A 922,746-nucleotide genomic window follows, 5' to 3' on the forward strand; every position below is an offset into this window, starting at 1 on the left:
ACCGTGGCTCGCCAATTCGACGTAGCGAAGTTCCTTCGTTACGCGCTCGCGCGGAAAACGAAAACCGACGCGAATGCGACACTTCTCCGGCTTGCCGGTCGTCGTGAGATGGACCTGCAGCCCCAACATCGAACCGGCCGGAATCTTCCCCGCGACGCCGTCGCCCAGTTGCATCGGCCCGCCGCCCGGCACGTAACCGGTGACCAATTTGGCGTTCCGGCCATCACCGCCAATCGGGATGAGGCCGAGATTGCAGTGATGGACGACGCGCGGGTTGTCGGGCAGCACTTCGGCCGCTTCGAACCACATGTCCTGCGTGAACAGCTTCGGCAGCACGGCATAGCGATAGTCGACGTAACCTTCGGCCGGCACATCGAATTCCGCGAGTGCCGTGAGCACCAGATCGGGCTCGCCGATCGACCACTTGCGATTGGCCCATGTGTCGTCGCTCGATGCGTTATCACTAATGGCGGCTTCATTTGCCGCTGGGTCGGGTTTGATGGTAACGTACCCCGATGGCTTTGCTCGCCCGAGCGGCATGCCGCCGCGCACCCAGGCGATGATCGCCTCACGATCCTCGGCCGGCATCTCGCGGCAGTTCGTGAACTCGCCATGTTCGCTGGCCGCATACCACGGCGGCATGCGACGCTCGGCCACGACCTCGGCAATCATTTCGCCATTGGCCGCCACTTCGTCGAACGTCTCCAACGCGAACGGCGCCGCAGTATTTTCTTGATGGCATTCGGTGCAATGCTTCGCCATCAGGCCTGCAATTGATTCAACGTACGTAGGCGGTTGCTCCGGCGTATTGGCGGGCAGTGCTGTGATCCGGCAACCATCCACCGGCGTTTCCGTAACGGCTATTGGGCGATCGGCAAGCAGAGCGTCAATCGCGTCGCGAAGCTCCTGCTTCACTGCGCCGGCAGTTGTTCCGCTCAGCCGAATTTGGTTGTCGATTCGGCCTCGGTACCTCAGCCGCCGCTCGGCGTCGATCACGACGACCTCCGGCGTCCTATCGACGCCGCAGGCCGCCACGCACTGTCCGTCGGTATCTTTCACTAAAGGGAACGGCACGTCGAACTCGACTCCCTGCGCCGCCACGTCGAGGATCGAATCTTCCGCTCCAACGTTGACCGCCAGAAACTGCACGCCTTGCTCGCGGTACGCGGCTTCCAATTCCTTCAACCGCGGCCAATAGCGCTGCACGAGCGGGCAAGTCGTGTTCGTGAACACCAACACGAACGCCCGTCGCGGCGTTGGAAAGGTCTTCGCGCTGAAGTCGTCTAGCGAACGCGGCAGAAACCACGTGTCATGGAACTCGAACCGCACGACTTCGTCACCTACCTGCGGACGCGCGGGCGGCTCACCGTCACTCCGCAACTCGGCGGCGAAAGCCGCGCCGCCGATCGACGCCAGCGCCCACAGAGCCGTTAGGGTGCACAACCTTCTGAACATTCGAACCACGACAGCGCGGCCATTCATCGGCAAAGCACTCGCGAGGGGAGTTGAAGAGACGGCCCAGACGCGCGGAGCGCCTGCCAAGAATATGGTAATCTCCTGCAGGCGACTGGGCCTAGCCGCTAAAGATCTCATGCTCCATGTAAAAAATGAACGCTCCGAATCCATATCGTAGCTTACTCGCCCGCACGGCCGTCGCGCTGGCGGTCTGCATTCCACTGGTAGTTGTCTGCTATTTCTTCGTCGACAAACCGGTCGCGTTCTTCGTCCACGATCATGGCATCCCGCAGACGCCGACCATCAAGTGGCTCACCGAGCCGCCGCCGCTCGTGCAAGGCTGGGCCCCGTTGTTGGTAGCAATCATGCTCGCTGCGTGGGCATGGTGCACGCCTAGCTTGTGGCAACGAACGCTGGTAATCGCGTGCCTGAGCCTCATTGTCGCCGATCAGTGTCGCGAATCTCTCGGCGACGTCTGCGGTCGTTACTGGCCCGAGACGTGGCACGACAACAATCCATCGCTCATCGGCACTGGCGCCTACGGTTTTCATCCGTTCAAAACGGGCGACGACATCGGCAGCTTTCCATCAGGCCATGCATCGCGCATCGCTGGCTTCGCGGGTGTGTTTTGGATCGTCTATCCGCGGCGTCGTTGGCTGTGTCTGGTTGTCGCCGCGCCGATGGCGCTCAGCCTGATTGCGATGAACTACCACTTCGTCGGCGATGTGATCGCCGGCAGCTTCCTAGGCGGGATTGTCGCCACGTACGCAGCCACGCTGGCCAAGCTAGATACGAAAAGCTAAACGAATGCATCTCGTTGTCGCTCAATGATTTCGCGTTATTGAGACAACGCGCAACTCGCTAAAATCGCGGCGGAACGGACGCATTCGTCCAATCGTAGTGGACATCTCTAGGAGCGCGCTGCGGATATGATAAAATGATGCCCAGTGTCACTTTTTTAACGTGTTTTTTATAGGAGTGTTCCGTGAGCCAAGAAACTGGTTCGGACAGCGACAGTGAAGACCATAGTATGGGCGGCGTCTTGGGCCACGAGCCGGGGACGCCGCGGAAGCGAATCGTCGGGCCGGCGTTCAAGGCCGTCTTTCAATTCGCGAAGTTCATGATCACGCTGCCGATCATCCTCGTGCGTGGACGCCGAGGGAAAATTGAGGAAGTGACCGTTTACTCGGCGCATCCTAGCTTCTTCTTGTGGCTGCTAATTGCAGTCGGCTTTGCGTCGAGCGCCGTCGTCGCTCGATATCCGCAAGAGGCGGGCCTTTTCGGCTGGGTCTATGTCTGGGTATTGCTCTACTTTCTCGTGACGCTGATGTATGACGTCAGCGCCCGCAAGTTGGGCTTCTGGACGTTGATCTTTGCCCTGCTTTGGCTCGGTTCGAAGTATGTCGAACATATCAAGAATGTCGCGGTACTTGGCTCGGTGTTTGAATATCTGGCGGATCTTAAGCCGGAATTCGACGTCGGCACGGCGACGGCGCTGAGTTGGTTATTGCTCCTGCCGTGGATCGGTTCGCTGCTCCACATGGCCCTCAACGGCCGCAAGCGGTTCACGCCTAATGAAATCGGCGAGTTCCACTTTGGCGAGGGTAGCGAATTGACCGACCGGACGGGGCTCCGCTTCCGGACGCGCTATCGCGACGTACTGGAAACGATGCTGACGTTCGGCGGCGGCGACCTCATCGCCGTCGACAACCATCAGAACGTCATCAAGCGCTGGGACAACATCGTAGGGCTCTACTTCATCTGGAAAGATCTCGATCGCGTGCTCCATCAGCGCGCGGCGGTGGTCGATCTGGGGGATGATAACGCTGCGAGCGAGCAACGCTAGACTACCGTTGCCTCGCCTGTTGTTCGCTTCTACTTTTGTCGTTGCAAACTTAGGGGGCCGCTGCTGTCTGGCAATCCAGCTGCAGCGGCCCTGATGAATGAATCAAATGAATTCGAGCACCGCCCCGTCGCGGGCTCATGCCTGGCCGTTAGTTCTGTGCCTAGTCGGCGTCGACTATTTCAGCACGCTCGCCTACCTGCCGTCGATGGCGGTTGAAGCCGCCGGCTCGCTCGCGCCGATCGCCGCCGCCGGCGTCGTCCTGGTGACGTTCGTGCTGGCGCTGCCGATTTACTGGTACGTCGTGGGGCGCTCATCAGATGGTCGTGGCGCCACCGGCCTGCTCGAAGATCTCACGCCCGGCTGGCGCGGCAAGATGATCGTGCTGACGCTGCTCGGCTTCGCCGCGGCCGACTTCGTCATCACCCGCAGTTTGTCGCTCGCTGATGCGGCGATTCACCTGATTCACAACCCGCATGGCCAGCGCTTGCTGGAGCGGTTGCCGCAAACCTTCTTGGGCGAGGATCCGGCCTCATGGTCGTGGTGGGAACGCGCGGCCTCGCTCGTGATGGCACCGCAAGTGGCCGTCACGCTGGGGCTGTCGATCGTCTCGTTCGGCCTGTGGCAGTTGATCAAGAACGGTCTTTCACGGCGCATGCTGTGGACAACCGCAGTTGCGACCGTGCTCTACCTTGGGCTTGTGGCAATCGTCGTCGTTAGCGGCATCGTTTATCTTGGCCGTCATCCGGAGATTATCAGCGATGAGCTTGCCGTGCTGCGGTTCGACGACGGCGACGCTGCTGCGAGCGTTTCGCTCGGTTGGCGTTGGGAGTGGGTGCAAATCATTCTCTGGTCGTTTCCGCAGATGGCTCTCGGCCTCAGTGGATTCGAAATGCTGATGACCGTCGCGCCGCAAGTCGCCGGCAATGCCAACGACTCTCCGAAGCATCCTCGCGGACGGATTCGCAACACGCGCAAGCTAATGCTGACCGCGGCGATCATCATGTCGGTCTATCTCGTCAGCGCGGTGACAGTCACCTCGATGCTTGCTCCGCGCAGCGCGCTCGCACCGGGCGGCGCTGCGGAGCATCGCGCACTCGCCTATCTCGCTCATGGTTCGCCATTGGCCAACGGCGAGCCTGGCAGCGCACTCAATCCGCTGTTCAGTCACGATTTCGGCGATCTGTTCGATCTTTCTACTGCGTTCGTGCTCTGCCTCGCGGGGATCAGCGTCACGTTAGGGCTGAAGAACCTGCTGCCGCACTATCTTCATCGCCTCGGGATGGAAATCGGCTGGGCCGGCAAGGTCGGAGCGATCCTCCACCTCCTGAACGTCATCATTCTCGTCGTGACGGTCGTGTTTCACGCGAGCCCCGCCTCGCTGCAGTGGGCCTACGCCACGAGCGTGCTGGTGCTACTCGCCGGGGCGGCGATCGCAGCGTCGCGCGATCTCTTCAGCCGCCGGCCCCGCACCATCCGTCGGGTTGCGGGCGGCTCGGCCGCGGCGATCGGCGCGGGGCTGTTTCTTGCTCTCACCGGCATCACCTTGCTGATCAATCACTCAGGCATCACCATCGCGTTGGCGTTTGTGACGGCGATCGTCCTCAGTTCGTTTATCTCGCGCTGGATTCGCAGCACGGAGTTGCGGTTCGAGGGATTCGACTTCGCGAACGAACACTCGCAAACCCGTTGGCGTGAACTCTCGAAGCGCGGCCCTCGTGTGCTGGCGCCGCACCGACCCGGGCTGATGTCACTCGCGGATCGCCGCCACGCGTTACTCCGCGACTATCGCCTGGCGGCCGACGAAGCGGTGCTGTTCGTTGAAGTGACCCTCGGCGATCCGAGCGACTTCTACCAACGGCCGCTCATGCGCGTCGAGTGTGAAGAGAACGTCGAAGTGCTACGGGTCTCGCACTGCGTGAGCGTCGCTCACGTGTTGGCCGCGATTTGCCTGGAGATGTGCGACGACGAAACGCCGCCGCCGGAGATTGTCTTCGGCTGGTCGAACGAGGCACCCCTCGCCGCCAACTTGAACTTTCTGTTGCTCGGCGAGGGCAACGTTCCGTGGATGGTGCGAGAACTAGTCCTCAACGCGGGGTTGCCCGCGCATCGCCAACCACGAATCCTCATTGGCTAGGCGACTCGGCGGGAAACTGCGCGACGAGTCACGCCGACCAGGGCAGTAGCGCCAAGAATCGCGAGGCCAATCGCAGTCGGCTCCGGCACTGCCGCGGCCGTTGGCGTCGCGGAACTCTTGCCGTAGTTGCGTTGCCATTCGAGGAAGTCGGCGCCCGTCATCGATCCGTTGGCAAACCCTGTCTTCCACACGGCAAGATCGGCCGCGTTGACGGCGCCGTCATTGTTGAAGTCGCCGGCAATCGGATTCGCGGGCGAAGGAATTCCCGCGAAGAACAAATTGCTCGAAATGTTGGTGAGGCCCGTGTTCAGTTTGATGATGTCGGCGAGCTTGATCGTGTTCAAATTGATAATCGACGCGATGTCGGCGTTCAGCACGCCGCCTGTGTAGAGCCCATTGTAGTCGCCGGTGTAAAAGAATCGATCGCCGTCGCGCGACCGCGTGAACTGATCTTTGAAGATCTCGGTCATTAACGGGCCAAGGCTGGTGCCGGCGATATGATTTTCCGCCAGAGCGCCCACCAGAGCGTCAACGTTATTAATGTTGTTGCCATACAACGTCCTGATTGCATTCCGATTCGCGGTCGTCGTATCCATTGCGTTAAAGTTGGCAAGCGACGGCAAAAAATACGCGGCTCGCAGTTCGTTGTAATCGACGATGCCGTGATCGCGTCCGCGCTGGATATCCACCGCCGCGAGGTCGGTGCCGCCCGCGCCGGGCGGGCCGAACATGACATTCCGGACCGAGTCGTTGAACAGCAAATCGATCTCCTGCGACTTCTGCAGCGACGCTCCCATCAGCACTTTGTCGACCATCGTCGGGTCGTTCGTGATCAGCGCTGGATTAAAAAATGCGTTAGCGAAGGCGACGTTGGCGACTGTTTGGCTGTTATTGTCCGCCAGCAGCAGCGAACTGCCGACCGTGCTATGCCCGAACCGAAACACCGCGCTCGAGAACGAGTTCGTAACCGTTCCGTCCTTCGAGGCGTTGTAAACGAAGTCTTGCGGCTTGGGAGCGGCCGTCCCCATCAGAGCAGGCAGAAACTCTTTGTAGGTAATTGCCTGCACCTCGGCGCCGACGATCTTTCGCGCGAGGTTGTATTGTTCCTGGGCGTTTAGGCTTGGCTTCTGCGCCGCGATAATATCGACCAAGCGATTGTGCTCGCGGGCGAATACAGTCTGCAGCGACGTAAGCAGCGAGTTTTCGTTGGCGCGAATATCACCGGCGACGAACAGCTGGCTCGCGGGCGTCGGGCCATTGTTTTGGTTTGTCAGTCCCGTCGTATTGTATGGGAGGAGATTATTGGCGCTCGTCTGCAGTTTGGCGCCCGATCCGTTGTTGGTTCTCAGCGCCTTCGCACGAGCGTCGTCCGAGCCGTAGATTTGCGACCCGTCGATCCAAGAAGTCACTTCATTGACCTGTTCGCGACCGCCGTTGATCACGTACTTCGAGCGATTGAAGGCGATCGGGTTCGGACCAAGCGGATCGTTGGGGTCGAGGATATCGATATTCGCGACGCCGTTCACCGACGAGTTAAGCGTCAGCCCCATGTCATGATCGAGGAATTGTCCCCATCCCATGATGTAGTTGCTCAGCCCGCGGACGCTCGGCGTGTCGGCCGTTTGCTTAAAGATGGTGTTCGAGATCGTACGCGCATTGGGACGCACCGGCGGCATGATCATCGCGCCGCCTGCGGTGGCGTAGTCCGTCAAATAGTTGACGCGAATGATTTGAGAGCCGGCTGAACCGCGCTGCCAATCGCTGAAGTGGTTGTACGTTCCATTAATAAACCGATCATGCGTTTGGGCGCAGGCGACGCTGCACTGAGCGCTGATCGCCGCCGCAAGCAGAGCTGACAGGGCGAGCCGCTGGAAAGCAAGATGCAACACTTCAAAGTTCCGCGTCAAAGGTGCGAAGCAGGCTTGGCTGGAGAGGCATTGCGGGGCGTACTCTGAGCCCCCCGCGACGAGAGAACCTCTTGGCGACCAACTTTCAGTCTAGTTGTCCTCGCCGATCGAACAACGAAAATGACGCCGACCCGTTGCTTCCGAAGGACCGATTGTAGGGGCTGTGCCTCGACAGAGGCGGCAATACAGCCGCATTCACAGCTTTTCGCGGAGATTGGCGGGGTCGGCCGATGGACAGGAGCGCCGCGCGCCGCCCAGGCATGGATGGTAGCTCATTTGGGGATTGCCGCACCTTCTCGGCGGCCAAGGGGTGGCAATCGGCAGGTTTGCTGATGAAATGGGAGGACCGTCCTGTTCGAAAGGTTCGAATCTCAGCACCTCAAGCGTCGTCGCAGCGCCCCAACTCACTCACTTGTGTCCTAGCATCGCCTCAAACCATGTCTACCAGTTCCGCTTTCAATCGCACTTCGCTTCTCTTCGCAGCAAGCCTACTTGCCGTCGTCTTCAGCTCGTCCCAAGTGGCGGGCGCCGATGCGGTTGGCTCGGCAAGCAGCGTGAGGTTAAAAATATTGAGCTGCAATGTTCGCGTCCCGCAACCTGAAGACGAACAGGCAGGCGACGGCTGGGAAGCGCGGCGGCAACTATGCGGCGACGTCATTGTCGCCCAACGCGCCGACGTTGTGTGCCTGCAGGAAGCGCGCGGTTATCAAGTCGACGAACTGAAGCGTCGGTTACCAGACTTCGACTCGACCGGCATGTCGCTGCCCGTGCGAGAGGTAGTGCAGAACAATGCGATTATGTATTCCCGCAAACGATTCGAGCTTATCTCCTCGGGCGGCTTTTGGTTTTCTGAGCAACCCCATGTTGCCGGCAGTTTTGGCTGGGACACGAAGTCCCCTCGTCACGCCAACTGGGCGCGTCTCCGAGATCGCGACAACAGCGCCGAGTTCATTGTTTGGAACACTCACTTCGACCACATCGGCCAACAGGCGCGCGAAGAGCAGGCCCGCATGGTGATTGAAGCGTCGGCAGCGTTCGATCCGGTTGGCATTCCACAGGTCCTTACTGGCGACATGAATGCAAAAGCCTCGAACCGTGCCATCGAAGTTCTGAAGGAGGGCGGGTGGCACGACACCTACGCCGCGCTCCACGGCCCCCGAGACCCTGGCTTTACGTTCCATGGATTCAAGGGCGAAGCCCGAAAGGCCAAAGGGGGCGGCGGCAAGATCGACTGGATCTTTACCCGCGGCGACATCAAACCTCTTAACGCGGAGATCATTCGCGACGGTCGCGACGGGAGGTACCCCAGCGATCACTACTTTCTGTCGGCCACGCTCGAACTGCCGATAAACGCTAAGTAGAAGCGACAATCAGTCCACCCTAACGCGCCGCATCGCCCCCAACGTCGACAGCGGCGAATGATCGCGAGCGCGAACGCCGCGAGCACCGCTGCCGCAGGCTCAGGAACAGTCGTACTCGCATTGTCGCTTCCCGTGTACGCCCGCTGCCACGCCAGAAAGTCGGCGCCGTCGACGACGCCGTTGCCGTTCGCGTCCCCAGGCGACAGCTTGCCAAATCCGCTCTTCCACTGGGCAAGATCCGCGGCGTCGACGTCGCCGTCATGGTCGAAGTCGGCGGGACTCACAGGCGCCGTCGCGACAACGGTGAGCGCGAGCGTGTCGACGCTTCGCGTAGCTGACCACGCGCGATCGCTCGGTAGCGCGGGCAGGTTCATCGCGTCGAACGACGTGAGTCCGCCGGTCGCTTTGAGAATCGGAAATTTATCGCCGATTGCTGGGACGAATCCCCCCACCAGCGAGACGTCGAGCGTTCCGCCGAGCGTCGCCGCTCCGAACACCAGCAATTGGTCGAACTGGGCGTGCAACGGGCTAGAATTATCGACGCCGCCGAGTTCGATCGACAGCGTTCCCCCCGGCTGCTGCACATAGCCCGTGATTCCTGCAATTCGGCGGGAAATTTGAAGGGCGAGCACAAAAGCGGCGCACGATGCGGCGCACGACGGGGCAGGGCGGCTCCGGTAGAATGAATCTTCGCCGAGTTTGGGACCTCATGAATCCCACAGGCCGCCATCCGTTTCGGGACCACACCCCCGGGCGGTTGGCGGCCGGCTCGGCTCTTTTTGCAAAGGTGTGGTTTTTCATGCACGACTTCCATCGTCTGCTCGCGTTCACGCGGGCGGCGGAAAACTGCTATGGATTGGCTCGTCAAATTGTTGACGGCTACAGCGACGCTCCCGAGTTCTCGCGATTTTTGAGCGTTGAGGGCCGTCCATACTGCCAGCCCACCGCCAACTGGCAGGCTAGATCTCACATGGACGGCGCCGAGAAAGACTTCGCGGCACTTGAAGACGCTGTTCGCGAGTGGGATGGGGCGGCCAGGGTGGCTGTGGACTACGTTCAGAAGGCAGCTTCAAACCAACACTTCCCGGTCATTAGCGTGCTGGGTTCCTCTTGTGCGTCGGCCCACGAAGCGGCGCGTCAATTCGCCCAGGCAGTCCGCGGGGTGTTCTCCAAGGTCGCAGGCGACGGCGACATTGAGCAAGCGTTCGATCTTGCTCGACTGCTCGTGGAGTTCCGCACCGTGCCGGATTTCAGCGCATTCATCGCTCGGGAGAGCTTGGCAGCCGAAGACCTTACACCTGCGTTGCCGGACGATGAGGAGCCCGATGAGGTTGAAGTTGTCGAGCCGCTAGAAGCGGACCCCGCAGCTGTCTACTTCCCTCGGGAACTTCACGAAGAAATGGGCGTTTCCGCTCCGACGTGGAACACCGCCGCCCGTGGGGCTGGTGTGACGCCGTGTCGTCGCGGGCAGCGCGATCATCGGTATACGAAGGCTGAACGCTTGGCGGTGCTGAAGTATTTTGCGGACAACAGCCCGACTCTGGCCAATAAAAAACGAGCCCAGGAACTGCTGGAAATCGAAAAGAAATCAAAATGAAATCGAAAGATAGAGAAGAAATCGAAAGCCAGTTTTCTTAGATTCTGCGGTCTGTTTTGCGGCGGTAGCATTCGCCCATGCAAGCCAACGACGACGCGTTTGTCGTCACGGCAATTCACGCATGGAGCGAATCAATGCAAAAGACTGCCACGCCCCCACCGGCACCGTCACCGTACCGGACGAAGGCGGAAGCTGCGGAATACATCCGCTGCTCAGTCCGCACTCTCGACCGCCTGGACCTCCCCCGCATCAAACGCGGAGGCCGGGTTCTCTTCCACATCAAGTCGCTTGACGCGGCGATGTTGGCCCTCGAATCGAAGTAAGGGGCCGACTGATGCAGGAAGCAACGATCAATGGTCACGACGTTCTCGACGACCTCTTAGAAGAGGGCGAACGGCTGATTGCCCGCGGGTGGCGAATCATCCCCTGCAACGGCAAGATTCCCTGCGACTACCGCGGCGAGCCGGCGAAGGGATGGAACAAGCTGCCGGCGACGGTCGAACGGCTGCGAATCGGCCTCAAGGCGGCAAGCGATCCTGGCATCGGGCTCGTCATGGGCGCCGACTCCAAGAAGATCGACATGGAAGTCGACGACGACAGCGAGATCAAAGCCCGCGACCACCTTTGGCGAGATGTTGAACGCCCCGTGACGCTGGCGTTTCAATCGAAGCGAGGCCGCCACGATATTTACGCCTTCGATCCGCGGCTGGCGTCGATTCCGTTTGAGGTCTTGGAGTATAGCGACGGCGACGGCAACAAGTTCAAGATTCGACTGGGCACGAACGACGGAGGCGCCCAATCGGTAATCCCGCCGACAGCGCCGCGGGCTTGGATCGAAGGACTTGGCCCCGACGATGTCGACGCCGCGCTGCTCCCTGATGTCGTCGTACTGCGCTTGCTCGCGTGTGCAGAGGCTAAAAAGCCGAAACAGACTCGCTCGCGACCAACGGGAGTTGGTATCCGTCATGACGCCCTCGACGCAGTCCGCAAGTCGACGACGAACATGGAGGACGGCGGCGACGGCAGCAAGCGATTGTTTACGGCGGCTTGCCGGTCGGTCGAGCTCAACTGCAGCGACATCGAAGCGGTTGCGACCATCAACGCCTACGCGGCCGAACGTCCGTTCCCCAAGGGATTCACTGATGCCGAAATCCTGCAGCGAATCCGTGATGCCGAGGGGGTGGTGCAGCGCGGCGAAGCGTTGGCGATTCGCAACTACGAAGAGGTGGAGATCGAAGAAGAAGGCGAAACCAAAGTTATTAAAGTACCGTCCCCAATTGGGGATGTAGTGGCTGCGGCGAAGTTCGTCACGGGCAACTGGCCTCGCCGTAGCGGTGGCACGCTGTTCGTCGACGACAGCCATGGCCTGGCATTCCTCGAGAAGAATCCGACGCCAGCGCTGTTTGGATTCCTCCGCAGCCGCTGCAACAACGTTGATTGGTACTCTAGCGGCAGGTTTTGCACGCAATCGGAGTTCGCGAGCGAGTTCACCCGCACGGCTACCACCTATGACTCGATCGAGAACACGCCGCACGAACCGGCGCGGCCCGCCACGTACTACCGCTGCGACGTTCCGCCCGCTGGCGATGGGCGATATCTCCGCAAGTTCCTCGACCTGTTTAGGCCCGAGACAACGATCGATCGCGACCTGATCCAAGCGGCGGCCATGTCGCTGCTGTGGGGCGGACCGTTCGGCGCAACGCCAGCCTTCGCGGTCACTTCCGACCACGGAAGAGGCGTCGGCAAAACGAGCATGGTGCAATTGCTCACGCGAATCGTCGGCGGGTCGATCGACGTTTCGGCGAACGAGGATGGCGACAAGTTGACGACGCGGCTGCTGACTCCCGCGGCTCGCACCAAGCGAGCGGCCCTATGGGACAACATCAAGTCGATGAAGTTGTCGTCGGAGAAGATCGAAGCACTCATCACGGCGCCAGAGATCAGCGGGAGGCAGTTGTACGTCGGCGAAGGCACGCGGCCGAACAATTTAGTTTGGTTCCTGACGCTCAACGCTCCAAGCATGAGCACGGACTTAGCGCAGCGGAGCATCCCAATCAAGTTGGTTCGCGGCGACAACTCAGGCCCGTGGCTCGAGAACGCCAATCGGTTCGTTGACGACAACCGCCAACGCCTTATCGGCGACATCATCGGCGCGCTGCGGGCCGAGCCATTCCCGCTTAGGACGTTTGGCCGCTGGGCGGCATGGGAGCAAGCGATCGTTTCCCGCCTCCCTGAACCGGGCGAAGCACAGCAAGTGATCGCGGAACGGCAAGCAGCGATCAACACCGACCTAGACGAGTCGGAGATCGTCGAAGAGTTCTTCTGCGACCAACTCGCGAAGCTCGGCTACGACGTGCAGCAAGAATCAATCCGCATCCCCTCAGCCGTCGCCGCTCGGTGGTATGGCTGGGCGATCAATGAGCCAGTGCGGTCGACGGTGGCGTCGAAGCGGATGCACCAACTTTCCGCCGAGGGGCAGATGAAGCGGTTGGCGCCAGAGCCGGGGCGGTCGCATGGCCGTTGCTACGTCTGGACCGGCCCAGCTGCGAATGTGTTTTACGCAAACATCGCAAATGACCTACTTCACCGGATTTCAGCCAATCGGGCGGACACTCAGGACGGGTAGGACGGCAGTTCAACACTGTATCCCATACGCGAGAGCTTTTTCTAATTCAGTCTCTATATGTCCAGGGGGACACAATGCAAAACTCCCGTCCTACCCGTCCTCGTTGTCCTCGTGACGAGTCAGTCGCCGATCGCATTTCAGCCCTACTGGCGAGGTGTGAGGGTGTGCGTCTCGCCCGCGACCTGCCCACCACGTTCGATGCCAAAGGCGAGGCAGCAGCGAGGCGGATCGCCGAGGCTGAGGCTGGACGGACTCTCTGTAAAACGTGTCCGATGCAAGCGGTGCGACCGGGGTAGGGATGGACGGAAGGACCCTGGTCAAATTTTGACCAGCTTTTCCAGGGTCCTTCCGGCCAGTTTCTGAGCCGGACGCAGCTTGCATCGAAGGCACTTTACACATAGTCCGTCCGACCCCGAACGAACCGTTTTAGCCCCGCAGGAGCCACCAGATGCCCCACAACACACGATCATCCTCGACACGAACCGAATGCTACGTAACATCGCCGACGCAGCAGCGCGCCAGCACGGCGCTGCAGTCGAACGCTCCAAATTCTTCCGAGAGCAGGAACGAACGAGCGCGTTAGCTGAAGCCCAGTGGGTTCGCCGCCGCGTGGCTTCGTTCGCGGCAATGGTGCTCACGCCGTCGCAGGCGAAGCGGCATCAGCAGGCCCTCGTCGAAATGGGCGCCGATGGCCTCGTCGAGCTCACCCCGTCGCACGTCCGCGTGACCGACAAGGGCCGGGAGCAACTGACCAATGCCGGTTGATTGGACCAACGTGCCGACGGTCGAGATCCCGCCCCCGCCGAAGGCATACTGCCCGGCGTGCCAGAGCGGCGACTTCACGATCGTTCGCTCAATGGGCGACCAGGGCGACGGCAGCGTGTTCCGTCGTTGCGTGTGCCGCAGCTGCAGCGCGCCGTTTCTCGTCGTCGTTGATCCGATGCTTGCCAGTGACTGGCAGGATCAAGTGGACACCTCGGTAGAGTACCAACATCACCCGAACCGCGAAGGTAACAATGTTCGCTGAACTCCACCAAATGGCCGCCACGATCTACCCGGAAGCGAATCCGAACATCGTCGCGCAGCCCGACGCGTGGCCGACGCCCATTCACTGCTCGGCGTACTGCGTGCCGACGATTACCGCGACGATGCGGGAATACCTGCAGAGCGCCGGAGCGTGGACAGAACCACGCCCGCTGATCGTCATGGTCGACCCGACCGACGACTCCGCGGCGTCGCGCGGCATCTTCATTCACGAACTTGCCCACATTCCGGGCGATTTGGAGCAACCTGCAGAAACGCCGATCACTGCCGATCGCAGGTTTCGACAGGACGCCGAGTTCGCCTATCTCGCGCTCACCCCGATCATCACCGACGAACCACCATGGGCCGGACACGACGCGGCCTTCATCCGCCGAGCATTGCACCTGCACCATCGCGCTGTTGGCCACGGCTGGGCGCTCGGCGTGCGTGACCTGTCGATCGCAGGTCTCCGCTACGGATTAAGTTCCGCATTCGACTACTGGCTCGCGATTGGCGACGAGCCGCTTCGCTGTGAATCGATGCTACTCGCCGAGATTGAACAACTTCCACCACCTGCGGACTTTGCCTCGCTATGGGAGCGCGACCAAGCCGCCTACTACACCCATGCTCGAAAGGAAAACGCATGAGCACCGCTGTCTTTGACCAATTGGAACAACTGAAGGCGCAACGCCTGGAGGCGTTCGAAGAACTCGCCGTGAGGCTCGCCGCCGACGAGGAAGTCGACGTGGCCACGATCGAACAGGTTTGTCGCGAAGCCGATCGAGAGCCAAGTTCGCTTCGCTCGCTCGTGACCAAGTTGGCGGAGCGACGACGACTCCGTGAAGAGCACAAGCGTCTGCCGGCCGTGATCGCGCAACGTGAAGCCCTGCAGGCTAAGATCGACGAGGCAAACGCCGAACTCGAGGCTGCGGTTCAGCGGCATCAGGTTGCCTGCCATCCGCTGCAATGGGAGCAGCGACAGCTCCTAGACGACATGATTCGCCTGGAGCAGATTCCCGCCAAGCTGGGCGTGGAATGCCCGCTGCAGCATCTTCACCGGCGCCAGAGCTCGCTGCAACGTCGTCAGCAGTCGCTTGAGCGAGCGGTGAACGATGCGGAATACACGCTCCGCGGTCACCAATCGACGCTGGCCAACGCTGCACGCGAACGGAATCGAAACATTCCAACGCCCTGGCTTCATTCCGATGCGCCGCCTGAAGCGTCGGAGATCGAGAGCAATGACCCGCTCCGTGATTTGAAGCTGGCTGTCGTGCATGCGGCGGCGATGTTAGCGAAGGCGCGCAAGGCGAGTTCCGAGGCAGCGGCCGAAGCGTCACGCACTTGGGATGAGATGGTTAACTACTAGCCCTGCGGGGCGGAAAGGAATTCACGTGTCAGGAAGATTTCTCTACTTCGTCGGCGGCGATCAGCGACCGGTCGATTTTGAGAAGCTCGCCAAGTGGCAATTGAGCTTCGCGATCGAAACGTCGATCGAGAACCGGCCTGTGAGCACGGGGCCGAGTGGCGGGGCCGGCAACGTGTTCATGGAGGATGCGCCGGGCGTTGACGCTGGGTATTATCCTGACGACCAGACATGGTCGAAGATGCCCGCCGTCGAAGGCCGCCCCGAGCTGTGGATCGGCTACTGGAACGATCGCAAGCCGACGCCGCAAACGCTCAAGCGTGCCAAGCTTCTCCGCGGCCCGGTGCTCACGCTCGCTGACGGCAACGAGTGGCAAGTGCCGATCGTCCGCCGCTACGACGGGGCCGCGCAGCAGTGGCAATGCGAGTTGCCGGCGTACCTCGCCTTCGATGGCACCGGGAAGGTCGGCCCCGGACGCCCGCTGGCGAAGTACGCCCACCTCTGGGATGCGACCGCCACGATCGCAGAACTCCAGTTCGCCAAAGACGCCGGCGACGAAGCCCGTGAGCCGACGCAAGATGAGTTGTTGGCGGCGGTGTCGGCGCTGATGGGGGCGAACTACCGCGTCAGCCTGCCGGAGCTGATCGCCCTGGAAGCCCTCGAAGAGACTCACTTAGCGCTGATCGTCATGGTCGCGGTCCGCTACGAGTCGCTGGTGAACTGGCTGACGACGGTTCAAAAAAAAAGCAGCGACCTACCGACCCTGAGTGGTGCGACTTCATCCGATGGCGAAGCGGCCTAGCCCCGAACTACCAACCGACCTGGGCCGATCTCAAGGGCCTCGCACTGGAGCTTTAACATGTCAGCGAAATTCACCATCTCCGGCGACTCATCGTCCGCTGTCAAAGCCGTCGGCGATCTCAATAAGGCGCTCGACGCCGCCGAGGAGACCGCGCAAGGCGCCACGAAGGCGACGACGAAGATGATCAACGAGGCTTCTCGAATCAAGGAGAGCCTAGACCCGCAGCTCAAGTACAACAACGCCGTCGAGAAAATGGCGGCGTTGGTGAAGTCGGGCGCGCTGAGCCACGACGAAGCGGCCCGCAAGGTCGCGCAGTACCGCAAGCGACTCGACGAAGCCGGCAAATCCGGCGACGACGCATTCGGCGCGAAGGCGTTGTCGTCGCTCAAGAGCTTCGCGGGCGGTGTGCTGTCGGCCACGGCGATCGTCTCCGAACTTCGTTCTCAGCTCGAAGCGGTCAATCGCGAGAATGAAAAAGCGGCGCAAGCCAAGCTGGGGGCGGCCGACGCCGAGGCGGCATTACGGGAGAGCACGTCTAAAGACCCGAAGCGGAATTGGATCGTTGCTCAGGCGAAGCAGATTGCGCAAGACCGGAAGATGAGCGAAGCGGGCATCTACCAGATGGTGGAAACCGCTTACGCCGCCGGTGGTGATCCTGATCTTGCTATTAACTCTGTTCGCGAGGCGACGAAGCAGAGCCGGAACATCGAACGCGCCACGGCGACCGCTGGCGGCATCGGCGATATCTACAACTCGACGAACATCAAGGACGTTGAGGAAGCGGCCGGCTACTTGGCGATCACGCAGGCTACCAGCCGCATCAAGGGCGAGAAGGTCGCCAAGAGCATCGCCGGCACGGCCAGCAGTTACACGTCGCAAGGTGGCAGCGAAGCCGCAGCGGCTGCGGTCCTCTCCGCGTTGTCCGTCGCTGGCGCCGACGCCGAGGGCGACATCTCCCGATCGGCTGCGATCGGCCTGCAGACCAAGTCCCGGGACTGGTTCGCAAAGAACGGCAAGAACTTCGGCCTCACGGACGCGAGCCAGTACGACATCATCGACGAGCGCATCGCACTGCTGCAGTCGAATCCCGAGATGGCGAAGCAGTTTCTCGGCAGCACGAAGTTCGAAGCCGCGAGCGAAGGCGCCATCGCCAAGCTGCTGCAGGATAAGGGGACGATCGACCTGTATCGAAACGCCTATACCGCCAACGACGAAGCCAGCGAGCGCATCGCCGCTGCTCGCGATCGCGCCAAGTTCGTTGGCGAGGGGCCGCTGCAAAACTACGCGATGACCGAGCAGGCGATTCAGAACGAGATGGACCAGATGCGCATCAGCGGCGACGCCGCCTTGAGTGAGGAACGTCGCAACGATGTGTTCGAATTGAGTCGACGACTCGAGGGCAACGGTCGCGGTCACGCCAGCTGGCTCAAGTTCATGGCAGAGACCGGCCCGACGCTCAGCAACGACGAAGCGATCGATCAGTTGAAGAAGGGCATGGCGATGCAAGATTGGCGCACAGGCGGCATGGATGCCATGCGTGAGAGCGGATCGCCAGCAGCCATGGGTGAAGTCGCGCGTCGCGAAACTGCCGAACGATTGTTGGCGGAACTTGAGAAGCAGACGCAGGCGCTCCAGGCAATCCAAACGAAGCAGAACTCACGAGTCAGTGCTCAGCAAGAGTAGTCACCAACCCCAAGGAGTTTGAAAATGATCTTCACCGTAACCGTTAGTTCCGATGTCTCGGTCTCGCTCTTCGACAATCCCGAGTACTTGATGACGGCGCGGCAGATTGCGCGCGACCCGCGGTGCGCCATCAAGGGCGTTGTCTGCGAAGTCGGCGAGCCGGATGGCTAACCCTACCAAGTCGTGTTCTCGATCGAGGCGCCAAGCTACGACGAGGTTGGTTTGGTGATTCGCGCCGCCATCGAGGGGAACCTCGGATCGGTTCACCGGTCGGTCAACGACCTGGCCGGGCAGGCAGCGCTGGCTGCGACGTGAATGCAGTCGAACGATCCATCGCCGGAACAGATCGAAGCCGCGACGGCCCAGATCCGCGCGACGAGCCCGCGGTGGGGGCGCCGGAAGTAGAAGCTGACGAGTTGGGCGAATAGCCTGGCTGTTCTTTGACAATTCGAATTGGCCCGCGTCGCGTGAGTAGCGTCCCGGCGCGGGCGGTGCGAATCTATTGCGCAACTCCTGCGCATAAAGATTGCATATAACTCTGACAAAATTGAAATGCTTATGAAGCAGGTGCTGGAACCGGCCATTACTGAGTTTGCGGCATACCGGTTGCTATCACCGGTCGACGGCCGTACTGGCAACTCCATGATCCACTCCATGGCGCAAGCGAATGAAGCCATGACGGTCTGAACGTGACCGTTTCTATTGCCTCGGCTTTTTTACCAGTCTCCGAAAAATTCTCTTACTTAGGGCACTGGATTTCACGAACCGCCAGCCAACATCAGCTGGTATGGGCATCCTCTCGTTTTGGAGTCTTGCAGAATGTCAATGACGCATTGCAGTTTCAACTGGGGTGGGCTCAGGCTGCGACGATTGTCCGTCGCGCTATTCGTCCTCGGCGCGATTGTCGCAACTCCGTTGGTTGCGATATCGCAAGAAAGTGAGGAACCGCCCGCACCCTCAGTTGAAACTGAAGTGGCAGTCGAGGAAACCGAGGTCGCCTCGCCAACGTACCTTGCGCCAGCTGCGGAGGGCGGCGCCTGGCCGGATGCTGGCGGGGGCGCTGCTGGGTACTGGACAACTCCAGGAGCGGGGCCGGTTGGCGACGGCGCCCCGGCAGAGATGACGCCGGATAAGCTTTACGATCGAATTTCACACAACTTGTTTTCGATCAACGTAGTATGGGTGATCATGGCGGGATGCTTGGTCATGTTCATGCAAGCCGGATTCATGATGGTGGAGACCGGTTTGTGTCGCGCGAAGAACTCAGCGCACACATCTGCTATGAATCTAATGATCTACCCGCTCGGATGCCTCGCATTCTGGGCTTACGGCTTTGGGATTGGTTGGGGCAATTGGTGGAACGCTCCAGTAGCCCCCGGGTGGTACTCCCCAATTGGACCGGGGACCGTTGCACTCGACAGTGGGTTCTCAATTACAACTGGCGAAGGCGATGCGGCGAAGAGCTTCGGAATTTGCGGCACCGAAGGATTCTTTCTCTCGGGAATGGATGACGTCAGCATCATGACGCTGTTTTTCTTCATGATGGTGTTCATGGACACGACGGCAACGATTCCAACTGGAACTCTTGCGGAGAGATGGGCTTGGAAGAACTTTGTGCTGTTCGGCCTTTGGGTCGCGCTTCCTTACTGTCTTTACGCTCATTGGGTGTGGGGCGGAGGATGGCTGGCTCAGTCCGGTAAGAACTGGGGATTAGGTCATGGTGCAGTGGATTTTGCCGGGTCGGGTGTTGTCCATTCGATGGGCGGAATCATCGCGCTGGTTGGTGGGATAATCATCGGCCCGCGGATTGGAAAATACGTCGATGGAAAGCCGCGCGCTATCCCAGGCCACAACATTCCGATGGTAGTCGCAGGAACGTTTGTGCTTGCGTTCGGGTGGTTCGGTTTTAACGCCGGTTCCACTTTATCTGGAACGGATTTAAGGCTAGCCACCGTCGTCGTGAACACCATGCTGGCAAGCGTAGCCGGTGCGATCTCGTGCATGTTCTACATGATGCTGCGAGGCCTGAAACCAGATCCGTCAATGATTTGCAACGGCATGTTGGCGGGGTTAGTTGCAGTGACAGCTCCTTGCGCGTTCATCGATAGTTGGGCGGCTGTCGTCATCGGCGGTATCGCGGGCGTCCTTGTGGTGATCAGCGTGTTCTTTTGGGATCGCATGGGTATCGACGACCCGGTCGGCGCGATTTCTGTTCACGGCGTGAACGGCCTGTGGGGCGTCTTATCGCTCGGACTCTTTGCCAATGGCAAATATGGGATGGGATGGAATGGCGTCGTTAGAGAGAAGTGGGATTCAACACTCGATTCTGATGGCGTCCTGACTGACGGAGTCAGAGGACTGTTTTACGGCGATTCCTCCCAACTCATGGCTCAAGCGCTGAGTGCGGTGACTGTTGTGGTATTTGGCGGTGTGATGGCCTACGTGTGGTTCAAGGTGAGTAACTTGATTACTCCGCTGCGTGTCCCGCACGATGTTGAGGTTGGCGGTCTCGATATACCTGAGATGGGAGCGATGGGCTATCCAGATTTCATGCCATCTCCTAACGCGTAGTGATTCGGATGAGTAGTTTGACCAATGCTCGCTTTCGGCCCTCGTAGGGCTGGAAAGGATGCCCATCGGCCTGGGCAGTAGCGACACTCTGCCCGGGCCGTGGGTTTTGATATTGCAATGTCATTAGCCCACCGGTGTTAAGCATATGAAGAAAATTGAAGCAATTGTTCGCCATCATAAGGCAGATGATGTAAAAGCGGCTCTAGTTGCCGCAGGACTTCAGGGCATGACCGTCAGTGAAGTTCGCGGCTTCGGCCGTCAACGAGGCAAGACGGAAACCTACAGAGGCGCCGAATACACGGTTGACTTTGTCCCGAAAGTGAAAATCGAAATTGTTGTCGACGATTCACTTTTGCAAAGCGCACTGACGGCAATAGTCAGCTCAGCCAAAACTGGGCAAGTTGGCGATGGTAAAATTTTCGTATCGGCGCTATTGGATGTGATTCGGGTCCGCACCGGCGAGAGTGGGATAACCGCCATTTGAATTGCAGAGTTGCCTTCCTCTCCCACCCGCCTCGGCGGCGGTTAGAATGGGCGGCATGATCCGACAGAAACGCCAAATTTCACTGCGGCCGCTGCTCATCTCGGCAGGTGTTGCGATAGTGGTTGGATTCGCTGTCGGCAGCGTGCTAATCGGCTGGTTTGCAGGTTTGAGCGTGGCAATCCTTTTCGGCCTGCGAGACGAGGACCCGCCCAGTAGCGACTTACCTCAGCGGCACTAATCCGCCCCGGAATCCGGCGGCTAGGTCTGCTTTCGCTGGGGAGCAGCGGGAGTAGAATGTGGGGTATGGGCATCGTCGAGCGACTAATGATTGAGGCCGCGGCAAAACACCCCCGGGGGCTTACCGAAGAGGAGGCATTGGACGCGATCGTTCCTCCCGACGCCCCAACGCTACGATACCTACCAGCGTACAAGCATTGCTTCAAGCGACTCGAGCGGCGCGGAATGTTGGAATGGATACCCGCAATTAGAAACCCCGCACGCTACAGCCCGTCGACAAGGGCCCTGGAGGAACTCGCTCAACTCTCTTCGAAGCCTGACGCTGGATCAAACGACACAGCCACCTAGGTTTCGCCCCGCCCGTCGCCAGCGGGCGTAAGAGGTGGCATTGCAACGGCGACTCTCCAATCGCTAATCTTTCAGGTAGTTGTGTAGATTTAGAGAGTTTCAAACGGAGCGACGCTTTGCTATGGATGGCTTCCCTCCCGCCTTGCTAGCAGCGTTTTCGGTTAGCGAAGGCGAGGCAATTCGCAGCTGGTGGGCGACTCTCGGTGACGTTGACCGCGACCGCATTATCGAACTCTGGGATGAACGCCTAGAGGTCTGTTTCTTTGCGCCGCAAGCGGACGAAGCAGGGAGGGCGGATGAGTGGTCTCAATTGCCGGAAGTTGAGGGCGGCCGCTTTGTGCCGCACGATGACAGCGGGGCTCGCGAGTGGGGGCCAGGATATTTTGAGTACTTGCTCCAGCATCCTGAATTTGTCATCACATACGAACCTGAGCTGCACAAGCTTTATCCAACCTGCACTCAACACGCTGTGGCGAGAGCCTGCGTGACTTCTGGCTCGGTGCCGGTCCAATTTTCATGCCCAGTTAACATGCATGATTGTCCCCTGCTTCGACTACGTGGCGGCCGGCTAACGCGTGCTAAGGTGAATTGAGCTATGCCGCTTCGCGATAGTAGTAAATGCGTCGCCCATAACCGGCGCAGAAAACGGCAGTCACGAATCGCACATCTTGCGGCCAGCGGCGGGGTAGGGAACTAGGCGGGGGCAGAAATTCTGAGATTCCACGATTACAATTCGCGAATGGCACCATCTCTTATTGTCATCGCGACTCTGATAGTCTTAATCATCTTCGTCTCACTCACGCAGGGGCCTGAAGCCGGTTTAGGAATTAGCGTTCTTGTCGCAGTGGTGGGGGCCATTGTCCTGCCACTGACTTCTCGCCTGCGTAGCCGCTCGATGCGTAACCTTCGACGCGTCACGCTGTTGATTTGGGCACTGACGCTTTACTGTTGGTATCAAGCGGGTGTTAAAGAAGACGTTAGGTTGGGGATGTTGACCCTTCTAGGCCTTATCGTTGCCGGTGTGCTGACCGTCGCCTACTGGTCGGGACGGTCGGACGGGAATGACTCCGTGTAACTGAGCAATGCCGGGTTAGTTTGCGGCCGGAGAGCGGGAGCGGTAGAGTGGCGGGCATGATTGGCGACGACTGGATCACCGGCTGGATAATTGACGGCTTGGCGAAGCGATTCGGCAAGGGGACCGTGGCCGGCTGGATTACGATCGTGGCGATGTTGGTAGCGGTTGTTGCCATCGCTTGCTTCGCTGCCGGCATTACCTGAGGCACATCCGTTCCCTTGCGGCCTTTCTTTCGCCCCGCCCGTTGCCAGCGGGTATAGTGGGCGGCATGAAGCGACCTTTCCGATACAGCTTAGAGTCTTTGCTGTACGCGACGGTGCTGCTCGCAGTGTTGTTGACGCTGATTCATTTGGCGTGGTCCGCCTTCAAAGCAACAGCCGACTGCTAGAACAACCCACCCATTGCCTCAACCTCCAGCGACCCATCCGTCAGCGGCCGCATCAACTCGAGGCGGGCAGCGGCCGGCGGGGCTACATGTGGCCGGGGTTCTCTGCGGTGCGTTCCGGCATTGTGACGACAAAAGCTTCGATCGGAAGTGCCGCGGGGACGTTGCGACTTGGGTTGAAGCAGACGTGCGTATGTATTTTGCGACGATTCGCTTCCAATAAAAAGTCAACGCAGCTTGTGGCGCTCATGGGGAATGGCTGCCATTCGACACCAAGACTTCGACTCTCAATGTATTCGCCACACAGCTGGGTCGATGAGAAGAGCAGGACTGCGTTGCTACCCGCCGGCGGTGGCTCAAGCGGTCCGGACGCAGGGTGCGTTAGTGGCATAGAAAAGAATGCCGCTCGCCCTGGTTCGTCGCCGAGGGCAGCGATGGCAAGGTATTCTTGAAGTGGAATGTTCATGCCGCCCAATCTCGCCCCTCCCCATGCAATTTGCAAGCGTTGGGGATCGCTATTGCAGGAGAAGCCGGAACGCCCCGAGTAAGACCGCCACGCCCGTCGTGATCATGACAAGAAGCCTTAAGCTCACTCGGTCCCACTTCGCTCCCATCGCCACGCACACCACGGCGACCTGACCGGCGAGCACGATCGCGAGCATCAAGCCGACAGCGACTAAAGTTCTCATGGCTTTGATTGTAATCGACTGAGAAACGGACCTCGCCAGCGCCACGCTCGTGCGTCTCCGCCGCTCCGCCCGACCGTCGAGTCGCGAAACGCGGGAAGCTGCTAGCGGGGCAGCAGGCGGCTTGAGAGGCGGATGGGCATCGCCAGCCCCGCAACGGCTGCCACAACTAACGCCCAAGAATGTGGCTCGGGTACAACTTCAATCTCGAAGCCGATATTGTTACGCACGCCTAACACCTGTCTCGCAACAGGTGGCGAACCGATCCACAGATTACTCCCACTCGCACCAATACTCGGGTTGCCAAATAGGACAACTTCGATGTTGTGCTCTTGATGAAATGCTACGCCCAGCTTGGAGTTTGGGGGTAAACGGATATTCAGCGGGCGTAAGTCAACAGATTCTATCAACTTGACTTCCCCGTGCGGCATCGGGGTAGAACTGCTGACTTGAATGCGGCCGAGCGAAGGGCCGTTGGGCAGCCCCGTTGCACCGTCAAACAGGTGGAATTCGATGCTTGTAGTGTAACTCCGACTGCCGACTATATTTTGCTGACCGTAGAAACGGAAACGCGATAGCGTGCCGCCGCCGACGATTTGAGCGTCGTCCCACCATACTGCACTTCCTACCACCCAATGTTGGCTGGCCGTTAAAGCGGAGTAGACCGTTGCCGCTTTCGACAGTGAGCACTGCCACAACAATAGCGCTAAGAAAAGAGCCAGTTTCAGTTTCATTATCAAGCCTTCCTGATGCCCCTGGCCAGTTTCAATATAGCTAATCGCCCGAATCGCACCACAGACTGAAGCGTTGATATTCCTCAGCTGCTTCTATTGCAAAAACTCGGCACTCGGGCACAATGGCGAGCGTCGTTTCCCTAGTTGCACCGCGTAACTGGGGGAGAGGGCGACCTGGGCCTGAATAACCCAGCGATCCACAGTTGGCCTGTTGGCTGACTGAGCACAAGCGTCCGGCGCCGCATTGCGCTGGTAGTTGGTGAGACAATCTGATGAACGCCACATCTGACCTGAGGCCCGCGCGCGAAGGTCGCCTATCAAGCTATGAACCCGGTAGCGGGGGAGCAAGACGGCGACGGGGACTTGTGCCCTTATTCACTTCGTTCGCGGGCCTCAGGTCATTTAGAAGCGAGCGTTGGATTGTCAGACTGGCGCCCCAGCCACGGGGGCGTCGGCCCCACCTGGGGCACCTCTCTTCGCTACGGCATTTGCCGCGCTCGCCATGGAAGGTTCTCTTGTCATGGCTACGATCACCAAGCCCCGTCGCGCCGCCGAGTACATCCCGACTCCCGAGCAGATCGCCGAAGCCTGTGCTGAAATCCATCAGCGTCGGCTAGCGGCGTTTGATGACGATTCGCCGGTAGATGAAAAGAAGCTTAAGGCGCGATTGAGATCGCGTCGGCGACTTGCTGCCACGAAAGCCGCCGCCAACCTCGAACTGCAGCAGACCGACGAAACCGTCACCGAACCGGCGGACCTCGACGAGCACCGCGACCCGCGGCAAGTCGAGCAGTGGATTCCCGTGCCGACGGTGGATGAGCCGAAGTCGATCGGCCGGCAACCTGCAGCACAGCGGCATCGCAACGAGTTCTACACGCGGTTCTTTCCGAACTGGGCGAAGCTGACGACGCGGCACGAACGCGCTGCCCGCAACGAAGCGCTACAACGGCGCCGTGAGCGGCCATACCACGGCCCGCAGACCGTGCCGACGTGGACGATCGAAGCATCATTCGGCGATCGCACGGCCCGCCAACGGATCGACGACGAACTGCAGGCCCTGGGCGTCATCCGAGGCGCCGCCGCGGAGATTGCGACGATGCCGTGCTATCTCGCACTGCAACGCCGCATCCTCGCTCGCTACCTCTGGGGCATGAAGCGCGAAGGCCGCAAGGTTCCACGCAACCGGCCGACCAACTGGGGCTTCAAGCTGGCTAACCAGCTGATGCAGGAGATCGAAGAGGGCGAGCCGATCGACCTCGACGACTGCTGCCCGGCGGCTGTGCAGCGTGTGGCTGCTGACGCGTGCCGTGTTCGCGTGAAGCGGGATGTGATTCCGTTTCGGGCAAAGCGGCGCTAAGCGAATGAGGCGACCCGTCGCGGGCAGGCGGCGGGGTTATTTGCGGCGGCGGAGGACCGCGAGGGCGACAAGTGAGCTGACGGCGAGTGTGCAGGTCGTTGGCTCAGGCACCGCCACCGCGGATGCGTCTACGACTGTGGCAAGAATTGCGCCGACGCCTTGGGTGACGAATCTCATCGAGGGCCAGGTCGCGTCCTCGAAATCGAAGGGTTTGGGATAGAACGGATGTTGGCCATCGAAGAAAGTGCTTGCGAAGTGTGGCAACAGAATTGAAGACTCGACCGTCTGCCCGCCAATCTGGAATCGCATGACCGGAAAATGGAGTGCATCACCCAAGCCCGGTGAGTCGTTGTCGATGATCCACGTTAGGCTTGGCGAGGGAACGAACGACGCGGCGTAAGTGCCATCTGCCGCAGCGGAACCACTAACCGTCAATGAGGCGACAGTGTTTGTGTTGATCGGCCAAAACGTCCCTGAAGGACTTGAGGCGATTGGCGCTGTGGCCGCTGCGTCCCACGTCAGGTTGAGTTGTAATTGGGCGTTAGCTAGTAGATATCCCGGTGCCTGGGGAGTGGCCACCAGATCGATTTTGTAGTGCAAAGGCGCAGCCTGAATCGACGACGCGAGCAATCCAACGACGGCCATCAAAGCCAATCCCAGTCTTTCCATGCGCCTCTCCTATTTAGTCAGTCTCTCGAGTGATTTACACGTCGCCAGCATTCTAATTCCACATCCTGAATAGTGCAATTTCCCCCTAACCCTTTGGAGACCCACCAATGGCAACCCTTTCCGAAGACCCCGGCAAACGGGGCAACACCTTCCGCGTCGGCTTTATGAACGCCGACCGCAAACGCAAGACCGTCCGCCTCGGCGCCATGCCTAAGAAGAAGGCGGAGAACATCCGCGGGCACGTCGACCAGCTAGAGGCGTGTCTCTTCGACGGGAGCGCGCCGCCGGTGAAGACCGCGGCTTGGCTGGCCGACGTGGGCGACGTGCTGCGGGGCCGGATGGAAAAAGCTGGGCTCGTCGGTTCGTCCGAGAAGATCGTGATCCCGACTCTGGTCGCTCTTATCGACCAGTACCGATCGCGGCCGGCATGGAAGTCGCTGAAGCCGGCGACGGTAAAAGCCATTACGCAATCTATTCGCGACCTGCTCCTGTACTTCGGTTCGGAGCGGCGGATTGACCGCATCACCGAACTTGCGGCGGAAGACTTTGCGGCCCATCTACTCGCCCCGAAAGAGGCGGGTGGGCGGGAGCTGGCCAAATCGACCGTACTGCAGATCGACAACTTCGCTCACCGGCTGTTCCGCTTCGCAATTCGCCAACGCTTCATGGACTCAAATCCGTTTGAGAACGCGCCGCGTGGCAACTGCCTCCGGGGAAACAACGTATTCGTCACCCGCGAAGAAGTCGCGAAGGTGATGGCGCAGATGCCGAACAGCGAATTCCGCCTGATGCTCGGCCTTTCGCGGTTCGGCGCCTTGCGCGTGCCGTCAGAGACCAACCGTTTGCGCTGGGCGGATGTCGATTGGGCTGGAAAGAAGTTCCTGGTGCGGTCGCCGAAAACGGAGCGCCACGAGGGCAAGGAAAGCCGCTGGGTGCCGATCTTCCCGGAACTGATGCCGCTGCTCCAAGAGCGATGGGACGAGGCAGGGGAGGGCGAGGAGCTTGTGCTGCCGTCGATCGCCAAACACCCCAACAATTCGGGCACGGTTCGCAACGCCGTCATCCGCGCCGGCCTCCGGCCATGGTCGAGGCTTTTCCACAGTTGCCGAAGCAGCCGACAGACGGAACTCGAGCAGCAGTACCCAACGTATGTCGTCTGCGAATGGTGCGGGAACAGCGTGAACGTGGCGAGAAGGCACTACCTCCAGGTCACGGAATCGCACTTCGCGACGGCGGCGCAAATTCCGGCGCAGACACCGTCCGCCACGGTGCGACACGGCGAGCCAATCGCTTTTGCAGCGATGGCGAAATAGCCGAACTGTCTAGCGTTGTCGCCGCGTGGCGTGTTGTGTCTAGGAGCCTAATGGCTGCTGCACATAGCCGCCGTCGATCGCGAGGATGCCAGTCGAGAGCCCCGGACTCGTCGCACCCGCGCTAATGACTTGGCCCACGAGCGTCCCCTTGCCAGCCAATCGACCGTTTGCAGCCAGGTGAACGCCATCGGTCACCGTGAGAACGCCTGATTCGGGAAGTTCGAGCGTCATTTGCCCCGCGCCGCCCCCGAGAGTTAGTTCGCGAATGGTGACGCTGCCGGAAGGTCCGACGACGGTGGTCGCTTGAGCGCCGACAAGATCGATGCGGTGAACGCTTGAAGGCGCGATGCCGAGCGTCCAGTTGGCTGCGGCGTCCCACTGACCGCCGGTGGAGCTTCGCCAACTCAAATTGGGGGTGTACAGAACCGCCGCCTCGTCCCCGCCGACAAACGTTGCCTTGTAGGCAAGTTGGCCATGGTCGTTGAGTGCACGCTGCCGGCCGTCCCCGCCGCCAGCACCGCCGACGAACTCCAGCGCAGTGATCGTGCGACCAGCCATGACGTCGCCAGTGCGAGCAATGATGCGCCCGTCGCCCGTCGCGTCCATCATCCACAAACCTTGGTTGTTCTCGTCACCGACTCCTCCGGCGCCGTTCTCAAGCGTCGCCGCGAACGCCGCCAGCCCGTCGTTGTTCGAAGCGAGAGCTCCGAACTCGGCGAACTTTGTCGCAGAGGCGCCCGGTACTCCCCCGACGCCAGAACGGGCGATTAGCGCTCCACGGGTCTCGTCGACGGCCCAGATTCCGCGCGAGGTCGTTGGCGTGACGCCGCCGACGCCGGTTCGCAACGTGCCGCTGAAAAGCGTTGGACCTGAATCGCTCAACACCGGCGCGCCGAGTGCGTCGAATTCACTTTGCGGTACGCCGGGCGCCGCGTTTCCGGTCCGCGCAACCAGTTGGTTCACGCCGTTGAACGTCCAAATGCCGCGGTCGTTTGCCGAGGTCACCGTTCCTTGGAGAAGAAGCTCGCCGCTGTAGGCCAACTTTCCGGCGGAGTTAATTCTTGAGTCGCTCAAGCCCCGAAAGGATGCACCGGGAACCCCGGCGACGTTGCCCGAGCCCGTGCGAGCCACGAGCACGTCGCCCGTCGCGCCGCCCGCTCGCCACAAAGCGAGGGAATCGTCTGGCGTGACGCCGCCGGTTCTCGGAAGCATCGTCCCCAAAAACACGGTTTGACCAACGCGGTTCACTCCTTCGACCGAAGGGACTAAAAGCTGTCCGCCGTCCGTCTGCGGAATCGTGCTGGTTCCTTCACGAAGGAGCATCTCCTTCGCGCCGTGGGCATCCCGCCAAACGCCGCGAGAAGATGATGTGTCGACGCCGCCCAACGAACGCTTAAGTCGCGCGTTGTATACCAGAATATCGCTGGACGAGTGGAGTAACAGAAAACCAAACGTGTCGAACTGCGCGCTCTGCAATTGCGGACCAGGTACGACGCCCGTCGTCGCTGTGATCGCCGCTGTGGTCATCGAGCCGTTGGCCGAAACGCGCCAGAGCCCTTGTTTGCCGCCATCGGTGGCGCCGCGGAAGACGACGTCGCCGTCATCGGCAATGGACGCTGCGCCGAATGCCGAGATGCTGCTCCCGTCGCCAAGGTTGCCGGCTCCCTTTCGCACCAATAGTCGGCGCGTGCCGCCGTCGATCACCCACAGGGCTGCGTCATTGTTGGGCTGGACGCCTGCGACTCCTTCGAGCAGTCGCGCTTGCAGCAGCACCTGCCCCGAGTCGTTCAGCGTCGGTGCAGAAACGCCGGCTAACATAGCGCCCGAGCCTCCCGGCTGCAGGTCGCCGCTCATCGCGATGATCTGCTGTTCGCCGAGCGCTGACTCGACGCCGCACGCGAATGCCAAGACCGCCAAGGCAATCGTGGCCGCTTTCCTTGAGAGTGAACGAGGCGACGAAAACAATCGACGCAGCACCATGCTGCGCAACAAACGAGGGCTCATGTAGTGACTCCATGGAGCGCACGGCTTGAGCCTTCCATGGAGCGTACAGAGAATCCGTCCGCAACGACAAAACAGATCGTCGCCGCTTATTTGAGATTGCCAGACTAGCGGCCTATACGCCATATATCAAATGGTTTTTAAGGATTTTCCTGAGAAATCCCTTGATGCTCAAAAAGCCGCAGAAGTGCAGGCCGTTTGCAATATATTGCCCGTCGTTGTGAGGTTTCTTGCAGTCGTTTACCATACTTCGAAGGCAAAATGGTCCGCAGTGGTAGTGCAAATCACTCATTCAACGCGACTGAAAACGTCCGCGACTCCAGGCAAAACACTCGATGTCCTCTTCCTCCGCTCCGACGCACCAGGACGAATTCCAGTCTCCCTCGCTGCCCGACCAGGTCGCCGCTGCGAAGGGACGCTACACGGAAGTCTTCGGAAATCCACCCCATTGGGTCGTCGCCGCTCCGGGACGCGTAAATCTCATCGGCGAACACACCGACTACAACGCCGGCTTCGTCTTCCCGCTTGCCATCGAACGGTACACGGTGATCGCCGCTGGTCGGCCGCTGAAAACAGCTGCCAGCGACGCTGTCCGCGTTCACAGCACGCTGTTTGATGAAACGGCCGAGTTCTCGTTGAGCAACCTTGAACCCAAGCGTCGCGATTGGACCAGTTACCTCCGCGGCGCCTTTGCCGGTTGCATTGAGCGCGGGCTCCATCCCGGCACGCTCGACCTAGTCGTCGACTCGAAGGTTCCGCAAGGAGGCGGGCTCTCCAGCAGCGCAGCGCTCGAAGTCGCCACGGCAACGCTGGTCGAAGCGGTTACGGGACGCACGCTCGATCCAGTCGACAAGTCGCGGCTAGCGCAAAAGGCTGAACACGAGTACGCCGGTATGCCGTGCGGGATTATGGATCAGTTCAGCTCGGCCCTCGGCGCCGCCGGCAAGCTGCTGCTGATCGATTGCCGCACAGAGACGGCCGAATTAATCCCGCTCGATGATCCTGGCGTCGCGGTGCTGGTGATCAACAGCAACGTGAAGCACGAACTCACCGGCAGCGAGTACCCCGAACGCCGCGCTCAGTGCGAGCAGTCGGCCAAGCTACTTGGCGCCGCGACGCTCCGCGACGTCAGCTCGGAGCAGTTGGAAGCAAACCGTGCGAAACTCGATCCATTGCTTTATCGCCGAGCGCACCACGTGGTCGGTGAAATCGAACGGACCACCCGCGCTGCGGCAGCACTTCAGGCGGGCGATTGGCCGTTGGTCGGCGAGCTGATGTATGCCAGCCACGCCTCGCTGCGCGACGACTTCGAAGTCAGTTGCCCGGAGCTCGACGTTCTCGTAGAAGCCGCCCAACAAATCGGCGCCGAGGGAGGCGTCATCGGCGCCCGCATGACCGGCGGCGGTTTCGGCGGCTGCATCGTCGCGCTCGTCCGCGCGGGACGGGAACGCGAAATCGCCGATCGCATCGGCGCCATCTACCTTGAACGAACTGGGCTCACGGCGACGCCATTCGTGACGAAACCGGCTCGCGGGGCGCACATCGTCGAAGGGTAGGGGAGCGCCTGCGCGGCATCAACCCGCGAAGGGTGTCATGGCCGCAGCGGCACTCCACACTGCCCCTCAGCGCTGCTGAAAAACCACCAAGCCGAAACCAGGGCAGCATGCTCACGCCTAGAGGGGCGAGAGCATGCCACCCGAGATTTCTTAGCGGTCACTCGCTACTTCTTTGATCGGAACGGCGAAGCCGGCAACCCTTCGGCGTTGAACAGATTCCCTTCCGGGAACGCCGCCCAATTGTATCGGACCACCTTCGGCTCGTTGACGCCATCGGCCGAGACAACGACCTCGGCCCCTTCGATCACCGCGTTGGCGGGCACGAACTTTCCGTCGTCGCCGGCCACCTCAAAACCCTTGAGGGCGCCATCGGCCTTCAAGCCGCCGCCGATTTCCGCGAAGGTGACGTGGGCCTTGCCGTCAGTGACCTTCAGTTCCTTGAACATTGGCCCCGAATAGACGAGGTCTTCGCCGTAGGCAACCTTGCGAGCGGCCAACGCGAGCCGCTTGCCGACGTCTTGCTTGTTGCGCGGGTGAATGTCCTTGCGGTCGCCGATGTCGGTCGTCACGGCCATGCCGGTGTTCGGCGACTCAAGCGTTTCGACCTGGGCTTCACGCAGCGGCGGCCAGCTGTCGCCGCCCGGTTCGAAGGCGGCGAGTTGCACCAACAGGAACGGGAATTCGCCCTGGCCCCAACGATTCCGCCAGTCAGCAATCATCAGCTTCGAGAGTTCAGCGTACTCCCCATGCCGACCGGCGTTGCTCTCGCCTTGGTACCAGATGGCCCCGCGAATGCCGTACGGAATCACCGACGACAACATGCCGTTGAACAACGACGCCGGCTGATCTTGCGGACGCTCTTGGCGGTGCTTCTTCACCTCTTCGGTAGTCGGCTCCTGATCGGCAGCGGCGACCGCTGGTTTGAACGTGTCGCTCGACTCGAGCGCCTCGCGGCTTACCCAGGCTTCCATCTGCGTGCCGCCCCAATTGCAGCCGATCAGGCCGATCGGCACGTTTAGCTCTTTGTGCAAATCGCGGGCGAAGTAGTACGCCACGGCCGAAAACTCAGTGATATTTTCTGGCTTCACTGGCTGCCAGCCGGCCGACTTGAACGAGTCGAGCGGCTTGGCCGAGGTGACGTTTGGCACGTCGACGAACCGAATCTCCGGCCAATCGGCCGCGGCGGCTTCGCTCTCGGCGTCCTTCGACGCTCGGATCGGCCACTCCATGTTTGACTGTCCTGAAGCGACCCACACGTCGCCCACGAGGATGTCGGTCATGTGAGCCGTTTCGCCATCCGACGCGACCGACAGTTCCAGCGGTCCGCCGCCCGCCTTGAGCGGGGTGAAGCTCACCGTCCACTTGCCATCTTTATCGGCGGTGGCTTCTTTGGTTTGGCCGGCGAGCTTCACTTCGACCTTGGCTCCCGGCGCCGCGGCGCCCCAGATCGGCAACTTGATGTCGCGCTGCAGGACCATGTGATCAGAGAAGATCGATGCGAGCGAAAGTTTCTTCGCAGTCGCCGTCTCGGTGGTCGCTTGAGCGAACGATTGCGAGCTCGTTGCCGAAATCGCGAGAGCTACCAATGCCGAGACGAAAGCGCGTGCCGCTACATTCATGGCGAGAACATCCTCGGGGCCGAACAGTGGAAAATGGCTGGTCGCCGAAGAGTCGCACGAGCGCGATGACCAGCCGGCCCGCATTCTAACAGGTCCGGCAGCGAGAAGAAAACTAGCGCCGGCGAGGCGATCCGCTCGAAAAATAGAGGCTGACAACGCAGCTCGCGGAGCTACGCAGCCCGGCGGCGTTCATCCGGCGTCGCGACGCGCGGCGCGTCAACAGCCCTTTTGCGCCGACGGAAGCGATTCCCGAGATCGAGCAATCCGGGAGCAAACCGCTTCACCCAGTAGGTGAGCCGCGCGTAGGGCTGCATCACCACGACCGCCTGATTGCGATAGATGGCTCGCACGGCGCGGTTGGCGATTGCCTCAGGAGTCGCCAACAACCACGCGGGCGGTCGTTTGTTCTCTCGCAGATCCTCGCCTCGCGGCGCCGCAGCGAAAAGGTTCGTGTCGACCAACCCGGGGCAGAGCGCTGTGACGCCGACGCCTTGCCGCCCGAACTCCGCGCGAAGTGATTCGCTCAAGCCCACTATCGCAAACTTGCTCGTCGAGTATGCAGCGACGCGGCTTAGGCCCACGAGACCGCAAATGCTTGCCACGTTGAGAATGTGCGACTCTTGCCGCGACAGCAGCGTCGGCAACAGTTCGCGAATGAACTGCACGGGAGCGTGCAGGTTGATCGCCAGGAGCTGATCCCAATGCTCGGCCGACATTTTGGTCGTGCGGCCGTAATAGGTGATGCCGGCGTTGTTCACCAGCAGGTCGACGCCGCCCCACTGGTCGAGCAAGTGTGCAATGGCCGCACTCACCTGCGCGGGCTGCCCGACGTCGCAATGGCGACCGATTACCTCGACGCGACGCTGCTTCACTTCCGCGACAACGCTGGCCAACGCGACGGCGTTGACGTCGAGCAGGTAGAGGTTCGCCCCTTCCTCGGCAAGCCGCAGCGCGATCGCGCGGCCGATGCCCGAGGCAGCGCCAGTGACGAGTGCAGATTTTCCGCGAATCTGGCGCATGCTAGCGAAGGCCCCCCGGCCCAAAGCTCCCACATCGAGTAGATCGTCGGCTATCTCTATTTCGGCATTCTGAACCAACAAAAACAGCCCCGACCATAGCTTGGTCGGGGCTGTTTCGTTTCCGTTATCCCCGCCCTCGAAGGGACTCGAAGGGAGGAGACATGCACTAGGCGGCCTTACGCAGCGGCAAGCCTTGCGAATCGTACGACGGATCCGCCAGCTTCCGCGTGCGGCTCAGCATGTAGCGATCCTCGCCGCGGAGCGAGACGACGCCCCAGTTGTCGAGGTGGTACTTGCCGCCGTTGTACACGCTGCGGTACTTCTTCACGCCGGGGTACACCGCGAGGTTGGTCGGAACGGCACGCAGGTTGAACGCCAACCGGTGACGGTCGGTCGTGTTCGCTTGCGAGCCATGGATGCAGCGTTCCATGAAAATAATGAACTGGCCCGACTTGCAAGGGACGCGAACGACCTTGCTCGGGTCGCGATCGTATTCAAGGGAGTAGGCGGCGTTGTAAAAGCCTTCTTCGCCGCCGAACTTAACCGTGTGAACCTGCTTGTGCGAACCTTTCACGAAGTCCAAGCAACCGTTCTCGTGGGTCGCGTCGTCGACGGCGATCCAAACCGTCAGCTGGAAGATTTCATCGCGGTTGGCCGGATGAAGGGCCGGAACCTGATAGTCTTCCACCATAAAAGTGCTAGCTTGGTGGAACTGAATCGCCGGGGCCTTCGGCGGCTTATGGAACATCTGCGTCCGCCACACGTTGAGGTCCGGACCAAGAATCTGGGCCAAACGCTCGGTGATCGCCGGGTGCTTCATGTAGCCCCACAGGCGGGGATTTTCGAAGTGACGGTCGCGCGGCGTAACGAAGCCGTAGGTTTGCGACACCGACTTCTCCGCGTCGAGCATGTCTTTGCGGAAGTCGGCCATTTCTTCCGGGGCGAACGCGTCGAGCGGACCAATGAAGCCATCTTCGTAGAACTTACGCAGTTGCTTCTCGGTGAGGCGCCACTTGGGGTCGACGACGACCTTCGGTTCGCAATTGGCCGGCACTTTGAATTCGCACGGCTGATCGATATAAGCGCGGGTCAGGCCCGAGCTGATGAGAACCCAGTAAACCTTGAAGTCCCAGTTCTTAATGATATTGCGAATGTCGCGGGGCAGGAAAAACGTCGGCAGCCGCGTCGCCTTATACGCCATCAACAAGGTGAGAATCGGGAGCGCGATTGCCCGTTGCCAAAGCGGCCGGACCTTCGGATGGAGATTCATGGACTTCGCTTCCTTGCGAAAAGTGGGGGGAGAAAAGACGCCTGCCCATCGCCAGCGATGCTATCACGCGACCTGGCCGCCTAGGCAAAATTTTCTACATGAATCAACTATCGGAGGATCGGTTGCTTCCGATTCAATGATTTCCCCCGCAGTCAGCCTGATGACGCAAAACTGTATGCGGCGGGTGCAAAAAAGCATCTCGATTTGCAATCTGCCGGCGTAAAGCAGCTCGTAGGCTCAAGCTCCGGCAGCGCTGCTATCAATATTGCCCGTGGAAATCCACGCCGAAGCGCTTCTCGGCAATGCTGGCGCCTTCCACACAGACCTGCCCCGAAGCGCGTAGTCATTGATTTCCGCCCAAATCACCAAAAAGCTATCCGCTTGGCGCCAGTCTTGTTACAATCGGCCCCGGATTGTTGCCCGCAGGAAGCACTCGGGGCGCCCGCATCGTCTCTCCTGCGGCCCGGCCGATGTCCAATTCTCCCGCCGAAGGCGCCTCTGAGGCCGAACTGCGCAGCTTCGTTCTCGAAGTGACCGCGCGGCAGCCCAATGGCGTCGCTGATGCAACCGATGCGTCGACGTCTCCGCTTAGCATTCCGACGGCTCAGTCGGTCGAAGTGAAGCGCCGCCGACCTCGAACCAATAGCGTTACGTCGCCAATCGCGAGTGATGCAGAAGCGACGCAAGAAGCCGAAAACGTCGGCGTTCGGATCGACGCCGCGGCCGATGCTTCGCCCGTGCCTCAGCCATCGCATACCGTCGCCTCAGCCCCTAAGTCCGCGAAGGCTGAAGCGAACTCCATCAAACCGACAGCAGCACCAGAACTCATCCGACCAGTCGAGCCCATCGCTCCCGCTCCACCTCAGCGTTCGCTCCCCGCTTGGTTCGCCAGCCTCAGCGTCCACCTGACGATGCTTGCGGTGCTCGCCACGGTTAGCCTCGCTACCGTCGATCCGCCGCGCCAGCTCGAAATGATCTTCGACTCCGCGCCAGCCTCTGAGGTGGAAGAAGTCGTCTTCGAAGAGCCTGCGGAACCGATCGTCGATGCGACGGCAGACGTGGGTGCACTGGTCGCCGACGAGATCCCCTCGGAAGTGATCGACCCCGGTGCAGCCGCATTCGGCGGCTTCTCGCTCGACGAAGGCCTCGGCACGGGCCTCGATACGCCGGGCGGTACGGCGCCCATTGGCACGCCCGGCGGGGGCGGGCTGCTTGGCGAAGCGGGATCGCTCCTCGGCGCGGCCGGCGGTACAGGAACTGGAACCTTCGGCAGCGGCCTGGGCGCGGCGCCAACCGCCAAGTTCTTCGGCGCCGAGATAGCTGGGCGCCGAATTGTCTTCGTGCTCGACAACTCGGGCAGCATGCAGGGGGGCCGACTCGAAACTGTGATCGCCGAACTGCTTAACTGCCTCGATCGCCTCCGCGACGACCAGGAGTTTTACATTCTGTTCCACAGCGACGCCGTCTATCCGATGCTCTATCCCGATCCGATCGATCGCTACCTCCGCCCGACCGACGCGAACAAGCGGATGGTGGCCGCGTGGCTCGACACGGTCGAACTCTGCCTGGGAGATTCGGTCGAGGACGCGATCAACGCCGCGGCGATGATCGAACCCGACACGGTCTTCCTGCTGAGCGACGGCCGCATCCAGGGCGACAACAAGTTCCGCGTGCTGATGAACGGCAACGCCCGCAATTTCCCGATCCATACGTTTGCCGTCGGCATGAACGGCAGCGTCGCGGGCCGCAAGAATCTGCAAATGATCGCCGACGCCAACGGCGGTGATTTCACGGAGTCGGCAATCCCGCCCGAGATGCGCGACCTCTCGCGCAACCACTTGCGGCCATACCACAACCAGACGCCCGGCCTCGTTTGGGGCCGCAACGTCAAACCGTTCAAGTTCGGCAAGTGACCCTCGTTCCCACGCTCCGCGTGGGAACGCCTACAACGCCGCTCCGCGGCGCGCAGAACAGGCATGCAGCCGACGAAAAGATCGCCGACCCGCTAAATTATCCGTATGGACGACGAAACTAAGACGCTGCTGCGAGAGATCCGCGATCTGCAGCGTGAGCAACTGGAACTGACGCGAAAAATCTATTCCGGCGTCCCGCCCTGGCTGAACTGGCATTTCAGCCTCCGCCAAGTCCTGATCGTGGTGACGGTCGTGGCAGTCGTGCTGGGCACTCTCGTCATGGTGAACCGATGAAAGCCCAGCGAGAAAGATGGCCGCCACAAGCTATAATTCCAGCATGAAACGCCTACCCCCTCGACTCCGCTGCGAAGTCTGCGGCGACATCGCGACCGTCCTCGCCGACAATCTGCGCGTCTGGAACGAAATCTGCGCCCTTCCCAACGGCGATCCACGCCGCGCTGAAGGAGTCTGGATGGACACCGAGTGCCCCAACTGCGGCATCAATCGCCAGGTGATTTACCCGCCGGAGAAGGAAGACAACCGCGAGATCATCTTCTAAAAGACGAACCACTAAGACGCCAAGGCACGAAAGAAATCACGAAGAGCGCCGAACTCAATTCTCTCGGAGTTACTTCGTGCAGCTCTTAATTCCTTCGAGCCTTCGTGGTTGGCATTCCCACCAGCGCAAAAAAAGCGGGCCTCGAACGAGTCAAAGACACTTTGACTGCGACAGATCGGTCAGGGGCAAGTGAACCGATCCGCCAAAACTTCGTTCGAGGCCCCGCGGGCCAGTGAGATTGGGTCGCCCGGCAGCTTTCACCGTCAGGCGACGCACCTATTAGATGCACGCGATGTGCCAATGCTTGCGCGACGTCGCGCGCCGCGCGTCGACGCGTCAACGCAACCGCTGCTCGCTACTCGCTTTAGCGTGAGACAAAAGAAACGTATTCAACGCTTTACGGCGGCAAACGCCTACCAGCAACTAGGCGATTTCGCTACGGCGTTCTTCCCCACCCTGTCTCGTCCCGCCGCATTCGCACCTCGCGTTTCAATCCGGGGTCAAACTCCACCGCTTCGCGTCCCAAGTTGAGATTGCTCGTCGCCAACGGCCACCGTAAAGTGATTCCAGCAGGCTCCTTACAGCGTTTGGTAAAATCGCCAAACCCTCATCTCCTGCTGACCGTAAATAGGAAGCGGGCTATATTGCCAAGCTTTCGCCGCCCGCGCCATCGCCGCTTGCGGCTTCGCCTCCATCGTCGTCCGCAGGAATCGTCGCCGTGCCCCACAATCCCGCCCGCATTGGTCCCTATCTGTGCGGCGCCGGTCAGCCCCTCCTGTGGATCGCCGGCCCCTGCGTCCTCGAAGATTTCGGCGCCGCCCTCCATATCGCGGAGGAACTGAAACGCATCGCAAGCGCCGTCGGCGTGCAGCTCGTCTTCAAGGCGTCGTTCGATAAGGCCAACCGCACGAGCGTCAATTCATTCCGCGGTCCTGGCCTCGCCGCCGGCTTGCAAATCCTTGCCGACGTCCGCGACAAAACCGGCTTGCCGATCACCACCGACATTCACGAGTCGTCGCAAGCCGCCCCCGCCGGCGAAGTGGTCGACGTGCTGCAAATCCCCGCCTTCCTGGCGCGACAGACCGACCTGCTCGTCGCGGCTGCGCAAACCGGCAAGCCGGTCCATGTGAAGAAGGGGCAGTTCATGGCCCCCAATGACATGCGGCATGTGATCACGAAGCTAGGGGAGGGGGGCTGCGAAGACGTCCTCCTCTGCGAGCGCGGCACCTTCTTCGGCTACGGCCGGCTGGTGAGCGACATGCGTTCGATCCCGCAAATGCAGGCCCTAGGCTGCCCGGTGGTGTTCGACGCCACCCACAGCGTGCAAGAGCCAGGCGGCCTCGGCGATAAGACGGGCGGCAACCGTGCGATGGTTGAACCGCTAGCCCGCGCCGCGATGGCCCTCGGCGCCGACGGCCTCTTCACCGAAACGCATCCCGAACCCGACAAGTCGCCCAGCGATGGCCCCAACATGATCCCCCTCGGCGAAATCGAAGCGGTGATGCGGCGACTCCTGAAGATCCGCGCGGCCGCGCTTGGTTAACGTTCCGTTTGAACCGCCAAGACGCCAAGAGCGCCAAGGAAAAATACATAAGAATGCTGGAACCGCGGATGAACGCCGATGAACGCAGATAGGATGGGGATCTGTTATTTTTCACCTGCGTTTATCTGCGGTTTCCAGTTTCTTCCTTGGCGCTCTTGGCGTCCTTGGCGGTTAAATCTCTTTCATTCCTAACGACATGAAAAATAATCCCTGGGTCTGGATCTCCGCCGTCGCGGCCGTGGTCGTCACGGCGCTGATCGTTTCCAGCGCGAATCGCTCCGCTCCGACTCGCGGCCGCACGCTGGGGCGAGACAGCGTCGACGGCGGGGCTTTCCTCCGCAGCGTTGCCGCGACGCTCAACGATCTTGCCAACAGCGTCGACCTGGAACTCCAGCCCGCGCAGCCGATTCTCACGGCCTCAACCAGCAGCGACGGCAAGGAAGTCCTCGCCACTGTCTCCGAGAACCCCGCCTCTCCCGACGGCCAGTACAACTACCTGCTCGCCAACAGCGGCAATGCGAACTTCCTATCCGTCGGCGTCGAGCCGGGCGACATCGTCCGGTACTACGTCAACATGGATGAAGAGTCGGCCGAGCGCGGCATCGACCAGAAAGCAGCCGCGCTCGAACTGCGCGTGCGCCGCCTCGATTCGCGCGATCCTGAAAACGCCCTCATCATCGAAACGCCGCTGAACGGCCCCTCGCCGACGCCGGCCCGCGTTGAAATCTGGCGCTATTCCGACAAGCGCATGGATGCGATTCGCTCTGCTCTCAACCGCTATAACAAGCTTCGTTTGCCGGCGCTCGGCTGGGAACCGGCTCCTGACCTCGGCGCGTTGCAGCAGATTGTCGAACGCGCGAACCAATGGTTTCGCAGCCGCCCGCTCGCCGACAAAGACTGGAAGCGCGAACCGCTGCTCGTCGGCGTCGTCGCTGAACTCCCGAAGCCGACTACCGAGCCACAACAACGCGCTTTCGCCAGCCTGGAAAAGATGCTCTCCACCGAGGAGCTGCGCGACGGCGTTTTCGCCGACTGGGAAGGCCGTGCACTTGCCGAGGCGGTATGGGCCCGCGACGTCGCTCTGTGGGCCCGCGGCACGGCCGACACCGACGAGAAGGTAGCCGCCGCGCTGTTCGACTGGACGGTTCGCAACGTGCAGCTCGATCCCACGCCGACGCTGTTCGCCGACCGGACCGCGGGCGGCGAAAACAAAACCGAGGCCAATGCAGAACCGGCTGACTCGATCCACCGACCATGGCAAGCAATGGTGTTTGGCCACGGCAGCGCCGCTCACCGCGCGTGGGTCTTCGTTGAATTGCTGCGGCAACAAAACATTGCCGCGGCAATCATTCGCCCGTTGGAAGGCGATCCCGCCAAACTGCCGCTGCTCGTCGGCGTCTTCATCGGCGACGAAGTGCAGCTGTTCGATCCGCAACTCGGCTTGCCGCTCCGCAATAAGGACGGCGGCGTCGCCACGCTCGCTGAAGTCTCCGCCGACGACTCGCTGCTGCGTCAGTTCGACGTCGACGGCGAGTACGCCTACGGCGCCACGGCTGAACAAATGGCGGGGGTCGAAGCCTTCATCGTCGCCAGCCCGCTGCAGCTCTCTCGGCGCGCCCAGGAATTAGAGAAGGCACTGGAAGGCGAGAACTTCGTTCGCCTTGCCGCCGATCCGCAGGCCGTCGCCGCTCGCCTCGCGAAAGTCCCGCAAGTCCAACAAACCAAGTTGTGGACGTTGCCCTACCAGTCGTACCTCGACGAACAAACAATCGGCCCGAATTCACGCGAGCTGTCGATCAACGAATTCGCGCCGTTCGCCGAGCGCCCGCTCCTGTGGAAGGGACGCGCGCTGCATCTGCAAGGCAACAAAGGGATTCGCGCCGAAGAACGGAGCGACCCGCTTGCTGAAGCACGGCAAGGCCATCTTGAAGCGCTGGTCCTCTACCAAGACGGCTCTGTTCGTCCCAGTAATAAGAAGCTCGACGCATTCGACGCGCTCAAGGACGCGAAAGGACCAGTCTACTCCGCCAGCAAAGCCGCAGCCGGGTATTGGCTCGGCCTGTTGAGCTACGACCGCGGCAACTACGACGTCGCCCTCGATTGGCTTGGCGAGCGCACTCTCAATCAAGAGCGCTCCAGTCGCTGGGCTAACGGCGCTCGTTACAACCTCGCCCGCACCCATGAAGCTCTCGGGCATAACGACGAAGCAGTGAAGCTGCTGCAATCCGACCCGAAGGATGCCCCGCAACGCCACGGCAACTTGCTGCGGGCGAAGCAACTTGCCGCCGGGGCCCCCGCGGCCGATGAACCGGCTGACGCGGCAGCTGAAGAGGCGGACGCTGAGCCTGCCGCAGATTCAACTTCGCCCGAGCCAACGGAACCCGCAGCAGACGCCGCCACGAAGTAATGCTCACTGAGTTACCAGGCTCGCCTTGCGGAACAGCATGCCATGAACGTCGATCTCACGCCCACGCTCGTGGAGATGTACCGCGAAACGTTCGAAGGCGAGGTCCACCCTGGCTGGACTTGGATCGTCGGCGGCGCGCCTGAAGAATCCGTCCTTGGCACGCTGCAAGCGCTCACCGCCGAGCAAGCCTACGCCGAGCCCGCGTCCGGCCGCCAACCAATCGCTGCCCATGCAAACCATCTCAAGTACGCGCTCGAACTGACGCTTCGTCGCCTCCATGGGGAGAACCCGCCGACCGACTGGCCCGGCAGCTTCAACCCCGGCCCCGCGTTGCCTGCCGCTTGGGAGAATCTGCAAGCCGACTTGCGGCAGGCCTACGAGGGCGTGCTGGACTTCTTCAACGCGCTGCGCGACAAACCGATCGCCGAATGGCAACCGATCCATGCCGTCGGCCTCTCGGCGATGATCGGCCACAACGCCTACCACCTCGGCGCTATCCGGCAGCTGCTGCCACGTTCGTGATACGTTCGCCCATACTTTACCCGCAGGTATCAGTTCTCCCTGCTCCTACTCCCGCGGAGTAGCGTCCACCTGCGGCCAGCGTTCCCACCAGTGGTCATCCACGGCGTGGTCGCGTGGGCCGTGATACTTCCAATGGACCGCTTCTTGGAGCGTGAGTTTGCGAATTCCACAATTCGAGATGCTGCATCCCGAGGGTGTTCCGTCGACGAGCGAAACTCCGTAGACGCCGTCCAAATCTTCCGGCGAATTGCCTTCGATGCACAGGCAAGGATGGAAGCGACAATCCTCGTAAAGTTCTCCCGGCAACAATTCGCCCGGTTGGCTGATCAAGGTTGGCATCGCTTACTCACGTAGTAATCAGTAGAAGACGGCGGTTGTGATCGGAGCGAGTTTAACCGCCTTCCCCCGGCACCATCACCATCCAGCCGACGCCGAACTTATCCGTCAGCATCCCGTACTTCGGCGACCAAAACGTCTTCGCGAGCGGCATCGTCACTTTGCCTCCCTCCGCCAGCGCCGCAAACGCCCGTTCCGCTTCTGCTTCGCTTGCTGTTTGAAAGACAAGCGCGAACCCTGCGAACTTCGACTTGTCGTCGCACCCGTCGGAGCAAAGGACGCGCGTCTCGCCGACCGTAAACTCCGCATGCATCACCTTCGTCTCGAACCCGGGCTGCAGCATCCCCGGCGGCGGCGGGGCAGGGCTCTCGTTGAACCGCATCAGCATCCCCGGCTTCGCGCCGATCGCCGATTGGTAAAATGCAATCGCCTCGTCACAGCGGCCGCTGAAGAAGAGGTAGTTCAACACTTGGGGAGCGCTCATATCGGCCTCGCGGAGTTAGAAGCGTGCCAGTTGATTCGTCTTGCTAGCATTCACAGCGACCGATCTTAGCTGAATTCATCCGCGAAATGAATTCTCCGAGCGATTTAATGGTCTCGCCTCTCTAACAAAACCGAAAGAAAGAAAACGGCTGCGTTTCGTTGCAGCTCGCTCTCATCGCACGACTCTTCTTCCTCATCTCAGCATACTGCTCATGCTCATCTGGATGCGAACCCGCATCTTGCTGGCGGCGCTTTGCGGCGTCTTCGCGGTTGCGGAACTGCGCGCCGAAGAAACGCCAAGCGACGTAACAGGGCAGGGGAGTTCCACCGCAACCTCCGCCGCAGAGACGAGCGAATCGCCTAGCACTCCGCCGCTTGTCACGCTCCCGCCGATCGACTCAGCGAGGAACGCTCCGCCGGTTGCGTCTCCCGCCGGCGTCGTGACGCCCGCTGCGGCCCACCAGCTCGTCAACCCGGCCGACCCGTCAGCGTCGTCCGATCAACTCCTGGTCCCCACCGAGCGTCTCACCGCGCTCGAAGATCGGATCCAACAGCTCGAACAAGACCTCGCCACGCAACAAGCCGAATCAGCTGAAGTCGAAAAGCTCGACGTCGACAACCTCATGATCCCCAGTTGGGGCCGCGAAGGCTTTCAAGCCGAGTCGCCCGACAAAGAATTCAAAATCCACGTCGGCGGCCGCGTGCAACTCGACGGCGTCGCCCTCTCGGCGCCCGACCTCGTGCTCGGCGGCGTCGGCGATCAGGACGCTGTCGACTTCCGCCGCGCCCGCATCCGCATCGACGGCACGATGTATTACACGATGCAGTGGGCCGCCGAGTTCGACTTCGTCAACGCCTTCGACGCCGATCCCACGAACCCCGCCGACTACGTCAACGCCTTCGGCGGCGACGCGATGCACACTGTCGTGCCGACCGATCTGTGGTGGGACTTCAGCGAGATGCCTCTGCTCGGCAATGTTCGCATCGGCAATCAAAAGGATCCCATCGGCCTCGAGCACATCCAAAGCAGCCGCTTTCTCGACTTCATGGAACGCTCCTACCTGCAGGACGCCTTCTTCGGGCCGTTCAACAACGGCTTCTCGCCGGGCATCATGGTTCACAGCTACAACGAAGCTGAAACGGTCACTTGGCAATACGGCATCTTCCGCAACACGCAGAACTCGTTTGCGTACGACATCGGCGATAGCCAGTACGCCGCCACCGGCCGCATCACCTGCGTCCCATGGTCCGACTGCGACGATCGCGAGCTCATCCACCTCGCCGTTGCCGGTTCGTACCGCGGCCTCGATCAGGAAGAGGAAGTCTCGACCGGCAACATCCGCGTCCGCAGCCGCGCGTCGCTCCGTAACGGCCCCGGCCCGCTCAACCCAACGATCGCCGACACCAACTTCGCCGGCCGCATCTTTGCTGACAACCAGTTGCTGCTGAACCCCGAGTTCGCCTACGTCCACGGCCCGTGGCTCTTCCAGAGCGAATACTGCGGCGGCTGGATCAACGGCGGCACGTTCACGCCGATCGGCGGCGCCCCCATCGACCCCGGTCAGGTCTTCTTTCAAGGAAGCTACGTCAACGTCCTTTACTTCCTCACCGGGGAGCACCGCGCCTACGACCGCCACGAAGCCCGCTTCGGCCGCGTGATCCCCAACGAAAACGCGATGCGACTCCGCGACGGCACGCTCACGGGCCTAGGCGCCTGGCAAATCGGCGCCCGCTACGGCTTCCTCGACCTCAACGACGCCGGTATCGCCGGCGGCTACATTCAAGATTTGACGCTCGGCCTCAACTGGTTCCTGAACCCGCACGCGAAGCTGCAGTTCAACTACATCGCCGACCACGTCGACAATCGCCTCCGCAACAACGCCGGCGTCGTCACTGCGGTGAACGACGCCTTCCTCACCGGCTTCGGGGTGCGGTTCGCTTGCGATTTCTAGCGGCAACCGACGTCTGAACGGCGGTATTAAACTCTCCGCGAAGTCGAAGCCGCGATTTCATCAAACCAGACTGACGACAGGCGTCGTCCATCTGATCCGCGCGCAGCCGCACTCAAGCCGGTCGGACCGGTAATTCCGCCTTGGCGCTTCTGCGCGTCTGCCGACCATGAACATGGTTGCACGACGCTCATGCTATCGCGCTTCGCTCGATTGAGCATGAACGCTAAGCGCTCACTCGTCGCACGTCGCCATTTGAACGGTCGGAAGCCCCCTCCGCATTTCAGTGCGGCATAGCCGTTGCTCCTAATGAAAACGAACTGATGTCGTGCATCAGCTCGTGTGAAGCTTGCCTCGCAATCGACAGCGTGCAAGACGGAACAATGCAACAGACCAACGACAACGACTAGGGAGAAGCGGCGATGAAATCGAATACGACCAAGCGACTAGGATTTATCTTCGCGGCTGCAGCCGCCCTGCTCATGGCGACGCCCGATTCCGCCTTCGCGCAACGCGGCGGCGGCGGTGGGCGTGGAGGCGGCGGACATGGAGGAGGCGCCCATGGCGGTGGCCCCGGTCGCGGCGGCGGTGGAGGGGGCGGCGGTTTCCACGGCGGAGGTGGGGGCGGCCCGCGCGGCGGTGGTAACCACGGAGGCGGCAACCACGGCGGCGGAGGTCCGCAGGGCCCATCCGGACCAGGCGGCCACTCTCACGCGAACCCAGGCGGGCCGGGCCGCGGCCCAGGGAACGGCAACCACGGCGATCCTCGCGGAGGGCATGGCGGTTATGGAAACAATTGGAACTCCGGCCCAGGCCGCGGCCTCAGCAACTTCTACGGCGGCAATTTTTATCGCTCGCCGTACGGCTATGGACCGAACCGTTACGGATCAGGCTACCGCGGCTACGGCAACTTCGGTCGCCCTGGCTACGGCATGGGCCTAGGCGTCGGCTACGGAAACTACGGCTACGGCTACTTCCCTTGGTACGCCGGACTCGCCGCGTACGGACTCGGCGCAGGACGGGGCTACGGCAGCGGCACGTTCATTGGGCAAAGCTACTCGACGAACTCCGCTCCAGTTGTGGTTGAGCAAGCCCAGACGGCGCAAAGCGTCGCAGCGGAGAACGACTATGTGCCGCAGTTCAACGACACCGTCGCCGAGCTTGGCACGCGCGTCGACGGCGGCGCGGCCTTGGGCATCACCATGGATCCGGAATACCCCAACGCGGCTGTGGTCAGAACAGTGACGCCTGGCAGTGCGGCGGCGAAGGCTCGCCTGCAGCCTGGGGACATGATCGCGTCAATCGACTCGATGCAGATCAGCAGCCCCACGGATGTGACGAACCTGATCGGAAGCATGCAACCGGGCGCCCGAGTCGGAATCCAGTTCGTGCGTCCGATTTTGCGATCGGAAGTTAGAGAGGCGGCGCCCGAGCGATTTCAAGCGCCTGCTGCTGTCGCGGCGCAGCAGCCCGAAGCCGCGCAGCCAACGCCCGTTCCTCCGTCGGCCCCGCAACCAGAGGAGCTACCTTCGCAATAGTTCCACGAGCGTGAACTAGCCGGCGGTTCGACTTGAAGCGTGTGAGCCCGGGACTCTCAAAAGGAGTTCCGGGCTTTTTTGCTGCACCGCTAACTGAGGCGATGCTTGTCCCCGCCTTCGCAGGAAGCCAACCGGAAGCGTGCAGATTTATGTCTACGTAACAAAAAATGGGGGCTCCGGATCACCGGAACCCCCATTCAAAAGTCGGGCCGACAGGATTCGAACCTGCGACCTTTTGACCCCCAGTCAAACGCGCTACCAGCCTGCGCTACGGCCCGAACTTTTCTAGAAATCCCTCGACCGGCCGGCTCGCAGATCCAGCCAGCGAAGGACGGCCCAGCACGGAATGCCGGGCGGCGTGTAGTCCGGCTAGTTTATCAGCGGCCCGGTTTGCCGGCAATGGAGGGCTGCCGGCGGGTGTTTTCGCCAGCGCAGGGCGATTACAATCGGTCCATGCCTCAAGCGGCCCCTTTTCCGAGGTAACTTTCAGATAACCGCCTCGCACCGGCCGTTCACTCGCCTTCGATTCGCCCCGGAGCCGTTCATCATGCGTCGCCCCGTTCGTCTTCGCGTTTGCTTCTTGCTTGGCCTGCTATCGCTCCCCGCTGCCGCTCGCGGCGACGACAAGATCGACTTCGCCACGCAGATCCAGCCGATTCTGGTCGCCAAGTGCGCCGGCTGCCATGGCGAAAAGAAGGCGGCCGCCAAGCTACGGCTCGACTCGGCCGACCAGATCAACGCCTTTGGCGAGAAGGACCACCTGCTCGTCGCCGGCAAGCCGGATGAAAGCGAACTGTACCAACGGCTCGTCCTGCCGGCCGACGACAAGAAGCGGATGCCCAAGGGCCCCGACGGGCTCCCCGACGCAGAGATCGCGCTGATCAAGCAGTGGATCGAGCAGGGCGCCGTGCTGGCCGTGGCCGCCGCGGCGACGCCAGCCCCCGCTCCCGCCGATGCCCCGATGGCTGCGGACGAAGCCGCGAAGAAGAAAGCGGCCGAAGAAGCTAAGGCTGCGGAAGCAGCGCTGAAGGCCGCCGACGAAGCGGAACTCGCCAAGGTGACGGCCGCCCCGGCCGAAGCCATCGAGAAGGTCAAGCAAGCCGGTGGCAGCGTGATGCCGCTCTACGGCGAGAGTCCGCTGCTACAAGTGAGCTTTGCCCGTTCCGATTCCCCCGCAGGCGACGCGGCCCTCGCCGCGCTCGCAGGCGTCGCCGACCAAGTGGTGTGGCTCGACCTGAGCGGCGCCCAAGCGACCGGCGCTGGCTGGGGACAAGTGGCGGCGCTGAAGAACCTCAATCGCCTCCATCTCGAAAAGTCTAGCGTCGACGATGCGAGCCTCGCCGGGATCGCAGCACTGCCGCGGCTGGAGTACCTCAACCTCTACGCCACCGGCGTTACCGATGCGGGGCTTGAGCATCTGAAGGCCGCCAAACGACTCCGCAAGCTCTACCTATGGCAAACAAAGGTCGGCTACGATCCGGCCCTCGCGCTGCAGGGGGCGACGCCTGGCCTCGAAGTGAATCTCGGCTGGGATCACCCTGGCGTCGTGAAGGCGCGGCTGACGAAGGAACTCGAAATCGCCAAGAAGTCGGTCGAGGAATCGACCGCCAAGGCGACCGAAGCTCAGAAGACGCTCGAAGCGGCCAACGCCGAGAAGACGGCCGCCGAAGCGAAGCTGAAGGAAGTCGACGACCAGCTGAAGGCGCTCGAAGCACCACCGGTTGCCGAAGCGACGACGCCGGCCGCAGAAGCGGCCGCCCCAGCGCCGGCGGCTGAAGCGGCGCCTACTGCGGAAGCAGCTCCAGCCGAGCAAGCCGCGGCGAAATAGCGGCGATCAAACGTGCCGTTCGCCAACTAGCCCCGGGCTCCGCCCGGGGGTCGCCTTCCATTCCGATAGGCTGCGTCGCGCGTTGTGCTACCCCCGGGCGGAGCCCGGGGCGAAAAAAGACGCGCTTCCCCACGACTGCTCGTTGTACGCTGCCGATCCCCCACGGGGGATGGTGAGCGTCGTCCACTGCTCGCCCGCCCAGTGCCGCGCTAGGATCACGATCTGCCCCACATGGTACGAGGCGTGCGCCAGCGACCGCTGAATTGCCAGCGGCACGGAGTGGGACTCGCCTCGAACAGCGACTGTTCGCTCCAAATCAGTCGGCGAGAGCGCCGCCAGCGTCGTAAACAACTGGTTCCAAGCCGCGTCCCACGTGGCAAGCAGTTCCGCGCGTCCGACGTTCGCATCGACAAACTCGCGGTCGCGGTTCCGCCACGGCTTTTCGCCGTCGCTCGTGAGGAAGTCGGTCCAGCGCGAGGCGAGATTTCCCGACAGATGTTGCACGATCAGAGCGATCGAGTTCGTCTCGGCGTCGAGCGTGCGATGGAGCGCCTCGTCGCTCACTTGCACGATAGCCCGGTCGGCCAACGACTTGTGGTATTGAAATGATAGCTGCGTTGCTTCCAACCAATGCAACGCGACGGCGGATGAATCCATTTTCGACCTCGACGATGCTCGGCGTTTTTCAAAGCGTAATTCACCACGCGCCAGTCGAGAGTAGTCAAGTCTGCAACGCGCGCCAGCGACGCGAGCCTGCCAGTGTCGCCAACGCAAACAGCATGGCTCCCCATCCAGCCGGCTCAGGCACGCTCGCCGGAATCGCACTTCCAAACTGCGTTCCAAGCGCCGTTCGCCACGAGACGAGGTCCCGCCCGTTAACGAATCCGTCTCCATTCGCATCGCCGGCGCCATTGTTTACTTGGCCGCTAAGCCCGCTGTTGCGTTGCCAAATGAGGAAGTCGGCGCCGTCGACGACGCCGTTGTAGTCAAAATCAGCTGGCCCCGCGCTTGCCGCGTAGGCGGTCACGTAACTCGACGCACGCCAATAGCCGTAGCCGCTGCTATCGCCCGGGCGAATGCCGTCGATCTGGTACTCAACCGTGTGCCGCTTCCCAGGGGTTAGGTACTGGGTGACGTCGATTTGAATCGGATCGACGTCGTCGCCAGGAATCCAGCCGGCGCGATCGAGGTCAGACGACCACACGTCGCCCCATCGCCCCGAGGTCGGATTCACGCTGCGAAAGTTGCGACCGTCGGTCCGCCACGGGATGCCCTGCCAGACTTGCGTCCCGTCGATAAGGATGCGGTGGGTCCGCTGCGTGAATTCGTCGCCGCCGTTGCCGTCGCTGGCATGGCCGGAGGGAAGATAGTTGAGAATCACTTTGCCAACTGAATTCGGCACGCCGATGAAGCTCACCGAATTCCGCCCGTTGGGATACTCCCCCGCCCGCCAGTCTTGATCGTTCATCAGCGGTCGGCCCCATATAGGAGCGCGATTCGCCGTTTCGTCCGTTATGGTCAAACTAAAGTCGAGGGTACGTGCGGCTTGCACCCACGTGTCAACGAACGCTCTGATTTTGAGTTGTCCGTTCCGCAACGTGGGAATCAGCGCGGTGATGTCTTGCTGGTGGGTCGTCGTCCCGCCGAACGCCGTGATGAACTTATGCAGTTCCACGTCTCCCGCGGCGGTGGCGACGTAGATGTTGCCCGCGCGATCCCAGGCGTCGCTTCCGGCGGTGAGTTTCAGATTCGTCGTGACGCGCGAGAACGGACCGAGTTCCGGCAGCGTGATCGTCCGCTCGATAATCCGGCCGTTATCAAGAATAGACACGCCTGGTTGCGCGTTCCAACTGGCATTGCCGCCGAATTGGATGCCGGCGTTCTTGAAAACGTCAATCGTGGTCTGCGCCGCGTTGGCCGTCGCCGACCATGTCGATCCGATAGCCGCCGCGATCAGCGCGAAGAGCCTCGCGCGAGTCTTCCTGTGAAGTCTCATGTGCCGCCTCTGACTGCCGAAGAGATGCCTGTTCCGAGGCTGCATTTTAGCTGCCGTCGCTCGACGTTGCATCACGTCGTTGTGGCTCAATTGGCTTTGCGATCGGTTGGCATTCGCGTTCTTTGCGCGAGCGCGAATGGCATCGATTCTAGCCCCGGGCTCCGCCCGGGGGTCGGCATCCATTCAAGTGGGCTCCGTCGCGCGTAGTGCCACCCCCGGGCGGAGCCCGGGGCTAGACTCGACGGCAAACTTGGCGTCTCTCAAACGACGACCTCGCCCGTCGTCGCCGTCAGCTCGCGGAACAGCTGCTGCAATCTCGCAAGCACCGGCCGCTCGTTCGATCGCCCGATCGCGCGGCTGTCGACCTCCACCACTGGCGTCAGCTCGCCCATCGTGCCAGTGCAGAAGGCTTCGTCGGCGCGGTAGAGTTCCGCCAAACTAAAATCGCCTTCGCGAGACGGGATGCCATGCTCCGCGCACAGTTGCAAGACAACCGAGCGCGTAATCCCTTCGGGACAAGCGACCGTCGTCGGCGTCTGCGCGACGCCATCGGCAACGAAGAAAATGTGCGTCGCGTTCGTCTCGGCGATAAAGCCTCGGCCGTCGAGCATCAGCGCATCGTCGGCGCCGGCGAAGTTTGCTTGGATCTTCGCGAGAATCGAGTTCAGCAGATTGTTGTGGTGAATCTTCGGATCGAGCACGTCAGGCCCCGGCCGGCGATAGCCCGACGTGATCAGCCGAATCCCCGACTGGTCGTAGACTGGCGGCTTGAACTCAGCCAATACGATGAGCGTCGGCCCCGCTTGGTTCAGCCGGACATCCATCCCGCTGGTGATTTTCACGCCTCGCGTCAGCGTCAGACGAATGTGCACGCCATCGTGCATTTGGTTCGCAGCGAGCGTGCGGCGGATCTCCGCGATAATTTGGTCGTGACTCGGTATCTGCGCGAACGCCAACGCTTGTGCCGAGTGCACGAGCCGATCGAGATGCTCGCGCAGCTTGAAGATCCGCCCGTTGTAGAGCCGCAGCCCTTCCCACACGGCGTCGCCTCCTTGCACCGCAGAATCAAAGGGACTAATCCCCGCCTCGTCGCGATGAACCAGCCGGCCGTTGATATTCACCTGCAAGTTGCGGTTGCGTTCGTCATATTTCTGCAGCATGGCGTTGCCCTGAAAGCGAATACTTTTAACCACGAAAAGGACGAAAGGAACGAAAGGGGAGGTGAGAAGAAATACTTCTACCGCGAATCACGCGAATTGACGCGAATAAAATGCGATTGAAGTTACCTACTCATTATTCGCGCAGATTCGCGTAATTCGCGGTCCCCTCTTCTGCATTTCTAACTTTTCGTTCATTTCGTGTGTTTCGTGGTTAAAAACGCATTTCAAAAACTCAACGCAAGCGATGCACATACAGTTGCTGATAAAGTCGCTCGCACTCGGCCAAGACGCCCGCCAGTCGCTCCGGCACCTCGACGCCCTTCGACTTGTATGGCGCGAACGTCGTCGTCTCGTACACCTTCGCGTACCAGAATGGCGCCCACGCGCCGTCGGTATCGCGCGGCCCCGGCGCCCACTGGAGCATCTCCTCGCGAAACGGCACGTCGACCGCATCGCAGAGCAGTGCGAGCATCCGCCGCGGGTTCCGCAACACGTCGGCCGCATCGAGCACCGGCGGCGTCAGCCCCGTGCGAGAGCGGACGCGCTCGAACAGCGCCGCCTGCTGCGGCAGGCCAGTGTCTTCGACGCGGGGATCAGGCAGAAACTCCAAGAGCGACGTGAGCATCTCGCGCGGATCGCGAATCAGAAAAGCGCTGGTGAGCCCGTCGATCCACTCCAACTCCACTTCCGGCAACAGATGGTGGGCCATCTGCTTCTGATAGAAAATCGGCCGCTCCTGCGGAATGGGCCCTGTGAGCCAGCGAATGACGCTCAAGAGTTCCGCGTCGTGGTTCGCAAGCGTTTCGTCGTAGCCGGGATGCCGCCGGTCGGCCGTCCTCGCGAGATAGTGGGCGTAGAGCGGTTCGTCGCACACCACGGCGTCGGCCCGGCTCCCCCAGGAGCGCATCATCGCCGTGGAAATGTTCCGCGGTCCCGACCACATGGCCAAACGAAGCGACATGCGTTCACCCCAAACCAGTTTGCGCAACGAAAAGCGGCAGACATTAACGACTAGCGAAACTCCACCGGCCAGTCGAGCGACGGCGAGATATCGCCTTTCGTCGTTCGGGCTTCGGCATTCGTCATTTCTGCCCTCGCCCCGACTTACATCGCCGGGGCGGGGAAATTACACTTTTACCCATTAGCTAGCAGCGCCGGCAATCTGCGCGCAAAGGATTTGCGCAAATGCCAGCGCGGCAGCCGCCTCGCTCCTCCATCCCGCACAAGAGGATGTTGCTTTGGTCGCCACTCGCCTATCGATCATGATGTTCCTCCAGTTCTTCACCTGGGGGGCGTGGTTCGTCACGCTCGGTCAGTGCTTGGGGGAGAATGGCCTGAAAGACTTCGGAGGCGGGGCCTATGGAAGCGCCCCGATTGCGGCCATCGTGGCGCCCCTCTTCCTGGGCCTCATCGCCGATCGCTTTTTTGCCTCTCAGATCGTGATGGGCGCGCTCATGGTGATTGGCGGCGGCATCCTCTGGATGGCGCCGGAATACGCCGCCGCGAAAAATGGCGACGCGCTCGTGTGGATCTTACGCGGACACATGCTCTGCTATATGCCGACGCTAGGCCTCGGCAACACGATCGTCTTCTCCAATGTCGCCGATCAATCGCAGTTCCCCAAGATTCGCGTGTGGGGAACGATCGGTTGGATCGTCGCGGGTCTTACCGTCGGCTATCTGGGGTGGTCGTCGAGCTTCAACATTTTCAAACTCGCCGCCATTTGCTCAGTCATCTTGGGCGTTTATTGCTTCACGCTGCCGCACACCCCGGCGCCGGCGAAGGGCAAGCCGATGGACATTCGCTCGCTGCTCATGCTCGACGCATTCAAGATGCTCACGAACGTGCCGTTCTTTGTGTTCATCCTCTGCTCGACGCTGATCTGCATTCCGCTGGCCTACTACTACGGCAACACTGCGAACTATCTCAGTCAGATTGGCTTCAAAGAACCAGCCTCGACGATGACGCTGGGGCAGATGAGCGAAATCGTTTTCATGCTACTCGTTCCCTTCTTCTTCCGTCGCCTGGGCGTGAAGTGGATGATTGTCGTCGGCATGGCCGCGTGGGTCGTTCGTTACTTGCTCTTCGCATTCGGTGCGTCTGATCAAGTGATTTGGATGATTCTGGGCGCCGTCCTGCTCCACGGCGTCTGCTACGACTTCTTCTTCGTCACCGGCTTCATGTACACCGACAGCAAGGCCCCGAAAGAAATCCGCGGCCAAGCCCAAAGCATGCTTGTGTTCTTCACCCAAGGGATCGGCATGTTCTTCGGCTTTTGGATTGCCGGAGCAAAATTTACGCAAGCAGTCCCTAAGTACGAGGAACTAGTCAACGCGATCAAAGCGATTACGCCGGAGTCGAAAACGACATTCCTCCAATCGCTGACGCAAATGTTCTCGGTCGCCGATCGCAAAGGGGTCGACGCCGATTTGCTTCGCGAAACGATGCTCCAGTGGCGGGAATTCTGGCTGCTACCCGCGGGAATGGCCGCCGTCATCCTGGTCATCTTCCTCGCGGCGTTCCACGATCGCGACACCACGAAGCCGATCGACACGGAAGAAACGGCGTAAGCAGTTTCCGCCCCGCTGCCGCAGCAAGATCGACGGTAGCACCTGAATCGCTCAAAAGCCGCTGGTTTTCCCGAGAGAGGGACCAGCGGCTTTTTTCGTCCTGCGAACGCGGCGGAGCAAGCTCCTGAAGCCAAAGACGCGGTGCGATGGACACGGCGCGCTCCTAACAATCTAATTGGGGAATCTTAGCGGCAATAGCGCCGCCTTTCCGCCAGTTTGCGGGCCTCGCGGAAGCTCGGCTTGCTCCCTGCGTTAATCTATCAGGAACAGGAACGCCTCGATGACGGATCAATTGCGTGCACTGAAACTGGCGATCTCGTTACTCGCGCTCGCCTCGGTAATTAGAGGGACGCAGCCTTCTAACGGCGCCACCATCGATCTCTCAGTCACCGCCGCGCTCAACTTAGTGAGCGTCGTGCATCCCGAAGTCGAAATGGAATCGCCCCCGCACGTGTTGACGTCACTCGAGATTCCCTTGCCGGCGGTAACGCTAACCGGCGGCGACACGCTGCGCGTCGCCGTCGACTTCGCAGGCGGCCAGTACTTTCAGCGCATCGCTCCGCCAGACGGCGGATTCTCCGTCTTCTATTATGGCTTGTCTCTGCAGAACGATCGCCCCGAAGGCTCAGTGTCGATCGACGTGGGCAACCCCGGCCGACGGGCCGACTGGTTCGACGCGACTGGCAATCTCGCCTTGCAATCCCAGCCGTCGTCGTTCTTGTACGTCAACCCGTCGAACAACGATCTGTGGAGAGCGGAGCTCCGCGAGGAAGTGGCCAGCAACTTTGCGGAACCAACGCCGCAGGCCGGCAGCAAATTCGTCTACGAGTGGACGATGCCGACGCAAGTGCCGGTCCATTTCATCATCCCCAATCCCCCGGCGTTCGGCACGCGAACATTCTCGAACAACAGCGTAAAGCTCTTGTTCCGGATCTCGAGCCCGTTCGGCACGACCCCGCTCCCGCATGCCGCCGTAGCGGTCCCCGAGCCAGCGGCCTGGTGGCTCGCTCTCGCCGCGTGCGGAGCGTGGGCAGCCTACTGCCGCGGCGCAGTACGTCGCAGCGCTTTAGCCCCGGGCTCCGCCCGGGGGTAGCACCACGCAGGACGACGTCCACCGGAATGGTCGCCTACCCCCGGGCAGAGCCCGGGGCTGCTAGCACGCGCCGCGCGAAGTTGAAGTTCGTAAACCCACCAGCGGCGCAAAAACGAAAAAGGGAGTTACGCCCGTTGGACGTAACTCCCTTTTTCTATAAGAGGCGCCGGTGAGAGTCGAACTCACGATGTCGGATTTGCAATCCGATGCCTTAGCCACTTGGCTACGGCGCCGTCACTGACTCTTAGGAAATTATGCAATCTGCCCGACCTGGTCAAGTGCAGGTCTTTTGCCGGTTGCGGCGACTTGGCAAACAGGGTTCGCCTTGCCGTGCGTAGCGGTAGTGCTTGTTTATCGGATTGGTTTGAAGCAACACATCACAAAAATTCGATGAGCAATCACCGGAAAGGAAGCCCGGCCGAGGAACGCCCGTCGTTCCCCGGATTTTTCTCGAAAGGATTTCGCACGATGCTCGAACGATCCTTCGGAGTGGCGGCGCGGCGGCGCCGGACCCTCGACGCCCTCGTCCGCCATGTCGCCGAGGCCAGCGTCGAAGCCATCTGTCGGCTCGTCCAAGAACGCGTCGAAGCCATGGGCCCCTGCGAGACCCGCGGCTACGTCCGGGCCCGGGCCGCCCGCGAAATCCGCCAACAGACGCGGCTCGCGTTCTCGCAGCAGCCAGGCGTCGATCCCTCGTGGGAACTGCTGGTGGTTGTCCGCTCGACCGAGCGGGTCGTCCCGCTCGCCATGCGACAACTCGCCGCCGTTCGCCAGAACTGCGAAATGCCGCAACGCCGCGCCGCATAGACTCCGCCGCAGATTGCCATGGATACCACCGACTACCCCTCGCTGGGGCGGCTGGCCGTGCTCAATGCGCAGCTAGCCCGCCAGAACCTGTTCGTCAGCAGCATCGTCGACGAACAGCTCGACGGCGTCGAGCGGCTGTTTCGCGCCGCCGCCGTCAGCGACTGGCAGTCAGTCCTGACGATCAGCGAGCACTTGATTGCCCGCCTCCAAGACCCCGCCGACGCCGGCGTGGTTCGCTCGGCCGAGCAACTCTGCGATCAGCTCCGCCGCGATCCCGATCCCTCCGGAGCGAAAGTCTCCGTTCGCTTGGCGGAACTTCTCTCCGCTTGCCGGAGCCGGCAGTCGAGCTTCCCCGCGTAGTTCAGGCTTTTCGCCTAACACGCCGTTCACTCGCAGCAGCGTTCTCGGGGCCCTCGCGCGCTCCATTTAAAAGCCACCGGCTCCGCCGGTGGACGAAGCGCGAATTCGCCTCGTCTTTCGAACGAATCCACCGGCCAAAGTGAAAATCTTCACTCCCGCCCCGTCAGGCAAGAGTGCCCAACTCAGAAAACAAAAAAGCCGCCGGTCAAACGACCGACGGCTCGAGGGGGTGAATTCCTGCTCTTCGCGAAGCGATCCGCTCGTTAGCGGACGACGCTCTCGGCGCCGAGATTATAGATCATGATCGGGCGGCTGCTGGTGTACCAAGCGAACGGCCGTCCGCCCGGTTGCTGCCACGCCGGGCTGTACATCGTGGTGAACGGCATCCCCGAGGCGGTGGGGCGGCTGGCGGAGAAGCCGTACCAACGCATCGAATCGAGCCGAGCCATCCGCTGGGCGGCCCGCTCCATCGCCTTCTGCTGAGCGATGGTCGGCTCCATGCTCCGCTTGTAGGTCGACGGGTAGAACGAATCGGGGGCCGTTGAGGTCGCCTCGGGCGCCGCCGGCTCGTCGAATTCCTGCGCCACAGCCGGCGATCCGGTGCTAAACGCGACCAATGCGGAGATCGTCGCGAGCTTGAGCCCGAAAGTACGGAGAGATTTCATGGGACGGAGCGTCTCCTGCCAAGATATCGAAGGCGGGGGCGAACTACCCTCGGATGGATTCCGATTGGGTCGAGGCGGGGGCGAATCTGGGTCGCGTAGGATCCCGACATTGGTTCGCTAGACATTTCTTCGGTTGCGAGCGGGCATGGCGCTCAGACCGATCGCTGCGACAGGCGCAGTTTCCCAACCTTGACCCGATGGCCGTTCCGCTTGGCGAATCTGGCGGAACTTTGCCGCGCCGACAACGGCTTTCGGTCCCGCGTGCGCTCCGCCCCGGCGGTTCGTTCGACAGGGCAGGGGGCCGCAAAGTTTGCGCGACTGGACGTTCGCCGCCGCTGGATCGCGGAGAATTCGTCGCCTCGCCGGCAGGTGCGCCGGAGGCGGGTATACTTACGCAACGACGGCATTCCGCACGAAGCCGTCCCATTCAACGAGTCGATTTGGTTGCCCCTTTCGGGGCGCTCACAAACAGGAGTTTTTTGGTATGAAGACGTTCGCTTTGCTCGTGTGCTGCCTGACGCTGACCTTCGCGACCATCGGCTGCAAGAAGGAAGAGGCCAAGCCAACCGAACCAGCCGCCACCACGACCCCGGAAGCGACCCCCGCCGCTGAGCCCGCCGCCGAACCGGCTGCCGAAGCTCCGGCTCACTAAAGTTGGTTGAACATCTCGAAATGCAAACGGGGCGGCTTCCCTCTGGAAGCCGCCCCGTCGTCGTTTGCGGATTCGCCGCTAGCGGGCCCTAAGCGTTCTTCTTCGGCCGTGGCACGCGCCCCTTGCCGCCGCGCCCTCTCCCTTTCGGTTCCTTGATCTTCACCGAGTCGACCGACTCGCCAATCGAGCCCTGCATCTTCTCGATGCGATCGCGAATCGCCGCCGCCCGTTCGAACTCCAGCGCATCGGCCGCCGCGAGCATTTCCTCCTCGAGTTCCGCCAAGTACTCCGCCGTGATGTACTGCGTCTCGTCCGTCCGCCCCACGGCGGCGTTCGCCTGGGCATGCGCCGCAGCGACCGATTCAATCCCGCGATGAATTGCTTTCTTGATCGTTTCGGGCGTGATGCCGTTCGCCGCGTTGTACTCCTGCTGCAGTTTGCGGCGCCGTTCGGTCTCGTCGATCGAGCGCTGCATCGAGTTGGTCATCCGGTCGCCGTACAGAATTACCTTCGCGTTGACGTTACGAGCGGCGCGGCCGATCGTCTGCATCAACGACGTTTCGCTGCGGAGGAAGCCCTCCTTGTCGGCGTCGAGAATCGCCACCAGCGAAACTTCCGGCAAGTCGAGGCCTTCCCGCAACAAGTTAACGCCCACCAGCGCCTCGAAGCGGCCTTCACGCAGATCGCGCAAATGCTCCACCCGCTCGAACGCATCGAGCTCGCTATGCAGCCACTTGCAAGCGATGCCTTGCTCGACCAAGTAGTTCGACAAGTCTTCGGCGAGCCGCTTCGTCAGCGTCGTCACCAGCGTCCGCTCGCCAATCGCGACGCGAGCACGAATCTCCTCCAGCAAGTGCGGCACCTGGCCTCGCGCGGGAACGACTTCGATCACCGGGTCGAGCAGCCCAGTCGGCCGCACGACTTGCTCGATCACCTCGCCGCCTGTCTGCCCAAGTTCGTATTTGCCCGGCGTCGCCGAAACATAAATCGCCTGATCAACCCGCTCTCGCCACTCGTCGAACTTCAGCGGCCGATTGTCGAGCGCGCTGGGCAGCCGGAAACCATGCTCTACCAGCGTTTCCTTGCGGCTTCGATCACCAGCGTACATCGCGCCGATCTGCGGGATCGTTGCATGCGATTCGTCGATGAACAGCAAATAGTCCTTCGGAAAGAAGTCGAACAGCGTCGAAGGCGCCGACCCCGGCGGCTTGCCGCTCAGCGGCCGACTGTAGTTCTCGATCCCCGGGCAATACCCCACCTCCATCATCATCTCGATGTCGAACCGCGTCCGCGCGTTGAGCCGTTGTGCCTCAAGCATCTTGCCGTTGCTGCGGAACTGTTCGAGTCGATCAGAGAGTTCCTTGCGAATCGAATCGACCGCATTGTGAACCCGCTCTTCAGGCAGCACGAAGTGCTTGGCCGGGTAGATATACATCTGCTCCAGATGGCTTACCGCCTCGCCGCTCACCGGATTGATGATCGACAGCCGTTCGATTTCGTCCCCCCAGAACTCGATTCGGTAGGCGAACTCCTCATACGACGGCCAGATCTCGACGCAATCGCCGCGGACGCGAAATTTGCCGCGGGCCGGATCGGCGTCGTTGCGGTCGTACTGAATATCGACCAGCCGCGCGAGCACGTCGTCGCGATCGAGCGTTTGCCCCACGCTCAGCCCGACCATCATCTGCTTGTAGTCTTCCGGCGAGCCCAAGCCATAGATGCACGACACGCTCGCGATGACGATCACGTCACGGCGACTCACCAGCGAACTGGTCGTCGCCAACCGCATGCGGTCGATCTCTTCGTTGATCGACGCATCTTTCTCGATGTAAATGTCGCGCTGCGGAATGTAGGCTTCCGGCTGGTAGTAATCGTAGTAGCTGACGAAGTAGCTCACCGCGTTGTGCGGAAAGAACTCTTTGAACTCCGAGTAAAGCTGCGCCGCGAGAGTCTTGTTGTGCGACAGGATGAGCGCCGGCCGCTGCACTTGCTGAATGACGTTCGCCATCGTGAACGTCTTGCCCGAGCCGGTGACGCCCATCAACATTTGCTCGCGCTGGCCATCCTTCAGGCCCTGCACCAGCGCTTTGATCGCCGCCGGTTGGTCGCCGGCTGGTTGAAACGGAGATTCGAGTTGAAACTGCACGTCGTAATCCTTCTAACGGCGTTGCCCGGCGCTTAGCGACTGGCAACCTCCGATTCATCTGCAATGGGCAGGAGGTAGGGTCGAATCCGATCGATGGTCCGCGGACCGATGCCGTCGACGCGGCTCAATTCTTCCAAGCTGCGAAATTGGCCATGCTCTTCGCGCTCCGCGACGAGGCGCTCGGCGAGCGTCCGGCCGACGCCCGGCAGCTGAATCAGCTCGGGCCAATCGGCCTGGTTGACGTTTACTTGGAACTGAGCCGTTAGCGGCGGAGCCCGGTCGATGTCGATCACTCCCCCAGGTTGCCCCGAATGGCGCCACCAGCCCGCCGCCAACAACGCCAAAACACCGGCCGCCAACACGGTCGCCGTACGGCGTTCCGCCGGTCGAATGAGCAGGTCGTTCCGCGGTGGGGCAGGGGAGGGCATTGGGCCGGTCGTGGACGCAAGCATTCCGAGCGCGGTACAAAATCGAATCTGCAATTATAGCGAACCGCCCCTGCGAAGTGCGGAAGGGGTCGGAGGCATTTTGCCACTGGCGGCATTCCCAAGAGAAGAGAATCGCCAGTGGCAAAATGCCCCCGACCCCGCCTCTGCCAACCATCTCAGAAAGCCCCCCCGATGAAACGCGATTTTCAACAAATTGAATGGGACGCCGCCACCATCGAGGATTGCCGGCAACTGGTGCGGCTGGCGGTTCGCGAAGATCTCGAACGCCAACAAGACTGGACGACGCTCGCGACTGTCGCCCCCGAACGCCGCGGCGCCGCCGATATTGTTTCCCGCCAAGCCGGCTACGTCGCCGGCATCCAAGCGACAGCCGTTGTCGTCGACGAGATGGGGGGCCGCCTGACGTTCGAAGCGTTCGCCGCCGATGGCGACCGCATCGAGGGCCGCACCACGCTCGGCCGCCTATCGGGCAGCGTCCGCGACCTGCTCACCTGCGAGCGGATCGTCCTCAACATCCTCGGCCGCATGATGGGCGTCGCCACGCTGGCGAGCCTGTATGTTGAGAAGGTCGCCGGCACCAACGCCCGCATCTACGACACCCGCAAAACAACGCCCGGCTGGCGGCGGCTCGAAAAATTCGCCGTCCGCTGCGGCGGAGCCCACAACCACCGACTCGGGCTCTACGACGCCGTGCTCATCAAGGACAACCACCTCGCCCAATTCGCCGCGGCAGGCGAATCGCAATCGGCGACGGCGGCGCGAGCGGTGCAGCAAGCACGCAAATTCCTCGCCGAGTTGGGCGACATCGAACCTCTCCCTTCCGGTGGCCTCATCGAGATCGAAGTCGATTCCCTCGAGCAACTCGCCGCAGTGCTGCCCGAGCACCCGGAAATCGTCCTGCTCGACAACATGAGTTTGGAGCAACTGCGATCCGGAGTGGCGCTACGAAACTCGGTAGCTCCCGAGGTCGAACTCGAGGCATCTGGAGGCGTGAACCTGGAGACAGTCCGCGGCATCGCCGAGACAGGCGTCGACCGCATCAGCGTCGGCGGCATCACCCACGCCGCCAAATCGCTCGACGTCGGCTTAGACTGGCACGCATAGGCCGGACGCTCGCAACATCCCCCCGGACGACCGGCACAATTGGCATCTTCACCCCCATCAGAATTCGTACCTTGTCCGCTACATTCTGGTTGACACTCCCCCTTTCCCCGAATATCCTAGGCAGAGTGTGGGCAGCAATCCGCACGTATTCGTCAAACGTTTTATTTTATCGTTCTGATCGGGAAGTGGACCTCATGAACATTCGATCGGCGGCGAGTCGTCAGGACTCGGCTGCTGTCCGAACAGGCAACTCAACCTCGCCTGGGTCCGCTTCACCTTCTTGGAAGAACGATCGTTAGTCTCACCGCTTCCTCGAGGCTAACTCTCCGAAGTATCCCTGCGTACAGGTCGCGTTGCCGCCAATTCGTGAGCTGCGAAGACTTTCTTCGCGTTCTGCCAGGACATGCGGCGCACCACTACCTGACTGCTCGGCCCCAACTTAGCTCGCGCATCTAGCGATGCGCGCTCGAAGAAGCTCCGTCGCTATGCGGCGCGGCTGGCCGATCGAATGCGGCCCCACTCGGCATGAATGCCGTGAGGGCCATCCCTGAGACCCGCTCCTGATCGCTTCCGTGCACCGGAGTGATCGAAGACTGCCGTATCAGCGCTGCAAGGCGTCGCAGGTGATTGGCAGTGGAGTAGAGGACACCTCACTATGTCGCGAGTCAGCATCTTTGAATCTGTACGTTCGTTCGCGTTGCTCTTGGCGGCCGCAGCCGTCATCAGCGTTGGCCTCGGCGCCGGCGAAGCGCGGGCCGTCGTCCCGACCCCGACCGGCTTCACGCTTAACGTCTCTCCCTATGCTCGCGTGCTCGATTACCTCGGCACGCCGCAGTTCATGGACGTGCTGTGGGAAGAGTCGTGCGACAATCCCCACCTCCGCGTTCGCGCTCGCAACAAGCCGGCGATCATGCTGTCGAACAACGCCGACTCGGCGGCCCCCATCACCAGCTTCACGCTGAGCATGGATTCGTCGCAGCCTTACTTCTTCGGCACCGGCGACGCAGGCACGGACAACTTCACCGCCTACATCAAAGACACGATCTACACCGACGCGGGCGTCTCGATCACCGGCAGTTCGATCTCGCCCGACGGCAAGACGCTGACGGTGAACTTCGACGGCCTCACCGCCGGTAAGAAGGCGATTTTCAACGTCGACTTCGACGCTGAAGACCCGGGCATGTTCCCGTTCCCCGACTACCGGATGGCCCTGCTCGGCGCCCCGTACCCGGGTGAGAACCCGACGACGCCCGCCACCTACGGCGCCACCTTCACGAACGCCGCCAGCCCGGTGCCGAACGCTCAAACCCTGTCGGCCAGCTTCACACAGATGATCGAAACGCCCACCTATCACGACCTCGTGATCCGTCCCTACGGCGTCATGGACAAGGTCGAGATCATCCCCGGCGGCGGCGGTGAAGTTCCGGAACCGAGCAGTCTCGTGCTGGCACTCGGCGGCCTCGGCTTGCTGGCCGTCCGCCGTATCCGCGCGACTGCTTAACGCGACCGCAGGCTGAGTCCCAGACGCCACGGGCCGGCGGAACTTCCGCCCGCCTGCTAGCGACCAGGCCTGAAACCGATCACTCCCGAGGCGGGGCAGCACTTGCTGTCCCGCCTTTTTTTGTTGCGCTCGCCACGCGCTCGCTCATCGCACGGCATCCAAGCCGCTAGCACGCGCCCAAAACCCCTCCGAGTTCCGGTTAGGAAACGCCGGTAAACTTTGCGGCTTCAACCGGTCGAAACGGTTGCTCCTAGCGTGCCGTTTCTGCGGATTTCTCCGGAAATGCGACAAGTGCGGCCTTCGCTCGTTCCGATTACTCGAATGGGCAAAACGTAGGTCGCGCTGCGAACCCGTAATCGCATCGAACGACGACCACGGCCCTGACGACGACTCGGGCGACCCTGCATCGAGTCGGGGGAAACGTCAGGGCTGATACGAACTTTTAGGGGGGGGAATTTGGAATGAAACTTCTGACCTGGGGGAGCGCTGCGCTCGCAGTTTGTCTCGCCATGGGAAGCGCTGCGCAATTGCACGCTCAAAGCGTGGGCGGCGTCGGAATTGGCGGTGGGGTTGGCGGCGGCGTTGGCATGGGCGGCGGCGGATCGCTTGGCGCCTCCGACTTCGGCTCGGCCATGGACGACTCCGGCTACGGCTCGTATAGCTCGGGCGGATCTTGCTCGACCGGCGACTCCGGCTTGTTCAGCCTCGTCGACCGCAACGCACAACTCGTCTTCGGCGCCGAATACATCTATGCTCAAGCCACCTTCAGCGAAGCACTCGCTTACGTTGAACAGAACGCCATCGACGGCGGCGAAACCTGGCACCAAATCGACTTCAACTACAACTCGTCGTACAGCTTCTACGGCGGCGTCTATCTGCCCGATTGCGGCGGCTCGGTCATCTTCGACTTCACTCGCCTGACGAGCGACGGCGACTACTCCGCCAGCGAAACAACCGGCGTCGACATCTTCGGCCCCTTTGAAATCGACGGCAACATCAACGGCCACGCCAGCGTCGACCTCAAGTCGTACGACTTGTCGTTCGCCAAGACGATTCCGCTCGGCTGCCTCCTCGGCGGAGCCCCCTGCGGCGACTGCTGCGACGACGCCTGCTGCGGCGACGGCTCGTGCGGCAATGGCTGCGGCGGCGGATGGTGCCCCGCGTGGGACATCACTTGGTCCGGCGGCATTCGCTATGCGAACGTCGGCTGGAACAACGGCCTCACCGCCACCGACCCGCTCAGCGGCGCCTTTATCGACTCGGCCAATACCTCGCTCAACTTCGACGGCTTCGGCGGTCGCGTCGGCATCATGGGCCGCCGCTACATCGGCAAGCGTGGTTTGTTCAGCGTCTACGGTCGCGGCGATTGGTCGCTGCTGCTCGGCGACGTCGACATCAACACGACCATCACCAACCAAGCCGGCTCGGCCTTCCTCAAAACCAGCAACCAGATCACCGTCCCGGTCACCGAAATCGAACTCGGCGCCTCGGCTCACCTCGGCCAACACGCCACGCTCTCGGCCGGTTACTTCTGGTCGGCGTGGCATGATCTCGGCATGAGCCCCGAGTACAACTTCGATCAGTTCCAGATCAGCCACTACGATGATTCGAACATCCTCGGCTGGAATGGTCTGTTCGGCCGCGTCGAAGTCGCGTTCTAACTTCGACCGCCCTCAGCTGACGGGCCCAGCCGACAGCTGAGCTAACGATCGCAAACGAAAACAGGGCCAGTCGCTCCGCGGGAGTGACTGGCCCTGTTCGTTGTTTCGTATTTCGCGACGACGGACGCTTCGCGGCCATCGGGCGCGCAGCAACACAGCCGACGATGTTCGCAGAAGAGTGTGCGACAGATGCTTAGCGAGCGGTCGACGCCATCAAGCGGTCGCGGTGAGCGCGACGCTGGGCGCGAAGGCGGGCGCGACGCTTCGTCTCGCTCGGCTTCTCGTAGAACTCGCGGACGCGGATTTCCTTCTTGATCCCGCTACGCTCTACCAGCTTCCGAAACCGACGGACAGCCTCTTGGGCCGTCTCTTTGTCACGCAGTGTCAGCTTAACCACGCCGAATTGCCTTTCGTCCGAATCGACTTCACGCCGCCAACGCGCCCTACCGAGGGCTAACCCGTTGACGGGAAACTACTAAGGTAGCATCGGCGCTCCAGACCGTAAAGCCCGAGGAAACGCCGACCGCCGGGCCCCCGCCGAAAACTCCCCGCAGCCGGAACAACCGGCATTTCCCGGGCGGAACCGAAGCGCACCGGGGCCAGTTCGAGTTCTCCGCCCGTCGCGACCAGGTCGATTCAACTCACCAGCCGGCGGTTGCCTTACCAATCGCCATTCCCCAAGCGGAAGCTGGCGATGAGCGACTCCGAACGCCTTAACCAACTGCATCAGCTCGACTTACGCCACGACGAGCTGCTCCAGATGCTCGCCGACCTCGATCAGCAGGTCGAAGCCGCGATCGCGATCATCCGCCCGCCAGCGGCAAAAGAACAGCCCGCCCAACCGCCGCGCAAAAAGCCCGCAGCCGCGTAGGCTGCTTCTCGCAACTCGCAACTCCCGGCTACCGCCGGTCGAGGTGCCCCGACTTATTAATCGCCCGCAGCAGTCGCAGCCCCAGCATCCCACTGAGCACCATCCCCGCGACGCCCGGCGCCGACACCCCTTCGATCGGCCAGAACCAAAACGGCCACACGTTGTTCGTCACCAGCAGCACCGAGCCGATGAACAGGGCGCTCGTCATCATCCCCAGCACCAGCCGGTTGACCGAAGGCTCTAGCCCACGGTGATCAAGGTGGACGTCGAACCGCCCCGTCTGCACCTGCTGCAAAATATCGCGTATCCGCCGCGGAAAAACCTCCGCGAGTTGCTCGAGCTCGTACGCAATCTGCCGCGCTTTGCGGAATTGCCGCTTCGGGGAAATCCGCCGTGCCATCATCTTCTTGCGGTACGGCTTCAGGATCTCCATCAAGCTGAAGTTGGGGACCAACCGCCGGCCGGTTCCTTCAAGCATCACCAACACCTTCAGCAACATCGTCATCGGCGCCGGCAGCACGATGCGGTGCCGCCGCATCACTTCGAACATCTCGCGCAGCGCCGCCGCGAGCTCAAAACCTTCGACTTGCTGATGCCCAAACTGGGCGATGAAATCGGCCAGGTCGATTTGCAGCGCTGACTCGTCAAGCCCCGGCGGCGTGGCGCCGACGCGAATCACAATCGTTCCCAACCGCTGGCTATCCTGCTCCACGATCGCCAGCAGCAGTTCCTCAATTTCTTCCCGCAGCGAATCGTCAATCCGCCCAACCATGCCGTAGTCGAGCAGCCCGATCCCCTCGTTTCGCAGCAGCACCAAGTTCCCCGGGTGCGGATCGGCGTGATAAAAGCCGTTCTTAAAAATCATCTCCAGGTACAAGTCGGCGCCTTGCCGCGCAATCGCCGAGAGCTGGATGTCGCACTGCGCGAGTTTCTGCGGCGACGAAAGCGGAATCCCCTCCAGCCACTCCATTACGAGCACGCGATCGGTCGAGTAGTCGGCGAACGGTTTTGGAATCCGCACGAGCGGGCTGCCGTTGAAGTTTCGCCGAAACTCCTCCATGTGGCGGCGTTCGCGATCGAAGTCGAGCTCCCGCCGCAGCGCTCGTTGAAACTCCGCGACGCTTGCCACCGGTTGGTACGGCGCGAGTTCCGGAATCATCTCGGCGAGTTGCGCAAGCCCCTGCAGAATATCGAGGTCCACCCGCACGCGTCGCGCGATGTCGCGCCGCTGCACTTTTACTGCCACCTCTTCGCCGGTGATCAGCCGCGCCTGGTGCACCTGCCCAATCGACGCCGAAGCAACCGGCGTCGTATTAAACTCCGCGAACATATCCGAGAGCGCGCAGCCCAGCTCTTCTTCCACCAGTTGCGTCACCACGTCCGACGCATCGGGCGGCACGCTCGTCTGCAGCTTCTCCAGTTCTTCCGCCAGTTCGGCCCCCACCATATCGGGCCGCGTGCTCATGATCTGGCCGAGCTTGATGAACGTCGGCCCCAGCTCTTCCATCGCGAGCCGAATCCGCACCTCGCGACTCGCATCGGCGAGAACCTGACCTTCGCGGTTTTTCAGCAGCCCGCGGCCGAATGAAAATTCAAAACGACTCAGCCAACCGGCGAGGCCGTACTTGCTGAGGATCGACAGAATCTCCCGCCAACGATTGACGTTGCGATAAACCTGGGGGATGGCGCCGATACGCATGCGATGGTCTCGTGTGGGCTCCACGGCTTGCACGCCGGCGAGCGATGGAATCCATTGTACTCGGCTGGCCGTGGGGTCGCTATTTCAGGCCGTTGCCGATCGACTTGTCTTCGAGGAATCCCGATGATTACGAGAATGCTCCCCATACTCGCGGCCGTTACGGTTCTCGCGATCGCTTCTACCGCCAACGCCGGCGAGCCCCTCAAGGCGATGACGTTCAACATCCGCCTCGCCACCGGCGACGACGGCGAGAATGTCTGGTCGAAACGCAGCGATCTGACAATCGGCGTCATTCGCGACGAAAAGCCCGCCGTCTTCGGCGTTCAAGAAGCCCATCCGATCCAGATTGAAGAACTAAACGCGTCATTGCCCGAATACATCAACGTCGGCGTCGGCCGCCGCGCCGACGGCAGCGACGAATTCTCCGCAATCTACTTCCGCCGCGACCGCTTTCACCTGAGCGACGCCGGCACGTTTTGGCTCTCTGACGAACCAACGGTGCCCGGCTCGCGGTCATGGGGCAACAACCTGCCGCGCATCGCCACCTGGGTCCGGTTGCTCGATCAGGCCAACAAACGTCGCATCGTCGCCCTCAACACCCACTGGGATCACGAGTCGCAACCAGCGCGCCTCAACAGTGCGAAGCTAATTTGCGAGCAACTGAAGAAAATCAGCGGTGACGACGAGCCAGTGATCATCATGGGCGACTTCAACGCCCAACCAAACAACCCAGCAATGGTCGCGTTGGTTGAGCAGGGGGGCCTGCGCGACACGCTGAGCGTCGCTCACCCGGACGAAAAAAACATCGGCACGTTCCACGGCTTCGGCCGCGTCGAGAAGGGACCGAAGATCGACGCCGTACTCGTCTCGCCGCAGTGGCAAGTAAAGGACGCCACGATCATCCGCACGCATGACGGCAGTCGTTATCCCTCCGACCATTACCCCGTCACGGCGACGCTTGAGCTGCCGTAGCTCGGGCTTTCAGCCCGGCGACCGCATCCAAGCCACCGGCTCCGCCGGTGGACGAACTGCTAACTCGCCAACCTTCTCGAGAGAAATGTTTTGGCTCCCTCCCCCTTGAGGGGAGGGCTGGGGAGGGGGTAACGAACCCTGGTACCAGCCGCCGTCACCCCTCCCTAACCCTCCCCTTCAAGGGGAGGGGACCTCAGGGTTTCATTTTCTCCGTGCTTCCCGCAGCTAGCCGTTGAGCAAGATTCTCTGCCGGTGGCTTCAACGAGTAGCTCTCCAATCACAACTTCAAATAGACCCCATCCTTCTCCAACTTCCGCAAAAACGCCCACGTCACAGCAAAGTAAATCACAAACCCGCCCAAGACATACCACCCCGGCGAATCCCCCGGCAAAAATCGCTCCACCGAGTTCCCCACAATCCCGTGGAGCACATACGCCGCGAGCGCATTAGTGCCCAGCGTACGGAACAGCCCCAACCGCCAGCCCCACTCGTCGCACGCGATGAGAAACAGCGCGAACACGCCGAGCGACACGCCGGCCGCGAACAGGTGGTAACTCAACGTCGCCGCCCGCTGGCTCATCATCCAAAAATTCTCTTCCCGCAGCTCCGGCCCTGGCGGCGGCACGAACGGTGGCTCAATCGCCCGAAGCGAGTGAGTCGCCCACCGCTCGGCACTCGGCGCCATCGGGTCGACCGCCCACGTTTCCTGCGGATTCGAATCGGGCCGCTCTGGCGACACGTCGTATAACGACGAACCGCACGACAACAGCCAACCGACCGCCATCAGCGCCACGCTCCAGCCGAACAACTTTCGCAACCGCCCAGCGGAATCGCCGCCCACCACGGCATCGCACGCCAGCGTGCCGACGATCATCGGCGTCGTCCACGCCAGAAACCCCAGCACCCCGCCGTCGATTCCGCCACGCTGCACCCACGCGAAGTAAAACCAGTGGGATAGCGCCGCGAACGCGATGGCCGACGCCACGGCATACGCCGCACGCACCAGCGCCCCGCTGCGAATCACCGGCAAGATCCACAGCGACGTCACCGCAATGTGCATGAGCGTCTGAAACCACGCCCGCACGCCGCGCTGCAGGACGCCGAGCGGCCCCAGCGCCACAAGTTCGCTCCAATGCTCCGCCACCGTCGGCGCCGCGCAAATCGCTAGCGCCACCAGCGCGAGCCCCAGCAATCGCCGCACCACATGCCCATACGCTTGCCGCAGCCCCGCGGTCTGCGCGCGCCGCCCAAACGTCAACCGAAACGCAAACCCCACCGCAAAGAAAAATTGCGGCATGATCGTGTCGGCGTAACTGCAGAAGTTGTTCTGATGCGTAAGCGCCACCGGCATCGCGTCATACGAGCCAAGGAAGTTCACGACGAACATCCCCGCCACGGTGTACCCGCGAAACTGATCAAGCGATTCAATCCGACCAGCGGCTGCCACAGTTTTTCCCCCTCCCTTGAAGGGAGGGGCCAGGGGAGGGATTTATCACTTCGCGTAACGACGCTCTGCGCGGCACGCGTGCGATGCCTTCACGCCGAGTATCATCTCGCATGCCGATACCCGCAGCCACAGCAATTCCCATCAGCCCGAACGACGAATCCCGCCGCGATCCTGACTCATCGGCCTGAGTCGCTTCAGCGACCAGGCGGCGCCACGCCCAGTTCCCCATCGCAACGCAGAGCATCCCCTGCGCACCAGTGAGAGTGCCCCCCACACCCCGCCCAAGTAAACTACACCTGTAGTTTCCCTGATCGACGCCGGCGGCTCCGAGGTCTCGCATGGTTCAACGGTTACGCCTTCTCGCACTCGCCGCAGCGATTGTTCCCGCCCCGGCAGCGCTCGCCGCCGACTTCGGCTTCTTCGGCCGTAGCGGCGACGCGATCGAAATCAATCTCGCCGGCCTCCCGGGAGTCTCGCCCGGTTCGACGTTCTCGGATCTCAACCTCAGCAGCTTCACCGGTCATACGGTGCTCACGAGCGACCTCCTCACGGCTCAACCATTCGCCAATTCCGGACGATTTTGGGTCTTTCCGAACCCCGCCCGTAACACGGCCGCACTCGGCGATGTGAATACAACGGCGCGCGGCTTCCAAGGCGTGCTGAATGGCAGCCTGCTCGTCAACGGCGTGTCGCAAACGTTCAGCGTCACCGTGCAACCCGGCTATACGGGCGCCGGCGCCGGCTCGGTTGGCCAAAGCTCCGAAAGCCAAGGGCGGGCCGCAAACAATCCGCTCTTCGTCGCTCAACAGCAACAGCGGCTCCGCTACTTTGGATTCGTCAGCGAAGGGGGCGCCCCGGTCGCCGTCGACGCCGACTTCGGCGCAGGCACGGCCACGGCGCTCAAGACCTTTCAGGGCGCCTTCATCGGCGGCATCAACACGACGCAAGCCAACGCCGACGGCATCATCGGCCCCACCACGGCCGGCTGGCTGAACGCGCAGAACGCGCCGACCTTCCAAAAAATCGTGCCGACTTCGGCATACACTGTCTCAGCCGTGTCGGAAAGTTACGCCACCAGTTGGACGCTCGACCTGATCGCCAAGGGATCGATCAACGCGAAAGCCGCGACGGGAATCACGCAACGCATTACTGCTCTCTCGACGGTCGACGGCTATGGCTCGTCTCAGTGGCACTCGACGCATCTCGTCGGCACCGACATCGATCTGGCGACGGCCGCTTCCACCCACAACTGGGGCAACGGCGTTACCAGCACCGACGAAGCGAACGTCATCAAGCACGCCGTCGCGTTCGCCGACACCGTGGCCAGCGGCCACGTCATCCGCTTCATCACGTCGAACCAAGACATTTACGACGGCATCCACGCGGCCCGGCCGAGCGTACCGTTGTACTACGACACCTCGGGCGGCCATCAAGACCACCTCCACATCGACGTCGGCCCGCCGACGCGCGTCGCCGGCCGCACGAACCTCATCGGCGACTTCAATCTCGACGACGTCGTCAACGCGCAAGACCTCGCCGTTTGGGAACAGTACGTCGGCGCCAACTTCACGGGCGGCGACTTCCTCACCTGGCAGCGAAACTTCGGCCGTAGCCAGCCGGTAATCGGCGCTGAAGTAGCGGTGCAAAGCATCCCGGAGCCGAGCGCCGCACTCCTGCTCGCCCTCGCCGCCCCGCTGCTGGCCACGCGTAGGTTGGGCTTTCAGCCCGACAGCCCCTCCGCAGCGTCCTCCCCCTGAGTCCGCAAACGCGTATCAAGCTCCCCGTGAAACCTCGCGTCACTTTCATCACCCTTGGCGTCGACGACCTCGAACGAGCCGTCGCCTTCTACCGCGACGGCCTCGGCCTCGCGACGCCCGGCATCATCGGCCAAGAATTTGAGCATGGCGCCGTGGCGTTCTTTGACATGCAGCCGGGCCTGAAACTCGCCCTCTTCCCGCGCGCCAGCCTCGCCCGCGACGCCACGATTCCACAGGGCCCGCGCAGCAGCACGGAGTTCGCGCTCGCGCACAACGTCGCCTCGCGCGAAGAAGCGGACGCGCTCATGCAGCAAGCCGTCGCCGCCGGCGCCGAGATCATCAAACCAGCCCAAGACACCTTCTGGGGCGGCTACGCCGGCTACTTCGCCGACCCCGACGGCCACCTCTGGGAAGTGGCGTGGAATCCGAATCTGCTGCCTGACGACTGAGGCACTTTCACTCTCCTTTGGGTGCCACTGGCATCTTGCCAGTGCTGACGCGCCGAGTGAATTCTCACTTCAATTCAGATAGCGTGCGATAGCGTCCACACAAACGTCCGCGACATTGATCAAGAAATCCCAATCGCCTTCATCGCCAGCGGAATCAGCACCGCCGCCGCCACGGCATGCAGCCCGATCGCCAGGCCCGCAAACGCGCCGGTTTCATTCCCATCTTGAAACGCCCTCGCCACGCCCGCCCCGTGCGCCGACATCCCCAGCGCTAGTCCCTCCGCCGCCGCCGACGGTGGGCCGAGAACTCGCCCCGTTACGGCCAGCACGCCCGGAATCGTGATCGCGCCAAACACGCCGGTGATGATGACGATGCTCGCCGTCAGAGTTGGGTTGCCGCCGAACTGCTCGGCCACCGCCATCGCGACCGGAGTCGTCACGCTCCTGGGCGCCAGCGACGCGATGAGCGACTTCCCCGCTTTCGCTGCCAGCAACATCCCGAGGGTGACGACCAAGCTCGTCACCGCGGCGGCCAATGTCGCGCCCGCCAGCGGCACGAGCACCGCTCGCACGCGTTGTCGCTGCTCGTACAACGGCACCGCTAGTGCGATCGTTGCGGGCCCTAACAAGAAGTGCAGCAACTGGACGCCGGCAAAATAATCGCGGTACTCAATCCCACGCAGCAACAGGCACGGCACAATCAGCGCCACCGCCCACAACAGCGGATTGAAAACCGCGCGCCGCCCCGACCAGCGGAATAGCGCTTCGGCAAGTTCGTAACAGACCAGCGTGATGGTCAGAGAGAACAGTGCGAGCTGCGAAATCACGAAGCCCCATCCTTTCGCCGCCCGCCAAGTGCATCAAACGTCAGCGCCGCTGCCAAGGCCGTCGCCCAGGTGGTCGCCACCAGCACCGCCAATAGCAGCGGCCCGTGGCTGGCAATGTCGCCGAAGATCGCCATGACGCCGACGCTCGCCGGCACGAAGAATAACAGCATGTTCCGCAGCAGCGTGTGCGAAAACGGCGCGATCCGCGCATGCAATCCCGGTATGAGGCAAAGGGCCACGAATAGGCCAACGCCGCCAATCACCGTCCCCGGCACAGGTAACCCGCTGGCGCGCGCCGCCAATTCGCCGGCATACTGCGCCGAAACCAGCACCATGAACGGGAACACCGCGGAGAGATTCATGCCAAGCGGCCTGAGGCGGGGGAGGGTAGGGGAGGCGGGAAATGATCGCGTGCAATTGTCAGCGGAGATCGTACAATGAACTTTATGCAAAAACAAGACGCATCGTCTCGTAATGCGGTTCGCCCCGGCCGCCCCCGCAGCGTTGCCACGCAGGAGGCCATCCTCGCCGCCTCGCTACGCCTCACCGAACGAGTCGGCTACGCCCAACTCACCATCGAGGGAATCGCCGCCGAAGCTGGCGTCGGCAAACAAACGGTCTACCGCTGGTGGCCCTCGAAGGCGGCCGTCGTGCTGGAAGCCTTTGCCCGCGACGCCCGCGCCGTGGTGAAGGTCCGCGTCACCGGCAACCTAGAGATCGACCTCGAAAAGTTCCTCATCGCCGCGTACCGCCGCCTCACCGGCCCCCGCGGCGTCGTCTTCCGCAGCCTTCTCTCCGAGGCGCTCATCAACTCCGACTTCGCGCAGCAATTCTACGACGAGTACCTGCAAAGCCGCGTCGACGACCTCAAGACGGTACTGTCGAGCGGTGCAAACGAAGCAGAAGGGTTCGAAGTCCCCGCGGAACTCGTCGAAATGATCTACGGCGCCATCTGGTACCGAATGGCGACGAACCAAAAGCTAACGCCCGCGGCCGCCCGCCAAGTCGCCGCCGCCGCCGTAAATCTGCTGAGAGAAACATAAGGGTGCCACTGGCGTGTCGCCAGTGCAGAAGCACCACATCGGCGTGCCTAAGAACCGACCCACAAGCAGCCCGCAGTGAAAGGCATCCTGCTGCCTGCTAACCTTGTCACCGCCTCTCACTGGCAAGATGCCAGTGCCACCCACTGCAACAGGACGGCACAGCCGCAAGAGGCTGCTCAACTTCACCCCGGACGCCTACTCCCCATAAAAATCAACCCGCTGAATCCTCATCCCCTCCGCCGGCGCCAGCGAAAAGAAGACCACTGACTCGCCACTCACCTCGATTCGTCCCGCGAGCCCACGCTCGGCCCGTACCTCAATCGCCGCCGTGTGAACTGCCAGTAGGGCCTTTCGCAGTTTCGCTAGCAGTTCCGTCAGATCCATATCGAGCGGCACGTTGTAAGCAAACAACTCCGCTGGCAGCGCCGCCGCATCGCTCCGCACCGCCGCCACAAGCGCCTCGCCGCGCCGCAGCACCAACTCTTCCCCATGCACCAGCGGTGCAATTGCCCGCGGCGAGTCGGCTTGAATCTCCAGCCACAACTCGCGACACAATTCATTCGCGGGGAAGTAAGTGACGTTCCCCAGCGCGATCACGCCAATCCCGCGCGTCTGCGACCAGCTCATGTGGCTTCCAAACCCCGGCAGCCCGCCAGAGTGCCCCACGAACCACTCCTGCCCGATAAAGTTTCCGCGCAGGCCGTAGCCATAACCCATCGCATTCGTCGCGCGACCGACCGAATCGATCGGGTGCATCACGGCCGTTAGCCGCTCCATTTCTCGTCGTGAACTCGCCGCCAGCACTTGTTCGAATTGCGAACTGCGAGCGCTGTGCATTTCATGCGCATCAGTGAAGAACCCGACCCACCGCGCGAGGTCGCGCGACGTCGAACAAAGTCCGCCAAACACAGCCAAGTCCGACTCGACGTGAAACTCCGTCTCCGCCCGAAACCCCTCGCCCGCCCGGCGAAACCCGGCGGCGCCGCGCGGCGTCCTATTGTCGCCCGTCGCATACTTCCAACTCGTCTGCTCCATCCCTAGCGGCCATAGCAACTCTCGCTCGATGTACTCAAGCGCACTCACCCCCGCGATATTCGAGATCACGCGACCGAGCAGCATGTACCCCAAGTTCGAGTACTGATACTCCTCGCCAGCGTCGTTGCTGAACTGCACGCCAGCGAACAGCTCCGCATTTAGAAACGCATCCGGCTCTCCCAACTTCCGATCAGCCCAAGGATCATCGGCCGCCGGCAAGCCGGAGCGCATCCGCAGCAGCCGTCGCACCGTCACGCGCTTCCACCGCTCATCAAGCCGCAACTCCGGCACATACTCCGCCACGCTGCGATCGAGCTGCAACCGCCCCGCATCCCGCAATTTCAATATGGCCGCCGCCGCAAAACACTTCGTCATCGAAGCAATTCGAAACGGCGTCCCCGCGGGGTCGGCCAACTCGCCGAATTCGGCGTCGCTCTTCGACGCCACCTCCAGCAACTCGCCGTTACCACAAACCGCCGCCACGGCATGCGGCGCCGGATGCTTCTGCAGGAACTCGGCAAGCTGTGTTTTAAGAATCATCAGCAGGTTCGGCGCTCAGCCTGAGCATAGCACGCAACGGCCAGCGTCATCGCTCGGCGTCTTCATTACGAATTGGAAGCCCGACCGACGCCCTCGCCATTGCTCGAAGAAAAACATTAGGGAACCGCCGCTTCCGGCGTGGCCCGATTTTCGATCGCACGCCCGAAGCGGTACTTCGAGTACCACAACCAACTGCTGAAGGTGAACGCTAAAATCGCAATCAACGCGATCGTGACCTTGGTTGATTTTTTCATCGCTTTCCCACAAGTAAAAGATGAATCATCCGCGAGCGGCATGAACTCAGCCCGCAACTCGCTACTCGCTACTCGCAACCCACACCAGCCCCGCCAACTCCGCCGGCAATGGCGATTCAAACCTCAGCACTTCCCCTGAGACCGGGTGCGGGAACTGCAGCATACTCGCGTGGAGCGCCAGTCGCCGCACCGGATTGGTGCGCGCGCCATATTTACCGTCGCCGACGACCGGACATCGCTCATCGGCCAAGTGGACTCGAATCTGATTCCGCCGCCCCGTTTTTAGAGTCAACTCGACGAGCGCGTATTCCTCGCCGCGCTTCAGCACGCGATAGTGCGTCACCGCCGGCCGCGTCTGCTCGTTGGGTTGCCGCACGCTGTACACAAGGTAAGGTTGGCTCTCGTCCAAGTGCGACGAGATCACCCCCGCGCCAGCCGCCAGCTTTCCTTCGACAACCGCCAGGTAGCGTTTGTCGGCTTCATTCCATGCCCCTTGCAACGCCTGCTTCATCTCCTCGGACCGCGCGAAGACCATCAGGCCCGACGTCTCGCGATCGAGCCGATGAACAATCCACACCCGCTCCTGGCTGCGGGGCGTACCGTGGCGTACATACTCGATCAGGTGAGCGTAGGCCGTCCGTTCCCGCTCCGTCTCGTTCGCCATGCTCAACAAACCAGCCGGCTTGTCGATCACAATCAACGCCGCATCCTCGAACACAATCTTCATGCCGAACGGCAACAAGGCTTCGGCGCGAACTTCTTCCTTCCCCCGAATCGAGACCACATCCCCCGCCTGCAGCGGATGATTGAAACGAGTGGTCGACCGACCGTTCACCTGCACCGCCCCATGCTTGAGCCACTGCCGCACCTTCGCCTTTTTCACGTCGGCATGGCTCGAAAACAGAAAGGCCAACAGTTCGGCAGGTTGGTCAACAGTCAGAGGCGCAGGCATGGCGGGTTGTGGAGCGAGGCAGGGCAGTGTGGTGGCCGGCGAGAGCTTACCAACCGGCAAGCGATCCAGTCTAACCACTCAGCCGCTCTTTTGCGTCGGTACGATCACGGCTCTGACCGGGGCGTCGGGTGCCACTGGCGTGCCGCCAGTGCGGAAGGACCTCAACGGCACGCCTAACGACCGATCCGCAAGCAGCCTGAAAGACGAGGTCTCCTGCTGCCTGCAATATAGGGCAAGCATTACCCCGTTTCTCACTGGCAAGATGCCAGTGGCACCCGAAATACCTCAGCCAATACTTCACCCAAACTCCACCGATGGTGGAGTCAACGCACGTCCTTGCATTGAGCGTCGCACGGCCTCACCACTAGGTGCCACTGACGTGTCGCAGTGCATAAGCCCCCCAACGACATGCCACTCGATTGAATTGCGAGCAACCCGGAAAAGCTATCTACGTCTCACCGAAAGTTTTCGACGCCCCATTTCCTCAATTTGACGTGCGACACTCAGAACGCGATCGAGGCTAATATGTGGCACGTTTCTATTTTTGTCGCAGTAGCTTGCTAGGTACTCGTCGGACTTAGTCTCCAGACCAATTCGTTTGCAAACCAGATAACAAACCGACTCCGCCTCAAACTCCTCCACATCATGCGAGAGGTTGCCGCGATCGGGCCACCATTTTGGATTTGGCGTCCCGAGATGGCCGCAATATAGGTGGGCCAATTCGTGCACAAGCGTCGAATACCTGGAAGATTCGTCGTGATTGGCGTTCATCAGTAGCTCGTACCTGAGCGGCACTTGAGTCTCACGGAATTCCACCGCCCCACCGTCAAACTGAGCTCGACGTATTGATCCCGCCATTTGTGAGCCGTGTGCTGGCTGCGCCACCCTAACCCCATCTCGTCTTGCGTTCTCGATAGTAGAACTGAGTTGCGAACTAATTTTCCCTGATCGAATGCTGAACGGGGCTTCTACTTCAGCAGGTAGCGGAGCGCCCTCAGTCTCACTAACGTCGAACACAAACATTACTGGCCCCATCGGCTGCAGGATTACGAGAGGCTGAGCATCGGGCCTGATTGTTCGTTTGTAATTCTTTCTCCATTGGTGAGCCGGCAGCACAAACCGCGCCCCTGGTTTTTGCACATGAACAAGCATCGCATTGAATGGAGCGTACTTCCGAAATTTTGCGATGAACGCCATTAACTCGCGATAGCTTTGCGTCGTTCTATACTTTGACGCATTACTGAAAAGATCATCCAGTGCGCGCTTTCCTGCATCCAACTCGTGCTCGCTAAGTGGAAATGCGTCGTTACCGCTAGCCTGAGACTGCCGTGCGCTTCATGCCCACTATCTTGGCGGGGCTGTACTTGCGTTGTTCTTCCTTGCCCTGGCTGCCGAATATCTTCACCACTTGGCCGTAGTCGACCCGTTGGCCGAGGTTCCAAGCCACAGCATGCTCGTAGGGAGCAAACCCATCGGTGGAGAGTTGGAACCGGCCCGACGTGGCGACGTGCAGCTTGCGGCAGAACGTGTTCGTGTCCTCCATCGTGCGGCGGCCCGAATGGAACGCGATCAAGAGTTTGGTGTGGCGTTCGATGGCCGTGAAGCAGTAGGTATCGCCGCAGCCGCCGACGTAGTTTTTGCGGGCGGCGGTCGCCTGCTTGCATAACACGTAGCTCCAGATTTCGTCTACTTGCACGTCATCGACCGGCACGCTCTTGATCTGTTCGGCCATGAACGCCTCGCAGCGCTCGCCAACGAGCGTCAGGAGCGAGAGGATGGTTTTCTTGCTGGTGTCCGTGATGCGCTCGATCGAGCGGACCGATATACCCTCGCAGAGCATTTCGACGATCTGGGCAGCGCGGTCGAGGCCGATGCGGAGCCCGCCGAGGGTTTCGGTCGATTCCGTCCAGCTCTTGCCGCATTCCTTACAACGGAATCGCTTGGCTCCAGAGGCGGTTTTGCCGTTCGTGCGGCGGTTTTCGTGCTGACAAACGATGGCTATCACGGCTGACTTCCCACGGTTGGGAGCCAACGCCATAATTCAGTTCTCTAGGCTGGAATCAGGCGTAAGCTCGATTTCGGACGCCCCGTTGGAACCTTGCCGGGTTTCAGCGGGGTTTTTTTCGTGGTCTTGCCCGACCACTTGAATGCAATTATAGTAAAATCAAGTTGCACCGCAACATGAATTCGCTAATAATTATTTCAAGGGAATGTCATGGCTAAAAAAGCGCAGCATGGCGGTGCGCGGGATGGCGCGGGCCGGCCGCCCAAGCAGGACGGCAAGACGGTGGTGGTCTCAGTTAGCGTCCCTGAGGGGCTCGCCCAAGACCTGGCTGGCTACGCGGAGGCGCAGGGGCTGTCCAAGTCGGCGGTGGTGACGGAGGCTCTGAAAGGCTTCCTCGCTCGCAAGAAACGCTGAGCGGAGAGAGAGGGTTACGATCCCAGTCGGCGCATACCGACCCCCTACGGCAACTTATAAGGTTGCTGCGCCGCCAAGACGCGGGCCGCTCTCCAGAGACGGAGAGCAGAGACTAGGTAGCGGGGCTAAAAGCAAAATAGTGACATGATGACGTGAGGACAGAGGACTGCCTAAGACGGTTCACTTAGTCATCTTTGGGCAGGAGTTTTCTGCGACGCTCAGCCGACTCGTCTTGCGCAGCCTTTCTGGCGGGGTCGAAGACATCGCTATTTAGCAGTTCCAGAATGTCATCGTCAGGGACGACAAGAGCGATGCCCATATTTATCTGCTTTGAAACGTCCAAGCAATCTTCGATGTCATAGTGGCTCTTGACCAAGCCCAAAAAATGAATCGGCGTGGTGTAATTGAGGCCAAGATGAGTGAACACCGGCGACCCACTCAGTCCTCCAATCGATCTGGCTTCAGCAAGGTATGCCCTTACAGTACCTTGGTCCGTCTCAATTGGCTCGATGGGCATGGCAGCAATGGTACCTGTCCGAATGATGGGGATATTAGATTTAGTTCCCTTATGCCGAACGAATAAACCGGGAAAAAACAGATCGGAGCCAGGGCCGATGCCGTGGGCGGTTTCCTGTGGATCACTGACAAACATCTTTTGTGGAATGCTCAAATGATCGTAAACCAAGAAATCTAAATCAATCGTGGCGATAGCGACATCAGCGCTGGTTTTCGGATGCTTAACCCAATCCGTTACTGGGATTGCCACATACTCCGCGTTTCCGTCTTTCCTGTTCAACCTAAAGTAAACCTTGCCATCGGTCCCTTTGCTCTTGGCTTTATCGATTACATGCTTAGCCGTCACTGCGAATAGAACACCTTCACCGGGTTGGCCGCCTGGAAATGTCTGCGAAACAAAAAAGGCCGTCCCCCTGTCTTCTTGGCCTGCTGCGGTGAGGCACGATAGAAACGCGACGCACTTCAGGATTTCGTCAGATACCTGCATCAGAGGTTCGCCCTGAGGGTGGAAGATACGGCGAGGACACCCGCCGAGGCGATTATCGTCGACTACCACCAAGGTGCGAATGGGGGAATGCTGCGATTCATTCATTGGTTTTCCTCCCTAGTTCTGGGGGTCGCACACTTACGACCCCACGACCCAATTTTGCCTCCCCTCCAAAACGATCCGCGTCCATCCGCCCAACCCGCGAAAAATCCGCGTTCCGTTCTTCGCTTCCTGAGTTCCCTCGCGCTGACCGGCTCGTGCGGGAGGCGCTCCGGCGGGTCGTTGACCCGCGGCTACAGGATGCTGCTAGCGTTCCAACAAAAAACCTGAATTTCTCTTGCACTAGCCACTGAACACTCATATAGTATCCGTGCGTACAGTACAAAGATGAACGCCCGGCGGTCGTAGCCGGCCAATTCCGATCTCCCTTCTATTCTGCTATTAAATAGGGACCCCAAATCATGGTTGCCGCTACAACCGCCAATCCAACGACCGCATCGAGAAACGGCATGGCTAAGAAGGAAAAAGAAAAGGCTCCCGCCAAGAAGGGCGAAAAAGCTGGCAAAGGAGCCGTCGACAAGAGCGCCAAGAAATCGGCCGCCGACATCATGCTCGAGGCCAGTTCGGAGCTTCGCAACACGGTCGCCGCTATCGAAAAGCAGTATGGCGAAGGCTCGATCATGCCCCTCGGCGCCGACAAGCAGCGGCGGATCGAGGGCATTCCGACCGGCAGCCTCTCGGTCGACCTCGCCCTCGGCGGCCAAGGCATCCCCCGCGGCCGCGTCATCGAATGCTTCGGCCCTGAATCGAGCGGTAAAACTACCCTCGCCCTCCACGTGATCGCCCAAGCCCAACGGGCAGGGGGCATCGCGGCGTTCATCGACGCTGAACATGCCCTCGACCCTACTTGGGCGAAGAAGCTCGGCGTCGACCTGGAAACCCTCCTGGTCAGCCAGCCCGACTCGGGCGAAGAGGCCATGACGATCACCGAAATGCTCGTCAAAAGCAACGCGGTCGACGTCATCGTTGTCGACTCGGTCGCCGCCTTGGTGCCGAAGCGTGAACTCGAAGGCGAAATCGGCGATTCGCACGTCGGCCTGCAGGCCCGTCTGATGAGCCAATCGCTCCGCAAGCTGACCGGCGCCATCGCGAAGGCCAAAACCTCGGTCATCTTCATCAACCAGATCCGCGAAAAGATCGGCGTGATGTTCGGTAGCCCCGAAACCACCCCGGGCGGCCGTGCTCTGAAGTTTTACGCCTCCTGCCGTATCGATGTCCGCCGCATTGGCCAGCTGAAGGAAGGCGAAGACGTCGTCGGCCAACGGGTCCGCGTGAAGATCGTGAAGAACAAGGTCGCCCCGCCGTTCCGCGTGGCTGAGTTCGACATGATGCATACCGACGGCATTAGCTACGAGGGCGATATCCTCGATCTCGGCATGGAGAAAAAGTTCGTCGCCCGAACCGGGGCCTGGTTCCGCTACGGCGAGATGCAACTCGGCCAAGGCAAGGAGAAGGCTCGCGAGTTCCTCAAGCAGAACCCGCAGATTGCCGAGGAGATCAAGCAAAAAATCATGGCTTCCGGCGGGATGGAAGACATGCCCGTCGGCAAAGGATCTAGCTCCAACGACGAGGAAGACGCCGGCGACGAGTTTTAGTATTCGTCCGCGCCCGCGGAACCTTGGAAAAATTCGACTGCGAAACCTGCCAACGGGCGGGGGGCGACCAACGCCTCCCGCTCGTTCGCTTTAATCCCCCCGTTTTAACAAACGCCGCAGGCGCGGTTGGCGGTAGCATCGCGGACAACCGAACCTGCCTCACGCTTGCCCCGTACGGAGACCGAGCCCCTATAATGTGGCAAGGACGTGACGAAGTAGCATTCCCGACAAGTTGACGCTTTCCTGCTTAGGCACTTCGCCGGCATCGCGTCATCCTATGCGGAGTTCTGAACAGAGAATGATTTCTCAAACCCTCCGGCGCTGGGCGCTGTTCGCCGCGCTACTTTCCATGCTTCCCATGGGCGCCACGTCCGCCGATGATGCGACGTCGGAGGTCGCGATCGCCGCCGATGCTGCTGTCCACCTCGCCCTCAAGGTCGCCGACGACGTTGAGGCGACTTCCTCCGATTCCGAGGAGAGCAAAGTTCTCGCCGTCTCGCAGGCCGTCGTCCGCGAAGCCACCGACTACAGCTTCCGCCGCTGGCTCCGCACCCGCGTGTGGGACGAAGAAGACGAAGCCCGCTACGGCATGACCTTCGACGACGATTGGGAAACAAAGGCCGCCGCCAATCCCAAACTGCCGCTCGTCGTGCTAGTCCATGGTTACAACTCCAACCCGCTCAAGAACGCCGCCGTCATGGAGCCGGTTCGTAAGGCGGGCTATCCGTGTGCGACGTTCGCGTACCCCAACGACTGGGAGATCACCGAATCGGCCGCCCGACTGTCGCAGCGGCTGAAAGAGATCGCCGCCGAACATCCGAACCAACGACTCGCGATCGTCACCCACTCGATGGGCGGCCTCGTCGCTCGCGCCTGCCTGGAAAACGCTGAGCTTGATCCCGGCAACGTCGACCGCTTGGTGATGATCGCACCGCCGACGCACGGCACAATGCTCGCCCACGTCGCCGTCGCGACCGACGTGTGGGAACACTGGCTCGGCCGTTCAGAAGGGGGCGGCTGGACCCGCTGGCGCGACTCGGTGATCGACGGCCTCGGCGAAGCAGCCGACGACATGGTTCCCGGCTCGCCGTTTCTCACCGAACTCAATGCTCGTCCTCGCAATCCCAAAGTCCGCTATGCGATCTTCCTCGGCACCTCCGCCAAGGTCACCGACGGCGAAGTGAAATGGATGCGCACCGCGCTCCAAGAAACCGGCGGCCGCTGCCCCGGCTTTCGCGACTGCACCGGCCGCGTCGACAACCTCCTTGCCGACATGGAAGAGCTCGTCGAAGGGAAGGGCGACGGCGTCGTTGCCTTAAAACGGGGCCGTCTCGACGGCGTCGACGACGTCGTCATCCTACCGTTCGGCCACCTCAACTGCACCGGCGTGTGCGACTGCGAAGCGGTGGAGCAACTCCAATCGGAACTGCTCGCTCGGCTTAAGTGATAGCCAACGTGATTCGCTTTTAGGAGTTGCAAGCCTGGAACAGCCTCCGCTCCCGCCGAAGCGCCGCTGGATCCGCTGGGGCGTTGGCGTCGCGGCAACGCTGCTGTTGGGAACGCTTGCCACCGCCTGGTTTCTGGGAGGAAGCCTCCTCGCCTCGGCCAATGCGATCGTTGGATCGCCTCCGGCTGAACTGCCGTTCGAAACGCTGCCCCTTACGACCGCACGGCAAACTCCGGTGGCGGCGTGGTACCTAGCGGCGCCCAACTCGACGGCGACTGTCATTCTGCTCCATCCAATCCGTGGCTCGCGGCTCACGATGCTTAGCCGAGCGAAACTGCTGTATCAGCATGGCTTCGACGTGTTGCTGATCGACATGCAAGCCCACGGCGAAACGCCGGGGGAAAAGATCACCCTCGGCTACCTCGAAAGCGCCGACGCAGTCGCCGCTGTGGCCTATGTTCGTAGTCGCATCCCCGGCCATCGAGTCGGCGTCGTCGGCCGATCGTTGGGAGGGGCGGCGGCGCTGCTTGCCTCTCCGCTGGGCATCGACGCCTTGGTGCTGGAATCCGTCTACCCGACCATTGAGGAAGCCATCTACGACCGGCTACGCATGCGGCTTGGGCCGTTCGCGGGCGTCGCGGCTCCGCTACTGCTCTGCCAAGTCGAACCGCGGTTGGGCATCGCCTGTTCGACGCTGCGTCCCATCGACCACATCGCGGCGGTCGGCTGTCCGGTGCTCATTATGTCGGGCACGAAAGACGAACATACGACCATCGCGGAGACGCGGCGGCTCTACCAAACGGCCGTAGAACCGAAGAGGTTGGTCGAATTTCCCGACGCCGCCCACGTTGACCTCTTCGCTGCCGATCCCGCGCTTTACGAAGAATCGGTTCTCCGTTTTTTACGTCGCTGGCTAGAAACTGGCCCAAATTAGGCACTGCTGGGCAACGGTCCGCCTCCTCGAAGGGACCTGTCAGAGTTGCAAGTGTGTCAAGAGCGAATCCCGAAATAGCCGCCATCTGCTATCTATCCAGGGTGGTAGCGGCCGTTATACTGTCGGTCTAGTCCGCGGCATGGTCCGAGGCACGGTTTTTCGTTTTTCTCAGGGAGTCCCAATCATGGGCAAGAAGTTATACGTAGGCAACTTGGCCTACGGTATCAGCGACAGCGATCTCGAGCAGCTCTTTTCGGCCTACGGCACCGTGCAGTCTGCTCAGGTGATCATGGACCGCGACACCGGTCGTTCAAAGGGTTTCGGTTTCGTTGAAATGGGTTCGGACCAAGATGCTCAAGCTGCGATCACCGGCCTCAACGGCATGGAATCGCAAGGTCGCGCGCTGACGGTCAATGAAGCCCGTCCGAAGGAACCCCGCAGCGGCGGCGGTGGCGGCGGCTACGGCGGTGGCGGCGGCTACGGCGGCGGCGGTGGCAAGCGCGGCGGCGGTGGCGGCGGCGGTTACGGCGGCGGCGGTGGCGGCGGTCGTCGTTACTAAGCGACGCCTGCTACTGAGCAGCCTACTGGATATCGCATCGGCCTCGGGCAGTGGCTGAAAGATTGAAAAACCAAAGAACCGCCTGCTGGTTTCCAGCGGGCGGTTTCTTTTTTTGCGCTGACGGTTTCACGTCGCCGGCTGCGTTGCAATAGCCCCGGGCTTCGCCCGGGGGTCGGCCTCCATACCAGTAGGCGTAGTCTCGCGTACTGCACCCCCGGGCGGAGCCCGGGGCTATAACTCGCGAGACAAAACGCTCGCAACGCCGGCCTACCTGATATAGGATCAAGGCATCAGACTTATCCCCTCTTCAGGCGTCGACCGCAGGCAGGCCGGATGCGACTCACCACGCGTGACTTGTTCGTCGCCATTACCTTCGCGGCCGTGATCGCTTGGTGCGCGAGCAAGGTCGGTTATGCCAGCCCGGAGTTTTGGCTCTCAGCCGCGGTCGCGTTCATGTTGGCTGCCGCGTTCGTTCGCTGGACCGCCGCGGAGCGAAGACAAACGGCGGCGATCTCCGTCGCGCTTCCCTTTATCGGCTTCTTCACGCTTTGCATCGGCGCCATCGCCACGCTCGTCGCCGCCGTTTTCTTGGTCGTCGCGGCGATTATGCTGGCATTCAGACCTCCGTCGTCGTTCAGCGCGCGAGTACGCATCGCGATGCTCTGCGTGTCTGTCACCTTCATTTACGCGTATATCTACGGAAACAGCAATGTGCGCCGCATTCTGGCAGCCCGCCAAGCATTTCCATTTCAATCGGTTGAAGACCGCTTGAGCTATGAAGTGCCGCGTGCCACTGCAAACACGCCGCCTCTCAGCGATGCTTCGATTCTCTCGACACTCAACGGCGACGAACAAGAATATGAAAGCAACGGCTGGCGGGCTCATCAACTGCGGCTCATCCATAGCGTGAAATATGAGCAGTTCATGCGTGCCGCAGGGTTCGGTCCGGTGCGGATGATCAGACCGCGTACGGAAACGCTCGTGCGCGTGCCCTTACGCGACATCGGATTCGACGACGCGGAGTTCACGGACGACGAATTCACCCCCAACTGGCGCGCCGGCGGAAGAGGCCTCGCCACCGGAGCGGTTCAGTCAGCGCACGAAGTGAGCCGCCGCGACTTTTTGGACGCCGAAGGATTTGGCTATGTTCAAACGCCTCGGACCGCGGTTGCGGGCTTCGTCGAGCATGCCTTCCACCAGAACCCGTTAGCTGGCGACAAGCTGTTGTCCAAGTGGCGATTGCAGCGGCTGGAGCTTGTCAGTCTCCTCAAGTTCGAAACGCCGCGCGTCTATGTGCTCGATCACCTGCCGCGAATGGATCAATTGAATTCCAACGACATCCCAACCCGGGCTTCGGACGAGTTCGAAAGCGACTCGCTCGCGAAGCTGCAAGCGAACGCCGACGTCATCGTTTCCCACGACGGCAATGAGTACCGGATGCTCGGTTCGCTGAGAGCCGCGAAGCAGTGTCTTGATTGCCACAACGTGCAACGCGGCGAGTTGCTGGGAGCGTTTTCTTATCGGCTGACGCTGGCGGATGAAAAGAGCGAGGAAGCGCCGCTAGCGGTTTCTGATACGCAGCCTTAAGGCTTTCCCTAGCCCCGGGGTCCACCCAGGGGTGAGCCTCGATACCAATAGGCGTCGTCTCGCGTACCGCAACCCCCGGGCGGAGCCCGGGGCTAGAAGGTGGGGCACTTCCTAAGCCTTCCGCTGACTAAGAGACTCAATTCGTTGGAGACTCGCTGAGGATAAAATACAGGGTGCAAACATCCTCAGTCCAGGCGGAAGCTCTCCTCATGGTTCGATCATATTTCTGTTTGGCGCTCGCTCTGCTCGCGGTTCCAGCGGCTGCCGCGGAGCGGACAGGTTACCCCGTGACGCCAGCTTCGTTTGAAGCGGTCACGCTCACCGACGAGTTCTGGCTGCCGAGATTGCAGACGCAGCGCAAGGTCCTCGTCCCTTACTCTTTCCAGCAAACGGAGCAGGCGCTCGGCGATCTAAAAGTCGCGGCCGCCATTCTGGCTGGCGACAAACCGGAAAAGCTGCCGGCCCCGGAACGATTCCGAACGTCCGACCTCTTCAAAGTGATGGAGGGAGCGGCTTACCTGCTGGCTGTCGAGCGCGACCCGGAGCTTGAGCGGCAGATGGATAAGATCGTCGAGGTAATTGCCGCAGCACAGGAGCCCGACGGTTACCTTCACCCGGCCCGCACGCTCTACCCCCATCTTCAAATCGACATGATGGGCGACGGCAAGTACGCCTACGAAGACCATAGTCACGAGCTCTATATTTGCGGCCACCTCTACGAAGCCGCCGTGGCTTACTTCCACGCGACGGGGAAGCGAGCGCTGCTCGATGTCGCGGAAAAAAATGCGCAGCACGTCGAGCGCGTCTTTTTCGCGGGCGACCCGGCTTATAACGACGGCAAGCCAGTAAACCAGGCGCCAGGGCATGAAGAAATCGAGCTGGCTTTGGTGCGGCTTGCGGAAGCAACGAAAAACCCTCGCTATCTAAAACTCGCCCAGCGGTTTCTGGACATCCGCGGCGTAACTCATCGGCCGGAAGGGGAGGGCGTCTTCTCACCGACGTACGCCCAGCAACATGCGCCGGTAACGAAACAGACGGAGCCGGTGGGGCATGCCGTGCGCGCGACCTACCTCTACGCCGGGATGGCCGACGTGGCGGCGATGCTTGGCGTTAACGCGTATGACGAGGCGCTCGACAAAATCTGGACGAACATCGTCGACACCCGCATGCACATCACCGGCGGATTGGGAGCGGTGCACGGCATCGAAGGCTTCGGTCCGGAATACGATCTCCCTAATGCCGATGCGTTCAACGAAACGTGCGCGGCCGTGGGCAACGTCTTCTTCAACTTCCGCATGTTTCTGCTCGAACGCGACGCGAAGTATCTCGATGTGGCCGAGGTTGCGCTCTACAACAACGTCCTCGCGGGGGTGAACTTCGCCGGCGACCGTTTCTTCTATGTCAACCCGCTCGCCGCGGACGGCGCACGGCCGTTCAACCATGGGCACGCCGGTCGCGCTCCGTGGTTCGGCACCGCTTGCTGCCCGACGAACCTCGCGCGCCTCATTCCGCAAGTACCGGGGATGATTTTCGCTAGCGACGACTCGGGGCTCTATCTCGGCCTCTACGCCGCAAGCCGCACGAAACTCTCACTTGCCGGCACGCCCACGGAGGTAGTCGAAACGACGAAGTATCCGTACGATGGCCGCGTCGAAGTCACGCTGCGGCCCGAGCGGCCGACGAAGTTCGCCGTGCGATTGCGCGTGCCAACATGGACGGCCGATCGTTTCGTTCCAGGAGAGCTGTACCACTACGCAAACTCAAACGAATCCGCCCCGCCGATAAGTGTCAAAGTGAACGGCGCGGAGGTGAAGTTTCAAACGACAAAGGGCTTTGCCATCGTCGAGCGCGAGTGGCAGGCCGACGACCGCATCGAGTTGCTGCTACCGATGCCGGTGCGTGCGAGTCGCTGTCGGAACGAAGTCGCCGCCGACCGCGGCCGCATTGCGGTGACGCGGGGGCCGCTCGTCTACTGCGCCGAGTCGCCTGACAACCAGGGGCACGTCTTTAATTACCTCGTCAGCGCTGAAAACGTCGCGGACAGCGCAAACGAGAAGTTCGTTTCGATCGCCGGCGCCGAAGTTCTTAGCCTTTCGGTTGATGCGATACGTTCCACCAAGGCGGAGTCGCTGGAAGCCGCGCGGCTCACGCTCATCCCTTACTTTGCGTGGGACAATCGCGGGACCGCCTCGATGGAGGTATGGATCCCCGCCAACGAGGCGACGCTTCGCGCGAACGAAATCAAGGTGAGCGACAACGCCGAGCAATTTAAGTCGGCCCACGCCAGTCACACGTTCGATCAAGATCGCGAAGCGGCGATTATCGACGGCCGACTGCCGAAGAATTCATTCGACACGACCATTCCCCGTTGGACGAGTTGGCCCGAGCGAGGCAAGCCGCAAACCGTGGAGCTTGAGCTAGCCAAGCCGACCGACATTCGCACCGTCGAAGTCTACTGGTACGACGACCGCGGCGGCGTTCAGGCGCCGGAGAGTTGGATGATGGAGACCTACGCCGACGGGCAGTGGGCGCCGTTTGCTCTCTACAACACCGATGCCTATGGCGTGGCAACCGATCAGTTCAACGTCGTTCATCCTGCCGCGCCGCTTACAGCGGAGCGGCTGCGGCTGAACATCCAGCCACGGCCCGATGCGGCGGCGGGAATCTTGGAAGTGGTCGTCACGCCGGAGAACTGATCCGTAGCGCTGCCGCCCGCGATACGAATCACTTCGCGAGCGGAAATTCAAATCGATTCTCACCGTCTACCGTCACCTTGGCGCTTAGCTCGCTGGCGTCGGTCGTCGCATATTTCGGAGGCAAAACATTCTTGGGAGGGATATTTGGCGCTGACTGCTCCGGCGTCGCTTGCAGTTTAGTAATAGCGACTTTGTAGTCGCCAGGCGGAAGACCTAGCTTCGCGGTCTTTCCCATGTCGAGATTGATTTTCATCTCAAACGTTCCGTCGGGCCGAGTTATTGTCTGAGCACCGGAAATACCTGCGTCAGGCGACGTTGGCGTAAATTGTACGATCGCTCCATCGACGGGAGCGCCGGCGAGCGTGACCACGCCGGTGACAGGATACGTCTCGGGGCCAGCGGATTTTGCACCGCACCCAATCGTAGGGAGTGTGATCAGCAACAGTGACAGTAGCGTCCAGACGGCGTCTCGCATCGCTTCTCCCAAGCCGCTTGGCTTCCCGTTGATACGTCCGTTCGGCGTACAGATCAGAACGATTCTGTAACGTTTTCGCTATCAGAACGAGCGCCGAGCCGTTGGTAATTCGTATAGTCGATCGATTCGCTCAGAAAATGAGTCGACCCGTCGCAGAACACGAAGTTCGCCCCGCCGGCATGACGCGACTTGAACCCGTGAGCAGTGCTGAAGTCCTTATCCCACCGACGGCAAATCTCCGTCCTGCCCACGATCTCTGGATCAGTTTCGAAGTTGATCGGCCCGGTCGTCGCAAACCACATTCCCTCTGAGAGCGTCCAACCGTGAACCCAGTTGAAACCCGACGTCGATGGGCGAATCTCGCCCATCATGATCGTATTGGAAGTTCCATCTTCGATTTCTCGAATTGACGCCGCCCAGGCACTGCGGCCGAAGACGCCGCTGATCGTCGCGGGGTCCGGACAGTCTCCACGCGGATTGCCTGTTTGACCGCAAGCATTGGGAAGAGAGGTGGTGTTGAACCAATCGTCGCCGGGATAGATAGGGCTCATTCCGTAGACGCTTCCCGAGTAACCGACAAGGGTCTTAATATTGCACCCTTGCCACCCCATCAACTGAGCTCCCATCGAACCGCAGTAATTTGTGGTTGCGACGGGGCCCGGGCGATTATCAGCAAGGTAGAGCCAATCGTTCTCAAGGCCCGTGCCTCGATCAGGCAAAACGACGCCTGTCTTGTCATCGCTCGGGCAAGTAAGAATTGCGAGCGGCAGTTGCCTCAGAGGCACTCCCTGCACCAATTGATCTCCCGGAACGTTCGCCGCCTTGGGGCTCAAGTCGATTTGACCGTACAAGCCAGTTGCTTCTACGTACGGCGTCACCATCACGAGATGGGATGCCAAATCACGCCGGCCGGCCGTGCCGTTCTTATTCCACACGTATTGTTCGTTCTGAGCAAACCGCTTTTTCGCCGACTCATGGTTCAACATCCCCAAGCCCAACTGCTTGAGGTTGTTCGTGCACTGGCTTCGCCGCGCCGCTTCACGCGCGGCCTGGACCGCGGGGAGCAGGAGTGCGACGAGCACGCCGATAATGGCGATGACGACGAGTAGTTCAACGAGCGTGAACGCCCGCGACCGCTGCTTCTCGCGTCCAACGCGTGAAATCAACGCAACACTAGCGGATGAACAATACGGAAACGCGACCATCGCTTGCACTCCAACTGAGGGGTGATTTGCAAACCGAGGCCGCTTGCATCACTGCAAGCGATGATTCGAAGAGAGTTGAGCGATCATTCGCTCGTATGAACAGACGCCGAGAAGACGCTCTTCATTATAACGAAACCATTGCTATCGCCAAAGGTTTCGCATTGTCGATCCGTCGCGAAACAATTCCTTTTAGTACGCTATTAATCGAGAAGCGCTATCGTGCGAGCCCTGCATTGCGAGCAAATGCGGTCACCCACCTTGCGATATCAGACAGAGGTCGCGCCTGCCGCCCCAATCTGGCATGGACAGTTCGCCGTATTCAAGCTGCTCCACAGTGCAGATGCAGCGAAAGATGCTCTGGCCGCGGGCGGTTCCGTCTAATCCGGAATTTTGCCGAATCTTGGAATATTCAATGTAAGAGGAGGGCAAGCAGTTGCACATGCTCACGCAACTGCCTACGACGCGGCCGCCTCAACGGAGCGGCGTTCGACCGACGCCTGCCCCGAGGGGTAGGCCACCAATACCCGGCATGGCGCCGTTTGGATGACACGGAGCGTGACGCCGCGGCTGAGGCGCCACGGACGGGGGCGATCGCTGGCGCCGAGCACAATGACGTCGATTTCTTGCTCCAGAGCGTAGGCGGCAATCTCCGCCGCGACTTCTCCCGACCGCCAAGCGAATGACGCCTGCAGTTTGCCGCTCCAGGCGTCGGGAATCATCCGCTTCATTTGGCGGATGGCGGAGCCTTCGAGCCGGCGAAGTTGCAATTCCTGATCTTCGTGTGAAGCGGCCGGTCCCGCCGGCGTCCGCAGCACGGAGTGGAGAAGGCCGATCGCGTCGAGCCCTGTTCGTTCGGGGACGACCAGCGGCGTCCTCGGCGAAACATGCAGGAATGTTACGTCGGCGCCCCACTGAGTCGCCAGTTCGATGGCCGTCAATCGCGACCGATGCGAGTCATCGTCGAAATTGACCGGCGCCAAAACCTTGAGCGGCCTCGGTCTGCTGGCTTCGTCACTCCCGGCAGAATTCCAGTCGACGATCTCGTGCGAGCGGGGCATAGAAACGCTTCCTAGGAGCAGCCTCGACTCGTCAGGCATCGTCGATGGGCGCGGCAAAAACCAATGGAGAGGAGCGGCCAGTCGTTTAGCCGCTCCTCTCTTCTAAACTTCTAGCGACCGGCGGAAGCCAATTGGTGACCGACCCCCTGGCTGTCGGCATCGAACTTACGGCGGCCGTTCTTCATCGAGACGACCGCGTCGGCAGCGTCCTCTTCTGACGATCCGTCGTCGGCATGCTCCAGCGCCATCACGTTGCGCTGGATCTTGTCGCCAATATCTCCCAGCGGGAGATGGCTCAGGCGACGCACCGAGAATGGATTCTCAAGCTCAATGCCGATCTGGTCGAGCGACAGTAACGGGAATGCGACCAACATCGTAAGAAACGGAGTCAGCATCCCGGACTTGTCGACGATCGCCAGCGGCAACATCGCGAGATACAAGAAAATGAAGTGGCGGACCTTGATCGACATCACTTTCGCCAGCGGCGTGGCAAGAATCCGTTCGCAGGCGCCAATGTGGTCAATCAACTGCGCCCGTTGGTCGTCGGCGCGCATGAAGGCAAAGCCGTCCATCGCTTCGCTCTTGCGGGCGGACTGCAACATCTGCGCAACCTGGAGCGAGCAGTAGAGGGGAGCGTGATCCGCCCGCTCCAGCTGTTCGATCTCTTCCGGGGTCATCAGATCGTCGATATCCGAGAAGTCAGTTTCGCCGCGCAACGTGTGGCGCGCCAGATGAGGGAACACGGCGGTCCAGCGGAGGAACCGATTACGCCAGGCCGCATCGTCGGGCCCGTAGGCGATGCCGACGACGCCAAGGTTCCGCGATTGATTGACGATGCCGCCCCACAACTTGCGACCTTCGTACCAACGGTCGTAGCCGGAGTTGGTGCGCAACACGAGCACGAGCGCCAGAATGGCGCCAATGATTTCGTACGGCGCGACGCCAAGCCCGGTCCGGACATGGGTGTAAGTGGCTACCCACCACACGAGGGCGCCATACAACCCGAAGACCGCCACTCGCTTCAGAATGAACGGCGTGACCGAGCCGCTGAGAGCTACGACCTCACGCCAAAAATCTCTCCGCTCCATATATCTATCCGCCCGTTGCCTGGTTCAGTTTTGTTGAGCCCGACCAGCTGCATCATGAAGCGACGCTGAGCGGGCCGGGGTGGGTTTAGAACGCAACGCAGCAATCGTGCCGATTTGCGAAGGGCTAGCGGCGCCCGCAAAACCTGCGATCTAGGCTTCGCAAATTGCCGAAAAGCCTCGGATGCCTGGGGATCCGCCGCTGTGAACCGCAGCGTGTGAGCATTCAGATCGCCAGAATCTGTACATCGCTTCGAGGGCCTGTACAGATTCTGGTCGCGCCTCGGGGGCGCGGAATCAGCTCAATCGCGGGCCGTTTCAGGACGCGAAGGTACGCTTCCGCCAATTTCGAGCTCACTGAGCCGGTTGCGGAGCGTCGTCCGCGAGATGCCCAGCACCTGGGCCGCCTGCACCTGATTGCCGTCGACGTGGGCCAGCACTTGGTCAAGCAAAATGCGGTCGACCGCGCTGTGGATGTCGCGGTAGAGATTGCGATCGGTCCGCGCGAGTTGGTCTCGCACCATCGAGGCGATTGCGGCGACGCCGTCGGCGGGGCCGGCAGTCGACCCCGTTTCGTCATGGTCGCCGCGCACGATCGGCGGCAGCGAACCGGAAGTGATCGCATCGCCGACGGCATGGAGTAGGGCGTACTTCACGACCGCCTGCAATTCGCGAACGTTGCCGTACCAGCGGTACATCTCCAGCCGCCGCATCGCTTCGGGCGAGACGACGCGGACTTGCCTTCCCAGTTCGCGGTTAAAGATAGAGACGAAATGGGAGACGAGCGGTTCAAGATCTTCCAGCCGTTCGCGTAGCGGAGGAACGTCGATGACGAACCCGCGGAGCCGGTAGTAGAGGTCTTCGCGGAACGTTCCTTCGGCGACCATCGCCTCGAGGTTGCGATTAGTGGCGGCGATAATGCGAACGTTGGCGCGGAGCGTTTCGTTGCTGCCGACGCGCTGAAAGCTGCCGTCCTGCAGCAGACGCAGAACCTTCGCCTGCATGACGCCCGACATGTCGCCGATCTCGTCGAGAAACAGCGTGCCGCCGTCGACTTGCTCGAACTTGCCGATGCGGAGGCGATCGGCCCCGGTGAACGAGCCCTTCTCGTGGCCAAACAGCTCGCTTTCGAGAATCGTCTCGGAGATGGCGGCGCAGTTGATCGCGAGAAACGGGCCGGCCGCGCGGGCGCTGTGCGCGCAAATTGCCTCGGCGATCAGTTCCTTGCCGCAGCCGCTTTCGCCTTGAATGAGTACGGTGATGTCTTGCTGCGCAACGCGGCCGATCGCTTTGAAGACTTCTTGGATGGCGGGGGAGTGGCCGACGATCCGCTGCTGCGAACGGGGCTCCTCGTTGGCGAGAATCGTCGATTCATCATTCGTGCGACTGATCTCGAGCGCACGTTCCACATGCTCGCGGAGCTTGTCGAGTTCGATCGGCTTGAGCAGATACTCGTACGCCCCGCGTTTCATCGCCTCGACGGCGGTTTCCATGCTCGAATACGCCGTGATGATGATCACGGGGATGCGGGGATCGATGGCATGGATCTCAGTGAAAACGTCGAGCCCCGAGGCGTCGGGGAGACGAACATCGAGGATGACCGCATGGGGCTGCTCGGAGCGAACGAGTTCGATCCCCTGAGCGGCCGTGCCTGCATTGAGCACTTCAAGCGAGTCGTGCCGAAGCGCTTTGGTCATCGAGTAGAGAAGGTTCGGCTCGTCGTCGATGATGAGAAGTTTCTGAATCATGGGGCCTCTGCAGCGTCTCCGGTCGCACTCACGATTTTACATTCTCATTCGGCAGCGGAAGCTCGATCACCAAGACCGCGCCGCTATAGTCGCCGCGACCGAGGGCCAGTTCGCCGCCGTGCGAGCGGACAATTCGTTGGCTGACGGCAAGCCCCAATCCCATGCCGGTCTCTTTCGTGCTGTAGAAGGGCTCGAAAATCCTGGTCGCTTCGCGGGGGCCGATGCCAGCTCCGTCGTCAGCGACCTTGATACGACAGGCGGGGCGTGTGCCGTCGGCGGTCGACTCGATGGTAATCCAAATGTTGCCCCCGTTCGGCGCTGCGTGGATCGCGTTGATCAACAGATTGAGCACCACCTGTCGAATCCGCGTCGCGTCGATCTCAAGCATCACCGGCTCCGCCGGCAGGTTGCAATGGAGCGATACGTCGCGTGCATCGGCCTGCCGATGAACGAAGTCGACGGTGCTTTCGACGATACCGCGGACGTCGACGATCGCCCGCTGAAGCGGCGTCGGACGGGCGAAGTCGAGAAACTCGGTCAGTAACTGCTCCAGTCGGCGGATCTCATCGTCGAGAATCTGCAGGTCGCGGCCGTCGAGACGCCCCGCGTCTTGCTGCTGTCGAGCCGTTTGGACTAGCATCTTCATCGCCATGAGCGGATTGCGAATCTCGTGCGCCAGGCCGGCCGCAAGTTGGCCGAGACTCGCCAGCTGATCGGCGCGAACGATCTCGCGATGCCGGGCATGGAGTTGCTCGACGACTTCAGTCACTTCCGTGGAGACGCGTTGCAGGGCAGGGCCGAGGTCGTCGAGGTCCAGCTTGGTGGAAACGACGACGTCGCCAGCCACTTCGCTTAGTTTGCCCGCGACGTTCTGCATGGGGATGCGGAGTTCGACGAGCGATTTGTGGATCGTTCGTGCGATGGCGTAGCCGGCGGCAAGCGCGGCTAGGGAACCGAAGACGCCTAAGAACAGCAGCATCCGAGCGAGCTTCTGCGATTGATTCGCCGCCTCCTGACGATTGGCTTCGAGAAGGGCTTCGTCGGCGCTCAGATACTCGCGAGCCGGGGGCAACACGTGCTCGGCGAGAATTGCTTCAGCCTGTTCCGCGAGCGCAATTTTTTCATCGTCCAGGCTCGGCGTCTTCGCCAACAGGTCCATATGCCGATAGAACATCCCGAGCCCGTCGTGGACCTGCAGAATCAACTGCTCTTCCTTGCGTGTGTGGGCCGCGGCTTCGGCACGGTGGAGCCAGACATCAATGTCGGCACGTTCCGTCTTGAAGGCTTTCAGGTCGGTGAACTTGGTTTGTTCAAGTTCCGTCAGATTGTTTCGCCAGAGGTACAGGTCGAGTTGGTGGCGGAGCTCCTGAATGTGAAGTTCCAATTCCACCGCAGCGCGAATGCTCGCGACGTTCTGCGAAAGTATTTCCTCCGAGCGATTCTGCAGTTGCTTCACATGCCACGCACCATAGCTTGCTAGGACCAATAGCAACAAGCTGACGACGATGATCAGAACGTTGATCCGATCAGCGGTGCGAATTCGTTGGCCAAGTTTGTATGTGAAGGGGTTCATCAGCAATCCTCCACACTAGGTCAACGAATAGTCCGCAGCGCTGCTCAACTTCGGCAGAACGCTAATTCTTCCGCTTCCCGGCTGCTGCCTTACCAGGTACGCGCGGATCGTGGACGCCGATGAACTGCCCCTTCTCGTCAATCTCGATCGCCTGCGCGACAGCGCCGGAATCGATCAGATCAATTTTGTGTCCGCGCTTCTCAAGCTCTTTGACGATCTCGTCGGGCATCTTCTTTTCGACCGTCAGCACATCGGGCATCCACTGCTGGTGGATACGCGGCGAGCCGACGGCATCGGCGAGCGACTGGTCGAAATCGAGCCGCCGTAAAATCGCCAGCAGCACGGAGGTAATGATCTTCGGCCCGCCCGCGGCGCCGACGGTCATCACCGGCTTGCCGTCTTTGAGCACAATCGTCGGAGTCATGCTCGAGAGAGGCCGCTTGCCCGGAGCCACCGCGTTGTTCTCCGCGCCGATCAACCCGAAAGCATTCGGTTTACCCGGCTGCGCGGAGAAATCATCCATCTCGTTATTCAGCACGATGCCCGTGCCGGGAACGATCACCTTCGAGCCGAAGGTGGTGTTCACGGTCGCCGTGATCGCCACCCAATTGCCATCGCTGTCAGCGGCAGTGATGTGCGTGGTGTGCTTCTTGCCGAAGACGTCTTCAGCCGCGGCGGGCGGCTCGCCGTGGCTCGGAACCGCCGTGGCTTTCTTCGGGTCAATCCGCTCGGCCAGCGCGACGGCATACCCCTTGTCGATCAGCCCGCGCGGCACGCCGACTTCATCGGGGTCGCCCAACCAGTAGGCGCGGTCGGCGAACGCGAGTTTCATCGCCTCGGCGATCAGATGAATCGCTTGGGCTGGGTTGTCCTTGTATTCCTTCTTCAGATCGAACGTTTCCAGCATGTTCAGCATCTGGGCGACGTGCACGCCCCCCGAACTCGGCGGCGGAAAACCGACGATTGTCCAGTCGCGGTAGGTCGTCTTGAGCGGCTCGCGTTCGACTGGCTGATAACTAGCGAAGTCAGCTGCAGTGATAATCCCGCCGTTGTCGGTCATCCACCGGGCCACTTTTTCCGCATATGGGCCACGATAGAACCAATCGGTTCCTCCCTCGGCCATCGCTCGGTAGGAGCGAGCGAGATCTGGCTGCTTGAGGACGTCTCCTTCTTCGTAGGCGCCGCCATCGGCTTGCAGCAACGCTCCACGGCTGCCGGCGAACTTGTCGAGCGTTTTGGCCGAGGCGCTGAGCTTGCCGGCGTAGATTCGATCAATCGGGAATCCGTCTTCCGCAATCTTCGCGGCAGGCAGCAGTAATTCTTTGATCGGCAACTTGCCATATTTCGACACGGCTAAATCGTAAGCAGCGAAGGCTCCCGGAATGCCAATCGCGAGCGGCCCCGTCTGGCTTAGTTCAGGCACTGCCTCGCCATCGCGGAGGAACATGTCGCGCGTGGCAGCGGCTGGCGCCTCTTCACGACCGTCGATGGCGACGAGCGTGCCGTCCGCCAGATGGATCAAGATGAAGCAGCCGCCGCCGAGGCCCGAGTTATGGTTATCGACGACGCCCAGAGTCACGGCAGTGGCAACTGCGGCGTCGATGGCGTTCCCGCCGGCCTCGAACGCCGCCACTCCCGCTTCGGTCGCCAGCGGCTGCACCGAAGCGACCATGCAAACCGCCGTCTTTTCCGAGGCGGCCGCTGATGCGGCAGCCTTCTTCTCCTTCGGCGGAGCAGCCGACTGCGCACAACCGCAGACGAGCAGCAGGGAGGGAAGAATCAAGGCGATCCGCACAAGAGGCGACGTGGCTGCGAGTTTCATCACGGTTTAGAATGATCCTGGGGGCGACGAAGACAGGTGCTGGATTGTAGGCGATACGAGCCAAGGCTGAAAATGACGCGAATCATCCTAACGTGCGGATTGCTGATGCTCTGGTCGCCTGGCCTCGCGCCGCTACAAGCGGCGCAACCCGCAAAACCGGGCGACGACGTCGTGGCAGCAGCACGAGAGATTCCCGACGGCGGGACCTACGTTTGGGCCGGCGAAAGCGGCGTTCCGCACGACATTCGCCACGACGGCGCGCTGATTCTCAAAGCCCAAAAGAAAGGGACGTTCTGCAGCGGCTTTACCTTCACGGTCGCTATGGAGGCCGCCCGCGACCGCGGATTACTCCGCGGAAAGAGCGCCGACGCCGTACGACAATTCCAACAGGAGTGGTATGGCTCGAGCGAAGAAGCGGCTGAACGCCAGTGCGCTCTGGCTGTCGAGCGGCTGGGCATCGGCCACGAAGTGAAGTCGCTGGACGAAGTCCAGCCGGGCGATTTCGTCCAAATTTGGCGGACGAACAAGACAGGCCACAGCGTGCTCTTTCTGGAATGGGTGCGCGAAGGGGGCGAAGCGGTGGGCATCAAGTACCGCAGTTCGCAGAAGTCGACCGACGGCGTCGGCGACCGCGTCGAGTACTTCGCCGACGCCCAAGGGCACGACGGCAAGGTCGATCGCCGGCGGATCTACATCGCCCGTCTCGACCCGAAGCTCGAGTAGCCGACGGGCGAGTTGCACTTCACCGCAGCGGGCTGAAAATGCGCATGTCGCCCAAAAGGCTGCGCAGAAGCGAGCAATTACTCGCGTTCTTTTGTTTCGAAAATGGCCGCGGCGATTACAATGCGCAGTGGGTCGTTGCGCAGCCGTGCGGCGATCCCTTCTCGTTTCGGAACAGACAGAGGAAGGCACGACGGCATGGCTCGTTCGTTTAATCTATTGAGTTTTGCTGCGCGCGGTCATCGTCGGAAACCGCCGACAACGGCCGCCAACCACAGCTTTCGCTTCGAAGCGCTTGAGCCGCGAATCGCTCTTGCCGCGGACGGTCTCGTGCCGGTCGGTTACCAACCAACAGGGCCGCTGACGGGCAAGATCGTCTACACGTCGGGCGGCCACGGCATCGAGTACGAGGGCGGGTCGACCAACAACGGCTGGCTCTCCGACCGGCCAGACTACAACGAGATCGTTGAAGACTTCGGCAATCAGGACCAACTCACCTATTTTGCCGACTACCTGCTCCGCGCTGGAGCGACGGTTGTGCCGATGCGACCGGTGGGGCATCAACTAAACGAAGTGGTGCTTGATAACGACTTGCCTGCGGTGACCTACACCGGGACGTGGTCGAATAGCAGCAGTACTAGGTACTACGACGAAGACTATGGTGCAACGGCCGATACGGTTCCGTACCGTTATGCGAGCACCGCCGTCGGCGCTGAAACCGCCGTCGCTACCTATACCCCGAACATCCCCGAAGAGGGTTTCTATCCGGTTTACACGTGGGTTCTCGCGGGAACGGATCGGACGTCGCAACTCTATAAAATCAATCATACGGGCGGGCAAACGCAGATCCGCGTCGACCACAGCAAAGTTGGCAGCGGCTGGGTCTATTTGGGAACATACCACTTCGATGCAGGCAGTTCCGCCAGCATGGGCTCGGTCCAAATCAGCAACGAGGGTGCGGCCGGGAAGGTCGTCATCGCTGACGCCATTCGATTCGGCAACGGCATGGGCGACCTCCGCGAGGGCGCCGGCGGGTTCGGAACAGGAACCGTTTCGGGCTACCCGCGCGAGGACGAAAGCTCGTATTTTTGGCTCTACCGCAGCATGGGCATGGGGATCACTCCCTCGTCAGTGTTAGGAACGGGCAATGTCTCGGCGCCATCAAACATGGCGCAGTACATGAACCAGAACTCCAACCCGTTCGGAACCAGCGTTTACATCAGCTTCCATTCCAACGGCACGACGGGCGATCCGGCGACGGCGACCGCCCGCGGCGCCATGGGGCTCTACGATTCCAGCGCCGCGACCCCGCACCAGACTGACTTGGCGCTCTTCACCGGCCGACAAATTAACCAGGATCTGCAGGCGCTCAACGGCGTCTTCGAAAACAACTGGAGCAATCGAACCACCCACTCTAGTTCGGGCGACTTCGGCGAGATCGATCTCGGCCTCTCCGCCGAGATGGACGCCACCATCATTGAGGTTGGCTTCCACGACAACACGTTGGACTCGCAGATGCTCCGCGACCAGAAGGTTCGCGATCAAATCGGCCGCTCCACGTACGAAGCCGTTCTCGAATACTTCGACGCCTGGGGGGGATTGAATGCTCCCACCACGGTGGCCTCGGCGCCGAAGATTGCGTCCGCCGTTAGCAACTCGGCGGGCGAGGTGACGCTCACTTGGTCTGCCGGGCCCTCTGGAGGAGTATATGGCGCAGCGGCCACAGGCTACCGCATTTACGCCTCGGTCGATGGCTACGGCTTCGATGGCGGCACGCTCGTTTCAGGCGCCGGCACGACGACCGCAACGCTGGCCGGGTACGATCCGACCATTCCGTACTTCTTTAAGATTGTCGCCGTCAACGCCGGCGGCGAATCAAAGGCATCAGAAGTCCTGAACGTTCTGCCCAGCGGCGGGCCAAAGCAAATTCTCGTGGTCAGTGGTTTCGATCGTTTCGATCGCACGCAGAACGCCCGCTACCCGTACTACTCGCCGGCCGGAAACTTGGTCGATCGCGTTTGGGCCCGTTACAACAATAGCTTCGACTACACCGTGCAAGTCGCCGAAGCGATTCAAGCCTCGACGAGCGGCGTGCACGTCGCGAGCGCTAGCAACGAAGCGATCATCAGCGGCGCCGTCAATTTGGCCGACTACGACGCCGTGATTTGGATTCTCGGCAACGAGTCAACGACGAACCGCACGTTCGATGCGACCGAGCAAACAAAGGTTGAAGCGTTCATCGCCGGCGGCGGGCATCTGTTCGTCACTGGCAGCGAAATCGGCTGGGATCTCGATCAAGCCAACAACGGCCGTAGCTTCTTTGAAGGAACGTTGAAGTCGAACTACGTCGCCGACGATGCGAACACGTACAACGTCGTCGCTCCCGTTGGTGGGATATTCGCCGGTCTGACCTTCTCGTTCGACAATGGCGCGCAGTACTACAACGTGAGCTACCCTGATGTGATCGCGCCGCAAGCCGGAGCGATTTCCGCGCTGACGTACAGCGGCGGAACCGGCGGCAGTGCAGGGGTCCAGGTCGCTGGAACCGGCGGTCGCGGCAACATTGTCGTCTTCGGCTTTCCGTTTGAAACGATCACCACCACCGCTAACCGCGCCGCGGTGATGGACCGCGTGCTCGACTTCTTCGGCGTGGGCGCCGTCGTGCCGCCGACGCCCACGGGAGATTTCAACGGCGACGGCATCGTCGATGGGGCCGACTTCCTTGCGTGGCAGCGCGGCTTCGGCGCCGCCGCTCCGACGCTGGCCGAAGGCGACGCCGACCAGAACGGCGTCGTCGATGGCGCAGACCTGGAAACCTGGAAGACCCAGTATGGGAACGTCGCGGCCCCTCCGGCCGAGTCGTTCGCCATGAGCGGTGCTCAAGCGGCGCTGATGGCGGAGACTGACGTTGAAGAGCAAGCGGCTGCAGCGTCCGCCATCCCGACGTCCCTGGGGTGGCTTAGTCAACGGCCTTCGACGGTCGAAGTCGCGGTCGCAGAAGTCCCGCTCGCACTGATGAAGAGCCATCATGCGAAGGAAGTCCCCGCGCTGCAGCAAGTCGGCGAGGCGAAGGAGTCCGTCACGCCGCGACGCGCCCGAGGTTTCGAACCAGCGCGTTCCGCTGGCGCAACCGGCGCGAATGCCGTCGACCTCGCTTTCGAGGATCGATCATTGGACGGTGATTGGTCGCTGTTTCGCTAACGCTGACATTGGTCGAGTTACAGGGAATCTCGCGAATCCCTCACACCGTGCCGTCGCCGCGGAATCACGCCTGAGTTGAAAAGGAAGCCACATGGGCTGGAACTGGGTCTCCAATCGCAACGCACGGAAACGCCGGGATTTCTTGACAAGCGCAACGCACGGTCGTCGATCGCGATTGTTGGCAATGGAACCGCTTGAGTGCCGTATTGCCCTCGCAGCAGATGGGCTAGTCGACGTCGGCGTGCAACCAGACGGCGGCCTTGAGGGCAAAATCGTCTACCTCAACGCAGGCCACGGCAATCAGGCGGCCAACACAACCAACGGCGCCTGGTCTTGGCAACGACCGCGGTTGCTCAACATGATTGAGGATCTCGGCAATCAGGATCAAATGTCGTTCCTGGCCGACTACCTGTTCCGCGCCGGCGCGACGGTCGTCCCCATGCGCCCCATTGGATACCAGCCGAACGAAGTCGTGCTCGACAACGTCGACGTCGGCGTCACGTTCTCGGGCGCTTGGTCGAACAGCAACTCGACGATTTATTTCGGCGAGGCAGGCGAGACGCCCTACAAATACGCTTCGACTTCGGCGACCGAGACCGCCGTCGCCACCTATCGGCCGACCATCACCGTCGCCGGCTACTACCCCGTCTATGCCTGGACCCGCTCCGGCTCCGATCGAGCGGCCGACCAGCTTTACCGCGTGAACCATTCAGGCGGCAGCACCGAGGTCACGGTTAACCACCGGATGGTCGGCAACGGCATGATCTATCTCGGCACCTACTACTTCGAAGCGGGGACGGCCGGCTCGGTTGAAATCAGCAATCGTTCGAGCGAGTCAGGCCGCGTCGTCATCGCCGATATGATTCGCTTCGGCAACGGCATGGGCGACACCGACCAAGGCGCCGGCGTCTCGGGACGCAGTCGCGAGGACGAACTCTCGCTCTACTGGATCAAGTGGCAAGTCGACCATTCGCAGGGCGTGCCCCTCAGTTCCTACCGATCGTCAAGCACGAACGTCGACGGCGAGGCCAACGTCGGCGCCAGCCCCCGTTACGCGGCGTATATGAACCGCGAGCAGGAAGGGACGCTCGCCGACCGTTTGTTGATCAGCTACCACAGCAATGCCGGCGGCGGTCGCGGCGTCACCGTGCTCCACAATACTGCGTCGGGGGGAGCCACGCCCAATCAACTCCAACTCGCGCAGATCTTGGGCACTGAAATCAACGGCGACCTGGTCGCGCAAAACGGTCAATTCGAGCACGCCTGGTACAACCGCGGCTCCGACATTACCTATCAAGCTGATTTCAACTACGGCGAGTTAAACGACGGCTGGATTAACGGCGAGTTCGACGCCACGATCATCGAAATCGCGTTCCACGACAACCAACTCGATGCCGAGTTGCTGCGCGACGCGCGCGTCCGCGACGCCGCCGCGAAGGCCAGCTACCACGGGATCGTGAAGTATTTCCGCTCTGTGGACGGCAATTCGACGCCGCTCACGATGTTGCCGGGGAAAGTCACTCAAGTTCGCACCGAAGGAACGGTCGCCGGCTCCGTGAAAATCACCTGGACGCCGCCAGCGTCCAACTCCTACAACGGTGACGCGCCGACAGGTTATCGAATTTATGGCTCCACCAACTGCTACGGCTTCGACGGCGGAACCTACGTCGTTGGCGGGGCGACGACCAGCTTTGTGATGACGGGACTCGATGCGGCTGCCGGCCCTTACTACTTCAAGGTCGTCGCGGTCAACGCGGGGGGCGAAGGAGCCGGGTCTGAAGTCGTCGCCGCGACGCCGGTTGCCTCCGCCAAGAAAGTGCTCATCGTCAACGGATTCGACCGCCTCGATCGCAACATGAACCCGATCCAGACAGCAGCGGGCGGTCCGGTCGAACGAGTCCGCCCTCTACAAAGCAATTCGTACGACTACGCGGTGCAGCTTGCCTCCGCGATCAGAGCGAATGCTCCGAATCTGCAAATCGACGCCACGTCGAATGAGTACGTTTCCTCAGGCGCAATCAATCTCTCCGACTACGAAGCCGTCTTTTGGATTCTCGGTGAGGAATCTACGACCACGCGCACGTTCGACGCCCTTGAGCAGACGAAAGTCTCCGCCTACCTCTCAAGCGGCGGCATGCTGTTCTTATCCGGCTCAGAGATCGGTTGGGATCTGGAAGCGCAAGGCGGCGGCGCTTCGTTCTACAACAACGTCTTGAAAGCCGACTACGTCGCCGACGATGCAGCCACCTATAGCGTCACTGGCGCGGCTGGTTCGATTTTCGCGGGTCTCTCGGCGACCTTCGACAACGGCGCGCAAACCTACAACGTCGACTACCCCGATCGTATCGCGCCGCTCGGCGGCGCTGCCGCGGCGCTCAACTACGCGACGGGCGGCGCGGCTGCCATTCAATACACCGATGGCGCCTCCGGCTCGCAAATCGTGATGCTGGCGTTCCCCTTCGAAACCATCACCTCCCCAGCCATGCGTAACTCGGTGATGCAACGGGTAGTTGATTATTTCAACCTGCTCGCCCCGCCGACGCCCGTCGCCGACTTCAACAGCGACGGGATGGTCGACGGAGTCGACTTCCTGGCCTGGCAACGCGGCTTCGGCAAAACTGACGCCGCCATGCAGGATGGCGATGCCGATTTCGACGGCACCGTTGGAGGGAGCGATCTGGATGTTTGGAAAGCTCAATTCGGGGGCAGCCCGCCATCGCCCCTGGTCGCTTCCGTTGCTGCGATCAGTGCAGAAGAGGGAGACGCTCTCTCGCCAGTGCCGGAATCTTCTCAAATGCCTGCCCATCAATCCGCTAGCCTCGATGGTCTCGCGGGTATTCCCAGTTTGAGGACAGCCAGCGAATCTCCACGGCGTCGGACGGCTTCGCAAGACGCCCGTTGGTCGGAAGCTTCCGGATCCTCCAAATCGATGCTAACTGACGCTGCCGTAACAACGCTGGAAGGCCGCAAGAAGCCTTTGCCCGAGATAGAACTCGCCTCCGGAAACGCGGTCGATAATGCAGCCCGTACAGCGATCTTTGAAAAATTGGGGGGCAGCCCGCTTGAGTCGGCGCTCGCGCGATAGGGCCTCGCTGGTGGGCCGCTTCGTGAATGCGCATGCGGACGAACTCGATTCGCATTTTCAGGGGGAAAACTGACAGCGCCTGCGCAAAGTAGTGAAAAAACTGCGCACCAAAGTTTCGTCTTTTTGCGGGCTGAAGTTATGATGAGACCCGTAGGCGGCTTGTTGGATCTTGCGGGGGCAGTGATCCGACAACGCGGCCGCACCAGCGGCTTCCTCAGCGATGAGGAAGCCGCCGGCGGCTTGCCGCCCCCTTTTCGACGTGCCTGCTGTGGCGGCCGGCGCGGCGGTCGAATGTGCAGTAGACAATTCGGTTCGTCGTGTTCGCCGTATCTCATATACGCCAAATCAGTCTGCAGTAGCATCGCGCATTGTCGACCTCAGCCCGTCTCGCTACGGCGCCATGAGTCGACTCGTCTCTATGACCTTTCCACAATTCTCTGCAATGAGCCAGCTCATGCCCTCGCCGCGCCGGGTTGATGGAAACGGGTGCGTTGCGAATGGGAGACGGCGTGCGGAGAACAATGGTGGTTTGCCACAGTCACAAGAGCTTCGCGGGGCGCACTCACACGCCTCGAAGCTGACAATTTGGAAAGCTATGCGATCGCCGTTTGCCTGCGAGGGCCGGCCCGCGATTTCCTACGAATCAACTCACATTTTCACAAGTCTGGAAAGTAGGGCGTCGTCGCCGAGTATCAGCGACGTGCGCGTTGTAGAAAGCTCCGTTAGCAATTAGTTTGAATAGATAGCGCGTGATCCGCACAACGAGAATTTACCGTGAAATTTGCGCAATCCTTCGTTGAAGAAATGCCGCAACGAACTGTGAAGAGCTACTACTTCGAACTCGTATTCGCATCGTAAGCCAAGCAGCGATTACAGAACGACGTCTGAGATTCAATCAACCGAAACGTGGTCCTCTGGAATTTGTCGAGCGTAAGGCCAATCCCGTCGGATCGGAGAAGTTTAAGGAGACTATGATGAAGCACCGCATCAAGTTGGTAGCCGCCGCCGTCGCGGCCTCGGGAGTGGCCGCGATCGCATCGCCGGCATTTGCCGTTTCGTACGCCTCGAACGTGACGAAGACCGGGACAACGGTCAACTTCATCCTGAATTCGCCGGCTGACATTCTCAGCTACAGCATCAATGGCGGGGCCCCGATCACGCTCGACGGCACCACCAAGGGCGCCAAGACGTTTAATCTTACCTCGGCCTCCGATACGTTTTCGATCATCGCCGATCGGACCGACGCGACCGGCTACACTAAGCTGACCGGCAACACGGTCGCCGGCGGCGGTAACGCACTCTTCACCGCCTCGCCGGAAGCGGGCCTCACGACGATTAGCGACGACACGAGCGTCCTCAATCGGTTCTCGAATCCTCGCGGCGTTAGCATCAGCAACAACCCGAACGCCCCGAACTTCGGGACGGTCTACATTGCCAGTAGCGCCGGCACCGTGACGCCGGGCACGCAAACGATCGCCGCCAGCGGCGTCTACCCGGCGCGGACGGTCACCGGCAGCGGTCTTTACGCACTCCGCTCGGACGGCTCCGATGCCTACGGCCAAGGCGACGCCGCCAAGAATCCGATGGTCGACGGCTTCCCGGCTTGGGTCGATTCGAGCAACAACAGCCCATTCCGCAACTACGTCGCTGCCGACGGCACTGTCTACGTCAGCGATTTCTCGGACGCCAACGGCAGCATTATCGCGGTTCAGCCTGACATGAATAGCGCGGCCGCAGTCCTCGCCGGCTTCGGCGGCCCGACGACGCTGCCCGTAGGTCAAAACCACGGCAGCACTCAAGCCGTCTATGTCGAAGGTTCGACTGCTGCTGGCAATTTGAAGGTCTACACTCTCGACGAAGACCTCACGAGCGCGCAGTTCGGCGGAGCGTCGACGACCGATCAAAACAGCATCTGGGAATACAACATCGGCTCCGGCCCGCTCTCGTCGACCGTGACTCCCACGCGGATCACCGACGCCGGGATTCCGCTTGCCACGAGCGACATGCAACGTGGCGCCGACGGCAAGTGGTACGTCATGCAAACTCGCAACGGCGCCCTTAACTCGCCGACGTTGTATGTCGTTTCAGCTGACGGTTCGACCGTTTTGTTCAACTCGCTGGACGCCACCCGGACGCTCACTGCCAATCCGACGGCCGATCGCGACATCTTGCAATATTGCAATGGCGTTGCCATCTCGCCCGACCAAAAGTGGATGGCAATGATCCTCAATATTGGCGACGTCGCCGTGATCCCGCTGATCGACGGCATTCCGGACCTCGCCAACAAAGCGGTCGTCAGCACCACCCCGGACATCATCTCGGGCCGCGACATCGCCTTCGACGCTGCCGGCAATATCCACTACCTCAGCAGCGGACAGGCGCTCTACCGCGTCCTCGCGCCCGGCGGTCACTCGATTGCCACGACGACCTGGAACGGCACTTCGTACGCCTTCAACGTGCAAAACATCACGACGCCCGTTGGTCTGCCTGGCGACTTCAACAGCGATAGCAAGGTCGACGGCGCCGACTTCCTCCTGTGGCAGCGCGGCGGCTCGCCGACCCCGCTGAGCCAAGCCGACCTCGATACTTGGAAGGCCAACTTCGGCACGTCGGCCGCGACGGTAGCGGCCTCCGCAGTGCCGGAACCTGCCAGCTTCGTCAGCGGTTTGACCGCGGCTGCCTTCGGCATGCTGGCGCTCCGTCGCCGGCAAGCCAAGAAGTAACGGCTAAGACTGGCATCGATTGTTTGGAGAGTAGCGGCGGCAACTTGTTTTCAACGTACTTCGTGCGTAGCAACTTTTGAGAAAGGACATGTCTAATGACTCTGAGGAATTTGGCGTTAGCCGGTGCGCTCTGCGCCCTGGCCGGCGCGTCCGCGCAAGCGGCGACGCTGTATAGCGAAAATTTCGACGTCAATGTGACGCCCAACTGGACCGTCAACAGCAACGGCGCGGGAACGAACGCGGCTAACTTCTTCTACGACTACAGCGCCATGGGAATTCCCTCGGCGCCGAACTCGGGCGGAAGCACCGTGGGCATGAAGCTGCAGGCCAACATCAGCGGGACAGGCCCGGCCAGCGGGATCATCCCGGGAATTAGCGCATCGCCGACGGGGCAATCGTTCTCCGGCGATTACAAGTTGCAGTTTGATTGGTGGCAAAACTGGATCGGCGGGACTACGGGCGGCATCGGTAACACCGCTGGCGGTTCGGGTTCGACTCAGCTGTCAACCTATGGCATCATGTCGTCGGGCACGGTTTCCAACTATGCCGGCGCCGCCGACAGCGTCTTCTTCGGCGCGACGGGCGACGGAGCTTCCGCCGCGGACTTCCGTGCTTACTCTCCGGCGAAGACGACTGGTTACATCGTTGGCGACGCCGCGGCCACCTACGCTGCCGCCAGCACGAACAGCAGCGCCGCCCTCTACCAAACGCTCTTCCCAGCCGGCGCCACGGTGCCGGCCGCTCAGAACACCGCTTTCCCGACGACGCAGTTCGGAACTTCGGTGGCGGGAGCCGCTGGTTTCCGTTGGCACAACGTCGTCATCGAGAAAGTCGGCGCCATCGTCACCTGGACGATCGACGGCACGCTCGTGGCAACCGTCAACACCACGGGAATCACAACCGGCGGGAATAACATCCTGTTCGGCATGGCCGACACGAGCCTCGGCGCCGGCACCCCGGCGGCGACGTTCGCCGCGGTTGACTTCACGTTGATCGACAACGTGCGGGTCACCAACAACGTTCCGGAACCGGCTTCCCTCGCGTTGGTCGGTCTCGCAGGTTTGGGCTTGGCTGCCGCTCGTCGGCGTCGCGCCTAATCGGCAGCCGTAGACGTAGCTCACGGGAGTCTCCTCCAAACTCGCGAGGAAGCCCTGAGCCGTCAGTGACGTTTTAAAAATCCCAGGCCGGCGTTCCGTCGGCCTGGGATTTTTTTGATTGTAGGAACCGGATGGCGCGACGTTATTCAGGCGCGTCATCTCGCCGCGCAGGTTGAATGCGGTTCGCCGTGATCTGCGCATAAACGGGTAAATATCCCGTCAATGCGAGTTGCTTGTGGCATCGACGATGAGAAGAATAAGTAATTGCTGAATGCGCTAGAAGCGCGTCGTGGCGGGCAGTTGGGCGTTGGCGTTGGAACTGGTTAGGAGCAAACAAGTAATGACTTTCCTGGGCATTCAATCTGGCCGTCGGGCGTCGCACTCGCGTCGTAACGCTGGCTTTACGCTGGTCGAGTTGCTGGTGGTGATCGCCATCATTGGCGTCCTCGTCGCACTGCTGTTACCAGCCGTCCAGGCGGCTCGTGAAGCGGCTCGGCGGTCCCAATGTCAGAACAATCTCAAACAAATGGGATTGGCTTGGATCAATCACGAAAGCGCTCAAAAGTTCCTGCCGAGCGGTGGCTGGGGATCGCAATGGTCCGCAGATCCAAACCGTGGGTTCGGCAAGCGGCAGCCCGGATCTTGGCTCTACAGTATGTTGCCATTTATGGAACAACAGCAGCTGTACCAACTTGGCAAGGGAACGACGATTGGCACTACTCAGTTTCAGGATGCTAGCCGGCAACTTCATACGACTCCGGTCGGCGCATTTATGTGCCCGTCACGCCGACCAGCACGGTTATACCTGGCGCAAATGGGCGGCTTAAGCGGCTCTTTCTCGTTTTTGGCTGCGATTGGCCAAGGAGAAGGAGTTGTCAAAACGGACTACGCCGCCAGCAGCGGCGACAGCACCTACACCGCGGCGTATGATGCCGAGCAACTCACGCAGCCCGGCGACTATGCGAACGCCGAAGTGGCTGGACGGAATGGAAGTCCTTTAGGGGGCGGCATCAACCGGTGCGACGACTCCGCTGACGGCTTTTTCCAAACCGGGGTTAGTCACTTTGCCAGCGAAATTAAATTGAAGCGAATTGAGGACGGAACCAGCAACACCTACATGGTCGGTGAAAAGTGGGTTGGCGCCGACCAATACGAAGGTACCGCTGCCACTTCCGGCCCCAACTTCAGCTTCGGCGAGAACCAAAGCGCCTATACTGGTTGGGAATGGGATCAACATCGCGGCGCCGCAAAAGCTACTGCCACAGCGGCTGTTGCGGAATTACGTCAGCCCACGCAAGATCAAGGCGGCGTTGGCGGCAACAATCCGGAAGTAAAATTCGGAAGTGCTCACGCCGGCGGTTTCAATATGGTTTTCTGCGATGGTTCCGTCCACAACCTCTCTTACGACATTGACTACAAGACGCATGGTTACTTGGCCAACCGGCTGGACGGTCAGGCTGTGACGGCTCCGTAGTAAGCAGTTGCTAATCGTCTAACGAATTGCCCAAAACGAAACGGCGGCGATGCATTGAGAATGCATCGCCGCCGTTTTTTGCTTTGGAAGAACTTGTCGTCGTCGCATCCTACTTGGTCGAAAGTTCGAAACGGACTTTTTGTCCCGTGATGGCGGGATCATCTGTTGCTACCTGCTGTCCCAGCACGGTTTCGGCGTTGTATTTGGCTGCAATCGTTTCCTGCCCGCCGGCCTTCTTCGAAACTTTCACTTTATAGAATCCGGGTTGCACGCCGGGCGGCGTCTCCTTCGAAGGCCGCTTGTCCTTCGGTATGGAAATAATCGCATTTCCGAAAGGGTCGATTTCACCGACGGCAGCTTGAACATTGCTGCCTAGGAATGCTTCTGGCTCAAGGGTCACTTCGCCGGTCGTTAACGGCTTGCCGTCAAGCGTAACGGTGGCGCGAATCAACATGATGCCTGTGCCGGCTGCCTGCCAAGCTTCAATTCGCTGCTGAATCTCAGCTTCCGACACCTTGCCGTCCTTATCGGCGTCGAGCGTCGCCATCGCCGCCTTGAGCGCCGGAGCGGCGTCGAGTTCAGCCGCGGCAATAAATCCATCGCCATCCTTATCGTAAGCCGTCATCGCTTCAGACGCGGCGCCCGAAGCGCTGATGCTCGGCGCTTGCACCCGCGACGGGCCGCTGCTGCAGCCAGCCAGCGCGGCCAGCAGGCTCACGCCCAGAGCGCTCGTCGTTGGGACGGCAACCGTCCAACGGCGGAAGAACGAAACATGATTGAACCGAGACATGACTTCAAAGCTCCTTGTGCGACCGGCAGTCGCGTCGAGGTGGGGCCGCCTGGCGTGAGAGTGATTCGGAAGCGGCGAAACGCCCATGGGCGCCGCCATCTTTCGTTGTACCCCACGCCCGCCAGTCGATCTACTCGCCCGCCAGCGTGAAACTGCGCACTTGCTTATCGCTCTCGCGCGAACGCTAGCGCAACGCCTCAGCCGCGAAAAATTGCGGCCCGCCGTAGGGATTTTACGGACATCGCTCACGCCCATTTAGTCCCGGGCTTCGCCCGGGGGGTCGGCGGCCATTCAGGCAGGGTTAGCCCTGCAATCGGGCGACCGGCGAAGAGAGCCGGTCAGGGAAAAGAGAGTGGGCGATGAGGGGCTCGAACCCCCGACATTCACGGTGTAAGCGTGACGCTCTACCAACTGAGCTAATCGCCCGTGCGAATCGCAGCCTTAACGCGGCTACCGCTGCTGCGATCGTAGTTTCCCGAGCGGGGGGCGTCAATTGCCGCTGGCGTCCGCCTCGGCGGCGGTGAACTCAATCCGCGACGGGTGCTCCGGCGAGTAGTAGATCCGCTGCTCGGCCGCCCGGTAATCCTCGGCCTTCGCCCGGGGGATATCGACAAACGTCTGCGGATTGCGGTCGATGAGCGGGAACCAGCTGCTTTGGATCTGGACCATGATCCGATGCCCAGCCCGGAACAGGTGGTTGCGGGTCCGCAGATCGATCGTAAATTCTTCGACTTTCCCCGGAGTGAGCGGCTCGGGGCGTTTCATACTGTGGCGAAACTTACCGCGCAGCACGTCGTCGGCGACCATCAGCTGGTAGCCTCCCATCTCCGGCCGGTCCGGATACTCCTCAGGGTAAACGTCGATCAGCTTCACCACCCAATCGGCGTCGGTTCCGGTCGTCGCTGCGAACAGTTTGGCGACGATTGCGCCGGTAAGTTCCACGTCTTCAGTTAGCGGCTGGGTGACGAAACTCAGCACGTCGGGACGATCGGCGACGAACCGCTGATCTTCCACTTTCCACAGCCGACCGGCCCGATCGAAGCGGGGATCGCGGCTATCCTTCAAGCCTTGCCAAAAACCCTGGATCGGTCGCTTCGAATAGGGGACCGGCTTGGTGGGATCGGAGACGAACGCGGCGAATTCATGATCGCTCGCAACGGGCCGATCCCAATCGAGCTCGCCGTCGGCATGGAGGAACAGCTCTTTCGCAACGACGCCTTTGCGCGGCGGCCAGGCGTCGTAGGTCTTCCAGACATTCGAGCCAGTTTGGAACATCGTCGCTTCGGGAAGTTCCTCCGCTGGTGAATCTTTCAACCAGCGGGCGAAGAAGGGCGCCTCGAACTTCTGCTGATAATGCGCCGTCAAGTCGCCGCCAAACTCGTACTCGCCGAGGCGATCGCCCGGGCCGCGCGACCATTGGCCGTGAAACCAAGGACCGACGACGATGCGGTTCAGGTCGCGTTTGTCGAGAGTTTCCAGCCGAGCGTAGAGGTCGAGCGCCCCGCCGAGATTCTCCGCATCCCACCAGCCAACGACGTTGAGCGTCGGCACCGCGACCTCCGTCAGCTGCGGGAGCGTGCAGCCCGCTTCCCAAAACTCGTCGTACGTCGAGTGAGCCATGAAGCTATTCCATGTCGGCGACGCATTCTTCATGTACCGCTCGTTCATCTGGCTCAGCGGACCGAGATCGAGAAAGAACTCGTAGACGTCGACCTGATCGTACGGGAACTTGGCGTTCGTCTTCGGATCGAAGTCGAAGAGGTAGGGGAGCTCCGCGCTAGGGCAGAGGCGAAAGGCGCCGTTGTGGAAGAAGTCGTCCCCCATGAAGTAGTCGCTCGGCGAAGCCTGCGGGCTAGCGGCTTTGAGCGCAGGATGCGGGTCGACAAGCGCCATCGCCACGTACCATCCGGGATACGAAACGCCGAGCATACCGACGCGGCCGTTGTTGTGCGCCACGTTGTTCACGAGCCAGTCGATCGAATCGTACGCGTCGGTTGATTCGTCGACGCTCTGCGGATCGTTACGATGCGTGACGGGGCGGTTCCAGATAAATTTTCCTTCGGATTTATGCCGCCCGCGGGCATCCTGTACGGCGATGATATAGCGCTGCGGCGCGAGTTCGCGGAACGTCGTGGCGAAATGCGTCGTGAACTCGCCGTCGGGATTCGTCACGCCGTAGGGCGTGCGGAGGAACAGAATCGGCAGTTCCTCCTGCTGCTGATCTTTGGGCGCGTAGATCTGCGTGTAGAGCTTCACGCCGTCGCGCATCGGAATCATGGCTTCCGATTTTACATACTCGACGGCTGGCTTCGGCAGCGCCGGCGGAGCGGCCGGCGCGCTCAGTTCGTGGAATAGTGAAGCGACAATCAGCAGCAACACAGGCATGGTGGTTCGAGCGCTCGTGATCAAATCGACGGGTGACAGCCCCCATCTCACTCCGGCGACAGGCTGCTGCCAAGCCTGGCTGCCCAAGATGCGCTAAAACGTCGCCGCCGCGCTGCAACCCTGCCGGCAATTCTGCCTCTGGACAGCAGAAAACGGCGCACAAAAAAAGGTTGCCTCCGCACTCGCGAGGGCAACCTTCTGGGTCGCAATCAATTGGCCGCTGACGAACGGCCAAGCCTGCCAGGACTACTTCTTTTCTTCGTCCTTCGGCTCTTCCTTCGACTTTTCCAAGTCGCCGCCCGGCAGCTTGCTCTTGGCGATCAGCTCGCCGAAGGTCGGGCTCTTGTCGTCTTCTGGATCGCTGGGCATTTCAGCGACTTTGGCCAGAGCGGCTTGGATTTTCTCCTTGTCCTTCTTGTCGGTCTTCGCGTCGAGCAATTCGGCGAGTTGCTTGCCATAGGCGTTGCGATGCGGGCCCGGCTTCTTGCCTTGGTGGCAGACGTTGCACTTGGCCTCTTTCTTGACGTACGCGGAGAATTCTTTGTCCGGGTGGTCGTTGACGTACAGCTTGTAGAACTCGACCTGGAAGGGGGCGATGGCGCTGGCCGACTTGGCGCCAATGGCGCTAAGCACGATGGCGCAAAACATCAGAGCGAACGTACGCATTTCGGGAAGCTCCTGGTCATCGATTGAACGCAGCGGGAAGGGAGGCATGCCGCCGTCGCCGCGCTAGGGTGTCGCCGTAGCGACAATCCCCGTAGGTAGGCAGCGTTCAGTAGAATTCGCTGCCAGCGGCGCGTCAAGTTGCGCGGGAAGTGCCGTGCGGCTAGGGCTTTACGGCTTCGTCGGCCGTCGCGGTTGGCACTGCGGTAGGGAGCGTTGCCGGTGGAGCAGGCGTCGACTCAACCGCCGCTTTCGACGCACTGACGGAGGACGTGGAGAGCGCCGGCGACTCGCCTGCGATCGACGGAGGCGGCGCCTCGGAACCTGGCCAGTCCGAAACGATATCCCACAACGTGCGGCCGGCTTGCCAAGGCTGCTCAAACGAGAAGGCGGGCGTCGACTCGATTGGCGTCGCCGCCGATAACGCCGTCGATCGAATCGGGTCGAGGACCACGGGACCATTCGCTGCCTCGCCGGGGGGCTGCAGCACCGAGGCCGCCGTTGGCAATGGCTCCGTCGCGGTCGCTTCAGCGGCAGTACCTGTCGCCGACTCGTCGAACGTCACTACAGGCGCACTCCGCAGTTCTGGGAAACTCACCGGCGTCACACTGCTACGGCCCGCGCGATCGGCGATAAGTCCGAACAGCAGAAGTGCAGCCAGCGGAACGGCCCACAACGCGTGCCTCCGCCAACGAGGCGCCGTCCGCGGCGGCATGGTCCACGGCAGCGTTGTCGCCGCGAAGGGAAGGGGGGCGTTCAAGCTCTCCAAAATCTCTGCGAGTTCCGCAATTAAATCGATCGGTGTTTGATGCCGATCCCCCGGCGCCTTGGCGAGCATCCGCCGTACGACGCGCGACACCGAGTCGGGAATATCCGAACGGAAGCTGCGCAAGTCAGGCGGCCGATCACTCTGGTGCTGCAGCAATTTTTGCAGCGCCGTCCCCTGCGCGAACGGCGCCTGGCCAGCCAGCATGTAGAACAATGTGCAGCCAAGCGAATAAACGTCGCTGCGTGTGTCGGCCAACCGCGGATCGCGGGCCTGCTCAGGCGAAATATAATCAAAGGTGCCGAGCGTGATGCCGGTGGCAGTAAGCTCTTGTTCCGTTTCGTCGTTGATTTGCCGCAGCCGGGCGAGGCCCATATCGACGAGCTTCGCCTGACCGTCGATCGTCACCAAGATATTCGACGGTTTGATGTCGCGGTGAACCACCTCGCGCTGCCAGGCGTGGGCGAGCGCATGGGCGATCTGATAGACGTAGCTGATCGCCTCCGCCACCGGCAGCGGGCCGCGCTGCGAAACGACGTCGCGAATGTTTTCGCCGTCGATATATTCGAAGACGATGTACGGCAGCCCGCGGTCGCGGCCGATGTAATGGACGCGAGCGATGTTAGGGTGGTCGAGCCGCGCCGTCGATTGTGCTTCAACGAGAAAGCGGCGCTGCAAATCTTCGTCGCCGACTTGCCGCGGAGCGACGACCTTCACCGCAACGATGCGATCGAGCGTGGTGTCGAGGGCTTTGAACACCACTCCCATGCCGCCGCCGCCGATGAAATCTTGCAGCAGGAAATGGCCCAGCATCTCACCGCGCAGGGCGTGCGACAGTTCGCGCGTGGTCAGCCCCAACGGAAAGACTTGCGGCGTCACCGACGACGCCGAGCCGATGACGGTAACGTCGCTTTCCAGCGAGTCGGGGAAATCGCCGTCGGCGCCAAGCGGCTCGTGGGCTGAGTCGTGGTCCATACGACGGTCGTTCGGCAGGCGCCAAGGGAAGGAAGCCGCACGCGGGCGTGGGGGCGGCCGCCTGGTTCGCGGAAAAGCTGGGAGATTCGCTCCATTATAGGCGGGGCAGGGGGAGGGGCAAACTTGGCCGTTACGAGCGGTATTTCCCGATCAATCGGCGGTTTAATGGCTCATGGAATGTTCCAGAACAAATCGACGTACGTCCGCGGCGCCGGCCACGCTTGCTTCGGAGCATTCGGATCGAGGCCGTTAAGAAAATCCTCGATGTTCGTGTAACCATCGCCGTTGGCGTCGGCGCTCGCGTCGGTTGCGTCGTTCGGATTGAGGCGGTGCCGGCGCTCCCACTCGTCCGGCATGCCGTCGGCATCGGCGTCGGCGTACGGCTCGCCCTGGTAGTCGGGATAGCCGCCGACCTGCTTCACGTCGGTGATAACTCCTTGGCCCGCCGCGTACGTCACCGTGCCCGTGCGCACCATCTTCGCGATCCGTTCGTCGACGGCGTCGCGTCGCGGCTTGGTCGCGCCGGAGTTCGCGAGCACATGCTCGAAGGCGTCTTGCGCCGACTCGATTTCTAGAAACGAGCCCGGGTAAGGTTTGTTGATCCGCACCTGCGGCAACACGATATCGGGCTCAAAGCCATCGGCCAGATCGACCTGCACGCCGCCGGCCCAGTTGTCGGCCGTGACGGCGTCGTTCCCTTCGACGATGTTGCCCGCAACGTAGGCCCGACCGAAGTCAGCGTTGAAGTGAGGACTGCGGCGCGACTCGGGCTTGAGAATGCGATAGGAAATCTCCTCCTCGCGCGGCGTCGCCGGCCCCGGTTTGAAATAGTTGTTGATGACGTTGTAGTAGCTGCGGTGGTCGCCGCCGTCGACCGTGCGATGCCGCCAGTTGTAGACGACGTTGTTCGCGAACGTGAAGTCGTAGATCATCCCCACGCTCGAATTGCGGCCCGTGTTGCACGCCCACAGGTTGTGGTGAAACGTGCTGTTGTACCCGCCGAGCGTGCTGCCGAACGAATGCTCGTAGGTGTCGAGGCATTCGCTGAAGATCGAGTTTTGAATGCTGATGTTGACCGTCGGCAGCTTCAGTTCCTTCGAGCCGTCTGGCGGCTGGTACATGTGGCGATACATCGACATATTTTCGTCGAGCCCCCAACTCGCCGAGACATGGTCGATCATGATGTTGCCGATCGGGTTGCCGCCGATCGAATCGTTGCGATCGCCGACCCAGGTCGAACCGCGGCGAAACCGCATATGGCGGATAATCACGTCGTGCGTTTCAAGTTCGACCGTATCGCCGGCGATGCAAACGCCGTCGCCCGGAGCGCTGCTGCCGTCGATAGTGATATACGGCGCACGCACGATGATCCGCTCGTTGAGCTTGACGACGCCGGCGACGTTGAAGACGACGATCCGCGGTCCGGCCGCTTCGAGCGCTCCGCGAAAGCTGCCGGGCCCGCTGTCATTGAGATTCGTGACGACGTACACCTTCCCGCTGCGACCGCCGAAGCTGTACATGCCGCCTCCCTGCGCGCCGGGAAACGCGGGAATATTCGCCTGCGGCAAATCCTCTGGCTTAGCGGCCCAAGGAATGTACGGCTTGCCTTTGGCGGCCCACTCTTCAATCGTTGGTTGAGCTGCTTTCCAAATCTCGTCGGAACGTTGCCGCAGGGCGATGAGCTTGGCGTTCGCTTCTTCCTGAACTTCCTTAGGCACTTTAGGGTACGCGGCGTGCGCCGAGAGCGTGGCGTTCACGATGAGAATACAAGCGATGGCGACGAGAACGAGCTTCATGGTCGACGCTACGTTGAGAGGTGAAGTGGGTGGCTCTTCTCCCCAGAGGGGAGAGGTTGGGTGAGGGGTTAGTCGTTCCTAGCAGCGTGAATCCCTCCCCTAGTCCCCTCCCTTCGAGGGAGGGGGATTTAGCGGGCGGTGCGATCTTTCTCGGCTTGCTTGAGATCGTATCCCGCTTGCGACAGATAGTTGTTGATCCGCCCCTTATACTTCCCGAATATGGCATGCTTCGCGTCGGACGAACCGGCGTCCATCGCATACTCGCGGGCTTCGAGGAGCTGCGCATGAATCTCTCGGCGCTGATCGGCGGTCAGCTGCGGCAGTAGCTCTTGGTACGCATTGAGCGTGAGCGGCGCCACGCCGTAGGTCATTCCATCCTTCACCGCATCGACTTGCTGCGGCGAAAGCTCGGCGCCAAGCCGCGCGAGGAAGCGGCGATGGAGAGCGTTGAGCTCCGTCGCTTCCGCGCCGCCCGCATCGTAAAGCTGACCTAACGACTGATATTGCTGTGCGATGAGATCTCGCACTCGCTCCACCTGCTCGGCATCGTCTAGCTTGAGCACGGCAACGATCTTGGCCGCGCGCTCGCTGAGCGCCTGCAGGTGAGCATCCACAGCGGCTTCGTGAGCCGCCGCCGTTTGCATGAGACTACCAACTGCTAACGCCGCGCAAGCAGCCGCCGCCACGTGGCGAAATGAAGTGAGCATGCCAATCGCTCGCAAAGCCGAAGAGAGTGAGAAGCGATAAGAACGCCCTCATTCTAGGCGAGCGCCAGGCCGCTCTCCACCTGCCGAGCGGCAGGGGAGAGCGCAGCTTCCGAATGTGCCGCATACGGCTTCCGTCGCAGCCTGTCGGCGGCGCCTACCGCTGCACGCGAGCCGTCCCGCCCTTGGCGAGGGCCTCCACCTCATGCAGCCGCGCCATCGACACATCACCAGGGAACGTCGTGAGCAGCGCCCCATGCGCCCAGCCGAGCCGCAACGCCTCTTCCGGCGACCGCCCGTTGATCAGCCCGTAAATTAGCCCTGAGGCAAACCCATCGCCGCCGCCGATTCGATCGATCACGTCGAGATGCATCGTCGGGCTGACGTAGCTTTTGCCGTCGAGCCACAGCACGGCGCCCCAGTCGTGGCGGTTGGTCGAATGGACCTCGCGAAGCGTCGTCGCCACGGCCTGAATGTTCGGAAACTCTTGGCGGACCTTTTCGATCATCGCGAAGAACACCTGCGTGTCGAGCTTCGACTTATCGTGGGCGTCGACCCTCGGCCCTTCGATGCCGAGGCTCATCTGCAAGTCTTCCTCGTTACCGATGAGGACGTCGACCTCGCTGGCGATGCGACGGAAGACTTCTTGCCCCTTCGCGGAGCCGCCAAGGGTTGCCCACAGTTTCGCGCGGTAGTTGAGATCAAACGAGCGAACGGCGCCGGCCGCCTTCGCTGCCTGCATGCCTTCGAGAATTACTTGCGACGTTGTTTCTGAGAGCGACGCGAAGATGCCCCCTGAGTGGAACCACCGCACGCCGCCGGCGAAGATCTCGCTCCAATTGAAATCGCCTGGCTTCAGCAGGGCGCCCGCTTCGTTCGCGCGGTTGTAAAAGACGACTGGCGCCCGAGCGCCATGGCCGCGGTCGCTGTAGACGGTCGCGATGTTCGGCCCGCGAACGCCGTCATGCTTGAAGCGCTTGAAGAACGGCCGCACGCCCATTTCGCGAATCTGCGCCTGCACCAATTCGCCGATGCCGTTGTCGACCATCGCGGTCGCGACGCCCGTGTTCAGCCCGAAGCAGCTGGCAAGGTTCGCCGCGACGTTGTACTCGCCGCCCGAGACATGCACCTCGAACGAACGGGCCTTACGAAAGGGCAACACGCCCGGATCGAGCCGATGAACCACGGCGCCGAGGGCGAGGAAGTCGAGGGCACAAGCATCTTGGCGAATATTGAGTGCAGACATGTAAGCTTGAGTCTAGCTGTGTGATTGAGTGGTGTAGAGAAAGCGCCGAACGACCTGGAAACTAGATCGTCGTCGCCGAAAAACCGCCGTCGACGACGATGTTCTGACCAGTGACGAACGACGCCGCACGATGCGATGCCAACCACACGGTGGCGCCGGCCAGTTCGTGCGATTCACCGAAGCGGGCCATCGGCGTGTGGCCGATGATCTGGCCGCCACGTTCGGTGTAGCCGCCATCTTCTTTGAAGAGGAGGCCACGATTCTGTTCCGCAGGGAAAAATCCCGGGCTAAGGGCATTCACGCGAACGCCCCGCGACGCCCATTCGCGGGCCAGGAATTGCGTGAGGTTGATCACAGCCGCCTTCGCCGCAGAGTAGGCGACGACGCGAGAGAGCGGCGTCATCCCGGCCATCGACGCGATGTTAATGATGCTGCCGCGACCGGCGACGACCATCGTCTCGCCAAAAATCTGGCATGGCAGCAACGCGCCGCCGACGAGGTTGAGGTCAAAGACGTTCTGCCACGCTTCGACCGGCAGCTTGCAGAAATCGCTCCCTGGCGGCAGCGTTGCATCGGGTCGATTGCCGCCCGCAGCGTTTACCAAAATGGAAGCTGGACCCAGTTGCGCAGCGATGGCGTCGCGAGCCGTACGCAACGAGTTGGCATCGAGCGCATCGGCCGATTGAAAGATCGCCGTGCCGCCGCCCGCTTCGATCGCTTGCACTCGCTGCCGACCGCGCTCTTCGCTCCGCCCGACGACCGCCACTCGGGCGCCGTACGCCGCGAGCGCGTTGGCCATCGCTCCGCCGAGAGCGCCCGTCGCGCCGATGACAACGGCAGTCTCACCATCAAGTTGAAATAGATCGGACAGCATAGAGAGCGACCTAGCGATGAGCGGATATGAAAGTCAACCGTTCCGAACCAGACCTGTAGCGCTGCGTTCGGAGCCAGCGGTTGGGGTCGAGGATAGATGAAAGAAATTTGGTTGTCGACGGTCGGCGCTACAGAGTCGTCTTCGCTCACGCGTGAGTCGCAGCTCACCGACCATGAGATGATTTGGATCGAGAACCGACATCGTCAGCTGGACTCCGACCGCCACGCGGCGTCGCGCTGCCGCAACGCTCCGCATAATGGCCGACCCCGGCGGCGACGACGCCTCCCGTAGAATTGCCCGACGGCCAAGACTGCTCGGCTGACCCATCCGTCGCCATCCGTCGCCGCCCGTCGTCGCCCCCCAACACGACGGCCGGCTCGCCCGAAAGCAAATGGCTGTTGCCGCCCCGACTTGCCCGCACCTTGCGTTTTTTGGAAGACATTTTGCAACTAAAGCCTCCTGGATGCAAATAAACGGGTGCGTAAGATGGGTTGAAGCGGTCCAAACCGCGATCCAGGCGTAGCGCACTGTCCACAAAATCCTTATCGTGTGAATGCCCCTGGCACCTCCGAACTCGACTCAGCAAGTTCAGGCGGGCGTCGATCGGTGGCTTGGCGGCCCTCGTTCGTGGATTGGTTGATAAGGAAGATCGATGCTCATCGCGCAAAATCAAGAGAATATATCCGGCAGAGCGCAAGACCTTGCCGCACTCGAGGCGACGGTCCGCGACGCCGTTCGCGAGCAACCGGTGTGGGACTTCCACACCCACCTCTACCCGCCGTCGTTCGGCACTCCCTTCGCTGGCTCCGGTAAGGCCTCGGATCCCAAGGGGCTGATGCTGTGGGGCATCGACGAACTCCTCACCTACCACTACTTGGTCGCCGAAGTCTTTCGCGTCGTCACGCCGCAGCAACTGTCGTACGACGACTTTTGGCGGATGACGAAGCGCGAGCAGGCCGACCACATTTGGAAGCACCTGTTCCTCGAACGCTCGCCGATCAGCGAAGCTTGCCGCGGGGTACTCACGACGCTCCAGCGATTGGGTCTCGATCCCGCCGAACGCGACCTTGCCGGCTATCGCCAGTGGTTCGATGAGCAAGATCCCGATCGCCACATCGATCGCGTCATGGAAATCTCCGGCGTCTCGCGGATCACGATGACCAACGCCGTGTTCGACGACAACGAACGCCTCCGCTGGCTGGAGAATCGCCACGTCGGCGACGATCCGCGCTTCGCCGGCGTGTTGCGGTTTGATCCGCTACTGCGCGACTGGCCTGCCGCCGCAGCTCAACTTGTTCGCTGGGGTTACCCCGTGAACAAAACGCTCGACGATCAAACGGTCGAGCAAGCCCGCAAGTTCATTCGCGACTGGATCGATCGTGTCCAAGCACTCTACTGCGCGGTTAGCCTGCCACCCGATTTCCGTTACGAGGGGCTCGAAGACCCGCGCACCAGCAGCACCGTCTTGCGAAAGATCATCCTGCCGGTCCTCGCTGAGCGCGACTTGCCCTTCGCGATGATGATTGGCTCGCGCTTGCGCGTGAACCCCGAGCTCCGGGACGGCGGCGACATGGTCGGCCTCGCCGACGTCGCCAGCGTCGCCCGCATCTGCAGCGATTTCCCCCACAACCGCTTCTTCTGCACGATGCTCGCTCGCGAGAATCAGCACGAACTCGCCGTCGCCGCCCGCAAGTTCGGCAACCTGATGGTTTTCGGCTGCTGGTGGTTTGTGAACAACCCCTCGCTAATCGACGAGATTACGCGGATGCGAGTCGAGTTGTTGGGAACGAGCTTCATTCCGCAACACTCCGACGCCCGCGTGCTCGATCAGCTGATTTACAAATGGGATCATAGCCGCGACCTGATTGCGAACGTCCTCGCCGACAAGTACCGCGATGTTGCGGCGACGGGCTGGCGGCCGAGCGAGAACGAGATTCGCCGCGACGTTCGCCTCTTCTTCCATGAAAACATGTCCAACTTTCTCGGAACTCCGACGCCATGAGTGCAGGCCCCGCCGCCGTCGTTACCACCCGCCCCGCCCCCAGCCCGCTGGGAATGGAGCCGAGCATCGGCTTCGGCGACCGCTTGGGACTCGGCACGCCGGGCCACGTGGCGGCGCTGCGTGAAGCGGGCGGGCCAATCCGCGGCATCTTTGCTCAGCAGTCGATTCGCGAGATGACGCGCACCGGCCGCAGCGCGGAAACGATCATGGCGGCCGCAGTCGACGCCCTCGCGAAGCTTCGCTTCACTGATCCCTGGTCGGCCGACGGCGACCACCTGAAGACGCCGGCCGATATACGCCGCACGATGGCCGCGGGCTTCGTGATGTTCACGCTCGACCCGTCGGAGGAAGTCGACCAATCGGCCGACGATTACGATGCGAGTACGCTGACGGAAAAGTTCGCCGCCGCGCGCGAATTCGCGCCATGGTTCGACGAGTATCGCGGACAGTCCGTGCGATTGGATTCCGGCGTAATCGAGTTCGATGAGCAAACGCTCACGCGGGCGGCGGTGAAGTACGGCCGAGCCATCCGTCGCGCGATTTCCCTCGCTCAATGCGTGGAGGAAGAAGCCAACCGCCTCGATCAGCCCTTCGAAATCGAGCTGAGCATCGACGAAACGGCCCACCCGACGACGCCGGCCGAGCACTACATCATTGCCGACCAATGCCGTCAGGCGGGAGTCAGTCTCGTGAGCCTCGCGCCGCGATTCATCGGCGATTTTGAGAAAGGCGTCGACTATAAGGGCGACCTCGCGAAGCTCGAAGCGTCGATGCGGATCCATGCCGAGATCGCGCGCCGACTCGGCCCTTACAAAATCTCGCTCCACAGCGGTTCGGATAAGCTCTCGATGTACCCGGTCCTCGCGCGGGTCACCGGCGGTAAGTTCCATGTGAAGACGGCAGGCACGAGCTATCTCGAAGCCCTCCGCGTCGCGGCCCAGCACGATCCGTCCCTCTTCCGCGAGATCATCGACTTCTCACGGAGCCGGTTTGACGAAGATAAGGCGAGCTACCATGTCTCGGCCGTCGTCAACGAGATCCCGGCGCCCGACGAAGTCGAAGACTCTGTCATTCTCGAACGGCTCTACCTCGACCGCTGGGAAGACGTGGCGCCAGGACGCGGATTCACTGAACCAGGCCGGCAGATATTGCACTGCACGTTTGGCTCGGTGATCACCAATGCCAAACTCGGCCCGCGGCTCGTCTCGTTGCTGAAGGCTCACCCGCAGGAGCACTGCGAGATTCTGCGTCAGCACTTCGTGCGGCATTTGCAACCGCTGAACGCAGGGTAGTGGCCAGTCCGCTAGAAGACTGGGCAGGATCACGGGATTTCATGGATCGACGAGATGGTTGATCGCGGTCGCGCGCGATCAAACTTCGTAACGCCCAGTGTTTTCTCTAGGCCAGCCGATACGCTCGATCCTGTTATCCCGTCCATCAATCCAAACAAGTTCGCCAATCGAACTACGACAGCGTCGACTTGCGGTACTCGCGCGGGCTCATGCCGAAATCTTGTTGGAACGCGATCGCCAACTGTTTCGCCGACGAGAAGCCCGTTTGCTGGGCGATCGAGTAGACCTTCACCGCCGGATCTTCCGCCAGCAGTCGCCGCGCCATCGCGAGCCGTTGGCGGCGTAGATACTGATAAGGCGTTTCGCCAAGCACGTCGCGAAACGCATATTCCAGCCACCGCCGCGAGACGCCGGCATGCTCGGTGATTTGGTCGATCGTGATCGGCTTCTCGATATGCTGATGCAGGAACGCGAGCGCGTCGCGGAGGCGTGAGTCAGAGACCGCGAACGTCGCCGTTGATTCGCGCTCCACGACTTGCAGCGGCGGAATTGGCGCTTCTTCGAGCGAGACTTTCTTGCCATTCAGCAAGCGGTCGAGCATCGCCGCGGCACGGTAGCCTTCTAATTGGTCGTTGCGAGCAACGCTGGAGAGCGTCGGCGCCGAGTGCTCGCAAATGATTTGCTCGTTGTCGACGCCGATCACGGCGATCTGCTCCGGCACTTGCAGGCCGACTTGCCGGCAGGCATCGATTGCTTGACGAGCGCGGTAGTCCGACACGGCGAACAACCCGCACGGCGTCGGCAGCGTGGCTAGCCATTCGGCGAGGACGCGATATTGCATCAGCCATTGGTTGCCGCCAAGCCCGAACGTTGGCTTCGAGAGAAACTCGACGCAGCGATATCCAGCAGCGGTAATGCGTTCCTCGAAACCTGCCTGCCGGTCCTTCGAATACTGAACGTCGCTCAGCCCATAGAAGGCGTAGGCTTGAAATCCTTTGCCGACAAGATGATCCGCTGCAAGCGAACCAATCGCGTGATTGTCGACAATCGACCGCGGCACCGGCGATCGCTGGAGCGCACTCGAAATGTTGACGAGCGGAATTGATAGCGAAGCAGCACACGCCGCTTCCTGCGCGGTGTTGATTGCCGCCAAGATGCCGTCGCCTGGCCAGCCGACGAGATCGAGCACCGACAGCGACAGCGACTCTGGCGCCGTAATATAAGACCAATCGCACTCTTGATCGCGGGCATATCGGAGCACGCCTTCGATGAAGACTTCCTGGTGCGCCCCGCGCGGGAATGCCAGGGCAATTTCGCGTATGCGTTTCATGACGAGACTCGGCCGAGTAAATTGGCGGCGTCGAAGAGAGTAGAAGAGAAGTCCCAGCTGCCAGCTGCGATTTTCCGCCTATTATTGCAAGGAGCGAGACTGGACTGCAACCAGATCGCCCAAGCACAATGCAGAAAGATCGCTTTTCGGGCCAATCACCTCTGAAATAGGTCGATCCATGCAAGTCGCTCGCTCAAGCTGCCTCGGTATCGTTGCGGTCTTGATCTGCCGCGTCGCCGCGTGGGGAAGGGAGGGGGCTTGGGAGGAGTTGCCCGCGGTCGTCCAGGCGATCAGGACTACCGAATTCCCCAATCGAGACTTCTCGATTGCCGAGTACGGCGCTCATGAAGGGGGCGCTCGCGAGGGAGGCGCTGCCGACTGCAAGCCGGCGATCGACGCAGCGATTGCCGAATGCAGCGCCGCGGGGGGCGGCCGCGTCGTCGTGCCGCGAGGCGAATGGCTCGTCAACGGGCCGATCCATCTCCGCTCGAACGTCAATCTCCACCTGGCGAGCGACGCGACGCTCAAGTTCTCTCCGGAACCGCGGTATTACCTGCCGGCCGTGTTCACGCGGTTTGAAGGGACGGAGCTGGTCAATTTCTCGCCGCTCGTTTACGCCATCGACCAGGAAAACGTCGCGATTACCGGCGCCGGGACGCTCGACGGCCAAGCGGGGCCGAAGGCGTGGTGGCCGTGGAAGGGAAAATGGGGCGGCGAGGTCGACCATGGCTGGCAACCGGGCGATCCCGACCAGACGGCCGCCGTCGCGCGGCTGGGCAAACTGGCCGACGCCGGAACCTCGCCGACCGAGCGGCGCTTTGGCACGGACGATTACTTGCGTCCCAGTTTCGTGCAATTCTACCGCTGCCGGCGCGTGCTGATCGACGGGGTGCGGATCATCAACTCGCCGATGTGGATCGTGCACCCTGTTCTGTGCGAATCGGTGATCATCCGCGGCGTCAGCGTCCACAGCCATGGGCCGAACAACGACGGCTGCAATCCCGAGTCGTGCCGTAACGTTCTCATCGAGGACTGCGAGTTCAATACGGGCGACGATTGCATCGCGATCAAGTCGGGCCGCAACGCAGACGGCCGACGGCTGAACGTTCCGAGTGAGAACATCGTTATCCGCGGCTGCACGATGCGCGACGGCCACGGCGGCGTGACGCTTGGCAGCGAGATGAGCGGCGGCATTCGCAACGTCTACGTCGAGGATTGTGAGATGAGCAGCCCGAACCTGGAGCGGGCGATTCGCTTGAAATCGAACTCGCTCCGCGGCGGGTTTCTGGAGAATCTGTTCGTGCGCAACATTCGCGTCGGCGAGGTGAGCGATGCAGTGATTCACATCGACTTGCGCTATTTCGACGAAACGGGCGAGCATCCGCCGGTCGTGCGGAATCTGCATCTCGATCATATTACGTCGGAAAAGAGCGGCCGACCGCTCTGCTTCCTGGGCACGGCGCGATCGCCGATTCGGGACGTGGTCATTGCGAACTGCCGGTTCGAAACGGCTGCCGAGCCAAGTATTATTGAGCATGTCGAGAGCTTGCAGCTTCTCAATGTGATGCAGCCGGAGTAACGCTAGATGGCCCGCAGCAGTCAACAAGTCTTCTGATGATCGAGCAACATGATTCAACCTGTTCCGAAGACTCTCTTGAGTGCGCTCTGTTTCGTTGGCGCCCTTGCCGCCGCAAGCTCCGCGGCTGAACCGAAGCTCACCGTCAGCGAAGAACCGGACGGCGCGACCGTCTACGTCGACGGCGAGGTGTTCGCCCGCTACCTCAAACGCTCGGGCACGCGACCTGTGCTGTGGCCGATTAACGGGCCGACGGGCGCTCCGGTGACGCGTCGCTATCCCGTCGGCGGCCGCGGGCCGGGCGAGGAGATTGATCATGTTCATCACCGGTCCGCGTGGTTTGGGTACGAGGGAGTTAACGGATTTGATTTCTGGCATGAACCGGAGCCGGGCGTGAAGCGGCCTTACCCCGCGGGGACGGTTGCTCACCGCGAGTTCGTGCGGCTCGACAGCAACGATAAAGCCGCCGTCGTCGGCGCCCGCAACGATTGGCTCGACCCGAGCGGTAAGGCGATCGCTCACGATGAACGGTTGTTGGAATTCGGCGCGACAAGCGACGCCCGCTGGATCGACTTTCGGATTCGGCTGTGGTCGGCTGACGGACCGTTGACGATTGGCGATACGAAGGAAGGTCTGTTTGCGGTCCGCGTCGGCAGCACGATGCGGGTCGACGCGAAGCAAGGAGGCCGGATCGTTAACAGTCACGGGGAAACTGACGGAGCAACTTGGGGCAAGGAAGCGGAGTGGGTCGACTATCAAGGCCCGGTCGACGGCGAGCAGGTTGGCATCGCGATCTTCGCCGATCCGAAATCGAAATACGGCATGCCCCGCTGGCACGTTAGGCCCTACGGGCTCCACGCGGCGAACCCGTTTGGCAAGGCGGCCTACTCTGGCGACGCCAACGAGAAAGGCGGGCTCACCGTTCCTGCCGGCGAATCGGTCGATCTTCGCTATCGCATCTATCTTCATCGCGGCGATGAAGTCGTCGGTAATGTTGCCGAAGCGTACGAGGCGTTTGCTAAGTGAGCTGACCCGCGGGCGGCGTTTTGTCGCCGAGCGAATTTTGTCGCGAAACGCCTTTATGGCGACAGAATTCGTAACCTCTTAACGCTGCGGCATTTCTGTCCCGTGGCGCCAGCGCCAATTTTGTCGCGACAGAATTGTGTCGCCTGATGCATTTTTGGCGACACAATTCGTAAGTCGCCTTACGTATTGGAGTTGCGATTACATTTCATTGCATCGTGTCTTTGAAACTGCACGTCGCGTTGCGAGCCATGGCTGCGACTGCGCCCATAGCGAAAACAGTGACAAGCGCGCAGCGCGAGTGCTTTGCCGGCGACGTACGCGGGCGAACCTCGACTCAATGGTCATGCGTACACAGTACAGATGTCAGTGGCCGATTTCAACAAAAAAATGAGTGGCTGATTTGGTAGTTGCTAAGCTGAAGTAAAACAGCTGCTCGTGAGTACCTAACGTATGGCCGATCACGATCCACCGTCTGACCGCGAATCGGCGCGAACGTTCCGTTGGAGCCTCCGCACGTTGCTGCTCGTCGTTGTTCCGCTGTGCATCGCCCTGGCTTATGGCGCTGGCGAGTTTCGTCGCGTTTCGCGAGCCGTCGCTGCGCGCAATCTGATGATGAGCAAGGCGGCGATGTCGCCGCGTGCCCCGCTCGCCGACGGCGTCCTGCGGTTCAGAAGCGGCGCCGTCGCCGACGCGGATTTGGCCGCCTTCGTGCCCGCGTTTAACGGCGGCCTGCCAGACGGCTTGGGAACGATTCGCGTTCTCGACCTCAATGGCTCGCCCGTGAGCGAGGAGGCGATTGGACGCTTTCGCGTCGCTGTTCCCGAGTGCGAGGTGCGGCGCTAAGGGCGAACGCGTCAACGGCCGCCCCTCTATCGGCAGTGAGCGGTTTGAGGTTAGGCTGCTGAGCGGCTACCTCGCCAACGCTTCACCTTTCTCGATTTCCGCCGCCCGTGTCCCCCACCGTCTTGCTGCCGCCGCTCGCCGCGCTTGATCACGCTCAGCTTGATCGCTTCGACTACGTGATCATCGGGTTGTATCTCACGGCAATGCTTGCGCTCGGGGCGGTGCTTTCTTCGCGGATCAAGGCGTTCAAAGATTACTTTCTCGCCGGCGGGGCGCTCACGACGCCGCTGCTCATTTGCACGCTGGTAAGCTCGTACTACGGCATCGAGGCGATGTTCGGCACGAGCGAATCGGGGTTTTATTACGGCGTTGCGGCGTGGTTTTGGTTTAGCTTGCCGTTTTACGTGTTCATCACGTTCGCGGCTCTTGTCATCGCCCCGCGACTACGACGCTACGAAGGGGCGATGACGCTTTCCGATATTCTGGAACGACATTACGGCCAGCCAACGCGGGTGGTGGGGGCGATTGCGTGCTTCCTGTACTCGGCTCCGATCATCGCGATGGCGGGCATGATGACGCTGATGCAATTTCTCGGCATTCCGATCGTGTGGGGATTGCTGGCGGCGATTGCGATTTGCGCGGCGTACACGATGCTGGGCGGATTGTGGGCCGATGCGATCAGCGACACGATGCAGTTTGTGCTGATGTGCGTCTCGCTGGCGATCGCGATTCCGTTCGCCGTCGAGTGGATTGGGGGCTGGACGTTCGTTGAACAGATGAAAGCGGCGGACGAGACGGCTCACCACTTTTCTCACCACGGAGGCCAAAGCGGCTGGATGCTGGCCGCGTGGACGATGACGTGCCTCACCGTGCTCGTCGAACCGGCGTTTTATCAGCGGACGTTTGCGGCGGCGGGTACTCGCAGCGTGCAGCGAGCGCTGCTGACCGGCATCGTGTTGTGGGCTGCCTACGATTGGGGGGTGACGCTGATCGGCATCATCGCTCGTTCGGCGGTGGAGCGAGGGATGCTGCCTGCCGATCTCGAAGGCAAGGCCGCGCTGCTGACGATTTGCATGGAGATGCTGCCGACTGGGCTGAGGGGACTGATGATTGGCGGCATTCTGGCGGCGGCGATGTCGATGATCGACAGCTATTCGCTGCTGGCGAGCGGCAACGTCGTGTACGACGTCTACCGGCCGCTGTTCAACCCGCAGGCGTCCGACCGCCGACTGCTCGTGATGACGCGCGTCGGGGTGTTTGCGGTGATGATCGCCTCGGCGCTGATTAGCCTCTTGTTCGAGCGAATGCGCGATACGTGGCAGTTTATGTCGGGCATCATGGCGTCGGTGGTGCTCGTGCCGGTGATGGGGGCGTTTTTTAGCCGACCGAAGCCGGCGGCGGGGCTGGGGGGCGCGATCGGCGGGTTCATCGGGCTGATCGCGTTTTATGCGTTACTTTACGCGCGAGGCGAGTTCGACGACGGTGAAAAAACCTTTGTCTGGCGAATCGCAGGCGCAGAGATATGGCAAGACTATGCGGTGCTGTGCGCACTGCCGGTGTCGCTAGCGGGGTTCATTGCGGGCAACAGGTTTGGGAAGGAGGCGCCGCGATGATTGAGATCGTCACGTGGTTGAGCGTTGCGGTGCTGGGGCCGGGGTCGATTGCGATCTTTATTTGGTTCTTGTGCGATCTGCGGCGGATTTTTCGGCGGGATGAATAGGTTGTGTCGGCGGATTTCCCAAAGTAATTCTTGTGGGAGGCGTCTCCGACGCCGATACCGGTCACCACCACACGCGGTTAAGTATTGCAACGCCGCTTCGGGGTCGGAGACCCCTCCCACAATTTTTGGGGGCAAGGCTCTGTCGGTATGACTTACCGCGGCGTCTTTCGAACCGCCGCAGCTTTCAGCGTTTCGACGATACTGCGCGGAACCTTTAGCACCGTGCCGTGCTTGTGCCCTTTGGGGAACGAGACCTCGCCGGTCGCATCGACGAACGTCTTGAAATCTTTCGTCCGTGCGGCGCCGTAGATTTCCTTGCGATAGGCGTCGTAGTAGACGAGCCACTCGTCGCCGAGACGCAGCGCCGTGGGGCCTTCGCTGAAATGGTCGGTGAACGGCCCAGTCACGTCGCACCACGGGCCGAGCGGGGTGTCGCCGACGGCCGCGTAGAGTTGGTGGCCCTGACGCGTGTTGTTCTTGAGTACCAGGACGTAGCGGTCGCCGTCGCGGACGATCGTCGCGTCGATCACGCTGAAGCCGGGATCGCAGAAGAGTTGCGCAGGGGAGAATTCTTTGAAGTCGCGCGTCGTCGTGCAGTACATCCGCTGATTGTTGTCGTGCGGTTCGCCGTTGTCGGAGAACCGGCCGGGGATGGTCGACGCCCAGCAGACAATGAATTGGTCGTTGGGCTCGTCGTAGAACAACTCGGGCGCCCAGACGTTGACTGTCGTCGGCTCGTGCTCCATCACGGGGATAAACTGCTGCTCGCTCCAATGAATGAGATCTTTGGAGTTCGCGTAGCCGAAGCCTTGGTCGTCTTTCCAACCAGTCGTCCAGACGAGGTGGAAGGTGCCGTCGGGACCGCGGGCGAGGCTGGGGTCGCGCATCAGTTGATGCTGGCCGACCGTTGGCTTAAGGAAGGTTCCGGGGCTTTCTGCCCACTTGAGGCCGTCTTCGCTCGTGAGGAAGTGGAGGCCGTCTGCGCCGTTCTCTCGAAAAGACGTGAACAGATACGTTTCATCCGCAGCGTCTGCTTGCTGGGCGAGGACGGATTCTAATTCCGCGACGCCGCGGTTGGTCGCCGTAAGCTTCGCGGCGGCGCGTTGCCGGGCGTTCGCCTCGGCGACGACGCTCGACAGGTAGTCCTCCAGGTTCGTGTAGCCGTCGTGATTGCGATCGCCGTTCGCATCACTCAGGTCCCCCGCGGGCGAGCGGGGGTTGAGTCCGTGGACATCCTCCCACGCATCGGGAATGCCGTCGTCGTCGCTGTCCCAACCGGCTTCGCGATTGACTTCGGGGTAGTCCTCCCAACCGCCCACGTCTTTCTGCGAGTCAGGAAGCCCCTTCAATCCGCTGACGCTGCCGGTGAACGCGGCAACGCCGTCGCGGACTTCATCGATCACACGGCGATCGTGATCGTCGAGCGTTGGAATGTTGCAGCCCACATTCTTCAGAACGTCGTCAAACGCTTTCTCGGCGGTTTGCGTCGCGACGAAGGATTCGAAAAACGGCTTCTCGACGATGAAGTTGGCGTGAGGCTCGCCGCCCCGTTCGAAGACGCCCGCCAGCGGCTCGTCGGCGTCGTAGCGGCCTTCCATCACGTTACCGGCAACGAAATATTCTTGCGGGCCGAAGGCGGGGACGGCTTCGCGTTCGGCCATCAGCACGTGGAAGACGTCCGAGGCTGGGCCGGGCTTGTAGTAGTTGTTGACGAAGTTGACTTGCCGGGCGCCGCCGTCGGTAGTGCGATGGCCCCAGTTGAAGACGACGTTGTTGCGGATATCGAGTCGGCCGGCGTGGCGCGTCGCCTTATCGAGGCCGCCGGCCAGACTCCAATTGCGCCCCGAGCAGTGAGCGAGCAAGTTGTGGTGGAAGCTGCCGACGTCGCCGCTGATGCTCGCGGCGTAACCGTGCTGCGTTCCCTTCTTGTACTTCTTGTGGCCGGCGATGTTGAGGGCCTCGGAAATGAGCGTGCGTTGCAGCGTGACGTTGCGGGCGCCGCGCGAGCTGAAGGCTTCGTCTTGCGTCCAGCTGATCGAGCAGTGGTCGATGATCGAGTGGTCGGTCGAGGCCATCCCCATGCCGTCGAGCGTTTGTCCCGACGTGTCGCCGGGGCGAACGCGGAGGTAGCGGATGATCGCGTCGTGCGTGCCGAGCATGCCGAGGTTGTAGTTGGCGAGGCAGATGCCTTTGCCGGGCGCCGTTTGGCCAGCGATGGTGAGATACGGATTGCGGATGATCAGCTTACTTTGCAGGACGATCTTGCCGCCGACGTCGAAGATGATTGTTCGCGGGCCGTCGGCTTCGACCGCGGCGCGAAAACTGCCAGGGCCGCTGTCGTTGAGGTTCGTCACCTTGAGAACGGCGCCGCCGCGGCCGCCGATGGCGAAGCGACCGTAGCCCTCGGCGCCGGGGAAGGCGAGATGTCGCGGGCGAAACGTCCAGACGTCGCCCGGTGTGACGCGGCCGGCGGCGTCGATGGCATCGACCCGCCAGGCGTAGTGGAGGAGCGATTTGTTCGGGTCGACGCTTACCTCGATGCTGCTGCCGTCGATCGTGCCGAGATGCGCAGGCGAACCGCTGACGGCGGCGGCGATTGTTTCGAACGCCGCGTCGGCGGAGTCGCCGGCGGCGAAGTAGAGTTCGTACTTCACCGCGGAGGCGGGGGGGCGCCATTCGAGGCGCACCCGGCCGTCGTCCCCGTCGACGTGGGCGTCGTCGTCGGCAGGGGAGGGGGCGCGGCACTTGCGCGTGGGATCGACGGCGCCGATTTCAAAACCATTGAGGATCACCTGCGCGTCGGCGTGTGGGTTGGCCGCGGCGATGCGAATCAGAGCGGCGCCGCGGTCGCCGACGGTGAACGGGATGCAGGCGCTCGCTGCAGAGAGGTTGTCGGCCGCTTGATGCGAAGGCTCAACGGTTTGTTGGTCGGAGTTTTCCGCTGCTGCGCCGTCGACCGTGATGCGGTATGCATCGCTCGCCGCATCGTCGAGCAAGTTGTGATAAGTGACCAGCGAGTGCTGGCCGGCGGGCAAGCCTTCAATCGCGATCTCCAGCGTTGCCGCTGCGTTCGCGCCGCTGGCTTGCACGCCGTCGGTCGCCATCGTGGCGCCTTTGGCGAGCCCCTTCTTGTTCCAAACGCCGCGAAGCGCCGCCGGCGACTTGCCGTCGCTGCTCACCGCGCGCAGCGTCACCGTCACGCCGTCGAACGTTTGCGTCGCTGTGGCGCTGTCGGCGACTTGCCACTCTTGCCAGCCCGGCGTGCCGGTGTCGTTGCGGCCGGTGTTCATGCCGAGATCGACGCGGAGCGGGCGGGCCCAACTTGGCGCGGCGGCTAGGCTAGATTGCCCGCATGCCGTCAACGGAACGATGACCATGAGCGCAGCGGATGCCATGTAGACGCGAGATCGGATCATAGCGAGCGTGCTCGAGCGACCAGGAAGAGAGGGCGCCGCAAACGACATGGCGCCCGTGCCATATTCTAGCAAGCAGCGACGACGATCGCTCGTCATGCGGGCCGCGACTTAGGCAGCCACCGCGACGGAAGATGCTGCGAAATCAGACGTGCGCACTGCGGCGCGCGATCTCGTTTAGCACTTCCGACAGCGGATACTGGATGATCGGGATTTCGCTTTTCGCCACTTCATTGAGCCGCCGCCAACCGCGGGTGACGAGCCCCTCTTGCTCGGCGACGTACGCGGGATCGAGCGTTCGCTTGTCGAACGGCCCCTCGACGACGACCGGTGCGAAGTCGGGCGCGACGATGTATTGAGCGAGCACCGGATTGCAGCGGATGTGGCGTTCGGGCGTCGTGTGGAGAACTTCGGGATCGAGCATGCCGACGACGTACCGCAGGTACATGTCGCTGTCGGTGAGCTCAGGAACGTCCTGGCCGCAGACGTCGCAGAGGTAGCCTTCGTCGCATTTGGCCATTTGAGGTTGGTCCGTTGTCAGTTGTCCGTGGTCAGTTGCGAAGGCGGCTCGAAGCAGCGACAGCAGCAACTGACAACTGGCAACGGACCACTGACACCCTACAGCCCCAGCACTTCCTTCATCCCGTACATTCCGGCCGGTTTGCCGACGAGCCACTTGGCGGCGAGGATTGCGCCCTGGGCGTAGCAGTCGCGGTTGCTGGCGGCGACGCGGAGTTCGATCGTTTCTCCGAGCATGCCGAAGACGATCGTATGCTCGCCTGGGTTATCGCCGGTGCGAACGGCGTGGTAGCCAATTTCTTGGGGCGTCCGCTTGCCGGTGCGACCTTCGCGGCCATGCACGTGCTGCGTCAGCTCCATCGCCTCGGCGACGATCTCACCGAACTTCAGCGCCGTACCGCTGGGGGCGTCTTCCTTGAAGCGGTGATGACGTTCGATGATCTCGACGTCGACGCCCGAGGGATAATCCTTCAGCACCTTGCCGGCGATTTCGGTGAGCTTCATCACGAGATTGACCGCGGTGCTCATGCTCGGCGCGAAGACGATGGGGATTTGCTGCGCGGCCTTCGCGATGAATTCTTTTTGATCGCTTTCGAAGCCAGTGGTCGCGATCACCAGCGGCTTCTTGAACTTGAGGCAGTGGTCGACGATCGCGATGCCGGCGTCGGGGACCGAGAAGTCGATCACGACGTCGGCCGCGCTTTCGCCGACGACCGACAGCGGCACGCCGAGCTTCTCGCCGCCGGCGACAACGCCGGCGTCTTGACCGAGCAATCGGCAACCGGCCGACTCGAGCGCGGCGACGATTTCAATCTGGGAATCTTGGCTGGCGATCGCAACAACGCGACGGCCCATGCGCCCGGCGGCGCCGTGGATGGCTAGTTTGGTGGGCATGCGAAGTTCAACCTTAATTCAGCTGCTGCGGATTATCGACATTAGACGTGGATGGAAGCTGGCCTACAACGGCGTCGGACGACAGCCGACGAGGCGGCAAGGTAACAGATTGCTCGCTTGATAGCTCCTCCAAACGCCTCAACTCAGCGAACATGGCATGCACGTCGCCTGCAAATTGCTCAGACCATTTCTTGGCCCCCGCACGAACTTCGTCCACGATAGGGTCAGTCCACATCCTCGTACCTTCCCAAGAGGTTCATCGCAACCAACTAGCTGTTCAAGTAGTCGCTTCCAGTCACATACACAGAAACGCAAATCGATAGCCCGCACTCAGCACACAACTTCAATAACTCCACCGGGAAATCATTTGATTGCCCAATGCTCTGCTGATACGGAAAATCCCAACCAAAATCGAAATACGCCTCCTCGACGCCGGCAGCTGACGTGAGTTGCGAAATTTCAGCTCGGTGTGTTTGCAGAAAGCGGATTGTATCCGCAATTTGCTGCGGAACGCTCCCGCCATCAGCATCGCTCGCCAGAAACGTCACACCGCCATTCTCGTGAAGGCGCGTCGACCGTGTTCCTCTTGGTTCGCCCTGTCGCCACAGAGCGTAAGGGGCTAGCGAACAACTCGCTAAGGCGTGGTGGGCGTCAAACCCCTTGCCGGCGATGTGCAGTACGCAACCAGGCATCTGAAGTCTTAGCTATTGAGTTGAATCGCCTGCACGATCTCGTTGAGGTCGTTCTCCACCTTCACCGCGCGATTCGCGAACGCCGCCCGGCTAACGCCGCGCTTGCCGAGGACGCGGTTGAATTCTTCCTGGTCGGTGGTGTGATAGGCGACCGTCGCGGTTGGGTCTTTGAGTTGATGGCCGGTAAGGATGCAGACGACGCGGTCGCTGGGGGCGATGACGCCTTCCTCGCGGAGGAGCTTGGCGCCGGCGACGCTCGCGGCGCTGGCCGGTTCGCAGCCGAGGCCGTTGGCGCCGACCTGGGCCTTGGCGTCGAGCATCTGCTGATCGGTCACCTCGCGGACGACGCCGTCGCACCACTCAAGGGCCCGCAGGCATTTGGTGAGGTTCACCGGGCGGTTGATTTCGATGGCGCTGGCGATCGTGTCGGCCTTTGACGAGGCGGCGTCGAGGCCGGCGTAGTACTTGTTGATGATCGATTGATCGGGCCGGCCGCCGTTCCAACGCAGGCCGCGATCGTTGTAGAGCGAGTTGAGCGTGTTGGCGCCGGCGGCGTTGATGACGGCGAGTCGCGGGATGCGATCGATGAGGCCAAGTGCGTGGAGTTCGTGGAACGCTTTGCCGAACGCGCTGCTGTTACCGAGGTTGCCGCCCGGCACGACGATCCAATCGGGAACCTGCCAATCGAGGCTCTCGAGGACCCGGAACATGATCGTCTTCTGGCCTTCGAGCCGGAATGGATTGACGCTGTTCACCAAGTAGATGCCGAGTTCCTTGCTGACCTGCTGGACGCGGTGCATCGCGTCGTCGAAGTCGCCAGCGATCTGGATCGTGAGTGCGCCGTAGTCGAGCGCTTGCGACAGCTTGCCGTACGAGATCTTGCCCGAGCCGATGAAAATGACGGCCTGCATCAGCTTGCTGCTGCAGCAGTAGAGGGCGAGCGAGGCGCTGGTGTTGCCAGTCGAGGCGCAGGCGGCCCGCTTGGCGCCGATCATGTGGGCGTGGGTGAACGCCGCGGTCATGCCGTTGTCTTTGAAGCTGCCCGAAGGGTTCATCCCTTCGTACTCTAAGAACAGCGTGCCGGGGTTTGTGCCAACGTACTTGGCGACGCCGTCGGTGGCGATCAGCGGGGTTTGGCCTTCGCCGATGGTAACGATCTTTTCGGGCGGGGCGAACGGCAGCAGTTCCGAGAACCGCCAGACGCCGCTGCGGCAGAGGGGCTCGTTGCGGCGCGACCACTTCTTTTCGAACCAGCGCAGCGAGTCAGGGACTTGGCTCCGCTCCCAGTCGTAGGCGATGTCGAGCAGCGATCCGCACTTCGGGCACGAGGTATGGACTTCGCCCACGTCAAACGTGGAGCCGCAGTCTGGCGAAAGGCAAACTTGATGTGCCAGGTCGGTAACGATGTCGGCCGAAGTTGCCACCTGATCCGATGCTCCGCGGAGATCGAGGCCGACTGAGCCCGGCGCGTGATGCCGGACCGAGACAGACTCGCAGTAAGCTTAGTAGGGAAAACGACTTACCAAGTCTATCCGCGCAAGCGGCGACCAGCAACGGAGCGGCTGTCGCGGCGTCGGGCGTGGCGGCGGTCCGCTTGGAACGATTAGCCCGTATGCATTAGCAAACGCTCCCAGTACTCGTAGACCGCGAGGTATCCCGCCCGCACGTTGCGGCTGTACGTTTCGCTCTGGAACAGGGCCAATATAAGGATCACGGGTGTCGCGATCACCCAGCTGAGCGGCAGCACGATGCCCCAAACGAGAGGCCTGAGCAACGTCGTTCCGAGCAGGTCGAAAAGGAGTTCCAGCATTACTTCCATCCCCGGAAGCGGACTGCGGCGAGGCCGCGAAAGCGGTGAATCGGCTGTCAAAAAAATGCACAACACCATTGGCCGCAACGACTTAGAATCGGAGGGCATAGGTGGCATTAGTTTGACGGTATCGATAATTCGCTTTACAATATCGGTTCTTGGCCCATTTCGGCCGTGACGGTCGGGGGCCTCGCTCCGGAGGAACGACATGAAGAAAGCGGATATGAAGGTGTACCGAGATCGGTTGGTCGATCTTCGGGCCCGGCTTCGCGGCGACGTGACCTCAATGACGCACGCTGCGTTGCGCAAGGGTGGGGCGGATGGAGCCAGTAGTTCCAGTATGCCAATTCATATGGCAGAACTCGGGAGCGAAAACTACGAGCAGGAGTTCACGCTCAGCTTGCTCGCCAATGAAGAAGACCGTCTCGGCATGATCGAGATGGCGCTCCAGCGGATCGAGGGGGGCGAGTACGGGCAATGCGAACAGTGCGAGGGAGTTATTCCCAAGGCGCGACTGAACGCGATCCCTTACACGCCTGTCTGCATCAAGTGCGCTGAATCACGCGATCAGCGGGCTCCGCTGGACTAGTCGCGGGATCTTCGTTGAATTGATTTGTTGAACGACAACAAGCCCCGGCTTCTGGCCGGGGGTCGGCTTGCTTCCCGGAAGCTTTCCGCTGGCAGTGACGACCCCTGGCCGGAGGCCGGGGCTCCATATTTGTATTCGCAGCGTTTGTAGTCACAGCGCCCCGCCATGAACGGCAGGGCAGGGAGTCTCTATCGCGATGGACGTGCGATCTCCGCTTCCGTGGACCCGCCACCTGCTTTTCTGGTCGCTGGCGCTCGGCGGTTTGGCCATCGACCTCTGGTCGAAGCACTACATGTTCAGCCAGCCGGATTTGCTGGCTCACGACGTCCGTTGGGTCTGGACGGGGCATGCCGGGTTTCAGCTAAGCTTGAACGAGGGCGCCCTGTTCGGCATGGGTTATGGCAAAGTCTGGATCTTCGCCATCGCGGCCATTGCTGCTGCGATCGCGATTCCGGTGTGGCTGTTCATTCTTGGCGCCGCGCGCGATCGATCTGTCACGATCGCACTCGGCTGCATCTTCGGCGGCGTCGTCGGCAATCTCTACGATCGCCTTGGGTTGCCGGGGCTTCTATGGTCGGACTGGGATCCCGCGCGTACAGGATCTGTACACGCCGTGCGCGACTTCATCCTCGTGGTGCGGCGTTGGCCGCCGCAGGGGCAGTTCGACGTGTGGCCCAACTTCAACATCGCCGATGCGCTGCTCGTCTGCGGCGCGATCGCACTATTCCTCCTCTCGTGGAAGCGGCCCGCCACAGCGGATCAGCCGGAAGCGGCGGTGACAAACTGAAATGCAGAAGGCTACGTATTGCGACGAAATCTGGATGCATGAAAGTTTATTCGCATTAACTGTTTCTCGCGATTGATCTGAAAACGTCCACGTTGATTCGTAAGAAACCAGTTCGTCGGTCGCTATTATTCCAATTTATTTCCTGCGGTCTTCCGCAAAGGGTCTTGTCGCTAAGTCTAAGCCGAGCTTTGATTTAGTAACGGCCTCGAAAATTGCGATCTGAATCATCCGGCATCAGGTTTGCAATCATTCGGTGGTCAATTTCGTACCGCTTCAGTAGCGGGCGGGGCAGCGTCTTGTTTATTTGATTCGGTTTACGGAGAAGTACATTGAGAATCTCGCGCGCATCCACGTACGCACTACTCGCGACAGTTCAGCTGAGCGACTCGCCAGCCTCACCGCCCATCCCTTGCAGTCAGTTGGCCCAACTCGGCGACATGCCGGAGCGGTTCCTGCTGCAAGTGTTGCGTAACTTGGTCAACGAAGGGCTGCTGAAGTCGACCCGTGGCGTTGATGGCGGTTACCGCCTCGCGAAGCCGCTGTCGCAAATCACGATGCTTGAAATCGTGGAAGCGATCGACGGCCCGGTTCAACCAGAGTTGCCGCAGATCGGCGGCCTGCAGCCGCAATCGCAAAAGAAGCTGGCCGAAGTTCTCGGCGACGTTGCCGGCGACGCGAAGAAGCGGCTCGCCAGCGTCACGCTCGCACAGCTGAAGCCGGTCGCCGCGACGGCTGCGAACGGCTCGAAGGCGCGCCGCACCGGCTGAGCTTGAACGACCGCCGGACACGCGGTCGCCGGGCTCGTTCGATATCCTGAAAAACGTCTACTCGCCTCGGCGTGTAGGCGTTTTTTGCTGCGCGCTCGATGTTGCTACTCTACTGCGCGCTCGACTTCGTACCCGAAGTCGAGAAGATAATCGGCTGCCCGTGGGGCAACGGCCGAATCGCGAGCAGCACGCCCGCTTCCCACATCGCCCGCTTGAGCGTCCGCAGTTCGCCGTAGCTGTCGGGGTATACCCAAGCCGTGACCGCTGGGGTCGCCGTCCGCCGTCCCTTCAGCTGCCGCATGAAGGGCGACGTCGGCAGCAGGGCCTGATCGATCGTCTGGCCAATGTCTTCGGAAATCGGCAGGAAGACGCCCTGCAGTTCAACCGTCGCTTGCGGCGGCATCGGCATGCCGGGCGGCCCTTGGACGGCGACCATGTGCTTCTTCACCGACAGTCGCATGCGGAAGCCGTCGATCGGTCCATAAACATCCTCGGCCGAACTGCGATCTCGTAACCCGCTACGAATATAGTCGCCGCCGCGAGCCCGCACTTCTTCCAACAAGGCGTCCGCAGGAACGACCGCAAGTAGACCGCGCTTGATGCGGACATGGACCTCGTCGCCCTCGACGGTCTTCGCCAGCGGCGTGGGCACGCATTCGACCTCTTCGACGTCGGGCGTCTGCGAGACGAGCGATACCTGCTCCTGCGTGAGTTGCGTCAGCTTGATCTCTGCTTCGGCGATCGCCCGCTGCACGTCGAACTGGCTTTGACCGCTCGCGTCGAGCTTCGCCCGCCGCTCGGCGATCTCCTGCTCGACCGCGGCTTGGACCACGGCTAGTTGCTGCCGGCGGCCCTCCGTTAGCGCCGCCTGAACGCTCAGGTCGGCGATGCGGGCGACGTCGTTCTCGATCTCTTCCTTGGCCTTCAGCGCCTTCGCGAGTTCATCCTTGAGCTTGGACGCATCGACGAGTTGCGGCTGTTCGACCTGCTCCGTCTGCGGTTTTGGCTTCGCCTTTTTCGGCGTCATCGCCGCGTCGAACTCTTCGGGCCGCGAGGCGCGCACGCCGACGATCATCACGAGGACGATGAGGATGCCGACCATGTTACAGACGACGTCGATGAAGGAGTCTTGCCCCGGCATCGAGTCGTCGTCATCGTGTTGTTCCACTGCCGGCTCCTTCCTCGGTTCGCGCGGCGACTTCCTGGAATTTCACGTCGATGCCGCTGTCGCGGAGCAAGTCGTTGAGACGAATCGCGTGCTGTTCGGCGCCTGGTTCGACTTGCAATAGCAGCGTCGGCCGCCAGTACATGTTGTTTCCCGCCTGCCCCCAATCGGCCATCCGCTCTTTGACGGAAGCGGCGAGTTGATCGAGGACGCGGTCGGTCGGTTGGTGGAACGAGATTGCCATGGGCTGCTCGGCGGGCCCGGAGCCGCCTTGATTGGCCGGCATGACGTCGATCTGCTCGGTTTTCACCACGACGCGGATCGGCCGACTGATGGCCGAGGCGCGCCGCGAGGCGGCTTCGTTGGCCCAGTTGGCGCCGCGTGCACCAGCGGCGCTGGCCGTTTGCCCAGCCGTGTAGCTCACCACTCCTCCAGAGGCGCCGCCCTGGGCTCCACTGCCGGCCGAGCCGCTACTCGCACCTCCCGAGGAGCCGTTAGACGCATCCGAACCACCAGCCGAACCCGCTGCGCCGTTGGACGCGGTGGCGTTCGAACTCGCAGCGCCGCCGGACGCTCCCGCTTGTCCCGCAGCCGCGCCGGTTGGAGTCGACGAGCCGGCGAAGGTTGAGCCGCCGGTTGGCGTCGTCGATCCCGACGCTTCCGTACCGCCCGCAACGCCTTGTCCTGGTTGCGTGCCGGCTGGTCCTGCGGAGCCCGCAGCCCCGCCAGTTCCGGCCATTGTGTTGCCGCCTGCTTGTTGCTGACCAGCCGCCGCGGTTTGTCCGTTTTGCCCGTTTGCGCCAGTCCCCGCCGGACCAGGTTGGCCGCTGGAGTTGCCGGCCGCGCCGCCGCCCGTGCCCCCTTGGCCGCTGGTCGACATCCCAGCGGCGCCGGTTTCGGCGTACCGCCCGCCGCCGGCTTGGGCGCCGGTTCCTGTGCCGCTTCCAGCGCCGGAGTCTTGGCCGCCGCCAGCTTGCATCCAGTTTTCGCCGCTGTGGTCGCCAATGCGGTCGCCGTCGCCGCCCGGATGAGCGACGCCTTCGAAACCGCCGCCCATGCCGCCGCTGCCATCGCCGCCGCCGCCTTCGCCGGAGCCTAACGCCAACCGGCTTCCGTATTGGCGGGGCGCCGCCTTGGCGAGCATCGCCTGCCGCTGCCGCGCTTGTTCAACGGCATGCCGCATGATTTGATCGAGCCGCGCATCGGGATCGGGATACTCAAGCTTCCAATCCTCGTCGACAAACTCATAGCCGAAGTCGGCGTCCCACGAGCTGATGGCGCTGAGCGCCGCACTGTAAGCGTAGGCGCCGTCGGGACGCACGATGATCAGCGGGTAAGGATCGGGCAAGTCGGTCATCCCGGCGGCCGCGGCGCGGGCGTTCAGCTCTTCGCGAGCCGCACGAATCGCCGCCGCCAACGGGTTGCCCGAGCGAAGCGGCCCGTCGAAGTCGGCGGCCGTCAGCCGAATGCCTTCGGGATAGATGGTCACCGCATCCTTGGTGCACTCGATATAGATGGGCCGCCGCATCGTGCCGTTGGCTCCTTGGTAGGGCACAATGGCGTACGACTTCTTGCCGGTCGACTCTTTGCGGAGCTTCTCGATTTCCTTCTCGGTATCGGCGACGAGTTGCTTCAGCCGCTTGAGGTTGGTCTCGGCCGACTCTTGGTCGACGCTCTGTTTCTTCTCGGCCTCTTCCAGATGCTGAAGTGCGAGACGCAGTTTCGCCAGTTCGAGCTCCAACCGCCGCTCGTGTTCTTCGAGGTGGCTGACGCGATCTTCTTCGTCCTTCACGCGTTGCGCTGCATCAGCGCGAAGCTTTTCGAGCTTCGGCATTTGCTCGCGGAGCTCCGCCAGTTCCTTTTCGAGTTCCTCGGGCTTGATGCCGTCCTTCACCTCAACGGCCGGCTTGTGTTCTTGGGCTACTTTAGCGGCCGGCTCTGCCGCATCGCTCTCGGCAAGTTGCTCCCCTTGCTCCGGCGACTTTTCGTCGGCAACAGCGGCAGGAGGCTTGGACTCCGTACCATTGGAAGCAGCGTGCGGCTTCTTGGCGTTCGCCAGCGCTTCCTCGAGCGTCACGTTCGTCGCCCGCTGCGCAAGCACCACCAGCAGCAACACCAGCGACCCCATGGTGCAGGTGAGCACGTCGAGAAAGGTGAACGACAGGACGCCGCCACCCGCTTCGCTCGTCCGTCGGCGGATCATGCTGCGTGGCTCGTCCGGGGGACGCTCATCAGGTTGATTTCATCGCGAGCCAACGTCGGTCGGCCCAGATTCGCACTTAGCAGTTGCAACGCCGCCGACAAGCTGACGACCGTTTCTTCGAAGCGGTGCGACTCGGCCAGCGTCGTCAGGTTGCTGTTGAGCGCCTCTTCCAGCCGGCGGACTTGCCCTGTGGCGTCGACGACCTTCAGTAGCACCTCGCTCTGCCGCGTCAGTTGTTCTTGATGGGCGACGGCAAGGCCAGCCGACTCGATGAGCGATTGCTGCATCTCGCGGAGCAACTCTTCGCTTTGCTTGATCAGTTTCTCTTGGCGATTGACTGCCACCAGCACCGCTTCGCCAAGCGCGGCTTCCAGTTCGCCGATGTGGCGGTGGTTGTCTTCGGCCAATTTGGTTTCGGTGTGAGCGATCACCGCTGTGTGATGCTCCAACGCTTCGGCCAAGGCGCCGGTGTGTTGGTCGATGTTGTCGCTGAGGATCTCGGCGTGCCGGACGAGGACGCCCTGCAGATCTTCGGTATGTTTGGCGACGCCGGCGTTCAGCGACTCGGCGTGACGGGTCATGCCCATCGCGAGCGCGTCGCCGACCGACTTGTGGAGTAGCGCTGCGGCGGCCGACGCGGTTTCTTCCCACCGACGGCCCGCGGTGACGAGCGTCTTGCTGAGCGAGGCGTCGTGCCGCGCGACGGCTTGCTCCACCGCGTCGAGCAGGCGCTCGCATTGCCGCACCACTGCGGCGGCGTGCGGATCGGCGGCGGTGGCGATGTAACCTGTCGCCCCGGCCAGTTGTTCGTAGGTTTTCGTGTCGACCGCATCAAGCAGACGCTGTTCGAAGCGTTCGACGCCGATGCGACTGAGCGCCAAGATGGTCGTCACGACGATCGCCTGGCCGATCGCGGCGAGGGCGAACTGCATCGCCGAGTTTCCGGCGGCGACGCCATCGGTGATGACGCTCCACGCCGGAATCGCCGCCGCGACGGCGGAAACGGCGCCCAAGCCGCCGATCGCCGGGATGGCGGCGGTGAGTGCTCGCACGCCGCCGTAGTTACTGGCGACGCTAATGCGATCGGCAGCGGAGAGTTGTTGCAGCCGAGCCGCGAGTGCCGCGGCCGGCTCGGCGGACGAACCGCCGCTCAGCCCGCTTCGCATCCTGCTGACCAGGTAGCTGTTCTGCACCGACGCGGGCAGTTCAGCGAGTTCTTGCAGGCGCTCGGTCGCCGTCTTCTGCAACACGTCGTCGTTGTCGTGCTGCCGCGGCAGCACGCTGCCGAGCGAACCGTATTGCACGAGCAGGTTGAACGCCCGCATTAGGAGCGACGCCAACCCCACGCAGAAGAGCAGGGTGACGGCTGTCTTCAGCGTAGCCCCGTCGCCGGCGAACCAGCGATAGAGATTGCCGCTCGGCGAGAGGCCGCGCACCACGAGCGCCTGAAACGCGAAGCAAGCCATGCCGCCCCAGACGAGCGGTTGGCGGAGCAGCCATTCACAGAATGCAGTGATTCGCGACACGTTCAATCCCCTTCAGCGAGCCTTAGCCGGTAGGCGCCTTAGCGGCGCGCGACGGCAGCGCAAAGTTTCTCTTCTCCATAGAATCGGCCCAACCGGCAAACTCGATGCAGTCGAATCTGATAAATCGTCGTGCTGGCGCCGTCTTCATCCCTTTGTTGTTGAAGAAAGCGACTCGCTCCGCAGCGTCGCCGTAATCCGTAAACTTTGCCACAAGCCGGCTCGCCGCTTGGTCGATAACTTCAACCGTCCAAGGGGCTTCGCTAATCGTCGCCGCTGCGGATATTTATTCGAAGGCGGTCGCATACCGGCCGTCTGATTTGGGGGGACTCTTCACTCGCCGCTTCGGCCGCGAGTTCAACGAGGACGCAGCGTTCACACGCGTGCGGTCTATCGATTCATCCCAGGGGGGAGACAGCAGCTCCGGTCGGCCTTGCGCCGACCGGGCTGTTGTTGTTTGCGCTGGCATCGCACTCGCCGGTTTAGGATTCTCTCAACTGAGGGCGACGCACTGCCGCTAAAAGTAAGGAATGACCAGCCCCAGAGGGGCGGCATGATGCAGCCAGGGGCGCGAGCCCCTGGTGAGGCGGGTCGTGTTTTCCAATTGAGCCCCGTGAGGGGCGGCACGATTCTCAACGATCGCAACGAGCGATGTCGCCCCTGCGGGGCTGGAGACAATGGCTGCAGCAGCCTCTTACCAGGGGCTTGCGCCCCTGGCTACATGATTTCGTCCCTCCGGGACTGCTTGGCAATCAAATCGCCTAGCCACTATGCCGCACTCTTGCGGCCATCGCCGCCGTGGCGGGCGGTGAGCAAGTGGATGGCGCCAGTAAGGCCATGGACCGCGTCTTCGAACTGCCGCGTTTCGTGAATGAGACGCAGGTTGTCCGAGAGCGTCGCCTGCAGTTCGAGCAGGCGGCCTTCGCCCTGGGCGATGCCTTGAATGGTGCGTACCACTTCGGAGAAATCGTTCCGCAGCAGGGCTGCTTTATCGATGGTGGCATGAATTTGCCCCATGAAACGATCTTGGCTTTCGCCGATCGCGTCAAGAATTTGCCGCAGCCGCTCTTCGCGGACGGCGTCGTAGCTTTCGTGCCGGCTGTGGAGCGTTTCGAGGGCCTGCGTCCACGCTTGGCCTTCTTGCTTCTGTCGAGCATCGAGTCGCTGCAGAATCATTTCGAACGCTTCGATCCAAGTGGCTGTTTGCGTTTCGAGATTCGCCGCCATGAGCTTGTTAGCGTCTTCGTTCGCTTCCTTGATCACGCTTAGGAACGGCGAGATGCTCGCATCTTTCAATTCGAAGCGGTTGAACAGTTCTTCTTCCACGTTGCGATCGACGCTCTGCAGGATCGCTTTTTCGATCCACTCGCAGACGAATTGGCAGAACATCATGCACATCGCCGCGGCGAGAGCGACTGTGGTGGCGTTGAACGCCTGGCCCATCTCGCTGACGACGACGCCGAGCTGGTCGCTCATCTTGTCAAGCGTGATGCCGTTCAGTGCGGTGCCGAAGTGAACCACCGTGCCCAAGAAGCCGAGCACCGGCGTGATGCGAACGACGAAGCGGATCAGCGTGTAGCTGCCATTCATCCGCTCGGAGTCGTGATGAGCGAGCAGTTGCAGGTGATCGCGGAAGTTGCTGTCGGCGCCATTCTCAATGACGTAGCTGAACGCATCGGCGTAGCGGCGGCCGATCCGCGATTCACGCAGCCACTTTGGCTTGGCTTCGACGTCTTCGAGCAGGCTCGTGGCCACCGCGGCCGGCACGCGGCGTTTGCGTTCCGGGACCCATTTTTGCCGCAGCGCCATGATTTCCCGCGGGAAACTGGCGAGCTTTCGCAGCACGTCGGCCAACCCCCAGAAAGTGAGAATGACGACGACGTATTCGACCAAATGCTCAGTCGTGTACCGGTGAAGGGTCGAGTCCTTCATCGCCGGGCTGAGGATGATCGCGTAAAAAATCGCGGAGCAAACGGCCCCAATCAGAAACGAGGCGTCGAGCGCAGCGAGGACGGGATTCTTGCGACTGCGGGACATAAGGCTTCGGACCTTGTAGGTGGAGGTCTGGCGCGTCGCTAATAGCTGCTCACGCGCGGCGGGCGGAGTGTATAATCGCCAGCCGATTTCCGCACAACCCGACCTGTCGCCGCGATGCCGCCCGAACTGCCCAGCCTGCCTCCCTCGCGTCCTGCGGAGGCGCGAGCGCTGACGGCGGCGCTGGAAATCGCTGCAGGCCGCGCGATTGAGCGGGTGCTTTGCACGACCGCGGGTAGAGCACAAGCGGCCGCGACGCTCGCGTCGAACCAGCCGCAAGCGACGGTCGATTGCTGGTTTCTCGATCAGTTTCAGCAGTCGCTCGCCCGTCACGCGATCGGCGAGGCCGCCCCTAACTTGCGATTGGTCTGCCAAGGCGATGCCTCGCCGGGGCCGTTCCAGCTAGCAGTGCTGCTGGTGTCGAAATCGGGCGAGGCGGAGCTAGCACGCGACCAGTTGCAGGCGGCGGCGCTGACGCTCGAGCTCGGCGGCACGCTCGTTGCGGCGGTCGACAACCCGCGCGACCAGTGGTTGCGCGAGCAATTGAGCGACCTCTTCGCGAAGGTGACAGTGCAAACGCACGACGACGCAACGGTCTACATCGCTCGCAAGCAGCAGGAATTGCGGAAGGTGCGCGACTTCCGCTGCGAGTTTACCTTCCGCGACCAAGGACGCTTGCTGCAGGCGGTGAGTCGGCCAGGCGTGTTTTCGCATCGCCGGCTCGACGCTGGGGCGCGGCAATTGATCGACGCGACGGAAGTAACGCCGGGGATGCGCGTGCTCGATATCGGCTGCGGCGCCGGCACGGTGGCGATTGCCCTCGCGGCGCGGGAGCCGTCGATTCATGTGCACGCGGTCGATGGCAACGCGCGCGCCGTGGAGTGTACGCTAGCGGGGGCGGCGCTCAACCAGTTAGCGAACATCACCGCTGAAGTGAACTGCAGCGGGATCTACAACGGGGCAGGGGAGTACGATCTCGCGGTCGCCAACCCTCCCTACTACGCCGATAACCGGATTGCGGAGCTGTTCGTCGATGCCGCGCACCTGTCGCTGCGTCCCGGCGGTCAGGTCGTGGTCGTGGCGAAGCGGGCCGATTGGTATGCGGAGACAATGCCGCAGGCGTGGGACGCCGTCGCGCACTGGCCGAGCAAGAACTACGCGATCATCACTGCCCGTCGGCCCGCTTAATCTTAAACGCCACGTCGTCGCCCATGTGTTGCGCGCGGCCATTCTCGTGGACGAGTTCCGGCACGGTCACCGTGAGCTTGCCATCGACAGCGGCGACCGTGACGGGGTCCATGAAGAACCCCCGCCAGGTGCGGTAGAGTCGCACTTCGTATTCGCCCGGCTCAACGCCAGCGATAGTGAATGTTTCCTTGGCGACGCCGTTCTTCGGGTTTGCAAACCAGCCGTAAATCAGCTTGGAACTGCGCATCGCCCAGGCATCGCCGCTCGACGCCGTCACTGACGCCGGCTCCCACTCGCTGCCGGCGAAGTTGATCTCCTGCACGAATCGCGCGAACGAACGAATCTGCCCGGTGACGACGCCGTCGTTAAGGTAAGGCGAATGGTTCCACCAGAACGGCGTCGCGCAGCTGCCATTGGCTAGCGCGGACCAAAGAGCGTTGTGGTACGTCGCTAGGTAGCCCGGCATGCCTGGTTCGTAATATGTGTGATCGAACCCGCACTCGCCGATAATTGCCGGCTTGCGGAACTCGCTCCACAGCTTGGCCGTCTGCTCCGCGTAGTTGCGGTAGGACGCCCGTAGCGGGTGATCGTTGACCAGGTCCGGCTTCCCGCCCGCTGGCATCGGGAACTCTTGTGCCTCATAAATCTCGCGGGCCGCAATGTCGAAAATCTCGTAGCCTTCCTTCCAGAAGTGGACGACGTGCCCGCTCTGCGTCCCCGTGGTGGCGCGGCCGTAGGGATCGTTCGCGTGGAAATAGTCGTTAATTTTGCGGCACCACGCGAGCGCCGCCGCCTCGTCGGCCTGAAAACCTTCGGTGCCGTTGATCTCGTCGACCACGAACCACATGTAAAGGGACGGACTATAGCCCCACCGCGCGATGATGTAGCGGTAGAGATTTTGTTGCTGCTTCCACGACGCGTCGCTGGCGAACCAATCCTTCGCCTCGACGACGTTGCGGGCAGGGTTGCTGCGGAAGCGATCGTTGCCGCCGCCCCACATGGCTTCGGAGATGTACGAGTGGAACACGAGGTTCCAGGCAATGTGGATGTCGCGGGCTTCGCACATGGCGAAGATTTCATCAAGGCGGCCGGCGCGATCTTGGTCATAGCGTCCGACACCCGAGCCATGCGTTTCCAGCGGCGTCGGGTAGAAGCAAATGAAGTTCACGCCCAGCGTGCGAAGTTCGTCGAGCGCCGTTTCGGTGATCTGCCCATGGCCGCGGCGGTGATAGTCGTCGTTGTACCAGAGGCCAACACCGTAGAAGCTCGAGCCGTCGGCGTACTGCAAATAGCGGCGATTCTCAGCGATCCGGACGAACCCACGGCGGCGGCTTGGTTCGACGCGGAATTCTGCCGCGTCGGTCTCCGCCGTGCCCTCACGATCGCGGACCTTCACGACGTACGACCAATTTCCTGACTCGGTCGGCGTGAAGCGGACCATCCACTCGCTGTCCCAGTCGCTGGGGTTGTAGAAGCCCCAAATCTTCCAGACTCGGCCCGACGGGGCGGTGAACTCAGCCCAGAGGTCGACCTGCTCGGGGTCGAAGGGGTTTTCGAACGTCGCTTTGAGGTCGATTTCAAGCTCGAACTTTTCGTTCTTGGCGATTCCCCGCGGGCGGACGTCTCGCCCCGGAGACTGCTGCCGGGCGTACCAGGCGTCGCGGTAGACCGTCGGCTCAACTGCGACAAACTCGGGCGGCGCCCCCCCGGCTAGGGGGGCGATCAGCAGCAGGGCGATAGTGAGCAGGAATCGGGGCATAGTGCGGGTAGCGTAGAGGGAGAGTGCAAGTTTAGGTCGGCGGAAAACAACTTAATTCAAGTACTTTAACAAAGCCGATACACACAGCCCATCAATTGCTTCCGGGCAGACGCAAGGAAGGTAACCCCTCCCCTACAGGGTTCGCTGCATCCGCGAGTGGGTCACCGACCCGAAAATCGTTGGCCCGACGCCCACGACCTCGTACCCCAGCGAGCGGTAGAACCCCACCGCCTCGTCCCGGGCGTTGAGCACCGCGTAGGTCGCCCCCCGACCGCGAGCGATTTCCTCGAGCCGGCGGACAATCAGCCGCCCCAGCCCCAGGCCGCGCTGCGACTCGGCGACCGCCATGTACCGCACCTGGGCCTCTGCGGGGGTGTTGAGCTGGATCCGTCCCGCGGCGACCGCCTCCCCGGAATCGGTAAAAATGACGGCGTGCTCGGTCCCCGAGCCCTCGGCGTCGAGTTCGTCCCGTTCGCTCCCGCGAGGCTGGCCAAACGGATCGCGCAGCACCTGCCACCGCAACTCAAAGTAGCGGGCGAATTCGTCGGGAGTGCGGGGCGTCGTGACTTCCATGCGGCTTAATGCTTGGCAGGACTGAAGTTATGGAGATCGGGGAAAGCCCTAGTATGTTTCCCACCGGCGGTTCGCCAAGGGCCTCGATTGCCATTTCGGCTCGCCGCAGGTACCGTGCGACCCATGCAACACCTTGCTCGACTCCTCCAACTCGCTGGGCTGACGATCCCGCCGCTGGCGATGGTGGCTCAGCTGATGAACCGCATTCGTGCGGGGCAGATGCTGCAGTTCCTTGTCGTAGCCGTTTGCCTGTTCAGCGCCGGGTACATCCTCCAGGTCTACGGCCCTCGTAAATCGTAGCGTTTCACGGCGTGACCGACGGCATCGCGCTCGTCAGCTCGCCTTGACCCTGTTTTTTTGTCGCTGTAAACTTTTTGCTGCGATAACGTTGCGCTGATTTTGCGCGCGTGGGCCGGACAACCGCTGTCGGCCCGCGGACGCAATTCTCATAGAATTCGTGATTCGGGCGATGGGGTCGCCCTCACTGCTTGCAACCCTTGCCAGGGCGTCGTTGCGAAGAGGCGGGTTGGATTTACCGACTCCCATCGCCGTGGAAACCCACTCGACGTTCTCGGCCGCCAAGGTTGCCGCACCGCCCAAGCCATTTCGAGCGTATTGAGTAGACGATGGAAGTTCTGGAACGTATTTGGGAAATCATCGCTGGCTTCTTCAACGGCATCCTCGGCCGGTTTGAGCGCGGCATCACGGCGCTGTTCGGCTCGGCCAACGCCCGCGTCCTCCGTCGGCTGCAGCCGAAGGTTGATGCGATCAACGCGCTCGAAGCCAAGTATCAGGCGATGAACGATGAGCAACTGCGGAATCAAACCGCAGAGTTCCGCAAACGCCTCGACTCGGGCGAGTCGCTCGACGACTTGCTCGTCGAAGCGTTCGCCGTTTGCCGTGAAGGCGGCCGCCGGTTCCTCGGCATGCGCCATTACGACGTCCAGCTCATCGGCGGCATGATCCTCCACGAGGGAAACATCGCCGAAATGGTCACCGGCGAAGGCAAGACCCTCGTCGCGACGCTGCCGGCGTACCTCAACGCGATCAGCGGCAAGGGCGTCCATGTCGTCACGGTGAACGACTACCTCGCTCGCCGCGATATGGAATGGATGGCGCCGCTGTACACGGGCCTTGGTCTCACCGTTGGCAACATCCAAGGCGGCATGGAATCGGGCGAACGCCAAGTCTCCTACGCCTGCGACATCACCTACGGCACGAACAATGAGTTCGGCTTCGACTACCTCCGCGACAACATGCGGATCGCCGCCCGCGACGACGACAAGTTCCCCAAGCGCGACCAGCAGGCGCAGGGCGTTCTCAACTTCGCGATCGTCGACGAAGTCGACAACATCCTCATCGACGAGGCCCGGACGCCGCTGATCATCTCCGGTCCGGCCCACGACGACGTCACGAAATACGCCAAGGCCGATAAGATCGCCCGCCAGCTGAAGGCCGAACTCCATTTCGAAGCGAAGGAAAAGGAACACAGCGTCCATCTGACTGATGCCGGCGTTCGCGAGGCGGAGAAGCTCGCCGGAGTCGAGAGCTTCTACACGGCCGGCAACATGCAGTGGCCGCATCTCATCGACAACGCGCTAAAGGCTCACTTCCTGTACAAGCGCGACGTGAATTACGTCGTCCAGGACGGCAAGGTGGTGATCGTCGACGAGTTCACCGGCCGCCTCATGGAAGGCCGCCAGTGGAGCGACGGCCTGCACCAAGCCGTCGAAGCGAAGGAAGGCGTCCAGGTTAAGGCCGAGAACCAGACGCTCGCCACGATCACGCTGCAAAACTTCTTCAAGCTCTACAAGAAGGTCTCCGGCATGACCGGCACCGCGCTCACCGAAGCGGGTGAATTCTGGAAGATCTACCAGCTCGACGTCATCGGCGTTCCTACCAACCGCGGCATGCAGCGGATCGAACACGCCGACGTCATCTACCGCACCGAGAAAGAAAAGTTCGTCGCGCTGGCCGAAGAGATCGAGCGACTTAACCGTCACACAACTGTTCAGCTGAAGAACGGCGAGTTCTTCATCGGTAAGCTGAAGAGCGAAGACGAAGGCGCCGTGACGCTGGAACTCGACGAGACGCGTAAGATTGAGACGATCTCTCGCGATCGCATCGCCTCGATCCAGGCGCCCGGCCGGCCGATCCTCGTCGGCACCGTGTCGATCGAGAAGAGCGAGCGGCTGTCGAGCCTCCTGAACAAGCGGGGCGTCAAGCACGAGGTGCTCAACGCGAAGCATCACAAGCGCGAAGCCGAAATCGTCGCGCAGGCCGGCCGCCTTGGCGCCGTCACCATCGCGACGAACATGGCCGGCCGCGGTACCGACATTATCCTCGGCGGTAACGCCGACACGATGGCTTGGGCTCAGCTGCAAGATAAGTATCCGACGCGACTTGAAGTTCCCCACGAAGAGTGGGAGCAACTCGTCACGTCGATCGAACGCCGCGAGAAGATGAAGGAAGAAGGAAAGTTCGTCAAAACGCTCGGCGGCCTGCACATCATTGGCACCGAGCGCCACGAATCGCGCCGCATCGACCTCCAGCTTCGCGGTCGTTGCGGTCGCCAAGGCGACCCCGGCAGCAGCCGCTTCTATCTCTCGCTTGAAGACGACCTGATGCGGATCTTCGCCGGCGAGTGGGTGAAGAACGTGCTCACCCGTCTCGGCATGAAGGAAGGCGAAGCGATCGAGAGCCGCATGGTTTCGCGTCGCATCGAAGGCGCCCAGAAGAAGGTCGAAGAACGCAACTTTGAAATTCGCAAGAACCTCCTCGAGTACGACGAGGTAATGGACGAGCAGCGCAAACGCGTTTACGGCTATCGCCAGCGGATTCTCGACGGCGACAACAGCCGCGACCTGATCATGACGATGATCAACGAGCAGGTCGACACGGCGATGACGACCTTCCTTGACGCCGATTATGGAGCTGAGTCGTTCGCCGCCGCTGCGAGCAATATGCTCACCGTCGAACTTCAGCCGCGCGATTACCGCCACGCATCGTTCGAAGACGCTTCGCGGACGGCGCTCGACGAAGCGACCCGCAAGGCAGAATCTCAAGTGCTGGACGCCATCGAAGAGAACCTGCCTGAAGAGTCGGAAGACGAACAAGACTGGAACTGGGTGGCGCTGGCTCATTGGTCGAACACTCGCTGGGGCACCAACTACCGCGACCGCGACCTGAAGAAGATCGGCCGCGACAAGCTCGACGAGCAACTGATCGAAGACGCGCACAAGGCGATCGACAAGGTCGACCTCAGCAGTGCGGCTCGCTATCTAGAGTCGGACTATGGCGTGAAAACAGCCTGTGCATGGCTGCACGACAAGTTCGGCATCGAGCTCGCGCCAGCTGAGATGAGCAAGCTCGACGCCCGCGAGTTCCGCAAGTTGGCCCTCGAGCGAGCGGCGGCCGCCTACGCCGAGCGCGAGTCGGAATTCCCGGTGCTCGCCGGTCTGTACCGCTTCTCCGGCCGCGCCGCCGGGCAGCAGCAAGGCTTCCAGCGCGAAGACTTGGTCGAGTGGGCGAAGCGCCGCTTCGGCGTTGAGCTGTCGCTCGAAGATCTGAAGAACAAGCAGCGCGACGAAATCCGCGAGGTGTTGCTCGTCCACAGCCGCGAGAACAACGTGCTGGCGACGAAGGTCGCGGCCGAAGCCCAGAAGAAGGTCGACGCTCTCTTCAGCGACGCCGGCGCTCAGGTCACGCTCGGCCAGGCCACGGGCAACAATGGCAAGCTGACCGACCTGGCGACGTGGCTTCGCGAGTCGTGCCACTGCGACCTGACGCAAGACGAGCTCGCGAAGCTCGATCACGCCGAGGCCCGCCGTCGCGTTTCGCAGCTCGTCGAAGATCGCTACCGCCCCGAGATGCGCCGCCTCGAACGGACGCTGCTGCTGCAGATTCTCGACCAGGCGTGGAAGGAACATCTCCTCACGATGGACCACCTGCGTTCGAGCGTCGGCCTCCGCGGCTACGCCCAGATCGACCCCAAGGTCGAGTACAAGCGCGAAGGCATGCGGTTGTTCGAGACGATGTGGAAGTCGATCAACGCCTACGTGACGGACCTCGTCTTCAAGATGGAGCAGCTCGACGAAAACTTCGTCGGCAGCACCTGGGTTGAGCCGAAGGCGATCAAAGAAGAGGCTCCGCCGTCGACGCCGATGATGGATCCCGATCAGCAAGCCGCGATCGACGGTTCGCAATCGGGTGAGAAGCTTGAGCCGATCCGCAACATGGACGAGAAGACGCCCCGCAACGCGCCGTGCCCCTGCGGCAGCGGGAAGAAGTACAAGAATTGCCACGGTGCGAACTAGTTAGTTTGCAGTCAGCGAAAACTTGATTGAGCAACGGTCGGGAAAGGATTCCCATGTCGCGACTCGCCGGTTGGGCGCTCAACGCCCTCTATTTACTGCTATTTGCCGTCGCGTCGCCGTGGATCGTTTGGTCGGCGGTGCGGCATGGTAAGCACCGCGAGGGATTTGGCTGCAAGTTTCTCGGGCTGACGCCGCGACGGGCTGGTGAACGTTCCTGCGCGTGGCTCCACGCCGTGAGCGTTGGCGAGGTCAATCTGCTGGCGACGACGATCGCCGAGCTCGCTCGCCAGCGGCCCGACTGGGAGATCGTGGTCTCGACGACCACCAAGACGGGCTACGACCTAGCGTGCAAGAAGTACGCCGCTCACACGGTCTTCTACTGCCCGCTCGATTTCACCTGGTCGACCGCGGCGGCGATGCGTCGCATGCGGCCGACGCTGCTAGTGCTTGCGGAGCTTGAGCTCTGGCCGAACCTCGTTGCGGCCGCCAAACGGCATGGCGCTCGGGTGGCGATCATCAACGGCCGGCTGAGCGATAAGAGCTTCCGCGGCTACCGTCGCATTCGGGCGCTCGTCGCCCCCAGCTTGCAACGCCTCGACCTGGTCGCTGCTCAGAACGAAGAAACGGCTGAGCGATTTCGGCAACTTGGCGCCCGTCGCGAGACTGTCCACTCGACTGGTTCGCTCAAGTTCGACGGCGCCCAAACGAGCCGCGACAATCCGAAGACGGTCGCCCTGCAACAGCTCGCCGGTCTCGACGCGAGCCACATCGTGTTCCTCGCCGGGAGCACGCAAGATCCCGAGGAGCAGTATGCCCTCGATATCTTTAAGCAACTCGCGCCGGCTCACCCTGGGCTGCGGCTGATCTTGGTTCCGCGTCACCCGCAGCGATTCGATGAAGTGGCCGCACTGCTCAGTTCGAGCGGCGTCGAGTGGATCCGGCGGAGCCACTTGTACGCCGATAGCGGGCAGCGATGGCGGGTCTTGCTCGTCGACACCATCGGCGAACTCGGCGCCTGGTGGGGCACGGCTGCGGTTGGCTTCGTCGGCGGCAGCTTTGGCAGCCGCGGTGGGCAGAACATGCTCGAACCGGCCGCTTACGGCGTCGCAACCTGCTTCGGTCCGAACACCTGGAACTTCCGCGACATCGTCGCCCAACTCCTCGCCGCCGAAGGGGCTGAAGTCGTTCGCAGCGAGGCGGAGCTTGCCACGTTTGTTACGAACGCCATCGAATCGCCTCCCGCGGCGATCGCGTTAGGTAAACGGGCTCAGCGGCTGGTTCTCAGCCAGCAAGGGGCGACGCGACGGACGGTGGAACTTCTCTGCAAGCTCGACGAAGCCCAAGCCTCGTCGCAAGCGAGGAATGCCGCTTAGAACGACAATCAACCCTCTGATTCCCTCTCCTTAATGGTGAGGGTTGAGTAGGGGTGATCGAAGCTTGGTACCAGGGCTCTCCCCCCTCCCCAGCCCTCCCCTCAAGGGGGAGGGAGCCGCAAAATTCAGAGAGAGCGCTCGCCTCTACATCACCCGCTTCGAGATCTCTTCAACCACCTCGTCCACCTTCACGCGCCACTGCTCCAGCGTGTCGCGGTCGCGGATCGTGACGGTGCCGTCAGTCAGCGTTTGGCCGTCGACGGTGATGCAGTAGGGCGTGCCCGCTTCGTCCTGGCGGCGGTAGCGGCGGCCGACGGCGCCCTTTTCGTCGTAAAACGCCGAGAACTTCGCCTTCAGCTTGCGGTAGATATCCTGGGCGATCTCGGGCATGCCATCCTTCTTCACGAGCGGGAAGACGGCCGCCTTGATCGGGGCGATCCGCGGGTGGAACCGCATCACGACGCGGGTTTGCAACTCGCCGTTTTCGTCGGGCTGTTGATCCTCGTAATAGGCTTCGCACAAGAAGGCCAGCGTCGCCCGGTCGGCTCCGCTGGAGGGCTCGATCACGTGCGGGACGAACTTCTCGTTCGTCACTTCGTCGCGATAGGTGAGATCGCGGCCGCTGCCGCGGTGCTTCGGCCGCAGCTTGTCGGGCTTGCCCTCGACGGGAACCATCTCGACTTCGAGACAGCCCTCGGCATTCTTGACGAGCTTGCCTTCCATGTGGCTGCGGAGGTCGAAATCGCCGCGGTGGGCGATGCCCTCGAGCTCGCCAAATTCGCCCTCCGGCAGGAAGGGGAACGCGTATTCGATGTCAGCGGTGCCGACCGAGTAGTGGCTCAGTTCGTCGGCCGCGTGCTCTCGCATGACGAGCCGTTCGCCGGCGAGGCCGAGGTCGGTGTACCACTTCATGCGGCGGTCGCGCCAGTACTCGTACCACTTGCGCGAATCCTTCGGGTTGCAGAAGAACTCGATTTCCATCTGCTCGAACTCGCGGCTGCGGAAGGTGAAGTTCCGCGGCGTGATTTCGTTGCGGAAGCTTTTGCCAATCTGGGCGATGCCGAACGGCACCTTGACGCGGGTGCTGTCGAGGACGTTCTTAAAATTGACGAAAATGCCTTGGGCCGTCTCGGGACGGAGGAACGCGGCGTCTTCTTCGGTGCCCATCGCGCCGACGATGGTCTTGAACATCAGGTTGAATTCACGGGGCTCGGTGAGCGTGCCGATTTCCTTCGCTTCAGGGGCGAAGACGCTGGCGAGGTCGTCGACCTTATCGAGCGACATCGAGGCGCCTTCCCACTCGAGGCTCTCGGCGTCTTTGCCGCGGAGGTTGAACGCCTTCAAGGCCCGCTTCTCAAGATCTTCGGCTTCTTGCTCCGCCTCAGCGAGCGTCGTGACGAAGATCCGCTTGCCTTTCGCCGTGACCCAGCGGCCGCGCAGTTGGTCGAAGCGATAGCGCTTCTTCGTCTCCTTGCAGTCGACCATCATGTCGCAGAACAGGTCGTAGTGGCCGGAGACCTTCCAAACCTGCGGGTGCATGATGATCGTGCAATCGAGGCCGGTCATTTCGTAGGCCTCGGGGGCGCCGGCGGGGACGCCCAGCTCGTCGTGGCCGCGGACCATGTCCTGCCACCACGCTTCCTTGATGTTCCGCTTCAGCTCAACGCCGAGGGGACCGTAGTCCCAAAAGCCGTTGAGGCCGCCGTAGATTTCGCTCGATTGAAAGAGAAATCCGCGGCGTTTGCAGAGCGAGACGAGCTTGTCCATGTCCATCGCGAGACTCTTGTTTTCTTATGAGAGTGTTTCACGCAAAGGCGCGAAGGCGCAAAGGAAAATACAAGTTTAGGTTTGTATTCTTTGCGCCTTCGCGCCTTTGCGAGAGATTTTTCTTCGATAAAGCCCGCCATTGTAGCTGGGCGTTTGGAGGGCCGTCTACGCCGGGCGGATTTCGCCGGTAGTGTGGTTGAGTTCGGGGACGATTGGCAGGATGTCGAGTTCCGCGCAGGCGGGGAGGTCGATGCCGTGGCCAATGGCGAGGAGGTTGCTGCCGCCCGGGGTTTGCTCCATGGCGACGGCGAACTGGTCAGAGGGCGTGCGGCCGGTGCCGGCGGCAAGGGCGAGGAGCGACCGCCATTGGTCGAGGGCGCTTTGGGCTTCGGCGTTCAGCTCCCAGCCGACGGCGTTGGCGGGGCCGAGGAGAGGGTCGACGATCGCGCCGGCAGCGAGGATGTCTTCGCCGGTGATGGCGCCGTCGGTGCCGGCGCAGAGGATATCGACCCGCGGCTCGGCGGCCACGGCGTCGGCAATGACTTGGCGGTTCAGGGCGCAGCCAACCAGCGTGCGGCGGGCCAAGCGGGCGTGGTCGAGGGCTCGCGTGCCATTGGTGGTGGTGAACAGCAGCGGCCGGCCAGCGACGGCGACGGGACTGTACTCCAGCGGCGAGTTGCCGAGGTCGAAGCCTTCGATGATCCGGCCGTGGCGTTCGCCGCCGAGGACGATGGCGGCGCGGTCGAATTGCTCGGCGGCGCGGCGGGCGTCCTCGATTTCGAGGAATGGCATCACGCAGGTCGCCCCCGAAGCGAGGGCCTGGCAGATCGTCGACGAGGCCCGCAGCAGGTCGATGACGATCACGACGCTGCCGGCCAACTCTTCGGCCGTGACGTGGGCGGGGAGGAAGTGGACGTGGAGCTTGGGCATCGGTGATCGGTCGTTTTAAATTTCTTGAGGTGCCACTGGCGTGTCGCCAGTGCAGAAGTGGGAACTCGCTCGGCACTTCACACTGGCGACACGCCAGTGGCACCCTGAAGGCAGAATTTGAGCGGCTAGCGAGGGGGACATTCTACTGCGATACTGGCGATCTCCCCACCTCCCAAGCAGCTCGACTTAGCCAGTCGGGCAGGGGACTGAATGCGGGGAGATTTAACCACGAAACACACGAAAGAAACGAAAAGAGAATTGAAGCCACCGGCTCCGCCGGTGGACGGAGTGGTTTGGAGAATCTAATGCGATTCGTCCACCGGCGGAGCCGGTGGCTTTTATTGTTTCGTTCCTTTCGTGTGTTTCGTGGTTAAAAACGATCCCGCACAGCGGTTCACCTACTGCAACGTCAGCCATCATTGAATTTGCCGCGAAGGCCTGATTGTATGACCGTCGACAAATCTGGCCCGCGCGTTCGTCGGATGTTTGGCGAGATCGCCGGCAAGTACGACTTTTTGAATCATCTGCTGTCGCTGAACATCGACCGCTACTGGCGATGGCGGACGGTGCGGACGGTAGCGCCGAAGAGCGGCGATCGGATTCTCGACGTCTGCACTGGTACCGGCGACCTCGCCCTGGCCTACCACAAAGCGACCAAGGGGGAGGCAGAGATCGTTGGCGCCGACTTCTGCCACGAGATGCTCGCCATCGGCCATCAGAAGGGGATGAAGGCGCGGGCCGGCGATCGGCTGACATTTATCGAGGCCGATACTCAGTCGCTGCCGTTTCCGAGCGACCGCTTCAACATCGTCACCGTGGCCTTTGGGCTGCGGAACGTCGCCGACACGGATGCCGGGCTGGCCGAGATGACCCGCGTCTGTTCGCCCGGCGGGCATGTGGCGGTGCTGGAGTTTTCCTCGCCCGAATGGCAGCCGTTCAAGGGGATTTACAGCTGGTACTTCCGCAACGTGTTACCGCGGATTGGGCAGATGCTCGCCCGGAATGCGGAGAGCGCCTACAGCTACCTACCGGAGAGCGTCGGCGAGTTTCCCCAGGGAGAGGCCCTGGCCGAGCGGATGCGGCGGGTGGGGCTGACCGAGGTGAGCTATCGGCCGCTTACACTGGGGGTGGCGACGCTTTATGTTGGGAAGAAGCCGTAGCCGCGGGGCAACGCCCCCGCCGGAGCGGCGAGCAAGACTAACCACCAAGGCACGAAGGACACAAAGACGCACCAAGAACGGAGAAGAAAGAAAATAATGTGGAGGGCTAGCCTCGTCGCTTGGTTTTCCGCTCTTTCCTTTCTCTGTCATCCCTTGGTGTTCCTTGGTGATCTTCGTGCCTTTGTGGTTAATCTTCCGAACCCGCGTGCGGGACAACGACCTGAAGACCACTGACACATCATGGCTACCAAACCGAAAAACATCTGCATCGGCGTTACCGGCGGCAGCGGGGCGGTTTACTCGCTGCGGTTGATCGAGGTGCTGCTCGCAACGGGTTACGATGTCCATCTGTCGATCAGCCCGTCGGGAGCCCAGGTGATTCACGAAGAGATGGACCTGCGGGTCGATCTCAACGACTTTCAGCCGGCCGACCTCATGCTGGAGGACGTGACGAACGCCTCCGACAGCAAGATCCGCATGCTGCAGGCGAGCGCCGGCATCGGCACGGCCGACAGCAACGTCCTCTCGGTCGACGCGGGACGGGTGGGGCAACTCCACTACCACCACTATCAAAACTACAACTCGCCGATCGCGAGCGGCTCGTTCCTCACGCAGGGGATGGTGATCACCCCGTGCTCGGGAGCGACGCTCAGCGCGGTGGCTCATGCGTCGTCGGGCAACCTGATTCAACGGGCGGCCGAGGTCCATTTGAAGGAGCGGCGGAAGCTGATCCTTGTGACCCGCGAGACGCCGCTGTCGCTGCCGCATATCGACAACTTGCGAAAGTCGACCGAGGCGGGCGCCGTGGTGATGCCGGCGTCGCCGGGGTGGTACCACGGGGTGAACACGCTGCGGGACTTGGTCGACTTCATGGTGGCGCGCATCTGCGACCAACTCGGCATCGACAACGCCCTCATCAACCGCTGGGGCGCGGATAAGTAAGATCTCACGCAAAGGCGCGAAGGCGCAAAGAATACAGAATCAAAACTTGCATTTCCTTTGCGCCTTCGCGCCTTTGCGTGAGAAATCGCCTTTAAAAGATGCTCCAAACGATCCGCCACTTTCTTTCGCTGATTCGGTTCAGCCATACGCTGTTTGCGTTGCCGTTTGCACTGTTGGCGGCGCTGATGGCTTGGCGGATGCAGGCGATTGACTTTGTCGCTACTCACGGCGAGGACGCCAGAGTAATGACAATCGAGCCCGCCGAGCCGATTAGCCTTGAGTTTCTAGGAATTCATGTGGCAATCGCGGAAACGCGAATTGGTTTCGACGGCCCGCTGTTGAACATCCGCTGGCAGGAACTCGTCGGCATCTTGCTCTGTATGGTCTTCGCCCGCAGTGCGGCGATGGCGTTTAATCGGTTGGTCGATCGCAAGCTCGACGCCCTCAATCCGCGGACGGCGGGGCGGCATATTCCTGCGGGCTTGCTCAGCGCGGGTCAGGTGACGTTCTTTGCCTTGACGTGCAGCGTGGGATTTGTGGCGAGCACGCTGCTATTTCTGCCGAACCGGTTGCCGCTCTATTTGGCCGTGCCGGTGCTCGCGTTTTTGTGCGGCTATAGCTACGCCAAGCGGTTTACGTCGCTGGCTCATTTCTGGCTCGGGGTGGCCCTGGCGATGTCGCCGATTGCCGCCTGGATCGCCATTCGGGGGGAGACGGTCGCGCGGCATCCGGCCGATTTGCTGCCGGCAATTGTCCTAGGGGCGGCCGTCGCGGCGTGGGTGGCGGGGTTCGACATCATCTACGCCTGCCAAGATTTCGCCTACGACCGGGAGGCGAAGCTGCATAGTATTCCGGTGCGGCTGGGGGTGGCCGGGGCCCTCCGGCTGGCGGCGGGCTGCCATTTCGTGACAATAGCGTTGTTGGCGCTGCTGCCGTTAACCTACCCGCCGTTTGGCGGTGTCTGGTGGACGGGAGTCGCCGCGGTGGCCGCCCTGCTGGTGTATGAACACGCCTTAGTACGGCCCGACGACCTCGCCCGGGTGAACACGGCGTTCTTCAACGTGAACGCGATCATCAGCCTGGGGCTGCTGGTTGTTGGAACGGTCGATTTGTTGCTTTGAGTAGGAAGAGAAGATTTCACGCAAAGGCGCGAAGGCGCAAAGGAAATACAAGTTTTAATCCTGTATTCTGTGCGCCTTCGCGCCTTTGCGTGAGACTTTCAGAGCTAAAGAAGAAGCGATGCTAAGAACTTCGTCTGAAATTCTCCGCCCCATTCGCGAGAAGGTAGAAGCCGGCGAGCGGTTGTCGTTTGACGATGGGCTCACGCTCTACAGCGACGCTGCGCCGCTGCCCGAAGTGGGCGAACTGGCCAATCTCGTGCGCGAGCGGAAGAACGGCAACGCCGGCTACTACAACATCAATACCCATCTGAACCCGACGAACGTTTGCGTCTACCGCTGCACGTTCTGCGCGTTCCGGGCCGACCTCCGTTCGGCTAAGGGTTATTTGATGGACGAGGAGCAGGTGCGGGCCCGCGGGCAGGAAGCGGTCGACAATGGGTGCACTGAGTTGCACATCGTCGGCGGGTTGCATCATCAGGCGAAGTACGAGTGGTATCGCGGCGTGATCAGCACGTTGCATGAAAGCTTTCCTGAGTTGCATTTGAAGGCGTGGACGCCCGTCGAAATCGACTGGTTCTCGCGGCAGACGAAGAAGCCGATTCGCGCCGTGCTGGAAGATATGATCGACGCAGGCGTCGGCAGTCTGCCTGGCGGCGGCGCCGAGATATTCCACCCGGAAGTTCGCAACAAGATCTGCGAGCACAAAGCCGATTCGTCCCGCTGGTTCGAGACGCATCGCAACGCCCACCAGTTGGGGCTCCGCTCGAACTGCACGATGCTCTACGGTCACATCGAGCAGGCGTATCACCGCATCGATCACCTGATTCGCCTCCGCGAACTGCAGGATGAGACGGGCGGGTTCCAGACGTTCATTCCGCTGGCGTTCCATCCCGACAACACGGGGCTGTCGCACATCAAGAAACCGAACGCCCTGATGGACCTGCGGACGATGGCGGTGAGCCGGCTGATGCTCGACAACATCGCCCACATGAAAGCGTACTGGATCATGCTCGGCATCGGCACGGCCCAGGTCGCGCTCGCCTACGGCGCCGACGACATCGACGGCACGGTGCGACACGAGCTGATCTATCACGACGCCGGCGCCGAGACGCCGGAGATTCTTTCCGTCGAGCAAATTCGCCAACTGATCGAAGAGGCGGGCCGCGAACCTATTGAGCGGGATACGCTCTATCATCGGGTGGAACGCGACGGGAATAGCTGGCGAACGGGCGAGGCGATCGCTGCGGCGAAGTAGCGGCCCGTGAGCCGGCGAGCAGTTGCTCATTGCCTCTTCTGGCTCCCTCCCCCTTGAGGGGAGGGCTGGGGAGGGGGTAGAGCCCTGGTACCCGCGTCTTTCACCCCTCCCTAACCCTCCCCTTCAAGGGGAGGGGACCAGAGAGACATCGTTCAGTAACGGCTCCTCCGCGTTACGAACCGATAATCTTCACTTACTGTAGGCAAAAAAGCCTGCCATTCTTCACCCAGCCACCCCATCGCCAACTTGCGCTGGCAGGGCTAAAATACTCGTTTTCACTTTGCCGGTTGTCGCTCGTCATTCAGAGCCTCCGGCAGTCATCTGCAGTGAAGCGACCCTAAGTAGAAACTCCCACGAAGGATTCGCCATGACCCAACGGGTCTACAATTTCTCGGCCGGTCCCGCCGCGATGCCGGTCCCTGTTCTTGAATCAATTCAACGCGACATGCTCGCCCTGCCAGGCGTCGGCGCCTCGATCCTTGAGATCAGCCACCGCAGCGGCACGTTCGTCGCCATCGCCGAAGCAGCGGAAGCCAATCTTCGCAAGCTGCTCTCGATCTCCGACGACTACGCCGTGCTGTTCCTGCAAGGCGGCAGCCGGTTGCAGTTCTCGATGATCCCGATGAACCTGCTCGGCGAAGGTCAGTCGGCCGACTACATCCTCACCGGCTCGTGGGGCAACGACGCGCTTAAGGAAGCGAAGAAGGAAGGCGAGACGAGCGTCGCCTGGGATGGCAAGTCGACGAACTACGATCGTCTGCCGAAGAAGGGCGACCTGAAGCTCAATCCGCAAGCCGCGTACGTTCACTACACGTCGAACGAAACGATTCAGGGCGTGCAGTTCCAGAGCGAGCCCGAAGTCGGCGACGTGCCGTTGGTGTGCGACTCGTCGAGCGAGTTTCTGTACAAGCCGCTCGACGTGAGCAAGTACGGCCTCATCTACGCCTGTGCCCAGAAGAACGCTGGCCCGTCGGGCGTGACGGTGGTGATCATCCGCAAGGATCTGCTGAAGAAGAGCGATCCCAACATGCCGGGTTACCTCAACTACCAGATCCACGCCGACAACGGCTCGATGTGGAACACGCCGCCGACGTTCGGCATTTACGTGCTGAAGCTCGTCACCGAGTGGTTGTTGAACGATGTCGGCGGGCTCGACGCGATGTACAAGCGAAACCAAGACAAGGCGAAGCTTCTGTACGACGTGCTCGATGCGTCAAACGGTTTCTACGCCGGTCATGCTCAGAAGGAAGATCGTTCGCTGATGAACGTCACCTTCCGCCTGCCGAGCGAGGAGCTGACGGACAAGTTCGTCGGCGAAGCGAAGAAGCTCAGCCTCACCGACCTGAAGGGCCACCGCAGCGTCGGCGGCATTCGGGCCTCGATTTACAACGCGATGCCGGTCGCCGGCGTCGAAAAGCTCCGCGACTTTATGGTGGAGTTCAAGGAGAAAAACGCGAAGTAGCGTTCTTCCCGCGAGCCGCGGGGCTTGTCTCCGCGGAACGTTGAATACCGCGGGGATAAACCCCGCGGCTCGCTGTTGATCACACTCCATCTACAAACTTTCATCACGCGATAACATCATGCCCTCGGTCATCGTTCTCGACACGCTCTCGCAAGAAGGTCTCGATCTGCTGGACGCCGCGCCCGGCATCACCTACGAAGTTCGCACCGGCCTGAAGGGGGACGACCTCCGCAACGCCCTCGCGGAATTCGACGGCGCCATCTGTCGCAGCGGCGTGAAGATCACCCCCGAGTCGCTTGAGGGGAACCGCAAGCTGAAGGCGATCGTGCGGGCCGGCGTCGGTACCGACAACATTAACAGCGCCGCCGCCACGCGGGCCGGCGTCGTCGTGATGAACACCCCGGCCGGCAACACGCTCAGCACGGCCGAGCATGCGGTGACGCTGATGCTCGCCCTGTCGCGGAACGTTGCTCCGGCGTACCAAGGGCTGATCGAAGGCCGCTGGGATCGCGCGAAGTACATGGGCGCCCAGGTCGCCGGCAAGACGCTGGGCGTCGTCGGCCTCGGTCGTATTGGCCTCGCGGTGGTGAAGCGGGCCCAAGCCCTTGAGATGCGAGTGCTCGGGTACGACCCGTTCATGTCGAAGGAGAAGGCGAAGGAGCTTGGCATCGAGTGGTACGAGAAGGTCGACGACATGCTGCCGCACGTCGATTACCTCTCGGTCCACACGCCACTGACCGAAGAGACCCGCAACCTGATCGACATTCCGCAGCTCGATCGCCTAAAGCCGGGCGTGCGGCTGATCAACGCGGCCCGCGGCGGCATCTACAACGAAGCGGCGCTGGTTGAAGGTTTGAAGTCGGGCAAGATTGGCGGCGTCGCCCTCGACGTTTACGCCGAAGAGCCTTGCACCAACAGCCCGCTGTTCGGCATGCCGGGCGTCCTGTGCACGCCGCACCTTGGGGCGAGCACCGAAGAGGCCCAGACGCAAGTTGCCGTTGAAGCAGTTCAGCTGCTGACCGACTTCTTGTCGACCGGACAGATCAAGAACGCCGTGAACATCGCCTCGCTCGATGCCAAGATGCTTGAGCAGTTGCGCGGCTACCTCGACGTGGCGTTCCGCCTCGGCAAGCTCGCCGCCGGATTGATCCCCAGCGGCCTGAAAGCCTGCAAGCTGACTTACCGCGGCGAGATTGCCGGCCGCGATACCAAGGTCCTCACCGCGGCCTTCTCGGCCGGGTTGCTCCAAGGGGCGATGGCCGACGACGTGAACCTAGTCAACGCGAGCCTGCTGCTCGAAGAGCGGGGCATCAAGCTGAGCAGCGAAGCCCGCACCGACATGGGCGCCTTCCGCAGCGCGATGAGCTTCGAAATCGAAGGCGCCGACGGCCAGAAGCATAAAGCGACCGGCACCGTGTTCGGCCAATCGATGCCGCGGCTCGTGTCGCTCGACGGCTATCGCCTGGAAGCCTATCTCGATGGCTGCTTGCTCGTTTTCACCCACAAAGACGTGCCGGGGATCATCGGCGGCGTCGGCATGGCGTTCGGCGAGCACAGCGTCAACATCGGCCAGATGGCTGTCGGCCGGGCCGGCGACGTGCCGGGCGGCGAAGCAGTCGGCATTCTCAATCTCGACTGCGAACCGCCGGTGGCGGCGCTAGAAGCCGTTCGCAAGCTGGCGGCCATCAGCAGCGCGAAGGTGATTCACCTGCCGAGCGCGGGCGAACTACCGGCTTGGCTGCAGGGCTAATTTGCAGACGCGTGTTGCTACGAACCTAAGAGGGCGAGGCTTCCGACCGGGAGCTTCGCCCTCTTTTTTTGCGCCTCGCCCCGCGAAGTCGGCCTCATCCCTCTGCATACCCGTGGCGGCGCCGCGTACCTGCGCCGTGGGGTGAAAGATTTACCGCCGGCGGCCAACCACTGCATATTTAGCGTGCAGTGCTAGCGTGTTTCCGGCAAAAACGGCACAACCCGCAACTCTTTCGGATATTTCCTCGCTTAACGGGCGAGCTCTTCTGAAATCGGTTGTGAATCACAACCGATATTTCCTCATAACGCCCCAGCCAGTAGCCTCTCGGCCCCGCTCGGGCGTTCCCTCCTGAAGCTATCCCGCCAAGTCTTTCGCCCGAAACTAGGAATCAGAACATGGAAGCCGTGCTTGCGCCGCCGCGCCGCGAATTGATCGACGAAGTCCATGGCGCTCTCCGCCGCAGCCCCTATGTTTCCGGGCACGAGATGACCGTTGAAGCGAGCGAAGGCGTCGTCCGCCTGTCGGGCGCCGTGCGGTCGTTCTTCCACAAGCAGATGGCTCAGGAACTGATCCGCCGCGTCGACGGCGTTCAACGCATCGAGAACTGCCTGCAAGTGCAGTGGTAAGCAGCCGGCGATCACTTCGCCGCCTAACGCCGCCCCGAAATAGATGAATCGTTCTAGCCGGAAGGCCACGCCTTCCGGGATGGCCCCGCCGTCCCGGACCGCGTGGCGGTCCGGCTAGTTTCGTTTGCGGACGGGCCGCCGTGGCGGTGGTAGAATAGGAGCGGTTCTAACGCCGCTCCGTCTGTTTCCGGTGAACGCCATGGCCACTGTACCGTCCTCCGACTTCGCCGAGTTCTGCGACTTCGTGACGCATCTGCGGAATGAGGGGAGCGTCGACCTGACCCCTGAGCAGAGCGTTCAAGAATTTCGTCAGCGCCAGGAGCAACTGCAGCGCTGGAATGATCGCAACGCTGCGTCGATCGAGCAAGCTGCGGCGGGCGCAGCGAAGGAGCTCGATTTCGACGCCTTGATGGAGCGAGTTGAGCGGCGCGCCAGCGGCCAGCGGAGTGCCGAGTGATGCGTCGCATCTTGTGGACGCCGATCGCCGAAGAGGATCTCGAAGAAATTCTACTGTTCATTGCCGTTGAAGGGGGACATCCTGAAACGGCGCGACGCATTGGCGAAGAACTTCGAGCGGCAATCGATCGCCATTTTCGCGAGTCGCAGCCTGCGCAACGGCACGCCGCGATGCCTGAATCGTGGCGGTATCTAAAATACAAACGCTGGCTAGTTGCTTACGAACCGACGCCCGAAGCCGCAGTGATTCACCGCGTAGTCGATGCGGTGCGCGATCTGCCCAGGCAGTTCGGGCAGTAACCATCTCACGTCCAGCCTTCGCTGGCTTTACTCCCGCCCGAAGCAGACGAGGCACATGTCGTCGCTCTGGGGGAAGTCGCCGGCGAACTTGCGGACGCTGTCGAGGATGCAGGGGCCAAGGTCTTTCGGCTTGATCGTCTTGTCGGCGCAGAGTTGCGTCAGCCGCTCCATGCCATAGAGTTCGCGTTTCGAGTTCATCGCTTCGCTGAAGCCGTCGGTGAAGATCGTCAGGAAGTCGCCGGCGAGGAACTCACGCTTGTACGACTCGTACTCGTAGTCGTCGGCTACGCCAAGCGGCAGGCCGGCCTCGTCGCCGCCGATTTCGAGGACTTCGCCTTCGCCGGTCCGCAGCAGCGGTGGCATGTGGCCCGCGTTCACGAGCGTCAACTCGCACGCTTGCGGATCGACCACGGCGACGACCATCGTCACGAAGCGGTCGTCCCAGCCATGTTGCGAGAACGCGGCGTTGATCTTGGCGAGGGCCTTCGCGGGATCGGGCTCGCGTGCGAGCCAGAACCGGACGTCGCTGGAAAGCTTCGCCATCAGAATTGCGGCCGAGACGCCTTTGCCGGCGACGTCGCCGACGACCGCGGCGAAGCGGTCTTCGGGCAGTTGGATGTAATCGTAGTAGTCGCCGCCGACTTCGTAGGCAGCTTGGTAATGCTGGAAGAAGTGGTACCCGCCGACGTCGGGGGCCGCCTTTGGTAGCAGGGCCGTCTGCATTTCGCGGGCGACTTGCAAGTCGCGATGGAGAGCCTGCTGCTGCACGACTTGCTCGTGCAGCTTCGCGTTGTCGAGGGCATGAGCCGCCTGGCTCGCGACGCCGACGAGCACCTGCAGGTCGAGATCGGTAAACCGGCTCCGCTGATCGCGGGTATCAAGCTGCACGACGCCAATCGACTCGCCGTTGGAATCGACCATCGGGGCGCAGATCAGCGAGCGGATGTGGAAGTCGGCGATGCTTTGCGCCATGTTGAACCGCGCGTCGGAAGCCGCGTCGGCGGAGAGGATCGCCTTCTTCTCGTTCATTGCCCGCTCGACGATCGTGCGGCTGGGGCGGGTTTCTTCGTCGCTATCGCGGCGGGCCTTCGTCGCTACCGGCACCAGCGGGCCGCCCGGCTTGGGCCGCATGATGATGAAGCCGCGGTCGGCCTGCACGAAAATCTTGAACAGGCTGTCGAGAATCTTCGGCAGAATCTCCTTCACCTCCAGCGTGTTGCTGAGGTTGTTGGAGATTTCGATCATCGCCATCAGCTGCTGTTCAGGCTTCGCCGAGACTTGCCACGTGGCCTTCGCCTCGCGGCCGACGTCGAAGGTCGCGACAATCTCCGACGCATCCCCATCGTCCATCATCTCGGCGGCGTCGAGCGGCGAGAGCAGCGACGAACCCTCGATCGCCCCGCCGCCCAGCAGGCTCCGCGGCGCCACGTGGTGGAACTGCATGAGGACGTCGCAGATCAGAATCTGGTCGCCGTCGCGCAGCTGGGCCTGCCCGTCGATGGCGTGGCCGTTGACGATCGTGCCATTGCGACTGCCGTTGTCCTGGATGAAGTAGAGGTCTTTGTCGCGGAGGACGGCCGCATGACGGCGGCTGACGGCGGCGACGTCGAGCACAAAATCGCACTCAGGACTGCGGCCAATAACCGACTCGCGGTTGGAGATTTCGAACTGCTTGCCGACTTCTCCGCCTTGGATGATCGTGAGCGTGGCCATGGCGCGGGTTCCAATGCGGTTTTTCCCGCGGTCTTGCGGGGTTCCGCTCGATTTTAGGGGGGCTGCGCGGCGGGCGTCAACAAGCGGGCGGGGCGATGCCGCCCAAGAGGGCCTGGCGGGCCGTCGCCCCGTTCGCACTTGACGACTGCCCGCCGGGAACCTACCGTTGAGGGCTTCGCAGTAGCGTCTTGGGGCGTAGTGTAATTGGTAACACTACAGATTCTGACTCTGTCATTTAAGGTTCGAGTCCTTACGCCCCAGCTTCCGCCTCTCTAGCGTCCGTCCGTCGGCGGGCAGTGCTTGGCGGCAAAAGCAATCAACGCCTCGTGGGTGTCCAACCCCAACTTCTCTCGGCAACGGCGTAAGTGCGTGTGCACCGTCGTGAGGCCGATCTCCAATTGGTCGGCGATCGTCTGCGTCGAGTGTCCCATCCCGAGCCATTCGAGGCACTCTTGCTCGCGCTCGGTGAGTAGTTCCAAGTTCGCCGGGATGCGCACGGCGAGAACGCACACGGCCACGTCGGGTCGCAGGAGCGGCCAAACCCACACGCGGAATCGCCGGCCTGCCATGTTGGCGAGTTCGAGCGTCTGGCTTTCGCGCAACGACGACGCTCGCGCGATCGCACTTTTCGCCGGCTCGCGGTACTCAGGAGCGAGATGCTCCCAGGCGTATTCGCCGATTCGCAGTTGATCGAACGGCATGCTGCCCCAAACGGCGCGACCTTGCCAGTCGCACAGCAGCACAAATTTATCGCTGATCATCGCGCCAGGCGCCACCAGCAGGTCGTTCGACGGCGTCAGTTGCGATGACGAAGTCCGCTGCAATGGGTTCTCTTGATTCACCTGTGTGCATCTCCCAAACGATCGCGCCAGGTCTGTTTCAGACTCGGCGGAACATGCGGTTCGCCGCAGCGGTCGTCTTGATTCTAACGCCTCACGACCAAATCGCAGCATCTCCGCCGTTTAATCCCCAATGAAGTCACCCCTATTTGTGCTCAGCGAGAACATCGACTCGCTGGAGCGCCTGCGAACGGTCGTCGTCGCGGGCGGATATGAACCGAAATGCTTTGCATCCTTCGCTGAATTCCTGTCGCTGTTGCCTGGACGTCAGGCGGGATGCGTTGTCGTCAATCTGACGGGCGGAGCGGTCGACGACCCGGCGATGATCGCCGCGATACGCGAGTGCGCTCCACGATTGCAGGTGATCGTCCTCGCCACCGAGTCAGTTGAGCCGGCGTGGCGCGAGTCGGGGGCGTTCGCCATCCTGAGCAAGCCGTGCAGCAGCGAACTGCTGCTGGCGACGATCCACCGAGCGACCGCCGGCGACTAATATCGACTAGTTCTGCGGCGTACGAATGACGAGTAGCCGCGGCTCGGTCATGTCTTCCATCGCGTAGCGCACGCCCTCGCGGCCGAGGCCGCTGTCCTTCACGCCCCCGTAGGGCATGTTGTCGACGCGCCAACTCGGCACGTCGCCGATGACGACGCCGCCGACTTCGAGGCGATCCCACGCCCGCTGGATTTTGTAGATGTCGCGGGTGAAGAGGCCAGCCTGCAGACCGAAGACGCTGTCGTTCACTTCGTCGAGGGCAGCGTCGAAGTCGCTGAAGCGGTCGAGGATTGCGACGGGGCCGAACGCCTCCTTCGCACAAAGGGGCTGATCGCGCGGCACGTTTTCGAGGAGCGTCGCCTGCAGCATGGCTCCCTCGCGTTTGCCGCCGCAGAGGAGTTTGGCGCCCGCCTTCACCGAGGCTTGAATCCACTCGTCGAGTCGCTTGGCTTCGCTCTCGGCGATCATCGGGCCGATGAAAGTTTCTTCGAGTTTCGGATCGCCCATCTTGAGCGACTTGGTCGCCGCGACGAGACGCTCGCGCAGCTCATCATAAATGGAGTCATGTACCAAGATGCGTTGCACAGAGATGCAGCTTTGCCCCGATTGGTAAAACGCCCCGGTGACGAGGCGGCTCACGGCGTCAGCAACGTCGGCGTCGGCATCAACGATGCAGGCTGCGTTGCCGCCGAGTTCGAGGATCACCTTCTTCTTGCCGGCGCGGGCTTTCAGATCCCAACCGACCGACGGGGAGCCGGTGAAGCTGAGCAGCTTCAAGCGTTCGTCGATCGTGAAGAGGTCAGCGCCGTCGCGGTGGCAGGGGAGGATCGAAAAGGCGCCGGGCGGCAGATCGGTTTCGGCCAGGATCTCGCCAATAAGCAGTGCCCCGATCGGCGTGCGGCTCGCTGGCTTCAGCACAAAGGGGCAGCCGGCGGCGATCGCGGGGGCGATTTTGTGCGCCGCGAGGTTGAGCGGGAAGTTAAACGGCGAGATGAACGAGCAGGCGCCGATCGGCACACGCTTCGTCATGCCGGCGTAGCCGCGAGCGCGGGCGGAGATTTCGAGATTGAGCACCTCGCCGCCGATGCGGAGCGCCTCCGCCGCGGCGTAGTCGAACGTGTCGATCAGCCGTGCGACCTCGCCACGGCTGTCGCGGATTGGTTTGCCCGCTTCGACGCAGAGGGAGTAGGCGAGTTCGTCCTGCAGCTCGCGGAAACGCTCGACGCAGTGCTGAAGCACGGCGCGCCGTTCGTAGGGGGCGAGGCGGGCCATTGGCTCCGCAGCGGCGACGGCGGCGGCGATGCCGCGATCGATCGCCTTCGCATCGGCCTGGGCGACGCGCGTGGCGACTTGGCCGGTGAACTTGTCGATCACCTCCAAGTCGGCGTTCGGCTGCTCTGGCTTGTTGGCGAGGTAGTAGGGGTACTTGGTTTCAAGATTCATCTTGCGAATCCAAATTGTGCGTCGCAGCGTCAACCGATCTTGAGCGGACCTTCAACTTCAGTCTCTCACTAGTGAGTAGAAGCTTCTTCGCCCTGGATATAGGTTTGACCGCGGTAAAATTGAGACCAAGCAACGAAAACAACTGCTGTGGCGACCATCGCGATCGTGAACGTCCAGTAGTAATTCTCTCCCGTGAGAAAGCGATAGCCGGCTGCTTCGAACGCCTTGATTTTTCCATTCACCACCGCGGTCAGCACATTGCCGCCGGCGATGGCGACAAGCATGAAGACCCCCATCATGAACGATTTGATCTTCTGCGGCGCCTGCGTGTAAGAGAGTTCCAATACGGTGATCGACACCAGGACCTCTCCCGCGGTAATGACGATATAGGCCAGCACCTGCCAAGCAATGTGCGGATGCCCGCCGCCGTCGATCCACTTCTGAACCAACGCGCAAATCGCGAAAGATATTGCGGTGACGAATAGCCCGGCGCCAATCTTCCGCAGCGGAGTTACCGCGAAGAATCGCTCGCACGTCGGATAAATGATCGTCCCAAAGATAGGCACGAGAATCAGCACAAAGATGGAATTCACCGCTTGGAATTCCGATGGATTGAAGTCGAATCCCATCACGTTCCGATTCATCGACTTCGCTTGCTCGACCCAACGCGACTGCGTTTGATCGAACAAGCAGAAAAACATCATCGTAAAGACGAACACCGGCATCAGGTTGAAAATTGCCCGCCGGCTGTCGGGGCTGATGATTTCAGTGAAGAGTCGATTGCCGGTCGCTGGGATGTGGACGAACTCGTGACGGCCTAACCAGAAGACGAAGGTGGCGATCGCCATCAGGACGCCGGGTACCCCAAAGGCCACGCCGGGGCCGAAATTCGCAAGCAGACGCGGGGTAAGAATCATCGACCCCGCGGCGCCGAGGTTGATGGAAAAATAAAACCATTGAAAAATGCGAGGGAGAAGCTGCTTGTTCTGGCTTCCAAACTGATCGCCGACATGAGCGGAAACGCACGGCTTGATGCCGCCAGCCCCCAGCGAGAGCAAGCAGAGCGCAATGAGCAGAAGCGTTTTCGGCTCGGCGCCGGTGACCTGAGGGAAGTCGACCAATGCAAGGACCGCGTGGCCTAAACAGTACGCCAGCGAGAGCGTGATAATGGTTCGATACTTCCCGAGCAACCAATCCGAAAGAATAGCGCCAAACAAAGGCAGCGCGTAAACGCCGACCATGAACCAATGTTGCCACTCGGTCGCCGTTTCTTTGTCCATGACGGCCGGACTGCCAGCCGCACTCATTAAGTGCTCAGTCATGAAGACGTACAGAATTGCCCGCATCCCGTAGAAGCTAAACCGCTCCGCCACTTCGTTGCCGATGATGTACCCGATGCCAGGCGGCATCGTTTCGATCTGCTGGGGGGTCGTACGGTAGGCGGAGTTCGACATGGCGTGATTCGCGGTGGAGGGCAGGGGAGGGGCCGCGTGGCCAGTCTACCGCATGTGCGGCGCGATCGCAGCCTGGGTTCGAAGTTGCGGAGACGGCGATACGAAAAAACCCCCGGCTTGAAGAGCCGGGGGCTAAAATGCGTTCGGTGATGGTGAAAAATCGATCGGCGTCGATAGCGGTCGACTAACTAGCGGCCGCCGATTGCGACGCCAGTTCGCTCTCGACGTCGGGCACGACGAACGGCTTGCGATAGACGCGGGTTCGCAGCTCATTGGCCTTATCGTTGTCGACGAACTTTTCCGATTCGGGGTCGAGCGTGAGCCACTCGCCCATCGTCAGCACAGCGTCCCCGTCAACGTCGACGTCGTTTGCGCGCAGGTGGCCGAGCATCCGCTCGAACGAGTTGGAGAGCAGCTCGTTAGCGGCAAGCTGTTCGGCAATCTCGTGCGTCGGCGTCTTCGCACCGAGGCGGTACGAGACATTGCCGGTATGGCAGAGCGCGCTCGACAGGTGCCCTTCAAGCACCTCGGCGTTCAGCTTTTTCGCATCGTGAGCCGCCACGGCCTCCAACCAGTTATCGTGGTGGCCGCTGCCGCCATGCCACTCCTTTACCTTCTCGCCCTTGTTGTCGTAGGCAATGGCGTCGGAGTAGCTTGGGACGACGACGTAGCCGTTCTCGCACTGCACGACGACGCCGACGCCTGAACCGCGGAAGCGATCCATGTTGTCGCCCCAGCCCTTCGCCTGAAACTGCTTCGCGCGCGGGAGGCCGCGAACTTCGAACAGCAGCGGGGCCTTTTCGTATCCTTGCCACACGATTTGCGTGTTGGGCGTGTTGCCGGCGTCGTCGTAGCCCACTCGGCCGCCGACGCTGAAGACGCGCGGCGCGAGGCCCGACTCGCCGAGGAACCAGCGGGCGATATCCATCTGGTGGATCCCCTGGTTGCCAAGGTCGCCAGCGCCGGTGTTGAAGTCCCAATGCCAATCGTAGTGCGGGTTCTTGCCCCCCTGCGAATTTTTCTCGGGGCGATAAAACGCCACGTCGGCCGCGGGGCCGATCCAGAGATCGCGGTCGATCGTCGACGGGAACTTGAACGCGGTTTCGCTCTTGCCGATCGAGGGGCGACCCTTGTAGCAGGTGCCGAGCGCGTACTTGATCGGGCCGAGTTCGCCTTTTTGCACCCAGGCGACGGCTTCTTTCAGGCTCGGGCTCGACCGCGACTGCGTGCCGCACTGGATGATGCGGTCGAACCGCCGCGCGGCCGCCGCCAACTGGCGACCTTCCCAAATGTTGTTCGAGACAGGCTTCTCGACGTACACGTCTTTGCCAGCCTGGGCTGCGGCGATCGCGATGAGGGCGTGGGTGTGGTTCGGCGTGGCGATCGAAACGGCGTCGATGTCTTTGCGCTCGAGCAGCTTGCGGTAGTCGGAGAATTTATCGACGGTTTGGTTGTGCTTCTCTTTGAGTTCGGCGGCCTTATTGTTCAGGACCTCGGCGTCGACGTCGCACAGAGCGACCACATGCTTGCCAAGGTTGTTGATGTGCCCCGAGCCTTGGCCGCGGAAGCCGATTTGCGCGACGCGAATGTCGGCGACGTCGCTGGCGGCCGATGCGCGGCTGCTCCACACCATTCCCGCCGCAGCTGCAGCTCCGATCGCGGTTCCAATGAATTGCCGCCGTTGCATGGTCGTCGAACTCCTGTCGAATGGCCGCGAGCGATTGTGACGAGGAAGGTGCTGCGCGGAGGATGGGTCGAACATCTGCGATGCACGTTGCATCGCGTCGCGTTAGTGCGGACGCCAATGGCCATTGTGAGTCAATTCGCCGCGGGTTGCCAGCATGAGCAGGCCGTATTCTGGTTGCGATTTCGAACCTACTGCTTGCGTTTTTGCGGAGATGCTGGCTGCGGGCGGCGATTCATGCCGCTCGTTTTGCGCGGGTTTCTCATTCCGCCATTTACGAATGCCGTCTTGAGCGCCGTACAGTGCCATCACCACGATGGCTGCGATGCTCAGCCAAAGAGCGATGTCGTAGAAGCGGCTGGGGCGCAAGGCGGGGATCTCGCGACGGTAGCGGAAGACGATCGCGGCGAACACGATCACCAGCAGAATCGCCGCCGTCGCCATGCCGCCGAGCGTGACCATATAAACTGGTTCTTCGTAGGCCAGAAAGACGACCGACCATGAGATCGGAAAGAACCAGGCGAGGATGGTGATCGCGCGCCGCCGCTGGCCGGCGTTCTGAAAATCGAGCAGCCCCAACTTGCCGCCTGCGTCGGCGAAGACCCGCGTCCACGCCGCGAGTGCTGAGAAGACGGTGGAGAACAAGACGGCAAACGCCCCGAGCATAAAGATGCTACGGGCCCACTCGCCGAGGGATTCGGTATACATCAGCGTAAGCGTGTTGATGGTGGCGTAACCTTGCGGCGTTTCTCCGCGGGCATGCAGCACCGCGGCGCCCAAGATGTAGAACGCGGCCGTGACGACGGTGTAGACGACCATGGAAACGAGGGCGTCGAGGTACATCACGTTGATCCAGCCGCGAGCGCGACGTTCCCAAGCGGCGTCACCAGGCGAAGGCGGGCCGGTGCGGGCGGCGTAACCCTTCTCGATTAGCCAATAGGTGTACTGCATGATCTCGTCGCCGCCGACGCCGGTGAGGCCGAACGCCCCCATCGCAATCATCAGGTCGCTCGGCAGCTTCAATCGCAGACCTTCGACGAGGTCGCTGCTCGAAATGGCGTACTCGGTCCACTGCAGCGAGAACACACTGATGAGCGTCGTCGCCGTAAACGCGGCGACAAGCGCCACGCAAACGCGCTCGATGAAGCGGTAACTCTCGCCGCTCACCATCATCGCGGAGACGATCGCGGTGATCCAACACCACCAAAAGACGCTCACCTGCGGCAGCACGAGGTGTATGATCATCGCCACACCGCCGACGATGCCGCCCATTTGCAGCAACTTCAGCGGCTGGATCAGCAGCCAGCACCAGATCGTCCAATGAGCGCCGCGAAACGACGGGCCCGGCAGCTTGTTGAACGCCGTGAGGCAAGTCTCACCGGTGAGAATCGTGTGGCGACCGAACTGCAGCTGCAGGGCAACCTTCACGACGCAACTCGCCAGGATGATCCAGAGAGCCGTGAAGCCTGCCTTCGCCCCCAACGAGGTGGTGGCGATCAACTCGCCGGATCCGACGATCGACGCGGTGAGGACCAGCCCCGGGCCAAGAAACTTCAGCTTGTCCCGCCAACGGGTCGGCGGATCTTCGACTAGCGACGGATCGAGGGCGTAGGGATCGCGCGCAGGCATGGCGTTTGGCCGCGAGAAGAGCAGGGGAGGAAGAGTGCGAGAACGCAGGTCTCGAATCTAGGCGGCCGGGGAGCTGCCAACAAGCCGCCATGGCCCCCAAAAACAGCCCGGAAGAAGGACCAGACAGGGCCCCCCTTTCGCGATAAAATGGGGGGCTACCTCTTACCAGTTGATTCTTCGGTCCTCGGAAGGATGCGCCTCGATGGCAGCCCCCACCCTCAAGCAAGATCCCTTTCAAGCTCGCGACACCTTTGACACCGGCGCCGGTCAAGCGGGAATCTACCGGCTCTCCAAGCTCGAACAGCTTGGCCTGACCAAAGTGGCCGAACTTCCCTTCTCGATTCGCGTGCTCCTCGAATCGCTCCTCCGCAACTGCGACGGCTACGTCGTCACCGAGCAAGACGTCAAGAACCTCGCTAATTGGACCGAGAGCCGCGGCGTGCTGGCCCCCGGCAGCGACGGCGTTGAAGTTCCCTTCAAGCCCGCCCGCGTGGTGTTGCAAGACTTCACCGGCGTGCCCTGCGTCGTCGACCTCGCCGCGATGCGGACCGCCATGCAGCGTCTCGGCGGCGATCCGAAGAAGATTAATCCGCTCGTGCCGGTCGACCTCGTGATCGACCACTCGGTGCAGGTCGATTTCTTCGGCACCGGCCAGTCGCTCGACCAGAACATCGAACTCGAATTCTCTCGCAATGCCGAGCGTTACGAATTCCTCCGCTGGGGCCAAACGGCGTTCGACAACTTCCGCGTCGTGCCGCCGGGCACCGGTATCGTCCACCAGGTGAACCTTGAGTACTTGGCCAAGGGCGTGTTCATCGGCCAAGACCATGCCGGCAACGTCGCCTATCCCGATTCGCTTGTCGGCACCGACAGCCATACGACGATGATCGACGGCCTCGGCGTCGTTGGTTGGGGCGTCGGCGGCATCGAGGCCGAAGGCGTCATGCTCGGCCAGCCGATCTACATGCTCATGCCCGAAGTCGTCGGCATGAAGCTCACCGGCTCGCTGCCGCCAGGGGCGACCGCGACCGATCTCGTGCTGATGGTCACCCAACAGCTCCGTAAGCATGGCGTGGTGAATAAGTTCGTCGAGTTCTACGGCAGCGGCGTTTCGACGATGTCGCTGGCCGATCGGGCGACAATCGCCAACATGTCGCCCGAATACGGCGCCACGATGGGCTTCTTCCCGATCGACAACGAAACGCTGCGCTACCTCGAACGGACAGGGCGCACGCCGTCGGAAGTGCAACTCGTCGAGCGTTACGCCAAGGAGCAGGGGCTGTTCCGCACCGACGATTCGCCGTCGCCGGTCTTCACCTCGACGGTCGAACTCGACCTCTCGACGGTCGAGCCGAGCCTCGCCGGGCCGAAGCGGCCGCAAGATCGGATTCCGCTCGCGTCGATGAAGTCGGCCTGGTCGCGCGACCTCGTCGAAACCTACAAGAAGCCGGCACCGAACGGTCATGCCACCAGCGTCGACGTGCAACTCGACGGTAAGACCTTCCCCGTGGAGCATGGCAGCGTCGTCATTGCGGCGATTACCAGCTGCACGAACACGAGCAACCCGTCGGTGATGATCGCCGCCGGCCTCGTGGCGAAGAAGGCCGTTGAGCACGGCCTCACCGTGCCGCCGCATGTGAAGACGAGTCTCGCCCCCGGCAGCCGGGTGGTGACCGACTACTTCGAGAAGGCTGGCCTCGATACCTACCTCGACAAAATCGGCTTCAACACGGTCGGCTACGGCTGCACCACCTGCATCGGCAACAGCGGTCCGCTGCCCGATCCGATTGCCAACGCCGTCCAGTCGAACGACCTCGTCGTCTCGGGCGTTCTGTCGGGCAACCGGAACTTTGAAGGCCGTATCAATCCCCACGTGAAGGCGAACTACCTCGCCAGCCCGCCGCTAGTGGTGGCATACGCCCTCGCTGGAACGACCGACGTCGACATGGCGACCGAGCCGCTCGGCACGGGCACCGGCGGCAAGGCGGTTTACCTCCGCGACATTTGGCCGACCCACGCCGAAGTGAAGTCGGTCGTCGACGCGAGCGTGCTGCCGGAGATGTTCCAGAAGCAGTACGACAACGTCTGGCAGAAGAACCCCAAGTGGAACGCCATCCAAGTCACCGGCGGCGAGCTCTACGAGTGGGACCCCAAGAGCACCTACATCCAGGAGCCGCCGTTCCTGGTCGATCTCACCCCCGAAGTCAGCCCGATCAAGTCGATCACCGGCGCCCGCTGCTTGGCGGCGCTCGGCGATTCGGTAACGACCGACCACATCTCGCCTGCCGGTTCGATCGCCAAGGCGAGCCCGGCCGGCAAGTTCCTGGTTGAGAACGGCGTCGAGCCGATCGACTTCAACAGCTACGGCGCCCGCCGCGGCAACGATCGCGTGATGACCCGCGGCACTTTTGCGAACATCCGCATTCGCAACCACATGGCCCCCGGCACCGAGGGCGGCGTCACGCGTCACCTGCCGGATGGCGAAGTGCTCAGCATCTACGATGCGGCGATGAAGTACAAAACCGAGGGGACGCCGCTGGTGATCCTCGCCGGCGCCGAGTACGGCACCGGTTCGAGCCGCGACTGGGCCGCCAAGGGAACGTTCCTGATGGGCGTTCGGGCGGTGATCGCCACGAGCTACGAGCGGATCCACCGCAGCAACCTCGTCGGCATGGGCGTGCTGCCGCTGGAACTGCCGGCCGGCACGTCGTGGCAGTCGCTGGGGCTCACGGGCGAAGAGATCTTCGACTTCCCCGAACTGAACGACGACCTCAAGCCGCGGCAAACGATGAACGTCGTCGCCCACCGCAAGCTGGGGACCGACGGCGAGACGACCCTCACCTTCCCGGTAACGGTCCGCATCGACACGCCGGTGGAACTCGACTACTACCGCAACGGCGGCATTCTGCACACGGTGACGCGGAAGCTGCTGAAGGGGTAGGAGTTGAGAGGCGCTAGATGTTGGGCGCTAGTTCGAAGTAAAGAGATTAACGAGCGATCCTGGAGCGAGTCTCCAGGATCGCTTTTTTATGCCCCAGTCGCGCGTTTGTTGATAATTCGGTGAAGAAGATTTAACCACGAAACACACGAAAGGACACTAAAAACGTTCAACACATGTTAAGTCTCCCGCATTCCTCTGCGTTTCTGCGCCTCTGCGAGAGACTTCTTCGCAACGCCCGAAAAGACTCCATAGCAGCTGCTACAATAGTTCTTTTCACGGCATGCGGAGCGAAGAGAAGTGCAAGCGTTGACGACGCTCTTGTTGGCGGTCCATTTGCTGGCGATGAATGTCGCGTCGACCGCGCCGCTTGCCGGGGCATGGTTGAGGCGGCGGAGCTCGCGGCTGCCGAATGATGAAGGGGAACGCCGCGAGCGCCTGGAACGCGGCGCGCAACGAGCCCTCGCCGCTTCTATCGGCGCCCTTGCAATCGGAGCCCTCGTCGGCGGGGCAATGCTCCTTGCGCCGAGCGCAGGCATGCGTGCAGCACTCGCGCGATTTCCTGAAAACACTTATTGGTTCGCCGGGGCTGAGATTCTGGTCTCGCTTGGCAGCCTCAGCGCCGCTTGGCGACTGACGCGCTGGCCCAAGATGACTTGGTTCCTCGCGATTTTTGCAACGAGCAACCTCGTCTACCACTTCCCGCCGCTGATGGGCGTCATCGGCGAACTTGCAGCCAACGCCGATTGGACCGACGTGCAGGTCATCGATCGCGCCGCGCTGCTCAAGCTTTGGCAGCGGCCGGAGATCCTCTCGCTGTGGGCCCACTTCGCCCTCGCATCGGTCGCCGTGGGTTGCACGGCGGTGCTCGCGCTCGCCGGCATTCGCCCCGTCAGCGACAGTGAAGCTGATGCGACTACTGGCGACGAAGACCTCACCACGCGACGATTGGCGGCCTGGGCTCTGGGCGCGACCTTGCTGCAGATCCCGGTCGGCATCTGGCTGCTGCTCGCCAGCGACGAAGCCGCGCAGCAGTCGATGATGGGCGAGAATTGGCTGGCCACCATCGGCCTGGCGGGGGGCGTGTGGGTCGCCCTCGGCGTGATGCAGTCGCTCGCCGCGCTCGCGTGGGGCGGCAGCGACCGCCGGCAAACCTACCGTGCGTGCGCGTTGTTAGTACTCACCGTGCTGCTGATGTCGATGACGCTACGAACCAGTCGCCAAACAGGCGAATCGCCTCCAAGTGAGCCGATCGCATCTCGGCCTTAATTGTTTTTCTGTCTGGCTCCCTCCCCTTGGCGGGGAGGGTTGGGGAGGGGGGATGATGCCTGGCGCCCGCTGCCGTCACCCCTCCCTAGCCCTCCCCCTCAAGGGGAGGGAACCTCAAGAACATAATCTCATCGCACCCGCAACATCCCGCCCAGCGGCACGCGTGACGCCCGTTCCGCTGGCGCCCACGCGGCAATCACAATCGTCAGCAACCCGGCGAAGAAGGCTCCGAACGTCAGCGATGGGTGGAACTGGAAGTCTATGATGCGCCCCGTCACGGAGTAGGTCGCCAAGTTGATGAGGTACGCGATGCCCATGCCGGTGATCACCGCTGGCGCCATCGCCATCACCGCGACGATCAACGCCTGGGCGAAGATGATCTTCCGAATCTGGGCTCGCGTGGCGGCGACGACTCGCAACAGCCCGAACTCAAAGGTTTGCTCCAGCACGCTGATCATCAGCGTGTTGACCACGCCGAAGGTCGCCACCAACAACCCGAGCGCCACCAAGCCCCACAAGCCGGCGTCGACGCCCGCCATCATGCCCTCGATCTGAGTTTGCAATTCGGAGAACGACTGCAAAATCAGACCCTTGTCTTGCACGAGATCTAGAAGATCTCGCCGCACCGTTTCGATTTTCTCGCGGTCGGCTTTGACGACGTACACGTCGACGCCGCCGATATCGAGTTGCTTCTCCGCCGTGCCGCGGTCCATGTAGACCGTCAGGCCGCCCGCTTGGTAGTCAGTGACGATCGCGGCAATGCGGAACGGCTTGATTCCCTCGTCTGTTTCGAGCGGCAGCGAATCGCCGACGTTCAGGTTCGTACGTTGCGAAAGAACCGAACCGATGACGACTTCGCCGTCGGCCATTTGCTGGCGAATTTTCGATTCGTCGCCACGGACGACGTCGAACTGCTGCAACGAATCGTCGTCGAATCCGCGGACGATCAAGATGACGTTTTCATTTTTGGCCTTCGCACTAATGAGACGGATCGAGTCGATGCCTTCGACGCCGTCGACCTCCAGAATTTCGTCGCCTAGGCCGTCCGGCAAGTCGGCGGCCAAGCCGGTCGCCATGTCGGGCATCGTCGCGCGGATGAAAAAGTCGGCGATCAGCGTTTTGTTGTACCAGTCTTTCACGTCTTGGACGTTGTCGAGCACTGTGCTGGCGAGGCCGATGGCCGCGCTCGCGGCGATGAACACGACGCCGACGGTGAGCGTCGTGCGCGAACGGTGGATCAACAGCTGCCGGCTCGCGATGCGACCTTCAACGCGCATCCGCGGCGGCAGGATCGCGGCGACGGTGCGCGTAATCGTCGGTAGCGCGGCGGGTAAAATGAGCACCAATCCAACGAGGCCCAGCACGCCTGCGTAAACGGCGACGCTGCTGGGAAGGAACCCGGTGATGCTGAGCGCGAGCAAAACGCCGCAGACAAACACAGTGAAAAAGCCGAGGAAGACTAACCAGCGCGACCCGCCTTCGATTTCATCCGGCAGCACGTCGCGGAGGGCGTCGAGCGGATTGAGCCGCGATGCCTTCAGCGCCGGCACAATAGCGCCTAGCAGCGACATGCCGACGCCGAACACAGCCGCCAGCAGGAACGGCTCCATATCAAGGTGGAGCGGGGGAAGCGTCGTTCCGTACATCGCTCCCATCGCCATGCTGAGGTAACGCGCGATGAGCACGCCGATGACCGAACCGACGATCGTGCCGACGACGCCCATGACGAACGCTTCGCTCATTACCAGCGCCGCAATCTGGCCGCGCGCGCCGCCAATCGCTCGCAGGATGCCAAGTTGGCGGCGGCGTTGGGTGACGCTGATGAGGAAGGTGTTCGTGATGACGAACACGGCGACGAGCAGAATGAACGCCCGCGCCATAAACAGCGCCTGGTTGGTCGATAGAACCGTCGCTTTGGCCATTTCGCTGCGGCCCGTCGGCAGGCGCAACTCGGCGTTGTTTGGCAGGCGCGATTCAATCTCTTTCTTCACCAGCGCCTCGTCGGCGTCCTTGTCCAACACAATCTGAATCGTGTCGAGTTGCCCCTTAGCACGGAACCAGACCTGCCCGCCACGCAGGGGGATCAGCAGTCCGGCGCCTTGAGCCGACATCGTCGACGTATTCGACGCGAACAAGCCGACAATCTTCAGCGGAATCATCCCGCTGCGGGTAAGGAGCCCGACCTCATCGCCAACTTTGACGCCGAGGCTCTCAGCGAGGAGCTTGCTCAATAGGGCCCCTTTGGAATCGGTCAGCGGCTTTCCGGCGACGATTTTGTACTCATGAACCTTCGCGTCTCGCTGCAAATCGATCGCCGCGGCGACGAGTTGGACGCGGTCTTTTTCCTTGACGATCATGATCGCCGGCCGCTGCAGCCGCGGGGCGATCGCCTCGACTCCCCGAATGCCGGCGACGTCGGCCGCAACGGATGCCGGAATGGCCTGGCCGATCGGGGCGACGATTTCCAGCGAAGCGCGACCTGCGAGCGATTGGAAGATTTCGTCGAACGCGGTTTGCGTAGAACGCGTCGTAAACGTCACCGCCACGAACGCCGCCACGCCAATGGCGACGCTCGCCATCGTGAGGATCGCGCGCCCAGGATGCTGACGGGCTTCACGCAGACCTAAGCGTTTGTAAATCATGGCGGGGCGAAACGCGGGAAGATGGGAGGGCGTATGGAAAAACAGGACGCAGGACGCTCCCAAACTGGAAGCGTCGGCGTCGGAGCTAACGTCTACTTACGGCGTTTCGTGGTCTTCTTTTTCGGCGTCTGCGGCGCGGGCTTCGAGCCCGTTTGCCCAATCGCCGATTTGGCGGCCGGCACCACCGACATCGGCGCCGGAACGGCGGCGATCGCGCTCGGGCGATAATCGCTGGCGATCAACCCGTCGCGCATCCGCAGCACGCGATCTGCCGCGGCGGCGATTTCATTGTCGTGCGTCACCATGACAACCGTCTGGCCATGTTCGCCGACGAGTTCGCGCAGTAGCTTCATCACCTGCTCGCCGCCAGTGGTGTCGAGGTTGCCGGTCGGCTCGTCGGCCAGCAGGATCGTTGGATTAGTGACTAGCGCGCGAGCGACGGCGACGCGCTGCTGCTCGCCGCCAGACATCTGGCTCGGCAGATGATCAACCCGCTTGCCAAGGCCGACTTGTTCGAGTCCCACGCGGGCGCGTTCATGGGCCTCGCGCTGCGACACCCCGTCGAGTTCCAAAGGAAGGGCCGCGTTCTCCAATGCCGAGAGCGTCGGCATTAGGTTGAACGCTTGAAAGACGAACCCGATCTGCCGCCGGCGGAGGAGGGTCCGCTCGTAATCGCTGAGCGTAGCGACGTCGATGCCGCCGATCAGGACTTGGCCCGAGGTCGGCGTATCGATGGCGCCGAGCATGCTCAGCAAGCTGCTTTTACCGCATCCCGAGGGACCGACGATCGCCGTCAATTCGCCTGAGTGGATCGAGACGGTCACTCCGCGAACGGCTTGGACCGCCGCTTCGCCCGAGGCGAACGACTTCTTGACCTGACGAGTTTCAGCGGCGGCAATGGCAGGCGGCATGGTGGATCCGAGGCGGAAAGTTGCGCGACGGCGGCAACAATCGAGCCGCACGCCAAGCCACTCAATTTAGCAAGGATCATGCCGGTTTAGCAGGGATGGAGCGGCTGGGTGGGATTGCCGTAAGGCATTGCGGGGCGTCCGACCGTGGAGATGTGCGCTCTGCGGGGTTTGGCGAAGGCTCTGTAGCGATGTTGCGGGACTCAGAGCGGCGCTGCGTCCGCTCCCGGCTTGCCGCAATCCACGGTGATAATGGCACGGAACCGGGGCTGGTGCGCCGTCCAAATATATCCCTGAAGGCGCACCACCCGGCTCCTGCACGGTAGCGATCGCCAACTTCAGTTGCCGGCCGGCAAGATCGGCCCCTCAGTCGTCGTCGAGACCGGTGCGGCGACTGGCTTCGCGGCGGTCTTTGCCTTCGGCTCGCCCGCGGCGTGGATCGCCAACGTGACTTGGCACTTCCCGTCGCTGCACAGCTTCTGGGCTTGTTCCAGCGCCGCCCGTTCGGCGATCTCACGCGTGGCGCCAGGAGCAAATCCAGCGACGCCGGGGCGCCCTTCGACGGTGGCAACGGCGACCCACTCGGGCCCCCACATATAGACCTTCGCGTCCTCTGAGGCGCACTCTTTCAGCGCGAGTTGATGGGCTTCTTTCTTCGATTTGGCGACTCCGGCCGTCGAACCAACTCGGCCCGTTTTGGGCGAGTAGGCGATCGCGGCGACGTACCCCGCCCGCCGTGCGGCAACGAGTTCAGGATCCCCGTCTCGCTTGAGCAATTGCCGCGGCCGCGCGCCGCTGCTGTGCGTACACAAGGCGACGCTGCATGGAACGCCGTGCGCTCGCTTTGCACATTCATCGAGCGCCTTCTCCTGAGCTTCCTCGGCGGTTTTACCGCGGCCGAAGCCGGCGGCGCCGGTCAGCCCGTCGGCAGTGGCGATCGCCACCCATTGGTCTTGCGCCCACATCCAGACCTTGGCGTCGGGAGCGCCGCACGCACGGAGAGCGAGCGACTTCGCGGCTTGCTCAGTGCGCGCCTGTCGAGCGGAGTGCCCGACCTTGCCCGTTTCTTGAGAGTAGGCGATCGCGGCGACGTACCCTGATTGCGCTTGCGCGGCTTGCGGGGCGATTGCCACGGAAGCGAGCAAACCGATTAACGAGAACGAGAGGGGCGCGACGAAACGCGCGCAGCGGCTAGCATGCGACATGAAGAATGCTCCACGGACGAGGAAAAGAGAGTCGGGAGACGGTCTGAAAAGGAGAAGAGAATGCCAGACGCCCGCTATGATAAGCCCGATAACGGTGGGGGGCAATCAGCACCGCTCCGCGAAGGCATAGGCAGAAGACTGCCCCGCGAATCACGCGAATCTGCGCGAATGAAAGAACGGGGTTCAAGTCGAACGAATTTGCGAAAATTCGTTTGATTCGGGGCTAATTCAGCGATTTCTGCTGATGGGTGGCGTGGTGGAAACGCCCCCGCGAGACTATTCCTAGTCCGCGTTGGCCGCATCGGCCGCGGCCTCTTCGTGAGCTTCGTCGGCATGAGCGGCGGCGCCATGCCCCTCATCCGCGTGCCCTTCGTGGCCATGAGGGGCATGCACTGCGTTTTCCGACAATGGGACCAACTCACGATAGGTCGGCAACGCCATGTCCGCCGGGGCGCGAGTCGGAAGCCACGAGCGAGTCAGATAGTCGGCCATCATCAGGCTCAGCATGATCGACAGCCAGATCAGTCCCGCGAACACCGCAATCCACGTGAGCCGCGGCGAGTTCAATACGTGCATGAAGATTAGCACGACGAGGATTGCCTTCGTGAAGGCAATCGTCAGCGCAACGACGAGGTTCCAATTCCCCAACGGCACGAACGCCACCGCCACCGTCGCCAGCAAGCCGACCATCAGCAAGGCGTAGACGAGGAAGTAAGCGCCGAGGCCAGTATGTTCGTCTGCGTTGGACATGACACTGTGGGATAGGTCGGAGGTTAGTGGTCGAAGGCCAGGGCAATCGCTGGTTGCTGAATCTGAACGTTGCTCACAACGCCGGCGGCGAGGTAATCGCGCGATCGACCAAATACAGCAGCGGGAACAGGAAAATCCAAACCAAGTCGACGAAGTGCCAGTAGAGGCCAATCACTTCGACGGCCAACGAATTGCCGTCGCGGTATTCGTTGCGGAAGGCCGCCGGGATGTACAGCGCCATCAAGACGACGCCGATGATCATGTGCAGCGCGTGGATGCCGGTCATGCCGAAGTAAAGGCCGAAGAAAATCTTCGTCGGCCCCGGATCTTCGCCCGCCCAGTCGAACGGCAGGTTAAGCAGCGGCGCCAAGTTGTGATGGAACTTGGTGTAGTACTCGAACATCTTGATGCCGAGGAACGCCGTGCCGAGCACGATCGTCGAGATCAACATCCAGCCGACCTTGCGGCTCTCGCCGGTATGGGCGTAGCGCACGCCGAGCGCGACCGTGAGGCTGCTCGTCAGCAGGATGAACGTGTTGAATGTTCCCAGGTACGGATCAAGCGTGTTGCTCGCGTGAGCAAACGCCATCGGGTACTGCCACCGGTAGATCATGTAGACGGCGATCGCGCCGCCGAAGAACATGACTTCGGAGACCAGGAACGCCCACATCCCCAGGACGCAGGCGTCGTACTGTTGATTCCAGTCGTCGAAGTGATGCGCGACGACCGGGCCTTTTTTAACCGTGGGCGTCGGCAGGGTTGCGGTGGTACTCATATGCCTCGAAATCGACGATGGGGGTTTCGGTGAAGTTCTCGGTCGGCGGAGGGGAGGGGGTCATCCACTCCAGACCAACGGCGTTCCAAGGATTGGCCGAGGCCTTCTCGCCGTACTTCAGCGACCAAATCAGGTAGGTAATCGGGAACAGGTAGGCGATGCCGAGAATCGAGGCGCCGGCTGACGACATGACGTTCAGCACTTGAAAGCCTTCGTCGTAAACGTGGTACCGCCGCGGCATGCCGAGGTAGCCGAGGATGAACTGCGGGAAGAACGTCAGATTGAACCCGACGAACACCAGCACTGCCGAGAAGCGGGCCCAACCCTCAGGGTACATGCGGCCGGTCATCTTCGGCCACCAGTAGTGGATGCCGCCGAGGTAGGCCATCACCGTGCCGCCGACCATCACGTAGTGGAAGTGCGCGACGACAAAGTAGGTGTCGTGCACGTGGACGTCGACGCCGAGCGTGGCGAGGAACAAACCGGTCAGACCGCCGATCGTGAACAGGCCCAAGAAGCCCAACGCATAGAGCAGCGGCGTGTGGAAGGTGATCTCGCCCCGCCACAGCGTGAGGGCCCAGTTGAAAACTTTGATCGCTGACGGAATCGCGATCAGCATGCTAAGGACCGAGAACACCATGCCGGCGTACAAGCTTTGGCCCGAGACGAACATGTGATGGCCCCAGACCAAGAAGCCGAGGACCGCGATCGCGAGGCTCGCGAACGCGACCAGCTTGTAGCCGAAGACGCGGTTCCGTGAGAACGCGGCAACCAGTTCGCTGATCACGCCCATCGCCGGCAGCACCATGATGTACACGGCCGGGTGGGAGTAGAACCAGAATAAGTGCTGGAACAACACCGGATCGCCGCCGAGGCGGGGGTCAAAAATGCCGATGCCGAGGCCGCGTTCCAGAGCGACGAGCAAGATCGTGATCGCCAGCACGGGCGTGCCGAGCACCATGATCAACGCCGTGGCGTAGTTGGCCCAGATGAACAGCGGCAGCCGGAACCAGGTCATGCCCGGGCAGCGCATCTTGTGGACGGTGACGATGAAATTCAGACCGGTGAGAATCGACGAGAAGCCGGTAATAAAAATACCGACTGCCGTAGCCATCACGTACGTGTTGCTGTAGGTACTGCTGTACGGCGTGTAGAAGGTCCAACCGGTGTCGACGCCGCCGGAGATGGTGACGTAGAGCGTGAAGCACCCGCCGATCATGAACAGGTACCAGCTCATCAAGTTGAGCTTGGGAAACGCCATATCGCGCGCGCCGATCATGATCGGCACGAGGAAGTTCCCTAGTACGCCCGGAATGCCGGGGACCAGGAAGAAGAAGATCATGATGATGCCGTGCAGCGTGAAGAGCTTGTTGTAAGTCTCCGCTTCTACGAGATCGCCCTGCGGCGTCATCAGTTCCAGACGGAAGACGACAGCCGCCGCTCCGCCAAGGAGAAAGAAAAAGCTAATGCCGGCAAGGTACAGCAAGCCAATCCGCTTGTGGTCGACGGTAAGCAACCACGAACGGACCGTCCACGCGGCATTGAGGTAGTTCTTCGGCTCGTGCTGAGGCAGCGCGGCGCCTGTTGTCGATGCGATCTCGCCGGTCATGGCGTGTTACCTTCAGTCTCGTTAGCTGCGTTGTCTTGCGAGGCGGGAGCGGCTGGCTCCGCGACAGGAGTTGCGGGTTGGCCACCCGCAGCGGCCGCCGCCGACGACGTCGCGGCAGGCGCTCCCAGCGTTTTGATGTAAGCGATCAGGTGCATGACTCCCTCTTCGCTGATCTGGCCTTCATACGTCGGCATGATCTGCTGGTAGCCGGCCACCTGCTTTTGAGCGGGGCGGAGGATCGACTCGCGGATGTACGTTTCGTCGGCGGCGACCGTCTGGCCGCCTGCGAGCGGCACACGGCTCTGGAACAAACCCTCAAGCGTCGGGCCGCGGGCGCCTTCTTCGTTCGCGGGGCGATGACAGGTGCCGCACTGATACTGCTCGAACAACTTGCGGCCCGTTTCGGCCGGCGGTTCGTCGCTGGCAGCGTCGCCGCTCATCCAGCGAGCGAAGTCGTCGGGCGATTGAACGATCACTCTGCCGATCATCCGGCTATGGTTCGTGCCGCAATACTCGGCACAGTACAGACGATACTCGCCCGGCTCGGTCGCTTCGAACCAAGTCGAGGTGTAGCGCCCCGGCAGCACGTCTTGCTTCGTCCGGAACGCCGGCACGAAGAAGCTGTGAATCACATCCTGGCTGACCATCGTCAGCTTCACCGGCTGGCCGGTCGGAATGTGGAGCGTGTCGATCTCGCGGCGGCCGTCGGCGTGCTGGAACTTCCACATCCACTGCTTGGCGACGACGGTGATCGGCATCGCATGTTCCGGAGCGCGGAACAGGAAGAAGCAAACCTTGGCGCCCCACAGGAAGATCCCCATCAAGATGGGGAACGAAATCGCCATCGCCATGAATTCGATCGTGTTGCCATGGTCGACGTACTCGCGATTAACCTTGTTCGCGCGGCGATAGTGAATCGCCAAGTAGGTGATGAGCCCGGCGACAAACGCCGACAGCACGACCGACAGCACGACGAGGAACAGGTAGAGCGCGTCGACCTGACCGGCGGCAGTGGAAGCGGCGTCGGGGAATATTTGGAATTCAGTATTCATTCCAGAATCCCCCCTCCGGAAGGAAGGGGTTAGCGTTTCCTGACGTTAGTTATCGTGGCTGGGCGGAACGCCAGACTGCGAATCTGTTTCGGATGACGTCTTAGCAACGGGCGCCGCCTGCCGATCGTGGCGGATCGACATGCCAATAAAGCCGACCATCGCAGCGACGGTCAGCAATCCGCCGGCGCGGACCAGGTTTAAAATCGCCAAGCCGTATTTGCCGTTCGATGGATCGTAGTGGAGGCAAAGCAGCAGCAACTCGTCGACTGGCGAACCGATCTGTCCCTGCGAAGCTTCGACCAGCCCGAGCCGCACGTCGCGCGTCGGGTAGTCGATGCCGTAGAAGTAGCGTGAAACGCGACCTTCGGGCGTGAGGATGACGATTCCGCTGGCGTGGGCGTATTCGTTGCTCTTCTTGTCGTAGACGTATTGGAAGCCGACGGAATCGGCGGCCGCTTTCACGGTTTCCTGATCGCCGATGAGGAAGTTCCAACCAGCCGGATCGCCGTTGCGATTGAAGGCGTGCACGACCGACTTCTTCTTATCGGCCGCAATTTCCACCGTGTCGGTCGCGTCGAAGCTGACGACGACGATGTTGAAATCTTTGCCCGCTTCAAAGTCGATCGCTTGCAGCGTCTTCGCTACGCTGTTGAGGACCATGTTGCACAACCGCGGGCAACGGTAGTAAGCCAACACGAAAACAGTCGGCTTACCATCCATGCACTCAGCGATCGTGACTTTCTCGCCGTCGGAGTTCGTGAACGTCGCATCGACGTCGACTTGGTTGTCGAGGCGCTGGTGGAACTGCACTTCCTTGATGGCGACCGCGTCGGGCGACATCAGCATCGGCGACAGTTCTTCATCCGTCGCTCCCTGAAGCGGCGCGACGCCTAGCGTGCAGGCCAGCATGGTCGCCAAAGCGGCGATGCCGTACCTCTGCAGCTTGTTCAAGTTCTTTGAGAACCGATTCATTGCGACGCCTCGCTTCCGCCGCCGACGCCTTGCGCGACGGGGGGCCAATCGGGAAGCCCGCGCTCGGCGGTAATTTCGATGGCACGCTCGATCGGAATTCGCACGACGCCGCGATCGCGATCGATCCAGGCGGTTTCATGAATCAGCTTCTCTTGCGATTCACGGTGCAGACGCAAGTCAAGCCGTTCCGCGACCTGCAGCAGCGGCCCGGGAGGGGCCGGCGGCTCGCCCGACTCGGCGAGCGGCGACGGCGAAATATCGGCCTCTTCCGCTTGGTCGAGGAAGATATCGAACAAGCCCACCACCACGACGCCGGTCACGATCATCGTGATCGCGAGCGCGGCGAGGAACATGCCGAGCGAGCTGATGCTGACGTCGCTGTCTTCATGGACGTGCGCAGCCGTCGTGTGGAGATGCGGTAGTTCTTCTTCGTGACGTTGGTCGTCGGTCTTGTGGTCGGACATCTTAGTGGTGCCCCCCCTTCTTCTTTTTCTGCTTCGAAGCAGCGGCCTCGGCCTGGGCGAACGTCTTCGGCCGGCGACGGTTAAAGACCAGCCACCAAACGCCGCCAATGGCGACCGTCAGGCCGGCGTCGATCCAGGGGAAGAAGCCGTGATGTTCTGTCTTGGCAGCGTCATGGGCGCCTTCGTGCGCAGCTTCCGCAGCGGCATGGCCAGCGTCGTGCGCCAAGTGAGCCAGATGTTCGAAGTACGCCTGGGCGGCAGGTTCGACGTACCAGACGTACATCACCCATTCCATGACGACGATCATCAGCGCCATGAAGCCGAGGCGGGCGGGATCTCGCTTCCAGTCGCGATTGAGCAACCCGAAGAACGGCACCATCCAGTGGAAAACTAGCAGCGACACCGCCACCCACAGCCAGCCATGCGCCAAGCGGCGGATGACCCACACCACCTCTTCCGGCAAGTTGCCGTACCAGATGATGAAAAGCTGCGAGAAATTGACGTACATCCAGAACATGATCAAGCCGGAAAGCAGCTTGCCGAGATCATGAAATTGGTCGACTTCGTACGGCGTCAGCGACGGCTGGCGGCGGGCGTCCCGCGTCGCGAGGAAGATCGAAAGCGCGAGGGCGCCGACGCCCTGCGCGGCAAACATGATCACGCCGTAAATCGCCGAGAACCAGTGCGGCTCGAGCGACATCATCCAGTCGATCGACGAGAACGTCACCGCGAGACCGTGCAAGCCGAGGCCGACGCCGCTGAATCGGCGGAAGCGATGGTGCGCGGGACTATCGGGTGCGGCGTTCGTACGGGCTTGCCAACTCAGCAAGCCGATCAGCAAGAACCAGAGCGTGAAGTAAATCGCGGCACGGATCAGGAAGAACTTCTGGTTGAGGTAGAAGTTCGCCTTGTACTGCAGCATCGAGTCGTCTTTGACGATCGCGAGATTCGCCCACTCGTAGATCTTGTCCAGGTTCATCGCGATCGGGATGAACAAGATCGCCATGATCGGGATCATGCCCGTCGTGGCTCGCAGGTACGGACGAATGCGATCGCCCCACTTACCGCCGGTAAGGTTGTGGAGCAGTTGCAGCGCCATGCTGCCGAGCGCGAGGCCGTTCCAGAACAGCCAGGCGACCAGGTACGACGCGAAGAATTGGTCGTGATTCTGCGTCCAGCCGATCGCCCCGACGATAGCGCCGACGACAATCGCGCCGGCGGCGAATTGCAGCGGCGAACGGGCGGCGGATGGTGGGTTCGATGCGGCGGTCACGGAGCGCTCGGCGACTGGGTGGCGGCTGGCTGGGCGTTTTCGAGTTGTTGACGTTCGGCCTCGGGGACGTCGTCAAGCTTGGCGTATTGGGTTAGTTGCAGCGCTCGCACGTAAGCGGCGATCGCCCAACGATCCTTCACTGGAATCTGCGAGGCATAACTCGGCATGACGCCGAAGCCGTTCGTGGCGACGTCGAAGAAGTAGCCAAGCGGCATCCCGCGGAGGCGATCGCTGTGATACGTCGGCGGCTTGCGATAGCCACGGAGGACGATCATCCCGTCGCCGTCGCCGGAACGGCCATGGCAGTTGCTGCAGAAGATGTTGAACCGCTGCTCGCCCCGCTTGAGCAGCGCGGCGTTCAGCTCCATCGACTCGGGAAGTTCTTCGGTGAACTGGCCGTTGACTTTGCCGCTGTTGAAGACGTCGTTCGGCGAGATGGCGCCGTACTCGACGACCCCTTCGACGAGCGGGCGCGAGGAGCGACCATCGTCGAAGAACGTGTTCTTTTCCAGCGGCTCAAGGCGCGGCTGGTCGTACATATCGCGATGGCACCCAACCAGCGCGAGCAGCGCCAGCATGGAAGGCGCCCAGGCGAGGAAAGGGCGTGCGAGTTGTCGCGGTCGCGAAACCATGGGGCGCTGGTGGTTGGGCGCTGGGCGCTTGTTGAAAAATGGGATGCGGTTAGTTGTCGACCGTCGTCACGTGCGTGGCGCCGATGCTGCGGAGGAAATCGCTCGCGGCGACTTCGTCGAACTTCTTGTCTTTCGACTCAATGCAAATGAAAAAACGGCTCTGCGACGCCTGACTGAACTCAGGAATGTTGAACAGCGGGTGATATGGCATCGGCAGCCCATTGAGCGCCAACATGCCGAGCACCGCCGTGATCGCAGCGCCAAGAATCGTCGTTTCAAACGTCACCGGAATGAACGCCGGCCAGGTGTTCACCGGGCGGCCGCCGATGTTCATCGGGTAGGCGATGACCGAGCAATAGTAGCAGAGCCCGAATCCGGCCAACCCGCCGAAGATGCCGCCCAGCAGCACTAGGAACGGCAGCTTCGTCCGCTTGGCGCCGAGCGCTTCGGCCAGACCGTGGACCGGCATCGGGGCGTAGGCGTCGGTCCGCACGTAGCCCGCTTCGCGAACCTTGTGGGCCGCTGCGAGCAGGTGGTCGGCGTCGGCGAACTCGCCGAGGACGCCGTACAGGGCGGGCGTTTCAGGAGCGCCGTGGTGATCACTCATGGTGGTGCTCCTCCTCTTTATGCAGGAGCTCGCGCATTTCGAAGATCGAAATCACCGGCAGGAAGCGGATGAACAGGAACAGCAAGAACAGGAAGACGCCGATCGTGCCGATGTACGTCGACCAGTCCCAGAACGTCGGATAGAACATGCCCCACGACGACGGCAGGTAGTCGCGGTGGAGGCTCGTGATAACGATCACGAACCGTTCGAGCCACATGCCGATGTTCGCCACGATCGCGATGCACCATAGCAGTACTGGGGACAGGCGGATCTTGCGAACCCACAGCAACTGCGGAGCAAGCGTGTTGCACAGAATGAGCGACCAGAACGCCGGAGCGTAAGGACCGATCATGCGGTTGCGAGTCAGATACTCTTCGTAGGTGTTCGCACTGTAGAAGCCGAAGAAGACTTCCATCACGTAGCCGTACGACACCATCAGGCTCGTCGCGAGCATGACCTTCGCCATGTTGTCGAGATGGCGGTCGGTGATGAAGTCTTGCAGGCCGTAGGCAGCCCGCAGCGGAATGGCGAGCGTCAGCACCATCGCGAAGCCGGAATAAATGGCGCCGGCGACGAAGTAAGGCGGGAACAGCGTGTTGTGCCAGCCGGGGATGATCGACATCGCGAAGTCGAAACCGACCACCGTATGCACGGAGACGACCAGCGGCGTCGCAATGCCGGCGAGCAACAGGTAGGCGGCGTCGAACCGGCGCCAATGGCGAGCTGAACTGCGCCAGCCGAACGAAAGCATGCCGTACGTGTACTTGCCGATCTTGCTCTGAGCCCGATCACGAAGCGTCGCAAGGTCGGGAATGAGACCGGTGTACCAGAACAAGAACGACACGGTCATGTACGTCGAAACCGCGAAGACGTCCCACAACAGTGGACTGCGGAACTGCGGCCAAATGCCCATCGTGTTCGGAATCGGCATCAGCCAGTAGAAGAGCCAGATGCGACCCAAGTGAAGCAGCGGGTACATGCCGGCGCAGACGACGGCGAACAGCGTCATCGCTTCAGCGAAACGGTTGATACTCGTTCGCCACGACTGGTTGAGCAGCAACAACACCGCGGAGATCAGCGTTCCGGCGTGGCCGATGCCGACCCACCAGACGAAGATGATGATCGCGAAACCCCAGCCGACCGGGACGTTGATGCCCCAAATGCCGACGCCGCGAGCGATCAGGTAAACGACGCTAACCAGCAACACCTGGACCAGTAGGAACGAAACCGCCAGCCCGAAGAGCCAGCCGCGCGACATCCCCTTGGTCAGCACGATCGAGCTGATCTGATCGGTGATGGAGCCGTAGCTATGGCCCGGCGCAAGAACGGGGATTTCCGCCGCTGCGGCTGTCGCCGATCGTTGATCGCTATGGGATGTGGCCATCGAGGGCGCCTTCAAATATCCGCGCTAACTAAGCGAGCGCTGGGTGGGGGTTCCGCAAGCGGACCAGGTACGTGGTGCGAGGACGAACGCCAAGCTCGGACAGGGCGCCGTAATTACGGGCGTCCTGCTTCAACTTGGCGACGCGGCTCTCGGGGTCGTTAATATTGCCGAAGACGATCGCTTGCGACGGACACGCCTGCTGGCAGGCCGTCTGCAGCGAACCGTCGACGAGCGATGGCTTCTCGCCCGAAGCGACGCCTTCCTTCTTGGCGTCGATCCGAGCGTGATTGATCCGCTGGACGCAGTAGGTGCACTTCTCCATCACGCCGCGATTGCGAACCGTCACCTCCGGGTTCCGCATTAGCTGCAGCACCGGGGTCGTCGTGTCGGAGTATTGGAAGAAGTTGAAACGGCGAACCTTGTACGGGCAGTTGTTCGAGCAGTACCGCGTGCCGACGCAGCGATTGTAGGTCATCTCGTTGAGACCTTCGTCGCTGTGGGTCGTCGCCGCGACCGGGCAAACGACTTCGCACGGCGCTTTCTCGCAATGCTGGCAAAGCATCGGCTGATGGATCGCCTCGGGATTCTCCGGGTCGCCGGAGTAGTAGAGGTCCATCCGAATCCAGGCCATCTCGCGATTGTTGAGCACCTGCTCTTTGCCGACGATCGGAATATTGTTTTCCGCCTGGCACGCCATGACGCAGGTGTTGCAGCCCGAACACTTGGTCAGGTCGATCGCCATGCCCCAAGCGAAGTTTTCCTTGTCGTAGTCTTCCCACAGGGGAAGCAGCGACGCGAACGGGCCGCGAACGGCGTCGGGCAAAATCCCTTGCGGGTCTGCCTTGAACTCTTCGACTGTCGTCGAGTGGACGATGTTGCGGCCGTCGATCTCGTGGTGCGTCTGCGTGATGGCAAGTTCCATCTTCTCGCCGGTCTTCACCAGCTTCGCGTCGCGGGCGATGTAGCCGCCGTGCGACGTACGGAACTTGTACGCGTTGAAGCCGATCTTCGAGCCGATCTTGCCAGCCAGCGTTCGGCCATAGCCGAAGTGGCAGGTGATACTGCCCGAACCGTGGCCCGGCATGATGCAGACGGGGGCCTTCACCTTTTCGCCGCCCGACTCGATGCGGACGACGTCGCCGGTCTTCAGATTCAGCTTGTCGGCGTCCGTCTTGCCAATCAGGACGGCGTTGTCCCAGGTTAGCTTGCTGAGCGGTTTCGGGGCTTCTTGCAGCCAACCGTTGTTCGCGTAGCGGCCGTCGCCGATCGTGGGATCGGGCAGCAACACTAGCTCGAACGTCGAGTCGCCGGCAGCTGCCGGAATCGCCGGCAAGCTGGCCACCGCATCGCCTTGAACGGTCGCCGTTTTCGTCTCGAACTTGGTGTCGGCGATCACGCCGTCGGCCAGCGCCTTGTGCCAGCCTTCTTCGAATCCGCCGCCGAGCGCTGCTTGCCAGGTGGCGCGGACCAGGTTGTAGCTCGACTCGATCGTCGGGTCGGCAATCGCGGCAATCACTTCGTGAGCCGTCTTGCCGTTGTAGAGCGGCGCGATCATCGGCTGCACGATCGCCGCCGTGCCGTCGTAGCCGCGGGCGTCGCTCCACGACTCAAGGTAGTGAGCCGCTGGAATGTGCCAATGGCACAGTTCCGACGTTTCGTCTTCGAACAGGCTCAGATGGACGGCGAGCGGCGTCTTGCGAATCGCTTGCGCGAAATTCAGATCGACCGGAGCGTCGTAGACGGGGTTCCCCTCAAGGACGATCAACGCTTGAACTTTGTCGCCATTGAGGGCGTCGGTCAGCTCACGCATCGAGGCGACCGAATCTTCGCCGGCGGCGGCGATCGACTCGATGTAGCTCAACGTCGGGCCAACATTGCCAAGCTCCGCGTTGATCGCGTAGGCCAGCACATGCGCCGAGGCCGGCAGGTGATCGCCGGCGATGACGATCGAACGGCCGCGCTTGCTCTGCAGGTCGCTGGCCACTGCATCGAGCCACTTCGCATCGACGCCGTTCGGCAGGTCGGCAGGTGCGGCGCCAGCGATCTCAAGCTTGCGAGCCAACGCGCGGAGAAACTGCTCCGACTGCGACGGGCTCAGCGGCAACCGATTGTCGGCGGCGGCGCCGGTCGGCGTGTAGGTGCTTTCGATGGCGTACAGGCGATTCGGCTCAACGCCGGGGTACTGCTTCTCGCTCTCGACGCCGCGGCGCGACATAAAGTCATACGAGTAACGCACCGAGGCGCCGCCGCGCGACAGGAAGTCGGAATCAATCGCGACGACCACATCCGCATTGGTAAAGTCATAGATCGGCGCGAGATCGGCGCCGAAGGCGAGTTTCGCCGCTTGGCGAGCGCTGTCGTTGCTGACCGGATCAAACTGATGCCAACGAGCCTGCGGCAACGCGGCGAGCAGCGCTTCGCGTTGGCGAGCGAGCGTCGGCGAAGTCACCGGCGGGCTGAGAATTCGCAACCCCGACCCGTTGCCGCCGGTCGGCAGCGCGCCGCGAATGGCGCCAACGAACTCGCCCCAGGTGGCGATGATGCCGAGATGCTTGACCGTTTGCGAACGGTCGGGATCGTACATCGTCAACAGCGACGCTTGAGCGAACGCGTCGGTCGCCCCGAGGCTGGCGCTATGAAGCTTGTTGCCCTCCAGCTTCGTCGGCCGACCCATGTTGCTCGTGGCGACGAGGCCGATGGCGCCGTCGCTGTTGGGCATCGCCGTGGCGAAGTAGTTCGGCAGGCCCGGGGTAATCCGATCGGGCTGCCGCACGTACGGCATGATTTGTTCGGAAGGACCGCGGTTGCACCCCGTGGCGCCAGCCAGCGCGACCGAGGCGCCCATCAACTGCAGAAAGCGGCGGCGATCTGTCGGCGATTGCTCCCACACCGAGGCCAGGCGCGGAAACTCGCGCACGAGGCGTTCCTCGAAGGCGGGATCTCCGGCTAACTCCTCGAAGCTCCGCCAGAACTTCGGCATCGACGACTCTTGGGGAGCCTCGCTCTGGGGCGGCTTATGATGGCAACTCACGACTGGTCCTTCTAGTAGCTCACCGTCGCTGAAATGGAACGACGGCCACCGCTTCTTAGTGGTGACAAACGGAGCAATGCGTCTCGCTGGCAATCTGATGGACTTGCATCAGATCGATAGCGACGTTGGAAACGCCTGATTCGGCGTCGGTCTTCTCCGGGGCCGAGGGGAGCGGCTCCATCGAAAATACTTTGTCTCGCGGGCGGATGTTTGGCTCGGGATTGCGATGGCACTCGATGCACCACTGCATATGCAACGTCTTCGCACGCCACATCAGCGGCATCTCATCGACGCGACCGTGGCACGACACGCAACCCACGCCCTTGGCGACGTGGATGCTGTGATCGAAGTAAGCGAAGTCAGGCAAGTCATGCACGCGAGTCCATGGAATCGACTCGCCGCTGCGAAAGCTCGCTCGCACCACTTCCAGCTTGGGACTGTCGGCCCAAATCTGCGAGTGGCAAGTCATGCAAGTCGCCGTCGGCGGGATGCCTGCGAACGGGCTCGACTCGACCGACGTGTGGCAGTAGCGGCAGTCGATGCCCAGGCCCGAGACGTGATGCTCGTGACTGAATTCAACTGGCTGAGGTCGCACCACGCCGACTTGCGTCGCGTAGGACGAACGAAGCAGGGTCCATATAATTCCGCCGGCGCCAGCGAGAATGAACACCGCGCCAAAAATGCTGGCGCGGGCAATTGTGTTCATGCTGGGATGAAATATCTGAGCCATCGATGCGACGCGGAGCTCTCTGTTCTGCGGGCAGGTGGGATGAATTCAGGTGGGTTGCGCCGAAGCCCTATAATGCGCGGCAAAGGGTAATGTCTGCAAGGGCCAAATGGGCCAGGAAGGCTCGACTTTCCGCGGGTTTTTCAATTCATTGCGCAAAGCCGCGAGCGACGAAACGACGCTCCGCTCACCATCACGCAACAGCCCCCGTTCTTGAGATCGAGTCTCGCTGATCGAGCGGCTGGCTCGATGCGGCGTCGAGCGACTCAGCATTACGAGCGCGTAATCTGATCGGCAAAAACCGACTCAAACGCCGCGCGCACTAAAGGAATTCAATCAGTCGTCCGCCGCAACGCCCTGACTTTAAACTTCGAGCAAAATGCGGGCTGGGTTCTCGATCGCTTCCTTGATGCTGCGCAGGAACGTCACCGCTTCGCGACCGTCGACGATGCGGTGATCGTACGTGAGCGCGAGGTACATCATTGGGCGAATCACCACTTGGCCGTCGATGGCGACGGGGCGGTTGACGATCGAGTGCATGCCAAGCACGCCGCTCTGCGGCGGATTGACGATCGGCGTCGACAACAGCGAACCGTAAACGCCGCCGTTGGTGATCGTGAACGTCCCGCCTTGCAATTCCTCGACGCGGAGGCTGCCCGTTTGGGCCCGCTTGGCGAGATCGTTGATCGACTTCTCAATGGTCGCGAACGTCATCTCTTCCGCATTGCGGAGAACCGGCACAAACAGCCCGCGTTCGCTGCCGATCGCCACGCCGACGTCGAAGTAGCGACGGTAAACCACCTTGTCGCCTTCAATGATCGCGTTGATCTCGGGGCATTGCTTGAGCGCGTCGACGGCCGCCTTCACGAAAAACGACATGAAGCCGAGACGAACGCCATGCCGCTTCTCGAACGCTTCGCCGAGCCCGCCGCGAAGCTCCTTCACCGCCGTCATGTCGACTTCGTTGAACGTGGTGAGCAGCGCGGCGTTCTGCGTCGCGTCAAGCAACCGGGCCGCGATGCGGCGACGCACGGGGCTCATCGAGACGACTTCTTCGGTCCGATTGCCGGCGCCAACTTGCAGCGACTGCGAGTAGTTGGCTGGCTTGGCGGTGTGATTGACTGGCTGCGTGGCGATCGGCGCCGGGGCAGGGGCCTTGGCCGGTTCGGCCTTCGCGGCGAGAGCGGGTGCGGGGGTCGGAGCAGGCTTCGGCGGTTCCGGGGCGGGAGCCGGCTTTGGCGCTTCGGCGACAGGGGCGGGCGCTGGAGCCGGAGTTTCGGGAGCCTTTTCCGGGGCCTTCTTCTCAGGAGCCGCCTCGACCGCATCCAGATACGCGATCACTTCGCCGACTTCGGCGGTGTCGCCCGCTTGCTTCAAAATTTTCGTGATGACGCCCGCGCTCGGCGACGGCACGTCGAGCGTCGCCTTCTCCGATTCCAGTTCGACGAGGTTCTCATCGACGGCGACCGTGGAGCCTTCGCCCTTGTACCACTGGCCGATGAAAATTTCGGAAACCGATTCGCCGATTACCGGGACCTTCAATTCGATGGGCATTTCAACTCTCTGACGATAGGCGGCCGAGCAATCGAGCGGAGCCGCGGTGGATATGTATGTAAGTCGGTTGGCGTCGAGCCAACAAAAAAGACCGGCTCGTCAGTAAACTGAGAGCCGGTCGCTAAAAGCAGTGTTTATTCACGCAGCAGAGCGCGATCGACTAGTTCAGCCTGCTCACGCTCGTGAGCCGTCTTCGAACCAGTGGCCGGCGAAGCCGATGCGGGGCGGCTAATGCACTTAAGCGGGTATTGCAGGCAGAGGCTGTCGTCCCACATCGAACGCAGGAACCGCCAGGCGCCCATGTTTTCCGGCTCTTCTTGCACCCACACCAGCGGCGTCCCCTTCGGCAGCGGAGCCAACGCGGCGAGCAGCTGATTCATCGGCAGCGGGTAAAGCTGCTCGATGCGGATGATCGGCGGCCCATCGATACCGAGTTGCTGACGACGCGCCCGCAGGTCGAAGTAGACTTTGCCCGAGCAAAGGATGACGCGGGTGTCGCGATCGCTCAGCCGGCTCGTCGACTCCGGCAACACGCCGTGGAAGCGGCCGCGCGACAGCTCGGCCATCGTCGAGACGCACTCTTTGTGACGAAGCAAGCTCTTCGGCGTCATGATCACCAGCGGCTTCCGCCACGGGCGAACCACCTGCCGACGGAGGCAGTGGAAATACTGCGCCGGCGTCGTCGGGCAAACGACTTGAATGTTGTCGTCGGCCGCGAGGGTGAGGAATCGCTCAAGCCGAGCGCTCGAGTGCTCTGGCCCCTGTCCTTCAAAACCGTGCGGCAGGAGGAGCGTCAACCCGCTCAGGCGACGCCACTTCACTTCAGCGCTCGCGATGAACTGGTCGATAATCACCTGGCCCGCGTTGGCGAAGTCGCCGAACTGGGCTTCCCACGCCACGAGCCCTTCGGGGCAGTCGAGACTGTAACCGTAATCGAAGCCGAGCACGCCTGCTTCCGACAACGGGCTGTTGACGATTTCCACCGGCCCCTGATCGGGCGACAGGTGGGCGAGCGGCATGAACTTGTTGCCGTCCTTCACGTCGTGCAACACCGCGTGACGCTGGCTGAACGTGCCGCGCTCGCAATCCTGACCGCTCAGGCGAATGCGAACGCCCTGCGCCGCCAAGCTGGCGAACGCGAGCGATTCAGCCGTAGCCCAATCGAGCGGCTCTTCGCCAGCGGCCATCTGCCGCTTCCGCTCCATCGCCCGCACGAGCTTCGGATGGATGTGGAAACCTTCCGGCACGACGGTCAGCTTTTCAAGCAATTCGACCAGCCGCTCTTGCTCGACGCCAGTGACGACGTTCGGCGCCTTCTCAAACGGTCCGCCGTAGTAGTTGGCCCAGGGGCCGGTCGGCGTCGGGTTGGCCAATTGAAAGTCGCGGGCCTTCGCCGAGGCGAAGTCAGCTTCGAGCTTCGCGTGACGATCCTTCGCAATCTGCTCCGCTTCGTCGGCGGTAATGCCTCCGAGCGCAAGCAGGCGCTTCAGGTAGCCTTCTCGCACCGAATTTTGCGCGCCGATCGCCTGGTACATCAGCGGCTGGGTGAACGACGGCTCATCGCCTTCGTTGTGACCGCGCTGACGGTAGCAGTACATGTCGATCACCGCGTCGCGTTGGAATTCCTTGCGGAAGTCGAGCGCCAGGCGAACGGCCTGGGCAACCGCCTCAGGGTCTTCGCCGTTGACGTGGAAGATCGGAATTTGCAGCAGCTTTGCCACGTCGGTCGCGTAGGCGCTCGAGCGGGCTTCAATCGGCGTCGTCGTGAAGCCGATTTGATTATTCACGATCACATGGAGCGTGCCGCCGACCCGATAACCGGGCAGCTCGCTCATGTTGAGGATTTCTTGCACCACGCCTTCGCCAGCGAACGCCGCGTCGCCGTGGACGAGGACGACCATCCCCTTTTGACGCTGCGCGTCGCCGTAGCGATCTTGCTTGGCCCGCATGCGGCCCATCGCCACGCCGTCGACGTACTCCAGATGGCTCGGGTTGAAGCAGAGCGACAAGTGAACCTTGTTTCCCTTGCCTGTGACCCAATCGCCCGAGTAGCCGAGATGGTACTTCACGTCGCCCGGGCCGGTACGCTGCGGCGACTCCAGGTCCATGAATTCGCGGAAGATCTCGCGGGGGCGCTTGCCGATAACGTTGGCCAGCACGTTCAGGCGGCCACGGTGGGCCATCGCGATAACGACTTCGTTGATGCCGTCGTTGCCCGCCTTTTCCAGGGCCATATCGAGCAGCGGAATGAGGCTCTCGCCCCCTTCGAGCGAAAAGCTCTTGGCGCCGGTGAACTTCGTCTGCAGGAACTGCTCGAATGAAGCGGCTTCGTTCAGCTTCTTGAGAATGCGGAGCTGCTCGTCGCGCGAGAGTTCCGTGCGATTCTCCGTCTCTTCCATCCGCGACTGCAGCCACTCGCGAATCACCAAGTCGTCGATGTGCATAAACTGCACGCCGATCGCCCGGCAGTAGGTATTTTGCAGCCAGCTGACGATCTCACGGAGCGTCCGCTGCTTCGGCCCCTGCATCGTGCGGGTCGAGAAGACCCGATCGTAATCGGCTTCGGTGAACCCGTAGTAGGCGGGGTCGAGTTCCGGCGGCCGCGGACGGAACTGATCGAGCGGGTCGATGTCCGAGATGATGTGACCGCGGACCCGATAGTTTCGAATCAGCTGATCAACGCGCTCTTGCCGCGCGGCCAATTCTTCGTGCTTCCCGTTGCCGCTGCCGTTCCCGTTCACCGGGTAGGCGGGGCTGAACGGCGCCGTCGGCGGAGCGAGCCCCGGCACGCGATGCGATTCGAGCACCAGCTTCGGCTCGCCCAATTGCGACGCGGCCAGCGTTGGATCAGCAAGCCGCGCGTCGACTACCGGCGCGGGTAACGCTTGCGCGGTCAGCTTCGTCGCGGAGGACTTGCGATCCGTCCCGTTGGCCAATTCTCCGAACAGCGCACGCCAGTCGGCCGGCGCAGCGTCGGGATTGTCTTGATAAAGAGCGTAGAGCTGTTCGACGTAGTCGAGGCTCTGACTATTGAGTTGAAGTTGCGGACCGTCGACGTCCGCGGCGGGGGTGGCCATTTGCGATGGAGTCGGGCGTTGCGGTAAGAGGTGCCGGTTGCAGCAGTAAGTATACTATAATTTTTGCCGTCCCCCTGGAACCGCACTACCGGGCAATTGGGCAGGATTGGGGGATGTTTTTGCCGCTTTTTTGCGCAGCGGCGCTGGACATCGCCTCCCGCGAACTCCCGCCCCTGCGCAGCGATTCGCTGCCACAGCGCACCGCAACCGCCGTAAATAGAAAAAGGGGCGGAAGTCTTCGGCCACTGGCGGGCTAGCTGCTAAGCCGCCCCGCTAGTGGGAAAACTTCCGCCCCTCGATGTGCCACGCTGCTAGTTGGTCTTCTTCGCTTGGCCGGCGGTCGACATCTCTTCGATGTTCGCCAAGTGCCCGTCAAACGAGGCGCCCGCGATCGACAACAGCTTCGCCCCGCCGGCTGGAACCAACCGGTGGAAGAACCGCGGCTGCTTCAGTTCGACGACCGCTTCCCACGACTTGCCGTCGTCGGAGAGGCGATAGAGCGAATCTTGCGTGCCGCTGGCGAACAGCTTGCCGTCCAGGTTCCACGCCGAGGCGCCGAAGCCGTCCATGTCCTCTCCCGGCAGCTCCGCCAGTTCGGTCCATTCGCCGGTCGTGGGGTCGAGCAGGCTCACTTGCCGCGAGATGTTGACGTCGGCGTCCATCCCCCCGAGGGCGATCAGCTTGCCGTTCCACTGAGCGGCGGCGAGCGCGCGGCGACGGAAGTTCGGCTTCGCGATCGCTTCCCACTTACCTTGCGGATTCGTCAGGTCGAACGCCCAGGCCGTGTCGAGCCAGGTCCCCTTGCGGTCGCCATCGAGCGTCCAGCCTCCAACGACGTACAGCTTGTCGCCGATCACCACGGCGTCGTGCGACGAGCGGGCTTCCGGCAGCGGGGCGAGGGCCGTCCACTTCTTCGTGGCCGGGTCGAAGCTCGAGAACTCGGCGACCGAGTGGAGATCCTCATCTTCGCCGTCGGCGTTCTTGGCGTTCAACCCGCCGACGCGGTACAGCTTGCCGTTGTGGGCCACGAGCGGCAGGCCTTGCAGCGGCGTTTCCATGGGAAGCTCTTCCCATTCCTTGCCGCCGTCGAGCTTGATGCGGAGGAACTTCTGCGACAGGTTGTCCTTCGAGTGCTCGTGCTCGCCGCCGGTGTGGCCGCTGTAAACGTAGAGGTATCCGTCGCTCACCGCGGCGCCGAAGCTCGACACGGCTTCCGGCAGGGCAGGGTAGGCGCTCAGCGCTTCGTCGGAAACAGGCTTCTTCTTCGCATTCTGACCGTGACCGCCATGGCCGCCGTGGCCCCCATGGGCGTGGCCGTGCGGGTTCTTCTTCTCCGCGGTCGCACTCTTGTGGTTGAAGAGGAGCGTGCCGTAGTTGCCGACGCTCGTGTAGGCCTTGCCTTCGTGCTCGCCTTTTTCACCCTTCTTCATGTAGCTGGTGATGGCGCTCACCGGACCGGCGGCCGGTTCCTTGAAGGTAGCGATGCCCTTGGCGTCGGTCTTCGCTTCTTGCGTGTCGCCCTTTGAATCGGTCAGTGCGATGCCGGCGCCTTCCAGCGGCTGGCCTTCCCACGTGACGAGCAGCGCAAGACCTTCATCCGAAGCCTTCGGCGAAACGTCCAGCTTCAGCCCCTTCGACGGGCCGGCCTTTTCCCAGGCGGCGACGGTCGTGCCCGGGATTTCCTTCGCGTAGTAGGTCAGCAGCATGCCGTGGTAGATGCCGTATTGAGCGGTCAGTTCCAGGACCGCGTCTTCGGCGACCGGCTTCTCCGAGCGGCGACCCACAAAATCGTCCTCTTCGAGGGTCTCGAGCGCGACATCGGCCGCCTCGTCACCGACGCGGGCCGCCAGCTTCGCCTCGGCAAGGGCTTCGGGCAGATGATAGTTCCGTTCTTCAGGGCTCTCGCCGAAGAACACCAGCGCTCGACCTTCGCCGTCAACGGCCAGCCAAGGGAAGTGGGCCTGAGCCTGACCAACTGCAAAGCACAGCGCGGACAGGGCCAGAGCAAAGCGGAAACGAACCGCCGAGAGAGACATTTTCATTCCTCAAACATTGGAAAACACGCGTCGCGCCCACGGCCCGCACAAAGTCGTCGAGCCGCTGCGGGGACTAATTGATTTCAGGATTGGCTTCTTCGCCGGTGCGGGTTACCAGCGCCGTCATCGCATCGCGATCGATCTCGGTGCGGATGAACTGCACGGAACCGTCGAGCAGCACAAACTGCACGCCGCCCGGATGATCGCTCCGGAACGTCGTGCGGAAGCGGGTATCCCATTCACGATTGGAATCGTTGAAATTGTAATTCGCCGGCTGGCCGGTCATCAGCCCCAAATGCCCGTAAGCATGGTGCCAGTATCCCTGGGCCCAAGTGAAATCGCCGTAGCAAGACCCGCTCGTGCTCGTGCAGCTCGATTCGTAGTGGGTATCCCAGTGATAACTCTCCCATGCGTAGTTGGTTTCGCCAACCAGCAGCGTATGGGTCGTCCCGTCGGTAATCGCCTCAATGCCCAGATCGTAGCGTTTGCCCGTCGTCGCGGGAGGAGCGGTGAACGCCCCGTTCAACAGGGCCTCCGGCTTGTACATGACGCGCGTGCTGATCATGTAGCTGCCCGGCCCCAACTTTTCGCCGCACGCATCCGGAACGCTGCGCGGCAGATTCATGCCAGGGCAGAGATACATCGGCTGAGACGTTTCGGTGAACTTGCGGTTATTGACGCCGTTAGCGAGATCTTGCGCCGTAGGCTCCTGCGTAATGTCGTACTGCGCGTAAAGACCGCCTTGCTCCAAGTAGGGCAGGAGCAAGATGAAGGTGCTTCCCAGGTGCTCGTAGAAGGTATCGCCCGCAGCCAGACCACCGCCCGAGCCGAGCACTTGCGGAGGCGGCAGCGTCTTCTGCGCCGTTTCAAAGTTCAACGTCGCCAGCCCGATTTGCTTCAGATTGTTGCGACAAGACGTCCGCCGCGCCGCTTCGCGAGCCGCTTGCACTGCTGGAAGCAACAACGCCACGAGCGCGCCAATAATGGCGATCGCTACAAGCAACTCGACGAGCGTGAACCCGCGATTCGGTCGGCTTCCCTGTTGCATAGATAATCCTGCGTAATCTACCGAGAGGAAAATCGTGACCGACGGCCTCGCAGCAATGCCGCGGCGCCGCACATAGCCAGCAAGCCGGCGGTCGGTTCCGGGACCGAAACGACCGGCGTGTTGGTCGTTTGCCCGAAGTGTTCCTTCCAAACTGTCAGGTCGCCCGCGTCAATGCTTCCGTTTCCGTTGCCATCCGCGCCAGACCCGGCGGGCGTCGCCGCGGTCCCAAAGCTGCGCTGCCAGGCTAAGAAGTCGGCTCCATCGACCGAGCCATTCCCGTTGTAGTCGCCGGCAAGTCCTGCAGGTCCCGCGGGAAGAATCGTCACGTTCATGGCGATCGTCGGACCAGCGCCGTTGGGGTTGGCGCCGACGTCGAGATCATCCAGGTAAAAGTCAGGATAGGAGACGGAGCTGCTTTGTCCATCCGGTTCGAACAATGACGAAAACGTAAAGCCCAGATGCCCTTGAGCAAGGGAGTTCTGAATGTAGGCCAAAACCGCCGGATTGCTCAGATTGGGGACGAACTCGAACACGTCGCCGCTGTCTAGCATGTCGCCGGGCTGCAGTTCCGTCCCTTGGCTGGTGTACGCCTTGCCGATCGCAAACGGCGACGGCGTGAATGGCGCCGTCGTATGGCTCGGTTCCGTCGCGCTGTAGCCGCCGACGAGCGAGTTCTCCGCATCGCGGCCGTTCAAGTCGACTGCATAGTAGTTGTACGGAGTCGAGCCGACCCAGCGCGGCTGCCGGAGCGAATACGTCCCGGCAGGCGGATTGGAGCCGAAGCCGAACGTCGTCAGGCCGTTGTTGAATGCGACGCCGTACATTTCGATCGGGTGATCGACGTCACTGTCCGTCCCCGCCACAACGGCGGCTGATTCGTCGAGCGTGCCGTCGTACGCCAGCGTGTAGCCGAATTCAGGGAGAATCAGCGACCCCAGCAGGGTCATCTTGATTTTCAGCGAATTGATCTTGTATCGCGACGGAGCAACCACCGGCACGGTCGTCGAGGTGTTGGCAGCGACCAAGATGCTGCCGCGACGAGTTGGTTCAGAGCCGGTCCCCTGAAAGAAAGTCGGCGTGCCGTCCTGCGTCTCTGAGTAAGCGACGAACATCGACCCGCGATCGCGAACTGAGCCGGGCCCGTTCCCGCTCGGCACCGGGTACGTCCACATCTGGATTTCGGGAAGGTCGTTGAAGTAGTCGATCGTCTGCGCCGATGCCGTCTTCGCGATGCAAGTGCATGACGCCGCAATCACTAGCGCCGTCCAAGCGAACGTCAGCAGTGCGGCGTGCGGGCGGCTACTCTGTGCAGGGTGATTCATGTCGCAGTGTCGTCTTGTTCGGTAAACGCAACCGCCGCCGGCGTCGAATGGGTTTCGACGCCGGCGGCTTGAATGCCAATCAAAGCTGCCGTTTCAATCAGGCGGCGATCCGGCGACGGAGCGCGGCGAAGCCGACCAGCCCGAGGCCGGCCATCGCGAGCGTCGCCGGTTCAGGAACGATGGCCGGTGCGACGGCGTTGAACGTCGCCGCGCCGTTGTAGTAATCGAGCTGCACCCCCGCGAGCGCCGAATGGTTGGCGGCGGTATCGAAGAGGGCGGTGTACGCCGCAGCAGCCGGAAGTTGCCACTCGGCCCAGTAGTAGTGGAACCCGCTGGCAACGCCGCGGTCGACGAATTCCGTCGGGGCGGTGCTATTGAGCAGCAGCGTCGAGTTGGTGATCGAGTTGTTGCCCGCCGAGTCAAAGGCGATTTGCAGCACAATCGTCGTGTTGGCGTCGGTGGTCGAGGCGCCGGTCAGCGAGGTAGTGAAACGGCCCTTGCTGCTGCCCGTGTACAGCGAACCGGTCGCCACCTGGGCCGGCGGAGCGAACGTCGGCGGAGGAACCACGCCGCCCTTCACCGTCGCGGCGCCAACGCCGGACGACAGGTTCGGAGCATGCGACGCCGAGTAGTCGGAGACGGCGTTTGTCGTCACGACGAAATTGTCCCATTCGAACGAACCAGTCGAAGGAACGGCCTGATCGGTGAATAGCGTGTTGGCCAGACCGACGTTCGCAACGGCGAATATGGCGGCGCAAGCGATCAAGGCGAGAGCAAAGCGGCGAATCATTAGACAGTCACTCCAAAGTTGGGTGGGTGCACAAGCTCGCTAACCTTGAACGAACGAGTGCGTGGATTGACGGAACCGGCCCTCACGCATGCGAATGATCAGCAATGCATTTGGCTGGCTACTAAACGGCGAGTCTCCTATGTGCTCCTGCGAGACCGGCGTCCGGGCGAAGCGATCTGTCGATCGGCGGTCTTGATATCGAGTCTCAGTAGCGATAGATTATCCGACCTGACGGCCGCGTCAATGGGGGAGACCCACGTTTCGCCCTGTATTTTTCGTCAGCTGAAGCCTGCAGCGGCCGCCGCGAGCCAGCAGAATCCTCTCCAAGTGAGCTACCGATGACCGAGCCGGCGACCAAGCCAGACGCCGCACGACGGGCGGCCGACCTCTACGAACGCGGTTTTTCGCGGGCGGCGATCGACGTCCTCGAGGCGGAGCTCCGCCTCCAGCCCGAAGCTGGGGCCCTGTGGCGGCTGCGCGCGATCATGCTCCAGCGCGAAGGGCGCCTCGACGAGGCGTTCGACAACATCCAGCGGGCCCTCGCCCTAGTTCCGCTCGGCTATGAGGGGTTGCTTGTGCTGGCTGCCGGTTACTTGCGGCAAGGGCATCGGGCCTCCGCGGCGAGCTTACTCACCGACCTAACGGCCGACGGCGACTTCCCCGCGGAGCTGTGGGAACCGCTTTACAACTCGCTCTGCGCGATCGAACGCTGGCAGGCGGCGCTGGCTGTCTGCCGTCGCGCGGCGCGGCTACGGCCCGACGACGACGGCATATGTTTCGCCGCCGCGAATACGCTGGCCCGCCTTGGCCGCCCGCCGCAACTGTCGCTCGCTATGCTGCGGCGGGCGATTGGGCTCAACTCCGCCGAGCCGCGTTACCGCATCGCGCTCTCAATGCAGCTCGTGCGCATGGGACAGATCGACGAAGCCTACCGTACGTTCTGCGAAATGACGCGCGACGAGGTCGAAGGAATCGGCTGCCGCTGCTGCCTGCAGAAGGCCCTGCAACTCTGCATCGATCGCGGCGACGCCGGCCGGTCATCGTGGTTGGCCAGCCGGCTGGCGATAATCTCGCTCGCCAAACGGAGCGCAGCGGGGCCAAACTCGCAGGCGCAAGGGGGACAAGCATGACCGAGTCGTTCACCCCGCCGCTCACGCCGGTCGTTCCCTCCGAGCCACCGAGCGAGCCGCGCAACCTGCAGTCTGCCGAGCTGTTTCAAGGCGCGCGCGTCGTTGAAATCACCCACGCGGGCGAAACCTACCGGCTGTTGTTGACGCGGAACAATCGCCTTATTCTGCAGAAGTAACCTTCTCTGCCTCGGCGGCTGCAGGGGCGTCGAGTACCTTCAGCTTCAGGTTGCGGAAACGCACCTCGGTTGGCCCGCCCGAGTGGAGCTGCAGCGCGAACAGCCCGCGACGCTCGCCATCGGGATCGTCGAGATCAACGCATGGTTTGCCGTTGATCCACGTGCGGATGTGGCTCCCCTCGGCGACGATCTTGTAGTCGTTCCACTCACCCTTGCGGACGAACTCTTCGCCCGACTTCTCCCACAGTAGAGCGCGGCCCGACTCTTCGTAAAGCTTGCCCCACCAATCGGGGCCGATGTCGGCTTGGTACCCCTTTGCCTCGCCTCCCTCGGCAGGCTGGCTGCGGAACTGGACGCCGCTGTTGCCGGCGTCGTCGACAAGTTTCACTTGGAACGTCAGTTCGAAATCGCCGACGGCGAAATCGCTGAATAGGAACTCGTTCTTCGCCAGCCCATTCTTACTGCGGCCGATGAGTTCGCCTTCTTCAACCGACCATAGTTCGTGATTGCCGTTCCAGCCGGTCAGATCCTTGCCGTTGAAGAACAACTCTTGGTTGTCGGCTTGCGCTTGGATCGGGTTCTGGCCCTTCGCCTGGAGATAGGCGAAGAGCGACGCAATTTGCTGCGGCGAGAATTGCTTCAGCTGATCCTCAGGCATCATCGAGGCGTCGCTCAGTTGGCGATCCTCGATTTCGTCCTGCGGTACGACGATCGTTTCGGTCGTCGTCTGAATCGTGACTGACTTGTCGTCTTCCGCCTTCACGAGACCTGAGATGACAAGTCCGTCGACCGTGAGGATGACCGTTTGCTGATAATCCTTCGAGATAACCGAGCTCGGGTCGATGACGTTCGACAGCAAGTACTCGACGTCGGCGCGGTTCGAGCCGGTGAGATCGGGACCGATCTTGGCGCCAACGCCGTACAGCGTGTGGCACTGCTGGCAGGTCTTCACAAACACGGCGCGGCCGAGTTCCACGTCGGGCGTCGCCGACGGGTGCTTCAACATCTCGCGGAGGGCGACGATCATCGCGGCCTTGTCGGCCGGCGTGCTGCGCACTTGGCCCCAGACGTTGGCGAGCAGTTCGTCGAGGTCGGCGTTGTTGTGGTTCTGCAACTGACGCACGAGGTCCGCCGACAGGTCGGCGGCCGGAATCTGCTTGGCCTCGATCGCCTTCAGCAGTTCGACGCCATAGCCGGGCCGCGAACAAAGCGTCGCCAAAGCGGCCCGCTTCGCCGCCGGCGAGGCGTTGCCGTAGATCTTTAGCACAGCCCCCGGCACGGCCGCGTCCTCGTAGAACGCAAGGCCCGAAAGGGCCGGCTCGCACAAGCCGGGATCGGTCAGCAACTTGAGTAGCACGGGCGCCAGGCCTGGGTCCTTGACGCGGAGCAGGGCGTCGAGCGCCTGCCGCCGAGCGCCATCGCTCGCCTTGCCATCGACGACGACAGCCCGCAGCGCGGCCATCGCATCCTTATCGCCGAACGTCACGCCGAGGGCCGTCGCCTCGCGGCGAACTTTTTCGTCGCTGCTCTTTGCCGCCTTCGCGGCGGCGGCGGGCCAGTTCTTCGGCTGGGCAACCTGACGTTGCCCCTGCAGGGCGGTGCGCATGCCGACGATGAGTTCAAGTTGCTCGCCGGCGTTATCCGACTCGGCGACGGCCTGCACGAGCGTGGCGAGCGCCTCGGGCGAGTCGATGCTCGCGATGCGGCGGATCATAAACTTCCGCAGCAGCGGAATCGTCTCGCCGCATGAGAGACCAAACGTCAGCGCCTGTTCGGGGTTCTCCGCAGCGAGCGGTTCCGCGGCGAACCAGTACATCAGCGGCAAGTTGTGATCGTCGGCGTCCTCGGCGTGCCGCGTGAGGGCCGCAAGGGTCTCCCACCGATGGGCCAGCGGCACATGTTGCAGCGCCGCGGCGAGATAGAGCCGCACCACCTGCGAGGAATCTTGCTGGGCCATCACGGCAAACTGCTGCACCATGTCTCGCTGGGGCGTTTTGTCGCCATCCCAGGTGAACTGAATCACCCAGCCGCGAACGTACGGCGACTGATGCTTCAGCAGCGTCGCTGCGAGGTCGGCCGGAATGCCGCCGGTGACGTGCAGGGCCCACATCGCCCGTTGCACGCGGCTCGCATCGGCGTTGTTCTTGGCGATTGAAACCAATTCATTTCGTGCATCTACGCTCAGCTTTCCCGCGGCGGCCCGTTCTTGCAGGATGCGGCGCGAGTGGCGGACATACCAGTCGTTTTTTTCGAGAGCGAGCTTCGCCAACTCGACGTCGCTCAGCTTGCCGAGGTCAACCTTCCCGGCCTTCTTGTCGCCGTAGACGATTTTGTAAATGCGGCCGTTGCTGCGGTCGTGCCCTTCGACGTTGTTGTGATGGCAGGCGTTCGTGTCGTACCAGTCGATCAGGAAGCAGTTGCCGTCTGGCCCGTAGCGAAAGTTGAGAATCTGCGACGCCAAGTCGCCGGTGAGCAGAAAGTCGGGGCCGTGGCTGCCGATGAAGCCCGAGCCTTGCGGCTTCAAAATGTCGGTGTTGAGTCGCTGGCCGTGAATGTTGTTCATGAAGATGCGGCCGCGATATTCCTCAGGCCACGCGCCACCGAGGTAAATCATCGCGCCCGAGTGGGCGTGTCCGCCGCCGGCGTCGCCCGACTTGCCGTTGCCGCCGTGGGGATTCTCGCCGAGGTAGTGGCGATGGTCGGCAATCGTCTGGATGTCGGCGTAGGTGAACGGATTGAAGTGCGTTCCCGCCTGACGTTGGTACCGTGCGCCCGGAATGTTGTAGTAGAGGTGAGGGATGACGCAGGCGGTGGTGAACGCTTGGCCGTTATCGTCGAAGTCGACGCCCCACGGATTGCTCGTCCCTTCGGTGAAGATCTCGAAGACATGCTGCGTCGGATGGTATCGCCAAATCGCCGCATTGACCGGAATCCGCTTGTCGTCCGGCGTTCCCGGCTTGCCGATGCGCGAGTGGGTGAACACGCCGTGGCACCCGTAAAGCCAACCATCCGGCCCCCAAATGAACGTATTGAGCGTCTCGTGCGTGTCTTGATACGCCCAGCCGTCGAGCAAAATCTCCGGCTTGCCGTCCGGCACGTCGTCGCCGTTGCGATCGGGAATGAAGAGCAGATAAGGCGCGGCGCCAACCCAGACGCCGCCGAAGCCGAGCTCGATGCCGCTCACCAGATTTAGGTTGTCGGCAAAGACCTTGTGCGAGTCGAACTTCCCGTCGCCGTCCGAATCTTCGAAGATCAAGATGCGGTCGGTCCCTTTGCCTTCCGGAGCGCGAATGGGGTACTCGTATGCCTCGGCGACCCACAGCCGGCCGCGATCATCGAGCGCCATCGCAATCGGCTGCTTCACATCGGGTTCCTGGGCCGAAAGAATTGCCTTGAACCCCGCCGGCAGCTTCATCACGCCGACCGCCTCTTCGCCGGAGAGACCGGCGTAGGGGTACTCGTCGGCTGTTAGTTCGCCTGCCGGTTGATTGGCGATCACCGGCATCTCGTCGTGGAAGCGGAAGTGATCGAAATTGACGTGCCCCCACCCGGCGCTGCCGTGGTCGATGACGCGGACGAAGATCTCTTTGCCTAGGTACTTCGAAAGATCGGTCGCTACGCGCGACATTTCCTCCATGCTGCGTCCGCTGGCGTGGAAAATCACCTCGCCTGATTGCTTGTCGACAATTTGCGCGCCGAGCGCTTTGCCCGAACCGCCGCCGATTAGGAAGCTTGCGTAGGGGTGCGTCACCTTGAACGGAATGCTCGTCAGTTCGCCCTGAGGGCCGTCGCCTGTGCGCTCGTAGGTGCCGATCCAGTACTGCCCCTTCTGGCCGCTCGTCTGATCGACCAACCGCTTGCCGACCGTATCGCCTTCGACTGGCAGTTCAGCGAACGCGGTGCCCGTGGCGGTCCAGTCGCTCAGGTCGCCTTTCTCGAAGTCGAGATTCAACCGCCGGCCGTCGGCGGCCGTTGCTGGAAAGCCGTCGGGATTGGCCGCTGTGTCGGCTTTCTTATCAGCGGCGTGCTCGGGTAGCGTCGGCTTCTCGACGCCGTCGCGGAGCTTTGGCTGCGATTCGTTCCACTTCGCTTCGTCGACTTCCTCCGCCTTGTGCGTGAGGACGAACGTCCCCTTCTTGCTGCCGACGACGACGTCGGGCAGCTTGTCGCCGTTAATGTCGCGGGCAACGACCTGCGTGCCGACGCCCGAGTTGTTGTCGATTTCGTGCGGCACGAAGCGGGCCGAGCCGTTGTCGCGCACCGTTTGGAACCAGTACAGCACTGCCGGCTCCAGCGAGCCGGGGTCATGCTCCGCGTGAGCCCACCACCGCTTGCCGGTGACGATGTCGAGCACGCCGTCGCCGTCCATGTCGACGAGGTCGACTGCGTGGAGTTGCGAGAATGCGACGCCGTAATCGTTTTCCTCGGGCTTCTCGCCCATGATCTTGTGTTCGATGAACTCGATCTTGTCGCCATTCCTCACCTGCTCGAACCAAGCGAGGCCGTACGAGTGAGCTGCCTTCGCGGTGAGGACGTCGTTGTCGCCGTCGCCGTCGAAATCGTAGGCGAACATATGCGAACCGCCCGGCTCGCTGAACTTCACTTCGTGGAACGCCCACGGTTCGTCCGTCACCTTTTCGGGCTGCTCCCACCAGCCGTTTTGCTCGAGCAAGTCGAGCCGGCCATCGCCGTTGACGTCGCCGACGCCAATGCCGTGCGTGAACCGCTGGTAGCCGCGCACTGGCGACACGGGGTGGAACTTCCAGAGCTGCGTCGGATCTTGCGGGATCTCGGCGTAGCCAATTTGTCCGCCGCTCATGCAGACGAGATCCGGTACATCGTCACCGGTAACGTCGGTGAAGGTCGGCGATTCGTTGTCGGTCACCGCGAGGGCGATATGCCGTTTCCAGGGGGCCTCTTTCCCTTGCGGATTTTCGAACCACGACGTTTCCGCACCGGGGAAACCGATGATCAGAATGTCGTCCCAACCATCGCCGTTGAAATCGTGCGTGAACGCGAAGAAGTTCTCGGAGTAGCCGGCGATATCGAACGGCTTGGCCGGGTAATACTCGTGCCGCTTGAGGAACTTCGGGCCTTCGTACCAGTAGGGCCCCGAGACGAGATCGTTGACGCCGTCGTGATTGAAGTCGCCGAAGTTGGCTCCCTCGCCGTAAAACTCCTTCGAAAGTTGCTCCTTCTTGAAAGAGTGCTTCACGAACTTGTCGTGCCCTGCATGGCCTTCGTGGGCCGTCGCCAGCGGGGTGAGAGCAACGAACGACAAGAGCGCGCAGCACGCGCGAGAAAGCTTCATCATCGCAGAAGTTCCTTGAGAGGCGCACCTTCCCGCATCGCGGAAAGGAAGGAAACGCCGCCCCGACGCAGCGGGGCGGCATTTGAACTATCGCGTGCGGGTGAACTCGGGCAAATGCTTGATCGCCCCGCCGGCCACGGCCGATTCGTGGGCCAGAATGCCGACGCAGGTCCAGTTGGCGCTGGTCACGGCGTTCGGCCACGGATCGCGGTCGTCGACCAAGGCACGGACGAACTCGTTCACCAAGTGCGGATGCGAACCGCCGTGGCCGCCCCCTTGCAGGAAGGAGAGATGGTCGGCGTCTTCGATCGACTTGGTGAACTTCTGAATTTCCGCCGGCAGCAGGTGGGCATAGTCGGGGACTTCAATCTTCTCGGCGATCTCCGGCTCTGGCTTCTTTGCCGTGTGGAGAACGTGCGGCTCGTTCTCGACGAGCGACCACTCGAACGACTTCTTCGTGCCGTAGACGTCGAAGCTCTCGCGATACTGGCGGGCCGTGTCGTACAGGAACCGCCAGATGTGAGCGCTGACGTCGCTCTCGGCGATCTTGATGTGGCACGACTCGACGGCAAACGAGTTGCCCGACTTCTCGCGGATGTCGTCGCGAACCGTACCCGAGCCGAAGCACGAGACATATTCCGCGCGGCCGTCGACCAGCCCCAGCACCGGACTCACGACGTGCGTCGCGTAGTGCATCGGAATCATCCGTTCCCAGTAGTCGGGCCAGCCGTCCATATCTTGCGGGTGCGAGGCCTGCATGTACTGGATCTCTCCGAGCTCGCCCTTTTGGTAGAGCTCTTTGATGAACAAGAACTCGCGGCTGTAAACCACGGTCTCGGCCATCATGTATTTCAGGCCGGTGTCGGCGACCAGCTGGCAGATCTTTTCGCAGTCGGCAATGTTGGTGGCCATCGGCACAGTGCACATGACGTGCTTGCCGGCCTTGAGGGCCTCCATGCTCATCCACGCATGATCGGGGATGGGGCTGTTGATATGAACGAAGTCGATCTCAGGATCGGCGAGAACTTCTTCGAATTTCGCGTAGCGTTTGTTGATTTCGAGCGCGTCGGCCAGCTTGTTCATCGCCGCCACGTCGCGGCGGCAGACGGCGGCCACTTCCGCGTCCGGATGCTTTTTGTAGATCGGTAAGAATTCGGCCCCGAATCCGAGACCGACCATTGCCACGCGCACTGGTCGTCGGGTTGCCATGTCGCCGCCCCTTTTTCAGTCCAAGAGAGAGATTGCGGCGCGCCGCCGCGAGGAGAGTAGAGATCCCCCAAAATATCGATACTAACTCCCGGTTTCGCAAGCCAGAATGAGAAATAGCGCAGAAGACCTTCGATCTTTCACTTTCGTGACTAGACTAGGGGGGAGCGCAGTAGACTCGCATCCGCCGGCAGAAAATGCAACGTTGCACGCCGGATTCGGAAGCTAGGGCCGCCCACTGCACGGCGGCTCGCATCCATGGAGTCGCACGCGCTTGCCCTCGACGTTAACGTTCACCAACTCGCCGCGTGTTTTGGCTGATTCGATGCGCAAACGACGCTCCGTCGCCCTGCTATTGGAAACGTCGAATGCCTATTCGCGCGGATTGCTCGACGGCATCATCGCCTACCAGCGCGAGCATGAACTCTGGTCGATTTACATCGGCGAGCAACAGCGCGGCGCCAAGCCACCGGCCTGGTTCAGCAACTGGCAAGGCGACGGCATCATCGCCCGCATCGAGACTGAGGCGATTGCGGCCGCGGTGAAGCGCTCGGGCCTGCCCGCCGTCGACGTCAGCGCGGCCCGCAGCGTGCCGCACCTGCCATGGGTCGAAACAAACGACCGCGAAATCGCCCGCCTCGCCGCCTCGCACCTCATTGAGCGCGGCTTCCGGGAACTCGCCTTCTACGGCGAGCCGGTCTTCAACTGGTCACAGTGGCGTGAGGACCACTTCACTGATTTCGCGCGACAGAGCGGTTGCAACTGCCAGGTCTTCCGCGCCGCCTCGCGCGTGGAGAAGGGCTTCTCGTGGGCCCGCGAACGTCGGCGGCTGATCGCGTGGGTCCGCAAGCTGCCGAAGCCAATCGGCGTGATGGCTTGCTACGACTTTGGCGGCCAGCAATTGCTCGACGTCTGCCGCGAACTCGACATCGCCGTGCCGGAGCAGGTGGCGGTGATCGGCGTCGACGACGACGCCCGGCTCTGCCGACTTTGCACGCCGCCGCTTTCGAGCGTGATTCCCGACACTCATCGCGCCGGCTACGAGGCGGCGAAACTGCTCGACCGCATGATGAGCGGCGAGCGAATTGTCGGCGAAGCGATCCTCATTCCGCCCCGTGGCGTGGCCCAACGACAATCGAGCGACGTCTACGCGGTCGACGACCTCGACGTCGTCGCCGCCCTGCGATTCATCCGCGAACATGCGTGCGACGGCATCTCAGTCGGCGACGTGCTCCGCGTCGTGCCGCTGTCGCGACGGATGCTGGAGCACCGCTTCCAAAAGCTGATCGGCCGCACGCCGCACGCCGAGATCATGCGGATCCGCATCGAACGGACCTCGCGGCTGCTGCGGGAGACTGATCTCACGCTGGCGGAAATCGCCACCCGTACGGGGTTCCCGCACGCGGAGTATTTATCGGTAGCGTTCAAACGCCAAACCGGCCAAACCCCGCGCGGCTACCGCCGCGACAGCCGCACATCCTCGCGATAAAGCCGCGACCGGTGGTCGCGGTCCCCGCAATCGGCATTGCCATTCCGCGCCGCCACCGCGACCACCGGTCGCGGCTTTGTGGCCGCCAAATCGATCAACCGATTTTCGCGCGCAAATGCGGAATGATGACGCTTGGCACAAACCTCGCCAATTCCTCATCCCCGGCCAGCGACGCAATCTGTTTGATCAGCGAACTCGACACGTGTGAAAACTGATCATCGGCCATCAGAAAGACGGTTTCGATATCCGAGTCGAGCTGCCGATTCGCGAGCGTCATCGTGAATTCCGACTCGATGTCGCCCAGCGAGCGCACCCCGCGGACGATTACCCGTGAGCCGCATTCACGGACGAAGCGGACGGCCAGCCCGGAGAACATCTTCACTTCGACGTTTGCCAAGTGCTGCGTAGCGAGCTTGATCAGATCGACCCGCTCCTCGGCCGTGAAGAGCGACTGCTTGTCGATGTTGTGGCCGACGCCGACGATCAGCTCGTCGACCAACCGGCTGCTCCGCTCAATGACGTTCAAATGCCCCAAGGAAATGGGGTCGAACGAGCCAGTGTAAACAGCGCGACGAGCCATGCGCGATAGTTCCAGGGCAGGGGGATGGAGCGGAGTCAAACCCCATTCTCGTTATCGAGACGCCACTTCGCAATCGCGCCTGCAAGCGGTTCCAGCGAGCCGCGGGGTTCATCCCCGCGGTTCCCACGCATCCCCGCCCGACGCCTACCCCACTTTCTTCCCCACCAGCGCCAGCGACACTCGACTCGCCACCGGATCGACCCACCGCCGCACCGTCTCCGGCTTGAGGAACGAGAAATTCGCAAAGATCATCGCCAGCCCGAAGGTGATCATCCCCATAAACATCGCGATCCCGCCATGGACCGCCACCGCCGTCCAAATCATCCACGGCCGGGTGAAGCGGTTCCACACCAGGAAGGCGTAAGAGAGTTCCCAGAACACCGTCAGATGGGTGAAGAACGCGATCAAGAATGGCCAATCAGCCATCCATGTAAGCGGCAGCGATTGGTACTCGTAGTTGGCCGCCGCCCACCACATCGCGGTGCCGACGCGCCAGGTGTTGCCTTCGATCTTCGCCAAGGCGGAGAAGAAGTAGACGACGCAGAGATGCAACTGCAGCAGCCGGATTGCGACGTTCGCCGCGGTACTCGGCGCAGGTTCGCTCGCATCGCCGCGTCGCAGCCGCCACAGCCGATCGAGCGAGTAGCGCGCCCCGCACGGCCCCAGCATGAGGTACATCGCCATCATGCAGTTGGCTTTGTCGAGCCCGTAAAACGCGCCGGGGGTGACGCGATGAACGTACGATACCGCCAGCAGGTAAGCGAGCACCGCCGACACCCGCGAGAACAGCCCGAGAAACAGGCACGCAAACACGCACAGCGCCAGAATATGCACCGTCCACAGCAGCCAGTTGGGGCCAATCCAGTCGAAGATGCTCCACACCGTCACCTCGCGGCCTGGCATGCTTTTGAGCATTTCGACCGGCGTGTAGCCGTCGCGGCCGATGAACCCCGCCAGGTCGAACGACCAGATGAAGTGCGTGTAGAGCATCATCCCGCCGGCCAGCAGCCGGATGAGCGCAAGCGTCGCCGGGTCGGTCGGCGTGAACCAAAAGTTGTTCCACGCCCGCCAGAGTTCGGCGAAGTAGTTGCGAGTTGAAGCGACGAGCGTCGTCATGGCGTCCCTCCTGCGGGAGCTGGTTCCGAGGGACGGGGGGGGAGCCGATGCTGAAACTCGCCGAGATTTTCGTACGTCGACGGAGCGTCGATCCGCATGCCGTCTTTCACTTGCTGCGGCGTCAGCAGGTGATGCCGCACCATCGTCAGCTTCGCCCACTCGCCGTCATGCTTCTTGATCAGGTACTCGGCGATTTTGTTCTCCCATCCAATACCGGAGGTCGCCTGATCGCGGGACTGCTCCACCAGCATCATGTGCCGGTGATAGAACAGCCGTGGCCACTGCTCGCGCCGATCGGGGAAGCGCCCTTCAGCGATCTTCTCGTTGGCAGCGTTGTAAATCTCGTACTTGATCAGATGGCTTGCCGTTGGATCGGGCGAGAAGAAGTTGTAGCCGTGATTGACGAACACCAGGTTCGCGTAGTGATGGAGATACTTCGCCAGCGCGATCGGAATCACCGGCAACTGCGGCGGGTATTGCTGCGGGTCGAGTTGCTCAATCGGGATCGGCTGCCCCTGAGAGTTCAGCGGCGTGCCGCCCGGCTCGATCATCGGCACCACCGACGAACTCAGCTGCAGATGCCACGGCGAGACGAACACGGCAACCAAGTGAAACGCCACCAGCATGCTCACCAGCACCCGCGCGAACGGGCCCCACGGCCACGGCGACGGAGTCTTGGGCTTCGCTGGTTTGGCCGGCTTCGGCTTGGCCTCGGGCGCAGGGGCGGGCGCGGGCTTTTTCTCGCCTGCCGCCGGCTGAGGGGGAGTTTCAGGACGTTGCTTACTCATGAATGCCACAGGTGCGACGCCCCGTTGAGGGCGTTCCAGGCCGTATTTCTAGCCCCGGGCTTCGCCCGGGGGTTGTTCGCCGCGACGAGTTGGCTCGTCGACTGGTGCGCCACCCCCGGGCGAAGCCCGGGGCTAAAAAAGGCTGCAGGTTCCGTATGCGTGTAGCAAACGAAAAACCCCCGCATCGGTCAACGCCGATGCGGGGGTAAAACTGCGTCAAGAGCGAAAAATGGCGAACTTAGTTGGCCGCCACCTTCAGGGCATTCCCGGCGAGCTCGAAGGCGAGCTCGTAGGTCTTGCCACCCTCGATGTCGAGGGTCTTCTCTTCGACCAAGGTCTTGCCGTCTTGCTCGAGCTCGACGCGGACGGTGTAACCGTTCCACATCTGGCCGGCGTTCAGGCTGTTGGTCGTGTAGCTGCGGACTTCGCCGGTTTGCTCCGTCGGGGCGCCAGCCAAGGTGACCTTGGCTCCGGCCGGGACGTTGAGCTTCAGCTCGGTCTGGGCGGTCTTGTCGCTGCTATCGGCGCCGCCGAAAGCCAGCTGGACGTTCTCGCCGGCGGTCAGGCGGACGACCTTGTCTTCGGTCATCGGCTTGCCGTCGCGTTCAAAGTGAACCCGCAGCTTGTAGGAGTACGAACGGCCTGGCTTCAGGCCGCGCGACACGTAGTGACGCTCGGCGCCAGTGCTGTTGGTGGCCAGGTCGTTGACGAAGACCTTGGCGTCGGCCGGCAGGCTGACGAAGATCGTCGCTTCGGTGGCCGAGGCGCTCGGGGTGGCGGGGGTGGCTTCAACCGGAACTTCCGGCGAGGTCACTTCGCCTTCGGCGGGGTACGACTCGTAGACGGCGCCGCCGTACGAACCGCTGCTGCCCGACGACGAACCGTAGCTACCCGAGCTGCTGTAGCTGGCATAGCTGCCCGACGAGGAGCCGTAGCTGCCCGACGACGAGTAACGGGCCGCCTTGCGGGCGTGCCAACGCGAGAACAAGCCCGGACGGCCGTAGCTGCCCGAGGAACCGCTGCTGCTGTAGCTGGCGTAGCTGCCCGACGAGGAGCCGTAGCTGCCCGAGCTGCTGTAGGCGCTGTAGGTGGCATAGCTGCCGCCGTAGCTGCCGCTCGAGGCATAGCTGCCCGACGAAGCGTAGCTGCCGCTCGAGGCGTAGCTGCCGCTGGAACCGTAGCTGCCGCGCGAGCGAGCCGAGGCTTCGCCAGCAGCAACCGCGACCATCCCTGCCGCAACGACCGCAACCGCGACCAGCTTAGTGTTGCCGAATCTCATCTCTTCATTCCCCCTGAGGACCTTGAATTTTTGGATCATTTCGAACTGGGCAACGATCCCTGCCTGGTCGATGGCAAGACGCCGAGCGGATAACCGCACTCGACCGACACATCGGTAACATAGCAGCGGGGGGGTGTAATTCAAGGAACTTGCGAAGAATTAACCGGTTCTGGCGATTAGGAAATACAGCTAATATTGGGCGATAGGGGTATTGATCCCATGCTGGCGTCACGGTCGTTACGACCGGCGCCAACGGCCCTCCGCTAACCTATTTGCCGGCATGCACGGCGCGCAATTCGAGGTCATCGAGATCGAGTCGCCCGGTCGCGCCGTTGAGCCCAATGCGAATGATCGCCTCGCGCGCGGCGAGCGGCACGCGAACCATCCGCTCCTCGCGACGCCAACCGAAGGTCCCTTTCCACGGCCCAAGCTCGACCGTGTCGATCACTGCCCGCCGCTCGTCGTAGAAGTTGACGATCACGCCCGGCGTCTCGCCCGCAGCGGCCGCGATCCCCTTGGCACCGACTTGGCAGCTCACCTCGATTTGGCTGACCTTCCGACCGTCGATCGCCATTCCCTGGAGCGCTTGGCTGATGAGCCCCGGCTCGCTGTTCGTAAACCGTATGAAGCGCTTGCCGCCGGACGCCGGCTCGTCGGCCGAGCCCTCCACCGTGGTCGCCTGCCGCAAATAATGCCAGCCAACGGGGTCGCTCGTCTTGCCAACGACCTCTTCAAAACCGCCGTTGCGAACCGTCGGATGGAGCGGATCGGGCTGCACCTGCCGCGAATCCTCGGCGGCGCCGGTCATCGGTACGAAGAGCGTCGCCTGCAGTGGTTCGCTCTCCAGCTTGCCGTCGCGTTTGGTCATCCGCACGAGATTCTGCTGGTAGCGCTCGCCGACGGGAATGATCATCTCGCCTCCCTCGCGCAGTTGATCGACGAGCGGCTGCGGCACGCTCTCCGGCGAGCAAGTGACGATGATCTTGTCGAACGGCGCCGCCTCGGGCCAGCCTTTAAATCCGTCGCCGATGCGGACGTGGACGTTGTCGTATTTCAATCGTTCGAGCGCTCGCTTCGCCCGTTTGCCAAGCGGCTCGACGATCTCGATCGTGTAAACGTCTTTCACCAGGGGGCTGAGCACCGCCGCTTGATAGCCGCTGCCGGTGCCGATTTCGAGCACGCGATCCGTTGCCTTCGGCCGCAGCTGCTCGGTCATGTAGGCGACGACGAACGGCGGCGAGATCGTTTGCCGATCGCCGATCGGCAGCGCCGCATCGAGGTAGGCGTAAGGGCGATACGCACTCGGCATGAATTGATGCCGCGGCGTCGCCTGCATCGCCTTGAGCACGCGTGGATCTTTCACGCCCGCGGCTTCGATTTCCTCAGCAACCATCTTCGCTCGTTGAGCAGCATACTCCTGCTCGGTTGGGGCAGGGGCCTGCGCCGCGACGTTAAGCGGCGCTGTGCACAGCAGCGAGAGAATCGCGAAAACGCCGAGAAAACCGGCGTTTTGACGGAGTTCGCTTGCAGACTTCCACATGGTCGGACTCACGAACGAGGCGTTAAACGGCTACGATAAACTTTTGCAGGAAGCGATCAGAATTTTGTGGGAGGCGTCTCCGACGCCGAAACCGGTCACCGACACGAGCGGTCGTAGCAGCTCAACGCCGCTTCGGGGTCGGAGACCCCTCCCACAGATTCTTGGGCAAGGCCGTGCATCCATTGATTCTAGCACAGCCGCATAAATCGGAGATTCGGCGTGAACGGCGAGATTGAGGCGGTACGCAACGAGCTTCGCGCGGCAATGCCCGTGGCCCAGAACTGGGCCTACTTCGACCACGCCGCTGTCGCCCCTGTGACGGCGCCAGCCGCCGCGGCGATGCGCACTTGGATCGATCAATCGCTCGAGGAGGGCGATACGATGTGGCCCGAGTGGGCCCGGCAGCTAAAGCAAGTTCGCCAATCGGCGGCGACGCTAGTCGGCGCCACGCCGGCGGAGATCGCGCTCGTCCCCAACACGACGGCCGGGATCAACCTCGTGGCCGAGGGGCTCGATTGGCGCGCCGGCGACAACGTCGTCACGCTCGCCGACGAGTATCCGTCGAATCTCTACCCCTGGATGAACCTCGCCGCCCGCGGCGTCGAAACCCGCCGCGTGCCGACCGCCGACGGCGTCGTCGATTACGACCAACTCGCCGCCCACTGCGACGAGCGGACGCGAATCATCACGGTCAGCTGGGTCGCCTTCTCGAACGGCTGCCGCCGCGATCTGAACGCCATCGCCGAGGTCGCTGCCCGCCAGGGGACGCTGCTGTTCGTCGATGCGATCCAAGGCCTCGGCGCGTTCCCGCTCGATGTGAGCCAAACGCCAATCGACTTCCTCGCGGCCGACGGGCACAAGTGGATGCTCGGCCCTGAAGGCGCCGGCATCGCCTACATCCGTCGCGATCGCCTGCCGCTGCTCACGCCTACTGCTGTCGGCGCCCACAGCGTCGTCCACGCCCAGGATTACGCCCACATCGAACTGAAGCTGAAGCAGGACGCCTCACGGTACGAAGGGGGTTCGGTGAACGTCCCCGGCATGCTCGGGCTAGGCGCGAGCCTCGACCTGCTGCAATCGCTCGGCATCGACCGCGTCGCCGCCTCGGTGCTGGAGATCAGCGATCATCTGGTGAGCGAGTTGCAGCAACTCGGCATGCGGGTGATCTCACCCCGCGCGGGCGAGCAGCGGAGCGGCATCGTTTCGTTTGAGTACCCGAACGCTGATTTGAACGCCGTTCGCCGCCATTGCCTCGAACGCCAGATCGCGCTCGCCACCCGCGCGGGGCGGATCCGCGTGAGTCCCCATGCGTACAACAACCATGACGACGTGGCACAGTTGATCGACGCGCTGCGCAGCTATCAAGGATAAACGCCCGATGAAGACCGATGCATACCCAGCCCTTAGCGGTTCCAAGAGCGATCGATTGTGGGAGGCGTCTCCGACGCCGATTTCGCGTTGCCAATTAAGTTGCTTCGGCAGGCGATCCGTACTCGGCGTCGGAGACGCCTCCCACAAAATCCTGCTTGCGGCATCGCTCGCGGTGGGGTTGCTCGCGGCCGCTCAAGCAGTCGCGGATGAGTCGGCGCCCGCCACCTACAAAAACCCCATCGTCACCGCCGGCAATCCCGCCGATCCGCACGTGATCCGCGTCGGCGATACCTACTACCTCTACGCCACGACGTATGGCCGCGGTTACGACGTCCTCACGTCAAAAGATCTCGTCCACTGGAAGAACGAGGGAAGCGCGTTCGACGATCCCCGCGGCGGGGCGTGGGCGCCCGACGTCTTCCACAACGTCCGCGGCGACGGCAAGTTCTACCTCTACTACACCGACAACGACCCCGCCCACGACGAGGGTGGCGCGCGGAAGCAAATCGGCGTCGCCGTGGCCGACAGCCCGCGCGGGCCGTTCGTCGATAAGGCGGTGCTCGCCCCCGGTTCAATCGACGCCCACTTGTTCCGGGACGACGACGGGCAGCTTTACCTCTACTACGTCGAGATCCTCGACGGTTTCAAGATCTACGGCCAGCAGATGAGCGATCCCGTCACGCCCGAGGGCGAACGCGTGCTGCTCATCCAGCCGACCGAGCCGTGGGAAATGGCGTCGGGCCACGTCACCGAAGGGCCGTTCGTGCTCAAGCATGACGGGCGGTACTACCTAATGTTCTCCGGCAGCGGCGCCGACTCCCGCCACTACGCCATTGGCTACGCCACGTCGAAATCGCCGCTCGGGCCGTTCGAAAAGTACGCGAAGAACCCGATCGTCTCGCAAAGCGAAACACTCTTCGGGCCCGGCCACCACTGCGTCGTCGCGACGCCCGAAGGGAAGCTGTGGATGATCTACCACCAGAAGCACGACGGCGAGATCAACTGGCGGCGGTTCCTGGCGATCGACCCGCTCTGGTTCGACGACGCCGGCGTACTGCATGGCAAAGTAACCCGCGACACCGACGAGCCGGCGCCGTAGCGAATCTGGCTCACGACGTTGAATGCTCCGGCCCCCTCCCCCTTGAGGGGAGGGCTGGGGAGGGGGTGGAACGTTGATACCCGCTTCTTTCACCCCTCCCTAACCCTCCCCCTCAAGAGGAGGGAACCTCAGGGTACACAGTCCCAAAATGCAAAAGCGTCGTCGTCAAACGGATTCCTGCACTCAAACGCAGATGTTACGCGTTGTGCGAAAGATTCTGCAGATTCGCATGATTCCCCGCGATTGACGCACTCTGCTGACTGCATGAAGAGTGCCATTCACCCCGCGCCGCGAATTGGCGCCGCGCTTGCGTTCACTTCCTCGCACAATCAACCGGCGCCGCCTGCAGCCGGATGAGTAGCCGAGTAAGGGAACCATGTCATGCCACGCACAGCCGTCATCACGCTCGCCGCCGTCGCCACGTTCGCCGCCGTCGGTCTCCAGCAACAAGCCTCTGCCCAAACGATCGCCTACGATCACCGCAGCACCGTGCTCGGCGACCACCTCGCCGGCGCCTCGGAACTCGTGCGAGCCAACGGTCAGTTTCTGAAGGACGAAGCCGACGCCGCCGAAACCTGGACGCGCGTCACCGCGGCCAGCGACCAAATCCAATACAACCGTGCTACCTACCGCAACGATGTGAAGCGGATGGAAACGGAAGTCCGCGAGCAGAAGGCCGGCGCGAATCGGGCGAAGCAGCAAGCCGAGGCGAACGCCGAGTTGGCTGCCGCCCTGAAACTGTACGAATCGGTCCAACGAGGCGCTGGCGCCTGGCCGACGGCCCTGACGCAAGCCCGCTACGCCGGCTCAGTCGCGACCGTCAGCTCGCTGATTCGCAACTGGTCGCCCCAGCATCCGTCGAGCGACGTTTACCGCTCCGCCTTGGCGACGGAACTGGGCGTGCTGAAGGCCCGCGTCACCGCCGACCGCAGCCTTGACTTCGCCAGCCGCGTCGATGCGGTGCGGGCCATCAAGCAACTCCACCAACTGGCGATGATGTCGCCGAGCGAGTTCCCGCATCAATGGGAACAACGCCAGTTCGCGATGAAGTAAGCAGAGGATGGAACCGCCGATGAACGCGGACAAACGCAGATATTTTTGAACGAGAGAAACCGCGACTCACGCGAATCGCCACGAGTGACAAGAAATCTTAAAGCCCCCCACTGAGCGATCTGCGGCTCCGGCTGCAGGTCGCTCTTCTTGTTGACGGTGAGGAATCAACCGGCGGGCGTTACTCGGCGGCGACTTCATCGCTGGCGCGAGTGGCTAAGGCCTTCCACACCACGGGGTCGACGCCGTCGTTGTAGAACCGGCAGGCGCCATCAGCGGTCGAACCGTTCACGCCGCCGGGGTGAGCGCTGCGAGCGGCGCGCCAGCCGTAGGCCGAGTAGAGGATCGGCTGCGCGGGGGGCGGCGTCGGGTCGCTCGTCGCAGAAGCGGCGCAGTCGTAATGCTGGGAGTTCGGCGGATAGTAGTGGTTGTACGTGGCGCTGCGATACTCGCCGCTCGCCCACGCGAAGCCGCGCGGATCGTTGCCGGTGCTCGCCGAGGAATTGAAGTTCATCGAGCCGTTGCACTTGAAGTCGGAGAGATCGGTCGGCCCGGCGAACGACAGGACGAACTTGTAGCTTCGCTCGGGCGTCGCACCGTTGAGAGCCCCCTCGCCGTCGCGCACCGTGTCGGCGCCGATGAGACTTTCCGAGACGGCCATCGTGTTCGACGAGCCGTCGGTGATCTCGCCGAAGGTCGTCGCCGAGTTGACGTAGAAGACGCCGTCGGTGTCGAACGGCGTGCCGCCGCCGGAGCCCGAGCCGCCGCAAACGGCGTAGTTCGTCGGGCCGGTTTCCGGCTTCACCCGCTCCTGTAGATCGCTGGGGCAAAGGAACACCGGCAGCATCTGTACGACGGCCGGCTTATTAGGCGCCGAGATCGGATACCCGCCCCCCGGCATGTACAGCGGCAGCGAGAGATCTAGCAGGTTGTGGAGCGATTGCTGCTCCATGTAGGGCAGCAGCTGCGCGAGGGCCGACCAGCGGTAGAAGCTGTGAGGATGCCGCTCGTCCGGCGGGTACGACTTCGACATCGCCGCCGAGGGAAACGCATTCTTCGCCGCGTGATGATTCTGCAGCGCGAGGCTCGTTTGCTTGAGGTTGTTGAGGCACTGCGCGCGCCGGGCGCTCTCGCGGGCGGCCTGCACGGCGGGGAGGAGCAGGGCGATGAGGGCGCCAATGATGGCGATCACCACCAGTAGTTCCACCAACGTGAATCCGGCGGGCTTACGCACGGCGGAAGGCCCTCGCGATGCCGAGCCCGGCGAGCAGCAAGCAGAGCCCGGCCGGCTCCGGCACGGCGGCAGATGTAACGGCCGCGGGTGCGGGCGGCGCCGTGAAGTGCCGCTGCCACACGAGGAAGTCGGCGCCATCGGCAATGCCGTCGCCGTTCGCATCGCCGAGCGTGTTCGCCGGCATCCCGGTCGAGCCGAAGTTTTCGCGCCAAATACCAAGGTCCGCGGCGTCGACGAGATCATCGCCATTGAAGTCGCCGGGAATCGGCTGCTTCAACTGACCGGCAATGAGACCGTCCCACAGCAGGCCATCGTAGTCGTACGACTCGTGGAAGGAGATGCGATCGAACGGCTCGGTGTCGGTGACGCCGACGAAGATGACGTTATAAAAGGGCCAGTCTGGGCCGAGGTCGTGGATCACCACTTCCTTCGACGTGCCAAGCACGGTGTTTTGCAGGGTGAAAGTCAGCCGATTCGCGGGCGCCGAGATCGGCGGCGACGAAGAGCCGTCGCCCCCTTGCGCGATGTAGCTGCCGAAGGCCGTCACCGGCTCGGAGAACTGCAGCCAATCGTCGACGCCCTCAGTATCCCAGAGGAAGCGCTGACCGCTGACCGCATAGGTGGGTAGCGAATTGACGCCGTTTGAAAAACCGGTCGTCGCCGTAATGCCCGTTGCACCAAACGTGAGCGTCGGGTTCGCTCCGGAGTTGTCTTCCAAATCTTCGACGCCATACGACGAAAGCGCCGCCAGGAACTCATTCCTGGCGGCGCTCGAATTCGTCATCGTCAATTTGGAAGCGTCGGGCCCGCCGAAGTAAGGCGTTACTTCAGCGTGCACTGCTGGCAGCAGGCCCCAGCCGGCGAACGCCGCCAGGCAGAAGGGAACGACGCATTCGATCCGCATCCGCACTGTCGATTCTCCAGGGCTAGTTGATGCCGCCAGGGCAGGGCGATGGCGTTAGGCCATCCGGCGACGCACCGTTAAGCCTAGCGCACCGACCGCAACGGTCAACATGCCGAGCGTGGCCGGTTCGGGAATCGCCACGGTGGCGAAGGCGGTCGGTTCCGTGAAGCCGCCGCCGCCGGGGAGCGCAAACGTCCCGATCAGCGTGCCATCGTAGGCGTAGTGCGAGATGTTCCCGCTGCCGTTCGAGACGCCCAAGATGCCGGCAAGGAAGCCGTTGCCATCCGGAGAAGCGATCAGCCCCTGCGGGAACGCAAGGCCCGAGACGCCGAAGCTCGGATCAACGGCGCCGGTGGTCGCGTTGTAGCGGCCGATCGTGCCGGCAAACATGCCGGTGACGTAGAGGTCGTTGCCGTTGACCAACAGCCCCGACGCGCCGTTAAGCGATGCCGAGCCCGGAATGAAGTCGGCAAGGGCCGAGATCGGGAGGTTCGACTTCGCGACGGCGCCGGCGTCGCCAGCGGGGAAGTTCTGGAAGGCGCCGACGAGGAGTTCGCCGCCCGGGGCGTACGCCAGCCCGGAGTATTGGAAATACGCTCCGCCGCCGATGAGGCCGTTGATCGGGGCGCCCGCGCTCGTGCCGTTCGTGTTGAACTGAGCGACGCCCGAGCCGCCGAGGTTCGAGACGTAGATCTTCGAGCCATCTTGGCTGTACTTCACGGAGCTGGGGAAGGAGAGCCCGTCAGCCGCGTCGGCGAACACCGCGCCGTTCGTCGCCAAGCCGGTGGCGACGCTGTAGTCGTACTGGACGACGAGGTTGTTGCCCGTGCTCGTCACGAAGAGCTTCGTTTGGTCGGGCGAGAGGGTGATGCCCGAGGGACCGAGCAGGTTGACGTTGTCGGTCAGCACGGTGCCGAGCAGGGCACCGCTGGCGCTGTAGCGAAAGACGCTGTTGCTGAGCCGGTCGGCGACGAGAAGTTGCTGCTGCGCCTGGCTGGCGGCGGCAAGAATGTTGAGCGAGGCGAGCGCCGCCACGCAGGCGAAGGCGCGAGCCAGCAGAGTGGAAGATTTCATTTCAGTAGCGATCCTGGGTGTGAGACTGAGGGTGAAGCGGGAAGGTGCGCCGATTGAGATCGCGAGACGCGGCTGGCTGAACGCTGGCTGCCTGGCGAATGCAGGATCCTAGCGATCGCGATCTGCGGGGAAGGTTGCCGCGATGTTCCACACGCGGCGGTAGGCTGGCGGAAGTCCGCCTCACGAACGGGTTCGAGTATACCTGCGGGCGCAGCCGGGGACAAACCGCCGGAGAGCGGCAGTGGAGGGTAACCGCACTTGTCTTTCGACAGCAGCGGCAGCGTGTCGATTCTGTCGCCAGCGCGTCTCAGCCGCGTCGCACGAATGCACAACACCAGCCCCCGGAGGGGGCGGCATGCTGTAGCCAGGGGCGTGAGCCCCTGGTTAGCGCCGACTAGCTGCCTCAGAGCCCCGCGAGGGGCGGCATCGTTCGCACGATCATCACGAGCGATGTCGCCCCTCACGGGGCTTGGGCGAAATGCGATTGCGATCACCAGGGGCTCGCGCCCCTGGCTACATCACTCGGCCCCTCCAGGGCCAATGCAATGCTACACCGTGATCTCGTACCCCTTACGCTGCTCGCGAGCGACGAACGACTGGGCCTCGTTATCGCCGATCATCGCTTCTTTCACCGGATCCCACTTGAGGTCGCGGTTGAGCCGCAGAGCGATGTTCGCCAAGTGGCAGTTCGACAGCGAGCGGTGGTGCGAGAAGACGTCGGACTGCGGTTCCTTGCGGCTGCGCACGCAGTCGAAGAAGTTCTGCATGTGGCTCACTGGTTCTGAACCTTTGAAGGCCTTGCGCAGCGCATCTTCTGGCAACGGGTTGTCTGCAAGTTCTTCGACCGGCTTGCCGGCGAGCTTGCCGCGGCTGACGAACAGCCGTCCCTTGTCCCCCTCGAACAGGACGCCGTTGTCTGTATCGTGGCGGATCGTCAGTTCGACGCCAGCATCGTCGAACGTGTTCACCACGCGGAACGCGGTCGCCGTGTTGTACATGTCGTCGCGCGTGGGATAGCCCTTCTCGAACGGCACGGGATGTTCGCAGAGTTCGACGCGCACCGAGTTGGGACCGGTCTGGTCGAGGCCGAGCGCCCAGCAGGCGACGTCGACGTGGTGAGCGCCCCAGTCGGTCATCTTGCCGCCGGAGTATTCGTACCACCAGCGGAACTCGTAGTGACCACGCGACTTGTACGGAATGTCGGCGCCCTCGGCGTCTTTGCCCCCTTGCCAACGGTAGTCGACGAGCGGCGCCTGGCCGAGCCAGCGTTCCCAGTTGAGTTCCTTCGGCGGCGCGACGACCGGCAACTGCGGCGAGCTTTCCGCTGAATTGATCGCGCACGAAACCTTGCTCACCTTGCCGAGCCGACCGCTCTGAATGATCGCCACCGCCCGGAGGAACAACCGGTCGAAGTCGCTCCGCTGCTGCGTGCCGACTTGGAACACGGCGCCGGTCTCTTTTACCACTTGGCAAATCTTCTTGCCTTCGTCGATCGTGAGCGTCAGCGGCTTCTCACAATAAACGTCCTTGCCCGACTTCATCGCTTCGATGGCGATCTTCGTGTGCCAGTGATCGGGCGTGCCGATGCTCACCGCTTGCACGTCTTTGCGATCGAGCACTTTGCGGTAGTCGTCGTACACGTCGGCCTTGCCGCCGGAGGCCTGCTTCGCGGCGGCAGCACGTCCCGAATCGACGTCGCACACGGCGACGACGTCGGCGTAATTCATCGCCAGCCCCATGTTGTGATTCCCTTGCCCGCCGTTGCCGATGCAGGCGATCAACGGCCGATCGCTCGACGCGGTTGCCGCTTGAGCTCGCGACGCGGTGAGGAAGTAGGGAACCAATCCGCCGCCAGTCGCCGCGGCGCCGGCAGCGCTGACAGTTTGCTTGAAGAACGACCGACGCGAGGAGAGACGCTTGTTCTGGCTCATAACCGGGAGAGGCTCCGCAATGTTGAAAAGGATTCGCCAAGCGATCCGTTCATTGTGAAGGGGGACGGCGGCGTTCGCAAGTTACTGGAATCGGCCGGGTGGCGATTCTGTTAGCGGAGAGCGCGAATCTTTTTGCCAGAGAGGCGAATGGCCGGCTAAAACTAGCGAACGCGGCGAGCGGCGCGGCTCGAGTCAGTTGCGAGTGTCAGTTGCAGTTCTGTGTCAGTTGCTGCGAAGACGGGGTGGCAACAGTCGGAGTCTAACTCCTAGTTTCAGCCTCCGTGCTTGTAGCGCATGCAACGCTCGACGTCATGGAGAGCCCGTCGAGCGGCGCGATATTCGGGATCAAGACGAAGAGCTTCGCGAAAGCACTCGGCGGCTTCAACGAACTGTTCCCGGGCACGGAGGACGAAGCCAAGGTTGAGGTAGGCTTCGTCTAGCTCGCCTTCGGGGCAGGCGATAGCGTTGCGGTGCGCTTCTTCAGCGTCTGCGAATCGACCTTGCTTGGCCAGTAGGCCTCCGAGAAAGATATAAACTCCTGGCAACTCGGGCCTCGCAGCGATCGCTCGACGATACCACTCGGCAGCTTGATCGTAATCACCCGCCTCGCGAAACAAGTGGCCCATATGCGCCAAAGGGTGATGCCGCATCTCCGTCGGGCAAAGACTGATGGCGCGGGCAATGGCCTGTTCCGCCTCTTCGTAGCGAGCGACTTCTACCAAGGCAATTCCGACGTAAAGCCAAGCTAAGCCATCCTCCGGAAAGGCGCGCAGGTAACGCCGCCCGTAACAAATTGTTATGGCCGTGTTGTGGCTGTGAGAAAGACGCTTGAGGCGTGCTAATCGCGCAGCTTGGGACATGCGATTGAATGCGAGAGGGTGCTGGCTGCTCGTCACGCAAGCTTAGTAGTACGCAATCCGCCGCCCGGTGATGCCGTGGGGGAGAAAAACGTCCATAATCTTGGTGACGCCGTCGATGCCGATGACAACCTGACCATCCATCGGCGGGACAGGTTCGCAGGCGCCTTCCAGGAAAAGTTCGTCAGGGCAGACTTGGCTTAAGCCAAGCTTGGCGCCGTTGACGAGCAAGTCGAGCGTCACTTTCGATGAATGGCCGGTGGGGTTGGGCATCATGAAACTCGACAAAGAACAATAGCGGGGAAACGGAATGGCTTACGTCGACCTAATTTATTCGGCCAGGCTGCCGCTATGTTAACGATACGAACCGCCCCAAGCTGGCGTGCGGCAATTTATCGCAACAAAACTCGGCCGATTTCTGCTACACTGGGGGCCCCTGCTAACCGCCCGCCGCAACATCTACCCCCACTGCAGGATCGATGCACGAAGAATACGCCCTGCTGATTAGCCTGTCGGTCAGTCTCATCGTCGCCCTCGCGTTTGGGCTCGTGACCCAGAAGTTGAAGCTTTCGCCGATCGTGGGGTATCTGCTCGCGGGATTCGTGCTCGGGCCGCACACGCCCGGGATTGAAGGCGATCCAGCGATCGCGCTGCAGTTCGCGGAAATCGGCGTCGCGCTGCTGATGTTCGGCGTCGGGCTGCACTTCGACATGCGCGACTTGCTCGCGGTGAAGAACATCGCCATCCCGGGCGCCGTGGGGCAAATCTTGGTGGCGACCGCGCTCGGAGCGGCGGGGGCGATTGCGCTCGGCTGGCCGACGGCCGAGGCGGTGGTGATCGGCATCGCCATTTCGGTGGCGAGCACCGTCGTGCTGATCCGCGTCCTCACCGATAACGACGTGCTCCACACCTCGCAGGGACATATCGCGGTCGGCTGGTTGCTCGTCGAAGACATCTTCACCGTGCTCGTGCTCGTCGTGCTGCCGGCGGTGGCCGACATTCTCAACGATGGCGGCGAGGTCGTGGGCGAAGCGGCGAAGCATGCAGCCGGCGGCGGCATCGCGAAGGCGCTTGGCATGGCGGTGCTGCGGATCGGCTTGCTCGCGGCGCTGGTGCTGGGCGCCGGCAAGCGGCTCATCCCGCCGCTGCTGAACTTCGTGGCTCGCACCCGCTCGCGCGAGCTGTTCACGTTGTGCGTGCTGGCGCTCGCGCTCGCGATCGCGACGGGGGCGTTTTACCTGGGCGTATCGATCGCGCTCGGGGCGTTCCTCGCCGGCATGGTCGTGGGGCAAACCGAGGTGAGCCACCAGGCTGCCGCCGACGCCTTGCCGATGCGTGACGCCTTCGCGGTCGTGTTCTTCGTCTCGGTCGGCATGTTGTTCGACCCGGCGGTGATCCGAGATCAGCCCGTCTATCTGGCCGTACTCCTGGCGATCGTGCTGGTGGCCAAGCCGCTCACGGCGATCGGCATCGTCTGGATGTTACGGTACTCGTTCCGCAACGCCCTCACCGTCGGCATCGCACTCGCACAAGTCGGGGAGTTCTCATTCCTACTGGCGACCGAAGCGATTGATCACAAGTTGATGACCGAGGAAGGCCGCAGCCTGCTCGTGGCAACGGCGATCATCTCGATCACGCTCAACCCGCTGATCTTTCGCTTGATCGGACCGATGGAAGGCTGGCTCCGCTCGCGCCCCAAACTGTGGAAGGTGCTGGGGAGCCGCGCCGAAGCGGGCGGCCTGCGCTTGAACGAAGAGATGGCTGAACGGCTCGCGGCGAACGGCGAGTCGAGCGCCCCCAAGACGCGGGCGGTGATCGTCGGCTACGGACCGGTGGGCCAGACGGCCGCGCGGATCTTGCGCGGCTTCGGCGTCGAGACGGTGGTGGTCGACCTGAACATCGACACGATCCGCGAGTTGGCCAACCATGGCAAGCTCGGCGTGTACGGCGATTCAACCCGGCACGATATCCTCGAAGCGGCCGGCATCAAGGAAGCGAAGTACCTGCTCGTGACCGTGCCCGATGTGCTCGTGCGGACGCTGGTGATCATCTCGGCGAAGGAGCTCAACAACGAGCTGAAGGTCTTCGCGCGGGCCCGCTACCTCAAGGAGCGGGCGTGGCTTGAAGAGGTCGGCGCCACCCAGATCTGCATCGAAGAGGCCGAGACCGCCGTGGGGCTGGCGAAGCTGCTGCTCAGCGAGGTCGGCGCCGATCCGGAGCGGGTGGCTTGCGAGGTACGCCGGATCCAGCAGGAGTTGGGCGTGCACCGGTCGGAAGAGGACGAGTTCAAGCCTCACTATGATGTGGGCATATGATGTGGGGAGGTGAAGCCAGGGCTTCGTCCAAAGTGTTTTCGAAGCGAATGGCATCTCATCTTCTCCCGCAGATAGAGTTGGCGATGCCCCAGCAGCTCACAGATGCATCTGAGACTAGCCCCGGAGGGGCGGCATGATGTAGCCAGGGGCGTCAGCCCCTGGTTTAGAGCATCATGATGCCGCAGAGCCCCGTGAGGGGCGATACAGTTCTCCATCGTAATGACGAACAGTGCCGCCCCTCACGGGGCTGAGATAGCTATTTCGCCCGGAGACCAGGGGCTCACGCCCCTGGCTACATTACTCGGCCCCTCCGGGGCCAATACGTTTAGCAATTCATACCGCTAGCCGATCCATCATCCTGTGAACTGCTGGGCTATAGTCGCGGCCGCGCTACCGGGAATCACGCTACTGTCCCTCTTCTCTGGCAACGGCCGTTACAATCGGCATAGGCTGAACTACAGCCCCGCGTGCGCCGGCGGAGCTACACTTAGCGAGATTGCCGCTGATCCCGGAGGCGGCCAACCGCGCGGCGCGTGCGCCCGTGGTTGCTCGTTTCCAATCGACATAGATAGTTTTTAGCTGAGGAGTCTGCCATGAAACGTCTGCTGGTGGCTGCTGCGATGTTGGCGGCGGTGGGTGTGAGCTTCGCGAGTTTCGCTGTCGGCCAGCCCGCTGCTCCGGCCGGGTTGCCGCCGGTCAAACCGGCCGCTGCCCCGACTGCGACGACCGCGGCGCCGGCTCCGTATCACCCGGGCGCTAACGCCGCTCAAGACGCTGAGCGCGAGAAGATTTGGGACAGCCCCCAAATGCTGCGGGCCCGCGCTTGGGTGAAGGACTACACCTCGCACTCGGCGAAGATCACGCCGGCGGAAGCGAAGGAGTACGAGGCCGAGCTTGCGAACCTCTCGCCGAAGCAGATGAAGCTGTGGCTGCTGAAGTTCCAGCACGAAGAAGAGATGATCCAGCAGCAGCAACAGATGTTCAACAACTCGCGTCAGGCTGACGTGAGCCAAGCGATGGCCTTGCACAAGCAGATGAAGAAGGCGGACGCCGCGATCAACGCCGACGAGACCGCTGCCGCTCAGACCGAGGAAGGCTCGATCAAGCAGCAAGAGGCGTACTCGCAGCAAGACGCGCTACAGAAGAGCGCCGACCGCGACTCGGCTGATACTTCGCTGGAGACGGCTCCGTTCTACGGCGGGTACGGTGGTTACGGCGGGTATGGGTACGGCGGGGTGCACTACCACTTCCACTAAACCACACCCAAAGAGCCAATTAGCCCCCGGCTCTTCAAGCCGGGGGAGCATTCCGCGGAGCAATGTTCTTCGGAATGGCGAGCCACCCCCGGGCGGAGCCCGGGGCTAGAAATACAGACGCTTATAGCCCGGCTAGGATGGCCGGGCTATTTTTTTGCGCTCGCGGCTGGGGCGGCCGCGACGTTCGCCTGCGGCGCGTCGTCGGCGATCTCGAACGAGATCGTCGCTTGGCCGAGTTTGCCCGAATTGTGGTCGGTGATCGTCAGCTCAATCTCGTACGGCCCGGGATAGATCCGCTCGGGGAGGGCGAGCTCATACTGCATGTGGAAGTCGCGGCGGCGATTGCGGCACTGGTCCTGCACGTCGGGGAACTGCTTGCCGTCGACGAGCCGGCCCGATTCGTTGAGCACCTTGAAGCTCGTGCCAAGCGAGGTGGCGTAACCTTGCTCCGAAGCGTTGCTCGTGAAGTTCTCGACCTCGGCGTACAACATCACCTTTTGCCCGGGGCGGAAGGTGGTGACTTTGCTCGGCTCGTAAGCGCCGAAGCCGTCGACCTTGTCGACAAACGTGATGTTGCGAACGCGGAGCGAGGCGAGTTCCGAGAGCCGCGAACGGGCTTCGTCGAGCGGCGCCAGCGCGGCGATGGCCCGTTGCTTCTCGTCGAGTTGGGTGGTCGCGCTCAGATACGCGGAGATCGCGAAAAGCTGCTTCGACCAAAAATCTTGTTGAGCGGGCGAGGCGCCGGGGATCGGGCTGTAGGCTTCCTTCTCGTTGCCGGCGAGCAGTTGCAGCGTTCGCAACCGCATGTGGTCGTGGAGTTCGGCGACGGTGGTCGGCTGCGGCGCGACCGTCTGTTGCAGGTCGGCGATCGTGGCGTTGAGCTGGGCGTGCCAATCGCCGGGGGCGGCGTCGGCGACGATCGGCGTGAGCGGCTGTTGCGGCGTCGAGTTCGGCAGCGCGGCGACGGCCGCCGTGGGGAGCGGCAGCGGTTGATCGTCCGAGGCAATCGCCACGTCGGCGGCATCGGGTTCGTCGGGTTCGTTGGGCGTCGCTGGGAGCGAGCTGATCGCGGCGGGCGGCATGGAGCGCACGGCAGCGGGCGTTTGCGGATGGATTGCATCAACTGCTGGCGGAACGCCGGCGGGAGCTTGATGAGCAGCGGGGGAAACCTGCGGGTCGGCGGTGATCGCCGCCTGCGGCGATTGCGACGGCGGCCAGTTCGCGGCGGCAGGGGAGGGGGCCGCCTCGTGGTGCGCGTGGTCGGCCTGATCGACGTCTTGCGTTCCATCAACCGCTGCGGAAACGCGTTGAATCTTCGGCTGCGTCGGCGGCGAGTTGCGTCGCATCTGTTGGGTGGCGACGTCGAACTCGTTCTCCGGCGTCTCGCCCGCGAAAGCGGTCCGTTCGCGATCGGCTAGCTGCTGCCGGTAGGCGAGCGCCGTGCGGAACGTGTTGACCATCATCGCATGGTTTTCAGGATTCGCCTCCTTAAGATCGGCGAGCAACTGCTGTTCGGCGGCGGGATCGATCTCGCGGATTTCCTGCAACTGCTGCAGGACGTCGGCCGAGGCCGTGAGCGGCGGATCGGCGCCGCCAGCCACCGCTTTCTCGAGCGCGTGGGCCTTGAGCTCGGCGGCAGCCTGCTCTTCGACGCCGTCGCGATGCATGACAACCTGCTCGGACTTCGCATCGTGCTTGAACGCCGAGCCCAATGGCGCGGCGCAGCCGCTCGCGAATACTGCGAGCAGCAGTGCGGCGAAATGCGACGGTCGTGTGGCTGACGATTGAGTCATGCTCAGTCGGAATTGAACATCAATGCACGCGGATAGCCTGCTCTCGAAAACTGTGGGAGGGGTCTCTGACCCCGAAGCAACTTAACGCCACCGCAACTGTCGGGGGCGGTGACCGGCATCGGCGTCGGAGACGCCTCCCACAAACAATCTTCTCTCCCACAAGCCATCTTCGAGGAATGGCGGCCGCGGATGGTAGTGGAACGCCGTAACGTGGGCAAGTTCAGCGAAGTGCTAGCGGCCGGCAACGGGGGCGGCGTGCTGCGAGAGGCGGATGATGAGCGTTTCGATCACCCGGCGGGCCCGATCTTTCGTCGAGTTGTAACCTTTCAGCTCCAGGTCGGCTGCTAGCAACCAGCGGTAGAGCTGGCGAGCGCGCGGGCGGCCGATTTGCTTGAGCTGCCGCTCGGCGTCGTTCAGTTTGAACGGGGGCATGCCGGCCCGTTCGAGCGCGATGCGAATCGAAATCGCCTGGCGGCGACGCTCGGCCTGATCGAACAGCCGCACTGCGAGGGCAAACTTGCGAAGCGTCGACGCCATTTGCGGCAGCAAAGCGTGGGCTTCTTCGCCGGCGGCGAACAACCGGTCGAGTTGCTGCAGCGCGTCGGCCGCGCGGCCTTCAGCAGCGGCGTCGATCATGTCCCACGTCTTGCGTGCCCGCCAGCCGCCGACGTTCTCTTGCACCAGCTTCACATCGATCTTGCGGCTCGGCTCGGCCAGCAGCGAGAGGCGGGCAATCTCCTGGTAGAGAATGCCGGGCTCTGGCGGGATTTGTTCGAGCAACTGGTCGGCCGCGGCGCGGACGAGCTCGCACTTATATTCGCGACGGGCGACGACGACGAGCCAATCCTTCAGCTGCTTCGTGAACTCGGTGAGCTCTCTTCCCTGCGCGGGGGTGGCGCAGCGAATCGTGAGCCCCGACTCGGCGACTGCTTTGGCCAGCCGCGTGTTGCTTGGCCAGGTAGTGACTTCGAGGATGAGGATCGCATCGCTGCGCGGCTTAGCGACGTAATCTTCGAGCCGGTCGCGGTAGTGCTTCACAAGGTCGTCGGCTTCTTCGACGACGATCACCCGACGACCGCTGCCGAAGAGCGACAGTTCCGACAGGGCGTCGTGGAGGTCGCGGTACTCGATCTCGCTGCCGTCGAGATGCTCGGCCGCCGCGTCGGGATCGTCGCCGCAAAGTTGGGCGACGAGCGCGCGGCGGACTTCGTGCTGGAGGAAGCCGTCGTCGCCGACGATCGCCACCACGCCGGGAACGGTCACCGACTTGGGGTCGGTGAGGACGTCGAATCCCGAGAGCGTGGCGGCGGACTTTTTGGCCATGGCGACATCATACCGCGGGAGTGCGGCGCCGCGTAGGTTGGGCTTTCAGCCCGACGGCGGTGCGTTTGAGGATCGTTATTGCGACGATGCGTTCGGCGCCAGCCCCGACCTAGGTAGGTCGGGGCTAGTTGACGTTAGCAACGCTCGTCTCCAACAGTGCTGCGGTTCGCGTAGGTTGGGCATTCCTGCCCGACGGGCGCCATTGCTGGAGCTACAGTTCGCACACCTTGAGCTGGCTCCCGCTGCGCGGGAGGGTGAATCTCGTTTGAGATGGCGACTTGCTGGACGGGGCTGTCGGGCTGAAAGCCCAACCTACGCGGCGCGTCGTTTTTGTTGTCGCGTCGCTTGTGTCGCTTTCTTCGTTTTACGCGACATTAAGCGGTCGAGTCGGTCGCGGTCTTTTTGGCGCTGTTCGTTTTGCATGAGGCGCAGGCCCCAGTCGAGGAGGTCTTGGTGGCGTTGGGCGCGCTCCGCTTCCGTGAGAAGGGGCGGCGTCGATTGCCCCCGGTTTGAAGAACCGGGGGCTAATAAAATGGATGCGTGGCAGATATTTGGGGGTTGACGAGGGGTGGCGCGAATCGAGGTTCGCTCCGGCGGGGGCGTTGACCCGCGGCTACTGGTTACGGATCGCCTGGCCGGTGGCGGTGCGGAAGCGTTGGGGTTCGCTTTGCACGGGGCGGACGCTGCGGAGTTTGCCTGTCGGTTGCGGCAGGTTGAGCGCGACCGGGGCGGGCGATTGGTGAATCGCGACGTTGCCCGCTTTGTCGCGGACTTCAAGTCGCAGGAAGAGCCGTTCGGGAACTTGCTGCAGGAGTCGCCAGGCGTATTGGCCGTTGTTGTCGAGGTCGGTGGCGACCGTCGACCAGGGGCCGTCGGAGCTGCTGGCGAAGAACAGGCCGACGGGGCGGCTGTCGAGGTTCTCGTCGGCGGCGGTCCAGCGGATGATCAGGTGGTCGGCGAGATTGCCTTGTCCGATTTCGGCGGCGTTGAGTTGGGCTTGCGGTTCCGCGAGGTCGACGCCGATCACCAGTTCCGGTTGCTGGCCGGCGGTGGGCGTGGGGGCTTGCGAGCCGTTAGCGCCGTTCACCACGAGACGGAAGCCGTAGGTGCCAGCGGCGGGGACGGTGACGCGCATCGGGCTGCGGTTGTCGGGGTCGGAGCCGAAGTTGGTCCAGGTAGCGCCGCCGTCGCGGGTGCCGAAGAGCTCGACCTTCGAGACGCCCCACGGGCCGACTGTTTGCAGGTCGTAGTCGACGTCGAAGGTGAGCGAGTTGACCCAGCGGGTGCCGGTGGCGTCGGCGGGCTGCTCGGTGGGGACGGCCGACCAGCTGGGCGGGCCGGGGGGCGTTTGATTACCGAACTGGCTGCCAAACGGCGCCGGCGGGTTCATCGGCGCGCTGGCCGATTGGAAAGGTCCGTTGTTAAAGCCGTTTGGCGAACCGCCGACGAGGGGCGGGGCGGCGAAGGGACTGTTGGCGGTGGGGTTCGAGCCGTTGTTCGATGGAGCGCCGCCGTTGTCGGCGACGAGCCGCGCGGGGGTGCGGTCTTCGGGCCAGAGGGGAGGCGGCGGGGGCGAATTCGCGCCGGTCGGTTGGGCGGCGGCGAAGGGGTTGTTGTTTTGTGGAGCTTGGGGGGCGTTATTGAGGAAAACGCTCTTGCTGTCTGGGGCGTTGTTGGGGGCAGAGAGAGCGGGGGCGGCGGCGGTCCACTCTTGCGCGCCTTGGGGCGTGGAAGAAGCGCCGGGGGCGGGACGCCCCGGCTCGCTTGTGGGTTGAGATACGAAGGGATTGGATTGGGCGGGGGCGTTGAGCGCGAGCCCGAGTTGCGGGGGCGTGGGGGATTGGGCGACGCCGCCGTACTGGGGCGTGGGGGCGAAGGCGCCCACCAGCGAGGCGTCGGCGTTAGCGCTGAACTGGTTCCCCGCGCGGTCGTCGACCGTGGCGCGAAACTTCACGGCGCCGGTGGCGGTCGGCGGCTTCCAGGCGACTTGGCCGGCAACGCGATCGGGCTGCGATACGTCGGGAGGACCAGTGGCGATCCGTTGCCAGGTGGCGCCGTCGGTCGAGGCTTCGAGGCGGACGGTCTCGGGTTTGAGCTGCAGGTCGCTTGCGTCGTAGCGGAGGATCATTCGGCCGCTGGCATCTGCGGCGGCAGTGAGTTGCATCGTTGGCGGCACGGTGTCGACGACGACGCGAAGCTGCGGCTGCGCGATGGTCGCGGGACTTGCTTCGCCTTTGCGGTTGATCGTGCGGACGGCGAAGGCGTACTCGCCATCGACGGGGGCGTGATAGCTGAAGCCGCGGACTTGGGGTTCGGCCTCTTGGAGGACGGCCCACTGGGTGTCGCCGCCGCGGGCGACCAGGAGCTGAACCTTGTCGACGGTGTGGGCGAAGCCGACGGGGGTACTAGATTGGTACGGGATAAAGAAGACGCGGGTCCGCCAGTAACTTGGTTCGGTGAGCTGGGCGTGGACGCTAGCGTGCGGGGCGAAGGTGGCGGCGAGCGTGAGGCTAACAACTAGTAGTAGGTGCGCGCGCGGATGGCCGATCCGGGCGCTTGCGCTTCCGGCTATTGGCTTGAAGGGCAGCGAATCGCCGATGGGGCGTCGCATGGCGGGTCCGGTGGGGGAGGGGAGGGTGCGCGCAGTGGCAGCGCCTCATGGCGTGTATCGGCGAGCGGGCAGAGGGCATTTACAGATAAGTCACGGGGGCGGGTTGGGGCGCTTGCGGGTTGGGTAGGAGTGAGTGCGGGGGGGGGCGCCGGGGCCGGGACGGCCCGGCTCGCTGGGAGATGTAGAGAGAAGAGAGGGGAGAAGGGAGAGGAGACGGTGGCTGCGCTGGACTCGTGCTGGCGGCGCCGCCATAATGTTAGTTAGGGCAAGAAGTAGCGGTTCCAGAGAATGAGGCGCGCCAGACGGCGGCGCGCAATGGCATGTCCTCGGCGTACGATAGCCTAGTTCAGGCGGCGCTACTGTTCGCAGCCATCTTCGGTTTGACGGCGGTGGTGCTCGCCGTCGCGCGAAGGTATCGGGGTCGCGCCGCACAGGACAAGCTGAACCCGCACGAGATGATGTCAAACTTCCGGGAACTGTATGACCGGGGTGGTTTGAGCGACGAAGAATTCCGAACAATAAAGTCGAAGCTAGCAACGGAACTTCGAGCTGAGTTAAAGGATAACAGCGGCGCGGGTTAGGCCTAAAACCCCCGTGCTGCCGCCAAAGCCGCCTATCGCGGTTGTTCGGCGGCCGAAGCAGATGTTGATGCAGCGTCTGAGATGAGTCGATGAACGACTCGCACAGGTGCTGCGTAGTTGAACGCGTGTAGGGCTCGAAGCCGGCGCAACCAAGGACGAAGCGCAAGGCCAGATGACGGAGCGAAACGGCAGATAGCGGCAGAGGAGCCTGGCTCTTCTGAGACGGGGGCTTCCTGAAAAGGGAAACGTCCCGGCTGGCTGACGAGACTCCCATCGAGCGACAACTTTGGACGAAATCGCGAAAGCAAGAGGGTCGGTGATGCCCCTCGAGCACCGCACACTCGGAAGGAGACTCGCATGCCCTCTAGCAGGGATCTAACCGGCGGACGACGGACCGGCGCCTCGAAAAAGAACGCCTTCTGTTCGTTCTGTCGCAAAAGCTATCGCGATGTCGGCCCGCTGGTCGAAGGACCGGGCGACGTCTATATCTGCGGCGAATGCATTGAGCTTTGCCAATCGATTCTCGACCAGGAGCGGAAGCGCCGCGGGTCGAGCAAGACCCTCTTCACCAAGGTTCCCAGCCCTCGCGAGATTGTCGCCGAGCTCGATCAATACGTGATCGGCCAAGACTCCGCGAAGCGCGTGCTGGCCGTGGCGGTTCACAGCCACTACAAGCGACTGATGGCCGCTGAAGAAGAGGCCGAAGTCGATATCGACAAGTCAAACATCTTGCTCGTCGGCCCGACCGGCTGCGGCAAGACCCTGCTGGCCAAGACCCTGGCCCGCAGCCTGAACGTGCCGTTCGCCATTGGCGACGCGACGACGCTGACCGAAGCGGGCTACGTCGGCGAAGACGTCGAGAACCTGCTCCTGAAGCTGCTGCATGCGGCCGACTTCGACATCGAAGCGGCCCAACGCGGCGTGCTGTACATCGACGAGATCGACAAGATCGGCAAGACGAGCAACAACGTCTCGATCACCCGCGACGTCTCGGGCGAAGGCGTACAGCAAGCTTTGTTGAAGATGCTCGAAGGGACCACGGCCAACGTGCCGCCGCAAGGCGGGCGGAAGCACCCCGAACAGCAGTACATTCAGATCGACACGACGAACATTTTGTTCATCTGCGGCGGTACGTTCGACGGCGTGCAAGACATCGTCAGCAAGCGGCTCGGCAAGCGTTCGATGGGCTTCGGCCAATCGACGAACGACGCCGCGGAACTGAGCGTCGGCGATCTGCTGGCTCAGGTGAACAGCGACGACTTGATCGAGTTCGGGTTGATTCCGGAACTGATCGGCCGGTTGCCGGTGATCAGCTCACTCCGTCCGCTCGAGGCCGACTCGCTCGTCCGCGTTCTGAAGGAGCCGAAGAACGCGCTCACCAAGCAGTACCAGCACCTCTTCGCGATGGAAGAGGCCGACCTGAAGTTCACCGATAAGGCGCTGACGGCGATCGCCCGCAAGGCGGCGGAACGGGAAACTGGCGCCCGCGGTTTGCGTTCGATCATCGAAGGGGTGATGCTCGACATCATGTTTGAATTGCCCGATCAACCGCGCGGCAGCCGCTACGTGGTGACGGACGACATCGTCGAAGGACGGACGAAGCTGTTCAACGACGAATCGACGGCCAAAAGCGCGTGACGTTCAGGCCGGCGGGGCTTGTAGGGCCCTGTTGGTTCGAGTCGCGCTGCGTATACGAGACGAGCCCGGTTGGAGTGATCCAGCCGGGCTCGTTTTTTTGCTTGGGGCCTTAAAGCGAACTACGTCTTGCTAGGCAGCATCGTGGAGACTTCGATCTTGGCCGAGGGCTTTTCAAGCGGGGAGACGATTTCAGGTTCGCTGAGCATCATTGCCTTGGCGTATGAGAAGCCAAAGGGAGCCGATGCCTCGGCTACGGGCTCGCGGTAGACAAGCAGTCGTCTACTGTTGAGGTCGAGAATCCAGTATTCCGGGACGCCCATGCTGGCGTATAGGTGGAGCTTGCGGTTCTTGTCGTAAGCGAGGCTGGTCCGGCTGACTTCGACGATGAGAATCGACGAAGTCGGATGTTGCGTCGAGAAATCCTCAATCTCGCCGCGTACGACGGCTATATCAGGTTCGGGCTCTGAGTAGTCGCCGTGTACGAGTGAACTCTGATGGCGCACCCAGTACCCTTCGCCAAACGTTCGGTCGAGGATTCTTCGGACTCTCTCGGCGGCGGCCGCGTGCTGAGGTGATTGCGGACTCAATTGAACAATCTCCCCGTCGATCAACTCGACGCGTTGGTTTTGAAACCATCCTTGTTCGTCGAGCCGGTAGTACTCCTCGCGGGTCCAGCGTTTGCGGGTCGGTTCTTCGTAGCGGACCGGCGGCTGATCGATGGCCGGTGGGACCAACGCGAGGGGCTGCGTGACGGCGGGTTGGGAGACGATGCTCATAGCACCATTGTAGCCTTTTTCAGGCAATAGCGGCAAATCGCCTCATACTTGGGAGATTCTAGCCGGACTAGCGGATCTTTCGCAGCACTTCGAGGCCACGCTCCAGCGTCGCTTCGCTCGCGGCGTAGGAGATGCGGAAGTTCGTGTCGCCGCCGCTGAAGATGCCGCCGGGGATGATGAGGAGTTCGTTCTCGATCGCGCGGGCGACGAACTCTTGGCCCGTGCCGCGGCCCGCGGGCACCTTGGGAAACACGTAAAACGCGCCGCCGGTGTCGGCGACTTCGTAGCCGGCGTCGCGGAGGCCGCCGACGACGCGGTTGCGGCGCTGGGCGTACTCGGCGGCTTGCGGGCTCATGTCGACGTCGAGCGCCGCCACGGCCGCCCACTGCAGCGGATGGGGCGCGCACACGAACGTGTACTGCTGCAGCATCGTCATCTTGTCGATGATCGCCGCCGGGCCATGGACCCAGCCGAGCCGCCAGCCGGTGACGCCGTACGCTTTGCTGAAGCCGTCGACGACAATCACGTCGGGATTGTGATGGGCAGGGGAGGGGAGGGGGGCGTCGTAGCAGAAGAGGCGGTAGATCTCGTCGCTCAGCAAGGCAAGGTTGTGCTTGGCGGCGAGCGCGGCGAGGCCGCGAACTTCCTCTTCGCTGGCGACGACGCCGGTGGGGTTCGAGGGGCTATTGAACAGGATCAGTTTGGTGCGGGGCGTGATCGCGGCTTCAACCTTGTCGAGGTCGATTTTAAAATCGGGGTAGGTGTCGATCATCACCGCTTTGCCGCCGACCATCGCGACGAGCGCCGGGTACATCACGAAGTAGGGATCGAACACGATCACTTCGTCGCCGGGATCGACGAGCGCCATCATCGCGAGGACGAGCGCGCCGCTCGTGCCGCTGGTGACCAGGACGCGGCGATCATCGTGGCCGTATTCTTTCTGCAGGTCGGCTTGCAGCCGTTCGCGCAGGTCGGGGATGCCTTGCGTTTGGCTGTAGCCGTTGCGGTCGGCATGGATCGCTTCGCAGGCGGCGTTCTTAATCGCGTCGGGCACCGGGAAGTCGGGCTGGCCGATCGAGAGATTGATCGGGTTCTTCATCTTCGCGGCGAGGTCGAAGACTTTGCGAATGCCGGAGCTGTCGAACTGGGCGGTGCGAGCGGCGAGCCAAGGGTGGGACATGCGAATGCCGAATGGGGAATGCTGAATGGGGTAGCCGCGGGTCAACGACCCGCGGGAGCGAATGACGAATGACGAATGACGAATGACGAAAAAAAGCCGCGACCGGTGGTCGCGGTCACGCGGTCGCCCCGCCAATTTACGCCATTGCCCGCACCAACGAAACCGTCACGCCGGAGGTTCGGCCGTGGCGGCAACTACCGGCTTGGCCGATCGCCACTGCACAATCGCAACCATCGCCAGCGCCCCGGCGATGGCAGCGAGTTGGCGGCCCGTGAGGCGTTCGCCGTCGACTTGCCCCCAGAGGAGGGCGATCATCGGCACGACGTAGGTCACCATGCCGGCGAAGAGGGGGCCCTGCGTTTGGACCAGCCAGACGAACAGCAAAATGGCGACGCCGGTGCTGCCGACGCCCAGCAGCAACAGCGATCCAAGGGCATACCAAAAATGCTCTGGCGTTTCCGGCGGGCCGAGGTGCATTCCTTCGCGCAGCGCGGGGATGAACTCGAACGGCACGACCAGCGCGGCGCCCATCAGCAGGAAGAGGACCGTGAGCGGGGCCGTAGGCAGGTGCGCGAGCTTCCACTTGAGATAGGTGTTGCCGATGGCGTAGCTCACCGGCGAACTAAGGGCGAGGGCGAGCAGCCACGGTGCGATGCCGCGCTCGGTGCCGTCGAAAACGATCAGCGCGGCGCAGCCAAGTCCGCCAAGAACGCCGATCCATTGCCGAGGCGTTGGCCACTGCTTCAGCATGATGGCCACCGCGGCAATCGTCGCGATGGGAACCAGCGTCACCATCATCCCGATGAAGCCATGCTCGCCGGTCGCCTGCATCGCGAACGGCTGGACGACATAGGGGTAAGCGTTGCAGAAGAACGCGATGACGGCGAGTTGCCGCCACTCGGTCGGCGTGAGCCGCGTCCACTGTCGCTTGAGCAAACAATACACGGCGAGCGTCACGGCGCCGCTGGTCATCCGCCACATGCCGATCTCGGCGGGGCCGAACGCAAGCGACGCACGATCCATGAGGATGAAGCTCGTGCCCCAGCAGAGACAGATGAAGAGGAAGGCGAGGTAGGGCACGGGGCGGGAAATGTGCGGGAGTGGCAGCCGCGGGTCAACGACCCGCAGGAGCGTGGCGGGAGGCGGTCAACCGCGATCGGTGAATGCCGACCATCGTAGCGGGTTGCCAAGCGTGCGGACAGGAGCGGGTTGCCGTTGAGACCCGATCAAATGCCCGCGACCGGCGGTCGCGGTTTTATGCGCGGAGCATGTTATCACCGCACTTTGCAGCGGAATTGGATCACGCCGCCTTTGCCCTTTTCGAGCGGTTCGGTGAGTTCCCACCGCAGCACCAGCGACTCGCCGTCGTTCGCTTGCGTGGTGAAGTTCGCCGGCAGCGACGTCTTTTGGCTGCCTTCGACGTACTCGAGCCGCGTCGTGAGGCTGTCGGCAATCACGACGTTGCCGATGATCTTGTCGCCGACGTTGTCGAACCGCAGGGTGAACTCGACCTCTTCGCCCGGTTGAGCCGAGGTCTTCGACGCGAGCTTCACGAGGCGGAGCTTCGGATTGTTCGGTTCGAAGGTGTGGTAGATCGTGCCGGGCGTCAGCTCGCTGACGGCGGCCTGGGCCTGGCGGTTGTCGAGCACCACTTGTGCCGCTTCGACGCCCGACCACGCGATCGCGGCCAGCGACGCACGGGCGATCTTCACGATGTCGGTGCCGATCACTTCGCCGCTGCGAATCAACTGCACGTTGCAGTAAGGCTGCAGCGTGCCGATGGTGACAGCGACGCGGCGATCGCGGTCGAGTTCGCCCGCCTGCTCGCGTTCACGCAATAGGCTCGGCGGTTCCTTCTCGCGATGGATGTTCGGTTTGATCTCGGCGAGCGAGGTCGAGACGTCTTCGGTCTCTTCGATCTTGATCGGGTTGATGCGTTGCGTCGCGTCGCCAGGAGCGTCGATGCGGGCGTAGGCGCGAAGGTCGACCACTTGCCGAGCCGCGGCGAAGCGCGGGGCGTAGAGGCAGACCTTGTTGCTCGGCGTGATGATCGTGCGGCCGTCGATCGTGTCGTAGTGGGCGACGGTATCTTCTTGTTCGAGGCCGGTGATCTTCCAGCTGGCGTTCACGCCGGCGGGCAGGTGCATGTCGCCGCCGTCGCACAGGTATTCATCCGCAGGGCCGGTCGCGGGTTCATGGCTGCAGCAACCGCAGCCTGATCCGCTACACATCGGCTGCCAGTTGCCTTCGGGCAAACACTGCGACTGTTGGAGCTGCTCGCTGGTGAGATGCGTCGGCAGCTTCGAAGCGGCGAAGCGAACTGGTGGTCCTGGCTGCGCAGCCTTCGGGGCCGGTTGCAGCACGGGAGCCGACTCGGAATCATCGGCGAAGGCAGTCGCTTCGAGATCGGCCGGCTGTTGGAGATCGAGCGGCGCCTCGGCCGAGTCTTCGGCGTAGGCGACTTGCTGGACGTCCGAGTTGCCCGGGCCAGGAGCGTAGTACTGCACGTCGTCGGTCATGAACGACGGAGACGGCAATTGCGGAGGCGTCGCCGGTTGGTTGCCGGCAATGCGATAGCGAGGTTCGGCCGCGCGGCAGGAGCACATGATGATCGCCGCGGCGGCGATGATGCCGTAACGGAACCAAGCCGGTGCGCTGCGCGGTCCGTTGTCAGTCGTCAGTAGTCCGTTGTGAATACGTTGATCGCTCATCTGTCTTCACCACTGACTACGGACAACTGACCACTGACAAGAACTTTGAAAAGTTGCGCCAGCAGTGAAGTGCTGGCAGCATATCGATCGTCCGTTACTGCACGGGCACGATCTGTTCCTCATGCGGCGTCAGCATTACGCCCGGGCGAGCCCCCCGGTTCGCCCGGTCGTACACGACTGCTGGCGCCGCACCGTACACGAAATTCACGTCATTCTGATCCGCTTCCGGCACGCGTCCGCCGATGCGGAGGATCGCGATCGGTCGGCCGAGTTCGTCGGCGGCGACGAGCGGATCTTCGCCGGTTCGCACATCGAACCAACGCGTTTCGCTCGGCGTCTTCTCGGCGATCGGCACGGCGAGATCTGGATCCTCGACGTAGATGACGCGAGTGACGAACTTCCCTTCTGAGGCCATCACAAGTTCATCGAGCGTCAGATCGACCGGCACCGGGAAGCGAAGCGATTCGCCCTCCGGCGGATAAATGCGGTCGACCATTTCGACGGTCGGGAAGACTTCGAGCCCCGGATGTTCCGGGATGTCGGTCACGCGAAAACGATAGACCGGTCCGACGACCAGTCCGACCATCAGCGAGTCGGGGTGCCCTTCGGCAAACCCGGCTCCCGCGGCCGGCGCGACCCGCGCTCCTTGCGGAGCGCGGAGTTCGACGGCCTGACAATACCCTGACAACGGTTCGCCGCGCATCAGTCGTTGGCGGCCAATCGCTCCCGGTGGCATGGCCCCAGCATGGGTCCAGTGTCTTACCGGCTCTTGGGCCGCTGCCGGAGCAGCGAGCGTCAGAGCGAGCAAGACTGCCAATCGCAGTTTGCCTTCGACTGGGCGAGTTGTGCAACGAACCGTTGTCATTGAATTAGTTGCGAGTTGCGGGTTTTGACTTACGAGTTGGAAGATGAAGACGTCATCCGTTTTCAGTTCTCTACTCGCGACTCGCTACTCGCAACTCGCGACCTCATTTTGAGTTTCGAGCGGCGAGTTTCGAGTTGCGAGATGGGAAGCTGAAGCCGTTTAACGTATTCAGTTCTTCTCTCGCGACTCGTCACTCGCAACTCGCAACTATTCACTACTCGACGATCTGGCCTTCGTAGGGGCCTTCGGCTTCGCCTTCGTACGCGCCACCCTCGTAGCATCCCTCGTTGCAAGGCTCGCCTTCGGCGTGCTTGTGGGCTCCGAGTTGGTGGATCGCACTCGGCACGGCGCCTGGCAAGGTGCCGCCGAACAACTTGAACGGTGCACGATTGGTTTCGCTCACCTTCACGTGGTTGACCGGACGGGGGTAGTTCATGCCCGGACGTTGCTTGACGGTCATCTTCATCTTGGCGACCGGTGGCGGCATCAACACACGGGTCCGGTTGACCATGGTGTGTTCCTTCAGGCCAGCTTGGTGACCCAGCGGAATGTGCGGCGGGCCAGGCAGGCCGATCGGGGTGCCGACGCTCGGCATGCCCCATTGCGGACCGTTCACTCCCGAGATGTAGTGCGGAGGCGTGACCGGCGGAGCGAATCCGGCGGTCGGCATCCCTTGCGGACCCATCCCGTAGCCGCCGCCTTGGCCCGTCGGGCAAGTCATGCAGCCAGGACCGTACTGAGCAGGAGCCACGCCCGGAGCGCCTGGATTGTAGTCGGCCGTTTCGACGCCGCCGTTGGCGGCCAGCATTTGGCCAGGCAACTGCAGGTCGAGGTTACCGACACGCAAGATCGCGAGGATCGAGCCGCGGCGGTCAGCTTCGGCAATCGGGTCGACGCCCGGATCAAGCCGCGTGCTGACGAGCGTTTCGACGCCGGCCAGAGCGAGGTCTTGGAACTCGGGATCCGGTAGGTAGATCACCTTGGTCACGAAGTTGCCGGCCAGGACCTGGTCGAGATCTTCGTCGGTGAACTGAATCGGAATCGGCGAGTGCGACAGGTACGCATCGGTCCGCGGCGTGACCGGAGCGACTTCCAGCGTCGGGTAGAGTTCGACGCCCGGACGATCCGGGATGTTGGTCAGCTTGAGGCGGTAGATGGCGCCTTGCTGGAAGTTCTGCCGGCCCGGCATCACAAGCGGAGCCGAGTCGAACATGCAGGTGCCGCTGACGTCCCAGGCGACTTCAGCGCCTTGAACGCCGAGGAAGGCGATCTGCGAGGTGCCGCCGGCGCCAATGGCCATGCAGGGCGCGATCGGACCGGCGCCGGGACCGCAGTAGCAGCCCGGGCCTCCCATCATGGGCGCTCCGCCCATGGGGCCCATCGGCATCATGGCGCCCGCTGGCTGGATAACGCCCGGGCCTGGTCCGTCGACGCCGGGCCCAGGTTCGAGCAGCCGCTGGGCGGGCGGCAGATTGTAGGCGGCTTTGCCACCCACGCACCCAATTGACGCAACGCAGGCGATCGCTGCGAAGGTCAACAAGTACCTCTGAACTCTCATGGTTTTCCCCCTCAAAACTGGCACCCAGGCCATCTGACTGTTTCCCGCGACGCGAGCCGGACGAAGGGCCAGCCTCGGCGGCGCCGCGATGGCGTCGGCCCGAGGGGGCGATTCGTCGAACTTGAAAAGTGTGTGGACGGCGCGACCAGGCTCGGCGGGGGCGGGGAGAGTTGCGATGGACGGTGTTGGCCGTCCGTCATTACAATCCTGCCCGCACCACGAGCCTGTAAGCATCTGCAGCCGGACTGGCGCGAGACGCTTCCGGGTAAAAAGTCGACAGACGCGAGCCGGAATCTTTGGCAAATCCGCTAAAACCGGCAGAGGAAGAAAACTTTGCGCCGCTTAACACCCAAATTGATCATCGCCGTGCTAGCGATCGGCGGGGGATTTTGGGTGGCCCAAACGGTAGCGCCGCTGCTGACGGAGCCGCAGCCAGCACGCCCCACGACCGCCGCGGCGCCAAGTGCGACGGTCACGAATGCTAGCGTGCCGAGCGTCGGCCCCTCGGGCGATCAGCTCGTGCAGGAAGTGATCAACCGGTCGCTGGAGCGGCGGCCGAACATCGCGGCGAAGGTGCGGCAGATTGTTCGCGTCGACGACGAACGACTGAGCGGCCAGGGAACTTACTGGCAACAAGGCGTCGGTAATCTGCGGCGGACGCGGTGGGAACTTGAAACAATGGTCGGCGCCGACCTCGCCTACGTGACACAGGTCTACGATGGTGAGTATGTGTGGACCGACCGCAAGCTCCCCGGCACGCGCAAAGTGACGCGCGTGCACCTCGAAGGCGTGCGACGAGCTCTGGTGGGACAAGAACCGGCAGGGCAGGGGGGGGTATTGCCGTCGTTCAGCGATGCGGCGGCGCGCGGCGGACTTTCTCAACTACTGGCGAGCCTGGCGCGTTGCTATACCTTCTCGGCCCCGCAGGCGATGCAAATGGGCGAGCAGACGATGCTTGCCGTGCTGGGAACCTGGCGGCCCGAGCAACTCGAAAAGGAGTGGGCCGGACTCTCCACCAAACCGCCTGACGAGTGGCCGGCGCATCTGCCGCATCATGTGCTGCTCTACATCGACAGCAGCGAGTTGTTTCCGTATCTGATCGAGTACCGCGCCGGCGCCGATGCGGGATTGGTTTCGGAACCGAACGGCGTGTTCGCAACGCGCAATCCGCTGGCGTTGTTCGAATTCCACGATGTCCAATTTTTCGGCGCGACGATGCCCGCGAGTTTGTTCCAGTACACGCCGCCTGATCCGTCGTACACCGATGTGACGGGGCGAGTGATTGAGGAACTGCGGGCCGCGGCGACGCCGGCGGCGCAGATGACGCAGCGCGACGGCACGCTGCGGCAGTAGCGGCGTTGGTGCTGTTGGGCCTTTTCTCGTTCCCACGCTCTTTTGTGGGAGGCGTCTCCGACGCCGATTTCGCTTACCACTCGAAGCCATGTGCGGCCTGCAGCGCGGCTTCGGCGTCGGAGATGCCTCCCACAAGCGAATCGGATGGCGAGCACCAATTGGCGGCGCTCCGGCGGGTCGTTGACCCGCGGCTACCGGAAGCGGAAGTTGCGGCGTGCTAACTCTGCGGCGGCTAGGATCGCGGCGACCATGCCGCTCCCTTCGGCCGTGCCTTGCCACGCGCGATCGAACGCCGTGCCGTGAGCGCAGCTTGTGCGAACGATTGGCAGCCCGAGCGTGATGTTCACCGCGCGGTGCATCGCCAGTAGCTTCAGCGCGATGTGGCCCTGGTCGTGGTACATCGCCACCACGGCGTCGAATTCGCCGTCGCGGGCGCGGACCATCAGCGTGTCGGCTGGCAGCGGGCCGGTCGCTTGGATGCCGGCGGCGCGGGCCATGCCGACGGCAGGCGAGATGATCAGATTCTCTTCGTTGCCGAAGAGTTCTTCCTCGCCGGCGTGGGGGTTGAGCGCACAAACGCCGATGCGGGGATCGACGAGGCCGAAGCCGTCGCGCATCACCGCGTTCGCGAGGCGGCACTTCGCGGCGATGAGGCCCGGATTCAATTGCCCCGGCACCGAGCGGATCGAACAGTGGAGCGTCGTGTGGACGACGCCGAGCCCCGCGCGGGAGTCGGGAAGTTCCGACTTTGGCAGGTAGAGCATCATCGCAAAGTCGTCGACGCCGCAGAGTTCGGCGAGTAGTTCCGTGTGGCCGGGGTAGTGATGGCCGGCGGCATGGAGGGCGGCTTTGCTCAGCGGCGCCGTGACCATGCCGGCGAACTGCCCGGCGATCGAGCGGCGAGTGGCCAGGACGACCGCCTCGTACGCGGCCTGGCCGGAGCGGGCGTCGAGCTTCGCCTGCGGAGCGTCGAGGACGTCGTCGCTGCCGACCGGCAGGCAGGGAATGTTGTGCGTTGCCGAGGGATCGAGCCCCAACTGGGCGATCGTGCTGACCGAGTCGATCACTTCCACCCGGGTCGACGAGCCGGTGAGGGCGACCGCGCGGCGGAGGATTTCGGGATGGCCGAGGGCGACCGGTCGGCAAACCTCGTGGATGCGGGGATCGTTCCAGGCGCGGACGACGACTTCGGGCCCGACGCCGGCGGGGTCGCCAAGGGTGATCGCGAGGAGCGGCTTTTGAGCGGGGTCGGCCATGCGGGAGGGTTCAGGTGTCGGGGTTCAGGGTTCAGGCGAGCAGCCGCGGGTCAACGACCCGCCGGAGCGGAGCAATCGGGGTTCGCGGCCGCCGGACGCCCGTTGTGATTCTAGGTTTTCCAGCCCCCCGGGCAACGGCCTGCCGCGGGGGAGGGCGGGGGGGTAGAATGTGGAAACTTGTCACCGGAACTTGCAGAGCGCTGAGCCGCGAACGGCTTGTCGGGGCGCTGGGAAAGGAGCTTCTTGTGTCTGATTCAGAGTCGATTTTGGCCTACACCGCGGCGAACGCGATCGAGGCCCATGCCTTGGCCGCGTTTCTGGCGAACGAGGGGATCGAGGCCCGCGTCCTCGGCGAAGCCTTACAGGGGGCGTTTGCCGGCATCGATGCCGGGAATCTCGACACGGTCGAGGTGTGGGTCGCCGTCGCCGACCGTGCGAAGGCCGAGCCGCTCATCGAGCAGTGGCGGCAGGAATACGACGAGTAATCGCCCAGCGGAGCGGCTTGAATGACTCGTATTTTCCCGATGCTCGCGTCGTTGTCGCTCATGTTGATGGGCGTGGCGGTGGCGATGGGGTTCACGATCGGCGACCTCTACGCCGACCCGGTGACGCAGGCGACGCTCGACTGGCGAGGCCGGCACATGATGACCGGCGTCGCTGCGGCGCTGTTCGTCGTGCTCGTCGAATGCATCGCCGTCACCTACTTCATCGGGACGAGCCGGTGGTGCAAGGAGGTGACCGAAACCTACCGCCTGCCGCCGGGGGATCTGGCGGAGAGCAACCGGCTCAAACGGCGGACCTTTCCCTGGTGCGTGCTGGGGATGCTGACAGTTGTGGCCGTCGGCTCACTGGGGGCGGCTTCCGACCCGGGGACCGGCCGGGCCGACACGGCCGACTGGACGGACATTCACCTCGCCGCGGCTATTGGCGGCCTCTGCCTGGTGGCCTGGACCTACTACCGGGCGTGGCTGAACATTGCCGATAATCAGCAAGTGATCGAGCGAATCGTGGCCCAAGTCCGCCGTATTCGGGACGAACGAGGGCTCGATTCGCCGGCCGCAAACGAGGCGATTTCGGCCTCTGCGGGCTAGGAGCCGGCATATCCGCTAGAATCGCCACGGGAAGCGAGAATCTCGCTGAAATCGGGCCATGACATGCTAGCGAGAGTAACTATACTTGGGAGTTCCGGCAGACTATGAATAGTTCCCCTGGATTCTCCACTTTCGCGCCGCGGTTGCAGGTTGGGTCGCCCATGTCGAAGGCTTTGACGATCGTTGGTATGGTCGTCGCAGGGCTTATTGGCCTGTTGTTCGCCGTGGACTGGGTGGCCGGTTTCCCCTTTCATGGGGCCGACTGGCGGATGAACCTCGGCGCACTTCTCGGCGCCGGGCTCCTCGGCTATCTGAGCTGGGACGCGATGAAAGACGTGCGGTAGGCAGGTTTTGCCTTGGGCCGTCTGCTCGCCAGTGAATCCCCCGATAGATTCTCTGCGGTCGCTGCTGCGCTGATTGAGGGTTCGCATGCGGGGATTTATTACCACGAAACACACGAAAGGAACGAAACAGAAGCAAACTGAGGAACCGCCGATAAACGCAAATAAAAACAGTTGAGAATCGCATTCAGCTTTCTCCCAACTGCGTTTATCAGCGTTAATCCGCGGTTCCTACCCCTGCTTTTTTCGTGTCTTTTCGTGTGTTTCGTGGTTAAAAATCCCCGCATCAGCAGCACACCACGGCAACCACTACGCCGCGCGGAGGATGGAACGCTGCGGTTTTGGGGCGGCCTGGCGGGTGAGTTCGGCCGCGAGGTCGGCGACGGTGGCGATGCGGATGGCGCCACGTTCGTTGGCCGTTTCCAGCTGATCGATCGCCAGTTCCAGCTCGCTCCAGGCGCGGGCGCCCTGGCGAATCAGCTCCGCGGCGTCGGCCGTGATGATCGCCGGGCCCGCGGCGCCGGCGACGAGTTCCTGAGGCACGCCCCCAACACGGCGGAGCCAGCGCCGTCGCGATGGGAGCGTGCCATGTGCGGAGGCCTGCCAGAGACCGAAGGGGAGGGGGCGGATCGACCCCGAGCCGCTCGCATTCGACTCGGTGACGATCGCCCGTACGCCCAATTGTGCGAGTTGCCGTTCGCTCTGGCCGCGCGGCGGTTGGCCGGCGACGGCGAGCGTGGCGACGTCGTGCCCCGCGGCGCTAAAGCGATGGAGGCCGTCGGCGAGGGCGTCGCTGAAGTTCGCGTCGACCCGCGGCAGCAGGAGCGCGTGTTCGACCAGCTGCGGCGCCGCGGCAAGGGGTGTGGATTGGGCGGGTTGCTCGATCGCCCAGGTGGCGGGCAGACGGGCTTCAATGAGCCGGCGTAAGAGTCGAGCCGGACCGGCGTCGGCCGCCACGTGGTTTGACCAGCGAATTACTAGGCAAACAGGGGGCGCATTGCGCGGGGTGCTCGACATAGCGTGATCCCTCGGGTGGTCGCGAGCGTAGGCCAAACTCCCTTGGCCGCCATGAAGGAGGATCGGGCGTTGGTTGGCGGTAACTCGATGCTATCGCGTGACGCAGCGGTCGCCCGAATGGGGCGAGGGGCGCCGATTGGGGAAGGGGTGACGATCTTCCTAGCCCCAGGCTCTGCCCGGGGGTTGCGCGACGCACCGGAAACATTGGCGTAGCGAGTGGATTGAAAGCTAGACAAGATCACAGGATTGGTTGGATCGACAGGATGTAATAACTAGCCCCGTGAGGGGCGGCATGTTGTAGCCAGGGGCGTAAGCCCCTGGACCGCAGGCCGCGTACAGCGCGGAGCCCCGTGAGGGGCGGCACTCGCATCGGCGCCGCAACGGCGGGGAATTGTTTCGCCCCTCCAGGGCTGACGGTTCTGTTTGGCGTTTGCACCAGGGGCTCGCGCCCCTGGCTACAACATGTCGCTCCTCCGGAGCTAATACACGGAGCCTGGGAACAGCGTAGGAACGAGGCGGGCGGCGGTGTTATCGTGCCTGAATGTCTGCTAAATTGTTGGCTCGCGCTGCCGGCGGCGGGCTGGTAGCTGGAATTCCTCTCGTCGAGATTGCTATGCCGGTGCGCACGGAACATTGGAAGTTTCGGCCCCACCTGTTGCTGCGGGGCGGGCATCTGCAGACGTTCGCCGCGGTTTACTTGCCGCGGAAGCACGCGCCTTACGCCGCGAAGCTCCACTTCATTCAAGCCGACGACGTGTCGCCGGAACTGGGCGGCGATCGTCTCGCGCTGCACGACGATTGCCCCGAGGACTGGCAGCCCAACGGTCCGTCGGTGCTGCTGGTGCACGGCCTCGCCGGTTGCCATACCAGCGCCTACATGTGCCGGATGGCCGAGCGGTTGACGGCGCGTGGCTACCGCGTGTTCCGGATGGATATGCGGGGCTGCGGGGCAGGGGAGGGGATCGCGAAGTTGCCGACCCATTGCGGCCGCTCGGGCGACGTCGCCGCGGCGCTGCGATTCATCGCAGCCGAGCATCCCGAGTCGCCAACGTACGCGATCGGTTTTTCGCTCGGCGGCTGCCTGACGCTGAACCTGCTCGCCGAAGCAGAAGAGCAAAAGGTTGGAAATCTGGTCCGCTCGTTGGCAATTTGCCCGCCGATCGATCTGTTCGCGGTCGAGCGACGGTTCGATTCGCGCGGCGGCCGGGCGTACGACAAATTCTTCACGATCAAGCTGTGGCAACAGATCACGGCGCGATGGGCTCGCTATCCAGAGATCGCACCGGCGGTGATTCCGCCGCAGCCGAAGCGGTTGCGGCAAATCGACGAAACCGTGACGGCGCCGTCGGGCGGCTTCGCGAGCGCCGACGATTACTACACCAAGACTCAACCCGGCCCGAAGTTGCACCGCATCTCGCAGCCGGTGCTGATCATCGCCGCGGAAGACGACCCGGTGGTGCCGACGGCGCCGTTATTGGAATACGAACGTGGGCCGGGCGTCGAAGCAGTGATCGTCCCGCGCGGCGGGCACCTCGGCTTCATCGGCGGCGGCAACGGCGACCCCGATCGCCGGTGGCTCGATTGGCGGATCATTGAGTGGCTGGAAACCGGCCACTAGCCATCAGCCGCGAGTCAACGACCCGCCGGAGCGTTGTTCGAAGAAACGAACCACAAAGACACGACGGGCACGAAGACGCACGAAGGAATGCAAAAGTGCGCGAAGTGCCAATTGAGTTTGCCGTTTTTTAAGCCCCAACGGGGCGGCAGTGCTATGCGTCGGGGGGAGTTCTTTCGCCCCTTTGGGGCTCCGGTTCTGCGCTGCGTGCCGTTACCAGGGGCTCGCGCCCCTGGCTATTGACGGACGCCCCGTTGTGGCTTGGCAGACGACATGCCACTCACCGCCACTTTTTCTTACGTTCTTGGTGTTGCTTCGTGGCCGTCGTGTCTTTGTGGTTAGCTTTTTGAGCGCCGCTCCGGCGGGTCGTTGACCCGCGGCTACCGGGAAGCTGCTGCCGTGGCGTTGGCGGCGTGGCGGTGGACTAGGCTTTCCAGTTTGCCGACGCCGAGGGCGAGCGCAAGGCCCAAGAGGAGCGCCACCGACAGTTTGCCGCGGTCGTGGTCGTGGAACTGCAGTTCCGGCAGCAGGTCGCTCAGCGAGATGCAGAGGAACGTTCCCGCCGAGAATGCGAGCGAGTAGGCGAGCAGGGGGCCGGTCGATGATTCGGCGCCGATGCCCAGCAAGAACAGGGCGATGCCGACGGGGATCGCCAGGGCGAATAGGCCGTTCACCGCGTAGCGAATCTGCGGCGACCAGCCGCCGCGGGCCATCAGCATCGCAATCGTCATCGAATCGAACGGCTTGTGCAGGACGATCACCAGAAACGTCCCGAAGCCGGCCAGCGGCAGATTGTCGTGGCGGTGGTAGACGCTTGCGGCGAGCGCGACCCCTTCGATCACGCTATGGATCGTCAACCCAAACGCGGCGCCGCTCCACGTGATGTCGTGATGATGGTGGCCGTGGTCATGGCCGCAGTCGTGCTCATGCTCGTGAAGTTCGTGCAACTCGCCGGCGGCGTCGGTTTCGAGATCGTGGTGGTGGTAGCAGAAGAAGCGTTCGATGAAGAACATCGTCAGCCAGCCGGCGACGACCCACATCATCACGGTGAAGTCGACCGCTTCGTCGGCCGTGGCCTTCACGGCGTGGGCTTCGGCGAGGGCGTGCGGCAGCATGTGGAGCATGCCGACGCCGAACATCATCGCGGCGACAAAGCTGACGGCCAGCTGCATGCCGCGATGGGTGAGGCGGAACCACAACGGGAGCATCCCGCCGACCACGGAGGCGGCGAGGATGATGATCGAGTAGTAGGCGAGGGGGACGATGGGGGACATGAGTCGCGGCGGCTGCCGCCTCTGTCAGGGTCGACAGTTGAGGGGGAATCGAGCAGTATGGCAAGCAATGAGGGGTGACACAAGTTTACGCCCAGTTAGCCACGAGGAGCTTCGCCTGTGAAAGCCTGCATTCAACGCGTTTCTTCGGCCCGAGTGCGGGTGGCGGGCGAGACGGTCGGCGAGATTGGTCGCGGGCTGCTGGTGCTGCTGGGCGTCGCCGCGGGCGACGGGCCGGCGGAGCTGCGGTGGATGGTCGACAAGGTGCTCGGCCTGCGAATCTTCGACGACGGCGAAGGGAAGATGAACCTCGGGCTTACCGACGTCGGCGGCGAGCTGCTCGTGGTGAGTCAGTTCACCTTGCTGGGCGATTGCCGTAAGGGCCGGCGGCCGAGTTTCATCGGCGCGGCGCCGCCGGAGATGGCCGAGCGGATGTACGACGAGTTCGTCGCCGCGGCGCGGGCAGCCGGCGTGACGACGGCGACCGGCAGGTTTCGCACCAATATGGAAGTTGAGCTGGTGAACGACGGCCCGGTAACGATTTTAATCGACTCCGCTGACCGGTAGCCGCGGGTCAACGACCCGCCGGAGCGAGTGCCGGAAAGCGAACCGCGAAGAAGATTTACCACAAAGGCACGACGGGCACGAAGACGCGCGAAGGGATGCAGGGACGTGCGCTCCGCGAGGATCTAGTACGCTGAAAGCGTTAAAGATTTCAGCTCAGGGTTCGCCACGCAGCGGCGTACCCTGGGTTAGATTTGGTGATTCCCCTAACAACCCTGAAAGGGTTGAATCGAAAGCCTCTCTAGAGTGCTGCAACCCTTTCAGAGTTGGCGTGCTTAACGCGACGGCTATCCCAGGGTACAACGCTGCGCGTTGAACCCTGGGCTGGATGATGCAACGCCGTTGGCGTTGAGAATTCACTTGGGGAATTCTGCACGCGACCTTGGTGCTTCTTTGTGGCCGTTGTGTCTTTGTGGCTAGCTCTTTGTGGTGCGCCTTTTAACGTGCCGCTCCGGCGGGTCGTTGACCCGCGGCTACTTGGTCCAGTTAAAGCGCCGCATGATGCGGCGGGCGGTGTCGTAGATGTTGCGGTCGTGTTGCGGCTGATCGACCGCGGGCGCCGCGCCGCCGGTGGGCGCGACGCCATTGGAAGTCGCCCATTGCTGCTGGTAGCCGATGCTGAACGCTCGCGGCGGCGCGCCGTTGGCGCCGTCGGCGAGCTGCGTCTGCGGTTGATCCGGCATCAAGTCGTGGACGGCGCGTTGCTTCAGGACGTCGCTGTTAATGACGATCGGCGAGAGCTGGCCGTAGCGCTCCATCACCATCGGTTCGCTGAGGATCATCACGACGATCAGGGCTAGTTTCCAATAGACGGAGAAATTGCCCCACATATCGTCCCCCCACAGCTTGAGCGCCGTGCCGAACGATTTTTTGAAGCGCCAGCGTCCGCCGCTGAAATCGATCGCCCAAATTTCATCGAGCATCAAATGCGAGAAAACGCCCAGAAAGACGCCGCCTGCCTTAAAGTATCGCAAATGAAGATTTGTCGAGTTGCTTAAGAGAAACGCTAACCCGGTAAAAATGAGCAGCGCCGGGATGCTGTGGAACATTCCACGGTGGACTGTGTACTTCTTAAAGAACTTGCCGATGCCGAAGCGAACCGTCAAATAAGTGACAGCGCCTGCCAGCACCATTTGCTCGTAATTCCAGTTGAAGTGCTGGAAGCGGTCGACGAGCATCATCGGCGCTACGGCCGCGAAGAAGTTGAGCGTCTCGCGGAGCGGCACGCCCGAGTCGCTGTCGATGTCGGGCAGCATCCCGCCGACGCCGCACAGACAGCCGGCGACCAGGCTCGCTTCCACCGACAAGCCGTGATAGACGCCGAGACAGGCGTAGCCTGCGCCGAGCGTGCAGCTGGTCGTGATGTGGGTTTTGAAGCCGGCCATGGGGGGCGGAATGTCGCAAAACGTGGCGTTTCCGCCAAGTGCAGCCGTGGCGTGGCGAATGCTTTGTAGGAGGAACCACGAAGGCACGAAGGGCACGGCGACGCACGGAGGGAAATGCGAGCTGGAGGGTGCCGCTAGCATTGCTGGCAGGCATGAGAAAACGCGTCGATTACCCCCTACTTTCTTGCGTCCTTTGTGCCCCTTCGTGGCCTTCGTGTCTTAGTGGTTCGTCTTCAAAGCTGCTAGCACAACTGATCTTCGCCCCCCTGCTTCGCGTCGATATACTTCGCCGTCCCGCAATCACCCCCTACCTTGCCCGCCCTGGGTGCGTCATGCAGACCTACGATATCGCGATGCTAGCTGTGCTCGGGTTCGCCACGATCTTTGGATTTTGGAAAGGACTCGCCTGGCAAGTCGCCTCGCTGGCGTCGCTCGTGGTGAGCTACTTCGCCGCGCTGAAGTTCGCCGATCGGCTCGCGCCGATGGTGAGCGAGCACGCTCCGTTCAATAAATTCGCCGCGATGCTGATCATCTACGCTGGCAGCTCGCTGGCGATTTGGATGTTGTTCCGCGTCGTCGCCGGCGTCATCGACGGAATCAAGCTGAAAGAGTTCGATCGCCAGATGGGCGCCTTGGTTGGCTTTGCCAAAGGCGTGCTCCTGTGCATCGCGATCACCTGCGTCGCGGTCACCCTGCTTGGCCAGCAACAACGCGACCAGATCATCGCCTCGCGCAGCGGCCACTACATCGTCCAGGTGCTCGATAAGGCCGACGCCGTGGCGCCGCCGGAGATCAAAGGGGTGATCGGCCCGTACATCGAGAAGATCAACCAGCGGATGACTCCCGGCTACCAACCGAACCCGCAGCAAGACCTGCAGGACCTCCAGAAGCTATGGAGCGAGGGAGCAGGGGGGGCCGCCGGGGCAGGGGGCTTGCTGCCGGCCGGGGCGAACATCGGCTGGCCGACCGCGCCGAACAACGCGTCGCCATCGCAGCCGCAGAGCACGCCGGTGTGGCCGATCTCCAGCGGCGAGCGGCGGTAGTTTTCTGAGCGGTTTTGAACGCCAAATTTCGCGCCGGTTTTGCACGCCGAACGATCGCTGTAGGGCGGTGCGAAACGCTGCGATTTTGCTCCGCGTTGCGTGCCGTGCGAAGCGTTATTGATCGCTGCGAATTGCGTGCGTTGAGCGTTGGAGCTGCAAACGGGGAAATGGCCGACATGCCGTTTTCCCGGGCGAAAATCGCCCCGAAACGAACATAACAACGATTATCGGACGTTGCTGGTGTGGGAGTTTCTGGCGCTCACAGCCGGGACGCCCGCCGTTGGCGCCCTCCCTGCCCGGCCTCTTGGCGGGTTGTTTCGCGCGCTGAATTTCCGTCGCGTTGAACTCTGAGAATTGTCGTTTGCGGCGACGGTTCCGAGCGCTCGGCGGCGACGTTCGCGGCGCGAAGTTTTGCTCGCAGGCGACGGCGGCGAGTTGAACTTTGGGTGCTCGATTTGGTTGAACATCAGGCCGGCGATCTTGGATGGCTGGCGAGCGATATTCAATCTGAATTCCTGCTCGCAACGTCGGCGATGCGAGAACTCTATTTCGCCCCTCTGGGGCTACGGATTGGCTTGGCGATTCCAGGGGCTGGCGCCCCTGGCTACATCATGCCGCTCCTTCGGAGCTGGGAGACGATCGGCGTTGCTCAGCCGCGAGCGGCTAGGCAGTCGCGACGCCGTTTTCGATGTACGGGCCGATCTTGCGGAACTTGTCGTACCGCTGGTTGAGCAGCTCCGTGGTCGGCAACTTCTGAAGTTCGCGCAGCGTCTTCGTGAGATACTGCTTGAGCTTCGCGGCCATTTGGTAATGGTCGCGATGGGCGCCGCCGAGGGGCTCTTCGACGACATCGTCGATGACGCCCATTTCGAGCAGATGCTTCGAGGTGATCTTCAGGGCGCGGGCGGCTTGGGGAGCGTAGTCGTGGCTCTTCCAAAGGATGCCGGCGCAGCCTTCGGGGCTGATCACTGAGTAGTAGGCGTTCTCAAGCACGGCGACTCGGTCGCCGACGCCGATGCCGAGCGCGCCGCCGGAGCCGCCTTCGCCGATGACGATGCAAATGATCGGCGTCGGCAGTCGCGACATCGCGAGCATGCTTTCGGCAATCACTTGGGCCTGGCCGCGTTCCTCGGCGCCGATGCCGGGATAGGCGCCGGGCGTGTCGATCATCGCGATGATCGGCAGGCCGTACTTGGCGGCGAGCTCCATCTTTTCCATCGCCTTGCGATAGCCTTCGGGATGGGCGCAGCCGAAGTAGCACTCGTTCCGCTCTTTGAGCGTTTTGCCTTTTTGGTGGCCGACGAGCATCACCTTGAATTCGTCGAGCTTCGCGAAGCCGGTGCGGAGTGCGCGGTCGTCGCCGAAGAACTTATCGCCGTGGAGTTCGACGAACTCGTCGAACACGAGGTCGACGTAGTCGGTGAACATCGGTCGCTGCGGGTGACGCGAGACGCGAACCGTTTCCCACGGATCAAGATTCTTGTAGATCGAGCGAATCGTTTCGTTGAGCTGCTTGCGCAGTTCGCGAATTTGCTCGCGGACGTCGTCGCTCTTGGGATCGACGCTCTCAAGGTCGCGGATCTGGGCTTCGATCTCGTGAATCGGCTGTTCGAACGGAAGTTGGAAGCTGCTGGCCATATGGGGAGTCTCGTTTGGGCCGCGGACGCAGGGTTCAGTTGTTGGGGTTCAGGGTTCGGGAAATTCGCTGAACCCTGAAACCTGACCCCTGAGGGCTCAGCGGCAGCTGCTAATCGTCTTTAGGTTCTTCAACCTTCGGAACTGGCTTTTTGGGTTTGATTTGGAAGACGCGGCCCGCTTTGAGTTCGCGCATGAATTCCATGAGCGACTCGGGACGGTCTTTCGGTTCTTTCGCGAGCATGCGGCTAACCAAGTTCGCGAAGTCGTTGTGGACGTTGCGATTGAGCATTTGCACCGACGGCGGCTTCAGCTTGAGATGCTTGTTGAGCAACTCGGCCGGGCTGGTGGCGGTGAACGGCAGCTTGCCGGTGATCAGTTCGTACACCATGCAGCCGAAGCTGTAGATGTCGGCGCGGGCGTCGCACGCCTGGCCGCGGATCTGCTCGGGCGGCATGTAGCTGTGCGTGCCGGCGACCGGCATCTTGCCGCCGAACATCTTGCTGATGCCGGTCTTGATTTTCATCGTCAGCGTGAAGTCGATCAGCCGGATGTGGTTGTTCTCGTCGACGAGAAAATTATCGGGCTTGATGTCGCGATGGACCCACCCCTGGCGATGCATGTGCTCCAGGGCTTGGGCGCACTCCATCAGGATCGTGTCGAGCCGCCAGTGAAGGCTGTCGAGTTGGTCGTGGATTTGCTGCTTCAAGTTCGGCGTCTTGAAGAGTTCCATGACGACGAACGCCCCGTCCTTTTTGCTGTCGCCGTAGTCGTATGTTTTGATGATCGACGGATGATCGAGCGCCTTGCCGACCTCGTATTCGTGCTTCAGCTGGGCGACGGTCGTGCGGTCGTAGCGCGAACCGGGCGGCAGCCACTTCATCGCGAGCGCCCTCGTCTCGGCCATCGGGCGGACGGCCCAGATTTCGAACATAGCGCCGGCGCGGATGAGATGAAACATCCGATAGGGACCGACGAATTCGCGACCGGCAGACATGGCGACGGCTGGGATCGAGGCTGGGTTCGACAAGCCGGACGCAACTGCAGCCGACGACGTATAACCAGTCTAACCGGTAGGGTCGGATGGCGAAATACGGGCGTGGGGTGGGGCTTTCTCGCCCGAATGCGCTCCCCTGCCCTGCTCTCGCGTTCTTTGAGGCTCTTCGTGGCCGTTGTGTCCTTACGCATGACGCTCCGGCGGGTCGTTGACCCGCGGCTACTAGCGTTAAGCGCAATCGCGTTAGTACGCGACCCATTGCATGCAGAGGCCGTGGGCGGGGGCGGTTTGGCCGGCGGTGCAGCGATCTTTCGAGGCGATCACTTCGGCGACCCACTCGGGCGGGCGTCGGCCGCGGCCGACTTCGACGAGCGTGCCGGCGATGGTGCGGACCATATTGTAGAGGAAACCATCTCCTTCGACGTCGATGGTAACGATTCTAGCCCCGGGCTCCGCCCGGGGGCCGGTTTGCAGTTCGTTGGGGGCGAGCGTACTTAGTAGGCGGGCCGACCCCCGGGCGGAGCCCGGGGCTAGGGATGCGGCGGGCATTGCAACGACGTCGACGGCGAAGATCGTACGGACGGTGGACTCCCGCTCGGAGCCGACTGACTGGAAGCAGGCGAAATCGTGCGTGCCGACCATGTGGGCGCCGCCGGCTTGCATCGCCGCCACGTCGAGCGGCGTCGGGATGTGCCACGCATACTTGCGGGCGAAGACGGGCCGCCGCCCGTCGTTGTAGATCGTGTAACGATAGCGTTTGAACTTCGCGTCGTGCGTCGCGTGGAAGCCGTCGGCGACGCGTTCCACGAGCTGCACCGCGGCGTCATCGGGAAGTTTTGAGTTGAGTGCGTGGACGAGCGACTCGGGCGGGATGTTCGTCGCCGACTCGACGCTCGCGACCTGCCCGGCCGCATGAACGCCGGCGTCGGTGCGGCCGGCTGCGTTGAGGCGCACCGCCTCGCCGGTGATCTCGAGCCATGCCCGCTCCAACTCCCCCTGCACCGTCCGCCGCCCGGGCTGCGCTTGCCAGCCAGAGAACTCGGCGCCGTCGTAAGCCAGCGTGATCTTGAAACTAGGCAATGACGAAATGATGAATTACCGAATGACGAATGACGAATGAGCTCTTGCTCGCCCATTCGTCATTCGTCATTCGTGCTTCGTCATTCTCCTTAAACCGCCGCCTGCGATTTCACCAGCAACTCGGCAATCTGCACCGCGTTCGTCGCAGCGCCTTTGCGGAGGTTGTCGCTCACGCACCAGAACGCGAGGCCGTTGTCGCTAGAGAGGTCTTCGCGGATGCGGCCGACGAACACGGCGTCGTCGCCGTCGCATTGGGCGGGCATCGGGTACTTGCCGGAGTCGAGGTCGTCGACCACCTTAATGCCCGGCGTCGCGGCGAACAGCTCGCGGGCCTGGGCGACGGTGATCTTCTTCTCGGTTTCGACGAGGATGCTTTCGCTATGGCAGTTATCGACCGGCACGCGGATGCAGGTGGGGCACACGCGGATCGTGTCGTCGCCGAAGATCTTGTGGGTCTCGTGGACCATCTTCATTTCTTCGCTCGTGTACCCTTGGTACTTCGGCGAGCCGATCTGCGGGACGAGGTTGAACGCGATCGGGTGCTTGAAGGCCTGGTACTGGTAGTCTTCGCCGGCGAGGAACGCGCGGGCGCCCGCCTTCAAATCTTCTTGGCCCTTCACGCCGGCGCCGCTGGTCGCCTGATAGGTGCTGACGACGACGCGGCGGATGCGGCCGAACTCGTGCAGCGGCTTCATCGCGACGACCATTTGGGTGGTCGAACAGTTGGGGCTGCTAATGAGACCGCGATGATTTTCGAGCGCCTCGGGGTTCACTTCCGGCACCACGAGCGGGACGTTCGGATCCATCCGCCAATAGCCGCTCTCGTCGACGACGACGCAGCCGCGCTCGACGGCCCAGGGACAGAACTCCTTGGCGGTTTCGTCGGGGGTGCTGCCGATGGCGAGGTCGATCCCGGAGAAGATCTCGGGGGTCATTTCCTCGACGACGTGCTCTTCGCCCTTGAACGTGATTTTCGTGCCGGCCGAGCGTTTCGAGGCGAGAAAGCGGATATTCCGGTACGGGAACTCGCGTTCCTCGAGGAGCTGGCGGATGATGCGTCCGACGGCGCCGGTGGCGCCCACGATAGCGATCGTCTCGAACACGGCGAAAAATCTCCCAGGACGCGGGGCGACCAAAGTGATGCTCGAACCTGGGCGGGCCGCCTACAGCTTCATCCTGGCTCGATCGAGTAAACCTCGCAGTATAGGCGACCCGCCTAGGCCGGACAATGTTCGCGCGAGCCGTTGGATCTGCTGGCGTGCCGGCAGATTTGCCGTTACTAGCGGATAAGTGAGGGGCGCCACTGGCATCTTGCCAGTGCAGATGTGCGGACTCGCTCGGCAAATCTCACTGGCAGGATGCCAGTGGCACCCAAATGCCGAAACAGTTGGATTGGCATCGGGTTTGATAGAATGAAAGCCGCCGCTCCCCTGCCCTCCCCTGCGAGTCGACCGATGAGCCGAATGCTGACTGCGACCTCGACGCTGCTCGCCACCCTCGCCGTCGGCTTGCCGCTTTCGCCGGCCCTGGCCGCGGAGCCGAACGCCCCCAGGCTGTTCGCCAAGCTCGACGCCAACGGCGACGGCCAACTTGCGGCGGGCGAAATCGAGACCGAGCACCGCCTCCTCTTCAAACGCCTCCTTCGCACGGGCGACGAAAATGGCGACGGCCAGCTAACTGCCGAGGAATTCGCCACGGCGATCCAGCCGGTGCGGGCCGAGAAGCCGACCGTCGAAAAACAGGGGAGCCGGCTGCCGGGCGCCGACGCCCTGGTGGTGCTGCTCGCCCGGATGGATGAGAACAGCGACGGCCAAGTCAACGCCGACGAGGTTCCGGCCGACTGCGAGCGGGCGTTCCAGCAGATGCTCACCGCGGCCGACGGCAATAAAGATGGCCGGCTCGATCGGCGGGAAATCGCCCAAGCCTCGCCGCGGCTGACGGCGGTGGCGAACCTCGCCGCCCGGCGGATGGGCCTCGACGTCTCGGCCGAGATGAGCGAGATCCCCGAAGAAACGATGATGTCGATGGAGCAGATGGACGCCTATCCCAAGCCGGGCGAACTCGCGGTCGCGCGGCTGCTGAAACAGTTCGACCGGAATGAGGATGGCGCGATCTCACAGGGCGAGGCGCCGCCGCTATTGAAGCGGCAATTCGCGAAGTTCGACGCCGACGGCGACCGCCAACTCCGCGACAAGGAACTGGCGAAGGTCGGCGACCGGATGGCACGCATGGCGCCGAACGCGGAAACCCGCAACGCGCCGGGGCGACCCGCGGCGAACGAAGACTCGCCAAGTGGGAAATCTCTGCGTAAGCTGAAGAAGTCGGAGCGGTCGAAGAAAAACAGCCCGATTTAGGGCAATTCTTTTCCGCCCCTGGCGAAGCGCTTTTCGGAACAACGCTTCGGCTCGCCTGCTACGGAACTTTCTGCGTCGGCGCTCGTCCGTTTAGAGGGACTGCAACACCTCCGAACCGCGAACATCGTCGGAGTGTCTACCGTACAGACGGTAACGCTGGCAGCACTTGCACGCTTCTTCAAGCAGACAAGTCCCGGCCAGCTCGAACGAGAAGGGCACTATCATGTCGGATCAAATACCACTCCCCGCAGGGGCCTACAGGAGCTTGCCGCCGCTCGAATTCAGCGACGGCGCGTTGTTGAAGTTCAGCCGCGAGATGCGCGTGCAGCTGAAGGACCTGGAAGCCCGGTTCGTCGTTCCTCGGCAACATCCGCGCTTGTTTTTGGGCGAAGCCCGCGGGGCGTCGCGCCGGCCGCGCTGAATGGCAGATAGCCGAGTTGAAATCACTCAAAAGCCGCCGGCGATTGCCGGCGGCTTTTTTTGTTTTCTTAGCCCCCGGCACTTTATGCCGGGGGGATGGGGCGGGATGCCATGGGATGGCTCGCCGCTCGCTCCCGGTTTGAAGAACCGGGGGCTAATGGACGGGTTTGATTGGGCGGGGGTATCATGAAGCGGTGGGCGGTTTTCGCCCCCCTGCCCTGCCCCGTCGTTCGCAATTGCTCGCCGCCATGAAAGTTATTCTCGCCAGTCCGCGTGGTTTTTGTGCTGGCGTCAACATGGCGATCGAGGCGCTCGAACTGGCCCTGCAAACGCTGCCGCCGCCGATCTACGTCTACCACGAGATCGTCCACAACAAGTACGTCGTCGAGCACTTCAAAGCCCGCGGCGTCACGTTCGTCGACCACCTGACCGAGGTCCCGCACGGCGCCACCCTGCTCTTCTCCGCTCACGGGGTGTCGCCCGAGATCCGGCAGCTCGCCCGCGACCGCAATTTGAAGGCGATCGACGCCACCTGCCCGCTGGTGACGAAGGTTCATCTTGAGGCGATCCGCTACGCCCGCGACGGTTACACGATTCTGCTCATCGGCCACGAAGGGCACGACGAAGTGATCGGCACGATGGGCGAAGCGCCCGAGGCGATCCTCTTGGTCGAATCGCCAGAAGACGTCGCCCGGCTGGAAGTCTCCGACGAGGCGAAGCTGGCCTACCTGACGCAGACGACGCTGAGCGTCGACGATGCGAATCGAATCATCATGAAGCTGCGGGAACGCTTTCCGCAGATCAATTCGCCGCCGAAGGACGACATCTGTTACGCGACGCAAAATCGCCAAGAGGCGGTCGCGAAGCTGGCCCCCGAGGCAGAGCTGACGCTCGTGCTGGGGAGCCAGAACAGCTCGAATAGCCAACGGCTCGCGGAGCTGTCGGCGGAGCGCGGCATTCCGGCATACCTCATCGACGGCGCCGAGAATATTCACCTCGACTGGTTTGAGGGCATCAACACGGTGCTCGTTACCGCGGGAGCGAGCGCGCCGGAGATTGTCGTCGAGAGCGTGCTCGATTTCTTGCGTGAGAAGTTCGATGCGACCGTGGAAGTCCGCTCGCTCCGCGAAGAGGCGGTGTCGTTCCCGCTGCCGCGGGAGTTGCGGTCGATTGCGGCGCCGCGGGATGTGGTGTCGGGGCTGACGCGGTGATTATGGCGCCGCTCACTACCTCCTACCACTTTTGGTCCCCTCCCCTTGAGGGGGAGGGTTAGGGAGGGGTGAAAGCAGCTGGTACCAGGGTTCATCCCCCCTCCCCAGCCCTCCCCTCCAGGGGGAGGGAGCCACATAATTTCAGTCACTCTTCCAGCTTCTGGAAGAGTTCGATTCCTTCGTATCTAAAGATGCGCCAAAGTAACGTTCGTCGCGTCACTTGCTCATGCCGAGGGCCTTCCACAGGAACGCCCACTTGTCCGCGGCTTGATCGATCCGCTTCGTGATCGGCATCCCCGCTCCGTGACCCGCGCGGGTTTCGATGCGGATGAGGATCGGCGCGTCGCCCGCTTGGGCCGCCTGCAGCGCCGCGGCGTACTTGAAGCTGTGCATCGGCACGACGCGGTCGTCGGTGTCAGCCGTGGTGATCAGCGTCGCGGGGTACTTCGTGCCCGGCTTGATGTTGTGGTACGGCGAATAGGCGTAGAGCGCCTTGAACTGCTCAGGATCGCTCGAGACGCCGTACTCGTCCCGCCAGAAGTGGCCGGCGGTGAACTGGTCGTAGCGGAGCATATCCATCACGCCGACCGCGGGCAGGCAGGCGCCAAACAGGTCGGGCCGTTGCGTCTCGACGGCGCCGACGAGCAGGCCGCCGTTGCTCCCCCCCATCACCGCAAGCTTCGGCGACGAGGTGTATTTTTCTTTGATCAGCCACTCGGCCGCGGCGATGAAATCGTCGAAGACGTTTTGTTTGTTGAGCTGCTTGCCCGCTTGGTGCCACTCTTCGCCGTACTCACCGCCGCCACGGAGATTGGCAACCGCAATCACGCCGCCGAGGTCCATCCACGCGGCATACTCGACCGAGAACGCCGGCGTGATCGAAATGTTGAACCCGCCGTAGGCGTAGAGGAGCGTCGGGTTCTGGCCGTCGAGCTTCAGACCCTTGCGGTGGGCAATGATGATCGGCACCTTCGTGCCATCCTTGCTCGTAGCGAAGACCTGCTTCGAAACATAAGCGTCGGGATCGAACGCCACCTGCGGGGCGCGGATCAGTTCCGACTTCCCATCGGTAAGATCGTAGCGGTACACCGACGGCGGCGTCGTGTAGCTGGTGAATGTATAGAAGGTTTCCTTGTCGTCCTGGTCGCCGCCAAAGCCGCTCGCCGTACCGATGCCGGGAAGCTGCACGTCGCCGAGCGGGTCGCCCGTCGGCGTGAAGAGCTCGACGCGGGTGGCGACGTCTTCGAGGTACTGCAGGATCAGCTTGCCGTCCAGCAGGCTGACGTTTTCAAGCGTCGCCTTCACGGGGCCGACGATTTCATCGAGATGCTCGCGGCCCGGCTTCGCGACGTCCATCGCGACGATTCGCTTCGTCGCGGCGTCGAGATCGGTGAGAAAGAAAAACTTGTCGCCGAGGTTGCCGACGAAGCCGAACTCGTTGTCGAAATCGCCGATGAGCGTCGTCCACGGCGCGTCGGCCGCGGCGGAGACGGGGCGAATGAGCACCTGATTTTGCGGATCGGTGCTGCGGGCGATCGAGAGAACGAGATACTTATCGTCCTCGGTGCGAGCGATCCAGAAGCTCCAGGTCGGGTTCTCAGGATTCTTGTAGATCAGCGTGTCGGCCGACTGCGGCTCGCCGAGCTTGTGGAAGTAGATCGACTGGTTCAGCGAGAGAGCTTGGTAGACCTCGTCCTTCGCCGGTTCCGGATAGCGGGCGTAATAAAACCCGTCGCCCGCGGCGTTCCAAACGATGTTGCCGTGTCGAGCCCACTTCAGCACGTCGGGGAGTTCGCGGCCGGTGGCGACTTCGATGACGTGGATGTTCGACCAATCGGAGCCAGCCTCCTGTCGTGTGTACGCGAGGAGCTTACCGTCGTCGGTGACGACCGTTTGGCCCATCGCGATCGTGCCGTCGGTCGACCACTTGTTCGGATCGAGCAGCACGCGGCCGTCGGCCTTGTAGCTATCGGCAACGTAGAGGACCGACTGATTCTGCAGGCCGTCGTTTTTGAAGTAGAAGTAGTTTCCGGCTTCCTGCCAGGGGGCGGAGTAACGCTCGAAGTTCCACATGTCGGCGAGCGTCTTGCGGATAACCGGCAGCTCCGGGATCGCATCGAGATACGCGCGGGTCACCTCGTTCTCGGCGGCGATCCAGTCGGCGACTTCCTGCGAGGTGCGGGCGTCGTCTTCGAGCCAACGGTACTGATCGGCGACCTGCGTGCCGTGGAAGTCGTCGGCCTGCTCGACGCGGCGGGTATCGGGGTACTTCAACTTGGCGTCCTCGGCGTGGGCGGCGGCAACGGCGGACAAACAAACGAGGGCAAAGAGGGCGAGACGCATCGCAGGACTCTCCGAATCTCGGTGGGCGATCTGGAAGAAAAGAGTTCGAGTTCTCTCAGGCGGGGTATCCTACCCTACATCTCGGGCTATCAACACCACCGCCAGCGATGGCCATCGGCGGTGATTTCGCGCACTAACTGCTCGCGCTGCGGTAGCTCAACAGCGCCCGCTGAAAAACCCAGCGGCTGAAGGCGAGGCTCGCCACGGTTGCGAACAGGGCGAACCCGGCGAGCGGCCAGTCGGCGGCGCTCAGCGGCTTCGCGAGCGTTGCGGCGGGGACGTTGATCACCACCAGAATCGGGATGAAGTACGTAAACGCATACCGCAACGGGCTGCCGAACGGACCGGCGTAGATCTCCATCGGGTAGCGCGAAAAGTTGGTGATGTAAAACCAGAAGTCGTACAGCGACTGATTGCGGCCGAGCCAAATGCTGGTGGCGGCGAGCGCGATCATCACGCTGTAGAGGATCAGCGTCCCCATAATCACGTAGAGTGGGTAGAGCACGAACTGAATCGGACTGAGCGTGAGCCCCTCGATTCGTGGAATCGAGTAGGCGAGCAGCGCCAGCGCAAGCACCAGTTTTGGAATCGCCGACCAATTGATGCGCTGCAGCGAGACGAGAAACTGCGTGTCGATGGGCTTCAGCAGCGCGAAGTCGAGCCCGCCGGTGCGCGTCAGTTCGCTTAGTTCCTCGGCGTTCGACATGAACAGCCCTTCGACGAGGCTGTTCACCAAAATCGTCGTCGCGATGAAGACGAAAAACTCGTACTGCGACCAGCCGGCGATCGATGCGTGCCCGTCGCCGTCGGCGTACATCAGCCGGTAGATGAGCGTGTAAAAGCCGAGGTTCATCAGCGCCCACGAGACGCCGAAGATCACCTCGATGATGTAGTTCGTCCGGAACGTCATGTCGCGGATGAGGCTGTTCCGCGCGAACATCCAGAAGACGGCGAGATAGGAGGGGCGGTGCATTGAAAATTAATGGGGAATGGGGAGTGTGGAATGGGGCGACTCAACGTGACGGAGGCTTTGCCCCCATTCCCCATTCAGCATTCGACATTCGTCCTCACCCTCCATACCCGCTGTAACGATTGAACCCCGCGTGCATCATGCGGCGGCAGAGGACGAAAAAGAACAACGTCCAAAGCGCCATCACGCCCATCTCCTGCCACAGCTGATCGGCCGGAATCTTCTGCAAGAACACCGCGGCTGGGAAGTACGCGAGATACTTCAGCGGCATCCAACCGACCCACGTCCGCCATGGCTCCGGCAAAATCTCCAGCGGGAACATGTGCCCCGAGAAGAAGAAGTTGAACAGCATGTACACGAACAGCAGCGAGCTAATCTCAAGCGTCCAAAACCCCGCGAGGCCGAGCGAGGCTTCGAGAAAAAAGCCGAGCAAGAACGACATCACCAGCGACAGCAAAAACGCCGCCAAGTACTCGCCCGGCGGCCAACCGGGGAAGTAACTGCGGCACAGCCAAAAGACGAGCGCAAACGGCCCGATCGCGACGCCGTAGTAGACGACCTTGTGCCCCAGCCGCGCGAGCAACGAAAAACCGACGAGGTCGATCGGCTGGATCAGAAACTTCTTGATCTCGCCGTTGCGAATTTGCCCGGCGATGCCGCTCGCCAGGCCCGGCATGCTCGAGAACGCGCGGGCGACCATCGTCAGCAGGTAGTAGGCAACGATATCGTCGCGCGTGAAGCCAACCATCGTGCCGCTGCCCGACGAGGCAAAGACTGCCGTCCACAAGAAGATCTGCGTGATGATCGGCAAGAACCGCATCGTCGTGCCGAGCACGAAGTCGCCGCGATACGCGAGCCGTTCGGCGACGCACATCGTGAAGACGGTCCACCAGATTTGAGCGCGGGCGAGCATGCGGGCGAGGTTCCTACCGATTGCCGGCGGCGGCGACGTTGGCCGCGGCGGCCGCGATGTTGGCGTCGGATGAATCGCCGTCCTTCTTTTCGCTGAGCGCGAACAAACTGGCGATCACCTCTTCGAGCGGCGGGTCCTCGACGCTGACGTCGAGGATCGAGTAATTGGCGAGCACATTGGTGAGCACGCTGGCGATTTGGTTGCGATCGACTTCGATCTTCGCCCGCGGCGGCGCGATTTCGCGGATCTCGCCAAAACGAGCGAGGTCGCTCGGCATGCGATCGTCGGCGAAGTCGACCGTGAGAATCTTGTAGTCGCTGAAGCGGTCGATCACCCCTTCGAGCGACCCATCGTGCACGATCTCGCCGCCGGCGATGATCACCACGCGCTTGCAGAGCGCCGCGATGTCCTTCATGTAATGGCTGGTCAGCAGAATCGTGATGCCGCGCACTTGCTGGTAGTGCTTCAGGAACTTCTGAATGTTGTGCTGCGCGACGACGTCGAGACCGATCGTCGGTTCGTCGAGGAACAACACCTCGGGCGAGTGGAGCAGCGCGGCAATCAGTTCCATCTTCATCCGCTCGCCGAGCGATAGCTCGCGCACCGGTCGGCCGAGCAACTTGCTGACATCGAGCAGATCAACCAGTTCGTCCTTCGTTTGCTTGAACGCGACCGGATCGATGCGGTAGATCTTTTGGTGCAGCTGAAACGACTCTTGCGCGGGCAGATCCCACCAGAGCTGATTCTTCTGCCCCATCACCAGGGCGAAGCGGCGGCGATAGTCGTTATCGCGTTCCCACGGCACGTAGCCGAGCACCTTCGCTTCGCCAGAAGTTGGCGTGATCACGCCGGAAAGCAGCTTAAGCGTCGTCGTCTTGCCGGCGCCGTTCGGGCCGAGGAAGGCGACGAATTCGCCCTTCTCGACGTCGAGGTCGATCCCTTTGACGGCGTGGACTTCGCGGTACTCGCGGTGAAGCAGCCCGCGGAAGGAGGCGAGCAGCCCCTCCTTCTTTTGATAAACGCGATAGGACTTGCGCAGTCCGCGGATCTCGATGACGCTCATAGGGAGGTGATTATAGGCGCCGTCTGGCGGGGCGGCAAACGCCTGCGAGGCAGGTGGTCAATGCGTGCGCGACGGCTCATAATGGCCGGTTGGTCGCAGCGTCGTCACGCGCGACGCCCTCCCCTCCCCTGCTTGACTCCGATGCCGCTGACTCTCCTCGATCGTTTGGAACGCCGCTTCGGCTGGCTCGCCGTCCCGCATGTGACAATCACGCTGATCGTGGGACAGGCGGTGCTTTACTTCGTCGGCTACATGGGCGCCAACGGGATTCTTCCCGGAGGCGCGTCGATCGATCGCGTGTTTCTCGTGCCGTCGCTGGTGATGGAAGGGCAAGTCTGGCGGCTGGCGACGTTCGTATTTCAACCGCCGGGAATGATTCCGATCTTCGCGGTGTTCTACTTTTCGCTGCTCTACACATTCGGGACGGCGCTCGAGACGCAGTGGGGAACATTCAAATACAACTTGTTCCTGCTGATCGGCTACGTTGCCAACGTCGCCGCGGCGTTCCTCGGGTGGTACGTGCTGCAGCAGCAGATCGGTCCAGAAGGAAATGAAATGCTCAAGCTCGCCGCGATTCCGGCGAGCAACGTTTTCCTGTACAGCAGCATTTTCTTGGCCTTCGCCAGGCTCTATCCCGATTTCATCATCCGCCTGTTTTTCGTATTGCCGATCCGCATCCAATGGCTCGCTCTTATGATGTGGATCTTATTCGCCTACGTATTGCTTCGCGGCGACTGGATGATACGAATGCTGGTGCTGGCCACCGTGCTGAACTACATCCTCTTCTTCGGTCGCGAGCACATCCGCGAGTGGAAGCAGGGCCATCGCCGGCGGAGCTTTCAGTCGGCCGCCAAGCGGGCCGTCTCGCCGGCGAAGCATGCGTGCGCCGTCTGCGGGCTCTCCAGCGCCGAATCGCCGCGGACGTTGTTCCGCTACTGCTCGAAGTGCTCGGGCCAGCGCTGCTATTGCCCCGATCACATCCGCGACCACGAGCACGTGGTCGACAAAGAACCGGTGGTGTGATTGCAGCCGCCCGCTCTACACAAATGTTGTGGCTCCCTCCCCCTTGAGGGGAGGGGACCGAAGGGTTTATGATCGTGAGGAGCGACATGCGCTAGAAGCTGCTACGGCCCAGCGCCGAGCGCCGCAGCCCGCCTACGTTCGGCTCGACGGCGTCGATTCGCAGCGTGTTGTCGCCCCACAGGAGCGTTCCGCCGACAGCCCGGTCAAGCGTTGCCTGCACGTCGCCGAGGCGTTCGTCGATCGAGTCGAGTCGCACGTCGACCTTGCGGCCGCGACGCCACAATCGCACGGCCAGCGATGCCAAGCCGCACGTGAGCAGCCCTTCGCCCGCGAGCGTCGCCGGCAGGCCCCAGCGGGCGGCGAACGCATCGCCCGAGAGGTTCGCCAGCGCGAGTAGCCCCACGCCTGCGAAGAAGGCGAGCGAGCCAAGCGTGAGCAGCAGCGTCACGCCCCAAGCCGACTTCGGCTTGCAGTACGCGCCGTCTGTCGCCGCAGGTTGGTGCGAAGCAACACGAAGCGTCGGCGGCATGGCGAACGACTGCTCGCCGTAGTTTGAATCGAGCGGCGCCGGCTCCCGCAGCAGCGGCGAGCCGTGCGAAAAATCGCTCCGCAGCGTCGGCCGCAACATCCGTTCGAGCCGCCGCAGTTCGTCGTCGCCGCCGGCCAGCTTGGGCCGCGATAGCGAAGCCCGTTCGCTTGCCGCCCGGTCGAACTCCTCGAGCGCGACGCCGCAATCAGCGACGTCCGCCAGCTTCAGCGTCGGCGGCGCACCACCCGGCAACGCCACGAATTCCCGCCGGCAGCGCGAGCACGCCGCTGGACCACTCGCCTCGCGAGCGGCAGCAACGTCTTGCTGGCAATGGCGGCACCACATGGCGGTCACACGAGGAGGAAACGAGTGCAAGCACCGCGCAAGCCGCGCGGCATCCTCCCCTGCTATCGGGTGGGCGGAGTGTGAAGCTGTAACGATTCCGTGAACTTTCCGCCCAAAGATGTCTCACGCAAAGGCGCGAAGGCGCAAAGAAGAAAATGCAAATAAGGAACTACCTGTCCCCCGCATTTCCTTTGCGCCTTCGCGCCTTTGCGTGAGATCTTCTTAAGGAGCCTCGTCAAACTTCTCCACCGGCTCGCTCACGCGCACCCAGTCGCCCCGTAGCCAGTCGACGATCAGCCCGAGCGACTTGTCGTCCAGCTGGTTCAGCTGCGGGTTGTCGTGCGGCCCGAACGCCGGCATGCGGTCATTGTTGTCGCCGTAGAAACGTTCGCCCGCCGGGTTCCGCACGAACGCCAGCAGCCACTCCCGCGACATGTAGCCGGTGAGGTCGGGCGCCAAACCGAGGTCGCCCTCGTCGTGGAACTTGTGGCAATCAGTGCAGCTCATGCCGCCCTCGAGCATGTCGGCAAGTCCGCCGGTCATCAACTCGCGGCCTTCGGCGATGCGGTTTTGCCGCTCCTGATTCGTCTTCGGCGCCGTCGGCAGCGCCGCCTCGGCTTCCAGCGTCTCGGCAATTTTGGCGAATGCCTCTTTCGCCTTCGCCCGCTGCTCGTCGTCGACGTCGGGTCCGACCGCTTCCATGACGTACGTCACCATGTCGCCGTCGACGAACGGCGAACCTGGGTATCCGAAATAGTGCTTGCTGACGATCTTCTCGGCATTGAGAATCCCCAGCGCCCATGCTTCGCTGCCGACGCCAAACAAATTCGGCGCCGTCGGCTCGGCGTTGACGATCGCGTGCGGTTGCTCTTCAACGGGCTTGGTCGGATCGACGTAGTTGTGGCAGCTCGCACAGTTTTGCGCGAACAGCTTCGGCCCTTGCAACAGCGGATCGTCGTACATGAGCGACAGCGCCCCCGCCGGCGGAATCCGCATCGGCGACTCGGCCAGCTCGATCACCCGCTCCGCTTCGCGATGGGCTTCTTCCTTCGCGTTGAGGAATCGCTCCGACGCTTCGTAGCGCGCCTCTTGCACTGGATCGCCCGCTTTGAGGATCTCTTCCTTCGAATTCCACGCGGCGAAGTAATCTTCGTGAATCGCCTGCGCCGTCAGCGCCGCGGCGCCGCCGAGCAGCACACAGAGCATCGCGATGTTGATGAGATGCCCGGTGCGCGTCCGCCCGATCCACGGCATCAGGAACAGCACCGTCATGATCAGCCCGGGGATGATGAACGCCCCCCAAACTTCGAGCTCGCCTGGGAACCACTTCAAAAACTGGAACAGGAACAGGAAGTACCACTCGGGCCGCGCGGCGTCGTAGGGGTTCGCCGGATCGGCCGGCGCCGTGAGTTCCGCTCCGCCGAAGTAGATCGTCAGCAGCAGCACCACCGTCAGCACGGCGAGCGCCGCGATGCTGTCCTTCAGCACCTGATCGGGCCAGAACATCGCATCCTTGGCCGGATCGGGCTTCCGCGCGTGGAGCCCATGCCGCCGGAAGAGCGCGATGTGCAGCACCAGGAACGCCATCAGCGCCCCCGGCAACACGCCCGCGTGCAATGCGAAGAACCGCGTCAGCGTTTGATGCCCATACTCGCTGCCGCCAATGGCAAGCTTCTTCACCTCCGGTCCCACGGCCGGCGTCTGGCTGGCGAGATTGGTGCCGACGCTCGTCGCCCAGTAGCCCTTCTGATCCCACGGCAACAAGTAGCCGGTGAGCGCGAGCCCCAGCACGATCAACATTAGCACGAGACCGAGAATAAAGTTCAGCTCGCGCGGCGCGCGGTAGGCCCCGTCCCACACCACTTGCAGGAAGTGAATCGCCAGCAGCACCACCATCGCCTGAGCCATAAAGTGGTGAATGCCGCGCAGCAGCCAACCGCCGTTCATCTCGTACTGGATGTAGAAGACGCTTTCCCAAGCCGTTTGCGTGCTCGGGCTGTACGCCATCCACAGGAAGATGCCGGTGATGAGCTGCGTCATGAACGCCATCACGAGCGTGCTACCCCAGACGTAGCGCCACCGCGCGCCGCCGGGGATCGGCTCGTAGAGCGATTCGTGGATCAGCTTCCGCACGCCGGCCCGATCGTCGAGCCAGTCGCCAACGCTTCGAAAGAGCTTCATCATGCCGTCGGAATCTTTTCCTTGTGGCCGGTCTGGAAGTCGATGAACTCGACCCACACCTCAGCGATTGAATTGCCGTCGCCGGTCTTCGCCTGACGAATCGACACCGGAAGCGTATCCATCCCGCGCGGCGCCACCTCGGCGTCGCCGTTCACCCGCGAACCGTCGAGGTTGAACGCGCTCGTGTGGCACGGGCATTGAAAAACCTTCGACCCCGGCGTGTAGCCGATGAAGCAGCCCGCATGAGGACACTTCGCCGTGAACGCCGTCGGCTTCTCCTTACCAGGTTTGCGAACGAGGTACACCGCGCCGACGCGCTGCGCCGGATAGCGCGTCCACGCATCTTCGCGATCGGCCACCACGGGGAAGTAGCGCGGCATGCCGTCGTCGGGCACTTGGTCGAGCAACGCGATTCGCACCTCGGGCGACTTGCTCTTACGAAACAGCGGCGTCAGAAACGCCGCGATGCCGACGCCAATCGGCGTCAGCACGGCAATGCTGCCGGTGACGACGGCCGCAGTGATCGCGAAGAACGATCGGCGATTGTCCGATTCCCTGCCGGGAATTTTGACCAGTGACGGCGGAGGTTGGTCGGGAGTGTTCGACATAGGCGAAGTGAGTTCGGAAAAGTTGAAGCCCGCTGGAAGGCGGGCGCTCGATACGCATTTAGCGGCAGCGCCGCGACATGATGTAGCCGGGGGCGTAAGCCCCCGGTTCGACGATCCAGATTAAACAAGAGCCCCAACGGGGCGGCACAATTCCCACGCTATCGCAACGACTCTGTCGCCCCTCCGGGGCTACGACGCGCGCTGCACACTCAATCCGGGGGCTCACGCCCCCCGGCTACAACATTCCGCCCCTCCGGGGCTCGCTCCGTAAAAATTCAATCGCCCCGTCACTGACAACTGACAACTGACAACTGACAACTGACAAAAACCAACACCCCATCCCGCAAAAAACTTACGCTAATTCTGCGGACTTTGTTCCAATCCATTCCGTAACGCGGCCAATACCGCCTGCTGCGCGTCGGCCATCGCGCCGGGAAAGCTGATCCCTGCCGCCGCTTTGTGCCCGCCGCCGCCGAACTGAGCCGCGAGTTGATTGACGTCGAACCCGCTGCGGCTCCGCAAACTCACCTTCGTCAGCGTCGGCTCAAGTTCAACGAACAATACCGCGATTTCGACGCCCTTCACCGTGAGGAGCATGTTAATCACATCTTCGGTGTCAGTCTTCTGGGCGCCCGTCTCACGGAAGTCGGCGGCCGAAACTTGCGTCCACATCATTCGCCCATCGCACTCGGGCGTGACCTGCTCGAGAATTCGCCCGCGCAGGTGGAGCCGCGGCAGGCTGTGCTGCTCGTAAAGCACCGCGAACGTCTTCGCCGGGCTCGCTCCCGCCGCCGTCAGCTTGGCGAGCGCCGCGAACGTATCGGCCGTCACCGATGGGAACCTGAACCAACCAGTGTCGGTCGCGATCGCGGCGAACAGTGGCGCCGCAATCTCTGGCGTGATCGGCACGCCGAGTTCTTTCGCCAGCTGCAGAATGAGCCGCCCCGTTGCTTCGGCGGTGCTGTCCTTGAACACGATGGCGCCGAGGTCGTCTTCGCTCGCATGATGATCGATGACCGCCTTCACGCCCTTAAAGCTCCGCAGTACTTCGGCCATGCCGCCGAGCTGCCCCCAGGCGCTCGTGTCGACGACGATCATCACCTCAAACGCCCGCATCGCTTCGAGCGGCGCCGACGCGCCGATCACCGCCACGCGGCCGTACGGATCCATGAACGCGATGTGCTCCGGCACAGCATCCGAATTGACGATCGCCACCTGCTTGCCGAGCGTTTCCAAAATGAGCGCAAGAGCCATCTCGCTGCCAACCGCATCGCAATCGGCGCGCTGATGGCTCGTCAGCAAGAATCGCTCATGCGATTGAATAATCTCCACCAGCGGCTGCCAATCGATTTTCATATCTGTTTATTTGCCTTGCTGGTGAAATTATTGATTGCGATTTAACCACGAAACACACGAAAGAAGAGAAGCGGCAACGATGCTTTCTTAGCGACCCTTCGTGGCCGTCGTGTCTTAGTGGTTCAAATCCTTCTTTTTCGTTCTTTTCGACTGTTTCGTGGTTAAAAACTCTACCCTGCAATCTCGCGCGCCCGCGACACGTCCTCGCGCAGTTGGGCGATCAATTCTTCCTTCGAACCAAACGCCCGCACGTCTCTCAGTTTACTTAGAAACTCGACCTCCAGCGGCTCGCCATACAGCGACTCCTCGCGGTCGATTAAATGGACTTCGACCTTGTGCGCCTGCTCGCCGAACGTCGGATTGGGCCCAATGTTGATCGCCGCGCCGACCAACTTGCCGCCTAGCGGCACTCGGCCTGCATAGACGCCCACCGCTGGCAACAGCGTGTCGATCGCTTCCAGATTCGCGGTCGGGAAGCCGATATGGCTTCCCCGCCCTGCCCCGTGCGTCACCATCCCGCGGATTCGGTATGGCTCCGTGAGCATCGTCGCCGCGGCGGCGACCTCGCCCGCGCCAATCAATCGGCGGATCAGCGAACTCGAAACAAGTTGCCCGTCGAGTTCGACCGGTCGCACGATATCAAGCGTCATTCCGGCCTGGTCGGTCATTTGGCCGAGGCGTTCGATCGTCCCCTCGCGATTGTGGCCAAAGTAGAAATTCGGCCCCTCGACCATCGCCCGCGCCCCAACGGCGTCGACGACGATCTGGTCGAAAAACTGCTGAGCCGTGAGCTGCAGCAGCCGTTGGTCTGTGGGGTAGGCGACGACCCAGTCGACGCCTATCTCCTTCAGCAGCTGGGCTTTGCGCTCCGTCCAAGTAAGCGGCGGCGGCGATTCGCTCGGTCGCAGCAACCGTACCGGATGGGGGTCAAACGTGAAGACAATCGCGGGGCCGCCGACCTCGCGGGCCCGTTCGAGCAGCCGCTCGGCGATCCGCCGGTGCCCCAGGTGAACGCCGTCAAAATTTCCGATCGCCATCGCCCCCCCGCGAGCGGCGGCGGGCAGTTGCTCAAGATGGCGAATAATCGGCACGCGGCAAAATCGGCGGGGATTCGTGGGCAGGAGGCGGCAAGCGCTGTAGCAAGCTAGCGATTATCGAATTGCCCCCCCGCGCGGTCAACGACAGCTCCAAGCAGCCCCCAAACGCGGTGCCCTACAGCCTCCCGGCCATTTAGCCGCGTGGCGCAGCCTGCGTGCCACCCAGAAAACTCCACTTCGCGACTTGCTTTCGGCCACCCAATCCGCCACAATGAACAGGCGTTCACGCAACCAACGAGTTAACAAGCTTCAAACGGTCAAAAAGACGCTAGCACAGGCTCATGTCGCCTCAAAAAGCGACATTTAGCGGCCACGTAAAATCGCAAGCATTTACCATCAAACAACTTATGAAAAATCGTTAATGTCGCCTAAAATCGCATTCCTGCCGCAGGAGCGACGCGACATCAATGTTGTGCTCCTCCCTGCCCTCTAGCCGTCAGAACCGAATCCCAGAAAAAATCCGCGAGTGCCGGCCGCTCGCCAGCCGACTTTCTCTCCCGTCGGGCAATCGCCGCAAGGCGTTGCCACGACCTACATTTCAGACTCGCGAGACGCCGCCTTGACGCTTCCGCCCTTGCTGCGCCACAATGCGTAGCTTGGCCGGGTTGGCCTGACGGCGACTATCGTCTGTCTCTCCGGCTCTCGCCACGCCAGCGTAGCTTCAATTGGCAGAGCACCGCATTCGTAATGCGGGGGTTGTCGGTTCGACTCCGACCGCTGGCTCTTCCCGTAGGTCAGGCTTCCGAGCCTGACCGGTGCGTAGATCGGGTTGCCGCCCTACGCACCGTCCGGAGCGGAGATCCGTCGGGCAAGCATGCCTGACTTACACGGAGAGAGATTCGAAGATGTCGCCAGTTTTGGAATTCGACCTGCGTCAAACTGTCATTTCCAACAGCACGTTCGGACCGAACGAGATCAAGCAGATCTCGCAGGCCATCTCGAGCGACTACAACAACTTCCGCACTCTGCGCGATGCGACCAACGAACTGGCTCAGCAGAGCGGCCGCACCCCTGCCGCCTCCGCCCGCCTGGGCGTCTGCCAGTTCCTGATCGGTCGCTACACCGACGCGATCCAAACGCTCACCAGCGCCGACGGCGGCGCGCTGACGCACTTCTACCTGGGCAAGGCCTACCTCGCCCTCGACAAGTACGCCGACGCCCTGAAGGCCTACGAATCGGCCGAGCGAGCCGGCTACAACAAAGACGACGTCAACCTCGCCAAGGCCGAGGCGATGCGCTACAACGGCGACCCCGCCGGCGCCTTGAAGGTTCTCGACGGCCTCTCGGGCGCCGTGGAGCAAACCGCCGAATACCTTTACCAGCGCTCGGCTGCCGTGGCTGCCATGGGCGACAACCGCGGTGAAGTGATCGCCCTGCTCGAACGGGCTATCGACTCCGACTCGACCCATCCCGGCGTCTTGTTCGGCCTGGCCCTTGAGAACGATCGCCACGGCAACGACGACTACGCTCGCCAGCTCTACGAGCGGGCTGCCAAGCAGTTCCCGACCAACGTCGGCACCCTGCTCAACCTCGGCCTGCTGTACGAAGACATCGAACACTTCGAACGGGCCAAGCAGTGCTACCTGCGGATCCTCGACATTTTCCCCGGCCACGAACGGGCTCGGCTCTACTTCAAGGACGCCGACGCCTCGCGTGACATGTACTACGACGAGGAAGCTCGCCGTCGTCAGGATCGCCTGTCGCAAATCCTCAGCGTGCCGGTCACCGACTTCGAACTCTCCGTTCGCAGCCGCAACTGCCTGCAGAAGATGGGGATCATGACCCTCGGCGATCTCACCGAGACGACCGAGCAAGAGCTCCTTTCCAGCAAGAACTTCGGCGAAACCTCGCTCGTCGAGATTCGCGAAATGCTCTCGTCGAAGGGCCTCGAACTCGGCCAGTTCGCTTCGACGAAGTGGCAGGAAGAGCCGGTCTACGAAGCCAATCCGATGAGCGACGACGAACGGGCCCTGCTCGATCGCCCTATCGCCGATCTCAACCTGTCGGTTCGTGCTCGCAAATGCATGGTCCGCTTGGGCCTCACGACGATCGGCGAACTCGTTCGCCGCACCGGCGACGATCTGCTGGAGTGCAAGAACTTCGGCGTCACCAGCCTCAACGAAGTTCGCGAGAAGCTCACCGCGAACAGCTTGAAGCTCCGTGGCGACTGATCTCGCCGCGACGCGACAATTTTAAAACCAACGCTTAGCCCCCGGCTCTTCAAGCCGGGGGTTATTCATTTCATGACCAATTCATCGCCATTTCGCTACGAACTGCTGCACGCCGACGCCCAGACGTCGGCGCGGCTCGGCCGGCTGCACACCCCGCGTGGAACGGTCGAGCTGCCGACGTTTATGCCAGTCGGCACGCTCGGCACAGTGAAAGGCGTCGACATCCACCGCGTCCGCGAGACCGGCGCTCAGATCATCCTGGCGAACACCTACCACCTCGCCCTCCGCCCGGGCGAGGAAACCGTCGCAGCGCTCGGCGACCTTCACGCCTTCACCGGCTGGCAGGGGCCGATCCTCACCGACAGCGGCGGGTTCCAAGTCTTCAGCCTCGCTGATCGAATCAAGCTGAGCGAAGAGGGAGTCGAATTCCGCTCGCACATCGACGGCTCGAAGATCCAGCTCTCGCCAGAGCGTTCGATTGCCATCCAGGAAGCGCTCGGCGCCGACTTCATCATGGCGTTCGACCATGTGGTGGCCCTGCCGAACGAGGCGTCGGTGGTCGAAGAGGCGACCTGGCGGAGCGTCCGCTGGGCCGAGCGGTGCCAGAAGGCCGCCCAACGCAGCGACCAAATGCTACTGGCGATCGTTCAAGGGGGTCTCGATCCGGGCCTCCGCCGCCGGTGCGCCCAGGAGTTGGTGGCGATGGACTTCCAGGGCTACGCCGTCGGCGGCCTGAGCGTCGGCGAGCCGCCGGCCGAGATGTACGCCGCCCTCGACGTAGTCGTCCCCGAGCTGCCCGTCGACCGCCCGAGGTACCTGATGGGGGTCGGCCGGCCGCAGGATCTTATCGAGGGGGTCGCCCGCGGGATCGACATGTTCGACTGCGTGATGCCGACCCGCAACGGCCGGAACGCCCTCGTTTTCACCGATCGCGGCCCCGTGCGGCTGCGGAACGCCTCCCACGAACGCGACCGCCAGCCGATCGAAGCCGACTGCCCCTGCCCTGCCTGCCAACATAGTCGAGGATACATCCGCCATCTGTTCCAGGCGGGCGAAATGCTCGGGCCGATCTTGGCCTCGATCCACAACCTCGCGTACTACCAACGGCTGATGACCCGCGCCCGGGAGGCGATCGCAGCGGACTCGTTTGCCCCCTTCCGGGAGGAGCGGATGAGGGGCTGGAATGAGGCGACTTGACGCCCTTGTTCGTTGCGCCGCCAAGACTTATGATGGCTCGCTTGCAGGCTGGCCAGCAGGGTCGCTAGGCGCTTCGCGGCGATCTCGGCCAATCCGCCGGCGGCGGTTTTCTACGGCGCAAGTCATCTTGATGTCTAGGGTTCCGCGGCCATCAGCGGCTGCGCCTGCCTCCGTCTTCTTTTGCGGCCCCGGCCGCGCGCGGCGAATTGGGTGCAAGTGATGGAATTTACGTCGTGGGGATTACTCGCACAGGCTGAAACGGCTGAAACAGCCGCCACGGCTGAGGCGCCGAAAGCGGCCGCTGATGGCACCGCTGCGGAGCAGCCAGGCTCGCCGTTTGGCAGCTTGCTCGTCCCTCTGTCGCTGATCATGGTGCTGTTCTACTTCGTGATTCTGCGTCCGCAGAAGGCGAAGGATCAACAGTTCAAGTCGCTGCTCGACAGCCTGAAAGAAACAGATCGCGTGGTGACCATCGGCGGCATCCACGGGGTCGTCACCAACGTCCAACGCAATCCCGACGGCGCGATCGTGACGATTCGCGTCGATGAGTCGACCGGCGCCAAGATTCGCGTCGGCGCCTCGGCGATCGCCCGCGTCCTGACGGACGAAGAGAAGTCAGCCTAGTCTCGCGAGAGCAATGTGCCGGGTCTGCGGACTCGCCTCCTAACAACACAAATCATCACAACTCAACGCATGCGTCGCCTGCCCGGCAAGGTTGCCCGCCCGGCGAACGTCACCTGAGCAAGTCATAGACAGGTTTTAGGCCATGGAATTCGAGTCCCTCGTCCGTCGCTCGTCACCAGCCATGAAGGCGTTTCGCGGGCTGCTCGCCGCGGCAGTCGTTCTCTCATCGACGTGGCTCGCCTCGCCCTGCTTCGCGCAAGCGGCCCCCAGCGGCACGCCGGCGACGGCCGCAGCCCCTGCCGACGCCCCCGTCGAAGGCGGCGTCAGCATGATCGCCCTGCGGAACATCGGGATCATCATCGCGCTGTTCGTCGTGCCGATCATCATCGGCAACATGCTGGCCAAGTCGCTGCGCATGCCCGACTACGCCTGGAAGTTTGCGGTGGCAATCGGCGTGCTGGCCGCGGCGGGCGTCGTCGTCGCGCTCGGTGAAATCAAGCTCGGTCCCGACTTGAGCGGCGGTATCACGCTGATTTACGAAGTCGAGAAGCGCGAAGGAGCTGCCGCAGAGCCAGCGGCGAAGACCGACGACGCTGCTGCAGAAGACGAGAAGGACGTCGCCGTCGACGACACCGAACGCGACGACGCGGAACTCGAAGCCGAAGGCGCCGAGGAAGTCGCTGAAGAAAAGCAGGCCGCCACGGGCGGGCAAACCTACGGCAACGTGAGCCGTAGCGACACGATGGCCGCGCTAATCAAGGCGCTCATCGAGCGCGTCGATCCCGCCGGTACGAAGGAAGTCTCGATCAAGCGGTTCGGCGACGACCAAATCGAAATCATCATTCCGAAGGCCGAGAAGGCCGAGCTCGAAGCGATCGAACGCCGCATCTACACGGCGGGCGTGCTCGAGTTCCGCATCACCGCCTCGCGGCAGTTCGATCAGCACCGGGCGATCATCGATCTCGCCGAGCGTATGCCGGCGAACCAAAACATCGTCCGCGTCGACGGCAAGGAAGTCGCCCGCTGGGTGGAGTTCGACGAGAAGCAGTTCGGGACGCCAGAACAAGCCGGTCGCGCGCTGGTCGTACGGACGAACTCGAAGACGCCGCAGGCCCTCATCATGACGAACGACGGCTGGGACGTCACGGGCGAGTACCTCCGCAACGCCGCGGGCGACATCGATCAGTCGGGCCGTCCGGCGGTTTCGTTCACCTTCAACAGCCAAGGGGCTCGTCGGTTCGAGCGTCTCACCCGTGCCCATCAGCCGGCGCCGTCGGGAGCCAAGTACCAACTCGGCATCTTGCTCGACAGCCGTCTGCTCTCGGCTCCTAACCTGAACGCCGTCATTTCCGACCGCGGCATCATCGAAGGGCTCGACGACCAGGGCGAAGTCGACTTCCTGGTTGGCATTCTCAATGCCGGCAGCTTGCCCGCCGCGCTCAACAAGGTGCCGATCAGCCGCGCGCAAATCAGCCCGACGCTCGGCCAGCTGACGATCGAGAAGGGCAAGAATTCGCTGCTCATCTCGCTCGTGCTCGTCGCGATCTTCATGGTCATTTACTACAAGAAGGCGGGCTTCATTTCGTGGCTCGGCCTGGCGGCGAACATGCTACTGATCCTCGGCAGCATGGTGCTCATCAAAGCGGCCTTCACCTTGCCCGGTCTCGCCGGCTTGGTGCTTACCGTCGGTATGTCGCTCGACGCGAACGTGCTCATTTACGAACGCATCCGCGACGAGCTCAAGAAGGGGACGGCGCTGCGGATGGCGATTCGCAACGGCTTCGACCGGGCGAGCATCACGATCATCGACTCGAACGTGACGAACCTGATCACCGGCGTCGTCATCTACAAGATCGCCCCCGACAGTGTGAAGGGCTTCGGCGTCACGCTCGTCCTCGGCATCGTGATGAGCGTGTTCACGGCGGTGTTCCTCACCCGCATCGTGTTCGACGTCGCCGAACGCCGCGGCTGGCTCAAGAACATGAGCATGCGGGAATTCATCGGCGAAACGAATTTCGACTTCGTCGGCTGGCGCCTGCCGAGCATCATCGCCTCGCTGGTGGTCATCGGCATCGGCCTGTTCGCCGTCGCCAAGCGCGGGCAAGACTTGTTCGACATCGACTTCACCGGCGGCAGTTCGGTGACGATCGTGTTCGAAGACGACAAGCCGACGCCTTACGCCGAAGTCTATGAAACGTTGCAAACGACCCCGCTCGGCGAAGAGAACCTCTCGCTCGTCGAGATGGGCGACGACGACACACGCTACACCGTGACGACGATCAACGACGACGTCGTCGAGGTCGAGAACATTCTGAAGGACGCGTTCGGCGACAAGCTGAAGAAGTACCAAGTCAACGTCGAAGAGGTGAAGGAATTCGCCCCGGGCGAGCAGACCTCGCTGCTGCCGGCCGTGAAACCGCTCGACCTGGTGCGCGGCCTCAAGTTCGCTTCCCCGCTGTCGTACGTCACGCTGCTTCAACCGGCGGAGACCGAAGAAGCGACGCCGCCCGCCGAAAATGAATCCGTGACCGCCGCGCCGGAAGGCGAAGCTGCGGAAGAGGCCAAGCCGGCCGAGGAAGCCGCTCCAGCGGCGGAAACTCCCGCCGCGGAACCGGCTGCTGAACCAGCCGCCGAAACGCCGGCGCCCGCCACGGAAACGCCGGCAGCGACGACGACTCCCGCAACGCCTGCAGCACCCGCTGCCGCCGACGTGGAAGCCAATCCCTTTGCCGGCGGCGCCACCGCCAAGCTGAAGTTCGCCGCCGATAAGGATGGCGACGCCTCTGGCGTGAGCCACGACACGCTTGATCAGATGATCGGCGACGCCTTAAAGAAAGCAGGCAAAGGCGAAGTCGTCTACGAGATTACCAACGAGGACTATCGCGAGGGCAGCAACCGCGCGATGGAAGAGTGGCAAGTCTCCATCGCCTTGCCGCCGGCGGAAGCGAAGGCGATCTTCGATCAGATCGCGGCTGAAACCAACGCGAAGCCGATCTTCCCGCTCTCCAGCAAGATCGGCGGCCGCGTCGCCGGTCAGATGGCCACCTCCGCGGCCGCGGCGATGATCCTCTGCCTCGTCGGCATCATCGCCTACGTTTGGTTCCGGTTCCACGGCGTGATCTACGGCATCGCCGCGGTGATCGCGCTCATCCACGACGTGCTCGTCACGCTCGGCTTCGTCGCCTTGTCGGCGTACTTCGTCAACGGCGCCGAGGGCGTGGCGTCGCTGTTCCTGGTCGACAAGTTCCAGATCAACCTGGTGCTCGTCGCCGCGTTCCTGACGATCATTGGCTACTCGCTCAACGATACGATCGTTATTTTCGACCGGATCCGCGAAGTGAAGGGGAAGAGCCCGCGACTGACGAAGGAGATTATCAATCTCTCGGTCAACCAAACGTTGGCGCGGACGATTCTGACCTCGTTCACCACCCTGACGAGCGTCGTCGTGCTGTACATCTTCGGCGGCGACGGCATTCACGCCTTCGCCTTCGCGTTGCTCGTCGGCTTCATCGCCGGCTGCTACAGCACGATCTTCATCGCCAACCCGGTGCTGCTGTGGCTGGCCGAGCGGTTCGAAAGCGGCCCGGCGCCGAGCACCACGGCGAAGAGCTAAAGCGTCTCCTAGCCCCGGGCTTCGCCCGGGGGTGACGCAGCGGACCGCAACGCTTAGCGTGATGGAAGCTCACCCCCGGGCGGAGCCCGGGGCTAGAAGCGCAGATGCAATGACGTTCCGAGCGGGAGCGTTAGGCTTTGCCTAGCCGGCGTCATCCGACGTTGGATCGCGCGGAGCTGGCCCATTTGGCCATCCGCGACTGATTGTCGCTAGCATGCAACGCCGATGGGAATCTTAGAGGGGAACTAGCCGGCACTGCCGGGCGGTTCGTCGTCTACCCTCTCTCCCTGAGGCGGCTCGCTGTGGTCCCGCGCACACCCAAACTGATCGCGGCCTGCGCTGTTCTTGGCGTGGGCGTTTGCCTTGCTTGGCCCTGGCGGCGCGATCGACCGACGAACGTCGTTCCAGCAGCATCGCCGGCAACCGTCGCTCCGAATACGACCGCTGCGCCGGCGAAGGATCTGATGGCCGCGTCGCCCGCCGTTGCAGCGCCGACTCCGCTGGCTGAACAAGCCGCGCCGCCGGAGCAGAATCCCTTCGCCGCGGTGAGCCTGCAGGCGCCACAGCCCTACACGACGGCCAAGCCGCCGGTTGCCGACGGCGTCGCTCCCCTGCCCTTTGCGCTCGCGCCGCTACCCGAGATGGAAACGGCTGCGGCGACGCAAACGCACGTCGTCCACGCGGGGGATTCGCTCGAAAGCTTGGCCAAACGCTACCTCGGCGACGAGGCCCGGGCGCTCGAGCTGTTCGATCTCAACCGCGAGGTGCTGGAGAATCCCCACCTGCTGCCGATCGGGGCGGAGTTGGCGATTCCGGCTAATGCTGAGGCCGCGGCGACGGCTCAGGCCCACTAGAGCGCGTCGCGTTCGTCCGGCATTCCTAGCCCCGGGCTCCGCCCGGGGGTCGGTTTCCCTCGCGCCGAGCGTTGCCGTACGCCGCGTCACCCCCGGGCGGAGCCCAGGGCTACAGGCTCTCGCTAGTGCTTACGCACCGAGTAGGGGAACGACTTACTCCCCAATCGCGATTCCAGGAAGCTGACGATCTTTTGGCCGATGCCGAAAGCATCGCTGGTGAGGAGCTTCGTTCCCTGCAGGCGGGTTTCGGGAGCGTAGACGAAAAAGTCTTTGAGCTGCTCGACGCGATCAGCCGGCGGATCGGGATGGTGCTTACTGAGAATGCTGACGATGTTCTGGCAATCCTTCGCCACCGCTTTGTCCTCAGCGCCGTAAGCGATCAATACCGATAGCTGCCGTTGAATCGGCGGGAACCTCAACGGGTCGCGTAGGATCAGGCCGTTGAAGTTCCAACGCGGCGACAGCAAGACGAGGGCCTTCACATCTTGCCCCTGCTTACGAACGGCCAGCGGCGGAGTCGACCAATCCTTCGCGGCCCAGATCATCGCGACGTTGGCACCCATGCCGCTGCCCAGCAGGCCAAGCGAGTTGAGATTTAGCTTGCCGGCGTCGTTCTCCTGCACGAGGAAAGTGCGAACCGCCTCCATGTCGAGGTCGACCATCGCGCGAAAATCTTGCTGCTGGAAGCGGTTTGATTCGAGTTCCTGCGTTGCGCCGCTGGCCGAGTGCGCGGTCTTGCTGCCGCCGTGGCCGCGCAAGTCGACGGTCAGGACGGCCCGCGGCGCGATGCGGGGCGCCGCCGGATTCTCGGGAACCCGCGGGTTCTGCAGGGCTCGCGCCAGGGGGTCGAAGACCGCCCGCGTCTCGTTGAAATCGTGCAGCATGACCACCGGCACGGCCTGCTGTCCCGCCGTACTGGCGTAGTAGGTCGCCCGCAGCTGGACGCCGTCCTTGGTCGGCAGCGACACCTCAATAGGGTCTGGAACCTTCGTTCGGGCCGGCTGTGCGGCAACCGGCGCCGCCGCCACGGCGGCGAGCGCCAACGCAAAAACCCATGAGCTACGACAGACCGGCGATTTCATAGTTCATTCCAACGGCTGAATCCGCGAGCGTTCAGCACCGCATGGAACCGGCGGCAAGCCACGCTGGCGGAGCCGTCCATGATAACGCGCCGACTGCTCTCTTTCACGAAAGTCGAAAACGTCCTGCCGCCCTGGCCTCGACGGGCGACTTTTCTTGCCGGATCGCCTCTCAACAGGCAAAATGGAGATATCCACGCCCTTCTCTTTCGAGTTCGCCCATGGCCGGCAATCCGACCGCTCCGCCGTTGGCCGATGGCGACGTCGACATTCCACGCGCGACCCGCTTCATTCGCGGCGATTCGGCGGCGTGGGCGACGAGCTTGCTCGTCCATGCCGCGGCGCTGACCGCGATGACCGTGGCGTCGCTCGCAATCCCCATCGTGCAGGCGCCGGTCGACCTCGCGCTCGAAAGCTTTGAGCTCCCCGAACCAGCGCCCTTGTCGGATGAGTTCGCCTCGAGCGACGTCGCCAGTTCTGAAATCGGCGCCATGGGAACCGGCGGCGTCAGCGGCGCCTTGGCGTCAGGCGTCGACTTCAGCGAGCAGTCGATCGTCATGGAGCAGGCCGATCTGCTCGCCGATACCGGGAACCGCGTGGCGGTGGAACTCGGCACGGAGATTTCGCAGGGGCCGCAGTTCTTGAGCACCGTTTCGGTGCAAGGCGCCGGCAGCGTCGGATCCAGCGGCGCCGAGGGCGCCATCGATCGGCTGACGCACGAGATTCTCACTTCGCTCGAACAACGGCCGACGATGGTCGTGTGGATGTTCGACCAATCGGGCAGCCTCCGCGAAGAGCGCGAGCGGGTCATCAAACGCTTCCAGCGGATCTACGAGGAATTGGGCGTGATCGACGCCGCGGATAATCCGGCCTTCCGCCGCCACAAGGACAAGCCGCTGCTGACGGCCGTCGTCGGCTTCGGCGCCGAGCCGACGATGCTCACCAAAGAGCCGACCGACCGGATGGAGGAGATCAAGCAAGCCATTAAGAGAATTAGCGACGACGAAACAGGGCAGGAAAACGTCTTCCGCGCCGTGGGGATGGTGGCGGAAAAGTTTCGCACCTACCGCTCGGCGAAGAACGGCAAGCGGCATGTGATGATCGTCGTCTTCACCGACGAAGCGGGCGATGATATTCCGCTGGTCGACGACACGGTGAGCGTCTGTCGTAAGTACGCGATGCCGGTATACGTCGTCGGTCGGCCGGCCCCGTTCGGTCGCGATACAGCGTATGTGAAGTACATCGACCCCGATCCCAAGTTCGATCAGCGGCCGCAGTGGGTGCCGGTGTCGCTGGGACCGGAATCGCTGATGCCAGAGGCGCTCAAGCTACGGTTCGCCGACCAGGGCAACGACGATGAACTCCTAGATTCGGGTTTTGGTCCGTACGCGCTGACGCGACTGTGCTACGAGACGGGCGGGCTTTACTTCACGTCGCATCCGAACCGAGTGGTCGGCCGCCACATCAGCGGCGACGAAACAAAGAACCTTTCGGCCCACATCGCGATGTTCTTCGACGCCGATGCGATGCGGCGCTACCAGCCCGACTACGTCCCGGCGCAGGAGTACGCGCGGCTGCTGCAAACAAATCGTGCTCGCAGCGCGCTCATTCAAGCGGCGCAGATGTCGTGGACCTCGCCGATGGAGAACGTGCGGCTGCGTTTCCCGAAGCGTGATGAGGCGGAGCTGGCGCAGGCGCTTTCATTGGCCCAACGCTCGGCGGCGATCTTGCAGCCGAAGCTCGATGCGATTTGCCAAACGTTGCTCGCCGGCGAACCAGACCGCGCGAAGCTCGAGGAACCGCGTTGGCAGGCGGGGTACGACTTGGCCCTCGGACGGGCGCTAGCTGTGAAGACGCGAACCGACGGCTACAACGTGCTGCTCGCGGAAGCGAAGCAAGGGAAAGCGTTTAAGGATGACCGGAACAACACGTGGGTGCTGCGACCGGACAAGGCGTTTGCCAACACGTCGCTGGAAAAGCTCGCGGGGAAGGCTGAAGAGTACCTCACGCGGGTGACGAAAGATCACCCCGGGACGCCGTGGGCTGCGATGGCCGAGCGGGAACTCTCGACGCCGCTCGGTTGGCGTTGGGACGAGGCGTTCACGCCGCTGCCGCCGATCGAACCGCCGAGCAACAATCCGCCGCGACCGCCGCGTCCCGAACCGCAGGGTCCGCCGCGGCGCGATCCGCCGCCGCTGTAAGCGGGGGGGGCGAACTCATGCTGAATGTCGAGCCACCCCCGGGCGGAGCCCGGGGCTAGAGGCGTTTTAGTGGTTCGCGACCGAGTCGAGGGCGTAGTCGGCATTCGCCGTGTGCCGATAGAAATGCTCGGCAATCTGCACCGCAATCACGTCGACGAACTGACGCTCGAATTGCTGGACCGGCTTGTCGGAGGCCGGGATGCCGCTGTTGCGGGGGAAGAGGACCTGGCCGAGTTGACGCTCGAAGATCAAGCGCTCGCGATCTTCCATGTCGTAGACCCGCATCGTGATCTCCGCGCGTCCCTGGTAGAGGGTCTTGCCTTTGTAGAGTTCAAAGTCATCGAGTTCGATGTAGACGATGCGCGTCGCCTTGACGGCGCGGCCGAGGTCTTTGAAGTTTTCCCAATCTTGCTCGTCGACCCAGTTGTCGACTTCCTTGGGCGAGACCATTTCAGCGCCCTTCACATGCTCGGCGATGAGGCCGCTCACGGTCGAGCCAATCGCTCGCGCGGCGCCGGCATTGCGGAACTCATGCGAGGCAGGCGGACGGCACAGAACGACGACGCGTTCTTTTTCCAGTGCGTTGCATTCGGCGTCGACCGTGTTGCCGCCGTTCCACATGTAGATGCCTGTGGCCATGAGCATCGAGATGCATCCGGTCGAGGCGGCGCAGCCCAAGCCGATGCAGGCAAGCAACGCCCAGCCGCTAATTAGTCGGAAAGCACGGTCCATGCTTCTTTCCTTCTTCATTCGAAGCCTCGACTAGCCGGCCGCGAGGCGGCGCACCCAGTCGAGTATGGTGATCATCAACCCCGCGCTGCCAATCCCTAGCAGCCAGCGAGGCGACGGTCGTATCACAAACCACGTTCCCATGCCGGCCGAAGCCGCTGCCCACACAGTCGCCAGGACGACGAGGCCGCACAGGAGCGTTCCGCCGGCGTTGGCGTGCAATGCGGCCGGCAGGTCGCCGTGCATTGCGTGAGCCCACGCCGTCGTCATGCCGCAACTCGGGCACTTCCACCCTGTCCAAGCGTAAAAGGCGCAGGGGGCGAGTCCGAGTTGCTCGTGCGTTCCGTAACCGCGGGGATCTGGCGACAATCGCCATGCCGTGAACAACAGCATGGCGCCAACGAGGCTGATTCCCGCGAGTGCGAGTCGCAATCGAAGCGAGAGGAGCCTGCGTTCGTCCACCAAATCACCGCCGCAGGCGGAACGCCCGCTACAAACGACGCGGAGGGTAGCGAAGGGGCCCACGCGCGACAAGGTTAGTTGGGAACAGAGAGGGTTCAGGCGTTAGGGTTCGGGGTTCAGGGAAGAAGGAGCAGCGCGCTCAGTGCTAGCTACGTTTGGCGGCGGCTTCGAGGGCTGGGAGCTCTTCCTCGCGGACGCAGATCCGTTCAATGGCGGTCGCTTTGCCCGTTTCGTCGTCGATCGTAACGATCGAGCCGGACAGCCGCACGTCGCCCGTGGCGACGTCGAACGCCGTCGGGTTGGCCGTCAGTCGCGTTTCCAGCACGCGGTCGATCCGCCGGCCGATGACGCTATCAAACGGCCCCGTCATGCCGACGTCGCATTGGAACGCCGTGCCGCCAGGGAATACCGTTTCGTCTGCGGTGGGCACATGGGTGTGCGTCCCCAACACTGCAGAGACGCGGCCGTCGAGAAACCGCCCCAGCAGTTGAGCTTCGCCAGTCGCTTCCGCATGGAAGTCGACGAAGCGAACCTTTACGTCGGACGGCATTTCCGCCAGCACGCGATCGGCCGCGGTGAACGGGCTGTCGATCGGCTTCATGTAGAGCTGACCGAGCAAGCTGACGACGCCGACGAGCGAGCCGTTGCGAGCCTTCACGGTCGCCCAGCTGCGGCCGACCGCTTCGTCGGGCAAGTTCGCGGGGCGGACGATGTTTTCCTCGCGCTGCAAGATCGGAAAGATCTCGCGGCGGCGGTAGATGTGATCGCCAAGCGTGATCGCATCGACGCCGGCCGCGACGAGTTCTTTGTAGATCTCGGGCGTCAGCCCCGATCCGCCGGCAGCGTTCTCCGCGTTCGCGATCACCAAGTCGAGTTGGCGATCAACGATCAACCCCGGCACGCCGCGCCGCGCAATGTCGCGGCCGGGCCGCCCTACAATGTCGCCAATAAACAGCAGTCGCATGAAAGGCCCACCTGAATGGCGTCGAACAACAGCGGCAGCGTCTAGCGGGCCGTTTCGGTGATGCGGGTTTCGCGAATGAGCGTCACTTTGATTTCGCCGGGATACGTCAATTGCTCTTCGAACGCGCGGGCGATGTCGCGGCAAACCTTCGCCGCCGATTCGTCCGTGGTATCGCGCGAGCTGGCGATCACCCGGACTTCGCGGCCAGCTTGAATCGCAAACGCCTGGTGGACGCCGGCAAAGCTGGTGGCAATCGATTCGAGTTCCTGCATCCGCTTGATGTAACGATCGAGCGTCTCGCGACGCGCGCCTGGCCGTGAGGCGCTGCAAGCGTCGGCCGCGGCGCAGAGTACCGTGTACGGCATGTCGGGGCGGATGTCGTCATGATGGCCGAGCGCGGCATGAACCACTTCCGGGCCTTCGCCAAAACGCTTGAGCAGATCGGCGCCGATCTTCGGGTGGCCGCCTTCCAAATCGTGGTCGGCCGCTTTGCCGATGTCGTGCAGCAAGCCCGCGCGGCGAGCGAGTTCGCCGTCGAGCCCCATCTCCTCCGCCAACATGCCGGTGATGAACGAAACTTCAATCGAGTGCCGCAGCACGTTCTGGCTGTAGCTGGTGCGGTAACGGAGCCGGCCAAGGAGTTCGACGACCTTGGGGTGAATGCCGAAGACCTGAGCTTCCTGCATCGCCTCTTCGCCGTGGCGGCGAATCTCGCCTTCGACTTCCTTTTCCGTTTCGGCGACCAGCTCTTCGATCCGCGAGGGATGGATGCGGCCGTCGGCGATCAGCTTGTTGAGCGCGATACGGGCGATTTCGCGACGCACCGGGTCGAACGCGCTGACGATGACGACGCCGGGCGTGTCGTCGATGATGACGTCGACGCCGGTCGCCTTTTCGAGAGCGCGAATGTTCCGCCCTTCGCGGCCGATGATGCGGCCCTTCATCTCGTCGTTGGGGATGTCGACCGTGCTGGTGGTCGACTCGGCCGTGTGAGCGGCTGCGAACCGCTGCACCGCGGTGATCAGCATTTCCTTTGCTTTGGCTTGGGTCTTTTCCACGGCCTCGCGCTCGTAGCGCAAGATCATGGCGCCCTGCTCTTTCATCAGCTCTTTCTCAAGGCGTCCCAGCAGCCGCGACTCGGCTTCCTCGCGGCTGAGGCCGCTGAGTTGGTGCATCGTCTGCCGTTCGAGATCGAGCAGATCGTCGAGTTCCTTCTGCCGACGGGTGGCGTCTTCCATCTTTTCGGCCAGGCGCCGTTGGTTGCTCTCGACCATCTTCTCCTGCTTGAGGAGCTGATCGTTGCGCGACTGGATGGCGTCTTCGGCCTTGTCGAGCTTGCGTTCGCGGTCGTGGAGCTCGCGACGGACTTCTTCGTTCGCCTTCTCCAGCTTTCCCTTTTCCTGCAGCGCCATCTCGCGGGCTTCGACGGCGGCTTCCTTGCGGCGAGTGGCGGCCTCGATTTCAGCGCGCTCGATGATTTGCGCGGCTTCCTTATCAGCGTCGCGCTTGCGCAGGTAGTCGAGGAACTTGACGACGCCAAATCCCAAAACCACTGAGGCGACGACCGCGATGCCAAGAACCGGTTCCGAAACGGCCGCCAGCGAGGGAAGCGGCAGCGTAACGTCCAGTGCAGTCAGATGAGCCATGCTTCCCGATATCCTTCCGTATGAATCGCACGCTGGAGAACGAGCGCCGGCGGACAGAGAAGCGTCGGCTCGCCGAGCGAGCCAACCGTCGCGATGGTTCGCAACGATTGCGGTCAAGCGATTGCGTCGAAGAACCCAACCGTCGAATGGAGTCGACGGCGGAAACTCCCGCGAGATTAAGCTGTGCCCGGCGAGGGACTAGGGGCGCATTCCGCCCGGCGCAGGCCGAGCAAGCGCCGCGGCCAATTCGGTCCAACGCCCTCGCCCCGGCGACCAAACCCCGCCGTGGCTGCTGCGCAGAACCTCGCCGCATACCCATTGCGCCTTCGCGTCGGACTGGATCGGAACGAGCAGCGATCGCTCGCTCGCGCAACGCAACGACCGTACGGCCCACAGGCCGCCTGTCGCAAGCATCGCGATGATCCACAGAATTCCTAACACGTCGGCGTCACCACCCTCAGGACAACTTAACGAGCGAGCGTCTAAACGAGACTCTTCAACGAACTCTAAACCGCAACGCTTTCCGCGCCGAGCAACTCACTGCCAGCGATGGAGGCGTAAAAATACGCAAAGTGGATCCCCCCAACGCGGCTAACGCCCAAAGAAGCGTCTAGCCAAGCGTTACGACGACCGTTTCGTGCGCCGTGACGCCTGCCGAGGAGAGACCGCTATCGTATCAAAATTGCCGCAGACTTCAACCAGCGGGCGCGGCCGGCCAGCCCCTCCAAACTACGCACAGCGACCACTTTAGGGCGGCCGACCAGCTATGCAGCGTAGCCTGCTCCGCGCGACCGACAAAGTTGCGGATTCGTCCGTGCGAATTCCTTGCCTCGATCGCCAATCGAAGCATCATTGTAGGCATGGACTTGTCTCGCCCCGCTTACTGCCGCACGCTTGCCTATCGCTCTTTCTGCGACGAACTGTCGGAGATCAACTCAGCCGACGGTCTGTTCCGCGCGGCGTGGGCGATTTCGCAGCACGAACATCCCGACGCCGACGTGGCTGAGGGCGAAGCGACGCTCGCGAATATGATCTCGACGATCGAGCGGCGCGTCCGCTCGAACAGCGTCGAAGCGAAACTTGCCCATCTGCATGACGTGCTGTTCGACCTACTTGGCTTCCGCGGCAACGTCGAGGACTACTACGCCCCGTCGAATAGCTATCTGTGCGACGTGTTGAAGACGCGCCGCGGCCTGCCGATCACGCTCACCCTGCTCTATCGGCAGGTGGCGCAGGGGATCGGACTGACTGTCCATGGCGTAAACGCCCCAGGGCATTTCCTCGCCGAAGTCGAAACCGACAGCGGCAGCGGCCAGTCGATGTACGTCGATCCCTTCTTCGGCGGCGGGCTGCTACATGAGGAAGAGGTCTACGAACGGATCCTGCAAGCCACCGGTCGCAAGCTCGATCGAAGCGGCAACCACCTCGCCCGGGCGACGCCGCGGCAGTGGCTTGGGCGGATGCTGAATAACCTGCAAGCCGTCTTCGCCTCGACCGGACGCGAGCGCGACATGTACGCAATGCAGGAAATGCAGGGATTGCTCTAATTTGCCCGCCGTCGCCCTGGCGTCCGCGCCGTGTAAAATGGATTTGATGAGACGCCGCTCTTCGCTACTTTCGTGGATCCTCGCCACCCTCTGGTGCGCGGCGTGCGGGCGCGCTGGGGCCGACGTGGCGGTGATTGCCAACCGCACCGATCGGCCGGTGGAGATTGCGGCCCGCCTCGACGACGCACCCGTCGTGCGGCGGAAGATCGAACCAGGCGCGACGATGCCCTTCTTCGCGTCGTCGGGCGTACATGCCAGCGTCGTCGAAGGAGGCGTCGCGGGGCCTGAACTGCCGCTCGCGCCGAACTCAGCCTACGCCGTCTCGGCGAACCCCTCGGGCGGCATGCGAACGCTGCAACCGATTCGCCTCGGCGAGGCGCAACCCGCCGCTTGGGCCGCAACGCCGACCACGCCGCTCGAGCTGCCTGACTCCGACGTCATCAAAGTGAAAATCGTCGTCGACGACGACGAAGTCCGCCAGCGCCGCGTGTGGGAACCGATCATTCGCGAGCGGATCGACAAGGTCTCCGCGGCGCTCGAAGCCACCTGCGGGATGAAGCTGCGGGTCGTCGCGATTGAAGAATGGGATTCAGACGACTCGCAACGCGACTTCTTTACGACGCTCGGCGAGTTCGAACGCGAGGTGCTGCCAGCGCCGGCCGACGTCGCGATCGCATTCAGCAGCCAGTACGACATCGCCAGCGGTCGGGTCCACCTCGGGGGGACGCGGCAGCCGCTGCACACGCACATTTTGCTGAAAGAGCGCTCGCGCAATGTGCTCGAGCCGGAGCGGACGGAACTCCTCGCGCACGAACTGGGGCATTACCTCGGCGCCACTCATAGCCCTGAACCGAAAAGCGTCATGCGGCCGGTGATTGGCCAAGGCGTCCAGCGGGTGGCTGGCGCCCGGCTGAAGTACGATGCGCCTAACACGCTCCTGATGTCGATGCTTGCCGAGGAGTTGCGGCAGAAGAACATCGCCGACGTGACGGGACTCTCGGCGGAGACGCGCCGCCGGATGCAGGAAATCTATGCCGCGGTGAACCCGGCGCTGCCAAACGATCCCGCTTCCGCGCAGTATGTGCAGATCATGGGCGTCGCCGGGGCGCGACCGATGATCGAGGACACGGCAAAGATCTTGCAGCAGATTGTCCGCGTCGCCGAACTCAAGAAGAAACTCGTCGAGCAAGCCAAAGATCAGCCGCCTCCAAGCGGTGACGAGTTGCTGCAACTTTACGTCCGGCAAGCGGCGCTCGCAGCGAAGCAAGTGCGCAAGGAAAACGCCGCGCGGGCGTTCATCTTGGCGCTCGGCATCGCGTTCGATTCGACCGACGCGCTGCGGAAGCTGCCGCTGGCGAGTGCGGCCATCGAAGCGATTGAGCCAGAGGAACGCCGTGCAGCACGCCAAGCGGCCTTCGCGGGGATGCCGCCGCTAACAATCCACGGCCGTGCAGACCTGGTGAAGCACTTCGTCGTGTCGGCCCATTTGGTCGCGCTATTGGGAAGCCAACCGGCGCGCGGCGCAGGAGTGGTGAAAGAACTGCTCGATTCCAACGGCGGCTCGGGGTTCAGCTTTGCCGACATGGCGGCCAATCGCGCCGGCATCGCGTTCGCGATCGCGTTGCTCACGGATCGCCTCTCGCTCGACGACGTCGCTCGGACGTTCAGCACCGCCGCCGTCGTGCCGCCGATCGACGGGTTGCGGGAAGGGCTGCAGGCGAAGGAGTTCACCGAAGACTTCGGCGGCGTCGGCGATCAGCGGCTCGAAGCCGAATTAGGGCGAATCGAGGCGAGCGTCATGTCGCTCCCCATCTATCAGCAGCAACCGGCTGAGCCGCCCAAATAGCCGGGCGGACTTCGCAGTTCAAAGATTAACCGCCAAGGACGCCAAGAGCGCCAAGGAATGCGGGGAGATTGGAACCGCCGATGGACGCAGATGAACGCAAATGATTTAGCTGCGAACTTCTTATTGCTTTGCTGTATATCAGCGTTCATCTGCGTTTATCGGCGGTTCCTGCATTCCTTCCTTGGCGCTCTTGGCGTCCTTGGCGGTTCAATGCATTGGCTTGGAAGTCCAACTCGCCCAAATAGCCGGTCAATTGTGATTGCCCGCCGGCAACGATAAACTCTATCCGGCTTGCCGGGAGGGCTTAGGCCTCCCGCTTCCCCTGCACGGGCGATTCGACTTCGGCCTTCTCCGCATAGCGGCAAGGCGCCTAGTCCGGCCGTCGCCGCACACCACTACAGCGAATGGATACGCCTGCTCGGTCGGCCGGACTATAAGAGACCGCTCGACCGCCAGCGCCCACCATACAACACTCTCCTGCTCAAGGAATGACGCGTATGTCGAAGCAATGTGACATCGGGCTCATCGGTTTGGCCGTCATGGGCGAGAACCTCGCCCTGAACATCGAAAGCCGCGGCTACTCGGTGGCCGTCTTCAATCGGACGACCGAGAAGGTCGACGACTTCATCAACGGGCGGGCTAAGGGGAAGAACTTCGTCGGCTGCCATTCGTTGGAAGAGTTGGTCGGCGCGCTGAAGTCGCCCCGCAAAATTCTGATGATGGTGAAGGCGGGCAAGCCGGTCGACGAACTGATTGACTCGCTGCTACCGCTGATGTCGAAGGGGGACATCCTGATCGACGGCGGCAACAGCTTCTTCGAAGATACCGAACGCCGCACGAAGTACGTCGAAGAGAAAGGTCTGCTTTACTCTGGCACCGGCGTCTCCGGCGGCGAAGAGGGCGCCCTGCTCGGCCCCAGCATGATGCCGGGCGGCAGCGAGCCGGCGTGGCCGCACTTGAAGCCAATCTTCCAAGCGATCGCCGCCAAGGTCGGACCGAAGAACGACATCCCCTGCTGCGAATGGGTCGGCCCGCGCGGCGCCGGGCACTACGTGAAAATGGTGCACAACGGCATCGAGTACGGCGACATGCAGCTCATCTGCGAAGCCTACTTCCTGATGAAGGAAGCGCTCGGCCTCACCAACGACGAGCTGTACGACGTCTTCAACACCTGGAACAAGGGCGAGCTCGATAGCTACCTGATCGAGATCACTCGCGACATCTTCAGCGTGAAGGACGACCAAGGCGACGGCTTCCTGGTCGACAAGGTGCTCGATCGCGCCGGCGCCAAGGGCACAGGCAAGTGGATGAGCCAGCACGCCCTCGACCTTGGCGTGCCGAGCACGCTGGTCACCGAGGCGGTGTTCGCTCGCAGCCTGTCCGACGTGAAGGACGCCCGCGTTCGTGCGAGCAAGAAGCTGAAAGGCCCGTCGCAAAAGTACACCGGCGACAAGAAGGCGTTCATCGAGCAGATTCGCCACGCCCTGTACGCCTCGAAGATTTGCAGCTACGCCCAGGGCTTCGTGCAGCTGCAAGCCGCGGCGAAGGAACTTGGCTGGCCGTTGAACCTGGGCAACTGCGCGTTGCTGTGGCGCGGCGGCTGCATCATTCGGGCCGTGTTCCTCGACCGCATCAAGGAAGCGTTCGACGCCGATCCGAACCTTGAGAACCTGCTGCTGGCGCCCTACTTCACCGAAGCGGTCGACAAGGCGCAGGACGCCTGGCGGCACGTGATCGCGTCCGCAGCGCTGCTCGGACTGCCCACGCCGGCGTTCTCGACGGCGCTCGCCTACTACGACGGCTACCGCCGGGCGAACTTGCCGGCAAACCTGCTGCAGTCGCAACGCGATTACTTTGGGGCCCACACGTTCCAGCGGACGGACAAAGAGGGCGTGTTCCACGCCGATTGGCTGCGGTTGCGCAAGGAACCTCAGGCTTAGTGCAAGCGAGATTGAAACTTCGGGTATCAGCCCCGAAGGGGCGGCATGATGTAGCCAGGGGCGTAAGCCCCTGGTCACAAACGCCTTCATGCCCCCAAGCCCCGCGAGGGGCGGCACTGTATTCGGAGCGATGCCGCCCCTCCCGGGGCTCACAAAACTGATACGCCCAGCAACCAGGGGCTTGCGCCCCTGGCTACATGACTCGGCCCCTCCGGGGCCAATACAGACGACAACTCGACAGCACCAAGCGATGCGTGCCAATCAGACCGAAAGCGCATCGCCTTCAACCCGAGTTTAGCCACGCCCTAAGGAGCCCCCTTGGGACGTGTCATACGGCATACGGAAGGATCGACACGATGCAGGCCACTTTCGTCATCTTCGGCGCCTCGGGCGACCTCACGAGCCGCAAGCTCATTCCGGCGCTCTACAAGCTCCACTGCAAGAAGCGACTGAAGGATGGCCTGCGGGTGATCGGCTTCTCGCGCTCGCCCTTCACCCACGAAGAGTGGCGCAAGGAACTCACCGCGACCACGAAGAAATACGCCGGCGAGGAGTTCAACGACGCGACTTGGGAGGAGTTCTCGGCGAACATCTTCTACCACGCCGGCGACATCGGCGTGCCGGGCGATTTCGATTCACTCGGTAAGTTCCTTGGCGAGCTTGAGAAGGGCGCCGCAGCAACACGGGTTTACTACCTCGCGACGGCCCCGCAGTTCTATGGTCCCGCAGTCGAACAGCTTGGCCGCAGCGGCCTCGCCGACGAATCAAACGGCCCGCGCCGCGTCGTGATCGAAAAGCCGTTCGGCGTCGACCTGCAAAGCGCCAAAGAGCTGAACAAGATCGTCCACTCGGTCTTCAGCGAGCACCAAGTCTACCGCATCGACCATTACCTCGGCAAAGAGACGGTGCAAAACCTGCTCGTGCTGCGGTTCGCGAACACGATCTTCGAGCCGGTTTGGAATCGCAACTACATCGACCATGTACAGATCACCGTGGCCGAGGAAGTGGTCGTCGGCAAGCGGGCCGGCTACTACGACACGGCCGGCGTGATGCGCGACATGTTCCAGAATCATCTGCTGCAGCTACTGATGATCACGGCGATGGAAGCGCCGTTTAAGTACGAAGCCGACGCCGTTCGCAACGAGAAGGTGAAGGTGCTGCACGCCCTGCGATCGCTCTCGCCCGAGGCGGTGGCCACCGACACGATTCGCGGACAGTACCAAGGCTACGCCGATTCGCCCGAAGTCGCTAATGGCAGCAAGACGGCGACGTTCGCCGCGCTGAAGCTATCGATCGACAACTGGCGCTGGCAGGGAGTGCCGTTCTACCTCCGCAGCGGCAAGGCGATGTCGTGCCGCACGACGCAGATCGTCATCCAATTCCGCGAACCGCCGCAACGGCTCTTCAGCAACGGCGCCAGCGGGCTGTGCGGTTCGAACCGCCTCATCATCCAGGTGCAGCCGTCGGAGGGGATTCAACTCCACTTCCAGACGAAGGTCCCCGACGCCGGGATGAAGCTGCGGCAGACTGATCTCGACTTCAATTACCTCCGCGAATTCCGCCGGCCGATGCCCGAGGCCTACGAGCGGCTGCTGCTCGACGCCCTTGAGGGGGACGCCAGCCTGTTTGCCCGAGCCGACGAGGTCGAAGCCGCCTGGAAGGTTTGCGACCCCATTTTGAAGGCCTGGGCCGAGCAAGACGCCCCACCGCTGCTGACCTATGAGCCCGGCAATTGGGGCCCCGTGGAGTGCAACGAGTGGCTGGAGGCCCAGGGTCGGCAGTGGTTCGACACCTGCCCGGTACTGGCGTAAACTGGTGGATTCGATTTCGTGTGCGAGCCGCTGCTTGTGGGAGGCGTCTCCGACGCCGATTTGGTTCACCACTACAAGCCGCTGTGGCCAGGCGACGCCGTATCGGGGTCAGAGACCCCTCCCACAAATTCACATAGGCCCGCGCCTCCGGAGCCCCCGCCATCGACGCCGATCCCGCCATCCCGCCGCTTCCCGAGAACATCCGCAGCGTGCAGCCCGGCGGCGGCGTTTGCTACAGCATCGAACTCGCCTGGGGGCATGTCCGCCGCTGGTTCCTCAAGACCTTCCGCAGCGAGTACGTCGCCAAGATGGCGGAACTCCGCCGCGGCAGTCTCGCCGGGGCGCCGCACGAAGTGCTCGACCCGCGCGACCTGAAGTTCTGCTCGAACCAGTGCACCGCTCACTGGGCCCCCGAGGATGACCCGTTCCGCTGGCGCGGCAACTTGCCGTTCGCCCGTTGGGGACTGGCGGAACTGCAGCTGATGGGTTGGCCGCTATTCGTCGCGGTGCTGATGATCAGTTCGCTGCACTCGCCGTGGAAGTGGACCGCCGTCGTGCCGCTGGCGATCCTCGCGGAAATCCTCTACTTCTTCCGCGATCCGTGGCGGCATGTGCCGACCGACGCCGACGCCGTCATTTCGCCCGCCGACGGCGTCATCGCCGAAGTCACCGAGCTCGACCACTACGATTTCCTCGATGGCCCTGCCGTGCGGATCGGCATCTTTCTGTCGATCTTCAACGTCCACATCAATCGGGCGCCGCGGGCCGCAAGCGTCGTCGCGATGGACTACAAGCCGGGCGAGTTCCTCAACGCGATGAACCCCGAGAGCGCGATCCGCAACGAGTTCATGTGGATCGGCTTCGCAGACGCCGACCGCCCTGGCCTGAAGTACGCTGTGCGGCAGATTTCGGGCCTGTTCGCCCGCCGCATCGTCTGCGCCCTGCGGCCCGGGCAGGCCGTCCAGCGGGGCGAAGACTTTGGTATGATCAAGCTGGGCTCGCGGACCGAACTCATCCTCCCCCGCGACGCCGTGACGGTGAACGTCGTCGTGGGCCAGAAGGTGCTGGCCGGCGCTACCATTCTCGCCCGACTGAAGTAAACCGCCGCTTGCCGGCACGCTCCGCGGCGAACTCGCCCGGTGATTTTTATGCGACGTATTCGAGCCATCTCCGCTTTCCCCACGCTGTTCACGCTGGGGAATCTTGTGTGCGGATTCTTCGCGATCGTCGCCGCTTCGCGGATTGCGAAGCCGGGCGATACGTTCGTCCCTGTGCCGTCGCCCAAGCTCGATTCGGCCCGCGAGCTGTTCCTCAGCCCCGATCCGACGCACAACGTCATGCTGTGCGGCACGCTGATCTTCATCGCGATGCTGTGCGACATGTTCGACGGCCAAGTCGCCCGCCTGGCGAAGGTCACCAGCGACTTCGGCGCCCAGCTCGACAGCCTCTGCGACGTCGTGTCGTTCGGCGTCGCGCCCGGCATCTTGCTCGTGAAAATGTGCCCGCAGTTCACGCAAATCCACCCGATGGGCATCTGGACGATCGCCGCGTTCTACGCCTGTTGCACGGCGATGCGACTCGCTCGGTTCAACGTCGAAACCGACGACGAAGACGACCACTCGTCCTTCGAGGGACTCCCCTCCCCTGCCGCCGCGGCGGTGATCGCGAGCTTTGCGATCTTCTCCTACAAGGTGCGGAACGAAACGAACTTTGCCAACTTCGAAGGGTTCGATTGGTGGCTCCAGCGGTTCATGCCGCTGGTGGCGCTGGCGATTGCGATGCTGATGGTGTCGCGGATTCGCTACCCGCATCTCGTCACGCATATGATCCGCGGGCAGAAGAGCTTCCCGCAGCTCGTGGCGATGGTCTTCGTGATCATGGCGGTGCTGACGGTGGGCGAGTACGCGATTCCCATGCTCTGCGTGCTGTACGCGTTGACGCCGCCGGCGATCCACGGCTGGCGCTGGAGTTGGCGCCGCCGCCACTTGCTCCATCGGAAGGCGGGCTGAGCGATGTTCACCGGCCTTGTGCAAAGCCTCGCCACGGTGCGTGCCATCGAGCCTGACGGCCCCGGCGTGCGGCTGACGATTCGCGACGAAGCGATTGCCCAGCGGGCGAAGATCGGCGACAGCATCGCCATCAACGGCTGCTGCCTGACGGTCGTCGAACTCGCCGGCGCCGACATGGCGTTCGAAGCAGGCGCCGAAACGCTCAGCCGCACCAATCTCGGCAAGCTGCAGCCTGGCGCTGCGGTGAACCTGGAATCCTCGCTGCGAGTGGGGGACGAACTCGGCGGCCACTTGGTGGCGGGGCACGTCGACGCGGTCGGCCAGCTCGCCCGCCGCGAGGACGACTCGCAATGGTCGACGATGTGGTTCAGCGTCCCCGGCGAGCTGACCCGGCAAATGGCGTCGAAGGGTTCGGTCGCCATCGACGGCGTCAGCCTGACGCTCGTCGACGTGACGCGGGACGAATTCAGCGTCGCCCTCATTCCGCACACGCTGAGCGTCACGACGCTCGGCCGCCTGAAGCCAGGCGATGAAGTTAATCTCGAAACCGATCTGCTGGCGAAGTACGTCGAACGACAACTCGCGTGGAAGTCGTAACGACGCCCGCGCTGCCAGCCACACGTCTAACGAAAGAATTGGGCCTGTTCGCCCGCGACTGATGAGCCGTCAAACCAAGTCATTTTTGATTTCCCGCTTCCGCGAAATGGGGATTCGCCCCGCCACGCGGCATGGTCAGAACTTTCTGATCGATCTTAACCTGCACCGACTGATCGTCGATTCGGCCGAACTCGATGCCCGCGACGTGGTGCTGGAAGTCGGCACTGGCACCGGCGCCATCACGCAGATGATCTCGGATCGCGCCGGGGCCGTCGTTACCGTGGAAATCGACGGGCACATGTTCGAACTCGCCAGCGAAATGTTGATCGACCGCGAGAACGTGACGATGCTCAACGTCGACGCGCTCCGCAACAAGAACAACTTTAATCCGGCGGTGATCGAAGCGGTCGGCGCGCAACTTGCGTCCATTCCGGGCAGCCGGTTCAAGCTGGTCGCGAATCTGCCGTACAACATCGCCACGCCAATTCTCAGCAACCTGCTGTCGTGGGAGTTCACGCCCCACTCGATGGTCGCCACGATCCAAAAGGAGCTGGGCGAGCGGATGGCGGCTCAACCGTGGTCGAAGGATTACAGCGCGCTGAGCGCCTGGTTCCAGTGCCAGGCGACCGTTGAGATCGTCCGCATCATGCCGCCGAGCGTCTTCTGGCCAGAGCCAAAGGTCGATTCGGCGATCGTGAAGACCGTGATCGATCCCGAACGTCGCGCTGCTGTGCCGGACCTTCGCTACTTTCATCAGTTCACCAAGGCGATCTTCCTCCATCGCCGCAAGTTCCTGCGGGCGAACATCGTCGCAGCGATGAAGGGGGTGTTCAATAAGGCGCAGGTCGACCAAGTGATGGCGGAGATGGAGTTCGCCGAGGATGTGCGGACCGAGCAACTCGACGTGCCGACGCTGCTGAAGCTGACGGAGCTGGTCCGCAAGCGGGCGCCTGACTGGACGATGAACTAGGGAAAGCGGTTGCAGAATCCGACGGGGTTGCGGGGAACTACCCGCGGCCGCAGCCGGTAAGTAAAATCGGGGCTTACCCGTTCAGACTGTCCCAAGCCGCGAGGAGCCCCCGCGATGAGTTTCATTGAAATGACCGGCGCCACGCTCCGCCGCGCTCTGCACGAAGACGAACTGCAGGGGGACGAGTTCCAGCGGGCCCATGTCTCGGACGAGACGATCGTCCGCGTGAATCACGAAGGGGACGTCGAGGTTCGCCGCCCGCGTGGTTGGGAAGTCGTCGGCGGGTTGCTAGGCGGGTTTGAAGACCGCATTCGAGAAGAGACGGGGCTCGACTGGGCCTAGTTTCTTCGGGTGCTCATTTTCGAGCATGAAAGCCACCGGCTCCGCCGGTGGACGAAGTGCTAATTCGCCCGATTGCGCTTTCCGCCCAACCAGCTAATTTGCCCGACTTTTGCTCCGTCCACCGGCGGAGCCGGTGGCTTTTATTGGGCCCCATTCCCAGGCTTTTCTACCGGTTGTAGCAGCCCCGCAGCCTGCTCCGGCCCCTGCCGGCGGATCGGCTGGTTCCGGCTGGGCGAACCGTTCGTGCGCCGCTCCGCTCCATGGTAGAGTCGTGAGGACGCTACAAACCCCGCCTCCGCACTAGCCCGCCGAAGAGCCGATGAGCCGCACCGCCCGTATCGAACGCCAGACCGCCGAAACCGAGATCATCGTCGAAGTGAACCTCGACGGCTCCGGAGTGGCCAACGTGCAAACGGGGGTCGGTTTCCTCGATCACATGCTCGAACTGCTGGCCAAGCACGGGGCATTCGACATCAACGTCGCCGCCCGCGGCGATCTGCACGTCGATCAGCACCACACGGTCGAAGACACCGGCATCTGCCTCGGCCAGGCGTTCCGCCAGGCGCTCGGCGATAAGAAGGGCATCCGCCGCTACGGGCACTTCACGCTGCCGATGGAAGAGACGCTGGTAACCGTCGCCGTCGACCTCAGCGGCCGGTACGCCCTGGCGTTCAACGCCCCGCTGCCGTCGCCGAAGATCGGGGCGTTCGACAGCGAGCTGCTCGAAGACTTCTGGCAGTCGTTCGCCGCCAACACGCTCTGCAACCTGCATGTGCTCCTGCACTACGGGCGGAACAGTCACCACATTGCCGAGGCGGTGTTCAAGGGCACTGCCCGGGCGCTGCGGATGGCGGTTGAAGCCGATCCGCGGATGACGGGCGTGCCGAGCACGAAGGGCTCGCTGGACGGCTGAGCCGTTTTCGTCGGCTCGCCGCGTTCCCTAGCCCCGGGCTCCGCCCGGGGGTCGGCGTGCAGTGAAGGCGACTCTCCATCGGCGTGGTGCGCCACCCCCGGGCGGAGCCCGGGGCTAGATCATCGCAACCAATCGCCGCTTACTCGCCGAAGTGGTCGAGGTAATCGGCCATCGCCGCCTTCACCACTTCCTCGGCATGCTCGCGACCATAAGCGTCGGCGATGTGGACCTTCGCGTCATCAGGCGTCAGCATCTTGTAGGTGCTGAAGTAGTGCCGCAGCCGGTCGACCATCACCTTCGGCAACTGGGTGACGTCGGTGACGTCTTGCCACATGTTGTCATTCTCAAGGACGGCGATGATTTTGTCGTCGGCCTCGTCGTTGTCGCACATCGGCAAGCCGCCGACGATGCGGGCCTTCAAGATGATTTCCGACATCGTGATCGGCCGCTCGCTGATCACGCAAATGTCGAGCGGATCGTGATCGCCGGCCTTCGCCTCGGGCATCAGTGCGGCGACGCGCGAGCCGCAGAACGTCCGCGGCACGAAGCCGTACAGCGTCGGGCAGAATGACGACGTCCGATTCGGGCGATCAACCCGCAAGTATCCCGTCTGCTTATCGAGCTCGTACTTGATACGATCGAACGGGGTGAGCTCGATGTACGCATGCACGACCGTTGGCACCGCTGGGCCGACGTCGAGGCCGTGCCAAGGGTGGGGACGCCAGCGGTAAAACGGCGAGGGGAACTTCATGGTTGATCCTGCAGTCGCTTAAAGAGGCCCGCCGGGTTCGCCTTCCGGCACGTGCGTTTCCAGGAAACGCGTCAAACGGTGGAAATCGCTGTCCGTCTCGATGTACCGCACTACGGTGACTAACGTTTGCGGGTCGACGAGGTCGTCAAACGGCACGTATTCGAGTTGGAGCTGACCGGAAACCGAAACCATCACGCCGTTGAGCCGCTTCTCGACCAAGGCGCGGTAGGCGCCGACGCCAAGTTGGCTGCCGAGCATCACGTCGAACGCGTGCGGCTTCGCACAACGTCCTTCATACCCGATTTGCACCGGCGTGATCTTCCGCTTCTTCCCGGTAGTCTTATGGTATTCCTTCGCAATCAGTTCCGCGAACAAATCGTGGAGGTTGATCGCCGAAATATTGATGTGGCCGTGGTCGTCGCGGCCGACGCCTTCCAGGAACTTATTCGGCAGGAACTCGGCCAAACCTTCGGCGATGACGATGACGCCGTATTCTTTGCCTTCCTTCTCGCGGGCGGTAATCGTCGCGACGATGCGCGGAATCACCTCGTCGAGGTTCATGATATCGCGCGTCTTCTTCTCGCCAGTCTTCGGATCGGTCGACTCTTCCGTCATCCGATAGCGGCCGACGATGTCTTCGACGCTGATCACTAGGCTCGCTTCGCCGGCGATCGCGACGCCGTAGGCCAGCCAGCCGGCGCTACGGCCCATCGACTCAGCGAGGAAGTAGCTGCGGTTCGCTTCGGCGTCGGCCAGCATGTTGCGGACTTCAGTCGCCAGGAAATCGACGGCGGTGAAGTAGCCAAACGTGAAATCGATGCCGCGATAGTCGTTGTCGATCGTCTTCGGCAGGTGGACGACCGGAATCCGCGGGGCTTCGAGCGGCAAACGCTCTTGGAACAAGCGGAACTTGTTGGCGGTCTTCAGCGTGTCGTCGCCGCCGATCGAGACGAGCATATCGACGCCGAGCGAACGGAGGGCGTCATACACGGTCTTCAGCGGAGCGACGCGCTCGGCGTCATCCAAGTGAGCCGGGCTGGAGACGTTCTTGCCGGGGTTCGCCCGCGCCGTGCCGATGATGATCCCCTGCGAGTTGCGGGTGCGGCGGAGCATCTTGTGATCGATCATCACATAGTCTTGGCCTTCGACCAGCGGACGATCAGGGCCGAACTGCAACAGCTGCGAGTAACCGTGCTTCACGCCAACGACTTCAATGTCGTCGCGGAGAAACGAGACGGCCGCGGCCGAGATGACCGCGTTGGCGGCCGGCGCCGGACCGCCGGCGAACAAGATCGCGGCGCGACGAAAGTTGTGGGGGCTGCGCGGCGGACGGGAAAGCGTGCTGTTCTTGGCCATGGTTCTCTCTCTTATCTCACTTGCTCAACGCCATCGAATGCATCGCGAGGATGCCATCGAGCGGCGGACCGCGTCGGCAAGGCGAAAAGGTTCGCTCGACGACTGGTCGGGTCTTTTCTGTTCGTGGAAGCCCGGCATTCTAAGGCGCCGGAGACAAACCGAGAATGGCTGGGCCAGACGCCCTCGCCTTCGATCGATCAGTCAGCCCCGAACGTCCGCTCGACGAAGGTCGTATCGATGCGACCTTCGGCAAACGCACTGTGGCTGAGGATTTCCTGGTGGATGGGGATGGTCGTTTTGATGCCATCGACACGCATTTCCGCGAGGGCGCGGAGCATGGTGCTAATGGCTTCTTCACGGGTGGGACGATGCACGATCAGCTTGCCGATCATCGAATCGTAGTACGGCGGAACGACGTAGCCGCTGTGAGCATGCGAATCGAACCGCACGCCGAAACCGCCCGGCGCGATCAGCCGCTCGATCTTGCCCGGCGAGGGTTGGAACTTGCGCTTCGGATCTTCGGCGTTGATCCGGCACTCGATCGCGGCGCCGCGGTGGACGATGTCTTCCTGCTTAAACGGCAACGGCTCGCCCGAGGCGATCAAGATTTGCTGTTTGATCAGATCGATGCCGGTAACCATTTCGGTGACCGGGTGTTCGACCTGGATGCGAGCGTTGACTTCGATGAAGTAGTACTTGCCGTCCTTGTCGACGATGAATTCGACCGTCGCCGCGTTGACGTAGTTGGCGGTGAGAATCAGCCGGCGAGCCGCTTCGCACATTTCGAGGCGCGTCTCTTGCGAGATGCTGCGGCTCGGGCTCTCTTCGATCAGCTTCTGGTGGCGCCGCTGCACTGAGCAGTCGCGTTCCCAGAGATGGACCGCGTTGCCATGGCTATCGGCGAGGACCTGCACTTCAACGTGCCGCGGCTGTTCGATGTATTTTTCGAGGTAGACGGCGCCGTTGCCGAACGCGGCTTCCGCCTCTTGCTGGGCTTGCTGCAAGGCCGACTTGAGGACGAGGTCGTTCGCCGCGACCCGCATGCCGCGACCGCCGCCGCCGGCGACCGCCTTGATCAGCACGGGGAAGCCGACCTCGTGGGCGAACCGCAATGCTTCTTCGGGATCGGTGATGATCCCTTCGCTACCTGGGACGACCGGCACGCCAGCCTTCTTCGCCAGCTTGCGGGCGGCGTCTTTATCGCCGAGCTGAGCCATCGCCTCGGGCGACGGGCCGATGAAGTCGATGTTGCAGCTGCGGCAGATCTCGTTGAAGTGGGCGTTTTCCGCGAGGAAGCCGTAGCCGGGGTGAATCGCTTGAACGTTGCCGACTTCGGCGGCGCTGATGACGTTGGCAATCCGCAGATAGCTTTCCGACGCCTTTGCCGGGCCGACGCAGTAGGCTTCGTTCGCCAGGCTAAGGTAATGCGAACCGCGATCGGCTTCGCTGTAGATCGCCACGGTTTCGATGCCGAGTTCGCGGCAGGCGCGAATGACCCGCAGCGCGATCTCCCCTCGATTGGCGACTAGGATGCGTTGATACATAGCGAACTAACTAGACGTTAGGTGGAGGCGGGGCGCTCGTCCCGGCCGAAGCTTGCCGCCGCGTCCGTCACGTTGATCGTCGGCGGCGAGACCAGAGGCCGACGCTTACTTCTCGACTCGGAACAGCTTTTGGCCGTATTCGACGGCGGCGCCATTCTCGACCAGCACGGCGACGATCTTGCCCGAGCATTCGGCCGGCAGTTCATTGAAGACCTTCATCGCTTCGACGATGCAGACGACCGTCTCGGGGCCGACTTGATCGCCGATCTTCACGAAGGCTGGCGAGTCGGGGCTCGACGAAACGTAGAACGTGCCGACCATCGGGCTGACAATGAAGTGTCCCGTCTCGACGGCAGGCGCCGCGGGGGCGGCAGCCGCAGGGGCCGCCGGGGATGCTGCCGCGGGTGCCGGCGCTGGAGCGGCCGCCATCGGCGCCGGGGCGTAACCGCCCTGGACCACGACCGGCTCTTGATCCTTCCGCAGGCGGATCCGCTGTTCTGCTTGCCGCAGATCGATCTCCGCGAGTTCGAACTCCTGCATCAATTCGACGAGCCGCCGTACGCGACGCACATCGAAGACGTCCTCAGAATTCGATCCACTACTAGCCATGTTGCTTGTACCTTTGCTGTCGTTCATTCAACACACTTGCGGTTCGCTACGCGACGAGGCATTCATCGAGGTCTTTCGTCACCGAGGTCAGCACTTCGTGGCCGGTCCGCGTGACGAGAATGTCGTCCTCGATCCGGATGCCGCCCCACTCGGGGAAGTAGATCCCCGGCTCGACCGTGATGATCATCCCCGGCTTCAGTTCCCTGGTCTGACCTTGGGCCAGCCGGGGCGCCTCGTGAATTTCCAGCCCGACGCCGTGTCCCAGACCATGGCCAAACTGCTTGCCGTAGCCTGCTTTCTCGATCACGCTGCGGGCGGCGCGGTCGACCTCTTCGCAGGTGACTCCGGGGCGAATTGCCTCGATGCCAGCCAACTGTGCTTTTAACACAACTCCATACAGCTTACGGAGTTTGGGCGAAATTTTAGCTGTGGGCACCATACGCGTCAAGTCGCTCATGTAGAGCCCCTCGTTCACGCCCCAATCGATTAAGGTAAAGTCATCTTCCCCGATCCGCCGGGTCGTCGGGCGGGCATGCGGGAGGGCGGCACGGGTCCCTACGGCGACGATCGCCTCGAAGCTGAGCCCCTTGGCCCCGAACTGCCGGGCCTGGTACTCAAGCTCTGCCGCCACCTGGAGTTCCGTCATTTCGGGGGTCAGCTTGGCCCGCACGACCTCGAAGGCCCGCCGAGCCTGGTCGCACGCCCGGCGGGTACGGTCGATCTCCTCCTTATCCTTGATAATACGGAGTTCCTCGACCCAGCCGGAGGTGGGGGCGAGCTCGACCTTCGGCAGCGCCTCGGCCAGGGCGTTGCGGACGCCCACCGTGATCGAGTCCCCTTCGATCCCCAACCGGGTCGCCTTCGACTTTTCGATGGCCTTGGCGGTGAACTCGAGCATCTTCGAGCCCGGGCCGCGGATGGCCAGATCGAGCCCAGGGCATTCCTGCTCTAGCTGGGTCGTGTAGCGCTGATCGCTGATAAGCACGTCGCCCTGCTTGCCGACGAGGAGGTAGCTGTCGTCGCCGGTGAAGCCGGTGAGGTAGGTGACGTTCTTGAAGTTCGTCACCAGCAGGGCGTCGAGCCCCTCCTGCTTGAGCTGGCGGCGGAGCTTCTGGCGGCGATCAGACATAGCGGCCTCTTCCCTAAGGGTGAATGCTGAGTTGGCCCCCAGTATCGGGCTGGATGCAGATGCTGGCAAGCTCGGGAAATGGGGTGGAACCGGCAGCCCGGGCGCGTCATCCTGAATGGAGACCAATTGGAGCCGCTCACGCCCTCCCCTACCCCGCTCCCTTCGCTTCGGAACCGCCATGTTTCGCGTTACGCGAGAGATCGAATTTTGCTACGGCCACCGCCTGTTGAACTACGCCGGTAAGTGCCGCTATCTCCATGGCCACAACGGAGTTGCGATCATCACGATCGAGGGGCCGGACCTCGACGATCGCGGCATGCTGGTCGATTTCTCGGACATTAAATCGGCGGTGAGCACCTGGATCGACGACAACCTCGACCACCGGATGCTCCTCCACCGCGAGGACCCGGTGGTGCCGACGCTGCAGGAGATGGGCGAGCCGCTCTACCTGCTCGACCAGAATCCGACGGCCGAGAACATCGCCCGGCTGATCTACGATGAAAGCCTGAAGCTGAAGCTGCCGGTGCCGATCGTCGAGGTGAAGCTGTGGGAAACGCCCAAGTGCTTCGCGACCTACCGACCTGATTGAGAGATGGACGGGATCACAGGATCACGGGGATCGACAGGATCTCAATCTTGCTGATCCAACCAATCCCGTACTCCTGTCCAGTCTTCGACTCCGCTCACTCCGGGTTGTCGTGGACGCACACGAGCGAAACCCGGCAGATGTTTGGCGACTCGTATTGGAAGTGACGGTGCATCACCACCCCGTAGGCGGTGACGCCCGCGGCTTCGACGGCCACAGTATCTCCGGCTGAGGGGATCGCCGGCATTCCTTTCAACTCGACTGAACGCTTCGGGTCGTCTTCCACGGTGACGTCTATGAAGTAGCGCATCGCTGGTGGTCTCTGGCTGGGAGCTGGCCGTAAACCGGGGGTGTCCATCCCCCTCCGCCGGGGGAACCCAGCCCTCTTGTAACGCCGTTTCCCAGCGTCTGCAAGTTTTCGCGTAGAGAATCTGTGAAATGGCGCAAACGTGGGGTGGGACGCCCGCATCGCTCATGTTGTCGCTCTTGCGGGAACGTGTTAGTGTGAAACTCGTTCGCAGCCTCCAGCCAACGTCGCGAAGTACGGTGTCGGCAGCCTGTTCTCTTCCGGAGTTTTCGATGAGTGAATCGACCAAGGGCGTCTCGCCTCACCAAGTCGGCGAAGCCTGGGAAGAGTTCGTCCAAGAGCAGGTCTACCCTGAGCCGAACACGAAGGCGAAGGAAGACTACCGCAACTACGAGAACCCCGCCCGCGAGACGGTGCGGGCATTCTACGAAGAGAACCATCGCAAGCAGACCTACGAGTTCGTGCAGGCAAAGCGGGCCGAGTTCCTGCAGCTCAATCGCAGCCAGATGAGCGTCTTCGAAGCGTGCGACTACCTCAACACGCTCGTCGACGATTCCGACCCCGATATCGATCTCGATCAACTGCAGCATTTGCTGCAGACGTCCGAAGCGATTCGCGCCGACGGCCATGAGGACTGGTTTGTCCTCGTTGGACTGCTCCACGACCTTGGCAAGGTGTTGTGCCTGTATGGCGAACCGCAGTGGTGCGTCGTCGGCGATACGTTCCCCGTCGGCTGCCGCTTCAGCGAGCGGATCGTTTACTCCGAATATTTCAACCAGAACCCCGACTCGCGCGATCCGCGCTACAACACGAAGCTGGGCGTCTACCGCGAAGGGTGCGGCCTGCGAAACATCTTGATGTCGTGGGGGCATGACGAGTACCTTTACCACGTCATGAAGGACTACCTGCCGGAACCGGCGCTCTACATGATCCGGTACCACTCGTTCTACGCCTGGCATCGCGAGCACGAGTACGATTGGCTGTGCGACGACCACGACCGCGCGATGCTGCCGTGGGTGAAGAAATTCAACCCTTACGATCTTTATTCGAAGTCGCCGAACCCGCCGAATTGGGAACAACTGCGGCCGTATTACACCGACTTGATCAACAAGTACCTACCGGCAGCGATTGCGTTTTAGCGGACGTTTTGGCGTTAAGGTCGGCTATTTTGTCATTTTGTCGCGACACGCATTTCTGGCGACACAATTCGCAAACCATTCCCTGAAAATGGCTTACAGCGGATCTCCCGGCGACAGAAATGACGCAGGAGGCTACGCCGCTAGTAAGCGATTTTGTTTTTAGGCCAGTGCTGAACTCAAGTTGGCGAAGCGATGCGCTCGCCGGCAGCGTCGTGGATTGGACGACTGCGCGGCGGGGGGGGCTGTCGCGTTGAAAGCCCAAACTACGAGCTTAGCAAACAATGCGGCTGCTTCTAGCTGCGATTTTCTGCCACTTGCCTCGCTGGCGGCGCGACACGGTTACGGGCGCTGCGGATCATCACTGGAATTGCAACTGAGAAGAGCCACATAGCGGCTGGCTCCGGCACGACGGTGATGAACCCGTGAAAGTTGCCATCGGCGCCGCGATAACTTCCGATTACCCGGTTGCCATCAATGTCACTCGGCTGCGTCATTCCCAGCGGACCGGCGATCGGATGGTTGAGCGTTCTGTAGGCGGAGCCGTCGAAGATAAAACCGTTCCGCTGAAATGCCGGCGGGTTGTCGTTGCTCCCAAAGGTATCGTAGTATCCGACGATGTTGCTACCGTCGATTCCAGAGGCCACGGTACGTTGCAGACTTGCCTGAGGCGGCGCCAACTCCTGAAACACGGAGCCATCGTAGACAAACGCTCGGGCGTAAGAAGAGCCGACAATCTGGCTTCCCGAAATGCCCTGTAGCGTAGCTCCTCCTCCGACCGGGTCGTCCAAAGCAACATAAGTCGTTCCGTCGTACAGAAACCCATGCGGGTAGCCAGCTTGATCGTAATACAGCCCGACGATATTGGCTCCGTCGATGCCCGTCGGAAGCGTTTCGACGGCGCCTGGAAGCGTACATTCCAACGTCGTGAACGTTGCCCCGTTCAACAAGAACCCACGGGTGATAGACGTCGTGGGGCTTGTCGGCGTCGCGTAATAGCCAATGATATTTTCGCCATCGATTCCTGAAGCCCAAGTGAAAGCGGCGGGCGCCGGCGCTTCAATGGTTGTAAACGTCGAGCCATTGTAGACGAATCCGCGTTGGCCGATGCCATCGCCAATGTAGTAACCGACGATATTGCTTCCGGAAATGCCCATCGGATAGGTTCCGTCTGGGCCAGCGCTGGGATGATCAATGGTCGTCCAAACCGCTGCTTGTGCCAAAGATCCCGCAGCGATAACGCACAATGCCATCGCGCATTTAACGAGTCGTTTCATCAGGTCTTTCTTGTTGCCTCTGCGGGCAAGCCCTCGACAGTCAATCTCTGGATATTCTAACTACATTTTCTGAGATTGCCGTCAGATTTCTACGGCGCAGGCGGGGCGTTCAGCCCGACGGAGCGGCCAAGGAGTCTTCTAAACCGTTATTGCGCGGCCGTCAGGCTGAAAGCCTGACCTACGCGTCTTGACCCGGGGGCGGGGACGCCCCGGCTCGCGGGCCTGGGTAAGCGGGCGCCGCTACCGCCTGCGGGTAAGGGCGAACGTTGCCAGACCGCAAACAAGGAGCGATAGCGAGGCCGGTTCGGGGATTGAGGTTGCGCTTACAGCGGCGGCGGCGGGGCTCGCTCCACGGCTACGCTGCCACACAAGGAAGTCGGCTCCGTCGGTTCTCCCGTCGGCATTCAAGTCTCCGGATGCGTTTTTCCCGAAGTTCGATCTCCAGAATCCGAGGTCGGCGGCGTCGACTTCGGCGTCGCCATTCAAATCTCCCCGCACCGGCGGCACGATGGCAGAGAACGCCAACTTATATTCGCCTGAACCGCCGGCCGACTGCAGCGAAGTCTTCGAGGAGGCTGAAGTATGGGCGTCGACTTTGATTTGGTAGCTGCCTGGAATCAACGAGCCTGACAAGTCGAAGTTCCACGAACGTCCGACGTTGGCAATCGTGGGCTTCACTTGGAAGATCGACTTCCCAGACGTTTGATCGACGATGGAAAACTCAATATCCAACGCCCCGGCGCCGGCGAGCGAACCGCTCAGCGTAAACGGCATGCGCTCCGTCACGTAATAGTTCGCCGAGAGAAGCGATTGACTGTAGGCAATCGACTCGCCCTGGCCGGCTAGCTGAGCGTGAAGCGTTGCCGACGTGCTCACTCGGCCGCTGGCCGAGATTGAATTGTCGGTGAGCGTTGAATTCTGCTCGCTGACGGTCCGGGCTTTCACGAGTTCCAGGTTCTGGAGGTTCAATATCTGCGCGTACTGCGCTACGTTGCTACCGTAAACGCCCGCCTCCTTGCTCGTACTCGTGTTCCCCGTCTCGGCGATCACGCTGAAAACGGACGACTGCGCCGTGTAACTCTGCTGGCGAGTCGAGGAGACCAGGCGAATAGGCTTAGGGGAGGCTGGAGGGCCGAAAGTAATGCCGCCCCCTCCTGCCCAAAGAATGACGCCGCTTGAGCTGCTCGGGGGCTGCCAGTCAACACGTTTGGTAACGCCATACCACTGAGGATTGAAGCTCGAGCCAAACCCGCTCCATGCGGCTTGGGTCTGCGTCTGCGACGTTACTTCAAAGGCTTGGAGCTGCGAATTTGTGCTAACCGCCGCCAGGATGGCGAGCGCGGCGGCACACGACGCGGAGAAGATGCTCGAACGGCTGACATTCATGCTTCAAACGCCTGCTGGGGTGAGCCGCGAGTGTAGAGGCTCGGCGTGAAGATTTCAATCAATTCGATCCGATAGGGTTCGATTTCCCCCAGGCGAGACGAGAGGTATGGAGGGGGTCTGAGGGCGGGGATGGAAAGGCGATCGCCGGGGGCGGGACGCCCCGGCTCGCGGGGGGGGGGGGACGAATGGCGCCGCGATGAACTACGGCTCCAGCGGTTTCGGTAGTTTTGAATCGCGATCATATTGCGGATCTTCGTGCGACGGCATGACGTCATCGGGCCAATCGTCATGCCAACGGCGCCGGTATTCTTCGTCCGCGTAATGCTTCAGATAAAGGAGATTGTCTTCATCGCTGCCCGAGCTCAGGAAGTCGATGTGGCAGCGCCAACCTGAATCTGGTGGAAATTCACGCGCATACTCGCGGAGCGTGTCATGCCAAAGTTCTTCGTAAAGCTCGCGGTCGCTCCAGTGATCTGTTTGCGACAGGTAGACTTGCATGCCAGACAGGGCATGAATTACTTCCCAGAGTTTTGTGCCGATCTGCTCGTCGTTAAGTTGCTCGGGCGGAGGCAACTCAATCCCTACCCGTTCCAGCATGAGGAAATGACAACTTTGCTGCGTCTGCTCGTACTCTAGGACATTCGCCCAAAACTGCTCCGTGATTGCTGGCGGCGCATCAGGATCTTCCCATGAATACATCTCGCCGTCGACAGCCTCTCTGGCTGCCTCTCGGAATTCGTTAATGCGGATTTCTTGGTCGATTGGGTCGGAAATCTGATCGTCATTCATGGCATTTAATGGATAGCTGAAGTATTACTCAAGAAGCGATGCAAGTCGGCGGTAGGCGTCTTCGACCGCCTCGTTACTGATCGTATCGCAGGCTGACGCTGAGTAGTAATCGTCGTCAATCCCCATATGGCGCCTTAGCATGCGGCTCGTTTCAGGAGGAGCATCCAGAAACTCGTCCATTTCGTAGTCCCGGTCCCATAGAACATTGTCGGCCAGACACTCGACCAAATGCGCCCACTCGTCCCGATCGCGCGACGTTGCGTCGGTAAGCGTGAAGTCGTCCTCTGGGTCGCCTTGATCTTCGCCGAAGCACTCGGCGTAGGCAGCGAGGATGAGAGAGCGCCAGCGCGTTGCGGGGCGATCATCATCGTCGATCTCCCAATCAACTTCGACCAAGACGTGTTCATAAATAGCGCCAACTGCCGCCTCGCAAAAAGCGGTCAGTTCAAGCGTCTCCGCGGTAGCAGTCAGCAAATGGGTAGCAACTTGCTCAAGCAATTTGAGGCGCTGCGAGAGCGTTAGCTCGTCGAAGCGATCGATGCCGTATTCCCACTGCTCCATGTAGCCGCCGCTTTCTTCCATGATCTGCTCGGCGACGCCCGTGATCGCCTCCTTCACCAGCATCGCTTCCGCCCCAATCAATGTGCGTTCGCCCGTTGACGTATGCCACATCGCGCTGCACTTTCGCTTCAAGGGAGTATGTCGAGTGAGTGCAGGCAGTATAATCCACCTCATCCAGGGCATTTCCGTCGATTGGGGCATTTGCCCTACGCCCATTCGGGGAAAAGCCCTAATGGAGTCGGCGTGTTGAACGACGCGCCGGGGGCGGGACGCCCCGGCTCGCTATGAGAAGATGCGTGCCCAGAGTGATTAGCTGCGGCGGCGGGCGTTGTAGCCGGCGCAGAGGGCGATCGCGGCGGAGGCGAGGAGGGCGCCGCCGGCTGGCTCGGGGACCGCGGCGGCGGGTGTGACGCCGGAGCCGTATTCACGTTGCCACTCCAAGAAGTCGGCGCCGTCCGTTTTGCCGTCGTTGTTGGCGTCGCTGAGGGCGTTGACGCCAAAGTCGCCTTTCCATTTGGCGAGATCGAGGGCGTCGACACGGCCGTCGTCGTTGAAATCAGCGGCGTACGACGGCGCGGCGACCGCGTGATAGTCGACTTTCACGTTCAGCCCGCCGGCGATGGTGATCGACGTGCCGTAGTTCGCGAAGCCGCCGCCACTAAAGAGGATGTCGTAAACGCCGTTCGCACTGACGGGAATCGAATATCCGCCCGAGAGCGACGACATGGCGTAATACGCGGAGCCGGCAACGTCGACGCGGACGCCGGAGCGGCCTTCGCCGACGTCGTAGAAATTGTTGCCGTTGAGATCTTCGTAGACGACGCCGGTGACGAAGCTGCCGGGGCCGGCATTGCCGAAATCTTGCGTGACGATTTGCGGGCCGACGTTGTTCGGGCCGTTGCCATTCACCAGGCCGACGCCGATTTCCTTGAAATCGTTGTTGTGAATTGAGATGCGGTGACCGGCGGGATTTTGCATCCCCTGGCCGGCGAAGGCGGGATTGTAGCTCGGATCGGCCGGGTTGCCGGAGTTTCCCCAGTCGACGTCGAAGGCCGCGTGGCCTTCGGCGACGCTGGAACTGTAGGAGTAGACGTTCTCGCCCAGGCTGCCGACGTAGCCGACCGCTTGAGCGCGTTGGCCCAGCGTCATCCCAGCGGTGAGCGGGCTTGGCGGATTGCTCGAGGAGACGTGACCTTGGAAACCGTTCGTCAGCATATCTTGCGAATGAAGTTCCGCGGCCTGGTTGAGCGACGCGTTGAACGACAGCGGCTGCGCGAACTGGTCGATCAACCCGTTGGCGACCGACGCGTTGAACTGATTGACGATGTTCTGCGGATTGATGCCGAAGAAGCTGTACGCGCTTTGCACGCCAGGGGCGTTTTCATTTTTCAAACGATTGGCTTCGACGATGGCGTCGGAGCGGGCGCGGTTGATGTACTCGAGGTAAAGCTGCTCCTCGGCAGAGGGCTGGCCGATGGAGTAGAGGCTTTTTTGGAATTGATCGGCGAGTTGGATGTCGTCGACGTACCAGCCGACGCCGGCGCTCGTTTGCGTGAACGCTGTCCCGCCGACGAAGTCGAGATTGAAGCGGAACTTCGCGGACTGGCCGGCGTAGGCCGAAAGATCGACCGTTCGCAGGGCGAAGTTACTTTCGACGGGCGCCGAGCCGGTGCTTGTGCCGGTTTGCGCGTAGAGCGAAATCGGCCAAGTGGCGCCGTTGTTCGTCGACATCTCGACGCGGGCGACCTGCCCAGAGGCGGCGAAACCGAGACGGCTGAGGAAGAAAAGCTTCGAATCGGCCTGAATCGTGAAGGCCGAATTGCTGGCGAACCAATTGTCGGCGAAGCCGGGATTGGCGAGGTGGAAGGAATTGGCGCCTTGCCCGACGATCGAGGACTGGATGAGCGCGTAGTTCCCGGGCACAACGTTCGTCGTAATACCGCCGGCGCCCGATTCGGCATTTTCAGTCCAAAGGACATCCGCCTGCACCTTACTAGTGCACCACGGCATCGCGACGACGAGCAGAAGCAATGCGGCTAGGTGACGAGATCGCATCGGCTAGTCTCCGCCGGATGGCATTGGGACGAAAAGGACTGCTTCTATAGCGTGGCGAAGGGGGAGCGAGACCGCAAGCGCGGGGCTGCCGTGAAGGGCGAGATTGCCGAGAATCGGCCGCGAAGCCGCAAATTTCACGGGGTTTTGTGGAGTTGGGTCGTTATGGAAGCCCCTTATCGCCACGTCAAACCACGCCGACTGGGGAGAACTCCTCAGCCCTGACGGGCTCTCCGCTGACAGCGGGTTATTCCCATAAGACCTGGCGTTAGCCTTCCGCGACGTGAAAGTCATCCCAATGGAGGTAAGCCACAACGGCTGGCAACAAGTACACGAGCAAACTCACGACGAGAAACACCAATGCGGGAAGTAAAAGTGCGGGGACGGCGACGGCCGTCACGATCGCCGCACCCGCAATCAACGCGAAAATAACCATGAGCCCGTGGACGGCGCTCCGTTCTCCGTCCAGAAGCCCCTTGCCGAGACGATAGATGATGAAGCAGACCATCAACTGAAAGGCGATCAATCCGGCGAACACCAGGGTCGTCGGCAATGTCGCATCGGGGCGCAGAATGTAGACGGCTAGTCCGGCGATGGAGGCCAGCCCGGACAGAATCGCGTTTCCCATGATGAGCAGGCCGAACACGCCGACAAATTTCAGCGCCCAACTCGATTCGCTTTTCCCGCCCGTGCGGGCGGCATGCCAAGCGTTGACGCTCGCAGATTCCCCTGCTGCCAGGGAATCGCGGATTGATTCGGGGACGACGCGCTGCGTGACGGCCTCGAGTTCCAGCTCATCGCTTTCGGGCGAGGCGAAGTCTGAGTCGCTGAAGGGAGCGACGACGGAAAAATCATCGCCAAAGAAATCGTCGTCGCCCTGGCTTGCACTTACCGCGACGGGCGGAAGCGGAGCCGGGGAATTCTCCGCGACGCGTTCGGGGACGACGCGTTGCGTTGACGGCGATTGAGCTGCGAGCGGGGGAATATCGATGCGGGCGCCGCAGCTGCACTTGGCCTTCTTGCCGGCCAACGTTTGATCGAGTTTGTACGACTTGCCGCAAGACGTACAGCGCACGGCGATGCGGAGGGGATTGTCGGACATGGAACCATCTCGTGCGATGAGCTACCGCGAGTGTAAGAGTGCAACGGTTACTACTCGATGCCCATCTCTGGTTCCGGCAGAGAAGCAGGGTGGAGTGTAGCTCGGCCGAAAAAGGAGTGCAAACTCGCCGCGCGATCCGCAGCCATTTGCGAGCTGCGGAAAGTGAAAGAGCGCTCGATGCTCCACCGCCAAACGACCACTCACCCACTGTCAATTCAGCGCAAACAAAAACCCCGTGAGGAGATCCCCACGGGGTTTTTGATAAATCTGGCGATACCTACTTTCGCGAGTGCTCTCACTATCATCGGCCCGGAGTGCTTAACTACTGTGTTCGGAATGGGAACAGGTGTTTCCACTACGGTATGGTCGCCAGAAAAAGCTCGTGGGGCGGTAAAGCCCGCACGAGCTTGACATTCTGGTGTTTGCAAGAGTGGCAACTGCCACGAGTTCCGCAGGGACTAGCCCTGCGGCTCGCTGATATCCTTTGCCTTCGATTTGAAAATCGAGAGCGTTTGATAAATGTGGCCAAGCATTCGTCCGTTAGTACCGGTTAGCTGAATGCATTACTGCACTTACACATCCGGCCTATCAACCTGGTCGTCTTCCAGGGGACTTTCGGGTATTACCCAACGAGACCTAATCTTGGAGCGGGCTTCACGCTTAGATGCCTTCAGCGTTTATCCGTTCCGACCTTAGCTACCCTGCCGTGCCGCTAGCGCGACAACAGGAACACCAGAGGGTCGTCCTTCTAAATCCTCTCGTACTAAAGAAGAACCTCCTCAAGTCTCGTGCGCCCACAGTAGATAGGGACCGACCTGTCTCACGACGGTCTGAACCCAGCTCACGTACCACTTTCATTGGCGAACAGCCAAACCCTTGGGAGCTTCTCCACCCCCAGGATGTGATGAGCCGACATCGAGGTGCCAAACCGCTCCGCCGCTATGGACGCTCGGGAGCGATAAGCCTGTTATCCCCGGAGTACCTTTTATCTGTTGAGCGATAGCCCTTCCATACGGGACTACCGGATCACTAAGCCCTGCTTTCACATCTGCTCGACTCATGGGTCTCGCAGTTTAGCAACCTTATACCTTTACGCTCGATGCCTGATTGCCAACCAGGCTGAGGTCGCCTATTGGGCTCCTCCGTTACTCTTTAGGAGGAGACCGCCCCAGTCAAACTGCCCAACTGACACTGTCCGCTGCCTGGATTCACAGGAATCAGCGTTAGAACTTATGCATTAAAAGGGTGGTATTTCACCAATGGCTCCCCTCAAGCTTGCGCCCAAGGTTCATAGCCTCCCACCTATCCTACACAGTCAATACACGAGCCCAATATCAGCCTACAGTCAAGGTTCACGGGGTCTTTCCGTCTAGCTGCGGGAACGTGGCATCTTCACCACGACTACAATTTCACCGGGTTACTGGTTGAGACAGTCTTCCTCTCATTACGCCTTTCATGCACGTCGGAACTTACCCGACAAGGAACTTCGCTACCTTAGGACCGTCATAGTTACGGCCGCCGTTTATCGGGGCTTCGGTCGCAAGCTTCGCCTTACGGCTAACCTACTCCCTTAACCTACCGACACCGGGCAGGCGTCAGTCTCTATACATCCTCTTGCGAGTTAGCAGAGACCTGTGTTTTTGATAAACAGTTGGAGGAATCGATTTACTGTGGCCCCCAGCAGCTTGCACCGCCGAGGGCACCCCTTATCGCGAACTTACGGGGCCATTTTGCAGAGTTCCTTAACCAGTATTCTCCCGAGCGCCTTAGACTACTCGTCTCACCTACCTGTGTCAGTTTTAGTACGGTTAGCTATGCTTCAACCCTTAGAAGCTTTTCTTGAACGTCCTTCCGATGACTTCGCGAACATAAACGCGCTCGCACCCCAAACTTGAATTACCCCGGCGGATTTACCTACCAGGCATCTTGCAAGGGGTGACGGACATTTCTAGTCGTACCGCTCACCTTTCGGACGCTGTCCCTCCATCGGTCCACATAGCTAGCGCAGGAATGTTGACCTGCTGTCCATCGTCTACGCCTTTCGGCCTCGACTAAGGCACCGGCTAACCCTGGGCGGATTTACCTTCCCCAGGAAACCTTAGGTTTTCGGCGGACAGGATTCTCACCTGTCTTATCGTTACTCATTCCGGCATAATCACCTGTACGCCCCGACACGGCTCCTTACGGTACCGCTTGTATCTGACGTACAGCGCTCTCCTACCGCTCGTCTTGCGACGAACTTACTGCTTCGGTGTCGTACTTACTCCCGTTCATTATCGGCGCAGAATTGCTTGACCAGTAAGCTGTTACGCACTTTTTAAATGGTGGCTGCTTCTAAGCCAACATCCTGGTTGTCACGGCAATTCAACTTCCTTAGTGACTGAGTACGACTTCGGGACCTTAGCAGGTAATCTGGGTTGTTTCCCTCTCGACCGCGAAGCTTATCCCTCGCGGACTGACTCCTGAGATAGTCGCAATGGTATTCGGAGTTTGGCTCAGCAGGGTACCCCGGGAAGGGCCCCAAACCAAATCAGTATCTCTACCCCCACTGCGTAGTGGCTCAAGGCTAGCCCTAAAGCTATTTCGGAGAGAACGAGATATCTCCACGTTTGATTACACTTTCAGTCCTCCCCACAAGTCATCCCCTCGGTTTTCAACCCAAGTGGGTTCGGTCCTCCACGCAGTATAACCTGCGCTTCAACCTGCTCATGGGTAGATCACGTGGTTTCGCGTCTACCGCCAGCGACCAATGATCGCCCTATTCAGACTCGGTTTCCCTGAGGCTTCGACCCGTAAGGTCTTAACCGAGCCGCTAACGGTAACTCGCCGGATCATTATGCAAAAGGCACGCCGTCACACATTCCCCGAAGGGCATAGTGCTCCGACCGCTTGTAGGCGTATGGTTTCAGGTTCACATTCCTCCCCTAGCAGGGGTTCTTCTCATCTTTCAGTCGCCATACTGAGTTCACTATCGGTCATCAGAGAGTATTTAGCCTTACGGGATGGTCCCCGTAGATTCAGTCGAGATTCCACGTGGCTCGACCTACTCAGGTACTCCTCGAGAGACTGCTCATCTTTCACTTACGGGACTGTCACCCTCTGTGGTTGGCCTTTCCAAGCCATTCTGTTAGTCGGCAGTTTTGTAACTCTCATGTGAGAAGCCCTACAACCCCGCAAAGGAAACCTTCGCGGTTTGGGCTGTTTCGCTTTCGCTCGCCGCTACTGACGAAATCGATTTTTCTTTCTCTTCCACCAGGTACTTAGATGTTTCAGTTTCCTGGGTTAGCCACGTACGGCTATGTATTCACCGTACGTCAATTCAGGGATCTCGGGATCATCATTTGTTTGTCAACTCCCCCGAGCTTTTCGCAGACTTCCACGCCCTTCATCGCCTTCTGATGCCAAGACATCCCCCATACGCCCTTTGTAGCTTGGCCACATTTATCTAACGCTCTCGAACAGCTGACTCGCGAACGAATCAGGGGAACTCGAGCAAAGACAAATGCTGCTACAAAGAAGTCGATCGATTTGATGACCGCAGGAATAAACCCTGCGGCTCGCTTCGACCGCTTCGAGTAACGCTTGATCTTCGTTGTCTAAGGCAAAGGAGACCCAAAGCACTACCACAGGGACAAACCCTGTGGCTCGCAGTGGGTTTCAGATGCCACTCTTGCTCAAAACACCAAATTGTCAAAGAACGGACCCGACCAGAGATCGGCGCGACCCCGCAAGGGAGCCGCGAAAACCGAGCCGCTCAAATCAACTGCAACCAGCTGACCCTCGCGACTTGGTGGAAGTCCCGTATTGTAGGGACTTCGCTGTGGCTGTCAAAGGGGGTTTTGAAAATTTCAAAACTCTTTTGACCACCGATCATCGACCAATCTTAGCCCTCAAGTTGAGGTGATTTTGGTCGTGAGAAAGGCAATTGTAGGGCGAGACGGCTACACGACAAGGGGGGTGTGAAGATTGTGCGACTATATTTTTCGCACGCTGAAAACCGCCCTCGAACGGCCCCGTCCCCTACCCTGCGTCGGATTCGCGGTCCCAGCCGCGGGCCGCCGCGAACCGGCGTACATACCGCGCCGTGAACCCGCCGACAGCGATCGCCGCGACCTCAAGCACGATCGACGGAATTAGCCCGCCGAACCAACCGCGGTAAGCGGAATCGGCGAATGGCAGCAGAAGCAACAGCCCGGCGACCGCCCCGCCGAAGAACGTGCGGCGCTCACCGCGGCAGTAAACGGCGAGCGTGCCGACGGCGACCGGCAGCATGCAAAGAATCACCAGCAGCGTGGCCAACTCCACGACGTCGTGGCCGATGAGCCCAACCACGGCGGCGACGACGGCGAACGCCGCCGTTGCGATCAGCATCGAGCGCAAGCTGAACTGCAGCTTTCGAGACTTCGCGGACCGAATTGGCGGACCAAGCGGCGGCTTCGGCGGCGCGGCGGCAGGCTGAGGCTTGAAGTCGTCCATCGTGCAGGCAGCCTACCACGGCGGGCCTGCCGCTCAAACGGCGGCCAGGTCGGCGTCTTGCAGCCGTTGCTGGGCTTCGGCGGCGGCGGTGGAAACGAGATCCGCTCGCGCACTCTCCATCGCCGAGGCGGCGTCTTCGTCGGGTTGAACGCTGGAGACGCCCATGTCGAGTTCCAAGCGAATCTGGTGATCGCCCAGCGGAACGGGACAAAGCGAAATCGAGGTGCGAACTCGCTGACCGACGATCTTCGCGGCGCTCGCCGAGCTGCCAGGAAGCATCACGACCAATTCGCCCCCTTCGAGCCGAGCCAACAAATCCATGTCACGCAGCGTCGACTGAACGAACGAGGCGAGCGAATCGAGCAGCAGCATGCCGATGGCATTGCCGTAGTTGTGTTCCAGTTCCGAAAAATCTCGGACGCGGAAGTGGACGAGCGTGATCGGCACGCCAAACCGCCGGCTCTCGGCAATCCGGCGATGGAGTTCATCGGTAAAGATCGAGCGGTTCGCGAACTTCTTCGCTTCCGCGGCGGGCAACGATTTGGCCGCCGCATCGGCAGCCTTCGCGGCGACAATCAGCCGAGCGATTTCGCGATCATGCCAGAAGCTGCAGTTGCGGCCATTTTTCTTGGCGCCGTAGACGGCTTCGTCGGCACGGCGAACGAGCGCGGAGGTCTCTTCGTCGGCGACGCAACCAGCGACGCCGACGCTGGCCGTTACCCGCAGGGCGTTGCCGCCGAACTGGACGTTCATCGCCTCGATCGCCTTGCGAATCCGCTCGGCGGCCAGCTGGCCGTCCTCGACCGTGGCGTTGGCAAGGATCACGGCGAACTCTTCGCCGCCGTAGCGACAGGCCGAATCGCCGGAGCTAACGACGCGGCCGAGCGTCCGCCCGACGGTGCGAAGCACCTCGTCGCCGGCCGGATGGCCGTGCACGTCGTTGAATTGCTTGAAGTTGTCGACGTCGAGCATGATCAACGCGAACGACTGGCCTTTCGAGGCGAACAGTTCGGTCGATTCGAGCAGCGCGGCATCGAAAGCGCGGCGATTCGCCAGCCGCGTCAGCGCGTCGGTGCGGGCCTCGAACTGCTGGTTGCGAATTTCCTCGGCCTGCGTTGCGATTTTCTGTTCGGCGTCTTCAAGGCGGGTTTGGAGCCGTTTGTTGGCGTCGAGCATCTTGGCGACGACGTCCATGACGACGGCACCCCCCTCGGCGTTGCCTTGCTCGATGCCGACGAGTTGATCAGTGATCGATTCGACGAACGAATTGTGCGCGCCAACGTCGTACGCCACGTTGCGAGCCAAGTCACGCAATTGCTGAGCGGCCATGCTCGCGCGAGCGGCGTCGTTGGCCGACATCTCGCCGGAAGCGGTTTCGCTCGGGACGGCGGGCGTAGCGTGGCGAGCGGCGATGAACCGCATGTAGATCACAGCCCCGCAGAATCCCACGAAGAAGGCAGCAAACGCCAACGCCACGTCAGACGCGACTCTCGCAACGGTGACAGCTAGTAACAGGTTCATGCAACAGCTCAATAGTCGTGAATCAACGCATGGCTAGCGACAGCGCCTTCGCACGCTGAACAGCTGGCTATAGTTGCGGCTTCTGATGGTGCAAAAGCACGCGGCTCAGCAACGATACGACGCCCTGCGAGGGAGTCAAACTCCAGCGATGCACAATTCCGCACGGCGTTTTGCCGCAGCGGATCGGCTCGTAAAACTTGCGAGAATTGGACCGATTTAAACGGTCTTTGCCGGCGGAAAGTACGTTGCGTGCCACGTTTGCCGGGGCTTTTGCCGCGTATTTGGGAAGGGTAAAACACCTAGAGGGGGCAAGTTGATTCTGGAACGACCAACCGCCCGCCGCATCGTGCGCGAATTCGAGACTCGCGGATGCTAATTTTGGACGATCGGCGCCCGCGGCAGGACGGCCGCAGAGTCGGCGCCACCTGCACAATCTGAAACCGGCGGAACCATGAACAGCTCCGAGTCGAATCGGATGGCGACGAACAAGCCAATTGGCGGCGTGGCGACGATGCTGCGGGGCCTACGGCTCCGCTGCCCCTGCTGCGGGATGGGGCCGATCTTTAACGGCTGGTTCGCGATGAACGATCGATGCGCCGAATGCGGGCGGCTGTTCGACCGGGCGCCGGGATATCTGCTGGGGTCGATCTATTTCAACTACGGCGTGACGGCCGTATTGGTTGTGATTGCCTACTTCTCGCTGTACTTCACGGAAACGCTCAGCGGGAAGCAGCTGCTATGGTTGCTGACGGCGTTCGGGGGGGTGTTTCCGCTCTGGTTTTTCCGGTACGCGCGGGGGCTGTGGATCGCGTTTGATGAACGCTGGGATCCGTGGCCGAATGAGGAAGAGGCTCGGCGCGGGGAGCGGAAAGTACGAGGCGGAGCTGAAAAGCGCGACGCTCCGGCGGGAGGCTAGTTTGGAAATACGGCGACCCGCGGCTACTGTTTCGTGACAGCGCGCTCGGCTTCGGCCTTCTTCACCGAACGGTAGGCGAAGCTGCCGAACGTCGTGATGATGATGAAGGGCATCGACATCATAAAGAGGATGCTGTAGTAGTAGCCGGCCGCCATCGATTGGCCGTGCGGGTCGTTCTCGGCGAGGCCTTCGCGGCAGGTGGGGCAGGCGGTGGCGTCGCTAGTCAGAAGAGCGACGGCCAGCAGCGCGAGACCGCCGGCGACGAGGTGATCGGTGATCTGTGAGCGGTGCTTGGTGAAGAGTCGCTTGAGCATGGGAAGCCTCGCGCGGGGCCGCCCCTGGCCCGCTCAAAAAAAGCTTCGGAGCCGGGGGCTGCAAAACGTCGATCAACCGGGGGCCGAAACCTGCGGCGAATCAGCGTTCAGTGTAGGCGTTAGCTCGGCTGACGGCCAGATGTGGTAGAGCATCAGGTAGACGACCACCCCGGTCACCGAGACGTAAAGCCAGATCGGAAAGGCCCAGCGGACGACTTTTAGGTGTTTGGCCCGAGATTCGGCCTTTTTCTCAGCGGGCCACGCGGCGGCACGGCCCCAGCCGACGGCGTTGGCGCCGTAAATCGTCGCGGCGATAGCCAGAAACGGCACCGCGACCGCCAACAGCACGTGCGATAGCAGGATGAGGTAGTAAACGAGCTTTACCGGCCCGGGATGGGTGAACTTCACTGTCAGTTGGACGGCGAAGTGGTACGTGAGGTAACTCGTCAGGAACATCGCCGAGACGAACAGAGCGGAGAGCATCACGCGGCCGTGAGGGATCTCTCGGCCTCGTTTAATTTGCCATAGGCCCAGCAGCAGCAGCACCGTCGCCAGGGAATTAAGGGCGGCGTTGAGATGGACGAGCGGATGGCCGCCGACGGCGAGGGGAAGCATCGGGAGCCACTCCCCTGCCCTGGCGATGGGAAGTTGCGCGGCGAGTTCGAGAGTTGCGGGCATGTTTGGAGTCGGGATTGAATGATTCGCGTTGCGCCGCGGGAAATCAGCTCCGGAGGAGCGGCATGTTGTAGCCAGGGGCGTGAGCCCCTGGTTGCGTCGTGAGAATAGAATAAAGCCCCAGAGGGGCGACACGATTTTCTGCGATTCCGGAACGGTGTCGCCCCACCGGGGCTCAATACGTTATTCGCACTCGTTCCAGGGGCTCACGCCCCCGGCTACATTATTTCGCCCCTCGCGGGGCTAATACGACTTCATCTTGTTGCACACTGGACGTGGATGGCGTTGCTTCAGGCTCCTTCGCCGGCACGTACTCCTTCGCCAGCTCGCGTTTAATAATCTCCAGCCCCTTCTTCGATTCTTGCGTGCTCACCGCGTTGAACATGCCGGCGATTTCGCCCTGCTTGTCGATGATCACTGCAAAGTCGTTGTGTCCTTTGAGGCTCACGCCGCCGACGTGCAGGTAATCGTGGGCAATGCGGCGGACATCGTCGAAATCGCCGCGGCAGAAGACCCAACGCTCGGGGTCGGCGTTCAGTTCCTTCGCCTTCGCGGCGAGGACGGGCAGCGTGTCGGTCTCGGGGTCGACGCTGATACTCACCCAATCGGCGTCGGCGACTTCGTCGAGCGACGTGAGGTACTTGATGTTTTGGTTGAGCCGCGTGCAACTGCCGGGGCAAGTCGAGAAAAAGAAAGTCGTCACCCAGACCTTCCCCTTCATGTCGGCCGAGCGGAAAGGGGTGCCGTCGCTTTTGGTGAGCTCGAAGTCGGTAAGCGGCGGGAGGCTGATTTCCTCTTCGGCAGCGATTTGGGCCTGCCGCGCTTGCTCGTGGCGGTAGAGCGTGAAGCCGGCATAGAGAGCGCCCACCGCGGCGGCGAATGCGAGCCAGTAGGGTAAGGCGGAGGTTTTCATGGAGAGGGTTCAGGGGGTGGGGTTCGGGGTTCAGGGAATGCGAGTCGGGAGCGGCGTCAGTGTTTTTACTGAACCCCGAACCCTCGCGACTGAACCCTCTACTTCATGTCTCCCGTCGTTCGCGTCGCGGCGATCCGCCAGGCGGCGGCGAGCATCAGGAGGGCGAAGGCGATGGTTACTCCCCAGCATAAGGCGAGGAGCGGGAGGGCGTCGACGGGGGGGAGCGTGGCCGTTGCATCCACAGCGGCATTCACCGCCTCCAGCGAGCTGCGGGGTTCATCCCCGCGGACCGCCGCAGGAGCAAACACCAAATAATGCCGCAGCCCCGCAACGCCGTAGGTGAGCGGGTTCAAGCGAATAACCCAAGCCAACCACCCGCTGCCGCCGCCGGGGAAAAAGGCCCCGGAAAGGAGCCACATCGGCAGCAGGAAGACGCTCATGATCGCGTGGAAGCCGTGCGTCGATTCCATCCGCCAAGCAATCGTGAAGCCGAGCGCGGTTAGCGCCACGGAGATGAGCGCCATCAGCACGACCGCTAAAGCGGTCTCCGCCAGGTTGCTATCAAGGCCCAGAGTCAGGGCGCCGAGCACCAGGAACAGCAGCCCCTGGATCATCGCGATCGCGGCGCCGCCAAAAACTTTGCCGAGCACCATCGCCCATCGCGGCGCGGGCGCCACGAGGACCGACTGCAGGAACCCTTCGTTGCGGTCTTCGATGATCGTGATCGTCGCGAAGATCGCCGTGAAGAGCAGGATCATCACCAGCGTGCCCGGGAAGAAATGGGCGTAGTCGAGCTGGTTACCGCGGAGGCCTTCGCTGAACAGCAGCCAGAAGATGATCGGCTGGCCGAGGGCGCCGAAGACGCGGTTCCGTTGGCGAAAGAAGCGGACGAGCTCGCGATGGGCGAGCGTCATGATGACTGGCAAAGACGGCGATGCGGCTGCTGCGTTACTCATATAGTGCTTCGACGAATAGAACGCGGATTGACACGGATTTAGCGGATTTTCGCGGAACAGGCAGATGCAACTCGAATGAAAATCCGCGTCGATCCGCTGAATCCGCGCTCATCCGCGTCCCTTTCGTTTTTTCTTTCCCGAAGTTTCAGCATCGGCATTCACATCGCCGAAGAAGCGGTGTCCGGTGCGGGCGATGAAGACGTCTTCGAGCGTCGGCTTGCCGAGGGTGATTGTTTGGACGTCGGCCGGGAAGGCTTCCACCAGCCGGGGAATCCACTGGTGTCCGTCGGCCTGTTCGAGCCTTACGGCGCCGTCGATGATCTTTGCTTCGCAGCCGAACCGCTCGCGAATGCTGGCAGCGAGTTGCTCGGGACGCTCCGTTTTGATCGTAATCGCATCGCCGCCCAGCGCGGCCCGCAGGGCGTCGGGGGCGTCGAGCGCGGCGAGCTTGCCTTGGTGCATGATCGCGATGCGATCGGCGCGGTCGGCTTCGTCAAGCAAGTGCGTCGTGAGGACGATCGTCGTTCCCTCGCGCTCGCGCACTTGGCGGAGGTATTTCCAAAGATCGCTGCGAGCGCCGGGGTCGAGGCCGGTGCTCGGCTCGTCCAGGAGCAGCAGCCGCGGGCGGTGGAGCATGCTTTTGGCGAGTTCGACGCGGCGGCGCATACCGCCGGAAAGCGTTTCGACGAGGTCGCCAGCGCGTTCAGTGAGGCCGACGGCGGCGAGGAGTTCGTCGCGGCGAGCGGCGAGATCGCTCGTCGAGAGTCCATAGAGCCGGCCCTGATGGCGAAGGTTCTCGGCGACGGTCAGCTTTTTGTCGAGACTCGGCGATTGGAACACCACGCCGAGTTGCCGACGGACGGCCGTCGCGTCGCGCGTCAGGTCGTGGCCGAGAATCGAGATCTCGCCCTGCTGCAGCGGGATGAGCGTGGACAACAGCCGGAACAGCGTCGTCTTGCCGCTGCCGTTGGGGCCGAGAAAGGCGAAGACTTCGCCCTCGGCAATATCGAGCGAGAGATCGTCGACGGCGAGGCGGTCGCCGTAGCGGTAAGACACGTGGTGGGCGGAGATGGCGGGCATGGGCGGCGGGTTGCGAGTCTCGAGTTCCGAGAAGCGAGCCAAAGTTATTGATTGGCTCGCGAACCCGGCGCGGAAAATGCGTTGAGGCGACATTCGCCTGAAAGGGCTCAGCGTCGCTACTCCATCGTGGCCGATGGGGGTCTGACTTGCCACCCCTTCCCGCAACCCGCAACTCGAAACTCGCCGCTCAATGCTTTTCGCCGGCGGGATGCCGCGCCGTGCCGGCCTTACCGGCGGCTTCGGGGGCCGGTTGCTGGGCAGCGTTCACGAGCCGATCGCGGGAGGCGTAGTTCATCCGCCGACCGACGTCGGGCACCAGGGCGAGCACCAGCAGCAGCGACATCATGCTCGCCGGAACGGTGAGGATCCACTTCCAGTTGGCTTCCCATTTCAAGTGCATGAAGAACAGGATGACCAGCATCGCCTTCGTGCAGGAGACGGCCATCATCCAGATCCGCTTGATGGCGATGTTGTCGCCGAACGGCCAGAACGGCGTGTAGGTCCAGTACGAGCAGGCGGTAAGGAACACCAGGGCGATGGCGACCATCACGTAGGTGCGGACGCTACCGCCGTGGCCATGCTCGGCGCCGTGCGGATCGTTGGCGTCGAACGACTGGTGGGCCGGATCGTGGGAAAGGTTGGCCATGGCGGCTCCGGGGAAAAGCTATCAGCAATCAGCCGTCAGCTTTCAGCAAAGCAGTTAGTGGTACGTTAACCCGTTAACGAGACTCAAACGCTGGTATGGCTGAGGGCTGAAAGCTGATCGCTTCGATTAAAACAGGTACAGGAGCGGGAATAGGAAAATCCAAACAAGGTCGACGAAGTGCCAGTAGAGGCCGACGTTCTCGATGACGCCGACCTTGGCGGCGCCCAGCGTCTTCGTGCAGAGGATGGCGAAGGCGAGCAGGCCGACGATCACGTGGATCGCGTGGAAGCCGGTGACCAGGAAGTAGGTGCTCGCCCAGGTGTTGCCGCCGGGGATCATGATCGGCAGCTTCAGCCAGGGGTGGAGGTCGTTGAGGCCGAGCAGGTGGCCAGCGTCGGCATGGCTCGTTTCCGCCGAGGCGAGGGTGAAGACCGGGGCGCCGGCGGAGGCAGCCTTTTCGATTTGTTCTTCGAGTTGGTCGCGATTGTCCTCGATCTGCTGCTCTTCAACTTCATGGTGCTGCGAGTGTACGCTCGCCCGCGGGTAGATTCGATCGGCCAACCGCAGCAGCGCGACGCGGCCGACGGGAGATTCAGGTTTGTCGCGGAGCAGTTTCTCCGCCGCGTCGAGTTCTGCGGCGACGGAATCGAGCACCTGAATCTGAGCGTCTTGCTCGGGCGTGCGTTTCTGCTCGGCGGCTAGCGGGTTCTTCAACTCGGCGACGCGCAACCGCACAGCGGCGGCGTAGTTGACGTTGGCGCTCTCGTAGATCTGGCTGTGCGGCAGTCCCGGGTAAATGCCGTGCGAGAACTTGGCGCGGTACTCAAACCCCTTCACGCCGAGGAAAATCGAACCAAGCACCAGCGTCAGGAAGATCCAGCCCTTGGCGAGCGAGGCGTTGTTTTGCTTCGCGGCTTCGAGGGCGAGCACCACGGTGATGCTGGAGGCGATGAGCACGCCGGTGTTGACGGCGCCCATCCATTCGACGAGGTGAACGTCGTGCGTGCTCGGCCAGGCGGGGGCGCCGAAGCGAAGCACGATGTAGGCGCCAATCAGCCCGGCGAAGAACATGATTTCAGTCGAGAGAAACAGCCACAGGCAGAGCTTGCCGTTGGGAATCGGCAAGGCGGGCTGGTACTCGAGCTTCGGCGGGTGGGCGTGATCGCTCATAAGAAGAGATTAGGGTTCAGGGTTCGGGGTTCGGGGTTCAGAGGCGGCGAAACCGATTCCTGGAGAGTGAACGTTAAACAGAGACCATGAGTAACAACGTCATCCACGCCGGCAGATAGACGAGCGAGGCACGGAGGAGCCACCGAGCGGAGGCGTCGTCGCGGCGGAGGGCGAATCGCGTGGCGATGGCTAGCTGCGTGCCGCCGAGGGCGATCGCCCACAGGCTGTAGAGTACTGGGCTGCCGCTCGTGGGGAGCGTCGCAGGGATCATGCTGACGGGAATCAACAGCGCGGCGCCGAGGATTGCCTGGGCCCCCGGCCGGGCGCCGGTCGGGTCGACGACGGTGAGCATCTGGTGCCCTGCCTTCGCGTATTCGCTGCGGTAAAGCCACGCGATTGCCATGAAGTGCGGAAACTGCCACAGGAACAGCACGCCGGCCAGCGTCCACGCGGTGAGCGTGAGCGGCGCCCCCGTGGCGGTCCAGCCCATGAGAATCGGAATCGCGCCAGCGACGGCGCCGACGGCGGTGTTCGCCGACGAGCGTTGCTTCATTGGCGTGTAAATCACCACGTAAGTAATCCAGCTTGCGACGCCCAACAGCGCGGTCGTCCAGTTCACCTGCACGCCGAGCCAGGCGACGCCGGCGATGAGCGTGACGGCCGAGAGGATCAGCGCTTCGGCGTTTGTCACGCGCCCCGCCGGCAACGGGCGGTTGGCGGTGCGACGCATGCGGAGGTCGATGCGGCGTTCGAGCCACTGGTTGGCGATGCTCGCGCTGCCGGCGACCAGGGCCGTCGCGGCGAGGGCCTGGATCACCACCGGGACGTTCATCCCCTGCGGCGAGGCGAGCGCCGCGGCGGCGCCGGCGACGATCAGTTCCAGCACAACGATGCGGGGCTTGGTGAGTTCCAGGTAGTCGCTCAGACGCGAGACGACGGCGGCGAGCACGCTCACGACGCCGACCGAGCGGGGGTCGGCGGAGGCGGCTTCGGCAATGATTTGGGGACGGTTTTGGCGGTTCATGCGAGGACCCCGGCGACGCGAAGGCTGCTGGGGCGTGAGGCGGGATGGTGGATACCAAGTTGTCGGCCGACGCGAAGGGCGACGACCACGGCGAGCGCGACGATCAGCGAACCAACGGCGCCATGAGCAGTGACGATGACCGCGCTGGCCATGCCGTCTGCCTGGTTGAAGTGCCCGGTCTCGCCGACGTAGCGGGCCGCCCACTGCGGGAAGCCATACTTCATCATCCAGGTTGAGACCCCGAGCAGCAACTGCAAGCCAATGAGCAATGCCAGCGAACCGGCCGGAATGCGGCAAACCCGCCCCCAAAAACATTTGTGGGCGAGCAACAGGACGTGAAACGTGACCGCCGCGGCGAGCAGCAGGTGGAAATAAACGGCAATCTGGAAGATCCGCGGGGCGCCCTCGGTGAGCATCAGCGGGCTGTGCCGCACGACGGCGCCGATGCAAAGCTGTAGGTAAGCGAGGGCGGTTGTGAGGATGGCGAGGCGGAGGAGCTTGGGCGTCGCCTTCGACGCGGAGCCGTTCTCAATCGCCACTCCCTCGGCTGGCATCGCTTCAGCGAGCCAGCGACGCGACGTCACCGGAATCATCCCGGCCGCCGCCCCGAAAAAGAGCGGACCGACGCAGCCGTGAATGAGTGCCAGCACGCGCTCGTCGAGCACAACGCGCATCCCGCCGAGGATGCCTTGCGCGATCACGCCGACTAAGAGAGCAATGCCATAGCGACGGACCCATTGCCGCGGCTCGCCGAGGTAGAGCGAGATGACCAGGGCGATCGTCAACCCGCCCGCCAACATCGCGAGCAGCCGATGCCCGTGCTCGATGAACTTATCGCCCGTCGAACTCAGCCACGGGTAAATCGGCATGAAGACGCCGTCCGAGGTGAGCCAGTCTTTGAAGGCCATCCCCGAACCGGTCGCCGTGACGAAGCCCCCCCACCACACGAGCGGAAACGTCGCGCACGCGAGCGCCCAAGCCCAACGATGGGGCCAACGCGACGGCTGCGATGTGGTGATGGAAGACATTTTCGTAAGCGACAAATGCAGGTCTCACGCAAAGGCGCAAAGGCGCGAAGAAATGCAGTGGATGCTTTCTCTTCCTTTGCGCCTTTGCGCCTTCGCGTGAGACTTACTCATCATCAATTTAGTAAGAGTTAGTGCTTCGGAGGCGGGACTTCACGCCCCGTCGGCGGTTGCGTTTGCGGGTAGTAATCAACGTCGACCTCCGGCGAGCCGTACTCGTACGGGCCGCGGTAGATGACGGGTTGGAAATCGAAGTTGCCGTGGCCCGGCGGGCTCGGGGCTTGCCACTCGAGGCCGTTCGCATGCCACGGGTTCCGGCCCGCACGGGGACCGAAGAAAATACTCCAGAAGAAATTGATCACGAAGATGATCTGCACCCCCACCAACATGAACGCACACCAGCTCATGAACTGGTTGAGCGGCATCAGGTCGCGGAACGTGTCGTAGTGGTACGGATCGGCCAGCCGCCGCGGGAAACCCCGCATGCCAAGGATGTGCATCGGGAAGAAGACGCAGTTCATTAGGACGAACGTCAGGAAGAAGTGAACCTTCCCCCAGGAGTCGTTCATCATGCGGCCGAACATCTTGGGGAACCAGAAATAGATCGCCCCGAGCACGGCCATCGCCGTGCCGGTGAACAGCACGTAGTGGAAGTGAGCGACGATGTAATAGGTGTCGTGAATGAAGATGTCGACCGGCGTGGCGGCCATGAAGATGCCCGACAGGCCGCCGATAATGAACATCGAGACGAACGCGATCGAGAAGAGCATCGGCGTGGTGAACTGAATCTTGCCGCCCCACATCGTGCCGAGCCAATTGAAGGTTTTGATCGCGCTGGGGAGCGCGATCATCATCGTCGACACCATGAACGTCAGGCCGAGCGCGGGGTTCATGCCCGAGACGAACATGTGATGGCCCCAGACGATGAACCCGAGGCCCGCGATGCCGGCGATCGAGTAGACCATCGGCTTGTAGCCGAACAGCGGCTTGCGGCTGAAACAGCTGAGCATGTCGGAGACCATGCCCATCGCCGGCAGAATCATGATGTAGACGGCCGGGTGGCTGTAGAACCAGAAGAGATGCTGCCAGAGGAGCGGCTGCCCGCCGCCCGCCTGAGCCGCCATGTTGTTTGCAGTGGCGCCGTCAGCGAGGAAGAAGCCGGTGCCGAGCAACCGATCGGTCACTTGCATGAAGCCGGCCGCGGTGAGGACCGGCAACGCGAAGGCTTGCAGCGTCGCGGTGATGAACATCGCCCAGATCGTCATCGGCAGACGGAACATCGTCATGCCGGGCGCCCGCATTTGGATGATGGTCGTCATGTAATTGACCGAGCCCATCATCGACGAGACGCCGACGAAGGTAACGCCCACCAGCCAGAGGGTTTGCCCGGTGCCGCTCCCCGGCGCCGCGTTGAAGAGCGCCGATAACGGCGGATACGAGGTCCAGCCCGACTGGGCGGCGCCTCCTTCCACGAAGAAACTGGCGCCAATCACCATGAACGCCGGCCACATGAACCAGTAGCTCAGCATGTTGAGCGTCGGGAACGCCATGTCGTCGGCGCCGATCATCAGCGGAATCAAGAAGTTGCCGAAGGCGCCGGCGAGCACCGGGATGATCACGAAGAAGATCATCACCGTCGCGTGCATGGTGACGAGCATCGTGTAGGTTTCAGGCGGAATCTGGCCGCCTTCCGCGTGGCCGACAAGGTTGCCGAGGATCGGCATCGGGCTCCAAGGCCAGGCCAGCTGCCAGCGAACGCCGAGCGCGAGCATGCCGCCGACGATGAACCAGATCAGCGTGCTGAACAGGAACTGCAGGCCGATGATCTTGTGATCGAGCGAGAAGACGTACGTCGACAAGAAGCTCGGCGAGTGGCCATGCCCGTGAGCGGCGTGGCCATGCGCTTCGTGTTGATGATCGTAAGGGACGGTGCTCATGTTTATTTGTCCGTAGTCAGTTGTCCGTCGTCAGTTGCCTCGTAGGTTCAGGCTCCGTTGCGACTGACAACGGACGACTGACCACGGACCTGCTTCTACTTTGTTTCCGCAACGCGCATCGTGTTTTGTTCTTGCCGCAGTTCCTCGAGCTTCGCCTGATATTCCTCGGGCTTCAGCAGATGAATGCGGCCTTTCATTTTGTAGTGGCCCCAACCGCACAGTTCGGCGCAGACGATGTCGAAGCTGCCGCCGTCGGTGGCGCGGAACCACATCTTCTGATCCATGCCGGGGATCACGTCTTGCTTGAGCCGCAGGTTCGGCAGGAAGAAGCTGTGGAGCACGTCGGCGCTAGTGATCTTTAACAGCACTTCCTCGCCGTACGGTAGGTAGAGGTTGCCGTCGGTGCGGACGATGTCGTCGGGCGTATAGAGAACGTTGTCGGGGCCCGGGTACCGGAAGTCCCAATTGAACTGCCGCCCGGTCACTTCGCAGGTGAACGGAATTTCGGGCGGACGCATCTTTGCGGCGGCCCAGGCATCCATCTGGTAGATCGCAATGAACAGCAACGTCACCGCCGGCAGGATCGTCCACACGACTTCAAGCGAGTGGCTGCCGTGGGAGAACTCAACCGGTTTCGTGTTTTGCTTCGCCTCGTACTTCCAAGCAAAGTAAAACAGCACCACCTCGGTGACGATAAAGACGACGCCGGTGAGGTAGAGAATGAAGTAGAAGAGCTGATCGATCGTGCGGCCATGCTCGGAGACGTCGCGCGGCAGCCAGATGTTGTAACGATCGGCGAGGACGAACGTAGCGACGCCCATCACCGGGACGGCGAGGAAGAGGAGCGCCCAGAAGTTGGGCATCCAGCGTAGGAATCGCTTGATCATGGTTAGTACGTTTGGCCCGAGGCTGAATGGGCGTGACGGTCGGTGATTAGTTGGCGATCTGATCGCTATTCCACGGGAGCGCGGGCTGCGGATTGCTCGCCGGCTCGTAGGGGAGATTCAGCACGTAGTCGACGATGTTCCAAATCTCCTCTTCGCTGAGCGTCCCTTGGGCGCCTGGCCCGGCGGCGCCGACGCCTGGCATCGGCGTCCCCGCAATGCCGGCGGCGATGCGGCAGTAAATGTCGAGCCGACGGCGGCCGCCGCGGTAGACGCCTTTGCGGAGATTACGCGGGATCGCGTTGCGGATCGGGTAGAACTCGTGCGCGATCGGGTCTCGCAGGGCGAGACGGGCCTCGTCGGCGTCGAGCGTCGCCTCATCCTCGGCGACTTCTTTCCCTTCGCGGACCAATTCGGCGATAGCCTTGTGTTGGCTCTTGATCGACTTGGCCAGATCATCGTTCGTCGTGATGAACGTATTCTGCTCTTTGGCCCAGACATCGAAGTCGTTCTGCTGGCCGTCGCCGAGGCCCGTCGGGCCGTGGCAAGTGAAGCAGTTGGCCTTCGTGCCGAAGAACAGTTCGCGGCCTTTCTCGATCGATTTGCCAATTTCTTTCGCAGTGCGATTGTCGGCCGGCAGTTCCTCTTCCGAGGGGTTGATCACCTGGTCGTTCGCTTCCTGCCATGGGCCAAGGACGTTGGCCAGCAGTTCCTTCACCACCTCGGCCTGTTCGGCGTTGGTAGCTGGATCGAGCGGCGGTCGTTCCATCACCGGGTTGCCGTCTTCGTCGAGGACCGGGTCGCCGTTCGCATCTTCCTTCTCCGTTTCGCCGAGTTCGTCGTAGACGTACTGCGAAAGCTGCATTTCCATTTCGCCGCGGATCGAGAGGTACTTCACATACTCCAGCAGGGCGTCGAGTTCAGATTCAGTAAGCAGCGAGAACGACGGCATCGACGTGCCGGGGACGCCGTTGTTCAGCACGCGGCGGAGATCGCCATCGGTCGGCTTCGCGGGGTTGTAGGTCGTCTTGAACTTGAAGACCCCTTGGCGGTAGTCGCGCGGATAGGGGTTAAGGAAGCGGGCCGTCGGGCCACGGCCATCGCCGTTGATGCCGTGGCAGTGGACGCAATGTTTGCGGTAGAGGCCGCGATCAACGCCCTGCTTGTCGCTCCAAGCGGCGCCGGCGGCGAGCGTCAGGCGTTGCTGGTTGAGCCCCGACTCCGGCAACGCGTACGGGGCGTCGGGCGTGCCGAACATCGCGGCCAAGACGTTGGCAATTTCTTGCTGATACTCGGGGCTGATCTCGTTGTTGACCATCACGACCGGGTTCAATCCGAACCGCGGCGGAGGCGCCTGTTCGCAGCCGATGAGCGCCGCCGAGAGGGCGACGACGGTTAGCAAGCCGGAGATGCGAGGGAGTGACTTCATTGCACGATCGTCGACCGCGGAGTTGATTTGTAGTGAAACGATTGACGACTGCCTGCGACGGCGCCGCCCGCATCGGCGCGATCGACTAACCGCCGAACGCGGCAGCGGGAACGACGATCGGCAGATCACGCTCTTCGTTTTCTTCGAGCGTCACGATAAACCGGCCCTTGTTGGACCAGTTGAGTTTCTTGCCTTCGGGCGTGTTGACGAACAACGCCCCGTTGCCGCCGGCGGCGTTTTCGTGCCAGACCTGAATCTCAAGCTTTTCGCCGGCCGGCAGATTCGGGATTTCGAACGAGCCGTCTTCCGCCGTCACAGCAAAGTACGCGTTGCTGCGCGGCAGTAGGTAAGCGAGCATCCACGGGTGGATGCTGCAGCGAACGGGCACCGGCGCCGCTTCTTCCTTCTTCACGAGGAACGGCGTCGTTGCGCCGCTGGCGATCGTCTGGTTGAAGCCGTTCTGGCCCGAGATGTTCGTGTTGTGGCCGACGTTGTCGCTGTTGCGAATGTCGAACGTTTGGCCTGTCGTCATTCCTTGCACGTGCGTGAGGAACAGACAGACCTTCTGGTCGAAGAGAATCGAATCGGTCTTCGGACCGGAGCCTTCGTGGACGCGCGACGCCTTACGGGCGAAGACGACGACGTTGGCAATCCCTTTGCTGGCGGGATCGACGAGCAAATACTGCTGCAACGGCGCCTGACCGCCAGGAGCGCAGGTCGCCTGGTCCTTGTTGACGCCGTAAGGAGGCATCGTCGGCGGATCGCCGTCGAAGGTGAACTTCCCTTTGAGGGTCGCCCAACCGGTGCCGGTCGCGGCGACTTCCTCCACCGCTCCTGCTTCGCCGCCGAGGGCGACGCGAATCTTCTCGGCCGCGGCGAGATTGGCGTAGACCGGCTCGTCGTTCGATCGCGAGCAGCCGACCGCGCTGAGCGTAACGACGGCCAATGCCAAAGCTGCGGACAAGCGATCAGCGAAGATAAGGTTCATGGCGCCGTCAAGTTGTGGCCCTAGCCCCGACCAAACATGGTCGGGGCTAGTCGCCGAGTGTCGTCAGTAACTACTACTTCCCGAGCATCGCGGGGGTGACTTCGATTTCGCCGAGGTCGACCGTTTCGCCGGCTGGGACTTCGATTTCAAGCTGGCCTTTGCGATCGGACTTTTCCTTGCCGACCTTCAGATCCTTGAGGTTGCCCTTCGCTTCGTGCCAGAAGGAGAAGTTGTGCTTGCCCGCCGGGACGTTCTTGATCTCAAACGTGCCGTCCGCCGCCGAGACCACCGCGTAGGGGTTGTCGCGAATGAGGACGTAGGCGTTCATCCAAGGGTGGATATTGCAAGCAATCTTCGATGGCAGGGCTTCGCTCTTCTCAAACTTCTTCACGATCGGCGAGCCGTTAGTAACTTGCTCGTTGAATTTCGGATTCGCGAACAATACGCCGGCGTTCGTGTTGTGGCCAATCCCGTCGTCCGAGTTGCGGATCTCCAGCTTGTCGGCCGTCCACAGCGTCATCGCATGCGGTTCGAAACGGCAGAAGTGGTTGTCGAGCACCTTCGGCTCGGCTGAAGCTTTGTAGTCGGGGTGGATGTCGACCTTCTTGCCGCGACCGGCGTTCAGGAAGACGAACACGTTGGCCAACTCGCCATCGGCGCCGACGACGACCGCTTCGTCGACCAGGTCGTGCTTGCCGCAGTAGTCCACGTCCTTGCTCGGCACGATCTTCTCGGCCTTCGCGTCGCCCTTGAACACGAACTTCCCTTTGATCGTTCCCCAATCGGCGGCGAACGACGTCGAGCCGGCCAGCAGCGAGGCCGCGACACAGGCGGAGAGCAAACGCTTGGCAATGATGCAGTTCATCGAATCACTCACTTTCGTTTCTTCGGGCCGGAAGGCGGGAGCCCTTATGGCGTGGATTCGCCCGACGCGTCGGCCGCGGTACCGCCGTTGGCCGGGGGCGAGTTCGCCCCGCTCGCCGCTTGGGCAGCGACGGCCTGCTCCACGAGCGAGCTGACCGAGGTGTTGCGGCGGGCGTAGGCGTCAAAATTCATCAGCAAATCAACCAATCCGTTGAGCTGCTGGATACTGGTTCCATGATACAGGTCTTGAGCCACTCCCCCCAGGTGGGGGTCGTCTGGCCGATACGGGATATTCACCGGCATGCCCGTATATGGCAGAATTCGGGCCGGATTCGCGATCCAATTGCGCGTAAACTCCGGTCGCAAGCGGCGTTGCGCATCCGCTAGGTTCGGCCCAAACGTGTTCGGATCGCCCTGCGGAGCGAAGTCGGCCACGGCGTGGCACTTCACGCAGTAGTTGCCGTTGGTGACGATCGTCATCGCCTCGCCGAGCGGGTCGCCTCCGGCGGCGTTGAGGTTTGTCAGGTAACTGGCCCGCTGTTGCTGTTTGTACTCGTAGGGGTACTTCGCGTCGCTCATCGCGGCGAAGTAGTTCACCAGCTTCTCCGCTTCCTCGCTCGACATGTGGAAGTTCGGCATCCGCATCACGACGGCGGGACGAATCGCCGACGGGTCCATCAAGAAGCCGTGCAACCAATCGGTCTGCACCTTCTTCCCTTCGTCCATCAGCGGCGGCGGCAGCCAACCCCAGGCCTCGCGGCCGTTGACTTGCGGGTTGGTTTCTTTGGCTCGCTCAATCACCTTCGGGAAAAGGTAGCGAGCTAAGTCGCCGCCCCAGGCCGGGTAGGCGTTGCCGTTAGCCGGACCGTACTTCGCGCGATCGGCGGGAATCAGCAGTTCGTCGATGCCGCGGAGCCGCGGTTGGCCGTTGATCAGCTCATTCGCCCACAGCCCAAAGCGGTAGAAGACGGGGATCGTCTCGCCATCTTCGCGTTCCGCTTCAAGGACTTCCTCGGCAGTGATCGGTTGGCGATCTTCGTCGACCCACGTCGGCTCGCCCGTTTCCTCGTCGAAGACGGGCTGGCCGGCGATGTTGGCGTGCATCAGGCCGCGGAAATCCTTCGCCAATGATGCGGCAACTTGCTGCTGGCTGAACTTCGGATCAAGGAAGGGGAAGTCGACCACTTCCGACGCGTCCTCGAACGTGTCGCTGCCGTAGTTGAAGACCCACTGCTCCATCTTGAGCGTATGGCAACCGCCGCAGTTGAAGCGTTCGAGCACTTGGCGGCCGTAGACGATCGCCCGCTGGCGGTCGTTGGGATTGAACAAGAACTTCGTCGCCGGCGGCTCCTTCACGAGGCCGAGCACAAACATGATGATCGCTTCCCGTTGCTGGTCGTTGAACGGGAACTTTGGCATGCGCAGCCGTTCGTTGAAGTTCTTGTTCCGCGTCGTCTTGTAGTCGTAGCTGCGGGGGTAGCGGAGCTTCTGCCAAATGAAGCCGTCGCGGCCGTGGCTATTGAGCGACTGAACGAAATATCCGTCGTCGGCGCTGAAGGTCGCCGGATCGAGGTGACCGTGGCTGGCGGCGTGGGCCGCATCGCCTTCGGCCGCATCGCCTTCGGCCGCATGCTCGGCGTCGTGACCGGCGGCGCCTTCCGGCATCGTCGCCGTCCGCTGCGAGGCTTCGGCATCGACAATCGCTTGGGCGTCGTGCGTCGGGTTCTGCGGATTGATGCCGTGTGTTTCGAGGAACTTGTGAATGTTCTCGAACGCCAGCTTCGACGTTTCCTTGCGGCCCCAGTCGGCGAGCGCGGTACCGATCGGCTTCGCGTCTTCGAAGCCGGGGATGTCGTGGCAGCCGAAGCAACCGTACTTGCCGATCGTGCTACGGGCGACGAACTCCAGCTGCCGCTCCGTGCGGTTCTGGTCGTTCAAGCCGATCAGCAGTCGTTCGTTGGTCTTCAGCTTGGCCCGTTGCGATTCGGCAAACCCTTCGCCTTCGAGATACTTGCGAGCGCGGGCCTTCGGAATCGCATCGCTGGTAAGCCACAGCTGCGCGAGGTCGACAAGGTCGTTCTTTTCTTCGTCCGTCCACTGGCCAGCGGCGGGAACGTCGTGCGGCTGCCAATCGGTCGGTACGCTCAGCAAGAACGCGGTCACGTCGGCGGCGGGGTCGCTGACGACGCCGGTCGGCTGATTCTGGGCGTTCTTCTCGACGATCTTGTCGAGGTAAAGCTGCGGCATCACTGTGCGGGCGTGGTAGCGGTTCGGCTCCTTCACCCACGAGTACAGCCAGCGGCGGCCCTTCTCGGTGTTTAGCTTGGCGCCGAGCCGCGACAAGTTCGGCCCTTGCGTCGAAGCAATGCCGGGGAATTCGTCATGCGAGTGGCACGCCAGGCAGCCGCGCGATTCGAAGACCCACTTGCCGCGCTCGGCGGACGGTTCTTCGGTGATTCCCTCAGGGGGCGAAAGGTATTGGAACTCGTCGCTCGCGTTCAGCAGGTACTCGGTGATCGCGCGGATTTCGATCGCTTCGAAACGCTCGCTGTCGGCCAACTGAGCAGCGTCGCTCACTTCGCTCAGATGCTCGTACAGCCCGAAGAACTGCGGCATCTTCGTCGATGGACGGAAGTCGGCCGGCTTGCGGACCCAGCTGTAGAGCCAGTCGTAGTCAACCTTCGACTTGATGTAGCGGAGGCTCGGCCCGACCTTGCGGTACTCGCCGGGGATCTCGACGTCTTTCAGCAACGTGGAAAGTCGCTGCAGATCAGCGCTGGCCTGCTGCTGTTCGGGGGTCTGCTCGTCCGCCCCTTCCGCGTCTTCGCCCGGCGGCGTCGGCTTCGCGGCGATCGAACTGAGCAGCTGCAAACGAATTTCGTTGTTGCTCGGTTGGAATCGCAGCTGTTGGGCCAGCTCGCGCTGACCATCCGAGAGATTCTTGCTCCGCAGAACCGCGGCGGCGACTTCGGCGTAGTTCGGCTCCAACCGCACGTCGGGACCGACGCTCGCGGTCGGGCTGTCCCAGCCGTTCACTTCGTGGCAGCCGAAGCAGCCGAATTCCTCGACCAGCGACCAACCTTCGACGAGCTTCGGCGCCGGCGGTTCGGGGAACTCTTGGCTCGGCTCCAGCGAGCCTTTGTCGTGATGGCACTTCAGGCAGTTGCTCTCGACGAAGCGGGCCGGCTTCATCGGGAAGATCCAGTGATGATTGTCGAACCAACCGTACTCCTGGGCCCAGCGATTCTGCTCCTTAGCATCGTTCGGAGTGTGCGAGGTCCAGGGGAACGACGTACCACTTCCTTGGCCGTCGTGGCAGACGGTGCAGCCAACGTCTTTCAGCGGATGCGGGCTGGTGTCGGTGAGGAACAGGTCGAGCCGCGGATGGCTGGTGAACGGGTGGTTCAACCCGCGCCGTATCGCGATCGTCACCGGCTTGTTCCAATCGACCATCGTCAGCAGCCGTTCGTCGGCCTCGGCCGGGCTGTAGACCCGCGAGTTGGCGATCGACTCAAGCACGTCGCCCGACTCGATCCCCGCCTTCGCGGCGGCTGATTCCGGCATGACGAAATGAACCGTGACGTCGCCGTCGTTGATGATGCCGGTCGGCGATAGCTGCATGCCGTAGGCTTCGAGCAGCGTCGTCCCTGCGAGAGGCTGAGTCTCCGGCGTCATCATCTGCACCGTGAGGTTACGCAGCTCTTCAGGCAGCGTCGGGTACATCGGGTCGCTGGCCGTGCCGGGCGCCGTCTTCGCGATGCCGCGGTGGCAGGTGATGCAGCGATCAAACCGCGCGACTTGCGAGAAGTTGTAGTTGATCGTCAGATCGGGAAGCCAATTCTGCTCGATCTTCACGTTGCCGCTGTAGAGCGCGTTGAGAATCGGCAGCCGAGTGAACCATTCGCCGGCGTTCGACGTGTTGAGCGCCACCTGCTCGTCGAGGCGCGAAAGCTCGGTCTTCATCGCGTCGAGCTCTTTCGCCGCGACGACCTTCTCGGCGCCGACCTCGGAGACGACTTGCTCGAGGCTCATCCGATACTCTTTGGCGGCGGCGATGCCGGCCGTCAGCTCGGCGATGCGAGCGTCAAGATCGTCAACCTTGGCCTGCAGATCCGCAATCGCCTGTTCATCGCTGCTGTGGCCGATCTTGATACCGAGCTCGCTCACCTTGGCGGTCCGCTCGCCGTTGAGCGACTTCTTGCGGGCGACGAGCGTGTTTTCGCGGAAGCGGGCGGCGCGGATAAAATCGTTGAACTGACCCAAGACCTTGCCGCGGGCGACGACCGCTTTGTCTTGCGCGGCCCACAATTCCGCCTGCGCGGCTTTGATCTCAGCGGTGAGCGTTTGCTCCTTGTCAGTGAGTTCGGCGGCAGCCTGCGCGGCGGCTTCGGCTTCCTCGGGCTTCGCCGCCGGAGCGGCGGCCCGTTCAGCCGCTTGCTTCTTCACCGCGTCGAGATCGGCCTTCGCCTTCACGAGTTTCGCCTGAGCGTCGGCGACGCCGGGCGCGGTTGCGACGAGGTCTGCGTAAGCTTTTTCAAGGCCGTCGAACTGCGGCTCGGCTTTCGCGGCTGCTTCCTCTTGGAAGGCGACTAGCGTGATCTCCGCCCGGGGAGCGGCGTTCACGGAATCGTTCGAAGCCGGCTTCTTTTCGCTTGCGGCCGGGTTGGTCTTGAGGCGTTGGTCTTCTTCGTCGACGAGCGATTCGAACTGATCGATAAAATTCCGCGGAATCGGCTGGCTGTCGTAGTTCCGCAGTTCGTCCTCGTACGCGTTCATCTCCTTGGCGTACTGCTCGGCGATCGCGTCGCGGCGCGACTCGATCATCCAAGCGTCTTTCTTCCGGTCTTTGAGCGTCCAATCCTTCCACTCGCGATTGTGATCGCGGGCCATCAGCATCACCGTGGCGATGGCCATCACGATGGCGCTCGCGCCAAAGATGACGTGCATCGTCCGTTGATTGCGCCAAGTTTGTTCCGTCGCGGGCATAGGAAGAAAGCTTTCAGCTATCAGCTTTCAGCGGTCAGCCAGAAGTCGAATCAGCCGACATGCCATTTCCTGTGGCTGACCGCTGATCGCTGACTGCTGACCGCTGCGTGCTAAAAATTCAGGAAGTACTCCGGAATCGCAATGATGTATTTCAAGTTAAAGACCCAACGCAGGACCATCTTGATCGGGAGCGACGCCATGAAGAGCATCAGGTTCGCCATCAACATAAAGCGGATGAGGCCCATCCGTTGGTAATACTTACGGAACACAGTGAGCGCCATGATTGGCGGCAGGGCGATGAAGTAGAAAAGCACCAACAGCGTGCCAAGAATTTCACGGCCAAAGACGACCCCGAAAAACTGGCCCACAGGCTGAAGCCAATGCAGCCACGATGGTAGGTATGCAGGAACGAAGGCCATTTCTGGCTTGGCTGGCAGCGGGCGATCGAGCCACTGCTCCCAGAAAATCTGGGACAGGTTGACGTTGTTCAGCGCCTCGACCTTGTGCGAATCCCAGAATTCGTACGGCCCGAAGAAGTTCCAGTTGGGGCCACGTAGCAACGTGCCGAGCACGATCAGCGTGACCCACATCACCAGGAACCCGAACTGGAAGATCACGTAGGCGAACTTCCGTTGGTTGATCGTGTAGTAGCCGTTGCCCGCCTTGTTGAAGTCGATATACGGGATCGCCATCAGGCCGACGACGATCATGCTCGGCAGCACGACGCCCGCCATCCAGGGATCGAAGTAGACGAGCATTTCCTGCAAGCCGAGGAAGTACCACGGGGCCTTCGACGGATTCGGCGTCTTCACGCTGCTGGCCGGCTCTTCGAGCGGCGCGGGGAGCGCGATCGCCCAGAAGATGAGGAAGGCCGTCAGGCCGATCATGCAGATTAGTTCGGTGTACACGAGGTCGGGCCAAACGAGCACTTTCTCGTTGTCGAGCGCCTCAAGCGGAGCCTCGCCGCGAGCGATGCGATCGTCGTTGATCACCGCCCGGTAGGTCGCCAGCCAAGTGAAATAGGCCAACAACAACACGAGCATCACGATCGGCACGTTGTCGGGCTTCGCGATGATTTCGTAAAAGTCGCGGTCGGGCATCGACAGCCCGAGGAGCAGCAGCATCAGGTTCCAGACAATCCAGGCGACCGTCGGCTGGACGAAGAACCGCCGGCAAAAGAACAAGATGCTGAGCAGCACCACGGTGCCGACGCTGTAAACGACCGGGCCAGTGCTGCGGTTGATCGCCTCGCGAACCGACTCCGGCAACGAAGGCATCCAGGCGCCGTGGCCGCTCCAGGCCAGAGGAGCGAGGATCACAAAAATGAAACCAAGCAACAGCCAGACGATCGCACTGGTGAACGGAAACGTCTGCTCGCCGGCACGAATATTGTACCACGTCTTCGCCGTCCCCGATTGCCACAGGTACAAGGCGGCGACGCCGTTCATCAGCGCAAGCACGAGGTAATATGGCCCCAAGAAGGAGGCGACCATATTCAGGAACTGCGCGTCTGTGAGTCCGTGAGTCATGGACGGGAGTGGTCAGGGTTCAGGGTTCGGGGTTCAGGATGAAGACGAGGGAGCAGGCGTGAACCGGCGAGCTTCTGGGGGTAGTTGCATCTCCAGTTTTCGCTCCAGGCCGTTCAGCATCCTGATGCACTCGTGGTACCTACTCCGAAAAACTTCGAACGCTTCTTCTGTCAAATACTTCTTTCGCTTCGCCATGAACAGGTGATGTATCGTCTCAGCCGCTTCTCCGCGTGCTCGATTCGTACCTTCGATCTTGTTCTTCAGGTGCCGATCGCTGTGTTTTTCCGCGAGTTGGGCTGGGGCGCTATTCGACGACCGCCGCACTTGCGACGCGAGTTCAAAGCGTTCTTCCGCAGGCCAAGTTCTGGTTAATTCGCAAACGTCCAAATGCAGGTCGCAAAGCTTCTGGTAAACGAGCAAATCTTCGATTCGCAAGTACTCGGGCATCGATCGTCCTCCGGCAAAACAACTCGCCGCCGTCCACGATCCTTCCCCAATGCTTCCCTTCGCTCCTAGCCTTTCCTCTTCTTGCCTTTCGTACTTCCTGAACCCCGAACCCTAACACCTGAACCCTATAAAGGTCCGCTAATGCCGCCGTCTTTACGCACCCGCCAGAAGTGGATCGCCAGTAGCAATGCCACGCCGAGCGGGATCGCGATGCAGTGCAAAATGTAGAACCGGTTGAGCGTCTCTTCGCCGACTTCGCGGGCGCCGAGGAGCGCGAAGCGGGCGTCGGAGGCGTTGGTAATCATGTCGACCCCTCCCACCGAGAGGAGTTGCTGCAACGGACCTTCATGGCCGAGGACCGGCGTCGCGCGGGCCATGTTCGAACCGACGGTGATCGCCCACACGGCCAACTGATCCCACGGCAGCAAGTAGCCGGTGAACGACAGGAGCAGCGTGAGCAGCAGCAGAATGACGCCGATCACCCAATTGAATTCCCGCGGCGGCTTGTAGCTGCCGGTGAGGAAGACGCGATACATGTGAAGCCAAACGGTGATCACCATCGCGTGGGCGCCCCAGCGATGGATTTCCCGTAAAAGACCGAGTGAAGTGACGTCCCGCAGCGCCTGGATGTCGGTATACGCCCACTCGACCGTGGGGCGATAGTAGAACATCAAGAGGACGCCGGTCACCGTTTCCACGAGGAACAGGAAGAAAGTGACGCCACCCATGCACCAGGTGTAGCTAAGCGCGATCCCCTGCTTCTTGATCGACACCGGGTGAAGGTGCAAGAAGAAGTTGGTCAGCATCACCACAATGCGATTGCGGCGATCGACCGGCATCGGGTGCCGGAAGATGCTTTTCCAAATTTGCGATTCGCGGATTGTGTCGCCGAGACCGGGCATGCTATTGCGCTCGTCGCGAAGTGTTACTTAATTCGAACTCAAATGTTTTGGGGGAGAGCGGTCAGCAATCAGCTGTCAGCGTTCAGCCAGAAGAACAACGGGGAAATCTATCCTCCCTTTTCTGACTGATCGCTGAATGCTGACCGCTTCTTCGCTCCACTACACCGGAATAAACGACCCCGGATCGGTCCAGGCGCCCATTTCTTCCTGGAAGGTACGGCTCTTGTCGACTTCGATCTGTCCGTCGTCGGCCAAGCGAATCGCGTAGCGTTCGAGCGGTCGCGGCGCCGGGCCTTCGAAGTTGATTCCATCCTTATAAAAACCGCTGCCGTGGCAGGGGCATTTAAACTTCTGCTCCGCTTCGAGCCAGTTGGGCGTGCAGCCCAGATGAGTGCAGACCGACTTGAGGGCGACGATCTGTTGCTGGCCGTTGTATTCGGCGTTGACGACCCAGATGCCAAACTGGGCCTTGAACTTCTCCTGCACCTGCCCGCTCGGGAAGGCGTCGGGGAAGCCGACTTTAAACTTGCTCGGCGGTTCCCGCAGGACGTTCGGGAACATGAACTTCACCGTCAGCAGCGTCCAGAGGCCGCCGATAATGCCGACCATCCAGAAACCGACGGCGAGCATGATGCCGACGAAATCGCGGCGATCGGCTTCGTCGTCGATCGCCTTGGCAGCGACGGCGACCTTCGGCTTCGCGTAGTCGGGCTTCACCGGCATCGGCGGCACGACAATCGTCGGCTTGGGCGGCGCGGGGGCAGGCGCCTTCGCGGCGGCCTCGGCCTTGCTGATCGGGCCGGCCTTCTCGCCCTTGCGGGCGGCGCCGAGGATACTGGCCGTGTCGCGAGGTTCCGCCGGAGCGGCCGGCTCAGCCGGCTTGGCAGCGGCTGCCACAGGTTTGGGTTTGGGAGCAGCGGCCGCGGGTTCAGCGGGCGCCGGGGCAGCGCCCCCTTTGTTAGCGCGAGCCGCGGCGAGCATGTCGGCCACGCTCGGACGCGCGCCGCCGGGGCCGACGGCTGGTTTGATCGGCGCCGCGGGCGACGCGGGGGCCGCCGCTGATTCTGTAGGCGAAGTGGCTGCGGCTGGCGGAGCCTCCGCAGACGGCGGGGCATCGGCCGGCTTTGCCGCGCCGCCATCGACAGCTCGAGCGGCCGCGAGCATCTCGGCGACCGTCAATTTCTTCTTGTCAGCCATGGGTGGCGCTTTCGATGAGGCGCTGCCTAGACCACCGCTGTCGCGCTACGGCAGATCGTCCGCCGCCGCCGACCTTCAAAAAGCCGCTCCCATCGATCTTCGCCCGCTGCGATGGGAAAGCGGAAAAGGCACCGCCGAAACTGGTTCCACCACATTGTGATCATTTTCACAATGTAACCGGGACCTAAGGTAACCCCTGCGCTCGACTTATGTCAACTCCCTTGAGGCGGTGCGCATCCAAATCGAAGAGCGCTGCATCATGCGAGTCGGTCCGGATTCTACCAACGCCGCCGCGCGATGCCATGGGCGCGCAACAACTTTATCGAGAACTTTCTGCGCGGAACGACTCAAAACAGCGCTGCCGCGACCGATTGCGCCAACGGCGCCCATCAAACTGCGAGCAACCGCCTCATACAGCGCCTATCTCGACTCCCTCGCCCCGCCTAGAATCGTCTGTTCGAAATTTGCTGAACGCAGATAACTAAAGACAAACCGCGAGGAGCACCAAGCAGGCGCGAGGGAATTTCTCCACGGCCGATAAACCCTGAGCAGCGTTAATTAATTGAAAGGTACGAATTCCTTTCTTTGGTTAGCGTCGCACCAGCGTCCATCGGCAGTGCATGCTTCCTGCCTTCCCTTGGCGTCCTTGGCGTCCTTGGCGGTTTAAAATGAATTGAGTGACTCGCCTGAACCGCAGGCGGCGCAGGAGTTGGTTCGATGAAAGTGTTGGTCGTTGGCGGCGGCGGGCGTGAACATGCCCTCGCCTGGAAAATCAAGCAAAGCCCGCGCGTGAAGCGCGTCTTCGTGGCTCCCGGCAACGCCGGCACCGCCATGGACGCCGAGAACGTCGCCATCAGCGATACCGACGTCCCGGCGCTGGTGAAGTTCGCCAAGGACAACCAAATCGATCTCGCGGTGATCGGCCCTGAATCGTCGCTCGCCGTCGGCATCGTCGATGCGCTCGGCGACGCAGGCATCAAAGCGTTCGGCCCCAGCAAGCAAGCGGCGGAGCTCGAAGCGAGCAAGGTCTTCTGCAAGAACCTGCTCCGCCACGCCGACGTCCCCACGGCCGACTTCCGCACCTTCCGCGACGCCGCCAGCGCCACTGCCTACCTCGTCGAGCGCGAAGACCAGCCGATGGTCATCAAGGCCGACGGGCTCGCCGCCGGCAAAGGCGTCATCGTCTGCGATACTAAGGCCGAGGCGCTCGAAGCGGTGCAGCGAATCGCCGGCGATCGCGAGTTCGGCGCCGCAGGCAGCCAACTCGTCGTGGAGGAACGGCTCGTCGGTCAAGAGGCGAGCGTTCTGGCCGTCACCGACGGCCGCAACATCATCACGCTTCCCGCCGCGCAAGATCACAAGGCGGCGTACGACGGCGACCAAGGGCCCAACACCGGCGGCATGGGCGCCTACTCCCCTGCCCCGCTCGTCACTCCGGCGATGCTGCAGCAGATCGAGGAACGGATCCTCGTTCCGACGATTCACCAGATGAAGCGCTCGCGGCGGCCATTCCGCGGCATTTTGTACGCGGGAATCATGGTCACGAAGCATGGCCTCAAGGTGCTCGAATACAACGTCCGCTTCGGCGATCCCGAGTGCCAGCCGATTCTGATGCGGCTGAAGAGCGACTTGGTCGACGTGCTCGAAGCGACCGTCGACGGCAAACTCGACGAGATCGCACCACTGGTGTGGGACGATCGCCCTTCGGTTTGCGTCGTCATGGCGAGCGAAGGCTACCCTGGCAAGTACCAGACAGGCCGGCCAATCCGCGGGCTCCAAGACGCCGCGAAGGTTCCCGACGTAAAGGTCTTCCACGCCGGCACGGCGATGAAGGGCGATCAGATCGTCACCACTGGCGGCCGCGTACTCGGCGTCACCGGCTTGGGCGACACGATCGCCCAAGCGAAGTTGGCGGCCTACACCGCGGTGAAGTGCATCCGTTGGGAAGGGGCCTGGGGGCGGAAGGATATTTCCGACAAAGCCAACGCTTAGAAGCCACCGGCTCCGCCGGTGGACGAACAACCGTACATCGTAGCCGCCCATGAGATCGTAGCCGCCTGCAAGATACGTCCACCGGCAGAGCCGGTGGCTTTTAAATGCTGCCGCCATAAGATTCCCTTGCCTTGCCGAGCGAACCTTTCCTAAGCTAGATCCGTACAGCCAATACAGGAGCAGTCTCCACCCGCCGTTTTGTTGCGTCTCGTCCCATGCGTCGTTCCGCCCTCCACCGCCTGATGCTTCGCTGCGTTGCCCTGCTGGCCATTGTGGTCATGGGCGGCGTCCAGCCGATGCTTTCGGCCTGCACCTGCGGATTCAGCGTTCCGCAGTCGTTTGCCGAGGAAGCGGTTGAGCTCGAAACCAGTTGCTGCAGCAGTTGCTGTTCGACTGAGTCGAAGGACGATGCTGCCGCCGCTACGTGCTGTAGCCTCGGTGAAACAGGCGCCAACTGTGACGATTGCGATTGCTGCGTCTCCGCCGACAATTCGCCGCTGCCAGCGTCGTCGACGACGACGGTTCAAGCCGACGACAGCCAGCAACCGCTCGCAGATCTAGCCTCCAGCGCGATTGTCGCCCATGCCGGCCTGAACGGCTCGGCTTGGCACAATGCATTTGATCTCGCTTCGTCGGGCGGCGTGCCCGGCGTCAGGCTCCACGCCTTACTCTCCGTGTGGCGGAATTAACGGCACCACGGCCCCTCAACGCTTCGCGTCGTGAGCGGTCGCGCCATTTTTGATTCCGTTCGTTTGTACGTTTCAAGTTTTCGTATCAAACGCGAGGCTGCGCGCCTCGCATCACATTGGAGATATTTATCATGTCGAAGTTCATGTTCGCCGCCGTCGCCGCCCTTGCCACCAGTGCTCTCGGCCTGACCGCCGGAGTCAACGCCGCCGAGGAAGCGAAGACCGCGGCGTGCTGCTGCGGCGATAACTGCAAGTGCGAAGAATGCGGTTGCGCCGACGGCAAGTGCACCGATTGCCAATGCGACGCTTGCGGTTGCGAAGATTGCAACTGCGGCGACAGCTGCGGCAAGTAAGCGACCCGCCTGCGGGCAAGTCGCTTGTTGTTGAGTTTGTAACGACGCCCCTCGACGGCCCAATCCGTCGAGGGGCGTTTTCGTTGCCGGCGACTGGTATACTGCGGCGATTCAGTCCCCGCCCCCACCGAGACCTGCCCGCGTGAATTCCTGGACCTACATCCGCGCGAGCTTACGGCAATACCGCCGCGTCCACCTCGCCGTCGCTGCCGGCGTCGCGGTGACGACGGCCGTCATCACCGGCGCGCTTTTGGTCGGCGATTCGATGCGCGGCAGCCTCCGCGACCTGGCCCTCGGCAGCCTGGGGCGGATTGACTCGGTCCTCATCGCCGAGCACCCGTTCCGCGAAGAAGGCCTGCTGGCCGATAACGCCGATGTTAAAGCCGCTCCGCTGTTGCTGACGCAAGGCTCGGCGCTCTTCCGCGACAAAAAGGGCCAGTCGCACCGTGCCGCTCAGCTGCAAATCCTCGGCGTGACGCCCGAGTTCTGGCAGCTCGCCGAGCCGCCGATGCAGCCGCCCGTCGAGCGCGGCAACCAGATTGCGCTTACCGCCACCGTCGCGCAGGAACTCGGCGTCGCCGTCGGCGATGCGGTGCTGCTGCGGATTCCAATCATGAAGAGCATTCCCGCCGACAGCACGCTCGGCGAGAAAGAAGAAACGGCCGCCACCCGCCGGCTCACCGTGTCGGCGATTCTCGACGCCGACGATCAGGCGTCGCTTGCGCGGTTCTCAATGCGCCCGAACCAAACGGCGCCGCGCAACGCCTTCGTGCCGCTGGCGACGATACAGAGCTTGCTTGATCTGCCCGATCAAGCGAACGGCCTAGCCATCACCGGCGACCTCCCGTTCGAGAACCTCCACCCAACGCTCGCCGACTTCGGAGTCACCGTAAAAGAGGTCGCCATCGCCGGCGAGCCCCGTTACCTACAAATCGCCGCCGACCGATTAGTGCTGCCGCCAGAATTGGTCGCGATCGCCAAACAACTTGACGGCGAGCGCGGCCTGCAGCCGGTCGTCACCTACCTCGCCAATCGCATGTCGGCCGGCGACCGCCGCGTCCCTTACTCGACGATTGCCGGCGTCGATTCCACCGCCGCACTCGGCCCCGTCATGGACGAACAAGGCCAACCAATCGAACTCGCCGATAACGAAGTCGCGATCAACGATTGGACTGCGAACCAACTCGACGTCGCCGTCGGCGACGAGGTGACGTTCACTTGGTACGATCCCGAAACGACGCATGGCGAACTGCGCGAGCACGCTCCGCTGACACTGAAAGTGCGGGCGATCTTGCCGCTGGCCAACGCCGACGGCAAACCAACGGCTGCTGCCGATCCCGACTTTGCTCCGGAACTCCCTGGCGTCACCGATCAGGCGTCGATTAACGACTGGGAGCTGCCGTTCGATCTCGTCGAAACGGTTCGCGACGAGGACGAAAAATACTGGGATGACTACCGCACGACGCCGAAGGCGTTTGTTTCGCACGCATTGGCGGCCAAACTTTGGAGCACACGCTGGGGGACCGATAGCGTGCTGCGTTTGCGACTGGGCGATGGTGCGACGGTTGAGTCGGTCACGTCGGCGCTCGAGCAGAGCCTCAACCCCAGAAAGCTCGGCATGTCACTCGTTGCCGTGCGGCAAAACGCCCTCGCCGCCTCCAGCGGCACGACGCCTTTTGACGGGCTATTCCTCGGCTTCAGCTTCTTCCTGATGGCGTCGGCGGTGATGCTGACCGCCCTTCTCTTCCGCCTCGGCGTCGAGCAACGGGCCCGCGAAGTCGGCCTGCTCGAAGCCCTCGGCACGTCCCTCAAAAAGCTTCGGCGACTGCTGCTCGCCGAGGCGGCGATTGTCGCAGCCGTCGGCGCCCTCGTCGGCGTTGCGCTCGGCGTCGGTTACGCACGGCTGATGGTCCATGGGCTCAACACCTGGTGGGTCGCCGCGACGGCCGAACCATTCTTGCGGTTGCACGTCACGCCGCGCAGCCTCGTCATCGGGTTCGCCGTCGGCGTGCTGGTCGCGCTGGCGACGATCGCCTGGTCGCTGCGGCGATTCGCCAAACTCCCCGCCCGGCAACTCTTGGCCGGCGATGCTGAACCGGCGCTACCGACAAAGGGCGCCAGCCGTTGGGCCGGAACCTGGCTCCCCATCGGCGTCATCGCCGCCGCGCTGGGACTCGCCGCCGCAGCCTCGAAGCTGGAGGGGGAAGCCCAAGGAGGCGCCTTTTTTGGTAGCGGAACGCTCGTGCTGATCGGCATCCTCGCCGGCATCCGCGGCAGGCTGCGGCGGCCGGTGGTCGGTCGGCCAACGTCGCTAAACCTCGGCGGCTTGGCCGCTCGCAACGCCCGGCGGAATCCGAGTCGCACGATGCTCGCCCTCGGGCTCGCCGCCACGGCCAGCTTTCTCATCGTCGCGATGAGCGCATTTCGCTTGGCGCCAACCGAACGGGGCGTCGGCGGTTTTGATCTGCTGGCGACCGCCGATTTGCCGGTGCTGTTCGATCTTGGGAGCGAGTCTGGACGGCGCGAGCTTGGCTTCTCTGCCGACGACGAAGCGAAGCTAAAAGATGCGACGATCATCAGCTTCCGCGTCCGCGACGGGCAGGATGCGAGTTGCCTGAATCTCTACAAACCGACGCAGCCGCGGATCCTGGGCGTTCCCCCAGAGTTAGCTACGACTAGCGATTTCGATTGGGCGGCAGCTCTCAGTCCCCCTCCCTTGCAGGGAGGGGCTAGGGGAGGGATTCCCAACGCATCCACCCCAAACGAGGCCACCCGCTCCAACGAAACACCCCTCACCCAACCTCTCCCCTCGGGGGAGAGGTTGGGTGCGTGGTCTCTTCTCTCCGACACCCTCGGCAACGACGCCGATGGCCAGCCCATTGTCCCAATGGTCCTCGATCGCAACACCGCGTTTTACAGCTTGCAACTCTACGGCCTCGGCGAACGACTGGAAATCCGCGACGACGCCAATCAGCCCGCCGCACTCGAAATTGTCGGCCTGCTCGCTAATAGCGTCCTGCAAGGCGACGTCCTCATCGGCGAAGAAAACTTCGTGAAACTCTTCCCCGAAACCTCCGGCCGGCGGTTTTTCCTCATCCGCCGCGGCGCGAACTCGCCGCCGACCGCAGAACTCGCCGCACTCCTCGAAACGCAGCTCGAAGACTACGGCTTCGACGCCGTCGACGCCCGGCAACGGCTCGCCGAATTGCTCGCCGTGCAAAACACCTATTTATCGACATTCCAAAGCCTCGGCGCCCTCGGCTTGCTACTCGGCGTGGTCGGCCTGTCGGTGGTGCAACTCCGCAGCATTGTTGAACGTCGCGGCGAACTCGCCCTACTGCAGGCGACCGGTTTCCGCCGCCGCCGATTGGCAACGATGGTCCTCACGGAAAATCTGGTGCTGCTAGTCGGCGGCTTGACGATCGGCAGCTTCGCCGCCCTCACCGCGGTGCTGCCCCACGCCCTCGCGGGGCAAGCGGGCACGCCCTGGCTGACGCTGGCGACGCTGCTCGCGATTATCACCGGCGTCGGGACGCTCGCCGGCTGGCTCGCCTCGCGGGCCATGCTGCGGGCGCCGTTGCTGCCGGCGTTGCGCGGGGATTGAAACGAACTCAAAGAAGTCTGTGGGAGGGGTCTCCGACCCCGAAGCAACGTGGCGTGCCGCGCGGGCTGGCGGTGGTGAACGAAATCGGCGTCGGAGACGCCTCCCACAACTGTTTGCCCCATCAAACGCTGTGATTCGACGTCAGGCCATACCGCCTGCCCTAGCGGCGTGACGACCCCGAGTTTACAGTTTTCATTGTTGCGCCCGCCGCATCGCCCCTCACTCGGAGCCCACCTCATGCGCAGCATGCTGCTAGTCGTCGCGTCGTTCCTCCTCACAATTCTGTGCTGGGGCATGTACGGACCGGTGCTGCATATCGGCGTGCACGACATGTCGACCGGCGCCGGTTTGGCGCGGATGCGGCCGTTCGTCTGCGTGGGACTCGCCTACTTCCTCATAGGCGTGCTCGTACCGATGGCGATCCTCGCGATGAAGGGCGAGAAAGGCGCCTGGACCGTGAGCGGCATTGTGATGAGTCTCGTCGCCGGGGCCCTCGGCGCCGGCGGAGCACTGGGGATCATCCTCGCCCTCACCTTTGGCGGCGATCCGGTCTTCGTGATGCCGCTCGTCTTCGGCGGGGCGCCGGTGGTGAACTCGTTCATGACGATCTACCTTGCGGGCAAAATCCGCGAGATCGGCCCCTTCTTTCTGGCCGGACTCGTGATGGTGATCATGGGCGCCGTCGTGGTGATGACCACCGCTCCCACGAAGCCGAAGCCTGCCGCCGCCGTCGCGGATGCACCAGCCGCAGCGGCCGCCGAGACGGCCGCCCCTGCTGCGAAACCGTCGCTCGGCAGTCGCAGCACCAGCTACGCCCTGCTGTTGGCGTCGATCGCCACCGCGATCGTCTGTTGGGGCGCCTACGGCCCGACGCTCCACAAAGGGCAAGCGGCGATGATGCATAGCCGCTTGCGGCCGTTCATTTGCGTTGGCATGGCTTACTTCATCATCGCGGTGATCGTGCCGAACTTGTTTCTCGTGGTTAGCCCCGAGGCCAGCCAATACACTTTTTCTGGCACGATGTGGAGTTTGCTGGCCGGCGCCGCGGGGGCGTTCGGCGCCCTCGGCATCATCATGGCATTCAACTTCGGCGGCAAACCAGTGTTCGTGATGCCGCTCATTTTCGGCGGGGCGCCGGTCGTCTCGACGCTGATCATGACGAAAGTGAACGGCCTGTGGGGCAACATCGGTCCGATGTTCCTCGCCGGCCTGATGCTGGTAATCGCCGGCGCCGCGATGGTGCTCGTCTTCGCCCCGAAGAGCCATCCGCCGGCGCCGCAACCAGTTCCGAAGCCCGAGCCCAAACCGGTTGAAGAAGAAAAGCCAGCCGCTGGCGAGACCGGCATCGCGTGAACCGCGGAGCTTTCAGCCGCTACCGGGTTCTGCGAGCCAACATCAACAGCCCGCTCACCGCAACCAGCGCCAGCCCGCTAGGTTCGGGTACGTTCGTTGCGGCGGGCGGGCTTGAACCGTTGCCAAAGTTGGCTTTCCAAACAGTCAGTTCGCCGACATTCGGATCGCGTTGCCAGGCCAAAAAGTCGGCGCCGTCGACGTAGCGATCGCCGTTGAAGTCCCCCTCGACGGCGGGCAAAAACGTCATCGGCGAGCCGGCGTCGACCCACGCGGTGTACCACGACGCAGCGACGGCTTCAGAAGCTTTCTGCAGCAACTCAAGCGTAAACTCGCCTGTATCAGCCCACATGCCCGCATAATATTCCGTGGTCGGTCGTCCCTTATAGCGATCATCGGCCGCCAAAATATCCGCAACATACGGGTAATGCTCGTCGATGCCGTCGAAGACAAAGTCGAGCGGCGAGGTAAGGTACTCTGCATTCGCCGGCGAGTACGTCACTTGATCGAAGTGGCGTAAGATCATCTCGCCTTCGTAGCGAGCGTGGATGCCGAAATTGCCGGTGTATTGTCCGTCGTAATTCCGCGTCAGATGAAGCGGATTGTGCAAATCCTCAATGTAGTGCGCCTGCGCGGCTGCGGCATTCAGCAGTTCTTCCCAATCATCAATGTCGACGGCGGCGGCCATCGAGTCGGCGAGCGATTCGACTTGACCGGCGAAAGTCCAAGGCGCCGTTCCTTGCGATCGCACATACTGCTCGCCATGCAGGGCGACCAAATCGTCGTAATTGCGAGGGAAGGTTCCGGCTAAGAACGACGGATAGTTGTCGATGTCGATGTAGTGCGAACCGGGCGGCTCAAGGCCAGCCTGGCTGCTCAAGTAGTCGCTATGCTCTTCGAAGAACCCGCGCAGCGGTTGAGGCAGATGGGAGATGGCCCCAGCTGTGATATGAGAATGAACTTGCCCCCACCAAGCGGCCGCTGGTTGCGAGCTGACTACCAAAATCGCAATCGCTGCGATACCACGTCGACACTGCACCATGCTTAAATAGGACGATGCCCAAGCGTGTGCGCGGTTAGCGAGACGAGAGCTTCTTGGCATGCTGGACCTTCTGATCGACTGGGGCGGGCGTCGCAAACAGAAGATGATTGTATCAGGTGCCGCGGACCGGGCCGAACCATTCCAATTGCCGCCGCGGACAGAGCTGCCAGCCCCGCTCGTGGCAGAGTTCCGCCAGCCACAGCGAACGCGACGCCATCTCCTCCATCGTCCGCCCCTGCGGCATCAGCAGCACGCGATCGGCCGTGACGCCCGGCAGTTCGGCGATCATCGCATCGACTTCCGCGACGTCGTCGACGCGGTCGACGACGAACTTCAGCTGGTACTCGTACTCGGCCATCAGCCGCATGAGGACTTCGCGCTGGTAGCGCTGCCGTTCGTGCCGGCGGGCCCAATGGGCGTGGCGTTCGGGGTCGGGTCCGCTGGTCGAAAGCTTCGGCGAGATCGACATCAAATCGCAAGCGACGCCGAGGTAGAGCGTGCCGGCCGTCTCGATCGTGATGTGCCGCCCACGACGCCGCAGCTCGCGGCAGAGCGGAATCATCTCGGCGAACAACATCGGCTCGCCGCCGGTGATGACGACATGCTTAACGTCCCACTCCTCGACCTCGGCAATGATCTCGTCGACCGCGTAGTCCTGCCCCTCCGGCTGCCATGAGGCGTACGGTGTATCGCAAAACCAGCAGCGCAGATTGCAGCCGCTGGCGCGAATAAAGACGCTCGGCATCCCGGTGAGGAGCCCTTCGCCCTGAATCGATTTGTAGAGTTCAGCGATTCTCATTCAACGCAGAGGGGACTCACCACGACGGCACGAAGGACACGACGAAGGCAGCACGAAGGAATGTCGTTAGCAGCTAGGATGCCTGATACTTGATAGGGTCGCTCAGCCCTGCTTCGGCAAAACCTTTAATTCGCAGCTGGCAAGCATCGCAGCGGCCGCAGCTCACGCCCTTGGCATCCGGCGAGTAGCAGGTGTGCGTGAGGGCGTAATCAACTCCCAATTGTAATCCGCGGCGAATGATTTCCGCCTTAGTGAGCTGAATCAAGGGCGTGTGGATGTGAAACTTCAGTGTCCCTTCGACGCCCGCTTTGGTCGCCAGGTTCGCCACCTGCTCGAACGCGGCGACGAACTCGGGCCGGCAATCAGGGTAACCGCTGTAATCGACCGCGTTGACGCCGATGAAAATGTCGGCGGCGCCGATCACTTCGGCGTAACCGAGAGCGAGCGACAGCATCACCGTGTTGCGGGCCGGGACGTAGGTGATCGGAATGCCAGCGGACATTTCGTCGGCCGGGCGATCCTTCGGCACGTCGATGTCCGCAGTCAGCGCGCTTCCGCCGAAGCCGGCCAAATCGATCGCGACGATGCGATGCTCCGCAGCTCCCAGCGCAGCCGCGACGCGGGCCGCCGACTCGAGTTCAAAGCGATGCCGCTGGCCGTAATCGACGCTGAGGGCGTGAATGGCGAACCCTTCGGCGCGGGCGACGGCGGCGGTGGTGGCGGAATCGAGACCGCCTGAAAGCAGGACGACGGCAGATTTGGACATGGCAGGAATTTGTTGAATTTCAGTCAGTTGTCCGTCGTCAGTGGTCAGTTGCTGCTGTCGCTACAGCAGACGTCCCCGTTTTCGCAACTGACCACGGACTACTGACAACTGACGAATTAGATTTAGACGCCCATCGTCAAAAACGAGCCCCAAACCGTACCACTTTCCGCCGCCGTTCCATCATGCCACAATGGCCGTTTCGTCGAAAGGAGCCGCCAGGCATGCCAGATTCCCGCAGTTTGCTAGAAGTTTTTGACAACCAGTACCCGCAGCGCGACTACAAAATCGAGATCGTCGCCCCGGAATTCACGTCGGTTTGCCCAAAAACGGGCCAGCCCGACTACGGGACGATCACGATCATTTACACGCCTGATAAGAAGTGCGTCGAGCTGAAAAGCCTGAAGATGTACCTGCAAAGCTATCGCAATGCGGGCATTTTCTACGAGAACGTCACCAACGCGATGATGGATGATTTCACCGCGGTGCTGCAGCCGCGCTGGATGAAAATCGAAGCGGCGTTCACGCCCCGCGGCGGGATTTCGTCGAAGATCATCGTGCAGCACGCCTCGGCGGTTTAAACATTTCGATTTGAACCGCCAAGGACGCCAAGTGCGCCAAGGAAATACCGGTCAAACAAATCACTTAACCACAACGGCACGACGGATACGACGAAGAGGAGCAAATAATTCCTACGTTGTGCTCGCCGTGTCGTCGTGGTGAAACTTTTTCCCTTGGCGCTCTTGGCGTCCTTGGCGGTTCAGTCCTAATAAACGAAAAAGAGAGAAGACGATGTCTACGAAGCCCCGCGTGATTCTCTCTGGGTTCGCCGACGAGGCCGCCAACAACAAGACGGCGGTCGAGCAGTTCGCGGCCTTCGCAGCGCTCGGCCTGCAGTACTACAGCCTGCGGTTCATCGACGTCGGCAATGGCATCAAAAATGTCATGGAGCTGACCAAGGCGGAGGTCACGAAGCTCCGCCACACCGAGGACGAGTACGGCATGAACGTCGCCTCGATCGGCTCGCCGATCGGGAAGGTGAAGCTGCTCGACCAGGAAGACGGCACGAAGAATCGCTTCGTCCCGTTCAAGAAGTATCTCGACGACGTGAAGAAGGCGTGCGAGCTCGCTCACGCCTTCGAGACGAAGCTGATCCGCGGCTTCTCGTTCTACCATCCCAAGGGCGCTGATCCGTGGGAATTTGTGCCGCAAGCGGCGGAGCAGCTCGCGCAAATCGCTGAAACCTGCCATCGCAGCGACCTCACGTTCGGGCTCGAAGTCGAAGCGAATCTTGTCGGTCAGAACGGCCAACTCGTCGCCGAACTTCACCGCCGCGTGAACCATCCGGCATTGGTAACGATCTTCGACGGCGCCAACATCGTCTGCCAAGGCTACGACACGATGGCGACCTTCGAGCAGTACCAGGTGATGAAGCCGAGCATCGGCTGGATGCACATCAAGGATTATCTCGATCCGCGCGTCGACAAGCCGATCGGCCACGTCGAGGAAGACGCCCTCAGCCATTTCGTGCCATGCGATCAAGGCGACTCGGGGCATGTGCAGATTCTTACTGATTTCGCCCGTGAGATTCCTACCCTTGAGAAAATGCTCACCAAACGCGGCATTCCGGGCGTGATTCTCGATCTCGAGCCGCACCTCAAGGGCGGCGGTCAGTACGGCGGTTTCAGCGGCCCCGACGGGATGGCGATCGCGCTGAAGGCCCTGCAGCGGGTGCTCGACTTCGTCGGCATCGACTACCACCTGCGTGACTTCGACGACATCAAAGCGGCTCGCGGGTTCTAGACGCCGTGCTCGCGTTCGTCTTCGGTGAACGACGCCGGCAGTGCGTCCACGAAGTGATCGCCGTCGGCGCGGCCGCGGACGGCCAGTGCTGCAGCGCCAAAACCAATGATCGCCACGGCGATGCCAGCAAGGAATTGCCAATTCAGAAGCGTCGGCGCGCTCGACATCAGGAAGCCTGACGCCCCGAACGCCGCGATCGCGATCACGACCTTGCCAGCAGCCGATTCCATCTTCCGCTTGTTGCGATGCGTCGCGATGGCGGAACGGGCCGACGAGTTGGCAATCTCTCGCAACGCGGCGAGGTCGGTTGAGATCGGCGCCCGGCGGCCTTGCTTCATCGACTCGATTTCGAACGGCACGCTCGGATCGTACGAGGGAGTTTCTTCAACGACGGGCAACTCCACGGCCGGTTGCAACGGGGCCGGCTCGACCATCGAACTCGCCGAGACGCCCCGCATACGGGCCATCATGTTCGCCATGTACGCTTCGAGCGCTTCGTCCGAATCGTCGGCGTGAGCCGTCCGTTCGGCCGCCTTCGCCGGCGACAGAAACTCGTCGTCAAGCATCGGACGTGCAGCGCCGAGAGGCGATTGCAGCGTCGCCCCGCTCGGCTCGCCTGGTTCGTCGTCGAGCAAATGGCGGTACTTGTCGATGAACGACGAAGTCGCCGTCTCCGACTCGACGGGAACAGTCTTCAGTTCTTGCGGCGGCGCGAATGCGGCGGACTCGTGCGACTCATGCTCGACGGGCGCCGGCGTGGGCGTCGGCTCCGCCACGAGCGGGAACGGCGATAGCGGCGCGAAATCGGTCGGCGTCGGTTCAATCTCGGCGTGAGCGTCGTCAACAGGCTCGGCCTCCAGCGCTACCGGAAGCGGCCAGCCGTGATGCTCTTCTGGCTCAGCGGCGGTTTCTACGTGGTCCGCGACTGGCTCGACGGCGGCGAACGCATGGTCGTCGCTGAACGACGCCGACGCGTCGGCTTCCTGCGGAGTTGGTTCGTCCGCGTGCACAGGCTCAACGAGGGCGAAGTGGTCGGCAGCTTCGGCGACTTCTGGAGCTTCGGCAACAACTTCCGGCGCTTCCGCGACTTCGGCGTGCTGCTCCGCAACGTCGCCTGCTTCCTCCTGCGCCGGCGGCTGGCTCGTGTGCGCCAAGTACATTTCGGCGAGGCGGTGGAGTTCTCCCTCCGAGTCGGCAAGCTTACCGTGCAGGTCCGAACGTTCGGCGTGGAGGCCGGCGACTTCATCGCGAAGATTGCCGATCGTCGCCTCGCACTCGGCGAGTTCGCTCGCAGCGTGCTGAAGCGATTCGCACTGCTGGCGCGTGCCGGCGAAGTCGGCCTCGACTTCCTGCTGGCGAGCAAGTTGGCGATCGAGCTGGGTGCGAACCGCGTCGAGCTCCGTACGGACGGCGCCCAGTTCGCGAGCCAGCAGCGTCGCTTGTTCGATTTGTACGTTGAGGCTTTGTTCAAGTTCGCTGGCGCGATGCGCCTCGGCTAGTTGAGCGTCTGCAGCGGCTTTGTCGGCAGCCTGCACGTCGAGCGCGGCGCTCAATTCGTCGCAACGAGCGGCCTGCTCGGCCAATTCGATCTGCGATTCTTGCAGCTGCGAGCGGAGCGATTCGACTTCGTTGACTAGCGGCGCCAAGCGTTCGGCGGCTTGCCGGTCGCGTTCAATGATTTCGAGGTGCAGCTTCTCGTGATTCGCTGCGTGCGAGTCGTAAGCAGCGCGTGCCAAGTCGAGTTCGACTTCCATCGCCGATAGATCGTCGTTCATCGCGTCGGCGCGGAATCTCGCGTCGCGCGCCGCGGCGATCAGCGTCCGAGCACGTCGCCGAGCGGCGTCGCTCGATTGCCACAGCTGGAGGATCAGTTCGTCGGCGAATTGTTGGCTTGTGGTGCAGTTCAGCTTGCCGGCTGCGTCTGCCTCAGGCTTAGCTTCCTCAGCGACCGTCGCCGCTGCGGAAGCAACCGCAACTAAGTGCGGCAGAGCGGGCGTCACGGCCGCTGGAGACGCTTGCGGCGCCGACGCCGCCGAGCACGCGGGAGCAACCGGAGCAATCAGCGTCGGGGACGAAACAACCGGGACGGTGATCGCCTTCGGTAGCGCGGACGGCTGAACAGCCGCGGGCGCTTCGACGAATGGCTCAACCGCGACGGGTTGGGGAGCGAGCGGTTCAACCGTAGAAATCTTGGCCTCGACCGGTTCCACTGCAGGCAGCGCGACGACGGGCGTCGGGACTGGCAGTAGCTTCACGACGGTCGGCTTCGGTGCTTCCGCCGCAGGAGCGGGTTGCGGTGCGGAAGCCGCGATCACGGACTCCGGCGGCTTCGCCTCAACCGCTTCAGCCTTTGGCGGTTCAACCGCTGGTGGCAACGGAGCAGGTGGAGCGACAGTGACCGGCGACAACGTCTGCGGCGTGTTCGCAACTGCCGCCAGCGGATCGGCGACGGCGAACTCCAACTCACAGCAACCGATGCTAAGTTTGTCGCCCACGCCGACAATCGACTTGGTAAAGTCGCGGCGATTCAGCTGCACGCCCGCGCCCCAACGGGTCGCCTCGGCGCGATGGGCGTCGCGCGTGATAACGCACTGCAGCGGCCGGCATTCGCTCGCCGGCAACACGATCGTGCATTGCGGGCTCGAGCCGATCGTCGTCTTGCCGTCAATCAGCGGCACGGTGCGCGCAGCGTCGGAGTCAGACTGGCGAATGCGCAGCGAATCGGGCTTCCGCAACGGCGTCGTAGCGGTCGTCGAATTCTCAGGCTTCGTCAGGAGCGACATCAGAGTGCAGCAGTCATGGGGACGTTTGATTTATCACGCGCTCATGCACGCCAATAAGCGGAGTGCGAGCGCAAGCCCGGCGGGTCCGCTCAGCGCGGGGCGCCGACGAGTCAGAAAAGATTAGTTCAGGAATTAAGGGTTCGATTGGCGGTTGGGGAGTGAAATCGCCAACAGCCGGCGAGATTCCGCTGGCGCCAGGGTCCGTATAACCGAGCCGACAGTTAAAACCGCGAAATTCGCTCACGTCCGCTGCGGATCGCAGCCGATGAAACGAGGCGAAGAAGCCCGAACCACGGCGTCCGGAATGCCCTCATAAGGCGTACATCTTGACGCTGCGCGGAATGTCCAGCTCGGTGGTTCGGGCGACCGCAATCGCTGGCGGCTAGGTAGAGCCGTACGAATTTAGCCGGAAAATAAGCAAAGTTTCCCCAGAATTGGGGGTTGCATCGGAGGAACTCGATTCTCAACAGGAGCTGCGACCCTTTTGCGTCGAGGTGCGTACTATAGTTACGGTGCTGGCGGGGCCTCCCCCCATTCGGGCGGTAAACCTGCTGGCGTCGCGGCGAATCGGAACAGTCGCCGCGATCAAACTGATTGAACGAAGAGGCACTCGAACGAGGCGGAAGACGATGCGATTGGCAGTCGGAGACGTACTGCCCTGCGAATGAATCAAGCGTCGCACCGCTACCAAGAAGGTACACCACCATGGCTCGCAACGACTCCATCCAAAAAATGCGCGAAGTGCTCGTCAAGCGCCGCGACGCCCTCCGGCGTGCGCTGGCCGGTGACTTGAGCTTGCTCAAGTCGCTTAGCGAGCAGACGGGCGGCGACGTCGTCGACGCTGCCCTCGACGCCGCGCAGGATGAAATCAGCTCGAAGCTGGCCGAGGTGGAAAGCCGCGAACTCGGCAGCATCGAAGTCGCACTCGAGCGGATGCGTGCCGGCAACTACGGCGTCTGCGAAATCTGCAACTGCAAGATTCCGCTGGCTCGCCTGAACGCCCTCCCCTACGCCACCAGTTGCATCGAATGCCAGCGGGCGATGGAATCCTCGGGCGGCGGCAGCGGCTACGCTGGCGACTGGAGCCGCGTCCTCGACGGCGGCGCCGACGTCGACGTATCGTTCAGCGACCTCGAAGCCGGCTGAAAATCGCTGCCAGCGTTTCCCGGCATGCCTCCGGGGGGTTACAATCGACGCAGAAAACGCGTCGGTTGGAGTCGACGCGCGAGCTTGTTCTCGATGGAGTCGTCGGCTGATGTCGCACCGTTTTGCGTCCCCTCTGGTTCGGCTGTCGCTACTTGCCGGGCTGTCAGCCGCTAGCGCGCTTTCCCTACCGGCGACGCTACGCGCCCAGCAGACGCCCGCACCGGCGACGCTCCCCTCGGAGCGCGACCTGCTGTTCGACGAGCTCCACCGAGACGTCGCAGCAATGGAGCGAGAACTGGGCATCTACAAGCGGGTCGTCCGCCTCGTAGCGCCCTCCGTGGTGCACGTGCAGGCCAAGCCGCTCGCCGAGTTCCGCTTCCGTCGCGAGGTCGAAGAAGCCGGCTCCGGCGTCATCATCGCCGTCGGCGGGAAGAACTATGTGCTCACCAACCGGCATGTGGTGAAGCACTCCGATCCCGAGCATATTCGGCTCGAGCTTCACGACGGCCGCGAGATCAAGCCAACCGAGATCTTCACCGATCCCGAGACCGACGTCGCTGCGCTGGCCGTCGATGCGCCTGACCTGATCCCAGCACGCGTCGGCGACAGCGAGCAGTGCGAGATCGGCGACGTCGTGATGGCGTTCGGCAATCCGTTCAACCTCCGCCAGAGCGTCACCCGCGGCATCATCAGCGGGATGGGACGCTCGAACCTCGACCTCGGCGACGGCGGCGTCGACTACCAGAACTTCATGCAGACCGACGCCGCGATCAATCCCGGCAACAGCGGCGGTCCGCTCGTGAGCCTCCGCGGCGAAGTGATCGGCCTCAACACGGCGATCGCCAGCAACTCGGGCGGTAACGATGGCATCGGCTTCTCGATTCCGATGAATATCGCGATGAGCATCACCCGCCAGCTCGTTGAGCATGGCCGCGTCGATCGCGGTTTTCTGGGCGTGATGCTCGACGGCAATTTTAATCTCGAAGCCGCTAAGACGGTCGGCCTGCCGCGGCTGATGGGCGCCCTCGTGAAGCAGGTGACGGAACGCTCGCCCGCCGCGCTCGCGGGCGTTCAGACGAACGACGTCATCCTTCGCTTCAACAGCTCGAACATCGAGAGCGATCAGCATCTGATCAACTTGGTGAAGCTCTCCGACGTCGGCCGCCCCGTCGACCTCGTCGTCCTCCGCAACGGCCAGATGCTGAATATCAAAGCTCAGATCGGCCGGCTCGACGACTTCGCCGCCGATAATGATGCGGCGCTCAAAGCAGCCCGCTAGCAGCGCGACCGAGGCCTGCTGTTTGTGGGAGGCGTCTCCGACGCCGATACCGCTCACCACAACTGGCGGCAGTGGTAGCTTTACGCCGCTTCGGGGTCAGAGACCCCTCTCACATTTTTTGCTGATTCTGTAACGCCCTCCCCCGTCTGGCGTAAAAGATCGCGTACGGCCCGGCGAATACCGGTAGCCGAGCCGATTTTTCACACGGTTTTCACTTGGAAGGCGTCCATGATGCGATATCTCCTCCTCGCGGCACTCGCGCTCCTCAGCGGCCCCTGGGCCGGCACGGCGCTCGCCGCCGAAACGACCTACCGCCTGCCGAGCGACTCGGCGTTCTTGCTGGAGCTCAACCTGCAGGCCGTTCGCAACTCCGAAGTCGGCGGCAAGATCCTCGACTTCGCCATGGAGAAGGCGGTCGAGAAGCTTGCTCAAAAGGGCAACACCAGCCGCGAAGAAGCCCTGCGGCAAGTCGAGCAGATCGTTGGCTTCAACCCGCTCGAAGAGGTGAAGACGATCGCCGTCTCGGCCGCCGATTACGAAGAACCAGAGAATTCGCTCATCGCCGTCGTGCAACTCGGCAAGACGACCGGCAATCTGGAAGGCCTGCTCCTCGGCCTGCCGGAGTATCAAGTGACCGAATACGAAGGCCAGCAAATCCACTCCGCCGCGCCCGATGCAGGGCAAACGCTGTACGTCGCGTTCGTCACCGACGAAGCGGGCAATCGCCGCATCCTCTTCTCGCCGAAGCGCGAAGCAGTCACGGGGTTGATCGATCAAGCGGCCAGCAAAGCGGCCAGCAGCGAAGCATCGCGTGACTTCGCCATCGAACAGGCCGAAGACCGCCTGCTGTCGCTGAAGACCGTGAAGCTGCCCGAAGACTTCCAGGAGGAAGGCCCGCCGGCGAATATTGCTAAAATCCTCAAAGACGCCACGCTGAACATCGACGAAGCCGATGGCCGGGTGGAGATAAAGTTCGCCTTGGTCGCCGGCAACGAACAGCAAGCTGAACAACTTCGCCAGATGGCGCAGGGATTCATCGCGATGCTTGAGTTCGCCAAGACGGCTAACCCTGAAGACGCCAAACTGCAGAAAATTAGCGGCCTCGTGGACGACGCCGTGACGACCCGCGACGGGGCGACCGTGAAGGTCGGCCTGCAGATCCCCGCGGCGGAAGTGACGGCGTTGCTCGAAGAGAAGCTGAAGAACAAGTAGCGATGCTGATCGAGCGCTCGGATTCCGACGCAGCCCTCGACGCCGGCGAATTGGTTCGCCGCGCGCAAGGGGGCTGCGTCGATTCGTTTGCGGCGCTCGTCCACATTTACCGGCCGCGGGTAATCGCGCTACTGGAACGCCGATACGGGACCGGTAGTCATGAGGCGGAAGATCTCGCCCAAGAGGCGTTCGCGCGCGCGTATCAGCGACTCGACGAGTTCGACCCGCGCTATCAGTTTTCAACCTGGATCCACACGATTGCTCGCCGGGCGGCAATCGATAAACGACGCCAGCGGGCCCGCCGGCCGGAACATGTTTCACTCGGCCAGGCGGAGCTCGAACCAGCTCAATCAGGAGCTGAGGCCCCGGAGATCGTGGAGCAGCAGGAGGAGGCGGAGAACATCTGGCGGCTGGCGCGAGCCGTCCTCTCCGAATCGCAGTTCACGGCCACTTGGCTCCGCTTCGGCGAGAATTGCGAAGTCGCAGAGATTGCCCGCCGCTTAGGCCGCAGCCGCATCGGCGTGCGGGTGTTGCTCCATCGCGCCCGGGTGATTCTCGTCCGCGAGTCGGTCAACCAAACGGCCCACCAGTCCTCCCGAAAGGAACGGTAGTTCCATGCGTCGCTTCCTCGCCCAGTGGCTCGTGAGTCGCTCGCTCGACGCACGCCGCGAACCGCCGCACTGGCTACGTGATTGGCTAGCCGGCGACGCAGAGTCGACACGGTACGAGGCGGCGGCGCGGCAGTTGGCGACCACGCTGCGAACTGACGCCGCAGCGTGGCGGAGCATCGATCCTACGGCGGGGCAGAGACTTCAGTCCGCACAGGCGGTTGGCGGCGGGTGGCCGCGGTGGCTCATCGCGGGAGCATTGGCGAGTTGCTTGGCAGTAATCGTCATTGCCTGGCAGGCGCTGGAAGCGCCATCGGAACGCGTCGCACACGCCCCTTCCGCGGCCGATGCGGCGTTGTTCGTTGCAGCGATGGAGGAAGGCTGGCTTGCAACCGAGGAGATCCTACCGTTCGGCGAACCGTTCGCCTCGTGGCCCACGCTGAAGCCCGCACTCCGCCACTCGCCGACGGTCGCGTTCAGTACAGCAGCCGGCGCCGCAACTCGCCTGACCTTCGGAGCTGTTGATGAACAAGTGCGGCAGCAGCGTGATGCGTTGGGAAATCGCGTGAACGCTACGGTGTCGTTCTTCGCCTATCGCCTGCCGAGCAGTGCGGCGAAGGTCGTGGGGCTGCCGTATGAAACGGGCGGCGACGAAACCATCAATTAGCGATTTAGCCCCGGGCTCCGAAGCTTATTGCAGTGCCGGCGCCGCCACTATGAGTGTTGTGGCTCCCTCCCCCTTGAGGGGAGGGCTGGGGAGGGGGTGGAACGCTGGCGCCCGCTTCTTTCACCCCTCCCTAACCCTCCCCCTCAAGGGGAGGGGACCTCAGGGTTTTATTTCTCCTGTGCTCACGGCGGCTAGCTGTTGAATAGACTTACCCGCCCGGGGCTAGAAGCCCGCTCGCAGGCCGCGCATGATCCCCTCGACGATCGCCGGCGCGTCGATCTCGACGGCCACATCCATGTTCGGGCGGTCGAACGTCCGCGGGCGGCGATCGATGACGGTGGCGCCGTAGGTGATCATCCCCTCGGTCTCAACGTCGACCGGCATCGCCTCGGTGACGAGCAGTTCGGGCCGCAGGATCGACATCACCGCCACCGCTTCGGCGGCGTACATCGACTCAAGCCCGAGCCGCTGCCGGTACGATTGGAAGGCGCCTGGCAAGAGCGTCCGCAGCAGCCGGCCGAGCGACGAACCTTCGCTCGGCAAATTGCTCAGCAGTTCGTACGTGAGGGCCGCTCGGCTCGTGACGTCGAGCGGCAGCAGCGTCGTCGTCGCGTGGGAGCGGAAGACCCGCTGCGCCGATTCCGCATCGCAGTACATGTTGAACTCGGCCGCCGCGGTGACGTCGCCGGGGCCTTCAAGCGTGCCGCCGACGATGATCAGGTGGCCGACTTGCAGCGCGAGTTCGGGATCGAGTTGGAACGCCGCCGCAATGTTGTGGAGCGGCCCGCCGGCGATGATCGTCACGCCGCCCGGGTCGTTGCGAATCTCCTCGGCAATCACCTTCAGCGCGGGATGCTGCTGGTGGAGTTCAGCAATGCCGAGCGTGGCGCCGCAGAAGCCGTCGGCGCCCCACAATTCGCGGCCATCGGTCCGTAGCGGCTGCTCTTCGTCGGCGACGCCGATGCGGGGCCAGCGGGGCGGATCGAGGTGCTCGATGATCGCCTGGACGTTGCGGCTCGCCTGCCGCGGGACGACGTTGCCGCCCGTCGCGGTGACGGCCACGACTTCCAGGTCGGGATGGGCGATCGCCAGGCAGACGGCAAGGGCGTCGCTCACGCCGGGGTCGACGTCGAGAATCACTTTGCGAGGCATGGGCTTCGTGCCGTAGGGGCCAGTTTGAGCGGAAATTCGCCGGCGGTTTGGCTGCGCATTCTAGGAGGATGCCAGCAACGGAACAACCCAACCGGCTGGGGTGGCTCGCGGCTTATTTAACTAATCAATCAACCGCCAAGGACGCCAAGAGCGCCAAGGAAGAATCCGGCTTTCCCGTAATCTCCTTTGCGCCTTCGCGCCTTTGCGTGAGCTTTTTGTTTTTGTAAGAAAGATCTCACGCAAAGGCGCAGAGGCGCAAAGATAAAGCAGGAAATAGGGAGGGAAGCGCTCCCCGCTTCCGTCGTGTTCGTCGTGCCGTCGTGGTTCAATAATCCCTCGTATTTTCCTTGGCGCTCTTGGCGTCCTTGGCGGTTAAACAGCAGTAGTTCCTGGGTTCCGCCCATACTGCCTGGAGTTCCAGCCAGCTAGAATGGCAGCTTCCGCCCTGTTTTGCTTACGCCCATCATCGGCTCGCCCATGCCCGACACTTTCACGACGCTTCTCGGCCGCCTCGCTGCAGGCGAAGATCTCCCCGCCAGCGAGATGACTGCAGCGATGGGAGCGATCATGTCGGGCGAACGGCCCGCCGGCGAGATCGGCCTGTTCCTCACCTCGCTCGCCGCGAAGGGGGAAACGGCCGAGGAAGTGGCGGGCGCCGCCCGGGCGATGCGCGAGCACATGACGCCGATCCGCAGCCGCTACGACGTGCTGCTCGACACCTGCGGCACCGGCGGCAGCGGCAGCAACCTGTTCAACGTGAGCACCACGGCGGCGATCGTCATCGCCGCGGCGGGTGTCCCGGTGGCCAAGCATGGCAACCGCAGCGTCACCAGCCGCAGCGGCTCGGCCGACCTGCTGGCGGAACTGGGCGTGAACATCGCCGCCTCGGTCCCGCAGATTGAACGCTGCCTCGATGAGTTGGGCATTTGCTTTTGCTTCGCCCCGCTCATGCACCCGGCGATGCGGCATGTCTCGGCCGTGCGGAAGGAACTGGGGATTCGGACGATTTTTAATGTGTTGGGGCCGCTGTCGAATCCGGCTGGTGCGTCTCACCAGTTGCTGGGCGCTGGGCTGCCGCATCTGCGGCCGCTCTTGGCAGAGGCGTTGCAACTGCTCGACGTTGAGCGAGCCCTCGTGGTGAGCGGCGCCGATGGACTCGGAGAACTCACGATCGCACGCGAGACGAACGTCTCCGAAGTGACGCGCGGCAAACAGCGCGAGCTGACCTTCAAGCCTGAGGAGTTTGGGCTGCAGCCGGCGTCGCTCGAGTCGCTCCGCATTGACGGGCCCGCGGAGAGCGCGGCGCTTGTCCGCCGCGTGCTGGCCGGCGAACCTGGCCCGGGCCGCGACATCGTCATCCTCAATGCAGCGGCGGGGCTGATCGCCGTCGAGCCGGAGCTGCAACCGATCGACGCGGCGCACAGAGCGGCGCAGGCAATCGACTCGGGCGCCGCCGCTGAACTGCTGCAGAAGCTGGTCGCGGTTTCGCATGCTGATTAGGCCATTTGGTATCTGGTTCAGTTCATCACCGTAATTTCAATTTCTTTGCGCCTTCGCGCCTTTGCGTGAGCTTTTTGCTTTTGTAAGAAAGATCTCACGCAAAGGCGCAGAGGCGCAAAGGAAGACGAAGAGCTAGATGGGTCGAGTTGCCTTTCGTCGTGCTCGTTGTGCCGTGGTGGTTCAACAATTCCCCTGTTTTCCTTGGCGCTCTTGGCGTCCTTGGCGGTTAAGTATTTTGAAGTACTTGTCGTGATTTTCTCCGGCGGGGTCGGCTGTTAGACTTTGGGGACGTCCCGCTTCGCCCCCCCCGTACCTTGTGAGTTCTCGCCGCCGTGTCGCGTCAGCCTGCCAGCCGAGACATTTCCGGACGCCTGGTTTTTCTCGGCACGGGAACCAGCGTCGGCGTGCCGGCGATTGGCTGCGATTGCGACGTTTGCACGAGCAACGATCCGCGGAACAATCGCACCCGTTGCGGACTGGCGATCGGGCTGCCAGAGGGGAATCTGCTGATCGATACGCCGCCCGATCTGCGGCATCAGTTGCTGCGCGAGCGGATCGGGCTCGTTCATGCCGTGGCGTACACCCATGAGCATGCCGACCACATTTTCGGCCTCGACGACCTGCGGCTAATGCAGTTTTACTTGGGCGGGCCGGTGCCACTCTACTGCGAGCCGCCGGTCGAAGCGCGGATTCGCAAGTCGTTTGATTACGCCTTTCAATCGCCGGAGCGGTTGCATGCGGGCGCGATTCCGCAGCTCACTATGCAAACGATCGGCTTGGAGCCCTTTAGCGTGTTGGGGGCGACGATCTTGCCGGTACGGCTGCAACATGGGCCATGGGTGCCGGTGCTTGGATTTCGGATCGGCAACGTCGCTTATTGCACCGACGTCAACTCGATTCCGGCCGAGAGCATGGAGCGGCTGCGCGGCCTCGACGTGCTGATCCTCGATTGCTTGCGGCGCGAACCGCACGCGACCCACTTCGGCCTCGACGAAGCGCTCGGCGTGTGGCGCGAGCTGCAACCGCGGCGAACGTTGCTGACGCATTTGTCGCATTATTTTGATCACGCAACGATGAACGCCGAGTTGCCGGCGGGAGTCGAACTGGCGTTCGACGGGTTAGAAATTGAATTGACGTAACGCCGTTTGATTTTTTGACCTCCCATTCTGTCGCGTCGCATTTTGTCGCTAATCGCGTTTTTGGCGACAGAATTCCTAAGTTGCTTTGGGGACAGGAATTGCGGCTAGCAAGGCGGACGACACGAACCTTGCTGTCGTGATCTAGTCGCTTGGTGTCGCATTTCGCATTTTTGGCGACACTAAGCGTAAGTGACTTATCTCGTTTGAGTTGCGGCGACAATTGCCGTGGCGACATTATCTTGGGATGCGACATCAGACGTTAGTTCCCTCCTCCAAATCTCCGCCAACGCTTCCCTCTTTGGCCAAAGGCTAAGCGCAGCGCCTGCCCAGGAACGGCGGCGTGAGTGTGGCGTTAGCTACAAGCCAACTTCAACTCGCTGGATGCGCTCGCGGGCACGCATGGGATAACGCGGCAATCGCTTTGATTCACGTTAGCGAATCGGATGAGCGCTGACAATTTGCTATTTTCGGCCACCCTGGCACGAGTGCGCGAGGCGCTGAGGCAAACGGGATGGGCGCCGCATTGGACTGGTCGCTTAAGCTACCAGTCCGAAGTGCTCGCCGGTTGGGTGGCATGTCGTCGCGGAGCGTCGGCATGGGACCGGGGCTCCATCTCTCTTTGGGTTCCGCATGCTTCCCCCTAGATGGGCGAACACACAGCGCCCGGCGGATGTAACGTCGAGGCCGAGGCTACGCCTTACCTAGTGAAACGGTAGCAATTTGCAGCCGACGGCATCCCTCGACCACACAAAACCATTCAGAAAAATGTCCAACCGCCCCGCTCGATTTCGCATGGAACGCCTTGAAAACCGCCAAATGATGGCTGGCGACGTTGCCGTCGCCATCGCCGGCGCTAGTTTCTACGACGATTTCCTCCAGAATGACGACCACGTCGTCAACGCGGTGACGGAATATGGGCCCCAAACCCCGCCAGGTTTTTTGGTCGAGGTCCCCACGGCCCATTTTCCGGACGTTATCGGCGATTGGCCGACGGAGAATCAACAACTCACGGAGGCGGAACTAGACGCCGATATGGGGCTGCCGATGCTGGACAGTTTGCCCGGGGCGCCGAAGACGCTTTACCTCGACTTCACGGGACACTTTCAGGCAAGTTGGCGGAATGGGCGAGGAGAGTATGCGAATATCACGACGCCTGCCTATGACGGGGATTACGATCCCGCGCACTTCGACGCCGAGGAGCAGCAGTTCATTCGCGACGTCTGGGCGGCAGTAGCTGAAGATTACGCGCCGTTCAACATCAACGTGACCACGCACTATTACGGCGACTTCAATGACGGCCACGCGTTGCGCGTCGCCATCGGCGGGGCGAGCACCGATTGGTACGTCAACTTCGCCGACACGGAACGCCCCACGGGAACGAGCGATCTCGACTCGTTCAACGAGAGCGATAAGAGCAATGTGGTTTACGTCTTCGAGGAAGAATACAGCAACCTGTTCACCGAGCGGATCAAGGTTGCGACCACGATCTCGCACGAGGCCGGCCATGCCTTTGGCTTGAGGCATCACGTGGTCTTCGACGCCAATGGCGAAGTGATCTCCGAATACCACCCGGGCACGGCGATCTGGACGCCGATCATGGGCGACAACAATTCGACGGATCGCACGACTTGGAATCTTGGGATGGCGGAAGACGGCCTGCAGGACGATATGGCGTTTCTGTCCTGGAAACTAGGCAACCGTACCGACGATCATGGCGGCGACTGGTCTGCCGCGACCCCGCTGAGCATGCCGCTGACCTATAACGGGACGATGACCGGTCAGGGAATCATCGAGCAGACTTCCGACGCCGACGGCTTCCGGTTCACGACCAGCGGCGGTTCGATCAACGTGGCCGTCCATGGATTGGAATGGTTCAACAATCTTGCCCCCAAGGTCGAGTTGTGGTCTTCCCAGGGGCTTGTCGCCAGCGCGAACGTCACGAACAACGGCTTCCGTTGGGACCACGCCAGCCTCCACGCCGAGGTGGCGCCCGGCGACTACATGGTGGTCGTGAAAAGCATGGGCGACTACGGGAACGTCGGGAACTACACCGTTTCGGTGTCGCCGGAACTCGTGTTGACCGCCGGCAATCGGACTGCCGTCGCGCCGGTCATCGCTCCCGTCGTTTCGCCGGCTTCGCCCCCTAAGTTTTCGTTAGACGCCTACTACGCGCAATTGGGCAACTCCGACGACGGCGGCCAACGGCGCGCCGCGAATACCGGTAACCTTCCCGTGACGCCTGCTTCGCCTTCCGGCGGCGATCGCCCGGTCCTCAAGCGGGCCGTTGGCGCTACGACCTCAGTCGCGTCTGAGAGTGCGAGCCTGTTTGACGCCGCCTTCGAACTGCTCGGCGCCGCGTGATCGAGCGAGGCAACCCCGGCTGCCGCCTAAGCGGTGCGTGGCATGTCGTCGCGGAGCGTCGACATGGGGGCGGAAGGTGGCTTTGCGTTTGGTCGGCATGCTTACGCCTTAAGGGCGAAAGCATGGCGCCCTGTGCGTCAGTCTTTGGAGGCGTAGGGGCCGAGCTTCCAGTCTTTGATGCGTTCCATCTGCTCGGCCGTGCCGAAGTAGACGCCGCCGAAGGGTTTGCCGCTCTTGAGGTTGTAGTACGAAAGATGGAGCGCGCCGCGATGCTTGACGGTGATTTTTAGCTCGAACTCGCCCAAGCCTTGTTTGACGCTCATCGTTTGCGTCCGCTCTGTTTCTTCGCGGCCGTCGCCCTCGGTTTGCGTGAGGTAGAGCGTCAGTTGGGCCTCGGCGTGGCTGTCCAGCCGGTAGCGGCCGCGGACGGTGATTGAATCGCCTTGCTCCAGCCGCGGCGACGTGGAGCGGACGTCGGTGATTTCGATGACGTCACCGTCGCAGTAGTTCTTCGGGCCGAGCACGGTGGCCGTGGGGCTTTGCGTGGGGGGAGCGGCCGGGGCTCCCGACCAAATCATCCACGCGGCGAGTAGTAACGTCGTCATGGCGAGATCCTCCTCACGTTTGGCGAGCGCAGTTTGGCCGCTTTTTAATGCAGCGTTATTGGTGGATGTTAGCAAACTCGCTGGCTTTGTGAAGGAATTGAGCGCTCCGGCGATATACAAGTGCTCGAAAGCCGTCAAACTCGCGTCATCGAAGATTAGGGCGCGCCGCGCGGCGCCGCCATGCAATCAACATGAAGAGAAACGCCGAATGGACTGCCGCGCAAGGTTCTGGCACGGGGGTCGCTAATGCGATTCCGCTTACTCCGTTCGTTAGAACGTAGGCAAAAGCAACCTGTCCGGCGTCGTTGAAGCCGCTGCCGAATTGAAAATAGTCGACGACTCCGCCGAACAGCGAGTCGCCAGAGAGAATTACCTTATCCGCAGTCGGATTCGGCCCCACGAAGATTCCTCTTGCGTGGTTATCGAGCGAAGCCTGGAACACAATCTGCCCGTTGGCGTTCATTTGAGGCGACCGAAGAACCCAAAACTCTCCCGAGGTGTCAACGATTGTTTGAGTCACTCCTGCGCGATGGCTGAGTATGCTCTCAATTCCCAATTCGTCTTTCGACAGCGTCAGCACGCTGCCATCAGTTCCAATTGCGATATCTTCGTTAGCCTCTCCCGGCATTGGTGCGATCAGATCAACCGAGTCGCCCGACGCGCGGAAAACGCCGAAAGTGCGCGAAGGTTGACTCCTCCTAGCGCAGAATACAATCGAACCGTCATCATCTATCTCCGGAAATGAATACCAGGGATGAAGTGTAATGCCGTTATCGCCGGCTACTCGATCGGTCGTCACGTCGGGACCAGTGAAAATGCCGAATCGATTCGCAACCTGAGCGACGAAGGCCACCTCGCCCGAATCATTAATCGTAACTCCGCGGAACAGGCTCATCCCTTCCGATTCATCCGCAACTAAGCTGACTATCCCATTCACGAACTTGTAAACGCCGTATGCCGAAGCATTCCGGCCAGTAAACACTACATGGCCAGAGTCGTTGGTTGCAAATTCGCCGATATCATCAAAGACGCCACTGCCGTTAACGAGGGTCTCGACGCCATCGCCGCTGCTACGAAAAATCCCCACGTTACCGTCTGACATTTTCGCTTTGAACACCACGCTTCCCGAGTTGGTAATGGCAGGAGTTACAGGCCATTGATAGCCGGATGCGGTGTCCGCGATGCGAGTGAACTTGTACGGCTGCGCTTTGAGATCGCCTAAAGTCGCGCAAAGCGTCGCTGCGAAGATGACTGGGATGAGCCATAACCTTATATGGCTTAATCGCGACCAAACTGGCGCAGTTGACGAAGAAGTCGTCGAGAAAAGATTGTATCTCATGCCTCTAGCTCCCGTGTTGTTCCCCCCACGGACAGCTAAGTGCGAATTTAGAAGATGGCGCACCAGAAGTCAAATTATTTTGGGGCGCGACCAAGCAAGCGGATTGGCAGCCGGATTCAACGGGCGGGCGGCATGTTGTGTTGATTTGGGGTTCTGCATGCTTACGCCTTTGGGGGCGAAAGCATGCCACCCTTCCAATGCGCTCACTATCGGTTTGCGGGGCGCTCCGGCGGGTCGTTGACCCGCGGCTACTGCGTGAGAACGTCGCGCAATAAAAAAGGACCGCGGACGAATGGTCGTCCGCGGTCCTTTTGAAAACTAACTATAAGCTCGTCGCTTAGCGGGCAGCCAAGCGGCCGTCGCCCAGCAGTTCCAGATAATCGAGAGCGATCGCGATCAGCTCGTCGTTATAGAAGTTCTGCGGGAAGACTGGCTTGTCGCCTGCCGCGAGGTCGTCGAACATTTCCTCTTGCTCCTTTTCGGTATTCAGCTCGTCGCGTTCGGCGATGAACTTTTCCTTGTTGAGCGTGAGGGGTTCGTCCTTGCGTTCCAGGTAGCGAGCGATTTGCTTCTTTACCTTGTCGAAGTCCTTGCTCTTCTCGACGCGAGCGGTCGAGCGGCTGCGGAGTTCGTCGAGGGTCTTTGGCGAAGCGTTCGGGTAGTTCTCGTGCGGCCGGGGCAGCACGCTGTCGAACTTCAACGCGTAGTCGAGATCCGATTCGCCGACCGGCCAGTGGGTGGTCTGCGACGGCAGTTCGACGTCGGAGACGACGCCGCGGTTTTGCGTGCTGTCGCCGCCGGGGCGGTAGAACTGTTGGATCGTCATCTTCAGGGCGCCGTAGTTCGGCGGAGCGAACTGATTGACGTAGCGGCCGAGTTCTTCAAGTTCCTGAACCGTGCCCTTGCCGTGCGTCGCCTTGTCGCCGACGACGATGCCGCGACCGTAGTCTTGGATCGCTCCGGCGAAGATCTCGCTGGCGCTGGCGCTGAACTTGTTAATTACGACCATCAGCGGGCCTTCCCAAACGGCGCCCGGCTTGTCGTCGTCGTGCGGGATGACGCGGCCATCGGGGCCCTTCACCTGCACGACCGGACCTTGGTCGATGAACAGACCGGTCATTTCGACCGACTCGGGGAGCGAACCGCCGCCGTTGAAGCGGAGGTCCATCACGATCATGTCGACCTTTTGTTGCTTCAGTTCTTCGAGGAGCCGGCGAACGTCGCGGACGGCGCTCTTGTAGTCCTCGCGACCGCTGCGACGGCCTTCCATGTCCATGTAGAAGCTGGGCAGGTTGATGACGCCGATGCGGAACACCGTGCCGTCAGCGCTCTTTTGCTCGATGACGTTGCCGGTGGCGGCGTTGGGATCGTCGGCCACCTTCAGCGATGAACCTTCCTCAGCCTTCACGACTTCGCCCTTCGGGCCGCGTTCGACGACGGCGCTGCGGGCTTCGCTATCCTTCAGCTCGATGCGAGCGCGGGTGATGTCGTAGTTGGCGAGCTCGGCGCCGCCGGCCTTCTTCACTTCGAGGCGAACGACGCTCCCCGGTTTGCCGCGAATCTTCATCACGACGTCGTTGAGCTTCATGTCGGTGATGTCGATCATCTCGCCCTCGGGGCCTTGAGCGACGCCGGTGATGACGTCGTCGACCTTGAGGCGGCCGTCTTTATCGGCGGCGCCGCCGGGGACGATGTGGCGGACGACGGTTTCGCCGTACTTCGATTCGAGCGAAGCGCCGATGCCGTCGAGTTCCAGCCGCATTTGAATCGCGAAGTTCTCGAGATTCTCCGGCGACATGTAGCTGCTGTGGGGATCGAAGCTCATCGTCACGGCGGTGAGGAACATTTCGAGCAGCTCGTCGTTGCTCGTTTGGTCCCAGCGCTTGTCGATGGCGCGGTAACGCTTGTGGAGGCGATCGAGGGTTTGATCAGCCGGCGTTTCTTTGTCGGTGGTTTGGAGCAGCAGGTCGTACTTCACCCGCTTGCGCCAACGTTCGTCGGCTTCTTCCTTAGTCTTGAACCACGACATCTTTTCGGGATCGCGCTCCATCGACTCGTCGACGGTGAAATCGTGCGGCGCGTCGACCAACTTTTGGGCGACGGCGGTCCGTTCGGCGACGCGAGTGAGGAACAGGTCGAAGATTTTCTTGGCGAGCGTGACGTCGCCCGCCTTGATGTAGTCGTCGATCTTGGTCGACTCGGGGGCGAACTGGTCGATGTCGCTTTGGTAGAAGTAGAGCTTCATCGGGTCAAGCGTCTTGAAATACATCTCCAGTGCGCGTTGCGAGATGTCGTCGCCGACGCCCAGCTTGGCCATGTGACGCTTGTCGATCAGCGACGAGACGAAGATCGAGATGTTCTTCTGCTTGATCTTCTCGCGCGGGTCCGGATCGGTCGGACGAGCGGTCGCCAGGGGCGCGACGAGGGTCGACGTTGCCACGCCGACGAGGGCGAGTCCCAGCAATCTCCGGCGCGTCTTCGCTCCGGCGCCCTTCATGGCTGATCGAAACATGTGTATGTGCCTCTTCGAGTAAACGAGAATTTGTGCAGGTAGCAGCGGCTATGCTATCCCTCTACGCGATCAGGAGCGAAGTGGATCGGCCAGCGCCGGCACGAGGCTCAGGAAAGGTTGGAGAGGGGGCTCTCCGTCCGCGACTCTTGGCGGAACCGAAAAGGGGGCTGAACGGTGCGATGCCCCTTACGCGGCAACCAGTTGCGGAATCTATGGGGCATCGTAACGGGGCCCTCCAGTGGCGGCAAGATCGCTGTAACCCCTCAGGTTTTACAGGCTGGGCGGGCCCTGCGGGTCGTCGCAAACGGCGGGGACAATCGGCCCCGGCAGGCCGCGAGTGCCAGCGGCGCTACGCGATTCTGATCCGTTTTCCGCCAGCGGTCGTTACGAACCAGACAGCTCGTCACGCGGTACAGCGTTCGAGTTCGGCGACCAGCCGCTGATCGGACCGCGGGAAGAGGGAGCGAAGATGGAGCCGGACGGCGCCGTCGGCTTCGGCGGCGATGATCGGTTGCGACGCGGCGGCGAGTTCGGCGACGACCTTCGCGGCCGATTTGTCGCGGGGGTGAACGTCGATGATCCAATCGGCGGCGCGGCGTTCGACCTCGCCGAGGCGGAGCCAAGTCGACTCGATCGACGCGGCATTCGCCGAGTCGATGTTCGGCAAGGCGGCGATGAGCGCTGCCAGGCGTTCGGCCCGTTGCTGCAGATTGGCGATAGGGGCCGAAAGGAGTTGCCAGACGGGGATGGCGAACACGGCGCCCTGCTCGTCGTCGCGATAGGCGTGGATCGTGGCGTGGAGCGCGGCCGCGACCAGCGAGTTCGCCGCGGCGAGGCGGTGCAGCGGGTGATTCGTTGCGGCTTCGATGACGCTCCGTTTGCCGACGAGTAGGCCGCACGAGGGGCCGCCGAGCAGGCCGCCGCCGTCGATCACCACGAGATCGGCGCCGGCGGCGAGGCGTTCGGCGGCCGTTTCCACCGGGCCGAGGCCGTGTGATTGCGGATTGATGACGCCCGCGAAAGGAGCGACGTCGATGAACGGGACGCGGAAGCGCTTGGCAGCAGCGGCTGCGGCTTCGATGGTGAGCCACGGTTCGGAGTCGGGCGCCCGCAAGACAACGGCGGGGTGAGCGTCGACGGTTTCGAGGGCATGGGTATCGCCGACATTGCGGAGCGCGACGCCATTGCGGGCAGCGAGACTCCGCCAGTCGATGTTGCTGGCCGGCTGCTCGACGCCGCCAATGAGCAACGCATCGCGGCCGCCGCTGCTAGCGGCGAGTACCAACGCGATCGCGGCCTCGAGGTTGTTGACGACGAGCGCTGACTCGGCGCCGACGAGTTGGGCGAGCTCGCGTTCGGCGGCCTGCTGCAGCGCGCCGCCGCGATGGTGGAACTCGCCCGCCAGTTGCAGCATCGCGTGCGCGGCCGCATCGGCGAGCGGCGGCGCAAGGTCGCCTGCGCCAATGACGACGCCAGTGGCGTTGATCGCGAGACCGCCGCCGGCCGGTTCGCCGAGGAGGCGACGGACGAGGCGCTCAGCCAAGTGACCAACCGACGGGACTTCGAGGCGGCCGGCGCGATCGACGACGGTGGCACGGAGCTCGTCGAGGAAGCCGGTGGCCCGTTGCGCAACGGTCGAGCGATTGATCCGCTCGACGGCGCCTTTGACGCGGGGATGTTCCAGCAGCTCGCTCAATGAGGGGAGCTGCGGCAGGTGGGGCTCGAACTTCATGGCAGGCGCCGCGGCGGAGGATTACGGGCAAATCGTCTGCTCGTAATTATGCAGCTGTCGCAGGAGCGCCGTCTATCGGCCCTGCTCAGAATCCTAAAGTAGCTGCGCGTCTAGGCGATTCTGTGGGAGGCGTCTCTGACGCCGATTACGGCATCCACAGCTGAGCCGCTTTCGAAGTAATGCGTCATCGGCGTCGGAGACGCCTCCCACAACAATGGGCCCGCCTAGAAAGTCTTCGATCGTTCGCCGAGGCCGACGTCGCTGGGCGAGGGGAACGGATCGTTCTTCGCTTGCTTGATCGCCTTTTGGTCGCGCTGATGGGCAGTGAGGCTGCCGAGCCCCTTGGGGGCGATGCTTTGGCAGCCGATGAACGCGCAGCTGGCGGCCAGCAGGCCGCAGCTCACCGCGGTGCGATAAAAGCGAGCGGCGTTGAACTGCGGGCGTTGCATCGTGAGACCTCTGGAGGGCGGCACGGCGTTCTGGAGCTTGAAGAGAGAAGCGGGTGGACCGGGGCGATGAACGCTCCGGCTCGCTGAGGAGCTAGGCTCGCTGGAGGAGTTCGTTAACTTCGGAACTACTCGACTCGCTTCTGGGCCATCCACTCGTTGATCGTGGCGGGGCCTTCTGGTTCTTGCTTCTTTTCGCCGCCGCCGGTCAAGCGTTCCCACCACGACGGCGACGCGCTCGCATCAGCGACGCTGGTGGCGGGCTGTTCCGACTTGCCGCCGGTGAAGATTTCCTTGGTCCCTTCCCAGGCCTTCTTGCCGCCGTCGCTCACCTTTTTGGCGCTCGACTTGATGGGGGCCAGCGGATCGGCCGGCATCTTCGGCCAGCTGATTTTCGGCATGGTCACGGTTGGCATCTTCATCCAACCCCAGGGGCTCGCCGACTCCTCGGTCGGAGTGATGTCGTCGGCTTGTTGTTGGGCCGGCGCTTCTTGAGCGACCGCCAACCGGGGTGCGGCTACCGCCGCCGTGATGCCAATCCACAGCAGAAGTCGTGCGACGTTCATGTCGTGGTTCCTTGAATTCTCGACTCGAATTTGAGTGTGACGCTCCGCCCGCGGCGCGGTCTCCCGAAGGGAGCGCCAGCGAGCGGCGGCGAAGTGTTCCAAATTCCCTGGAATTGGTCCAGGGCGGTTGGGAAAGGGAGGCGATCGGGCGATTGTCCCCCCCGCCCAATTGGCCTACGATGGCCTCTGCGATCTCGTTGATAAGTCCGTGGAAAGCGTGGCGAATGCCGTCAAAATCGGCCCGCTTCCGCCCCCCATCCTTCGTAATTCACGCTTCGTCGGCAGCGACGAACTGCGTCATCCGCCACACTGCATGAAAAACATAGGTTTTATCGGCGCCGGCCGTATGGCGACTGCACTCGCACGCGGGTGCGTCGAGGTAAATTTGGTCGCGGCCGAGCAAGTGCTAGCGAGCGATCCGCACGAAGAGTCGCGCACGAAGTTCGCTAGTCAGTTGGAAGGCGCCCAAGTTACCGCCGACAACGCCGCGATCCTCGCCGCCTGCGACACGGTCGTCCTCGCCGTGAAGCCGCAGATGATGTCGGGCGTGCTGGCGGGCATCAAACCGCACGTCGAGCCGCGGCACTTGTTGGTGTCGATCGCCGCAGGCGTCACGCTCCAACGGCTCGCCGAGCAACTGCCGCCTGGGACGCGAATCATCCGCGTCATGCCGAACACGCCTTGCCTGATCGGGCTTGGCGCCAGCGCGTTCGCGCTCGATACGACAGCCACCGCCGACGATGCGGCGACCGTCGAACGGCTGCTGGAGAGCGTCGGCAAGTCGTACGAAGTCGAGGAGCCGCTGCTCGATGCCGTCACTGGCTTGAGCGGTTCGGGCCCGGCGTTCATTTACACCGTGATCGAAGCGATGGCGGCGGGGGGCGTGGCCGGCGGGTTGTCGCCTGAGCTCGCGCTGGAACTCGCCACGCAAACGGCCGCCGGGGCCGCGGCGATGCTGTCGCAAACGGGCCTCTCGCCTGCCGAGTTGCGCAGCCACGTCACCAGCCCGAACGGCACGACGCTCGCCGGGCTCAACGCGCTCGCCGCCCGCGACGGCGCGGCCGCACTCCAAGCGGCGGTCGAGGCGGCTACGAATCGTTCTATCGAGTTAGGAAAAGCGTAAGGGTAGTTCATGTCCATCTTTTGTCAGATCGACGATAAGTTCGTTCCTATCTACCGCGTCATGTGGATCGCGGCGGTGCCTCACTTCTGCGGCGACGAAGAATGCCAACGCGAAGGCTTTTACGAGATTCGTCTCGAGCAAGACGAGTCGGTGTGGGCGAAGCCGGAAGAACGCGACAAGATGCTCGCCCAGATTGAGGCGTGGCAAGGCGACCCCGGCCCGGAGGAAGAAGGGGACGAAGAACCCTGGTAGTTTTATGGACAGCCGGAGTGTCATTCTGAGCGCAGCGAAGAATCTGGAAGCACGTTTGGATTCTCTAGATCCTTCGCTTCGCTCAGGATGACAGGAGCAGAGGAGAAGAACGATGGCGAAACAATCGAGCGGCAAGGGAGACGAACTCCTCTGGCTGGAAACCTACTTTATCTTGTTCCCGGCCAAGCGGCGGCCGACGCTCACGCAAGTCGAACGGGCCCTTACCGCGGCCAACCCGCGACTGCGGCTGGAGAATCTCCTGGCCGACGACGACGGGTTGTTCGCTTCGGTGCTCATTGAATCGCCCGAGGACAACGCCGCGGTCGAGGTGAGCTTCGAGATGGGCGACGCGATCGCCGAGCAGAACATGCAGTGGGCGAAAGAGCTGCAATCGAAGATGACGCCAAAGCAGTTGCAGGCGATCGTCTCGGCCGACGCCCGGCTCGACGTGGCTCACTTCGAGCGGGTGCCCAAGGGGGGCACCGGCTCGCAGCCGAAGCCGGTCACCCGCGAGGCAGAAGTCGCCGAGTTTGCCTCGGAGTTGTCGTGGGATGACGCCGAGTTCGGCGACGACGAAGACGTCGACATGGAAGCGGCGATGGAAGTGTTCGACCCGACCTGCCTGCTGACGGTGGTCGACGCCCTGCAGGGGCTCACCAAAGGCATCACCTTCGATCCCGCCTCCGGCGAGATCGTGTAGGTTGGCCTTTCAGCCCGACTTGCAGCGGCAAACGGCGTCCATAAACTGGTGACTGCACCAATTCAGGCGACGTGACTAACGTCAAAAAAAAGAAATACATTCAACACAGAGAGCACAGGGAACACAGAGAAGAAGGCGATCAATGAATTTCTCTGTGTGCTCTGTGCTCTCTGTGTTGAAGTCTTTGATTTAATACCTTCACCGATCATTGGCATCCCCTTCACGGGGCCAATTACCATGCTCGCAAAAGATCTCAAGCCCGGCGGCATCGTCAAACATGATGGCGCCCCGATCATTATCGAAACCATCATGGTGCAATCGCCGTCGGCCCGCGGCGGCACGACGCTCTACAAGTTCCGCGCGCGGAACCTGGTGACCAAGCAAAAGGTCGACCTCGTTCACAAGGGAACCGACAACCTGCCCGACGCCGACTTCGAAAAGCGAGCCGTCACGCTGATGTACAGCGACGTCGAGCAGGTCCACCTGCTCGACTCCGAGAACTACGAGCAGTACGCCCTGCCCCTCGCCGACATTGCCGACGAGATGCAGTACGTGACCGAATCGCTCGAAGGGATGCTCGCCCTGATCTACAACGACCAGTGCGTCGGCCTGCAACTCCCAGCGTCGGTGACGCTGGAGATCATCGAATGCGATCCGGGCATCAAGGGGAACTCGGCCACGTCACGCAACAAGCCGGCGAAGCTCTCGACCGGCTTCTTTGTGCAGGTGCCGGAATATTTGAAGCAGGGCGAGTCGATTAAGGTCGACACGCGGACCGGGGCGTTCTTGGGGCGGGCGTAGCACCCGTTCACCAGCGCATCTGGATCTTTAGCTCGGGGTGGCCGTCGCGGAAGGCTTCGAGTTTCGCTCGTTCCGCATCGTCGACGTACAGCCCCTGCATGTCGATCCGCTGGAGGTTCGGCAGTGTTAGCAGCTTTTCTAGGTGCTCGTCCTTCACGCCTGTGATCGCGAGTTCGACCGCTTCGACGTGATCGAGCTGGGAAATACGCGCCAAGTCGAGTTCCCGGCCGACTGTTGGCTGTCGGGGATAAGCGAGTGCACCAACTCGTTTCTCATCGAGCGCCAGGGAGCGAACTCCCGTTAAACGCGACAGTTTCTCGACGTCGCCGTCCGCGAGCCGATCGACGAAGCGCAATTGCTCGAGCGTCCCGAGTTGCTCGATGAGCATCCAATCATCATCCGACAGACGAGTCGGATCGACGATGATTCCCGTGGGGTGAATGTAAAACGAGAGCGCTCGTTGCGAGCCGCAGAGTCTGACGAGCCAGAAGGGAGCTTGGTGTTCGTACCTGACGCCGCCGTGATAGAAGATGGAAAGCTCGCGCTGCCAGGGACTTCTCGCTAAGTACGAATAAGTGGTGTGATGAAACGGGCCGGCAAGCGGAAACCGGTTCTCGAAGAGAGCATCGGCCTCGCGCAACTGTTCGATCACAGCCGTCTCGTGGAATTGGCGGCTGCGGTGAGACGCTCCCCAGCCCAGCAGGCCGGCCAGTAGCGTCGTCGCCACTAGGAGGTCGACGATCTTGAGCCGCAACCGGCCGCCGCGACGGCGAATCCATAGCTCGCACGCCGTCGCAACCAAGAGCGGGATCGCGAGCAGAATCAGCAGCGTATAGGCGATGCCTCGCGGCAACCACTGGTAAGCGTCGGCCTCGAACGGCCATGCATATTTGTTCCACCAACTTACGCTACTGCGCGCCGGATCGACGGCGTCGGTGTAAGCAGGCCAGCCTGGCCCCTCGAAGCCGCGAGCGATTTCCGCGTACGGCGCCGGCCAGCCGCACAGATATGCGTGCACGACTTGGGGAGGCCGCCTGTTGAGGGGTTCCACAAAAGGGACGCCCAAGGCGCGGTGGCTCAGTTCAGCGGGCGCCACGATGATTGTTGTGACAGCGCCGGTAATAAGGAGCACTACCCACGTGAGCCAATGGAGGCGCCGCCATCGGCGTTTATTTGGGAGTGGCGAGAGAAGAGCAGTCTCGGACACGGCCATGCCTCCGAGCGATTGGCGATGCACGGGAACGGCAGACGGGTGGCATGTCGTCGCGGAGCGTCGGCATGCTGCAGCGAGATTGAGCGTTGCACTTGGGTTCGGCATGTTCACGCCTTGAAGGGCGAAAGCATGGCACCCATGAAGACGACTACGCTGCGCTTAGCCTTTGGCCTTCTTCTTTGCCGCCTTTGGCTTGGCGGCTTTCTTCTTGGCTTTCTTGGCGGTCGCCTTTTCGGCAGGCTTGGCCTTCTTGCTGCTGAAGATGTTCTCCCAGTTGTCGGAGAATTTTTGTGTGGAACCGACGCGGATGATGCTCATGGGTTGGGTGCGCTCCGTGCGGCCCCCGGTTTGAAGAACCGGGGGCTAAAAAATGTGTATGGGCGAATTCGAAATGTACTGCGGCGTTAGTTTTGCTGCAGCTTCTTGTACTTGAAACGGTGGGGTTCGTCGGCGCCGACGCCCAGACGCTCGCGGCGTTGCGATTCGTAAATCTGGAAGTTGCCTTCGCACCAGTGGACGTAACCGTCGCCCTCGAAGGCGAGAATGTGCGTCGCGAGGCGGTCGAGGAACCAGCGATCGTGGCTCACGACCACGGCGCAGCCGACGAAGTTGGCCACGGCTTCTTCGAGCGACCGCAGCGTGTCGACGTCGAGGTCGTTCGTCGGTTCGTCGAGCAGCAGGACGTTCGTCCCCTTGCGGAGCAGCTTCGCCAGGTGGACGCGGTTGCGCTCGCCGCCGGAGAGGACGCCGACCTTCTTTTGCTGATCGGTCTTCGTGAAGTTGAACCGCGAGACGTAGGCCCGCGAGTTCATCGTCGTTTTGCCCATCTGCAGGTTGTCGAGGCCGCCGGAGATTTCCTCGTAGACGGTCTTGTTGGGGTCGAGGTCGTCGCGTGACTGATCGACGTAGCCGAGTTCCACCGTCTCGCCGATGACGAGCTGCCCCGTGTCGGGCTTCTCTTGGCCCATCAGCATGCGAAGCATCGTCGTCTTGCCGGCGCCGTTGGCCCCAATGACGCCGACGATGCCGCCCGCGGGGAGCCGGAAGTTGACGTTCTCGAAAATCACGCGGTCGCCATACGACTTGCCGAGGTTTTCGGCGTCGATGACGCGATCGCCCAGCCGCTTGCCGGGCGGGATCTGGATTTCGAGCTCTTCGACTTTCTGCTCGATCTGCTCGGCGACCATCTTCTCGTAGGCGTTCACGCGAGCCTTGCTCTTCGCCTGGCGAGCCTTGGGGGCCATGCGGATCCACTCGAGTTCCTTCGCCAGCGCGCGTTGGCGGGCCGATTCCTGCTTCTCTTCGAGCGCGAGCCGCTTTTGCTTTTGCTCGAGCCACGAGGTGTAGTTCCCTTCGAACGGCAAGCCGCGGCCATATTCGATTTCAAGAATCCAGCCGGCGACGTTGTCGAGGAAGTAACGATCGTGGGTCACGGCGACGATCGTGCCGGTGTAATCGGCCAAGTGGCGTTCGAGCCACGCGACGCTCTCGGCGTCGAGATGGTTCGTCGGTTCGTCGAGCAGCAGCAAGTCGGGGTGCTCAAGCAGCAATTTGCAGAGCGCGACGCGACGCTTCTCGCCGCCGGAGAGTTTCGTGACGTCGGCATCGCTCGGGGGCAGGTTCATCGCGTCCATCGCGATTTCGATCTGGCGGTCGAGTTCCCAGGCGTTGCACGCTTCGATTTTGTCCTGCAGGACGGCCTGCCGGTTCATCAACTTTTCCATCGCGTCGGGATCGTCGGCGACCTCGGCGTACTTCTCGCCGATTTCCTCGAATTCCTTCAGCAGGGCGAGCGTGCCGGCGACCGCTTCGTCGATGTTGCCGCGGACGTCCTTCTCGGGATTGAGGTGCGGCTCTTGCGTGAGCATGCCGACGGTGAAGCCTTCGGTCAGCTTCGCTTCGCCGTCGAAGTCCTTATCGATCCCCGCCATGATCCGTAGCAGCGTGCTTTTGCCGGCGCCGTTGCGACCGAGGACGCCGATCTTCGCGCCGGGGTAGAACGCCAAATTGACGTCTTTGAGGATTTCGCGTTGGCCAATCTTTTTGTTGAGATTGGAGATTTGGTAGATGTATTTCTGACCCATGCGAAGCGACTGTTTCGTTTGTGTAGGGAATGGTGTGCGACTCGGGCGGCAGACGCGCCGCGGGCGGGAGCGATGTTCAGGTGACTGCCGACCAAGACGGGCCGCGGCGGAGCGAATCAGCGGGTACAATCGCTCACGCCGCGCGGCTGGCCGCGCAGGATGTGATTTTACCAATCTCTCTCCCCGAAGTGCAGGCGCCGTGAATCCCTGGCTTTACTACACCCTGGCGATCTTGCTGGTCTGCTGCGGCGGCCTCTGCTGGCTGACGAACCTGTTCAGCCTGCCGGGCAATTGGATCTTGCTGGGGATGGCGGCGCTGTTCGCCTGGCTGGCGTCGGACGTCGGCGGGCACGGCATCGGCTGGACGACCGTCGGCATCATGGCGGGGCTGGCGGTGCTGGGCGAGGTAATCGAGTTCTTCGCAGGGGCTGCTGGCGCCGCCAAGCAAGGGGCAAGCCGGCGGTCGATCGTCTTCTCGCTGATTGGCGGCATGGCGGGGAGCATCGGCGGAGCGATGCTGGGGCTGCCGGTGCCGGTGATCGGCTCGGTGATTGCGGCCTTACTCGGAGGATCGCTGGGGGCGTTTGCCGGGGCCTACTTGGGCGAGAAGTCGATCGAGCGGCCGCACAGCGAGAGCATGGCGGTGGCGCGGGGAGCGTTTGCGGGGCGGCTGTGGGGGACGGTGGGGAAGTTCGCCGTCGGGGCCGTCATGCTGGGAGTGATGACGGTGGATGCGCTGGTGGGGTGAGGCCTGCGGGGCGTTCGGGTTCAAGTTCGAGGAGGCGCAATCAAGCGAGGGTTCGGACTGGTCGCTTAAGCGACCAGTCCAATGCGGTCTCCACGCCGGATCGGTGTTGAAGCTCTAACGAGGCTTCTGGTTCTGGTACCGCTTGTACGGCACGCCTTCGAGGAACGCTTTCAGTTCGAGCGCCCGCTTCACGCCGCGGTCGAGATCGATCGCCACTCTGGTGTGCGGATAATCGCGCCAATCGCTCGCAATCCCGTGCCGCACTGCTTGCCTGAGCGTGTACTTATACGCCTGCCGGCACTGCTTCTCGTCGCGAATAGCGCCGTCGAAGTAATCGCGATGGCCTTCCTCGCTCCAAAACGGCACGCGGCGTTCCGGCAGCGTGTCGTTCACCAGCTTCGCGACCGAACCGTGAACGCGTTGCATCATTGGGCCGAGGTTCTTGCCGATGCGTAGGTAACCGAGCGAGTGGTAGTGGTTATCGAGGAGGCTGGTGATCCACGGCACGAAGCCATACTTCGCGGCGTAGTGGTCGAAGCGACCCCAGAAGATCGCCTTCGCCTGCTCCGTTGCGAACGCGGGATGGCGTTCGCGGCAGCGGGCGGTGAGGAAGTACACCTGGTTGTCGATGTACCAGTGTTCGAAGCGGTGGCGGCCTTTGAAGTGCTCGACCGAAGAGGAGGAACTCTTTTGGATTCGCTTGAAGTCGCTCATAGCGGAAAATCTACCGGACTGGTCGCTTAAGCGACCAGTCCGAACTCCGATTTTCGGCTTTTTCGCTCCTCGAACTGCGATTTATGCAGAAAACCTGCATAAATCTCGGCTCAGTCGCCCCTACTCCCACTCAATCGTCGCCGGCGGTTTCGAGCTGATGTCATACACCACGCGGTTCACGCCCTTCACTTCGTTGATGACCCGCGTCGAGATCCTTGCCAGCACTTCGTACGGCAAGTGGCTCCAGTCGGCGGTCATGAAGTCATCGGTGTTCACGCAACGCACCGCAAGAGCGTTGTCGTAGGTGCGGCTGTCGCCCATGACGCCGACGCTTTGCACCGGCAGCAGTACCGCGAAGGCTTGCGACGTGCTACGGTAGAGGCCGGCCGCCTTGATTTCGCCGACGACGATCGCGTCGGCCGCCCGCAGCGTGTCGAGCTTTTCTCGCGTGACTTCGCCGAGGCAGCGAACCGCGAGGCCGGGCCCGGGGAACGGATGCCGCCAGACGATTTCTTCCGGCAGGCCGAGTTGCAAGCCCAGGCGACGGACTTCGTCCTTGAACAAATCACGCAGCGGCTCGATCAACTCGAACCCGAGTTCCGCCGGCAGGCCGCCGACGTTGTGGTGGAGCTTGATCGTGTCGGCCGGCCCGTCGGGGGCGGCGCCGCTTTCGATGACGTCGGGATAGAGCGTTCCCTGAGCGAGGAACTTGGCGCCTTTGATCTTCTTCGCTTCGTCGACAAAGCAGTCGATGAACGTGTGACCGATGCGGCGACGCTTTTCTTGCGGATCGGTGACGCCGGCGAGTGCGGTGAGGAAGCGCTCTTCCCCCTTCACCACATGGAGGTCGGTCTTGAAGTGTTGCGTGAACTCGGCGACGACCGCTTCTTCCTCGGCCTGACGCAGCAGCCCGTTGTCGACGAGGATGCACGAAAGCTGCGGGCCGATCGCCTTGGCGAGCATCGCCGCCACCACGGACGAATCGACGCCGCCGGAGAGGCCGCAGATGACGCGGTCGTTGCCGACTTCTTGGCGGATCCGCTCAATCGTCTCGGCCGCGAAGTCGCCGAGCTTCCAAGTTCCCTCGGCGCCGCACGCACCGTGAAGGAAGTTGCGAAGAACGGTCGAGCCCTCGGGCGTGTGGGTCACTTCGGGGTGGAACTGCAGGCCGAAGAACGGCAGCCGCTTGTGCTTCACTGCCGCGTACGGGCAGGTCGAGGTCTTGGCGAGCGGCGTGAAGTCGTTCGAGATGCCGGCCACCTGGTCGCCGTGGCTCATCCAAACTTGCGTCTGCTTCGGGACGCCGGCGAACAGGCCGTCGGCTTCGACGATGTCGCACTCGGCGCGGCCATACTCGCGGGCTGGGGCGCTATCGACTTTTCCGCCCAGTGCCTGACACATCAGCTGCATGCCGTAGCAGATGCCGAGCACCGGAATGCCGAGTTCGAAGAGCTTCGGATCGCAGAGCGGGGCGCCTTGGGCGTAGACGCTCGACGGGCCGCCGGAAAGGATGATGCCGATCGGCGCCAGTTCCCGCACCCGCTCGGCGGTGATGCTATGCCGCACGATCTCGCAGTAAACGTTCTGCTCGCGGACGCGGCGGGCGATCAGTTGGGCGTACTGCGAACCGAAATCGAGAACGAGCACGCGCTGTCCGGCAGCGCCTCCTCGCGGTTCGACGGAGCTGGGAGAGGCGGTCGTCATGAATCTCGCCGTTGGCTTTCGGGAAAACCAGTGATTGTAGAGCCTGCGGGCGGGGAAGGTCTAGGCGCCTGGTTTCGCGGTAGCCGCGGCTCAACGAGCCGCCGGAGCGGTGGCTCGAATGCCGAATGGGGAATGAGGAATGGGGTAATAGGCCACCTCGCCGCCCCATTCCCCATTCAGCATTCCCCATTTGTATCCGCTCCGGCGGCTCGTTGACCCGCGGCTCCTGTTGCCTCCTTGCCACGCCACGTTGCTTCTCCGCAACGCGAACGCTTATAGTGATTTTAACGGCCAGCGAAGTAACGCCCTATTTCACCGCGGTTTACGGCATGCAGATCCTGCTTACGAACGACGACGGCATCTATGCACCGGGCTTGGCGGCCCTGGAACACGAGTTGCGAAAGATCGGCTCCGTCGAGGTCGCCGCCCCTCTCACCGAACAGAGCGGCGTCGGCCACGCGATCACCTACCGCACGCCGCTGATGGCCCGCGAAGCTTACGACGGGACGCGGCAGCGCGGGTGGGCGGTCGAAGGGAGTCCCGCCGATTGCGTGAAGCTGGCGATTTCCGAGTTGTGCTCGGCTCGCCCGCAACTCGTGGTCAGCGGAATCAACAGCGGACTGAACGCGGGAATCAACGTCCTGTACTCCGGCACGGTGTCGGCGGCGATCGAAGGCGCCTTTTTCGGCGTCACGAGCGTCGCCGTCTCGCTGGAGTGGGATGAGCAAGCTCGTTACGACATCGCGGCCCAGTTGGCCGTGCCGATCATTTCGCAAATCCTCGCCCAAAAGGGACCGGAACCACAACTTTACAACCTGAACATTCCGCTCGCGGCTCTGAACCGGCCGTCGGAAGTTCGCGTGACGCCGATGTGCATCGCTCCCTGGGGCGAAAGCTACGAGCGCCGCGACGATCCCCGCGGTCGGCCCTACTACTGGGCGACGGGCAAACAACCGGCGCCGGCAAGCGACGCGACAACCGACCTGGCTGAACTTCGTGCTGGAAACATTACGCTGACGCCGCTCGACTTTGACCTCACTCGCCGCGACAAGTTAGCCGAGATGCGGCGCTGGCAATTCGCGGCCGCAACTGGTAGTTAACTGACCGCCTGAGAAATCAATTCAAATCAAATACATTCAACACGGAGGACACAGAGATCACAGAGGGCGGGGATGAAACACGACTCCCCATGATATTGCTGACGGCCGAGCGCTGGCAGCTTTCTTCTCTGTGTCCTCTGTGCTCTCTGTGTTGAAAAGAAACGGCCTAATCTCTTGGAAGGAGTATTGGCATGAACGCCTCGACTTATCGCTCCGCCGTCGCTCTCGCCTTCGCCGCCTCGCTAGGCTGCGGCGGCGCCCCTGCTCTGCCGACTGGGCCGGCGACGCCTCCGGCGGCTGAAGCTCCGGCGGAAAAAGAAAAGCCGATTGTGGCCGGCGTTCCCGGCGAGGAGATGCCCGAAGACGAGACTCCCGTCACCGACATTCCGCGGAAGTTCAATTCGCACGATCCGATTCAAGGCCGCCGTTCGCGCCGGCAGGCCCAAGGAACGAACGCTCTCGGCCTCGGCACGACTGCCGCCGCCGGCTTCTATGCGAAGCATGAAATGATGATCATCGCCATCGATCACGCGAACCAACTGTACAATCCGCAACACGACTTCGAGTTCCCGAAGACGCAAGAAATCTTCATGAAGGAAGTGGTTGCTCCGGCTCTCAACGGGCAGCCGTTGCCGAAGATTCCGGAGGACGAAGAGTACTGCTACGTGCCAGAACAAGGCGAAATCGGCTTGCAAATTCGCCTCGTCCCGGGCAGCCCGCGTTCGAAAGTTCCGGCCGGCACGACGCCGCAACAAGCCATCGCACAACTCGGCGGCAGCCTGGAACCGGAAGAACCAGCCTACGTTCCGCCGACCACTCAAATCAGCCCGCCGCCGGCCGATCCGGCTGCTGCTCCCGCCGCTGCCGCACCGGCCGCCGAACCTGCCCCTGGCGAACCAGAAGGCGGCCGCGACGACGCCGGCAATCCGCTCGATCTACGCGAACGGGCCGCTGGCTTTGGCGGCGTCTCGCCGACCGACGGCCTGTCGGAATAACGCTTTTCTGAACCACGCTCCGCGCTGATTAGCATGGAGTGAGAGAGATACGGAGAGAACTGGGAGGGGGCTGTCGGCTCTTGGCCGCCGGCTGTCTCGCCAGACGGGTGCTCGCACGCCGCGAATGCATCAAGGTCTGGCAGCCGCCGACGCTGAAAGCCGGCAGCCTTCTCCTACAAGACGCACGGAAGCGAACGCCTCGTCCCCCACGACTTCGCTTCCCTGACGTGCCATGAATCGCTCCGACTCCAATTCACTGTTCGGCATTCCCACATTCGCGTGGAAGTTGATCCTCGCCGCGGCGGTGCTCGCCGTGATGTTGTTCAACCGCGCCGATGCAGCCGCTCCCGACAACTGTGCCGTGACGCCGTTGCGGACGCCGCCAGCGCCCCCGGCGTGCCCGCCCGCGCAAGATAGCTGGATCTTCATGCCGAGCCGGTTCACCCACGATCCGGCCACCGGGGCTCGCGTCGCGCAGTATGCGATGAAGCCGCCGATTGAACCACTGGGCGATCCACGCCAAGTGACGAGCGGTTACTCGCGCAACCGGATCATCCTCCGCGGCGGCGACGGCTCGGTCGACACGATCTATCGCGTCACCAGCTTCGGCAACGGCCGCGGCGGGATGGACGCCGAGTGGGAACGTTTTCATGACGCTTGGCGCGGTTCGACCATCGCCGGCGGCCAGAGCCAGATGTACATCCCCGGCTACGGCGGTTGGTTTGGCGGCGGCGGGGGATACCGCGGCGCTGGCGGTTACGGAGGCGGCGGCTATGGCGGCGGTGGATACGGCCCGGGTGGAGGCGGAGGTTATGGTCCGGGCGGCGGCGGTGTTCCGCCGTGGGCTGGTCCCGGCGGGGCCGGGTATGGCTACGGCTACGGGCCGGGCTATGGCGTGCCTGATGCGGGCCGACTTGATCCCGATGGCGCCGATGGCTATCGCGAACCGCAGTACCGCACGCCGAATCGTGATTTTTACTACGATAAGCCGCCGCAAGACTTTGGCAACGGCGGCCACCATGGCGGCGGGCATCATCAGAATTAATTAGAACTCACCACGACGGTTCTGTGGGAGGCGTCTCCGACGCCGATGACGTACCGCCAACCGCAACATTGCTGGAGTGGAGCGTGGCATCGGGGTCGGAGACCCCTCCCACAAACCAACAGAGCGGTTCAGTTCTGTCGATTCACGGTACAGCCCGATTCGTCCGTGCGCTGTTCACGGCGTCGATAGGTTTGCCGTCGTAGTAGGCCGTGTAACCGGTCAGAAGCCATTGGTCGCCGAGTTTCATCCACTCGAGATCGACGCGTTGGTTGACGTAAGGAACGGGATGGCCGCTCTGGACGTGGGTGCCGTTGAGAAACGCCCGCGAGGTTGAGGTCGCCGTCATTGGGCTCGCCGACTCGTTGAGGGTCACTTCGACGTTCCGTCCGCTGCCGGCGCTCTCGACCTTCACCATCGGCATCAGCGTTTGCACATCGGAGCGGATGTCCGTGGCGGTCGGAGAGACGTACGCCAGCACGCCGTCGACATCATTCCGATCGATCGCGGCATAAATGCCGTGAACGGCGGCGGCAACTTGCTCGCGGTCGGTCTGAACAAACCATTCAATCGCCAACAGGCCGATCGTCGCCGCCACGGCCGCCGCGAACGCGCCCAGCGAGTCGCTGGTCCGCCGCGTCATGAAAAAGACCAGCGTCAACGTAATCGCCAGCCCGCCGATAACCGCGATTCCCAGCTCGTTTTCGGTAAAGAACGTCATCGCCTCGCCTCCTGATTCCTCGCCGCAGCGGACGGTGCGATCGAGCTTTGCATAAAAACTGTGTGGGAGGGGTCTCTGACCCCTAAGCGACGCTCTTGGCCTTAGCGGCTCCGGATTGGTAAGCGAAATCGGCGTCGGAGACGCCTCCCACAAAAGACTTTCTGGGCCAAGACGGTGCGATCGCATTCGTTCGTCGCATCGTGCGGCCCTTACCGATGATAGGGCGATTGGCTAGCCGCCGCCACATCTTTCGTCCCGAATCGGACGCTGCAGCAAAATCAAACCGCCGGCGACCGAATAGAATGAAACTACGATGCGAGCAGCACGCGAAGCCTTCCGCGCCGTCTTTGGTCTCGACCTCCGGTCGCTCGCCGTCATGCGCGTGGGCCTCGCCGGCGTCGTGCTCACCGATTTGGCGATCCGGTTCAGCGACTTCGGCGCCATGTATTCTTCGAGCGGCATGGCGCCGGTGGAGATGGTGCGCAGCCTGCAGCGGATTCCGGCTTGGTCGCTGCACCTTTTAAACGGTTCCGACGCGTGGCAGGCGACGCTGTTCGGCATTGCGGCCTTGCTGGCGGTCGCGCTGCTCGTGGGCTGGCAGACGCGGCTGGCGACGGTTGGTTCGTGGATCTTGCTCGCGTCGGTGCAGATACGGATGCCGCTGGTGCTGAACGCGGGCGACACGCTGCTGCGGGTGGCGTTGTTTTGGGGGATGTTTTTGCCGTTGGGGGCGGTTTGGTCGTTGGATTCGTACCGGAAGAATGAAGACCGGAGGGATAAACCCTCCGGCTCGCCTGGATCCTTCTCGTTGAGCCGTTACTCGAATCCATTTTTCTCCGCTGCGACTTTCGCGCTCGTGGTGCAGTTGGCGCTCGTTTACTGGTTCGCGGGATGGGCGAAGTGGAACGATGCTTGGCTCCGCGAGGACGCGCTGGGGAATGTGTTTAAGTTTGGGCTCTATGGGCTGCCGCTCGGGGCGGCGCTCAGCGACTACCCTGCCCTGACGCAATTCTTCAGCCGGGCGACGGTTTGGTTTGAACTCCTTGGGCCATTGCTGTTGTTCATTCCGTGGCAAACGGCCCGGCTGCGGATGGTTGCGATCATCGGCTTCGTGTTACTGCACGTCGGCATCGCCGTGACGATGACGGTCGGTTTGTTTTCGTACGCGGCGATCGCCGTTTGGATGGGAATGCTGCCCAGCGAGTTTTGGAATCGGTGGAGCAGGTTCGACATCAATTCGTTGGCGCCCATCGCCCCCGCTCACGCATCGCCGACGCGCGGAAAGCTCCGCTGGGCCGGTTCCGCTAGCGTGCTGGCGCTGCTCGTTGTGGCAATTTACTGGAACGTCACCAGCGAGATCTCGCCCCGATCGATGAACCGGTTCGACTGGGGAATGCGGGCCGCAGCCCACCTGACGACCTTGCGGCAAAGTTGGGGCGTCTTCGGCCGCCCGCCGCGGCAAGATCGTTGGTTCGTCTACCACGCACGCCTGAAAAACGGCGAGTCGGTCGATCTGCTCAGCGGCGGCAGCGAGATTCTCAAGCAGAAGCCCGCCCTCTCCTCGCGGCAGTTCTCTAACCATCGCTGGCGGAAACTGCACCTGCGGATCTGCTCCGAGAATTGCACGCCCTACCGGCAGCCAATGGCCGACTACTTCGTTCGCCACTGGAATGCGACGCATCCCGAGGATGAACAAGTGGTGCGGCTCGACTTCTACTACTACACGCAGGCGTTCGATCAGCACGGCATCGGCGGCGATCACGTTCGCAAGATGCTCGCCCAGCAGGTGCTAAGCGAAGGGGGCAACTTCGCCGAGGCGCTGCGGAATGGCGATGATTTCTGATTAAGACTGGACAGGATCACAGGATTGATTGGATTGACAGGATGTCATCTAAGCATCGCATTGCCTTATCCTGTCGACCTATGAAATCCTGTGATCCTGTCCATTATCCAATCGACGAAAGCGCTCGCGTAGCAGCATCGTCAGCGAGCCGGTAAACATCACCGCCAGCATGATCTCCAGCGGCCAGATCGGAATCACCGGGTTGTCGGGCGTCGAGTAATTCGGCGTGCCGACGGCCCGCTTTTCGCCGTCGCCGTCTGCCTTGATCTCCAGCGAGCCGCTCGCGATCGCCGAGCGAGCTTGGTACTTGTTCTCGATGCTCGCCTGCCGCTTGCCGAACTTGCCGCCGGTGGCGAGCAGCGCCGCCAGACCAACCGCGGTGAACAGCGCGAACCAGAGCCACGGCGAATCGGTGATCGGCGGCCGTGCCGGCTGCGGAGGGTCGGGCTGGCGAAGACTTTTGGCCATGATTCCAAGCAATGACGCTCAAAGAAACGAACGACTCTGTGGGAGGCGTCTCCGACGCCGATTCCGGTCACCACTCCAAGCCGCTACGGCCAAGAAAGCCGCTTCGGGATCGGAGATCCCTCCCACAAGTTTCTCCTCGAAGCAGGGACAATAAAAAACCGCTGATGAACGCTCATCAGACGCTAATGGAGACGAGTTGTCCATTAGCGCCGATAAGCGTCCATCAGCGGTGAAATCTCAACCGCGAACGTGCGTTCAGCGAGTTACTTCTTCTTGAACAGCGGACCGCCGTAGATGGCGCCGTCGCCCAGCATCTCTTCGATGCGGAGGAGCTGGTTGTACTTCGCCATCCGGTCGCTGCGGCTTGCCGAGCCGGTCTTGATCTGGCCGGTGGCCAAACCGACGGCGAGGTCGGCGATCGTCGCGTCTTCGGTCTCGCCGCTGCGATGGCTTGAGATGCTCGAGTAGCCGTTGCGGTGGGCGAGGTTGATCGCGTCGATCGTCTCGGTGAGCGTGCCGATTTGGTTCACCTTGATCAGGATGCTGTTGGCGATCCCTTCGTCGATGCCCTTCTGAAGACGCTCGACGTTGGTGACGAACAGGTCGTCGCCGACCAATTGGCAACGGTCGCCGAGCTTCTCGGTCAGCAGCTTCCAACCGGCCCAGTCGTCTTCGGCACAGCCGTCTTCGATCGAGCAGATCGGGTACTTCTCGGCCCAACCGGCGAGCAGGTCGACCATGGCGGCCGAGTCGAGTTCCTTGCCGTCGATCGTGTAGACTTTCTTCTTCGTGTCGTAGAATTCGGTGCTGGCGACGTCGAGCGCGAACCAGACTTGCTCGCCCGGCTTGTAGCCAGCCTTCTCGATGGCGCTCAGGATGATGCCGAACGCATCGCCGTTGGCGGGCAGATCGGGAGCGAAACCGCCTTCGTCGCCGACAGAGGTGTTCAGCTTCTTATCGTGGAGCACTTTCTTCAGGCTGTGGAAGATTTCGACGCCGCAGCGAAGGGCTTCGCTGAAGTTGTCGAACCCGAGCGGCATCACCATGAACTCTTGGACGTCGACCGAGTTGTCGGCATGCTGGCCGCCGTTGAGGATGTTCATCATCGGCGCCGGCAGGACGCGGGCGTTCGAACCGCCGAGGTAGCGGAACAGCGGCAGCTCGCAGTAGCGGGCCGCGGCGTGAGCGACGGCGAGCGAGACGCCGAGGATCGCGTTGGCGCCGAGTTCCTTCTTGTTCGGCGTGCCGTCGAGATCGATCATGCGACGATCGACCGCGATCTGGTCCATCGCGTCCATGCCGATCAGCTCGTCGGCAATCTTATCGTTGACGTTGGCGACGGCCTTCGAGACCCCCTTGCCGACCCACTTACCCTTGTCGCCGTCGCGCAGTTCGTTGGCTTCGTGGGCGCCGGTGCTGGCGCCGCTCGGCACGGCAGCGGTGCCGGTGGTACCGTCCGACAGGGTGACGTCGACCTCCACGGTCGGGTTGCCGCGGGAATCGAGGATTTGGCGGCCGCGGATGTCAACAATCGTGCTCATGGCGGGGTCCTTTTGGATGGACGGTGGGTTGGTTCGCTTAGCGATCTGTTTCGAGATGCGTAGAACCCGCCATTTTAGGGTTTGCCGGGCGGCTGTCGAGCGGGGGGCGGCGAGCCGGCTGGGGCGGTAAAAGCCGCCCATTTTGAACCGCCAAGGACGCCATGAGCGCCAAGGAATTCAGAAGGCGTTGAACCACGACGGCACGACGAGCACGACGGGGGAAATGACAATGCGGAGCCATGACGAACCGCGAATCACGCGAATAGCCGCGAATGAAGGGACAAGCTTCCCGTTCACATTCCGCAGATTCGCGGTTAATGGTTTCTCTTCTTTTTTCGCTTACGTTCGCAAGCTCGAGACGACTACTCCGCGGCTTCAGTTCCGCTCTTCTCCAACAAGATTTTGAACCGCATCTCGCCAGGCTGGCCGGTTTGCGGGTCTTGCGTGAAAAACTTGCCGGCGTAGATCTCTCCGAACGTCACGCCGAAGCGACTCTGCGGACGTCCCGGCGCCACCGCGAGCGGACGCCACTTCGCTTTCAATTTTTCGCGATCGCTCAAATCGCCCAAATCGAACGCCGCAAATTCTTTCTGCGCGGCCGCACTGTCGCCGTCGACGTCCATCTGATGGAGATCGACGCCTCTCCGCATCTGCCGCGAACTGGCGTCCATGGGTTGCACCATGAACGCCACGAACAACTCGTCGCGCATTTGATCAAGTCTCAGCATATGTAACGGCGAGCGGTTGTTCCCGTCGTAGTTGACCCCGCCCGTCCACGGCAGCATCGTTTCGCCGGAAGTAGGCCCGCCTCCTTGCGTTGGAATCCATTGCCAACCAATGCGAACATCGGCGTTGACCAGCGGGAACAATTTGACCGTTTGCAGCTTTCCTGCGTCCCCCTCGACGCTGAGATTGATTCGGCTCCCTCCGCTAACGTATCCCGCTGCGGCCGCCATGAGCTGATACTGCCCGGGGAACAGCTTGACGGTCGCATTCCCGTCGGCATCGGTTTCGGTCGAAACGTGAGAGTTCCTGCCGCCGCCGTAGCGATCACCCCCTACCAGGGTCACTTGAGCTCCTTCAATTGGCTTGTCAGCCTGATCAACGACGCGAATCTTCACGTCGCGTTTGTCTTCTTCAACGTAGCGATGAACCTTCAGCTCCTGCGGAGACGAGTAGATCGATGTTGCGACCGACAGCTCGATCTCTTGCGGCCGCAGTCCGGACTGATTGACGACCAACTGCACGGGCTGCGAACGGTTGCCCGGGTAGTTAAAGAAATAGAACAGGTTGTAACCCTCGGAAAACGATTCCAGACGCTCGTTGTTGCCGCCGCCTTGGATCGAATTTTGCGTCATCGAGACTGGCTCGTCATGCTGATCGACCACGCGAAAGATTGCAAAGTTCGCAATCTGCTCGCGATCGCCGTTGTTCGCTCGTCCGCCATGCGGGTCTTCAGCCAACTGATCGAGTCGCTCCACCAGTTCAACCGGCAAACGATCGATCTTCAGTCGTTGCTCAATCCGCACGGCGAGGCGATCGGCGGCGCCCGGGTATGCCTTGCGAACGGCGGCGAGATGAGGCTCCAGCGCTTCGTGCGCCGCTTGGCCGTAGCCGGCGTCCAACAAACTCGTCGCATACCAGAACAAAACTTGCGGATCCTCCGGAGCCAGCCGCGCCGCCTCGGCCAGTAAGCCGACGACTTCCTTATCGGCCCCGTTGAGAATCTTGGCTTCCAATGCTGTTCGCAACAGTCGCTGCGGCTGCGGTTCTTCGGCCTGCGGGACGGCCGCAATTTCAGAGATATCGGCAAGCGGAACGCGCATCGTCGAGTCGCCCACTTGCACCACTGCTTCGGCGCCTTCAACCGCAGCGGCGCCGAGAAGCACGCCGCCCGACTTGAGGCGGACTTGTTGCTGAGCCAGTGCAGGCGAGGCGATCAGCGTGACCGCGAGCGAGGCGAGCAGAATGCGAAGAGAATTCATGTGACGCGAATCTCGTGAAGATCGGCGGAGATGGATTTACAAACATCCCCATCATATATTCACAAAACACGAAACGCCACCAGCTGAGCCTCTTTACCTGTTTCCAGACGGGCAGAACGGCTTCTGCCCCCGCGTGTTCGCGACCGGCCCTCAAACGAAGGCCGATGGCTTGGCCCCTCGCGTGCTTCCACGTTTGCGCCGCCGCGGACAAACGGCGACGCAAACGCGGTGTTTTTATCGGGCAACGACGGCCGCTCAGGAAACCTTCGTCAGCTTGCTCACCCGCCCGGTGCCGACCCACTCGGTGACGTAGATGTTGCCGTCGGCGTCGAAGCAGGCGTCATGGGGATGGACGAACTTGCCGTCGACCCATTTCGATTCGTCGCCGCGAATGGCTTTGCTTTCGTCGGCTTTCATCCGCTCGCTATCGTCGCCGAGATGGGCAATCACTTCGTTCTTACCGTTAAGGAGCGTCACGCGGCCGACGAGATCGGGCACCAGCAGCAGTTCGCCTTGCGAATCGACGTTCGCCGGCAGCAGAAAGCCGTCCTGCGTGCGACGGTGTTCGCCGTCGAGCGTGAACCACTGCAACCGCGCGTTCGCGCGATCGGCGACGACGACGAGCGGTTCCGCGCCGCGGGCGTCAATCCAAACGCCGTGCGGCGTGTTGAACGTGCCGTCAGCCGGTTTCTCGCCCTCGGAGAGTTTGCCGAAGCTGCTCTTCCAGTTGCCGTCGGCGTCGTAGCGATGCATGCAGTAGCCGCCGTAGCCATCGGCGAGGTAGAACCCGCCGTCCGGCAAGAACGCAAAGTTCGTCGGCAGGAACCGATCGCGGCCCCACGGGTTGTCCTTCACCGGCGGCTTGTCTTCGCCCTCGGCGTAGCGTTTCGATTCCATCGGCGCGAACTTATGCCACACGGTCTCGCCCTCCGGCGTCAGCTTGGCGAACGAACGCTTCGCGTGGTACGCGGTGGCGTAGACGAACTCGTCGTTCCCCTCTTTACGCAGATCGAGGCCGTGGCCGCCTCCTTGAAACTGGCTGCCGAATGAACGGATGTAGTTTCCTTGGGGATCGAAGACGAAGATCGAGGGATGCTCCGGTTGGTTCGCGCGACCTTCGTGAATGACGTACACCGACCCGTCGCTGCCGACGGCGACGTTGTGCGTCGTCTGCCAGGTAAACTTCTCCGGTAGCTTGGCCCACTGGTGGTCGACTTCGTATTGATGTTCGCCGACGCCGACGATGGGGCGTTTTGAATCGGTCTTCGCGGCGGAAAGAATCGCGGGGGCTGCGAGCGCGGCCAGTGAACCGGCTGCGGCCTGCTTCGTGAACGCGCGACGATTGAGCGAGGAGTCGGAGTTCGACATAAAGATTGATTCCAAAGATGGTAGAGAAAAGTCCGCCCGCGATACGAATAGTCGAGTCAGCGTTGCGAGCTCAATTCTACCGTAGTCGCACAAAACGCGACACTTCCAGTCGCCAGCGAATGCCGAGAAACGGTAAATTGACGCGGACTTGCTTTCCTAATAAGCAGACAGTTAGACGGTAGAGCGGAATTCCTCGCCTTTAATAGTCTATGGCTAAGAGCTACTGCGATTACTGCGAGGCGGTATTAGAACCAAGTCGCGAGTTCATTTACGAAATGGAGTCGCTCAACTTTCTTGACGATGAAGAGTGGTTGGAGGAAATTCGCAGCGTGCCGGCCTACCACGGAGAGCCGTTGCGAATCTGCAAACGATGCCAGGCCAGCATTGAGCTAAACGAAGCCAATCTCAAGTCTGAAGACCCAGCAGAGGACCACGAACAGCGAGCCGGCTTTCGGCTGCTGGCGTTTGCCATGATTCTATTCGCGCTGGTGATTGTCGGTGACATTGTGGTTTCGGTTTTTCGCAGCTTGTAGCTGGCGGGCTTGAACGTTGCGGAAGTTGCTCCGGCGGGGGCGTTGCCCCGCGGCTACCGGGTGCTCTAGCCGCAGCCCTAACATCGGCCTCAGTGAAGCCCGATGCAGGCACTGCTAGCGGCGACCTGGGCGCAAGTGCTCAATTTTCTACCTTCAACATAGTCGAACCAAAGTTGCTGAATTGTGCGGTTCGATAGTTGTAATGACGGCGCGCTCACTCACTCACTCGTCTTAAGCGCGTCTACGTGCGCGAATGAATCTTTTCTGACGCGCGATGGGGACCGCGATGCGAACCATTTTCATCATTGTCGCTGCGGCGCTATGCGCGCTCCCCGGCTGCACCGCCGCGCAACTTTCTCGTAATACGGTCACGCAGGCGCACTCGCACACAGACATCCTCTACCGACAGGTGCTCGACAACCTCGCGGCGGCCGAGTGCAATCCGGACGTCCTCCCGCATTTTTCCGTAATCGGCGCCGGCGGGACGTTGGTCATCGACTCCGCGAGCGCGAACGCCGGCTTCGACTGGGACTCGCGCACCTTTCTCGGCTCGACGCTCGGCTTGGGCGGCAGTCGTGGAATTGAAGATGGCTGGACGCTGGCGCCCGTGGTCAATCCCGACAAGTTACGAGCGATGCGGTCGGCCTACCAAATTGTCTCCCGCGGCGAGGCGGCCGATCCCGTTGGATTCTCATTGTTAAATTCGTATCTTGGCCCCGACTACATGCCGCTGTTGCAACAAGGCTGGTACGGCGTCGGTTCGAAGCATGACGTGCCGAAGCACGCCTGCTACGTTTCGCACTGCGGCGACCGTTACGTGTGGGTCACCGGCGACGGTCTAGCGGGCCTCAGCCAATTGTCACTGGCTGTCTTGAACATTGCGACGTTGGAAGAAAGCGGTGCAGCGCCAGCGCCGCACAACAAGGAATACCTCCCCTCCCCGGACGAGAGCTACGACTACGTGCCGCGGGCGCGAGAGAACTTCTACAATCCGCTGCAGTCGCAGATCCAAATGATGGGACGCTGATTCCCGCGGGCGCCGCTTGACTCTCAAATGGGCGTCAATGGCACAGCAATACTAGCTATTGCGAACAGCCCCGCTTACAATCGCGGCATTCTTGTCATCCCGCGATAGGTCGCGATCATCGTTCGCGACAGCGTTTTTTGCTCTCCCCTGCGTTGTTTCCTCGCATTGCGGAGCGGTTTAATGAGCGAATCTTCGGAGAAGAAGTTCTCGCTGCCGATCCTGACGGCGATGGTCGTGGGGTCGATGGTCGGCTCCGGCATCTTCATGCTGCCGCGCCGCTTTGGCGAAGCGACTGGAGTCGCCGGTGCACTCATCGCGTGGGTGATTGCCGGCACAGGCATGTTCATGCTCGCGCGCGTCGTGCAAACGCTCGCGGTTCGCAAACCAGAACTCGACGCCGGCGTCTACGCCTACGCGAAAGAGGGCTTCGGAGACTACGCCGGCTTCTTGTCAGCGCTCGGATACTGGGCGGGGACGTGCATTGGCAACGTCTCGTACTTCGTGCTGATCATGTCGACGTTCGGGCTCATCAAGTACACGCTCGTGGGCCGGACGTACGTCATTGTGGGCGATCGATATTCGCTCGGCGGTCAGTTGGAGTTGTTCGGCGCCGGCGATACGGTCGCGGCCGTCGTATTCTCTTCGATCATTCTGTGGGCGGTGCACTTCATGGTACTGCGGGGAGTGAAGCAAGCCGCGGCGATCAACACCATCGCCACAGTGGCGAAGATCATTCCGATCGTGCTGTTCCTCGTCTTCGTCGCCTTTGGGTTCAAGGCAGATTTGTTTACCGCAAGTTTTTGGGGCGGGCAGGAGGCGTCGGTCGCCTCGATCTACGGACAAGTTCGCGCCACGATGGCCGTGACGCTGTTCGTCTTCCTGGGAGTCGAAGGGGCAAGCGTCTATTCGCGGTACGCCAAACGGCGGGAAGACGTTGGCGCGGCGACCATCATGGGATTTCTCGGCGTGCTCTGCCTGATGGTGCTGATCACGCTACTGTCGTACGGAGCACTCGCGCGTCCCGATCTCGCTGGAATGCGGCAACCTTCGATGGCGGGAGTCTTGGAAGCTGTCGTGGGACCGTGGGGCGCGCTGTTCATCAGCATCGGGCTGATCATCTCGGTGCTGGGAGCGTTCTTATCGTGGACATTGTTGGCGGCGGAAGTGCTGTGGACCGCCGCCAAAACCAAAGACATGCCCACATTCTTCGCCCGCGAAAACCGCAACGGCGCCCCCGCGGCGGCATTGTGGCTCACCAACGCGATGGTGCAAGTGTTTTTGATCGCCACGCTCTTCTCCGCCGATGCGCTCCGACTGATGGTCGATCTGACCGGGGCGATGTCGTTGATTCCGTATCTGCTGATGGCGCTGTTTGGCTTGATGCTCGCGTGGCACGGCCAAAGTAACGGAGAGGCTGCAGCACAACAACGCGGCGAGTTGGTGCGAGCGGCAGTCGCCACGGTCTACACGGCGTTCTTGATCTACGCGTTGGGCATGAAATTTTTGCTGCTCTCAGCAATTATCTACGCGCCAGGAACACTGCTTTACATCTGGGCTCGACGCGAACAGCAGCGCCGAATCTTTTCGTCCTCAGAATGGGTAGTTTTCCTCGTGGCGACGGTCGGCGCTGCGGTCGGTATTTACGGCCTAGCTACGGGAAGCATCGCGATTTAACAGCAAAGGTGCATGATGACGCAAATCCAGACCAACCATGCTCCAGCATTCGGCGTGCATTCTGAGGTTGGAAAACTCCGGGAGGTCATGGTGTGTTCGCCTGGGCTGGCGCATACGCGTCTGACGCCCACGAACTGCGATGCGCTCTTGTTCGACGAACTCCCCTGGGTGCAAAACGCCAAGCGCGACCACTTCGACTTCGTCACGAAGATGCGCGACCGCGGAGTCGAAGTCGTCGAGATGCACAACTTGCTGGCGGAAACGCTCGACAATCCGGCTGCGAAGAAGTGGCTACTCGATCAACAAATGGTCGCCGAGGAGGTAGGGCTCGGCGTCGTCGACGAACTACGTTCTTATCTCGAAGGGCTCGCGTCGCGGCAGCTGGCCGAGTTTCTGATTGGCGGGCTCTCGACCGTCGACGTCGCGGGCATTTTGAAAAGCGACCTCCTGAAATTGGCCCATGAAGCGACCGGCATCACCGAATATCTGCTCCCGCCGCTGCCCAACACGCTCTACACTCGCGACACGACTTGCTGGATTTACGGCGGCGTTTCCGTGAACCCGCTCTACTGGCCTGTGCGCCGCGAGGAAACGAGGCTGACGACGGCCATCTACAAGTTCCATCCGCGCTACGCCGGCAAGGTGAAGGTCTGGTGGGGAGATCCCGAGGCGGACCATGGGCTGGCGACCGTCGAAGGCGGCGACGTGCTCGTCATCGGCAACGGCGCGGTCCTGATCGGAATGAGCGAGCGCACGTCGCGGCAAGGCGTCACGCAACTCGCGGCCGCCTTATTCCAGCAAGGCGTCGTCAATCGCGTGATCGTGGCGGCGATGCCGAAGCTGCGCGCCGCGATGCACCTCGACACCGTGTTCACGTTCTGCGACCGCGATTTGGTCAGCCTTTACCCCGAGGTGGTCGATCGCATCCATCCCATCTCGCTGCGGCCGGCGAACGGTCCGACGGGGATGGAGGTCACCGTGGAAAACAAGCCGCTCGTGGACGTGGTAGCCGATGCGTTGAACCTAAAGAAACTCCGCGTCGTCGAGACGGGCGGCGACTCTTATGCCGCCGAGCGGCAACAATGGGACAGCGGCAACAACTATGTGGCCGTCTCGCCGGGGGTCGTCTTCGGTTACGATCGCAACACCTACAGCAACACGCTGCTGCGGCAACAGGGAGTGGAGGTGATTACGATCGTCGGGGCCGAGCTGGGGCGGGGTCGCGGCGGCGGGCATTGCATGACCTGCCCGATTATTCGGGATGCGGTCGAGGGCTGATGGCGGCTGAACGACGGCTGCTTGATGCGATCGCTTGCGGGTCGCTCGGGCGGGGGCGTTGCCCCGCGGCTACTGGGAGAGGAGTTCGTAGCTGCGGAGTCTGGCGGCATGGTCGTAGATGGCGGAGGCGACGATGAGTTCGTCGAGCGTGTGCTGCTTGGCGAACTGTTCGAGTTGCTCATGGACTTGGCTGGCCGTACCGACGAATGAGCATGACAGCATTGTCGCCGCGCGGAGTTCTTCTTCCGGCGACCAGTAGGCGTCGATATCGTCGATCGGCGGCGGCAGTTGGCCCGGCGTGCCGCGCAGCAGGTTGGTGAACTGTTGCTGAATGCTCGTGAAGTGGCGGCGAGCGGCGGCTTCAGTTTCGGCAGCGACGACGTTGACGCCGGCCATCACGTACGGCTGTTGTAGTTGCTTCGACGGCATGAATTCGGCGCGGTAGATCTTCACCGCATCGGCGAGCGCCGCCGGAGCGAAGTGCGAGGCAAACGCGTACGGCAACCCGAGCATTGCAGCGAGGCGGGCGCCGAACAGGCTGGAACCGAGAATCCAGAGCGGCACTTCCAGCCCAGCGCCCGGAACGGCACGGATTCGCTGGTTCGGTTCCGGCGACGCAAAGAACTGCTGTAGTTCCAGCACATCTTGCGGAAACGTATCGGCGGCGTTGATGTCACGACGCAATGCACGTAGCGTGAGCTGATCGGTGCCTGGCGCACGCCCGAGGCCGAGATCGATGCGGCCCGGAAAGAGTGACTCGAGCGTGCCGAATTGCTCGGCAATCACCATCGGCGAGTGGTTCGGCAGCATGACGCCCCCTGCCCCGACGCGGATCGTCTGCGTGCCGGCGGCGACGTGGCCGATGGCGACGGCGGTCGCGGCGCTCGCGATGCCGACCATGTTGTGATGCTCGGCCAGCCAGAAGCGGCGGTAACCCCAGCGCTCGGCATGCTGAGCGAGGTCGAGCGACCGGTGGAGTGCGACGGCGGCAGTCGAACCGGCGGAAATGAAGGCGAGGTCGAGAATCGAGAGCGGAGGCATGGCGGGAGTTAGTTGGCGGGGAGCAGTACGAGCCACCCGCCGCGGCGGGTGGACGAAGTGCTAGTTAACAAATTGTGTGGGAGGCGTCTCCGACGCCGATAACGGTTACCACGGCGTGACGGTTACACTCGCAGAGCAATCTCGGGGTCGGAGACCCCTCCCACAATCGAACGGAGAACCTAGGCGATCAGCTCACAATATCCCGCCGCCGGCTGAGGTAATCCCACACCACATACCGATCGAGATCGCGCCCCGCCGTGAAGAAGACGCGGCCCTTCGTCGATTCGGCGAGGCGGTAGGCAAACCGCACGTCCTCTTCCGTTTGCGACCAACTCGGCATCAGGAACATGTTGATCGTGATTCCTTCGCGACGGCAAAGCTGCCCCTCGCGAAGCGTCGCCTCTTCGGTCCGGGGATCGGGCGGGTAGAGCAAGTACAGCATCTGTTGTTCGAAATGAGCGGTCGGCAGCCCGTCGGTAATGAGCACGATCTGCCGGTTCGGCGTATCTTGCGTTGAGAGCATCCGCCGCGCGGTCGACAGGGCGTGCTGGATGTTCGTGAAGTGGGGCGGCACTTGGTGCTCGCTCACGTCGTCGCGACTCATGTCGGCCCGGAGGCGAACGATCGGGTCGTGCACCGTCACCGGCTTGGGCATCAGTTCGATCAGCTTGCCGCGCGGCACGGGCTTGGCGAAGCTATACATCTCGATGAACTGGAGGTAGTCGCCCGGGTACTCGCCGCGAATGAGGCCTTCGAGCGCGAGCGCCATTCGCTTGACGTTGATGTACTGCCCGTCGTAACGCATCGAGCCGCTCATATCCATCAGCACGCAGGTGGCGCACTTCGGCGAGTTGCGCGTGCGGTGAATCTCGATGTCTTCCTGATCGAGCCGCACCGGCGTGCCGGGGCCTTTGCGAATCAGGGCGTTGACGAACGAGGAAGTGATATCCATGTTCGCGACGGAGTCGCCAAACTCGTACTGCTTCGTCGTTTGGAGTTCGACCGCGCCTTCGCCGATGACGTTGTTCTGGTGCCGACCGCTGCGCGAGGGGGCCAACTCGCTGAAGAGTTTTTCGAGCAATTTCGCTTGAAAGATGCGGTAGGCTTTCGGCGTCAACTGAAAACTGCCGCCGCGCTGTTCGAGCCCCTGCTGCTCGGCCATTTCGCGGAGGTAGTCTTGAATCTGTTGCTGCAGCGCGCTGAGTTGGTCGACGTCGCCCGGCTCGGTGAACTCGGCGAGGGCGTCCATGTCGATGAGGCCAATTTGCGCCGTCTCGCGAGCCTCTTCAAGTTGCTTGATGAGGTCGTCGATCTTTTCGAGCTCTTCCTTCACCTGCAGCGCCTGCGGCACGGAGAGCGACTCGCGGCCGGTGAAGTCGTACTTCGCGGCGAGTTGCTCGACGAGGTATTTATCGCCAAGCGTTTCGATGAGCGACACGAGCCCGCGGGCGAACGCCGATTGATCGTTGCCCGCTGCGTACCACAGCCGTTCGAGGTCGCGGATCTGTTCGTTCTTCACCGCCGAGTGAAACCGCTCGCGCAGATTCTTCGGCGGCTTCAGTTGCTGCGCCTCCTCGGCGACCGCGCGCTCCGCCGCCTTGCTCACTCGGCTCGTTTCGAAGCGTTCAAGAATCTTTCGCCTGCGCTCTTTCAGAATCGCGATGAGCGCGTCGATGCTCGGGCCGAGACCGGAGATTTGGCTTGGGTCGATCTTGATGGCACGAGCCAGTTGCTCTGGCGTGAGTTCGCGCCGCTGCCCGTACATGAGCATGTGCTCAAACGCGGCCGAAGTCATATCGGGCGGCGGCTGCGTCGGGCTGGGAAACCGCTTGGGGTCGTACTGCTGGTAGGCGTGAATCACGCCGCCGAGAGTCTGGCGATTGGCCATTGCGGTGGGGCCTGCGGGCTAGGTGTGGAACCGAAGCGGCGCCGAAGCACCGGTGAATGATAGCCACGAAGCCGCCAGAGTGAAGTTTGGGCCTGGAAGCCCCCAATTACTGCAGCTTCAGCTCGTAACAGGCAATCTCCTCGGCGTTACGGACATAGAGTCGGTCGCCGACGATCGTGGGATGGTTCCAGGTTTTTCCTTCGAGCACGGGGAAGCGAGCCACTTCCTTCAGCTCTTCGGGATTCGCTTCGACGATGATCGCTTCCCCTTCTTCCGACAGCACGAGCAAAAGGCCTTGGTCGGCGACCAGCAGCACCTGCCCGGCGCCGTAGCGTCCTTTCTTCCAGTGCCGTTTGCCCGTTTTGAGATCGATGCAGGCGAAGATGTTGCCGTCGAAACCGTACACCGCGTCTTCGTAGCGAACGTAGTCGTTGAAGTAGGGCTTCAGATCTCGCGACTGCCACTTCGAATCAATCTTCCATTCCTCGCCCTCGGCGCCAGGCTTGAGTTCGAGCAGCATCGTGCCGCCAGCTTCGGTGAAGGCGATCATCACTTCGTCGGGACCGATGAGGTGAGGCTGCGTCGCTGGCATACCGGTTCGCGTGTGGCCTGCTGAAAAACCCCAGAGCTTCTTGCCCGTGGCAGGATCGGCCGAGGTGAACTCCTTATCGCTGAGATAAAGAACTTGCTGTTTGCCGCCGAACGATGCGAGTTGCGGCGACGAGTAGCTGTGCCCGCCACTGGCGACGTTCCACGCAGGTTGGCCATCGGCGGCGGCGTAAGCCAATAGGCTTTGATCTTCCGGGCCGCCGGCGAAGACGATGACGCGACCGTCGACGACGAGCGGCGAACTCGTGAAGCCCCACTCGGGGAGCTTCGCGCCTGAGTCTTTCGCAATGTCGCGAGTCCAAACGAGCGTGCCGTCGGCAGCCTCGAAGCAGTTGAGGATGCCGGTGGCGCCGAGCGTGTAGAGCCGACCGTCGGCGAACGTAGGCGTCGCGCGGGGGCCGTCGCCGCCAAGTTCTTCGGAAAATCGAGCTTGGTCTTCGTGCGACCAGACTTCTTCGCCCGTCTTCGCATCGATGGCGACGACCGCTTCGCGATCGCCGCGTTGTTCTTGCGTGAAGAGGCGATCACCTGCTGTGGTGATCGATGACCAGCCGGGGCCGATGCGGTGCCGCCAGAGTTCTTTTGGCGGCGTTTGCTCCCAGTTGGTGTTTAGTTTGACGTTGTGGAGGACGGCGTCGCGGTTGGGGCCGCGGAAGTTGGTCCAGTCGTTTTGGTTGGCTGCTAGGGGTTTGGTTGCGGTGTCGGTGGAGGAAGCCCCGCGACCACCGGTCGCGGCTTTTTGTTGGCGGGAGGCCAGGAATTCCTGTTCGCTCGTGGGGGTCCAGCGCCAGTGCATTTCGGGGAGGGCGCCGCCGCTCATGCCGCTGGTGCGAATGAGCGCGAGCGGCGACCACATGAGGATCGCCAGCGCGATAAAGCCCCGCCGCCGCGTCGCGGGGCTCGCGTGGCGGGTAACGGCAATCCACAACGTCGCCAGCGTCACCGCGGCGCCAATGATGAACATGATCGGCGCGACGAGTGGCTTGGCTTCCAGCTCTGGACTGCTAATCGCCATGGTGACGAAGAGGCTCGCAATCGCCACTAGCGGAATGGCGAGCTTTTCGCGCCACGACGCCCCGCGATTGAACACCCACCAGCCGGCGAAGACGATCACCAGCGCGAGCGTCGTCGCGAGGCGGTAAAGAAACGTTTGGAAGACCGCGAGTTCCAGATAGTTGATCGTCAGAAACGCCCCCCAGTAGAGGGCGAGAATCGCCAGCGGGATGACGGGGCTGATCGCTCGCGGCCGGGCGGCGGTCGCTTCGCTTGGTTGCTGTTCGTTCATATGCAACTGACTTCTCAAATGCGTTTAACACAGAGATCACAGAGGACACGGAGGAATTTGGGAGCAGATCGTGCCCCCGACCTTCGCAGGCCAACTCTGTGTTCTCTGTGGCCTCTGTGTTGAAAGATTTCTCTAGCCAGCAATATACCGCCCGCCGACTGCGGGCCGATATGCCGAACGGATGCAAGCGTTGCAAGGCTGCCGAACGACCGGCACAATGGCGGCCATGAAGCACATTCAGCGCGAAAGTTTGATCCACGACCCGATCCACGGTTACATCCCGTTCATTTCGGTCGCCGAGCCGGGCGAAACGGCCGAGCGGACGCTGCTCGACCACCCCTGGCTACAGCGGCTACGGCAGATCCATCAGCTGCAAACGGCGTGGTGGGTCTATCCGTCGGCTGAGCATACGCGGTTCCAGCACGTGGTCGGCACGATGCACATGGCGAGCCGCGCGGTCGAGGCATTGTACGCGAGCCTGAAAGAAGTCTGCCCCGACGTGCCGAGCCGAGGGTTCGTCGAGTGCACGATGCGGCTGGCGGCGCTGTTGCACGACGTGGGCCACGGCCCGTTTGGACACTTCTTCGACGCCCACTTTCTGAGTGCGTTCCGGCAGGCCGACGGTTCTCGGCTGACGCACGAGACGCTCGGCGCCCACATCATCATCGACGAACTGGGCGAAACGCTCCGCGGCATCCGCCGCTGCCCGAACAGCGAGTTGCTCGAGCACGAACGGATTGATCCCAAGCAAATCGCGTGGCTGATCACGCGGCCGACCGAGCATGACGGCCAAGAGCATCCGCGCTGGCTCGCGCTGCTGCGGAGTTTGTTCTGCGGCCTCTACACAGTCGACAACATGGACTTCGTGTTGCGAGACGCCTTCATGTCGGGCTACAGCACGAAGGCGTACGATCTCGACCGACTGCTGCGGTACAGTTTCTTCAGCGAGCGCGGCCTCACGATCCACCATCGCGGGCTGAACGCGCTGTTGCGGTTCATGCAGACCAAGAGCGAGCTGTTCCGCGCCGTCTATTTCCACCGCACGGTGCGGGCGATTGACAAGACGCTCGAAGGGTTGTTCCGCGATAGCAAAGGGATGCTCTTCCCGGGCAATCCGCTGGAGCACCTCGAAGACTACAAGACGTTCACTGAGTGGTCGCTGCTGGTCGACGTCGCTCATTGGCACAAGAGCGACAACGTCGCGAAACGGGCTCTCGGCGAGCGGTGGCAACGGCTGCTCGAACGGCAAGTCGATTGGGAAGCGGTCTACGATCGCAACCTCACGTTCGGAACCGGCGATTCGGAGCAAACGAGCATCTTTAGCGACGCGAAGATGGTTGAGCACGCCATTCGCAGCAAGCTGCCGAGCGAAATCGCCGACATCGAAATGCAGATCGACCTGCCGCGGCACATCTATCGGCCGCACGAAGGCAAAGCGACGGCTGGGCAGAATTTCCTTTACACTGCCGCCGGCGCGACGCGGCGACTCGACGACGACCAACTCTTCCGGCAACTGCCAGTGTCGCACCGGATGTGCCGTGTTTACCTGCGTAAGGACGCCACACGCGAGCAGCGGGCGGCGATCGGCGCCGTCCTCGACCAACTCGTCGGCAGCGGCGGCGACGATGACCTCACCAACATGTAGCCGCGGGTCAACGACCCGCCGGAGCGGTGAGAAAAACAAACCACGAAGACACGAAGACCACTAAGACGCACCAAGAAGTGAGAAGGGACAGAAAACGCCAATCTACGCATGGGCTTCGTTCCCCTAGTTGGTGATTGATCTTTCCTTGCCTTCCTTTGTGTTCCTTAGCGACCTTCGTGCCTTAGTGGTTAATCCGCCGAACTACGCATTTCAGCGACTTTGGCGGCGGTATCAGATCCCGCGTACGACGGGTAGAATGGAGCGTTTTCTGCCCCGCTCCGGCGGGTCGTTGACCCGCGGCTACTTTTATCGAACCCGCTCTGATTCATGTCGCACGATCGCTACGAAAATCCGCTCGAAACACGTTACGCCTCCGCTGAGATGAGCCAACTGTGGAGCGCTCAGCGCAAGCACAGCACTTGGCGGCAACTGTGGGTTTGGCTGGCCGAGGCCGAGGCGGAAATGGGCTTGCCGGTGACGCAGGCGCAAATCGAAGAACTGCGGGCCCACATCCACACGATCGACTTCGCCGCTGCCGACAAGTACGAGCGCGAGTTGCGGCACGACGTGATGGCCCACATCCACGCCTACGGCGACCAATGCCCAACAGCGCGGCCGATCATCCACCTCGGCGCCACGAGCCAGTACGTCAACTGCAACGCCGAGTTGATGCTCATTCGCGAATCGCTCGAGCTCGTCGCGCGGCGTTTGGCGGCGACGATCGATGCGCTCGCTGCGTTCGCCGAGAAGTATCGCGATCTGCCAACGCTCGGGTTCACCCACTTGCAGCCCGCCCAACCGGTGACAGTCGGCAAGCGGGCCGCCCTGTGGTGTTACGACCTCACGATCGACCTTGCCGAAGTCGAGCATCGCATCGAACAACTGAAGGCCCGCAGCACGAAGGGGACCACCGGCACCCAGGCGAGCTTCCTCCACCTGTTCGATGGCGACCACGCGAAGGTCCGCGAACTCGAACGCCGCGTCGCTGCGAAGATGGGTTTTGAAGCGACCTACGCCGTCACCGGGCAAACCTACCCGCGGAAGGTCGACGCCCAGGTGATCGACGTGCTGGCGGGCATCGCCGCGTCGGCCCACAAGGCGGCGACCGACCTGCGAATTCTCGCCCATCGCAAGGAACTCGAAGAGCCATTCGAGAAGCAGCAGATCGGCAGCTCGGCGATGGCGTACAAGCGAAACCCGATGCGCAGCGAGCGGATCTGCGGCCTCGCCCGCTTTGTGCTCAGCCTGCAAGCCAACCCCGGCGATACGCTCGCGACGCAGTGGATGGAGCGGACGCTCGACGACAGCTCGAACCGCCGGCTCGTGCTGCCGCAGGCGTTCTTGGGCGTCGACGCGGTGTTGCTGCTGTACCGCAACGTTGCCGAAGGGCTGGTCGTTTACCCTGAGGTAATCGCCCGCAACCTCCGCGAAGAACTGCCGTTCATGGCGACCGAAAACATCCTCATGGCTGCGGTGCAAGCGGGCGGCGACCGGCAAGATCTCCATGAACGGATCCGCGTCCACAGCCAAGCCGCCGCCGCCGAAGTGAAGCAGCATGGCCGCTCGAACGACCTGCTGGAACGACTGGCCGGCGATAAGGCGTTCGCGAGCGTCGACTTGGCGGAAGCAGTCGACGCTTCGAAGCTCACCGGCCGCAGCGCGGAGCAGGTCGACGAATTCCTGGCGGAAGTCGTGGCGCCAATTCGCGAGCGCTACGGCAACGCTAATGCCGGTAAAGCGGAACTGCGCGTTTAAGCGAGCAGCAAGATTCTCCGCTCCGCTCAGAATGACCGCTCGGGAGTAAACGCACCTGCGGTAGGCCGGCGTTTAAACCAAATCCAGCGGGCTAGCCCGCCGGTGGCGCTTCGTGCTGCATTCCTGGCACACGCCGCTGACGATCAGCCGGTGCCCCGTCACGCGAAAGCGGTGCTCGCGGCCCACGGCGTCGCGGATCCGCTGCAGCTCGTCGCTCTGGAATTCGATGAGCGTGTCGCACATCGTGCAGTGGAGATGGTCGTGCTGAGGGTAGCCGTAGTCGTGCTCGTAAACGGCGCGGCCGCCGAGGTTCATGCGGCGGAGGAGGCCCGCTTCAACTAGCTCGTTGAGGGTGCGGTAGACGGTTGGCCGGCTCACCTTATCCCCGAGCTCCGTCCGCGAAAGATTAGCGATCAGCTCGTCGGCGTCGAAATGGTCGTGACGCTCGAACACATGGTCGATCAGGGCGCGGCGCTGCTGGGTGATCCGCTTGCCGCGGCTTTGGAGGTACTCCGAGAACCGCTCCTGGGGGGAGCTGGAGACCTGAACGGCGCCTAACGCGAAATCAGCTTCCATGACGGGCTTTCGACAGACCTTTCAGTCTCAGGAAGCCACATCCTCGGCAGCTAGTTGAGACACCACAGGGAGAACCAACCCGCATAAATCGCGGAAAACAGAGACATCCGCCGTCATTCAGCGGAGCTTATTGATTCTACCCCATCCGCCGTGCAGTCTCAAGACGCCGCCCCGGCAAGCATATTTGCCGGGGCAAACCGCCCTCGAAAAGCCCCCAACACTTCGCCGCGAGCGTTTAGCCCCGCCGCTTACGCCAGTTCGTCCAGCATCGAATCGAACGCCATCGCCATCTTGTCGGCGGTGTCGTACGTGCCGTCGGCAATCTGAGCCTTCACACGAGCCACGAGGTCGGCGCGGAAGTCGCCGCCGTCAGCAGCACTGAGGGCCGCTTCGGCCGCCGCCGAAAATTCCACCGTGTCGGCCGCCTGGGTGCTCGACGCAGGAGTCGTCGAACGGTTCCAGTGCGGGCCTTGCAGCGATTGAGCACCGTGAAGTTGAGTAGCACCGTAAATTTGCATGATTTGTGTTCCTCGCTCAGCGAGCGTCGTTAGGTCTGCCGGCAGCAGCCGGGCGGCATTCGATCAGGCGGCGTCAACGGTTCGAGTTGAGTTCGATCCGGCGAGCCCAGTCGATGCCTGAAAAGTCATTGTGTACGAGATTGGTCCGATCGCTCAATGTCAGCCTGGAGAGGAGATTGAATTTCCGGCTGAATTCAGCGTTGGTACCCCATTCATCGACGACCTCGGTGCTAGCAGTCGACCGAAATCGTTGAACGTCGGATCAGTACTTAAGCAACTCCTATACCGTCTGCGACTAGGGCGTGGAATGTGACAGTGAGACCGGCGCCAGAATGATCGCAGGCCGCTTTTTCCGCACGATTCGCACGCTAGCGGGACGGGTTGAGACTTTTCGGCGGATGGAGACGTCGCGCTTGACGGTGAACCCAGCGTACCATTTCTACAAACGGCGTTTCCGCCGACATGATTTGGCAGCGAGTTTGGGCAGATTGGCGAGGCGGGAGAAGAGAACCTGCGGCAGCCTTCTAAGCCTCTACTTCAAGCCGTTGCTTCGCACGTTCCGCCAACGCCTCGACCACATTCCGGGCGTGGTCCTTCATTTCAAGCGAGCCCTCCGCCCCAGGCAGTAGCGGCGATCCGAACTCGACCGCCACCCGCAGCCGCCGGCAGCTGCCGATACGTTTCATGTGATCGAGGAACGGTATTTTGAAGTAGTACGCGGCTGGATCCCCGTAGGCGACGCCGATCGGAATGATTTCGGCGTCGCTACGCTGGGCGGCGTTGAACGCGCCCGACTTGAACTCGTGAACGCCGTTTCCGGGAAATGCCGTTCCTTCGGGGAACATCAGAATCCCCTCGCCTCCCGCGAGGGCGTCGGCGATTTGTCGCAGCACAGCGGCGCCGCTGCGGCGTGACTCGCGGTCGACGAACAATGTGCCGATTCGCCTGCCGCCGGCGCCGATGAGCGGCCAATTCGCCAAGTCATGCCGGCTGATCGCGTGCGCGGCAATTACCGACAGCAGCACGGGGATGTCGACGCCCGACTGATGGTTCGCGATGAAGATCCGGCCAACGCCGCGGGCATCGCGGCCAGGAAAGACCTCGCCCTGGTCGGCGTGCGGGCCGCGGGCCTCGACGCGGATGCCGAAAAACCACAGCAGCGTCTTCGCCCAGCGCGGAACCCATTTATTGATAAGGTCGATCCGCGGCGTGCGGCGATGGAGGAGGAAGTTGACCTCCATGCAGCACCAGAAGAAGATCGTCCCCACGACGAACGCGAACAGACGAAACCAGAGCCGCAAAGCCGTCCACCAACGTTTCAGCACGCGCAGCCCCCTACGCCGCGAACAATCGCGATCGGACCGGGGCAGCGGATCGAAAACTCGACAAACGGCATGGGCCGCAGGCTACCACAACCAGTAGCGGTTGCCCAGGACGCCCGCCACCGGGGACGGGGAAGATTGGCCGCTGAGGACGCCGAGTGGGGAGCCCCCTTCCCTGCATCTCCTTTGCGCCTTCGCGCCTTTGCGTGAACTTTTTGTTTTCTAAGGAAGATCTCACGCAAAGGCGCAGAGGCGCAGAGGCGCAAAGAAATACAGGATGAGTGGGAAAGGGTGAGTTAACTTTTGTCGTCTTTCGTCGTGCCCGCCGTGCCGTTGTGGTTCACCCCTTTCCGTATTTCCTTGGCGCACTTGGCGTCCTTGGCGGTTCAATCAGAAGTGCTCAGCGGGCTACTAGAGCCAACGCTGAGTATTACTCGTGCCGCAACGCTTCGATCGGGTCGAGTTGAGCCGCCCGGATCGCGGGGTAGACGCCGAAGGTCACGCCGACGATCACGCTGATCGCGAACGCCAGCGGAATCGACCAGGAAACCATCATCGGCTCCACGGTGCGGACGACCTCGGGCAGCGTCGACATCTGCTCGGGGAACCATTCGAGCAGGCGACCGCGGATGAGGATTGAGATCGGCCGGCACAGGAGCCCGCCGATGATGCCAAGCAAGCCACCGACGACCGACAAGACGACCGCCTCAGCGAGGAACTGCTGCGTGATATCGCGGCGTTTGGCGCCCAGGGCGCGGCGGATGCCGATCTCGCGGGTCCGCTCGGTGACGGTGGCGAGCATGATGTTCATGATGCCGATGCCACCGACCACCAGCGACACCGCGGCGATCAGCCCCAGAAACAGCATGAACATCAACCGCGTCGTTTGGGCCTGCTGCAGCAGTTCGAGCGGCACGGTGACGCCGTAGTCGGCCAGCGTGTGATTGCGGGCAATCGTATCGCGCACCACGTCGACAGTTGGCAGCACGAGATCGCGATCCTTCACTTGGATCGTAATCTGGCTCAACTCTTTGAGATCGCGCTGAAACTGCCCCGGCTTCATCACCACTTCCATGTCGCCCATGCGGGTCTCCATGGTGGTGATCGGGATGTAGACGTCGCGCGAGAAATCCTCAGCCGCGACGGAGCCGCCAATGCCAGCCGAGGGCGCCCGCGACTTCATCACGCCGACGACCACGAAAAAGTGCTCGTCGACCATGATCGTCTGGCCGATCGGATCGCCGTACGGGAAGAGGCGATCAGCCGTCTCGGCCGCCAGCACGCAGAAGTTGCTCTGGTTAATCAGATCGCCGTCGGTGAGGAACCGCCCCAAACTCGGCACGAGTCGCGTCACTTCGGCGTAGTCGGGCGTGCAGCCGACGCAACGGCCTTCGAACTTGCGGGTGCCATGGCGGAACTCGCGCGAGACTTCGCGGATCGGGATCGCCTTGTCGATCGTCGGCACCGTGGCGAGCAGGCGAATGTAATCGTCGCGAGTCAGCCCGTAGCCGGCGTCTTGCACCTCGTCGGCCGACGGCTTGATCGTGCGGACAATGATGTTGCGGGCGCCAAGCCCGGCGATCTGCTCTTCCGCAGCGCGGCCGATCCCTTCGCCGATCGAAAGCAGCCAAATAACGCCCGCGACGCCGATGAAAATGCCGAGCACCGTCAGCGCAGAGCGAAGCGGGTGGAGCAGCAGGCTCTTGATCGAGAGCTTCAGCGTTCGCCACCAGCGCGTCATCGCTTACCGTCTCTCGTCCGTGAGGATGTGGCCGTCGCGCAGGACAATTGTACGGGAGGTTCGCTCGGCGACTTCGTTTTCGTGCGTCACGAGGATGATCGTCCGCCCTTCGGCGTTTAGCGAAGCGAGCAAATCGAGAATCTCGGCGGTCATCACCGAGTCGAGATTACCGGTCGGTTCGTCGGCGAGCATAAACCGCGGGTCGTTTACCAAACTACGGGCGATGGCAACGCGCTGTTGCTGGCCGCCGGAAAGCTGCGACGGGCGGTGATCGAGCCGGTTGCCGAGGCCAACGAGTTTCGCAAGTGCCACGCAACGGTCGCGAGTATCGCCATCGAGCCGGCCGCCGTAGTAAAGGGGCATTTCGATATTCTCGACGACCGTGAGCGCCGGCAGCAGATTGTACGACTGAAAGACGAAGCCGATCCGCTTGGCCCGCGTCTCGGAGAGTTGATCGTCGTTCATCTGAGCGACGTCTTCGCCACCAAGCAGGAAGCTGCCGGCCGTGGGGCGATCGAGGCAGCCGAGCAGGTTGAGCAGCGTGCTTTTCCCTGAGCCCGACGGCCCCATGATGGAGATGTAGTCCCCCTCCGGCACGTCGAACGAGACGCCGCGCAGCGCGTGAACCGTCTCGCCCGACAGGACGTAGTCCTTGCGGAGTTCGCGGATCGAAGCGGCGAGGGTGGCGGTGGCGGGCACTCAGTGAATGGGGAATGTGGAATGTGGAATGGGGAGTCGATAACGGCGCTCTTCACGCCCTAGCCGGCCGTGGGTTCGGTCGTCGTGGCTTCGCCTGATTCGGCGGCGGGCTTCGGCTGCGCTTCGTTCTTCGACGCCACGGCTGCGTCGCCGCCTGCCGCCGGTTTCGCCGCTGGCAGTTCAGGAGTCAGCTTCACGACCTGCTGCTTGCTCTCAGGCGCCAGTTGCGGCAGCTTGACCTGATCGAGATAAGCCCGCGGGTTCATCGCAACGCGATCCCCTTCCGCCAGTCCTTCTTCAATCACGAAGAATTTGTCGTTCGTCGGCCCGACCTTAATCGGCCGCGCTTCCCAATCGCCGTTATTGAACACGAACGCGTAGTAGTCCTTGCCGTGAGCGTAGACCGCCTGCACGGGCGCCTGAATCGCCTCGGGAATCTCCTCGCAGCGGATCGTCACCGACGCAGTCATCCCCGAACGAAGCTCAGCGCCCGGGTCGTCGATCGTCACGAGCGCTTTGTATTCCTTGACGTTCGCCTTCCGCCAGCCGCCCGGCTCGGCGTACTGGTTGATCTTGTCGACGCTGCCGCGCAACGCCCGCCCGCCCGTGCCGATCGGCGAAATCGTCGCCGGCATGCCGGGGCGTACGTACTGAATGAGCGATTCGTTGACGTTGAGCGCCACACGCATCTTGGCGGGATCGGGCAGCCGAATCACCGCTTGCCGTTCGCGAATCACGGCGCCCTCTTTTACCACGAACTCGTCGCCTCCCCAGTTTTCGCGATTGTGGGCGTAGGTGACGGTGCCGTCTTTCGGCGCGACCAGCGTGCACTTGGCAATCTGGTCGTCCATCTCCTTAAGCTTACCCTCTTCCAGCTCCAAGCTGTTCTTGTCCGACTCCCACTTCGCCTTCGCGATGACGATGTCGCTCTCCAGCGTCTTGAGCATCTTCGCCTTGGTGTAGTTGTCGATGACATTGAGCTTCGTCTTCGCGGCGTCGAGTTCCTTTTGCGACTTCTCGACGGCGAATTTGTCGGCTTCCAACTGCAGCTGGTTGATGTATCCCTTCGCGGCCAGCCGTTTGCTGAACTCGTGGTACTCCTCGGCCCGGCTACGATTTTCTTCGGCGACGAACACCTCGCTCTCAATCGTCTGCCGCTCTTGCACGTAGGTGCCGTTGAGATACTCCTCTTTCGCGATCAGCGCGGTCTCGTAGATGTTTCGCGACTGGACGACCAGGGCCGCTGCCGTATTGACGAGGATTTGCTCGGCGGTGCGCTCTTCACGTAGGGCCGAGGAATCGAGCTCAACGAGGAAATCGCCCTTCTTCACGACCGTTCCCTCAGGAACGATGCGGAGAATACTGAGGCCCGGCGTGTTCTTCGCCTTCACCTCGGAGATCACATCGGTGACGCCGGCCGACTCGACCTCGCCGCGCTCGGTAACCGTGAGCGTAAAATCATCGCGCGCCACGTTGTGGAGCACGATGTTGTAATCTTTGGGCCGACCATCGCCGGCGCCCCAGTACGACCAGCCAGCGACGGCGACCAGTGCGACGAGGGCGAGCACCACCCACAGCACATAGCCGCGGCGGTGCGCGACATGCCGTGCACGGGGATGATACTTTGAGTTTTGCAGATCCGCCTGTAACTGCTTCATGATGATCGTTGCGAACGCTGGAGATCAGCCTCTTGAGTCGGCCGATCCTTGGGCCAATTACTCGGCTTCATTATACGAGGCTGGCTGAACGGCGTCATCGCGAACCGCTTCGCCCTCGGCCGTCTGCTTAGCTGAAACCCCGCCATCTCCGTCGCGGGCCGCCCGAGCCTCGTCCGCCGTCTTGAATCCCGGCATTTCGGCCAGGGCCAGGGCGATGCGGCCATCGCTAGCGGAAATTCGGTCGTGCGAAATCCGCTGAGCGTCAGCCGGATTGAGTTCCTTGTAGCCCGCCGCGGGATTCCGCAACGGAACCGGCAACTCGCCCGGCGGCAGCGGACTGTCTGGCGGACCATCTTCCCCCGGCAGCAGCGAATCAGGCATGTCGAGCGGCAACGGCTGAATCTGCTCGGGCTGCGGTTTTGCCAACGGCTTCGCAAGCGTCGGCACGATGTCGGACGAACTGCAGAGTTGCGCCCGAATCGCTACCGCCCCTGCGATGTACGCCGTTAACGGCGCCTCGTGCTCGCGGCGAATGCCAGCCGAGTCGAGTTCCATGACGCCCAGATCGAAATCGAGGGCCTGCCGCTGGACTTCGTAGTTCACCCACACGCTGAGGAAGTCGTTCTGCACATTGAGCAAGTCGGAGAGCGACTGCACCAAGTCGCGAGCCGTCGTGTCGCCGAATTGCGTTTCGACGCCGACCTGCGGCGGTTGTGAAAGCCGCAACTGCGTCAGATCGACCTGTGAGATCGCCACGAGCACGGCGGCGCGGCGAAGCTCGAAGTTGATTTCGTTAAGTCTCGTCTGCCGCAGATTGGCCCGGAGCCCTTGCGCGACGCGATCGCGGTATTGGTAGTAGTTGCGGCGAGCCTGTTGGTACTCAATGAGCGACTGGCGGTAGATGTTCCGCTCGGCGAGCCGCGTCATTGGCGGATCCCATTGCATGCCGACGCGGAGCCGGCCCGTCGTGTCGCGGATGCGGAACGGATTGTCGCCGACGTTGCTGATATCGCCGCTGAAGATGAAGTTCAGGTCGCTGAGCAGCGCGTTGGCATTGAAGTAAATCAGCCGCCACGAATCGACAAGTGCGGCCCGTGCGTTCTGCCAGTCGCGGCGATACGCACTAGCGATCAGAATCGCTTCGTCGTCGGTCAGCTCAACCGGCGGGAAGTAGATCGCATCGAGCCGCGCCGCCGCCTGAACCAGCGACAGTTCGAGCAGCCGGCCCGAAAGATCGGCCATCGAGTCGATCACCCCAGGTAACAGTGCCGCCATGTCGGCAGCGCCGGCCTGGTCGAGCTTGTCGAGTTCCGCCCACACCTGGGCCAGATTTCCCTTGAGCATCTCGTACTCAGCCTGCCGCTTGGCGACGCGACGGTCGAGTTCCTCGACGCTGAACAGTCGCGGATCGATCTGGGCGTTCTGCACTTCCTCGCGACCGGCGAGCGCCCGCAGGTACTCGCGACGTTTGGGCAGCGATGCCTCGACCGCCTTCATGTCGGCCTCCACCGCCATCAACCGCTCGTTGGCGAGCGATTCGAGCGCCACGCATTCGTTGAGCCAACGCTCGAACCGCTGAGCCGCTTCGGGCGAGTTCGGATCGAGCGGGTTCTTCTCATCTTGAAGCCGTTGCCGCAATTCACGCAAGCCGACGAGCGCGTCGGTGACGCGCTCTTCAACTTTCTCGAGCTGAGGATCGAGCAAGTTAAAACGTTCCAGCAGCGGATCTTGGATCCGCACGTCGAGCTCCGGCGGCAATCCTAGCGTGATCTTGAAGCTATCAAGCGTCGTTTGGTAACCAGCCTCGGCGGTGAGCAGCTGGCTCTGCGCGTTGTAAAGGGCCTGGCGCGCGAGGTCGACTTGGAACAAGTCGATGCGGCCGGCATCGTACGACGCTTGAAGTTGCTCGTAGCTGTCTCGCAGCGAGCCGACGTTTGAACGCTGGTTGCGAATCGTCTGCTGCGTTTGCAGCAGTCCCATGAAACCGCCCGCCCCAGCGGCGCCCGCGCCGCCGGTGAAGCCGCCGCCGACGCCCTGGTTGAAGCCGAAACCGCCAAAGCCGCCGCCAAAGCCAAAATTGCCGACGTTGCCGAAGCCGCCGCCGCCGACGCCGGCAAAGCCGTCGAGACCGCTGCCGCCGAAGAAACCGCCGCGTCGCGACGGCCCGCCGCCCGAATCGCGGCCGGTCGCGATGTTGAGGTAGAAGCCGCGGCGATAACGCTCCATTTGCCGCACGTTGGCGAGCAAGGCCCGTTCGGAAATCGTCAGCCGCTCCAGCACTCGCGTCCGCCCGCCGAAGCGCAGCAGTGGCTGCAACAACGAGAAGTCGAGCAGCGTCGTGCTCGTTTGATCATTCGGCCCGGCGAACTGCCAGACAAACGAGTTGGCAACGCCGGTCACGAGTTCGCCGCCCGTCGCCGTGAGCCGCGTGGCGCGGAGGCGATTAGCCGGATTGCTCGGCGAGACGACGAACTCCGTCGATGAGTTTCCGGTGCCCGTCGCGTCACGCCCTTGCGACGTCAGGAACAACGACGTTCCGCCGAAGAACTGCGTATCGAAGCGGAAACGCTCGAAGCTAACGTCGAGCGCCGACAGGTACAGGTCTTCCAGGTTCGATTGGTACTCGGGCGAATCGCGGAGCGCCACCTCGACCGCATTGCGCAAATCAAGCAGTACGCGCCCCGAACCGTCGCGCGGCAAGTACTCCTGCCAGTTCGGATTGTCGACGTACGAGGTCCGCGGCAAGCACTTCCAGCACTTCGAACCCTTCTTGCAGTCGACGCATTCCATGTACCGATGCGACGCCGGATCGTCGGGCGGCTGCGGCTCGACGTCGGGATTATTCGGATCGTACATACGCGAGCGCGGATCGATGTTGATCCGGAACTCTTGCGGATCGGAACCGATGACCGCCGCCTTCTGATCCGTCAGGCAGTACGCATCGGCGTCGGCTTGCTTGCGATAGAATGGGCGACTGCAGCCATTGGCTAGCAGCATCGAGACGACGAGCAGAAGTCGCAGGCTGGTATTCATGCCGCCTCCTCCCGTCGTTCATAGGAGCAAGCAACTTGGCTCACGATTTGGCCGAGCAACTCGCCGGCAGTGTTCGTCACCCGCCACAACTGCCGGCGACGATCGCGTTCATGCTGCACGCGTTCCAGCAGCCCCAAGTGCCGCAACCGCTCGACCGCCCCGCTCACCTGCGCCGGCGATACGACCAGCCGCTCCGCGAGGTCGGCCTGATCGAGCGAACACTCCGCGGCGCCGTTTCCGCTCCCAGACAGGAGCCACAGCAAGCGGAACTCCGGCTCGTTGATCGCCGCGCCGCGCAGCCACGCCGCGATATCGCGACATGCTAGCTTGCCGACGATCGCCTGCCGGCAAGCAGCGTCGACCCGCTCGGCCGCCGTCGGCCCGCTAGCAACGAACGGCCGGAAGCTTTCTTCCAATGAATCGCCGCCAAACGACATGCCAAGTCCCTACCGCCGCGGGAGATGAGTGATAAGAGGCGAGCCAGCGGATCGCTTGCCGTCCCAGCGCGCGGAGTCGAACCGCGGCGGAAACGCTTCGCCTCTAAATCATTCGGCGGTGAATCGTTCGAACTTGAACGATTTTTGGTCTGCCGCATGCAAGCAGGTCTAGAGCGGCCCGCCATTTCACTGCGCGGAAGCTTCGCCGGAGATTGCGTCCTGCAAATCGAACATCGGCTGCTGCTTAATACTGATCAACCCGCCGCGGGGGCGGTCGATGTCGGAGATTAACGAGATCACCAGCGCGATCAGCACCGGCAGCACAAAGCTCGAAAACGTCGTGCGGGCGCCGCTCGCGCCGGAACCGTAGCCGCTCACGTAACAACCACAGCCCGCCACCACGACGAGAATGATCCACACGGCGCCCGGCACGTGGGTGCGGAGGGCGTTCAGCCGCGTCGCGTCGAGATCGATCAGCTCGTTAAGCGACGTGATGAACGTGGCGACCACGGGGTTGGGCGCCTCCTTCGCGGCCGCGACGGCGTGCGTCCAGAGTTCCGCCTGAATTACCGCCGCTTGGTCTTCCGCGGCGAGAATCTCCGTCTCATTCTGCCCCGCTTCGTAATACTCAATCCGCGCTTGGGCGTAACGGCGGAGCAAACTCTTCACGGTGGCGCTCTGCTCGTCCGACAGAAAACCGGCCCGCAAGTACGTCGTACCGATCGCGTTCGCCTCTTCGACGACCAGCGTGCGGCGAGTCTCGTACCGCTGCACCGCCAGCGCGAACGTGAAACCCAGCAACAGCGCCAGCAGCCCCAAGATCGCACCCTGGATGCCTGCGATCTGGCCCTTGCGGGCTCCGTCGTCGGCGCGATGCAGCTTCAAGCCGAAGTGATAACCAAGCTCGGTGACCGCGACGAGCAGCACCAGGCAGACGGGCAGCACGCGCCATTGGCTGGCGAATATGTAACTGAGCGTTGACTCGAGCATGGGTCGGCTTCCTACGCATCGCCACGGTTCCGCTGGGCGACTTCGGAAAAGCATACCTCACGGGCATGCCGCTGCTCCGCCCGCAGAAAATAAGCTATGCCGCCACCTAGCCCCTGGCTCCGCCAGGGGGTCGCCCGCCATTCTTCAAGGCGTTGCGGTAAGCGACGCCACCCCCTGGCGGAGCCAGGGGCTAGAGGAACGCGCGACCGTGTATCGCCAAACTTACGACGGCTCGTACCCCAGATTCGGCGACAGCCAGCGCTCCACCTCCGCCAGCGTCATTCCCTTGCGGCGGGCGTAGTCCTCGGCCTGCTCGCGATCGATCCGATCGACCGCAAAGTACCGCGACTGTGGGTGAGCGAAGTACAACCCGCTGACGCTCGCCGCGGGATGCATCGCCAGCGACTCGGTCAAAATCATGCCGGTCTGCTTCGTGGCGTCGAGCAAGTCGAAGATGATCGGCTTCTCGGTGTGGTCGGGCTGCGCGGGGTAACCCGGCGCCGGCCGAATGCCGCGGTAGCCTTCGTCAATCAGCTGCTCGTTGGTGAACTCCTCACTCACGCCGTAGCCCCAGTCGCGACGGGCACGTTGGTGGAGCCATTCGGCGAACGCCTCGGCCAGACGGTCGGCGAGCGCCTTCGTCATGATCGAGTTGTAATCGTCGTGATCGGCGTCGAATTTCTTTGAGAGCTCGTCACAACCGAGCCCCGTGGTTACCGCGAAGGCGCCGACGAAGTCTTCGATCGGCCGTCCGTTCCCATCGACGGCGCCGACGGGGGCGATGAAGTCGGCGAGCGAGTAGAACGTCTCCTGCCCCTTGCGACGCCACTGTTGCCGCAGGCCGTGGAAGCGAGTCCGCTCGGCCGTGCGAGTGTTGTCGGCGTAGACGATGATATCCTCGCCATCAGCCGCCGCCGGCCAGAAACCGTAAACGCCGCGGGCCTCCAGCAATTGCTCGTCGATAATGCGATCAAGCAGCGCGTTGGCATCATCGAACAGCCGCTTCGCTTCCGTGCCGAGATTCGGATCTTTGAAGATTTTGGGGTACTTCCCCTTCATCTCCCAGGTCATGAAGAACGGCGACCAGTCGATATACGCGCGGAGCTCGCTCAGGTCGACCTTTTTCACTGCTGCGACATCATCGCCGTTCGAGCCGAGCACGGCCGCCGTTGGAGCGGACGATAGGACGCGCGCTCCGATGAAGGCTGGGCGCGGGACGTCGACGGTCTTCCAATCAGTGACGAGCCGCTTCGACTTGGCTTCCGCGTACGGAGCCAAGTCGACGGCCTGTCGCTGCGAGTACGACGCCACCAGTTGCTTCTGCAACTCGCGATTATCCGCGTAGAACTTCTCGCGGGCTTCGGGATTGATCAGCTTTTCGACGACGCCGACGGAACGCGACGCATCGAGCACATGCGCCACGCAGCCGTCATACCCGGGAGCGATCTTCACTGCTGTGTGCTTTGCGCTGGTCGTGGCGCCGCCGATCAGCAGCGGCATCGTCATCCCGGTTCGCTTCATTTCGCGGGCGACATGCACCATCTCGTCGAGGCTCGGCGTGATCAGCCCTGAGAGCCCGATTAGGTCGACGTTCTCTTCGAGCGCCTTTTCCAAGATCCGCTCGCAGGAAACCATCACCCCCATGTCGATCGTTTCAAAGTTGTTGCAACCGAGCACGACGCCGACGATGTTCTTACCGATGTCGTGAACGTCGCCCTTCACCGTCGCTAGCAGCACGCGAGCACGCGGCTGACCGGCGGAACCGGCGGCGGCCTTTTCTTCTTCCATGAACGGCGTGAGGTACGCGACCGACTTCTTCATCACGCGGGCTGACTTCACCACCTGCGGCAGGAACATCTTCCCTTCGCCGAATAGGTCGCCGACGACGCTCATGCCGGCCATGAGCGGGCCTTCAATGATTGCCAAGCACGAGGGATACTTTTGACGGGCCTCTTCGGTGTCTTCGTCGATATGCTTGACGATGCCCTTGAGCAGCGCGTGCTTGAGCCGTTCTTCGACAGGCCCATTACGCCACTCAGCGTCATTCGCTGCGGAACTCGCGCCGGCCCCCTGCCCTTTGATCGTTTCAGCGAAATCGACGAGCCGTTCGGTGGCGTCGGGACGGCGGTTGAGCAGCACATCTTCGACCAACTCTTTCAGCTGCGGCTCAATGTCTTCATACACCGCCAGTTGCCCGGCGTTGACGATGCCCATATCGAGGCCGGCTTTGATCGCGTGGTACAAGAACGCCGAATGGATCGCCTCACGCACCGCGTCGTTGCCGCGGAACGAGAACGACACGTTCGACACGCCGCCCGACACGTGCACGCCGGGGCACTCGGCCTTGATCCGCCGCGTCGCGTTGATGAAATCAACCGCGTAGTTGTTGTGCTCCTCAATGCCGGTCGCGACCGTGAGGATGTTCGGATCGAAGATAATGTCCTGCGGCGGGAAGCCAACTTGCTCGGTGAGAATCTTGTAAGCCCGCTTGCAGATGCGAACCTTGTCGTCCTCGGTGGCCGCTTGGCCTTCTTCGTCGAACGCCATCACGACGACGGCGGCGCCATACTGCCGGCAGAGGCGTGCGCGGCGGATGAACTCCGCCTCGCCATCCTTCATGCTGATCGAATTGACGATCGACTTCCCTTGAACAGCCTTCAAGCCTGTTTCGAGGACCGACCACTTGCTGCTGTCGATCATCACCGGCACGGCCGCGATGTCGTTCTCGCCGGCGATCAGGCGGAGGAACTTCGTCATCACCGCTTCGCCGTCGAGCAGACCTTCGTCCATGTTGACGTCGATCACATTGGCGCCCCCCTCGACCTGCTGGCGGGCGACCTCGATCGCGTCTTCGTATTTCTCGGCTTTGATCAGGTTGGCGAACTTCTTCGAACCAGTGACGTTGGTTCGCTCGCCGACCATCATGAAGTTGCTCTCGGGGCGCAGCGTCATCGGCTGCGTACCGCTGAGGCGCAGCCAGGGCGCCACGGTCGTCCGCTTGTGCGGCTTCAGTCCCGCCAAACGCCGCGAGAACGCTGCGATGTGATCGGGCGTCGTGCCGCAGCAGCCGCCGAGGATGTTTACCCAGCCGTTGTCGGCATACTCGCCGACCATCTTGGCCATCGCCTCGGGGCCGAGATCGAACAGCCCCATCTCGTTCGGCAAACCGGCGTTCGAATGGCAGCTGATCCGCGTCGACGAAACTCCGGCGAGTACCTCGATATGCGGCCGCATGATGTCCGGACCGAGCGCGCAGTTCATGCCAATCGACAACAGCGGGAAGTGCGAGACCGCGTTCCAGAACGCTTCGATCGATTGCCCCGAAACGAACGTCGCCCCGCCCTTGTCGAACGTGCCCGACGCCATCACCGGCACGCGATTGCCCGACTCGTCGAAGTATCGCTGAATCGCAAACAGGCACGCCTTCAGGTTGAGCGTGTCGATGAACGTTTCGGGCAGCAGGATATCGACGCCACTCTCGACCAGCGCCTTCACCTGGGCGTAATACGACTCCGACATTTCGTCGAACGTCGTCCCACGGTACGACGGATCGTCGACCTTGGTGCTGATCGCGGTTTGCTTCGTCGTCGGGCCAATCGAACCGGCGATGAACCGCGGCCGGTCGGGCGTCTTCGCGTTCATTTCCTCAACGGCGACGCGGGCGCACTTCACCGCGGCGGCATTGATCTCAGCCACCAAATCAAGCGGCAGGCCAAACTCCTCCATCCCCACCGGGCTGGCGCCAAAGGTGTTCGTCTCGATGATGTCGGCGCCCGCCTCGAGATACCGACGGTGAATCGCCGTGATCTCCTTCGGCCGGGTGACGCAGAGGATGTCGGCAAAGTTCTTCAGGTCTTTGTCGTGCCCGGCAAAGCGTTCGCCGCGCACGGCGGCTTCGTCCAGCTTCAAATCCTGGATCTGCGTCCCCATGGCGCCGTCGAGAATCAAGATTCGCTCGTCGAGGAGCGTTTCGAGTTGAGCGGTCTTGTCTTCGACAGTCGGAGTCGGCATGGCAGAGTCGGCTGAGGACGGTGGTTGAAAGAACCCTCCATCATATCTACAGGAGACAAGAGCCAACAGGGAGGCCGGAGGTTCGAGGCGGCAAGGCCAGCCATTGGCGCACGGTAACCTCAGCTCCGAAGCTTATTCACCTGGCAGTTGCGGAAGCCTCAGAGAAAAACGAAACCCTGAGGTCCCCTCCCCTTGATGGGGAGGGTTAGGGAGGGGTGGCAGTAGTGGGTACCAGGGTTCCACCCCCTCCCCAGCCCTCCCCTCAAGGGGGAGGGAGCCACAACCTTCTTTGCGGCGCGGATGCGGCAGTCTCATAGCAGTCGCTCACGCATCTTTTGGCTGGACCTTTTCCAGCCGGGTCACCCTCATGAAGTAGATCGCCGCGATGAGCAGCACCGGAGCGCCGCCGATCGAAAGGGCGTAGCAGAACGAATCGAGGAACTCGAGCCGCGTCGCCGAACTGGCGCCAAATTCCTTATAGAGCAACATCGAGACTGAGCCGACGTAGCCCAACGAATCGGCCACATAGATGGCGAAGACGGCGGTGCCGGCGATGCGAGTCGATGCAATCAACCGTTCGAAGAGGACCGAATTATACGGAACATAGGCCAAATACGAACCAAGGCCGATAAGAATCATCCACCAGAATCCGTCGATCACGCCGTGAGTTCGCAACCACGTGGCGACTCCCAGCAGCGCGAGACCGGCGGCGATCACGCCAAATACCGCCAGCAAACCCCGCCGATTGTCGCGGACGAGGTAGATCATCGCCATCGCCGCCGCCACGCCGAGGCCGACCCACAGCTCTGAACGGGTGATGATCGACTTGTTTTGCTCGTAAGCGTACTTAAGCTCGTTGAACAGATCGACGGAAAAGTTATCGCGGTAGTCGCGAAATGCGGTGATGAAGAAGTAGGTCGCAAACAGCAGCAGCAACCCAGGGAAAAACCTCGCGAGAAACTCGATCCGTTGCCGATGGTCCATCGGCTCGCGAATGGAGCGGCTCGCGACGTCGGCGGCATTCGGTTCGGGGAGTTGGTCGAGCAACCACACCGCGACGACGAATGGAATGAAGAAGAGGGCCCCGACGGCGAACGGCATCCAGAGTTCGCCGATCGGCCCGGTGAACGGGTTTGGCAGCGTCGCGCCCAACAACGGCAGCGGATCGCCCGCCAACACCGCGCGGCCAACGTCCTTCACGGCGCCGCTCGCGATGATGAATGAACAGCTTAGCGCCGCCAGCAAAATCTCCGATGTGCGGCGGCCTTCGAGGTACCACACCACGAGCCCCCATACCATGCCGAGCGGCAACCCGTTGAAAAACATCGCAAGCGGCCGCCAACCGTCGGGAACTACGGCGAACAGCAGAAGCGCCGCTTCCGCCGCGACGATCATCGCAATCAGCAGCGGCGCCCGACGCGAGCGGCTCGTCTCGGAGACGAACTTGACGCCAATCCATTTCGCGAGTCCGTACCCAACGATTTGGCCAATGGCGAGCGCGCTCTTCAAACCGAGCGTGCCCACCTCCGCGGAAGCCCGCTCGTAGGTCGCCGACGCGAACGGCTTGCGAAACGCGAACATTGCAAAGTAAGCCGCGAACGAGCAGACGATCGCGTAGCCGTTGAGCACGGCCGGCGGAGCGGCCGCAAGCCAGCGCGTGAGCGGCCGCTGGGAAGCATGGGCGAGAGATGAAGTGGTATCGCGTTCCGACAAACTACGCCCCTCTCCGAACGTTCGGATCCCGCTGGCAAGATGCCTGCGGCTCGCCATCACTTCGCAGCTTGAATCTCGCGCGCCACCTGCTCGGTTGCCCGCATCACCCGCAAAATGTTGCCGCTGTAAATCTTCTTGACGTCCTCGTGGCTGTAGCCGCGATCGAGCAATCCCTGCGTGATGTACGGATAGGTGCTCGCGTCTTCCAACTGCTCTGGTAGCATCGTCACGCCATCGTAGTCGGAGCCGATGCCGACGTGATCGACGCCGGCGATTTTCACGATGTGATCGATATGATCAAGCAGCGTGTGGACCGTCCCGCGGCTGCCGCGGCCATTCTCGGCGTCCCACCGCTTCATCGCCTGTTCGATTTCGCCCTCGTCCTTGATCTTCTCGTCGATCTCGCGCCGGTAAGCCATTCGCTTCACATCGCGTTCCGCGGATTCGGGCACGATGAACGCCGAGAAGAAGTTCACCATCACCACGCCGCCATTCTCGGCGGTCAGCTTCAGCACGTTGTCCGGCACGTTACGCGGGTGGTCGGCAATCCCGCGAGCCGAGGAGTGCGAAAAGATGACGGGCGCCTTCGTGATCCGCAGAGCAGCCTTCATCGCATCGGGCGAGACGTGCGAAATGTCGACCATCATCCCGAGTCGATTCATTTCGCGGACGACCTCTTCGCCAAACGGCGAAAGCCCCCCGCTGCGCGGCTTGTCGGTTCCCGAGTCGGCCCACGCCAGCGAATCGGAATGGGTAAGCGTCATGTACCGCGCGCCGAGAGCGTACAACTGTCGCAGCACGGGAATCGACTCTTCAATCGAGTAGCCCCCTTCCATGCCGATGAGCGACGCGATCTTGCCCGTCTTGGCGATCCGCTCGATATCGTCGGCCGTGAGGGCGAGTTCGAACGTATCGGGATACTGCGCGATCATCGCTTTGACGAGTTCGATCTGCTCAATCGTCGTCGACAGGGCCGCCCCCCGCTTCGAGGTTTCGCCCGGCACCCACACCGACCAGAACTGGGCGCCAACGCCCCCCTTGCGGAGCTTCGGGATGTCAGTCTGCAGCGTCTTCTGCTCTTTTGAAATGTCGAGTTTGTCGAACTGCCCGCGAGCCTGCTGACGCAGTTCCCACGGCAAGTCGTTGTGCCCGTCGATCAGCAGCGTCTCGGCATGCAGCTTCCTAGCTTCATCCGTCAGCACAATCGGCGGCCGCGCGGTTGGTTCTTCTGCATATGCAACCGTTGCCGACGTGAGCGCGGTCAGAACCATGAGGGCGACACTACCAAACGACTTGCGAAGTGAATTCATAGAACCCTCGTGGCACGGTCTGGCGACAGGCGACGCGTCTTGAGATTGATGCTGGGATGAAATGCGTTTTTAACCACGAAACACACGAAATGACACGAAAGAATTCAGGAGAGCGGGAAGAACCGTTGAACAAAACCATTTTCGTCCCTTAACTCTTCCCCGTCTTTTGCATTTCTAATTTCGTGCTTTTCGTGTGTTTCGTGGTAAATCTCCCCGCATTCCGAACCCAACACAGACTGAAAGTTACTTTCCTTCCGACTTCTTCTCCAACTGCGACCAACCCCAGCGATACAGATTCCGCGAGTCAACGTACCGCGAATCACTCGACGGGGCGCCGAGCACCACGACGATCAGCGAATCATCGCCCCGCTTCGCACTCGACACCAAGCAAGCACCGGCCGCATCGGTGGTGCCGGTCTTCACGCCGTCGTAGCCTTCGATCTTCAGCAGGTTGTTCGTATTCTTCCAGAGCACGTTCCGCTCGTACCCGCCGGGGCCGGTGACGGTGGCGCCATGCTGCGGCGTAGAGACGACCTTTTGCAGAATCGGAATCTGCTTCACCGCGATCGCCAGCTTCGCCAAATCGGCCGCGCTCGCCTTATGCTCTTTGTCAGTCAGGCCGTGCGTGTTGGTGAAGTGGCTATGCTCCATTCGCAACTCCTTCGCGGCGGCGTTCATGGCCTTGATGAACGCACCGTAGGCCTCCTTCGCCGATTCTTTCTTGCCGGCCTTGCCGTCGCCGTCCGGCGCCGCGCGTGAGCCAAAGTGCTCGGCGAACGCCACCGACGCATCGTTCCCCGACGGCAACATCAGCCCGTAGAGCAACTCTTCGACCGTGACGACCTCGCCTACCCGCAAATCGGAAGTCGAGCCAATCGTCTCGTCGGCCCGCTTCGAGAAGGTGAGCTTTTCCTTCAACACCTCAGGATGCTTTTCAGCCAACTTGCCGACGAGGTACGCCGTCATCATCTTCGTCGTGCTGGCGATATCGACCGGCTTCTCTTCGTTAAAGCCCCACAGCACTTCGCCCGTCTTGCCGTCGGCAATCGCCCAAACCCGACAGCCGACGATCGGCGGACCATCGAGCGACTCTGCGTTAGCCTTCTTAAAAACCTCCGCATTGGCGATAGCCGGCTCCGGCGCCTTCGGGCCCTCTTCCACCAACGGGCCGAGGGCTTCCCAAGTCTCTGGTCCGACAACGCCCGTCGGCTTCAGATTCTTCGCCTTTTGAAACGCGGTAACGGCCGTCTCGGTCATCGCGCCGAAATCGCCGTCGGCATCAAGCTCAGGCGACGGCTTCAGTTGTTCGTTCAAGGTTCGCTGCAGCGACGCGACGAGCGGCCCGGCGGAGCCCTTCTTCAGCATGTTGGAATCTGATTTGGCCCCCTCGGTGTAGTAGCGATAAACCGCCTGAGCGATCTTGCTGCACAGCACGTCCCCTTCGTTGTTGGGGCTCCAGCTTTGGTCCTTGTTCTCATTGGTCATCACGCACATCGCGATCGGACCGCCGCTGGGGAGTTCCATCAGTCCAGCATCCGTCCGCACCAGCTCCGTGGCGCCCGTCTTGTGCGCGAACTTCACGTCGGGCAGGTACCGCGGGAACGTCGACTTATCGGCACAGGCGTAAAGATTCGTCAGCATCTTTTCGCTGGCCTCTTTGCTGACAAGCTCCTTCTTCCACAGCTTCTCAAGCAGCGACACCATATCGGCCGGCGTCGTGCTACCCAGGCCGTACTTCACGCTCCGCTCAGGGAACAGCGACGAAGGTCGATTGAACGTGTATGAATGGAGCTTCGTCTCCGGATAGCCGAGCTTCTCCATCAGCTTCGCGGTCTTGTCGAGGCCGACCTTCTTCGCGACGAGATTCGTCGCCGTGTTGTCGGAATAGACGATCATCAGTCGGATCGCGTCGCGGAGCGGCATCTTGGCGCCGCCGGAGAAGTGAGCCGTCAGCACCCCCGAGCCGGGCACCTTGTCCTTCTCGTCGAGTTCGACGATCGCTTCGGGCGCGACGTTCCCCTCTTCGAACTCCTGGAACGACGCGATCATCAGCGGGAACTTGATCAGGCTCGCCGTCGGCATCGTCTTGTCGGCGTGATATTCGAAGGTCTCGCCCGTGGCGAGATCCTTGATCTTCACGGCAACGTCGCCCCGGTGGGCGTCGATCAGCGGTTGCACCACGTCGGCCAGATCTTCGGCCGGGGCCGTCGCAGGAAGCAGCAGAAGCAGACAAGCCACAGCGCTAACGAAGCATCGCATCGGAGTTCCTCGCAGGTCCAAAGGAATCTCGACGGATCGCCGCCCAGGGCATTCGTCATGCCTGTCGCCGCGTCCGTCGTGCCGCCGACGTACTATCGAATTGTGGGGAGCGTCGCCTTAGCTCGCGGTGAGCTGAGCGCCTGTCCCGTTCGCCGCCGGGTAGATGCAGTTGCCGTGATCGACGACGACGCCGGTCGCGATGTCGCTCGCCAGGAGCGCCGCGCCGTCCATGTCGACGTAGTCGAGCAGTGGCAGAAGTTGGCCGATCGCCGAGATGCCGACCGTCGACTCGGTCATGCAGCCGACCATCGTTTTCAGGCCAAGCTGCCGAGCTTCCGTCACCATCCGTCGGCCCGGCGTCAGGCCGCCGCACTTGGTCAGCTTGACGTTGACTCCGTGGAAGTGACCCACGCAGCGTTTGACGTCGGCTTCGCAGATGCAGCTTTCGTCTGCAATGATCGGCAAGGCCGACTTCTCGTAAACGCGTTTGACTTCGCTCCACTGGTCGGCCGGCAACGGCTGCTCAATGAATTCGACGTTCAGCTTGGCAAGTTCGTGCGAGTACTCGATCGCCTGATCGGCGGTCCAGCCGCAGTTGGCGTCGACGCGGAACACCGCGTCGGTATGCTTGCGCAGCTCGCGCATGATGTCGAGGTCGTACTTCGTGCCAAGCTTGATCTTGTAGATCGGCCAGCCCGGCATCTCGAGTAGCTTCTTCACCATCACCTCGACCGTGTCGATGCCAATGGTGAAATTCGACTGCGGAATGCGGTCGGTCGTCAGGCCCCACAACTTGTAAACCGGGGCGCCTTGCTGCTTGCCCCACAGGTCGTTCGCCGCCTGATCGAGCGCGCACTGGGCGAACGGGTTTCCCTTCAGCAGGGGCCACGTCTTGTCCCACAGCTTCTCGGGATCGAGCGGCTCGGCCGATTCGACGATCGAGCGCACCGACTCCAGCGACTCCCGCATCAGCTCGAGCGTGGCGCCGTAGTACTTGTTCGTCGTCGCCTCGCCGAAGCCGCGATGAACGCCGTCGGTCAGTTCCACGATCAGCGTCGGCTGAACGCTCGTCGATTCGCGAGCGATCGAGAACACATGCCGCAGCGGCAACTGGAAGTCGTAGGTCTTCAGCGTGATCATGGCGTCCCGTCAGTCGTCCAAAATGAAAGCCACCGGCTCCGCCGGTGGACGAACTATCGCCAGACTCGTCTAGTACTGCGTCCACCGGCAGAGCCGGTGGCTTTCAAAGCGACTAGCGAGCCTTCGCTCGCTCCGCACGCAGCGCGAACACCGCCTCGACCAACTCGTCCGAACCGTGGCGAATAACGTCGCACACGGGCACGCCGAGTTCCTTGCGAACCTTTTCGCGTTCGGCTTCCGCCTGCTCGTTGTTCAGCAGGCGGCTGTTCATCGCCACGCCGATCACCTTCGACGGCCCCATCAGGTTCGCCATCACCTCGTAGACTTCGACGAGCTTGGCAAGCGGCGTCAGCTCGATGTACTCCATGCCGTGCATCGCGGGGCGAGCCGCTTCGTAGCACATCACCATGCCGTGCGGAGCGCAGCCATGGAGCAAGCCCAAGGTCACAGCCGAGTATTTCGGGTGAACCAAGCTCCCCTGCCCTTCGATGAACAGCATCTCGTGGTGCTGGTGGGCGAGGATCTGCTTCTCGATGGCGCCGTTGACGAAGTCGGCGACGACGCAGTCGATCGGCACGCCGTCCCCTTCGATCATAATGCCGGTTTGACCGCTGGCAACGAACTTCGCATCGACGCCGCGGGCCTTCACGGCATTAGTCAGTTCGATCGCGGCGAGCATCTTGCCGACGCAGCAGTCTTGGCCGACCGTGTGAATGCGGAGGCACTCCTCGCGGATGTTGAGGCGGTGAGCGACCTCGTGTTCGTCGTTCTTGCGAACGTCGATGATTTTGCCGCCACCCTTCGCCGCCGCGGCGACGAAGGCGGGGTCGTTCGAGATGAACTCGTGCAGACCGGAAACGACGTCCATCCCCTGGTTGAGGGCGTCGAGAATGATCGCCTTCCACGCCGGCGGGATGCGGCCGCCCGACGGAGCGATGCCGATCATCAGTCCATTGGCGCCTTTGCACTCGGCCAGCGTGGCCACAACCGGCGTGTTGCCGCCGACGCCAAGCAATTCTTGCGTGGTGCGGCCGGCTTGGGTGCTGTCGATCAGCGCCACGACCTCCTCCGGACGGTAACGCAGAACGCTCGAGGCCGTCTTCCCGGTAACCGGTTCCGTATACCCCTCGGTGAGAATCGCCAAACGACGTCCGCTCTGTTCCACTGCCACGAAGGCCTCGCTCTCTGGTAACGCTGGTTTTACGAAATACGTTTGCGCGAAGGGGAGCATCGCTCCCCCGTTTGCGCTAACCGAATTGAGTGTAGTAGGGCCGCTGCCGGCGGGAAAGGTACGCAGTGCGCAAGGCGAATCAATTTTCGCGCAAGCCGCCGCTTCCGGCCGCCGTTTTCCGGGAAATTAAGCCTCCAGCAACCGCTCGACGAGCGCCGCCTGCGATACCGGCACATCGCTGAACGTACAAATTTGCACGGGCGCCTCGGCCAGCGGGTCCAAACCTTGCGGCGCCCCAAGACAGGCGATCACCGTCGGCCGTTTAGCCACCAGCTCCGCCAGCCAATCGCGGAGCCGCGGTGGCAGCCCAAACCGATGCCACGCTGCTGGCTTCACCACGAACGCCGCCAGCAACTGGTCGGCCTTGGCCGCGAGGTCTGCGATCCGCGCGAGTTCTGCGTCGCTCGGCTCGGCGCCGAGTTCGAAGTAGTCGACCTGCGGAAACTTCTCTGCCAACATCTTTCCCAGCGGCGGCGCCTCGGCGTTCGACGGCAGCGGGAACGGATTCACCAGCACCGCGCAAAGCGACTTCTCTGGCTTGAACGGCAACAACCCGCCCTCGTTGCGCGGCGTCACCGTCGCGCGGCGGGCAATGTCGAGCGCCATCGACTCGGTGAGCCGGCGATTTTCCGCCACGTCGAACTCGGGCATCGGCTGGCCGTTGAACGCAACGTTCTTCAGTTGCAGTACGCGGCCGAGGGCTTCGTCGACGCGGGCTACGCTCAGTTTGCCGGCCGCGACCGCTGCCTCAAGCGCCGCCAACGTGCCGACCGGATCAGCCACGTCGAGCAGAATGTCGATCCCAGCGTTCACCGCCTTGAGCGCGAGCTCGCCTTCGTTGGCGCACCCGACCTTCACCCCTTCCATCAGCAAGCTGTCGCTCACGACGGCACCCTGGAAGTTCAACTCCCCGCGCAGTACGTCGGTAAGAATCGGCTTCGACAACGTCGCCGCTTCGCCGGCCGGGTCGAGCGCCGGGTAACGCACGTGGGCCGACATAATGAGCGGCACGCCCGCGGCGATCGATGATTGGAACGGCGGGAACTCCCGCGCCGTCATCTCCTCGCGCGTCGCGTCGACCGTCGGCAGCGCGTGATGCGAATCTTCGTGCGTGTTGCCATGGCCGGGGAAATGCTTCGCCGTCGACAAGAACCCGGCGGCGCCGCAGCCGCGCACGAACTCTGCGGCCAACTCCGCGGCTCGCGTCGAATCGGCGGCAAACGCCCGCGTCGAAATGATCGGATTGCGCGGATCGGAATTCACGTCGGCCACCGGCCCGAACGTAATGTGCACGCCCGCCGCCCGCGACGTTTGCCCTGTTAGCTCCGCGAACTTGAAGACAGCTTCCCCCGCCCCGCCCCCGAGCGCATCGAATGCCATCGCATGCGGGAACAGCGGGTAGCCCCGCAATTGCTGCCCGGCGCCACGCTCCAAGTCGGACGACACGAGCAGCGGATAACGGCTCTGCTGCTGCAACCGCGCGAGCGTCGCCGGCGTGGCGGCATAGCTGCCGTTGAATACGATGAGGCCGCCAATCGGGCATTCCGTCAGCAACTGTGCGACGCGGGCTTCGTCCTCTTCCACCGTTTTCACTGGCGGCAGGTTCGAGCCGATCCGCACAAACATCAACTGCGCGAGTTTTTCGCGCAGCGTTGCGTCGGCGGGAAACTGAAATACTTGCTTACTCGCGGTCACGCCGCTTCCTCCCTCTTTTTCTTACCGAAATCGCCGTCGAGCGGAATGAACGCCACGCTCGCAAAACTGGGGATTGTGCAGAGCATCACCCAGATAAAGAAATTCTGATAGCCGATCAAACCCTGCAACCAGCCGCTCCACATGCCGGGAATTAGCATCCCCAGCGCCATGAAGCCAGTACAAAGCGCGTAGTGAACGGTCTGATGCTCGCCCCGCGCGATGTAGATGCAGTACAGCATGTACGCCGTGAAGCCGAAGCCGTAGCCAAACTGCTCAATCCCAATGGCGGCCGTGATCACCCAATGGTTGTCGGGCTGGATGAGCGCGAGCAGCAAGATCGCGATGTTCGGCAAATGAATCGCCAGCGCCATCGGCCAAAGCCAGCGTTTCAGCCCCCCCTTCGCAGCCGCCATGCCGCCGACGATTCCGCCCAACGTCAACATCGCGATGCCGACCGTGCCGTACACGAATCCCAACTCGCCCGTCGTGAGGGCCAAGCCCCCCTTCTCGCGAGAGTCGATAAGGAAGGGTGAAGCAAGTTTCATCAATTGCGCTTCAGGCAATCGGTACAGCAGCAAGAAGGCCAGCAATGCGAGAATCCGCGGCTTGCGGAAGAACGAAATGAACGGCTCAAGAAAACCAATCGCCGCGTTTTCTTCAGAACCTTTCACTGGAACGTCGCCAGCCGGCCGCGGCAACACCACATAGTGGTAGAGGCAAAGCCCGCCGAACACCGCCGCCGCAATTCCGAGCGCCGTCATCCAGGCCAGCGTGATGTTGCCAGACCGAATCTCGAACTCCGCCGCCGACGGCAGATCCAGCTTGTCCTCAACCTGAATCACCGCCGCAAACGGCTCATCGCAGTTCTTGGCCGTAAGGACGAACCGCTCCCCCTCGATCACCTTGAAGCCCGGGTCTCCTTCCGAGAGACCAAACTGAACGACAAGCTCTTCGCCGGGAGGCACCGGATTCGCCAGCTTCATCAGCACCGGGGCGGCGTCGCCCGCGCGAGCTAACGCGTCAGGATCGGGCTTCGGCGGACCGAATCGCTCTTCGATCCAAGCCTCAAGCCCAGCCACCACCCCAGTGGGCGGCGGTGCGTCCGCCGCTTTCTTCTTATCCTCAAGCGAGGCGTTGTAGAACCCATGCTCCACGTTCCAGCGCCGCACTTGCATCGCCAGCGCTTCAACGTCTTCCAGCTTTTGATTGCCGAGGCTCAGTTCGACGCGATCGTTCAGCACGACGATGCCGGCCTGGCCCGACGCTTGCAATCCATTCTCGCTCGGCGCGAACACGATCGTACTCGCCGCCTTGTCGACGGCAGACGCATGAATGGGCACCGTCGGCAGCCCGGTGCTCGATTCCAAACTCCCCGCCAGCATCACCAATACGCCAGATCCGGTGATCACCGCCAAGCGAAACGCCGTGCTGCGAATCCCGACAAACCACGCCTGCTCATGGCTCGATAGCGCCAGCAAATACAAACCGTCGGCGGCGACGTCATGCGTCGCCGACGCCAACGCGACGAACGCCAACAACGCCATCAGGTAGGTCACCCAACTTTCCAACGGCAGCGTTGCCGCCGCGCCGCCCAACCCGATGGCCACTAACAACTGCATCGCCACCGTCCACGCGCGACGCGTGCCGAAACGCTGGACGATGGGGCTCCACAGCGGCTTCAACACCCACGGCAGGCCGAGGATGCTCGAATAGAATGCGATCTGCGCATTCTCCAACCCCAGCCGCTTCAGCATGACAACCGAAACGCCGGTCACGACGATATTCGGAATCCCCTGCGCGAAATAAAGACTCGGCACCCAAGCCCAGGGGCTGCGCGTTCGTTCGGCGTTGGGAGTCGGCGAATCCACCAGCGGCTATTTCACCTCCGCGCGAACCACCTCGCCCTCGCGGCCGAGGCGCGTCACCGCCGACACCGCAACTTCTTCTGGCGACGCATCGCCCACGGCTTCGATCACCGGGCTCGTCTCGCGGCCGGGGACGATCTTCGTCGCCCACGTGTCGCCCGTGCGGGTGCGCACCACCCACAGCCACGGCGCCTTGCCGTCGCTCGACTTCAGGTTAATCGCCACGCCCTTAGCATTCTTCTTGGCCGTCACCTCCGGCTTAGCCGGCATCTCTTCGCCCAGCCACGGCGACGCGGGCACGAGCGCCTGCTCCTTATACAACCCATCTTCCAGCTTCTCCGTCAGCCCATCGCGGTTGTCGAAGATGCACTTGATGCTGAAGAAGACGTTGCCCGGACCATCCTTCACGATCTCGCGCGTGATCTCGATCTGCTGGAGCAATTCTTCAGCCGGCCACGCATTGCGAGCCGGCGTCACGTCGGCCGACTTGCGAACGCTGTGCGCCCCGTTGCCTGGCCACAGATGGCGATGCTTCGTGTTTTCGCTCTCCCACCATTCGAGCAGCTTCGGATAGCTCTGCGCTCCTTCGACCTGCCAATACAGCTGCGGCGTGAAGTAATCGACCCAACCTTCATTGAGCCACTTCTTCGCATCGGCATACAGGACCGAGTACTGATCAAGCCCCGCGATTCCCTCGGGATGCCCCGGCCGCCAAATGCCGAACGGGCTGATACCCACCAGCACCCACGGCTTCTCTTTCTTCACCGCTTTGTACATTTCTTCGACGAGGCGATCGCAATTGTTGCGGCGCCAATCGTCCTTCGACATCTTCGGCTTGGCCGCCGCCTCGCCGTGGGCGCCCTCTTCGCCATGAGCGGGAGCTTCGGCGTGAGCAGCTTCCTCGCCATGCGCGGGTTCCTCAGCATGCGCAGCTTCCTCTGCGCCATGAGCGGCCTCTTCTCCATGCGCGTCGGCTTCCTCGCCATGAGCAGCCGCTTCGCCATGCCCTGCTTCGGCGCCATGGCCCCCTTCGCCGTGCGCCCCTTCGGCTTCCAACGCCGCCATCGCGCGAGCGTAGCTGTCGTCGTCGGGGAACGGCAACGGCTTGCCGTGCTCGTCGTTGATCGGATACGGATAGAAATAGTCGTCGATGTGGACGCCGTCGATGTCGTACCGCTTCACCACGTCGGTCACGACGTCGATAAACCGCTTCAGCGCCTCCGGCTCGCCCGGATCAAACCACAGGAAGTTACCATACTCGCGCACGATCTCCGGGTACGAACGGCTCACATGGGCCGGCGTCGGCTCGCTCTTTGCATCGGTATTGCGCACGCGATACGGATTGAACCATACGTGCAGTTGCAGCCCCCGCTTGTGGGCCTCGTCGACCGCAAACTTCAGCGGATCGTAAAACGGCTTCGGCGGCTGGCCCATCTCACCCGACAAATACTCCGACCACGGTTCAATCCGCGACGCGTAGAGCGAGTCGGCCGACGGGCGAATCTGCAAGATGACGGCGTTGAGGTTGAGCGCGACCGACTTATCAAGCAGCGCGATCAGTTCTTGCTTCTGCTTCTCGGTCGACAATCCCTTCTTCGAAGGCCAGTCGATGTTGGCGACCGACGCAATCCACGCCGCGCGAAACTCCCGCGGCGCCGCCGGAACCTCGTCCGCCCGCACTGCCGCCGCGTTCCCGCCCAGCGCCGCGACAACCGCGAGCGCCGCCAGCCAACCTATCGTTCGATGAATCATCGACAAATCTCTCCCATTAGTTCCTGCACTCGCATGCGATCCGCATTCGCAGCGTAGAAAGGCCATCATATCACGCATGCATCGCGACGGTCAGTCGGCCGCCGCATGCGCACGCCGCTCACGCATTTGCGAACGCGCCCGCAAGTTACCGCAACCCGCATAGCCGCCACTGCTCACTGACAAAAAAAAAGCCGCCCGAGCCATGTGCTCGAGCGGCTGTTGCGTTATCTACCTAATCGTTAGTCGCGAGCCGAAAACTAAGCGTTCTTGCGACCAGCGGCCACCAACCCAATCATTCCCAGCGCAGCCAAGGCCAGCGTAGCAGGCTCCGGCACCGCCTTGATGAATTCCAAACGCATGTTATCCACGAAGAATTCCGTGTTGGCGTTGGAAAGCCCCGACCCAATGGCAATGTTATCGTACTGCCGAATCGACGCGGCCGTGCCGATGTTGGAAACGCGCTCAGCCAACACATTGTTGACGTAGAACGCGAAGTCCGTGCTCAAGCCGTCGTCCGTGCTGAGGATGACCTTCAGATTCTGCCAGCCCTGGACGCGGCCCCCGGTGCCAAAGTCGTTGAGCTTGAAGAAGATGCCGGCGCCCCCGACCGACTCCGTGGCCCCGCCGTCTGGATCGGCCGTCGTCGGAACCGTGTAGCCCAAAATCCGGGCCATGTACGACTGACCGCCGCTATTGGCGCCGGTCTGGTTATTGTTGAAGCCCATCGCGATGAGCTGATTCGTTCCCGTCGGCCCCGTCGTATCTTGCAGGGTGACGAAGTTTCTAGCCGGCACGCCCGTCGGCGTTGCATCGTAGTAGTCGAAGCTCCAGACCAACTGATCCCCAATGCCGAGCGCTGGCGTGTCGGCGAAGGTCAGGCGATTGCGGTACTGAGCGTTCGTCCCCGTGCCCGGCCCTTGCACAGACTTCGTCGGGCTGGAGGCTTGTGCGGTCGACAAGACGCCGCTGACGGGAGCGGTCGTTCCAATCGGAGCCCAAACGGCTTCGAAGGCGGCTTGATTGGCGTAGCCGTCGAAATTGTCGTTGACGATCAACGCCGCGGATGAATCGGCCGCGAGGCCGACGGTCGCCAGCGTGGCGACCGCGAAGAGTTTCGCGAACTGGGTAACCTTCATTAGTCTCCCCTCCTGCTGATGTGGTTCAGCGCTGCAGAATCGATAAAAGGACAAGTGAGTAAATTAATCGCCCGCGGCTCTGTTCCGCCACTGTGCAGTCTATTTGCGGTTTTCCGCGGCCTCAAGGATTTACGCGCAGCATTTTCACTGTTTTGCGCACGCTGGTCGCTTAGAAACAGCTGCGGACGCTCAGGGCATTTTTATGTCGTGCGTTTGCGCATCGCCGGTCGCCTGCAAAGTCAGGCCTGATGTTTCGAAGCGTGCATAACTTTCAGGAACAGGGCGAGGCGGCAGTATCGGCAGTGGATCACCTTCTTTCCAGCCGGCCGGCATCGGCGATGGAGCGTCGACGCGAATCCGATACTCCCCGGCCGGCAAGCTAAGCGAATAAGTGCCATCGGCCGCAATCGGCCCCCCAATGGCGGGCGATCCCGCTTTGGAAAATGCAACCATACCTACGGTAACCGGAGCATTGTTGTACGTCACAACGCCCGACACGACCCCGCCGCCGCTCGCACCACATCCGAACGTGCTCAATAGCGAGCCTACCGCGAACATCGAGAGGCAAACGTAGGACGACCGCAACGGCAGCTGTTTGAAACTATTCACTGACGACTTCCTCGCCATTACGCGACGCCATGCTTGTATAGAGCACTGGATCAGTGCCGTCAGTCAAGAAAGACACGCTTGCATCAGCGCGGGCAAAAAGCGCACCGCCCGAGTGAAAACTCTGGAACGGAAGATCATTAAAACCGATCGTCTTCATACTCGCCGGAACTGCACCGGGCCGATCGGTGCTGTCGTCGTGCGAGACGTAGTAGCCAGTAGAAGCCAGATTTGCATTCGGCGGATAACGACTATCAATATTCTTGCACGACGTCGAACTCGCTTGCGCTGGAACTTGAGGAGGAGCCTTTTCTTGCCCCATTCCAGTTGCGCTGCCGGTATAAGCCGCTGAATGATAAGCCCCAAAGGGCCAAGCGCGCACTTGATACCATCGCTCACCGACCATCAAGGTATTGCTGGTTCCGTCGGATATATGCGAAGCCTTCACTTTGCTACCAGGAAATAAAATGCCGTCGATGTTGATCGTTGAAACGCAATCAACCGCCATGTACTTAGTATCGGTGTAGGTGGTCGGGCACGTTACGGATGGGTTCCTGGACTTAAACGATCCAGCAATTCCGCTGTAATTGGACGCCTTCAATTCGGGAGCGAATTTATCAACGGCCTCGGATGCGTTGTCGCTAGGGCAGCTGAAAATTACTACGCCTTTGAGACCTTCAACAACAGCTTTTGCAGCAGCATCCCCGGCGTTGGCCTTCGCGCGGATGTCGTAAAAATCCGCTTCCGTAGTCGCCGACGTTCTATACGAGGCCAGCAGTGTTGCAGCATTCGACCCTAACGTCCCCTGCTCCATGTACGGCAGAATTTCCATCTGCCAGCTATTGCCGTTGTACCCGGTTTTGCGAGCGTTGACTGAGCCAGGCGGATAAACCTTGCGTGCTGACTCATAATTAAGTGCTGCAAGGCCGATATTCTTGAGATTGTTTTGGCAACTCGATCGGCGAGCCGCCTCGCGCGCGGCCTGAACAGCCGGCAGCAGCAGCGCGACCAGCACGCCGATGATCGCGATGACCACCAGTAATTCGACGAGCGTGAAAGCTCGACGGGAAACGGCGCACTGCGGAGTCAGGGAGCCTCGCTGAATCATGTCAGCTTCCTTTGGGGCAAGGGTGAAGAGGCCGGATGAATGAAAAGTAACCAAGAACGGGCCTTCCTCATTTCTTAATTCTAGGCAGACCCGCAACCGGAACAACGAAAAATGTGCGCAGCTCTTTCACGCATTCGCGCATCCAACCTACGGTCGCCCGCGGTGCCTAAGCGCCCCCGCAAGCAACCATTCAATAACAGACCACAAAGGACAAATTAAGCGCCGCACGCCGCCCCCCTAGCCCCGGGCTCCGCCCGGGGGTAACTCTCAATTCCGCTTGAGATCGCCGCACGCACAGTCACCCCCGCACGAAGCCCAGGGCCAAATCACCGCCTCGCACCCGTGAATAAAAAACCGCACGCTGCTCAACGCAGCGTGCGGTTAGAAAGCTTTTCACGCGCGAAGATCGCACGATCATTTGTTACTTACGACGACGAGCGGCCGCCAGCGTGCCAACGAGAGCGACGCCAGCCAGAGCGATCGTCGTCGGCTCGGGAACCGCCGACACGGCGCCAACGACCGGCGTCGGATCGGTACCGAACTGCGTCTTCCAGATCGCCAAGTCGGCGTCGTTCACCGCCGTATCGTTGTTTGCATCGCCCGTGGTCGCACTGCCCGCGACGCCGAAGCCGCGCTGCCAAATCAGGAAGTCCTTGCCGTCAACGATGTTGTCGTTGTTGAAGTCCGCATTATTCACCGGCGGGGTGACGCCGCCGCTGACGGAGATGTTGAAATTATCGATGTAAGCGACTCTCGTCGACGTCACGCCCGAACCAAGACGAACCGTGTCTAGTTCTCGAAGAACCGTACCAACGTCGCTCACCCGTTCGGCCAGTACGTTGTCTACGTAAAAAGCGTAGTCGGTGCCGATTCCGTTGTCGCTGGAAATGTCGACGCGCAGGTTGTGCCACCCCACGCTTCGCAGCCCCACGCCAAAGTCATTCAATTTGAAGAACTGCCCTGCCGCGAGGCCCCCCTTTTCATTAGGGCCGCCGTCTGGGTCGATGCCGGTCGGATTCAACGTGGCGTCGGAAGGCGCGAAGCCTAGAATGCGGGCCATGTAGTAGTTGCCGCCGCTATCGCCGCCAGTCTGATTGTTGTTCAAGCCCAACGCGACGAGTTGATTCGTCGAGGTTGGCGCCGCTCCGACTTGCAGGTTGTTGTATTGGCGGTACGGCGAACTCGCCGAGTCGGAATCGTAGAAGTCAAAGCTGTAGCTGATGATGTTCGTCGTCGACGGAACTCCCAGCCCCGCCACCGTCTTGCCGTTGCGAGCCACCACTAACGGCATGCCGATCATATTGGGACCGGAAACAGGAGCGAATCCAGTGTCCGCTTGGGTTTGCAAGAACGTCGACGCCAGCGGATCCGCAGCCACAACTGGCCACGCGGCTTCAAACTCGGCCTGGGTCGTGTAGCTGTCGAAGTTGTCGAATAGCTTGACCGTTTGAGCAGCAGCCGGGCTCACCAGCGCCGTGGCGAGCAATAGTCCGAGTCCAAATCGAGCAGCCATTATCCCAAACCCTCCGAGAACCTGTTGTGTAACCTTGGTCGGCGTTGATGAGCGTCTGCAGTCGAGTCCCGGCGGCGGCCCCGCGGCGGACGAGAAAAAGTATGCGAGGCGCCTGAAGCACGAGCGCACTTTTCCTACGGAAACTGTTTGGCCCTACTCCTCATCTTAATGAGGACCTGCGGGAACGCGCATGGATCGGTGCGTTATTTTTTCTCGCTTTGGCGCAGCAGGCGCGAATAGATAACAGCACGCCGCCGTCAAAATAGTATGACAAAAGCCCCAAAAACGCCGACTCGACGGGCTAAATCCAGACGTTTTTAGCCACAACCACCCGACGCACTCCGCACCGCGAAGGCCTCGCCCGCGAAAGCCTACGCAGGTGGCAGAAAATCGCTTGCCCCAAACCGCGTCCAGTCTGCTAAGGTGAACAAAAGGCCACATGGCGATGAGCAACGGCGATGGGCGCTCGATGAAGACCGCGGTCCGGGCAACTGTGCTCCGAGCAACTGTGCAGCGATCAAGGCAGGCGATCACCGCCTGCCGACCAGAGGCCGTCGCAAGCACTTGCCGCCGCCGCGACCAAAAGTCACCGAAGAATTCGACGTAAACCGCCGCAAAGCAAGAACTTGCGATTTATGTCGCCAAAAACGCGACACGCGACATAATTCGCCGCGACTAAATAGCTGCCCCGGCCAACTCATTGAGGCGCGAGGGATCTATCCGCGTTCATCGGCGGTCACTTCCCCGCGTTAGCTGCGAGTGAGCTGCTTCCGATAAGCCAGCGGCGTTTTCCCGAACCGTTTGCGGAACGCGACGCCGAACCGCGTCCCGTTGGCAAACCCGCACGCTGAGGCGATTTCGCCGATCGACATGTCGGTGCGAGCCAGCAGTTCGCGCCCTTTGTCGAGCCGGACGCGGCGGATTTCCTCAGCCGGGCTGCGGCCGAGATAACGGCGGAACTGGATTTCGAGGCTCCGGCGCGAAACCGGCACCTCGTGGAGAATATCTTTGACGACAATGTCCTGAAACGCCCGCTGCTGGATGAAACGGAGCGCTCGAACGACCGTATCGTCGTCGATCGCCAGAATGTCGGTCGACTGCCGACTGATCACGCCGTGGGGCGGAATCTTGATCGGCTGCGTCGGCGGACGTTCGCCGTTCATCATTCGGTCGAGAGCGGCAGCCGCTTCGTACCCGATGCGGCGACCAGCCAGCGCAACGCTGGAGAGAGGAGGCGTGCAAACTTCGCACATCAAGTCATCGGTATCGCCGGCGAGAATCGCGATCTGGTCGGGGACGCGAATCCCCGCCATGTAGCAGATTTCCGCCAGTTGCCGCCCACGCTGGGCGTCGACGGTAAAGATCGCCATCGGTCGCGGCAGCGAGTTCAGCCAGCGGCTCACGCGGCGTTGCTGCTCCTCCCAGCCGAGCTTGCGGCCGACGCGATAGCCAGGTTTGTATTCGTGGCACTCGAGCCCCGAACGCCGCACGAGTTGAATGAACTCTTCGCCCCGCTTGACGGAGTAACGATGATTCGGCGGAGCAAAGTAAGCAAACTTTTCGAACCCGCGATCGCGCAAATGGTGAAACGCGAGGTGCGCGCGTTCGGAATCGTCGGTGATCACGTCGCACACGCCGGGGAGGCCTTCGAACAGCGTGTCGACGTTGACGATGGGTACTTTACGCTTGCGAACCTGATCGACCTGCAACCGATTGCCGAAGCGGGCGATCACGCCGTCACCGTTCCACAAGTCGGGGAGCGCGGAGCGCTGGTCGTGATCTTGGGGATCGAGGAGGAGGTTCCAGTGGCCGTGGTTTTGCGAGTAGTCGGCGATGCCGCGGATAACGCTGCATCCCCAGCTATCGTCGGTTTCCACAAGGACGGCGACTTGGCGAGTCTTGGGGCGTGAATCCATGCTCAGGAATTCTTGGATATGCGCAAGGTGGGACCGCGAAACCGCGGAGAGCCGTGACTAGCCCGCTAAACAGCGAGTGCTCGGCAGTGGTTTCATTGTAAGCACGCAGAAGCGAGAAATCTGCGCATTTTCGAGAGGAATCTGCGTAGGCTTTGCTGTTTAGGGCCGGACGAACCGCTAAGCTAGTGCTAAACTGGCCTCCCCCAGCCCTGTGAGGCGGTGCAGGCGGGGGAATTTGGGAGCTGCCGGCAGCCGGGTCGCGGCCAGCGGCGAGGCTCCGCCCCACGTCCCACCATCGGGGAATCCCCTCGATTCCGGGAGCCGGGGAGCACTGAACTTCACACGCGGCAAGGACTTGGCGCTATGGCGACCGTTGCGGTGGGACTGATGAGCGGCACGAGCGGCGACGGCGTCGACGCCGCCCTGCTTGAGACCGATGGCGAGAACAAGATCGGCTTCCTGGGGGGGATCACCCTCCCCTACGACGAGGATCTCCGCGGCCGACTGCTCGAGACCTCGCAGCACGACGTGCCGATCTCGGAAATGCTCCGCGTCGAGAAAGAGATCTCCGAGCACCACGTCGAGGCCGTCCGCAAACTTCTCGCCGAGTATCCCAAGCTCGCCAAAAAGGTCGAGGTCGTCGGATTTCATGGCCACACCGTCCGCCACTCGGCGAGCGAAGGGATCACGATGCAAATCGGGAATCCCTGGATCCTCTCCCGCGACCTGAAGGTGCCGGTAGTCAGCGACTTCCGTCGCTGCGATATCGCCGGCGGCGGCCAAGGCGCCCCGCTGGTGGCGATGTTCCATCGCGCCCTGTTTAGCAAGGAGCCGCGGCCGACCGTCGTCCTCAACCTCGGCGGCGTGGCGAACGTTACCTGGCTCGGCGAGAAGGAAGAGATCATCGCCGGCGACACCGGACCGGGCTGCGGCCTGATCGACGAGTGGGCCCAAACGATGGCCGACTTGCCGCACGACCGCGACGGCCACCTCGCCCTGGCGGGCAAGGTCGATTGGGCGACTGTAGAACAGGCGCTCGACTCGCCGTTCTTCGATCTGCCGCTGCCGAAGTCGGCCGACCGGTTCGACTTCGACCACGTCGACGTCTCTGCGTTGAGCGTCGAAGATGGGGCCGCAACGCTGTGCGCCGTCACCGCCGAGGCCGTCTTCCGCGCCGTGAAGCGGCTGCCGGCGATGCCGAAGAAGACCTGGGTCACCGGCGGCGGCGTCCACCATCCATTCCTGATGAAGCAACTCAGCGAGCGTTTGGGCGAGTTGAAGAACGTCAGCGAGTTTGGGCTCAACCCCGATACCCTCGAGGCGGAGTGCTTCGCTTGGCTCGCCGTCCGGCACCAACGCGGCCTGCCGCTGACGATCCCCGAAACGACAGGTTGCGACGCCCCGCTCAGCGGCGGCACCGCGACGAAGTTCGGTTAAACCAAGTCCGGCTTTTCGGCTAGATATAGGGTGTAAACGCGTGCTAGCGGCCGTGCACGAGGATGCGCGGGCGGTGCTAGCGGTTCTGGGGTTTGGCTGCGGGCGGCGGGCCGTTATAGTTCCCCGCCTCAAACGAAGGCCGAGACGGTCCTCGTCCTTCGCACACGCCCGAACCCCTTCCTTCCCCATGCACGCGCGGTCGCTCCGCTGCAACTCGAACCGCCTGGCGATGGCCATGGTGCTGCTCGTCGTCTGCACGGCTGGCGGTTGCGGCACAACGCGCACCAGCAATACGGCCCGCACGGCGACCGAACAGTTGCTCATCTCCGACGCCGTCGACCGCACGGTGCAGCAGATCAACTTCAAAGTGCTGGCTGGCGAGAACGTCTTCTTCGATACCGCGCAGATGGGCGACGTGGTCGACAAAGGCTACTTAATTAGCTGCATGCGGCAGCATCTGCTCGCGAGCGGCTGCGTCATGAAGGACAAACGCGAGGATGCGACATACATCATCGAGCCGCGCGTCGGCGTGATCGGCACCGACAACCACGACCTCATGTTCGGCATTCCGGCATTCAGCGTGCCGCAACTCGCCACGGGCAGCGTGTTGCCGTCGTCGGTGCCGGAAATCGCCTTCGCCAAACGCCGCGACCAGATGGGCGTGGCCAAGATCGCCGTGTTCGCCTATCGCCGCGAGACGGGCGAACCGGTTTGGCAGTCGGGCATGGCGATGAACAAGAGCACGGCCAACGACATTTGGCTCTTTGGCGCCGGGCCGTTCCAGAAAGGAACGATCTACGACGAAACGCGCTTCGCCGGCATCGAAAAGAAGAAAGACGAGGACGCCAACGCCAAGGCGCCTGTTGAGGTGGAAGCGGAAGCGGTCTTCGCCAGCGCCCCGCCGCAGATTCAACATCGTGCGCCGAGTGGCGTCGTACAAGCGTCGGCGGAACTGCCTCTCGACCAGGGAGGCGGACCGCCTGTTCTGCCGCCGCCGGCGCGACCGATTGCCGAGGCGCCGAAGCCCGCGGAAGGCGGCGAGGATCCGGCGACGACTGCGGGGTGATGAAACTAATGGGGAATGTGGAATGGAGTGGGGAAGGAATGACTTCACCACGCCATTCCACATTCAGCATTCCCCATTAAGCGCCGCTCCGGCGGGTCGTTGCCCCGCGGCTACTTGACGGCGTCGAAGGCGAGCGGGTCTTCGTTCTTGGGATCGGCGATGCGGATCGACTTCTTGCCGCTGAGCAGATCATCAAGCAAGTTGCCGACGAGGTCAGCTCGCCAGCCTTTCAGCAAGACAGGCGTTTCAGTCGGGTCGATGCCGCCGAAGCCGTAGCGATAGGCAATTAACTCGCGCACGTCGGTCGCCGTGCCGACCATGCTCGCGGCAACTTCGTTCTGGCGGCAGATGGACGTGAGGGCAGGCGTGAGGAACTGCCCCAGCAGGTTGAGCTGCGGCGGCGGTTCCCGCTGCGTCAGGCGCTCGCCCCGTTCGAGCGGCGCATCAAGCCCGCGCCGCACGCAGTCAGCCAGTTCACTCGCTTTACGGCGGAGATCGCTCCGCTGCAATCCGCGGATGGCGAGAATCTGATCAGGCTGATCGGTCTTCCGCTTAGCGATTTCGACGAGGAGATCGTCTCGCAACAAGCGTTTCGGGGGTTGGTTGAGCTTCCGGGCTTCCTCTTGCCGCCATAGCCACAGCTCGCGAACGACCGCGAGGTTGCGGGCGTTGAGCGTGCCGATCCCCGAGACCCGCCGCCAGTCTTTGCGGTCCTGGGCTTCGACGATCGATTGCTGCCAACTGGCAAGCTCGTCTTTGAGCCACATCAGCCGGCCGCGCTTGTTGAGGATCTCCGTCAGCCGCTCGAACAGCGGCAGCAGGTAGCGGACGTCTTCAAGCGCGTAGTTGATTTGGGCGTCGGTCAACGGCCGGCGGCGCCAGTCGGTTCGCTGCTCCCCCTTCATCGGCTGCTTGCCGAGAAACTTGCCGACGACCGATCCGTAGGAGGCGGGGAACTCGTTTGAGCAGAACCCGGCGGCGAACTGGACGTCGAAGCTCCGCTGCGGGATCGACCCCACGGCACGGAGCATGAAGCTGAGTTCCTCACGCCCGGCATGGAAAACTGTCGTCTTCTCCCGCGCGGCAACCGCCTTCCAGAACGGCAAAACGTCGACGGTCTGCGGGTCGATCACCGCCATCTCGTCGGGGCTCACGACCTGAATCAGGCAAAGCTCGGGATGAAACGTATCTTCGGAGACGAACTCGGTGTCGAATCCAATAATCGGGGCGGCCTGGAGACGCTCGGAGAGCTCGTCGAGATCGCGTTGTTTGGTGACGATGGGGGCAGGCACGGGCGAGCAGTTCGGAAAGGGCTGAGAGCGACCGCGGGCGGCCGGGGGCGGGAAACCACCATTCTAAATAGATGGGCGGGCCGCGAAAAGCTGCGATTGTGCGAGCGCCACGCCGATTGGCGGAGCGCCAAGCGCGCTCGGACTCATGGCCGCAGGATAAAAATCCAATCCATCAGCCCCAGGATGGGGAGCAGAATCAGCACGCTATATCCCATGTAGCCGAAGAAGCTCGGCATCTTAACCCCCGACTTCTCGGCGATCGCCTTCACCATGAAATTCGGGCCGTTGCCGATGTAGGTCATCGCGCCCATCATCACGGCGCCGAGGCTGATGGCCGCGAGCAGCGGCTCTGGCACGCCGGCGGTCGGTCCGCCGGCCAGTTCCGGATCTTGGGCCGTTTGGAAGAAGACTAAGTACGTCGGGGCGTTGTCCAGAAACGACGACAGCGTGCCGGTCGCCCAAAAGAACTTCCCGGGGCCCATATCGAAGCGTTCCACCAAGTGGGTGCCGTTCGCTTTCAGAATCTGCAGCGCGGGCTGCATGCAGACGAAGATGCCGACGAACAGCGCCGCCACCTCGACGATGGCGTCATATGTAAAACGGTTCGCCAATCGCGACTCGCGCGGCCCAATGGCGAGCGACATCGCCACGAGCGCCAACTGCACCGCTTCGCGGAAGTAAAGCCACGGGTGCCAATCGGTTCCCGGAAACGCCTTGCTCGGATCAAGCATCGCCACGGCAATGACGACGCCGACCAGCAATAAGCCGTTAACTTTCAGACCGCTGACGCGGAGTCGGTGGAGCCGCGTGACGTCCCGTTCGATGTCCCGCACCGTTTCACGCGGGTGGTGATAGAACTGGTCCATCGACCAGTAAACGGCGAGCAACATGCCGTTCACGAAGAGCCACTCAGGCCACAGGTTGAGCGTCCAGAAAAAATCGACGCCTTGTAGGTATCCCAGGAACAGCGGCGGGTCGCCAATCGGCAGCAGGCAGCCGCCGCAGTTGCAGACGATGAAGATAAAGAAGACGACCGTATGGGCGACGTGCTTCCGCTGGTGGTTTGTTTCGAGCAACGGGCGAACGAGCAGCATCGCCGCCCCAGTGGTGCCGATGAGGCTGGCGAGCAGCCCGCCGATCAGCATGACCGTCGCGTTAGTGGTTGGCGTCGCCTCAAGATCGCCCGTGATGCGGATGCCTCCCGCGATCGTGTAGAGACTAAACAACAACACGATGAAAGGGATGTACTCTTGCAGCAATGCGTTGCCGAAGATCGTCGCGACGAACTCTGTTTGAAAAACGCTGCCGTCGTGCGCGGCAACGATCGCATGGCCCGGCCAGTGGGCTTCGACCGGCTCGTGGTGGAGGAATGCATAGTAAGCAAGCGTCAGCGCGCCCAAGCCTGCCGCGACGATGAAGCGATTGCGATTGTGCTCCCACCAATGCTCGGTCGCGTGGATCAGCGGGAACGTCGCGATGGCCCCCAATAGCAGCACGAACGGCGCGACCGTCCAGAGGGGGGGCGGCGAACCAGCGTGATGCGCGTCCGCGGCGTGCTCCACATCATTGGCGCCTTTATGAGCGTCCGCTGTCCCATCAACAGCAGGCTCTTCCGCATGATGACCGCCGAGCGCGGCGACCGTCCAACCCTGCGGCAGACCGACGGCGAAGCTCGTCCCGTAAAGGGCAAGCATAGCGAGAATCGCCCACAACATCTTGCTGCGTTCGCTCGACAGCGGCGTTTCGGCGTGTGTCGTCATCCTGCATTTTCCAATTCATTCTCGCCGCCGACGTACGACCGTTCTTGATCAGAACGCAAAGGTAAATTGAATTACAGCGAGAGTCCATGCCCCTAACCGCCTGCGATCGGCGGCAATTTCCGCTAGACTTCGCCTGTGGCCTTTCGACTCGCCCAGCACAACGCCCCGTCGGCTTTCGCTCCCGATGACTGAAATTTGGCTTCATCCCAATCGCCGCGCACTTTGGTCGACGCTTGCGACGTTCGCCGCCGTGAGTGCATTGGCATTGTTCGTCGTGTGGAAGTTTGAGTCGCTCGTGGCGCAACTTCTCGCGGGCCTGCTGGCCCTGCTCGCACTCCTGATGGTCGGCGCCGCGGCGGTCGAGTTGCGCCGGCCGCGGATCGCGTACCGCGACGGCAAAGTTCTGTTCAACCTGCGCGGGAGCGCCCCCGCAGCCGTCCCTGCTGAAGTAGTCGAAGCTTTTTTTCTGGGGCAAGGACCGGCGCACTTGCCGACGATCCACTCCGAAGTCCCCGAGTGCGTCAATCTCGTGGCGCGTTTGTCCGAAAAGGCGCCTGAGTGGTCACGCGTCGAGGTGAAACCGGCTCTCGGTCAATGGTGTGAAGGGTACGTGACGATCCGCGGGACGTGGTGCGAACCGCTGACGGTCGACGTGATTCGGCGATTGAACCGGCGGCTGCGTGAGTTGCGCGAGGCGGCCGCGGCCTCAGCAGGAGAGGCGACGTGACGCAGCTGCTGGTAAGCGTGCGCGACGCGGCCGAAGCGCAAGCCGCGCTCGACGGCGGCGCCGATTGGATCGACCTCAAAGAACCGGCCAACGGTCCGCTCGGCGCGGTGACGGCGACCGTCGCTCGCGGCGTCGCCGAGGTCGTCGCGGGTCGGGCTTCGCTCTCGGCGGCGGCGGGCGAGTTGCTCGATTGGCCGCACTCACCGGCGCGAGACCTGCTCGCGGTCGACGGCGTCACACAACTGAAGCTGGGCCTGTCGGCGTGCAACGACGGCGATTGGCGACAAGCGTGGCTCGTTGCACAGCGCGAGATCGTCGACGCCGGCAAGAAACTCGTCGCGGTCGCTTACGCCGACGCCGATCGCGCGCACTCTCCTATCCCGTTCGATGTGCTGGAAGCTGCCGCAACGGCCAGGGCTCGCTGGCTGCTCGTTGATACGTTCGACAAGAGTAGCGGCACACTCTTAGAACTGCTCGATGCGGCGGCGATTCAATCGCTCTTTGCTCGCGCTCAGCAGCTCGGCATGACGACAGCCGCCGCGGGTCGACTCACGCCGGCGACGATCGAGGCGCTGCCGCTTGAAGTCATCGACGTCGTCGCCGTCCGTAGTGCGGCATGCGGCGGCAATCGCAACGCCGTCGTGCGCGCACCATGCGTCGCCGCACTGCAACGCCTCCTAGCCAACTCTCCAGCGAGCCGCGGGGCTCGTCCCCGCGGTCTTCCCGCCACGCTCGATCTCCAAAATCCCGCCGCAAGCGGTCGGGGCTAAATGGCCGCCACGGCCTGCGACAACTGTCGCGCTACTAAGGCATTTTTCGGCCTGAAACCTATTTCCTTGACACCCCGCGCGGTTCCGCCATATTGACGGGCAGACGTCCTGGAGGATGTCTGTCACCATCCGTCGTGGATCTCATCGGATTTCTCGTGGGGGGAGATCAAGACGTGCCAAAGTCGGTATTGGAAGCGATCAAGCAGGGCCAGTGGGATTTCGAGCCAGAGTCGATTGAGGAAAAGCGGTTCGACTCAACCCGGGCGATGCCTGGAACTGACGAAAAACTGGAAGTGCTCGCCGAGCGGGTTCGCGCCGGCCTGCCTCTGTGGCATGGCCATGATCGGACCGATCTGGACGATTGCGAGGCGTGACGCCGAGGCCTCTGCCGCTAAGCCGGAATTCAATGGCGGCGTGTTTCACTCGCCGCCCGCCAAAAGTCCCTCTAACCGTGCGCCGCAACCTTACGTATGATTAGATGGCGTTGAAGGCGTCGTTCGTACGCCAGTTTCGTAGCCAGCTTGCGATCCGCTTCCCGTACGAACGGCGAAGCGGGCGAGATTCGTAGGAGCCGACCGCGTGCCGAAGTTTCACGTAGAAATCCCTCATACTCTCTCCGCCGATGAGGCGAAGTCCCGCTTGGAGCGGTTCGTCGAGTCGCTGCAAGCCCGATTTGGCGACAAAGTGAGCGATCTCGACCAGAGTTGGGCCGGCAACAAACTGTCGTTCGGCTTCAAGACGTTCGGCTTTAAGATTGCCGGCGCGATCGAGGCCCTTGATCAGAAACTCGACGTGAAGGGCGAAATCCCGCTGACGGCGATGATGTTCAAAGGGAAGATCGAAGGCGAAGTGAAAGAGCAACTGGCGCGGTTGATGCGTGCCTAACTGATCGCTCGTCGCTCGCGACTTGTACTTCGGCGCCTACTTCCGATTCCTCTGCGTGAGCGATCCCTAGCGGGGATTTACTGCCGGCGAATCGAGATCGCCGCGTCGCTCCGCTCGTGAGCGAATCCCGCGGGATTGAGCAGCGCTCGCAGTAGATCGTCGAGATTCGCTTTGTCGACCTGGCACGACACCAGGACGTTGCGACCTTCTGCCGTCTCCGGAATCGCCGCGTCCCAGTCAATTTGTAGTTGCAGTTGCGACGCCAACTGCGCGAGCACGGCCGCGAGCGGCTTGTTTTCGATCGTCAGCGTGAACCGCCGGTCGTCGAGTGCGCTGCCGCTCGACGACCTCGCAGGCCGCCGCGTCGGCGCAGCACGCGTCGCTCCGGCACTTCCGGTCGGTCGCCCCGCCAGCGCCGCACGCAATAGGTCGTGATCTTCAGTTCGCGCGACCACCGTCTGCCGACTTCCATCGCCGCTGGCTTTCGCAGTAGGAAGCTGCGCGAGCTGTTCCTGGAACGCCGCCGCGCGGGAGGGGGCGATGCGATACTCGCGGCTAACGGCGACGGGCCGCTCGATCGGCACAACGTCGAGCTGCCGACCATCGACGCCGAGCTGGCAGGTGAGATCGAACCCCGCCAACAGCAGCACCGCCCGATCGATGGCGGCGAGCGTCGGCAACTCTCGCGCGGGCCAGAGATCGTGCGGAATGCGATCGGCGTGAAGCGCACTCGCCTCGGCCTCCGCGGCGAGTTGCGTCAACAGCGCGCGTGGCTGGCTCAGTCGAGGCGCCGACCAAGGCGCCGGCTTGAGCCAAGCATTGCGAACAGCGGCAGGCGCCTTGGTGAGCGGCTCGCGCGCGAGTTCAGCGAGCGTCGTCAGTTCGTCTGCCGATTGTTGCGGACCGACGTACACAATCCCTGCGAACGGGACCGCCGCAGCGCCGACCTGCTCGCTCAGCGCATCGAGCACTTCGCTGACCGGCTGATCAGCGGCCGTGAGATTAATCGGCGTGCTCGGATCGATGCGACGATCGAGCCACACGGCGATTGACTGCGTTGCGGCAAGACGTTTGATCGCGGTCGCCAGTGGCACTTCTTGCCATGTCAGTGAGACCGGTTGTGAGAGTTGTTGCGCCGCGCGCCCCGCCCCGCTGCGGGCCGCCTGAGCGCACGCCGAGTCGCCGCCGATCGTCGCCGCGCAAGCAAGGCCGACGATCAGAAGACGTAGACGGCAACGATTGAAAGACTCCAAATACATCCGATGAATCACGTCCAAGGCGGGGCGAAGTAATTCGCATTTCAACGGCGTCAATACCGCCGTTGGGGGCAAATATCCGTTTTCTACATTCTCGTTGAGCAAATTGAGTTTGCAATTACACTCAGGTTTATCGTCTCATCGGATTTCGCTGCGCGTCGGCGAAAACCAGCGTTTTTTGCGACGATCCCCGCTCCTCGAATTGCAGCGTACTCGCCGTGAACGATGATTTTCGCCAAGGCCCGTTGTTAGTCGACTTCTTCGAGCAGTATCTCGACGACCACGACATCGCGCAGTTCCTACGGCTTACGTCGGAGCGTTATTTCATCGGCACGCTCGAGCGTCTTGCGCTCAATGGCGAGCGGATGGCGCGACGCGGCGCCGTGCTGGCGCTGGGGCGTTTGAGCGATTACCAATCGAATTCGGTCCTCGGTCGCGCGATGATCGACTTGGATCGCGGCGTCCGTACGCTCGCGGAACACGCCATTGGTCTGGTGTGGAATCGCGTAGGGTTAACCATTCATCAGCGGCGACTCACGGCCGTAGGCGAGCAGCTCGACGACGGCGATTACGACCGGGCGTCGATGCTGGCAGGCAAGATCATCCAGGATGCACCCTGGATCGCTCAGAGCTGGTTCCAGCGAGGTAAGGCTTACTTCCACCTGGGGCAGTTCGACGCTGCAACGCGAGATTGCCATCAGGCCCTAGAAATCAACCCGTACCACTTCCAAGCGGCGGCAGTGATGGGCGAGGCGTACGAGATGCAGCAGAATCTCGTCGCGGCGCTCGAATCGTTCCGCCGCGCGTTACGACTCAATCCGAACATGGAAGAGGTCCGCGCTCGGGTTATTCAGCTGCAACGCGCACTGAAAAATCAGTGATCGCACCGCCTCTGGCGCGCAGCTCACGCTTAATCGCGTGCAAAAAATGGAGCCCTCTCGACGCGTCGCTTACGGTAGGCATCGCGCGCTCGAGCCGCACGACCGCGAACAGACTGAGTCTTTGGTCCAGTTAGCCAGCGGCGCTGATTGCCGAAAGGGCTCCACGATCTGAGCCTAGGCCTGTTCGATGTCAGACGTCAACGCTCGCACGCAATTGCCGCGAATTCAGCCACGTGAACGCCGTTAGCGACGAATCACCCCGTCGCCCGCCGTGTTGAGCTGGCTCATCGCCTGCTTCACGCCCGCCGAATACGTCTGCGGCGAGGCCTGGAACTTCTGCATCGTTTCCTTCGACGAGAAGAGGTAGAACTCGTCGCCGTACTTGAAGCCGAAGTCGCGGACGCCGTCTTGCGAGACTTGATTCTCAAGCAGCAGCACGGGGTCCTTGCCCGCAAAAACCGGGCTGTAGCTATCGGGGGCGGCCAGGAACTGCTCACGCTGTTGCGGGCCGGCGAACAAGTAGGTGCGACCGCGATGAACCGCGCCAAACTGAGGGCTGCCGACCACCCATTTGTTGAGCGTCTTCAGCGAGACCGGGCAGTAGCCATCGAAGCAGAGCGAGGGCGAGCCGGGCGGCAAGTCGGCTTGCGTCGGCTTCTTCACCGCCGGCGGCGCGGGTTTGGTCGCAACCATCTGACTAGCGGCGGCGACGGCGGCCGGCGCTCCTTGCTGCGAGTTCGGATAGCTGCTCGGCATTCCGGCGCCCGGAGTCATCGACGGCTGCTGAGCGACCGGCGCGTTGGTCGGAGAAACGTTCGGCGTGGGCGTGATCGGCGCTGCGGCGGTCTGCGCCGAAGCGGCGTACACGTTCTGGGCTTGCCCGTGCACTTGCGGATTCGCTGGCGCCGTCGCATAGGGATTCACCTGCGCTTGAGGCGTCGCTGGGGCCGATTGCTGAGCGGCTTGCATCGCAGCCGCCGGAGTTACCGGAACCCCGCCCGGTAAACTTGCGTAGGCCGGGTTCGTTCCGACCGAATTTCTCGGAGCCTGCGATTGCTGCAGGTGCTGAGCGAGCCCGTGCAGCTGCGCCACATACGCGTCCGGCTTGTCCGGAATCGGCGGCTTCGCGACCGGCGTGCCGTCCGGAGTAATGACCACCTCCGTCGGTACGCGATCAATTTGGTAACGACCGGCCATGGCCCGTTCCAGATCGGCGTCGATCCGCACGGGGACGAACTGCTGTTCGATTGCCGCGGCAACCTGCGGCTGATTGAAGACAGTTTGATCGAGCGCTTTGCAGGGACCGCACGTGCGCGTCGTAAAATGGAGAAGCAAGTGGCGATTCGATTGAGCCGCCTCAACCTTGGCGGCGTCGAGATTGGTCCGCCAGTTCACTCCCGGAGCGGCTTGCTGCTGGCCGTACGGCGCTTGGGCGTACGCCACAAGCGAAAGTGACGCCACGGCAAATTGAGCGACGACGCCCTGCGCGAAGAGTCGGCTGAACATTGCGAATCCATCCGCTGTATTGATGAAGAGAGGCGAAGAGCGAGACGCGATCCAGGACGGAGCGTTCGTTCTCTATTAATATCGGCGAGTGCGGCCAGGTAACTTTGGGAAACTCTGCCAAGTACGCCGGTCGTGCCGAACGTGCCGCTTGGAAAGGGAGCAGGCGAATTGGTTAATTCCCGGCCTTCCAAACGCCGACGCAAATAGATAATTCACAACGACTTACAGCCGTCCGTACGCTCAGCCAGCGCCCGATTCCTTATGGGGCGGCCGTGCCAACTTGGCCGCCCGTCGGTGCCAGCAAGGGGGGGCGGGAGCGGCTCGCGGTCGTCGACGTTAAGCCAGCTTGACAAAGGGTTTGGCGTGGCTAATATTAGCGCGTAGTTCAGAACCCTGCTGGCAAGTTTGCTGCAGGCTCTTGAAGCCAGCTTTGGCTCTCCCCGATCGACGCCAGCTTGTTAGGCGTAAACGGGGCCTGGGGATCGGGTCGCGATGGGTGCGGGCACATGGTGCGTCGCCCAGCCAATGTTCGCGATCTGCAAGCTGCTCCCGTAAGCGAGCAACGTCAGAGGACGCCCGCAAGCAGTGGGTCCCAGCCAGATTTGGTGCAGATTCATTCGCTCGGATTATTCCGGCGAGCACAGTTCGCAGTGAAGCGATCTGCGACGGCGGCGCTATTCAGCAACAGCGCAGCAAGTCGTCGCAGGGTGCAATTTTTTTGGGCGTTCACGCAGGCATCGGCATGAAGTCTTGCCGCCCGCGATGAACGCCAATACGACTGGGTGAGTCGATCGTCTGGCACGTCGATCGCGCCGCCCGCCGATGAAGCAGGCCTTCACGAGTCGAAGGCCGCCGAGTTGCGAGAGCCGACGCATTTTTTCTGGGCGTCTCTCCGCGTCTTCATCGGCGATTGAGCCTGGCGGCCTATTGAAGTCGGCGATCGCTCAGCTTCGCAAGCACGAGGAGTGGTGCAGCGGCGATGCCAAGAGTTCCCGCGGCAGCCTCTCCGCCAAACTTTTCCCGCGATGCGCTGTAGCGCATGCGGGGCGTCGATTCACGACGAACGTCTGGTCGACGAACGAGTCAATTAAAGGGCACATGGCGTCCTGCGACGCCGCCCGGTCTTCGGGCATTTCTGATCAGGATTTAGGATTTTCTTTCGCATGGCTAAGAAGCAACGGTCTGGCGGGCGATTCCGCGGACGGAACAACAACAATGGCGGCCAAGGACAAGGCGGCGGCGGTGGCTACCAAGGCAACCGTAATCGCGGCGGTGGCGGCGGCTACGGCGGCGGTCAACAAAACCGCGGCGGCCAGGGCCAACGACGTCGTCAACAGTTCAACAACAACGACCAGCGGCGCGAGTTTGACGGCCCCGACGGCGACTATCTGCCGCTGACGGCCGGCTCGGGCATTCTCGAAATGCACCCCAACGGCTACGGGTTCCTCCGCGATCCGGCCACCAATTTTAATCGCGAACGGACCGATCCGTTCGTCCCTGGCACGATGATCGAGAAGTTCGGTCTTCGCGAGGGAGTGCTCATCAGCGGGTTGGTTCAGCACCACCGCAAGCAACAAGGGCCGCGCCTCCGCGAGATTCTCGACGTCGACGGCATGGCCCCCGAAGACTACCTCAACGTCAAGTCGTTCGAGCAGCTCACGCCGATCAACCCGGAAGAGTGGCTGCAACTCGAAACTGGCGCTCAGCCGCTCAGCACGCGTGTGATGGATCTCCTCACGCCGCTCGGCAAGGGGCAGCGGGCGCTCATCGTCGCCCCGCCGCGAACTGGCAAGACGGTGCTGATGCAGCACATCAGTCAAGCAGTTTCGCAGAACTATCCGGAAGTTGCCGTGATGGTGCTGCTGATCGACGAACGACCGGAAGAAGTTACCGATATGCGTCGGAACGTCAACGGCGAAGTCTTTGCAAGCAGCCTCGACAAGGACGTGGAAAGCCATGTCCGCCTCGCCCAGCTGACGATCGCCCGCGCTCAACGCTTGTCGGAAATGGGCAAGGACGTCTTCTTGCTGCTCGACTCGATCACTCGCTTGGCTCGCGCTTTCAATAAGTGGGTTGGCAACAGCGGCGCCACGATGTCGGGCGGCGTCAACATCAAGGCGATGGACATCCCGAAGAAGCTCTTCGCCACGGCCCGCGCGTTCGAAGAAGGGGGCTCGCTGACGATCGTCGGCACTGCCCTGATCGACACTGGCAGCCGCATGGACGAGCTCATCTTCCAGGAGTTCAAGGGCACCGGCAACATGGAGCTCGTGCTGGATCGCAAGCTCTCCGATCGTCGCGTCTACCCCGCCATCGACATCGAGCAATCGGGCACCCGCCGCGAGGAAAAGCTGCTGCCGCCCGATATGCTGCACGCCACGACGATGCTGCGACGGACGCTTTCGTCGATGCACCACGTCGACGCCATGGAGCAGTTGACGAGCAAACTTGGCAAGTTCAAGTCGAACTCTGAGTTCGTCTCGCTGATTCAAGGCGGCGTCGACTGATCTCGCCGTTAACTGGCGGAGGCGATTTGCGGCTGCGAAGCTTTTCGAAAGCAGCTTGAGGGCAGAAGGCTGCGCAATCGCAACTGACTTGCCGCGGAGGCACGCCGATCGGCAGTGAGCCGTATCAGCGTACAAACGACTAGTCGCCGGAGGGCCTCGGATCAGAGGCGATTTTCGGCAACGCTCGACGCCGAGCGACGCCGATTAACAAAGCGGAGGGCACGGGACTCTCGCGAGCCTCATTACGCAACTCTCGCAGCTACAGGCATTTGCGAAGCAAGTCTCCCTAGTTCAACAACTTGCGAATCGCCGGTTGTTACCGGTTGTTGCGGGCTGGTTGGCGGCCGTTGCGATGGCCACGTGCACACTCTGTGCACAGTCGGGGCGCCCTGAGGACGATCGTAGCGTTCCGATCCAGACCAGCGCGTTGACCCGACGGCGAGGTGGGTCAGCTGATCCAAATGAGCCTGATGGCGATGTCAATGTACCGGCAACTGGCGTAGCTAGCTATGCGCGCTACTCATCTGACTTACAGGACTCCCGCAGCATCACCGACCAGCAGCGCAAGTGCAGAGACCGAGCTGGATCGCTCGGGCTCGCAATCGATCGCTCCCTCGAGTTCTGTGACGAGGCGATTTCCGGAGCGAAGCACCATCGAGCGGGCTTCGAGGCATTGATGGCAGCGGCTCGACGCGGCGAGATCAAGGTTGTGCTTTTTGAGAATCTCAGTCGACTTGCACGTGATGTTGGGCTCACCATCAATACACTCAAGGAACTGGTCTACCGTCATAAGGTGCGGATCATTTCGATTGACGACGGAATCGACACTCAAACCAACCAGCAGTGGGAATACATCACTGTCATTTTGGGCGTCCAGAATGAACAGTACTTGAAGATGCTTGCGAAGTTTGTCCACCGCGGCCAAGAAGGAGTGGTGCTGGATGGACTTTGCGTTGGGGACTACTGCTTTGGATACGGGTCTGAACCGCTTGCTGACCAAATAGATCGCCGAGGTAAAAACTCGAAGCCGAAGAAAAAATACGTCATCGTCCCTGAGCATGCCGCATGGGTAGTGTGCATCTTTCAATGGTTTACCGTCGAGCGTCGATCTCTGCGATGGATTACCAGAGAGCTTAATAAAAACAACGCACCGAAGGATCATCGCAGCTCAACCCCAAAGTGGCATCATCAGCAGTTGCGAGGAGTTCTCACGAACCGCAAGTATATCGGCGAATGGAGTTGGGGCCGACGAAAGAATGAGCGCGATCCGATTTCTGGAGCAATCCGACAAGTCGATCGCTCTCCCGTCGAGTACGAAAAATGGCATCGCACACTGCCGGGACTGAAGATCATTGACGAGGAGGCCTTCGTGCAAGCACAGGCGCTGCTCGCTGAGAGTGCATCCGCCCTGGCAGCGGTTCGACAGACCGATGCTAATTCAAGAAAGCAGAAAGGCCACCTCAATGGGACCACTAGTCAAGCGTCCGAGCGGTGGCCTCGGCATCTTCTTTCTGGCTTGATTGTATGCGGCGAATGTGGCCGTAACTTTCAAGTAAGCGGCAACATGTCGCGATATATGGCATGCCCAGGGTATGCGGTTGGAGAGTGCTCATGCAAGACGACCCTACGCCGTGAACTTGCCGAAAACCTACTATTGAACGAGATCACAAACCGACTTCTGGCGGACCCGCTTGTGGTCGAGGGGCTACTAGACTCAGCGGCAGAAGCGTGGCGCGAGATCACCGCGACGGGTCCGGCCAATACACTCGCGGTCGAACAAAAGCTAGGAGATGTCAAACGGCGGATCGAAAAATTAATGAACTTGTGTGAAACCGAGGATTCACCCGATTTGAAAAAGCGGTTAATCGCTCGCTGCGCTGAGCGAGACGCTCTCCAGCAAAAGCTAGCTCAGCTGTCCACGGCGTCATGCATTTCCGTAGCCCCGCCGACGGAAGAATGGATTATCAGCCAGCTGTCGGACATGCGCGAACTTATTTCAAGTAAGGGGCCCGCGGCGCATGCCGCCTTACGAGCTTTGGTCGATGGGCGAATTGTCGCGTATGAGGTGAAAACGCCAGGTAGAAGTCGATTCTACCATCGCCTGAAATTCGATGTTCAGCTTTACAATGTACTCAGTTCTACAATCTCCGCGAATCTAGTGTTCAAGGAACTTGAGGGGTGCAAGGTGGAGTTGGATGTTCGCGAGCCTCCCCAGTACGAGGCTCTAGCAGAGCAGATCAAAGTAGACTTCGACGCGGGATTGTCAATTGCCGAGATCAAAACGAAGCACGGCTGCAGTTACACCGTTATCGACAAGGCTATGAAGCACTGGCATGAAATCAATGGCGTATCCCGACCCGATGGAAGATCGCTCCGAGGACGCCTGCCAAAGCAACGCGCCAGCGATCAGTTGCTCGAACAGGTCATGGAGTTGTGGGGGCTGGATCTTCCCGTGCGAGAAATTGCAGCTCGCCTCGAATGCGGACTAGAAACTGTTCGGGCTGCTGTCGTGACCTGGCACGAGTCTCGTGGGCTGCCGGTGCCTGATGGCCGGGTGCGCCGAAAATCGATCAGGCTAAAACGAGAGAACGACATTCCGTAAAATGGCTTGTATATTCGTTTTGGCGAAAGGGGAACAATCGCGTGATTAGCGAGCCGGGTCCTGAGAGATTCCGGTCAGTGGCCGACAAAGATTGCGGGTTGAAGTCGGCCATTTTTTAGCTATTGACGATTGGCTTAGGCATGCCAGGAGTTGTTGGGATGGATTCAGTTCGTCGCGAGTGAATACTTGCAGGCATTCGCAGCATGCTATACAGCTGTTTAGAATCGCACTGCATTGTTTGATGGCTGTAAGCGGTCGACACTATCACGGTCCAGCACTATTCTTCGCTTGAGGGCGCAAGGTTAAGGTTGGCTGGACCGTTAATCACCTAGCCGTCGGCGTGGAACCGCGACCCGTGGCAGGGACAGTCCCAACTCCGCTCCGTTCCAATGAACGATGCAGCCCAGGTGCGGGCAAACCGCCGACACCTCGGTGAGCTTGCCGTCGTCGTCGCGACAAACCGCCACCTTCGTCATCCCACGACGCAGGATGGCTCCTTCGCCAGGCTCGATCTCGTCCGTCGACTTTACTTCGCCCGGCGTAATCCAATCGAGATATTGGTTGGCGACGTTGAGGTTCTCCTTGGCGAACTCGCTCACCGCACGCAGTGCTTTGCGTGAAGGTGAATAAAGGGCCTCCCACGGATTCTCGCGGCCGAGAATGAGTCGCATAGCAGCATGCCGGCGATTGTCCCGTGAGTATTTCCCATCCCCGAATCTCCCGTCGCCACGTAAACGTTGTCGGCATCAAGCGGGTTACGGCCGATGAACGCTAGCCCATCGATCGTCTCCATGCTCTGGCCGCCCCAGGTAAACTCGATGTCGCCTTTCGGAAACCGTTTGCTAGCCCAGTCGATTAGCCGATGGTGACGTTCTTCCGTGTCGGTCGCTTGTCCCGACTTATGATCCTCGCCGCCGACGATTAGCAAGTCGTAACTCTGATCAAGCGGCTGAAGGCGGACGTAGTGGTACGCGTCGAGCGTGTCCCAGTAGTTGCTGTCTGTATAAATAGCCAGGCGTTCGATCCAGGGCAGATGCACGCGAGCGCTTGCGCTACTGTGCGCCAGCGGCTTCAACCGGGCGCAGCGCCTCCCGAGGAGAATTTAGAAAGCACACTTAAAGCCCGACTGCCCGCAAGTCGCGCAATTGAACTACCAATATGATTAAGTCGGAGGCTGCGCGGACAGCTCTCGCAATATTAGCACTCAGTAAATCCTCAGATCAGATAAGTCTCCTACCCCTCCCCGCCTGTCTTATTAGAGATCACTATGACCTCTAATCAGCCAGTCGATTTCGTCGACGTTCACGGATTAGGCGCTTCGACAATTCAAATTGTCGCATTTTACGGCGCGCAAAGCGGGCAGTGTGGTCGTGGTTGTGTTCAGTCCGGCCGAGTAACCGCTACGATCGGCTTAAGCATCGCCTTCTGATCGGCTAGCTCGTATCCACTCGAACACGGCGCGCAAATTGCCGCATGCGACCTTAACGGATGCCCGTGGAGAATTTCGTTACCTCAGGTCCGCAGATGCGGGCTTCTAGCTTCTAGTCAGAACTTCCGCAGTCCGTCAACTCTTGGAGCAATAGCGCCATGGCGAACGGTTTTCGAGCACTCATTGTAGATGACGATCTTTCGATGCAGCGATTGGGATCACATGCCCTGCGTCAGCATGGATTTCAATGCGTCACAGCCAGTGACGTTCGCGAAACGAAGGAGCGACTCGCTGAAGGCCACTTCGACGTGATTGTGACGGACCTACGATTACCGCAAAAGAATGGGTACTCATTAGTACTGGAGCTTCTAGGTGCTCCCGACCGTTCAATTATCGTTGTTTGTACGGATGTGATCGACGCTCGTCTCACGAAAGATTTGATAATGCGCGGCGTCGACGACATCTTCGCCAAGCCAGTGCATGGAGCGTTCTTTGCAGGGAAGATTCGCGCTTTACTGGACGTGAAGCTGACTCTCAAAACTGCCCGCCCCGCGGCTGTCCAGGACAATACAATCGCCATGGAGGCCGCCGCTGAAGATGAAAGCGAGCCCCGCCTTCCAATTTGCCTCAATCAGTTGCACAGAAAACTTGTTTCAATACCAGACGTACTGCCAATTTCCGACGCAGCTTTGGATGTCGCCGAAATGACCCGCAGTTGCGAGTGCAGCGTGTCGCAGATTGCCGCTGCAATCCAACGTGATGCAGCCCTAACGGCGACGGTGCTCAGACTGGCAAATAGCCCTCTCTATAATCATGGGGGACGGCAGATACTTCAGCTTGATAGCGCTGTATTGATGATCGGCCAACAGCGCCTAGGCGAATTGGCGTTGGCCACTAGCGCGATGGCCGGCGTGACTGAGGAGAAACTGCCGTGGCTCAACCTGGACACAACGTGGCGTCGCAGTATGGCTGCTGGAATCGCCATGGAGCGGCTCATCGAGGCGGGCAGTCACCAGGCCGTAGAGGATGGACTATGCCTGAGCGCTATTATGCATCCGCTGGGGCGCGTCGCTCTCGGAATGCTATTTCCGCACGAATACCAGGAGATGGTCGACCGCAGTCGTAGCACGGGCGAATCGCTTAACGAACAAGAAAAACGCGCCCTTCCAACGACGCACGCTCAGGTGTTGGCCCATATGTTAGCGGCCTGGAACGTCAGCCCCGAAGTCTTCCTTCCGATAAAGTTCGCATTCGACGAAACTTCATCACTCAGAAGGCTCGCGGAGCCGCTTCGCACGAAAGCCGAACTACTCAAGCAAGCAATTCTGCTCAGCCGGCTAGCGGTCGGCGGATGGCATGATTGGGATTTGTTGGAACTACCCGACGCCGGAACACTGAAAAGACTGCGGATTGCCGATCCGCTAGCGATCGTCGAGCAGACGAAGGCCGATGTCCGCAAGCTTGTGGAGTTTTCCCCGCGAGCGAAAGCATCGTCTCCTAGCTGCTTGCAGACCGAAGGCGACCTCAAGCGTGTCCACTATATTCGCCCCGACGTCACGTCCTCTGATTTCCTACTGTCTCTGCTATCTAGCCTGGGATTCGAGGCGATCACAGTTGATGGCGGAGCAGACGCCGACATCCCGGTAATCGTAAACGCGCTGAATATTTCGGCTAAACAAGCGCGTAAAGTGTTTGCCAACCGGAATTCCATTCTGATTACTAATGCCGAGCGAATGGATTCGCTTACGCAGTTCCCCTGCAATGCATCTCTGCCGATTAGCTGCGGACGACTTCGAGAAGCGATGGCGACGACGTCCGCAGCACCCTCTGCACCGCCCGTACCAAAAGCCACATCTTGGCTTGGTAAGGTCCTCAGCGCACGATCAGTATGGCCTGCCGGGACAGCTACCTCTCCGTGCGCGCAGCTTGTCTCCAACGCTACTTAACGTTTGCTGCCGATGGTCGAATGTTGCTAGTAGCGGCCTAACCTCGGTTAGGCTTTTGCCGCACGCAATCGAACGGGACGAGTTTTTGCGGTGGTCGGCGCCAGAAATTGAAACTGACGAGCCGTGCGCATAGCCTGGCTCATCTTTGACAATTCAACTTTGCCCGCGGACCTAGCGAATCTGGTGGGGCGCTCCTTCTCATTCTCGGCATAGATTCCCGGCCGGGATCAGGCAGGGGGATCTTTAGAATTGATGATGCTGATTACTAGCGGCCACAAGAGCACTGCGACAATGGCGGGGCCGACAACGAACTTGATGAAGAAGTCCATCCCAACATTCTAACCGCCGACGGATGCGGATAGTGAACCTTTCGCCAGCTGCATTTACTCACGCGGTTAGCGCGTAGATCGCTCGTGTGAGGGTGCCCGCAGCCCAGAACGCGCCGGCCATGCCAACCAGTTGGAGTAGACGGGCAATAATCCGAGGCATCCTCCCGGGCAGATGCCAAGCACCAATGATCACCAGGGCGACGTTCAACAAACCGAAGACCATCCCGATGCCCACCCATCGGTCGGGTAGAGTTCCCGCAGAGGCGGATAGGCTGCCGCACCACACAGCAAGCAGGATGGTGCTTGCCCAGACAACGGCAACGACGATGGGTATGCGATACGTTTGCACCACGACATCCGCTTCGAAGCATGCCAAGCCGGCTAGACTCATCCTCTCTTCAAACTCTAGTATAAGAAATGGGTATGGCGGTGTCGTAGGAAGTCGGCTCGGACGCGAATAGAATGGGGCGATCTAAGGTCCCGTTTCACTGGGGAGACTCTTTGCATGGACCAACGCCCACACTTGATCGAGATAGCCGTCGACGCTGTCGACTCTGAGGAAGCATTGCTAGACCGATTGGGCCTCGCACTCCGATTCCCCGGTAGGTGGGAACGCTCCTGGAATTCTTTTTGGGGCCATATCACGACGGATGTCACGATGCCGTTAACGCTGCGACTAATCGGCTGGGATACGTTGAAGTCTCGCCTTCCGCTAGTGGCGGAGCAACTTCATCGTTGTTTGGAAGATATGCTCCACGAATCACCAGACCGCGCCGCTAAGATCGAATACCTATAGCAAGCGTCCGCCCCGGGATCCGCCAGCTAGGTCTGCTTTCGCTACATAGATCTCCAACATGCAGTATCCGCAGTTCAGCATTCGAACACTGCTCGCTGTCGTCGCGATCGTTGCAACGGTCATTGCCGCACCGGCGATCATGGCAAGATTCACTTGGCCAGTCTCAATAATTACCATCGCCTTGCTTATGGGAATCGCGGCCTTGCTTGCCGTTGTCAGTAGTCGTGAATCTGGACTCTAGTTTTCGCCCTGCCCTTCACTAGCGGATATAGTGAGGGGGACATGATCGCCGGCCAGTCGCTTACGGGTAAGCACTATGACAAGGCTCCTCATCGCCTTAATAGTCTTCTGGGTGGTCGGCGTTGGTCCGCTGTGCTGGATTCTACGTGATGGTCTGGGCCCGGGCGCGGTTGACAGCGATGGCGCCGAAGCTATTGGACGAGCGGCGATGACGTTCTACTGGATGCCTGTGCTTGTTCTGCTCTTGGCTGCGTGGGCCGCTCTGAAGCTTCGACGTCGGCCTGTGATGCCTTAGAACAACGACTCAATCGCCTCGACGCTAGTCGCCACATTCGCAAGCGGCCGAGTCTACTTCGCGTCAGTACCTATCTATTGAATAGCGTCTCAACGTGGTCGCCGTCAGTACCGATCGCTTTGGGCGACATGATAGTCAAAATTGATAGCCAGCCCAGCCGGTAGCCCCCCGCTCGGAGCATTCCGGACTGGACTGACCATCGGTCGCCCCAGAGGCACCAACCCGCAGGGCAGTTCCATTAAGCTTCAGCGCGACCGGTTTGCGAGAGAAGGAATCACATCAATTGGCGGCCCAATGTACGAATACGCGCTGAAGCTGCGAGCCAAGCATCACCAGCGGGAATAGCCCAAGCGTTTAGGCACGGCAGTTGCAATTTCTCTAGTATCCTCACTTCAAAAGGGATCGCCATGGACATGCCGCGTCGGGCGCCGGGCCGCCCTCATCTGAACACTGAAGCTGAAGATGCCGTTATTCTCCGAGTTTGGCGCGAAGCTCAAGCGGAAGGCATCACGCGGCGCGAGTTCGCCGAGCAGCGGTCAATGAGCCGCGATGACCTTGAGCGGGTAATTCAGCGAGCGACTAAGCGGCAGTCGAAGCATCAAGCTAACGACTAGTGGCGCTTCTCGAAAATCGGTCGCAGAGGATCGAGCGTACTGCGTTGGGCGCGACTGGACGGAACTCTTCGAGGCGCTTCGAGCGAGCTTATTATTAGGCGTGGGCGATCCGCCCCTCTGCGTGCGCCATCGCCTGCTCGAAGTTCTGCTGCAGCAGCGTGAACGCTTCCAAGTCGCCGCCATGATCCGGGTGCGCCTCCATTGCGAGCGATCGGTAAGCGGAAAGCACGTCGTCGGGAGTTGCGTCAGCGTGAAGCCCGAGCGCGTCAAAACTACTCGGAACGTACTGGCCTGGCGATCCCGTCTTCATAATTGGCTCGACCGCTGGATTGACTGCCTCTGTCTGCGTTCTCACCCGGTAACGCCGCAGGATGGCATTGAGTAGTACCAACGATGCGAAAGCGATCGCTGACACGATCGTCAGTTGAAGTAGTTCTAGCCCGAGCATCACATTCTCCGGGAGTGGGTACTTAACAAGCAATGCAATGCTTGTGCCACGCGGAAGAGTGAGAGAGCTGCCGTGCGAGCAGAAGGGCTGAAAAAGCGGGGCGTCGGCGCTCTCCCGTGAACAGCGACGCCCCGTCCTTGCCCCAGCTGGAATTGAGAAGCTCGAAGCCTCTCGCGAGTGGACCTCCGCCTCTGTGCGTCGCTAGACTCGCCCAGTCAGTTTGGCCAGATCATTGTAGCAAGGCGCCGTGGGCAGGCGCGGGGCATTGAAAGTGACCGCGAGATGACCCGACAACCAAGGGCTGCCTAATCATTCGACGATCTTCCCGAGAATTGTCGGGAGTAATGCCACGCAGATGTTCGTAGTTGGAAGCTTGCAGATAAGAATCCGTAGAGGGGTTTTCAGCGGAAAATCTGCAGACGATCGTTGCTGAGCTAGCTCGCCAAAGTGCGTGCGCGACCAGTGCTTCATCTCAGCTTAAGGTTCCCTACCGGATACTCATCTTGTCAGTTGGTCGGATACTTTCCATCAACATTCGTGGGACTGGCCAGCTAGCTATTGAGGAGCCAAATCGTGACGAGCCGTTACTGGAATCAATGTGTAGGAATTGGCGCCGCGGGGATCGCCATCACCATTTCGACCTTAGCATGGCGCGCATCGGCTGAGCTTCCTGCTAGTTCTACATCGTCCGGGAGCCGCGGTGATGAAACCAAGATATCGGGAGTCATAGCCGAGTTCATCGAAAATGACCGTGGCGACGTCGACGGAGTTCGACTGGAAAACGGCGAGCTCATTCACTTCCCGCCTCACATCGGGGCTGAAGTGACTGAAACGGTAAAGATGGGAGACGAAATCGCCATTCGCGGTCATGAAGCAAAGCGTCCGCGGGGCGAGCGAATCTTCGAAGCCGAAAACATCGCATTCGAAGGCTTCTCGATTGACGTTGTTCCGCTACGAGGGCCAGCGCCCCATAGCCCCAGGGAGCAACCTCCTATGAACGCTGCAGGCGCCGTGAGCGAACTTTCAGTCAATCCGCACCACGACGTCGACGGCTTCACGCTTGAAGACGGGACTGTGGTCAAGTTCCCTCCTCACCAAAGCGCAGCGTTAGCCGCCCTAGCTACAGTGGGCACCAAAGTCGAAGTCCGGGGTCGCCGTCACGAGACGCCGGATGGCGACGTCCACCTGCATGCTGACCGCATCACGGCGACCGAGTCAGGAAAGTCGCTGGAGCGGAGTGAACCGCGTGACCGGCCGCTTCCGCCGCCGCACAGTGGTCCGCACGGCCATGCAGGCCCTGAGAGCGGTCGAGTGCAGCAAGAAATACTTGATGAGCTGCGCGAGATACGTCGCTTGCTTCAAGCCGGGCCGGCTCGCTAATCGTGCGAGTACAATGAGGCTGCGAATAGTACTGTCAGTGAACAGCTGGTCGTCTCCCGCCCTGACGCGGCGGGAGGCGCCAGCACGTTGAGGCGACAATGCGATTGCTGGTAGTTGAAGATGATCCGGACTTGAGACGCCTCGTGGCTGAAATCCTTCTCGAAGCAGAGTATGCGGTTGACATCGCTGCCGACGGAGAAGAAGGGCTGCACAAGGCTCAGGCTTGGGAATACGACGCGATTGTGCTTGACCTGATGCTTCCCAAACGAGACGGTTGGAGTTTCATCGATCAGCTCCGGCGTACTAAAGCGACGCCCATACTGATCCTCTCGGCCCGTGACGGGTTGATTGATCGGGTGAACGGACTCGACCTCGGCGGTGACGACTATCTGACAAAACCTTTTGAAAGGCTCGAACTCATCGCCCGCGTGCGAGCGCTAGTTCGTCGTGCGGCCGGCCAGCGATCGACGACGCATTACATCGGCGACATCACTCTCGACCTTCGCAGCCGATTGGCGTCACGAGGCGAAGAGAGCCTCGACTTGACGGCCCGAGAATTTGCGCTGCTTGAGTACCTGTCTATGCATCGCGGACGCGTCGTTAGTCGAACCGAACTCTACGGTCACTTATTTGACGAGACAGACGATAGCCTATCGAACTTGCTTGACGTTCACGTCTCAAACCTGCGGAAGAAACTAGGTCGGGATGTTATTCACACCAGACGGGGGCAAGGCTATGTCATCCCCGAATGAGTCATCTGGGGCGTGGTCGCGCCGCTCACTCCGAACACACTTACTGATCGCGTATCTTTCGCTGTTGCTCTTGACGGTATTGGGCTTCGGCACAGCGACCTATCTGCTAATGCGAAGGGCTATCTACAACGAAGCCGAGTCCGATCTGTTGGGAGCCGCCCAGTTGATCGCTAAAGATAGCAGCGGGACCTCAGGAACAACGGTGATTGACCGCACGTATCGTCACCGGTTCGGTCCCGCTCCGCGCGACCACGCCTACTTTGCAGTTTGGAACGCTCAGGGCGATGTCTTGGCTGCCAGCGATCCCCTCCCGCCGCATGTCTCACGGCCGGATGAATCGCCGCCGATCGATGGTCCTCGTCCCTTCGCGACTCGTGTGCACGGGGAAGAGCTGGAAGTGATCATTCGAGGCCCGGAAGGATCTGAGATCTTAGTCGGCCGGCCCCTGGCGAAAGAGGGCGATCGATTGCGAGGGCTCGTTCGCTACCTCCTAGCTGCAGGCGGCGTCGTGCTTACGATCGGAGCAATCGCCGCTTGGCGGCTCGCAAATCGCATCGTGCGGCCAATCGAACAGTTGACCGCGGCTGCGGAGCAGATCTCGGCCACTCGGCTCGATCGACGCCTAGAACCACCGGTGGCGTCCGCTGAAATCCAGCGTCTTGCGGAGGTGTTCAATCGCATGCTGGGACGCCTGCAGTCGTCGTTCGAGCAGCAAGTGCGATTTACCGCCGATGCATCGCATGAGCTTCGCACGCCCGTCACAGTTATCCTGACGCAAGCGGACCATACACTATCGAGAAATCGATCGAGCGAAGAGTACGCCGAGGCTCTAGCGGCTTGCCTACGCGCTGCACGCCGAATGAAGCGGTTAGTTGATGACTTGCTGCTACTAGCTCGCGCTGACGCTGGGCGGCTGGCCTCTCCGCATGAGGCCTGTGATTTATCAGAGATAGCCCGTTCGACGTTGGATATGCTTGCACCGCTCGCGGGCAAGCGCAACGTGCAGGTCGAGTCGCAGTTACAGCCGACTCCAATCCAGGGCGACGCGGCGCAACTCTCGCAGGTCATCGCAAATCTCGTTACCAATGCAATCGATCACAGTCCTGCTCATTCGAGTGTGTTCGTATCCGTTTACTCTCGCCGTGGACTCGCTTTTCTAACAGTGGCGGACGTTGGAAACGGTATTCCCGTAGAAGATCAGTCGCGTCTATTCGAAAGATTTTACCAAGCCGACAAGTCCCGATCGCGCCAACTCGGTGAGGGCGCCGGCCTCGGCTTGAGCATCGTCGCGGAAATCGTGTCGCTGCACTCCGGCTCAGTCGACTTCTCCTCAGCTCCCGATCGGGGAACCACGTTCGCAGTCGAATTTCCGCTTCGCACGCTCGACTCGGACATCAGTGAGACGTCGGCTTGATCGATCAGCCGCACTGCGTGAGCGGTCCCCAAGAACTCATACGAGATACCCACCGGTATGCCAGTCGCACTTCAAACGGTCGCCTTACTCGTCATCTCAAACGTCTTCATGACGTTTGCGTGGTATGGACACCTCAAGTCAATGAATAACAAGGCGTGGTACGTCGCGGCCATCGTTAGCTGGGGAGTGGCGCTATTCGAATACCTATTTCAGGTTCCAGCCAACCGCATCGGTCACACGACGATGAGCGTGGGGCAACTCAAAATACTGCAAGAAGTCATTACGCTGTCCGTGTTCGTCCCTTTCGCTTTGTTCTACATGAAAGAGCCGATCAAGCTCGATTACGCATGGGCTGGCCTGTGCTTGTGCGGAGCCGTCTACTTCGTTTTCCGAGGCTGAGCGGATTAAAGACTGATGACGATCTCGATAGACAGCTCCGCCAGCGTGCCGGGCGGCGCGAACTCGGTTGCCGTCACTCGGCAGAGTCGTTTCGCACTCGATGCGCTGACGTTTTTTCTCGCGGACGTCCAGGATGGTCTGGGGCCGTATCTGGCGATCTATCTCACGACAATGCGCCGTTGGCCCCCGTCTGACGTGGGAATTGCGATGGCGGCAGTGGTGATCGGAACACTGCTCGCACAGTTGCCCGCCGGAGCGTTCATCGATGCGACGCGACGCAAGCGCCTCGCAGTAACGGTCGCTGCGGGCGTCGTCGCCACGTGCTGCGTAGCAATGATCAACTTCCCGCAGTTACCGGTAATTGTCGTCGCTCAAACGCTCATCGGTGCGGCGGCGGCGGTACTTCCTCCGGCTGTCGCTGGGATTAGTCTCGGACTTGTGGGGCGAAAAAGTTTTACCCGCCGGAAGGGTCGCAACGAGGCATTCAACCACGGAGGCAACGTTGCTGCGGCCATCCTCGCTGGCATTCTTGGAACCTACCTTGGATATGCGGCGATCTTCTACCTCGTCGCTGGAATGGCGATGGCGAGCGGCATCTCCGCCATGCTGATTCGCGAAAACGAGATCGATCACGAGCGGGCTCGCGAATCAGCAAGTTCGCAGCCGGCTGAAGGTTTCTCGTTTCTAAGGAGCGGGCAGCTGCTTTGCTTTCTAGCGGCGATGTTCCTTTTTCACTTCGCCAACGCAGCGATGCTCCCGTTGGTTGGGCAAAAGGTGTCGATCGGCCAAGCTGATTCAGCCGCAGCGCTAATGTCCGCGTGCATTATCGTCGCTCAGATCGTGATGGTTCCTGTTGCCTTGGCCGCCGCGTGGGGCGCGAATAGATGGAGCCCGAAGGCGGTGTTCGTCGTTGCCTTCGCCGTTCTGCCGATTCGAGGTTTGCTCTACACCTACTCCTCGAACTCCGCGTTCCTCATCGCCGTGCAGCTGCTCGATGGAATCGGCGCTGGCATCTACGGCGTCGTCGGAGTTTTGATGGTGGCAGATTTAGCGAAGGGAACGGGGCGGTTCAATTCGGCGCTGGCGTCGATGGCGCTCGTCGCCGGGATGGGGGCCGCTGCCAGCAACGTTGCGGCCGGCCTTATCGCTGAGTCATTCGGCTACAATGCGGCGTTTAACTCGCTAGCCATCGTCTCCGCCGCTGGACTCGCGTGGTTCCATTTCGCGGTGAGTAATCAGGCGGGACCACTGTCGGACCGCCGCTCCGCACCGCAGCTTAGGGATCCCAATTGAAGAAGGAATTATTGGTAGTGAGAATGAGCGTCGTCGACGCGTTGCTGGGATAGTGGCGGTTCTATAGCTTTTCGATTGCGACGACGATTGCGTCAAAACCATGCTTTCGGGCGACCTGGATCACGCGCGCCAAGCTCACCCTGTCGTCAGGCGTGGCGAATCCCGCCTTCGCGATGTGCTCGGCCATCTTCAGTGCGAGCGCTTCGGACAAGCTCGCGCACTCGATTGATCGCCCATCGACTTCGATGACGTGCGGTTCCGCTCTAGCTTCGCTGGTGACGGATGACCCCATGAACACACCCTAGTGGCTAACCGGCAAGAATCCTGCCGGCTAGTGTAACAGTTTCAGGGCGATTGATAAGACAATTCTCCGGCGAGCGTGCCAGCGGCTACCAAAAGAACGGGTGGCTATCTAGCCACTCAACGCCAGCCTGCGAAACGACCGCCGCTGAGTTTTCGAGAACCAGCAGCGATTTCGCTAGAAGGCTGCGGACCGCTTCATCTTCAACGGTCGCGAAGCTGTTGAACTCGCGTAGCCAATTGAGCATGGCGAATTCGTCCTCGCTGAGTTCGGGCCGTGACATTGCACATCGTTCCTTACGTCCCTTGTGGGCGTCGAAGGCGGCCGATGATTATAGCCGCGCGAGTCAACTGGCACACCGTTCGCATTGAGCGACCACCAACAAGCAAACGACTAGCCTTCCGCCTGCGGCGTTGCTGCCCGCGGCGCGAGGCGGGAGCGCTAGTCGATAACCAGAAAGCCGGGACACCCATGAACGCAGCGGTTGCTACTTACTCGGTTCCGCGAACTTTCGCCGAACTGCCCTACACGCACTCATGGCTGCAGATTTGCCAACACGCGGAGCGTCTTGGTCGCGCGGAAATCACTGAATTCGACACGAACCTCGAAGGCACTTGGCTGCGGTTTGAGTGCGACGGTTACCAGTTCTCGGTTGGCGAGTGCGGGAGCCGCGTTCAACTCACGGTGAATGACTCTGATTGCCGTGCGGAATTGCTGGTGGAAGTGACAGAGCATTTTGCTGCGTTGCTCGCTCCCCACATGCGGCACTGTTAAGACGCCAAGCCTGAGCGGTGGCCTGCTGAGTCTCTGGCTGGGACGGCAGGTCGCCGCCAGATTTTTGATTATGACTTTTCCGCAATCCAACGCCGTCGACCTCATCAGGAATACGCAAGAGGCAGCAACGTTCGGGCTACCGGTACACGACGAAGGAAATTCGGAGAGCGAACCTACAATCGAAGCCAGCAACAATGACCACGACCGACAGTCAGAGGCGGGAAGCCTTCGAGCTCGAAGGCATGAAGTACGACATCCTTATTCAGCAGCAGGCGAGCGGCGACTTCGCTGGCGAATGGTATTGCTCAGCATGCGATCGCGGCGACGTTTGCCCGAAGCGGCAGCCGTCCGAGGATTCGCTGCGGCAATGGGCTCGCCACTGCATCGCCATTCATCACACGCTTGAACACATGGAATAGTTGGGGGGAGACGCAATGCCACGCGGGGACAAGTCCAAGTACACGGACAAGCAGAAACGCAAAGCGGAGCACATCGCCGAAAGCTACGAAGATCGCGGCGACTCAGAGAAGACCGCGAAGCGAAAAGCTTGGGCGACGGTCAACAAAGACAGCGGCGGCGGCAACTTGAGTGGGTCGGGGAGGGGCAAACCCGACACCAACGAGTCAGCTAAGAAAAGCGGACGCAAAGGCGGCGCAGCTACCGCGAAAAAGTCGGTGAAAACGAAGCCCGTCAAGAAGAAGGCTGCGAAGAAATCAGCTAAGAAAAAGTTGCCGACGAAGACAGCTGCCAAGCGGAAAGCCACGAAACGCAAGGCTAGCAAAAAGTCCCCGTAATAAACGAGCCCCGTGTCGAAGCTGGTTCTTGGAGAGAGGAACTAGCAGGCCGGGGCCGTTGTATGCGCACTCGTCATGAACAACGTATCTCTGAAATCTAACGCTGCGATGAATGAGGTTTGCAGGTTACGGCTTGATTTGGGTTTCCATGTCAACCGTCGACCGTCAGAGCGCAGTGCGAAGAGATCTCCATAAGTTGCCACGCCTCGAAGGCTCGGTGTAGCGCGCATCGCCTGCCAAAAACGAAGCAATGCAACGTTAGACCGATGAGTAGATATTGGAAACAATTCGCTTGGCGGCTTCCTCGCAGAAGTCGAGGCTGGAGTAGTCGGGATGATGGCCGGCGATTAGCGGGACGGCCATGACGTAGAGGCGGGAATTCGCAGTTCCCTCTCGATTGACGGCCTCGAAGTTGTCGGTGATCGCCACGCCGGGCAGGAGTAGCTGAGGTTCACCGTTCACCTTCACTACCTCTTTGGGATGCGACGCGCTGAATTTAGCGGCTTCGGCCAATGACTGGAATCGCACCGTCGCAGGGCTGACGACGCCGGCGTGCCGTAGGCTTGCGAAGGGAAACTGCTCGAATGAGAGAGGCTGTTGCCCGACTCCGTCGATAAAGGTCTCGAACCGCACCGGCTTTGCGTCGGCGCCGTAATAGTAGTCCACGCCCCCTGCGGAATTTGGTTCAACGCGACTTTCCTCGGCGACGTTAACAAGCTCCAGGCGTCCCGCGGCGTGGAACGCAAGAAGCTCCTCGCAAGAGCATTGCGGAGTGAACGCGATCACTACGGAGATAAGCGGCGTCAACGTTTTCTTGAAACGTAACATGTCCTCGGCTGAGAAATACTTGGCCACGCGGCTCAGGGTAAAGCTCGCCGTCGCTAGCTTCTCTTTCCAATGGATCGACTGCTCGTCGCGAATCGAGCTGAGAGCCTCGTCGTACTCACATCTAAAGAACTCGAAGGGGTCGCACCGGTCGCGCTCGTGGGTCATGAGCTCGACGAACTTTTCGAGCGAGAGCGCCCGGACAAGCTTGTAGAACGAAGGATCGAGTTCGCGAAAGGACTCTTTGAAATCGGCTTCGAAGACAAAGTCGAGAGAGATGAACCCGTCGTTATTGCGGCGGTGAGATTCAAGTTGGTCAGGGGTGAGGCCATCGTGCTGCTTGAGACGCGGGTCTTCCAGGTGGAAGCGAATCCCCGGCAAAAATCCCTCACGAGAATGCATCACCATTTTGAATTGAGGCGCGTTGGCATTCGCCTGATAAGCCACCGTTCGGCCGCGGTCGGTAATGAACGTCCCGTGATTCCTGGCAAGCGTCCGGATCGCGTCGATCGCTGTCAGCGAAGCGCCGCGGATGGCGACCGAGTGGTTGCGCAGGCCATCGAGCTTTCGCGGAGGATATGGGGAATCGAAATAATTTGGAGTGGCGCCTTCGTGCTGCGACGGCCAGTGATGGCCTGTGCATAGCACCACCACGTCGAAATGCCGATCGATAATTGCTGTCGAGAGGACGATCTCACCACTCTTGAGATCGTAGTCGATTCCGGTGATGGGCGTCTCGGAATGCACCGTCGCGGGCGTTCCGATTGCCCCCCTGCGCTCATGCAGGATCTCAAACTGTTGCGAGAGATACTCGCCGAATAACAGTCGGTGAATGACTTTGAATTCATGGACGTGCTTACGATCTACATCGAAGCGGTCTAGCAGTTCGCTAGGAGCCTCCTTCAGCCAATCGACGAGCGACTGGGGAAGCGGGGGAATCTCATTGCCGGAGACGTTGGTGACATGTTCCGGTCCCGCTCCCTTGGGGCTGTAGGGCATGCCAGCGCCGAGCTGCGAACCAGATTCGAAAATCTCGACGGTGACCTGCGGGGACGCTCGGTCGAGTAAGGCCTGGTACAGGAAGAGGGCGCTGGGTCCGCCGCCGACGATTCCAAGCCGCAAAGGCGCTGTCATGTTTGCTAATTCTCACTTGCTGCCGAGGCCTTAATCGTATCACCCGAACCTCTCGCGACCCAAATCGTGACCACGCCTTTTCCGGCTAAGCAATAATACTGACGAGATCGCTCAATCGCTCAGTAACCGCCGTAGAACGCGGCTCCACAGGAGCAAATCTCGAGTGGCAAGGGCTTTCGCATGGCGCTGCCTGCTCGCGGGTATGGGGCGAAGAATCACAGGCTCGCCAACGCAGAAATTGCGCCGGGAACGGCAATTGCAACGACTCAGGACTTGGATCGGGTTGCCGACCCGCAAACTCAGCGGAGAAGCGGTTTACGCCTCAGATTCACTGGATGGAAGTTTTCTGCCCTCGTTCAGCGAATGGTCTGGCTGCAAGCAGCGCGGAAGACATTGAAGCACCACCGTTCGTCCTACGGACGTCGAAACGCGATGCTCCTCGAATCGGATTCAGGCGGTGCTAGATCCGGCAGCTTGGTATCGCAGAAGCTTTTTTACTGATCCACGGTCACATACACTATGGGCCGCGCAGACAGCGGGGCCTGAAGTTTCAACTCGTCATTCGATGGAAATCTCAATGGCTAAAGCAAGCAATACCGCCAAGCCGGCGGCCGCGGAAGTTAACGAATTGATTGGCAACGGCGGTGAACTCCATCAGCAGACCAGCGACCCCGCCCACTGGCTCACGACCAATCAGGGGTTGCCAATCGCCGACGACCAAAACTCCCTCAAAGCGGGCGATCGCGGCCCGACGCTGCTCGAAGACTTCCATCTCCGCGAGAAGATCACCCATTTCGACCACGAGCGGATCCCCGAACGCGTCGTCCATGCACGCGGCTACGGCGCGCACGGTTACTTCCAAGCATATGAGGGGAATGACGAACTCACGAAGGCGGCGTTCCTCTGCGACTCAAAAGTAAAGACTCCGGTTTTCTGCCGCTTCTCAACCGTCGCCGGCAGCGAAGGGTCGGTTGATACGCCCCGCGACGTGCGTGGATTCGCAGTGAAGTTTTATACCTCGCAGGGCAACTACGACTTGGTGGGAAACAACATTCCCGTCTTCTTCATTCAAGACGCAATTAAATTCCCGGACCTGATCCACGCGGTGAAGCCCGAGCCAGATCGCGCGTTTCCCCAAGCAGCGTCGGCACACGATACGTTCTGGGACTTTGTTTCTCTGACCCCTGAAAGCACGCACATGCTGATGTGGGCGATGAGTGACCGAGCGATCCCGCGTTCGCTGCGAATGATGGAGGGGTTCGGAGTCCATACGTTCCGCCTCATCAACGCCAAGGGTAAGGCAACGCTCGTTAAGTTTCACTGGCGCCCGAAGCTGGGAACCTTCTCGCTCATCTGGGACGAGGCAGTTGCCATCGCGGGAGCGGACGCCGATTTTCACCGTCGCGACCTGTGGGACGCAATCCAAGGCGGCGATTTCCCCGAATGGGAACTCTCTGTGCAGGCCTTCGACGAGAAGCAAGCGGCGAAGTTCGACTTTGACGTGCTCGACCCTACGAAATTGATTCCCGAGGAGATCGTTCCGCTGCGACCGCTGGGCAAGATGGTGCTCAACCGCATGCCAGACAACTTCTTCGCCGAAACCGAGCAAGTAGCGTTTTGCCCGGCCAACCTCGTTCCAGGCATCGATCTGAGCGAAGACCCGCTACTCCAAGGTCGACTCTTCTCCTACCTCGACACACAGCTCTCCCGGCTTGGAAGCGCCAACTTCCAGGAGATCCCCATCAACGCCGCGAAATGCCCGTGGCAGAATATGCAGCGCGACGGCCACATGCGGATGCGCGTCGATCCGTCGCGTACAAGCTACGAACCGAATTCACTCGACATGGCCGCTCCGCGGGAGGCCGGCGCCGCTGGGTTCGAGTCATTCGCCGTTCCAACAGAAGGGACGAAGCTTCGTCAACGCCCCGAGAGCTTCGCGGATCACTATACTCAGGCTCATCTCTTCTACAAATCGATGACCGAGACAGAGCAGCGGCACATTGTCGCGGCCTTTGCGTTTGAACTCGGTAAGTGCAAAGAAGTAAAAGTTCGCACACGCATGTTGGGCCGCCTGGAACACGTTGACCCCGAGCTCGCAAAGTCGGTCGCTGACAAGCTCGGCATGCCGGGGCAGGCCGACAAAATCGACCCAGCCGTGCCGACGAACTTCAAGGTTAAACCGTCACCGGCCTTGAGCCAGTATCGAGACCCGCCGCAGACAATCGCGGGCAAGAAGATTGGCCTGCTCGTCACGGACGGCAGCGAAGCTCGGTTGATCGATGCGCTCATTCGCAAAACGAAGGCTGAGAAAGCAAAGGTCGAACTCGTCGCCCCTAAGATCGGCGGTATCACCGACAGTGAAGGCGTGCATCGAGATGCCGATCAATTCCTCGCCGGGGCGCCCTCTGCAGTCTTTGATGCAGTCTGCCTCGCCCCATCGGCGGATGGAGTGAAGGGGCTCGTCAAGTTTGCTGCCGCAGTCGATTGGCTTCGCATGGCGTTCGCCCATCTGAAGATTGTGGGGTATGTCGACGAAGCTGTACCTCTATTCGACGCGGCCCACATCGACCGGAACGCCGATGACGGGTTGGTTGAGCTCAAGAACGGTAAGGTCACCGACTTCATTGAGGCGGCGAAACGCCATCGCATCTGGGAGCGGGAACCCAAAGTTCGCTAGCCCTTCGCATCCGAGTTCGATTTCATCCGCAGGCGGTGCCAACAATGTCATTCAGATTCTCTGCCCCTCCGACAATGTTCTTTACAGCAATCCTGTCTGTTTCAATTGGGAATGCCGAAGCACCGCGAGAAGCTTTCCATAAGCTTGCCGCCCCGTACGCGACGAAATCAGTGATCCATCATCCTAAGGTCATTGGCTGGGCGAAGGGCAAGTCACCAGTCGCTCCTGAAGGTTTCAAAGTTACAGCATTAGCCTCAAAAATCGAGAATCCGCGCTGGCTCTACGTGCTTCCCAACGGCGATGTAATTGTGGCGCAATCACGCACGATGCCCAAGCCCGAACCGGCTGAAGACGAATCGAGCCAGGAGAAAGCGAAGAAGGAAAAGATGGCTGAGGGCATGAAGAAGTCGCACACGGTCACTGGCGACTCGCCGAACCAGATCACGCTCTTGCGCGATGCGAACGGCGATGGTGCGTCCGACGAGCGTTACATTCTCCTGAAGGATCTTGAGCAGCCGCTTGGGATGGCTCTCGTCAACGAGACGCTGTTTGTGGCGAATACCAACGCCGTCATGGCTTACCCCTTCAAGGTGGGGCAGACAGAGATCACCACAGCCGGCACGAAGATCGTCGACCTGCCGGCCGGCGGCTACAACAACCACTGGACGAGGAATCTCGTTACAGACGCGCAGGGCGACAAGCTCTACGTTTCAGTCGGATCGGCGAGCAACGTGGCCGAGCATGGAACAGCGGAAGAACTGCTACGTGCGAACATCCTGCAGATGAATTTGGATGGCACCGATTTGCGAGTTTACACCGCTGGTCTTCGCAATCCTGTTGGAATGGCTTGGCAGCCGGCGAGCGGCCAACTGTGGACCGCTGTGAATGAGCGTGACGAACTTGGGGACGACTTAGTTCCTGACTACATCACTCACGTTGAAGAGGGAGGGTTCTACGGTTGGCCATATGCTTACTACGGTTCGAACGAAGACCCACGCTTAAAGGGCGAGCGCCCTGACCTCGTCAAGAAGACGATTGTTCCGGACGTTGACCTAGGCTCGCACACGGCGTCGCTTGGACTTGCCTTCTATGATCAGCAAGTGTTCCCCGAGCACTATGAGGGCGGCGCATTCATTGGCCAACGCGGCTCATGGAACCGGTCGAAATTCGTTGGTTACCGCGTCGCTTTTGTGCCGTTCGCGGGGGGGAAGGCGGTAGGCCCGCCCGAAAACTTCCTCACAGGTTTCATCGCGAACGATACGGAAGTCTATGGACGGCCGGTGGGCGTCGCCGTGGCGAAGGACGGAGCGCTACTCGTTGCTGATGAACCGGGGAACGTCATCTGGCGAGTTAGTGTGAAGTGACCCCGCATGCGGCTTGAACAGGAATCGACGATGCGTCGCGCCTTCACATTGGTGGAACTTCTAGTCGTCATCGCCGGGCTGGGAGTGCTTGTCTCGCTGTTGCTCCCGGGAATTCAGGCAGCTCGAGCCGCAGCCCGTCAAACGCAGTGTCTGAGCAACTTGCGTCAGCTAGGTGTGGCGCTTCATCAGCACCATGCCGCGCACAATCGTTTCCGGGCCGGTCGTGGCGCGCCAACGCCGCGAATCTTCTCTCCGCACGCCTATCTATTGCCATATCTAGAACAGGCGGCAGTAGCCGCGGCGATCGATTTCGACGACGCTCCAGCCCCCTTTAACACGCCTACGGCAACCTACGCCGCTGCGTCGAACGCTGCAGCGGCGAGCAGACTGATACCGATACTTTTGTGCCCCGACGACTCGCTTGATGATAGCGTGCTATCCGAATTTGGACCCACAAATTATGCGGGCTGCACCGGGTCCGGAATCGATGTGAGAAGTTTAACGACGGCCGATGGAATCTTCGTCCTCGTTAGACGAATCGCGAATAAAGACGTCACGGATGGACTATCTCATACGGCTGCATTCAGCGAGCGGCTCTTGGGAGCCGGAGGCGAAGAGCAAGGCGCCGTCGATAGGCAGCGCGACGTTTTAGAACTCGCGGCTGCAACACCGCCGACGAGCGAGGCTTGTTCAGCGGAGACCAACACCGCTTGGAATCGGAATCGCGGCGGCAAGTGGATTGTCGGCAATTACGGCAATACTCTCTACAACCACGCGCTGTCCCCTAACGAACCGACTACAGATTGCATGAACATGACTCAGCAATCAGGCCGAATGAGCGCGAGGAGCTTTCATCCTGCGGGTGTAGGCGTCTTGATGGCCGATGGTTCGACGAAAGTGATTGACGAAATCGCACACATCGCGTGGACATCGCTCGCCACTCGATCGGATGATTGACGCTGGTTCACTGCGATTCGATCGTTGCAAATTCATTCAGGCTTGATCACAGCCTTCGCATTGCGGTCCGCTGCTTTCCGGAATAATTGATCTTTGCGTGAATCAGCTTTGACGGTAACGTGTACGCAAGTATACTATCCCCCGTGCTAGCAAGATCAAGCCAACGCGAAACCGTCGAGGCCCTGCGGCAGCAGTTGCGTGAGAAATCCATCAGCGAGCAACCGATGTTTTCTAGCGGCTTAGTCGGTGTCCTCCCGGCGAAATTTCGGCGAGGAGCCATTGTGGAGTATTTGGCTGACGCAGGTTCGGGAGCGACAGCCGTAGCCTTGTTGGCGGCTCGCGAAGCTTGCCGTGAAGGGGGCGCCCTGGTCGTCGTCGATCGCTTGCGGACGTTCTATCCACCAGCGGCAGCTCGCTTCGGCTTGAACGGCAACGCGATTATCGTTCGTCCTCGTTCGGTCCAGGACGAATGGTGGGCACTGAATCAAACGCTTCGTTGTTCCGGGGTTGCTGCCGTGGTGAGTTGGCCGAAACAGTTGCCGGAGAAGGCGTTCCGTGGTTTGCAGCTAGCCGCGGAGCATGGCGGGGCGGTCGGTTTGTTTTTGCGCTCGATTAACGTACGCGGCAGGCCCAGTTGGTCGGACATGCAGTTGTTAGTCGAGGCGTTGCCCGGCGGGAAAAGGAGGAGGCTGCGAATCGAAACGTTGCGATCGCGTTTAGGCGATGAAGGCGTTGAGCAAATCGTGGAGTTTGATGATGAAGCGTCAACGCTTGAAGCAGCGAGCCCTCAGCTTATGGCTGCCCGATTGGCCGCTGCAGCGCGTGCGTCTGGAACGACCGGCGCTTAAGCGCTGCGAACTTTCCCTTTATTGCCAGCAGCACGGAGCGCTGCGTCTCATCGCCTCCGACCGTTACGCCGCCGGGACGCCGCTGGCCGAGGTTGTCAGGGGCAAGGTGGAACAACACGATCCCGACGCCGATCGGGAGACGCTGCTTCGTCTCGCAGCGTGGTGCGAGCAATTTAGTCCCATCGTCGGCATCGAGCCGCCAGACTGCCTCCATCTTGATGTAACAGGCCTAGACCTTCTGTATGGAAGCGAAGAGATTCTTGTCAAGAAAATCGCGGAATCGTTCCAGCGACGCGGGCTCGGCGTGCGCGGGGCAATCGCCGACACCGTTGGCATTGCCTGGGGAGTTTCGCATTACGCTTCGCAGCCATGGTCCATCGTTCGGAGTGAAGCGCTGTTTCGTTCTTTGCCAATCGAAGCGTTGCGAGTTGTTGACGACGTTGCAGTGTTTTCCGAGCTCGGCGTGACGAAGATCAACCAATTACTGGCGATTCCACGCACTGCGCTGGCCAGTCGTTTTGGTTCGGAACTCATCAAGCGAATCCGGCAAGCAATTGGAGAAATTCCCGAACCGATAGTTTCGCATCGTCCGCCGCCAAAGATCCAAGTTGAAACGCGTTGCGAATACCCGGTCGGCGATCGCTGCGAGTTGCAGAGCATCTTGAGCGGATTGATCCAGCGCGTCGCCGCCGAACTCGCACGTCGCCAGCAAGGAGCACTTCAGGTGCGCTGCGAATTTCAGTCCGAGCGGGGGCCGCTCTCTTTTACGGCAAGTCTCTTTCGACCGACTAGCGATTCTGCGCATTTGCTGGAATTAGTCGTCATGCAACTCGATCGCATTGCTATTGTCGGGCCGATTGATTGCGTAACGATGGCGGTAACGTCTCACGCCCCATTGACGACTTGGCAACAAGAGCTGTTTGAGGATTCGCGGCGCGAAGAAAGTCGCCGCGTGGGCTTGCTAGTTGATCGCCTAAGCAATCGATTAGGGCGGGAAGCGGTCGTTCGCTCCATTCCGCAGCAGGAAGCTCAACCCGAATTGGCGGTTCGATACGAGCCTCTCGCCGGCGCTGTACGCAGTAAGTCGAAGCGAGTGTTCTCGAAGATCGTGCGTCCCCTGCATCTCGAAATCCAACCGCGGCCGATTAAGGCGCTGGCGGTTGCTCCGGATGGTCCGCCGCTACAGTTTCACTGGCATGGCGATCATGTGGTACGGCGTGCGTGCGGCCCCGAACGAATTCAAACGGGCTGGTGGCGAGGCCGTTATGTCCAACGAGACTATTACCGGGTGGAGACTTCCGTAGGGAAGCGCTTCTGGCTCTTTCGCGAGTTGCGTTCAGGAAAGTGGTTCTTGCATGGAGCATACGACTAATGCCAGACTCGCAGCCTGATAAGCGCCAACCGATTGAGCCAAGATGGCACGCCTGTTCCGAAATTCCCTATGCTGAACTTCACTGCAAAACGAATTTCTCGTTTCTGGAAGGAGCGTCTCATGCCGACGAGCTGGTAAGTCGCGCTTCAGAACTGGGGTATCGGTCCCTGGCGATTACCGATCGCAACAGCTTAGCGGGAGTCGTCCGCGCGCATGGTGTCGCGAAGCAAATCGGATTCAAGTTGTTGATTGGCGCCGAACTCACGCCAAGCGACTCACCCGCAGTCGTGACGCTCGCCACCGATCGCGCAGCTTATGGGCGTCTCTGCCGTCTCCTGACATTGGGGCGACGGCGTGCTCCCAAGGGCGAATGCCGCCTAACATTCGACAATGTCGCCGAGCATGCAGAAGGGATAATTGTTTGCATCGTCGGCGATACGTCCCTCGAACATATTCGAAGCTATCAAGAAGTATTTGGCAACCGCTGCTACTTGCTAGCTGAGCTCCACCGCGGGGCTGACGATCAGAGAGTCTTGGCAGAGCGCGTTCGCCTAGCAAAACAAGCAAAAGTTCCGCTTGCTGCGGCAAACGACGTTCACTTCCATGCCTCTGGACGCCGTGCTCTTGCCGACGTGCTGACGGCTACGAAGCATGGCTGCACCGTGGCCACCGCCGGTGATTTGCTCTTTCCCAACGCAGTTCGTCATCTCAAGACGCCGGAAGAGCTGCGAGAATTGTTCGCCACGGCCCCTCGAGCCTTACAGCGGACTATCGAGATCGCCGACCGCTGCACATTTTCACTCGATGAGCTTCGTTACGACTACCCCAAGGAACTTGCTCCTCATGGAATGACGCCGTGCGAGCATTTGTTTCGTCTCACCTGGGAAGGCGCGCGGGGGCGGTATCCTAATGGCGTTCCCGACAAGGTTCATCAGCAAATTGAACATGAGTTGCAGTTGATTCAAGAGTTGCGTTACGAAGCCTATTTCCTCACCGCCTGGGACTTGGTTCGTTTCGCTCGGTCAAAAGATATTCTTTGCCAAGGTCGCGGTTCGGCGGCCAATTCCGCCGTCTGCTACTGCCTCGGCGTCACGTCAGTCGATCCAGAACAGATGGAAGTCTTGTTCGAACGGTTTATTTCACGCGAGCGCGACGAAGCACCGGACATCGACGTAGATTTTGAGCATGAGCGTCGTGAGGAGGTGATTCAGTACGTCTACCAGAAGTACGGACGCGATCGCGCGGCCATGACTGCCGAGGTCATTACTTACCGCCCCAGATCCGCAATCCGCGACGTGGCGAAAGCACTCGGCTTCTCGCTCGACGCCATCGACGCCATTTCTAAATCACTAGATCCTTACGTAGCGCTAGACTCAAAGCGTTGCGAAGCGGCCGGCGTCGACCTTAAATCGCTCGCGGGAAAGCAACTGCTAGCGCTGACCAACGAACTAGTGGGCTTTCCGCGGCATCTGGGACAGCATGTGGGCGGGATGGTCATCACAGATTCGCCGTTGTGCGAACTCGTGCCAATTGAAAACGCGGCAATGGAAGACCGCACTGTCATCGAATGGGACAAAAATGACCTCGATGAACTCGGCTTCCTGAAAGTCGACTGCTTATCGCTGGGGATGCTCACGGCGATTCGTAAATGTTTTGAGTTTGTTCAAAAGCATCATGGGCGAGAGCTCACGCTGACCAGCATCCCCCAGGAAGACCGAGATGTTTACGAGATGATGCATCGCGCCGACACCATGGGCGTTTTTCAGATCGAAAGCCGGGCGCAGATGAGCATGCTGCCGCGACTGAAACCCGTCTGTTTCTACGATCTCGTAATCGAAGTCGCCATCGTGCGGCCGGGACCGATTCAAGGCAACATGGTGCATCCCTATTTGCAGCGGCGGGCGACGGGCGAAGTGCCGACGTATCCGAATGACGCTATTCGCGGCGTTTTGCAACGAACGCTCGGCATTCCGCTATTTCAAGAACAAGCGATGCAGCTAGCCGTCGTCGCGGCACAGTTCACGCCCGGCGAAGCCGATCAACTACGGCGCGCCATGGCGGCCTGGCGAAGGCCCGGCGTCATCAATGAATTTCGCATACGCTTGCTGCGTGGCATGCAGGCTAACGGATTGTCCGCGGAGTTCGCCGAATCGGTCTACCGTCAGATCCAGGGATTCGGCGAGTACGGATTCCCAGAGAGCCATGCGGCGTCGTTCGCACGGCTGGTATATATCTCGGCCTATTTAAAGTTCCATTACCCTGCCGCATTCTGCGCGGCATTGATTAACTCGCAGCCGATGGGATTCTATGCGCCGGCGCAGCTCGTCCGCAATGCTCAAGCGCACGGCGTGACGGTTCTGCCGGTAGACGTGAATCGCAGCGTCTGGAACTGCACGCTGGAAGATGTATCGCTCCGCTTGGGATTGCGTATGATCGTGGGAATGCCGAAAGAAGATGCGGCCCTGATCGAAGTTCATCAACCATTTGGCTCGATGGACGAGGTACGTCGCGGCGGGATTTCGCAACGTGCGATCGAGCGCTTGGCTCGCGCCGACGCCTTTGGGTCGCTACAAATGAATCGCCGGACGTCGTTGTGGCAATCGTTGCGTCCCGCGTCTACCGCGCCTCTGTTTCAGGCTGTCGAAGACTCGGAAGAAGAGGTTCTTTTACCTGCCATGGAAGGTACCGACGAAGTCTTTGCCGACTACGACGCCACAGGATTGTCGTTGAAAGCCCATCCCGTTTCATTCTTACGCAGCCGACTCGACGAGTTCCGCGTTGTGCCGGCGGCTCGTTTACCCAAACTCCTCGATGGTTGCCAAGTCAAAGTCGGCGGGCTAGTGCTCGTTCGCCAGCGCCCCGGCACCGCTAAGGGTATAACGTTCGTCACGCTAGAAGACGAGACCGGCGTCGCGAACTTGATCATTCGTAAGGATGTGTGGGAGCGGTTTCAACACGTCGCGAGAGCAGCCCCGGCATACATTGCCAGCGGCCGATTACAGAATCAGCAAGGCGTTGTTCACGTCCTGGTCAGCCGGCTGGAAAATCTGCACGAACGCATCACCCATTTGCGGTCAAAGTCTCGCGACTTTCATTGATGTCAACAGGCGAGAGCAACAAATCGCAAATGCTCCTGCGGTTCCCCCCTTCCCTCCCATGCGGACTTCTACGCGACGACCCTCGACATGCTCCTAGAGTATCTCGCGGTTGAAGTCGTCGTCTTGTGCGGCTTCGCATCCAACATCTGCGTGCTCTTCGCCGCCAACGACGCCTCATGCGGGACCTTCAACTTTTCGTCCCGCGCGACTGCGTAGCGGCCAATGAGGCAGACGAGAATGGACATGCGCTGCGTCAATTGTCGCAGGTGCTGAAAGCCGACTTATCACCGCCGGTACAACTCGACCTCGAGAAAATCGCGTGTTGAAGCTGCTTGGAGAGATCGCGTGAGAGGATGTAGCGTTTAATTCGCCACTCGCGCAGCCCCAAGGTTTAAGAACCGGTCCGGAAATTGCGACTAAGGACGCCAACATGCAACGGAGCGACTGGCTATGCGATGGATTGTCAAAACATTACTCGACGGCGTTTACTGTGACGAGTTTCAGGCTGAGGGTGATCCGATTATCCCAGTTGATGGCTCTGAGATCATGATTTCCGCAGATGGCGACCGGTTTATCCCCGCCACTGTGATGGAAATTGACGTCGATAAGAGCAAGTCGCCGGCGGTGCTGAGGATCATCTGCCGCTCGCCCTCCGACCCACGGCAAGCGTTCAGCGATAGCACTTAGATGTAGTTCACGGCGTTGCGTCGAACCTGATCGTACACCCTCGCCAGTCGCCGTAGGTCGTTCTGCTCTCCAAAGGCCACGGCGGCTGGTGTTATTAATTTAACCGACTCGCGATTTCAGTACGGCTTCTTACCGATGCGGCGGCAAGCGTCCTGTGGTAGCCGCAAACTAACACTGAACCACGCAATTTGCTGACGAGGACAGAGTCTTTAATACGACATACAGATCATTGCCGCCGCATGTTCTACGCTCCTGCGGCGACGAAAGCGTTGCGAAGATGGTCGCCGCACCGAGCTGCCCCTCGGTGCGGCGTCACTTCCAACACGCCAGCGTGCTCGCACTGGCGTGTGGGGCGAACCCACTACGACCGCAGCGGTTCCGAGCGAATCCTCCGAGATTTGCTTCCATGCCTGTGTCTGCCAAATAACGTCAACTTTGGGCGGTGGCCTTCGAGTGTGGATCCGCCGACTTCTGCATCAGTGGACGCCTTTAGGAGGTCGGCCTTCTTCATTTTGATGGGCAGTCCCGCGAGTCACGGCGCGCCGCTTGCACTGCGTGTACCATCATTGATTTTGCCCTGCAGAAAGAACCGGCCGTGCCTAGTAATCACACCGCCCTCAACGAAGTTCGCGAACGCCTGAAGGTTCGCGGCGACACGTTCCTCAACTCGGATGGGAAAAGGCTTCTCAGCGAGTTAAAGAACTTCGCGTCGAAAGATCCTGCATCTGGAGCTGCGAAGGCGATCAAGGAAATTGAACACCGTCGCAGCGAGAAGATCGAATAAGGAAATACACCATGGACACCGAAACGCTGTTCCCGCTGGAATACCAGGGCAGGATAATTCCTTGCGAGTCAGCCGACGATCGAAAGCTGCTGCAATCGGCGATCTTATTGGACGGCCATCGCTCAGACTGCGATCAGTATTCCTCGGCCGAACTGACTCAGATGAGTCGAGTCTGCGAGCAGTACAACCTCACCTCGCTTGCCCGATTGACCGCCGAATTGGCGAAGCGGCGCGATGAGGCCGAGCGGCCCTAACATCTACGTAAGTTGCCCTGTGCGGGATGGTGCCCGGGGCAACCGATGGTCGGCCCGGTCCAGGATGCTCTAGGAGAGTTAATGGCCGGGCCGACTGTCAATTTGGAAGTTTGAGCTTGATAGAGCCGACCAATGAGTCACGCGGACTCTAACGGACCGCAATTTCGGCTGATGGTGACAGCATCCAGCAAACAGCAATGATCGAGGCGAAATCCCGATCAATGCAAGCTCCAAGGGGCTCTCGTAGCGATGGCCAACTTCTTTGGCGCCCGCTCTCTCAGCTGTGAAAGCGGTTTGAAAAAGGTGAATCAGCGGGGAGCTTTTTTCTTCTCCAATGCTTTCTGCGGCGACGACTTCGCTTTAGGTTTTGCAGCCTTCGTTTTCTTCTTCGTTTTCTTTACAGTTGGGGCCGGCTTGGTTGCCGCAGCTTTCTTTTTCGCAATCTTTTTGGCAGCCTTCTTCGTCGGTGCTTTTTTGACGAGCGATGTGGCAGCCGACGCGACATTCACCGCCGCCTTCTTCGTCACGGCAGCAGCGTTCCCGATATTCTCGGCAGTGACCGTGGCGGCGGCTCGCTTAATTGGTCTTTTCCCCTCGGCCGATGCATTCCCGATCAACGCGCCGGCTACCCCGCCTGCAATGGCGCCTACTGGTCCCGCGATCATACCCCCGATAACGGCGCCGCCGATTCCGCCTGCCGTTTGCTTTGAGACTTCAGGCAGGTTGCGTTTCGCCGCTGATTTTTTTTGAACCGACTTTTTAGCCATGATGATCCTCGCCTTAATGAGGGTTAGGGAACTTCCAAGCGACTGCGCTGCACGTTTGGCGCCGTTGTCGGTCCTCTCAATCGCATCATCAGCCAAATAAAAAGACCCGGCCAAAATTGGCCGGGCCCGTAAAGAACTGACAGATGGCTGGCTCGAACTAGGTCAGGTTCCACATGCACATGACGATGCGTCGGGCTTCCAATTCTCCTCTGTCTCTTTGGAATTCTTTGCTAAGTGGACGTGCCGATCGACGCGTGCGACCCAGTTCACAGGAACGAAATGATGCTGCCCATCTGGGCTATCGTTCTTTGTCAACTTGATTGCCGCGCCCTCGACATGGTCGACAACGCCGACCTTCTTGCCGCACGATGCGATGACGTCCATGTGGTCTTTAATTGCAGCCACGCCGCGGTCAGTCCCTTCGCCGGGATCGCCCATCCCCGTCTTCTCTTTCACGAAGTCCACTGCGTCTTCCGCGCCGGTGGCGATGCGCGATCCCAAGTCTTTCGCTGCCTTTGCCACTGCATCGCCTGCATCGGCGACATTGTTCTTAATTTTATTTGCCATGATCATTCTCCTTCGAAAGGGACGACAGCGATGAGCTGCCGTATCCCGTGGTTAGTGAGGAAACGGGTAGGTTTGAGTGCCTGCCGCGGAACGTTAGCGGTTCTCTCGCCGCTCGATTCGATCCCACGCATCACGCGAAGCGTGCCTCGCCCTCTCCCACCGCAGGTCCGATTCCGTCTTACCGGTTTCCCATTCCTGCTGCAGCGTCGGCTCGGCTTCGTCGAAAGATTTGAGGGCCATCGTGCCCGCGATTCCCAGCCGTAGCGGTAAGCGGGAGCGCACTCGTCGTAGGCGACGTCGGCTTCGTAGTAGCCGCGCTTCGGATATTCTTACCGCCAATAAGCATCTTCCCTCGTCGGGTCGATCTACTCTGCTACGCCTTTACCCGCCAAGCCGCCGGCGACGCCGCCGATCACAGCTCCTACCGCAGCGCCCACCGGGCCGGCAACAGCGCCGGCTGCAATCCCAGCCGCAGCTCCACCCGCTGCGGCGCCTAGGCCAGCCCCGACGGGATGAGCGCCAGGTTCGCCCGTAATCGCATCACGGTTGGCATCAGCTCGTTGGTCGACTCGATGTGTAGACATGATCCGCCTCTAGTTTGGTTTCATTGAGTCGGAGGTTCTCATTACCCCCTTATGAACCCATTAATCGGGCAAGTATTGTGCCAGCGACCGCAGAGGTCGGCATAGCGGTCGCACGCGGCTCCGTCATGGTGTGGCATACGGACGCCGCTTCACTGCGCCAGCAGCAATTTGGTAGGCGGACTTTTCAATGAGTTACGCCGATGTCTTCAGTACGGTACCGTACCGAAGAGTCGCTATTGTTGCACTACATTATTCGCCATGGCTAACAAACCCGGCGCACCGAAAAAGCCACCAGAAGCGCTTCGTGGCGACCCAATTCAAATTCGATTAACAAAATCTGAGAGGCAAGCTTGCTAAGATGCCGCCGCGCGGTCAGCGCTGAAGCTCACCGTTTGGGCGCGAAATGCGTTAATCATCGCAGCCAGTAATATTAGAGAACGCTAAAATATTAGAGAACGCTAAACAGCATCCAACCAGACTTGGCATGCTGCGCTGCAACGCATCATCGTTTCTCACCGTGTCCGCGTTGAGCTGCCGTATCTCGCCCCGGGCTGAGTTCTCCCGTGGCACCGCCGCCAGCTCTCCCGCTGCCCGGACCTGTACGGATTGGAACCTCTGTAGCTTCATCCTGTCCAACTCGCACGAGCTTAGTGGGAACGCCGTGCTCAGCAGCTGGGACGCCGATGCCGGGTTCGCCCTTGCCAACGAGTGGTTTCTTCGGTTTTGACATGACAATTTCTCCTGAGAGCAAGCAAAACGTTTACCAACGTTGCTACTGGCGTGCCGCTCTCAAGCCCCGCAGGAATTCCGGTGGGTCCCCAATCGCAACAGGGAATTGAACCACGCCCGGATCGCGCAGTAGTAATCCGCCGCGGTTGTGCGGTAGGAGCGTGAAGTCAGCTGGTAAACCGCAATCGCCGTACCTCTCCAATCGAAGGGTAGGAGCGTCCAGGAAAAATAAGCGACGGTCGCGATCTAAGACGATCGAGCGGGCACAGCAATTGCTTCTATCTCCAGGACACCCCAACAGGCGACGTTCCAATGCGCATTCGACTGGAAGCCAAACAGACTATCGCCGTCGACGAAGCTGAGTGGCGAATGGTATGGTCAGGAAACTGTTCCGACGCGACTGGCGAGTCCTACAGCATTTGGACGGCAGGCATCATGCAAGATCGTCGAGGTAGGTCGCTAATCTATGTTGTACGAGATGAACCCTACGTACAGTCCGATGCATTAGGTGAACTCGGTCGCCCTCATCCGGAAGATATCGCGCCAATCTTGCGTCGCCTCTGCGAGCGAGCTGGTCTCGACGACTTTCCTGAGTCGTGGGAGATACCAGCGATCAAAGCGACAGTCAAGGCAGAGGGATAGCAGTTCGCCAGAGCGTCATGTTAGTTATTGTCCAGCGCATCGCATCGCATGCTCCAGAAATGAGCTGTGGCCGTGAATCTGGAAAATCTCTTCGCTGTGCACACGTCTTTACTGGAGCTAGCTATCCGCGGCTCAGTAATGTACTTGCTTCTCTTAGCTGCCCTAAGGGTTTTGGTGCGACGTCACGTCGGTTCAATGAGCTTGATGGATTTACTCCTCATGGTTCTCATTGCCGACGCGGCCCAGAACGCAATGGCGACCGATTACCGCTCAATCACTGAGGGCGTCGTTCTGTGCGGAACGCTGATTGGCTGGAACTATTTTCTTGACTGGCTTGCCTACCGTTCGCCGTTTGTGCAAAGGCTGCTGGAACCGGCTCCCCTGCCAGTCATACGCGATGGCAAATTCATACGGCGGAACATGCGGCAGGAGTTCATCACCGAGGACGAGCTGCGAGGGCAATTGCGCGAGAAAGGCGTCGAATCGATTGATAACGCCGAACTGGTATGTATTGAGTCAGACGGTGGTATTAGTGTTCGACTTCGTGGCTAGAGCGCGCGCTGGGGTTCAAGCTTGAGGCGCCTATCTATCTCATTTCCGTTTTGTACTTCACTATGGAACGCATCGCAATACTCAGCGGCTACGGGACCATTAGCCAGCCTAAAGACACTGAAGGCGTCGGATACAAACTGACTTTCGAAGTGACAAAGGGTTCGGCGTCTGATGACGAATTGCAGCACTACTTCAAGAGTGGCGAGCTATTTCCGTTCACCTACAATGGCGAGTCGCTCGCAGTCTCCCTTAAATCAGTCACCTAGAAAACTGGTAACTGCGTGTATGAAGGGGCAGCTGGCTTCCTTCGCCCTGGAATGGGCGCGGCGGGTGGATGAAATCACGACTCACGTCATCATCGGTAATGTTGCATATATTCTCGACGTTGCCACTCTGCTCAGCCAAGCGTGCAAATGGCATTACCAGTCGGCCGCGCGGCGAACGCCGTACCGACACCGCTGGCAACACTCAAGAGCAAATATTTCCGCTATTGAGACTCACTTCATCGCGCAAACCGCGCACCCAATACGTACCTTAACACGCTCACCAATCTAACAACACATGCGGTCAATCTGCAGCGCAAGCTTTATGGCTCTGATAACGCTACGTGGCTCCAAGTGATTCGAAGAGATTCAGCTAACGGCGAAACCATCGCCCGTGTAGTGAATGCTCTGCGGGCCTCTTTGTTGAACCTTTACTCAGAGCCAGCCAGCCTACTGCCCGCCAGGGAATTCTGGCCCGCGTCGACACTCTGTCTAGTTATTGTCCGAGTAGCGGCGCTCACTAATGCAACTCCCGACAGAAGCTCGCCATGGTGCGAGTGCGACCAGTGCTTCATCTCAGCTTAAGGTTCATTATTCGATACTCATCTTGTCGACTTGACGGCCCGCAGCGTTATCGCCACGAGCTTGAAGTTCGGGAAAGTAGCGATCGCCGCATCGATCATACGTGCGAAGTCGTCGTCGCCTTCCGAAAGTTCCGATTCGCCGCCGACGTGAATGCCGAGGCCGACCAAAAAATCTTCTTGATTGCCACTCATCACGTCGACGCGCGGGGCGATGCGGCGGTTGACTTCGCCGACCCGCTCAACGCCGCCGCGATCCTTCCAGAGGTTGGGGCGAAAGTTGAGGTCGTACAACACGATCATGCAATTAGCGTGCGCCTGCGTGCAGGCTTCGATGACGACTTCGGCCGTCGTGTCGGAAAGCGACGCGAAGATGCCGCCGGCGTGGGACCAGCTGGTTTTCTGCGTGCCGAACAGCGCCTTCCAGTCTACGGAACCGACGGTGAGTTGGCTGGCCGCCGAGTGGCCCCAATCCGAGACGGCGAGGGTGCCGCGGACTCTGAATCCGCGCTCCGTGAAGTTGAGACCGTTGCGCACGCGGCGGTCAATGCCGTCATCGGCTTGCCACTGCAGGTAGCTGAGGTCGACGCCACCTTGCAGCATAAGGTCTTCAGGCGGCCGGCCGACTTCATTGTCGACGAGCGCCGTGGCGACGGCCGTGCGCATCCCGAAACAACGCCGCAGTCCGCGCGCGACGTTGTACTCCCCTCCCCTTTCCCATGCTTGGAAACTGCGGGTGCGGCGAATGCGGTTCTCGCCCGGATCGAGACGTAGCATCACCTCGCCGACAGTGACGCAGTCGAAGCGACGTTGTTCAGACGGGAGGAGCGCGAGCGCTACGGATTCAGTTCCTTGAGACGAGAGGCATCAACGACGCTCAACTTTACAACAGGGCCTTAGTTTTTGGAATCAGCCGCTGGGCGAGCGAGCACGTCGGCAATCGACGCGTCGAGCCAAGCCTCTTGCTTCGGGAACGCCTCGTACGATTGCAATTCCTCCAGAAGCGGATCTTCCGGATCAACGCTCGCCGATTGCAGCATTGCATAGTCTTGGAGCGATTCGGCGAAGACCTCCCAGCGGATCGAGTCGATCGGGCCGTTGTCGCCGGGATAGACCACAAACGCATCGCCATGCGGCATCCCTGGCCACGCACCGGTGGCGGCGTCGAGAAACGGGTTGATGGGAGTTCCGGTGCAGAACACGAACCAGTAGTTGTGCCCCCAGTGGAGGAAGCCTTTCGCCTTCAGTTTGTAGAATAGCCAGCCGGCCATGCGGAGCTTGGGGAGCGGCGTGTCGTGGAACCGTTGCAAGTAGCGGCCGCGCGGGCCGCAGCAGAAGTAGACCCAAGCAGGACAGCCAACCGCGGTAAATTGCGGGGCTGTCGCGATGCTGGGAATCGGCATGTCGGTGACCCCAGCGGTGGCGAAGTGAGGATCGCTCATGGCGTCCATCACCTTCATCCAGGGCGCCAGGTCGCGGAGCAGCGCGCGAGCGCTCTTGTAGTCCGCGATCTGAACTTCACCGTCTGGTTCGTCGGCGCAATGGAACAGCGAGCGACCGGAAACCTGTTCTTCCTCAAGCACTTGCTTGAACTGCGGAAGGAATTGTTCGAGGAACCGGCGGTACGTGTCGGAAGTGGCGCTGATCTCGGGCGCCCACAGCAGTTTGCCGATCTTGCCGTCTCCCCAGCGTTCGAAAATGCGTTGGGGGTATTTGCCGCTGGTAGGGGCTGGCGTGAAGAAGTGAGTCCATTCGAGGTACTCGGCGTTGTTCTTCTTCGCGATTTGAATCCAGCGGCGGACGTCGCTGAAGTCGAACTCGTACTTGTCTTCCCCGACGCGTCGAACTTTGAGTAGCTGCGCAGGGCGTTCGAGAATTTCGTGCCGCGCGTTGAAGATCGGCGAATAGACGACGTCGAGGTTGTGAGCGGTGAGATCGGCGACGTAGGCGTCGGCCAGTTCCCAGAACCGTTCGCTGAAGGGTTCGGTCTTGTAGTATTCCCAGATCGAATCGGCCGAGATCCAGTGGGTGACCGGGAAGTCGTTGCGCTTTTCGAGAACAAGCGGGCGGATGTCGACGCTGATCGGCAGTTCGACCGACTGCGGCGGCACGCCCATCCACTGCGGGAAGCGAAATTCGTCTTCGATGGTGAGCTTGGCGTCAAGCTTGTTGGCGCCGACCTGTGCATCCGCGGGGATGTGTAGGGTGATCCAGAAGGCGCCATTGGACGAGGGGCCGATATGGGCCGTCTCTTCCGGGAACAGCGGATCAGGGGCCAAGCCAGGGAGATGGCCGACGCCATCGAGCTCGTCGACCGGAACGTCGGTGTCGAGTTGCGCGATTGGGACGTAGCCGACGCGGCGGACGCGGACGCTCCAACCTTGCGGGGCCTCGACGGCGGCGCGGACGCGGATGCTGCAGTCCCGCAGATTGCGGAACGCGAGTTGGAACGACAGCTGGGCGTTGCGGGCCGAGGTGAGCTGCAGTTCGGCGGCGCTGCCGGGCTCGGTGTTCGGAAAGATCCGCTTGAGCGAGGTCTCGCTCCAAAACTGCACGCTCTCCTTCTCAAGCGGCGTGCCGACGCGATCTACCGAGGCGGCGGCGAGCGCGACTCCCGCGGGAGCGGCGGCGGAGACGCCTACGGCCGCCGTTCCGGCGGCCAGCGTTTTAAGCATGTCGCGGCGTTGCATATTGATTCTCCGAGGTGGGGTAGCGAGTGGATTGGTCGTAGGCGAGCAGCGAGCTCAATGAGTTCGCCCGCTCCGCCGCCGCGGCAAGACGCAAGCTGCAGCTGCCGTTAGGAGTAACACCGAGGTTGGTTCAGGAATGCTTGCTGCAGAGGCCGGCGTTTCTGCGCTGAACTGCCGCTGCCAGACGAGAAAGTCGGCGCCATCCGTCACGCCATCGCCGTTGGCGTCGGCGAGCTCGTCGAACCCGAAGCTTTCTCGCCAGCGAGCAAGATCAAGTTCATCCACGCGGCCGTCGAAATTGAAATCGGCCGACTGCAGGGCAGCGTACGAGGCGGCAAAATGCGCCTTGGCGACCGGCGTCGTGAACATCGCGTATTCGATGCCCTTAATTTCCTCAACGAACCATTCAATGGGCGAGCCATCCATCGAGATCGAAGTCAGCTGATCGCCCGACCAATCGAGCGGCAACATCAGCGTCAGGTCGAAGTCCGCCGCGCCGGCGATGTAGTCGAACTCCAAGCTGCCGGGGGCGTAGGCGACATTGGCAAACTGCGATTCGTTGCGCGCGAGGTTAAAATCGAGCAGCTTCTCCGCCGACCACATCGGGATGTCGCGCTCCTGGCAATATTGCCAAATGGCGTTGGCCCATTCGTGCGTGATGTCCGTACCGTAGTAACGGACCGGATGGATGTTGTTGACGAAGGCAGAGTAGTAACCTTCCCGCTCAGCCGTTTCGAACATCGTGGTCATGATGTTGACGGCCTGCTCGCCCGTCATGCCGAAGTTGCCGAACCATTCGTCGGTCCACTGCGTGGCGGCCTGGTAGATGCCGAGCATCTGGCCATTCTCGTCGATAAACCGTTGGGCCAACCCGCTGCCGGTGAAATACCCGTTGGTGGTGACGGAATCGAACAGATTGCCGTTGAGATAGTGATAGTAGTTCGTGTCGAGTTGCGTACCCCGGTTCGCCTCGATGCGGGCCATGTCGACCCAGCCGGTCCAGTCGATCGTATGGCTGCGCGCCGTGCGGGCGGTGTGTCCGAACTTATTCTCCAGCGCCGAGACGACGCGGTCGTAGGCGTACGTCATGTGGGGAGAGGCACCAGCTCCGTCGATGCCATCAGCGTACATGTGGACGCCGACTTCGTGGCTGGCTGCGCGCCAAGCCGCTTCCTGAGCGGCCGTCGTGTTGGCCACGCCGATATCACGGAGGTACACGCTGAAGGTCCCACCGTAACTCGCGGCATCGTTCAATACCTGATTGAACTGGGCGCCGTAGTTATCTTCGCCGTCGCCCGTATTCACCATCAACGTCTTGTGATTCCCGGGCAGGTACCACATCCGCGGCATCGGCGCCGAATTGGCGTCGATGAGGACGTTCGCGAGGAACCGTTGCAGCTCGTCGGCATGCGGAATCGCCATTCGCTCGACGTCGTAGTAGGTCCGCCCGTCGGTTCGCGTGAACATGTCATGCGGCCGGTACTCGGGAACGCCGTCGCCTTCGGTATTTTTCCAATCGGGATTGCCCTGACGGGTGAGGACGACGCTTTTGGCAGGATCGAAGCTGAAGGCAATTGCCTGCCCCGCGCCGTAGTAGTTCGAAGTTACTGCCGGATAGTTGGAGGGAGTTTCGGCGTTCGCGTAAAGAGAGGCGACGGCGGTAGCGCCTTGCAGGTTGTAGTTCGCCGCCACCCCGTGATATTGAAGGGCGCCCTGCGTCATGCCGGCTCCCGGTCGCTGCGACGGATCGACCGCATAGTACTGCAGCGTCCGCTCGGGGCGATTGCCGGCGAACTCAACTCCGAACACGTCGGAGAGTCCTGTATCTGGGCGAGCGCTAATGAGCGTCCCACCGGCCGCCACGTAGTTGCGCAACAGCGTATGCTCCCCGGGCGACAGCGACATCTCTGCGAGGACGATTGCCTTGTAGTTGCTCAACGGCGATTCGTTCGCCGCTGTGAGCGACACTCTTTCGCGTTGCTCGAAGGCGAGCAAGCCTTCGCCGCGCATGATCTCGGCAAAGTAGTTGCCGAACTTGTTCTGTGCGGTCCCGTCCGTAAGGACTAGCACCGGCGCCGCGGCCTGAATTGTCGCGTTCGCGAGCACGCAGAACGCGGCGACGATCGCAAGCAGCCGCTGCAGTGAATGGAGAGCCGTACTCACGGAGGCGTCCTCTACCGATCCCGCCGACGTCGAGCGACTCGCCGCTCGACGTCGTGGTTGAGGGGGTGGGCGATCAACCCTGATCGCCCGCGGCGCTTACAGCACGCCGTACTGATCGAATACTTCGCGCAACGAACGCCCCGCTAGCAAATCGCGCCGCGTGAGGCTTTCTTTGCCCATCTTGTCGTTTGCCATCTCGAGGACTTGATCTTCAACGTCCCGCGGCACGACGACGACGCCGTCAAAATCGGCGAATACCAACTCGCCCGGATGAACCAGCACATCGCCGCAGCGGACTGGCACGTCATACGCCATGACGCGGCCGCGCCCCTTGCTGTCGAGCGGGCGGATGCCGGCGTAGAAAATCGGGTAACCAATCTCGATGATCTGCCGGCAGTCGCGGATCAGGCCATCGCAGATGCAACCGGTGGAACCGCTCCGCTTGGCGAGCGTGCTCATCAACTCGCCCCAGGGAGCGTTCGTCCAACTCGCATCGCTGGAGTGGACCGGCACGTCGCCGGGCTTGAGGTCGTCCATCACGTCGATCTCGAGGCCGTATGGATCCTCTTCAATGACGTAGTCGACTTCCATCCACCGGAACGTCCGCGCACGGCCGACGATGATGCAATTGTCCGCATCGAGCGGACGGAGGCGGTGATGCATCGCCTGAGAGCGGCGGCCGATGTCGTCGAGGATGTCGCAAACTGCGGGGACGCGGAGGTGCTCGCGAATCCAGGCGAAGCGGGAAGGATCGTCAGTCGGAATGGCCATGGCGCAGAAAAATCAATCGAAAGGGTGTTAGGCGTGCGAATGCTAAGCGTCGGCTCGGCCCGCGTAGGCGATGCAGTCGACCTCGTACTTCACGAGATCGCCCAAGCAGCCGACAAGCGTCGTTCGCGCAGGGAACGGCTCGGAAAAAAATTCGCGATAGATGCGATTGTGGGCGTCCCAATCTTCCTGCCGTTGCAGATAGCAGCGAACTTGGACCACGCGATCGAAATCGAGACCCGCGCCACGCAGCACGCGCCCCAAGTTCTCGTAGGTTCGGCGAGCTTCGTTCTCGAATTCATCGTGAATGATGGCGCCGTTCTCGTCGGCCGACGCCATGCCGGAGACGAATACGTAGTCCCCCGCACGGATACCGGGCGAGAACGGCAGCGAGCTGTTGATGATTCCGCCGCCGCGAATTGGGATGATGTCTTGAGGCATGGCAATACTGCAACGAGCGATACGAAACTGAAGCAAGGGCGAACGCGCCGCTGACAGTTCGGCGGCGAACGCCAATTTGGCGTTAGCGAGCTTCCACGATCCGCTCTGGTCCCGTGGACCGCGGCGTGTGCCGAGCGGGCCGCTGCACGTTTCCTGTCAGGCCGAGCGCAGCGGCCAACGATCCAGGAGTTACAGCCAGCCCGCTCGTCGCCGATAGTTCGCATGCGGCGGTGACTTCCAAGGCCCGAACGCCATCGCTCACGGTCGCCAGATCAGCGGAACCGCGATCGATCGCATCGGCGAACGTTCGGTACTGGCGCTCCCAATGCGGAGCCAACGGCGGCAGCGCGAACGCCTGTTCGCCCCCGCCAACTTCCAGATGGCCAACGCCGGTAACGCAATTGAAGTCGAGCCGTCCCTCCGGACCGTTGACTGTGATGGTCGATGGCGGAAGTTCGGGAAGTAGCCAACCAATTTTCACGTCGAGCGTTGACTGATCATCGAACTCAATGCGAGAGTTCCAAACGTTCGGACCGCTGAACGACGGCGACGTTTGCTGGGCGACGGCACTAACGCTCCGCCACGGGCTGTGGTTCCACAGGCTCACGTAGTCGATGACGTGCGATCCCTCGTGCGTCATCGCCGAGCTGTTGCGGATGAAGCTCTGGATGCGGGCAAGGTGAAGCGCGTCGTCTGGGTTGTAACGTTCGTCGTAAACTTCGACATTAATCTGCAGCGGCAAGCCGAGCGACGGCGCGAGTTGCCGTATGTACTCGACCCAATCGCCGTAACGCAGCACGAAGCCGATTTGGTACACGCCGCGATGCTCTTCAACTGCTTGGAGCAAACGACGCCCTTCAGCGACCGAGACGGCAATCGGCTTCTCGTCAAGAACAGCGAGGTTCAGACGTAGGACTTCGACGACGACGTCGGGGCTGATCTCCGGCGGCAGAGCGAGCACGACCGCGTCGAGACTGTGTTCGCGAGCGAGTAGTTCGCGCCAGTCGCTGTACTGCGGTACGCCGCCGGCGCGATCGGAGAAAAGTTTAGCGCGGGCGGGATCGACGTCGCAAATTGCGGCCAACTGGAAGCGATCGCTCTGCAAAATCGTTGGGAGATGGCCGCTCTCGGCCACCTCGCCGCATCCAATGAGTCCAACGGAGATCACGCAATCACCTCCCGTTCCATCTGTTTCGCATCGCCGGCGTGAGCCGTCGCGTTGCGTTGAGTATCAGTGCCGCCGGAGTTCTTCAGCCCCAAGCCATCCGGCCAATGGGCGTGCAAAATCTCTCTGATGAGCGGGACGACGATATCGAGAATCGCCTCCCCCTTCGCCGACGAGGCGCAGCTCGGCTTGCCCCACACGCCGCTCTCTGTGAAGCGGTCGAATGGAACCGAACGAACCGTCGATCCGCCGGCCAGGAGATCGAACTTCAAGAGCGGCGATGTTGGCGTCGCGCCGTCGTCGACAATCGCCGACTCGTCAACGAGTTCAGATCGCATCGTCATGACGAGGCTTGTCTCGAACTCGCACGCATGCCCCACCGCAGGGTAGTCGCCCTCGACAAGATGCCGCAGCCGTTCGCCCGCCATCCGGAACCAGGTGCCGAAGACGACGTCGACTTCTGGCAGCAGCGTCGAAAGCTTTTCGGCGACGACGCCACCGACTGAGATATTGCCGCCGTGGGCGTTCAGCAGGAAGAAGCGGCGGAAGCCGTGGCGAGCTGCAGAACTGACGATCTGCGTCACTATGTTGATGAATGCGGCGTGATCGAGCGTGAGCGATCCCGGGAATGCCATATGATGTTCACTGCAGGTGGCCGGAAGTCCCGGCAGCACAAGCAACTGATCGCCGCAGAGCGCGTCGAGCCGGGCCGCCAAGCCGTCGGCGATGATTTGATCGGTTGCCAACGGCAAATGGGGGCCATGCTGCTCGGTAGCTCCGAGCGGCAGCACGCAGATCGTCTCGCGTGAGACGCTGCCGAGTCGCGGCGAATTGAGTTCAATCCACTTCATGCGCCGCGCGACTCCATTGGGAGGTAGCCGACGAAGCCAACAATCTTCCAACGGCCGTCGACTTGGTGGAGTCGGTAGACGCTCTGGGCCGAAAGCTGGTACCGCTCGCCGTCGGCCAGCGGTTCATCAGCCCAGAACTGCTTCCACACAATCGCCCGGTCATCAGCAATCTCGACTTTGGCGAACGATTGCATACGGTAAAGCAATTCGCGGTGGGGCGTGGCGGCGAGCGGAACCTGTAGGTATCGCTCGGCCATCTGCAGCCAATCGTCGCGATATGATTCAACCGTCGGGTAGCGGAGAGCCCAATCGATGGGATTGAACGAGCCGTTCGCCGTGATTCCTTCAAACCGATCGTGTGCGAAATCGCCGTCGCAAACCGACCAGTCGGAAGCGGCGAACGCATCGGAATCGCGGGCGATCAGGATCTCCCACAGCTCGCCGCGATCGGCGTCGGCGCTGTAGGGATTCGCGTATGGATCTGCTGAAGCAACGTTGGTCATCGATTCGGTCACTAGGTGGGGAGTTCCAGTTCAAACGATTGCGTTGGCGCGACGAAGCGGTTCACTCCCGCCTTCTCGTCGGCTAACGCCGCAGTTTGGGCACTACGCAGCCAACTGAGGAAGAAAGCGAATCCGCTGATCACGGCGGCGATGGCGAGGCCCGCAGCGCTTTGCCACTTCAACACGACGGCCATGAAAAACGCATAGGTGATGGTGAAGCAGAAAACGATCCCGCACACCGAAGCGACCAAGTCCCAGCGGAGCTCGCGACGCTGCTGACTGAGATCGATTAGCCCTTCCGCGGCGAGCTTGTTACGTACCGAGCTCCAAGCTCCGTGCGGGCGGACCTTCAAATAAAAGTTCCGCAGCGTTTCCGCGGATTCGGGCGGCGTCAGCAATGAGATGACGATGCTTCCCACCAACCCGATGCCCAGCAGCAGCAACGTCGGCTGCCAGGTGGGGCAGCTCTTGCCGTCGAGCGTAAACCAGACGAAGCTCGACAGCGGGACCGAGATCACTAGGCCGAATAGTTCGCCCCAGAGATTGAACCGGGACCAGAACCAGCGAAGCCACGCGAGCGGCAGCGCCGGGGCGATCATCGCAGCGTTGATGAAGAAGACCCACGGGCCGATATCGCTGATGCCCAAGGCGAGCGCGGTCGCCATGATCATCATGACGACCATCGTCACGCGGGCGACGATAATATGCTCCTTCTCCGGTGCATCGGGACGGATGTGCCGGCGATAAAAGTCGTTCACGACGAACGACGAACCCCACTGCAGCATCGTGCCGACGGTGCACATGTAGCCCGCGACGACCGCAGCGATCAGAATGCCGCCGAAGCCGGGGACGCGATCGGCGTACTTGATCACCAACTGCGACCACACGCTGATCGAACCGGCGGTCGAGCCGTCGGGGAGCAGGATGGTCGAGTTCTTCACATCGGCTGCCGGATAGAGGGCGATTGCCAACATGCCGAGTGGCAGCAGCGGAATCATGCGGACGACCAACGTCAGTACGCAGTTGAGCATCTGGCCCAACACAGCGTGGCGTTCGTCCTTCGCGGCAAGGCAGCGTTGAGCAGTCCAACCCTCGCCAGCGCACGGACTGCCGGCAAGGAACAGGCCAACGATGCAGAGCGCCATCAGCGTCATCGGGTCGACGTAGCTATTCGTTCCCGACGAAGGGGGCAGTACCTGCCAAAAGTCGGCGCCGCGCTGCGTCATCGCCTTGTCGAGAATCGCTTGGTAGCTGCCGAAATCTTGAACGCCAAAGAACCACACTGCGAGCGCTGCGGTGAAGAAGATGGCAAACTGCGGGATGTCGATGTACGCCGCGCCAAGCAATCCGCCGAGCACCGTATACGCCGTGCCGATGGCGCCGAAGACAATGATGACCGTGAGCGGCGACCAACCGAGTAGCGGGGCGAGCATTTCCGAAAGCATCGCCGTACCGTAACCGAGAAACACGGTCGCCCAGCCGAAGCAGGCATAGAGGCCGTAGAAGCCGCGGAACGCGGCGGCCGCTTTCCCTGAGTAGCGGAATTCGATCAACTCGCCCGTGGTGACCAGCCCGCTGCGGCGCCACATTTTCGCCCAGAAGACGCCGACGAGCGGCATCCAGATCGGCCAGGCGATCCAAGCGATCTGATTGAGGTACATGAACCCGCCGACGAAGAATAGCCAGACCCATCCCCCGCCGCAGTCGGAATAGCCGGAGACGTTGGCGAAGCCAATCACCCACCAGGGCAGGCTGCGCTCGCCAATGAGGAAGCCGTCGGCGCTCTTCGTCGCGGCTCGCGAGAAGTAGACGCCTAGGCCGATCATCGCGACCGAGTAGATCGCAATGACGCCCCAGTCGGTCGCCGACAACGACAGGTTGAGTAAGGCAAGCAGGCTCACGCGCTTCTCCGATCGTGCGGTTGACTGCGGAAGTCAGAAAGTCCCAGCAACGCCAAGGCGTCGCGATGAATCAAGCGTTCAATTTGCTCAGCCGGCAGCGCGAAGCGATCGATCCGCACTTCTGCCAACGATCGCAGACCGGCGATCGTTTCCGTCACGGTCGTCACGGGGTAGTCGGTGCCGAACAGAATCTTGTCCCAGACGTTGTACTCGTGGACGAGCATCAAGCTGTGGAACAGCTGCCACGGTCGATAGGTGAGCGCGCTAATGTCGGCGAACAAGCTGGGATGCTTGCGAATGACGGCAACCGTCTCGCCTTCGTACGGGTGTCCCAAGTGGGCGAGAATCATCTTCACGTCGGGGAAACGCCTTGCGACGACGTCGAGATGACGCGGCAGCGTGCAATCGATCGGCGCCTTCGACACGAACGTGGTGCCCGTGTGCAGCAGCACCGGCAGTTGATGCTCGCCGGCATAGCGCCAGAGCGGATCGAGCCGTTCGTCTTGCGGGTAGAAGTCGGCGTACATCGGCAGCAGCTTGATGCCGCGTAAGCTGTGCCGCTGATGACCCTCGCGAAGTTCCTCTTCCCACCCTGGCTGCGTCGGGTCGACCGAAAGAAACCCGATCATCCGGTCGGGCGCCTGGGCGACGTACGACGCCACGTCAGCGTCGTTCACCCACAGCCCCGACAGACGTGCCTTGCCGCCGAAGACAATCGTGACGACCTCTTCGTCAGTCGGCAAATTGTCGCGATAGCGCTCGTACGGCGTGAGCAAGTTCACGGCGCTCGCCCGCATACGGCGCGCGTCGGTCATGAACTCTTCGTTGAACGAACCTTCCGGCCAGCAATGAGCGTGGACGTCAATGATCATCTTTTGCCTCCCGCCGATGAGGCCGTTGCAGTGAGCAGGAATTCGTCGAGCTTGAGCAGACGGACCGAGTTTCCGTACAGGATGAGATCGAGTTCCGCCGGGGTTAGCTTCGCTTCCGTAACGTTGTCGATTCGCTCGGGCAGCAACCGCCAGCCCGCCGCGCCGAAGTCGGAACCGAAGATAATCTTCTCGGCGCCGCCGAGTGCCACCAAGTGCTCAAGATCGCCTGGCCGCGGGCCGCAGAAGCAGCCGTAGAGGTTCGGAATCTCGCGAATCAGCTGAGCTGCCGGGCTGACGTAGTCGGCCGAGCCGGCATGGCCGAGCACGATGGTCGTTTCCGGCGACCAACGGGCGAGATCGGCGACTTGGTACGTCGTCGAATAGGGCGGCGTCCCGTCGTGTAAGAGAATCGGCACTTGGTGCTGCGCGGCGACGTGCAGAATATCCATCATCGTGTCGCGGAGCATGCTCGACGCGAACGCCTGCAGCCACGGATGAAACTTGATGCCGCGGAAGCGGGGATTTGCGAGGCAGCGCTCAAGTTCGTCAACGGCTGCACGCCCTAGCTTGGGATCGACCGTGACGAAGGGAATTAAGCGATCGGGATACTCGTTCGCACGGCGGAGGAGCGCTTCGTTGTGCGGGATGCAATCCTCATAAAAACCCATGATCGTGAAGACGCAGGCCGCCTCGACTTCGAAGCGATCGAGCGTCGCGACCATCGAACTCGGCGAATCGCATGGCACGTGGAACCAGCGTTCGTCGAGGTGCGCGTGGAAGTCGATAATTCGCGTCATCTTCGCTCCGAGTTACACCTTGAAGAGCCGCGAGGCGTTGCCATGATAAATCGCTTCCCGCGTTTCCGCAGAAAGTTCGAGACGATCGAGCGTGCGGAGACTCACTTCGTAGCGGCTGCGCGGCTCGGCGCTGCCGAACAGCACGCGTTCGGCGCCATGCTGGTTGATGATTTCCAGAATGCCGTCGGACCAGAGCATCGAGGCGTCGAGGTACAGGTTCGGCACGTTGCCGATTGCGGCCCCGATCTCGAACCACATGTCGGCGTAACCCCCGAAGCCGGCAATGAAGTTAACGGTCGGAAACTTTCTCGCGATCTCGACCACCGCCAGCACGTCGGCGAACACGTAAGTCCCCGTGCGGAACATGATCGGCCAGTCATACTCGGCCGCCCGCTCGTACACGGGGAACGCCACCGGCTCGGTCGGGAAAAAGCCTTGGCGTAGTGGATCGAGATAGAGGCCGACGGCGCCGAGATCTCGGCAGCGGGCGAGTTCCTCGAGCCCTGCCCTGCCCCACCAAGGATTGATCGTCGCCAGTCCGCGAATCCGTGGGCTTGCGCTGAGAGTGAGATCGTTGCCGGCGCGGTGATCGACGACGAGGCCCGCTCCCATCGGTCGGGCGATGGCGATCTCCACGCCTGCTGCATCCATTCGGCGCAGTAGCTCTACAGCGTCAAGCGCGAGATACGTCTCGTCGCCGAGCATGGCGTGTGCGTCGATGATTCGCGAGGCTCTAGTCACGCGGCTGCACTCCGAAACCGAGGCCAGTGGGAACCGTGACGCGACCTTGTTTTAATTCGACCGCTGGAGTGACCGCCGACTGAGCGTAGAACAGCGACCCCATCAGATCGCAGGCGTAGCGATCAACCGGGAATGCGGAGAGGCTGGAAGCCAGTGCGAGGTGGGCCGCCTGTCCGAGATCGGTTTCCAAATTCGAACCAATCGCACAGAGCTTGCCGGCGGCCTGGGCTTTCTTGGCCATTGCGAGCGAGTGCGAGAACCCGCCGTTCTTGCCGGGGTAGACCGACAAGATGTCGAAGGCGTCGAGCTCGAGCGCTTCGTCGAGATCGTCGGGCGTGAAGACCGACTCGTCTGCCATGACGGGCGGGTTTGTGCGACGTTTCACCTCGGCGAGGGCCGCCAAACGATCGCGCCGCGTCGGTTGTTCGACGATAGCGAGGTTATAGGGTTCCAACGCTTCGATGGCTGCCACGGCTTCATCGGCAGTTGCGTGGGCGCCGTTCGCATCGATCGTGAAGATCGGCTCATCGCCCAGTCGCTCGCGAACGGCGCGCAGACGCGCCACATCGTCGATGCCTGGCACGCCCGTTTTGAATTTGAGCGTTCGCACGCCCGCTTCCCAGAATTCAACCGCCAACCGCACCGTTTCCGCCGGCGGATAGCAGCCGATGCTCACTCGGGTGGGGATTGATTCGACGGGCGACCGATCGGCAATCAGTTGCGAGACCGATTTGTTCTGGTTGCGGGCCCACAGATCCCACAACGCGATGTCGATGGCCGCCTTGCCGAATGAGTTCGCATGGAGATGCCGGTCAAGAATCGCAACGGCTTCGCTCGGGTGATCGAAGGTCTTGCCGACGACGAGCGGCGACATGAAATTTTCGCTCATCCACTTAGCGGTTTCGGCCGATTCCCCACTCCAAATCGGCGCCGTCGTCCCTTCGCCGTAACCGCAGACTCCGTCGCTACTCCAGACGGTCACCGTCAGGTATCGCGACGACACGTGCCGACCGAGCGACGAGACGATCGCCCCCTCCTGCCGCACCGCGTGGTCGACGATGCGGGCTTCGATCTTACTGACCGCAAAACTCACGGACTCTTTCCTTTCTTGGCCGTGCTTTTCGCACTGGGGCGATGCTCTACCGTGCCGCCCATCGAGGGGTAGGCGAATAAATTGCTCCGCACGCGCGCCGCGATGCCGAGAAACGCTGAGTCTTCGCCGAGTTCTGCCAGGCGGATGTCGACGTTCGCGACCAATTCCGGCAGCGCGTACTTCGGCAATTCTTCGCGTAGCAAGCCGAGCAGCGAATCGCCGGCGGCCACGAAGCGGCCTCCTAGGATGATTCGCTCCGGATTGAGCAGGCTCGTCGCGTTGCCGAGCGCCACAGCTAGTGCCTTCGCCGCGTTGGCGAGGACTTCGCGGGCTCGTGAATCGTTCGCTCGAGCTGCGACAAGCATTTGGGCGAAATCGTCGCCTGCTTCTTCGCCGCGCGGAACAATGTTGTCGAGATCTGTGGGGGCGACGCCGCGCCACAAGGCCGCTAAGCGAGAGGGCGCCAAGTGAGCTTCGAGGCAACCTCGTCCGCCGCAGCCGCAGAGGGGGCCGTCCATCGAGACGCGCGTGTGACCGATTTCGCCGGCGGAACCGTCGCGGCCGGCGAGCAAATTGCCCCCTTCAACGATGCCGCCGCCGATGCCTTCCAGCAGAGTGACGAACAACACATGTTGCGAACCCCGGCCCGCGCCGTAAGCGACTTCGCCGAGCGCCTGCCAGCCGTCAGCCCTTTCGATCACCGCCGCCAGTTCCGTCGATTGGCTCAAGTGCTCGACGACCGGCACATTCGTCCAGCCTGGCATGTTGACGGCGCGAATCGATCTGCCGGTGGAGACGTCGACCGTTCCCGGATCAGCCGCACCGACGCCGACGAGTTTCACGCCGACCTCGTGAGCCACTGTTAGCGTTTGCTTCAAATGTTTGGCGATCATCCGCAGGCGAGTCGTCGCATCTTCTGTTCCAGGGGCGTTCCAGCGGCGCTTCCAGTGGACGGTTCCGGCGAGATCGACGAGGGCCGTCGTTACCGACTCTTGGTCATAACGCACACAGGCTACGCCGAGTCGCCGCAGGTCGAGCTCCAGCAGCGAACGCGGCCGCCCGCGCCCCGTTCCCGCAGCCGGGCTGATCATACTTTCACGAACCACCCCTTCGGTGATCAGGCTGCCGCAAATGTCGGAGAGCCTCGACAACGGCAACCCAGTCGACTGCTTCAACCCGACCCGCGAACGGGGGCCTTCGTGGAACAGCGCCGCGCAAACGAGCGAACGGTTGTAGGCGCGCTTCGAGCTGCGGCCATCTTCGCGTCGCCAGACGGGCGGGTTGGTTTTAGTGGATTTCATATTCGTGGAAGGGCGTTTCTTGGGCATAACGTGCGACGGTGTAAGCGGTTGGGATGAATTCGATCAATCGCGATCAAACATACCCGCTTTCCGTGATGCGCGTGGAGACTGCCGATTGGTAGGGAAGCCGACTTCTACCCCGCTCTAGGCTGTAGCGGTCTCGATATCAGGCTTCCGCGACGGGCAATTGAGGCGGTCGTGAGTTTGTGGGCCTCCGGCTGGAGTGAGGCCCATTCGAGGTGGCGGGCCGTCTTTTAATAAATTTACAAAAAGGAAATTTAACTGTGATCCTTGTGTGGAAATCGGGCGCATCTTCCGAGTTGGTTTGGCGGATGTCCGACTATTGGCCAATTTCCTACGGCTTCCATCGTACCGCAACCTCCAGGCGGAATGAAATAATAAAATTCCAATTTTGTAAAAAAAGTTGTTGACCTTGCCAGGCCGCATCGCATAGCATGAGCCCGTTCAGTCAGAAATTGTCCACAGGCGGCACCTTGGGCGGTTTCGTTGGATCGCCGCGCCGAAGCGTGAAAGCTCAACGATTCGCTAGTCAATTAAGGAGCCGCATATGGGTCGATTGCTTGGGGCAGATAGTCGGGCCGAGGAATCTTGCACCGGCTGCAGTAATCGACCCGCCCCGATGTCGACGGGTGAAACCGACTCGTCGGCATCGGGCGCAAATCAACCGGCCGCTCATCGATATGGGCCGGTTAGCGAGAGAAGCGTCTGGCGAGCGTCACTCGATGCGAAGCGGACGGTAGGCGAGCAACGGAGCCGAGGGCGGTGCGAGCGTCTTGCTGGTCGACAGGCCGGCGCATCTTCAACGAACAACTTTCCGGACGAGGGACTTCCCATGACGAGTTCGAGGCTCTTGCGGGCAGGGCAGGCGTTTGTCTTGTCGGCGATCTTCAGCGTGGCGGTCGCGGCCGTTCCAGCGCACGCCGTGACGATCGATTTTGAGTCGCCGACTTACTCCAACGGCACAATTGTGGGGAGTAACGGCTGGAACACGGGCAACTATATTTTTAACGACCCGTTTTTCGGCGGCGCCGTTAATGGAACCGTCGACGTGACGTCGTCGTCGCCTCTTGCAGGGGGGCAGTCGCTGCGATATACGCAGACGAGCGTCCCCGCTGGAGCAGGCACCACGGGTGGAAGCGACATCGCGAAGGGCAATGTCATCAACATTGTTCCGGGCGTGGCTGGGACCGATCTGACCCTCTCCTATAAGCTGCGCGCTAATCAGAACGGCGTCGGCGTCGGTCAAGGCGGCTTGTATTTGAACGCCGTCGCGGGCAGCGGCGGTACGCCAATATTCGCCGAGATCGTCGGCAGCGACATCATTGCAGGCACGACAGGGCCTGCTGTCGCCACGTTGCCTGGGTTCACTTATTTTAGCGGCGACGTGCTGAAGATGACCTACGAGGTCGATTTTGATGCGAGTACTTATAATCTCATCGTTGAAAATTTGACTTTCGGCGGCGATGCGGTGACCGCAACTTACGGGTTCTTCATCGGTTTTGATGCGCTTGGTCCGGAGGGGAGCTACGACGTGGCGGTCGGCGCTATTCTGCGCAGCGGCGTCGTAGAAATTGACGACATACAACTCACGGCTGGCGTCGGCCCGTCGGTGACCGACTATGCTTGGGGCGCAAATGCTTCAGGAAGTTGGACGCAGGCGACCAATTGGGCTCCTGCTGGTGTGCCCGGTGCTGTTCCGGGCCGCCAGCACGTCGTCTTCGGGAATGTCATTACGTCGCCTCAAACGGTCTACACAACTTCAACTCGCAATGTGAACTCGATTGAATTCGCCAGCGGCCAAACCTATGCCATCGCCGGCACGGGCTCCATTGCATTGCAGACCGATAATTCGGGCGCGCCTGTCGCGCCGGTGATTCGCGTCACGAGCGGATCGCATCAGATTCAAGTGCCGGTCAGTCTCGTGAACAGCGCTTCGGTGATAGCCTCCGCCGGCGCGAGCATCGACTTTAATAACGAGATCAATCTTAACGGCAACACGTTGACGCTCACGGGCAACGTCTGGTTGAACCACAGTACGGTTGGCGGAGGTACGGTGGTTAACCTCGGCGCGTTGGCAACCGCTCAATCGTCCGCCATCGGCGGCGACTTGGTTAGCCAGGGCGCTCTGCTCGTCAGTGCCGACGAAAACGGCGCCGACTTCTTCAACGTCCTCGGCGACGCCACCCTTTCGGGCATCGTCGACATCGTCTGGAGTAAGACCTCGCTGCCGACCGGTGCGGTGACGATTTTGACCGCCGGCGGTCAGTTGGACGCTAGCGGCCTAGCGCTTTCACCGGAGGATGCCCGATCGTTCGCACTCAACGTGGACGGAAACAATCTTACGCTTACCTTTCTGGGGGTCACCGTGCCTGAGCCAACGACTTTCGGCGTCTTCTTGTCAGCAGCGGCTGTGGTCGCGGCCCGAGGCCGCCGGAAAGTTCGCTCGCGGTCCGCGACGTGCGTCCTGGCGGCGTCGGCCGTATTGGGAGCAGAAGCAGCTGACGCTGCCGTGGTCAACTTCGAGAGCCCTGCGTACACCTCCGGAGCGATCATCGGACAACAAGGTTGGATTGGCGCACTCTATCTAGGAGGGGCGAGCAACGGAACAGTCACTGTCTCGCCAACGAGCCCGCTTTCCGGGAGCCAGTCAGTTCTTTATCAGCAAGCCAACACGAGCACGTTTGGCGCCGACGTCGCCAGGCCATTCGGAACATTTGGCGTTGAGGGCGGAACTGATGCCTTCGACCTGACCGCAACGGCGCTGGTTCGCGTCGTAGCCAACGGCGCAGGCGCTGGATCGGCAGGATTCTTCCTTGGCGAGCAAGGTCGCAGCCCAATCTTCGCCAGAATTGACGGCGTCGGCGCCGCCGGAACAACGTCATCGCTCACAATTGGAGACGGACCGGGTCTTCCGTCCGTAGGGTCGTACATTGCCGATCATGTCGTCGAACTTACGCTAAACGTCGACCTCGATAACCAAAACTATGAGGTGCTAACTCGAGACGTCACAGCGGGCGGGGCTGCGGTCAAGTTGAACGGATCGGGTCCGAACGGTCGCTTCGCGTTCTTCGGCGGCGCGTACGGCGACGACGGCGATGGCAAGACCTACACGTTTGACACGACTCTGCTGCTGCGCGGCGGGACGGCGCGCGTCGATAATTTCACCACCGTCGGCGACGACTTTACTCAGGCGGAGTGGAACGGCGCATCGGGCGCATGGGGCCAAGCGACCAGCTGGATACCAAGAATGATTCCGAATGTGGCGACGGGCAACAGTCCAATCGCGGTGTTTGGGACGAGAGCCAACGCGCCGCGGTCGATCTTCACGAACACCACGCAAACGGTAAACGGCCTGCGGTTCGACAATGCCAACAAATACGCTATCGGCGGCGTTGGATCGATCGTACTCAAAGCGAATACCGTGGGCGGTACGGTCAATCCGACGATCAACGCCGTCAGCGGCAGCCACGAACTACAAGTTCCCGTCACAGTTCAAGCCAACACAGCAGTGTCGATGGCCGCTGGCTCAAAGCTCGACGTCAACAGCGTCCTCTCGCTCGGCGCGTCGACTTTGACCGTGACGGGGCAAGGCGAACTCAATCTGAACGTAGGCGTTACCGGCGGGGGAACGATCACCAACAGCGGCGTGCTGGGAACCGCCGGTACGACGCCGTTCGCCGCGACGCTTAACAGCACGGGAACGCTGCTGTTCGACATTGGCGCTAGCAACCTCGACTTCTTCAACATCACCGGCAACGCCACGCTTTCGGGATTGGTCGACATCCGCCTTGAGCCGGGCTTCACGCCGGCCGGTTCTTACACGTTGCTCACCGTGAGCGGCACGCTGAGTGCGCCTTCGCTGGCGCTCGATCCGAGCGACGCGAGCGGGTACACCCTGGGAGTCGTTGGCAAGAGTTTGGTGCTGACGGTCGGCGGTTCGACGGTGATTCCGGGAGACTTCAACGGCAACGGCGTCGTCGACGGCGCTGACCTTACGAAGTGGAAGGCCGATTTCGGCGCAGGCGCCGGGTCGGACGCCAACAGCGACGGCCGTACCGATGGCGGAGATTTCCTGATCTGGCAGCGGAACTACGGGCGGACTTCCGCCACCACCGCTGCGGCGGCAGTTCCGGAGCCTAGCACGGTGTTGCTCGGCGGTATCGCCGTGGCCTTGACCGCCGCCGCCCGCCGTCGGCGTCGATCTTAGGTCTTGAAGCGATAGGAGTCGTCATCGGTCGTAGCGCGTTTCGAAGGAGGAGTTTGTGTGATCGTCAGTAAGAACCTAAGCCGGTGGAGCGTAGCGGGCGCGGCGGCCGCGATACTCGCGTTGATCGGCTGCGGCGGCCAAGCCGGACCGGCTCACTTTCCCGTCTCAGGGAAAGTGACGCTGAACGGCGCGCCGGCGAAGGAGGGCTCCGTCACATTCAGCGACGCCTCCGGCATGACTAAGTTAGTCGGAGGCATCGGCCCCGACGGCGGCTACTCGCTGATGCACAATCGTGAGCCTGGAGCCCCCTTAGGCGAGTATGTCGTCACGGTCTACGTAACCGAGACCGCGATCGGGCCTGACGGCAATCCGCAAGGTTTACCGAAGACGATTAGCCACGCGAAGTTCCGCGATCCCGGCACGACTCCCCTCAGACTGCAAGTGAAGGAAGAGACACCTCCAGGAGCCTACGACATCGCTGTGACGAACTGATTGCGGAGCGCCGTTTGTTTGATGCGGCAAATGCCGATTAACGAGTCTCGCTGCTTCAAATCGCAAGCTGTCAGGACCGAGCTTGCGGCCAAAGTGATCGCCAACGGAGGATCGAAACGTGTTGGGCAATGTGAAAAAGACTGGATTTACTTTGGTCGAGTTGCTGGTCGTCATCGCGATTATAGGCGTGCTTGTCGCATTGTTGCTTCCCGCCGTTCAAGCTGCGCGGGAGGCGGCTCGTCGATCGCAATGCACGAATAACCTCAAGCAGATTGGTTTAGGAGTTCACAATTTCGAATCGAGCCAGAAGGTTATCCCATACAATCGCTATAGCGGAGACTATGGAACTCCGACGAGCGCTTGGGGGTCGCCTGCTATTACCGAGGCGACTCCTTGCCGTGCATGGAGTTGGCTGGCGTCCATTCTTCCGCACGTTGAGCAAGCGCAAGTCTATGCTCAAGGGGACATTCCCAAGAGCCCATTGAAGCTCAGCTCCGCGATGGGCGCCGTCATTCCGGCTTTTCAATGCCCAAGCGACGAGTTGGCGCTTAATAACCCGCTTAACCGTTCTGAGAGTTATTACACTCGCGGCGCACTTTCCGCCGGTCTGACCAACTACGACGGCGTTCTAGGCGCTCAGTCTGACGTACCGCCGTTCACCAACATCAACGTCGAGCGGACGGGCGACGAGCCGTGGATGAATGCGAACGGCATCATGGGGCCGCTAAGATGGCAAGATCCGTTAGGGTTTCAGCAAATCGAAGACGGAACGAGTCGCACGATGATGGCCGGCGAGCAGGCCTTCGAGTTGTCGCGCGCCAACTGCAAGGATAAGGGACGTTGTTACGGCATGGGTTATTCCTGGGCGCACAGCATCGAAGCGTCGGCTACGGCGGCTGTTCCTCCGAACTACGCAGTGCCAGGTGCCCCCAACGTCGATCCGAGCGTCGAGGCATTTCCATATCGTACTCAATTCGGCTTCAATAGCATGCACCCAGCCGGACTCAGTTTCGTTTACGCGGATGGATCAGTCCACTTCATCAATGATTCAGTTGAGTTAGGCGTCTACTACGCACTGGCGACGATCAAAGGCAGTGAAACGTTGGAAGCAACCAACTGAGTCCGATTCGCCAGACGCCATTGCCTTGGCGGATGCCGTGCAGTGCCGCTGATTTTGTGACGAATTAGGCCCGTCTGGCAGCGATGATCCCTTGCTTGTGGACGGCGTATGTCCGAACTTCGCCAAGTGTCTTTGCGACGAATCTACTTCCGCGGTCAAGATGGTTTAGCCTGCGAGCCGAATGATGTGCTCGGGCGATGCGAGCTGCCGCGCCTCGAGTAATAAATAGAATCACCTAGGAATTACACGATGAACTTTCCTCGCGAATGCACGCTGAGATCTTCGTTTCCCCAGGTATCAGCGCTGGCCGCGTGTTTCCTGCTGTGCATCTCCGCGTGCTCGGCTGAGGCCGAAGAGCCCAGCTTTGAATCCGCTAAAAACTGGTTTCCCTCTGTGCGGAATGTCTGGACCTCAGTAGGCATCAAGAACCACCCATTTCGTTTCACTTCGCTCTACAACGGGACGATCGTTGCCGACACCCACCCGCTCCGCAGCATGCCGGCGGGACCGATTAAAGAGTATCTCAACCCATACATCGGCCAAGGCGTTCAGCTCACGCTCACCCCTTCGTTCGATGGTTCCATCCCTCAACGGCCTGATCACGCGTTTCAACTAAGCAGTCGCCCGGATGGCGGCGTCGGAATGCAAGGGTGGGACGACGATCACGCAACGCCGGTCCTCTGGACCCGCTGGCCGATGAACACGATGTACGGCAGCACCGGCATCGTCGTCCGCGAGGAGGTGTTCGCCCACTCGCCCGCCGGCATCGAAGCGAAGACCGGTAAGGAACGGTTGTATTTGTGGATGCGCCTCAAGGTCGAGCATGTCGATCAGTTCGAGGCGTCGCCCAACGCGGTGATGATGATCCACATCGGCAACCCAGACATGATGCAACGGAGCATGTGGCACGAAGAGAACCTCACCGTTCATCCGGAACGCGCCATTTATCCACGAGCTCTCACGCGCGATACGTATCAGAAGGAAAACCTCTCTTGTTGCCGGCTAGTAGAGCCTGATGGCCGCGTGCGGCTCGTCGGCATGATGTCCGCTGGTTCGGCGATGCTCGTGGAGCGGACCGAAGGGAGTCGCGACTATTACCTGCAGGTTTCGATCCCGGCCGTCAAAGGAACGTACGTCGACTTGCTCGTTCCGATGCTGCCCGGCGATGCCGACGCGGTGCGCGCCGAGGCCGATCTTGGCTTCGACGCCGCCCTTTCCCAGAACGACCAGCAGTGGACGAAGCGTCCCGATACGGCCGCCGTCGTCGTCACTCCAGAGCCGCACGTCAATCGCGCGATTCGCCGGATGATTGAACTCGCCCAGGTGACGAGTGAAACAAATCCCGAAAACGGCGACCAGGCGCTCCTGACGGGCAACTGGAACTACGACACGTTGTGGCCCACGCCGACCTGCATGGCGACGCACATGCTGCTCGACCATCTCGGCTATCACCAGTTCGTCGCCGACAACCTAAAGATTTTTCACAAGTATCAGGGCTCGACCAAGCCGCCGGGCGAAGCGTACGAACTCCACCCTGGCTACCTCGGGGCTCCGAAACAACTCAGCTCGATCGACTGGCTGACCGACCATGGGTCGGTGCTCCATGCGATGGCGCAGAATGCGCTCCTCTCCGGCGATCAGCAAATCATTGATGAAGCTCTTGAACCAATTCTTAAGGGTTGCGAGTTCTTGCGCGATGCTCGCCGCAATACCAACCACGAAGGGGCTCCCGGCGTGCTCCCTCCCGCGGTCGCCACTGACACGGGCGTCCCTTCGCAAGCGGTTTGGAATATTGCGTGGAACTACAAAGGCCTTGAGTCCGCCGTGAAGCTGCTGCAATCAATTGGCCACCCGCGGGCCGACGAGTTTGCGACAGAAGCAAAGGAGTACAAGAAGGCGTTCGTCAATGCTTATCGCGAACGCGCCGCGACGATGCCGACCTGGAAAACCGACGCCGGCGTCGAGCACCGCGTCGTGCCGACCGGTCTCTTCGGCCCCGAGATGCAAAGCCACCCCTTCTTTCTCGACACTGGGCCGATGGTGCTCGTGTACGCGGGTCTGCTCGACGCTGACGACCCGTTGATGAAGGACTCGCTCGCTTACTACCGCGAGGGACCTGATACGAAGCTATACGACCCGCGCGGCGGCATGCACCAACGGGCGGTTCTCACTCACGAGATCTCGACCTGCGAGCCATGCTACAGCTTCAATATTCTCTGCTCGTGGCAGTCGGGTGATCGTGAAAAGTTCCTCGAGGGGGTGTATGCCCTGCTTTCCGGCGCCTTGTCGCAGCAGACATTCAGCGGCTGCGAACATCGTCATGGCATCTGGAGCCTACCGGCGCCGGGTGCGTTGATGTTCTACGCGATGAAGCTGGCGGTGATCGACGATCAACTCGAACCGGGCCAGTTCCACCTCCTTCGCCTTTGCCCTGAGGCTTGGCTGAGCGCGGAGCAGCAAACCGTTTTCCAAAACATTGCGACCGAATCGGGCCCTGTCACGCTGCGGTTCAAAGTGGTCGATGGCGGCAAGGCGCTCGACGTCGAGTGGGAGCCGAGTTTCCGCAAGCAACCGCAAGGCGTTCAGCTGCATGTGCCGGAAATCGCCGGCTTGGAAGCTGTGATCGTTAATGGCGAACGCCATCCAGCGAAGCCTGGCGATATCCTGGAGCTTTGAATGTCGATTCAGCGTGGCGACTCTGCTGTTATCATCGCTTCGGCGAGGTAGTACGTCTTCGCCGTTTAGCTTCTATTACGCGACTCTAGTTGCTAGCTTCGCTGGGCCCGCGCGACACCATGAACTTGCCTGTGGAGTGTTCTTTGATGCGACTGTCGAATTCATGCCAATCTCTTCGACACGGCGTTAGTCGTTTACGAATTGCGCTCGTGCTTGCAGCGGCAATCGGCCTCTCGATTGCATCGCAGGAAGTGCGAGGCGAGGAAGGGACGCCGCCGTTCCCGCTGATGGCGTGGGACTACGCCGACGATGAAGAAACGCTGCAGAAGATGGCCGACTGCGGCATCAATCTGGTGGCATTCGTTCCGCCAGAAGCACTCGATATCTGCCACAAGCTGGGGATCAAAGCGATCGTCTACCAGGCAGGGATCACTCCCGCTCATTGGGCGGCGCCATTCAATGCTGAGGAGGCGAATAAAACGCTGCCCGATCTCATCAAGCGCGTGAACGACCACCCAGCCGTGTACGGCTACCATCTGAAGGACGAGCCCGACCACAGCCAGTTCCCTGAACTTGCGAAGTCGGTAAAGGTCGTCCACGATTTGGCGCCTGGCAAATGGGCCTACATCAACCTTCCGCCTGGCATGGGCGAAGGTTACGACGGCTATCTCGACGTCTACGTGAACACGTGCCATCCCAAGATTCTTTCGTACGACAACTACCCCATCGGCCAAGAAGGAAACTTCTCGTACGGCTTCTGGGCCAATATCGCCCAGGTACGCAACGCAGGCTTGCGGCATAACTTGCCGTTCTGGAACATTTTCCTCAGCTCGGCGCATCTGACCTACGGCGAGCCTTCGGAAGCGGCCCTGCGACTGCAAGCTTACGGCTCGCTCGTCTACGGAGCCAAAGGCCTCTGCTACTACAAGTTCATTAGCCGCGAGTTGCCGATTCTCGACGCTCCCGAGCTGGGCGACTTCCGCAACGGGCCGCTCGATCAGTTCGGCGAGAAGACGCATACCTGGAATTGGATGCGGAACATGAACCGCCAGATCCAGAACATGGGCCCCACGCTGCTCAAGCTGAAGTCCGACGTCGTCTACCACGTCGGCGACGTTCCCGAGCAAAATCGCGGCGTCGGCGAGGATACCTTGGTGAAGGGATTGAAGTCCGGCAGCGATTTCGCGATCGGCGACTTCACGCACGAAGACGGGTCGCGCTGGGTGATGATTGTCAACAAGAGCCTCACCCATTCAACGACGCTCGTGCCGGAGTTCCGCGACGCCGTCGCCAAGCTTGAGTATCTCTCGCCGATCAGCGGCAAGATGAAAGAGATCAGCCCGTACTATTGCCTCCCTCCTGGTCAGGGCGTGCTGTTGAAGCCGACGTTCGCGCCGCCAGCCGCAGAAGTCAGTGAGAAGTGATTCCGATTGGACTCCCAGGCGACGTTGTAATGAAGTTTCGGTCGATGTTGATTGTCGCATTATTGTCGCTTCTTAGCGGACCAGCGGCGTTTGCAAGCGAACCCGTGGCAGCAGGTGCGGCGCGTTTCCCGCTGATGGCGTGGGACTATGCTGATGATCAGGCAACGTTCGAAGCGATGCGCGACGCAGGCATCACGAGCGTTGCGTTCGTGCCGATCAAGGCGCTCGACCTCTGCCACGACGCAAGCCTGCAGGCCGTTGTGTTTGACGAACGTCTCTCTGGCGCCACGTATCACGGCCCCTTCGACGGCGCCGCGGTGGAGCAGAACCTGCCCGCCGTGCTGAAGGAAGTTGGCGACCACCCCGCGGTGCTTGGCTATCACCTTCGCGACGAGCCGAGCCCGGAGCAGTATCCCGATCTTGCCCGAGGCGTTGCCGCAGTCCGTAAGCTTGCGCCCGGCAAGTGGCCTTACATCAACCTGCTGCCCGGCGAAGGGAAAGCGTACGACAAGTATGTGGAAGACTTCGTTACCGTCTGCAATCCTACGGTGCTGTCGTACGATCGGTACACGACGTACGGCGTCAACGACTTTTTGCCGATCTTCTGGACGAACCTCGCCCAGATGCGGGAAGCGGCGCAGAAGCATAAGCTCGATTTCTGGAGCGTCGTTCTCACGGCCACCCACTGGAACTACCGTGAACTGACCGAGACCGACTATCGGATGGAGGTCTTCGGCTCGCTCGTCTACGGGGCCAAGGGGATCGGCTACTACAAGTTCATGTCGGGTTCTCTGCCAATTCTAAAAGCCCCTGATCTCGGCAACTTCCGCAACGCGCCGCTCGACCAATTCGGCGAGCGGACGCCGGCTTGGCATTGGATGCGCAACATCAATCGCCAGGTTCACAACATGGCTCCGGTGCTGCTCAAGCTTGAGTCGAACGACGTCTACCACATCGGCGGCGCCGTGCCGGAGCGGAATCATGGCCCGAGTGAGACGTCGCTGGTGAAAAACATCCCCGAAGGGGAGTTCGTCGGCGGCGATTTCACCCACAGCGAGAATGGCAAACGCTACGTGATGATGGTCAACCGGAGCATGGTCAATTCGCAGCGGTGTGCTCCGGAGTTTCGCGCCAACGCCGGCAACGTGAAGTACGTGTCGCCCATTACTGGCGAGATGCTTCCCTACATTGGTTGGGCCTACTTCCTAGCGCCAGGCCAGGGCGTGCTCCTGGAATTGAATCCTGACGAGCCAGTCGCGGTCCCGTAGATGGCCCCGGCGCTAGTCGCTTCCGATCAACCTGAAAGATGACCGCATGACCATATTGGCGAATCTCTTGGTCCGCTTCGTATGCAGCCTGTTCGTCGTCACGCTCGCAACGTTCGCGCATGCCGCTGACGAAGCGCTTCAAGTGACGATCGGCGACGAACCAAGGCCAACTGTTCAGTTATGGCTCGCGACGTCGTTGGAGCGGATCTTCCCGCAAACGAAGCCTGGTTCGCACAAGCTTGAACTATTGGCGGCACGCAACGGCACGATTTCGTTCCAGGCTTGCATCCGCAACGACCGCGTCTATCTGCTGCGCACCGACGGCGCGATCGAAGGCGCCGAGGGCTTGAAGCCGCGCACACGCTATGTCGGTCTCGTCCCGATGCTCCACTTCACGCCCACCACTGATCCGGCGGAACTCGACGGCGTCGGTTTCCTGCCTGGTTTGGTTCCCGATCCGCTCTATCCCGAAACGCAGCAGATGATCGGGCCAGGAGAGACTCGCTCCTACTGGATCACGCTCTGGATCCCTGGCGATGCGAAGCCGGGCGTCCGCGAGCTGAAGTTCAAGTTTTACCTAGGCGATCTGCGCCAAGAAGTCGAACTTCCGGTGAAGCTTGAGATCAGCCCGTTCGTCATCAAGCCGCGCGAAAACTTCCCCGTCACTCACTGGTGGCGCGGCGAAGCGACATGGGACTACTACAAGACCGGCATGTTCGAAGACGAGCGCTGGTGGGAACTAACCCGCGCTCAGATGCAAAACATGTACGACCACGGTTCGAACGTCGTCTACGTGCCAATGTTCTTCAATCGTCGCGAAACGTTCAAACGTCCTTGCCAACTTCTCATCATCAATGAACTGGAGCCGGGCAAGTACGAGTTTGATTGGACCAACGTCAAACGGTTCGCCGACATGTGCAAAGAAATTGGTTTCAAAAAATTCGAGTGGCCCCACATGTGGATCTACTGGGGCGTTGAGAACCCGATGCGGCTCTACAAGAAGGTCGGCGAAGAGTACGTCATGCTCTGGCCGCCCGAGACGAAGGCTCTCTCCGACACCTACATCAGCTTCCTGAAGCAGTTTCTGCCGGCGTTCCACGAGTTCCTGGTTCAAGAGGACATTCTCGCCGGTTCCTATTTCCATCTCTCCGATGAGCCGGGCGAAGGGCAGCATGTCGAAAACTATAAAGCTGCCCGCAAAGTGCTCAAGGATCTCGCCCCCTGGATGAAGGTCATCGACGCCTTGAGCGATATTCAGTATGGTAAGCAGGGTCTAACCGACATGCCGATTCCGATGGTCAGTTACGCTCAGGCCTACATCGACGCGAAAATCCCCCACTGGGTTTACTATTGTTGCGCTCCGACGGGGCCATGGCTGAACCGCTTCATGGATACGCCGTTGGCGAAGATCCGCATGTCGGGGTGGCTCTTCTACAAGCTGCAGGCCCGCGGGTTCCTCCACTGGGGATACAATTACTGGCACGCCCTTGAGCAAGAGCGGATCCTCGACCCCTTCGCCGATGGCTCCAGCGACATGTGGCCCGGCATTCCCTACGGCGATCCTTTCATGATCTACCCTGGCAAGGACGGGCCGATCGATTCAATTCGCTGGGAGGTCTTCGGCGAATCGCTGCAGGACTATGCGATTTTGCAAACCGCCGGCATCAGCCCGGACGATGCGGTGCTTGAAGACATCAAGACGTACGCCGAATTCCCGAAGAGCAAGGATTGGATCAGCGCGAAGCTTGAGCAAATCCTCCGCTCCCCTGCCCCGCCGGTAGTCGTCAAGACGCGAGCATCAGACGCGTCGCCGTAGTCGCTGTACGCCAGAGTCTGTTTTAGCTGCTAGTTAAATTTCCATGATGGTTAACGCCATCGTTCATTCTATTCAACGTTTAATGCTTAAGACATTTGCGCCACTCATCGGGAGTGTCGCGAGTTGCACTGGCGGACACTGCCCAAATTTCTGCTCATGCAGCGAGCGCGCCCGCGCCTCTCAAGGTGTCGTAGAACGTACTCTACATTTGAGCATGTTCGGGTAGGTTATTCGATCAGCATACACGATAGGCCGATGTGTATCTGACGATGCAGACGGCAGGCCTCACGCGCTAAACTTACGGGAATTTGCGATTGAACGAAGGCGACATCTTTTGAACTACTCGGAGAACTACCAAACGCCCGGTTCCGAAGGCGTAATCTAGAGTGTTGAAAGCCACTCTATTATGGGCAATGGCGGACCTAGGTCACCCCAGTCAATGGTGCTGAGTAATTGATTTGGGTGTATTTCGAACTTACTAAAGTGCTATGCCGCCGCTTTGATCTTGAGTCCACTTGGTTCTTTGCATACTTAGCGGATTGTTTCCGGCTTAGTTGAAGAAGCGACCACGCCGGAAACAATCTTATCGGAGGCGGCGGGTTCGATTCCCGCCGCCTCCACTTGTTGTCGTCGGCGACAGCCAATGACTGAGACTGACTGTCGTTGCCGAAACCCTTGCTACTGCGAGGGTTTCGGCGTTTCTGCGGAGGGCTCTTCTCCCCTGCCATTGTGACAGGTGGCGTCCCATTTTGCCCCTTTGAGCCATTTGCGCGATGCCCAGGCGCTACCACCCCCGATTGGGGCTGGGCATCGGAGGACGCGGGGTCCGGCGTTGTCGGGGCCGGCGGAGAAGGCAGCGCGGCGAGCGCCCGGGCTTGGTCGTCGAGGCCGATGTGAGCATACCGCATCGTCATCTTCACGTCGGTGTGCCGGGCGAGTTCCTTGGCTTCCGGCAGCGACGCCCCGTGCCGCAAGAGCTGGGTGATGTAGGTATGCCGTCCCGCGGCGTGGAAGTCGGCCACTCCCTCCTTGGTCTTATACTGCAAACCAGCTCGCTCCAGGTCCTTCTTGACCATGAGCCAGGTGCGTCGTTTTGCCAGCAGCGGGAACAGAATCGCATCTGGCGCGATGTCGGCGAACCAATCGCGGAGCATACTCACGAGATCCCCGTGCAGCGGGAGCACGTCGCGACGGCGGTGCTTGGAGCATGCCGCCTCGACCGTATCCGCCAGCCAAGCTTGACATGGCCTACTTCCTTCCGCATCTGTCCAAGCAAAGCCGTACCGGCATCCCGAACCTGACGCCACTCAAGATCGACGGTAAGGAGTATCAGCAGTGGTCGCGTCACTACGAATGGCGCGAAGGGATTGACGATCTGGCGGTGCATTACCGCCGTGTCGAGCAGTGGCTCCTTGACGAACTGAAACGGTAAGGGCGGCAATGGAATACGTTCTTCGATTGACGGGCGAGCAGCACGCGCAGCTCAAAGCCCATTTGTTTCCGGGAGACGGCTTGGAGGCCGCAGCGCTCGTGCTATGCGGGCGACTGCGTGGTCGAGGTCGCCATGCATTCATGGTGCGTAAGGTAGTGTTGATCCCGCACGCCGAATGCAAGCGAACCGCGGTGACCATTACTTGGCCGACACTGTTTGCCGACGACCTGATTAATGAAGCCGCCAAACGTGGCATGGCAATTCTCAAAGTTCATAGCCATCCCGGCGGTATGGATACGTTCTCGGGCTATGACGACAAGTCCGACGCGAGTTTCCTCGGCTCGGTTTGCACGATTCTCGAAGACAAGCAGCCCCATGCGAGCGCAGTAATGCTGCCGTGCGGGCGCATGTTTGCAAGGGTGCTGGATGATAATGGTGAGTTCCACCCCGTGAGTCTTGTCAGCATGGTCGGTGAGGATATGAACTTGTGGTATCCCGACCCTGGTCGAGATATCCCTGAATTCGCCCGGCGGCACGCACAGGTGTTCGGCGCAGGGACGGTCGCTTGCTTACGTAGGATGCGGATCGCGGTGATCGGCTGCTCCGGCACTGGCACGCCGCTTATCGAGCAACTCGTTCGCCTCGGTGTTGGGTTCCTGGTGCTGGTCGATCCTGATCGGTCGGAATGGAAGAATCTCAACCGGATGTATATGACCAAAACCAGCGACGCCAATCTTGGCCGATTTAAGGTCGAGGTGTTGGCCGAGGCGATCGGCCATATCGGACTGGGGACCGAAGTGCTGCCCTTGGCACAAGACCTGGCCACGCCCGACGTGGTGCGTGCGGTGGCATCATGTGATATGGTGTTTGGCTGTACTGACAGCTTCGCCGCGCGCGATGTTTTGAATCGTCTCGCGACCTTCTATACGCTCCCCTACATCGACATCGGCGTGCAACTTCGCGCGTTGCCTGCCGGCGGCGTCGATCAAATTACCGGCGCCGTGCATTACCTCCAGCCCGGCAAGTCAAGCCTGAAGTCGCGTGGAATCTATGACTCGGAAGATGTCCGCGCGGAGCTGATGAAGCGCGACGATCCGGCCGAGTACGAGAAGCAACTAGTGCAGAAATACATCAAGGGCGTGCAGGAGGATCGCCCCGCGGTCATCAGCGTGAACTCGATGGTAGCGTCGATGGCCGTCAATGAGCTTCTGGCGCGAATTCATCGCTTTCGGTACGACGACAACGACGCGTACGCGACGCTGCGATATGCAGTGCATGAGCCGCACGTTTTCAAAGATGCTGAAGGGGATTTGAATGTCTGTCCGGTGCTAGCCAAAGAAGTTGGCCGCGGCAACGTTACTCCGCTGTTGGACAGGCCCGAGTTGAGCGAGGGAGGGAAGGTTTGATGCGGCGGATGTTGCCTGCAATCTGGGAATGGTTGCGGTCGTGGTTTGTTCAGCCTGTTCGACCGCTGCAAACCATTCACGTCGAGGAGTTGCCGGACAAGCTCGACCCAAAGGCGGTCTATGTGCTGGGCGAGGGCAAGCACTTATGGTTTGTGGCGATGCTTTGTCCGTGCGGGTGCAACCAAGTTCTGCAGGTGAGCCTGCTGCCTGACGCCAAGCCGAGGTGGAAGCTGATTGAACACGCCACTGATGGTTCGATCACACTGCAGCCATCGGTTTGGCGCAAGATTGGTTGCCGGAGTCATTTCTTTCTGCGCCGGGGGCTGATCCAATGGTGCCGCGATCGGTAAAGCGTTGTGTCATGTATCGCTTCTAAACCTGCGGCGGTCGTGAACACCGACGCGTGAAAAGGTCGATAGTGCAGCAGTCTTCACACGACTAAGCTTTAGCAGATGTAAACCTAGCGCCGCATACAAAACAATTATCGTTTTCCCTGCGACATCGCTTGATTAGCACGTCGAATCGCGAGCCATTTGGCAGCTCCAGCTTACATTTCTGGTGCGGCAGCAATTGTCTGGGCGATAGGAAGCCGATGCCTTGCCTTGAGATGTCGCAGGTGTAGACGGCGTAAACGAATCCATCGCCGAGTAGTACGGCCTCGCTTCGCATGAAAAATCGATGGAATGCCCTGCGGTTGTCGTCGCGGCGGCCCATCGGACCTTTCAACGAGAAAAAAGCGTGCGCCTCCTCAGCGGAGAGTTCGACCCGTGCCTGCGCTGATAGCGATTGCGAACTTTCTATTCTGTGAACGCTGCTTCCCAGCATTGAACGATCTCCGCGTCGAAGTGGGTTCCTGCGTTTCGTAGTAAGTATCCGATCGCCTGTTGGGGAGTGATTGGCTCGCGATACGGTCGTTCCCCTGTTAAAGCGTCGAAAACGTCTACAACTGCTATCAGCTTTGCCCAGGGGCTGATGTGCTTTCCCGTTATCCCAACAGGATATCCGGTTCCGTCTATGCGCTCGTGGTGTTGATAGACAACCATGAGCTGCTCAAAGGTGAGATCTGGGCGGGAGCACAGTTCGATGTATCCGCGAGTGGGATGCATTTCGACGAGCTCACGTTCGGTGGTCGTCAAGCGTCCGCTCTTGCTTAGGATCTTTGCCGGAATATGACGCTTGCCGAGATCGTGCAGCATGGCGGCAGAGGCAAGGAGTTCCAGTTGGCGAATATCATTAATCCCGAGTCGCTTGGCGAGCAATACGCTGTAGCTCGCCACATTGGTGACATGCACGAAGGTGCTGAAGTCGTGGCGAGCAACGCTGAATATCTCGTAAGGCAGTACGTTCCGGGACGATATAAGCGCCGCGATGTCCCGTCCAACAGTCGCGGCGAGACTAACAAACTTACTGCAGTCAAGAAGGCGTACGGCATGTTCTATTTCCGCTGAGACAACTACCTGCATTGCAGAAAATTGCTCGGCTACCGTGACGGTGCGCCTGCCGTTCAAATAAGCCTCTCTGAGATACTCGCCAAGTTTGCGAACGTCGCCGTGGCGAACATAAAAGTCGCGTATGCCGATGTCCGCAAGACTCATTAGCTGTTCGTGGTCCAGGGAGAGACCGGTCCGGCAATAGAGCTTCGGGGGGGCAGCCTGTTCTGGGGCAACGAAGATGTCCACCGGCGCCTTATCGGCGCGTGCGATTAACTCAATAGCAATACTCGCGTACCGAGCAGACGGGGGTGCGCAATAAGCGGCGGCAGTCAGGCGGGCGTCAAGTTGCATCATAGACAGAAGTTGTGGGCTCGGCTTTGAACGCTGATAACCTGCCTCAGCTCAGTTCGCTCGCGTTTGCGCCGTGGCAGCAGTTAACACTTACTAGACGCCGAAGGCATAAGCTCGCGCTCGTTTCGCTAACCCCCGTAGGTAATACGGAACCAGCTATCTATTCTATGTTGAAAACTCATGAGCGCAGTTCGGAAGTCTGGTAGGTTAAGTAATTGCCCGTGCAATTGTTGCAATTGGTTTGGCATGACTGATTCGCTCACGGTCGCTTGTAAAGAGGGCATGTTACGAAGCAAATCGGGTTGGCGCTTGCCGAATGCGAACACGGCATGCCGAATTGACGACTAACATATTCTCATTTCGCGTAGCGGCCCGGCAGGCGGATCAAACGGACTAAACGTACCTTTGGTCGTGATCGGCGTTTCGTTTGGATCAGTTGCGGCGGCGGCGTGCGCGTGCCGTGGAGCACATCAATGCACGCATTACGCGCAGCACGATCGCTCGATCACTCAAATCATTTCCAGTCAGAACGCGCCGATTTGCAGCAGACGTCACTGCTCGCCTTCCCCAATACGAAAGCACATTGTCCGTCTTCGACGGTGGAGGCGGTGAGCATTAGAGTCTTTCCCCCAGTTGCCACCTCGCGCCCCCTCGCTTGGGTGGCATCGATTGCAATGTCTCCGGCTTGGATATGTGCCACAGTAGCGCACTCGAGATCATCCTCGTCAGCTTTGACGTTGGTGAAAATGCGGATTTCCGTTCTGGCATTCGTGCCTGCACTCCGTTGATCTAGCAGTAGGCTCCTCAGTATCGATCTGGCTCATAGGAGTTGCAGACGATTCAACTGAGGAGCTCACGCATGTCTTCCGACGATCAGGCGCTCATTCTTGAGTTCGTGACCGAATCGCGCGACCATCTAGGTCATGTTGAGAGCCAACTGCTGCAGATCGAAGCTAATGGCGCAAACATCGACGTAGACCTCGTTAATGAAGTCTTTCGCGGGATCCATTCAATTAAAGGCGCCGCCGGCTTCCTTGGGCTCGTCACGGTCAACAAGCTTGCCCATAGTTTGGAGAACGTTCTCGGGCTCATTCGCACGCGCGAATTAAGTCCGACCACCTCGATGGTCGAAGCCATGTTGAAGGCGGCGGATACGCTGTCTGAATTGGTGAATAATGTTGACGCATCTAATGAGATCAACGTCGACGAACATCTTCAGATTCTTGATGCAATTGCTTCGAGCGATGTGCTTGACATTACTCTCGACCCCGTCGACTTCAGCGTATCGCCACCTTCCGACGAAGAAAAAAGTGACGCTGTTGAAGCGATCGATAGGAAGGAAGAGCCGGTTATTTCAGGGATCGTTAATGCGGGGGCAACAGCAAGCCCCGAAACAAGCATTCGCGTGCAGGTCGGCGTCCTTGACAGTCTAATGAACCTTGCCGGCGAGCTGGTGCTCGGCCGGAACCAATTAATTCAAGCCCTGAATACCGACGCCCACGTCGGCATCGAAGCGGTGGCTTCGCGGCTCGATCAGGTGACGACCGAACTTCAAGAGGCGATCATGCGAACCCGCATGCAGCCGATCGGGGCGGTTTTCAGCAAGTTCCCGCGCGTCGTCCGCGACCTGAGCGCGAAGCTTGGCAAGCAGTGCGACGTCATCATGGACGGCAAGGAAGTCGACGTTGATAAGACGATCCTCGAAGCGATCGGGGATCCGCTCACTCACCTAGTCCGCAACTCGATCGACCACGGCGTCGAACGGCCCGACGTCCGCGTCGCCGCCGGCAAACCAGCCAACGGCACGATCCATCTCAAGGCCTATCACGAAGCGGGCAAGGTCCGCATCGATATCGCCGACGACGGCGGCGGCATCTACCCTGAAAAGCTAAAGAAGAAGGCCGTCGAGAAGGGCGTCGTGACTGCCGAACAGGCGAGTCGGCTCACCGATCGCGAAGCGATTCGACTGATCTTCCACCCCGGCTTTTCGACGGCGGAAAAGATCACCGACGTTAGCGGTCGCGGCGTCGGCATGGACGTCGTTCGTACGAACATTGAGAAGCTCGGCGGGACGGTCGACGTCGATTCGACTCCGGGACGCGGAACGACAATTCAGATCACGCTGCCGCTCACACTGGCGATCATCCCATCGCTGATCATTCAAAGCGGCGAGGAGCGGTTTGCCATTCCTCAAGTGAATATCTCAGAACTCGTGCGACTCCGGCGCGAGGAGATGGCCAAGCGACTCGACATGGTCAAGTCGGCAGAAGTCTTGCGATTGCGCGGCTCGCTGCTGCCGCTGGTCCGACTTCGCGACGTCTTGGGCTTCGTGGCGCCGAGCATCGCGACGACGAGCGACGATTCGCAACTGACGACTAACATCATCGTCGTTGAAAGCGGGCAGCAACGTTTCGGCATTGTCGTCGACGCTTTGCACGACTCGGAAGAAATTGTCGTCAAACCGCTGGGGCGACACATTAAGAATGCTCCGTGCCTCTCAGGCGCGACCATCCTGGGCGACGGGCATGTCGCGCTGATTCTCGACGTGGCGGGGATCGCCGCTCATGAGCAGATTCGCTCGACCCATGACGAGGTCATCGCCAGCAAGGGCGAAGAGCTTGCTACGGGCGAAGCAGACTTGCAGTCAGTGCTGCTATTCACTAACCATCCGCGCGAACACTTCGCCGTCTCGATGGACGTGGTCGCCCGGATCGAGCGGATTCGGACCGACCAGATCGACGCCGTCGGCGGCCAGGAGCTGGTGCAGTATCGGCAGTCGAGCGTGCCGCTATTGCGGCTGGAGAACCTCATCTCTGCGCGGGCGTCCGAACCGCAGAACTGGGTCTACGTCATCGTCTTCGTGATCAGCGGCAAGGAAGTCGGCCTCGTCGCCCCGCGCCTGGAAGATATCCGCGAAGTGCCGACGAACGTCGATACGCTCACCTTCCAAGAAGTCGGCGTGCAAGGTTCGCTCGTCTTGGCGGATCAGGCGACGCGCTTGATCGACCTATTCAAGATCGCCGAGAAGGCCCACCCCGAATGGTTCGCCAATCGCCCGAAGCCCTTGACGGAGCCAGGCAAGGCTCCTGTCGTTTTGCTCGCCGAAGATTCGAATTTCTTCCGCAAGCAGGTCAAGTCGATGATCGAGGAACAGGGCTACGTCGTCTTCGATTGCGAAGACGGGCTGCTGGCTTGGAATCGGCTCAACGAGGAGAAGCTGGAGATCGACGTCGTCGTCACCGACATCGAGATGCCGAACCTCAACGGCTTCGAGCTCTGCCAGCGGATCAAGCAATCGAACCACTGGGGGCATGTCCCCGTGATCGCTCTCACGTCGCTCGCCGGCGCTTCGGACATGCAACGGGGCATGGACGTCGGCATCGACGATTACCAAATCAAGATGGATCGCGAGAAGCTGCTCACCTCGCTCCATAACTTTACCGGCGCCAAGGCTGGCTCGAACCAACGCCGACTTCAACCCGCTTAAGGCGTTGAAGTCGTCCGCCCTTCCCCTTGCTTCGAATCGTGTTTCCGCGGAGTTCGTTTTCCCATGACCGCCACGCTTGCCCCTGATCGCCCCGGCACGGTCGTCGAACGGCAGTTCGCCACGTTTTACGTCGGCCACATGCTGCTCGGCGTCGACATCCGGGTCGTCCAAGAGATCAACCGCCAGAGCGAGATCACGCAAGTCCCGCACGCCCCGGAGTACGTCCGCGGCGTGATCAACTTGCGGGGCGACGTTGCAACGGTCATCGACCTTCGCGCCGTGCTCGGCCTGCCCCGCGCGACGGCCAGCCGCGAGCGTCGCAACCTGATCGTCCACTCGGGGGGCGAAGCGATCGGCCTGCTGGTCGATCGGATTTCCGACATTCTTACGTTACGCACCGACGAGATCAGTCCGGCGCCAGCGAACGTCGACGACGTCGATAGCCGCTTCATCGCTGGCGTCCATGCGCTTGGCACTGGCATCGTCGTGCTCTTGGACATCGAGAAGGTCCTCGCCGACCAGCAACCCCCCGACGCCTAGCCGTTCAATCGCATCGCCAACGCCGCCGTATACCGAATCAACAGCTTTCAATCGTTTCTCACAGGAGTGAACCTCATGTCCGCCACGTTGTCCGCTAAGAACAAGAAGACCCCTCAGGCCAAGACGAAGAGCTCGACGGCGAGCGTCGACATGCTTGGCCAAATGGCTGCGATCAACAAGGTCATGGCCGTCATCGAGTTCGAGCTCGATGGCACGATCCTGAAGGCGAACGACAACTTCCTGAACGCCCTGGGCTACTCGCTGGAGGAGATCGAAGGACGTCATCACCGGATGTTCTGCGAACCGGCGTACACACAGTCGAACGAATACCGCGCTTTCTGGGAGAACCTAGCCCGGGGCGAGTTTCAAGCAGGGGAGTTCAAGCGGATTGGCAAGGGGGGTAAGGAGATTTGGATCCAGGCCTCTTACAACCCGATTTTCGACGCCGCCGGCAAGCCGTTCAAAGTCGTGAAGTACGCCACCGACGTCACCAGCGCGAAGATGCAAAGCGCCGACTTTCAAGGTCAACTGGCCGCCATCAGCAAGGCCCAAGCGGTGATCGAGTTCCAGCTCGACGGCACGATCATCACGGCCAACGAAAACTTCCTCAACTGCCTCGGTTACTCGCTCGACGAAGTCAAGGGGAAGCATCACCGGATGTTCGCCGAGCCGGCCTACGCTCAAAGCCCCGAGTATCGCCTATTCTGGGAGAAGCTGAACCGCGGCGAGTTCGACGCCGGCGAGTACAAGCGGATTGGTCAAGGGGGCAAGGAGGTTTGGATTCAGGCTTCGTACAACCCGATCTTCGACATGAACGGTCGTCCGTTCAAGGTGGTGAAGTACGCCACCGACGTCACCGCCCAGAAGCTGCAGAACGCCGACTACGAGGGCCAGCTGGCCGCCATTGGCAAGTCGCAAGCGGTGATCGAGTTCAAGATGGACGGCACGATCCTCACCGCCAACGATAACTTCCTCGGTTGCCTCGGCTACACCCTGGGCGAGATCAAGGGACAGCATCACCGCATGTTCTGCGAGCCGGCTTACACGCAGAGCGGCGAGTACCGCGCTTTCTGGGACGCCCTCAACCGCGGCGAGTATCAGTCCGCCGAATACAAACGGCTGGGCAAGGGGGGCCGCGAAATCTGGATTCAGGCTTCGTATAACCCGATCCTCGACTTGAACGGCAAGCCGTTCAAGGTGGTGAAGTACGCCACCGACATTACTGATCAGAAGCACGCCGCCGAACGGGCCTTGGCTCGCACGGCGAAGTTGGCTGCTTACCAAGAATCGGAAGTGACGAAGGTGTCGGGCGTCTTGAGCGCGGTCGCTGAAGGCGACCTCACCAAGTCGTACGACGTCGCCTCCGCGGACGACGATACGCGGGAAGTTTGGGGCACCTTCACGAAGATCGCCGAAGCGGTCAACGCGATGTGCCTTAATCTGCGTCAGGTCTTCACCGGATTGACGAATAACGCCACGCAGTTGGCCGCCACGTCGACCGAGCTCTCCGCCACGGCCACGCAACTCGCCAGCGGCGCCGAAGAGACGAATACCCAAGCGGCGACCGTCGCCGCGGCCGCTGAAGAAATGTCGACGAACATGACCAACATGGCCGCGTCGACTGAGGAAATGACCGCCAACGTGAAGGCCGTTTCGACGGCGGTTGAGGAACTGACCGCCAGCATTGGCGAGATTGCCAAGACCGCCGGTCAGACCTCGGCCATCGCCAGCACGGCCGCTCAGCTCGCCGATTCGAGCAACGTGACGATCGGTCAGCTTGGCGCCGCCGCCGACGAGATTGGCAAGGTGATCGAGGTGATCCAGGACATCGCCGAGCAGACGAACCTCTTGGCCTTGAACGCCACGATCGAAGCGGCTCGGGCCGGCGAAGCGGGCAAGGGCTTCGCGGTGGTCGCTACCGAAGTGAAGGAGCTGGCCAAGCAAACGGCCAACGCCACGCAGGACATCCGCAGCCGCATCGAAGGGATCCAAGCTTCGACGGGCGAAGCGGTTCGCTCGATCAAGGAAGTCGGCGAGGCGATCCAACGGGTCAACTCGGCGTCGACCACGATCGCCGCGGCGGTCGAGGAGCAAAGCATCACCACGCGTGAGATTGCTTCGAACGTGCACCAAACGGCGACTGCCGCTAGCACGGTGTCGACCGGCGTCGCCGAGTCGGCCGCCGCGTGTGCTGAGATCACGCGCAACATGGCGGGCGTCGATCAAGCGGCGAAGCAGACGGCTCAAGGGGCGTCACAGACGCAAGTCGTCGGCTCGGAGCTGTCGCATCTTTCCGAGCAGTTGCGCGGGATGGTGTCGCAATTCCAACTGTAAGCGAGGGGAGCAACGCCGCGGGGCGTCGATCGCCCCGCGGCCATTGCGCTACATTTCCACGACGTATTCCATCCAAGCCTGAAACGGCGAACGCTGTCTGTGACTGAAGCTTGATCACTATGAACTTGCCCTCGCACAACTCGCCGCCGCTCCGCATTCTCGTCGTCGACGACTCGGCGTTGTATCGCAAGGTCGTCCGCTCCGTGCTTGAGCAGCTGCCGAACGTCGAAGTCATCGGCCACGCACAGAACGGCCGCCTCGCCCTCGATCGCATCATCGCCGAACGACCCGACGTGATCACGCTCGACATGGAGATGCCCGAACTCGACGGCTTGGGACTGCTTCGAGAGCTAGGCGAGCGGAAAATTCAGCTCTGCTCGATCATGATCAGCACGCTCACGGCTGCCGGCGCGCAGGCGACGAGCGAAGCACTGCAGCTCGGCGCATTCGACTTTGTCTTGAAGCCGACGCTGCCGGATATCAACGCAAACGAACGTCAGCTTCGCGCTGATCTTGGCCCGCGAATCGAGGCCTGCCGCGCGGTCCGCGGCAGGCGTGGCAGTGCTCGTCCAAAGCCGACTGCCCCCACTCGCACCCCGGCAGCTTCACTCCAACGGACGCCCGAGCTGATCGGCATCGGCGTCTCCACCGGCGGGCCGCTTGCGCTCAACAAGCTGCTACCGCTGCTGTCGCCGCAAACGCCGCCGGTAGTGATCGTGCAGCATATGCCGCCGATTTTCACCAAGACGCTGGCCGACGACCTCAACCGCCGCTGTCAGATCGAAGTCGTCGAAGGCTACCACGGTATGACCGTCCAACGGGGCCGGGCGATCATTGCCCCCGGCGGGAAACAGATGCGCGTCGCTCGCGACGAGCGCCGCACGTACATCGAAATCACCGACGATCCGCCGGAGCGGAATTGCCGCCCCGCGGTCGACTATTTATTCCGTTCAATCGCCGCCGAGTACGGCGAGAAGGCCTGGGGCGTCATCCTCACCGGCATGGGCGGCGACGGCACGCTCGGCTGTCGCACCATGAAGGATCGCGGGGCCGCGATTCTCGCCCAGGACGAAGCGACGTGCGTCGTCTACGGCATGCCGCGCGCCGTCGCCGAGGCAGGACTCGTCGACAACGTCGGCCCGCTGGAAACGATCGCCGCCCGCATCAACGAGTCGCTGCTCGTGGGAGCCTCCGCATGAGCACGCTCACCCCAGCCGACGTCGACGCCGTCTGCGACCTGGTTGATAACCTCTGCGGACTTTGCTGGGATAGCTCGAAAGCTTATCTCATCGAGTCGCGCTTGGCGAACATCTTCAAACGGAGCGGCTGCGCCAACTACGTCGATTTTGCCCAACGTGTGAAGGCGAACATGCTGCCGGCGCTGAAGTCGGAAGTGATCGACGCCGTCACGACGCACGAGACGCTCTGGTTCCGCGACAACTCGCCGTTCGAAGCGCTCAAGCACAAAATCTTTCCGGAGATGATCGACGCGAAGGCGACGACCGCCCTCCCCAAACGATTTCGCATCTGGTCGGCCGCCTGCAGCACCGGTCAGGAACCGTACAGCATCGCGATGACGCTCGCCGACTTAGTGCCGGATATTCACCGCTGGGACGTCCAGATCGTCGGGACCGACATCTCGCCGGCGTCGGTTGAAACGGCCAGCCGCGGTTTGTATGGCGAAATGGAAATGGGTCGCGGGATGGACGCCCAGCGGCTCAACAAGTATTTCACGAAGGAGGGCGCCCAGTGGAAGATCCGCGATGAGATTCGCGCGATGTGCAGCTTCAGCACGCGGAACTTGCACGATCCGTTCACTGGCCTGGGGCCGTTCGACGTGATCTTTTGTCGGAACGTCGTCATCTACTTCACGGCTGAAGATCGCAAAAGCATTTTCACCCGCATGGCGCAGATTCTGCAGCCGAACGGCTGGGTCCTCGTCGGTTCGTCGGAGTCGCTGGGCGACATGGGGCCGAAGTGGGCGCCGCAGTTTCATTGCCGCGCGAACTGTTACAGGCCGACGATGGCGGGCGGAGCGAGCTTAACGCAGTCTCAGGCAATCCATACCAAATAACGCTACTTGGCGATCACCCTCTCGCACAGCCGAAGAACGGCGTCTATGTCAGATAAAAGGTCATCGATAGAGGCATTTGCGCCGAGGGCCAACTCTACTTTCCTGGCTTCCACCGATAAGGAATCAAATCCGTAACTTCCGGCCGATCCAACCAGCTGATGAAATAATCGCTTCAACTGTTCGCGGTTATTCGTCGCCACGGCTTTCCTAATGGACTCGATGCGCGCCGGCATTTCCGAGGCATACATGGCAAGTAGTTCACCAAGCCCCTCTTCACCGTCTGACGAGGACGTAGTCATTGCGGCCTCTGTTGTCGTTAGCTGGTAAGACTTCGAGCAGCAGTCGTGAACGCGTTTTCGAGACTGCCTCACTCGCAAAGATATGCAATTCTACAACAAAAGGAGACGAGACGTGCCTTCGCTTTCACCACCCCGAATCAGCATTGTAACAATTGAGGACGACCCTGCTCAGGCACGGTGGATAAATAGGGTTCTCAGCAATTTTGTTCCCGAGGACGTTGAGCTGACGTCTTTCACTGATGCGCGAGCCGCCCATGCGCATTTAAGCGAGGTCTGGACCGACATTGTCGTCACGGATCTCGACATGCCCGACGTCGATGGCCTGGAGCTAATTCGTCAAGCGAAGCGGCTCAATCCGTGGGTTCAGTCTCTCATTTTGACTGCCTATTCGACGTCGTCTGCACTTGTGACGGCAGGCGACATCGGGGCGGCGGACTATTTGGTGAAGCCGGTAGGCGAAGGCGAAATCGAGGAGATTGTCCAGCAGTCAATTTCGCGACTGCGTCGCTGGCGGAGATCGCTTTCAGACACGCTGTGGCGCAGCCGTCATGCCATCCCTGCGGACGCATGAACACCCTTTCGCAATGCTAGGAGAGACTTATGAATCGCGAGAGTTACAGAGTGCTGCATGTCGACGACGATCCGGCGATGACGGCGTTGGTGTCGCAATTAATGCGAAGGAACGGCATCGCCTGCGATGAACTGAACGATCCTACTAAAGCCATGTCGCTCATCCGCGACGGCAATTATCGCGTCGTCATTCTCGATCTGGATATGCCCGAATTGCACGGGTTGGAATTGCTGCAACAAATTAAGGAGTATGACGGCGGAATCAACGTGGTCATCCTTACTGGCGTTGTCCTCCAGTCCTCGGTTGTACGGTCCTTAAGAAGAGGAGCCAGTGCTTGCGTATTTAAGCCGCTGCACGATCCCCAACTCCTTTTGGAAACAATCCACCTCGCTTTTGAGAACATTGATCGCTGGTGGAACACGCTGCGGGAGTTGACTGTACTTCGGCGGGGATACGCTAGTCCATTTAAGTTGTCGGACGGCGACATTGCCGCAGCGGTGGCAAAAGAAGCAGCGTTGGAAAACGCCACTGCCTGAACCGACTACATTTGCTCAGTCGCTCGCCCGATCGCGGAGGCTTGTTCGCCGGAGAGACGAAATGCCCAGCACATTTAGGAAACATCGCTATCAGGTCATAGCGGCCACTTCGATTGTGCTCTTCGCTGGGCTGGCTTGCACGTTATTAGCAACCGTCATCACTTCGAAGGCGATTAAATCGCAAGCGAGTCTGCGATTCGATCGGATAACAGATTCGCTTGCCGCCGAAACGCGGCGTCGCGTCAATCAACCAATCTACGGTCTCAAAGGAGCTCGGGGGGTATACGCATCAAGTGAAAAGGTGACGCGAGCTGAGTTTGCAGCGTACGTCGCCTCGCGGGATCTGCCTTCAGAATTTCCGGGAGCGGTGGGCTTTGGCTTTATTGAGCGAGTGGAAGCGGAAAAGCTGCCAGCATTTCTGCAATCTGAGCGTGCAGACGAAGCGCCGGAGTTTTCGATCAGGCATTTCTCCGCGGGCCACGCGTCGGACATCTGCACAGACCACCTCATCATCAAGCATATCTACCCGCTTGATAGGAATGCAGAAGCCTGGGGGCTCGATATCGGTCAAGATCTGCATCGACGCGCTGTCGCTGAGGACGCTATTAGAAGCGGCGAGCCCAGAATTACGGGCAGAGTTAGTTTGGTGCAAGATCCAAAATCCCGCTGCGGCTTTTTGTATTTTTTGCCCGTGTACCGTAACGGAGTGGAGATCAAAACGCCCGAACAAAGGGCCAAGGCGTTAGTGGGACTGCTGTATTGCCCGATCGTACTTGAAGAGGCGATGGCGGGCGTCGTCGAAAGCGAAGTCGATTTTCTGGATCTTGAGATCTACGACGGGGCGAACGTCGGGGGCGGTTCCCGTCTTTACGACTATGACGGGCATCTAAATCATGTTCTAGGCCCGTTGCCTGCGGGAAGCTATTCAGGTCGCATGTTCGTTGCTCAGCGAACCGTGGACATTGGGGGTCGCCAATGGACGCTGAGGACGAGTTCAACGCCCGTTTTTGAAGGCAATATTAGTTTCGCCCCGGCAATCGTCGTCGCTGCAGCGGGCATCACTGTTAGCCTCTTCTCCGGCGCCATTGTTTGGTCGCTCTCACGAAGTCGCAGCCGCGCCGAGTCGATGGCAAAATCGATCACTGCGGAATTGCGGGCCAGCGAACTTCGGATTCGCGAGGCGTCGCTGGAGGCTGAGCGGCTGGCCGAGATTGCTAGACGGACGAGCAATGCCGTGGTGATCACGGACGTCTTGGGACGAGTCGAGTGGGTGAACGAAGGCTTTACGCGAATCACCGGGTATACGCTTGATGATGCAAAGGGGCGAACGCCCGGCAGCTTTCTTCAGGGACCGAATAGCGACAAGGTAGTTGCCGGGGCGCTGAAGGAAGCAATCCAAAAGGAGAAGCCTACATCGGTTGAGATCATCAATTACGCCAAGGATAGAAGAGAGTACTGGATTTCGATCGACATCGCCCCCTTACACGATGCAGAGGGCGTGCTCACAGGCTTCATGGCAATCGAAAGCGACATCACGGAGCTTAAAAGCAGTTCGGAGCGGGCCGAAGCGGCCAATCGAGCCAAAAGCGAGTTCCTCGCTAATATGAGCCACGAGATTCGCACGCCTCTCACTTCGATCTTGGGCTGCTGCGACATCCTGCGCGAGGACGGCAGAATAGAAGATGCGCCTCCTCGTCGACTGCAGACGATCGAAACCATTCGCAAAGCCGGGGATCACCTGCTCACGGTAATTAACGACATTCTCGACCTTTCTAAGATTGAGGCGGGTAAGTTTCACACGGCACTGGTCGAAACTTCCCTCCCGTCCGTGCTGCGCGAAGTCTTGGATATTCTCGGGCCGAGGGTGGCGGAAAAGGGGATCGCGCTCACCTGCCGCCTAGAAACGCCCATCTCGGATATTATCATCAGCGACCCCACCCACTTGAGGCAAATTATTCTTAACTTGGCGGGGAATTCCGCCAAGTTCACCGAGGCGGGTTCAATTGACTTGATCATCCGGCAGGGTGCGTACGGAGACGCCTACGGCGATGAAACGATCATCGAGATCGACGTGACGGATTCAGGCCCTGGTATGACGCAGGAGCAGGCGTCATCGCTCTTTCGACCCTTCACACAGGCGGATGCGTCGTTAACGCGCAAGTACGGCGGCACGGGCTTGGGCCTGACGATTAGCCGGCGGCTCGCTGAGTTTTTGGGCGGAAGCGTTTCCTTGAAGTGCACTGAGCTTGGCGTCGGATCGACTTTTACTCTGAAGTTCCCACTCGTTGCCGCTGCAAACTCTCAGATGACGAACGTCATCGCATCTGAGCGCGATGTTCCGAAAACCGTCGAACCGCGCGGGAGGCTACATGGCAGCGTCTTGGTCGCCGAGGACAGCCCGGATATTCAGCGAATATTGAAGTTCCATCTTGGACGAGCCGGTTTGCGAGTCACGACTGCTGATAACGGCTTGGAGGCCCTCCAGCTTATCCGGCAAGAACCAGTCAGCGGACATGGCTTCGACCTGCTCGTAACAGATATGCAGATGCCTGAAATGGATGGGTACAGCCTCGCATCGACCTTGCGACAGGAGGGGTTTGTACGCCCCATCATTGCGTTGACCGCACATGCCATGGCGGAAGATAAGGTGCGCTGCTTGGCTACCGGATGCAACGGCTACGTTACCAAGCCGATTGTTAAGAGCGAACTTCTTCAAGCGTGCGAAGAATGGTTGACTATCAAAGCGATCGAAACGTCTAACCCCTAGGACTATGCGACCCTGCGATTCCTGCACTGGAGCGTACCGTGATTCTTGAAGTGCGACCGTTAGCTAAGGTGGAACACGCCGATTGAGTTCGCCCAGTGTTCAGGTGCGTCGGTGAAATCGACCTCGCTTAAATAGCAGCACGTACCTCGGGGTGAGTGGTCGTGAACACCTCGGCGCGCAAGCTAACGACCGTTAGCCCGGCTGGTCGGGCGACGTCAGGGGCGAAGGTACCAAGCTAAGCGCCCTAGGCCTCCTCCTGCTTACTTCCGACCTTGTATTGCCCCGTTGGCCGCCCGAAAGCCGTCGCGACTCAGCAATTGGTGCCCTTTATTAGGGCGATTGGTAGATGGCCGCTGTCTAGGAAATCTCGGATCAGAATGGCTGAACGCGACAGGTAATCGGTTTAGAATGATTGCCACGCCCATCAGCTTTTCTATGCCAGGATTAGGGAGCGATCATGCGTCTTTCAACATCCTTTGCCGCCGTTGTACTCGCGATTGGGGTCGGTGTTACATCGATGCCCGAATGTCAGACAATTTGTTTCGGTGCAGACGTCGGTGACGCGAGCGGTACTTCCAGCGTGCTGCCGCGTCCGGACTTTCGCTTCACGGGGGACGTAGGACGCACGTACCTCGACTCGGACAAGCCTCAGTTCCCGCAGCCCGTCAAGGCACCCAAAGGCGCGCCGAACATCTTGCTTGTTCTGCTCGACGATGCTGGGTTCGGGCAGTTCTCTACGTTCGGCGGAGGTATCCCATCGCCGACGATGGATCGGCTCGCGGCAGATGGGTTGCGCTACAATCGGTTCCACACAACGGCGCTGTGCAGTCCAACGCGTGCTGCATTGATCACTGGACGAAACCACCACTCCAACGGCTTCGCAAGCATCACAGAAACGGCGACCGGCTACGACGGCTACACTTGTGTGCTACCCAAGGCGTGCGGCACGGTCGCCGAGGTGCTTAAGCAGAATGGCTACAGCACGGCATGGATCGGCAAGAACCACAACACGCCACCGTGGGATACGAGCCAAGCCGGCCCGTTCGACCGTTGGGCCAACGGGCTCGGCTTCGAATACTTCTACGGATTCAACGCGGGAGACATGAACCACTGGAACCCGATCCTGTACGAGAACCGCAACCTCGTGCCGGCGTCGACCGATCCGAATTATCACCTGACCGAAGATCTCGCGAACAGGTCGATTGCTTGGGTCCGGCAGATGAAGAGCATCGCGCCAGATAAGCCATTCTTTCTGTACGTCGCGCCCGGTGCGACGCATGCGCCGCACCACGCTCCCAAAGATTGGATCGAGAAGTTCAAGGGGAAGTTCGACGGCGGCTGGGACGCCTATCGCGAGGAGACATTGGCGCGGCAAAAGAAGCTCGGCGTCGTGCCGGAGAACACGATGCTGACCGAGCGGTCGCACGGTCTGCCAGCATGGGACTCGCTCAACGCCGACCAGAAGCGGCTCTATGCGCGCATGATGGAGGTGTTCTGTGCCTACGGCGCGCACGTCGACCACCGCATGGGTCGTGTCATTGACGCGGTCAAGCAACTGCCCGACGCGGACAACACGATCATCATTTACATCGCCGGCGACAACGGCTCTAGCGCCGAGGGCGGAATTGAGGGCTCGCTGTGCGAGAACATGTTCTTCAACGGCTTCCCAACGTGTACGGGAAGGTTGCAGTACTGCTGTAAGAAAGCAGCATCGCTCAGTGGATGCAGCTCCTGGCGAGCAGTCTCGGATTGCGCCGGGGCATTGGCAGTCATTGTGGTTCCTTTCGAATTAACGTACCGCGACGCTAACATGCGTCTTGCCCGCGGCCAAGCTCTCGTGGGCCGTGCCGTCTCGGCAACTGGAGCCGATTTAGAGCTTGAGGCCGATCACCTCTATCATTTGCCAGTCAGTCGTTGGGCCGTAGACGAGCACCCGCAGCGGGGCGATCTGCAAGAAATAGGGGCGACGTACACTGCCAGAGCAGAAAAGCCGCAACAACAGGCATGTAGCCATTACTCGAATGGCACCTCTCCGCAGCCGGGTACGAAGTCATTCCGATGTCCGTTGTAAGGTCGAGACGGCGGATTGCGAAGACTTTTTTTGCCAATGCAAGTCTTCGGCCAGCGAATATCGGATTAGACACCTTTGCGAGACTTGATCGTCGCAAATCGCAACGAGGAATTAGTTATGGATGGGTTTCCTGCGTACGGTCGTCACCTCGCTTACTTCGCGTTTGGGACGATACTGTTTCTAACAGCCGCTGGGTGCGGTCATAGAACCGTCACTAAGGTCACAGCGCCGACTACGGCAGGTGAATCGCCCATACCGATTGAACTCGCAGGAGAGACGTGGCGGGGCCTTTGGGAGTGTAGCGGAAATGGTATGCTTCTTAAGTTGAGCATTAGCGTGAGAGATGAAGACGGAGAACTTCGGGGAACAATGGTTTCTAGTGCCTATCCAAACATCCAAACTCTTCACCTCTACGACATGCAGGCTTACTCTGGTGGCCTATTACGATACTCCGTACGCTTCGGCGATGAACTCGATGCTTCGAATGAGGGCGTGGTGGACGCATTGATCAATGTCGGGACTAGTACTGTGAGAGCGAATAGAACACCTAGCTTCTCCGGATTCCTGAGACTCAATGATGACGGAACTGCCACTGCATTCCAGTTGTCCCCGGGTGCGAAAGAGTGGGTTATGCTTGAAGAGAACCTGGTGAAGCATAAGTTCCTGTGGTAGCGACGGAGCAGACGTACTACCGCTGGGAAAAAGAGTACGGGGGCCTGCGGATGGACCAAGCGAAGCGTCTCAAAGAGCTGGAGAATGAGAACGCTCGGCTGAAGCGTCTATTGGCAGACGCGGAGCTTGATCAGGCCATCTTGAAGGAAACAGCGCTGCAAGTGCGCTCGCACCAGAGGTCTATTTGTCGTAATCTTTATTATCACCTAACAAGTAGTCCAATGCCCTAACTACGACGGTCGGTCGTCGAAGTGTCAGAGCGCGAGTCAGAGTGCCGAAGTCCGACGATAGTGCCTCACGCGATTCTGCAGTTCTTCTATCGATACGATGGCAACGGTCCGCCGATGGGCCATTTTATGGCAGTTGGCGCACATCGGCGCCAAGTCGACGGCAGGATCGATGACTTGCCCGTGCAATTCGGTTATTGATCGCGTGTGATGAATTTCGATGTATTGATGGGCAAGATCAGCGCCGTAAGTCGCATCGAAATCGAAGTCGCACACTTTGCAGATGTGGCCGTGAATCTTCAATGCGAGTGATCGGTTGGGTCTGCTTCGCTCATAGACTATACGAAGTCGAAGCAGCTTCCTGCCTGCGGCTTCTGCAGAATTTCGATCATCGCCCGGTGTTTCAAGGACGGAGGCCGTCGCGTCACTAAGAACAATTGAAGTCGCTGATAAGCTTCTGAAGTAGTTAACGACTCTAGAGGTACCTCTAGCCGTAACGGCCGTAGTCGCTCACTACTCCTGCGATCAGCTTCAGCAGCCGCGGCTCGTCGCTGGGATCGTGCAATCGGGCGAGTCCGAGGGCGTCTCGAACGTGTTCAACCGCCCGGCGTCGCTTCGTCGGACTCCGAAGCTTCCCGAGGCGGCTTCCTTCAAAATCGCCTTATCAAGTCTCAGCGTCGGCCAAGAGACGCTTCAGCCGGGCTTTCTCCTTCTCCATCTCTTTGAGACGCTTGGCTTGGTCCATCCGTAGGCTGCCGTACTCCTTCTTCCAGTGATACTACGCCTGCTCCGTCACGTCGATCCGCTTACAGGCTTCGAAAACCTTCTTCTCCCGAGCCAGTTCTACCTTGGTCTCACGCAGATTCGAGACAATCCCTTCCGAATTGAACTTCGTTCCTCGCGGCGTCGGTATACTCTCCTTCGACTTGCGCTTCTCGCTCCAAGCGTGGGCTCTTCTGAAGGGGGCGGGTCACACTTGCCACTGCAGCTGATCTGCCGAATGCTCCAGCCCATATCTCCGCTACAGGGTCTACCGAAAGAGGCGTATTCTCCATGCACCGCATTGCTTGCGGTTGCAAAGCCGTCGCTAGTTAATCGATGCCCGCCGATTTCAGAAAATCGACAAGTTTAATTTGGTAGATTTTGCAGAAGTCTGAAAGCTCGACCACGTCGATCCGGCGTTCGCCAGACTCAACCTTCGAAACGAAGGATGCGTGCGTGCGAAAGTGCTTTGCCGCTTGGACTTGCGTCACGCCTGCGCGCTTCCGAGCCGCCCGTAATTCGGTAAGAAGCCTCTCGTACTTGGCAGTATGCCGTGACTTTGCCATTAATCGCTACGCCCAAGGTGGACGGAGCGTATCGAGCCAAGCTATAATTTCCCAAAACGGGAAATTCCTGTGTTAAAAAATTGCAGCCAACGTAGGCATGCCCGTTTATCCAGCATTTCCAAGTCACGTCGCATCATTAGTGGGTCGTGCGTATGCCAGCTGCCTCCTTGAAGTCAATCGGACAGTTCATCGGAACCGCTTTCGGCGCTTACTTGGGTTGGATGTTATTAGCGCAGTTGCAACTTCCTTCCCGCAATGTCGCCATACAACCCGAGGCTCCCACGGTCAATGCGTCAGCGATCCCTCGCGAGGGTACGGAATGGCCCCCAAAACTAATCCTCGCTATCAAGAAATTGCCTCCGCGCGAACGGGCGAGAGCAACGCAATTTCTGAAGGAACTTGAATTCAAGGGGTGGGATGGAGCGTCACCGGAACTGCGAGACGAATTCACAGACCTTTTTGTCGACAATGTAATGATTGACCAAATGAAAATGGCGCTTCAAGCGAGGTGCAATTCAGTAGAATGGGCAAAGCTTTCGCCTGATAAGAGAAAATGGTACACGTCGTTGTTAGAGCAAATGTATATGGCGACAATTAAGGAGACGCTTGCCACATCTAAAGAAAAATGGGATTCCTTAAACACTCAACACCGCATCATCAAGTGCGATATTGTTAAATGTTACCTGCAAGCAATAGGTGCAACCGATGTGGAGATTAGCCGTTACGCCGTATTCCTGGGAGATTTCATGAGCGCCGCGGCTTCCCATGTGACAATAAAAGATTCGTTGTTCGTCTTCTGTGACCAAATTGGACAACAACGCCGTGCGAAAAATCTTGCGGCACTTAATGAGATCGTCGATCTCTCTCTAGCAGGAGCGCAACTCCTCCAAGTCATTTCCCAGCCCTCTGAGTGATGTCACGCGCTCAAGCTGAAAGCTGGCGCTGCCAGTATACCGACTATGCGTCGGAGAGTTCGAATATTGTCGAGTACGCGCCTTACTCAGAACAAATAAGCTGGAGCGGATACGCTCTGCAGTGAGCTAAATCTGGTCCTGAAACGCGTCATAAATAGATGACGAGAGGTTTAGCGGTTGGCGCCGAAGCGCCCCGGCCTCCGCCATTTCTCTCTCCAGGAGACGCGCCTGTGAATTACACTCCCATGCATGCGCACGAGATGCGCGCTTACCGCGTGGCTGGCCACGCCGTGATGGCCCGCGAGCTCGGCGTCTTGTGCGAGACGCTCGGTGATGGCGATCGTCACTACCGCTTCGAAACGTTTTTCGATCACTGCCAACAAGCCGCAAAGAATCTGCCGTACGCTCCGGTTCGGAACTACGTTCGTTTCCTCATGGCGGGACCAGCGGCAGAACTACTTCGGCTAGAGCGGCACCACTCAATTGATCATCGCGCTCCAGGCCGTACGCGGTTCCGTCAACACTGGCTGCTACGCCGTCAAGCGAAGCCCGACCCGGCCCTCGACTGGGCCTTCGCCATCGTGATGGGTTGGTTCGGCGGAGGACGAACGCGAAACGCCGCGGAAGTATTCGATGATCACTGGCGTTCCGCGATTGAAGCCTACCAGTATCCAACGCTCTGGAAAGACGTCGATCGCATCGCGGAGGAGATATTGAGCCATGACGACATCTTCTGAGCCGCAAACGGAAAGTCAGCATGCTTCAATCGTTAATCTTCGCGCTTGCGGCAGCGCTGGTAAGCGTCGCTGTAGCGCTCGCTCGCGAGGTGCGCATCCGCCGAACGCTCGAGCGGATCATCGCGGTGCTCCTCGATCGACTAGGACGCCGTGATGAACAGCGCGAAAAGAACAGCATTAATGATAATCTCCCTAACTCTGTGGGGTCTAGTCGGTTGCCGAGACCAGTCGACGGAGATCGCCCGCGAGGCGGCTGACCGCCAGGCTCGCCAGAGCGAAATCATCGCTCAGACGGCTCAAGGAGCGAGCGAGAATGCTCGTCGTCTAGTGGAAGAAGAGTCGCGGGCTCGGCGCGACTTAATCCTCGCCCAAGGAAAGCTCCAGGAGGAGCGGAACCGGTTGCTCGAAAATTGGAGTGAGCTTGAGCTAAGCCGCCAAGCTGCAATTGAACGCCAGCGCCGATGGGCGGCGACCGAAACCGTAGGCGCCTCATTGGCGGCTGCACTGACTGCGCTATTGGCATTGGGTATTTGTTGGCGCGTCATGGCGGGACAGGGAAGTTCCGCCATCGACGTCGAGGCCGCTTGCTGGCTGTTCGAGCATGAAGCTTCGTGTGATGCGCGGACTCGTCGGCTTGCTTCGAATACTTCTATCGACACACCAGATCTCACAACTATTTCAGGAGAACTTTCATGACCACGACTACATTCTCAAAGACGTCATCGGCCAGTCTGCGTCGTCGCTGGCGACGGCAAATCGGAGTGCATGCTTTTTCGCGTTACGAGCGCCATCCTCGCGAGGGGGCAGCGCTCGGTTTCCATTACCACACCAACGGATCGAAGCTGGTGCCACTCCATCGATTGACAACCGTGATCGTGCTCGATGAGCCAGATCGTGGCGTGCAGCTTGTCGGCTATCGTCCAAGACTAGCCGGCAACTCGGTCGATTGGACTGCCGAAGTCGTGATGCTGAAGTCATTGAGTAGCTGTCCGCGGCCGTACGCCCGAGGACGGCGGCTTGACAGTCGCTGGCGATCGCTCTTGGAGTTGGCGTTGCGTCTCGACCACAGGCTTCAGCAAGCGCAGCGCCACTTGCGTCGAATGGAACATACTACGATTCGCTGGCCACGATTATGGTCGGCATTTTCTCTGGAGGCTGCGGAACACATTACGGTCCGCGGGGAGGAACTGTCAGCGCTGTGCGGGAAATTTGGCTTGCCTCCAAAAGCGATGCTAATCAAGTTCAAACGCCTCGTTGGCGGACAAGTCCTGCTTCCCGCAGATTGGATAGAGGAGCAGGGAGACTCCATGTGGGTGGAGTTATCAGGAGTACCGCCGCGCCAAGCGACCAGAGACACGGGCATCGCAAGTCGGTCGCGGCTAACACGGTAGCGGTAGTTGTTTGGACGAAGGGAGAGTTCTGTTTGGAAAGCTAACGTCAGTAACTATGGCACGCTAGATTGGAGGAAACATGGCGAACTTAAATTGCGGCAAGTTGATATTATCAGATGCAGCACACGGATTCATTCGACTTGTGGGAAGATGTTTGGCGGAGAAGTGGCGCCAGGAACAAGCGGCAGCTTCTGTCGAGGTCGACCGCAGCTCACGTGAAGCAGTCTTAGCTGGTGTGAGAGAAATTCCCGAAAATCCCGGTGCAATCGCATAGGAGAGCGATCTATTGGTTAACGGGGCGATCTAGCGGATAATACATGAAGAAGGAGTCTCGCATGCATTATCCCAAAGCTAGAACAGATCTCACTCCAGAAGTCGCGGCCCTTCTCGCGGAAGCCCTGGCGCGCATCGGTGTCCGTAGCGTCGCCTACCAACTTTGGGAGTCCGAGTTCTCTCCTGCCGAGCAGGAGCAACTCGGTGAAGATTTTCCGTTAGGTCGGCTGCCAGAAGCCTACGCCGCTCTCAAAAGAATCTCGTTAGAACGAGCCGTCTTGGATTTAGGAGTCGCTGCTGATGTGGTCACTCTATCGCGGCGGCGTCTCTTACTAAACCGTCTTGGCGAGTTAGCTGCGGAGCAGTCGATTACGATAGCGGTGCTACCAAATTTTGATCTGGCGACGGGGATACTGACTTTCGGGAAAAAAGAGTGCGCGGAATTCAAAGTTCGTGAGCCTCACACCAATCGATATCGAGTGCTCGAGGCTTTCCAATTGATGGATTGGGCTCGTGTTGTCGCAAACCCGTTGGATCCCGCGAAAGTCGCTACTGGCATCCACCAAGTGGTTGGAGAACTCAATCGAAAAGTGCCGATGATTCGCTTCTCTACACAGTCCGGTGGGGCTCAGATCTGTTGGGCGCCCGCCCCAGAGTAGTAGTCAAGTAACAGTCAAGCAGCATCGCTACAATTGTCGTTGTGATGCATGCTCGATGATGGTGACGCCGCGAGACGGATCTCGCCGTCATAGCCTTCTCGAGGATGCAATCATGGAGTACGACAAGAATCTTCATCTTGAGGATGACGAGATCATCCGTGCTTTGGCGACGGGTGGTATGGCGTCGAAATATCCGCCAATTCTCACAATGCCGCAGGCCGCTGAGCTAGCGCAATATCCACTAGGCACCATTCGTGACTGGCGTTCTCGCGGTCTTTTATCGCGGTGCAGCTTCCGTCAAGGGCGAGAGGTCCGCATCTGGCGAGACCGATTTATCCGTTTTGTATTCGGTCAGGACCAAGATGTCTCGAAAACTTCCAAACGAAAAGTATGAACTCGTCGGCGAGATCGTTTCGATCTACCGGCGAAAAAATTCCACCAAGTGGTGGGCTTACTGGCGACTCGACGGGTTCCAGAAGAGACGGTCGCTGCGCACAGAACACGTTGGAAAAGCTCGCAAGCTGGCACTTGAGCTCGAGCGGCAGATTATCGCGGGCACTGTGCAAAGCGCCGCCCAGCCTGCCGGCATCGAAGCGGCGATCGAAGAGTATATCGCTTACTTACGGGGCAAGCGTCGCTCCGTGAAAACCGTCGGAAAATACCAGCACTGCTTCTCAATCTTGTTGAAGCTCGCCGAAGAGCGTGGACTCAAGCGTCTGAACCAGATCGATCACCGCTTCGTCGACGCATTCCGAAATCTACGCTCGGAGAAGGCGAAGCCGAAAACGATTAAGAATGACTTGGTCACTATCCGCCAGCTGATAAACTTCGCATTACGGAGAAAACTGATTACTGAAGACCCGCTACATGGCCTGCAGATTGAGAGCGCCCCAGTCACGCCGCAGCCATTCTGGACCATCGACCAAGTTGGTCAAATCCTCACGGCTGCCAAACCACCGTACCAAGAGTACTTCCACTTTCTAGCATACACCGGCGCTCGCGCCGGCGAAGCCATTTGGCTAACGTGGGACGACGTTGATTTCGTCAACAGCGTCATCCATATTCGAGCTAAAGAGGGCTGGAAGCCCAAGACAGGCGACCAGCGCGTCGTGCCTATGGGGGCGGAACTGCGCGAAGTGCTTGTGCAGCAGCCGCGGCAATGGCGCTGGGTATTTACGGCGCGACCATCGGCCAAATGCCCCGTCGCTGGCCGACAAATCTCTGACCGTCGAGCCCTCAGTCATTTGAAGACGGTACTGAAAAAGTTGCAATTGGTTGGCCACCAACATACCTTCCGTCATTCCTTTATCTCGCACGCATTAACCCAGGGCGTGCCGGAAGCGATCGTCCGCAAATGGGTCGGTCACGTGGACGCTCGCATCATGAAAACGTACACCCACATCGCCGACCAAATTTCGCAACAGGCGATGCTCGGTCTATTCGCAAAAGACGATAAAGAGCCTCGACAAGAGCACCGGACGTCAGCGTGACGTCCGGCGGATATGCACAGTTGTGTGCACACTGACCAGGAGAAGAAACATGTTGACCTTCGAAAGCTTTGCAAATCAACACGTTACGAACGCGCGCTGGCGCGTTAGCGGAGGGCACGGGACTCGAACCCGCAACCGGTTGCCCGGCACCTGAATTCCAATCAGGACGCTAGCCATTCGCTTACCCTCCAGAAATGGCGTGAACCCCTAATGATAGAACACTTTACGCCACATGCAATCCGCGATTCGGCGCACGACGCGGGAGCCTAGAATTCCCGCACAGGAATAGAGAGCGCGTCGCGGCCCTAGCACCAGGGCATACGCGACTTAGAGGCGAGCAGAGCGCCGGCAATTAATCAACGGCTCTGCGTGCCGCGCCCTCCGGCGTACTGGCGGCGTGCATCCGCAGAATGCGGCGAGAAGAATGTTCCAGCCAACCTTACGGCGGCGAAACCATGTTTTCGTCGGCGCGGTTTCCGAGGTCGCGATGGATAATCGCATCGATGTCGTAAGAAATGTCGCGAACGCTGCCATCGCAGAACGACACGTTCCAAGTGGCGACATGGGCTGAGCCGTAGCGACCGGCCGTGACTTCGTCGGTAACGACGACGCCATCGAACAGCGGCGTCGCGAGCACATAGTTGAGCCCAACGAGCCAACCGGTGCTGCGATAGTTGTCGTTATTGAATCCGGTGCACCAGGTCTCGTTGTCGCCGCTATTCAGTCCCGACTCGTAGTCGCCGTGGGGAATGTATCGCTCGCCGACCAAGTAGGTCGACGACAAGCCGTCGAGCACATGGCGCGTGGCGACCTTGCTCCGTTCATAGGAAACGCCCGTCATTGTCGGCTCGCCGTTCGGAAGCTGCAAGAATCGCGATTGGTCGCTTCCCCAAATGCGGTTGGCCGTCCAAACGTCGGCATCGATGTAGTTTTTAGGCCCCTGCCCCAGCGCGTCGTTGTGCCACTCGCTGTAGACGTGCCCCGAATTGATCGCGTAATCGCTCCGACCAGCGGCGACGGGGGTGTTCGAGTTAAAGAAGCCGAGGCTCCCGCCCTCGTGAGCCGAAAGCGGATAGGTGCGGTTCGCGCGTCGCGACGGACAATTGAGCACGGAGAGGGGAGATTCTACGATCTGGCAGGCGCCAACCCGCTGGTCTCGCGTCAACACATAGGGATCGCCGTCAGAGGCGAGTTGGTGCAGCGCGCTCTGCTCGCAGTAGGGAAGCAGGTTGAACATCCAACCGCCGGGCTGATCTTTGCCAAACCCGCGGTCGGCGTCGCCCAGCCAATACCATCCCCAGCCGCCGGTCGGAAAGTGCCCCTGCCCGTCATGGTGGCTGAGCGAGGCCAGTGCAAGCTGCTTGAGATTGTTTTTGCACTGAGTGCGCCGCGCCGACTCGCGAGCCGATTGAACGGCCGGCAGCAACACGGCGATCAACATCGAGATGACGGCAATCGCCATCAACAGCTCGATCATCGTGAACGCACGCTGAGAAGTCCGCGCTGGGCGAATCCCGCGGCTCTGGAATTGCCGCGTCGTAGCCGATGTTCGCTGGTAGGCGGTCATGGCGTCTCGTCGCATTGCTGTCGGCCGCAAACGAGGGTCTCGCCTCACGATTGACGGCAGCGTCTTGGCAAGCTGCTGCGACTCTCGTTGGCGTCGACCGCGTCTGGGCGTGCGTCGAACTTCGGACTCAACCGGCTACTCGCCGAGTTGCAGTCCATATCGCGTTGATAAGTATTGGAAAACCCGCTGACGCTCGGCGTCCGACAAGGCCGAGTCGTACACGATCACTTCGTACATATTGCCTAGAAAGTATGCCTCGTACCAGGGTTGCGCGTGGCTGCCAATGTATTTTTTGGCATGCTGTTCGAGCCGCCGCGGGGCGTCGGATACCCCTCGGCTCACCCCGTTGACCGCCAGTTCGGAATGATTCCCGACTGCGTCGTAGGTGTAGGCGACAGCACACGGCGCCAACGGCTTCACTGGCACGCCGCTTATCATACCAACGTTTGAGGTCTCTCCAACAGAATTACTCGCCCAAACGAGGCCACGCGGCACGTGGTCGGTAAGGAGACTCAGCTCCAGCGAGGGGGCGTTCAAACCATACTTCAGCAGCATTCCGCCGTGAGTGGAGCTGGCAAACGTCGCGGGGCTGGGGGCGAACACCACAAACGCCGTCTGCTGGTCGCCCGCTTCCATCGGGCTCGTCGACAGATAGGTCGACCAGCCGTCGAATCGAATCGCCGGCCGCTTCTCCCCATCGCGAATCCACGTCGGGCAAAGGCGCTCGTCGAACTGCCAGGCGTCGTCCGGGAAACTGTTTTCGCCAACGAGAATATCGGGCCAAACCGAAACGGGATCCCCTTCCTGCATGCTCGGCATGACGTCGGCCGCCAGCCAGAGCGTCAGCTTCTCCGTCAGCGGCAACTGCGGAAGCTTATCGGCGGGGAGGTCGGGAATCAGGCGACGGACAAACTTCTTGCTATCGGCACGAATTCGTTCCGGCTTCTTCGCGGAGACGCCGAACTTCACCGCTTGGTCCTGGCGGGTGTGCACCAGATTGCCGTCGACGCCCTTTTCGCCGAGCGGCCGCGTGACGACGTCGCCGTCGAAAACGTGGATTTCCGAATCGCCGAGTTTGTCGACAGCCACGCCGAACTCCGTGCCCAGGTCGACGACTTCGGCCGTCGGCGTGAGGATCGTGTAGCCGCGGGCGAATCTCGGCACGGCGGCGGCGATTTTCCCCGACGAAAGTTTTGCTTCGATGGCGGTCGTCATCACCATGTCGACCGGGCCTTCGAGCATCACACGCGTGCCGGCGTCGTAGGTCAGCTGCACGATCCCTTTCGTCAGTCGGAGGCGCTGCCCAGGCGCCAGCGTATCGCCGAACTTCAGCCCCGAGACGCCTTTCGGCCACTCGCAACCAGACAGACCGGTAACTCGCGCTACGGGCGGGCTGCCGGGAGAGGCGGCTCCTTTGATAATCGCTTGCCGATGCTTCTTCACTTCGGCAGGATCGCTGGCCGCGGCGAGCGTGTGGAGGCGATCAAGCTTGGCCATCATCGTCGTGTACTGCCACATGAACGCCACGGCGGCGATGCTGGCGACAAGAGCGACCGCGACGCCGTGCCGATTGACGTAATCAGTGGCGCGCCAGAACTTAGTGGGGAGCGTGCTGGGCGGTTCTACAGAATCGGAGCGTTTGCGGGAACTCTGAGCCGTACCTCGGGCTAAGCCCGCCGCTCCCGCTGACGAAACCATGGGAATCACATCCCCCGACGCGGTCTGCTCCAGGGGATGCTGCAAGAAATCGAGCGCTTCGCCCAGCGTACCAATTTCTTCTGCCAGGACCGAATCGTCGTAGAGGAATCTCGCAGCCGACCGCCGCATGGCTTCACTGCCGCGCAGTAAATCATCGAGCCGTGCGCGCTGCTCGTCCGACAACTCTCCGTCGAGTGCGACGAGCAAGAGTTCTCGAAGTTCGTCTTCTTCGGTGGCCATTGATGATTCCAAGCGACGATCGGCGGTCGTCGTCGCTGCCCCTGATCCGCTGCCTTAGTCTGCGTTCCAGTTCAAACTCGCTTCGACGCAACGCTCCAGTCCCTTCCTGATTCTCAGGAACAGACTCTTGATTGAGTCCTCGCTCCGCTGCGCTTGGGCGGCGATCTGTCGAATCGACATTTCCGCGCTGTAACGCTGCCAGAGCAATTCGCGATTCCTCCGCGGCACCTTGTCGAGGCACTTCCGCAAAGCGGCTTGCCGGTCGTTCGCATCCGCTGCCTCCACGGCGGCAGAGTCGAGCATCATCTCCGCAACTGCCGTCGAGTAGACGTGCCGATCGCGTTGGCCGTCGCGCAAAAACGACAGCACTTCGTAGCGGGCGATGGTCAATCCCCACGGCAAGAACTCCGAGCCGGTGCGAAACTCGCCCGCTTTCTTCCAGAGGACGAGATTCGTGCGCTGCAGCACGTCGGCCGCATCGGCGTAGTTCCCCAGGGACGCCAAAATGTATCCGCGCAGACGGCCCTGGTTGGCAGTCAACGCCTGCACGTAAGCCTCCAGCGCCTCGCTGCGTCCATCGCTCATCGTAGAAATTTCAACCGTTTGGAAATGGCGCGCCGATGCCCCTACCCGATGCCTCGACAATGGTGTGCTGCCTTCCTCTCCAGCATAGAGTCTCCGCGAAACGATAGCGGGTGGCGAAGAAAATCTGTGATTCCGCAAATTTCTGCGACTGGAGAGTTCTTGGCGAAATTCCGGCGACAAAAGAAGAAAATATGAAGAAAGCGCGTCACCACGGCCAGCCCTCCGGAGATACTAGGCAGACCGCGGTGGGGACGCCGCGATCGAGAGGCTTTTCTAACTCTCTTCTCATCGTGACGACGCGCGACTTCGCTTGTCATCCAGCGGTGTTCTTGGCGAGTCGAGTGACGGCGTAGTCCGCAGCCATCAGCTGCGTGACGACGGTCGACGCTCCGCCGCCAGAGCCAGCGCGTTCGGCACGACTGTGTGACTCTGCTGGGCCTCCACGCGAGGCAAGGGATAACAGCAACTCTTTCGGGGATGCATCATGACGCGTTTGAGGCTTTTCATCGCGGCAACGCTCGCTGCAGTCGGTCTGAGCATTGCGGCCTCGCCACAGGCGACGGCGGGATTCGACATCTACTGGCTGCCCACCGGCAGTTCCGGATGGAATTCGAACGCCAATTGGTCTTACACGCCTGGCGGCGCGGCGCGTCCCGAGGGGGCGCCGGGAGCTGCTTTCGAAGAAATCGGCGTCATTAACAATGGCGGAACGGCGACGCTCGGCACGGCGATCATCCAAGACGTCGGCGGCGTGTCGCTCGGACAAGCCGCGGCTGATTCCGGCACGTTGTCGATCACTTCCGGCGGCGTGTTCAACAGTGTGGTGAGCCCTTCGACGACCGGCGCCGCTGCGATCGGCGTCGCCGGTACCGGGACGCTCAACGTCAGCGGAACCGGTTCGTTTGCCGCCGCCAGCCTGTCAGTCGCTGGCCAGGCGGCTAGCCAAGCAACCTTCAGCGGCAACGCCGCCGTGGCGATCAGCGGCAGTTCCACGATCTCGCGAAACCTGCGCATCACCGGTCCGAACGTCAACTTCAACTCCGCCACCGGGGTGACGTTCCAAGGAACGAGCGTCTTGACGCACGAGATCACCAGCGGCTCCGGCCACTCGCCGGTGAAATCGGCCGCCAGCGTCGCGCTCGGCGGCAACTTGGCGGTGCAATTCAATGGCGTGACGCCGACTGCAGGCAACTCTTGGAATCTCGTCGACGCCGCTGCCATCACCGGCAACTTCGCCAACGCCACGATCGGCGGGCCAATTCAAGTGACCGGCGCCCCCGCCCCCGCCCTCGGTTCGGCGTATCGGCTTCGCCAAACCGCCGGCGGAAACAACGGCCAACTGCTGCAGGTCGCCTTGGAAACGATGCTCGTACTGCGAGTCAACCGTGACACGGGCGAGCTTTCCATCCGCAATCCGCTGGGCGCGGCGGTGAGCCAACTCGATGGCTACACGATTACCTCGCCCACGATCGGTTCGCTGCTCACCAGCTACAAGGGCATCTCCGGCGCACCCGCCGGGAACGCTGGCTGGGAAAAGGCACCGGGCAACTCTGCGAATGGTTTGGCCGAATTCAAGCCGACTGGCTCGTTCAACGTTTCCGCCGCAGGAACGTCCGTCACCCTCGGAACTGGGTTCAGCAAAACCGCGGTCGCCAGCAAAGGGCTTGGCGTCAACGGCGAGGATCTCCAGTTCACCTACCACGCCACCGGCGGCGCCGTGGTGAGCGGCCAGATTGAATACGTCGGCACGCAGTTCCTCAATAACATCGCGCTGATCGTCAACACGACGACCGGCATCGCGTCGCTCAAGAACGACTCGCTGACATCGCTGTCGATCGACGGATACTCGATTCTGTCGTCGACCGGCGCGCTCAACGGCGCCACCTGGACGAGCCTGGCCGATCGCGCGGGAACGTACCCCAACTGGCAGGAGTCGCCGACGACAACCAGCGCCTTGTCGGAGACGAACCCGGTGGCGCCGCTCGCCATTCCCGCCGGGCAATCGATCTCGCTCGGCAACATTGGCAACTTCGCCACGCAAGCCGCTAAGGATGGCTTGAGCATGAAGTTCATCCTAGGCAACGAGTCGACGTTCCGCATGGCCACGATTTCATTCACCTCCGGCGCAGCGCTGGCGGGAGACTACGACGGCAATGGCCGCGTCGATGGCGCCGACTTCCTGCTGTGGCAACGCGGCGGCTCGCCGAATCCGCTCAGCGCCGGCGATCTGGCGACGTGGAAAAGCAACTTCGGAGCCACCTCCGCCGTCGGCGCCGCTGCCGCCGTGCCAGAACCTGCTGCTTGCGTCTTAGCCTGCGTAGCGTCGCTGGCCGTCGTCGCCGGCCGCCGTCGCCGCTGATGCGGATTACACAGTTCAACGCAGCAAGCGTTGGATCTTTTTGTCGCCGCCCTGCCCCGTCAACAAGATTTTTCGAACACGACTCTCGGAGGTAAGAGAGAGATGATTCGCATCCAAGCTGTTTTCGCCGCCACCCTTGTCGCCGCGACGATCGCGTCTTCGGCACATGGCGCCGCCACGCTCTCGTTCAATGCCAGCCCGCCGGCGCTTGGCACTTACGATCAATCCCAATTGCTGGATGACGCCGTCATCCCGGGGGGCAACACGCCGGGCGGCGGAACCTACAACTCCCAGTCATACACCGACAACGGCGGGCCGCTGGGGCAGACGTTTACCGCCCCCGGCACGAAGCATCTCTACGCGTTGACCGCCCTCACGTTGAAGGGCGTGGGCGACACGGGCGGCGTGATCGACGCGGCTGGCGTCACCTGGGCCGTCCGCGTCAGCAAGGTTAGCGGAACCACGCTGACGCCGCTGAAAACCATCACCGGCATTCCGACGCTCGCCGGCGCCATTGGCACGGAATGGGTGACCCTCTCATTCACCGGGTCTGATACGACGACGCTCGACGGCGCCGCGCTATACGCCTTCGAGGTCTACACCACCGCCGGCTGGTTCGGCGTCGACGCGACGCAAGGCGACGCCGCCTACGCGGGAGGCTCGGCGTTTAACAGCGCGGGCGCCATCCGGTCGTTCAACGACAACACGCTCGGCAACGTGGCCGCGCACGGATACGACCGAACATTCGTCGCCCAGCTCACGGCGCCTCCCGGCGGCCCCGGCGACGTTGACAACAACGGCGTCGTCAATCTCGCCGACTACACCATCATTCGAAACAATCTCGAAAAGCCAGCGGCGATTTTCACCAACGGCGATCTCAACGGCGACAGTTACGTCGACCTCAATGACTTCCGCCGCTGGCGCGCGGCCGCTCCTCCTGAAATCGCGGCCCTCGTCGGAGTTCCCGAACCGGCAACGGCAACGTTGGCCCTCGCGGGCGCGCTGCTCGTAGCTGCTCGCGGGCGACGACGCCACCGCTAGGTTCATCGAAACGACAGTTCGAACGCGTGCAACTAATCAGCACGCTCCTCTCTTCAACTTATTCCAACTTCCAATCCTGACTGTCCGGACGAGTTTCAGGAAAGAACATCAATCATGAATACAAAGCACCTGTTGGCGATCGTCGGAGCCCTGGCGTGGCTCCTACCCGCAACTGTTAATGCCCAGAGCTTGGGGCTGAACTTCGCCGCCGGCGATCCCGACGCGGCGACGAGCTCGCTCAACCCGACCGACGTCGCGGGCGTCATCCCTGCGGCCAATTGGAACAATTTGCTCGGCGCCAACGGCACCGGCGTCGGCGGACTCTTCTACAACAATGCCGGCACGCCGGTTGCCAGCGGGGCGACAGTCACCTGGACCAGCCCGAACACCTGGCGTTCCGGCGGTAACAACGCTTTCCCCGCTGGGCCGAACAAGATCCTGACCTCGGGCTACCTCGACACGGGAGACACGGCCGCTAACGGCATCTCGATCACCGTCAACAACCTCGACACGACGCTCCGCACGCCGGCGTACGACGTCTACGTCTACTTCGTCAGCGACTCGAACGCCAATCGCGGCGGCGGGTACACGATTAACGACGGCATCAACAACATCGTGAAGTACGGCAGCTCGATGGGCAGCCCGACGGCATTCGTCGAAGATCCGGGTATCGATGCGGATCTGACGGTCGACGGCAATTATCTCCGCTTCCGCGGCTTGACGGGGTCGTCGTTTACGCTGACGACGAATACCACGCTCACGACCCCCAATGGGTTTCGCGCGCCGATCAACGCCATCCAGATCATCGGCGGCGTGTCGTTGGCCCCTGGCCCTGGCGACGTCAACGAAGACGGGTTCACGAACCTCGCCGACTACACGCTCATCAAGAACAACTTCTTCCTAGCGACCGGCGCCACTCGCGTGATGGGCGATCTCACGCTCGACGGCAAGATCGATTTGGCCGACTACACGATCTGGAAGAACAACGCGCCGGCCGCCGTGCTGGCGCAGATTGGCGTGCCGGAACCAGCAAGCGCCGCCCTCGCCGTCGGCGCCATCTTCGGCTTGGCTGGCGTCGCGCGTCGCGGTCGCCGCTGCGGAAAATCAATGTGCTAACGGAAAGCGTTCATCGAGACTGAGGAGTCGAGCCATGCGGCGTCGAAATGCAGGATTTACGTTAGTCGAATTGTTGGTGGTGATTGCGATTATCGGCGTCCTGGTAGCGCTCCTGCTACCCGCCGTGCAAGCGGCCCGTGAAGCGGCGCGACGCACGCAGTGCAAGAACAACCTCAAGCAAATGGCGCTCGGATGCATGAACCACGCCGACATCCAGAAGCACTTCCCGACTGGGGGTTGGGGTTGGTTCTGGGCGGGCGATCCGGATCGCGGCTTCGGCAAAGATCAACCGGGCGGGTGGATCTACAACACGCTGCCGTTTCTCGAGCAGGCCGCGCTGCACGATCAAGGTAAAGACGGGCAGCCTGACGTGCTGACCCAAGGCCAGCGAACGGCGGCAAGGACAACGCTTACTTCGCCGCTCGACGCTATCACCTGCCCGTCTCGTCGACCGGGAGGTCAGACGTTCCCCTACCTGAATGCAACCGGCATCTACAACGCGCTCAAGCCTGAGGCGGTCGGACGGAGCGACTACGCGGCCAACTCTGGAACGGTGTACGACGAAGCGGATAGTTTCCCTTCAACCTACGCGGCGGTTGGCGGATATTCCTGGTTTGAAAGCCGACTAGCGACGATGTCGCCTCCACAAGACTCGTCTCTGGTATTGAATGGCATTTCCCATCAACGGAGCCAAGTCACTTTTAAGCATATCACCGACGGCACCTCAAACACATACATGGTGGGCGAGAAGGCGCTCACGACTGTTAACTACGAAACGGGGGGCGATGCCGGCGACAATGAAACTTGGTGCACCGGATTCAACAACGACAACTTCCGCAAGACTGCCTCAGGCGCCTACGGTTCACTTGCTGCACTAACGCCTCTACTCGATGCACCTGAATATCCCGCTGGCGTCAACGGCCAAGACGCTTTCGGTTCCGCTCACGCGGGCGGCCTCAACATGGCCTACTGCGACGGTAGCATTCACACCGTCGGTTACGACATCGACTGGCAGATTCACCGTGACTTGGGCGACCGCGCCGACGGCAATGTGACGACCACGGGTTCGCCGTGAGCAAGGCGAGCAGCTACCGGAGTCACGCTCTAAATCTCCATTAAAACCGACTTATGCGTCCGACGAGCAAGCGTCTCGCCGTGGTTGTTGGGGGACAAACGGCGAGACGCTCTGCTCTTTCGAATACCGCGGCAGCGGCGGGCAACGCTGCGAGAGAAGAGGCGACAACGGGATTCAACGGCTTTGATCTCACATCCTCTGCTTGAAAGGTTGATGCTTATGAAACGACGCTTCTGTCTGATGGCCCTCCTCGCGATGTTCGTGCCGAGCGTAACGCATGCGGCGGTGACGATGTCCTTCAGCGCCGGCAACACGCCGCCGACGGTCGGCCCGCTCGATCAATACAACTTTCTGAGCGACGCCACGGTCCCCGGCGGATCGGCGCCCGGCGGCGGAACCTACAACTCGCAAAACTACAGCGACAACGGCGGCCCTCCCGGGCAAACCTTCAGAACTCCCGCCGGCGCGACGCCCTACAAACTGCAAGCGATCTCGCTCCTCGCCGTCGGCGACGGCGGCGGCGGCGTCTTCGACTCCGGAACCTGGAGCCTGCGCGTCAGCTCGGTGGCCGGCACAACGCTAACGCCGATCGCCACGCTCACCGGGATCGCGAACCTCGGCTCGAACGCCAACGATAAGACCGAAGGTTGGTTGAAATTCAGCCTCACCGGAGCCGACTCGCCCACGCTTAACCCGAACGCCGACTACGCCTTCGAACTCTTCTCCGCCAATGGTTGGCAAGGCTTCGACGCGACGCAAAGCGACGCTGGCTACGCCAACGGGACGGCGTTCAACAGCGCCGGCGGCGCTCGATCGTTCGCTGACGCGACGCTCGGCAATCTGGCCAATCACGGCTACGACCGGACGTTTCACGTCGCGCTCTCCGCCGTTCCTGAACCGGCGGCAGGGTTGCTCGCAGTCGTTGGATTGGTCGGGCTGTTGGCCAACCGCCGCCGTTTGAAGTAGTTGACTTAACGCTCTCTCAGCGACGGACCACAGAGATCCACCGCAGAGGGAAGATGACGTACGCACTAGCCTTCGGAGTCGCGAGCACTCGCGGCTCCGAAGGCGTTTGGTTGAATGAACAGACGGAGGGGCGCCGTGATGAGCAAACAGCTGAGGTGGCGGCGTCGCCGTCCGCGCAACGTAGTACCACCGACTTCCAGGGGGCGGTCAGCGTTCGCGGCGAGCCTGTCGCTCGGTTTCGAAACGCTCGAAGATCGCCGTATGCTGGCGACTGTTCCGGCGGGCTTTACGGAGTCGGTCGTCGCGTCGAATTTAACCAGCCCGATCGCGATGACTGCCGAACCATCCGGACATCGCCTTTGGGTGGCATTTCAAGACGGTCGCCTCGGCGTCATCGAGCATGACGCGCTGCAGTCGCAGTTGGCGTACACGTTGCCGTGCGATGGAACCGGCGAACGCGGTTTTCAAGGCATCGCGCTCGATCCCGATTTCGAGACGAACGGTTTCATCTACGTCTATTACACGGCAACGTCCCCCGAGAGCCACAACCGCCTCAGCCGGCTGACGGTCGATCCGACGACGGACAAAACCATCCTGCCCGGCAGCGAAGTGGTGCTGCTCGATCTGCCGCTCTTCTCCCAGTTGCCGACGAACAAGGCGCCCATCTGGCACATGGGCGGAGCGATTCAATTTCTCTCCGACGGCACGCTCACGATTCAAATCGGCGATCATCAGAACAACAGCATCGTGCAGAACAACAATGCCCCGCTCGGCAAAGTGCTGCGCGTCAATCGCGATGGTTCGCCGCGGACCGACAATCCGTTCTACAATCCTGCCGATACGAATCCCGCTGGCGGAAACGACTGGAGCGGCAACGCCCCGGGAGACGTCGACTGGATCGATTACGTGTGGGCCTCGGGGTTGCGCAACCCGTTTAGCAGCGACGTCGATCCCGTCACAGGCCGCTACTTCATCAACGACGTTGGGGAGGGAACGTGGGAGGAAATCGACGAAGCCACGGTCGCCGGTCGCAACTTCGGCTGGCCGCTAACTGAAGGCGCGTTCAACCCTGCGACGTTCCCCACGTTCACCAACCCTGTGTTGGCGTACAACCACAGCGAAGACAGCGCCATTACCGGCGGTGCATTCTACAGCGGCGTCTTGCCGCAGTTCCCGGCGCAATACCAGGGAGGTTACTTTTATTCGCAGTTCACGGCCGGTCGCATCAAGTACGTCGATCCGGCGAACCCAGCGGCGGCCGTCACGTTCGCGACTGGCGCCGAGTACCCGATGAACATCGAAGTGACGAGCGACGGCTCGCTCTACTACATCGCTCGTGGCGCCGGGGCCGGAGGAGCACCGGGCATTGGCACGGGGTCGATTCGCAAGATTCAATTCGCCGCCAACATTGCCCCGCAGATCAACCAGCACCCGAGCAACGCGCTGGTTTCGCTTGGGCAGAACGCGATATTCACGGCGAGCGCCGCCGGATCGACGCCGTTGAACTACCAATGGCAGCGTTACAACGGGTCGGCGTTCGTCAACATCCCCGGAGCCACCAGCGCCACGCTCACGCTGAACAACGTCTCGTTGGCCGATAACGGCGCCCAGGTGCGCGTCGTCGTGACAAACATCGTCGGCAACGCCGTGAGCAATGTCGCCACGCTCGCAGTGACAACCGACACGCCCCCCACGCCGACGATCGTCACGCCCACGCTCAGCAAAACCTACGTCGGCGGCGAGACGATCTCCTTTTCAGCCACCGCTCAGGACCTGGAGGATGGGGCGCTGGGCGGCAGTGCGATGACGTGGCAAGTCGATCTTCATCACGACACGCACTCGCACCCCTTCATGCCGCCGACGGCGGGAATCAGCTCAGGCAGCTTTGTGATCCCCACGATCGGGGAAATTTCGCCCAACGTCTGGTATCGCATCACGCTCACGGTCGTCGATTCAGCCGGCCTCAAAACGAGCATCTTCCGCGACGTCCATCCGGTGACCAGTAACTTCACCGTGATGACGAACTTCGGCGGCGGGCAAATTCTGATCGATGGCCAACCCCAGGCAGCGCCGCTGACGACGACCGGCGTCGTCAACATCGAACGGACGCTCACCGCCCCGCTGACGCAGTTAACCTCCACAGGCGCGCTGGCGACGTTCGTCCGCTGGCAAGACGGCGAAACGAACAACACGCGCACAATCGCGACGCCAGCGAGCGGCCAGGCGTACATCGCACTCTACGCGGATGCTTCAGGGTCGCTCGCTTTCCTCAGCGACCTGCCGGTTGCCAACGCCCCCGCGCCGAATGGCTGGGGACCCATCGAACGCGACACGAGCAATGGCGAAGCGGCGGCCGGCGACGGCGTGCCGATGGCGATCCAAGGCGTCGGGTACGTGAAAGGCCTCGGCGTCCACGCCTTCTCCGACGTCCAGTATCAACTCGGCGGCAAGTTCGAGCGGTTCATCGCCGACGTCGGCGTCGACGACGAAACGGGCGACAATGGATCAGTCACCTTCCAGGTCTATGCTGACAACGTCTTGCTCTTCAATTCCGGAACGATGACCGGGGCCAGTGCGAGTCAAAAAGTCGATGTGAGCGTCGTCGGCGTGCAGGTCTTGCGGCTGGTCGTGGGCAATGCCGGCAATGGCGACGGCTTGGACCACGCCGATTGGGCGAACGCTCGGCTCATCGGCGATCAAACCGGTTCGCAAGTTTACGTCAACTTTCAAACGGCGTCGGCAGCGACTCCGGCGGGGTATCTCGCCGATGCGGGCTTAGTCTTCGGCAACCGTGGCAACGGTCAGTCGTACGGATGGTCGAGCGATCACACCGACGTGGCCCGCGATCGCGACGCCAACGCCGACCAACGGCTCGACACGCTCAACCAATTCCACGCCGGGCAGAGCTGGGAACTTGCACTGCCAAACGGCGTCTACGCAGTGACCGTCTCGATCGGGGATCCTTCGTTCACCTCGGCGCATACGCTCAATGTCGAGGGGATTTCCTTCTGGAACAACGCGACGCTCGCCGCCAATCAGTTCAAGCAACGGACAATGATGGTGACCGTCGCCGACGGCCGGTTGACGCTCGATGCGGGCAACGCGGTCGAACGGGGAACGCGGCCAAACTACATCGAAGTCATCCCCACGGCGGCGCCCACCTTGTTCCCACTGCGGCTTGGCGATTTCAACGCTGACGGGCGCGTCGACGGCGCCGATTTTCTACGCTGGCAGCGTAGTTACGGCGCCACCAGCAGCACGCACGCTCAAGGCGACGCCGACGAGGACGGCGACGTCGATCAGGCCGATCTGGCGGTCTGGAAAGCGACCTTCGGCGCGAGCAACCCGCCGGCGATCGCGGCATCCTCCGTCGCTGCGGTTGCGATCCCGGATTCACTCGCTGCTCCGGCGAGCATCGCGGGCGCCGATTCCCCTACGGCGCACTCGGCAGACGAGGTGCTCACTGAAACGCTTGCTGAGAGGCGGCCCTTCGCGCTGACGACGCTTGGCTTAGCGTCAGAACTGCCGACTGGTCGAACCGAGATGCTCCGCGCGCGGAATATCGAGCCAACGCCCTCAAGCGGTCACGAAGAACCTACAGCGCCGAGCCTCAACCGCCGCGTTTGGGCCAAGAGCGAGGCAAGTCACGCTACGCTGAACGCGGGCAACCATCAAGCACACGACGATGCGTTCGCCGCCATCGACTTCACCACGCTCCGACATTGGTCCGGCGATTTGCGACAACTCGCTCGCCAATGACATACTGAACGGTAAGGCATCACGAGCAGCTGAACTCCTCCACGACGCACTCTCATCACTGCAACGCAATTATCGACACCGGGATTTTCCGCGATGGCTCTTGGGCGAAAGAAGCACCGATTGAAGAAGCCCCCCTTCTCAAACCACGCGAGCCTCCGTCGCAGCGGCTTCGAACATCTGGAACCGCGTCATCTGATGGCGGTCGTCATCAACGAGTTTCACTACGACCCGGAGAATGCGACCGAGCAAGTCGAGTTTATCGAACTCCACAACACGGGCGCCGCTGCAGTCGATCTCTCAGATTGGCGAATCGACCAAGCCGTTGACTACACGTTCGCCAGCGGCGCCGCGATCGCCGCCGGCGGATACGTCGTCGTCACGCAAAACGCCGCCGACTTCCAAGCGAAGTTCGGCTTCGCCCCGCTCGGGCAATGGGAAACGGGCGATAAGCTCTCGAACGACGGCGAAACCATTGAACTTCGCGACGCCGCCAATTCGCTGATCGACACGGTCACTTACAAGCTCGGCTTTCCCTGGCCGACGACTGGCGACTTTGGCAGTTCCATCGAACTGATCAACCCCGCGCTCGACAACGACCTTGCCGGCAACTGGCGATCTTCCGGCATTTCGTCGACGCCCAACGCCGGCTCGCGGCTGATCGCCCCCGGCACGACCTGGCAATACCGCAAGGGAATCACCGCCAACCCGCCGACGGTCGCCAACGATCCCGCCAACAATTGGCGGCTCAACGGCTTCGTCACGAGCAACGATTCAGTTGCTTGGCAGTCGGGCCTCGCCTCGATTGGCTTCGGCGACGGCGACGACGCGACGATCCTGTCGGATATGCAGAACAGCTATTCGACGTTCTACGCGCGCAAGAGTTTTACGCTGAGTAGCTCCGTTCCCGATCGACTCAAGCTGCGAATCTACGTCGACGACGGCGCCATCGTCTATCTCAATGGCGTCGAAGTCACGCGGTTCCACGTCTCTCCCGGCGACAAGAACTTCAACAGCCCCTCCGGCGCCAACCACGAAGCAGAGTGGGAAGAGATTGTCCTCACAGGGATGAGCCAGTACCTGACGCTGGGGACGAACACGATTGCCGTCCACGTGCTGAACGAGTCGCTCGGCAGCAGCGATGCGTCGTTCAATCTGGAACTGGGCATCCCCGCCGATACGCTCGGCCTACCGACGCCCGGCGCCCAGAATTCCGTTTACGCCACGAACTCCGCGCCGCAAATGCGGCAACTGACGCAATCGGTGCTGCAACCTGACAGCGGCCAAGCAGTGACGATCACCATGAAGGTGACTGATCCCAACGGCGTGCAGTCGGTGAAGCTCGACTATCAAACCGTCGACGCCGGCGCCTACGTCCGGCTGAGCGACTCCGCGTATAGCGACGGTTGGACCATCGTGACAATGACCGACGACGGCCTCAATGGCGACGCCGTCGCCGGAGACGGCGTCTACTCCGTGACGCTGCCGGGCTCGCTGCAAGTCAACCGTCGACTCGTGCGTTACCGCGTCACGGCGACCGATACGCTCGACGCCTCCGTGCGCGGCCCGTACGCTGATGATCCGCAGCCGAACTTTGCCTACTTTGTCTACGACGGCGTCCCCAATTACACCGCCTCGCTCCGCCCCGGCGTCTCGCCCAATGTCGTCTACAGCGGCGCCAAGCTCGACGACATCGCCACCTACCATCTCATTGCGAACGCCGCCGACATCCAAAACAGCCAGTACAACCCCTCCTACAACGAAGTCGAGTTCCGCGGCACGCTCGTCTACGACGGCGTCGTCTACGATCACGTGCTGTTTCGCAATCGCGGCCAGGCGTCGACGTATGCCGTCGGCAAGAACAAGTGGAAGATCGAATTCCAAACGGGCCACTTCCTGCAAGCCCGCGACAACTACGGCAAGCCCTACGCTGAGCTATGGGATGAGATCAACGTCCTGCCAGGCACCAACCCCTGGTGGCGCAACGATGCGTCGACCGACGGCACCGTGCTGTTCGAACCCGCGGCATTCAAGCTGTACGAACTCGCCGGCGCCCCGTCGCCGAAGACGCACTACTTTCAGTTTCGCGTCATCGACGACGCCTCGGAAACGGGCGCCAATCAATACGGCGGCGACTACTGGGGGCTCTACATCGGCATCGAGCAGCCCGACGGCAGCTTCCTTGACGAACGCGGACTCGACGACGGCACGATCTACAACATGCACGGCGAGGCCTTCGGCGCCACGACCAATCGCCATCAAGGCTCGGAGCTGCCGACCGATCGTTCCGACTTGATCGCCTTCCTCAACGGCGCCGACGGCGGCTTCGAGTCGCTCGCATGGTGGGAAGCGAACCTCAACTGGGACGTGTACTTTGCGTGGAACCTCATCAACCACGCGGTGAACAATTCCGACATCCGTCCGAACGAGAACGTCAACTACTACCACAATCAGGCGACCGGGCAGTGGTACGTCATTCCGTGGGATCTCGATCTCACATTCGAAGACGCGCCTCACTTTGGCACGCCGGTGACGACGCGCGAAAACATTCGCACGCTGCTGCAAGATCATCCTGCGGCGAAGCTCGCGTACCAGAACCGCTTGCGCGAGATCACCGACCTGCTGCTCGGCAACGGCGATGCGGCGAAGGTAATCGAAGAACTCGCACGGACGCTCACGCTTGGCACGGGCGACCTATCAATCGTCAACGCGAACCAATCGCAGTGGGACTATCACCCGCAGAAGAACAAGCAAGGCATCTGGTACAAAAACTTTAACGCGAGCCTGCTGCCAAACCAAACGTTCGCGGGCTTGGTCTCCTACATGCAGAGCTACCTCAGCCCCGGCGGCTACGGCTACAACCAAATGGTCTCGCAAGGGAGCGACATCGGCATCCCATCGACGCCGACGATCTCCTACATTGGCGCAGTCGGCTTTGCGGCTGACGGCCTCGCCTTCCAGACGTCCGCGTTCGCCGATCCCCAAGGCCCAGGCACGTTCGCTCGCATGGAGTGGCGCGTCGCCGAAGTGAAGAGCGCCTCGAGCGCCAACTTCGTCGCCGGCAACGAGTATGTTTACGAAATCCAAGGAACTTGGGAGTCGGGCGAGCTCGCCAGCTTCTCCAACCAAGTGAGCGTCCCCAGCGGCGCCATCGCGGCCGGCAAGACGTACCGCGCCCGCGTGCGCATGCAGGATAGCGACGGCCATTGGAGCCACTGGTCGTCGCCGGTCGAATTCTTGGCAGCTGCGCCGTCGGCCCTTCCGACGCTGGCGATTACCGAATTGCACTACAACCCGACCATTGCTCCCGTCGGCGTCGACCCTCAAGAATTGGAATTTATCGAGGTTCTTAATACCGGTTCGGCGCCCGTTGATCTCTCCGGCGTCCAACTCACTACGTTCGCTGCAACGCCCTACGTCTTCGCTAACGGCCTGAGTTTGGCAGCCGGACAGCGCATTGTCGTCGCCAAGAACCCAACGCAGTTCCAAGCGGTCTACGGCCTCGGCGTCAACCTCGCTCCTAGCGGTTACGGTACGGCGAACTTGAGCAACGGCGGCGAGATCATCGTCCTGGCAGCCGCAGACGGTACGCCAATTCAAACCATTGAGTACGACGACGGCGGCCTGTGGCCAACCGCTCCGGACGGAGGCGGGCCGTCGTTGGAAATCATCAATCCGGCAGGCGGCGCCAGCGATCCGACCAATTGGCGCGCCAGCGCGATGAACGGCGGATCGCCTGGCTGGAACGGCATCCCCGGTACTCCCGGCGACTACGACTCGAATAATGTCGTCGACGGTAAAGATTTCCTCACGTGGCAGCGGAGCTTCGGCGCGAAGACTCCCGCACTCCTGGGAGCTGACGGCAGCGGCAATTTGGTCGTCGACGCCGGCGACCTCGACGTCTGGAAGAACAACTACGGCGCCGCTACGGTCGCAGCGGTCGTCGCCACGCCGTTCGCCATCGTTGCGCCAGCCGCGCTCGCTTTGCCTGTCGTCGAGGAGTTGGAAGATCCTCGCGCGAACGAACACGACGTTGCTTTCGGCCAAGACCTCAACTTGGCCGGACTCACTCTCGACAGCCGCTCGCCATGGTCTACAACAGAAGGTAGCCCAGCTGCAGCTTCCGTCTCGAAATACGCAGCGTCTCAAGCTGCCGCGGCAGTTTATCGCCCTGCCCTTCCAGGCCTTGCGATTCAACGCCTATGGCCTGCATCGCAAACGAACGCTGCCAAGCTCCAGCAGCCAAGTGAAGCGTCTTCCTACCTTCCAGCTGTCGACGAGGTGTTCGACCGCCTCTGCACCACGCGCCAGTCAAGCCGCCTCACAAGCGGCGGCAGATCCCCGCTGCGGCGCGCCTAAACCGCCTTGGTAGCGTTAGCTTTCCAGCTTCTCTAGCCCCGGGCTCCGCCCGGGGGTCGCGCCGCGCAAATCGACGCCCACCGGAATTATTGTCTCCCTACTCTGTCGGGATCCAAGATTCCGCGCGCCGCTACGAAGAGGTTGAAGAGCTTTCCAGGTACGAACGCCGGCTCAAAAACTTCCGCAACGCGAGACGCTGCAAGCTCGTTGTCGCTACAGTTCTGCCTATCCGCAGGTTTTTTTAGCTATTCAGTTTGTTCCTTGCTACGCTTGGGTCATTTACGGCACGCTGCCCCATAGCGCGAACCGTTACCACAGCGTGGCATTGTTGCGACTCAGCACGCCGAACATCCCCTCGATCGCGCCCGCCCCCATGACGCTAGCCATCGAAACGAAACAACTCACTCGGTACTTCGACGACGTCCAAGCGGTCAAGTCCGTCAATCTCGCCGTGCAGCGGGGCAGCTTGTACGGGTTTCTGGGGCCGAACGGCGCCGGCAAATCGACGACGATCAAGATGCTGACGGGCATTCTCGTCCCCTCGTCCGGCGAAATCTCTCTGCTCGGCAAGAATCCCTGGAACAGAGACGAATCGATCGCGATCAAGCAGCGCACGGGAGTCGTTCCGGAAGACCTCGCTTTGTTCGACAATCTTACGGCCCGCGAGTACCTCACCTTCACGGGGCGCATGTATTCGATGGATCTCGGTACGATCCGCACGCGCTCGGAAGAACTCCTCTCGCTGCTCAAGCTCGAAGGGGTTGAGAAGAAGCTCACCGTCGAATACTCGCACGGCATGAAAAAGAAGCTTGCGCTCGCTGCAGCGATCCTACCGAACCCCGATCTGCTGTTTCTCGACGAACCATTCGAAGGCGTCGACGCCGTGACGTCGCGCGTCATCCGCGACATCCTTTCGATTTACGTCGGCCGCGGCTCGACGGTATTCATTACGTCCCACGTGCTGGAAATCATCGAACGCATTTGCACGCATGTCGGCATCATCGCTAACGGCCAGCTGGTCGAACAAACCTCGCTGGAGGAACTCCGCCGAGGCAGTTCGCTCGAACAACGCTTCTTGGAGAAGGTGGGGCGGCCCGATGCCGAGCAGATTGACCTCGCCTGGCTGAAAGATAGCCCCGTTCGCGCCGACGCGCCATCGGCAGTCTTGCCGGTCGAATCATCGAGCGAGGGCAGCGCATCATGAATCTCAACCATCTGAACGCCATCATTCGCGTCCGTTGGCAGATCATGGCCAATCGGTTTCGCAAGGCCGGCCTCGCCAACAGAATCATCTTGTTCACCGTGATGATTCTCGCAGCAATTGGCTCGCTCGGCATGTTCGTGCTCGCCATGATCGGCGGCAAGTTTTTTCTCGAAAAGGTCGAACCGTTCTATGTCATGTACGCGTGGGATGTACTCGCCGCCGCGTTTTTGTTCGCGTGGGCAGTCGCCTTGATGGTCGAGTTGCAGCGCTCGGAATTGCTCTCGCTCCGCAACCTGCTCCACCTGCCAGTCTCGCTGTCGGGCGCCTTCTTCCTGAACTACGCGAGTTCGCTCGTCAGCCTGACGGTGCTACTGTTCCTGCCGCCGATGCTCGGCTTTTGCCTTGCCTCGGTTCTGCATTTCGGAATCAATTCGCTGGTCGTCTTCGCGCTGCTGGCGTCATTCCTCCTGATGGTGACTGCCGTGTCGTACCAGCTGCGCGGCTGGCTCGCGCGGCTAATGGAGAACAAACGCACACGGGGAACGGTCATCGCCGTCACAACGGCCTTCTTCGTGCTGATTTTTCAGCTCCCCAATCTGGTCAATTTAAGGCTCTCACAATCGCGTGCGACTGCCTATCAACAACAAAACGACGCAGAAGCAAAGCGCCTGACCGAACTTCAGCAGCAACTTGAACGCAAAGAGATTGGGCCTGAAGAGTACACTGCCGCCGTCGAAGCCAGCCAGCGAGAGTCGGAACAGCAACGAGCGGCGTTTCGCGCTGCTAAAACGGCGGCGACCAACCGCACCGCGTCCCTCGCCAATGCGGCATTGCCGATCGGCTGGCTTCCCCATGGAGCGAGTGCGGCCGCGTCTGGCGCCGTCGTCTCGCCGTGGCTATGCGTTTTGGGCATGTCGACTATCGGCGCGGCTAGCCTGGCGCTCGCTTATCGCAGTACGCTTCGTACCTACACTGGCGCTCACAACAGCGTCTACCAGCCCGTAACACAGCGTCGAACACAAGCATTCGTCACGGGTTCCCTGCTAGAAAAACGAATCCCGTTTTTGACTGAAACGCAAACCGCCACAGCGCTCGCCACATTTCGCTCGCTTCTTCGTGCGCCGGAAGCAAAGATGGCGCTGCTAACGCCGCTGATCTTCGCCTGCGTCTTTGGGTCGATGTTGGCCACCGGAGCCATCGGCAAGCTTCCCGCGGTCGTTCGCCCCTGGATCGGCATCGGCGCGCTGGGAATGTCGTTGTTCGGAATGGCGCAAATGATGCTCAATATGTTCGGCCTCGATCGGCATGGCTTCCGCGCATACGTCCTCGCGCCGGCGCCGCGACGCGATATCTTGCTCGGCAAGAACGTGGGGCTCTTTCCCCTCGCTAGCGTGCTCAGCGCATTACTCGTTGTATTCTGCGGCTTCGTCGGAAAGTTGGAGTTCGTCCACATCGCCGCCACGCTGTTGCAAATTATTGTCGCGTACCTCGTCTACTTCACGATCAGCAACTTCACTTCCATCGTCGCCCCCATGGGGATGGCGGCCGGAACGATGAAGCCGGTATCGATGAGCGCGAGCGTGATCGCCTGGCAACTGGCGGCGATCCTCCTGGTCCCGGCGGCGTTTCTTCCTGCGGCGTTGGCGTTAGCTGCGGAACAGTTCGCCGGCGCGATCACGTCGATCCACGGCGTTCCAATCTACCTACTGCTGACGGCCCTCGAACTACCGCTCGCGCTCTGGTTTTACAACCGGATGTTGAATCTCCAGGGACGGCTTCTTCAGGAACGCGAGCAAACAATCCTCGCCGTGGTTTCAAAGACCTCGGATTGAGCAAGCCCGATGAGTCAGGGCTCCGAGAGTCACTGCCGCCGTTTTTGTGCAGTTTTCCGCGGATTTTTGCACGCTCGTACGCTCCGAAGCGGCTCGCACGGACTGTCCGCCGTCGTTCGCCGATTGCAATCGACGGCGTCTGTATTAACCTACGATGGAGACGCGGCCGACCTCCTCGCTCGCTCAATCGCTTGTCATCGCTCCATTCGACGTGTATCGCAACGAGTCGCACTCGACGCCGCACTGCTCGCTTGCCCAGGGAACAGAAGCCGTGAAGAGATTGCTGTGCATGCTTTTTACGATCGTCGCCGTATCGGCGCACGTTCTGCACGCTTCCGAGTTTGTGCTGATTGACTCCGCCGCGAACATTAACGTTTCCGAGTTCGAAAAGTCAGAAACTGATTTTCCGCAACTGCGAACGGGTCCTTGGCGAGTCGAGAAACAGCTCCTGCACGGCGGCAAGCAAGAAGGAACCGAACTCATTGTTGTGAGCAACGGGAAGCTCCGCTTCGGCGTCTCTCCCACGCGCGGACTGAGCGTTGTCTTTCTTGAGCAGGTTGCGAATGCGAAGTTTCCCGTTGGCTGGAAGTCGCCGGTGACCGAGATCGTCCACCCGCAATTCATCGATCTCGAAAGTCGCAGCGGCCTAGGGTGGCTGGACGGCTTCAACGAATGGATGTGCCGCTGCGGCCTCGAGTTCGCCGGGCATCCGGGAAAGGACACGTTCACCACCAACACGGGCGAGAAAGGCGAACTGACGCTCACGCTCCACGGCAAGATCGGCAACACGCCGGCGTCGCGCGTCGTCTTCTCCGTCGACGACGCGCCGCCCCATCGCATCCGCATCAAGGGAACGGCGTTTGAGCGTTCATTTCACGGCCCGAACCTCAAGCTCGAAGCTGAGGTGTCGACGGTTCCCGGAACCGAGTCGATCGAGATTCACGATCGCGTCACCAATCTCGGCGGCAGTCCTCAAGAATTTCAATTGATTTATCATACGAACTACGGTCCGCCGATCCTCGAGAAAGGATCTCGCATCGTCAGCGCAATCGAAAGCCTCGAGCCAATGAACGACCGTGCGGCGGAAGGCGTCGACCGCTGGAACACTTGCGAAGGCCCGACGCCCGGCTTCGTGGAACAGGTTTACCTAGCCCACGCAGCCGGCGACGCGGACGGCTCAACGAGCGTCATGATTGAGAACGCCTCCGGCTCGCGCGGCGCGAGCGTCAGTTGGAACATCAACCAACTGCCTTATCTCACCGTGTGGAAGAACACTGCCTCGCAGGCAGAGGGGTACGTCACGGGCCTGGAGCCGGGAACCGGATTTCCCTTCAATCGCTGGGTGGAACGCCATTTCGGCCGGGTGCCCACGCTGAAGCCGGGAGAATCCCGGGAATTCTCGCTGTCGTTCAGCGTTCACCCGGACAAGGCGTCGGTTCAAAAAATGCGGCAACGCATTGAAGCGATTCAGCAGCGAACACCGGCTTCGATTTCAACGACTGCGCCGAAGATTCCCGAGTTCGATGCGAACGCGGACTGATCCGCTCAGTGTAGCTCGAAATAGCGCTGCTACTCTTCAGCCGCATCGCTATGCCGTCGACTGGCGAACAACCAGTTCGCACCCTAGCAGAATGTCGCGCGCCGGCGCATCGGGCGACTCAACGCGATCGAGCATCGCCCGAAACGCGGCTTCGCCAATCGCGACGCAGGGCTGGCGCACGGTGGTCAACGGAACGCGCAGCAATTCCGCGTACTTCACGTCGTCGACGCCAGCAACGCGTACGTCGCCGGGAACTTTTAGCCCAAGCTGATCAAGGCTGTGCATCAGCTGCCCAGCCGTGACGTCGTTGCCGCACACAATGCCGTCTGGCTTGAGCCGATCGATAACCTTCTTCAATTGCGTCAGGTCGCGCGGATCGCAGCGGTGGACCAGCTTCGAGTCGAACGCGCCGGAATGTTTGACGACGGCTTCCGTGAACCCCGCGATCCGCGCGTCGATGGTCGACGCCGAGTGTTCCCGCGCGACGAAAATGACCCGCTCGCATCCTCGTTGAAAGAAATGCCGCGTCATCATGTAGCCGACGCGACGGTTGTCGACGCCGACGAGATCAAACGTACTCCGTTCCGGATAGGGAACGTAGTCCCTGTCGAGCAGCACCACAGGGATCTTTGCTTTCGTGAGCGTCGCGATGATCTTGTCGTTGACTTCCTCCTGCCCTTCGACGAGTTCCACCGGCGCGAAAAACACGCCGGCGACGTTGCTGAGAGCAAAGTGGTTGCACAGCGACAGCGCAAAGTCGGCCTCGCCGCTAGGATCGCTACGGCGAACGTCGGCCCCCCACAGAATTGAATGACCGTAATCTTGCGCCGCGGCCGCCATCTGAGCGCAAATTGGCTCGAAGATCTCCGTCTTCCCCAGCCCGGAAATCAGCAGGCCGAAACTGCGCGGCATCTGTACTTCGCTGCGAAGCACGAACGTCCCCGAGCCGACTTTGCGTTGCACCAGACCGTGGGCCTGAAGCTCCTGCAGCGCTTTGGCTACGGTCGGCCGCGAAACGCCGAACTCGCGCACGAATTCGGTGTCCGACGGAATTCGGTCGCCAGGTTGCAGCGCGCCGCTGCGGATGCGATCTCGCACCGCGTCGACGATTCGGCGATGTTTGCTGGTGCTCGTTCCCATAGCGGTCGATACATTGGCCGTGCCCAAACTGGCGCCAATGACGGCGGCAGCTCGGGCAGCAGATTGGCGTTCAACGGGGCGGGAATGCAACATGGTGGTCCACGGCGAAGGGGATTATAGAGCCACGCTTACCGAACGTCTAACTCGCAACCTCATGGGCGTACAACATTGCCTAACCCGAAGAAACAGCCCTAACCTCCGGTCCAAGCCGATTTGAGCCGCCGGACTTCGAGTTTTTTCACTTCGACCTCGCCCCCTTGGGCGGTGATCGACGGAGCGGCGTTGCGATCCTGTGGCGCGTAGTAAGCCGCGAAGAATCGTTCGCCGTCGAACGCAAACGACTCGACCGACAACCGGTCAATCAAAAAACGTAACTTCACGACGCCGTCGCGCGGCGTCAAATTGTCTAAGACAACGATTTCGGTCGCGTTTCCCCCATCGTCGACCGCCCGCTGAAGCAAACGCTGCCCCGCGACGTCGTACTTCAGCAACGCTCCCGCCAGACGGATTTCCAAATCTTTCGCCGTTCCCGGGACGAACTCGATTTCGAGGTCGACCAGATCAAGCGGCGGCTGATCGGCGAGCAAATTCTCACCATCGCTAAGAGTGACGTTTTGGAGCACCGACGATTGGTCGACGAGCTTGCCGATCTCGTCGATCGGCTGCCCGGCGAGGCGGAGCTCTCCGCCGATGCGCCGCAGCGTCAGCTCGTACGGAAACGCCATTTGTTGGTTGAACGGCAGGCCATACTTCTCCGCAGCGTTGGGCCCGCCGCGCATCCAACCGATCTGCACGACGCGATCGTCTGGCATGTCGTTAAACGACTGAGCCGCGTAGAAGTTGCCGCCGCCGGCAACGTGCGGCCCCGACTCGGTGTGGAACTCGCGCCCGTCGAACGTTCCCACCTCGTAGTCGAAGCTGGCGTCGTAGATGACCGCCTTCATCTCGTTCTTGTCGCCATCGACTGGCAGGAACACCAGATCCATACATTCAAACGCCCATTCGCGATCGAGATCTGAAGCGTGCTCCCAATGCACAAGATCGTCGGAAGTAAAGAATCGCACCTTTCCTGGGTTCTGCTTCACCCACAGCACCATCACCCACTTGCCGCTCGGCTCGTGCCAGAAGACTTTTGGATCGCGCTCGCCATCGTCGAATCCCTGATTCTCGACCACCGCGCGGCCGTCGTTCCAATACGACCAAGTCTTACCGCCATCCGTGCTATAGGCCATCGCTTGGTAGAACTTCGGCTTGCCCGCAAAGGTAAAGAACGCCACGAGCGTTTTCTGATCGCCCCGCTGCTTGCCGAGGCTGTTGTTGTGATCGACGACCGCCGTGCCCGAGAAAATCGTTCCTGGTTGCCGATCGACCCGATACGGCAGCAGCGCATGATCTTGCTGCGTCCAATGCACCATGTCGGGGCTCGTCGCGTGCCCCCAGGTCATGTTGCCCCACACAGGCGCGAGCGGATTGTGCTGAAAGAAGAGATGATACTTCTCGCCGTCGAACATCATCCCGTTGGGATCGTTGAGCCACCCCTTGCGAGCGCTGAAATGAAACTGCGGCCGCAACGGCTCGCTGTAGGAATCATCGTCGCCCGGCGAGGCGGGAATACCTTCCTGCAGCGCGAACTCGCCCATCGAACCCGCCGCAGGCTTGTCGGTCCCGGTGAACGAATCGACGTTAATGTGCCCCCAACCTCCGCGCACATTGTCGTACACGATCAGTTGCGCACGCTTCCCGAGGAAGCGCGAGACGTCATAGCTGGTCCGCGACATCGTTTCTGAATCGGAGCCCGTGGCAAGATCGATCTCCTCGCCATCGCAGCGGAGCTTCACGCCCGACTTCCCCGCATGATTTCCGCCGCCGATCAGGAAACTGATAAACGGCTTCTTAATGGTGAATTCAGGCGAAACGAGCGTACCGACGGCGTCGTCGGTAAAGGCATCGCCTGGGCGGCCTTCGCGGCCCGTCGCTTTCTCAAATCCGCCAATCCAAAACTCGCCCTCAAGAGCGCTCGATTCGCGACCGCGCACTTGTGGATTGTCGCCCTTCGTCGGCTGGTGCTGAAACGCATCCCCCTCGACCGCCCAACCTTCGAGGGCTCCGCTCTCGAAGTCTGCGTTGGGAAACAGAAATTCGTCGGCGCGCACACTGGCGGATACAGCAGCTGCCAACAGCGCCGAGAACAACAGAAGCCATTGCGACGAGCGTTGAGTACAAACGTTGAACATCGATTCAAAAAACAAGGTGGTGATGGTTGCTAGTTGACGTTCATGCTAATCAGTGCAGCACGGCGCCTGCGGCCAACCGCCGCCGCGAAGGGAAACGCCAATACCGCAGCCGAGCAGGTCGCCGGTTCCGGCACGCTCGCCACGACGGCGCCGACAGTTCCATACCGCACAACGCCGCGCAGAATCACCGGCGCCGCCTGTGCCGATGTTTTACCATAATTCCGTTGCCACTTAACGAAGTGGTCGCCGGAGTAAGCCGTGCCGAATCCCGCCTTCCAAGCCTGCAGGTCAAGCGCGTTGACTGCCCCATCGGCATTGAAATCGCCCTCCAATGGATTGGAAGACAAATAGAATTGGAACTGCAAGTCATCGTCGCCGGCCACGTTGAAGAGACTTCCCAATGTGAACGTCTGCCCCGGCGCGATCACCAATGCATTGCCCGCAAACGGAACCAATTCTGAGAGGCTTGTCGCGCTCGGGTTCGCTTCTTGCAGTTGGTTAAATCCCTGATCAGCGAGACTCGTCCAAGCGCCATTGGCGGGCCGCAGCGCCCCGCTCTGCGAGGTGATCGAGTACCCCAGCAGGCCGACCGCGTAGGTCGAGTCGTTCTTAAGCGTCGCCTGTCCGCTCAACGGATCGACGGTGATCACCAGGTTGTTCGTCGCGTTGCTGCCCATCAACTCGACGAGCCCATGCTGCACCAGCCCCGTCGCGGTCAGGTACTCAAACGCATACTCGGTGTTGCGAACCGCCGTCCCGAACTTCGGCGTACCCAGCGCTGCCGTCGGCGCACCAAGAGCCAAACGCCCCGCAGCGCCGATCGCCAAACTCCCGACGATGTTGATCTCGCTGATGCTGCTCGCCGTCGGATTCGCCTCCTGCCAATTGACATACTCGCCGCCGGTACGATCGTCGAGACTTTGCCAACCGGCGACGTTCAGCCCGTTGGCGTTCGAGTGGATGGAGTACCCTTTAATCGACAACGCACTTCCCGTCGGATTGACGATCGAAGTCGCCCCCGTATCGGAATTGATCTGCAGCGTCAGCGGCCCGGGAGCGTACACGTCGGGCGTCGCCGCTAGGTCGGGATGAAGCTTCACGAATCGAATTTCGCCGGGCGTGAGGGCGCTGCCGTAGATCTGCATCTCGTCTACGGCGCCGTCGAACGCGTTCGCGGCGTTTCCGGTCCCCACCATCTGCTTGCCGAGGAACATGGGGCTATTGTCGTACGCAATCGGCCCGCTTACCGCCCCTTCGCCGGCCGCCGCGAGCTTGCCATCGACGAATAGTTCCAGTCGACCAAGTTCAGCATCGTAGGAGGCAACGGCATGATGCCAGTCGTTGATCGCCACGGCTTGTTGCGTGACAATCGCCGTCGAACCGCCATTCTCAGTCGACACCAGAAACTTGAGGCGGCCGTCGGCCAGTTGTTCGAGCCCCCAAGAATTCCCCGCGCTCGCCCGCGACTTGTTGACGATGTTGGCGCTCTGCCCAGCTGCGTCGGGACGAAACCAGAGCGAAACGCTCATGCTGTCGGCGTTCAGCAGCGAGTTGTCGGGTACGAAAGCGTAGTCGCCGGTGTTGTCGAGGTTCGCGCCGTTGCCTGCGACGCCGCTTCCGCCCGACGCGATCCCGGAGTTCGACAGCAGCAGGTCGTTGCCCGCTTTGTCAACGAAGCCTGCGGCAAGCGACGGCTCGTTGAAGTTCCACTTGCCGATCAGCCCTTGCGGCGCGGCCGGTTGCTGCGCTGGCCACGCCGAATTGAGTTCGAACGCCGACAGCGACACGATCCGTGCGTTCCCCCCCGTGGCAAACATGCCGATCTGCTGATTGCTTGCCGAGGGCAGAAAACCGCTCGTCAACGAAACCGCGCCGCTGTTGCCGAACACTTCCAACGACGACCGGTCGAGCAACAGCTCCAGGCTGATGCGGCCATTGATCGGCGCGAGCGGCGCCGTTCGCCCCAGCACCGAAAGCGTCTGCGTAGCCACGCTGTAATTGACTTGCGTGCCGCGGATGTTGAAGCCGAACGACGACGATGTGCCGAGTTCGATCTCGGTCGAGATGTGGAACTGTTCTCCAGCGAGGCCAGCCAACGGGTTGGTTCCTGGCCTGAGCGTCGTATTGTTGACCGCGTGCTCGGCCCCGTGCAGCGAAGAGATCTCTGCAATCGGCTCGCGATACATCTGGATGCCGTTCGCGGTACTGTGCAGGGTGAGTTCCACCGGGAAACTCATTTGTTGATTGAACGGCATGCCGGGATAGCTGGCCCCATTCATCCATGCGACCTGAATGCGGCGACCATCGCTCGCCGGCACGTTGTGCCAAGACTGCGCGGCGTAGAAGTTGGCGCCGTAGTCTTGCGTGAGCTTGCCTTGCGACGGCGAGTCAGGAACGAACGCCGTCCCATTGAATTGCCCGACCTGATACTTGCCGTCGGCGCCGTAGAGGACCCACCGCTTGTTGTTGGAATTGCCGTCGACGGCCAACTCGAAAATGTCGGGGCATTCGAAGTAGCCTGGCGTTTCGCTGAGGTACGACCAGTTCTTCATATCTGGCGAACCGTAGAACGCGATGCCCGACGGGCGGGCATTCGTCTCGGCCACCCACAGCGCCTGCACCCATTTGTTGGACGCTTCGTGCCAGAAAACCTGCGGATCGCGGTCGTCCTTGTTTGGCGTCGCGGGCAGAATGGGATTACCGCTGTAGTAGCGGAAGCTATTCCCGCCGTCGGTGCTGTACGCCATTCGCTGATCGAACGAGCCAACCGAGGTGTAGTGCAGCAGCATCGTCGGCGTGTTGCCGACTTGCAGCCCGGCAGTGTTGGCGTAGTCGATATTCGCCGTGCCGCTGAATTTCACTCCCGTTGGATCGCCGACAATCGCGGGCGACTTCTCCGTCCAATGAATTAGGTCGGGACTCGTGGCGTGTCCCCACGACATATTGCCCCAACCCGTTCCAAACGGATTGTGCTGATAGAAAAGGTGGTACTTCCCTTCGAAGTACACGAGACCATTGGGGTCGTTCAACCAGCCTTGCTTCGCGCTGAAGTGGAACTGGGGTCGATACTGCTCGTCATACAGTTCGGCAGCAGTCGCGGCATTGCCGTGTACCACTCCGCTAACTGCCGCGCATGCCAGGACGCCTCGTCGAAACCACGAACGCATTCTTACCTCTTCTGCCCTACCGCGGCGCATGCCCAGTTTTCCCGGGAGGCCGCCTCTGTTCCGTTCAGTCGCCCGTCCCTGGCGGTGTCTATCGTTGCCGTGAAAAATTAGGCGCGGCCCAGTCCGCTTCTCCAGACTGGGCCGCGCACCGCGGGTTACCTGCGTCTCCGCAGCAGAAGCGCGCAGAGTCCCGCCCCCGCCAATCCAAGCGATGTTGGTTCCGGGACATTGTTGTAGACGGCTTGCAGCCCGTTGAATGGACCTTCGCCCGATCCAGCTCCGTGCAAGTAGGAAATCGAGATCCCGCCGTTCGCATCGGCCAGAATGCCATTGAGAACAACGTAATCGCCGCCCAACGTCAGCGTGTGCGTCACCGGATTGTTGCCGTCGCCGGTGATCGTCCCGGTCGTCGTCGCTGTATGCGTTCCGTTGACGTCGGTCACCGAAAACATCGTGTCGCGATTGCTCGTGTCGCCGGCGCCGTACAAGTACAGATTCACCGACGTGCCTGGGGCGAAGCCGCTCAAGTTGACAAACCGGGGCTCGTTAAATCCGATGAGATAGTCGCGCATCAGGCCAACGGCATCGGTGGCGACGGCGCCCAAGTTGGGCGAACCTTCCAAGATGGCAAAAGCGCCGGTGTTCGGCTCCCCGACGCCGACGACATTCACTCCGATGGGCGTCGGTGCGCCGGTTGAGTTCAACAGATTTGATTGGCTCACGCTGGCCGACCACCAACCGAATTCACCGGGAGGCCCGTGGAACGCGTTGTTGTCGGTTACTTGGACGCCATTCCAAACCGTTCCCGCGTCTGGCGCCGCCGCGGTGCCGCTGTAGAGCACGCTCGTCGCCCCGCTTGGATGATCGGGATGGAGGCCGAAGTCGATGTTCACCACCGTTGCTTGGGCGGTCGCAGCCGTCGCCAAGAGCGCCAGCGACGCTCCACATGCCAAAAGATGTCGTTTCATGAGATCCCCTCAGATGAGAAACCAAGAGTGAGATAGAACCCTAAGTCCGACTGATCACGGCGGCGACTTCCTGCTGGAAGTCGCCGCACCTCGCCTCGCGCATTAGGCACGCGCCGCCGCACGCTGGCGGCGACGCAGTTGAACCACTCCGCCCATGGCGATCGCGGCCAGCGCGATTCCAGTCGGCTCCGGCACAACGTCAAACGCACCGGTCGCCGACGGAAAATGCTGTTGCCACTGGGCGAAATCGAAGAAGTCGACGACGCCGTCGCCGACGTTGCCGCCTTGTGGGCCAGTCAAGTCGCCGAGAGCGCGAGTGGCGCCCGTCGCCTGAAAGTTGCTGCGAATGAGCTGGTAATCCGCCATGTTGACGAGATTGTCGCCGTTCACGTCGCCAGGCAACACGCCGAAGACCGCCTGCAGACCATTGAAAGGCGCCTCATTGGAGCCGGCGCCATGGAAGTAGCTGATCGTGATCTTGCCCGTGCCATCGGCAACGACCGCGGGCAGCACGACGTAGTCGCCGCCAAGCGTTAGCGTATGAGTGACGGGATTGTTCCCATCGCCCGTGATTGTTCCCGTCGTCGTTGCCGAGTGCGAACCATTGGCGTCGACGACGGTGAACAGCGTATCGCGGTTGCTCGTATCGCCCGCACCGTACAAGTAGAGGTCGACTTGCGTGTTAGGTGCGAATCCGGTGAGTTCAACCTTCTGCGGCACATTGAAACCGATGACGTAGTCCCGCATCAGGTCGACCGCGTTGGTCGCCACGGCGCCGAGATTCGGCGAACCCTGCAAAATGCCGAACGCGCCGGTGCCGTTCGCTGCGTCCGCGGTTAGCGTGACGCCGATCGAGGTCGCCGCCCCCTGCGAATTCAACAGGTTTGGCTTCGTGACGTCCGCCGTCCAAAAACCGAACTCGCCGGGAGCCCCTTGGAACGCATTGTTATCCACGACGATGACCGGGTTCCACGTCGTGCCGCCATTCGGATCAAACGCAGCCCCAGCGCCGGTGTACGGCGCACTCACGACGCCGCCGGGATGATCGCCCTGCAAACCGAAGTCGATGTTGATCACCGTGGTGGCGCGGCTCGTCGAAGCGACGAGGGCCACGGCAAGCGTTGCTGCAGCAATGTAGTAAGAACGATTCATTGCAAGAGTTCCTTATTGATGATTTATGCTGTTATTTATTGAGTGGTGTTTATGAGGAGAACCGCGGCGACGGCAAGTTAGCGAGCGCTCGCGGCAAAGCGAGTTGACGCTCGCCGCCGATTGGCGACCATCGCGATGGCGCCCATGGCGAGCAACGCCAGGCTGCCCGGTTCCGGAACTGCCGAGGCGGCTGCCAGCGAGGCAATCGTCTCGTACTTCACCACGCCGTTCGCAATGGACGAACCGGAAGCGGAAGAAGTCGCCCCCAAGTTGCGTTGCCACGTCAGGAAATCGGCGCCCGTGAGCGTCGTGCCAAACTGGCTCTTCCAAACCGTCAGGTCCGCTTGATTGACCGATCCATCGTTGTTGAAATCGCCGGCCAGCGGAGCGGCGTACTGGAACTGCAGCTTCAAGTCGCGCGTTCCGGCGGCGTTGAACAGGCCGCCCATCGCAAACGATTGTCCCGGCGTCAGGGTGATGCTGTTCGCCTTCAGTGGAATCAACTCGGAGAGATGCGCCGCCGTGGCATTCGCTTCATCGACGCCCGGCCGCCCCTGATCTTGGAAGCTGCTCCAACTGCCGTTTGCCGGCTTGAGCGAACCGCTCGCCGACAAAATCGAATAGCCTTGCAGGCTGATCGTCGTCTGCGAACTATTCGTCAGCTTCGCTTGTCCGGAAGCCGGATCGACCGTCAACAGCAGCGAGTTGACTGCCTTCAGCCCGGTGTACTGCACGTCGCCGACAACCACCTGCCCCGCCGAGTTCACATACTGAAACTGCAGCGACGGTGCAACGCCGAACGGCAACGATGACGTGTCGAACGGCGTACCGAGCGATCGCGTGCCAGACGAGAGCGTGAGGTTCGCTTGAGTCGTATTACCCGGAGGAACGGGCCCGCCCAACTCGTTGAGGCTTGAAGTCGACGGCGTGCCGGCGACATTCCAGCCGCCCCCGAGTTGGGTTGTGAGCGACGACCACGTGGCCGGCTTCAACGAACCAGCCGGGCCGCTGATCCCATAACCCGTGAGAGTGATTGCCGCGCCAGTGGGGCTCGATAGCGTGGCGGCGCCAGTGTCGGCGTTGACCGTGAGTCCCAACACAGCCTTCAAATCGAGCCGCAACTGGCGCCCGTGAGTTCCGCCGTTCACCACGGAGGTTTCCAATCGCCGGCCAAACGCCAACCCCGCCGCCGATGCGTCGAGCGCGAACGCACCGTCGATGTTCGTAGCATCCGCCAGCACCCAGCCCTGCGGCACGCTCGGCGTGAACCCAAACGACGGACGCAGCGTTCCGCCATTCAAGCTGAGCGTGCCGTTCACGGAAACAAGGCCGTGGCTCGCTCCGTTGATCGCCGGAGCGTAGACGCCGCCACCGGAGAACGAGGCGCTTTGAGCGGAGAAGGAAGCAGCGGCGCCGGTCAGCGCGAGCGTGCCGCCGCCCGAAAACGTCGCGGTTCCATTCACATTCGGACCGCTATCGTCGAGCACGAATGCGCCCGATCCGGTGACGCTGAGGCGCGAATTGTTCGTCACATTCACGGCGCCTGCCGGACCATCGGGAGGCGTGATCGTCGCGAGGTTTGAATTGACGATCACCGTGCCGCCGTTAGAGATGTTGGCAACCTCGTCGAAGGCGCCTGTCGGCAACGCGCCCGTGCTCCAATTGGAAACGGTCGTCCAATTGTTATTGGACGGTCCGCCCTGCCAATTAACGTTTGTTTGGCCTCGAGCGCTGACCGCCGTCAATCCGGCGATCAAAAGCGCTGCCAGCCGACTCGCTTGCAGCCTCATAGCACAAAACCTTCCATTCTGTGTCGAATCGTAGAAGTAGAAGAGGAAGCCACCTGTGTTCGATTCACGCTCAGCGATCGTGCGCTGCGCGCGTCTAACGTTCGTCTAAGTCGCACGTCGCCCTGACCGCAACACTGGCAACCAAGCCGCTGAACGCGAGAGGCCTTCGTGAGGCTCCATCGCGCACCACAACCAAGGTCGCAGCTCAATTCGAGGAAACTGAGTTGTTGCGAGCGCTCCGTCGCATCGCGTCCGCTCTTCCGCGAACGCCGTTCATGGCGCCGCCTCGGGCATTCGCCCAGAACGGGCGTCACTGTCCGAGGACTTCCGTGCGAAGTCACTTTCAGAAAACCTGACAAGTCTCTACTGCGAGCATCGATACAAGTTAGCGCGACTTTATCGATTGCGCCCGCAAGTGAGATGATAAACAAACACCAAAAACCTGCAAGTGACTTGGAAAGTTTTTTGGAGGAACTCCGGATGCTCGCAACGTCAGCAAGTCTACAATCCTCGTCTATCTCCACTCGCCAGATCGCTGAAACACAGCGAAAAATCGCGTAAACCCGACACAAATCAGGCATAAAGTCACTTCGAAGCGCCCAGCCACCCAACAAACCTGCAAACAATCTATTGCACAGGTTTAAATTTCAGATAAACTAACCAATCACACTAATCGACATTCTCATCAGCCTCGTCGCGACTCCCCCATTCGTTGGGAGCCGCCTTCGGCACTTAGCTCGCTTTACATTTTCATGGGCAGACATTGCTATTCGATATCGCGGGCAGCAGCGCCGCTGCTCCTCATTGCTTCCGCCGCAGCCACCTTCGTGGGATGCGGGAGTAGCGCCGGCGTCGGCGTCTCGGGAACGGTAAAGGTAAATGGCGCGTTGCTTCAAAACGGCAAGATCACTTATCGCCCCGTTGCCTCCACGGCCGGCAACGGAGGTTCTGCCGAGATCATCGAGGGAAATTACCAATTGGCGGACGTACCGATCGGCGCCAACGTCTTCACGTTTTCCGGTTTCGTGCTGACGGGCAAGTCGATTCCCGGCCCCGGCGGCGATCCAGAACCAGAGCGCAAGAATGCGATCCCGCAGCACATCCTAAAAGAGGGCGTCGAGCGCGAGATTTCCGCGTCGGGCCCCCAAGACTTTTCGCTCGACGGGCCCGTGTGAGCGAGTCCCTCGCGACTCCGCCCCCCGTCGTTCGTTCGCTCGTTACCCAGGCAGTCGCCGCTTCGTTGGAGATCTTCGCATGACGTTCCATGCTGCTCTTCGCACTCATTCACGTTCCTATGAACTCGGCTTTGGCAAGCGGGGTTCAGCGAAGCATTCGGGCCGCGCGGGTCAAGCCACGCACCACCGCAGCGCCTTCACGCTCGTCGAACTGCTGGTGGTGATCGCGATCATCGGCGTCCTGGTCGCCCTCCTTCTGCCGGCAGTGCAGGCGGCTCGAGAGGCGGCCCGTCGCTCATCGTGCATGAACAACGGCAGGCAAATTTCGCTCGGTACGCTCAACTACGAGTCGGCGTTCCGCGAGTTACCAAAGGGCACGAACAACGCCGTTGGGCAGTCGCGCGGCGGCAACACCTGGTACGACGACTACACTTGGTTCGTGTTCATCCTCCCGTATATGGAAGGAGATGCCGCGTTCAAGGGCTTCGACATGAAGAAGCCTTTCCTCGGTGCGCATCATGAGGCAGCGCGGGCGTTCTATATTCCCATGTTCGACTGCCCGTCCGATCAACAAGGCCGCATTTACAACCAACCGGGCGACGGCAATCCGGCCAACAACAATGACGCGTTGAATCGCTACTACTACAACTACGTCGCCAACCTCGGCAACACGGGCACCGGCCAGGCGGCGGTGGTGATCGCCCCGGTACGCGAACGCGTCGAATTCGGCGGAGCTCCCTTCGCCTACGGCCGCGCCATCGGCCTGAAAGAAATCACCGATGGCACGAGCAACACCCTCATGTTCTCTGAGTTAATCAAAAGCAAGGGAGAAATCGCCGGCTCGGGAAACGATTGGCTCGGCTCGATGGGCGACATTTCGATCGGCCGCGGCAGCCATGGCTTTAGTGCGCTCTGGCCGCCCAACAGCCCGACGGCCGACATCATTGAGTGGAGATGCCCCACCGATGTTGGCATCGTCTGCGACGATACTCGCTACCCCGATCATGCGGTCGTCAACACGAAGATCCCCGACGACATCAACCGTTCGGCCAGAAGCTTCCACGCCGGCGGCGTCACGGCCACGCGCGCCGACGGATCGACTGGCTTTTACAGTGACGACACCGACCGCTTCGTTTGGCGAGCGTTAGGCACGAGCGCCGGCGATGACGTGAACGCAGCCAACTGACCGCGACGGCTAGCTACGAATTTCGGTAAGCCACCGCCAATTACTTAAAAGCCCCTCGCTGCTGCCCATCCCGGCCGCTCGTCAGTAGACAAGCGGTCGCCTCCGCCCCGCATCGGCAGTTCCACTTCTCGCACCAGGGCGACGCGATGGTTGCCACGTCCCGCGGTAATCGCGTATTTTTAGATTTCCGGGATGCGCTCAAACTCTTGAGGCGCCTCTCAGATAGCCCATCGTGCGACTCGCCAACTAATTTGGCGACGCGTGCGGGCGGCTCCACGAAAACAACGCGATCGGCCACATCCCCGCTGGCGTGAGGCGCACGCCCTTATCTTCATCGGGCTGTTTATCTTGAGCGGACGGCGGCCGTGGCGATGAACCAAATCCTGCTGAGAGAATCCTGCAAAAATGCTCTACAACGAACGCAGGAGAGAGCTCCGTATCTCTTCTAAAACGCCGACATTGCAGCGACCGGAATCTATTGCGCGCATCCTCCTAACGGCGACTTGCCTCGCGATTGCGACGCACGCAGCGGCGGAACCGCCCGGAGCAATTGACTGGCCGGAAGGTCAGGCGCTCCCTCGGCTCCCAGCCCCCGCAAACATGCTCGAAACGATCGACGTCGGGATTCTCACCCACGACGAGCAACTCACATTCTCCGCGCTAGTCGGCCACGCCAATCGCCGCCAACCTCGCATCGCTCTGCTAAATCATCGAAGCGAAGAAGGCCCCGAAACTTGGTTCTATACGCCAACTGTCGGGATACAGCTCGCCCAGCCAATCAGCGAGAGCGACAAGTACTCGTTGATCGCTGACTTTGCGGGGGAAGTCGCTGGCGTCGTGCTGTACGACGCCGAACTCAACCCCCACATGCGAAATCTTGCCGCGACGGTCGCCGCGTTGCGAAAGGCGCTGCCTGTTACGCGTGAAGTTTACGGCAAGCTGCAAGAGCGCGGCATTTCCTTGCCAGTACTGGAAGACTTAACGTCGCTGACGTTCGCGGGTCCTTTCGAAACTTATCAGCACCTCTACGACGCCTACTGGCCATCGTGCGAGAAGCGTTTCATCGTGAGCGCCCGCCCCGAAGGCCGCGGCGGCGACTATCATCATACGCGCGACCTCGCTGCAGCGTGCGGGGCCGCAGCCCTCTGGCTCGACGCCCGGATCCCCCGCGAGCGCGAACTGTTCGGGAAATTCTTGGCCGACATGCCGGTCGGCAACGCCGTGATCCTGGGCTGGCACGCTACCGAACGCTCCGGCGTCACGACCGCCACGCGGTATGGCATTGGCACGATGCCGTCCGACCACTTCATGAACGCCACGGTGTTCGCCGGCGGATCGCATGAGATTCAAATTCCGCCGACGCCGAAAACTCCTCCGCTGGAAAACAAACTCTACGTCGCTCTCTTCCTGAGCGATGGCGACAACATCCAGTACGTCCAGCATGCAATGCGCCGCAAGTGGGATCGCTCGGCCGCTGTGCGCGGACAGCAGCCGCTGAACTGGACGATTGCTCCCGGCCTCGTCGACGTCGCACCGGGAATCTTGAACTACTACTATTCGACGGCGACGCCGAACGACTGCTTCGTCTGCGGCCCCTCTGGCATGGGCTACACGATGCCCGTCAACACGCTCCTCGAACCTGGAGCGCCGCTCGGCAGCACGCTGAACGACGAAGCCAGGATGGATGCGTACGCAAAGTTTACGTCGCGTTATCTGCAGCGAACCGGGTTGCGCGTCGTCACGGTCTGGGACGATCTCACCGCGATGCAGCGGCAATCCTTCGCCGCCAATTGCCCTGAACTCCTCGGCGTCACGGTGCAAAACTTTAGGGACGATCCCGCCGTCGCATCAAGCGTGGCAGAGAACGGCCTTCGCTTTGAAAAGCTGATCATCCCTTACGCTGGTTCCTACGACGATCTGCGGCGTTCGATCGAAGCTGAACATGCGAAACTCGACGGCAATTCGCCTCGCTTTGCCGCCTATCAGGCGGATATCTGGAGTCCGCTGCAGCCCGAACGGTTGGTCGAGCTGATGAACGAGTTCAAGCGCAAGAACCCGCAGATCGAGTTCGTTCGAGCCGACCATTATTTCGAGCTGCAACGCGAATCGCGCCAGCGAGTCGAAGTCGGCGGAAAGTAGGCGCGAGAGGCTAGAGACGCCGCGCACGGCTCGTAGCAATCTTCCACGCGACGGGTTGCTGCAGGCAAGTGCGCTACACCCGCCGCAACAGGATGCCGCCCAGCATGCACGCCAGCGCGGCGAAGTAGGCGTAATGCACAATCGACCGCTGCCGCACCACCGGCTCCAGTTCGTCGATCACCGTGTGCGTCGCCGCCAGCGGCAGAGCGGCAAGCGCGGGCGGCGTCTCCTGCATCAGCCGATATTCGTTTGGATAGGGCCGATGCCAATGGAGGAGCGACATCTTGTCGTGATCGGCGTCGCGCACTCGTAGCGAGATGTTCTGACGGTTCTCCACCGGCACGCTCGCTTGATACCGGCCGAGGCCGACTTCGCGCATCTGCACGTCGCTGCCGAGCCCCTCGGCGTCGATCAGCGCCGCATCCCACTTCACGCCATTCATCGGCGCCCCGCTCGGGTCGGTGCGACGAACGTCGACCGTCCAGCGGTCCCCTTCGCGGCGTTCGGTGATCTCGACCCCTTCGCTTTCGTTGTGACGCAGCACGCTGCGAATCATTTGCGCCCAAAACTTGCCGCAGCCGTCCCACGCCAGCCACTCGCCTCCCCACTTCTCCGTGAGATCGCTCGTGTAGGCAAAGCCCGTCCCCAGCCCGTAACGGCCGATCGCCAACAGCGGGTCGCCCGTCTCGGCGGCAAGCAACATCTGCGCGGTCGGCTTCGCTTCGGTCATCACATAGCCGAGCGTGAACGGCAACTCCGAATCTTCATACCCGCTCAGCGACGGATGATCGCTCGTCTTCACGCTGCCGTAGAGATCTTCCTTGATCGCCGACTTCGTCGCCTGCATCGTCTCCTTCGTGAAAATCTGCGGCACGTTGTTCGGATCGTCGGTCTGGTAGAAGCGGCCGCGGCCAATCTCGGCGATCGATGCGAGTAGCTGCGTATCGGCGGCGCCGAGGGCGACTGTCGACACCGTAATCCCCTCGTCGGCCATTTCCTCGGCGAGGGCCTCGTGGTCGGCAGGTTGCGTCTGGCCGTCGCCAAGACAGATCATGTGGCGAATCTTCGCGGGCGTCGCTTCGAGCATTTCCTTCGCTTCGACCATCGCTGGATACATATAGGTGCCGCCGCCCGCTTGCAGCGAGTCGATCGCCGCCTGGACCGATTCTACGTCCCCCGCACTCGTCATTTCGCAGATCAACTGCGACTCATGATCAAACCCGACGACCGCAATCGAATCGCGCGGGCTGAGCAGTTCGACCGCCGCTTTCGCCGCCTGTCGCGCCAGTTGAATCGGCTGGCCATCCATCGAGCCCGACTTATCAATCACCAGCACCATCGCCAGCGACGGCTTTTCCTTTTCTTTTTCGTAACGCGAAATCAGCGGCAACACCTCCTCAACCGGTGTCTTGTAGTAGCCTCCCAAACCGAAACTATTCTCCGAGCCGAGCATCATCAGTCCGCCACCGAGGTCGACGACGTACTGCTTGAGCATTTGCATTTGCCGCGGCGACATCGCGGTCGCCGGCATGTCGGCCAGCATGATGCAATCGAACGCCGCCATCTCCTCCAGCGACGTCGGCAGCCCATGCTCTCCGCGCACTTCGAGCTCAATCTCTTGCTCGACGAGCGCGCGAGCAATCGGCCGCATCTCGCGCGGCTCGCGGTGAATCGCCAGCACCCGTGGCCGGCCATGCACCGTAATCGTGCAAGCCGCCTGATTGTTGACGACGAAGCGATCTTCCTCGGGCAACAATTCCGCCGTCCAGACGCTGGCGCCAGGCGTCGTCATATCGACGTCGAAGTAGACCGTCTGCTGCTTGTCGGCCGTCAGTTGCACGTCGCGCTGTTGCACAGCGACGCCCTTGTGAACAAGACGCAGGTTGCCCTTGATCGGCGCGTTCGCCGCGAGCGTGACGCCAATCCGCGTCACTTCGCCGTAGAACGTTTGCCGCGACGAGGGCTCGATCGCCACCACCGACGCTTCGGCATCGCTAATGCCGGCGAGTGGATGCCGGCGGACGTCGATCCCCTCCTCTTCCGCCTGGGCGAGCGCGTCGGCCAAATCGCCGTCGGTTTCCTGGCCGTCGGTCAGCAGCACCATCCGGCTCGTTTTGCCCGCAGCGAAAGCGGCTCGCGTCGCCAAAATCGATTCGGCCAATTGCGTCGCGCTGCGAAACTCGTCGTCCGCGACGCCCGACTGCCACTTGCCGATCGTCTCGCGCAACTCCGCGGTTGTCTTGAACTCGCGCACGCCGTTGCCTAGCGCGAACAACGACCAGCTGTCACCGCTCCGCAAGCCTTCGATCCACTGATCGATCTGATCGCACGCTGCCGGAATCTGCTTGAGATCGACCGACTGCGACACGTCGACCAGAAACAGCACGTGCGCGTCATCCCCCTCGTCGCCGATGAACGGCCGGCATAGGGCGAGAATCAAAAACAAAATCGCAGCGGCCCGCAATCCCGTCGACGCCCACAGCAACAGCCGCGGCCGATCGACGAGCGTGTAACGCAACGTGAGCGCCAGCGCCGCGATCGCGACGAGCCACACGAGCGGCTGCCAAGAGACGAATTCAATCATCGGCTTAGCCCACCTTTCGCCGATGGTAGAGAATCGATTCGCCCGTCAGTACGAAGATCGCCAGCAGCGTGAGCCAATGAACCGGCGAACGGCCCTGGCTAATCGGCTTCCGCGAGTCGGCCGCTTTGATTCCATCGACGAGCGACTCCTGCTCCGACAGCAAACTGGCGCCGACGTCCCAATCGCCCGAGGCGTTTTTCAATCGACAGAAGCCGGCGGCCGACGGCAAGTCGCGCCACTTGCCCGCTGCCGCCGTCGACTTGCCCGCGGCGTCGACCAGCGTCGTTTCCGCATCCTCCGACGCAGCAAGCGTCGGGATCTTTTCGCCCGGCCGGTAGCTCGCGGCGAGCGGGGTTTCGCGGCCGACCAAGTGAGTCACCGCCGAATGAACTAGCACGGGGAACCAAGCGCTGAAGTAGAACTCAGCGTTGACCGGATCGAGATTCACAACGATCGCCGACCGCCCATCGCGGCGGGCAACGTAAATCAGCGGCAGCCCGGAATCGTCGGCGACGAGCACGTGCGCCCCCGGCGCCGGCGTCAGTTGCCGAGCGCCGACGAACGGAATCGTCGCCGCATCGACGTGAGCCAGGGCCGCATGCTCGGGATGCAACACGCGCGGGGCGCCAACTTCAACCTCGTCGCCGAGTTCGCTCCACCAGGGCGACTCTCCGTCGGGCTGAAAGATCACCGCCAGCGAAGCGTCGGGAGAAATCGATTTCCCAACCGTCACCGCGCCGCCATCCTCGACAAGTTTCAACAGCGCATCATCCCCCGAAAAGGCGACGACGCTATTCTCCAGAAAGAATCGATCGCTCGATTCCACGGCGACGTTGATCGGCTTCGGCTTCCGCACCGCGAGATAGGCGACGTTGTCGGCGGCGAGCGCATCGTCGCGATCAATCCGCGCAATCCACCGGCCTGCCGGAGCGTCTTCCAACGTAAACCGTTCCGGCGGATTGACGCCCGGCGTCACTTCGAGCGGAATCACCTTCAGCAGTTGCTCTTGCCCGTCGTCGCCGACGTGCGACAGCGTGAGGTCGCATTCTTGCGGCTCGCTGAACGTCGACGCCGTTTGGAAGTAAACGCCCAACCGATTGTCGCCCCCCGGCAGGTACGCCACGTCGGCCGCCACGAGGCCGATGTTCTCCGCCGCAGCGCCAACCTTGAACAACTCGATGTCCTTCGCCACTCGATCAGCGGCATACGCGCCGTCGCTCACGAGCAAGATCCGGCGACGATCGCTCGTAGCCCCCGCCTCGGCCAGTTCAGCAAGCGCGCTGTCGGCCAGCGTCTCCGGCGCCGTTTCAATCTGCTCGACCGCGTTGAGCAACTCGCGCGGGTTGTCCGTGAGATGCGAGCGGTAAGTAAGATTCCGCCCAATCGTCGCCACCGCCGCGCGTTGCGAGCCGTTGAGCCCCTCGATCAACCCCGCCGCCAGCCGCTTCGCTTCGTCAAGCCGCGTCGCCCCGCCGCCGCCCGCGCCCATCGATGCGCTGTTGTCGACGACAATCAGCAGATCTTGGCGATCATCGTTCCACTCGGGCTGAGCCAGCGCAAAACAAACGGCCGCCGCCGCCAGCGCCATCAAGATCAGCGACAACACGTCGCGCAGCCGTTGGAAGAGGCTGCTCGCCCGCTTCTCCTGGAAGATCTTTTCCCACAGAAAGTAGGCCGTCGTCGGCCGCCGCTGCGGGCGGACCTTCAGAAAGTAGATCGCCGCCAGCGGAATGATCGCCAGCAGCGACCACAACATCATCGGCTGCAGAAAACTCATGCGACGAGTCCTCCGCGGCGGAGGATGTCTTGAATCACCGACTCAAACGGCGGATCAGTCAGCGTCGATGCCAGCCCGATGCCGGTTCGCGCGCAGCAGGCCCGCAGCCCGTCGTTCCACTCGGCGACCGCTTGTTCGTAGCGCCGCGCCTCGCGCGGCGTCACCGTCACGCGTTTCCGCTGGCCGGTCTCGACGCATTCAAGTTCGAGGTCGCCCTTCCAGTCGCAGCGAACATCATGCTCGTCCTGCACCTGCAGGCAGAAGACTTCGTGATTGTGGTACTGCAGGTACCGCAGTCCCTCTTCAAATCCTCCGGGGAAAAGGAAGTCGGAGACGACGATCACCAAGCCGCGCCGCCGATGGCGGGCCTGAAACACACGCGCACAAGAAGTAAAGTCAGTGTCGCCGCCGAACGTCTCCGCCCGATCAAGCGCTCGCAGAAACTCGATCGTCTTCGCCCCGCCGCGGCAGACATCGAGCAGCGGATTCAACCGATCGGCGAGCCCGTAAACGGCCAGCCGATCGAGACTTCGCAACGCAATGTACCCCAACGCCGCCGCCAATTTGCGGGCGTAGAGATATTTCGAGTTCATCGATCGACTCGAATCGACTAGCAGATAAACCGTCGCGTCTTCTTCGAGTTCGAAGAGCTTGATCACCAGCGACTCGAAGCGGGCGAAGACCCGCCAATCGATCGCGCGATAATCGGCGCCGTGGTAATACTCCGAATAATCGGCGAACGTGATCCCGGTGCCGCGCTGCCGCGTCTTACGATCGGCCTGCAACGAACCGCCCAACACCTTCCGCGCGAGCAGGTAGAGCGAATCGAGACGGCGGATGAAGGCGGGATCGGTAAGCATCGCCTGATATGCGCAGGGAGTGGGGCAGGTGGCGGCGGGGGAATCCGAAGCGAACCGGCAGAATCACACAGAAGCAAGTCAATCGACCTTCTCAATCACCTTCTCGATCAGGTCGTCCGCCTTCACCCCTTCCGCCTCGCCTTCGAAGCTCAGAATCATCCGATGGCGCAACGCGGGAATCGCAACCGCGTCGACGTCTTCGCGCGAGACATGGAAGCGTCCTGCTAACAGCGCTCGGCCGCGGCTCGCGGCGAGAATCGCTTGCGCGCCGCGCGGCGAAGCGCCATGCCGCACGAACTTGCGCACCTCGGCTGGAGCGTCTTCGCTCTTCGGGTGCGTGCCGCGCACCACGCGAATCAAGTGGTCCTGCACCGCATCGTCGATCGGCGTCTCGCGCAACGTGCGGCCCATCGCCAAAATCTCTTCGCCCGTGGCGACAGGATCGATCGTCGGCGACTTGGTTCCGCCGGTCCGCCGCAAGATTTCGGCGAACTCGTCATGCCCCGGTAATTCGACGAACAACTTGAAGAAGAACCGATCGAGCTGCGCTTCCGGCAGCGGGTAGGTTCCTTCTTGCTCGATCGGGTTCTGCGTGGCGAGCACGAAAAACGGCAAGTCGAGCCGATGCGTCTTGCCAGCGACCGTCACTGATTTTTCTTGCATCGTTTCGAGCAAGGCGGACTGCGTCTTCGGCGTCGCACGATTAATTTCATCCGCCAACAGCACGTTGCAGAAGACCGGGCCCGGCTGGAACTCCAGCGACTTGTGCCCGCCGCGATCGACGAGCACCTGCGTCCCCACGACATCCGCCGGCAATAGATCCGGGGTGAACTGAATCCGCTGGAACTTCAAGTGGAGCGCCTGCGCCAGCGTGTTGACGAGCGCTGTCTTCCCTAACCCCGGGACGCCTTCGAGCAGCACGTGCCCGCCGCTCACCACCGCGAGCAGCACATGCTCGACGATGTCTTGCTGACCGACGATGAACTTGCCCATCTCGTCGCGGATCCGCCGGAACGTCGTGACGAACTGCTCGGCCGCTTGCTCTGCTTCCACTGCTGCTGTCGTCATTCTGCTGCGTCTCCCTCGGCTTCGACTGCGGGGGTCGATTCCATCTGGTGGATCAATTGAAAGTAATTCTTCACGCCGTCGCGAACTTGTGCGGGCACGTCTTCGCGTTCAACGAACGATTCAAACTGTCGCTTGAACTCGCGCTGCTTGGCCGCCGTGCGACGATTCGACACGCCGCTGCCTTCGTCGGCCGACTCGACCGTAGTCAGCGACGGCCCGGCGCCCTTCTGCCCTTGCAGCTGCGTCGTTTGACCGTTGTCGACGAGCTCATCCGTCGCGTTGCGACGAGCGGTATTCGTCCCCGTACCCGCCTTCTTGCCGCCGGCGTTCGGGCTTTGGCACAGGCCGTTGCACATGCTTTGGCAGTTGCTGCACTTTTCGCAGAGCTTGCACAGCTTCTTGTCGGCTTCGCGGCGAATGCCGAGCTTGCACAAGCCTTGGCACAGCTTGTTCAGTTGCTTATCAACCGAGGCCTGGCACGCTTGGCACTGGGATTGGGATTTGCTGTCGCACTTACCCGTCTCGCGCTCTTGGCGTTCGGCTTCGGCGAGCGATTCATCGAGCTTCTGCACCGATGCAGCCAACTCTTCGAGATTCTCGCCCAGTTCGCCGCCCGACGATCCCGACGACGCGCCGCTCTCGCCTGAAGCGCCGCTGCCCCCCTTGGCGTCCTTCGCGGCGGCCGACTTTGAGTTCGATTGCTCGCCCGACTTCGATTCCTTCCCCTGCGACGCCGACTTGTTCGCCTTCGCCGCCGCGGCCATCCGCTGCGACGCGGCCTTCAGCTTCGCGAGTTGCTTGCGCTGTTCCGACAGCGGTTTGTTCGGCTCGGTCTGCATCGACGCCAGTTCGTCGGCCGCCTTATCGTACTTCTTCTGCTGGAGTTGTTCGCCGAGTTGCTTCGACTCGCGATCTTCCTGCAGCTTCTCCGCCGCCTTTTCGAGCAGCTGCTCGTCTTTCTTGCGTTGGATCGCCATCCGCGCCTTGTTCAGCTCGCGCTCCAGCTGGGCGTATTGCCGCAGCGCTTCCTTTTGGTCTTTGGTCGCTTCGAGTGATTCGACCATCTTGCGAAGCTTGTCGGGATCGACCAGTTCCTTCTCGAACGGATCCTTCACTTCCTCGCGAAGTTCCTCGACCATTTCCAGCAGTTCTTTGTTCGACGTCTCAGTCGCCTGCTGCACCGCTTGTTCTTGCTGCTGGCGCTGCACCACCTCATCACTCGGACCGCGCAGGCTCAACGGCAGCGCGACCGCCGTCAGCCCCGCGGCGAGCATCAGCCCGCGACGCGGCGCGCGGTAGGCGATCGCCTCGGGCGACAACTCGCCAACTTGCCGCTGCGTGTAGTTGGCCTGCAGTTCATAAAAACCGTCGCGACGCCCTTCCCGCGTGAAATGCAGATACGAAGCCACCGAATCCTTCAGCCCGTAGAAGCGGTCGACATACCGCGCCGCTTGTTCGTCGCTCAACCGATGCCAGAACCACGCCGCCGCTCCGCCGCACGCCGTGGCCAGCAACGTCGCAACGATCCAACCGCCCGGCACGGCGTAACCTTGCAGCACGTAGACCAAGCTCACTGCCGTTACCAAACCGGCGCCGGCCGCCGCCGTCCAAATAAGCGTCGTCCACAGCAGGTGGAGATTCACGCGACGCCGCACGAAGGCGACGAACTGTTCAATAGGACCAGGGGCATGGGGAGACATTCGCTTCTACTCCGTAGAAAAAGTCTTCCGGCCGGACGCCGAGTAGTAATCCGATCGTCGCCGCAGGCCGCCGTTGCTGCACGCGCGCAGCAACGGACCTCCACCGGCGGCGTGGGCATTATACTGGAACGAGAAACGGGGACGAATTGAATTTCAGACCATCTCCAGGAATTTCACCCCGCCGCCGCGGCGTGACAGCAACCATCCCAGTCGGCCCAACCCGCAAACCGGCTGTCGGCCGCGTCGGCTCCGCTGTCGGCGCCGTCTCCGCCTTTTTCTCCTCCGCCGGCTCGGCGGGCTCTTTGGCCGCTTCGCCCTTCGGCTCAGCCGCTTGACCACCCTTCTTCTTGATCAGCTCCGTCAATTTCTTCAGCCGCTCCTTCTCCGCGGGCTGCAACTCAAGCGATTCCGCTTCCTTGGCCAGCGTCTGCGCCTTCTCGACGTCGCCCGCATTGGCCCACGCGGCGCCAGACCGCAACTTCCACGCCGCCAGACGAACCTTCCAAGACTCAGGCGCCTTCGCGACTCCTGCGTCATACAGCGCCGCCGACTCTTTATGTTTCTGGTGCGACGTCAACCATTCAGCCAACGTCACGTTCACCATGAAGGGCCGATCGGGAATCGGATCGATCTTCGTTCCATACGCAATGAGATCGTCCCGGCTGATGAACTTCGAGTCCACGATGTGCCGATAGATCGACTTCTGATCGAAGCCGGAAAGATGATGCGGCCCTTGCTGGTGGTAGTTGAGCCACTCCAAATCCGAGGCCACGGGGACGATGGCCTCGAGCCCCTTCAATCGCTCGGCGAGATTCTCCGGCGTCGGCTTCCCGTAGGTCTTGCTCAACGTCGCCCACAGCTGATTATCCACGCCGCGGTTCTTGACGTTGCTCTTGCAGTTATTCGACAGCTCTTTGTACCACTGCGTTAGCTCGGCCCCGTTCCCGCCGCGACTATGCGAGATGAGCAGCAAGGCATTAAACTTGGGGAACGAATTAAAATAAATGTATTCCTGATCGTTCAGAAACGCCCGCAACGAACGGCCCAGCCGAGCATACTGCTCGGGTTTGAGCTTCTCGCCATGAGCGCCAATCGCCTCGTAGCAAAACTGCACCAGTGGATCGGCCTTCGAGCCCGCCTCGTGCGGCTGCTGCATGTCGATCGCCGCGGTCAGCTGATCGAAGGTCTTGATAAAGTCGTCGACCTCGCCCGCCGCGAACTGATTTTCGAAATGACGCTTCGCCAACTCGACGTCGAGTCTCCACCGCGTCTGGTCCTGCTGTTGGAACGATGTGGCCAGCGTCAGCTTCGCGAACTGCTCGGCAACGGCCTTCGTCAGGACGGCGTTCGCCACGCGGCTTGAGGCAAGCAGCGTCAGCGTCCGCCCGCGTAGACCTTCGTCTCCCTTCGCGGCGGCGTCGAACTCCTCGGCCAGCTTGATCAACCGCAGATCGCGCGGCGTCGGCTCCTGCGGCTTCGCTTCCTCGGCGTCGGGCTTCTTCTTGCCCTGTTCTTCGTCCTTCGCTGCACCAGGGGGCTTCGGATCGGGAAGCGACGCGATCAGCGCCCGTGCGAACAGCTTCTCTTCTTCCCGCTGCAACTTCTCAAGCATCGCATCGACTTGCGCCGTCAGCGCATCGTCGTACGCACAGTCCGGCTGCGACGGCCACTCATTCGCAAACGTCGCCCAGTGCGATCGCAGGAACCGCGCCGCTAGTTCCGGCTTCTCGGCCTTGAGCAATAACAAGACGACTTGCTGCGACGAAGCAAGCGCATCGTCGTACTTGCGCAACAACTGGTTGACGCGATTGTCGTCGGCGGCGGCCAGGTAGACTTTCAGAGCGTTGCAGAGCGACCCCGCGTCGCGCAAATCGTTTTGATTGTCGTAGCGGCTCGCGCCCGCAACTGTCGGCCGCAAGTAACGCTGCGCCCACGCTTCGCGCCACGCTTCAGCTTCGCTCTCCAGTTGCCCGCGTTCGAGTACGTCGAGCAGCCAGTTCGACAACGTTCGATTCTGATCGTGCATCATCGGCAAGTTCGTCTTGAGCGCCTCGGCATAGGTCGTCGCGACGAGCTTGGCCAGGTCCGGCGGCAAACGCTTCCCTTCGTGATCGACCAGCAACCGCGCCAAATGCAACCGCCAAGCCAGCGGCAAGGCGCCATCGTTGATCAGCCGCGCGTAGTGCTCGCGGTAGTACTTCACATCATCGGTCGGCGGAGCATCCGCCGAGGGATTCTTCTCCTTTTTCGCCAGCCGCTCCGCTTCCACAAGGTAGGCCGCTGCGCAGAATTCGCGCGACATTTCCTTGAACTCGCCCTCCTCGCTGTTCTTGCGAGCCCACTCGCGGAACGCCTGCAACTCCTCAGGCTTCTTCAAACGCTGCTCAAGGAATCCGCTGTACGCATCCGCGAATAGCGACCCCGGCAATTCCTTCATTGCTCGCGCCAAGTCGTCGTGAACCTGTTTGGCGGCTTCGACTGGAGTTAGCTTCTTCTTCCCTTCCGCTTGAACCAGGCTGTCGAACTTCTCGCCGAGCGTATTAGATCCGCCCGACCACGACGTCGCCGCGTATTCGAGCTTTCCCTTCTTGTCGCCCAGCATGATCGCGGCCATCAGCGGGAAACGGTCGAACGAAGCGCGGTCCATCTGCCCCATCACGCCCATGAAGACGTAGCCGGCTGCCGTCCGGCCATCGCCGAATCCCATGTGCCACTGATTACGCTTCTGCGCATCCTCAATGAGTTCAAGCACGCGGAAGAATGCTTCCACCGCCGCCTCGCGATCAACGGCCGCCAGCGCCACGATCTGCGGCCCGATCGTCTCGGCGGTTTGGTACGTCTCAGGGCAAATCTCTTCCAGCAGCTTCGCCTTCTTCAGCTTGGCGAGCACCTGCTTCGATTGCATCTGCTTGCTCCCCCGCAACCAATCCCGAAGTGCCGCGTGCTGCTCGCTCAGTTCATCCTTGGCCAGCACGTCCTTGCCAAGCAGCGCCGCGATTGTGAGCGAAATTCGCGATTGCTGCTCTTCATCCAACTTGCGCAATTCGGGAACATCGGCGGCGCAATAGTCCGCAAACTCCTTCTCCCCCTTAAAGTAAGCGTTGATCAGTCCTGTACCGAACGTCGGCTGTTTGGCGTGGAGTTCGGCGAACTTCGGAGCGAGTTCTTCCTTCCGCGCCTTGTTCTGACTGATCGTTTGCAAGAAGTGCGTCAGCCACGACGGAGCACCGCCGCGATTGCGCGCCCCGCCGACCAGCGGATCGAACTCGTCGAGGTCGCTGATCCAAGGCGAATCCTGCAGCGTTTCCAGCAGTTTCTCCGTCGGCTGGTTGGGAAGATTCATCATCCCGCTCGACATGTAGTGTTCCACATTGTTGTAGTGGCCCATCGACGGCAGCGATTGCGCATGCAGCACCACCGTGTGCAATAGTTCCGGCCGCTGCAACAAGCTGTCGAGCATCTGCCCAAAGACGTAGATCTGCCCGCTCGCGGAGCCGAAGTTAATGCCGTTCTGCGGGTTATTCGCAGCGATAAACGCTTCGCGTTTCTCCTTCGGCCCCAGGTAAACGGCCGTCACCGCCTCCAAGGCCTCGCGCGTGGCAGCTGATCCGCGCAGCTTGTGCGTTGCTGCAATAAACTCGATCACCCCGCTAGGCGGTTGGTGGTGATTCTGCGACTTGACGAGCCGTTCCAAGCGATCGACCACCGCTGGCAGTAGGTCGACGTCAGTCAGCTTGCGATCCGCCCAGGCCGCCGCTACGACGGCGACGTCCGGCGCGTTGTCCGGCATGTTCATGTTCGGCTTGGAACGCTTCATCGTTTCGATCGCCAACGCCTTAAATTCTTCCGGCGGGCACCGGTACAGCTTCGCGTAGCGCGCCAGCTCTTCGGCGCCCCGCTTGTTGCGGCCCTTCTCCAACTCCGGCAACAATTCGTCGTCGATGAGCTTCCAATCGGTTTCCGTCGCACGGCGGACTAGGTACTCTTCCGGCGACCGAAGCCGTACTGTCCCGGATTCGTTGTTGCTGTAGTAATTCGAATTCTGCGGCCCCAACGGCCGCCGGCTCGCTTCCTCGCGCAGCACCTTTGCAGCGAGCTTCGTGAATTCCTCGTCATCAACCTCGTTGCGCGCCTCCTTCGCTCCCAACAGGTAGGTGAACCCGGAGCGTGCGCTGTTTTCCGTCTTCAGCATTTCACGGCAGAAGGCTTCGTGAGCCGCTCGACGGCGTTCGATCAACTTTGCAAGCTTCCCTTCCTCTTTTTTCGATTCCGCCTCCTCCGGCGACTTGTCCGCCGCTGTTTGCAGCACCGAGGGCAGATTGCGTCCCGTCCGTGTGTAAAGTTGTTGGGAGAGCATCTGCACCAAGCTCTCGCTCCACCCCGTTTGCACGTTCGGCTCGCTAGCCAACTGCTTCAAATAGATGGCGGCGAGTTCAGCGCACGCGACGCGTATCTCAAGGTCAGACTCATAGTCTTGCATCTGATTGACGAAACTCTGGCCGATCACCATGCTGGCGGTCGGCTTCAATTGCTTCAGCTGCTCCTCGGCCAGCTTCGCGTCCTCTTTGACGAGCAGCATCGCCAACCGCATCCGCAGGGCGTCGTCCTTCGGCCGCTTTTCGAGCGCGCGTTCGTACGTGGCCCGCGCTTTCTTCGGTTCGTCGAACATTTCGCAGACGACCCCGTACTCGATCGCCTTTTGCGGGTTCGACGAATCGCCCGGATCGAGAGATTCAATCAGCTCCTTCATCATTCCCAGCGACGAAACGCGAGTTTTGAGCTGCCGGAATTGCTGCCGCATGTAGCTCCCGTTCTGCGGATTCGCGAGCACCTGCCGCGCCTGCTGCAGAACGTCGTTTGCGAGCAGCTTGAGGGCCGCATCTCGTTTGCCGTCGTCGATCAGCTTCTTGATTCGATCCGGCGAACTCGCCTGCAGGCTCGTCGATGCATAGGCGATCGCGGCCATCGGGGCGCTCGCCGCCGGTTGCGTCGACGCCAGCTTGTCGAGCTTCTCCGCCTCGCGTTCTAGACCCAAGTTCTCCATCGCGGCGATCAGTTCGCCGCGACGATTCGGATCTAGCCGCGACTGCCGCAACCGCAGGCAGGCCGCCTGTCCCGCTGCCAGGAGCGACTCTTCCGTATCGGCCGCAGCGCCCTCGGCGGGCTTCTCAGCCGCCGGCGTCTCTTTCAACTTGCCCTCATCCTTCGCCGCCACCACCGCCGCGACGATCGCCGCGTCGACACGCGCCCGCATGTCGCGTTGCATCGGCAAGTAGCGAGCTTTGCTGAGCAACTCGGCGGCCCGCACATAATCCTCGTCGGCGTTCGCTTTGCCCGCAGCAAGCAGGTAGGCGTCGAGCCGCGGCTGCTTCGATGCGAGTTGTTCCTTCAGAATCTCGTCCGCCAGTTCCTCTTGCTCGAACCGATTCGCTAGCAACAGCCGCAAAATCGGGTCGCGCACCTTCTTCACGAGCGGCATCGCCTTCTCGGCGTCGAACTGCCCGGCGTCGGCGCGGGCCGTCATCGACGAGTAGGGATTGTTGTTGTCCGGCGCCTGCAAGACGACAAGCAGTTCCGAGGGAAAGTCCGTCAACTGCTGCGGCGGAAACGCAATTGGCGCCAACAGCGTCTGAGGTTGATTGCTGAACGAAAACTGCGACGGACCTCGATTGGCCGCGCTCCCCTTTTTCCGCGAGCGAGCGAGCTCTTCCTCAAGGAACGTAATGTAGGCCGTCGGATCCTCGCCTTGCGCAAGCGCTCCGACGACGTAAATGAACGCCCAGGGACCATAGTTGCTCGACTTCTGCACCGCTGGGTACCAATCGATCAATCGTCGTGACAGCGGCTGGCGATATTTGTCGCGCAGCGTCGCCGCTTGCCCGTTGCCATTCTGCCCCGAGAGCGCGAGCGCCACGCTCATCACCGTCATCGCGTTCGGATTGTCGATCGACTTCGCCAGCTCAAGCACCTGATCGAAGTGGGGATTGACGGCCTCCTCCGGCTCCTTGTTGTCAGCAATCGCGTTTACCGCCAACTCTTCTTCCATCGCCAACCCCGCCTGGAACGCCCCCAACAGCGCGAGCTGCGGGTAGCTCTCTTTGAATTTCTCCGCGATCTTCGGCGCAAACTGATCGAGTTGCGGATTGCGGCGACCGAATTGGTTCAGCACCACCAGCGCTAGGGCCGTTTCGTCGTCTGGATTTTCCTCAAGCACCGTCGGCAGCTGCGCCATGAAATCGCCCTGATTCATGTCGACTTCCATGAGCAAATCGACGCCGCGCACCCCTTGCTGCTTCATGCTGCGGGCAATCTCCGCAGCCCCTTCCTCGTCCTGCAGCTTGGCGATCGTCACCAAGTGAGGGATCGCGAACGTCCGCAGCTGGTCGACCCGCGGCGGAACCTGCACCTTCATCTGCGGGCCGCCGCTCGACAGCGAGTAGGCCATCCCCATGCCGCGATTCTGCTGATGCATGTAGGCCTGGTAGCGATACTGCGTCGCCTGCAGCATTTCAACGGCGTCGCGCGGCGCAATCTTCGCCAATTCCTCGAACTGCGAGTGTTGCGAAATCAACTGCGTGTTCTTCTTGGCCACGTCCGGCAATTCTTCATAGTCGCCGAGCAGCGCCAGAAAATGCGCCGCCGCTTCCTTCTCGCGTCCCGCCTCCTCGCAGGCGACGCCTAGCAGGTATCGCAGCCGGTAGTCTCCCTGATGGTCGTTGATCCGCGTCGACAAGAAGTCGGCCGCCCGCTCCCATTCCTGGATGCCGCACATCGCGTCGGCGATCGCCTCGAGCGTCCGCGGATCGCCCTTCTCGGCGTCGGCCAGTTCGAACAGAATCTCAAACCCGTCATCCGCATCGCCAAAGGTGAGATGCAGCTTCGCGATCCGCTCTTTCGTCCGGTTCGTCTTGTCGAGCGGCGCCGCCCGTTCGAGCGTCGCGATCGCCGCCTTCCAGTCGCCCTCTTGCTCTTCCACCCGCGCGATGTGGTGAAGCAACTCCAAATCGTCCGGTTTGATCTTCGCCGCCGCGGTGAGCGCCTGACGGCGTCCCTCGTAATTGTCGGCCGTGCGGTGAACTTCCGACAGCGCGAGCAGCGGCACAATCGACTGCCGATTGCTCTGCCGCCGCTCCTCGAACTGCTCGACTAGCTGAGTCAGCTTCCCTTGCTGATCGGCCAGCTTCGTCAGCTCCTGCGTCCAGCGCAACTTGCCAGGGACGTCTTCGGTCTCCTCGTACAGTTGCCAGTAAATCCGCTCGGCGTCGGCGAGGTGATCGGTCTGCGTGTACAGCTGAGCAAGCCGCGTGCGCAGATCCTCGGCGCCATCGAACTTCTGCACAGCCGATTTCAGCACCGCGATCGCGTCGTCTTCCTTCCCCTGCGACATCATGAGGGTCGCTTCCATCGTCCACGGCGTCGTGCTGCCGGGCGAGAGCCGCTTCCATTCGTCGATCCACTTCAGCGCTTCGTCGAGTTGGAAGTCGCGCTGGCACAACTCCACCAGCCGCCTCACGTAAATGCTTTTGCGACCGCCCGGCAGATCGAGCAACTTCCGCGTCGCATCAGCGGCCGCCGTCCAATCGCGGCGTTGGCTAAAGAGGCGAATTTGCTCGCTGACAGCCAGCAGATCGCCCTTCTCCGCAGCTTCCTTTAGGGCAGCGTCGGCGACGTCGCTGTCGCCCGCCGCTTCCAGCAGTTCAGCGAGCAAACACGTCTGCTGAATCGTCCGCTGCTTCATCTCCGCCAACCGCTTGGCAGAGTCCTCGATCTTGTCCGAACGATCGGCCGCCGCCACCGCCTGATCGAGCGCCGACTCAAGATCGGGCGTCGTCGCCGCCAGTTCGACGCGACGTTCCGTCCACGGTAGCGCGAGTTCCGGCTTCTTCAGCGCGAGCGCCGTCGTCGCCAATTGGCTGAAGTAGAGCGGTTCCTTGGCGAACTCTTGCTCACGAGCTTGCAGCAGCTTGAGCGCCGCCTCGTTTTCGTTACGCGTCGCGAGCGCCCGCGACACGTGCAGCAACTCGCTCAGCTCCGCGTCCGCGGCGAGTTCCTTCCAAATCGCCAGGGCTTCTTCTTTCTTCTCCGTCGCGTACAAGAAGGCTGCGTACGCTTCCTGAGCCGACGCTGAATCGGCGAACGTCTCGGCCATTTCCTTGTAAACGCCGGCCGCCGCATCTTTGCGCTCGAAGCGTTCCAACTGTCGCGCCGCGCGTAGGTAGGCGTACTCGCTCTTATCGGACGCTTTCAGGTATTCGGCAATCTGTGCGGTCGCCGCGTCGGTTTGCTTGTCTTCTTGCAGCAGCGTCGCCAGGCGAAACTTCAACTCACCGTCGGCTTTGTGCTGCTCGCACAGCGATTTTAGCTCTTCGATCGCCTTCTTCTTGTCGCCGATCTTCGCGAGCACTTCGATGTACTCTTCACGGTTGGCGCGGTTGCCGGGCGTGAGATCTAGAATCTGCTTGTACGCCGCGATCGCCGGCTCGTTCTCGCCCAGCTGCACGAGCAACTGCGCATACCGCCGATGGAGCGCAATCCGTTTCGGGTGCTCTTTCAGCAATTCGTCGTAGTGGGTCTTCAGCTGCGCGAGGCTATCCTCGCGGCGGAACAACTGCTCGGTCTGCGCGAGAATTTCCTGCTCAAGCCAGCTCTCGTGGCCCACCTCGGCCAGCGCCGTCGAATACGCCTTGAGCGCTTCGGGCCGCTTGCCGCCGCGTTGGTGGATATCGCCCAAACGCAGCCGCCGCGTCACCGCCAGATAGGGATCCTTCGTTTTCGCCAGCAGCGTTTCATTGAGCTTCGCCGCTTGCTCGAACAACCCTTCGTCGATGTGCAGCTCAATCAAATCCTCCGCCAGCTCTTCATCCTTCGGATTCGCGGCGAGAAGTTCGTTCCACACCTTGAGCGCGTCGTCGACCTTGCGATTGCGCACCAGCAACCGGCCCAGCAGCTTGTCGACCTGCACCTGCAGCTTCGCCTCAGGCTTGAGTTCCCGCGCTTTCTGCAAGTCGGCGATGGCCGCGTCGAAATCGAGCGTCCGCGCCTCGATCACCGCCTTCTGGTAGTGTGCTTCGGGGCTGCCGGGGTTGGCGGCGAGCGCCGCGTTGAATTCCTCGAGCGCCTGCGCATCATCCCCCTGCTTGGCAAAGAAGAACGCGAGCAGTAACTGATCGGGCGTCGCCTTCGATTCCGCCGCCTTCGCCGTCAAGAACTGCTGCAAGTCGGCCGCGGTCGAATCGTCGAGCCACGTATTGTAAAAGCGATCGAACAAGTACCCCGGCTCAGGCCGCTTGCGCAGCACGTCAAGATACTTCACCGCCTTCGCACTAACCTTCACGCTGGCGTCCGCATCGGCGCCAGCTTCGGCGGCGTCCGCTTCAGCGGTCGCGACGGCGGTCTCCTCAACCTCCGCCCCCCAAGCACGCAACGAAGGAACAGGCGCCACAGACGCCCCCGCCAAAACCGTTAGCGCAGCAAGACGCGAGAATCGCCCCATCGCCTTCATCTCCATCCGCATCGGTGTTCGAACAGCACGCGGCGTCAGCATACCACGGGGGCACGCCAATTGCCTGCCGACCACTTTATCCTTTTGATTCGCTCGCGGGAATCAAATCTGGTCCGTCAAATTGGAGAAACAAGAAAAGAGTTTTACGCAACTCTTAGCTAGAGAAACGCTTCCGTCGCGCGAGCGCCTGACTGGCGCCAACCCTGAGAAGATCAGCATGCAACACGGCTCCTTCCGCCCAGCATCTAGTGACAAATCACCAGCCCTACGGCCGTCGGCGGCAAAGTGTTCTGCGAAACTTCCAATTTCTTGTGCCAACGACCAGAAGAATAAACCGCCAAGGACGCCGAGAGCCCCAATCCCGCAGCCCGCCCGCAAAAATCTCGCACTTCTGAAAATTTCTTAGACAATCGCCCCCAAACCGTGCATCTTAAGAGACATATGGCCTTCTCGGACGACTTCTCCCAGCGTGTACGCGACTGCACCGACCGCTTAGCGGCGGCCGGCGTCGATGCGCTTGGAGCGTTGTACGATTTGACCGCCCAACGGTTGGTCCGGTTCAGCGTCACGATCACCCGCAACCAGCACGACGCCGAGGACGCCGTCCAGGCGACCCTCGTTCGCGTCGCGAACCGCCCCGCCCTGCTCGCCGGCGCCGACAGCCCCTGGGCCTATCTGCTGCAGATGGTCCGCAACGAGTCGCTGGTGATCCTGCGTCGCAAACGCCGCTCGGGCGCCATCGCCACGCTTACCGACCTGATCACCCGCTGCCGCGTTGACGAACTCGAACAAGAAGAGACCCACCGCGCCGTATGGCGGGCCCTTCGTGCGCTCCCGCAAGAGCAAGCCGAAGTCGTCGTGCTGAAAATCTGGGAATCGCTCACCTTCGCGCAAATCTCCGAAATCCTCGAAGCCTCCCCCAACACCGTCGCCAGCCGTTACCAGTACGCCATGAGCAAGCTCGCCTCCAAATTGACGAAGGTTGGTCAGGAGGGCCGCCATGCATAGTCTCAACGATTGGCAACAACGGTACGACGAAGTCGAGGCGATGCTCAAAGGCGCCGGCGACTACGTTCAGCCCTCCGACGACCTGCGTCCCCAAGTGATCGAAGCCGCTCGCACGATTCGCGGCGAACAACGCGGCAAACGCTGGGTCCGCCGCTTCGCTCTCGCGGCCATCATTCTCGGCGCCGCCGTCACGCTCTACATCGGCCCCGGCAACCAAAGGCTCAAAGGGGTCGATTCCGACGACCTCCATCGCCAGGCCGCACTGAAATCCTCCGGCGCCGGCAGCCTTGGCTGGGGATTGGTCCAAGCCCTCATCGACCTCCGCGCGCAACAAGCCGAGCAGCTCAACTCCGACTGACGCCGCTCCACAGGCTCGCACATAAATGTAATGTGAGGTCCCCTCCCCTTGAGGGGGAGGGTTAGGGAGGGGTGGCTGAAGCGGGTACCAGGGTTCATCCCCCCTCCCCAGCCCTCCCCTCCAGGGGGAGGGAGCCACAACATTTCTATTAAGAAGCTTATTGTTCTGTGAGCTTCTCTCCGGGGGGTCGCGCCCCACGCCGCGCAAGCCTGCCCCCTCACTGCGGGCACTCTCCTTTCGTTCTTCTCGCGGGTCGATTTCTTAGACAAATCCCCCGGCCCGGCGCATTGACCTTTTAGTCAGTCCGCCGCGTGCCCCAAGCCAAGCCACCAATGCCTTCCCCCTCGCTCGACGACTTCATGGCCTTCAACGACCAGCTCACCGCGCTGGTCCGCGCCGACGTGCCGCTTGGGCTCGGCCTCGGCACGAACGGCGACGCCGCGGCCGCCACGCTCGAAAAAGTCAACGCCGGCGTCGCGCGACGCGTCAGTCGCGGCGAGTCGCTCGCCGATGCGATTGGCGACGAACCGACGGCCCCCGCTCCCTATCGCCGCGTGATGCAAGCCGGCTGGCGCAGCGGCAACGTCCAGGCCGCGCTCGCGAGTTCCAGTCGCCTCGCCGAAGCCGCCGCCGACAACCGCTATCGCGCCCGCGCCGCCTTCTTTTACCCAGCGCTCGTGGCGATCCTCGCCCTGCTCGGCGCCACGGCCTTCGCCCGCTTTGTCGTGCCGACGCTCATCGGCGTCTACCAAGAGTTCCGCATCGCCGACAGCCCGACGCTGCGGTTGATTGAGTCGCTCCCCACCACGCTACCTTGGATCGCGGCGATCGTGGTCGTCGCGCTGATCGCCAGCTTGCTCGTCTGGCTCATCCGTCGTCACGCCCCCGTGGCCGACGCTGCCGACAACCGCCAGCCCTCGCGAGGCGCCAATAGCAGCGGCCCCGAATTTCAGCGCCGCTTGGCCAACGGTTGCGAGCAACTCGCCGAACTTGTCGAAGCGCAGGTGCCGCTCCTTGAGAGTCTGCCCCTCGCCGCTGAGGCCTGCGGCGAACCTTCGCTCATCGCCGCGGCCGGCGCTTACGCCGTCGCCTCTGCGCAGCAAAACGCCGCCGAGCTGCAGCGGGCGATGCTCCGCTTCCCGCCGTTCCTCCGCTGGGCGCTCTGGCAGCCCGACGAGTCGATCGATCGCGTCGCCGCGCTCCGCATTGCCGCGCAAGTCTACCGCGATGCGGCCGACCGTCACGTCGAGCGGACGCGCCTCGCCCTGCCGATGATCGCCTGCATCGTGCTCGGCGGCGGAGCGACGCTCCTCTACGGCCTGCTTCTCTTCCTCCCCATCACGAATTTGATGCAATCGCTCGCCGCCGAGTAACTCGGCCGCCCAACGACCACGCACCGCGCCATGCCCCGCTTTTATTACCAAGCTCACAGCGCCGACCAGCAACTCGTCGACGGCGAGATCGACGCCGAATCGGTCGTCGCGGCGATTGCGCAGCTAGAAGAAATGGGCTTGGCAGTCGAAGCGATCGGCTTCGCGACGTCCGACACCGCCGCCCGACTCGCCGGCCGCAAACCGTCGGCGCCTTCGCAACCGCTGCCGCTGCTTGAGATCGTCGACTTCTCTCCCAACGACGACGCCATCTTGCTCGCGCAACTTAAAAAAACGCTCGCTCGCTCGCAGCCGTTAACGCCGATGCTGCGCGCCTACGCGGAAGAGATTCCATCCTCGCAGCGCCGCCGCAAGCTAAGCGACATCTGCCACATCATCGAGCGCGGCGACGCCGACGCCGCGCTCGCTTCGCTTCCCGAAGCGCCTGAATTCTGGATCCCGCTCATCGGCAGCGCCGCTCGTTCCGGCGATCTGCCGGAAGTCATTCGCAACTTCATCACCGAATCGCACCGCGCCGACGGCTCGCGACGCCGTTGGTGGCTGCTGCTTGCCTACCCCGCGTTCTTGATCGGGTTCGCATTTGCCGTGCTTGTCGCTTTCGCCGTGCTCGTGGTGCCGACGTTCCGCTCGATTTTCGATGATTTCGACTTGGGGCTGCCGAAGCTGACGATGGCGACGCTCGAAGTCTCCGCGTGGCTGACCAGCCTGCGAGGGTGGTTGGAAATCTTCGGCGTGGTCGCCGTTGTCGGCGCCATCCTGTGGGCGCTCCGCAACAAGCTCGCCGGCTGGTGGACGTTTTTCTTCGGCCGCTCCCCCTCAATTTCGCGCTTCGCTGGATTTACGGCCGAACTCCACCGCGCCGGCCTCACGCTCCCCGACGCGCTCCGCATCGCGGGTCGCACGTCGCACGATTGGCTCGCTCGCGCTAGCCGATCGCTCGCCCGCCGACTCGATATCAATCAACTCGACAATCTACAGCCGCTCGCCAGCCGGCTCACGGCGACTTTTCTCTTCGCCGTGACGACCCCCGCGTCGACGCCGACGCGCATTCGCTTGCTCGAAACCATCGCCGAGTGCCACGCCGATCGCGCCCGTAACCGACTTTCCTGGACGCAAGGGCTCCTCGGCCCCGTCGCGATCTTCGTCGTCGGCTTCGTGGTCGCCTTCATCGCCTTCTCACTCTTCATCCCGCTCGTTGATTTGATCAACAATTTGTCAGGTTGAACCTGTTGGCTATGCCCCGAAGCACGCTCCTACAAACGCCGATCCGCATCCCAGGCCCGCGAGCCTGGCTGCGCCGCTTGTGGCCCTGGCGCACGACGGCCACGCAGCAGCTCACCCTGCTGCGGATGATCGCGCTCGGCGCCGAGCAGCAACTCCCGCTGGCCCCGCTGCTTGCCGCGTGGTCGGAAGACGAGCGCGGCGTCCAGCGCCGCCGCGTTCGCCGCATCGCCCAGCTCATAAATACAGGCGCCGCGCTACCCGTTGCCGTCGAAGAAGTCAGCGGCGCCCTCCGCGACGCCGACGTTCTCGCGATCCGCTTCGGCGCTCAGTCGGGAACCTTGCGGGCGTCGCTCGACGATGCCATCCACGACTATCGCCCCGCCAGTCCCTGGGGCAAGGGAACCTTCGGCTATTTGGCAATCGTCTCGCTCCTGTTCTTCGTGCTCAGCCTATTCATCTACGTCAAACTTGTGCCGAGCATGCGCTACATCCTGGAAGAGTACGACCTCGATGCAACACGCTCCTTGCAGTGGTCGATGGCCTTCGCCCGCTTCGTCGAACAGTTTTGGTGGTTCTTCGTCCTGCTGATTTCGACCGCTCTTTACGCCACATTCTCCGCCCGGCCGGGACGCATGCTCCGCCAATCGTTCGTGGGGCGGCTCTTCCGCCCGCTCTGGACGCTCGGCACGGCCGACATTTTGCAAAAGCTCAGCGTCGCCGCCGCCGCCGGACGGCCCGTCGCCGGTTCGATTTCGACGCTCGCCCGGTACCACTTCGACCCCGCTGTTCGCCGCAAGTTGCTCTTCGTGCGCAACGAAATCGAACAAGGCGCCAGCCCCTGGCACAGCCTAGCCGCCGTCGGCATTCTCACCTCTGCCGACGAGGCCCTCCTCGCCTCGGCCGATCGCGTCGGCAATCGACCCTGGGCGCTCGAACAACTCGCCGCCGCGAAGAAGCGCCGCACCTGGCGCCGACTCGAGCGCGCCGGCGAACTCATTCTGCCGCTAATGGTTGTGCTGCTCGGGCTGTTCGTGTTGCTGCAGGGCCTCGCCATCATGACGCCCCTCATCTACATCACCATGAGGCTCATTTGATGTTGAAGCCGCACGCCATCCGCCGCCTTGGGACAACGCTCATCGAGTTGCTCGTCGCGTTCACGCTGCTAACGGCCCTGCTCGGCGCCGCGCTGCCGCTGATCGTCCGTCACCAGCAACTCCTCGCCTCCGCGAGAACGTACCGCCTTGCGCTCGACGAACTTTCCAACCAATTGGAAACGCTCACCGCGCTCGACGCCGCACAACTCCCCGTCGCTCTCGAATCGCTCGCCCCCTCCCCCTTCGCCGCTGAACGCCTTCCCGGCGCCAAGCTAGCCGCCGCGCTCGATACCGACGGCGATCAACCACGACTCACCCTCTCGCTCACCTGGGACGAACCGGGCCGCCGCGACAAACCGCTGACGCTCGTCGCTTGGCTCGATCCATCGGCGGAACGACTGGAGAAACAGCCGCAGGAGGAGCAGCCATGAGACGCCGCCAGGCAATGACGCTCATCGAACTCCTCGCCGTCATCTCGGCTTGCAGCGTGGTCCTCGGCTTAGCCGCATCGCTGCTGCTGACGACGATGCGCTCTGTCAACGACACTCAACGCTTCTTCACCGGCGAACGGAACGCGTTGCGTCTCGCCCGCCAGTTTCGCGCCGACATGCACCAGGCCGATGGCGCAAAAATTGAACTCGCCGCGGAGGACGGCGTCGAAACGCTGCGGCTCCAGTTCCCGGACGGCCAAACTGTCGATTACCGGCAGAACAACGACCGCGTGCTGCGCCTCGCGTCGCTTCCTGACGATCTCACCGCACGCGAAGAATTTATTCTCGGCGACCAGCTGCAAGTTGAGTTCAAGGAACTCGACGCCCCGCGGCGTTGGGTGCTCCGTGCCACCGCGAATCCGTTGCCCACGGCGACCGACTCCACGCCAGGCCCACGCAACGTTCGCAAAACTCCCCTCCGTCTCGCCATCGAAGCGATCCCCGGCCGCGACCAGCGCTACGCCACCGCCGCCACGGAGGAGTCGCCATGAACCGCCGCCGCTCAAAATCCAATCAGTCGCGACAAGGAGCCCTGCTGATCGCCGCACTCGCCTGCATGGCCGTCGCCATCGCGATTATTGGCGTATTGTTCAGTAGTTCGCTCCGCACCCGTCGGCAGCTGCACGCTGAACGCGATCTCCGTCAGGTCGAACTCTTGGTCGACGCCGGCCTCCGACGCGCCGCCGCCAAACTTTCGGCAGACGAATCGTACGACGGCGAAACGTGGCGCATCCCCGCCGACCAACTCCTGCAAAACGGCGCCGCCGAAGTAACGATCGCCGTTGCCCCCAGCCAGAAAGCAGAAGATTCCAGCGAAGACGACGACACGGTCGATGTCACCATCGCCGCTCGCTACCCGCTCAACATTCCCCGCACCGTGCAGCGAACCCGCACGTTTACCATTCACCCCGCCGCCAACTAATTTCGTGAGGGCCAAGCCCATGACTATTTCAACTTCCATGCGAAACAAACGCACCGCCTCTTCTGGCTTCACGCTCGTCGAACTCCTCGTCGTCATCGCCATCATCGGCGTGCTGGTGAGCCTGCTGCTCCCCGCGGTGCAGGCGTCGCGCGAGGCCGCCCGCCGCTGCAGTTGCATCAATAACGTGATGCAGCTCAATCTCGCGTTGCAGAACTACGAGTTCGCCCACGAATCGTTCCCTGCGGGTTCGATCAACCCCACCGGCCCCATCCGCAATATCCCCGAAGGCCAAGACGTCGGCTGGATCGTGCAAACGCTCCCCTACCTCGAACAAAACGCCATGTGGCGGAGCTTCGACCAAGCGGCCGGCGCCTTCGCCGAGGTGAACGAACCGGTGAGTTCGCATCCTTTAGAGGTGCTCATCTGCCCCTCGTATCCCGGCAACCGCACTAACCCCGAGAGCACAGTCGCCTACTCGACCTACTCCGGTTGCTACAACGACGCCGAGCAACCAATCGACGTGAAGAACACCGGCGTCCTCTTCCTCAACAGCGCGATCCGCTTCGGCGACATCTACGACGGCAGCTCGAACACGCTGCTGCTGAGCGAATCGATTCCCGATGAAGAGTCCGAGCTCGGCTGGGTCTCCGGCACGCGCGCGACGCTGCGCAATACAAGCGTATTCGAACGTCCCTACTCGCAGCCACGTTTAGCGCCAGCCAACGTCGTGAACGACGGCGAGATGCCGGTCGAAGGCGAAGAGACGTCGGCGGAAGAGCCTGAAGGCAACGACCTCTTCGTCGGCGGCTTCGGCAGCTTCCACAGCGGCGACATGATCAACGCCGGCATGGCCGATGGATCGGTGCGACCAATCGCTCCCTCGATCGATCCTGCAATACTTCGCCAACTCGGCAACCGCGCGGACAAAACAATTCCAGGAGATTTCTAACGCAACGCAACGCCGCCGCATTCCCCGCCCGGGCTCCGCCCGGGGGTCGCTAGCCATACCGAGCGAGCGCAACCGCGGAGAGCGGTCCCCGTATTGCTGACCGCTAAAAGCTGATCGCTGATTGCTATCTACTGAATCGGCGCCGATGGCGTCGAAGTCCCCGTCGAGTAGCTCGGCGGATCGCTCGCAGGGAACGATTCCATCGCCGCTTCGTCGACGGGATCAACCGCGTCGTCGCAGCAATCGGTCATGTCGGCGGGCTGCTCGTAGACGGCGCCGCTCGCGCTCGAATTACAGCAGCCGCTTTGACCTTGGTAGCGCTGAACCATGTCGTTCAACGCCGAGCTGGCATTCGTCAGCTTGTCGCCAATAGGGCACTTACCGGTGCTGCCGCGGTAAACGAGGTACCCGCCCACCGCCATCGCCGCGAGCGACCGCAGCGAAATCCGCGAGAGGCCGTAACCAACCAAACAAGCGCCAGCCGCGGCGGAGAACCAACGCTCCTCGGGGCCGATGGCATCGCTTCCAAGCTTTTCCGAAAACGGCAAGTTACCAGCCATGATCTCTCCTCCCACGCCAAGCTGTCACGGTGCGGTTGCTGCTGAACTCTCGCGAAGCCAATGCTTCGGAATGTGGCGAAGCTAACGGCTTCGGCAAGTATAGGCTAGGCAAACAGCGTGCCGACTGCCGCAGGCGAAATGTGGCGGAAAACCGCCCGCCAGCGCCATTTCCCCCGGTTCCGGCCGCTCCAACCGGATCGCCAAACCGTCACCGCCGGCGCCTTTTGCATTAAGAAAGGCAACCGCCAAGGACGCTAAGAGCGCCAAGGAAATACGGGGAGAGTGGAACCGCGAATGGACGCAGATAAAAACATTTGCGTTCATCTGCGTTTATCGGCGGTTCCAAACAAGCATTTGTATTCCTTGGCGCTCTTGGCGTCCTTGGCGGTTCAATTCTTCTGCATTTGATCAACGCTCATCACAAGTGAGCAGCAGTTCATCGACGCGCACGAACTCATACCCCCGCCCCGTCAGCTCCTCGCACAGCTTCCCCAACTGCGAATGAAACGGATCGCGCCGCCCGGAGCCGAGATGGAGCAGCAGCACAAATCCATTCAGCCCGTGCGGATCCTTTTCCTCATACGCCAGAATGTCATCGAGAATCTTCTGCGACGGCACGAACACGCGATCCCCCTCGCGAGCATAGTCGCGATTCGACCCGCTCCCCGGCGTGAAGTTGATCAGCCCGACGCCCAGCTTGCCGCTCCACGCCGTCTGCTCGGCGTTGTACCACTCGTACGGTGGCACAAACAGTACCGGCGCCCCCGCGGCCAGGGCGCCCGCCTCGCGCAGCCCGTCGATGTTCTTCTGCAAATCGTCTTTGAAGAAGTCGGCCGTCACGAGACTTCGCCGCCGATCGTCCCACGGTGCATACAGCGGATGCGAGTCGGAGTGCGGCCCCACATAGTGCCCCTCCTCCACCATCCGTTTCACCAGCGGCCGCAGCGCCTTGTCGCGCACAAAGTTGCCGGTCAGAAAGAACCCGCCGCTCACCCCGCGCTCGCGCAGCGTCTCGAGAATCGGCTCCGCACTCTCGCCAAACTCATCGCCCGTGAAAATCAGCGACAGCCGCTTCGCCTTCACATCCCCCCGAATGACGCCACCCTCGCTATCGCGCACCACATACGCCGCGAACGGAACCTCCGCCCGCGCGTGAGCCGCCCAAACCGCAACGAGCAACAAACAAACAATTCGAATCATCAACTTCACTGAGCTCGTTAATTCAAAAAACTAACCGCCAAGGACGCCAAGTGCGCCAAGGGAACACAAATACTTTTGAAACCGCCGATAAACGCAGATCAAAAATCATTTGCGTTCATCTGCGTCCATCCGCGGTTCCACTCTCCCCGCATTCCTTGGCGCTCTTGGCGTCCTTGGCGGTTCAATTCTTCCCGTTTAGGTAGCGCACTACTTCCAAACATCAATCAACAGCAGCAGCGACACCGTCCCGTCAATAATCGGCTCGTTCGTCGAAAAGTCCGCGAACAAGTCGTGGTACACCGCCACGTCCGATTGGAACCGCGCGAACTCGTCGTTATCAAACGAGTTGCCGAACTTCAGCCCGTCGTTGATGTCCTTGTATACCGGCCCGTCGACCACCCCGCCAACCGGCAGGTACTTCTTAATCTTCCAGAACAAATGGTGCGGCCGGCTCGACGCGCGGCCGTGCTCCGGCACGCCGATCACGAACGACACGCCCCACGGGTTCCGCCCGAAGAGCCAATCCCGCGCCTCGGCGCCCAGTTCGCGATACGTCTTGTCGCCCGTCATCTGCTCGTAGAGCGCCGCCTGCGTCGCCAGCGCCGTCACGTCGTTCGTCGAACACCACACCAGCGGCGTCCCTAGCCGATACGGATTCTTGATCGCCCGCAGCCGAATCCGCTCCAGCCCTTCGCGATAATACTCCGCGATCTTCGCCTGATCCTCCGCCCCCACATGCGGGTAAAGCCGCCAGTGAGCGAGATTCACATACGGAAAAAACTCGTAGTGCCCGTGGCGATCCTCGCCCATCCACGGATTGCCCTGCGCCTGATGAGCAAACGCAATCGCATCGTCGAGATACTGCTTGTCCTTCGTCGCGATGTACAGCTCGATCGCTCCCCACTCCATGTCGTCGAAGTAGCTGCTCTCGCCGTAGTAGTACTGCGACCGCACCGGCACCGACATCGCAACGCCCGGCTTCGCCTTGCCAAGTGCGTACAGCGACTTCGCCGTTTCAATGTCGCCCGCTAGCGCCATCGCCGCCGCGCAGCGGCCCGCGAGGTTCGCGACGCCGGTCGACTTGTTCTTAAACTTCGGCCCCTCGGGCGCCCCGGTCGCCGGCCACGCCGATCGCGGTCCGCCCGGTCCACGGCCGTAGTCCGACTGGTCGTCATGCCACAACGTCTCCGGCGGCAGGTGATCGCGATCGTCGCCGATCTGCACGTAGATCGTGTCGGGGTTCGGATGAATCTTCTTGATGAGCGGCGCCCCATGTCGCGCCTCTTCTTCAGCATCAGCGAGGAACAACGCCGCCACGCAGTACGAGGTCGTGATCATGTGCTTTAGCCGATCGCCCGCGTCGTGCCACCCGCCGCTTACGTCGACCATCTCGCCCGTCACCGTGTCGAACCCATCCTCCTGATGGCACTTGCCGGTGAGCGGATTGTCGCCGCACCGCTGCAGTTGCATGAACTCCAGCAACTTCCCCGGCACGGCCGCGTACGCATCGGCGCCAATCGCAAACTCCGGCGACTCGACCTCCGCGAACTTCACGCGGTACCTCCCCGCATCCGCGAGCTTCGTAAAGTCGAGCCGATAGTTATGCGGGAACGGCCCCCAAGACCCCTGGTCGTCGCCGATCGCCGCCTTGAAGTCGCCAACCGAGAACTCGCCGCTCAGCGGTTCATCACTCGACAGCACTGCGATCTTCGGATCGCCCGGCAAATAACCGACCTGATTGACCCGAATCCACGCCTCGGCCGAGGCTCCTTGCGCACCGAGGCACGCCGCCGCAACGACCAACCACTGCACGCCCCGCGTCCAACGCCGCTGCTGCGCTCCACCCATTCGATCCGCTGCCCCGCTACCTGGTGACGATCCGCGCGGACGCCACTCGCCCCGCGCAGCCTCCAGCATACTCGAACCAGCCGACGCGCGGACCGACTTCCACTCACAACGCACGCCGGCCGCGTTCGCGCCGCCAGCGCCACACGATGACCGCGGCCAGAATCGCTCCGTAAAACGCCGCTTCAATCGCAAAGACGCGAGCGTTGTGCGCACTAACGAGCGGCTTCAATTGCATCACCGTGAACCACGGCAGCGGCAACGAGACGCGCGCCTCGCTCATCGGCCAGAACATCGCCAGCCCGCGGCGACCAAAGTAAAACGTGTCGAGCAACAAGTGGCTAAGCCAAGCCGCCGCGCCGCCGACAATCAATCGCCAAGAGAAGTATCGCGTTTGCCGCAACCACGTCGTTGCGATCGCCGCCACAACAGTAATCGCCCCCAGCGTCACAAAAATGCTGTGGCTAATGTCGTAGCGATCATGCCCCCACCCCGGCAACGGCCAGTCGGGCGCGTTCGCCAGCGCAACGAACGCGGCCAGCGCCACGATCTTCGCCCGCCGCGAAAACTCAGCGGGCACGGCAATCCAACCGATCGCAAGCCCCATCAAACTATGTCCAACCGGCGTCATGGGGGCTCACGGCGACTCAGTAACAGTCAATCATCCACGAAACGTCGGCTAGGTCTTCTTCAATTCGCGATGCGTCTCTTCGCAAACGCTCTTTCACATCCGATTGCAGCCAAGCAACGACCGCTTCCGACTCAGGACTCTCGAAAGCAGAGCTAAGTCGCGGGCGACTCTTACGCAACGCATCGTAGTTGAAATGCAAAAAAATGCAGAGACGATCCAGCGCAGCTTGCGAATCATCTTGAATCCACTGGTCAAGGAACGGCTGAATCTTGATCCCCGTGCGAGCGATCGCGCACAGGACCAAGCCGGCAATTTCGTCGAATTGATACTGTCGAGGCTGAGCCAACGTTGCCGTCCACCAGTGCGAAAGATAGCTCTCGATGGCTTGCCTCTCGCGAGCCGACCAATACTCCCACCCCGCCAGTTTAAGTTTGCCGAACAGAGATTCCAACCAAGTCATTTCCAACGGATCGATGTAAGCGAGCTCTAACAATCGCGGCAGAAAATGCTTGAAGTCCTGCTCCGTTCCCCAAGTCGTCATCGCTTTTAGCGAGAACAGGCTTAGCTGCTCCTCCGTCAATTGACGAAGCGGCGTCGCGATGAGTTCGTCGGACATCCCAGCAATTAGGCAATGCTCGCACCCATCGATAGCGGTTCCCAGACGATAGGGCCTGAACGCGTCATACAGCTTTTCGATGAAATCGGCCAATGCAACCAGCCTTAAAATGAATCGAACCACGCCAACCCATGCGGCAGCTCCCAACCAGCATACTCGATGTGCAACACCCGCCGCGGCCGCTCGCTGGTCGATCGCCCCGAAGCATGCAACAGCAATGGCCGCATGAGCAAAGCATCGCCGGCCCGCGCCGTACAAATCGTCTCCGCGCGTTCGCAGCGCACCGCTTCGATCTGCCCCGCATCGAGTCGCCCGGCAAGATGCGTCCCGGGGATGACGCGCAGCGCTCCATTCTCCGCATCGGCGTCGTCGAGATGCACGCGCACTGTCAGCATCCGCTCCAACACCTCCGCCGGCGGCTGCACATGCGGCACGCCCTCTTTCACCGACCACCCGCCAAAGCCGGGCGCCTCCACGCGCTCGCGCACGGCAATCGCCAAATCCTGGTGCCACGCGACGAGCCAGTTCGCCTCGGGCGACTTGTTAAACCAAATCGCCCGCGCCGCCCGCGGCTCGCCCCCCGTGTGCGACCGCACGAGCTCAACCAACCCGCGCGAGTGAGCAAACGCCGCCACCGCCGCAATCGCGAGCATATTCCGCCGCCCAGCAGCATCAACGTCGCCAACCGCCTCGATCAGCCCACGCCGCTCCTCCGAGCCGACAAGCCCAGCAACTACCTCGAATCCATCTTCCGCAACACAAAAAGAATCCACGCCGTCCAACTTACCTCATCTTATTATTCTTTGCGCATTCCTTTGCGCCTCTGCGCCTTTGCGAGAGACTTCTCTTCCGCCCACTAAGCCGGGGCGAGTCGAAACAAAAACGCCGCCAATCGCGGCGGCCGTCCCGCATCGTCGCCATGCCATCGCTCGTCGAACCGCGCGAGCGAGAACCCATTCTCCGCCGCCCCGCCCAGGAACTCCGAAATGTGATGCGTAAACGCCGCGATCGCCGTCGTCTCGCCTTGGCGGGCAAAGTTCGCGACCGTGCCTTCATACTGTCGGAACGGGTGCAACTCGCACAGAAAGAACTCGCCGCCGGCAGCGAGCACGCGAGCCGCTTCGCTGAAGACGAAACGGAGATCGGCGACGTGCTCGAGCACGAGATTGCAGACGATGAGATCAAACTGTCCGTCCGCCAGCGGCCACGGTTGCGTCACGTCGACGATCGCGAAACTGGCCCGATCGGCAAAGCCTCGCTCGTCGGCCTTCGCGGCCGCCTGCCCAAGCATCCCCGGCGAGAAGTCGACCGCGGTGACGCGATCGGCGATCGTCGCCAGAAACTCGGTGTTCTTCCCAGTGCCGCAACCGATTTCGAGGATGGCGCCAAACCGCCGCCCGCCGAGCCACTGGCGCGTAACGATCGCGTCGAGATCACGCGTGCGGTTGGGATCGCTGTCGTAAGTTTCGGACCACTTGGTATACGCCGCTTCGACTGACATCACTCTTCGTCCTTTCACCCCCGCAGACCCGCGCACGGCGCCGCAGGTTCGCCCGAGAACCCCTCGCGCAGGGGGTGGCCGGAAATCACCCGCAGACGCCGCCGCGGCGATCCAAGATAATGACGCCATGAACCCGCGTCACTGAAAGCATCGAGAGATGGCAACGTTCGCGCTGCGCGTCAGTGAGGCAACAGTCGACGCGTTGCGTTGAGAAATATGTGGGAGGGGTCTCTGCCCCCGAGGCCGCTTCAAGCCACCGCAACGGCAGGAAGTGGTCACCAGAATCGGCGTCGGAGACGCCTCCACAAAAGTCGCCGAGACATGCGTCCCCGCGAGTTTAATGTCGCCTCAAATACGACATCAAAACACGACATTAAGCCGCAAACCGATTCACAGCAACCACTTACAACCGTCACTTAATGTCGCCAAAAATCGCATTCCACCCGTGAACGCAGTGCGACACGACACGAAGGGCCACTCACCGCGGCCAGCAAATCATCGCCTCGAGGCTAAATGCTCTGCTGACCGCTGAACGCTGATGGCTGACCGCTCTTAGACCATCGGCTCCGGATGCATTTCCCGCTTGCTCGCCCCCTTGGACGTACGCAGGATGCGGAACCCGATGTCGGTCCGAATGAAGCCGTAGAGACACATCAAAATAAATGCCAGCACGCCAATCACCAGGGGTTTTGAGTAAGCAATGCCCACGAATACGCCTCCCTCGCCCAGCGGCGGGGCGACGACCGGTTCCAACGGCAAACCAAAATTGTTGGCCAACGTGTTGATGCGAATCATATGAATGACCGGCACGCCGTCATTGCTGAACCGCGCCATCACGCCGTCGATTTCGCGGACGTCGCGCGGCGGCCGCATGTTAAGACCCGACTTGAACATCTTCTTACCGACGTCTTTGCCGACCGACACGGTGCCGCCGCCGACGTTGATGTAGGCCGCGATCGGCCGGCCCTTGGCCTTGTCGCGGTACTTGTCCATCCGCAACTCGATGTTCGCCTGCATCTCGGCTTGAGCACGCTCGACCGGCGGCAGATTCTTCGCGCTCTCCGGCAACTCAACTTGCAGCGGGGTCAACCCATTGCGCTCGATGGAGGCTTGGACGAGCTTCAGCCCCTCTTCGGTCAACCCTTCGCCTTGGTCGTCGTTGCCGCCGATCGAGCAAGCGATCGACTTAATGTTGAACAGCGGCGGCAGCTCTTTGCCATCCTCGCCGACGCGCTTCTGTCGCAACAGCAAGTGTTCCATGTCGGGCCACATCAACTGTGGCACGTTGGCGCCCCATTGCGACGCGCTGGCGCTCGAAATCACCAGCGGCTTCGCGCCGAGCGATTCGAGAGCGGCATACGTGCAAATGTTGAGCGCAGGAAAGGAACCCGAGACGCCGACCGCGACCACGTCGCCCTGCTCCACCCCAGCCTCTTTGAGCATCTCGACCAGCACCGCGGCGAAGTTCGGGTTCGTCGACGTCTGCTTCGCCGAGAGATGCCCCAGCACCGAGGTGACCGGCGACATCGCGAGTCCAATGATCCCCGTATCAGCCGGGTCGTTCACCTGATCGATCGGCGGGCCCAGCTTCACGCGCTCGGCTCGCACCACCTCGAAGGCGTCCGCGGCGAGATTGGCCGCTTTGATCTTCTCTTCGAAGTAAGGCTGATCTTGGTTGACCTTCCACTTTTCGACCATCAACAGGCCGGCAATCGAAATGATCGCAATCAGCAGGAGGGCCGGTCGGGAAACGGCTCGCGGCCGCCAATAGATTTTTTTCATATCTGTAACGTGTATCGCAAAGTTTATCGATGAACGCTGATGCGCCGCCTAACTCGAATGCCCGCCGTCGCAGTTGGACGCCTAGGCGCCCAGGTTCTGCAGTTCCATCCCGAACACGAGCATGAGCGCCAACCGCACCACGACCGCAGAAGTGACCAGGGCAGAGAGCGTCTCCACCACCCCTTGGCGATCCATCCAAATGGCGATCAGGCCGGGAATGACGTAGCCGATTGGCTCCCACTCAGCGGGAATCGGGCTCAGCGTGCTGAGCTGGTACAGCGACTCGGAGGCGTAAAACGGAATCTGCGTCATCGCCCCGCGGACCAGGTAGCCGACGATGATCATCAACACCGTCCGCCGCTTGCCGTAGATGATGATGAACGTCGACAGCGAGTGCACCACCAAGTAGGTGACGAACGACGCCGCCAGCGTCAATGCGATGTCGATCGGCCGATTGAGGTACAACGCGATGTACCCCGGCACGACCATGCCGCCGGCCGCGAGGCCGAACATTTCGGAGAACATCAGGCTCACGGCGAGGCCGATGCCGATCGAAGCGGTGAGAATATCAATCATCTAAGTGATGCGTGTGTTTGTAGGTTAGTAAGTATTTAAGTGAGTAAGTACTGTGACTGCGTATGGCGAGCGAGCGGCTGCACGTCGGCAGCTTGATTGGCCCTTCGCTATTTAAACGTTCGCACCGTACTACGGTTGGCGAAGTAGCGGACGACCTCGAGGCCGACGCCGCCGATGTTCGCCATGCCCATCGCCAGCGAACGGCGACCGGTGAGTTCGACGATGCTTTCGAAAATATCCTCAGCGGGATGATCTTCGGCGAAGACCATCTTCTGCGGATCAAGCCCTGCCTTCACGGCATACTTGGCGAAGATGTACGTTCCCGAACCAATGAGCAGATAATGATCGGCCGCAGGCCATTGCGCGACGACCGTTCCGAGCTGCCGCGAGCGATCGGGGCGATCAGATCGGCAATTGAACACGGCGATTCGCTTCTCGACGTCGGCGTAGCGTTCGAGCGCGAGCCGCCAGATACGCTCGGTCGACTGCGGATCGTTCGCCGCGAAGCCGTTGACGAAGTTGATCTGTCGACCGAAGAAGTCCATCTCATGGGCGGTCATGGCGCCCGGATCGGGAAGCGCCCGCCACATGCCGGGGAGCGCCGCGCCCTTTTCGACGCCGACCGCTTGGCACACCTTCAGCGCCAGCGCGACGTTCTCCGCATGCTCAACGTAGGAAAACCCAGCCAAATCGAGCGGTGTGATCGCGGCTACTTCGGCGTCGCCGACGGCGATCAGTTCGCACTTCCGATCGCGGCACACTTTCTCGAAGACGTCGAGGTACACCTGCTCGGCCGTGTACAGCTTGCCGCCGACCGGCACCATGCCCGCGAGCGCCTTCGCCACGTCGCGGCCGCCAGGGCCCATGACGTCCAGATGATCCTCGCGGGCGTTGGTGATCACCGCGTGGGTCGCGCGAACCAGCTTGTCTTCACACAGCCACTGCAGGGAAGGAATCAGCGCCATGCATTCGAGCACCAGCGCGTCGGCGTCGATCTCCGCCGTGGCCGCGACGATGCGGATTTGTTCGATGACGTTCGCCTTCGCCGGGCGAAACACCGGGTACTCCGAACCGTCCGGCATGATCATTCGCGGAAGCGTGCCGGTTGTTTTGCAGCAGGTGCGCTTGCCGGCATTACGCAAGCCAGCGGCGATCAGCCGCGCGACGCTCGACTTGCCGCGAGTGCCGTTCACATGGATGCGAACGGGAATTTGGTACAGCTTGCGGCGATGGGCTGCTAGCTCCGCGACGCCGCCGCCGATAAGGAGACCGGTCGTGGCGGCAAGGGCGGCAAAAGCGCTCATAAACGAATCCGAAGTGAGTCAGCCTTTCAGTCCAACGGCCGCCACGAGGCGCGCCGCCAACTGAAAGCCAGCCAGGCAAGCATGCCTGACCGACGGGGAAGCAAGGCAACCTGTCTTGCCAACATTCCCCGCAGTGCCGGAGGCGCATAGATTATAGAAACGATTAATTTTGCCAAGCCCATCTGGGGAATTGGCAGACTGGGTAATGCTAGCACTCGAGCCTTCAGCGCCTGCGTCGCAGCGATCGCTCTGCTGTCTAGTGAGACACTTTGCTAGACTACCGCACTCAACCTGCCCCGCCCCGCTCGCCCAAACCCGCTCGCCGTATCACGGAATCTCGCCATGTCGCCCGACGCCCCCGCTGGCAACGATAAGACCGCCTCGCGCAACTTCATTCAGCAGATCATCGACGCCGACCGCGCCGCCGGAAAGAACGCCGGCCGCGTCCACACGCGCTTCCCGCCCGAGCCGAACGGCTACCTCCACATCGGCCACGCGAAAAGCATCTGCTTGAACTTCGGCCTCGCGAAGGAATTCGGCGGCAAGTTCAACTTGCGGTTCGACGACACGAACCCGGCGAAAGAGGAACAGGAGTATGTCGATTCGATCGTCGACGATGTGAACTGGTTGATCGCTGGGTTCGGGGAAACGGAAGGGTTCAGGGTTCAGGGTTCAGCAAAGACATCTTCAACTGAACCCTCTCTCCTGAACCCTGAACCCTTTTTTGCGTCCGACTACTTCGATCAGCTCTATGCCTGGGCGGTCCAGTTGATCAAAGACGGCAAGGCGTACGTTTGCGATCTCACCGCCGAGCAAATGCGCGAGTACCGCGGCTCGCTCACCGCGCCGGGCAAAGACAGCCCCAACCGCAATCGTACCGTTGCGGAGAATCTCGATCTGTTCGAGCAGATGCGGGCTGGCAAGTTCGCAGACGCCAGTCGCACGCTTCGCGCGAAGATCGACATGGCGTCGCCGAACATCAACATGCGCGACCCGGTGCTCTACCGCATCAAGCGGGCCCACCACCATCGCACGGGCGACAAGTGGTGCATCTACCCGTCGTACGACTACACCCACGGCCAAAGCGATTCGATCGAAGGGATCACCCATTCGATCTGCACGCTTGAATTCGAAAACCATCGCCCGCTGTACGATTGGTTCTGCCGCGAGCTCGGCATCCACCATCCGCAGCAGATTGAATTCGCCCGCCTCAACCTCACCTACGCGGTGATGAGCAAGCGGAAGCTGCTGCAACTGGTCCAAGAGAAGCACGTCACCGGCTGGGACGACCCGCGGATGCTCACCATCCGCGGCCTGCGCCGCCGCGGCTATACCCCGGAGGCGATGCGGGCGTTCTGCGAACGGATCGGCGTCGCGAAGTTCAACAGCACGATCGACATGGCGTGGCTTGAGGACGCCATCCGCGAAGACCTCAACGAACGCGCCCCGCGGGCGATGGGCGTGTTGCGGCCGCTGAAGGTCGTGCTCACCAACTTGAAGGAAGGCGAAACGATCGAACTCGATGCGCCGAACCATCCGCAAAAGCCGGAGATGGGCTCGCGCAAGATCCCGCTGACCCGCGAGATCTATATCGAGCAGGAAGACTTCATGGAAGAAGCCCCCAAGAAGTTCTTCCGTTTGAAGCCCGAAGGCGAAGTCCGCCTCCGCTGCGCCGGCATCATCAAGTGCGACGAAGTAGTAAAAGACGCCGCGGGCAAAGTGACCGAGCTCCGCTGCACATTCGATCCTGATCACTCCCGCAAGGTGAAGGGAACGATCCACTGGGTCTCGGCGCCCAATGCGCTCACCGCCGAGGTCCGACTGTACGATCACCTATTCGGCGTCGAGAACCCAGACAACGCCCCCGAGGGGAAGACGTTCCTCGACAACCTCAATCCGAACTCGCTGGAGATTCTCAAGGACGCGAAGCTCGAGCCATCGTTGAAAAAGGCGAAGCCGGGCACAAGCTTCCAGTTCGAACGGACGGGATACTTCTACGTCGACCCCGTCGATTCGAAGCCGGGGCAACCAGTCTTTAATCGCACCTCGACGCTACGAGACAGTTGGACCAAAGAACAAGGAACCCCGGCGTAGACCGCTTAAGCGGTCCACGCCCCCACGTTCACTTAGGCTTCTTCAAATAACGCTTATAAGGAACCTCTTCCATAAACGCCTTGAGTTGATGTGAGCGCCGAATCGCCAGCTCCAACTCAACGTTCACGCGCGTATGCGCATACTCGCGCCAATCCTGCGCCACCCCATGCCGCACCGCTTGCGTCAGCGTGTAGCGATACGCCCGCCGCGCCTGCAGCTCGTCGCGAATGCACCCATCGGAGTACTCCTTGTACTTCACGTCGCGCCAAAACTCCGCGCGACGTGCCGGCAGCAAATCGTTCACGAGCTTCGCCACCGATCCATGCACGCGCTGCATCATCTTCGATAGCTGCGACCCCTCGCGCAGATACCCCAACGTGTGATAGTGGTTATCGAGTAGCGAAGTCACCCACGGCGTGAAACCGCACTCCGCTGTGTAGTGCGCGAACCGATCCCAAAAGATCTCCTTCGCACGCTCGCTGGCAATCGCGGGAAACTGATCGCGACAGCGGGCCGTGATGAAGTAGACCTGATTGTCGACCAGCCAGTGCTCATACCGATGCTCGCCGTGATGAACGGGATTCTCGCTGCGAGAGATCTTTTTGATCGGCTTCCCCATGCGAAGCAGCATAACACAACAATTAACTAGACATTTCACAGGAAAGCGCCTGGCCGGAAAAATTCCTTGCTTTTCGGCTCTCAATAGAGGACGATGTCGTCGGCTCAAACGAACGCCCATTCAACCTCCTCGCGAAGCGTTTCCAAACATGTCTCCTCTCCGCGCATTCCCGACGTTTCATCTCTCGCTCTGCCTGACGCTGGCTCTTTCGACGGCGTTCGCCCCGTCGCTCGGCATCGCTCAAGAGGCCGCCGCACGCCCCGCTGCGTCAGCCTCTGAGAGCTCCGCAAATTTGGAGTACGTCATCCCGAGCGCCGTCGTGGTGCTGATCGCGAAGCCTGAGCAGATTCTCAAGTCTTCCGCGGCGGAATTATTCCCCATCGAGATCTTGCAAGCAGCGTCGATCCAAGAAACCGGTCTCGATCCGCTTGAAGCCAGCGAAGTGGTGCTCTCCGTTTCGCCGCCGATCGCGGGACCGCCGAGCTACTCGTTGCTAGCGACGTTTAACGACGACGCCACCCTCAAGGCTAGCGCGATCGCGCGGCACACGGAGCAGACGACGCTCGCCGACAAGATCGTCGAAATCTACAATGGCGTGCGGGAGGCGCTTTCCGACAAGATCGCTGAACAGGCTCGCCAAGCGCTCGCCAGCGACGATCCCATCCAACAAGCTGCCGGACGCTACTCGCAACGTATGCAGAAGAAGTGGGACGCCGTGCCGGGCCTCGTGCAGGAAGGCGACCGCATCGTTCTGTTTCGAGCCGATCTGACCAAGTCTGAAGGCAACCAACTCGTCTACGTCGCCACGGTCGGAACTCTCGTCGGCTTGCTACTGCCGGCGGTCCAAGCGGCGCGCGAAGCCGCCCGGCGAAACCAAGCGATGAACAACATGAAGCAAATCGTGCTCGGCATGTACAACTACGAGTCCGCAAAGGCGGCGTTTCCGACCGATGTGAAACTCGACGCGGACGGCAAGCCGCTCCTCAGCTGGCGCGTCCTCATCCTTCCGTACATCGAAGAGTATGAGCTTTACAAGCAGTTCCACCTGGACGAGCCGTGGGATAGCCCGCACAACAAGACGCTGATTTCCAAGATGCCGCCGGTTTTTTTGGATCCCAGCTCCAAGCTGACGCCGGCTGACGGCAAAACGTCGTACCTCGGCGTGAAAGGGGATGCCTACTTTTTCAATGGTTCGGCCAAAGGCCGCAGCTTCTCGAGCGTGCGCGACGGCACCTCCAACACGATTGCCTTCGTGCAAGTCGACGACGAAGCAGCCGTCACCTGGACGAAGCCGCAAGATTGGACGCCGAGCGAATCCGATTTGCTGAAGCCGTTCGACGGCCCGCACCCTGGCGGGTTCTTCGCCGGCTTCTGCGACGGTCACATTAGCTTTATCAGTTCGTCGATTGACCCAACGATGCTGCGTGCACTGCTGACGGCTAACGGCGGAGAAGTTATCGAATCGCGGTGATACTCGAACACGCAGCCGCCGCCAGATTGTTTAGGCGATCTCGGCGGCAGCGTTCCCGCGGGCAGCGTCGCGGATATCCGCGCAGTGCGGTGAGTGGCTAACCTGCACAAAGTCACAAACTCCGCCCAATCCAGCGACGCGTAGTTCCTCCGCGCTCCCTTCTCCCGTACGATGTACCGGCCGGGCGGCGACGCCCCGCGCGTCGCCCTGCCCCGCACACCCCGCCTGGGTCCTCCGTGGAAACGACGGCCGAACTGGTCACCATTCTCGTCCTGGTTCTGTTGAACGGATTTTTCGCCGGCGCCGAAATCGCCGTGCTCACCGCCCGCCGCAATCGGTTGCAGCAAGCCGCCGGTCAGGGGAGCAAAGGCGCCAAGGCGGCGATGTATCTCCTCGGCGATACGAATCGCTTCCTGTCGACTGTGCAGGTCGGCATCACCGGCGTCGGCACGCTCGCGGCGGCCTACGGCGGCGTGAGCCTGGTCAATCAGCTCTCCGAATACCTCAACACGCTGCCGACGCAGGCGATCGCCTCGAACAGCCGCGGGATCTCGCTCGCCGTGGTCACTGGCGGCATCGCGTTCACCTCGCTCATTCTCGGCGAGTTGGTTCCTAAGCGGGCCGCGCTCGCCTACGCCGAACGTCTGGCCACGGTCGTCGCGCCGCCGATGGCGCTGCTCAGCATCGTCGCCCGGCCGTTCGTCGCGGTGCTCGGCTTTGTGACGGCGCTCGTGTTGCGCATCTTGCGAGTCGATCCGCAAGCCGAGTCGTCCGTCAGCGTCGAAGACATCGAGCACCTCATCGAATCGGGCCGCGAGCAAGGGATCCTGCAGGAGACCGAACACGAAGTCGCGCTCGAAGCCCTGCAGCTCCGCAACCGCCGGGTGCGCGACATCATGCGAGCGCGGATCGACATCGACGCGGTCGACATCGAAACGCCGACCGAAGAAATCGTCGGCGTCATGGCGATGTCGGGCTTCTCGCGTCTGCCGGTGTACGAAGACAGCCTCGATCACATCATCGGCTTCCTCTACAACAAAGACGTCTTCCAGCAGTTCTACTTGCGTAAGGATGTTGAGCTCCGCAAGCTGCTGCGGGCGCCGCTGTTCGTCCCCGAATCGCTCTCGCTCGACCGGCTTCTCGTTTCGCTGCGTGAGAAGCATACGCAACTCGCGATCGTCCTCGACGAATTCGGCGGCACCCGCGGCATGGTCACGCTCGAAGACGTGCTGGAGGAACTCGTCGGTGAAATTTACGACGAGACGCAGCGCGTGGAGGCCGACATGATCGTCGCCCGCGACGGCGGCGGCTGGCTCGTCGACGGACAACTGCCGATGCACGACCTGATGGAACATTTGCCGTCCGGCGTGAACCTCAGCACCGATTCATTCGACTTCAGCACCGTCAGCGGCCTCGTCCTCGCCGTGCTGGAGCGACTGCCGACGGTCGGCGAGATCGTCCCCTGCGGCGACATTTCGATCGAGGTGGTCGACATGGACGGCAACCGCATCGATCGGCTGCTGATCACGCTGACGAAAGCGGCCGCGCCGAACGACGCCTCGCCCACGTAACCATCCACTAAACTTCGCTCATCGCCTGGCGGCGGCTTCTATGAATATCTCGAAACTCACACTCCTCGCACTCCTTGGCATCCTCAGCCAGCAGGCGTCGCTCCACGCCGCTGATCGCCCGCCGAACTTCGTCTTCATCCTCGTCGACGACCTCGGCCAGCGTGATCTCGGCTGTTACGGCAGCACATTTTACGAAACGCCCCGCATCGACGCTCTCGCCAAGAGCGGCCTGCGCTTCACCAGCGCCTACTCGGCCTGCCCCGTTTGCTCGCCGACGCGAGCGAGCATTCAATCGGGCAAGTACCCTGGTCGCCTCCACACGACCGACTACTTCGGCGGGCCAACGTACGATAAGGCGCTCCATGACGAGCGTTACGTCAGTCGCCCCGTGCTGCCGCCGAACTATCTCGAACGTCTGCCGCTCGAAGAACAGACCATCGCCGAGTCGCTCGCCGCGGCGGGCTATGCGACTTTTTACACCGGCAAGTGGCACCTCGGTCCGAAGGGCTATTGGCCCGAAGACCAAGGCTATCAAACGAACGTCGGCGGCAACCGCGCGAGTACGAACAAGAACCGCAAGTTTTTCTCGCCCTACAACAATCCCGATCTCCCCGACGGTCCTGATGGCGAGCAGCTCGACGAACGGCTCGCGAACGAAGCGGCCAACTTCATTCGCGATCACCGCGAGCAGCCGTTCCTCGTCTTCTTCGCGCAGTTCGACGTCCACGTGCCGCTGAACACGAAGCCCGAGCTGCGAAAGAAGTACCGCCAGAAGAAGGACGCGCTCGGTAACAATCAACCGGAGTTCGGCAAAGAGGGCGAGCGCGACGTCCGCCACGTGCAAAACCACCCCGTCTATAGCGGCATGGTCGAGTCGATGGATACGGCGGTCGGCATCGTGCTCGATGCGCTCGGAGAAGCGGGCGTCGAAGATGAAACGATCGTCATCTTCACCTCCGACAACGGCGGCCTTAGCACGGCCGAGGGTTCGCCGACGAGCAACCTGCCGCTTCGCGCCGGCAAAGGCTGGTACTACGAAGGAGGCGTCCGCGTACCACTGATCATCCGCTGGCCCGGCAAGACAAAGGCGGGCGCCACGACCGATAGCTACGTCATCAGCACCGACTACTATCCGACGATCCTCGAGATGGCGGGCCTCAAACTAAAGCCTGAGCAACACGTCGACGGCCGCAGCTTCGCCCCGCTGCTCAAAGGCGAATCGCAACCGGCCCGCGGGCCGATCTACTGGCACTACCCCCACTATGGCAATCAGGGGGGCCGCCCCTTCTCCGCGATTCGCGACGGCGATTGGAAGCTAATCGAATTCCTCGAAGATGGTCGCACCGAGCTGTACGACGTCGCGCACGACGAATCGGAGACGAAAAATCTTGCGGCGGCCGAGCCAGAGCGCACGGCTATGATGCAGAAACAACTTCACCTATGGCGGCAAGAAGCCAAGGTGCAAATGCCTCAGCGGAACCCGAAACTTAGCCCGCCCAAATAGCGCAATCGCCCATCTCGGCCGGATAATCGGGCGAGCGTTACGAGGAAGTCATCCAATTGCCCTAGATTGGCCCCGCGCGAACAATCCCCTGCCCCCGTGCGTCCTGACGTAATATGATATTAGCCTGATGCAAAAGGCTGCCTGGCGCATCTGGATGCCGGCAGCGAATTCGCAAGAATGCGGAGCCCTCCCCGTGGCCGATAGCAATCCCACCTTGGCCAACGCCCTCACCGTCGAGGCGCCCCGATCGGCGCTCAGTTCGGACGGCGCGTCGACGGCCCAATTAGAACTCTCCGCCCGCCGCCGCGTCGCGCTCGTCGAGGGCAGCACCCCTCACATGAGCAGTGAGACGCGCAGCTTGCTGCGGCGTCGCCTGCGAACCGTCGCGGTGCTGCTGTTCATCGGCTTTGGTTCGTTTCTGCTCTGGTCGCTCGTCCGTTGGAAGATGACCGAGCATCTGCAGGCCGAGTATCGCTGGGTCTTCTTCTCGCACGTGGCCGTTACCAGTTTGATGGGGCTCGCCGCGTGGAAGCTCTGCGCCAAGTGCGATCTCTCGCTTACGAAACTCCGCATCGGCGAAGCGGTCGTCTTTGGCGCGCCGTCGATCTTGTTCATCACGCTTACCTATCACAAGTTGCAATATTGCGCGGCCCTCGACGAAGGGCACGCCCACGTGGCGAGCTTCACCGCCGCATGGCTGCTGTTGATCTTCACCTACGCGATCTTCGTCCCGAACACCTGGAAGCGCGCCGCTTGGGTCATCGGCGCCATGGCGCTCGCGCCGCTCGTGGTGATGCTCGTCGCGTATCTGACGATCGATCAGTTCGCGGCCCTGCTGCGGACCGACGACTTCGACGACATGCCGGTCGAACAGGCGATGATGCTCGCGCTCGCGGCGATGACTGCGATCGTCGGCGTCCACACGATCAACACGTTGCGGCACGAAGCGTTCGTCGCCAAGCAGCTCGGCCAGTACCGCCTGAAGCGACTCCTCGGCGCCGGCGGCATGGGCGAGGTTTATTTGGCCGAGCATCAAATGATGAAGCGCCCCTGCGCCGTGAAAGTGATTCGCCCCGAGAAGGCGGGCGATCCGCAGGTGCTCGCCCGCTTCGAGCGCGAAGTCCGCGCCACGGCGAAGCTCTCGCATTGGAATTCGATCGACATCTACGACTACGGCCGCACCCCCGACGGCACGTTCTACTATGTGATGGAATTCCTTCCTGGGCATAACCTGGGCGAGTTGGTCCGCGAGCATGGCACGCTCCCCGCTTCGCGGATTTTGTACCTCATGCGACAAGTCTGCGATGCGCTCGCCGAAGCCCACAGCCACGGCTTGGTCCATCGCGACATCAAGCCGGCGAACATCTACTGCGCGTACCGCGGTGGCGTGTTCGACGTATCGAAGCTGCTGGACTTCGGTCTGGCGAAGCCGCTGACCGACACGAACGACTCGGGCCTGACGCAGGAAGGGTCGATCACCGGATCGCCGCTCTTCATGTCGCCCGAGCAAGCCGGCAGCGAAGAGGTTGACGGCCGCAGCGATATCTACTCGCTCGGCGCCGTGATGTACTTCATGGCGACCGGCAAGGCGCCGTTCGAATACGCCAGCCCGCTGAAGGTGATGATCGCCCACGCGAGCGAAGACCCGGAGCCGCCGCGCTATCTCAACGGCGAGATTCCGTCGGAACTCGAAGAAGTGATCCTCCGCTCGCTCGAGAAGCGGCCAGAAGACCGATTCCAAACGGTGGCCGAACTTCGCGAGGCCCTCGACCGCGTCCCGGTCGACACCGAGTGGACGGCCCGGATGGCCGCCGATTGGTGGAACAACTACGGCTGCCCGCAGCGAAAAGCGATGGCCGCCGAGGCCGTCGAACTAGCCGCAATCTGAACCAGCGGCTGTTTTGCCGTGTCTTTCCGGCGTCTTCCGCAGAACCTCTGCGCCGCCTAAAATGAGGAGTTCGCCCCCGCATCTGGGGCCGAACCGTACTCTAGCCCCTGGCTCCGCCAGAGGGTCGCGTCCCATACCGCTAGATAGCTATTCGATCGAGGCCAGTCGATGAGCGCCGCCGCCAAACCCCGCACGTTGTTTGAGAAAATCTGGGACGCCCACGTCGTCCACGCTGAAGAGGGTCGGCAATCGATTCTGTACATCGACCTGCAACTGGTGCACGAGGTGACGAGCGCTCAGGCGTTCGAAGGCCTCCGCCTTGCCGGCCGCAAGGTCCGCCGCCCCGAGCAGACGATCGCCACGGCCGATCACAACGTCCCGACGACCGATCGCAGCCTGCCAATCGCCGACCCGATCTCGAAGCAGCAGATCGACACGCTCCGCAATAACTGCAAAGAGTTCGGCATCACCCATTACGACATGGGCGACGTCCGTCAGGGGATCGTCCACGTTATCGGCCCGGAGCTCGGCTACACGCAGCCCGGCATGACGATCGTCTGCGGCGATAGCCACACCTCGACGCACGGCGCGTTTGGCGCCCTCGCCTTCGGCATCGGCACCAGCGAAGTCGAGCACGTCCTCGCCACGCAAACGCTGCTGCAATACAAACCGAAGACGCTCGAGCTTCGCACCAATGGCACGCTCGGCCGCGGCGTCACGGCGAAGGACCTCGTCCTCTACCTCATCGGCCAGCTCACCACCGACGGCGGCACCGGCTACTGCCTGGAATTCACCGGCGAAGCCCTCAAGGGCCTCACGATGGAAAACCGGATGACGATCTGCAACATGTCGATTGAGGCTGGCGCCCGCGCCGGCATGATCGCCCCCGACCAGACGACGTTCGACTACCTCAAGGGACGCCCCTTCGCCCCGGCCGGCGAAGCGTGGGACAAGGCCGTCGCTTATTGGAAGACGCTGCCGAGCGACCCCGGCGCCAAGTACGACAAGTCGCTTGTCTTCGAGGCGGCCAACATCGCCCCGCAAGTCACCTGGGGCACCAACCCCGGCCAGGTCGCGGCGATCACCGCCAACATCCCCCGTCCCGGCGACTTCAGCGATCCGACCGACCAGAAGACGACCGCCCAGTCGCTCGAATACATGGGCCTCACGGGCGGCGAACCGATCACCGATCTGAAGCTCGACCGCGTCTTCATCGGCTCGTGCACGAACGCCCGCATCGAAGACCTCCGCGCCGCCGCCGAAGTGGCGAAGGGCAAGAAGGTCTCAGGCCACGTCCAGGCAATGGTCGTCCCCGGCAGCGGCCAGGTGAAGGTGCAAGCCGAGTCGGAAGGCCTCGACAAAATCTTCAAGGAAGCGGGCTTCGACTGGCGTGAAGCCGGCTGCAGCATGTGCCTCGCGATGAACCCCGACAAGCTCGCCCCCGGCGAGCGGTGTGCCTCGACGAGCAACCGCAACTTCGAAGGCCGCCAAGGCAAGGGCGGCCGGACGCACCTTGTGAGCCCCGCGATGGCCGCAGCCGCTGCGGTAGCAGGGCACTTTGTCGACGTTCGTGATTGGAAGTAAAGGAATTGAACCACGACGACACAACGAGCACGACGGAAAGAATAGCGACTGTAAATCGCCTCCATCCCTCTTCCATTCGTCATTCGGATTTCGTCATTCGCCATTAATCATTTCCCCACGTCGTGCCTGTTGTGCCGTCGTGGTAAATCAAATCAATTAGGCTGATTAACGAATCACATGAAGCCCTTCACCACCCTCACTGGCACGACTGTCGCGATCGATCGCGCCAACATCGACACCGACCAAATCATCCCCAAGCAGTTCCTCAAGCGGATTGAACGCTCGGGCTTCGGCGAGTTCCTGTTCTGGGACTGGATGCGGCACGACGACGGCACGGTCAACGAAGAGTTCGAACTGAACAAGCCGTACGCCAAGGGGGCGAGCATCTTGCTGGCTCGCCGCAACTTCGGCAGCGGTTCGAGCCGCGAGCATGCTCCGTGGGCGCTCGAGGACTTCGGCTTCCTGGTCGTCGTCGCCCCCAGCTTCGCCGACATCTTCTACAACAACTGCTTCAAGAACGGCATGCTGCCGATCAAGCTGAGCGAAGAGCAAGTCGAAGAGCTGTTCCAGCGCGAGGCAAAGCACCGACCCTACCAACTGACGGCCGATCTCAACACGTGCACGCTTAGCGATGGTCACGGCTTCTCGGCGAAGTTCGAGGTCGAGCCGTTCCGCCGCCACTGCTTGCTGAACGGCCTGGACGATATCGGTCTCACGCTCGAACACGAAGCGAAGATCACAGCCTACGAAACGAGCCACGGCATCGGCGTGTAGCGTTGGCTTTCCGCCGGAAGATTTCACGCAAAGGCGCGAAGGCGCAAAGGAAATGGATGAACATCCGCGTATTCTTTGCGCCTTCGCGCCTTTGCGTGAGATTTGTCTTGGTTGGGGTTTTCGTCTGGGCTCAGACGCTGCTGCTTCGCGCTGCCGAAGTAGAGAAACCGGCTGAAGCCAAGCCGAGCGATCCCGCCGCCGCGGCGCCCTATGCCGAGCCGGGCGACGAGTCGGACCAGTATCAGGTCGAAACGCTGCTCTCCGGCCTCGACAACCCGTGTGCGGTCGTCGTGCGGCCCGAAGCTCGCGACGGGCAGCCGTACGAGATTTACGTCTCCGAGAGTGGCGCCGGGCAGGTGCTGCGAGTCACCAGCGACAAACCGAGCGAATCGACGCCGATCATCACCGGCTTCCCGGTCGACAGCTACGGCGACGCGAAGAAGGCCGAGTCCGAGTACCGCATCGGACCGCTAGGGCTCGCATTCATCACGCCAAAGAAGCTCGCCGTCGGCGGCGCCGGCTTGGAGCAGGGCGAAGACTTGGTGACCGTCTACTCGCTGCCGGAAGATGGCTCGGCGCTCGAGTACAAGCAGCAAGATCACGCCGTCGGCCCGATTCCCAAAGGAAAGAAGACGACCACCGGCGAAGGAAACTTCTACGGCCTCGCCAAGTCGGACGACGCGTTGTTCGTCACCTCGAACGGCGATGACGACGAAGCGTGGGTGCTGAAGGCCGACCTGAAAGCGAACAAGCTCCGCGACCTGCAGCCGTTCATTGCCACGAAGCGGCTCGTCGGCACAACCGGCCCGACGGGGGCGGTGGTGAACCCCAAGCAGAACGCCAACTATCTAGTGATCAGCCAGATGTCCGACTTCGAAACCGATCGCGACAGCCTTATCACGTTCTACAGTCCGCGCAGCGGCAAGGTCGCGCTCAATCAGCAGACGGGGCTCTACGACATCGCCGGACTTGCTTACAGCCCGACCGATAACTTGTACGCCGTCGACGTCGTGCGGGCCGATGCGAAACTCGGCGGCGTTTACCGCCTTGATTCAGCAGAGAAGGACGGTAAGCAAACGTGCCGCGCGGTAAAGATCGCCGGCGCCGAACGGCCGACGGCGCTCGCGTTTGGTCCAGACGGCGCGATGTACGTCACGGCCATCGGCCCGCGGCAAGCGCCGGGCACGCCGTCGACCGGCGTGCTGCTCAAGATCACCCCCAAGACCGACGCCGCCAAGTTCTAGAAGCAAAGCAGGGTTACCGCATGTCGCGCCGCGAAAAAATCGAAGCGATGCTCGTCGACGAACCGGGCGACACGTTCCTCCGCTATAGCCTGGCGATGGAACTGGAGAAGGAAGGCGCCAACGACGCCAGCCTCGCGAAGTTCAACGAGCTCACCCGCGACGAGCCGCCCTATGTGCCGGCGTTTTTCATGGCGGCGCAACAATTGGCGAAGCTCGATCGCGTGAACGAAGCCCGTGCGTACCTGCGCGACGGCATCGAAGCGGCCCGCACGCAAGGCAACGCCCACGCCGCCGGTGAGATGAGCGAGTTTCTGTCGTCGCTCGGCGCGGCGGGCGAGTAGCCCTCTAGCCCCGGGCTCCGCCCGGGGGTCACTCACCACGCCGAGACGCATTGCAGCGCAAACCGACCCCCGGGCGGAGCCCGGGGCTAGGAAGCGGAACGCTTCTTCTTCGTCCCGCAGGCGCTGGCGACGGCACAGCCGGTACAGCTCGCACAGCCGCCCTGCCCTTTGGCTTCGTCGGTCCCGCAGCCTGGCCCGCAACCTTCGCTCAGCGTGTCGGCGAAGCGGCGGAACTCGACGGCCGCTTCGTACGTTTCGGCCAGTCGGCGGGTGATGTCGGCCGCCTGCTGCGGCGGGTCGCCCATGAAGTAGAAGAAGAGCCCCTCGCCGTCGAACAGGTGCTCGACGTCGACGAGCGCCGCGGGCACCTCCGCCTCCGTGAGCAGCCGCTGGCAGGCGTCGAACGCCTCGTGCCGCTTCTGCTGCAGCCGGGCCTCGAGCAGGTCGTCCTGGACGCTCATCCGGCGGAGGATCGCCCCGTCGGGCTGGTGGACGCCGAGCGAATCGTCGGCCTCGGCCACCACTTCGCCCACCTCCAAGCCACGGGGGCTCCGCACCACGACGCGGCTGCGGCGAGGGTAACGAGCGGCGTCGGCGGCTGAAAAGCTGCCAACGTGGCCCAGCAGGCCGTAGCGGACTAGGTGAAAACCCATGCGGAAAGGCTCGACGAGGAAGGTCCTGGAATCACCAATTGTTACCCAGCGGCGCCGGCATGCCAAGTTCGACCCACCCAAGAGCCGTTAAACCTTGCCAAGGCCCGGCGAGTGGCGATACTCAAGGGTTCCAAATTCCTTCGAAATCAGCCCGCCGGCGGACCTGCCGGCCTGGCCGCGCCTCAGCCCGATCGACCTGATATGCCCACTGCCGTTGCCCCTTCGACAACCAACTGGAACGAACTCGCCGACCGCGTGCTCGACGGCTATCAGCTCACCGCGGAAGAGGCGGTGGCGATCCTGCGATCGCCCGACGAGGAACTGCTCGACCTGCTGGCCGCGGCCTATCGCGTGCGGCGGCATTACTTCGGGAAGACGGTGCAGCTTTACTTCCTGATGAACGCCAAGAGCGGCCTTTGCCCGGAAGATTGCAGCTACTGCTCGCAGTCGAAGGTCTCCGACGCCGAGATCCCGCGCTACAACCTGCTGAACCGCGAGAAGCTGATGGCGGGCGCCGCCGCGGCGGCCGAGCGGCAGGCGAAGACCTACTGCATCGTTATCTCGGCCCGCGGCCCGAGCGAGCGCGAGATCAAGGCGATCGAGACGATCGTTCCCGAGATCAAGCAGAAGTACGGCCTGCAAATCTGCGCGTGCCTGGGGCTGCTCACCCCCGATCAGGCCGATCGCCTCGCGGCGTGCGGCGTCAACAAGGTAAACCACAACCTCAACACGAGCGCCGAGCAATACGGCAACATCTGCTCGACGCACACCTACCAGGATCGCGTCGACACGCTGAAGGCCGTGCGCACTGCTGGCATGGAACTGTGCAGCGGCGGCATCGTCGGCATGGGCGAGCAGCCGCGCGACGTCGTCTCGATGGCAATCGAGCTGCGCGACCTCGGCGTCGAGTCGATCCCGGTCAACTTCTTCAACCCGATCGAAGGAACGCCGCTCGCCGGCCCGACGGAACTGACGCCGAACTACTGCCTCAAGGTGCTAGCAATGTTCCGGCTGGTGAACCCCGACCGCGAACTGCGGATCGCCGGCGGTCGCGAGATGCACCTGCGTAGCTTGCAGCCGCTGGGCCTCTACGCGGCGAACTCGGTTTTCGTCGGCGACTACCTCACGACGAAGGGCCAGCTGCCGGAGTCGGACTACGCGATGCTCCGCGATATGGGTTTTGAGGTGACCACTTCGGTGGAAGCCGAGACGGCTCGCGCTGCGGCGAATGCTTAACCACGAAGACTAGAAAGCACGAAGGGATTCGTGAGTAAGTGAAAGGCTAGCCGCTCGCGCAGTTGCTAGCACGTTCATTGCTCAGCTTTTTCTTACTTCCTTTCCTCCTCTTCGTGACCTCCTTCGCGGCTTCGTGGTGAACAGACCACGCACAGCCTGCAAACCACGCAGTCGATTTTACCGGAATTCTTTTCGGGATCGATTCATTTCTCGCAACGCGCATTGCCGATCACTCTGCATTAGGGGAGGGCGTACCGTCGTTGAATCGTGCAGGGATGCCATCATGATGCGTGGATTGATCATTGCCGCGGCTGTTTTCAGCCTGACCGCGGATAATTTGCTCGCACAGCAGCCGGCGCCGAACCGTTACGTGCAACGTAACGCGCAAGTGCCGCAGCCCGCTGCGGCTGCCGCTCCCGCCGCCGCGCCCCGCATGCACGTCGATCCCATGGTGCAGCAAACGGCCGTCGCGAACACCAACTCGCGTTCGCCGCGGAACGGCGCCAAGCCGCAACAAACCACGGCGAAGAAGTCGGGCGTCTCGTCCTTCTTCTCGCGGTTCAAGCTGCCGAGCCTCAGCGGCGATGGCGGCGAAGAACAAGAACAAGCCACTTACGGCGATTCGGGTTCGAACCCGCCGCTGCCGTACGATCCGTCCGAGCTGCAGCAAGAGTCGGGCTCCATCGCCCGCCGTCAGCCGCAACGGGCCGGCTCGGCTTCGGCGCCCGCCGCTTCAGCCCCGGCCGCCGCGCCGCGTACGGCGACCGCCGCTCCGAATCGTCCCACCGCGACTCGTCCCACGACGCAAGCCGCCGCGCCGGCTGCTCCGGCCGTGAAGCGCAGCTCGCCGACGCCGAGCCATCGCCGCAACGAATTGGCCGAAGCTCTGTCGGACTTGGCTCCGTCGACTTCCGCTGTTGAAGCTCAAGCTGAAGAAGTCGTTGAGGAATACGTCGACGCCGAGATCGCCGCTCCGACCGCCGTCGATGGCGCCGATCTGCCGAGCTACCTGCAAGAGTCGGCCCCGGCCGCTCGCCCCGTGGCGAAGAAGTCGGCGTCGCTCGACGTCGGCGCCGCGTTGCAAGCCGAAGCTCCGCGTCGTCCGGCCGCGCGTCCGACGCCGCAACCGGCTACGGTCTACGCGGAAGACGAGCTCGCTCCGATGCCGTCGACCACTGCGAACGCTCCGACGCCGACCCCTGCCGCTCGTCCGTCGGTGGCGAAACGTGACATTGCCGATGCGTTCCGTCCGGCTCCCGCTGCGATTCCGCCGGCGCCGATCGCCGACGACGAGTACGCTGCCGCGCCGACGCCGGCCGCTCCGGTCGCTGCTCCAGTGGTCGCCCCCAAATCGAACAACAGCATGCGTTCGAACAGCGTCGCCGCCGAAGCTCCGGCGAACGGCGTGCTGTTCACCTCGCAACAACCGTCAATCTCGTCCTTCATCGAAGGTCCGCAGCGGATCGTCGTTGGCCGTCCGGCTGAATACCGCGTCGTCGTCGAGAACAAGGGGAACGTCGCCGCTCGCGAAGTGACCGGCACGATTGCCGCTCCGGCTGGGGCTGAACTGGTCGACACCTCGGCTTCGAACGGCGTCGTCGAACGGGCTCCGATCGTTGAAGGCCAACAGCCGTCGAATGAGATTAAGTGGCAACTGTACGAACTGCCGGCTGGCGCCAAGCAGACGCTCACCATGCAAGTGATTCCGCGCGGCGGACGCGAGATGCAACTCGGCGTCCAGTGGAACCATGCTCCGGTCGGCGGCCAGGCGGTCGTCGAGATCCAAGAGCCGAAGCTGCAGATGGAAATCAGTGGCCCGGCCGAGGTGATGTTCGGCAAGTCGCAGCGGTACGCTCTGACGCTGAGCAACCCGGGCAACGGCTCGGCCGAAGAGGTGACGATCGAACTGACCCCGCCTGGCGCCGACAAGACGGGCGTCGTGAAGCACAAGGTCGGGACGCTCGCCGCCGGTGAAACGAAGAAGATCGAACTCGAACTGACCGCTCGCGAAGCGGGCGAACTGAAGATCCTGGCCGCTGCTTCGGCACTCGGCGATCTGCACACCGAAACCTCGAAGGCCGTCCTCTGCCGGAAGGCGGAACTGCAAGTCGATTGGCGTGGTCCGGAGAAGAACTTCGCCGGGTCGGTCGCTACGTACTACCTTCGCGTTCGCAACCCGGGTACGGCCGTTGCCGAGCAGGTATCGGTCGAGCTGAACCTGCCGGCTGGCGCCGAGTTGGTCGAAGCGAGCGAAGGTCATGCGTGGGACGAAGCAGGCCAAAAGGTCGTCTGGAGCGGCACCTCGCTCAACCCGGGCGAAGAACGGTTCATGGAAGTCCAATGCCGTATGTCGCAACCGGGCGTCAACAAGCTGGAACTGACCGCGGCGACGGCTGCGGGCGACCTGCGGGACGCGAAGTCGGCGCCGGTGAACGTCGAAGGTCTGGCTGATCTCAAACTCGAAGTGACCGATCCGCAAGGGGTCGTACCCGTCGGCGAGATGGCCGTCTACGAAGTCCACATCAAGAACAACGGCCTCACCGCCGCGAAGGGGGTGAACGTTGTCGCGATGTTCTCCGAAGGGGTCGAACCTTCGCACGTCGAAGGTGGTCAGCACACGATCGCCGACGGCCGAGTGTCGTTCCGGACGCTCGACAACGTCGCCCCGGGCAGCGAGACGATCTTCAAGATCCATGCGAAGGCGACCAAGTCGGGTACTCACAAGTTCCGCGCGGAAGTCGTCTGCCAGGAACTCGAAGTGAACCTCGCCGCCGAAGAAACGACTCGTTTCTTCACGGGCGAAGATCGCTGGGCCGATGCTTCGAAGGCCTATGCCGAGGAAGGCGACACCGCGACTCGGTAATGCGATTGGCCTAACGGCTTACGAATTTGGGAGCCCATCGGACCGGGTTCGGTGGGCTTCCTTTCTTTGAGGCGACGCCAGCGGAGCGTGGTGACTGGTCGCTAAAGCGACCAGTCCGACGGGCCAGATCGGCGAAGTGCATTTTAGGCGACACTAAGCTTTCGCCGCATGTGTTTGGTTGAGAACAGGTTGCGATGATGCCGGCGAATGTTGTGTCGCATGCGACACGACACGAGAGGCGACATGGACGTGGTCGCCGCTTTTGCCCGGCAGTGAAAAATGACGTCAGCGGTCGCTTGAAAAAGCGCAGCTGGCGTGTGATTGAATTTTCAAGGAGTGGGAGCGATTGGGACTCGTAACGCGGTGGCGGATGCGCGGCGATGGCGCATCCGCCGCGCGTTGCGGGCGGAATCAGTCGCATGGTTCACGGTAGCGGATCGCGTGGCGGATTGCAGCTACCGATTTTCTGCCACCTGCCTTGATTGGTCGCGTCCCAGCGGGACGACGGACAATAGCCCAGCACTTCGTACGAATTTGCCTCAGCTGCGGCGTGAGTCGTTGACGGCACTGGCCCCGGAGGGGCCAAGTCATGTAGCCAGGGGCGCAAGCCCCTGGTCGCTGGGTGGAATATTTTGACCAGCCGCGTGAGGGGCGACATTGCTCGTCACAGCGATCGGGAACTCTGTCGCCCCTCACGGGGCTCTTGATCATCGCGGCGTTCCAAACCAGGGGCTAACGCCCCTGGCCACATCATGCCGCCCCTGCGGGGCTGACGAAGTGTAGGCGCTTCGGCGCCTCACTTGAGTTACTACCGCGGGACACAGACAGATCGCACTCTTTTAGATAGCGCACGCGGCGCCTCCCGGGCGGAGCTCGGGGCTAGAGATAGCGTTGCGCTAAACGCAGGCAGCCGGCGACGGGGTTGGGGACGCGCTTCACGGGGTCGGGCGCGATGTCGCGTTGGGCCAGGGCGGCGAGGAGTTCGTTGTAGAGCAGGTCGCTGCCGCAGATGACGCCGCCGGCGAGGGCGAGCGGGAACTTGGGGCCGAGTTCGAGTCGCGTCGCGAGGGTCGCCGTCATCAGGGCGAGTTCGCGTGCGCCTTCGCGGACGATGCGGAGCGCGGCGACGTCCCCTTCGCGGGCCGCTTGCTCGACGACAACCGCCAGGCGGGCGATCGCACCGCGGACGTTGCCGGTCTTCTCCAGAGCGCCAAGGATCGAGCGGGGTTCGTCGACTTCGAGCTTCGCCATCAGCAGCGCGACGAGCATCGTCGGAGCGCTGCGGCCGTCGGCGGAGCGGGCGACTTCAACGAGCGCCTCGCGGCCGATCCAGTAGGCGCTCCCTTCGTCGCCGTAGTGGTAGCCCCACCCGCCGACGACGTGCTTCTTGCCTTGGACGTCGGCGCCGATGGCGGCCGAACCGGTGCCGACGATCAGCGCGATCCCCTGCCCTGCGGGCGTTCCCTCGGCGAGAACTGGTTCGGCGTCGTGCTCGAAGCGGATTTCGTCGGCGATGCCTTGCGTGCGGGCCCACGCGCCGATCTCTTCGCGAACGGCGGCGTGGCCGGCGCCCGACATCGCGAGAACGGCGACGCGGACGGCACGCTTGGGCTGCTTGGCGTCGGCCCAGGCGAGGTTGATCGCTTCGCCGAGATTGGCGAGGGCGGTTTCCATGCCGACGGCGCGGGGATTGGAGGAGGCTGCCAAGCCGCGGCCGAGGATGGCGGGCGGAGTGGCGCCGTCGAGTTGCGCGAGCCAGACTTCGGTTTTCGTGCCGCCGCCGTCGACGCCGATGGCGAGAGGGGCGTCGGTTGAGGTGGGCGGAGTTGGCATCGAGGAAGGCGAGCTAAGCGGGAATTGGGGGCGAGTAAGCGCTCGGTTTATTGTGAACCGCGAGGAGGCGTGGTGCTACGGCTGTTAAGGGCAATGTGGCTCGCTCAAAACAAAGCACCAAACAAGCTCAACCCTGAGGTCCCCTCCCCTTGAGGGGGAGGGTTAGGGAGGGGTGATTGAAGCGGGTACCAGCGTTCCCCCCCTCCCCAGCCCTCCCCTCAAGGGGGAGGGAGCCAGAACATTTTCATGTTGGCAGAAGTTGCTCTGGTACGACCTTGAACATACGCACCGAGTGCGCGGGATTAACCGCGCCGGAATGGAGAACCACCCCCGGGCGGAGCCCGGGGCTAGTGGCTGCCGTTCGACGAATGACCGTTGCTGGCGTGACCGTTGACGGTCGTGTGGCCGTTCGCGGCGTGGCCGTTGAGGCGGCCCATCGATTCGAGGGCGGCGCGCAGGTGGCCGTTGGTGGCGTGGAGGATGACGCGGGCCTCTTCGGCGGTGACGCCGAGGCGGTGGGAAGTGATCGCGGTCTTCACTTCGCCCTGGCAGGCGGCGAGAAGCTTGGCGGCTTCCTCAGAAGCGAGTTCCGTGAGTGCCGAGACAATCCGCTTGGCCCGTTCGAGCAATTTCACGTTGCTCGCGTTCATGTCGACCATCAGGTTGCCGTACGTTTTGCCCATCTGCACCATGGCGCCGGTGGTGAGCATATTCAGCACCATCTTGGTGGCGGTGCCGGCCTTCATGCGGGTGGACCCGCTGAGGACTTCGGGCCCGACGACGGGGATAATGCTGATGTCGGCCCGCGACTTGAGCAGCGATTCGCGGTTGCAGGCGAGGCCAATGGTGTAGGCGCCGACGCTGCGAGCGTAGTCCATGCCGCCGATGACGTAGGGCGTGCGGCCGCTGGTGGCGATGCCGACCAGGACGTCGCTGTTGCTGAGATTGAGCTTTTGGAGATCTTCAGCAGCCAACGTCGTCGAATCTTCAGCTCCTTCGACGGCCTTCAGCATGGCCGACGGGCCGCCGGCGATGATGCCGACGACCTGCGACGGATCCGAACGGAAGGTGGGCGGACATTCCGCAGCATCCAGCAAACCGAGGCGCCCCGAAGTTCCGGCCCCGATGTAGATCAACCGTCCCCCGTGGGAGAGACGGTGTGCGATCACCTCGATTGCTTTCGCGATATGCTCGGCCTCATCAGCGACCGCTTCGGTGCACTTGGCATCCTCCTCGTTGATCAGGCGAACCAACTCCAGGGGAGTCAGGCTGTCGAGGTGTTCAGACGCGGGGTTCCGCGCTTCGGTGGTCAGATGTTCGAGCATGCTTCGATTCTAGTAACGGTCTCGGACGTAAGACAGATTCGGTGCGCGAAACAGAGTAAAATCTGCGCTGGTCTGTCCTGCGTTTGGGGGGTGGCAGTTATACTGTGAGTCTAGCGCGAACTGGTTGCGTAAAAGTAAGAATGCGCCGGGCGGCTCTTTGTTACAACCAGCCCATTTCCCACCCAAGTATTGAATTTCCCGCCACGCTGTGGGATTTGCAGGCCCATGCTAGTATTCGCCGAGTCGTCGTCGTTCTGGGAACTCCCGATCTCAGGTTTCGACGCGGCGATTGTGGCGATTTATCTCCTGGCGATGCTAGCGCTAGGGATTTGGGTCGGGCTCGGTCAAAAGACGACCGTCGACTACTTTCTCGGCGGCCGCTCGATGCCCGGTTGGGCCGTGCTGTTGTCGATTGTTTCGACCGAGACGAGTGCGGTCACGTTTCTCAGTATCCCCGGCATGGCCTTCGCTGCTGGCGGTGATTTACGGTTTTTACAGATCACCTTTGGATATATCGTCGGCCGGTTGATCGTCGTTTGGTTACTGCTGCCGATTTATTTCCGCGGCGAGCCATTTACCGCCTACGAAGTGCTGGAACGGCGATTTGGGAAGTCTTCGCGGCGAATTACCTCGCTGCTATTCCTGGTGACGCGGAATATCGCCGATGCGCTGCGGCTCTATCTGGCCGCCTTGGTCCTGAAAGAGGCGATGGACCTCGAAATGCAACTCTGCATTTGGGCGGTCGGGGCGGTGACGATCGCCTACACCTATCTAGGGGGCGTCAAATCGGTCGTTTGGAACGACTGCGTCCAATTTGCGATCTACATCCTCGGCGCCGGGGTGATTTTGTACAAAATCTTCGCGTTGCTTCCGGGCGGGGTGGAAGAATACTGGAGCTATGCGGTCGAGAATGACAAGTTGCGAGTGTTCGATTTTACGCCTTCGCTGACCGCGACGAATACTTTCTGGGGCGGCCTCATCGGCGGCATGTTCTTGACCGCGGCGACGCACGGCACCGACCAATTGACAGTCCAACGCCTGCTTGCGGCGAAGAGCCAACGGACGGCCGGTTGGGCCTTAGCGGCGAGTGGGTTTATCGTTTGTTTTCAGTTCGCATTGTTCCTGCTGATCGGCGTTGGCTTGGCGGCGTTTTACAGCCAGACGGAAGTTTCGTTCGGCTCGACCGGTAACGATCGCGTCGTCGCTCACTTCATTATCAACCATCTCGATCCGGGCATCATCGGGCTGACGCTGGCGGCGGTGTTCGCGGCGGCGTTCTCCAGTTCGCTCAACTCGCTGTCGACGGCGCTGGTGAGCGATATTGTGCTGCCGCTGTCGGGCAACACGCTTACCCGCGAAACGCAAATGCGGTGGGCGAAGTGGTCGACCTTGGCGTTTGGCCTGCTGCAGATCGGCATCGCGGTGGTTGCTTACCGGATGAGTGCGAGCCAGAGCATAGTCAACGAAGTGCTGACGATTGCAGCCTTCACGAGCGGACCGATGTTAGGGCTCTATTTGATCGGCGTGTTGGCGCCGAACGTTTCGGAGAAGCCGGCGTTGGGCGGGTTCTTGTGCGGGTTGATTGTGATTTCCTTAGTGACGTTCTTGCCGAGGTTTACCGACATGCCGGTCATCTGGTGGCCGTGGTACGCGACGATTGGTTCAGCCGCGACGTTTGCGTCGGGCTGGATGCTAAGTAAGACGCCGCTTGGGGCGAAACACGTTTAAGAAAAACTGATTTCCTCTGAAATTAGGATCGCAACGATGAGATACACGCTTTCTTTGATTGGGGCCTGCGCGTTGAGCCTGCTGTTGGCCGTGGATGCCGCCCAGGCGGAGATTCCGGTCGTGCCGGCGGCGTCGCTTGGGCTGAACCAGGCGCAGCTTGATCGGATCGATGCACTCGTCAAAGAAGAGATCGAAGCGAAGCGGTTGCCGGGCTGCGTCGTGGCGATTGGCCGCACGGGGGGGATTGGTTTCTTGAAGGCGTACGGCGATCGTCGTGTCGAACCCTCGCAGGAAGAGATGACCGTCGACACGGTGTTCGACATGGCGTCGCTCACCAAGCCGATCGCGACCGCGACGAGCGTGATGATTCTCGTCGAGCAAGGCAAGGTGCGGCTGCGTAATCCAGTGGCGGAATATATCCCGGAATTTGCTCAGAACGGCAAAGAGAACATCACCGTCGAGGATTTGCTCGTCCACCGCGGCGGGTTGATTCCCGACAACGCGCTGAGCGATTACGAGGATGGCGAGGAGAAGGCGTGGGAGCGGTTGTTCGCCCTGCCGACCGATCGCCCTGGTAAGCAGTTTATTTACTCCGACGTTGGCTTTCTGACGCTCGGCAAGATCGTCGAGCGGGCGAGCGGCAAGAATGTCGCGGAGTTTGCGGCGGAGAACATCTTCAAGCCGCTGGGCATGAAGGACTCGGGCTACACGCCGTCGAAGGAGTTGTCGCAGCGGGCCGCGACGACCGAAAAGCGCGACGACGAGTGGATGCGGGGCGAAGTGCACGATCCGCGGGCGTACTTGCTGAACGGCGTCGCCGGGCATGCGGGGCTGTTCTCGACGGCGGCGGATCTGGCGATTTACTGCGATGCGTTTTTGCGGGGGGCCTCGAACAAATCGTCGCAAGAGTTGGCTCGCGGTGACGACGGCAAGTCCGCCGCTCACGCGGTTCCGCCGTTCGTGATGAGCCGGGCAACGCTGGCCGAGATGTTGCGGCCGCGCGACGTGGCGGGCAACTCGCGGGCGCTCGGCTGGGACAACAAGAGCGCCTACTCGACCAATCGCGGCGAGCTGCTCAGCAGCCGCGCCGTGGGTCATGGCGGGTTCACGGGCACGGCGATGTGGATCGATCCGGAACTCGATTTGTTCGTGATCTTCTTGTCAAACCGCGTCCATCCAAAGGGCGATGGGTTGGTGAATCCACTCGCGGGGCGGATTGGCTCGGTAGCGGCGGCGGCGATTGACGGACCGAATCCGACGAGCGTGGCCGTGGCAGCGAAGACTGCGGTGGAAGAGAAGGCGGAAGGCGCTGGCGACGTGCGGCCGGCGCTGCATGCCGTTGAAGCCACCAAGGTCTCAAAGGCCAAGCGGCCGCAAGTGCTGACGGGCATCGATGTGCTCGCTCGCGACGGGTTCAAGCAACTCGCCGGCCGCAAGGTGGGCCTGATCACCAATCACACCGGCCTCGATCGCGACGGTCGCCGCACGATCGACCTGCTGGCGAACGCCCCGGGCGTGAAGCTGGTGGCGATCTTCAGCCCCGAGCATGGCATTGCGGGGAAGCTCGATCACGATGGCATCACCGACGCCCGCGACGAAGCGACGGGGCTGAAGATTCATAGCCTCTACGGCGAGACCCGCAAGCCGACGGCTGAGCAGCTGAAGGGGATCGACACGATTGTGTTCGATATTCAGGACATTGGCTGCCGGTTTTACACCTACGAATCGACGATGACCTGGGCGATGGAAGCGGCGGGCGAGCATGGACTAAAGTACGTGGTGCTCGATCGGCCGAATCCGATCGGCGGCGTCGCGATGGAAGGTCCGCTGGCCGATGGCGGCCGCGAGTCGTTCGTCGGCTGCCACACGGTGCCGCTGCGGCATGGCCTGACGGTCGGCGAGTTGGCGACGATGTACCGCGCGGAACGCGAGATCGAGGTCGATCTCGAAGTGATCAAGGCCGAGAACTGGCGCCGCGGCGACTACTGGGACGCGACCGGCCTGACGTGGGTCAACCAATCGCCGAACATGCGGAGCCTGACCGAGGCGATCCTCTACCCCGGCATGGGCGTGTGGGAGACCACTAACGTGTCGGTCGGTCGCGGGACGGATACGCCATTCGAACTGATCGGGGCCCCGTGGATCGATGGGCAAAAACTGGCCGCGGAACTGAACGGCGCCGGCCTGCCGGGCGTGCGGTTCACGCCGATCGAGTTCACGCCCAGCGACAGCAAGTTCAAAGAGCAGAAGTGCGGCGGCGTGAACGTGGCGATTACCAATCAGGCGGAGTTTAACGCCGTGGCCGTGGGGCTGGAGCTGGCCGCGACGCTGCGGCGGCTCTACCCGCTCGACTGGCAGGTGAAGGCGGCCGACCGGCTGCTGATCAACGACGAGGTTTACCAGGCGATCGTCGCCGGGGCCGATCGGGCGGAGTTGGAGGCACTGTTCGCGGACGATCTGAAAGAATTCGGGAAGCGTCGCCAAAAGTTTCTGCTCTACGGCGAGTGAAAACGCAGCGAGCCGCCTGAAAACGGCGGGGGTGTTTGTTTATACTGGCGGTTTGTCGTTCGCTCACCGCCATTGAACTAGCCCCCATGTCGCAGACGGTCGTTTCGCTTGCCGAGGAACTTGCCCAGGAACTCGGCGTCGATCGGGTGCTGACGGCGGCCGAGGATCTGGCGGTTTACGCCTACGACGGCACCGCGGCGTTGCGGCAGAACCCTGCGTGCGTCGTTTTTCCGCTGACGACGGCCGAGGTGGCGTTCTGCGTGCAGACGGCGCGGCGGCATCGGGCGCCGATCGTGACGCGCGGTTCGGGCACCGGTCTGAGCGGCGGCAGCGTGCCGATGGAGGGGGCGCTGGTCGTCTGCCTCAATCGGATGGACCGGATCATCGAACTCGATCCGCGAAACCTCACGATCGAAGTCGAGGCGGGCTGCATCACGCAGACGATCGACGAGACGGCCGGCAAGCATGGGCTGTTCTATCCGCCTGATCCGGGGTCGCGGAAGATTTCGACGATCGGCGGCAACGTCGCGGAAAATTCGGGCGGCCTGCGCGGCCTGAAGTACGGCGTCACCCGCGACTATGTGATGGGCCTCGAAGCGGTGCTCGCCAGCGGCGAGGTTGTGTGGCTGGGCAACAAGTGCGTCAAAGACGTCGCGGGATACAACCTGCGTGACTTGTTCGTCGGCTCCGAGGGAACGCTCGGCATCGTCACGCGGGTGCTGCTGAAGCTCGTGCCGCTGCCGCAAGCTCGCAAGACGATGCTCGCGTCGTACACGACGCTCGAAGCGGCAGGCGAAACGGTTTCCAACATCATCGCGGCGAAGATCATTCCGTGCACGCTCGAGTTTCTCGATCAGCAGACGATTCGCTGCGTTGAGGACTTCGCTCATGTCGGCTTGCCGACCGAAGCGGCGGCGGTGCTGATTATGGAGACCGACGGCCATCCGCACGTCGTCGCCGAAGAAGCGGCGGCGATGGCGGCGATCGCCTCGGCCTGCGGCGCGATTTCGGTGCGCACCGCAGCCGACGACGCGGAAGCGAACAAGTTGCTTTCCGCGCGGCGGGCGGCGTTTTCGGCCCTCGCTCGCGTACGGCCGACGACGATTCTCGAAGACGTCACCGTGCCGCGAAGCGAACTTGCGGGGATGGTGGCGTTCATCGCCGCGTCGGCCGCGAAGCATGGGCTGCAGATCGGCACCTTCGGCCACATGGGCGACGGCAACCTGCACCCGACGTACCTCACCGACGAACGGAACGCCGACGAGATGCACCGCGTCGAGCTGTCGCTGGCCGAGATCGTCGACCGCACGCTCGCCGTCGGCGGCACGATCACCGGCGAACATGGCGTGGGGCTGGCGAAGAAGCCGTACTTGAAGCAACAACTGGGCGACAACAGTTATCAGTTGTTGAAGCTGGTGAAAGGCGCGCTCGACCCCGACGGGCTGCTCAATCCCGGCAAGATATTTGAATAAGAAGACTCACCACGACGACACAACGGACACGACGAGAAGAACGGAGTTGGCAACGATCAATCCGACTTGTATTTCCGTCATGATCGTCGTGCCGTCGTGGTTCAATCGCATTTCTGAAGCGACCTAAACCTTGTCCGAACTGAACCTCCTCAAATCGCTCGACTACTCCGTGCTGCAGCAATGCATGCATTGCGGCATGTGCTTGCCGACGTGTCCGACGTATGACGAGACGAAGTTCGAGCGGAGCAGCCCGCGAGGGCGGATTCGGTTGATGCGCGAGGTAGCCGATGGGCGACTCGACGTCACCGAGACGTTTGCCGAGGAGATGTCGTACTGCCTTGGCTGCCTGGCGTGCACGACGGCGTGCCCGGCCGGGGTCGACTACGGCACGCTGCTGGAGAATGCCCGCGGCGAGGTGGAACGGCGCGGCGTCATCGGCGGGCCCGCGCGGCGGCTGTTTCGCTGGGCGAATCTCTCGGTGTTGTTCCGGCATCCGCGGCTAATGCGAGCGGTGGGCCGTTCGCTGTGGCTCTACCAAAAGCTGGGCGTGCAGTCGGCGCTGCGGAAGCTCGGCGTGATGAAGCTCCTGCCGCAACAATTGCGAGTGATGGAAGCGGCGACGCCGACGGTGGTGGCGCCCTTCTCGAACGCCCGCATCAAGCGGATTGAAATGCCGGCCGCCCCGGCCAAGTATCGCGTGGCGCTCCTCACGGGCTGCGTGCAAGATTTGTTGTTCAGCCCCATTAATCGCGCCACGGCCGACGTGCTGCTGGCGAACGGCTGCGAAGTGGTGACGCCGCGGCTACAGTATTGCTGCGGTTCGCTGCACGCCCACAACGGCGAGTTGGAATTGGCTCGTGATCTCGCGCGGAAGAATCTTGATCTGTACGACGTCGAGAAGTTCGATGCGATCATTAGCAACGCGGGCGGCTGCGGCTCGCATTTGAAAAAGTATGCGGAGCTGTTGCATCACGATTCGCAGTATCACGCGCGGGCGGTCGCTTGGGATCGCAAGGTTCGGGATGTGAGCGAGTGGTTGGTGGAGATTGGGTGTCGCGCGCCGCAAAGTGCTGCGGGTGGCGTCAGAGTGACATACGACGCTTCTTGCCACTTGCTGCATGGGCAAAAGATTGCCGCGCAGCCGCTCGCGCTGTTGAAGTTGCTGCCAGGCGTCGATCTCGTGCCGCTGGCGGAGTCCGATTGGTGCTGCGGCAGCGCGGGGGTCTATAGCATCACGCAGCCGGAGCAATCGGCGAAGCTGCTCGGTCGCAAGCTGGAACATATCGCCGCGACCGGGGCGTCGGTGCTCGCGAGCGGCAACCCAGGGTGCTTGATGCAGATCGAGAACGGCATGCGCCGCGACCCGCGGCTGGCCCATGTACGGGCGTGCCATCCGGTGGAGTTGTTGGCGGAAGCGTATCGGCGCGAAGCGAGTCGCATTGGCCCCGGAGGGGCCGAGTGATGTAGCCAGGGGCGCAAGCCCCTGGTATCCGTGGCAACAAGAGACTCTCAGCCCCGTGAGGGGCGGCAGAGGTCCCGATGTCCGCAAAGAATAGTGTCGCCCCTCCGGGGCTCAAACTCTTGACGACGCTGCTAACCAGGGGCTGACGCCCCTGGCTACACCATATCGCCCCCTCCGGGGGCTAAGCGCGACTTCGCTCTACCGGAATGGATGCCGCCCCCCCGGGCGGAGCCCGGGGCTAGGGTCTACGTCAAAAACGGATTCGTGCGGCGCTCCTCGCCCACCGTCGTTGGCGGGCCGTGGCCGGGGAGCACGACGGCGCTATCAGGCAGCGTCAGCAGCTTCGTGCGGATCGATTCGATGAGCGTCTCGTGGTCGCCGTCGGGGAAGTCGCTGCGGCCGATGCTGCCGGCGAACAGCACGTCGCCGCCGAGGACGATCATTGGCGAGAGCTCCTTCGCGACGAAGATGACGTGGCCCGCGCTGTGGCCGGGGGTGTCGTAGACTGTCCAGCGGATGCCGGCGAACTCAACGACCTCGCCCTCGTCGACCGTTTGATCAGCAACAGGGCTGATGATCGGCATTCCGAACCCGGCCGAGAGATTCCCCTTCGCATCGGTCAGCTTCCAGGCGTCGCCGGCGCCGATCACTAGCGGTGCGTCGGGCCAGCGTTCTTTTAGATAGCCGTTGCCGGCGATGTGGTCGGCGTGGCCGTGGGTGTTGAGGATCGCCACCGGGTGGAGTCCGGCCGCTTCGAGCTCGTCGACGATCCGATCAGGCTCAAGCCCGGGGTCGACGACGATGCAGGCGCCCCCCTCGGCAAGCGAGAGAAGATAGGCGTTTTCTTCAAATAAGGCGGAGGTCACCACGCGGACAAACGGGGAAGTTTCCTTATTCTGCACAGTTTAACCTTTTCGATGTCGTAACACTCGGATACGATTCCCCGCCTTGGGGGTATCGGCTGAAACGGTTAGGCTGACTCCCGGTCCAGGTTACGACGATTGTAATTGTTTCGCCCAGTGCGAACGATAGTTAGGAAGCGGCAAGAGGGATCGTCCGCGCCTAGCGACCTTCCGATTGGTCAAACCTTAACGCTGAACTCCTTAGCCCGCTTGGGATTTCCGCGTTGCCGACCGCCTGGCCAACGACGCAAGCACGCCCCCGCCACGCATCGCCGACAGGGTGAGGAACGACGTTTGCTCCCCTGTCCCCGCCTAGAAAATACAAACGCCCTGCCAATCACGCGGCCGGAGGCCGCCATAGGAGAGCGCCCAGAATGAGCTGTCAATTACGTCTTCGCGTGTTACGCCAATGTACGCCTGCACTAGCCCTGGCAGTTTCGCTGCTGGCGGGTCGCGGCGCGCAGGCTCAGGCGCCGGCAGGCACCGTTGAACCGGTCCACCGCGTCGCCAACGCCGCTGCCGCGCAAGCGCAACAGCCGACGCAAGTCGCCGCTCGCATTGCCGAGCCTGCCGCTGGCGCGCCGTTCGACCTGGAACAGAAGCCGGGCGAACACCCGCTGATGCCCGCGCTTCGCGTCGCCCAAGAAGGCGTGCAGCACATCGACGCCGACATCAAAGATTACTCGGCGATCATGTACAAGCAGGAGCGGATCGACGGCGAACTGCAAGAGCAGGAAGTCGCCTTCGTGAAGGTGCGGCACCAACCGTTCAGCGTCCACATGTTCTTCCTGTCGCCCAACAAGGGTCGCGAGTGCTTGTACGTCGCCGGCCCGAACGGCGAGAAGGGCGTGCTGCATGCCCGCGACTCGGGGTTCCGCAAGAAGCTCGGCGTGTTTGAACTTGATCCGGATGGCCGCCTCGCGATGGCTGGCCAGAAGTACCCGATCAGCAAGCTCGGCATCCGCAACCTGACGACCGAACTGATCGACGTCGCTTCGAAGGACATCAACTTCGGCGAGTGCGAAGTTCGCACGCTGCAAACGACGATTGGCACCGCGACCGACAAGCGTCCTGTGACGGTGATCGAAGTCGTTCACCCCACGCCGCGGAAGAACTTCCGCTTCCACAAAGCGCAAGTCTTCATCGACAACGAGCTCCGCGTGCCGATTCGCTACGCGGCGTACCTCTGGCCGCAGAACCCGGGCGAAGAACCGCCGCTGGAAGAAGCCTACACTTACCTGAACCTGAAGGTGAACAACGGCTTCACCGACGCGGACTTCGACCGCACGAAGAACGTTGAGCTGTTCAAGAACTAACGCCGTGCTGCTGGGCGGTGCTCACGCGGCTTGCCGGTGAGTGGCGTCCGTCGCGGCCGCTGACGAGGGATTCGAGTTCCGTTGGAATTCGACAAGCGCCTCGGCCAGCGAGTGGCGATAAACGGTTCGACAGCGATCACACAACGAGCGGACGCCGAGTAATGTCGGCGTCCGCTTTGTTTTTTGGTCGGCGGAACGGCAGAGGTCGCAGCGCGTTGTTGGCATGCGTGGAGCATACCGTGCTGCTCAAGCGGCGCGTGCCTGGCAGATTTGGCCGGGTTGACGCGAGACTAGCCCCCGGCTCCGCCGCAACGAATGCTGTGGCTCCCTCCCCCTTGAGGGGAGGGCTGGGGAGGGGGTGGAACCCTGGTACACGCTGCTGCCCCCCTCCCTAACCCTCCCCTCGAGGGGGAGGGGACCTCAGGGTTTTGTTTCCTAAGCTTCGACTACTCGCTGCTGAGCAGTATGTCTGCCAGAGAGATAACTGCGTTTCACGCTAGCGTTGCCCAACGCCACGCTACCCCCGGGCGGAGCCCGGGGGTAAAAGTTCATCCGCCGCATGCTCGCCCTGCTCCGCAGCCTTTCGGCCGAAGAGCCAGAAGAGGGCGGGATGGACGAAGAAGTCGAGGAGCGTTGAGCTAATCAAGCCGCCGAAGATCACGGTGGCGACGGGGTAGAGAATCTCTTTGCCCGGTTCGCCCGCGGCAAGGACGAGCGGGATGAGCGCGATGCCGGCGGTGAGGGCGGTCATTAGCATCGGCGCTAGTCGTTCTTTGCCGGCGCGTTCGATCATTTCGAGCGAGAAGCTTTCGCCTTCATGCCGCACGAGGTGGAGGTAGTGGGCGATCAGCAAAATGCCGTTGCGCGACGCGATGCCGGCGAGCGAAATGAAGCCGACCATGCTCGCCACCGTGAGCGATTGGCCCGTGATGAGCAGCGCGGTGACGGCGCCAATCGCCGCCATCGGCAGAGCGGCGAGCACTTGCAGCGCGAGGTTTACTGAGCGGAAGAGCGTGTAAAGGGCGAGGAACATGCACGCCAGCGAGGCGAGGCTAAGCAGCCCGATCATTTGCGTCGCCGATTGTTGGCTTTCGAACTGGCCGCCGTACTGGATGAAGTAGCCGGTCGGCAGCGACGCTTGGATCGGCGCCAAGCGATTCTGGATGTCGCCGACGACGCTCGCGAGATCGCGGCCCGTCGTGTTGCACGAGACGACGATGCGGCGGCGGACGTTTTCGCGGTTGATCGTGTTGGGACCGCGAGATTCGACCACGTCGGCGACGGCGCTGAGCGGCACCCCGCCGCCGGTGGGAAGGTTGATGCGCAGGCGTTTCAGATACTCGATGTCTTCGCGATACGGTTCGTCGAGGCGGACGACGAGGTCGAAGTTGCGTTGGCCGCGGAGGACTTCCGAAACCTTGCGGCCGTTCATCGCGGTTTCGATGAATTCGTTGACGTCGTCGACCGAGAGGCCGTTGCGGGCGAGTTCGTCGCGGCGGGTTTGGATCTGCAGTTGCGGGATGAGCGTCTGCTGCTCGACCATCAGGTCGGTGACCCCGGGAACGCCGGTGATCGCTTGCTTCATTTGGGCTGCGGTGCGACGGAGGACTGTGAGATCGTCGCCGTAGAGTTTGATCGCCACCTGGGCCTGCACGCCGGAAAGCATGTGCGAAATCAGATGCTGGAGCGGCTGTTCGGCGGCGATGACTGTGCCAGGGACGTCGGCGAGTTGATGGCGGATGTCGTCGAGAATCTGCTCGCGCGTGCGGCCTGAACCTGGATCAATCGTCACGATGATCTCCGAGACGTTGACGCCCATCGCATGTTCGTCGAGTTCGGCACGGCCAGTGCGGCGGGCGATCGTCACCACGCCGGGGACTTGCAGCAGCCGTTCGTCGACGATGGCGCCAATGCGGTTCGAGGCTTCGAGCGAGGTGCCGGGCTGCACGAGGACGTTGACCTGCACCGTCCCCTCGTCGAACGGCGGCAGGAAGTCGCGGCCCATTTGCGTCACGGCGACGCCGCTGGCGCCGACGGCAACGAGGACGGCGATAAGAATCGGCCACGGATGCAGCACGCTGAAGCGGATGACGACGCCGCCGATCGACTTGAGCCAACGGAGCAAGAGGCCGTCCTTTTCCTCGGCCATGAACTTGGCGTTCGGCAGCAGCCAGTACGACAGCACGGGCGTTACCGTGAGCGACACGACGAGCGAGGCGATGATCGAGACGATGTAGGCGACGCCGAGCGGCACGAAGAGCCGCCCTTCCATGCCGCCGAGGGCGAACAGCGGGACGAACACGAGCACCACCAAGATCGTGCTGAAGACGATCGAGTTGCGAACTTCGCTGCTCGCCTCGTAGATCACCTGCAGTGCAGGCTTCTGGACGGCGGCATGGCGGTTCTCTCGCAAACGGCGGAAGATGTTTTCGACGTCGACGATCGCGTCGTCGACCAGTTCGCCGACCGCGACGGCGAGGCCGCCAAGCGTCATCGTGTTGATCGACATGCCGAACCACTTGAAGACGAGGCCGGCGGAGACGATCGAGAGCGGGATCGCGGTGAGCGTGATAAACGTCGTGCGGAAGTTGAGTAGGAAGATGAACAGGATGATGACGACGAGGATGCCGCCGTCACGCAGGGCTTCGATAACGTTGTGAATGCTGAGATCGATGAAGACCCGCTGCTGGTAGATGTTCGGATCGATGCGGACGTCTTTCGGCAGCGAGCTTTGCAGATCGTTCACCGCACGGACGACGCGGTCGGTAAGGTCGCGGGTGTCGGCGCCAGGTTGCTTGGTGACGATCAGCAACACCGCAGGCGAACCGTCGACGGCGGCTTCGCCCCGTTTGATTTGGTCGCCTTCGACGACCTTCGCGACCTGGCCGAGCAGGACGGGTCGCTCGCGGTCGGCCTTCACGACGACCGATTCAAGATCGGCGAGGCTCTCGACGCGGCCGATCGCGCGGACGAGGAGTTCGTTTTCGCCGACGTTGAGATAGCCGCCGGTGGCGTTGTTGTTCGACTTGGCGAGGGCCTCTTCGACGTTCTGCAGCGAGACGTCGTACTTCACCAGCGATTCAGGGTTCACGAGGACCTGGAACTGCAGCCGGCCGCCGCCCATCGTCACGATTTGCGCGACGCCGGGAATGGTGAGCAGCCGCTGACGGACGACCCAATCGGCGAGCGTGCGGACCTCGGTCGGCGACGTGGCGCCTGTTTCGCTCACCATGCCGATCATCATGATCTGGCCCATGATCGATGACACGGGGGCGAGTTGCGGGTGAACGCCGCTCGGCATGCGATCGGCGGCGAGCGCGATCTTCTCGGTGACGATTTGCCGCGCGAGGTAGATGTCGGTCCCCCATTTGAATTCGACGTAGATCACCGACAGGCCGACGTCGGAAGTGCTGCGGACCGCCTCGACGCCGGTGGCGCCGTTGAGGACCGACTCGAGCGGGAACGAGACAAGCGTTTCGACTTCTTCCGGCGCGAGGCCGTGGGCCTCGGTGATGATCGTCACGCGGGGACGATTGAGGTCGGGGAAGACGTCGATCGGCAGGTTGAAGAGCGCGTAACCGCCGTAAACGAGCGTGACGAGCGCGAGCGTGATCGTCACGAAGCGGTACTGGAGCGAGAGGCGGATGATGGCGTTGAGCATGGAACTCAGTCGCTGTTTAGCGCTCTACCCTTATTCTTCGTTTGAGAAATCAATACTTTTCAACACAGAGGACACCGAGAGCACAGAGTCAATGCGAAACTGATTGCAATTAACGATCAGATGCTTTCTCTGTGTCCTCTGTGCTCTCTGTGTTAGATGTATTTCATTTCGAAATGACTTAGTGGCTATGCCCCGCGTGGGCGTCGACGCCGCCGCCGGCTTTGTTTTTCAGGTCAAGGTTCATCTGGAACGCCCCGCGGGCGGCGATGACGGCTTTCGGCTTGAGGGCGCCGTCGGCGGCGATGACCGCCGATTGCTGGTCGCGATATTCAACATGCACGGGGACGCGATCAAAGTGCGAGCCGTTCTGCTGGAAGACGTACGCCTCGGCGCCTTCGCTGACGACCGCCTCGGCGGGGACGACAAGGCGGCTCTCCCACTGTTCGACGGGGACGCGAAGTTCGACGCGTTGGCCCGGCTTGAACTTCCACTGCATGAAGCGATGCTCGCCCTCCTTGCGATCGAGGGCGATTTCGTTCGGCAGTGTCAGGTAAAAATGGAACGCTCGCGAGTCGCGGTCGACCTGGTCGGAGAGGTAGAGAATCTTCAAGCCTTCGAGCATCGGCTCGCGACTGTCTCGTACAAGCAGGTCAGCGGAGACGGCGGCCCCGCGCGAGGCCGCGTCGCGGATTTGCGTCGCGTCTTCCTCGAACGCGGTCCCTTCGATGTAGAGTTTGCAATGATCGGCGAGCACGCAGAGCGTTGCTCCCGCTTCGACTTGCTGGCCACGCTCGACCGGCAAGCTTTGCACGTGCAGGAGTTGCTCGTCGCCACAGTCGCACTGCTCGTCGTGCGGCGGGGCTTTGATGGTGAGGGACTGCAACAGGAGTCGCGTCTTCACAATTTCGTCGACTTCCGCGTCGCTGAGGCCGTGGAGGAGGAGTGATTGCCGTTGGGCGCGGAGCAGCGCTTCGAGCTTCTGCCGCTCGTACTTCTGGTCGCGGAGGCGGCTACCAGGAATGACCCCTTCGGTGAGCGCTTCGAGCCGCTCAATTTCGCGATTGACGACGTCGAGTTCTTCGAGCGTCTTCAGGTACTCGCCCTGGGCGGAAACGAGTTCTTCGTGGGTGAGCCGGACGTCGAACAGCGGCTGGCCGACGGCGACGGTTTCGCCTTCGATGACGTGGACCTTCGTGACGACGCCGCCGAGCGGTGCCGACACGCGGTACTGCGTTTTGCCGGGGCGTTCGACGATCATGCCGGGGAGTGAGATCTTGCGTTCGAAATCGCGGGCCGCGACGGTGAAGGGCTCGTAGCCGATGTTTTTGAGGGCTTGAGGGCTGAGTTCAAGCGAGTTGCCTTCGTCGTGGCCAGCGTGGTCATGCCCCTCGCCTTCGGCGTGATCATGGCCGTCGCCGGGGGCGTGGTCGTGATCGTCCTCGACTGGTTTGCCGCCGAGCGCCGCGGCGAAGTCGGCGGCGGTCGGTTCGCCGGACGAACCGTTGCGCGAAGCGATGAGCCATGCACCGCCCGCGAGGCCGACGACGATGGAGACGATGATGATCGTCCAGCCGATGAGGGTGGATGTTGTGCGAGCGGGCATATGCGTACCTGCGGCGAGGCTTGCGAAGGATAGCGGCGAAACGATGGGCGACGTTTGTATTAGCCCCGGAAGGGGCGGCATCGTGTAGCCAGGGGCGCGAGCCCCTGGTTGGCGTCGCAGATTTCTGCGTTGAGCCCTGGAAGGGCGACACGAGTCGTTGAATCAGTATCGCCCCTCCGGGGCTTTCGATTCTTAACCCGGCGGACACCAGGGGCTTGCGCCCCTGGCTACAACATGTCGCTCCTCCGGAGCTAAGAACAGCGGAGGCAACGCGTCGATCCAGGCGATCGAAGCGCAGCGGCATGCGTCAGATCACCAAGACTTGGTGACATAGATAGAGGGGCACGCCCTCGAGAATGTGGCTGCTGCGACGATCGCGATTGGCGAAGCGGCCTTCGGTCGCGAGCGACGCGTCGATCGCCGGCGCCGTGGCAAGCATGGCGCCGTTGAGCAGCGACAGACTGGCGGTTGCTTCGGCTTTCACGAACTGGCAAGCCCCTTCGCCGCAGCCGTCGTCGGAGTGACGATGCTCGGACTCGGTCGGCGCCGAGTCGTGATCATGGTCGTGACGATGCCCGTCATGCGAGTGGGCATGCCCGCCGCAAACGACGGGCAAGAACTGCGATTTGTTCGCCTCGGCTGGCACGGCGACGTGCTGATGGTGCCAGCAGCAGCCGATCGCTGCGTGGAGCAGCAACATGCAAGCGGCGAAGCTGGCGAGAATTCGGTTCATCGCACGAAAGAAGCGGACGGTTGAGACTCTGTGGCTAACATCGGGCCGAGGGCGCCCAGCCCTCCAGCCTACCTTTTTCCTAACCGGCAAAGTCGGCCCAGTTTGGATTTTCTCCGCGGAATACGGCTCGCCGCGAGTTCGCACGGCCAAGCGTTCTGAAGGGCAAATCGCCCAGGCTACGGGAATTGTAGCCACCACGGGCCGGCAGGGTTAGTCGGGCCATTTTGACCCCGGAAGCTTGGCAAGCTCTGCGGGCTGCGAAGGCAAGTCTCAATCTTCCTTCCGCACCGGTTCGATCAATCAAACCGTATCCGTAGACCTTGAGACGACTGCTAGCGGCGGCGCCCGTGGCCGCTTCCTTTTCCGCCGAGTCAGGAATGCTCTGTTGATGCGGCCCACCGAATCGCCAACTCGTCGTCTCACGCCGCTGATCGCCCGGACGGTTTGCCTGTTCGTGGCGTGCGCGGCGTGCGGCATGTTGCTCGCACCGCAGAGTTCGCACGAACAGCGTGGCGCCGTTGGGACGCTGACGGCGGCCGACCATCGCGGGCCGTACGACGCCGCGAATGGCGTGCAGGCAGTCTCCGTCAATCAACCGACGCATTACGCTTCGAAGCTCAAGGAAGAAGTGCAGCAGATGCTCGCCCAAGGGGGCTGCCCCGGGTGGATCGCGCTGGCGAGCGAACCCGACATCGAGACGGCCGGGCAGCGGCAGTCGGATCTGATGCAGGACAATGCGATCGTGCCCGCGGCGAACGGCGAACCAGTGCCGCCGGTGGTGAAGTACCCGCGGCCAGTTCGCGTTGGCCAACTAAACGGTTCGCCGGTGATGCGGCTCGTGCAGTTGCCGCCGGTTGATGATGAGCTCATTAGCGAGCAGTATGATTTGCTGCATTCTTCGCCGGAGTTTCAAAAGCAAGCGCCGGCGGTGGAGGCTCCGGCGGCGGTAGAAACTGCGCCTGCGCAGCAGCCGGCGGTTGTGACGCCTCCGTCTGTTGCGCCTCAGCCGGAGGCGGGGACGCCCCGGCTCGCGCCCTCGGCGTCGCCGCCTGCTGCGGAAGCGCCGGCTGTTCAGGCGCCTGCGGCAACGCCAGCGCCACCAGCCGCCGCGCCAGCGCCGCCGGCGACTACAAAATTGCGGCCGGATGATGATCTGCTCAACGGCGTCGACGATTTGCTTGCGCCGGAACATTCGCCGGCGCCGCGAGCCAATGTGGCTCCGCAACCGGCTGTACCTCAGCCGACTGTGCCGCGCGCAACGCCGAATCCTGCGCAGGACATGCTGAACGACCGCGGCGACTTGCTTGGTCCCGAAGCGACGCCGCGCGTGGCGCCTCCTGTCATTGCACCAGCGCCAGTTGCATCACCAGCCGTGCCGCCGGTCGCGCCGAACGGCATCGTGCCGGGAGTTGGACAACCGCCGACGACCACGCTGCCGTTGGCTACGCCGCCTGTTGCTGCACCGCCGGCTGGTGCAGCGCCGTCGCCGTTTGTGCCGCCGCCGGCGGGGATGCCGCCGATGCATGGCGGGGCCCATGGCGCTGCTCCCGGACCGCATGGCGGTCCGGCTACTGGGCAACCGAGCGCAGCGGCGGCTGGGGATGCGGCGAACGCTGCGGCGGGAGCGAAGACAGCAGACAAACGGCCGCCGGGTGAACAGTCGCGCTGCACGTTTGCGGCGGAATCGCTCTACCCCTCAGCGAAAACCTGCCGCGTCTGTCACGAAAAAATCTACGAAGAGTGGAGCGTCTCGAGCCACGCCTACGCGGCCGTGTCGCCGATGTTCCACCGCTTCGAGCAGAAGATCAACGACCTGACGCAAGGGACGATCGGCTACTTCTGCTACCGCTGCCACTCGCCGGCGGGAACGACGCTCGGCATCTCGCGCGCGGCGCCGATGTACGATTTGCCGCCGGTCGCTCGCGAAGGCGTCACGTGCATTGCCTGCCATCGCATTCGCGAATGGTACGGCAAGACGAACGGCGAACGCCGCATCGAGCCGGGCGACGTCTACGCGCCGATGTATGGCCCCTTTGGCGGCGACGGTGTTGCGCAGGTGATCGACGAAAAAGAAAAATTCAAAGTCAAAACGTCGCCCGACGAAACGGGACCAGGCCAGCCGATGCACGCGGCGGCGTTCTCGTTCCCGCAGCTGTCCCACGCCTCGTTCTGCACGTCGTGCCATCAGGTGGCGGTGTACCCCGGCATCAAGCTAGAAGTGGTGTGGGAGCAATACCGCGCCTCGCCGGCCTGCAAGAAGGGCATCTCGTGCCAAGACTGCCACATGGGCCGCATTCCCGGCGTGCCAAGCGGATACGAGTATGGCGCTGCGGCAGAGATCAACAAGAAGACAGTCAACACCGACCGCAAACATGCAAACCATGTCTTCTACGGCCCCGGCTACTCAATCGCGCACCCCGGCGTGTTCCCGTTCAATCCGAAGGCTGATCGCTGGTCGATGAAAGACTGGCTGCAGTTCGATTGGCGGGCGGGCTGGGGCACCGACGCCTTTGAGGACGCCGTGGAAGATGGCGCCATCCGCGTCACCTTCCCCGAAGCGTGGAAGGAATCGGACGATCGCTACGACGCCCGCGACATCATCGATGAGAACCTCAAGAAGAAGCAGGTGAAGAACCAGCTGCGGGCGCAGGTGATGGAGAATGGATCGCACGTTGATGGGCCGTTCTTCACGAAACCGCGCGTGCGCGGGCAAGACCTTGAGTTCAACTACATCGTCACCAACACGAACGACGGGCACAACTTGCCGACCGCGTCGCTTGGCGCCCAGCCGCAGCTGTGGGCCAACGTGGCGCTGATCAACCCGCGCGGCCAGCGCGTCTGGGAGAGCGGCTACCTCGATCGCTTCGGCGACTTGGCCGACATCCATTCGGAAGACGTCCGCCACAAACGGATTCCGTACGATTGGCAGTTGTTCAACCTGCAGACGATGTTCCTCATCACCGGCGCTAAGGGGACTGATCGCGAGTTCTTCCTGCCGGTAAACATCGACATCGATCCCCTGCCCTTTATCCGCCCTGCTGCGCAGCCGATCTCGGTGCTCAACCATCCGCCGTTCATTCGGATGGAAGCGCGATCGCTCGCGCCGCTCGGGTCTCGGACCGTGCCATACAAGATCCCGGGCGAACTGCTGTGCGAACCGGGGCGATACCGGCTGAGCTTCCGGATGCGGAATCGGACGGAACCGATGTACTTCATGCGGTTCTGCGATTCAACGGCCGAGATGCAACGCGCGATGATGGAGGGGACGCTTGATTTTCATACGTCGAGCGTGGAGTTCGATGTGGAGTGAGTGAGGAAGCGAGTGCTTAAGTGAGTACGCGTTTAGGTGAGTAAGTAGATGGAGGGGTGCCACTGGCGTGTCGCCAGTGCTCTTCTTCGCCTGAAGGGCCATCTATCCACCCTTGTAAGAGTTCGAAAATATAGCCCCAGGCCAGCCGAGCCCGGTTCATGATCGATCAGTCTTCGAACCTATCGAGCACTTCACACTGGCGACACGCCAGTGGCACCCGTTGAGTGATCCCGCACCGACAGCCTGCAAGTAGTACGAAACGCGCCTGGCCGAATGACTTTGCCGCAACGAATTGATCGAACGATAACGACGCCGTGGCGCCGGTGCGCGCTCGCGGTTGCGGTGTCGCTGTGTGCAGTCGGTTTGGCCGCTGACGTCGAGCCCGTGCACGCGCAATCGGCGTTCGACGATTTGTTTGCGCCGCCGACTGCGGGGCCAGCGCTCGAGCTGTTGCCGCCGACTAACGACCAACCGATTGCTCTCTTTGCCGCGAATCCGAACCCGGGCGCCGCGAGCGCGTTCGGCCCGCCAATCCCTCCGGGTGCCACTGGCGTGTCGCCAGTGAGTAGTGCCGAGCGAGTTCCCACATCTGCACTGGCGACACGCCAGTGGCACCCCACGGCAATTCCTAACACAAACGCAAACAGTGCGTCGAGTTTCGCACCGCCGCCGGTTTGCGCACCGACCTATGCAGCCTCGACCGGCGTGCAAGCCGTGTTCGGTCCGCCGTTGACGGGGACAATGCTCGCCCCGCCTCCCGCCGTGCCTGGATTCATGCGTTCGCTCGGTCGCTATGGACCAGTCCCGGCCTCGACGCCGGGCGTCGATTCCTCGCACTCGATCATCTGGGACCAGATGCCGACGCCCCCGCAGCTCAACGGCGCGGTGATGCAGGCGGAACCGCCGGTCCACGACTCGTGCAGCAACGATGCACCGTTCACGTCGATCGACTTCGCGCCTGATCCGAAGCTCGACTCGTACTGTTGGGACGGGCAAGCGGAACTCGGCGTCTACGGCGGCAAGCATCTCAACCTGACGCAGTATCCGTGGATCGAAGGGTTCACGCCGCTGTACGGCAACGGCGCGTGGCCGCCGTCGTTCACGTTCATGGGGCCGACGAATCTCGTGCGGCCGAAGCTGTATCTCTACGGCGACTTCCGCACTGCGGTGGCGAGCAACAACAACGTCGGCAACTCGCAAGGGATTTGGGCCAATCGGCTCAACCTCGACCTTGATTTCCCGATCACGGCGACCGAGCGGTTCCACATGTTCTTCGGCCCGCTCGACCAGGGGCAGAACTTCACCAGCGTCGTCGTCGACGAGAGCCGGATGGAAGTCGAAGACAATTTCGACGGCTGGGATCAGAACACCGATACGATGTATTTTGAGGGCGACCTCGGCTACCTCATCGGCGGCGCTCGCGGCACCGATGCGCCGTTTGATATGCCGTTCGCGGCGGGTCTCATCCCAATGGTGCTGCAGAACGGCGTTTGGTTGGAGGACGCCTTCCTCGGCGCCGCGGCGACGATTCCGGCGAAGAACTCGCCGGGGCTCGATATCTCGAACTTCGACACGACGTTCTTCGCTGGCTTCAAAGAGCTGACGACCGATGCGTTTAGCGTCGACGCGGACGATGCTCAGTTCGTCGGCGTGACGACCTTCATGGAACGTCGCGGCGGCTACTTCGAAGTTGGCGCAGCGTACGTCGACGACCCCGCCGACCTGGGGCTCGACTACTTTAACCTCGGCGCTTCGTACACGCGGCGATACGCGAACCTGCTCTCGAACTCGATGCGGGTGATCGTCAACGCCGGCCAAGACGTGCCGAAGGATCAGCGGACGGCCGACGGCTACCTGCTGCTGATGGAAAACAGCTTCCTGACGCCGCTGCCGTATAACATCATTCCGTACGCGAACTTCTTCGCGGGCTTTGATCGCCCGCAACCGCTCGGCCGGTTGCAGGGGCCTCTGAAAAACACCGGCATCAACTTTGAAAGCGACTTGCTCACCGGGTACCCGTTCCTCGACGACTCGGGCAACGACACCTACGGCGGCGCTTTCGGCGTCGACCTGCTCGGCGGGCAGTTCGATCGGCAGTTCATCGTCGAAACGGCCGTGCTGCAAGCGTTCGGCGACCCGGTTGGCCGAATCGCGCCGGGCGATCAGTACGCCCTAGGCGTTCGCTACCAGGTGCGGCTCGGCAATGCGTGGATCTTACGCGCCGACGCGATGCACGGGTGGCTGGAGAATTCGAACGACATCGATGGGGCACGGCTCGAGCTGCGGCACAAGTTCTAGCAGCCGCGGGTCAACGACCCGCCGGAGCAAGACACAAATGGGGAATGCTGAATGGGGAATGGGGAATGGGGAGGAGCGTTCCTCGCCCCATTCCTCATTCCCCATTCGACATTTCCTCCATCACCGCTCCGGCGCCTCGTTGAGCCGCGGCTACTTGTTGCGGCTACTTGTGGTAGCGGTGGCATTGGGTACAGCTGTCGCCCGCGGCGGCGGGGGTGTGGCACGCGGCGCAGGCGGCTTTCGACATTGGTGCAAAGCCTGATGTGAAGTGGTGCGGATCGCGCTCGGCGTAGCTCGCCATGAAGTCGGCGCCGACGGCGAATTGGTGGCAGCTCGCGCAGTCGCCCGCTTTCGGCAATACGATATGCGGGGCATGGTTGAACCGCGTGAAGCTACGCGGCTCGCGCGTCGGATCGTGCAGCTCCCACTGAATCGCCAGCCGCCCATCGACGCGGTCGACGCTGTGGCAACTGCCGCAGAGGCCGGCGGCCGTTGGCTTCATTGCTTGCGCGAGAAACGGCTCGAAGAGTTTGGCCTGCTTTCCACTCGCCCCTTCGGCAAGCACGTCGAGCCACGCCCGCAGCCAGGGGTCGGCATGGCCGGTCGGTTGATAGCGAAGCGTGAGCGTCGTCGGATCGTGCGTCCAGTCGTCTGGCGTCGGCGGTTGCGCTGGACGAGAGCCAGCGCTTGCTTCAGGCGTCGGCGACAGTTTGCCGAGCAACGACTGATCGCGGAACTCGCCAATCCGCTCCGCCGACAGTCGGCCGGCGAGTGCGGAGAGTTCTTCCGCCGTCAGTTCGCGACCGAGCACTGTCTTCAATCGCGCGGCGAGCGCCGGTTGGCCCTGATCGGCGAGTTCGTTGACAATCGCGCGAATCGACTCGGCCGTTTGTGCGGCGGCCCGGAGTTGCGTCGGGTCGTCGATGTCGACGTCGTACAAATCGAAGTCCGGGCCTAACACTCCAAGTGCGGCGGCCCCGGCAGCGTCGGCTTGCATTAGCACCTTCGCCACCGTCGGCGGGGCGCCTTCAAAATCGCCGGTGGCAGCCGCCGGCCAGGAGCCGAGATCGATGTTATGATCGGCGAGCGTGTCGGCGTCGACCGTCGGCAGCGAGAGGAACGTCACGCCATCGGCGAAGCTCGCGGCGATCGACTTGTCGTGGCAGTTCGCGCAGCTTTCGGCGAAGCTCGCGGTAAGTTGCCGCTGTCCGCTCGCGTCGGTCTTGTGGCAGGCAGCGCAGGAGAACTCCTGCTTCTCTTCGGGGTAATGCTTGAGTTGGTGCGCGGCGTGATCGAACGCGATGCCCGTTCGCCGCAGGTGGGGCCACTGACCGAACTCGGGATGGCCGTGGGCAAAGCTGTCGAACTCCGCACGATGGCACGACTGGCAGGCGACGCTGCTCACCGCGGCGAGGTCGTGCATCCGGCCCTGATGTTCGCGATGGCATGCCGAGCAGGCGATGGGTTCGTTCGGGTTACGCGGCCGCTGGTCCCACGGCACGTCGGCCGGGGCGGCGTTGCCTTGGCGTTCTTGTCGCAAGTCGGTCATCCGCTCAAGCGAAGCGAGCTGCACGCCGTGCGACGCGAGGGCAAACTCTTCGCCGATCTTGTCGCGATGGCATTCGAGGCAGAGCATCGATTGCGTCGGCGAAAGTTCGCCGCCGCCGAACGAGTGCTCCCACCACGAACTGATCGACGCCATGCCGGCCGCGTGGCATTGCGCGCAGCGGAGCGTCGCGTTCTCGCCTTCGAGCAATTGCGCGTGATGCATCGACAGCGGACCGGGGGCGAGAAACTCGTTTCGCCACGAACCGCTGAGCGCCATGCAGAGGGCGCCGAGCGCGGCGATGGCGATCGCCGCGACGAAGCGGCCGCGCCGCTGACGTAGCGATAACACTGGCGTGCAACGATAGGTGATGCAGCAGGCGCCGTCGGGCGTCGGGCCTTCCTCGCATGGTCCGCCGCGAAGTGCTGAGCGATTGCAGTGCCAACGATCGCCGTCGCGCACCGGATGGCACGCCGCCACGGCCGGGCAGGCGCCGTGCGCCGTTGGCCCCGCGGGGCACGCAGTGCCATCGCCCGCCATGCCGCAAATCCAATGCTGCTGCGGGCGTTCGTACTGGTCTGTCGTCGCGGGGTTGCGCGGCTCTCTCACGGCAGGCCTCCGTAAAAGAGGTGCGCCGTCCAAGCATGCAATCCCGCGACCAGCAGCAACGGATAAGTGAGCGCAATGTGCACGAACAGCCACGCCCGCAGCCGCCATTGCAGCGACTCAGAGTAGTCGAGATCGTCGCGTTGGCGGAGGAGCGCGAACAGTTGCTCGGCCGTTTTGCGTTCTTCATCGGAGAGGTAGCGCGTCGCGTCGGTCAGCTCGGCGAGCAGCGACTTGCGCAGCTCGCTGCTCGGCCAGATGCGGAACCGCCAACCGCGGCGAGTGGAGAAATAATCATGCAGCCGCGCGTTGTAGAAATCGCCGAGCGTCGTGGCGCCGGCGGTACGCACAGCGGCGAGGATGGCGTTTTGAGCGCGCTCTTGAATGCGATGTCGCTCGGCGCCGATCCGTTCGTAAATCACTTCCTGGCCTAGCCGGCTCAAGCGTCGCGGCAGCGAGCGGGTCCAGTAGAGGCCGATCACGCCGCTGAGGAACGTCGCGATGTAGAGCAGCGAAAGGATAGTTTCGAGCACGCCGTTCGGCCACCGCCAGGGGGCATGGATCGCGTATAGCCCCGCCGAGCCGAGGCCGATGTAGATGTGAGCCTGCAGCCACACGGCCGACGTACCGAGCGGCGCGGCGGGAAGCTTTTTGCGAACTTGAAACGCGGCGAGCGCGATGATCGCTGTGAGGAGCATCCAACCGGTGAAGTAGCTCGAGGATTCGAGCCGGTTCTCGAGTCGCTCGGCCCACAGCCATACGCCGGCGAGCGCCGTCAGCGTGACGGCGGCGCCAATCCATCGGCGGCGAGCGAAGGTGGTCATGCGACTCGTTGAGGAGTTTCTGAAGTGTGCCACTGGCGTGTCGCCAGTGCGGAAGCGGGTGCTAAGCATCCACAAACTGTAGACAGCAAGTAGCCTGATCGATCAGGCTACTTGCGAGTCAAACGGTTGCCATGCCCTTGCGGCGCCTCTGCACTGGCGACACGCCAGTGGCACCCATCTCACAGCGGATCATAGCCCCGCTAGCGTAGCGATTTCACCGCCGACGGCGAAGGCGAATGCGGGCTCGAATCGCCCCGTTAGCGCGCCAAGAAGGCGGAGAGTTCGCCTAAGTTACCCAAGTCCAAACGAACGAGCGCATCTTGCGGGCAAGCGCGTTGGCAGGCCGGCCCGCCCGGCAGGCCGGTGCAGAGATCGCACTTCGTCGCCTTTGCGATCGGCTGCTGCGTCGCGGCGTCGATGAGCGTCGCGCCGCTCTGGTCGCGGACCTCGACCATCTGAATGTTGTCGTATGGGCAACTGTTCGCGCAGGTACTGCAGCCGATGCAGGTGCGATCGTTGATTTGCACGACGCCGCTCACGCCGTCGCGGCCGATAGCGCCGGTGGGGCAGCCGATCATGCAGACGGGGTCGACGCAGTGCATGCAAGCTTGGGCAATCATCAACGGCCCATGCCGATGGCCCTGTCGCACGAACCGTGGGTTGTTGTCGTGAGTCGCCGCACAGGCGCGGACGCAATCGTCGCAACGGGTGCAGCGATTGAGGTCGATCGCCATCGCTTCCTGGCCGTTGAGGAGGCGATGGTCGACGAGAAACTCAAGCAGGCTTTGATCGATGCCTTCGGCAGTGGCGTCGGGCTTTGCTTCGGTAGGCGAGAACGTCGCTTGTGCCTGCACTGCGCTCGCAAGCGATTCGGGCGAGACGAACGGGAAGACCGCCTGCTCCAGCACCTGCTGCGGAATGCGAAGGACGTCGACATAGCCGACCGCTCGCAGTGAGTCGTTCCACTTGGCGGCCACGCCGTTGCCCGCCGCCTCGACCGCTTCCGCCAGGCCGAACGTTTGCCCGCGTCCTAAGTAGGCGGCCGTGCGATGGCCGCTGCCGTAACGTCGGCTCAACCGAGCGAAGCCGGAGCGAATCAAAATCAGTCCGTCGGCCGGCGTCTCCTCTTCAGAGATGAGCGGTTCGTCGACGATCGCATCGCCAGGTCGGCGCTTCACGGCCGTCGCGAACGAGTCGTTCCAATCGAAGGCGCCATGATTCTCGAACAGCGTCGCATCGGCGACGAGCGCCAGTTGCTCGGCCGGCAGGTCGCGGAGCAGCGGCGTTTCGCGTAGGTGCACCAGCAAACTGTTCTGGCGATACAAACGTTCGACATGCAGCCGCAGCGCATCGGTTCGGCGCATGAGATCGCGGAGGCCTTGCCAGCGGATTTCGAGCAGCGTCGTTTCGTTCTCGGCGAAAACTGTGGCCGTGCGCGGGCTGCGGGTGAGGGCCGCGAGTTCGCCGAACATTTCGCCGGGCGAGAGGACGACGGTATCGGTCGCTTCGAGGACGCGCGGGACGTCCTGCAGGAAGATGTGCGGGTGGTCGGGATCGCCGCGCTCTGCGGTGGTGATGGCGGGATTACCCCCCGCACGAAGCGGGGGGCTCGCCTGCGGATCATTGGCGTAGTTGCGGACTTCGGCGAGCTTGGGGCGCGTCAGCGATTGCACCATCGCGGCGAGCCAGCCGATGCGTTTCGGTTCTTTGCGGCCGAGGACTTCGGGCGAGAGCCCCGCCAGCACGACTCGCGCGCGCCCGGTGAGAATCAGAAACGCACTATTGCCGTAGTCGCCCTCGCGGACGATGATGTCGCCCGCCGCGTAATGCTGCAGCCGCGTGTCGTTCCGCAAGATCTCTCGCAGCGGCAGCGAGGCCGGAAAGCTCGCCGCGTCGATGCCGGCGAACGGCTCGATCGACAGCAGCCGATCGATCGCGTCGTCGCGCATCGATTCGCCGAACGGCACGTCCCAACGCTGCGGTCTGCTGACGGCGACTTCCATGGCGAGCCTACTTATATTGAGCCGGCGTCGGCAACAGCGGATCGATCGCGGAGAGCTGAGCGCCGTCGGCCGTGGCGGCGAACTCATATGCCTGCTTACCGATCTCGTTCGCCGCGGCGATGATCGCCTCGCGGTTGTGGAGTTTCAGCCGCGCGCCGAGGGCCGCGTCGAGCGCCGCCGTGACGTGCGGATTCTGGACCGATTGCGAAATTTCGTACAGGCGTCTTTTCTGCCGCGCGGCTCGTTGGGCAGCGGCGATGCCGAACGTTGATTTCTGGCTCGCTGCGGCGGTCGCTCGCAAGCTGGCTTCGAGGTCGGCTAATACGCCGACGATGTACATGACGCGCAGCCGCTCGGGGCTCGACGGGGCGTTCACCGTGCCGCCGCTGCGGAGGAAGTTGTGCCGCACCTTGCCTAGCGACCAGGCGACGAGTTCGAAGTCGGGCGTCCCCGCCGCGTGACCGCCGACGTTCACCAGCCGTTCGTTCGGCGAGGTGTGGCAAGCGAGGCACTGACGGGCTACGAGGTACAAGTTCGCCGGATTGTTCATCCCGGCGGCGATGCTCTTTTCGATCCGCTCGGCGCGATGCTCGGACGATTCCATCGCACGAGTGACGGTCGGCCCGCCGTAGTCGGCGTGCAGCTCGATCCAATCGCGACCGGCGCCGTGGCATGACTCGCACGAGACGCCGGCAATCACCCGCTCGCGGCCATGCTCTTCTTGGACGGTGAAATGGCACTTGGTGCATTCGTCGTTGCGTTTCACGCTGCGGAGGCCAAGCCGATCAGCAATCGCCTTCGCTTCGGGCATGCGGTGGAGCGTTTCAAACGTCGCGAAGTGGGGCGTCTCGCGCCACGAGAGCATTTCGTTCTCATGGCACTTGGTGCATGAGTCGGGGCCAAGCACCTTGGCAGGATCATACTGGACGAACCCCGCCGCGGCGGCGGAGAGAGGTTGATCGGCGGCCGGAGCCGGAGTAGGCGCAGCGGCACGGGCTTCCTGGGCGAACCACAGGAGCGCGAGCACTGCGAGCGTCGGTGCCGAACGATTCATTGATCCTAAGCGTGCGGTTGGATGGAATTCCAAGCTCCGCAAGTTTAGGTCACAAATCGCCGCAATTTTGGGCGGGAAATCAGGCCGGTAGGCGAATCGGGTGCCACTGGCGTGTCGCCAGTGGGAGGCGCCGCGAGGGCACGGCAACCGTTTGACTCGCATGTAGCCTGATTAATCAGGCTGCCTGCGACCTGCAATCGGTGGCTGCCCTGTACTCACTTCCCACTGGCGACACGCCAGTGGCACACTGCTCGCACTTCAACGCTTACCGAAGTGGTGTGCGACCCCCCGGGCGGAGCCCGGGGCTAGGGGAACTCACGCTTCGACGACCACGTCGCCAACGGGTCGCGCGATGCAGGCTAGGCATTCGCCGTCGACGAGTTCCACGCCAGGACGCTTGGCGTGGGCGACGCGGCCGGCGGCGATCATCACGCGGCATTGGCCGCAGTTGCCGGCGCGGCAGCCCCATTCGAGTCGCACGCCCCCCTGCTCCGCCAGGTCAAGCAGCGACTCTTCATTCCCCTGCCAGCGGAGCGATTTTTCCGAGCGAACGAAGTCGACGTTGCACGGCTCGCTCACGGCGGCGTCGCTCAAGCCGCGGATGCTCGCGGGGCCGAAGGCTTCGTAGTTGATATGCTCGACCGGGACGCCCCACTCGAGGAGCGCCGGGACGAGCGACTCCATCATCCCCGGCGGACCGCAGAGGTAGTAGCGGAAGTTATTTGACGGCAGCACTTGTCGCAAGCGGTCGACGTTCACGTGCCCCCAGTGCGAGTAGTCGACATCGGGCCGATCGCTGTCGTAAGGCCGCGAGTAGGCTACGTCGAGCGTCAGGTTGCTCGTCGCGGCGGCGAGTTCTTCGAAGCTCGCTTTGAAGGGATGTTCGCCACTGTTGCGGAAGCCGGTGAAGGCGTAAATATGCCGGCGATCGCGACGATGAACGAGCGCCGCCGCCATGCTAAGGATCGGCGTCACGCCGATGCCGCCGCCGATAAGCACCACCGGCAGGTCGTCGGTTGGATCGAGAAAGAACGAGCCTTGCGGCGCTTCGATCGCAAGCGTGGAGCCGACGTTCATGTCGCGATGGAAATAGTGGCTGCCGCTCAAACCGCGGCGGCCGTCGCCCCCCTCCTCTTCACCTCGCGGCACGCACTTCACCGTGATGCGGTAGTAGTCGTCACGCGGACGATCGGAGAGGGAGTAGCACCGTACGAGCGGCCGCATCTCATCGGCCGTCGGCAAATGGAAGGTGAGGTACTGGCCTGGCTCGAAGCGCGGCAGCGGGCGGCCATCTTCGGGCACTAGGTAAAACGAGCGGCAGCCTGCCGCTTCGTCGGCTACGGCCGAAACGCGGAAGTTCCGCACGCCAATCCACGCCTTTAGCCGCGGCTGGCTGGCACGCGCCCAATGCAGGGCGGCGTCGAGTTGATTGGCAAACGAGGCTCGTTCGCGTTCGGTCTTTTCGACCCGCTCTTGCTCGCGGCGCAGCAGCCCGCGGACGCCGCGAACGGCGCGAACTCCCGCGGTCCCCAGGAGGGCGGCTCCGGAGATTAGGCCCAGCGAAGCAGGTTCGAGCATGTACTGCGCATCGGGACAATCGCCGCGAAACTCATGCTGGCGGCCGCGAGGTTCCGGTTGTGCGGGTTGGGAAAGTTTTTCGGCAAACGGTTCCGACGTATGCCGGAGGAGCGACCTACTCTTGCGCAGATCGCCGCCCTCCCGCCAGTGCCCTCCCCTTGAGTACTCCCGCCATGTGGCAAGTCGCCGTCTTCAACCGACGACAGCACGAACAGTTTCGCGTCGTCGGCTCCGAAATCACGCTCGCGCAGCAAGGCCTCGACGAACGCTGGGCGCCGAGCAACATTGCAGCTGGCTCGGGCTACGAACAAACGCCGGCCGGCGATCGGATTACGATCCGCCTCCGTCCCAGCGGCGAAGCGACGGTGATCGACTGCCGCGGCATCGACGACAACGTCCTGCTGGCCGACGGCGGCGCCCTGGCCTGCCATGTGCCGATGGAATTGTCGCTGCCGGCGACCTTCCAACTCGGCGAAACTTGGTTTGAAATCAAACTCCGCACCGTGCGGCCGGAAACGCTCGCCCTCGAAGCGCTCCATGCCACCGATGCCGAGCGTCCCGCCCACGCTGGTAAGCAAGGCCCCGACTCGGCGACGGTGTCGAAGTGGCTCGCCGCGGTGAGCGACCTGCACCGCACGGCCGCGAGCAGCGACGAGTTCTTCACGCGAGCCGCTGAAATCGCCGTCCGCAGCACGGGCCTCGACGCGGCGATGATCTTGCTGCGCGAAGGTTCGACCTGGCAGATCGCGGGCAGTTCGCTTGCCGATCCTCGCTATGGGTTCTCGTTCGATGATGCGGCGCTCAACTTGATGGTCGCTCGCCCCGACGTGTGGCGGCAGCCGGCGTCGAGCGTGCGGTCGACGACGCTCGTGCCGGGGCTGCCCGATCCGCAACCGCAAGATTCACTGGTGCTCGCGCCGGTGCGGGGCGAGTATGGCGAAGTGATTGCCGCGGTGTACGGCGTGCGGCATGGCCGCGGCGACAACCGTCGCGTCGGCGTGCGGACGTTGGAAGCTCGCGTCATCGAAGTCCTCGCCGACGGCGTGGCAGCGGGGCTCGCACGGCGGCAGCAAGAAGTCGACGCGGCACGTCGGCAGGTGCTGTTGGAACAAGCCTTCTCGCCGGAGGTCGCTCAGCACCTGCTGCGGCAGCCGAACGCGCTCGCCAGCCAAACGCGCGAGACGACGATGCTGCTCGCCGACTTGCGCGGGTTTACCAAGCTGGCCGAAATGCTCACCCCGACCGAGAGTTGCGATCTGCTCTCCGCGGTGATGGAAGCGCTCACCGACGCGATCACCGAGCAGGGCGGCATGGTGATCGACTACTACGGCGACGGCGTCTCGGCGATGTGGAACGCGCCATTCGATCAGCCCGATCACGCCGACCGGGCGTGCTTGGCGGCGCTCGAGATGCTCGAGTCGATCGCCCAGGTGAGCGAAGCCTGGCGGCAGTTGTTGCCGTTCCCGCTGGAGCTTGGCATCGGCATTCATACCGGCCTCGTGCAGGTCGGCAACGCCGGCACGCGGCAACGGATGAAATACGGCCCGCGCGGGAGGGCGATGAACCTCGCGAGCCGCGTGCAGACGGCGGCCAAACATCTCGACGTACCGCTGTTGGTGACTGACGCCGTGCGGCGCCGTGCGTCGAGCCGGCTCACCGCGCTGAAGGTGTGCACGGCGCGACTGCCGGGGATTGAGGACCCGCAAGAGTTGTTTACATTGTTCCCCGCGGCTGATGCGGAGCGGTTGCAGGGCGACCTTGATCGGTACGCCATTGCGTTAGCCGCTTTTGAGGAAGGCGATCTTGATCTCGCGGAGCGAGAGCTTGAATCATTGCTATCCGACGGTCCCTCGACGCCGGCGGCGTTTCTGGCTCAACAAACGGCGGCGCTGCGGCGCGGCGGGTTGGGCCGGCGGGCGGATGATTTGTTCGCGAGCGGGAACGATGCGGTGATTGAGATTCTTTCGAAGTGAGTGTTGCGCGGTTCTACTTCAGACGGCGCGAGGGTTCAGACTGGTCGCTGAAGCGACCAGTCCGAGGGGCGACTCGTTAGTGCGGAACGCGCAGGCGGCGTTGCGGGCGTAGGGAGCGCGCCTCGGCGAAGAGGCTCGTGAAATCGCCGGCGGCGTAAAGGGCGTCGACCGCGGCGACGTCGGCTGCAGCCTGCGCCTCGAAGGCCGAGGCCGTCGCCGGAGCGGCGGCCCTCTCGGCAGTTGCCGTCATCGCGGCTGCCGTCGCGGTCGCCGTTGCAGCGGAGTCGCCGAAGTGATCTTGCCACACGGTCAGATCGTCGGCGTCGACGCTGCCGTTCGCATCGCCGTCGGCGCCGCTGCCGGCAGGAGTCGCCGACGTGCCCAACTGACGCTGCCAGAACAAGAAATCGGCGCCGTCGACGACGCCGTTGAGATCGTAGTCGCCCGCGAGCGGGGACGTGAGATCGGCAACCCAGAGCTCTTGGCCGTACGCTTCCGTGGTGACGGTCACGAACAGGCGGCCATTCATCTTTCTCATGACGAATGGACTTCTGGCGGCATTGGGGGCGCCGAAGGAGTCGATGAACTGCGTCCCAGCTGCGGTGCCGTCGCTTGTCCAGAGTTGGAAGCCGTTCACGCCGTCATTGGCTTTAAAGTAGAGCGTCCCTTCCACATTTCTGAGGTAAGAGAGGTTGGCACTGAACGCTCCGGGATTGAGGTCTTTGACGAGCACGGCCCCTGTCGCGGTCCCGTCAGTTTTCCAGAGATCGTTTGGCCCGAAGTAGAGCGTTCCATTCACGTTTGTCAGATATTTGGGAGCGAGAATATTATTTCCCGTGCCAGTCTCCTTCATCTGAACGGTCCCTGCCTCGGTGCCGTCGCTTTTCCAGAGCGTGAAGCCACTGGAGCCGTCGTTGGCACTGAAGTAGAGAGTTCCGCCGGCCTCCGCCAAGTATCTAGGATCGGAACTCACCCCTCCGGGGCGGATGTTCTTCACGCGAACGGTGCCGGCATCGCTGCCATCGGTTTTCCAAAGCTCTCTGCCAGTCGAGCCGTCGTCGGCGCTGAAGTAGAGCGTCTCGCCCACCCACGCGAAGTTTGCAGGCGAGGAACCGGCGGCCCCGGGGGCAATATCTTTGACGCGGAAGGTGCCGACTTCGGTGCCGTCGCTTCTCCAAAGTTCAACGCCGCTTGTACCGTCGTTCGCGCTAAAATAAAGCAATTCGTTCGTGCGCGTCAGAATCGTGGGATTCGAGCCATCTGGTCCGGGCTTGATATCCTTGACCTGCACGGTCCCCGCCTCGGTTCCGTCGCTCGTCCAGAGTTCGCCGTTGGCAATGAAGCAGAGTTTCCCGCCCAAGTTCACCAAGGAGCTGGGACTGGAACCGAGGGATCCAGCAATGAGATCCTTAACCTGCACGGTGCCTGCTGCGGTGCCGTCGCTTTTCCACAGCTCGACGCCGCTCACGCCGTCGTCGGCGGTAAAGTAAAGCGTCCCGTCGACGTTCGTCAGCGAATTGAGATTGGAACTGGACGAACCGGGCCGAACGTCTTTCACGCGGACGGTTCCCGCCGCAGTGCCGTCGCTCTTCCAGAGTTCCATGCCGCCCGTACCGTCGTTGGCACGGAAATACAGGATCCCGCCGACGTTCGTCAGGGCGGTGGGGCTGGAAGAATTCACGCCAGCGCGAATATCTTTCACGCGCTGCGTCCCCGCGGAAGTCCCATCAGTCTTCCAGAGCTCGACGCCGCTCACGCCGTCGCTGGCGGTGAAGTAAAAGATTCCCCCGACTTCCGTCAGATTCTCGGGCGAGGAATCGGGAGTTCCGCTGTTGATATCTTTAACGCGAATCGTCCCGGCCGTGGTCCCGTCGCTCTTCCAAAACTCGAAGCCGGTCGAGCCGTCGTTGGCGCCGAAGTACAGCACCCCGCCAACGTTCACCATGATCGAACCTGGGCCGGGACTGTAGGAGGGAGAAGAGGAACCTGCCGTACCGGGATTGATATCCCGAACCAGAACGGTGCCTGCTACGGTTCCGTCGCTCTTCCAGAGTTCGAAGCCAGTGGCGCTGTCTGTGGAATGGAAATAGAGCGTCCCGCCTACGTTCGTCAGGTCGGTAATGAGCCCGGCTTCGCTCAAGGGAACAGTTCCCGCCTCGGTTCCATCGCTCTTCCAGAGTCTGCTGCCGCTACCGGAGTTAGCGGAGAAATAAACCTCCTCGCCCACGACCGTGAGCCGACTGGGAGAGGAACCGCTCGCCCCGGCGTTGACGTCCTTCACGCGGACAGTGCCCGCTTCGGTCCCGTCGCTCTTCCAGAGCTCGACGCCGCTCGCGCCATCGGTAGCGGCGAAGAAGAGCGTCCCGCCCGCGTTGACCATGAGCTGCGTTAGGGGGAACTCGCCCAAGGAATAGCCAGCCCCGACGTTGACGTCCTTCACGAGAACGGTACCTGCCGTGGTCCCGTCGCTCTTCCAGAGTTCCGTGCCATGGACGCCGTCGGTAGCGGCGAAAAAGAGCGTCCCGCCTACGTTGACCATGAGCTGCGTAAGGGGGAACGCGCCCAAGGAATTGCCAGCCCCGGCGTTGACGTCCTTCACAAGGACGGTCCCCGCCGCGGTTCCGTCGCTCTTCCAGAGTTCCATGCCATGGACGCCGTCGTCGCCGCGGAAGTAGAGCGTCCCGCCCACGTCGGCCATCACAGGGTCCGTGCCGAGATTGACGGGACTAACCTCAACAGTTCCCGCTGTCGTTCCGTCGCTTTTCCAAAGGCTTCCCGAGGGATCGACCAGATAGAGCGTTCCGCCGACGTTCGTCAGGTGGTGATCTAAATAAGGACTGTTAGGGACATAGCTCAGATTCTCGAAGACGCGCAGCGTTCCCGCTGCGGTGCCGTCGCTCTTCCAAAGCGAGTGGTAGGAAGAACCTGATTCGGCCGTCGTGAAATACAGCGTTCCATTGACGTTCGTCAGATCATTGACGTAAGTGCTGCCCACCCCGGCGATGATGTCCCTGACGAGATAGGTGCCAGCCTCCGTCCCGTCGGTCGCCCAGAGTTCGTTGCCGTACGACGACGTGCGCCGAGAAGAATGTCTTCGCCCCGGCCTGGACGAACTCGTGGGGAAAGGACGAGCCTGCGTTCGGAGTCGCGTTGACGTCCTTCAGCAGATTGAAATCGGCGGCCAGCAGCTGCCGCGACTCGAGCGACTCGAGCGCCAGCCTGCGGCCTACGGACGACTTGACGAGTGAATGCCGATTGCGGACAGACTTCGATCTGGACATAAGATGCGTCTCAGAAAAGAGGGCGTCTTCGATTGCGGTTCGAATCGATGCTGATTTTCGATTCGCCGGCAGTGTTCCGTTGAGCGTTTAGAATACCCATTTGGATGAAGGCGTGCAAATATCGAAAAAAACGCCCGAAATAGCTCCAAGTCGATTGCATTAACCGCTAACGTCGCCGTGGCGCCGCTGGCCAGGAGCAAAATCGCGTCGGAGCTGAACCTGACATTCAAACGCGGAGTTCGCGGCGAACCAGCTATCCCGCTACTGTGGCGTCGCGGCTTTTTGTCGCGTCATCTCGTTTTTGGCGACACAAAGCCTAAGTGGTTGCGAGCGTTGGGTTTGGCGTGACGTTTTGCTTGCTACTGGCGACGCTGTCGTCACATCTGGGCGACTCGCTCGCACTTTCCTGCTTCGGTGGAACTCAAACCTACCTTCCGCCAGGTCTCTTCGCGGTCACTGGAGCGGTGCTCTTGTTCGCGACGCAGAGCGTCGGGGAGCGCGTTCCCACGCGGAGCGTGAGAACGAGAGCACACGCCTCACCCTAGCGGATCGGGTGGCCTAGTTTCAACACAAAACTCGCAAACTTAATGCGGCATTATTGGGGGGGGGATTTTATCGGGCAGCCCGCTGCTTTCAGCGGCGACAGCGGGCAAATTTGCCGCAACGAAGCTCTTCGTTCGAGACGCCGATTGTTTGAGCCGGAGGTCGGTTCTTGGTGCGCTAATCAAGCAGCGAAAACATCCGGCTGCGTCGTCTTTGAATAACATTCCGGGTACGTTCGATGGCAACGCGTTCTCAGCGATTCTCTCGTTCTCCCATTGCAAAGCGGCTTGGTTCAGGGCAGTTGGAAATTCAGCGTCTGCAATTTGAGACGCTGGAACCACGTCGCGTGTTGGCAGTCGACTTCGATTTTCTCGGAGATCTGAACGGCTCGCCGAATTCGGGTAATCAGTCGCCTACAAATTTCGTCGAGGTCAACTCGATCGTTTACTTTACGAAGGACTCGACGACTTTTGGTCAGGAAGTTTGGCGCACCGACGGGACCGTGGCAGGAACCTCTCTTCTCAAGGACATTCGCCCCGGAGCGAGCGACTCATTTCCAAGCAATCTCATTAACGTCGCCGGCACTCTCTTCTTCACCGCCAACGACGGCCTTAACGGCCACGAACTATGGAAGAGCGACGGAACTGCGGCCGGCACTGTGCTGGTCGCGAATATTCGAGCGGGGGCGGAAGGCTCTTCTCCCGCCTCGTTAGCGAACATCGGAGGGACGCTTTACTTTGCCGCCAACGATGGCAGCAATGGGGTCGAACTCTGGAAGAGCAATGGCACGGCGGCGAGCACCACGTTAGTCAGGGACATTAACCCCGGCTCGGCTAGTTCCGCCCCCGGCTTCTTCAAGGCGCTTGGCGGGGTCGTCTATTTCGCAGCCAACGACGGCGTCGCAGGCGTTGAACTATGGAAAAGCGACGGCACGACCGGCGGAACGTCACTTTTTAAAGACATTCGCGCGGGCAGCGCCAGTTCCAATGTCGCTTACTTGGAGGAACTTTCCGGCAGTCTATTTTTCCGCGCGAACGATGGCGCGACGGGATACGAGCTTTGGAAAAGCAACGGCACAGCGGCTGGCACGACGCTTTTGGTGGATTCATGGGCTGGGTTGCCAAGCTCCAATCCAACATCGTTGACTAACGTTAGCGGTCAGCTTTACTTTGCCGCTAAGAATGGTTCTAGCGGCAACGAATTGTGGAAGAGCAACGGCACTCCCGCCGGCACGACGCAGGTTGACGACATCGCAACGGGAACTGCCGGCTCCACCCCCAGAGATTTTTTCAACGGCAACGGCGTGCTTTATTTCGTCGCCGATGAAGTCGTGAACGGCATTTTAACCGAATATTTTTATCGGAGCGCCGGCACGGCGCAAACGACGTTCCCTGTCCTGCAGATCAATGAGGTCGTCGGGAGTTTTCATCAAAGCGTCAACGTCGGCTCGACGATCTATTTCAGCGATGGCGAAGACATTCGTCGACTGCAGTCCCCATCCTCAACCACAACGAAAGCCGTCGACTTCACGCCGACGAACGCGAGTTCATCTCCTACAAGTTTGACGGACGTCTCCGGGACGCTCTTTTTCGCCGCAGCAGCCACTGGATCCCCCACCAGGAGACTACTATGGAAGAGCGATGGAACAGCAGGCGGAACCTCGCTGATTACAAGTTCGCAAACAGGCTCTGTGGTGACGCCTTTGTCGAAACTTGCAGCGTTTGGCGGAGCCGTTCTGTTCACAGCCAACATGGGCGGCTTGGGAGCGGAATTGTGGCGCAGCGACGGCACAGCAGCCGGGACGTATCTGCTGAAAGACATCAGCCCCGGTGCGGCTTCGAGTCGCCCCGAATTCTACGTCCAGTCGGGTGAAAACCTTCTCTTCGTGGCGGAAGATGCGATCTGGAAAACAGACGGCACCGCGGCCGGCACCGTCTTGGTGAAAGACCCACGCGCCACAGGCTTGGCTTATCCTTGGTATCTGACCGACGTCGGCGGGACGCTGTTCTTCATGGCGAACGACGGCGCCACGGGCATGGAGTTGTGGAAGAGCGACGGGACGGCCGCAGGCACCGTGCTCGTCAAAGACATTCGTGCGGGTGCGGCCGGCTCCATCGAACCGACCTCTCAATTTCGCGAGTCGGGACAGGGAATGGTCAACGTCGCGGGAACGCTGTACTTCTTCGCGAATGACGGGACGAGCGGCTTCGAGCTTTGGAAAAGCGACGGCTCGAGCGCCGGAACGATTAGAGTCAAGGATATTCGCACTGGCTCTGCTAGCTCGGACCCCAGCTACCTGACGCCAGTCGGCGGTAAACTCTTCTTCCTGGCTTTTAGTAACTCTGCCGATGGGCTGTGGGTCAGCGACGGCACGGCCAACGGCACTCAGTTGTTAAAGAGCTTCACCGGCGAATGGGGGAGCCGTGAGTACACGCTTCTGACGGCTGTGGGCGACACTCTGTTCTTCGCCCTCAACGACGGAACCTCTGGTCGCGAACTCTGGAAGAGCGACGGGACGCCGGCTGGCACGGTGCGCGTGAAAGACATCCGACCTGGGCCGGGAAGTTCGGATCTATACAGTCTCGCGAGCATCGGCGGTCTGCTCTACTTCCGCGCAAACGATGGCGTCGCCGGCGAAGAGCTGTGGGTGACCGACGGCACGGAACAGGGCACAAAACTGCTCTATGACTTTACTGGCGACGGCGGAGGAAGTCAGCCGGAGGAAATGGCTCGCGTCGGCGACCGGCTGTACGTTGTCGCAACGACGGAATCGACGAATTCCGAGCTGTGGGTCGCCGACCTGACTCCTCCGTTGTCCGGCGATTACGACGGCAACGGCCGCGTCGACGGCGGCGACTTCCTGGCGTGGCAGCGCGGATTCGGCGGGAGCGCGACGCCGGCGGGGTCGGGGGCCGATGGGGATGTGAATGGGACCGTGGGCGCTGGAGACTTGGCGGTTTGGAAGGAGCACTTCGGGGCGGGCGTAGCTCAGACGGCCAGTGTGGCGTTAGCAGTCGTTGCCCCTAGCGACGCGATGGGCAGCGATGCCATTCAGGCCGCGGCGACCACTGCGCTTGGCTTACGATCAGAACGAGTGGAGTCGACTCTCGCCGCGATAGACTCGCTGAGCGCGCGCGGGCTCGTTGCGCTCGCTCAGGCGGCGGATGATCAGACGCAAGACTTGCCGTCGTTCTTCAAGAACGACGAGGTTGAAGTTCTCGTGCGCGACATTCACGCCGAACGAGCCCAGCAGCGACTAAACGCTGTCGTGCTGGACGCGGCGTTCACCAATTTGGGAAACGCCGCGCACGGTCAGCGTCGGCAACGCGACGCTAGCGGCGTACACCCGCGACAAGGCTCCGCAGAGCTGCCGGAATGGTTCGCCGGCGCGGAGTTGGCGGAGAGCACAGTACAAACTCCGCTGGCGACCGACATGCGGCGCCCCTCTGCGGGCCGGAAAATTTGAGAGTGCGCAGGCGCGTTGAACGCAGCAACGAGCAGCCGACGTTTCTAGTCGAATTGACCTGCCGCCGAGGTTGGTCGAGAATCACAGCACAGTCGATATTTTAATTTCGGATATCGATTATTTGAGAGTGCCGTCGATTCTTGGTAGGCTGGGCGAGTCGAGCAACTGCTCGGCGGCACTCCTTTTGACGAACACCCTCGCATGCGTTGGATGGCAATGCGCTCTCAACAATCCTCTTCTTCCCTCCTCGCGCGGCGACTTGGTTTAGAGCAGTTGGAAACTCGGCGCCTGCTGGCCGTCGATCTCCAGCTGCTAAAAGACGTCAACGCCAACCCGATCCAAGTTGAGTCCAACCCCGCCAATTTGGTGAACGTGGGCGGGATTCTTTTCTTTCAGGCGAACGACGGAGTCTCGGGCACGGAGTTGTGGCGGAGCGACGGCACGACCGCAGGAACGACGCTGGTCAAGGACATCGTCGCCGGCGCGAGCGGTTCGTCGCCGCAGTTGCTCACCAATGTGGGAGGAGTGCTTTATTTCACCGCCAACGTTGGGGAGACCGGTCGAGAACTCTGGAAGAGCGACGGCACCGCCGCGGGCACGGTGCTGGTGAAGGACATTACGCTGGGCTCAGGCAGTTCGGTGCTGAGCAACTTCGTCGCGGGCGACAACGCGCTGTGGTTCACCGTGTCGAGAAATGGGCTGGCGGAGCTCTGGCGCAGCGATGGAACAGAAGCGGGAACGCAATCGTTAAAAGCATTCCCCGAGATTTCTTCGGAGATACGACGGGCGCTCGATATCGACGGCACGCTCTACTTCGTCGCTTCCACGGCGGAATTGGGTTCTGAGTTGTGGAAGTCTGACGGAACTGCCGGCGGCACGACGCTGGTCACGGACCTGCAGTTCGGCGTCTCTGGATCTCATCCGAGCGATTTGACGAACCTGGGAGGGACGCTCTACTTTGCGGCGGAAGAAGCGGGGTCGGAGCGACAGCTGTGGCGAAGCGACGGCACGGCCGCGGGTACGGAGCTTGTGAAAGCCGTGGAGGGAGACGGCGCCGCCTTCAACCCGCAGGGAATCATCAACGTCAACGGGACGCTGTTCTTTAGCGCCGCCACTCCAGCGGATGGCGCCGAGTTGTGGAAGAGCGACGGCACCACGGCAGGGACCGCCATGGTCGCGAATCTTGCTGCCGGTGCGGTCGCCTCGAATCCAACTCAGCTCACGGAGGCGGGCGGCGTTCTTTATTTCACCCCGCTGTTCCCCGGGAACACGGGCGAATTGTGGCGGAGCGACGGCACGGCGGCAGGCACCTATGCGCTGAAGGACATCAACGGCGCGACGCTCGCTTCGCTCCGCTCGTTGACGAACGTCGCCGGCACGCTCTACTTCGTTGCCAACGATGGCGCGACAGGCTACGAGTTGTGGAAGAGCAACGGCACGGCGGCAGGCACCGTGCTGACGGCCGACATTCGACCCGGCGCGGCGGGCTTCAGCTCCGATCCTCAGTTTTTGACCGAGTTGAACGGCAAGCTGCTGTTCCGCGCGAATGACGGCGTGCGCGGCGCCGAGCTGTGGAGCAGCGCTCCCGCCACCGTCGGGGCGACGCTGGTCAAAGATCTGCGCGATTGGACGAATTCTTCCGCGCCGTCGAACGTCACCGAAGTTGACGGACTGATCTACTTTTCCGCCAACGACGGGGTGAACGGCCTCTCGTTGTGGAAAAGCAACGGAACCGCGGCGGGAACGAGCCGAGTCTGGTCTGTGTCGGAAAACTCGGCGGCGCTATCGCTCACGCTGTTCACCAATGCCGGAGGGCTGCTCTATTTCGCAGCGATCGGCACGGCCACGAAAGAGCTGTGGGTAAGCGACGGTACAAACGCCGGAACGAAACGATTGCACAGCGGCCTGGCGAGTTCGTCGGCGCCGACCGCCAGTTCGATGATCGACGTCGGCGGCGTCCTTTACTTCGTCGCGAACAGCAGCGAGGCAGGAGCGGAGCTCTGGAAAAGCGACGGCACGCAAGTCGGCACGGTGCTGGTCAAGGACATCTGGCCCGGCACGTTCACGTCGGCTCCGGAGCATATGACCAACGTGGGAGGAACGCTATTTTTCTCCGCGCGGACTCCGAGTAGCGGGCTTGAGCTGTGGAAGAGCGATGGAACGGCCGCTGGGACAGTGATGGTGAAAGAGATCGCCGCCGGCTCCGCACCGGCGATTGAATCGGCCGTCGAGTCGGCGGAGCGTTTCGTCAACGTCAACGGCACGCTCTTCTTTATCGCAAACGACCTCGTCAATGGCCAGGAATTGTGGAAGAGCGACGGAACCGCCGCCGGGACGACGCTGGTCAAAGACATCTTCGCAGGCGCCAGCGGCTCCGCTCCCTTTCACTTGACGAAGGTCGGGGACGAGCTCTTCTTTTTCGCCAATAGCATGCTGGGCTCGAACAACCTCTGGAAAAGCGACGGCACCGCGGCGGGAACCGTGCGGGTGAAAGATCTCATCGGCTACAAAGGCAGCCCCACCAACACGCAATTTGATCCGGTGGAGGTCGGCGGTCTGTTCTACTTCGCTGCGCAAAGTACGGCCGGAACCGAATTGTGGATGAGCAACGGCACTGAAGCGGGCACTGTCCAGCTGAAAGACATCCGCCCGGGAACGGGCCCGTCGTTCCCGCAGCGATTGACCAACGTCGCGGGCAGGCTCTACTTCTACGCCAACGACGGCACCCACGGCTATGAACTGTGGACCAGCAATGGAACCGCGATTGGGACGAAGCTGGTCGCCGACCTCGCGCCGGGAATCCCCAGCAGCGGCGGCGTGCAAGATCGTCGGCCGATTGCGACCGCCAGCGGACGGCTGTTCGTCGTCGCGACGACCGATCTCTACGGGGCTGAACTCTGGACAGGCGCCGCGAATCCGCCGTTGCCGGGCGACTATGACGGCGACGACGTCGTCGACGGGGCCGACTTCTTGGCGTGGCAGCGTGGGTTTGGTCAAGCTGCGATTCCTGCAGGGTCGGGCGTCGACTGGGATGCGAGCGGGGCTGGCGATGCTGGCGACCTGGTCGTTTGGAAGGAGCAGTTTGGGGCGGAGAGCGGGCCGGAACCTACCTCGCTACTCTCGGCGGAAGAGGCCGCTTCCGAGGGGCTCTGGGAAAATGCAATGGCGCTAGGCGCTGTCGTGCCCATTGAGCTTAACGATGCGTCGCCCGCCGACTTACGCGGTTTCAGCGATTTCACGGCGATTGCTCAGGCGGCTGAAGCCGCTGAGAGTTCGGAAGTCGAGACGCTGGATCGCAAACGTGAGAGTTTGCTTGCCAAGAAGACCGCAGCGGCGGTTTCTGCCGCAGGATTGCGTGAAGCGACGCAGGATACGGCGTTGGGCCTGTTGACCGACTACTCAAAAACGGCCGGCGATTACCTAGCGGAGGATCTGAACGACGAACTGCCGGAAGCATGGCCCTCGTTGCAGCGAGCGGAAGGTTCTGCCCACGAACATCGACGCGGCGGCGCGTTGAGGTCGCCATACGACGGGGTCAATGTGCGAGCGCTATCGCGGGTTTATCTCGGCTAGCGCCGTCTGGCGAGAAAGCCAAGTCCCGCCACGGCAGCCAGAGTAGCGGCAGCCGGCTCCGGAACGGCAGCGCCGGCTGGCGGCGCTGTCGCAACGGCGCGCTGCCAAGCCAGAAAGTCGGCGCCATCGACGCGGCCATCGCGGTTTTCGTCGGCGGAAAGGTACCCGGCGTAACTGCCGCCATTGGCCGTCGTGCGTCCGTACATCTTGAGATACTCAGTAAGATCGCGACTGTCGACGACGCCCTCGCGGTTGAAGTCGCCTGCGAGCGGCGGACCGGCGGTCGACACCGAGCGGAGGGAAAAACCTCCCGTCATCCGAACAACATCGATGGCGATCGTGTCGACGTCGCTCATGTCAGCGGAGAACGCGCTGAACGGGATTTCCAAGATGCCGCCGCCGCGGAAATCGACAACCCTTGGGCCAGGTGCGTTGCCGCGCGGGGGGAGCGTCTTGTTAATCGAGATCCACATGGATGCTTCCGCGTTCTCGGAGCCTGCGGCGTCGATGACGAACCGAAAACGATCGTGCCCGTTCGCCGTGAAGTTGGCGTTCAGCGGCGCGTTATAGCCGTACATGAGGGTGAAGTAGCCGGAGCCGCTCGGCTGCGAAACCAGCAACCCGCTGGCCGGTGCAATCGTTAGCTGCGTCGAGGCGCCGGTAACGCTCACATGCCGCGCACCGCCGACGACGAACGAAGAATTCAGACCAGTCTGCGCGACAATCTCAGTCGACGCACCAAGAGTGGCGGCCCCTTCGACAAAGTTGTCGATCACCAGGGCGTGAACCGCTGATGCCGATAGCATAGCAGCGGCGACTGTAAAGAGTGTCAGCAATCGTCTCATGCGGCGCCCTGGTTGAGAGATCCTTGATGTACTTCGTGCGTTGCGTAAACCCAATTCACACAGACGCGATATAGTTGGCGCACTATATCCCGAAAGGCGACTGATCGCAACTAAACGCTGCAAACGACGAACGATTGGCGACTGAGGGTGATCGCCGCTCCGGCGGGTCGTTGACCCGCGGCTACTCCGGGCGCGGGAGGCGGCGGGCGGTTTCGACGGCTTCGGGCGTGAAGGGGAGCCACAGGGAGGTGGAGTTCGCCATGAACTGTAGCCAGGAGGCGGCGGGGAGCCTTACGGGAGTGAATGATCCAGATTCGGCGGCAGCCTTCGCGTCTGCTGCGGCGAGGAGCAGCGGATGGCCGTTGGCGACGGCGATGGCTTCGGTCGCGTCTGCAGTCGCAGCCTCTTCCGATGGCGGCGCGATAATGAGACCGGTCGCGTCGAGTTTAAACTGACATGCCAAGCGGTCGAGCAGATGAAAGTCTTCAGCGAGTGCCGCGTCTGCTGCGGCATGCTGCTTCAGTTCTTCCGCTTGATGCAGATAGGGGTAGGCGTATCGCTCGGCGGCGGCCTGCAGCGTTGGCTGGGAGGACGAAATTCGGCAAACGAGGTATTTGCGGGCCGCGAATAGGAACGCGCCGTTGAGCCGTGCGTTCGGTGCGGCGACGAGCGTGCCGGCGAGATGCGTGAACCTTGCGTCGCGCCAGCGGCAGTCGGCCAGTTCGAGCGTCGCGGTTCCTTGTAGCTTGTGCGACGAAGTTTGCGGGATCAGTCGCGCCAGGTCGACGCCAGTGAATTGCCCCTTAAGATCGCCTTCCCACGCGGGCGTCGTCGGACCGCCGAGCGGGTGCGAGCTCTTCCACTCGACGCTACCGGTGAACGTTGCCGTGTCGTTGAGGGCCGCGGCGCCGGGGACGAGGGGCGCCAGGAGCGATGCGGGGAGCGCGTTCTGCTCGGTGTCGAGCGTCACGACGGCGTGTTCGGGAGCGCCATCCTCGGTTGCGGCGGGCGTCTCGAGCCACAGCTTGAGCGGCTTGGCGTCGGCGGCCGGCGTCGCGGTCGTGTGGGCGATCAAGCGGAATCCCAACTTGCCCGCGGCGTCGCGCTCGATGGTCGCTCGCAGTTGGTGAAGTTGCGTGATTACCGGAGCGGTGAGCGTCACTCGCTTCACGAGCAAATCGATGCGGCGAGCGGCAGTTCGCTGGAACCACCATTCAAGTCGCTCAGCGAGCGCTGGCAGGTCGGCGACGCTTAGCGCAAGCTCGTCGATGGAGAGCGCGAGCGTATCGCCGCGATGTGTTTCGACGCCCGTGAGTTTGAGCAGCGGCGCGGCGACCTGGGGATCAGCGACCGTCGCCGAGGCGGTGCGGAGAAAATTGGGGCGCGGCTCGCGGTAGTCGGAGAGTTGGACTTGGAGATGGTAGCGATCGCTCAGCCGACGAGCGGCGGCTGCTTGGCGCCACGGGAGGTGATGGTCGACGATCCACGCAGCCGTCGCGCACGTCGGCGCCAAGCACAGGGCGAAGAAGCCCGTGCGGCAAATCCGTTTGCGCGTGGTTTCGTGGAAAGCGAACATCCTGTTCGATCTTGTCAGTTGTCAGTGGTCCGTTGTCAGTTGCTGGCGAGTGGTTACCGTCTTCACCACTGACAACTGACGACGGACCACTGACATTTCCTACCGTTCAGCTGCCATTTCTTGGAAGAGCTTGTAGCGGGCCTGCATCTCCTGCAAACTGTCGCCGCCGAATTTGTCGACGAGGGCCGCGGCGATTTCGATCGCGACGACGTTTTCGACGATCACGCTGGCGGCGGAGATCGCGCAGACGTCGCTCCGTTCGTAGCTGGCGCCTTCGGCTTCCTTGGTATCGAGATTGATCGACGCCAGCGGCTTGCGGAGCGTGCTGATTGGTTTCTTCGCGGCGCGGATGACGAGCGTTTGGCCGTTCGTCATGCCGGCTTCGAGACCGCCGGCGTTGTTCGTCGGGCGCTCGTAGCCGAGCGTGTGGGTGTGCTTCTTCGATTCGTCGTAGTGAATGGGATCGTGCACCTGCGAACCGCGGCGGCGGGCGGCTTCGAAGCCGAGGCCGATTTCGACCCCCTTGATCGCCTGCACGGCCATCACCGCCTGGGCGAGGCGGCCGTCGAGCTTGCGATCCCACTGGGCGTGCGTGCCGAGGCCGAACGGCAGGCCATGGACCTGCACCTCGACGATGCCGCCGAGGGTGTCGCCCTCTTTGCCGACGCGGTCGATCAGTTCCTTGATCGCGTCGTCGCGTTCGAGGTTGAGGCCGTAAAGTTCGCTCTCGTCGCGAATCGCTTTCAACTCTTCAAGCGTGCCAGCGACCGGTTCAATTTTCTGATCGCCGACTTCCGCAACGAAGCCGAAGACGGTGATGCCGAACGGTGCGAGCAGCTGCTTGCAGAGCGCGCCGGCGGCGACGCGGACGGCGGTCTCGCGAGCGCTCGCGCGTTCGAGGATGCCGCGGATGGAGCCGAGGTACTTCACGGCGCCGGTGAGATCGCCGTGCCCGGGGCGCGGGCGGGGGAGATCTTCGAGGCGTTCGAGTTTGTAGTCGCGGTTGACGACTTCGAGCGCGATCGGGCTGCCGAGCGTGACGCCGTGCCAGACGCCGGTGCGGACGTCGACCGTGTCGGTTTCAATGCGTTGGCGGCCGCCGCGGCCGTAGCCGCCTTGGCGACGGCGGAGTTCGACGTTGATCGGTTCTTCGTCGATCGCGACGCCTGCGGGAAAGCCGTCGAGGAGCGCGATGAGCGCTTTGCCGTGAGATTCGCCAGCGGTCCAGTAGCGGAGCATGAATGAAATGGGGAAGGCGGAATGTGGAATGTGGATGCGATACTCGTTCCCACGCTCCGCGTGGGAACGTGGGGATCGCCGCTCTGCGGCATGCGTTAGTTTCGTGCCTCACGCTGGCGGCAGCCTCGATCTCCTGGGCGCGACGCGGAGCGTCGGCGGGGGCGTTCCCACGCGGAGCGTGGGAACGAGGAGCCTGGGGCGCGCAATGGGCCGAGGGGAGACTACGAATCTGCCGCTGGAGCCGCAAGGTCGGGCGGGGGCTCCATTGTACATTGGCGAAATGGGGGGAGATAGGCGGCGAAAAGTGCCTGTTCGTCGGCCAGTACGGCGCCCCGGCACGAAAGCAGCCTTGAGCTCAGCCGCGGCAATCTCTATTTCACCTCGATGAGATGCAAGCGCTCGATGCTGTCCCTACTCGGCTCACTGGCCCTGGCCAGCATGGCAGGATGCGCGTGGATAGACGGCTTGTTCGGCCATAGTCTGCGCGAGTTGCAGATGGATGCGACGTCCAGTGGCCTAAATAGCCCCAACGAGCAAGTCCAAGCCGATGCTGTCGAGAGACAGCGCGAGGTCAGCAGGATTTACGACTAGCTGATCTGCCGACGCCGAAACCTTCTGCTACGCCCAGAGGAACTTTTCGCCGGTGATGCGTTCGCAGGCTTCGATGTATTTCGCTCGCGTCTTCTCCACGATCTCGGTCGGCAGCTGCGGCGGCTGGCTGTTTTTGTCCCAGCCGCTTGCGGAGAGCCAGTCGCGGACGAATTGCTTGTCGAACGACGGTTGGCCGCGGCCGACCGCGTAGCCATCGGCGGGCCAGAAGCGGCTGCTGTCGGGGGTCATCACTTCGTCGATGAGGATCGGCTGGCCGTCGACGATGCCGAACTCGAACTTCGTGTCGGCGAGGATGATGCCGATCTCCGCAGCGCGGCGGGCGCCGTGGGCGTAGACGTCGAGGCTCAGTTGGCGGAGTTGCTCGGCCAGCTCGACGCCAATGATCGCCTGCATTTCGGCGAAGGTGATGTTTTCGTCGTGATCGCCTTGGGCCGCTTTCGTGGCGGGGGTGAACAGCGGCGCTGGCAGGCGTTCCGATTCGCGGAGGCCGCTTGGCATCGAGATGCCGGCGACGCCGCCATGCTGGCGGTACTCGGCCCAGGCCGAACCGCTGAGATACGCGCGGACGACGCACTCGATCGGCACGACCTCAGTTTTGCGGACGAGGATCGTGCGGCCGGCGAGGGCGTCGAGGTCGGCGCCGGCGGGCAGATCCATTTGCCGCACGTCGGTTTCAATGAGATGGTGGTCGATCGGCAGCGAGCGGAACCAGAAGTTGCTCACCTGCGTGAGGACGCGGCCCTTGTCGGGAATCGGCGTCGGCAGGATCCAGTCGAACGCGCTGATGCGGTCGGTGCTCACCAGGAGCAGGCGGTCGCCGAGGTCGTAGACGTCGCGGACCTTACCGCGGGTGACGGGGAGGCCGGGAAGGTTGGTTTCGATGACGGGGGCGGACATGGCGGCGAGTTCCGGGGAGCGAAGCAGTTATCGGAAGGCGAGTATATCGGAAGGCGGGGTGGGTGATGTAGTGAGTTGGCGTCCATGGCGGTGGGATGCCGGGGCGTTGATGGGTTTTCCATCCCGCCGGGTGCCACTGGCATCTTGCCAGTGTGAGGCGGTTAACGGCGTCAACGCCCGAATGATGCCGGCAGACTTTAGCCGCCTGGAGAGTCAGGTGTGGACTGGTGGTGGAACTTCTGGGTCCGGACAAGCCTGGGGCATTGTCTTTCAGGCGACTGGCGTGGGGTGGAGCGCCGGGTTGGGCGTGCTCTTTTGGCACTTCGCACTGGCAGGATGCCAGTGGCACCCGCGCGGGCTACCGCTACGCGGCTAAATGGGCGTTGTGGGGTGGGGGGATTTGCGACGGGGCATTTGTAGGCAGAGCGGACCCTTCGGAGTACCTCAGGGTGACAGGGCTCCACAGGGTTCTGCGGCGGATTTGCGGCCGGCCGCGTGGAGTTGTGACCCCCGCACGGCAGTTGTAAACTGAAGTGGACGAAGGGACTTCGTCGTTCTGGCAAGGGCACAACACCGGCCGCCAAGCCACCGCACTTTGACACCACGCTTTCGCCCTTTCCACGACAGGCCTCGACTATGGGACAGATGCGGTTCCATCTGCATCGCCGCGACCGAATTCCCCCGGGCGGCCTCCCCCGGATCTATGTCGCGGGCAACGAAGACATTCCCTGGCAAACCAGCTCGCGCTGGGACGGGGAAACGCTCGTCATTCAACGAGGCGTCGACGATTCGGGCTACACCTACGTCCCGTGGGTTGTCGACGGCCATGGCCAGTATCTGCTGGGCACCAGCACGCTGATCGAGCGTGAGCGGCCCTACCTGCTCGACGTCGAACTCGCCCGCGGGTTGATCCAGCGGATTCGTTCGCGGCTGTTCATTTGGGAATGGCTGGGGATGAAGACGCCCCCCGAGCTGACCGAGCGTCTGCAGGAAGCGACGCGGCTTTTCTCGCGCGCGGCGACGACGCAGAAAGACGTGGCCTCGTCAGCGGAAGCGGCGAACAAGGCGATCGCGTTGGCGCTCACCGTTTCAGAGCAACTAGTGCGGGCCTACTCCGAACAAACGATCAACTCGCGGCAACGGCAGACGCCGATCGCGTCCCTATTAGGCGTGAGCCTCGGCCCCGCGGCGCCGACGGTGCAGGTGAAGCGGCAACTGGTCGATGCTTGCAACATCGTGCAACTGCCCGTCGGGTGGCGGGCGATCGAATCGCGCGAAGGCAAACGCGACTGGAAGCCGACCGACGAACAGCTCGGCTGGTGCCAAACGGCCGGCCTGAAGGTGGCGATGGGCCCCCTGCTCCGCCTTGACGATCGCGGCGTTCCCGACTGGATGTACCTGTGGGAAGGCGACGACGACAACCTCGTGCGGCTGCTGCTCGACCACGTGAAAGCGGTCGTGTCGCGCTATGCCGGCCGGGTTCACCTGTGGCATGTCGCGTCGCGGGTGAATAACGGGCAGCTGCTGTCGCTCGATGAAGAGAGCCGGCTGAACCTCGTCGCCCAGGCGGTGCAGGTGGTACGAAAGATCGATCCGCGGACGCCGGTCGTCGTGTCGTTCGATCAACCGTGGGGCGAGTACCTGGTCGACCAGGAACACGACTTGGCGCCACTCCACTACGCGGATGCGCTGGTGCGGGCTGATTTGGGGATCTCGGGCTTCGGGCTCGAAATCAACTCCGGCTATTGGCCGCGCGGCAGCAGCCATCGGCCGACGTTTGAATATGGCAAGTTGATCGACCAGTGGAGCCAGCTGGGGCTGCCGCTAATGGTGCTGCTCACCGCGCCGAGCGGCGATCTGCCCGACCCGCTGGCGGCGAAGACGATCGCGGCGGAATTGGTTCACTCGCCCGATGCGCCGCAGCAAGACTCGCAACTAGCGCTCGCCTCGAGCGTGGCGCCGCTGCTGTTGGGGCGGACCTCGGTGCAGGTAGTGCTATGGAACCAGCTAACCGATCACGAGCCGCACGAGTTCCCGCACGGGGGGTTGTTTGACGGCAAGGGGAACCCGAAGCCGACGCTCGGGATGCTGCGTGATTTGCGGAAGGCCTGCGGCGGGTAGCGCGCAGCAAGTACTGTAGCCGCGGCTCAACGAGCCGCCGGAGCGGTACTCGTAATGCCTAGCCCAAACGATCAACGCTCCGGCGGGTCGTTGACCCGCGGCTACTTGCGATCACGCTGCGACTTATGCGTTCGCGAAGTGCGGCGCGTGGCGGCGTTGGCCTTTCACGGCGTCTTCAAGCGAGGCGAAGTTCGGCAGCGCTTGGTCGAGGCGGCAGAAGCGAAGCGCTTCGGCACATTCCTTCGACAGGCCGCAGAGCCGCAGGGCGCCTTCGCGCTGCAGGACGCGCTTTTGGAGCATCACGAGTTGCCCCATCAGGTGGCTCGGGATCATCGACACATCGTTCATCTCCAGCACGAGCCGGTAGACGAAGTGACGATCGGCGAGCGACCAAATTTTGTCGGCCATGCCGGCCGGCTCAGTCTTGCCGGGGCGTAGGCGCAGGAACAACCAATCGGGGCCGCGTGAAACGTCGACGCCCCACTCTTCACAAACGTCAGCCATGACCAAACTCCGCCTGCGAGGAGATTCCCTCCCAGGAAACGTTGCCGCCTCGCCAAATAGTGAGCTAAACGCATCCAGACGTTCAGCTTGAGAAGTCTCCGAGAGTTGCCTCTCCCAGAGCAGTTGGCCTTCATCTTAAGAGAGTTTGCCGGCAGGGACAATCTCGATTGGAAAGTCCGGAAAAATGGCGAGATGAATCAGTCGCGGAAGATGGAGAAGTAGCCGCGGCTCAACGAGTCGCTGGAGCGGATACAAATGGGGAGTGCTGAATGGGGAATGGGGTGAAGACTCTAATGCTGCGGTTTAGCAGCATGGCGTTCCCCATTCAGCATTCCACATTCGACATTGATTTGTACTCGCTCCGGCGGGGTCGTTGACCCGCGGCTACTGCTAGCACTACGCCTTGAGCATCTCGGCGATCGTTTTGTTGGCGACGTCGAGGGCGGCGGGGAGCTTCGCCGGATCCTTGCCGCCGGCTTGGGCGAGGTCGGGGCGTCCGCCGCCGCCGCCGCCCACCGCGGCCGCGACGGGGCCGATCCACTTGCCGGCGCTGAGGCCACGTTCTTGCAACTGCTTCGAGATGCCGGCGACCAGCGTTACCTTGTCTTCGCCCTGCGTCGTGGCGAGCAGCACCGCCGACAGCGGTTGCTTCTGGCGAATCTGGTCGATCAGCTGCCGCATTAGGTTCGGCTCGACGCCTGGCACGTCGGCGACGACGACGGTCACGCCGTCGGCGGTAGTCGCCTTTTCGAGCAACGAGTCTGCCGACAGCGGGCCGGCGGCTTCGCGTTGGGCAAGCCGTTGGCCGAGCGATTCGACTTCCGTGGCCATCAATTCAATCCGCTCGGCGACGCCGAGCAGGCCGACCGACATGCGGCGGGCGGCTTCGCCGAGGATCGACTTCATCGACTCGGCCGTGTCGCCGGCGACCTTCTTCACCGTGGCTTGCGCGGCGGCGAGGTTCGGCTTCACGCCCGCTTCGAGGGCTCGCTTCAGTTCGCGACGCTTTTCGATGAGGGCTTCGACGGCGTGCGGCAGATCGTAGCCGGCGACGCCGAGCTTCTCGGAGGCCTTCTTTACTTCCGCTTCGAGCCGTGCGCGGTAGTCGGTCGCCTTCTTGCCGGTGAGGGCGATGATCCGCCGCGTGCCGGCCGAGACCCCCTCTTCGCTGAGGATTTCAAACGCGCCGACGTCGCTCGTGCTGTTGAGGTGGACGCCGCCGCAGAGTTCGCGGCTGAAGTCGCCCATCGAGACCATGCGGACTGGGTCGGGATACTTCTCGCCGAAGAGCATCATCGCGCCTTGCTTGCGGGCGTCGGCGAGCGGGAGCGTTTCCCACTTCACCGGAGCGCCGGCGGCGACGCGTTCGACGACGTCTTTCGCGATCGCGGCGAGTTGCGTGCTTTCGACCGGGCTGAGGTTCGTGAAGTCGAACCGCAGTTCGTCGTCGGTCACCTTCGAGCCTTGCTGCTGAGCGTGCGAGCCGAGGTTCTTCTGCAGGGCATAGTGCAAGATGTGCGTCGCCGAGTGGGCGCGACGAATCGCGTCGCGGCGGGCGTCGTCGACGGTGGCGCGAACCTTAGCGCCTTCGCGGATCGTTCCCTTGCGGAGGTGGCCGATGTGGACGATCAGCGCGCCGTCCTTCTGAGTGTCGATGACTTCGAACTCGAAGCCATCGCCGACGAGCTTGCCGACGTCGCCGACCTGGCCGCCGCTTTCGCCGTAGAAGGGGGTGCGGTCGAGGATAACGCGGACCGTGTCGGTAACCGGGGCGCCGGGGGCGGGGACGCCCCGGCTCGCTGATGGGGATTCATCGAGCTTGTCGACTAGGTGGTCGTTTGGCGCTTTGCCGGTGATGATCCCCTTCACGACGGCGTCGGCGACGGTGGTGTCGTAGCCGAGGAATTCGGTCGAGTGGAGGGCGTGCTTCAGCGAATCGATCGGGCCCTTGGCGCCCATGACCGTGTGCTGCACCTTGCCCGAGGCTTCGCCATGCTGCTCCATCGAGTGGGCGTAGCCTTCCCAGTCGAAGGCGAGGTTATGCTCGGCGGCGAGCGACTCGAACAGCTCCGGCGGCACGCCGTACGTCTGGTAGAGCTCGGCGGCGACGGCGCCTTCGACCCGCGTGCGGTTCTCTTTGCGCATGTCGTCGAACGCCCGCTCGATGCGGTTGAGACCGGCGTCGATCGTGCCGAAGAAGTTGGCTTCTTCCTTCTCGATGACGCTGGCGACGCGCTGGGCCGTTTCGACCAAGTCGGGGTACGGGCCCTTCATCGCCGCAACGACGGCGGGGACGAGCTTGTGGAGGAACGGCTCGTGCAGGCCCATTTGGTGGCCGTCGAGCACCGCGCGGCGGAGGAGCCGCTTCACGACGTACTTTTCCTTTTGCGGGCCGGGGTAAACATTCTCGTGGATCGCGAACGTGCAGGCCCGCACGTGATCGGTGATGCGGCGGCAGCGACGGCCGGCATCGCTATCGAGTTCGTACTTCACGCCGCAGATTTCCGCGGCGGCTTGCACGATCGGGAAGAGCGTGTCGATATGGTAGTTCGTCGGCACGCCTTGCAGCGTCGCGGCGGTGCGCTCGAGGCCCATACCAGTGTCGATGTTCTTCGACGGCAACGGACGGAGGTTGTTCGGCGGATCGCCGACGCGGTTGAACTGCGTGAAGACGAGGTTCCAAATCTCGACGCTCTTGCCTTGGTCGGGATGGAAGTAGATTTCGCTGCACGGGCCGCAGACGCCATCGGGACCTTGGCTGGGGGCGCTCGCCGGCCAGAAGTTTTCATCCTCGTCGCAGCGCTCGATGCGGTCGACCTTCAGGCCGATGTCTTTCTGCCAGATGCCGGCGGCTTCGTCGTCGTCCTTGTAGACGGTGACCGTGAGCCGCGACGGGTCGAGGGCGAGCCACTTCTTGTCGGTGAGGAATTCCCAGGCCCAGTTGATCGCTTCGCGCTTGAAGTAATCGCCGAAGCTGAAGTTGCCCAGCATCTCGAAGAAGGTGTGATGGTAGGCGGTGCGACCGACGTTCTCGATGTCGCCGGTGCGGAGGCACTTCTGGCAGCTGGTGGCGCGGGTGAACTCGAGCTTCACCTTGCCGAGGAAGTGATCCTTGAACTGGTTCATGCCCGCCGGGGTGAACAGCACGCTCGGATCCCAAGTGGGGACGAGCACGTCGCTGGCGACGCGGCGGTGTCCCTTGGACTCGAAGAAGCTGAGATACTTGTCGCGAAGTTCGTCGGTTTTCATGAGAGGAAGCGAGCAGTAGGCAGTGAGCAGTGGGCGGTCGGCAGCGTCGAAATCGCCTGCAGGCAACTTCCGCCGCGAGCCGGGGCGTCCTCGCCCCCGGCAATAACCAACAGCCGGCGTAAACGCGCTATGATATCGGCGCGGGGGGAGTTTGACACTACCGGTTGGGAGGGGTCTGCGGGAAGCGGGGTTCGCGGCCGCACGGCGCAGCTGATAGGCGCAATCCAGCGTTGGGGCTGGACTGGTCGCTTAAGCGACCAGTCCGAAGTGCTGAGGGGCGCCGGGAATGAGTGGGCGGAGCCCGTGTTAGATGCCGAGGTTCGCTAGCGCGGCGGCGACCTGGTTCACGGCGGCGGTCACCTGCGGGTGCTCGGCTTCGAACTCAAGGATCGAGTCCTGCAGTTTGCCGCCGAGCGATTCGCCCTCTTCCGACGGCACGTCGTCGTCCGCTTCGAGCTTGCGGTGGATGTCGGCGGTGATCGCCAGCAGCGATTGCCGCGAGGCGTCATCGAGGGTGTTGGCGCCGGAGAGTTCGGACTGCAGCGTGTGGAGGGCGTCGAGTACTCGGTTCTTGTCCATCGCGCGGGATCCGGATTGCGGCTCATTCGAAGTGACGGGGCGACGAACGCCGCCCGCTGCTTCCAGTATACGCCATCACGCGATCGGCATGTAGCCGTCCGCCGCCGGCGTGCGGCGGGGCCCATGCGAACGCCGGCCTTACTGGGCGGTTGCAGGAGCGGGGGCGGCGGGCGCCGCGGGAGGCAGCACGCTGACGGGCGACGCATCATCCGGCATCGGTTTCTGGACGAGCACCACCCAACCGAACCGTTCTGTGTCGGCGTCGTCGCTTTCGCTGGTCCGCATTTCGTAGCGGATCGGCTCAAAGGCGCCCCAATACTTTTGGTCGGAGTTCTTATCTCTCTTGAGCGGATCGGCGTATCCAATCAGGAAGTGCTTGGCGCCGTCGAACTCAGGCGACTTCAGCGGGTCGGCGGCGTCGATCGTCTTCATCAGATCGCCTTCGACGCGAGCGAGCTCGCCCTTGTCGAGCCGCGGGTGATGCAGAATGAGGCCGTGATTCTCGCCGTTGACCCAATCGTTACGCAGGTCGATGAGCACGACGTCGCTGCCGGCGGCTTGCTCGGGGTCGATCACGTCGAAGTCGTTGAGATTGATCGACAGCGCCAAGACGCCGATCACCTTCCCCGCCTCGCCCGCAGGCTGCCCCGTTTCGTCGACGCCGTCGTCGCGGATGGGCACCGAAAACGCCACCTTAAGACGTTTCGTGGCCGTGCTGTAGTAGACCGAGGAGAGGTGCTCGTTCTCGATCGGCTTGGTTGCAAGGCGTTCGTCTTCGCTAGTCTTATCGCGATCCTTCAGATTGCCGTGAAAGTAGTCGCGATACCAGTACGGTTTCAGAAAGCTGGAATCATCTTCGGGCGTGCGGGCGATTTGAGTGCCGTAGATATCTTGCACAAACCAACTTTCGACGATCTTCAACTTGGCGCCATGCTTGTGAGGCAGCTTGGTGATCCACACCTGAAGTTCATCGAGCAGTAGCTTCCGCTGCTCGACTTTGGCCGGATCGGCGCGAAGTTTCTCGTCGTCGGGGAGCGAGTTAAGCGAGCGAACCATACGAATGAGTTCGGGATCCTTCACCTCAGCGTTGAGCACCGCAAACCGCTTGTCGAGTTCCGCCGCCACCGTCTTGGCCGCCGTTTTGGCGTAGCTCGACACCGCATCGCGGGCGCTTTGCTCCATCTGTCGCTGGCGGGCAACGCGACTCGCTTCGGCCGCTCGCGCGGCCTCGCGTTGCGAGTGCTGGATCAGTAGCACGGCCCCGAGGGCGACGCCGGCCAGGAGCAGCAGCGGCAGCAGCTTCGTGAAAATAATCCTGCGATCCGGCCGGAACCGATCCGAGTTGAACCACGGTCGCGAACGCCAAGTCTCGGCCTTCGAGTGGCCGTTCGGCTTCGTCGGCGTCAGGGCGTTCGAGACAGTTTGATCCCCTTCAAGCCCGCGAACGAGCGACGCCAACTGGTGGCCCTCGGCGAACGGCGCCAGCGCAGCGGCGACTTCAGCCGGCGTCGCGTAGCGGTCTTCGGGGCGCTTGGCGAGCATCTTTTGCAGCACGTCCCACAGCTTGCGCGGCAGCGGCTGCATCGCGTTGCGAATCGGCGGGACGGCCGACTTTTCGTGGGCCTTCTCCGGGCGAAGATCGGAATCGAAGAACGGCGGGTTGCCGGCGAGCAGGTGGTAGAGCGTGCAGCCCAGGCTGTAGACGTCGGCGCGAATGTCGACGCTGGTCGTCCGCCACTGCTCTGGGGGCATGTACATGCCGGTCCCCATCGCCTTATGGTCGAGGCGCGTGAGGCGGTCGTGGTTGTCGTCCGCCAAGAGTGCGAGGCCGAGGTCGAGAATCTTCACGACGGCCCGTTCGCCGTCGTCGGCGTCGGCGACGGTTGAGTCGCCGGAGATTTGATCGGCGTCGACCAGCGTCACCATCAGGTTCGACGGCTTGATGTCGCGGTGGACCATCTCGTGCTTGTGGATGTACTGCAGGCCGCGGGCCGCCTGGCGGATGATCTCGCTCGCCTCGGGAACCGGCAGCGGCCCATGGCGAGTGACCATTTCATCGAGGCTGACGCCTTCGATGAATTCCATCACGAGATAGTGAACCTTGTCGGCAGGCGCCGAGGAGTCGATCGCGACGACGATGTTCTTGTGTTCGAGCCGGCCGACCGCTTTGATTTCGTTGTAAAAGCGGCGGACGACGTCTTCGTGCCCGGCGCCGACATACTGCGACTTGATCACCTTCACCGCGCGGACGCGGCCGAACTGGGTGTGGTGGGCTTTGTAAACGTCGCCCATGCCGCCGGAGCCGATGACCTGTTCGAGTTCGTAGTTGCCGACTCGCTTGAGAGCCGTTTGGCCGGCGACGCCGACGCTGCCGCCGGACGTGGAACGCTCGAAGCCTTGCGTCGGCACGACCGTCCACTGCCGTTCGGCATTCGTCTTCGGCTGGTTCCGCATCGGCCGGGGGCCGTGGTCGTCGTAGAGGAGCTCATGGATCTCGACGCTGCCGATCCCCTTCAGCCCCTTGCGGCCGTGCAAATGGAGCCGCACATCTTCGAGGCCGACGTCGTCGAGGATCGCCATCACGCTGCGGCTGACCAAGATTTGGCCGCCAGTGGCGTAGTCGTTGAGCCGCGCGGCGTAGTCGACCGTTTTGCCGACGAAGTTGTCGCGATCGCCGGGGTCAATCTGCGGCACGCCGACGTGCATGCTCATGCGGACTTCGACATGCTCGCCCTTGGGCGTGTCGATGGGATTGTCTTGGTGGCTCTTTTGCACCGCGACGGCCCACTGCGCGGCGCCGACGGTGTGTTCGAAGACGAGGAAGTGACCGTCACCGGCGGTGGAGACGACGCGGCCGCCATATGATTCGAGGTCGGCCTCGATCCGCTGTCGGTGGGGCGTGAGGATCGAGTTGATGAACGCCATGTCGCGTTCGGTGACGCTCCGACCCGACATTTCATCCTTCAGCCGGACGGACCCGCTGATGTCGGTGAACACGAATGTTTTGAGTTCAGCCATCAGGAGGGAGAGGTCGGGGTTCAGAGGTCGGGGTTCAGAGGTCGGAGGTCAGGAGATGCAGTCGGCGGTTGCGGCGTGGATTAATGCTTGAGTGAGTAAGTGTTTAAGTGAGTAGGTGTGTGTTGGGTGCGTTCGCGTGGCAGCCGGACCGCCACGCGGTCCGGGGAGGCGGTGACGGTTTTCTATCTCGTTTGGCACTTCAGACCGGAGGGCGTGGCCCTCCGGCTAGTGGGAAATTGGAATGAACAGGCCCACGCTCTGGCCTCTCTCCAGGATTCTCGCATGCCGGGTCACCCCGTCAATTAGCGGGAAAGGTCACGTGTTGCAACATAAAAAAGCCTCGACGCTGCCGGCGCCCCCCTCTGGGTCAGCCATACAACGTCGAGGCTTATGCGAATGTTCGTTTAAAAACTGCTCCTAGAACGCGACCGGCGCCCAGCCGTAGCGGACGCGCGACACCGAGCCGCCGAGGATCGGGCGGTAGCGAGTGACGACCTGCGGCACGGGGGCCATCGTCACGACCGGGGCGCGGTAGAACGTCGTCACCGGCATCGGGGCGAAGACGGGCGCCGATTGGACGACCATCGGCTGCATGACCGGGGCCGGCATCACAACGGGGCTCCACACGGTCGTCGGCTGGACGACCCATTGGGCCTGGGCCGATTGGCTGGCAACGCCGAGAACGGCCACAGCCAACAGCGAAAAGAGCATGCGTTTCATCGGAGGTGTCCTTTCAAATTGAATCGCGAAACAAGCGGTTGTCGCTTCAACGGAATGAAGCGCCGTCAGCTTGCAGATGCAACGCGCCGCACGGTGCGGCATCTGACGGGCGATTGCAGGAGGTGCGATTCAATCCTGAGCCGCCCAGCTGCCCGCCAGACGAGTTCAGTATGGAGCGCAACGCCCGCTGCGACAACTAGTTAAAGATAGCACTACTGTCTGAGCGACGGCCGGCGCCGCGGGGGATGAATCGGCGGCGATCATCGTCCCGAACGCCGCTTCAGATTCGCTGGCGCCGGTTGTGGCGATTAGCCGCCGGTCAACGACCGGCCGGAGCGGGGCTCGAATGAGGAATGCTGAATGGGGAATGGGGAATGGGGAGAGGGCGCTCGTTCCCCATTCCGCATTCCACATTCGACATTTCTCTGCCACCGCTCCGGCGGGTCGTTGACCCGCGGCTACTGCTTGTCCTCAGGGCCGAAAACCGCCATAATCCGGGATTCTTTCGACTGCCGCGGAGACCACTGGGGGCGACATGCAGGACAAGCTCATTGGCACGGGACTCACGTTTGACGACGTACTCATTGAACCTCGCTACAGCGAGGTTGTCCCGGCGGAGGTGAGCGTGGCCACCCGGCTGACCCGCCGCATAGAAATGCGGGCGCCGATTCTCAGCTCGCCGATGGACACGGTCACCGAGCACCGGATGGCGATCGGCCTCGCCCAAGAGGGGGGCCTGAGCGTCATCCACAAGAACATGTCGATCGAAGACCAGACCAAAGAGGTCGACAAGGTCAAGCGGAGCGCCAACGGCATCATCGTCGACCCGGTGACGATGCCCACCACTGCTAGCGTCGCCTCGGCGCGGACGCTCATGCTCCATTCGAACGTCTCGGGCGTCCCCATTGTCGACGCCGCCGGGAAGCTAGCGGGCATCATCACCCGCCGCGATCTTCGCTTCTTGGAAGACAGCAATCAGCCGGTCTCCGACGTGATGACCCGCCGCGAGCAACTGGTTACGGCCACGGGGACTGTAACGCTTGCGGAAGCTGAGAAGATTTTGATGGCAAAAAAGGTCGAGAAACTTCTCCTGGTTGACGAAAACTACAAACTGACGGGCCTTATCACCATCAAAGACATCGACATGATGCGTCGGTTCCCGCAGGCGTCGAAAGACAGCCACGGTCGCCTTCGCGTCGGCGCCGCGATTGGCGTCTTCGATTTCGATCGGGCGGGCAGCCTGATCGAAAAGGGGGTCGATTTCCTGACGGTCGATAGCGCTCACGGTCACTCGTCGAACGTCATCGAAACGGTCAAACAACTCAAACAACGCTGGGACATCGACGTCATCGCCGGCAACGTGGCGACGTTCGAGGGAGCCCGCGACCTGATCAAAGCGGGCGCCGACGCCGTGAAAGTCGGCATTGGTCCAGGTTCGATCTGCACGACGCGCGTGATCTCGGGGATCGGCGTGCCGCAGATCACCGCGATCTACAACGCAGCACAAGCGGCGAAGGATTCGGCCACGCCGATCATCGCCGACGGTGGAATTCGTTACTCGGGAGACATCACCAAGGCGATCGCCGCCGGCGCCAGCGTCGTCATGCTGGGCGGGTTGTTGGCGGGCCTCGATGAGAGTCCGGGGGAACGGGTCCTCTACCAAGGAAGAACGTACAAGGCATACCGGGGGATGGGCTCGCTAGGCGCCATGGTCAAAGGCTCCAGCGAACGGTATCGCCAGAGTGGTGAGGAAGCGGGGAACGGCAAGCTGGTCCCCGAAGGAGTCGAAGGGCGCGTCCCCTACAAGGGACCGCTGAGTCCATTTCTGTATCAGCTGATCGGCGGCCTTCGGGCCGGCATGGGTTACGCTGGTACGAGAACCATCGAAGAGCTGCGCACGGAAGCCCGGTTCGTCCAGGTCTCGCCGGCCAGCGTGCGGGAAAGCCATCCCCATGACATTGCCATTACGCAGGAAGCGCCGAACTACACGGCGGAATACAAATCCGCGGAATCTAACTAGCGCTGCCGCGGCGGCCCTAGGATTCTGGGTCGCATGGGCCGGCGGCGTCGCCCCGGCTGGCGAACTGCAATGGCTATCTGCCAAGGCCACGGCCGCTGCCTCGGCGCCCGCCGTGCAACCGGCGAACGTCACGGCCTCCTGGGATGGAGCCAATCAATCTGGCGGCGTGAGCCACGCCGTCGCCGAGGCGCCGGTCGAAAGCGGACCGCGCAGCGTCGTCGTGCGTCGCAACGACGAGCGCGTTGCGCAAGCGGGTGATCCGTTTGATCCGTTCGACGCGGAAATGCCGGCGACCGATCCCGAGCCCTCCCCTGCCCCGGCCACGACGCCGGCGTACGATCCGTTCGACGATCCGGCGACTGAAACGCCGGCGGAACCGGCCATCAATCCGAACTCTTATCCGCAACCGAGCCTCGAAGAAGCGTTCGAGGAACCGGCCGTTGAAGAGCCGGCAGTCGAACAACCGCCAATCGACCAACCGGTCGAAGAGGAAGAAGAGACTGCCGAGGAGTTGGAGAACGCGCGTCAAGCAATCGACCGCGAGATGCAGCGGCGTGAAGCGGAACCGAGCCGCGAGGCGGAGCCGCTGCGAATCCAAGATCAACCCGCGCCGCGCAACGAGATCGAAATCGCTCCTCAGACCATCGAAGAGCAAGAGGAGATGACGGAGGAACTCGTCGCGCCGACGGAACCCGAGACGAGCGGCGATGAGTCGATGCGTGAAGAGGAAGCTGACGATTACCAACTTCCTAGTGCCGAGGAATACGATTCACTCCGCTATCGCGGCGATCTCGAGCCGCTGCCGCCGACGCCCGAGGAGCTCGAAACGCGCCGGCAGCAAATCGAAGAAGAGCGGAAGAAGTCGCTCGCGGAGTGCGAGAAGCTGTACGACAACGTGCGCAGCGACACCCTCAAATCAATCAGCCTCGACATCCGCCTGCAAGGCGAAGCGGGACTCGACTTCCCCTTCGAATGCGAAGGCCGCCGCCCCGCGTTCCAGCCGCGCAACTGGACGCCGGTCACCTACATGTGGAAGGCCTCGGGCCTCTGCCACAAGCCGCTCTACTTCGAGCAAGTGCAAGTGGAACGCTACGGCCACAGCTGGGGTCCGGTACTCGAGCCGATCATGTCTGGCGCCCACTTCTTCGGAACGGTGCCGATCCTGCCCTACAAAATGGGCCTCGAAGCGCCGAACGAGTGCATCTACTCGCTGGGCTACTATCGCCCAGGCAGCTGTGCACCGTACATGATCGAGCCGCTCGGGTTCACATGGCGTGCCGCGGCGTTCCAAGCAGGCGCCGTGACGGGTGCAGCGTTCGCGCTTCCGTAGCGATAGCCGTAGCCGCCGGTCAACGGCCGGCCGGAGCGGAGTACGAGTGGGGAATGCTGACTGGGGAATGGGGGGCTTCGCCGCTGCGATGCGTGACGGCGGAATTGATCTACCACATTCCGCATTCCCCATTCGACATTTCTCTACCACCGCTCCGGCGGCTCGTTGAGCCGCGGCTGCCTCGCCTGATAGACTGGCGGCATGGTGCCGCTGGTGCTGACTCGTGAGCAGGTTCGTCGCGTGGATGCGATCGCGATCGAGCGGTATGGCATCAGCGGGCTGGTGCTGATGGAGAATGCCGGGCGCGGGGCGGTGGAGGCGGTGCTGGGGTTTGATGCGGCGCTGGGTGAGGGGGCAGGACCGGGGGGACGAGCCCCCCGGCTCGCTGGGGATGCTGCGACGCGAGCCGACTATCCTGTCGCGGTTCTTTGCGGCAAGGGGAACAATGCGGGCGATGGGTTTGTCATCGCGCGGCATTTGGAGATTCGCGGCGTTGCAGTTCGCGTAATGCTGCTCGCCGCGGCGAGTGAACTCGCTGGCGATGCGCTCGCGAACTACGCAATCTTGCAGCGGTGCGACGTCCCGATTTTCGACGTCTCGCATGGCGACGTCGCGGCGCAGCTCGATGAACATGCCGGCGGCGCCGTTTGGCTGGTCGACGCCCTCCTCGGCACCGGAGCGATGGGCGAGCCTCGAGAACCATTCGCAACGGCCATCCGGTGGATGAACGCCCAGCCGGCCCGGCGGCTGGCGATCGATGTGCCGAGCGGACTCGATTGCGACAGCGGCGTCGCTGCAGCGGCTGCGGTGCGGGCCGATCTGACGGTCACCTTCGCCGCCGCGAAGCCTGGATTGCTCGTGCCGCAAGCCGCGGCGTACGTCGGCGAGTTGAGCATCGCCGACATCGGCCTCCCGCCGCGACTGGTACGCGAGGCCGCGGGCGTTTAGAGTTTGTTCTATCCCCCTCCCTTGCAGGGAGGGGCTAGGGGAGGGATTCCCGACGCTTCCAGCGACCAGGGCGTTTAACCCAAATCTCATCCACCCTACTAATTCAAAACCCCTCACCTAACCTCTCCCCTCAGGGGAGAGGGACCTGAATGGGAACTCTCCTATGAAGTACGCGCTCAATCTCGCACTCGCCGTTGTCACGCTCTCGCTTGCCGCCTTGGCCCACGCCGCGGAGCCAGCCGGCAACGATTGGATCACGCTCTTCGACGGCAAGACGCTCAAGGGTTGGCATGCGAACCCCGACAAGATCGCCCACGGCACCGGCGCCAAGTGGACCGTCGAACCGGGCGGCGTGCTGGCGGGCGAGCAAGATCCGCCGGGCTCGGGCAACGGCGGCATCCTACTCACCGATCGCAAGTTCGAAAACTTCGAGCTCTCGCTCGAAATGAAGCCGTCTTGGGGCGTCGACTCGGGCGTCTTTCTGCGCGCGACCGACAAGGGCGAGTGCATCCAGATGACCGTCGACTACTACAACGGCGGCAACATCGGCCACTTCTATGGCGAAGCGACCGGCGCCTGGCTCGCCCGCGCGTTCAGCCTGCAAGGCGAGGAGACCGACGGCAAGCTGGTCGCGCTCAAGACGATCGATCCGCACGAACCGTCGGAAGTCGGTCTCATCGATTCGTGCTCGCCGGGCGAGTGGCTGGCGGCGTGGAAGATCAACGATTGGAATCACTTCCTCATCCGCGTCGAAGGGGGCAAGTATCCGAAGATCACCACGACGCTCAACGGCCAGAAGGTCGCGGTGTTCGACGCCAGTTCGGCCGAGATTCCGCAGTACGATCGCGACGCTGTGCTGAAGGCCCTCACCGAAAAGGGTTCGATCGCCGTGCAAGTCCACGGCGGCGGCAGCTACCCCGAAGGCAAGAAGTGCCTGTGGCGGAACATCAAAGTGAGGCCGCTGGACTAGGGAGCCGTCGGTCAACGACCGGCCGGAGCGGGGCACGAATGGGGATTGCTGAATGGGGAATGGGGGCTAACGCGTGCGCGAAGCGTGACGGCGGAATTGATCTCCGCCATTCCGCATTCCCCATTCGACATTTTTCCACCACCGCCCCGGCGGCTCGTTGAGCCGCGGCTACCGCTCGTTCGGGGCAAACGCGTTACTTGCGGGCGTGTTGGATGTAGAGGTCGATGGCGCCGGCGGCGATGTGCTGCGCGAGCGTGGTGAGCAGCACCACCAGGATCACGCGCGGTTGATCTTGCAGGAACGAGCCGGCCAGCACGAGCGCGAGGCCGGTGTGCTTCATGCTGAGGCTGAACGCTAGAGCGATCCAAGTCGAGCGCGTCAGGCCGAACACGCGGACTTGCAGCGCGGCGAGCGTGATGCCGACGATGCTTACCGCGGCGGCCATGATCGCGGCGATGAGAATCACGACGAACCGCTCGCCGGTCCAAATCTGGGCAATCGCCAGCGACGCATTGGCGTAGTTCAGCACGAGGATCGTCACCAGCGTGATCAGCCGAAACCACGGCTTCGCGCGGGCGATGCGGCGATGCCCGGCAATCCACGCCGCCGCAGCGCCGGCGAGCGACGGCAAGATCACCCACAGAATGAACTTCCAGCCGGAGAACTGCGTCACGAGCGTTTCGATCCGCTCGACGTCGCTCCGCGAGAGGGCCCAGCCCATCAAGTTCAGCACGTTCGGCGTCGCGATCGGGCTGAGCAGGATCGACAGTACGATCAGGCTAAGGCTGAGGGCGACGTTGCCGCCGGCGTTCTGCGTCCAGCCAGCCGAGGAGTTCGCCACCGGCATCGCGGCAACGAGGGCGAAGCCGACCATCATCCCCGCCGTCGCGTCGTGCATGTCGAGCCACGGCAGCAGCGGGCTGAACGCGAGCACCACCAGCGCCGGCCCCAGCCACGCCGTCAGCAACCCGACGACGACCACCCAGGGGCGTTCGAGCAGGTCGCGAATCTGCGACCACTGGATGACCGCGGCCGCGCAAAAGAGCAGCACGGCCAGCAGCAGCATCGAGACCCGCTCTTGATGCCCGCCCGGGAAGGTGACGGTGAATTCCCGGATCGCCGCCCCGGGACTCGGCAGCAGCCCCGACAGGGCGTAGGTCGCTAGCAACGCGGCCAGGAAGTAGCGGTGGAGCCAGTGGGCCCAGACCGCGATTCCGGCAGGGGAAGCGTTGTGGCTGCTATCAGTCGACGCCATCGCTGCTCGAACGGGGCAAAAGGGAATCGCGGGTAGCTCCAGGATAGCAGATCGACGAGGCCATTTCAGCGGCGTTTTAGCCGTAGCCGCCGGTCAACGACCGGCCGGAGCGGATACCGAATGGGGCATGCTGAATGGGGAATGGGGGCTGCCGCCGCAGCGCGTGTCAGCAAACTTAGTTTCCCCCCATTCCACATTCCTCATTCGACATTTCTTTTATCACTGCTCCGGCGGCTCGTTGAGCCGCGGCTACTTGCGGGTCGCCGCCCCGCGAATCTTTCCGATTCTTCACGAACTTGGGGCGATTTCTCTGTGTCCCTGAGGCGTCGAGTTTTCTACACTCCCGCCCCGCATTTGGAACTTCGACCCCGCCGAGCAATCCTGCCGCGTACCCGCCAACCCCCGCCTAACGAAGATGTCTCGCGTCGCTGCATCGTCCGCTGCTCGGGCGATGGAATTTGAGTACCCTCCCCTCGCGACGCCCGCTCGCGGTCTCGACCGCCACCCTGAAACCCACCCTGGCAGCGCGCGAGCAAACGAGTCGACGGCTCGCGACAAGCTCTTCTACGGCTGGGTGATGGTCCCGCTGGCGACGCTGGTGATGATCAGCAGCGCACCGGGCCAAACGTACGGCTTCATGCGGTTCAACTCGTCGATCCGCGAATCGCTGTCGCTGTCGCAAACCGATCTTTCGGCCGCCTACTTGCTCGCCACGTTGTGCGCGGCCGTGCCGTTGTCGTTTCTTGGCGCCCTCTCCGATCGCTACGGACTCAAGCGTTCGCTACTGGCAGCGATCACGGCGATGGCCGCGGCCTGCTTCTACGCATCGACGGTCAGCAGCGGCACGACGCTGTTCATCGCCTGCCTGGGCTTGCGGATGGTCGGCGCTGGACTGTTGAGCCTGCTCGCCACGAACACGCTGGCCGCGTGGTTCGACAAGAAACTTCCCTCTGCCTGCGGCATGATGCAGTTCGGCATGGCAGCGTCGATGGCGCTGGTGCCGGTGAGCATGATGATGCTGATCGACGGCGTCGGTTGGCGCTCGGCCTACGCGCTACTTGGCATCGCGCTGATGGCCGTGCTGTTGCCGCTCATTCTGTTCGTCTACCGCGAACGCCCCAGCGACATCGGCCAAAGAATGGACGGCGCCCCCATCCCTCTCCCCCGCGGGGAGAGGCTAGGCGAGGGGCTTTCTGCATCACACGCAGCCGCCACAAATCTCCGCCTCGTCGACGAAGACAACCCGCCGTCGATGAACCTCGGCGAAGCCCTCCGCACGCGGATGTTCTGGCTGCTGCTGATTTCGACCGGCGTCTGGTCGCTGATCGGCACCGGCCTGCTGTTCCACCTCGAATCGCTGCTGAAGGTCCACCGCCTCAGCTTCACGCAAACCGCGTGGGCGACGCCGCTGATGGCGATCTCGATGGCGATTATGCAACTCGGCAGCAGCCGACTGATCGATGCCTTTCCGATTCGCTATCTCATCAGCGGCGCCCTCTGCTGCACGGCGCTCACCTGCACGATCCTCGCCACCGCCGGCGGCTCGATCGCCCTGGCCGCGTACGCCGTCTTCGGCGTAGGGCAGGGACTGATGACGGTCGTTTCGAGCGCGTCGTGGGCTCAATACTTTGGGCCTGCTCACCTCGGCCGAATCCGCGGCACGTCGATGACCGTCGGCATCAGCTGCAGCGCGCTTGGCCCGCTGGTGATGGGCGCCTCGGTCGACCTGCTCGGCGGGTTCAATCCGTCGCTCTGGTTCTTCACGACCGTGGCGGTGACCGTCGCCGTCGGTAGCCGGTTGTTGGGAGCGACCGACGCGGCGCCGGCGTTTCAAGCCGATGTGGCGGCGATTGATGCGGCGTAGACCGTCGACCTGCTAGACGCCCAGCTGCGATTTGAGGTCGTCGAGTTCGCGACGGAGTTCATCGGCGCGGGCGTCGGCCTGATCGCGGTAGTCGGCGAAGTCGCGTTTGAGCGTGGCGAGTTCGTCGGCGAGTTGCTTCAGCACGCCGTTGTCTACAGAAGGGGCGGGGCGAGGTTCGCTTGTCGCTGGTGCGGGAGCACTTGCTGGCGACGACTGGGTCGCGTTCGGCGGCGTGGGGACCGGCCCCCCGGCGGAGCCGGGGGCTAGAGGGGGAGCGGCGTACGCGCTGTGCGCGGGTGCGGCCGACTCGTTGATCGGCCCTTCGTAGTTCGTATCGCCGGCGCCATGCTCAGCGCGCACCTTCGCCAACTCTTGCGGCTGATAAAGATTGTGCGTCACTACGCCGCCGCGGCCGGGCGAGGTGAGGAAGATGAGCAAGCCTTTGGCCCGCAACGATTCAACGATCGGCCCCAGCTCCGAGATTCCTTTGATCGGCTCCATGCGAGCCGCCCTGCCCCGCAGCTCGCCGAGCGTTTGGGCGCCGCGCAGCAGCAACTCGGCCATCACGGCCATTTCAAACTTGTCGACTCCGAGCCAGTCGTAGAGCAGGTGGCGATACTTTTCGACGCGGCCGTCCCCCTGGATCAACGCAACGGCGCCCGACTTCCGCAGCGAGTCGAGGGCATCGGTCACCTGATCTTCATCAAGCGTCATCTGCGGGAAGCGGTTGTTCTTTTGGTTGCAACCGTTTACGAGCGCGTTCGTCGACAGCGGGTAGTTGTCGGGCGTGGTCTTCGCCTTTTCGACCAAGACGCCGGCGACGCGACGCTCGATCCGTTCAAGTTGGCGCCACTTCGGGCCGGCGGGGGCTGCGGACTGTTCGCTCATCGGTGCCATCCTGCGGAGATTCAGCGGTAACGCAAACCCACAGTTTAACGTGGATGTTGCCGGTCGTAACCCGCAGAATCGGCCGACCCCGCAGAGAGCGACTGTTGCAGGCGCCGCCGGAAAATCGTCGCGGCGACCGCGACGGCTGTGAGGCTTCGCCGCGGACTAGAGTTATGAAGTACGTCTCGCAGGAGCGGGCGGCGAACAACCGCGAGGGCTGACAATGGATGCAAAACGAAACACCAAGTGGCTGCTCGTGGCGGCGTCGCTGCTGTGGGGCGTGCTCGCCGTCACGTCGGCGCTGCCGGCGATGTTCGTGCCGATGATGTTCGACTCGGCCGAGGCGTTCACCAACGTGCCGTGGGTGCTGATGGCGGTGTGCATCGGCAGCTTTCCGCTCGTCTGCATCGGGACGGTGATCGCCTCGTGGTGGGCTTTCGCCCGCGACAAGATTCGTACGGCGCGAACGCTCACGCTGCTGCCGGTCTTCAATCTCGTCGTCGGCGGCGCTGCGACGGTTTGGACCGAGCTTGCGCGCGATTTCTGATGCGGCGACAGTTCGCAGGCATCGTCTCGCGCTTACAGTCTCGATCGAGGGAATACGCTACGGCCCTCCTCGCCCCGCGTACCCGTTGTCGACGTGCCCGTCTAAGAACAACGCCTGATAAGACGTGATCTCGCCGGCAGGGCCGTGAAACGGCTGGATGTCGTAGGCCGTCACGATCTCAGATGATGGCTTTTGCTGAGTCTCCAAAAGTTGCATTCTTGTTTGCCCGCCGACAGCGTAGCCGTAACTCATTAAATAACCGGCAACGGGCTCACGATCCACGTCGCTCGGGCAGCGGAAGATCGCGTCGTTCCCTTCGCGCTCTTCTTCGACGATAGCCAGCCCTTTGGGAAAGACGCCTTCTCCCCGCTGGCGATCGACGTAGTGAAAGAGCGCGATGCCAATTTGGTGGAGATTGTTCTGGCACTGCGCCCGCCGCGCCGCCTCACGCGACGCTTGCACCGCGGGAAGCAGCAGCGAAATCAACAGCGTCATGACCGCGATGACGACGAGCAGTTCAAGCAACGTAAATGCGGAACGTTGTTGCATAAGGCAGTCTGAATAAGCGCCGGAGAGGGGAAACAGATACAGGATCGCTTCGATCTTACTTTCGAGGGCGATTGGCCTCAATTCGCCTCCAATTTTACTGGGATTTGAGCGCGCGAACTGTGTTACAGAGGCGTTACACGAACGGGCGGTTAATTCGCGTACGATCGAATAGCGGGGGCTGACGGTGTTTGAGTTTCGCTCCGGCGGGTCGTTGACCCGCGGCTACTGATTTGCGTAGGAGATCGAACAAATGATTCGCCTGGCTTGTCTGTTGGCGTTGCTTGGTTCCGCGGCCGTCGTTTGTGCCTGCGGCGGATATGGCGACGCGTGTCCCGCGGCGGGGACGCCGGAGTTTGCTCAGCATGTCGCGGCACTGCGTTTGGCTGGGCCGGCGGGGTTGGAAATCGCCTTACGGCGCCTCGCCGCCGCCAAAGGGGACGAAGAGCGTGCCGCGACCCAACGACTCGTCGACGAGGTCGCCGGGCAACGCGACGCCGAGGTCGCGCGGCTCTTCTGGTACACCGACCTGGAACAAGCCAAGCTAGCCGCCGCTGAGAGCGGGCGGCGGATCCTGAGCCTGCGGATGCTTGGCAAGCTGACCGATGAATACAGCTGCGCGAACAGCCGCTTCTTTCGGACGGCACTATACGCCAACGCCGAGATCAGCGGCTATTTGCGAGATCACTTCATCCTCCATTGGGAAAGCGTGCGGCCCGTGCCGCGCGTGACGGTCGATTTTGGCGATGGCCGCACGCTCGAGCGGACGCTTACCGGAAACAGTGCGCACTACGTGCTCGACGCCGCGGGAACGCCGCTTGACGTGCTGCCTGGTTTGTACGGTCCGCAGGCCTTTCATGAATGGCTTGAGCGTTCGCACGACTTGGCGTCACGTTACGCCGAACTCAGCAGCGAGACGGGTCGCGAGCGCGTCTTGCAGGAATATCACACTCACCGCGAGCTTGTCATTGCTGAGCGACTTCGCGCGGATCTCGCAGCCGTCGCGCCGGAACTACTCAACCCTCCAACCCGTAGCTTGCAACCGCAGGCAACGTCCACGGAGTTGCCACGACGCCATCCGACCGCGATGCAAGCGGCGCGCGTGGCTGTGTCGAAGAGCCTTGTTGAAGTGAAGCTCGTGGCGCCGTTCGCTCCCGCCGGCGAAACGCTTGCGGAACAGGACGACCAGTTCTGGCAAGCGATTTCCGCACGACATGCCGATGAGGCGAAACTCGATAAGCGGAGCGTCGCCCTGATGCGCGGCAAGGTTCCGCGAGAGATTGCCGAGGCCGCGATGCGCGCTACTTTCAGCAAACGTGCCGTCGAGAATCCGCTCCTGAAAATTGTAGGCGATTTCGAGCATTCGCTCGCGGTCGACGGCGTCCGCAACGAGTACACGCTCCACCGCGAGATTCACGACTGGTTCGTCAACGGCACGGCGCCGCGAGAAGTCGGTCCGCTGAACGAACGCGTCTACGCGGAGTTGTTCCTGACGCCGTCGAGCGATCCATGGCTCGGACTGACGGCCGGCGATGCGTACGCCGCTCTCGACGGCGGTGGGCTGACCGAACCGCCAGCGGCGAAGTAAACTAAGTAGCCGCGGCTCAACGAGCCGCCGGAGTAGGACTAAGAAATGCTGAAGGATGAATGCGGAATGCTGAATGGTCTGGTACGCAGCCTCACTCCGCATTTTTCTCTCTTCCGCATTCAGCCTTCGTCCTTCAACCTTTGTTTTTCCCCCGCTCCGGCGGCTTGTTGAGCCGCGGCTACTTATGCCACAGCAAACAATTCTCACTGTTGAAGACGACGCGGCGATTCGTCGCGGCGTCGTCGATGCGCTGACCTACGCCGGGTACACGGCGCTCGAGGCGGGACACGGCGAAGAAGGCTGCCAGATGGCGCTGCGGCGGGAGTTCGACCTGCTGCTGCTCGACATGGTGCTGCCAGGCAAAACCGGGCTCGAGATTTTGCGCGAAGTGCGAAATGTGAAGCCGACGCTGCCGGTGATCATCCTCAGTGCGCGGGGCGAGGAGAACGATCGCGTTAGCGGCTTGCGGCTCGGCGCCGACGATTACGTGGTGAAGCCCTTCAGCGTCAACGAGTTGCTGGCGCGGGTCGACGCCGTGCTGCGGCGTTCGCCGAGTCGGCCTAGCGACGTGGAAGAGGTGATGTTCGTCGGCGGGCGGGTCGATTTCGCACGCTGTGAGGTACAGTTTAGCGACGGCGAACGCGTCGAACTGTCGGAGCGCGAACAGCAACTGCTGCGGTACCTGGCGAGGCATGCGGGCCGAACGGTGCCGCGGCAAGAATTGCTTGAAAATGTTTGGCAGATCGACGCCCGCGGCGTCTCGACGCGCACCGTCGACATGCACGTCGCGCGCTTGCGAGAGAAACTGCGCGACGATTCGGAGAATCCGGCGCTGCTGATGACGGTGCGCGGTCGTGGGTACATGCTGGCTCAGAGTCTTTCATGAAACGTCCTTGGCACGTCTGGCTGGCCTTTGCATTGTGCGGCGCCGTCGCGACGGCGGCGTTCGCGTGGCTGACGCTCCATGCGTTGCGGGTTGATCGCGAGCGTTCGGTCGCGCGGGCCGAAGCTCTGCTTGAACAGAACGTCAGCCAGGCTCTCTGGCAGATGGACACGAAGCTGGCGCCACTGATTGCGGAGGAAGTGACGCGTCCGCATGAGTTCTACGAGTCGTTCGTCAATTTGCCGGCGGCGAACAAGGACGACTGGAATTTAAACTCCGTCGCTTCGCCAATCTTGGCGAAGACGCCTGACAACGTGCTGCTTAACTTCAATGCGTACGCCGACGGTCGCTGGGCGTCGCCACAAGCTCCTCCTCCTGAACAAACGGATCTCGCCGCGAGCAACGGCCTGCCGAGCACGGCCACGGAAGCGAATCGTCGCAAGCTCGAGACGCTCGCCGGCGCCGTCAACGTCGGGCAACTCTTGCAGATGCTGCCCGATGATCCAATTCCGACGCCCAATTCAGCAACCGTTGGCACGCCGCAGTCTGCGAGCGGCGAGCAAGTGGCCGCCAATGGCCCTCCGGTCGGCAATTATTACAGCGCGAATGCACCGGCCGTCGGCGAGGGCGACCGCCAGATACAACCCGCTGAGCAGCCGCAGACGGTGATCAGGGACGAAGAATCGAACCTGTTCGACGAACCTGATGCGTCCCTCCAGCAGCAAGTCGCCCAACAGTCGCGCGGCGCCGCCGATTATCGCGGCCGTGAAAGCCGGTATCAGCAAGCCGCCGTGCAAGAGCTCTCGAAGCAGCAGTTCGGCAACTACATCATGCGCAACGCTCCGAGCCAGCGCGACGCGAACGGAGCGCGCGCCGTCGAGTACGTTAGCCGCCCGGTGTGGGTAGGCGACGAATTGTTGCTGGCGCGCCGCGTTGATCGCGACGGCCAAACGTTCGTGCAAGGGAGCTGGCTCGATTGGCCGCGGCTGAAGCGCGAGTTGCTAGCCGAGACCGCGTCGCTCGTTCCCCACGCCGACTTGGTTCCCGTGCGCGGCGACGATCCGATCGACGCGACGCGGATGCTCGCCGGGTTGCCGGTGAAATTGGTTGTCGGCGATTCCGCGACGGCACTCGCCAACGCTCCGGGCGACGGACCGCTGCAGTGGGCGCTGGGCGTCGGCTGGATCGCGCTCGCATGCGCTCTCGCGGCGGTCGGCCTGCTGCTGTGGGGGGTGATCGCCTTGAGCGAACGTCGCGCCGCGTTCGTCTCCTCGGTAACGCATGAGCTGCGCACGCCGCTCACCACGTTTCGGATGTACGCGGAAATGCTCGCCCGCGACATGGTGCCAACGCCCGAGCGGCGCCGTGAGTATTTGGAAACGCTTCGGACCGAAGCTGAGCGGTTAACGCACCTCGTCGAAAATGTGCTGTCGTACGCACGGCTCGAACGAGGCCGCAAGCCGCAGCGGAGCGAGCGGACGACGCCCGTAGCACTCGTCGATCGCTTCGAACCCCGACTCGCCGAGCGGGCAGCGCAGGCGGGGATGACGTTGCAATGCGACGTCGACGAAGCCTCGGCCGACGCTCCGCTGCTCACCGACGTCGGCGTCATCGAGCAAATCTTATTCAACCTCGTCGACAACGCGGCGAAGTATGCGGGCCGCGCCGCTGATCGCCGGATCGTCATCGCAACAGGTCGCGACGGTCGTTGGACGACCTTCAGCGTGCGCGACTTTGGACCGGGGTTCGCGTCGACGAAGCAAGCGATGCAGGCGGCGCCGTTCAGCAAAAGCGCCGAAGCGGCGGCCGAGACGGCCCCAGGCGTCGGCCTCGGCCTTGCACTCTGCCGTCGATTGGCCACTGAGTTGGGAGGGCGGCTCGATGCATTGGCCGCCGACAACGGACCGGGGGCCTTAGTCACGCTGCGATTGCCGGCAGAGTGAGCCGCGGCTACCGATTCGCGTCAGCGCAAAAAACCCGGCGACCGAACTTCGCGTTGAAGCTCGGCCGCCGGTCGAGGGGTTTCGAGTTGTCGCTTTAGCTACGCGGGGCGGCGTCTGTTTGGCGCTGCTCCGGCGGGTCGTTGACCTGCGGCTAGTAGGTCAGGATGGCGTCGATCGCGACCGCGGTTTGGTCAAGGTCGGTGCCGGGCGACCAGTCGTGACGAACTTCCGGGCGGAAGACCAGGTTCGAGAGCGCCTGGATGTTCACGCCGCCGGTCACTTCGTTGAACGACGTGCCGTCCTTCTTCCACCATTCGCAACGACCACCGACCTTCAACGTGTCGGTGAGCGTGTAGAACATGTACTGGTTGAGGCCGATCGTGTCGATCTGGCTCACCCCAGGGTTGTCGGTGCGGAGCAAGTCGCTCTGGCCGACGTACTGGAGGTTGTCGGTCAGGTCAGCGACGAGCACCATGCTGTGCGAGTAGCTGTTCTTCGAACCGCCGTCGATCCAGCCGAAGTTGCCGTACGTGTTGAGGTACGTGAAGGTCACGTTCTCGCTGAGCTCGGTGGCGAAACCGCCGATCCAGTTGCTGCCCGAGTTGTTGTTCGTGAAGCCGGTGTCCCAGCCCGCCGTCCAACCGCCGTACAGCGTCAGGCCTTCAAAGCCTGAGTAGGTCGACAGGGCGCCGGTGTGGGTAAACGGCTCGCTGTTGAACATCGTGTACGAGTGCGTGTGGAAGAAGTTGCCGGTGGCCGGAATCACTTCAAACCCAAGCGGGGTGAAGAAGTGACCAACCTTCGTCGACAGGTCGCCGTTGGCCACTTCCATGTAGGCTTGGGGGATAGCCCAGCCGTAATAGCCGTGGTCGAGCGAGGCGTCGTAGAAGCCGTTGTTGCGGATGCCGGCGCCGGGGTTACCGAACGCTTGCGACTTCTGCGCGTCCGTACCATAAAGGACGTCGATGCGACCGCCGAAGTCGCGGCCGGCCGAGCCGTCGGCGACCTTGCCGATGTAGAACCATTGCTGGGCAAGGTTCGCATGGTCCGGGATGTCGTCGAACGACAGCAAGTCGTCGAAGTTCTGCGACAGCGGGATGTTCTTGTTGTAGTAGGCGATGTTCGTCCAGCCGCCGATCTCGATCGACGAGCATTCAGGATCGATGCCCACCAGGTCCGCCAGCGAAAGCCCTTCAATCGGGCCGGCTAGCGCACAGCCGCTGAACAGGCCGCCAGCTTCGCAGCCCGAACCGCAGGCGACGTCGTCGCTGCAACAGGGGTCGTCGCAGGTCGGTTCGCAGCAATCGCTGGCGAAAGCGACGCCGCTCACGTTGTTGTCATACGACCAGCTGTTGGTCTCGGCGAACGCCGGGCTCGCGCCGAGCGCCAGGACAGCCAGTCCGACTCTCCATGTCCTAACTTTCACCTGATAGCTCCTTCTACTGGCGCTTTGCAGACAACTCGGCTCCTAACCAAGTCGCGACGCAGCACTCTGTTAGCGGTGACGGCAGCTCCGACCGGAAGACCGGGATCCGCCTCGCGGGAATTTCCATCCGCCTTGCTCTCTTGTATCGACGGCGCCGAGAAGAGGCGGCGAGCCTGCTGGAGGCGTTTAGAAGCGTTTTGCCGGCAGGAACGGCAGAAAGTGAGAAACCGTATCGGTTATACGGGTGGTCGCGGCAGCTGAAGGCGTTGCCAGCAACGGCAGCCGTCGAGAGCGCCTCACGCACGATCTTTAATGGTCTCCGGCAGCGCGCCGTAAGAACCGGAACGACCCCGACAATCGGCAAAGTTTAACAACGCGCCGAACTTGGCGAGCGACGTTGTGTACGGAGAAACTTATCCCCTAGTTCGGAGCGCCGCGGCCTTCCGCCGGCTGTTGGGCCTGGGACGAGATCAATCTCTCGCGGCTAGTGGGCGCCGTGCGCTGCGTCGACGGCCCAAGGATCGATGCGCCAAGGCTCGCCCTGAGTTTCGTAGAAGCTATTGCGGACGAGTTGGAGATGGACGTGGCGGTGGCTGCCCGTCGCTGGATCTCCCATTACTGCTTCGACTCGGACAATGGTCCTGCCGGCATCACTCACCGGCTCTCCTGCGGCAGTAACCTTGATCAGCGGATTTTTGACTCCGGCGAAGTCTTTCACCAGCGAATCGGCTTGCAGCCGCTCTCGAATCATTCGTTCAAGCTCTTCGACCGGCGGCTGCTGGCCGCCTGGCTCGCGATGCACCAGCGAACCAGCCGCATCGTTTGTCAGCAGTTCGCGCGCGGAGTCGACGTCGCCCGCAGTCATCATCTGCAGCCAGCGAAGCGAGGTCGCGCCCGCTTGATCTTTCAGCATCCGATCGCGGACGCCGCCGCGCACCAACGACGCCACGAGACAGACCGTCGCGACGGCAATGCCCAGTCGGGCGAGGCGCGCCCCGGAAAGCACTCCGTCCGAGCGCGAGATCTTGCCGAGAGCGATCAGCGCGACGCCGACGGCGGCAATCGGCACGAGATAAAACAGCGGCCCGATGAACGCCAACAGCGACGCAACGCCCAGCAGGAAGGCGATCACCGCCAACGGGGCGAGTTGGCTGTACTTCTCTTCGTCGACGGGATTGAGGGCGGGTTTCACGTTGAGCATCCTGCGGGATAGATACGCATGATTGCGACAAGCAAGCGACGCGGAGGACGTCGGTCGGAGGCTAGTCGTTATCGTTGAGTAATGCGATTTGAAACATCCTGGCCATAGAATGCGATAATCGTCGAGGTCATCGGCCCGGCGAACGATTGAATCGTTTGATTCTGCCAAGGCGCCGCCTCCGCAGTTTTCCAAACTCCGGAAGCAAACGGCACGTAAAGCATCATCGCACTGAAACTCGTCAGCATCAGCGAGACGACCAACCCGACGAGAATGCCGCCGGCGACGTCGAGCGGCTTGACGAACTTCATCCGCACGCGCGAGATGCGATCGGTGGCGATCCGCAGAATCATCACGGCGAAGAAGAAGATGCCCCAGATCGAGCTAAACTTGAACGCCCATTCGTTCTCGGCGGACGGCTGAGCCTGGGCAATGACATAGCTCGCGAGAGCCAATCCGCCTGGCACGGCGATCACGCCCGCCAACATCACGCAGAAAAGCGTGATCGCGTTGCTCCACAATCCTTCGTTCACGGTCATCGCGAACCCGGCGAAGAAAATCGCGAACATTAAAACTGCTAAGTATGGCATGGCAAAAACTTTTCTGGAATTGAACGCCGATGAGTCGGCGCGATTTACTCGTTGCTCTCTGTCAGTAGTCCGTTGTCAGTCGTCAGTTGCTCTCAGTGGAAAAGTCTTTCGCAACTGACCACGGACTACTGACAACTGACGCGTTTACTACTTCAACACTCGCATCAACTCCGGCAGCGACGTGACGCCCTTGGCGACTAGCAAAATGCCTTCTTCTTGCAACGATCGCTGACCGTCCGCGCGGGCCGCCTTTTTGAGCAGATCGACGCTCGGTTGCTTAGCGAGAATTTCTCGCATCTGGTCGTTGATCTCGAGGAGTTCGAAAATCCCCGTGCGTCCGACGTAACCAATGCCCTGGCAAGTTTGGCACGGCTTCTCGATCTCTTCGCCCTTCGGCGGACGGTACAGTTGCTGCACCTTGCCGGGAGGAATGCCGAGTTTCTTGAGCACGTCCGGCGGCGGGGTGTAGCCGACTTTACAGTCGGGACAAAGCTTGCGAATGAGCCGCTGATAGAGCACGCCAGTAATTGCGGAAGCGAACAACGGCTGCGGCAACTTCATTTGCAGCAGGCGGAGCAACGCCTCGGCCGCCTCGCGCGCCGGCATCGAGGTGATGATCAGGCGATCGTCCTTCACCTCGTTCATCAGCATCGTGCCGCTCTCGGCGTCGACGAGATCGCGGCAGACGTAAACGTTCGGGTAAAGGCGGATTAACTTCGGGATAATCGTCGCCGGCGTTTCGCCCTGACTTGCGTCATAGGTGTGCGGGGCGATGTTGTTAATTTCGATCTCGCGATGGCTAACTTCTTCAATCGCGAAGAAGTCTCGCATTAGTCGGTCGGTTTCTTCGAGCGAGGCGTTGGTCATCGTCGTCAGACCGCCGCCAGGCATCGCAGAGAAAACGACCATTCCTTTGTCGCGAGCCATCATCTCGCCCCACTTCTCCTTGAGCGCTTCGCGGAGACCGAGGCTGTCGTAGGTGTGGGGCTTCACCTTCTCGTTGACCCGACTGACGATGACGCGCTCGCCGCCGGCGTGCCCTTGCGTCGTGATCGGCAGCAGGTGCTTCTTGTTCTCGTACTTGGCGCCAAAGCGACCGACTTGCTTCTTCTTGCGATCCTTCGGATCGAGATTCGCCAGCGTCTTCATCACGGCAAGCATCACGTCGCCCGATTCGCGATCGCGGGCTTCGCCCGGATGCCACGCGCCGTCGATCTCGTGCCGCACGGCGACGCCTTGGGCGCCGTACTCCAGCATCACGCGATCGGTGCGGCGGTTGAGCATCTCGACGATCAGGTCTTTTACCAACAGGTAGCCGGGCGACTGCCGGGCGATCAACAGGTTGGCGTTGTCCTCATTGGTTCCTGCAGCGCCCATGGCGATCAAGTCGACCGCGGCGCCCTTCTGGTAGTCGGCTTGCTGCTCGCTGCTCATCTTGATGCCGACTTTGCCGAGGATCACGGCAAAGAAATGGCGCCACCAACCGCCGGTAAGCACGGTTTGATGCGGCTCGACGTTCTTGTTGTGAATGAGCGCGTAGGGCAGGAACGTCGCGAGAATGACGATCGCCAACACCAGCGGCCTTACCCAACCCATGCCAGGCAGCGGCACGAACATGAGCGCCAGCCCGACGATTAGAAACGGGAAGAAGACGATCGGATTCCACTTCTGGTAACCGATGTTGAAAATCTGCGAGTCGCGATTCACCCAATCGCCGAGCGCCGCGAAAATCATCAGCATGATCGCGATAAACGCGGGGCCGATAAGCATCAGAATCAAATCGACTGTCGGCAGCGCGGGGAGCGCCGGAGCGACGGGCGTGGCTAGCGCAGCCGCAGCCCCCCCCTCGGCAGGCACGGCTTCTTGAGCCAACGCCGGCGACGCGCAACAAAGCGCCGCGAGCAGGCCCGCAAATAGTCCAACAAGCAACAACTGCCGCATCAGAGAATTCCAGGTTGTTTAACTTCGATGCCTTTGAGCGCCATCTTCAGCGCTTCGCGGTTCGGCGCCACTTCCATGGCCACTTCACGGTCGATCAACCCATCGTCGACCAGCTTCTTCAGGCTCTGCGTAAAATCCTGCATGCCGTCTTCCGAGCCAATGCGAATCGCATCGCCCAGCTTGTGATCTTCTTCTTCGAGGATTAGCTTCCGCACCGTCGGCGTGAACTTCATGATCTCGACCGTCGGTACGCGGCCGACGCCCGGCTTGATGCTCTTCAGCAGCTTCTGGGCGATGATGCCCTTCATGTTCATCGCGATGGCGCTGCGCAGGGCGTTGTGCATACCCTGCGGGAACAAGTCGAGAATACGACCGATCGTCGACGGAGCGCTCGAGGCGTGGATCGTTCCGAACACCAAGTGACCGGTTTCCGCCGCATGGATGGCGGTCATGAACGTTTCCTGGTCACGCATTTCGCCCACGAGCATGACGTCGGGATCTTCGCGGACCGCGTGCTTCATGCCGATTTCGAAGTCGATGACGTCGAGACCGATCTCGCGCTGGTTGATGATGCACTTCTCTTCGGTGAAGACGAATTCGATTGGATCTTCGAGCGTGAGGATGTGCTTGCGATAGCGACGGTTGATCCAGTTGAGCATCGACGCGATCGTCGTCGATTTCCCCGAACCGGTGACGCCAGCCAGCAGCACCATCCCTTGGTCGTAACCGCAGAGGTCGACGATCGAGTGAGGCAGGTAGAGCCCTTCGAAGTCTGGCACGAAGCTGTTGACGCGCCGCGCGACCAACCCGATGTGCCCGAGCTGCTGCAGCAAATTGACGCGGAACCGCCAGTTGGTCCCGTCGACGTCGAGCATGTGCGCGAAGTCGGCCCCGCCGTCGTGGTCGAAGATTTTCCGATTCCGCTCGTTCATCATCGGAAAGCAGAGACGTACCATCTCTTCGTCGTCGATCGGGCCGCGGTTCATCGGCTGGATCGTGCCGTTGACGCGGACCATCGGCGGCTTGCCGACCTTCAAGTGGAGATCGCTCGCCTTGAGCTTCACGCAAGCGCGGAAGAGCTTGTTGATTTCGAGCTCTTGGTGGACGGCGACGAAACTGTCGAAATCCGATTGCTTGATCGAAGTGGCCATGACGCGTCCCTCTGTTTCCGCCAATCCTGCGCGAGCGAGCGGAGCGACCGCTCGCGGGCGTTGAATGATTCTCTGTTCTACTGCGTTCGCTAGCTCGCAAGCCGAACCGGCACGCCGCGCTGGGCCATGATCCGCTTCGTCTCTTGGATGGTGTATTCGCCGAAATGAAAAATGCTCGCCGCCAGCGCCGCATCGGCCTTGCCGATCGTCACGGCGTCGGCCAGATGCTCCGGCCGCCCTGCCCCGCCGCTGGCGACAACCGGAATCGACACCGCCGCGCTCACCGCGGCGGTGATTTCTAAGTCGTACCCATCCTTGGTGCCGTCGGCGTCCATGCTGGTCAGCACGATCTCGCCGGCGCCTAGCTCCTCGACCTGCTTGGCCCAGGCGACTGCCTCAAGCCCCGCGCTAATCCGGCCGCCGTTGATGTGGACTTCCCACACCTCGCGGCCATCGCGCTGGACGCGCTTGGGGTCGATGTTCACCACAATGCACTGGCTGCCAAACCGCAGGGCCGCAGCCCGCACGAACTCGGGGTCGCGCACCGCGGCGGAATTGATCGACACCTTGTCGCAACCAGCTAGCAAGAGCGCCCGAATGTCCTCGACCGTGCGGATGCCGCCGCCGACCGTGAGCGGCATGAAAATCTGCTCGGCAGTTCGGCGAACCACGTCGAGCATGATGTCTCGCCCTTCGTGGCTGGCCGTGATGTCGAGGAACACGAGTTCATCGGCGCCTTCTTGCTCGTAGCGAGCCGCCACCGAGACAGGATCGCCGGCGTCGCGGAGGTTCAGGAAATTGGTTCCCTTCACCACGCGACCACGGTCGACGTCGAGGCACGGAATGACGCGTTTGGCGAGCATGAATGGCGGGGCCGGCGAGGATGCGGCAGGCAGGGGCGAAAATGCCCGAAGTTCCCTGAATCCCTTAGCTTAAGTGGGCTACCAGGGGTGGTCAACCAGACGCCGGGGCCGGGGAGCTGGGCCTCTCCGGCGGGCAGGATGACCGCGGCATGTGGTATAATACCACCATGAGCAGCCCCCTCGCCCTAACCCCTGAAATGCAGCAGGCCCTTTCCGTGAGCGGCGGGCTGCCGGTCGAGCTCACTGACCCCGCGACGCAGAAGGTCTATCTGCTGGTCGAGAAAGACAACCAGGCGGCTGCATATGGCGAGTATGTTGAGCGCGCACTCGAAGAAGGGCTCGCCGACTTTGATGCTGGACGATTCGAGCCCTGGGACATTGAAAAGACGATCGCGAAAGCCCGCGAGTCTCTCAATTCGAAGCATCAATGAATCGACTTGCAGTCTACCGCTCATCTGCTGCCGACCAGGATCTTGTCGAGATCTGGGTCTATGTCGCTAGAAGCAGCACGAAAGCGGCAGACCAGATCCTGCGACAAATCGATGCGAGGATCGAAGGGCTTCGGTCCCAACCGGAAATAGGCGAACGAGTCGAAGCTTCACGCGCGGGACTGCGACGAATCATCGAGGGTCACTACCTCATCTTCTACCAACTCGTCGACGATGGCATTCGGATTGTTCGAATCCTTCACAGTGCAAGACGCTGGGAAGAGTTGCTCTAACATCTCCGCCGCCAGCTCACGCTAGTTCGCAGCAGCAGTTGTCGCTCCCGCCAGTTTCCCCGCCCCTTGCGGTCGCGGCTCCCCTTCACGAGGCCCGAACACCTTCTCGCGGTACAACACCAACCCATGCACCGCGTGGTACAGGCCGCCGCACTCGAGGTCGAGGTGCTTCGTCCGGTCGAGCAGGTTGCACATGTAGACAACCGCCTTCTGCACCCACGGCTCTTCGAGTTGCTTCTTCGACAGGGCGAACGTCAAGAACTCGAGCGTGTGCCCCGTCGCGGCGAGGTGCTCGTCGAGGTTGTTTGAGTTCGCTGAGCGGAATAGGAACGCAATCGAAAACGCCCCCGTCGGCAACTGTAGTTCGCGGGCCGCGGCAACTGCCCAATCGATCCGCTGCTGCGCGGCCAGCCAGCCCCCCTTCAGTTCGACGCCAGGGTGGGCCGCTTTGTAGTTGTTGAGCGCAATCGACAGCCCAATGAGCCGGTGCATGCCGCCGCACGCGCTGTTGGCGATTTCGTCCTGGGCCATCTCCTCATCGCCGTACTGGGCGCCCGCCTCCATCGCGACAAGCCGTTCCAGCGACCACTCTTGCTTGTCGGTGCCGACCCACGTCTGGTCCATCGGATCGAGATGCTTCGACAGCACGATGATCGTCCAACTGCTTTCCTTGCCTTCGAAGCAGTCGTACTTCGTCCGGTCGATCAAATCTTGAACAGAGTATTCCTTACCGGCGACGATGATCGGCCGCGTCGCCGGGACGTTCCACTGCGATAGGATCGCCATCCACTGGTCGTCGTGCCCTTGGCCGTACTTGCCCGCCTCGATCTCCGCCCGCAGTCCTTGCGGCGTCGCATTGATCGTCCACCCCTTCATCGGCTTGCCGTCAAAGACCCAGTCGACGGCGTTCACTTTTTGGCCAGCGGAGAGGATCTCGAAGTTCTCGCCGAACGCCAGCACGCCGTGCAGCAACTGCCAGGCGGCGTGGTCTTCGAGCGACATCTCGCGGCCATGCTGCGTGAAGTCGAGCGTGCGGTCGATCAACTCCCGCAGCCCCTCCTCCTTCGGCACTTCGACGCTGCGCGGGGTCTCGTTGCTGGCGGTTTGGAGTTCAGCCAGCGGTTCGTCGGTTCCGTGCGAACCGCACCCCAAGACGAACGCGACGGCGGCGAATAACAGGAAGGGACGCATCATGGCATTCACGCAGGCTAAAAAATCGGCTCCCACACGTCGGGCGCCAAATGTGCGTTGCTGTCGTCCCAGTCGCTTGAACTGCCAAAGTGGCCGTTACGTAATAGACGACAGTAAACCCCACAGTCTACCCGGAATGCCCGGCATTGCACGCCCGGCAGCCGCGGAGACGCAAGATCTAGGCACGTCAGGATGATTTTTTCGCTTCACGGTTACATGACCTACATGCTCTGGATGGCCCCAGCGCTGCTGCTGGCGATGTGGGCTCAGTGGAAGGTTCGCGGCACCTACGCCGCCGCCTCCCAGGTTCCGGCCCGCCTGAGCGGCGCCGCGGCCGCCCGCCATATTCTCGATTCCGCCGGCCTGCAGAACGTCTCGATCGAACCCATCGCCGGCGAAATGACCGACCACTACGACCCCAGCGCCAAGGTCTTGCGGCTTAGCGAAGGAGTCTACGGCAGTCGCTCGGCCGCCGCCGTCGGCATCGCCGCCCACGAAGCGGGCCACGCGCTGCAAGATGCGAAGCAGTACGCCCCGCTGGTGATTCGCAACCTCGCCGTGCCAGCCGCGAACTTTGGCAGCGGCATCGGCATGCTGCTCCTGTTCATCGGTGCCGGCATGGCGATGAAAGGCATCGCCGCGGGCACGCCACTGATCTGGCTCGGCATCCTTGGCTTCGGCTGCGTCGCCGCGTTCCAACTGATCAACCTGCCAGTCGAATTCGACGCCAGCAATCGTGCGAAGCAGTTGCTCGTCTCGCACGGCATCGTCGGCAACCAAGAGATGGTCTACGTCAACGGCGTGCTGAACGCCGCGGCCTGGACGTACGTGGCGGCGACGCTGCAATCGGTGCTGACGGTGCTGTACTATGTGATGCAGTTCACTGGCGGGAATCGTAACGGGTAGGACGCCATTCCTCGCATCGAACCGCGACCGCCGGTCGCGGCTTTGTACCGTCACCGGTATTCCCTTAGCCCCCGGCTCTTCAAGCCGGGGGGTTTTTACGTCCATCGCATCTCAATCGTCTCTCTCCACTCTCCCCTCTCGCGAAAAGTATTCTTCAATCCACTGCTCGCACAGTCTCCATAGTTCGGGCGCACCGCGTTGAATCGTCGTTCCATATCGCACCTTCACTTGCTCCAGCGTGACGCCGTTCTCCGCCCACGTTCCGCCGCCGGTCACGACGTTGGCCACCAGCGGCTGAAAGCGATCGAGCACTTTCGCGAACTTCGCGTCGTCGCTCTCGCCCGCCTCGAACTCGCCCCACAGAGCGAGCATCTCCCCCTGTTGCTCCGCGGGCAGCAACCCGAAGAGACGCTCCGCCGCCTGCGATTCTAAATCAGCCTGCTGCGAGTCGGGCCCGCTCAGATGCAGCGGATGGTCGCCCGCATCGACCTCGACGATATCGTGGATGAGCAGCATCTGGATGACTCGCGACGCGTCGACCGGCGCCGCCGCGTACTTGTGGAGCAACATCGCGTACAGCGCCACGTGCCACGAATGTTCCGCTGAATTCTCCTTGCGACTCCGATCGAGGAGCGGCGACTGACGGATAACGCCTTTGAGCTGGTCAACTTCACGCAGGAAACTGAGTTGTCGATCGAGGTCGTCGGAGGACATTGCTACTTACTCTTGGATTCGTACCGAACCGTTCTACAGCTGATCGTTATCCCCAAATCCCACGCCCTGGGTCAATTTGCCTGCACTGAAATCGCGCGAGGATCGCGGACAGAAGCGCTGGAAGGGTTGTAGAGAATCGACATCCCGTCGTAGTGATCGAACTCAGAGTCGCCACTCGAGCCAGAAATCCGTGACCGCCAAAAGCCGAAAGTTTCACGAGCTTCGCTTCGTGTTTTACCAACCAGGTGCTGATAGTCGGCGGGGTCCAACGGCGGCATAAGCTCTGGAACGACGAAAATCACGAACCAAAGCGACACGGGCGTCGCTAGCTGGGCGAGCAACAGCTTCCATTGCCGCCGAAATGCAGCGTACAAAACGCCGACAAACAGGCACGCCACGTAGAAAAACAAGAGCTTGAGGAGATCGTCGTAGTCGAGCCCGTACTTGCCAGGATGGTCGAAACCGATGTCGCCAAAGAGGAGAACGCCTAAGAGCAACAGTTGGACGACGAAGAACGCAATCGCGCCTTTCATAATTCCCTCTCACCGCTAATCCTGCGCGTCGAAACCTGCGTGATAAGCGACGCGACCGCACGGCGTCGCCGCACCACCGAACGCTACGGCCTGAAAATACTCCGCTGGAACGCCGGGCAGCACTAGCTCCGGCGTCGCCTTGAACCCGAACCGCCCGTAATACGCCGGCTCGCCCAGCACAACGCACCCAGCAGCGCCGCGCTCTCGCAACGCGTCGAGGGCGGCGTGCATCAGCGCCGTGCCGATCCCCTCCCCTTGCCGCTGCGGCACGACCGAAATCGGACCGAGGCCGTACCAATCGGGCGAGCCGTCGGAAATCGTCACAGGCGAGACGGCGACATGACCGACGATCACCCCGCCCTCCTCCGCCACCAGCGAAATCGAAAGCGTTCCAGCCGCCCGCAACGCGGCGACGATGAACTGCTCGGTGTGATCGGTATGCGGCGCATGGAGGAAGGCGGCCTTCGTTACCGCTGCGATCGCCGGTACATCTTCGCGAGTTTCGCTGCGAATTCGCACTATGACGCCCCTACTCCCACTCGTCGACCGGCTCGCCGATGCTGAAGTTGTCGATGCTCGCCGAGTTTGCGAACCAAGCCGCGACGTGAGCTAAGTTCGCGAGATGCGCGTCGCTCCCGCCTAACTCGACAACGCCCTCCAGCTTCGTGCCGCCTCCACCGCCGCTGAATGCAAGCCCGCGGCTTTCGATGCAATCTTCAAGAAACTCGTCGAGGAAAGCATCAAACTCAACGCCCGGCTTGAGCGTCAATTCGAACTCGACGCCCCATTCTTGGAACTCACTCACGTGTTTCTACTTTCGCAACTGCTTTCGCATGGCCTCACCGCCTACTCCCAACGTCCGTCGCTGCCTATTCTCTACTTCGCCAAAATCTCCACTCCATACCGCGGCGCCGCCGCGAGCAGGCGTTCGATCTCCTCAGGCGTCGGCGGCAGCGCCGTCGTTGTCCCCTCCGCCAGCGGCACGCCGACCTCGAAGAACATCTCTTCTAATCCGGCCGGCGTCACCGTGATGATCATCCGCGCGGGCGCCTCGCTCTCGTTCTTGAACGAGTGAGCCAGCCCCGGCGGCAGATAAACCGCCGTCCCCTCCACGCCCGTCACCGTTTCGTCGCCGACACGAAACGTCATCTCCCCTTCGAGAACGTAAAAGCTCTCCGCCTCGCGCGAGTGGACATGCGGCGGCGGCCCGCCCCCCGGCGGCACGAGCGCCTCGAACGACGCATACGTCCCGCCTGTCTCGGCGCCCGTGGCGAGAAAGCGATAGACGTCCCCGACGATCGCAATCGTGCGGCCTCTGGCGGGACGACGAAAAGTTGGACGCGCCGGAGTTCCCATAGTCCCACGTTCTTTCAGGTCAAATCTACTGTGCCGAGCGAATCAACAGTTAGGTCGAGGACCGATATCCTCATTGAGTGCTGTCGACGATGTCAACGTCCGTTCCTTGCCGAGCCCATTCATAACTCACGCCCCCCACTTCAACCCTCGATTCCATCACGCGATACAAATCATCACCGAAGCGAAGATGAAACGCTCCCGGTGTGATGGTCATGTCGTGGAACTCGACTTCGCCTCCGGGAACTTCGACGCTTCCGGAATTAAGTACCCGCACGGCAGGCGCGTCGAGTTCAACGTCCACAAGGAATAGCGGCGAGACTTCCGCATCCCCGCCAGAACCTTCCGGCTGCACGAACTGCAACATGGCCCCATGATTGGCCGGCGTCATCACCAGCACGAACGGAGGTCCGTTCACCCTTTGCCAGACGGAATCAAAGGAGAGAGCCACGGCAAGCACAAGCAGGAGCGCGACAGTGACGACAAGCGCGCGATTCGCGGAGGCAGCATTCATTTGGCGGCAATCTTCCCGTAAACCAAGCGGCTCAGACGTGATCGCGGAGCCGCGAGATCGATCATTAACATAACTTAATGTGGCGGGTACGGTCTGCTCGGCTTGGATGCGCCGGGGCTGGGACGGCCCGGCTCGCTGTGGGAGAGTTGTGACAAGCCTTTCCCGCTACCGCCCGCTCAATCGCGTCAATTTGCCCAATGACGCCGGCCTGTGGATTCTCCCCCCAATCAGCGGTACGATGAAGGGACGACCGGCAAGGAGCCAGTCGCCGTCCTTTGTAGCTCTTGGCGCCTCGCGCGAGGGAGAATCCCATGCTTCAGCGAGTCTGCAATCACACCGCCCTGCTCGTCGTCGGCGTCGCCATTGGCGCCGCGCTCACTGCCGGCTGGCACGGCGTCACCGCAACGCCGCAGGCGCATGCCGTGGCGACGCACGGCAGCGATAACTTCGCGATCGCCACCGGCTTGGTCGACGACGACATCGAAGCCCTCTACTTTCTCGACTACCTGACCGGCGACCTGCGCGCCGCGATCGTGAATCGCCGCAATGGACAGTTCACCGGATACTTCCGTTACAACGTGATGCAGGACTTTGAAGCCGTCGGCGATCCGGCGCGGTTCCTTATGGTCACCGGCATGGCCAATCTGCCGCGCGGCTCGGGCCCGACGCAAATCGCGAAGGCCCTCATCTACGTCGCCGAGGCCTCCAGCGGCCAAGTGGCGGCGTATGTCCTGCCCTTCAACTCGACGCTGAACTCCTCGGGCGCTCTGCAGTCGGGCACTTTCATCCGCGTCGCCCGCGGCTCGTTCCGCGACGCCTTTGTTCGAGACGAATGAGCGATCCCGCCCAGATTGAAATCGAAGTGAATGGCAAGCCCCGCCGCATCGTCGCGGGGAGCACCATCGCCGCGCTGTTGCAATCGCTGGAGCTCGATCCCCGCACGCTCGCCGTCGAGCGAAACCTAGAGCTCGTCCCGCGCGGTCAGCATGCCGCGACGCAATTGAGCGCCGGCGACCGGCTGGAAGTCGTAACGCTCGTCGGCGGAGGATGAACCGCTCGGCGCCGTCAGTTGTCCGTGGTCAGTCGTCAGTTGCTGTGCCAGGCGGCTGGCGGCTCGACTAAAGTCTCCCGCTCGCCAGCCAACTGACAACGGACCACTGACCACGGACGCATTCGCCATGTCAATCGACATCCTCACCGACGAACCGCTCGTCATCGGCACTCACACGCTGGGAAGCCGGTTGATCGTCGGCACAGGCAAATATTCTAGCTACGAGCTCATGGGCGAATCGCTTGAACGCTCGGGCACCGATTGCATTACGGTCGCCATCCGTCGCGAGCGGCTGATCGACGCGGCCGGGAACAACATTCTCGACTTCATCGACACCTCGCGCTACACGCTGCTGCCGAACACCGCCGGCTGCTTCACCGCCGAAGATGCGGTACGGGTGGCGCGACTCGGCCGCGAGATTTTGCTGGGGCTCGAAAACCCGGGCGCCGATTGGGTGAAGCTCGAAGTGCTGGCCGACAAGAAGACGCTGCTACCCGATCCCGTGGCGTCGATCGCGGCGACCGAGCAACTCGTCGCCGACGGCTTTCAGGTCCTCTGCTACTCGAACGACGATCCGATCATCGCCCGCCGGCTGAAGGAAGCGGGTGCCACGAGCGTGATGCCCGCCGGCAGCCCGATCGGTTCGGGCCAGGGGATCTTGAACCCCAACAACATCCGCATCTGCCTCGAATACCTCAAAGAAAACGATCCGACCTACCCGGTGATCGTCGACGCCGGCGTCGGCACCGCGAGCGACGTGGCGATCGCGATGGAGCTCGGCGTCGACGGCGTGCTGCTCAACACCGGCATCGCCCACGCAAAGGATCCACTGCGGATGGCCGACGCGATGCGTTTCGCCACGGCGGCCGGCCGGCTAGCGTATCTGTCGGGTCGCATCCCGAAGCGGCTCTACGCGACGGCGAGCAGCCCGGAAGAGGGCACGATTACCAAACAGCCGCTGTAAGTGGCGGCCTTGGTTCCGAGTTTTGGAACGAAAGCAGTGAATGGATTCCGATCACGCTCTCAGCGTCGCTGATATTCTCGGCCCCGAGGGTTCGATCGCGCGCCGCTTGCCGCATTACGAACTGCGGCCGCAACAACTCGACATGGCCAACGCCGTTGCGAAAGCGATCGCGGCGAAGCGGCATCTTTGCGTCGAAGCCGGCACCGGCGTCGGGAAGAGCTTCGCGTACCTGGCGCCGGCAATCCTCGCGGCTACCAACCCCGACGGCGGCAAACCGCCGCGCGTCGTCATTTCGACCCATACGATCAGCCTACAAGAGCAGCTGATTCGCAAAGACTTGCCGTTGCTCAACAGCGTCATTCCGCGCGAGTTCTCCGCCGTGCTCGTGAAGGGGCGCCGCAACTACATCAGTCTCCGACGGCTGCAGGGAGCACTCGCTCGCGGCAAGAGCTTGTTCGAGGACGAAGCGGGCCGGCAGCTTGATTCGATCCGCGCGTGGAGCGAATCGACCGTCGACGGCTCGCTCGCCGACCTCAGTTACAAGCCTCTCCCCGCGGTATGGGACGAGATCGCCAGCGACCACGGCAACTGCATGGGCCGCCGCTGCCCGACGTATAAAAAGTGCTTTTACTACCAAGACCGCCGCCGCGTGCAGAACGCGCAGATATTGGTCGTGAACCACGCCCTGTTCTTCAGCGACCTCGCCCTACGGCGGCACGGCGTGAGCATTCTGCCCGACTACGACGTCGCGGTGCTCGACGAAGCCCATACGATCGAGGGCGTCGCCGCCGACCACCTGGGGCTCTCGTTCAGCAGCGGGCAGGTCGAGTTCGTGCTCTCGCGGCTCTACAACGATCGCACGAACAAAGGGCTGCTAGTTCACCACAACCTGAAGCACCTCTGCCAGCGGGCCGACCAGTGCCGCTATGCGGCGAGCGAGTACTTTGCCGATGCGTGGGAGTGGAAGTCGAACTCGGCTCCCGCGAACGGCCGCGTCTCGGCGCCGCTGGAAATCGACAACCAGCTAAGTCCCTCGCTCATGGAGCTCGCCCGCGGCGTGAAGCAGGCCGCCGACGCGATCAAGCAGGAGAGCGAACGGCAAGATCTCAACTCGGCCCACGACCGACTGGTCGGGCTGGCCGGCGAACTCAACTCTTGGCACACGCAACAACTGCCGGGCGCCGTCTACTGGATCGAATCAAGCTGGAACCGCCGCGGCACGCCGCGAATGACGCTCGCCGCATCGCCGGTCGACGTCGGCCCCGCGCTGCGAGAGCAACTCTTCCAGCAGACGAAAAGCGTCATCATGACGAGTGCAACCCTCTCGATCGGCAAGCAGCCGTCGTTCGCGTTCTTCCGCGATCGCATCGGACTGACGCAATGCGACGAGCTGCGACTCGACAGCCCGTTTGACTACCAGGAGCAAGCAGAGCTCGTCACGCTTCGCGGCATGCCCGACCCGACGGCCGAACGCGACGGATACGAACGGGCCTGCATCGAAGCGATCAAGCATCTGGTCCGCGAAAGCGACGGCCGAGCGTTCGTGCTACTCACCAGCTACGAGATGATGCGCCGCGTCGGCGCCGGGATCGCGCCGTGGCTCGCCCGCCACAATCTCAACCTGTTGAGCCAAGCCGACGGCACGCCGCGCAGCCGGATGTTGGAACTCTTTAAGGAGAATCCACGCTCGGTGCTATTGGGGGCCGATAGTTTCTGGCAGGGCGTGGATGTGCCGGGCGACGCACTGGAGCTGGTGATCATCGCGAAGCTGCCGTTCAGCGTGCCCGATCACCCGCTGCTCGAAGCACGGCTCGAATCAATTCGCGCCGCCGGCGGCAATCCGTTCAGCGACTACCAACTCCCTGAAGCGGTCCTCAAGCTGAAGCAAGGTTTTGGTCGGCTCATTCGCACGCGGCGCGACCAGGGCCGCGTGGTGATTCTCGATCCCCGCGTCCACACCAAAGCGTACGGCCGCACGTTCCTCGATTCGCTGCCAGCCTGCCGGCGAGCAGAGATGGAACGGCCCGCCGGCGTGCGGTAGCCCAGCTCGCTCGCATATTTAAGAGCCACCGGCTCCGCCGGTGGACGATGTGCACTCCGGACGCCACCGCACTGCGTCCACCGGCGAAGCCGGTGGCTTTTATGCCGGCGACTTCGCGCAATCTCTCGCCGAATAATTATGTCCGCATTGAGACGCCTTCGATGGTGGTCGCGGGCCGCAATCGGTGCTTACCATGACGCGTACGCGGAAACTGTTTCGTTGTTTGCATTGAAGGAGGCGTGATGGCGTTCAAACTCTCAACCCTGCGGCACGGCGTCCGCATCGCAACGCTCGGCGGCTGCTTGCTCGGCAGCGCGGCCGCGTGGTGCGATGAACGCGAAGCCAACTATCAGCTCTACCCCGAGATCGAAGGCGAACGGAAAATTGTCGGCCCGCTCGTGGGGCATGTCACCGATACCACCGCGTCGATTTGGGCCTACGCCGGTCCGCGGACGACGCCGCTGATTCTGGAAGTCGAAGAACTCGAATCGAAGCGCCCCTCGGTCGACGTCGAACAAGGCCCGCCGCAAAAGGTCCGCCTCAACGCGACGCCCGATCCCAAACGGCATCACGCCGTCGAGTTCAAAGTCACCGACCTCAAGCCGGAAACGCGCTACGCCTTCGTCGTGCGGCTGGCCGAGGCCGACGACGCCGCGGAGTCGGGGCTCTTCGCGACGGCGCCTGCCGTGGGCGAGCCGACGAAGTTCAAGCTGGCCGTCTCCTCCTGCTTCGGCGGGGCTTACCGCCGCAAAGATGGCAAGACGGAAGAAGTTCGCGGCGAATACCACAACGACTCGTGGCATCTGCTGATGGGCGAGCGGCCCGACTTCCAGATGATCATCGGCGATAACGTCTACGCCGACTCGACCGACTACAACCACCTGTGGGACGCCTACACGCTCGAGCGAGTGAAGAACCGCCCATTCGCCGCGGCGGTCCGCACGATTCCGACGTACGCCGTGTGGGACGACCACGACTACGGTCCGAACAACAGTGATCGGACCTCGAAAGGAAAGGACGATGCGCTCGCCACGTTCCGCGAGGTCTTCGCCAACCCGCCGCGGGAAAAAGGAGCCGACAAGCCAGGCATCTACACGAAGTTCACCTACGGCGGCATCGACTTCTTCCTGCTCGACGGCCGTTACTTCCGCACGCCCAACGAGGACAAAGACACGCCGCAGAAGACGTTCCTCGGCAAAGAGCAAATCAAATGGCTCGTCGACGGATTGAAGGAAAGCAAGGCCCCGTTCAAGGTGCTCGTCTGCGGCAGCACGTGGATGGCGAGCAGCAGCGACGGCTGGCGGTTGTTCAAGCACGCCCGCAAGGAACTCTGGAACGCGATCGTCGAGAACAAGGTGAACGGCGTGATGTTTGTCTCGGGCGATATCCACCGCTGCGACCTGCAGATGCACCCGCCGGAAGTCGACGGGGCCTACCCGCTGCCGGAGGTGATCTCCTCGGGCCTCGGCAGCCACGGCAAATACGACCCGATGGGTTTTGCGACGATCGAGTTCGACACGACGCAAAGCGATCCGCTGATGACGGCCCGCGTGATCGATGGCACCGGCTTGGAGACGGTTAAACGCCAAGTGCGAGCCAGCACGCTGCAGGTGCGCCCGCACAGCGAGCACTCGCACTAAGCAGTTCCGCATGAAGCAACCTTTAGCCCCCGGTTCTTCAAACCGGGGGCAAACGGCTTCAACTCGAAAACAAAAATAGCCCCGACCAAGCTTGGTCGGGGCTATTCGTTTTACTACTTCAAAGCGAGTCGCCCGTTACGACGGCAGCGGCCCGTCGGTCGGGCTGACGCCTTCCTTCGCAAGCTCATGCACAAGTTCCTTACCCAGGATGCTGTGGCGATAGCCGTAAGCGAAGTAGAAGACCATGCCGATTGCCATCCACGCCACCAGCCGAATCCAGGTCGACAGCGGCAGGAACATCATCATCGAGACGTTCACTAAAATGCCGGCCGGCGCGACGATGTAAATCACCGGGCAGCGGAACGGCCGCGGCATGTCGGGATTCTGAAACCGCAGGATGAGTACCGTCACGCAGACGATGACGAACGCGAACAGCGTCCCGATGTTGACCATCTTCTCCAGGTCGGAGATCGGCGTGAACGCCGCAGCGACGCAGATCACGAGGCCGGTGAGGGCCGTCGAGATATGCGGCGTCTTGAACCGCGGGTGAATGGCGCCGAAGATCGCCGGCGGCAGCAGCAGGTCGCGGGCCATCGCCAGGAAGATGCGAGCCTGGCTGAGGAACGTCACGAGCATCACGCTCGTCAGACCGGCCAGGGCGCCGGCGGCGATCAAGATGCTGGAGTAGCCGAGCACCTTGCTGCCGGTCAATTCGGCCTGCTTGCGGAACGCTGCGGCAATAGCGGCCTTCGTATCAATCTCAAAGTACGGCTCCATGCCGGTGATCACCGCCGCCACGAGCACATACAGAATCGTGCAAATGACGAGCGACGCCAGGATCGCGATCGGGATGTCGCGCTGCGGATTGATCGCTTCTTCCGAGTGGGTGCTGATCGAGTCGAACCCGATGAACGCGAAGAAGACGATGGCGGCGCCGAGCATGATGCCCGAGATGCCGTAGGGAGTGTAGTTGGTGCGGAAGGCGTCGTCGAGCGGCTTGAGGCGTTCCGGGCTGATGATGGCGCCGAGAAGGCCCCACTTTTCGGCCGTCGCTTCGAGGGCGGCCTTGTTGATCTCTGCGATCGTCGCGTCGAACTGCGACGGGTCCTGCACCTTGGCCGTCGCGGCGTCAAGCGTTTCCTTGGCGGCAGCGATCTCGGCGTCGGCCTGTTCGTCGGTCAGGGTGCCCGCTTTCACCATGTCGACCTTCATCTGCTCGGCCTTATCGTAGGCCAGCTTCGCGCGAACGTACTCGGCGTCGACTTTCACTTGCTCCAGTTCGGCCTTCGTGAGTTTTGCCGCCGGTTTGCCAGTTCCCTCGGCCGCTTTCTCTTTCTCGGCCTTTAGCTTGTCGGCAATCACCGCGTTGACCTTCAGTTCGGCGGTGGTGAGACGCTTGCCGTAGGGGACTTCGGTCCAGTTGTCTTTGTTGATCATCGTCAGGCCGAGGCCGATGACGAAGAGCACCACGAACAGCTTCAGCAGCGTGAGCGCAGCGTTGGTGGCGGCGCTTTCGCGGATGCCGACGATGAGGATGATCGTCACGACGAGCATGATGGCGACTGCCGGGACATTGAACCAAGCCCCCGGCGTCGTGAAGGGATCGGAACAGAATCGCTCGGGAATCATCCACGCTTCGCCGAGCGTGGTGCGCAGTACCTCATTTAAATAGTTCGCCCACGCCGCGGCGACGCACGCGCAGGCCATGGCGTATTCGAGAATGAGATCCCAACCAATCACCCAGGCGAAGATTTCGCCCAGCGTCGCGTAAGCGTAGGTGTAGGCGCTGCCCGCCACGGGAGCCATCGCCGCAAACTCGGCGTAGCAGAGCGCGGCGAACACGCAGCCGAGGGCCGCGACGGTGTACGAAATGGTGATCGCCGGGCCGGCGTCTTCCGCCGCAGCGCGACCGGTCATCACGAAGATGCCGGCGCCGATGATGCAGCCGACGCCGAGCGCGGTAAGCGAGAACGGACCGAGCACTCGGCGGAGACGGTTTTCATTTGCCAGCTCGTCAACGAGGTGCTGGAGATCTTTGCGTTTGAAAAGTTGGCCCCACCGCATCATCTGAATCTACTCCCTGTCGCCGCCAGGCTTCGAGAACGACGCTTCGCCGCGCGCGAATTCGTCGGAACAAGGCAGAATAGCTGCCCGCGGCGGCCTGTTCTAGGTTCCATCGGGGGTAACTGCGGCGATCAACGCGGTTTTTTGTGCCGGTTAGGCAGAGTTTTGCGCGGCATCGCAACTGGGCTGCGCAGGGGCGGGAAACGAGGCGCGAATCGCTGTGCCGCGACGCCCGTAGTAGCCGCGGCTCAACGAGCCGCCGGAGCGGTGATCGAATGGGGAATGCTGAATGTGGAATGGGGAGAGATCGTGAGCAATCTCCTTCCTCACCATTCAGCATTCCCCATTCCCCATTATTTTGTGCACCGCTCCGGCGGGTCGTTGACCCGCGGCTGCTGGCGGGCTCGCTCCAACGCGAGATGCCAGATGAATAAGCCGGCGGAAATCGCCGCGACGCCGAAGGCCACAAGCAGCCATTGCGGCGAACCATGCCGCAGCAGGTCGCCCGCATCGCCGATGCGTTCGAACGAGCCGACGCCAATGTAGGCGCCGTTCGCGATGAGGCAGAAGCCGGCGAAGAATTCGACCAAACCACTCAACAATTGACGCCGTACTCGCGCTGCGGCAGTCGCTTCACCGCTGATGCGAGTCCTCCGACGAACGAGAAGCATCAACAGCAGCGGAACAATCGCTCCTACAATCGGCCCGGCCCAGGCGACAGCCAGCGGACGCGGATTCGGACGCACGCCGGTCCGTGAGATCCCCAGCAACGGCAACTCGACGCTCGTCACGGCTCCGCCGGTCGACCAAGCGACGACGGCATGCCCCGCTTCATGCACCGCCTGCATGCCGAGCCAGGCGGCGTAGAAGAGGCAGAGCATCGCTGCAACTCTCCAGACCAACGACCACGTCTTAGGTTCGATCGTCGCCATCGCTCATTTCATCGATCCAGGTTTTCAGCTGCGCTAGTTTCGCCAAAGCTCTCTTGCGCATACTCCATGCTACGCCGCCAACCATGGAGCCATATGGAAGCGTCATAATCAAGGCGGGAACCCACCCCTTCGTCATCCCGATCCACACGATTGCAGCAGACAACACTAAGCCAATCAACGCATACGCCAACAACGATCCACGCAGTCGTTCTTGAAGTTTCTCATGCTCTTTACGTATTTCCTCAAGCCGTCGCGGTCGAGTTCCCGGAATCAAAATCTCTACGCGGCTTGGGTCGATGTACATTGTCAGCATCATGCCAATAACTTCCGCCGTGGCTCCGCGCCATGTCGGCGTTCGACCTCCTTGATGAGTTGCATACGCAAGTTTGAGCTTGCGATCAGGCAATTCCAAGCACAGGTGCAGGAAGTCTAGCCGCTTCTCATCGGCCCTCTGCATGTTGAGCCATTGCACGTCGGCCCAAGCGTACTCCCAATTTTTGTTCCTCGACTTCAAACGAATTCCTTCCGGGCTGAACTGCCACCGCTCCCAACCGGACCAGATGACGATCTCATCGGGAACCTCAGCAGCGGGAGGTAAGACATATGCGGCGTTGATAAGCTTCAACACTGCGATACAGTCTGGCCCCGACAGATAGTCAATGCGTAAATGCCGCCGCCACCAAGGGCGCGCTGGATCGATAAGCACCGCCGCGTAGCCTTCGGACTTTCGAATTCGCCCGCTGGCGAAGTCGTTCCATGTCCAACAGTCTTGCCAGAAAACTCGCCGCCGCGTGATTCCATCGGCGCCGACGTGAAGTCGCCAGCGAAGCGTCAGCGCCGCGCTGAGCGATATCATCAGCATGAAGATGACGCCCACCAAGACGTCATCCAGCGGGCGCCCGATCACTTTGCTTGAAATCCAGCCTCCCAAGCACGCCAGCCCGACAAAAGAGAGGCAGATGTACCACAGGCAGCGCCGGTATGGGGGCGCCGCCTTCAACCATTCGCCGGATAGTTCTGAGTTATTGGATGGATTGGCCGAGTGATAGGTCGCGTTCATTGACCGTCATTCGTCCTTAAGTCATCACTCTTGGCGATTTTGCATCTCTTCGTTGCGTCGCTCCGGCGGGTCGTTGACCCGCGGCTATGTCAGGACCACCAAATTGTCGCGGTGGACGACTTCGTCGTAGGGGCAGTGACCGAGGAGTTCGGCGATGCGGTCGGTTGGTTGGCCGGCGATCGTTGTCATTTGCGTCGACGAGTAGTTCGACAGGCCGCGGGCGAATTCGCTGCCGGCTTGATCGCAGATCGCGACGACGTCTCCCTTGGCGAAGTTGCCTTCGACGCCGCGGACGCCGACGGCGAGGAGGCTTTTGCCGTTCGCTTGCACCGCCTTCGCGGCGCCGGCGTCGAGCAGCAGCTTGCCGCGCGGAGTGGCGCTCCAGCCGATCCAGCGTTTGCGCGAGGCGACCGTGCGGCCTTCGGCGAGAATCAGCGTGCCGACTTTTGCGCCAGCAAGAATATCAAGCAGCACGTTCGGGCGACGGCCGGCGGCGATGACAACGCTCTCGCCCGCGGCGGCGGCAATGCGGGCGGCGCGGAGCTTGCTTCCCATGCCGCCGCGGCTGAGTTGAATCCGCGCGGGGCCAACGGCGTCTTTGGCAAAACTCTCAGCGGCGTCGAGATGCGTGATCACCGACATCAGCTTGGCGCCTGGCTCCGACGGGTTGCGATCGTAAACGCCTTCCACGTCTGAAAGCAAAATCATCAGTGGCGCCCGCAGTAGGTTCGTCACCAAGGCGGCGAGGCGGTCGTTGTCGCCGAAGCTGATTTGCAGTTCGTCGACGGCAACGGTGTCGTTTTCGTTGATGATCGGAATCGCCCCGCAGCGGAACAGGGCGTTGAGCGTGTTGCGGGTGTTGAGGTAGCGGGTGCGGTGCTGCAGATCCTCGGCGGTCAGCAAAATCTGCGCGGCGTTCAGCCCATGCGGGGCGAGCGCCTTGTTGTACGACTCGATGAGCCGGCTTTGGCCGACGGCGGCGGCGGCTTGGAGTTCCGCCAAGTCGGTCGGCCGACGCTTCCAGCCGAGCCGGCCGATGCCTGCCGCGACGGCGCCGCTGCTCACCAGCACCACCTTCCGGCCATCGAGCCGCAGTCGGGCAAGTTGATCGGCCACGCCGGCGACGCGGGAGTCGTCGAGCGAGCCATCCTCGCGAGTAAGGACGCGGCTGCCGACCTTCACCACAACAGTGTCGGCGGCGGTCATGATTTCTTGGCGAACGAGGTCGGTCACGGTCTGGCTTCTTGTGGAATGTCGGTCGAGCGGCGTCGAAGGGCCGCCCTAAGGTGGAATCGCCTTTATATCGGGGGAGTGAATCGGTCGGAAGAACGGCCGAGCGGCGCAAGTGTCGCGTTTTTCATTTTTGGCGACACTAAGCGTAACTCATTGCTGGAATGGCACTTCTGCGGGCGAAATTGGGGCGACACGACATCTGAGAGGCGACAAGCGAGACGAAGCGGGCGACTCGCGAGGTCTCGCAGGGCGTCGGCCCTCGTGACTGCGTGAGACGCCGTCGCGATCCGCAGCGTCGTCGCCCCGGCAACCGGCCGCTCCGAGTTTCTTGGAATGATGTGCATATCGCCCCCTCCAACGCCTGAAGCGCGCCCTCGGCAAGCAGTGAACACACGTCCACACTAGCAATTCGCGCGGCCGATTTCTACTTCGAACCCTTTTTCTCTGCGCACAAATCGAATATTTCCCGGCGAGTTCTTGCGGCGGGCGGAGCGCGAGGCTCGCCACCGTTCCGAGAAGGTGGGGCGATAATCCAATTTCGGGCTGTTAGACTTGGAAATCGACGTACGTCAGCCGGCGTCGCTCACGCCACAGGAAACCTAGGACCGAGATTCGATGCGCTGGAAATTCCGCAACAAGAACGACGAGCAGGAAACGGCGACGCGAAACGCTTGGCTGCAGCGGATCGATGCCTGGTGGGCGGAGTTCGGCCGACAAAACAAGGCAATCGACGCCTACTTCAACGGTCGCGGGCAATTCGATTTGCCCACGTGGATGAGCGAGCACCTCCATGCCATCGACGATCGGATCATGTGGGAGTATGGCCCAGCCGATGCCGGCGAGGGGCACCGCCTGGTGCTGACCTGCGAGTCGAGGCATCACCAGCGGCCGCTGATCGACGTTGTTCTGGCCCGCGCTCCCAAGCTGCCGGGCTGGGAGTTCCATCCGTATCGCCCCGCGGCGGAAGCTGCGGATGCAATTGAAATCGTCCAGTCGCGAGTCGGCGTCGACATTTCCGACTACCAACTTCAGGTGCGCCGCAACGAATATCATCAGGTCGACCTTTGCTTTTATTCGACCAGCATCCCGAACGACGAAGATGACGCAGCGCACCACGCCGCCTTCGTGGCGACGGAAGCGATTTTGGGCGAGAAGCAGCTCGGCAAATGGGTGGGTGCGATCGAAGCGAAGTCGCTGAAGAAGGGCTGGGCGTCGAAGCTACTGGGGCGAGAGAGCGCTGCGCCCAAAGGATTGATTGCGCTCGCTCGAATGAGGCCGACGGTCGCTGCGTTGATCGCGAGCATCCGCGAGCAACTCCCAGCGACGCCGCGGGTCGCGTTGAGCGACGATCTGGAATACACGCTGTGGAAACTACAACCGACGCCGGCTGACGATTACGCCGGGCGGCAAGACTTACTCACTGCCACTTCCAGCTACGCACCAATGTGGCAGGCAACGCATGGTCGCTCATTCTTTTCAGAACGGTTCAGCCGCGTGGGAGAAATCTTTTGCTACGTCAAGATCGATGGCGCCGAGGGACTCGACGAAAGCAGCTTCGGCGATCGCGATGAGATCGAAGACGCCCTCGATGAGGCGTTACAGGCGGCGCAGGCGGGGTGCGTCATCGGAGCAGGAACCGGTCTGCTTTACTCGTACATCGAGCTTGCGCTGACCGACGTTAACGCCGGCATTCTGGCCGTGCGTCGACGCCTGCGAGAAGGCAATATCCCTCGACGAACCTGGGTGCAGTTCTACGACGCGACGCTGGCCGCCGAGTGGGTTGGCATCTACGACGAGACTCCTGCGCCGCCGATGCCCGCTGAGTTTGATGAAGCCTGACTCCGGCGATACCTTGGCGCGCGGTAACGTCTACTTCGAGGTCAGCTCGAAGTTGTACGGAGCGCCGTCGGCGGTGACGTCGATTTCGATCGGCGCGTCTTTGCGATACTTGGCCGGAACGAGTTCGGTCTTTTCGTACTCGCCAGTCTTGGGGTTGAGCGTCATCGTCGATTGATCGTCGCCAGGGGTGGCGACTTTGGTGCTGATCAAGATCCGATTTTTGCCAATCGGGGCGCCCTTGAGCGTGCGGCTATACTCCGCCACGTAATTTCCCGCGGAGTCGGCGACGGCGAAGCTAGTCCCCTTTTCGTTTTCGAAGGTGACATGGGCGCCGGCGAGGGGCTGGCCATCGAGCGTCACTGTTCCGTGGGCTTCGGCGAAGCCTGGGCGCATGGCGGGCTTGCCGCAACCGAATGTGGCAACGGTGAGGAACAGCGTGGCGACCGTTAGCGGGCGGGAGAGTTTGTGCATGCGTGGGTATTGGTTGGCGTAAGTAGCGCTGGCTGCAGACTGCGGAGCTTGTCTAACCGCTGCCAGCCCAAAGGCCAAGAAAATTAAACATTGAGGCTCCCTCCCCTTGAGGGGGAGGGTTAGGGAGGGGTGATTGAAGCGGGTACCAGCATCGCCCCCCTCCCCAGCCCTCCCCTCAAGGGGGAGGGAGCCGCAACATCTAAACTTGAATTCAAGTGTTGATGATGTGGCAAGGCGGTGCGATGCATCTTAAAAATCACCAACGAGTTGCTCGTCGGCGCGTGACCAAAGCCGTTGGTACACGCCATAGGCCAAGCCGCTGCGGGCGCTGTCGTAGGGATCTTCAGGATTCGGGGTGTTGCGTTGAGTCCAAGTCCGGTTCGTGCTTTCGATGTCCTCGGTGATGAAGTGGACGCTGCCATCGACCATCGCAAAGTTCACCCCGCCGGGGTGCATGCTGGCCGCGGCCCGACGAATGGTGGCGTTGGGCGCTGAATTCGGCGGATTCATCGACGCGACCCCCTCGTTGATCATGCGATTCGAGCCGGCGCCCGAGCCGTACCAGCGCTTGCGGCCGACAAATTCGCCAATGCTTTCGTCGCTATACGAAACGTCCCAAGCCGACTCGGTGACAAGAATTGTATTCGTCGTCCCGTCGACAATTTCCTTGAGCCGCTTCGAAGAGCGCGTCGTGCCGGCAACGGTGGGAAGGCGATGCCGCATGAAGATGCCATTGGCACGGTCGTCGCCATCCTGGTTGTAATGGCTGTCGTCGAACGAACCGCCGTTGCCGGCGTAACTAGTGGTGGCCATTTCCACGACTGAGCCTGCAACCTGTCCGGGCGTGCGAGAAACGGGGGGCGCCCCATCGGTCGGGCAGATAAAGAAGGGAAGCGGCGTTTTGATGAGGGCAACGTTTTGGATCTGCCCGGGCGTCGTCGGGTTCTCGACGCAGCAATACTCATCAAAGTCGATTTGACTAAAGGCGGCGCCTTGCTCCATTTGAGGCAGGATCCACGCCCCCCACGACCAGCCTGGACCGTCGTTAGCTTTCACGGCGCTGTCCGTCGTGTGGCCGATGGGGAATTCATTATGCGTGTCGTGGTAGACCTGCGTGGCCAGGGCAATCTGCTTGAGATTATTGACGCACGTCGACCGCCGGGCGGCTTCGCGCGCCGCTTGAACGGCAGGCAGTAGCAACGCGACGAGCACGCCGATGATCGCGATCACCACGAGCAGTTCGACGAGCGTGAAGCCGGCGCGTGAACGGTTGAGCGTTGAGCTAGGGGAGGAGCTCATGTTTGGTTCCTTGGTGTCTGCGATGACAGCGGTGATGCGAACACGCGCTCCCAAGCGGCTAACGCATTTTTCGGGCCAAGGAGAGCGATTTCGGACAACGCAGGCGTTTGCCCGAGGAAACAGAGCAAGTGAGCGGAGGGGACGGCGCCAGCTGCGGTCGCTCGCTGCGAGTCTGTGCGATATCGCCCGTAATATTTCACGAGCGTGCGTGGCATTTAACGGGCGAGATGCGTGCGAGTCGCTGCGTTGTGCGCCGTTGGGGAAGACCGAGGGGGTGAACCCCTCGGCTCGCTTGTTGGGGTTCGCTGGTTAGGCGTGGGAGGTACTGATTGAAGTTTGATGTTTGGGATTTACGGGATGAATACGGCGCTGTGGGTTTAGAGTTCGCGTCGGGCCTTGATACGCTTAATCGAGTTTAATCTTGTTGATCCTTTGCAATCCTGTGATCCTGTCCAGTCTTGCGATGGCGCCGGCTGGTCGCTGAAGCGACTCAGCCCGTTGTTGGGGTGGGGGAACTTTTTTTCTGGGCGGCGTCGATTTGGGGGAAGCTCGCTCGACTACTGGGTGAAGGGGCGAGAGTCGCCTCCTACACGCTCACTTTTATTCGCAGGAGTCTTCCGATGATTGCCACGCCGACTGCCGCTGTTGTTTCCGTTGACGCTGGTTTGAGCCGGGCCGTCGAGCCGCTGGCGAATTTCATTTGTGCGGCGGATCGGCCGCACGAGGCGCTGCGTACCGCGCTGCGGACGCTGCTCGACGAGGTGCAGCGGACGAATTCGACGGCCAGTCGCTATCTGAGCGGGCAGGCGGGGGTTTGTTAGACTCTTTGCGTTGGCCGTGACTTAAACACGCGCCGGAAGTTGCAGTTCGTCCACCGGCAGAGCCGGGGGCTTCTATTGGCGGTTGGTAGATGCATTCGCAGACGATTGAGATGGCGACGCGGCTGTGGGAATACATGGCCGCTGGTCGCGAGCATGCACCATGCGAAGCGATCGTCGTCTGCTGCTCGTACGACCTGCGCGTCGCTGACTATGCGTGCGAGTTGCTCCGCCAGGGAATCGCGCCGCAACTCATCATCACCGGCAACACCGGCAACTGGACGAAGCATTTGTGGAACATCACGGAGGCTGAGGTCTTTCGGGAGCGGGCAGTCGCGAACGGCGTCGATCCGGCGGCGATTCGGCTCGAAACCGAAGCGACCAACTTCGGCGAGAATGTTTCGTGCGTTCGGCGGCTCGTTCCGGAACTTCGCCGCGCGGTTTTTCTTACGAAGCCGAACTCGGTGCTGCGGGTGCAACTCACCCTGCCGGTGCAATGGCCTGAAATGCAAGGGATGGTCGACGCCCCGGCGATTCGCTTCCCCGACGAGGTGAACAACGTGGTCGGCATTTTGGGCGTGATCGACGAAATGGTCGGCGACGTTGACCGCATTTTGCGCTACCCGCAACGAGGGTATCAGACGGCGCACAACCTCCCGGCGGAGATCATCGCGGCGTGGGAGTATCTGAAATCGCAAGGCTTCACGAACCATCTCGTTCGGTAGTCGGCAGATGCGTCAACGCGCAGCCCGGCGGGTAAGTGAGACTCGCTCTCGCCGTTGCGCACCGGCCGCTCGCGTTGCATTGCTGGGGCCGTAGCGGGGGCTTATGCTCAAAGGACCGGCGACGCTCCACGGGGGTCGCTTTTGAGATTCTTGGTCCAGGATCGCCGCGCGGCGATTGCATCATGTTGAAGTTCGGATCGTGGTGGAGCGGGGCGATCGTCCTCGCATGCGGTATCTCGCTCTCGATGCTCGTGACGAACATCGTTCACGCAGCGGAGGCCGAGGGAATCGTCGACGTCAAACCGGCGGATGGGCCGGCGGTCGAAGTCGACGGAAAGTTCATGGTTCCCTACACCCAGACGATTCCGGGGACCAACGTCAAGTTTGAGATGATCCCGATTCCGGGGGGCGAGTTTCTGCTCGGCAGCCCCGACGACGAAGCCGACCGCAGCGACGACGAAGGGCCGCAGGTCCGCGTGAAGGTCGCGCCGTTCTGGATCGGCAAGCATGAAGTGACGTGGGCCGAGTACCAGTCGTACATGAAGATGTACAACGCCTTCAAGCAACTGCAAACGCTGGCGGCCAATCGCGCGACCGACCCCGGCAAAGATGAAAACGCCGAAGGTTGGGAGTTGATCGAAGGGCACGCCTGGAAAGGCGACGTCGACAATCACGGCGTCGACGGCGTCACGTGCCCAACGCCCCTCTACATGCCCGACCACACCTACATGGCGGGCGACCAGCCGAATCAGCCGGCGGTGACGATGACGCACTACTCGGCGCGGCAGTTCACGAAGTGGCTCAGCCGGCTTACCGGTCAAGACTATCGCCTCCCGAGCGAAGCGGAGTGGGAATACGCCGCTCGCGGCGGGACCGACACGCCGTACTCGTTCGGCGACGATGCCGGCAAGGTGGAAAACTACGGCTGGCTCGACGACAACGCCGACTACGAAACGCACCCGGTCGGCTCGAAGGCAGCGAATCCTTGGGGCTTGTTCGACATCCACGGCAACGTCGCCGAGTGGACGCTCGACGGCTACGCCGAGGACCGGTATAAGAAGCTGGGCGAACAAGCGAAGGATGGCGAAGCGATCGACGCCTGGGAGACGGTCAACTGGCCGACCGAGCTCTACCCGCGGGTGATTCGCGGCGGCTCGTGGCTCGACACGGCCGACCGGCTGCGGAGCGCGGCTCGGCACAAGTCGGAAGAAGAGGATTGGAAAATGTCCGACCCCAATCTGCCGAAGAGCCCGTGGTGGTATACTGAGGAAGCAGCCATGGGCGTCGGCATGCGGCTAGTTCGCCCCTACGCGCCGCTCACCGACGAAGACAAGAAGCGGGTCTGGGAAATCGACGTCGAAGATTTGGCGGGCGATGTGAAGGCCCGACTGAAGGAGGGCCGCGGGGCGCTCGGCAACGCCGACGCGACGCTGCCGCAGGCGATTGAGGCTTCGACGAAGATTAGCAGCGGGAAGTAAACCTCGTAGAACTCGTTCCTACGCTCCGCGTAGGAACGTTGAGGGCGACGCTCTGCGTCGCGTGCTTTTCGGTAACATTTGCTTGACTAGATGGTTCATGCCGCAGGAGCGGCGAAGAGTTCGTTCCCACGCAGAGCGTGGGAACGAGAAGAAATGGCATGACACCTTTAGCTCCTCAGCGGAGACACTAGGTAGCGGCAATTCAGGAATGGTCCCTCTCCCCTGAGGGGAGAGGTTGGCGAGGGGCTTTTCGGTTCACACTCGATCAAGCTTGGATGCGTCGGGAATCCCTCCCCTGGCCCCTCCCTTCGAGGGAGGGGAAAGATGCAAAAACACTTATCCACTTTTGGAGGCGAGCATGTCTGATCAAAGCAACCAAAATCTTCCGGCCGACAATTCGCGGCGGCAGTTCATCAAGGGCGCTGCGGCGATCGCCGCCGGCGGCGCCGTGCTGGGGCTCAATCAGCGGATTGCCCGCTCGGCCCACATCAGCGGCAGCGATGAAATCAAGATCGGCCTGATCGGTTGCGGCGGTCGCGGTCGCGGTGCGGCGACCCAGGCGCTCGAGACCAAGGGCAAGGTCACCCTGTGGGCCGCGTGCGATGCGTTCGCCGACAACATGCAGAACACCGTCTACGGCATCAACGAAGACGTGAAGAAGGGCCAAGAAAAGCAGGACTCGCTCTTCATCGACAGCGTCGTTGATTGCCCCGCGGAGCGGCAGTTCGTTGGCTTCGACGGCTTCCAGAAGGTGATCGACAGCGGCGTCGATCTGGTGATTCTCGCCACGCCGCCAGGCTTCCGTCCGCAACACTTCGAAGCTGCGGTCAACGCTGGCAAGCACATCTTCATGGAGAAGCCGGTCGCCGTCGACGCCCCGGGCGTGCGCCGCGTGCTGGCTGCCAACGAGATCGCCAAAGAGAAGAACCTGATGGTGGCGGTTGGTCTGCAGCGCCATCACGAACCGAAGTACATCGAAACGATCCAACGGCTGCAAGATGGCGCGATCGGCGACATCCTCGCCACCCGCGTCTATTGGAACAGCGGCGGCCTGTGGATGCGTCCCCGCAAGCCGGAGATGACCGAGATGGAGTACCAGATGCGGAACTGGTACTACTTCAACTGGCTCTGCGGCGACCACATCGTTGAGCAGCACATTCACAACCTCGACGTCAGCAACTGGCTGAAGGGCGCCCACCCGGCCGAAGCAGGCGGCATGGGCGGTCGGCAAGTTCGCACCGGCAAGGACTACGGCGAAATCTTCGATCACCACGCCGTCGAGTACACCTACCCCGACGGCACGAAGATGTACAGCCAGTGCCGCCACATCGACGGCTGCTGGTCGTCGGTGAGCGAGCACGCCCACGGCACGAAGGGGACGGCCGACATCAGCGGCTTCACCATCAACGCCAACGGCGCGAAGCGGTGGAAGAGCGACAAGGAAGCGGTGAACGGCTGGCACAACGAGCACCACGATCTGTTCGCGGCGCTCCGCCAGGGCGACATCTACAACGAAGGCGATAACGGCGCCAACTCCACGATGACCGCCATCATGGGCCGCATGGCGACCTACTCCGGCAAGGTGCTGAAGTGGGAAGAAGCGCTCAACTCGACGGTCGACCTGTCGCCGAAGAAGTACGCCTTCGACGCCGACCCGCCAGTGATGCCGGGCAAGGACGGTTTTTACGCCATCGCGATCCCCGGAGTAACGGACGTCCTAAACGGCTAAGCCATAATGCTGTTTGTCCCAAGAGCCGCGGGGTTCAGCCCCGCGGTCCGGGGCGTGGCCATCAAGCCAATCGCAACACTACAATCAAAGCCCTGAAGGAACGACGCCTCCGTCGCCCCTTCAGGGCTTTTTTTGTGCCTCTGCTCAGTTCACTCCTCTCACGAGAACTCGTCAGATGCGAATCTTCTTCTCTTTACTCTCTATGCTTGGAGCGCTCGCGATGACTGTCGGCGCTGCACGCGGCGAACATCCCTCACCCGCGGTACTCCCCGCGCACCCTGCCCTGCCCGATCCGCTCGTGATGCAAGACGGCACGCGCGTCGCCTCTGCCGCAGCGTGGCGGCAAGCTCGGCGGCCCGAACTGCTGGAGCTGTTCGAAACGTACGTCTACGGCCGCGTTCCGCAGGGGCCGGCTTACGACTCGCAAACGCCGCTCGCGCATCGCGTGTTGTTTGAAGATCGCCGCGCGTTCGACGGCATCGGCACGTTGCGCGAGGTAGAGCTAACGATCGGCCCGCCAGATTGGCCGAAGATTTATCTGCTGATCGCGACGCCGAACGACGTGCCGCGGGCGCCCTGCTTCGTGGGGATGAACTTTGCCGGCAACCATCAGTTGACCGACGACCCGCGGGTGCGACTGCCCGATGGCTGGATGCCCGACCGACATCCGGGCGTCGTCGGCAATCGCGCCACCGACGCGGGCCGCGGCGGGCAGGCCGACGATTGGCCGCTCGCGGAGATCGTGCAGCGCGGCTATGCGGTCGCGACGTTCTACTGCGGCGATATTCAGCCCGATCGCCCCGATGTCCGCGAGGGGATGCGGGCGGCGCTCGAGGCCGATGGCGAAGCCGATCCCGCGGAGACGGCGACCATCATGTGGTGGGCGTGGGGCATCCAGCAGGCGGTCGACTACTTGCGCACCGATGATGCGATCGATCCCGATCGCATCGCGGTCGTCGGGCACTCGCGGCTCGGCAAAACGGCGCTATTGGCCGGGGCCCTCGACGAGCGGATCGCGCTGACCGTCGCCAATCAGGCGGGCTGCGGCGGCAGCGGGCCGAGCCGGCACGATGATCCGAAGGCGGAAACGGTGCGGATCATCACCGAGAAGTTCCCGCATTGGTTCGCGGGCAACTTCACGAAGTTCGGCGACGATCCGTCGCGTTTGCCGGTCGACCAAAACTGCCTGGTGGCCATGTGCGCGCCGCGGCCGGTACTGTTCACCGCGGCTGCCGATGATTTGTGGGCCAATCCGTCGGGGCAGTTCGAGGTGCTGCAAGCGGCGGCGCCGGTTTACGAACTACTCGGCGTCGACGGCCTGAAAGCGGACGCGATGCCCGCCGCCGATGCGCCGCTCTTGGGCGACGGCCGGCTTGGCTATTGGATCCGCAGCGGTAAGCACTCGATGACGCCGGCCGACTGGAATATCTACATGGACTTCGCGGATCGGTGGATGAAGTAGGAAATGAATCGCTTCTACATCAAGCTCGGCGTGGTCGCGTTCCTCGGAGCGGCACTCGTCATGCTCGCCGCTCGCCAGCAGACGCCTCCCCGAGCGACGCGGGCCGAAGTCGATGACATGCTGCACAGCTACTTCGCCGTCGACGGGAAGTCGCTAGCGATCGTCGACGCCGACGTCGGATTCTGGACCGAGGTTCCCAACTCGCTCCACATGAGAGTGCAAACAGATCGCGAGAGCGGGGAGCGATTGGCCTCGCAACTCGCCTCGCGCGCTGCAGTGGCCTACACAGGCTCCGTACCCGTCGAACCATCGTCGGACGAAGACGACGAACGGGAGATTTATCGAATCGCGAGGTCGATCTATCCCTATCCGCTTGAGGGGTGGAACGTGAACGCTTGCGACCATTTCGGCACGCATGACGACCAGCGGTGGGCCTGGCGTATCGACGCGGCTGCGGACACGGCTGAGTTCTACTTAGCTTGTGATGCGGACGAAGCAGAGCCGTTGATGCAGCCCATTTTTCAGCGGGGCACGCCAACGAAACCGTACGATTCGTCGTCGATGCCGTCGCAAGCGAAGGCGTTTTATCTGCTGCGCGGCGTGGAGAGCGCGGAGTAATGCCGCAGAGGGCGGGGGGTGCGTTCCCACGCGGAGCGTGGGAACGAGGAATCGGCGTCGGAGACGCCTCCCACAAGCGAACGGAAACGCCGACCTACTTGATCTCAAGCTTCTCGGCCGCTTCGGCCTCGGGCGAATGCTTCTTCACCATCAGGTGCTCTTTCATCAGCTCCTTCAGCACGCCTTGGACGGCCTCGGCCGGCAGGGCGTACGATTCGGTCCGTCCCGCGCGGGCGATGTTGAAGCCGACCACATGACCGTCGAGGTCGACGACCGGCCCGCCGCAGTCGGCGGGACGCAGCACCGTATCGTGCTGGAACGCAAGCGGGAAGCCGAAGCGGCGAACGCTCAGCTTGCCGCCGAGGTTGTTTTGGAACTCGCTGCGGCCCATCGGCAGGCCGGGGAAATCGCCGGTGAGCGTCGCGTGAAGCTTCACTTCCTCGCCGGAGCGATCGATCACCAGTTCCACTTCATCGCCTGGGTTGAACGACGCGATCACTTCCTTGAGCTTCTCGCGGCTGGCGACCTTCTTGCCGTTCACCTCGACGATGAGATCTTCGGGCTCGACGCCGGCTTCTTCAGCGGCGGTGTCGGGGAAGACTTGCACGATGCGGGCTTCGACTTCGTCGATCTGCACGCCGAGCACGCCAGCTTGCGACGGAATCACGCGCGGCGGCACGCTCACGACGCCGACGGCGACGGGATCTTTCGAGTGGCCCGTGCTCGCGAGCCAGGAGCCAACCTTCGGCGAACCATTGGCCGCGTTCAAATCGAGCGACGGCAGATTGGTCGCATCGACCTTGAGCAGCGCCAAGTCATGCTGGCCGCTTTCGGCAACCGTCGTGGCGGGCAGCTTCCGGCCGTCGGCCAGCTCAACGGTCAGCTTGCCGCACAGCGGCGTCGCTTTGGTGACGATCCAGCCGTCGGGGCTAATGATGCCGCCGAGGGCGCTTTGCTTGCCGTCGCATTGAATCGAAACGGTCGCAGCGACGACGTCCTTCACGACGTCGCGGAATGCCGAGCGAACTTGCGGGCCGTCGGTCAGGCGCCAGCGCGGCACGAACAAGCGCTCCATGCCGAAGGAGCCTTCGGAGTACTCCGCTTCCGCATCGCGACGCTCGCGTTTGGGCGCCGGCTCGTCGGCTTGGGCTGGCGCGTTCGGCGCGAGCGTCGACCAACCAGCGGCGAGCAGCAGGGCAATCCGTCCGCTCCATCGCATGCGATTCAGCAACGTCTTCATCTGTTCCTCTGCTCCGTTACCGCCGCCCCCTGAGCCCCTGATCTATCATAACCAGCAGGCGACCGCAAAGTTTTTCTTACAAACCGGCAACAATCCGCCGCCCGGCGTTACTCGTCGCCGCCCAGCCGGACGGAAATCTCCAGCGTCTTTCCTGCGCGGTCGATCTCCAGCTTCAAGCGATCGCCAGGGTTCTTGTGGAAGACGATCCGCTGCAGTTCGTCGAAGGTATTGATCGGCCGGCCGTCGACCGCCGTGATGACGTCGCCGACCTTGACCCCCGCGCCTTCCGCCGGCAGTCCGGGGAAGATGGCGGTGATCACGCACGTGCCCGCTTCGGCACTGCCGCGGACGCCGAGCAGCGGCCGAGCATTGGGATCGTCGTCGTAGTGCCCGCCCCAGACGTCGCCCTTCGCAAGGCGGTCCCAGTCTTTGTTGAAGCAGGTGACTGGGACGTGGAAGTTGTGGGTGACCATCGGCCCGATGCTGCTGTGGATGCCGACGACTTCGCCCTTCATGTCGAACAGCGGGCCGCCCGAGTCGCCGCCAACGAGCTCGCAGTCGGTGCAGAGGAGCCCTTCGTCGCGGAACAGCACCCGTCCGAAGCGGACCGGCGGAGCACGGTCTTTGACAATGCCGCCCGGCTGGCCGATCGTGACGACCCATTGGCCGGGATCGAGCGCAGGCCCCGTGCTGACGGGAATGAACGGCAAGTCATCCGGCGGCTCGTCGATCTGCATCATGCCGGCGTCGACTTCATGGTTGGCTCCAAGCGACGTGCCGCGGAGGCGGCGACCATCGGGAAGTTGGACCCAACCGCGCCGGCCGGCGCGGCCGACCACGTGAGCGGCTGTGAGGACCAGCCCTTCCTTATTGACGATCACCCCGCTCCCAGCGGCGCCGCGGATTTCAACCGCGACGGTCGCGGGCATCACGCGGTCGATCACCTTCAAGAGTTGATCTTGGATTAGCTTCAGTTCGGCGGCGTTTGTCGGAGCACGGGCGGCCAGCACCTTCGCGGTGTCAGCCGTCGGTTCCAGCGAGACGGGCGACGCGGTTTGGGCTGCTAGCGGTTGGACAACGACGGCGCTCAGGACGAGCGACAGCAACGAACGGACGAAGGGAAATCGTTTCATAGAAGTCCGGCGTGCAACGGCGAGAGGCGTGCAGGGGCGGGGTTGTGGTAATTGTCGCAATGGTCCCATCGGGGGGCAATGTCGGGCCTGGGTAAGCCGTGCGGGCGACGTTTTGAGCCCTCCGCTTTGATGCTTAACACCGCCCGACAGCCGAAGGCTCGCCAGCCTCCCGGCCGGCAAAACGCCGCCGACGAACGCCTCTACTACGCACGCTGGCGTCGATTGGTCTGAAGTTCCGCAGAAATCTCGTCGAACACCTGTACATGCGCGCTTGATTCATGCACTAACGTATACTACCATCAGGAGATACGTCCGCTGGCACGGAACCGGCGGCGATTCCCTCCCTTCCTCCCATCGGCTGGAACTGCCATGTCACTCGACCAACTCACCACTCGGCAGCGGGAAGTCTACGACTTCATCAAGGAGAAAATTCGCGGCCGCGGCTACGGTCCGACCGTGCGGGAGATCGGCGAGTATTTTGAGATCAGCTCGCCGAACGGCGTCATGTGCCACCTGAAGGCGCTCGAGAAGAAGGGGATCATCACCCGCGAGCCGAACATGTCGCGGGCGATCCAAATGACCGACGCCGGGCGTGACGATGGCTTTCCGCTGGTCGGCCAGGTGGCGGCCGGCAATCTGACCGAAGCGATCGAGCAAGCCGAGCGGCTGAACCTCGACGAATTCTTCCCCGCGAAGAAGAACAGCTTCGCGCTGCGGGTGAAGGGGGAGTCGATGATCGAAGCGCAAATCGCCGACGGCGACATCGTCATCTGCCGCAAGACGAAGACCGCCCACAAGGGCGACATCGTCGTCGCGCTCACCGAAGAAGGCGAAGCGACGCTGAAGTATTGGTACCCCGAAGCGAACCGCATTCGCCTGCAGCCGGCGAATTCTTCGATGAAGCCGATTTACGTCCGCGACGTGCAGGTGCTGGGGGTGGTGACGGGGGTGATTCGCAAGGTGGGGTGAGGGCACTAGGCGCCCTCCCGCTAAGCGAATGGATTCACCAGAGCGACGCCTGCGTACTTGTAGTCAGCTAAATTGCGCGTCGCAACAGTCAGCTTATGCTGCCGCGCCGTCGCGGCAATGAGGCTGTCTTTGACTGGCATCGCGCGCCCTTTGCGCTTGAGTTCCGCCAGCAGGATCGCCCATTCAGAGCCTGTTGCAGCGTCCATTTCTAGAACCTGTAAGGCGCGCACCGCGTCGCAGAACCACTCCTGCAGATTCTTGCGCCGCTTGCCCGACGGCAGCGCTAAGATGCCGAACTCGATCTCGCCTAAGATGATTGGGTTGACGGCGCAGGCGAGTTCATTGCTGACGAGCCATGACATCACCTTCCGATCGGGCTCTTGGCGCGTGGCCTCGCTCACCACATTGGCGTCGACGAGGTATCTCACAGCGTGTCCGTACTTTCAGACGGAATCGGCTGGAACCAATCCTTTTCAGGACAACATTGCAGCCAGTCGACCATGCTGATCGTCGGCGTCGAGACCTTCTTCAGGAGGTACTCCCCCGACTGAAGACGCTCGATCTCAAATTGCTGCCCTGGAGTAATACGGTCAAGCTCGCGGAGCTCCGCCGGCAGCACAATTTGGCCTTTGCTAGATAACGTTGTCTTCATAAAGGTAAGATAGCATCTTACTGGTCAAAATCAAGGGATAATCCTCTACCAGTGGGTCGCGCTCGCCTCAGTACGCAGCGATTTAGGCTAAAACGAATCCCCTGCCGCCAACTCCTGTTTTTTGTTGACGTTGCCATCGTCTCCCTGCAAGATAGCGTCGATGCCGGCACTGGCCGTCGTCGCTCCACACGATTCGCCGCTTGAAGGGATTGCTCATGACGAGAAGCGCCGTTCCCGCCTGCTTGGCAGCCCTTATCTTGTTTCTATGCGCTCCCGCGACCTACGGCGTGCCTTACGCCTCGCGTGTCTCCATCAACACGGCGCCTAGCTTGGCGCAATTCGCGAGCGTCGTCCCTCCCACGGCGCCAGAAGTTTCGTTCGTTCTCAACGAACCTGCCGAGCAAGTTGGCTACAGCGTCAACGGCGGACCACTGCAATGGCTCGACGGTTCGACGAAGGGGACGAAAACGTTTCCGTTGTCTTCGCCGCTCGACAAGTTCTCCATCCTTGTGAAGAACATGGAGGCGGAAGGTTACACGATTCCCACCGGCGGTACGGCACTGTCCGCTGCGAACGGGCTTTCGCAATCGGTTCCGGCGTCTGGTCTGCGATTGGTGAGCGACGATACCAATCCGCTCAACAGCTTCAATGCGGCGAGAGGCGTCGGCGTCAATCTCAACCCGAACTCGCCCAACTTCGGCATTGCCTACATCGGCAACGCATCATTAGGGCCCACGGCTGACTCCGCGCGCTATCTAAGTCGCGGCGTTTACGCAGTGGCCGCAGACGGCTCCGACGCCTTCGGATACGGGGATTTCTTTCCGGACTCAGGATTCTCCTTTCCCGGAGGAGGCTCCATCGCTTGGCGGCTCGCCGTCGGAACCGACGATGAGGTCTACGTCGCTGACGGGGCGCTCCTCTCCCACGGCCTCGTCCGGCTTGAGGGGCAGTTGTGGATGAGTTATCCGGTGTTGGCCCCTGGCTTCGGTCCGCCGCCGCTCCCGCCGGAAGCCAATCACGGTCGGATCACCGGTTTCGTCGTCTCGGGATCGCCCTACGACGGAACGCTGGTGGTCCACACAGTCGATCGCGATTTCAGCAGCAGCCAGATTGGCGGAACAGACACAAGCGACCTCAACAGCGTGTGGCGTTACGACCTTGGCTTCGACGCTCAATTCTCCGCGCAGATGCCAACGAAGGTGAATACTGAGAATGTTTTGCCGCCGATTGGCACGCCCGACCTTGCTCGCGGGGCCGACGGAAAATTCTATCTCTCGAATTCCTTGCTATCTGGCAGTTCTGCAGGCATCGTCGTCCTCAATCCGCAGGGAGAGCCGATCTACGATTCGCTTACGGCGAGCCGCGCGATGCTCAACGATCCAAACATTGCCGACGTAATGCGCAATGTCATGGGGATCGCGATTTCGCCTGATCAAATGTGGCTCGCCGCCATGTTGCGAAGCGGCGACGTCGCCGTCCTTCCGGTCGTTGACGGCATTCCCGATCTTTCCGGCGTGATGGTCGTCAACACGGCGTTGGGACCGCTGCCAGGCAGGGGCGTGGCGTTCGACGCAGCCGGCAACCTGCACTGCATTGTCGCCGGCACGGGAGTGAGCTACCGTGTGATCTCCCCAGGTGGAACCACATTCGCCACGACCAGTTGGGACGGCACGTCGATGGGATTCAAAATCGCCAGCGTGCCTGAACCGGCGTCGTTGGCGCTGGCTGGCGTGGGCGTTGTCGCCGCGGGAGCGATGCGTCGGCGCCGCTTACTGGCGACTTGAGCCGGCGGGCGGATTGCGCTTCGTGAATACGAAAGCGGCCGCGTGGTTCAACACGCGGCCGCTCTTTAAGCTGGAGGGATGCGCCGGGGGCGAGACGCCTCGGCTCGCTGTGTTGACGATACACTAGGCGGCTTTCTCGGGCGCGCCAGTTGTGTTCAGCTTGTTGTAAAGCGTCTTCAAACTAATGCCGAGTTGGTCGGCGGCCTTGGGCTTGTTGCCGGCGTGGCGTTCAAGCGCGTCGTGGATCGCTTCCATTTCGAGTTCGCGGAGCGTCATGACGCCCGGCTTCTGGCGGGCGGCGCCGACGAGTTGCCGCGAGTCGAACCGCGACGGCAAGTGCTCGCGGTGGATCGGGCCGCTGTCGCACAAAATGGTGGCATGTTCGATGACGTTCGCCAGTTCGCGGACGTTGCCGGGCCAGACGTGGCTGCAGAGCGCGATGATCGCATCCTCGGCGATGCCGGCGTCGGCGTCTTTGCCGCGACGATGGCGAACGAGCAAATGCCGGGCGAGTTCCGGCACGTCTTCAATCCGCTCCCGCAGCGCCGGCAGCGTGATTTCGAACGTGTTGATCCGATACATCAAGTCTTCGCGGAATTCTTCGGCGGCGACCATTTCCGGCAGGTTGCGGTGAGTGGCGCAAACGACGCGGACGTCGACCATCACCGGCTTGTTCTCGCCGACGCGGCGAATTTCGCCGCTTTCGAGCACGCGGAGCAGCTTGGCTTGCATCGCCTTCGGCAACTCGCCGATTTCGTCGAGGAAGATCGTGCCGCCGTGGGCGACTTCGAACAGGCCGACGCGGTGATCGTCGGCGCCGGTGAAGGCGCCTTTGCGGTGGCCGAACAGCTCGCTCTCAATGAGCGTCTCCGGCAAGGCGCCGCAGTTGATCGCGACGAACGGCATGTGTGCGCGGGTGCTGTGATCGTGCAACGAACGCGCGACCAGCTCCTTGCCGGTGCCCGTTTCGCCAAGAATAAGGACGGTCGAACCGGTCGGCGCGACGCGTTCGATCAGCATCCGCACCTTTTGCATCGCCGGCGTGTTGCCGATGAGCCGCGGGGCGCCTTCGAGGCGGCGGACTTGGTGCTCGAGCGCGCGATACTTCTGCTCAAGCAGTTTCTTTTCGGTGACGCGCTTCAGCAACGCTTCGATTTCGATCAGCCGGCAAGGCTTCGTGAGGTAATCGAACGCGCCGTGGCGCAAAGCCGCGATCGCCGTTTCGAGCGAGCTCTTGCCGGTGAGGACGACCGCTTCGGTGCCGGGCGAGGTTTCTTTGCACTTCGCGATGACGCCGATGCCGTCGAGGCCCGGCATGTCGAGATCGACGATGATGCAATCGTAGGTATTCTTTTCCAGCGCAGCGACGGCCGTGAGTCCGTCGGGGCAGACGGTGGCGCGGTGGCCCAGGCGCGGCAGTTCGAGCTTCATCAGCTCTTGCAGCGAGGGCTCGTCGTCGGCGAACAACAGGGTCAATCCTTGACCGTTAGGCTGCTTGGTAGCGATGGTGCGTCTCCTTGTTCGGCAGGGCCAGCGGGAGCGAGACGACGAACCGCGATCCGCGGCCCGGCCCTTCGCTCGTTGCCTCGATGCTGCCCCGATGTTCTTCGACGATGCGGTGAGTAATGGACAAGCCAAGCCCCGTCCCCTGCCCCGAACGCCGGCGGGTGAAGAAAGGCTCGAACAGATGTTTGCGGACTTCGTCGTTCATGCCGCAGCCGTTGTCGCTAATGACGATGCGAGCCGCCAGCGCGTCGCGTTCGATCGACACTTCGACCGTGCCGCCGGCGTCGAGCGACTCCAACCCGTTGGTGATCAGGTTGAGGACGACTTGCTTGATTTCTTGCGCGTTGACTGCGGCGATTGCGGGCGGCCCAGGCAACAGCACGAGGTTCTTATCATGGTACTGGCCGAGATGCTGCACCATTTCGATGACGCCTTCGGCCAGCTCCCGCAAATCGGCGGCATGCCGCAGCGTGTCGCCGCGACGGGCGAAGTCGAGCAGCTTCTCGGTGATTTGCTTGCAGCGGAATGCTTCACGCTGAATCATCTGCAGATAGTTGCGAGCGACTTGCACCTCTTCGACGCGTTCGGGATCGGCGCCTTCGAGCAGATCTTGCAGACGACTTTCGAGCGATTCGCTGCAGAGTGCGATCGACGCGAGCGGGTTGTTGATTTCGTGCGAGACGCCGGCGGCGAGGAAGCCGACGCTGGCGAGTTGCTCGCTGCGGACGACCTGGTTGGTTCGTTCGGTCACTTGGCGGTCGAGGTCGTTGCGAATTTCGCAGAACCGTTGCGTCATCGCGTTCATCGCTTCAGCGAGTTCGCCGATTTCGTCGCGCGCGTTGATGGCGATGCGATGTTCGAAATTGCCGGCGGCGACGATGCGCGACCCGTCGACGAGCGTTTGCAGCGGATCGGCAAACCACTTGTTGAAGACGCGCCGCGAGATGATCAGCACAATCACAATCGAACCAAGGCCGATCCAAGCCGACGTAATCGCGGTGCGATAGCGCGACTTCACGTCGTCGGCGATCTTTTCAAACTGATCTTCCAAATGGGTCGGCAATTGGCCGCTGAGGCTTCGCAACTCTTCGATCAGGCCGCGCGTGCTGCTGATCTCTTCAGGGTTGTCCAACCAAGAATGATCCGACGAGGTGACGCTGCGTCGCTTCAACTCCGCGACGATGCCGTCCATCTCCTTGAGCGTCGCCCACTCGTGGTGGTCGTCGCTGAGTTCGGACGCGTCGTCAACGGCTCCGGCGCCGAGCGCTTCCTTGTAGCGACGAAGCGAATCGACCAGCGAGCTGAATTGCGTGCGAAACATTCCCGCCAGCAACGCGTCGGTATCGCTGCCGATGCCCTCGGGCAGGTTGAAGTTCAATCGCTGCTGAACCTGACTGATCGTCACGCGCAGATCGTTGACGTGATCGGAGACGATTCGGGCTTGGGGCAACTCGGCCGAGCGGGCCGCGATATTCTTCACCAGCGAACGGTACGCATAGAGGCCGTAGCACGCGCTGCCGAATAGAGCGACGACTGCGACCACCAACAGGCCGAGTCCGAGCTGCAGTTTCGTGCGTATGGGCCAATGAGAGAGCACGTGGGGCGACCTCCTTGTCGCGCGGAGCGGCTCGGCGAAGAACACTCGCTCGGCGGCGCTCGTCCTGAGGGCCGCCGAGACGGGAGGAGAGTATACGCCCGCGGGGATTAAACCAGCAAGACGAGGGTGAACGGCTGCGGCGAATGCGCGGCGGTGCTAGCTGGAGAGGGTTCAGGGGTTAGGGTTCGGGAAATACGGAGGAGGTTCGAACGCGCTGCGGACTGGTCGCTTAAGCGACCAGTCCAGCGGCGGGTACACGCTTTCGCACTCGCCACTGAACCCCGAACCCTGAACCCTCTAAAACCTGATCACTCGCCGCATCAGCCACACGCCCCAGGCTGCCAGCACAAAGTTTCCCAGCCACACGGCCTGCGGCGGGATGGCGCCATCTTTCGCTTGAGTAACGCAGCCGACGAGCATCGGATAGTAGACCAGCAGAATCGGCAGGAAGCAGGCGAAGAAGCTCCCCCAGAACTCGCCGTGGCGACGACGCACGGCCATCGGCGCGCCGATGAGGACGAAGCCGAGGCAACTAAACCCGTTCGCCCAGCGGCGGTAAGGCTCGACATTCAGCTTGTTCAGCTCTCGGCGAGACCACTTCAAATTGCCCTCTCGCGCGCTCCACTGGCTTTGCGAGAGTTCGTCGAAACGGCCTAGCATGAGCGCCATGCTTGTGGCCGCCGCCATCTCGTGCTTCAGCCAGTCGATTTGCTTGCCTTGGTCGACTTTCGCAATCTTGATGTCGCGGAGGGGCGTCTCCGACGGGCCGGGCTTCGACGAGCCGCCGCCGAGCGCTTGCTCGAGCGGGAACGATCGCTCGATTTCCCCGGGCAGATTGACCGTCCAGCCTTTGAGCCCCCCCTCGGTATTGAAGAGTTTCACGTCGAGCGCGCCGGTCGCGATGTTGACGTTCATTTCCGCAGCGTCGGCGCGAATGATCGATACGTTGCCGCTGCCCGATTCGAAGGTGATCACAGGGCCAATCAGCCGTTTGCCGACGACCGTCTTGACGTTCACCTTGAACTTTTCGTTACCGAACATTTTGCGGGTGCGCAGCTGCCCGTAGGCAATCTCTTCGAACGACTCGATGATGACGCGTTTGACGCCGTTCGTTCCCCACGAGACGGCGAGATCGTTGAGAGCAACGGCGCCGAAGCTCACGATGAAGGCGAATAGCAGCGTCGGCCACAGCATCACCATCGGGGTGATACCGAGCGACTTTACCGCAACGATTTCGTTCGACGACGACACGCGGCCGTAGACGACCGTGGTTGCTAGCAGTAGCGCCCCGGGAACCGAAAACTGCATCGCTTGCGGCAGCAAGTAGGGGAGCAGCCGCAAGATGGGCCCGGCGCCGAGGCCGTTGTCGACTGCTTCTTTGCCGATCAACCCCAGGAAAATGAAGACGGTCATGCTCCCCATGGTGATGAGGAACACCGTCAGCATTTCGAGCAGGATATAGCGGGTGAGAATGCGCATACGCCGGTCCGTGGGAGCGGCGGCACTGTAGCAGAAGGCGGGGCTAGCGGGGAATGCCGATGCGTGGCCCGTTCGCATGGCCCTCGTTCCCACGCTCCGCGTGGGAACGCAACGCCCGCCGCTCTGCGGCATTCCCGAGTTCTAGCCCCGGCTCCGCCCGGGGGTCGCGTAACGTTATGTTGGGCAACGCTTACCGATGTGGAGGCCGACCCCCGGGCGGAGCCCGGGGCTAAGGTGGTGGCGGGTGGCATGGCCTCGACGGTACTCCGTCGTGGCCACGGGCTGCTTGGCAACGCTGAAGGCGTTGCAGCCTCCAGCCCGGGGTTGATCGCAACGCGATCTACCCCGGGAATTGCGCCCTGATCTGCCCCCCAACAGATAGGGAACGTTACCCGGGGTAGATTGCTGCGCAATCAACCCCGGGCTGGATGATTGAACGCTTTCAGCGTTCGGGGGCGGAACTGAGGGAAACCATGGCCTGCATGCTAACGACTTGGCGGCGAGAACATGGCGCCCGGCGCGACGCGGAGCGTCGGGGGAGGCGTTACCACGCGGAGCGTGGGAACGAGGATGCTAGCCGGCGTTGAGGTTGATGCCGCTGTCGCTCGGCGGTTCGGGACGGTGCGAGCGGACGGCTTGCATCAGCCGGCGGACGGCGCTCGAGTAGGCCACGACCGCTGCCGTGTAGTCGCCCGAGGCGATCGCCTTGTGCGCGGCGACGCGGTCGGCGTGGACCTCTTTCCACTCGAACGGCCAGCTCCGTTGGGCTTCAAGATCCTCTAGCTGCCGCACGACGTCGCTCAGCATTTCAATGCTCTGCGGACTGGGGGCTACCGCGTAGCTGCGATAGGGCGCCTTGCCGAAATGGCCGCTCACGCCGCGGCAGGGATTCTCGCCCTTCATCCGCGGAGCGATCCACGCCAGCAGCGTCGCCACCGCCATACCGCCGGACACTAAGGCCGGAGTCATTGCCCCGTTAATGAGCATGATGATTCCAGGAATAAGCAGGGCCGCCAGCGCAACGATGAAGCCCCAATCGCGCTTGCTCGGCCCGTTAGCCAACGGCGTCACCGAGTCGGCCCACGAGTTGCCATCCTTCTTCTGGCCGAGCGTCGCCGGGTCGGCCACTTCAGCGATGATCACCGTGATGTTGTCGGGGCCGCCGAGCAGGTTGGCCAAATCAACGAGCGTCTGTGCCGCGTCTTCAGGCGGCAGCGACGCCAACACCATGCCGACTAGTTGCGGGCTGAGCGGTCCCGTCAGCCCATCGCTGCACAGCAGGAAGCGGTCGCCCGCCCGCAGCGGCAACGGCCCTTCGAGATCGACTTTCACCGTCGGATGCGGGCCGAGCGAACGGGTGATCACGTTCTTCCGCACATAGGCGGGGACGTCTTCTTCGTTGGCGTGACCGAGGGCCGCCATCTCCCACACGAGGCTGTGGTCGAACGTGAGTTGCTCGAACGCATGCCCCCGCAGTCGGTAAACGCGGCTATCGCCGACATGGGCCGCCATCGCGCCGTCCGGCAACAACAGCAGGCAACTGCAGGTCGTTCCCATGCCGTGGAAATCGACGCTGTTCGAACCCTTCGCATTGATGCGGCTGTTCGCATCGTGGACGGCGGCGACGATCGATTCGCACGGCGGCAAGTCGGGCCGCTTCTGGTAGGCGTGCGGAATGCTGTCGGTGGCGATTTGGCTGGCGAGTTCCCCCGCCGCGTGGGCGCCCATGCCGTCGGCGACGACGAACAAGTGGCCGCGGCTCCGCCAATCGCGATCGTCGCCGGCCAGCGCGACGGCCATCGAATCTTGGTTGCTGGCGCGACGCATGCCAATGTCGCTCACCGCAGCGCACCTCAGCCCCCCCGTCGAGCGATTCAGTTTGGAGGTCGGTTTTGCCACCAGGTGCGCCTAGCCGGGGGAAGGGATCGCGGAACGTTTAATTTTAGTCTGCGGGACTTGCTAGCAACAGCGGCGCGGAAGGCCGGCATTTCGGGGCGCCACTGGCGTCTCGCCAGTGTTCCTCTTGCCTGAAGGACCGTGCCTCCAGACTGGTAAAGGTTTGAATCAACTCTTCAGGCCAGCCGAGCCCGATTCGCGATCGGCTGATCCGCCAACCTCCGAGCACTTCTCACTGGCGACACGCCAGTGGCACACGGTGCAAGCATTTCGACGCTCCTGGAAACGGCGTAGCGGCCCTGGCGGCCCGCCGGTACACTCCCCGCCCGATTCCGCCTGTCTTATCATACGCGCTCGTTCGTCCATGGACCTGTCGTCGACCACCCCTCGCACCGGCTTTCGCCTCGCGATCTTCGCGGTTGTAGCGCTTGCGCTGCTTCCCGGGTGCGTTCGACGGCGGCTGATGATCCGGAGCAACCCGCCCGGCGCCATGGTTTACGTCGACAATCAGCCGATCGGGACGACGCCCTGCGCGACCAATTTCATCTATTACGGCACGCGCGAGATCCGCTTGGTGAAGCCGGGCTACGAAACGCTGACGGTGAATCAACCGATCCCGGCTCCCTGGTATCAGTTGCCGCCGATCGACTTCTTCGCCGAAAACGTGATGCCGAACGAGATCCACGATTTCCGGACGGTGAGCTTCAATATGCAGCCGCAGATCATCGTGCCGACCGAAGAACTGATTCAACGCGGCGAACAACTTCGCGCGGCGACGCAGCAAGGGGCCGTGGTTCCCGCGGGCGCGACGACGCCGGCGTTCGGACCTGCCGCAGCGCCGCCTCCAGTCATCGGCCGGCCGACGATTGCGGCCCCGGCGTTCAACGGACCAACCGGCCCTGCCCTGCTGCCAGGCACGACGCTCGCTCCCGAAGCGGTGCCGCCGGGCGTGATCGTGCCCCCTTCGAACGGCCCCGGCGTCTTGCCGCCTGGCGGCCGAGCGCTCGAACCGCTGCCGATGGTGCAGTAGCAGAAGTTGCGAGTCGCGAGTTTCGAGGCGCGAGTTGAATTCAGCGAACTGAGCAGTTAGGCCTTTCACTAACGTGATGCTACTGCGTCGCACTCGCAACTCGCTACCCGTAACTCGCAACTCTTATCACTTAATCGGCGTCTCACGATTGACGATGCCTCGCGCCAACCGGGCCGGATCGCGGGCGAGCTTGTCGGTCAGCACCCAGACGTTGTAGAGAATCTGGTCGATGCGGCGACTCAGTTCAGGGTTGCCGACAATTTTGCGAACGTCGCCCACCGCGGCATTGGCCTGAGCGATCGCCTGGTTAAGGTTGTCGTAGATCTGCCGATCGCGAATCAGCAGGCCGACGGTCCCCTCGCTGTTGTTGACGTTGCGCGTCAGCTGCGCGACCTGGCCGAGGAGTTCTTCGAGATTCCGCACGCTTTGTTCGAGCGTGGCGACGATCGCCGTGCCGCGATCGCCGAGCGGGCCGGTGAGGCCTTGCAGGTTCTTGAGGTTTTCATCCGCAGAGCGGAGCGCTCCTTGCAAGGCGCCCATGATCGCCCGCGCGTCGCCGACGAGGCTTGGCACCTGCGCGAGTCCGTCTTTAAGTTGTTGCTTGAGGATCGGATCGCCGACGATGTCGTTCAGGTTCGCAGTCACCTGCGAGAACTGCAGCATCGCCTGATCGGCCGACTCGACGAGATGTTTCACCCGCTGCATGTCATTCTCGCCGAGCACCTGGTTCACGCGGTCGGCCAGTTCCGCGACTTCCTTGCCGGCGTCGCCGAGCGACATGATCGTTTGCTTCAGGTCGCCCTGCATGTCGGCCATCATGTCCATCGGGTTGGAGACGTACTTCCCCTTCACGGTGGCGTCAGGGGCGACGGTCGCGGCGCCGATCGGCGACGAAACTTGCATGAACTCGATCACCGCGTCGCCGACGAGCGAGGTTTGGATGCGGCCGAGCTCGTTCGACTTGATGTGCTTGCCGTCTTGGATGTCCATCGTGATGAGCGCGCCAGTGTCGGTATCCTCGACGCTGGCAACGCGGCCAATCGGCAAACCACGACGGCGCACCGGCGTCCCCGGCGCCACGCCTGGCGCTTCGTCGACGAGCAAGTTCACCTTGTAGGTTTCGTGGAACGGCAGCGCCGAAAAGTCGCTGTTCAACACCACCAAGATGCTGAGCAGCAGCAAGATGAAGAAGACGACCAGACCAACTCGGAATTGTTTGGTGCGTTCGTTCATATGGGAGCTGTCAGCGGTCAGCTTTCAGCGATCAGCAAGAGAAATGCACAGACAAGCGCCGGATGCGCTCGACCTGGCTGACTGCTGATTGCTGAAAGCTGACCGCTAATTCGCTATTCTCCTGCTTGTTCTGCGAGTTCCGTCATGCGATCGCCCGCCTCGCCATGAATGAACTGCGTGACGCGTCGGTCGGTCGACTTGTCGAGTTCGCTGGGGGGGCCATCGAATAAGATTTGTGATTCGTCGGGCTGCAAGCGATTGAGCGGGTAGAGCATCACCACCCGGTCGGCCACTTTGCGCGCCGTGTTCATATCGTGCGTGACAATCACGCTGGTGACTTCAAACTTGTCTCGTGTGCGCATCATCAGTTGGTTGATGACGTCGCTCATGATCGGGTCGAGGCCGGTCGTCGGTTCGTCGTATAGCACCGCTTCGGGTCGCATGATCAGGGCACGAGCCAAGCCGACGCGTTTCCGCATGCCGCCGGACAGTTCCGCCGGATACTTTTTCAGCACCGTATTCGGCAGGCCGACCTCGGTCAGCAGCGCGTGCATCGCCCGCTCTTGGTCGGCGGCGTTATCCTTACGGTGCTGCTTCAGCGGAAACAAGATGTTCTCAGCGACGTTCATGCTGTCGAACAATGCCGCGTTTTGAAATACGAACCCGAACCGCGTCCGCTGGGCGGCGAGTTCGCGTTCTGGCAGCGAACCGAATTGCCGGCCGTCGAACTCAACCGCGCCCCCCGTCGGCGTCACGAGCCCGATGATCGTCTTCAGCAGCACCGTCTTGCCGCATCCGCTCTCGCCGATGACCGCAAGCGTCTGACCGGCCGGAATGCTGATCGAAACATCGCGCAACACCGTCTGCCGTCCGAAACGGACGGTGAGGCTTTGGAGGTCGATTAAGGGAGAGGCGCTTACCATTTTTTGACTGTCAGGGTTTCTAGTCAGTTGTCAGTGGTCCGTTGTCAGTTGCTAAGAGGGAATTCGAACTCTGCGACAGCCGCAACTAACTACTGACAACGGACAACTGACGCCTTCAGGCCCCAAACAACGACGGAGCCACCGGCCAGATCGAGAGGTAGATCTGATCGAGCACGATGCTCACCAACAGGTCGAGGATGATGATCGACACGAACGAGTAGACGAACGCGGTCGTCGCGGCCCGGCCGACGCCCTCGGCGCCCGGCAGGCAGTTGAAGCCGCGGTAGCAGCTGATGATGCCGATCACGGCGCCGAAGCAGACGCTCTTCGTAATGCCGTAGAACAAATCCCAGTTCTCAACGAACCGCTGCGAGTTCGTGCGGTAGTAGTAATAGTCGATGCCAAGAAATTGAATGCAGTAATAGGCCCCGCCGATCACGCCCATGAACATCGCCATGATCGTGAGGATGGGAATCATCGTCAGGCAGCCGATGAACCGCGGCACGACGAGGTAGTGAATCGGATTGGCGCCCATCGCCGACAAGGCGTCGATTTGCTCGGTGACACGCATCGTGCCGAGTTCCGCCGCCATCGCGCTACCGACGCGGCCGGCGAGCATTGTCGCCGCGAGCACCGGCCCGAGTTCGCGGAACATCGACTTGTTGATCACGCCGCCGAGTTGTGTTTCGAGCCCAAAGTTACGGAACTGCGTGTACGACTGCACCGCCAGCACCATGCCGGTGAACGCGCCGATGATGGCAACCACCGGCAAGCTCTGGACGCCGATCGCGTACAGGTTGTTGATGAGCGTATCGCGGCGCGGCAGGCGACTGACCATCCAGAGCATCGCGCTCCAGGCGAAGAGCGTCAGATCGCCGAGGCCCTCGATCATGCGGATGACGACGGCGCCGAAATCGGCGATCCCCTCGCTGACCCGCCAGAGCGGTCCGCGGCTTAGCTGATCGTTCGTCGGTAGTGTGCCGGTCGACATCGTTCGCTCGCCGTCTCTGAAGCTGAAATTGCCCGATGGTCCGGCGCAGGCGCGCGCCGGCTCCGGGGACCATCCCTGGGAAAGGAATCGACTTGGCAAACCATTCCGCTTGAGCAAACCCTGCGGGGCGAATTATTTTGGCTGGCGTGGCAAAAGGCGTAAGATGCGGCGGCGTGCCTCCCCTCGCCCCGGGCGGAGGGGATGAAACCGTGAGGTCCCCTCCCCTTGAGGGGGAGGGTTAGGGAGGGGTGAAGACAGCGTGTACCAGGGTTCCACCCCCTCCCCAGCCCTCCCCTCAAGGGGGAGGGAGCCGCAACATTCATCATGAAGTCGCCACAGCGACAGCACAGTTTTCTTTTTTCACCGTTTTCTCTTTGACGATCCCCCGCCAGCTTCGTCTTTCACTTATAGCAGGCTGGGATTCGAACCCGCCGGCGGCGGACGGGACTACCGGCGGCGGCGACCTGCAGGGAACGAGGGGGGCGACCGCTGTGGACGAACTGCTGGCAGTGCATGCCGACGTCGTCTACCGGTACGCCCTGCGGTTGGTTCGCAACGCCCAGCTGGCGGAAGACCTCACGCAGGAAACCTTCCTCCGCGGCTGGCGGCAGCGGGCAAAACTCCGCGAGCCGGCGGCCGCGCGGGTTTGGCTACTTAGAATTGCGACCAACCTCCACCGCGACGGCCTCCGCACGGCCCGACCGACGGCGGAGTTGGAGGCGGAACCAGCCTGCTCGGCGCTCGGCGCCGCGGGACGACTCGAACAACAAGAAACCGTGGACGCGGTGCTGGCGACGCTCGACGCGCTGCCGCCGCGACAGCGACAGGCGATCCACTTGGTGACGATCGAACAGCTTTCGAACGAAGAAGCGGCCGAGGTGCTGGAGATTTCCGTCGAAGCGCTGCGGGCAAGCCTGTCGCTCGCGCGGCGGACGATGCGGGAGCGGCTGAAACCGATTGACGACGAACTCCGCGGGGTGCGAACGGAAATCTAACCACTCCGCGTTTTTTCAGTGAACATGGCGATGAACGAATCTTTCCACAACGAATGCACGTCGCTGGACGATTACCTCGACCGCGAACTCGCGGGCGAGGCGGCCCTGCGATTTGAAACGCATTTGGCGAATTGTGCAGCGTGCCGCGACGCGGTGGCTCAGCAGCAGTGGATTGATGCGACGCTGCGATCGTCGGTTGCGGCGAGCCCGATCGCGCCGGCAACGCTGCTAACGGCGATGGGCGACCCGATCGCCGCGGCGACGCAACGACAGCGCCAACGTCGCTTGCTAACGGCCAGCTTCGCCGTCGCCGCAAGCGTCGCGGTAATCGCCACCGTAGCGTGGCGGATGCTCGCCCTAGCCCCGGGCTCCGCCCGGGGGTCGCTTCCCACGCCGCACAACGTCGCCCAACGCGAAGTCGCCCCCGGGCGGAGCCCGGGGCTAGAACAGCCCGCGCAACCGCGTGAGCAACTCAAAATACAAACCGTCGCCCGGTTCACGGCCGGCGCCGACGGCATCGCGATTCCCATCGCCAGCGAATCGCCCGAAGTCACGATCGTGCAGTTTTACTCGACCACTGACGCCGACCGTCGCATGCAACGGCGGCGAGAGTTGGAAGCCAAGTACCAAGAACTCATTGGAGGTTAAATAACACGCCATGGTTTACTTTTCATCTTCGACCAAATGGCTCTGGGGCCTGTTTACTGTAGGAGTGCTGATCGTCGCACGTCCCGTCGCTGCCGACGAGCCCAAGGTCGACGCCCCAAAGCAAGCCGATCCGTTCGGAGCCGCGGCGACCAGGCGATCGGCAGCAGCGGACGAAGGCTCAACCGGAATCAGCTCGGCGTTCGTCGACTCGACGGTCGCCGTCGAGCAGCCTTACGAGCAAGTCGTCATCGGGTCGATACGAAAGGAACTCGACGATACGAAGGCGGAGCTCGCCAAGACGAAGCAGCTCATCGGCGAGGTGATTCACGAATACAAGCAGAGTAGCGCGACGCCCGACCTGCCGCCGCTGCCAGACGCCGAGGTCCGCGTCTTCCAAATGAAAAACACTTCCGCGGACGCCGCGGCCGACAAAATCAAACTGCTCATCGGCACGCAGCCGATCCGGATTGCGATCGACGAAGCTTCCAACGGGCTGATCGTCTTCGGCAAGGCCGAGGCGCTGCCGCAGGTCGAGCAGTTGGTGATCAAGCTCGACGACCTCGCTATCGCGGGCCAGGGCGGATTCTCGGCGCCGCCAGCTACCGCCGGCGCCGCTGCAACGCCAGTCGCTCCGCGACGAACGCTGATGCTCCGGGTCTTCTGGCTCGCCGACGGCGTTGAAGGGTTTGACAGCCCCGAAGATTACCTTCCATTCCCAGCGGTCCAATCACTCGGCAAACTGGGCATCACGCACCCCCGTCTCGTCACACAAACATTCACCTCGATTTCAGTGCAGGAGAACGCCGAAGCGGTGCAGTTCTCCACGCAAGTCCCCGCCGTACTGTTTGATCAACCGATGCGAATGCTTCTCAGCGGCGATCTGTCGGCAACAGCTGACAATCGATCACTGGTCGATATGCATCTGGCGATCGAAAGCAACGGCCCCGTCTGCGAAATGAACGGCTCGCTCGCAGCGCCGATTGGGCACTTCATGGTGCTTGGCACGGCGAACTCAGTGATTGGCGGCAGCGTTGTGGCCGAAATGGGCGGCGGAGGCATGGGAATGGGCCGCGGAAGGGAAGGCGGCATGGGAATGTCCGCTCCCGCTGCCAAACTCAACTCCACGCGGTTTGCGTTCGTCGTGCAGGTCGTCGAGGCGGAGAGCTTCGCTCCGGAAGAGTGAGCACGGGTTGGGTTGATTGCTTGGCACCGAACGAATTCACTGCGCAAACGAAAGCAGCCCCGACCTAGCTAGGTCGGGGCTGCTTTGTTGGTATCGATCGAACTTCAGGAGGACCGCCGGGGTGAACCCGACGGCTCGCCTTTTCGATTGCTTTCGCTTATTCGGCGTCGTCGGACGAGGGCTCGTCCTTGCCGCCGACTCCCGCGCCGACTGGCTCCGGAGCGTCGCCCCGCAGCTTCAGCCCCTCGAACACGAGTTGCTTCTTGTCGGCCACGGTCTTCACGCCGACGCGAATCGTGTCCTTGCCGTTGAACTCGCCCTTGAGCAGTTCCTCGGCCAACGGATCTTCAATAAACGATTCGATCGCGCGACGCAGCGGACGGGCGCCGTAATCGGTATTCGAACCCTTCTTGATCAAGAATTCCTTCGTCTCGTCGGCGAGTTCGAGCACGAGGCCCTTCTCGTTCAGACGCTTGCGAACCTTGGCCAATTCGAGATCGACCACTTGCTTCAAGTCGACGGTCGTCAGGTGGTGGAACACGATGATGTCGTTGACGCGGTTGATGAATTCGGGACGGAAAACCTTTTCGATTTCATCGGTCACGCGACGCTTCATGTTGTCGTACCCGGCGTCGTCGTCCGGCTTCTGGAAGCCGAACGCCGATTCGTTCTTGATCGCTTCGGCGCCCGCGTTCGTGGTCATGATGAGGACCACGTTGCGGAAGTCGACGCTGCGACCAAAGCTGTCGGTCAGTCGGCCTTCTTCCATGAGCTGGAGCAACATGTTGAAGACTTCGGGGTGCGCCTTCTCGATTTCGTCGAGCAACACCACCGCGTACGGACGACGGCGAATCTGCTCGGTGAGCTGGCCGCCTTCCTCGTAGCCGACGTATCCGGGGGGCGCCCCGATGAGCCGGCTGACGTTGTGCTTCTCCATGTACTCGCTCATGTCGATTTGGATGAGGGCTTCCTCATCGCCGAACATGAACTCGGCCAAGGCCTTGGCGAGCAACGTCTTGCCGACGCCGGTGGGGCCGGCGAAGACGAACGTGCCGGTCGGCCGCTTCGGGTCTTGCAACCCGCTGCGGCTGCGACGCACTGCCTTGGCGATCGCCTTGATCGCTTCATGCTGGCCGATGACCTTCTTGTGAAGCTCGTCTTCCATTTGCATGAGGCGCATCGTGTCTTCGGTCGTCATCCGCGTGAGCGGGATGCCGGTCATCTTCGAAACGACTTCGGCAATGACTTCCTCGTCCACCACGCCGCCGTTCTCGCGCGACTTCTCGCGCCACTGACGGGTGATGTCGTTCTTTTTCTTCTTGAGCTTGTCGGCCCGATCGCGGAGGCTCGCCGCCTTCTCAAAGTCTTGATTGGCGACCGCTTCTTCCTTCTCGCGGTTGAGCTGCTCGACTTCTTCGTCGATCTCCTTCAGATTCGGCGGCTTCGACATGCTCTTGAGCCGGACGCGGGCGCCCGATTCGTCGATCACGTCGATCGCCTTATCCGGCAAGCAACGACCGGTGATGTAACGGTTCGACAGCTCGACGGCCGCGGCAATCGCGTCGTCGGTGATCTGCACGCGGTGATGCTCCTCGTAACGGTCGCGGAGACCTTCGAGAATCTTCACCGTGTCTTCGGCGGTGGTCGGCTCGACCATCACCTCTTGGAACCGGCGGGCGAGCGCCGAGTCCTTTTCGATGTACTTGCGATATTCGTCGAGCGTCGTGGCGCCGATGCACTGGATCTCGCCGCGGGCGAGGGCCGGCTTCAGCACGTTCGATGCGTCGATGGCGCCCTCGGCGCCGCCGGCCCCGACGAGCGTATGGAGCTCGTCGATGAACAGGATCGTGTTCTTCGCGCGACGAACTTCGTTCATCACCGCCTTGATCCGCTCTTCGAACTGACCGCGATACTTCGTGCCGGCGACCATCATCGCCAAATCGAGCACCACGATCCGCCGATCGAGCAGAATCTCCGGCACGTTGCCGTCGACGACGCGTTGAGCGAACCCTTCGACGATGGCCGTCTTGCCGACGCCCGCTTCGCCGAGGAGCACCGGATTGTTCTTGGTGCGACGGCAGAGCACCTGGATCGCCCGTTCGATTTCCTTCTCACGACCGATGACCGGATCGAGCTTGCGCTGCCGGGCGAGTTCGGTGAGATCGCGGCCGAAGCTATCGAGCGCGGGGGTCTTGCTCTTCGAGGTCTTGCCCCGTTCGCGTTCTTCCCCGCCTTCGCCGCCGCCACCGCCGCCACCCTGACCGCCGCCGCTGCCGGCGCGGCCGCGACCGCCGCTCTCTTCGCCTTCCAGGCCGTGGCCCAGCAGGTTGAGAACTTCTTCGCGGACTTCCTCGAGCTTGAGCCCGAGGTTCATGAGGACTTGCGCGGCGACCCCTTCCTGCTCACGCAGAAGGCCAAGCAGGATGTGCTCGGTGCCGACGTAGTTGTGATTCAGATGCCGAGCCTCTTCCATCGAGTACTCGATGACCTTCTTGGCGCGCGGCGTCTGCGGGAGCTTGCCCATGGTGACCATGTCTGGTCCCGATTGGACGAGCTTCTCGACCTCGAGGCGGATCTTGCGCAGATCGACGTCGAGATTCTTCAGCACGTTGGCAGCGACGCCGGAACCTTCTTTGATGAGGCCCAGCAGCACATGTTCGGTGCCGATGTATTCGTGATTGAAGCGCTGCGCCTCTTGATTGGCGAGCTGCATCACCTTGCGGGCGCGGTCTGTAAACCGTTCGTACATAGCCCTTACCTCCCCTGGTGTGGTCCCTAGCCGATGCGTCGGCGGCGGTTGATCATTGGGGCTTAGGCAGCGATCTTCCCGACTGACGCATCGGCGATTGTCTTGGTCGACTCTTCCTGAGTCGGTAATTCGTAAATCTTGTCTTCTGGTATTACGCTAGCGGAACGAATTCGTTCACGCTCTTGCGCAATCTCATGTCGCCACGCTTCGGCCGTTTCCAGCAACTCCAGCCGATTGAGTTGCTCGACGGCCGCATCCGTTCGTTGTTCATGTCGCAACAGGGTGGCCAGCATCAGGCGGGCCTCCGCGTCGCGCGGGTCTTGCTTCAGTAATTTTAGCAGCGTCTGCTCGGCCGAAACCCAGTCGTGCGCGAGGTACGCCGCCTGAGCTTCGCGAAACCAAACATCCGACCGCTCGTCCGGGCTGACGGCTGCGTTCTCGCCAGCCGACAGTTCAGACACGAGTCGACGCCAGTCGGCTCGCCCTTCGAGCCACGCCAAGAGCCAAATCACTCCCGCCGCCCCGAGCGCGATCCAACGAATTCGCACCGGCAACCATTCGTCCCAGACGAAGGTCGTCGCCGCGAGCGCATTGACCAGCGCGGTAAATCCTACCGCCAGCGTCAACCCGACCCAAGACCCCCGCATCCAGAGTTGCGGAAGGCCCGGCCAGAGATAAGCCGACCAGTGGAGTTTGGGCTGCGGCACGATCGGTGTTCGTCTCCTGCCGTCGCTCACCCGCGGACCGCGAGCCGAGGGTATCTCCGTCACTTAAAAGTGCGTGATCCCCCGACTCGTCGGCAACTGCGGTGTGAAAGTCTAGCCCGCGGGGCGGCCCAATCAAGGCAACCACATGGGGCGTACGGGTTTAGCGTGCAAAGTTCTGATTATTACGGGGAGGGCCTCCCCTAAAATTACCTGTGGGAGGCGTCTCCGACGCCGATTTCGCTCGCAACTGCAGACAGTTGTGGTTTAGTGACGGCTCCTCGGGGTCGGAGACCCCTCCCACAAACAGCAATCCGGGGTGCGATTGTGCCGTGCGGAACGCCATCGTGCGCACGCGGCGGCGGCACGACACCTTTCGCCGTGGGAAGAAGGGGAAGATAACGATAATGCCGGCAAGCGGCGAGGTCGGTTTCCAGCGAGAATTCCCCGCCCTCAGCGAGCCGAGGCGTCCCGCCCCCGGCGCCAGCATTTTCAATTTTTCACCACGGTCGCGCGCCCAACCTCCTCAGCTATATATGGAATGATGTCCGACTCTGCCCCCATCCGCATCCTCGACGCCTCCCTCAACCGGGCCGCCGAGGGGCTGCGCGTCGTCGAGGATTACGTGCGGTTCGTCCTCGACGACCGGCATCTCACCGAGCAGTTCAAACAGCTGCGGCACGACTTGGCGGCGGCTGGCTCGCAGTTGCCGCTGCCGGAGCGGCATGCCGCCCGCGACACTCGGTCCGACGTCGGCACGACCGTTTCGACGCCAAGCGAGGGAACCCGTCGCGAGGCTTGGGAGGTGTGCATTGCCAGTTTGGAGCGGGTGAAGCAGTCGCTGCGGAGCCTGGAGGAGTTTTCGAAGGTGTCGCTGCCGGCCGTGGCGGCGGAGTTCGAGCGGCTGCGGTACTGGCTCTACACGCTCGAAGCGGCCGTCGGGCGGACGGTGGACGCGAACGAGCGGCTGGGCGAGGCGCGACTTTATGTGCTGGTCGACGGCTGCGATTCGGAAGCGGCGTTTGCGGCGTTGGTCGATCAGCTGATCGCGGCACGGGTGGGTGTGATTCAATTGCGCGACAAGCGGCTGGATGATCGCGAGCTGATCGCACGAGCGCGACAGTTGGTCGCGGCGTGCCAAACGCCCTCGCCGCACACGCCGCCAATCAGCCCCGACCTAGCTAGGTCGGGGCTAGCGCCCACGCGAAGCTCTCCGTTAGTAATCATCAACGACCGTCCCGACGTCGCCGCGATCGTTGGCGCCGACGGCGTCCACCTTGGCCAAGACGACATGCGGGTGAAAGACGCCCGCGCGATCGTCGGCCCGCGGCAGTTGATCGGCGTTTCGACCCACTCGATCGAGCAAGCCCGCGCGGCGGTGCTTGATGGCGCTAACTACCTCGGCGTCGGGCCGACGTTTCCATCGCAGACAAAATCGTTCGACGCGTTCCCGGGCCTCGACTTCGTTCAACAGGTGGCCGCGGAGATCCGGCTGCCGGCATTCGCGATTGGTGGAATCACCCAACAGAACGTCGGCGAAGTGGCAGCGGCCGGTCTCCGCCGCATTGCGGTAGCGTCGGCAGTCACCGCCGCCCCCCGCCCGCAAGCCGCCGCGGAAGCCCTACGAACGGCGCTCCACCAGTAGCCGCGGGTCAACGACCCGCCGGAGCGACCCCTCGATTTATGATTGAGGATTTCTGATTTATGATGTGCCGGCGAGCCACCACTCCGCACGCTCGCGTGAGAAATCACAAATCCCAAATCGCAAATCCTTTACAATACTGCTCCGGCCGGTCGTTGACCGGCGGCTACTCCCGATCACCAGTCACTGATCCCCGATCACGACTCCCCCTATGCTCCACGCAGTAATCATGGCCGGCGGCGCCGGCACGCGTTTCTGGCCTGCCAGCCGGGCCGACATGCCCAAGCAGCTCCTCGCGCTCGTCGGCAAGCAGACGATGATCCGCCAAACGGTCGATCGCCTCGGCGACCTCGTGACGCCGGCGCAAACGCTCATCGTCACCAACCAACGGCTCATCCCGGCGCTGCGCGAACAGTTGCCGGAACTTCCGGAAACCTCGCTCGTCGGCGAACCCTGCAAGCGCGACACGGCGCCCTGCATCGGCTTGGCAGCGCTGCTCGTGGCGAAGCAAGATCCCGATGCGATCATGGCGGTGCTGCCGGCCGACCATGTCATCCGCAACGCCAGCCGCTTTCAAGATTCGATCCGCCAGGCGGTGACGCTCATCAAGAAGACGCCCGATCAGATCGTCACCTTCGGCATTCGGCCGAACTACCCGGCAGAAATTTTCGGCTACATCCAACGCGGCTCGCGGATCGACATCCACGATGAAGCGGCGCCGACGTTCGTGGTGAAGCGATTCCGCGAGAAGCCCGACCACGCCACGGCGACCGAGTACGTCAACTCGGGCGACTACCTCTGGAACTCCGGCATCTTTATTTGGAAGGCGAAGACGATTCTCAACGCCCTCAAAGAGCGGCAGCCGGAGATGCTCGCCCATCTCGAAAAGATTGGCGCCGCGTGGGGGACGCCTCAGCAGCAGGAAGTTTTTGATCGCGAGTTCACCGCGATCAAAGGCATCTCGATCGACTACGCCGTAATGGAGCACGCCAAGAACGTCGCGGTCATCGAGGCACCGTACGATTGGGACGACCTCGGCAGTTGGCAATCGCTCGCACGGCTTGCCGGCACCGACCGGTTTGACAACACCATCGTCGGCAAGCATGTCGGCATCAATACGACGGGAACGATTGTCCGCACCGACGACAAGCATCTAGTCGTCACCATTGGCATGAAGGATTGCTTAGTCGTTCATACGCCCGACGCGACGCTGGTGGCGAACAAGAACGATGAAGAGGCGGTGCGCGAGGTGGTGAAGTTGCTGGAAGCGAAAGGCTGGAAGGAGTATTTGTAGGGTGACTGGTGATCCGTGATCGGGAATTGCAGAAGTTCTCACCGATCACCGATCACCGATCACGACCTCACCATGCCCCCCTCCACTCGCATCGCTGGCATCGACTACGGCACCGTGCGAATTGGGATCGCGACGGCGGATCTATCCGTCGGCATCGCCGGGCCGTACGAGACCTACAATCGCCGCAGCGAGCGGCTCGATGCCGATTACTTCAGGACGCTCGCTAAGGAAGAGCGGATCGGGCGGTTCGTCGTCGGGCTGCCGGTGCATCTCAGCGGCGGCGAGAGTCAGAAGTCGCTGGAAGCCCGCAACTTTGGCGATTGGCTCGCCAAGCTGACAGGCGTGCCGGTGGAGTACTTCGACGAACGCTATACGAGCGCTGAAGCGGAAGAGATGCTGTTGGGCGCCGGGCTGACGAAGAAGCGACGCAAAGAGCGGCTCGATCAGCTGGCGGCGCAGATCATGCTGACGGCGTACCTCGAGGCGGGCGCGAAGAACCAAGAGCTGCCCGATTCGATTGATTAAGTTTGCACGGGTGCCACTGGCATCCTGCCAGTGTGATGTGGGAACTCGCTCGGCACTTCCGCACTGGCAAGATGCCAGTGGCACCCCAATTGAATTGTAATGCGTCCTTGGGTGGCATGCTCTTCGGTACTCCGAGGAGCATGTTTTTGTTTTTGCGACCTCTGCGACTCTTCGCGGCTAACGATTTCGGAGTACCAAGTTGTCGGCAACGCGAATCCTCTTCGGCATTGGCTACCTCGGCAGTCGCGTCGCCAATCTCTGGCGCGATCAACGCGATTACACGTGGGCGTTCACTCGTCGCGATGATCCGACGGAAGCGATGATCGTTGCGAGAACGCTCACCGGCCAAGCCGATGTTACGCGACCGGAGACGCTCACCTGTCTCCGCGAGTTAGCTACCCCCGACAGTCAGCAAGCCGATTCGCTTCTCTACGCCGTCGGCTATGATCGCACCACCGGCCCCGACATCCACTCCGTCTACGCCAACGGCCTGCAGAACGTCCTTGCCGCATTGCCGGCAAGCGTCACCCGCGTGATCTACATCAGCACCACCGGCGTCTATGGCACGGCCGGCGGCGGGTGGGTCGACGAGACGACACCGACCGCTCCGCACCGCGACGGCGGCAAGGCGTCGCTCGCTGCGGAAGAAATCTTGCGCGCCCACCCGCTCGGCCGACGGAGCGTGATTCTCCGGCTGGCGGGCATCTACGGCCCAGGCCGCGTGCCGTATCTCGACAAGCTGAAGGCAAGCGAACCAATCGCGGCGCCCAGCGCAGGCTGGCTGAATCTCATCCACGTCGACGACGCCGCACGAATCGTCGTCGCGATGGATCGCTGGCTAGCTGCCCGCTGGAGCAGCGATGGCCCGCACGTGTTCTGCGTCAGCGACGGCGTCCCCGCAGTGCGCGGCGAGTATTACGCCGAAGCGGCCCGCTTGATCGGCGCCCCGCCGCCACAATTCACGACGCCGCCGGCCGACTCCCCCGCCGCCGCCCGCGCCGGGGCCGATCGCCGGGTAAGCAACGCGAAACTACGCAAGTGGATGGCGACGCAAGGCCTCGCCCTCCAGTACCCCAGCTACCGCGAGGGGCTGGCACAGATTCTCAACTCCAATCCGGCCATTTAGCGCCAGTGTTCCGCCTGGGTGGCATGGTCTCGCCGGTACTCCGGCGTGGCCATGAGCGATTCGCTGAGACAAGCCGGGACTGTAGCTCCACATGCTCACGCCTGAGGGCGAGAGCATGCCACCCGCCGGCTTAGTTCCGCGTGGCTTGGCGAATTCCTCATACGAATGCCCAACAGCCCCCGTTTCGCCCCCATTCCGGCGATGGTTGCACACCGCCTACCGGCCCCCGTAGAATTTGGCTGATTCGCTCCAAGTCCCCCCTGCCCCGCAAGCCTCGGATCTGATGCTCCCACGTACCCCCCTGTTCCCTCACGTCATCGAGCTCAATCACCAGGCGCGTCGCCGCATCGGCTGCAGCGTCTACCTGATTTACGATGAGTCGGAGTGGACGCTGCTCGATATCGGCTACGAAGACGCCGTCGACGAGTGCGTCGAACTGATCCGCGAGCTCGATTTCCCCTTCAGCAAGTGCAAGACGCTCATCGCGTCGCACGCCGACGTCGACCATATCCAGGGGCTGGCGAAGGTGAAGCAGATGCTCAAGACGACCGTCACCGCACACCCGACGGCGGCCGACATGCTGGAAAAGGGCGACCGCCTGGCGACGTTTGCCCTGATCGACGCCCAAGGGATCGATCTCGACATGCCGCCGGTCGTGGTCGAGAACCGCGTCAACGACGGCGACGTCATCAAAGTCGGCAAGCTTGAACTCGAAGTCTGGCACACCCCCGGTCACACCGACGGGCAGCTCAGCTTCCGCATGGGCGACTTGCTCTTCTCGGGCGACAACCTGTTCCGCGATGGCTGCGTGGGGGCGATCGACGCCCACCACGGCAGTAGCATCGCCGACTTCATCAAATCCCTCGAACGCATCAAGGCAAGCGACGTGAAGTGGCTTCTGCCGAGCCATGGGCCGGTCTTCAAGAAAGACAACGCGCTGATCGACAAGACGATCGCGCGGCTTGAAGGCTACCAGCACATGGCCGACTTCGGCACCTGCGCCATCGACTGGCCGCTCATGGATACGTGGGAAGACGAGCTGATCGAAGGCAAGTTGCCTGGGTAGCGGCAGCGCTCGCAAAATTTGCTCCAGAAGCAATTCGCGTTGTATAATAATATTATTATACAACCCGCCGGGATCGCGCCATGCCGCTCACCGAAGTCCTGCTGTACCAAGAATTGGACGGCACGATTCCGGTGCTCGATTGGCTTGCCGAGTTGCAAAAGAGCAATCGCGCAGCGTTCAATAAGTGCTTGTACTTGATCGATCTATTGGAGCAATTCGGCAGTGAGTTGCGCCGACCTCGCGCTGATATGCTGCGCGACGGCGTTTATGAATTGCAAACGGAAGTGCGCAACGTGAACTATCGCCTGCTGTACGGGTTTGTGGGGAAGGACGTCGCCTTGCTCAGCCACGGGCTGATCAAGGAGAAAAATGTTCCCGCCCGCGAGATCGAACTGGCCATCGAACGCCTCGAACGATTCCGAAATGATCCGGACCGCCATCGCGCCACTCGGGAGTGATTCGCATGGTTAAGAAGACGACGAACGCCCTCGACATCATCGCTCGCGAAACCGGCGTCAATCCCCGCACCGATTCGCAGGTGCAAGGCTACCGGCAGTCGTTCGAAATCGCCCAGATGATTTACGACGCTCGCCAAGCCGCGGGACTCACGCAAAAGCAACTCGCCGAGTTGATCGGCACGCAGCAGCCCGTCATCTCGCAGCTCGAAAACGCCGACTACGAGGGGCATTCGCTCACGATGCTGGAACGAATCGCCGAAGCACTCAAGATGCGAGTCGAACTCCGGCTGGTCCCCACGGAAGCGTCTGCAGTTGCCAAGGCCCCGTAGTGCACGACGGCATGATGAAGACGCCGCAGATTAGCGGCTACCAGTTCATCAGCCGCGCGACCTCGGCCTGCCATGCTTTGTACGCTCCCTCGTTGAGGTGCAGGCCGTCGCCGGTGTAGTCGGCGTTTAGTTCGCCTTTGTCGTCGACCATGAGGGCATGGACGTCGACGTAGTCGTAGCCGAACTCTTCCGCCAGCTTCTTCAGCCGGTTGTTGAAATCGAGCACGTTGGCGTTGTGCTTCGCGTAGCGGTCGCGCGTCGGCAGCAGCGATTGCACGTGGACGCGCACCTGCGGCGTCTTTGTTTTGATTTGCTGCAAGATGTCGCGGTAGCCCTGCTCCATCACCTCAGGCGTGTGGCCAGAGCCAAGGTCGTTGATGCCGATCATTAGAAAGACGTCGGTCGCGGCGCAGTTGAAAACCGATTCGTCGAGCCGCTTCAGCACGCCGCGATTGTCGTCGGCCGGCAGGTCGTTGCCGATCATGTCGGCGCTGATGCCGCGGTTCAACACCCGACGGCCAGGAAAGTACTTTGCAGCTTCAAATCCTTCGGTAATGCTGTCGCCCAGCAACACGACGAACTGCAACTGCTCGTTCTGCTGCCTGAAGGCGGTGACGCGGTTGTTCCAGTGGAGCTTGAAGATCGCCGCCATGTCGACCGGCGGCGCCGGCTTCGCTTCGGCGGGTTTTGGTTTCTCCGCAGTTGCTGTTTGCGCGTAGGCGACGTCGCCAGTCGAGGCAAATAACACAATCGCGCAAGAAACGATGGCGAAGCGAAGCGATGGCATATGAAGGTCTCGGCGGTGCAGGATCGCGTGGAACTGCCGGATGCGGCAGAGTCGCCCATTAGAACGCGCGTTCCCCTCGGCCCGCTAGCATGTTCCGCCGGCCCCGTTGTGGTCCGTTTATACCGGTTCTGCCGGATATTCCCTCAACCGTCGCCGCTTGGCGTGCCGATTCTCCCCATAACGCTTTTACGCGCTGGAGTCCGCCTGCACGGGCTCGCGCCGCCATAAGCGAAGGGGGGATTTTCATGCTTCGCAAGATTCTTTTCGCCGCATGCGTCGGCGTCGGGTGCGCTACGTTCTGCGCTGCCGACAACGCTCAGGCCCAGCAGGCCTATGGTCAGAATTGGGGCGGTACCTACACGACCCAAGACTGGAACCGCTTCTACCACTATCCCTACGTCTACTATCCCCAGAACTTCTGGGGTAGCGAGTACTACCGCAGCGCCGACAGCCTGTACTACCGCTATCCGCCCGAAATGCGGATCCCGGTCTACAACCGCAAGTGGCACAACTACTATCCGAACCGCACCAAGTATCACAGCGGTCATCACTTCGTGCTCGACGTGTTTTAAGTCGACCACGATCGGATAGCGATGCGAGGTCTTGCTTAGAGAATCGCTTGTGGGAGGCGTCTCCGACGCCGATGCCGGTCACCACTGCAAGCGATTGTGGTAGCTCAACGCTGCTTCGGGGTCGGAGACCCCTCCCACAGATTGTTTGGGCAAAGACCACGATGCGAACGATCAACGTTAGCCTCCGGCAAGCTTGCCGGAGGCTAATTTTGTGCGCTGCGTATCAATCGCGTCCGCGTGCATGTACTACATGCCGCAGGCGATGCGGTAGTAGATCTCGACCGCCAGTTCCAGCTGCTCGATCGCAATCCACTCGTCCGCCGTGTGCGCCTGCGCAATCGAACCTGGCCCCAGCACAGCGCTCGGAATGCCCGCCGCCGCGATCGACGCCGCGTTCGTCCCGTAGGGGACGCCGCCGAGCCGGCTCTCGATGCCCGTCGATCGGACGACGCCGGCAAGTTGCTCGGCCCACGCGCGGTTCGCCGCGAAGTGCAACCCGCGGCTCTGCATCCACGGCGCGTGATGCTCTAAGCGGCATTCGCCCAGATCCGCGCGAGCATCGAGCCATGCCGTCAGTTCGCGATACGCTTCCTCCGGCGTTTCGTCAGGGCAGAGCCGACGGTCGACGTCGATTACCGCCAAATCGGGAATCGTGTTCGGCCCGGCCCCGCCGTGGAACGTGGTGACGCAGGCCGTCGAGGGACCGCACATCGCATCGCCCGGCCGCGAGGCTAACGTGTCGCGGTGAAACTCCTCGACCAGTTGCACGATGCGAGCCATCGCGTAGACGGCGTTGGCGCCCTCTTCTGGCCGCGATGAATGCGCGGCCCGCCCGTGCACCGTGCACTGCCAACGGGCGACGCCGCGGTGAGCGACGACGACGTTGAGCTCTGTTGGCTCGGCGATGAGCGCCGCGATCGGCCGCAACGCAGCAATCTCGCGCAGAGAAAGCTGTCCCCCTCCCTCGAAGGGAGGGGCCAGGGGAGGGATTCCCGAATCAACCGGTTCTACGGCCGCTCCATGCTCGCCCCCGCCGCGCCACAAGTCCGCGATGGCTCGCGCCCCGCTGAAGCCGCACTCTTCGTTGATCGCACAAGCAAACAAGATGCTGGGCCGACCTTCAATCGCCTGAGCGCTCACCCGCACCAGCGCGGCTAGCATCGCCGCCATCGAGCCCTTCACGTCGCACGCCCCGCGACCGTAGACGCGGCCGTCGCGTACGGCTGCCTCAAAGGGGTGCACCGTCATGCCCTGGACGCTGACCGTATCTTGGTGGACTTCCCAGAGCAGCACATCGCTGCCACCGCCCGGAATCAGCGCAAAGAAGTTCGATCGGCCCGGCTCGACCGGCTGCATTCCCCATCGCCATCCCTGCGCGGCGGCGAAGCGGCCGAGCCACTCGGCCATGCGGTGCTCGCCCGCCTCAGGGGCATCGGGCGCTGCCAGCCGCGGGTTCACGCTTGGCTGGGCAATCAGTTCGCTCAGCAATTCAACGACGCTTGCAGGCACGCAGCCCCCTCTCCGACGGCAAATGTAGCCAAGGCGAAACTTCCTGCCCGGCAACGGGTTGCGTTTTCGGCCCGGAATTCGCCGGGGAACTGTTTGCATCCCGCCTCCGCTGAGGATACACTTAGCGTTTGCGTGGGTTAACCCCTGCGCTAACACCCTTCCGCGGGTTGCTGCCCCACTCGCGGAGGGGCTTTTTTTTGCGCGCATCTCACGCGCTGGGCCGCTCGGAATACGCCGGCCCCTCGGGTATGGTAAGAGATTCGCCCGCGACCGACGCTGGTCGCCGCGTTTTCTGCCAGGAATTCCGCCATGCCCGCCGATTCGATTGATCCCGCCCAAGCTCGCGCCATCGTGGAGCAGTTCCCCGATCCCGAGACCGGCCGCCCACTCGGCACGATGGGCCAGGTGAACAACGTCGCGGTCGATGGCGACAAAGTCACCGTGCAGGTCGCGCTCACCTCGCATTCGACGATGCTGTGGGGCGAGACGCGACACGCACTGCGCGATCGCCTGCGGCAGCAGCTTCCTGGGCCGCCGGAAGTCGTCGTCGACATCATCGAACACCAACGCCGCCCCGAGGCGATTGGCGCCATCGGCCTCACCGCGAAGAGCGTCATCGCGGTCGGATCGGGCAAAGGGGGCGTCGGCAAAAGCACAATGGCCGTCTCGCTCGCCATCGCGCTGAAAGGCGCCGGCGCGAAAGTCGGCCTGATGGACGCCGACGTTTACGGCCCGAGCGTGCCGCACCTGCTGGGCCTAACCGGCCAGCCAATGGTTTCGAACGGCAAGTTGCTGCCGGTCGACTGCAACGGCATGCCCGTAATGAGTATGGCCTTCCTCGTGCCGAAGGAAGAAGCCGTCGTCTGGCGCGGTCCGATGCTCCACGGAGCGATTACGCAGTTCCTCCGCGATACGGCCTGGGGCGATCTCGACTACCTGATCATCGACATGCCGCCGGGCACCGGCGACATCGCGCTGACGCTCTCTCAGGCCCTGCCGCTCACCGGCGCCGTCGTCGTCTGCACGCCGCAAGACGTTGCACTGCTCGACGCGGTGAAGGCGATCGCCATGTTCAACAAGGTGAGCATCCCGGTGCTGGGGCTCGTCGAGAACATGAGCTACTTCCTCTGCCCCGACAACGGCAAGCGATACGACATCTTCGGCAACGGCGGCGCGCGGGCGAAGGCCGAAGAGATGGGCGTGCCATTCTTGGGCGAAGCGCCGATTCAGATTCCAATTCGCGAACGGGGCGACGCCGGCCAAACGGCGGGCAACCTGGCCGATATCGAAAGCGCGCCGTATTTCGAGCGAATCGCCTACAACATCGTGCGAAACCTAGCGATGGACCGGGCGAGCGCCCCGCCGCTGCCGACGTTGTCGGTGCTGTAGCGACAATCGCTCTGCGACCCAATCCATTAGCCCCCGGTCAGTGACCGGGGGTTTTTCATTGGCAGACCGAGAAGCCAACGCCGATTCCCCCGGCTTGAAGAGCCGGGGGCTAAATTGGGCCGTTTCCGTCGGCGCAATAAAAAAGGGACCGCTGCCCGCTAAGGGCAACGACCCCTCGATTCGCAAAGCGCGAAAAGGTTGGTTCCAACCGAAGTTGAAACTAGGCCTTCTTCGCGGTCTTCTTCTTGGCGGTCTTCTTCTTCGCAGCCTTCTTCTTGGCTACCTTCTTCTTGGCAGTCTTCTTCTTGGCTACCTTCTTCTTCGGGGCTGCCTTCTTCTTGGCAACCTTCTTCTTCGCAGCCTTTTTCTTGGCAGCTTTCTTCTTGGCCACAGTCATTCCTCCTTAAAAAGGTCTAGGCGCCGCGTCTCTCGTCAACTGTGAGGAGAAGTTTGTTCGTCGTCGCCTTCCAAAGAAACCGGCCGCCCTTCCAGGGCGACAAGTCGTATCGCGCTCTCATCGAGCATGGCCGCGTTCTGCGATCCGAATAACTTTGGTTACCCGAACTGTTAACCGATTGCATCCCAACTAAATACTGCGTTCAACAATGGTTGACAACGCCACGTCCATGTCTTCGTCGTATTTGTACGCAGGATTTATTTTTCTGCAACACTTTTTTGTGGATTTTCGGTCCGCCGCGCGTTATGGAGACCGCGCGCGAACAACTTTTGATGCGCTGCACGAGCTCGCGCGCAACGTGTAAACGACTCGATCGCGCGCTCTGAATCGCGCGCTAATAGATCGAGATGCGCGTCCCGTCGAGGCAACGCAGCGCCGGTTGTTCAGCGCGCCGCACGACGCCGAAATGCGCGTACTCGAGCGCTCGCAAACGGCGATACGTGAGCATCATCGCAGCGCTCGGTCGCACGAGCTTGGCGCCCCCTGCCGCGCCGCTGAGCGCGCCCAACATGCGACTCCAAATCTCGCCCGCCGAAGCCAGCCGCGGGTGAATCGGATCGAGCCCGTACCAGCCCCGTTCCGCAGAAAACGCCGAGATTTCTCGCGTGGCTGCGAGCTGAGACAGCCGCTCGCTGAGTCGTTCCGCGCGGTCGATAATTTCGCCGCGGCTCAGTTTGCAATTCGGAAACAACACCTCGCGGAAGGCGTAGTAACGCGCCGTGCCGACGCCGCGCAACGACTCGATCGGCAGGTTGTTGAGCGCGACGCGCGCGTCATGAATCGCCAGCCGATCGAGCGCTCGTTCGACCCACTCGACGATCTTGTCGACCGGCGCTTCGTACGCCAAATCATTGCCAATATCGGCGACGATCGCGACCGTCGGCAACGGTCGCGCGCGGTTGAGCGCAGGCCATAAACCGCTCGATAAAATTCCTGGAAATTTTTTTCCAAAAAATTTCGAATGCAGGCCATACGACCTCCCAAAACCCTTTGCGACATGAAGCTCGATTGGATGCGCGAACATCGCGCGTAACGATTCAACGATCGTCGGAAACATGATCGAGAGGTTACTCGCGCCGATTAACACGACGCGCTGTTGCGGTTCGCGAGTCTCAATCTGAGATGCAACGCGATCGTCTAATGGCGATGGTTCACTCATTGAATTCATTTGAACCGCCAAGGACGCCAAGAGCGCCAAGGAAGAGATCTGAAACCGCCGATGAACGCAGATAAAACGAGCTAATGACGAGCCTAGAAGCTCAATCATCTGCGTTTATCGGCGTTCATCCGCGGTTCCAAAGTTCTTCGCATTTCCTTGGCGCTCCTGGCGTCCTTGGCGGTTAATTCTTTCGGTTTGAAACAATCCAGGCTGATCAATCATCGCGCTGTGGGTGAATCTACCAACGATCATCGCGGTAGGCCTGTAACGTTTGGTAATTCGAGTAAGCCAGGTAACCAAATAAGATTGCCGTGAACATCAGTTGCCAATAAACGGCCGCAACAAACGCCATCACGATCGCGGTAACCGCCGAAATTTGCAACGAGAGGACTATTCCGCCGCGCGGATTGTGAAGAGTCAGCGCCTCGCGCGAGACTCTACCGCCATCGAGCGGATAGACCGGCAATAAGTTGATGAGGCCCCACACGATGTTCACAAGGAGCACATCGCCCAAAATTGAATTCGCAAACGGCGAACCAAGCGGCTCCCACAGCACCCAGAAGCGATAAATGGGGAAGCCAACCATCGAGGCCATCCGCAGTTGAGGCTTTTCCGCCCACTGCAGCGATGTCGCGTGCCCCATTAAGTTCAACAGGAATAGCGTCGCGAGCGCCAACAAAAATCCTGCAACTGGCCCCGCCAGGGAAATCAGAATCTGGCTGCGCGGGCTGCGGTCCTCATCGTCGCAAGATGCTAAGCCGCCTAAGCCGTACAACGTGATCCAGGGATGCCCGCCGTAGCGTCGCTGCAGAAACGCGTGCCCGAGTTCGTGCACAAGAATTGACACGAATACGACGGCGACCCAACTCAGCAGCTCCGATGGAGTCGTCCCCTTCCCTCCTGGCCGTAATCGCATGACGGCTGTGATGATCCAAAACATCGGATGGACGCGCACCGGGAACCCGAAGACTCGGAAGTGAAGGTCTCCCTGACTTGGCGGCGGTTCGGTGAGCAGCATAGTGCGATCGTGCAGGAGTGAGGCCGCAGTGAATCGCTGCGCGAGTTCGCAGTGCGATGCGGGTTCCCCATTATAACTCGCCCATTTAGCCGCAGGGCTGGCCCTGAACGGTGTGCCACTGGCATCTTGCCAGTGCTGAAGTGGGTGCACGCTCGACACTTCTCACTGGCAAGATGCCAGTGGCACCCATCTAAACGCCCTTCGCAAGCGTCGGGGCTAAATGGCCGTATTCAGCGGCGACGCCTTGCGCTGTTGCGTCGCACCGCGCTGCAGCATGTGCGGCGGCGGAATCTTACCCGCCGTGACGCTGCCGCTATCGTGCGACGCCAACACGTTCGTGATGTAATCCGCCGCCCGCTCCGAGGCCCCGCCGCCGGCGTGCTGGTCGCGCAACAACCGCAGCGCGGCGACGCGACGCCACCGTGCGTCGGCGTCGGTCAGCCACTCCACGCAATGCGCGGCAAGCTGCGCCGACTTGTCGGTTCGCGTGAGATACTCCGGCAACAGTGCGCGCGCGTCCGCCGGATCGTTGGCGTCGTACAAGTGCGCTGGACGCGGCGTGGCGATCTCCTTCGCCGTCAACAGATTCACCAGCGTGATGTACCGCACGCGGCGATACCGCTCCTGCACGATGAAGCCGAACCGCGAGATCTGATACAAAATCACGCTTGGCTTCGCGTGATACAGCAGTTCCAGCGACACCGAACCGCTGCACGCGAGGCAACACGCCGCCGAGTGAATCAGCTCCGGCGTGCGGCCGACGTACACTTCCGCCTTCACGCCCGCCTCCGCGACGAACTTGCGGATCGTCTCGGCCTGCGATTCCTTGAATGCCGCCACGGCAAACCGTGCATCGGGCACTTGCTCGGCAATCAGTCGCGCCGCTTTGAGGAACGACTGCGTGTTAAGCTCCACCTCTTGCGTCCGCGAGCCAGGCAGAATCGTCACGAGCGGCCGCGCATCTTTCGCTAACTCTGCAACGAATTGCTCATCGAGCGTCCGATTGCGCAGTTCGTCGAAGTAAGGATGCCCCACATAGGTCGCGTTGCAACCACGCTCGCGAAACCACGGCTCTTCGAACGGCAGCTTGCAGAGCACGTGGTCGACGAACCGCTGCATCTTCTTCACGCGGTGACTCGCCCACGCCCACACCTGCGGCGTGCCGTAGTAGATCACCGGAATGCCGCGGGCCTTCGCGCGACGCGCGATCCACCAGTTGAAGCCGGGGTAGTCGATCATCACGACGGCGTCGGGACGCTCGTCGCGAAAGTACCGGTCGGCTTGAATCAGCAAGCCAATGAACTTGTGCAGGTTCACCAACACGCGAGCGATCCACATCACCGCGAGTTGCGTGAGATCGGCGTGGAGCTTGCAGCCCGCTGCGGCCATCCGCGGACCGCCGTAGCCGACGTACTCCCAATCGCTGTGCCGTCGCTGGAATGCGCGAATGAGGTTGGCGCCATGCAAGTCGCCGCTCGGCTCGCCGACGGAGAAGAAGATTTTCACGCCACTGCTCCCATTCGCCCACAAAGTCTCAAGGGGCGAGAGTATGGCAAAATACGGAGATTGGCGAAAGCTCGGTTGAGCGGGAAGTGCTGAGGGTTCGGGGTTCAGGGTTTAGAAGGCCGCAGTCATCCAAGCCCTCGCGACAGTCGTCGCCAAAAAAAGAAGGCCGGCGCCCTTCATGAGAACGCCGGCCCCCCAACCAAATCAGCACGCACTAAACGTGCTTTCCCTCGTGATCGTGATCCTCGTCGGCGAGCAACTCCCCATGCTCCCCGTCCTTCTTGTCCTCGTCGGTGACAAACAGGTGCTTGTCTCCCTCGCCATCCTTGTGATCTTCGTCGGCTAGCAGCTTGCCGTGATCGTCATCCTTTTCTTCATCGTTGGCCAACAGCTTGCCGTGGTCATCGTCTTTCTCTTCGTCGTTAACGAATAACTTCCCGTGATCATCGTCCTTTTCTTCGTCGTTCGCGAAGAGCTTGCCGTGGTCGTCATCCTTTTCTTCATCGTTGACCAGCAGCTTGCCGTGGTCGTCGTCTTTCTCCTCGTCGTTCACGAACAGTTTGCCGTGATCATCGTCCTTCTCTTCGTCAGTCGCAAAGAGCTTGCCGTGATCATCGTCCTTCTCCTCATCGGCGAGGAAATGGCCATCGGCGTCTTCGCGCTTTTCATCGGTCGAGAAAGCGTTCATGGCCGCCTGATCGACGCCGCACGGCAGCATCCACAAAGCCATGGCCGATAGCAGCGAAAAACCGGTCCAACGATTCGAAGTCATCAGAGGTGCCCTCAAACAAGAAAAGTAGAAAAGAGTGTTGGTCGCCCGAAACGGGTCGACCGGTGAGTCGTTGAACAAAACCTGTGTCGAGAAGGCCGAGTTGGCAACTCGCGGCGATGATTTTGGAATCGAAAGTCGGAAGTCAAATGAAAAGCCCGACAGCTGGCGGAAAGTACTTGAGAATTCGTACGCGGCGCAATCGGCACAACCAGTTGTTCAAGCTCCCAAGACTGGCGAGGCGGTTCGTTTTCACCACAGAGAGCACAGATGAATGCCTGGAAGAACACATGGTTCCCGGCTTTCTCCGTGTCCTCTGTGTTCTCTGAGGTAAAAGCATTCGACGCAGCGAGCCGCCCAACTTATCGCTCGCCCTGGAGTAGCCAACAAAAAAACGGGGCGTCCCCAGTTGGAGACGCCCCGTCAGCGTGTTTCGAATTGAGCCGGCGAGTTTCGCCGACGCCGCCGTCACTTAAGCGACGAGCAGCAGTTCGCCTTCCTTGTCGCCCTTCTTGCACTTGTCGGCGACGAGGTCCTTGTCCTTCTTCTTCTCGCAATCTTCGTCAGCGAGCAGTTCCTTCTTGTCGCCATCCTTTTCGCAGTCGTCGTCGGCGAGCATGTCGCCTTCTTTGTCACCCTTCTTGCACTTGTCGGCGAGCAACTCGCCATCTTCCTTATCGCCCTTCTTGCACTTATCGGCGACGAGGTCCTTGTCCTTCTTCTTTTCGCAATCTTCGTCGGCGAACAGTTCGCCTTCCTTGTCGCCCTTCTTACACTTGTCGGCGAGCAGTTCGCCTTCTTCCTTGTCGCCCTTCTTCTTTTCGCAATCTTCGTCCGCGAACAGTTCCTTCTTCTCGCAATCGCCGTCCTTTTCGCAGTCATCGTCGGCAACGACGGCGACGGCGTCCTTGTCCTTCTTCTTTTCACAATCTTCGTCCGCGGCGATCGCCACCGCGCAGAACGCGAACAGCGACGTCAAACCGAGGCCGACCAACCATGTGCTCTTCATACGAATCTGGCTCCTGTGAAAGTTTCGGACACAACGCCGCCGTGGCGAAACTATCCGATTCAGATGAAACCGCCGGGCTCCCAGCAAGTTTCGATGGTCCTGCATTCTTCACGGCTAGCGAGTGCCGGGTCAAGAAATTTTGGGGCTAGCCGCGAAAGTTTGATTGCAAACCTGCGGCGAAATGGCGAAGGATTTCCGCAAACGCCGATTATTTCGACACGAAACCCTGCCGCCGCTTACAGTTCCGTCATTTCGAACCGCTAGAAAGATTTCCCACCCCACGACGCCCATTCCTCGTTCAATGGGGTGCCACTGGCATCCTGCCAGTGCTGAAGTGGAAACTCGCTTGACGCTTCTCACTGGCAAGATGCCAGTGGCACCCGTTCGCGCGGGCTGAATAGCCGTCGCGGCATTGGGAATCGACCGCACCAGCCACTCACCTACTCACTCCCCAAATACTCCGACCGCTCAAACCGCGTCCCCGCCTTCACGCGTTTCGCGACTTCCTCGGCATCGAGCGCATACAGCGGGCTGATCTCCACATGCACGCCCGGCGCCACCTGGGCGCCCGCCGCCTCCAGCCACCGCCGATGCTGATCCAGCAAAAACCTGTGGACGTATTCGGGCGTATCCTTCGGCGCCCCCGACGCATTCTTCAGCGGCGCGAACGCTTCCTCCTCCGCATACTCAACCACGATCGGCCGCTCGGCATGCGGCAGCAAATCGAAAATGAACCGCTCGAACTTCAGCGCATTCGGTTCGCTCGGCTTAGCGAGTTTCCCGTCGTTGCCGATGTACTCAGCCTTCTTCCGCGCCACATGGAACGGCAGCGTATCCTTCAGCTTCAGCGAGCGTTCCAAGAACGCCACGTCGAACACATGAATCGCCACGCTCCCCGCCCAATAGACAAGTTCGCCGTTCGCGTCGCGCTGCTCGGCGACGTCGTCGGGAAAATCGCTGTACTCGATGATGCTCACGCGATCGTTGATCATCACGAAGTTGCCGAGCCGCTCCTGCGGCGACTGCTTCGCAATGGCGAGCGACGTCAGCTCCGACTTCGCCAGGATGTGGAAGCCAATGAGCTCCGCATCGCAGATCGGCGCCAGCGGGTTGTCGACCTGAAAGTAAAACAGATGCTTGATGCCGCGGTGCCGCATGTGGTCGAACGCCCCGCTCGCGCCGAGCGCCGCCACCGTACCGCCGTGGCCGTCCGGGCTGAGGAAGATGGAATCCTTCGCTTCGAGCAGCACTTGCCCTGACTTCGCATCGACCGCCGGCATCGTTCCCTGGCAGAAGACGAACAAGTCGTCCTTCGCGAGACCGAAGTGCGCGTTGTCGGCGAGGAACTCGAGCGTGTCGTCGTGCGTGACGGGACTCGTCATCATGTAGAGCGGCGTCGACTTGCCATGCCGCTTGGCAATCGCGCGAATCTTCTCGAGATGAATCTGTGCGAGCGTTGCCTTCGACAACGGACCAATCGGGTACATCCCCTTCGGCTTCTCGAACCCGAGCCGACTCCCCTGCCCGCCCGCGACGAGGATCACACCGACCTCGCCCGCCTCGAGCGCCGCCACGCCCGCGCGTCGCGCCGCCTCGGCCGTGATATGCAAAGGATTGGTCGCCCCCGGCGCCCGCTCGTGCAAGCGTACCGCCGGCGGGGGGGACGCCTGCCGCGCGAGCTCCGCCCAATCAGGCTGATCGATCTCGTCGCGGAACAGCGAATCGAGCAGGTCGAAGTCAATTGACCGCACCTGCCCAGCCAGTTGCTCGCGCCCCGCGGCGTCGAGTTCATCCCAAAACTGCAACACATGCAGCTGGTTGTGTGGCCGCAGCAGGGATTCGAGTTCCGACTTATTGATTGTGGCGGTCATGGTGAATTCTTAGCCTCGCACCCATCGATAGGCCAACCAGCAAAGCAGCGGGAAACCAATGAAGATGACGCTGTAGGTGAACAACGTCGTCCAAAAGTGTCGCGGCCAGCGGGCCATGGGCAGGGATCGTTTCGAGTGAAATAGGAAGAAGCCGTTGCGGAAAAGCGCGCCGCGCGGCCGCAGTGGCCGATTATCCGCAGTCGCGGCGGGCTTGCTAGTGGCTCCTTCTGTAGCAGGCTGCCTTCTGTGGGAGGCGCTCCGACGCCGATAACGGTCACCGCTCTCGAGCGACTCCAGAAGCGACGCGAAATCGGCGTCAGAGACGCCTCCCACAAATCCCCAGCCCCGCGGAGGCGTGATTCCAGCCGGTTGCCGCCCGGCGAACCAAACAGCTATACTGCCAGTTCCGCGCCACCAAGCGCGGCCTCACTCTATTTAACGCTACTAATTTTTTGCTACCTGTGGAGACGACGTTCGTGGCATCCGGAAAATACCTGTTCACAAGCGAAGCAGTCAGCATGGGGCATCCCGACAAGCTGGCCGACCAGATTTCCGACGGCGTGCTCGACGCCCTCTTCGCCCAAGATCCCTACAGCCGCGTCGCCTGCGAGACGATGGTCACCACCGGCATGGTCGTCATCGCCGGCGAGATCACCACGAAGGCCTACGTCGATATGCAGAAGGTCGTCCGCGAGGTGATCCGCGACGTCGGTTACACCGACTCGCCGATGGGCCTCAGCGCCGACCACTGCTCGGTCCTCGTCGCCATCGACGAGCAAAGCGCCGACATCGCGATGGGCGTCAACGACGACGCCTCGAAGGGCAAGGACATCGGCGCGGGCGACCAAGGGCTGATGTTCGGCTACGCCTGCAACGATACCCCCGAGCTGATGCCGCTGCCGATCGCGTTGTCGCACCGCATCATGAACCGCCTGACCGCCGCCCGGAAGAACGGCGAGGTCGATTGGCTCCGTCCCGACAGCAAGAGCCAAGTCACGGTCGAGTACGACGGCAACAAGCCGACCCGCATCGACACCGTGGTCGTCTCGACGCAACACAGCGAAGACGTTTCGAACGAAGCGATTCGCAAGTTCGTCATCGAAAGCATCATCAAGCCGGAACTGCCGGCTGAGCTCGTCACCGGCGAGATCAAGTACCACATCAACCCGACCGGTCGCTTCGTCGTCGGCGGTCCGCACGGCGACTGCGGTCTCACCGGCCGCAAGATCATCGTCGACACCTACGGCGGCTGGGGCCGTCACGGCGGCGGCGCCTTCAGCGGCAAGGACCCGACCAAGGTCGATCGCAGCGCCGCCTACATGGCTCGCTACGTCGCCAAGAACATCGTCGCCTCGGGCTTGGCCGAACGCTGCGAAGTGCAGCTCGCCTACGCCATCGGCGTCACCGACCCGGTGAGCGTCTACGTCGACACCGAAGGCACGGGCAAGATCGAGGACTCGAAGATCTGCGACATCGTGAAGAAGCTCTTCCCGTTGTCGCCGTCGGGCATCATCAAGCACCTCGACCTGCGTCGCCCGATCTTCCGCAAGACGGCCGCCGGCGGCCACTTTGGCCGCAACGAGCCGGAGTTCACGTGGGAGAAGACCGACATGGCCGCGAAGATCAAAGCTGAAGCTGACAAGCTGTAAGCGGCGATTTAAATTGAAGTACTAACGAGCAGCCCCGACCTAGCTAGGTCGGGGCTGCTTTTTTATTTCGTTCGCACTCACCCCACCCTGCCCGATCAACGCAACTTTTCAATCCGACTTGGCCGCGCGCCCCCTCGTCGGGTATCGTACTCGGCATGGCGACGGTTGGATCCTCCGCTACCCTCCCTGAACGGACGCGCAACCTCACGATCACGTGGGTCCGGGCCGCTGCGCCTGGCGGCGTTATCGCCCTGCTCGTCGTCGGCTCGGTGCTCGTCACCCGCCGCGCGGCCGGCGCCTTCACCTCGCACCTGCCGACGTTGCCGCTGCTGGCAACGATCCTGCTCACGGCGCTGGTCCTCCTCGGCGGCCGCGTCGCTTGGCGATTCACCAGCCCGCCGCGGCGGCGGGAACAACTCCAATTCCGTGAACAACTCGTCGGCTGGGGGGGCACGCTCACGCTCGGCCTGATGTTCCTCGGCTGCTCATTTCCGTCGTTCGACTATTGGAACTGGCTCTGCTGGCTGCCGCTCATCGTCGCCGACTATCTGCAGCGCGACTGGTTCTTCGACGCCGCCCCCGGTTGGACGCCGCGACTGGTCGATCACGAATCGGGCCTCGGCCCCTGGCGCCCGCGCGGCGAACTAGTCGACTCGTCCGACGTCCTCTCGCTGCGTGAAGAGCGGCGCGAACACTACCCGCTGTTCGATCGCGAGTTCGACGACGCGGAACTTAAGACCGCGCTCCACGAGGAACACGACGAAGAACTTGAGGATGCTGAACACGCTGTTGACTCGCTCGACGCCAATGTTCTGCAACAACTCACCCGCATTCGCGACGAGGCCGGCGTCGAAACCATCTTCGGCACGCTCCGCGCCGAGTTCGTCGCCGGGCAACGACACGCGACGCTCCACGTCGGCTTCTGCCCGCCGCTCGCCGGGCGGCCTACGATCGAAGCCGACCCGTCGGACGGCCCCGACGCCACGGTGAAGGTGATTCAATCGCTCGCCCACGGCACGCGGCTCGAAGTTCGCCTCGCAACGCCGGCCGCCGAGGAGTGTTCGGTGTTAATCGAGTTCACCGCGACGCCGACATAACTCTAGCCCCGGGCTCCGCCCGGGGGTCGCCCACCACGCCGGCAACCGTCGCCCGCATGAAAGTTGAGGTCCCCTCCCTTTGAGGGGGAGGGTTAGGGAGGGGTGACGGCAGCGGGTACCAGGGTTCTTAACCCCCTCCCCAGCCCTCCCCTCAAGGGGGAGGGAGCCGGAACTTTCAATTCAATGGAGTTAGCGTTGAAGTAAGTTTCGCGTTTGGTGTCAAAAAACCTTACGTCCCGCTCTTATTCCACCCCTCCGCCGTCTGCACAAACCGCTGCGGCGGCGTGCCGACAAACGTCCGGCCGTTCCACGTCCGCACCTCCAGCGTCAGCGTCGCCCCGTCAACGGTGAGCACGTTGTACGCATTCGGCTCATCGCGGCGACGATGCGAAATCGCCGTCCCCGCCTGAATCACCAGAATCGACCGCTTCACTTCCACATGATGCGGCCGCACGTCACCTGAATACGCCACGTGCAAGTGGCCGGCGAGAATCAGATGGCAGCCGCACGCTTCAAACACCCGCAGCGCCGCCGGTCCGCCGTCGACCAGTGCCGCGTTTGGCTCCTTCGCCGGCGGAATGAACGGATGATGCGCGACGAGAATCTTGCACGCCGCATCCGCCTGGGCAACGAAGAACTGCCGTAACCGCTCGACCTGCTGCGGCGAGATGCGACCATCCTTCCAAGTGTTCGAGCGAGCCGTGTTCACGCCCGCCACCGCGAGTTCCGCATCGTAAAACGTCGGCTCAACGTTCACGCCGATGAACCGCCGGTAGTTATCAAGCGGCGTCAGCCAGCGTGCGATCGCGTTGTACAGCGGGATGTCGTGATTCCCCGGCACGACAATCCGCGGCAGTTCAATGTGCTTGAGGAATCGCTCCGCATCGGCGAACTGCGACGCCCGCGCTCGCTGGGTGAGGTCGCCGCTCACCACGAGCAACTGCGCCGCTTGCTGATCGATATCTTTCAACAAACCTTCCGCGATCGCCGGCTCCTCGGCGCCAAAGTGGAGGTCGGAAAGATGAATAATGCGTCGCATGGCGGATGCAAAAACCGGAATGCTATTTAACACAGAGAGCACAGAGAAAATGCAATCGCGACACAACGATTGTTTCATTTTGCTGAATTAGACGTTGCTCGCCTTTCTCTGTGCCCTCTGTGTCCTCTGTGTTGAGAATCTTCTTTATTCAGATCGTTCGTTAGGGACGAGGACATTCAGCGCCCGCGGCAAAATCTCATAATGCAGCGGCGCCTCCATCCGCATCACCTCCCCGTCCGCCGCGAGGTGAAGCCGACTCCGCCGCGTCTCCATCCACACCTCGCGCGGATAGAGCGTTTCAAAATCGCGGTCTTGCTGCAAGCGGCCCAGTGCTCCGTTGAGCAGCAACTTCAACATCCCCCACCGCGTTTGCGCGCGAGCGACGTATAGCGACAGCACACCTTCGTCGAGCCGATCGCGGGCGCCAATCTTCAGTAGATCGAGCCGGTACCGATTGTTGCCCACGAAAATGAGGGGCGTCTTCAAGTGGTCAACCTTCCCCTCGACATCGAGGCGCACCTGAATCATCGGCGCCCGCACAAACGTCTTCATTGCCGCGAGCGCCATCGCCGGCCACTTGCTGAGCTTCAATCGGCTCCGCGTCGCATCGCGATCGACAACCGCACGGGCATAGACGCCGACGGACGAGTTGTTGATGAAGATCCGGTCGTTCACTCGCGCGAGATCAACCGGGCGAGCGTTACCCGCGGCGATGACCTTCGCCGCTTCGGCAAGGTCGAACGAAATGCCGAGGTCTTTCGCGAAATGATTGAGCGTTCCCAGCGGCAATACGCCGAGCGGCGTCGGCCCGCCGACGAGCGCGGCCGCCACGGTGCTGATCGTCCCGTCGCCGCCGCCGGCCACCACCGCATCAACGCCCGCCTTCACGGCAGCCCGCGCTTCGTCGTCGAGTTGATCGCCGGCCACGCTCCGCACATCGGCGTCAACGCCGGCGGCGGAGAGTGCATCAGCCACTTGCTGAGCAGGATCGGTATTGGCGTTCGCATTCGCGGCATATGTGCCGGAATCGCGGTTCAGGAGGGCGATGACCTTCATGCGGCGGTGGCTCTGATTGTTTGCGGGTGCCACTGGCGTGTCGCCAGTGTGCGGCGGAGACTCGGTCGCCACTTCACCTTCGTTGGATGCGGGTGACGGAGTCGCTCCGGCGGGTCGTTGACCCGCGGCTACCTCGCAAGGCAAACCCTATTCCGCAAATAGCGGCCGGTCGCTGTCGTCATTTCCCCGCCGCGGACGCCCGCCGTTGATCACCGCGTCTGGGCTCACGCCCAAATGCTCGTACCCCTTCGCGGTCAGCTTCCGCCCGCGCGGCGTCCGAACGACCAACTCCGAGCGGAGCAGAAACGGCTCCACTTCGTCGGTGAGCGTATCGACCGCCAGGTTGAGCGTGTGGGCGATCGCCTCGACGCCCGCCGGACCGCCGTGGAAGACGCGGAGGATCGTCTCCATATATTTGCGATCTTGCGGATCGAGGCCCAGCGGATCGACGCCGAGCATGCCGAGCGCCGCCTCGGCCACCGGCAGCGTGATCTTCCCCGCCGCCTTCGTCGTCGCGTAGTCGCGCACCCAGCGGAGCCGGTTGTTCGTGATCCGCGGCGTGCCGCGACTGCAGATGGCGATCTTCAGCGCCGCCTCGTCGTCGATCTCCACCCGCAGCTTGCGGGCGTTGCGGCGAGTGATCTCAGTCAACTCCTCGTGCGAGTAAAAGTCGAGATGCTCGCGCACCTGGAACCGATCGCGCAACGGCGCCGACAGCAAGCCGCTACGCGTCGTGGCGCCGATGATCGTGAACGGCCGCAGCGCCATGTTCACCGTGCGAGCGCTCACCCCTTCGCCGAGCGTGATGTCGATGCGAAAGTCTTCCATCGCCGGGTACATGAACTCTTCCACCGCCTTCGGCAGGCGGTGGATTTCGTCGATGAACAGCACCGACCCTTCTTGGGCGTTCGTCAGGTACGGCAGCAAATCTTTCGGCGCGCTGAGCGCGGCGCCGCTGGCGATTTGCAGCGGCACGTCGAGCGCTCGCGGAATGCACGTGGCAAAGGTCGTCTTGCCGAGCCCCGGCGGCCCATCGAGCAAAATGTGCCCCAGCGTCTCCTGCCGAATCCGGGCGGCGTCGACGGCGATCATCAGCCGCTCGTACACCTCGCGCTGGCCAACCATATCCTCCATCCGCTGCGGACGGAGAACCTGATCGTCCTCGCGGCCAAGCGGTGTGTACCCCGAGGGCTCGTCGGGTTCGAAAGCGTCGTCACTGGAAATAATCGGCTCGCGCGACATGAAGCACAGCTGAAAGGCAGAGGAATGAATTCAAAGGTCGACGGCAAGCAGCGAACAAGCGAGCCGGGGCGTCCCCGCCCCCGGCGCTTGCGAACTTTCTGAACACTTGTACGCTACCGCTGGTGGTACTATACCCGAATCCAACGGGATAGGTGAACCGCGAAACGGCGGCCCGATGCACGTACCAGGGCGGAACGATGGCTGAGATCGTCTGGCGAAACTACCTACGCACGAAGACCCGCAATCCGCGGTTTCTGTGGAAGATGGTGATCTCGATCCTCACGATCGGCGTGGTCGTCGGGCTGGCGGTCGACGCCTCAGTGCCAGCATGGATCAATACCGACGAGGTTAAAGAAGAGGAAGCGACTGATACCCCGAAGCCAACTCCCGAGAAGGAGCGTTGGAATCAGCTCGGGGAACTGGCTGACAACGGCCAATGGCAGGAACTATTTTACGCGATCCCGGAACTCGCTTCGGTCCGTTGGCATCACTGGGGAACGACAGCGCTAGCCGTACTCACCGCGGCCTGTTGGATGTCGTTCCTGCTGCAAGCGATTCAAATTCGCGGCCCCGCGGACTACCGCTGGTGGGGCGCACTCCTTGGACTGGCGCTCGGCGTCGTCAGCATCTGGCCGACGATCTTCTTTATCTTTTGGCAAGAACGCGTCTGGGGGCTAGTCGAGAGCGCCGAGTTGGCGGCCGGCATTCGCGACAACGTCCTCGGCGTCGGCTTGCGGGAAGAACTTTCAAAATTCATCTGCTTCTTGCCGCTGCTGCCGCTCGTGGTCTGGAAGCGCGATGAGTTGGCCGCACTGCTGTTGGCAGGAGCGGTCGGCTTGGGCTTTGCGATGGAGGAAAACATCGGCTACGTCGGCGCAAGCGCCGGCACGCAGACCATTGGGCGTCTCCTCATGCCCGCTCCGTTTCACATGGCGATGACCGGCCTGATTGGCCTCGCCGCGTACCGCGCCTGCGTCTGGCCGCGGCAGTGCGGCCCAGTGTTCATCGCCATCTTCGGAGTCGTGGCGATGGCTCACGGTTTCTACGACGCATTCATCTTGGTTGAAGTGCTCGCAGAGTATTCCATCGTCACGAGCCTGATCTTCATCCTACTGATGTACCAGTTCTTTCGAGAACTCCGCGCGCTTCAACGCACCATGCCGAACTCCCCCGTGAGCCTGACGGCCAACTTCCTGTTCTGCATTTCGACCGTTGCCGCCGCAACGTTCATTTACCTCTCGGCGGCGATTGGATCGAAAATGGCGGGCGACGTGATGGTCTTGGGAATCGTCGCCGAGAGCGTGATGGTCTACCTCTTCCTCCGCGAAATGCCGGAGACGATGGTGACGGTGTAGTAGCCGCGGCTCAACAAGCCGCCGGAGCGAGCCACAAATGGAGAATGCTGAATGGGGAATGGGGAATGGGGAGAAGCGTTCTCCCCATTCCCCATTCCCCATTCCTCATTCGGCATTTCCTCTCACTGCTCCGGCGGGTCGTTGACCCGCGGCTACCGCATCACCCCGCGGCGGTGTGTTCGCGTTGACCAACGCCGCTGCCGACCGGTGGCAGCGAATCGAGAAACTCCCCAAGCGCCTTGTAGTACTCATCCGGCTGCGGGGCGTTGTGGCTTCCCTCTTCCACGACGAAGAACGTCTTCTGCGCCGTCGTCGCCGCGTCGAACAGCTTCTTCCCCATCTCGAACGGCACCACTTCGTCCGCCGTGCCGTGGCTTTGAAACAGCGGACCGCGATAGGTGACGATCCGCTCGATCGACGGGTAGCGATTCTTCATCACCCACCGCACCGGCAGCCAGGGAAAGTGATACGCGGCAGTTTCGACCATGTCGGCGAACGTTCGTTCGAGCACCATGCCGCGCACCGGATGTTCCGACGCGAGCCCCACCGCCACCGCGCCACCGAGCGAGCGGCCGTACACGACGATATCGCTCGGCTCCACGCCGGCCCGCTTGGCGAGCACCAGCTGCGCGGCCCGCGCGTCGGCGAGCAGGTTACTCTCATGCGGCCGGCCGACGCTCTTGCCGTAACCGCGATAGTCCCACGCAAAGATGCTCACGTCGGTTCGATCGTGCAGCTTCTCGAGCAGCGGCCGCAACTCGGCGACGTTCTCGCCATTGCCGTGGCAGAACAGCACGACAGCCTTCGGATTCGGATGCGGCACATACCAACCGTGGAGCTTGGCGCCGTCGGCGCCGTTGAACTCGATGTCTTCGTGTTTGAAATCGGCGGCGACCCAATCGCCCTCGCGGGCGCTCGGTGCGGGATAGACGAGCCAGCGTTCCACGAGGCTGAGCATAACCACCACCGCCAGGTACGAGAAAAGGAGCGGCAGCACGACGCGACGCACGCGGCGGACGGCCTTCGCCATGGTCGGCGATATCTCCATTTTAGTCCCTCAAGCGGCTGGGGCGAGTTTTTGTTACCCCGAGGGCGTCCGTGGTCAGTAGTCCGTTGTCAGTTGCGGGAAAACGCCAAGATTTCTCCAGCAACTGACGACTGACCACGGACAACTGACACTTAGCCGTTCTGCCGCTGCTCATAAACAGCCCGCAGCATTTCATCGACGTCCTTATATTTCTTCTTACGGCCGAGCGCGTCATCGAGCAATTTGCGGGCGTCCGCTTCGCTGTGGCCGAGGGCCCGCAATGCATCAAACGTTTCGCTCAGCACGTCGCGCTCGGTCGCCGTGTCGGCCGGCAAGTCGCGGCCGACCAGCAGCGCGAACTTCGGCACCTTCCGCCGCAGCTTCGCAATCACCCGCTCCGCCGTCGCCGGCCCGATGCCGGGCAAGGCTGCGAGTCCCTTCGCATCTTGATCTTCGATCAACGCGGCCACTTCTTGGACAGGTCGCACCATCGACCGCAGCGCTTTTTTCACGCCGACGCCGTCGACCTGGCAAAAGAGCTCGAAAAACTCCCGCTCGATCGGATTGAGAAACCCCACGAGCCGCGGCGTCAGCCGGCTCGCCATCTGGTTTCCTTCGAGGTACTCAATCGTGTGCAAACTCGTTTGGTGCCCAATCGACGCCTGCAACTGCCGGCGCGTGAATTCGGGAATCAGCACCTCATATTCAAACGCCCCGACGGCCAGCGTCAGCACGTCGCCCATCACAGAAATCGGCACGCCAGTAATCTTGGTAATCATCAGCAGTTGCGAGTCACGAGTTTCGAGTTGTGAGTTAATTAGCCCCGGGCGCTTCAAGCCCGGGGGCGCGGCGCCACCGTCGGCGTCACCACCACATCCAGCCGCAGCCCGCCCGCCGACGCCGTCGACGAATACACATGGCACAATGCAATCGCCAGCGCATCGGCCACGTCCGCTGGCTCCGGCAGCGTTGAGAGCCGCAGCTCGCGCTGCACGGCCAGCTGCATCTGCGACTTCGGCGCTCGGCCGTTGTCGGTGAGCGCCTTCTTTACTTGCGTCGCCGCGTAATCGTGCACGTCGATTCCCGCCTGCGCCGCCGCCAGCACAATCACCCCGCGGGCATGCCCCATGAGAATCGCCGTCGTCGGCCGATCGTAGTGGGCGTAAATCTTTTCGAGCGCCAGCGCCTGCGGCTTGAGCGACGCGATCACGTCGGAGACGCCGTCGTGAATCTCACGCACCCGCGCGGTGAGCGAACCCTTCGTCTTGCCGCGCACGACGCCCGCCTCGACGAGCCGCACCCGCCGATTGACGATCTCCAGCACCCCGTAACCGGTGGTGTTGAGGCCAGGATCGATGCCGAGGATACGCATGGTGGCGGCTTCTTGCCGAAGGGACTACGAATCATTCGATTAATGTTTACAGCGACTTGAGCAGCCGCTCGTAAACTTCATGCTTGCCGATCCAAAACCAAACGATGTCGTCGCCGTCTACCAGACCGACGACTCGAAAGTCATCCGTAACTCTAGCGGAATAGACTGGGCGAGTAGGGTGAACCTTCTTGAACTGCAAGCTCCGGTGTCGCGGGTCAGCGTCGAACTGGCGGTAAGCAGCGCGAGCCCGATCACGAATCTCTCTCGGAAGCTTCGCTAACAACTCGCGAAACGCCTCCGTCGTGTGCGACGTCATAACGTTTCCGGATTGAGCGGCTTCGTCTTACCCGCACGATGTTCGGCCAATGCCTCGTCCGCAAGCTTGGAGAGCAGATCGGGCGAACGATTGAACAACTCATCCCATCGCTGTTCCGAATCGAGTTCGTGAAGCATCCACGCACCAAATGCTTCTTGCTCGTCAGGCGGGAGCTGCGAAGCCCTTTCAAAAGCTTCTTGCAACGACTTGGTCATGGGAACGCCTCAACAATCGTCGGATGGTCTGCTATCTATTTTACCTTGCGAGCGGGTGGGGGGAATTGGAATCGCCGCCTTAAACCAGCCTTCCCTGACGGCTCAAATTCTCTTCGCTACGGCACACGGCGGGCGCCTCGCTACCCTCGGCTCCACTCCGTCCCGCCGGCGCGATCTTCCAGGACAATCCCCGCCTCTTTCAGCCGATCGCGAATCGCATCGCTCGTCGCAAAATCTTTGTTCTTGCGAACCGTTTGCCGCAGCTCGATCAACATCGCCATCACCTTGTCGACGGCGCCGTCGCCGCCGCCGGTCCACTCGGCGCCGCTGGGGCGATCTTCGATCTTGATCCCCGCCGGGGCCAGCCCGTCGCGAATCGCGTCGGCCATCGCAAAGTTCTTCGCCGCGCGGGCGTTCGCCCGCAGGTCGATCACCAGCGGCATGATCTTGCCAAGCGTCTCGTCGCTGCCGCCGGCAGCCACCGCCGGCGCCTTCTGGAAGATGCCCAGAATGTTCGCCAGTTCCTTGATCGTCGCCATCAGCAGCGTCAGGTCGCCAATAGTGGCGTTGTCGGCGCCGCCGTTCTCGAGGTTCTTCTCATCGCAGTAGCGGTTCGCGATCTTCGCAAGTTCAAACAACTCGCCAATGGCGCCACCAGTATTAAAGTCGTCGTCCATCGCGGTGATGAACCGCGCTTTGCACGCCGCGGCGGCGTCGAGTGTTTCGTTGCCGGTCGGCTGCGCGTCGCCCTCGGTGCGATGAGCGCGGGCCTGCAGATGATAAAAATCGCCCTTCGTGATGCGGTGGTAACGCTTGAACAACCGGTAGAACGATTCGAGACCGATCGCCGCCTCTTCAATCGCCTCTTCGCTGAACAGCACCGTGCTGCGGTAATGCGTCCGCAACAGGAAAAAGCGGATCCGCTCGCCCCCCTGCTTCGCGATGAGCGTCGCCAACCCGCCGGCGCCCTTCGAACGGCTCATTTTGCCGCTCACTTGCTCTTCCGCCGGCGCTTCGGTCGCATCGCCGGTCCGCTCCGCACGGCCGCCAATCTTCCCAGCGTTCGCATCGCGCCGCAGCAGACCGTTATGCGCCCAATACGTGGCGAACGTCTTGCCGTGGCAGCATTCGCTTTGGGCGATTTCGTTTTCATGATGCGGGAACACCAAGTCGAGCCCGCCGCCGTGGATGTCGAACGTCTCGCCCAGCAGCTTCTTGCTCATCGCCGAGCACTCGATATGCCACCCCGGCCGCCCCTTCGCCCACGGGCTATCCCACGCCGGTTCGCCTGGCTTGGCACTCTTCCACAGCGCAAAGTCGGCCGCACTCCGCTTCCGGTCGGCCCCGCCGCCGCCGTCGCCCTGCACCTGGTCAAGCGTGCGGTTCGAGAGCTTGCCGTACTCGCGATCCTTCGCGACGTCGAAGTAGACGTCGCCCGCCGATTCATACGCATACCCGTTGTCGACGAGTGACTGGATGATCGCGATGATCTCGTCCATGCACTCGGTCGCCCGCGGGAAGTGATCGATCTGATCGACCCCCAGCGCCGTGAGGTTGCCGTTGTAGTCGGCAATGTTTTCCTCGGCGACGTCGAGCATCGAGATGCCACGCTCGTTCGCCTTGTTGATCAGCTTGTCGTCGACGTCGGTGATGTTCACCACCCACGTGACGTCGTAGCCGCAGTACTTCAGGTAGCGCTTGATGCAATCGAAGATCACCGGCCCGACCATGTGGCCGATGTGGGCCTTGTCGTACACCGTCGGCCCGCAGAGGTAGACGCCGACCTTCCCCGCCTGCACAGTGCGGAACGGCTCTTTTTTCTTGGAGAGCGTGTTGTAAACCGTCAGCGTCGGATGAGGAGCCGAAAGTTCGCCAGCCGGCGATTGCGTAGAAGCAGAAGCACTCATGGAATTATGTCAGTTGTCCGTGGTCAGTAGTCAGTTGTCTTGTGTCGTAGCCGCGGGCGGGCGGCCGGCCGGAGCGGCGCGAGTTGGGCTCTAAATGGTGTGCCACTGGCGTGTCGCCAGTGCGGAAACGGGTACTCGCTCGGCACTTCTCACTGGCGACACGCCAGTGCCACCCCTTACGTTTTGATTTGTTCCAGCAGCACCACGCACCGCGCCTCAATCAGCTCTTCCAGCCCCACCGGCCCCACTCCCTCGCCGGTCTTCGCCTTCACGTTGACTTGGCTCGGCTCGACGCCGAGGATCGCGGCGACGCGATCGACGATCGCGGCTTTATGCGGCGAAAGTTTTGGGCGCTGGGCATGGACGACGGCATCGAGATTCGCCAGCCGATACCCGGCGGCGACGACGCGGTCGTAAGCCAATCGCAGCATGTCGGCCGAGTCGCGGCCGCGGTTCACTTCCTCCGTGTTCGGGAACAAGACGCCGATATCGGGCAGTCCCGCGGCGCCGAGCAAGGCGTCGGTCACGGCATGCAGCAACACGTCGGCGTCGCTATGCCCCACCGCATGCCGATCGTGCGGCACGTCGAGGCCCCCCAACCGCAGCGGTCCGCCGGGCGCGAGGCGATGGGAATCCTCTCCCAGTCCGATCCGTGGTTGGTTTGCGTGAATTGCCTAGGCTCCCTCCGCGCGGATTATAGCGGAGAGGGCAATCCGCGGCCTATAGGACATCCGCCCGCCAGTAGCCGCGGGTCAACGACCCGCCGGAGCAGTGATCGAAACCGCCACGCCCCCACGCGATTCATCCCAGCACCGAACGCCAACGGCGTTCCATCATCCAGCCCGGGGTTGATTGCAGCAGCAATCTACCCCGGGTCGCCCCAACGATTTCGGCCCTCAACCCTGAAGGGGTTGCATCCGAGGCGATCGAAAATGTGCGACTACCAATAAGCCGCTCCGGCGGGTCGTTGACCCGCGGCTACTCCGCCCGTTTCGGCGGCCCCTGCCGAAAGCTAATCGCCAGCCGATTCCACGCATTCATCGCCCCAATAATCAGCGTCAGGTCCACGACGTCCTTCTCTTCGAAGTGCCGCCGCACTTCCGCGAACGCCTCATCAGGCACGCCCGTCTGCGACACCAGCGTCACCGACTCGGCCCACGCCAGCGCCGCCCGCTCGCGATCGTCGTACAGGTCGGTCTCGCGCCACACCGGCAAACAGTCGAGCCGCTGCTGCACCTCCCCCGCCGCTCGCGCTTCGCGCGAGTGCATGTCGACGCAGTACGCGCAGCCATTGATCTGCGAAGTCCGCAGTTCCACCAGCGCCCGCAGCCGCGGCGAGATCGCCGTCGATTGGATATAAGGCCGCGTCGCCGCCAGGGCTTTTACCGCCTCGGGCGCTACGCGGGCGTAATCAAGTCGCTTCGACATCTCGCCGTCTCCCGCTAAAAATCCACTTCCTTGGCGGCAAATCGCACTTGCCGCTCCGTTGCCGATTTGTAAGGCAATTCAAAATTTTTTTTGGCCCGAACCGCAGCTACCCGCAACCCGCTCGCGGCGAGCCGCAACGCCGCAGCCGCCGCGACATCGACGACATAAAGCATCGTCAATCATCGAGTTACGCATCGCCGCCGGCATAATCGTTACGCCCAATCCGCGCGTTTCACAACTCGAACGTGGAGAGCCACGTTGACCGCACCACTTGAACCGCCCCGCCGTACGACTAGTTTAACCTATTCGGGTCACCACTAGATGCACACCTTTTGATGATGAGTTGAGTAGTCTAATGAAGAAAACGAGTCTGATTCCCTCCCTCCTGCGGGCCCGCTCGGCCGCCCGCGCCGGCGCTGCCGGCCTCCTCGCCTTGGCCCTTAGCGTCTCCTCCGCGAGCGCTAGCCTGCTCGGCACGGCCGGCCAATACGGCGAATTCATCCTCGGCAACTCGACCCGTTCGAACGTCGACGCCCAGGGCAAAGTCGCCGTCGGCGGCATCGCCAACTTCAACAACTTCACGGTCGCCAGCCAACAAGCCACGAACACGACGAACCTCGTCGTCGGCGGCACGTTGAGCGCCAATTCCGCCTCGGTGAAGGGTCACATCGTCACCGGCGGCAACGCCACCTACACGACCCCCACGGTCAACGGGAACTTCAGTTCGAACGGCAGCCTCACGTTCGGCAGCGGCGGCACGGTCAACGGCAACGTCCGCTACGGCACCACGTTCAACCAGAACGGCGCCACGATCAGCGGCACGATCACCGGCCCCGTCGCCACGCCCGTTCCGGTTGATTTCGCCGCCGAAGGCGCCTACCTGACGGCCCTCTCGGCCGCTCAAGTGAACCCGGCCGACCCGACGCCGACCTTCCAATTCAGCCAGATGTTCATCAACGCCGGCGCTGGCGCCAACTACTACAACCTCACCGGCGCCCAGATCGCCGGCTCCCCGGGCGGCTTCAACATTACCGCCCCGGCCGGCGCCACGGTCATCCTGAACGTCTCCGGCTCGGGCTTCACGATCCCCAACACCGGCTTCAACCTGAGCGGCGGCATCACCGTCGCCAACCTGCTCTGGAACTTTTACGACGCCACGTCGTTCACGATCCAAGGCAGCGCCGCCGGCACGTTCTTGGCCCCGAAGGCTGCGATTTCGACCTCGTTCGGCGGCTTCAACGGCAACCTGATTGCCGCCTCGCTGACCGGCAGCATCGAGACCCACACGCTGAACGGCGGCGGCGGCGTGCCGACGTTCTTCGACGGTCCGCTCCGCCCGATCCCGGTCCCGGAACCCGCCACCGCCGGCCTGCTGAGCATCGCCGCAGTTGCCGGCGTCGCGCTCCTGCGTCGCCGCCGCACTGCCTAAGGGCAGGCATCATCGCGAAGCGGTGAACGCCGAAGTTCACGCGAATTCCCCGGGCGAGGTCGTCCCAACGACCTCGCCCATTTTCTTGCGCTCAGACAACACTCCTCCCCACTTCGGACTGGTCGCTTAAGCGACCAGTCCAATGCGGCCCCCACCAACCAACGCCCCGCCCTTCGCGCAAAATTGCAAATTTTTGTGTCGAAACTAGGCCACCCGATTTGCTAGGCTCCAAGTTGCCTCTCACTGCAGAACAGACGGTACTAGGCCAGATCGCCGCGCAATCGGGCGACACGACCGCCCGCTCGCCCCTCCGCTCTTTGACAATCAACTCCGCCGCACCGCCCGTCGATGCAACCTGGCCGGGTAGCCCCGCACATGTCGCGTCGCCCCTGATGTCGCCTCCAATGCGACATCAGGGGCGACACAAAAAGGCGTAACACGATCTAAGGCAACCACTTAGACGCCGTTCCTTAGTGTCGCCTAAAATCGCACTTTGCTCTTCGACCCCACGCGACACGACACCAAAACTGCCAAAGCCGCCCCACTCCCCGCCACTGACCACTGACAACGGACAACTGACCACCCACGCCATTGACCACCCGCCCAGCCCCCTGTACCTTGAGCGATTCGACTTACTTTCCTGGCCCCTCGCGGGGCAACTGGATCCTTACTGGCTCCCCTTAGCGGAGCACCTGCCATGGCCGTCCCCAAGCGCAAACACTCCAATTCCCGCACCGGCAAGCGTCGCTCGCACCACGGTCTGAAGCCGAAGCAGCTTCAATCGTGCCCCAAGTGCGCCACGCCGCAGCCGAGTCACGTCGTCTGCCCGAACTGTGGCCACTACATGGGCCGCACGATGGTCGAGACTGGGGAGTAAGGGAAGCTAGCCGGCTTCGGACTTCAGGCAGCAGGCAATTAAGAATCGAGCCTTTCGCTTCTGAAGCCTGCGGCCCGCTGCCTGTAGCCTCATGAAAACTGCTTTTCTCTTTCCCGGACAGGGCGCCCAAACCGTCGGCATGGGCGCGGAGCTCGCCGCCACGCTTCCGGCTGCTCGCGAGCTGTTCGATCGCTCCGCCGCGATCCTCGGTTACGACCTGCTCAAGCTCTGCGCCGAAGGCCCAGCCGAGCAGCTCAACGCCACCGAGTTCAGCCAGCCAGCCCTCTTCGCTTGCAGCCTCGCAGCGCTCGAGAAGTTCCGCGCTGAGCAGCCGCAGATCGTCGACGAGTGCGCCGCCACCGCCGGCCTGAGCCTCGGCGAGTACACCGCCCTGGTCTTCGCCGGCGCCATGGACTTCGAGACCGGCCTCCGCCTCGTGCAAGAGCGCGGCCGTGCAATGCAAGCCGCCGCCGACCTCACGCCGAGCGGCATGGTCAGCATCCTCGGCATGGAACGCGACCGCATCGAAGAGCTTTGCAACGAAGCCCGCAATGGCGACGTCCTGCAAGTGGCCAACCTGCTCTGCCCCGGCAACATCGTCGTCTCCGGCGGTCGCGAGGCGTGCAGCCGCGTCGCTCAGCTGGCTGAAGCCGCCGGCGCCATGAAGGTGATCCCGCTCACCGTGGCCGGCGCCTTCCACACGCCGCTCATGCAGCCCGCCTACGATCGCCTCGCGAAGGCCGTCGCCGAGGCCGAGATCAAATCACCCCGCATCCCGGTGATTTCGAACGTCGACGCCGAGGCCCACAGCGACCCCGCCGAGATCCGCCAGCTGCTCGTCAAGCAGCTCGTGAGCCCCGTGCAGTGGGAACAATCAATGCGGAACCTGCTCGGCCCGCACGGCGTCGAACGAGCCTACGAAATCGGCCCCGGCCGCGTGCTGACCGGCCTGATGAAACGAATCGAACGCAAGTTCCCCTGCGAGAACGTTGCGGCTTAGCAAAGAAGAAATGCAACCGCCAAGGACGCCAAGAGCGCCAAGGCGGAATGCGAGAGATCATTACCACAACGACACGACGGACACGACGAAAGCCAAAAAGACGAGCGACTGGCAGTTATCGCATTTCATTCGTCATTCGGATTTCGTCATTCGTCATTAACTGAATTCCGTCGTGCTCGTCGTGCCGTCGTGGTTCAATTACCCCTTGGCGTCCTTGGCGTCCTTGGCGGTTAAGCAAAAGAACTTCCAAACAAACAGGCAAACGCCATGGCAGACGTGAACCGTCGCATTCAAGTTGACCTCTCCGGCCAAGTCGCCCTCGTCACCGGCGCTTCGCGCGGCATCGGCAAGGCGATCGCCATCGCCCTCGGCAAGGCTGGCGCCACCGTCGCGTGCCTCGCCCGCAACGAAGAGAAGCTCAAGGAGACCGCCGCCGAGATCACCGCGGCCGGCGGGAAGGCCTCGATCCACTCGTGCGACGTGACGAACTCCGACGCCGCTCAGGCCTCGGTCGACGCCGTCGTCGAGCAGCATGGCCGCCTCGACATCGTCGTGAACAACGCCGGCATCACCAAAGACACGCTCCTGCCGATCATGAGCGACGACGACTGGGATCAGGTGATCGCCGCCAACCTGCGGTCGGTCTTCCTGTTCAGCCGCGCCGCCGCCAAGGTGATGATGCGGCAGCGTTCGGGCCGGATCATCAACATGTCGAGCGTCTCGGGTCTCGTCGGCAACCCAGGCCAGTCGAACTACTCGGCGTCCAAGGCGGGCATCATCGGGTTCACGCAAACCGTGGCCCGCGAACTCGCCAAGCGGAAGATCACCGTCAACGCGATTTGCCCCGGTTTCATCGCCACCGACATGGCCGAGGCCCTTGGCCCGGCGATCATCGACGAGGTGAAGAAGCGGATCCCGGCCCAGCGGATCGGCGAGGCCGACGAGGTGGCCGATGCGGTCCTGTACCTGTCGAGCGACTCGGCCAGCTACATCACTGGCCAGGTGATCACGGTCGACGGCGGGATGACCGCGTAGAGGCCCTGTTTGCGGCAGTTTGCGTCGTTTCCGCAGACCGGGGGCGACCTGGACAGCCCCCCGACGAGACGTTATATCTTGACCTCCTTCGCAAGCCCCCTCTATCTTACAGGGCTTGCAAGGATAGCAGCGGGATGGCCCAGCATGCCGGCGCCAGCCGGAACAGTGACTACCAAAACGGATTTTGAGGAGCCTCGCGATCGTCTTCTGACGACGCCGTTTCCCCAAATCGAGACATATAGAATCAACTGGAATTTGTAGGGAGGAACTCAGCGTGGCTTCGATCATGGAACGCGTAACGGACATCGTCTCCGAGCAACTCGGCGTCGATAAGGACAAGATCACCGCTGAAACGTCGTTCGTGAACGACCTGGGCGCCGACTCGCTCGACACCGTCGAACTCGTGATGGAACTCGAGGAAGAGTTCGACATCAACATCCCGGACGACGCCGCCGAGAAGATCCAAACGGTCGGCCAAGCGGTCGCCTTCATCGAGCAAAACTCGAAGAGCTAGCTGGCAGCAGGTTCGTGCGGATCGCCGGGGGCAGACTGACGTTGGCCCAATGGGTCCGACGCGCCGATAATATCAGCAGCGGTAACGCTGCAGCGACGAGGGCCTGAGCCTCGACTCGGTCGCTGCCTTCGACTGGACTCCAGGCTCAGAATCCGTACTCCCTACGAAGCGATGAAACGACGAGTCGTTGTCACAGGCATGGGCGCCGTCACCTCCCTCAGCTGCAAAGTTGAGGAGCTCTGGCAGCGCATCCTTGAGGGGCAAAGCGGTATCCATACGCTGCAGTGCTTCGACACTGCCGACTACAAAGTGCGCTTCGGCGGCGACGTCCATGATTGGACGACCGACGGCTACGTCGATGCGAAGGACGCGAAGCGAGTCGATCGTTTCACGCAGTTCGCGCTCGTCGCTGCCATCGACGCCGTCGCGCAGTCGGGACTCGACTTCTCGAAGGAAGATCCCTACATGTGCGGAGCCATCATTGGCTCCGGCATCGGCGGGCTCAACGAGATCGAAGAGCAAGAGCGTCGGCTGATCCTCAAAGGCCCGGACCGCGTTAGCGCGTTCACCATTCCGAAGCTGATGCTGAACGCCGCGAGCGGTCAGATCTCGATCCGCTTCGGCCTGCGTGGTCCGAACTACGCGATCGCTACCGCCTGTGCCAGCGCGACCAACGCGATGGGCGACGCCTACAAGGCCATCCAATACGGCGACGCCGACGTCATGGTCACCGGCGGCGCGGAAGCGGCCATCACGCCCATTGGCGTAAGCGGCTTCTCGAACATGCGGGCCCTCTCGGAACGGAACGACGACCCCGCTCGCGCGAGCCGGCCGTTCGATTCCGATCGCGATGGGTTCGTCCTTTCCGAGGGCGCGGGCATCCTGGTGTTCGAAGAGCTCGAACACGCGAAGGCCCGCGGCGCGAAGATCTTCGGCGAAGTCCTCGGCTACGGCGCCAGCGCCGACGCCGGGCACATCACCCAGCCCGATGAAAACGGCACCGGCGCGGCTCGCGCAATGAGCAACGCCCTCCGCGATGCGAAGCTCGATCCGACCGCCATCGACTACATCAACGCCCACGGCACCAGCACCCCGCTTGGCGACAAGGCCGAGACGGTCGCCGTGAAGCGCGTCTTCGAAGATCAAGCCTTCAAGCTCAACGTCTCCAGCACGAAGAGCCAACTTGGCCACCTGCTCGGCGCGAGCGGCGGCGTCGAGTTGATCTTCTCGCTGCTAGCCCTCCGCGATCAGGTTTGCCCGCCGACGATCAACCTCGAGAATCCCGATCCGGCCTGCGATCTGAACTACACCGCGAAGGTTCCTCAACAGCGCAAAATCAGTGCGGTGATGAGCAACAGCTTCGGCTTCGGCGGCCACAACGCCACGATTATCGCCGGGCTTTTGAAGTAGTTGCGGGAATTCGTAGGTCGGCCCAATTCTGGAAGGCGTTCCTCGGAACGGCCTTGCGGCGAATCGATTTGACCTGGTACGAGTGCGACCTAGAGTTGCACAGCTCAAGACGTACCGCAGGTGATCGATACGATGTCTCTCCCGAATACGAACGTTGGCGCTTTCGACGCCCGGACCCGCTTCTTCGAACTCCTCGAACGGATCGAGGCCGGCGAAGAAGTGACCATCATGCGGCACGGCAAGGCCGTCGCCCGCATCGTCCCGCCGACGATCGCCGCCACGCCAAAGCCCCGCAAAGAGCGGGCGAGCAGCGTGCCGATGCCGAACCTCTCGCGCTATGCCGAACTGGCTCTGAGCTAAGGCGCAGAGTCGCGCGTGCTTCACCGCAGGCGACGCCCGCGGCTTTATGATTTGGCCGCGTTGTCGACCTTCGGTGCGAATGCGAACTTCGCCACGATGCCGCTGAGGCCCACGATCCCGATCAAGTTCGGGAAGACCTGCGCGCCGTTGAGGATGTCGCCCCACGCCCACACGAGGTCGACCTTGGCCACAGCGCCGATGGGCACCAGCAGGCAGTAGAGCCAGCGGTACGGCATGACAATCCGCCGGCCGAACAGGTACTCGAGAAACTGCTCGCCGTAAAACGACCAACCCACCAGCGCCGTGTAGCCGAACAGCAGCACGGAGAACGCTACCATCCAGCCGCCGGCGGTCGGAATCGTGGTATTGAACGCCTCGGCCACGGCGGCCGAGCTTTCCATACCGTCGAGCTTCCAGACGCCAGTCAGCAAGACCGTGAGAGCACTGATCGTCGAGGTGATGAAGGTGATGATGAACACTTCCATCACCGCATTGAGCCCTTGCTGCTCGGGCCGATCGCTCTTTGCCACGCCGTAAACCACGGCTGCCGTGCCGTAGCCGGCTTCGTTCGCATAGGCCCCGCGGGCAAGGCCCAGGCGAAGCGCCTGGCCCATCACCGTCCCCATGAAGCCGCCGACAGTCGCCCCGGCGATCGGCCGCAGCGAGAACGCCTCGGTGAAGACGTCGTGCAGCACAGCCGGCAGATTGCCGATGTTTATCGCGATGACCGCCACCCCGCCGAGCAAGTAGAACCCGACTTTGAAGGGCGAAAGCTTCTCTAGCACGCGGCCGATTGACTTCACGCCGCCGATGCACACCGCCCAGGCCAGCACGGCCAGGATGACGCCGACGACGAGTCTCATCGTCCGCAGGTCCGCCCCGGCGACGTTGAATGTGCCGAGGTCCATGCCGGCCTTCTTGAACTGGCTGTCGATAACGATCGCGATCGAATTCGGCTGGGTGAAGGGGGTCGTCAGCAGGCAGGCAATGCCGGCGACGAAGGCGTAGACCCAGGCCAGGGCGGGCGAGCCGAGGCCGTCGCGCAGATAGTACATCGGGCCGGCCAGCGTCTGCTCACCCTTGGCGATGCGGTACTTCAAGCCAAGCGCCGCTTCGCCGAATTTCACCGCCATGCCGAAGAAGCCGTAGCACCAAATCCAGAACAGGGCGCCCGGCCCGCCGGTGATGATCGCCGCCGCGACGCCGGCGATGTTGCCGACGCCAATGGTCGAGCCAAGGCCCATCATGAACGCCTGGAACGGCGAGAGAGCGCCGCCGGCCCCCGCCTGCTGCGACGCGACCATCGTCGAGAAGGCTTCGCGAATCCGCCGCACCTGCACGAAACCGCTGCGAAACGTGAAGAAGATGGCCACCCCAAACAGCAGGCAGATGGCCCACGGCCAGTACATGGTCGCCGAAATTTTGTCGACCGACTCGGCGAGAGAGTCCATCCAGGAGACAGATTGAGGCATAGGGATTCGCTGACCAGGGAAGGCTGTGGAAACGACTCGCCGCCAGACGATAAGCGGCATCTTAACAAGTGGTTGATGCCAATGCTGGCGCCGCCGGGAGTTGCGGCGAGCTTCCGCGCAAAAACATTCTCAGCGTGCGCAAGCACGAGCGTCGGCCCCGCCCCGTGGCCGACCTTGCCGGCCCCTGCCCGCTTTCCTAAACTCCCCGCCCCTGCAATCCCGCCGTCTCGCCGAATCGATTTTTCGGAGACTCGATCCATGTCGCGCTCACTCCTCCTCGCCCTCCTCTCGCTCGCGTGCGCCGCACCGACCGCGCTCGACCGCGCCGCCGCTCAGGCGCCGGAAGTCACCGGTTGGAAGGCCGCAGCGCCGACGGCCGATTCGCGCTACGGCGATCCGAGCGCTGCCGCAGCTCAACCGCTGCCCGGCGGAGCACCAGCCGCCGCGCCAATCACGCCCACCCCCATGGCGGCCAACGAGCCGATCACGCATGCCCAAGTCAGCCGCGGCACGAACCAGCTGCCGAACGACCACGGCCAAGTCTGGCGCGAGTATGACATCAGCCCTTACACGATCCGCTTGGAGTCGAGCGCTCACCCCGAGCAATTGATCGTCGACTGGATCCTCCGCGAAACTGGTTTCGAAACCTGGCACTCGACGCCAGTCGGCCTCCTCTCGGCCGATCGCAAGACGCTGCGCGTTTATCACACGCCGCAAATGCAGGCAGTGGTCGCCGACATCGTCGACCGTTTTGTCAGCACGAAGGCCCAGAACCATGGCTTCGGGCTGCGGATCCTCACGCTGAAGAACCCCAACTGGCGAACTCGTGCGATTCCGCTGATGACGCCGATCCCCGTCCAGTCGCCGGGCGTCCAGGCCTGGATCATGGCTCGCGAAGACGCCGCGGTGATGCTTGCCGAGATGCGCAGCCGCACCGACTTCCGCGAACACACGACCGCTCATCAAATGGTTCTCAACGGGCAGACGTCGATCGTCTCGACGATGCGACCGCGAACCTACTCGAAGGGCATCATTGCGAACCAAACGACCTGGCCCGGCTTCCAACCGGAACTCGGCCAAATCGACGAAGGTTTTTCGTTGGAGTTCAGCCCGCTGCTGTCGACCGACGCGGCGACGACCGACGCCGTGGTGAAGCTGAAGCTGTCGCAGATCGAAAAGATGATCCCGGTGCAGCTCGAAGTTCCGTCAGTGGCTGCGGCGAATCAAAAAGCGCAGATCGACGTCCCGCAAGTGACGGCCGTGCAACTGCACGAACGCTTCCGCTGGCCGACCGACCATGTGCTGCTGCTGTCGATCGGCGTCGTCGCGACGCCGGGCCCCGAGAAGGCGAACCCGCTCACCGACATCCTGCCGCTCCCCAAGAGCGCCCCGCGGGCCGATGCGCTATTGCTCGTCGAAAGCAGCGGCACCGTCAACCAACCGATGCCGAGCGTCGCCGGCACGCCGGGCGTCACGCCGCTCGCGGTTCCGATGACGGCGCGGCAAACGACGCCGACGTTCCACGGGCGGTACTAGGGCGGTGACTGACGACTAGTGACTAGTCAGTGGCCGATTTTAGCCACTGCATCAAACCCATTAGGCGACCTATACTTTGGCAGTCCAACGAGGACATTCGGTTCCCGTTTGCCCGTCTGAGGTTCGTCGCCATGTCGACCATCGACTCCGCCAGCGTGAAGGCTGTGTTTGAACAGCGTTCGATGTACGACGCCGTCGTCGACGGCGACTACATGTTTCATGTTGAGATCAACGCCGCGTTCGGCGAGTGGGCGCGAGCATTTGGCCGGCCGTTGCGAATCGTTGACCTCGGCTGCGGCGACTCTGGCGTTGCGGCTCGCGGGTTCACTGACGCCGAGGTGGCAAGCTACGTCGGCGTCGATCTGGCCGAGTCGTCGATCGCGGAAGCCCGCCGCAGCACCGCGGCCTGGAGTGATCGCGTCGAACTCATTTGCGGCGACTTGCTCGACGCTCTGCAGCAACTGCCCGCCGGCTCCGCCAACGTCGTGCTGGCCAGCTACTCGCTCCACCATTTCAGCACGGCGGAGAAGCAAACGCTTCTGGCCGAGATCGCCCGCGTGCTCGAACCCAATGGCGCCCTGCTCTGGGTCGACGCGGTGCGGCGGAACGACGAATCGCGCGACGAATACATCGCCGCGCTCACCAGCGAAGTGATGGATTCGTGGACGGCCCTCACCATCGACGAGCGCGAACGGGCCTGCGAGCACATCCGCACCGCCGACTTCCCGGAGACGGAGGCCTGGATGATGGAAGCGATTGCGGCGGCAGGGTTTAAGGTCGAAAAAACCCTCTTCCGAGAGGAGCTATTTCGCGGCTGGGAACTTCGGAAACGGCAGCGCTAACGCGTCGGAGGCTGCCCCGCCTCGCTTGCCCCCTTCCCGCCAGCCCTTCCGCCGGAAATGAGATTTAGTTGACATTTGTAAGTCAATTCGATTAGTCTCTCCCTGCCAGAACAGCGGCGTTTACTGAACGCCTGCGGCAGACGATCTGGAACGTCGGCCTGCCGCCTCTCATCAATTCAAGAAGGGGCATATCATGGGCTACAAGCGCAATGCTGCGCGGCGGGGACGCTGCGCTGCGAAGAGTGCGTCTCGCAACTCTCGCTCGCTAAGCGTAGAGAGTCTGGAAGATCGCCGGGTGATGGCCGTCGACTTCTCGTTGCTCAGCGATGCGAACGTCGTTCCGAACGTCAGTTCGTCATCGCTACCGAGCAACTACGTCGAAGTGAACAGCACCGTGTTCTTCACCGCAGCCGATGGAGTCCGCGGCGTTGAACTCTGGAAAACCGACGGCACGGCTGCAGGAACGCAACTCGTCAAAGACATTCAGCCCGGCGGCCTCAGTTCGACGCCGAGCAGTCTCGTCAATGTGGGGGGCGTGCTCTACTTCGCGGCCAACGACGGCTCTTCCGGCGTGGAACTCTGGAAGAGCGACGGCACGGCGGAGGGAACCGTGCGCGTCGCGGATATTCGGCCCGGCGCCAATGGTTCATCTGTGCGCTACCTGACTGACGTTGGCGGAACGCTCTTCTTCGTCGCCAATGACGGCGCCCACGGGTACGAGCTTTGGAAGAGCGACGGCAGCAGCAACGGTACGGTGCTGATCAAGGACATTGAAGGGCTTCAGGTTCCGTTGCCAAACGGCGCTCTGGAGAGCATGAAGTCGCTTACCAACGTCAACGGCACGCTCTACTTCGTGGCCAATGACGGCGCACACGGTCGCGAAGTCTGGCGAACGGACGGAACCGCCGCGGGAACCACGCTGCTAAAGGATATTGGCGATCAGGGAATGTATCCGCGGGCAGGCTCCAACCCGCTGCAACTCGTAAATGTTTCCGGGACGCTGTACTTCACCGCGAGCGAGTTCTTTAATTTTGGGCCGTTCAACGACCTATGGAAGTCGGACGGATCCGAAGCTGGCACGACTAAATTGACCAATACGGGAGGAGGTGAACAGTTGCCTGTTGGCAATCTTGTCAATGTCAACGGCACGCTGGTGTTCTCCGCAAACTCCGTAAATCTCGGAACTGAACTTTGGCGCACCGACGGCACGCCGGCAGGAACGACGCTGCTCCGCGACATCAATCCGGGACAGGCTTCAGGATTCTCCAGCACGCTGAAATCACTCGTTGTCGGAAACCAGCTCTACTTCGCAGCGAACGACGGCACGCACGGCTTCGAACTTTGGCGGACCGACGGCACCTCCGCAGGAACGGAATTGGTTTCCGACATTCGCCCAGGACTAGCTGGAAGCGCACCGACGAATTTCACCGCCATCGGCGGTACGGCGTACTTCACCGCCACGACCGATGAGTTCGGCTCCGAACTGTGGCGCTCTCAAGGAACCGCCGCGACCACGCAACTAGTAGCTGATACGACCCCCGGCCCGGGATCTCTCAACGTCGGTCTCCCCCTGGCGGGCGAGTCGATCTTCGCGGGCGTGGGGAACGCCGTCTACTTCCGCAACAACGACGGCGTCAACGGCTCCGAGTTGTGGCGCAGCGATGGCACGGCAGCCGGCACAGGAATGGTGAAGAACATTTCTAGCTTGGCGGGAAGCTCCGGACCGGCATTACTCACTCCATTCAAAGGATTTACCTACTATATCGCGAACGACGGCGTTCACGGCTACGAACTATGGCGAACCGACGGCACTCCCGCAGGAACGGCGATGTTCAAGGACCTGCTGCCCGGAGACGCCGGCTCGACGCCAAGCCAGTTGCTGGTCGCCGGCGACTTCCTCTACTTCACGGCGATCTACGAATTTGGTCGCGAATTATGGAAAACGGACGGGACCTTCGAGGGAACCACGCTGGTGAAGGACATCCGCCCTTTCGGCGACAGCAGTTCAATTGCCCAACTCATCGAAGTTGAAGGCGTGCTCTACTTCACTGCCAACGACGGCCTGACGGGAGTCGAGCTGTGGCGCAGCGATGGAACAGCAGCTGGCACACAGCTCGTCGTGGACATCGCCGCGGGAGTAGAGAGCAGCCAACCGACCGCGCTCACAAAAGTAGGCAACCGGCTTTACTTCGTCACTGGGGGGTCCTCGTTCAACTTATGGCAAAGCGACGGCACAGCGGCGGGAACTTCGATGATCGCGAGCGTCCATCCGCAGTCTGGTTCGGCGCCTGGTTCGATAACTGAAGTCAACGGAACGCTGTTCTTCCGCACCGGAAATGAGTTGTGGAAGAGCGACGGCACCGCCGCGGGAACCTTGCTTGTGCGAGGATTCAGCTCCTCGAACTACAATACAAGCGAGTTATTCAACCTCAACGGCGTCCTCTATTTCAGCGCGAACGGAGATTCAGCCGGCACGGAACTATGGCGCAGCGACGGCACAACGGCCGGCACGGTGCGGGTCAAAGACATTAATCCAACGGGCAGTGGAGCGCCTCAGCGCTTTGTTGAGTTCAATAGTGAACTCTACTTCGTTGCCAATGATGGAACGACCGGCGCGGAGCTGTGGAAGAGCGACGGCACCGCCGCAGGGACGCAACTCGTGAAGGACGTCTTCCCGGTGCGCGATACAAACATCCCCTTGGATCTCACGAACGTTCATGGCACGCTTTACTTCAGCGCCAGGAACTCGACCTTTAACAACGAGCTCTGGTCGAGCGACGGCACTGCGGAAGGAACCGTGTTAACGAAAGACTTTAACGGGGACTTCAGCGGGAGTCAGCCTAACAACATCACCGTTGTGGGCAACAAGCTGTTCGTAACGGCGGCGACCCCGGCTGAAGGGCTTGAGCTATGGGTCGCCGATCTCCCTCGTCAAGCAGGCGACTACAACGATGACGGCCGCGTCGACGGCGCCGACTTCCTCGCATGGCAGCGAGACTTTGGTTCTGCAGCGACGCCCACGGGGAGCGGCGCCGACGGAGACGGCGACGGAGCGATTGGCAGCGGCGACTTGGATGTGTGGAAGGAGGCGTTCGCGCCGCCGGCGATCGCCGCGCCGCTGCTGGCTCCCGCGATGACGGCGGAGCAGACGCTGAGCATCGACGAGGTCGCCATCGTGGATACGGAGACGCCAGAATTGCGGCGGACGCCGTTCACGGCGCCAACCGTGCCGAGCACTGCACGCTTGGTCGCCCGCGATCAGTTCTTCGCCATCGGCGACGTGTCGAGGATGTTCTCGATTGAAAATGACGGGGCGACCGATTGGCTAGCGAAACGCCGGCGGCGGTAAGATTCGCGGCATTATTCGGACAATTGCCGCTCGATCGAATAATTGCAGCGTTTGGCGGGAACAACTAGACTGGGGAGGTTCACCTCCCCAGTCCGCCGCCAGCCCGTTGCCCCGACCGCAGATCAACATGCCGTACGGTCCATCCGATTTCACTCGACGCCCCCAAGGCAGGTCGTTGCGCGTTGAGACGCTCGAAGAGCGCCGCGTGCTTTCCGTGACAGTGGAGATGCTGACCGACATCGGTTCGATGCCTCAATCTGGCGATTCCAATCCTTACGGGTTCGTTGAGATCGGCGAGCTGACATACTTCCGCAGCCGACCGTCGTCGTTTGAGCCCGAACAAATCTGGGTCACCAACGGGACGACGAACGCGACGCGACGATTAAGCGAACTGCTGCCAGGCAACCTGAACGTCAGCGGCATCGCGGGAGACGTCGCCGGCAAGCTCTACTTTTTCGTGAGCGAGACGATCCCGTTCCGCTACACGTTGTGGCAGTGGGAAGGATTTGGCAGCGAGCCGACGCCTGTGCTCGACGCCAACGGGCAGAGCGTCGCCGCCGCGACGTCGCTCACGGAAGTCGACGGCGTTTGGTACTTCGGCGGCGGCGCCGCGAGTTCCGAACTGTGGCGAACCGACGGCACGCAAGCGGGCACGTTCCGCGTCAAGACGATCCGCCCGGATGGATTCGCATCGTTCGCACTAGCGATGTTCAACGCGAACGGGACGCTGTTCTTCTCCGCCGACGACGGCACTCACGGCAGGGAACTATGGAAGAGCGACGGCACGGAAGCGGGCACCGTGCTTGTGAAAGACATAAATCCGGGGAGCTCAGGAGCCTGGTCGGAACTCGCCGACAAGACGGCTGCACTTGTCGGCGACGTCCTTTACTTCGGCGGGAACGATCCCACGGGCGGCGCCGAACTCTGGCGCAGCGATGGCACGGAAGCGGGCACGTTCCGCGTGAAGGACATCGCCGGCGGCACGAATAGTTCAAATCCGAAGTACCTGACGAACATAGGCGGCGTTCTGTACTTCACGACGAGCCTCAGCGACGTTGGGTTGAACTTACTGTGGAAAAGCGACGGCACGGAGGCAGGAACCACCGCCATTCCGTTTGGAGGGAGCACCCCGTTCGATTTGACTGAATTCCATGGCGCGCTTTACTTCGGCGCCAGCGGCGCCCTCTGGCGCAGCGACGGCACGACGGCGGGTACTCAGCGGATCGGAAGGAGCGACTCGCAGTATTTTGGCCTCACGATTCCGTCTCCTCTGCATCCTGGCAGTACGCTCCATCGCGACAACATCGTTAACTTCAACGGCACGCTCTACTTCCTCAGCGGCAACAGCGCCGGCGGTACTAGCCTATGGAAGCTAGCCGAGGGCGAAGCGAACGCGACGTACGTCTTCGGCAGCAACACCCCGCCCCCGCCCTCGCCCTCCTCTCCGATTGTCGATCCGTTGCAGTATCTGACCGTCGCGGGCGACAAGCTCTACTTCGCCGGACGTTCCAGCTATTACGGCATCGAGCCGTGGGTTAGCGACGGCACGGTCGCCGGCACGCGCATGCTGAAGGACATCACCGGCGCCAGTTCCTCCTCGGAAGTCGGCGGACTGATCAACGCCAACGGCACGCTGCGGTTCTTTGGCAGCACTGGAACGACCGCGGCGCGGCCGCGCGGCTTGTGGTCGAGCGACGGGACGATTCCCGGCACCACGAGCTTCGTTGAGATCGGCGGAAGACTGGACCACTATTCGGTTCTCGGCGTCGCCGGAGGGTTTACGTTCTTCAAATCAACCGGCGGAAACGCCAACGATTGGGAACTGTGGCGAACCGATGGCACGGCGGCGGGAACGCTGCGGGTGAAAGACATTCGCCCCGGCGTCGAGAGCAGTCTGGGGAACGGGTTCAGCAACGCCGTCGAGATGAATGGCTTTCTGTACTTCCACGCGAATGACGGTGCGGGCGGCTTCGAGCTGTGGCGCAGCGACGGCACGGAAGCGGGGACGACGATGGTCGCCGACGTCGCCTCCGGCGCGCCCGCCGGCTTCATCTCGGGATATGGCACGTTGGCGAACGTCGGCGGGACGCTCTACTTCGTCGGCAACGACGGCGTGAACGGCTACGCCCTGTGGAAGACGGACGGCACGTCGGCGGGAACTTCGCTCGTGCGCGGCTTCGCCACTTGGCCCCCGGCCAATCTCTTCAACGCGAACGGTACGCTGTACTTCTGCGGGGGCGACTCGGAACATGGATTCGAACTGTGGACCAGCGACGGCACGACGGCGGGGACGCTTCTTGTTAGAGACATCGGGCCCGGCCATTCGCTGTCGCCAACCGATTCGCCAGGCTTTGTGAATATCGGCGACACGCTTTACTTCGCCGCCAACGACGGCACCGTCGGTTGGGAATTGTGGCGCAGCGACGGCGCCGCGGACGGCACGCAACTCGTCAAAGATATCCGGCCCGATGGCGGCAGCGCCTTCACGGGCAGACCCCGACTTACCGTTGTGGGGAACACGGTCTACTTCTTCGCCAACGATGGCGCCCTGGGGGAGGAGTTGTGGAAGAGCGACGGCACGGAGGCGGGAACCGTGCTCGTGAAAGACATTCAAGTCGGACCGACTTCTTCGCAAGTCGGGGTGATGGCAGAGCCCGTCAACGTCAACGGCATTCTCTACTTTGCCGCACGCACCAGCACGACCGGCGTTGAATTGTGGCGCAGCGACGGAACCGACGCAGGCACCTACATGGTGCGCAACCTCAACACGACGATTGGCGGCGCCGGGGGTTCCGATCCGGCCTTGCTCACGAACATCAACGGTCTCCTTTACTTCATCGCGAACGACGGTGTTCACGGCCAAGAGTTGTGGGTTGCGCGTCCCGAAGCCGTCGAGCCGCTTGCCGGCGATTACAACAACGACGGCCGCGTCGACGGGGCCGACTTCCTGGCATGGCAGCGCGGCTACGGTTCTGCAGCGACGCCCGCGGGAAGCGGCGCCGACGGAGATGGCGACGGCGCCGTTGGCGCTAGCGATCTCGACGTGTGGAAGAACCACTTCGGTTCTTCAACGCCAAGCACCGCGGCGAGCTCGGCGGCGGTCGCCGCGTTCGTGGCTCCGGCGATCACGGCAGCCGACGAGTTTGAAATTGATGAATTCAACGCCACCGCCGCCGCCGTCTCGACAACCGAGGCTGGGGCGACCTCGTCGCGTCTCGCTGCGCGAGACGCCTTATTCGCCGCTGGAGATTTCTCGCGAGTGTCAACGATCGAATCGGCGACCGAGTCTTGGGGCGTCAATCGCCGCCGCGGCCGGACCAGCTTGCGGACGCCAACCTGATCAGGCATGCCGCGCCCAGCAGCGTCTGCTTCTTCCCCGCCCGGCGGCTTGATGACGTCGAAATCGCCCGCGCCGAGTCGACCTGAGCTTGCCCGTACCCGCCAAGGCGACTAGCTTGTCGGCATTGGCTCAACGGCGGCGAAGCGATTTCATCGCTGCGGAACGAGCAGACCAAGAAGGATCTTCGTCGATGGGGCGCGCCATGAATGGATTCGGCAACAGCAGCAGTTCGCCTAGTTGCAGGCAAGCGAACGGCAACCGCCGCTTGCGCGTTGAGCAGTTGGAACAACGCCAATTGCTCAGCATCTCGCCCTCGATGGTCGTCGATGCGAACGACGCGCCCAATTACCTGAGCCTGTCGAAGCATGAGCTCACGGCAGTCGGCGACGACGTCTTCTATGTCGGCCGACCAGACCTCCAAACGACGGGGCTATGGCGCGTTAACGACTCCACGGGCGAGACTGTGCTCGTAAAAGACTTCCCGCCCGTTGGCCAATTGCCCGAATTACCCCGATATCTCGCCGGCGTAGGGGGAAAGCTGTTCTTCTGGACGAACAGCGGCGAAGTATATCGCTTGTGGACAAGCGACGGCACGGAGGAGGGTACCCAGCCGTTGCGTACTTTCAACCTCTCGATTTCCTATGGCGGATTGGGAATCTTCGCCAATTGGGAGGAAATGAACGGCGACTACTATTTTTCCGCAGACGGCGGCGAAGACGGCTTCGAACTCTGGAAGTCGGACGGCACGCTGAGCGGCACGGTCCAGGTCGCCGACGTCAACGCTGGCGTGGCTGATTCATCGCCGACGACGTTTGCGAACGTCAACGGACTGCTTTACTTCGGAGCCACCAGCGGGACCGCGGCGAGCGAACTGTGGCGTAGCGATGGAACCGAGGCAGGAACGCTGCGAGTGGCGATCCTCCCTGGAAATTACAGCTACCTGGGAGAGCCTACGGCAGTCGGCGATCGCCTGTTTTTCCGCTACTACGACGGCACGAACGAGCAGGAACTGTGGACCAGCGACGGAACGGCGGCCGGGACGAAGATCGCCCGAGACCTATTCACTCCGTCGACAGGCTCGGGACGCGTCGAGCAGTTAACCAACCTCAACGGGGTTCTCTATTTCAGAGCGAACTCCGGCGCCAACCAGGGCATGTGGCGGAGCGACGGGACCGAGTCGGGCACGCAGCGCATCAATCTGCCGGGCCTAGGCAATCATCCCACGCAACTCGCCAACGCTAACGGGACGCTGTACTTCGTGAGTGGCGGGACGGTTCGAACCTACGACCCTGTTACTAACAGCTCGACGCTGCTGGCGGAGTCGCTCAACGCGCCGTCGTTTCTCGCGTCGGCCGGCGACGTCCTCTACTTCCGAGCCAACGATTACTATCCGGCCACGGGTTACCATCCCGTCATTTACAAGACCGATGGAACGCCGCAAGGGACGGCCAAAATCAAAGAGTTCCCCAAGTCGGAATTGTACCTTCAGCCGTCGGCCGTTGCTGCCGTCGGCGAGTCGCTGTACTTCACCGCGCTTGATCCGACGAGCGGCGAACAGCAACTTTGGAGGACGGAGCCTGGAGTCGGCGCGAACGTCGAGATCCTCGGCAGCCACGATGCGCGAACCCTCGGCGGCGAGCCCGTTGGTTTCACGGTTGTCGGCGACTGGATGTACTACATCAGCCGCAGTTCAACGCACTGGACGAGCCTGTGGAGAACCGACGGCGTCAACGCCGAGCTAATCAAAAATCTCCGTCCAGCCGCCTCCGGCGACTATCGCCGCCGTGAGACCGAATTGATCAATGTCGCCGGCACGCTCTACTTCACCGCCACCGACGGCGAGCATGGCTATGAGTTGTGGAAGAGCGACGGCACGACGGCGGGCACGCTGATGGTCAAAGACATTCTCGTCTCCGACCAATCGCTGAAAGCTGCTTACCCGCAAATGCTCACCAACGTCGAAGGCGCCCTCTACTTCACGGCTTCCGACACGACTTGGAACTCTCCCGTACTGTGGAAGAGCGACGGAACCGCCGCGGGGACGGCGCCGCTGGCGGGGCACGTTTCGTATCCGAAGCGCCTCGTCAGCTTCAAGGGAGAGCTCTACTACACCGCTGGCTCAGGCACGGTGATAGGCAAGACCGACGGGACTGCGGCGGGAACTGTTCAAGTCAGCCCGGCGGGAACCTTCTTTCAGTTTGACCCTTCGTCTCGTTTGATTGTTTCAGGCGACGCGCTCTATTTCCTTGCCAACGACGGCGTCTCCGGGACGGAGCTCTGGAAATCGGACGGCACGACGGCCGGAACGCATTTGATCAGACAGTCGGCGCCAGGAATCGGGGCCATGCCGATCGATTCGCTGTTCGGCGCCTACGGCAAGCTCTACTTCGCGGAGAGCGGATGGCTGTGGTCCACCGATGGCACGGCCGGCGGTACGACCAAAATTCTCTCGCTCGATGCAGCTTCAGGTTTCGATGGGAAGTTCGCCGCGCATGACGACTACGTTTACTTCACGTCTGAGGAATACTCCCCTCCGACAAGAACGCCGATCGTGTGGAAAACCGACGGCACGGCCGCTGGCACGGCGGTCGTCGCTCGTCTAGCCGCCACGCCTGTCAACGAGTATTCGGAACGGCGATTTACCGCCGTCGACGACCGACTTTATCTGGTCAGCATCTGGTCAGACCAGCTGAAGGCGGCGTGGGAAATCGGCGAGACGTCGGCGACTTCGCTCGGCGCTCTACCCTTGCAATTGAAGGTGGATTACTTCTGGCCGGCAATCGCCTTCAATTCTGACATTTATTTCAGCGGAAACGACGGCGTTCATGGTGCAGAGCTCTGGAGGCTATTCGGCCCGAAGAAGCTAGCGGGCGACTACAACGACGACGGCCGCGTCGACGGGGCCGACTTCTTAGCGTGGCAACGCGGATACGGTTCCGCAGCGACGCCCGCGGGCAGCGGCGCCGACGGGGATGACGACGGGACGGTTGGCGCCGGCGATCTCAAGGTGTGGAAGGGGAATTACGGCGCAAACACAGCCGTAACATCCGCAGCAATGGCGACGTCCGACGCGCCGGCGATCGCTGCCGCGGCGCTCGTGGCGAGCGAAGAGTTTGAGGAAGGCGCGTTTGATGGCGACGCCCTCCCAACGACGGTGCGCGACCGCATCTTCGCTGCCGGCGACTTCTCGCTCCTTTACACGACTGACAGCGAGCAAGATTTCGTCCGCGAGCGCTGGCGGCGACGGCGATAGACGGGCTGTCCTTAGCTCAGGTTCGAAGCAACTCGTAGCTGCTACAGCCAACGCGAAGGGGGGCCTTGCGCAACCGATCCGCCTTGGTTGCGCGACCTCGAAGTCGCATCTACGGGCCAATTGCGGCTCGGCGCAGCCGCATGCTAGTAGCCGGCGTACCGGCCGGGGTAGGCGACCCGGCGGGGGGGCGGTAGGCTGATTGTCTGCCGGAGAGCCCGGGCGGAGCGCCGGGGTCGAGACGGCCCGGCTCGCTGTTGTCTGTTGGAACTTGCTATGTCTGCTGCTGATCGTCGTGTTGTCATCACTGGCTTGGGGATCGTTTCGCCGCTGGGGAGCGACCTGACAGAATTCTGGTCGGCGCTCATCGGCGGCCGTAGCGGGATCGAGACGCTGGTGAACCTCCCTGCCCTCGACGGCAAGGTCGCGTTCGGCGGCGAGTGCCGGCAGTTTGCGGGCGAGATCGACAACTTCGGCGAACTCGAAAAGGACCTGAAGAAGTCGATCCGCAAGGCGCTCAAAATGATGTGCCGCGAGTCGATGATGGCGGTCGCCGCGTCGCAGCACGCGATCGTCGACGGCGGCTTCGGCGCCACGCCCATGGAGGCTGAACGCTCGGGCGTCGTCTTCGGCAGCGACTACATGCTCAGCCCGCCCGAGGATTTCATCAGCGCGATGAAGAAGGCGGGGATCGGCGCCGGCGGGTTCGAGTACGGCAAATGGGGGACCGACGGCCTCCGCGACATGAATCCGCTGTGGATGCTCAGCTACCTGCCCAACATGCCGGCCAGCCATGTGGCGATCTTCAACGACCTGCAGGGGCCGAACAATTCGCTCACGATGCGCGAGGCGTCGGGGCTGATGGCGATCCGCGAGGCGGCGCAAACGATCGCCCGCGGCCATGCCGACCGGATGATCGCCGGCGCCACGGGAACGCGCATCCATTCGTTCAAGACGGTGCATGCGACGCAGTCGGAGCAGCTCGCGAACCCCGAGTTGCCGGCCCACGAAGCTTGCCGGCCGTTCGATCTCAACCGCAGCGGCATGGTCGTCGGCGAAGGCGCCGGCGCCATCTTGCTCGAAGAATACGAGTCGGCAAAAGCTCGCGGGGCCAAGATCTACGGCGAGTTGCTCAGCACCGGCAGTAGCGCGGTGGCCGACGCGAACCTGAAAGGGGCTCGCGAAGTCGCGCTGGCGAACGCCGCGAAGGCCGCCCTCGCCGCATCGGGAATCGATCCGGCACAGCTCGGCCACGTCTCGGCCCACGCGATGGGCACCCGTGCTGGCGACGTCGAAGAAGCGGTCGCCCTCCGCGAGGCGCTCGGCGACCGCGTGAAGGAAGTGCCGGTGGTCGCCGCGAAGAGCTTCTTCGGCAACCTCGGCGCCGGCGGCGGCGTCGTCGAAACGGTCGCCAGCCTGCTGGCCCTCCGCGAAGGGACGCTGTTCCCGACGCTCAATTTTTCGACGCCCGATCCAGAGTGTCCGGTGCGCGCCTCCGGCGCCGCGGATCTCTCGGCTGGCCAGAGCTTTTTGAAACTGAGCGTCACCCCGCAGGGCCAAGCGGCCGCGTTGGTAGTCGCCAAGGTGTAGCTCGCCACGAGTTAGTCACGGCAGTCGCCCAAGCGCCGGTAGGGGCGACACGTTGTAGCCAGGGGCGCGAGCCCCTAGGTAGATGCCTCGCCAAAGTCCGTGAACCCCGGAGGGGCGACACTGCTTTTTCGGCAAAGCAAAGAAGTGTCGCCCCTCCGGGGCTTTCCATTCATGAAACACCGGCGACCGGGGGATCACGCCCCCGGCTACAATATTCCGCTCCTTCGGAGCTGGGGACCACCTTAAAGCACGGCCGAACGCCTCTAACCATCCTCCTGCGTTCTTCGGTCGCCACTCATTTCCCTCCCCTTCCGCGCGATCGTTCCAACCGCTCTGCCGAGGGTGGCGGGGTCGCGTTCGGCCCGGCGTCGCCCCATTCCAGCGGGTTGACACCCCACTTTGGCGCCGGTAACCTAACCTGATTGCGGAACGCCTTAAGTGCTTCCGTAGAACGAGCTTTGGCGTTTCGTCCGACAGTACGCGGGCGAACTGCGCTGAAAGTTCACCCGCGGTCGACGCCTGCTACAGGCTCTCGGCGGCGAACAATTTGAACAACTCGAACATCCTGGTGTGCCACGCGACGGGCGAATACGCCGCGAAAGCAAACAGCCTATGAATCCCAACGAAATCCTCCGCATCGTCGATGCGATCCATCGCGACAAGAACATCGGCAAAGAGATCGTGTTCGAGGGGATCGAGGCTGCGCTCGTCTCAGCGCTGAAGAAACACTACGGCGAAGAGGCCGACATCACCGTCACGATCGATCGCCAGTCGGGCAACGTCTCGGCCGTCTGCGACGGCGAAGCGCTCCCCTCCGAGGAAGTCGTCGGCCGTATTGGCGCCCAGACCGCTAAGCAGGTGATGATTCAGAAGATTCGCGAAGCGGAGCGCGACGCTCTGTTCGACGAATACACCGAACAAATCGGCGACATGGTCAGCGGCGTCATCCACCGCTACGAAGGCGCCGCCGCGACGGTCGCCTTGCCGAACGTCGAAGCCATCCTGCCGCGCAGCGAGCAGATCCCCGGCGAAACGCATCATGTGAACGAACGCGTCCGCGCGACGGTGTTCGAAGTTCGCAAGAGCGGCAGCCGCGTGAAGGTAATCCTCAGCCGCACCCGCCCGCAGTTGGTGCAGCGGCTGTTCGAGCAAGAAATCCCGGAAATCATCGACGGCGTCATCGAAGTTCGCGCCATGGCTCGCGAGCCCGGCTACCGCTCGAAGGTGGCCGTCAGCTCGAGCGACGCCCGCGTCGATTGCGTCGGCGCCTGCGTCGGCGTTCGCGGCAACCGCATCAAGAACATCGTCGACGAGCTCGGCGGCGAGCGGATCGACATCGTCCGCTGGGACGACAACCTGGAAGTCCTCATTCCGAACGCCCTACAGCCGGCCGAAGTCGAGCAGGTGATTCTCTGCAAGATGCTCGGTCGTGCGATCGTGCTGGTCCGCGAGGATCAGCTGTCGCTGGCGATTGGCCGTCGCGGGCAGAACGTTCGCCTAGCGAGCAAGCTGTCGGGCTGGGACATCGAAATCATGACCCAGGACGAACTGGCCGAATCGATCGACCGGGCCGTCACCGGGTTCAGCCAGCTCGACGGCATGAGCATCGAGTTGGCCGAGCGGCTCGTGGAAGAAGGCTTCCTGAGCTACGACGACTTGTCGGTCATCGAGCCGGACGCGCTCATGGCGATGGGCGAGATGAGCGAAGAAGAAGTCGACACGATTGTTTCCCAGGCGGAGGACAAGGCGATGGAAGCCGAAGCCGCCGCCCAGGAAGCGCGTCGCAAGAAGCGTGAAGAAGATCGGATCGCGGCCATTGAAGCGGAACATGTGGCCGCCGACATTGCCGCTGGTCGCTTGCCGACGGCGCCGACCGCTCCGGTCGACGGCGGCGAGAGCGAAGCATTGGCGGAAGAAGTTGCTGAAGAAAGCGAAGGTTCGGCGCCATGATCGACGCCGGACGACGCAAGACGTTTTTGAAGGAGCAAACCGATGGCGGTTTAAGTGCTAGGGCTTTAAATGCCGGCGTGGCGTGCGGAGGGGTCATCCGCCGCCGCTCGGCGATAACGGGAGATCATCTTGGCGGTTCGTATTTATTCACTCGCGAAAGAACTGAAGGTCGACAGCAAAGAGCTGGTCGATCTCTGCACGCAAATTGGCATCACCGGCAAAGGGTCGGCGCTAGCCAGCTTGTCTGAAGACGAAGTCGTCAAGATTCAAGACTATTTTAAGGGCTCGAGTTCGAAGCCCGCCGCCGCCAAGGGAGGATCCGCGGGCATCGCCGCTCCGGAACGCCCCCGCGAGCGAGCCGCCGCCGGCAACCGCATGCCGGTGATCGTCACTCAAAAGACGTCGGACCCGCTGGCCAGCCTGCGCAAGCTGCGCGACGAAGAACAGGCCGCTGATCCCGTCTTTGAGGAAGCAGCCGAACTCGCCGCCCCGCTGGCCCCCGCCGCCGAGGCGCCCGCGGCGGAAGAAGCCGCCGTCGTCGAACCACCGGTTGAACCGGCGCCGCCCGTCGCCCGTTCCGCCCCGCCCGAGGCGGACGTTCCGCGCTCGCCTGGCCCGCTCGCCGGCGTCATGCGTCGCGACGATTACGTCGGCCCTGGCAACATGATGGGCAAGCCGCCCGTCTTCGAAGAACCAAAGTCCGGCAACCGCGGCGGCAACGCCGGCAAGCCCGCCGGTTCGCCCCCGCCGAAGGCTCGTCCCGCCATCAAGCTCGCGCCGATGCCCGCCGTCGAACCTCCCAAGCCGGTCCGCGGCAAGGCAGGCGGCGAACAGGTGATGAAGCCCGACATGAAGCTGCCCGCCGACGCGATGCGCGCCGGCAAGAGCGGCAGCAAGCCGCTGGCGGCCCACCTGCGGCGCCATGAAGACGCCGTCGACGCCGCGAAGAAAGCCAAGGCTGCGGAAGACGAAGCCGCGAAGGCCGGCAAGCGCGGCGGTCGCGCCAAGCCGATGATCGACGGCAAGGCCGGCGAAGGCGGCGGTCCGCTGCTCGGCGGTCGCGAAGAGCGCCAACTCGCCCGTCGTCGCACTGGTAACCGCCCCGGCGATGATGACCGCCCGGTCCGCGGCCCGCGCCGGAATCGGCCGAAGCGCCGCGCCGGCGTTAGCTCGACCGCGCCGCGAAAAGAGCGTATTAGCATCCAGCTCCCCTGCACCGTTCGCGAGCTTTCCGCCGCAGCGGGCGTACCGGGCGTCGATATTCTGCGGATCTTGATGAGCGAGGGCGCCATGGCGACCCTCAACACTCAGATGGATCCCGACATGACGGAGCTCATTGCCGCGGAACTCGGCATCGTCATCGACTTCAAAGCTCCCAAGAGCCTCGAAGACGAGTTCCTCGACGAAATCCGCAGCATGGTCGATCCGGAGGAGTCGCTCGTCCAGCGGCCGCCGGTCATCACCTTCCTGGGGCACGTCGATCACGGCAAAACGTCGCTCATCGACAAGATCATCGGCATCAACGTCGCGAAGGGCGAAAGCGGCGGCATCACGCAGCACATTCGCGCCTACCAAGTCGATCGTAACGGAAAGCGGATTTCCTTCGTCGATACGCCGGGCCACGAGGCCTTCACCGAGATGCGGGCCCGCGGCGCCAACGTCACCGACATCGCGGTGATCGTCGTGGCCGCCGACGACGGCGTCATGCCGCAAACGGAAGAAGCGATCAGCCACGCCCGCGCTGCGGATGTGCCGATCGTGATCGCGCTTAACAAGACCGATCTCCCGGGCATCGACTTCGACAAGATCTATCAGCAGCTCGCCACCAACGACTTGCTTCCGAGCGAGTGGGGCGGCGACGTGGAAGTGGTGAGAACCAGCGCTACTACCGGCGCCGGCATCGAGAATTTGCTCGACACGCTGCTCACCGTCGCGGAACTTCACGAGTATAAGGCCAATCCTTCGCGCGAAGCCCTCGGCACCTGCTTGGAAGCCTTGCAGATGGCCGATCGCGGCGTCATGGCGAAGTTCATGGTCCAAAACGGCACGCTGCACGTGGGCGACGTCGTCGTCTGCGGCGATTCGTTCGGCCGCGTGAAGAGCATGGACGACACGCTCAACTCGCGCGTTCGCTACGACGAAGCGCTCCCGAGCATGCCCGTCAACATCTGGGGCCTCGACATCGCTCCTGCCGCCGGCGAGCACTTCTACGTGCTTGACGACATTGGTTTGGCTCGCGAAATCGCCGAGGCTCGCGCCAAGCGGGTCCGTTCGGAATTCCTCAGCGGCGTCGCTCCGACTCACGTCACGCTGGAAAACCTCTTCGACCGCCTCGATGGCGCCGTCGAGGTCTCGACGCTCAACATCATTCTGCGGGCCGATACCCGCGGTTCGATCGAAGCGATCCGCAAAGAGCTCGGCAAGCTTGACCACCCGGAAGTCAAGCTGCGGATCCTCCAAGCGACGGTCGGCGGCGTTACTGAAGCCGACATCATGCTGGCCGACGCCTCCGACGCGATCGTGATTTCCTTCAACGTCGTTCCCGACGAACGAGCGAAGTCGGCTGCGGATCAACGCGGCGTCCAGGTTCGTCGTTACGAGGTGATCTACAAGATCGCCGACGATCTGAAGCAATCGCTCGAAGGCATGCTCAAGCCGGAAGAGCGCGAAGTCGACCTCGGTCGAGCGCTCGTGCAGCAGGTGTTCAAGATCAGTCGCGTGGGCGCCATCGCTGGTTGCCGTGTTCTTAACGGCATCATCGCCCGTGACGCCCGCGTCCGCATCATTCGCGACAGCACGATCGTCGGCGACTACGCCATCGACACGCTGAAGCGTGAAAAGGACGACGCGAAGGAAGTCCGTGAAGGCCTGGAGTGCGGTATCAAGCTCTCCGGCTACAACGACATCAAAGAAGGCGATCTGCTCGAGGCCTACCGCATCGAGGAAATCGGACGCAAGTTCGACAGCTAACAATGAAAATGACTGAATGACGAAGCACGAATGACGAATGCGGGAACGCCCGTCGGCTATTTCGCATTTCATTCGTCATTCGGATTTCGTCATTCGTCATTTAGGCCCCGCGCCGCATCGCCTTTAACCTGTATTTCGACTGTATCGCCTTATGAGTTCACGACGCGTACTGAAAGCTGCCGAAGCGATTCGGGAAGTCGTTGGGATGGCGATCCTGGCCGACTTGAAAGACCCGCGCATCGAGGGCGTGACCGTCACGAAAGTGGAAGTCTCGCCCGACATGCGGCAGGCGAAGGTTTTCGTTTCCATCATGGGCGACGACCGCGCCGCAGACCTGTGCATGCACGGTTTGCAAAGTTCCGCCGGCTACTTGCAGCAAAAGATCGCCAAGCGGATCGACACCCGCTACACCCCGCGCGTCATTTTCGAACTGGACATGGGGGTGAAAAAGTCGATCGCGATCGCTCGGCTGCTGGACGATGTCTTGCCGGAGGAATCGGCACAATCGGAAGCCGATGAATCCGCTGAGGATTCGCCGGAGTAAGGCCTGCGGCTCGCACGGGCCTACGGGCCGAAAAGCCTCGCCGCAAATGCCCGAAACCTGCTCGCAGACGGACTTTACGAGCGATAATTAGACAAACTGCGTTCACCGCAACGCGACCAAAACAAGGATTCGGCCGCTGCGTTCAGGAGGAACCGCCGCCGCGAAAAAACATAGCAGCTATCAACTGAGACATTCGCCCATGGCCAGCAAGAATCGCGCAGCGCTCATCACCAAAGTGCTCAAGGTCGTCAAAAAGCACTACAAGCCGACCGCTCCGCCCAAGGAGCGCTCGTTGCTGGAGAATCTAATTTTCTCCTGCTGCCTGGAGAATTCGCTGCACGAGCCGGCCGAGAAGGTGTTCCATTCGCTCTCGACCGACTACTTCGACTGGAACGAAGTCCGCGTCAGCACGATCAAGGAACTCGCGGAGGTTCTCAAGCCGCTCAACGACCCGGCCGAATCGGCGACGCGCCTGAAGCGCGTCCTGCAGAGCGTGTTCGAAACGCACTACTCGTTCGACCTCGAGCCGCTGAAGAAGCAAAACATCGGCGTCGCGGTGAAGACGATCGAAAAATACAACGGCAGCACGCCGTTCATCGTCGCCTACGTGACGCAACAGTCGCTGGGCGGACACTCGATTCCGGTGAACCAGGGCCTACTCGAATCGATGCGCGTCGTCGGCGTGGTGACCGACGCCGAAGCGGCCAAGGGCGCCGTGCCGGGCCTTGAACGAACCGTGCCGAAGAACAAGGGCGTCGAAACCGGTTCGCTGCTCCATCAGTTGGGCGTCGAGATGCACCGCAGCCCGTACGGCCCAACGATCCGCAAGTTGCTGCTGGAAATCGAACCCGACGCCAAGGACAACCTGCCGAAGCGTCCGAAGGCCGATGAACCTGCCCCGCCGGAACCAGTGAAGGCTCCCGCTGCGGCGGCGCCTGCCAAGGCCGCCCCGGCTCCCACGAAGGCTGCCGAGCCCGCGAAGAAGCCCGCGCCCAAGAAGGAAGAACCAGCCAAGCCGGCCGCGACGAAGAAGCCGGAAAAGAAACCAGAAAAGAAGGCGGCTCCGCCCGCGAAGAAGCCGACGGCCAAGGCCGCTCCGCCAGCGAAGAAAAAGCCGACGACGGCGACGAAGAAACTTGTGAAGAAGAAGCCTCGTTAGAAGTAACGTCAGTGGTCCGTTGTCAGTAGCCAGTTGCGGCTGTCGCTGTCACAATTCGCATTGAGCCACTGACGACTGACTACGGACAACTGACCAAAGGCACCCATGGCCGGCCATTCACACTGGGCGAACATCGCCCACAAAAAGTCCGCGATCGACAACAAGCGCGGCAAGCTCTGGAGCAAGCTCTCCAAGGCGCTCATCGTGGCGGCCAAAGAAGGGGGCGGCGACCCCACGACCAACCTGAAGCTCCGCTACGCGATCAACGATGCCAAAGCGGGAAACATGCCGAAGGACACGATCGAGCGATCGATCAAAAAGGGGACTGGCGAACTCGAAGGCGGCAACCTCGAGCAGGTGCTGTACGAAGGTTACGGCCCGGCTGGCGTCGCCGTGCTGTGCGAAATCCTCACCGACAATCGCAATCGCACGGCGCCCGAAGTTCGCAAGATCTTCGAAGTCGCCGGCGGCAAGCTCGGCGCCACCGGCTGCGTCGCATGGATGTTCGACCGCAAGTTGCTCGTCCGCGTCGCCAAAGAAAAGATCGGCGAAGAGGCCCTGATGGAAGTCGCCATCGAAGCGGGCGCCGACGACGTCCGCACTGAGGGCGAACTCTACGAGATCATCGCCGAGCCGGAATCTTACGCCACCGTCTGCTCAGCCCTCGAAGCGGCCGGCATTCAAACGGATGGGAGCGAGATCACTCGCATCCCCAAAGACACCGTCGACATCTCGGGCGACGACGCCCGCCGCGTGCTGAAGATGATGACGGCGCTCGACGATCACGACGACGTGCAAACCGTCTCGGCGAATTTCAATATTCCCGACGAGGCGCTGGCCGAGTTGGAACTGTAAGTTCCGCACTGCCGCCAGATAGTGCCGTGCGGCGCTCCACACCGCCACGCACATTTAGCCCCGTCCGCTCGCGGCAGACATATCTAGATCGCAAAGCCATGCTCGCAACTCTACTCGAGAAGCTCACAGGCAGAGACGACCTGGAGCGAATTGCGCACAAGAACGATATTGCTGTACTTACCAGCTACTTGCAGAAACGGCCGGTATTTATTCCCCAACAGCCTAAACGGTTTCTAGATGCCGCGAATTTTACGCAGCAAGAGTTGCTTGAATTGATTCAAGCGGATGCAGCACAATTAGCCAATGAACCGTTTGAGCCATGGCTTCTCGACGTCGATGGTGAGAAGTTGCTGCCGGTTTTCTCTAACCAAGACAGAATGACGACGTTTGCGAGTAAAATCTCACAAGACCTGAACAAAGTCTTCGGTCTTGGATTTGGTTCCTTCCTTCTAGAGAGTCTCACGAACCAAGTGGAGATCGACGTGGTCGATATCAATCGGTTTAGCAAACACGGCTTTGAAATCCGTTTAAGAACCCGGTAAACATCTGATCGATAGATAGCTGCCCGGTTATTAGCCGAATTTCAACATCCCAGGCAAAGTGATGGCGGAACCGTAGCCGTAAGCTCCGTCTGAGGTGGTGAAGCACTGGGCGACATTACACGCCGCAGCGGCCATTTAAACTCGCTCGCTGCGGGTCGCGCTGCGTCCGACCTCATTTTCAAAACTAGCGGGCTATCGCCGCGCGGCTAAATGGGTCCAACGACGTGGGCTACGGCAAACGGGGCTGCGACGCACTCAGATGCGAGCGCTAGTCCTTGCCCACGTGCTTAATGTGCGGCCAGTACTTCTGGAAGTCGAAGTCAGGGCTGTTGTCGAGGTCGTGGCACTCCATGCAGTTCTTCACTACCGTGCCGTACGTCTGCCCGTCTTTGTTCCCTTCGTTGGGGGCGATCTTCATCCGTAACGCCGTCTGCAGGGCGATCTTCTCGGCGTCGGTCGCGTCGATCTCGCCGCTCTCGGCCTTTACATGGGCGCCGGCGGGGCCGTGGCAGTTCTCGCAGCCGTTCTGCGTCATCAGCGGCGTTTCGGTGAGGCCGAGATAGCCGCTCTTGTACGGAAAGTATTGCTGCGCGTTCCAGCCGGTCACATGGCACGACAGGCATTCAGGATCAAAATGCCGCGGCGGATCGAGCTTCACCAGCGTGTCGGTCGCGTGGGCGTGGGGCGTTTTTTCGAACACTTCCCAAGCCTTCGCATGGCACGCGGCGCACGATTCTGAACCGGCGAACTCGCCGTCCGGATGGGCGACCGGCTTCAGCCCCAGGCCTTCGAACGTCGCCGTCTCGAGTTCTTTCTGATAGTCGACAAGCCGCTTCTTCATCTTCGGCCCTTCGACAAACCGCGAATCGAGCGGCACGCGCTGGTAGCGAATCGGCTGTTGGGCGTCGGCGAAGAAGCCGAGCACAATAACGTACATCCCTTTGTGCCCCGCTTCGATCAGCAGCGTCTTCGTGCCTGGGATGACCTTCGGACTGCTGGGGGGCTCCTCGGCGCCGCCGGTCGTGGCGACGACTTGGAACTGCGGGAACTGCTGAGCGAGCGTCGTCGCCTCGGCCGGATCACCGTGGACCATCAGCACCTGAAGGTTGCACTTCTCGGCGGCCAACAGCGGCACAACCTTCGCAAGGGCTTCGGCCGGCGGGAGCGTCGCAATGTCGGTCCGGCCTTTGATCGCGGCGATATGCTTGGCGCCGAGGACCGACGTCACGCCGATCCGCTTGCCGCCCGCCTCCACGACGCGGAAGCGAGCCGTCATCCCCATCTCGACCGATTCGTCGAGCCCGTAGACGCCGACGTTGGCCGAGGTGACCGGGTTCTTCGCGGGGTCGAGGTTCATTAGCGCGACGGAGACCGCTTCGACGTTCCCCAGCGACAACTCGTTCACGCCAAGTCCGATCGCGTTGTAGTCGAGATCGACGAGCGACTCAAGGGCGTACTTATACTTGATCTCGGCCTGGACGCCGTCGCGTTTGACGAGGCCGCCCATGTCGAGCTTCACCAGCGGCCAACCCTTAGCGCGGAGGTCGTTGAGCAGCGTTTCGCGACGCTTGAGGCCCCCCTTCTGATTTTCGAGCCCCGCGCAGCCGCACGGTTCGAGATAGCCGTCGAGTTCGCCGGAGATCACCAGCGCGAACTCTGGCTTCGGCCAACCGACGAAGATCTCGCCGTTCGCCTTGATCGGATCGATCGTCGGCTTGGCGGTCGGATCGGCGGCGTTGCCGACAAATGCTAGCAGCCCGAGAACGACGAACGCGGAGGCCGCAAAGGTGACAATTCGCATGGTGGCAAGCCGCCGGAGATGGAGCCGTACAAGATCGCTGATGAACCTTGATGGTACCGGTTGCGGCAAAACGGGGCCACCGCGGTTGGGTGTGGGAGCGGTGGGCAGTAAAGAAGCAAGGTTCCGGGCTGAGTGTTACTCAACCGCCCCCTGCCGACTGCGCACTGCCCACTTTCTCCCTCACGGCTTCACCGTAAACGCCACCCGCAACCGTACCTCGGAGGTTTCAGGATGGGTCGTCGACAGGATGATCTCGCCTTCGCCCCCTTGGTCTTCGCCCATCATTACCATCGGCCGCGTTCCCTTGGGGATCTCGACGATCAGCGGCGTCTGTACGAGGTTGTCGCGAATCGCCTTCGGATCGCCGAGCGTCGCCTTCAGTTCTTCAGGCTTCACCGACGCGATCTTCAGCGTCGTCGCCTTCGCATGTTCGCCGCGAATGGAGATGCTCAGCCGCGTCGTCGACCCCTCGGCGCTCGTCGTCGGCGCGAGCCGCAGCACGCCGCTCGGTTCGTTCCAGCCGGCGCCGAAAATGGAAATATCGCCCTTCACCGAGCCGTAGATCGGCACCTCGATGCTCGGAGCCCGCTTGAGATTCGTCTTCATCTTGAGCGAGCCGACGAACGGGCCGATCGCCCCCTTCGGCTTGAACGTCGCCACAACCCGCGCCGCGGCCTCGGCGCCCTGCGGCAACTCAGCCTTCGCCACCTCTTCAACCTTGACGTCGATTTGCTCGGCCAACTTCGCGTCGACGACCTCCGTCGATTCAACCTTCACTTCGGATTCGAGAGCCGTAGTGACGAGCATCTCGGCCACCCCGTCCGTACCGATGTTGACGCTGCCGAAGTTCAGCACCGACGGCGACAGCGTGGTCGAATCAACGATGTCGCCTTCGACCATTAGCTCCAGGCGATCGCGAGCCGGGTCGTTCGTACGGAACGTGGCGCCATGGCGAAACGGGCCGGGCGGAACCTTGGCCGCCCATTCGAGCATCACCTTGGCCGACTCGCCTGGTTTGACCGTCGCGCCGGCGCCCGGCTCGACGTCCTGTCCGTTAAGTTCGACCGTCGTGCATTTGCAGGTGTGCGAGACGAACTCCAAATCGAGCGGCGACTTGCCGCCGTTCTTGATTTCGAACGTATGCTGCTGCTTGGTGCCGCTCTCCATCTTGTCGAAGTCGAACGTCGTTTCGTCGATCACCGCCTGGGCGGCATTGCTCGGCGGAGCGTCGTCGCCCTTGGCTGCCGGCTCAGTCGCCGCCAGTGCAGGCTTTGAGCCGTTGGACATCGTCCAGGGGCGGGCTTCCCAGTAGCCGAGTGCCGCGCCTGCCGCAATGCCGAGGGTCGCTGCCGTGAGGAACCAAACGAGGGTCGTTTTCATCGTGATCGCCGCCAAGAGCGTGAAAGTCGGAGCCGGAGTCTACGGCCGCGGAATCGCAGCGTAGCTTCGATTCTAGATGCCGCCTCCGCGGGGCGTCAATTTTGCCGGCGGACGCGCGGCAGCAATTCCCGGCAACTCGTGAAGAACGCCTGAAAGTCGGCCCGGCGATAATCGGGATAAGTCCACTCAAACGGCTGCCAGCCCGCCTTCCGGTACGACAGCGTCACCTCGGCATAGATGCCATCGGCGAGGTAGATGCGGTGGGCATGATCTTTCGTCGAGGCGAGCACGAGCTTCGCGAGGGTGATGTAACCAGGATCGAGGTTGAGCGGACGGGGTTCGGCGTGGAGCTTCAGGCCAGCGTACTCGGCTTCGAGGAAGTTCGTCTGCCGCTTGATCGCCGGCAGCCGGCCCGGATCGACCAGTTGCTCAAAGACCCAAAACTGCTTCTTGAGCCCGACGCCCATCTCGGCGTCGTAGTAGTTCGTCTCGGTGAAGTCGAACGCTGGGCTGATCGCGGCGGCGGGGCCGTACTCGGCTTCGCACTCACGCAGGCCCCAAACCAACGCCTCCTCGTAACGGCTGCTAGCCGCGACGAGGAGTTGAACTGGCAGCGGTTCGTGAATGTCGCCCATCCAACCGCCTTAGTAAGACTTCGCGAACACGCCGCGCTTCGTGCTCGGCTTGCCGGTGAAGATGCACGTCCCCGCTTCCGCTTCGCCATCAAGCGGCACGCAGCGGACAGTCACCTTCAGCTCTTTGAGCTTCTCTTCGATCTCGGGCGAATCGACGAAGTGGCAGTACGCCAGTCCGCCGTGGATCTCGGGGTTGTCGGCGTTCTTCGGCGTGAAGAACTTTTCGAACTCGGCGAGCGAGTCGATCTTCACCGTCGCTTCGTCGCGCAGCTTCGCGGCACGGTCGAACAAGCCCTGCTGCATCTCAGCGAGCACTTCGGCAATCTTCGCCACAAACTCCGCCGGCGCGACTTTCTCGCACTTCACGCCGTCGCGACGAGCCGGGAAGAGCGTGCCGTTGTCGATATCGCGGGGACCAACTTCGATGCGGATCGGTACGCCGCGTTTCACCCACTGCCACTTCTTGTCGCCGCCGCGGATGTCGCGGTCGTCGATCCGCACGCGGACCGCTTCGCCGGCGTACTGCTGGGCGGCGAGATCCTTCTTCAACCCTTCGCAGAACGGCATCACCTTGGCCCGTTCTTCGGGCGTCTTGTAAATCGGCAGAATGATGACGTGGGCCGGAGCGAGCTTCGGCGGCAGCACGAGGCCGTCGTCGTCGGAGTGGGTCATGATGAGGCCGCCGATCAACCGGGTCGAAACGCCCCAGCTGGTGGTCCAGGCGTACTCGAGCTGGCCCGCTTCGCTTTGGAACTTGATCTCCTGGGCCTTCGCAAAGTTCTGGCCGAGGAAGTGGCTCGTTCCCGCTTGCAGTGCTTTGCGGTCCTGCATCATCGCTTCGATGCTGTAGGTGCTCACAGCGCCAGGGAACCGCTCGCCGGCGGTCTTCTCGCCCTTGATGACCGGCATCGCCATCGAGCCTTCCGCGAACTCGGCGTACACGTCGAGCATCTGCCGCGTCTCGATTTGCGCTTCCTCGGCCGTCGCGTGAACGGTGTGCCCTTCCTGCCAGAGGAACTCCGTGGTCCGCAGGAACATCCGCGTCCGCAGTTCCCAGCGGACGACGTTGGCCCATTGGTTAATGAGAATCGGCAGGTCGCGGTACGACTGCACCCACCGCGCGAACGTGGCGCCGATGATCGTCTCGCTCGTCGGCCGCACGATCAGCGGCTCTTCGAGTTCGGCCGATGGCGCCGGCCGAAGCCCTCCCTTGCCGTTCGGCTCCAGCCGATGATGCGTCACGACGGCGCATTCCTTCGCGAACCCTTCGACGTGCTCCGCCTCCTTTTCGAGGAAGCTCATCGGGATGAACAGCGGGAAGTAGGCGTTCTCGTGCCCGGTCGCCTTGAACATCGCGTCGAGTTGCCGCTGAATGTTCTCCCAGATCGCGTAGCCCCACGGCTTGATCACCATGCAGCCGCGGACGTCGGAATTCTCGGCGAGGTCGGCGCCCTTCACGACTTGCTGGTACCATTCCGGGTAGTTTTCGCTGCGGGTGGGAGTGATGGCGGTTTTACCGGACATGGGCAGAGAGGGTTCAGGTGTTGGGGTTCAGGGTTCGGCGAGTAGCCGCGGGTCAACGACCCGCCGGAGCGAACTGGCGAAAGCGGGCCATTCTAAACGACTCCCCTCCCCTGCGGAATGCGAGCGCGGGCCGCATGAGATTCCGGGGAAAGGCAACCGCCAAGGACGCCAAGACCGCCAAGGAAGAAAGGCATTTAACCACGAAACACACAAAACACACCAAAAGAGAAGAAGGCGAACTAAGGAGTCTGCAGCGATAACCTGCTTGGATGCAGTCACCCTTAGTCGAACTCACTACTTAATCCTTTCGTGTTTTTCGTGTGTTTCGTGGCAAATCTCCCCGTATTTCCTTGGCGATCTTGGCGTCCTTGGCGGTTGCCTTTTCCAGCATCGCGAGCCAGCACCGCCTCAGCCGGCGGCAAATACGGGCGGGGCTGGTTTTGGTATGATTGTCCTTCCTGTACACGCTCCGGCGGGTCGTTGACCCGCGGCTACCTGAACCCTGAACCCCGAACCCTTCGCAATGCCTGATCGTCGCTTCGTCAGCCAGCTCGCCCACAACGAACCGGTCCAGCAGGTCTTTCTCGCCTCCGAGAAGCTGCTGCGGCCCAACAAGAACGGCAACCTCTACCTCCAGGTCGATCTGAGCGACCGGAGCGGGTCGATCAATACCCGCATGTGGAATGCCAGCGAGGACGACTACAAGGCGTTCGAGAACGGCGACTTCGTGGTCGTCGACGGCGCGACGCAGCTGTTCCAGGGGAACATGCAGCTAATCGCCAACCGCATCCGCCGCGCGCGGCCGGACGAAGTTTGCGAAGCCGACTTCATGACGCTGCAGTCGGCCGACGTCGACCGGATGCGCGCCCGACTGGTCGAGATCCTCGGCAAGATCCAAACGCCGCCGCTGCAGCGACTGGTGAAGGCGTTCACCGACGACTCGGTTTTCATGGACAAGTTCTGCATCGCCCCTGCTGGCATGAAGAACCACCATGGCTACAAGAGCGGCCTGCTCGAACATGTCGTCAGCCTGCTGGAGCTCGTGCTCGTCGTCGCCCCGCGCTACCCGCAGCTCGACCAAGACAAGCTGCTCGTCGGCGCCTTCCTCCACGACGCCGCGAAGGTCGACGAGCTGAGCTACGACCGCGACATCTCCTACACCGACGAAGGCCAGATGCTCGGTCACATGATCATGGGCGTCACGATGGTCGACGACAAAGTCCGCGAAGCCGTTCGCAAGGACGGCATGCCGATGCCGGAGAAGCTGATCACCGAGATCAAGCACATGATCATCAGCCACCACGGCGAGTACGAGTACGGCAGTTCGAAGCTGCCGATGACGCTTGAAGCGGTGGCGCTCCACCACCTCGACAACCTCGACGCGAAACTGGCGAGCTTCACCCAACTGATCAACGACTGCCCGAACGCGGATAGCCCGTGGACGCAATACTTCACGCAGATTGGACGGAAACTTTACAAGGGAGCGATGTGAAAATGACTGAATGACGAAATCAGAATGACGAATGTCGAAAGGCTTTGAGGCCATTCATTCGTCATTCTGATTTCGTCATTCGTCATTGTTCTTCGCGAACAGTCGACACATCTCAAACGACATCGGCATCATGCAACATCTCCGCGAAGAAATCCTCTCGATCGTCAATCACGCCGACTACAAGGCGATGAAGCCGAAGATGATCGCCAAGCGGCTCGGCCTCAGCGGCGACGAGGCGGAGACGGTGCGCAAGACCGTCAAGAAGATGGTCCGCGAGGGGCTGCTGGCGTACGGCTCGAACCACATGGTGCTGCCAGTTGCCAACGCTCCCCGTGTGGCTCCCTCCCCCTCCGAGGGGAGGGCTGGGGAGGGGGGCGAAGCGGGTACAGACGCTGACGACAACTTACAGGGCGACACCCCTCCCCTATCCCCTCCCCATCAAGGGGAGGGGGACCAATCGAATTCAAAGCGCAAAAAGAAAAAGTCGAACCGCGACCCGAATCACATCGTCGGCGCCTTTCGCCGGATGGAAGCCGGCTTCGGCTTCGTTCGCCCCGAGGGAACGCAGCGCGTCGAAGGCCGTGACGCCGACATCTTCATCCCTGCCAACGCCAGCGGCGATGCAGCCAGCGGCGACACGGTGAGCGTCCGGCTCAGCCATCGCGGCCGCGGCGGCAAGATGGAAGGCCACATCATCGAGGTCGTCACCCGCGCCACCAATCGCTTCGTCGGCACCTACTTCGAGCAGGGCGGCATGGGAATGGTGCAGATCGATGGCAAACTATTTGCCCAGGCGATCTACGTTGGCGACCCGGGCGCCAAGGGAGTGCAGCCCGACGACAAAGTCGTCATCGAAATGGTCCGCTTCCCCTCGCATGTTCACGACGGCGAAGGGGTGCTCATCGAGGTGCTAGGCGGTCGCGGCCTGCCGGGGGTCGATACGCTGTCGATCATGCACGAGTACAGCCTCCCCGGTCCGTTCGCCGAGGACGCCCTCGAAGAAGCCCGCGCTCAAGCAGAAAAGTTTGACGAATCGATCGGCACCGAAAGCTCGGGCCTGCACCGGCAAGATATTACGAACGAGACGATCATCACGATCGACCCCGTAACGGCTCGCGACTTCGACGATGCGATTTCGCTGACGCAAATCAACGATCATCTCGGCAATCCCGGCCACTGGATCCTCGGCGTCCACATCGCCGACGTCTCCCACTTCGTGCAGCCGAAGACGGCGCTCGACCGGGAAGCGAAAGAGCGAGCGACGAGCGTCTACCTGCCCGATCGCGTCATCCCGATGTTGCCCGAGATCATCTCGAACAATCTGGCGAGCTTGCAGCCCGACCGCGTGCGGTATGCGATCACAGCGCGGATCGAGTTCACCGCCGACGGCACGCCGATCGGGACCGAGGTCTTTAAGAGCGCGATCAAGAGCCGGCGGCGGTTCACCTACGAGGAAGTCGACGAGTACCTGCAAGCGAAGGGACTAGTCGAGCGTAGCAGCAAGGACAAAAAGCCTGCGCAAGCCGCGTTGCACGACGAAGAGGCGGAGAAGTTCGACAAGAAGCCCCCTGCTCCCGCCCCAGCCCAGCATGTGAAAGCGACTGGCGCGGCGCCGCCGCACTTAAAACTCACCGCCGACGTCGACTCGTTGCTCGAACGCATGTTCACGCTCGCGATGAAGCTCCGCGAACGCCGCTTCCGTCGCGGGGCGCTCGAACTGAATCGCCCCGAGCTCGAAATCGATCTCGACAAAAACGGCCGCGTCACCGGCGCTCATCTGGAGATCAACACCGAGAGCCATCAGATCATCGAAGAGTTCATGCTCGCCGCGAACGAAGCGGTCGCGGAAAAACTGTTCGACGACGAGCTGATCTTCCTCCGCCGCGTCCACGGGGCGCCCGATCCGCGCAAGCTGAAGTCGCTGACCGCGTTCGTCGGCGAACTCGGCATCAAGACCGACAGCCTCGAAAGCCGCTTCGCGCTGCAAAAGCTCCTCAAAGACGTCGAAGGCGATCCCCGCGAGCACGCGATCAACTACGCGACGCTCCGCTCGATGCAACGGGCCGTTTACAGTCCCGAGGAAGAGGGGCACTTCGCGCTGGCGAGCGACTGCTACTGTCACTTCACTTCGCCGATCCGCCGCTACCCAGACCTCACCGTCCACCGGCTGTTCGACGATCTCGCCCAAGGCAAGAAGCCGGTGCAGAGCCTGGAAGCCCTCTTCGCCCTCGGCGACCACTGCAGCGACCGCGAACAACGGGCGACCGAGGCCGAACGCGAGCTGAACAAGGTTAAGCTGCTGAACTACTTCGCCGACAAGATCGGCACGGAGATGAACGGTTACATCACCGGCGTCGAAAGCTTCGGACTGTTCATCACCGGGTCGGACATCCCGGCCGAGGGTTTTATCCCGATCGCCGCCCTCACCGACGACTATTACCGTTACGACCGCGCCGGGCACGTGGTCCACGGCCTGCGCGGCGGTAATTCGTATCGATTGGGCGATGCGGTGCGGATCGCCGTGGCCGCCGTCGACGTTGATCGCCGCGAACTCGACTTCCGCCTGATCGGCCGCATCGGCAAATCGAGCGGCCCCGCCCCCACGGGCCGCAACCGCCGTGGCAGCGGCGCTCCGCACGGGCCTGAGAAGCCCGGCAAGAAAAAGGGGCCCCGCAAAGGAGGCAAGGGCAGGAAGTAGCATCGCCCCTGGCGAGTCGCTCGGTGGCCCGTAGAATACGGCAGCCTGCGTGTCTCCGTGCGTACGGCCCGCCCCGCGATTTCAAGAGATTTCAACCAAACTCTGCGCAATCGCGATTCTTTCGCCCCGCGCCCGCTTGCCGTACAACAAACGACTTCCCGCCGCACTCAACTCGCGAACGCCATGGCCGACGACTCTCAACTCTTGCAGACGCCGCTTCATGGGTGGCACGTCGCCCACGGCGGGCGGATGGTCGATTTCGCCGGCTGGTCGATGCCGGTGCAGTACAGCTCGATAGTTGAAGAACATCAGGCGACGCGCAAAGCCGCCGGCCTGTTCGACATCTCGCACATGGGCCGGCTGATCATTGACGGCCCCGACGCCCAGCGGTTTCTCGATTCGCTCCTCACGCGGCGGATCGACGACATGACGCCGGGCCAGGTCCGCTACTCGCTTGTCTGCAACGAGACCGGCGGCGTGCTCGACGACATCCTCGTCTATCAGATCCAACTCCCCGAAGGGGGCCTCAGCGGTTACGGCCTGGTCGTCAACGCCAGCAATCGCACGAAGATCATCTCGTGGCTGAACCAACGCCGCGGCGACTTTGACGTCGGTATCGACGACAAGACGACCGAGTACGCGATGATCTCGATCCAAGGTCCGCGAGCGATCGAGGTGCTCGACGGCATCTGCGACCACGAACTAACGTCACTCCGCTACTACTTCGGAGTCATGACTCGCGTCGCGGCGTTCCGTTCGTTCGTTAGCCGCACGGGCTACACGGGCGAAGATGGTTGCGAAATCATTTGCGACGCCGCGGACGCCGGCATCATTTGGACGCGGCTCATCGAGCGAGCCGAACCGCTCGGCGGCGGGCCGGTGGGCCTCGCGGCGCGCGATACGCTGCGGCTTGAAGCCGGCATGCCGCTGTACGGGCACGAACTCTCCGAACAAATCAACCCGGTGCAGGCCGACGTTAGCTTCGCAGTGAACCTACGGAACCGCGAGTTCATTGGCCGCGAAGCGATCGTCAAAGCCCAAAAAGACGACCAGCAGTCGGTCCGCGTCGGCCTGCAGCTCGAAGGCAAGCGCCCCGCCCGCGAAGGCGCCGTCATCCTGCACGGCGACGAACCGGTCGGCGCCGTGACGAGCGGTACCTTCTCGCCTACTTTCGAGCGGCCGATCGCGATGGGTTTCGTCAAGCAAACCGCCGCGGCCCCCGGCACCCCCCTGGCCGTCGACATCCGCGGCCAACACCACCCCGCCCAAGTCGTCCCGCTGCCGTTTTATCAACGCGGGAAGTGAAGTACGGAAAGATTTCTCACGCAAAGGCGCTAAGGCGCGAAGGAATGCAGAGAAGAAATACAGAGAACCACGAAACGCACGAAAGGAACGAAAAGGAAAACTGTTAAGCAGAAGAATGAGAGATAGTTTCACAGTGCAATTGCCTCCTTCGTTCTTCTCCCTTTCGTCGTTTTCGTGTGTTTCGTGGTTAAAAATCCTCCCCCGTATTTCTTTGCGCCTTCGCGCCTTTGCGAGAAACATAAAAGCCCCCAGCCACCTCGGGAGATTGCAGAAGTGAAACCCGAAGATCTTCATTACGCCAAAACGCACGAATGGGTCTCTGTCGCCGAAGTGGGCGGGCAGAAGATTGCCACCGTCGGCATCTCGGCGTTCGCCGTCGAAGCCCTCACCGACCTGGTGTTCATCGAACTTCCGAAAGTCGGCGCCCAGGCCGAAGCTGAGCAGCCGTTCTGCGAAGTCGAGTCGGTGAAGGCCGTGAGCGACGTCTACGCCCCCGTCACCGGCGAGGTGATCGAGGTCAACACGACGCTTCCAGACAAGCTCGAAATCCTCAGCACCGATCCCTACACCGAAGGTTGGATCGCGAAGATCCGCATCACCGACGATTCGAACCTCGGCAACCTCCTCGACTTCGCCGCGTATGAGAAGCAGTGCGCCGAAGAAGGACACTAAGCGAAGGGGGAAGGTGGAGGGCGGAAGGGGGAAGGAATACTGGTGAGTGGTAATCCTGAACTTCGTGATCGGACGAAGAAGTTTGCGCTTCGAGTCATTCGTCTGTTTACCGCCCTTCCCAACACTGACGAGGCGCGAGTCATTGGAAAGCAGTTGCTCAGGTCGGGGACTTCCGTTGCCGCCAATTATCGTGAGGCGTGTCGAGGTCGAAGCGACGCTGAGTTACTCTCCAAGCTAGGAATCGTCGAGCAAGAACTGGACGAGTCGTTACTTTGGATGGAACTGCTCGTAGAATCTGGAATCATTCCCCCAGCCCGCCTCGACGAACTTCGTAAAGAAGGCGACGAACTTTTGAGCATGACAGTCGCCTCAATCAAAACGCTCAAGTCACGTCGCTAAAACACCTTCCCCACTCCCCCTTCCGCCCTCCCCTTTCGTTCCATGCCTTACCACTACAACACGCCCGAAGATCAAGCCGAAATGCTCGCCTCGATCGGCGCAGCGAGCATCGACGAGCTCTTCGCTCCGATCCCCGACGCCCTGCAGCTCAAGCGGCCGCTCAACTTGCCGCCGGCGCTGTCGGAAATGGAACTCGATCAGCACCTGCGGCAGCTGACCGCGCTGAACGACTACGCCGGCACGAAGGTCTGCTTCCTTGGCGGGGGGAGCTACGACCACTTCGTCCCGTCGGTCTGCGACGTCATCGGTTCGCGGAGCGAGTTCTACACCTCGTACACGCCCTACCAGGCGGAAGCGAGCCAGGGCAATCTGCAGGTGATGTTCGAGTACCAGTCGCTGATCACGCGGCTCACCGGACTCGATGTGGCCAACAGCAGCCTCTACGACGGCGCCAGCGCCGCGGCCGAGGCGGTGTTGATGGCGCTCCACGCGGGCGGCAGCCGGAACAAGGTGATTGCCCCGTCGACGCTCCATCCGGAGTACCGCCAGACAATCGCCACCTACTTCGAGAACATCGACGCGGAGCTCGTCACGCTCGACTGCCCGGCCGGCGTGCTCGACGCCGACGCGCTCGCCGCGGCGATCGACGACAAGACGGCCGCGGTCATCCTGCAGCAGCCGAACTTCTTCGGCTGCATCGAAGACGCCGACCGCATCGCCGCCGTCGCGAAGGGAGCCGGGGCATTGCTGATCTCGGTCTTCGACCCGATCAGCCTCGGCATCCTGAAGCGTCCCGCCGACTACGGCGCGAGCATCGCCGTTGCCGAAGGGCACACGCTCGGCACGCCGATGAGCTACGGCGGCCCCTACCTCGGCATTATGTCGTGCGACAATTCGCTCGTCCGCCGCATGCCGGGCCGAATTGTCGGCGAGACGACCGACCGTCGCGGCAAGAAGTGCTACGTCCTCACGATGCAAACCCGCGAGCAGCACATCCGCCGCGACAAAGCGACGAGCAACGTTTGCACGAACCAGGCGCTGTTCGCCGTCCGCGCGAGCGTCTACCTCGCCCAAGCCGGTCCGCAGGGCCTGAAGGAAACGGCCAACCTCTGCCTGCAGAAGACCCGCTACTTGGCCGAGCAGCTCTGCCAGAACGAACGCTTCAGCCAGGCGTTCGACGCACCGACGTTCAAGGAAGTCGTCATCCGCGACGCCGAGAACAACGTCGACGGCTTGCTCCGCGAAGCGATCGACGCCGGCTACCTCGCCGGCCTGCCGCTCGGCCGCTGGTATCCCGAACTGAGCGACTGCTTCCTGGTGGCGGTCACTGAAAAGCGCACGAAGGCCGATATCGACGGACTGGTGAAATCGCTTACTGCGAAGTCTGTCCGCCAACCGGCTCACGTTTAATTGAAGAAATTTGAACCACAACGACACAACGAGCGCGACGTAAGACAGAGAGAATTTGATCAGTCAGCGACACACACTGGCTTTTCTTTCGTCGTGTTCGTTGTGTCGTCGTGGTGAATCCCGCATTTCCTTGGCGCTCTTGGCGTCCTTGGCGGTTCAAAAAGAAGACGAAAAGACGATGCGAAATACCCGCGACACGCAGCTCCTGTTCGATCTCTCCAAGCCAGGCCGCCGCGCCGCTCGCTTGCCGGCGTGCGATGTGCCTGAAGCGGCGATTGAAGACCTGCTGCCGGCGGGCGCCGTCGCCGCCGCGCCCCCCGCGCTGCCGGAAGTGCCGGAGCCGCAAATCATTCGGCATTACCTCAACCTGTCGACGCTCAACATGTCGGTCGACACCCACTTCTATCCGCTCGGCAGTTGTACGATGAAGTACAACCCGAAGCGGAACGAGCGGGCCGCCGCGATGCCGGGCTTCGCTGATCTGCACCCACTGCAGCCGGCCGAGACGATCCAGGGGATGTTGCACGTTCTCTACGAGATGCAGCAGTATCTGTCGGAAATCTCGGGCCTGCCCGCCTGCTCGCTGCAGCCGGCCGCCGGCGCCCATGGAGAGTACGCCGCCCTGCTCGTCGCCGCCGCCTACTTCCGCGACATCGGCCAAACGGCCCAGCGCGTCAAGGTACTCGCTCCCGATAACTCGCACGGCACCAACCCTGCGAGCGCCGTGATGGCCGGCTTCAACACGGTTACCGTGAAGACCCGCAGCAACGGCGGCGTCGACATGGAAGACTTCTACAAGAAGCTCGACGACAACATCGCCGTGTTCATGATCACCAACCCGAACACGGTCGGCATCTTCGAACCGAACATGCGCGAGATCGCTGACGCGGTCCACGCGAAGGGGGGCCTCGTCTACCTCGACGGCGCCAACATGAACGCCATCCTCGGCGTCACCCGCCCCGGCGACTTCGGCGCCGACATGCAGCACTACAACCCCCACAAGACCTTCAGCGGCCCGCACGGCGGCGGCGGTCCTGGCGCGGGGCCGATCTGCGTGACGGAGGTGCTAGCGAAGTATTTGCCGTCGCCGATCGTCGTGAAAGTGGAGGGTTCAGGGTTCAGCGGTCAGGGTTCAGGAAATGCCTCTACACTGAACCCCGAACCCCGAACCCCGAACCCTCAGTACGCGTTGGCGTACGACCGTCCGCACTCGATTGGCCGCGTCCGCTCGTTCTTCGGCAACGTCGGCGTGCTGCTGCGAGCCTACTGCTACATCCGCACGCACGGGCCGGATGGCCTCCGCCGCGTCAGCGAGAACGCCGTCCTCAACGCGAACTACTTGCTCAGCAAAGTGAAGCACATCTTGCCGGTGCCGCAGGGCGATCGCTGCATGCACGAGTTCGTCGCCAGCGGTTCGAAGCTGAAGGCCGAACGCGGCGTCGCGGCGATGGATCTCGCCAAACGGCTCCTCGACTTCGGCTACCACGCCCCGACCGTCTACTTCCCGCTGACGGTCCCCGAAGCGATCATGGTCGAACCGACCGAAACGGAGAGCAAAGAAACGCTCGACGCCTTTGCCGAGACGCTGTTCCGCATCACCGGCGAAGACCCCGAACTGCTCCACGAAGCGCCGCACTCCACGGCCATCAGCCGCCCAGACGAAGTCGCCGCGGCACGCAACCCAATGCTCTGCTGCCGGGTTGATTAAAAGTTAAGAAGGATCTCACGCAAAGGCGCGAAGGCGCAAAGAAAAGAAAGCAGCTAGTCGGGCGCATTCCTTTGCGCCTTCGCGCCTTTGCGTGAGATAATTACAGCAGATGACGCCCTGCCGATTGATCGTTGACCCGCCCCTCGACGGCGCCTGGAACATGGGCTTCGACGAGGCCCTGCTGGAGCAAGCGGCGGATTCCGGCGTCGCAACGCTTCGCTTCTACCAATGGCAGGAGCCGACCCTTTCGCTCGGTTACTTCCAGTCGTACGACGAGCGCGACACCCACGCCGCCAGCCGGCAGGCGGCGGTGGTGCGGCGGCAAAGCGGCGGCGGCGCTCTGATGCATGACCGCGAGTTGACCTACTCGCTCTCCCTTCCGGCCGACCATCCGCTCGCCCGGCAGTCGCCGCAGCTATACGACGTCGTCCACCGCTCGCTGATCGATTGCCTCGCTGCCGAAGGGGTGACGGCGGCGCTCCACAGCGATCGCACCGGCGCCTCCTCCGCGACCCTCGCCGTCGAGCCAACCGTTAATGTCGAGGAAACCGACGCCGCCGCCGAACCGTTCCTCTGCTTCGCCCGTCGCACCTCGGCGGACGTGGTGCTGCCAGGCTCGGTCTCCGCCGAACCTCCCGTGAAGATTGTCGGCAGCGCCCAGCGGCGACGACGGGGCGCCGTCCTCCAACACGGCTCAATCTTGCTCGACCGCTCCCCCGCCGCGCCGGAGCTGGCCGGCATCGAGCAAATTTCGGGAGTGTCTATCAGCCCCGACTGGATTATTAAGAATTGGACAGCCTCGCTCGCCGCGTTGCTCAAGTTGGATCCGCAGCCCTTTCAACCAGCGGGCGACTCGGCGTTAATGACCCGCGCCGAAGAGTTGCGCGCCGGCAAATACGCTGATTCCGCTTGGACCCGACGCCGCTAATTTGGCGTGGAGAGCCCGCCAACTACGGCCCGATACCACATAGGTCAGGCCGAAAGCCTGACGGCGCATCGCTTGGGCATCAGATTTGAATAGGCGGTCTGTCAGGCAAGAATGCCCGACCCACGTGCGGCTTCCCGCGGCGCGAGTAAAAAAACGTCCGCGGGGGGTTTGTGATTTCGGGTCCAGCGGTAGAATTCCCGCAGGACCGGGTCTGGATTTTGCTGTACGGACTACAGCGGCCGTGTTATTCTCGCAATCAGAGCCTGTGGGGGGCTCCGATTGACTATTCGATACGGCCGGAAGAGACCAGACTCTCCGACAGGGTTGATCTCACTGCGACCAAAGGCTTTTGAGCGCGTGGAAACGCGTTCTGGGACAGCAGCCTGCGCGCGGTGGGCCTATGGGCACGCGCTCCTAGCGCCCCGCTACGCGCCGGCTTCATTAGAGGCTCGGCCATGGACGTTACGTTAAAAGTGCTGGAAGGCGCCAAAGTCGGCGCGAAGATCGCTATTAAGAAGGCCGAGTTCACCATCGGTCGTAGCCAGAGTTGCAGCCTTTGCGCCGGCAGCAGCGCGGTCAGTCGTCAGCACTGCTTGATCAGCCGCGACGAGTCGAAGGTCACCGTTCAAGACATGGGCAGCCGCAACGGCACCCTGGTCAACGGCAACAAGATCGAGGGTGCCGTCGAGCTCGCCTCCGGCGACGAAATCACCGTCGGCCCCCTCAAGTTTTTGCTCACGATCAGCACCAGCCTCAACAGCGTCAAGAAGCCGGAAGTGAAGAGCGTCGCCGAGGCGGTCGCTCGGACCGCTAGCAAGCCGACCGACTCGGTGGGCGACGCCGATATCTCGGAATGGTTGCTCGGCCCCAGTTCCGCGCTCAACGAAACCCAAACCATCCGCATCGACGACACGAACGCGATTCACAAAATGCATGCCGCGGCAGCCGCGGCTGCTGAAGCGGAAACCTCTGCCGGAACTCCGGAGGGGGACGCAACCGAGTCGGAGAAGGCGACCGATCACTCCGGCAAGCCCGCGAAAAAAGAACCGGGCAAGCTCCCGAAGCAGCCCGATAAGGCAGGCACCAAAGATAGCCGCGAAGCGGCCGTCGAGGCGCTCCGGGCCTGGAGCCGACGTCGCTAGAACACTCGGCTTCCCAGTTTCGTATAATGAGAGCCACCTGCTGCGGCGGGTGGCTTTTTGTTTGTCCCCTCATTCGACGCACCACATGCCGACGATGGATATCCAACGCAATCCAAAATCTCAGAAGCCTCAAGCCGCGCTGCTGGGCCTCGGCTTTGACGCGGAAGATGGCCACAAGCGCATCACCCGCGGCAAGAACTTCCTGCTCGCCGGAGGTTCGCAAGAAACCCACGGCATGATGCAAGAGACGGCAATCAAGATCAACGAACGCCTCGACAAAGCGGGCAAACGCCTCGCCGACGTCTCCGTCAACGAACTCCGCGACATCGTCGCGGACATCCAGAAGTAAGCCGACGCAGGCTGGCTTTTAGCCCAGCGGCGGCGGATACACGGCATCCATAAAAACAAAGCCCGACAGCGCTTTCGCGCTGCCGGGCTTGTTAGTTCTTATGCTGAATCTTGCGAGGGTTCTCGCGGGCTGAAAGCCCAACCGACTAGAACCCCGCAGCTTCGAATTCTTCTTCCTGGCTCATCGCCCCGTCGCCCAGCACTTCGCCTTCGGCGGCGAGCATCGCCCGGCCGGCCGGCGACAGGCGGACGTAACCTAGCCCGCGGATCACTTCCAGCACTTCGCTGCAGGTCGGGAACATCCGGCCGTTCTTCCGCTTGTAGTCGTCCATCGCGTTCATGAATTCGACTTCTTCCACCGAGTAATCGCGTTCGCAGGTGGTCGGGTCGATCTGCCGACGACGCTGTACCTTGGCCCGACGCTCCAGAGCCGGCGCGGGAGCCGAGACCTCTTCACGGCGGCGATCGATCGTCACCAACTCTTCGCCAGCCTTGGTCTTCCGCGACGACGAACGGGGGGTCGCAGCGGTCCGTTGCTTCGGAGCGGTCGAGGCCTTGGCGGCGGACGACTTGCGAGCGACGGTGGCGGTAGCGGTCTTCTTGGCGGGCATGGCGTCTGATCTCCGTGCAGTGGGGAAGGCCCGTGGCGGGCAGTCGGCGGGACGGCGGGCAAGTGTCCCTGACGCTAGCAGTCATCGACCCAGCAGGGCGACAAAGTAGACCGACTAGGAAAAATAGCACATTTAAGGGATCTTGCCGGCTTGGTCGGCTAGTGCGGATTAGCGAACCGTTCCGGCCCTGCGGCTGAAGGCCTGCCGCCGTCGTTACAGGCGGCCCGAAAGCCCGCCAGCGAGCCCAATAACCGCCCCAGCCGGACCGCCACGCGGTCCGGCTGGCGAGCCGTTTGAGATGGCTGTTCGCTGCGGAAATCCCCCCACCGCCGCCGCCCGGAGGGCGTGGCCCTCCGGCTACTTCTCGAAGGCTCACCTTCCGCTCAACGAGCAATTCAGGTTGCGACGACTTTCCCGCCTCGCTACCATCCCCGCGCGAGCAGACTGGCCGGTCCCGCATTCCCAGACCACCGGCCCCCTCGCCGAGGAGTTTCCGATGCCGATCATCTTCACCTACTGCCGACTCGCCGTCGGGCTCGCCGCGGCCGTGGCGCTCGCCGCCGGCTGCAGCCAGGTGCAGTCGACCGCGCTCAACTCCGAGGGCGTCCGCCTCTATCAGGCCGGCAACTATCAGCAAGCCGCAGATTCGTTCCAGCGGGCCATCGCCAACGACCCCCGCTCGGCCACCAGCTACTACAATCTGGCCGCAGCGCTCCACAAATCGGGCAAGCTCACCAACAACCCGAACGATCTCGCTCAGGCCGAGCGGTATTACAACCAGTGCTTGGAGTACGATCCGAACCACACCGAATGCTACCGCGGCCTCACCGTGTTGCTGGTGGAGACAGGCCGCACCGACGCGTCGTTCCGTCTGCTCGAAGGCTGGGCGACGCGCAGCCCGCAGCTTGCCGACCCGCGGATTGAACTCGCACGCCTGTCGGAAGAGCAAAACAACCAGCAACTGGCGTCGGCTCGCTTGGTCGAAGCCCTGGCGATCGAGCCGACCAATCCGCGTGCTCTAACGGCGCTCGGCCGCCTCCGCGAAGTACAAGGCGATCGGGCCCAAGCCCTCGCCAACTACCAACGTTCGCTCGCGGTGAATCGCTACCAGCCCGAAATCTCGGCCCGCGTCGCCGCGCTACAAGCCTCTGGCGCCGGAGCAGGCGTGCCCGCCTCGCCGCTCGTGAACCCGACGCCGGGAACGCGGACTGCTGATCAGTGGCAGTCTTCGGTGCGGTATTAGGATTTTGTCAGTGGTCCGTTGTCAGTCGTCAGTTGCGGAAATGCACTGAGACCGTATTCGCAACTGACTACTGACTTCTATCGAGTCCGCCGCTCGTGCAACCCTTCCAGTAGGTCACTCGCCGCATCGAGCGACGCCGGCCCGTCGCAACGACTGGCGAGATCTTGGCACCGTTCCCGCACATCGGCTGAGCCGAGCAATTCCCCGAGCACCGCAGCAACGCGAGTCGTCTTAAATTTCACCTGCGGCACCACCGCCCCCACGCCGAGTCGCGTCAACCGCGAGCCGTTGTCGAGTTGATCGTACGCCATCGGCATCACCACCTGCGGCAGCGCATTGGCTAAGCCTTGAGCACACGTGCCGATCCCGCCGTGATGCACCAGCGCGGCGACGCGCGGCAGCAGTTCGCTGAACGGTACGAAACCAAAGCTCCGCACGCACGCCGGCAAGCCGGGCGGCAATTGCGACGGATACTTCGTCATCAGCAGGCCACGGCGACCGAGGCGCTCGCAGACTTCGCCGGCGGTGCGGAAGAACTCGGTCGCCTGCATGTTGGCCGAGCCAGGCGCAAACACAATCGGCGGATCGCCCGCTCGCAAAAACTCTTCCACTTCCGCGCTCAGCGTCGCCTCCGCCGGCGGATCCCACAACGGAAATCCGACCACTGCCGTATGCGCCGGCCAGTCGGGCTGCATCGGGCCGAACCAATCGGGAAACATCCCGAGCACCAGCTGCGGCGAGTTGTTCCACGACGTGAAGATCCGCGCCACCGGCGGCAGCCCTTGCCGTGCACGTAGTTCGTTCACCGTCGGGGCGATCAGCGGATCGACCATCCAACGATCCGCCGCCCAAAACATCGCCCGCTTGGCCCACTTCGGCCACTTGGCCATGTTGGGCGTCCCCATATATCGCGACGTATCGTGCACCGTCATCAGCGCCATCGGGGCGTAGTGAATCGACGCGAGCGGCGCGCGATGTTTTTCATGGAAGATGCGGCTCGCCAAGTCGAGGCCATGGGCGCCGAGCACCGTGTCACCCGCCGTGTAGTGCTTCTCCAGCAGCGCGTAGACTTCGCCCATGTAGTGGGAGGCCCCGCGCGTCATCACCAGCTTCAACCCGCGCTGCGGATGCCACAGATCGGGGTGGAGCATCAACTCGCGATACTCGTCGGCCGTCCCGAGCGGGAGCATTTCGAGGCCGGCGCCCTCGATCACTGACTTGAAGTAGGGGTTCACAATGATCTGAACCCGATGCCCGCGGCCGCGCATCGTCGCCCCCAGCCCGACCATCGGCAGCACATCGCCGTAGCTGCCAAACGCGCTGAGAATCAGATGCATCGCCAATCGCCCGTCATTCCGCCGCGAACCGCCGCCTGAGAGCGCCCAATCATCCCCCGACCGGCGCCATCCGACAACCCCGGCCGGCTTCAGCCGCCGTTGCGATTGCCAACTGTTCCGATGACAATGCAACTAGCAGTTCAAATTTGAACCGCCAAGGACGCTAGGCGAAAACCAGAATGACGAAATCCGAATGACGAATGAAATTCGCTTGCGTCCTTCATTCGTCATTCGGATTTCGTCATTCGTCATTGGCCCCCGCGTCCTTGGCGGTTAATCCTCCGCGATTCATACCGCCATGCCGCAACCACCTGAAGACGACGACGATTTCGAACTCGAACTCGAACTCGAACCAGTCGATCCCGAGATCATCGCCCATCGCCAAGAGCGGGTGCAGCAGACCGTCGAATCCGCGGCAAAGAAGATCGACGTCGACGAACTGTACGAGCCCCGCAGCGACTACAGCGACCTGGAGCTCGACCTTAGCGGGTTGAAGTTGTTTCGCTTCACGACGCGAACGCTGCTGCTGATCACTGCCGTCGTTGCCGTGGGGATGACCATCCGGCTGATGTACGACGGCTGCATGGTGATTTTCGTCGCGATGGTCGTCTCGGTCGCGCTCGGCTGGTACTGGATCAACATCCTCGAACGCAAGCAAGAAGCCGAACGGCTCGCCCGCCGCGAAGCGTTCCAGGCCCGCATGGCCGCTCCCCACGCGAGCCCTACAGCCCAACCCGCTGCAACGGCGAAGGCCCCCGAGTCGAAACCCGCCTCGCCGTTCGACGACGGAGCGCCGCTAGAAGAACCGGAGAAGCGTCCCTTCTTCGACGTTGATTTCGCGTACTCGATGCAAGAGCTGCTGATCACAAGCGCGGCAGTCGCAGTCGCCTTCGGACTGCTCACCTGGATCACCAAGGGGCACTCGCCCAAATTCTTCGGCCTCATCGCGCTGGCCGGCATCGCGTCGTTGGCGGTAAACTTCAAACCCCACCGCCTCGTCGTGCTCGCCTGGGGCGCACTCATGGTGATCTACGTCGGCTACGGCTTCGTCATCATGATGATGCCAGTGAAGCCCTAGCGCCCCGCGCTGACGATTGACTAAAGAAATGCCAGAAACGATTACCGATTACGTTTGCACCGCCTGCGGGTGCCTTTGCGACGACCTGACGCTGACGGTCGACGGCCGCCGCATCACGCGGGTCGAGCCCCCCTGCCCTGTCGCCGCGTCGTTCTTCCTGAAAGAGCGGCCCGAACCGCCCGCCGCGGCGCTGATCGCCGGCCAACCAGCAACGCTCGAGGCGGCGCTCGCCCGCGCCGCGGAGATTTTGCAGACCGCCGCGTCGCCGCTCATTTGCGGCCTCGAACGTGCGACCGTCGACGCTCAGCGTGCCGCCGTGGCCCTCGCCGACAAACTCGGCGCCACGCTCGACCCAACCGACGATGCGGGCCGCAGTCGCAATCACGCCGCGATCCAAACGCTCGGCGCCGTCACCGCCACGCTCGGCGAAGTCGCCGGCCGCAGCGACCTCATCGTCTACTGGAACTGTGATCCCGCCGCAACGCATCCCCGCCACATCGAGCGGATCGCCCGCCATCCCTACACGACGCCTGACGCCCACCCGACGCCGCGCCGCGTCGTGGTCGTCGCAGCCACTCGCAACGCGACGAGCAAGCAAGCCGACGAGGCCCTCACGCTCCGCACCGGCGGCGACCTCGCAGCGCTCGCGGTCGTCCGTACGATCCTGGCAGAGGCGCCGCTCGGCGACGAAACGGCGATCGAACGCCAAACCGGCGCTCCGCTCGCGCAATGGGCCTACCTCGCCCAACGGTTGAAGGCTGCCAAGTACGCCGCGATCTTTTACGATCCGACGCAACTCGCAACGGACGGCCCCGACGCCATCGTCCAATCGATCACCGAACTTGTGCGCGAGCATCACCGCCACTCCCGGGCGGTGGCGCTACCGCTCGGCTCGCCCGGCAATGCCGCCGGCGCCGCCCAGGTGCTCACGTGGCAAACCGGCTTCCCCTCCGCCGTGAACTTCGCCGCCGGCTATCCGCGGCATCTCCCCGGCGAGGCCACCGCCGCCCACATGCTCGAACGCGGCGAAGCCGATGCGGCGATCATCGTTGGCAGCAATCCAACCGCCCACCTACCACATGCCGCGCAAGCCACGCTGAACAAACTTCCAACGATCCTGCTGACCAATGAGGCGAGCGACGCCACGCAGCAAGCCGCCGTCACGCTCTTCACGCCCACCTTCGGCATCGAAACGGCCGGCAACGTCTTCCGCTGCGATAACATCGCGCTGCCGCTAACGGCCGCGATACCCCCCAAACTCCCCGCCGCCGAAGAACTACTGCAGCGTCTGTTGAAACTTCTAAATTGAACCGCCAAGGACGCCAAGAGCGCCAAGAGCGCCAAGGGAATGCAATATTACTCAATTCCCTTAGCGCCTTTGCGTGAGACAATTTCTTTTTTTGAAATCTCTCGCAAAGGCGCAGAGGCGCAAAGAACGGCGAATAAGAGCGACTGGCGTATTTCCGTCGTGCTCGTCGTGCCGTTGTGGTTCAATTCTCCTCCGCATTTCTTGGCGCTCTTGGCGTCCTTGGCGGTTCAATTCCTAACCGAATCCCCCTGCACCTCGCCAATCCATTCCACCACGCTCGCCTCCAGCACATCGAGCGGCACCGCCCCGCCGCTAAGCACCCGGTCGTGAAACGCCCGCACGTCGAACTTCTCTCCCAGCTCCCGCTCCGCCCGCTCGCGCAGCTCGCGAATCTTCAGCTCGCCCGTCTTGTACGCCAGCGCCTGCCCCGGCCAGCCGATGTAGCGGTCGATTTCCGCCTCAACATTATGGATCGGCTGAGCCGAATTCTCGGCCATGAACTTGATCGCCCGCTCCCGCGGCCAATCCATGTAGTGCATCCCCGTGTCAACCACCAGTCGGCACGCTCGCCACATCTCCATCGAGAGCCGCCCGAAGTTACTGTAGGGATCTTCGTAGAACCCGCACTCCAGTCCCAGCCGCTCGGAGTACAACGCCCACCCTTCGATGAACGCCGTGCAATCGGAGTAGCGACGGAACTTCGGCAGCTCCTCCATTTCTTGTTGCAACGCGATCTGCAAATGATGCCCCGGCACGGCTTCGTGCAGCGCCAGCGCCTCGAGTCCAAACAGCGGCCGCGCCTTCAAGTTGTAGGTGTTGAGATTGAAGAACCCGGCCCGCGTCCCATCGCCCGCCGGCGGGTTGTAGTAAGCCGAACTCGTCCGCGGCGCCACGTAGTCGGGCACCGGCCGCAGCCCGTACGGCATCCGCGGCAACTTGCCAAACAACGTCGGCAGCTGCCCATCCATCTTCTTGAGAATGAACGACGCCCGCTCGAGCAACTCTTCCGGCGTCTTCGCGAAGAACTGCGGATCGTTCTGCAGATGCTCGACGAACGCCGCATAGTCGCCGTCGAAGCCGACCTGCTCCTTGATCGCTTCCATCTCCGCGCGGATCCGCTTCACCTCCGCCAACCCGCGGGCATGAACCTCTTCCGGCGTCGTATCGAGCGTCGTGAATCGCCGCACGCGATGGCGGTAGAAGTCGCGACCGCCCGGTAGTGCCGACGCGCCGATCGAGCCCCGCGCCGCCGGCACATACTCGTCCTGCATGAACTTGAGGAATCGTCGGTACCCCGGCACGACTCCCTCGGCAATCGCCGCCCGAGCCGCCGCCCGCAAACGTTCCTGCTCCCCCTCCGGCACGCCGGCTGGGAACTTCGTCAGCGGCTCGTACAGCAAACTCTTCTCTGGATCGTCGACGATGTGCGGCGTGATCGTCCCCTCATAGCCGAGCAGAATCACCTCCGGCTGCGTCACGTCCGCCGCGATCCCCGCCCGAAGTAACTCGATATGCCCCGTCGCATAGTCGTCGAACGCCCGCAGCCGCGCGATGTAGTTCTCGTAATCCTCGACCGTGTTCAGCGGCACGTCGCGACGCAACTCGGGGAACTCGATATGAAACCCCGACCGACAATCGATCGGCGTCAGATGGCTCTTGAACTCGAACTCCGCCGCGTCGTCGCGGAGTTGACGAGCCAGCATGTCGTAGTTCACCTGCTCCGCCGCGGCGAGTTCCGCGCGATCGATCGACGCAAGCCGCTCGGCAAACTTCTTGTTCTGCTCGTATCGTCGCGCGCTATCAGCCGGCGACACTTTGGCAAGCCGATCATTAAACCGCCGATCGCCCAGCGAGGTGGCAAACGTCGGGCTCTCGACGAGCCCGAACTCCCAAATCTCATCGAGCAGCGCCGTAAGCTGAGCACTCGGCGTCGGCTCCTCCGCAACAACGAACCTCGGCTGAGGCAGTAATAACAAGCCCACAAATACAGCGAGCGTTTTCAATCGCATCATTGCGTTAACCTTCTTCGTTGATGCATTTTCGAACTGCCCAGGACGCCAAGGAAGAAATGCTTTTTACCACGAAACACACGAAAGAAACGAAAAGAATTCTCGCACCTATTTAGTCACTGTTAAACATCACTCTGCGTCTCCGCGCCTATTCAAGACAATTTTTTCTAAAATCAAAACTCTCGCGGAGACGCTGAGTGACGCTGGCAGGCATGACCTCTTATTTCGTCCTTTTCGTGTGTTTCGTGGTAAATCTCCCCGCTCCCGCATTCCCTTGGCGCTCTTGGCGTCCTTGGCGGTTCAATTCTTCGAGATCACGCCACGCGGTTCACTTCCACCGGATGCCCCAGGTCTTGCTCAATGACGCCATGATCTTGCAACCAGATCGTCACGCACCAGCAGACCAGCGCCCACGACGTTCCCACCGCCCAGCCGGCCAGCACGTCGCTCGGCCAGTGGACCCCGAGATACACGCGGCTGACGCCGACGGCGCCTGTGACAAGAATTGCCACCCCGATCAGCAGCACCTTCAGCCGCCAGTGCGGCACGAACCGCGACGCCACCATCCCCAGCGTCAGATACACGGCCGCCGCCATCGTCGAGTGCCCGCTCGGGAAGCTCGACGTGTAAACCACCGCCCCATGCGGCACGAGATCAGGCCGCGGCCGATCGAACGATTGCTTGAGCACCGTGGCGAGCAAAATGGCGCCAACGCTCGCGATGCCGACGTAGACCGCCGCCCGCCGCATCGATGCCAGCCAGAAGAATGCCACCGCCGTCGCGCTGATGAGCGACAGCACCGCCACGCCGCCGAGCGCTGTGAAATCGCGGCCCACTTCTTCGACCCATCGCGGCCCAATCGGATCAGCCAAGTTGTCGGGCTGCCGCATCGCCAACAAGATGCGCTCGTCGAGATCCCCGGTCGAACCGCGCACCACCGCCCGCGACAAGCTGAAAAACCCGACGGCCAACCCCGCCGAAATCGCCGCGAGCACTAGCGCCGACCAAGCCCACCGCCGATGCGCCGCCAGCGACTCACTCGCCACGCTCTGCTTATCGTCGCTAGCCATTCAACACTCCGTGCTAGTTCAAAAAGATTTAACCGCCAAGGACGCCAAGTGCGCCAAGGAAATACGAGAGCGGGGAGATTAACCACGAAACGTACGAAAACGACGAAAAGAAAAGGCGAGTCTGCCAACGTTCCTCTGCGCCTCCGCGCCTCCGCGAGATATCTAAGTCTTGAGTAAACACTCTCGCAGAGGTGCGGAGGCGCAGAGAAGGACCAACTAGGGAGATTCGACCAAAATCCTTTTCGTCACTTTCGTGTGTTTCGTGGTTCAACGCATTTCTTCCCGCACTCAATAAGTAATGAAAAACCTACGGGCGCACGATTTGCTTCACCACATGAAGCATTCACTTCACCGCAACTCTCTTGCCATAGCCAAATTCAATCCGACTCATAGCGCGTCTCCGATTCACACCCCGCCACGCTCGCATTAAAACTAAACCCATCGCCTCTGCGATCCCAGCCATCTCCCAGCCAGGAGCGTTCCGATGTCACTCAAATTCCTCTCCCCGCCGCGCAGCGCTGCTAATTCCCCAGCCGCGCTGGCCACTTTCTTATCACTCGGAGCCCTCGCCGCACAGCTTGCCTCCGTCGCCCAAGCTCAACTCCCGCCGGTCGACACGGCCGCGGTGATCAAGCAAACCGAAGCCGAGAAGCCCAAGTTCGCGGAACGCCAGCAACGGCTCCTCGAGTACCGCTACGACCTCGCCGATCGCCCCTCGCCCGACGTGAAGATGTCGCTTGGCAAGCCGATCCAAACCGGCGTGCGGGCCAAGCTTCCCGAAGGCCTCACTTGGGACAAACTCGCGAGCCTCACGCCCGAGGAAATCAAAGCCAAAACGCTTTGGCCGCCCGGCTTCTACCCCTTGCCCCACCCGCATCACGAAACGGGCGGCATGATCTTCACGAAGGTGCAGATCGACGAGTTGAAGCGGCAAACGGGCCGCGACCTCACCCGCTTCGATCTCGACTACGACCTGCCGCAGCACTTCCTCCCCGAGTTCCCGGCGCCTATCTACCTCACGACGCGGCCCGACCTCGGCGACGTCTCGAAGGGACAGCTTGTCACCCTCGCTAACTACTACGAGCTATTCAAAGACTGCCTCAACCCCAAACAACTCGATGGCTTACGGTTGCTCGTCACGCCGTTCCCGCAGCAGCAGTTCAACGCCACCGACGACCGCCGCAGCCTCCACCCGCATGAAGGGGTGAGTTGCTTCGACTGCCATGCCAACGGCCACACGAATTCGTCGACGCACACCGTCGGCGATATTCGCCCCAACGAACATCGCCACCGCATCGACACGCCGACGCTCCGCGGACTTAATATCCAACGCCTCTTCGGCTCGCAGCGTGCCATGAAGACGGTAGAAGATTTCACCGAGTTCGAGCAGCGGGCCGCCTACTTCGACGGCGACATCGCGATGGCCGCCAAGAAGGGCGTCAACCCGCTCGAGCGTGGCAGCCAAGTGCAGTTCATGGCCGAGTTCCAAGAACTGCTCGACTTCCCGCCGGCGCCGAAGTTGAACTTGCTCGGCAAGCTCGACCCCGCGAAGGCGACCGAGAGCGAACTGCGCGGTCAAGAAATTTTCTTCGGCAAGGGCCAGTGCGCCACCTGCCACATCCCGCCTTACTACACCGACAACCTGATGCATAACCTGCAGACCGAACGCTTCTTCAAAGAAGTAATGATCAACGGCCGCAAGGCCTCGGCCGACGGCCCGATCAAAACGTTCCCGCTGCGGGGCATCAAAGACTCGCCGCCATACCTCCACGACGACCGCCTGCTAACGCTCGAAGACACGGTCGAGTATTTCAACCTTATCCTCGGCCTCAAGCTGAACCAGCAAGAAAAAACCGACCTCACCGCCTTCATGCGAGCCCTGTAGCCGCGGGTCAACGCCCCGCCGGAGCGAACCTCAAAAGAGCCTGCCAAGCCCCGCGCTTGGCAGGCTCTTTTTTACACATTCTTTTAGAACCGCCAAGGACGCCAAGAGAATACGGAAGCGGGGAGATTAACCACGAAACACACGAAAAGGACGAAAGCAGAAAAGTGTCTGCCATCCTCTCTCTGCGCCTCCGCGCCTCTGCGAGAGGTTTTGTCTTAAATGAATTTTCTCGCAGAGGCGCGGAGGCGCAGAGGAAGATGGATCGAGAGGACTCAAAAAGAATTCCTTTCGCAACTTTCGTGTGTTTCGTGGTAAAAATGTATTTCTTCCTTGGCGCTCTTGGCATCCTTGGCGGTTCAAATCCCCCCAAAAATCAGCTACGCTCACCCCATCGCCAGCCACTGACAACTGACGCCCGCCGCAATGCCCCTCACCAAAATCGCCAACGGCACGATCTACGACCCCGCCAACGGCGTCGACGGCGAAGTCGGCGATCTCTGGATCGAGGATGGCCGCATCATCGCCGCGCCGGCCAACCCCGCGCTCCGTGCGGCGAAAACGATCGATGCCACCGGCCTCGTCGTCATGCCAGGCGGCGTCGATATCCACTGCCATATCGCTGGCCCCGCCACGAACGCCGCGCGGATCATCACCCCCGACCAACGCCGCGGCGAAGCCAACGTCCTGCCACGCACGGAACTCACCCGCAGCGGCACGCTCGGCTCGGTCCCCAGCACGTTCGCCACCGGCTACAAGTACGCCGGCCTCGGTTACACCACCGCGTTCGACGCCGCGATCGCCCCGCTCGGCTCACGGCACGCCCACCTCGAGTTCGCCGACACGCCGTGCATCGACAAAGGTTGTTTCATCCTCATGGGAAACAACCAGTACGCTCTCGAAGCGATCGAAGCGAACGATCCCGAGCGGCTGCGAATGTTCATCGCCTGGCTCCTCGGCGCCACGAAGGGGTACGCCCCCAAGCTCGTGAACCCCGGCGGCGTCGAAGTTTGGAAGCAATCCGCCACCGCCCGCGGTCACGGACTCGATGATCCGATTCCCGGCTACGCGATTACCCCGCGAGCCGTCATCCGCGAGATCGTCGCCGCGGCGAACGACCTCGGCCTGCCCCATCCGGCGCACATCCACTGCAACCAGCTCGGCATGCCGGGCAACTGGCGGACGACGCTCGCGACGATGGAAGCGGTCGAAAGCCGCCGCGCCCACTTCGCTCACATCCAGTTCCACAGCTACGGCGGCGGCGAGGGGGACGAGTTCAGCATGTCGAGCCGCGTCCGCGACTTGGCCGACTATGTAAACGCCCACCCCAACCTCACGGTCGACGTCGGCCAGGTGATGTTCGGCGACGCCGTAGCGATGACCGGCGACGGCGCCGCGGGGTACTTCCTCCACAAGCTCTACGGCAACCGCTGGTTCAACTGCGACGTCGAAGTCGAAGCGGGCTGCGGCGTCACGCCGATCGAGTACCGCCGCAAGTCGGTCGTCCACGCCCTGCAATGGGCGATCGGCCTCGAGTGGTATCTGCTCGTCGACGATCCGTGGCAAGTGATGATGAGCACCGACCACCCCAACGGCGGCTCGTTCCTCGCGTATCCGCAAATCATCCGCCTGCTGATGGACCGCGAATTCCGCCGCGAAACGTTCGCCCGCTGCCCCGCCGCCGTCCGCGAACGTTGCATCCTCGGCGACCTCGACCGCGAGTACACGCTCGGCGAAATCGCGATCATCACCCGCTCCGGCCCCGCGCGAGCGCTCGGCCTCAAGCAAAAAGGACATCTCGGCGCCGGCGCCGACGCGGACGTGACGATCTACACTCCGAGCGAGAACTACCAGGAGATGTTCGAGCTGCCAAGGCTGGTGATCAAAGCGGGCGAAACGATCGTCGAGCAAGGCGAAATCCGCGCCACCCCCGCCGGCATCGCGCTGCACAATGCCCCGTCGTTCGACGCTGAACGTCTTCCCGAAGTTGAAGAGTGGTTCGAGAAGCACTATTCGTTGCGGTTCAAGCATTACGCTCAAACGTAGGCGAGCGCCGCCTCGTACTCTTCCTCCGTGTTGCAATTCAGGAACGAACGCAACTCCGGATCCACCGCGCGCAACTGCTCGACCGGCGCCTCGACAATTCGGCCGCCCAACGAACGCAGCGCCCCATGCAGCGAAGTCGTCCCCGCCGCGAGCTGAGCCTGTAACGCCTCCGCCACTCGCGGTCGATAAACGGCGAGCAACGGCTGCAGCCGCTCCCCCTCCGCAGGAACCGCTGCTTCTGCGTCGCGCGCGAGCAATTGAAACAGTCGCTCCACCAGCCTCGGCTGCAACAACGGCGCGTCGCACGAGACAACTAGCACGGCCGCCGCGCGACCCTCAAAACTCGCCAGCCCGTCGACCAACGCCGGCAACGGCCCGCGGTCGGCCACGCGATCACGAATGACTGTCGCCTCCCAGGGCAGCGGCGGCAACTGCTGCTCCGCCGCGGCGACAAGCGTGATCCGCTCCCGCGGCACGCACTCCGCCGTCAGCCGCATCACGCGGGCGAGCATCGTCTCCGCGCCAAACGGCAGCGACGCCTTGTCACGCCCCATCCGCCGGCTTCCGCCGCCACAGAGAATGAGGGCGCCGCGCGTCGCTCGGTCTGTTTCGTCGGAATCGCTCACCCGCGCCACCCGTCGCCAGAGTCGGTACACTAGAGCGACGCTCACCGTGCCGCCGCTCCGTCACTTATTGTGTGCCATGACGCTCCGTTTGACCAACCTGACCGACGATCAAATCCCGATCGAGTGCGACGGCCTCGCGCCCGCGGCGTTCGCAGGACAATCGCGCGACGCCCTGCTCCGCCACTCGCTACTCCACGGCAATCGGCGCCGTCCGCTCGGTGAACTCTTCCGCGTCGAGGGCGATCCCGCTGGCGACCACTGGACCTTCGCGGGCGAGTGCCGAAATTTACACGGCCTCGGAACTGGCCTGACGGCCGGCACGCTCACCGTTGAAGGATCGATTGGCCCGCGAGCTGGGCAGCAGATGCAAGGCGGCCGACTAGAAATCCGCGGCAACGCCGGCGATTGGCTCGGCGCCGAAATGCGCGGCGGGCTCATTCGTGTCCACGGCAATGCCGGCTCCCACGTCAGCGCCGCGACCGCCGGCGCCAAGCGCGGCATGAGCGGCGGCACGATTCTTATCGACGGCAACGCCGGCAGCGAAGTTGGCCTCCGCATGCGGCGCGGCCTCATCGCAATCGCCGGCTCCGCAGGCGCCAACCTCGGCTACCAGATGCTCGCCGGCACGATCCTCGTCTTCGGCGGTTGCGACGGCGCCCCCGGCACGGCGATGCGGCGAGGGACGATTGGCGTTTTCGGAAGCCCGCGCCCCGCGCCGCTGCCGACGTTCAAATCAGGCTACCGCGGGCCGCTGCCAATGCTGCGACTATTGGAATCGCAACTCGCCGCGGAATCGTTCGCCGTCGATCGTCTGCCGCAACTCGCCGCCGCCGTCGAACTCTTCCACGGCGACTTCCTCCACAGCGGCCGCGGCGAATTGCTGCTTAGCTGAGCGAATGAGGAACCGCCTCGCCCTAGACATCCCCAACCGCGGCAGACATCATTCAGCGATGATCACGATCGACTCTTCTCTCTCGCCCGCAACGCTCCTTCCGCAGACCGAACGCCTTTGGCAGATCGCGGCGCCGAAAATTAGCCGCATCGCCGAACGCTTCCCCCACGCGGCGCCGTCGCCCGTCATCACGAAAGCGGGCCGCTACGAACCCCAAGGCTGGACCGAATGGACCCGCGGCTTTCAGTACGGCTCGGCGCTGCTCGCGTTCGACGCCACCGGCGATGAATCGCTCCTCGCCATCGGCCGCGACGGCACCCGCCGCGACATGGCCTCGCACGTCACCCACTTCGGCGTCCACGACCACGGTTTTAATAACGTCAGCACCTATGGCAACATGCGGCGGCTCATCCTTGAGGGCCGGTTGCCGGGCGAAGCGAATCAACTCGAGTATTACGATCTGGCGCTGAAAGCCTCGGCCGCGGTGCAGGCCTCGCGGTGGAGCCGAATCGAAAACGGCGGTGGCCACATCTACTCGTTCAACGGCCCCCATTCACTCTTTAGCGATACGATGCGTTCTCTGCGGGTGTTGGCCATCGGACATCTCGTCGGCGCCCAGGCCCTAGGCGAGAACGACGCCCCGATCAACATGCTCGACCGGCTCGTCAAGCACGCCCAAGCCAACGCGACCTACAACGTCTATTTCGGCGAGGGTCGCGACGCCTACGACCTCCGCGGCCGGGTCGTCCACGAAAGCATCTTCAACGTCAACGATGGCCGCTACCGCTGCCCGAGCACGCAGCAGGGCTACTCGCCGTTCACCACCTGGACCCGCGGCCTCGCGTGGGTAATGCTCGGCTACGCCGAACAGCTTGAATTCCTCGACGTCCTCAGCGACGCCGATCTCGCACCGCACGGCGGCCGCGGCGCGATTGAAACGATGATGCTTCGCGCCGCGCGGGCGACGTGCGACTTTTTCATCGAGCAAACGCCAACCGACGGCATCGCCTACTGGGACACTGGCGCCCCGGGGCTCGTGCAGCTCGGCGACTATCTCGATCGCCCGGCCGATCCCTTCAACGCCCATGAACCAGTCGATAGCTCGGCATCGGCGATCGCGTGCCAAGGCCTGCTTCGCTTAGGCCGTCGACTGCAGCAAGCCGGCGAGCGCGAAGCAGGCGACCGCTACTGGGCCGCCGGCCTCACCACGCTCCGGTCGCTATTGCAAGAGCCCTACCTCGCCACCGATCCACAGCACGACGGCCTGCTGCTTCACACGATCTACCACCGCCCCCGCAACTGGGACTACACGCCCCCCGGCTCCCGGGTGCCGCACGGCGAAGCCTGCATGTGGGGCGACTATCATCTTTTGGAAGCGGCGCTCTACGTATCACGCTTGGCAAAAACTCAACCGTATTACGCATTTCATCTTCCTCTACATGCCGGCTGAGCTTTCAGCACAGGCGTCGCAACACGCTGAAGACGCCAATCGCACGACCTTCTTCTTTGCGTTTCCTTTGCGTCTTCGCGCCTTTGCGAGAAACAAAAAAATTCGAAAACAATGACGACCTCGCACAACAAAACAGCGTTCGTCACCGGCGGCAGCCGCGGCATCGGCTTCGGCATCGCCCAATCGCTCGCCGCCGACGGCTGGCGCTTGGCGATCAACGGCATGCGTCCCGCAAGCGATGTGCAAGAACCGCTTGCCACGCTCCGCAAGTCGTCGCCCGAAGTGATCTACGTCCGCGGCGACGTTTCCAGCGCCGACGATCGCGCCGCCTGCCTCGATCAAATCCGCACCGCCTTCGGCCAGCTCAATCTGCTCGTGAACAATGCCGGCATCGCTCCCCGCGTGCGAGCCGACATTCTCGAAGCGACCGCCGAATCGTTCGACGAGATGATCAACGTCAACCTGAAGGGCCCCTACTTCCTCACGCAGGCGGTCGCCGCCTGGATGATCGAGCAGCGCCAGGCCGACACGGCGTTCGACGGCGCCATCGTCAACATCTCGTCGATCTCCGCCGAGGTCGCCTCGACCAACCGCGGCGACTATTGTCTCGCCCGCGCCGGCACGAGCATGGCGACGAAGCTGTGGGCCGTTCGCCTCGCCGAGTTTGGCATTCGCGTTTACGAAATTCGCCCCGGAATCATCGCGACCGACATGACGGCCGGCGTCAAAGAGAAGTATGATCGGATGATCGCCGACGGCCTCACGCTCGAACCTCGCTGGGGCCAGCCCGAAGACGTCGGCCGCGCCGTCGCCGCGCTCGCGCGGGGCGAATTCCGCTACGCGACGGGGCAAGTCGTGAACATCGACGGCGGCATGACGATCGGCCGATTGTAGTTCCTCGATATTTTTTGTGGGTGCCACTGGCATCTTGCCAGTGAGAAGTGCCAAGCGAGTACCCACATCCGCACTGGCAAGATGCCAGTGGCACCCAATGATTCGCACTAGCCGGAGCAACTCGTGGCTGATCGACTGACGACGCTTCAAAAACTCATCGACACCGGCGTCATCGCCGTCATCCGCGCTGACTCGGGCGATCAGTTGGTAAACGTCTGCCGCGCGCTTTCCGCCGGCGGCGTCCAGGCGTGCGAGATCACGATGACTACCCCCGGTGCACTCGACGTCATCGCCCAAGCGAGCCGCGAACTCGGCAAGTCGGCCCTCGTCGGCGCCGGCTCGGTGCTCGACGCCGAGACCGCCCGCGCGGCGATCCTCGCCGGGGCGCGGTTCCTCTTCTCGCCGATCTTGAACCTCGACGTCATCGCGATGGCCCACCGCTACGATTGCGTCGCCGTCCCCGGCGCCATGACGCCGACCGAAATCGCCACGGCCTGGACCGCCGGCGCCGACGTCGTGAAGGTTTTTCCGGCTAATCACTTCGGGCCGCAATACCTCCGCGACGTTCACGGGCCCCTCCCCCAAGTAAAACTCACCCCCACCGGCGGCGTCGATCTCAACACCGCCGCCGACTGGATCAAAGCGGGCGCTGTCGCGATCGGCGTCGGTTCGTCGCTCGTGAAGAAAGATCTCGTCAACGCCGGCAACTGGGACGGTCTGTCGTCGCTCGCGAAGCAGTACGTCGACATCGTCGCCACCGCTCGCCGCGGCTGAGCCGCTCAGTAAAAGCCACCGGCTCCGCCGGTGGACGAACTGCCGGCGACGCCAACTCTCACCGCGTCCACCGGCAGAGCCGGTGGCTTCTATTCCCATCGCCAGCCTCACGCCGCGCGGCGCGGCCCGCGCGGCGGTTCCAATAACTCTCGCCGAAATTGCAAGATTCGCGCCTGATGCTCGCGCACCTCGCAGAGTCGGCACGGCGCATAAACGAGCCCTCCGCATGTTGGGCAACGGACCGGAATCGACGTAGCGTGCCGAATCGGCGCACGCCGTTCTTCCGGACCGCGCCCAAAGTCGCCGCGGCGGCCGCGAGCCATCTCCGCGACCGTCGTGCGACTCACCCCGACTTTGCGGGCGATGGCGCGATGGGACATTCCTCCCGCATCAAGCAGGCGGCGGATTTCCAAAATCAGCACGGTAGGCAGCATGAGTTCGACCTTTCTTCGAGGGGCGCGGAAGTAGACGGAAAGACGACCGACGGCGGTCGCACGGCTCGCTCTGCCGAATCGCGCCGCTACGCCGCCTCCTGGTCGGTCCAGAAGTCGCGCTCGTCCGGCAAGGCTTCGTAGTCGTCGTCGGGCAGCAACGCCTCCCAGTACTCGTCGTCGAACTCCAACAGCGTCTCGTCGTCGACCTCGTCGAAGGTCGGGTGCAGCAGCGACTCCATCTGCTCGTCGTCGAAATTGGCCCCGTCGTCGAAGGGGAAAATCGCGTCATCGTCGGCGGAAAAATCAGGGCGTGGCATGGTTCGGCTCCAGGAAAACGGGGTTGAAAAGGTCTTCGCCACGAGCGCCAGCAGCGCTGCGTCGCTGAGCAAAAACCTAACAAACCGCGCGGCCGAAAACTATACACTTGTTCACTATTTCTGTGGGTTTTTTGTACCCCTCGAAATGGCCGATTTTTCGCTCGCGCTTGTCGAAAATTTGAGCGCAAACCGAGCGAGTAGAGGCCGCTCTGCGCAGCAAAGAAATCGCGCCTCGCGATCGCGAATCGCGCGTTACCGTGGTCGCAACCCTTCCCTAGCCCCGGGCTCCGCCCGGGGGTGGGTTTGCGTCACGCGCGACGGAGCCCACCGGAATGGTGGCCCACCCCCGGGCGGAGCCCGGGGCTAGGAATACGACGATGAGCAAATTGAGAGAGGGTGGCCTACTGCCCCAGCTCGTCCAGCGACTCGCGCAGCATGTCGTAAATGCGGGCGTCGGTGCGCCGTAGTTCGTCGCGCATGGCGCCATTCAATTCATTCGCCGCGGCGAGCGCTTCGTCGTCACGCCCCAGTTGCTGATTGACGACGCACAGCCCCGCATAGACGAATGGCCGCAGCGACGAATTCGGCGACTGCGCTTCGCTCGTCTGCGAGAGCGACACCAACACCGGCAACGCGTCGCGATAGTCGGGCGACTGCGAATAGAAGAGGTAATATCGCACCAGCCCCACGTCGGCCAAATCGTAGATATATTGATCCTGACCGGGAAAATAACGCCGCACCGCCCGCCACGCTTCTTCACTCGGCGCGATGTTCGCTTGGAACAATTGGGCCCAAGCGGAATCGCGCCGCTCGACGTTCGCCACCCGCCGGCCGTCGAGATATCCCCGCGTACGGAACAGAAACGCGCCCAGGAGCCCCAGCGCGACGGCGCCAAACAACACGAGCAGCGCGCGACTCGGCCGCCAACGCCGCGGCTCGAGTTGCGCGGCCTCTTTCATCAACCGTCCCAACTCGGCGGCCGCGCGGCTGCGGGAATCGGCCGAGGCAATGAGATCGGCGAGCGGCCAATCTTCAAGCCCCTCGCCCCAGCCTTGGGCCGCAGCCTCGCCGGCCAATTTCCGCAAATCGGCCAGCAGTTCCGCAGCATTTTGGTGCCGCTGCTCCGGCCGCTTGGCGATCATGCGGTGAATGATTCGCGCCAGCCCGCTCGGCACGTCGGCCCGCACATTCTCGATCGCTCGCGGCGACGAGTTGAGGTGCTGCAGCGCGATCGCCAGCGCCGTCTCGCCGTTATACGGCGGCGTTCCGGCGAGCAGATGGTAGCTCGTAATCCCTAGCGAATAGACGTCGCTCCGCGCATCGACGGCCCGCCCCTCGATCTGCTCGGGGCTCATGTACAGGGGCGTCCCCATCGCAACACCGACTTGCGTGAGCGTCTTCGCGTCGGTGCTCTCCATCCGCGCCAGCCCGAAATCGGCGACTTTCACTTCGCCCGAGTTGCCGAGCAAGATGTTCTCCGGCTTCAGATCGCGGTGGACAATCCCCGCCTCGGCCGCTTTGCAGAGCGCCGCCGTCACTTGGCGTAGCACGTCGAGCACGAGCCGCGGGTTGAGCGCTGCGTCTCGCTTGAGTACCTCGCCCAAGTTCCTGCCGCGTACATACTCTTGGGCGATGAAGTGCACGCCGCCCACGTGCCCGACTTCAAAGATCTGCACGATGTTCGCGTGCACGAGCGCCGCCGCCGCGCGAGCTTCGTACTGAAACCGCGCGACATAGTTCGCATCGCGAGCCAGCACTGGCTGCAACACTTTGAACGCCACTTGCCGGCCCAGCGAACGTTGCTCGGCCAGGTACACCTCCGCCATGCCGCCCGCGCCGAGCCGCCGCAAGATTCGATAGTCGCCGATCTCGCGACCCGTCAAATCAGCGCTGGCCTGGGGGTCGTTGCTCATGCGAGAGGGCTAGTGAGGTGCAGGAGACGTCCAGAGCATGACGGCCGCCGTCGCTGCCGGCGGATGAATTGACGCTTCAGCTTGTGGGCGGCCCGCCCAATCGCGGAGCCGGTAGGTACTGTGCCGCTATGGTTACGCTGCTCGGGCCCCAATTGATCGCATCAATCTTCGGCAAACTGCGGCAAGGCGCTCAGCACGCGGCTGGTTGCTTCCGACTTGTTCAGCACGTAGAAGTGAATCCCCGGGATGTCGCCCTCCAACAGCCCCAGTGCCTGCTCAATCGCAAAGTCTACGCCCGCCGAAAACTGCCCCGCGGGATCGTCGGCATGTTGTTCGAGCGCCGCCACAAACCGCGGCGGCAGTTTGGCGCCGCACAGCGATGCGATCCGCTGAATTTGGGCGAGATTCGTCACCGGCAAAATTCCCGGGACGATCGGAATTTCGATCCCCAGATTGCGGCACGCGTCGCGGAAGCGGAAATAATCGTCGTTGTTGTAAAAGAGCTGCGTGATGATCGCGTCGGCGCCGGCGTCGACCTTCCGCTTGAGGTTTTCCAAGTCGACCGCCAAGCTCACCGCTTCCTGATGCTTCTCGGGGTAGCCCCCCACGGCGATCCCCATCTGCGGAAAGTCGCGGCGAATGAAGTCGACCAGTTCGTTGGCGTAGGAGAAGCCCCCGGCGGTTGGCTTGAACTCCGTCTCACCCTTCGGCGGATCGCCGCGCAGGGCGACGACGTTTTCGACGCCGCGTTCCAACGCCCGCGCGAGATACGCCCCAATCTCCGGCTCAGTCAGTCCCACGCAGGTAAGATGGGTCGCCACGGGCAACCCAAACTTCTCGCGCACCCCGGAAATGACGTCGAGCGTCCGATCTTGCGTCGAGCCCCCCGCCCCGTAGGTGCAGGTGATATAGCTCGGCTCGAACTTCACCAGCGCGTCGACGTGCTGGAACAAGCTCGTCATCCCCTCGGCCGTCTTGGGAGGGAAGAGCTCGAACGAGAGCCCGAAGCGATCCGAACCGTAGGCGTCACGAATAGTCATAGGCGTGGTCTGTATCCTCGTCCCACGCTCCGCGTGGCGACGCGGTCCCCGACGCTCCGCGTCGCGAACCTCGGCGTTAAATCATGTAACTGTTTGAACAAATTCTATAGGCGGCAATGCGGCCACGGCGTCGATCCCGCGCAAATCGCGGGAGCGAATCGACGGCCGCCAAGCCGCGCCGTTTGCCTACTTAACTCTAAGCGCCGCAACGGTGTCCCGCAATCGAGCAATCGCCCAAGTTCGCCCCGATCGGCGTTGGCGGCCAGGGGCGCCATTGGGGTATAATGAATATCCTGCCCCACGCTCCCCTGCCTCGCCCGCGGACGTCGATTTGACCCACCACGCGACCAACGCCGGCCTGCTCTTTCGCGCATGTTGTGCCGCGACCGTAGCGTGCGGCGTCGGCGGCATGTTCGTCGGGCCACGCCCGGCCGTCGCTGAGGAACCGGCCGCTGCCGTAGAGCCTCCTGCCGCAGAAGCCGAGCTCTCGCCGCGACCGACGATGGAACACGCCATCGGCCCGTTCGTGCAGGCCTACTGCGTCGACTGCCACAGCGGCGACAGCGCGGAAGCGGGCCTCGACTTCGACAAACTCCTGGCCGCCCCCAGCGTGCCGCATCGCCGGCTCCAATGGCAGCGGGCCGTCGAGCGAATCGCAGCGGGCGAAATGCCCCCCGCCGACATGGGCCAGCCTGAAGCTGCGGAACGCGACGCCGCCCTCGCTTGGCTGCGGGAGGAACTCGCCGATCCCGATTGCTCGCAGCCGCAAAACCCCGGCCGGCCAACACTCCGCCGGTTGAACCGCACCGAGTACCAGAACACCGTTCGTGACCTCCTCGGCGTCGAGTTCGACGCTCACAAAACCTTTCCCCGCGACGAACTCGGCTACGGCTTCGACAACAACGGCGACATCCTTTCGCTGCCGCCGGTGCTGCTCGAAAAGTATCTGCAGGCCGCCGAAGAAATCTCGCTCAAAGCGATCGTCTCGCCGGAAATGATTTCCAAGCCCGTTCAGTCCGCCGCGTGGGGCGAACTCCACGGTGGCGCGGCAGCCCGCGGCGTGCGCGGTCTCTTCTCCTCAAACGGCCGCATCCACGCCGAAACGCCGTTGCAAGGCGCCGGCACGTATCTCGTCCGCGTTAAAGCCTTCGCATCACAGTGCGGCGCCGAAGCGACCAAGATGCGAATCTTGTACGGCGACCAGGAACTCGCTCACGTCGACGTCCCGGGCGAACTGAAGGAAGACCCGCAAACCTACGTCGCCCAGTTCGAAGCGGAACAAGGCGTCGCGAAGCTCGGCGTCGAAATGACGAACGACGCCTGGGAACCGATGGCGGCCGACCCCAACCGCCGCGACCGCAACCTCTACATCCTGAGCATCGACGTTGTCGGCCCCACCGAGGCCCTCAAGCCTGAGCATTTGTCCGCCGCGCAACGCCAGCTGCTTGAAGGCGGCCCGACGCTGCAGCAATGGCGCACTACCGACCAGTGGGCCGACGCCACCCGCGGGCTCGTCGCGCGACTGCTCGGCCGCGGCTACCGCCGCCCCGCCACAAAGGAAGAAATCGACCGCATCTTCAGCCTCGTCGCCGACGCCCACGATCGCGGCGACTCGCTCGAACGAGCGATGCAGCTCGCCGTGCAGGCGGTGCTCGTCTCGCCGCAGTTCCTTTTCATCGGCGACGAATCGCTCCCCGCCGAAGCGCCATCTGCCGAAGACGCCCCACGCCTCGCGGCCGACGCCAACGGCCAGCCCGTCGGCGAGTACGAACTCGCCTCGCGGCTTAGCTACTTCCTCTGGAGCTCGATGCCCGACGACGAGTTGCTCGCGCTCGCCGCCGAGGGCCGGCTCCGCGAAAAGCTCGACACGCAAATCGAACGCCTCCTCAACAGCCCGCGGGCCGACCAACTCATCCGCAACTTCAGCGAGCAATGGCTCGAAACGCGGAAGCTCGAAACGATGCAGCGCAGCCCGCAGCACTTCCCCGAGTTCGACGCCGCCCTCCGCGACGCCTTCCGCGAAGAAACATTCCGCCTCGTGCAAGACGTCGTGCGGAACAACCTGCCGCTGCCGACGCTCCTCTCGGCCGACTATAGCTTTGTGAACGGTCGCCTCGCCAAACACTACGGCATGGCCGAACCGACCGGCGACGAATTCGTCCGCGTCTCGCTCCCCAAGGAACGGCAAGCCGGCATCCTCGCCCACGGCAGCGTCCTGTCGGTTACCGCGTTCGAAGATCGCACCTCGCCGGTCCTCCGCGGCAAGTGGGTGCTCGATCATCTGCTCGCCGATCCGCCGCCGCCCCCGCCGCCAGACGCCGGCAGCCTGCCCGACGCGAGCGGCGACCTCTCGCACAAAACGCTCCGCGAACGCTTGGAGATGCATCGCGCCGATCCCACTTGCGCGTCATGCCACAAGCGGATGGATCCCATCGGCCTCGCGATGGAAAACTTCGACGCCGTCGGCCGTTGGCGCGACACCGACGCCGGCCAGCCGATCGACGCCTCGGGCGAACTGCCCGATGGGCGAAAGCTTGACGGTCCTGCCAGTTTGCGCGACGTGCTGCTCGCCGATTACGGCCGCGTGCGACGCAGTTTGGCTGAAAGACTGCTCATCTTCAGCCTGGGCCGCGGGCTGGAACCGTATGATACTTGTGCGGTGAACGAAGTCGTCGCCGCGGCGGAAGCCAACGGCGACACGTTCGCCAGCATGGTCCGCGCGGTCGCGAAATCGACGCCGTTCCAGCAGCGCGGCAGCGTCGAAGGCGAGTGAGTGAGAGTTGGGTGAGTACGTGTTTAGGTGAGTAGGTAACGAATCTTCGTCCCGTATTTTGTGGGAGGCGTCTCCGACGCCGATGCACCCGCAAGAATGGCGACGATTCCACAAAGGTCACGCGAAATCGGCGTCGGAGACGCCTCCCACAGGGCGGTCGCCTCCCACAGCGAAATCGCAACGACCCAATGGAGAGTTGAAAAACCATGGCTCAATTCCCATCGATGCAGCGACGCACCTTCCTCCGCGGTCTCGGCGCCGCGATGGCGCTGCCGTTCATGGAAAGCGCGCTCCCCCGCTCGGCTTGGGCCTCGGCTGCCAACGCCGGCAAGGCGCCGCTGCGGATGGCGTTCCTGTTCATCCCGAACGGCGCTCACATGCCCGATTGGACGCCAACCACCGAAGGCGCCAACTTCGTCCTGCCGAAAACGCTCGAACCGCTCGCGAAGGTCCAACAAAAGATCCAAGTCCTCAGCGGCCTCACCCACGCCAACGGCTTCGCCCTCGGCGACGGCGCCGGCGATCACGCCCGCTCGGCCGCCACGTTCCTCACCGGCGCCCACCCGGTGAAAACCGACGGCAAGGGGATCAAAGCCGGCATCTCGGTCGACCAAGTCGCGGCCGAAAAGCTCGGCAAGTCGACCCGCTTCGCGTCGCTCGAGCTCGGGATCGAAGAAGGCCGCCTCGCCGGCGGTTGCGATAGCGGCTACAGCTGCGCTTACTCGAACAACATCTCCTGGCGTTCGGAAACGAGCCCCACCGGCAAAGAAACGAATCCGCGCCAGCTGTTCGATCGCCTCTTCGGCGGCGGCAGCGAGGAAGATCGAACCCAATCGCGGGCCAAGCGCGACCTCGAACGCAAAAGCATCCTCGACCTCGTCCAGCAAGACGCCCGCGGCTTGCGCCGCCAGCTCGCGAAAAGCGACGCCCAGAAACTCGATGAATACCTCGCCGGCGTTCGCGAGATCGAAAAGCGGATGAACGCCCCCAGCGACGAGCTCTACGTCGACGACCAAATGACGCGTCCCCGCGGCACGCCGCAGGAATACGCGAAGCACTCCCGCCTGATGGGCGACCTGCTGGCCGTCGCGCTGCAGAGCGACATGACCCGCGTCGCCTCGTGGATGTTCGCCAACGAGGGAAGCGACCGCTCGTATCAAATGATCGACGTCGCCGAGGGGCATCACTCTCTCTCGCACCATCAGAACGAAGCCGAGAAGCAAGCCAAGATCGCAAAGATCAACCATTACCACATGCAACAGTTCGCTCACTTCCTCGAGCGGCTCGACTCGGTGCGTGAAGGCGACGGCACGCTCCTCGACAACACGATGATCGTCTACGGCAGCGGCATCAGCGACGGCAACGCCCACAACCACGACGACCTGCCAATCATCCTCGCTGGCGGCGCCTCGGCCGGCATCGTCGGCGGCCGCCACCTGCGGTACGAGAACGGCACGCCGCTGATGAACCTCTATCTCAAGATGCTCCACAGCGCCGACGTGCGGGTCGACGCCGTGGGCGACAGCACCGGTCAGCTCGACCGCATCGACGTTGCGTAAAGACAGCGGCCAACCGCGCGAGCCCAAATTTATTGAATGCTCTGGCCCCCTCCCCCTTGAGGGGAGGGCTGGGGAGGGGGTGGAACGCTGGTACCAGCTTCAGTCACCCCTCCCTAACCCTCCCCATCAAGGGGAGGGAACCACAACAGCGCAGTAGTGGCCCCGCGCTCCACGCGTGCAGCCTGAGCCTGCGGCGCATCTACCTCCCGTCGCCGAAAAAATCTGCGCATTCCGCGTCCTCGCCATCGGCAAGCCGCAAAGTCCCTCAGCCTTTACCGCTTTGAGGCATTTTCTAAAGAGCCAGCCGCGCCCTGCGCCCCGTTTTTTATGGAAGACCGCGCTGTTACTCGCCGATAAACCTTCCCTACTTTGATAGGGAGGCGTTCTCGCAGCCGTCGCGAAATTCAGTCGCATCGCCCGAACTCTGCGGTATAATCCGCGATTGCGGGCAGCGGCGGCCTGCAAGCACGTTGCGATTTCCCACCCGAACTGGCGGCTACTCCACGAAGGAAAACGCCCCCCATGAGCCAAACCGAGATTCCTAGCTCCGCGGCCAACATCACTCGGGCCAACTGGTCGGAGATCACTCCCCAGCACTTGTACGACAAGTGCATGGCACTGGCTCGCAATCTCTGGTGGAGCTGGCACCCCGAAGTCGTGAACTTGTTCCGCGACCTCGATCCGGTCCGCTGGCGGCAGATCGACCACAACCCGATCGCGCTCCTCGCCGAGATGACGCCCGACCAAGTCGCCGAGCGCGCCTCGGAGATGGTGCTCTACACCCGCATCAACCAGGCCCATCGCCGGTTGAAGGAGTACATGGCGAACACCCGCACCACCTGGGGCGCCCGCGAAGCCGGCGTCCTCGGCGCGATGCCCGTCGCCTACTTCTCCGCCGAGTTCGGCATCCACGAATCGGTGCCGATCTACAGCGGCGGCCTCGGCGTCCTCTCGGGCGACCACATCAAAAGCGCGAGCGGCCTCGGCGTACCGCTCATCGCCATCGGCCTGTTCTACGATCAAGGCTACTTCAAGCAACACCTCAACGACGAAGGTTGGCAGAACGAAGAATATCTCGACACCAAGGTCGAGAATCTGCCAATGGAGCCCGCCCGCGATCCCAACGGCAAGGCGATCACCGTCGAAATCGAAACGACGCACGGCAAGCTGCTCGCCAAGGTCTGGCTGATGCACGTCGGCCGCGTGCCGCTGTACCTGCTCGACTGCGACGTCGAAGGCAACAGCCAGGAAGATCGCCGCCTCACCTCGCGGCTCTATGGCGGCGACGTCCGCACCCGCATCCGTCAGGAACTAGTGCTCGGCGTCGGCGGCGTTAAAGCCCTCCGCGCCCTCGGCATCAAGCCGGGCGTTTACCACCTCAACGAAGGCCACAGCGGTTTCGCGCCGCTGGAAGTCATTCGCGAGCGGATGCAAGACGACGGCATGTCGTTCGACGAAGCCCTTCGCGAAGTCGCCGCCCACACCGTCTTCACCACCCACACGCCGGTGCCGGCCGGTCACGACCGCTTCGACGGCGGCATGATCGAAGAGCACTTGGGCCCGCTCCGCCAGAAGCTCGGCATCTCGTACGAGCAGCTGATGGGCCTCGGCCGCGTCGAACCGCAGAACGAGGGCGAATCGTTCTGCATGACCGTCATCGGTCTGAAGCTCTCCCGCCGCGCGAACGCCGTGAGCTCGCTCCACGGCCATGTTTCGCGTCGCATGTGGGCTCACCTTTGGCCGTGGCGCGTCGAAGAAGAAATCCCGATCGGCCACATCACCAACGGCGTCCACATCCCGACGTGGCTCGCCTACCCGATGGTGCAGCTCTACGACAAGTACCTCGGCACCGAGTGGCACACCCGCATGGGCGAGCCAGACATCTGGCAGAAGATCTACGCCGTCGATCCGGGCGAGCTCTGGGAAACGCACAACGCGCTGAAGAGCCGCTTGCTCGAATTCGTCCGCCGTCGCGTCAGCCGTCAATCGCGCCGCCGCAACGAAGATCCGGCGATCATCGAAGCCGCTCGCACCGTGCTCGACCCGAACGCGTTGACGATCGGCTTCGCTCGCCGCTTCGCCACCTACAAGCGGGCCGACTTGTTCCTGCGGAACCTCGAGATGATGTCCGACCTGCTCGACGATCCGAACCGCCCCGTGCAGTTCGTCTTCGCCGGCAAGGCCCATCCCGCCGACGAGCCGGGCAAGAAGCTGATCCAGAAGATCGCCAACCTGCGGCACGATCCACGGTTCGCTGGTCGCGTCGTTTTCATCGAAGACTACGACATCAACGTCGCCCGTCACATGGTGCAAGGCGTCGACGTCTGGCTCAACAACCCGCGGCGTCCGCTGGAAGCCTCGGGCACGAGCGGTCAGAAGGCTGTGCTCAACGGTGGCCTCAACATGTCGATTCTCGACGGTTGGTGGGCGGAAGCCTACAACGGCATGAACGGCTTCTCGATCGGCAGCAACGTCGCCCACACCGACGTCGAGAAGAACGACGCCCGCGACGGCGAAGACTTGGTCCGCGTGCTGGCCGAAGAGGTGATCCCGTTGTTCTACCTCCGCGACGCCGACGGCCTGCCGCACGAGTGGATCGCCCGGATGACCAACTCGATCGCGACGCTCGCCGCCCGCTTCAGCGCCCACCGCATGGTGACCGACTACGTCCAAAAGGCGTACCTCGTCGCCGCCGGCGGCGTGAGCAGCGACATGAGCGTCCGCTAACCGCGATATAATCCTTCTGGTCCCCTCCCCTTGATGGGTAGGGATAGGGAGGGGTGATTGAAGCGTGTACCAGGCTTCTCCCCCCTCCCCAGCCCTCCCCTCAAGGGGGAGGGAGCCAGAGAGATTCAGACAACACTAGCCGGAAGGCCACCGCCTTCCGGCTAGTTGTCGTATTTGACAACCGCGCAGCGCCATGCCCGCCATCATCCGCTCCCCCGACGACGCAGCCCTCGCCGAGCTCTGCCGTGAACTCGCCGCCCGCGCCGAACGTCTCGACGCCTCCGGCGATTGGCCCGCCGAGCAGCTGCAACTGTTCGCCGACTACGGCGTCTACGAGTGGTTCGCCGGCCCCGAGTGGGGCGGCCAAGCGTGGGACCAAGAGTCGATCCTCCGCGGCTACCTCGCCCTCAGCGGCGCCTGCCTGACGACGACGTTCATCCAAACGCAACGCGACGGCGCCTGCCGACGGATCGAATCGTCGACGAACGACGAGCTCAAGCAGCGGCTGTTGCCCGGCCTCACCAGCGGCGAGCTCTTCGCCACGGTCGGCATCTCGCATCTCACGACCAGCAGTCGCCACATTGCCAAGCCGGTGCTGCAAGCCCGCCGCGTCGCCGGCGGCTTCCGCCTCGACGGTTTTAGCCCGTGGGTCACCGGCGCCAACCACGCCGACTACGTCGTCCTCGGCGCCACGCTGATGGACGGCAACGAAACGACGAGCGAGCAACTCCTCGCCGCCGTGCCGCGGACGCTCCCCGGCGTCAGCACGCCGTCGCCGGCTCAACTGGTGAGCCTCTCGGCCAGCCACACCGGCCAGTTCAAACTGGACAACGTCTTCGTCAGCGAGGAATGGCTCATCGCCGGCCCCGTCGAAAACGTGATGTCCTCCGGCAGCGGCGCCGGCACGGGCGGCCTCGGCACGTCGACACTCGCGCTCGGCCTCGCCAAAGCAGCGATCGATTTCATCTCCGCCGAAGCGAGCAAGCGGCCCGAGCTGTTGCCCCCGCGCGACGGGCTGCTCCGTGAGTACGAGGAACTCGAAGCGGCTCTCTTCGCCGCCGTCCGCCAGGAACCGACCTGCACGAACGACGAACTCCGCGGCGGCGCTAACAGCATCGTCATGCGGGCCACCCAAGCCGCGCTCGTCGCCGCCAAGGGCGCCGGCTTCGTCGTCGGCCACCCCGCCGGCCGCTGGTGCCGCGAAGCCCTCTTCTTCCTCGTCTGGAGCTGCCCCCAGCCGGTCGTCTCCGCCCACCTCTGCGAACTCGCCGGCATCCTCGACTGAAAACCTGAATGACGAAATCCGAATGACGAATGACGGACGCAAGCGTATTTCATTCGTCATTCGGATTTCGTCATTCGTCATTCACGGCGCCCCTTAGTGCCTTCCAGCCTTCGTGGTTAGAATTCCTAGATGAACCCCACCGATCCCATCGTCGTCTGGCACCAACAAGCCGTCTCCCGCGCTGACCGCGAACAGCAAAACGGCCATCGCGGCTGCGTCGTCTGGTTCACTGGCCTCAGCGGTTGCGGCAAAAGCACCGTCGCCAACGTCGTCGACCACAAGCTCTACGAGCGCGGCGTCCGCACCTACTTGCTCGACGGCGACAACGTCCGCCACGGCCTCAACGCGACGCCCGCGATGCTAGCGGAGCGCTACGGCGACGAATTCGGCAAGCGCTTCGGCCTCGGCTTCGGCCAGCAAGATCGCGAAGAAAACATCCGTCGCGTCGGCGCCGTGTCCCAGCTCATGTGCGACGCCGGCCTGGTAACGCTCACCGCGTTCGTCAGCCCGTACCGCGCCGATCGCGACGCCGTTCGGGCAATTCTGGCGCCGGGCGACTTCATCGAGATCTTCGTCGACGCCCCGCTCGAAGTCTGCGAAGCCCGCGATCCGAAGGGGCTCTATAAAAAGGCCCGCGCCGGGCAGATCAAAGACTTCACGGGCATCGACGCTCCGTACGAACCGCCGGTCGAGCCGCAACTCGTGCTCAAGTCGGCCGAGTTCAGCCCCGAGGCCCTCGCGGAAGAAGTCCTCCGCTACCTCACCGAAGCCGGCAAGCTGAACATTGCGTAAGGTTCTGTGGGAGGCTTCTCCGACGCTGATTCCGCTCACAAACTCACGCGACGAGCCATAACAGCCACCGGCTCCGCCGGTGGACGCAGCTGGGTAAACGCCCCACTGCTAACTCGTCCATCGGCCAAGCCGTTGGCTTGGATGAAATGCCGCATTTCATCAATGCAAGCATTCTCAAAACGTCCGAACTTCTGTTGACCTCGCGCACCCGCCCCGGATAGATTGATCCGGCGGGCGACGGCTGCTTCCAAGATGATCCCGCCTTAGTTCCCACCTGCCGGTCGCCCTTCTGCTGGATTTAGCTGGTTTCTGCAATCTGCGGCGCAAGGATGCGTCATCCGCGCGGCATGCAGGACTAGTTCTCTGCCATCAAGCGTTGGAACGAACAGAGTGAGTCGGCCCCAGACGTTGAACGCGTCTGCGCGATCGCAAGGAGGTTCTGTCGATGATCAAAATCAGCGATCGTAGTGCGAATCGCATCGCCAGCGATGAACTGCTAACGCGCAAAGCGGCGCTCCGCGACGACGAATCCCGCGTCGCGGCCACCCTGAGCACCACGATCGGCGACGCCGAAGCGACGGGCCCCTCGATGAAACGCCGCACGAAGCCCCGCCTTACCGTTCGCCCGCCGGCCGAATCGCAACTCGACGCCGTCGCCGCCGAAATCGCCGACGTCGTCGAATCCCAGCTCACCGGCCGCATTCGGGACCTCTCGGTCAGCGTCGAGGAGGGCCAGTTCGTCCTTCGCGGCATTTCGCGCTCGTACCATGTGAAGCAAATCGCCCAACACCTGGCGATGGCCGCGATGGATACGATTCTCTTGGGCCGGCTGGTGAACGAAATCGAAGTTCACTCAGTCCGCTAGTCTCCGCGGCCCGAGCAAACCGCCCAAGCCGCCTCTTCAGGCTTCCCCGCCAACACTTCGGACTGGTCGCTTCAGCGACCAGTCCAGCCCCGCCGAGCGACTCCGCGCCTCCCCGACTCGCCCCCTCGCATTAATCCACAAATAAGCTTGCTTTTGGCCGCGCGCTCGCCTACACTGAACACCCGACCACCATTCGCTCTTTGGCAACCTGCCGCCAGCTCAGCGTCCGGCCCCACAAGCCGCCGGCGCCATTTCACGCTGCGCCAACAATCAAGCGAGCCTCGCTCTTAGAACGCGGCCATCGCCGCTGATGTCGCTTTTTAATGTCGCCTCAAATGCGACATTAAAAAGCGACACGAAGCCGCAACTCGCTGACATCAAGCGACTTAGAACAAGTCCTTAATGTCGCCTAAAATGCGATTCGGGCCGCTGGAGCCAATGCGACATCTAGCCGTCGCCGCCCAGCCCGCCGTCCGCGCCGTCACCGGCATCCTCGTCGAACATCGCGTTGTTCTCCGCCCGCGCCCGCTCCACGAGCGGCAAGATCACCGCCGCCAGCTCCGCCTCGCCTCGCAGGAAGTTCAGCTCCACCCCCACCGCCCGCAGCGGCACGCCGCCGATGCTCGGCACCCGCAGCTTCACCAAATCCTTCCGCGTGCAGACGATGAACCGCGCGTTCGCCTCGCGGGCCAGCTGCGCTAGTTCCTCGACGTCCTCGCGGGTGAAGTCGTGGTGATCGGGAAACTCCCGCCACCGCTCGACGCGACAACCGAGCCCTTCGAGCGTGTGCCGGAAACCCGCCGGATTGCCGATCCCGCAGCAGGCCACTACCGGCTGATCCCGCACCGTTTCCAGCGGCGAAGTCCCGCCATTCGAATCGAGCAGCGCCGCCGGCCGATGCTCCACTTCGGCCCACGCCGCCGTCGGGGCAAGCTGCGCCACCCGCGCCCGCACCTGCTCCCGCGCCGCCGGCGGAATCATGTCGGCCCGGCTCAACACCACCCCCTGCGCCCGCCGCAGCCCCGTCACCGGCTCCCGCAGCGTTCCCCGCGGCAACAGCCGATCGAACCCAAACGGTTCGGTCGCATCGAGCAGCACGAGGTCGAGATCTCGCTCCAATCGCCGATGTTGAAACCCATCGTCGAGCAGCAGCAACTGGGCCGCGAGCTCGTCGATCGCGATCTCCGCCGACGCCGCGCGATCGGGGTTCTGCAAATGCGGCACATCGGGAAGCGACAGTTCCAGCTCGAGGGCTTCGTCGTTCAGCCCCCCCTGCTCCGCCCCATAGCCGCGGCTGAGGATCGCCACCCGCACCTCTTGCTCCCGCAGGTGCCGCGCCAGCCACTCGACCATCGGCGTCTTCCCCGTCCCGCCGACGGTGAGATTCCCTACGCTGATCACCGGCACGCTCGGCCGATGGGTTTCCTTCGAACCGCGATCGTACCCGCGGTTGCGGGCCCGAATCGCCCAGCCATAGGGGACGCTCGCTGCCCCAAACGCCAACCGCACCGCCGCCGCCGCCACCCCGCGACGCCGCCCGCTAATCAAATCACGAAATGTCGAAGGCGAAATCATCAATGCAGCTACTTGTTCCGAGCTTTCAGCGAACCGTGACTACTAAAAGACTAACCGCCAAGGACGCTAAGGACGCCAAGGGGAAGACGGGCTAACCACAACGGCACGGCGAGCACGACGTAAGAATTGAAATGACGAAGGCGTACATCTCCAACTCCGTCCTTCTCCAGCTTATTCCTTCGTCGTGTCCGTCGTGCCGTCGTGGTTCAACTAACTTCCCCGCATTTCCTTGGCGTCCATGGCGTCCTTGGCGGTTCAAATTGACGGCAATCTCGCGATTCTCCGGAATTTCAGCCCCAACCACTAGGCCGGATGGACCTTTTCTCCCCCAGGTGCGTCTCAACTTCGGGGGGCCGCTCCTATAATGAAACTCAACGCCCCGCTTGGCCACCAATGCCCGCCGTGGGATTGCCCAGGTTTATGTCGACGATCGCTCCGCCGCCGCTGCCGCCGAACCCCGCCCTCGCCAACAGCGAAGGGTATATCGACGAGCAGATCCGCCGCACCCGTCGGGCGCTCAAGCTCCTCGACCTCGGCGCTGGCCTTCTCACGCTCACCATCGGCCTGCTCGCATTCGTCCTCGTCGGCGCCCTGCTCGACCACTGGATCATCCCCGGCGGCCTCAACGTCGCCGGCCGCGCGACGCTGTTCGCCCTGATGCTCGCCGGCCTCGCCTGGTACGGCTGGCGGCAGTTCATTCCGCTGCTCAAGCCAATCAACCCCGTCTACGCCGCGCAGACGATCGAGCAAAACGCCCCGTCGCTCAAGAACAGCCTGCTGAACTTGCTGCTGTTCCGCAGCCACCGCAACGACCTCTCGGCCCGCGTCTACCACGCCCTCGAACAGCAAACGGCCGCCAAGCTCTCGAAAGCCTCGCTTGAGGCTTCGATCGACCGCTCGGCCCTACTGCGGCTCGGCTACGCATTGCTCGCGGTCATCACCGTCTGCGCGCTCTACGCCCTCCTCTCGCCGAAAAGCCTCGGCCTCTCGACCGTGCGCGTCCTCGCGCCATGGTCCGACGTGACGCCTCCGAGCCGCGTGCAGATTCTCGACGTGAAGCCGGGCAGCATCTCGGTGGCCCGCGGCGAGCGCGTTGAAATCTCCGCGCAGATCGACGGCCTGAGCGGCAACGAACCGGTGCGGCTCCGCTACTCGACCGCCGACGAGCAAACTGTCGACGAATCGATCCGCATGGAGCGTCCCTCGCCCGAAGCCCGCCGCTTCACGGGATTCTTGCCGCGCGGCACCGACTCGGGCGTGATGCAAGACCTCACCTACTGGCTCGAAGCCGGCGACGCCCGCACCGAGAAGTTCACGCTCTCGGTTTTCGAACGGCCGACGATCGTCGTCCAGAAGATCCACTACGACTACCCGCGCTACACGGGCTTGCCGCCGAAGGAAGCGGTGCAAAACGGCGACGTCAAAGGCCTCGACGGAACCGAGGTGACGATCGACGCTCTCGCGAGCCAGCCGATCAAAACGGCCTCAGTGGATTTTGAGGCCGACGGCACGAACGATCTGACGATGACGTTCAACGGCGACCGCGCGACGGCCAAGTTCAAGCTCGGCTTCCGCGGCAACAGCCCAACGCCGCTCCACCCCAAGTACGCCCTCCGTTTCACGACCGCCGACGGCCGCACGAATGCCGACCCGACGGTCCACTCGATCGAAGTCACTCGCGACTTGGGGCCGGAAATTTCGATCACCGATCCTGAAGAGAAGGAGCAAGTCGCACGCGTGAGCGATCTGCTGACCATCGGCGTCGAGGCTCGCGACCCTGATTACGGCCTGAAGCGAGTCGCCATCATTGGCAAGGCGAACGACAAGCCCGAGCAGCCGCTGTTCGAGATGCTGGACAAGATTCACACCGGCCGCTTCGGCGCCATCAAGACCTACACGCCGGGCGAGCTTGGCCTCAAGCCGGGCGACCTCCTGGAGTACTGGGCCGTTGCGGAAGATTCGCGGCCCGAAGCGAACACGGCGTTCACCGATCACCACCGCTTGAAGATCATCGGCCCCGACAAGCCGCAGGCAGGTCAGCAGCCGCCCAAGAATGGCGGCCAGCAACAGCCCGACAACAAGCAAGGGGGCGAGAACGGCGAGCAAGGGGGCCAAGGCGGGGGCGGCGGCCAAGGGGGCGAAAGCGGCGGCGACGGCGAAGCTCAGGCTGGCGAAGGTGGTTCCAGCGGCGGGCAAGGCGAATCAGGCGAGTCGCAAGGCGAAAAGCAAGAAGGCCAAGGGGGCGCCGGCGGCGGGGCCGGCGAGAACGAATCAGGCGAATCGCAAGAGTCGTCCGACAAAGCGGGCGAGAACGGCGGCGGCGGTTCCGGCGGCGAGGGCGAGCAATCGTCGGAGAACCAATCGTCGCAAGGCAACTCGCAAGGAAGCAATAGCGGCCAGTCAGGCGGCAAAGAGCAACAATCGTCGAACGGCGAATCGAAGCCAGGCGAAAACGGCGAGCAAGGCGAAGCGGGCGGCGAACAGTCGAAGGTCGCTTCCGGCGGCGAGGACGACGGCACCGCCTTCCAACGCATGGCCGAGCACATGGGCGAGCAAGAAGGCGCCGGCGAAGGGAAGCCGAACCCATCGCAGCAAGGCCAAGGCCAGCAAACCGAACAGGCCCAAGCAGGCGAAAGCGCCGGCGAGCAAGGCGAGCAGAACGACACGCCGCAACAAGGCGCCGAGAGCGCCCAACGAACCAACGGCCAAGGGGGCCAGCAGCAAAAGCCTCAAGCCGGCGCCGCTGGCAAACAGCAAGAGGGCGCCACGGCCGACGAAGCGCAAGACGCCGCCAATCAAACGAACCAAGGCGAGCAAAACGGCGAGTCGCCCGAGCAATCGTCGACCGGTGCTGCGCAGGGGAGCCAAAAGGGTTCCAACCAAAAACCGCAAGCCGACGGCGCGCAGCCTCAAGGCCCCAACGAGAAGGCGACTGGCACGGAGCAAAAGACGAACGGTGCGGGCGACAACCCTAGCAAGCGCGAAGGCGCCAACACGCCGCAAGAAGCAAAGCCGGGCGACGGCAATCCGGAAGATCAAAAAGCGGGCCAAGAGCCCGGGTCCGACAGCGAGATGAATCGCAACAACGGCAACTCGGGGTCGGGCCACAGCGCCGGCGAAAAAGAAGGCGCCCCCGGCAACGACCAATCGATGCGTCAGGGCCGCGACAAGCAAGACGAAGACAACCGCCCCGGCCAGGACGATAACGAACCGCCGTCGGGTTCAGGAGACAAAAAGGAAAGCAATTCAAAGGGCGGCCAGAGCGGCGAGCAATCGGGCGGCGGCCAACAAGGCGCCGGTCAAAAAGCCGACGCCGCCGGCAAGGGAGGCGCGGGTCAACACGAAGCCGCCGACCAAGGCGCCGGCAAAGCCGAAGAGCAAGGCGAAGGCGAGACCGGCACGAACGGCGGCAACCAACAACAGGCCGACGGCAAGACGGGCCAATCAAGCGGCGATCAACCCGGCAACGGCAGTGAGCAAGGCGAGACCGGCGAGAACCAACCGAGCGAGGGAGCTCAGCAACCTGGCGAGCAAGGCGGGCAATCGCCATCAGCCAGCGGACAGCAAAATTCCGGCGAGACTGGCGAGCAGCAGCCGCAACCGAACGAACAGCCGAGCGGCGACCAACCCGAAGGTAGCCAGCAGCCTGGCGGACAATCGGGCGGCGGCGGGCAGCAGTCTTCCAACGAATCGAAATCCGAAGGCGAAAAGCCGGGCGATCCCGCCGACAAACAACAGCCGAACAACTCAAAGGGAACTGGCGGCTCGCAACCGATCGGCGGCGGCACCGGCTCGAACGCCATGAGCTCGCCCTCGACCGAGAGCGGCCAACTCGGCGCCGACGATCCGAACCTTGCCTACGCCAAGAAGCAGACTGACTTGGTGCTCGAACGACTCGACGAACAACTCGCCAAGAAGCAAGTCGATCAAACGCTGCTGAAGAAACTCGGTTGGACCGAGGATGAGTTGCAACGCTTCGTCGACCGCTGGAAGAGCCTCAAGGCCAGCGCCGCCGGCGAAGGCGAAGCAGCCACCGAGGCGAAGCAAGAACTGGACGACACGCTCCGCAATCTACTGCCGCGCAGCAACGGCCCGCTAAAATTCCGCGGCCAAGCAAAGGCTGACGACTTGCGTGCGAACGACGCGACGCGCGTCAAACCGCCGTCGGAATACGCCGACCGCGTCCGCGAGTACACGAAGGGAATTTCGTCTCAACGCAAGGATTGATTCGCAGCGCGCTGCCTACCGTCGCGTCGCGCATGAAAAACCCCCGGCATAAAGTGCCGGGGGCTAATTTCAAACCGCGCGAAAACTCAAGACCGCGCCCGCTTATTCGCCGGCGTCCCCCCAACGGCCCCGCCTGAACGCCCCGACTTCGGCTCATCGGGATCATCGTCCCGCGCATCAAACAGATCGCTCGAGCCGCTCGCCATCTCGTCTTCAAGCTCCGAGATGTTCGGATCGCCGTTGCCGTCGTTGCTCCCCGCCAGCCCGCCATGCGCTCCGCCGCCGCCAGGCGTGCCAGCCGCATGCTGATCGCTCCGCGAACGACGACGATCACGATCGGTTTCTAAGTCGCTGAACGGCGCATCGAGATCGCGGCCACGAAACTCATTCATCTCACCCTCAGGCGCGAGCGTATCGCTCGGCGAGCGCGGCCGCCCCACGTTGTAGTTCGCCGCGGCGCCGCTGCCGGCCTCGTCGGCGCACTTCACGCAGTACCGCACATAGGGAATCGCTTCGAGCCGTTCCTTCGCGATCGATCGGCTGCAATGCTCGCACTGGCCGTAGCCATCGGCGTCGCCGTTGATTCGCACGAGCGCCGCGCGAACTTCATTCACCAGATACTCCTCATTCTCAAGGAGCGTCGTGTTCATATCAAAGAGGAACTCATCGGTTCCGCGATCGCCGAGATGGAACGGCGCGTTCGATAGCTCTTGGTTTGCATCGCCCCCGACGGAGGTGCGCGTTTGGTTGTTAATCGAATCGGCGTCGGGCCGCATCCGCTCAAGCAAAGCTTCGAGCGCCCGACGGTAACGATCTTTCTCAATGGACTTCATGGCATGAACCTCGTGGCAACGACTGGCGGCCGCGACGGCCGTCGATTCCGGAAAGTTCGGTTGCAAACCCTATGCCGTGACGCCGCTGCTGCACGCCAGCAACGGTCGCGCTTTTGTGGCGTCGCATCCCATCTGTTACGCTGGAATAGTGCGTCATCCCCCTTCGCTTGGCTCGCGAGCGTTGGCCGCGGGCGATGCGTTGCCAGCCAAGCCGCTGGCTAGTTGCGCGCCCGCCTGCTTCATTTATTATCACCACTCCTCCGCCGTTGGTTAGTATGCAGCCCGTGGTTCCTCGGTATCTCGTCGCCTTTCACCCCAAGCGCGTCTCGCACCACTTCGTCGACGTGCTCGTCATCGGCGGCGGCATTGCGGGGCTGCGGGCGACGATGGGGATCGATCCGCGGCTTTCCACGCTCGTGGTGACCAAAGACAAGCTGCAGGAATCGAACAGCGCCTACGCGCAAGGCGGCATCGCTGGCGTGCTGGGGGCAGATGACAAATTCGAAAACCACGTCGAGGACACGCTCGTCGCCGGCGCCGGCTTGTGCGATCGCGAAGTGGTCGAGATGGTCGTTCGCGAGGCGCCCGAACATATCCGCCAGCTCATTGAGTGGGGCACCTCGTTCGACAAGCTCGAAGGCGAACTGCTGCTCGGCCGCGAGGGGGGCCACAGCCACAACCGCATCGTCCACGCCCTCGGCGACGCCACCGGGCAAGAGATCATGCGGGCGATGATCGCGCGGGCTCGCGACGTGCTCCGCGCCCAGTTTTGGCAGAACACCTTTACCATCGATCTCCTCACCAGTGACGACCGCTGCCGCGGCGCGCTCGTTTGGAACGAGCGGCATGGCAAGACGTTCGTCTGGGCGAAGCAGACGATCCTCGCCACCGGCGGCGCGGGGCAGATCTTCCGCGAAACGACCAATCCGCCCGTCGCGACCGGCGACGGCCACGCCGCCGCGTACCGCGCGGGCGCCGAACTCGCCGACATGGAGTTCATGCAGTTCCACCCGACGGTGCTCTACATCGCCGGCAGCAGCCGCAGCCTCATCAGCGAAGCGGTCCGCGGCGAGGGCGCCATTCTCGTGAACGTGCTCGGCCACCGGTTCATGCCCGACTACGACCCCCGCGCCGAACTCGCCCCGCGCGACGTCGTCAGCCAGGCGATCGCCGACCAAATGGAGAAGACGAAGCATTCGTGCGTCTATCTCGATCTCAGCCACCTCGACGCCGAAACGATGCGGGCCCGCTTCCCGGGGATCGCGCAGCGTTGCCGCGAGTTCGGCCTCGACATCGCGGTTGATCGCATCCCCGTCCGCCCCGGCGCCCACTACATGATCGGCGGCGTGAAGGTCGACCACGACGGCCGGACAACGCTCGACGGCCTCTTCGCCGCCGGCGAAGTCACCAGCAGCGGCCTGCATGGCGCCAATCGGCTCGCGTCGAACAGCTTACTCGAAGGCCTCGTGTTCGGGGCCCGCGCGGGCGATGCGGCCTCCGCAGCGGCGCTTGAAATGCCCGACTCGTTCGAGGCGATTTCGCTGGAGAACCCGCCGATTGCGCACGCCACCGAGCACCTCGATCTGCAAGACGTTCGCAACGCGCTGAAGAGCCTCGTCTGGCGCGCCGCCGGCGTCCGCCGTGACGGCGAAGGGCTGCGCAGCGCCGCGAAGTCGATCGAACAGTGGCAGCGGTTTGCCCTCGCGCAGCAGTTCTCCGATCCAGCGGGCTGGGAGCTGCAAAACATGCTCACCGTCGCCCGCGTGCTCATCGGGGCGGCGCTACGGCGTGAAGAATCACGCGGTGTGCATTTGCGAAGCGATTTTCCGGAACAGGACGACGTTCACTGGAAGGTGCGACTAGGCGATCGACGAGTTGTGTGATCGCGTTGGCTCAAGCAACCTCACGTGGTCGCTAGGCGAATATCGCCGCCACTTGCACTTCGAGGTCTGGGCATGCAAGCGGCGCTACGTAATCTCCCAAGCCGAACGTCTGCTCAAATTCGTAGCCGGCCGCCGCTGGTTGTCTGAAGACCTGTAACTTCTTCTCAGTCAGATCCACAATCCAGTATTCCTGAATGCCCGCCTGAGCGTAAATCTCTCGCTTCACATGGCGGTCTCGCTTCAACGAGCTTGCCGCGCATTCGACGATGAGCTTCACATCCATCGCCGTCGGTAACGCGCGGCTGTACCCCTCCGGCTTCCGCTGGAGCAAAGCAAAGTCCGGATCGAAGACGTGACCTTCGGTCAGGACAAGCGTCCCTTGCGATTGCAGCTTAAACCTGTCGATAACTTTCGTGAAAATCTCGTTCAGCTCGACAACGGAACTATTGTGATCGGGTCCGGCAGGCGCCATCGGAGTGATTACCCCTCCAATAAGTTCCACCTTTTGCGACGAGTCGAAAATCCCAGCACTGATCATCTGAAGATACTGCTCTGTCCTCAGCGGAGCGACCGGCAGTTTGATGACGCCCACTCCTGGCGGGCCAACGTGCGTGGAATAAGCGCTGCTCATAGCTCGCATTTTAGAGTGAATCGACAACCGTCACAAACTGAGCTTTCCCCGCCCTGCTCCCCCAGCAACCGACAAATTCTACCCCGCAGCCGAACCTTGCCCCTCAGTCGGGCGTAGCCCCTGGTCTATGCTGGCACACAGTGAAATATGCCTCATTTTAGGCACCATTTCACGGTAAAAAGCCAGCTTGGCAATAAACTGGGCAATAAAAGCTGGCCTATGCTTCCAGAAACACCAGTTTTGACGGGTGAATCATGGGCCGACGCAAGGGCACGCATAACAACGGGTACTTCTACCGCACCGGCCGCGGATGGCATGCCGTGGTGGATGGCAAGTTCGTACCGTTGGAGTATGAGAACGGCGACCGCATGAGGGACCGGAAGGCCTCCACCGCTGAACTTAAAGCAGCCCACAAACGTGCCCTGGATCGCAAGCCGGAGGACATGATCAAGCCGGACCGGGTCACCGTCTTGGAGGTCTGCAAGGCATACCTTGAGCAGGTGAAATCCGAGGGAGCTGAAGGCACCTACAACAATCGCTCGCGCACGCTGTTCGATTTCTGCTTTGGCCTCCCGTCACGGTTCCTTGGTGACGACAGGCCGAAAGCCAAGACGAGCGACTACATCCACGACGGCTACGGCAAGCTGGCGGTGACATCGCTAAAGAAGTTCCACTTGAACAAGTGGCTGCAAGCGCACCCGAATTGGAAAGGGGCCAAACGATCTTACATCCAGGCGGTACTACGCGCGTTCAACTTCGCGGTCGAATCCGGGATGATCGAGGCGAACCCGGTCAAGGGCTACAAAATCCCCAAGCAAAACGCCCGGGTCACCTACATCACGCCGGAGCAGGAAAAAGCACTCTGCGACGCTGCCAATCCCTCCCTGAGAATGGCCCTACAGGTCTGTATCCGCACGGGGGCGCGTCCAGGTTGCGAATTTGCCAAACTAACGGCCGCGCACGTCGATGATCAGGGCGACCGCATGACTTGGACGTTTAAGCCAGAGGAAAGCAAAACCAAGTCACTGCGAGTGATTCGCATCACCGATCCCGAGACGTTGAAGATTGTTCGCGAGCAAATGCGAAAACACCCGACAGGGCCAATTTTCCGTTGCGAGTCAGGCGACCCATGGCGCAGGGACAATCTCGCCGATCAATTTCGATACTGGAAAAAGAAGCTCAGCACAGACAAGATCGTCAAAGGCGAAGTGGTGCGGAAGGCGATTACCTTCGACAAGGATGCCGTCATGTACAGTTGCCGGCACACCTACGCGAAGCGGGTCCTCCAAGGCTACTGGAGCGGCAAGGCGACCAATATCGAGACGCTCGCCAAGCTGATGGGGAACACGCCCCAGATTTGCCGCGACCACTACCTGCAATGGTGCGACCACTACAGCGAACCTCTCTGGGACAACGCCTAGCGCTTGAACCGGCTCGGATCGAATCCCGGAACGGTCGACGTTGGCGGCGGCACGCGACGTTGAGACGGCGACCGCTTCACACCGGTCGGATTGTTCGCCTGCAAGTATTCGTCGAGCCATTCGCGTCGGAACTTAATCGGCCCGTTCCCATTCTGAACGAAGCGAATCTGCCCGGCCTTCACGACTTTGCGTAGGCCCGCCGGCTTGTAACCAAGCAACTCCGCGGCCGTTGCCAAGTCGATCAGCGCATCAGGTTCGGATTTTTCAGAAATCGCCGCGATGCAATGGGCGACGTAGCACTTGGCGGCATTCACGTCCACGTCTGGCACCGGGGCGCGGACCAATTCGCCGTGCCCTGCCCTGGCCATCAGACTTGAGACCTCGCCGACGATGGCGGCCGCGCGGTGGCCCTGCCACTGGCCGAGCGGGTCAGCTTCATAGATGGCGTCGAGTTCAGTCAGGTACTTGGTGAGGGTCATGGTACGAGCCCCAACTCGACGGCGAGCATCACGGTAGCGACCGCCGCGAGCGTCTTTGTATGTTTGTAGGTGAGCCGGTCGACCGTCAGCGACTTCGGCGGATTCCCAGCCTTCGTTTTGGCTTCAATATGCCGCACATGGGGGTGGCGAAGGATCGTGCGGTAGTGCTTCGCCACAACGGCCTTGAACGACAAGTTTTTGCGTCTCGCCTCGTCTCGAAAGAGCCGGCGGACCTTCGCGACAACGGGTGCAATCGGGACTTCGACCATAAGACCTCAGAGAAGAGTAGAAACGAAAAAAGGCAACGCTTTGAAGCGTTGCCTATAGCTCAAGGCTACACGCGCTGCGGCCGGGTGCTGGCAAATTCGACCGAGAAATTCCCGTATCAATCGGTTAACGGTGGCCTACGACTCATGCAAGCGTCACAATTAACGACTGCTGGCATCGGCAGGAATTTGGTCCAGTGTGTTGCATTTCTTCAACGCATGCGTTTACAATCCCGACCGGAGGCTCGAATGGTACGAATACTATTGGCTGTTTTTATCGGACTTGTGGCAGTGCCGTGCGGGGCTGAAGAGATTCCGCTCAAGAGCATTTGGTCCTGGGGATTACCCGATACGCAGCTCGTGACGGACATCGACCCCGTCGTTGTCGAGGAAGTGAAGAAAGTCCCCATCCGGAATGCAATGACTCCTCTGGTTGTCGCCGCCGGACTCGGAGACAAATCTCTCACTTACAAATTTGTAGGTGCGATGAAAGCACTCGACGGAAAGCCCGGCTTTGCCGTCCCTGGTCACGCGACTGAGGCATTGCGGAATGCTGCCAATACGCCTCTGGATGCGATACCTGACACGCTCCCGGCGGGTAATGTGACGTTGGTGTTCAGTTCTCCGCGAACGGCAGACAAGCTAAGCATCCAGAAAGTGGTACGGACTGGCAATAAAATCGAGATTCAATACGGCCTTGCATCGCGAGGCGGTCATTTTGTCGACAGCGACTACTTCGCACTGATCCCGCTAGGTGAACTCCGCCCCGGTAAGTATGACGTTGCGATTTCTACGGAGCAGAAGCCCCGCCGCTCAGCTCAGCACATATCGAAGCCGTTCTCATTTACAGTGGAGTAAATCGATGAAATACATTCTGCTGGTCCTGCTGTTACCAACTGCCGCGTTCGGCAGCGAACTCTCTATCGGCCCCATCGGCATCAATTCCGCGGGGCTGCGAGGTCCTGGTAACGAACCGCTCAATGGGGCCGGCGTGAAGATTGGACTAACAGAATTTCTTCGCCCTGCCGACCCAGACGTTGATAGTGCATCAGGTCTTCCCAATAGTACCGTCAACCCCACCCAAGTCACTCTTCAAAGGGCAGCGCCCACCCCAGGCGATATTGGTCCTCTTCCTATCCCGCCCAACTTTGACATTTACAGTCATTCGACCTATGTCGCCAGTGTGATGATTGGCACCAACGGCGGAGTTTCACAAGGCGCGGAACTATACGCGGACGGATTTATCACTGATGACTACGATGACCAGTTACTATCGCAACAATTCATCGCCAGAGTTGGATTAGGAACTGAGCATCCGATGCGAGTGATTAACGCAAGCTGGGGAAATGACGTTGAACAACCCAGCGCGACCCAGCTGTCGAACGGCTTCGATTGGATTGCTTCAAGGTACGATGTTCTCAATGTCATGGCGCTAAATGATGAGGAAGCTCCCGACGCTGATGTTCCGGGTACAAGCTTGAACGGAATTACAGTCGCCGCCTCTCAGAGAGTTGATGGCACTGGAGACTACAGGCAGCAGGTGAATGGGGATGTTGACTACAACCTTGAAGTAAATGAAGTCGAGCTAATCGCTCCCGGCGTCGGGATTCAGGTCTTCGGACTCAACAACATGTCAAGCAGTCGCGATGGCAGTAGCTATGCAGCCCCGCATGTCGTTGGCACTACTGCGCTGTTGCATCAATACGCGAATTTGGAACTCGCACGCCCAGGGACTACTTGGGATAGCACCGCCGCGCATCGACACGAAGTGATGAAAGCTGTGCTATTGAACTCGGCAGACAAGCTCGCTGGCGTCAACGGATCGACTCGTACCGTTGTCGACTTTGCAGGTTTTTCGTGGGAGGATTCGATAGCAAAAGACGACCCTCAAACCCCTCTAGACCCGTATTTCGGCGCAGGTCACTTGAATGCTAAGCGGGCGGTGCAACAGTTCAGCGCGGGGCAGCAGAGTGCGTCGATCGCGCCACTGGGATGGGCGTACAATGAGACGGCCGGGTTGGGTACTTTTCACACATACACCTTCAGCGAAACACTATCAGGCGACGTGTCCATAACGCTGGCCTGGGACGCATTTGTCGACAAGGCCGGCCCTAGCGAGTCGATTTATGGCACGGGCGACATTTTCTTTGGGGCAATGACCGATAATCTTGAACTCTACCTCCTGCCAGTTGGGTGGACATCGTTGGCGCAGGCAGTGGGTGAGTCCTCCAGCCCCGTTTCAAACGTCGAACACATCTTCGTTCAAGACATTCCTAGCGGCGACTACGAAATCCTCGTCCATCAAGTCGACGGGAACGATCGAAAGTACGGACTGGCTTGGTGGTTTGGAGACGGCCCCGTCGATGTTCCAGGCGACTTTGATAAGGATGGCGACGTTGACCAGGATGATTTAGGCGAGTGGAAGTCTGGCTTCGGCACAACCTACGACGGGGCCGACTTCCTTGACTGGCAGCGGAACTACGGGACCACGTCCGTTGCCAGCGTACCGGAGCCGTCCACGCTAATACTCAGCGTGCTAGGCCTCGCTGCTCTTTGCCGGCGACGGTCCTCTAACAGCATGGCTAGCTAGCGTGTCAGGCTAGGCCGGATAAATATGACTTACTTATCCACAATTGATTAAAAAACCGCGATTTTCGTCTGGATAGGGCTGCAAGTGGCGTGCCAAAAAGGTCCCCGCTTCAGTCCCAAAATTTGACCCAGCCGTCCATTATTCCCCGGCTCGGCCCGTCGCTCGCCGCTTTCCTCAGAACTTAAGCGAGGATACACGGTCCAGGTCCACACCTAGACCTTGCAAGTAGATACTTGTCGTCGCGATGCGAGCATGCCCTAGCTGGCGGCTGACCAGGGATACATCCTTGGTTTCATCGAACACCTGACAGGCATGGCCGTGCCTGAAGGCATGAGCATGCGTCTCCACGCCGGCACGCTCACCGAGCGTCTTCAAGAGCCGTCTGACGTGGCTAGTGGCCAAGCGCTCGCCCGTTCTGGTAGCGAAGATGAAGTCATCGCCGCTAGCGCCACGCTTGGCCAGCCATAGCTCCCAATGCCCGTAGCTGGTCGCTAGCGCGATCGTACGGGACTTCCGCCCCTTACCGCAGCGAACCGTCAGCCGGTCGCTTTCCACGTCGCTTGCTCGCAGGTCGAGGGCTTCAGCACACCGCAGCCCGCTGTGGAAGAGCAGGTCGAGCAACGCCCGATCTCGCACCGCCGTGGGCTTAGTGGCTCGAATCAGGGCCTTCACTTCGTTCGGGGTGATTGTCTTCATTGTTACGGGTCCGATCAAAGTAGTAACAAAATGTCCGGTTATTCAAGCATATACGCGCCGGTTCCGAGTCGACGCCGGAAAGCGTAACAAAAAAGGAGATTTGATTGGCCAATATTAACGGTTCTGCGCCCTCGCACAGAGTCTGGGAATTCCGCTCGGAGTCCGCCACCTGGATCGCGTGGTCATCCGGCTACGATCCGCCGCAACCTGCCGCCGGCTCCGCGGCCGCGATCGCGATGGCAGACCTGAAGGTCTGCCACGAGTTGGCCCCGTCGAGCATGCTCGACCGGACCGCGGCAATTGCCCTCGCCCGGCTGCTGCGGGCCATTCGACGCGGTGAGGGCTTGGAGGTCCTCGCCGGCAGGGCGTACGCGGGCGCGGGTCCACACCCGCGGGCGTGCTTGGGGTTCCGATCGATCCGGGCGGCGGCGGCGGCGACGGGTTTGAGTCGCCGCCAAATATGCCGATTGTGCGGATTCCCCGGTTACAGCGGTCGAAATGGCCGCAAAATCGGACCAGACTGCCAAAATGGCACGCCCTGAACAAAATCGTCAACCGCGCGAGGCAGAGTGCGCACATTGTGAATTTCTTCACACTCTCGCCGCGTCAAATGTACTATTTGGGTCTTTTTTTAGATTTAGATGCCGCTAGAACGGCATCCCGAGCGTATTACATATAGCCAAAATAGAGACTTTTCTGACCGGGTCCTATATGTGCTTTTCTCGCCGAAATTTCTGGCCACTGCGGCGTCCCGTGCGAATTACCAGTATCGCCTCACCCTGGAGAACCACGTTGCTGACCTCTACCGACCCACTCACACTGCTACGATCCGTCGCCGCCTGTCCGTGCAAGGCTAACAAGAGGGCGTTGCTGCGATCAATCGAGTCCAATTGGCTACCAGCAACTGCCAGCCGTTTCCGCGTCAAGGCGGCGTCGCCTCTGAGTGTGGAGGAACTGGTCCAGGCCTCAATGGTCGATGTTTATCGAGCCGTCTATAGACTCCTGGGGAAGCCCTACGCGAAGCCCGCTCATTTCAGGGCTGATATCGGCCAGATCGCCATTAAGGCGATGACGCGAGCCGCAGACGACCAGCGACCTAGCGGCATCGGAGTCACCGCCGGCGCTCGTTATCAGCGGCGACGGCGGGGCACGGCGGAGACTCGGTCGAGCGATCCGACGACGGAGAGACTCTCCGCCAACTACTCGCCGCGGAGACTGTCGCGAGGCCGGACGGACGCGGAGCATGATTTTCTCGACTGGTTCTGGGTGGCGGTCGACGATCAAGTCGCCGACTGGCTGGAATGGGAGGCTATCCTCCTCATAGCCGCCGAACCGGCATTCGGCGTCGGCGAATGGGGGAGGCCGAACGTCGCCGCGGTCGCTCGATATCTGGGCGTCGAGCCCGCTTTTCTCCGCGAGCGACTGAAAAGACTCGGCCAGCGGGTCGCGGCGGCATGCGACAACCCAGTACGCAAAAAAATCTTGGAAAAGTTGCTGGATTTCTGACCACTTTTCGGGGAAGTGTCAGAAGGACATAGGTAGGAGAAGGTCTGTCTCCACTCATCGCGACGCCGCTTGAATTGGCCGACTTGATCCCACCCGATGTTGGTCGCTCAACGGCCAATAAGGACGTACATCGCCGATTAACGCGGCGAAAACAACACATGCGCACATAAGACACATCCAGACAACCCTGCGCTGAAAAACGACGTTTTTACCCGTAGGACCCTCTGCATGTGCGTCATGTGCGCATGTGTCGTTTACGACGCGGCAACAACTCAAACTGGCACTCAGGTAGCTCCCGAGTCGCCTCCTACCTGCCATCGTGCATCGCACCCGCGGTGGCAGGTCTTTTCTACTTCTCCTGGGTGCGATGAGGTGCGTTTTGTCAGAGATACTTGATCCCTGCGTGGCCGTTGAAGCCTCGCAGGCGCGGGAGATTCTCCCGCTGCTGCCGCCCGAGTCGGCTAGCGTCTACTCGACATGGCGGTCAGTCGCCGCCGGCCTTAAGGGCATCGGCGACCCGACCTTATACAAAGACTTCTACGACTGGTCGCGGCAGGCGGCCAACTTCGGCGGCTGCCGCGAACTTTGGGACGGTCTCACCGGCACCGGCCTCGCCGGCCTCCTGAAGGTCGCCGAACAGTTCGGCGTCCGTCCGCAGAGCACAGGTCGCAAACCCTGTCTCCGCCTGACTCCCGAGCTGGATACCGTCATTCCCGCTTTGGAGGCGATCGCAGCCAAAGCTGACGGGGTCTACCAGCGTGGCGGTCTTGTCGCTCTAAGTCGGGACGTTGACCCGCCGGCCAACTCAATCGTCGCGAGCACGTCGACTAAAACAATCACGCTACGCTCGCAGGCGTTGCCGGAGCGGCTCGCGCAAATCGCCAACTTCGAGAAGTGGTCTGCGCAAAAAAGGGACTGGATACGATGTTCGGTCAGCCAAGACTTGGCGAATCAACTCGTCGCGCGCGGCTACTGGCCGAACGTCCCGAAGCTCAGCGGCATCGTCCCGTCAGCAGTGCTGCTGCCGGATGGCTCGATCCTCACGACTCCCGGCTACGATAAGGAGTCCGGCCTCTATCTTGACAGCCAAGACAAATACCCGGCGATGCCGTCCGTTGCGGACGCGGTCGACTTGATCAACAGCGTCGTTGTCGACTTCCCATTTGAATCGCCGTGCCATCAAGCGGCATGGGTCGCGATGCTACTGAGTCTGTTCGGTCAGTATGCCTGCGGTGGCAACGCCCCGCTGTTCCTGATCGATGCGAACGTCTGCGGCTGCGGCAAAGGATTGCTGGTAGATGCCGCACTCGGAATCTACGACTCGCATACCGCTGGCAAGGTGGGCGCGCCGACGAACGACGACGAATGGCGCAAACTTATCAGCACGATCGCAGCACAGTCGTGGTCATACGCAGTCTTTGACAATGTCGTAGGCCGCTTCGGCGGGTCTTCCTTCGAGCGCGCGTTGACGACGACTCGTTGGCAGGATCGTCGACTCGGCCTCAACGAGGACATCGACATGCCCCTGCACGTCATTTGGGTCGCGACCGGCAATAACTGCCACCTCGCGTCCAAAGATATGGCGCGCCGCACGGTCCATATCCGCCTTGAGTCGCCGCTAGAAAATCCACAGCTTCGCACGACGTTCGTCCACTCGAACCTGCTCAAGTACGTCCGCGAGAATCGCACGACTTTGGCGATGGCCGCGCTGGCGATCCTCAAAGGTTACGTCGACGCCGGCAAGCCGAATCAACTGCCCGACATCGGCTCATTCGCCGAATGGTCTGGGCTCGTTCGCTCCGCCGTCGTTTGGGCGGGGTGGACCGATCCTTGCGTGTCGAGCGCGCGGCTCATCGAAGACGATGAGGGTACGCAGCTCCTACGCGAGCTGCTCAACGCCTGGCCGGGACCATCCACGTCGGCGGAAGCGGTTAGCTTAGCCGCCGAAGACGCCAAGCTGCGACTAGCAATCGAGTCCGTCACCGGTGGCAGATACAACAGTCAAGCGCTTGGGGTCTTCCTCCGAAGCGTGAAGAAAACAGTCGTCGACGACAAGCGCTTTGTTCCCGCGCCTGGGCGTCGATGGCAAGTGGAGAAAATATGAACAAATACAAACCCCTGACCGACGAACAACATGTCGCTTTCGCGACCATGCTCAGAAAGGCTTGGCAAACCTTAGCAGGCAGCCACCTGCCGCTCGCGCCATTGACCGACGCCAAGCTCCGCCTGCAAGACAAGCTTGTCTTGTTGGCTGGTAAGCTTGCCAACGAGTCCGGCCACCATGTCCTCTACGACATCAGCTTCCCAGTGCCATCACGTCCAGTTTTGACGATCGAAGATCATCGGCAACTCGGCGAAAGCCTCTACTTTGCCCGCAACTCACTCTTCCGGCTTCTGAACTGCTACCCGAAGCAGAACACCATCACCCGGCGATTGAGTTCGCTCATCGACGGTTTTGATCGGCTGCGTTGCAAGCTCGATAGCTACGTCGCCGGCAAATGGCCCGGGGAGTTCGATCCGAGCATTTACTACCCGGCGGCGAGGCTGGCAGCGTGAAAACAGTAGTCATTACCTACCATCCCAGCTCCAACACCTTCGACTTTGTCGCCGATCGTCCTTACCTTCACGCCGACCATTATCACGCCAGACTCTGGCTCCGTGGCGACGGCCTCCCACGCCGCCGCATCCGCGAGCTGTTGCAAATCGCGTTCGTGCTCGGCCATCTCGGCGAAAGTCTAATCATCAAGTAAACGCGAAGATCGCATCCTTCGCGGGCCGCCGTCGCCTAGCTAGACGGCGGCGGCCATTTTGTAAACGCGGGTGTTTGGTCACCCCGCGGGCAGCGCCCCTGAGCATTACCCTCAAGGAACTGGGGCGCTGCTACTTTTCACGTTCGCTCCCTCGCGCGGGTATTGCGAGGTCGAGGCGATCAGGCGGCGGCACGCTCGCATCGCGTGTCGTCGCCGCTTTAATTCTTGCTCCGTGCTCGCGGGGTCGAGCACGTCGAGCACAGCCGCTGGCGCGCGGCTAAGAACGGCGCGTCAGCGGCACTCTTTAACAAATGGAGGTCGCATTGCGACACAACAACAACCTAGTCGAGTTAAACGGCGGTTCAGCGTGGAAAAACACGGCTACCGGTATCGAGTATCCATTTAGCCCGTCAACCCGCCGAATTCAGTTTTTACTCTGCCGCGCGGGCTTAGCTCCGCTGCCGCGAGGTTATCGAGTCGACACCACTTTTCGAGTGAAGGGCCCGAACGGCAACTCAATCGAGATTCTGTACGACCAGCATCCGGCACTGATGAAAACGTCGATGGAATTTTTATACAGCCGCGAAGCGTCTGCCCAAACACCAAAGGAAGCAAATGACACAACTATTACTTGACGCAGGACTCCTCTTTAAGGACGGAGCGATCGTTTACGACTTCCAGAAGTCCCGAGGGGACTTCGTCCAGTTGAGATGGAGGGACACACCCGAGAACCGCCAGAAGCTGGAGGCATTCATCGCCGAACGCGGTCTTGGCCCCTCAGACTTTCGGTTTCCGCGGGAACATCGTGAGGATCGCAGCCTTCGTCAACGAATAGAAGAGGATGGCTTGACGACTGTTAGCGACAGTACGCCCCGCAACCGCGCCGACGACATTCGGTCCGCCGTCCACGAGTACGAGGCATCCCGGGGGCGCGAGACGTGGAAAGAGAAGACGCTTCGTGAAGCCGACGAAGCCGAGGCGGCGGCAGAAGCCGCGCTGTCAGAAGCGGAACGCTATGCGAAACGAGCTGACCAGATTGAGCATGCAACGTGGGGCTATCTCCAGCTCGCGTTCTCTGACTGTCCGCAGAGCGAGATGGCCGCTGCACAACGTCGCCTTCAAGTCGCTCGCGAAGGCACCCCGAAAGAATACGCAGCCGCCGATGCCGAGTATCGCGCGAAAGTCAAAGCCAATGCCGAGTTGGCGAAGGCCAATCTTGAGGGGCAGTTAGCTCAGCAAAAGGAAGCCTACGAAAAACAAATTCAGTCAGTCGAGTCGACTGCTTGGGTCGACGCCACACCAACACCCCAACAGGAGCCCTAATGCACCCGTTCAAAATTTTCATCGACGGTGACCTCGTCTCTGCCGTCTCTGACACTGCCATCCTCTTTACCCGCATCCCCACGGCCGAGGCAGTCGAGCGACTCAGCAAGCACATCTCGATTGCTGAGGTCGACGACCTGTTCGCAAACTATGACGGCGGGACCGAATTCCGCCGTATCTACTTCCAGCTTAAGAAAGGCACCTAATGTACAACGTCCACTACGTCAGCCAACACAATCTACCGACCCCCGGCTACACCTGTCAGGTGACTGGCACCGTCTACACCACTCAGGAAGAGGTCGAGGCCGCCCAAAAGCTCTTATTCGAGTCGCAAGACACCGTCAACGGCGTCTGGACTCCCCGGCTCCAGTTGTCGCTGGTCGATCGTAAGGCTTTATATGAGGCCTCGCAAGAGTGATCCTCACCTACCAATCAGTCGACCAGCTCTGGACCGTCTGCCACTCAGAGCAAATCTTCTGCCACCGGGCGACCAAACCTCAAGCCCTGGCCGCCGTGGTGGCGGCATTCCCAGAGCTGCCATTGGCCGACATTGAAGCGGCCTTTGAGAATCCTGCCGATCCTCAAACATTCCGAGCCACGCTCCAGGCTGCCACGCAATCAACGCTGGCGGCAGTCGAGGATGCGACGGAGCAATTGAGCGAATCGGCTGAGCTGGCTCGTATCAAGGCGCTAGTGACTCTCACCCACGCCGCCGTCAGCGACATGACGGCGGCAATCGAGCGAGAGAACGACACCCGCGCCGCGGAAACCAAAGTCAACGCCGAGCGGCTCGCCGCCTTCAAGGCGGAGCAAGCAAAACAGGCAGCGGCAGCCGAGCAGAAGCGGCTGGCTGTCATTGCTCAGCAACAGCGCAAAGCGGCTGAAGCGGACAAAGCCCGGGACTTGAAAGCAGGTCGATTGCGAGATGGGACGGTGGAAGTGACAGAAAATCATTTCACGACAATCGACGGCAACGTGCGGAAGGTCCGGCGAGTGGTGGCTCGCTATGCTGCGGGCGAGACCCTTCCACCTGGCGTGGAGGCGATGCTGTGAAAAGACGTTTTCGGTTCGTCGGCGAATACCGAGACGGCATGCCACTTACCATTGGCGACATTTACAAGCGCGACGGCGTCGCCTGGATCGTCACCGCGGGTGGGCCCCGGCCCGCTGCCGTCGCGCCAGACCCAAGCGACAGAGGTCCTATTGGGCCGGCTGGAGCTGATGGCCGAGACGGAGCCCCTGGGCCTGCCGGCATCGACGGCGTTGGCTGGCGGTTCAAGGGAGCTTGGCGGAGCAACGCCGAGTACGTCCCCAACGACGTGGTGAGTTTCGAGGGAGAGACCTGGCTGGTGGTGAAGGCCGTCACCAAGTCGAGGCCTGATGCGAGCAGGTCTTTTTCGCTGGTCGCCCGCGCGGGTCGAGACGGCAAGGACGGGAGCAACTCGCATTCAACGACTCGCATCGTTCGCGAGAACACCTCGTCAAGCGATATCGAATTGGCGTTCTTGGAAGACGTTCACGCGGGTCAGCCCGTGTACCTGGAGGAAAACGATTCTTGTGGCGTGACGAACACCCTCAGTCATTGGCGCTCGAAAACGCTAATCGGGTTCGCGGTCAATGATACCATCGGCGGCTCGCGAGGCCTTGTACGCACGGCAGGCTTGATCGTCGTACCTCAGACCCTCTCGCCGGGCTGGAACTACTTCCTAAGCGGCCGCGGCGGACTCTGTACATCGGGCGAAGGTGTCTCCGTCGTCGTCCACGCAGGCGTGGCGGTCCGCAGCGATACGTTGTTGATCCGGCCGGAAGTCTTGCACTATACCCGCGATGTGCTTACGGCCAATGGTAGCGGTCCGAAGGGGGCTCCCGTCTACTTAAGTGGTCCCGACTCCGTCGATTTGGCGAGCATGCCAAACGATTGGCAAGTGGTCGGTGTCCTCACCGAGGAAGCAAGCGGAACGGCGACCTTCGCCGCGATTGCCGATGTTGTGCAATCTGACTGGTCAGCCGTGCTTGAGGATGAGTCGACGACGTTGACACCCAACCAAAGATATTACTTGAGCGAGACGCCTGGACGCATCGCCACAGACAGCGAAGGGCGGAAATTTATTGGCATCGCGAAGTCAACCACTAAGCTCGCCTTCGGTAGCGAAGGTAACGAAAGGAACATTGTAGGATGAGCAAAGAACAAGCAGCCGCGGCGCTCGCGGCCAGTGAGGCACTTTTGGCACAGGGACTCGCTGCATACTGCCGCGCAGTAATTCAGACCCGAGACTATGATTTAATCGAGCGTTTGAAGAAAAGGTTCAAAGACCCTGCCACGGTCACGAAGATGGAAGACTTGTTGAATGAGTCCTGACCTAGTCGCGCAGGGAGATTTGAGCGAGGAAATCGCCATCCTAAGACGGCTCGTTCTCGCCAGTGAGGGGAACCCCAGTCTTCAGAGGGCCCTCATTGACACTCTCAGCAAGGTGGCGTTGAACCAAGATCGTAGAAACCTCTTTTACTCGTCTGTAATCGGCCGAGAGACGGCCTTGGGGTTCGCCGTGGATTGCATTCAGGCACTGACGGAATCGCTCCGCGCGGAAGAGGAGGTCAGCGATGATCTATTCGTTCGGGTGATGGATCGGGTAGAGGCCTCGCTGAGCGGCTTGAAGTTGGAGAACACGGCGAACGACTTAAAGTTGCTCCAGTAGGGTGTTCAAACCGTCGTAACCAGATATGATTAACGGCGGTGACGGGAAATGTATCTTCGCCCCGGAACCCAACGAAAAGGCCGCAGGTAGTCTCACTACCTGCGGCCTTTTCTCGTTTAGGAGTTGGATCAGCGACTGTACGGGTTGAAGCCACCTCCGTAATACACGGCTCTTGGCTGCCGAACGGGTACGACGTAGATGATCACTTTGGGAGCACAGTACGTCGGCCGGGCTGGCAGCGCGACCTGCCGCATAGGCAATGATCGATGCTGGAGGGGCGCGGCGTTGGCGGTCGAAGACGTGAGTAGTAGGGCGAGGATGCTTTTCATACAGTAGCTCCAGAAAAGAGAAGAGGCGTAACCTTGCCGGTTTCGTCCATGCTTAGCATGCTGGCCGATCCGTACAGCTCAGCAATCCAGTAGTAGTAGTAGTAGGTGATGGCGTCGTCCATGTCGCTGAACCAATGGCGGGTAGACCGTTGGCCGGGCGTGCCGACTTCAAATCGAATGGTTCTCATTACTTCGCCTCCCAAGTGCTGAACGCACGGTCGAGGGCGAAAAGTCGGAGCTGCTCGCCGTAGGCCTTAATTGAGGCCTCCAGGCTGGCGACTTGGGCGTCGAGGTCTGTCATTCTGCTACCCACTTATTGACGGCAATAAAAAAGGTCATACGAAGTCGAACCAAGTGGCTCGGCGCGTGCGTAGCAGAGTAGTCAGAGGCTAGAAAAGTCGAGAAACCCGAGAGATTCGGAGGTGACTGATCGACCCCCCTGGTATAGACAGGCGAAAACTGCCGGGTTAGGCTTGCCAGCCTACCCTGGGCGGACCGTGGGGCGATTTGGCCATTGCCCCGCTCAGTTCGCCGCAACTGTCGCGCCTGCGGCGACTTACCGCTTGTCGGGCTACTCTCCCCTGCCCCACAAGTTCCTCCGCTCCTGGAGGATGACGCCGCTTCGCCGTCGATTGCTGGGAAGCGTGACCGAGCCGCGATTTCGTCGCCCTCGTACCGCCCTCCCGCGCCGGCGGAACCGCGAACGAATTGCCGAGGCCGGCGACGGAACCACCGTCGTCCACGAAGATAAGCATGGAGTCGAGCCGTCGTATGAGTTCACTGCCGACCGACCGACCGCGTGTCGCCGAGTTTGTTCCCGTCGAGCCCACGGGCGAGCCGATGATCGAAGCGATCGGGCTCTCTAAGTACTACGGCAACTTTGCCGCGTCGCGCGATGTGACATTCTCGATCAACAAGGGGGAAGTCGCCGCCTTCCTCGGCCCGAACGGCGCCGGCAAGAGCACGACGATGAAGCTGCTCACCGGTTACCTCGCCCCCTCGGCCGGCACCGCGAAGATCGCCGGCTTCAACATGGGAAGCGAGCGGCTGCTCGGCGCCGAACGGCTCGGCTACCTGCCGGAAAACGGCCCCCTCTACCCCGATATGTCGCCGCGGAGTCTGCTCACCTTCTTTGGCAACGCCCGCGGCATGTCGGGAATGGCGCTTCGCAAGCGGATTGAGGAAGTCATTAGCCGCTGCCATCTCGAAGCGGTGATCGGCAAACCGATCGGCAAGCTCTCGAAGGGTTATCGCCAACGCGTCGGCATGGCCCAGGCGCTGCTGCACAACCCCGACGTGTTGATTCTCGACGAACCGACCGCAGGTCTCGATCCGAATCAAATTCGCGAAGTTCGTAAGTTGATCCGCGAACTTGGCGAAACGAAAACGATTCTTCTCTCGACCCACATTCTGCAAGAGGTCGAGGCGATGTGTAACCGCGTTCTGTTCATCAACGAAGGGCGCTTGGTGTTCGACGGCACGCCGCAGCAATTGGCGGCCGATCAGAGCGACTTTGACGAGCGTTTCCACGAGTTGACTCGCGGCGCGCGGCGGACTTAGCAGGCAATCTCAAAAACATTATCGACAGGAATACAGGATTTCGCAGATCGACAGGATGCGTATCTACGAGACGATGATCCTGCCAATCCATTTCATCCTGTTATCCAGTCCATCATTGGCCCAGGCCGATCAAATATCATGAAGTGGAATGTTCTCACCGCGATCTTCAAGCGCGATTTCGTCAGCTACTTTTCTAGCCCGACGGGATACGTGTTTATTTGCGTCTTCGTGGTGCTCAGCGCGCTGGCGACTTTTTGGCCGCCGGAGTTCTTCGCCAGCAACCTGGCGAACCTTGATCAGCTCAGCCACTGGCTGCCGTTCATCATGCTCGTCTTCATTCCGGCGATCACGATGAGCGCGTGGGCCGAAGAGCGCCGCCAAGGGACGGACGAGCTACTCCTGACGCTGCCGGCGAGCGACTTCGACGTCGTCCTCGGCAAGTATCTCGCCGGCGTGGCAATCTTCACTGTCTCGCTGCTCTTCTCAGCCGTGTCGATTTACACGGTGTTTCAGTACGGCCTCGGCGATCCCGACGTCGGCTTGTACATCAGCACCTACATTGGCTACTGGTTCATGGGGATCGCGATGATCGCCATCGGCATGGTGGCCTCGTTTCTCACGGCAAACCTCACGGTCGGCTTCATCCTTGGCATGCTGTTCAACATGCCGCTGGCGCTGTTCGGCGTCGCCAATTGGTTTGTGAAAGACCCCGCCTGGGCGGAGTTGATTCGCCGCTGGAGCGCCGTCTACCAATTCGGCGACTTCAAGCGCGGCGTCCTCAGCCTCGGCGGCATGGCCTACTTTGTCGCCATCGCCGCGGTGATGGTTTACGTCAGCATGATTCTCATCGGCCGGCGTCACTGGCAATCGCGCGACGACGGCAAATACATGCTCGCCCACTACCTGACTCGCGCCCTCGCTTTGCTCGCGATCGCGGTCGGCGTGACGGTCGTCATCCAAGACCGTAACGCGCTGCGGGCCGACGTCAGTTCCGCGAAGCTCAGCACGCTCTCGCCCAACACGCTCAACCTTCTCTCCGAGTTGAGGGAAAACAAAGAAGTCAAGTCGATCAAAGTCGACGCCTACGTCAGCCCGCACGTCCCGACCGACTACGCGGCGGTCAAGCTCAACCTCATCAGCACGCTTGAGGAAATCAAGTCGCTCAGCGCCGGCAAGATTGAAGTCGCGGTCCACGAGATTCCCAATTACGGCCCCGAAGCCGAACTCGCGGAAAAGAACTTCGGCATTGTCCCGCAAGAGCAGACGATCTCCACCGGCGGGGAGTACAAGAACGAAGAGTTCTTCATGGGCATCGCCGTCACGTCGGGGCTCGACAAGGTCGTCACCCCCTTCGTGAACAAGGGCATTCCGATCGAGTACGAATTGATTCGCTCGATCATGACCGTCTCCGAAAAGCAGCGGCCAAAGCTCGGCGTCATCAACACCGGCGTCCCCATCATGAACCCCGACGGCTCGCTTCGCGGTGATTGGCCGCTGATCACCGAACTGCGCAAGCAATACGAAGTCGTCAGCGTCGACGCCGCGCAGCCGATTCGCGGCACGTACGACGTGCTGCTGGCGGTTCAGCCCTCGATGCTGAGCCCCGATGCGTTCGATCACTTCGTCGACGCGATTCGCGCCGGCATTCCGACGGCCGTCCTGGAAGATCCGTTCCCGTACTTCTATCCGGCGAACATGCCGGGGACGGGCGAAGAGAAACAATCCCAGATGATGGGGATGTTCGGCGGCGGACAAGCGGAACCGAAGGGCGACATCGACCAACTGTGGCGCCTGCTCGGCATCCGCGTCAATCCGATGGAAGTCATCTGGCAGAATTACGAGCCGGAAGCGAGCGTCCGCTCGATGCAAGACCCGCAATTTGTGTTCATCGACGCAGGCAATGGCAACAAGCAGGCGTTCAACCAGAATCTCGACGTCTCATCGGGGCTGAATCAATTGCTGCTGCTCTACCCGGGGGCGATCACCCGCGTCGATGACTCGAAACTGAAGTTCGAACAGATCATCGCCTCCGGCGTCGGCAACTCCGGCACGGCGCCCGCGCGACTGCTACAGCGAGTAGAACAAGGCCAACCGAACGGCGAGAACGTGCCTCGTCAGCAGACGAAGGATGGCTATATCCTGGCAGCTCACATTACCGGCCCGCCGCCGGAAGACGATTCCGCGCTCAACGCCCCGGCCAAAGAGGGCGTCGACCTCGCCGATGCTCCGGAGAATGCCGAAGCAAGCGTCAAGGCGAAGAAGGCCAACCAGCGCGATATGAACGTCATCGTGGTGACTGACATCGATTGGATCATCCCCAGCTTCTTCACGATTCGCGACATCGGCGAGGAGAACTTTCTGCCTGCCACGCAAAACGTGCCGTTCATCCTGAACATCATCGACGAACTGGCCGGCATCGACCGCTTCATGGACATCCGCAAGCGGGCCCGCGACCACCGCACGCTCGCGAAGATCGACGAAGCGACCGCCGAAAGTCGCAAGCAGGCTGCCGACGACCAAGACGCCTTCTTGAAAGAGATCACGAAGCAAGAAGAAGAAGCCCGCGCCACGATGATGAAGGCCATCGAAGAAGTTGAGAGTTCGAGCGCCAGCGACCGCGATAAGGCCGTCCTGCTGGAACAAGTGCGGATGCGCGAACAGCAACGTCTCGACGCCAAGGTTCGCGCTCTCGCTTCGCAGCGTCGCCGCGAGATTAAGCAGATCGACTACGACTTGGACAACAAGGTTCGCGCCGTTCAGGATCGGTACAAGCTGTACGCGATTCTGATCCCGCCCATTCCGCCGTTGCTACTGGCGCTAGCCGTCTTCTTCCGCCGCCGCGAATTGGAACGCCAAGGCGTCTCCCGTGAGCGGCTGAAGTAGAGGTAGTTGCGAGTTACGAGTTGCGGGTAGCGAGTTGGAAGACCGCTGCTCCGCTTGCCTCGTAACTCGCTGCTCGCGACTCGCAACTCGCAACTCAAATCTCGCATTCATCGACTCTCGGAGTCTTTCATGTCCGAATCTGCCAAGACCATCGCCTTCGTCGTGCTCGGCGCCCTCGCCGTCGGCGCCGCTTATTTCATCGACCGCCCGACGGCACCGGTGAACGTCAACACGCTCGTGGGCACCACGCTCAATTCCGAGTTTGGAGTCGACGCGCCGAAACGGCTGCAAATCGTCAAGTTCGATCGAGAGACGGCCAAGACTAAGCAGTTCGAGGTCGCATCGACCGATGGCGTGTGGCGCATTCCTTCGAAGCAAGACTATCCCGCGGACGCCACCCAGCAGATGGCTGCCGCCGCGAACGCATTGATTGACCGCAAAGTCCTCCGTGTCGCCGCTCAAACAGCGCAAGAACACGAAGCGCTCGGCGTCGTCGACCCGCAGTCGGCGAAGCTTGATTCGAATAGCGAAGGCGTCGGCACTCGCGTCGTGATGAGCGACGCCGATGGAAAAACGCTCGTCGACATGATCATCGGCAAGAAGGTGAAAGACGCCGAAGGTCAGCGCTACGTCCGCAACAGCAATCAAGACGTCGTCTACATCGTCGAACTCGACCCAACCAGTCTCTCGACCGGCTTCGAGGACTGGATCGAAGACGACCTACTGCAACTCGCCCCGTTCGATTTGCAATCGTTGTTCATCAACGACTACTCCGTCGAGCTAAGCTACGGCATGTCGCAAGACGGCCGCATTCAGACGCAAGTGAGTTGGGATCGCCGTAGCGAGATCAAGCTCGACTACGACGTCGAGGCCGCCAAGTGGGCGTTGAACGACCTCAAGGGCTACGATCGCTCAACGCAGCAGATGACCGAGCAGACGTTGCCTGCAGACGACGAAGTCAATCAGGAAGCAATCGACAAGCTGCGCGACGGCCTGGATGATCTGTTGATTGTCGATATTGCCAAGAAGCCCACCGGCCTGAGCGACGACCTCAAGGCGGGCAGCGACTTCATGACGAACCAGGAGGCCTTCCGCGACCTCATCGACAAGGGCTTCTCGCCCGTACCGTTGAAGCCGGGAGCGCCGCCGGAGATTCTCTCCAGCGAAGGCGAGCTCGTCGCCACTCAGCGGGACGGCGTCGAATACGTCCTCCGTTTCGGTAAGTTGCAGTTGCAGACAGAGACCGCCGAGGGCGAGGCGCCGGTCGATCCCGCCGCCGCGGAGGAAGCCGCGAAAGCTGCCGCGGCTGAAGACGGCAAGGATCTGCGTCGCTATCTGTTCGTGATGGCCCGCTTCAACGAAGACGCGATCCCGAAGCCGCAACTCAAGGAGTTGCCGGGAACGGGCGACTCGACCGAAACGAAAGAAGAAGCGGCCCCGGCGGAAGCGGCCGAACCAGCCGCCGAGCCGAACCCCGAAGCAGCGGGCGGCGATCAGGCTGAGTCGCTGCAGAACAGCGAGCCGACCGACGAAACCGCTCCCGCTGATGCCGCCGGCGCAGCTGCAAAGCCCGCTACCGCTGAACCCGACGCCGAGAAGCCGGCGGAAGAGACTCCCGCCGCCGCGCCTGCAGCCCCCGCTAAACCAAGCGACGAAGCGCCGGCGGCCGCTGAGAAACCGGCCGACCAACCCAGCGAAGATGCTGCCGCCGAGCGTGCAGCCATCGAGCAAGAGAATCAACGGCTTCAAGACGAATACAACGAAACGGTCGCGAAGGGAAAGAAACGCGTCGCCGAGCTGAACCAACGCTTCGGCGATTGGTACTACGTCATTTCAAACGACGTCTACAAGCAAATCCATCTCAGCCGCGATCAGGTGTTCAAGAAGAAGGGTGCCGAAAGCGAGGGCGTTCCCGCCGACGATGCGAACCCGCTGCAAGGGTTGCCGAACCTGCCGATCGGCGCGCCGCCGGCGGAGTGATAAAAGCCACCGGCTCTGCCGGTGGACGAAGTGGGAGCTGACCGCACGTTCGTTGCGTCCACCGGCGGAGCCGGTGGCTTGGATGGTTTAGCGCTCGGCGTTCTAACCGCACCGGTTCACGCAGACGCCACGCTGCCCAACTCCCGCAGCAACTCCAGCGTGTAAATCCCCGTGTCGTGCCCGTCGCTAAAGTCGATGCCGTAGGCGTACCGCCCCGCCGGCTCCATCGAGGCAATCCGCAGCGGGCGGATTTCAGCGGGACTAAGGACCGTGAGCGTCGTCGCTGGCGGCGGCTCCGCCGACTGTTTTTCGCGGCACGAGGCGCACGGGCAGCCCTCGCGGAGTTCGCGAATCGTGTACTCGCGCACTTGCCCGTCGCTCCAGACGATTCGCAGTCGCTCGGGCGACGTCAGTTTGAGTTCGGTCGGATGAATCGTCACGCACTTTCCCCTACGCGGCGCTCGTCGATGAAACGGCGCCCTTTTCCTTCAAACCGCGGCAACGACGCCGGCGGCGCCAACGCCACTTCAATCTTCAGCCCCAGTCGCAGCGACATCGCTTC

Annotated in this window: 730 protein-coding genes, 6 tRNA genes, 2 rRNA genes and 3 pseudogenes (2 of these 741 only partly in view); 360 read left to right on the top strand and 381 right to left on the bottom strand. The window is 62.0% G+C overall.

Translation table 11 applies throughout. The features are described 5' to 3' along the window. A protein-coding gene (locus PLANPX_RS18925; protein ID WP_172992176.1) for a redoxin family protein crosses the window boundary here: on the bottom strand, positions 1-1,329 show its 5' portion. The gene continues 459 nt to the left of window position 1, outside the view; only the first 1,329 of its 1,788 coding nucleotides appear in the window; the start codon lies at positions 1,327-1,329; its stop codon lies beyond the left edge, outside the window. On the opposite strand from PLANPX_RS18925, the gene PLANPX_RS28280 reads away from it, so the two are divergent. The 4 genes from PLANPX_RS28280 (at position 1,312) to PLANPX_RS18940 (ending at position 5,435) form a co-directional block, all read left to right on the top strand. Further along, positions 1,312-1,434, top strand: a complete 123-nt coding sequence (locus PLANPX_RS28280) for a hypothetical protein (protein WP_261344401.1) — start codon at positions 1,312-1,314, stop codon at positions 1,432-1,434. The two genes, PLANPX_RS18925 and PLANPX_RS28280, sit on opposite strands and share 18 nt — an antisense overlap. 173 nt (positions 1,435-1,607) lie before the next feature. After that, entirely contained in the window at positions 1,608-2,258 is a 651-nt protein-coding gene (locus PLANPX_RS18930) for a phosphatase PAP2 family protein (protein ID WP_152100244.1), read from the top strand. A 182-nt stretch (positions 2,259-2,440) separates the two neighbouring features. Then, positions 2,441-3,301 carry a hypothetical protein gene (locus PLANPX_RS18935; protein ID WP_152100245.1) on the top strand — a complete coding sequence of 287 codons (861 nt, stop codon included), beginning with the start codon at positions 2,441-2,443 and terminating at the stop codon, positions 3,299-3,301. 106 nt (positions 3,302-3,407) lie between these two features. Next, positions 3,408-5,435 carry an amino acid transporter gene (locus PLANPX_RS18940; RefSeq protein ID WP_152100246.1) on the top strand — a complete coding sequence of 676 codons (2,028 nt, stop codon included), beginning with the start codon at positions 3,408-3,410 and terminating at the stop codon, positions 5,433-5,435. Here PLANPX_RS18940 and PLANPX_RS18945 read toward each other — a convergent pair. Further along, entirely contained in the window at positions 5,432-7,324 is a 1,893-nt protein-coding gene (locus PLANPX_RS18945; RefSeq protein WP_172992177.1) for a peroxidase family protein, read from the bottom strand. The two genes, PLANPX_RS18940 and PLANPX_RS18945, sit on opposite strands and share 4 nt — an antisense overlap. 455 nt (positions 7,325-7,779) lie before the next feature. Between PLANPX_RS18945 and PLANPX_RS18950 the strand changes: the two genes are divergently transcribed. Then, complete coding sequence (locus tag PLANPX_RS18950; protein WP_172992178.1) at positions 7,780-8,703, top strand: endonuclease/exonuclease/phosphatase family protein; 924 nt, start codon at positions 7,780-7,782, stop codon at positions 8,701-8,703. Here the strand turns inward: PLANPX_RS18950 and PLANPX_RS18955 are convergent. After that, positions 8,658-9,335: a hypothetical protein gene (locus tag PLANPX_RS18955; RefSeq protein ID WP_152100249.1), complete on the bottom strand. Its 678-nt coding sequence runs from the start codon at positions 9,333-9,335 to the stop codon at positions 8,658-8,660. The genes PLANPX_RS18950 and PLANPX_RS18955 overlap by 46 nt on opposite strands. Before the next feature lie 77 nt (positions 9,336-9,412). Between PLANPX_RS18955 and PLANPX_RS18960 the strand changes: the two genes are divergently transcribed. The 15 genes from PLANPX_RS18960 to PLANPX_RS27480 all read left to right on the top strand — a co-directional run bounded on the left by PLANPX_RS18960 (position 9,413) and on the right by PLANPX_RS27480 (position 22,715). Continuing rightward, positions 9,413-10,300 (top strand): hypothetical protein, encoded by an 888-nt coding sequence (locus PLANPX_RS18960; RefSeq protein WP_152100250.1) that lies wholly within the window; start codon positions 9,413-9,415, stop codon positions 10,298-10,300. Positions 10,301-10,434: 134 nt separating this feature from the next. Then, positions 10,435-10,623 carry a hypothetical protein gene (locus PLANPX_RS18965; RefSeq protein ID WP_152100251.1) on the top strand — a complete coding sequence of 63 codons (189 nt, stop codon included), beginning with the start codon at positions 10,435-10,437 and terminating at the stop codon, positions 10,621-10,623. An 11-nt stretch (positions 10,624-10,634) separates the two neighbouring features. Next, positions 10,635-12,926 (top strand): bifunctional DNA primase/polymerase, encoded by a 2,292-nt coding sequence (locus PLANPX_RS18970; protein ID WP_152100252.1) that lies wholly within the window; start codon positions 10,635-10,637, stop codon positions 12,924-12,926. 486 nt (positions 12,927-13,412) lie between these two features. Further along, positions 13,413-13,691 carry a hypothetical protein gene (locus PLANPX_RS18975; RefSeq protein WP_152100253.1) on the top strand — a complete coding sequence of 93 codons (279 nt, stop codon included), beginning with the start codon at positions 13,413-13,415 and terminating at the stop codon, positions 13,689-13,691. Continuing rightward, positions 13,681-13,953, top strand: a complete 273-nt coding sequence (locus PLANPX_RS18980) for a hypothetical protein (RefSeq protein WP_152100254.1) — start codon at positions 13,681-13,683, stop codon at positions 13,951-13,953. Before PLANPX_RS18975 ends, PLANPX_RS18980 begins: the two co-directional genes overlap by 11 nt. Beyond that, positions 13,943-14,596, top strand: a complete 654-nt coding sequence (locus tag PLANPX_RS18985) for a hypothetical protein (protein ID WP_152100255.1) — start codon at positions 13,943-13,945, stop codon at positions 14,594-14,596. Before PLANPX_RS18980 ends, PLANPX_RS18985 begins: the two co-directional genes overlap by 11 nt. Next, entirely contained in the window at positions 14,593-15,315 is a 723-nt protein-coding gene (locus tag PLANPX_RS18990) for a hypothetical protein (RefSeq protein ID WP_152100256.1), read from the top strand. The genes PLANPX_RS18985 and PLANPX_RS18990 overlap by 4 nt, the downstream gene beginning before the upstream one ends. Positions 15,316-15,340: 25 nt before the next feature. Beyond that, complete coding sequence (locus tag PLANPX_RS18995; protein WP_152100257.1) at positions 15,341-16,114, top strand: hypothetical protein; 774 nt, start codon at positions 15,341-15,343, stop codon at positions 16,112-16,114. A 57-nt stretch (positions 16,115-16,171) separates the two neighbouring features. Continuing rightward, positions 16,172-17,797 carry a hypothetical protein gene (locus tag PLANPX_RS19000; protein ID WP_152100258.1) on the top strand — a complete coding sequence of 542 codons (1,626 nt, stop codon included), beginning with the start codon at positions 16,172-16,174 and terminating at the stop codon, positions 17,795-17,797. A 24-nt stretch (positions 17,798-17,821) separates the two neighbouring features. Further along, complete coding sequence (locus PLANPX_RS27475; RefSeq protein ID WP_172992179.1) at positions 17,822-17,968, top strand: hypothetical protein; 147 nt, start codon at positions 17,822-17,824, stop codon at positions 17,966-17,968. Between the two features lie 12 nt (positions 17,969-17,980). Further along, positions 17,981-18,112, top strand: coding sequence for a hypothetical protein (locus PLANPX_RS28285; protein ID WP_261344402.1), 132 nt, complete (start codon positions 17,981-17,983; stop codon positions 18,110-18,112). Between the two features lie 243 nt (positions 18,113-18,355). Continuing rightward, a complete protein-coding gene (locus tag PLANPX_RS28290) occupies positions 18,356-18,484 on the top strand; it encodes a hypothetical protein (protein WP_261344404.1) in 129 nt (42 codons plus the stop codon). Positions 18,485-18,616: 132 nt separating this feature from the next. Then, the gene (locus PLANPX_RS19005; RefSeq protein ID WP_198421765.1) at positions 18,617-20,368 is read left to right on the top strand and encodes an ammonium transporter; all 1,752 of its coding nucleotides are present in this window, start codon (positions 18,617-18,619) and stop codon (positions 20,366-20,368) included. Between the two features lie 145 nt (positions 20,369-20,513). After that, positions 20,514-20,852, top strand: a complete 339-nt coding sequence (locus PLANPX_RS19010; protein ID WP_152100259.1) for a P-II family nitrogen regulator — start codon at positions 20,514-20,516, stop codon at positions 20,850-20,852. Positions 20,853-22,568: 1,716 nt separating this feature from the next. Further along, complete coding sequence (locus tag PLANPX_RS27480; protein WP_172992180.1) at positions 22,569-22,715, top strand: hypothetical protein; 147 nt, start codon at positions 22,569-22,571, stop codon at positions 22,713-22,715. Positions 22,716-23,412: 697 nt separating this feature from the next. Here the strand turns inward: PLANPX_RS27480 and PLANPX_RS27485 are convergent. Together PLANPX_RS27485 and PLANPX_RS19020 are read right to left on the bottom strand one after the other, a co-directional pair. Continuing rightward, positions 23,413-23,586 carry a hypothetical protein gene (locus PLANPX_RS27485; protein ID WP_172992181.1) on the bottom strand — a complete coding sequence of 58 codons (174 nt, stop codon included), beginning with the start codon at positions 23,584-23,586 and terminating at the stop codon, positions 23,413-23,415. 101 nt (positions 23,587-23,687) lie between these two features. Further along, entirely contained in the window at positions 23,688-24,317 is a 630-nt protein-coding gene (locus PLANPX_RS19020; RefSeq protein ID WP_152100261.1) for a hypothetical protein, read from the bottom strand. A gap of 520 nt (positions 24,318-24,837) precedes the next feature. Here PLANPX_RS19020 and PLANPX_RS19025 point away from each other — a divergent pair. Next, complete coding sequence (locus tag PLANPX_RS19025) at positions 24,838-25,674, top strand: hypothetical protein (protein ID WP_152100262.1); 837 nt, start codon at positions 24,838-24,840, stop codon at positions 25,672-25,674. Between the two features lie 36 nt (positions 25,675-25,710). On the opposite strand, the gene PLANPX_RS19030 is transcribed toward PLANPX_RS19025, so the two are convergent. Then, on the bottom strand, positions 25,711-26,343 hold the full coding sequence (locus PLANPX_RS19030) for a hypothetical protein (RefSeq protein ID WP_152100263.1): 633 nt from the start codon (positions 26,341-26,343) through the stop codon (positions 25,711-25,713). 107 nt (positions 26,344-26,450) lie between these two features. Between PLANPX_RS19030 and PLANPX_RS19035 the strand changes: the two genes are divergently transcribed. Then, the gene (locus PLANPX_RS19035; RefSeq protein ID WP_152100264.1) at positions 26,451-27,656 is read left to right on the top strand and encodes a tyrosine-type recombinase/integrase; all 1,206 of its coding nucleotides are present in this window, start codon (positions 26,451-26,453) and stop codon (positions 27,654-27,656) included. Positions 27,657-27,695: 39 nt separating this feature from the next. Here PLANPX_RS19035 and PLANPX_RS19040 read toward each other — a convergent pair whose 3' ends face one another. Continuing rightward, positions 27,696-29,660 (bottom strand): DUF7453 family protein, encoded by a 1,965-nt coding sequence (locus PLANPX_RS19040; RefSeq protein ID WP_152100265.1) that lies wholly within the window; start codon positions 29,658-29,660, stop codon positions 27,696-27,698. A gap of 332 nt (positions 29,661-29,992) precedes the next feature. Between PLANPX_RS19040 and galK the strand changes: the two genes are divergently transcribed. Continuing rightward, on the top strand, positions 29,993-31,213 hold the full coding sequence (galK, locus tag PLANPX_RS19045) for a galactokinase (RefSeq protein ID WP_152100266.1): 1,221 nt from the start codon (positions 29,993-29,995) through the stop codon (positions 31,211-31,213). A gap of 164 nt (positions 31,214-31,377) precedes the next feature. On the opposite strand, the gene PLANPX_RS19050 is transcribed toward galK, so the two are convergent. The 3 genes from PLANPX_RS19050 to PLANPX_RS19060 form a co-directional block, all read right to left on the bottom strand. Beyond that, a complete protein-coding gene (locus PLANPX_RS19050; protein WP_172992182.1) occupies positions 31,378-32,832 on the bottom strand; it encodes a sialate O-acetylesterase in 1,455 nt (484 codons plus the stop codon). 170 nt (positions 32,833-33,002) lie between these two features. Further along, entirely contained in the window at positions 33,003-33,851 is an 849-nt protein-coding gene (locus tag PLANPX_RS19055; protein WP_152100268.1) for an SDR family NAD(P)-dependent oxidoreductase, read from the bottom strand. A gap of 166 nt (positions 33,852-34,017) precedes the next feature. Then, a complete protein-coding gene (locus tag PLANPX_RS19060; protein ID WP_152100269.1) occupies positions 34,018-35,121 on the bottom strand; it encodes a phytanoyl-CoA dioxygenase family protein in 1,104 nt (367 codons plus the stop codon). A 470-nt stretch (positions 35,122-35,591) separates the two neighbouring features. Here PLANPX_RS19060 and PLANPX_RS19065 point away from each other — a divergent pair, with 470 nt between their 5' ends. From PLANPX_RS19065 to PLANPX_RS19090, 6 genes are all read left to right on the top strand, one after another. Then, the gene (locus tag PLANPX_RS19065; protein WP_152100270.1) at positions 35,592-37,034 is read left to right on the top strand and encodes a hypothetical protein; all 1,443 of its coding nucleotides are present in this window, start codon (positions 35,592-35,594) and stop codon (positions 37,032-37,034) included. Positions 37,035-37,139: 105 nt separating this feature from the next. Next, a complete protein-coding gene (locus PLANPX_RS19070) occupies positions 37,140-37,328 on the top strand; it encodes a hypothetical protein (protein ID WP_152100271.1) in 189 nt (62 codons plus the stop codon). Positions 37,329-37,371: 43 nt separating this feature from the next. Further along, positions 37,372-37,593 (top strand): hypothetical protein, encoded by a 222-nt coding sequence (locus PLANPX_RS19075; RefSeq protein ID WP_152100272.1) that lies wholly within the window; start codon positions 37,372-37,374, stop codon positions 37,591-37,593. 718 nt (positions 37,594-38,311) lie between these two features. Beyond that, entirely contained in the window at positions 38,312-39,136 is an 825-nt protein-coding gene (kdsA, locus tag PLANPX_RS19080; protein WP_232536181.1) for a 3-deoxy-8-phosphooctulonate synthase, read from the top strand. Positions 39,137-39,332: 196 nt separating this feature from the next. Beyond that, positions 39,333-41,543 (top strand): tetratricopeptide repeat protein, encoded by a 2,211-nt coding sequence (locus PLANPX_RS28130; RefSeq protein WP_232536183.1) that lies wholly within the window; start codon positions 39,333-39,335, stop codon positions 41,541-41,543. A 42-nt stretch (positions 41,544-41,585) separates the two neighbouring features. Then, positions 41,586-42,065, top strand: coding sequence for a DinB family protein (locus PLANPX_RS19090; protein ID WP_152100274.1), 480 nt, complete (start codon positions 41,586-41,588; stop codon positions 42,063-42,065). 45 nt (positions 42,066-42,110) lie between these two features. Here PLANPX_RS19090 and PLANPX_RS19095 read toward each other — a convergent pair whose 3' ends face one another. Both PLANPX_RS19095 and PLANPX_RS19100 read right to left on the bottom strand, forming a co-directional pair. Next, positions 42,111-42,404 (bottom strand): hypothetical protein, encoded by a 294-nt coding sequence (locus tag PLANPX_RS19095; protein WP_152100275.1) that lies wholly within the window; start codon positions 42,402-42,404, stop codon positions 42,111-42,113. 52 nt (positions 42,405-42,456) lie between these two features. Then, positions 42,457-42,885 (bottom strand): VOC family protein, encoded by a 429-nt coding sequence (locus tag PLANPX_RS19100; protein WP_152100276.1) that lies wholly within the window; start codon positions 42,883-42,885, stop codon positions 42,457-42,459. 211 nt (positions 42,886-43,096) lie between these two features. Here PLANPX_RS19100 and PLANPX_RS19105 point away from each other — a divergent pair, with 211 nt between their 5' ends. Together PLANPX_RS19105 and PLANPX_RS28330 are read left to right on the top strand one after the other, a co-directional pair. After that, entirely contained in the window at positions 43,097-44,836 is a 1,740-nt protein-coding gene (locus PLANPX_RS19105) for a porin (RefSeq protein WP_152100277.1), read from the top strand. A gap of 419 nt (positions 44,837-45,255) precedes the next feature. Next, complete coding sequence (locus PLANPX_RS28330) at positions 45,256-46,371, top strand: PDZ domain-containing protein (RefSeq protein ID WP_152100278.1); 1,116 nt, start codon at positions 45,256-45,258, stop codon at positions 46,369-46,371. A gap of 204 nt (positions 46,372-46,575) precedes the next feature. Here the strand turns inward: PLANPX_RS28330 and PLANPX_RS19115 are convergent. Next, positions 46,576-46,649 (bottom strand) — tRNA-Pro (locus PLANPX_RS19115). Between the two features lie 269 nt (positions 46,650-46,918). On the opposite strand from PLANPX_RS19115, the gene PLANPX_RS19120 reads away from it, so the two are divergent. After that, on the top strand, positions 46,919-48,199 hold the full coding sequence (locus tag PLANPX_RS19120; RefSeq protein ID WP_152100279.1) for a c-type cytochrome domain-containing protein: 1,281 nt from the start codon (positions 46,919-46,921) through the stop codon (positions 48,197-48,199). 87 nt (positions 48,200-48,286) lie between these two features. Here PLANPX_RS19120 and PLANPX_RS19125 read toward each other — a convergent pair whose 3' ends face one another. The 4 genes from PLANPX_RS19125 to PLANPX_RS19140 form a co-directional block, all read right to left on the bottom strand. Beyond that, positions 48,287-48,856 carry a DUF1572 family protein gene (locus PLANPX_RS19125; protein ID WP_152100280.1) on the bottom strand — a complete coding sequence of 190 codons (570 nt, stop codon included), beginning with the start codon at positions 48,854-48,856 and terminating at the stop codon, positions 48,287-48,289. Positions 48,857-48,920: 64 nt separating this feature from the next. After that, positions 48,921-50,195, bottom strand: coding sequence for a peptide-N-glycosidase F-related protein (locus tag PLANPX_RS19130; protein WP_172992183.1), 1,275 nt, complete (start codon positions 50,193-50,195; stop codon positions 48,921-48,923). Between the two features lie 260 nt (positions 50,196-50,455). Continuing rightward, on the bottom strand, positions 50,456-51,355 hold the full coding sequence (locus tag PLANPX_RS19135; protein ID WP_152100282.1) for an aminotransferase class IV: 900 nt from the start codon (positions 51,353-51,355) through the stop codon (positions 50,456-50,458). Positions 51,356-51,587: 232 nt separating this feature from the next. Next, entirely contained in the window at positions 51,588-52,316 is a 729-nt protein-coding gene (locus PLANPX_RS19140) for an HAD family hydrolase (protein ID WP_152100283.1), read from the bottom strand. A gap of 301 nt (positions 52,317-52,617) precedes the next feature. On the opposite strand from PLANPX_RS19140, the gene PLANPX_RS19145 reads away from it, so the two are divergent. Together PLANPX_RS19145 and PLANPX_RS19150 are read left to right on the top strand one after the other, a co-directional pair. After that, complete coding sequence (locus PLANPX_RS19145) at positions 52,618-53,925, top strand: MFS transporter (protein WP_152101932.1); 1,308 nt, start codon at positions 52,618-52,620, stop codon at positions 53,923-53,925. A gap of 280 nt (positions 53,926-54,205) precedes the next feature. Continuing rightward, entirely contained in the window at positions 54,206-55,018 is an 813-nt protein-coding gene (locus PLANPX_RS19150; RefSeq protein WP_152100284.1) for a hypothetical protein, read from the top strand. A gap of 161 nt (positions 55,019-55,179) precedes the next feature. On the opposite strand, the gene PLANPX_RS19155 is transcribed toward PLANPX_RS19150, so the two are convergent. Further along, positions 55,180-55,251, bottom strand: a tRNA-Cys gene (locus PLANPX_RS19155). Positions 55,252-55,486: 235 nt separating this feature from the next. On the opposite strand from PLANPX_RS19155, the gene PLANPX_RS19160 reads away from it, so the two are divergent. Then, positions 55,487-55,825 (top strand): hypothetical protein, encoded by a 339-nt coding sequence (locus PLANPX_RS19160; RefSeq protein ID WP_152100285.1) that lies wholly within the window; start codon positions 55,487-55,489, stop codon positions 55,823-55,825. A gap of 18 nt (positions 55,826-55,843) precedes the next feature. Beyond that, positions 55,844-56,185 carry a hypothetical protein gene (locus PLANPX_RS19165; protein ID WP_152100286.1) on the top strand — a complete coding sequence of 114 codons (342 nt, stop codon included), beginning with the start codon at positions 55,844-55,846 and terminating at the stop codon, positions 56,183-56,185. A 263-nt stretch (positions 56,186-56,448) separates the two neighbouring features. Here PLANPX_RS19165 and PLANPX_RS19170 read toward each other — a convergent pair whose 3' ends face one another. Continuing rightward, positions 56,449-56,850 (bottom strand): hypothetical protein, encoded by a 402-nt coding sequence (locus PLANPX_RS19170; RefSeq protein WP_152100287.1) that lies wholly within the window; start codon positions 56,848-56,850, stop codon positions 56,449-56,451. A gap of 484 nt (positions 56,851-57,334) precedes the next feature. Between PLANPX_RS19170 and PLANPX_RS27495 the strand changes: the two genes are divergently transcribed. Further along, a complete protein-coding gene (locus PLANPX_RS27495; RefSeq protein WP_172992184.1) occupies positions 57,335-57,502 on the top strand; it encodes a hypothetical protein in 168 nt (55 codons plus the stop codon). 88 nt (positions 57,503-57,590) lie between these two features. Here PLANPX_RS27495 and uvrB read toward each other — a convergent pair whose 3' ends face one another. Together uvrB and PLANPX_RS19180 are read right to left on the bottom strand one after the other, a co-directional pair. Further along, a complete protein-coding gene (gene uvrB / locus PLANPX_RS19175; protein ID WP_152100288.1) occupies positions 57,591-59,648 on the bottom strand; it encodes an excinuclease ABC subunit UvrB in 2,058 nt (685 codons plus the stop codon). Between the two features lie 32 nt (positions 59,649-59,680). Continuing rightward, complete coding sequence (locus tag PLANPX_RS19180) at positions 59,681-60,076, bottom strand: ComEA family DNA-binding protein (protein WP_172992185.1); 396 nt, start codon at positions 60,074-60,076, stop codon at positions 59,681-59,683. Between the two features lie 192 nt (positions 60,077-60,268). Here PLANPX_RS19180 and nadC point away from each other — a divergent pair, with 192 nt between their 5' ends. From nadC to PLANPX_RS19195, 3 genes are all read left to right on the top strand, one after another. Continuing rightward, a complete protein-coding gene (gene nadC, locus PLANPX_RS19185; protein WP_152100290.1) occupies positions 60,269-61,201 on the top strand; it encodes a carboxylating nicotinate-nucleotide diphosphorylase in 933 nt (310 codons plus the stop codon). A 655-nt stretch (positions 61,202-61,856) separates the two neighbouring features. Continuing rightward, the gene (locus tag PLANPX_RS19190) at positions 61,857-62,702 is read left to right on the top strand and encodes a PEP-CTERM sorting domain-containing protein (protein ID WP_152100291.1); all 846 of its coding nucleotides are present in this window, start codon (positions 61,857-61,859) and stop codon (positions 62,700-62,702) included. 461 nt (positions 62,703-63,163) lie between these two features. Then, the gene (locus PLANPX_RS19195; protein ID WP_152100292.1) at positions 63,164-64,363 is read left to right on the top strand and encodes an Lpg1974 family pore-forming outer membrane protein; all 1,200 of its coding nucleotides are present in this window, start codon (positions 63,164-63,166) and stop codon (positions 64,361-64,363) included. Positions 64,364-64,556: 193 nt separating this feature from the next. Here PLANPX_RS19195 and rpsU read toward each other — a convergent pair whose 3' ends face one another. Then, on the bottom strand, positions 64,557-64,760 hold the full coding sequence (rpsU, locus tag PLANPX_RS19200; RefSeq protein ID WP_152100293.1) for a 30S ribosomal protein S21: 204 nt from the start codon (positions 64,758-64,760) through the stop codon (positions 64,557-64,559). Positions 64,761-65,057: 297 nt separating this feature from the next. On the opposite strand from rpsU, the gene PLANPX_RS27500 reads away from it, so the two are divergent. Then, positions 65,058-65,234, top strand: a complete 177-nt coding sequence (locus PLANPX_RS27500; RefSeq protein WP_172992186.1) for a hypothetical protein — start codon at positions 65,058-65,060, stop codon at positions 65,232-65,234. 28 nt (positions 65,235-65,262) lie between these two features. Here the strand turns inward: PLANPX_RS27500 and PLANPX_RS19205 are convergent, their stop codons facing one another. After that, positions 65,263-66,933 carry an ABC1 kinase family protein gene (locus tag PLANPX_RS19205; protein ID WP_152100294.1) on the bottom strand — a complete coding sequence of 557 codons (1,671 nt, stop codon included), beginning with the start codon at positions 66,931-66,933 and terminating at the stop codon, positions 65,263-65,265. Positions 66,934-67,068: 135 nt separating this feature from the next. Here PLANPX_RS19205 and PLANPX_RS19210 point away from each other — a divergent pair, with 135 nt between their 5' ends. After that, positions 67,069-67,905 (top strand): endonuclease/exonuclease/phosphatase family protein, encoded by an 837-nt coding sequence (locus tag PLANPX_RS19210; RefSeq protein WP_172992187.1) that lies wholly within the window; start codon positions 67,069-67,071, stop codon positions 67,903-67,905. A gap of 277 nt (positions 67,906-68,182) precedes the next feature. On the opposite strand, the gene PLANPX_RS19215 is transcribed toward PLANPX_RS19210, so the two are convergent. Then, positions 68,183-69,352 carry a heparan-alpha-glucosaminide N-acetyltransferase domain-containing protein gene (locus tag PLANPX_RS19215; protein ID WP_198421766.1) on the bottom strand — a complete coding sequence of 390 codons (1,170 nt, stop codon included), beginning with the start codon at positions 69,350-69,352 and terminating at the stop codon, positions 68,183-68,185. A gap of 338 nt (positions 69,353-69,690) precedes the next feature. Between PLANPX_RS19215 and PLANPX_RS19220 the strand changes: the two genes are divergently transcribed. Then, the gene (locus PLANPX_RS19220; protein ID WP_152100296.1) at positions 69,691-71,109 is read left to right on the top strand and encodes a peptidoglycan-binding domain-containing protein; all 1,419 of its coding nucleotides are present in this window, start codon (positions 69,691-69,693) and stop codon (positions 71,107-71,109) included. 26 nt (positions 71,110-71,135) lie between these two features. Next, positions 71,136-71,558, top strand: coding sequence for a VOC family protein (locus tag PLANPX_RS19225; protein WP_152100297.1), 423 nt, complete (start codon positions 71,136-71,138; stop codon positions 71,556-71,558). Between the two features lie 119 nt (positions 71,559-71,677). Here PLANPX_RS19225 and PLANPX_RS19230 read toward each other — a convergent pair whose 3' ends face one another. Further along, a complete protein-coding gene (locus tag PLANPX_RS19230) occupies positions 71,678-72,385 on the bottom strand; it encodes an LrgB family protein (protein WP_152100298.1) in 708 nt (235 codons plus the stop codon). Beyond that, on the bottom strand, positions 72,382-72,747 hold the full coding sequence (locus PLANPX_RS19235; RefSeq protein WP_152100299.1) for a CidA/LrgA family protein: 366 nt from the start codon (positions 72,745-72,747) through the stop codon (positions 72,382-72,384). The genes PLANPX_RS19230 and PLANPX_RS19235 overlap by 4 nt, the downstream gene beginning before the upstream one ends. Before the next feature lie 75 nt (positions 72,748-72,822). Here PLANPX_RS19235 and PLANPX_RS19240 point away from each other — a divergent pair, with 75 nt between their 5' ends. Beyond that, positions 72,823-73,428: a TetR/AcrR family transcriptional regulator gene (locus PLANPX_RS19240; RefSeq protein ID WP_152100300.1), complete on the top strand. Its 606-nt coding sequence runs from the start codon at positions 72,823-72,825 to the stop codon at positions 73,426-73,428. Between the two features lie 195 nt (positions 73,429-73,623). Here the strand turns inward: PLANPX_RS19240 and PLANPX_RS19245 are convergent, their stop codons facing one another. From PLANPX_RS19245 to PLANPX_RS19260, 5 genes are all read right to left on the bottom strand, one after another. Beyond that, positions 73,624-75,003: a serine hydrolase domain-containing protein gene (locus tag PLANPX_RS19245; RefSeq protein ID WP_152100301.1), complete on the bottom strand. Its 1,380-nt coding sequence runs from the start codon at positions 75,001-75,003 to the stop codon at positions 73,624-73,626. A 116-nt stretch (positions 75,004-75,119) separates the two neighbouring features. Next, the gene (locus tag PLANPX_RS27505; protein ID WP_172992188.1) at positions 75,120-75,257 is read right to left on the bottom strand and encodes a hypothetical protein; all 138 of its coding nucleotides are present in this window, start codon (positions 75,255-75,257) and stop codon (positions 75,120-75,122) included. A 61-nt stretch (positions 75,258-75,318) separates the two neighbouring features. After that, on the bottom strand, positions 75,319-76,209 hold the full coding sequence (locus PLANPX_RS19250) for an RluA family pseudouridine synthase (RefSeq protein ID WP_152100302.1): 891 nt from the start codon (positions 76,207-76,209) through the stop codon (positions 75,319-75,321). Positions 76,210-76,653: 444 nt separating this feature from the next. Then, positions 76,654-77,487 (bottom strand): ImmA/IrrE family metallo-endopeptidase, encoded by an 834-nt coding sequence (locus tag PLANPX_RS19255; protein WP_152100303.1) that lies wholly within the window; start codon positions 77,485-77,487, stop codon positions 76,654-76,656. A gap of 34 nt (positions 77,488-77,521) precedes the next feature. Next, complete coding sequence (locus PLANPX_RS19260) at positions 77,522-78,214, bottom strand: hypothetical protein (RefSeq protein ID WP_152100304.1); 693 nt, start codon at positions 78,212-78,214, stop codon at positions 77,522-77,524. A 210-nt stretch (positions 78,215-78,424) separates the two neighbouring features. Between PLANPX_RS19260 and PLANPX_RS19265 the strand changes: the two genes are divergently transcribed. Further along, positions 78,425-78,628: a hypothetical protein gene (locus tag PLANPX_RS19265; protein ID WP_152100305.1), complete on the top strand. Its 204-nt coding sequence runs from the start codon at positions 78,425-78,427 to the stop codon at positions 78,626-78,628. Positions 78,629-78,812: 184 nt separating this feature from the next. Here the strand turns inward: PLANPX_RS19265 and PLANPX_RS19270 are convergent, their stop codons facing one another. Next, complete coding sequence (locus PLANPX_RS19270; protein ID WP_152100306.1) at positions 78,813-79,736, bottom strand: hypothetical protein; 924 nt, start codon at positions 79,734-79,736, stop codon at positions 78,813-78,815. Between the two features lie 503 nt (positions 79,737-80,239). On the opposite strand from PLANPX_RS19270, the gene recA reads away from it, so the two are divergent. The 6 genes from recA (at position 80,240) to PLANPX_RS19300 (ending at position 88,509) form a co-directional block, all read left to right on the top strand. Then, complete coding sequence (recA, locus tag PLANPX_RS19275; protein WP_232536433.1) at positions 80,240-81,286, top strand: recombinase RecA; 1,047 nt, start codon at positions 80,240-80,242, stop codon at positions 81,284-81,286. A 298-nt stretch (positions 81,287-81,584) separates the two neighbouring features. Continuing rightward, the gene (locus tag PLANPX_RS19280) at positions 81,585-82,733 is read left to right on the top strand and encodes an esterase/lipase family protein (protein WP_152100307.1); all 1,149 of its coding nucleotides are present in this window, start codon (positions 81,585-81,587) and stop codon (positions 82,731-82,733) included. A 106-nt stretch (positions 82,734-82,839) separates the two neighbouring features. Further along, a complete protein-coding gene (locus PLANPX_RS19285; protein WP_172992189.1) occupies positions 82,840-83,667 on the top strand; it encodes an alpha/beta hydrolase in 828 nt (275 codons plus the stop codon). A 184-nt stretch (positions 83,668-83,851) separates the two neighbouring features. Then, positions 83,852-84,226: an RNA recognition motif domain-containing protein gene (locus PLANPX_RS19290; RefSeq protein WP_152100309.1), complete on the top strand. Its 375-nt coding sequence runs from the start codon at positions 83,852-83,854 to the stop codon at positions 84,224-84,226. 333 nt (positions 84,227-84,559) lie between these two features. Beyond that, the gene (locus PLANPX_RS19295) at positions 84,560-85,813 is read left to right on the top strand and encodes a hypothetical protein (RefSeq protein WP_152100310.1); all 1,254 of its coding nucleotides are present in this window, start codon (positions 84,560-84,562) and stop codon (positions 85,811-85,813) included. A 209-nt stretch (positions 85,814-86,022) separates the two neighbouring features. Continuing rightward, entirely contained in the window at positions 86,023-88,509 is a 2,487-nt protein-coding gene (locus tag PLANPX_RS19300; RefSeq protein ID WP_152100311.1) for a glycoside hydrolase family 127 protein, read from the top strand. A gap of 28 nt (positions 88,510-88,537) precedes the next feature. On the opposite strand, the gene PLANPX_RS19305 is transcribed toward PLANPX_RS19300, so the two are convergent. The 7 genes from PLANPX_RS19305 to ggt form a co-directional block, all read right to left on the bottom strand. Beyond that, positions 88,538-88,762, bottom strand: a complete 225-nt coding sequence (locus tag PLANPX_RS19305) for a hypothetical protein (protein WP_152100312.1) — start codon at positions 88,760-88,762, stop codon at positions 88,538-88,540. Positions 88,763-89,037: 275 nt separating this feature from the next. Beyond that, positions 89,038-90,150 carry a DUF1559 domain-containing protein gene (locus PLANPX_RS19310; protein WP_152100313.1) on the bottom strand — a complete coding sequence of 371 codons (1,113 nt, stop codon included), beginning with the start codon at positions 90,148-90,150 and terminating at the stop codon, positions 89,038-89,040. 494 nt (positions 90,151-90,644) lie between these two features. After that, positions 90,645-91,247: a universal stress protein gene (locus tag PLANPX_RS19315; RefSeq protein ID WP_172992190.1), complete on the bottom strand. Its 603-nt coding sequence runs from the start codon at positions 91,245-91,247 to the stop codon at positions 90,645-90,647. 110 nt (positions 91,248-91,357) lie between these two features. Continuing rightward, positions 91,358-92,335: a bestrophin family protein gene (locus PLANPX_RS19320; protein WP_152100315.1), complete on the bottom strand. Its 978-nt coding sequence runs from the start codon at positions 92,333-92,335 to the stop codon at positions 91,358-91,360. 299 nt (positions 92,336-92,634) lie between these two features. Further along, positions 92,635-94,080, bottom strand: coding sequence for a sigma-54-dependent transcriptional regulator (locus PLANPX_RS19325; protein WP_198421767.1), 1,446 nt, complete (start codon positions 94,078-94,080; stop codon positions 92,635-92,637). A 28-nt stretch (positions 94,081-94,108) separates the two neighbouring features. Next, positions 94,109-95,653 (bottom strand): sensor histidine kinase, encoded by a 1,545-nt coding sequence (locus PLANPX_RS19330; RefSeq protein WP_152100316.1) that lies wholly within the window; start codon positions 95,651-95,653, stop codon positions 94,109-94,111. A 61-nt stretch (positions 95,654-95,714) separates the two neighbouring features. Continuing rightward, complete coding sequence (ggt, locus tag PLANPX_RS19335; protein WP_152100317.1) at positions 95,715-97,475, bottom strand: gamma-glutamyltransferase; 1,761 nt, start codon at positions 97,473-97,475, stop codon at positions 95,715-95,717. 72 nt (positions 97,476-97,547) lie between these two features. On the opposite strand from ggt, the gene PLANPX_RS19340 reads away from it, so the two are divergent. From PLANPX_RS19340 to PLANPX_RS19365, 6 genes are all read left to right on the top strand, one after another. Beyond that, positions 97,548-98,198: a hypothetical protein gene (locus PLANPX_RS19340; protein WP_152100318.1), complete on the top strand. Its 651-nt coding sequence runs from the start codon at positions 97,548-97,550 to the stop codon at positions 98,196-98,198. A 195-nt stretch (positions 98,199-98,393) separates the two neighbouring features. Next, complete coding sequence (locus PLANPX_RS19345) at positions 98,394-101,396, top strand: N-acetylmuramoyl-L-alanine amidase (RefSeq protein WP_172992191.1); 3,003 nt, start codon at positions 98,394-98,396, stop codon at positions 101,394-101,396. Between the two features lie 184 nt (positions 101,397-101,580). After that, positions 101,581-104,481, top strand: a complete 2,901-nt coding sequence (locus tag PLANPX_RS19350) for an N-acetylmuramoyl-L-alanine amidase (protein WP_172992192.1) — start codon at positions 101,581-101,583, stop codon at positions 104,479-104,481. Positions 104,482-105,452: 971 nt separating this feature from the next. Further along, positions 105,453-107,204 (top strand): hypothetical protein, encoded by a 1,752-nt coding sequence (locus PLANPX_RS19355; protein ID WP_172992193.1) that lies wholly within the window; start codon positions 105,453-105,455, stop codon positions 107,202-107,204. Between the two features lie 95 nt (positions 107,205-107,299). Next, positions 107,300-108,301, top strand: coding sequence for a PEP-CTERM sorting domain-containing protein (locus tag PLANPX_RS19360; protein ID WP_152100322.1), 1,002 nt, complete (start codon positions 107,300-107,302; stop codon positions 108,299-108,301). Between the two features lie 289 nt (positions 108,302-108,590). Continuing rightward, entirely contained in the window at positions 108,591-109,775 is a 1,185-nt protein-coding gene (locus PLANPX_RS19365; protein WP_152100323.1) for a DUF1559 domain-containing protein, read from the top strand. A gap of 109 nt (positions 109,776-109,884) precedes the next feature. Here PLANPX_RS19365 and PLANPX_RS19370 read toward each other — a convergent pair whose 3' ends face one another. From PLANPX_RS19370 to PLANPX_RS19410, 9 genes are all read right to left on the bottom strand, one after another. Next, on the bottom strand, positions 109,885-110,565 hold the full coding sequence (locus PLANPX_RS19370; RefSeq protein WP_172992194.1) for a hypothetical protein: 681 nt from the start codon (positions 110,563-110,565) through the stop codon (positions 109,885-109,887). Between the two features lie 353 nt (positions 110,566-110,918). Continuing rightward, positions 110,919-110,991: transfer RNA gene (locus PLANPX_RS19375), tRNA-Val, on the bottom strand. Positions 110,992-111,054: 63 nt separating this feature from the next. Then, entirely contained in the window at positions 111,055-112,950 is a 1,896-nt protein-coding gene (locus tag PLANPX_RS19380) for a CocE/NonD family hydrolase (protein WP_152100325.1), read from the bottom strand. A 246-nt stretch (positions 112,951-113,196) separates the two neighbouring features. Further along, the gene (locus PLANPX_RS19385; RefSeq protein ID WP_152100326.1) at positions 113,197-113,616 is read right to left on the bottom strand and encodes a hypothetical protein; all 420 of its coding nucleotides are present in this window, start codon (positions 113,614-113,616) and stop codon (positions 113,197-113,199) included. Positions 113,617-113,776: 160 nt separating this feature from the next. Beyond that, on the bottom strand, positions 113,777-115,354 hold the full coding sequence (locus PLANPX_RS19390) for a serine/threonine-protein kinase (protein WP_152100327.1): 1,578 nt from the start codon (positions 115,352-115,354) through the stop codon (positions 113,777-113,779). A 170-nt stretch (positions 115,355-115,524) separates the two neighbouring features. Next, on the bottom strand, positions 115,525-117,150 hold the full coding sequence (locus tag PLANPX_RS19395; RefSeq protein ID WP_194175108.1) for a pectate lyase family protein: 1,626 nt from the start codon (positions 117,148-117,150) through the stop codon (positions 115,525-115,527). A 128-nt stretch (positions 117,151-117,278) separates the two neighbouring features. Next, positions 117,279-117,857 carry a DUF3826 domain-containing protein gene (locus PLANPX_RS19400; RefSeq protein WP_198421768.1) on the bottom strand — a complete coding sequence of 193 codons (579 nt, stop codon included), beginning with the start codon at positions 117,855-117,857 and terminating at the stop codon, positions 117,279-117,281. A 154-nt stretch (positions 117,858-118,011) separates the two neighbouring features. After that, positions 118,012-119,100 (bottom strand): sugar kinase, encoded by a 1,089-nt coding sequence (locus tag PLANPX_RS19405; RefSeq protein ID WP_152100328.1) that lies wholly within the window; start codon positions 119,098-119,100, stop codon positions 118,012-118,014. 61 nt (positions 119,101-119,161) lie between these two features. After that, complete coding sequence (locus PLANPX_RS19410) at positions 119,162-119,971, bottom strand: SDR family oxidoreductase (protein WP_198421919.1); 810 nt, start codon at positions 119,969-119,971, stop codon at positions 119,162-119,164. A 655-nt stretch (positions 119,972-120,626) separates the two neighbouring features. Here PLANPX_RS19410 and PLANPX_RS19415 point away from each other — a divergent pair. Then, positions 120,627-121,976: a hypothetical protein gene (locus tag PLANPX_RS19415; protein WP_198421769.1), complete on the top strand. Its 1,350-nt coding sequence runs from the start codon at positions 120,627-120,629 to the stop codon at positions 121,974-121,976. Continuing rightward, entirely contained in the window at positions 121,973-123,268 is a 1,296-nt protein-coding gene (locus PLANPX_RS19420) for a tagaturonate epimerase family protein (RefSeq protein ID WP_152100330.1), read from the top strand. Before PLANPX_RS19415 ends, PLANPX_RS19420 begins: the two co-directional genes overlap by 4 nt. 172 nt (positions 123,269-123,440) lie before the next feature. Here the strand turns inward: PLANPX_RS19420 and PLANPX_RS19425 are convergent, their stop codons facing one another. Beyond that, positions 123,441-124,598 (bottom strand): xylose operon transcription regulator XylR, encoded by a 1,158-nt coding sequence (locus tag PLANPX_RS19425; RefSeq protein ID WP_152100331.1) that lies wholly within the window; start codon positions 124,596-124,598, stop codon positions 123,441-123,443. Positions 124,599-124,776: 178 nt separating this feature from the next. Between PLANPX_RS19425 and PLANPX_RS19430 the strand changes: the two genes are divergently transcribed. The 4 genes from PLANPX_RS19430 to PLANPX_RS19445 all read left to right on the top strand — a co-directional run bounded on the left by PLANPX_RS19430 (position 124,777) and on the right by PLANPX_RS19445 (position 129,656). Beyond that, positions 124,777-126,177, top strand: coding sequence for a glycoside hydrolase family 28 protein (locus PLANPX_RS19430; protein WP_152100332.1), 1,401 nt, complete (start codon positions 124,777-124,779; stop codon positions 126,175-126,177). 48 nt (positions 126,178-126,225) lie between these two features. Beyond that, positions 126,226-127,200, top strand: coding sequence for a PmoA family protein (locus PLANPX_RS19435; RefSeq protein WP_152100333.1), 975 nt, complete (start codon positions 126,226-126,228; stop codon positions 127,198-127,200). 450 nt (positions 127,201-127,650) lie between these two features. Continuing rightward, a complete protein-coding gene (locus PLANPX_RS19440) occupies positions 127,651-128,043 on the top strand; it encodes a hypothetical protein (protein ID WP_152100334.1) in 393 nt (130 codons plus the stop codon). A gap of 107 nt (positions 128,044-128,150) precedes the next feature. Continuing rightward, positions 128,151-129,656, top strand: a complete 1,506-nt coding sequence (locus tag PLANPX_RS19445) for a sodium:solute symporter family protein (protein WP_152100335.1) — start codon at positions 128,151-128,153, stop codon at positions 129,654-129,656. Positions 129,657-129,915: 259 nt separating this feature from the next. On the opposite strand, the gene PLANPX_RS27810 is transcribed toward PLANPX_RS19445, so the two are convergent. From PLANPX_RS27810 to PLANPX_RS19480, 6 genes are all read right to left on the bottom strand, one after another. After that, a complete protein-coding gene (locus PLANPX_RS27810; protein ID WP_198421770.1) occupies positions 129,916-133,179 on the bottom strand; it encodes a hypothetical protein in 3,264 nt (1,087 codons plus the stop codon). Between the two features lie 142 nt (positions 133,180-133,321). Continuing rightward, entirely contained in the window at positions 133,322-133,696 is a 375-nt protein-coding gene (locus tag PLANPX_RS19460; protein WP_152100336.1) for a hypothetical protein, read from the bottom strand. A gap of 98 nt (positions 133,697-133,794) precedes the next feature. Beyond that, positions 133,795-134,589, bottom strand: coding sequence for a 4-hydroxy-tetrahydrodipicolinate reductase (dapB, locus tag PLANPX_RS19465; RefSeq protein WP_152100337.1), 795 nt, complete (start codon positions 134,587-134,589; stop codon positions 133,795-133,797). Between the two features lie 269 nt (positions 134,590-134,858). Then, complete coding sequence (locus PLANPX_RS19470; RefSeq protein WP_152100338.1) at positions 134,859-135,137, bottom strand: hypothetical protein; 279 nt, start codon at positions 135,135-135,137, stop codon at positions 134,859-134,861. Between the two features lie 152 nt (positions 135,138-135,289). Next, positions 135,290-136,705: a threonine synthase gene (gene thrC, locus PLANPX_RS19475; RefSeq protein WP_152100339.1), complete on the bottom strand. Its 1,416-nt coding sequence runs from the start codon at positions 136,703-136,705 to the stop codon at positions 135,290-135,292. 179 nt (positions 136,706-136,884) lie between these two features. Further along, the gene (locus PLANPX_RS19480; protein WP_152100340.1) at positions 136,885-137,091 is read right to left on the bottom strand and encodes a hypothetical protein; all 207 of its coding nucleotides are present in this window, start codon (positions 137,089-137,091) and stop codon (positions 136,885-136,887) included. A 352-nt stretch (positions 137,092-137,443) separates the two neighbouring features. On the opposite strand from PLANPX_RS19480, the gene PLANPX_RS28145 reads away from it, so the two are divergent. The 3 genes from PLANPX_RS28145 to PLANPX_RS19495 all read left to right on the top strand — a co-directional run bounded on the left by PLANPX_RS28145 (position 137,444) and on the right by PLANPX_RS19495 (position 139,234). Next, the gene (locus tag PLANPX_RS28145) at positions 137,444-137,680 is read left to right on the top strand and encodes a TraR/DksA family transcriptional regulator (protein ID WP_232536187.1); all 237 of its coding nucleotides are present in this window, start codon (positions 137,444-137,446) and stop codon (positions 137,678-137,680) included. A gap of 196 nt (positions 137,681-137,876) precedes the next feature. Beyond that, the gene (locus tag PLANPX_RS19490) at positions 137,877-138,467 is read left to right on the top strand and encodes a signal peptidase II (protein WP_152100342.1); all 591 of its coding nucleotides are present in this window, start codon (positions 137,877-137,879) and stop codon (positions 138,465-138,467) included. 329 nt (positions 138,468-138,796) lie between these two features. Next, entirely contained in the window at positions 138,797-139,234 is a 438-nt protein-coding gene (locus PLANPX_RS19495) for an RrF2 family transcriptional regulator (protein ID WP_152100343.1), read from the top strand. Between the two features lie 109 nt (positions 139,235-139,343). Here the strand turns inward: PLANPX_RS19495 and PLANPX_RS19500 are convergent, their stop codons facing one another. The 5 genes from PLANPX_RS19500 to PLANPX_RS19520 form a co-directional block, all read right to left on the bottom strand. Beyond that, on the bottom strand, positions 139,344-140,402 hold the full coding sequence (locus PLANPX_RS19500) for a hypothetical protein (protein ID WP_152100344.1): 1,059 nt from the start codon (positions 140,400-140,402) through the stop codon (positions 139,344-139,346). Then, positions 140,386-142,602: a hypothetical protein gene (locus PLANPX_RS19505; RefSeq protein ID WP_152100345.1), complete on the bottom strand. Its 2,217-nt coding sequence runs from the start codon at positions 142,600-142,602 to the stop codon at positions 140,386-140,388. The genes PLANPX_RS19500 and PLANPX_RS19505 overlap by 17 nt, the downstream gene beginning before the upstream one ends. Continuing rightward, entirely contained in the window at positions 142,599-144,128 is a 1,530-nt protein-coding gene (locus tag PLANPX_RS19510; RefSeq protein ID WP_152100346.1) for a hypothetical protein, read from the bottom strand. Before PLANPX_RS19510 ends, PLANPX_RS19505 begins: the two co-directional genes overlap by 4 nt. 22 nt (positions 144,129-144,150) lie before the next feature. Then, entirely contained in the window at positions 144,151-144,339 is a 189-nt protein-coding gene (locus PLANPX_RS19515) for a hypothetical protein (protein ID WP_152100347.1), read from the bottom strand. Positions 144,340-144,893: 554 nt separating this feature from the next. After that, positions 144,894-146,162, bottom strand: coding sequence for a MotA/TolQ/ExbB proton channel family protein (locus tag PLANPX_RS19520; RefSeq protein ID WP_152100348.1), 1,269 nt, complete (start codon positions 146,160-146,162; stop codon positions 144,894-144,896). A 114-nt stretch (positions 146,163-146,276) separates the two neighbouring features. On the opposite strand from PLANPX_RS19520, the gene PLANPX_RS19525 reads away from it, so the two are divergent. Then, positions 146,277-147,347 (top strand): class I SAM-dependent methyltransferase, encoded by a 1,071-nt coding sequence (locus PLANPX_RS19525; protein ID WP_152100349.1) that lies wholly within the window; start codon positions 146,277-146,279, stop codon positions 147,345-147,347. Here the strand turns inward: PLANPX_RS19525 and PLANPX_RS19530 are convergent. Together PLANPX_RS19530 and PLANPX_RS19535 are read right to left on the bottom strand one after the other, a co-directional pair. Beyond that, complete coding sequence (locus tag PLANPX_RS19530; RefSeq protein WP_152100350.1) at positions 147,325-149,106, bottom strand: DUF5060 domain-containing protein; 1,782 nt, start codon at positions 149,104-149,106, stop codon at positions 147,325-147,327. The genes PLANPX_RS19525 and PLANPX_RS19530 overlap by 23 nt on opposite strands. Positions 149,107-149,238: 132 nt before the next feature. Beyond that, entirely contained in the window at positions 149,239-149,679 is a 441-nt protein-coding gene (locus PLANPX_RS19535) for a GNAT family N-acetyltransferase (RefSeq protein WP_152100351.1), read from the bottom strand. A 123-nt stretch (positions 149,680-149,802) separates the two neighbouring features. Between PLANPX_RS19535 and PLANPX_RS27510 the strand changes: the two genes are divergently transcribed. The 3 genes from PLANPX_RS27510 (at position 149,803) to PLANPX_RS19545 (ending at position 155,368) form a co-directional block, all read left to right on the top strand. Further along, positions 149,803-149,979, top strand: a complete 177-nt coding sequence (locus PLANPX_RS27510) for a hypothetical protein (RefSeq protein ID WP_172992195.1) — start codon at positions 149,803-149,805, stop codon at positions 149,977-149,979. Between the two features lie 326 nt (positions 149,980-150,305). Further along, positions 150,306-153,995 carry a preprotein translocase subunit SecA gene (gene secA, locus PLANPX_RS19540; protein ID WP_152100352.1) on the top strand — a complete coding sequence of 1,230 codons (3,690 nt, stop codon included), beginning with the start codon at positions 150,306-150,308 and terminating at the stop codon, positions 153,993-153,995. 53 nt (positions 153,996-154,048) lie between these two features. Then, positions 154,049-155,368 (top strand): 3-deoxy-D-manno-octulosonic acid transferase, encoded by a 1,320-nt coding sequence (locus PLANPX_RS19545; protein WP_152100353.1) that lies wholly within the window; start codon positions 154,049-154,051, stop codon positions 155,366-155,368. A gap of 144 nt (positions 155,369-155,512) precedes the next feature. Here PLANPX_RS19545 and PLANPX_RS19550 read toward each other — a convergent pair whose 3' ends face one another. Beyond that, positions 155,513-157,135 carry a glycine--tRNA ligase gene (locus tag PLANPX_RS19550; RefSeq protein WP_152101939.1) on the bottom strand — a complete coding sequence of 541 codons (1,623 nt, stop codon included), beginning with the start codon at positions 157,133-157,135 and terminating at the stop codon, positions 155,513-155,515. Between the two features lie 165 nt (positions 157,136-157,300). Continuing rightward, positions 157,301-158,065: a 2-phosphosulfolactate phosphatase gene (locus PLANPX_RS19555; RefSeq protein ID WP_152100354.1), complete on the bottom strand. Its 765-nt coding sequence runs from the start codon at positions 158,063-158,065 to the stop codon at positions 157,301-157,303. A 446-nt stretch (positions 158,066-158,511) separates the two neighbouring features. Here PLANPX_RS19555 and ubiE point away from each other — a divergent pair, with 446 nt between their 5' ends. The 9 genes from ubiE to PLANPX_RS19600 all read left to right on the top strand — a co-directional run bounded on the left by ubiE (position 158,512) and on the right by PLANPX_RS19600 (position 167,137). Continuing rightward, on the top strand, positions 158,512-159,225 hold the full coding sequence (gene ubiE, locus PLANPX_RS19560; RefSeq protein WP_152100355.1) for a bifunctional demethylmenaquinone methyltransferase/2-methoxy-6-polyprenyl-1,4-benzoquinol methylase UbiE: 714 nt from the start codon (positions 158,512-158,514) through the stop codon (positions 159,223-159,225). 240 nt (positions 159,226-159,465) lie between these two features. Continuing rightward, a complete protein-coding gene (locus PLANPX_RS19565; RefSeq protein WP_152100356.1) occupies positions 159,466-160,167 on the top strand; it encodes a UbiX family flavin prenyltransferase in 702 nt (233 codons plus the stop codon). A 98-nt stretch (positions 160,168-160,265) separates the two neighbouring features. Further along, entirely contained in the window at positions 160,266-161,288 is a 1,023-nt protein-coding gene (locus PLANPX_RS19570) for a UbiA-like polyprenyltransferase (protein WP_152100357.1), read from the top strand. Between the two features lie 118 nt (positions 161,289-161,406). After that, complete coding sequence (gene mqnE / locus PLANPX_RS19575) at positions 161,407-162,543, top strand: aminofutalosine synthase MqnE (protein WP_152100358.1); 1,137 nt, start codon at positions 161,407-161,409, stop codon at positions 162,541-162,543. A gap of 367 nt (positions 162,544-162,910) precedes the next feature. Beyond that, positions 162,911-164,005: a 3-phosphoserine/phosphohydroxythreonine transaminase gene (gene serC, locus PLANPX_RS19580; protein ID WP_152100359.1), complete on the top strand. Its 1,095-nt coding sequence runs from the start codon at positions 162,911-162,913 to the stop codon at positions 164,003-164,005. A 118-nt stretch (positions 164,006-164,123) separates the two neighbouring features. Then, the gene (serA, locus tag PLANPX_RS19585) at positions 164,124-165,755 is read left to right on the top strand and encodes a phosphoglycerate dehydrogenase (protein WP_152100360.1); all 1,632 of its coding nucleotides are present in this window, start codon (positions 164,124-164,126) and stop codon (positions 165,753-165,755) included. A 395-nt stretch (positions 165,756-166,150) separates the two neighbouring features. Then, on the top strand, positions 166,151-166,381 hold the full coding sequence (locus tag PLANPX_RS19590) for a BON domain-containing protein (protein WP_152100361.1): 231 nt from the start codon (positions 166,151-166,153) through the stop codon (positions 166,379-166,381). 199 nt (positions 166,382-166,580) lie between these two features. Continuing rightward, entirely contained in the window at positions 166,581-166,838 is a 258-nt protein-coding gene (locus PLANPX_RS19595; RefSeq protein ID WP_152100362.1) for a hypothetical protein, read from the top strand. Further along, positions 166,838-167,137 carry a type II toxin-antitoxin system RelE/ParE family toxin gene (locus PLANPX_RS19600; protein WP_152100363.1) on the top strand — a complete coding sequence of 100 codons (300 nt, stop codon included), beginning with the start codon at positions 166,838-166,840 and terminating at the stop codon, positions 167,135-167,137. The genes PLANPX_RS19595 and PLANPX_RS19600 overlap by 1 nt, the downstream gene beginning before the upstream one ends. 27 nt (positions 167,138-167,164) lie before the next feature. On the opposite strand, the gene PLANPX_RS19605 is transcribed toward PLANPX_RS19600, so the two are convergent. Beyond that, positions 167,165-168,850 (bottom strand): SpoIIE family protein phosphatase, encoded by a 1,686-nt coding sequence (locus PLANPX_RS19605; protein WP_152100364.1) that lies wholly within the window; start codon positions 168,848-168,850, stop codon positions 167,165-167,167. A gap of 189 nt (positions 168,851-169,039) precedes the next feature. Here PLANPX_RS19605 and PLANPX_RS19610 point away from each other — a divergent pair. After that, a tRNA-Gln gene (locus tag PLANPX_RS19610) sits at positions 169,040-169,111 on the top strand. An 11-nt stretch (positions 169,112-169,122) separates the two neighbouring features. On the opposite strand, the gene PLANPX_RS19615 is transcribed toward PLANPX_RS19610, so the two are convergent. Then, positions 169,123-169,692 (bottom strand): response regulator transcription factor, encoded by a 570-nt coding sequence (locus PLANPX_RS19615; RefSeq protein WP_172992196.1) that lies wholly within the window; start codon positions 169,690-169,692, stop codon positions 169,123-169,125. A 130-nt stretch (positions 169,693-169,822) separates the two neighbouring features. Here PLANPX_RS19615 and PLANPX_RS19620 point away from each other — a divergent pair, with 130 nt between their 5' ends. Continuing rightward, complete coding sequence (locus tag PLANPX_RS19620; protein WP_152100366.1) at positions 169,823-170,179, top strand: hypothetical protein; 357 nt, start codon at positions 169,823-169,825, stop codon at positions 170,177-170,179. Between the two features lie 6 nt (positions 170,180-170,185). Here the strand turns inward: PLANPX_RS19620 and PLANPX_RS19625 are convergent, their stop codons facing one another. The 4 genes from PLANPX_RS19625 to PLANPX_RS19640 form a co-directional block, all read right to left on the bottom strand. Then, positions 170,186-171,622: an aldehyde dehydrogenase family protein gene (locus tag PLANPX_RS19625; protein ID WP_152100367.1), complete on the bottom strand. Its 1,437-nt coding sequence runs from the start codon at positions 171,620-171,622 to the stop codon at positions 170,186-170,188. 68 nt (positions 171,623-171,690) lie between these two features. Next, positions 171,691-173,076: a POT family MFS transporter gene (locus PLANPX_RS19630; RefSeq protein ID WP_152100368.1), complete on the bottom strand. Its 1,386-nt coding sequence runs from the start codon at positions 173,074-173,076 to the stop codon at positions 171,691-171,693. Between the two features lie 184 nt (positions 173,077-173,260). Beyond that, the gene (locus PLANPX_RS19635) at positions 173,261-174,763 is read right to left on the bottom strand and encodes a Gfo/Idh/MocA family protein (RefSeq protein ID WP_172992197.1); all 1,503 of its coding nucleotides are present in this window, start codon (positions 174,761-174,763) and stop codon (positions 173,261-173,263) included. 102 nt (positions 174,764-174,865) lie between these two features. Then, entirely contained in the window at positions 174,866-176,389 is a 1,524-nt protein-coding gene (locus PLANPX_RS19640; RefSeq protein ID WP_152100370.1) for an Nramp family divalent metal transporter, read from the bottom strand. A 202-nt stretch (positions 176,390-176,591) separates the two neighbouring features. On the opposite strand from PLANPX_RS19640, the gene acnA reads away from it, so the two are divergent. Both acnA and PLANPX_RS19650 read left to right on the top strand, forming a co-directional pair. Beyond that, a complete protein-coding gene (gene acnA, locus PLANPX_RS19645; RefSeq protein WP_152100371.1) occupies positions 176,592-179,330 on the top strand; it encodes an aconitate hydratase AcnA in 2,739 nt (912 codons plus the stop codon). Between the two features lie 297 nt (positions 179,331-179,627). Continuing rightward, complete coding sequence (locus PLANPX_RS19650; RefSeq protein WP_232536189.1) at positions 179,628-180,596, top strand: hypothetical protein; 969 nt, start codon at positions 179,628-179,630, stop codon at positions 180,594-180,596. A gap of 128 nt (positions 180,597-180,724) precedes the next feature. Here PLANPX_RS19650 and PLANPX_RS19655 read toward each other — a convergent pair whose 3' ends face one another. The 21 genes from PLANPX_RS19655 to PLANPX_RS19755 all read right to left on the bottom strand — a co-directional run bounded on the left by PLANPX_RS19655 (position 180,725) and on the right by PLANPX_RS19755 (position 208,454). Beyond that, the gene (locus PLANPX_RS19655; RefSeq protein WP_152100373.1) at positions 180,725-183,238 is read right to left on the bottom strand and encodes an ABC transporter permease; all 2,514 of its coding nucleotides are present in this window, start codon (positions 183,236-183,238) and stop codon (positions 180,725-180,727) included. Between the two features lie 92 nt (positions 183,239-183,330). Beyond that, the gene (locus PLANPX_RS19660; RefSeq protein ID WP_152100374.1) at positions 183,331-184,149 is read right to left on the bottom strand and encodes an ABC transporter ATP-binding protein; all 819 of its coding nucleotides are present in this window, start codon (positions 184,147-184,149) and stop codon (positions 183,331-183,333) included. Positions 184,150-184,484: 335 nt separating this feature from the next. Further along, complete coding sequence (locus tag PLANPX_RS19665) at positions 184,485-185,351, bottom strand: DUF4189 domain-containing protein (protein WP_152100375.1); 867 nt, start codon at positions 185,349-185,351, stop codon at positions 184,485-184,487. 282 nt (positions 185,352-185,633) lie between these two features. Further along, entirely contained in the window at positions 185,634-186,101 is a 468-nt protein-coding gene (locus PLANPX_RS19670) for a cytochrome C oxidase subunit IV family protein (RefSeq protein WP_152100376.1), read from the bottom strand. A gap of 73 nt (positions 186,102-186,174) precedes the next feature. Then, entirely contained in the window at positions 186,175-186,876 is a 702-nt protein-coding gene (locus PLANPX_RS19675) for a cytochrome c oxidase subunit 3 family protein (protein WP_152100377.1), read from the bottom strand. Next, positions 186,839-188,485, bottom strand: a complete 1,647-nt coding sequence (ctaD, locus tag PLANPX_RS19680) for a cytochrome c oxidase subunit I (RefSeq protein WP_152100378.1) — start codon at positions 188,483-188,485, stop codon at positions 186,839-186,841. Before ctaD ends, PLANPX_RS19675 begins: the two co-directional genes overlap by 38 nt. Next, positions 188,482-189,537, bottom strand: a complete 1,056-nt coding sequence (gene coxB, locus PLANPX_RS19685) for a cytochrome c oxidase subunit II (RefSeq protein ID WP_152100379.1) — start codon at positions 189,535-189,537, stop codon at positions 188,482-188,484. The genes ctaD and coxB (PLANPX_RS19685) overlap by 4 nt, the downstream gene beginning before the upstream one ends. A gap of 45 nt (positions 189,538-189,582) precedes the next feature. After that, positions 189,583-190,509, bottom strand: a complete 927-nt coding sequence (locus tag PLANPX_RS19690) for an SCO family protein (RefSeq protein WP_152100380.1) — start codon at positions 190,507-190,509, stop codon at positions 189,583-189,585. After that, positions 190,506-190,973: a hypothetical protein gene (locus PLANPX_RS19695; protein ID WP_152100381.1), complete on the bottom strand. Its 468-nt coding sequence runs from the start codon at positions 190,971-190,973 to the stop codon at positions 190,506-190,508. The genes PLANPX_RS19690 and PLANPX_RS19695 overlap by 4 nt, the downstream gene beginning before the upstream one ends. 1 nt (position 190,974) lies before the next feature. Beyond that, positions 190,975-192,246: a hypothetical protein gene (locus PLANPX_RS19700; protein ID WP_152100382.1), complete on the bottom strand. Its 1,272-nt coding sequence runs from the start codon at positions 192,244-192,246 to the stop codon at positions 190,975-190,977. Continuing rightward, positions 192,243-192,878, bottom strand: a complete 636-nt coding sequence (locus tag PLANPX_RS19705; protein WP_198421771.1) for a c-type cytochrome — start codon at positions 192,876-192,878, stop codon at positions 192,243-192,245. The genes PLANPX_RS19700 and PLANPX_RS19705 overlap by 4 nt, the downstream gene beginning before the upstream one ends. A gap of 49 nt (positions 192,879-192,927) precedes the next feature. Beyond that, positions 192,928-193,485, bottom strand: a complete 558-nt coding sequence (locus PLANPX_RS19710) for a DUF3341 domain-containing protein (RefSeq protein ID WP_152100383.1) — start codon at positions 193,483-193,485, stop codon at positions 192,928-192,930. After that, positions 193,478-194,869, bottom strand: coding sequence for an NrfD/PsrC family molybdoenzyme membrane anchor subunit (nrfD, locus tag PLANPX_RS19715; RefSeq protein WP_152100384.1), 1,392 nt, complete (start codon positions 194,867-194,869; stop codon positions 193,478-193,480). Before nrfD ends, PLANPX_RS19710 begins: the two co-directional genes overlap by 8 nt. Before the next feature lie 28 nt (positions 194,870-194,897). After that, complete coding sequence (locus PLANPX_RS19720) at positions 194,898-197,849, bottom strand: TAT-variant-translocated molybdopterin oxidoreductase (protein ID WP_152101941.1); 2,952 nt, start codon at positions 197,847-197,849, stop codon at positions 194,898-194,900. Positions 197,850-197,955: 106 nt separating this feature from the next. Next, complete coding sequence (locus tag PLANPX_RS19725) at positions 197,956-198,606, bottom strand: cytochrome c3 family protein (protein ID WP_198421772.1); 651 nt, start codon at positions 198,604-198,606, stop codon at positions 197,956-197,958. Positions 198,607-198,990: 384 nt separating this feature from the next. After that, positions 198,991-200,181: a 2-oxoglutarate dehydrogenase complex dihydrolipoyllysine-residue succinyltransferase gene (odhB, locus tag PLANPX_RS19730; protein ID WP_152100386.1), complete on the bottom strand. Its 1,191-nt coding sequence runs from the start codon at positions 200,179-200,181 to the stop codon at positions 198,991-198,993. Positions 200,182-200,315: 134 nt separating this feature from the next. Further along, positions 200,316-203,258 carry a 2-oxoglutarate dehydrogenase E1 component gene (locus tag PLANPX_RS19735; RefSeq protein WP_152100387.1) on the bottom strand — a complete coding sequence of 981 codons (2,943 nt, stop codon included), beginning with the start codon at positions 203,256-203,258 and terminating at the stop codon, positions 200,316-200,318. A 311-nt stretch (positions 203,259-203,569) separates the two neighbouring features. Next, positions 203,570-205,294, bottom strand: coding sequence for a kelch repeat-containing protein (locus tag PLANPX_RS19740; RefSeq protein ID WP_172992198.1), 1,725 nt, complete (start codon positions 205,292-205,294; stop codon positions 203,570-203,572). A gap of 73 nt (positions 205,295-205,367) precedes the next feature. Beyond that, entirely contained in the window at positions 205,368-206,342 is a 975-nt protein-coding gene (locus PLANPX_RS19745; RefSeq protein ID WP_152100389.1) for a DUF1559 domain-containing protein, read from the bottom strand. A 17-nt stretch (positions 206,343-206,359) separates the two neighbouring features. Then, the gene (locus tag PLANPX_RS19750; protein WP_152100390.1) at positions 206,360-207,664 is read right to left on the bottom strand and encodes a dockerin type I domain-containing protein; all 1,305 of its coding nucleotides are present in this window, start codon (positions 207,662-207,664) and stop codon (positions 206,360-206,362) included. 97 nt (positions 207,665-207,761) lie between these two features. Continuing rightward, on the bottom strand, positions 207,762-208,454 hold the full coding sequence (locus PLANPX_RS19755; protein WP_152100391.1) for a PEP-CTERM sorting domain-containing protein: 693 nt from the start codon (positions 208,452-208,454) through the stop codon (positions 207,762-207,764). 338 nt (positions 208,455-208,792) lie between these two features. Here PLANPX_RS19755 and PLANPX_RS19760 point away from each other — a divergent pair, with 338 nt between their 5' ends. Both PLANPX_RS19760 and hemP read left to right on the top strand, forming a co-directional pair. Next, positions 208,793-209,584, top strand: coding sequence for a tetratricopeptide repeat protein (locus tag PLANPX_RS19760; protein ID WP_152100392.1), 792 nt, complete (start codon positions 208,793-208,795; stop codon positions 209,582-209,584). Continuing rightward, a complete protein-coding gene (hemP, locus tag PLANPX_RS19765; RefSeq protein ID WP_152100393.1) occupies positions 209,581-209,760 on the top strand; it encodes a hemin uptake protein HemP in 180 nt (59 codons plus the stop codon). Before PLANPX_RS19760 ends, hemP begins: the two co-directional genes overlap by 4 nt. On the opposite strand, the gene PLANPX_RS19770 is transcribed toward hemP, so the two are convergent. Continuing rightward, positions 209,744-215,074 (bottom strand): PVC-type heme-binding CxxCH protein, encoded by a 5,331-nt coding sequence (locus PLANPX_RS19770; protein ID WP_152100394.1) that lies wholly within the window; start codon positions 215,072-215,074, stop codon positions 209,744-209,746. The two genes, hemP and PLANPX_RS19770, sit on opposite strands and share 17 nt — an antisense overlap. Before the next feature lie 84 nt (positions 215,075-215,158). Continuing rightward, positions 215,159-216,280 (bottom strand): Gfo/Idh/MocA family protein, encoded by a 1,122-nt coding sequence (locus tag PLANPX_RS19775; protein WP_232536191.1) that lies wholly within the window; start codon positions 216,278-216,280, stop codon positions 215,159-215,161. A 322-nt stretch (positions 216,281-216,602) separates the two neighbouring features. On the opposite strand from PLANPX_RS19775, the gene PLANPX_RS19780 reads away from it, so the two are divergent. Next, the gene (locus tag PLANPX_RS19780; RefSeq protein ID WP_152100395.1) at positions 216,603-217,766 is read left to right on the top strand and encodes a xylose operon transcription regulator XylR; all 1,164 of its coding nucleotides are present in this window, start codon (positions 216,603-216,605) and stop codon (positions 217,764-217,766) included. Positions 217,767-217,860: 94 nt separating this feature from the next. On the opposite strand, the gene coaD is transcribed toward PLANPX_RS19780, so the two are convergent. From coaD to PLANPX_RS19805, 5 genes are all read right to left on the bottom strand, one after another. Further along, positions 217,861-218,346 carry a pantetheine-phosphate adenylyltransferase gene (coaD, locus tag PLANPX_RS19785; protein WP_152100396.1) on the bottom strand — a complete coding sequence of 162 codons (486 nt, stop codon included), beginning with the start codon at positions 218,344-218,346 and terminating at the stop codon, positions 217,861-217,863. A 144-nt stretch (positions 218,347-218,490) separates the two neighbouring features. Beyond that, positions 218,491-219,462: an HTTM domain-containing protein gene (locus tag PLANPX_RS19790; protein WP_152100397.1), complete on the bottom strand. Its 972-nt coding sequence runs from the start codon at positions 219,460-219,462 to the stop codon at positions 218,491-218,493. Next, positions 219,459-220,250, bottom strand: coding sequence for a hypothetical protein (locus PLANPX_RS19795; RefSeq protein ID WP_152100398.1), 792 nt, complete (start codon positions 220,248-220,250; stop codon positions 219,459-219,461). The genes PLANPX_RS19790 and PLANPX_RS19795 overlap by 4 nt, the downstream gene beginning before the upstream one ends. 238 nt (positions 220,251-220,488) lie before the next feature. Beyond that, on the bottom strand, positions 220,489-221,529 hold the full coding sequence (locus PLANPX_RS19800) for a TIGR03000 domain-containing protein (RefSeq protein WP_172992199.1): 1,041 nt from the start codon (positions 221,527-221,529) through the stop codon (positions 220,489-220,491). Between the two features lie 268 nt (positions 221,530-221,797). After that, positions 221,798-223,069, bottom strand: coding sequence for a protein-L-isoaspartate(D-aspartate) O-methyltransferase (locus PLANPX_RS19805; protein ID WP_152100400.1), 1,272 nt, complete (start codon positions 223,067-223,069; stop codon positions 221,798-221,800). 219 nt (positions 223,070-223,288) lie between these two features. Here PLANPX_RS19805 and PLANPX_RS19810 point away from each other — a divergent pair, with 219 nt between their 5' ends. The 3 genes from PLANPX_RS19810 (at position 223,289) to PLANPX_RS19820 (ending at position 226,592) form a co-directional block, all read left to right on the top strand. Beyond that, positions 223,289-224,440 carry an aminotransferase class V-fold PLP-dependent enzyme gene (locus tag PLANPX_RS19810; protein WP_152100401.1) on the top strand — a complete coding sequence of 384 codons (1,152 nt, stop codon included), beginning with the start codon at positions 223,289-223,291 and terminating at the stop codon, positions 224,438-224,440. Between the two features lie 7 nt (positions 224,441-224,447). Then, entirely contained in the window at positions 224,448-225,539 is a 1,092-nt protein-coding gene (locus PLANPX_RS19815) for a glycoside hydrolase family 43 protein (protein WP_152100402.1), read from the top strand. 381 nt (positions 225,540-225,920) lie between these two features. Next, complete coding sequence (locus PLANPX_RS19820) at positions 225,921-226,592, top strand: hypothetical protein (protein WP_152100403.1); 672 nt, start codon at positions 225,921-225,923, stop codon at positions 226,590-226,592. A gap of 178 nt (positions 226,593-226,770) precedes the next feature. On the opposite strand, the gene PLANPX_RS19825 is transcribed toward PLANPX_RS19820, so the two are convergent. The 6 genes from PLANPX_RS19825 to PLANPX_RS19845 all read right to left on the bottom strand — a co-directional run bounded on the left by PLANPX_RS19825 (position 226,771) and on the right by PLANPX_RS19845 (position 232,865). After that, positions 226,771-227,823: a DUF1559 domain-containing protein gene (locus PLANPX_RS19825; protein WP_198421920.1), complete on the bottom strand. Its 1,053-nt coding sequence runs from the start codon at positions 227,821-227,823 to the stop codon at positions 226,771-226,773. Then, positions 227,816-228,733, bottom strand: a complete 918-nt coding sequence (locus PLANPX_RS27815) for a hypothetical protein (protein WP_198421773.1) — start codon at positions 228,731-228,733, stop codon at positions 227,816-227,818. Before PLANPX_RS27815 ends, PLANPX_RS19825 begins: the two co-directional genes overlap by 8 nt. Before the next feature lie 48 nt (positions 228,734-228,781). Further along, positions 228,782-229,801 carry an SMP-30/gluconolactonase/LRE family protein gene (locus PLANPX_RS19830; RefSeq protein ID WP_152100405.1) on the bottom strand — a complete coding sequence of 340 codons (1,020 nt, stop codon included), beginning with the start codon at positions 229,799-229,801 and terminating at the stop codon, positions 228,782-228,784. Positions 229,802-230,349: 548 nt separating this feature from the next. After that, positions 230,350-231,732: a Gfo/Idh/MocA family protein gene (locus PLANPX_RS19835; RefSeq protein WP_152100406.1), complete on the bottom strand. Its 1,383-nt coding sequence runs from the start codon at positions 231,730-231,732 to the stop codon at positions 230,350-230,352. A gap of 272 nt (positions 231,733-232,004) precedes the next feature. Continuing rightward, entirely contained in the window at positions 232,005-232,592 is a 588-nt protein-coding gene (locus tag PLANPX_RS19840) for a tetratricopeptide repeat protein (RefSeq protein WP_152100407.1), read from the bottom strand. 42 nt (positions 232,593-232,634) lie between these two features. Further along, complete coding sequence (locus PLANPX_RS19845; RefSeq protein ID WP_172992200.1) at positions 232,635-232,865, bottom strand: hypothetical protein; 231 nt, start codon at positions 232,863-232,865, stop codon at positions 232,635-232,637. Positions 232,866-233,068: 203 nt separating this feature from the next. On the opposite strand from PLANPX_RS19845, the gene PLANPX_RS19850 reads away from it, so the two are divergent. Then, the gene (locus tag PLANPX_RS19850) at positions 233,069-234,904 is read left to right on the top strand and encodes a cation:proton antiporter (protein ID WP_152100409.1); all 1,836 of its coding nucleotides are present in this window, start codon (positions 233,069-233,071) and stop codon (positions 234,902-234,904) included. A 593-nt stretch (positions 234,905-235,497) separates the two neighbouring features. Next, positions 235,498-236,160 carry a hypothetical protein gene (locus PLANPX_RS19855; RefSeq protein WP_152100410.1) on the top strand — a complete coding sequence of 221 codons (663 nt, stop codon included), beginning with the start codon at positions 235,498-235,500 and terminating at the stop codon, positions 236,158-236,160. 146 nt (positions 236,161-236,306) lie between these two features. Here PLANPX_RS19855 and PLANPX_RS19860 read toward each other — a convergent pair whose 3' ends face one another. The 3 genes from PLANPX_RS19860 to PLANPX_RS19870 all read right to left on the bottom strand — a co-directional run bounded on the left by PLANPX_RS19860 (position 236,307) and on the right by PLANPX_RS19870 (position 241,887). Further along, a complete protein-coding gene (locus PLANPX_RS19860) occupies positions 236,307-237,953 on the bottom strand; it encodes a hypothetical protein (RefSeq protein WP_152100411.1) in 1,647 nt (548 codons plus the stop codon). Positions 237,954-238,184: 231 nt separating this feature from the next. Beyond that, positions 238,185-239,276: a DNA polymerase III subunit delta gene (holA, locus tag PLANPX_RS19865; RefSeq protein ID WP_152100412.1), complete on the bottom strand. Its 1,092-nt coding sequence runs from the start codon at positions 239,274-239,276 to the stop codon at positions 238,185-238,187. Positions 239,277-239,889: 613 nt separating this feature from the next. Then, a complete protein-coding gene (locus PLANPX_RS19870; protein WP_152100413.1) occupies positions 239,890-241,887 on the bottom strand; it encodes a hypothetical protein in 1,998 nt (665 codons plus the stop codon). 320 nt (positions 241,888-242,207) lie between these two features. Between PLANPX_RS19870 and PLANPX_RS28155 the strand changes: the two genes are divergently transcribed. After that, positions 242,208-242,468, top strand: a complete 261-nt coding sequence (locus PLANPX_RS28155) for an SHOCT domain-containing protein (RefSeq protein WP_152100414.1) — start codon at positions 242,208-242,210, stop codon at positions 242,466-242,468. 357 nt (positions 242,469-242,825) lie between these two features. After that, the gene (clpX, locus tag PLANPX_RS19880) at positions 242,826-244,106 is read left to right on the top strand and encodes an ATP-dependent Clp protease ATP-binding subunit ClpX (RefSeq protein ID WP_152100415.1); all 1,281 of its coding nucleotides are present in this window, start codon (positions 242,826-242,828) and stop codon (positions 244,104-244,106) included. Positions 244,107-244,225: 119 nt separating this feature from the next. Here clpX and PLANPX_RS19885 read toward each other — a convergent pair whose 3' ends face one another. The 6 genes from PLANPX_RS19885 to PLANPX_RS19910 form a co-directional block, all read right to left on the bottom strand. Then, a complete protein-coding gene (locus PLANPX_RS19885) occupies positions 244,226-244,882 on the bottom strand; it encodes a Uma2 family endonuclease (RefSeq protein ID WP_152100416.1) in 657 nt (218 codons plus the stop codon). A 67-nt stretch (positions 244,883-244,949) separates the two neighbouring features. Further along, the gene (locus PLANPX_RS19890; RefSeq protein WP_152100417.1) at positions 244,950-246,062 is read right to left on the bottom strand and encodes a pyridoxal phosphate-dependent aminotransferase; all 1,113 of its coding nucleotides are present in this window, start codon (positions 246,060-246,062) and stop codon (positions 244,950-244,952) included. A gap of 165 nt (positions 246,063-246,227) precedes the next feature. Beyond that, entirely contained in the window at positions 246,228-247,142 is a 915-nt protein-coding gene (locus PLANPX_RS19895; protein ID WP_152100418.1) for a DMT family transporter, read from the bottom strand. Between the two features lie 194 nt (positions 247,143-247,336). Next, positions 247,337-248,773: a DUF11 domain-containing protein gene (locus PLANPX_RS19900; RefSeq protein ID WP_152100419.1), complete on the bottom strand. Its 1,437-nt coding sequence runs from the start codon at positions 248,771-248,773 to the stop codon at positions 247,337-247,339. Positions 248,774-248,867: 94 nt separating this feature from the next. Continuing rightward, a complete protein-coding gene (locus PLANPX_RS19905; protein WP_152100420.1) occupies positions 248,868-249,638 on the bottom strand; it encodes a hypothetical protein in 771 nt (256 codons plus the stop codon). A gap of 214 nt (positions 249,639-249,852) precedes the next feature. Beyond that, on the bottom strand, positions 249,853-251,196 hold the full coding sequence (locus PLANPX_RS19910; protein ID WP_152100421.1) for a hypothetical protein: 1,344 nt from the start codon (positions 251,194-251,196) through the stop codon (positions 249,853-249,855). A 366-nt stretch (positions 251,197-251,562) separates the two neighbouring features. Between PLANPX_RS19910 and PLANPX_RS19915 the strand changes: the two genes are divergently transcribed. Further along, the gene (locus PLANPX_RS19915; protein ID WP_152100422.1) at positions 251,563-252,549 is read left to right on the top strand and encodes a hypothetical protein; all 987 of its coding nucleotides are present in this window, start codon (positions 251,563-251,565) and stop codon (positions 252,547-252,549) included. Positions 252,550-252,740: 191 nt separating this feature from the next. On the opposite strand, the gene pdxA is transcribed toward PLANPX_RS19915, so the two are convergent. After that, a complete protein-coding gene (pdxA, locus tag PLANPX_RS19920; RefSeq protein WP_152100423.1) occupies positions 252,741-253,805 on the bottom strand; it encodes a 4-hydroxythreonine-4-phosphate dehydrogenase PdxA in 1,065 nt (354 codons plus the stop codon). A 245-nt stretch (positions 253,806-254,050) separates the two neighbouring features. Here pdxA and PLANPX_RS19925 point away from each other — a divergent pair, with 245 nt between their 5' ends. From PLANPX_RS19925 to PLANPX_RS19935, 3 genes are all read left to right on the top strand, one after another. Then, complete coding sequence (locus tag PLANPX_RS19925) at positions 254,051-254,290, top strand: putative signal transducing protein (RefSeq protein WP_172992202.1); 240 nt, start codon at positions 254,051-254,053, stop codon at positions 254,288-254,290. A gap of 21 nt (positions 254,291-254,311) precedes the next feature. After that, positions 254,312-254,896 (top strand): hypothetical protein, encoded by a 585-nt coding sequence (locus tag PLANPX_RS19930; protein WP_152100425.1) that lies wholly within the window; start codon positions 254,312-254,314, stop codon positions 254,894-254,896. Between the two features lie 161 nt (positions 254,897-255,057). After that, positions 255,058-255,240, top strand: a complete 183-nt coding sequence (locus PLANPX_RS19935) for a hypothetical protein (RefSeq protein WP_152100426.1) — start codon at positions 255,058-255,060, stop codon at positions 255,238-255,240. A gap of 306 nt (positions 255,241-255,546) precedes the next feature. On the opposite strand, the gene PLANPX_RS19940 is transcribed toward PLANPX_RS19935, so the two are convergent. Then, a complete protein-coding gene (locus PLANPX_RS19940; RefSeq protein WP_152100427.1) occupies positions 255,547-256,254 on the bottom strand; it encodes a hypothetical protein in 708 nt (235 codons plus the stop codon). A 613-nt stretch (positions 256,255-256,867) separates the two neighbouring features. Between PLANPX_RS19940 and PLANPX_RS19945 the strand changes: the two genes are divergently transcribed. Then, positions 256,868-257,872, top strand: a complete 1,005-nt coding sequence (locus tag PLANPX_RS19945; RefSeq protein ID WP_172992203.1) for a YheT family hydrolase — start codon at positions 256,868-256,870, stop codon at positions 257,870-257,872. Positions 257,873-258,249: 377 nt separating this feature from the next. On the opposite strand, the gene PLANPX_RS19950 is transcribed toward PLANPX_RS19945, so the two are convergent. After that, positions 258,250-259,143: a ZIP family metal transporter gene (locus PLANPX_RS19950; protein ID WP_152100429.1), complete on the bottom strand. Its 894-nt coding sequence runs from the start codon at positions 259,141-259,143 to the stop codon at positions 258,250-258,252. Positions 259,144-259,260: 117 nt separating this feature from the next. Here PLANPX_RS19950 and dtd point away from each other — a divergent pair, with 117 nt between their 5' ends. Then, complete coding sequence (gene dtd / locus PLANPX_RS19955; RefSeq protein ID WP_152100430.1) at positions 259,261-259,707, top strand: D-aminoacyl-tRNA deacylase; 447 nt, start codon at positions 259,261-259,263, stop codon at positions 259,705-259,707. Between the two features lie 470 nt (positions 259,708-260,177). Here the strand turns inward: dtd and PLANPX_RS19960 are convergent, their stop codons facing one another. After that, positions 260,178-261,185 carry a metal-dependent hydrolase gene (locus PLANPX_RS19960; RefSeq protein ID WP_172992204.1) on the bottom strand — a complete coding sequence of 336 codons (1,008 nt, stop codon included), beginning with the start codon at positions 261,183-261,185 and terminating at the stop codon, positions 260,178-260,180. Positions 261,186-261,421: 236 nt separating this feature from the next. On the opposite strand from PLANPX_RS19960, the gene PLANPX_RS19965 reads away from it, so the two are divergent. Further along, complete coding sequence (locus PLANPX_RS19965) at positions 261,422-262,132, top strand: CvpA family protein (RefSeq protein ID WP_172992205.1); 711 nt, start codon at positions 261,422-261,424, stop codon at positions 262,130-262,132. A 663-nt stretch (positions 262,133-262,795) separates the two neighbouring features. On the opposite strand, the gene PLANPX_RS19970 is transcribed toward PLANPX_RS19965, so the two are convergent. The 4 genes from PLANPX_RS19970 to PLANPX_RS19985 all read right to left on the bottom strand — a co-directional run bounded on the left by PLANPX_RS19970 (position 262,796) and on the right by PLANPX_RS19985 (position 266,947). After that, a complete protein-coding gene (locus tag PLANPX_RS19970) occupies positions 262,796-263,770 on the bottom strand; it encodes an acetyl-CoA carboxylase carboxyltransferase subunit alpha (protein ID WP_152100433.1) in 975 nt (324 codons plus the stop codon). Between the two features lie 109 nt (positions 263,771-263,879). Next, the gene (locus PLANPX_RS19975) at positions 263,880-264,764 is read right to left on the bottom strand and encodes a serine/threonine protein kinase (RefSeq protein WP_152100434.1); all 885 of its coding nucleotides are present in this window, start codon (positions 264,762-264,764) and stop codon (positions 263,880-263,882) included. Positions 264,765-265,007: 243 nt separating this feature from the next. Beyond that, positions 265,008-265,844 (bottom strand): tRNA pseudouridine(38-40) synthase TruA, encoded by an 837-nt coding sequence (truA, locus tag PLANPX_RS19980; RefSeq protein ID WP_172992206.1) that lies wholly within the window; start codon positions 265,842-265,844, stop codon positions 265,008-265,010. A gap of 89 nt (positions 265,845-265,933) precedes the next feature. Next, positions 265,934-266,947, bottom strand: a complete 1,014-nt coding sequence (locus tag PLANPX_RS19985) for an aspartate-semialdehyde dehydrogenase (RefSeq protein WP_152100436.1) — start codon at positions 266,945-266,947, stop codon at positions 265,934-265,936. Between the two features lie 351 nt (positions 266,948-267,298). On the opposite strand from PLANPX_RS19985, the gene PLANPX_RS19990 reads away from it, so the two are divergent. The 3 genes from PLANPX_RS19990 (at position 267,299) to ispH (ending at position 269,829) form a co-directional block, all read left to right on the top strand. Then, entirely contained in the window at positions 267,299-268,198 is a 900-nt protein-coding gene (locus tag PLANPX_RS19990; protein WP_172992207.1) for a hypothetical protein, read from the top strand. Positions 268,199-268,421: 223 nt separating this feature from the next. Next, entirely contained in the window at positions 268,422-268,619 is a 198-nt protein-coding gene (locus PLANPX_RS19995) for a hypothetical protein (RefSeq protein ID WP_152100438.1), read from the top strand. Between the two features lie 247 nt (positions 268,620-268,866). After that, a complete protein-coding gene (gene ispH / locus PLANPX_RS20000) occupies positions 268,867-269,829 on the top strand; it encodes a 4-hydroxy-3-methylbut-2-enyl diphosphate reductase (protein WP_152100439.1) in 963 nt (320 codons plus the stop codon). A 216-nt stretch (positions 269,830-270,045) separates the two neighbouring features. Here the strand turns inward: ispH and PLANPX_RS20005 are convergent, their stop codons facing one another. The 4 genes from PLANPX_RS20005 to PLANPX_RS20020 form a co-directional block, all read right to left on the bottom strand. Continuing rightward, positions 270,046-272,172 (bottom strand): prolyl oligopeptidase family serine peptidase, encoded by a 2,127-nt coding sequence (locus tag PLANPX_RS20005; RefSeq protein WP_152100440.1) that lies wholly within the window; start codon positions 272,170-272,172, stop codon positions 270,046-270,048. 133 nt (positions 272,173-272,305) lie between these two features. After that, entirely contained in the window at positions 272,306-273,145 is an 840-nt protein-coding gene (locus PLANPX_RS20010; protein ID WP_152100441.1) for an ABC transporter permease, read from the bottom strand. 94 nt (positions 273,146-273,239) lie between these two features. Next, complete coding sequence (locus PLANPX_RS20015) at positions 273,240-274,055, bottom strand: ABC transporter permease (RefSeq protein ID WP_152100442.1); 816 nt, start codon at positions 274,053-274,055, stop codon at positions 273,240-273,242. Positions 274,056-274,068: 13 nt separating this feature from the next. Then, entirely contained in the window at positions 274,069-275,118 is a 1,050-nt protein-coding gene (locus tag PLANPX_RS20020) for an ABC transporter ATP-binding protein (RefSeq protein WP_152100443.1), read from the bottom strand. A gap of 141 nt (positions 275,119-275,259) precedes the next feature. Between PLANPX_RS20020 and PLANPX_RS20025 the strand changes: the two genes are divergently transcribed. After that, entirely contained in the window at positions 275,260-276,141 is an 882-nt protein-coding gene (locus PLANPX_RS20025) for a hypothetical protein (RefSeq protein WP_152100444.1), read from the top strand. 91 nt (positions 276,142-276,232) lie between these two features. On the opposite strand, the gene PLANPX_RS20030 is transcribed toward PLANPX_RS20025, so the two are convergent. The 5 genes from PLANPX_RS20030 to PLANPX_RS20050 form a co-directional block, all read right to left on the bottom strand. After that, entirely contained in the window at positions 276,233-277,015 is a 783-nt protein-coding gene (locus PLANPX_RS20030) for a hypothetical protein (protein ID WP_152100445.1), read from the bottom strand. Between the two features lie 222 nt (positions 277,016-277,237). Further along, positions 277,238-279,199 carry a cytochrome b N-terminal domain-containing protein gene (locus PLANPX_RS20035; protein ID WP_232536192.1) on the bottom strand — a complete coding sequence of 654 codons (1,962 nt, stop codon included), beginning with the start codon at positions 279,197-279,199 and terminating at the stop codon, positions 277,238-277,240. Beyond that, positions 279,196-279,804: a ubiquinol-cytochrome c reductase iron-sulfur subunit gene (locus tag PLANPX_RS20040; protein ID WP_152100446.1), complete on the bottom strand. Its 609-nt coding sequence runs from the start codon at positions 279,802-279,804 to the stop codon at positions 279,196-279,198. The genes PLANPX_RS20035 and PLANPX_RS20040 overlap by 4 nt, the downstream gene beginning before the upstream one ends. Before the next feature lie 357 nt (positions 279,805-280,161). Then, entirely contained in the window at positions 280,162-281,160 is a 999-nt protein-coding gene (locus PLANPX_RS20045) for a DHH family phosphoesterase (protein WP_152100447.1), read from the bottom strand. Positions 281,161-281,330: 170 nt separating this feature from the next. Next, the gene (locus PLANPX_RS20050; protein WP_232536194.1) at positions 281,331-282,251 is read right to left on the bottom strand and encodes a bifunctional riboflavin kinase/FAD synthetase; all 921 of its coding nucleotides are present in this window, start codon (positions 282,249-282,251) and stop codon (positions 281,331-281,333) included. Positions 282,252-282,906: 655 nt separating this feature from the next. On the opposite strand from PLANPX_RS20050, the gene PLANPX_RS20055 reads away from it, so the two are divergent. The 6 genes from PLANPX_RS20055 (at position 282,907) to PLANPX_RS20080 (ending at position 290,716) form a co-directional block, all read left to right on the top strand. After that, positions 282,907-282,980, top strand: a tRNA-Thr gene (locus PLANPX_RS20055). 122 nt (positions 282,981-283,102) lie between these two features. Then, positions 283,103-284,428, top strand: a complete 1,326-nt coding sequence (locus PLANPX_RS20060) for a DNA-directed RNA polymerase subunit alpha C-terminal domain-containing protein (protein WP_152100448.1) — start codon at positions 283,103-283,105, stop codon at positions 284,426-284,428. Between the two features lie 72 nt (positions 284,429-284,500). Beyond that, entirely contained in the window at positions 284,501-285,625 is a 1,125-nt protein-coding gene (tgt, locus tag PLANPX_RS20065; RefSeq protein ID WP_152100449.1) for a tRNA guanosine(34) transglycosylase Tgt, read from the top strand. A gap of 219 nt (positions 285,626-285,844) precedes the next feature. Then, the gene (gene yajC, locus PLANPX_RS20070; protein ID WP_152100450.1) at positions 285,845-286,249 is read left to right on the top strand and encodes a preprotein translocase subunit YajC; all 405 of its coding nucleotides are present in this window, start codon (positions 285,845-285,847) and stop codon (positions 286,247-286,249) included. Between the two features lie 142 nt (positions 286,250-286,391). Next, positions 286,392-289,862 (top strand): protein translocase subunit SecD, encoded by a 3,471-nt coding sequence (gene secD / locus PLANPX_RS20075; protein ID WP_152100451.1) that lies wholly within the window; start codon positions 286,392-286,394, stop codon positions 289,860-289,862. Positions 289,863-290,164: 302 nt separating this feature from the next. Continuing rightward, positions 290,165-290,716, top strand: a complete 552-nt coding sequence (locus PLANPX_RS20080; protein WP_152100452.1) for a LysM peptidoglycan-binding domain-containing protein — start codon at positions 290,165-290,167, stop codon at positions 290,714-290,716. Between the two features lie 122 nt (positions 290,717-290,838). Here PLANPX_RS20080 and PLANPX_RS20085 read toward each other — a convergent pair whose 3' ends face one another. Continuing rightward, complete coding sequence (locus PLANPX_RS20085) at positions 290,839-291,798, bottom strand: alpha/beta hydrolase (RefSeq protein ID WP_152100453.1); 960 nt, start codon at positions 291,796-291,798, stop codon at positions 290,839-290,841. A gap of 218 nt (positions 291,799-292,016) precedes the next feature. On the opposite strand from PLANPX_RS20085, the gene PLANPX_RS20090 reads away from it, so the two are divergent. After that, the gene (locus PLANPX_RS20090; protein WP_172992208.1) at positions 292,017-293,996 is read left to right on the top strand and encodes a vWA domain-containing protein; all 1,980 of its coding nucleotides are present in this window, start codon (positions 292,017-292,019) and stop codon (positions 293,994-293,996) included. A gap of 66 nt (positions 293,997-294,062) precedes the next feature. Here PLANPX_RS20090 and PLANPX_RS20095 read toward each other — a convergent pair whose 3' ends face one another. From PLANPX_RS20095 to rny, 4 genes are all read right to left on the bottom strand, one after another. Next, complete coding sequence (locus PLANPX_RS20095) at positions 294,063-294,728, bottom strand: hypothetical protein (protein ID WP_152100455.1); 666 nt, start codon at positions 294,726-294,728, stop codon at positions 294,063-294,065. A 30-nt stretch (positions 294,729-294,758) separates the two neighbouring features. Then, positions 294,759-295,187: a DUF2752 domain-containing protein gene (locus tag PLANPX_RS20100; RefSeq protein WP_152100456.1), complete on the bottom strand. Its 429-nt coding sequence runs from the start codon at positions 295,185-295,187 to the stop codon at positions 294,759-294,761. Positions 295,188-295,332: 145 nt separating this feature from the next. Beyond that, positions 295,333-296,151, bottom strand: coding sequence for a TIGR00282 family metallophosphoesterase (locus PLANPX_RS20105; protein ID WP_152100457.1), 819 nt, complete (start codon positions 296,149-296,151; stop codon positions 295,333-295,335). A gap of 41 nt (positions 296,152-296,192) precedes the next feature. Then, positions 296,193-297,797, bottom strand: coding sequence for a ribonuclease Y (gene rny / locus PLANPX_RS20110; RefSeq protein WP_152100458.1), 1,605 nt, complete (start codon positions 297,795-297,797; stop codon positions 296,193-296,195). Positions 297,798-298,663: 866 nt separating this feature from the next. Here rny and PLANPX_RS20115 point away from each other — a divergent pair. From PLANPX_RS20115 to hisB, 10 genes are all read left to right on the top strand, one after another. Then, positions 298,664-299,344: a transglutaminase-like domain-containing protein gene (locus PLANPX_RS20115; protein ID WP_172992209.1), complete on the top strand. Its 681-nt coding sequence runs from the start codon at positions 298,664-298,666 to the stop codon at positions 299,342-299,344. A 46-nt stretch (positions 299,345-299,390) separates the two neighbouring features. Further along, entirely contained in the window at positions 299,391-301,190 is a 1,800-nt protein-coding gene (locus PLANPX_RS20120) for a M12 family metallo-peptidase (RefSeq protein WP_152100460.1), read from the top strand. Positions 301,191-301,687: 497 nt separating this feature from the next. Then, positions 301,688-303,130: a decarboxylating NADP(+)-dependent phosphogluconate dehydrogenase gene (gene gnd / locus PLANPX_RS20125; RefSeq protein WP_152100461.1), complete on the top strand. Its 1,443-nt coding sequence runs from the start codon at positions 301,688-301,690 to the stop codon at positions 303,128-303,130. A 356-nt stretch (positions 303,131-303,486) separates the two neighbouring features. Beyond that, on the top strand, positions 303,487-304,941 hold the full coding sequence (gene zwf, locus PLANPX_RS20130) for a glucose-6-phosphate dehydrogenase (RefSeq protein ID WP_152100462.1): 1,455 nt from the start codon (positions 303,487-303,489) through the stop codon (positions 304,939-304,941). Between the two features lie 209 nt (positions 304,942-305,150). Continuing rightward, on the top strand, positions 305,151-306,041 hold the full coding sequence (locus tag PLANPX_RS20135; RefSeq protein ID WP_198421774.1) for a phosphatidylserine decarboxylase: 891 nt from the start codon (positions 305,151-305,153) through the stop codon (positions 306,039-306,041). A 48-nt stretch (positions 306,042-306,089) separates the two neighbouring features. Continuing rightward, positions 306,090-306,950, top strand: a complete 861-nt coding sequence (pssA, locus tag PLANPX_RS20140; RefSeq protein WP_152100464.1) for a CDP-diacylglycerol--serine O-phosphatidyltransferase — start codon at positions 306,090-306,092, stop codon at positions 306,948-306,950. Positions 306,951-306,953: 3 nt separating this feature from the next. After that, a complete protein-coding gene (locus PLANPX_RS20145) occupies positions 306,954-307,547 on the top strand; it encodes a riboflavin synthase (protein ID WP_152100465.1) in 594 nt (197 codons plus the stop codon). A gap of 61 nt (positions 307,548-307,608) precedes the next feature. Continuing rightward, positions 307,609-308,517: a 16S rRNA (adenine(1518)-N(6)/adenine(1519)-N(6))-dimethyltransferase RsmA gene (gene rsmA, locus PLANPX_RS20150; RefSeq protein ID WP_152100466.1), complete on the top strand. Its 909-nt coding sequence runs from the start codon at positions 307,609-307,611 to the stop codon at positions 308,515-308,517. A gap of 114 nt (positions 308,518-308,631) precedes the next feature. After that, positions 308,632-308,859 (top strand): hypothetical protein, encoded by a 228-nt coding sequence (locus PLANPX_RS20155; RefSeq protein ID WP_152100467.1) that lies wholly within the window; start codon positions 308,632-308,634, stop codon positions 308,857-308,859. Between the two features lie 319 nt (positions 308,860-309,178). After that, a complete protein-coding gene (gene hisB / locus PLANPX_RS20160) occupies positions 309,179-309,772 on the top strand; it encodes an imidazoleglycerol-phosphate dehydratase HisB (RefSeq protein ID WP_152100468.1) in 594 nt (197 codons plus the stop codon). A gap of 139 nt (positions 309,773-309,911) precedes the next feature. Here hisB and PLANPX_RS20165 read toward each other — a convergent pair whose 3' ends face one another. The 5 genes from PLANPX_RS20165 to PLANPX_RS20185 form a co-directional block, all read right to left on the bottom strand. Then, positions 309,912-310,523 (bottom strand): inorganic pyrophosphatase, encoded by a 612-nt coding sequence (locus PLANPX_RS20165; RefSeq protein ID WP_152100469.1) that lies wholly within the window; start codon positions 310,521-310,523, stop codon positions 309,912-309,914. A gap of 18 nt (positions 310,524-310,541) precedes the next feature. Next, a complete protein-coding gene (locus PLANPX_RS20170; protein WP_152100470.1) occupies positions 310,542-311,879 on the bottom strand; it encodes a 6-phosphofructokinase in 1,338 nt (445 codons plus the stop codon). A 197-nt stretch (positions 311,880-312,076) separates the two neighbouring features. Next, positions 312,077-313,423, bottom strand: coding sequence for an acetyl-CoA carboxylase biotin carboxylase subunit (gene accC / locus PLANPX_RS20175; protein ID WP_152100471.1), 1,347 nt, complete (start codon positions 313,421-313,423; stop codon positions 312,077-312,079). Positions 313,424-313,528: 105 nt separating this feature from the next. Continuing rightward, positions 313,529-314,032: an acetyl-CoA carboxylase biotin carboxyl carrier protein gene (gene accB, locus PLANPX_RS20180; RefSeq protein WP_152100472.1), complete on the bottom strand. Its 504-nt coding sequence runs from the start codon at positions 314,030-314,032 to the stop codon at positions 313,529-313,531. Between the two features lie 46 nt (positions 314,033-314,078). Continuing rightward, positions 314,079-315,161, bottom strand: a complete 1,083-nt coding sequence (locus PLANPX_RS20185; RefSeq protein WP_152100473.1) for a M24 family metallopeptidase — start codon at positions 315,159-315,161, stop codon at positions 314,079-314,081. 178 nt (positions 315,162-315,339) lie between these two features. On the opposite strand from PLANPX_RS20185, the gene PLANPX_RS20190 reads away from it, so the two are divergent. Next, on the top strand, positions 315,340-315,750 hold the full coding sequence (locus PLANPX_RS20190; protein ID WP_152100474.1) for a 6-pyruvoyl trahydropterin synthase family protein: 411 nt from the start codon (positions 315,340-315,342) through the stop codon (positions 315,748-315,750). Positions 315,751-315,844: 94 nt separating this feature from the next. Here the strand turns inward: PLANPX_RS20190 and PLANPX_RS20195 are convergent, their stop codons facing one another. After that, positions 315,845-316,057 carry a hypothetical protein gene (locus PLANPX_RS20195; RefSeq protein ID WP_152100475.1) on the bottom strand — a complete coding sequence of 71 codons (213 nt, stop codon included), beginning with the start codon at positions 316,055-316,057 and terminating at the stop codon, positions 315,845-315,847. Positions 316,058-316,326: 269 nt separating this feature from the next. Between PLANPX_RS20195 and PLANPX_RS20200 the strand changes: the two genes are divergently transcribed. Further along, positions 316,327-317,193 carry an inositol oxygenase family protein gene (locus tag PLANPX_RS20200; RefSeq protein WP_152100476.1) on the top strand — a complete coding sequence of 289 codons (867 nt, stop codon included), beginning with the start codon at positions 316,327-316,329 and terminating at the stop codon, positions 317,191-317,193. A gap of 293 nt (positions 317,194-317,486) precedes the next feature. On the opposite strand, the gene PLANPX_RS20205 is transcribed toward PLANPX_RS20200, so the two are convergent. The 10 genes from PLANPX_RS20205 to PLANPX_RS20250 form a co-directional block, all read right to left on the bottom strand. Continuing rightward, positions 317,487-318,467 (bottom strand): hypothetical protein, encoded by a 981-nt coding sequence (locus tag PLANPX_RS20205; protein WP_152100477.1) that lies wholly within the window; start codon positions 318,465-318,467, stop codon positions 317,487-317,489. A 240-nt stretch (positions 318,468-318,707) separates the two neighbouring features. Next, positions 318,708-319,853, bottom strand: a complete 1,146-nt coding sequence (locus PLANPX_RS20210) for a hypothetical protein (RefSeq protein ID WP_152100478.1) — start codon at positions 319,851-319,853, stop codon at positions 318,708-318,710. Between the two features lie 201 nt (positions 319,854-320,054). Continuing rightward, the gene (locus tag PLANPX_RS20215) at positions 320,055-320,642 is read right to left on the bottom strand and encodes a hypothetical protein (protein ID WP_152100479.1); all 588 of its coding nucleotides are present in this window, start codon (positions 320,640-320,642) and stop codon (positions 320,055-320,057) included. A 24-nt stretch (positions 320,643-320,666) separates the two neighbouring features. Then, positions 320,667-321,314: a hypothetical protein gene (locus PLANPX_RS20220; RefSeq protein ID WP_152100480.1), complete on the bottom strand. Its 648-nt coding sequence runs from the start codon at positions 321,312-321,314 to the stop codon at positions 320,667-320,669. A gap of 198 nt (positions 321,315-321,512) precedes the next feature. Beyond that, positions 321,513-323,258 carry a CAP domain-containing protein gene (locus tag PLANPX_RS20225; RefSeq protein WP_152100481.1) on the bottom strand — a complete coding sequence of 582 codons (1,746 nt, stop codon included), beginning with the start codon at positions 323,256-323,258 and terminating at the stop codon, positions 321,513-321,515. A gap of 265 nt (positions 323,259-323,523) precedes the next feature. After that, positions 323,524-324,357, bottom strand: a complete 834-nt coding sequence (locus PLANPX_RS20230) for a hypothetical protein (RefSeq protein WP_152100482.1) — start codon at positions 324,355-324,357, stop codon at positions 323,524-323,526. Positions 324,358-324,622: 265 nt separating this feature from the next. Continuing rightward, positions 324,623-324,731, bottom strand: a 5S ribosomal RNA gene (rrf, locus tag PLANPX_RS20235). Positions 324,732-324,878: 147 nt separating this feature from the next. Next, positions 324,879-327,794 (bottom strand): 23S ribosomal RNA (locus PLANPX_RS20240). A 583-nt stretch (positions 327,795-328,377) separates the two neighbouring features. Then, positions 328,378-328,833: a hypothetical protein gene (locus PLANPX_RS20245; RefSeq protein WP_152100483.1), complete on the bottom strand. Its 456-nt coding sequence runs from the start codon at positions 328,831-328,833 to the stop codon at positions 328,378-328,380. 33 nt (positions 328,834-328,866) lie between these two features. Further along, the gene (locus PLANPX_RS20250; RefSeq protein ID WP_152100484.1) at positions 328,867-330,354 is read right to left on the bottom strand and encodes a diguanylate cyclase domain-containing protein; all 1,488 of its coding nucleotides are present in this window, start codon (positions 330,352-330,354) and stop codon (positions 328,867-328,869) included. 451 nt (positions 330,355-330,805) lie between these two features. Between PLANPX_RS20250 and PLANPX_RS20255 the strand changes: the two genes are divergently transcribed. After that, entirely contained in the window at positions 330,806-331,270 is a 465-nt protein-coding gene (locus PLANPX_RS20255; RefSeq protein WP_152100485.1) for a DUF983 domain-containing protein, read from the top strand. A 23-nt stretch (positions 331,271-331,293) separates the two neighbouring features. Here PLANPX_RS20255 and PLANPX_RS20260 read toward each other — a convergent pair whose 3' ends face one another. From PLANPX_RS20260 to PLANPX_RS27820, 19 genes are all read right to left on the bottom strand, one after another. After that, positions 331,294-331,584: a hypothetical protein gene (locus tag PLANPX_RS20260; RefSeq protein WP_152100486.1), complete on the bottom strand. Its 291-nt coding sequence runs from the start codon at positions 331,582-331,584 to the stop codon at positions 331,294-331,296. A gap of 72 nt (positions 331,585-331,656) precedes the next feature. Further along, the gene (locus PLANPX_RS20265) at positions 331,657-332,262 is read right to left on the bottom strand and encodes a DUF420 domain-containing protein (protein ID WP_232536197.1); all 606 of its coding nucleotides are present in this window, start codon (positions 332,260-332,262) and stop codon (positions 331,657-331,659) included. A gap of 220 nt (positions 332,263-332,482) precedes the next feature. Beyond that, complete coding sequence (locus PLANPX_RS20270) at positions 332,483-333,172, bottom strand: SCO family protein (RefSeq protein WP_152100487.1); 690 nt, start codon at positions 333,170-333,172, stop codon at positions 332,483-332,485. A 98-nt stretch (positions 333,173-333,270) separates the two neighbouring features. Continuing rightward, positions 333,271-334,128, bottom strand: a complete 858-nt coding sequence (locus tag PLANPX_RS20275; RefSeq protein WP_152100488.1) for an ABC transporter permease — start codon at positions 334,126-334,128, stop codon at positions 333,271-333,273. Positions 334,129-334,236: 108 nt separating this feature from the next. Next, complete coding sequence (locus tag PLANPX_RS20280; RefSeq protein WP_152100489.1) at positions 334,237-335,208, bottom strand: ABC transporter ATP-binding protein; 972 nt, start codon at positions 335,206-335,208, stop codon at positions 334,237-334,239. 187 nt (positions 335,209-335,395) lie between these two features. After that, a complete protein-coding gene (locus tag PLANPX_RS20285; RefSeq protein WP_152100490.1) occupies positions 335,396-335,854 on the bottom strand; it encodes a cytochrome C oxidase subunit IV family protein in 459 nt (152 codons plus the stop codon). 126 nt (positions 335,855-335,980) lie between these two features. After that, entirely contained in the window at positions 335,981-337,024 is a 1,044-nt protein-coding gene (locus tag PLANPX_RS20290) for a cytochrome c oxidase subunit 3 (RefSeq protein ID WP_152100491.1), read from the bottom strand. Positions 337,025-337,097: 73 nt separating this feature from the next. After that, complete coding sequence (cyoE, locus tag PLANPX_RS20295) at positions 337,098-338,048, bottom strand: heme o synthase (protein WP_172992210.1); 951 nt, start codon at positions 338,046-338,048, stop codon at positions 337,098-337,100. Beyond that, positions 338,045-339,076: a COX15/CtaA family protein gene (locus PLANPX_RS27515; RefSeq protein ID WP_172992211.1), complete on the bottom strand. Its 1,032-nt coding sequence runs from the start codon at positions 339,074-339,076 to the stop codon at positions 338,045-338,047. Before PLANPX_RS27515 ends, cyoE begins: the two co-directional genes overlap by 4 nt. Before the next feature lie 128 nt (positions 339,077-339,204). Then, positions 339,205-341,010 (bottom strand): cytochrome c oxidase subunit I, encoded by a 1,806-nt coding sequence (locus tag PLANPX_RS20300; RefSeq protein ID WP_152100493.1) that lies wholly within the window; start codon positions 341,008-341,010, stop codon positions 339,205-339,207. 95 nt (positions 341,011-341,105) lie between these two features. Next, positions 341,106-341,897: a cytochrome c oxidase subunit II gene (coxB, locus tag PLANPX_RS20305; protein ID WP_232536199.1), complete on the bottom strand. Its 792-nt coding sequence runs from the start codon at positions 341,895-341,897 to the stop codon at positions 341,106-341,108. A 46-nt stretch (positions 341,898-341,943) separates the two neighbouring features. Further along, the gene (locus PLANPX_RS20310) at positions 341,944-343,323 is read right to left on the bottom strand and encodes a cytochrome c (protein WP_152100494.1); all 1,380 of its coding nucleotides are present in this window, start codon (positions 343,321-343,323) and stop codon (positions 341,944-341,946) included. Between the two features lie 85 nt (positions 343,324-343,408). Beyond that, positions 343,409-344,311 carry a hypothetical protein gene (locus tag PLANPX_RS20315; RefSeq protein WP_152100495.1) on the bottom strand — a complete coding sequence of 301 codons (903 nt, stop codon included), beginning with the start codon at positions 344,309-344,311 and terminating at the stop codon, positions 343,409-343,411. A 73-nt stretch (positions 344,312-344,384) separates the two neighbouring features. Next, complete coding sequence (locus PLANPX_RS20320; RefSeq protein WP_152100496.1) at positions 344,385-345,176, bottom strand: hypothetical protein; 792 nt, start codon at positions 345,174-345,176, stop codon at positions 344,385-344,387. Between the two features lie 44 nt (positions 345,177-345,220). After that, on the bottom strand, positions 345,221-350,161 hold the full coding sequence (locus PLANPX_RS20325) for a c-type cytochrome (protein WP_152100497.1): 4,941 nt from the start codon (positions 350,159-350,161) through the stop codon (positions 345,221-345,223). Positions 350,162-350,271: 110 nt separating this feature from the next. After that, on the bottom strand, positions 350,272-351,690 hold the full coding sequence (locus PLANPX_RS20330; protein ID WP_152100498.1) for a hypothetical protein: 1,419 nt from the start codon (positions 351,688-351,690) through the stop codon (positions 350,272-350,274). Positions 351,691-351,723: 33 nt separating this feature from the next. After that, positions 351,724-352,137 carry a four helix bundle protein gene (locus PLANPX_RS28520; protein ID WP_152100499.1) on the bottom strand — a complete coding sequence of 138 codons (414 nt, stop codon included), beginning with the start codon at positions 352,135-352,137 and terminating at the stop codon, positions 351,724-351,726. Between the two features lie 125 nt (positions 352,138-352,262). Then, on the bottom strand, positions 352,263-353,039 hold the full coding sequence (locus PLANPX_RS20340) for a cytochrome b N-terminal domain-containing protein (RefSeq protein ID WP_152100500.1): 777 nt from the start codon (positions 353,037-353,039) through the stop codon (positions 352,263-352,265). Positions 353,040-353,198: 159 nt separating this feature from the next. Further along, positions 353,199-354,236: a ubiquinol-cytochrome c reductase iron-sulfur subunit gene (locus tag PLANPX_RS27820; protein WP_198421776.1), complete on the bottom strand. Its 1,038-nt coding sequence runs from the start codon at positions 354,234-354,236 to the stop codon at positions 353,199-353,201. A gap of 717 nt (positions 354,237-354,953) precedes the next feature. On the opposite strand from PLANPX_RS27820, the gene purD reads away from it, so the two are divergent. The 5 genes from purD (at position 354,954) to PLANPX_RS20370 (ending at position 362,227) form a co-directional block, all read left to right on the top strand. Further along, positions 354,954-356,228 carry a phosphoribosylamine--glycine ligase gene (gene purD / locus PLANPX_RS20350; RefSeq protein WP_152100501.1) on the top strand — a complete coding sequence of 425 codons (1,275 nt, stop codon included), beginning with the start codon at positions 354,954-354,956 and terminating at the stop codon, positions 356,226-356,228. Between the two features lie 215 nt (positions 356,229-356,443). After that, positions 356,444-356,917, top strand: coding sequence for a hypothetical protein (locus tag PLANPX_RS20355; RefSeq protein ID WP_152100502.1), 474 nt, complete (start codon positions 356,444-356,446; stop codon positions 356,915-356,917). Positions 356,918-357,048: 131 nt separating this feature from the next. Beyond that, positions 357,049-357,270: a hypothetical protein gene (locus tag PLANPX_RS20360; protein WP_152100503.1), complete on the top strand. Its 222-nt coding sequence runs from the start codon at positions 357,049-357,051 to the stop codon at positions 357,268-357,270. Positions 357,271-357,412: 142 nt separating this feature from the next. Next, complete coding sequence (locus PLANPX_RS20365; protein ID WP_152100504.1) at positions 357,413-360,874, top strand: FtsX-like permease family protein; 3,462 nt, start codon at positions 357,413-357,415, stop codon at positions 360,872-360,874. A 237-nt stretch (positions 360,875-361,111) separates the two neighbouring features. Beyond that, the gene (locus tag PLANPX_RS20370; RefSeq protein WP_152100505.1) at positions 361,112-362,227 is read left to right on the top strand and encodes a hypothetical protein; all 1,116 of its coding nucleotides are present in this window, start codon (positions 361,112-361,114) and stop codon (positions 362,225-362,227) included. A gap of 19 nt (positions 362,228-362,246) precedes the next feature. Here PLANPX_RS20370 and PLANPX_RS20375 read toward each other — a convergent pair whose 3' ends face one another. The 3 genes from PLANPX_RS20375 to queC form a co-directional block, all read right to left on the bottom strand. Then, positions 362,247-363,104: a hypothetical protein gene (locus PLANPX_RS20375; RefSeq protein ID WP_152100506.1), complete on the bottom strand. Its 858-nt coding sequence runs from the start codon at positions 363,102-363,104 to the stop codon at positions 362,247-362,249. A 274-nt stretch (positions 363,105-363,378) separates the two neighbouring features. Next, a complete protein-coding gene (locus tag PLANPX_RS20380; protein ID WP_152100507.1) occupies positions 363,379-364,065 on the bottom strand; it encodes a 7-carboxy-7-deazaguanine synthase QueE in 687 nt (228 codons plus the stop codon). Positions 364,066-364,138: 73 nt separating this feature from the next. Further along, positions 364,139-364,831: a 7-cyano-7-deazaguanine synthase QueC gene (gene queC, locus PLANPX_RS20385; RefSeq protein ID WP_152100508.1), complete on the bottom strand. Its 693-nt coding sequence runs from the start codon at positions 364,829-364,831 to the stop codon at positions 364,139-364,141. A 221-nt stretch (positions 364,832-365,052) separates the two neighbouring features. On the opposite strand from queC, the gene queF reads away from it, so the two are divergent. Further along, complete coding sequence (queF, locus tag PLANPX_RS20390) at positions 365,053-365,409, top strand: preQ(1) synthase (RefSeq protein WP_152100509.1); 357 nt, start codon at positions 365,053-365,055, stop codon at positions 365,407-365,409. A gap of 211 nt (positions 365,410-365,620) precedes the next feature. Beyond that, positions 365,621-366,631 carry a sugar phosphate isomerase/epimerase family protein gene (locus tag PLANPX_RS20395; protein ID WP_152100510.1) on the top strand — a complete coding sequence of 337 codons (1,011 nt, stop codon included), beginning with the start codon at positions 365,621-365,623 and terminating at the stop codon, positions 366,629-366,631. Here the strand turns inward: PLANPX_RS20395 and PLANPX_RS20400 are convergent. After that, positions 366,628-369,414 carry an FHA domain-containing protein gene (locus PLANPX_RS20400; RefSeq protein ID WP_152100511.1) on the bottom strand — a complete coding sequence of 929 codons (2,787 nt, stop codon included), beginning with the start codon at positions 369,412-369,414 and terminating at the stop codon, positions 366,628-366,630. The genes PLANPX_RS20395 and PLANPX_RS20400 overlap by 4 nt on opposite strands. A gap of 705 nt (positions 369,415-370,119) precedes the next feature. Here PLANPX_RS20400 and PLANPX_RS20405 point away from each other — a divergent pair. From PLANPX_RS20405 to PLANPX_RS20425, 5 genes are all read left to right on the top strand, one after another. Then, positions 370,120-370,560 carry a TraR/DksA family transcriptional regulator gene (locus PLANPX_RS20405; RefSeq protein ID WP_152100512.1) on the top strand — a complete coding sequence of 147 codons (441 nt, stop codon included), beginning with the start codon at positions 370,120-370,122 and terminating at the stop codon, positions 370,558-370,560. 109 nt (positions 370,561-370,669) lie between these two features. After that, positions 370,670-371,839, top strand: a complete 1,170-nt coding sequence (locus PLANPX_RS20410) for a S1C family serine protease (RefSeq protein ID WP_152100513.1) — start codon at positions 370,670-370,672, stop codon at positions 371,837-371,839. Positions 371,840-372,067: 228 nt separating this feature from the next. Further along, positions 372,068-373,051 carry a hypothetical protein gene (locus tag PLANPX_RS20415; protein WP_152100514.1) on the top strand — a complete coding sequence of 328 codons (984 nt, stop codon included), beginning with the start codon at positions 372,068-372,070 and terminating at the stop codon, positions 373,049-373,051. Between the two features lie 2 nt (positions 373,052-373,053). Continuing rightward, on the top strand, positions 373,054-373,662 hold the full coding sequence (locus PLANPX_RS20420) for an RNA polymerase sigma factor (RefSeq protein WP_152100515.1): 609 nt from the start codon (positions 373,054-373,056) through the stop codon (positions 373,660-373,662). Positions 373,663-373,666: 4 nt separating this feature from the next. Continuing rightward, a complete protein-coding gene (locus tag PLANPX_RS20425) occupies positions 373,667-374,326 on the top strand; it encodes a hypothetical protein (RefSeq protein WP_152100516.1) in 660 nt (219 codons plus the stop codon). A gap of 222 nt (positions 374,327-374,548) precedes the next feature. Here PLANPX_RS20425 and PLANPX_RS20430 read toward each other — a convergent pair whose 3' ends face one another. Then, complete coding sequence (locus PLANPX_RS20430) at positions 374,549-375,478, bottom strand: nucleoside hydrolase (protein ID WP_152100517.1); 930 nt, start codon at positions 375,476-375,478, stop codon at positions 374,549-374,551. A gap of 477 nt (positions 375,479-375,955) precedes the next feature. Between PLANPX_RS20430 and trpD the strand changes: the two genes are divergently transcribed. The 3 genes from trpD (at position 375,956) to PLANPX_RS20445 (ending at position 380,478) form a co-directional block, all read left to right on the top strand. Continuing rightward, positions 375,956-376,978, top strand: coding sequence for an anthranilate phosphoribosyltransferase (gene trpD, locus PLANPX_RS20435; RefSeq protein ID WP_152100518.1), 1,023 nt, complete (start codon positions 375,956-375,958; stop codon positions 376,976-376,978). Between the two features lie 332 nt (positions 376,979-377,310). After that, complete coding sequence (locus PLANPX_RS20440) at positions 377,311-378,117, top strand: MBL fold metallo-hydrolase (protein WP_232536200.1); 807 nt, start codon at positions 377,311-377,313, stop codon at positions 378,115-378,117. Between the two features lie 792 nt (positions 378,118-378,909). Then, the gene (locus tag PLANPX_RS20445; RefSeq protein ID WP_152100519.1) at positions 378,910-380,478 is read left to right on the top strand and encodes a hypothetical protein; all 1,569 of its coding nucleotides are present in this window, start codon (positions 378,910-378,912) and stop codon (positions 380,476-380,478) included. A 137-nt stretch (positions 380,479-380,615) separates the two neighbouring features. Here PLANPX_RS20445 and PLANPX_RS20450 read toward each other — a convergent pair whose 3' ends face one another. The 6 genes from PLANPX_RS20450 to PLANPX_RS20475 all read right to left on the bottom strand — a co-directional run bounded on the left by PLANPX_RS20450 (position 380,616) and on the right by PLANPX_RS20475 (position 387,678). Beyond that, complete coding sequence (locus tag PLANPX_RS20450; protein ID WP_232536201.1) at positions 380,616-381,083, bottom strand: hypothetical protein; 468 nt, start codon at positions 381,081-381,083, stop codon at positions 380,616-380,618. Between the two features lie 145 nt (positions 381,084-381,228). Beyond that, positions 381,229-382,422, bottom strand: coding sequence for a choice-of-anchor tandem repeat NxxGxxAF-containing protein (locus tag PLANPX_RS20455; protein ID WP_152100520.1), 1,194 nt, complete (start codon positions 382,420-382,422; stop codon positions 381,229-381,231). A gap of 337 nt (positions 382,423-382,759) precedes the next feature. Continuing rightward, entirely contained in the window at positions 382,760-384,934 is a 2,175-nt protein-coding gene (locus PLANPX_RS20460; RefSeq protein WP_152100521.1) for a carboxy terminal-processing peptidase, read from the bottom strand. A 403-nt stretch (positions 384,935-385,337) separates the two neighbouring features. Continuing rightward, positions 385,338-386,666, bottom strand: coding sequence for a hypothetical protein (locus PLANPX_RS20465; RefSeq protein ID WP_152100522.1), 1,329 nt, complete (start codon positions 386,664-386,666; stop codon positions 385,338-385,340). 224 nt (positions 386,667-386,890) lie between these two features. Beyond that, entirely contained in the window at positions 386,891-387,115 is a 225-nt protein-coding gene (locus PLANPX_RS20470; protein WP_152100523.1) for a hypothetical protein, read from the bottom strand. 125 nt (positions 387,116-387,240) lie between these two features. Then, complete coding sequence (locus PLANPX_RS20475; protein WP_152100524.1) at positions 387,241-387,678, bottom strand: hypothetical protein; 438 nt, start codon at positions 387,676-387,678, stop codon at positions 387,241-387,243. Between the two features lie 313 nt (positions 387,679-387,991). Here PLANPX_RS20475 and proC point away from each other — a divergent pair, with 313 nt between their 5' ends. The 4 genes from proC (at position 387,992) to PLANPX_RS20495 (ending at position 390,554) form a co-directional block, all read left to right on the top strand. Then, the gene (proC, locus tag PLANPX_RS20480; RefSeq protein ID WP_152100525.1) at positions 387,992-388,801 is read left to right on the top strand and encodes a pyrroline-5-carboxylate reductase; all 810 of its coding nucleotides are present in this window, start codon (positions 387,992-387,994) and stop codon (positions 388,799-388,801) included. A gap of 9 nt (positions 388,802-388,810) precedes the next feature. Beyond that, complete coding sequence (locus tag PLANPX_RS20485) at positions 388,811-389,053, top strand: hypothetical protein (RefSeq protein ID WP_152100526.1); 243 nt, start codon at positions 388,811-388,813, stop codon at positions 389,051-389,053. A gap of 112 nt (positions 389,054-389,165) precedes the next feature. Beyond that, positions 389,166-389,753 carry a hypothetical protein gene (locus PLANPX_RS20490; protein ID WP_152100527.1) on the top strand — a complete coding sequence of 196 codons (588 nt, stop codon included), beginning with the start codon at positions 389,166-389,168 and terminating at the stop codon, positions 389,751-389,753. A gap of 237 nt (positions 389,754-389,990) precedes the next feature. After that, entirely contained in the window at positions 389,991-390,554 is a 564-nt protein-coding gene (locus PLANPX_RS20495) for a translation elongation factor EF-P (RefSeq protein WP_152100528.1), read from the top strand. Positions 390,555-390,561: 7 nt separating this feature from the next. On the opposite strand, the gene PLANPX_RS20500 is transcribed toward PLANPX_RS20495, so the two are convergent. The 3 genes from PLANPX_RS20500 to ettA form a co-directional block, all read right to left on the bottom strand. Further along, a complete protein-coding gene (locus PLANPX_RS20500) occupies positions 390,562-391,572 on the bottom strand; it encodes a hypothetical protein (protein ID WP_152100529.1) in 1,011 nt (336 codons plus the stop codon). A 354-nt stretch (positions 391,573-391,926) separates the two neighbouring features. Next, the gene (locus PLANPX_RS27520) at positions 391,927-392,085 is read right to left on the bottom strand and encodes a hypothetical protein (protein ID WP_172992212.1); all 159 of its coding nucleotides are present in this window, start codon (positions 392,083-392,085) and stop codon (positions 391,927-391,929) included. A gap of 86 nt (positions 392,086-392,171) precedes the next feature. Beyond that, complete coding sequence (gene ettA / locus PLANPX_RS20505; RefSeq protein ID WP_152100530.1) at positions 392,172-393,851, bottom strand: energy-dependent translational throttle protein EttA; 1,680 nt, start codon at positions 393,849-393,851, stop codon at positions 392,172-392,174. A gap of 199 nt (positions 393,852-394,050) precedes the next feature. Here ettA and PLANPX_RS20510 point away from each other — a divergent pair, with 199 nt between their 5' ends. Further along, on the top strand, positions 394,051-394,599 hold the full coding sequence (locus PLANPX_RS20510; protein ID WP_172992213.1) for a DUF456 domain-containing protein: 549 nt from the start codon (positions 394,051-394,053) through the stop codon (positions 394,597-394,599). A 114-nt stretch (positions 394,600-394,713) separates the two neighbouring features. Here the strand turns inward: PLANPX_RS20510 and PLANPX_RS20515 are convergent, their stop codons facing one another. Together PLANPX_RS20515 and guaA are read right to left on the bottom strand one after the other, a co-directional pair. Next, positions 394,714-395,313: a transposase gene (locus PLANPX_RS20515; RefSeq protein WP_152100532.1), complete on the bottom strand. Its 600-nt coding sequence runs from the start codon at positions 395,311-395,313 to the stop codon at positions 394,714-394,716. A gap of 120 nt (positions 395,314-395,433) precedes the next feature. Beyond that, complete coding sequence (gene guaA / locus PLANPX_RS20520) at positions 395,434-397,017, bottom strand: glutamine-hydrolyzing GMP synthase (RefSeq protein ID WP_152100533.1); 1,584 nt, start codon at positions 397,015-397,017, stop codon at positions 395,434-395,436. Positions 397,018-397,346: 329 nt separating this feature from the next. On the opposite strand from guaA, the gene surE reads away from it, so the two are divergent. From surE to PLANPX_RS27695, 3 genes are all read left to right on the top strand, one after another. Beyond that, positions 397,347-398,117: a 5'/3'-nucleotidase SurE gene (gene surE / locus PLANPX_RS20525; protein ID WP_152100534.1), complete on the top strand. Its 771-nt coding sequence runs from the start codon at positions 397,347-397,349 to the stop codon at positions 398,115-398,117. A 191-nt stretch (positions 398,118-398,308) separates the two neighbouring features. Further along, positions 398,309-399,112 (top strand): hypothetical protein, encoded by an 804-nt coding sequence (locus PLANPX_RS20530; protein ID WP_152100535.1) that lies wholly within the window; start codon positions 398,309-398,311, stop codon positions 399,110-399,112. A 232-nt stretch (positions 399,113-399,344) separates the two neighbouring features. Continuing rightward, complete coding sequence (locus PLANPX_RS27695; RefSeq protein ID WP_194175109.1) at positions 399,345-400,157, top strand: hypothetical protein; 813 nt, start codon at positions 399,345-399,347, stop codon at positions 400,155-400,157. Positions 400,158-400,299: 142 nt separating this feature from the next. On the opposite strand, the gene PLANPX_RS20540 is transcribed toward PLANPX_RS27695, so the two are convergent. Further along, complete coding sequence (locus tag PLANPX_RS20540; RefSeq protein WP_152100536.1) at positions 400,300-400,875, bottom strand: hypothetical protein; 576 nt, start codon at positions 400,873-400,875, stop codon at positions 400,300-400,302. Positions 400,876-401,188: 313 nt separating this feature from the next. Here PLANPX_RS20540 and PLANPX_RS20545 point away from each other — a divergent pair, with 313 nt between their 5' ends. Then, positions 401,189-402,718: an HTTM domain-containing protein gene (locus tag PLANPX_RS20545; protein WP_152100537.1), complete on the top strand. Its 1,530-nt coding sequence runs from the start codon at positions 401,189-401,191 to the stop codon at positions 402,716-402,718. A gap of 78 nt (positions 402,719-402,796) precedes the next feature. Here PLANPX_RS20545 and PLANPX_RS20550 read toward each other — a convergent pair whose 3' ends face one another. From PLANPX_RS20550 to PLANPX_RS20565, 4 genes are all read right to left on the bottom strand, one after another. Next, entirely contained in the window at positions 402,797-403,186 is a 390-nt protein-coding gene (locus PLANPX_RS20550) for a hypothetical protein (protein WP_152100538.1), read from the bottom strand. A 263-nt stretch (positions 403,187-403,449) separates the two neighbouring features. Then, positions 403,450-404,727: a phosphopyruvate hydratase gene (gene eno / locus PLANPX_RS20555; protein WP_152100539.1), complete on the bottom strand. Its 1,278-nt coding sequence runs from the start codon at positions 404,725-404,727 to the stop codon at positions 403,450-403,452. Between the two features lie 362 nt (positions 404,728-405,089). After that, positions 405,090-406,712, bottom strand: coding sequence for a carboxypeptidase-like regulatory domain-containing protein (locus PLANPX_RS20560; RefSeq protein ID WP_152100540.1), 1,623 nt, complete (start codon positions 406,710-406,712; stop codon positions 405,090-405,092). Positions 406,713-406,967: 255 nt separating this feature from the next. After that, entirely contained in the window at positions 406,968-408,080 is a 1,113-nt protein-coding gene (locus PLANPX_RS20565; protein ID WP_152100541.1) for a hypothetical protein, read from the bottom strand. A gap of 275 nt (positions 408,081-408,355) precedes the next feature. Between PLANPX_RS20565 and PLANPX_RS20570 the strand changes: the two genes are divergently transcribed. From PLANPX_RS20570 to arcA, 4 genes are all read left to right on the top strand, one after another. Beyond that, on the top strand, positions 408,356-408,613 hold the full coding sequence (locus tag PLANPX_RS20570) for a hypothetical protein (RefSeq protein ID WP_152100542.1): 258 nt from the start codon (positions 408,356-408,358) through the stop codon (positions 408,611-408,613). 286 nt (positions 408,614-408,899) lie between these two features. Next, the gene (locus tag PLANPX_RS20575) at positions 408,900-409,640 is read left to right on the top strand and encodes a hypothetical protein (RefSeq protein ID WP_152100543.1); all 741 of its coding nucleotides are present in this window, start codon (positions 408,900-408,902) and stop codon (positions 409,638-409,640) included. Between the two features lie 180 nt (positions 409,641-409,820). Beyond that, the gene (locus tag PLANPX_RS20580) at positions 409,821-411,314 is read left to right on the top strand and encodes a basic amino acid/polyamine antiporter (protein ID WP_152100544.1); all 1,494 of its coding nucleotides are present in this window, start codon (positions 409,821-409,823) and stop codon (positions 411,312-411,314) included. Between the two features lie 15 nt (positions 411,315-411,329). Then, entirely contained in the window at positions 411,330-412,592 is a 1,263-nt protein-coding gene (gene arcA, locus PLANPX_RS20585; RefSeq protein WP_152101950.1) for an arginine deiminase, read from the top strand. 69 nt (positions 412,593-412,661) lie between these two features. On the opposite strand, the gene PLANPX_RS20590 is transcribed toward arcA, so the two are convergent. The 3 genes from PLANPX_RS20590 to PLANPX_RS20600 all read right to left on the bottom strand — a co-directional run bounded on the left by PLANPX_RS20590 (position 412,662) and on the right by PLANPX_RS20600 (position 417,415). After that, on the bottom strand, positions 412,662-413,633 hold the full coding sequence (locus PLANPX_RS20590) for an LLM class flavin-dependent oxidoreductase (protein ID WP_152100545.1): 972 nt from the start codon (positions 413,631-413,633) through the stop codon (positions 412,662-412,664). A 187-nt stretch (positions 413,634-413,820) separates the two neighbouring features. Then, a complete protein-coding gene (locus tag PLANPX_RS20595) occupies positions 413,821-415,521 on the bottom strand; it encodes a VWA domain-containing protein (protein ID WP_152100546.1) in 1,701 nt (566 codons plus the stop codon). A gap of 106 nt (positions 415,522-415,627) precedes the next feature. Next, positions 415,628-417,415 carry a PQQ-binding-like beta-propeller repeat protein gene (locus PLANPX_RS20600; protein WP_152100547.1) on the bottom strand — a complete coding sequence of 596 codons (1,788 nt, stop codon included), beginning with the start codon at positions 417,413-417,415 and terminating at the stop codon, positions 415,628-415,630. A 226-nt stretch (positions 417,416-417,641) separates the two neighbouring features. Between PLANPX_RS20600 and PLANPX_RS20605 the strand changes: the two genes are divergently transcribed. Then, positions 417,642-419,060, top strand: coding sequence for an HD domain-containing protein (locus tag PLANPX_RS20605; protein ID WP_232536204.1), 1,419 nt, complete (start codon positions 417,642-417,644; stop codon positions 419,058-419,060). A 327-nt stretch (positions 419,061-419,387) separates the two neighbouring features. Beyond that, complete coding sequence (gene purB / locus PLANPX_RS20610) at positions 419,388-420,815, top strand: adenylosuccinate lyase (protein ID WP_152100549.1); 1,428 nt, start codon at positions 419,388-419,390, stop codon at positions 420,813-420,815. A gap of 72 nt (positions 420,816-420,887) precedes the next feature. Here the strand turns inward: purB and PLANPX_RS20615 are convergent, their stop codons facing one another. The 23 genes from PLANPX_RS20615 to PLANPX_RS20725 all read right to left on the bottom strand — a co-directional run bounded on the left by PLANPX_RS20615 (position 420,888) and on the right by PLANPX_RS20725 (position 455,044). Further along, a complete protein-coding gene (locus tag PLANPX_RS20615; protein ID WP_152100550.1) occupies positions 420,888-421,391 on the bottom strand; it encodes a Fur family transcriptional regulator in 504 nt (167 codons plus the stop codon). A 248-nt stretch (positions 421,392-421,639) separates the two neighbouring features. Then, entirely contained in the window at positions 421,640-421,909 is a 270-nt protein-coding gene (locus PLANPX_RS20620; RefSeq protein ID WP_152100551.1) for a flagellar biosynthesis anti-sigma factor FlgM, read from the bottom strand. Positions 421,910-422,433: 524 nt separating this feature from the next. Continuing rightward, positions 422,434-423,234, bottom strand: coding sequence for a lysophospholipid acyltransferase family protein (locus PLANPX_RS20625; RefSeq protein WP_152100552.1), 801 nt, complete (start codon positions 423,232-423,234; stop codon positions 422,434-422,436). 427 nt (positions 423,235-423,661) lie between these two features. Then, positions 423,662-424,972, bottom strand: coding sequence for an ABC transporter permease (locus tag PLANPX_RS20630; protein ID WP_152100553.1), 1,311 nt, complete (start codon positions 424,970-424,972; stop codon positions 423,662-423,664). 3 nt (positions 424,973-424,975) lie between these two features. After that, positions 424,976-425,671 (bottom strand): ABC transporter ATP-binding protein, encoded by a 696-nt coding sequence (locus tag PLANPX_RS20635; RefSeq protein ID WP_152100554.1) that lies wholly within the window; start codon positions 425,669-425,671, stop codon positions 424,976-424,978. A 59-nt stretch (positions 425,672-425,730) separates the two neighbouring features. Continuing rightward, positions 425,731-427,329 (bottom strand): efflux RND transporter periplasmic adaptor subunit, encoded by a 1,599-nt coding sequence (locus tag PLANPX_RS20640; RefSeq protein WP_152100555.1) that lies wholly within the window; start codon positions 427,327-427,329, stop codon positions 425,731-425,733. Positions 427,330-427,386: 57 nt separating this feature from the next. Then, the gene (locus PLANPX_RS20645; protein ID WP_152100556.1) at positions 427,387-430,362 is read right to left on the bottom strand and encodes a TolC family protein; all 2,976 of its coding nucleotides are present in this window, start codon (positions 430,360-430,362) and stop codon (positions 427,387-427,389) included. Further along, complete coding sequence (locus PLANPX_RS20650) at positions 430,359-430,799, bottom strand: MarR family transcriptional regulator (protein WP_152100557.1); 441 nt, start codon at positions 430,797-430,799, stop codon at positions 430,359-430,361. The genes PLANPX_RS20645 and PLANPX_RS20650 overlap by 4 nt, the downstream gene beginning before the upstream one ends. 186 nt (positions 430,800-430,985) lie before the next feature. After that, positions 430,986-431,789: a hypothetical protein gene (locus PLANPX_RS20655; protein WP_172992214.1), complete on the bottom strand. Its 804-nt coding sequence runs from the start codon at positions 431,787-431,789 to the stop codon at positions 430,986-430,988. 222 nt (positions 431,790-432,011) lie between these two features. Beyond that, the gene (gene metH, locus PLANPX_RS20660) at positions 432,012-435,800 is read right to left on the bottom strand and encodes a methionine synthase (protein WP_152100559.1); all 3,789 of its coding nucleotides are present in this window, start codon (positions 435,798-435,800) and stop codon (positions 432,012-432,014) included. 324 nt (positions 435,801-436,124) lie between these two features. Beyond that, positions 436,125-437,513 carry a DUF5690 family protein gene (locus PLANPX_RS20665; RefSeq protein WP_152100560.1) on the bottom strand — a complete coding sequence of 463 codons (1,389 nt, stop codon included), beginning with the start codon at positions 437,511-437,513 and terminating at the stop codon, positions 436,125-436,127. A 56-nt stretch (positions 437,514-437,569) separates the two neighbouring features. Beyond that, positions 437,570-438,823 (bottom strand): dipeptidase, encoded by a 1,254-nt coding sequence (locus PLANPX_RS20670; protein ID WP_232536205.1) that lies wholly within the window; start codon positions 438,821-438,823, stop codon positions 437,570-437,572. Positions 438,824-439,066: 243 nt separating this feature from the next. Then, complete coding sequence (locus PLANPX_RS20675; protein WP_152100561.1) at positions 439,067-441,082, bottom strand: serine hydrolase; 2,016 nt, start codon at positions 441,080-441,082, stop codon at positions 439,067-439,069. Between the two features lie 117 nt (positions 441,083-441,199). Next, a complete protein-coding gene (locus tag PLANPX_RS20680) occupies positions 441,200-442,222 on the bottom strand; it encodes a dipeptide epimerase (protein WP_152100562.1) in 1,023 nt (340 codons plus the stop codon). A 112-nt stretch (positions 442,223-442,334) separates the two neighbouring features. Further along, positions 442,335-443,393, bottom strand: a complete 1,059-nt coding sequence (locus tag PLANPX_RS20685) for a DUF1611 domain-containing protein (protein WP_232536206.1) — start codon at positions 443,391-443,393, stop codon at positions 442,335-442,337. Positions 443,394-443,579: 186 nt separating this feature from the next. Beyond that, positions 443,580-445,148, bottom strand: a complete 1,569-nt coding sequence (locus tag PLANPX_RS20690) for a glycoside hydrolase family 3 protein (protein ID WP_152100564.1) — start codon at positions 445,146-445,148, stop codon at positions 443,580-443,582. Then, positions 445,145-447,016, bottom strand: coding sequence for an MFS transporter (locus PLANPX_RS20695; protein ID WP_152100565.1), 1,872 nt, complete (start codon positions 447,014-447,016; stop codon positions 445,145-445,147). The genes PLANPX_RS20690 and PLANPX_RS20695 overlap by 4 nt, the downstream gene beginning before the upstream one ends. Positions 447,017-447,022: 6 nt before the next feature. Continuing rightward, entirely contained in the window at positions 447,023-448,765 is a 1,743-nt protein-coding gene (locus tag PLANPX_RS20700; protein ID WP_152100566.1) for a glycoside hydrolase family 10 protein, read from the bottom strand. Positions 448,766-449,022: 257 nt separating this feature from the next. Next, positions 449,023-449,901, bottom strand: a complete 879-nt coding sequence (locus tag PLANPX_RS20705; protein WP_152100567.1) for a PEP-CTERM sorting domain-containing protein — start codon at positions 449,899-449,901, stop codon at positions 449,023-449,025. A gap of 189 nt (positions 449,902-450,090) precedes the next feature. Then, positions 450,091-450,510: a hypothetical protein gene (locus PLANPX_RS20710; protein ID WP_152100568.1), complete on the bottom strand. Its 420-nt coding sequence runs from the start codon at positions 450,508-450,510 to the stop codon at positions 450,091-450,093. After that, a complete protein-coding gene (locus PLANPX_RS20715; RefSeq protein WP_152100569.1) occupies positions 450,503-451,615 on the bottom strand; it encodes a DUF1559 domain-containing protein in 1,113 nt (370 codons plus the stop codon). Before PLANPX_RS20715 ends, PLANPX_RS20710 begins: the two co-directional genes overlap by 8 nt. 421 nt (positions 451,616-452,036) lie before the next feature. Beyond that, complete coding sequence (locus tag PLANPX_RS20720; RefSeq protein WP_152100570.1) at positions 452,037-453,128, bottom strand: PEP-CTERM sorting domain-containing protein; 1,092 nt, start codon at positions 453,126-453,128, stop codon at positions 452,037-452,039. 749 nt (positions 453,129-453,877) lie between these two features. Further along, positions 453,878-455,044, bottom strand: coding sequence for a xylose operon transcription regulator XylR (locus tag PLANPX_RS20725; protein WP_152100571.1), 1,167 nt, complete (start codon positions 455,042-455,044; stop codon positions 453,878-453,880). Positions 455,045-455,407: 363 nt separating this feature from the next. Between PLANPX_RS20725 and PLANPX_RS20730 the strand changes: the two genes are divergently transcribed. Both PLANPX_RS20730 and PLANPX_RS20735 read left to right on the top strand, forming a co-directional pair. Further along, positions 455,408-456,481 carry an anhydro-N-acetylmuramic acid kinase gene (locus tag PLANPX_RS20730; protein ID WP_152100572.1) on the top strand — a complete coding sequence of 358 codons (1,074 nt, stop codon included), beginning with the start codon at positions 455,408-455,410 and terminating at the stop codon, positions 456,479-456,481. 187 nt (positions 456,482-456,668) lie between these two features. Then, positions 456,669-457,547, top strand: coding sequence for a DUF6655 family protein (locus PLANPX_RS20735; protein ID WP_152100573.1), 879 nt, complete (start codon positions 456,669-456,671; stop codon positions 457,545-457,547). Positions 457,548-457,657: 110 nt separating this feature from the next. Here the strand turns inward: PLANPX_RS20735 and PLANPX_RS20740 are convergent, their stop codons facing one another. Continuing rightward, positions 457,658-458,839 (bottom strand): ribonuclease D, encoded by a 1,182-nt coding sequence (locus tag PLANPX_RS20740; protein ID WP_152100574.1) that lies wholly within the window; start codon positions 458,837-458,839, stop codon positions 457,658-457,660. 143 nt (positions 458,840-458,982) lie between these two features. Continuing rightward, positions 458,983-460,599, bottom strand: coding sequence for a sodium:proton antiporter (locus PLANPX_RS20745; RefSeq protein ID WP_198421778.1), 1,617 nt, complete (start codon positions 460,597-460,599; stop codon positions 458,983-458,985). Between the two features lie 184 nt (positions 460,600-460,783). Here PLANPX_RS20745 and PLANPX_RS20750 point away from each other — a divergent pair, with 184 nt between their 5' ends. From PLANPX_RS20750 to PLANPX_RS20765, 4 genes are all read left to right on the top strand, one after another. Next, entirely contained in the window at positions 460,784-461,326 is a 543-nt protein-coding gene (locus PLANPX_RS20750) for a hypothetical protein (protein ID WP_152100575.1), read from the top strand. Then, the gene (locus PLANPX_RS20755) at positions 461,323-462,096 is read left to right on the top strand and encodes a (5-formylfuran-3-yl)methyl phosphate synthase (RefSeq protein WP_152100576.1); all 774 of its coding nucleotides are present in this window, start codon (positions 461,323-461,325) and stop codon (positions 462,094-462,096) included. The genes PLANPX_RS20750 and PLANPX_RS20755 overlap by 4 nt, the downstream gene beginning before the upstream one ends. A 173-nt stretch (positions 462,097-462,269) precedes the next feature. Next, a complete protein-coding gene (locus PLANPX_RS20760) occupies positions 462,270-462,470 on the top strand; it encodes a hypothetical protein (RefSeq protein ID WP_152100577.1) in 201 nt (66 codons plus the stop codon). A gap of 205 nt (positions 462,471-462,675) precedes the next feature. Further along, positions 462,676-462,981 (top strand): polyhydroxyalkanoic acid system family protein, encoded by a 306-nt coding sequence (locus PLANPX_RS20765; protein WP_152100578.1) that lies wholly within the window; start codon positions 462,676-462,678, stop codon positions 462,979-462,981. A gap of 77 nt (positions 462,982-463,058) precedes the next feature. Here PLANPX_RS20765 and PLANPX_RS20770 read toward each other — a convergent pair whose 3' ends face one another. Continuing rightward, positions 463,059-464,240, bottom strand: coding sequence for a hypothetical protein (locus PLANPX_RS20770; protein WP_152100579.1), 1,182 nt, complete (start codon positions 464,238-464,240; stop codon positions 463,059-463,061). A 215-nt stretch (positions 464,241-464,455) separates the two neighbouring features. Between PLANPX_RS20770 and PLANPX_RS20775 the strand changes: the two genes are divergently transcribed. Next, positions 464,456-465,118, top strand: a complete 663-nt coding sequence (locus PLANPX_RS20775) for a tetratricopeptide repeat protein (RefSeq protein ID WP_152100580.1) — start codon at positions 464,456-464,458, stop codon at positions 465,116-465,118. 243 nt (positions 465,119-465,361) lie between these two features. On the opposite strand, the gene PLANPX_RS20780 is transcribed toward PLANPX_RS20775, so the two are convergent. Beyond that, positions 465,362-466,624 (bottom strand): thioredoxin family protein, encoded by a 1,263-nt coding sequence (locus PLANPX_RS20780; protein WP_152100581.1) that lies wholly within the window; start codon positions 466,622-466,624, stop codon positions 465,362-465,364. A 782-nt stretch (positions 466,625-467,406) separates the two neighbouring features. On the opposite strand from PLANPX_RS20780, the gene PLANPX_RS28295 reads away from it, so the two are divergent. The 3 genes from PLANPX_RS28295 to PLANPX_RS20790 all read left to right on the top strand — a co-directional run bounded on the left by PLANPX_RS28295 (position 467,407) and on the right by PLANPX_RS20790 (position 471,733). Then, positions 467,407-467,538 carry a hypothetical protein gene (locus tag PLANPX_RS28295; RefSeq protein WP_261344405.1) on the top strand — a complete coding sequence of 44 codons (132 nt, stop codon included), beginning with the start codon at positions 467,407-467,409 and terminating at the stop codon, positions 467,536-467,538. A 249-nt stretch (positions 467,539-467,787) separates the two neighbouring features. Further along, positions 467,788-469,131, top strand: a complete 1,344-nt coding sequence (gene rho, locus PLANPX_RS20785; RefSeq protein WP_152100582.1) for a transcription termination factor Rho — start codon at positions 467,788-467,790, stop codon at positions 469,129-469,131. 427 nt (positions 469,132-469,558) lie between these two features. Then, positions 469,559-471,733, top strand: coding sequence for a recombinase family protein (locus PLANPX_RS20790; RefSeq protein ID WP_172992215.1), 2,175 nt, complete (start codon positions 469,559-469,561; stop codon positions 471,731-471,733). A gap of 320 nt (positions 471,734-472,053) precedes the next feature. Here PLANPX_RS20790 and PLANPX_RS20795 read toward each other — a convergent pair whose 3' ends face one another. Next, positions 472,054-472,332, bottom strand: coding sequence for a Rieske 2Fe-2S domain-containing protein (locus PLANPX_RS20795; protein WP_198421779.1), 279 nt, complete (start codon positions 472,330-472,332; stop codon positions 472,054-472,056). Next, a complete protein-coding gene (locus PLANPX_RS20800; RefSeq protein WP_172992216.1) occupies positions 472,329-472,772 on the bottom strand; it encodes an FAD-dependent oxidoreductase in 444 nt (147 codons plus the stop codon). Before PLANPX_RS20800 ends, PLANPX_RS20795 begins: the two co-directional genes overlap by 4 nt. A gap of 548 nt (positions 472,773-473,320) precedes the next feature. On the opposite strand from PLANPX_RS20800, the gene PLANPX_RS20805 reads away from it, so the two are divergent. From PLANPX_RS20805 to PLANPX_RS20815, 3 genes are all read left to right on the top strand, one after another. Next, entirely contained in the window at positions 473,321-475,108 is a 1,788-nt protein-coding gene (locus PLANPX_RS20805; protein ID WP_152100585.1) for an HDOD domain-containing protein, read from the top strand. Positions 475,109-475,942: 834 nt separating this feature from the next. After that, positions 475,943-476,233 carry a barstar family protein gene (locus PLANPX_RS28525; RefSeq protein WP_152100586.1) on the top strand — a complete coding sequence of 97 codons (291 nt, stop codon included), beginning with the start codon at positions 475,943-475,945 and terminating at the stop codon, positions 476,231-476,233. A 942-nt stretch (positions 476,234-477,175) separates the two neighbouring features. Beyond that, positions 477,176-477,382, top strand: a complete 207-nt coding sequence (locus PLANPX_RS20815; RefSeq protein ID WP_152100587.1) for a hypothetical protein — start codon at positions 477,176-477,178, stop codon at positions 477,380-477,382. Between the two features lie 94 nt (positions 477,383-477,476). Here the strand turns inward: PLANPX_RS20815 and PLANPX_RS20820 are convergent, their stop codons facing one another. Further along, positions 477,477-477,692 carry a DnaJ domain-containing protein gene (locus PLANPX_RS20820; RefSeq protein ID WP_172992217.1) on the bottom strand — a complete coding sequence of 72 codons (216 nt, stop codon included), beginning with the start codon at positions 477,690-477,692 and terminating at the stop codon, positions 477,477-477,479. A 711-nt stretch (positions 477,693-478,403) separates the two neighbouring features. Here PLANPX_RS20820 and PLANPX_RS20825 point away from each other — a divergent pair. From PLANPX_RS20825 to PLANPX_RS20845, 5 genes are all read left to right on the top strand, one after another. Then, positions 478,404-479,210: an OB-fold nucleic acid binding domain-containing protein gene (locus PLANPX_RS20825; RefSeq protein WP_152100589.1), complete on the top strand. Its 807-nt coding sequence runs from the start codon at positions 478,404-478,406 to the stop codon at positions 479,208-479,210. Positions 479,211-479,308: 98 nt separating this feature from the next. Continuing rightward, positions 479,309-479,962: a response regulator transcription factor gene (locus PLANPX_RS20830; protein WP_152100590.1), complete on the top strand. Its 654-nt coding sequence runs from the start codon at positions 479,309-479,311 to the stop codon at positions 479,960-479,962. Beyond that, the gene (locus tag PLANPX_RS20835) at positions 479,916-481,376 is read left to right on the top strand and encodes an ATP-binding protein (RefSeq protein WP_152100591.1); all 1,461 of its coding nucleotides are present in this window, start codon (positions 479,916-479,918) and stop codon (positions 481,374-481,376) included. The genes PLANPX_RS20830 and PLANPX_RS20835 overlap by 47 nt, the downstream gene beginning before the upstream one ends. Positions 481,377-481,433: 57 nt before the next feature. Beyond that, positions 481,434-481,775 carry a DMT family protein gene (locus PLANPX_RS20840; protein ID WP_152100592.1) on the top strand — a complete coding sequence of 114 codons (342 nt, stop codon included), beginning with the start codon at positions 481,434-481,436 and terminating at the stop codon, positions 481,773-481,775. 15 nt (positions 481,776-481,790) lie between these two features. Further along, positions 481,791-483,068: an MFS transporter gene (locus tag PLANPX_RS20845; RefSeq protein ID WP_152100593.1), complete on the top strand. Its 1,278-nt coding sequence runs from the start codon at positions 481,791-481,793 to the stop codon at positions 483,066-483,068. A 61-nt stretch (positions 483,069-483,129) separates the two neighbouring features. Here the strand turns inward: PLANPX_RS20845 and PLANPX_RS20850 are convergent, their stop codons facing one another. Next, the gene (locus PLANPX_RS20850; protein WP_152100594.1) at positions 483,130-483,360 is read right to left on the bottom strand and encodes a hypothetical protein; all 231 of its coding nucleotides are present in this window, start codon (positions 483,358-483,360) and stop codon (positions 483,130-483,132) included. 97 nt (positions 483,361-483,457) lie between these two features. Next, positions 483,458-483,652: a hypothetical protein gene (locus tag PLANPX_RS20855; protein WP_152100595.1), complete on the bottom strand. Its 195-nt coding sequence runs from the start codon at positions 483,650-483,652 to the stop codon at positions 483,458-483,460. A 188-nt stretch (positions 483,653-483,840) separates the two neighbouring features. On the opposite strand from PLANPX_RS20855, the gene PLANPX_RS20860 reads away from it, so the two are divergent. Both PLANPX_RS20860 and PLANPX_RS20865 read left to right on the top strand, forming a co-directional pair. After that, positions 483,841-484,143 carry a hypothetical protein gene (locus PLANPX_RS20860; RefSeq protein ID WP_152100596.1) on the top strand — a complete coding sequence of 101 codons (303 nt, stop codon included), beginning with the start codon at positions 483,841-483,843 and terminating at the stop codon, positions 484,141-484,143. Positions 484,144-484,337: 194 nt separating this feature from the next. Beyond that, complete coding sequence (locus PLANPX_RS20865; RefSeq protein ID WP_152100597.1) at positions 484,338-484,562, top strand: hypothetical protein; 225 nt, start codon at positions 484,338-484,340, stop codon at positions 484,560-484,562. A gap of 83 nt (positions 484,563-484,645) precedes the next feature. Here PLANPX_RS20865 and PLANPX_RS27700 read toward each other — a convergent pair whose 3' ends face one another. Then, positions 484,646-484,894 carry a hypothetical protein gene (locus PLANPX_RS27700; RefSeq protein ID WP_194175110.1) on the bottom strand — a complete coding sequence of 83 codons (249 nt, stop codon included), beginning with the start codon at positions 484,892-484,894 and terminating at the stop codon, positions 484,646-484,648. 301 nt (positions 484,895-485,195) lie between these two features. Next, complete coding sequence (locus tag PLANPX_RS20875; protein WP_152100599.1) at positions 485,196-486,896, bottom strand: FAD/NAD(P)-binding protein; 1,701 nt, start codon at positions 486,894-486,896, stop codon at positions 485,196-485,198. A 577-nt stretch (positions 486,897-487,473) separates the two neighbouring features. Here PLANPX_RS20875 and PLANPX_RS20880 point away from each other — a divergent pair. The 5 genes from PLANPX_RS20880 (at position 487,474) to PLANPX_RS20900 (ending at position 497,212) form a co-directional block, all read left to right on the top strand. Further along, on the top strand, positions 487,474-489,573 hold the full coding sequence (locus tag PLANPX_RS20880; protein WP_152100600.1) for a catalase: 2,100 nt from the start codon (positions 487,474-487,476) through the stop codon (positions 489,571-489,573). Positions 489,574-489,647: 74 nt separating this feature from the next. Continuing rightward, complete coding sequence (locus PLANPX_RS20885) at positions 489,648-490,937, top strand: PQQ-dependent sugar dehydrogenase (protein WP_420844057.1); 1,290 nt, start codon at positions 489,648-489,650, stop codon at positions 490,935-490,937. 30 nt (positions 490,938-490,967) lie between these two features. Further along, the gene (locus PLANPX_RS20890; RefSeq protein WP_198421782.1) at positions 490,968-491,894 is read left to right on the top strand and encodes a DUF1559 domain-containing protein; all 927 of its coding nucleotides are present in this window, start codon (positions 490,968-490,970) and stop codon (positions 491,892-491,894) included. 753 nt (positions 491,895-492,647) lie between these two features. After that, on the top strand, positions 492,648-494,114 hold the full coding sequence (locus PLANPX_RS20895; RefSeq protein WP_172992218.1) for a Y-family DNA polymerase: 1,467 nt from the start codon (positions 492,648-492,650) through the stop codon (positions 494,112-494,114). Next, positions 494,114-497,212: an error-prone DNA polymerase gene (locus tag PLANPX_RS20900; RefSeq protein ID WP_152101953.1), complete on the top strand. Its 3,099-nt coding sequence runs from the start codon at positions 494,114-494,116 to the stop codon at positions 497,210-497,212. The genes PLANPX_RS20895 and PLANPX_RS20900 overlap by 1 nt, the downstream gene beginning before the upstream one ends. Positions 497,213-497,280: 68 nt before the next feature. Here PLANPX_RS20900 and PLANPX_RS28160 read toward each other — a convergent pair whose 3' ends face one another. Further along, complete coding sequence (locus tag PLANPX_RS28160; protein ID WP_232536207.1) at positions 497,281-497,457, bottom strand: hypothetical protein; 177 nt, start codon at positions 497,455-497,457, stop codon at positions 497,281-497,283. Positions 497,458-497,662: 205 nt separating this feature from the next. Here PLANPX_RS28160 and PLANPX_RS20910 point away from each other — a divergent pair, with 205 nt between their 5' ends. The 3 genes from PLANPX_RS20910 to PLANPX_RS20920 all read left to right on the top strand — a co-directional run bounded on the left by PLANPX_RS20910 (position 497,663) and on the right by PLANPX_RS20920 (position 498,937). Further along, on the top strand, positions 497,663-497,899 hold the full coding sequence (locus PLANPX_RS20910; protein ID WP_152100605.1) for a hypothetical protein: 237 nt from the start codon (positions 497,663-497,665) through the stop codon (positions 497,897-497,899). A gap of 595 nt (positions 497,900-498,494) precedes the next feature. After that, positions 498,495-498,683, top strand: a complete 189-nt coding sequence (locus PLANPX_RS20915; RefSeq protein ID WP_152100606.1) for a hypothetical protein — start codon at positions 498,495-498,497, stop codon at positions 498,681-498,683. An 11-nt stretch (positions 498,684-498,694) separates the two neighbouring features. After that, a complete protein-coding gene (locus PLANPX_RS20920; RefSeq protein ID WP_152100607.1) occupies positions 498,695-498,937 on the top strand; it encodes a hypothetical protein in 243 nt (80 codons plus the stop codon). Positions 498,938-499,245: 308 nt separating this feature from the next. Here the strand turns inward: PLANPX_RS20920 and PLANPX_RS20925 are convergent, their stop codons facing one another. The 4 genes from PLANPX_RS20925 to PLANPX_RS27830 form a co-directional block, all read right to left on the bottom strand. After that, complete coding sequence (locus tag PLANPX_RS20925) at positions 499,246-499,704, bottom strand: hypothetical protein (protein ID WP_152100608.1); 459 nt, start codon at positions 499,702-499,704, stop codon at positions 499,246-499,248. A 162-nt stretch (positions 499,705-499,866) separates the two neighbouring features. Then, positions 499,867-500,271, bottom strand: a complete 405-nt coding sequence (locus PLANPX_RS20930; RefSeq protein WP_152100609.1) for a DUF2171 domain-containing protein — start codon at positions 500,269-500,271, stop codon at positions 499,867-499,869. 93 nt (positions 500,272-500,364) lie between these two features. Then, the gene (locus tag PLANPX_RS27825; RefSeq protein ID WP_198421783.1) at positions 500,365-500,511 is read right to left on the bottom strand and encodes a hypothetical protein; all 147 of its coding nucleotides are present in this window, start codon (positions 500,509-500,511) and stop codon (positions 500,365-500,367) included. A gap of 125 nt (positions 500,512-500,636) precedes the next feature. Beyond that, positions 500,637-500,855 (bottom strand): hypothetical protein, encoded by a 219-nt coding sequence (locus tag PLANPX_RS27830; protein ID WP_198421784.1) that lies wholly within the window; start codon positions 500,853-500,855, stop codon positions 500,637-500,639. Between the two features lie 1,590 nt (positions 500,856-502,445). On the opposite strand from PLANPX_RS27830, the gene PLANPX_RS20940 reads away from it, so the two are divergent. Both PLANPX_RS20940 and PLANPX_RS20945 read left to right on the top strand, forming a co-directional pair. Further along, positions 502,446-502,778, top strand: a complete 333-nt coding sequence (locus PLANPX_RS20940) for a DUF421 domain-containing protein (protein ID WP_198421785.1) — start codon at positions 502,446-502,448, stop codon at positions 502,776-502,778. Between the two features lie 62 nt (positions 502,779-502,840). Then, a complete protein-coding gene (locus PLANPX_RS20945) occupies positions 502,841-503,044 on the top strand; it encodes a hypothetical protein (RefSeq protein ID WP_152100610.1) in 204 nt (67 codons plus the stop codon). A gap of 599 nt (positions 503,045-503,643) precedes the next feature. On the opposite strand, the gene PLANPX_RS20950 is transcribed toward PLANPX_RS20945, so the two are convergent. The 14 genes from PLANPX_RS20950 to PLANPX_RS21015 form a co-directional block, all read right to left on the bottom strand. Then, positions 503,644-504,399 carry a hypothetical protein gene (locus PLANPX_RS20950; protein ID WP_152100611.1) on the bottom strand — a complete coding sequence of 252 codons (756 nt, stop codon included), beginning with the start codon at positions 504,397-504,399 and terminating at the stop codon, positions 503,644-503,646. 119 nt (positions 504,400-504,518) lie between these two features. Further along, on the bottom strand, positions 504,519-506,312 hold the full coding sequence (locus PLANPX_RS20955; RefSeq protein WP_152100612.1) for a DUF4091 domain-containing protein: 1,794 nt from the start codon (positions 506,310-506,312) through the stop codon (positions 504,519-504,521). A gap of 54 nt (positions 506,313-506,366) precedes the next feature. Beyond that, positions 506,367-508,475 carry a hypothetical protein gene (locus tag PLANPX_RS20960; protein ID WP_152100613.1) on the bottom strand — a complete coding sequence of 703 codons (2,109 nt, stop codon included), beginning with the start codon at positions 508,473-508,475 and terminating at the stop codon, positions 506,367-506,369. Positions 508,476-508,571: 96 nt separating this feature from the next. Further along, a complete protein-coding gene (locus PLANPX_RS20965; RefSeq protein WP_152100614.1) occupies positions 508,572-509,246 on the bottom strand; it encodes an RraA family protein in 675 nt (224 codons plus the stop codon). A gap of 42 nt (positions 509,247-509,288) precedes the next feature. Then, complete coding sequence (locus PLANPX_RS20970; RefSeq protein WP_152100615.1) at positions 509,289-509,684, bottom strand: RidA family protein; 396 nt, start codon at positions 509,682-509,684, stop codon at positions 509,289-509,291. An 82-nt stretch (positions 509,685-509,766) separates the two neighbouring features. Continuing rightward, positions 509,767-510,852 (bottom strand): Gfo/Idh/MocA family protein, encoded by a 1,086-nt coding sequence (locus PLANPX_RS20975; protein ID WP_152100616.1) that lies wholly within the window; start codon positions 510,850-510,852, stop codon positions 509,767-509,769. Beyond that, positions 510,849-511,700, bottom strand: coding sequence for a creatininase family protein (locus tag PLANPX_RS20980; protein ID WP_152100617.1), 852 nt, complete (start codon positions 511,698-511,700; stop codon positions 510,849-510,851). Before PLANPX_RS20980 ends, PLANPX_RS20975 begins: the two co-directional genes overlap by 4 nt. Next, positions 511,697-512,203, bottom strand: coding sequence for a hypothetical protein (locus PLANPX_RS20985; protein WP_152100618.1), 507 nt, complete (start codon positions 512,201-512,203; stop codon positions 511,697-511,699). The genes PLANPX_RS20980 and PLANPX_RS20985 overlap by 4 nt, the downstream gene beginning before the upstream one ends. A gap of 11 nt (positions 512,204-512,214) precedes the next feature. Then, entirely contained in the window at positions 512,215-514,104 is a 1,890-nt protein-coding gene (locus PLANPX_RS20990) for a sodium:solute symporter family transporter (protein ID WP_198421786.1), read from the bottom strand. Further along, the gene (locus PLANPX_RS20995) at positions 514,101-514,976 is read right to left on the bottom strand and encodes an amidohydrolase family protein (protein ID WP_152100619.1); all 876 of its coding nucleotides are present in this window, start codon (positions 514,974-514,976) and stop codon (positions 514,101-514,103) included. Before PLANPX_RS20995 ends, PLANPX_RS20990 begins: the two co-directional genes overlap by 4 nt. After that, complete coding sequence (locus PLANPX_RS21000; RefSeq protein ID WP_152100620.1) at positions 514,973-515,773, bottom strand: amidohydrolase family protein; 801 nt, start codon at positions 515,771-515,773, stop codon at positions 514,973-514,975. Before PLANPX_RS21000 ends, PLANPX_RS20995 begins: the two co-directional genes overlap by 4 nt. Positions 515,774-515,785: 12 nt before the next feature. Continuing rightward, the gene (locus PLANPX_RS21005; RefSeq protein WP_198421787.1) at positions 515,786-516,514 is read right to left on the bottom strand and encodes an amidohydrolase family protein; all 729 of its coding nucleotides are present in this window, start codon (positions 516,512-516,514) and stop codon (positions 515,786-515,788) included. Then, a complete protein-coding gene (locus tag PLANPX_RS21010) occupies positions 516,507-517,607 on the bottom strand; it encodes a mandelate racemase/muconate lactonizing enzyme family protein (protein ID WP_152100621.1) in 1,101 nt (366 codons plus the stop codon). Before PLANPX_RS21010 ends, PLANPX_RS21005 begins: the two co-directional genes overlap by 8 nt. After that, positions 517,604-518,908 carry an ROK family protein gene (locus tag PLANPX_RS21015; RefSeq protein ID WP_172992219.1) on the bottom strand — a complete coding sequence of 435 codons (1,305 nt, stop codon included), beginning with the start codon at positions 518,906-518,908 and terminating at the stop codon, positions 517,604-517,606. The genes PLANPX_RS21010 and PLANPX_RS21015 overlap by 4 nt, the downstream gene beginning before the upstream one ends. A gap of 853 nt (positions 518,909-519,761) precedes the next feature. Here PLANPX_RS21015 and PLANPX_RS21020 point away from each other — a divergent pair. The 7 genes from PLANPX_RS21020 (at position 519,762) to PLANPX_RS21050 (ending at position 531,932) form a co-directional block, all read left to right on the top strand. Continuing rightward, positions 519,762-523,136 carry a beta strand repeat-containing protein gene (locus PLANPX_RS21020; RefSeq protein WP_172992220.1) on the top strand — a complete coding sequence of 1,125 codons (3,375 nt, stop codon included), beginning with the start codon at positions 519,762-519,764 and terminating at the stop codon, positions 523,134-523,136. 57 nt (positions 523,137-523,193) lie between these two features. Continuing rightward, positions 523,194-523,628, top strand: coding sequence for a hypothetical protein (locus PLANPX_RS21025; RefSeq protein WP_152100624.1), 435 nt, complete (start codon positions 523,194-523,196; stop codon positions 523,626-523,628). A 118-nt stretch (positions 523,629-523,746) separates the two neighbouring features. Continuing rightward, the gene (locus tag PLANPX_RS21030; protein ID WP_152101957.1) at positions 523,747-524,748 is read left to right on the top strand and encodes a DUF1559 domain-containing protein; all 1,002 of its coding nucleotides are present in this window, start codon (positions 523,747-523,749) and stop codon (positions 524,746-524,748) included. 249 nt (positions 524,749-524,997) lie between these two features. Beyond that, positions 524,998-527,424: a hypothetical protein gene (locus PLANPX_RS21035; protein WP_152100625.1), complete on the top strand. Its 2,427-nt coding sequence runs from the start codon at positions 524,998-525,000 to the stop codon at positions 527,422-527,424. A 209-nt stretch (positions 527,425-527,633) separates the two neighbouring features. Next, a complete protein-coding gene (locus tag PLANPX_RS21040) occupies positions 527,634-528,848 on the top strand; it encodes a hypothetical protein (RefSeq protein WP_152100626.1) in 1,215 nt (404 codons plus the stop codon). A 29-nt stretch (positions 528,849-528,877) separates the two neighbouring features. Further along, a complete protein-coding gene (locus PLANPX_RS21045) occupies positions 528,878-530,116 on the top strand; it encodes a hypothetical protein (protein ID WP_152100627.1) in 1,239 nt (412 codons plus the stop codon). Between the two features lie 46 nt (positions 530,117-530,162). Then, on the top strand, positions 530,163-531,932 hold the full coding sequence (locus PLANPX_RS21050; RefSeq protein ID WP_152100628.1) for a DUF4091 domain-containing protein: 1,770 nt from the start codon (positions 530,163-530,165) through the stop codon (positions 531,930-531,932). Between the two features lie 422 nt (positions 531,933-532,354). Here PLANPX_RS21050 and PLANPX_RS21055 read toward each other — a convergent pair whose 3' ends face one another. Then, complete coding sequence (locus PLANPX_RS21055) at positions 532,355-533,086, bottom strand: tyrosine-type recombinase/integrase (protein WP_338034238.1); 732 nt, start codon at positions 533,084-533,086, stop codon at positions 532,355-532,357. Positions 533,087-533,139: 53 nt separating this feature from the next. Here PLANPX_RS21055 and PLANPX_RS21060 point away from each other — a divergent pair, with 53 nt between their 5' ends. From PLANPX_RS21060 to PLANPX_RS21070, 3 genes are read left to right on the top strand one after another with little or no spacing between them, the layout of a single operon-like run. Beyond that, complete coding sequence (locus tag PLANPX_RS21060) at positions 533,140-533,364, top strand: E2/UBC family protein (RefSeq protein WP_152100630.1); 225 nt, start codon at positions 533,140-533,142, stop codon at positions 533,362-533,364. Between the two features lie 8 nt (positions 533,365-533,372). After that, positions 533,373-534,770 carry a ThiF family adenylyltransferase gene (locus PLANPX_RS21065; protein WP_152100631.1) on the top strand — a complete coding sequence of 466 codons (1,398 nt, stop codon included), beginning with the start codon at positions 533,373-533,375 and terminating at the stop codon, positions 534,768-534,770. Further along, complete coding sequence (locus tag PLANPX_RS21070) at positions 534,770-535,120, top strand: DUF6527 family protein (protein WP_152100632.1); 351 nt, start codon at positions 534,770-534,772, stop codon at positions 535,118-535,120. Before PLANPX_RS21065 ends, PLANPX_RS21070 begins: the two co-directional genes overlap by 1 nt. A gap of 88 nt (positions 535,121-535,208) precedes the next feature. Here PLANPX_RS21070 and PLANPX_RS28530 read toward each other — a convergent pair whose 3' ends face one another. Both PLANPX_RS28530 and PLANPX_RS21080 read right to left on the bottom strand, forming a co-directional pair. After that, the gene (locus tag PLANPX_RS28530; protein ID WP_152100633.1) at positions 535,209-535,595 is read right to left on the bottom strand and encodes a PilZ domain-containing protein; all 387 of its coding nucleotides are present in this window, start codon (positions 535,593-535,595) and stop codon (positions 535,209-535,211) included. Next, entirely contained in the window at positions 535,568-536,557 is a 990-nt protein-coding gene (locus PLANPX_RS21080) for an HD-GYP domain-containing protein (protein WP_152100634.1), read from the bottom strand. Before PLANPX_RS21080 ends, PLANPX_RS28530 begins: the two co-directional genes overlap by 28 nt. A gap of 856 nt (positions 536,558-537,413) precedes the next feature. Between PLANPX_RS21080 and PLANPX_RS21085 the strand changes: the two genes are divergently transcribed. The 5 genes from PLANPX_RS21085 to PLANPX_RS21105 all read left to right on the top strand — a co-directional run bounded on the left by PLANPX_RS21085 (position 537,414) and on the right by PLANPX_RS21105 (position 544,989). Next, on the top strand, positions 537,414-540,041 hold the full coding sequence (locus PLANPX_RS21085; RefSeq protein WP_152100635.1) for a chemotaxis protein CheW: 2,628 nt from the start codon (positions 537,414-537,416) through the stop codon (positions 540,039-540,041). A gap of 63 nt (positions 540,042-540,104) precedes the next feature. After that, a complete protein-coding gene (locus PLANPX_RS21090) occupies positions 540,105-540,581 on the top strand; it encodes a chemotaxis protein CheW (protein ID WP_152100636.1) in 477 nt (158 codons plus the stop codon). 75 nt (positions 540,582-540,656) lie between these two features. Next, complete coding sequence (locus tag PLANPX_RS21095) at positions 540,657-542,915, top strand: methyl-accepting chemotaxis protein (protein ID WP_152100637.1); 2,259 nt, start codon at positions 540,657-540,659, stop codon at positions 542,913-542,915. A gap of 119 nt (positions 542,916-543,034) precedes the next feature. After that, on the top strand, positions 543,035-544,114 hold the full coding sequence (locus PLANPX_RS21100) for a protein-glutamate methylesterase/protein-glutamine glutaminase (protein WP_152100638.1): 1,080 nt from the start codon (positions 543,035-543,037) through the stop codon (positions 544,112-544,114). After that, entirely contained in the window at positions 544,111-544,989 is an 879-nt protein-coding gene (locus PLANPX_RS21105) for a CheR family methyltransferase (protein ID WP_152100639.1), read from the top strand. Before PLANPX_RS21100 ends, PLANPX_RS21105 begins: the two co-directional genes overlap by 4 nt. Positions 544,990-544,991: 2 nt before the next feature. Here the strand turns inward: PLANPX_RS21105 and PLANPX_RS21110 are convergent, their stop codons facing one another. Beyond that, complete coding sequence (locus PLANPX_RS21110; protein ID WP_152100640.1) at positions 544,992-545,288, bottom strand: Hpt domain-containing protein; 297 nt, start codon at positions 545,286-545,288, stop codon at positions 544,992-544,994. A gap of 112 nt (positions 545,289-545,400) precedes the next feature. On the opposite strand from PLANPX_RS21110, the gene PLANPX_RS21115 reads away from it, so the two are divergent. The 5 genes and pseudogenes from PLANPX_RS21115 to PLANPX_RS21135 form a co-directional block, all read left to right on the top strand. Continuing rightward, positions 545,401-545,859 (top strand): response regulator, encoded by a 459-nt coding sequence (locus PLANPX_RS21115; protein WP_172992222.1) that lies wholly within the window; start codon positions 545,401-545,403, stop codon positions 545,857-545,859. Between the two features lie 29 nt (positions 545,860-545,888). Then, positions 545,889-546,395, top strand: a complete 507-nt coding sequence (locus PLANPX_RS21120; RefSeq protein ID WP_152100642.1) for a response regulator — start codon at positions 545,889-545,891, stop codon at positions 546,393-546,395. A gap of 61 nt (positions 546,396-546,456) precedes the next feature. Continuing rightward, positions 546,457-549,162, top strand: coding sequence for a CHASE domain-containing protein (locus tag PLANPX_RS21125; RefSeq protein ID WP_152100643.1), 2,706 nt, complete (start codon positions 546,457-546,459; stop codon positions 549,160-549,162). Between the two features lie 457 nt (positions 549,163-549,619). Beyond that, positions 549,620-551,233 carry a sulfatase-like hydrolase/transferase gene (locus PLANPX_RS21130; protein ID WP_198421788.1) on the top strand — a complete coding sequence of 538 codons (1,614 nt, stop codon included), beginning with the start codon at positions 549,620-549,622 and terminating at the stop codon, positions 551,231-551,233. Between the two features lie 674 nt (positions 551,234-551,907). Further along, positions 551,908-552,060: pseudogene (locus tag PLANPX_RS21135) on the top strand (transposase); the annotation flags it as partial. A gap of 736 nt (positions 552,061-552,796) precedes the next feature. Here the strand turns inward: PLANPX_RS21135 and PLANPX_RS28535 are convergent. Further along, a pseudogene (locus PLANPX_RS28535) lies at positions 552,797-552,898 on the bottom strand (hypothetical protein); the annotation flags it as partial. A gap of 325 nt (positions 552,899-553,223) precedes the next feature. Continuing rightward, a complete protein-coding gene (locus tag PLANPX_RS21145; RefSeq protein ID WP_152100644.1) occupies positions 553,224-553,460 on the bottom strand; it encodes a helix-turn-helix domain-containing protein in 237 nt (78 codons plus the stop codon). 152 nt (positions 553,461-553,612) lie between these two features. On the opposite strand from PLANPX_RS21145, the gene PLANPX_RS21150 reads away from it, so the two are divergent. From PLANPX_RS21150 to PLANPX_RS21170, 5 genes are all read left to right on the top strand, one after another. Beyond that, positions 553,613-554,374 carry a hypothetical protein gene (locus PLANPX_RS21150; protein ID WP_152100645.1) on the top strand — a complete coding sequence of 254 codons (762 nt, stop codon included), beginning with the start codon at positions 553,613-553,615 and terminating at the stop codon, positions 554,372-554,374. Between the two features lie 230 nt (positions 554,375-554,604). Further along, entirely contained in the window at positions 554,605-555,111 is a 507-nt protein-coding gene (locus PLANPX_RS21155; protein WP_152100646.1) for a hypothetical protein, read from the top strand. A 153-nt stretch (positions 555,112-555,264) separates the two neighbouring features. After that, a complete protein-coding gene (locus tag PLANPX_RS21160; protein ID WP_152100647.1) occupies positions 555,265-555,807 on the top strand; it encodes a hypothetical protein in 543 nt (180 codons plus the stop codon). 1,030 nt (positions 555,808-556,837) lie between these two features. Then, complete coding sequence (locus tag PLANPX_RS21165) at positions 556,838-557,434, top strand: hypothetical protein (protein ID WP_152100648.1); 597 nt, start codon at positions 556,838-556,840, stop codon at positions 557,432-557,434. A 254-nt stretch (positions 557,435-557,688) separates the two neighbouring features. Further along, positions 557,689-558,924, top strand: a complete 1,236-nt coding sequence (locus PLANPX_RS21170) for a tyrosine-type recombinase/integrase (RefSeq protein WP_152100649.1) — start codon at positions 557,689-557,691, stop codon at positions 558,922-558,924. A 108-nt stretch (positions 558,925-559,032) separates the two neighbouring features. On the opposite strand, the gene PLANPX_RS21175 is transcribed toward PLANPX_RS21170, so the two are convergent. The 4 genes from PLANPX_RS21175 to PLANPX_RS21190 all read right to left on the bottom strand — a co-directional run bounded on the left by PLANPX_RS21175 (position 559,033) and on the right by PLANPX_RS21190 (position 563,014). Then, positions 559,033-559,114: transfer RNA gene (locus PLANPX_RS21175), tRNA-Ser, on the bottom strand. Positions 559,115-559,363: 249 nt separating this feature from the next. Continuing rightward, positions 559,364-560,506 carry a DUF1559 domain-containing protein gene (locus tag PLANPX_RS21180; RefSeq protein WP_152100650.1) on the bottom strand — a complete coding sequence of 381 codons (1,143 nt, stop codon included), beginning with the start codon at positions 560,504-560,506 and terminating at the stop codon, positions 559,364-559,366. Between the two features lie 120 nt (positions 560,507-560,626). Then, on the bottom strand, positions 560,627-562,429 hold the full coding sequence (locus PLANPX_RS21185; protein ID WP_152100651.1) for a LamG-like jellyroll fold domain-containing protein: 1,803 nt from the start codon (positions 562,427-562,429) through the stop codon (positions 560,627-560,629). 54 nt (positions 562,430-562,483) lie between these two features. Then, a complete protein-coding gene (locus PLANPX_RS21190) occupies positions 562,484-563,014 on the bottom strand; it encodes a sigma-70 family RNA polymerase sigma factor (protein WP_152100652.1) in 531 nt (176 codons plus the stop codon). A gap of 484 nt (positions 563,015-563,498) precedes the next feature. On the opposite strand from PLANPX_RS21190, the gene PLANPX_RS21195 reads away from it, so the two are divergent. The 10 genes from PLANPX_RS21195 (at position 563,499) to PLANPX_RS21240 (ending at position 582,262) form a co-directional block, all read left to right on the top strand. Then, positions 563,499-565,373, top strand: coding sequence for a hypothetical protein (locus tag PLANPX_RS21195; protein ID WP_152100653.1), 1,875 nt, complete (start codon positions 563,499-563,501; stop codon positions 565,371-565,373). A 102-nt stretch (positions 565,374-565,475) separates the two neighbouring features. Continuing rightward, positions 565,476-566,414, top strand: coding sequence for a hypothetical protein (locus PLANPX_RS21200; RefSeq protein WP_152100654.1), 939 nt, complete (start codon positions 565,476-565,478; stop codon positions 566,412-566,414). A 114-nt stretch (positions 566,415-566,528) separates the two neighbouring features. Further along, a complete protein-coding gene (locus PLANPX_RS21205) occupies positions 566,529-567,530 on the top strand; it encodes a dockerin type I domain-containing protein (RefSeq protein ID WP_152100655.1) in 1,002 nt (333 codons plus the stop codon). A gap of 34 nt (positions 567,531-567,564) precedes the next feature. Further along, positions 567,565-568,605 carry a DUF1559 domain-containing protein gene (locus tag PLANPX_RS21210; protein ID WP_152101959.1) on the top strand — a complete coding sequence of 347 codons (1,041 nt, stop codon included), beginning with the start codon at positions 567,565-567,567 and terminating at the stop codon, positions 568,603-568,605. A 219-nt stretch (positions 568,606-568,824) separates the two neighbouring features. Next, positions 568,825-569,571: a hypothetical protein gene (locus PLANPX_RS21215; RefSeq protein WP_152100656.1), complete on the top strand. Its 747-nt coding sequence runs from the start codon at positions 568,825-568,827 to the stop codon at positions 569,569-569,571. A 261-nt stretch (positions 569,572-569,832) separates the two neighbouring features. After that, a complete protein-coding gene (locus PLANPX_RS21220) occupies positions 569,833-573,330 on the top strand; it encodes an NPCBM/NEW2 domain-containing protein (protein ID WP_261344406.1) in 3,498 nt (1,165 codons plus the stop codon). Between the two features lie 120 nt (positions 573,331-573,450). Next, positions 573,451-577,686: a lamin tail domain-containing protein gene (locus PLANPX_RS21225; RefSeq protein WP_172992225.1), complete on the top strand. Its 4,236-nt coding sequence runs from the start codon at positions 573,451-573,453 to the stop codon at positions 577,684-577,686. A gap of 319 nt (positions 577,687-578,005) precedes the next feature. Next, positions 578,006-578,890, top strand: coding sequence for an ABC transporter ATP-binding protein (locus tag PLANPX_RS21230; RefSeq protein ID WP_232536211.1), 885 nt, complete (start codon positions 578,006-578,008; stop codon positions 578,888-578,890). Further along, positions 578,887-580,722, top strand: coding sequence for a hypothetical protein (locus tag PLANPX_RS21235; protein WP_152100659.1), 1,836 nt, complete (start codon positions 578,887-578,889; stop codon positions 580,720-580,722). Before PLANPX_RS21230 ends, PLANPX_RS21235 begins: the two co-directional genes overlap by 4 nt. A 154-nt stretch (positions 580,723-580,876) precedes the next feature. Further along, on the top strand, positions 580,877-582,262 hold the full coding sequence (locus tag PLANPX_RS21240) for an aldose 1-epimerase family protein (RefSeq protein ID WP_152100660.1): 1,386 nt from the start codon (positions 580,877-580,879) through the stop codon (positions 582,260-582,262). A gap of 48 nt (positions 582,263-582,310) precedes the next feature. Here the strand turns inward: PLANPX_RS21240 and PLANPX_RS21245 are convergent, their stop codons facing one another. From PLANPX_RS21245 to PLANPX_RS21270, 6 genes are all read right to left on the bottom strand, one after another. Further along, positions 582,311-583,495 (bottom strand): LacI family DNA-binding transcriptional regulator, encoded by a 1,185-nt coding sequence (locus PLANPX_RS21245; protein WP_152100661.1) that lies wholly within the window; start codon positions 583,493-583,495, stop codon positions 582,311-582,313. 98 nt (positions 583,496-583,593) lie between these two features. After that, positions 583,594-585,636, bottom strand: a complete 2,043-nt coding sequence (locus PLANPX_RS21250; protein WP_152100662.1) for a glycoside hydrolase family 32 protein — start codon at positions 585,634-585,636, stop codon at positions 583,594-583,596. Positions 585,637-585,665: 29 nt separating this feature from the next. Then, entirely contained in the window at positions 585,666-588,803 is a 3,138-nt protein-coding gene (locus PLANPX_RS21255; protein WP_172992226.1) for a LamG-like jellyroll fold domain-containing protein, read from the bottom strand. A 155-nt stretch (positions 588,804-588,958) separates the two neighbouring features. Beyond that, on the bottom strand, positions 588,959-589,771 hold the full coding sequence (locus PLANPX_RS21260; protein ID WP_152100664.1) for a PEP-CTERM sorting domain-containing protein: 813 nt from the start codon (positions 589,769-589,771) through the stop codon (positions 588,959-588,961). A 102-nt stretch (positions 589,772-589,873) separates the two neighbouring features. Continuing rightward, positions 589,874-590,923, bottom strand: coding sequence for a hypothetical protein (locus tag PLANPX_RS21265; protein WP_152100665.1), 1,050 nt, complete (start codon positions 590,921-590,923; stop codon positions 589,874-589,876). Between the two features lie 77 nt (positions 590,924-591,000). Continuing rightward, the gene (locus PLANPX_RS21270; RefSeq protein WP_152100666.1) at positions 591,001-592,713 is read right to left on the bottom strand and encodes a PEP-CTERM sorting domain-containing protein; all 1,713 of its coding nucleotides are present in this window, start codon (positions 592,711-592,713) and stop codon (positions 591,001-591,003) included. 752 nt (positions 592,714-593,465) lie between these two features. Here PLANPX_RS21270 and PLANPX_RS21275 point away from each other — a divergent pair. The 3 genes from PLANPX_RS21275 to PLANPX_RS21285 all read left to right on the top strand — a co-directional run bounded on the left by PLANPX_RS21275 (position 593,466) and on the right by PLANPX_RS21285 (position 597,213). Further along, on the top strand, positions 593,466-593,888 hold the full coding sequence (locus PLANPX_RS21275) for a hypothetical protein (RefSeq protein ID WP_152100667.1): 423 nt from the start codon (positions 593,466-593,468) through the stop codon (positions 593,886-593,888). 79 nt (positions 593,889-593,967) lie between these two features. After that, positions 593,968-595,074 (top strand): DUF1559 domain-containing protein, encoded by a 1,107-nt coding sequence (locus tag PLANPX_RS21280; RefSeq protein ID WP_152100668.1) that lies wholly within the window; start codon positions 593,968-593,970, stop codon positions 595,072-595,074. A 600-nt stretch (positions 595,075-595,674) separates the two neighbouring features. Continuing rightward, on the top strand, positions 595,675-597,213 hold the full coding sequence (locus PLANPX_RS21285) for a GxGYxYP domain-containing protein (RefSeq protein ID WP_172992227.1): 1,539 nt from the start codon (positions 595,675-595,677) through the stop codon (positions 597,211-597,213). A 73-nt stretch (positions 597,214-597,286) separates the two neighbouring features. On the opposite strand, the gene PLANPX_RS21290 is transcribed toward PLANPX_RS21285, so the two are convergent. The 6 genes from PLANPX_RS21290 to PLANPX_RS21315 form a co-directional block, all read right to left on the bottom strand. Continuing rightward, positions 597,287-599,797 carry a VWA domain-containing protein gene (locus PLANPX_RS21290; RefSeq protein WP_152100670.1) on the bottom strand — a complete coding sequence of 837 codons (2,511 nt, stop codon included), beginning with the start codon at positions 599,795-599,797 and terminating at the stop codon, positions 597,287-597,289. Positions 599,798-599,801: 4 nt separating this feature from the next. Then, entirely contained in the window at positions 599,802-601,574 is a 1,773-nt protein-coding gene (locus PLANPX_RS21295; protein ID WP_152100671.1) for a vWA domain-containing protein, read from the bottom strand. Further along, positions 601,571-602,434, bottom strand: a complete 864-nt coding sequence (locus PLANPX_RS21300; protein WP_152100672.1) for a DUF58 domain-containing protein — start codon at positions 602,432-602,434, stop codon at positions 601,571-601,573. Before PLANPX_RS21300 ends, PLANPX_RS21295 begins: the two co-directional genes overlap by 4 nt. Before the next feature lie 78 nt (positions 602,435-602,512). Then, positions 602,513-603,502, bottom strand: a complete 990-nt coding sequence (locus tag PLANPX_RS21305) for an AAA family ATPase (RefSeq protein WP_152100673.1) — start codon at positions 603,500-603,502, stop codon at positions 602,513-602,515. Continuing rightward, positions 603,499-605,202, bottom strand: coding sequence for a hypothetical protein (locus PLANPX_RS21310; RefSeq protein WP_152100674.1), 1,704 nt, complete (start codon positions 605,200-605,202; stop codon positions 603,499-603,501). Before PLANPX_RS21310 ends, PLANPX_RS21305 begins: the two co-directional genes overlap by 4 nt. A gap of 118 nt (positions 605,203-605,320) precedes the next feature. Then, entirely contained in the window at positions 605,321-614,716 is a 9,396-nt protein-coding gene (locus tag PLANPX_RS21315) for a tetratricopeptide repeat protein (protein WP_232536212.1), read from the bottom strand. A gap of 429 nt (positions 614,717-615,145) precedes the next feature. On the opposite strand from PLANPX_RS21315, the gene PLANPX_RS21320 reads away from it, so the two are divergent. From PLANPX_RS21320 to PLANPX_RS21360, 9 genes are all read left to right on the top strand, one after another. Beyond that, entirely contained in the window at positions 615,146-615,712 is a 567-nt protein-coding gene (locus tag PLANPX_RS21320; RefSeq protein WP_152100676.1) for an RNA polymerase sigma factor, read from the top strand. Further along, positions 615,705-616,070: a hypothetical protein gene (locus PLANPX_RS21325; RefSeq protein ID WP_152100677.1), complete on the top strand. Its 366-nt coding sequence runs from the start codon at positions 615,705-615,707 to the stop codon at positions 616,068-616,070. The genes PLANPX_RS21320 and PLANPX_RS21325 overlap by 8 nt, the downstream gene beginning before the upstream one ends. A 332-nt stretch (positions 616,071-616,402) precedes the next feature. Beyond that, a complete protein-coding gene (locus PLANPX_RS21330; RefSeq protein ID WP_152100678.1) occupies positions 616,403-617,443 on the top strand; it encodes a type II secretion system F family protein in 1,041 nt (346 codons plus the stop codon). A 30-nt stretch (positions 617,444-617,473) separates the two neighbouring features. Continuing rightward, a complete protein-coding gene (locus PLANPX_RS21335; protein ID WP_152100679.1) occupies positions 617,474-618,685 on the top strand; it encodes a type II secretion system F family protein in 1,212 nt (403 codons plus the stop codon). A gap of 11 nt (positions 618,686-618,696) precedes the next feature. After that, positions 618,697-619,779: a type II secretion system F family protein gene (locus tag PLANPX_RS21340; protein WP_152100680.1), complete on the top strand. Its 1,083-nt coding sequence runs from the start codon at positions 618,697-618,699 to the stop codon at positions 619,777-619,779. Beyond that, a complete protein-coding gene (locus PLANPX_RS21345; RefSeq protein ID WP_152100681.1) occupies positions 619,779-620,210 on the top strand; it encodes a hypothetical protein in 432 nt (143 codons plus the stop codon). The genes PLANPX_RS21340 and PLANPX_RS21345 overlap by 1 nt, the downstream gene beginning before the upstream one ends. After that, the gene (locus PLANPX_RS21350) at positions 620,207-620,761 is read left to right on the top strand and encodes a type II secretion system protein (RefSeq protein ID WP_152100682.1); all 555 of its coding nucleotides are present in this window, start codon (positions 620,207-620,209) and stop codon (positions 620,759-620,761) included. Before PLANPX_RS21345 ends, PLANPX_RS21350 begins: the two co-directional genes overlap by 4 nt. Then, positions 620,758-621,192 (top strand): hypothetical protein, encoded by a 435-nt coding sequence (locus tag PLANPX_RS21355; protein ID WP_152100683.1) that lies wholly within the window; start codon positions 620,758-620,760, stop codon positions 621,190-621,192. The genes PLANPX_RS21350 and PLANPX_RS21355 overlap by 4 nt, the downstream gene beginning before the upstream one ends. Positions 621,193-621,229: 37 nt before the next feature. After that, a complete protein-coding gene (locus PLANPX_RS21360; RefSeq protein ID WP_152100684.1) occupies positions 621,230-622,141 on the top strand; it encodes a DUF1559 domain-containing protein in 912 nt (303 codons plus the stop codon). 128 nt (positions 622,142-622,269) lie between these two features. Here the strand turns inward: PLANPX_RS21360 and PLANPX_RS21365 are convergent, their stop codons facing one another. From PLANPX_RS21365 to pgsB, 10 genes are all read right to left on the bottom strand, one after another. Continuing rightward, positions 622,270-622,701: a YgaP family membrane protein gene (locus PLANPX_RS21365; RefSeq protein ID WP_152100685.1), complete on the bottom strand. Its 432-nt coding sequence runs from the start codon at positions 622,699-622,701 to the stop codon at positions 622,270-622,272. Positions 622,702-623,109: 408 nt separating this feature from the next. Then, positions 623,110-623,901 carry a polysaccharide deacetylase family protein gene (locus PLANPX_RS21370; RefSeq protein ID WP_152100686.1) on the bottom strand — a complete coding sequence of 264 codons (792 nt, stop codon included), beginning with the start codon at positions 623,899-623,901 and terminating at the stop codon, positions 623,110-623,112. Between the two features lie 207 nt (positions 623,902-624,108). Continuing rightward, complete coding sequence (locus PLANPX_RS21375; RefSeq protein WP_172992229.1) at positions 624,109-625,749, bottom strand: glycoside hydrolase family 9 protein; 1,641 nt, start codon at positions 625,747-625,749, stop codon at positions 624,109-624,111. 103 nt (positions 625,750-625,852) lie between these two features. After that, positions 625,853-626,377, bottom strand: a complete 525-nt coding sequence (locus tag PLANPX_RS21380) for a metal-dependent hydrolase (protein ID WP_152100688.1) — start codon at positions 626,375-626,377, stop codon at positions 625,853-625,855. A 16-nt stretch (positions 626,378-626,393) separates the two neighbouring features. After that, complete coding sequence (locus PLANPX_RS21385; protein WP_152100689.1) at positions 626,394-627,140, bottom strand: hypothetical protein; 747 nt, start codon at positions 627,138-627,140, stop codon at positions 626,394-626,396. Continuing rightward, a complete protein-coding gene (locus PLANPX_RS21390) occupies positions 627,098-627,766 on the bottom strand; it encodes a phytanoyl-CoA dioxygenase family protein (protein WP_198421790.1) in 669 nt (222 codons plus the stop codon). The genes PLANPX_RS21385 and PLANPX_RS21390 overlap by 43 nt, the downstream gene beginning before the upstream one ends. An 83-nt stretch (positions 627,767-627,849) precedes the next feature. After that, on the bottom strand, positions 627,850-628,494 hold the full coding sequence (locus tag PLANPX_RS21395; RefSeq protein ID WP_152100690.1) for a class I SAM-dependent methyltransferase: 645 nt from the start codon (positions 628,492-628,494) through the stop codon (positions 627,850-627,852). A gap of 552 nt (positions 628,495-629,046) precedes the next feature. Continuing rightward, on the bottom strand, positions 629,047-630,276 hold the full coding sequence (pgsW, locus tag PLANPX_RS21400) for a poly-gamma-glutamate system protein (protein WP_152100691.1): 1,230 nt from the start codon (positions 630,274-630,276) through the stop codon (positions 629,047-629,049). Between the two features lie 81 nt (positions 630,277-630,357). Then, a complete protein-coding gene (pgsC, locus tag PLANPX_RS21405; RefSeq protein ID WP_152100692.1) occupies positions 630,358-630,852 on the bottom strand; it encodes a poly-gamma-glutamate biosynthesis protein PgsC in 495 nt (164 codons plus the stop codon). A 107-nt stretch (positions 630,853-630,959) separates the two neighbouring features. Beyond that, on the bottom strand, positions 630,960-632,156 hold the full coding sequence (pgsB, locus tag PLANPX_RS21410; protein WP_152100693.1) for a poly-gamma-glutamate synthase PgsB: 1,197 nt from the start codon (positions 632,154-632,156) through the stop codon (positions 630,960-630,962). A gap of 342 nt (positions 632,157-632,498) precedes the next feature. Between pgsB and PLANPX_RS21415 the strand changes: the two genes are divergently transcribed. Next, positions 632,499-634,250, top strand: a complete 1,752-nt coding sequence (locus tag PLANPX_RS21415; protein ID WP_152100694.1) for a glutamine--tRNA ligase/YqeY domain fusion protein — start codon at positions 632,499-632,501, stop codon at positions 634,248-634,250. 28 nt (positions 634,251-634,278) lie between these two features. Here PLANPX_RS21415 and PLANPX_RS21420 read toward each other — a convergent pair whose 3' ends face one another. Next, positions 634,279-634,881, bottom strand: coding sequence for a transposase (locus tag PLANPX_RS21420; protein ID WP_172992231.1), 603 nt, complete (start codon positions 634,879-634,881; stop codon positions 634,279-634,281). Between the two features lie 136 nt (positions 634,882-635,017). Here PLANPX_RS21420 and PLANPX_RS21425 point away from each other — a divergent pair, with 136 nt between their 5' ends. From PLANPX_RS21425 to PLANPX_RS21460, 8 genes are all read left to right on the top strand, one after another. Next, complete coding sequence (locus tag PLANPX_RS21425) at positions 635,018-636,340, top strand: DUF1559 domain-containing protein (protein WP_172992232.1); 1,323 nt, start codon at positions 635,018-635,020, stop codon at positions 636,338-636,340. 236 nt (positions 636,341-636,576) lie between these two features. Further along, positions 636,577-637,911, top strand: coding sequence for a hemolysin family protein (locus PLANPX_RS21430; protein WP_152100697.1), 1,335 nt, complete (start codon positions 636,577-636,579; stop codon positions 637,909-637,911). A gap of 40 nt (positions 637,912-637,951) precedes the next feature. Next, positions 637,952-639,415 (top strand): sulfatase, encoded by a 1,464-nt coding sequence (locus PLANPX_RS21435; protein WP_152100698.1) that lies wholly within the window; start codon positions 637,952-637,954, stop codon positions 639,413-639,415. A 127-nt stretch (positions 639,416-639,542) separates the two neighbouring features. Then, on the top strand, positions 639,543-641,303 hold the full coding sequence (locus tag PLANPX_RS21440; RefSeq protein WP_152100699.1) for a serine/threonine-protein kinase: 1,761 nt from the start codon (positions 639,543-639,545) through the stop codon (positions 641,301-641,303). A gap of 168 nt (positions 641,304-641,471) precedes the next feature. After that, complete coding sequence (gene leuC, locus PLANPX_RS21445) at positions 641,472-642,887, top strand: 3-isopropylmalate dehydratase large subunit (RefSeq protein ID WP_152100700.1); 1,416 nt, start codon at positions 641,472-641,474, stop codon at positions 642,885-642,887. A gap of 177 nt (positions 642,888-643,064) precedes the next feature. Beyond that, positions 643,065-643,661 carry a 3-isopropylmalate dehydratase small subunit gene (gene leuD / locus PLANPX_RS21450; RefSeq protein ID WP_152100701.1) on the top strand — a complete coding sequence of 199 codons (597 nt, stop codon included), beginning with the start codon at positions 643,065-643,067 and terminating at the stop codon, positions 643,659-643,661. Between the two features lie 95 nt (positions 643,662-643,756). Continuing rightward, positions 643,757-644,905 (top strand): hypothetical protein, encoded by a 1,149-nt coding sequence (locus PLANPX_RS21455; protein WP_152100702.1) that lies wholly within the window; start codon positions 643,757-643,759, stop codon positions 644,903-644,905. Positions 644,906-644,925: 20 nt separating this feature from the next. Continuing rightward, the gene (locus tag PLANPX_RS21460; protein WP_152100703.1) at positions 644,926-645,246 is read left to right on the top strand and encodes a hypothetical protein; all 321 of its coding nucleotides are present in this window, start codon (positions 644,926-644,928) and stop codon (positions 645,244-645,246) included. Between the two features lie 86 nt (positions 645,247-645,332). On the opposite strand, the gene PLANPX_RS21465 is transcribed toward PLANPX_RS21460, so the two are convergent. Continuing rightward, positions 645,333-645,899, bottom strand: a complete 567-nt coding sequence (locus PLANPX_RS21465; RefSeq protein WP_152100704.1) for a PSP1 C-terminal domain-containing protein — start codon at positions 645,897-645,899, stop codon at positions 645,333-645,335. Positions 645,900-646,100: 201 nt separating this feature from the next. Between PLANPX_RS21465 and bioB the strand changes: the two genes are divergently transcribed. Together bioB and PLANPX_RS21475 are read left to right on the top strand one after the other, a co-directional pair. Next, positions 646,101-647,135 (top strand): biotin synthase BioB, encoded by a 1,035-nt coding sequence (gene bioB / locus PLANPX_RS21470; protein ID WP_152100705.1) that lies wholly within the window; start codon positions 646,101-646,103, stop codon positions 647,133-647,135. A 283-nt stretch (positions 647,136-647,418) separates the two neighbouring features. After that, the gene (locus PLANPX_RS21475) at positions 647,419-649,998 is read left to right on the top strand and encodes a CARDB domain-containing protein (protein ID WP_152100706.1); all 2,580 of its coding nucleotides are present in this window, start codon (positions 647,419-647,421) and stop codon (positions 649,996-649,998) included. 879 nt (positions 649,999-650,877) lie between these two features. On the opposite strand, the gene PLANPX_RS21480 is transcribed toward PLANPX_RS21475, so the two are convergent. Together PLANPX_RS21480 and murQ are read right to left on the bottom strand one after the other, a co-directional pair. Then, on the bottom strand, positions 650,878-651,831 hold the full coding sequence (locus PLANPX_RS21480) for an N-acetylglucosamine kinase (RefSeq protein ID WP_152100707.1): 954 nt from the start codon (positions 651,829-651,831) through the stop codon (positions 650,878-650,880). 347 nt (positions 651,832-652,178) lie between these two features. Continuing rightward, a complete protein-coding gene (murQ, locus tag PLANPX_RS21485) occupies positions 652,179-653,156 on the bottom strand; it encodes an N-acetylmuramic acid 6-phosphate etherase (RefSeq protein WP_152100708.1) in 978 nt (325 codons plus the stop codon). Positions 653,157-653,381: 225 nt separating this feature from the next. On the opposite strand from murQ, the gene PLANPX_RS21490 reads away from it, so the two are divergent. From PLANPX_RS21490 to PLANPX_RS21505, 4 genes are all read left to right on the top strand, one after another. Further along, complete coding sequence (locus PLANPX_RS21490; RefSeq protein ID WP_152100709.1) at positions 653,382-654,884, top strand: sodium:solute symporter; 1,503 nt, start codon at positions 653,382-653,384, stop codon at positions 654,882-654,884. A gap of 36 nt (positions 654,885-654,920) precedes the next feature. After that, positions 654,921-657,392 (top strand): exo-beta-N-acetylmuramidase NamZ domain-containing protein, encoded by a 2,472-nt coding sequence (locus PLANPX_RS28170; protein ID WP_152100710.1) that lies wholly within the window; start codon positions 654,921-654,923, stop codon positions 657,390-657,392. An 86-nt stretch (positions 657,393-657,478) separates the two neighbouring features. Continuing rightward, positions 657,479-658,864, top strand: coding sequence for an FAD-binding oxidoreductase (locus PLANPX_RS21500; RefSeq protein ID WP_152100711.1), 1,386 nt, complete (start codon positions 657,479-657,481; stop codon positions 658,862-658,864). A 130-nt stretch (positions 658,865-658,994) separates the two neighbouring features. Further along, the gene (locus PLANPX_RS21505; protein WP_198421791.1) at positions 658,995-660,326 is read left to right on the top strand and encodes a (Fe-S)-binding protein; all 1,332 of its coding nucleotides are present in this window, start codon (positions 658,995-658,997) and stop codon (positions 660,324-660,326) included. A gap of 245 nt (positions 660,327-660,571) precedes the next feature. Here the strand turns inward: PLANPX_RS21505 and PLANPX_RS21510 are convergent, their stop codons facing one another. Next, entirely contained in the window at positions 660,572-661,192 is a 621-nt protein-coding gene (locus PLANPX_RS21510) for an MBL fold metallo-hydrolase (protein WP_232536213.1), read from the bottom strand. A 410-nt stretch (positions 661,193-661,602) separates the two neighbouring features. Between PLANPX_RS21510 and PLANPX_RS21515 the strand changes: the two genes are divergently transcribed. After that, positions 661,603-662,544 (top strand): DUF1571 domain-containing protein, encoded by a 942-nt coding sequence (locus tag PLANPX_RS21515; RefSeq protein ID WP_152100713.1) that lies wholly within the window; start codon positions 661,603-661,605, stop codon positions 662,542-662,544. Between the two features lie 517 nt (positions 662,545-663,061). Here PLANPX_RS21515 and PLANPX_RS21520 read toward each other — a convergent pair. The 3 genes from PLANPX_RS21520 to PLANPX_RS21530 all read right to left on the bottom strand — a co-directional run bounded on the left by PLANPX_RS21520 (position 663,062) and on the right by PLANPX_RS21530 (position 668,541). Continuing rightward, complete coding sequence (locus tag PLANPX_RS21520; protein ID WP_152100714.1) at positions 663,062-666,205, bottom strand: efflux RND transporter permease subunit; 3,144 nt, start codon at positions 666,203-666,205, stop codon at positions 663,062-663,064. 178 nt (positions 666,206-666,383) lie between these two features. Next, a complete protein-coding gene (locus tag PLANPX_RS21525) occupies positions 666,384-667,808 on the bottom strand; it encodes an efflux RND transporter periplasmic adaptor subunit (RefSeq protein WP_172992233.1) in 1,425 nt (474 codons plus the stop codon). 307 nt (positions 667,809-668,115) lie between these two features. Beyond that, positions 668,116-668,541 (bottom strand): hypothetical protein, encoded by a 426-nt coding sequence (locus PLANPX_RS21530; protein ID WP_152100716.1) that lies wholly within the window; start codon positions 668,539-668,541, stop codon positions 668,116-668,118. A gap of 388 nt (positions 668,542-668,929) precedes the next feature. Here PLANPX_RS21530 and PLANPX_RS21540 point away from each other — a divergent pair, with 388 nt between their 5' ends. Together PLANPX_RS21540 and PLANPX_RS21545 are read left to right on the top strand one after the other, a co-directional pair. Further along, a complete protein-coding gene (locus tag PLANPX_RS21540) occupies positions 668,930-671,851 on the top strand; it encodes a multiheme c-type cytochrome (protein WP_172992234.1) in 2,922 nt (973 codons plus the stop codon). A gap of 774 nt (positions 671,852-672,625) precedes the next feature. Then, positions 672,626-674,149 carry a hypothetical protein gene (locus PLANPX_RS21545; protein WP_152100719.1) on the top strand — a complete coding sequence of 508 codons (1,524 nt, stop codon included), beginning with the start codon at positions 672,626-672,628 and terminating at the stop codon, positions 674,147-674,149. A gap of 163 nt (positions 674,150-674,312) precedes the next feature. On the opposite strand, the gene PLANPX_RS21550 is transcribed toward PLANPX_RS21545, so the two are convergent. From PLANPX_RS21550 to PLANPX_RS21570, 5 genes are all read right to left on the bottom strand, one after another. Continuing rightward, entirely contained in the window at positions 674,313-676,304 is a 1,992-nt protein-coding gene (locus PLANPX_RS21550) for a hypothetical protein (protein ID WP_152100720.1), read from the bottom strand. Then, positions 676,301-677,125 (bottom strand): hypothetical protein, encoded by an 825-nt coding sequence (locus tag PLANPX_RS21555; protein ID WP_152100721.1) that lies wholly within the window; start codon positions 677,123-677,125, stop codon positions 676,301-676,303. The genes PLANPX_RS21550 and PLANPX_RS21555 overlap by 4 nt, the downstream gene beginning before the upstream one ends. A gap of 257 nt (positions 677,126-677,382) precedes the next feature. Beyond that, positions 677,383-679,128, bottom strand: a complete 1,746-nt coding sequence (locus PLANPX_RS21560; protein ID WP_232536214.1) for a cyclic nucleotide-binding domain-containing protein — start codon at positions 679,126-679,128, stop codon at positions 677,383-677,385. Positions 679,129-679,135: 7 nt separating this feature from the next. Further along, the gene (locus PLANPX_RS21565; RefSeq protein WP_152100723.1) at positions 679,136-680,182 is read right to left on the bottom strand and encodes a cytochrome c family protein; all 1,047 of its coding nucleotides are present in this window, start codon (positions 680,180-680,182) and stop codon (positions 679,136-679,138) included. Between the two features lie 315 nt (positions 680,183-680,497). Further along, positions 680,498-681,760, bottom strand: a complete 1,263-nt coding sequence (locus PLANPX_RS21570) for a 2Fe-2S iron-sulfur cluster-binding protein (RefSeq protein WP_152100724.1) — start codon at positions 681,758-681,760, stop codon at positions 680,498-680,500. A 173-nt stretch (positions 681,761-681,933) separates the two neighbouring features. Between PLANPX_RS21570 and PLANPX_RS21575 the strand changes: the two genes are divergently transcribed. After that, positions 681,934-683,733, top strand: coding sequence for an adenylate/guanylate cyclase domain-containing protein (locus PLANPX_RS21575; protein ID WP_152100725.1), 1,800 nt, complete (start codon positions 681,934-681,936; stop codon positions 683,731-683,733). A 76-nt stretch (positions 683,734-683,809) separates the two neighbouring features. On the opposite strand, the gene PLANPX_RS21580 is transcribed toward PLANPX_RS21575, so the two are convergent. Further along, on the bottom strand, positions 683,810-686,728 hold the full coding sequence (locus PLANPX_RS21580; RefSeq protein ID WP_152100726.1) for an ELWxxDGT repeat protein: 2,919 nt from the start codon (positions 686,726-686,728) through the stop codon (positions 683,810-683,812). Between the two features lie 1,067 nt (positions 686,729-687,795). Between PLANPX_RS21580 and PLANPX_RS21590 the strand changes: the two genes are divergently transcribed. Continuing rightward, positions 687,796-691,023, top strand: a complete 3,228-nt coding sequence (locus PLANPX_RS21590; RefSeq protein WP_152100728.1) for an ELWxxDGT repeat protein — start codon at positions 687,796-687,798, stop codon at positions 691,021-691,023. Positions 691,024-691,296: 273 nt separating this feature from the next. Continuing rightward, positions 691,297-694,596 carry an ELWxxDGT repeat protein gene (locus tag PLANPX_RS21595; protein ID WP_172992235.1) on the top strand — a complete coding sequence of 1,100 codons (3,300 nt, stop codon included), beginning with the start codon at positions 691,297-691,299 and terminating at the stop codon, positions 694,594-694,596. Here PLANPX_RS21595 and PLANPX_RS21600 read toward each other — a convergent pair. From PLANPX_RS21600 to PLANPX_RS21615, 4 genes are all read right to left on the bottom strand, one after another. Next, positions 694,593-695,402 (bottom strand): dockerin type I domain-containing protein, encoded by an 810-nt coding sequence (locus PLANPX_RS21600; protein WP_152100730.1) that lies wholly within the window; start codon positions 695,400-695,402, stop codon positions 694,593-694,595. The genes PLANPX_RS21595 and PLANPX_RS21600 overlap by 4 nt on opposite strands. Before the next feature lie 220 nt (positions 695,403-695,622). Next, the gene (locus PLANPX_RS21605; RefSeq protein ID WP_152100731.1) at positions 695,623-697,017 is read right to left on the bottom strand and encodes a hypothetical protein; all 1,395 of its coding nucleotides are present in this window, start codon (positions 697,015-697,017) and stop codon (positions 695,623-695,625) included. A 99-nt stretch (positions 697,018-697,116) separates the two neighbouring features. Continuing rightward, a complete protein-coding gene (gene aroC / locus PLANPX_RS21610; protein WP_152100732.1) occupies positions 697,117-698,256 on the bottom strand; it encodes a chorismate synthase in 1,140 nt (379 codons plus the stop codon). Positions 698,257-698,874: 618 nt separating this feature from the next. Next, the gene (locus tag PLANPX_RS21615) at positions 698,875-699,765 is read right to left on the bottom strand and encodes a phosphoribosylaminoimidazolesuccinocarboxamide synthase (RefSeq protein WP_152100733.1); all 891 of its coding nucleotides are present in this window, start codon (positions 699,763-699,765) and stop codon (positions 698,875-698,877) included. Between the two features lie 636 nt (positions 699,766-700,401). Here PLANPX_RS21615 and PLANPX_RS21620 point away from each other — a divergent pair. Further along, positions 700,402-701,886, top strand: a complete 1,485-nt coding sequence (locus PLANPX_RS21620; RefSeq protein ID WP_152100734.1) for an endo-1,4-beta-xylanase — start codon at positions 700,402-700,404, stop codon at positions 701,884-701,886. A 123-nt stretch (positions 701,887-702,009) separates the two neighbouring features. On the opposite strand, the gene PLANPX_RS21625 is transcribed toward PLANPX_RS21620, so the two are convergent. The 5 genes from PLANPX_RS21625 to PLANPX_RS21645 all read right to left on the bottom strand — a co-directional run bounded on the left by PLANPX_RS21625 (position 702,010) and on the right by PLANPX_RS21645 (position 709,956). Beyond that, a complete protein-coding gene (locus tag PLANPX_RS21625; protein WP_152100735.1) occupies positions 702,010-702,390 on the bottom strand; it encodes an STAS domain-containing protein in 381 nt (126 codons plus the stop codon). Between the two features lie 396 nt (positions 702,391-702,786). After that, on the bottom strand, positions 702,787-705,639 hold the full coding sequence (gene alaS, locus PLANPX_RS21630) for an alanine--tRNA ligase (RefSeq protein ID WP_152100736.1): 2,853 nt from the start codon (positions 705,637-705,639) through the stop codon (positions 702,787-702,789). Between the two features lie 306 nt (positions 705,640-705,945). After that, a complete protein-coding gene (locus PLANPX_RS21635) occupies positions 705,946-706,218 on the bottom strand; it encodes a DUF4404 family protein (protein WP_152100737.1) in 273 nt (90 codons plus the stop codon). A 138-nt stretch (positions 706,219-706,356) separates the two neighbouring features. Beyond that, positions 706,357-709,236 carry a protein kinase domain-containing protein gene (locus PLANPX_RS21640; RefSeq protein WP_152100738.1) on the bottom strand — a complete coding sequence of 960 codons (2,880 nt, stop codon included), beginning with the start codon at positions 709,234-709,236 and terminating at the stop codon, positions 706,357-706,359. 417 nt (positions 709,237-709,653) lie between these two features. Beyond that, a complete protein-coding gene (locus tag PLANPX_RS21645; RefSeq protein ID WP_152100739.1) occupies positions 709,654-709,956 on the bottom strand; it encodes a hypothetical protein in 303 nt (100 codons plus the stop codon). 535 nt (positions 709,957-710,491) lie between these two features. On the opposite strand from PLANPX_RS21645, the gene guaB reads away from it, so the two are divergent. From guaB to PLANPX_RS21665, 4 genes are all read left to right on the top strand, one after another. Then, positions 710,492-711,976: an IMP dehydrogenase gene (gene guaB, locus PLANPX_RS21650; protein ID WP_152100740.1), complete on the top strand. Its 1,485-nt coding sequence runs from the start codon at positions 710,492-710,494 to the stop codon at positions 711,974-711,976. Between the two features lie 112 nt (positions 711,977-712,088). Next, positions 712,089-713,306 carry a hypothetical protein gene (locus tag PLANPX_RS21655; RefSeq protein ID WP_152100741.1) on the top strand — a complete coding sequence of 406 codons (1,218 nt, stop codon included), beginning with the start codon at positions 712,089-712,091 and terminating at the stop codon, positions 713,304-713,306. 201 nt (positions 713,307-713,507) lie between these two features. Beyond that, entirely contained in the window at positions 713,508-714,254 is a 747-nt protein-coding gene (locus PLANPX_RS21660) for an NAD(P)H-hydrate epimerase (RefSeq protein ID WP_152100742.1), read from the top strand. Positions 714,255-714,417: 163 nt separating this feature from the next. Next, positions 714,418-715,224 carry a 3-keto-disaccharide hydrolase gene (locus PLANPX_RS21665; RefSeq protein ID WP_152100743.1) on the top strand — a complete coding sequence of 269 codons (807 nt, stop codon included), beginning with the start codon at positions 714,418-714,420 and terminating at the stop codon, positions 715,222-715,224. 193 nt (positions 715,225-715,417) lie between these two features. Here PLANPX_RS21665 and PLANPX_RS21670 read toward each other — a convergent pair whose 3' ends face one another. Then, on the bottom strand, positions 715,418-716,479 hold the full coding sequence (locus PLANPX_RS21670) for a bile acid:sodium symporter family protein (protein WP_152100744.1): 1,062 nt from the start codon (positions 716,477-716,479) through the stop codon (positions 715,418-715,420). A gap of 415 nt (positions 716,480-716,894) precedes the next feature. On the opposite strand from PLANPX_RS21670, the gene PLANPX_RS21675 reads away from it, so the two are divergent. Beyond that, a complete protein-coding gene (locus PLANPX_RS21675; RefSeq protein ID WP_152100745.1) occupies positions 716,895-718,343 on the top strand; it encodes an MFS transporter in 1,449 nt (482 codons plus the stop codon). 12 nt (positions 718,344-718,355) lie between these two features. Here the strand turns inward: PLANPX_RS21675 and PLANPX_RS21680 are convergent, their stop codons facing one another. Then, positions 718,356-719,231, bottom strand: a complete 876-nt coding sequence (locus tag PLANPX_RS21680; protein WP_232536215.1) for a DUF480 domain-containing protein — start codon at positions 719,229-719,231, stop codon at positions 718,356-718,358. 223 nt (positions 719,232-719,454) lie between these two features. Here PLANPX_RS21680 and PLANPX_RS21685 point away from each other — a divergent pair, with 223 nt between their 5' ends. Then, positions 719,455-719,778 carry a hypothetical protein gene (locus tag PLANPX_RS21685; protein WP_152100747.1) on the top strand — a complete coding sequence of 108 codons (324 nt, stop codon included), beginning with the start codon at positions 719,455-719,457 and terminating at the stop codon, positions 719,776-719,778. Positions 719,779-720,159: 381 nt separating this feature from the next. On the opposite strand, the pseudogene PLANPX_RS28175 reads toward PLANPX_RS21685, so the two are convergent. Next, positions 720,160-720,327, bottom strand: a pseudogene (locus PLANPX_RS28175) (type II secretion system protein); the annotation flags it as partial. 250 nt (positions 720,328-720,577) lie between these two features. Between PLANPX_RS28175 and PLANPX_RS21695 the strand changes: the two are divergent. The 3 genes from PLANPX_RS21695 to PLANPX_RS21705 all read left to right on the top strand — a co-directional run bounded on the left by PLANPX_RS21695 (position 720,578) and on the right by PLANPX_RS21705 (position 724,738). Then, on the top strand, positions 720,578-721,912 hold the full coding sequence (locus PLANPX_RS21695; RefSeq protein WP_152100749.1) for a hypothetical protein: 1,335 nt from the start codon (positions 720,578-720,580) through the stop codon (positions 721,910-721,912). 184 nt (positions 721,913-722,096) lie between these two features. Then, positions 722,097-722,798 carry a response regulator transcription factor gene (locus PLANPX_RS21700; RefSeq protein ID WP_152100750.1) on the top strand — a complete coding sequence of 234 codons (702 nt, stop codon included), beginning with the start codon at positions 722,097-722,099 and terminating at the stop codon, positions 722,796-722,798. Then, a complete protein-coding gene (locus PLANPX_RS21705; RefSeq protein ID WP_152100751.1) occupies positions 722,795-724,738 on the top strand; it encodes a sensor histidine kinase in 1,944 nt (647 codons plus the stop codon). Before PLANPX_RS21700 ends, PLANPX_RS21705 begins: the two co-directional genes overlap by 4 nt. A gap of 151 nt (positions 724,739-724,889) precedes the next feature. Here the strand turns inward: PLANPX_RS21705 and PLANPX_RS21710 are convergent, their stop codons facing one another. The 6 genes from PLANPX_RS21710 to hisF all read right to left on the bottom strand — a co-directional run bounded on the left by PLANPX_RS21710 (position 724,890) and on the right by hisF (position 731,907). Next, positions 724,890-726,164 carry an outer membrane beta-barrel protein gene (locus PLANPX_RS21710; RefSeq protein WP_172992236.1) on the bottom strand — a complete coding sequence of 425 codons (1,275 nt, stop codon included), beginning with the start codon at positions 726,162-726,164 and terminating at the stop codon, positions 724,890-724,892. A 484-nt stretch (positions 726,165-726,648) separates the two neighbouring features. Beyond that, a complete protein-coding gene (locus PLANPX_RS21715; protein ID WP_152100753.1) occupies positions 726,649-727,356 on the bottom strand; it encodes a hypothetical protein in 708 nt (235 codons plus the stop codon). 77 nt (positions 727,357-727,433) lie between these two features. Beyond that, positions 727,434-727,952, bottom strand: a complete 519-nt coding sequence (locus PLANPX_RS21720; protein ID WP_152100754.1) for a hypothetical protein — start codon at positions 727,950-727,952, stop codon at positions 727,434-727,436. A gap of 147 nt (positions 727,953-728,099) precedes the next feature. Further along, positions 728,100-729,893: an ATPase, T2SS/T4P/T4SS family gene (locus PLANPX_RS21725; protein WP_152100755.1), complete on the bottom strand. Its 1,794-nt coding sequence runs from the start codon at positions 729,891-729,893 to the stop codon at positions 728,100-728,102. Next, positions 729,893-731,044, bottom strand: a complete 1,152-nt coding sequence (locus PLANPX_RS21730) for a type IV pilus twitching motility protein PilT (protein WP_152100756.1) — start codon at positions 731,042-731,044, stop codon at positions 729,893-729,895. Before PLANPX_RS21730 ends, PLANPX_RS21725 begins: the two co-directional genes overlap by 1 nt. Positions 731,045-731,133: 89 nt before the next feature. Continuing rightward, on the bottom strand, positions 731,134-731,907 hold the full coding sequence (hisF, locus tag PLANPX_RS21735; RefSeq protein WP_152100757.1) for an imidazole glycerol phosphate synthase subunit HisF: 774 nt from the start codon (positions 731,905-731,907) through the stop codon (positions 731,134-731,136). 167 nt (positions 731,908-732,074) lie between these two features. On the opposite strand from hisF, the gene PLANPX_RS21740 reads away from it, so the two are divergent. After that, the gene (locus PLANPX_RS21740; protein WP_152100758.1) at positions 732,075-732,338 is read left to right on the top strand and encodes a hypothetical protein; all 264 of its coding nucleotides are present in this window, start codon (positions 732,075-732,077) and stop codon (positions 732,336-732,338) included. Beyond that, positions 732,335-732,628: a type II toxin-antitoxin system RelE/ParE family toxin gene (locus PLANPX_RS21745; RefSeq protein WP_152100759.1), complete on the top strand. Its 294-nt coding sequence runs from the start codon at positions 732,335-732,337 to the stop codon at positions 732,626-732,628. The genes PLANPX_RS21740 and PLANPX_RS21745 overlap by 4 nt, the downstream gene beginning before the upstream one ends. A 21-nt stretch (positions 732,629-732,649) precedes the next feature. Here the strand turns inward: PLANPX_RS21745 and PLANPX_RS21750 are convergent, their stop codons facing one another. Next, entirely contained in the window at positions 732,650-733,822 is a 1,173-nt protein-coding gene (locus PLANPX_RS21750) for an ADP-ribosylation factor-directed GTPase activating protein isoform b (RefSeq protein WP_152100760.1), read from the bottom strand. Between the two features lie 189 nt (positions 733,823-734,011). Here PLANPX_RS21750 and PLANPX_RS21755 point away from each other — a divergent pair, with 189 nt between their 5' ends. Continuing rightward, entirely contained in the window at positions 734,012-734,725 is a 714-nt protein-coding gene (locus tag PLANPX_RS21755) for a zinc metallopeptidase (protein WP_232536216.1), read from the top strand. Positions 734,726-734,836: 111 nt separating this feature from the next. Here PLANPX_RS21755 and PLANPX_RS21760 read toward each other — a convergent pair whose 3' ends face one another. From PLANPX_RS21760 to PLANPX_RS21785, 6 genes are all read right to left on the bottom strand, one after another. Next, positions 734,837-735,439, bottom strand: a complete 603-nt coding sequence (locus PLANPX_RS21760) for an HD domain-containing protein (RefSeq protein WP_152100761.1) — start codon at positions 735,437-735,439, stop codon at positions 734,837-734,839. Between the two features lie 71 nt (positions 735,440-735,510). Further along, on the bottom strand, positions 735,511-735,972 hold the full coding sequence (locus PLANPX_RS21765; protein WP_152100762.1) for a hypothetical protein: 462 nt from the start codon (positions 735,970-735,972) through the stop codon (positions 735,511-735,513). A gap of 15 nt (positions 735,973-735,987) precedes the next feature. Next, the gene (locus tag PLANPX_RS21770; RefSeq protein WP_152100763.1) at positions 735,988-736,491 is read right to left on the bottom strand and encodes a GNAT family N-acetyltransferase; all 504 of its coding nucleotides are present in this window, start codon (positions 736,489-736,491) and stop codon (positions 735,988-735,990) included. A 10-nt stretch (positions 736,492-736,501) separates the two neighbouring features. Beyond that, entirely contained in the window at positions 736,502-736,777 is a 276-nt protein-coding gene (locus tag PLANPX_RS21775) for a 50S ribosome-binding protein YggL (RefSeq protein WP_152100764.1), read from the bottom strand. A gap of 71 nt (positions 736,778-736,848) precedes the next feature. After that, entirely contained in the window at positions 736,849-737,328 is a 480-nt protein-coding gene (locus PLANPX_RS21780) for a cupin domain-containing protein (RefSeq protein ID WP_152100765.1), read from the bottom strand. A gap of 70 nt (positions 737,329-737,398) precedes the next feature. Next, positions 737,399-737,839: a hypothetical protein gene (locus tag PLANPX_RS21785; RefSeq protein ID WP_152100766.1), complete on the bottom strand. Its 441-nt coding sequence runs from the start codon at positions 737,837-737,839 to the stop codon at positions 737,399-737,401. A 311-nt stretch (positions 737,840-738,150) separates the two neighbouring features. On the opposite strand from PLANPX_RS21785, the gene PLANPX_RS21790 reads away from it, so the two are divergent. The 5 genes from PLANPX_RS21790 (at position 738,151) to PLANPX_RS21810 (ending at position 743,535) form a co-directional block, all read left to right on the top strand. Then, positions 738,151-738,675 (top strand): hypothetical protein, encoded by a 525-nt coding sequence (locus PLANPX_RS21790; protein ID WP_152100767.1) that lies wholly within the window; start codon positions 738,151-738,153, stop codon positions 738,673-738,675. Then, positions 738,672-738,890, top strand: a complete 219-nt coding sequence (gene thiS / locus PLANPX_RS21795) for a sulfur carrier protein ThiS (protein WP_152100768.1) — start codon at positions 738,672-738,674, stop codon at positions 738,888-738,890. The genes PLANPX_RS21790 and thiS overlap by 4 nt, the downstream gene beginning before the upstream one ends. Positions 738,891-739,017: 127 nt before the next feature. Further along, positions 739,018-739,854 carry a thiazole synthase gene (locus PLANPX_RS21800; RefSeq protein ID WP_152100769.1) on the top strand — a complete coding sequence of 279 codons (837 nt, stop codon included), beginning with the start codon at positions 739,018-739,020 and terminating at the stop codon, positions 739,852-739,854. Between the two features lie 40 nt (positions 739,855-739,894). Next, positions 739,895-741,895 carry an ATP-dependent DNA helicase gene (locus PLANPX_RS21805; protein WP_232536217.1) on the top strand — a complete coding sequence of 667 codons (2,001 nt, stop codon included), beginning with the start codon at positions 739,895-739,897 and terminating at the stop codon, positions 741,893-741,895. 242 nt (positions 741,896-742,137) lie between these two features. Continuing rightward, on the top strand, positions 742,138-743,535 hold the full coding sequence (locus PLANPX_RS21810; protein WP_152100770.1) for an alkaline phosphatase D family protein: 1,398 nt from the start codon (positions 742,138-742,140) through the stop codon (positions 743,533-743,535). 135 nt (positions 743,536-743,670) lie between these two features. On the opposite strand, the gene PLANPX_RS21815 is transcribed toward PLANPX_RS21810, so the two are convergent. The 4 genes from PLANPX_RS21815 to proB form a co-directional block, all read right to left on the bottom strand. After that, a complete protein-coding gene (locus PLANPX_RS21815) occupies positions 743,671-745,602 on the bottom strand; it encodes an amino acid permease (protein ID WP_152100771.1) in 1,932 nt (643 codons plus the stop codon). A 350-nt stretch (positions 745,603-745,952) separates the two neighbouring features. Continuing rightward, a complete protein-coding gene (locus PLANPX_RS21820) occupies positions 745,953-746,480 on the bottom strand; it encodes a M50 family metallopeptidase (protein WP_172992237.1) in 528 nt (175 codons plus the stop codon). Between the two features lie 31 nt (positions 746,481-746,511). After that, positions 746,512-747,591 (bottom strand): hypothetical protein, encoded by a 1,080-nt coding sequence (locus PLANPX_RS21825; protein WP_152100773.1) that lies wholly within the window; start codon positions 747,589-747,591, stop codon positions 746,512-746,514. 84 nt (positions 747,592-747,675) lie between these two features. Then, positions 747,676-748,824, bottom strand: a complete 1,149-nt coding sequence (gene proB, locus PLANPX_RS21830) for a glutamate 5-kinase (RefSeq protein WP_172992238.1) — start codon at positions 748,822-748,824, stop codon at positions 747,676-747,678. Positions 748,825-749,439: 615 nt separating this feature from the next. Between proB and PLANPX_RS21835 the strand changes: the two genes are divergently transcribed. Then, positions 749,440-750,663, top strand: a complete 1,224-nt coding sequence (locus tag PLANPX_RS21835) for a hypothetical protein (protein WP_152100774.1) — start codon at positions 749,440-749,442, stop codon at positions 750,661-750,663. Between the two features lie 30 nt (positions 750,664-750,693). On the opposite strand, the gene PLANPX_RS21840 is transcribed toward PLANPX_RS21835, so the two are convergent. Further along, entirely contained in the window at positions 750,694-751,134 is a 441-nt protein-coding gene (locus PLANPX_RS21840; RefSeq protein WP_152100775.1) for a hypothetical protein, read from the bottom strand. A gap of 249 nt (positions 751,135-751,383) precedes the next feature. Further along, positions 751,384-752,433: a DUF1559 domain-containing protein gene (locus PLANPX_RS21845; protein WP_152100776.1), complete on the bottom strand. Its 1,050-nt coding sequence runs from the start codon at positions 752,431-752,433 to the stop codon at positions 751,384-751,386. A gap of 620 nt (positions 752,434-753,053) precedes the next feature. Here PLANPX_RS21845 and PLANPX_RS21850 point away from each other — a divergent pair. The 6 genes from PLANPX_RS21850 (at position 753,054) to PLANPX_RS21875 (ending at position 759,263) form a co-directional block, all read left to right on the top strand. Continuing rightward, positions 753,054-753,254, top strand: coding sequence for a hypothetical protein (locus PLANPX_RS21850; protein WP_152100777.1), 201 nt, complete (start codon positions 753,054-753,056; stop codon positions 753,252-753,254). An 89-nt stretch (positions 753,255-753,343) separates the two neighbouring features. Further along, a complete protein-coding gene (locus PLANPX_RS21855; RefSeq protein WP_152100778.1) occupies positions 753,344-753,976 on the top strand; it encodes a YdcF family protein in 633 nt (210 codons plus the stop codon). A 182-nt stretch (positions 753,977-754,158) separates the two neighbouring features. Next, the gene (locus PLANPX_RS21860) at positions 754,159-755,454 is read left to right on the top strand and encodes a formylglycine-generating enzyme family protein (protein WP_152100779.1); all 1,296 of its coding nucleotides are present in this window, start codon (positions 754,159-754,161) and stop codon (positions 755,452-755,454) included. A gap of 358 nt (positions 755,455-755,812) precedes the next feature. After that, positions 755,813-757,183, top strand: a complete 1,371-nt coding sequence (locus tag PLANPX_RS21865) for a Gfo/Idh/MocA family protein (protein WP_152100780.1) — start codon at positions 755,813-755,815, stop codon at positions 757,181-757,183. A gap of 220 nt (positions 757,184-757,403) precedes the next feature. Next, positions 757,404-758,645 carry an acetylxylan esterase gene (locus PLANPX_RS21870; RefSeq protein WP_198421793.1) on the top strand — a complete coding sequence of 414 codons (1,242 nt, stop codon included), beginning with the start codon at positions 757,404-757,406 and terminating at the stop codon, positions 758,643-758,645. A 3-nt stretch (positions 758,646-758,648) separates the two neighbouring features. Beyond that, positions 758,649-759,263, top strand: a complete 615-nt coding sequence (locus PLANPX_RS21875) for a hypothetical protein (RefSeq protein WP_152100782.1) — start codon at positions 758,649-758,651, stop codon at positions 759,261-759,263. Positions 759,264-759,357: 94 nt separating this feature from the next. Here PLANPX_RS21875 and PLANPX_RS21880 read toward each other — a convergent pair whose 3' ends face one another. Continuing rightward, entirely contained in the window at positions 759,358-760,503 is a 1,146-nt protein-coding gene (locus PLANPX_RS21880; protein ID WP_152100783.1) for a S1C family serine protease, read from the bottom strand. 107 nt (positions 760,504-760,610) lie between these two features. After that, positions 760,611-761,636, bottom strand: coding sequence for a S1C family serine protease (locus PLANPX_RS21885; RefSeq protein ID WP_172992239.1), 1,026 nt, complete (start codon positions 761,634-761,636; stop codon positions 760,611-760,613). A 369-nt stretch (positions 761,637-762,005) separates the two neighbouring features. Between PLANPX_RS21885 and lexA the strand changes: the two genes are divergently transcribed. Continuing rightward, positions 762,006-762,605 (top strand): transcriptional repressor LexA, encoded by a 600-nt coding sequence (lexA, locus tag PLANPX_RS21890; RefSeq protein ID WP_152100785.1) that lies wholly within the window; start codon positions 762,006-762,008, stop codon positions 762,603-762,605. 20 nt (positions 762,606-762,625) lie between these two features. Here the strand turns inward: lexA and PLANPX_RS21895 are convergent, their stop codons facing one another. Beyond that, positions 762,626-763,033 (bottom strand): PIN domain-containing protein, encoded by a 408-nt coding sequence (locus PLANPX_RS21895; protein ID WP_152100786.1) that lies wholly within the window; start codon positions 763,031-763,033, stop codon positions 762,626-762,628. Beyond that, the gene (locus PLANPX_RS21900; protein ID WP_152100787.1) at positions 763,030-763,257 is read right to left on the bottom strand and encodes an AbrB/MazE/SpoVT family DNA-binding domain-containing protein; all 228 of its coding nucleotides are present in this window, start codon (positions 763,255-763,257) and stop codon (positions 763,030-763,032) included. Before PLANPX_RS21900 ends, PLANPX_RS21895 begins: the two co-directional genes overlap by 4 nt. 215 nt (positions 763,258-763,472) lie before the next feature. On the opposite strand from PLANPX_RS21900, the gene PLANPX_RS21905 reads away from it, so the two are divergent. Further along, entirely contained in the window at positions 763,473-765,041 is a 1,569-nt protein-coding gene (locus PLANPX_RS21905; protein WP_152100788.1) for a PEP-CTERM sorting domain-containing protein, read from the top strand. A gap of 123 nt (positions 765,042-765,164) precedes the next feature. Here the strand turns inward: PLANPX_RS21905 and PLANPX_RS21910 are convergent, their stop codons facing one another. The 4 genes from PLANPX_RS21910 to PLANPX_RS21925 form a co-directional block, all read right to left on the bottom strand. Next, positions 765,165-766,517 carry a sigma-54-dependent transcriptional regulator gene (locus PLANPX_RS21910; protein WP_152100789.1) on the bottom strand — a complete coding sequence of 451 codons (1,353 nt, stop codon included), beginning with the start codon at positions 766,515-766,517 and terminating at the stop codon, positions 765,165-765,167. Between the two features lie 10 nt (positions 766,518-766,527). Beyond that, complete coding sequence (locus PLANPX_RS21915; RefSeq protein ID WP_152100790.1) at positions 766,528-768,144, bottom strand: sensor histidine kinase; 1,617 nt, start codon at positions 768,142-768,144, stop codon at positions 766,528-766,530. Between the two features lie 297 nt (positions 768,145-768,441). Beyond that, on the bottom strand, positions 768,442-769,623 hold the full coding sequence (locus PLANPX_RS21920) for an LptF/LptG family permease (protein WP_172992240.1): 1,182 nt from the start codon (positions 769,621-769,623) through the stop codon (positions 768,442-768,444). Positions 769,624-770,196: 573 nt separating this feature from the next. Further along, positions 770,197-771,465, bottom strand: a complete 1,269-nt coding sequence (locus PLANPX_RS21925; protein ID WP_152100792.1) for a PP2C family protein-serine/threonine phosphatase — start codon at positions 771,463-771,465, stop codon at positions 770,197-770,199. A gap of 517 nt (positions 771,466-771,982) precedes the next feature. Here PLANPX_RS21925 and PLANPX_RS21930 point away from each other — a divergent pair. Continuing rightward, positions 771,983-772,549 (top strand): PEGA domain-containing protein, encoded by a 567-nt coding sequence (locus PLANPX_RS21930; RefSeq protein ID WP_198421794.1) that lies wholly within the window; start codon positions 771,983-771,985, stop codon positions 772,547-772,549. 126 nt (positions 772,550-772,675) lie between these two features. Here PLANPX_RS21930 and PLANPX_RS21935 read toward each other — a convergent pair whose 3' ends face one another. The 3 genes from PLANPX_RS21935 to PLANPX_RS21945 form a co-directional block, all read right to left on the bottom strand. Beyond that, complete coding sequence (locus PLANPX_RS21935) at positions 772,676-773,782, bottom strand: MlaD family protein (RefSeq protein WP_152100794.1); 1,107 nt, start codon at positions 773,780-773,782, stop codon at positions 772,676-772,678. A 113-nt stretch (positions 773,783-773,895) separates the two neighbouring features. Next, entirely contained in the window at positions 773,896-774,705 is an 810-nt protein-coding gene (locus PLANPX_RS21940) for an ABC transporter ATP-binding protein (protein ID WP_152100795.1), read from the bottom strand. A 115-nt stretch (positions 774,706-774,820) separates the two neighbouring features. Continuing rightward, positions 774,821-775,597, bottom strand: coding sequence for an MlaE family ABC transporter permease (locus PLANPX_RS21945; RefSeq protein WP_232536437.1), 777 nt, complete (start codon positions 775,595-775,597; stop codon positions 774,821-774,823). A 473-nt stretch (positions 775,598-776,070) separates the two neighbouring features. Here PLANPX_RS21945 and PLANPX_RS21950 point away from each other — a divergent pair, with 473 nt between their 5' ends. The 3 genes from PLANPX_RS21950 to PLANPX_RS21960 are packed head-to-tail and all read left to right on the top strand — an operon-like array spanning position 776,071 to position 778,522. Continuing rightward, positions 776,071-776,691: an RNA polymerase sigma factor gene (locus PLANPX_RS21950; protein WP_172992242.1), complete on the top strand. Its 621-nt coding sequence runs from the start codon at positions 776,071-776,073 to the stop codon at positions 776,689-776,691. A gap of 30 nt (positions 776,692-776,721) precedes the next feature. Further along, the gene (locus PLANPX_RS21955) at positions 776,722-777,339 is read left to right on the top strand and encodes an anti-sigma factor family protein (protein ID WP_172992243.1); all 618 of its coding nucleotides are present in this window, start codon (positions 776,722-776,724) and stop codon (positions 777,337-777,339) included. A gap of 10 nt (positions 777,340-777,349) precedes the next feature. Then, positions 777,350-778,522: a secretin N-terminal domain-containing protein gene (locus tag PLANPX_RS21960; protein WP_152100799.1), complete on the top strand. Its 1,173-nt coding sequence runs from the start codon at positions 777,350-777,352 to the stop codon at positions 778,520-778,522. A 157-nt stretch (positions 778,523-778,679) separates the two neighbouring features. Here the strand turns inward: PLANPX_RS21960 and PLANPX_RS21965 are convergent, their stop codons facing one another. Then, complete coding sequence (locus PLANPX_RS21965; protein ID WP_152100800.1) at positions 778,680-781,271, bottom strand: ATP-dependent Clp protease ATP-binding subunit; 2,592 nt, start codon at positions 781,269-781,271, stop codon at positions 778,680-778,682. A gap of 62 nt (positions 781,272-781,333) precedes the next feature. Then, positions 781,334-781,978 carry a tetratricopeptide repeat protein gene (locus PLANPX_RS21970; RefSeq protein WP_152100801.1) on the bottom strand — a complete coding sequence of 215 codons (645 nt, stop codon included), beginning with the start codon at positions 781,976-781,978 and terminating at the stop codon, positions 781,334-781,336. A 538-nt stretch (positions 781,979-782,516) separates the two neighbouring features. Between PLANPX_RS21970 and PLANPX_RS21975 the strand changes: the two genes are divergently transcribed. From PLANPX_RS21975 to PLANPX_RS22005, 7 genes are all read left to right on the top strand, one after another. Continuing rightward, positions 782,517-783,620 carry a thiamine phosphate synthase gene (locus tag PLANPX_RS21975; protein ID WP_152100802.1) on the top strand — a complete coding sequence of 368 codons (1,104 nt, stop codon included), beginning with the start codon at positions 782,517-782,519 and terminating at the stop codon, positions 783,618-783,620. A gap of 208 nt (positions 783,621-783,828) precedes the next feature. Then, entirely contained in the window at positions 783,829-784,911 is a 1,083-nt protein-coding gene (locus PLANPX_RS21980) for a mannose-1-phosphate guanylyltransferase (protein WP_152100803.1), read from the top strand. Positions 784,912-784,983: 72 nt separating this feature from the next. Further along, positions 784,984-785,436 carry a Holliday junction resolvase RuvX gene (gene ruvX / locus PLANPX_RS21985; RefSeq protein WP_152100804.1) on the top strand — a complete coding sequence of 151 codons (453 nt, stop codon included), beginning with the start codon at positions 784,984-784,986 and terminating at the stop codon, positions 785,434-785,436. Positions 785,437-785,635: 199 nt separating this feature from the next. Next, positions 785,636-786,562 (top strand): NAD-dependent epimerase/dehydratase family protein, encoded by a 927-nt coding sequence (locus PLANPX_RS21990; RefSeq protein WP_152100805.1) that lies wholly within the window; start codon positions 785,636-785,638, stop codon positions 786,560-786,562. Positions 786,563-786,845: 283 nt separating this feature from the next. Beyond that, positions 786,846-787,628: an MBL fold metallo-hydrolase gene (locus PLANPX_RS21995; RefSeq protein ID WP_152100806.1), complete on the top strand. Its 783-nt coding sequence runs from the start codon at positions 786,846-786,848 to the stop codon at positions 787,626-787,628. Positions 787,629-787,708: 80 nt separating this feature from the next. Further along, complete coding sequence (locus PLANPX_RS22000) at positions 787,709-788,086, top strand: type II toxin-antitoxin system RelE/ParE family toxin (RefSeq protein WP_152100807.1); 378 nt, start codon at positions 787,709-787,711, stop codon at positions 788,084-788,086. 5 nt (positions 788,087-788,091) lie between these two features. Further along, positions 788,092-788,415, top strand: a complete 324-nt coding sequence (locus PLANPX_RS22005; RefSeq protein ID WP_152100808.1) for a helix-turn-helix domain-containing protein — start codon at positions 788,092-788,094, stop codon at positions 788,413-788,415. A gap of 37 nt (positions 788,416-788,452) precedes the next feature. Here PLANPX_RS22005 and PLANPX_RS22010 read toward each other — a convergent pair whose 3' ends face one another. Next, on the bottom strand, positions 788,453-789,202 hold the full coding sequence (locus PLANPX_RS22010) for a GDSL-type esterase/lipase family protein (protein WP_152100809.1): 750 nt from the start codon (positions 789,200-789,202) through the stop codon (positions 788,453-788,455). Between the two features lie 245 nt (positions 789,203-789,447). On the opposite strand from PLANPX_RS22010, the gene PLANPX_RS22015 reads away from it, so the two are divergent. Next, complete coding sequence (locus PLANPX_RS22015; RefSeq protein ID WP_152100810.1) at positions 789,448-789,774, top strand: calmodulin-binding protein; 327 nt, start codon at positions 789,448-789,450, stop codon at positions 789,772-789,774. Positions 789,775-790,020: 246 nt separating this feature from the next. On the opposite strand, the gene PLANPX_RS22020 is transcribed toward PLANPX_RS22015, so the two are convergent. After that, positions 790,021-791,283 carry a M20/M25/M40 family metallo-hydrolase gene (locus PLANPX_RS22020; RefSeq protein ID WP_172992244.1) on the bottom strand — a complete coding sequence of 421 codons (1,263 nt, stop codon included), beginning with the start codon at positions 791,281-791,283 and terminating at the stop codon, positions 790,021-790,023. 309 nt (positions 791,284-791,592) lie between these two features. On the opposite strand from PLANPX_RS22020, the gene PLANPX_RS22025 reads away from it, so the two are divergent. Then, positions 791,593-792,672 (top strand): Mrp/NBP35 family ATP-binding protein, encoded by a 1,080-nt coding sequence (locus PLANPX_RS22025; RefSeq protein ID WP_152100812.1) that lies wholly within the window; start codon positions 791,593-791,595, stop codon positions 792,670-792,672. A 220-nt stretch (positions 792,673-792,892) separates the two neighbouring features. Here PLANPX_RS22025 and PLANPX_RS27525 read toward each other — a convergent pair whose 3' ends face one another. The 7 genes from PLANPX_RS27525 to PLANPX_RS22055 form a co-directional block, all read right to left on the bottom strand. Then, positions 792,893-793,063: a hypothetical protein gene (locus tag PLANPX_RS27525; protein WP_172991749.1), complete on the bottom strand. Its 171-nt coding sequence runs from the start codon at positions 793,061-793,063 to the stop codon at positions 792,893-792,895. Between the two features lie 400 nt (positions 793,064-793,463). After that, a complete protein-coding gene (locus tag PLANPX_RS22030; RefSeq protein WP_152100813.1) occupies positions 793,464-794,015 on the bottom strand; it encodes a hypothetical protein in 552 nt (183 codons plus the stop codon). Positions 794,016-794,526: 511 nt separating this feature from the next. Continuing rightward, a complete protein-coding gene (locus PLANPX_RS22035; RefSeq protein WP_152100814.1) occupies positions 794,527-795,306 on the bottom strand; it encodes a site-2 protease family protein in 780 nt (259 codons plus the stop codon). Between the two features lie 216 nt (positions 795,307-795,522). Further along, positions 795,523-796,812 (bottom strand): lipid-A-disaccharide synthase, encoded by a 1,290-nt coding sequence (lpxB, locus tag PLANPX_RS22040; protein ID WP_172992245.1) that lies wholly within the window; start codon positions 796,810-796,812, stop codon positions 795,523-795,525. A 214-nt stretch (positions 796,813-797,026) separates the two neighbouring features. Further along, positions 797,027-797,584 carry a hypothetical protein gene (locus tag PLANPX_RS22045; RefSeq protein ID WP_152100816.1) on the bottom strand — a complete coding sequence of 186 codons (558 nt, stop codon included), beginning with the start codon at positions 797,582-797,584 and terminating at the stop codon, positions 797,027-797,029. A gap of 469 nt (positions 797,585-798,053) precedes the next feature. Beyond that, complete coding sequence (locus PLANPX_RS22050) at positions 798,054-798,590, bottom strand: hypothetical protein (protein ID WP_152100817.1); 537 nt, start codon at positions 798,588-798,590, stop codon at positions 798,054-798,056. 440 nt (positions 798,591-799,030) lie between these two features. After that, positions 799,031-800,461 carry a UTP--glucose-1-phosphate uridylyltransferase gene (locus PLANPX_RS22055; protein ID WP_152100818.1) on the bottom strand — a complete coding sequence of 477 codons (1,431 nt, stop codon included), beginning with the start codon at positions 800,459-800,461 and terminating at the stop codon, positions 799,031-799,033. 476 nt (positions 800,462-800,937) lie between these two features. Between PLANPX_RS22055 and metK the strand changes: the two genes are divergently transcribed. Further along, positions 800,938-802,110 carry a methionine adenosyltransferase gene (metK, locus tag PLANPX_RS22060; RefSeq protein WP_152100819.1) on the top strand — a complete coding sequence of 391 codons (1,173 nt, stop codon included), beginning with the start codon at positions 800,938-800,940 and terminating at the stop codon, positions 802,108-802,110. 155 nt (positions 802,111-802,265) lie between these two features. Further along, positions 802,266-803,207, top strand: a complete 942-nt coding sequence (locus PLANPX_RS22065) for a hypothetical protein (protein WP_152100820.1) — start codon at positions 802,266-802,268, stop codon at positions 803,205-803,207. A 229-nt stretch (positions 803,208-803,436) separates the two neighbouring features. On the opposite strand, the gene PLANPX_RS22070 is transcribed toward PLANPX_RS22065, so the two are convergent. The 3 genes from PLANPX_RS22070 to ruvB all read right to left on the bottom strand — a co-directional run bounded on the left by PLANPX_RS22070 (position 803,437) and on the right by ruvB (position 806,544). Next, positions 803,437-804,246: a metallophosphoesterase family protein gene (locus PLANPX_RS22070; RefSeq protein WP_172992246.1), complete on the bottom strand. Its 810-nt coding sequence runs from the start codon at positions 804,244-804,246 to the stop codon at positions 803,437-803,439. A gap of 144 nt (positions 804,247-804,390) precedes the next feature. After that, positions 804,391-805,302 (bottom strand): diacylglycerol/lipid kinase family protein, encoded by a 912-nt coding sequence (locus PLANPX_RS22075; RefSeq protein ID WP_152100822.1) that lies wholly within the window; start codon positions 805,300-805,302, stop codon positions 804,391-804,393. A 147-nt stretch (positions 805,303-805,449) separates the two neighbouring features. Next, positions 805,450-806,544, bottom strand: coding sequence for a Holliday junction branch migration DNA helicase RuvB (gene ruvB / locus PLANPX_RS22080; RefSeq protein WP_152100823.1), 1,095 nt, complete (start codon positions 806,542-806,544; stop codon positions 805,450-805,452). Between the two features lie 197 nt (positions 806,545-806,741). Here ruvB and PLANPX_RS22085 point away from each other — a divergent pair, with 197 nt between their 5' ends. Next, positions 806,742-807,899: a PrsW family glutamic-type intramembrane protease gene (locus PLANPX_RS22085; protein ID WP_152100824.1), complete on the top strand. Its 1,158-nt coding sequence runs from the start codon at positions 806,742-806,744 to the stop codon at positions 807,897-807,899. Between the two features lie 160 nt (positions 807,900-808,059). Here the strand turns inward: PLANPX_RS22085 and PLANPX_RS22090 are convergent, their stop codons facing one another. From PLANPX_RS22090 to PLANPX_RS27530, 9 genes are all read right to left on the bottom strand, one after another. Continuing rightward, complete coding sequence (locus PLANPX_RS22090; protein WP_172992248.1) at positions 808,060-808,929, bottom strand: alpha/beta hydrolase; 870 nt, start codon at positions 808,927-808,929, stop codon at positions 808,060-808,062. 149 nt (positions 808,930-809,078) lie between these two features. After that, positions 809,079-809,705 carry a Holliday junction branch migration protein RuvA gene (ruvA, locus tag PLANPX_RS22095; protein ID WP_152100826.1) on the bottom strand — a complete coding sequence of 209 codons (627 nt, stop codon included), beginning with the start codon at positions 809,703-809,705 and terminating at the stop codon, positions 809,079-809,081. Between the two features lie 53 nt (positions 809,706-809,758). Further along, positions 809,759-810,298 (bottom strand): crossover junction endodeoxyribonuclease RuvC, encoded by a 540-nt coding sequence (ruvC, locus tag PLANPX_RS22100; protein ID WP_152100827.1) that lies wholly within the window; start codon positions 810,296-810,298, stop codon positions 809,759-809,761. Between the two features lie 46 nt (positions 810,299-810,344). Then, positions 810,345-810,614 carry a type II toxin-antitoxin system RelE family toxin gene (locus PLANPX_RS22105; RefSeq protein ID WP_152100828.1) on the bottom strand — a complete coding sequence of 90 codons (270 nt, stop codon included), beginning with the start codon at positions 810,612-810,614 and terminating at the stop codon, positions 810,345-810,347. Then, positions 810,611-810,829 carry a hypothetical protein gene (locus PLANPX_RS22110; RefSeq protein WP_152100829.1) on the bottom strand — a complete coding sequence of 73 codons (219 nt, stop codon included), beginning with the start codon at positions 810,827-810,829 and terminating at the stop codon, positions 810,611-810,613. The genes PLANPX_RS22105 and PLANPX_RS22110 overlap by 4 nt, the downstream gene beginning before the upstream one ends. Before the next feature lie 140 nt (positions 810,830-810,969). Further along, positions 810,970-812,736, bottom strand: coding sequence for a cysteine--tRNA ligase (cysS, locus tag PLANPX_RS22115; protein WP_198421796.1), 1,767 nt, complete (start codon positions 812,734-812,736; stop codon positions 810,970-810,972). A 176-nt stretch (positions 812,737-812,912) separates the two neighbouring features. Next, the gene (gene ispF / locus PLANPX_RS22120; RefSeq protein ID WP_152100830.1) at positions 812,913-813,407 is read right to left on the bottom strand and encodes a 2-C-methyl-D-erythritol 2,4-cyclodiphosphate synthase; all 495 of its coding nucleotides are present in this window, start codon (positions 813,405-813,407) and stop codon (positions 812,913-812,915) included. 307 nt (positions 813,408-813,714) lie between these two features. Next, a complete protein-coding gene (locus PLANPX_RS22125; RefSeq protein ID WP_152100831.1) occupies positions 813,715-814,164 on the bottom strand; it encodes a carboxymuconolactone decarboxylase family protein in 450 nt (149 codons plus the stop codon). Between the two features lie 14 nt (positions 814,165-814,178). After that, complete coding sequence (locus PLANPX_RS27530; protein WP_172992249.1) at positions 814,179-814,337, bottom strand: hypothetical protein; 159 nt, start codon at positions 814,335-814,337, stop codon at positions 814,179-814,181. Positions 814,338-814,519: 182 nt separating this feature from the next. On the opposite strand from PLANPX_RS27530, the gene PLANPX_RS22130 reads away from it, so the two are divergent. The 7 genes from PLANPX_RS22130 (at position 814,520) to PLANPX_RS22160 (ending at position 820,789) form a co-directional block, all read left to right on the top strand. Then, a complete protein-coding gene (locus PLANPX_RS22130) occupies positions 814,520-815,593 on the top strand; it encodes a choice-of-anchor A family protein (protein WP_152100832.1) in 1,074 nt (357 codons plus the stop codon). A gap of 697 nt (positions 815,594-816,290) precedes the next feature. Then, positions 816,291-816,470: a 50S ribosomal protein L32 gene (gene rpmF / locus PLANPX_RS22135; protein ID WP_152100833.1), complete on the top strand. Its 180-nt coding sequence runs from the start codon at positions 816,291-816,293 to the stop codon at positions 816,468-816,470. A 91-nt stretch (positions 816,471-816,561) separates the two neighbouring features. Beyond that, positions 816,562-817,470 (top strand): ACP S-malonyltransferase, encoded by a 909-nt coding sequence (gene fabD / locus PLANPX_RS22140; protein WP_152100834.1) that lies wholly within the window; start codon positions 816,562-816,564, stop codon positions 817,468-817,470. A 276-nt stretch (positions 817,471-817,746) separates the two neighbouring features. Next, positions 817,747-818,505 carry a 3-oxoacyl-[acyl-carrier-protein] reductase gene (gene fabG, locus PLANPX_RS22145; RefSeq protein WP_152101966.1) on the top strand — a complete coding sequence of 253 codons (759 nt, stop codon included), beginning with the start codon at positions 817,747-817,749 and terminating at the stop codon, positions 818,503-818,505. Positions 818,506-818,779: 274 nt separating this feature from the next. After that, positions 818,780-819,019, top strand: coding sequence for an acyl carrier protein (locus PLANPX_RS22150; protein ID WP_152100835.1), 240 nt, complete (start codon positions 818,780-818,782; stop codon positions 819,017-819,019). A 171-nt stretch (positions 819,020-819,190) separates the two neighbouring features. Beyond that, entirely contained in the window at positions 819,191-820,429 is a 1,239-nt protein-coding gene (fabF, locus tag PLANPX_RS22155; RefSeq protein ID WP_152100836.1) for a beta-ketoacyl-ACP synthase II, read from the top strand. 132 nt (positions 820,430-820,561) lie between these two features. After that, a complete protein-coding gene (locus PLANPX_RS22160) occupies positions 820,562-820,789 on the top strand; it encodes a type II toxin-antitoxin system Phd/YefM family antitoxin (RefSeq protein WP_152101967.1) in 228 nt (75 codons plus the stop codon). A 44-nt stretch (positions 820,790-820,833) separates the two neighbouring features. Here the strand turns inward: PLANPX_RS22160 and PLANPX_RS22165 are convergent, their stop codons facing one another. After that, positions 820,834-822,261 carry an alanine/glycine:cation symporter family protein gene (locus PLANPX_RS22165; RefSeq protein WP_198421797.1) on the bottom strand — a complete coding sequence of 476 codons (1,428 nt, stop codon included), beginning with the start codon at positions 822,259-822,261 and terminating at the stop codon, positions 820,834-820,836. 258 nt (positions 822,262-822,519) lie between these two features. Between PLANPX_RS22165 and PLANPX_RS22170 the strand changes: the two genes are divergently transcribed. The 12 genes from PLANPX_RS22170 (at position 822,520) to PLANPX_RS22225 (ending at position 844,188) form a co-directional block, all read left to right on the top strand. Beyond that, on the top strand, positions 822,520-823,797 hold the full coding sequence (locus PLANPX_RS22170; protein WP_152100837.1) for a hypothetical protein: 1,278 nt from the start codon (positions 822,520-822,522) through the stop codon (positions 823,795-823,797). Positions 823,798-823,928: 131 nt separating this feature from the next. After that, positions 823,929-824,639 carry a class I SAM-dependent methyltransferase gene (locus PLANPX_RS22175; RefSeq protein ID WP_152100838.1) on the top strand — a complete coding sequence of 237 codons (711 nt, stop codon included), beginning with the start codon at positions 823,929-823,931 and terminating at the stop codon, positions 824,637-824,639. A 298-nt stretch (positions 824,640-824,937) separates the two neighbouring features. Continuing rightward, entirely contained in the window at positions 824,938-827,988 is a 3,051-nt protein-coding gene (locus PLANPX_RS22180) for an ELWxxDGT repeat protein (protein WP_172992251.1), read from the top strand. 205 nt (positions 827,989-828,193) lie between these two features. Beyond that, positions 828,194-831,328 (top strand): ELWxxDGT repeat protein, encoded by a 3,135-nt coding sequence (locus PLANPX_RS22185; RefSeq protein ID WP_172992252.1) that lies wholly within the window; start codon positions 828,194-828,196, stop codon positions 831,326-831,328. Between the two features lie 190 nt (positions 831,329-831,518). After that, positions 831,519-834,581, top strand: a complete 3,063-nt coding sequence (locus PLANPX_RS22190; protein WP_152100841.1) for an ELWxxDGT repeat protein — start codon at positions 831,519-831,521, stop codon at positions 834,579-834,581. A 273-nt stretch (positions 834,582-834,854) separates the two neighbouring features. Then, the gene (locus tag PLANPX_RS22195; RefSeq protein WP_152100842.1) at positions 834,855-836,168 is read left to right on the top strand and encodes a beta-ketoacyl-[acyl-carrier-protein] synthase family protein; all 1,314 of its coding nucleotides are present in this window, start codon (positions 834,855-834,857) and stop codon (positions 836,166-836,168) included. A 612-nt stretch (positions 836,169-836,780) separates the two neighbouring features. Beyond that, the gene (gene nusA / locus PLANPX_RS22200; protein ID WP_152100843.1) at positions 836,781-838,118 is read left to right on the top strand and encodes a transcription termination factor NusA; all 1,338 of its coding nucleotides are present in this window, start codon (positions 836,781-836,783) and stop codon (positions 838,116-838,118) included. A gap of 129 nt (positions 838,119-838,247) precedes the next feature. Then, positions 838,248-841,088, top strand: coding sequence for a translation initiation factor IF-2 (gene infB / locus PLANPX_RS22205; RefSeq protein WP_152100844.1), 2,841 nt, complete (start codon positions 838,248-838,250; stop codon positions 841,086-841,088). A 151-nt stretch (positions 841,089-841,239) separates the two neighbouring features. Continuing rightward, positions 841,240-841,632 carry a 30S ribosome-binding factor RbfA gene (rbfA, locus tag PLANPX_RS22210; protein ID WP_152100845.1) on the top strand — a complete coding sequence of 131 codons (393 nt, stop codon included), beginning with the start codon at positions 841,240-841,242 and terminating at the stop codon, positions 841,630-841,632. 199 nt (positions 841,633-841,831) lie between these two features. Continuing rightward, positions 841,832-842,791 (top strand): hypothetical protein, encoded by a 960-nt coding sequence (locus PLANPX_RS22215; RefSeq protein WP_152100846.1) that lies wholly within the window; start codon positions 841,832-841,834, stop codon positions 842,789-842,791. 105 nt (positions 842,792-842,896) lie between these two features. Then, positions 842,897-843,646 (top strand): YebC/PmpR family DNA-binding transcriptional regulator, encoded by a 750-nt coding sequence (locus PLANPX_RS22220; RefSeq protein ID WP_152100847.1) that lies wholly within the window; start codon positions 842,897-842,899, stop codon positions 843,644-843,646. A 98-nt stretch (positions 843,647-843,744) separates the two neighbouring features. After that, a complete protein-coding gene (locus tag PLANPX_RS22225; protein WP_152100848.1) occupies positions 843,745-844,188 on the top strand; it encodes a hypothetical protein in 444 nt (147 codons plus the stop codon). A gap of 268 nt (positions 844,189-844,456) precedes the next feature. On the opposite strand, the gene PLANPX_RS22230 is transcribed toward PLANPX_RS22225, so the two are convergent. The 4 genes from PLANPX_RS22230 to proS all read right to left on the bottom strand — a co-directional run bounded on the left by PLANPX_RS22230 (position 844,457) and on the right by proS (position 849,528). Next, positions 844,457-845,989 (bottom strand): multiheme c-type cytochrome, encoded by a 1,533-nt coding sequence (locus tag PLANPX_RS22230; protein ID WP_152100849.1) that lies wholly within the window; start codon positions 845,987-845,989, stop codon positions 844,457-844,459. 180 nt (positions 845,990-846,169) lie between these two features. Then, on the bottom strand, positions 846,170-847,369 hold the full coding sequence (locus PLANPX_RS22235) for a DUF1573 domain-containing protein (RefSeq protein WP_152100850.1): 1,200 nt from the start codon (positions 847,367-847,369) through the stop codon (positions 846,170-846,172). A gap of 95 nt (positions 847,370-847,464) precedes the next feature. After that, positions 847,465-848,004, bottom strand: coding sequence for a DUF4416 family protein (locus PLANPX_RS22240; RefSeq protein ID WP_152100851.1), 540 nt, complete (start codon positions 848,002-848,004; stop codon positions 847,465-847,467). 9 nt (positions 848,005-848,013) lie between these two features. Further along, the gene (proS, locus tag PLANPX_RS22245; protein ID WP_152100852.1) at positions 848,014-849,528 is read right to left on the bottom strand and encodes a proline--tRNA ligase; all 1,515 of its coding nucleotides are present in this window, start codon (positions 849,526-849,528) and stop codon (positions 848,014-848,016) included. 523 nt (positions 849,529-850,051) lie between these two features. On the opposite strand from proS, the gene PLANPX_RS22250 reads away from it, so the two are divergent. From PLANPX_RS22250 to PLANPX_RS22295, 10 genes are all read left to right on the top strand, one after another. Then, the gene (locus tag PLANPX_RS22250; protein ID WP_152100853.1) at positions 850,052-851,020 is read left to right on the top strand and encodes a 3'-5' exoribonuclease YhaM family protein; all 969 of its coding nucleotides are present in this window, start codon (positions 850,052-850,054) and stop codon (positions 851,018-851,020) included. A 130-nt stretch (positions 851,021-851,150) separates the two neighbouring features. Beyond that, complete coding sequence (locus PLANPX_RS22255; protein ID WP_152100854.1) at positions 851,151-853,718, top strand: ribonuclease R family protein; 2,568 nt, start codon at positions 851,151-851,153, stop codon at positions 853,716-853,718. A 183-nt stretch (positions 853,719-853,901) separates the two neighbouring features. Then, complete coding sequence (gene gcvT, locus PLANPX_RS22260) at positions 853,902-855,023, top strand: glycine cleavage system aminomethyltransferase GcvT (protein ID WP_152100855.1); 1,122 nt, start codon at positions 853,902-853,904, stop codon at positions 855,021-855,023. Positions 855,024-855,296: 273 nt separating this feature from the next. Then, complete coding sequence (gcvH, locus tag PLANPX_RS22265) at positions 855,297-855,695, top strand: glycine cleavage system protein GcvH (protein ID WP_152100856.1); 399 nt, start codon at positions 855,297-855,299, stop codon at positions 855,693-855,695. A gap of 42 nt (positions 855,696-855,737) precedes the next feature. Next, positions 855,738-856,094: a four helix bundle protein gene (locus PLANPX_RS22270; protein ID WP_198421798.1), complete on the top strand. Its 357-nt coding sequence runs from the start codon at positions 855,738-855,740 to the stop codon at positions 856,092-856,094. A 42-nt stretch (positions 856,095-856,136) separates the two neighbouring features. Next, positions 856,137-857,504 carry an aminomethyl-transferring glycine dehydrogenase subunit GcvPA gene (gene gcvPA / locus PLANPX_RS22275; RefSeq protein ID WP_152100858.1) on the top strand — a complete coding sequence of 456 codons (1,368 nt, stop codon included), beginning with the start codon at positions 856,137-856,139 and terminating at the stop codon, positions 857,502-857,504. Positions 857,505-857,682: 178 nt separating this feature from the next. Then, the gene (gcvPB, locus tag PLANPX_RS22280) at positions 857,683-859,212 is read left to right on the top strand and encodes an aminomethyl-transferring glycine dehydrogenase subunit GcvPB (RefSeq protein ID WP_152100859.1); all 1,530 of its coding nucleotides are present in this window, start codon (positions 857,683-857,685) and stop codon (positions 859,210-859,212) included. Positions 859,213-859,321: 109 nt separating this feature from the next. Continuing rightward, positions 859,322-860,140: a lipoate--protein ligase family protein gene (locus tag PLANPX_RS22285; protein ID WP_152100860.1), complete on the top strand. Its 819-nt coding sequence runs from the start codon at positions 859,322-859,324 to the stop codon at positions 860,138-860,140. A gap of 455 nt (positions 860,141-860,595) precedes the next feature. Beyond that, complete coding sequence (locus PLANPX_RS22290; protein WP_152100861.1) at positions 860,596-861,282, top strand: FHA domain-containing protein; 687 nt, start codon at positions 860,596-860,598, stop codon at positions 861,280-861,282. 94 nt (positions 861,283-861,376) lie between these two features. Next, positions 861,377-861,631: a hypothetical protein gene (locus PLANPX_RS22295; RefSeq protein ID WP_152100862.1), complete on the top strand. Its 255-nt coding sequence runs from the start codon at positions 861,377-861,379 to the stop codon at positions 861,629-861,631. 145 nt (positions 861,632-861,776) lie between these two features. Here PLANPX_RS22295 and PLANPX_RS22300 read toward each other — a convergent pair whose 3' ends face one another. Further along, positions 861,777-862,241: a hypothetical protein gene (locus PLANPX_RS22300; protein ID WP_232536219.1), complete on the bottom strand. Its 465-nt coding sequence runs from the start codon at positions 862,239-862,241 to the stop codon at positions 861,777-861,779. A gap of 496 nt (positions 862,242-862,737) precedes the next feature. Between PLANPX_RS22300 and PLANPX_RS22305 the strand changes: the two genes are divergently transcribed. Next, complete coding sequence (locus tag PLANPX_RS22305; RefSeq protein ID WP_172992253.1) at positions 862,738-863,484, top strand: tetratricopeptide repeat protein; 747 nt, start codon at positions 862,738-862,740, stop codon at positions 863,482-863,484. A gap of 77 nt (positions 863,485-863,561) precedes the next feature. Here PLANPX_RS22305 and PLANPX_RS22310 read toward each other — a convergent pair whose 3' ends face one another. Continuing rightward, the gene (locus tag PLANPX_RS22310; protein WP_152100864.1) at positions 863,562-864,821 is read right to left on the bottom strand and encodes a glycosyltransferase; all 1,260 of its coding nucleotides are present in this window, start codon (positions 864,819-864,821) and stop codon (positions 863,562-863,564) included. A gap of 298 nt (positions 864,822-865,119) precedes the next feature. Between PLANPX_RS22310 and PLANPX_RS22315 the strand changes: the two genes are divergently transcribed. Together PLANPX_RS22315 and PLANPX_RS22320 are read left to right on the top strand one after the other, a co-directional pair. After that, positions 865,120-865,899, top strand: coding sequence for a hypothetical protein (locus PLANPX_RS22315; RefSeq protein WP_152100865.1), 780 nt, complete (start codon positions 865,120-865,122; stop codon positions 865,897-865,899). A 28-nt stretch (positions 865,900-865,927) separates the two neighbouring features. Next, complete coding sequence (locus PLANPX_RS22320) at positions 865,928-867,208, top strand: formylmethanofuran dehydrogenase subunit B (protein ID WP_152100866.1); 1,281 nt, start codon at positions 865,928-865,930, stop codon at positions 867,206-867,208. 227 nt (positions 867,209-867,435) lie between these two features. On the opposite strand, the gene PLANPX_RS22325 is transcribed toward PLANPX_RS22320, so the two are convergent. Both PLANPX_RS22325 and PLANPX_RS22330 read right to left on the bottom strand, forming a co-directional pair. Further along, entirely contained in the window at positions 867,436-869,220 is a 1,785-nt protein-coding gene (locus tag PLANPX_RS22325) for a DUF885 domain-containing protein (RefSeq protein WP_152100867.1), read from the bottom strand. Between the two features lie 311 nt (positions 869,221-869,531). Beyond that, positions 869,532-870,287 carry a phosphatase PAP2 family protein gene (locus PLANPX_RS22330; protein WP_152100868.1) on the bottom strand — a complete coding sequence of 252 codons (756 nt, stop codon included), beginning with the start codon at positions 870,285-870,287 and terminating at the stop codon, positions 869,532-869,534. Between the two features lie 484 nt (positions 870,288-870,771). On the opposite strand from PLANPX_RS22330, the gene PLANPX_RS22335 reads away from it, so the two are divergent. Both PLANPX_RS22335 and PLANPX_RS22340 read left to right on the top strand, forming a co-directional pair. Further along, positions 870,772-872,172: a cytochrome B6 gene (locus PLANPX_RS22335; RefSeq protein WP_198421799.1), complete on the top strand. Its 1,401-nt coding sequence runs from the start codon at positions 870,772-870,774 to the stop codon at positions 872,170-872,172. 423 nt (positions 872,173-872,595) lie between these two features. Then, on the top strand, positions 872,596-874,215 hold the full coding sequence (locus PLANPX_RS22340; RefSeq protein ID WP_152100869.1) for a formylmethanofuran dehydrogenase subunit A: 1,620 nt from the start codon (positions 872,596-872,598) through the stop codon (positions 874,213-874,215). Here the strand turns inward: PLANPX_RS22340 and mobA are convergent. Next, complete coding sequence (gene mobA, locus PLANPX_RS22345) at positions 874,206-874,886, bottom strand: molybdenum cofactor guanylyltransferase (RefSeq protein WP_172992254.1); 681 nt, start codon at positions 874,884-874,886, stop codon at positions 874,206-874,208. The genes PLANPX_RS22340 and mobA overlap by 10 nt on opposite strands. Before the next feature lie 31 nt (positions 874,887-874,917). On the opposite strand from mobA, the gene PLANPX_RS22350 reads away from it, so the two are divergent. From PLANPX_RS22350 to PLANPX_RS22365, 4 genes are all read left to right on the top strand, one after another. Then, entirely contained in the window at positions 874,918-875,733 is an 816-nt protein-coding gene (locus PLANPX_RS22350) for a formylmethanofuran dehydrogenase subunit C (RefSeq protein ID WP_172992255.1), read from the top strand. A 58-nt stretch (positions 875,734-875,791) separates the two neighbouring features. After that, a complete protein-coding gene (locus tag PLANPX_RS22355) occupies positions 875,792-877,183 on the top strand; it encodes a glycoside hydrolase family 88 protein (protein ID WP_152100872.1) in 1,392 nt (463 codons plus the stop codon). A gap of 111 nt (positions 877,184-877,294) precedes the next feature. Continuing rightward, positions 877,295-878,077 carry a 3-ketoacyl-ACP reductase gene (locus PLANPX_RS22360; RefSeq protein WP_152100873.1) on the top strand — a complete coding sequence of 261 codons (783 nt, stop codon included), beginning with the start codon at positions 877,295-877,297 and terminating at the stop codon, positions 878,075-878,077. Between the two features lie 123 nt (positions 878,078-878,200). Continuing rightward, positions 878,201-878,851 carry a bifunctional 4-hydroxy-2-oxoglutarate aldolase/2-dehydro-3-deoxy-phosphogluconate aldolase gene (locus tag PLANPX_RS22365; protein WP_198421800.1) on the top strand — a complete coding sequence of 217 codons (651 nt, stop codon included), beginning with the start codon at positions 878,201-878,203 and terminating at the stop codon, positions 878,849-878,851. A gap of 107 nt (positions 878,852-878,958) precedes the next feature. On the opposite strand, the gene PLANPX_RS22370 is transcribed toward PLANPX_RS22365, so the two are convergent. The 4 genes from PLANPX_RS22370 to metF form a co-directional block, all read right to left on the bottom strand. Beyond that, the gene (locus tag PLANPX_RS22370) at positions 878,959-879,285 is read right to left on the bottom strand and encodes a helix-turn-helix domain-containing protein (protein ID WP_152100874.1); all 327 of its coding nucleotides are present in this window, start codon (positions 879,283-879,285) and stop codon (positions 878,959-878,961) included. Between the two features lie 86 nt (positions 879,286-879,371). Beyond that, the gene (locus PLANPX_RS22375) at positions 879,372-879,602 is read right to left on the bottom strand and encodes a hypothetical protein (protein WP_152100875.1); all 231 of its coding nucleotides are present in this window, start codon (positions 879,600-879,602) and stop codon (positions 879,372-879,374) included. A 401-nt stretch (positions 879,603-880,003) separates the two neighbouring features. Further along, complete coding sequence (locus tag PLANPX_RS22380) at positions 880,004-881,515, bottom strand: protein kinase domain-containing protein (RefSeq protein WP_152100876.1); 1,512 nt, start codon at positions 881,513-881,515, stop codon at positions 880,004-880,006. 161 nt (positions 881,516-881,676) lie between these two features. After that, complete coding sequence (gene metF / locus PLANPX_RS22385) at positions 881,677-882,555, bottom strand: methylenetetrahydrofolate reductase [NAD(P)H] (protein ID WP_152100877.1); 879 nt, start codon at positions 882,553-882,555, stop codon at positions 881,677-881,679. 331 nt (positions 882,556-882,886) lie between these two features. On the opposite strand from metF, the gene PLANPX_RS22390 reads away from it, so the two are divergent. The 6 genes from PLANPX_RS22390 (at position 882,887) to PLANPX_RS22415 (ending at position 892,556) form a co-directional block, all read left to right on the top strand. Continuing rightward, positions 882,887-885,328, top strand: a complete 2,442-nt coding sequence (locus PLANPX_RS22390; protein WP_152100878.1) for a DUF1592 domain-containing protein — start codon at positions 882,887-882,889, stop codon at positions 885,326-885,328. A gap of 206 nt (positions 885,329-885,534) precedes the next feature. After that, positions 885,535-886,887: a DUF1552 domain-containing protein gene (locus tag PLANPX_RS22395; protein ID WP_152100879.1), complete on the top strand. Its 1,353-nt coding sequence runs from the start codon at positions 885,535-885,537 to the stop codon at positions 886,885-886,887. A gap of 522 nt (positions 886,888-887,409) precedes the next feature. Next, complete coding sequence (gene glgP, locus PLANPX_RS22400; RefSeq protein WP_152100880.1) at positions 887,410-889,614, top strand: alpha-glucan family phosphorylase; 2,205 nt, start codon at positions 887,410-887,412, stop codon at positions 889,612-889,614. 193 nt (positions 889,615-889,807) lie between these two features. Then, positions 889,808-890,899: an acyl-CoA dehydrogenase family protein gene (locus PLANPX_RS22405; protein ID WP_152100881.1), complete on the top strand. Its 1,092-nt coding sequence runs from the start codon at positions 889,808-889,810 to the stop codon at positions 890,897-890,899. Between the two features lie 129 nt (positions 890,900-891,028). Continuing rightward, positions 891,029-891,691, top strand: coding sequence for an adenylyl-sulfate kinase (gene cysC / locus PLANPX_RS22410; RefSeq protein WP_152100882.1), 663 nt, complete (start codon positions 891,029-891,031; stop codon positions 891,689-891,691). Positions 891,692-892,136: 445 nt separating this feature from the next. After that, positions 892,137-892,556 carry a hypothetical protein gene (locus PLANPX_RS22415; protein ID WP_152100883.1) on the top strand — a complete coding sequence of 140 codons (420 nt, stop codon included), beginning with the start codon at positions 892,137-892,139 and terminating at the stop codon, positions 892,554-892,556. A gap of 447 nt (positions 892,557-893,003) precedes the next feature. Here the strand turns inward: PLANPX_RS22415 and lpxK are convergent, their stop codons facing one another. Then, positions 893,004-894,131 (bottom strand): tetraacyldisaccharide 4'-kinase, encoded by a 1,128-nt coding sequence (gene lpxK / locus PLANPX_RS22420; RefSeq protein ID WP_152100884.1) that lies wholly within the window; start codon positions 894,129-894,131, stop codon positions 893,004-893,006. Positions 894,132-894,551: 420 nt separating this feature from the next. Here lpxK and PLANPX_RS22425 point away from each other — a divergent pair, with 420 nt between their 5' ends. Next, on the top strand, positions 894,552-898,358 hold the full coding sequence (locus PLANPX_RS22425) for a hypothetical protein (protein ID WP_152100885.1): 3,807 nt from the start codon (positions 894,552-894,554) through the stop codon (positions 898,356-898,358). An 86-nt stretch (positions 898,359-898,444) separates the two neighbouring features. On the opposite strand, the gene PLANPX_RS22430 is transcribed toward PLANPX_RS22425, so the two are convergent. Further along, positions 898,445-899,191, bottom strand: coding sequence for a TraR/DksA family transcriptional regulator (locus tag PLANPX_RS22430; protein WP_152100886.1), 747 nt, complete (start codon positions 899,189-899,191; stop codon positions 898,445-898,447). Positions 899,192-899,466: 275 nt separating this feature from the next. On the opposite strand from PLANPX_RS22430, the gene nadB reads away from it, so the two are divergent. Further along, a complete protein-coding gene (gene nadB, locus PLANPX_RS22435) occupies positions 899,467-901,074 on the top strand; it encodes an L-aspartate oxidase (RefSeq protein WP_152100887.1) in 1,608 nt (535 codons plus the stop codon). A gap of 31 nt (positions 901,075-901,105) precedes the next feature. On the opposite strand, the gene PLANPX_RS22440 is transcribed toward nadB, so the two are convergent. Continuing rightward, on the bottom strand, positions 901,106-901,705 hold the full coding sequence (locus PLANPX_RS22440) for a Uma2 family endonuclease (protein ID WP_172992256.1): 600 nt from the start codon (positions 901,703-901,705) through the stop codon (positions 901,106-901,108). A 254-nt stretch (positions 901,706-901,959) separates the two neighbouring features. Here PLANPX_RS22440 and PLANPX_RS22445 point away from each other — a divergent pair, with 254 nt between their 5' ends. Beyond that, complete coding sequence (locus PLANPX_RS22445; protein ID WP_152100889.1) at positions 901,960-903,126, top strand: tyrosine-type recombinase/integrase; 1,167 nt, start codon at positions 901,960-901,962, stop codon at positions 903,124-903,126. On the opposite strand, the gene PLANPX_RS22450 is transcribed toward PLANPX_RS22445, so the two are convergent. Both PLANPX_RS22450 and PLANPX_RS22455 read right to left on the bottom strand, forming a co-directional pair. After that, complete coding sequence (locus tag PLANPX_RS22450; protein ID WP_152100890.1) at positions 903,123-903,605, bottom strand: helix-turn-helix domain-containing protein; 483 nt, start codon at positions 903,603-903,605, stop codon at positions 903,123-903,125. The two genes, PLANPX_RS22445 and PLANPX_RS22450, sit on opposite strands and share 4 nt — an antisense overlap. Beyond that, complete coding sequence (locus PLANPX_RS22455; RefSeq protein ID WP_152100891.1) at positions 903,602-903,874, bottom strand: hypothetical protein; 273 nt, start codon at positions 903,872-903,874, stop codon at positions 903,602-903,604. The genes PLANPX_RS22450 and PLANPX_RS22455 overlap by 4 nt, the downstream gene beginning before the upstream one ends. 246 nt (positions 903,875-904,120) lie before the next feature. Between PLANPX_RS22455 and PLANPX_RS22460 the strand changes: the two genes are divergently transcribed. Then, entirely contained in the window at positions 904,121-904,729 is a 609-nt protein-coding gene (locus PLANPX_RS22460) for a hypothetical protein (protein WP_152100892.1), read from the top strand. 4 nt (positions 904,730-904,733) lie between these two features. After that, the gene (locus PLANPX_RS22465; RefSeq protein ID WP_172992257.1) at positions 904,734-906,461 is read left to right on the top strand and encodes a S8 family serine peptidase; all 1,728 of its coding nucleotides are present in this window, start codon (positions 904,734-904,736) and stop codon (positions 906,459-906,461) included. 174 nt (positions 906,462-906,635) lie between these two features. Here PLANPX_RS22465 and PLANPX_RS22470 read toward each other — a convergent pair whose 3' ends face one another. Continuing rightward, a complete protein-coding gene (locus tag PLANPX_RS22470; protein ID WP_152100894.1) occupies positions 906,636-907,157 on the bottom strand; it encodes a tyrosine-type recombinase/integrase in 522 nt (173 codons plus the stop codon). A gap of 792 nt (positions 907,158-907,949) precedes the next feature. On the opposite strand from PLANPX_RS22470, the gene PLANPX_RS22475 reads away from it, so the two are divergent. From PLANPX_RS22475 to PLANPX_RS22530, 12 genes are all read left to right on the top strand, one after another. Then, positions 907,950-908,663 (top strand): hypothetical protein, encoded by a 714-nt coding sequence (locus PLANPX_RS22475; RefSeq protein WP_152100895.1) that lies wholly within the window; start codon positions 907,950-907,952, stop codon positions 908,661-908,663. Between the two features lie 403 nt (positions 908,664-909,066). Further along, complete coding sequence (locus PLANPX_RS22480; RefSeq protein ID WP_172992258.1) at positions 909,067-910,767, top strand: PriCT-2 domain-containing protein; 1,701 nt, start codon at positions 909,067-909,069, stop codon at positions 910,765-910,767. Continuing rightward, on the top strand, positions 910,764-911,219 hold the full coding sequence (locus PLANPX_RS22485; protein ID WP_152100897.1) for a hypothetical protein: 456 nt from the start codon (positions 910,764-910,766) through the stop codon (positions 911,217-911,219). The genes PLANPX_RS22480 and PLANPX_RS22485 overlap by 4 nt, the downstream gene beginning before the upstream one ends. Next, the gene (locus PLANPX_RS22490) at positions 911,216-911,413 is read left to right on the top strand and encodes a hypothetical protein (protein WP_152100898.1); all 198 of its coding nucleotides are present in this window, start codon (positions 911,216-911,218) and stop codon (positions 911,411-911,413) included. The genes PLANPX_RS22485 and PLANPX_RS22490 overlap by 4 nt, the downstream gene beginning before the upstream one ends. 323 nt (positions 911,414-911,736) lie before the next feature. Continuing rightward, positions 911,737-912,048: a hypothetical protein gene (locus tag PLANPX_RS22495; protein WP_152100899.1), complete on the top strand. Its 312-nt coding sequence runs from the start codon at positions 911,737-911,739 to the stop codon at positions 912,046-912,048. Next, on the top strand, positions 912,029-912,736 hold the full coding sequence (locus tag PLANPX_RS22500; RefSeq protein WP_152100900.1) for a hypothetical protein: 708 nt from the start codon (positions 912,029-912,031) through the stop codon (positions 912,734-912,736). Before PLANPX_RS22495 ends, PLANPX_RS22500 begins: the two co-directional genes overlap by 20 nt. After that, entirely contained in the window at positions 912,736-912,942 is a 207-nt protein-coding gene (locus tag PLANPX_RS22505) for a hypothetical protein (RefSeq protein WP_152100901.1), read from the top strand. Before PLANPX_RS22500 ends, PLANPX_RS22505 begins: the two co-directional genes overlap by 1 nt. Further along, positions 912,942-913,154, top strand: coding sequence for a hypothetical protein (locus PLANPX_RS22510; protein WP_152100902.1), 213 nt, complete (start codon positions 912,942-912,944; stop codon positions 913,152-913,154). The genes PLANPX_RS22505 and PLANPX_RS22510 overlap by 1 nt, the downstream gene beginning before the upstream one ends. Continuing rightward, positions 913,151-913,789 (top strand): hypothetical protein, encoded by a 639-nt coding sequence (locus tag PLANPX_RS22515; protein ID WP_152100903.1) that lies wholly within the window; start codon positions 913,151-913,153, stop codon positions 913,787-913,789. The genes PLANPX_RS22510 and PLANPX_RS22515 overlap by 4 nt, the downstream gene beginning before the upstream one ends. 38 nt (positions 913,790-913,827) lie before the next feature. Continuing rightward, positions 913,828-914,916, top strand: a complete 1,089-nt coding sequence (locus PLANPX_RS22520; protein ID WP_152100904.1) for a collagen-like triple helix repeat-containing protein — start codon at positions 913,828-913,830, stop codon at positions 914,914-914,916. After that, positions 914,913-915,095 carry a hypothetical protein gene (locus PLANPX_RS22525; protein WP_152100905.1) on the top strand — a complete coding sequence of 61 codons (183 nt, stop codon included), beginning with the start codon at positions 914,913-914,915 and terminating at the stop codon, positions 915,093-915,095. Before PLANPX_RS22520 ends, PLANPX_RS22525 begins: the two co-directional genes overlap by 4 nt. Continuing rightward, positions 915,085-915,432 (top strand): hypothetical protein, encoded by a 348-nt coding sequence (locus PLANPX_RS22530; RefSeq protein WP_152100906.1) that lies wholly within the window; start codon positions 915,085-915,087, stop codon positions 915,430-915,432. Before PLANPX_RS22525 ends, PLANPX_RS22530 begins: the two co-directional genes overlap by 11 nt. A gap of 325 nt (positions 915,433-915,757) precedes the next feature. Here the strand turns inward: PLANPX_RS22530 and PLANPX_RS22535 are convergent, their stop codons facing one another. After that, positions 915,758-915,949 carry a hypothetical protein gene (locus PLANPX_RS22535; protein WP_152100907.1) on the bottom strand — a complete coding sequence of 64 codons (192 nt, stop codon included), beginning with the start codon at positions 915,947-915,949 and terminating at the stop codon, positions 915,758-915,760. 652 nt (positions 915,950-916,601) lie between these two features. On the opposite strand from PLANPX_RS22535, the gene PLANPX_RS22540 reads away from it, so the two are divergent. The 3 genes from PLANPX_RS22540 (at position 916,602) to PLANPX_RS22550 (ending at position 922,184) form a co-directional block, all read left to right on the top strand. Beyond that, positions 916,602-917,321 carry an ABC transporter ATP-binding protein gene (locus tag PLANPX_RS22540; protein ID WP_152101971.1) on the top strand — a complete coding sequence of 240 codons (720 nt, stop codon included), beginning with the start codon at positions 916,602-916,604 and terminating at the stop codon, positions 917,319-917,321. 138 nt (positions 917,322-917,459) lie between these two features. Next, entirely contained in the window at positions 917,460-920,204 is a 2,745-nt protein-coding gene (locus PLANPX_RS22545) for a Gldg family protein (protein ID WP_152100908.1), read from the top strand. Between the two features lie 129 nt (positions 920,205-920,333). After that, on the top strand, positions 920,334-922,184 hold the full coding sequence (locus PLANPX_RS22550) for a DUF4340 domain-containing protein (RefSeq protein ID WP_152100909.1): 1,851 nt from the start codon (positions 920,334-920,336) through the stop codon (positions 922,182-922,184). 116 nt (positions 922,185-922,300) lie between these two features. Here PLANPX_RS22550 and PLANPX_RS22555 read toward each other — a convergent pair whose 3' ends face one another. Both PLANPX_RS22555 and PLANPX_RS22560 read right to left on the bottom strand, forming a co-directional pair. Then, positions 922,301-922,624, bottom strand: a complete 324-nt coding sequence (locus PLANPX_RS22555) for a DUF971 domain-containing protein (RefSeq protein ID WP_152100910.1) — start codon at positions 922,622-922,624, stop codon at positions 922,301-922,303. After that, on the bottom strand, positions 922,621-922,746 hold the 3' portion of the coding sequence (locus PLANPX_RS22560; RefSeq protein ID WP_152100911.1) for a phenylacetate--CoA ligase family protein. The gene runs 1,164 nt beyond the window's last position; 126 of the gene's 1,290 nt are visible here — the last part of the coding sequence; its start codon lies beyond the right edge, outside the window; its stop codon occupies positions 922,621-922,623. Before PLANPX_RS22560 ends, PLANPX_RS22555 begins: the two co-directional genes overlap by 4 nt.

The organism is Lacipirellula parvula (genome assembly GCF_009177095.1).
Taxonomy (GTDB): domain Bacteria; phylum Planctomycetota; class Planctomycetia; order Pirellulales; family Lacipirellulaceae; genus Lacipirellula; species Lacipirellula parvula.

What these genes read in the sequence shown, in the direction of transcription:
- PLANPX_RS28280 (WP_261344401.1), top strand. Translation starts at nt 1,312, where the DNA reads ATGGAACTCGAACCGCACGACTTCGTCACCTACCTGCGGACGCGCGGG.
- PLANPX_RS18930 (WP_152100244.1), top strand. Translation starts at nt 1,608, where the DNA reads ATGAACGCTCCGAATCCATATCGTAGCTTACTCGCCCGCACGGCCGTC.
- PLANPX_RS18940 (WP_152100246.1), top strand. Translation starts at nt 3,408, where the DNA reads ATGAATTCGAGCACCGCCCCGTCGCGGGCTCATGCCTGGCCGTTAGTT.
- PLANPX_RS18950 (WP_172992178.1), top strand. Translation starts at nt 7,780, where the DNA reads ATGTCTACCAGTTCCGCTTTCAATCGCACTTCGCTTCTCTTCGCAGCA.
- PLANPX_RS18960 (WP_152100250.1), top strand. Translation starts at nt 9,413, where the DNA reads ATGAATCCCACAGGCCGCCATCCGTTTCGGGACCACACCCCCGGGCGG.
- PLANPX_RS18965 (WP_152100251.1), top strand. Translation starts at nt 10,435, where the DNA reads ATGCAAAAGACTGCCACGCCCCCACCGGCACCGTCACCGTACCGGACG.
- PLANPX_RS18970 (WP_152100252.1), top strand. Translation starts at nt 10,635, where the DNA reads ATGCAGGAAGCAACGATCAATGGTCACGACGTTCTCGACGACCTCTTA.
- PLANPX_RS18975 (WP_152100253.1), top strand. Translation starts at nt 13,413, where the DNA reads ATGCTACGTAACATCGCCGACGCAGCAGCGCGCCAGCACGGCGCTGCA.
- PLANPX_RS18980 (WP_152100254.1), top strand. Translation starts at nt 13,681, where the DNA reads ATGCCGGTTGATTGGACCAACGTGCCGACGGTCGAGATCCCGCCCCCG.
- PLANPX_RS18985 (WP_152100255.1), top strand. Translation starts at nt 13,943, where the DNA reads ATGTTCGCTGAACTCCACCAAATGGCCGCCACGATCTACCCGGAAGCG.
- PLANPX_RS18990 (WP_152100256.1), top strand. Translation starts at nt 14,593, where the DNA reads ATGAGCACCGCTGTCTTTGACCAATTGGAACAACTGAAGGCGCAACGC.
- PLANPX_RS19000 (WP_152100258.1), top strand. Translation starts at nt 16,172, where the DNA reads ATGTCAGCGAAATTCACCATCTCCGGCGACTCATCGTCCGCTGTCAAA.
- PLANPX_RS27475 (WP_172992179.1), top strand. Translation starts at nt 17,822, where the DNA reads ATGATCTTCACCGTAACCGTTAGTTCCGATGTCTCGGTCTCGCTCTTC.
- PLANPX_RS28290 (WP_261344404.1), top strand. Translation starts at nt 18,356, where the DNA reads ATGAAGCAGGTGCTGGAACCGGCCATTACTGAGTTTGCGGCATACCGG.
- PLANPX_RS19005 (WP_198421765.1), top strand. Translation starts at nt 18,617, where the DNA reads ATGTCAATGACGCATTGCAGTTTCAACTGGGGTGGGCTCAGGCTGCGA.
- PLANPX_RS19010 (WP_152100259.1), top strand. Translation starts at nt 20,514, where the DNA reads ATGAAGAAAATTGAAGCAATTGTTCGCCATCATAAGGCAGATGATGTA.
- PLANPX_RS27480 (WP_172992180.1), top strand. Translation starts at nt 22,569, where the DNA reads ATGATTGGCGACGACTGGATCACCGGCTGGATAATTGACGGCTTGGCG.
- PLANPX_RS27485 (WP_172992181.1), bottom strand. Translation starts at nt 23,586, where the DNA reads ATGAGAACTTTAGTCGCTGTCGGCTTGATGCTCGCGATCGTGCTCGCC.
- PLANPX_RS19020 (WP_152100261.1), bottom strand. Translation starts at nt 24,317, where the DNA reads ATGAAACTGAAACTGGCTCTTTTCTTAGCGCTATTGTTGTGGCAGTGC.
- PLANPX_RS19025 (WP_152100262.1), top strand. Translation starts at nt 24,838, where the DNA reads ATGGCTACGATCACCAAGCCCCGTCGCGCCGCCGAGTACATCCCGACT.
- PLANPX_RS19030 (WP_152100263.1), bottom strand. Translation starts at nt 26,343, where the DNA reads ATGGAAAGACTGGGATTGGCTTTGATGGCCGTCGTTGGATTGCTCGCG.
- PLANPX_RS19035 (WP_152100264.1), top strand. Translation starts at nt 26,451, where the DNA reads ATGGCAACCCTTTCCGAAGACCCCGGCAAACGGGGCAACACCTTCCGC.
- PLANPX_RS19040 (WP_152100265.1), bottom strand. Translation starts at nt 29,660, where the DNA reads ATGAGCCCTCGTTTGTTGCGCAGCATGGTGCTGCGTCGATTGTTTTCG.
- galK (WP_152100266.1), top strand. Translation starts at nt 29,993, where the DNA reads ATGTCCTCTTCCTCCGCTCCGACGCACCAGGACGAATTCCAGTCTCCC.
- PLANPX_RS19050 (WP_172992182.1), bottom strand. Translation starts at nt 32,832, where the DNA reads ATGAATGTAGCGGCACGCGCTTTCGTCTCGGCATTGGTAGCTCTCGCG.
- PLANPX_RS19055 (WP_152100268.1), bottom strand. Translation starts at nt 33,851, where the DNA reads ATGCGCCAGATTCGCGGAAAATCTGCACTCGTCACTGGCGCTGCCTCG.
- PLANPX_RS19060 (WP_152100269.1), bottom strand. Translation starts at nt 35,121, where the DNA reads ATGAATCTCCATCCGAAGGTCCGGCCGCTTTGGCAACGGGCAATCGCG.
- PLANPX_RS19065 (WP_152100270.1), top strand. Translation starts at nt 35,592, where the DNA reads ATGTCCAATTCTCCCGCCGAAGGCGCCTCTGAGGCCGAACTGCGCAGC.
- PLANPX_RS19070 (WP_152100271.1), top strand. Translation starts at nt 37,140, where the DNA reads ATGGACGACGAAACTAAGACGCTGCTGCGAGAGATCCGCGATCTGCAG.
- PLANPX_RS19075 (WP_152100272.1), top strand. Translation starts at nt 37,372, where the DNA reads ATGAAACGCCTACCCCCTCGACTCCGCTGCGAAGTCTGCGGCGACATC.
- PLANPX_RS28130 (WP_232536183.1), top strand. Translation starts at nt 39,333, where the DNA reads ATGAAAAATAATCCCTGGGTCTGGATCTCCGCCGTCGCGGCCGTGGTC.
- PLANPX_RS19090 (WP_152100274.1), top strand. Translation starts at nt 41,586, where the DNA reads ATGAACGTCGATCTCACGCCCACGCTCGTGGAGATGTACCGCGAAACG.
- PLANPX_RS19095 (WP_152100275.1), bottom strand. Translation starts at nt 42,404, where the DNA reads ATGCCAACCTTGATCAGCCAACCGGGCGAATTGTTGCCGGGAGAACTT.
- PLANPX_RS19100 (WP_152100276.1), bottom strand. Translation starts at nt 42,885, where the DNA reads ATGAGCGCTCCCCAAGTGTTGAACTACCTCTTCTTCAGCGGCCGCTGT.
- PLANPX_RS19105 (WP_152100277.1), top strand. Translation starts at nt 43,097, where the DNA reads ATGCTCATCTGGATGCGAACCCGCATCTTGCTGGCGGCGCTTTGCGGC.
- PLANPX_RS28330 (WP_152100278.1), top strand. Translation starts at nt 45,256, where the DNA reads ATGAAATCGAATACGACCAAGCGACTAGGATTTATCTTCGCGGCTGCA.
- PLANPX_RS19120 (WP_152100279.1), top strand. Translation starts at nt 46,919, where the DNA reads ATGCGTCGCCCCGTTCGTCTTCGCGTTTGCTTCTTGCTTGGCCTGCTA.
- PLANPX_RS19125 (WP_152100280.1), bottom strand. Translation starts at nt 48,856, where the DNA reads ATGGATTCATCCGCCGTCGCGTTGCATTGGTTGGAAGCAACGCAGCTA.
- PLANPX_RS19130 (WP_172992183.1), bottom strand. Translation starts at nt 50,195, where the DNA reads ATGAGACTTCACAGGAAGACTCGCGCGAGGCTCTTCGCGCTGATCGCG.
- PLANPX_RS19135 (WP_152100282.1), bottom strand. Translation starts at nt 51,355, where the DNA reads ATGCTGCAGAAATATGACGAACGCAACCGCAACTTGCAGGTGAATATC.
- PLANPX_RS19140 (WP_152100283.1), bottom strand. Translation starts at nt 52,316, where the DNA reads ATGTCGCTTCGTTTGGCCATGTGGTCGGGACCGCGGAACATTTCCACG.
- PLANPX_RS19145 (WP_152101932.1), top strand. Translation starts at nt 52,618, where the DNA reads ATGATGTTCCTCCAGTTCTTCACCTGGGGGGCGTGGTTCGTCACGCTC.
- PLANPX_RS19150 (WP_152100284.1), top strand. Translation starts at nt 54,206, where the DNA reads ATGACGGATCAATTGCGTGCACTGAAACTGGCGATCTCGTTACTCGCG.
- PLANPX_RS19160 (WP_152100285.1), top strand. Translation starts at nt 55,487, where the DNA reads ATGCTCGAACGATCCTTCGGAGTGGCGGCGCGGCGGCGCCGGACCCTC.
- PLANPX_RS19165 (WP_152100286.1), top strand. Translation starts at nt 55,844, where the DNA reads ATGGATACCACCGACTACCCCTCGCTGGGGCGGCTGGCCGTGCTCAAT.
- PLANPX_RS19170 (WP_152100287.1), bottom strand. Translation starts at nt 56,850, where the DNA reads ATGAAATCTCTCCGTACTTTCGGGCTCAAGCTCGCGACGATCTCCGCA.
- PLANPX_RS27495 (WP_172992184.1), top strand. Translation starts at nt 57,335, where the DNA reads ATGAAGACGTTCGCTTTGCTCGTGTGCTGCCTGACGCTGACCTTCGCG.
- PLANPX_RS19180 (WP_172992185.1), bottom strand. Translation starts at nt 60,076, where the DNA reads ATGCCCTCCCCTGCCCCACCGCGGAACGACCTGCTCATTCGACCGGCG.
- nadC (WP_152100290.1), top strand. Translation starts at nt 60,269, where the DNA reads ATGAAACGCGATTTTCAACAAATTGAATGGGACGCCGCCACCATCGAG.
- PLANPX_RS19190 (WP_152100291.1), top strand. Translation starts at nt 61,857, where the DNA reads ATGTCGCGAGTCAGCATCTTTGAATCTGTACGTTCGTTCGCGTTGCTC.
- PLANPX_RS19195 (WP_152100292.1), top strand. Translation starts at nt 63,164, where the DNA reads ATGAAACTTCTGACCTGGGGGAGCGCTGCGCTCGCAGTTTGTCTCGCC.
- PLANPX_RS27500 (WP_172992186.1), top strand. Translation starts at nt 65,058, where the DNA reads ATGAGCGACTCCGAACGCCTTAACCAACTGCATCAGCTCGACTTACGC.
- PLANPX_RS19205 (WP_152100294.1), bottom strand. Translation starts at nt 66,933, where the DNA reads ATGCGTATCGGCGCCATCCCCCAGGTTTATCGCAACGTCAATCGTTGG.
- PLANPX_RS19210 (WP_172992187.1), top strand. Translation starts at nt 67,069, where the DNA reads ATGCTCCCCATACTCGCGGCCGTTACGGTTCTCGCGATCGCTTCTACC.
- PLANPX_RS19220 (WP_152100296.1), top strand. Translation starts at nt 69,691, where the DNA reads ATGGTTCAACGGTTACGCCTTCTCGCACTCGCCGCAGCGATTGTTCCC.
- PLANPX_RS19235 (WP_152100299.1), bottom strand. Translation starts at nt 72,747, where the DNA reads ATGAATCTCTCCGCGGTGTTCCCGTTCATGGTGCTGGTTTCGGCGCAG.
- PLANPX_RS19240 (WP_152100300.1), top strand. Translation starts at nt 72,823, where the DNA reads ATGAACTTTATGCAAAAACAAGACGCATCGTCTCGTAATGCGGTTCGC.
- PLANPX_RS19245 (WP_152100301.1), bottom strand. Translation starts at nt 75,003, where the DNA reads ATGATTCTTAAAACACAGCTTGCCGAGTTCCTGCAGAAGCATCCGGCG.
- PLANPX_RS27505 (WP_172992188.1), bottom strand. Translation starts at nt 75,257, where the DNA reads ATGAAAAAATCAACCAAGGTCACGATCGCGTTGATTGCGATTTTAGCG.
- PLANPX_RS19250 (WP_152100302.1), bottom strand. Translation starts at nt 76,209, where the DNA reads ATGCCTGCGCCTCTGACTGTTGACCAACCTGCCGAACTGTTGGCCTTT.
- PLANPX_RS19265 (WP_152100305.1), top strand. Translation starts at nt 78,425, where the DNA reads ATGGCTAAAAAAGCGCAGCATGGCGGTGCGCGGGATGGCGCGGGCCGG.
- PLANPX_RS19270 (WP_152100306.1), bottom strand. Translation starts at nt 79,736, where the DNA reads ATGAATGAATCGCAGCATTCCCCCATTCGCACCTTGGTGGTAGTCGAC.
- recA (WP_232536433.1), top strand. Translation starts at nt 80,240, where the DNA reads ATGCTCGAGGCCAGTTCGGAGCTTCGCAACACGGTCGCCGCTATCGAA.
- PLANPX_RS19280 (WP_152100307.1), top strand. Translation starts at nt 81,585, where the DNA reads ATGATTTCTCAAACCCTCCGGCGCTGGGCGCTGTTCGCCGCGCTACTT.
- PLANPX_RS19290 (WP_152100309.1), top strand. Translation starts at nt 83,852, where the DNA reads ATGGGCAAGAAGTTATACGTAGGCAACTTGGCCTACGGTATCAGCGAC.
- PLANPX_RS19295 (WP_152100310.1), top strand. Translation starts at nt 84,560, where the DNA reads ATGCGACTCACCACGCGTGACTTGTTCGTCGCCATTACCTTCGCGGCC.
- PLANPX_RS19300 (WP_152100311.1), top strand. Translation starts at nt 86,023, where the DNA reads ATGGTTCGATCATATTTCTGTTTGGCGCTCGCTCTGCTCGCGGTTCCA.
- PLANPX_RS19305 (WP_152100312.1), bottom strand. Translation starts at nt 88,762, where the DNA reads ATGAAAATCAATCTCGACATGGGAAAGACCGCGAAGCTAGGTCTTCCG.
- PLANPX_RS19315 (WP_172992190.1), bottom strand. Translation starts at nt 91,247, where the DNA reads ATGCCCCGCTCGCACGAGATCGTCGACTGGAATTCTGCCGGGAGTGAC.
- PLANPX_RS19320 (WP_152100315.1), bottom strand. Translation starts at nt 92,335, where the DNA reads ATGGAGCGGAGAGATTTTTGGCGTGAGGTCGTAGCTCTCAGCGGCTCG.
- PLANPX_RS19325 (WP_198421767.1), bottom strand. Translation starts at nt 94,080, where the DNA reads ATGATTCAGAAACTTCTCATCATCGACGACGAGCCGAACCTTCTCTAC.
- PLANPX_RS19330 (WP_152100316.1), bottom strand. Translation starts at nt 95,653, where the DNA reads ATGAACCCCTTCACATACAAACTTGGCCAACGAATTCGCACCGCTGAT.
- ggt (WP_152100317.1), bottom strand. Translation starts at nt 97,475, where the DNA reads ATGAAACTCGCAGCCACGTCGCCTCTTGTGCGGATCGCCTTGATTCTT.
- PLANPX_RS19340 (WP_152100318.1), top strand. Translation starts at nt 97,548, where the DNA reads ATGACGCGAATCATCCTAACGTGCGGATTGCTGATGCTCTGGTCGCCT.
- PLANPX_RS19345 (WP_172992191.1), top strand. Translation starts at nt 98,394, where the DNA reads ATGGCTCGTTCGTTTAATCTATTGAGTTTTGCTGCGCGCGGTCATCGT.
- PLANPX_RS19350 (WP_172992192.1), top strand. Translation starts at nt 101,581, where the DNA reads ATGGAACCGCTTGAGTGCCGTATTGCCCTCGCAGCAGATGGGCTAGTC.
- PLANPX_RS19355 (WP_172992193.1), top strand. Translation starts at nt 105,453, where the DNA reads ATGATGAAGCACCGCATCAAGTTGGTAGCCGCCGCCGTCGCGGCCTCG.
- PLANPX_RS19360 (WP_152100322.1), top strand. Translation starts at nt 107,300, where the DNA reads ATGACTCTGAGGAATTTGGCGTTAGCCGGTGCGCTCTGCGCCCTGGCC.
- PLANPX_RS19370 (WP_172992194.1), bottom strand. Translation starts at nt 110,565, where the DNA reads ATGTCTCGGTTCAATCATGTTTCGTTCTTCCGCCGTTGGACGGTTGCC.
- PLANPX_RS19380 (WP_152100325.1), bottom strand. Translation starts at nt 112,950, where the DNA reads ATGCCTGTGTTGCTGCTGATTGTCGCTTCACTATTCCACGAACTGAGC.
- PLANPX_RS19385 (WP_152100326.1), bottom strand. Translation starts at nt 113,616, where the DNA reads ATGCGTACGTTCGCTCTGATGTTTTGCGCCATCGTGCTTAGCGCCATT.
- PLANPX_RS19390 (WP_152100327.1), bottom strand. Translation starts at nt 115,354, where the DNA reads ATGGACCACGACTCAGCCCACGAGCCGCTTGGCGCCGACGGCGATTTC.
- PLANPX_RS19395 (WP_194175108.1), bottom strand. Translation starts at nt 117,150, where the DNA reads ATGAAGCTCGTTCTCGTCGCCATCGCTTGTATTCTCATCGTGAACGCC.
- PLANPX_RS19400 (WP_198421768.1), bottom strand. Translation starts at nt 117,857, where the DNA reads ATGCTCACTTCATTTCGCCACGTGGCGGCGGCTGCTTGCGCGGCGTTA.
- PLANPX_RS19405 (WP_152100328.1), bottom strand. Translation starts at nt 119,100, where the DNA reads ATGTCTGCACTCAATATTCGCCAAGATGCTTGTGCCCTCGACTTCCTC.
- PLANPX_RS19415 (WP_198421769.1), top strand. Translation starts at nt 120,627, where the DNA reads ATGCTCATCGCGCAAAATCAAGAGAATATATCCGGCAGAGCGCAAGAC.
- PLANPX_RS19420 (WP_152100330.1), top strand. Translation starts at nt 121,973, where the DNA reads ATGAGTGCAGGCCCCGCCGCCGTCGTTACCACCCGCCCCGCCCCCAGC.
- PLANPX_RS19425 (WP_152100331.1), bottom strand. Translation starts at nt 124,598, where the DNA reads ATGAAACGCATACGCGAAATTGCCCTGGCATTCCCGCGCGGGGCGCAC.
- PLANPX_RS19430 (WP_152100332.1), top strand. Translation starts at nt 124,777, where the DNA reads ATGCAAGTCGCTCGCTCAAGCTGCCTCGGTATCGTTGCGGTCTTGATC.
- PLANPX_RS19435 (WP_152100333.1), top strand. Translation starts at nt 126,226, where the DNA reads ATGATTCAACCTGTTCCGAAGACTCTCTTGAGTGCGCTCTGTTTCGTT.
- PLANPX_RS19440 (WP_152100334.1), top strand. Translation starts at nt 127,651, where the DNA reads ATGGCCGATCACGATCCACCGTCTGACCGCGAATCGGCGCGAACGTTC.
- PLANPX_RS27810 (WP_198421770.1), bottom strand. Translation starts at nt 133,179, where the DNA reads ATGATCCGATCTCGCGTCTACATGGCATCCGCTGCGCTCATGGTCATC.
- PLANPX_RS19460 (WP_152100336.1), bottom strand. Translation starts at nt 133,696, where the DNA reads ATGGCCAAATGCGACGAAGGCTACCTCTGCGACGTCTGCGGCCAGGAC.
- dapB (WP_152100337.1), bottom strand. Translation starts at nt 134,589, where the DNA reads ATGCCCACCAAACTAGCCATCCACGGCGCCGCCGGGCGCATGGGCCGT.
- PLANPX_RS19480 (WP_152100340.1), bottom strand. Translation starts at nt 137,091, where the DNA reads ATGCTGGAACTCCTTTTCGACCTGCTCGGAACGACGTTGCTCAGGCCT.
- PLANPX_RS28145 (WP_232536187.1), top strand. Translation starts at nt 137,444, where the DNA reads ATGGCAGAACTCGGGAGCGAAAACTACGAGCAGGAGTTCACGCTCAGC.
- PLANPX_RS19490 (WP_152100342.1), top strand. Translation starts at nt 137,877, where the DNA reads ATGGACGTGCGATCTCCGCTTCCGTGGACCCGCCACCTGCTTTTCTGG.
- PLANPX_RS19505 (WP_152100345.1), bottom strand. Translation starts at nt 142,602, where the DNA reads ATGATCCGCCGACGGACGAGCGAAGCGGGTGGCGGCGTCCTGTCGTTC.
- PLANPX_RS19520 (WP_152100348.1), bottom strand. Translation starts at nt 146,162, where the DNA reads ATGTCCCGCAGTCGCAAGAATCCCGTCCTCGCTGCGCTCGACGCCTCG.
- PLANPX_RS19525 (WP_152100349.1), top strand. Translation starts at nt 146,277, where the DNA reads ATGCCGCCCGAACTGCCCAGCCTGCCTCCCTCGCGTCCTGCGGAGGCG.
- PLANPX_RS19530 (WP_152100350.1), bottom strand. Translation starts at nt 149,106, where the DNA reads ATGCCCCGATTCCTGCTCACTATCGCCCTGCTGCTGATCGCCCCCCTA.
- PLANPX_RS19535 (WP_152100351.1), bottom strand. Translation starts at nt 149,679, where the DNA reads ATGGAAGTCACGACGCCCCGCACTCCCGACGAATTCGCCCGCTACTTT.
- PLANPX_RS27510 (WP_172992195.1), top strand. Translation starts at nt 149,803, where the DNA reads ATGCAACACCTTGCTCGACTCCTCCAACTCGCTGGGCTGACGATCCCG.
- secA (WP_152100352.1), top strand. Translation starts at nt 150,306, where the DNA reads ATGGAAGTTCTGGAACGTATTTGGGAAATCATCGCTGGCTTCTTCAAC.
- PLANPX_RS19545 (WP_152100353.1), top strand. Translation starts at nt 154,049, where the DNA reads ATGTCGCGACTCGCCGGTTGGGCGCTCAACGCCCTCTATTTACTGCTA.
- PLANPX_RS19550 (WP_152101939.1), bottom strand. Translation starts at nt 157,135, where the DNA reads ATGGACAAGCTCGTCTCGCTCTGCAAACGCCGCGGATTTCTCTTTCAA.
- PLANPX_RS19555 (WP_152100354.1), bottom strand. Translation starts at nt 158,065, where the DNA reads ATGCCCAAGCTCCACGTCCACTTCCTCCCCGCCCACGTCACGGCCGAA.
- ubiE (WP_152100355.1), top strand. Translation starts at nt 158,512, where the DNA reads ATGACCGTCGACAAATCTGGCCCGCGCGTTCGTCGGATGTTTGGCGAG.
- PLANPX_RS19565 (WP_152100356.1), top strand. Translation starts at nt 159,466, where the DNA reads ATGGCTACCAAACCGAAAAACATCTGCATCGGCGTTACCGGCGGCAGC.
- PLANPX_RS19570 (WP_152100357.1), top strand. Translation starts at nt 160,266, where the DNA reads ATGCTCCAAACGATCCGCCACTTTCTTTCGCTGATTCGGTTCAGCCAT.
- mqnE (WP_152100358.1), top strand. Translation starts at nt 161,407, where the DNA reads ATGCTAAGAACTTCGTCTGAAATTCTCCGCCCCATTCGCGAGAAGGTA.
- serC (WP_152100359.1), top strand. Translation starts at nt 162,911, where the DNA reads ATGACCCAACGGGTCTACAATTTCTCGGCCGGTCCCGCCGCGATGCCG.
- serA (WP_152100360.1), top strand. Translation starts at nt 164,124, where the DNA reads ATGCCCTCGGTCATCGTTCTCGACACGCTCTCGCAAGAAGGTCTCGAT.
- PLANPX_RS19590 (WP_152100361.1), top strand. Translation starts at nt 166,151, where the DNA reads ATGGAAGCCGTGCTTGCGCCGCCGCGCCGCGAATTGATCGACGAAGTC.
- PLANPX_RS19595 (WP_152100362.1), top strand. Translation starts at nt 166,581, where the DNA reads ATGGCCACTGTACCGTCCTCCGACTTCGCCGAGTTCTGCGACTTCGTG.
- PLANPX_RS19600 (WP_152100363.1), top strand. Translation starts at nt 166,838, where the DNA reads ATGCGTCGCATCTTGTGGACGCCGATCGCCGAAGAGGATCTCGAAGAA.
- PLANPX_RS19605 (WP_152100364.1), bottom strand. Translation starts at nt 168,850, where the DNA reads ATGGCCACGCTCACGATCATCCAAGGCGGAGAAGTCGGCAAGCAGTTC.
- PLANPX_RS19620 (WP_152100366.1), top strand. Translation starts at nt 169,823, where the DNA reads ATGAAGTCACCCCTATTTGTGCTCAGCGAGAACATCGACTCGCTGGAG.
- PLANPX_RS19625 (WP_152100367.1), bottom strand. Translation starts at nt 171,622, where the DNA reads ATGAATCTTGAAACCAAGTACCCCTACTACCTCGCCAACAAGCCAGAG.
- PLANPX_RS19630 (WP_152100368.1), bottom strand. Translation starts at nt 173,076, where the DNA reads ATGTCGAACTCCGCCTACCGTACGACCCCCCAGCAGATCGAAACGATG.
- PLANPX_RS19635 (WP_172992197.1), bottom strand. Translation starts at nt 174,763, where the DNA reads ATGCAACGGCGGCAATTCATTGGAACCGCGATCGGAGCTGCAGCTGCG.
- PLANPX_RS19640 (WP_152100370.1), bottom strand. Translation starts at nt 176,389, where the DNA reads ATGCCTGCGCGCGATCCCTACGCCCTCGATCCGTCGCTAGTCGAAGAT.
- acnA (WP_152100371.1), top strand. Translation starts at nt 176,592, where the DNA reads ATGGCAGCCCCCACCCTCAAGCAAGATCCCTTTCAAGCTCGCGACACC.
- PLANPX_RS19655 (WP_152100373.1), bottom strand. Translation starts at nt 183,238, where the DNA reads ATGATTTACAAACGCTTAGGTCTGCGTGAAGCCCGTCAGCATCCTGGG.
- PLANPX_RS19660 (WP_152100374.1), bottom strand. Translation starts at nt 184,149, where the DNA reads ATGCCGCCTGCCATTGCCGCCGCTGAAACTCGTCAGGTCAAGAAGTCG.
- PLANPX_RS19665 (WP_152100375.1), bottom strand. Translation starts at nt 185,351, where the DNA reads ATGTCGCATGCTAGCCGCTGCGCGCGTTTCGTCGCGCCCCTCTCGTTC.
- PLANPX_RS19670 (WP_152100376.1), bottom strand. Translation starts at nt 186,101, where the DNA reads ATGTCCAACGCAGACGAACATACTGGCCTCGGCGCTTACTTCCTCGTC.
- PLANPX_RS19675 (WP_152100377.1), bottom strand. Translation starts at nt 186,876, where the DNA reads ATGAGTACCACCGCAACCCTGCCGACGCCCACGGTTAAAAAAGGCCCG.
- ctaD (WP_152100378.1), bottom strand. Translation starts at nt 188,485, where the DNA reads ATGACCGGCGAGATCGCATCGACAACAGGCGCCGCGCTGCCTCAGCAC.
- coxB (WP_152100379.1), bottom strand. Translation starts at nt 189,537, where the DNA reads ATGAATACTGAATTCCAAATATTCCCCGACGCCGCTTCCACTGCCGCC.
- PLANPX_RS19690 (WP_152100380.1), bottom strand. Translation starts at nt 190,509, where the DNA reads ATGAATCGGTTCTCAAAGAACTTGAACAAGCTGCAGAGGTACGGCATC.
- PLANPX_RS19695 (WP_152100381.1), bottom strand. Translation starts at nt 190,973, where the DNA reads ATGTCCGACCACAAGACCGACGACCAACGTCACGAAGAAGAACTACCG.
- PLANPX_RS19705 (WP_198421771.1), bottom strand. Translation starts at nt 192,878, where the DNA reads ATGGTTTCGCGACCGCGACAACTCGCACGCCCTTTCCTCGCCTGGGCG.
- PLANPX_RS19710 (WP_152100383.1), bottom strand. Translation starts at nt 193,485, where the DNA reads ATGAGTGATCACCACGGCGCTCCTGAAACGCCCGCCCTGTACGGCGTC.
- nrfD (WP_152100384.1), bottom strand. Translation starts at nt 194,869, where the DNA reads ATGGCCACATCCCATAGCGATCAACGATCGGCGACAGCCGCAGCGGCG.
- PLANPX_RS19720 (WP_152101941.1), bottom strand. Translation starts at nt 197,849, where the DNA reads ATGCCGAAGTTCTGGCGGAGCTTCGAGGAGTTAGCCGGAGATCCCGCC.
- PLANPX_RS19725 (WP_198421772.1), bottom strand. Translation starts at nt 198,606, where the DNA reads ATGAACACAATTGCCCGCGCCAGCATTTTTGGCGCGGTGTTCATTCTC.
- odhB (WP_152100386.1), bottom strand. Translation starts at nt 200,181, where the DNA reads ATGCCCATCGAATTGAAGGTCCCGGTAATCGGCGAATCGGTTTCCGAA.
- PLANPX_RS19735 (WP_152100387.1), bottom strand. Translation starts at nt 203,258, where the DNA reads ATGGCCACCCCCGCCGCGGACGTCGACGGTCCGCAACTTCAACTCAAT.
- PLANPX_RS19740 (WP_172992198.1), bottom strand. Translation starts at nt 205,294, where the DNA reads ATGTCTCTCTCGGCGGTTCGTTTCCGCTTTGCTCTGGCCCTGTCCGCG.
- PLANPX_RS19745 (WP_152100389.1), bottom strand. Translation starts at nt 206,342, where the DNA reads ATGCAACAGGGAAGCCGACCGAATCGCGGGTTCACGCTCGTCGAGTTG.
- PLANPX_RS19750 (WP_152100390.1), bottom strand. Translation starts at nt 207,664, where the DNA reads ATGAATCACCCTGCACAGAGTAGCCGCCCGCACGCCGCACTGCTGACG.
- PLANPX_RS19755 (WP_152100391.1), bottom strand. Translation starts at nt 208,454, where the DNA reads ATGATTCGCCGCTTTGCTCTCGCCTTGATCGCTTGCGCCGCCATATTC.
- PLANPX_RS19760 (WP_152100392.1), top strand. Translation starts at nt 208,793, where the DNA reads ATGACCGAGCCGGCGACCAAGCCAGACGCCGCACGACGGGCGGCCGAC.
- hemP (WP_152100393.1), top strand. Translation starts at nt 209,581, where the DNA reads ATGACCGAGTCGTTCACCCCGCCGCTCACGCCGGTCGTTCCCTCCGAG.
- PLANPX_RS19770 (WP_152100394.1), bottom strand. Translation starts at nt 215,074, where the DNA reads ATGATGAAGCTTTCTCGCGCGTGCTGCGCGCTCTTGTCGTTCGTTGCT.
- PLANPX_RS19775 (WP_232536191.1), bottom strand. Translation starts at nt 216,280, where the DNA reads ATGGCAACCCGACGACCAGTGCGCGTGGCAATGGTCGGTCTCGGATTC.
- PLANPX_RS19780 (WP_152100395.1), top strand. Translation starts at nt 216,603, where the DNA reads ATGCGCAAACGACGCTCCGTCGCCCTGCTATTGGAAACGTCGAATGCC.
- coaD (WP_152100396.1), bottom strand. Translation starts at nt 218,346, where the DNA reads ATGGCTCGTCGCGCTGTTTACACTGGCTCGTTCGACCCCATTTCCTTG.
- PLANPX_RS19790 (WP_152100397.1), bottom strand. Translation starts at nt 219,462, where the DNA reads ATGACGACGCTCGTCGCTTCAACTCGCAACTACTTCGCCGAACTCTGG.
- PLANPX_RS19795 (WP_152100398.1), bottom strand. Translation starts at nt 220,250, where the DNA reads ATGAGTAAGCAACGTCCTGAAACTCCCCCTCAGCCGGCGGCAGGCGAG.
- PLANPX_RS19800 (WP_172992199.1), bottom strand. Translation starts at nt 221,529, where the DNA reads ATGAGATTCGGCAACACTAAGCTGGTCGCGGTTGCGGTCGTTGCGGCA.
- PLANPX_RS19805 (WP_152100400.1), bottom strand. Translation starts at nt 223,069, where the DNA reads ATGTGGAAGTCTGCAAGCGAACTCCGTCAAAACGCCGGTTTTCTCGGC.
- PLANPX_RS19815 (WP_152100402.1), top strand. Translation starts at nt 224,448, where the DNA reads ATGAAGACCGATGCATACCCAGCCCTTAGCGGTTCCAAGAGCGATCGA.
- PLANPX_RS19820 (WP_152100403.1), top strand. Translation starts at nt 225,921, where the DNA reads ATGCCACGCACAGCCGTCATCACGCTCGCCGCCGTCGCCACGTTCGCC.
- PLANPX_RS19830 (WP_152100405.1), bottom strand. Translation starts at nt 229,801, where the DNA reads ATGAAATCTTCCACTCTGCTGGCTCGCGCCTTCGCCTGCGTGGCGGCG.
- PLANPX_RS19835 (WP_152100406.1), bottom strand. Translation starts at nt 231,732, where the DNA reads ATGAGCCAGAACAAGCGTCTCTCCTCGCGTCGGTCGTTCTTCAAGCAA.
- PLANPX_RS19840 (WP_152100407.1), bottom strand. Translation starts at nt 232,592, where the DNA reads ATGTCCCAAGCTGCGCGATTAGCACGCCTCAAGCGTCTTTCTCACAGC.
- PLANPX_RS19845 (WP_172992200.1), bottom strand. Translation starts at nt 232,865, where the DNA reads ATGATGCCCAACCCCACCGGCCATTCATCGAAAGTGACGCTCGACTTG.
- PLANPX_RS19850 (WP_152100409.1), top strand. Translation starts at nt 233,069, where the DNA reads ATGCACGAAGAATACGCCCTGCTGATTAGCCTGTCGGTCAGTCTCATC.
- PLANPX_RS19855 (WP_152100410.1), top strand. Translation starts at nt 235,498, where the DNA reads ATGAAACGTCTGCTGGTGGCTGCTGCGATGTTGGCGGCGGTGGGTGTG.
- PLANPX_RS19860 (WP_152100411.1), bottom strand. Translation starts at nt 237,953, where the DNA reads ATGACTCAATCGTCAGCCACACGACCGTCGCATTTCGCCGCACTGCTG.
- holA (WP_152100412.1), bottom strand. Translation starts at nt 239,276, where the DNA reads ATGGCCAAAAAGTCCGCCGCCACGCTCTCGGGATTCGACGTCCTCACC.
- PLANPX_RS19870 (WP_152100413.1), bottom strand. Translation starts at nt 241,887, where the DNA reads ATGCGACGCCCCATCGGCGATTCGCTGCCCTTCAAGCCAATAGCCGGA.
- PLANPX_RS28155 (WP_152100414.1), top strand. Translation starts at nt 242,208, where the DNA reads ATGTCCTCGGCGTACGATAGCCTAGTTCAGGCGGCGCTACTGTTCGCA.
- clpX (WP_152100415.1), top strand. Translation starts at nt 242,826, where the DNA reads ATGCCCTCTAGCAGGGATCTAACCGGCGGACGACGGACCGGCGCCTCG.
- PLANPX_RS19885 (WP_152100416.1), bottom strand. Translation starts at nt 244,882, where the DNA reads ATGAGCATCGTCTCCCAACCCGCCGTCACGCAGCCCCTCGCGTTGGTC.
- PLANPX_RS19890 (WP_152100417.1), bottom strand. Translation starts at nt 246,062, where the DNA reads ATGTCCCACCCTTGGCTCGCCGCTCGCACCGCCCAGTTCGACAGCTCC.
- PLANPX_RS19900 (WP_152100419.1), bottom strand. Translation starts at nt 248,773, where the DNA reads ATGAGCGATCAACGTATTCACAACGGACTACTGACGACTGACAACGGA.
- PLANPX_RS19905 (WP_152100420.1), bottom strand. Translation starts at nt 249,638, where the DNA reads ATGACAACGGTTCGTTGCACAACTCGCCCAGTCGAAGGCAAACTGCGA.
- PLANPX_RS19910 (WP_152100421.1), bottom strand. Translation starts at nt 251,196, where the DNA reads ATGAGAGTTCAGAGGTACTTGTTGACCTTCGCAGCGATCGCCTGCGTT.
- pdxA (WP_152100423.1), bottom strand. Translation starts at nt 253,805, where the DNA reads ATGGCCGACCCCGCTCAAAAGCCGCTCCTCGCGATCACCCTTGGCGAC.
- PLANPX_RS19930 (WP_152100425.1), top strand. Translation starts at nt 254,312, where the DNA reads ATGACTCGTATTTTCCCGATGCTCGCGTCGTTGTCGCTCATGTTGATG.
- PLANPX_RS19935 (WP_152100426.1), top strand. Translation starts at nt 255,058, where the DNA reads ATGTCGAAGGCTTTGACGATCGTTGGTATGGTCGTCGCAGGGCTTATT.
- PLANPX_RS19940 (WP_152100427.1), bottom strand. Translation starts at nt 256,254, where the DNA reads ATGTCGAGCACCCCGCGCAATGCGCCCCCTGTTTGCCTAGTAATTCGC.
- PLANPX_RS19945 (WP_172992203.1), top strand. Translation starts at nt 256,868, where the DNA reads ATGCCGGTGCGCACGGAACATTGGAAGTTTCGGCCCCACCTGTTGCTG.
- PLANPX_RS19950 (WP_152100429.1), bottom strand. Translation starts at nt 259,143, where the DNA reads ATGTCCCCCATCGTCCCCCTCGCCTACTACTCGATCATCATCCTCGCC.
- PLANPX_RS19965 (WP_172992205.1), top strand. Translation starts at nt 261,422, where the DNA reads ATGCAGACCTACGATATCGCGATGCTAGCTGTGCTCGGGTTCGCCACG.
- PLANPX_RS19970 (WP_152100433.1), bottom strand. Translation starts at nt 263,770, where the DNA reads ATGGCCAGCAGCTTCCAACTTCCGTTCGAACAGCCGATTCACGAGATC.
- PLANPX_RS19975 (WP_152100434.1), bottom strand. Translation starts at nt 264,764, where the DNA reads ATGTCTGCCGGTCGCGAATTCGTCGGTCCCTATCGGATGTTTCATCTC.
- PLANPX_RS19990 (WP_172992207.1), top strand. Translation starts at nt 267,299, where the DNA reads ATGAGCCGAATGCTGACTGCGACCTCGACGCTGCTCGCCACCCTCGCC.
- PLANPX_RS19995 (WP_152100438.1), top strand. Translation starts at nt 268,422, where the DNA reads ATGTCGGATCAAATACCACTCCCCGCAGGGGCCTACAGGAGCTTGCCG.
- ispH (WP_152100439.1), top strand. Translation starts at nt 268,867, where the DNA reads ATGAAAGTTATTCTCGCCAGTCCGCGTGGTTTTTGTGCTGGCGTCAAC.
- PLANPX_RS20005 (WP_152100440.1), bottom strand. Translation starts at nt 272,172, where the DNA reads ATGCGTCTCGCCCTCTTTGCCCTCGTTTGTTTGTCCGCCGTTGCCGCC.
- PLANPX_RS20010 (WP_152100441.1), bottom strand. Translation starts at nt 273,145, where the DNA reads ATGCACCGCCCCTCCTATCTCGCCGTCTTCTGGATGTTCGCGCGGAAC.
- PLANPX_RS20015 (WP_152100442.1), bottom strand. Translation starts at nt 274,055, where the DNA reads ATGCTCGCCCGCGCTCAAATCTGGTGGACCGTCTTCACGATGTGCGTC.
- PLANPX_RS20020 (WP_152100443.1), bottom strand. Translation starts at nt 275,118, where the DNA reads ATGAGCGTCATCGAGATCCGCGGACTGCGCAAGTCCTATCGCGTTTAT.
- PLANPX_RS20025 (WP_152100444.1), top strand. Translation starts at nt 275,260, where the DNA reads ATGCCGCTGACTCTCCTCGATCGTTTGGAACGCCGCTTCGGCTGGCTC.
- PLANPX_RS20030 (WP_152100445.1), bottom strand. Translation starts at nt 277,015, where the DNA reads ATGTGGTGCCGCCATTGCCAGCAAGACGTTGCTGCCGCTCGCGAGGCG.
- PLANPX_RS20035 (WP_232536192.1), bottom strand. Translation starts at nt 279,199, where the DNA reads ATGATGAAGCTCTTTCGAAGCGTTGGCGACTGGCTCGACGATCGGGCC.
- PLANPX_RS20040 (WP_152100446.1), bottom strand. Translation starts at nt 279,804, where the DNA reads ATGTCGAACACTCCCGACCAACCTCCGCCGTCACTGGTCAAAATTCCC.
- PLANPX_RS20045 (WP_152100447.1), bottom strand. Translation starts at nt 281,160, where the DNA reads ATGAAAATCGATTGGCAGCCGCTGGTGGAGATTATTCAATCGCATGAG.
- PLANPX_RS20060 (WP_152100448.1), top strand. Translation starts at nt 283,103, where the DNA reads ATGTCGCCAGTTTTGGAATTCGACCTGCGTCAAACTGTCATTTCCAAC.
- tgt (WP_152100449.1), top strand. Translation starts at nt 284,501, where the DNA reads ATGACCAATTCATCGCCATTTCGCTACGAACTGCTGCACGCCGACGCC.
- yajC (WP_152100450.1), top strand. Translation starts at nt 285,845, where the DNA reads ATGGAATTTACGTCGTGGGGATTACTCGCACAGGCTGAAACGGCTGAA.
- secD (WP_152100451.1), top strand. Translation starts at nt 286,392, where the DNA reads ATGGAATTCGAGTCCCTCGTCCGTCGCTCGTCACCAGCCATGAAGGCG.
- PLANPX_RS20085 (WP_152100453.1), bottom strand. Translation starts at nt 291,798, where the DNA reads ATGAAATCGCCGGTCTGTCGTAGCTCATGGGTTTTTGCGTTGGCGCTC.
- PLANPX_RS20090 (WP_172992208.1), top strand. Translation starts at nt 292,017, where the DNA reads ATGGCCGGCAATCCGACCGCTCCGCCGTTGGCCGATGGCGACGTCGAC.
- PLANPX_RS20095 (WP_152100455.1), bottom strand. Translation starts at nt 294,728, where the DNA reads ATGGACCGTGCTTTCCGACTAATTAGCGGCTGGGCGTTGCTTGCCTGC.
- PLANPX_RS20105 (WP_152100457.1), bottom strand. Translation starts at nt 296,151, where the DNA reads ATGCGACTGCTGTTTATTGGCGACATTGTAGGGCGGCCCGGCCGCGAC.
- rny (WP_152100458.1), bottom strand. Translation starts at nt 297,797, where the DNA reads ATGGCTCATCTGACTGCACTGGACGTTACGCTGCCGCTTCCCTCGCTG.
- PLANPX_RS20120 (WP_152100460.1), top strand. Translation starts at nt 299,391, where the DNA reads ATGAGACGCCGCTCTTCGCTACTTTCGTGGATCCTCGCCACCCTCTGG.
- gnd (WP_152100461.1), top strand. Translation starts at nt 301,688, where the DNA reads ATGTCGAAGCAATGTGACATCGGGCTCATCGGTTTGGCCGTCATGGGC.
- zwf (WP_152100462.1), top strand. Translation starts at nt 303,487, where the DNA reads ATGCAGGCCACTTTCGTCATCTTCGGCGCCTCGGGCGACCTCACGAGC.
- pssA (WP_152100464.1), top strand. Translation starts at nt 306,090, where the DNA reads ATGCGACGTATTCGAGCCATCTCCGCTTTCCCCACGCTGTTCACGCTG.
- PLANPX_RS20145 (WP_152100465.1), top strand. Translation starts at nt 306,954, where the DNA reads ATGTTCACCGGCCTTGTGCAAAGCCTCGCCACGGTGCGTGCCATCGAG.
- rsmA (WP_152100466.1), top strand. Translation starts at nt 307,609, where the DNA reads ATGAGCCGTCAAACCAAGTCATTTTTGATTTCCCGCTTCCGCGAAATG.
- PLANPX_RS20155 (WP_152100467.1), top strand. Translation starts at nt 308,632, where the DNA reads ATGAGTTTCATTGAAATGACCGGCGCCACGCTCCGCCGCGCTCTGCAC.
- hisB (WP_152100468.1), top strand. Translation starts at nt 309,179, where the DNA reads ATGAGCCGCACCGCCCGTATCGAACGCCAGACCGCCGAAACCGAGATC.
- PLANPX_RS20165 (WP_152100469.1), bottom strand. Translation starts at nt 310,523, where the DNA reads ATGAAGTTCCCCTCGCCGTTTTACCGCTGGCGTCCCCACCCTTGGCAC.
- PLANPX_RS20170 (WP_152100470.1), bottom strand. Translation starts at nt 311,879, where the DNA reads ATGGCCAAGAACAGCACGCTTTCCCGTCCGCCGCGCAGCCCCCACAAC.
- accC (WP_152100471.1), bottom strand. Translation starts at nt 313,423, where the DNA reads ATGTATCAACGCATCCTAGTCGCCAATCGAGGGGAGATCGCGCTGCGG.
- accB (WP_152100472.1), bottom strand. Translation starts at nt 314,032, where the DNA reads ATGGCTAGTAGTGGATCGAATTCTGAGGACGTCTTCGATGTGCGTCGC.
- PLANPX_RS20185 (WP_152100473.1), bottom strand. Translation starts at nt 315,161, where the DNA reads ATGTCTGATCGCCGCCAGAAGCTCCGCCGCCAGCTCAAGCAGGAGGGG.
- PLANPX_RS20190 (WP_152100474.1), top strand. Translation starts at nt 315,340, where the DNA reads ATGTTTCGCGTTACGCGAGAGATCGAATTTTGCTACGGCCACCGCCTG.
- PLANPX_RS20195 (WP_152100475.1), bottom strand. Translation starts at nt 316,057, where the DNA reads ATGCGCTACTTCATAGACGTCACCGTGGAAGACGACCCGAAGCGTTCA.
- PLANPX_RS20200 (WP_152100476.1), top strand. Translation starts at nt 316,327, where the DNA reads ATGAGTGAATCGACCAAGGGCGTCTCGCCTCACCAAGTCGGCGAAGCC.
- PLANPX_RS20205 (WP_152100477.1), bottom strand. Translation starts at nt 318,467, where the DNA reads ATGAAACGACTCGTTAAATGCGCGATGGCATTGTGCGTTATCGCTGCG.
- PLANPX_RS20210 (WP_152100478.1), bottom strand. Translation starts at nt 319,853, where the DNA reads ATGAATGTCAGCCGTTCGAGCATCTTCTCCGCGTCGTGTGCCGCCGCG.
- PLANPX_RS20215 (WP_152100479.1), bottom strand. Translation starts at nt 320,642, where the DNA reads ATGAATGACGATCAGATTTCCGACCCAATCGACCAAGAAATCCGCATT.
- PLANPX_RS20220 (WP_152100480.1), bottom strand. Translation starts at nt 321,314, where the DNA reads ATGTGGCATACGTCAACGGGCGAACGCACATTGATTGGGGCGGAAGCG.
- PLANPX_RS20225 (WP_152100481.1), bottom strand. Translation starts at nt 323,258, where the DNA reads ATGCGATCTCGTCACCTAGCCGCATTGCTTCTGCTCGTCGTCGCGATG.
- PLANPX_RS20230 (WP_152100482.1), bottom strand. Translation starts at nt 324,357, where the DNA reads ATGTCCGACAATCCCCTCCGCATCGCCGTGCGCTGTACGTCTTGCGGC.
- PLANPX_RS20245 (WP_152100483.1), bottom strand. Translation starts at nt 328,833, where the DNA reads ATGGACGACTTCAAGCCTCAGCCTGCCGCCGCGCCGCCGAAGCCGCCG.
- PLANPX_RS20250 (WP_152100484.1), bottom strand. Translation starts at nt 330,354, where the DNA reads ATGAACCTGTTACTAGCTGTCACCGTTGCGAGAGTCGCGTCTGACGTG.
- PLANPX_RS20255 (WP_152100485.1), top strand. Translation starts at nt 330,806, where the DNA reads ATGAACAGCTCCGAGTCGAATCGGATGGCGACGAACAAGCCAATTGGC.
- PLANPX_RS20260 (WP_152100486.1), bottom strand. Translation starts at nt 331,584, where the DNA reads ATGCTCAAGCGACTCTTCACCAAGCACCGCTCACAGATCACCGATCAC.
- PLANPX_RS20265 (WP_232536197.1), bottom strand. Translation starts at nt 332,262, where the DNA reads ATGCCCGCAACTCTCGAACTCGCCGCGCAACTTCCCATCGCCAGGGCA.
- PLANPX_RS20270 (WP_152100487.1), bottom strand. Translation starts at nt 333,172, where the DNA reads ATGAAAACCTCCGCCTTACCCTACTGGCTCGCATTCGCCGCCGCGGTG.
- PLANPX_RS20275 (WP_152100488.1), bottom strand. Translation starts at nt 334,128, where the DNA reads ATGAGTAACGCAGCAGCCGCATCGCCGTCTTTGCCAGTCATCATGACG.
- PLANPX_RS20280 (WP_152100489.1), bottom strand. Translation starts at nt 335,208, where the DNA reads ATGCCCGCCATCTCCGCCCACCACGTGTCTTACCGCTACGGCGACCGC.
- PLANPX_RS20285 (WP_152100490.1), bottom strand. Translation starts at nt 335,854, where the DNA reads ATGGCCAACCTTTCCCACGATCCGGCCCACCAGTCGTTCGACGCCAAC.
- PLANPX_RS20290 (WP_152100491.1), bottom strand. Translation starts at nt 337,024, where the DNA reads ATGAGCGATCACGCCCACCCGCCGAAGCTCGAGTACCAGCCCGCCTTG.
- cyoE (WP_172992210.1), bottom strand. Translation starts at nt 338,048, where the DNA reads ATGAACCGCCAAAACCGTCCCCAAATCATTGCCGAAGCCGCCTCCGCC.
- PLANPX_RS27515 (WP_172992211.1), bottom strand. Translation starts at nt 339,076, where the DNA reads ATGTCTTCCATCACCACATCGCAGCCGTCGCGTTGGCCCCATCGTTGG.
- PLANPX_RS20300 (WP_152100493.1), bottom strand. Translation starts at nt 341,010, where the DNA reads ATGAGCACCGTCCCTTACGATCATCAACACGAAGCGCATGGCCACGCC.
- coxB (WP_232536199.1), bottom strand. Translation starts at nt 341,897, where the DNA reads ATGATCAAGCGATTCCTACGCTGGATGCCCAACTTCTGGGCGCTCCTC.
- PLANPX_RS20310 (WP_152100494.1), bottom strand. Translation starts at nt 343,323, where the DNA reads ATGAAGTCACTCCCTCGCATCTCCGGCTTGCTAACCGTCGTCGCCCTC.
- PLANPX_RS20315 (WP_152100495.1), bottom strand. Translation starts at nt 344,311, where the DNA reads ATGAACCTTATCTTCGCTGATCGCTTGTCCGCAGCTTTGGCATTGGCC.
- PLANPX_RS20320 (WP_152100496.1), bottom strand. Translation starts at nt 345,176, where the DNA reads ATGAACTGCATCATTGCCAAGCGTTTGCTCTCCGCCTGTGTCGCGGCC.
- PLANPX_RS20325 (WP_152100497.1), bottom strand. Translation starts at nt 350,161, where the DNA reads ATGCCCGCGACGGAACAAACTTGGCGCAATCAACGGACGATGCACGTC.
- PLANPX_RS20330 (WP_152100498.1), bottom strand. Translation starts at nt 351,690, where the DNA reads ATGACTCACGGACTCACAGACGCGCAGTTCCTGAATATGGTCGCCTCC.
- PLANPX_RS28520 (WP_152100499.1), bottom strand. Translation starts at nt 352,137, where the DNA reads ATGCCCGAGTACTTGCGAATCGAAGATTTGCTCGTTTACCAGAAGCTT.
- PLANPX_RS20340 (WP_152100500.1), bottom strand. Translation starts at nt 353,039, where the DNA reads ATGCCCGGTCTCGGCGACACAATCCGCGAATCGCAAATTTGGAAAAGC.
- PLANPX_RS27820 (WP_198421776.1), bottom strand. Translation starts at nt 354,236, where the DNA reads ATGGCTGACAAGAAGAAATTGACGGTCGCCGAGATGCTCGCGGCCGCT.
- purD (WP_152100501.1), top strand. Translation starts at nt 354,954, where the DNA reads ATGAAAGTGTTGGTCGTTGGCGGCGGCGGGCGTGAACATGCCCTCGCC.
- PLANPX_RS20355 (WP_152100502.1), top strand. Translation starts at nt 356,444, where the DNA reads ATGCGTCGTTCCGCCCTCCACCGCCTGATGCTTCGCTGCGTTGCCCTG.
- PLANPX_RS20360 (WP_152100503.1), top strand. Translation starts at nt 357,049, where the DNA reads ATGTCGAAGTTCATGTTCGCCGCCGTCGCCGCCCTTGCCACCAGTGCT.
- PLANPX_RS20370 (WP_152100505.1), top strand. Translation starts at nt 361,112, where the DNA reads ATGCGCAGCATGCTGCTAGTCGTCGCGTCGTTCCTCCTCACAATTCTG.
- PLANPX_RS20380 (WP_152100507.1), bottom strand. Translation starts at nt 364,065, where the DNA reads ATGAGAATCGCTGAACTCTACAAATCGATTCAGGGCGAAGGGCTCCTC.
- queC (WP_152100508.1), bottom strand. Translation starts at nt 364,831, where the DNA reads ATGTCCAAATCTGCCGTCGTCCTGCTTTCAGGCGGTCTCGATTCCGCC.
- queF (WP_152100509.1), top strand. Translation starts at nt 365,053, where the DNA reads ATGCCAGATTCCCGCAGTTTGCTAGAAGTTTTTGACAACCAGTACCCG.
- PLANPX_RS20395 (WP_152100510.1), top strand. Translation starts at nt 365,621, where the DNA reads ATGTCTACGAAGCCCCGCGTGATTCTCTCTGGGTTCGCCGACGAGGCC.
- PLANPX_RS20400 (WP_152100511.1), bottom strand. Translation starts at nt 369,414, where the DNA reads ATGTCGCTCCTGACGAAGCCTGAGAATTCGACGACCGCTACGACGCCG.
- PLANPX_RS20405 (WP_152100512.1), top strand. Translation starts at nt 370,120, where the DNA reads ATGGCTCGCAACGACTCCATCCAAAAAATGCGCGAAGTGCTCGTCAAG.
- PLANPX_RS20410 (WP_152100513.1), top strand. Translation starts at nt 370,670, where the DNA reads ATGTCGCACCGTTTTGCGTCCCCTCTGGTTCGGCTGTCGCTACTTGCC.
- PLANPX_RS20415 (WP_152100514.1), top strand. Translation starts at nt 372,068, where the DNA reads ATGATGCGATATCTCCTCCTCGCGGCACTCGCGCTCCTCAGCGGCCCC.
- PLANPX_RS20420 (WP_152100515.1), top strand. Translation starts at nt 373,054, where the DNA reads ATGCTGATCGAGCGCTCGGATTCCGACGCAGCCCTCGACGCCGGCGAA.
- PLANPX_RS20425 (WP_152100516.1), top strand. Translation starts at nt 373,667, where the DNA reads ATGCGTCGCTTCCTCGCCCAGTGGCTCGTGAGTCGCTCGCTCGACGCA.
- PLANPX_RS20430 (WP_152100517.1), bottom strand. Translation starts at nt 375,478, where the DNA reads ATGCCTCGCAAAGTGATTCTCGACGTCGACCCCGGCGTGAGCGACGCC.
- trpD (WP_152100518.1), top strand. Translation starts at nt 375,956, where the DNA reads ATGCCCGACACTTTCACGACGCTTCTCGGCCGCCTCGCTGCAGGCGAA.
- PLANPX_RS20445 (WP_152100519.1), top strand. Translation starts at nt 378,910, where the DNA reads ATGGAACGCCTTGAAAACCGCCAAATGATGGCTGGCGACGTTGCCGTC.
- PLANPX_RS20450 (WP_232536201.1), bottom strand. Translation starts at nt 381,083, where the DNA reads ATGACGACGTTACTACTCGCCGCGTGGATGATTTGGTCGGGAGCCCCG.
- PLANPX_RS20455 (WP_152100520.1), bottom strand. Translation starts at nt 382,422, where the DNA reads ATGAGATACAATCTTTTCTCGACGACTTCTTCGTCAACTGCGCCAGTT.
- PLANPX_RS20460 (WP_152100521.1), bottom strand. Translation starts at nt 384,934, where the DNA reads ATGTTTCGATCAGCCATGAAGGGCGCCGGAGCGAAGACGCGCCGGAGA.
- PLANPX_RS20465 (WP_152100522.1), bottom strand. Translation starts at nt 386,666, where the DNA reads ATGAAGTTCGAGCCCCACCTGCCGCAGCTCCCCTCATTGAGCGAGCTG.
- PLANPX_RS20470 (WP_152100523.1), bottom strand. Translation starts at nt 387,115, where the DNA reads ATGCAACGCCCGCAGTTCAACGCCGCTCGCTTTTATCGCACCGCGGTG.
- PLANPX_RS20475 (WP_152100524.1), bottom strand. Translation starts at nt 387,678, where the DNA reads ATGAACGTCGCACGACTTCTGCTGTGGATTGGCATCACGGCGGCGGTA.
- proC (WP_152100525.1), top strand. Translation starts at nt 387,992, where the DNA reads ATGAAAAACATAGGTTTTATCGGCGCCGGCCGTATGGCGACTGCACTC.
- PLANPX_RS20485 (WP_152100526.1), top strand. Translation starts at nt 388,811, where the DNA reads ATGTCCATCTTTTGTCAGATCGACGATAAGTTCGTTCCTATCTACCGC.
- PLANPX_RS20490 (WP_152100527.1), top strand. Translation starts at nt 389,166, where the DNA reads ATGGCGAAACAATCGAGCGGCAAGGGAGACGAACTCCTCTGGCTGGAA.
- PLANPX_RS20495 (WP_152100528.1), top strand. Translation starts at nt 389,991, where the DNA reads ATGCTCGCAAAAGATCTCAAGCCCGGCGGCATCGTCAAACATGATGGC.
- PLANPX_RS27520 (WP_172992212.1), bottom strand. Translation starts at nt 392,085, where the DNA reads ATGAGCATCATCCGCGTCGGTTCCACACAAAAATTCTCCGACAACTGG.
- ettA (WP_152100530.1), bottom strand. Translation starts at nt 393,851, where the DNA reads ATGGGTCAGAAATACATCTACCAAATCTCCAATCTCAACAAAAAGATT.
- PLANPX_RS20515 (WP_152100532.1), bottom strand. Translation starts at nt 395,313, where the DNA reads ATGAGCGACTTCAAGCGAATCCAAAAGAGTTCCTCCTCTTCGGTCGAG.
- guaA (WP_152100533.1), bottom strand. Translation starts at nt 397,017, where the DNA reads ATGACGACCGCCTCTCCCAGCTCCGTCGAACCGCGAGGAGGCGCTGCC.
- surE (WP_152100534.1), top strand. Translation starts at nt 397,347, where the DNA reads ATGCAGATCCTGCTTACGAACGACGACGGCATCTATGCACCGGGCTTG.
- PLANPX_RS20530 (WP_152100535.1), top strand. Translation starts at nt 398,309, where the DNA reads ATGAACGCCTCGACTTATCGCTCCGCCGTCGCTCTCGCCTTCGCCGCC.
- PLANPX_RS27695 (WP_194175109.1), top strand. Translation starts at nt 399,345, where the DNA reads ATGAATCGCTCCGACTCCAATTCACTGTTCGGCATTCCCACATTCGCG.
- PLANPX_RS20540 (WP_152100536.1), bottom strand. Translation starts at nt 400,875, where the DNA reads ATGACGTTCTTTACCGAAAACGAGCTGGGAATCGCGGTTATCGGCGGG.
- PLANPX_RS20545 (WP_152100537.1), top strand. Translation starts at nt 401,189, where the DNA reads ATGCGAGCAGCACGCGAAGCCTTCCGCGCCGTCTTTGGTCTCGACCTC.
- PLANPX_RS20550 (WP_152100538.1), bottom strand. Translation starts at nt 403,186, where the DNA reads ATGGCCAAAAGTCTTCGCCAGCCCGACCCTCCGCAGCCGGCACGGCCG.
- eno (WP_152100539.1), bottom strand. Translation starts at nt 404,727, where the DNA reads ATGAGCACGATTGTTGACATCCGCGGCCGCCAAATCCTCGATTCCCGC.
- PLANPX_RS20560 (WP_152100540.1), bottom strand. Translation starts at nt 406,712, where the DNA reads ATGAATTCTCTTCGCATTCTGCTCGCCTCGCTCGCGGTCACGCTGATC.
- PLANPX_RS20565 (WP_152100541.1), bottom strand. Translation starts at nt 408,080, where the DNA reads ATGTCGAACTCCGACTCCTCGCTCAATCGTCGCGCGTTCACGAAGCAG.
- PLANPX_RS20570 (WP_152100542.1), top strand. Translation starts at nt 408,356, where the DNA reads ATGGAGTCGCTCAACTTTCTTGACGATGAAGAGTGGTTGGAGGAAATT.
- PLANPX_RS20575 (WP_152100543.1), top strand. Translation starts at nt 408,900, where the DNA reads ATGCGAACCATTTTCATCATTGTCGCTGCGGCGCTATGCGCGCTCCCC.
- PLANPX_RS20580 (WP_152100544.1), top strand. Translation starts at nt 409,821, where the DNA reads ATGAGCGAATCTTCGGAGAAGAAGTTCTCGCTGCCGATCCTGACGGCG.
- arcA (WP_152101950.1), top strand. Translation starts at nt 411,330, where the DNA reads ATGACGCAAATCCAGACCAACCATGCTCCAGCATTCGGCGTGCATTCT.
- PLANPX_RS20590 (WP_152100545.1), bottom strand. Translation starts at nt 413,633, where the DNA reads ATGCCTCCGCTCTCGATTCTCGACCTCGCCTTCATTTCCGCCGGTTCG.
- PLANPX_RS20595 (WP_152100546.1), bottom strand. Translation starts at nt 415,521, where the DNA reads ATGGCCAATCGCCAGACTCTCGGCGGCGTGATTCACGCCTACCAGCAG.
- PLANPX_RS20600 (WP_152100547.1), bottom strand. Translation starts at nt 417,415, where the DNA reads ATGAACGAACAGCAACCAAGCGAAGCGACCGCCGCCCGGCCGCGAGCG.
- PLANPX_RS20605 (WP_232536204.1), top strand. Translation starts at nt 417,642, where the DNA reads ATGAAGCACATTCAGCGCGAAAGTTTGATCCACGACCCGATCCACGGT.
- purB (WP_152100549.1), top strand. Translation starts at nt 419,388, where the DNA reads ATGTCGCACGATCGCTACGAAAATCCGCTCGAAACACGTTACGCCTCC.
- PLANPX_RS20615 (WP_152100550.1), bottom strand. Translation starts at nt 421,391, where the DNA reads ATGGAAGCTGATTTCGCGTTAGGCGCCGTTCAGGTCTCCAGCTCCCCC.
- PLANPX_RS20620 (WP_152100551.1), bottom strand. Translation starts at nt 421,909, where the DNA reads ATGCAAATTTACGGTGCTACTCAACTTCACGGTGCTCAATCGCTGCAA.
- PLANPX_RS20630 (WP_152100553.1), bottom strand. Translation starts at nt 424,972, where the DNA reads ATGACGCGCTGGTGGCGAACGCTGAAGCTCTCGATCAAGAGCCTGCTG.
- PLANPX_RS20640 (WP_152100555.1), bottom strand. Translation starts at nt 427,329, where the DNA reads ATGAAGCAGTTACAGGCGGATCTGCAAAACTCAAAGTATCATCCCCGT.
- PLANPX_RS20645 (WP_152100556.1), bottom strand. Translation starts at nt 430,362, where the DNA reads ATGAATACCAGCCTGCGACTTCTGCTCGTCGTCTCGATGCTGCTAGCC.
- PLANPX_RS20650 (WP_152100557.1), bottom strand. Translation starts at nt 430,799, where the DNA reads ATGTCGTTTGGCGGCGATTCATTGGAAGAAAGCTTCCGGCCGTTCGTT.
- PLANPX_RS20655 (WP_172992214.1), bottom strand. Translation starts at nt 431,789, where the DNA reads ATGCTCGAGTCAACGCTCAGTTACATATTCGCCAGCCAATGGCGCGTG.
- metH (WP_152100559.1), bottom strand. Translation starts at nt 435,800, where the DNA reads ATGCCGACTCCGACTGTCGAAGACAAGACCGCTCAACTCGAAACGCTC.
- PLANPX_RS20670 (WP_232536205.1), bottom strand. Translation starts at nt 438,823, where the DNA reads ATGAATTCACTTCGCAAGTCGTTTGGTAGTGTCGCCCTCATGGTTCTG.
- PLANPX_RS20675 (WP_152100561.1), bottom strand. Translation starts at nt 441,082, where the DNA reads ATGCGATGCTTCGTTAGCGCTGTGGCTTGTCTGCTTCTGCTGCTTCCT.
- PLANPX_RS20680 (WP_152100562.1), bottom strand. Translation starts at nt 442,222, where the DNA reads ATGATCACGCTGAAGACCTACGACTTCCAGTTGCCGCTGCGGCATGTG.
- PLANPX_RS20700 (WP_152100566.1), bottom strand. Translation starts at nt 448,765, where the DNA reads ATGATTCATCGAACGATAGGTTGGCTGGCGGCGCTCGCGGTTGTCGCG.
- PLANPX_RS20705 (WP_152100567.1), bottom strand. Translation starts at nt 449,901, where the DNA reads ATGAAGGTTACCCAGTTCGCGAAACTCTTCGCGGTCGCCACGCTGGCG.
- PLANPX_RS20715 (WP_152100569.1), bottom strand. Translation starts at nt 451,615, where the DNA reads ATGATTCAGCGAGGCTCCCTGACTCCGCAGTGCGCCGTTTCCCGTCGA.
- PLANPX_RS20720 (WP_152100570.1), bottom strand. Translation starts at nt 453,128, where the DNA reads ATGGCTGCTCGATTTGGACTCGGACTATTGCTCGCCACGGCGCTGGTG.
- PLANPX_RS20725 (WP_152100571.1), bottom strand. Translation starts at nt 455,044, where the DNA reads ATGGATTCACGCCCCAAGACTCGCCAAGTCGCCGTCCTTGTGGAAACC.
- PLANPX_RS20730 (WP_152100572.1), top strand. Translation starts at nt 455,408, where the DNA reads ATGGCGACCGTTGCGGTGGGACTGATGAGCGGCACGAGCGGCGACGGC.
- PLANPX_RS20735 (WP_152100573.1), top strand. Translation starts at nt 456,669, where the DNA reads ATGCACGCGCGGTCGCTCCGCTGCAACTCGAACCGCCTGGCGATGGCC.
- PLANPX_RS20745 (WP_198421778.1), bottom strand. Translation starts at nt 460,599, where the DNA reads ATGACGACACACGCCGAAACGCCGCTGTCGAGCGAACGCAGCAAGATG.
- PLANPX_RS20750 (WP_152100575.1), top strand. Translation starts at nt 460,784, where the DNA reads ATGACTGAAATTTGGCTTCATCCCAATCGCCGCGCACTTTGGTCGACG.
- PLANPX_RS20770 (WP_152100579.1), bottom strand. Translation starts at nt 464,240, where the DNA reads ATGTATTTGGAGTCTTTCAATCGTTGCCGTCTACGTCTTCTGATCGTC.
- PLANPX_RS20780 (WP_152100581.1), bottom strand. Translation starts at nt 466,624, where the DNA reads ATGTTCAGCCGACTCTTCGCGCAGGGCGTCGTCGCTCAATTTGCCGTG.
- rho (WP_152100582.1), top strand. Translation starts at nt 467,788, where the DNA reads ATGGCTAAGAAGCAACGGTCTGGCGGGCGATTCCGCGGACGGAACAAC.
- PLANPX_RS20805 (WP_152100585.1), top strand. Translation starts at nt 473,321, where the DNA reads ATGGCGAACGGTTTTCGAGCACTCATTGTAGATGACGATCTTTCGATG.
- PLANPX_RS28525 (WP_152100586.1), top strand. Translation starts at nt 475,943, where the DNA reads ATGGACCAACGCCCACACTTGATCGAGATAGCCGTCGACGCTGTCGAC.
- PLANPX_RS20815 (WP_152100587.1), top strand. Translation starts at nt 477,176, where the DNA reads ATGGACATGCCGCGTCGGGCGCCGGGCCGCCCTCATCTGAACACTGAA.
- PLANPX_RS20820 (WP_172992217.1), bottom strand. Translation starts at nt 477,692, where the DNA reads ATGAAGACGGGATCGCCAGGCCAGTACGTTCCGAGTAGTTTTGACGCG.
- PLANPX_RS20830 (WP_152100590.1), top strand. Translation starts at nt 479,309, where the DNA reads ATGCGATTGCTGGTAGTTGAAGATGATCCGGACTTGAGACGCCTCGTG.
- PLANPX_RS20835 (WP_152100591.1), top strand. Translation starts at nt 479,916, where the DNA reads ATGTTATTCACACCAGACGGGGGCAAGGCTATGTCATCCCCGAATGAG.
- PLANPX_RS20840 (WP_152100592.1), top strand. Translation starts at nt 481,434, where the DNA reads ATGCCAGTCGCACTTCAAACGGTCGCCTTACTCGTCATCTCAAACGTC.
- PLANPX_RS20845 (WP_152100593.1), top strand. Translation starts at nt 481,791, where the DNA reads ATGACGATCTCGATAGACAGCTCCGCCAGCGTGCCGGGCGGCGCGAAC.
- PLANPX_RS20850 (WP_152100594.1), bottom strand. Translation starts at nt 483,360, where the DNA reads ATGGGGTCATCCGTCACCAGCGAAGCTAGAGCGGAACCGCACGTCATC.
- PLANPX_RS20855 (WP_152100595.1), bottom strand. Translation starts at nt 483,652, where the DNA reads ATGTCACGGCCCGAACTCAGCGAGGACGAATTCGCCATGCTCAATTGG.
- PLANPX_RS20860 (WP_152100596.1), top strand. Translation starts at nt 483,841, where the DNA reads ATGAACGCAGCGGTTGCTACTTACTCGGTTCCGCGAACTTTCGCCGAA.
- PLANPX_RS20865 (WP_152100597.1), top strand. Translation starts at nt 484,338, where the DNA reads ATGACCACGACCGACAGTCAGAGGCGGGAAGCCTTCGAGCTCGAAGGC.
- PLANPX_RS20875 (WP_152100599.1), bottom strand. Translation starts at nt 486,896, where the DNA reads ATGACAGCGCCTTTGCGGCTTGGAATCGTCGGCGGCGGACCCAGCGCC.
- PLANPX_RS20880 (WP_152100600.1), top strand. Translation starts at nt 487,474, where the DNA reads ATGGCTAAAGCAAGCAATACCGCCAAGCCGGCGGCCGCGGAAGTTAAC.
- PLANPX_RS20885 (WP_420844057.1), top strand. Translation starts at nt 489,648, where the DNA reads ATGTTCTTTACAGCAATCCTGTCTGTTTCAATTGGGAATGCCGAAGCA.
- PLANPX_RS20890 (WP_198421782.1), top strand. Translation starts at nt 490,968, where the DNA reads ATGCGTCGCGCCTTCACATTGGTGGAACTTCTAGTCGTCATCGCCGGG.
- PLANPX_RS20895 (WP_172992218.1), top strand. Translation starts at nt 492,648, where the DNA reads ATGATGAAGCGTCAACGCTTGAAGCAGCGAGCCCTCAGCTTATGGCTG.
- PLANPX_RS20900 (WP_152101953.1), top strand. Translation starts at nt 494,114, where the DNA reads ATGCCAGACTCGCAGCCTGATAAGCGCCAACCGATTGAGCCAAGATGG.
- PLANPX_RS28160 (WP_232536207.1), bottom strand. Translation starts at nt 497,457, where the DNA reads ATGTCCATTCTCGTCTGCCTCATTGGCCGCTACGCAGTCGCGCGGGAC.
- PLANPX_RS20910 (WP_152100605.1), top strand. Translation starts at nt 497,663, where the DNA reads ATGCGATGGATTGTCAAAACATTACTCGACGGCGTTTACTGTGACGAG.
- PLANPX_RS20920 (WP_152100607.1), top strand. Translation starts at nt 498,695, where the DNA reads ATGGACACCGAAACGCTGTTCCCGCTGGAATACCAGGGCAGGATAATT.
- PLANPX_RS20925 (WP_152100608.1), bottom strand. Translation starts at nt 499,704, where the DNA reads ATGGCTAAAAAGTCGGTTCAAAAAAAATCAGCGGCGAAACGCAACCTG.
- PLANPX_RS20930 (WP_152100609.1), bottom strand. Translation starts at nt 500,271, where the DNA reads ATGGCAAATAAAATTAAGAACAATGTCGCCGATGCAGGCGATGCAGTG.
- PLANPX_RS27825 (WP_198421783.1), bottom strand. Translation starts at nt 500,511, where the DNA reads ATGGCCCTCAAATCTTTCGACGAAGCCGAGCCGACGCTGCAGCAGGAA.
- PLANPX_RS27830 (WP_198421784.1), bottom strand. Translation starts at nt 500,855, where the DNA reads ATGTCTACACATCGAGTCGACCAACGAGCTGATGCCAACCGTGATGCG.
- PLANPX_RS20940 (WP_198421785.1), top strand. Translation starts at nt 502,446, where the DNA reads ATGGTTCTCATTGCCGACGCGGCCCAGAACGCAATGGCGACCGATTAC.
- PLANPX_RS20945 (WP_152100610.1), top strand. Translation starts at nt 502,841, where the DNA reads ATGGAACGCATCGCAATACTCAGCGGCTACGGGACCATTAGCCAGCCT.
- PLANPX_RS20950 (WP_152100611.1), bottom strand. Translation starts at nt 504,399, where the DNA reads ATGCTACGTCTCGATCCGGGCGAGAACCGCATTCGCCGCACCCGCAGT.
- PLANPX_RS20955 (WP_152100612.1), bottom strand. Translation starts at nt 506,312, where the DNA reads ATGCAACGCCGCGACATGCTTAAAACGCTGGCCGCCGGAACGGCGGCC.
- PLANPX_RS20965 (WP_152100614.1), bottom strand. Translation starts at nt 509,246, where the DNA reads ATGGCCATTCCGACTGACGATCCTTCCCGCTTCGCCTGGATTCGCGAG.
- PLANPX_RS20970 (WP_152100615.1), bottom strand. Translation starts at nt 509,684, where the DNA reads ATGCCTCAAGACATCATCCCAATTCGCGGCGGCGGAATCATCAACAGC.
- PLANPX_RS20980 (WP_152100617.1), bottom strand. Translation starts at nt 511,700, where the DNA reads ATGAAGTGGATTGAACTCAATTCGCCGCGACTCGGCAGCGTCTCACGC.
- PLANPX_RS20985 (WP_152100618.1), bottom strand. Translation starts at nt 512,203, where the DNA reads ATGACCAACGTTGCTTCAGCAGATCCATACGCGAATCCCTACAGCGCC.
- PLANPX_RS20995 (WP_152100619.1), bottom strand. Translation starts at nt 514,976, where the DNA reads ATGATCATTGACGTCCACGCTCATTGCTGGCCGGAAGGTTCGTTCAAC.
- PLANPX_RS21000 (WP_152100620.1), bottom strand. Translation starts at nt 515,773, where the DNA reads ATGACGCGAATTATCGACTTCCACGCGCACCTCGACGAACGCTGGTTC.
- PLANPX_RS21015 (WP_172992219.1), bottom strand. Translation starts at nt 518,908, where the DNA reads ATGAAATCCACTAAAACCAACCCGCCCGTCTGGCGACGCGAAGATGGC.
- PLANPX_RS21020 (WP_172992220.1), top strand. Translation starts at nt 519,762, where the DNA reads ATGACGAGTTCGAGGCTCTTGCGGGCAGGGCAGGCGTTTGTCTTGTCG.
- PLANPX_RS21035 (WP_152100625.1), top strand. Translation starts at nt 524,998, where the DNA reads ATGAACTTTCCTCGCGAATGCACGCTGAGATCTTCGTTTCCCCAGGTA.
- PLANPX_RS21045 (WP_152100627.1), top strand. Translation starts at nt 528,878, where the DNA reads ATGAAGTTTCGGTCGATGTTGATTGTCGCATTATTGTCGCTTCTTAGC.
- PLANPX_RS21050 (WP_152100628.1), top strand. Translation starts at nt 530,163, where the DNA reads ATGACCATATTGGCGAATCTCTTGGTCCGCTTCGTATGCAGCCTGTTC.
- PLANPX_RS21055 (WP_338034238.1), bottom strand. Translation starts at nt 533,086, where the DNA reads ATGCTCCGCGATTGGTTCGCCGACATCGCGCCAGATGCGATTCTGTTC.
- PLANPX_RS21060 (WP_152100630.1), top strand. Translation starts at nt 533,140, where the DNA reads ATGCCGCCTCGACCGTATCCGCCAGCCAAGCTTGACATGGCCTACTTC.
- PLANPX_RS21065 (WP_152100631.1), top strand. Translation starts at nt 533,373, where the DNA reads ATGGAATACGTTCTTCGATTGACGGGCGAGCAGCACGCGCAGCTCAAA.
- PLANPX_RS21070 (WP_152100632.1), top strand. Translation starts at nt 534,770, where the DNA reads ATGCGGCGGATGTTGCCTGCAATCTGGGAATGGTTGCGGTCGTGGTTT.
- PLANPX_RS28530 (WP_152100633.1), bottom strand. Translation starts at nt 535,595, where the DNA reads ATGCTGGGAAGCAGCGTTCACAGAATAGAAAGTTCGCAATCGCTATCA.
- PLANPX_RS21080 (WP_152100634.1), bottom strand. Translation starts at nt 536,557, where the DNA reads ATGATGCAACTTGACGCCCGCCTGACTGCCGCCGCTTATTGCGCACCC.
- PLANPX_RS21085 (WP_152100635.1), top strand. Translation starts at nt 537,414, where the DNA reads ATGTCTTCCGACGATCAGGCGCTCATTCTTGAGTTCGTGACCGAATCG.
- PLANPX_RS21090 (WP_152100636.1), top strand. Translation starts at nt 540,105, where the DNA reads ATGACCGCCACGCTTGCCCCTGATCGCCCCGGCACGGTCGTCGAACGG.
- PLANPX_RS21095 (WP_152100637.1), top strand. Translation starts at nt 540,657, where the DNA reads ATGTCCGCCACGTTGTCCGCTAAGAACAAGAAGACCCCTCAGGCCAAG.
- PLANPX_RS21100 (WP_152100638.1), top strand. Translation starts at nt 543,035, where the DNA reads ATGAACTTGCCCTCGCACAACTCGCCGCCGCTCCGCATTCTCGTCGTC.
- PLANPX_RS21105 (WP_152100639.1), top strand. Translation starts at nt 544,111, where the DNA reads ATGAGCACGCTCACCCCAGCCGACGTCGACGCCGTCTGCGACCTGGTT.
- PLANPX_RS21110 (WP_152100640.1), bottom strand. Translation starts at nt 545,288, where the DNA reads ATGACTACGTCCTCGTCAGACGGTGAAGAGGGGCTTGGTGAACTACTT.
- PLANPX_RS21120 (WP_152100642.1), top strand. Translation starts at nt 545,889, where the DNA reads ATGAATCGCGAGAGTTACAGAGTGCTGCATGTCGACGACGATCCGGCG.
- PLANPX_RS21125 (WP_152100643.1), top strand. Translation starts at nt 546,457, where the DNA reads ATGCCCAGCACATTTAGGAAACATCGCTATCAGGTCATAGCGGCCACT.
- PLANPX_RS21130 (WP_198421788.1), top strand. Translation starts at nt 549,620, where the DNA reads ATGCGTCTTTCAACATCCTTTGCCGCCGTTGTACTCGCGATTGGGGTC.
- PLANPX_RS21145 (WP_152100644.1), bottom strand. Translation starts at nt 553,460, where the DNA reads ATGGCAAAGTCACGGCATACTGCCAAGTACGAGAGGCTTCTTACCGAA.
- PLANPX_RS21150 (WP_152100645.1), top strand. Translation starts at nt 553,613, where the DNA reads ATGCCAGCTGCCTCCTTGAAGTCAATCGGACAGTTCATCGGAACCGCT.
- PLANPX_RS21160 (WP_152100647.1), top strand. Translation starts at nt 555,265, where the DNA reads ATGAACAGCGCGAAAAGAACAGCATTAATGATAATCTCCCTAACTCTG.
- PLANPX_RS21165 (WP_152100648.1), top strand. Translation starts at nt 556,838, where the DNA reads ATGCATTATCCCAAAGCTAGAACAGATCTCACTCCAGAAGTCGCGGCC.
- PLANPX_RS21180 (WP_152100650.1), bottom strand. Translation starts at nt 560,506, where the DNA reads ATGCGACGAGACGCCATGACCGCCTACCAGCGAACATCGGCTACGACG.
- PLANPX_RS21185 (WP_152100651.1), bottom strand. Translation starts at nt 562,429, where the DNA reads ATGGCCACCGAAGAAGACGAACTTCGAGAACTCTTGCTCGTCGCACTC.
- PLANPX_RS21190 (WP_152100652.1), bottom strand. Translation starts at nt 563,014, where the DNA reads ATGAGCGATGGACGCAGCGAGGCGCTGGAGGCTTACGTGCAGGCGTTG.
- PLANPX_RS21195 (WP_152100653.1), top strand. Translation starts at nt 563,499, where the DNA reads ATGACGCGTTTGAGGCTTTTCATCGCGGCAACGCTCGCTGCAGTCGGT.
- PLANPX_RS21200 (WP_152100654.1), top strand. Translation starts at nt 565,476, where the DNA reads ATGATTCGCATCCAAGCTGTTTTCGCCGCCACCCTTGTCGCCGCGACG.
- PLANPX_RS21205 (WP_152100655.1), top strand. Translation starts at nt 566,529, where the DNA reads ATGAATACAAAGCACCTGTTGGCGATCGTCGGAGCCCTGGCGTGGCTC.
- PLANPX_RS21210 (WP_152101959.1), top strand. Translation starts at nt 567,565, where the DNA reads ATGCGGCGTCGAAATGCAGGATTTACGTTAGTCGAATTGTTGGTGGTG.
- PLANPX_RS21215 (WP_152100656.1), top strand. Translation starts at nt 568,825, where the DNA reads ATGAAACGACGCTTCTGTCTGATGGCCCTCCTCGCGATGTTCGTGCCG.
- PLANPX_RS21220 (WP_261344406.1), top strand. Translation starts at nt 569,833, where the DNA reads ATGCTGGCGACTGTTCCGGCGGGCTTTACGGAGTCGGTCGTCGCGTCG.
- PLANPX_RS21235 (WP_152100659.1), top strand. Translation starts at nt 578,887, where the DNA reads ATGAATCTCAACCATCTGAACGCCATCATTCGCGTCCGTTGGCAGATC.
- PLANPX_RS21240 (WP_152100660.1), top strand. Translation starts at nt 580,877, where the DNA reads ATGGAGACGCGGCCGACCTCCTCGCTCGCTCAATCGCTTGTCATCGCT.
- PLANPX_RS21245 (WP_152100661.1), bottom strand. Translation starts at nt 583,495, where the DNA reads ATGTTGCATTCCCGCCCCGTTGAACGCCAATCTGCTGCCCGAGCTGCC.
- PLANPX_RS21250 (WP_152100662.1), bottom strand. Translation starts at nt 585,636, where the DNA reads ATGTTCAACGTTTGTACTCAACGCTCGTCGCAATGGCTTCTGTTGTTC.
- PLANPX_RS21255 (WP_172992226.1), bottom strand. Translation starts at nt 588,803, where the DNA reads ATGCGTTCGTGGTTTCGACGAGGCGTCCTGGCATGCGCGGCAGTTAGC.
- PLANPX_RS21260 (WP_152100664.1), bottom strand. Translation starts at nt 589,771, where the DNA reads ATGAAACGACATCTTTTGGCATGTGGAGCGTCGCTGGCGCTCTTGGCG.
- PLANPX_RS21265 (WP_152100665.1), bottom strand. Translation starts at nt 590,923, where the DNA reads ATGAATCGTTCTTACTACATTGCTGCAGCAACGCTTGCCGTGGCCCTC.
- PLANPX_RS21270 (WP_152100666.1), bottom strand. Translation starts at nt 592,713, where the DNA reads ATGAGGCTGCAAGCGAGTCGGCTGGCAGCGCTTTTGATCGCCGGATTG.
- PLANPX_RS21275 (WP_152100667.1), top strand. Translation starts at nt 593,466, where the DNA reads ATGGGCAGACATTGCTATTCGATATCGCGGGCAGCAGCGCCGCTGCTC.
- PLANPX_RS21280 (WP_152100668.1), top strand. Translation starts at nt 593,968, where the DNA reads ATGACGTTCCATGCTGCTCTTCGCACTCATTCACGTTCCTATGAACTC.
- PLANPX_RS21285 (WP_172992227.1), top strand. Translation starts at nt 595,675, where the DNA reads ATGCTCGAAACGATCGACGTCGGGATTCTCACCCACGACGAGCAACTC.
- PLANPX_RS21290 (WP_152100670.1), bottom strand. Translation starts at nt 599,797, where the DNA reads ATGATTGAATTCGTCTCTTGGCAGCCGCTCGTGTGGCTCGTCGCGATC.
- PLANPX_RS21295 (WP_152100671.1), bottom strand. Translation starts at nt 601,574, where the DNA reads ATGAGTTTTCTGCAGCCGATGATGTTGTGGTCGCTGCTGGCGATCATT.
- PLANPX_RS21300 (WP_152100672.1), bottom strand. Translation starts at nt 602,434, where the DNA reads ATGCTTACCGATCCCGCCTTCATCCGCCGTCTCGATTCGCTCTACCTG.
- PLANPX_RS21305 (WP_152100673.1), bottom strand. Translation starts at nt 603,502, where the DNA reads ATGACGACAGCAGCAGTGGAAGCAGAGCAAGCGGCCGAGCAGTTCGTC.
- PLANPX_RS21310 (WP_152100674.1), bottom strand. Translation starts at nt 605,202, where the DNA reads ATGTCTCCCCATGCCCCTGGTCCTATTGAACAGTTCGTCGCCTTCGTG.
- PLANPX_RS21315 (WP_232536212.1), bottom strand. Translation starts at nt 614,716, where the DNA reads ATGCGGATGGAGATGAAGGCGATGGGGCGATTCTCGCGTCTTGCTGCG.
- PLANPX_RS21320 (WP_152100676.1), top strand. Translation starts at nt 615,146, where the DNA reads ATGGCCTTCTCGGACGACTTCTCCCAGCGTGTACGCGACTGCACCGAC.
- PLANPX_RS21325 (WP_152100677.1), top strand. Translation starts at nt 615,705, where the DNA reads ATGCATAGTCTCAACGATTGGCAACAACGGTACGACGAAGTCGAGGCG.
- PLANPX_RS21330 (WP_152100678.1), top strand. Translation starts at nt 616,403, where the DNA reads ATGCCTTCCCCCTCGCTCGACGACTTCATGGCCTTCAACGACCAGCTC.
- PLANPX_RS21335 (WP_152100679.1), top strand. Translation starts at nt 617,474, where the DNA reads ATGCCCCGCTTTTATTACCAAGCTCACAGCGCCGACCAGCAACTCGTC.
- PLANPX_RS21340 (WP_152100680.1), top strand. Translation starts at nt 618,697, where the DNA reads ATGCCCCGAAGCACGCTCCTACAAACGCCGATCCGCATCCCAGGCCCG.
- PLANPX_RS21345 (WP_152100681.1), top strand. Translation starts at nt 619,779, where the DNA reads ATGTTGAAGCCGCACGCCATCCGCCGCCTTGGGACAACGCTCATCGAG.
- PLANPX_RS21350 (WP_152100682.1), top strand. Translation starts at nt 620,207, where the DNA reads ATGAGACGCCGCCAGGCAATGACGCTCATCGAACTCCTCGCCGTCATC.
- PLANPX_RS21355 (WP_152100683.1), top strand. Translation starts at nt 620,758, where the DNA reads ATGAACCGCCGCCGCTCAAAATCCAATCAGTCGCGACAAGGAGCCCTG.
- PLANPX_RS21360 (WP_152100684.1), top strand. Translation starts at nt 621,230, where the DNA reads ATGCGAAACAAACGCACCGCCTCTTCTGGCTTCACGCTCGTCGAACTC.
- PLANPX_RS21365 (WP_152100685.1), bottom strand. Translation starts at nt 622,701, where the DNA reads ATGGCTGGTAACTTGCCGTTTTCGGAAAAGCTTGGAAGCGATGCCATC.
- PLANPX_RS21370 (WP_152100686.1), bottom strand. Translation starts at nt 623,901, where the DNA reads ATGATTCGAATTGTTTGTTTGTTGCTCGTTGCGGTTTGGGCGGCTCAC.
- PLANPX_RS21375 (WP_172992229.1), bottom strand. Translation starts at nt 625,749, where the DNA reads ATGGGTGGAGCGCAGCAGCGGCGTTGGACGCGGGGCGTGCAGTGGTTG.
- PLANPX_RS21380 (WP_152100688.1), bottom strand. Translation starts at nt 626,377, where the DNA reads ATGACGCCGGTTGGACATAGTTTGATGGGGCTTGCGATCGGTTGGATT.
- PLANPX_RS21395 (WP_152100690.1), bottom strand. Translation starts at nt 628,494, where the DNA reads ATGTCAGTCGAAGCGGCGTATACCAAGTGGTCCGAAACTTACGACAGC.
- pgsW (WP_152100691.1), bottom strand. Translation starts at nt 630,276, where the DNA reads ATGAAAAAAATCTATTGGCGGCCGCGAGCCGTTTCCCGACCGGCCCTC.
- pgsC (WP_152100692.1), bottom strand. Translation starts at nt 630,852, where the DNA reads ATGATTGATATTCTCACCGCTTCGATCGGCATCGGCCTCGCCGTGAGC.
- pgsB (WP_152100693.1), bottom strand. Translation starts at nt 632,156, where the DNA reads ATGAGCGCTTTTGCCGCCCTTGCCGCCACGACCGGTCTCCTTATCGGC.
- PLANPX_RS21415 (WP_152100694.1), top strand. Translation starts at nt 632,499, where the DNA reads ATGTCGCCCGACGCCCCCGCTGGCAACGATAAGACCGCCTCGCGCAAC.
- PLANPX_RS21420 (WP_172992231.1), bottom strand. Translation starts at nt 634,881, where the DNA reads ATGCTGCTTCGCATGGGGAAGCCGATCAAAAAGATCTCTCGCAGCGAG.
- PLANPX_RS21425 (WP_172992232.1), top strand. Translation starts at nt 635,018, where the DNA reads ATGTCTCCTCTCCGCGCATTCCCGACGTTTCATCTCTCGCTCTGCCTG.
- PLANPX_RS21435 (WP_152100698.1), top strand. Translation starts at nt 637,952, where the DNA reads ATGAATATCTCGAAACTCACACTCCTCGCACTCCTTGGCATCCTCAGC.
- PLANPX_RS21440 (WP_152100699.1), top strand. Translation starts at nt 639,543, where the DNA reads ATGCAAAAGGCTGCCTGGCGCATCTGGATGCCGGCAGCGAATTCGCAA.
- leuC (WP_152100700.1), top strand. Translation starts at nt 641,472, where the DNA reads ATGAGCGCCGCCGCCAAACCCCGCACGTTGTTTGAGAAAATCTGGGAC.
- leuD (WP_152100701.1), top strand. Translation starts at nt 643,065, where the DNA reads ATGAAGCCCTTCACCACCCTCACTGGCACGACTGTCGCGATCGATCGC.
- PLANPX_RS21460 (WP_152100703.1), top strand. Translation starts at nt 644,926, where the DNA reads ATGTCGCGCCGCGAAAAAATCGAAGCGATGCTCGTCGACGAACCGGGC.
- PLANPX_RS21465 (WP_152100704.1), bottom strand. Translation starts at nt 645,899, where the DNA reads ATGGGTTTTCACCTAGTCCGCTACGGCCTGCTGGGCCACGTTGGCAGC.
- bioB (WP_152100705.1), top strand. Translation starts at nt 646,101, where the DNA reads ATGCCCACTGCCGTTGCCCCTTCGACAACCAACTGGAACGAACTCGCC.
- PLANPX_RS21475 (WP_152100706.1), top strand. Translation starts at nt 647,419, where the DNA reads ATGATGCGTGGATTGATCATTGCCGCGGCTGTTTTCAGCCTGACCGCG.
- PLANPX_RS21480 (WP_152100707.1), bottom strand. Translation starts at nt 651,831, where the DNA reads ATGCCAACTCCGCCCACCTCAACCGACGCCCCTCTCGCCATCGGCGTC.
- murQ (WP_152100708.1), bottom strand. Translation starts at nt 653,156, where the DNA reads ATGCTCGAACATCTGACCACCGAAGCGCGGAACCCCGCGTCTGAACAC.
- PLANPX_RS21490 (WP_152100709.1), top strand. Translation starts at nt 653,382, where the DNA reads ATGCTAGTATTCGCCGAGTCGTCGTCGTTCTGGGAACTCCCGATCTCA.
- PLANPX_RS28170 (WP_152100710.1), top strand. Translation starts at nt 654,921, where the DNA reads ATGAGATACACGCTTTCTTTGATTGGGGCCTGCGCGTTGAGCCTGCTG.
- PLANPX_RS21500 (WP_152100711.1), top strand. Translation starts at nt 657,479, where the DNA reads ATGTCGCAGACGGTCGTTTCGCTTGCCGAGGAACTTGCCCAGGAACTC.
- PLANPX_RS21515 (WP_152100713.1), top strand. Translation starts at nt 661,603, where the DNA reads ATGAGCTGTCAATTACGTCTTCGCGTGTTACGCCAATGTACGCCTGCA.
- PLANPX_RS21520 (WP_152100714.1), bottom strand. Translation starts at nt 666,205, where the DNA reads ATGCTCAACGCCATCATCCGCCTCTCGCTCCAGTACCGCTTCGTGACG.
- PLANPX_RS21525 (WP_172992233.1), bottom strand. Translation starts at nt 667,808, where the DNA reads ATGCCCGCTCGCACAACATCCACCCTCATCGGCTGGACGATCATCATC.
- PLANPX_RS21530 (WP_152100716.1), bottom strand. Translation starts at nt 668,541, where the DNA reads ATGAACCGAATTCTCGCCAGCTTCGCCGCTTGCATGTTGCTGCTCCAC.
- PLANPX_RS21540 (WP_172992234.1), top strand. Translation starts at nt 668,930, where the DNA reads ATGCGGCCCACCGAATCGCCAACTCGTCGTCTCACGCCGCTGATCGCC.
- PLANPX_RS21545 (WP_152100719.1), top strand. Translation starts at nt 672,626, where the DNA reads ATGCGTTCGCTCGGTCGCTATGGACCAGTCCCGGCCTCGACGCCGGGC.
- PLANPX_RS21555 (WP_152100721.1), bottom strand. Translation starts at nt 677,125, where the DNA reads ATGACCACCTTCGCTCGCCGCCGATGGATTGGCGCCGCCGTCACGCTG.
- PLANPX_RS21560 (WP_232536214.1), bottom strand. Translation starts at nt 679,128, where the DNA reads ATGGAAGTCGCCGTCAGCAGACCGCAGCGTTGGGACGTGCCGTTCGGC.
- PLANPX_RS21565 (WP_152100723.1), bottom strand. Translation starts at nt 680,182, where the DNA reads ATGAATCGTTCGGCACCGACGCTCGCAGTGCTCGCGCTCCTGTGGTTC.
- PLANPX_RS21570 (WP_152100724.1), bottom strand. Translation starts at nt 681,760, where the DNA reads ATGCTCGAACCTGCTTCGCTGGGCCTAATCTCCGGAGCCGCCCTCCTG.
- PLANPX_RS21575 (WP_152100725.1), top strand. Translation starts at nt 681,934, where the DNA reads ATGTGGCAAGTCGCCGTCTTCAACCGACGACAGCACGAACAGTTTCGC.
- PLANPX_RS21590 (WP_152100728.1), top strand. Translation starts at nt 687,796, where the DNA reads ATGGCAACGCGTTCTCAGCGATTCTCTCGTTCTCCCATTGCAAAGCGG.
- PLANPX_RS21600 (WP_152100730.1), bottom strand. Translation starts at nt 695,402, where the DNA reads ATGCTATCGGCATCAGCGGTTCACGCCCTGGTGATCGACAACTTTGTC.
- PLANPX_RS21605 (WP_152100731.1), bottom strand. Translation starts at nt 697,017, where the DNA reads ATGTTCGCTTTCCACGAAACCACGCGCAAACGGATTTGCCGCACGGGC.
- aroC (WP_152100732.1), bottom strand. Translation starts at nt 698,256, where the DNA reads ATGCTCCGCTACTGGACCGCTGGCGAATCTCACGGCAAAGCGCTCATC.
- PLANPX_RS21615 (WP_152100733.1), bottom strand. Translation starts at nt 699,765, where the DNA reads ATGTCCGCCCCCGTCATCGAAACCAACCTTCCCGGCCTCCCCGTCACC.
- PLANPX_RS21620 (WP_152100734.1), top strand. Translation starts at nt 700,402, where the DNA reads ATGGGACAGATGCGGTTCCATCTGCATCGCCGCGACCGAATTCCCCCG.
- PLANPX_RS21625 (WP_152100735.1), bottom strand. Translation starts at nt 702,390, where the DNA reads ATGGCTGACGTTTGTGAAGAGTGGGGCGTCGACGTTTCACGCGGCCCC.
- alaS (WP_152100736.1), bottom strand. Translation starts at nt 705,639, where the DNA reads ATGAAAACCGACGAACTTCGCGACAAGTATCTCAGCTTCTTCGAGTCC.
- PLANPX_RS21635 (WP_152100737.1), bottom strand. Translation starts at nt 706,218, where the DNA reads ATGGACAAGAACCGAGTACTCGACGCCCTCCACACGCTGCAGTCCGAA.
- PLANPX_RS21640 (WP_152100738.1), bottom strand. Translation starts at nt 709,236, where the DNA reads ATGGCTGAACTCAAAACATTCGTGTTCACCGACATCAGCGGGTCCGTC.
- PLANPX_RS21645 (WP_152100739.1), bottom strand. Translation starts at nt 709,956, where the DNA reads ATGAAACGCATGCTCTTTTCGCTGTTGGCTGTGGCCGTTCTCGGCGTT.
- guaB (WP_152100740.1), top strand. Translation starts at nt 710,492, where the DNA reads ATGCAGGACAAGCTCATTGGCACGGGACTCACGTTTGACGACGTACTC.
- PLANPX_RS21660 (WP_152100742.1), top strand. Translation starts at nt 713,508, where the DNA reads ATGGTGCCGCTGGTGCTGACTCGTGAGCAGGTTCGTCGCGTGGATGCG.
- PLANPX_RS21665 (WP_152100743.1), top strand. Translation starts at nt 714,418, where the DNA reads ATGAAGTACGCGCTCAATCTCGCACTCGCCGTTGTCACGCTCTCGCTT.
- PLANPX_RS21670 (WP_152100744.1), bottom strand. Translation starts at nt 716,479, where the DNA reads ATGGCGTCGACTGATAGCAGCCACAACGCTTCCCCTGCCGGAATCGCG.
- PLANPX_RS21675 (WP_152100745.1), top strand. Translation starts at nt 716,895, where the DNA reads ATGTCTCGCGTCGCTGCATCGTCCGCTGCTCGGGCGATGGAATTTGAG.
- PLANPX_RS21680 (WP_232536215.1), bottom strand. Translation starts at nt 719,231, where the DNA reads ATGAGCGAACAGTCCGCAGCCCCCGCCGGCCCGAAGTGGCGCCAACTT.
- PLANPX_RS21685 (WP_152100747.1), top strand. Translation starts at nt 719,455, where the DNA reads ATGGATGCAAAACGAAACACCAAGTGGCTGCTCGTGGCGGCGTCGCTG.
- PLANPX_RS21695 (WP_152100749.1), top strand. Translation starts at nt 720,578, where the DNA reads ATGATTCGCCTGGCTTGTCTGTTGGCGTTGCTTGGTTCCGCGGCCGTC.
- PLANPX_RS21700 (WP_152100750.1), top strand. Translation starts at nt 722,097, where the DNA reads ATGCCACAGCAAACAATTCTCACTGTTGAAGACGACGCGGCGATTCGT.
- PLANPX_RS21705 (WP_152100751.1), top strand. Translation starts at nt 722,795, where the DNA reads ATGAAACGTCCTTGGCACGTCTGGCTGGCCTTTGCATTGTGCGGCGCC.
- PLANPX_RS21720 (WP_152100754.1), bottom strand. Translation starts at nt 727,952, where the DNA reads ATGCCATACTTAGCAGTTTTAATGTTCGCGATTTTCTTCGCCGGGTTC.
- PLANPX_RS21725 (WP_152100755.1), bottom strand. Translation starts at nt 729,893, where the DNA reads ATGCGGCAGTTGTTGCTTGTTGGACTATTTGCGGGCCTGCTCGCGGCG.
- PLANPX_RS21730 (WP_152100756.1), bottom strand. Translation starts at nt 731,044, where the DNA reads ATGGCCACTTCGATCAAGCAATCGGATTTCGACAGTTTCGTCGCCGTC.
- hisF (WP_152100757.1), bottom strand. Translation starts at nt 731,907, where the DNA reads ATGCTCGCCAAACGCGTCATTCCGTGCCTCGACGTCGACCGTGGTCGC.
- PLANPX_RS21740 (WP_152100758.1), top strand. Translation starts at nt 732,075, where the DNA reads ATGAGCAGCCCCCTCGCCCTAACCCCTGAAATGCAGCAGGCCCTTTCC.
- PLANPX_RS21745 (WP_152100759.1), top strand. Translation starts at nt 732,335, where the DNA reads ATGAATCGACTTGCAGTCTACCGCTCATCTGCTGCCGACCAGGATCTT.
- PLANPX_RS21750 (WP_152100760.1), bottom strand. Translation starts at nt 733,822, where the DNA reads ATGATGCGTCCCTTCCTGTTATTCGCCGCCGTCGCGTTCGTCTTGGGG.
- PLANPX_RS21755 (WP_232536216.1), top strand. Translation starts at nt 734,012, where the DNA reads ATGATTTTTTCGCTTCACGGTTACATGACCTACATGCTCTGGATGGCC.
- PLANPX_RS21760 (WP_152100761.1), bottom strand. Translation starts at nt 735,439, where the DNA reads ATGTCCTCCGACGACCTCGATCGACAACTCAGTTTCCTGCGTGAAGTT.
- PLANPX_RS21765 (WP_152100762.1), bottom strand. Translation starts at nt 735,972, where the DNA reads ATGAAAGGCGCGATTGCGTTCTTCGTCGTCCAACTGTTGCTCTTAGGC.
- PLANPX_RS21780 (WP_152100765.1), bottom strand. Translation starts at nt 737,328, where the DNA reads ATGGGAACTCCGGCGCGTCCAACTTTTCGTCGTCCCGCCAGAGGCCGC.
- PLANPX_RS21785 (WP_152100766.1), bottom strand. Translation starts at nt 737,839, where the DNA reads ATGAATGCTGCCTCCGCGAATCGCGCGCTTGTCGTCACTGTCGCGCTC.
- PLANPX_RS21790 (WP_152100767.1), top strand. Translation starts at nt 738,151, where the DNA reads ATGCTTCAGCGAGTCTGCAATCACACCGCCCTGCTCGTCGTCGGCGTC.
- thiS (WP_152100768.1), top strand. Translation starts at nt 738,672, where the DNA reads ATGAGCGATCCCGCCCAGATTGAAATCGAAGTGAATGGCAAGCCCCGC.
- PLANPX_RS21800 (WP_152100769.1), top strand. Translation starts at nt 739,018, where the DNA reads ATGTCAATCGACATCCTCACCGACGAACCGCTCGTCATCGGCACTCAC.
- PLANPX_RS21805 (WP_232536217.1), top strand. Translation starts at nt 739,895, where the DNA reads ATGGATTCCGATCACGCTCTCAGCGTCGCTGATATTCTCGGCCCCGAG.
- PLANPX_RS21810 (WP_152100770.1), top strand. Translation starts at nt 742,138, where the DNA reads ATGGCGTTCAAACTCTCAACCCTGCGGCACGGCGTCCGCATCGCAACG.
- PLANPX_RS21815 (WP_152100771.1), bottom strand. Translation starts at nt 745,602, where the DNA reads ATGATGCGGTGGGGCCAACTTTTCAAACGCAAAGATCTCCAGCACCTC.
- PLANPX_RS21820 (WP_172992237.1), bottom strand. Translation starts at nt 746,480, where the DNA reads ATGCTCTGCCTCTTCTACGCCGCCTGGCTCGGCATGCAGGCGGTGCAT.
- PLANPX_RS21825 (WP_152100773.1), bottom strand. Translation starts at nt 747,591, where the DNA reads ATGAACGCGACCTATCACTCGGCCAATCCATCCAATAACTCAGAACTA.
- PLANPX_RS21835 (WP_152100774.1), top strand. Translation starts at nt 749,440, where the DNA reads ATGCGCTGGAAATTCCGCAACAAGAACGACGAGCAGGAAACGGCGACG.
- PLANPX_RS21840 (WP_152100775.1), bottom strand. Translation starts at nt 751,134, where the DNA reads ATGCACAAACTCTCCCGCCCGCTAACGGTCGCCACGCTGTTCCTCACC.
- PLANPX_RS21845 (WP_152100776.1), bottom strand. Translation starts at nt 752,433, where the DNA reads ATGAGCTCCTCCCCTAGCTCAACGCTCAACCGTTCACGCGCCGGCTTC.
- PLANPX_RS21850 (WP_152100777.1), top strand. Translation starts at nt 753,054, where the DNA reads ATGATTGCCACGCCGACTGCCGCTGTTGTTTCCGTTGACGCTGGTTTG.
- PLANPX_RS21855 (WP_152100778.1), top strand. Translation starts at nt 753,344, where the DNA reads ATGCATTCGCAGACGATTGAGATGGCGACGCGGCTGTGGGAATACATG.
- PLANPX_RS21860 (WP_152100779.1), top strand. Translation starts at nt 754,159, where the DNA reads ATGTTGAAGTTCGGATCGTGGTGGAGCGGGGCGATCGTCCTCGCATGC.
- PLANPX_RS21865 (WP_152100780.1), top strand. Translation starts at nt 755,813, where the DNA reads ATGTCTGATCAAAGCAACCAAAATCTTCCGGCCGACAATTCGCGGCGG.
- PLANPX_RS21870 (WP_198421793.1), top strand. Translation starts at nt 757,404, where the DNA reads ATGACTGTCGGCGCTGCACGCGGCGAACATCCCTCACCCGCGGTACTC.
- PLANPX_RS21875 (WP_152100782.1), top strand. Translation starts at nt 758,649, where the DNA reads ATGAATCGCTTCTACATCAAGCTCGGCGTGGTCGCGTTCCTCGGAGCG.
- PLANPX_RS21880 (WP_152100783.1), bottom strand. Translation starts at nt 760,503, where the DNA reads ATGAAGACGTTGCTGAATCGCATGCGATGGAGCGGACGGATTGCCCTG.
- PLANPX_RS21885 (WP_172992239.1), bottom strand. Translation starts at nt 761,636, where the DNA reads ATGAAACGATTTCCCTTCGTCCGTTCGTTGCTGTCGCTCGTCCTGAGC.
- lexA (WP_152100785.1), top strand. Translation starts at nt 762,006, where the DNA reads ATGTCACTCGACCAACTCACCACTCGGCAGCGGGAAGTCTACGACTTC.
- PLANPX_RS21900 (WP_152100787.1), bottom strand. Translation starts at nt 763,257, where the DNA reads ATGAAGACAACGTTATCTAGCAAAGGCCAAATTGTGCTGCCGGCGGAG.
- PLANPX_RS21905 (WP_152100788.1), top strand. Translation starts at nt 763,473, where the DNA reads ATGACGAGAAGCGCCGTTCCCGCCTGCTTGGCAGCCCTTATCTTGTTT.
- PLANPX_RS21920 (WP_172992240.1), bottom strand. Translation starts at nt 769,623, where the DNA reads ATGCGCATTCTCACCCGCTATATCCTGCTCGAAATGCTGACGGTGTTC.
- PLANPX_RS21930 (WP_198421794.1), top strand. Translation starts at nt 771,983, where the DNA reads ATGATCCGGAGCAACCCGCCCGGCGCCATGGTTTACGTCGACAATCAG.
- PLANPX_RS21935 (WP_152100794.1), bottom strand. Translation starts at nt 773,782, where the DNA reads ATGAACGAACGCACCAAACAATTCCGAGTTGGTCTGGTCGTCTTCTTC.
- PLANPX_RS21940 (WP_152100795.1), bottom strand. Translation starts at nt 774,705, where the DNA reads ATGGTAAGCGCCTCTCCCTTAATCGACCTCCAAAGCCTCACCGTCCGT.
- PLANPX_RS21945 (WP_232536437.1), bottom strand. Translation starts at nt 775,597, where the DNA reads ATGATCGAGGGCCTCGGCGATCTGACGCTCTTCGCCTGGAGCGCGATG.
- PLANPX_RS21955 (WP_172992243.1), top strand. Translation starts at nt 776,722, where the DNA reads ATGAACGAATCTTTCCACAACGAATGCACGTCGCTGGACGATTACCTC.
- PLANPX_RS21960 (WP_152100799.1), top strand. Translation starts at nt 777,350, where the DNA reads ATGGTTTACTTTTCATCTTCGACCAAATGGCTCTGGGGCCTGTTTACT.
- PLANPX_RS21965 (WP_152100800.1), bottom strand. Translation starts at nt 781,271, where the DNA reads ATGTACGAACGGTTTACAGACCGCGCCCGCAAGGTGATGCAGCTCGCC.
- PLANPX_RS21975 (WP_152100802.1), top strand. Translation starts at nt 782,517, where the DNA reads ATGATGTCCGACTCTGCCCCCATCCGCATCCTCGACGCCTCCCTCAAC.
- PLANPX_RS21980 (WP_152100803.1), top strand. Translation starts at nt 783,829, where the DNA reads ATGCTCCACGCAGTAATCATGGCCGGCGGCGCCGGCACGCGTTTCTGG.
- ruvX (WP_152100804.1), top strand. Translation starts at nt 784,984, where the DNA reads ATGCCCCCCTCCACTCGCATCGCTGGCATCGACTACGGCACCGTGCGA.
- PLANPX_RS21995 (WP_152100806.1), top strand. Translation starts at nt 786,846, where the DNA reads ATGCTCCCACGTACCCCCCTGTTCCCTCACGTCATCGAGCTCAATCAC.
- PLANPX_RS22000 (WP_152100807.1), top strand. Translation starts at nt 787,709, where the DNA reads ATGCCGCTCACCGAAGTCCTGCTGTACCAAGAATTGGACGGCACGATT.
- PLANPX_RS22005 (WP_152100808.1), top strand. Translation starts at nt 788,092, where the DNA reads ATGGTTAAGAAGACGACGAACGCCCTCGACATCATCGCTCGCGAAACC.
- PLANPX_RS22010 (WP_152100809.1), bottom strand. Translation starts at nt 789,202, where the DNA reads ATGCCATCGCTTCGCTTCGCCATCGTTTCTTGCGCGATTGTGTTATTT.
- PLANPX_RS22015 (WP_152100810.1), top strand. Translation starts at nt 789,448, where the DNA reads ATGCTTCGCAAGATTCTTTTCGCCGCATGCGTCGGCGTCGGGTGCGCT.
- PLANPX_RS22025 (WP_152100812.1), top strand. Translation starts at nt 791,593, where the DNA reads ATGCCCGCCGATTCGATTGATCCCGCCCAAGCTCGCGCCATCGTGGAG.
- PLANPX_RS22035 (WP_152100814.1), bottom strand. Translation starts at nt 795,306, where the DNA reads ATGCTGCTCACCGAACCGCCGCCAAGTCAGGGAGACCTTCACTTCCGA.
- PLANPX_RS22045 (WP_152100816.1), bottom strand. Translation starts at nt 797,584, where the DNA reads ATGACTTCGAATCGTTGGACCGGTTTTTCGCTGCTATCGGCCATGGCT.
- PLANPX_RS22050 (WP_152100817.1), bottom strand. Translation starts at nt 798,590, where the DNA reads ATGAAGAGCACATGGTTGGTCGGCCTCGGTTTGACGTCGCTGTTCGCG.
- PLANPX_RS22055 (WP_152100818.1), bottom strand. Translation starts at nt 800,461, where the DNA reads ATGACCGCCACAATCAATAAGTCGGAACTCGAATCCCTGCTGCGGCCA.
- PLANPX_RS22065 (WP_152100820.1), top strand. Translation starts at nt 802,266, where the DNA reads ATGGCGACGGTTGGATCCTCCGCTACCCTCCCTGAACGGACGCGCAAC.
- PLANPX_RS22070 (WP_172992246.1), bottom strand. Translation starts at nt 804,246, where the DNA reads ATGCGACGCATTATTCATCTTTCCGACCTCCACTTTGGCGCCGAGGAG.
- PLANPX_RS22075 (WP_152100822.1), bottom strand. Translation starts at nt 805,302, where the DNA reads ATGAAGGTCATCGCCCTCCTGAACCGCGATTCCGGCACATATGCCGCG.
- ruvB (WP_152100823.1), bottom strand. Translation starts at nt 806,544, where the DNA reads ATGTCGCGCGAGCCGATTATTTCCAGTGACGACGCTTTCGAACCCGAC.
- PLANPX_RS22085 (WP_152100824.1), top strand. Translation starts at nt 806,742, where the DNA reads ATGGCTGAGATCGTCTGGCGAAACTACCTACGCACGAAGACCCGCAAT.
- PLANPX_RS22090 (WP_172992248.1), bottom strand. Translation starts at nt 808,929, where the DNA reads ATGGCGAAGGCCGTCCGCCGCGTGCGTCGCGTCGTGCTGCCGCTCCTT.
- ruvA (WP_152100826.1), bottom strand. Translation starts at nt 809,705, where the DNA reads ATGATTACCAAGATTACTGGCGTGCCGATTTCTGTGATGGGCGACGTG.
- ruvC (WP_152100827.1), bottom strand. Translation starts at nt 810,298, where the DNA reads ATGCGTATCCTCGGCATCGATCCTGGCCTCAACACCACCGGTTACGGG.
- PLANPX_RS22105 (WP_152100828.1), bottom strand. Translation starts at nt 810,614, where the DNA reads ATGACGTCGCACACGACGGAGGCGTTTCGCGAGTTGTTAGCGAAGCTT.
- PLANPX_RS22110 (WP_152100829.1), bottom strand. Translation starts at nt 810,829, where the DNA reads ATGACCAAGTCGTTGCAAGAAGCTTTTGAAAGGGCTTCGCAGCTCCCG.
- cysS (WP_198421796.1), bottom strand. Translation starts at nt 812,736, where the DNA reads ATGAGTGCTTCTGCTTCTACGCAATCGCCGGCTGGCGAACTTTCGGCT.
- PLANPX_RS22125 (WP_152100831.1), bottom strand. Translation starts at nt 814,164, where the DNA reads ATGTCGAAGCGACTTGATTACGCCCGCGTAGCGCCCGAGGCGGTAAAA.
- PLANPX_RS27530 (WP_172992249.1), bottom strand. Translation starts at nt 814,337, where the DNA reads ATGCTTTATGTCGTCGATGTCGCGGCGGCTGCGGCGTTGCGGCTCGCC.
- PLANPX_RS22130 (WP_152100832.1), top strand. Translation starts at nt 814,520, where the DNA reads ATGAAGAAAACGAGTCTGATTCCCTCCCTCCTGCGGGCCCGCTCGGCC.
- rpmF (WP_152100833.1), top strand. Translation starts at nt 816,291, where the DNA reads ATGGCCGTCCCCAAGCGCAAACACTCCAATTCCCGCACCGGCAAGCGT.
- fabD (WP_152100834.1), top strand. Translation starts at nt 816,562, where the DNA reads ATGAAAACTGCTTTTCTCTTTCCCGGACAGGGCGCCCAAACCGTCGGC.
- fabF (WP_152100836.1), top strand. Translation starts at nt 819,191, where the DNA reads ATGAAACGACGAGTCGTTGTCACAGGCATGGGCGCCGTCACCTCCCTC.
- PLANPX_RS22160 (WP_152101967.1), top strand. Translation starts at nt 820,562, where the DNA reads ATGTCTCTCCCGAATACGAACGTTGGCGCTTTCGACGCCCGGACCCGC.
- PLANPX_RS22165 (WP_198421797.1), bottom strand. Translation starts at nt 822,261, where the DNA reads ATGCCTCAATCTGTCTCCTGGATGGACTCTCTCGCCGAGTCGGTCGAC.
- PLANPX_RS22170 (WP_152100837.1), top strand. Translation starts at nt 822,520, where the DNA reads ATGTCGCGCTCACTCCTCCTCGCCCTCCTCTCGCTCGCGTGCGCCGCA.
- PLANPX_RS22175 (WP_152100838.1), top strand. Translation starts at nt 823,929, where the DNA reads ATGTCGACCATCGACTCCGCCAGCGTGAAGGCTGTGTTTGAACAGCGT.
- PLANPX_RS22180 (WP_172992251.1), top strand. Translation starts at nt 824,938, where the DNA reads ATGGCCGTCGACTTCTCGTTGCTCAGCGATGCGAACGTCGTTCCGAAC.
- PLANPX_RS22190 (WP_152100841.1), top strand. Translation starts at nt 831,519, where the DNA reads ATGGGGCGCGCCATGAATGGATTCGGCAACAGCAGCAGTTCGCCTAGT.
- PLANPX_RS22195 (WP_152100842.1), top strand. Translation starts at nt 834,855, where the DNA reads ATGTCTGCTGCTGATCGTCGTGTTGTCATCACTGGCTTGGGGATCGTT.
- nusA (WP_152100843.1), top strand. Translation starts at nt 836,781, where the DNA reads ATGAATCCCAACGAAATCCTCCGCATCGTCGATGCGATCCATCGCGAC.
- rbfA (WP_152100845.1), top strand. Translation starts at nt 841,240, where the DNA reads ATGAGTTCACGACGCGTACTGAAAGCTGCCGAAGCGATTCGGGAAGTC.
- PLANPX_RS22215 (WP_152100846.1), top strand. Translation starts at nt 841,832, where the DNA reads ATGGCCAGCAAGAATCGCGCAGCGCTCATCACCAAAGTGCTCAAGGTC.
- PLANPX_RS22220 (WP_152100847.1), top strand. Translation starts at nt 842,897, where the DNA reads ATGGCCGGCCATTCACACTGGGCGAACATCGCCCACAAAAAGTCCGCG.
- PLANPX_RS22225 (WP_152100848.1), top strand. Translation starts at nt 843,745, where the DNA reads ATGCTCGCAACTCTACTCGAGAAGCTCACAGGCAGAGACGACCTGGAG.
- PLANPX_RS22230 (WP_152100849.1), bottom strand. Translation starts at nt 845,989, where the DNA reads ATGCGAATTGTCACCTTTGCGGCCTCCGCGTTCGTCGTTCTCGGGCTG.
- PLANPX_RS22235 (WP_152100850.1), bottom strand. Translation starts at nt 847,369, where the DNA reads ATGAAAACGACCCTCGTTTGGTTCCTCACGGCAGCGACCCTCGGCATT.
- PLANPX_RS22240 (WP_152100851.1), bottom strand. Translation starts at nt 848,004, where the DNA reads ATGGGCGACATTCACGAACCGCTGCCAGTTCAACTCCTCGTCGCGGCT.
- proS (WP_152100852.1), bottom strand. Translation starts at nt 849,528, where the DNA reads ATGTCCGGTAAAACCGCCATCACTCCCACCCGCAGCGAAAACTACCCG.
- PLANPX_RS22250 (WP_152100853.1), top strand. Translation starts at nt 850,052, where the DNA reads ATGCCTGATCGTCGCTTCGTCAGCCAGCTCGCCCACAACGAACCGGTC.
- PLANPX_RS22255 (WP_152100854.1), top strand. Translation starts at nt 851,151, where the DNA reads ATGCAACATCTCCGCGAAGAAATCCTCTCGATCGTCAATCACGCCGAC.
- gcvT (WP_152100855.1), top strand. Translation starts at nt 853,902, where the DNA reads ATGGCCGACGACTCTCAACTCTTGCAGACGCCGCTTCATGGGTGGCAC.
- gcvPA (WP_152100858.1), top strand. Translation starts at nt 856,137, where the DNA reads ATGCCTTACCACTACAACACGCCCGAAGATCAAGCCGAAATGCTCGCC.
- gcvPB (WP_152100859.1), top strand. Translation starts at nt 857,683, where the DNA reads ATGCGAAATACCCGCGACACGCAGCTCCTGTTCGATCTCTCCAAGCCA.
- PLANPX_RS22285 (WP_152100860.1), top strand. Translation starts at nt 859,322, where the DNA reads ATGACGCCCTGCCGATTGATCGTTGACCCGCCCCTCGACGGCGCCTGG.
- PLANPX_RS22290 (WP_152100861.1), top strand. Translation starts at nt 860,596, where the DNA reads ATGGACGTTACGTTAAAAGTGCTGGAAGGCGCCAAAGTCGGCGCGAAG.
- PLANPX_RS22295 (WP_152100862.1), top strand. Translation starts at nt 861,377, where the DNA reads ATGGATATCCAACGCAATCCAAAATCTCAGAAGCCTCAAGCCGCGCTG.
- PLANPX_RS22300 (WP_232536219.1), bottom strand. Translation starts at nt 862,241, where the DNA reads ATGCCCGCCAAGAAGACCGCTACCGCCACCGTCGCTCGCAAGTCGTCC.
- PLANPX_RS22305 (WP_172992253.1), top strand. Translation starts at nt 862,738, where the DNA reads ATGCCGATCATCTTCACCTACTGCCGACTCGCCGTCGGGCTCGCCGCG.
- PLANPX_RS22310 (WP_152100864.1), bottom strand. Translation starts at nt 864,821, where the DNA reads ATGCATCTGATTCTCAGCGCGTTTGGCAGCTACGGCGATGTGCTGCCG.
- PLANPX_RS22315 (WP_152100865.1), top strand. Translation starts at nt 865,120, where the DNA reads ATGCCGCAACCACCTGAAGACGACGACGATTTCGAACTCGAACTCGAA.
- PLANPX_RS22320 (WP_152100866.1), top strand. Translation starts at nt 865,928, where the DNA reads ATGCCAGAAACGATTACCGATTACGTTTGCACCGCCTGCGGGTGCCTT.
- PLANPX_RS22325 (WP_152100867.1), bottom strand. Translation starts at nt 869,220, where the DNA reads ATGATGCGATTGAAAACGCTCGCTGTATTTGTGGGCTTGTTATTACTG.
- PLANPX_RS22330 (WP_152100868.1), bottom strand. Translation starts at nt 870,287, where the DNA reads ATGGCTAGCGACGATAAGCAGAGCGTGGCGAGTGAGTCGCTGGCGGCG.
- PLANPX_RS22335 (WP_198421799.1), top strand. Translation starts at nt 870,772, where the DNA reads ATGTCACTCAAATTCCTCTCCCCGCCGCGCAGCGCTGCTAATTCCCCA.
- PLANPX_RS22340 (WP_152100869.1), top strand. Translation starts at nt 872,596, where the DNA reads ATGCCCCTCACCAAAATCGCCAACGGCACGATCTACGACCCCGCCAAC.
- PLANPX_RS22350 (WP_172992255.1), top strand. Translation starts at nt 874,918, where the DNA reads ATGACGCTCCGTTTGACCAACCTGACCGACGATCAAATCCCGATCGAG.
- PLANPX_RS22355 (WP_152100872.1), top strand. Translation starts at nt 875,792, where the DNA reads ATGATCACGATCGACTCTTCTCTCTCGCCCGCAACGCTCCTTCCGCAG.
- PLANPX_RS22360 (WP_152100873.1), top strand. Translation starts at nt 877,295, where the DNA reads ATGACGACCTCGCACAACAAAACAGCGTTCGTCACCGGCGGCAGCCGC.
- PLANPX_RS22370 (WP_152100874.1), bottom strand. Translation starts at nt 879,285, where the DNA reads ATGCTGCCTACCGTGCTGATTTTGGAAATCCGCCGCCTGCTTGATGCG.
- PLANPX_RS22375 (WP_152100875.1), bottom strand. Translation starts at nt 879,602, where the DNA reads ATGCCACGCCCTGATTTTTCCGCCGACGATGACGCGATTTTCCCCTTC.
- PLANPX_RS22380 (WP_152100876.1), bottom strand. Translation starts at nt 881,515, where the DNA reads ATGAGCAACGACCCCCAGGCCAGCGCTGATTTGACGGGTCGCGAGATC.
- metF (WP_152100877.1), bottom strand. Translation starts at nt 882,555, where the DNA reads ATGACTATTCGTGACGCCTACGGTTCGGATCGCTTCGGGCTCTCGTTC.
- PLANPX_RS22395 (WP_152100879.1), top strand. Translation starts at nt 885,535, where the DNA reads ATGGCTCAATTCCCATCGATGCAGCGACGCACCTTCCTCCGCGGTCTC.
- glgP (WP_152100880.1), top strand. Translation starts at nt 887,410, where the DNA reads ATGAGCCAAACCGAGATTCCTAGCTCCGCGGCCAACATCACTCGGGCC.
- PLANPX_RS22405 (WP_152100881.1), top strand. Translation starts at nt 889,808, where the DNA reads ATGCCCGCCATCATCCGCTCCCCCGACGACGCAGCCCTCGCCGAGCTC.
- cysC (WP_152100882.1), top strand. Translation starts at nt 891,029, where the DNA reads ATGAACCCCACCGATCCCATCGTCGTCTGGCACCAACAAGCCGTCTCC.
- PLANPX_RS22415 (WP_152100883.1), top strand. Translation starts at nt 892,137, where the DNA reads ATGATCAAAATCAGCGATCGTAGTGCGAATCGCATCGCCAGCGATGAA.
- lpxK (WP_152100884.1), bottom strand. Translation starts at nt 894,131, where the DNA reads ATGATTTCGCCTTCGACATTTCGTGATTTGATTAGCGGGCGGCGTCGC.
- PLANPX_RS22425 (WP_152100885.1), top strand. Translation starts at nt 894,552, where the DNA reads ATGTCGACGATCGCTCCGCCGCCGCTGCCGCCGAACCCCGCCCTCGCC.
- PLANPX_RS22430 (WP_152100886.1), bottom strand. Translation starts at nt 899,191, where the DNA reads ATGAAGTCCATTGAGAAAGATCGTTACCGTCGGGCGCTCGAAGCTTTG.
- nadB (WP_152100887.1), top strand. Translation starts at nt 899,467, where the DNA reads ATGCAGCCCGTGGTTCCTCGGTATCTCGTCGCCTTTCACCCCAAGCGC.
- PLANPX_RS22440 (WP_172992256.1), bottom strand. Translation starts at nt 901,705, where the DNA reads ATGAGCAGCGCTTATTCCACGCACGTTGGCCCGCCAGGAGTGGGCGTC.
- PLANPX_RS22445 (WP_152100889.1), top strand. Translation starts at nt 901,960, where the DNA reads ATGGGCCGACGCAAGGGCACGCATAACAACGGGTACTTCTACCGCACC.
- PLANPX_RS22450 (WP_152100890.1), bottom strand. Translation starts at nt 903,605, where the DNA reads ATGACCCTCACCAAGTACCTGACTGAACTCGACGCCATCTATGAAGCT.
- PLANPX_RS22455 (WP_152100891.1), bottom strand. Translation starts at nt 903,874, where the DNA reads ATGGTCGAAGTCCCGATTGCACCCGTTGTCGCGAAGGTCCGCCGGCTC.
- PLANPX_RS22460 (WP_152100892.1), top strand. Translation starts at nt 904,121, where the DNA reads ATGGTACGAATACTATTGGCTGTTTTTATCGGACTTGTGGCAGTGCCG.
- PLANPX_RS22465 (WP_172992257.1), top strand. Translation starts at nt 904,734, where the DNA reads ATGAAATACATTCTGCTGGTCCTGCTGTTACCAACTGCCGCGTTCGGC.
- PLANPX_RS22470 (WP_152100894.1), bottom strand. Translation starts at nt 907,157, where the DNA reads ATGAAGACAATCACCCCGAACGAAGTGAAGGCCCTGATTCGAGCCACT.
- PLANPX_RS22485 (WP_152100897.1), top strand. Translation starts at nt 910,764, where the DNA reads ATGAACAAATACAAACCCCTGACCGACGAACAACATGTCGCTTTCGCG.
- PLANPX_RS22500 (WP_152100900.1), top strand. Translation starts at nt 912,029, where the DNA reads ATGACACAACTATTACTTGACGCAGGACTCCTCTTTAAGGACGGAGCG.
- PLANPX_RS22505 (WP_152100901.1), top strand. Translation starts at nt 912,736, where the DNA reads ATGCACCCGTTCAAAATTTTCATCGACGGTGACCTCGTCTCTGCCGTC.
- PLANPX_RS22510 (WP_152100902.1), top strand. Translation starts at nt 912,942, where the DNA reads ATGTACAACGTCCACTACGTCAGCCAACACAATCTACCGACCCCCGGC.
- PLANPX_RS22520 (WP_152100904.1), top strand. Translation starts at nt 913,828, where the DNA reads ATGCCACTTACCATTGGCGACATTTACAAGCGCGACGGCGTCGCCTGG.
- PLANPX_RS22525 (WP_152100905.1), top strand. Translation starts at nt 914,913, where the DNA reads ATGAGCAAAGAACAAGCAGCCGCGGCGCTCGCGGCCAGTGAGGCACTT.
- PLANPX_RS22530 (WP_152100906.1), top strand. Translation starts at nt 915,085, where the DNA reads ATGAGTCCTGACCTAGTCGCGCAGGGAGATTTGAGCGAGGAAATCGCC.
- PLANPX_RS22535 (WP_152100907.1), bottom strand. Translation starts at nt 915,949, where the DNA reads ATGAGAACCATTCGATTTGAAGTCGGCACGCCCGGCCAACGGTCTACC.
- PLANPX_RS22540 (WP_152101971.1), top strand. Translation starts at nt 916,602, where the DNA reads ATGATCGAAGCGATCGGGCTCTCTAAGTACTACGGCAACTTTGCCGCG.
- PLANPX_RS22545 (WP_152100908.1), top strand. Translation starts at nt 917,460, where the DNA reads ATGAAGTGGAATGTTCTCACCGCGATCTTCAAGCGCGATTTCGTCAGC.
- PLANPX_RS22550 (WP_152100909.1), top strand. Translation starts at nt 920,334, where the DNA reads ATGTCCGAATCTGCCAAGACCATCGCCTTCGTCGTGCTCGGCGCCCTC.